At 52.3% G+C, this 918,321-nt stretch carries 861 protein-coding genes, 10 tRNA genes, 1 other RNA gene, 8 pseudogenes, 1 CRISPR repeat array and 2 riboswitches (2 of these 883 cut by a window edge); of the genes and pseudogenes, 458 read left to right on the top strand and 422 right to left on the bottom strand.

Annotation, left to right across the window (positions count from 1 at the left end; all coding sequences use genetic code 11):
* Nucleotides 1-132, top strand: the 3' portion of a protein-coding gene (gene acs / locus DTHIO_RS16860) for an acetate--CoA ligase (protein ID WP_008871470.1). The gene continues 1,896 nt to the left of window position 1, outside the view; the window shows 132 of its 2,028 coding nt (coding positions 1,897-2,028); its start codon lies beyond the left edge, outside the window; it ends in the stop codon at nt 130-132.
* Between the two features lie 914 nt (nt 133-1,046).
* Here the strand turns inward: acs (DTHIO_RS16860) and DTHIO_RS16850 are convergent.
* Nucleotides 1,047-1,541, bottom strand: a complete 495-nt coding sequence (locus DTHIO_RS16850) for a PspC domain-containing protein (RefSeq protein ID WP_008871468.1) — start codon at nt 1,539-1,541, stop codon at nt 1,047-1,049.
* A gap of 651 nt (nt 1,542-2,192) precedes the next feature.
* Here DTHIO_RS16850 and DTHIO_RS16845 point away from each other — a divergent pair.
* Genes DTHIO_RS16845 through csb2 form a run of 4 tightly spaced genes read left to right on the top strand, consistent with a single transcriptional unit; the run spans nt 2,193 to nt 9,309 of the window.
* Nucleotides 2,193-4,538, top strand: a complete 2,346-nt coding sequence (locus DTHIO_RS16845; RefSeq protein ID WP_008871467.1) for a CRISPR-associated helicase/endonuclease Cas3 — start codon at nt 2,193-2,195, stop codon at nt 4,536-4,538.
* Entirely contained in the window at nt 4,531-6,870 is a 2,340-nt protein-coding gene (gene cas8g1, locus DTHIO_RS16840) for a type I-G CRISPR-associated protein Cas8g1/Csx17 (RefSeq protein ID WP_008871466.1), read from the top strand. Before DTHIO_RS16845 ends, cas8g1 begins: the two co-directional genes overlap by 8 nt.
* 12 nt (nt 6,871-6,882) lie before the next feature.
* Nucleotides 6,883-7,857: a type I-G CRISPR-associated RAMP protein Csb1/Cas7g gene (cas7g, locus tag DTHIO_RS16835; RefSeq protein ID WP_008871465.1), complete on the top strand. Its 975-nt coding sequence runs from the start codon at nt 6,883-6,885 to the stop codon at nt 7,855-7,857.
* 15 nt (nt 7,858-7,872) lie between these two features.
* Nucleotides 7,873-9,309, top strand: coding sequence for a type I-G CRISPR-associated protein Csb2 (csb2, locus tag DTHIO_RS16830; RefSeq protein WP_008871464.1), 1,437 nt, complete (start codon nt 7,873-7,875; stop codon nt 9,307-9,309).
* A gap of 170 nt (nt 9,310-9,479) precedes the next feature.
* Nucleotides 9,480-11,165: a CRISPR direct-repeat array (repeat unit 37 nt; unit sequence GTCTCATCCACATTAAAAAATGTGGCTCCATTGAAGC).
* Between the two features lie 72 nt (nt 11,166-11,237).
* Here the strand turns inward: csb2 and DTHIO_RS16825 are convergent.
* The 9 genes from DTHIO_RS16825 to DTHIO_RS16785 all read right to left on the bottom strand — a co-directional run bounded on the left by DTHIO_RS16825 (nt 11,238) and on the right by DTHIO_RS16785 (nt 19,385).
* Nucleotides 11,238-11,906: a DUF6946 family protein gene (locus tag DTHIO_RS16825; protein ID WP_008871463.1), complete on the bottom strand. Its 669-nt coding sequence runs from the start codon at nt 11,904-11,906 to the stop codon at nt 11,238-11,240.
* An 18-nt stretch (nt 11,907-11,924) separates the two neighbouring features.
* A complete protein-coding gene (locus DTHIO_RS16820; protein ID WP_008871462.1) occupies nt 11,925-12,284 on the bottom strand; it encodes a hypothetical protein in 360 nt (119 codons plus the stop codon).
* Nucleotides 12,285-12,308: 24 nt separating this feature from the next.
* Nucleotides 12,309-12,593 (bottom strand): hypothetical protein, encoded by a 285-nt coding sequence (locus DTHIO_RS16815; RefSeq protein WP_008871461.1) that lies wholly within the window; start codon nt 12,591-12,593, stop codon nt 12,309-12,311.
* Between the two features lie 93 nt (nt 12,594-12,686).
* A complete protein-coding gene (locus DTHIO_RS16810) occupies nt 12,687-14,027 on the bottom strand; it encodes a pentapeptide repeat-containing protein (RefSeq protein ID WP_008871460.1) in 1,341 nt (446 codons plus the stop codon).
* Between the two features lie 2 nt (nt 14,028-14,029).
* Entirely contained in the window at nt 14,030-14,533 is a 504-nt protein-coding gene (locus DTHIO_RS16805; protein ID WP_008871459.1) for a DUF2628 domain-containing protein, read from the bottom strand.
* A 231-nt stretch (nt 14,534-14,764) separates the two neighbouring features.
* Complete coding sequence (locus DTHIO_RS16800) at nt 14,765-16,600, bottom strand: tetratricopeptide repeat protein (RefSeq protein WP_008871458.1); 1,836 nt, start codon at nt 16,598-16,600, stop codon at nt 14,765-14,767.
* Between the two features lie 571 nt (nt 16,601-17,171).
* Nucleotides 17,172-18,260, bottom strand: a complete 1,089-nt coding sequence (locus DTHIO_RS16795; RefSeq protein ID WP_008871457.1) for an ATP-binding protein — start codon at nt 18,258-18,260, stop codon at nt 17,172-17,174.
* A 100-nt stretch (nt 18,261-18,360) separates the two neighbouring features.
* Nucleotides 18,361-18,852 (bottom strand): siphovirus Gp157 family protein, encoded by a 492-nt coding sequence (locus tag DTHIO_RS16790; RefSeq protein ID WP_008871456.1) that lies wholly within the window; start codon nt 18,850-18,852, stop codon nt 18,361-18,363.
* A 95-nt stretch (nt 18,853-18,947) separates the two neighbouring features.
* Nucleotides 18,948-19,385, bottom strand: coding sequence for a JAB domain-containing protein (locus DTHIO_RS16785; RefSeq protein WP_050775230.1), 438 nt, complete (start codon nt 19,383-19,385; stop codon nt 18,948-18,950).
* Nucleotides 19,386-19,509: 124 nt separating this feature from the next.
* On the opposite strand from DTHIO_RS16785, the gene DTHIO_RS16780 reads away from it, so the two are divergent.
* Nucleotides 19,510-20,049, top strand: coding sequence for a terminase small subunit (locus tag DTHIO_RS16780; protein ID WP_008871454.1), 540 nt, complete (start codon nt 19,510-19,512; stop codon nt 20,047-20,049).
* Nucleotides 20,050-20,253: 204 nt separating this feature from the next.
* Here the strand turns inward: DTHIO_RS16780 and DTHIO_RS16775 are convergent, their stop codons facing one another.
* The 13 genes from DTHIO_RS16775 to DTHIO_RS16715 form a co-directional block, all read right to left on the bottom strand.
* Nucleotides 20,254-20,442: a hypothetical protein gene (locus DTHIO_RS16775; RefSeq protein ID WP_008871452.1), complete on the bottom strand. Its 189-nt coding sequence runs from the start codon at nt 20,440-20,442 to the stop codon at nt 20,254-20,256.
* 81 nt (nt 20,443-20,523) lie between these two features.
* Complete coding sequence (locus DTHIO_RS16770; protein ID WP_008871451.1) at nt 20,524-20,727, bottom strand: hypothetical protein; 204 nt, start codon at nt 20,725-20,727, stop codon at nt 20,524-20,526.
* Between the two features lie 2 nt (nt 20,728-20,729).
* Nucleotides 20,730-20,939 (bottom strand): hypothetical protein, encoded by a 210-nt coding sequence (locus DTHIO_RS16765; RefSeq protein WP_008871450.1) that lies wholly within the window; start codon nt 20,937-20,939, stop codon nt 20,730-20,732.
* Between the two features lie 399 nt (nt 20,940-21,338).
* Complete coding sequence (locus DTHIO_RS16755) at nt 21,339-21,776, bottom strand: hypothetical protein (protein ID WP_008871448.1); 438 nt, start codon at nt 21,774-21,776, stop codon at nt 21,339-21,341.
* Nucleotides 21,777-21,795: 19 nt separating this feature from the next.
* Nucleotides 21,796-22,299 (bottom strand): J domain-containing protein, encoded by a 504-nt coding sequence (locus DTHIO_RS16750; protein WP_008871447.1) that lies wholly within the window; start codon nt 22,297-22,299, stop codon nt 21,796-21,798.
* A 73-nt stretch (nt 22,300-22,372) separates the two neighbouring features.
* On the bottom strand, nt 22,373-22,687 hold the full coding sequence (locus tag DTHIO_RS16745) for a hypothetical protein (RefSeq protein ID WP_008871446.1): 315 nt from the start codon (nt 22,685-22,687) through the stop codon (nt 22,373-22,375).
* 70 nt (nt 22,688-22,757) lie between these two features.
* Nucleotides 22,758-23,468, bottom strand: a complete 711-nt coding sequence (locus tag DTHIO_RS16740; RefSeq protein ID WP_008871445.1) for a hypothetical protein — start codon at nt 23,466-23,468, stop codon at nt 22,758-22,760.
* Between the two features lie 30 nt (nt 23,469-23,498).
* Nucleotides 23,499-23,732: a hypothetical protein gene (locus DTHIO_RS16735; RefSeq protein WP_008871444.1), complete on the bottom strand. Its 234-nt coding sequence runs from the start codon at nt 23,730-23,732 to the stop codon at nt 23,499-23,501.
* Nucleotides 23,733-23,800: 68 nt separating this feature from the next.
* Nucleotides 23,801-23,962, bottom strand: a complete 162-nt coding sequence (locus DTHIO_RS21880) for a hypothetical protein (protein ID WP_008871443.1) — start codon at nt 23,960-23,962, stop codon at nt 23,801-23,803.
* A gap of 112 nt (nt 23,963-24,074) precedes the next feature.
* On the bottom strand, nt 24,075-24,539 hold the full coding sequence (locus tag DTHIO_RS16730) for a hypothetical protein (protein ID WP_008871442.1): 465 nt from the start codon (nt 24,537-24,539) through the stop codon (nt 24,075-24,077).
* A 115-nt stretch (nt 24,540-24,654) separates the two neighbouring features.
* The gene (locus DTHIO_RS16725) at nt 24,655-24,861 is read right to left on the bottom strand and encodes a hypothetical protein (protein WP_008871441.1); all 207 of its coding nucleotides are present in this window, start codon (nt 24,859-24,861) and stop codon (nt 24,655-24,657) included.
* Nucleotides 24,862-24,923: 62 nt separating this feature from the next.
* Nucleotides 24,924-25,199 (bottom strand): hypothetical protein, encoded by a 276-nt coding sequence (locus DTHIO_RS16720; RefSeq protein WP_008871440.1) that lies wholly within the window; start codon nt 25,197-25,199, stop codon nt 24,924-24,926.
* Between the two features lie 89 nt (nt 25,200-25,288).
* Nucleotides 25,289-25,501: a hypothetical protein gene (locus DTHIO_RS16715; protein WP_008871439.1), complete on the bottom strand. Its 213-nt coding sequence runs from the start codon at nt 25,499-25,501 to the stop codon at nt 25,289-25,291.
* A gap of 418 nt (nt 25,502-25,919) precedes the next feature.
* On the opposite strand from DTHIO_RS16715, the gene DTHIO_RS16710 reads away from it, so the two are divergent.
* The 3 genes from DTHIO_RS16710 (at nt 25,920) to DTHIO_RS16700 (ending at nt 28,077) form a co-directional block, all read left to right on the top strand.
* On the top strand, nt 25,920-26,654 hold the full coding sequence (locus DTHIO_RS16710; RefSeq protein ID WP_040418883.1) for a class I SAM-dependent methyltransferase: 735 nt from the start codon (nt 25,920-25,922) through the stop codon (nt 26,652-26,654).
* A gap of 44 nt (nt 26,655-26,698) precedes the next feature.
* Entirely contained in the window at nt 26,699-27,346 is a 648-nt protein-coding gene (locus DTHIO_RS16705; RefSeq protein ID WP_008871437.1) for a GNAT family N-acetyltransferase, read from the top strand.
* A gap of 287 nt (nt 27,347-27,633) precedes the next feature.
* The gene (locus DTHIO_RS16700; RefSeq protein ID WP_008871436.1) at nt 27,634-28,077 is read left to right on the top strand and encodes a terminase small subunit; all 444 of its coding nucleotides are present in this window, start codon (nt 27,634-27,636) and stop codon (nt 28,075-28,077) included.
* 27 nt (nt 28,078-28,104) lie between these two features.
* Here DTHIO_RS16700 and DTHIO_RS16695 read toward each other — a convergent pair whose 3' ends face one another.
* From DTHIO_RS16695 to DTHIO_RS16655, 8 genes are all read right to left on the bottom strand, one after another.
* Nucleotides 28,105-28,365, bottom strand: a complete 261-nt coding sequence (locus DTHIO_RS16695; protein ID WP_008871435.1) for a hypothetical protein — start codon at nt 28,363-28,365, stop codon at nt 28,105-28,107.
* A 29-nt stretch (nt 28,366-28,394) separates the two neighbouring features.
* Nucleotides 28,395-29,021: a hypothetical protein gene (locus DTHIO_RS16690; protein WP_008871434.1), complete on the bottom strand. Its 627-nt coding sequence runs from the start codon at nt 29,019-29,021 to the stop codon at nt 28,395-28,397.
* The gene (locus DTHIO_RS22760) at nt 29,021-29,986 is read right to left on the bottom strand and encodes a DUF3987 domain-containing protein (protein ID WP_008871433.1); all 966 of its coding nucleotides are present in this window, start codon (nt 29,984-29,986) and stop codon (nt 29,021-29,023) included. Before DTHIO_RS22760 ends, DTHIO_RS16690 begins: the two co-directional genes overlap by 1 nt.
* Nucleotides 29,983-31,485: a bifunctional DNA primase/polymerase gene (locus DTHIO_RS22755; RefSeq protein WP_008871432.1), complete on the bottom strand. Its 1,503-nt coding sequence runs from the start codon at nt 31,483-31,485 to the stop codon at nt 29,983-29,985. Before DTHIO_RS22755 ends, DTHIO_RS22760 begins: the two co-directional genes overlap by 4 nt.
* Before the next feature lie 130 nt (nt 31,486-31,615).
* Nucleotides 31,616-31,804, bottom strand: a complete 189-nt coding sequence (locus DTHIO_RS16675; RefSeq protein WP_008871430.1) for a helix-turn-helix transcriptional regulator — start codon at nt 31,802-31,804, stop codon at nt 31,616-31,618.
* 1,177 nt (nt 31,805-32,981) lie between these two features.
* Entirely contained in the window at nt 32,982-34,283 is a 1,302-nt protein-coding gene (locus DTHIO_RS16665; RefSeq protein WP_008871428.1) for a hypothetical protein, read from the bottom strand.
* A gap of 18 nt (nt 34,284-34,301) precedes the next feature.
* Nucleotides 34,302-35,507, bottom strand: a complete 1,206-nt coding sequence (locus DTHIO_RS16660; protein WP_008871427.1) for a tyrosine-type recombinase/integrase — start codon at nt 35,505-35,507, stop codon at nt 34,302-34,304.
* Between the two features lie 220 nt (nt 35,508-35,727).
* Nucleotides 35,728-35,816 (bottom strand) — tRNA-Leu (locus DTHIO_RS16655).
* Between the two features lie 59 nt (nt 35,817-35,875).
* Between DTHIO_RS16655 and DTHIO_RS16650 the strand changes: the two genes are divergently transcribed.
* The 4 genes from DTHIO_RS16650 to thiL all read left to right on the top strand — a co-directional run bounded on the left by DTHIO_RS16650 (nt 35,876) and on the right by thiL (nt 41,278).
* On the top strand, nt 35,876-37,201 hold the full coding sequence (locus tag DTHIO_RS16650) for an alkaline phosphatase family protein (protein WP_008871426.1): 1,326 nt from the start codon (nt 35,876-35,878) through the stop codon (nt 37,199-37,201).
* 44 nt (nt 37,202-37,245) lie between these two features.
* Nucleotides 37,246-37,479 carry a type II toxin-antitoxin system Phd/YefM family antitoxin gene (locus tag DTHIO_RS16645; RefSeq protein WP_008871425.1) on the top strand — a complete coding sequence of 78 codons (234 nt, stop codon included), beginning with the start codon at nt 37,246-37,248 and terminating at the stop codon, nt 37,477-37,479.
* A gap of 586 nt (nt 37,480-38,065) precedes the next feature.
* On the top strand, nt 38,066-40,207 hold the full coding sequence (locus tag DTHIO_RS16635; RefSeq protein ID WP_008871424.1) for an ATP-dependent helicase: 2,142 nt from the start codon (nt 38,066-38,068) through the stop codon (nt 40,205-40,207).
* Between the two features lie 123 nt (nt 40,208-40,330).
* Entirely contained in the window at nt 40,331-41,278 is a 948-nt protein-coding gene (thiL, locus tag DTHIO_RS16630; RefSeq protein WP_008871423.1) for a thiamine-phosphate kinase, read from the top strand.
* A 67-nt stretch (nt 41,279-41,345) separates the two neighbouring features.
* Here thiL and DTHIO_RS20655 read toward each other — a convergent pair whose 3' ends face one another.
* A complete protein-coding gene (locus tag DTHIO_RS20655) occupies nt 41,346-42,671 on the bottom strand; it encodes a (Fe-S)-binding protein (RefSeq protein WP_008871422.1) in 1,326 nt (441 codons plus the stop codon).
* A 225-nt stretch (nt 42,672-42,896) separates the two neighbouring features.
* On the opposite strand from DTHIO_RS20655, the gene DTHIO_RS16615 reads away from it, so the two are divergent.
* From DTHIO_RS16615 to DTHIO_RS16600, 3 genes are all read left to right on the top strand, one after another.
* A complete protein-coding gene (locus DTHIO_RS16615; RefSeq protein WP_008871421.1) occupies nt 42,897-43,268 on the top strand; it encodes a sirohydrochlorin chelatase in 372 nt (123 codons plus the stop codon).
* Nucleotides 43,269-43,548: 280 nt separating this feature from the next.
* A complete protein-coding gene (gene thiM, locus DTHIO_RS16605) occupies nt 43,549-44,352 on the top strand; it encodes a hydroxyethylthiazole kinase (RefSeq protein ID WP_008871420.1) in 804 nt (267 codons plus the stop codon).
* The gene (locus tag DTHIO_RS16600) at nt 44,353-45,138 is read left to right on the top strand and encodes a nitrilase-related carbon-nitrogen hydrolase (RefSeq protein WP_008871419.1); all 786 of its coding nucleotides are present in this window, start codon (nt 44,353-44,355) and stop codon (nt 45,136-45,138) included.
* A 657-nt stretch (nt 45,139-45,795) separates the two neighbouring features.
* Here the strand turns inward: DTHIO_RS16600 and DTHIO_RS16590 are convergent.
* The 12 genes from DTHIO_RS16590 to DTHIO_RS16525 form a co-directional block, all read right to left on the bottom strand.
* Complete coding sequence (locus tag DTHIO_RS16590) at nt 45,796-46,752, bottom strand: TIGR03943 family putative permease subunit (protein ID WP_008871417.1); 957 nt, start codon at nt 46,750-46,752, stop codon at nt 45,796-45,798.
* Between the two features lie 9 nt (nt 46,753-46,761).
* On the bottom strand, nt 46,762-47,664 hold the full coding sequence (locus DTHIO_RS16585; RefSeq protein WP_008871416.1) for a permease: 903 nt from the start codon (nt 47,662-47,664) through the stop codon (nt 46,762-46,764).
* Between the two features lie 26 nt (nt 47,665-47,690).
* A complete protein-coding gene (locus DTHIO_RS16580; RefSeq protein WP_008871415.1) occupies nt 47,691-48,749 on the bottom strand; it encodes a protein-tyrosine phosphatase family protein in 1,059 nt (352 codons plus the stop codon).
* Nucleotides 48,730-51,123, bottom strand: a complete 2,394-nt coding sequence (locus DTHIO_RS16575) for a PEP/pyruvate-binding domain-containing protein (RefSeq protein ID WP_008871414.1) — start codon at nt 51,121-51,123, stop codon at nt 48,730-48,732. The genes DTHIO_RS16580 and DTHIO_RS16575 overlap by 20 nt, the downstream gene beginning before the upstream one ends.
* On the bottom strand, nt 51,123-51,500 hold the full coding sequence (locus DTHIO_RS16570; RefSeq protein WP_008871413.1) for a response regulator: 378 nt from the start codon (nt 51,498-51,500) through the stop codon (nt 51,123-51,125). The genes DTHIO_RS16575 and DTHIO_RS16570 overlap by 1 nt, the downstream gene beginning before the upstream one ends.
* Entirely contained in the window at nt 51,478-53,559 is a 2,082-nt protein-coding gene (locus DTHIO_RS16565; RefSeq protein ID WP_008871412.1) for a two-component system sensor histidine kinase NtrB, read from the bottom strand. Before DTHIO_RS16565 ends, DTHIO_RS16570 begins: the two co-directional genes overlap by 23 nt.
* A complete protein-coding gene (locus tag DTHIO_RS16560; protein WP_008871411.1) occupies nt 53,552-54,475 on the bottom strand; it encodes a phosphate/phosphite/phosphonate ABC transporter substrate-binding protein in 924 nt (307 codons plus the stop codon). The genes DTHIO_RS16565 and DTHIO_RS16560 overlap by 8 nt, the downstream gene beginning before the upstream one ends.
* A 725-nt stretch (nt 54,476-55,200) precedes the next feature.
* The gene (locus tag DTHIO_RS16550; protein ID WP_008871410.1) at nt 55,201-56,817 is read right to left on the bottom strand and encodes an FmdE family protein; all 1,617 of its coding nucleotides are present in this window, start codon (nt 56,815-56,817) and stop codon (nt 55,201-55,203) included.
* Between the two features lie 35 nt (nt 56,818-56,852).
* Entirely contained in the window at nt 56,853-57,479 is a 627-nt protein-coding gene (locus DTHIO_RS16545) for a hypothetical protein (RefSeq protein WP_008871409.1), read from the bottom strand.
* A 127-nt stretch (nt 57,480-57,606) separates the two neighbouring features.
* Nucleotides 57,607-58,794 (bottom strand): sulfite exporter TauE/SafE family protein, encoded by a 1,188-nt coding sequence (locus DTHIO_RS16540; protein WP_008871408.1) that lies wholly within the window; start codon nt 58,792-58,794, stop codon nt 57,607-57,609.
* 34 nt (nt 58,795-58,828) lie between these two features.
* A complete protein-coding gene (locus DTHIO_RS16535; RefSeq protein ID WP_008871407.1) occupies nt 58,829-59,344 on the bottom strand; it encodes a 4Fe-4S dicluster domain-containing protein in 516 nt (171 codons plus the stop codon).
* A 639-nt stretch (nt 59,345-59,983) separates the two neighbouring features.
* On the bottom strand, nt 59,984-60,613 hold the full coding sequence (locus DTHIO_RS16525; protein WP_161598696.1) for a 4Fe-4S binding protein: 630 nt from the start codon (nt 60,611-60,613) through the stop codon (nt 59,984-59,986).
* A gap of 403 nt (nt 60,614-61,016) precedes the next feature.
* Here DTHIO_RS16525 and DTHIO_RS16520 point away from each other — a divergent pair, with 403 nt between their 5' ends.
* Nucleotides 61,017-63,101 carry a molybdopterin-dependent oxidoreductase gene (locus tag DTHIO_RS16520; RefSeq protein WP_008871405.1) on the top strand — a complete coding sequence of 695 codons (2,085 nt, stop codon included), beginning with the start codon at nt 61,017-61,019 and terminating at the stop codon, nt 63,099-63,101.
* Nucleotides 63,102-63,286: 185 nt separating this feature from the next.
* On the opposite strand, the pseudogene DTHIO_RS16515 reads toward DTHIO_RS16520, so the two are convergent.
* Nucleotides 63,287-63,388: pseudogene (locus DTHIO_RS16515) on the bottom strand (desulfoferrodoxin FeS4 iron-binding domain-containing protein); the annotation flags it as partial.
* A 151-nt stretch (nt 63,389-63,539) separates the two neighbouring features.
* Here DTHIO_RS16515 and DTHIO_RS16510 point away from each other — a divergent pair.
* Nucleotides 63,540-65,204 carry an ABC1 kinase family protein gene (locus tag DTHIO_RS16510; RefSeq protein ID WP_008871403.1) on the top strand — a complete coding sequence of 555 codons (1,665 nt, stop codon included), beginning with the start codon at nt 63,540-63,542 and terminating at the stop codon, nt 65,202-65,204.
* A gap of 28 nt (nt 65,205-65,232) precedes the next feature.
* Here DTHIO_RS16510 and DTHIO_RS16505 read toward each other — a convergent pair whose 3' ends face one another.
* Nucleotides 65,233-66,156, bottom strand: coding sequence for a 4Fe-4S binding protein (locus DTHIO_RS16505; RefSeq protein ID WP_008871402.1), 924 nt, complete (start codon nt 66,154-66,156; stop codon nt 65,233-65,235).
* Nucleotides 66,157-66,327: 171 nt separating this feature from the next.
* Here DTHIO_RS16505 and DTHIO_RS16500 point away from each other — a divergent pair, with 171 nt between their 5' ends.
* From DTHIO_RS16500 to DTHIO_RS16490, 3 genes are read left to right on the top strand one after another with little or no spacing between them, the layout of a single operon-like run.
* Nucleotides 66,328-66,534 carry a hypothetical protein gene (locus tag DTHIO_RS16500; RefSeq protein WP_008871401.1) on the top strand — a complete coding sequence of 69 codons (207 nt, stop codon included), beginning with the start codon at nt 66,328-66,330 and terminating at the stop codon, nt 66,532-66,534.
* Between the two features lie 58 nt (nt 66,535-66,592).
* Nucleotides 66,593-67,219: an alpha/beta hydrolase family protein gene (locus DTHIO_RS16495; RefSeq protein ID WP_008871400.1), complete on the top strand. Its 627-nt coding sequence runs from the start codon at nt 66,593-66,595 to the stop codon at nt 67,217-67,219.
* Nucleotides 67,191-67,937 (top strand): class I SAM-dependent methyltransferase, encoded by a 747-nt coding sequence (locus tag DTHIO_RS16490; protein ID WP_008871399.1) that lies wholly within the window; start codon nt 67,191-67,193, stop codon nt 67,935-67,937. The genes DTHIO_RS16495 and DTHIO_RS16490 overlap by 29 nt, the downstream gene beginning before the upstream one ends.
* A 15-nt stretch (nt 67,938-67,952) precedes the next feature.
* Here DTHIO_RS16490 and bioB read toward each other — a convergent pair whose 3' ends face one another.
* From bioB to bioA, 4 genes are all read right to left on the bottom strand, one after another.
* Nucleotides 67,953-68,921 (bottom strand): biotin synthase BioB, encoded by a 969-nt coding sequence (bioB, locus tag DTHIO_RS16485; protein WP_008871398.1) that lies wholly within the window; start codon nt 68,919-68,921, stop codon nt 67,953-67,955.
* A 3-nt stretch (nt 68,922-68,924) separates the two neighbouring features.
* Nucleotides 68,925-69,542 carry a dethiobiotin synthase gene (gene bioD / locus DTHIO_RS16480; RefSeq protein ID WP_008871397.1) on the bottom strand — a complete coding sequence of 206 codons (618 nt, stop codon included), beginning with the start codon at nt 69,540-69,542 and terminating at the stop codon, nt 68,925-68,927.
* An 11-nt stretch (nt 69,543-69,553) separates the two neighbouring features.
* Nucleotides 69,554-70,174 (bottom strand): LysM peptidoglycan-binding domain-containing protein, encoded by a 621-nt coding sequence (locus tag DTHIO_RS16475; RefSeq protein WP_008871396.1) that lies wholly within the window; start codon nt 70,172-70,174, stop codon nt 69,554-69,556.
* Between the two features lie 80 nt (nt 70,175-70,254).
* Nucleotides 70,255-71,541, bottom strand: coding sequence for an adenosylmethionine--8-amino-7-oxononanoate transaminase (gene bioA / locus DTHIO_RS16470; protein ID WP_008871395.1), 1,287 nt, complete (start codon nt 71,539-71,541; stop codon nt 70,255-70,257).
* A gap of 244 nt (nt 71,542-71,785) precedes the next feature.
* On the opposite strand from bioA, the gene DTHIO_RS22750 reads away from it, so the two are divergent.
* Complete coding sequence (locus DTHIO_RS22750) at nt 71,786-71,917, top strand: hypothetical protein (RefSeq protein WP_008871394.1); 132 nt, start codon at nt 71,786-71,788, stop codon at nt 71,915-71,917.
* Between the two features lie 492 nt (nt 71,918-72,409).
* Complete coding sequence (cooS, locus tag DTHIO_RS16460; protein ID WP_008871393.1) at nt 72,410-74,284, top strand: anaerobic carbon-monoxide dehydrogenase catalytic subunit; 1,875 nt, start codon at nt 72,410-72,412, stop codon at nt 74,282-74,284.
* A gap of 26 nt (nt 74,285-74,310) precedes the next feature.
* On the opposite strand, the gene DTHIO_RS16455 is transcribed toward cooS, so the two are convergent.
* Complete coding sequence (locus DTHIO_RS16455) at nt 74,311-74,685, bottom strand: flagellar basal body rod C-terminal domain-containing protein (RefSeq protein WP_008871392.1); 375 nt, start codon at nt 74,683-74,685, stop codon at nt 74,311-74,313.
* 603 nt (nt 74,686-75,288) lie between these two features.
* Between DTHIO_RS16455 and DTHIO_RS16450 the strand changes: the two genes are divergently transcribed.
* The 3 genes from DTHIO_RS16450 to DTHIO_RS16440 all read left to right on the top strand — a co-directional run bounded on the left by DTHIO_RS16450 (nt 75,289) and on the right by DTHIO_RS16440 (nt 79,062).
* Nucleotides 75,289-76,596 carry a GAF domain-containing sensor histidine kinase gene (locus DTHIO_RS16450; protein WP_008871391.1) on the top strand — a complete coding sequence of 436 codons (1,308 nt, stop codon included), beginning with the start codon at nt 75,289-75,291 and terminating at the stop codon, nt 76,594-76,596.
* Between the two features lie 7 nt (nt 76,597-76,603).
* Nucleotides 76,604-77,758, top strand: coding sequence for a response regulator (locus DTHIO_RS20085; protein ID WP_008871390.1), 1,155 nt, complete (start codon nt 76,604-76,606; stop codon nt 77,756-77,758).
* A gap of 68 nt (nt 77,759-77,826) precedes the next feature.
* Complete coding sequence (locus DTHIO_RS16440) at nt 77,827-79,062, top strand: EAL and HDOD domain-containing protein (RefSeq protein ID WP_008871389.1); 1,236 nt, start codon at nt 77,827-77,829, stop codon at nt 79,060-79,062.
* A gap of 175 nt (nt 79,063-79,237) precedes the next feature.
* On the opposite strand, the gene DTHIO_RS16435 is transcribed toward DTHIO_RS16440, so the two are convergent.
* Entirely contained in the window at nt 79,238-79,807 is a 570-nt protein-coding gene (locus DTHIO_RS16435; RefSeq protein WP_008871388.1) for a cysteine hydrolase family protein, read from the bottom strand.
* A 50-nt stretch (nt 79,808-79,857) separates the two neighbouring features.
* Entirely contained in the window at nt 79,858-80,472 is a 615-nt protein-coding gene (locus tag DTHIO_RS16430) for a TMEM165/GDT1 family protein (RefSeq protein WP_008871387.1), read from the bottom strand.
* 612 nt (nt 80,473-81,084) lie between these two features.
* Here DTHIO_RS16430 and DTHIO_RS16425 point away from each other — a divergent pair.
* Together DTHIO_RS16425 and DTHIO_RS20080 are read left to right on the top strand one after the other, a co-directional pair.
* Entirely contained in the window at nt 81,085-82,992 is a 1,908-nt protein-coding gene (locus DTHIO_RS16425) for an FAD/NAD(P)-binding protein (protein WP_161598695.1), read from the top strand.
* A 116-nt stretch (nt 82,993-83,108) separates the two neighbouring features.
* Nucleotides 83,109-86,669, top strand: a complete 3,561-nt coding sequence (locus DTHIO_RS20080; RefSeq protein WP_008871385.1) for a PAS domain S-box protein — start codon at nt 83,109-83,111, stop codon at nt 86,667-86,669.
* Nucleotides 86,670-86,684: 15 nt separating this feature from the next.
* On the opposite strand, the gene rpe is transcribed toward DTHIO_RS20080, so the two are convergent.
* From rpe to tkt, 4 genes and pseudogenes are all read right to left on the bottom strand, one after another.
* A complete protein-coding gene (gene rpe, locus DTHIO_RS16415) occupies nt 86,685-87,362 on the bottom strand; it encodes a ribulose-phosphate 3-epimerase (protein ID WP_008871384.1) in 678 nt (225 codons plus the stop codon).
* Between the two features lie 51 nt (nt 87,363-87,413).
* On the bottom strand, nt 87,414-88,340 hold the full coding sequence (locus DTHIO_RS16410) for a phosphoribulokinase (RefSeq protein WP_008871383.1): 927 nt from the start codon (nt 88,338-88,340) through the stop codon (nt 87,414-87,416).
* A gap of 30 nt (nt 88,341-88,370) precedes the next feature.
* Nucleotides 88,371-89,360 carry a class II fructose-bisphosphatase gene (gene glpX, locus DTHIO_RS16405; protein WP_008871382.1) on the bottom strand — a complete coding sequence of 330 codons (990 nt, stop codon included), beginning with the start codon at nt 89,358-89,360 and terminating at the stop codon, nt 88,371-88,373.
* Nucleotides 89,361-89,450: 90 nt separating this feature from the next.
* Nucleotides 89,451-91,469 (bottom strand): annotated as a pseudogene (gene tkt / locus DTHIO_RS16400) (transketolase); the annotation flags it as partial.
* Nucleotides 91,470-92,026: 557 nt separating this feature from the next.
* Here tkt and DTHIO_RS16395 point away from each other — a divergent pair.
* The 7 genes from DTHIO_RS16395 (at nt 92,027) to DTHIO_RS16365 (ending at nt 98,784) form a co-directional block, all read left to right on the top strand.
* Nucleotides 92,027-92,425: a Ros/MucR family transcriptional regulator gene (locus tag DTHIO_RS16395; RefSeq protein ID WP_008871380.1), complete on the top strand. Its 399-nt coding sequence runs from the start codon at nt 92,027-92,029 to the stop codon at nt 92,423-92,425.
* 68 nt (nt 92,426-92,493) lie between these two features.
* Nucleotides 92,494-93,573: a tetraacyldisaccharide 4'-kinase gene (lpxK, locus tag DTHIO_RS16390; protein ID WP_161598694.1), complete on the top strand. Its 1,080-nt coding sequence runs from the start codon at nt 92,494-92,496 to the stop codon at nt 93,571-93,573.
* 8 nt (nt 93,574-93,581) lie between these two features.
* Complete coding sequence (gene rnr, locus DTHIO_RS16385; protein ID WP_008871378.1) at nt 93,582-95,690, top strand: ribonuclease R; 2,109 nt, start codon at nt 93,582-93,584, stop codon at nt 95,688-95,690.
* Nucleotides 95,680-96,525: a lipopolysaccharide kinase InaA family protein gene (locus DTHIO_RS20075; protein ID WP_008871377.1), complete on the top strand. Its 846-nt coding sequence runs from the start codon at nt 95,680-95,682 to the stop codon at nt 96,523-96,525. The genes rnr and DTHIO_RS20075 overlap by 11 nt, the downstream gene beginning before the upstream one ends.
* Nucleotides 96,526-96,532: 7 nt before the next feature.
* Nucleotides 96,533-97,132 carry a YrbL family protein gene (locus DTHIO_RS16375; RefSeq protein WP_083804027.1) on the top strand — a complete coding sequence of 200 codons (600 nt, stop codon included), beginning with the start codon at nt 96,533-96,535 and terminating at the stop codon, nt 97,130-97,132.
* Nucleotides 97,133-97,184: 52 nt separating this feature from the next.
* Nucleotides 97,185-97,880 (top strand): hypothetical protein, encoded by a 696-nt coding sequence (locus DTHIO_RS20070; RefSeq protein WP_008871375.1) that lies wholly within the window; start codon nt 97,185-97,187, stop codon nt 97,878-97,880.
* A gap of 142 nt (nt 97,881-98,022) precedes the next feature.
* Nucleotides 98,023-98,784 (top strand): lipopolysaccharide kinase InaA family protein, encoded by a 762-nt coding sequence (locus DTHIO_RS16365; RefSeq protein ID WP_208596431.1) that lies wholly within the window; start codon nt 98,023-98,025, stop codon nt 98,782-98,784.
* Nucleotides 98,785-98,810: 26 nt separating this feature from the next.
* Here the strand turns inward: DTHIO_RS16365 and DTHIO_RS16360 are convergent, their stop codons facing one another.
* From DTHIO_RS16360 to DTHIO_RS16310, 11 genes are all read right to left on the bottom strand, one after another.
* A complete protein-coding gene (locus DTHIO_RS16360; protein ID WP_337833171.1) occupies nt 98,811-99,881 on the bottom strand; it encodes a glycosyltransferase in 1,071 nt (356 codons plus the stop codon).
* A 181-nt stretch (nt 99,882-100,062) separates the two neighbouring features.
* Nucleotides 100,063-100,896 (bottom strand): hypothetical protein, encoded by an 834-nt coding sequence (locus DTHIO_RS16355; protein ID WP_008871372.1) that lies wholly within the window; start codon nt 100,894-100,896, stop codon nt 100,063-100,065.
* Nucleotides 100,897-100,981: 85 nt separating this feature from the next.
* Entirely contained in the window at nt 100,982-101,731 is a 750-nt protein-coding gene (locus DTHIO_RS16350) for a sulfotransferase family 2 domain-containing protein (RefSeq protein WP_008871371.1), read from the bottom strand.
* 822 nt (nt 101,732-102,553) lie between these two features.
* Nucleotides 102,554-103,345 (bottom strand): glycosyltransferase family 2 protein, encoded by a 792-nt coding sequence (locus DTHIO_RS16345; protein WP_008871370.1) that lies wholly within the window; start codon nt 103,343-103,345, stop codon nt 102,554-102,556.
* A gap of 255 nt (nt 103,346-103,600) precedes the next feature.
* Nucleotides 103,601-104,461: a hypothetical protein gene (locus tag DTHIO_RS16340; protein ID WP_008871369.1), complete on the bottom strand. Its 861-nt coding sequence runs from the start codon at nt 104,459-104,461 to the stop codon at nt 103,601-103,603.
* A gap of 163 nt (nt 104,462-104,624) precedes the next feature.
* On the bottom strand, nt 104,625-106,034 hold the full coding sequence (locus DTHIO_RS16335) for an O-antigen ligase family protein (protein ID WP_083804025.1): 1,410 nt from the start codon (nt 106,032-106,034) through the stop codon (nt 104,625-104,627).
* A gap of 1 nt (nt 106,035) precedes the next feature.
* Complete coding sequence (locus tag DTHIO_RS16330; protein ID WP_008871367.1) at nt 106,036-107,103, bottom strand: glycosyltransferase; 1,068 nt, start codon at nt 107,101-107,103, stop codon at nt 106,036-106,038.
* A 177-nt stretch (nt 107,104-107,280) separates the two neighbouring features.
* Nucleotides 107,281-108,102, bottom strand: coding sequence for an Mn2+dependent serine/threonine protein kinase (locus DTHIO_RS20065; RefSeq protein ID WP_008871366.1), 822 nt, complete (start codon nt 108,100-108,102; stop codon nt 107,281-107,283).
* A 44-nt stretch (nt 108,103-108,146) separates the two neighbouring features.
* Nucleotides 108,147-108,905 carry a sulfotransferase family 2 domain-containing protein gene (locus DTHIO_RS23010; RefSeq protein ID WP_008871365.1) on the bottom strand — a complete coding sequence of 253 codons (759 nt, stop codon included), beginning with the start codon at nt 108,903-108,905 and terminating at the stop codon, nt 108,147-108,149.
* A 69-nt stretch (nt 108,906-108,974) separates the two neighbouring features.
* The gene (locus DTHIO_RS16315; protein WP_208596430.1) at nt 108,975-109,880 is read right to left on the bottom strand and encodes a lysophospholipid acyltransferase family protein; all 906 of its coding nucleotides are present in this window, start codon (nt 109,878-109,880) and stop codon (nt 108,975-108,977) included.
* Between the two features lie 109 nt (nt 109,881-109,989).
* Nucleotides 109,990-111,024 carry a hypothetical protein gene (locus tag DTHIO_RS16310; protein WP_008871363.1) on the bottom strand — a complete coding sequence of 345 codons (1,035 nt, stop codon included), beginning with the start codon at nt 111,022-111,024 and terminating at the stop codon, nt 109,990-109,992.
* Between the two features lie 257 nt (nt 111,025-111,281).
* Here DTHIO_RS16310 and DTHIO_RS16305 point away from each other — a divergent pair, with 257 nt between their 5' ends.
* Together DTHIO_RS16305 and DTHIO_RS16300 are read left to right on the top strand one after the other, a co-directional pair.
* Nucleotides 111,282-113,099 carry an ABC transporter ATP-binding protein gene (locus DTHIO_RS16305; RefSeq protein ID WP_008871362.1) on the top strand — a complete coding sequence of 606 codons (1,818 nt, stop codon included), beginning with the start codon at nt 111,282-111,284 and terminating at the stop codon, nt 113,097-113,099.
* Nucleotides 113,100-113,104: 5 nt separating this feature from the next.
* The gene (locus DTHIO_RS16300) at nt 113,105-113,905 is read left to right on the top strand and encodes a lysophospholipid acyltransferase family protein (protein ID WP_040419179.1); all 801 of its coding nucleotides are present in this window, start codon (nt 113,105-113,107) and stop codon (nt 113,903-113,905) included.
* A 27-nt stretch (nt 113,906-113,932) separates the two neighbouring features.
* On the opposite strand, the gene DTHIO_RS16295 is transcribed toward DTHIO_RS16300, so the two are convergent.
* Both DTHIO_RS16295 and larB read right to left on the bottom strand, forming a co-directional pair.
* Nucleotides 113,933-114,166 carry a type II toxin-antitoxin system Phd/YefM family antitoxin gene (locus tag DTHIO_RS16295; RefSeq protein WP_008871360.1) on the bottom strand — a complete coding sequence of 78 codons (234 nt, stop codon included), beginning with the start codon at nt 114,164-114,166 and terminating at the stop codon, nt 113,933-113,935.
* A gap of 161 nt (nt 114,167-114,327) precedes the next feature.
* Nucleotides 114,328-115,107, bottom strand: a complete 780-nt coding sequence (gene larB, locus DTHIO_RS16290; RefSeq protein WP_008871359.1) for a nickel pincer cofactor biosynthesis protein LarB — start codon at nt 115,105-115,107, stop codon at nt 114,328-114,330.
* Nucleotides 115,108-115,238: 131 nt separating this feature from the next.
* Here larB and DTHIO_RS16285 point away from each other — a divergent pair, with 131 nt between their 5' ends.
* The 23 genes from DTHIO_RS16285 (at nt 115,239) to DTHIO_RS16175 (ending at nt 136,652) form a co-directional block, all read left to right on the top strand.
* Nucleotides 115,239-116,660: a sigma-54-dependent transcriptional regulator gene (locus tag DTHIO_RS16285; RefSeq protein WP_008871358.1), complete on the top strand. Its 1,422-nt coding sequence runs from the start codon at nt 115,239-115,241 to the stop codon at nt 116,658-116,660.
* A gap of 20 nt (nt 116,661-116,680) precedes the next feature.
* Nucleotides 116,681-117,868, top strand: coding sequence for a pyridoxal phosphate-dependent aminotransferase (locus DTHIO_RS16280; RefSeq protein ID WP_008871357.1), 1,188 nt, complete (start codon nt 116,681-116,683; stop codon nt 117,866-117,868).
* A 31-nt stretch (nt 117,869-117,899) separates the two neighbouring features.
* Complete coding sequence (locus DTHIO_RS16275) at nt 117,900-118,160, top strand: DUF5647 family protein (protein ID WP_008871356.1); 261 nt, start codon at nt 117,900-117,902, stop codon at nt 118,158-118,160.
* 80 nt (nt 118,161-118,240) lie between these two features.
* Entirely contained in the window at nt 118,241-119,638 is a 1,398-nt protein-coding gene (gene ffh, locus DTHIO_RS16270) for a signal recognition particle protein (RefSeq protein WP_008871355.1), read from the top strand.
* 174 nt (nt 119,639-119,812) lie between these two features.
* A complete protein-coding gene (gene rpsP / locus DTHIO_RS16265) occupies nt 119,813-120,052 on the top strand; it encodes a 30S ribosomal protein S16 (RefSeq protein WP_008871354.1) in 240 nt (79 codons plus the stop codon).
* A 247-nt stretch (nt 120,053-120,299) separates the two neighbouring features.
* The gene (locus DTHIO_RS16260; RefSeq protein WP_008871353.1) at nt 120,300-120,530 is read left to right on the top strand and encodes a KH domain-containing protein; all 231 of its coding nucleotides are present in this window, start codon (nt 120,300-120,302) and stop codon (nt 120,528-120,530) included.
* Between the two features lie 8 nt (nt 120,531-120,538).
* A complete protein-coding gene (gene rimM, locus DTHIO_RS16255) occupies nt 120,539-121,075 on the top strand; it encodes a ribosome maturation factor RimM (protein WP_008871352.1) in 537 nt (178 codons plus the stop codon).
* A 62-nt stretch (nt 121,076-121,137) separates the two neighbouring features.
* The gene (trmD, locus tag DTHIO_RS16250; RefSeq protein WP_040419176.1) at nt 121,138-122,415 is read left to right on the top strand and encodes a tRNA (guanosine(37)-N1)-methyltransferase TrmD; all 1,278 of its coding nucleotides are present in this window, start codon (nt 121,138-121,140) and stop codon (nt 122,413-122,415) included.
* A gap of 95 nt (nt 122,416-122,510) precedes the next feature.
* Complete coding sequence (rplS, locus tag DTHIO_RS16245) at nt 122,511-122,870, top strand: 50S ribosomal protein L19 (RefSeq protein WP_008871350.1); 360 nt, start codon at nt 122,511-122,513, stop codon at nt 122,868-122,870.
* An 84-nt stretch (nt 122,871-122,954) separates the two neighbouring features.
* Complete coding sequence (gene rnhB, locus DTHIO_RS16240; protein WP_244156401.1) at nt 122,955-123,593, top strand: ribonuclease HII; 639 nt, start codon at nt 122,955-122,957, stop codon at nt 123,591-123,593.
* Entirely contained in the window at nt 123,575-123,973 is a 399-nt protein-coding gene (locus DTHIO_RS16235) for a YraN family protein (protein WP_008871348.1), read from the top strand. Before rnhB ends, DTHIO_RS16235 begins: the two co-directional genes overlap by 19 nt.
* Nucleotides 123,945-124,757 carry a 16S rRNA (cytidine(1402)-2'-O)-methyltransferase gene (gene rsmI / locus DTHIO_RS16230; RefSeq protein ID WP_244156386.1) on the top strand — a complete coding sequence of 271 codons (813 nt, stop codon included), beginning with the start codon at nt 123,945-123,947 and terminating at the stop codon, nt 124,755-124,757. Before DTHIO_RS16235 ends, rsmI begins: the two co-directional genes overlap by 29 nt.
* A 71-nt stretch (nt 124,758-124,828) precedes the next feature.
* Nucleotides 124,829-125,590, top strand: coding sequence for a PTS system mannose/fructose/sorbose family transporter subunit IID (locus tag DTHIO_RS16225; RefSeq protein ID WP_008871346.1), 762 nt, complete (start codon nt 124,829-124,831; stop codon nt 125,588-125,590).
* Between the two features lie 41 nt (nt 125,591-125,631).
* Nucleotides 125,632-125,922, top strand: a complete 291-nt coding sequence (locus tag DTHIO_RS16220; protein ID WP_008871345.1) for an HPr family phosphocarrier protein — start codon at nt 125,632-125,634, stop codon at nt 125,920-125,922.
* Between the two features lie 328 nt (nt 125,923-126,250).
* Entirely contained in the window at nt 126,251-128,020 is a 1,770-nt protein-coding gene (gene ptsP / locus DTHIO_RS16215; RefSeq protein WP_008871344.1) for a phosphoenolpyruvate--protein phosphotransferase, read from the top strand.
* Nucleotides 128,021-128,066: 46 nt separating this feature from the next.
* Entirely contained in the window at nt 128,067-128,837 is a 771-nt protein-coding gene (locus DTHIO_RS16210) for an MlaE family ABC transporter permease (protein ID WP_008871343.1), read from the top strand.
* A gap of 15 nt (nt 128,838-128,852) precedes the next feature.
* Entirely contained in the window at nt 128,853-129,617 is a 765-nt protein-coding gene (locus DTHIO_RS16205; RefSeq protein ID WP_008871342.1) for an ABC transporter ATP-binding protein, read from the top strand.
* A 60-nt stretch (nt 129,618-129,677) separates the two neighbouring features.
* The gene (locus DTHIO_RS16200) at nt 129,678-131,195 is read left to right on the top strand and encodes an MlaD family protein (protein ID WP_008871341.1); all 1,518 of its coding nucleotides are present in this window, start codon (nt 129,678-129,680) and stop codon (nt 131,193-131,195) included.
* Between the two features lie 25 nt (nt 131,196-131,220).
* Nucleotides 131,221-131,490 (top strand): amphi-Trp domain-containing protein, encoded by a 270-nt coding sequence (locus DTHIO_RS16195; protein ID WP_008871340.1) that lies wholly within the window; start codon nt 131,221-131,223, stop codon nt 131,488-131,490.
* A 94-nt stretch (nt 131,491-131,584) separates the two neighbouring features.
* Nucleotides 131,585-132,448: a LytR/AlgR family response regulator transcription factor gene (locus DTHIO_RS16190; RefSeq protein ID WP_008871339.1), complete on the top strand. Its 864-nt coding sequence runs from the start codon at nt 131,585-131,587 to the stop codon at nt 132,446-132,448.
* 213 nt (nt 132,449-132,661) lie between these two features.
* Nucleotides 132,662-134,581 carry an acetate--CoA ligase gene (acs, locus tag DTHIO_RS16185; RefSeq protein WP_008871338.1) on the top strand — a complete coding sequence of 640 codons (1,920 nt, stop codon included), beginning with the start codon at nt 132,662-132,664 and terminating at the stop codon, nt 134,579-134,581.
* Between the two features lie 130 nt (nt 134,582-134,711).
* Nucleotides 134,712-135,950, top strand: coding sequence for an inorganic phosphate transporter (locus DTHIO_RS16180; RefSeq protein ID WP_040418847.1), 1,239 nt, complete (start codon nt 134,712-134,714; stop codon nt 135,948-135,950).
* Between the two features lie 36 nt (nt 135,951-135,986).
* Entirely contained in the window at nt 135,987-136,652 is a 666-nt protein-coding gene (locus DTHIO_RS16175; protein WP_244156384.1) for a DUF47 domain-containing protein, read from the top strand.
* A 111-nt stretch (nt 136,653-136,763) separates the two neighbouring features.
* On the opposite strand, the gene DTHIO_RS16170 is transcribed toward DTHIO_RS16175, so the two are convergent.
* Nucleotides 136,764-137,477 (bottom strand): SIMPL domain-containing protein, encoded by a 714-nt coding sequence (locus DTHIO_RS16170; protein WP_008871335.1) that lies wholly within the window; start codon nt 137,475-137,477, stop codon nt 136,764-136,766.
* A 709-nt stretch (nt 137,478-138,186) separates the two neighbouring features.
* Here DTHIO_RS16170 and DTHIO_RS16165 point away from each other — a divergent pair.
* From DTHIO_RS16165 to DTHIO_RS16115, 10 genes are all read left to right on the top strand, one after another.
* A complete protein-coding gene (locus tag DTHIO_RS16165; RefSeq protein ID WP_008871334.1) occupies nt 138,187-138,579 on the top strand; it encodes a phage holin family protein in 393 nt (130 codons plus the stop codon).
* Between the two features lie 179 nt (nt 138,580-138,758).
* Nucleotides 138,759-140,024, top strand: a complete 1,266-nt coding sequence (locus tag DTHIO_RS16160) for an OmpP1/FadL family transporter (RefSeq protein WP_008871333.1) — start codon at nt 138,759-138,761, stop codon at nt 140,022-140,024.
* A gap of 365 nt (nt 140,025-140,389) precedes the next feature.
* A complete protein-coding gene (locus DTHIO_RS21735; protein ID WP_161598693.1) occupies nt 140,390-140,626 on the top strand; it encodes a hypothetical protein in 237 nt (78 codons plus the stop codon).
* A 68-nt stretch (nt 140,627-140,694) separates the two neighbouring features.
* Nucleotides 140,695-141,798: a DUF362 domain-containing protein gene (locus tag DTHIO_RS16145; protein WP_008871331.1), complete on the top strand. Its 1,104-nt coding sequence runs from the start codon at nt 140,695-140,697 to the stop codon at nt 141,796-141,798.
* 434 nt (nt 141,799-142,232) lie between these two features.
* Nucleotides 142,233-142,538, top strand: coding sequence for an FmdB family zinc ribbon protein (locus tag DTHIO_RS16140; RefSeq protein ID WP_008871329.1), 306 nt, complete (start codon nt 142,233-142,235; stop codon nt 142,536-142,538).
* A 123-nt stretch (nt 142,539-142,661) separates the two neighbouring features.
* Complete coding sequence (gene purB, locus DTHIO_RS16135) at nt 142,662-143,954, top strand: adenylosuccinate lyase (protein WP_008871328.1); 1,293 nt, start codon at nt 142,662-142,664, stop codon at nt 143,952-143,954.
* A complete protein-coding gene (gene pyrE, locus DTHIO_RS16130) occupies nt 143,954-144,529 on the top strand; it encodes an orotate phosphoribosyltransferase (protein ID WP_008871327.1) in 576 nt (191 codons plus the stop codon). The genes purB and pyrE (DTHIO_RS16130) overlap by 1 nt, the downstream gene beginning before the upstream one ends.
* Nucleotides 144,530-145,111, top strand: coding sequence for a hypothetical protein (locus DTHIO_RS16125; protein WP_008871326.1), 582 nt, complete (start codon nt 144,530-144,532; stop codon nt 145,109-145,111).
* 58 nt (nt 145,112-145,169) lie between these two features.
* Nucleotides 145,170-146,384: a L,D-transpeptidase family protein gene (locus tag DTHIO_RS16120; protein ID WP_161598692.1), complete on the top strand. Its 1,215-nt coding sequence runs from the start codon at nt 145,170-145,172 to the stop codon at nt 146,382-146,384.
* On the top strand, nt 146,384-147,079 hold the full coding sequence (locus DTHIO_RS16115; protein ID WP_008871324.1) for a hypothetical protein: 696 nt from the start codon (nt 146,384-146,386) through the stop codon (nt 147,077-147,079). The genes DTHIO_RS16120 and DTHIO_RS16115 overlap by 1 nt, the downstream gene beginning before the upstream one ends.
* On the opposite strand, the gene DTHIO_RS16110 is transcribed toward DTHIO_RS16115, so the two are convergent.
* Together DTHIO_RS16110 and DTHIO_RS16105 are read right to left on the bottom strand one after the other, a co-directional pair.
* The gene (locus tag DTHIO_RS16110) at nt 147,006-147,953 is read right to left on the bottom strand and encodes an RluA family pseudouridine synthase (protein WP_050775224.1); all 948 of its coding nucleotides are present in this window, start codon (nt 147,951-147,953) and stop codon (nt 147,006-147,008) included. The genes DTHIO_RS16115 and DTHIO_RS16110 overlap by 74 nt on opposite strands.
* A 250-nt stretch (nt 147,954-148,203) precedes the next feature.
* Nucleotides 148,204-149,802, bottom strand: a complete 1,599-nt coding sequence (locus DTHIO_RS16105) for a hypothetical protein (RefSeq protein WP_008871322.1) — start codon at nt 149,800-149,802, stop codon at nt 148,204-148,206.
* A 109-nt stretch (nt 149,803-149,911) separates the two neighbouring features.
* On the opposite strand from DTHIO_RS16105, the gene DTHIO_RS16100 reads away from it, so the two are divergent.
* Both DTHIO_RS16100 and DTHIO_RS16095 read left to right on the top strand, forming a co-directional pair.
* Nucleotides 149,912-151,180 carry an RsmB/NOP family class I SAM-dependent RNA methyltransferase gene (locus DTHIO_RS16100; RefSeq protein WP_008871321.1) on the top strand — a complete coding sequence of 423 codons (1,269 nt, stop codon included), beginning with the start codon at nt 149,912-149,914 and terminating at the stop codon, nt 151,178-151,180.
* Between the two features lie 52 nt (nt 151,181-151,232).
* Nucleotides 151,233-152,471, top strand: a complete 1,239-nt coding sequence (locus DTHIO_RS16095; RefSeq protein WP_008871320.1) for a molybdopterin molybdotransferase MoeA — start codon at nt 151,233-151,235, stop codon at nt 152,469-152,471.
* A gap of 152 nt (nt 152,472-152,623) precedes the next feature.
* Here DTHIO_RS16095 and DTHIO_RS16090 read toward each other — a convergent pair whose 3' ends face one another.
* From DTHIO_RS16090 to DTHIO_RS16070, 5 genes are all read right to left on the bottom strand, one after another.
* Nucleotides 152,624-153,364, bottom strand: coding sequence for a class I SAM-dependent methyltransferase (locus tag DTHIO_RS16090; protein ID WP_008871319.1), 741 nt, complete (start codon nt 153,362-153,364; stop codon nt 152,624-152,626).
* A gap of 3 nt (nt 153,365-153,367) precedes the next feature.
* On the bottom strand, nt 153,368-155,035 hold the full coding sequence (gene ilvD, locus DTHIO_RS16085; RefSeq protein ID WP_008871318.1) for a dihydroxy-acid dehydratase: 1,668 nt from the start codon (nt 155,033-155,035) through the stop codon (nt 153,368-153,370).
* Nucleotides 155,036-155,322: 287 nt separating this feature from the next.
* A complete protein-coding gene (tsaD, locus tag DTHIO_RS16080) occupies nt 155,323-156,408 on the bottom strand; it encodes a tRNA (adenosine(37)-N6)-threonylcarbamoyltransferase complex transferase subunit TsaD (protein WP_008871317.1) in 1,086 nt (361 codons plus the stop codon).
* The gene (fbp, locus tag DTHIO_RS16075) at nt 156,401-157,411 is read right to left on the bottom strand and encodes a class 1 fructose-bisphosphatase (RefSeq protein WP_008871316.1); all 1,011 of its coding nucleotides are present in this window, start codon (nt 157,409-157,411) and stop codon (nt 156,401-156,403) included. Before fbp ends, tsaD begins: the two co-directional genes overlap by 8 nt.
* Nucleotides 157,412-157,422: 11 nt before the next feature.
* Nucleotides 157,423-158,169 (bottom strand): hypothetical protein, encoded by a 747-nt coding sequence (locus DTHIO_RS16070; protein WP_008871315.1) that lies wholly within the window; start codon nt 158,167-158,169, stop codon nt 157,423-157,425.
* Nucleotides 158,170-158,712: 543 nt separating this feature from the next.
* Here DTHIO_RS16070 and DTHIO_RS16065 point away from each other — a divergent pair.
* The gene (locus DTHIO_RS16065) at nt 158,713-159,192 is read left to right on the top strand and encodes a hypothetical protein (protein ID WP_008871314.1); all 480 of its coding nucleotides are present in this window, start codon (nt 158,713-158,715) and stop codon (nt 159,190-159,192) included.
* Nucleotides 159,192-159,413, top strand: coding sequence for a hypothetical protein (locus tag DTHIO_RS16060; protein WP_008871313.1), 222 nt, complete (start codon nt 159,192-159,194; stop codon nt 159,411-159,413). Before DTHIO_RS16065 ends, DTHIO_RS16060 begins: the two co-directional genes overlap by 1 nt.
* 358 nt (nt 159,414-159,771) lie before the next feature.
* On the opposite strand, the gene DTHIO_RS20845 is transcribed toward DTHIO_RS16060, so the two are convergent.
* From DTHIO_RS20845 to DTHIO_RS16005, 11 genes are all read right to left on the bottom strand, one after another.
* Nucleotides 159,772-161,085: a tetratricopeptide repeat protein gene (locus tag DTHIO_RS20845; RefSeq protein WP_008871312.1), complete on the bottom strand. Its 1,314-nt coding sequence runs from the start codon at nt 161,083-161,085 to the stop codon at nt 159,772-159,774.
* An 82-nt stretch (nt 161,086-161,167) separates the two neighbouring features.
* A complete protein-coding gene (locus DTHIO_RS16050; protein WP_008871311.1) occupies nt 161,168-161,443 on the bottom strand; it encodes an FtsB family cell division protein in 276 nt (91 codons plus the stop codon).
* A 61-nt stretch (nt 161,444-161,504) separates the two neighbouring features.
* Nucleotides 161,505-161,774: a hypothetical protein gene (locus tag DTHIO_RS16045; RefSeq protein ID WP_008871310.1), complete on the bottom strand. Its 270-nt coding sequence runs from the start codon at nt 161,772-161,774 to the stop codon at nt 161,505-161,507.
* Entirely contained in the window at nt 161,767-162,240 is a 474-nt protein-coding gene (locus tag DTHIO_RS16040; protein ID WP_008871309.1) for a response regulator, read from the bottom strand. Before DTHIO_RS16040 ends, DTHIO_RS16045 begins: the two co-directional genes overlap by 8 nt.
* A 149-nt stretch (nt 162,241-162,389) precedes the next feature.
* Entirely contained in the window at nt 162,390-163,559 is a 1,170-nt protein-coding gene (locus DTHIO_RS16035; protein ID WP_008871308.1) for a type IV pilus twitching motility protein PilT, read from the bottom strand.
* Nucleotides 163,560-163,561: 2 nt separating this feature from the next.
* Nucleotides 163,562-164,644, bottom strand: a complete 1,083-nt coding sequence (locus DTHIO_RS16030) for a type IV pilus twitching motility protein PilT (RefSeq protein WP_008871307.1) — start codon at nt 164,642-164,644, stop codon at nt 163,562-163,564.
* A gap of 125 nt (nt 164,645-164,769) precedes the next feature.
* The gene (gene pgsA, locus DTHIO_RS16025; RefSeq protein WP_008871306.1) at nt 164,770-165,309 is read right to left on the bottom strand and encodes a CDP-diacylglycerol--glycerol-3-phosphate 3-phosphatidyltransferase; all 540 of its coding nucleotides are present in this window, start codon (nt 165,307-165,309) and stop codon (nt 164,770-164,772) included.
* A 5-nt stretch (nt 165,310-165,314) separates the two neighbouring features.
* Nucleotides 165,315-165,893 carry a transglycosylase SLT domain-containing protein gene (locus DTHIO_RS16020; protein WP_008871305.1) on the bottom strand — a complete coding sequence of 193 codons (579 nt, stop codon included), beginning with the start codon at nt 165,891-165,893 and terminating at the stop codon, nt 165,315-165,317.
* 5 nt (nt 165,894-165,898) lie between these two features.
* A complete protein-coding gene (gene mobA, locus DTHIO_RS16015; protein WP_008871304.1) occupies nt 165,899-166,501 on the bottom strand; it encodes a molybdenum cofactor guanylyltransferase in 603 nt (200 codons plus the stop codon).
* Nucleotides 166,502-166,522: 21 nt separating this feature from the next.
* Nucleotides 166,523-167,410 (bottom strand): formate dehydrogenase accessory protein FdhE, encoded by an 888-nt coding sequence (locus DTHIO_RS16010; protein ID WP_008871303.1) that lies wholly within the window; start codon nt 167,408-167,410, stop codon nt 166,523-166,525.
* Nucleotides 167,411-167,492: 82 nt separating this feature from the next.
* Nucleotides 167,493-168,263, bottom strand: coding sequence for a prepilin peptidase (locus DTHIO_RS16005; protein ID WP_008871302.1), 771 nt, complete (start codon nt 168,261-168,263; stop codon nt 167,493-167,495).
* Nucleotides 168,264-168,881: 618 nt separating this feature from the next.
* On the opposite strand from DTHIO_RS16005, the gene DTHIO_RS16000 reads away from it, so the two are divergent.
* Genes DTHIO_RS16000 through DTHIO_RS20060 form a run of 4 tightly spaced genes read left to right on the top strand, consistent with a single transcriptional unit; the run spans nt 168,882 to nt 173,196 of the window.
* Nucleotides 168,882-170,147, top strand: coding sequence for a phenylacetate--CoA ligase family protein (locus tag DTHIO_RS16000; protein WP_008871301.1), 1,266 nt, complete (start codon nt 168,882-168,884; stop codon nt 170,145-170,147).
* Nucleotides 170,148-170,203: 56 nt separating this feature from the next.
* Nucleotides 170,204-171,289 (top strand): ChaN family lipoprotein, encoded by a 1,086-nt coding sequence (locus DTHIO_RS15995; RefSeq protein ID WP_161598691.1) that lies wholly within the window; start codon nt 170,204-170,206, stop codon nt 171,287-171,289.
* A gap of 2 nt (nt 171,290-171,291) precedes the next feature.
* Nucleotides 171,292-172,113: a bifunctional DNA-formamidopyrimidine glycosylase/DNA-(apurinic or apyrimidinic site) lyase gene (gene mutM / locus DTHIO_RS15990; RefSeq protein WP_008871299.1), complete on the top strand. Its 822-nt coding sequence runs from the start codon at nt 171,292-171,294 to the stop codon at nt 172,111-172,113.
* 6 nt (nt 172,114-172,119) lie between these two features.
* Nucleotides 172,120-173,196 (top strand): GGDEF domain-containing protein, encoded by a 1,077-nt coding sequence (locus DTHIO_RS20060; RefSeq protein WP_008871298.1) that lies wholly within the window; start codon nt 172,120-172,122, stop codon nt 173,194-173,196.
* Between the two features lie 273 nt (nt 173,197-173,469).
* On the opposite strand, the gene DTHIO_RS15975 is transcribed toward DTHIO_RS20060, so the two are convergent.
* From DTHIO_RS15975 to DTHIO_RS15965, 3 genes are all read right to left on the bottom strand, one after another.
* Nucleotides 173,470-173,730, bottom strand: coding sequence for a hypothetical protein (locus tag DTHIO_RS15975; protein ID WP_008871296.1), 261 nt, complete (start codon nt 173,728-173,730; stop codon nt 173,470-173,472).
* A 58-nt stretch (nt 173,731-173,788) separates the two neighbouring features.
* A complete protein-coding gene (locus DTHIO_RS15970) occupies nt 173,789-174,880 on the bottom strand; it encodes a tRNA(5-methylaminomethyl-2-thiouridylate) methyltransferase (protein ID WP_244156383.1) in 1,092 nt (363 codons plus the stop codon).
* Nucleotides 174,881-175,011: 131 nt separating this feature from the next.
* Nucleotides 175,012-175,266 carry a hypothetical protein gene (locus tag DTHIO_RS15965; RefSeq protein WP_008871294.1) on the bottom strand — a complete coding sequence of 85 codons (255 nt, stop codon included), beginning with the start codon at nt 175,264-175,266 and terminating at the stop codon, nt 175,012-175,014.
* A 734-nt stretch (nt 175,267-176,000) separates the two neighbouring features.
* Here DTHIO_RS15965 and DTHIO_RS15960 point away from each other — a divergent pair.
* From DTHIO_RS15960 to DTHIO_RS15890, 13 genes are all read left to right on the top strand, one after another.
* The gene (locus DTHIO_RS15960; protein ID WP_208596429.1) at nt 176,001-176,207 is read left to right on the top strand and encodes a hypothetical protein; all 207 of its coding nucleotides are present in this window, start codon (nt 176,001-176,003) and stop codon (nt 176,205-176,207) included.
* Complete coding sequence (locus tag DTHIO_RS15955) at nt 176,194-176,616, top strand: type II toxin-antitoxin system VapC family toxin (RefSeq protein WP_008871292.1); 423 nt, start codon at nt 176,194-176,196, stop codon at nt 176,614-176,616. The genes DTHIO_RS15960 and DTHIO_RS15955 overlap by 14 nt, the downstream gene beginning before the upstream one ends.
* Nucleotides 176,617-176,751: 135 nt before the next feature.
* A tRNA-Ser gene (locus DTHIO_RS15950) sits at nt 176,752-176,839 on the top strand.
* Between the two features lie 62 nt (nt 176,840-176,901).
* On the top strand, nt 176,902-177,258 hold the full coding sequence (locus DTHIO_RS15945; protein ID WP_008871291.1) for a hypothetical protein: 357 nt from the start codon (nt 176,902-176,904) through the stop codon (nt 177,256-177,258).
* Between the two features lie 1,013 nt (nt 177,259-178,271).
* On the top strand, nt 178,272-178,523 hold the full coding sequence (locus DTHIO_RS15930) for a hypothetical protein (RefSeq protein WP_008871290.1): 252 nt from the start codon (nt 178,272-178,274) through the stop codon (nt 178,521-178,523).
* Nucleotides 178,520-178,858, top strand: a complete 339-nt coding sequence (locus tag DTHIO_RS15925) for a type II toxin-antitoxin system PemK/MazF family toxin (RefSeq protein WP_008871289.1) — start codon at nt 178,520-178,522, stop codon at nt 178,856-178,858. The genes DTHIO_RS15930 and DTHIO_RS15925 overlap by 4 nt, the downstream gene beginning before the upstream one ends.
* Before the next feature lie 241 nt (nt 178,859-179,099).
* The gene (locus tag DTHIO_RS15920; RefSeq protein WP_008871288.1) at nt 179,100-179,384 is read left to right on the top strand and encodes a type II toxin-antitoxin system YafQ family toxin; all 285 of its coding nucleotides are present in this window, start codon (nt 179,100-179,102) and stop codon (nt 179,382-179,384) included.
* A gap of 37 nt (nt 179,385-179,421) precedes the next feature.
* The gene (locus DTHIO_RS15915) at nt 179,422-179,790 is read left to right on the top strand and encodes a hypothetical protein (RefSeq protein WP_008871287.1); all 369 of its coding nucleotides are present in this window, start codon (nt 179,422-179,424) and stop codon (nt 179,788-179,790) included.
* A 2-nt stretch (nt 179,791-179,792) separates the two neighbouring features.
* A complete protein-coding gene (locus DTHIO_RS20055) occupies nt 179,793-180,611 on the top strand; it encodes a type II TA system antitoxin MqsA family protein (RefSeq protein ID WP_008871286.1) in 819 nt (272 codons plus the stop codon).
* 168 nt (nt 180,612-180,779) lie between these two features.
* On the top strand, nt 180,780-180,989 hold the full coding sequence (locus tag DTHIO_RS15905) for a hypothetical protein (RefSeq protein WP_008871285.1): 210 nt from the start codon (nt 180,780-180,782) through the stop codon (nt 180,987-180,989).
* 791 nt (nt 180,990-181,780) lie between these two features.
* On the top strand, nt 181,781-183,148 hold the full coding sequence (locus tag DTHIO_RS15900; protein ID WP_008871284.1) for an outer membrane homotrimeric porin: 1,368 nt from the start codon (nt 181,781-181,783) through the stop codon (nt 183,146-183,148).
* Nucleotides 183,149-183,656: 508 nt separating this feature from the next.
* On the top strand, nt 183,657-184,970 hold the full coding sequence (locus tag DTHIO_RS15895) for an outer membrane homotrimeric porin (RefSeq protein ID WP_008871283.1): 1,314 nt from the start codon (nt 183,657-183,659) through the stop codon (nt 184,968-184,970).
* 776 nt (nt 184,971-185,746) lie between these two features.
* On the top strand, nt 185,747-187,102 hold the full coding sequence (locus tag DTHIO_RS15890; protein ID WP_008871282.1) for an outer membrane homotrimeric porin: 1,356 nt from the start codon (nt 185,747-185,749) through the stop codon (nt 187,100-187,102).
* Nucleotides 187,103-187,450: 348 nt separating this feature from the next.
* On the opposite strand, the gene DTHIO_RS15885 is transcribed toward DTHIO_RS15890, so the two are convergent.
* Both DTHIO_RS15885 and DTHIO_RS15880 read right to left on the bottom strand, forming a co-directional pair.
* Nucleotides 187,451-187,747 carry a CopG family antitoxin gene (locus DTHIO_RS15885; RefSeq protein ID WP_008871281.1) on the bottom strand — a complete coding sequence of 99 codons (297 nt, stop codon included), beginning with the start codon at nt 187,745-187,747 and terminating at the stop codon, nt 187,451-187,453.
* A complete protein-coding gene (locus DTHIO_RS15880; protein WP_008871280.1) occupies nt 187,744-188,013 on the bottom strand; it encodes a hypothetical protein in 270 nt (89 codons plus the stop codon). Before DTHIO_RS15880 ends, DTHIO_RS15885 begins: the two co-directional genes overlap by 4 nt.
* A 268-nt stretch (nt 188,014-188,281) precedes the next feature.
* On the opposite strand from DTHIO_RS15880, the gene DTHIO_RS20635 reads away from it, so the two are divergent.
* From DTHIO_RS20635 to DTHIO_RS15865, 3 genes are all read left to right on the top strand, one after another.
* Nucleotides 188,282-188,773: an Rpn family recombination-promoting nuclease/putative transposase gene (locus DTHIO_RS20635; protein ID WP_244156382.1), complete on the top strand. Its 492-nt coding sequence runs from the start codon at nt 188,282-188,284 to the stop codon at nt 188,771-188,773.
* Between the two features lie 217 nt (nt 188,774-188,990).
* Nucleotides 188,991-189,650: an RpnC/YadD family protein gene (locus DTHIO_RS15870; RefSeq protein WP_008871278.1), complete on the top strand. Its 660-nt coding sequence runs from the start codon at nt 188,991-188,993 to the stop codon at nt 189,648-189,650.
* A gap of 187 nt (nt 189,651-189,837) precedes the next feature.
* Nucleotides 189,838-190,809: an aldo/keto reductase gene (locus tag DTHIO_RS15865; RefSeq protein ID WP_040418831.1), complete on the top strand. Its 972-nt coding sequence runs from the start codon at nt 189,838-189,840 to the stop codon at nt 190,807-190,809.
* Between the two features lie 12 nt (nt 190,810-190,821).
* Here the strand turns inward: DTHIO_RS15865 and hflX are convergent, their stop codons facing one another.
* Nucleotides 190,822-192,147, bottom strand: a complete 1,326-nt coding sequence (gene hflX / locus DTHIO_RS15860; protein ID WP_244156381.1) for a GTPase HflX — start codon at nt 192,145-192,147, stop codon at nt 190,822-190,824.
* Between hflX and DTHIO_RS22505 the strand changes: the two genes are divergently transcribed.
* Complete coding sequence (locus DTHIO_RS22505; protein WP_244156380.1) at nt 192,148-192,447, top strand: hypothetical protein; 300 nt, start codon at nt 192,148-192,150, stop codon at nt 192,445-192,447.
* A gap of 29 nt (nt 192,448-192,476) precedes the next feature.
* Here DTHIO_RS22505 and DTHIO_RS15855 read toward each other — a convergent pair whose 3' ends face one another.
* The 3 genes from DTHIO_RS15855 to DTHIO_RS15850 all read right to left on the bottom strand — a co-directional run bounded on the left by DTHIO_RS15855 (nt 192,477) and on the right by DTHIO_RS15850 (nt 194,277).
* A complete protein-coding gene (locus DTHIO_RS15855) occupies nt 192,477-193,070 on the bottom strand; it encodes an IMP cyclohydrolase (protein WP_008871275.1) in 594 nt (197 codons plus the stop codon).
* An 82-nt stretch (nt 193,071-193,152) separates the two neighbouring features.
* Nucleotides 193,153-193,278 carry a hypothetical protein gene (locus DTHIO_RS22745; protein ID WP_279614630.1) on the bottom strand — a complete coding sequence of 42 codons (126 nt, stop codon included), beginning with the start codon at nt 193,276-193,278 and terminating at the stop codon, nt 193,153-193,155.
* Between the two features lie 438 nt (nt 193,279-193,716).
* Nucleotides 193,717-194,277: a tetratricopeptide repeat protein gene (locus DTHIO_RS15850; protein ID WP_008871274.1), complete on the bottom strand. Its 561-nt coding sequence runs from the start codon at nt 194,275-194,277 to the stop codon at nt 193,717-193,719.
* Nucleotides 194,278-194,573: 296 nt separating this feature from the next.
* On the opposite strand from DTHIO_RS15850, the gene flgB reads away from it, so the two are divergent.
* The 7 genes from flgB to DTHIO_RS15815 all read left to right on the top strand — a co-directional run bounded on the left by flgB (nt 194,574) and on the right by DTHIO_RS15815 (nt 200,606).
* The gene (gene flgB, locus DTHIO_RS15845) at nt 194,574-194,984 is read left to right on the top strand and encodes a flagellar basal body rod protein FlgB (RefSeq protein ID WP_008871273.1); all 411 of its coding nucleotides are present in this window, start codon (nt 194,574-194,576) and stop codon (nt 194,982-194,984) included.
* Nucleotides 194,984-195,424 carry a flagellar basal body rod protein FlgC gene (flgC, locus tag DTHIO_RS15840; protein ID WP_008871272.1) on the top strand — a complete coding sequence of 147 codons (441 nt, stop codon included), beginning with the start codon at nt 194,984-194,986 and terminating at the stop codon, nt 195,422-195,424. The genes flgB and flgC overlap by 1 nt, the downstream gene beginning before the upstream one ends.
* Before the next feature lie 60 nt (nt 195,425-195,484).
* A complete protein-coding gene (gene fliE / locus DTHIO_RS15835) occupies nt 195,485-195,805 on the top strand; it encodes a flagellar hook-basal body complex protein FliE (protein ID WP_008871271.1) in 321 nt (106 codons plus the stop codon).
* 67 nt (nt 195,806-195,872) lie between these two features.
* Complete coding sequence (gene fliF, locus DTHIO_RS22130; RefSeq protein ID WP_008871270.1) at nt 195,873-197,471, top strand: flagellar basal-body MS-ring/collar protein FliF; 1,599 nt, start codon at nt 195,873-195,875, stop codon at nt 197,469-197,471.
* Nucleotides 197,472-198,479 (top strand): flagellar motor switch protein FliG, encoded by a 1,008-nt coding sequence (gene fliG, locus DTHIO_RS22125; protein WP_008871269.1) that lies wholly within the window; start codon nt 197,472-197,474, stop codon nt 198,477-198,479.
* Nucleotides 198,466-199,194 carry a FliH/SctL family protein gene (locus DTHIO_RS15820; RefSeq protein ID WP_008871268.1) on the top strand — a complete coding sequence of 243 codons (729 nt, stop codon included), beginning with the start codon at nt 198,466-198,468 and terminating at the stop codon, nt 199,192-199,194. Before fliG ends, DTHIO_RS15820 begins: the two co-directional genes overlap by 14 nt.
* Nucleotides 199,191-200,606, top strand: coding sequence for a FliI/YscN family ATPase (locus DTHIO_RS15815; RefSeq protein ID WP_008871267.1), 1,416 nt, complete (start codon nt 199,191-199,193; stop codon nt 200,604-200,606). The genes DTHIO_RS15820 and DTHIO_RS15815 overlap by 4 nt, the downstream gene beginning before the upstream one ends.
* An 8-nt stretch (nt 200,607-200,614) precedes the next feature.
* Here DTHIO_RS15815 and rfaE2 read toward each other — a convergent pair whose 3' ends face one another.
* The 5 genes from rfaE2 to DTHIO_RS15790 form a co-directional block, all read right to left on the bottom strand.
* Nucleotides 200,615-201,094 carry a D-glycero-beta-D-manno-heptose 1-phosphate adenylyltransferase gene (rfaE2, locus tag DTHIO_RS15810; protein WP_008871266.1) on the bottom strand — a complete coding sequence of 160 codons (480 nt, stop codon included), beginning with the start codon at nt 201,092-201,094 and terminating at the stop codon, nt 200,615-200,617.
* Between the two features lie 61 nt (nt 201,095-201,155).
* Nucleotides 201,156-202,283, bottom strand: coding sequence for a radical SAM family heme chaperone HemW (gene hemW / locus DTHIO_RS15805; protein ID WP_008871265.1), 1,128 nt, complete (start codon nt 202,281-202,283; stop codon nt 201,156-201,158).
* Nucleotides 202,284-202,318: 35 nt separating this feature from the next.
* The gene (locus tag DTHIO_RS15800) at nt 202,319-202,873 is read right to left on the bottom strand and encodes an epoxyqueuosine reductase QueH (RefSeq protein ID WP_008871264.1); all 555 of its coding nucleotides are present in this window, start codon (nt 202,871-202,873) and stop codon (nt 202,319-202,321) included.
* A 4-nt stretch (nt 202,874-202,877) separates the two neighbouring features.
* Nucleotides 202,878-204,344, bottom strand: coding sequence for an Rne/Rng family ribonuclease (locus tag DTHIO_RS15795; protein WP_008871263.1), 1,467 nt, complete (start codon nt 204,342-204,344; stop codon nt 202,878-202,880).
* Complete coding sequence (locus DTHIO_RS15790; protein WP_008871262.1) at nt 204,345-205,280, bottom strand: radical SAM protein; 936 nt, start codon at nt 205,278-205,280, stop codon at nt 204,345-204,347. It abuts the gene before it with no gap.
* 298 nt (nt 205,281-205,578) lie between these two features.
* Here DTHIO_RS15790 and DTHIO_RS15785 point away from each other — a divergent pair, with 298 nt between their 5' ends.
* From DTHIO_RS15785 to DTHIO_RS15625, 31 genes are all read left to right on the top strand, one after another.
* Nucleotides 205,579-206,400: a tRNA (adenine-N1)-methyltransferase gene (locus DTHIO_RS15785; protein ID WP_008871261.1), complete on the top strand. Its 822-nt coding sequence runs from the start codon at nt 205,579-205,581 to the stop codon at nt 206,398-206,400.
* A complete protein-coding gene (locus tag DTHIO_RS15780) occupies nt 206,394-207,140 on the top strand; it encodes a YggS family pyridoxal phosphate-dependent enzyme (RefSeq protein WP_008871260.1) in 747 nt (248 codons plus the stop codon). Before DTHIO_RS15785 ends, DTHIO_RS15780 begins: the two co-directional genes overlap by 7 nt.
* Before the next feature lie 163 nt (nt 207,141-207,303).
* Nucleotides 207,304-208,065, top strand: a complete 762-nt coding sequence (locus tag DTHIO_RS15775; RefSeq protein ID WP_008871259.1) for a motility protein A — start codon at nt 207,304-207,306, stop codon at nt 208,063-208,065.
* Nucleotides 208,066-208,069: 4 nt separating this feature from the next.
* Complete coding sequence (locus DTHIO_RS15770; protein WP_008871258.1) at nt 208,070-208,894, top strand: OmpA/MotB family protein; 825 nt, start codon at nt 208,070-208,072, stop codon at nt 208,892-208,894.
* 178 nt (nt 208,895-209,072) lie between these two features.
* A complete protein-coding gene (locus DTHIO_RS15765; RefSeq protein WP_008871257.1) occupies nt 209,073-209,798 on the top strand; it encodes an OmpA/MotB family protein in 726 nt (241 codons plus the stop codon).
* A 124-nt stretch (nt 209,799-209,922) separates the two neighbouring features.
* Nucleotides 209,923-210,426: a flagellar basal body-associated FliL family protein gene (locus DTHIO_RS15760; protein ID WP_008871255.1), complete on the top strand. Its 504-nt coding sequence runs from the start codon at nt 209,923-209,925 to the stop codon at nt 210,424-210,426.
* 15 nt (nt 210,427-210,441) lie between these two features.
* Nucleotides 210,442-211,419, top strand: coding sequence for a flagellar motor switch protein FliM (gene fliM, locus DTHIO_RS15755; RefSeq protein ID WP_008871254.1), 978 nt, complete (start codon nt 210,442-210,444; stop codon nt 211,417-211,419).
* Between the two features lie 15 nt (nt 211,420-211,434).
* Nucleotides 211,435-211,998, top strand: coding sequence for a flagellar motor switch protein FliN (gene fliN / locus DTHIO_RS15750; RefSeq protein ID WP_008871253.1), 564 nt, complete (start codon nt 211,435-211,437; stop codon nt 211,996-211,998).
* Nucleotides 211,991-212,341 carry a flagellar biosynthetic protein FliO gene (gene fliO, locus DTHIO_RS15745; RefSeq protein ID WP_050775221.1) on the top strand — a complete coding sequence of 117 codons (351 nt, stop codon included), beginning with the start codon at nt 211,991-211,993 and terminating at the stop codon, nt 212,339-212,341. The genes fliN and fliO overlap by 8 nt, the downstream gene beginning before the upstream one ends.
* The gene (fliP, locus tag DTHIO_RS15740) at nt 212,277-213,065 is read left to right on the top strand and encodes a flagellar type III secretion system pore protein FliP (protein WP_085928978.1); all 789 of its coding nucleotides are present in this window, start codon (nt 212,277-212,279) and stop codon (nt 213,063-213,065) included. Before fliO ends, fliP begins: the two co-directional genes overlap by 65 nt.
* A gap of 335 nt (nt 213,066-213,400) precedes the next feature.
* Nucleotides 213,401-213,670, top strand: a complete 270-nt coding sequence (fliQ, locus tag DTHIO_RS15730) for a flagellar biosynthesis protein FliQ (protein ID WP_008871250.1) — start codon at nt 213,401-213,403, stop codon at nt 213,668-213,670.
* Between the two features lie 134 nt (nt 213,671-213,804).
* Nucleotides 213,805-215,592 (top strand): autotransporter assembly complex protein TamA, encoded by a 1,788-nt coding sequence (locus tag DTHIO_RS15725; protein ID WP_008871249.1) that lies wholly within the window; start codon nt 213,805-213,807, stop codon nt 215,590-215,592.
* A gap of 45 nt (nt 215,593-215,637) precedes the next feature.
* Nucleotides 215,638-220,014: a translocation/assembly module TamB domain-containing protein gene (locus tag DTHIO_RS15720; RefSeq protein WP_008871248.1), complete on the top strand. Its 4,377-nt coding sequence runs from the start codon at nt 215,638-215,640 to the stop codon at nt 220,012-220,014.
* 710 nt (nt 220,015-220,724) lie between these two features.
* On the top strand, nt 220,725-221,108 hold the full coding sequence (locus tag DTHIO_RS15710; RefSeq protein WP_008871247.1) for an NADH-quinone oxidoreductase subunit A: 384 nt from the start codon (nt 220,725-220,727) through the stop codon (nt 221,106-221,108).
* The gene (locus tag DTHIO_RS15705; protein ID WP_008871246.1) at nt 221,084-221,632 is read left to right on the top strand and encodes an NADH-quinone oxidoreductase subunit B; all 549 of its coding nucleotides are present in this window, start codon (nt 221,084-221,086) and stop codon (nt 221,630-221,632) included. The genes DTHIO_RS15710 and DTHIO_RS15705 overlap by 25 nt, the downstream gene beginning before the upstream one ends.
* A 120-nt stretch (nt 221,633-221,752) precedes the next feature.
* Nucleotides 221,753-222,340, top strand: a complete 588-nt coding sequence (locus tag DTHIO_RS15700) for an NADH-quinone oxidoreductase subunit C (protein ID WP_008871245.1) — start codon at nt 221,753-221,755, stop codon at nt 222,338-222,340.
* Entirely contained in the window at nt 222,337-223,497 is a 1,161-nt protein-coding gene (locus DTHIO_RS15695) for an NADH-quinone oxidoreductase subunit D (RefSeq protein ID WP_008871244.1), read from the top strand. The genes DTHIO_RS15700 and DTHIO_RS15695 overlap by 4 nt, the downstream gene beginning before the upstream one ends.
* Nucleotides 223,494-224,477, top strand: coding sequence for an NADH-quinone oxidoreductase subunit NuoH (gene nuoH, locus DTHIO_RS15690; RefSeq protein WP_008871243.1), 984 nt, complete (start codon nt 223,494-223,496; stop codon nt 224,475-224,477). Before DTHIO_RS15695 ends, nuoH begins: the two co-directional genes overlap by 4 nt.
* Nucleotides 224,474-225,013: a 4Fe-4S binding protein gene (locus DTHIO_RS15685; RefSeq protein ID WP_008871242.1), complete on the top strand. Its 540-nt coding sequence runs from the start codon at nt 224,474-224,476 to the stop codon at nt 225,011-225,013. The genes nuoH and DTHIO_RS15685 overlap by 4 nt, the downstream gene beginning before the upstream one ends.
* Complete coding sequence (locus DTHIO_RS15680; RefSeq protein WP_008871241.1) at nt 225,014-225,538, top strand: NADH-quinone oxidoreductase subunit J family protein; 525 nt, start codon at nt 225,014-225,016, stop codon at nt 225,536-225,538.
* Entirely contained in the window at nt 225,535-225,843 is a 309-nt protein-coding gene (locus DTHIO_RS15675) for an NADH-quinone oxidoreductase subunit NuoK (protein WP_008871240.1), read from the top strand. The genes DTHIO_RS15680 and DTHIO_RS15675 overlap by 4 nt, the downstream gene beginning before the upstream one ends.
* Before the next feature lie 65 nt (nt 225,844-225,908).
* Nucleotides 225,909-227,420, top strand: a complete 1,512-nt coding sequence (locus tag DTHIO_RS15670; RefSeq protein ID WP_008871239.1) for an NADH-quinone oxidoreductase subunit M — start codon at nt 225,909-225,911, stop codon at nt 227,418-227,420.
* Nucleotides 227,421-227,499: 79 nt separating this feature from the next.
* Nucleotides 227,500-229,599 carry an NADH-quinone oxidoreductase subunit 5 family protein gene (locus DTHIO_RS15665; RefSeq protein ID WP_008871238.1) on the top strand — a complete coding sequence of 700 codons (2,100 nt, stop codon included), beginning with the start codon at nt 227,500-227,502 and terminating at the stop codon, nt 229,597-229,599.
* Nucleotides 229,600-229,667: 68 nt separating this feature from the next.
* A complete protein-coding gene (locus DTHIO_RS15660; RefSeq protein ID WP_008871237.1) occupies nt 229,668-231,278 on the top strand; it encodes a complex I subunit 4 family protein in 1,611 nt (536 codons plus the stop codon).
* 47 nt (nt 231,279-231,325) lie between these two features.
* On the top strand, nt 231,326-232,741 hold the full coding sequence (locus DTHIO_RS15655) for an NADH-quinone oxidoreductase subunit N (RefSeq protein WP_008871236.1): 1,416 nt from the start codon (nt 231,326-231,328) through the stop codon (nt 232,739-232,741).
* 300 nt (nt 232,742-233,041) lie between these two features.
* Nucleotides 233,042-233,656, top strand: coding sequence for a precorrin-8X methylmutase (locus DTHIO_RS15650; RefSeq protein ID WP_008871235.1), 615 nt, complete (start codon nt 233,042-233,044; stop codon nt 233,654-233,656).
* A gap of 95 nt (nt 233,657-233,751) precedes the next feature.
* The gene (gene cbiD, locus DTHIO_RS15645) at nt 233,752-234,876 is read left to right on the top strand and encodes a cobalt-precorrin-5B (C(1))-methyltransferase CbiD (protein ID WP_040419139.1); all 1,125 of its coding nucleotides are present in this window, start codon (nt 233,752-233,754) and stop codon (nt 234,874-234,876) included.
* The gene (locus DTHIO_RS15640) at nt 234,873-235,736 is read left to right on the top strand and encodes an undecaprenyl-diphosphate phosphatase (protein WP_008871233.1); all 864 of its coding nucleotides are present in this window, start codon (nt 234,873-234,875) and stop codon (nt 235,734-235,736) included. Before cbiD ends, DTHIO_RS15640 begins: the two co-directional genes overlap by 4 nt.
* Before the next feature lie 12 nt (nt 235,737-235,748).
* Nucleotides 235,749-236,336: a DedA family protein gene (locus DTHIO_RS15635; RefSeq protein ID WP_008871232.1), complete on the top strand. Its 588-nt coding sequence runs from the start codon at nt 235,749-235,751 to the stop codon at nt 236,334-236,336.
* A gap of 111 nt (nt 236,337-236,447) precedes the next feature.
* The gene (locus DTHIO_RS15630; RefSeq protein ID WP_008871231.1) at nt 236,448-236,798 is read left to right on the top strand and encodes a type II toxin-antitoxin system RelE/ParE family toxin; all 351 of its coding nucleotides are present in this window, start codon (nt 236,448-236,450) and stop codon (nt 236,796-236,798) included.
* The gene (locus tag DTHIO_RS15625) at nt 236,799-237,110 is read left to right on the top strand and encodes a helix-turn-helix domain-containing protein (protein WP_008871230.1); all 312 of its coding nucleotides are present in this window, start codon (nt 236,799-236,801) and stop codon (nt 237,108-237,110) included.
* Nucleotides 237,111-237,115: 5 nt separating this feature from the next.
* Here DTHIO_RS15625 and DTHIO_RS15620 read toward each other — a convergent pair whose 3' ends face one another.
* The 16 genes from DTHIO_RS15620 to DTHIO_RS15550 all read right to left on the bottom strand — a co-directional run bounded on the left by DTHIO_RS15620 (nt 237,116) and on the right by DTHIO_RS15550 (nt 255,318).
* Nucleotides 237,116-237,871 (bottom strand): ABC-type transport auxiliary lipoprotein family protein, encoded by a 756-nt coding sequence (locus tag DTHIO_RS15620; RefSeq protein ID WP_008871229.1) that lies wholly within the window; start codon nt 237,869-237,871, stop codon nt 237,116-237,118.
* Nucleotides 237,868-238,992: an MlaD family protein gene (locus DTHIO_RS15615; protein WP_008871228.1), complete on the bottom strand. Its 1,125-nt coding sequence runs from the start codon at nt 238,990-238,992 to the stop codon at nt 237,868-237,870. The genes DTHIO_RS15620 and DTHIO_RS15615 overlap by 4 nt, the downstream gene beginning before the upstream one ends.
* On the bottom strand, nt 238,989-239,771 hold the full coding sequence (locus tag DTHIO_RS15610) for an ABC transporter ATP-binding protein (RefSeq protein WP_008871227.1): 783 nt from the start codon (nt 239,769-239,771) through the stop codon (nt 238,989-238,991). The genes DTHIO_RS15615 and DTHIO_RS15610 overlap by 4 nt, the downstream gene beginning before the upstream one ends.
* Before the next feature lie 232 nt (nt 239,772-240,003).
* The gene (locus DTHIO_RS15605) at nt 240,004-241,143 is read right to left on the bottom strand and encodes an MlaE family lipid ABC transporter permease subunit (RefSeq protein ID WP_008871226.1); all 1,140 of its coding nucleotides are present in this window, start codon (nt 241,141-241,143) and stop codon (nt 240,004-240,006) included.
* Between the two features lie 41 nt (nt 241,144-241,184).
* The gene (ettA, locus tag DTHIO_RS15600) at nt 241,185-242,870 is read right to left on the bottom strand and encodes an energy-dependent translational throttle protein EttA (RefSeq protein WP_008871225.1); all 1,686 of its coding nucleotides are present in this window, start codon (nt 242,868-242,870) and stop codon (nt 241,185-241,187) included.
* A 448-nt stretch (nt 242,871-243,318) separates the two neighbouring features.
* A complete protein-coding gene (gene cobJ, locus DTHIO_RS15595; RefSeq protein WP_040418822.1) occupies nt 243,319-244,050 on the bottom strand; it encodes a precorrin-3B C(17)-methyltransferase in 732 nt (243 codons plus the stop codon).
* Nucleotides 244,051-244,079: 29 nt separating this feature from the next.
* Nucleotides 244,080-245,165 (bottom strand): cobalt-precorrin 5A hydrolase, encoded by a 1,086-nt coding sequence (locus tag DTHIO_RS15590; RefSeq protein WP_083804020.1) that lies wholly within the window; start codon nt 245,163-245,165, stop codon nt 244,080-244,082.
* Nucleotides 245,116-245,892 carry a precorrin-4 C(11)-methyltransferase gene (cobM, locus tag DTHIO_RS15585; protein ID WP_008871222.1) on the bottom strand — a complete coding sequence of 259 codons (777 nt, stop codon included), beginning with the start codon at nt 245,890-245,892 and terminating at the stop codon, nt 245,116-245,118. Before cobM ends, DTHIO_RS15590 begins: the two co-directional genes overlap by 50 nt.
* Before the next feature lie 251 nt (nt 245,893-246,143).
* Nucleotides 246,144-247,373, bottom strand: a complete 1,230-nt coding sequence (locus DTHIO_RS15580) for a bifunctional cobalt-precorrin-7 (C(5))-methyltransferase/cobalt-precorrin-6B (C(15))-methyltransferase (protein WP_008871221.1) — start codon at nt 247,371-247,373, stop codon at nt 246,144-246,146.
* Between the two features lie 6 nt (nt 247,374-247,379).
* A complete protein-coding gene (locus DTHIO_RS15575; protein WP_008871220.1) occupies nt 247,380-249,092 on the bottom strand; it encodes a bifunctional sulfate adenylyltransferase/adenylylsulfate kinase in 1,713 nt (570 codons plus the stop codon).
* 430 nt (nt 249,093-249,522) lie between these two features.
* Nucleotides 249,523-249,597, bottom strand: a complete 75-nt coding sequence (locus DTHIO_RS20625; protein WP_337833170.1) for a tryptophan-rich sensory protein — start codon at nt 249,595-249,597, stop codon at nt 249,523-249,525.
* Nucleotides 249,598-249,618: 21 nt separating this feature from the next.
* Entirely contained in the window at nt 249,619-249,834 is a 216-nt protein-coding gene (locus DTHIO_RS15570; protein WP_008871219.1) for a hypothetical protein, read from the bottom strand.
* The gene (locus tag DTHIO_RS15565) at nt 249,824-250,273 is read right to left on the bottom strand and encodes a PIN domain-containing protein (RefSeq protein WP_008871218.1); all 450 of its coding nucleotides are present in this window, start codon (nt 250,271-250,273) and stop codon (nt 249,824-249,826) included. Before DTHIO_RS15565 ends, DTHIO_RS15570 begins: the two co-directional genes overlap by 11 nt.
* A 160-nt stretch (nt 250,274-250,433) precedes the next feature.
* The gene (locus DTHIO_RS15560) at nt 250,434-250,880 is read right to left on the bottom strand and encodes a TspO/MBR family protein (protein ID WP_008871217.1); all 447 of its coding nucleotides are present in this window, start codon (nt 250,878-250,880) and stop codon (nt 250,434-250,436) included.
* A gap of 12 nt (nt 250,881-250,892) precedes the next feature.
* Nucleotides 250,893-253,970 carry an efflux RND transporter permease subunit gene (locus tag DTHIO_RS15555; protein ID WP_008871216.1) on the bottom strand — a complete coding sequence of 1,026 codons (3,078 nt, stop codon included), beginning with the start codon at nt 253,968-253,970 and terminating at the stop codon, nt 250,893-250,895.
* A gap of 184 nt (nt 253,971-254,154) precedes the next feature.
* Nucleotides 254,155-255,318, bottom strand: coding sequence for an efflux RND transporter periplasmic adaptor subunit (locus tag DTHIO_RS15550; RefSeq protein WP_008871215.1), 1,164 nt, complete (start codon nt 255,316-255,318; stop codon nt 254,155-254,157).
* Between the two features lie 831 nt (nt 255,319-256,149).
* On the opposite strand from DTHIO_RS15550, the gene DTHIO_RS15545 reads away from it, so the two are divergent.
* Entirely contained in the window at nt 256,150-257,205 is a 1,056-nt protein-coding gene (locus tag DTHIO_RS15545) for a radical SAM protein (RefSeq protein ID WP_008871214.1), read from the top strand.
* 202 nt (nt 257,206-257,407) lie between these two features.
* On the opposite strand, the gene amrS is transcribed toward DTHIO_RS15545, so the two are convergent.
* Complete coding sequence (gene amrS / locus DTHIO_RS15540; RefSeq protein ID WP_008871213.1) at nt 257,408-258,589, bottom strand: AmmeMemoRadiSam system radical SAM enzyme; 1,182 nt, start codon at nt 258,587-258,589, stop codon at nt 257,408-257,410.
* Nucleotides 258,590-258,873: 284 nt separating this feature from the next.
* Between amrS and DTHIO_RS15535 the strand changes: the two genes are divergently transcribed.
* Nucleotides 258,874-259,776 carry a DMT family transporter gene (locus tag DTHIO_RS15535; protein WP_008871212.1) on the top strand — a complete coding sequence of 301 codons (903 nt, stop codon included), beginning with the start codon at nt 258,874-258,876 and terminating at the stop codon, nt 259,774-259,776.
* A 571-nt stretch (nt 259,777-260,347) separates the two neighbouring features.
* Nucleotides 260,348-260,608 carry a hypothetical protein gene (locus DTHIO_RS15530; RefSeq protein WP_008871211.1) on the top strand — a complete coding sequence of 87 codons (261 nt, stop codon included), beginning with the start codon at nt 260,348-260,350 and terminating at the stop codon, nt 260,606-260,608.
* A gap of 487 nt (nt 260,609-261,095) precedes the next feature.
* Here DTHIO_RS15530 and DTHIO_RS15525 read toward each other — a convergent pair whose 3' ends face one another.
* The 8 genes from DTHIO_RS15525 to DTHIO_RS15490 form a co-directional block, all read right to left on the bottom strand.
* Nucleotides 261,096-261,446, bottom strand: coding sequence for a flagellar protein FlaG (locus tag DTHIO_RS15525; protein ID WP_008871209.1), 351 nt, complete (start codon nt 261,444-261,446; stop codon nt 261,096-261,098).
* Nucleotides 261,447-261,515: 69 nt separating this feature from the next.
* Nucleotides 261,516-263,402 (bottom strand): flagellar assembly protein A, encoded by a 1,887-nt coding sequence (locus DTHIO_RS15520; RefSeq protein WP_008871208.1) that lies wholly within the window; start codon nt 263,400-263,402, stop codon nt 261,516-261,518.
* 138 nt (nt 263,403-263,540) lie between these two features.
* Nucleotides 263,541-265,478 carry an AsmA family protein gene (locus DTHIO_RS15515; protein ID WP_008871207.1) on the bottom strand — a complete coding sequence of 646 codons (1,938 nt, stop codon included), beginning with the start codon at nt 265,476-265,478 and terminating at the stop codon, nt 263,541-263,543.
* A gap of 302 nt (nt 265,479-265,780) precedes the next feature.
* A complete protein-coding gene (locus DTHIO_RS15510) occupies nt 265,781-268,921 on the bottom strand; it encodes an MFS transporter (RefSeq protein WP_008871206.1) in 3,141 nt (1,046 codons plus the stop codon).
* 257 nt (nt 268,922-269,178) lie between these two features.
* Nucleotides 269,179-269,436, bottom strand: coding sequence for a hypothetical protein (locus DTHIO_RS15505; RefSeq protein WP_008871205.1), 258 nt, complete (start codon nt 269,434-269,436; stop codon nt 269,179-269,181).
* Between the two features lie 24 nt (nt 269,437-269,460).
* Complete coding sequence (locus tag DTHIO_RS15500; RefSeq protein ID WP_008871204.1) at nt 269,461-269,886, bottom strand: DUF4168 domain-containing protein; 426 nt, start codon at nt 269,884-269,886, stop codon at nt 269,461-269,463.
* A 233-nt stretch (nt 269,887-270,119) separates the two neighbouring features.
* Complete coding sequence (locus DTHIO_RS15495; protein WP_008871203.1) at nt 270,120-271,517, bottom strand: sigma-54-dependent transcriptional regulator; 1,398 nt, start codon at nt 271,515-271,517, stop codon at nt 270,120-270,122.
* A gap of 36 nt (nt 271,518-271,553) precedes the next feature.
* Entirely contained in the window at nt 271,554-273,017 is a 1,464-nt protein-coding gene (locus tag DTHIO_RS15490) for a sensor histidine kinase (protein ID WP_008871202.1), read from the bottom strand.
* 368 nt (nt 273,018-273,385) lie between these two features.
* Between DTHIO_RS15490 and DTHIO_RS20050 the strand changes: the two genes are divergently transcribed.
* The 3 genes from DTHIO_RS20050 (at nt 273,386) to DTHIO_RS15475 (ending at nt 275,548) form a co-directional block, all read left to right on the top strand.
* A complete protein-coding gene (locus DTHIO_RS20050) occupies nt 273,386-273,772 on the top strand; it encodes an NfeD family protein (protein WP_008871201.1) in 387 nt (128 codons plus the stop codon).
* A gap of 48 nt (nt 273,773-273,820) precedes the next feature.
* Nucleotides 273,821-274,762, top strand: coding sequence for a bile acid:sodium symporter family protein (locus DTHIO_RS15480; protein WP_208596428.1), 942 nt, complete (start codon nt 273,821-273,823; stop codon nt 274,760-274,762).
* Nucleotides 274,763-274,936: 174 nt separating this feature from the next.
* A complete protein-coding gene (locus tag DTHIO_RS15475) occupies nt 274,937-275,548 on the top strand; it encodes a tetratricopeptide repeat protein (protein WP_008871199.1) in 612 nt (203 codons plus the stop codon).
* Between the two features lie 70 nt (nt 275,549-275,618).
* Here the strand turns inward: DTHIO_RS15475 and DTHIO_RS15470 are convergent, their stop codons facing one another.
* The 8 genes from DTHIO_RS15470 to DTHIO_RS15435 all read right to left on the bottom strand — a co-directional run bounded on the left by DTHIO_RS15470 (nt 275,619) and on the right by DTHIO_RS15435 (nt 282,082).
* Complete coding sequence (locus DTHIO_RS15470; RefSeq protein WP_144311547.1) at nt 275,619-278,051, bottom strand: spermine/spermidine synthase domain-containing protein; 2,433 nt, start codon at nt 278,049-278,051, stop codon at nt 275,619-275,621.
* A 177-nt stretch (nt 278,052-278,228) separates the two neighbouring features.
* The gene (locus DTHIO_RS15465) at nt 278,229-278,768 is read right to left on the bottom strand and encodes a tetratricopeptide repeat protein (RefSeq protein ID WP_008871197.1); all 540 of its coding nucleotides are present in this window, start codon (nt 278,766-278,768) and stop codon (nt 278,229-278,231) included.
* 348 nt (nt 278,769-279,116) lie between these two features.
* Entirely contained in the window at nt 279,117-279,455 is a 339-nt protein-coding gene (locus DTHIO_RS15460; protein ID WP_008871196.1) for a hypothetical protein, read from the bottom strand.
* A gap of 15 nt (nt 279,456-279,470) precedes the next feature.
* Nucleotides 279,471-279,950, bottom strand: coding sequence for a hypothetical protein (locus DTHIO_RS15455; RefSeq protein ID WP_008871195.1), 480 nt, complete (start codon nt 279,948-279,950; stop codon nt 279,471-279,473).
* Between the two features lie 79 nt (nt 279,951-280,029).
* Nucleotides 280,030-280,251, bottom strand: coding sequence for a hypothetical protein (locus DTHIO_RS21500; protein WP_040418816.1), 222 nt, complete (start codon nt 280,249-280,251; stop codon nt 280,030-280,032).
* Nucleotides 280,252-280,328: 77 nt separating this feature from the next.
* Nucleotides 280,329-280,616 carry a hypothetical protein gene (locus DTHIO_RS15445; protein ID WP_008871193.1) on the bottom strand — a complete coding sequence of 96 codons (288 nt, stop codon included), beginning with the start codon at nt 280,614-280,616 and terminating at the stop codon, nt 280,329-280,331.
* Nucleotides 280,617-280,618: 2 nt separating this feature from the next.
* The gene (locus tag DTHIO_RS15440; protein WP_008871192.1) at nt 280,619-280,864 is read right to left on the bottom strand and encodes a sulfurtransferase TusA family protein; all 246 of its coding nucleotides are present in this window, start codon (nt 280,862-280,864) and stop codon (nt 280,619-280,621) included.
* A gap of 21 nt (nt 280,865-280,885) precedes the next feature.
* Nucleotides 280,886-282,082, bottom strand: coding sequence for a YeeE/YedE thiosulfate transporter family protein (locus tag DTHIO_RS15435; RefSeq protein ID WP_008871191.1), 1,197 nt, complete (start codon nt 282,080-282,082; stop codon nt 280,886-280,888).
* Nucleotides 282,083-282,275: 193 nt separating this feature from the next.
* Between DTHIO_RS15435 and DTHIO_RS15430 the strand changes: the two genes are divergently transcribed.
* A complete protein-coding gene (locus DTHIO_RS15430; protein ID WP_008871190.1) occupies nt 282,276-282,545 on the top strand; it encodes a hypothetical protein in 270 nt (89 codons plus the stop codon).
* Between the two features lie 144 nt (nt 282,546-282,689).
* Here the strand turns inward: DTHIO_RS15430 and DTHIO_RS15425 are convergent, their stop codons facing one another.
* From DTHIO_RS15425 to DTHIO_RS15385, 9 genes are all read right to left on the bottom strand, one after another.
* The gene (locus DTHIO_RS15425) at nt 282,690-283,166 is read right to left on the bottom strand and encodes a rhodanese-like domain-containing protein (protein WP_008871189.1); all 477 of its coding nucleotides are present in this window, start codon (nt 283,164-283,166) and stop codon (nt 282,690-282,692) included.
* 36 nt (nt 283,167-283,202) lie between these two features.
* Entirely contained in the window at nt 283,203-283,604 is a 402-nt protein-coding gene (locus DTHIO_RS15420) for a rhodanese-like domain-containing protein (RefSeq protein WP_008871188.1), read from the bottom strand.
* Nucleotides 283,605-284,194: 590 nt separating this feature from the next.
* A complete protein-coding gene (locus DTHIO_RS15415) occupies nt 284,195-284,443 on the bottom strand; it encodes a sulfurtransferase TusA family protein (protein ID WP_008871187.1) in 249 nt (82 codons plus the stop codon).
* Between the two features lie 60 nt (nt 284,444-284,503).
* Nucleotides 284,504-285,166, bottom strand: coding sequence for a TorD/DmsD family molecular chaperone (locus DTHIO_RS20045; protein ID WP_008871186.1), 663 nt, complete (start codon nt 285,164-285,166; stop codon nt 284,504-284,506).
* Nucleotides 285,163-285,654: a rhodanese-like domain-containing protein gene (locus DTHIO_RS15405; RefSeq protein WP_008871185.1), complete on the bottom strand. Its 492-nt coding sequence runs from the start codon at nt 285,652-285,654 to the stop codon at nt 285,163-285,165. The genes DTHIO_RS20045 and DTHIO_RS15405 overlap by 4 nt, the downstream gene beginning before the upstream one ends.
* A 152-nt stretch (nt 285,655-285,806) precedes the next feature.
* Nucleotides 285,807-286,514 (bottom strand): formate dehydrogenase subunit gamma, encoded by a 708-nt coding sequence (locus DTHIO_RS15400; protein WP_008871184.1) that lies wholly within the window; start codon nt 286,512-286,514, stop codon nt 285,807-285,809.
* Between the two features lie 4 nt (nt 286,515-286,518).
* Nucleotides 286,519-287,262 (bottom strand): 4Fe-4S dicluster domain-containing protein, encoded by a 744-nt coding sequence (locus tag DTHIO_RS15395; protein WP_008871183.1) that lies wholly within the window; start codon nt 287,260-287,262, stop codon nt 286,519-286,521.
* Entirely contained in the window at nt 287,262-289,448 is a 2,187-nt protein-coding gene (locus tag DTHIO_RS15390) for a molybdopterin-containing oxidoreductase family protein (RefSeq protein ID WP_008871182.1), read from the bottom strand. The genes DTHIO_RS15395 and DTHIO_RS15390 overlap by 1 nt, the downstream gene beginning before the upstream one ends.
* 108 nt (nt 289,449-289,556) lie before the next feature.
* Nucleotides 289,557-289,895 (bottom strand): c-type cytochrome, encoded by a 339-nt coding sequence (locus tag DTHIO_RS15385; protein ID WP_008871181.1) that lies wholly within the window; start codon nt 289,893-289,895, stop codon nt 289,557-289,559.
* 409 nt (nt 289,896-290,304) lie between these two features.
* On the opposite strand from DTHIO_RS15385, the gene DTHIO_RS15380 reads away from it, so the two are divergent.
* Complete coding sequence (locus tag DTHIO_RS15380) at nt 290,305-291,699, top strand: sigma-54 interaction domain-containing protein (RefSeq protein WP_008871180.1); 1,395 nt, start codon at nt 290,305-290,307, stop codon at nt 291,697-291,699.
* 125 nt (nt 291,700-291,824) lie between these two features.
* Here the strand turns inward: DTHIO_RS15380 and DTHIO_RS15375 are convergent, their stop codons facing one another.
* From DTHIO_RS15375 to DTHIO_RS15355, 5 genes are all read right to left on the bottom strand, one after another.
* Nucleotides 291,825-293,048, bottom strand: a complete 1,224-nt coding sequence (locus DTHIO_RS15375; RefSeq protein WP_008871179.1) for an ATP-binding protein — start codon at nt 293,046-293,048, stop codon at nt 291,825-291,827.
* A 165-nt stretch (nt 293,049-293,213) separates the two neighbouring features.
* The gene (locus DTHIO_RS15370) at nt 293,214-294,476 is read right to left on the bottom strand and encodes a radical SAM family protein (RefSeq protein ID WP_008871178.1); all 1,263 of its coding nucleotides are present in this window, start codon (nt 294,474-294,476) and stop codon (nt 293,214-293,216) included.
* Nucleotides 294,477-294,485: 9 nt separating this feature from the next.
* The gene (locus DTHIO_RS15365; RefSeq protein ID WP_008871177.1) at nt 294,486-295,136 is read right to left on the bottom strand and encodes an SPOR domain-containing protein; all 651 of its coding nucleotides are present in this window, start codon (nt 295,134-295,136) and stop codon (nt 294,486-294,488) included.
* Nucleotides 295,137-295,138: 2 nt separating this feature from the next.
* Complete coding sequence (gene argS, locus DTHIO_RS15360; protein ID WP_008871176.1) at nt 295,139-296,794, bottom strand: arginine--tRNA ligase; 1,656 nt, start codon at nt 296,792-296,794, stop codon at nt 295,139-295,141.
* 28 nt (nt 296,795-296,822) lie between these two features.
* Complete coding sequence (locus tag DTHIO_RS15355) at nt 296,823-297,758, bottom strand: ACP S-malonyltransferase (RefSeq protein ID WP_008871175.1); 936 nt, start codon at nt 297,756-297,758, stop codon at nt 296,823-296,825.
* A gap of 81 nt (nt 297,759-297,839) precedes the next feature.
* Between DTHIO_RS15355 and rsmG the strand changes: the two genes are divergently transcribed.
* The 6 genes from rsmG (at nt 297,840) to DTHIO_RS15325 (ending at nt 302,144) form a co-directional block, all read left to right on the top strand.
* Complete coding sequence (rsmG, locus tag DTHIO_RS15350) at nt 297,840-298,478, top strand: 16S rRNA (guanine(527)-N(7))-methyltransferase RsmG (protein ID WP_008871174.1); 639 nt, start codon at nt 297,840-297,842, stop codon at nt 298,476-298,478.
* A gap of 138 nt (nt 298,479-298,616) precedes the next feature.
* Nucleotides 298,617-299,528, top strand: a complete 912-nt coding sequence (gene era, locus DTHIO_RS15345) for a GTPase Era (RefSeq protein ID WP_008871173.1) — start codon at nt 298,617-298,619, stop codon at nt 299,526-299,528.
* Nucleotides 299,529-299,622: 94 nt separating this feature from the next.
* The gene (locus DTHIO_RS15340) at nt 299,623-300,687 is read left to right on the top strand and encodes a M24 family metallopeptidase (RefSeq protein WP_008871172.1); all 1,065 of its coding nucleotides are present in this window, start codon (nt 299,623-299,625) and stop codon (nt 300,685-300,687) included.
* The gene (locus DTHIO_RS15335; RefSeq protein WP_008871171.1) at nt 300,684-300,941 is read left to right on the top strand and encodes a DUF4911 domain-containing protein; all 258 of its coding nucleotides are present in this window, start codon (nt 300,684-300,686) and stop codon (nt 300,939-300,941) included. The genes DTHIO_RS15340 and DTHIO_RS15335 overlap by 4 nt, the downstream gene beginning before the upstream one ends.
* Complete coding sequence (locus tag DTHIO_RS15330) at nt 300,925-301,389, top strand: hypothetical protein (RefSeq protein ID WP_008871170.1); 465 nt, start codon at nt 300,925-300,927, stop codon at nt 301,387-301,389. Before DTHIO_RS15335 ends, DTHIO_RS15330 begins: the two co-directional genes overlap by 17 nt.
* Nucleotides 301,389-302,144: a cyclic nucleotide-binding domain-containing protein gene (locus tag DTHIO_RS15325; RefSeq protein WP_008871169.1), complete on the top strand. Its 756-nt coding sequence runs from the start codon at nt 301,389-301,391 to the stop codon at nt 302,142-302,144. The genes DTHIO_RS15330 and DTHIO_RS15325 overlap by 1 nt, the downstream gene beginning before the upstream one ends.
* 363 nt (nt 302,145-302,507) lie before the next feature.
* On the opposite strand, the gene DTHIO_RS15320 is transcribed toward DTHIO_RS15325, so the two are convergent.
* The 9 genes from DTHIO_RS15320 to DTHIO_RS15280 form a co-directional block, all read right to left on the bottom strand.
* A complete protein-coding gene (locus DTHIO_RS15320; protein ID WP_008871168.1) occupies nt 302,508-303,332 on the bottom strand; it encodes a TatD family hydrolase in 825 nt (274 codons plus the stop codon).
* A gap of 3 nt (nt 303,333-303,335) precedes the next feature.
* Complete coding sequence (locus tag DTHIO_RS15315; RefSeq protein ID WP_008871167.1) at nt 303,336-303,536, bottom strand: Trm112 family protein; 201 nt, start codon at nt 303,534-303,536, stop codon at nt 303,336-303,338.
* Nucleotides 303,533-304,522 (bottom strand): nucleoside recognition protein, encoded by a 990-nt coding sequence (locus DTHIO_RS15310; RefSeq protein WP_008871166.1) that lies wholly within the window; start codon nt 304,520-304,522, stop codon nt 303,533-303,535. The genes DTHIO_RS15315 and DTHIO_RS15310 overlap by 4 nt, the downstream gene beginning before the upstream one ends.
* A 1-nt stretch (nt 304,523) precedes the next feature.
* A complete protein-coding gene (locus DTHIO_RS15305) occupies nt 304,524-306,908 on the bottom strand; it encodes a penicillin-binding protein 1A (protein WP_008871165.1) in 2,385 nt (794 codons plus the stop codon).
* A gap of 127 nt (nt 306,909-307,035) precedes the next feature.
* The gene (locus tag DTHIO_RS15300) at nt 307,036-307,554 is read right to left on the bottom strand and encodes a YkgJ family cysteine cluster protein (protein WP_008871164.1); all 519 of its coding nucleotides are present in this window, start codon (nt 307,552-307,554) and stop codon (nt 307,036-307,038) included.
* A complete protein-coding gene (locus tag DTHIO_RS15295) occupies nt 307,551-308,534 on the bottom strand; it encodes a KpsF/GutQ family sugar-phosphate isomerase (RefSeq protein ID WP_008871163.1) in 984 nt (327 codons plus the stop codon). The genes DTHIO_RS15300 and DTHIO_RS15295 overlap by 4 nt, the downstream gene beginning before the upstream one ends.
* A 245-nt stretch (nt 308,535-308,779) precedes the next feature.
* Nucleotides 308,780-310,165: an amidophosphoribosyltransferase gene (purF, locus tag DTHIO_RS15290; RefSeq protein WP_040419113.1), complete on the bottom strand. Its 1,386-nt coding sequence runs from the start codon at nt 310,163-310,165 to the stop codon at nt 308,780-308,782.
* A gap of 66 nt (nt 310,166-310,231) precedes the next feature.
* The gene (gene carB / locus DTHIO_RS15285; RefSeq protein ID WP_008871161.1) at nt 310,232-313,471 is read right to left on the bottom strand and encodes a carbamoyl-phosphate synthase large subunit; all 3,240 of its coding nucleotides are present in this window, start codon (nt 313,469-313,471) and stop codon (nt 310,232-310,234) included.
* A gap of 6 nt (nt 313,472-313,477) precedes the next feature.
* On the bottom strand, nt 313,478-313,780 hold the full coding sequence (locus tag DTHIO_RS15280) for a hypothetical protein (protein WP_008871160.1): 303 nt from the start codon (nt 313,778-313,780) through the stop codon (nt 313,478-313,480).
* 170 nt (nt 313,781-313,950) lie between these two features.
* Between DTHIO_RS15280 and DTHIO_RS15275 the strand changes: the two genes are divergently transcribed.
* On the top strand, nt 313,951-315,603 hold the full coding sequence (locus DTHIO_RS15275) for an NAD+ synthase (RefSeq protein WP_008871159.1): 1,653 nt from the start codon (nt 313,951-313,953) through the stop codon (nt 315,601-315,603).
* Between the two features lie 398 nt (nt 315,604-316,001).
* Here the strand turns inward: DTHIO_RS15275 and DTHIO_RS15270 are convergent, their stop codons facing one another.
* From DTHIO_RS15270 to DTHIO_RS15260, 3 genes are all read right to left on the bottom strand, one after another.
* On the bottom strand, nt 316,002-316,520 hold the full coding sequence (locus tag DTHIO_RS15270; RefSeq protein WP_008871158.1) for a hypothetical protein: 519 nt from the start codon (nt 316,518-316,520) through the stop codon (nt 316,002-316,004).
* Between the two features lie 6 nt (nt 316,521-316,526).
* Nucleotides 316,527-316,745: a hypothetical protein gene (locus DTHIO_RS15265; RefSeq protein WP_008871157.1), complete on the bottom strand. Its 219-nt coding sequence runs from the start codon at nt 316,743-316,745 to the stop codon at nt 316,527-316,529.
* A gap of 142 nt (nt 316,746-316,887) precedes the next feature.
* Nucleotides 316,888-317,577 carry a TIGR04283 family arsenosugar biosynthesis glycosyltransferase gene (locus DTHIO_RS15260; protein ID WP_040419111.1) on the bottom strand — a complete coding sequence of 230 codons (690 nt, stop codon included), beginning with the start codon at nt 317,575-317,577 and terminating at the stop codon, nt 316,888-316,890.
* A gap of 132 nt (nt 317,578-317,709) precedes the next feature.
* On the opposite strand from DTHIO_RS15260, the gene DTHIO_RS15255 reads away from it, so the two are divergent.
* Both DTHIO_RS15255 and DTHIO_RS15245 read left to right on the top strand, forming a co-directional pair.
* A complete protein-coding gene (locus DTHIO_RS15255; RefSeq protein WP_008871155.1) occupies nt 317,710-318,384 on the top strand; it encodes a thymidylate synthase in 675 nt (224 codons plus the stop codon).
* A gap of 257 nt (nt 318,385-318,641) precedes the next feature.
* On the top strand, nt 318,642-319,046 hold the full coding sequence (locus tag DTHIO_RS15245) for a hypothetical protein (protein ID WP_008871154.1): 405 nt from the start codon (nt 318,642-318,644) through the stop codon (nt 319,044-319,046).
* A 39-nt stretch (nt 319,047-319,085) separates the two neighbouring features.
* Here the strand turns inward: DTHIO_RS15245 and DTHIO_RS15240 are convergent, their stop codons facing one another.
* From DTHIO_RS15240 to DTHIO_RS15200, 9 genes are all read right to left on the bottom strand, one after another.
* Entirely contained in the window at nt 319,086-321,671 is a 2,586-nt protein-coding gene (locus DTHIO_RS15240) for a cobyric acid synthase (RefSeq protein WP_008871153.1), read from the bottom strand.
* Between the two features lie 3 nt (nt 321,672-321,674).
* Complete coding sequence (gene cobT, locus DTHIO_RS15235) at nt 321,675-322,739, bottom strand: nicotinate-nucleotide--dimethylbenzimidazole phosphoribosyltransferase (protein WP_008871152.1); 1,065 nt, start codon at nt 322,737-322,739, stop codon at nt 321,675-321,677.
* Nucleotides 322,740-322,765: 26 nt separating this feature from the next.
* On the bottom strand, nt 322,766-323,281 hold the full coding sequence (gene cobU, locus DTHIO_RS15230) for a bifunctional adenosylcobinamide kinase/adenosylcobinamide-phosphate guanylyltransferase (RefSeq protein WP_008871151.1): 516 nt from the start codon (nt 323,279-323,281) through the stop codon (nt 322,766-322,768).
* Complete coding sequence (gene cbiR, locus DTHIO_RS15225; protein WP_008871150.1) at nt 323,278-324,054, bottom strand: cobamide remodeling phosphodiesterase CbiR; 777 nt, start codon at nt 324,052-324,054, stop codon at nt 323,278-323,280. Before cbiR ends, cobU begins: the two co-directional genes overlap by 4 nt.
* A 37-nt stretch (nt 324,055-324,091) precedes the next feature.
* On the bottom strand, nt 324,092-324,835 hold the full coding sequence (cobS, locus tag DTHIO_RS15220) for an adenosylcobinamide-GDP ribazoletransferase (RefSeq protein WP_008871149.1): 744 nt from the start codon (nt 324,833-324,835) through the stop codon (nt 324,092-324,094).
* Complete coding sequence (gene cobI / locus DTHIO_RS15215) at nt 324,832-325,554, bottom strand: precorrin-2 C(20)-methyltransferase (RefSeq protein ID WP_008871148.1); 723 nt, start codon at nt 325,552-325,554, stop codon at nt 324,832-324,834. Before cobI ends, cobS begins: the two co-directional genes overlap by 4 nt.
* A gap of 25 nt (nt 325,555-325,579) precedes the next feature.
* Nucleotides 325,580-326,581 carry an ABC transporter substrate-binding protein gene (locus DTHIO_RS15210; RefSeq protein ID WP_008871147.1) on the bottom strand — a complete coding sequence of 334 codons (1,002 nt, stop codon included), beginning with the start codon at nt 326,579-326,581 and terminating at the stop codon, nt 325,580-325,582.
* Nucleotides 326,582-327,285: 704 nt separating this feature from the next.
* Nucleotides 327,286-328,047, bottom strand: coding sequence for an ABC transporter ATP-binding protein (locus DTHIO_RS15205; protein WP_161598688.1), 762 nt, complete (start codon nt 328,045-328,047; stop codon nt 327,286-327,288).
* A gap of 15 nt (nt 328,048-328,062) precedes the next feature.
* A complete protein-coding gene (locus DTHIO_RS15200; RefSeq protein ID WP_008871145.1) occupies nt 328,063-329,088 on the bottom strand; it encodes a FecCD family ABC transporter permease in 1,026 nt (341 codons plus the stop codon).
* Between the two features lie 444 nt (nt 329,089-329,532).
* Nucleotides 329,533-329,761, bottom strand: a riboswitch (cobalamin riboswitch).
* A 529-nt stretch (nt 329,762-330,290) separates the two neighbouring features.
* On the opposite strand from DTHIO_RS15200, the gene DTHIO_RS15195 reads away from it, so the two are divergent.
* Genes DTHIO_RS15195 through DTHIO_RS15185 form a run of 3 tightly spaced genes read left to right on the top strand, consistent with a single transcriptional unit; the run spans nt 330,291 to nt 334,354 of the window.
* Nucleotides 330,291-330,968: a cobalamin B12-binding domain-containing protein gene (locus tag DTHIO_RS15195; RefSeq protein WP_008871144.1), complete on the top strand. Its 678-nt coding sequence runs from the start codon at nt 330,291-330,293 to the stop codon at nt 330,966-330,968.
* A gap of 43 nt (nt 330,969-331,011) precedes the next feature.
* Nucleotides 331,012-332,652, top strand: a complete 1,641-nt coding sequence (locus DTHIO_RS15190) for a hybrid sensor histidine kinase/response regulator (protein WP_008871143.1) — start codon at nt 331,012-331,014, stop codon at nt 332,650-332,652.
* A gap of 43 nt (nt 332,653-332,695) precedes the next feature.
* Nucleotides 332,696-334,354 carry a GGDEF domain-containing response regulator gene (locus DTHIO_RS15185; protein ID WP_008871142.1) on the top strand — a complete coding sequence of 553 codons (1,659 nt, stop codon included), beginning with the start codon at nt 332,696-332,698 and terminating at the stop codon, nt 334,352-334,354.
* 52 nt (nt 334,355-334,406) lie between these two features.
* Here DTHIO_RS15185 and DTHIO_RS15180 read toward each other — a convergent pair whose 3' ends face one another.
* The 7 genes from DTHIO_RS15180 to DTHIO_RS15150 all read right to left on the bottom strand — a co-directional run bounded on the left by DTHIO_RS15180 (nt 334,407) and on the right by DTHIO_RS15150 (nt 344,096).
* Entirely contained in the window at nt 334,407-334,865 is a 459-nt protein-coding gene (locus tag DTHIO_RS15180) for an RT0821/Lpp0805 family surface protein (RefSeq protein WP_008871141.1), read from the bottom strand.
* A gap of 149 nt (nt 334,866-335,014) precedes the next feature.
* The gene (locus tag DTHIO_RS15175) at nt 335,015-337,552 is read right to left on the bottom strand and encodes a TIGR03960 family B12-binding radical SAM protein (protein WP_008871140.1); all 2,538 of its coding nucleotides are present in this window, start codon (nt 337,550-337,552) and stop codon (nt 335,015-335,017) included.
* Nucleotides 337,553-337,583: 31 nt separating this feature from the next.
* Nucleotides 337,584-338,264: a phosphoribosylglycinamide formyltransferase gene (purN, locus tag DTHIO_RS15170; RefSeq protein ID WP_008871139.1), complete on the bottom strand. Its 681-nt coding sequence runs from the start codon at nt 338,262-338,264 to the stop codon at nt 337,584-337,586.
* A gap of 16 nt (nt 338,265-338,280) precedes the next feature.
* A complete protein-coding gene (locus DTHIO_RS15165) occupies nt 338,281-338,883 on the bottom strand; it encodes a Uma2 family endonuclease (protein ID WP_008871138.1) in 603 nt (200 codons plus the stop codon).
* A 76-nt stretch (nt 338,884-338,959) separates the two neighbouring features.
* Entirely contained in the window at nt 338,960-340,492 is a 1,533-nt protein-coding gene (cobA, locus tag DTHIO_RS15160; protein WP_008871137.1) for a uroporphyrinogen-III C-methyltransferase, read from the bottom strand.
* A 363-nt stretch (nt 340,493-340,855) separates the two neighbouring features.
* A complete protein-coding gene (locus DTHIO_RS15155) occupies nt 340,856-343,510 on the bottom strand; it encodes a valine--tRNA ligase (protein ID WP_008871136.1) in 2,655 nt (884 codons plus the stop codon).
* A 331-nt stretch (nt 343,511-343,841) separates the two neighbouring features.
* Nucleotides 343,842-344,096: a glutaredoxin family protein gene (locus tag DTHIO_RS15150; protein ID WP_008871135.1), complete on the bottom strand. Its 255-nt coding sequence runs from the start codon at nt 344,094-344,096 to the stop codon at nt 343,842-343,844.
* A gap of 214 nt (nt 344,097-344,310) precedes the next feature.
* Between DTHIO_RS15150 and DTHIO_RS15145 the strand changes: the two genes are divergently transcribed.
* Nucleotides 344,311-345,150 carry an MBL fold metallo-hydrolase gene (locus DTHIO_RS15145; RefSeq protein WP_008871134.1) on the top strand — a complete coding sequence of 280 codons (840 nt, stop codon included), beginning with the start codon at nt 344,311-344,313 and terminating at the stop codon, nt 345,148-345,150.
* A gap of 4 nt (nt 345,151-345,154) precedes the next feature.
* Here DTHIO_RS15145 and gap read toward each other — a convergent pair whose 3' ends face one another.
* The 7 genes from gap to DTHIO_RS15110 form a co-directional block, all read right to left on the bottom strand.
* Nucleotides 345,155-346,153, bottom strand: a complete 999-nt coding sequence (gene gap / locus DTHIO_RS15140; RefSeq protein WP_008871133.1) for a type I glyceraldehyde-3-phosphate dehydrogenase — start codon at nt 346,151-346,153, stop codon at nt 345,155-345,157.
* 283 nt (nt 346,154-346,436) lie between these two features.
* Nucleotides 346,437-347,360, bottom strand: a complete 924-nt coding sequence (gene fba / locus DTHIO_RS15135; protein ID WP_008871132.1) for a class II fructose-1,6-bisphosphate aldolase — start codon at nt 347,358-347,360, stop codon at nt 346,437-346,439.
* 116 nt (nt 347,361-347,476) lie between these two features.
* Nucleotides 347,477-348,247: a 5'/3'-nucleotidase SurE gene (gene surE, locus DTHIO_RS15130; protein ID WP_008871131.1), complete on the bottom strand. Its 771-nt coding sequence runs from the start codon at nt 348,245-348,247 to the stop codon at nt 347,477-347,479.
* On the bottom strand, nt 348,232-348,813 hold the full coding sequence (locus DTHIO_RS15125; protein WP_008871130.1) for a 2-oxoacid:acceptor oxidoreductase family protein: 582 nt from the start codon (nt 348,811-348,813) through the stop codon (nt 348,232-348,234). Before DTHIO_RS15125 ends, surE begins: the two co-directional genes overlap by 16 nt.
* The gene (locus DTHIO_RS15120) at nt 348,813-349,643 is read right to left on the bottom strand and encodes a 2-oxoacid:ferredoxin oxidoreductase subunit beta (RefSeq protein ID WP_008871129.1); all 831 of its coding nucleotides are present in this window, start codon (nt 349,641-349,643) and stop codon (nt 348,813-348,815) included. Before DTHIO_RS15120 ends, DTHIO_RS15125 begins: the two co-directional genes overlap by 1 nt.
* A 4-nt stretch (nt 349,644-349,647) precedes the next feature.
* Nucleotides 349,648-350,802, bottom strand: a complete 1,155-nt coding sequence (locus DTHIO_RS15115) for a 2-oxoacid:acceptor oxidoreductase subunit alpha (protein ID WP_008871128.1) — start codon at nt 350,800-350,802, stop codon at nt 349,648-349,650.
* A gap of 32 nt (nt 350,803-350,834) precedes the next feature.
* Nucleotides 350,835-351,131 carry a 4Fe-4S dicluster domain-containing protein gene (locus DTHIO_RS15110; RefSeq protein WP_008871127.1) on the bottom strand — a complete coding sequence of 99 codons (297 nt, stop codon included), beginning with the start codon at nt 351,129-351,131 and terminating at the stop codon, nt 350,835-350,837.
* A 235-nt stretch (nt 351,132-351,366) separates the two neighbouring features.
* On the opposite strand from DTHIO_RS15110, the gene DTHIO_RS15105 reads away from it, so the two are divergent.
* The 14 genes from DTHIO_RS15105 (at nt 351,367) to icd (ending at nt 361,991) form a co-directional block, all read left to right on the top strand.
* Entirely contained in the window at nt 351,367-352,407 is a 1,041-nt protein-coding gene (locus tag DTHIO_RS15105; protein WP_008871126.1) for a 3'-5' exoribonuclease YhaM family protein, read from the top strand.
* Complete coding sequence (tmk, locus tag DTHIO_RS15100; RefSeq protein WP_008871125.1) at nt 352,383-353,054, top strand: dTMP kinase; 672 nt, start codon at nt 352,383-352,385, stop codon at nt 353,052-353,054. The genes DTHIO_RS15105 and tmk overlap by 25 nt, the downstream gene beginning before the upstream one ends.
* Nucleotides 353,055-353,069: 15 nt before the next feature.
* Nucleotides 353,070-353,145: transfer RNA gene (locus DTHIO_RS15095), tRNA-Val, on the top strand.
* 5 nt (nt 353,146-353,150) lie between these two features.
* Nucleotides 353,151-353,227: transfer RNA gene (locus tag DTHIO_RS15090), tRNA-Asp, on the top strand.
* Nucleotides 353,228-353,579: 352 nt separating this feature from the next.
* Nucleotides 353,580-353,819 (top strand): M3 family oligoendopeptidase, encoded by a 240-nt coding sequence (locus DTHIO_RS15080; RefSeq protein ID WP_161598687.1) that lies wholly within the window; start codon nt 353,580-353,582, stop codon nt 353,817-353,819.
* Between the two features lie 554 nt (nt 353,820-354,373).
* Nucleotides 354,374-354,784, top strand: coding sequence for a Ros/MucR family transcriptional regulator (locus DTHIO_RS15070; RefSeq protein WP_008871122.1), 411 nt, complete (start codon nt 354,374-354,376; stop codon nt 354,782-354,784).
* A 237-nt stretch (nt 354,785-355,021) separates the two neighbouring features.
* Nucleotides 355,022-356,323 (top strand): nucleotide sugar dehydrogenase, encoded by a 1,302-nt coding sequence (locus tag DTHIO_RS15065; protein ID WP_008871121.1) that lies wholly within the window; start codon nt 355,022-355,024, stop codon nt 356,321-356,323.
* A 21-nt stretch (nt 356,324-356,344) separates the two neighbouring features.
* A complete protein-coding gene (locus DTHIO_RS15060; protein ID WP_008871120.1) occupies nt 356,345-356,926 on the top strand; it encodes a GNAT family N-acetyltransferase in 582 nt (193 codons plus the stop codon).
* The gene (locus DTHIO_RS15055) at nt 356,919-358,070 is read left to right on the top strand and encodes a M20 family metallopeptidase (protein WP_008871119.1); all 1,152 of its coding nucleotides are present in this window, start codon (nt 356,919-356,921) and stop codon (nt 358,068-358,070) included. The genes DTHIO_RS15060 and DTHIO_RS15055 overlap by 8 nt, the downstream gene beginning before the upstream one ends.
* A gap of 233 nt (nt 358,071-358,303) precedes the next feature.
* Complete coding sequence (locus DTHIO_RS15050; RefSeq protein ID WP_008871118.1) at nt 358,304-358,735, top strand: RrF2 family transcriptional regulator; 432 nt, start codon at nt 358,304-358,306, stop codon at nt 358,733-358,735.
* A 170-nt stretch (nt 358,736-358,905) separates the two neighbouring features.
* On the top strand, nt 358,906-359,274 hold the full coding sequence (locus DTHIO_RS15045) for an Hpt domain-containing protein (RefSeq protein WP_008871117.1): 369 nt from the start codon (nt 358,906-358,908) through the stop codon (nt 359,272-359,274).
* Nucleotides 359,275-359,291: 17 nt separating this feature from the next.
* On the top strand, nt 359,292-359,714 hold the full coding sequence (locus DTHIO_RS15040; protein WP_008871116.1) for a PPC domain-containing DNA-binding protein: 423 nt from the start codon (nt 359,292-359,294) through the stop codon (nt 359,712-359,714).
* Between the two features lie 12 nt (nt 359,715-359,726).
* Nucleotides 359,727-360,794, top strand: coding sequence for a chorismate synthase (gene aroC / locus DTHIO_RS15035; RefSeq protein ID WP_008871115.1), 1,068 nt, complete (start codon nt 359,727-359,729; stop codon nt 360,792-360,794).
* Between the two features lie 15 nt (nt 360,795-360,809).
* Nucleotides 360,810-361,991, top strand: coding sequence for an NADP-dependent isocitrate dehydrogenase (gene icd / locus DTHIO_RS15030; protein WP_083804016.1), 1,182 nt, complete (start codon nt 360,810-360,812; stop codon nt 361,989-361,991).
* A 78-nt stretch (nt 361,992-362,069) separates the two neighbouring features.
* Here the strand turns inward: icd and DTHIO_RS15025 are convergent, their stop codons facing one another.
* Genes DTHIO_RS15025 through DTHIO_RS14990 form a run of 8 tightly spaced genes read right to left on the bottom strand, consistent with a single transcriptional unit; the run spans nt 362,070 to nt 370,026 of the window.
* Nucleotides 362,070-363,602 carry a sigma-54-dependent Fis family transcriptional regulator gene (locus tag DTHIO_RS15025; RefSeq protein WP_008871113.1) on the bottom strand — a complete coding sequence of 511 codons (1,533 nt, stop codon included), beginning with the start codon at nt 363,600-363,602 and terminating at the stop codon, nt 362,070-362,072.
* An 11-nt stretch (nt 363,603-363,613) separates the two neighbouring features.
* Nucleotides 363,614-364,210, bottom strand: coding sequence for an indolepyruvate oxidoreductase subunit beta (locus tag DTHIO_RS15020; protein ID WP_008871112.1), 597 nt, complete (start codon nt 364,208-364,210; stop codon nt 363,614-363,616).
* Nucleotides 364,211-364,213: 3 nt separating this feature from the next.
* On the bottom strand, nt 364,214-366,046 hold the full coding sequence (gene iorA, locus DTHIO_RS15015; protein WP_008871111.1) for an indolepyruvate ferredoxin oxidoreductase subunit alpha: 1,833 nt from the start codon (nt 366,044-366,046) through the stop codon (nt 364,214-364,216).
* 5 nt (nt 366,047-366,051) lie between these two features.
* Nucleotides 366,052-366,720 (bottom strand): tetratricopeptide repeat protein, encoded by a 669-nt coding sequence (locus tag DTHIO_RS15010; RefSeq protein ID WP_008871110.1) that lies wholly within the window; start codon nt 366,718-366,720, stop codon nt 366,052-366,054.
* On the bottom strand, nt 366,717-367,598 hold the full coding sequence (locus DTHIO_RS15005; protein WP_008871109.1) for an Mrp/NBP35 family ATP-binding protein: 882 nt from the start codon (nt 367,596-367,598) through the stop codon (nt 366,717-366,719). The genes DTHIO_RS15010 and DTHIO_RS15005 overlap by 4 nt, the downstream gene beginning before the upstream one ends.
* Before the next feature lie 48 nt (nt 367,599-367,646).
* Complete coding sequence (gene hypB, locus DTHIO_RS15000; protein ID WP_008871108.1) at nt 367,647-368,309, bottom strand: hydrogenase nickel incorporation protein HypB; 663 nt, start codon at nt 368,307-368,309, stop codon at nt 367,647-367,649.
* Nucleotides 368,310-368,328: 19 nt separating this feature from the next.
* Nucleotides 368,329-368,682, bottom strand: coding sequence for a hydrogenase maturation nickel metallochaperone HypA/HybF (locus tag DTHIO_RS14995; RefSeq protein WP_008871107.1), 354 nt, complete (start codon nt 368,680-368,682; stop codon nt 368,329-368,331).
* Between the two features lie 24 nt (nt 368,683-368,706).
* A complete protein-coding gene (locus DTHIO_RS14990) occupies nt 368,707-370,026 on the bottom strand; it encodes a malic enzyme-like NAD(P)-binding protein (RefSeq protein ID WP_008871106.1) in 1,320 nt (439 codons plus the stop codon).
* Between the two features lie 195 nt (nt 370,027-370,221).
* Between DTHIO_RS14990 and DTHIO_RS14985 the strand changes: the two genes are divergently transcribed.
* The 7 genes from DTHIO_RS14985 (at nt 370,222) to DTHIO_RS14955 (ending at nt 379,962) form a co-directional block, all read left to right on the top strand.
* Nucleotides 370,222-371,508, top strand: a complete 1,287-nt coding sequence (locus DTHIO_RS14985) for a bifunctional folylpolyglutamate synthase/dihydrofolate synthase (protein WP_008871105.1) — start codon at nt 370,222-370,224, stop codon at nt 371,506-371,508.
* A 78-nt stretch (nt 371,509-371,586) separates the two neighbouring features.
* Nucleotides 371,587-372,984 (top strand): L-seryl-tRNA(Sec) selenium transferase, encoded by a 1,398-nt coding sequence (selA, locus tag DTHIO_RS14980; RefSeq protein ID WP_008871104.1) that lies wholly within the window; start codon nt 371,587-371,589, stop codon nt 372,982-372,984.
* 36 nt (nt 372,985-373,020) lie between these two features.
* Complete coding sequence (locus tag DTHIO_RS14975) at nt 373,021-374,403, top strand: aminopeptidase (protein WP_008871103.1); 1,383 nt, start codon at nt 373,021-373,023, stop codon at nt 374,401-374,403.
* Between the two features lie 23 nt (nt 374,404-374,426).
* Nucleotides 374,427-376,334 (top strand): selenocysteine-specific translation elongation factor, encoded by a 1,908-nt coding sequence (gene selB / locus DTHIO_RS14970; protein WP_008871102.1) that lies wholly within the window; start codon nt 374,427-374,429, stop codon nt 376,332-376,334.
* Nucleotides 376,335-376,704: 370 nt separating this feature from the next.
* Nucleotides 376,705-377,622: a rhomboid family intramembrane serine protease gene (locus tag DTHIO_RS14965; RefSeq protein ID WP_008871101.1), complete on the top strand. Its 918-nt coding sequence runs from the start codon at nt 376,705-376,707 to the stop codon at nt 377,620-377,622.
* A gap of 350 nt (nt 377,623-377,972) precedes the next feature.
* Nucleotides 377,973-379,352: an MATE family efflux transporter gene (locus tag DTHIO_RS14960; RefSeq protein WP_008871100.1), complete on the top strand. Its 1,380-nt coding sequence runs from the start codon at nt 377,973-377,975 to the stop codon at nt 379,350-379,352.
* A 214-nt stretch (nt 379,353-379,566) separates the two neighbouring features.
* Nucleotides 379,567-379,962 (top strand): FxsA family protein, encoded by a 396-nt coding sequence (locus DTHIO_RS14955; protein ID WP_008871099.1) that lies wholly within the window; start codon nt 379,567-379,569, stop codon nt 379,960-379,962.
* Nucleotides 379,963-379,964: 2 nt separating this feature from the next.
* Here DTHIO_RS14955 and DTHIO_RS14950 read toward each other — a convergent pair whose 3' ends face one another.
* A complete protein-coding gene (locus tag DTHIO_RS14950; RefSeq protein ID WP_008871098.1) occupies nt 379,965-380,411 on the bottom strand; it encodes an NUDIX hydrolase in 447 nt (148 codons plus the stop codon).
* A gap of 180 nt (nt 380,412-380,591) precedes the next feature.
* On the opposite strand from DTHIO_RS14950, the gene DTHIO_RS14945 reads away from it, so the two are divergent.
* From DTHIO_RS14945 to DTHIO_RS20040, 13 genes are all read left to right on the top strand, one after another.
* Nucleotides 380,592-382,430: a UbiD family decarboxylase gene (locus DTHIO_RS14945; RefSeq protein WP_008871097.1), complete on the top strand. Its 1,839-nt coding sequence runs from the start codon at nt 380,592-380,594 to the stop codon at nt 382,428-382,430.
* Between the two features lie 199 nt (nt 382,431-382,629).
* Entirely contained in the window at nt 382,630-383,064 is a 435-nt protein-coding gene (locus tag DTHIO_RS14940) for a cytochrome c3 family protein (RefSeq protein WP_008871096.1), read from the top strand.
* A 159-nt stretch (nt 383,065-383,223) separates the two neighbouring features.
* The gene (locus tag DTHIO_RS14935; protein WP_008871095.1) at nt 383,224-384,630 is read left to right on the top strand and encodes a sigma-54-dependent transcriptional regulator; all 1,407 of its coding nucleotides are present in this window, start codon (nt 383,224-383,226) and stop codon (nt 384,628-384,630) included.
* 208 nt (nt 384,631-384,838) lie between these two features.
* A complete protein-coding gene (locus DTHIO_RS14930; protein ID WP_008871094.1) occupies nt 384,839-386,701 on the top strand; it encodes a methyl-accepting chemotaxis protein in 1,863 nt (620 codons plus the stop codon).
* 9 nt (nt 386,702-386,710) lie between these two features.
* On the top strand, nt 386,711-387,049 hold the full coding sequence (locus tag DTHIO_RS14925; protein WP_008871093.1) for an STAS domain-containing protein: 339 nt from the start codon (nt 386,711-386,713) through the stop codon (nt 387,047-387,049).
* Nucleotides 387,042-387,404 carry a response regulator gene (locus DTHIO_RS14920; protein ID WP_008871092.1) on the top strand — a complete coding sequence of 121 codons (363 nt, stop codon included), beginning with the start codon at nt 387,042-387,044 and terminating at the stop codon, nt 387,402-387,404. Before DTHIO_RS14925 ends, DTHIO_RS14920 begins: the two co-directional genes overlap by 8 nt.
* A gap of 9 nt (nt 387,405-387,413) precedes the next feature.
* Nucleotides 387,414-389,507 (top strand): chemotaxis protein CheA, encoded by a 2,094-nt coding sequence (locus tag DTHIO_RS14915; protein WP_008871091.1) that lies wholly within the window; start codon nt 387,414-387,416, stop codon nt 389,505-389,507.
* Nucleotides 389,508-389,631: 124 nt separating this feature from the next.
* A complete protein-coding gene (locus DTHIO_RS14910) occupies nt 389,632-391,710 on the top strand; it encodes a HAMP domain-containing methyl-accepting chemotaxis protein (protein ID WP_008871090.1) in 2,079 nt (692 codons plus the stop codon).
* Nucleotides 391,711-391,830: 120 nt separating this feature from the next.
* Complete coding sequence (locus DTHIO_RS14905; RefSeq protein ID WP_008871089.1) at nt 391,831-392,352, top strand: chemotaxis protein CheW; 522 nt, start codon at nt 391,831-391,833, stop codon at nt 392,350-392,352.
* 199 nt (nt 392,353-392,551) lie between these two features.
* A complete protein-coding gene (locus DTHIO_RS14900) occupies nt 392,552-393,418 on the top strand; it encodes a CheR family methyltransferase (protein ID WP_008871088.1) in 867 nt (288 codons plus the stop codon).
* A gap of 58 nt (nt 393,419-393,476) precedes the next feature.
* Entirely contained in the window at nt 393,477-394,559 is a 1,083-nt protein-coding gene (locus tag DTHIO_RS14895) for a protein-glutamate methylesterase/protein-glutamine glutaminase (RefSeq protein WP_008871087.1), read from the top strand.
* A gap of 237 nt (nt 394,560-394,796) precedes the next feature.
* A complete protein-coding gene (locus tag DTHIO_RS14885; protein ID WP_008871086.1) occupies nt 394,797-395,204 on the top strand; it encodes a response regulator in 408 nt (135 codons plus the stop codon).
* Nucleotides 395,205-395,229: 25 nt separating this feature from the next.
* Nucleotides 395,230-397,527, top strand: a complete 2,298-nt coding sequence (locus tag DTHIO_RS20040; protein ID WP_008871085.1) for an ATP-binding response regulator — start codon at nt 395,230-395,232, stop codon at nt 397,525-397,527.
* Here the strand turns inward: DTHIO_RS20040 and DTHIO_RS22740 are convergent.
* Nucleotides 397,524-398,321: a four helix bundle suffix domain-containing protein gene (locus tag DTHIO_RS22740; protein ID WP_279614629.1), complete on the bottom strand. Its 798-nt coding sequence runs from the start codon at nt 398,319-398,321 to the stop codon at nt 397,524-397,526. The genes DTHIO_RS20040 and DTHIO_RS22740 overlap by 4 nt on opposite strands.
* Before the next feature lie 337 nt (nt 398,322-398,658).
* Between DTHIO_RS22740 and DTHIO_RS20035 the strand changes: the two genes are divergently transcribed.
* The 10 genes from DTHIO_RS20035 (at nt 398,659) to DTHIO_RS14825 (ending at nt 418,633) form a co-directional block, all read left to right on the top strand.
* A complete protein-coding gene (locus tag DTHIO_RS20035; RefSeq protein WP_008871083.1) occupies nt 398,659-401,760 on the top strand; it encodes a PAS domain S-box protein in 3,102 nt (1,033 codons plus the stop codon).
* Between the two features lie 226 nt (nt 401,761-401,986).
* Nucleotides 401,987-403,264 carry a GGDEF domain-containing response regulator gene (locus tag DTHIO_RS14865; RefSeq protein ID WP_008871082.1) on the top strand — a complete coding sequence of 426 codons (1,278 nt, stop codon included), beginning with the start codon at nt 401,987-401,989 and terminating at the stop codon, nt 403,262-403,264.
* 228 nt (nt 403,265-403,492) lie between these two features.
* The gene (locus DTHIO_RS14860) at nt 403,493-404,728 is read left to right on the top strand and encodes an EAL and HDOD domain-containing protein (protein ID WP_008871081.1); all 1,236 of its coding nucleotides are present in this window, start codon (nt 403,493-403,495) and stop codon (nt 404,726-404,728) included.
* 31 nt (nt 404,729-404,759) lie between these two features.
* Nucleotides 404,760-408,098, top strand: a complete 3,339-nt coding sequence (locus DTHIO_RS14855; protein ID WP_008871080.1) for a PAS domain-containing hybrid sensor histidine kinase/response regulator — start codon at nt 404,760-404,762, stop codon at nt 408,096-408,098.
* Between the two features lie 173 nt (nt 408,099-408,271).
* A complete protein-coding gene (locus tag DTHIO_RS20030) occupies nt 408,272-409,702 on the top strand; it encodes a response regulator (RefSeq protein ID WP_008871079.1) in 1,431 nt (476 codons plus the stop codon).
* Between the two features lie 527 nt (nt 409,703-410,229).
* A complete protein-coding gene (locus DTHIO_RS14845) occupies nt 410,230-411,360 on the top strand; it encodes an FIST signal transduction protein (protein WP_008871078.1) in 1,131 nt (376 codons plus the stop codon).
* Entirely contained in the window at nt 411,350-414,838 is a 3,489-nt protein-coding gene (locus tag DTHIO_RS14840; RefSeq protein ID WP_008871077.1) for a response regulator, read from the top strand. Before DTHIO_RS14845 ends, DTHIO_RS14840 begins: the two co-directional genes overlap by 11 nt.
* 97 nt (nt 414,839-414,935) lie before the next feature.
* Nucleotides 414,936-415,937, top strand: coding sequence for an HD-GYP domain-containing protein (locus DTHIO_RS14835; RefSeq protein ID WP_008871076.1), 1,002 nt, complete (start codon nt 414,936-414,938; stop codon nt 415,935-415,937).
* A gap of 270 nt (nt 415,938-416,207) precedes the next feature.
* A complete protein-coding gene (locus DTHIO_RS14830; protein ID WP_008871075.1) occupies nt 416,208-417,146 on the top strand; it encodes a DUF368 domain-containing protein in 939 nt (312 codons plus the stop codon).
* A gap of 80 nt (nt 417,147-417,226) precedes the next feature.
* Nucleotides 417,227-418,633: a mannose-1-phosphate guanylyltransferase/mannose-6-phosphate isomerase gene (locus tag DTHIO_RS14825; protein WP_008871074.1), complete on the top strand. Its 1,407-nt coding sequence runs from the start codon at nt 417,227-417,229 to the stop codon at nt 418,631-418,633.
* A gap of 204 nt (nt 418,634-418,837) precedes the next feature.
* On the opposite strand, the gene DTHIO_RS14820 is transcribed toward DTHIO_RS14825, so the two are convergent.
* Both DTHIO_RS14820 and DTHIO_RS14810 read right to left on the bottom strand, forming a co-directional pair.
* Nucleotides 418,838-420,394, bottom strand: a complete 1,557-nt coding sequence (locus DTHIO_RS14820) for an ATP-binding protein (protein WP_008871073.1) — start codon at nt 420,392-420,394, stop codon at nt 418,838-418,840.
* A 624-nt stretch (nt 420,395-421,018) separates the two neighbouring features.
* Nucleotides 421,019-421,942: an AEC family transporter gene (locus DTHIO_RS14810; protein WP_008871071.1), complete on the bottom strand. Its 924-nt coding sequence runs from the start codon at nt 421,940-421,942 to the stop codon at nt 421,019-421,021.
* A gap of 235 nt (nt 421,943-422,177) precedes the next feature.
* On the opposite strand from DTHIO_RS14810, the gene DTHIO_RS14805 reads away from it, so the two are divergent.
* The 8 genes from DTHIO_RS14805 (at nt 422,178) to DTHIO_RS14770 (ending at nt 429,556) form a co-directional block, all read left to right on the top strand.
* Nucleotides 422,178-422,732 (top strand): hypothetical protein, encoded by a 555-nt coding sequence (locus DTHIO_RS14805; protein ID WP_008871070.1) that lies wholly within the window; start codon nt 422,178-422,180, stop codon nt 422,730-422,732.
* A 16-nt stretch (nt 422,733-422,748) separates the two neighbouring features.
* Complete coding sequence (locus tag DTHIO_RS14800) at nt 422,749-424,011, top strand: ABC transporter substrate-binding protein (RefSeq protein WP_008871069.1); 1,263 nt, start codon at nt 422,749-422,751, stop codon at nt 424,009-424,011.
* Nucleotides 423,990-426,008: an ATP-binding protein gene (locus DTHIO_RS14795; protein WP_008871068.1), complete on the top strand. Its 2,019-nt coding sequence runs from the start codon at nt 423,990-423,992 to the stop codon at nt 426,006-426,008. Before DTHIO_RS14800 ends, DTHIO_RS14795 begins: the two co-directional genes overlap by 22 nt.
* A gap of 5 nt (nt 426,009-426,013) precedes the next feature.
* Nucleotides 426,014-426,742 (top strand): response regulator, encoded by a 729-nt coding sequence (locus DTHIO_RS14790; protein WP_008871067.1) that lies wholly within the window; start codon nt 426,014-426,016, stop codon nt 426,740-426,742.
* A 215-nt stretch (nt 426,743-426,957) separates the two neighbouring features.
* Nucleotides 426,958-427,515: a TlpA family protein disulfide reductase gene (locus tag DTHIO_RS14785; protein WP_008871066.1), complete on the top strand. Its 558-nt coding sequence runs from the start codon at nt 426,958-426,960 to the stop codon at nt 427,513-427,515.
* A 15-nt stretch (nt 427,516-427,530) separates the two neighbouring features.
* Nucleotides 427,531-428,709: a rhodanese-like domain-containing protein gene (locus DTHIO_RS14780; protein ID WP_008871065.1), complete on the top strand. Its 1,179-nt coding sequence runs from the start codon at nt 427,531-427,533 to the stop codon at nt 428,707-428,709.
* Nucleotides 428,706-429,194, top strand: coding sequence for a MauE/DoxX family redox-associated membrane protein (locus tag DTHIO_RS14775; RefSeq protein WP_008871064.1), 489 nt, complete (start codon nt 428,706-428,708; stop codon nt 429,192-429,194). The genes DTHIO_RS14780 and DTHIO_RS14775 overlap by 4 nt, the downstream gene beginning before the upstream one ends.
* 29 nt (nt 429,195-429,223) lie before the next feature.
* Complete coding sequence (locus tag DTHIO_RS14770; RefSeq protein WP_008871063.1) at nt 429,224-429,556, top strand: hypothetical protein; 333 nt, start codon at nt 429,224-429,226, stop codon at nt 429,554-429,556.
* Between the two features lie 38 nt (nt 429,557-429,594).
* Here the strand turns inward: DTHIO_RS14770 and DTHIO_RS14765 are convergent, their stop codons facing one another.
* The 3 genes from DTHIO_RS14765 to DTHIO_RS14750 form a co-directional block, all read right to left on the bottom strand.
* Nucleotides 429,595-430,542 (bottom strand): LysR family transcriptional regulator, encoded by a 948-nt coding sequence (locus DTHIO_RS14765; RefSeq protein WP_008871062.1) that lies wholly within the window; start codon nt 430,540-430,542, stop codon nt 429,595-429,597.
* 338 nt (nt 430,543-430,880) lie between these two features.
* Nucleotides 430,881-431,402, bottom strand: a complete 522-nt coding sequence (locus DTHIO_RS14755) for a C-GCAxxG-C-C family (seleno)protein (protein WP_040418786.1) — start codon at nt 431,400-431,402, stop codon at nt 430,881-430,883.
* Between the two features lie 78 nt (nt 431,403-431,480).
* Nucleotides 431,481-431,705, bottom strand: coding sequence for a twin-arginine translocation signal domain-containing protein (locus DTHIO_RS14750; protein WP_040418783.1), 225 nt, complete (start codon nt 431,703-431,705; stop codon nt 431,481-431,483).
* 508 nt (nt 431,706-432,213) lie between these two features.
* Between DTHIO_RS14750 and DTHIO_RS14745 the strand changes: the two genes are divergently transcribed.
* The 8 genes from DTHIO_RS14745 to hgcB all read left to right on the top strand — a co-directional run bounded on the left by DTHIO_RS14745 (nt 432,214) and on the right by hgcB (nt 437,928).
* On the top strand, nt 432,214-432,483 hold the full coding sequence (locus tag DTHIO_RS14745) for a Nif11-like leader peptide family natural product precursor (protein WP_008871060.1): 270 nt from the start codon (nt 432,214-432,216) through the stop codon (nt 432,481-432,483).
* A 397-nt stretch (nt 432,484-432,880) separates the two neighbouring features.
* Nucleotides 432,881-433,234: an ArsR/SmtB family transcription factor gene (locus DTHIO_RS14740; protein WP_008871058.1), complete on the top strand. Its 354-nt coding sequence runs from the start codon at nt 432,881-432,883 to the stop codon at nt 433,232-433,234.
* A gap of 49 nt (nt 433,235-433,283) precedes the next feature.
* On the top strand, nt 433,284-434,474 hold the full coding sequence (arsB, locus tag DTHIO_RS14735; RefSeq protein WP_008871057.1) for an ACR3 family arsenite efflux transporter: 1,191 nt from the start codon (nt 433,284-433,286) through the stop codon (nt 434,472-434,474).
* A gap of 21 nt (nt 434,475-434,495) precedes the next feature.
* Complete coding sequence (locus DTHIO_RS14730; protein WP_008871056.1) at nt 434,496-435,539, top strand: permease; 1,044 nt, start codon at nt 434,496-434,498, stop codon at nt 435,537-435,539.
* 351 nt (nt 435,540-435,890) lie between these two features.
* Nucleotides 435,891-436,139, top strand: a complete 249-nt coding sequence (locus DTHIO_RS14725) for a thioredoxin family protein (protein WP_008871055.1) — start codon at nt 435,891-435,893, stop codon at nt 436,137-436,139.
* Nucleotides 436,140-436,286: 147 nt separating this feature from the next.
* On the top strand, nt 436,287-436,601 hold the full coding sequence (locus DTHIO_RS14720) for a hypothetical protein (RefSeq protein ID WP_008871054.1): 315 nt from the start codon (nt 436,287-436,289) through the stop codon (nt 436,599-436,601).
* Nucleotides 436,484-437,629: a mercury methylation corrinoid protein HgcA gene (gene hgcA, locus DTHIO_RS14715; RefSeq protein ID WP_279614633.1), complete on the top strand. Its 1,146-nt coding sequence runs from the start codon at nt 436,484-436,486 to the stop codon at nt 437,627-437,629. The genes DTHIO_RS14720 and hgcA overlap by 118 nt, the downstream gene beginning before the upstream one ends.
* A complete protein-coding gene (gene hgcB / locus DTHIO_RS14710) occupies nt 437,629-437,928 on the top strand; it encodes a mercury methylation ferredoxin HgcB (protein WP_008871052.1) in 300 nt (99 codons plus the stop codon). Before hgcA ends, hgcB begins: the two co-directional genes overlap by 1 nt.
* A 281-nt stretch (nt 437,929-438,209) precedes the next feature.
* Here the strand turns inward: hgcB and DTHIO_RS14705 are convergent, their stop codons facing one another.
* The 4 genes from DTHIO_RS14705 to DTHIO_RS14690 all read right to left on the bottom strand — a co-directional run bounded on the left by DTHIO_RS14705 (nt 438,210) and on the right by DTHIO_RS14690 (nt 441,864).
* Nucleotides 438,210-438,632 carry a type II toxin-antitoxin system VapC family toxin gene (locus DTHIO_RS14705; protein WP_008871051.1) on the bottom strand — a complete coding sequence of 141 codons (423 nt, stop codon included), beginning with the start codon at nt 438,630-438,632 and terminating at the stop codon, nt 438,210-438,212.
* Nucleotides 438,632-438,880, bottom strand: coding sequence for an AbrB/MazE/SpoVT family DNA-binding domain-containing protein (locus DTHIO_RS14700; protein WP_008871050.1), 249 nt, complete (start codon nt 438,878-438,880; stop codon nt 438,632-438,634). Before DTHIO_RS14700 ends, DTHIO_RS14705 begins: the two co-directional genes overlap by 1 nt.
* A gap of 617 nt (nt 438,881-439,497) precedes the next feature.
* Nucleotides 439,498-440,994, bottom strand: a complete 1,497-nt coding sequence (locus DTHIO_RS14695) for a BCCT family transporter (RefSeq protein WP_008871049.1) — start codon at nt 440,992-440,994, stop codon at nt 439,498-439,500.
* Nucleotides 440,995-441,006: 12 nt separating this feature from the next.
* The gene (locus tag DTHIO_RS14690; protein WP_244156378.1) at nt 441,007-441,864 is read right to left on the bottom strand and encodes a universal stress protein; all 858 of its coding nucleotides are present in this window, start codon (nt 441,862-441,864) and stop codon (nt 441,007-441,009) included.
* A 507-nt stretch (nt 441,865-442,371) separates the two neighbouring features.
* Between DTHIO_RS14690 and DTHIO_RS14685 the strand changes: the two genes are divergently transcribed.
* The 5 genes from DTHIO_RS14685 to DTHIO_RS20620 all read left to right on the top strand — a co-directional run bounded on the left by DTHIO_RS14685 (nt 442,372) and on the right by DTHIO_RS20620 (nt 448,000).
* Nucleotides 442,372-442,740: a response regulator gene (locus tag DTHIO_RS14685; RefSeq protein ID WP_008871047.1), complete on the top strand. Its 369-nt coding sequence runs from the start codon at nt 442,372-442,374 to the stop codon at nt 442,738-442,740.
* 383 nt (nt 442,741-443,123) lie between these two features.
* Nucleotides 443,124-443,984 (top strand): phosphate ABC transporter substrate-binding protein, encoded by an 861-nt coding sequence (locus tag DTHIO_RS14680; RefSeq protein ID WP_008871046.1) that lies wholly within the window; start codon nt 443,124-443,126, stop codon nt 443,982-443,984.
* Between the two features lie 95 nt (nt 443,985-444,079).
* The gene (locus tag DTHIO_RS14675; protein WP_008871045.1) at nt 444,080-444,571 is read left to right on the top strand and encodes a hypothetical protein; all 492 of its coding nucleotides are present in this window, start codon (nt 444,080-444,082) and stop codon (nt 444,569-444,571) included.
* A gap of 296 nt (nt 444,572-444,867) precedes the next feature.
* Nucleotides 444,868-445,824, top strand: coding sequence for a substrate-binding domain-containing protein (locus DTHIO_RS14670; RefSeq protein ID WP_008871044.1), 957 nt, complete (start codon nt 444,868-444,870; stop codon nt 445,822-445,824).
* Nucleotides 445,796-448,000, top strand: a complete 2,205-nt coding sequence (locus DTHIO_RS20620; RefSeq protein ID WP_161598686.1) for a sigma 54-interacting transcriptional regulator — start codon at nt 445,796-445,798, stop codon at nt 447,998-448,000. The genes DTHIO_RS14670 and DTHIO_RS20620 overlap by 29 nt, the downstream gene beginning before the upstream one ends.
* 261 nt (nt 448,001-448,261) lie before the next feature.
* Here DTHIO_RS20620 and DTHIO_RS20020 read toward each other — a convergent pair whose 3' ends face one another.
* The 12 genes from DTHIO_RS20020 to DTHIO_RS14600 all read right to left on the bottom strand — a co-directional run bounded on the left by DTHIO_RS20020 (nt 448,262) and on the right by DTHIO_RS14600 (nt 463,140).
* Nucleotides 448,262-448,702 carry a cytochrome c3 family protein gene (locus DTHIO_RS20020; protein WP_008871042.1) on the bottom strand — a complete coding sequence of 147 codons (441 nt, stop codon included), beginning with the start codon at nt 448,700-448,702 and terminating at the stop codon, nt 448,262-448,264.
* A 2-nt stretch (nt 448,703-448,704) separates the two neighbouring features.
* Nucleotides 448,705-450,030, bottom strand: a complete 1,326-nt coding sequence (locus tag DTHIO_RS22810; protein WP_008871041.1) for a (Fe-S)-binding protein — start codon at nt 450,028-450,030, stop codon at nt 448,705-448,707.
* 71 nt (nt 450,031-450,101) lie between these two features.
* Nucleotides 450,102-450,767, bottom strand: a complete 666-nt coding sequence (locus DTHIO_RS14650) for a hypothetical protein (RefSeq protein ID WP_008871040.1) — start codon at nt 450,765-450,767, stop codon at nt 450,102-450,104.
* A gap of 184 nt (nt 450,768-450,951) precedes the next feature.
* On the bottom strand, nt 450,952-452,124 hold the full coding sequence (locus DTHIO_RS20005) for a thioredoxin fold domain-containing protein (protein WP_008871039.1): 1,173 nt from the start codon (nt 452,122-452,124) through the stop codon (nt 450,952-450,954).
* A gap of 88 nt (nt 452,125-452,212) precedes the next feature.
* Entirely contained in the window at nt 452,213-452,830 is a 618-nt protein-coding gene (locus DTHIO_RS14640; protein WP_161598685.1) for a TorD/DmsD family molecular chaperone, read from the bottom strand.
* A gap of 68 nt (nt 452,831-452,898) precedes the next feature.
* Nucleotides 452,899-454,017, bottom strand: a complete 1,119-nt coding sequence (nrfD, locus tag DTHIO_RS14635) for an NrfD/PsrC family molybdoenzyme membrane anchor subunit (protein WP_008871037.1) — start codon at nt 454,015-454,017, stop codon at nt 452,899-452,901.
* A gap of 113 nt (nt 454,018-454,130) precedes the next feature.
* Nucleotides 454,131-454,856 carry a 4Fe-4S dicluster domain-containing protein gene (locus DTHIO_RS14630; RefSeq protein WP_008871036.1) on the bottom strand — a complete coding sequence of 242 codons (726 nt, stop codon included), beginning with the start codon at nt 454,854-454,856 and terminating at the stop codon, nt 454,131-454,133.
* Nucleotides 454,857-454,870: 14 nt separating this feature from the next.
* Entirely contained in the window at nt 454,871-457,438 is a 2,568-nt protein-coding gene (locus DTHIO_RS14625) for a molybdopterin-dependent oxidoreductase (RefSeq protein WP_008871035.1), read from the bottom strand.
* A 770-nt stretch (nt 457,439-458,208) separates the two neighbouring features.
* Nucleotides 458,209-458,439: a tyrosine-type recombinase/integrase gene (locus DTHIO_RS20615; protein ID WP_083804010.1), complete on the bottom strand. Its 231-nt coding sequence runs from the start codon at nt 458,437-458,439 to the stop codon at nt 458,209-458,211.
* Between the two features lie 619 nt (nt 458,440-459,058).
* Entirely contained in the window at nt 459,059-461,521 is a 2,463-nt protein-coding gene (locus DTHIO_RS14610) for a multiheme c-type cytochrome (protein ID WP_008871034.1), read from the bottom strand.
* Nucleotides 461,522-461,613: 92 nt separating this feature from the next.
* Nucleotides 461,614-462,285 (bottom strand): formate dehydrogenase subunit gamma, encoded by a 672-nt coding sequence (locus DTHIO_RS14605; protein ID WP_008871033.1) that lies wholly within the window; start codon nt 462,283-462,285, stop codon nt 461,614-461,616.
* A gap of 12 nt (nt 462,286-462,297) precedes the next feature.
* Nucleotides 462,298-463,140, bottom strand: a complete 843-nt coding sequence (locus DTHIO_RS14600) for a 4Fe-4S binding protein (RefSeq protein ID WP_008871032.1) — start codon at nt 463,138-463,140, stop codon at nt 462,298-462,300.
* A gap of 691 nt (nt 463,141-463,831) precedes the next feature.
* Here DTHIO_RS14600 and DTHIO_RS21875 point away from each other — a divergent pair.
* From DTHIO_RS21875 to DTHIO_RS21725, 4 genes are all read left to right on the top strand, one after another.
* The gene (locus tag DTHIO_RS21875) at nt 463,832-463,996 is read left to right on the top strand and encodes a hypothetical protein (RefSeq protein WP_208596427.1); all 165 of its coding nucleotides are present in this window, start codon (nt 463,832-463,834) and stop codon (nt 463,994-463,996) included.
* A gap of 129 nt (nt 463,997-464,125) precedes the next feature.
* Nucleotides 464,126-464,491: a type II toxin-antitoxin system RelE/ParE family toxin gene (locus DTHIO_RS14595; protein WP_008871031.1), complete on the top strand. Its 366-nt coding sequence runs from the start codon at nt 464,126-464,128 to the stop codon at nt 464,489-464,491.
* Complete coding sequence (locus tag DTHIO_RS14590; protein ID WP_008871030.1) at nt 464,445-464,726, top strand: helix-turn-helix domain-containing protein; 282 nt, start codon at nt 464,445-464,447, stop codon at nt 464,724-464,726. Before DTHIO_RS14595 ends, DTHIO_RS14590 begins: the two co-directional genes overlap by 47 nt.
* 200 nt (nt 464,727-464,926) lie before the next feature.
* Nucleotides 464,927-465,175, top strand: a complete 249-nt coding sequence (locus DTHIO_RS21725; RefSeq protein ID WP_208596426.1) for a helix-turn-helix domain-containing protein — start codon at nt 464,927-464,929, stop codon at nt 465,173-465,175.
* Nucleotides 465,176-465,338: 163 nt separating this feature from the next.
* On the opposite strand, the gene DTHIO_RS14585 is transcribed toward DTHIO_RS21725, so the two are convergent.
* The 5 genes from DTHIO_RS14585 to DTHIO_RS14565 form a co-directional block, all read right to left on the bottom strand.
* Nucleotides 465,339-465,415: transfer RNA gene (locus DTHIO_RS14585), tRNA-Met, on the bottom strand.
* A 168-nt stretch (nt 465,416-465,583) separates the two neighbouring features.
* The gene (locus DTHIO_RS14580) at nt 465,584-466,465 is read right to left on the bottom strand and encodes a universal stress protein (RefSeq protein WP_008871029.1); all 882 of its coding nucleotides are present in this window, start codon (nt 466,463-466,465) and stop codon (nt 465,584-465,586) included.
* Between the two features lie 152 nt (nt 466,466-466,617).
* Nucleotides 466,618-466,848 carry a hypothetical protein gene (locus tag DTHIO_RS14575; RefSeq protein ID WP_008871028.1) on the bottom strand — a complete coding sequence of 77 codons (231 nt, stop codon included), beginning with the start codon at nt 466,846-466,848 and terminating at the stop codon, nt 466,618-466,620.
* Nucleotides 466,849-466,949: 101 nt separating this feature from the next.
* Nucleotides 466,950-468,395 carry a UTP--glucose-1-phosphate uridylyltransferase gene (locus tag DTHIO_RS14570; RefSeq protein ID WP_008871027.1) on the bottom strand — a complete coding sequence of 482 codons (1,446 nt, stop codon included), beginning with the start codon at nt 468,393-468,395 and terminating at the stop codon, nt 466,950-466,952.
* A 23-nt stretch (nt 468,396-468,418) separates the two neighbouring features.
* Nucleotides 468,419-469,732: an ATP-dependent 6-phosphofructokinase gene (locus DTHIO_RS14565; RefSeq protein ID WP_008871026.1), complete on the bottom strand. Its 1,314-nt coding sequence runs from the start codon at nt 469,730-469,732 to the stop codon at nt 468,419-468,421.
* Nucleotides 469,733-470,105: 373 nt separating this feature from the next.
* Here DTHIO_RS14565 and DTHIO_RS14560 point away from each other — a divergent pair, with 373 nt between their 5' ends.
* The 7 genes from DTHIO_RS14560 to dsrP all read left to right on the top strand — a co-directional run bounded on the left by DTHIO_RS14560 (nt 470,106) and on the right by dsrP (nt 476,570).
* Nucleotides 470,106-470,552, top strand: coding sequence for an Hsp20/alpha crystallin family protein (locus DTHIO_RS14560; protein ID WP_008871025.1), 447 nt, complete (start codon nt 470,106-470,108; stop codon nt 470,550-470,552).
* A 454-nt stretch (nt 470,553-471,006) separates the two neighbouring features.
* The gene (locus DTHIO_RS14555) at nt 471,007-471,516 is read left to right on the top strand and encodes an RsbRD N-terminal domain-containing protein (protein ID WP_008871024.1); all 510 of its coding nucleotides are present in this window, start codon (nt 471,007-471,009) and stop codon (nt 471,514-471,516) included.
* 47 nt (nt 471,517-471,563) lie between these two features.
* On the top strand, nt 471,564-472,637 hold the full coding sequence (gene dsrM / locus DTHIO_RS14550; protein WP_008871023.1) for a sulfate reduction electron transfer complex DsrMKJOP subunit DsrM: 1,074 nt from the start codon (nt 471,564-471,566) through the stop codon (nt 472,635-472,637).
* A gap of 6 nt (nt 472,638-472,643) precedes the next feature.
* The gene (dsrK, locus tag DTHIO_RS14545) at nt 472,644-474,260 is read left to right on the top strand and encodes a sulfate reduction electron transfer complex DsrMKJOP subunit DsrK (protein WP_008871022.1); all 1,617 of its coding nucleotides are present in this window, start codon (nt 472,644-472,646) and stop codon (nt 474,258-474,260) included.
* Entirely contained in the window at nt 474,260-474,631 is a 372-nt protein-coding gene (gene dsrJ / locus DTHIO_RS14540) for a sulfate reduction electron transfer complex DsrMKJOP subunit DsrJ (protein ID WP_008871021.1), read from the top strand. The genes dsrK and dsrJ overlap by 1 nt, the downstream gene beginning before the upstream one ends.
* A 12-nt stretch (nt 474,632-474,643) precedes the next feature.
* A complete protein-coding gene (gene dsrO / locus DTHIO_RS14535) occupies nt 474,644-475,399 on the top strand; it encodes a sulfate reduction electron transfer complex DsrMKJOP subunit DsrO (RefSeq protein ID WP_008871020.1) in 756 nt (251 codons plus the stop codon).
* Nucleotides 475,400-475,409: 10 nt separating this feature from the next.
* The gene (dsrP, locus tag DTHIO_RS14530) at nt 475,410-476,570 is read left to right on the top strand and encodes a sulfate reduction electron transfer complex DsrMKJOP subunit DsrP (protein WP_008871019.1); all 1,161 of its coding nucleotides are present in this window, start codon (nt 475,410-475,412) and stop codon (nt 476,568-476,570) included.
* A gap of 218 nt (nt 476,571-476,788) precedes the next feature.
* Here the strand turns inward: dsrP and DTHIO_RS14525 are convergent, their stop codons facing one another.
* Nucleotides 476,789-477,373: a VOC family protein gene (locus tag DTHIO_RS14525; RefSeq protein ID WP_008871018.1), complete on the bottom strand. Its 585-nt coding sequence runs from the start codon at nt 477,371-477,373 to the stop codon at nt 476,789-476,791.
* A gap of 133 nt (nt 477,374-477,506) precedes the next feature.
* On the opposite strand from DTHIO_RS14525, the gene DTHIO_RS14520 reads away from it, so the two are divergent.
* From DTHIO_RS14520 to DTHIO_RS14485, 8 genes are all read left to right on the top strand, one after another.
* On the top strand, nt 477,507-477,695 hold the full coding sequence (locus DTHIO_RS14520; protein ID WP_008871017.1) for a ferredoxin: 189 nt from the start codon (nt 477,507-477,509) through the stop codon (nt 477,693-477,695).
* A gap of 197 nt (nt 477,696-477,892) precedes the next feature.
* Nucleotides 477,893-478,618 (top strand): YkgJ family cysteine cluster protein, encoded by a 726-nt coding sequence (locus tag DTHIO_RS14515; protein WP_008871016.1) that lies wholly within the window; start codon nt 477,893-477,895, stop codon nt 478,616-478,618.
* A gap of 3 nt (nt 478,619-478,621) precedes the next feature.
* On the top strand, nt 478,622-478,981 hold the full coding sequence (locus DTHIO_RS14510; RefSeq protein ID WP_008871015.1) for a hypothetical protein: 360 nt from the start codon (nt 478,622-478,624) through the stop codon (nt 478,979-478,981).
* 30 nt (nt 478,982-479,011) lie between these two features.
* Nucleotides 479,012-479,629: a tetratricopeptide repeat protein gene (locus DTHIO_RS14505; RefSeq protein WP_008871014.1), complete on the top strand. Its 618-nt coding sequence runs from the start codon at nt 479,012-479,014 to the stop codon at nt 479,627-479,629.
* 252 nt (nt 479,630-479,881) lie between these two features.
* Nucleotides 479,882-481,195, top strand: coding sequence for a dissimilatory-type sulfite reductase subunit alpha (gene dsrA / locus DTHIO_RS14500; protein ID WP_008871013.1), 1,314 nt, complete (start codon nt 479,882-479,884; stop codon nt 481,193-481,195).
* An 11-nt stretch (nt 481,196-481,206) separates the two neighbouring features.
* Nucleotides 481,207-482,370 (top strand): dissimilatory-type sulfite reductase subunit beta, encoded by a 1,164-nt coding sequence (dsrB, locus tag DTHIO_RS14495; protein ID WP_008871012.1) that lies wholly within the window; start codon nt 481,207-481,209, stop codon nt 482,368-482,370.
* A gap of 66 nt (nt 482,371-482,436) precedes the next feature.
* A complete protein-coding gene (locus DTHIO_RS14490; RefSeq protein WP_008871011.1) occupies nt 482,437-482,667 on the top strand; it encodes a dissimilatory sulfite reductase D family protein in 231 nt (76 codons plus the stop codon).
* A gap of 27 nt (nt 482,668-482,694) precedes the next feature.
* A complete protein-coding gene (locus tag DTHIO_RS14485; protein ID WP_008871010.1) occupies nt 482,695-484,143 on the top strand; it encodes a cobyrinic acid a,c-diamide synthase CobB in 1,449 nt (482 codons plus the stop codon).
* On the opposite strand, the gene DTHIO_RS14480 is transcribed toward DTHIO_RS14485, so the two are convergent.
* The 3 genes from DTHIO_RS14480 to murJ are packed head-to-tail and all read right to left on the bottom strand — an operon-like array spanning nt 484,144 to nt 487,721.
* Nucleotides 484,144-484,893 carry a tRNA1(Val) (adenine(37)-N6)-methyltransferase gene (locus tag DTHIO_RS14480; protein WP_008871009.1) on the bottom strand — a complete coding sequence of 250 codons (750 nt, stop codon included), beginning with the start codon at nt 484,891-484,893 and terminating at the stop codon, nt 484,144-484,146. It lies immediately after the preceding gene.
* Nucleotides 484,894-484,910: 17 nt separating this feature from the next.
* On the bottom strand, nt 484,911-486,119 hold the full coding sequence (locus tag DTHIO_RS14475) for a DUF1015 family protein (RefSeq protein ID WP_008871008.1): 1,209 nt from the start codon (nt 486,117-486,119) through the stop codon (nt 484,911-484,913).
* Nucleotides 486,120-486,173: 54 nt separating this feature from the next.
* Nucleotides 486,174-487,721 carry a murein biosynthesis integral membrane protein MurJ gene (gene murJ / locus DTHIO_RS14470; protein ID WP_008871007.1) on the bottom strand — a complete coding sequence of 516 codons (1,548 nt, stop codon included), beginning with the start codon at nt 487,719-487,721 and terminating at the stop codon, nt 486,174-486,176.
* Nucleotides 487,722-487,896: 175 nt separating this feature from the next.
* Between murJ and DTHIO_RS14465 the strand changes: the two genes are divergently transcribed.
* A complete protein-coding gene (locus DTHIO_RS14465; RefSeq protein WP_008871006.1) occupies nt 487,897-488,244 on the top strand; it encodes an ArsR/SmtB family transcription factor in 348 nt (115 codons plus the stop codon).
* A gap of 13 nt (nt 488,245-488,257) precedes the next feature.
* Here DTHIO_RS14465 and DTHIO_RS14460 read toward each other — a convergent pair whose 3' ends face one another.
* Complete coding sequence (locus DTHIO_RS14460; protein WP_161598684.1) at nt 488,258-489,298, bottom strand: lysylphosphatidylglycerol synthase transmembrane domain-containing protein; 1,041 nt, start codon at nt 489,296-489,298, stop codon at nt 488,258-488,260.
* A 5-nt stretch (nt 489,299-489,303) separates the two neighbouring features.
* Nucleotides 489,304-489,930, bottom strand: coding sequence for a nicotianamine synthase family protein (locus DTHIO_RS14455; RefSeq protein WP_008871004.1), 627 nt, complete (start codon nt 489,928-489,930; stop codon nt 489,304-489,306).
* Nucleotides 489,931-490,668: 738 nt separating this feature from the next.
* Between DTHIO_RS14455 and DTHIO_RS14450 the strand changes: the two genes are divergently transcribed.
* Nucleotides 490,669-491,097, top strand: a complete 429-nt coding sequence (locus DTHIO_RS14450; RefSeq protein WP_144311544.1) for a hypothetical protein — start codon at nt 490,669-490,671, stop codon at nt 491,095-491,097.
* A gap of 142 nt (nt 491,098-491,239) precedes the next feature.
* On the opposite strand, the gene DTHIO_RS14445 is transcribed toward DTHIO_RS14450, so the two are convergent.
* The 6 genes from DTHIO_RS14445 to DTHIO_RS14420 form a co-directional block, all read right to left on the bottom strand.
* The gene (locus DTHIO_RS14445) at nt 491,240-491,602 is read right to left on the bottom strand and encodes an endonuclease domain-containing protein (protein WP_008871003.1); all 363 of its coding nucleotides are present in this window, start codon (nt 491,600-491,602) and stop codon (nt 491,240-491,242) included.
* Between the two features lie 308 nt (nt 491,603-491,910).
* Nucleotides 491,911-492,816: a diguanylate cyclase gene (locus DTHIO_RS14440; RefSeq protein ID WP_008871002.1), complete on the bottom strand. Its 906-nt coding sequence runs from the start codon at nt 492,814-492,816 to the stop codon at nt 491,911-491,913.
* Nucleotides 492,806-495,394, bottom strand: a complete 2,589-nt coding sequence (locus DTHIO_RS20000; RefSeq protein WP_008871001.1) for a PAS domain-containing hybrid sensor histidine kinase/response regulator — start codon at nt 495,392-495,394, stop codon at nt 492,806-492,808. Before DTHIO_RS20000 ends, DTHIO_RS14440 begins: the two co-directional genes overlap by 11 nt.
* Complete coding sequence (locus DTHIO_RS19995; RefSeq protein WP_008871000.1) at nt 495,378-495,830, bottom strand: hydrogenase maturation protease; 453 nt, start codon at nt 495,828-495,830, stop codon at nt 495,378-495,380. Before DTHIO_RS19995 ends, DTHIO_RS20000 begins: the two co-directional genes overlap by 17 nt.
* Nucleotides 495,827-497,383, bottom strand: coding sequence for a nickel-dependent hydrogenase large subunit (locus tag DTHIO_RS14425; protein ID WP_008870999.1), 1,557 nt, complete (start codon nt 497,381-497,383; stop codon nt 495,827-495,829). The genes DTHIO_RS19995 and DTHIO_RS14425 overlap by 4 nt, the downstream gene beginning before the upstream one ends.
* Before the next feature lie 34 nt (nt 497,384-497,417).
* The gene (locus tag DTHIO_RS14420; protein ID WP_008870998.1) at nt 497,418-498,353 is read right to left on the bottom strand and encodes an NADH-quinone oxidoreductase subunit B family protein; all 936 of its coding nucleotides are present in this window, start codon (nt 498,351-498,353) and stop codon (nt 497,418-497,420) included.
* 845 nt (nt 498,354-499,198) lie between these two features.
* On the opposite strand from DTHIO_RS14420, the gene prs reads away from it, so the two are divergent.
* Both prs and DTHIO_RS14410 read left to right on the top strand, forming a co-directional pair.
* Nucleotides 499,199-500,107 (top strand): ribose-phosphate diphosphokinase, encoded by a 909-nt coding sequence (gene prs / locus DTHIO_RS14415; protein WP_008870997.1) that lies wholly within the window; start codon nt 499,199-499,201, stop codon nt 500,105-500,107.
* Between the two features lie 660 nt (nt 500,108-500,767).
* The gene (locus DTHIO_RS14410; RefSeq protein ID WP_008870996.1) at nt 500,768-501,949 is read left to right on the top strand and encodes an HD domain-containing phosphohydrolase; all 1,182 of its coding nucleotides are present in this window, start codon (nt 500,768-500,770) and stop codon (nt 501,947-501,949) included.
* A gap of 471 nt (nt 501,950-502,420) precedes the next feature.
* Here DTHIO_RS14410 and DTHIO_RS19990 read toward each other — a convergent pair whose 3' ends face one another.
* From DTHIO_RS19990 to DTHIO_RS14390, 4 genes are all read right to left on the bottom strand, one after another.
* On the bottom strand, nt 502,421-504,757 hold the full coding sequence (locus tag DTHIO_RS19990; RefSeq protein ID WP_050775213.1) for a PAS domain S-box protein: 2,337 nt from the start codon (nt 504,755-504,757) through the stop codon (nt 502,421-502,423).
* 242 nt (nt 504,758-504,999) lie between these two features.
* Nucleotides 505,000-506,295, bottom strand: a complete 1,296-nt coding sequence (locus DTHIO_RS14400; protein ID WP_008870994.1) for a cyclic di-GMP phosphodiesterase — start codon at nt 506,293-506,295, stop codon at nt 505,000-505,002.
* A gap of 78 nt (nt 506,296-506,373) precedes the next feature.
* Nucleotides 506,374-507,087, bottom strand: coding sequence for an HDOD domain-containing protein (locus tag DTHIO_RS14395; protein WP_040418772.1), 714 nt, complete (start codon nt 507,085-507,087; stop codon nt 506,374-506,376).
* Nucleotides 507,088-507,113: 26 nt separating this feature from the next.
* Nucleotides 507,114-507,599, bottom strand: a complete 486-nt coding sequence (locus tag DTHIO_RS14390) for a response regulator (protein ID WP_040418770.1) — start codon at nt 507,597-507,599, stop codon at nt 507,114-507,116.
* A 670-nt stretch (nt 507,600-508,269) separates the two neighbouring features.
* Between DTHIO_RS14390 and DTHIO_RS14385 the strand changes: the two genes are divergently transcribed.
* Complete coding sequence (locus tag DTHIO_RS14385; RefSeq protein ID WP_008870993.1) at nt 508,270-508,746, top strand: chemotaxis protein CheX; 477 nt, start codon at nt 508,270-508,272, stop codon at nt 508,744-508,746.
* A gap of 304 nt (nt 508,747-509,050) precedes the next feature.
* Here DTHIO_RS14385 and DTHIO_RS14380 read toward each other — a convergent pair whose 3' ends face one another.
* The 10 genes from DTHIO_RS14380 to DTHIO_RS14335 all read right to left on the bottom strand — a co-directional run bounded on the left by DTHIO_RS14380 (nt 509,051) and on the right by DTHIO_RS14335 (nt 528,525).
* Nucleotides 509,051-510,988, bottom strand: coding sequence for a response regulator (locus DTHIO_RS14380; RefSeq protein WP_008870992.1), 1,938 nt, complete (start codon nt 510,986-510,988; stop codon nt 509,051-509,053).
* 222 nt (nt 510,989-511,210) lie between these two features.
* On the bottom strand, nt 511,211-513,970 hold the full coding sequence (locus DTHIO_RS19985) for a PAS domain-containing sensor histidine kinase (RefSeq protein WP_008870991.1): 2,760 nt from the start codon (nt 513,968-513,970) through the stop codon (nt 511,211-511,213).
* Nucleotides 513,971-513,987: 17 nt separating this feature from the next.
* Nucleotides 513,988-514,326 carry a circadian clock KaiB family protein gene (locus tag DTHIO_RS14370; RefSeq protein ID WP_008870990.1) on the bottom strand — a complete coding sequence of 113 codons (339 nt, stop codon included), beginning with the start codon at nt 514,324-514,326 and terminating at the stop codon, nt 513,988-513,990.
* A gap of 16 nt (nt 514,327-514,342) precedes the next feature.
* Nucleotides 514,343-514,681, bottom strand: coding sequence for a circadian clock KaiB family protein (locus tag DTHIO_RS14365; protein WP_008870989.1), 339 nt, complete (start codon nt 514,679-514,681; stop codon nt 514,343-514,345).
* Nucleotides 514,682-514,759: 78 nt separating this feature from the next.
* A complete protein-coding gene (gene kaiC / locus DTHIO_RS14360) occupies nt 514,760-516,448 on the bottom strand; it encodes a circadian clock protein KaiC (RefSeq protein WP_008870988.1) in 1,689 nt (562 codons plus the stop codon).
* A gap of 1,277 nt (nt 516,449-517,725) precedes the next feature.
* Nucleotides 517,726-520,473 (bottom strand): PAS domain S-box protein, encoded by a 2,748-nt coding sequence (locus DTHIO_RS14355; protein ID WP_008870986.1) that lies wholly within the window; start codon nt 520,471-520,473, stop codon nt 517,726-517,728.
* A 38-nt stretch (nt 520,474-520,511) separates the two neighbouring features.
* Nucleotides 520,512-523,964: a PAS domain S-box protein gene (locus DTHIO_RS19980; protein ID WP_008870985.1), complete on the bottom strand. Its 3,453-nt coding sequence runs from the start codon at nt 523,962-523,964 to the stop codon at nt 520,512-520,514.
* Nucleotides 523,954-525,108, bottom strand: a complete 1,155-nt coding sequence (locus DTHIO_RS19975; RefSeq protein WP_050775211.1) for an ATP-binding response regulator — start codon at nt 525,106-525,108, stop codon at nt 523,954-523,956. Before DTHIO_RS19975 ends, DTHIO_RS19980 begins: the two co-directional genes overlap by 11 nt.
* Nucleotides 525,083-527,437 (bottom strand): PAS domain-containing hybrid sensor histidine kinase/response regulator, encoded by a 2,355-nt coding sequence (locus tag DTHIO_RS14340; RefSeq protein ID WP_008870983.1) that lies wholly within the window; start codon nt 527,435-527,437, stop codon nt 525,083-525,085. Before DTHIO_RS14340 ends, DTHIO_RS19975 begins: the two co-directional genes overlap by 26 nt.
* Before the next feature lie 2 nt (nt 527,438-527,439).
* Entirely contained in the window at nt 527,440-528,525 is a 1,086-nt protein-coding gene (locus DTHIO_RS14335; RefSeq protein WP_008870982.1) for an HD domain-containing phosphohydrolase, read from the bottom strand.
* A gap of 696 nt (nt 528,526-529,221) precedes the next feature.
* On the opposite strand from DTHIO_RS14335, the gene DTHIO_RS14330 reads away from it, so the two are divergent.
* The 6 genes from DTHIO_RS14330 to DTHIO_RS14305 all read left to right on the top strand — a co-directional run bounded on the left by DTHIO_RS14330 (nt 529,222) and on the right by DTHIO_RS14305 (nt 541,776).
* On the top strand, nt 529,222-530,526 hold the full coding sequence (locus DTHIO_RS14330; protein ID WP_050775210.1) for an EAL and HDOD domain-containing protein: 1,305 nt from the start codon (nt 529,222-529,224) through the stop codon (nt 530,524-530,526).
* A 462-nt stretch (nt 530,527-530,988) separates the two neighbouring features.
* A complete protein-coding gene (locus DTHIO_RS14325) occupies nt 530,989-533,253 on the top strand; it encodes an IS4 family transposase (RefSeq protein ID WP_008869811.1) in 2,265 nt (754 codons plus the stop codon).
* 805 nt (nt 533,254-534,058) lie between these two features.
* Nucleotides 534,059-536,347 carry a molybdopterin-containing oxidoreductase family protein gene (locus DTHIO_RS14320; RefSeq protein WP_008870979.1) on the top strand — a complete coding sequence of 763 codons (2,289 nt, stop codon included), beginning with the start codon at nt 534,059-534,061 and terminating at the stop codon, nt 536,345-536,347.
* A gap of 795 nt (nt 536,348-537,142) precedes the next feature.
* The gene (locus DTHIO_RS14315; RefSeq protein ID WP_008870978.1) at nt 537,143-538,384 is read left to right on the top strand and encodes an efflux RND transporter periplasmic adaptor subunit; all 1,242 of its coding nucleotides are present in this window, start codon (nt 537,143-537,145) and stop codon (nt 538,382-538,384) included.
* The gene (locus tag DTHIO_RS14310) at nt 538,385-541,468 is read left to right on the top strand and encodes an efflux RND transporter permease subunit (RefSeq protein ID WP_008870977.1); all 3,084 of its coding nucleotides are present in this window, start codon (nt 538,385-538,387) and stop codon (nt 541,466-541,468) included.
* Between the two features lie 2 nt (nt 541,469-541,470).
* Nucleotides 541,471-541,776: a PG0541 family transporter-associated protein gene (locus DTHIO_RS14305; RefSeq protein WP_008870976.1), complete on the top strand. Its 306-nt coding sequence runs from the start codon at nt 541,471-541,473 to the stop codon at nt 541,774-541,776.
* 754 nt (nt 541,777-542,530) lie between these two features.
* Here DTHIO_RS14305 and DTHIO_RS19970 read toward each other — a convergent pair.
* The 13 genes from DTHIO_RS19970 to pyrG form a co-directional block, all read right to left on the bottom strand.
* Nucleotides 542,531-543,124, bottom strand: a complete 594-nt coding sequence (locus DTHIO_RS19970; RefSeq protein WP_008870975.1) for a hypothetical protein — start codon at nt 543,122-543,124, stop codon at nt 542,531-542,533.
* Between the two features lie 109 nt (nt 543,125-543,233).
* Nucleotides 543,234-543,698, bottom strand: a complete 465-nt coding sequence (locus DTHIO_RS14295) for a PTS sugar transporter subunit IIB (RefSeq protein WP_008870974.1) — start codon at nt 543,696-543,698, stop codon at nt 543,234-543,236.
* A gap of 4 nt (nt 543,699-543,702) precedes the next feature.
* The gene (locus tag DTHIO_RS14290; RefSeq protein WP_008870973.1) at nt 543,703-544,128 is read right to left on the bottom strand and encodes a PTS sugar transporter subunit IIA; all 426 of its coding nucleotides are present in this window, start codon (nt 544,126-544,128) and stop codon (nt 543,703-543,705) included.
* Between the two features lie 1,111 nt (nt 544,129-545,239).
* Nucleotides 545,240-546,172 carry an RNase adapter RapZ gene (rapZ, locus tag DTHIO_RS14285; protein ID WP_008870972.1) on the bottom strand — a complete coding sequence of 311 codons (933 nt, stop codon included), beginning with the start codon at nt 546,170-546,172 and terminating at the stop codon, nt 545,240-545,242.
* Complete coding sequence (locus DTHIO_RS14280) at nt 546,148-546,597, bottom strand: PTS sugar transporter subunit IIA (RefSeq protein WP_008870971.1); 450 nt, start codon at nt 546,595-546,597, stop codon at nt 546,148-546,150. The genes rapZ and DTHIO_RS14280 overlap by 25 nt, the downstream gene beginning before the upstream one ends.
* Nucleotides 546,598-546,624: 27 nt before the next feature.
* Entirely contained in the window at nt 546,625-547,176 is a 552-nt protein-coding gene (gene hpf / locus DTHIO_RS14275; RefSeq protein WP_008870970.1) for a ribosome hibernation-promoting factor, HPF/YfiA family, read from the bottom strand.
* A 35-nt stretch (nt 547,177-547,211) separates the two neighbouring features.
* Entirely contained in the window at nt 547,212-548,654 is a 1,443-nt protein-coding gene (gene rpoN, locus DTHIO_RS14270) for an RNA polymerase factor sigma-54 (RefSeq protein WP_008870969.1), read from the bottom strand.
* Between the two features lie 15 nt (nt 548,655-548,669).
* Nucleotides 548,670-549,392, bottom strand: coding sequence for an LPS export ABC transporter ATP-binding protein (lptB, locus tag DTHIO_RS14265; RefSeq protein WP_008870968.1), 723 nt, complete (start codon nt 549,390-549,392; stop codon nt 548,670-548,672).
* Entirely contained in the window at nt 549,389-549,943 is a 555-nt protein-coding gene (locus tag DTHIO_RS14260; RefSeq protein WP_040418767.1) for an LptA/OstA family protein, read from the bottom strand. Before DTHIO_RS14260 ends, lptB begins: the two co-directional genes overlap by 4 nt.
* 12 nt (nt 549,944-549,955) lie before the next feature.
* A complete protein-coding gene (lptC, locus tag DTHIO_RS14255) occupies nt 549,956-550,498 on the bottom strand; it encodes an LPS export ABC transporter periplasmic protein LptC (protein ID WP_008870966.1) in 543 nt (180 codons plus the stop codon).
* Nucleotides 550,491-551,027, bottom strand: coding sequence for a KdsC family phosphatase (locus DTHIO_RS14250; RefSeq protein ID WP_008870965.1), 537 nt, complete (start codon nt 551,025-551,027; stop codon nt 550,491-550,493). The genes lptC and DTHIO_RS14250 overlap by 8 nt, the downstream gene beginning before the upstream one ends.
* A complete protein-coding gene (kdsA, locus tag DTHIO_RS14245) occupies nt 551,020-551,841 on the bottom strand; it encodes a 3-deoxy-8-phosphooctulonate synthase (protein WP_008870964.1) in 822 nt (273 codons plus the stop codon). The genes DTHIO_RS14250 and kdsA overlap by 8 nt, the downstream gene beginning before the upstream one ends.
* On the bottom strand, nt 551,842-553,533 hold the full coding sequence (gene pyrG, locus DTHIO_RS14240) for a CTP synthase (protein ID WP_008870963.1): 1,692 nt from the start codon (nt 553,531-553,533) through the stop codon (nt 551,842-551,844).
* A gap of 218 nt (nt 553,534-553,751) precedes the next feature.
* Here pyrG and DTHIO_RS14235 point away from each other — a divergent pair, with 218 nt between their 5' ends.
* Together DTHIO_RS14235 and DTHIO_RS14230 are read left to right on the top strand one after the other, a co-directional pair.
* The gene (locus tag DTHIO_RS14235; protein ID WP_008870962.1) at nt 553,752-554,423 is read left to right on the top strand and encodes an adenylate kinase; all 672 of its coding nucleotides are present in this window, start codon (nt 553,752-553,754) and stop codon (nt 554,421-554,423) included.
* Between the two features lie 438 nt (nt 554,424-554,861).
* Nucleotides 554,862-555,347 (top strand): hypothetical protein, encoded by a 486-nt coding sequence (locus DTHIO_RS14230; RefSeq protein WP_008870961.1) that lies wholly within the window; start codon nt 554,862-554,864, stop codon nt 555,345-555,347.
* Here the strand turns inward: DTHIO_RS14230 and aat are convergent.
* The 5 genes from aat to mnmL form a co-directional block, all read right to left on the bottom strand.
* Nucleotides 555,306-556,040 (bottom strand): leucyl/phenylalanyl-tRNA--protein transferase, encoded by a 735-nt coding sequence (gene aat, locus DTHIO_RS14225; RefSeq protein ID WP_008870960.1) that lies wholly within the window; start codon nt 556,038-556,040, stop codon nt 555,306-555,308. The two genes, DTHIO_RS14230 and aat, sit on opposite strands and share 42 nt — an antisense overlap.
* Nucleotides 556,037-558,268 carry an ATP-dependent Clp protease ATP-binding subunit ClpA gene (gene clpA, locus DTHIO_RS14220; RefSeq protein WP_008870959.1) on the bottom strand — a complete coding sequence of 744 codons (2,232 nt, stop codon included), beginning with the start codon at nt 558,266-558,268 and terminating at the stop codon, nt 556,037-556,039. The genes aat and clpA overlap by 4 nt, the downstream gene beginning before the upstream one ends.
* Complete coding sequence (gene clpS / locus DTHIO_RS14215; RefSeq protein WP_008870958.1) at nt 558,269-558,583, bottom strand: ATP-dependent Clp protease adapter ClpS; 315 nt, start codon at nt 558,581-558,583, stop codon at nt 558,269-558,271.
* Nucleotides 558,584-558,672: 89 nt separating this feature from the next.
* Nucleotides 558,673-559,416 (bottom strand): tRNA pseudouridine(38-40) synthase TruA, encoded by a 744-nt coding sequence (gene truA / locus DTHIO_RS14210; RefSeq protein WP_008870957.1) that lies wholly within the window; start codon nt 559,414-559,416, stop codon nt 558,673-558,675.
* A gap of 13 nt (nt 559,417-559,429) precedes the next feature.
* Entirely contained in the window at nt 559,430-560,392 is a 963-nt protein-coding gene (mnmL, locus tag DTHIO_RS14205) for a tRNA modification radical SAM protein MnmL/YtqA (RefSeq protein ID WP_008870956.1), read from the bottom strand.
* Nucleotides 560,393-560,672: 280 nt separating this feature from the next.
* Between mnmL and DTHIO_RS14200 the strand changes: the two genes are divergently transcribed.
* The 21 genes from DTHIO_RS14200 to thrC all read left to right on the top strand — a co-directional run bounded on the left by DTHIO_RS14200 (nt 560,673) and on the right by thrC (nt 581,030).
* Nucleotides 560,673-561,713, top strand: a complete 1,041-nt coding sequence (locus DTHIO_RS14200) for a rod shape-determining protein (RefSeq protein WP_008870955.1) — start codon at nt 560,673-560,675, stop codon at nt 561,711-561,713.
* A 139-nt stretch (nt 561,714-561,852) separates the two neighbouring features.
* A complete protein-coding gene (gene mreC / locus DTHIO_RS14195) occupies nt 561,853-562,629 on the top strand; it encodes a rod shape-determining protein MreC (protein ID WP_144311542.1) in 777 nt (258 codons plus the stop codon).
* 124 nt (nt 562,630-562,753) lie between these two features.
* Nucleotides 562,754-563,143, top strand: a complete 390-nt coding sequence (locus DTHIO_RS14190; protein WP_161598683.1) for a hypothetical protein — start codon at nt 562,754-562,756, stop codon at nt 563,141-563,143.
* Nucleotides 563,109-564,908, top strand: a complete 1,800-nt coding sequence (mrdA, locus tag DTHIO_RS14185) for a penicillin-binding protein 2 (RefSeq protein ID WP_008870952.1) — start codon at nt 563,109-563,111, stop codon at nt 564,906-564,908. Before DTHIO_RS14190 ends, mrdA begins: the two co-directional genes overlap by 35 nt.
* Nucleotides 564,905-566,011 (top strand): rod shape-determining protein RodA, encoded by a 1,107-nt coding sequence (rodA, locus tag DTHIO_RS14180; protein ID WP_008870951.1) that lies wholly within the window; start codon nt 564,905-564,907, stop codon nt 566,009-566,011. Before mrdA ends, rodA begins: the two co-directional genes overlap by 4 nt.
* A 44-nt stretch (nt 566,012-566,055) precedes the next feature.
* On the top strand, nt 566,056-566,448 hold the full coding sequence (locus DTHIO_RS14175; RefSeq protein ID WP_008870950.1) for a bactofilin family protein: 393 nt from the start codon (nt 566,056-566,058) through the stop codon (nt 566,446-566,448).
* A gap of 312 nt (nt 566,449-566,760) precedes the next feature.
* Complete coding sequence (locus DTHIO_RS14170) at nt 566,761-567,183, top strand: F0F1 ATP synthase subunit B (RefSeq protein ID WP_008870949.1); 423 nt, start codon at nt 566,761-566,763, stop codon at nt 567,181-567,183.
* A 24-nt stretch (nt 567,184-567,207) separates the two neighbouring features.
* Nucleotides 567,208-567,771 carry a F0F1 ATP synthase subunit B gene (locus DTHIO_RS14165; protein ID WP_008870948.1) on the top strand — a complete coding sequence of 188 codons (564 nt, stop codon included), beginning with the start codon at nt 567,208-567,210 and terminating at the stop codon, nt 567,769-567,771.
* Nucleotides 567,768-568,319, top strand: a complete 552-nt coding sequence (locus tag DTHIO_RS14160) for a F0F1 ATP synthase subunit delta (RefSeq protein WP_008870947.1) — start codon at nt 567,768-567,770, stop codon at nt 568,317-568,319. Before DTHIO_RS14165 ends, DTHIO_RS14160 begins: the two co-directional genes overlap by 4 nt.
* 4 nt (nt 568,320-568,323) lie before the next feature.
* Complete coding sequence (atpA, locus tag DTHIO_RS14155; RefSeq protein WP_008870946.1) at nt 568,324-569,832, top strand: F0F1 ATP synthase subunit alpha; 1,509 nt, start codon at nt 568,324-568,326, stop codon at nt 569,830-569,832.
* Nucleotides 569,833-569,844: 12 nt separating this feature from the next.
* Nucleotides 569,845-570,720 carry a F0F1 ATP synthase subunit gamma gene (locus DTHIO_RS14150; protein ID WP_008870945.1) on the top strand — a complete coding sequence of 292 codons (876 nt, stop codon included), beginning with the start codon at nt 569,845-569,847 and terminating at the stop codon, nt 570,718-570,720.
* A gap of 17 nt (nt 570,721-570,737) precedes the next feature.
* Complete coding sequence (gene atpD, locus DTHIO_RS14145) at nt 570,738-572,147, top strand: F0F1 ATP synthase subunit beta (protein ID WP_008870944.1); 1,410 nt, start codon at nt 570,738-570,740, stop codon at nt 572,145-572,147.
* Between the two features lie 171 nt (nt 572,148-572,318).
* Entirely contained in the window at nt 572,319-572,747 is a 429-nt protein-coding gene (locus DTHIO_RS14140) for a F0F1 ATP synthase subunit epsilon (RefSeq protein WP_008870943.1), read from the top strand.
* A gap of 228 nt (nt 572,748-572,975) precedes the next feature.
* Complete coding sequence (gene glmU, locus DTHIO_RS14135; RefSeq protein WP_008870942.1) at nt 572,976-574,400, top strand: bifunctional UDP-N-acetylglucosamine diphosphorylase/glucosamine-1-phosphate N-acetyltransferase GlmU; 1,425 nt, start codon at nt 572,976-572,978, stop codon at nt 574,398-574,400.
* A 9-nt stretch (nt 574,401-574,409) separates the two neighbouring features.
* Complete coding sequence (locus tag DTHIO_RS14130; protein ID WP_008870941.1) at nt 574,410-574,589, top strand: hypothetical protein; 180 nt, start codon at nt 574,410-574,412, stop codon at nt 574,587-574,589.
* Complete coding sequence (locus DTHIO_RS14125; protein ID WP_008870940.1) at nt 574,589-574,861, top strand: cell division protein ZapA; 273 nt, start codon at nt 574,589-574,591, stop codon at nt 574,859-574,861. The genes DTHIO_RS14130 and DTHIO_RS14125 overlap by 1 nt, the downstream gene beginning before the upstream one ends.
* A 24-nt stretch (nt 574,862-574,885) precedes the next feature.
* A non-coding RNA gene (gene ssrS / locus DTHIO_RS20605) (6S RNA) lies at nt 574,886-575,069 on the top strand.
* A 272-nt stretch (nt 575,070-575,341) separates the two neighbouring features.
* A complete protein-coding gene (rny, locus tag DTHIO_RS14120; RefSeq protein WP_008870939.1) occupies nt 575,342-576,901 on the top strand; it encodes a ribonuclease Y in 1,560 nt (519 codons plus the stop codon).
* A gap of 493 nt (nt 576,902-577,394) precedes the next feature.
* Nucleotides 577,395-578,597: a tyrosine--tRNA ligase gene (gene tyrS, locus DTHIO_RS14115; RefSeq protein WP_008870938.1), complete on the top strand. Its 1,203-nt coding sequence runs from the start codon at nt 577,395-577,397 to the stop codon at nt 578,595-578,597.
* Between the two features lie 13 nt (nt 578,598-578,610).
* Nucleotides 578,611-579,504 carry a 4-hydroxybenzoate octaprenyltransferase gene (locus DTHIO_RS14110; RefSeq protein ID WP_008870937.1) on the top strand — a complete coding sequence of 298 codons (894 nt, stop codon included), beginning with the start codon at nt 578,611-578,613 and terminating at the stop codon, nt 579,502-579,504.
* A gap of 80 nt (nt 579,505-579,584) precedes the next feature.
* Nucleotides 579,585-581,030, top strand: coding sequence for a threonine synthase (thrC, locus tag DTHIO_RS14105; protein WP_008870936.1), 1,446 nt, complete (start codon nt 579,585-579,587; stop codon nt 581,028-581,030).
* Here thrC and DTHIO_RS14100 read toward each other — a convergent pair.
* Both DTHIO_RS14100 and DTHIO_RS21185 read right to left on the bottom strand, forming a co-directional pair.
* Complete coding sequence (locus tag DTHIO_RS14100) at nt 581,018-582,073, bottom strand: elongator complex protein 3 (RefSeq protein WP_008870935.1); 1,056 nt, start codon at nt 582,071-582,073, stop codon at nt 581,018-581,020. The genes thrC and DTHIO_RS14100 overlap by 13 nt on opposite strands.
* 14 nt (nt 582,074-582,087) lie before the next feature.
* Nucleotides 582,088-582,399: a hypothetical protein gene (locus tag DTHIO_RS21185; protein WP_144311539.1), complete on the bottom strand. Its 312-nt coding sequence runs from the start codon at nt 582,397-582,399 to the stop codon at nt 582,088-582,090.
* Nucleotides 582,400-582,810: 411 nt separating this feature from the next.
* Between DTHIO_RS21185 and DTHIO_RS14095 the strand changes: the two genes are divergently transcribed.
* Nucleotides 582,811-583,224 (top strand): HIT family protein, encoded by a 414-nt coding sequence (locus DTHIO_RS14095; protein ID WP_008870934.1) that lies wholly within the window; start codon nt 582,811-582,813, stop codon nt 583,222-583,224.
* 92 nt (nt 583,225-583,316) lie between these two features.
* Nucleotides 583,317-583,607 (top strand): integration host factor subunit alpha, encoded by a 291-nt coding sequence (locus tag DTHIO_RS14090; protein WP_008870933.1) that lies wholly within the window; start codon nt 583,317-583,319, stop codon nt 583,605-583,607.
* Here DTHIO_RS14090 and DTHIO_RS14085 read toward each other — a convergent pair.
* On the bottom strand, nt 583,594-584,364 hold the full coding sequence (locus DTHIO_RS14085; RefSeq protein ID WP_008870932.1) for a septal ring lytic transglycosylase RlpA family protein: 771 nt from the start codon (nt 584,362-584,364) through the stop codon (nt 583,594-583,596). The two genes, DTHIO_RS14090 and DTHIO_RS14085, sit on opposite strands and share 14 nt — an antisense overlap.
* Nucleotides 584,365-585,095: 731 nt before the next feature.
* Here DTHIO_RS14085 and DTHIO_RS14075 point away from each other — a divergent pair.
* The 9 genes from DTHIO_RS14075 (at nt 585,096) to DTHIO_RS21490 (ending at nt 596,720) form a co-directional block, all read left to right on the top strand.
* A complete protein-coding gene (locus DTHIO_RS14075) occupies nt 585,096-588,176 on the top strand; it encodes an FAD-dependent oxidoreductase (protein ID WP_008870931.1) in 3,081 nt (1,026 codons plus the stop codon).
* A gap of 20 nt (nt 588,177-588,196) precedes the next feature.
* Nucleotides 588,197-588,631 carry a hydrogenase iron-sulfur subunit gene (locus DTHIO_RS14070; protein ID WP_008870930.1) on the top strand — a complete coding sequence of 145 codons (435 nt, stop codon included), beginning with the start codon at nt 588,197-588,199 and terminating at the stop codon, nt 588,629-588,631.
* A gap of 39 nt (nt 588,632-588,670) precedes the next feature.
* Complete coding sequence (locus tag DTHIO_RS14065) at nt 588,671-589,609, top strand: NADH-quinone oxidoreductase subunit B family protein (RefSeq protein ID WP_008870929.1); 939 nt, start codon at nt 588,671-588,673, stop codon at nt 589,607-589,609.
* A 2-nt stretch (nt 589,610-589,611) separates the two neighbouring features.
* Entirely contained in the window at nt 589,612-591,060 is a 1,449-nt protein-coding gene (locus DTHIO_RS14060) for a nickel-dependent hydrogenase large subunit (RefSeq protein WP_083804005.1), read from the top strand.
* 125 nt (nt 591,061-591,185) lie between these two features.
* Complete coding sequence (locus tag DTHIO_RS14055) at nt 591,186-591,692, top strand: hydrogenase maturation protease (RefSeq protein WP_040419038.1); 507 nt, start codon at nt 591,186-591,188, stop codon at nt 591,690-591,692.
* A gap of 851 nt (nt 591,693-592,543) precedes the next feature.
* Nucleotides 592,544-594,346 carry a translation elongation factor 4 gene (gene lepA, locus DTHIO_RS14050; protein WP_008870926.1) on the top strand — a complete coding sequence of 601 codons (1,803 nt, stop codon included), beginning with the start codon at nt 592,544-592,546 and terminating at the stop codon, nt 594,344-594,346.
* 87 nt (nt 594,347-594,433) lie between these two features.
* Nucleotides 594,434-595,039, top strand: coding sequence for a signal peptidase I (gene lepB, locus DTHIO_RS14045; RefSeq protein ID WP_008870925.1), 606 nt, complete (start codon nt 594,434-594,436; stop codon nt 595,037-595,039).
* Nucleotides 595,040-595,057: 18 nt separating this feature from the next.
* Complete coding sequence (locus tag DTHIO_RS14040) at nt 595,058-596,590, top strand: YifB family Mg chelatase-like AAA ATPase (protein WP_008870924.1); 1,533 nt, start codon at nt 595,058-595,060, stop codon at nt 596,588-596,590.
* Nucleotides 596,547-596,720: a hypothetical protein gene (locus tag DTHIO_RS21490; protein WP_153305064.1), complete on the top strand. Its 174-nt coding sequence runs from the start codon at nt 596,547-596,549 to the stop codon at nt 596,718-596,720. The genes DTHIO_RS14040 and DTHIO_RS21490 overlap by 44 nt, the downstream gene beginning before the upstream one ends.
* A 714-nt stretch (nt 596,721-597,434) precedes the next feature.
* Here the strand turns inward: DTHIO_RS21490 and DTHIO_RS14030 are convergent.
* Nucleotides 597,435-597,686, bottom strand: a complete 252-nt coding sequence (locus DTHIO_RS14030) for a hypothetical protein (protein ID WP_008870922.1) — start codon at nt 597,684-597,686, stop codon at nt 597,435-597,437.
* Between the two features lie 211 nt (nt 597,687-597,897).
* Here DTHIO_RS14030 and DTHIO_RS14025 point away from each other — a divergent pair, with 211 nt between their 5' ends.
* On the top strand, nt 597,898-599,124 hold the full coding sequence (locus DTHIO_RS14025) for a DUF697 domain-containing protein (protein WP_008870921.1): 1,227 nt from the start codon (nt 597,898-597,900) through the stop codon (nt 599,122-599,124).
* A gap of 18 nt (nt 599,125-599,142) precedes the next feature.
* On the opposite strand, the gene DTHIO_RS14020 is transcribed toward DTHIO_RS14025, so the two are convergent.
* From DTHIO_RS14020 to DTHIO_RS14015, 3 genes are all read right to left on the bottom strand, one after another.
* Nucleotides 599,143-599,367, bottom strand: coding sequence for a DUF2283 domain-containing protein (locus tag DTHIO_RS14020; RefSeq protein WP_008870920.1), 225 nt, complete (start codon nt 599,365-599,367; stop codon nt 599,143-599,145).
* Entirely contained in the window at nt 599,351-599,641 is a 291-nt protein-coding gene (locus tag DTHIO_RS23005) for a DUF4258 domain-containing protein (RefSeq protein WP_008870919.1), read from the bottom strand. The genes DTHIO_RS14020 and DTHIO_RS23005 overlap by 17 nt, the downstream gene beginning before the upstream one ends.
* Before the next feature lie 83 nt (nt 599,642-599,724).
* Nucleotides 599,725-601,659, bottom strand: a complete 1,935-nt coding sequence (locus DTHIO_RS14015) for a peptidase U32 family protein (RefSeq protein ID WP_040418757.1) — start codon at nt 601,657-601,659, stop codon at nt 599,725-599,727.
* 522 nt (nt 601,660-602,181) lie between these two features.
* Between DTHIO_RS14015 and nadA the strand changes: the two genes are divergently transcribed.
* Nucleotides 602,182-603,249, top strand: a complete 1,068-nt coding sequence (gene nadA / locus DTHIO_RS14010; protein WP_008870917.1) for a quinolinate synthase NadA — start codon at nt 602,182-602,184, stop codon at nt 603,247-603,249.
* Nucleotides 603,250-603,443: 194 nt separating this feature from the next.
* Here the strand turns inward: nadA and DTHIO_RS14005 are convergent, their stop codons facing one another.
* The gene (locus DTHIO_RS14005) at nt 603,444-605,408 is read right to left on the bottom strand and encodes a PilZ domain-containing protein (RefSeq protein ID WP_008870916.1); all 1,965 of its coding nucleotides are present in this window, start codon (nt 605,406-605,408) and stop codon (nt 603,444-603,446) included.
* Nucleotides 605,409-605,851: 443 nt separating this feature from the next.
* On the opposite strand from DTHIO_RS14005, the gene DTHIO_RS14000 reads away from it, so the two are divergent.
* The 5 genes from DTHIO_RS14000 (at nt 605,852) to trmFO (ending at nt 610,388) form a co-directional block, all read left to right on the top strand.
* Nucleotides 605,852-606,634: an SAM-dependent methyltransferase gene (locus DTHIO_RS14000; RefSeq protein ID WP_040418754.1), complete on the top strand. Its 783-nt coding sequence runs from the start codon at nt 605,852-605,854 to the stop codon at nt 606,632-606,634.
* 98 nt (nt 606,635-606,732) lie between these two features.
* Entirely contained in the window at nt 606,733-606,960 is a 228-nt protein-coding gene (locus DTHIO_RS13995; RefSeq protein WP_008870914.1) for an AbrB/MazE/SpoVT family DNA-binding domain-containing protein, read from the top strand.
* Nucleotides 606,957-607,364, top strand: coding sequence for a type II toxin-antitoxin system VapC family toxin (locus DTHIO_RS13990; protein ID WP_008870913.1), 408 nt, complete (start codon nt 606,957-606,959; stop codon nt 607,362-607,364). Before DTHIO_RS13995 ends, DTHIO_RS13990 begins: the two co-directional genes overlap by 4 nt.
* A gap of 499 nt (nt 607,365-607,863) precedes the next feature.
* On the top strand, nt 607,864-609,063 hold the full coding sequence (locus DTHIO_RS13975; protein WP_008870912.1) for a putative sulfate/molybdate transporter: 1,200 nt from the start codon (nt 607,864-607,866) through the stop codon (nt 609,061-609,063).
* Nucleotides 609,060-610,388 carry a methylenetetrahydrofolate--tRNA-(uracil(54)-C(5))-methyltransferase (FADH(2)-oxidizing) TrmFO gene (trmFO, locus tag DTHIO_RS13970; RefSeq protein WP_008870911.1) on the top strand — a complete coding sequence of 443 codons (1,329 nt, stop codon included), beginning with the start codon at nt 609,060-609,062 and terminating at the stop codon, nt 610,386-610,388. The genes DTHIO_RS13975 and trmFO overlap by 4 nt, the downstream gene beginning before the upstream one ends.
* On the opposite strand, the gene DTHIO_RS13965 is transcribed toward trmFO, so the two are convergent.
* Nucleotides 610,378-610,773: a secondary thiamine-phosphate synthase enzyme YjbQ gene (locus tag DTHIO_RS13965; RefSeq protein WP_008870910.1), complete on the bottom strand. Its 396-nt coding sequence runs from the start codon at nt 610,771-610,773 to the stop codon at nt 610,378-610,380. The two genes, trmFO and DTHIO_RS13965, sit on opposite strands and share 11 nt — an antisense overlap.
* 311 nt (nt 610,774-611,084) lie before the next feature.
* On the opposite strand from DTHIO_RS13965, the gene DTHIO_RS13960 reads away from it, so the two are divergent.
* Complete coding sequence (locus tag DTHIO_RS13960; RefSeq protein ID WP_008870909.1) at nt 611,085-611,807, top strand: Mut7-C RNAse domain-containing protein; 723 nt, start codon at nt 611,085-611,087, stop codon at nt 611,805-611,807.
* Nucleotides 611,808-611,873: 66 nt separating this feature from the next.
* On the opposite strand, the gene cydC is transcribed toward DTHIO_RS13960, so the two are convergent.
* The 8 genes from cydC to DTHIO_RS13920 all read right to left on the bottom strand — a co-directional run bounded on the left by cydC (nt 611,874) and on the right by DTHIO_RS13920 (nt 623,806).
* The gene (gene cydC / locus DTHIO_RS13955) at nt 611,874-613,517 is read right to left on the bottom strand and encodes a thiol reductant ABC exporter subunit CydC (protein ID WP_008870908.1); all 1,644 of its coding nucleotides are present in this window, start codon (nt 613,515-613,517) and stop codon (nt 611,874-611,876) included.
* Nucleotides 613,514-615,190, bottom strand: a complete 1,677-nt coding sequence (gene cydD, locus DTHIO_RS13950; protein ID WP_008870907.1) for a thiol reductant ABC exporter subunit CydD — start codon at nt 615,188-615,190, stop codon at nt 613,514-613,516. Before cydD ends, cydC begins: the two co-directional genes overlap by 4 nt.
* Nucleotides 615,191-615,223: 33 nt before the next feature.
* On the bottom strand, nt 615,224-615,577 hold the full coding sequence (locus tag DTHIO_RS13945; protein WP_008870906.1) for a helix-turn-helix domain-containing protein: 354 nt from the start codon (nt 615,575-615,577) through the stop codon (nt 615,224-615,226).
* Nucleotides 615,546-615,824, bottom strand: coding sequence for a hypothetical protein (locus tag DTHIO_RS13940; RefSeq protein WP_008870905.1), 279 nt, complete (start codon nt 615,822-615,824; stop codon nt 615,546-615,548). The genes DTHIO_RS13945 and DTHIO_RS13940 overlap by 32 nt, the downstream gene beginning before the upstream one ends.
* A 130-nt stretch (nt 615,825-615,954) precedes the next feature.
* Nucleotides 615,955-616,980, bottom strand: a complete 1,026-nt coding sequence (cydB, locus tag DTHIO_RS13935; protein ID WP_008870904.1) for a cytochrome d ubiquinol oxidase subunit II — start codon at nt 616,978-616,980, stop codon at nt 615,955-615,957.
* A 72-nt stretch (nt 616,981-617,052) separates the two neighbouring features.
* Nucleotides 617,053-618,390, bottom strand: coding sequence for a cytochrome ubiquinol oxidase subunit I (locus tag DTHIO_RS13930; protein ID WP_008870903.1), 1,338 nt, complete (start codon nt 618,388-618,390; stop codon nt 617,053-617,055).
* Nucleotides 618,391-618,635: 245 nt separating this feature from the next.
* Nucleotides 618,636-619,067 carry an RrF2 family transcriptional regulator gene (locus tag DTHIO_RS13925; protein ID WP_008870902.1) on the bottom strand — a complete coding sequence of 144 codons (432 nt, stop codon included), beginning with the start codon at nt 619,065-619,067 and terminating at the stop codon, nt 618,636-618,638.
* 173 nt (nt 619,068-619,240) lie between these two features.
* Complete coding sequence (locus DTHIO_RS13920; RefSeq protein WP_008870901.1) at nt 619,241-623,806, bottom strand: glutamate synthase-related protein; 4,566 nt, start codon at nt 623,804-623,806, stop codon at nt 619,241-619,243.
* A 364-nt stretch (nt 623,807-624,170) separates the two neighbouring features.
* Here DTHIO_RS13920 and DTHIO_RS13915 point away from each other — a divergent pair, with 364 nt between their 5' ends.
* From DTHIO_RS13915 to mltG, 5 genes are all read left to right on the top strand, one after another.
* On the top strand, nt 624,171-625,532 hold the full coding sequence (locus DTHIO_RS13915; RefSeq protein WP_008870900.1) for a sodium-dependent transporter: 1,362 nt from the start codon (nt 624,171-624,173) through the stop codon (nt 625,530-625,532).
* Nucleotides 625,533-625,608: 76 nt separating this feature from the next.
* Nucleotides 625,609-626,013 carry a hypothetical protein gene (locus tag DTHIO_RS13910; protein WP_008870899.1) on the top strand — a complete coding sequence of 135 codons (405 nt, stop codon included), beginning with the start codon at nt 625,609-625,611 and terminating at the stop codon, nt 626,011-626,013.
* A 611-nt stretch (nt 626,014-626,624) separates the two neighbouring features.
* Nucleotides 626,625-630,170 (top strand): FAD-binding and (Fe-S)-binding domain-containing protein, encoded by a 3,546-nt coding sequence (locus tag DTHIO_RS13905; RefSeq protein WP_008870898.1) that lies wholly within the window; start codon nt 626,625-626,627, stop codon nt 630,168-630,170.
* A 12-nt stretch (nt 630,171-630,182) separates the two neighbouring features.
* Nucleotides 630,183-630,605, top strand: coding sequence for a Holliday junction resolvase RuvX (ruvX, locus tag DTHIO_RS13900; protein ID WP_008870897.1), 423 nt, complete (start codon nt 630,183-630,185; stop codon nt 630,603-630,605).
* 1 nt (nt 630,606) lies between these two features.
* Nucleotides 630,607-631,614, top strand: coding sequence for an endolytic transglycosylase MltG (gene mltG, locus DTHIO_RS13895; protein ID WP_008870896.1), 1,008 nt, complete (start codon nt 630,607-630,609; stop codon nt 631,612-631,614).
* Between the two features lie 319 nt (nt 631,615-631,933).
* On the opposite strand, the gene DTHIO_RS13890 is transcribed toward mltG, so the two are convergent.
* Complete coding sequence (locus DTHIO_RS13890) at nt 631,934-632,293, bottom strand: response regulator (protein ID WP_008870895.1); 360 nt, start codon at nt 632,291-632,293, stop codon at nt 631,934-631,936.
* A gap of 147 nt (nt 632,294-632,440) precedes the next feature.
* Between DTHIO_RS13890 and DTHIO_RS13885 the strand changes: the two genes are divergently transcribed.
* Together DTHIO_RS13885 and DTHIO_RS13880 are read left to right on the top strand one after the other, a co-directional pair.
* Nucleotides 632,441-632,635 (top strand): ubiquitin family protein, encoded by a 195-nt coding sequence (locus tag DTHIO_RS13885; protein ID WP_008870894.1) that lies wholly within the window; start codon nt 632,441-632,443, stop codon nt 632,633-632,635.
* A gap of 3 nt (nt 632,636-632,638) precedes the next feature.
* Nucleotides 632,639-633,538, top strand: a complete 900-nt coding sequence (locus DTHIO_RS13880) for a PP-loop family protein (protein ID WP_008870893.1) — start codon at nt 632,639-632,641, stop codon at nt 633,536-633,538.
* A gap of 322 nt (nt 633,539-633,860) precedes the next feature.
* Here DTHIO_RS13880 and DTHIO_RS13875 read toward each other — a convergent pair whose 3' ends face one another.
* The 7 genes from DTHIO_RS13875 to DTHIO_RS13845 all read right to left on the bottom strand — a co-directional run bounded on the left by DTHIO_RS13875 (nt 633,861) and on the right by DTHIO_RS13845 (nt 640,612).
* Nucleotides 633,861-634,352 (bottom strand): 3-isopropylmalate dehydratase small subunit, encoded by a 492-nt coding sequence (locus tag DTHIO_RS13875; protein WP_008870892.1) that lies wholly within the window; start codon nt 634,350-634,352, stop codon nt 633,861-633,863.
* Nucleotides 634,353-634,373: 21 nt separating this feature from the next.
* Nucleotides 634,374-635,633: a 3-isopropylmalate dehydratase large subunit gene (leuC, locus tag DTHIO_RS13870; protein ID WP_008870891.1), complete on the bottom strand. Its 1,260-nt coding sequence runs from the start codon at nt 635,631-635,633 to the stop codon at nt 634,374-634,376.
* A 35-nt stretch (nt 635,634-635,668) separates the two neighbouring features.
* Entirely contained in the window at nt 635,669-637,231 is a 1,563-nt protein-coding gene (locus DTHIO_RS13865; protein WP_279614631.1) for a 2-isopropylmalate synthase, read from the bottom strand.
* Between the two features lie 199 nt (nt 637,232-637,430).
* Nucleotides 637,431-638,198: a CDP-diacylglycerol--serine O-phosphatidyltransferase gene (gene pssA, locus DTHIO_RS13860; protein ID WP_008870889.1), complete on the bottom strand. Its 768-nt coding sequence runs from the start codon at nt 638,196-638,198 to the stop codon at nt 637,431-637,433.
* Entirely contained in the window at nt 638,195-638,857 is a 663-nt protein-coding gene (locus DTHIO_RS13855; RefSeq protein WP_008870888.1) for a phosphatidylserine decarboxylase family protein, read from the bottom strand. Before DTHIO_RS13855 ends, pssA begins: the two co-directional genes overlap by 4 nt.
* A 279-nt stretch (nt 638,858-639,136) precedes the next feature.
* The gene (gene ybeY, locus DTHIO_RS13850; RefSeq protein WP_008870887.1) at nt 639,137-639,568 is read right to left on the bottom strand and encodes an rRNA maturation RNase YbeY; all 432 of its coding nucleotides are present in this window, start codon (nt 639,566-639,568) and stop codon (nt 639,137-639,139) included.
* A 33-nt stretch (nt 639,569-639,601) separates the two neighbouring features.
* The gene (locus tag DTHIO_RS13845) at nt 639,602-640,612 is read right to left on the bottom strand and encodes a PhoH family protein (RefSeq protein WP_008870886.1); all 1,011 of its coding nucleotides are present in this window, start codon (nt 640,610-640,612) and stop codon (nt 639,602-639,604) included.
* Nucleotides 640,613-641,204: 592 nt separating this feature from the next.
* Here DTHIO_RS13845 and DTHIO_RS13840 point away from each other — a divergent pair.
* Genes DTHIO_RS13840 through purD form a run of 3 tightly spaced genes read left to right on the top strand, consistent with a single transcriptional unit; the run spans nt 641,205 to nt 646,467 of the window.
* Nucleotides 641,205-643,436 (top strand): LPS-assembly protein LptD, encoded by a 2,232-nt coding sequence (locus tag DTHIO_RS13840; RefSeq protein ID WP_040419030.1) that lies wholly within the window; start codon nt 641,205-641,207, stop codon nt 643,434-643,436.
* Between the two features lie 2 nt (nt 643,437-643,438).
* Nucleotides 643,439-645,166: a DNA mismatch repair endonuclease MutL gene (mutL, locus tag DTHIO_RS13835; protein ID WP_161598681.1), complete on the top strand. Its 1,728-nt coding sequence runs from the start codon at nt 643,439-643,441 to the stop codon at nt 645,164-645,166.
* Between the two features lie 35 nt (nt 645,167-645,201).
* The gene (gene purD, locus DTHIO_RS13830; RefSeq protein ID WP_008870883.1) at nt 645,202-646,467 is read left to right on the top strand and encodes a phosphoribosylamine--glycine ligase; all 1,266 of its coding nucleotides are present in this window, start codon (nt 645,202-645,204) and stop codon (nt 646,465-646,467) included.
* Between the two features lie 11 nt (nt 646,468-646,478).
* Here purD and DTHIO_RS13825 read toward each other — a convergent pair whose 3' ends face one another.
* The 8 genes from DTHIO_RS13825 to ispG all read right to left on the bottom strand — a co-directional run bounded on the left by DTHIO_RS13825 (nt 646,479) and on the right by ispG (nt 654,317).
* A complete protein-coding gene (locus DTHIO_RS13825; RefSeq protein WP_008870882.1) occupies nt 646,479-647,120 on the bottom strand; it encodes a queuosine precursor transporter in 642 nt (213 codons plus the stop codon).
* Nucleotides 647,120-647,602: a 5-(carboxyamino)imidazole ribonucleotide mutase gene (gene purE, locus DTHIO_RS13820; RefSeq protein WP_008870881.1), complete on the bottom strand. Its 483-nt coding sequence runs from the start codon at nt 647,600-647,602 to the stop codon at nt 647,120-647,122. The genes DTHIO_RS13825 and purE overlap by 1 nt, the downstream gene beginning before the upstream one ends.
* 302 nt (nt 647,603-647,904) lie before the next feature.
* The gene (locus tag DTHIO_RS13815) at nt 647,905-649,206 is read right to left on the bottom strand and encodes a phenylacetate--CoA ligase family protein (protein ID WP_008870880.1); all 1,302 of its coding nucleotides are present in this window, start codon (nt 649,204-649,206) and stop codon (nt 647,905-647,907) included.
* Between the two features lie 101 nt (nt 649,207-649,307).
* Nucleotides 649,308-652,085, bottom strand: a complete 2,778-nt coding sequence (locus DTHIO_RS13810; RefSeq protein WP_008870879.1) for a replicative DNA helicase — start codon at nt 652,083-652,085, stop codon at nt 649,308-649,310.
* Complete coding sequence (gene rplI / locus DTHIO_RS13805; RefSeq protein ID WP_008870878.1) at nt 652,042-652,524, bottom strand: 50S ribosomal protein L9; 483 nt, start codon at nt 652,522-652,524, stop codon at nt 652,042-652,044. The genes DTHIO_RS13810 and rplI overlap by 44 nt, the downstream gene beginning before the upstream one ends.
* Nucleotides 652,525-652,536: 12 nt before the next feature.
* A complete protein-coding gene (gene rpsR / locus DTHIO_RS13800) occupies nt 652,537-652,794 on the bottom strand; it encodes a 30S ribosomal protein S18 (protein WP_008870877.1) in 258 nt (85 codons plus the stop codon).
* Nucleotides 652,795-652,796: 2 nt separating this feature from the next.
* Nucleotides 652,797-653,108: a 30S ribosomal protein S6 gene (rpsF, locus tag DTHIO_RS13795; protein WP_008870876.1), complete on the bottom strand. Its 312-nt coding sequence runs from the start codon at nt 653,106-653,108 to the stop codon at nt 652,797-652,799.
* A gap of 147 nt (nt 653,109-653,255) precedes the next feature.
* Nucleotides 653,256-654,317, bottom strand: a complete 1,062-nt coding sequence (gene ispG, locus DTHIO_RS13790) for a flavodoxin-dependent (E)-4-hydroxy-3-methylbut-2-enyl-diphosphate synthase (protein ID WP_050775234.1) — start codon at nt 654,315-654,317, stop codon at nt 653,256-653,258.
* 280 nt (nt 654,318-654,597) lie between these two features.
* Here ispG and DTHIO_RS13785 point away from each other — a divergent pair, with 280 nt between their 5' ends.
* The 7 genes from DTHIO_RS13785 (at nt 654,598) to DTHIO_RS13755 (ending at nt 659,877) form a co-directional block, all read left to right on the top strand.
* Complete coding sequence (locus tag DTHIO_RS13785; protein WP_008870874.1) at nt 654,598-655,677, top strand: TRAP transporter substrate-binding protein; 1,080 nt, start codon at nt 654,598-654,600, stop codon at nt 655,675-655,677.
* Nucleotides 655,678-655,696: 19 nt separating this feature from the next.
* Nucleotides 655,697-656,332, top strand: coding sequence for an NUDIX hydrolase (locus tag DTHIO_RS13780; protein WP_008870873.1), 636 nt, complete (start codon nt 655,697-655,699; stop codon nt 656,330-656,332).
* Between the two features lie 11 nt (nt 656,333-656,343).
* On the top strand, nt 656,344-657,672 hold the full coding sequence (locus tag DTHIO_RS13775) for an MFS transporter (protein WP_008870872.1): 1,329 nt from the start codon (nt 656,344-656,346) through the stop codon (nt 657,670-657,672).
* Nucleotides 657,673-658,191: 519 nt separating this feature from the next.
* Nucleotides 658,192-658,452, top strand: a complete 261-nt coding sequence (locus DTHIO_RS13770) for a hypothetical protein (RefSeq protein ID WP_008870871.1) — start codon at nt 658,192-658,194, stop codon at nt 658,450-658,452.
* Complete coding sequence (locus tag DTHIO_RS13765; RefSeq protein ID WP_008870870.1) at nt 658,449-658,841, top strand: type II toxin-antitoxin system VapC family toxin; 393 nt, start codon at nt 658,449-658,451, stop codon at nt 658,839-658,841. Before DTHIO_RS13770 ends, DTHIO_RS13765 begins: the two co-directional genes overlap by 4 nt.
* Before the next feature lie 334 nt (nt 658,842-659,175).
* Nucleotides 659,176-659,406, top strand: coding sequence for a DUF433 domain-containing protein (locus tag DTHIO_RS13760; RefSeq protein ID WP_008870869.1), 231 nt, complete (start codon nt 659,176-659,178; stop codon nt 659,404-659,406).
* A 252-nt stretch (nt 659,407-659,658) separates the two neighbouring features.
* Nucleotides 659,659-659,877, top strand: coding sequence for a hypothetical protein (locus DTHIO_RS13755; RefSeq protein WP_008870868.1), 219 nt, complete (start codon nt 659,659-659,661; stop codon nt 659,875-659,877).
* A gap of 201 nt (nt 659,878-660,078) precedes the next feature.
* Here DTHIO_RS13755 and DTHIO_RS13750 read toward each other — a convergent pair whose 3' ends face one another.
* On the bottom strand, nt 660,079-660,981 hold the full coding sequence (locus DTHIO_RS13750; protein WP_008870867.1) for a TIGR01777 family oxidoreductase: 903 nt from the start codon (nt 660,979-660,981) through the stop codon (nt 660,079-660,081).
* An 18-nt stretch (nt 660,982-660,999) separates the two neighbouring features.
* A complete protein-coding gene (locus tag DTHIO_RS13745; protein ID WP_008870866.1) occupies nt 661,000-662,346 on the bottom strand; it encodes a deoxyribodipyrimidine photo-lyase in 1,347 nt (448 codons plus the stop codon).
* 54 nt (nt 662,347-662,400) lie between these two features.
* Here DTHIO_RS13745 and DTHIO_RS13740 point away from each other — a divergent pair, with 54 nt between their 5' ends.
* Complete coding sequence (locus tag DTHIO_RS13740) at nt 662,401-662,634, top strand: hypothetical protein (protein WP_008870865.1); 234 nt, start codon at nt 662,401-662,403, stop codon at nt 662,632-662,634.
* Nucleotides 662,635-662,974: 340 nt separating this feature from the next.
* Here DTHIO_RS13740 and DTHIO_RS13735 read toward each other — a convergent pair whose 3' ends face one another.
* From DTHIO_RS13735 to DTHIO_RS13685, 10 genes are all read right to left on the bottom strand, one after another.
* Entirely contained in the window at nt 662,975-663,577 is a 603-nt protein-coding gene (locus tag DTHIO_RS13735) for a Crp/Fnr family transcriptional regulator (protein WP_008870864.1), read from the bottom strand.
* Between the two features lie 207 nt (nt 663,578-663,784).
* The gene (gene tnpC / locus DTHIO_RS13730; protein WP_008870863.1) at nt 663,785-665,377 is read right to left on the bottom strand and encodes an IS66 family transposase; all 1,593 of its coding nucleotides are present in this window, start codon (nt 665,375-665,377) and stop codon (nt 663,785-663,787) included.
* Nucleotides 665,374-666,252 (bottom strand): Druantia anti-phage system protein DruA, encoded by an 879-nt coding sequence (locus DTHIO_RS13725; RefSeq protein ID WP_008868714.1) that lies wholly within the window; start codon nt 666,250-666,252, stop codon nt 665,374-665,376. Before DTHIO_RS13725 ends, tnpC (DTHIO_RS13730) begins: the two co-directional genes overlap by 4 nt.
* Nucleotides 666,253-666,297: 45 nt before the next feature.
* On the bottom strand, nt 666,298-666,660 hold the full coding sequence (tnpB, locus tag DTHIO_RS13720) for an IS66 family insertion sequence element accessory protein TnpB (RefSeq protein ID WP_008868715.1): 363 nt from the start codon (nt 666,658-666,660) through the stop codon (nt 666,298-666,300).
* Between the two features lie 57 nt (nt 666,661-666,717).
* Nucleotides 666,718-667,056: a hypothetical protein gene (locus DTHIO_RS13715; RefSeq protein WP_008870862.1), complete on the bottom strand. Its 339-nt coding sequence runs from the start codon at nt 667,054-667,056 to the stop codon at nt 666,718-666,720.
* 589 nt (nt 667,057-667,645) lie between these two features.
* The gene (locus tag DTHIO_RS13705; protein WP_008870861.1) at nt 667,646-667,885 is read right to left on the bottom strand and encodes a hypothetical protein; all 240 of its coding nucleotides are present in this window, start codon (nt 667,883-667,885) and stop codon (nt 667,646-667,648) included.
* Nucleotides 667,886-669,430, bottom strand: coding sequence for a 2,3-bisphosphoglycerate-independent phosphoglycerate mutase (gene gpmI, locus DTHIO_RS13700; RefSeq protein ID WP_008870860.1), 1,545 nt, complete (start codon nt 669,428-669,430; stop codon nt 667,886-667,888).
* Entirely contained in the window at nt 669,423-669,779 is a 357-nt protein-coding gene (gene rsfS, locus DTHIO_RS13695) for a ribosome silencing factor (protein WP_040418739.1), read from the bottom strand. Before rsfS ends, gpmI begins: the two co-directional genes overlap by 8 nt.
* A gap of 126 nt (nt 669,780-669,905) precedes the next feature.
* Nucleotides 669,906-670,847 carry a bifunctional riboflavin kinase/FAD synthetase gene (locus DTHIO_RS13690; RefSeq protein WP_008870858.1) on the bottom strand — a complete coding sequence of 314 codons (942 nt, stop codon included), beginning with the start codon at nt 670,845-670,847 and terminating at the stop codon, nt 669,906-669,908.
* 61 nt (nt 670,848-670,908) lie between these two features.
* A complete protein-coding gene (locus DTHIO_RS13685) occupies nt 670,909-671,343 on the bottom strand; it encodes a thioredoxin family protein (RefSeq protein ID WP_008870857.1) in 435 nt (144 codons plus the stop codon).
* A 322-nt stretch (nt 671,344-671,665) separates the two neighbouring features.
* Here DTHIO_RS13685 and recD2 point away from each other — a divergent pair, with 322 nt between their 5' ends.
* From recD2 to thiD, 4 genes are all read left to right on the top strand, one after another.
* Nucleotides 671,666-673,834 (top strand): SF1B family DNA helicase RecD2, encoded by a 2,169-nt coding sequence (gene recD2 / locus DTHIO_RS13675; protein ID WP_008870856.1) that lies wholly within the window; start codon nt 671,666-671,668, stop codon nt 673,832-673,834.
* A gap of 606 nt (nt 673,835-674,440) precedes the next feature.
* Nucleotides 674,441-676,993 carry a response regulator gene (locus DTHIO_RS13670; protein ID WP_008870855.1) on the top strand — a complete coding sequence of 851 codons (2,553 nt, stop codon included), beginning with the start codon at nt 674,441-674,443 and terminating at the stop codon, nt 676,991-676,993.
* A 130-nt stretch (nt 676,994-677,123) separates the two neighbouring features.
* Nucleotides 677,124-678,815 carry a glutamine--tRNA ligase/YqeY domain fusion protein gene (locus DTHIO_RS13665; protein ID WP_008870854.1) on the top strand — a complete coding sequence of 564 codons (1,692 nt, stop codon included), beginning with the start codon at nt 677,124-677,126 and terminating at the stop codon, nt 678,813-678,815.
* A complete protein-coding gene (gene thiD / locus DTHIO_RS13660; protein WP_008870853.1) occupies nt 678,812-679,615 on the top strand; it encodes a bifunctional hydroxymethylpyrimidine kinase/phosphomethylpyrimidine kinase in 804 nt (267 codons plus the stop codon). The genes DTHIO_RS13665 and thiD overlap by 4 nt, the downstream gene beginning before the upstream one ends.
* Nucleotides 679,616-679,640: 25 nt before the next feature.
* On the opposite strand, the gene proC is transcribed toward thiD, so the two are convergent.
* The 10 genes from proC to dut form a co-directional block, all read right to left on the bottom strand.
* Nucleotides 679,641-680,444 (bottom strand): pyrroline-5-carboxylate reductase, encoded by an 804-nt coding sequence (proC, locus tag DTHIO_RS13655; protein ID WP_008870852.1) that lies wholly within the window; start codon nt 680,442-680,444, stop codon nt 679,641-679,643.
* Nucleotides 680,445-680,864, bottom strand: a complete 420-nt coding sequence (gene ndk / locus DTHIO_RS13650) for a nucleoside-diphosphate kinase (protein WP_008870851.1) — start codon at nt 680,862-680,864, stop codon at nt 680,445-680,447. It abuts the gene before it with no gap.
* 30 nt (nt 680,865-680,894) lie between these two features.
* Nucleotides 680,895-682,151 (bottom strand): divergent polysaccharide deacetylase family protein, encoded by a 1,257-nt coding sequence (locus DTHIO_RS19960; RefSeq protein WP_161598680.1) that lies wholly within the window; start codon nt 682,149-682,151, stop codon nt 680,895-680,897.
* Nucleotides 682,152-682,229: 78 nt separating this feature from the next.
* Nucleotides 682,230-683,510 (bottom strand): S41 family peptidase, encoded by a 1,281-nt coding sequence (locus DTHIO_RS13640; protein WP_008870849.1) that lies wholly within the window; start codon nt 683,508-683,510, stop codon nt 682,230-682,232.
* Nucleotides 683,511-683,765: 255 nt separating this feature from the next.
* The gene (locus DTHIO_RS13635) at nt 683,766-684,950 is read right to left on the bottom strand and encodes a murein hydrolase activator EnvC family protein (protein ID WP_208596422.1); all 1,185 of its coding nucleotides are present in this window, start codon (nt 684,948-684,950) and stop codon (nt 683,766-683,768) included.
* 29 nt (nt 684,951-684,979) lie between these two features.
* Nucleotides 684,980-685,627, bottom strand: coding sequence for an endonuclease III domain-containing protein (locus tag DTHIO_RS13630; RefSeq protein WP_008870847.1), 648 nt, complete (start codon nt 685,625-685,627; stop codon nt 684,980-684,982).
* Complete coding sequence (locus tag DTHIO_RS13625) at nt 685,593-686,480, bottom strand: 50S ribosomal protein L11 methyltransferase (RefSeq protein ID WP_008870846.1); 888 nt, start codon at nt 686,478-686,480, stop codon at nt 685,593-685,595. Before DTHIO_RS13625 ends, DTHIO_RS13630 begins: the two co-directional genes overlap by 35 nt.
* A complete protein-coding gene (locus tag DTHIO_RS13620) occupies nt 686,473-686,748 on the bottom strand; it encodes a hypothetical protein (protein WP_008870845.1) in 276 nt (91 codons plus the stop codon). The genes DTHIO_RS13625 and DTHIO_RS13620 overlap by 8 nt, the downstream gene beginning before the upstream one ends.
* Before the next feature lie 7 nt (nt 686,749-686,755).
* Nucleotides 686,756-687,949: an aspartate aminotransferase family protein gene (locus tag DTHIO_RS13615; RefSeq protein ID WP_008870844.1), complete on the bottom strand. Its 1,194-nt coding sequence runs from the start codon at nt 687,947-687,949 to the stop codon at nt 686,756-686,758.
* A gap of 23 nt (nt 687,950-687,972) precedes the next feature.
* Nucleotides 687,973-688,434 (bottom strand): dUTP diphosphatase, encoded by a 462-nt coding sequence (gene dut, locus DTHIO_RS13610; RefSeq protein ID WP_008870843.1) that lies wholly within the window; start codon nt 688,432-688,434, stop codon nt 687,973-687,975.
* 248 nt (nt 688,435-688,682) lie between these two features.
* Between dut and glgP the strand changes: the two genes are divergently transcribed.
* From glgP to DTHIO_RS13590, 4 genes are all read left to right on the top strand, one after another.
* The gene (gene glgP, locus DTHIO_RS13605; protein WP_008870842.1) at nt 688,683-691,244 is read left to right on the top strand and encodes an alpha-glucan family phosphorylase; all 2,562 of its coding nucleotides are present in this window, start codon (nt 688,683-688,685) and stop codon (nt 691,242-691,244) included.
* Between the two features lie 116 nt (nt 691,245-691,360).
* Nucleotides 691,361-692,122 carry a TlyA family RNA methyltransferase gene (locus DTHIO_RS13600; RefSeq protein ID WP_008870841.1) on the top strand — a complete coding sequence of 254 codons (762 nt, stop codon included), beginning with the start codon at nt 691,361-691,363 and terminating at the stop codon, nt 692,120-692,122.
* A 7-nt stretch (nt 692,123-692,129) separates the two neighbouring features.
* Nucleotides 692,130-692,723 (top strand): TrmH family RNA methyltransferase, encoded by a 594-nt coding sequence (locus tag DTHIO_RS13595; protein WP_008870840.1) that lies wholly within the window; start codon nt 692,130-692,132, stop codon nt 692,721-692,723.
* Entirely contained in the window at nt 692,704-693,258 is a 555-nt protein-coding gene (locus DTHIO_RS13590) for a shikimate kinase (RefSeq protein ID WP_008870839.1), read from the top strand. The genes DTHIO_RS13595 and DTHIO_RS13590 overlap by 20 nt, the downstream gene beginning before the upstream one ends.
* A 46-nt stretch (nt 693,259-693,304) precedes the next feature.
* On the opposite strand, the gene DTHIO_RS13585 is transcribed toward DTHIO_RS13590, so the two are convergent.
* Nucleotides 693,305-693,601 carry a hypothetical protein gene (locus DTHIO_RS13585; protein ID WP_008870838.1) on the bottom strand — a complete coding sequence of 99 codons (297 nt, stop codon included), beginning with the start codon at nt 693,599-693,601 and terminating at the stop codon, nt 693,305-693,307.
* Nucleotides 693,602-694,202: 601 nt separating this feature from the next.
* Here DTHIO_RS13585 and DTHIO_RS19955 point away from each other — a divergent pair.
* The 27 genes from DTHIO_RS19955 (at nt 694,203) to DTHIO_RS13450 (ending at nt 720,736) form a co-directional block, all read left to right on the top strand.
* A complete protein-coding gene (locus tag DTHIO_RS19955; RefSeq protein ID WP_050775205.1) occupies nt 694,203-695,339 on the top strand; it encodes a beta-ketoacyl synthase N-terminal-like domain-containing protein in 1,137 nt (378 codons plus the stop codon).
* Nucleotides 695,314-695,934, top strand: coding sequence for an acyloxyacyl hydrolase (locus DTHIO_RS19950; protein ID WP_008870836.1), 621 nt, complete (start codon nt 695,314-695,316; stop codon nt 695,932-695,934). Before DTHIO_RS19955 ends, DTHIO_RS19950 begins: the two co-directional genes overlap by 26 nt.
* A 41-nt stretch (nt 695,935-695,975) precedes the next feature.
* Entirely contained in the window at nt 695,976-696,605 is a 630-nt protein-coding gene (locus DTHIO_RS13570) for a hypothetical protein (RefSeq protein ID WP_008870835.1), read from the top strand.
* 159 nt (nt 696,606-696,764) lie between these two features.
* Complete coding sequence (fabG, locus tag DTHIO_RS13565; protein ID WP_008870834.1) at nt 696,765-697,505, top strand: 3-oxoacyl-ACP reductase FabG; 741 nt, start codon at nt 696,765-696,767, stop codon at nt 697,503-697,505.
* Between the two features lie 36 nt (nt 697,506-697,541).
* Nucleotides 697,542-698,183 (top strand): hypothetical protein, encoded by a 642-nt coding sequence (locus tag DTHIO_RS13560; protein ID WP_008870833.1) that lies wholly within the window; start codon nt 697,542-697,544, stop codon nt 698,181-698,183.
* A gap of 423 nt (nt 698,184-698,606) precedes the next feature.
* The gene (locus DTHIO_RS13555) at nt 698,607-699,830 is read left to right on the top strand and encodes a beta-ketoacyl-[acyl-carrier-protein] synthase family protein (protein WP_008870832.1); all 1,224 of its coding nucleotides are present in this window, start codon (nt 698,607-698,609) and stop codon (nt 699,828-699,830) included.
* A complete protein-coding gene (locus DTHIO_RS13550) occupies nt 699,827-701,311 on the top strand; it encodes a phytoene desaturase family protein (protein ID WP_008870831.1) in 1,485 nt (494 codons plus the stop codon). Before DTHIO_RS13555 ends, DTHIO_RS13550 begins: the two co-directional genes overlap by 4 nt.
* Complete coding sequence (locus tag DTHIO_RS13545) at nt 701,302-702,531, top strand: beta-ketoacyl-[acyl-carrier-protein] synthase family protein (protein ID WP_008870830.1); 1,230 nt, start codon at nt 701,302-701,304, stop codon at nt 702,529-702,531. Before DTHIO_RS13550 ends, DTHIO_RS13545 begins: the two co-directional genes overlap by 10 nt.
* A complete protein-coding gene (locus DTHIO_RS13540; protein WP_008870829.1) occupies nt 702,528-702,782 on the top strand; it encodes an acyl carrier protein in 255 nt (84 codons plus the stop codon). Before DTHIO_RS13545 ends, DTHIO_RS13540 begins: the two co-directional genes overlap by 4 nt.
* Nucleotides 702,779-703,612: a lysophospholipid acyltransferase family protein gene (locus DTHIO_RS13535; RefSeq protein WP_008870828.1), complete on the top strand. Its 834-nt coding sequence runs from the start codon at nt 702,779-702,781 to the stop codon at nt 703,610-703,612. Before DTHIO_RS13540 ends, DTHIO_RS13535 begins: the two co-directional genes overlap by 4 nt.
* Entirely contained in the window at nt 703,609-704,925 is a 1,317-nt protein-coding gene (locus DTHIO_RS13530) for a phenylacetate--CoA ligase family protein (protein WP_008870827.1), read from the top strand. The genes DTHIO_RS13535 and DTHIO_RS13530 overlap by 4 nt, the downstream gene beginning before the upstream one ends.
* A complete protein-coding gene (locus tag DTHIO_RS13525) occupies nt 704,918-705,964 on the top strand; it encodes a radical SAM/SPASM domain-containing protein (protein ID WP_008870826.1) in 1,047 nt (348 codons plus the stop codon). Before DTHIO_RS13530 ends, DTHIO_RS13525 begins: the two co-directional genes overlap by 8 nt.
* Nucleotides 705,965-705,966: 2 nt before the next feature.
* Nucleotides 705,967-706,413, top strand: coding sequence for a hotdog family protein (locus DTHIO_RS13520; RefSeq protein ID WP_008870825.1), 447 nt, complete (start codon nt 705,967-705,969; stop codon nt 706,411-706,413).
* Nucleotides 706,414-706,416: 3 nt separating this feature from the next.
* Complete coding sequence (locus DTHIO_RS13515; RefSeq protein ID WP_008870824.1) at nt 706,417-707,037, top strand: LolA family protein; 621 nt, start codon at nt 706,417-706,419, stop codon at nt 707,035-707,037.
* A 3-nt stretch (nt 707,038-707,040) separates the two neighbouring features.
* Nucleotides 707,041-709,443: an MMPL family transporter gene (locus DTHIO_RS13510; RefSeq protein WP_008870823.1), complete on the top strand. Its 2,403-nt coding sequence runs from the start codon at nt 707,041-707,043 to the stop codon at nt 709,441-709,443.
* A complete protein-coding gene (locus DTHIO_RS13505) occupies nt 709,436-710,089 on the top strand; it encodes a lipoprotein insertase outer membrane protein LolB (protein ID WP_008870822.1) in 654 nt (217 codons plus the stop codon). Before DTHIO_RS13510 ends, DTHIO_RS13505 begins: the two co-directional genes overlap by 8 nt.
* Entirely contained in the window at nt 710,086-710,490 is a 405-nt protein-coding gene (locus DTHIO_RS13500; RefSeq protein ID WP_008870821.1) for a 3-hydroxyacyl-ACP dehydratase FabZ family protein, read from the top strand. The genes DTHIO_RS13505 and DTHIO_RS13500 overlap by 4 nt, the downstream gene beginning before the upstream one ends.
* Nucleotides 710,483-710,941, top strand: coding sequence for an acyl-CoA thioesterase (locus DTHIO_RS13495; RefSeq protein WP_008870820.1), 459 nt, complete (start codon nt 710,483-710,485; stop codon nt 710,939-710,941). Before DTHIO_RS13500 ends, DTHIO_RS13495 begins: the two co-directional genes overlap by 8 nt.
* Nucleotides 710,942-710,946: 5 nt before the next feature.
* The gene (locus DTHIO_RS13490) at nt 710,947-712,050 is read left to right on the top strand and encodes a beta-ketoacyl synthase N-terminal-like domain-containing protein (protein ID WP_244156398.1); all 1,104 of its coding nucleotides are present in this window, start codon (nt 710,947-710,949) and stop codon (nt 712,048-712,050) included.
* A gap of 2 nt (nt 712,051-712,052) precedes the next feature.
* Nucleotides 712,053-712,790: a beta-ketoacyl synthase N-terminal-like domain-containing protein gene (locus DTHIO_RS13485; RefSeq protein ID WP_008870818.1), complete on the top strand. Its 738-nt coding sequence runs from the start codon at nt 712,053-712,055 to the stop codon at nt 712,788-712,790.
* A 17-nt stretch (nt 712,791-712,807) separates the two neighbouring features.
* On the top strand, nt 712,808-714,067 hold the full coding sequence (locus tag DTHIO_RS13480; protein WP_008870817.1) for a B12-binding domain-containing radical SAM protein: 1,260 nt from the start codon (nt 712,808-712,810) through the stop codon (nt 714,065-714,067).
* Between the two features lie 47 nt (nt 714,068-714,114).
* Nucleotides 714,115-715,476 (top strand): lipid biosynthesis B12-binding/radical SAM protein, encoded by a 1,362-nt coding sequence (locus DTHIO_RS13475; RefSeq protein ID WP_244156397.1) that lies wholly within the window; start codon nt 714,115-714,117, stop codon nt 715,474-715,476.
* 17 nt (nt 715,477-715,493) lie between these two features.
* Complete coding sequence (locus tag DTHIO_RS13470) at nt 715,494-716,954, top strand: B12-binding domain-containing radical SAM protein (protein ID WP_008870815.1); 1,461 nt, start codon at nt 715,494-715,496, stop codon at nt 716,952-716,954.
* Nucleotides 716,955-717,136: 182 nt separating this feature from the next.
* Nucleotides 717,137-718,318 carry a DUF2062 domain-containing protein gene (locus DTHIO_RS13465; RefSeq protein ID WP_008870814.1) on the top strand — a complete coding sequence of 394 codons (1,182 nt, stop codon included), beginning with the start codon at nt 717,137-717,139 and terminating at the stop codon, nt 718,316-718,318.
* Nucleotides 718,311-719,219, top strand: a complete 909-nt coding sequence (locus DTHIO_RS13460) for a lysophospholipid acyltransferase family protein (protein ID WP_008870813.1) — start codon at nt 718,311-718,313, stop codon at nt 719,217-719,219. The genes DTHIO_RS13465 and DTHIO_RS13460 overlap by 8 nt, the downstream gene beginning before the upstream one ends.
* A gap of 9 nt (nt 719,220-719,228) precedes the next feature.
* Nucleotides 719,229-719,528, top strand: coding sequence for a phosphopantetheine-binding protein (locus tag DTHIO_RS13455; RefSeq protein WP_279614628.1), 300 nt, complete (start codon nt 719,229-719,231; stop codon nt 719,526-719,528).
* Entirely contained in the window at nt 719,525-720,736 is a 1,212-nt protein-coding gene (locus DTHIO_RS13450; protein WP_208596421.1) for a beta-ketoacyl-[acyl-carrier-protein] synthase family protein, read from the top strand. The genes DTHIO_RS13455 and DTHIO_RS13450 overlap by 4 nt, the downstream gene beginning before the upstream one ends.
* Here DTHIO_RS13450 and DTHIO_RS13445 read toward each other — a convergent pair.
* Nucleotides 720,737-720,813: transfer RNA gene (locus DTHIO_RS13445), tRNA-Arg, on the bottom strand.
* Between the two features lie 251 nt (nt 720,814-721,064).
* Here DTHIO_RS13445 and DTHIO_RS13440 point away from each other — a divergent pair.
* From DTHIO_RS13440 to DTHIO_RS13430, 3 genes are all read left to right on the top strand, one after another.
* Entirely contained in the window at nt 721,065-722,417 is a 1,353-nt protein-coding gene (locus tag DTHIO_RS13440; protein WP_050775202.1) for a TolC family protein, read from the top strand.
* Between the two features lie 167 nt (nt 722,418-722,584).
* The gene (locus tag DTHIO_RS13435) at nt 722,585-723,838 is read left to right on the top strand and encodes an efflux RND transporter periplasmic adaptor subunit (protein WP_008870809.1); all 1,254 of its coding nucleotides are present in this window, start codon (nt 722,585-722,587) and stop codon (nt 723,836-723,838) included.
* 18 nt (nt 723,839-723,856) lie between these two features.
* Nucleotides 723,857-726,919, top strand: coding sequence for an efflux RND transporter permease subunit (locus tag DTHIO_RS13430; protein WP_040419008.1), 3,063 nt, complete (start codon nt 723,857-723,859; stop codon nt 726,917-726,919).
* Nucleotides 726,920-726,922: 3 nt separating this feature from the next.
* Here DTHIO_RS13430 and DTHIO_RS13425 read toward each other — a convergent pair whose 3' ends face one another.
* Entirely contained in the window at nt 726,923-729,340 is a 2,418-nt protein-coding gene (locus tag DTHIO_RS13425) for a Lon protease family protein (RefSeq protein WP_008870807.1), read from the bottom strand.
* A gap of 255 nt (nt 729,341-729,595) precedes the next feature.
* Here DTHIO_RS13425 and DTHIO_RS13420 point away from each other — a divergent pair, with 255 nt between their 5' ends.
* The 7 genes from DTHIO_RS13420 to DTHIO_RS13390 all read left to right on the top strand — a co-directional run bounded on the left by DTHIO_RS13420 (nt 729,596) and on the right by DTHIO_RS13390 (nt 733,508).
* Nucleotides 729,596-729,862, top strand: a complete 267-nt coding sequence (locus DTHIO_RS13420; RefSeq protein WP_008870806.1) for an AtpZ/AtpI family protein — start codon at nt 729,596-729,598, stop codon at nt 729,860-729,862.
* Nucleotides 729,846-730,256, top strand: a complete 411-nt coding sequence (locus DTHIO_RS13415; RefSeq protein ID WP_008870805.1) for an ATP synthase subunit I — start codon at nt 729,846-729,848, stop codon at nt 730,254-730,256. Before DTHIO_RS13420 ends, DTHIO_RS13415 begins: the two co-directional genes overlap by 17 nt.
* 3 nt (nt 730,257-730,259) lie before the next feature.
* Nucleotides 730,260-730,940, top strand: a complete 681-nt coding sequence (atpB, locus tag DTHIO_RS13410) for a F0F1 ATP synthase subunit A (protein ID WP_008870804.1) — start codon at nt 730,260-730,262, stop codon at nt 730,938-730,940.
* Nucleotides 730,941-731,030: 90 nt separating this feature from the next.
* Nucleotides 731,031-731,351: an ATP synthase F0 subunit C gene (atpE, locus tag DTHIO_RS13405; protein WP_008870803.1), complete on the top strand. Its 321-nt coding sequence runs from the start codon at nt 731,031-731,033 to the stop codon at nt 731,349-731,351.
* Nucleotides 731,352-731,426: 75 nt separating this feature from the next.
* Nucleotides 731,427-732,080 carry a redox-sensing transcriptional repressor Rex gene (locus tag DTHIO_RS13400; protein ID WP_008870802.1) on the top strand — a complete coding sequence of 218 codons (654 nt, stop codon included), beginning with the start codon at nt 731,427-731,429 and terminating at the stop codon, nt 732,078-732,080.
* A gap of 155 nt (nt 732,081-732,235) precedes the next feature.
* Nucleotides 732,236-732,721 (top strand): hypothetical protein, encoded by a 486-nt coding sequence (locus tag DTHIO_RS13395; RefSeq protein ID WP_008870801.1) that lies wholly within the window; start codon nt 732,236-732,238, stop codon nt 732,719-732,721.
* Between the two features lie 19 nt (nt 732,722-732,740).
* Nucleotides 732,741-733,508 (top strand): MBL fold metallo-hydrolase, encoded by a 768-nt coding sequence (locus tag DTHIO_RS13390; RefSeq protein WP_008870800.1) that lies wholly within the window; start codon nt 732,741-732,743, stop codon nt 733,506-733,508.
* Between the two features lie 335 nt (nt 733,509-733,843).
* Here the strand turns inward: DTHIO_RS13390 and groL are convergent, their stop codons facing one another.
* Together groL and groES are read right to left on the bottom strand one after the other, a co-directional pair.
* A complete protein-coding gene (groL, locus tag DTHIO_RS13385; protein WP_008870799.1) occupies nt 733,844-735,499 on the bottom strand; it encodes a chaperonin GroEL in 1,656 nt (551 codons plus the stop codon).
* 33 nt (nt 735,500-735,532) lie between these two features.
* Entirely contained in the window at nt 735,533-735,820 is a 288-nt protein-coding gene (gene groES / locus DTHIO_RS13380; RefSeq protein ID WP_008870798.1) for a co-chaperone GroES, read from the bottom strand.
* Between the two features lie 224 nt (nt 735,821-736,044).
* Between groES and serS the strand changes: the two genes are divergently transcribed.
* The 3 genes from serS (at nt 736,045) to DTHIO_RS13365 (ending at nt 737,541) form a co-directional block, all read left to right on the top strand.
* Nucleotides 736,045-737,322, top strand: coding sequence for a serine--tRNA ligase (gene serS, locus DTHIO_RS13375; RefSeq protein ID WP_008870797.1), 1,278 nt, complete (start codon nt 736,045-736,047; stop codon nt 737,320-737,322).
* A gap of 59 nt (nt 737,323-737,381) precedes the next feature.
* Nucleotides 737,382-737,457: transfer RNA gene (locus DTHIO_RS13370), tRNA-Lys, on the top strand.
* Between the two features lie 8 nt (nt 737,458-737,465).
* Nucleotides 737,466-737,541: transfer RNA gene (locus DTHIO_RS13365), tRNA-Glu, on the top strand.
* A 150-nt stretch (nt 737,542-737,691) separates the two neighbouring features.
* Here the strand turns inward: DTHIO_RS13365 and DTHIO_RS13360 are convergent.
* Together DTHIO_RS13360 and DTHIO_RS13355 are read right to left on the bottom strand one after the other, a co-directional pair.
* The gene (locus DTHIO_RS13360) at nt 737,692-738,099 is read right to left on the bottom strand and encodes a putative toxin-antitoxin system toxin component, PIN family (RefSeq protein WP_008870796.1); all 408 of its coding nucleotides are present in this window, start codon (nt 738,097-738,099) and stop codon (nt 737,692-737,694) included.
* The gene (locus tag DTHIO_RS13355) at nt 738,096-738,314 is read right to left on the bottom strand and encodes a ribbon-helix-helix protein, CopG family (RefSeq protein ID WP_008870795.1); all 219 of its coding nucleotides are present in this window, start codon (nt 738,312-738,314) and stop codon (nt 738,096-738,098) included. The genes DTHIO_RS13360 and DTHIO_RS13355 overlap by 4 nt, the downstream gene beginning before the upstream one ends.
* 547 nt (nt 738,315-738,861) lie before the next feature.
* Between DTHIO_RS13355 and DTHIO_RS13350 the strand changes: the two genes are divergently transcribed.
* From DTHIO_RS13350 to DTHIO_RS13340, 3 genes are all read left to right on the top strand, one after another.
* Nucleotides 738,862-739,320 carry a hypothetical protein gene (locus tag DTHIO_RS13350; protein WP_008870794.1) on the top strand — a complete coding sequence of 153 codons (459 nt, stop codon included), beginning with the start codon at nt 738,862-738,864 and terminating at the stop codon, nt 739,318-739,320.
* Between the two features lie 344 nt (nt 739,321-739,664).
* Nucleotides 739,665-739,892 carry a type II toxin-antitoxin system RelB family antitoxin gene (gene relB, locus DTHIO_RS13345; protein ID WP_008870793.1) on the top strand — a complete coding sequence of 76 codons (228 nt, stop codon included), beginning with the start codon at nt 739,665-739,667 and terminating at the stop codon, nt 739,890-739,892.
* Complete coding sequence (locus DTHIO_RS13340; RefSeq protein WP_008870792.1) at nt 739,879-740,154, top strand: type II toxin-antitoxin system RelE family toxin; 276 nt, start codon at nt 739,879-739,881, stop codon at nt 740,152-740,154. Before relB ends, DTHIO_RS13340 begins: the two co-directional genes overlap by 14 nt.
* A 34-nt stretch (nt 740,155-740,188) precedes the next feature.
* On the opposite strand, the pseudogene DTHIO_RS23120 reads toward DTHIO_RS13340, so the two are convergent.
* Nucleotides 740,189-740,269 (bottom strand): annotated as a pseudogene (locus DTHIO_RS23120) (hypothetical protein); the annotation flags it as partial.
* Nucleotides 740,270-740,660: 391 nt separating this feature from the next.
* On the opposite strand from DTHIO_RS23120, the gene DTHIO_RS13335 reads away from it, so the two are divergent.
* Nucleotides 740,661-740,891: a DUF6364 family protein gene (locus DTHIO_RS13335; RefSeq protein ID WP_008870791.1), complete on the top strand. Its 231-nt coding sequence runs from the start codon at nt 740,661-740,663 to the stop codon at nt 740,889-740,891.
* 291 nt (nt 740,892-741,182) lie between these two features.
* Here DTHIO_RS13335 and DTHIO_RS13330 read toward each other — a convergent pair whose 3' ends face one another.
* The 4 genes from DTHIO_RS13330 to DTHIO_RS13315 all read right to left on the bottom strand — a co-directional run bounded on the left by DTHIO_RS13330 (nt 741,183) and on the right by DTHIO_RS13315 (nt 742,984).
* Complete coding sequence (locus DTHIO_RS13330; protein WP_008870790.1) at nt 741,183-741,584, bottom strand: type II toxin-antitoxin system VapC family toxin; 402 nt, start codon at nt 741,582-741,584, stop codon at nt 741,183-741,185.
* Entirely contained in the window at nt 741,571-741,927 is a 357-nt protein-coding gene (locus tag DTHIO_RS13325) for a ribbon-helix-helix domain-containing protein (protein WP_008870789.1), read from the bottom strand. The genes DTHIO_RS13330 and DTHIO_RS13325 overlap by 14 nt, the downstream gene beginning before the upstream one ends.
* Before the next feature lie 152 nt (nt 741,928-742,079).
* Nucleotides 742,080-742,538: a type VII toxin-antitoxin system HepT family RNase toxin gene (gene hepT, locus DTHIO_RS13320; RefSeq protein ID WP_008870788.1), complete on the bottom strand. Its 459-nt coding sequence runs from the start codon at nt 742,536-742,538 to the stop codon at nt 742,080-742,082.
* Entirely contained in the window at nt 742,535-742,984 is a 450-nt protein-coding gene (locus DTHIO_RS13315) for a nucleotidyltransferase family protein (RefSeq protein ID WP_008870787.1), read from the bottom strand. Before DTHIO_RS13315 ends, hepT begins: the two co-directional genes overlap by 4 nt.
* A gap of 492 nt (nt 742,985-743,476) precedes the next feature.
* Between DTHIO_RS13315 and DTHIO_RS13305 the strand changes: the two genes are divergently transcribed.
* Both DTHIO_RS13305 and DTHIO_RS13300 read left to right on the top strand, forming a co-directional pair.
* A complete protein-coding gene (locus tag DTHIO_RS13305; RefSeq protein ID WP_008870786.1) occupies nt 743,477-744,748 on the top strand; it encodes an ATP-binding protein in 1,272 nt (423 codons plus the stop codon).
* Nucleotides 744,749-744,993: 245 nt separating this feature from the next.
* Nucleotides 744,994-746,295: an ATP-binding protein gene (locus DTHIO_RS13300; RefSeq protein ID WP_008870785.1), complete on the top strand. Its 1,302-nt coding sequence runs from the start codon at nt 744,994-744,996 to the stop codon at nt 746,293-746,295.
* Between the two features lie 74 nt (nt 746,296-746,369).
* Here the strand turns inward: DTHIO_RS13300 and DTHIO_RS13295 are convergent, their stop codons facing one another.
* Together DTHIO_RS13295 and DTHIO_RS13290 are read right to left on the bottom strand one after the other, a co-directional pair.
* Nucleotides 746,370-746,768, bottom strand: a complete 399-nt coding sequence (locus DTHIO_RS13295; protein WP_008870784.1) for a type II toxin-antitoxin system VapC family toxin — start codon at nt 746,766-746,768, stop codon at nt 746,370-746,372.
* A complete protein-coding gene (locus tag DTHIO_RS13290) occupies nt 746,765-747,040 on the bottom strand; it encodes an AbrB/MazE/SpoVT family DNA-binding domain-containing protein (RefSeq protein WP_008870783.1) in 276 nt (91 codons plus the stop codon). The genes DTHIO_RS13295 and DTHIO_RS13290 overlap by 4 nt, the downstream gene beginning before the upstream one ends.
* 472 nt (nt 747,041-747,512) lie before the next feature.
* On the opposite strand from DTHIO_RS13290, the gene DTHIO_RS13285 reads away from it, so the two are divergent.
* The 8 genes from DTHIO_RS13285 to DTHIO_RS22995 all read left to right on the top strand — a co-directional run bounded on the left by DTHIO_RS13285 (nt 747,513) and on the right by DTHIO_RS22995 (nt 751,526).
* On the top strand, nt 747,513-747,746 hold the full coding sequence (locus DTHIO_RS13285) for a type II toxin-antitoxin system CcdA family antitoxin (protein WP_008870782.1): 234 nt from the start codon (nt 747,513-747,515) through the stop codon (nt 747,744-747,746).
* Complete coding sequence (locus DTHIO_RS13280) at nt 747,746-748,048, top strand: CcdB family protein (protein ID WP_008870781.1); 303 nt, start codon at nt 747,746-747,748, stop codon at nt 748,046-748,048. Before DTHIO_RS13285 ends, DTHIO_RS13280 begins: the two co-directional genes overlap by 1 nt.
* Before the next feature lie 780 nt (nt 748,049-748,828).
* Nucleotides 748,829-749,110: a CopG family antitoxin gene (locus DTHIO_RS13270; protein ID WP_050775201.1), complete on the top strand. Its 282-nt coding sequence runs from the start codon at nt 748,829-748,831 to the stop codon at nt 749,108-749,110.
* A gap of 147 nt (nt 749,111-749,257) precedes the next feature.
* Nucleotides 749,258-749,500, top strand: coding sequence for a DUF6364 family protein (locus tag DTHIO_RS13265; RefSeq protein ID WP_008870779.1), 243 nt, complete (start codon nt 749,258-749,260; stop codon nt 749,498-749,500).
* Nucleotides 749,497-749,940 carry a PIN domain-containing protein gene (locus tag DTHIO_RS13260; protein ID WP_008870778.1) on the top strand — a complete coding sequence of 148 codons (444 nt, stop codon included), beginning with the start codon at nt 749,497-749,499 and terminating at the stop codon, nt 749,938-749,940. The genes DTHIO_RS13265 and DTHIO_RS13260 overlap by 4 nt, the downstream gene beginning before the upstream one ends.
* 345 nt (nt 749,941-750,285) lie before the next feature.
* Nucleotides 750,286-750,816 carry a hypothetical protein gene (locus tag DTHIO_RS13255; RefSeq protein ID WP_008870777.1) on the top strand — a complete coding sequence of 177 codons (531 nt, stop codon included), beginning with the start codon at nt 750,286-750,288 and terminating at the stop codon, nt 750,814-750,816.
* A 281-nt stretch (nt 750,817-751,097) separates the two neighbouring features.
* Nucleotides 751,098-751,346: a DUF433 domain-containing protein gene (locus DTHIO_RS23000; RefSeq protein ID WP_008870776.1), complete on the top strand. Its 249-nt coding sequence runs from the start codon at nt 751,098-751,100 to the stop codon at nt 751,344-751,346.
* Nucleotides 751,347-751,358: 12 nt separating this feature from the next.
* A complete protein-coding gene (locus DTHIO_RS22995) occupies nt 751,359-751,526 on the top strand; it encodes a DUF5615 family PIN-like protein (protein ID WP_153305075.1) in 168 nt (55 codons plus the stop codon).
* Between the two features lie 457 nt (nt 751,527-751,983).
* On the opposite strand, the gene DTHIO_RS13245 is transcribed toward DTHIO_RS22995, so the two are convergent.
* On the bottom strand, nt 751,984-753,000 hold the full coding sequence (locus DTHIO_RS13245) for an Rpn family recombination-promoting nuclease/putative transposase (protein ID WP_008870775.1): 1,017 nt from the start codon (nt 752,998-753,000) through the stop codon (nt 751,984-751,986).
* A gap of 88 nt (nt 753,001-753,088) precedes the next feature.
* Between DTHIO_RS13245 and DTHIO_RS22115 the strand changes: the two genes are divergently transcribed.
* Complete coding sequence (locus tag DTHIO_RS22115; RefSeq protein WP_153305074.1) at nt 753,089-753,250, top strand: hypothetical protein; 162 nt, start codon at nt 753,089-753,091, stop codon at nt 753,248-753,250.
* A gap of 157 nt (nt 753,251-753,407) precedes the next feature.
* On the opposite strand, the pseudogene DTHIO_RS22485 reads toward DTHIO_RS22115, so the two are convergent.
* The 9 genes and pseudogenes from DTHIO_RS22485 to DTHIO_RS13210 form a co-directional block, all read right to left on the bottom strand.
* Nucleotides 753,408-753,644 (bottom strand): annotated as a pseudogene (locus tag DTHIO_RS22485) (hypothetical protein); the annotation flags it as partial.
* 103 nt (nt 753,645-753,747) lie between these two features.
* Nucleotides 753,748-754,047: pseudogene (locus DTHIO_RS13235) on the bottom strand (hypothetical protein); the annotation flags it as partial.
* 266 nt (nt 754,048-754,313) lie between these two features.
* Entirely contained in the window at nt 754,314-754,691 is a 378-nt protein-coding gene (locus tag DTHIO_RS13230) for a four helix bundle protein (RefSeq protein WP_008870773.1), read from the bottom strand.
* A gap of 419 nt (nt 754,692-755,110) precedes the next feature.
* Entirely contained in the window at nt 755,111-756,112 is a 1,002-nt protein-coding gene (locus DTHIO_RS13225; RefSeq protein WP_008870772.1) for an Rpn family recombination-promoting nuclease/putative transposase, read from the bottom strand.
* The gene (locus tag DTHIO_RS20590) at nt 756,105-756,398 is read right to left on the bottom strand and encodes an Arm DNA-binding domain-containing protein (protein ID WP_008870771.1); all 294 of its coding nucleotides are present in this window, start codon (nt 756,396-756,398) and stop codon (nt 756,105-756,107) included. Before DTHIO_RS20590 ends, DTHIO_RS13225 begins: the two co-directional genes overlap by 8 nt.
* 520 nt (nt 756,399-756,918) lie before the next feature.
* Nucleotides 756,919-757,491, bottom strand: coding sequence for a site-specific integrase (locus DTHIO_RS13220; RefSeq protein ID WP_008870770.1), 573 nt, complete (start codon nt 757,489-757,491; stop codon nt 756,919-756,921).
* A 5-nt stretch (nt 757,492-757,496) separates the two neighbouring features.
* Complete coding sequence (locus DTHIO_RS22110; RefSeq protein ID WP_208596420.1) at nt 757,497-757,649, bottom strand: hypothetical protein; 153 nt, start codon at nt 757,647-757,649, stop codon at nt 757,497-757,499.
* Entirely contained in the window at nt 757,636-757,794 is a 159-nt protein-coding gene (locus DTHIO_RS22105; protein WP_208596419.1) for a hypothetical protein, read from the bottom strand. Before DTHIO_RS22105 ends, DTHIO_RS22110 begins: the two co-directional genes overlap by 14 nt.
* Before the next feature lie 102 nt (nt 757,795-757,896).
* Nucleotides 757,897-758,322 (bottom strand): hypothetical protein, encoded by a 426-nt coding sequence (locus DTHIO_RS13210; protein WP_040418625.1) that lies wholly within the window; start codon nt 758,320-758,322, stop codon nt 757,897-757,899.
* A gap of 72 nt (nt 758,323-758,394) precedes the next feature.
* On the opposite strand from DTHIO_RS13210, the gene DTHIO_RS22735 reads away from it, so the two are divergent.
* Nucleotides 758,395-758,526 carry a hypothetical protein gene (locus DTHIO_RS22735; protein ID WP_008870769.1) on the top strand — a complete coding sequence of 44 codons (132 nt, stop codon included), beginning with the start codon at nt 758,395-758,397 and terminating at the stop codon, nt 758,524-758,526.
* Nucleotides 758,527-758,735: 209 nt separating this feature from the next.
* On the opposite strand, the gene mazF is transcribed toward DTHIO_RS22735, so the two are convergent.
* The 3 genes from mazF to DTHIO_RS19945 all read right to left on the bottom strand — a co-directional run bounded on the left by mazF (nt 758,736) and on the right by DTHIO_RS19945 (nt 760,426).
* Nucleotides 758,736-759,071 carry an endoribonuclease MazF gene (mazF, locus tag DTHIO_RS13205; protein WP_008870768.1) on the bottom strand — a complete coding sequence of 112 codons (336 nt, stop codon included), beginning with the start codon at nt 759,069-759,071 and terminating at the stop codon, nt 758,736-758,738.
* Nucleotides 759,071-759,310, bottom strand: a complete 240-nt coding sequence (locus DTHIO_RS13200; RefSeq protein ID WP_008870767.1) for an AbrB/MazE/SpoVT family DNA-binding domain-containing protein — start codon at nt 759,308-759,310, stop codon at nt 759,071-759,073. Before DTHIO_RS13200 ends, mazF begins: the two co-directional genes overlap by 1 nt.
* Nucleotides 759,311-759,505: 195 nt before the next feature.
* On the bottom strand, nt 759,506-760,426 hold the full coding sequence (locus DTHIO_RS19945) for a transposase (protein ID WP_008870766.1): 921 nt from the start codon (nt 760,424-760,426) through the stop codon (nt 759,506-759,508).
* 117 nt (nt 760,427-760,543) lie between these two features.
* Between DTHIO_RS19945 and DTHIO_RS13190 the strand changes: the two genes are divergently transcribed.
* The 5 genes from DTHIO_RS13190 to DTHIO_RS13170 all read left to right on the top strand — a co-directional run bounded on the left by DTHIO_RS13190 (nt 760,544) and on the right by DTHIO_RS13170 (nt 764,090).
* Entirely contained in the window at nt 760,544-760,867 is a 324-nt protein-coding gene (locus DTHIO_RS13190; protein WP_008870765.1) for a hypothetical protein, read from the top strand.
* Nucleotides 760,868-761,129: 262 nt separating this feature from the next.
* Entirely contained in the window at nt 761,130-761,471 is a 342-nt protein-coding gene (tnpA, locus tag DTHIO_RS13185; protein ID WP_008870764.1) for an IS66 family insertion sequence element accessory protein TnpA, read from the top strand.
* Nucleotides 761,468-761,818, top strand: a complete 351-nt coding sequence (gene tnpB / locus DTHIO_RS13180; RefSeq protein ID WP_008868369.1) for an IS66 family insertion sequence element accessory protein TnpB — start codon at nt 761,468-761,470, stop codon at nt 761,816-761,818. The genes tnpA and tnpB (DTHIO_RS13180) overlap by 4 nt, the downstream gene beginning before the upstream one ends.
* Nucleotides 761,819-761,877: 59 nt before the next feature.
* Entirely contained in the window at nt 761,878-763,434 is a 1,557-nt protein-coding gene (gene tnpC / locus DTHIO_RS13175) for an IS66 family transposase (protein ID WP_008868370.1), read from the top strand.
* Nucleotides 763,435-763,544: 110 nt separating this feature from the next.
* Entirely contained in the window at nt 763,545-764,090 is a 546-nt protein-coding gene (locus DTHIO_RS13170; RefSeq protein ID WP_008870763.1) for a hypothetical protein, read from the top strand.
* Nucleotides 764,091-764,481: 391 nt separating this feature from the next.
* Here DTHIO_RS13170 and DTHIO_RS13165 read toward each other — a convergent pair whose 3' ends face one another.
* The 4 genes from DTHIO_RS13165 to DTHIO_RS13150 form a co-directional block, all read right to left on the bottom strand.
* Nucleotides 764,482-764,919 carry a type II toxin-antitoxin system VapC family toxin gene (locus DTHIO_RS13165; protein WP_008870762.1) on the bottom strand — a complete coding sequence of 146 codons (438 nt, stop codon included), beginning with the start codon at nt 764,917-764,919 and terminating at the stop codon, nt 764,482-764,484.
* A complete protein-coding gene (locus DTHIO_RS13160; protein ID WP_008870743.1) occupies nt 764,907-765,131 on the bottom strand; it encodes a hypothetical protein in 225 nt (74 codons plus the stop codon). The genes DTHIO_RS13165 and DTHIO_RS13160 overlap by 13 nt, the downstream gene beginning before the upstream one ends.
* 250 nt (nt 765,132-765,381) lie before the next feature.
* A complete protein-coding gene (locus tag DTHIO_RS13155) occupies nt 765,382-765,570 on the bottom strand; it encodes a nucleotidyltransferase family protein (RefSeq protein WP_008870761.1) in 189 nt (62 codons plus the stop codon).
* A gap of 305 nt (nt 765,571-765,875) precedes the next feature.
* On the bottom strand, nt 765,876-766,796 hold the full coding sequence (locus DTHIO_RS13150; protein WP_008870745.1) for a transposase: 921 nt from the start codon (nt 766,794-766,796) through the stop codon (nt 765,876-765,878).
* Nucleotides 766,797-766,886: 90 nt separating this feature from the next.
* Here DTHIO_RS13150 and DTHIO_RS13145 point away from each other — a divergent pair, with 90 nt between their 5' ends.
* Nucleotides 766,887-767,369 (top strand): glycosyltransferase family protein, encoded by a 483-nt coding sequence (locus DTHIO_RS13145; protein WP_208596418.1) that lies wholly within the window; start codon nt 766,887-766,889, stop codon nt 767,367-767,369.
* 87 nt (nt 767,370-767,456) lie between these two features.
* On the opposite strand, the gene DTHIO_RS13140 is transcribed toward DTHIO_RS13145, so the two are convergent.
* Together DTHIO_RS13140 and DTHIO_RS13135 are read right to left on the bottom strand one after the other, a co-directional pair.
* Nucleotides 767,457-767,783, bottom strand: coding sequence for a type II toxin-antitoxin system PemK/MazF family toxin (locus DTHIO_RS13140; RefSeq protein WP_008870760.1), 327 nt, complete (start codon nt 767,781-767,783; stop codon nt 767,457-767,459).
* On the bottom strand, nt 767,780-768,010 hold the full coding sequence (locus DTHIO_RS13135) for a ribbon-helix-helix domain-containing protein (protein ID WP_008870759.1): 231 nt from the start codon (nt 768,008-768,010) through the stop codon (nt 767,780-767,782). Before DTHIO_RS13135 ends, DTHIO_RS13140 begins: the two co-directional genes overlap by 4 nt.
* A gap of 289 nt (nt 768,011-768,299) precedes the next feature.
* Between DTHIO_RS13135 and DTHIO_RS22730 the strand changes: the two genes are divergently transcribed.
* Nucleotides 768,300-768,431 carry a hypothetical protein gene (locus DTHIO_RS22730; protein WP_008870758.1) on the top strand — a complete coding sequence of 44 codons (132 nt, stop codon included), beginning with the start codon at nt 768,300-768,302 and terminating at the stop codon, nt 768,429-768,431.
* Nucleotides 768,432-768,602: 171 nt separating this feature from the next.
* Here DTHIO_RS22730 and DTHIO_RS13130 read toward each other — a convergent pair whose 3' ends face one another.
* Both DTHIO_RS13130 and DTHIO_RS13125 read right to left on the bottom strand, forming a co-directional pair.
* Nucleotides 768,603-768,794, bottom strand: a complete 192-nt coding sequence (locus DTHIO_RS13130; RefSeq protein ID WP_008870757.1) for a PIN domain-containing protein — start codon at nt 768,792-768,794, stop codon at nt 768,603-768,605.
* A complete protein-coding gene (locus DTHIO_RS13125) occupies nt 768,791-769,033 on the bottom strand; it encodes a DUF6364 family protein (protein ID WP_008870756.1) in 243 nt (80 codons plus the stop codon). The genes DTHIO_RS13130 and DTHIO_RS13125 overlap by 4 nt, the downstream gene beginning before the upstream one ends.
* 704 nt (nt 769,034-769,737) lie before the next feature.
* On the opposite strand from DTHIO_RS13125, the gene DTHIO_RS13120 reads away from it, so the two are divergent.
* From DTHIO_RS13120 to DTHIO_RS13105, 3 genes are all read left to right on the top strand, one after another.
* Nucleotides 769,738-770,094: a ribbon-helix-helix domain-containing protein gene (locus DTHIO_RS13120; protein WP_008870755.1), complete on the top strand. Its 357-nt coding sequence runs from the start codon at nt 769,738-769,740 to the stop codon at nt 770,092-770,094.
* Nucleotides 770,081-770,482, top strand: a complete 402-nt coding sequence (locus DTHIO_RS13115; protein ID WP_008870754.1) for a type II toxin-antitoxin system VapC family toxin — start codon at nt 770,081-770,083, stop codon at nt 770,480-770,482. The genes DTHIO_RS13120 and DTHIO_RS13115 overlap by 14 nt, the downstream gene beginning before the upstream one ends.
* 391 nt (nt 770,483-770,873) lie before the next feature.
* A complete protein-coding gene (locus DTHIO_RS13105) occupies nt 770,874-771,365 on the top strand; it encodes a hypothetical protein (RefSeq protein WP_008870753.1) in 492 nt (163 codons plus the stop codon).
* Nucleotides 771,366-771,504: 139 nt separating this feature from the next.
* On the opposite strand, the gene DTHIO_RS13100 is transcribed toward DTHIO_RS13105, so the two are convergent.
* From DTHIO_RS13100 to DTHIO_RS13095, 3 genes are all read right to left on the bottom strand, one after another.
* Nucleotides 771,505-771,972, bottom strand: coding sequence for a nucleotidyltransferase (locus DTHIO_RS13100; protein WP_050775200.1), 468 nt, complete (start codon nt 771,970-771,972; stop codon nt 771,505-771,507).
* Nucleotides 771,926-772,123, bottom strand: coding sequence for a hypothetical protein (locus tag DTHIO_RS21180; RefSeq protein ID WP_008870751.1), 198 nt, complete (start codon nt 772,121-772,123; stop codon nt 771,926-771,928). Before DTHIO_RS21180 ends, DTHIO_RS13100 begins: the two co-directional genes overlap by 47 nt.
* A gap of 166 nt (nt 772,124-772,289) precedes the next feature.
* Nucleotides 772,290-773,210 (bottom strand): transposase, encoded by a 921-nt coding sequence (locus tag DTHIO_RS13095; protein WP_008870750.1) that lies wholly within the window; start codon nt 773,208-773,210, stop codon nt 772,290-772,292.
* Between the two features lie 436 nt (nt 773,211-773,646).
* Between DTHIO_RS13095 and DTHIO_RS13085 the strand changes: the two genes are divergently transcribed.
* Nucleotides 773,647-775,374, top strand: a complete 1,728-nt coding sequence (locus tag DTHIO_RS13085) for an IS1634 family transposase (RefSeq protein ID WP_208596366.1) — start codon at nt 773,647-773,649, stop codon at nt 775,372-775,374.
* A 208-nt stretch (nt 775,375-775,582) separates the two neighbouring features.
* Here DTHIO_RS13085 and DTHIO_RS22480 read toward each other — a convergent pair.
* The 4 genes and pseudogenes from DTHIO_RS22480 to DTHIO_RS13065 form a co-directional block, all read right to left on the bottom strand.
* Nucleotides 775,583-775,828 (bottom strand): annotated as a pseudogene (locus tag DTHIO_RS22480) (transposase); the annotation flags it as partial.
* 138 nt (nt 775,829-775,966) lie between these two features.
* Nucleotides 775,967-776,206, bottom strand: a complete 240-nt coding sequence (locus tag DTHIO_RS13075) for a type II toxin-antitoxin system RelB/DinJ family antitoxin (RefSeq protein ID WP_008870747.1) — start codon at nt 776,204-776,206, stop codon at nt 775,967-775,969.
* 185 nt (nt 776,207-776,391) lie between these two features.
* Nucleotides 776,392-776,682: a nucleotidyltransferase family protein gene (locus tag DTHIO_RS13070; protein WP_008870746.1), complete on the bottom strand. Its 291-nt coding sequence runs from the start codon at nt 776,680-776,682 to the stop codon at nt 776,392-776,394.
* A gap of 305 nt (nt 776,683-776,987) precedes the next feature.
* The gene (locus DTHIO_RS13065; RefSeq protein WP_008870745.1) at nt 776,988-777,908 is read right to left on the bottom strand and encodes a transposase; all 921 of its coding nucleotides are present in this window, start codon (nt 777,906-777,908) and stop codon (nt 776,988-776,990) included.
* 114 nt (nt 777,909-778,022) lie between these two features.
* Here DTHIO_RS13065 and DTHIO_RS13060 point away from each other — a divergent pair, with 114 nt between their 5' ends.
* The gene (locus DTHIO_RS13060) at nt 778,023-778,334 is read left to right on the top strand and encodes a hypothetical protein (RefSeq protein ID WP_008870744.1); all 312 of its coding nucleotides are present in this window, start codon (nt 778,023-778,025) and stop codon (nt 778,332-778,334) included.
* 244 nt (nt 778,335-778,578) lie between these two features.
* On the opposite strand, the gene DTHIO_RS13055 is transcribed toward DTHIO_RS13060, so the two are convergent.
* The 6 genes from DTHIO_RS13055 to DTHIO_RS19935 form a co-directional block, all read right to left on the bottom strand.
* Nucleotides 778,579-778,803 (bottom strand): hypothetical protein, encoded by a 225-nt coding sequence (locus DTHIO_RS13055; protein WP_008870743.1) that lies wholly within the window; start codon nt 778,801-778,803, stop codon nt 778,579-778,581.
* Nucleotides 778,804-779,452: 649 nt separating this feature from the next.
* Entirely contained in the window at nt 779,453-781,156 is a 1,704-nt protein-coding gene (locus tag DTHIO_RS13050) for a hypothetical protein (protein ID WP_040418708.1), read from the bottom strand.
* Between the two features lie 83 nt (nt 781,157-781,239).
* Nucleotides 781,240-781,698, bottom strand: a complete 459-nt coding sequence (locus DTHIO_RS13045; protein WP_008870741.1) for a type II secretion system protein — start codon at nt 781,696-781,698, stop codon at nt 781,240-781,242.
* A gap of 18 nt (nt 781,699-781,716) precedes the next feature.
* Complete coding sequence (locus DTHIO_RS13040) at nt 781,717-782,160, bottom strand: type II secretion system protein (RefSeq protein WP_008870740.1); 444 nt, start codon at nt 782,158-782,160, stop codon at nt 781,717-781,719.
* Nucleotides 782,161-782,469: 309 nt separating this feature from the next.
* The gene (locus tag DTHIO_RS19940) at nt 782,470-782,925 is read right to left on the bottom strand and encodes a hypothetical protein (protein WP_050775199.1); all 456 of its coding nucleotides are present in this window, start codon (nt 782,923-782,925) and stop codon (nt 782,470-782,472) included.
* A gap of 686 nt (nt 782,926-783,611) precedes the next feature.
* Nucleotides 783,612-784,073: a type II secretion system protein gene (locus tag DTHIO_RS19935; RefSeq protein ID WP_008870738.1), complete on the bottom strand. Its 462-nt coding sequence runs from the start codon at nt 784,071-784,073 to the stop codon at nt 783,612-783,614.
* 1,095 nt (nt 784,074-785,168) lie between these two features.
* Between DTHIO_RS19935 and pyrE (DTHIO_RS13015) the strand changes: the two are divergent.
* Nucleotides 785,169-785,675: pseudogene (gene pyrE / locus DTHIO_RS13015) on the top strand (orotate phosphoribosyltransferase); the annotation flags it as partial.
* 107 nt (nt 785,676-785,782) lie between these two features.
* Entirely contained in the window at nt 785,783-785,914 is a 132-nt protein-coding gene (locus tag DTHIO_RS22725; RefSeq protein ID WP_279614627.1) for a hypothetical protein, read from the top strand.
* 185 nt (nt 785,915-786,099) lie between these two features.
* Here the strand turns inward: DTHIO_RS22725 and DTHIO_RS13010 are convergent, their stop codons facing one another.
* The 4 genes from DTHIO_RS13010 to DTHIO_RS12995 form a co-directional block, all read right to left on the bottom strand.
* Complete coding sequence (locus tag DTHIO_RS13010) at nt 786,100-786,309, bottom strand: hypothetical protein (protein ID WP_008870737.1); 210 nt, start codon at nt 786,307-786,309, stop codon at nt 786,100-786,102.
* 125 nt (nt 786,310-786,434) lie between these two features.
* Entirely contained in the window at nt 786,435-786,683 is a 249-nt protein-coding gene (locus DTHIO_RS13005; RefSeq protein ID WP_008870736.1) for a YgiT-type zinc finger protein, read from the bottom strand.
* 2 nt (nt 786,684-786,685) lie between these two features.
* On the bottom strand, nt 786,686-786,991 hold the full coding sequence (locus DTHIO_RS13000; RefSeq protein WP_040418705.1) for a DUF4258 domain-containing protein: 306 nt from the start codon (nt 786,989-786,991) through the stop codon (nt 786,686-786,688).
* 305 nt (nt 786,992-787,296) lie between these two features.
* Nucleotides 787,297-787,584, bottom strand: coding sequence for a hypothetical protein (locus DTHIO_RS12995; protein WP_008870734.1), 288 nt, complete (start codon nt 787,582-787,584; stop codon nt 787,297-787,299).
* A gap of 131 nt (nt 787,585-787,715) precedes the next feature.
* Here DTHIO_RS12995 and DTHIO_RS12990 point away from each other — a divergent pair, with 131 nt between their 5' ends.
* The 4 genes and pseudogenes from DTHIO_RS12990 to DTHIO_RS12980 all read left to right on the top strand — a co-directional run bounded on the left by DTHIO_RS12990 (nt 787,716) and on the right by DTHIO_RS12980 (nt 789,496).
* Complete coding sequence (locus DTHIO_RS12990) at nt 787,716-787,991, top strand: CopG family antitoxin (RefSeq protein WP_008870733.1); 276 nt, start codon at nt 787,716-787,718, stop codon at nt 787,989-787,991.
* A gap of 463 nt (nt 787,992-788,454) precedes the next feature.
* Nucleotides 788,455-788,580, top strand: a pseudogene (locus DTHIO_RS22475) (SDR family NAD-dependent epimerase/dehydratase); the annotation flags it as partial.
* 372 nt (nt 788,581-788,952) lie between these two features.
* A complete protein-coding gene (locus DTHIO_RS12985; RefSeq protein WP_008870732.1) occupies nt 788,953-789,240 on the top strand; it encodes a BrnT family toxin in 288 nt (95 codons plus the stop codon).
* Nucleotides 789,224-789,496, top strand: a complete 273-nt coding sequence (locus DTHIO_RS12980; protein WP_008870731.1) for a CopG family antitoxin — start codon at nt 789,224-789,226, stop codon at nt 789,494-789,496. Before DTHIO_RS12985 ends, DTHIO_RS12980 begins: the two co-directional genes overlap by 17 nt.
* Nucleotides 789,497-789,929: 433 nt before the next feature.
* Here DTHIO_RS12980 and DTHIO_RS21470 read toward each other — a convergent pair whose 3' ends face one another.
* The 11 genes from DTHIO_RS21470 to DTHIO_RS12925 all read right to left on the bottom strand — a co-directional run bounded on the left by DTHIO_RS21470 (nt 789,930) and on the right by DTHIO_RS12925 (nt 802,604).
* Nucleotides 789,930-790,220, bottom strand: coding sequence for a hypothetical protein (locus DTHIO_RS21470; protein WP_008870730.1), 291 nt, complete (start codon nt 790,218-790,220; stop codon nt 789,930-789,932).
* 593 nt (nt 790,221-790,813) lie between these two features.
* Nucleotides 790,814-791,023, bottom strand: a complete 210-nt coding sequence (locus DTHIO_RS12970) for a hypothetical protein (protein WP_008870729.1) — start codon at nt 791,021-791,023, stop codon at nt 790,814-790,816.
* Nucleotides 791,024-791,217: 194 nt separating this feature from the next.
* Complete coding sequence (locus DTHIO_RS12965; RefSeq protein WP_008870728.1) at nt 791,218-792,426, bottom strand: ATP-binding protein; 1,209 nt, start codon at nt 792,424-792,426, stop codon at nt 791,218-791,220.
* Nucleotides 792,427-792,589: 163 nt separating this feature from the next.
* Entirely contained in the window at nt 792,590-793,036 is a 447-nt protein-coding gene (locus DTHIO_RS12960; RefSeq protein ID WP_040418700.1) for a hypothetical protein, read from the bottom strand.
* Complete coding sequence (locus DTHIO_RS12955; protein ID WP_008870727.1) at nt 793,036-794,250, bottom strand: type II secretion system F family protein; 1,215 nt, start codon at nt 794,248-794,250, stop codon at nt 793,036-793,038. The genes DTHIO_RS12960 and DTHIO_RS12955 overlap by 1 nt, the downstream gene beginning before the upstream one ends.
* A gap of 4 nt (nt 794,251-794,254) precedes the next feature.
* Complete coding sequence (locus DTHIO_RS12950) at nt 794,255-795,958, bottom strand: GspE/PulE family protein (RefSeq protein WP_008870726.1); 1,704 nt, start codon at nt 795,956-795,958, stop codon at nt 794,255-794,257.
* A gap of 214 nt (nt 795,959-796,172) precedes the next feature.
* A complete protein-coding gene (locus DTHIO_RS19930; RefSeq protein ID WP_008870725.1) occupies nt 796,173-797,789 on the bottom strand; it encodes an AAA family ATPase in 1,617 nt (538 codons plus the stop codon).
* 255 nt (nt 797,790-798,044) lie between these two features.
* A complete protein-coding gene (locus tag DTHIO_RS12940; protein WP_008870724.1) occupies nt 798,045-799,559 on the bottom strand; it encodes a secretin GspD/PilQ domain-containing protein in 1,515 nt (504 codons plus the stop codon).
* Nucleotides 799,560-799,668: 109 nt separating this feature from the next.
* Entirely contained in the window at nt 799,669-800,157 is a 489-nt protein-coding gene (locus tag DTHIO_RS12935; RefSeq protein WP_008870723.1) for a hypothetical protein, read from the bottom strand.
* 57 nt (nt 800,158-800,214) lie between these two features.
* On the bottom strand, nt 800,215-800,748 hold the full coding sequence (locus DTHIO_RS12930; RefSeq protein ID WP_008870722.1) for a hypothetical protein: 534 nt from the start codon (nt 800,746-800,748) through the stop codon (nt 800,215-800,217).
* A 2-nt stretch (nt 800,749-800,750) separates the two neighbouring features.
* Complete coding sequence (locus DTHIO_RS12925) at nt 800,751-802,604, bottom strand: fimbrial assembly family protein (protein WP_008870721.1); 1,854 nt, start codon at nt 802,602-802,604, stop codon at nt 800,751-800,753.
* A 102-nt stretch (nt 802,605-802,706) separates the two neighbouring features.
* Nucleotides 802,707-802,803, bottom strand: a riboswitch (cyclic di-GMP riboswitch).
* A 422-nt stretch (nt 802,804-803,225) separates the two neighbouring features.
* Between DTHIO_RS12925 and DTHIO_RS12920 the strand changes: the two genes are divergently transcribed.
* The gene (locus tag DTHIO_RS12920; protein WP_008870720.1) at nt 803,226-803,573 is read left to right on the top strand and encodes a hypothetical protein; all 348 of its coding nucleotides are present in this window, start codon (nt 803,226-803,228) and stop codon (nt 803,571-803,573) included.
* 37 nt (nt 803,574-803,610) lie between these two features.
* On the opposite strand, the gene DTHIO_RS12915 is transcribed toward DTHIO_RS12920, so the two are convergent.
* A complete protein-coding gene (locus DTHIO_RS12915; RefSeq protein WP_008870719.1) occupies nt 803,611-805,095 on the bottom strand; it encodes a diguanylate cyclase domain-containing protein in 1,485 nt (494 codons plus the stop codon).
* Between the two features lie 768 nt (nt 805,096-805,863).
* On the opposite strand from DTHIO_RS12915, the gene DTHIO_RS12910 reads away from it, so the two are divergent.
* The 3 genes from DTHIO_RS12910 to DTHIO_RS12900 all read left to right on the top strand — a co-directional run bounded on the left by DTHIO_RS12910 (nt 805,864) and on the right by DTHIO_RS12900 (nt 808,331).
* The gene (locus tag DTHIO_RS12910; protein WP_040418695.1) at nt 805,864-806,394 is read left to right on the top strand and encodes a hypothetical protein; all 531 of its coding nucleotides are present in this window, start codon (nt 805,864-805,866) and stop codon (nt 806,392-806,394) included.
* Between the two features lie 580 nt (nt 806,395-806,974).
* A complete protein-coding gene (locus tag DTHIO_RS19925; protein WP_161598676.1) occupies nt 806,975-807,619 on the top strand; it encodes a TIGR04211 family SH3 domain-containing protein in 645 nt (214 codons plus the stop codon).
* 190 nt (nt 807,620-807,809) lie between these two features.
* Nucleotides 807,810-808,331, top strand: a complete 522-nt coding sequence (locus DTHIO_RS12900; protein ID WP_008870715.1) for a PilZ domain-containing protein — start codon at nt 807,810-807,812, stop codon at nt 808,329-808,331.
* Between the two features lie 384 nt (nt 808,332-808,715).
* Here the strand turns inward: DTHIO_RS12900 and DTHIO_RS12895 are convergent, their stop codons facing one another.
* The 5 genes from DTHIO_RS12895 to DTHIO_RS12875 form a co-directional block, all read right to left on the bottom strand.
* Nucleotides 808,716-809,795, bottom strand: a complete 1,080-nt coding sequence (locus DTHIO_RS12895) for a phosphotransacetylase family protein (protein ID WP_008870714.1) — start codon at nt 809,793-809,795, stop codon at nt 808,716-808,718.
* 301 nt (nt 809,796-810,096) lie between these two features.
* Complete coding sequence (locus DTHIO_RS12890; protein WP_040418995.1) at nt 810,097-810,999, bottom strand: thiamine pyrophosphate-dependent enzyme; 903 nt, start codon at nt 810,997-810,999, stop codon at nt 810,097-810,099.
* A gap of 40 nt (nt 811,000-811,039) precedes the next feature.
* A complete protein-coding gene (gene porA / locus DTHIO_RS12885) occupies nt 811,040-812,215 on the bottom strand; it encodes a 2-ketoisovalerate ferredoxin oxidoreductase subunit alpha (protein WP_008870712.1) in 1,176 nt (391 codons plus the stop codon).
* Between the two features lie 64 nt (nt 812,216-812,279).
* Nucleotides 812,280-812,564, bottom strand: coding sequence for a 4Fe-4S binding protein (locus DTHIO_RS12880; RefSeq protein WP_008870711.1), 285 nt, complete (start codon nt 812,562-812,564; stop codon nt 812,280-812,282).
* Nucleotides 812,565-812,578: 14 nt separating this feature from the next.
* Nucleotides 812,579-813,118 carry a pyruvate ferredoxin oxidoreductase subunit gamma gene (locus DTHIO_RS12875; RefSeq protein WP_008870710.1) on the bottom strand — a complete coding sequence of 180 codons (540 nt, stop codon included), beginning with the start codon at nt 813,116-813,118 and terminating at the stop codon, nt 812,579-812,581.
* A gap of 359 nt (nt 813,119-813,477) precedes the next feature.
* On the opposite strand from DTHIO_RS12875, the gene DTHIO_RS12870 reads away from it, so the two are divergent.
* Genes DTHIO_RS12870 through thpR form a run of 3 tightly spaced genes read left to right on the top strand, consistent with a single transcriptional unit; the run spans nt 813,478 to nt 815,012 of the window.
* The gene (locus DTHIO_RS12870; RefSeq protein WP_008870709.1) at nt 813,478-813,903 is read left to right on the top strand and encodes a DUF4079 family protein; all 426 of its coding nucleotides are present in this window, start codon (nt 813,478-813,480) and stop codon (nt 813,901-813,903) included.
* Nucleotides 813,904-813,921: 18 nt separating this feature from the next.
* Nucleotides 813,922-814,428 (top strand): CinA family protein, encoded by a 507-nt coding sequence (locus tag DTHIO_RS12865; protein WP_008870708.1) that lies wholly within the window; start codon nt 813,922-813,924, stop codon nt 814,426-814,428.
* Between the two features lie 14 nt (nt 814,429-814,442).
* A complete protein-coding gene (gene thpR, locus DTHIO_RS12860; RefSeq protein WP_008870707.1) occupies nt 814,443-815,012 on the top strand; it encodes an RNA 2',3'-cyclic phosphodiesterase in 570 nt (189 codons plus the stop codon).
* On the opposite strand, the gene DTHIO_RS19920 is transcribed toward thpR, so the two are convergent.
* Nucleotides 815,009-815,479 (bottom strand): hypothetical protein, encoded by a 471-nt coding sequence (locus DTHIO_RS19920; protein WP_008870706.1) that lies wholly within the window; start codon nt 815,477-815,479, stop codon nt 815,009-815,011. The two genes, thpR and DTHIO_RS19920, sit on opposite strands and share 4 nt — an antisense overlap.
* A 156-nt stretch (nt 815,480-815,635) precedes the next feature.
* Between DTHIO_RS19920 and DTHIO_RS12850 the strand changes: the two genes are divergently transcribed.
* Nucleotides 815,636-816,262 carry an L-threonylcarbamoyladenylate synthase gene (locus tag DTHIO_RS12850; protein ID WP_040418691.1) on the top strand — a complete coding sequence of 209 codons (627 nt, stop codon included), beginning with the start codon at nt 815,636-815,638 and terminating at the stop codon, nt 816,260-816,262.
* A gap of 767 nt (nt 816,263-817,029) precedes the next feature.
* Here DTHIO_RS12850 and DTHIO_RS12845 read toward each other — a convergent pair.
* On the bottom strand, nt 817,030-817,986 hold the full coding sequence (locus DTHIO_RS12845) for a glycosyltransferase family 9 protein (RefSeq protein ID WP_008870704.1): 957 nt from the start codon (nt 817,984-817,986) through the stop codon (nt 817,030-817,032).
* A gap of 26 nt (nt 817,987-818,012) precedes the next feature.
* On the opposite strand from DTHIO_RS12845, the gene DTHIO_RS12840 reads away from it, so the two are divergent.
* The 20 genes from DTHIO_RS12840 to DTHIO_RS12750 all read left to right on the top strand — a co-directional run bounded on the left by DTHIO_RS12840 (nt 818,013) and on the right by DTHIO_RS12750 (nt 836,003).
* Nucleotides 818,013-818,465: an NUDIX domain-containing protein gene (locus tag DTHIO_RS12840; protein WP_008870703.1), complete on the top strand. Its 453-nt coding sequence runs from the start codon at nt 818,013-818,015 to the stop codon at nt 818,463-818,465.
* Nucleotides 818,410-819,366: an ROK family protein gene (locus tag DTHIO_RS12835; RefSeq protein ID WP_161598675.1), complete on the top strand. Its 957-nt coding sequence runs from the start codon at nt 818,410-818,412 to the stop codon at nt 819,364-819,366. The genes DTHIO_RS12840 and DTHIO_RS12835 overlap by 56 nt, the downstream gene beginning before the upstream one ends.
* Before the next feature lie 493 nt (nt 819,367-819,859).
* Nucleotides 819,860-821,326 (top strand): glycogen synthase GlgA, encoded by a 1,467-nt coding sequence (gene glgA, locus DTHIO_RS12830; RefSeq protein ID WP_008870701.1) that lies wholly within the window; start codon nt 819,860-819,862, stop codon nt 821,324-821,326.
* A gap of 71 nt (nt 821,327-821,397) precedes the next feature.
* Complete coding sequence (locus DTHIO_RS12825) at nt 821,398-821,598, top strand: hypothetical protein (RefSeq protein ID WP_008870700.1); 201 nt, start codon at nt 821,398-821,400, stop codon at nt 821,596-821,598.
* Nucleotides 821,599-821,813: 215 nt separating this feature from the next.
* On the top strand, nt 821,814-822,809 hold the full coding sequence (pdxA, locus tag DTHIO_RS12820) for a 4-hydroxythreonine-4-phosphate dehydrogenase PdxA (protein WP_008870699.1): 996 nt from the start codon (nt 821,814-821,816) through the stop codon (nt 822,807-822,809).
* A 197-nt stretch (nt 822,810-823,006) separates the two neighbouring features.
* A tRNA-Val gene (locus DTHIO_RS12815) sits at nt 823,007-823,081 on the top strand.
* A 62-nt stretch (nt 823,082-823,143) separates the two neighbouring features.
* Nucleotides 823,144-825,084, top strand: coding sequence for a threonine--tRNA ligase (gene thrS / locus DTHIO_RS12810; protein WP_008870698.1), 1,941 nt, complete (start codon nt 823,144-823,146; stop codon nt 825,082-825,084).
* A 22-nt stretch (nt 825,085-825,106) separates the two neighbouring features.
* Nucleotides 825,107-825,595, top strand: coding sequence for a translation initiation factor IF-3 (infC, locus tag DTHIO_RS12805; RefSeq protein WP_008870697.1), 489 nt, complete (start codon nt 825,107-825,109; stop codon nt 825,593-825,595).
* A 42-nt stretch (nt 825,596-825,637) separates the two neighbouring features.
* Nucleotides 825,638-825,838, top strand: a complete 201-nt coding sequence (gene rpmI / locus DTHIO_RS12800) for a 50S ribosomal protein L35 (RefSeq protein WP_008870696.1) — start codon at nt 825,638-825,640, stop codon at nt 825,836-825,838.
* Between the two features lie 266 nt (nt 825,839-826,104).
* On the top strand, nt 826,105-826,458 hold the full coding sequence (gene rplT / locus DTHIO_RS12795) for a 50S ribosomal protein L20 (RefSeq protein WP_008870695.1): 354 nt from the start codon (nt 826,105-826,107) through the stop codon (nt 826,456-826,458).
* A complete protein-coding gene (pheS, locus tag DTHIO_RS12790; RefSeq protein WP_008870694.1) occupies nt 826,458-827,510 on the top strand; it encodes a phenylalanine--tRNA ligase subunit alpha in 1,053 nt (350 codons plus the stop codon). The genes rplT and pheS overlap by 1 nt, the downstream gene beginning before the upstream one ends.
* A gap of 45 nt (nt 827,511-827,555) precedes the next feature.
* The gene (pheT, locus tag DTHIO_RS12785) at nt 827,556-829,952 is read left to right on the top strand and encodes a phenylalanine--tRNA ligase subunit beta (protein WP_008870693.1); all 2,397 of its coding nucleotides are present in this window, start codon (nt 827,556-827,558) and stop codon (nt 829,950-829,952) included.
* 31 nt (nt 829,953-829,983) lie between these two features.
* Nucleotides 829,984-830,289 carry a MerR family transcriptional regulator gene (locus DTHIO_RS12780; RefSeq protein ID WP_008870692.1) on the top strand — a complete coding sequence of 102 codons (306 nt, stop codon included), beginning with the start codon at nt 829,984-829,986 and terminating at the stop codon, nt 830,287-830,289.
* Between the two features lie 270 nt (nt 830,290-830,559).
* Nucleotides 830,560-830,820 carry a toxin HicA gene (locus DTHIO_RS12775; protein WP_008870691.1) on the top strand — a complete coding sequence of 87 codons (261 nt, stop codon included), beginning with the start codon at nt 830,560-830,562 and terminating at the stop codon, nt 830,818-830,820.
* Nucleotides 830,804-831,133, top strand: a complete 330-nt coding sequence (locus DTHIO_RS12770) for a type II toxin-antitoxin system HicB family antitoxin (protein WP_008870690.1) — start codon at nt 830,804-830,806, stop codon at nt 831,131-831,133. Before DTHIO_RS12775 ends, DTHIO_RS12770 begins: the two co-directional genes overlap by 17 nt.
* A 182-nt stretch (nt 831,134-831,315) precedes the next feature.
* Nucleotides 831,316-831,558, top strand: coding sequence for a type II toxin-antitoxin system Phd/YefM family antitoxin (locus DTHIO_RS12765; RefSeq protein WP_008870689.1), 243 nt, complete (start codon nt 831,316-831,318; stop codon nt 831,556-831,558).
* A complete protein-coding gene (locus tag DTHIO_RS12760; RefSeq protein ID WP_008870688.1) occupies nt 831,558-831,818 on the top strand; it encodes a Txe/YoeB family addiction module toxin in 261 nt (86 codons plus the stop codon). Before DTHIO_RS12765 ends, DTHIO_RS12760 begins: the two co-directional genes overlap by 1 nt.
* 339 nt (nt 831,819-832,157) lie before the next feature.
* Nucleotides 832,158-832,676 carry a DUF2442 domain-containing protein gene (locus DTHIO_RS22100; RefSeq protein WP_008870687.1) on the top strand — a complete coding sequence of 173 codons (519 nt, stop codon included), beginning with the start codon at nt 832,158-832,160 and terminating at the stop codon, nt 832,674-832,676.
* Between the two features lie 585 nt (nt 832,677-833,261).
* Nucleotides 833,262-834,083, top strand: a complete 822-nt coding sequence (locus DTHIO_RS22095; RefSeq protein WP_008870686.1) for an SWIM zinc finger family protein — start codon at nt 833,262-833,264, stop codon at nt 834,081-834,083.
* 15 nt (nt 834,084-834,098) lie between these two features.
* On the top strand, nt 834,099-836,003 hold the full coding sequence (locus DTHIO_RS12750) for a DEAD/DEAH box helicase (RefSeq protein ID WP_208596417.1): 1,905 nt from the start codon (nt 834,099-834,101) through the stop codon (nt 836,001-836,003).
* Nucleotides 836,004-836,522: 519 nt separating this feature from the next.
* Here the strand turns inward: DTHIO_RS12750 and DTHIO_RS12745 are convergent.
* Both DTHIO_RS12745 and DTHIO_RS12740 read right to left on the bottom strand, forming a co-directional pair.
* Nucleotides 836,523-839,951: a UvrD-helicase domain-containing protein gene (locus tag DTHIO_RS12745; protein WP_008870683.1), complete on the bottom strand. Its 3,429-nt coding sequence runs from the start codon at nt 839,949-839,951 to the stop codon at nt 836,523-836,525.
* Complete coding sequence (locus DTHIO_RS12740; protein WP_008870682.1) at nt 839,941-842,655, bottom strand: PD-(D/E)XK nuclease family protein; 2,715 nt, start codon at nt 842,653-842,655, stop codon at nt 839,941-839,943. The genes DTHIO_RS12745 and DTHIO_RS12740 overlap by 11 nt, the downstream gene beginning before the upstream one ends.
* 433 nt (nt 842,656-843,088) lie before the next feature.
* Here DTHIO_RS12740 and DTHIO_RS12735 point away from each other — a divergent pair, with 433 nt between their 5' ends.
* Nucleotides 843,089-844,435, top strand: a complete 1,347-nt coding sequence (locus DTHIO_RS12735) for an ATP-binding protein (RefSeq protein WP_008870681.1) — start codon at nt 843,089-843,091, stop codon at nt 844,433-844,435.
* Between the two features lie 332 nt (nt 844,436-844,767).
* Nucleotides 844,768-845,592, top strand: a complete 825-nt coding sequence (locus DTHIO_RS12730; RefSeq protein WP_008870680.1) for a rhodanese-like domain-containing protein — start codon at nt 844,768-844,770, stop codon at nt 845,590-845,592.
* Between the two features lie 177 nt (nt 845,593-845,769).
* On the opposite strand, the gene DTHIO_RS12725 is transcribed toward DTHIO_RS12730, so the two are convergent.
* From DTHIO_RS12725 to metK, 10 genes are all read right to left on the bottom strand, one after another.
* Nucleotides 845,770-846,618 carry an SAM-dependent methyltransferase gene (locus DTHIO_RS12725; protein WP_008870679.1) on the bottom strand — a complete coding sequence of 283 codons (849 nt, stop codon included), beginning with the start codon at nt 846,616-846,618 and terminating at the stop codon, nt 845,770-845,772.
* An 11-nt stretch (nt 846,619-846,629) separates the two neighbouring features.
* Nucleotides 846,630-847,376, bottom strand: a complete 747-nt coding sequence (locus DTHIO_RS19915) for a DUF1638 domain-containing protein (protein WP_008870678.1) — start codon at nt 847,374-847,376, stop codon at nt 846,630-846,632.
* Between the two features lie 21 nt (nt 847,377-847,397).
* Entirely contained in the window at nt 847,398-848,204 is an 807-nt protein-coding gene (locus tag DTHIO_RS12715; RefSeq protein ID WP_008870677.1) for a methyltetrahydrofolate--corrinoid methyltransferase, read from the bottom strand.
* 137 nt (nt 848,205-848,341) lie between these two features.
* The gene (locus tag DTHIO_RS12710; RefSeq protein ID WP_008870676.1) at nt 848,342-850,060 is read right to left on the bottom strand and encodes an ASKHA domain-containing protein; all 1,719 of its coding nucleotides are present in this window, start codon (nt 850,058-850,060) and stop codon (nt 848,342-848,344) included.
* A 16-nt stretch (nt 850,061-850,076) separates the two neighbouring features.
* Nucleotides 850,077-850,625 carry a glycine cleavage system transcriptional repressor gene (locus DTHIO_RS12705; RefSeq protein ID WP_008870675.1) on the bottom strand — a complete coding sequence of 183 codons (549 nt, stop codon included), beginning with the start codon at nt 850,623-850,625 and terminating at the stop codon, nt 850,077-850,079.
* Between the two features lie 43 nt (nt 850,626-850,668).
* Entirely contained in the window at nt 850,669-852,714 is a 2,046-nt protein-coding gene (locus tag DTHIO_RS12700) for a hydantoinase/oxoprolinase N-terminal domain-containing protein (protein ID WP_008870674.1), read from the bottom strand.
* 631 nt (nt 852,715-853,345) lie between these two features.
* Nucleotides 853,346-854,821: a trimethylamine methyltransferase family protein gene (locus tag DTHIO_RS12690; RefSeq protein ID WP_008870673.1), complete on the bottom strand. Its 1,476-nt coding sequence runs from the start codon at nt 854,819-854,821 to the stop codon at nt 853,346-853,348.
* A gap of 66 nt (nt 854,822-854,887) precedes the next feature.
* A complete protein-coding gene (locus tag DTHIO_RS12685) occupies nt 854,888-856,345 on the bottom strand; it encodes a trimethylamine methyltransferase family protein (protein ID WP_008870672.1) in 1,458 nt (485 codons plus the stop codon).
* Between the two features lie 53 nt (nt 856,346-856,398).
* Nucleotides 856,399-857,037 carry a cobalamin B12-binding domain-containing protein gene (locus DTHIO_RS12680; protein ID WP_008870671.1) on the bottom strand — a complete coding sequence of 213 codons (639 nt, stop codon included), beginning with the start codon at nt 857,035-857,037 and terminating at the stop codon, nt 856,399-856,401.
* Nucleotides 857,038-857,124: 87 nt separating this feature from the next.
* Complete coding sequence (gene metK, locus DTHIO_RS12675; RefSeq protein WP_008870670.1) at nt 857,125-858,294, bottom strand: methionine adenosyltransferase; 1,170 nt, start codon at nt 858,292-858,294, stop codon at nt 857,125-857,127.
* Nucleotides 858,295-859,360: 1,066 nt separating this feature from the next.
* Between metK and DTHIO_RS12670 the strand changes: the two genes are divergently transcribed.
* Nucleotides 859,361-860,224 carry a YitT family protein gene (locus tag DTHIO_RS12670; protein ID WP_008870668.1) on the top strand — a complete coding sequence of 288 codons (864 nt, stop codon included), beginning with the start codon at nt 859,361-859,363 and terminating at the stop codon, nt 860,222-860,224.
* An 86-nt stretch (nt 860,225-860,310) separates the two neighbouring features.
* On the opposite strand, the gene DTHIO_RS12665 is transcribed toward DTHIO_RS12670, so the two are convergent.
* Genes DTHIO_RS12665 through DTHIO_RS12655 form a run of 3 tightly spaced genes read right to left on the bottom strand, consistent with a single transcriptional unit; the run spans nt 860,311 to nt 863,092 of the window.
* Nucleotides 860,311-860,907, bottom strand: coding sequence for a nitroreductase family protein (locus tag DTHIO_RS12665; protein ID WP_008870667.1), 597 nt, complete (start codon nt 860,905-860,907; stop codon nt 860,311-860,313).
* Entirely contained in the window at nt 860,904-862,676 is a 1,773-nt protein-coding gene (locus DTHIO_RS12660; RefSeq protein ID WP_008870666.1) for an aldehyde ferredoxin oxidoreductase N-terminal domain-containing protein, read from the bottom strand. The genes DTHIO_RS12665 and DTHIO_RS12660 overlap by 4 nt, the downstream gene beginning before the upstream one ends.
* Nucleotides 862,676-863,092 (bottom strand): 4Fe-4S dicluster domain-containing protein, encoded by a 417-nt coding sequence (locus tag DTHIO_RS12655; protein WP_008870665.1) that lies wholly within the window; start codon nt 863,090-863,092, stop codon nt 862,676-862,678. Before DTHIO_RS12655 ends, DTHIO_RS12660 begins: the two co-directional genes overlap by 1 nt.
* A gap of 208 nt (nt 863,093-863,300) precedes the next feature.
* Here DTHIO_RS12655 and DTHIO_RS12650 point away from each other — a divergent pair, with 208 nt between their 5' ends.
* Nucleotides 863,301-864,482, top strand: a complete 1,182-nt coding sequence (locus tag DTHIO_RS12650) for a pyridoxal phosphate-dependent aminotransferase (protein ID WP_008870664.1) — start codon at nt 863,301-863,303, stop codon at nt 864,480-864,482.
* 400 nt (nt 864,483-864,882) lie between these two features.
* Here the strand turns inward: DTHIO_RS12650 and DTHIO_RS22090 are convergent, their stop codons facing one another.
* Together DTHIO_RS22090 and DTHIO_RS22085 are read right to left on the bottom strand one after the other, a co-directional pair.
* Complete coding sequence (locus DTHIO_RS22090) at nt 864,883-865,776, bottom strand: IS4 family transposase (protein ID WP_208596416.1); 894 nt, start codon at nt 865,774-865,776, stop codon at nt 864,883-864,885.
* On the bottom strand, nt 865,713-867,146 hold the full coding sequence (locus DTHIO_RS22085; RefSeq protein WP_208596415.1) for an IS4/Tn5 family transposase DNA-binding protein: 1,434 nt from the start codon (nt 867,144-867,146) through the stop codon (nt 865,713-865,715). Before DTHIO_RS22085 ends, DTHIO_RS22090 begins: the two co-directional genes overlap by 64 nt.
* 477 nt (nt 867,147-867,623) lie before the next feature.
* Here DTHIO_RS22085 and DTHIO_RS12635 point away from each other — a divergent pair, with 477 nt between their 5' ends.
* The 4 genes from DTHIO_RS12635 (at nt 867,624) to DTHIO_RS12620 (ending at nt 874,533) form a co-directional block, all read left to right on the top strand.
* Nucleotides 867,624-869,069 (top strand): ATP-binding protein, encoded by a 1,446-nt coding sequence (locus DTHIO_RS12635; protein ID WP_008870663.1) that lies wholly within the window; start codon nt 867,624-867,626, stop codon nt 869,067-869,069.
* Between the two features lie 13 nt (nt 869,070-869,082).
* Entirely contained in the window at nt 869,083-870,456 is a 1,374-nt protein-coding gene (locus tag DTHIO_RS12630; RefSeq protein ID WP_008870662.1) for a sigma-54-dependent transcriptional regulator, read from the top strand.
* Nucleotides 870,453-873,374, top strand: a complete 2,922-nt coding sequence (locus DTHIO_RS12625; protein WP_208596414.1) for a DEAD/DEAH box helicase — start codon at nt 870,453-870,455, stop codon at nt 873,372-873,374. The genes DTHIO_RS12630 and DTHIO_RS12625 overlap by 4 nt, the downstream gene beginning before the upstream one ends.
* Before the next feature lie 142 nt (nt 873,375-873,516).
* Nucleotides 873,517-874,533 (top strand): hypothetical protein, encoded by a 1,017-nt coding sequence (locus DTHIO_RS12620; protein WP_008870660.1) that lies wholly within the window; start codon nt 873,517-873,519, stop codon nt 874,531-874,533.
* Between the two features lie 213 nt (nt 874,534-874,746).
* On the opposite strand, the gene DTHIO_RS12615 is transcribed toward DTHIO_RS12620, so the two are convergent.
* Complete coding sequence (locus tag DTHIO_RS12615; RefSeq protein WP_161598674.1) at nt 874,747-875,388, bottom strand: YkgJ family cysteine cluster protein; 642 nt, start codon at nt 875,386-875,388, stop codon at nt 874,747-874,749.
* Nucleotides 875,389-875,711: 323 nt separating this feature from the next.
* Between DTHIO_RS12615 and DTHIO_RS12605 the strand changes: the two genes are divergently transcribed.
* The gene (locus DTHIO_RS12605) at nt 875,712-876,551 is read left to right on the top strand and encodes a M23 family metallopeptidase (protein ID WP_008870658.1); all 840 of its coding nucleotides are present in this window, start codon (nt 875,712-875,714) and stop codon (nt 876,549-876,551) included.
* Nucleotides 876,552-876,953: 402 nt separating this feature from the next.
* Here DTHIO_RS12605 and DTHIO_RS12600 read toward each other — a convergent pair whose 3' ends face one another.
* The gene (locus DTHIO_RS12600; protein ID WP_008870657.1) at nt 876,954-877,361 is read right to left on the bottom strand and encodes a cereblon family protein; all 408 of its coding nucleotides are present in this window, start codon (nt 877,359-877,361) and stop codon (nt 876,954-876,956) included.
* 205 nt (nt 877,362-877,566) lie between these two features.
* On the opposite strand from DTHIO_RS12600, the gene panB reads away from it, so the two are divergent.
* From panB to DTHIO_RS12535, 12 genes are all read left to right on the top strand, one after another.
* Nucleotides 877,567-878,379: a 3-methyl-2-oxobutanoate hydroxymethyltransferase gene (gene panB, locus DTHIO_RS12595; protein ID WP_244156376.1), complete on the top strand. Its 813-nt coding sequence runs from the start codon at nt 877,567-877,569 to the stop codon at nt 878,377-878,379.
* A 9-nt stretch (nt 878,380-878,388) separates the two neighbouring features.
* Complete coding sequence (locus tag DTHIO_RS12590) at nt 878,389-878,751, top strand: response regulator (RefSeq protein WP_008870655.1); 363 nt, start codon at nt 878,389-878,391, stop codon at nt 878,749-878,751.
* A 12-nt stretch (nt 878,752-878,763) separates the two neighbouring features.
* Nucleotides 878,764-879,375, top strand: a complete 612-nt coding sequence (locus tag DTHIO_RS12585) for a chemotaxis protein CheX (RefSeq protein ID WP_008870654.1) — start codon at nt 878,764-878,766, stop codon at nt 879,373-879,375.
* An 84-nt stretch (nt 879,376-879,459) separates the two neighbouring features.
* A complete protein-coding gene (locus DTHIO_RS12580) occupies nt 879,460-880,830 on the top strand; it encodes a sensor domain-containing protein (protein WP_008870653.1) in 1,371 nt (456 codons plus the stop codon).
* Between the two features lie 6 nt (nt 880,831-880,836).
* Nucleotides 880,837-881,307 (top strand): D-aminoacyl-tRNA deacylase, encoded by a 471-nt coding sequence (gene dtd, locus DTHIO_RS12575; protein WP_008870652.1) that lies wholly within the window; start codon nt 880,837-880,839, stop codon nt 881,305-881,307.
* A 16-nt stretch (nt 881,308-881,323) separates the two neighbouring features.
* Nucleotides 881,324-882,454 carry a PP2C family protein-serine/threonine phosphatase gene (locus tag DTHIO_RS12570; protein WP_008870651.1) on the top strand — a complete coding sequence of 377 codons (1,131 nt, stop codon included), beginning with the start codon at nt 881,324-881,326 and terminating at the stop codon, nt 882,452-882,454.
* Between the two features lie 16 nt (nt 882,455-882,470).
* A complete protein-coding gene (locus DTHIO_RS12565; RefSeq protein ID WP_008870650.1) occupies nt 882,471-882,884 on the top strand; it encodes an ATP-binding protein in 414 nt (137 codons plus the stop codon).
* Nucleotides 882,866-883,216: an STAS domain-containing protein gene (locus DTHIO_RS12560; protein WP_008870649.1), complete on the top strand. Its 351-nt coding sequence runs from the start codon at nt 882,866-882,868 to the stop codon at nt 883,214-883,216. The genes DTHIO_RS12565 and DTHIO_RS12560 overlap by 19 nt, the downstream gene beginning before the upstream one ends.
* A gap of 297 nt (nt 883,217-883,513) precedes the next feature.
* Complete coding sequence (locus DTHIO_RS12555; protein WP_008870648.1) at nt 883,514-885,670, top strand: flagellar hook-length control protein FliK; 2,157 nt, start codon at nt 883,514-883,516, stop codon at nt 885,668-885,670.
* Between the two features lie 107 nt (nt 885,671-885,777).
* The gene (locus DTHIO_RS12550; protein WP_008870647.1) at nt 885,778-886,503 is read left to right on the top strand and encodes a flagellar hook assembly protein FlgD; all 726 of its coding nucleotides are present in this window, start codon (nt 885,778-885,780) and stop codon (nt 886,501-886,503) included.
* A gap of 12 nt (nt 886,504-886,515) precedes the next feature.
* Complete coding sequence (locus DTHIO_RS19905; RefSeq protein WP_008870646.1) at nt 886,516-888,783, top strand: flagellar hook-basal body complex protein; 2,268 nt, start codon at nt 886,516-886,518, stop codon at nt 888,781-888,783.
* A 640-nt stretch (nt 888,784-889,423) separates the two neighbouring features.
* The gene (locus DTHIO_RS12535) at nt 889,424-889,735 is read left to right on the top strand and encodes a HigA family addiction module antitoxin (RefSeq protein ID WP_040418677.1); all 312 of its coding nucleotides are present in this window, start codon (nt 889,424-889,426) and stop codon (nt 889,733-889,735) included.
* Between the two features lie 69 nt (nt 889,736-889,804).
* Here DTHIO_RS12535 and DTHIO_RS12530 read toward each other — a convergent pair whose 3' ends face one another.
* Both DTHIO_RS12530 and DTHIO_RS19900 read right to left on the bottom strand, forming a co-directional pair.
* Nucleotides 889,805-890,110, bottom strand: coding sequence for an MTH1187 family thiamine-binding protein (locus DTHIO_RS12530; protein WP_008870644.1), 306 nt, complete (start codon nt 890,108-890,110; stop codon nt 889,805-889,807).
* Between the two features lie 206 nt (nt 890,111-890,316).
* Complete coding sequence (locus DTHIO_RS19900; RefSeq protein WP_008870643.1) at nt 890,317-892,464, bottom strand: radical SAM protein; 2,148 nt, start codon at nt 892,462-892,464, stop codon at nt 890,317-890,319.
* A gap of 321 nt (nt 892,465-892,785) precedes the next feature.
* On the opposite strand from DTHIO_RS19900, the gene DTHIO_RS19895 reads away from it, so the two are divergent.
* Nucleotides 892,786-897,474: a PAS domain-containing hybrid sensor histidine kinase/response regulator gene (locus DTHIO_RS19895; RefSeq protein ID WP_008870642.1), complete on the top strand. Its 4,689-nt coding sequence runs from the start codon at nt 892,786-892,788 to the stop codon at nt 897,472-897,474.
* The gene (locus tag DTHIO_RS12515; RefSeq protein ID WP_008870641.1) at nt 897,471-898,403 is read left to right on the top strand and encodes a diguanylate cyclase; all 933 of its coding nucleotides are present in this window, start codon (nt 897,471-897,473) and stop codon (nt 898,401-898,403) included. The genes DTHIO_RS19895 and DTHIO_RS12515 overlap by 4 nt, the downstream gene beginning before the upstream one ends.
* 186 nt (nt 898,404-898,589) lie before the next feature.
* Here the strand turns inward: DTHIO_RS12515 and DTHIO_RS21710 are convergent, their stop codons facing one another.
* From DTHIO_RS21710 to DTHIO_RS12465, 9 genes are all read right to left on the bottom strand, one after another.
* Nucleotides 898,590-898,970, bottom strand: a complete 381-nt coding sequence (locus tag DTHIO_RS21710; RefSeq protein WP_008870640.1) for a DUF4168 domain-containing protein — start codon at nt 898,968-898,970, stop codon at nt 898,590-898,592.
* Between the two features lie 482 nt (nt 898,971-899,452).
* The gene (locus DTHIO_RS19890; protein WP_008870639.1) at nt 899,453-900,034 is read right to left on the bottom strand and encodes a TetR/AcrR family transcriptional regulator; all 582 of its coding nucleotides are present in this window, start codon (nt 900,032-900,034) and stop codon (nt 899,453-899,455) included.
* Between the two features lie 56 nt (nt 900,035-900,090).
* Nucleotides 900,091-900,498, bottom strand: coding sequence for a Ros/MucR family transcriptional regulator (locus DTHIO_RS12495; RefSeq protein ID WP_008870638.1), 408 nt, complete (start codon nt 900,496-900,498; stop codon nt 900,091-900,093).
* A 393-nt stretch (nt 900,499-900,891) separates the two neighbouring features.
* Nucleotides 900,892-902,688, bottom strand: a complete 1,797-nt coding sequence (locus tag DTHIO_RS12490; RefSeq protein ID WP_008870637.1) for a ferrous iron transporter B — start codon at nt 902,686-902,688, stop codon at nt 900,892-900,894.
* Nucleotides 902,681-902,992 (bottom strand): FeoA family protein, encoded by a 312-nt coding sequence (locus DTHIO_RS12485; protein ID WP_008870636.1) that lies wholly within the window; start codon nt 902,990-902,992, stop codon nt 902,681-902,683. Before DTHIO_RS12485 ends, DTHIO_RS12490 begins: the two co-directional genes overlap by 8 nt.
* Nucleotides 902,993-903,399: 407 nt before the next feature.
* Complete coding sequence (locus tag DTHIO_RS12480) at nt 903,400-904,062, bottom strand: class I SAM-dependent methyltransferase (protein ID WP_008870635.1); 663 nt, start codon at nt 904,060-904,062, stop codon at nt 903,400-903,402.
* Between the two features lie 261 nt (nt 904,063-904,323).
* Nucleotides 904,324-904,755, bottom strand: a complete 432-nt coding sequence (locus tag DTHIO_RS12475) for a Fur family transcriptional regulator (protein WP_008870634.1) — start codon at nt 904,753-904,755, stop codon at nt 904,324-904,326.
* 343 nt (nt 904,756-905,098) lie between these two features.
* Nucleotides 905,099-905,174, bottom strand: a tRNA-Ala gene (locus DTHIO_RS12470).
* A gap of 106 nt (nt 905,175-905,280) precedes the next feature.
* Nucleotides 905,281-905,556 carry a YciI family protein gene (locus DTHIO_RS12465; RefSeq protein WP_008870633.1) on the bottom strand — a complete coding sequence of 92 codons (276 nt, stop codon included), beginning with the start codon at nt 905,554-905,556 and terminating at the stop codon, nt 905,281-905,283.
* Between the two features lie 448 nt (nt 905,557-906,004).
* Here DTHIO_RS12465 and DTHIO_RS12460 point away from each other — a divergent pair, with 448 nt between their 5' ends.
* The 4 genes from DTHIO_RS12460 to ruvA are packed head-to-tail and all read left to right on the top strand — an operon-like array spanning nt 906,005 to nt 908,517.
* Nucleotides 906,005-906,601, top strand: a complete 597-nt coding sequence (locus DTHIO_RS12460; RefSeq protein ID WP_008870631.1) for an RlmE family RNA methyltransferase — start codon at nt 906,005-906,007, stop codon at nt 906,599-906,601.
* Nucleotides 906,602-906,644: 43 nt separating this feature from the next.
* Nucleotides 906,645-907,394 (top strand): YebC/PmpR family DNA-binding transcriptional regulator, encoded by a 750-nt coding sequence (locus DTHIO_RS12455; protein WP_008870630.1) that lies wholly within the window; start codon nt 906,645-906,647, stop codon nt 907,392-907,394.
* 2 nt (nt 907,395-907,396) lie between these two features.
* Nucleotides 907,397-907,909, top strand: coding sequence for a crossover junction endodeoxyribonuclease RuvC (ruvC, locus tag DTHIO_RS12450; RefSeq protein ID WP_008870629.1), 513 nt, complete (start codon nt 907,397-907,399; stop codon nt 907,907-907,909).
* Nucleotides 907,906-908,517, top strand: coding sequence for a Holliday junction branch migration protein RuvA (ruvA, locus tag DTHIO_RS12445; protein ID WP_008870628.1), 612 nt, complete (start codon nt 907,906-907,908; stop codon nt 908,515-908,517). Before ruvC ends, ruvA begins: the two co-directional genes overlap by 4 nt.
* Here ruvA and DTHIO_RS12440 read toward each other — a convergent pair.
* A complete protein-coding gene (locus DTHIO_RS12440; RefSeq protein ID WP_008870627.1) occupies nt 908,514-909,143 on the bottom strand; it encodes a hypothetical protein in 630 nt (209 codons plus the stop codon). The two genes, ruvA and DTHIO_RS12440, sit on opposite strands and share 4 nt — an antisense overlap.
* A 343-nt stretch (nt 909,144-909,486) precedes the next feature.
* Between DTHIO_RS12440 and DTHIO_RS12435 the strand changes: the two genes are divergently transcribed.
* The 12 genes from DTHIO_RS12435 to DTHIO_RS12380 all read left to right on the top strand — a co-directional run.
* Nucleotides 909,487-909,750: a c-type cytochrome gene (locus tag DTHIO_RS12435; protein WP_008870626.1), complete on the top strand. Its 264-nt coding sequence runs from the start codon at nt 909,487-909,489 to the stop codon at nt 909,748-909,750.
* Between the two features lie 47 nt (nt 909,751-909,797).
* Nucleotides 909,798-910,121, top strand: a complete 324-nt coding sequence (gene cutA / locus DTHIO_RS12430; RefSeq protein WP_008870625.1) for a divalent-cation tolerance protein CutA — start codon at nt 909,798-909,800, stop codon at nt 910,119-910,121.
* 92 nt (nt 910,122-910,213) lie between these two features.
* On the top strand, nt 910,214-911,140 hold the full coding sequence (locus DTHIO_RS12425) for a carbohydrate kinase family protein (protein WP_008870624.1): 927 nt from the start codon (nt 910,214-910,216) through the stop codon (nt 911,138-911,140).
* A gap of 151 nt (nt 911,141-911,291) precedes the next feature.
* Nucleotides 911,292-912,398, top strand: a complete 1,107-nt coding sequence (locus tag DTHIO_RS12420; protein ID WP_008870623.1) for a phosphotransferase family protein — start codon at nt 911,292-911,294, stop codon at nt 912,396-912,398.
* A gap of 144 nt (nt 912,399-912,542) precedes the next feature.
* Entirely contained in the window at nt 912,543-913,874 is a 1,332-nt protein-coding gene (miaB, locus tag DTHIO_RS12415; RefSeq protein WP_008870622.1) for a tRNA (N6-isopentenyl adenosine(37)-C2)-methylthiotransferase MiaB, read from the top strand.
* Entirely contained in the window at nt 913,874-914,371 is a 498-nt protein-coding gene (locus tag DTHIO_RS12410; RefSeq protein ID WP_008870621.1) for a bifunctional nuclease family protein, read from the top strand. The genes miaB and DTHIO_RS12410 overlap by 1 nt, the downstream gene beginning before the upstream one ends.
* A gap of 31 nt (nt 914,372-914,402) precedes the next feature.
* Nucleotides 914,403-915,080 (top strand): histidinol phosphate phosphatase domain-containing protein, encoded by a 678-nt coding sequence (locus DTHIO_RS12405; protein WP_008870620.1) that lies wholly within the window; start codon nt 914,403-914,405, stop codon nt 915,078-915,080.
* Nucleotides 915,081-915,161: 81 nt separating this feature from the next.
* A complete protein-coding gene (locus tag DTHIO_RS12400) occupies nt 915,162-915,911 on the top strand; it encodes an NAD-dependent deacylase (protein WP_008870619.1) in 750 nt (249 codons plus the stop codon).
* Between the two features lie 43 nt (nt 915,912-915,954).
* The gene (locus tag DTHIO_RS12395) at nt 915,955-916,659 is read left to right on the top strand and encodes a MotA/TolQ/ExbB proton channel family protein (protein ID WP_008870618.1); all 705 of its coding nucleotides are present in this window, start codon (nt 915,955-915,957) and stop codon (nt 916,657-916,659) included.
* A 3-nt stretch (nt 916,660-916,662) separates the two neighbouring features.
* On the top strand, nt 916,663-917,070 hold the full coding sequence (locus DTHIO_RS12390; RefSeq protein WP_008870617.1) for an ExbD/TolR family protein: 408 nt from the start codon (nt 916,663-916,665) through the stop codon (nt 917,068-917,070).
* Between the two features lie 4 nt (nt 917,071-917,074).
* Nucleotides 917,075-917,866 carry an energy transducer TonB gene (locus DTHIO_RS12385; protein ID WP_008870616.1) on the top strand — a complete coding sequence of 264 codons (792 nt, stop codon included), beginning with the start codon at nt 917,075-917,077 and terminating at the stop codon, nt 917,864-917,866.
* A 240-nt stretch (nt 917,867-918,106) separates the two neighbouring features.
* Nucleotides 918,107-918,321 carry the start of a PD40 domain-containing protein gene (locus tag DTHIO_RS12380; protein ID WP_008870614.1) on the top strand. 1,120 nt of this gene lie beyond the right edge of the window, so 215 of the gene's 1,335 nt are visible here — the first part of the coding sequence; the start codon lies at nt 918,107-918,109; its stop codon lies beyond the right edge, outside the window.

Here is a 918,321-nt window from a genome sequence, read left to right as displayed (position 1 = left end):
CCCAAGACCCGCTCCGGCAAAATAATGCGCAGGGTTCTGGCCTCCATCTCCAATCGCCGGGATATCGGGGATGTAAGTACTCTGGCCAACCCGGAAATAGTCGAGGAGATCCGGCAGCAGGTCCAGGGCTGAATTTCGTCGTCATGTGACGCGTGACGGAAAAATCAGTTTCATCCCGCAGCTGCCCGGGCATTACATGTCCGGGGTCTTTTTTTGCCGGCTCTGGTGTACTGATATTTACGATGTCCCATATAGGCGGCCAGGACACCCCCCTCTCCTTTATCAGGCCACTTGGGAGCTTTGTTCCAGGTGGTCTTTTATTTCGATTGCCTTGGCACCCTGACCTCTTTTGCACAAATCCTCAAGTAACCATTCAGGGGTTCCTCGGTATTGATTGCTGGCACCAAGCCTGGGGACTGTCCCCGGGCCGTTTGAGGCATCCCCTGAATGGTTACAGATGTAGAAGGGGTAGTGAGTACACGGCTTTTCTAGATAGAAGGGCTGAACAAAAATCTTGCATGGAAACCCTTGATTTTCTTGGTGCCCGGGGCCGGACTCGAACTGCAAGCTTAAGGTGCCGCTATAATTGTATAATTTTTATTAGCTTGACTGAAGTACCCGCAATTGTACCCGCATTCTTTTTTGCTTGAAAAGGTAGTGTGGTAGTGTTGTTAAGATACGAGGTGGGCAGGTGACCTTGTTTAATTTCTGAGGTTTTGCCGTATATTTTAAGTGCTGTAATTAAAGTATACTCAACTATATCGGCAACATATCCAAAACCGTGCAAGCTGTATTGCATTTGCCCCGAACCTTATCTAGAAACAGTCTCTTCAAAACCTTAAGATGAATTCTATGTTAACTGGAAAATAATAAGCACTTACTCAGTCAAGGTTTTGAGTCAGGCCCTCAATCCATTTTCGACCTGTTCAGAGTAGCTTCTGCTACATCTTCTGGTTATTCTACCCTTGAAGGTTCCCGGACGATAGCACAGACTCAGTGAAGCGCATATCTGCAATTATAAAAGCGCTCTACCCGTAGTGAAGGTTTTAAGGGTAGTTTTTAATTTTTTTGAGAAGTTCCTCAGCTATTGACTGAAAATCCTGAACCTTATGATTGTCTGGATGTTCTCGAATAAATAATTGAGCATGATGTAGGGCCAAAGCATAGTCGCCTTGTGCGTATGCGTCCTTAATTCGTTTTGCAGCTAAGCTTTCAGGAGAATTGTCATTTTGGCTATTTAAGGGTTTTTCCTCTCCACGGACAGGTAAAATAATCCAGAGTATAATATAAACTAAAACCGATATAAACAGAGCAAGCCCTGGAGTTATAAATGCATAAAATACTGCTAACTCAATGCTTCCCATAAAGAGAGCGACGAAGGACTTCCAGAAGCTGACAACCAATAAAATCCCCAGCACAACTAGGCGCACCCCTGTCAAATTGAGATCCCATTTGTCAGCAAGCCCCGCCAGAACGCCGCCAAGTACCTTTTTCGTTTGGTAACGATAAAGCCCATTCTTGCTATGTATCTGCTCTGCCATAAGTATCCCCATCTGTTATGGTCACAGATTTTTTTCTTGGTGCTGATGCTGAGTCATGTACAACCAATGACTGTTTAATTCAAGCATTGATTTCCAAGACCAGAGAGTCCACCTCGTACAACACTGCACCTTTCGAATCTCTGCCTTGATGGATCTTTCACCCCCTGACTGTGCCCACACCATACTCCACCGAAAAATCTACACTGATCTCAGCAGCATGCCCAAAGCCATACAAGGCCGAATAAGGCCGTATTTCATTTGACCCGTACCCTCTTACCCGGGTTTTGGCTTGGAAGGGCCTCTACGGGGCTCCTGTGGCCTTTAATGGGCACTTTAAGTTTGTTCGTTCCTGCTGGATATCTTGATGGCCCACCGGTAATTCGTTCAAAATCTCCACTATATTCCTATTGAAAACTTACCAAAAATCTTTTATTCGGGGTTCACTTCCTACCATCAAGCATATCCAGGAGGCTGTAATGGCTGAAAAAGGCGATGATCCCCCAGACAAAAGCTCTAACCTGGGATGAAGTTTCTTATTCCAATATGATTCACAATGAGGTCCTACCGAGCCCGTCTATACTCAAAATTATTGCTTCTTGCCACAGGCATGCGGAATAAATCAGTAACTCAAAATGGTGATTTTGTAACAGCATGTATACCGGATTTGATAGTTTTTTTAAACGGGCAATAGGGGAAGCTTTAGATCCCTACCCTTACCAGGTCAGCCTTTCAGGTCGGGACTGGCCTGATCTTCTTGGGATACCCACGGGGCTTGGAAAGACAGCTTCTGTAGTACTTGCCTGGCTCTTCAAAAGATTCCACTCAGATGAGAGAACTCCCAGAAGACTGGTGTATTGCCTGCCAATGCGGGTCCTTGTTGAGCAGACCGCCCAAAATGCCCGGCAATGGATAACCAGCCTCAAGGAGCATGGAGTGTATGATGCCGGAAAAGAGCCCACTGTTCATGTCCTGATGGGCGGTGATCTGGATAGCAGCTGGGATATGTTTCCAGAACATGATCAGATCTTGATAGGCACCCAGGATCAGCTGCTGTCCAGGGCTCTAAACAGAGGCTACTCCATGAGCCGCTACCGCTGGCCTGTTCATTTCGGACTTATGAATAATGACTGCCTCTGGGTAATGGACGAGGTCCAGCTTATGGGTGATGCCCTGGCAACAACTGCCCAGCTGCAGGCATTCAGAGACTTTTTCAAAACCGCATATCCGGTACGATCCATCTGGATGAGTGCTACACTCAAAAAAGACTGGCTTGATACGGTGGATTTTTCTTCTGCTCTCGACTCCCTTGAAACATTATCATTGACTGACGAGGACAAAAAGCAACCGGCTGTAAAGCAAAGGATATCAGCATCAAAACCCATACAAAAAGCACCCTGCCAGTCCACAGACCTTAGGAAACTGGTTGACCTGACTTTAAAGGAGCATCATCCCGGCACAAGAACTCTGGTGGTGACCAATACCGTAAAACGTGCTCAGGCCCTGTTCAATGAGCTCCAGAAGAAAAAACCAAGTGCTGATCTTGTTTTGATCCATTCCCGTTTTCGTCCGGGGGACAGAAAAAAAGCTATGGATGAGCTTTTGAAAACTCCTGGCGGAGAAGGAACCATCTGCGTCTGCACCCAGGCAATCGAGGCAGGTGTCGATGTCAGCGCATCCGTTCTAATCACTGAGCTTGGACCATGGGCCTCGCTTATCCAGCGCTTCGGGCGATGCAACAGAGATGGCCTGGAACAGGATGCCCGGATTTTCTGGGTGGACATTGACTTGGACAAAAAAGGCGCTTGTGCCCCGTATGAAGCAGAAGAGCTCGCAAGGTCCAGGCAGATCCTTGAAAAACTTAAGGACGCTCAGCCAGGCAGTCTTCCGGGCCTGGAAGAGAACCCTCAGTACCTTCAGGTTATCAGAAAAAAAGACCTGGTGGATCTTTTTGATACTACTCCAGACCTTGCAGGCATGGATATAGATGCGTCCAGGTTTATCAGAGACTCTGATGAGCAGTCTTTACAGGTTTTCTGGAGACTCCTGGATGAAAACGGTCCCAAGCCCGACGAGCCTCCCCCTGCAAGAGAAGAGCTTTGCAGTGTATCCATTGGCTCCATTGCCAGTGCCTCAGACCTGCGCAAATGGCGCTGGGATCATCTGGAAAAGAACTGGGTCAGAGTCTGGAGGAATGCGGAGCTTTTTCCAGGTGCTGTACTTTTTCTCGACGTCAAAGATGGCGGCTATTCTTCAACCCTTGGCTGGACAGGAGATAAAAAAGATCTTCCAGAAGTTCTGTCAAAGCCTGATAAAGTTTCAGAAGGGTACGATGACGATTTTATTACCATATCCACATGGCAGTCCCTGTCCGATCACACTGAAGCTGTCGTTGCTGAGCTTAAGGATCTCATTGAGGTATTAAACCTGTCTGATGTAAAAATGAAGGAAGCCCTTATACTTGCCGCTCAGTGGCATGACTGCGGCAAAGCTCATAAAATTTTTCAGGAAGGGGTTACCAGATACGCCGAACCTCCACCATATAACCAGCTATGGGGTAAAACATCCAGCAGTTCGGTAAGCTATTCCAGAAAGGGCTTCAGGCATGAACTGGCATCAGGATTAGCCATGATGCAAAACAACCTGCCCGATCTGGCTGTATACCTGGTAGCAGCCCATCACGGCAAGGTAAGGCTTTCAATCAGATCTCTGCCCACAGAGACCAGACCTGATCAGGATGTACGGCACGCAAGGGGAGTATGGGACGGGGACGTCTTACCTGAAGCGGATCTGGGCAATGGGGTTGTCATGCCTGAAACCATCCTGGATCTGTCAGTAATGGAACTGGGACACGGCAAAAGTGGCTCCAGTTGGCTGGAAAGAATGATAAAGCTAAGGGATGACCCGCATCTTGGTCCGTTCCGGTTAGCTTATCTTGAAGCCTTGCTCCGAATAGCTGACTGGAGAGCAAGCATGAACCAGGGATCGAAGAATGAATGAATTCAAGTTGCCGGGGTGCACCACTCGACCACTGTCCGGGTATTTAAAAGCCCTGGCGGTATTCAGGCTTATCTCCGAACAGAAGGATCATGAAGCCTTGGGATGCTGGGATCAAGGGACGTTCAAAATCAGGACTACCCTGGCACCGGATGACATCCTTTCCTTTTTCTGCAACGAATATGTACCAACTCCGATCATCACCCCCTGGAACGGAGGAAGCGGATTCTATCCAGGTGATTCAAGGCAGGGTATCGACAGCATTCTGCAGACAAATGATCCACGTTTTGCAGGGTACAAGCAGGCTATTACTTCAGTGTTCAACTGGCCTGAATGGGCAGAGCAAATGAACACGGGACAAGAATTGCTGGATGTATTGGAAACGATGATTAAAAATTCCAGCCCCGGTAAAAAGCAGCAGGATCTCGTAAAGCTCAAAGATGCTGTTTTAAAAGAAGCTGAAAGTGTCAAGAACAAGACCAGCGAGGACCCTCTGCTTCTTGCCCTGGAGAGGATAGAGGCCCTTTCATCCCAGGAGCCTGGCCTGTACAGGTGTCTCTGGAACAGCATAAAAAAGGCGCGCACCAAATATAACGATCATGTCCGGCAGAAAACTAAAGACATTATCGTTCCAATATGCAGAAGCAGGTTGCCGGACAACTGCCTGCCCTGGCTGGATGCCCTTTGTGCAATTCATGCTGACGGTTCCCGTACGCCCCACCGTATCCTGGGAACATACGGCAATGATGGCAGGTTGGAATTCGGAAACAATTTTATGAGGATCATCTCCAGCCTGCTACTTGATGGCAATGGCTCAACAGCAAAGGACTATCTTGCAGCAAGCCTGTGGAACCAGCCTGTCAAAGGGCTTCCCAAGGTTAAGGCCGGGCAGTTCGATCCAGGAAGAGCAGGCGGCTATAACCAGGGTATGGGGGTGGAGGCAAAGGACTTCAAGGCCAACCCCTGGGACTATGTACTCACTCTTGAGGGCACCCTGGTGCTGGCAAGCTCAGTTGTCAGAAGACAGGGTGGAAATGCGGGTTCCAGGCTGACCGGGCCTTTCACTGTACACTTCTCTCCTGTGGGATTTACTTCCAGCGAATACACCGAACCAGAGGGTGGGGAAACAGAAATCTGGCTGCCCTTATGGGGGCAGTTTGCATCCTTTACTGAAGTCAGGCACCTCTTCTCGGAAGGCAGGTCTTCAGTAGGCCGCAGACAAGCCGGGACAGGACTGGAGTTTTCCAGAGCTGTAGGCACACTGGGAGTGGACAGGGGGATATCCGCTTTTGAACGCTACGGTTTCCTCAAAAGAAGAGGGGACAATAAAATAGCTTTGCCTGCAGGGAAAATTCCAGTTCGCTTCAAACCCCAGTTGGAGATTTTTTCCGAGCTTGATCCTGTTTTGTCCAGGGTTGATCAATTTATGCTGAGTTTCAAAAAGGCTCCTGCATCATACCTCCAGGCCCGGCAACAGATTGATGAGGATCTGTTCAACTGTACCCTTCAGCCTGACAGCCTGAATTATCTCAAATTGATCAGATCAATTGGAAGGCTTGAAAAGTTGCTGGCGCTAAGAGATAGAAATAAAGACCCGAAGCTGCAACAGCCTTTATATGGTTTGTCTCCCAGATGGGTGTTCCAGGCAGACGACGGCAGCCCGGAAATACGCATAGCTGCTGCAATTGCATCAATCCAGGGCACTGATAGACTGGGTCCCATTAGAAGCAACATGGCAGGCGTATCAGCCAGAACCCCCTGGCAGTGGGCTGAATTTAGCTCTGACCAGCATTGGTTCGGCAGTGATTTCTCAGAACGGATAGGCAATCTTTTAAGCTACCGACTGATGGATGCAGAGAGGAAACAGGCTGCATCCATGCCTTTTCAAGGACTTATAGCAGTGAGTCCCTATGATCTTATGCCTTTTTTGCATGAGGAGACTGATGATGCCAAGATGGAAGAACTGTTGTGGGGGGTTACACTGATTGACTGGAAAAAGTCCGGCCTGATCAAGATACAAAAAGCCTGGAAGTACCCAGTTGCCAGGTCAATAATATCCAGGACCTGGTGTTTGCTCAAGCTGCTCCACGTTCCTGGTGATGTCAGGGGCGTCAAGATAAGAAGAGAAAGAAGCGTGTCCAGCCTATTGAATGCCGGGAGGGTGGAAGAAGCGTGCGCAAAGGCTGTTCAGCGGCTAAAGATTTCAGACCTACGTCCATTCCCTGTCCGCTACAATGAGCCCCTTAGTCCTGCAAGACTGCTTGCAAGCCTTATCGTACCGATAAAAAACCAGAATCTTCTTGAAGAGATGGTACTCCAAATGCCAACCGAATAACAGGAGAGTCTTATGTTTGAAGTGTTAAAAAATGCCAAAAGGCTTTTGCTGGAGGCAGACCTTGAGCCTGTCCAGGGGGATCGTTTTCAACCTACGGGTTTCCCTGATATTGGTGCAGGGACCTATCTGTTGCCAGATGGAACCAGGAAGATAGTCCTTGAGTCCCCCCAGTCAATGGCAAACAGGCTGGAGAGCACTGTAATAGGGCCTGACAGCGAGCTGATCAAAGACTTTGACGGTCTGCCTTATGTCAGAGTAAGCCTTGAGGGTGCAACGGATGCAAAGACCAATTCCCTGATGGAGGCTCATCGTCTTAACTCTCCATTTATCATCACTGACAAGGATTTCCAGCAGGCTTTCAAGCAGGAGGCGGATTACGAGAAGGGCAAACCTCTTGACTGGAGAAAAATCGCAAGAACTATTTTCAAGTATGATGTCAACTCCATCCTGCATGGTGTTTTCCTGGCAAACCTGGAGGACGGGAGAGTCAAGATGCCCAGGGCTGTATCTTCCTTTATAGAGGCCATCGATGCCAAGGAAGTTGTATACGGTGGTGTGAAGAACAACCCCATTGACCCCACCGGCAAGATCCGGGCTGCTGAACACGACAAGGATGTTTATGGCAATGTCCCATATCAACGAGTGGAGTATACTGCCTCAAATATAAAGGCATTTTTTAACTTTGATCTGGGAATGATAAGATCCTACGAACTGGGAGATGAGGCGGAAAATTTACTGATTGGCCTGGGTTTGTATAAAATCCGCAGCTTTCTGGAAGGAGGCCTGCGGCTGCGAACAGCCTGCGACCTCGAACTAAAAGATGGAAACGCTTTAATGGTAAAGGAACCAGAAGGCTTTACAGTTCCAGGTTCGGCAGAGCTAAAGAAATCGGTTCAGAATCAAATAACGGAGTGCAAGGATAAAGAGCTGTTTGCACAGCCACCTGTGACCCAGATCAACACTGAGACTGTTCTCAAGACTTCATAAGCAGGGAAAAGACTTATGCTGGCTTTAGAGTTTACTTTTCCCGCAGGCCGATATCATGCCAATCCTTGGGGGAGAAACGTCAATGAAGGTGAAGCGGAATGGCCTCCCTCCCCTTACAGATTAGCAAGAGCACTGATTGATATCCAGAAAAGACGTTTTCCCGACTGGGAGCAGGCCAGGATTGAGTCTGTGCTGCAAGGATTATCAGGAAAGCCCTTTTACCTTTTGCCCCAGGCCACCACTGCCCACATTAGAACTTACCAGAGCAGCAATGAAAAGGACGTCACCAAAAAACAGTTGATTTTCGACTCCTTTGTCGCACTGGATAAGGGTGACTCTCTTTACATGGCATTCGAAAATTCTATGCAGGAGCAGCATCTGGTTGACCTGGGCACTCTTCTTGAAGAGCTGAACTACCTGGGAAGATCCGAATCCTGGGTGAAGGTAAATATAAGAGACAATGTTCCATCATTTAGCTGGGACTGTTTGCCAAGTGATTCAGCAGGTCAGAGTTCTGTATACGAGGATGAAAAGATAGCCTGCGTTCTGCCCAGAAGTGAATATGAGAGTCTCCCTGTAAGCAGTGATTTAAGCTGGTTTGAAGCCATCTGCCTTTCCACAAGGGATCTTCTAAACCAGGGCTGGGCACATCCTCCGGCACTTGAATGGATCGATTACTCCCGCAAAAAATCCCGGTTAAACAGAACCATCCCCTCAAGAGCAGGATTTGAGTCACGACGTGAATACCGCCTGTTTAAATACGAGATTCACTCCAGGGTACGTCCCATGGTCCAGGAATCCATACATTTCGCTGAAAGAATCCGCCTGAAGCTTATGGGTATTCACCGTAAAATCCAGGGCGACGATCCCGGGCTTGTCTCCAGCAAATTCAGCGGAAAAAGTGCTGATGGTTCACCACTGGAAGGTCATGGACATGCTTTTTTTCTTCCTCTGGATGAGGATCATGACGGACGGATTGACAGTCTTGTCATCACAGCAAGAGAGCCGTTTGACTCATCCGAGTTGATGGCCCTGGATAGATTGAGATCAATATGGCAGTCCAACGGCAAGCCAGATGCCAGCCTGATTTTGTCTTCTATGAGGGAACAGCCAAATTTTAAGTTGTCCAGAACCTGGGTCAGCGCAACTCCTTTTGTGACAACCAGGCATCACCGCAAGGGACGTGGGAGTTATTTAGACTGGCTTACACAGGAGATATTACTTGAATGTGAGTACCATGGTTTGCCTGAACCTGCTTCTGTAAACTGGATACAATGGACAATCACCGGTCCAAAACCTCTGCGCTGGATGGAATTTGCAAGGGGCAAGAGGGATGAGAGGCCATTCAGAGGACACGGATGTATAATACACTTCAACACAGCTGTGCCTGGGCCATTTGCTTTAGGTGCAAGGTGCCATTTCGGCTTGGGGCTTTTTCAACCTGTAGAATAGCCTGGTGCGAACCCCAAGCAGTTGGAAATCATAGGTACGTTCGCGCAGCAATAAAATCAGGTAGTTATAAGAAACATTAGCTCTTTGACAATTAAATATCTCAGGTTTTGAAAGGGGTTCGCGTAGCAGGGCTCGTAACACCCCAAATGACGGGGTTTTTCATGAAGACAGTCTCATCCACATTAAAAAATGTGGCTCCATTGAAGCATTTGTCTGGACTACTGCACGCCAAAAATCCCCATGTCTCATCCACATTAAAAAATGTGGCTCCATTGAAGCATGTGCTCACACATCACCCACCGCTTTCCCCTTGGTCTCATCCACATTAAAAAATGTGGCTCCATTGAAGCTGCAGGTGGGGCAGACGACCTTTGTTTTGGGCAGCGTCTCATCCACATTAAAAAATGTGGCTCCATTGAAGCGCCCCATTGCGGGTGGCAAACAGCGTATGGGCACAGTCTCATCCACATTAAAAAATGTGGCTCCATTGAAGCGTCGCACAGGTAGCTCAGGGCGACCCACAGGGCAAGTCTCATCCACATTAAAAAATGTGGCTCCATTGAAGCAATTATCACGCACTCGTCATCTCGTATTCCCATACGTCTCATCCACATTAAAAAATGTGGCTCCATTGAAGCATATGGGCTATAAGTGGGAGCCCAGACCCGGCGTCTCATCCACATTAAAAAATGTGGCTCCATTGAAGCAAAACGCACCACCACATGATCGCCTATCGCAAAGGTCTCATCCACATTAAAAAATGTGGCTCCATTGAAGCTACAGTTTACGATCAATCCGGCAACGAAAATAACGGTCTCATCCACATTAAAAAATGTGGCTCCATTGAAGCCCGCATGGGTATCTGACTCCGGTGGAGACCGAATTGGTCTCATCCACATTAAAAAATGTGGCTCCATTGAAGCACACCAGCAACGATGAAAATGCCCAGGGCGCTCTGGTCTCATCCACATTAAAAAATGTGGCTCCATTGAAGCTGGTGGTTATAGGGCAGGGCTTCACCGTCAATCTCGTCTCATCCACATTAAAAAATGTGGCTCCATTGAAGCACATTACAAACAGATGATGAAGCTGAAATCTATCGTCTCATCCACATTGAAAAATGTGGCTCCATTGAAGCGTGGTTCCGAAGAACACGACTTTGCGTGGGTGGTGTCTCATCCACATTAAAAAATGTGGCCCCATTGAAGCCCGTCCAGCATGTCCCGGATGGTGTCAGCATTTAGTCTCATCCACATTTAAAAATGTGGCTCTATTGAAGGATTCAGGCCATGTATCACTGGAATATGCGCTTTAGTCTCAACCACATTGAAAAATGTGGCTCCATTGAAGCTGGCTCAACTGCAAGGATTTCAAGCGTGAAAAGCTGGTCTCAGCCACATTATAAAATGTGGCTCCATTGAAGCTACCGTGCCGTGTACCTCCGTGAGTATACGGACAAGTCTCATCCACATTAAAAAATGTGGCTCCATTGAAGCACGGTTTGCTTGGTTTCAATTCTGGCACCGGGCACGTCTCATCCACATTGAAAAATGTGGCTCCATTGAAGCAACCCTGGCACTGGTGAATATGAGGGCGGCGGCGAGTCTCATCCACGTTGAAAAATGTGGCTCCATTGAAGCATTATATCGACAACCGCTTCGCCGTAGTCCTCCCAGTCTCATCCACATTAAAAAATGTGGCTCCATTGAAGCACCGCCTCAAAGCTCTCGCAGCAGGTGAGGCAGAAGTCTCATCCACATTGTTAAATGTGGCTCCATTGAAGCTTGAAGGTCATTGTGGCCGATTCCTTGGTCTTGAGGTCTCATCCACATTGAAAAATGTGGCTCCATTGATTGAAGTCAGGCATAGTTTTCAGACTGATTACCTGAACACTACTAACCCCGGTTGGAGGCTAATCCCTGGCCCCTTTATTTGCTAAGGCTGGCGGGGTTGCCCTGCACCCAGGCTATATGAAGAAGCGTACCTGAAAGGGAGCCTGCTGAGTTTAAGATTTCTTTGCTTGCCCTGCCGCCCATGAGTTCGGCAAAAGCCGCATAGTCCTGGAAGCCTTCATGGGACTGGCTGAAGGAGTGAACCAGCATGAGGGCATGCTGTGCGTTGAATCTCTGGGCCTCAATGAGTGCCGATGCTGTGCGGTGCAAAAGCTGATAGCGGATGGAGAGGGGGACTGCGTCCAGTTCAAGCAGCCTTTGCAGAAACTCAAGGCGAGCTGTCTTGCCCGGGTTGGACTGGGCCTGCCATTCCTGTATCGTGGGGCCAAATGACTCGGAAACCTTGCCCTCTACAGCAATGGAAATGAGCTTCCCTTGTGAACGGGCAAGGACCCAGATATCATTTTGTGAAGGACGAGAGCCACCAGGCAGTGGAACCTGGTGCTCCGGAAAAGCAAGCAAAATCTCCGCTGCAGGGAATTTTAACCCGAGAACTGCTCCAACCTCATCTGGGAAGCCATCAGCATCTTGCCAGGAATAGGCGAGAGTGCGGGCTGAATAGCCTTTACGCCACTGTCTGGCGGGCTCAGCCAGGAACTGAGCCCATTGCTCTGCACTTGTGGCGGGGATGTAAATTCTGGTCAAGGCAGGTTTTCTCCTGGTTTAATCCCAGCACAGGCCGCTGTCGCGAAATTCAAGGGACATCTTGCCGCACTTGGGGCACATGTACTTGCCATCAGTGAGAACAAGATCTCTGTCAAGTTGATCAGTCATGCGCCATTCTACCACATGGTGGTGCCCCGGGGTTCCCTGTAGTCCAGGGTCATCGTAAGGAATTGGATTACGCGCCCGGCACTCGGGGCATCTTGTCTCCTTGGCAAGCAGATTTACCTGGACGACTTCGTGGCAGCCCTTACACATACAGGGGAAATAACATGTCTCCATAAAATTAAGCATACCGCCGCCAATCAGTATAATGGCATTAGCACCGCATTTACAGGCGGCAATTACTTGTGAGCCCATACCTGATCTCCTGAACCTGACATGTTATAGATGCAGTCCATGGCTCTCTGGTAAGACATACTGCCCCTCCCTTATCTCCACCTTCCCCAGGGCCAGCAGCTTCCTGACAGAGGGCCTCATATGCTTGCTGGGAGCATCCAGCTGCATACGCAGGAGCTTGTCATAGATCTTCAGGGCGTTGCGGGCCTGCTTCGCCTTATGGGGTTCCAGGAAGCGCATACCATGGACTAATATCTGCCCTTTGGAATCGAGTTCTACGGCCAGGCGCAGGGACTGTAAGAACTTAAGCGGGTCGAAGAGGGTGCGCATAAATGTTATCCTGAAAGTTTACTGTGTTTATCTGCATCTCTTTTCACCGCACCTACGTATTGACTCCACATATCGTCGAAGTAAAATAAGTAATTATGAGATTTTTTTTACTAAACGATCAAGTACAAATTTAACAATAACTTGAAAAAGTTTGCAATGGCCAACATATTTTATCAACAATGGTGCTGTATTATAGTATATTTTTATTAAATATGTTCCCATAGTTGTTTTTTTAAGATAGCGATCCCTAAATTGTCTTAAAATAAATACCTGTAAATCATTATAATCTCCATAAATTATCGTCGCAATATAACAGCCTCCTTTTTCTTGAGATGATTTTCTTGATATTGCTGAATCAGGTAATTTATAGTCAACAGGAAATATAACATCAATCAAATATGCTTCATGAAATCTTGTATTAATTAGATTGCATGATGAAAAATCTGAATTAATAATTCCAGAAGAACTTAAATCAGCATTATATAGAACAGAGTTTTCAAAAGAAATTGGATTTTTTATGATAGATTCTTTAAATTTTGAATTTGCAAGATTAGTATTACTAAAATTACATTTTACTAATTTGATAGATGAGCAAAAAATGTTATTTAGATTTGAATTACTAAAGTCAACATTAGTAATGTTTGATCCAAATTCTGCCATCCTTAAATTTACATTTATCATTTTGCAATTAATAATTGTATGATCTTCTGATCGTAAATTGTCTTCTGTGATTCCAAATGAAGAACTTTCTAAAATACTATTTGAAAAATCTACATTGTTGAATGATAAGTGATAAAAATTATGATTGCTAATATCTGATGATATAAAGGAAGCATGTTTAATTGGCGATTCTACGGTTGGTATTCCTGAAAATTTACATTTCTTAAATATGCATTGTTCGAAATACGCATGGTCCATTTTTGTTTCAGTGAAATCTACATTTTCAAATATGCTGTTTTTACATGTAAGTCCTGTTAGATTTGCCTCGCTTAAGTCCACATTTTTTATATCTGAGTTACTTAAATCTGCACCTATCAGTTGAGCTTTTTTTAGTGATAAATCTCTTAGTTTCAGTCCGTTAAGGTCAGCCTCGGCAAGCTCAGCTCCTTTCCTGCGAATATGTTCATCAATTGTGCACCAGGTGTCAGTGCCATCAACCCTCTTTACGGTCTTGGGAGCCAGTGATTCATCATCAGTAGCGAACCCTAGAAACTTTTCCTCTTCTTCGTGTAGGATTCTGGCATCATACTCTGATCTTTTTTCGGGATCTGACAGAACCTCATAGGCTCTGACAATTCTTTTGAATTTATCCTCATCAGGTGATTGTCCACTGTCAGGATGATAAATAGCAGCTAGTGAACGGTATGCGCTTTTTATGACCTCAGGCGGTGCCGTCTTAGAAACTTCAAGGATATCGTATAGAGTTCTGCTCATGCCTATCCTCTACCTTTGGGAAGCTGAAGTTTTGGCTTTTGATCATTTCTGGAGGGGTCCGGGATATCTTGAAAGCCCGCAAAAGGTTCAGGCTTGGGCTCGGCTTTTGAGGCAGCATTTTTGGCTTGCTGGCCTTTTTCAGAAGATTGCTCCTGCTTTTTTGTAACCTGAGCAATTGCTGAATCAGGATTGCCAGCCTGGACAGTATCAATATGCTCATATCCTCGCCCAGAAAGATTAGATTCTCTCCACTCGTTACCCTTGAACCCTGGTATTAGCCACATGGATAACCAAATTACAATGAGAACAAAAAGCCCAAATGGACCTTGTGTAACGGAGTCAATGATTGCAAATGCAATGTAGAGACAGAACCAGATGCCTGCAACTATCCAGAGTTTTTTAACCAGCATCCATATCATATCGAAGAAAAAAGCCGGCCAGGAGAAACCGACCTTGACTGCCTCGTAGCCTTGTGTGGGGTGCTTGAAAATCTTAAATGTTCTCATTTAGCATGTTTCCTAGCGTGTTAACTGTGTAAATGACTGCATTATTTGAGGTCGGCCTATGATAACTGTTGGTATCACTGCATAATCACCTTATAAAGCTTGATGATAAGCGCTTAAATCAACATACCTTACTTTATCAAAGGAAGCCAGACTGGTTTCCAGGCTAGCTCTTAAAATTAATCGACCTCTACCTGGACATGAACTTAAAAAACAATCAATGCCAGCGTTTCTCTACTGGGAAGACAGGTGGCCTGCCCGATGGAGTGCATAAGAAGCCCTGCTCTTTTGCCCAGATGCCCTATAGGCCACGTTCAGTGCTTCCCAGGCGTCTACATCCATGGGGTTAGCCTTCACAGCATTTTTTAGGTAGAAAACAGCCGGCTTGGTCCAGCCTCCTTGCTGAAGAAAAAATGACCCCAGCTCTCTCCAGGCTATTGCATATCCAGGGTGCAGCAGCACGGCATGTTGATAGGCCTGCATGGCCTCCAAATGCAAAGAACATACCCTAAAACCTTCAAAAACCTGCCATACATCAAGGAGTTCGTGATAAAAGGTAACTACCTGTGGCCCACTATGGCTGTCCGTGCTAGTTGCCTGACTAAGCTCATGGAGGGCTTTGCCAAGTTCAAACCATGCACTGGCTGAACCAGAATTTTTATTCACAGCATCTTCCAGGTGGTCCACGGCCATTTCCGTCCGGCCTGCTTTTCGGTAAATGCTGCCCAGCTTTTTAAGGGCCGAGGCATTGTTCGGATATTTGCGCACCACAGCCTGCAACTCTGCCATGCCCAGCTGCATGTCCGACTGGGATGCTTTTTCAAAGGCCAGAACCGCCTGTTCGGGTTGCTCTGTTTCCAGATATGATCTACCCAGGCCTTTCCAGGCCCGGGCATTTTCCGGTTTTTCCTGCACAACCTTCTCCAGTCCCTCTCTACCCTTTTCCGGGTCCAGTGCAGCAGCCTTGTCAAAAGCCTGCAGGGCCTGGTCTGTGTCATCCATCTCCATATATGCCCGGCCCATACCGACCCAGGCCTGGGCTTTGTCCGGCTCTTTTTCCGCCAAGAGCTCAAAACCATCCAGACCCTTACTGGCATCTATGTTTCCGGCCTTTTCAAAGGCCTTTGCGGCTTCTCCAGGCTGGTCCGTATGCATGTATGACCGGCCAAGTTGCTCCCATGATCCGGCATCCTGGGGATTTTCACTGACAGACTGCCTGCAGAGTTCTACAGCTTCTTCCCATTGACCGACATGACTTTCCTTTCTGCACTGCTCAGCTATCTTCTGAGCAGAATCTGAATCAGTATGGGCAGTATCCATTTCTTTGGAAAAAACTTCTGAGTCCATTTGAAGGTCCTCATCCTGGAGTTGTTTAGCCTCCTTGGATAAAGACGTTATTTTTTCAGCTGAATATTCTTTGTTTTCAGGCTGATGGACATGATCTGCTTCCTCTTGGCTGAGTGGTTTTTCTTTTAGAGACTCATCTGCAACAGGGTTTTTTTGTGTAGAACTTTCATGCTGGACTATGGTCCAGGATAGAGTCAAGCTCAACAGGATACTGAACCCAACAAGAATTTTTCTACGATGGGAAAAACCACTACTTACCCTGTGCACAGTAATTGATCGACCTATTCTTGGAGAATCTGTATCATCATTTTCCTGCTGCGCATATCTAAACAGTTGATGCCTGGCATAAAGATCAGGGTTTAGAGACTGAAGACGGGAATAAGCATCTTTTCGGCTTTTGGCCTGGATAGCCTGCACCAGTTCAAATCTATCCAGGACCAGCTTGTTTTTAAGCCACCTGTTGCCATAAAGTCCGGGCAAGAGTATAATTATAAAATAAACTCCGCATAATGATGCAAGCAAGTATATGTTTTCCTGCACTGGTTCTACAGCAACGAGAAGATAAGCCCCAAACAGTATCCAGCACAGAAATGCAATGGCAAAATCCCAGAGACCTGCGTAAAACAGCCAGATAAAGTTCAGAAAAAAAGCCGGCCAGGAAAAACCGGATTTTATAAGCCTAAGCCCCTTGGCAGAACTGTGATATACATCAAAGCTTTTCATGAGGGTCAGCACCAGTCAGACATAAAGATGTAACCATTTAGGGGGTGCTCCAGTTTGGTCTAAAATGTGATTTTTTTGATCCAGCACAAGTCAGACTCTTGGCCATGAAAGTAGACGCCTATGGCTTCTACGAGTGCTGGATAGAAAAGCTTTTTTTGCAGGCGGCAAGTCAGGGTCAGGCTCAGGTTTTTTCCCAGCGATCATCGGCTTCGCTCTCTGTACTCTGGCTGCGTTTCACCAAATCACACCTCTGCGAAGCAGCCTTTCGGCCTGATTATTTGCAAGCCCGACACCTTCGACCATTAGGAACGTCCACAGACCTTAGTTAAACTCAGCCTTTTGCCTAGTGAATTAAAAAGATACTGAAATAATTGAATTATTTTAAGTGCTGGAAAAAATAGCAGTGTTCGCTTTCGATTTCAATGCAAAATCTGCTCAAATGGTGGATATTTCTTAATAAATATCGAATTTTCAGGATATTTTTTTATAAAGCTGTAAATAATTGACCAGATTACTGTGAAATTACCAGGAAGACCCTGGATAGCGGGGCCTTCCTGGTGTCTTTAACTTGCTATGCAGCCTGTTTCTTGCTCAAACCGTCCAGGTAGGTGACGAATCTCTGGAAGAGCTCCTGGTCGCGCTTGCAGCGGCACAGATTGTGGTACTGCTCATTTACCTGGTCCTTGGTCAGTTTGCGCAGATCATTGCCGTACTTGCCCAGAAGGTACGCCTCATAGAGATCAAGCTTGTCTGAAAGACCAAGCTCTCGCATCGTGTTTACAAGACTTGCGACAGTTACTCCATTATCTTCCGGGGTAAGCGGCTGCGGGGGCCTGTCCTCCTGCCTCTGCTTTTTCTTGGTAAACACATCCTGGCTTTTCTTCCTGGATGCAGGGGCAGGGTCCGCTACCGGCTCAGCCTCAACTTCACTGTCTATCTTAGGCTCAGCAGGCTTATTCTCCTTGTTCCCATTGTCCGGGCGGCCACCTTGTAGCCATTCTTTGAGAATCTGGCCGGTGTCTTTGCTGGGCAGAAAATACTGACCATCAAAGAGGCCGGTGCGATCCTTTGAGGCCGTTGCAATATGCCCATCCACAGAGAGTTCAAGTACGCAGGTGAATTCGTATTCCAGGCCGTCACGCTGCACAGGTGCCAGGCCAATTTTGACTGGGCGGGTCTTTCCGGTACGCTCGTCCTTGACTACGTCCCAGGCGGTTTTGCTGCGCATGGTTATAATGACGTGCAGGTTGGCACCCAGGATGGAGTCCACCAAGGCGTTGTGCTTGGGAGAGGCCTCCCTCCAGGCGGCAAAATTGTTCTTCTGCGCCTGCGAGGCCCTGTCCACAAACTCCAAGATGCCGCCTTCACCGGACCAGGCATGGGAAAGGGAGTCGATTATGAGCACTTCATAACCGGTCCTTTCAGCCTCCTTGATGGCCTGGGTGTAGCGCTCCGGACTAAAAGGCGGGGTCAGTTCAGCTACATCGTATTCGCACAGGTCGGCATACAGAGAGCCTGAGCCACGTTCCGTATCCAGCAGGGCAACACTGCCACCAAGACCCTGGGCTATCAACAGAGCGCTGTAAGTCTTTCCAGATCCACTGGGACCGACAATGCCGAACCTTAACTTTGACTGCCTTCTTTCTGCTTTCTTGAACATACTGATTTCCTCCTTTGAAAGTAGGTTTTTAGAAACAAAAACAGCCCGCCACTCACGATGAATGACGGGCTGCATGACCGCTTGGGGTTTAGGGTTGTGGTCAGCTCAGGACCAGGGACTGCTTCTCCTGCATCCTGGCTCCGGGGATTTCCTGGCCCTGTTTGAGGGCGTCCCGGATCTGAGACTTCCTGGGGACAAAATCGATCCTGGTCTCCACGTAATCAGAGGGCAGCTGAGAGATGTCGGTCACCTCCACTGAGCTGCTGCGGCGCAGGTAGGCTGTTGTGCTGACTCCCTTGATCTTGTGGATCTCCTCACGCTGGAAGAGTTCCACCAGGTAGGCCTTAAAATCAGAGAGTCTTTTCTCCATGGCCTGGCGTTTGTTCCGGAGCCTGACTTCCTCGTCTTTCAGGAATTGGATCTCAGACTGGCGTTTACGAACTGCATAACCCACAGCATCAATCTTTTCGTACTCGGCTATGGCCAGCTCATCCAAGTACTCCAGGGCCACCTCCTGCTGGTCCTCGGACAACTCCTCTGCCGTTGCCAGGATGTTGGCGATTTCCATTTCGATGTCTGCTAATGTAGTCATTGCAAAATCCTCCTGTGGTTTCTGGTTGAACAAAAAAGCCCGGCCAACACGATGCTGACCGGGCACTAAACGCTGTTATGGTTGATAAGGGGGAGCTACAGGTATCCATTCTCCTGGAAGCTGAAATGACCGGAGTCACAGATGATGATATGGTCAAGCACCCGGATTCCCAACTCCATAGCAATGCGTTTGATTTTGCTGGTCAATTCACGGTCCTGTTTGGACGGTTCAGAGGCCCCACCGGGATGATTATGTCCGAGGATGATGCCGGAAGCTTGTTTCAAGATTGCATGCCTGATGATTTCCCTTGGAAACACCGGGATCTGATCAACAGTGCCTTTTGCCACCACTTTTTTGCAGATCATCCTGTTTTTGTTGTCTACGAACAGGACGACAAAATTCTCCGTCTTCTTTTTGCGAAAGGGCAGTAGCTGGATCACAGCGGCTTCAGGACTGGACAGGACATAGTCGGGGCTGGACTCCATTGCATAAAGCTGATCCAGCAATGTTTTTGCCTTTTCTCTTTCCTTCATAAAGACCTCCTTAGTTGAATGTGGAAACAAACAGGTCCGCCTCATGATCGAGACGGGCCTGTGACCGCACTTGCATTGTTTTAATTGTTACTATAGAATGGTTGCAAACTTATGGAGCAAAGCCATGAAAAACGAAAAGACTTCTCCTCCTGTACCGCCCCAGCATCAGGGTCGGATCTCCAACGTGGATGAGCTGCTGCGGGCCATCGAAGCCTACTTTGACAGCTGCGACGATCAAGGCATGTCCTATACCTTGGCCGGTCTGCAGTATTATCTCGGGGTAATCGACAAACAGCTGCTGTGGGGGGAGCAGGTAGGCAAGAGCTCTGAATCAAAAGAGACAGTCGCTCTGTTCAAGGACCCAGAAGTCCGCAGGGCCTTGCAGGTAGCCAGGTTGCGGATACAAGCCCAGAGGGCCACACAGCTCCTGGATGATGAGAAGAATACTCAAGCTCAGATATTTGACCTGAAAGCCAACTTCGCCTGGGTTGATAAGCAGGGCCTGGAAGTCACCAGCCCTGACAACTCTGTAGGTAATAAAGTCGCCGTGGTCCTGCCTGCTAATCCGGGCTCCGTCACAATGGATCAGTGGCAGGAGATGTATAAGCAGGTCATGGCCAACAGGAAGAGCGTTCATGAGCTAAGGGTTGGAGGTGAGGGGTAGCTACTGGTCCGGCTTATTGAATGGGCATTGATTACAAAACTCTTTGTCCCTGCAGCTGGAACAGACCTTTTCCTCGTCCATCTTTGAGGGAAGCCAGTCGAAAATTGCTTCCAGGGTTGTAGTCATAGGTGCGCCTGCGGCCCAGGCAATGCGCCGTAATATACGGCTGTGGTTTTTGGATAATTCAGGTGTGTACCCCACGATTTACCTCCTTTGCTTATTGGCCTTCTTGGCCTGTTTGAACAGTTGTTTGCCCTTTGCTGTGCCGTTCAGGATGTTTTCCTGGGACATGGCGTGGGTGATCTCTCTTTTGGTTTCAAGAGGAAGCTCACTTTTCATGATATCCACAAGTAGTTTGTTGTAGGCATTGTATTTGGCTCTGGAACTGGGCATATTCACCTCCTTTAATCATTCATTTTGGATTTTCTGGTGCAATTCTGTACCAGAAAATAACTGAAAAACCTGCGAATACCCTCATTCGTCCGCATCTTCCCAATATGGGCAGTCTGTAGACACATCCACATCCCGGTCATCCAGCACCGGGACTACCGCATTGCCGAACCTGGGCAGCATCTCGTCCGCCCTCTGGCAGTACTGCGGGTCCCTGAGCAGGACGCCATTGACCATTACGTCAGAGAATTCCTGGTTGTTCAGGCAGTTCCTGCAGGTCTTTGACATAATTACCCCCTTGGTTCTCCGGCAAGGCCGCACCAGCCTACCGGGTGAATGTTTCTGCCTTCAAACTCTCTTGTTTCCCGCCACATCATGCAGTCTTCTGCTGAACACATCTTGGCTTCTGGACCAAACTCAACTTCAGGTGGAGCTGCCAGGAACCCATTTTTTGCAAATGGACATTCTGTACGTCTGGCTTGCTCTCTGCTTCTGTACATACTCTACCTCCTTAATATTTTACCCTGCCCCGAAGGACGCAGGGATGTTTAGAAGCCATTTGCTGCCCAGTCCAAACACCAGTCAGCTACAAAGGCTTTCGAACCCTTTTTGATTCCAGTGGTGGTCGGGTGAAGTGTAAAGCCCTTCCACACTCGGCCGTCAGTCCTGACCATCCAGGACATCACCTGGTCTTTAGAATTCACAAACCGGATAAAGCCTCTGTGGTCTGGACCAGTTACAGTGACCTTGTACTGTCCAGATTCTGTTACAACGTCTGAGAATTTCATCTTCACCTCTGGGTGGTTTTGCCCCGGCATGACCGCCGGGGCGTTAAACTATGCTACGAACCTCTGTTTTGAGCTCACCAACTGGCTATCCAGACCAGGATACCTTTTGCACTACTCGCCTCCTTGTATCTCCACGTATTTGTGGGGTGGATACTTCTCGGCAAGGTCCTGCTCCAGTTCCTTGTTGATCTGCACTTTGCGCTCGTACTGCTTGCGGCAGGTCTCCAGGTCGTAATAATCCTTTTTCCAATCCAGAATCTCCTCTACGAACCCTGGCATGGAGATCTTTTTCTTGAGCTTGGTCCGCAGGCGTTTGTAGCGCATGGAAGCCAGAGATTCGGGCTTTAGAGGTTTGAACTGGGTGAAGGCTTTGGGAGTAAATGTCAGGCGGTAACCGGAAACATCATAGCCCTCAGCCTTGGCCTTCTGGATCAGTTCTTCACCTACACCCAGGCCGGTTTTGCTTGCCACGCTCCAGTAGAGGACCCAGTCCTGGCCTGCAGGCGGCTGGGTATAAGGGTTTGCCCATTGCAGAGATAAAAGCATCATGCCGCATACCTCCTTGTAGTTAGGCATTTAGTCCCTGAAGGGACTGGTTTTTGATGGGACGGGAGCCGTGTACAGTTCTGATCTTGTCCAGGTCCCACTGTCCTCTGCTGCTGGTTTTGGATTCAGGGGGCCTCCAAAACCAGGCCCTCTTTTTGGGTGCGAAAAAGAGCCCTGCGTCTTTGAGTGCCTGGCGGTGTAAGTAAGTATTGCCGGTGACCCAGAGCCAGGTGCCGCAGATCTCGAACAGAAGTTCCGGAAAGTGACCGATCTTGCTGAGGATGCCGGACATCTCTTCGTCCAGGGACATCTCACCCGGATCTTCTGCTGCGTTTTCATGTATGGCCCACTCTCCAAGACTGGATACAAGCAGGTCATAGGCAGCGTTGACGAGCTTCATGAGCTCTTCGCCGTGGGGATTGATGTCCGGGTGATACTTGCGGGCTGCTGCACGGTAGGCCTGCTTCAGTGCCTCCAGAGTGGCTGCATCGGGCTTTAGAACCTGCAGCGCTTCCTGAGTATTCATCTTGTACCTCCTTTGTTGGTGTTTAAACGCAAAAAGGGCCGGGACATTTTCGCCCCGGCCCTTGAACCTGGTTTTATGTGTGCGTGCACCAGCAGTCCTCGAAGTCATGAAAGACCATCACTCCGACCATGAAAGGACCCTCCTGCCTCTCCAAAGGATGCAGGTCCGGGTTGCCGTTTTGCCTGTACCAGGCCAGAGTGAACTCAGGATGGGAGAACCCCTCGGTGTAGCCGGTAATGACCACGTCTGTACTGGGCAGCGCTGCAAGGTTGTGCAGCTTCTCCTGGAACTTACGCCTGGAATTGGGGCTGTGCTCGCAGATAACCCTGGTGATCCCCCTGATGATTTCCTGCTGGGCATAGGGCTGGGTGGTGATCAGTAACGCCATAAAAACCTCCTCTATAGGTATGGAATTTGGACATAAAAAAGCCCGGGTTATGACCGGGAAAAGGGAAGGGTTAGCTATTTCTGGACAGCCAGTGCTGGTAATCCTGTACGAGCTGATTAAGGACTTCTGAGCGGGTGGATATCCGGCTCAGGGACTGATCCCGGATGGTTCTGGTGATGCTGTGATAAAATGAATACAGAGTCAGGCCGTTGAGGGCGACTTCCTCTTTGTAGGCCTCCAGGAACCGGTGGAACCTGCTGGCTGGGAAGGCTTGCTTGCGCATGGCCTCGAAGCTCAAAATGCGCATATGGCGCTGGGACAGAGGGATGTTCTTCAGGTCTAACTGCCATGCCTCCAGACTTTCCAGGCGGTGGACTGTGGTCTCTATGGCCCTGCCGGACATGGCAAAGAGCTCGTCTGTGTCCAGGCCCTTGGTGTGCTTCCGGAATTCGACGAAGTCACCGGCAAAGACCAGGTTAGAGCAGACCATTGTATATGTCCCGGCGGTTATGCCTACGGCAAAGCGCTTAGCAATTGAGTTTCGAAATCCTATCTGCCAGTTTACTCCGTCCCGACCCTGATCCAGACGGTATGAGGCAAACAGGTTACCTCCTCCAGTGGTGAGCTCGAAGCACTTACTCTGGATACCCAGGCCTGCCTCGGATACTGCATGTTCCACAGCATCGATTACCAGGCTGTGATGGACAGGATTCCAGGTGTCGGTGCCCTGGACTTCGGGAACTGCACGGACTTCTTGTTCTGAAACGAAATGTGCCTTCATGATCTTACCTCCTGTTTTGAGATTACTGGGTTAGATGATGGTATTGACAATCTGACTTATTTCCTCATCCAGCATGTAGGCGTACTCGATACCGCCGGTGGGTCCGACGTGAGGCAGGATATTGCGCCTGAGACGCCCGATGGCCCTGTCTGTGGCGTTGAACTGGTTGCAGACAGGCCACTTGTGTGACTCGTCATACTGGCGAAACAGTTTGTTGATTTCGTGAACACTAAGGTCTGAAACATCCCTGCCATACATTTTCATGAAACCTCCTTTTGTTTTGACGTAATAAATCCCGAAGACTTGTGTTCAGCCTTGGGATCATGCGCCGGTTATTGGGCCTGGTTCTGAGCGGGACGGGTAGTTTTGCTGCCCTTGGTACGGACAACAACCCTGGGAGCCATGGTGTTTATGGCACCCGGGCTGGGCAGGGGGTATCCATTTTTGGGCCTGCGGTAAAAACTGCGATTGAATTCAAGAGACACTCTGTTCATGGGGAAACCTCCTTTTATGGTGTTGAACGTAAAAAGGCCGGGACAGTGCTTGAGTGCAGCTGTGCCCGGCCTTACAAAGTTGACCTTGTTAGTAGGTTTTTAGGTTAAATTTTTAGATGAAGGGCTCACCGAAGTCCCGCTGGTCTTCGTGCTGCCTCTGCAGCTTATTCAGGACGCCTTCAAAGCCAAAACCATCGTCTACCCAGGGCTCACGCTTGATGATCTTGACCTGCTCCCGGATATTGATGTTTACGGAAAACCTGGTCCGCCCGGTGTACCTGCAATCGTATTCAGCAAGTTCGCCGCCAACAATTTTGATCTCAGCGGTGTGCGGATCGTCCATGAATGCCCGCTTGGCCTTGAGAGCTTCACCGGCCCAGAAGTTAATCCGGATTTTCCTTGGGCGACCATTGCCGTTACCGTTGCCGTTGCCACCATTAGACCCATTGCCATTTTCAGGGGTTAGGTGCAGGGTGTAGCGAGTATCAATCCACTTGCCATCACCGCGGACGTAGCCTGGTACATACTCGTGTTCAGCGGGTGCATTGGTTACGCCTTCAAGATTGACTTGCCTCATGGTAAAACCTCCATTTTGTTTTGCCCGGTGCCGGGCATTAGACGTAAAAAAACCGCTTCCAGCACCATGCTGACAGCGGCTACACTCGATAACTTCCAAGCTTAAAGGTTAAAAATCAGCAGCACTCTTGCGGGCCACCTCCTGGATCTTTGTCCTTGCTGGTAATAAGCCTGCCCAGCTGGGGGCAGCGTATGGCCAGAGGCAATTGACTCTGATCCACATAGGGGTTGTCGGAAGGTTGCTCCTGGCAGTCCTGCTTAGCCCGCAGATCCTTTTCCTGGGGCTGGTAAAGCTCAACAACCTTGGCGAAATCCTTGGGCATAGTGACCTCCTTTGGGTTTACGTGATAATCAGCCGGCTTCGATATTGGAAGCCGTGCCGGTATTAAACTGAGCAGCGATCTTCCCAGCCTTCGGCCCACGGACCATCTTCTTCACCCGGCCCGTCTTCAAAGGCCTCCCAGACGCTTACACCGCCCTCACCTTCCTGCTCCAGGATAACCAGAGATCCATTGGCCAGGGCCTCCTCGCCAGCGTAGGCTATGGCTGCCCTCCTTGCGTCTTTGCGGGATGCAAAAGGAAGTTCGCTGATAGCTCCAGCGCTCTTGGCCTGGAGCAGGCCTGGGCCGACTGTGTCCAGCTTTGCAATGAAATAGACCATGCTACACCTCCATAAGTTAAAGATTGTCTGAGCATAAGCGCTCATCTCCAGCCACAAACCTGAGCTTATGGCTGGAGGGAGGGCTTAGTTTAGAAGGGATGGTGAGCCTCCCGGCTCCATTCCATCTGTGCGTCCAGCAGTCGCTGCATCCAGTACTCTGTCTCCATTTCCGGAGACAGGTCGTGCAGTTCCCCGCAACTACAGAGAGCTGCAACAGCCTGACCTTCAACGTACTCATTGAATTCGACCAGGCTTGCGACGTCGTTGACCCTACCGCACTCAGGACAAGTAGTAGTAGCCATGCCGTACCTCCTATGGTTGAGTGTTTACGATACTTGAACCCCCGGGTGGTACCCCGAATGATGGGTAGAAGGAGTCCCGTTTCCTTTATAATTGAGGTCAACTCCCCCAACACATGGGCATAATTTCCAGCTCACAGGAAAAACCGAATCTGTCAGAAAATCATCAATTATTTCGAATATATATTATTTTTTTGGAAAAATTTGCTTACTTTAGTTTATACTAAAGTAGCAATAATATAGGTTTTGGTGTGAAAAAATATCGTTATTTTAATATGATAAGAGGGGTGGACATAAAAAGGGGAAATAAGGCAGAGGGGCATGAGGATAAACAGTTAGTCTACAAACTTGCGACTGCAAAAATGACTTTTTGCAGTCGCACCATTGATCGTCTTTGAGTATGGAGAAAAAGCACAAAGACATGACCAAAACAGTCATCAGCCAAGCTGATTTTTCAAGGTATGCCCGGCAATACGAGAACCTGTTGCGTTACAAGCCTAGTTATCATGAGGTCCTGCAGCAGGCCTTAGGGGCGATTACCAGACGGCTTGCGCCGGACGGAGAGCATCGCATCGGTGATTTCGGGGCCGGGACAGGCAGCCTGACCCGGATGCTGGCCGGGGCGTTTCCCAAGTCAACGATCCAGGCAGTGGACTTCAATGCCTCGTTTGTATGCATGCTTGAACAGGAAGCTAAAGAATTCCGCAATATCCAGGTGATCCAGGGTGATGTGGAAAAAAAGTCTTTTCCTGACAACCATTTCGACGCCATTGCCATGATTCATGTCCTGCGCTTGACGGACAACGCCCATAAGGGGTTGGCCATTCAGTCGGCTTATGACCAACTCAAGCAAGGTGGGTATCTGGTTATCGCTGACATCGGTAGAAAATTAAACCAGAAACGTCATGGTTGGGAAATATTGCAGACCGCAAGGCGGGAGATCGGCTTTCTTGGAACCGCGTACCTTTTCCTGCGGACACTGAATGCCATCAGGTTCAACGTCAAATGCTCCCGCCTGGAACGGACCAGGCCAGAGAACATGCTCCATACGCTGGATGAATTCTGCAAGAAGATAGAGTCCGTTGGATTCACCATTCTGGAGGCCAGGGATGATCTATACTTGGGCGACGACGATTTTGTGGTGGCTAAGAAATAGCCTCTGACCGATGTGGATGTCTGTCTCTCAATGAAGGGGGGCGTATGGGATGCGAGATCAGGATTGCGCGGACCGACTCTGAAAAGGAGCGGATCTTCAGGTTTAGGTACAAGGTATACATAGAGGAGATGAACAGGCCGGCTCACGCGGACCACGATAAGAGAATGATCACCGACTGGCTGGATGATACGGGCACGCTGATCTATGCGGTGGATAACGGCACCGTGGTGGGCACGGTGCGAGTGAACCTGAAACGCCATGGGGATATCGAGTTCGAGAACGAGTATGACGTGCGCATGTTCAACCCGTACTACCCGAAGCGGTTGTCCTCCACCACCAAGTTCATGGTGGACCCAAAATACCGCGGAGGCACAATCATGAACCGACTAATCCAGTATTTGTATGCTTATGGGTTGGAAAACGGGATCTACTTCGACTTCATCAACGTCAACGAGCCGTTGTTTAAATTCTACTCCAGATTGGGTTATCGGAGCTACAAGGACAATTTCCACCATCCCGAGTTCGGGGAGGTGGTTCCTATGGTTTTGGCTATGAATGACCGACATTACCTGGAAACGGTCAAGTCGCCACTGGCCAGGTTCGCGGCAAAATACGCTGCCAGCGACCGGGCCGGTGAGGACGTGAGGTTCTTCTACCGGGAAATATTGGGCACGGACATTCCGGGTTACTGAAAAGGTTTCATTGTAGACGGAATCCATCAAGGAGCAAGCATGGGTCTATATTTCTGAAGTAGTCCAGCCCCCTGATTTTTGAAGACTACCGCCTTCCCTCAGGGTTCACGCTCCGGGTCAGGCACAGTACCTGACCCTTCCAAGGCCATCGCCTTTAGGCTTCCCCATATTCATCTTTTTCCACTGCAATTTGACAATTTTGTAAACAACTGCCAATATATCTTGATGCAGTGCACAATCAGTGTGCGTCTTTTTGGATTTAGTAACATACAGGGTGGTGATATATTATGCGCAGAAGAAAACCAGGCAGGCCCAGGCTGTATAGCAATGCACCCCAAATGCAGGAGAGAATAAATTCCTATTTTGATGCATGCCATGAGTGGGAAGAAATTCCTACAGTGAGTGGACTGTGCTTGCACCTCGGCTTTACTGATCCATCAGCGTTGAAATACTACGCCACTGCATCCAAGGCCCATGCACATTTTTCCAAAGCGATACGCAGGGCCTTGATGAAGATTGAAGCCTGTAAAGCTCAAGCCCTGGTGGACGGGGAGCTGGAGCCTGGGCGATTGAGGGGGTTGATGTTTGATCTGCGGGTGAATCATGATTGGAGGGAGAAGGTGTCAGTCAAGGCGGAGGAGCCGGGGAACGCTGGTTGCGGCGTGGCCGTGATTGGCTGGGAAAAATTTAATGAGAACTGGCAGGAAAGGATGTTAAAGGGGAAGGCCTGATTAAAAGCCCTCCCCTTTTATGGATGCTCAGGTAGACCGAGCTTCCTTGCGCTGCCGGGCCAGTTCCTTCATGTGGCCCTGAAACCAGTTGGCCCACTTCTTTCGGCCCTGAAACTCCGGAGTGGCCTCAATCGCCTTAATCTTGTCCAAATCATACAGCTTCTGAGGTGCCCAGGCCGGATTGATGGGGTTATCTGCTTCAGAATCGTGCTCGGGCTTGAAGTCTGCAATCAGCTTGATTGTCCAGCCTCTGCGTTTTAGCTGGGCAAGGTTGATGTAATCTTTCATTTTTTTCTCCTTATAACGATATTTCTGGTTCATATATACGGCCTCTTGGCCTGAGTCACTGTCCTGCCGGTTTTTTCAGTCCAGCTCCAGCGGATTGCACCGTCTGGGTCAATTTTGACCTTCACGTCCGGGCGGACCCAGTTATCACACCATGCTGGACCCCAATTTCCGAGAGGATATTTGAAACGCCCCACCCGGAAAAGCATACGCGGGGTCCATCCATAAGTCTTAAGCTCGGGCAGTCTGGGCAAGATCCATGGCCGGGATGCTTTTTGAGACCTCATCATCTCTGGGGTGATCTTCTTTTTCACCTCTTTATGGGGTGCAGCTGGGTCAGACCTGGTGGATTTAGAAATGGCCAGCTCAGGCATTTTCCTGAACATCTCTTCAAGCTCCCCTGCCAGTTGCCATCTTTTCTGATCATGGTCAGGACCGGCAAGGGGAGGATCGAAGACCAGGGTTATTTTTCCAGAACGCCGGCTTATATGAGCCCCTGTTAAATGAAGGAGTTCATTAAAGCGGGCCTGCTGTAATTCTTGGCGGTTCTTCCTGGCCCATTCTACGACCTCGTTTTTGGTCTTCGGGTGCAGTTCATTGAGACCAAAAAGCCTGAGCTGGCCTTGTACAAACCTGGTAGTAACTCCATCGGGCAACATCAGATCGGCACCCCCTCATCATCTTCATGGCATGACGGGTATGACGGTGCACTCTCCGAAGTGTCATACTCATAAGCCCCGTCAATACTAGGTTCTGACACATATGACAGATATGACGGTTCTTTTTCAGGAACAAAGGAGCTAAGCCTCTTGATGTCCTCTGGGGTGATTATAAAGCCCCTGGCATGAGACTTGGCTTTGTTTTCAAGCTGCAACCCTTTGCATGCTCTTCCCACCTGTTCCGCAGTTAAATGGTACCTGTGGTCTAATCCGTCATTGACCAATTCGGTTATACGGCCAGTAGGCAGCCAGGAGTTTGTAATCTCCCCTTCCAGGGCAAAAATGGCCTGTGCAACACGTACGTCCTGCCCTGAAGGAGTTGCTGCTTTATCCATCAGCATCTTCCATGTAGCCTGGGTGTGTGTTCTTATCCAGTCCATCAGCTTCAAGGCCTTAACCATGGTATCATTGCTGATCTTCATCATTTCGTCTTGCTCGTTCATAACTGCATCAATGCAGTGCAGGATCAAGCATACTCTTAATCCTTGTGCTCTTATCTTGTTCAGCAGACTGCCCTCTCCATCGTTTTCAGCGAACCATGCTTCGTAAGCCAGCTTGTCATGCCAGCTTATGAACGTCTGCTTGGCTTCAGCACTGACCTGAATGTATTGAGTAGTTTCATGGAAGCTAAAGGAGTCCAGCCCATTTACAAGCTTCTTAAGAGTTTCCTGGGTGGCCATAGATTCTTCTTCTTCTGAAAAAGTTGCCGGCACCCTCTGGATAGCCTGAATGAACATAAACCGGCCAAGGAAGCCGCTGTCGATGTCTTTATTGTTAAACAGGTCTTTGGCGATGGCTGGCTGAATTCCTCCATAAAGGCTGACACACGGTTCTGGGATGAAGTTGCTGCGGTCCGAGGTTGCTCTGCTAATTTTCCACGGCTTGCTGCCATCATAAGCAGTCATAAGCCTGGTTTTCGTGGCACCCTTTTCTCCTGAGTATTTTCAAGGTCCATGAGCATGCCTGCAAGTTCGTCCCGGTATAGAAGTACACCTCTTGGGTTTGCCGACAAGCTGTCCGCTGCAGCTTCTATGGTCCAGTCATCAAGGACCAAGTCTATCCTGACAGGGGGCTCAGGCTTGGGCTCAGGAGGAGCATCCTTTTTTCTGCTTCTCCATTCCTGGAGTGCAAGCTCATAAGCTTCCATCTCACGTTGATACTGCTCCTGGTACCGCTTCTCCTTCTCATAGATTGGCTTGAAGATGGAATTGATGGCTGGGGATTTGCCACAGCTGGATCTCCCCACAAGGCCAATATAGAGATTGCCTCTTTCAGACCAGCCGGCCTTGATGGTTATTCCACGGGATCTACCTACCAGACCTGAGGCAAGAGCCAGGATGCCGGATACGCATACTTCGATAGGGGGCTTTTTGGTCTCAGCTATGTTCTCCATGGCCTTTCTGATGTCATAATAAAAGACATCCAGAGGAGGCGGGGGAAGGGTAAGGGTAGTTCTATCCTCAGTGATACCGTCATTACCGTCATTACCGTCACGAAGTGCACCAGTGCTGGACTCCCTGGATGACGGTAGGTTGTTGCCTCTGTCATATCCGTCATTGGATATGCTTCTGGGGTTCTGTTTCCCTGCCTCAATGCCACTTTGAATAGTCTTTTCAACCTCTCTGTGCTCAAGGCCGTTTTCGAGAGCCGCATTTGACAGAGCAGTCAGGACATCATTTTCTGAAAGTCCATTACCGGCTACAAGCTGGCCTAAGGCAAAAGCGGCCTTGTTCAGCGTATCGTTGCGCGTACCCTCTGAAGCAGTTGACACTCTTTCCACTTCTCTTTCCAGAGCAGCACGACCATAGGCTGTACCCTGGAATGTTGCAGCGTTAGTATCCTGGAGAGCGGTTTTTGGCCTCCTTGGATTGAGGGCTAATTCAGATAACCAGTCCGGGGCAGCCGCCGGGCTTAGCTCGTTGATCCACTGATATACACCCCCAGAGGGGTGCCCGGATGGCGGTAGAATGATGTATCCACCGTCCCCGCGTACATCTATATCCGGTCCGATCTTGCTGGTGCTGTTGCGTACTTGGCATCCATTCCAAGAAAAAAGGAACTGCTTGCCACCACTGCCTGTTTGCTGTGTTCTTGTAGGCGGCAGAGGACCGTAGGTATCTATTAGCTGCTCCAGGGTATCAGGACCATCCGGCAAATCTTCATCCAACGCCCAGACCCCGCTGGCAGGTCCAGTGGGCGTTCCTATTTGCGCATCGGGGTTGCGGGTCCACCACTTTCTTATAATGGCCTCATCCGTGGTGGCGTCTTTGTGACCATGATCAGTGATGGGTTTCTTATTCCTGCAGGGGAAGACCGGAAAGCCAGTCTCTGCATAAACTAGAGCCGCAGACATCATATCCTGTTCCATACCTGAAACGTCAGGGAGGTGTGCTAAATTTAACATATGAAACCTCCTGCTAATACTACGGCGGTCATGCCGGCAGGGTTGTAAAGCCAGTTTTTTATAACTAGGCCAGTTTGCAGGAAATATACTTGACACCCTTGCAGTACGGTGATTTTATTTATGCAGTACTTCATATCTGCCATCCTTTATTAATCAAGTCGTCGATATCTGATTCCTTCCAGCAGGTCGTCCTTGGACCGAGCTTGATGGGCTTGGGGAAACGTCCCTTTTTTACTCCATCCCACCAGGTCGACTTGCTGACCGGAATCCTGTCCAAGACATCTCTTAAGCGTAATAGTTTTTCAGTTTGATTATCCATCACGGTGACCCTCCTGGCGGTTGGTGACAAATGCCTCTTCAGGGTCCATCTTGAGATGTCTGCAAAGGGCTTCTACCTTCCGGCACCCAGGTTCCGGCCTCTCTATTCCGCATGTAATACGGTACACTTGGCTCGGGGTCAGTCCTGACTCCCATGCGAGTCTGTGCAGAGGCACGCCGGATTCCTTAAGTTCATTGATAAATTTTGGATTCAACATAACTTCACCTCTTTTTGTTTTTCTTTTTTTGTCTTCTAAAGATATAGAGGTGATTTTTACTGTCACCTTAGTGACACTTTTTGTCACAAAGCCCAGCTGAAAGAAGCTAGGGTCGCCCCGACCGAAGGGAAGACAATCCGACCCGCAAGGGCTTGCTGGTAACAGAAGGTCTGAAGGAAGCGATAGGATGTGAAGTGGCCGGAGCGTAAGTGAACCTGATGCGGCAGGGCAGGCGGGTGATCTTTTAAAATGTTATAAATCCGGATATTCGGTGAGACCTGTGTGTGATTGGGGTCGATAAACCTCACAGGGGTCCGGACAATGGACCGGAGAAGCCCTGTATCGTCCTGAGAGGGTAAGATCCGTACAAAGGGAGACCCAAGGCGGGTCTTAAGCGGTGCAGGTGGCAAATGATTCCATAGCAGTGATGAAGTCCGGCCGAGGAAAACTGGTAACAGACTGGAGGGAAAAAATCGGGATGACTTCATACCTGGCTCGTATGGGTCTTCGGAGAAGTTAAAAGCGCCGGAGGCTGCGAGGGGGAAGTGTGTGTGAAGTGATTCAGTAAATATACTGTGCTGTATATGGAACACGAAGCCGCTGGCAGGAGGGACTCTTTCTGCCGGATGATCGTAACAGGGATTTTGACAGATAAGTCCGTTCACTGGAGTAAGGCAGACTTGAAGAGGTAGGTACTGCCTGGGAGCTAAAAAGATTCTGGCCAGAATGAAGAGCCTGGCATAGCCAGATATGGTGTGGAGGAGGGATCAGCAGGACTGGGCATTTCCTTGTTGTTGAAATGAGCAGCAAGGAGGCGTCATTTTTGTTTCACTGTCGGAACAAACGCATGAAAAAAAGCCTTATATAAGATCCGTAAGTGCGGTTCTGTGAGAGGGGTGAGGTGAGTATGATCAACCCACCTCACCATACTCGATGCAGTATATTGTGGCAGAAAGGTTTTTATTCGAATTTCCAGTGCAGGTCCGGGGAGGGCCTGTATTTTATGTGGCCATGTGGAGTTATGTTTTTTTTTAGATGGTCTCCAAGTTCCTGATTATCTGTTAAAATTGTTTGTATTGCTTCATTCAGTCTTTTTCCAACAGTGTTGACTATCTTTTTTTCTGTTTTGTTGATATGGCCATATTTTTTTGTATAGTAAAGATTTTTAAATTCTGAATCATAGAACTCTTTTTCTTTCATTAGCTCTTCAAGCAAGACATAATTTTTATTTCTTCTTGCATCTTCGATTTCTTCTTCCATTTCTAAATATCGTTCTTTGTAATCTTCGAATGCCTTTTCGTCAGGGGTAGAACCTACTGACTCGTCAATCTCATTTCTAATTTCAACATTGTCTTCGCTATTTATATTGTTTATCTCAGTTAGAGGTGTGGGGTTTAATTCATGTAAAATCTCTTTATGGCTTACTTCATTCCCTTTATTTTGAAGTATATATCTTAAATATATAAATCCTCTTTTTTTAGTGTATGTATTTGTAATTTGGTTATATGTTACAATGAAGTGATTTCCATTGTCTATAAATGATGCATCAAAAAAATCATCGTCCATGGTAATTTTTGTTTGATCTCCAGGTAGTACATTCTTGTTGATATTTATACACAAGTCCGTACTTTTTTGTATAAAATCATGGAAAGTGTGTTGAAACTTTTCTCTTAACTTTGTCAGAATATATTGGTCTTCTATTTTATCATGCTGCTCAATTCTATTTGAAAAATATTCGATCCTGCTACACAGGACTTGCAACTTCCTGTTGACCGTGATTTTGTCATTCAAGCTTATAGCTTTATCGTTGCTAAAGATTGCTGTAGATTCACTCTGCTGCGCGTGAGTAACAAAGTGCTTTGATACTGTTATGTAATCGCTCGGGATGTTTTTCCAATTTACAGTGACAAGGTGAAAATCCCATTCATCCCAATGATTGTATTCTGGTGGTGGAGGGTTGAAGTATGTACCTGCAAGCGCATCTCCAGTCAGCGAAAAAAGTTTCTGGTTAAATGGTGGCTTTAAGTATTCTTTTAACTCCTCATATTGCTGCGTGTAACGATCCAGATCCAGGACTTCAATGACCAGGATATATGTTGTTTTGTATCTTGGCAAAAAGGCAGCCAACCTGGGTGTGTTTTTGTACAGGGTTACTTTGGTAGCGTGCAAATAGGGGAAGTGGCTTAAGATTTTTTCTGCAAACTCCTGCACCATATCCAGGTTTAGAAGGGGGAACAAATTCTTACTTGGAGACTGTGGCATAAATCACCCTGTCAAAGATTAACTGTTTGTATTATTGAACTTTTTCGCAGTCTTGCCAGTCTTCAGGTCGTCAAGATAATCAGCCCAAGCCTGCATCATTTTTGTCCTCTGATCAAGATATTCGGCTCGGTTGTATATCCCTCGGATTTTATTTTGATCCACATGGGCAAGCTGAAACTCGATGATATCAGAAGGCCAGCCCATTTCATGCAGCCTGGTGCTGGCCATTGTTCTGAAGCCGTGTGCGCATAATTTCTCCTGGGGATAGCCCAGTCTCCTGAGAGCAGCATTGAGGGTGTTTTCGCTCATGGGTCTGGAATTGGTTCTTATGGAGGGGAAGACGTAATGGCCGGCTCCGGTAAGAGGGTGTATGTCTTTCAAAATCTTTACAGCTTGCCCTGATAGGGGGACCAGGTGCTCTCTTTTCATTTTCATTCGCTGGGACGGTACATACCATAGCGCTTCATCAAAATTGATTTCTGCCCAACTGGCTTGACGGAGTTCGCCGGGCCGGACAAAGACCAGGATGGCTATTTTGAGGGCACAAAGCACGGTGTATGAGCCTGTAAACCCGTCTATGGCCAACAACAGTTCTTTTATCTCGTCCGGCTCAGTGATGGCAGGCCTGTTTGTTTTGGGGTGTGCGGTCAAAGCCTTGGAAATATCTGCTGCAGGGTTATGTTCAGCACGTCCGCTTGCCAGTGCAAATATGAAGATGTTCGAGCACATTTGAGCCAGCCGGTAGGCAGTGTCAGTTACTCCTCTGGCCTCAGCCTTTTTTAATACTTCAAGGATTTCTCGTGCGGTGATTTCTTTTATTGGGCGGTCTTTAAGATAAGGTAGCACGTCGATTTCAAGCCGTCTGTAAACTTTTTCAGCATGTCCAGGCGTCCAGGTTGATTTCTTGGCTCTCCACCACTCGTCGGTAATAGCCTTGAAAGTATTTTCTTTCTCAGCTTTCTCAATTTTTTTGATGTAGGCCGGGTCTTTTCCTTCAGCTATCTGTTGCCTGGCTATGCTGAGTTTTTCCCGGGCTTTGGCCAGGCTGACATCAGGGTATTTTCCAAGAGCTAGCAGCTTGTTTTTCCCGTTAAACCTGTATTTAAAGCGCCAGAGTTTTCCGCCTGCAGGAGTGACCTCTAAATACATGCCGTCTTTATCTTTAACCCTGTATTTAGTGCTGCCGGGTTTGAGTCCTTTAACCTGAACGTCAGTCAAACTCATCTGAAACCTCTTTTATGTTAAATGATTTCAGCATGTTAAATTGTATTTGCGGGTATTTTTTCAGGAAAAAACTTCGATTGAGTGCTTATACCCGTTATTATACCCGCAGGATTTATTGGATGTCAACGGATAAAGCTGGACAAGTATGCACTAAAAACCGAGTGTGTACGGGCTTTTATGAGGGTTGTTTTTTGTCGCTGGACAGTGCTGGATTGGATGATGGTGCCCGGGGCCGGACTCGAACCGGCACGGAGCAAAGCTCCAAGGGATTTTAAGTCCCTGGCGTCTACCAGATTCCGCCACCCGGGCGCGGGGTTTGGGGGAAGGCCTGCATTGATTGCTGTAGATAAATCATTTATCCTGCCCTGATGCAATCGTCAAGATATCATTTGCTGGGCCGGGGGGTAAATGCCGGGCTGGAAAGGGGGTTGGACCGCAAGACGGTAATACTGGGCCTGGACGGGCTCTCCCTTGGTCTTGCCGGGAGCCTTTGCCGAAAAGGAGTATGGACAAACATGAAAGAGCTGCTGGATTCGGGCAGCTGTATGGGCATCACCTCGGAACTGCCGGAAGTCTCCCCGGTGAACTGGGCCTCTTTTTTTACCGCCAGGGGACCTGAAGAACACGGTGTTTACGGGTTTACCCATATTGATCCCCAGAGCTATCAAATGGGGCTGACCGACTTTAGTTGTGTAAGAACGGATACCGTATGGGATTACCTGGCCAGGGCCGGTCAGACATGCAGGATAATCAACCTGCCCTGTACATACCCGGCTCCGGAGCTAAAGGGCATGCTCGTTTCCGGGTTTGTGGCTCCAAGCCTGGAAAGGGCTGTGTACCCCGGGGCGCTTTATCCAATACTCAGCCAGAAAGGCTACAGGCTGGAGGCTGATACCACCCTTGGCCTGGACAGACCAGACAGGCTCATTGAAGAACTGCACCTGACCATCAGCTCCAGACTCATGGCCCTGGATCTTTTCTGGCCGGATCAGGCCTGGGATCTTTTTATAATCGTCTTTACCGAGCTGGACCGCCTGGGGCATTTTCTATTCCATGCCCTGGAGGATGAAAAGCACAGTCTGCACAGCGACTGTATGGGTCTTATGAAATCCCTGGACCGGGCCGCAGGGGAAGTTTTGTCCAGGTTTGAGGATCTGCCAGGCCCCAAGAGGCTTATGTGTGTGGCTGATCATGGTTTTGCCGGGCTTATCACCGAGGTGGATGTAAATGCCCTGTTAATGGCGGAAGGTTTTTTAAGCCTGTCCCGCCCTCCCGGCGACGAGCTGGACCCCGGGTGTATGCATCCCGAGAGCCGGGCCTTTGCCCTGGATCCGGGAAGGATTTATATCCATGACCGGGGCAGGTTTGCCCGGGGCAGGGTGGATCAGGTGGAGCGGGCAGAGGTGATCAGGCAGGTCAGAGAGTGCCTGCAGGCGCTTGAATACCAGGGCCGAAAGGTCATGGATCATGTGTATACTGCTGACGAGATATACCCCGGCGGTGCGGGCATGCCCCCGGATATCCTGTGCGTGCCCGGGGCCGGTTTTGATTTGAAGGCCAAGTTTGACCGCAGGGAGGTTTTCGGTCATTTTGGCCGGACAGGAACACATTGCAGGGATGATGTATTTTTCTATGACTCCCATGGATATTCTCCGGGCCGGGTGCGTGATGTATTGCGGCTTTTGTTGACTTGACCAGGTGGATGGCTTATTTTCTATGTCACTATAGGAGTTATGTTATGGATACGATCAATGTACATGAGGCCAAGACACACCTTTCCCGCCTTATTCAGAAAGTTTTGCAGGGTGAAGAAGTGATAATTGCCAAAAAAGGCAGGCCATTGGTGCGAATGGTCCCTTTTGATCAGTCAAGGCAAAAAAGGGTGCCCGGATTATCCAAAGGCAGCATCAAGATGCGGGAAAACTTTGATGAGCCTTTACCTGACGATATTATCAGAGCGTTTGAGGCATGAAGATTCTACGGGGCACCATCAGAAAAGGAAGGGATCTCATACAACCACCCCCGGCCCCTCCTTGGCTAAGGAGGGGAGTTTACGCCGTGCACGTAATCCTATCCAGCGGGGCAGGTTGTCAGGTATCTGTTTAGCGCTTTTAAGGAAAGCAGGGGACAGGCACTCCGGGACCCACTTGAGCATCATTTTGTGCTTAAAACATCTCATTTTTTGGGACAAGTGGGTCCCGGAAGAGCCAGTCCCCATGCCACATGCAAAGCGCTAAACAGATACGTTGTCAGATAAAGTTACCAACATGTTGGTTTGAAATTTGTGCTAAGTCTAAAAGACCAATGGAAGGACATCGTTCAGACGCAGGTAAAGAAGAATTTCATTGAAATGTTGAACATCACCCTTGAACATACTTGGGCATTGCAAGGATTGGATCCGCTGCACAAGGATCCTTTCGACCGTCTATTGATTGCTCAATCCTTATGCGAATCTCTTGTTCTGGTTTCAAAAGATCCTCTCATTCATCAGTACCCGCAAGTTTCAGTTCTCTGGGAATAAAGACAATCTACTCTAAATTTCAAATGTAATGTAAGCCATGATAGATTATGAAAAAAGTCTGAACCCGGCGCAGCTGGAGGCGGTGACCACTACCCGGGGTCCGGTGCTGGTTATTGCCGGTGCCGGCAGCGGCAAGACCCGGACCATTGTTTACCGCCTGGCATATCTTGTTGAGCAGGGAGTGCCTCCCGAGAGCATCCTGCTTCTAACCTTCACCCGCAAGGCCGCCTCCCAGATGCTGCGGCGCGCCGGAGAGCTTTTGAACCGGGAGATGGGCATGGTCAGCGGGGGGACTTTTCACGGGTTCAGCTATATGATCCTGAAGAAGTTCGCCCCGGCCCTGGGATTTCCCCAGGGGTTCTCGGTGATGGATGCCGCTGACGCTGAGGAGCTTTTCAAGGGCGTGCGCAATGAGCTGAAAGTAGGACAGGGGGACAAATCCTTTCCCCGCAACCGCACAATCCTTTCTTATCTAAGCAAGGCCCGCAACAAGGAAGTATCCCTGCAAAGCATTATCGAATCCGAGGCAGCCCATCTGCACGACTATCTGGAAGACTTCAAAAAGCTGGAAGAAGCCTATTTACTGGAGAAACAGAAGCAGGCCCTGCTGGATTTTGATGACCTGCTTTTTTTCCTGGAAAGGCTCCTCACGGACAATCCAGAGGTCCTGGAATACGTGCGCAGTGTGTACGGCTACGTCATGGTGGACGAGTACCAGGACACCAACCTGGTCCAGGCCAGGCTGGCCAGGCTCATCGCCTCGGATCAGGGCAATATAATGGTTGTGGGGGACGACGCCCAGTCCATCTACGGCTTCCGCGGGGCGGACGTGGGCAATATCCTGGATTTTCCGGGCACCTTTCCCGGGGCCAGGGTGATCAAGCTGGAGCAGAACTACCGCTCCACCCAGCCGGTGCTCAGTCTCACCAACTGCATTCTGTCCAGCATGGGCCAGAAATACGAAAAAAATCTCTTTTCCACACGTACCGACGGGGCCAGGCCGGAGCTCATCACCCCGTCAAGCGACATGGCCCAGGCCGGGGCTGTTCTTTCCCGGGTGGAGGAGCTCAGCAGCAGATACCCCCTGCACGATATAGCTGTTCTTTTCCGGGCGGCGTACCATGCCTATCCCCTGGAGGTGGAGCTGAACAAGGCTTCCATCGGCTACCAGAAATTCGGGGGCATGAAATTTTCTGAGGCGGCGCACATCAAGGATGTCTTGTCCCTGATGCGCATGGTCCAGGACCCTCCGGAGATTCTGGCCTGGAAGAGGGGGCTGGGGCTTTTGAAGGGGGTGGGTCCCAAGACCGCCCAGCGCCTGTACCAGGCCTACTGCACCTCTTTGACCTCAGGGGATGGTTCGGAGCTGAAAAAGTTCGAGACCAAAAACGAGCAGTTCGCCGGACTCATGGAGCTTCTGCGCAGGCAGAAGAACCTGCCGGCCAGTCCTTCCAGTTTTTTGACGGAGGTGCTGGATTTTTATCGACCCTTCCTGGAGGAAAAGCACATGGAGGACCTGCCCAGGCGGCTAAGCGGTCTGGAGCAGCTGGAGCAGATAACCTCTGCCTACAATCATCTGGAAGCCTTTCTGGCGGACATGGTCCTGGAAAATTCCGACCCGGTGGGGATGCAGGCCAGGGAAGACGCCCTGGTACTGTCCACAATTCATTCGGCCAAAGGGCTGGAATGGTCTGCGGTGCTTTTAATCGACCTGGTGGAGGAGCGCTTCCCCTCCAGGCGGGCCATGCAGGACCCGGATGACATGGACGAGGAGCAAAGGCTTTTATACGTGGCCTGCACCCGGGCCAGGGATTACTTAGGACTTTTTGTGCCTCAGAGCATCTACCAGCGAAGCACCGGCTTCAACCAGCGGGTCTGGCCCAGTCCCTTTGTGCGGGAAATCGATACGTCTTTGTACAGCAAGGTGAAAGAGCAGGCCGGAATTTTCTCCGGGGAAAAAAAGAATCCGCAAGGTGATGGGCCGCTGCCGGGGGAGGTAAGCCCCCGGTCCAGCAGGCGCAGTCAGACGTCAGCTGTGCCGGCCGGGGGGTACTGCCGGCACAAGGTCTTCGGCCGGGGCAAGGTGGTCCAGGCCCTGCCGCCCAACAAGTACAAGGTCAATTTCCCCGGGGTGGGGCTCAAGACCATAAGCGGTGACTACCTGAATTTTGAAGAATAATCGTAACTGTTCACCTTAATGATTATGACCTTTAGTGGTCCGGAAATTCGGCCCCTGGCTTTTCGTCCGCAGGTGCTCAATAGTTACGAATAATCCAAATAATCCATAAACCAACCATTGCTTATGCTTAAATCCGAAGATCATTTTCTGGAAATAGTCAACAGCCTTTTCCCCAGGGAGCATCCGCACATGGTGGTGGGCAGGGGTGACGACTGTGCAGTTCTCAAGTGTCCTGCAAGCCTGTGCATGAGCAGTGATCTCTTCCTGGAGGACGTACACTTCAGAACCAGGTATTTCACCCCGGAAGACATCGGGCACAAGGCCCTGGCGGTGAACTTAAGCGACCTGGCGGCGGGCGGGGCCAGGCCCCTGGGCTTCAACCTCAATCTCATCTGGCCGGTATACCTGGACGAGGAATTCTGCAGAAGCATGCTGTCTTCAATGGCTGAGCTGGGGGCAAAGTTCAAGCTGGCCCTCACCGGAGGGGACTTGAGCTTCGGCAAATCCCTGGGTCTTGCCGTGTGCATCTGGGGAAAAAGCCCTGCCAGACAGATGCTAAGAGGTAAAGCAGAGCCCGGGGACGTACTTTTTGTCGTGGGCAAGGCAGGCCTGGCGGCATGCGGGCTCAGTCTGCTGGAGGAAAACGATCCCGGACTGGACAGGTATCCGGAATGCGTGGCTCAACACCTGAGACCCAGGCCCCTGGTGCGCGAGGGGCAGGTATTGGCCGGGATAGAGGAGGTCAAGGGTCTTATGGACGTCTCCGACGGCCTGGCCCGGGACCTGCCCAGGTTCTGCAGGCGGGGAACCGGGGTGGAGATTTGTTCGGATTTCAGGGTTCATCCTGAGGTTGCATTTTTCTGCCGGGACAGAGGCCTTGATCCTCTGGCCACGGCGCTCAAGGGAGGGGAGGATTACGCCCTGCTGGGAGCGTGTACACGTAAGGGGTGGGATACGGTCAAAAAAAAGATTCTGGACTGCAGAAGGCTGGGAACAGTTACGGATAAGCCGGGTATATTCCTGCAGGACAGGGAGCTTGGCCTCAAGGGCTTTGATCATTTTGAAAAGTAACGGCCTGCACAGTTCGCACAGGCCGTTACTGATTTAATTGCTGCGAAATAATCAGGTGCAGCGCATATTATTCGTCTGGCGGCAGAGAACATTCGTTTATGCCGCATTCGCTCAGGCTGGCATCCAGGTAAGCCCTTTCATCAGGACCGAGGATGCCCATGGACAGGGCCATGACTGTCCACAGGTGAACACATTCGTAGCCTCCTTCAAAGTGGTGGGAGAGGTCGTGTACCTGGGAGTGGCAGTTGTGACATGGTGTAATCACATATTTAGCCCCGGTTTCCATGATCTGGTCGTGTTTGACCTTGCCGTAGCTCTGACGGGCTGACTTCAGACCAGCTTGAAGGAATCCACCGCCTCCGCCGCAGCAGAAGTTGTTGGATTTGTTGGGCCAGGTGTCCACGAAGTTTTCTTCGCCCACGCAGGCCTTGAGCACGTAACGCATATCATCGGCAATGGAGTCGCCGAAGGTTTTGCGCACCATGTTGCAGGGGTCCTGTACTGTGAACTTGATCTTGAGGTCCTTGTTCCAGTCCGAGGAAAGCTTGATCCTGCCTTCCCTGACCCAGTCGGCATAGAGCCGGATTATGGATTCGATTTTGAATTTGTGAGGAATGTTGAACTTTTCCAGTCCGAACCGGACTGCGTAGAGTTCATGCCCTCACTCCGTGTTGAGCCAGTATTCACAGCCCAGGGCGTCTACGGCCTCGGCCTTTATGCGAACAATTTTTTCCCACTCAGCATCGTTGGCTGCGAACATACAGTAGTTTTCCGCGGCCCAGCCGGCTCGGCCATAAGTCCAGTCTGCCCCTGCCTCGTGCATGATTTTCCATAAGGGAACCATTTCGTCGGGTTCTGTCATGGGCTCGCGGGAGTTCTGGTTGAGAAAATACTTGGCCCCCTTACGGTCAAAAGTGACCTGCAGGTCCTTGTATCCGCGCTGCTGACTGCGGACCTGCTCCAGGGTTTCTTCCACGGCCTCGACGAAATCTTCTGAGGTTGCTCCCATGGAACTGGTGGCATCGTCGATCATGGCCGCTTTACAGGATTGCACGATTCCCCTTGGCTTTTTTTCCTCGGGCCAGGTTTTGCGGGCCTGGAAAACAAGCTGGGGGATATTGATCTGCATGGGACATGCATGAACACACCTGGTGCACATGGTGCACATCCAGACCCAGGGGGTGGAGGTTACTTCTTCATCCATGCCCAGGGCTGCCATGCGCAGGAACTTCCTGGGATCCATTCCTTCCAGCCCGGTGGCCGGGCAGCCGGAAGAGCAGGCTCCACATGTTAGACAAAGGTTTAAGTGCCCCTGTTCAGGCAACAGGTCTCTAACCTTGTCCAGAAAGGTTTCTTTGGGCTCTGCTCCCAATTTTAGAGCTGCATCTGCCATAGATGTCCTCCTTGGGGGTTTATTGTTAAATTTTTCTCAAGAGTTAGCAGAATATTGCAGAAAAATACGATAAAAATATCAGCTGGCCCCTTTAGCTCTTAGAATATGCTAAAAGCTGTAAGGATTCAACAAATATTTTTAATGGGCACAGATTTACATTTTTGAGGTGAAATGGCAAGCAGGAGTTTGCGGTTTTTTCTGTTCGGATAACCAGGAGGTTGATAGATGTCGGCACAGGCGCTTATTGTACTGGCTCACGGCAGCCGCAACTTCAGGGCCAACCAGGCATTTCTGGAGATGGTGGAGAAAGCGGGTCAGGAGAGCGGAGAGAAGAACATTTTCGGTGCCTTTTTTTCCCTGGCGGATCCGGGTCTGGAAGATGTGGTGCAGAAGCTCTGCCGGGAGGGAATTGAAAAGATAGTGGTTTTTCCCTACTTTCTTCTGGACGGCAGCCACGTGGAAAAGGATATCCCGGAACGTGTGCGGTTGATAGGTGAAAAGTTTCCACGGGTCAGTTTTGAAGTATTGAGCTCCCTGGAGCACGAACCCCTTATGAAGAGTATCGTAGTCGATAGGGCGAGGAGGTTGAGTATGTAATGGGGAATTGGGGGATTCGGGGAATGGGGCATAGAGCATAGAGCATGGGGCATGGGGCAGGGAGCATGGGGCCCCGGTGAAACCCCTGTCTACGACAGGGAGTCCTTTGGACTCCCGGTGAAATCCGCTGACGCTCGTACTGCTGTACATTTACACAGGATAAATGTTTCACGGGGTGAACATGGGGAAGAGAGAGTAAGGTCAAGTTGGGGTGAGCGAGCGGGAGATAAAAGAGGAGAGAGGGCTGGGCAAGAACTAGGGAAAGTCTGGGGGAATGGAAATGATTACATCTGAAAAGGTCTGGGAAAGGCTGGAGGAAATCAGGGAGAAAAGGCCACTGGTGCTCAACCTGACTAATATAGTGGTGACCAGTATTACGGCCAATGCGCTTCTGGCCCTGGGGGCATCCCCGGCCATGACCAGGTCGGAGCACGAAGTGGAGGAGCTGACATCTCTTGGTTCTGCACTGGTTTTAAACATGGGCACGCCATGTATGAACCAGGTCCAGGCCATGCGCCTGGGTGCATCCAGGGCGGTAAAGCTGGGTGTCCCGGTGGTGCTGGATCCTGTGGGGGCCGGGGCCAGCAAGCTGCGTGTGGATGCTCCCATGGAGTTTTTGAAAAAGGGCTGGGTAAGTATTCTGCGGGGCAATGCCTCGGAGATCATGGCCCTGGGGGGCTCCGGGGACAAGCCCAGGGGGGTGGACAGCCTGCATGGATCTGCCCTGGCCCTGGAAGCGGCCAGGGAACTTTCCAGTCGTTATGAATGCGTAGTCTGCGTCAGCGGGGAGAAGGACCTGGTGGTTTCCAGGGATAAGGTCCTGACAGTCAATAACGGCCACCCCATGATGACCAGGGTTACCGGGATGGGATGCTGCAGCACCTGTCTGGTGGCGGCATTTTCTGCCGTGGAAAAGGATTTTTTGCAGGCTGCGGCTATGGGCATGGCGGTCATGGGCCTGGCCGGGGAAAGGGCCGTCCAGGAAGCCAGTGGTCCGGGAAGCCTGCAGACAGGATTTCTGGATATTTTGTATGCAATGGATAAAGAGATGCTGCAAGGCATGCACATCAAGGAAGAGGTATAAATGGAGGCAGTAGCTGTCGGAGTTTGCCAGACCCGGGTGATGCGCCGGGTAAATGATATCCTGCCCTGGCTGGACCTGATTGAAAGGCAGCAGGGTCCCTGTCTCTGGGTGTTTCCTGAACTGTTCATGGGCGGATTTGATTATTTGCAAAGGGACCGCTGCCTGGAGATGAATCTGGAGGTCAGGCAGATAATGAGCGAGTTCGCATCCAGAACGGAGAATGTCCTGGCCGGGAGCTTCTGGGAGGAAAAGGATGGAAGGATATACAACGCCTTTGAGCTTTTCACTCCGGACGGGGAAAAGTGTTCGCCATACCAGAAACTGCACCTGTTTAAGCCGGGCAAGGAGAATATGCACTTTGAACCGGGGCGGCATGCACCGCAGTGCTTTGAATGGAAAGGCATAAAAATTGGTTTCGGTATCTGCCATGATCTGCGCTATCCTGAGCTTTTTCTGTACCAGCACGAATTCGAGCCGGATCTTTTTATACTCACGTCTCAGTGGCCCATGGCCAGGGTGGAGCACTGGCAGGCCCTTTTAAAGGCCAGGGCCATCGAGAACCAGTGTTACGTTCTGGGGTGCAACGGTACAGGGGCTTCCGAACTGGGGGACCTGGCCGGACATTCATGCCTGATTACCTCCTGGGGCAAAACCGTATTCAGCCTGAGCAAGGAAGTGGGGCTGAAGAAATCCGGGCTGCAGGCGGAAGTGATCCTCACGGACCGCAGGGGCTTCGACAGCCGCAGGTCTGATTTTTTTCTTGTGGATTTTGGGGGTATAAATTGAGGAATTGAGGTATTGAGGGATTGAGGGAGAGTAGCATGGGGCATGGGGAAGATGAAGATTTTTTGGCACTGGCAGCCGTGGGCTGCACACGGGCGGCTTCGCCGCGCACGGTTAAGAGTGGTGCCTGTCATGCAGAGTTTCTTGCCTGACATGCTGTCTGGGCTCTTTATTCTTCAAAACCGTGTGTGCGGAGCACCTGCCTGCCCGCTAAAATTCCGCAGGACAGCAAAGCGTATTTTAGTCGGGTGTGAAGCCTGTAGGCTTCCCGTGCCTAAGAAGATTTTTTGGCACTGGCAGCCGTGGGCTGCACATGGGCGGCTTCGCCGCGCACGGTTAAGAGTGGAGCCTGTCATGCAGAGTTTCTTGCCTGACATGCTGTCTGGGCTCTTTATTCTTCAAAACCGTGTGTGCGGAGCACCTGCCTGCCCGCTAAAATTCCGTAGGACAGCAAAGCGTATTTTAGTCGGGTGTGAAGCCTGTAGGCTTCCCGTGCCGGAGAAGATTTTTTGGCACTGGCAGCCGTGGGCTGCACACGGGCGGCTTCGCCGCACACGGTTGGGGAGTACGCCTGACGTCTACTTTCGCTGGTGATTACTGGCACCCACTGAATGGTTACGGGCGGTTTATGGTCAGGATGTTTCCTTGCCCTGTGTTTTTTCACTGCGCCTCCGGGTTGTATTGTTGATAGAGATAAGGGTAGACGTAGGGTGAATCCGGCGGGTCGATCTCCTGGACCTGCCTGGCGTTGATCATGATCATGTTTTGTCCCTGGACCCGGGCCAGGTCGATTTCGCCTTTTACGGTTATCCACTGGTCGCGTTCCAGGCGGTGCAGGTCTTCACCGCGGATCAGGGTGCCGTAGAATGTCGCATCCGCCAGACAGCAGGTAATGGCTGTCCTGGTCAGGGCGACTTCGTCCCTGCTCATGTGATCGTCGCGGTAGACAAATCCGGTAAGTTCTATTTCCCGGCCCTGGAATTCTTCCTGGTAAGCGGCGATGACCAGCATGACATCCAGGTGCCCTGAATCGCTGACCACGATTTTATCACCATCAATGAGCCTGTCAGCCAGGTCCCTATAGTAGTCCTCATCGTACCAGATGCCCAGTTCGTCGCGCAGGGCCTGCTGTTCTTCCTCCTGCACGTTTTGCTCTTGAGTTTCAAACTCGTATTCTTCCCACCATTCATGGTCAATTTCCCCCGGCTGATCCGTGTACTGCTGCCTTGTCTCTGAAGGGAGCTGATCAGAAGGGGTTGAGGCAACTTCCCGGTAGATTATGCCTTTTTTGTCCACCAGAGAGCTGTCCAAAAGCTTGGGCGGGACCAGAAAGCCGGTCAAAAGGGGCAGGCAGAAGAGGATATACATGGCGGTCCTGGAAAACTTCGAGGCATCCTCGTCGTGGGCGCAGCAGTCGCAGGCCTGGGAGGTGGTTTCCAGACCGCTTGATTCCGCCAGGATGAGCATGGCCCTGTAAGCCGCCAGCAGCAGAAATACAGTGGTGGAGAAGTAGAAAAAGGGCAGCATCTTGGGGGACAGGTAGTACAGGATGTCCCCGGTATATATGAGTTTGACCTGCAGGATGGCCAGGGCGAAAAGGATTATTGTCTTGAGCATGGCTTATTTTTACAACAGAAACTGCATGGTTACAACCAGTGTATAAACAGTGGCGGCTGCCGCGGCAATGAATAAAATAACGAAGCGCAGGGGAAAGTATCCCAGGAGCATGGCCGTGTTTTTAATGTCCAGCATGGGTCCGAACACCAGGAATGCCACGATGGACATGGGAGTGAAGGTGCCGGCGAAGGATGCGGCCACAAAGGCATCCGCAGTGGAGCAAAGCGAGAGCACGTATCCCAGGAGCATCATGACCATGGGGGCGATAAAAGCGGATTCGGTAAAGGCCATGACCGCCTGCTGGCTCATATAGGTTTGAAAAAGCGAGGCCACCCCGGCCCCCAGGATGAAATATTTGCCGATGGTGAAAAATTCGTCAATGCTGTGATCCAGCACCCTTTTCCAGGTGCCGGGACTGAAGAAAGAGGGCCTGGAGTGTGTCTCTCCAGCCATGGGGAGATCCCTGGCAAAGGGGCGACGGCCGCCTGATTCTAAGGCCAGGTAGACAATAAAGCCCACAATAAGGGCTGCCGCAGCAGCCAGGACAAACCTGAGCACAACTACGTCCAGGTTGAACCTGAAGGCATAAAATGTAGAGGCCAGGACCACCGGGTTTAAAATGGGGGCGGCCACGAGGAACACTGTGCCTGCACTTATGGGCATGCCCTTGCGCACCAGTCCGCGCACCACGGGGATTATGGCGCACTCGCACACCGGAAAAACCGCGCTCAGGGCCAGGGCCGGAGGCAGGGAAAGTACCGGGTTTCGGGGCAGCTTTCTTCTGAAGAAGTCCGCGGGGATAAATACCAGTACCAGAGAGGAAAAGAGCGCTCCCAGGAGAATAAACGGGGCGGACTCGAAAACAATGCTCAAAAAGAGCATGGCCGAGGTGTGCAGGGTGTCCAGGGTCATTTACGGCAATACTTTGTCTTGTGTGTTCAGAGCTCTTTTTCAGGTGAAATCCGGTTGTTTCCCTCAGCACATTGCATGAGGATATGGAAAAAGTCCTGGACATACTTTCCGGAGATGACCCGGGTCAAGTCAAAATTTATGTCCTGCTGCAGAAACTGTCCTCCAAAGGCCAGAAAAAGGTTGCGGGAGAGCTGGCCTACCTGATCCATTATATCAGCATATTCTTTTGATCCCAGGTCGCTGTAATCGAAGAGGCGGCAGGCCAGGGGGCGGTGGTGGAAGAAAGAGCACTTGCGGTTCTGGTTCAGGGGGCACAGGGAACATTCCAGGGGCTCATCTCCCTCTCCGGTCCCGTTGGTTCCACAGGCCTTGCGGATGAGCTCCTGCCTGCTTTCCCGGGTTAAAACGGTGTTTATCTTGTGGGAGATGTAAACCGCCTCCACTAAGCTCACCCGGACGTCCAGTGAGCAGCACAGGATATGTTCTCTGCCGCACAGACGCCTCCCCTCCAGGTTTATCTCGACTCTGTTTAGCAGGACCTCCAGGTCCTTGAAGAAAGGGGTGAGATCCACAATGTTTTTTTGTTCCAGGCTGGGCTCACGGATCTGTAGCCGGCCCTGGAGACGCCCGTACTGCCTGAGCAGGCTCCACTGATTGTAGTTGGCCGGCTGGGAGCGCAGGGGATTTAGCAGTTTGTTTACCTTTCTGGAAGTCAGGCCCTTGCGCAGGAGGTAAGCCGCGGTGAGGGTGCCGGTGCGGCCGATGCCGTGGCGGCAGTGTACCAGGACTTTTTTGCCTAAGTAAATGGATTCGTCCATCCATTCCAGGGCGTTGTCCATGGTTTCCATGTCCGGGGTTTCCTCGTCCTCCACAGGCAGGTAGTAAACATCAAAGCCGGCCCGGCGTTCGATTTCCGGCAGGTCCGGGAACTCGGCGCACAGGTTCAGGATGGCGTCAATCCCGGCCTGCTTCAGATGCTGCAGGTGGGCGTGGGACATGGGTGCAGGGCCTACCGCCAGGTAGGGCGTAACCCAGCTTACCAAGCTGCTTTTTTTTTGTTTTTTTCTAAAGGGCCAAAGCTGCATCGATTTCCTCTATTATTTGCCTGGCCAGGTCGTTTACATCCAGCCTGTGCATGCTCATGTCCAGAAGCCTGGTCCTGCCCAGGAGGTAGCCCAGTACCAGCATGGACCGCCAGATAGCCTGCTCGTCCTCGCGGGCTGTTTCAGCGCTCAGCATATCTCCCTTGATAAAGCAGGTAAAGCCGAATTGTTCCAGGACGATTTTGATTGCCTCAAGCCTTAATATCTTCTGCTCTTCGCGGGCTCCTCCTCCCTTGAAGCTGAACTGGGCGTAGTTCTGATCCCTGTTAGAACTCATGAGGGAGTCCACCACTGCAAAATGGTAACCAAAGCGGATCTGGGCATGCATGTAATCCCTGGCCACCAGGGCATAGCTGCTGAGGGCAGCGGACTTGGCCGGGTCGAAGATGCCTGCGCTCATTCGGTCGAATTCCTGCCAGTCGAAATGCCAGGTGCTGTGATCCCACTTGATGCTTTTCCAGGTCAAGCCCTGAAACAGTGCCTGAAAGGGTTTGCTGGCCACCTGGTCCAGGGTGATGCGCTCCTGTTTTTCCGCTGAAGGGTGCAGCCCCTCTTCCAGGTCCAGGACACGAAAGGACATAGGAATCTCCAGCTCAAGGATTCTGGAGCTGCCCAGGCCTTTGCCCCTGGACCCGGACAGGGAGAACATTTCGCGGACCCCCATTTCATGGGTGAACCTGATGATATCATGCACGGAGCGGCAGTTCTGGGGGATAAAATCTTCTGACTGGGCGTCTTTCAGGTTCAGGGTGGAGATGCTTTTAAGCACTGAGCGCATCTTTTCGCCCATCCAGGTCTGCCTCTGGGTGGGAGCTGACTGTGCAGCCTGGGACCGTCCCTCGTGTACAGTGCCGCGATAACCGTCCACTGTAACCCAGAGGCCGTCTTCCCACTGCGGCATGTCTTTATCCACATTGATAACCGCCGGGACTGCCTCTTCCCTGGCTATAGTGGCCAGGTGACTGGCCGCACTGCCTTCCAGGGCTATAATTGCGCTTATCCTGTCCAGAACCGCTGTCAGTTCCGGATAGAGGCCTGGAGTAACTACGATGACATCTTTGGGAATCTGGGAAATGTTCTCCCGGGAGCGCAGCCTGAAAACCGGGCCCTGGGCCATGCCCGGAGAGGCCCACTGGCCTTTGCACAAGACCGGCAGGTCAGGTTCCAAACCTTTTTGCCCTTCGCTGGCACTGTGAAAAGGACGGGTCTGGACCAGGATGACTCGGTCCTGCTGGTCTGCTACCCACTCGATGTCCTGGGGAAATTCAAAATAATTTTCAAGCTCCAGGGCAAAGCGGTGCAGGTCTGGCAGATAGGCTGGATGATCACTGGAGGGGGCAGGCTCTTTGTCTTTTTCCAGGAAATATTCCCTGGCCCTGGCTTCCCCGCCCACCAGCTTGTCTCCCAGCCCGGAAACAGTGTAGATGCCCATATGTTCTGGATGATTCACATCTGAGGTGTAGATCACCCCGCTTTCCCGGGCCGGCAGCATTTCCAGCACCAGCACGGCCATGGACAGGAGCTCGTCGGGGAAACCGGCTCTTATGCGGTAGCTCAAGGCCCGGGGGGAGTATTTTCCGGCCAGGACTTCCTTGTAGGCCTGGACCCAGTTTTCACGGTCCACGTTTAAAAGGCTTTCGTACTGCCCGGCGAAGCTTAGCTCACTGTCCTCTCCAAAGGCGCTGGAACGAAAGGCCAGTCTTCCTTGAGGCATTTCCTGGAGCCTGTCCTGGAGGGCCAGGTACAGGTCCTGGGGGATTTCTGCATCCAGGACAAGCTGTTGCAGCTGCCTGGAGTATTCTTCCAGGTCTGCCGAGTCCAGGCAGATGTTCCCCAGGATTTCGTTTATGCGGGGGCGCAGATTGTTTGCGTTTAAAAAGTGATTGAAGGCCCGGGTGGTGATGCAAAAGCCCCGGGGAACAGGAAAGCCTTTTTTGCTGATCAGGGCCAGGTTGTGGGCCTTGCCTCCCAGAAGCTCCTGGCTGGCGTGCGGTGAGTCCAGGTTTAGAAACCAGGGGCGCTCATCCGGGCCTGACTGCACGTCGAGAGCAAGCTCCACGTAAAAGGAGACTTTTTTTTTGTAATCCTTGAGCACCCTGTAGCGAAGCGGATTCAGGGCCACCAGGCTCTTGACCAGCATGTCCACGTCCCGCAGGAGCTCTCTGCACAGCCTGGCCACCCGGGCATAATCACAGTGCAGGCCGCGGTAATGGATTTCCTCGATTTCGGCCATTTTTTCCAGGCAGTGCCTGTCCTGGGCCAGCAGGTCCCTGAAGTACTGGTATTTTCGGCGTAGCTGGGCCCCGGGGGCAAAGACCTGCCTGGACCAGTAGCCAAGGAGCTGGGTAAGCCACATCAGCCCGGCCCCTTTGCCTCATCGGCCAGGACCTGGGCCACCTTTTCCTCGAGTTCGTGCTTGTCTATGGGCTTGACCAGGTACTCGTCCGCTCCCAGCTGCAGAGCCCTCTGGGCGGTTTCCAGGGTGGGATATCCCGTGAGCATGAGCACCCTGAGACCGGGAGTTATCTTTTTGGCTTCTTCCAGAACGTCCACCCCGCTCATCTTTTTGAGCTTGATGTCCAGTATGGCCAGGTCCACGTGGTTTTCCCTGAGATGGGCGAAAAAATCGTCCTCCTCGGTGAAGGGATGCACTGTATGTCCTTTGCGTCCAAGAATCCTCTGCACCAGAATGGTGGCGTCCTGGACGTCGTCAAGTACTGCAATGACCGCCATCTTCGTTCTCCTTTTCAAGGGTTTTTCCTTCCAGGGGCAGCTCTACGATAAATACTGTACCCGGGCCGTAACTCGGTGATCTGGGAAAATCCCGGGGCAGGTATTCCACAGGCGGGGGGCTAAGCGCCGATATATCCCCGCCATGGTCCTTGATAATGCCGAAGGACACAGACAGGCCAAGCCCGGTGCCTTTGCCCACGCTCTTGGTGGTGAAGAAGGGATCGAAGATCTTGCTCAGGGACTCTTCTTCTATTCCTGCGCCGGTATCAGCTATGCTGATTATGATTCTCTGCCTGTGGGCGCAAAGCTTGGATTTGACGTATATAACTCCGTCCTGGCCTATGGCGTCTGCAGCATTGTTTATGAGGTTGAGCCAGACCTGCTTCAGGCGTTCGTGATCGCCGACAAAAGGAGGAATATTGGGGTCCAAAGATTTATAGATCCTTATATGGCTCAGGGACAGGACATGCTCCACCAGCTTGATGACTTCTTCCAGGGACCTGTTCATGTCCACAGGCTGGGAGGTGGACTGTGAATATCTGGAAAAGCCCAGAAGGTCGGCAACTATTTTGCGGCAGATCTTGGTCTGCTTTTCTATGGTCTTTAAGTCCTCTGCCCACTCATCATTTTCCACCTCTTCCAGAAGCAGCTGGGTATAGCCCAGGATAATCCCCAGGGGGGTGTTGATCTCGTGGGCCACCCCTCCGGCCAGGCGACCCAGGTCCTCCATTTTCTGGGACTGGATGAGCTGCTCCTGATACTTCTTGAGCATGGTTATATCCCGGGCGGTGAGCAACAGTCCGATAATGTTTTTTTCCTGGTCGTAAACAGGGACTTTGAGTACGTGCATCCATACTTCCCGCCCTTTTCTGCTCAGGGTCACCTCCTTGGACAGGGGCCTGCCTGTGGACAGAATCTGGCGGTCCTCGTGGTAGTTGCTGTCTGCCTGTTCTTCCGGAAAGATTTCAAAGTCCGTCCTGCCCAGGATGTCATCTTCTTTGAGATCGAAATAGTCGCAAAAGGCCTTGCTGGCAAACTGATACTTGAGATTTCTGTCCTGCAGGGTGATAAAGTCCGGGGTGACGTTCATTATTGTTTTGAGAAGCCCCTGCTGCTGGACAATGGTTTTTTCCCGCTCAATCAGTTCGTTGATGTGATTTTTTACAGTCAGGGCCATGACGTCAAAGGCCTCGGACAGGTCCTGGATCTCATCGCCTACCAGTTGTCTGTATACTCTGCATTTGCGGCAGTTTTCAATCTTTTGCCTGTGGCCTATGTTCTGGCAGTCCTCGCACAGGGTTTCCGGGATATACCAGCAGCGCCGTCTTGTGTCTGCGTAGGCGGGGCACTCCTGTTTGCCGCACTGCATTATTTCCCAGCAATGCCTGCGAGGCTCTGAGCTGGTCTGGATGTCCAGGTTGCCCTGTACCACCTCTTCAGCGGACCAGCGCAGCTTGTTCAGACGTCTGGTGACAGTGGTGGCGAACCAGGATGAAAGCACCAGGCCCAGGGTGAGCACCCCCAGGGTGGTCAGAAGAGCGGTCCAGCGCTGGCGCTGGATTAGAATCTCCAGGTGGTCCCTGGACAGACCCAGCCGCACCGTGCCCAGGTTCCTGTCTCCGAGAAGGACAGGAGAAGCGCAGTCGTATATGGTGCCTTTTTCCGTGGACAAAAGCAGAGGCTGAGGGTCTGAGGGGTCCATATTCACCTGGAGCAGGTCGGTGGGAAATCCTCCGGTAAAGGTATGGGACAAGACGTTACCCTCGGTGTCAATCAAGAAGACGTATACCACGTCTTCATACTGGGTGTGAACGTTGTCGATGAGGTTTTTCATCTGCAGGAAATCCGTGGCCAGTATGGGTTCGGCCAGACGGAAGGCCAGACCGGAGCTAAGGGCGCTGCCCCGCTTTTTGCCCTCTTCCAGAAGGGCGGTGGAGGCCATGTTGGACAGGGTCAGCCCGATTATAACGCAGCTTAAGATCAGCATGGCCGCCATGCCCAGGGTGATCTTGGTCCTGAACCTGAGCCGGAAAAGAAAGCTCTTCAACCTGTCAGTCAAGCTCCAGCCCTACCTTTTTGCTAAGATCCCGGATGGGATCGAAATCCTCATCACTTGAAGGGACAAAACCTTTGAAACGCGCCGCTTCCAGTATGTCCCTATGTTCGGGATCGTCGTAATCCAGTTTGAGCATGGCCTCTTTAATTTTTGCAACAGTTTCATCTGTAAGCCTTGGGCTGTGTGCGTAGACCCACCCCGGATACCACCTGCTGTGATCAATGACTTTGATTTGACGGGTATCGATCTTGTCTTCCACCACGCTCAGGGAGCCTTCCCGGATGGCACCGATATCATGCAGCCCGGAATAAACTCCGAGGATCACGTTTTCCTGCCTGCCTCCTGCAAATACAACTTCTGCAAAATCATCAAGGGTTATTTCGTGTTCCACAAAGTGGCCCAGGACAAAGAGGTATCCCCCGGCAGAGGAAGGATCCACTGCAACCCAGGAGGTGCCCTTGCAGTCTTCTAAGGTCTGTATTTCCTGGTTATCCCTGCGGGCTATAATCTTGCCCCGGAACTCGGCCCTCCCGTCCTCTTCAATAATGCGGGTGAAGGCTTCTCCGCCGAAGCGACCGGCCAGCTTGGCGTAGACAAAGGGGTTGGAAAAGGAAATGTCTATTTTTCCCTGGCCGAATTTATTTATATGATCGTCGAAAGTATCCGGAAACACCTGGCGGATGGACAGCCCGGTTTCCTGAGACAGGTACTCCACCAGACGGTTGTGCCGCTGAAAGGATTCCGTATGGGAGTACTGGGGAAGATAGGCATAAGTCAGTGCGGCGGCCTGGGGCCTGATGGAGATCTCCTCGCGTTTTTCCAGGCTCACCTTGACCGGGGTTTCGTCCTCGCCGCAGGAAAAAAGAAAACCCAGCGACAGGACAAGTAGCATCAGGCAAAGTACGCTTTTTTTGTGCATAAAGTCAACCTTTTCAATATCCAAAGCGGGCTACGCCCGCAACCCAATAAAGAAAAGAGCTATTTGACAGGATTAACCACGCCAAAGACGCGTGGCAGGCATAGATTAAGAGATTGATTAAGAGAAAACCATTTTTGTCCTGGCTCCCAGTTTAATGCCCTTCGGGCTTGCTCTGCGAGCAATTAAACGGGACAGGCGGAAGCCAGGCCAAAAGGTAATCACTCCGGCACTCACTTTTTAGGAGTAATCCCACCGGGGCGTAGACCCTATGGGCCGGAAGCTTTACTGAGTACTGTCCGGTACTCATGAATGCCGGAAGAAAGTGAGTGCCGGATGGCTAATGTAATCTGCGGCTTCCGGCCGCTGATTGCTTATCCTGTCAATCCTGTTAATCCTGTCTAAGTTTCTTGTTTTTTCTGACAGGATTTCAGGAATAAACCACTAACGCGGAATGTGCCTGCAGCCCAGTTATCTGTTTAGCGCTTTTAAGGAAAGCAGGGGACAGGCACTCCGGGACCCACTTGAGCATCATTTTGTGCTTAAAATATCTCATTTTTTGGGACAAGTGGGTCCCGGAAGAGCCAGTCCCCATGCCACATGCAAAGCGCTAAACAGATACCAGCCCAGTTATCTGTTATTAGGTATGAGGTAAGATGAAGGCAGGTTGAAGACTGCACTTCCGGATAACAAATAACTATTAACCATTAACTATCAACAGGCAACAACTACTTCCCAAAGGGACACTTGGGATATGTGCAGGACTTGCAGGCCAGGCACAGGGATCCGTCCGCCATCTGGGCCAGGTCCAGACGGGTTATTTTTAAGCCGGCCAGAAGCCTCGGCAGCAGCAGATCAAAGCTGGTGGTCTTGAAATAAAGTGCACAGGCCGGCACTCCAATGACCGGTACAGAATCAATCCAGCAGAGCATGGTCATGGCTCCGGGCAGGATGGGGGCTCCGTAGAGCATTTCACTGGCCCCTGCCTCCTGAATGGCTTTGCGGGTGACATCGTCAGGGTCAACAGAAAGTCCGGCCGTGGTTATGATCATATCGCAGCCGGAATCCAGAAGCCGGGTAAGGCAGGATTTTATCTCTTCTTTGTCATCTGGGCAGATTATAGACCTGTTTACCTCCGAGCCAAGTTTTTGCACCTTGTCCTTTATGATGGGCTCGAAGCGGTCCTGGATAATACCCTCGAAAACCTCTGTCCCGGTGATGAGCAGCCCCACCTTTTTTTGCATAAGCGGCAGGACTTTGAAAAGCGGCCCCTGGTTCAGTACCTGCATGGCCTTATTGAAGTTAGATCTGGGAAGGTACAGGGGTATGGCCCTGGTACCTGCGATGACAGAACCTTTTTTCACCAGCATATAGCTCTGACGGCTGGCGCACATGACCTGGGGCACCAGGTTGAAAGCCAGAAGATTGTCTTTCTGGGCCACAAGCAGGCCGTCCCGGCCCGCCTTGAGATTGACCCGGCCTTCTCTGGGAGGCAGGCCAAGCTCCACTCCTTCACCGGCCATGGCCCGGGCAAAACTTTCGGCTGCCTCGTCCTCATGTACCCAGTCCTTATCGCTGGGCGCAGCTTCGGTGTAGAGGTTCTGCCTGCCGATCTGCTGCAGGCGGCAGATATCAGAGAAATTTATTTCCTGTCCGCGTTTGATGACCACGCCCTTGGATTTGCCGGGCTCTATGCCGGTCATATCGTGCGCGGCCTTCTGCCCCACGGCCTCATGTACGGACACCTGCTCCAGTTCCGGCTCCTGCATATCCTCGCCTTCTGATATATAGGGGCTGTCCCCGTGGCATCCCCTGCAGGCCGCGCCGTCATCTGCAGGATATGGCTCATTGCATATGGGGCAGACTGCAATGCTGGACATTTTTTTGCGGGTAAGCTGATCCATGTCCACCTGCATGGGCCTGGCGGTAAGTATGTCCCGGCCGGCAGTTCTTATCTGATGCATGAGCCGTTCAAAATCCTGTTCCTGTTTGGGCTTGAGTTTCAGAATCCAGCCTTTTATTTCGTCCCATTTCTCAAGTTTTACAGGATCCACGAATACCCGCACCCCCTGTCCTGTATACTTGTCGTAGAAGGTCAGGGCGTAGCGTCCCAGGTTGACTATTTTCAGCCAGCTGTTGCCCACTGTGCATAAAGTCAGGAGCTGAACCGCATCGGGCAGGCACTTGGGGGTTTCCACCACGGCGTCAAAGATGGTGTCCGGGGGCAGGGCATCCCTGGCCATATCCACCATGATCCCGCCTACTATTATACCCGGGGCCGGGCTGCCGTGAAAATTTCGAACCACCTCCAGAAATTCTTCGAACTCATAACCGCCGATACGCATTCTTGTCTCCCCTGTTGTAACTATTGATTTGCTGTTTATGATTTGCTGCTGTCCCAGAATCTTTCGGGTATCCTGCCCTCTTTTTCCACTTCGTGCATACTTATCATTTCTTCCTGCCCTGTTTCACCGGGCTTTAGACCGGGCTCAGCCGGTGTATCCGGCATTTTCTTTTTGATTTGCGCCCAGAATATGCGGCACAGGATATACATGGGGATGAGAACCGCGGCAAAGCCCACGCTCTGGCCCAGAACAGGCAGAGGGAAAAGCAGTGCAAACTCGATGTGGCCGAACCGGGTATTCATCCAGCCCAGGGCAAAGGGGACCGGCCATAGAACGGCTGCCCCCATGGTGAGCATATTGAAGAAGTATTTGCCAAAGGCCTCGTTGGCTTCCTTGTTGCAAGCCCGGTAGTTTTCCTTGTCCTTGAGCAGAAGCGCCTTGACCGAGAGGTTGTGCATTCTGACCATGTTGGACCGGAACCGTCGGATATGGTTGCGGTTGATCCAGGATCCGATGCGGAAAGTTATTTCCCCGGCGAACACACACCAAAGGCAGAGGACAAAAGTGCCGAAGAAGAAGCCGTTGACCGGGTTTTCAAACCACCTGTAGGGGGCGATGAGCACCAGGTCCAGCATGATTATCAAGTGATCCCACCAGTTCATAAGGTATCCGTTGTTTGAAAAACTATCGCAGAAGCAGCGGCAAAAAGCAAGCAGGGCGGCTTTAACCCGGTTAAAGCCGCCCTGGATTGTCAAGTCACTTTAGACTGCAGGTTTAGGGCCTGGTCAATCAGCCGGCACCGGCCAGGAATTCATGGATCTGGGTGCCGGTGATGCCCATGATGATGTAGTTGATGCCCACGTAAAAGGCCAGGACGATGAATATCCTGGTGAGGACCTTTTCCGGAATATACTGCGAAGTGCGCGGTCCTATCATGGAGCCGATGAATATGCCCACCAGCTGAGTCCCGATAAGAGACCAGTGAACCAGCACGCCTGCAGCCAGGTAGCTCAGGATAGCGGTGATCATGCCCACGAGCACGGCCAGGGCCGAAGTCCCTGCGGCCAGGTACATGGGCAGTCCGGCCACGGCAGTGATAAAGGGCACCAGCATGAAGCCACCGCCCACACCCAGAAATGCGGCAATGGCTGCGATGACAAAGCCGCCCAGTATGGGGAACAGGGGGTTAAAAGAGAATTCCACCCCATAAAAGGCAAAACTGATCTTTTTGGGGTTAAAGGAGGTCATTTTCACCCCGAGCTCGGAAGTGTCAATGGCTTCGCCGCTTCTCTTGCGTTTCATGGTTTCTTCAAAGGCCTGGGCTGCTTCTTTGGCCTTTTTCTTGCTTTTCTGTCCCCTGGGGGTGGTCTGGTAGAACATCCAGCAGCCCAGGGCCAGAACAAAGATGCCGAAGAGAGAGATGTAGTCTTCGAAGGAGATACGCCCGGCGGTCAGGGTGGGCACCAGATAGCTGCCCAGGATGGAGCCTATGGCCAGGGCAATGCCCACCGGAATAACCAGCCGGCCCAGCTTCCAGTAGTTGAGGGTGGAGACCAGGGCGCTGAAGCCCACCATAAACTGGTTGGATACCCGGATGGAGTCTGTAACAGCGGTATTTATGGCTGCAGATTTACCTTCGAACTTGTCTGCATAGGCCCCCAGTCCATAGATGGATATGTGACCTATGCCTGCGGCAATTCCGCCAAAAGCTCCGACTGTGGAAAAAATCCAGCCAACCACGATGGCCCAGATAAAGGCGATAAACAGATTGATCTGCGGCGCACCGGGTATGCCCAGATACCCTTCCGGGTCGTCTTTGTCCAGATGTCCTGATTCGTGGGCACTCTGGATGGCTTCTTCCAGGAGATGAGGATCTTCGATGATTTCCTCAACATCTACATCCGCAAAAGCCATGCCCTGCAGAGCCAGAAACAGGGCCAGTGAAAAAAGGCAGGCAAGGAAAAATTTTTTGTGCATGGGTCCCTCCTAAAAGTAATAGATTGGAAAATACTTATTTTTTGTCCTGTCTGGATAACAGAACACGACTTGCAAAGCTCTCCCTGGTTCTGGCCGAAGCCTGGTTGGGATCAATGAAGCTCAGGGCGTGGGCAGTACAGGCTGTAACACAGGCCGGTTTCTCTCCCCGGTCTATGCGGTCGCTGCAGTAGTCGCACTTCATGATTCGCCCATTGGTCTCGTCCCACTGCGGAATATCCCAGGGACAGGACATTATGCAGGCCTTGCAGCCCACGCAAAGTTCCTCCTGGACCATGACTATGCCGTCCTTGTCCCGCTTGTACAAAGCACCTGTGGGGCAGGCATGCACGCACCAGGGGGTTTCACAGTGAAAACAGGGCAGAAAAAGATTCAGATACCTGGGCTTTTCCTTTCTCTTGACCGGGCCGATGGTCACCAGCTGGCCCAGCCTGGCTCCCTCGGGAACCCTGTTTTTGGCTTTGCAGTGCACTTCGCAGGCTTTGCAGCTGATGCACCTTTTACCGTTGATCTTGATGAGATAGCTGCTCATGTCTTGACCTCCTTAAGTATGGCCTGATTGAAATTGTATCTTTAAGCATCCCGGATGCCCGCCTGTAAGCGCTTTTATAACGAACCACCCCGGCCTCTCCTTAACCAGGGAGGGGGGTAGACTGTGGTGTACGTATAAAATGACAAACTGATAGCAACATAAGTGAAATAATTAAGGTTGAGATTGAGTTTGAAGCTTCCTGCAGGGTCTGGTAAAAGCTGTTGCGTATTTTTGAAAATGCATATCTTTTTATCCGGATTTAATGTTAAATAGCTTTTAACATTCTCGTGTCACTGATAGGTTCAGATGCTTGCACATGGCAACAGTGTGCTGAAAATAACAATCTTTTTTTGGAGATTTTTTTGCAATTATCTTGTATAACTGTATTTTTATTTTTTGCATGTCTTCCTGGAGTGTGTCTGATTTATCCTGTGTCAGGTAATTAATGATCATGTTCACATGAATTATGTCTACCATTGCCTTTATTCACGGCCAGTAACCATTCAGGGGGATGCCTAAACCGGCCCGGGGACAGTCCCCGCGACACCTTTCCCGCACAAATACCAAAATTACAGACGCGAAGTTTTGTGAATCTGCACAGTTAGTACTTAGCGGGGACAGTCCCCGGCCTAGTGCCAGTTATAAACACCGAAGACCCCCTGAATGGTTATCACGGCCATTGTCCTGAACTCTGCTTCCTTCAGCCGGCCTGCTTTTATCCCTGGCCCTGTACTCGAGCCTGGCCAGCAGGTCGTATTTGAATTCGTTGCGGGTGTATCCGGCAAGATAGATGTTGCTGGAGAAGGCCAGTGCCCCGGCTGGACAGGTCTCCACACACAGACCGCACAGGCTGCAGTAGTTGTAGTTCAGCTTGAAAGATGTGGGGCTGCGCCTGGCAATCCCCGGCAGGGCCCTGGCTTTGGGCATGGGAATGAGAAAATGCCCCTGGTCATGGTCAGGAGGCTTGCCGGTCTTTTTTGGAGCAAGGTGAGGTCTTTTGTGAGAGACCTTGATGGAAATGCAGGCCCCGGGGCAGATTCTGACGCATGCACCGCAGCCGATGCATCTGGAGGCCCCCGGGTCTTCCGCGGATGGAACCAGTTCCACATGGCCTCGGTATCCTTCCAGGGAAGGTACAACCTGCCGCGGATAATGAACAGTAACGGGAGGACGGAAAAAATTGACAGACGTGACCTTGAGTCCTACGCCCAGGCTCCACAGTCCTTTGATAGTTTTTCTGATAGTGCTGAAAAACATGGCTTCCATCATTGTTGTCAGGTTAGCAGGCGGTACCAGAAGGCAGTGCATCATCAGATGTAATGCAGTATCTTCCTGTACCCTCAGAGGAAAAACATACTTATTGTGTAGGAATATTGTTCTTGCAGTATAACTCATTACATTTTCTTTGTAAAACAGTTTTCTTGCAAGTCTGCATGTCCTGAAAAGTACAAGCTGCGTGTTCTGAATAATCACATGAGTTTTGTAATTTAAAATATCTATTTAGACATCATTTTTTACGGATATGCTTATCCATATCAGCTGTTGTTTTACCTGTCATCAGGCTTTGGTGCTGTTCTGGATGGGAGAGAATGTGTTTTTTTTCTCGAAATACTTTTTTGCTTGTCATAAATCCTGGTGTTTGCTACTGACAATAAAAAGCTTGGAGGATAATATGACTGACAACAAAGTTTACAGTGTATGCGGCATGTGTACGGTCAGGTGCCCCATAGAAGTGGAAGTGCATGGGGACCAGCTCAAGTTCATACAGGGCAATCCCCACTCTGCCCTCAAGGGCGCCCTGTGTGCCCGCGGCGGAGCAGGTGCCGGGCTTATCAACGATCCGGACCGCATCCGTCACCCCCTGATCCGTACGGGCAAGCGCGGAGAAGGACAGTGGCGCAAGGCATCCTGGGATGAAGCACTGGATTATGTGGCGGACAAGCTTGGGGGGATAATTCAGGAGCATGGCGGGCGCTCTTTATTGTGGTCAGACCGGGGAGGGCCTTTCCGTGATCTGCATCAGGCATTCGTACGCGGTCTTGGTTCGCCCAACTACAGCAACCACGACGCTTCCTGCGCTCGCAATGTGCAGCACGCGGCCATGTCGGTCATGGGTTACGGCCGCAAGGGGGTGGCTTATGATCTTAAAAACGCAAAACATGTTGTGCTGCAAACACGCAATATCCTGGAAGCAATCAATGTAAAAGAAGTCAACGACCTTCTGGATGCCGTGGACAACGGCTGCAAGGTCACGGTCATAGATGTGCGGGCCACCAAGACCGCGGGCAAGGCGGACCGTTTTCTCATGATCAGGCCCGGAACAGATTATGCCTTTAATCTGGCTGTCATCAACGAGCTCATCAACAAGAACCTTTATGATGCAGACTATGTGCACAGCTTTGTGCAGGATTTTGATCAGCTGCGCAATTTTGTCCAGGACTATACTCCGGAATGGGCCGAGAAAAAGACAGGCATCAAGGCCAGGGAGATCCGCGACTTTGTGGTGGACCTGGTCAAGGCCATGCCTTCCGTAGTCTGGCATCCCGGCTGGAATACCGCAAGATATACCGATTCTTTCTATGTCTCCAGGACCATATATATTATCAATGCATTGCTTGGCAGCATCGGGGTCAAGGGCGGCCTGCCCTTCATGGCCAAACCCGGGGACTGCGGCAGCAAGGGCCTCAAGGCCCTGGCATCCCTTTATCCCAAGCCCGAAGATGAGCGGGCTGACGGGGTAGGCACCAGGTATGGACATTTTGATCCGGGTCCAGGGCTTTTGCATTTGGGCTTTCAGGCCATAGAAAAGCAGGATCCATATCCGGTAAAGGCCTACATAGCTTACCGGCACGATCCATTCATGGCCTTTCCCGACCCCGAGGCCCTGAAGAAGATTACGGACAACCTGGACCTCATGGTATCGGTTACTTTCTCCTGGTCAGCCACGGCCTGGAATTCCGACGTGGTCCTGCCCTTGTCTCCATATCTGGAGCGCGAAAGCATCATAGCCGCTAAAAACGGCCTTAAGCCGCATTTCTTTGTGCGCCACAGGGCACTGCCGCCCAAGTACGACACCCGGGCCGACTGGGAGATACTCTGCGGCCTGTCCCAGAAAATGGGTCTGGATAAGCTGGCTTTTGAATCCATCGAAGACATCTGGCGCTACCAGCTTGCGGATACCGGGGTAAAACCTGAGGACTTCAAGGCCACCGGCATGGTATCTCTAACTGACAAGCCCATCTATTTTCCCAGGGAGCAGTTCAAGTTCAAGACCGCCTCGGGAAAAATTGAAATAATCGCCCCCAAATGGGAAGAGGCAGGCATTCCTTCTCTTAAGCCGTATGAGGACAAACAGGCTCCCAAGAAGGGCTGGTTCAGGATCACCTTCGGTCGCTGCGGCGTACATACCCAGGGTCATACCCAGAATAATCCAATCCTGCATGAGCAGATGCCCGAGAACGAACTCTGGATCAACGACAAAAAAGCCGCGGAAATGGGCATAAGCAACAATGACTTAGTCAAGGTCAGCGGCTCCAACGGTTATTCAGGCAAGATCAAGGCTTATGTGACGGAATTTATGCATCCGGACGCGGTATTCATGGTCCACGGCTTCGGAAGTGACGTCCCGGCGGAAACCAGGGCCAGAAACAAGGGAGTTGCCGACCACCGGCTCATGAAAGGCGGCCTGGACATCTGGGATCCTGCCGGAGGTGCAGTGGCCCTGCAGGAACATTTTGTAAAGGTGGAAAAGGCATAATTTGTGAATTTTGAATTCAGGGATTTAGGGATTCAGGGATTGTGGGGTTGAGGGATTGAGGTTGCGGGGTGGCCCGCGGCAGATTTTAAAGCCAAAAATAAGTAAGCGGCCGCATTCTGGAGAGCATATCCAGGATGCGGCCGTTTTTTTGTGCCGGTTTTATGCTGTCTGTATTACTGTTTGACCATGGGCTGGCCGCAACAGACCAGTTCGCCGCCTCCGGCTTCCTTGACTTCAACAACATTGCCGCAGATTTCGCACTTGTAGATTTCTCCAGTTTCGGGCATGACTTTCCTCCGTCATAAGTTGATGGTTTGATTGATAATCCGCATGAATGACCAATATCTGCACAGCTATACTGCTGTGAGATCAGTCAGTATTATAAACCATTGTCGCCATCCGGGCAAGACCTGCAAAAAAATTATTAAGGAGAGTTGTATGGACATCAGATCAATTGCACATCTTGGACGTTTCCGGGAGATTATCACCACCCTGGCAAAATACGGGTTCCACGACATAGTGGAGCGCCTGGAGATACCGGGGCTCAAGTATCTGAAGAAAGTCAAGCCAAAGCATGAGGACCTGCACACCTGGGAGCGGGTGCGCAAGATACTGGAGGAGCTTGGACCTACGTTTATAAAGCTTGGCCAGATCCTTTCCCAGCGGGCGGATATCGTTCCCGAAGGGCTGATGAAGGAGCTCAGCAAACTGCAGGATGATGTGCATGCCGAAGACTTTGAGGACATAAAAAAGGTCCTGGAAAAAAACTACGCAGCACCTCTGGATGATATCTTTTCGGAAATAGATCCTTTGCCCCTGGCTGCAGCCTCCATGGCCCAGGTGCACCGGGCCCGGCTAAGAGAAAACGGCCGGGAAGTGGCCCTGAAGGTTCAGCGTCCGGGCATTGAAGAGACCATTAAAAATGATCTGGAGATACTGGAGAAAATCGCTGTGCAGCTGGACGGGCGTATGGAGTATTTCAAAGTCTACAACCTGCCGCAACTGGTGCGGCGTATCAAGAAGCTCATTTTTTCCGAACTCAACTTCACCTACGAGCTGCGCAATATGCAGGTGGCTGCGGCTCAGATGAAGAATGAGCAAAGGCTCAGGGTTCCGGATACATTTCCGGAGCTAAGCACCTCGCAGGTGCTGGTCATGGAGCTTTGCAAGGGCACGCAGATGAAGAACGTAGATATTGCCGGGCTTACAGGCAGGGAAGAACTGGCAAAAAGCGCTTTGCACTTCACCCTGCGCCAGGTGCTGGGCCAGGGTTTTTTTCATGCCGATCCCCATCCAGGCAACATCCTTGTGGACGACGAGGAAAACCTGATCATCCTGGACTGGGGCATGGTGGGCAGACTCACCCCCAAGGTGCGCCATGATCTCATAGACCTCATCGCGGCTATAGTGGAAAACGATGTGGACGAGGTTACCGAGCTTCTGCTCAACTTTACCTCGGGCACGGAAAACATCAATATGGATGCCCTGCAGGGGGAGGTGCTGGAAATCGTCAGCCACTTCACCCGCATGCCGCTTAAGGAGATCAACCTGGGCCGGCTTTTGATGGAGTTGACCACTGCCCTGCGGGAGCACGGCAGGGTGCTGACATCGGATCTTTCCATAATGATCAAGTCCCTGATAACCGCTGAGCAGACGGCCAAGATGCTCTACCCGGACCTGGATGTAGTGGGGGAGGCCGAACCCATTCTGCGCAGTATAGGTAAGGAGCGCTTCAAGCCGGACAATCTGCTCAAGGGACTGTACAAAAACTTCAGATACCTGCTCAGGTTTCAGTACCAGCTGCCCAGGCAGGCCATGGATATCATCAGCAAGCTGGACCAGGGACAACTGGCCATCCGCTTTCGGCATGAAAACCTGGAAGGCATGCAGACCACCATGGAAACAGTGGTCAACAGGCTGGTGGCGGGCATAATTGCCGCGGCCCTTTTTCTGGGGGCGAGCATGATTTTTGTCGCGGATACAGGCCCCATGCTGTGGGGGCACCCTCTGCTGGGCACTCTGGGATACGCTGTGGCCACAGTCCTGTGCCTGAATCTTGTGGTGACCATGCTTCGTTCCAGGAGACGGCGGTTTAGGAAATGATTGAACTGAAGTTGTGGTTTCCTGTATGTTATGGGCGGCCATGTAGCAGGCTGTTCACCTCCAGGGGCGGGCTTTTGTCCTTTTGTCGTTTGAGTTTAAGTCCCTGCACGGGACACCTGCTCACGCACACTCCGCAGCCCATGCACAGGTCCTGTGAGACCACGGGGCCTTCCCTGGACATGGCGATGGCTTGAAAAGGACATGCCTGGGCGCATTCGCCGCACTTGATGCACAGCTCCTGGTCCGCATCTGCTGCGTAACCTGATGAGGCCAGCATGGGCACACCGTTTCTGTGCGCCTGCATGGCCCCGCAGCAGCAGGAGCAGCAGTTGCAGATGGCGTAGAACCTGCCCAGCATGGCATCCTTGAAAAAGGCATGCTGCACGTGTCCCCTGGCGTGTTCCTGCTCCAGTATCCGGCAGGCCTCATCAGAGGTGATTCTTCGGGCCTTGCCGGGATGGTGCTCCAGGATGAAGCCTGCAAAGGGCTCGCCTATTATGAGACAGACCTGCAAAGGCTCGCAGGGATGCGGACTGGAGGCCCTGCAGGGGCACTTAAGGGCCACTATGTGCCCTGGGTTTTTAAGTACGATGCGCCTGGCCCGGTCGTAGGGAATGACCTGTTCCAGATTTCCCAGGTCCACGCTTTTGTTGATCTGTACCAGTCTTTTGGCCTCCTGGACAGGCAAGACTTTACCGTGATAGCCGTGGGCGAATTTTATTCTGGCTCTGGCCCTGGCCCGTGAGTCATTGGCGCGCAGAAGCACCCGGACAGAACGGAGAACTTTGCCGGCAGGCCCGGACAAAGGGTGCCTGCCCGTGGCCAGGGAAATATAAAAATACGGCCAGCGGCCGTATATATATCCGTGCAGCCTGGAAGAAAGAGAGTCATCCGCATCCCGGGACGCCTCGGTAAAAAAAGCTCTGGTGGAAGGTCTAATCCATCTGGTCAATCTGCTGGTCCTCCGGGTAAGAAGTTAAGCTTTTTTAAGCAGCTTGTTGCGTAACGAGTAAATAGCAATAGTTGACAAAAAAATAAATCAGGCAAAAAAGAGCTTGATTTTTTTTGCAATTTTGTTTAGCAGTTGCCAAGTTTAGTCATACAACATAACCTGTGGTAAGATATGAAAAAAATCATCTGCATTACCGTCATATACCTGTTTCTCCTGGCTGCGCCCCTGAACTCCTCGGAGTTTGCCATGCCCATGCCCACCGGATCGGCAGCCCAGCTTCAGAGCATTGAAACCCAGGACACCAGGGGGCTGGCGGACAATCTTTCCTTTATCTCCGCAGGAGTGGTCAACACCCTTATGGGCATGCTCGGGGAGTGATTTTCTGCCTGGCTTTCTGCATGCCCATGTTCCACTGGACCATCTTTAACCAGAACCCATGGCAAAAAGGGTACTTTTCATCTCGGGCTGGGCCGGATATCCTGAGCTTTTCCCGCATCTCGGCACCCATTCTTTTTTTGTCCTTCCTTTCGTCTCTCACAGTCAGAGCGACATAAAAAAACTTCTGCGCTCCCATGCATGGGATATTGTCCTGGCCTGGTCCCTGGGGGCCAGCCTGTGTCTGCAATGCCTTGGATCAATAAGTACCAGACATCTGGTTCTGATAGCTCCCTTTCTGGATTTTACCCGGCACACCCCGGTTAACGGCATTCAGGACATGTTAAATGGTCTGGGCAAAAATCCTGAAACCACTGTGCGCTGGTTCTGGCGCAGATGCGGGATAAAATCTGCACCCCGGGTCAGGCGTGGTGATGTAGAAGGACTTGCAAGGGGACTTGAATACCTTATGCAGCCAGGACCTGAACACGTCCAACACCGGGAAATGAAATTTCCTGCAACCCTTATCCACGCAAACCAGGATAAAATTGTTCCCAGGCAGGCTTTACTCGAGGTGCATGCGGCCCTGGGCCAGGGAAGACCGGTTTATACTCCCGGCGGACATTTTATTGCTGAAGAAAGAATATGGCAAATTATCCATGAGCAGACAGGTACAAAAATATTTTGACCGGGCTGCAGATACATACCTGGAAGAGGCCGTGATCCAGGAGGAGGCGGCCGGGCAATGCGCCGGGAACATACCCCGGGGATACTACCCCAGGGTCCTGGAAATAGGAGCCGGAGGGGGGCTTCTTACCCGGCACTGCCTGGAAAGAATCCGGGCCGGTATATATCTGGCCATGGATGTTTCTTTTTCCATGCTGGGGCTTTTGCCCCGGGACAGTGTTGTCCCTGTTCAGGGGGATGGGGAGACTCCGCCCTTGAGGGAGGGATCACTTGATCTGCTCGTAAGTTCCTCGGTGATGCAGTGGTATGCAGGAGGGGGGCAAAGTATTGCCCGCAGCTTAAGGCTCTTGTGCCCGGGCGGATTTTTCTCCCTGTCTTTTTTTGTGGCCGGAACTTTCCGGCAAATGAAACATATAAGCTCCATGTCGGGCTTTGGCTCAGTCTATCCTCTGCCCCGGGTCCGGGAATGTATGGCTGCCATGGCCAGATCCGGGACAGAATATACGTCCCGGGTTGAAAACTATACAGTCTATTATGATTCAGTGCAGGGATTTTTAAAGAGCCACAAGGGCACCGGGGCCGGGTACACTGGCAGGAGGCCGGTGTTCGGCAGGCAGTGTTATCGAAATTTCTGCCGCATGTACCTGGAAACATATGGTGAAGGCGGCCGGATCCCTGTGGATTACCGGGTGCTTTATATCCGGGGGCAAAAGAAATGAGTCAGTGAGAGGTTGTCAGGCGGGTTCCAGACCCATGTCCGTGATCATCTGCATATCCTCTGCAACTCCTCTGCCCTGACGGGTAAGATAATTGCCTGTCATTAGCCCGCTGGCCCCGGCCATGAAGATCAGGGGGTGGAGTTCTCCCAGGTTTTCCAGCCTTCCGCCGCAGACGATGATTTCATGCCTGGGGAGCATGTAACGCAGCATGCAGATGATTTTGAGGCACCGCAGGGGAGTTAACTGGTCATTATTTTCCAGTGGTGTGCCGGGTATGGGAACCAGGAAATTTACCGGCACTGCGTCCACATCAAGCTCTCTTAGAGTCAGAGCCAGTTCCAGGACGTGTGCGTCACTCTCCCCCAGGCCGAATACAGCTCCGCTGCAGACAGACAGCCCGGTCTGTCTGGCCAGGCGCACCGTTTCAGTTCTCTGGGAGTAGTCGTGAGTGGTGCAGATGCTGGGGAAGAATCCAGGAGCGGTTTCCAGGTTGTGATGATAGCGGGTCAGGCCGGCATCTTTTAGTTCCTGGAGTTCTTGTTGCTTCAGCACTCCAAGGGAGGCGCAGGGGCTTATGCCCTGAGATGCAAGCTCTCTTGTCACCCGACAGACCTGTTGCACCTCTTCTGCCTCAAGCCCCTTGCCTGAGGTGACCAGGGAAAACCGGTTCACCCCCTGGGCAGACATGTTGCGTCCTTCAAGGCTCATCTGTCCCGGGTTTTTCAGGGGATAGCTGTTTATACTGGTGTTGTGGTGGGCTGACTGGGCGCAAAAGGCACAATCCTCGGAGCATTTGCCGGACTTGGCATTGGTTATGGCGCAGACCCTGATTTTATTTGCGCAGAAGTTGCGTCGTAAGAGCTCGGCCCCGGGGAAAAGTCTGTGTGTTTCCTCATAGGGCAGTTCAAGGAGTGTTTTCTGCTCCGAGTCTGCAAGCATGTTGCCCTGGGCTGTTTTCAGGGCCAGGTCCAGGAAGTACTGCATATTTTATCCAAAGTATTCCGCAAATTTTGATTTAAGCAGCTGTGGAGTGATTTCCGGCATGGTCTGCACCTGAGCCAGGACCGGTGTTCTGCCGAAATATTCGATGGCCTGAACATGGTCCATATTGGGCTCGCCGTTTAAAATAACCCCCAGAATCTTCACGCCGTAACAGCCCAGGGCGTTTATGGTCAACAGGGTATGGTTAATCACCCCCAGTCTGTTGGGGGCGACTATGAGCACCGGAACAGCCAGAGACCGGACCCAGTCCAAGATGAGCAGGTCATTATTCAGGGGAACCATAATCCCGCCGGCACCTTCGATGACGAGAGTGCCTTGTGCATCAGGTATGTGCAGTCTTTGGGGGTCGATAAAAACACCATCCCGCTCTGCAGCAAGGTGGGGCGAAAGGGGCTGCCTTAGTGTGTAGGCCTCGGGGATGATTTTTACCCGGTCAAGCCCTGCCCACAGGGCAACCTGCTGGCTGTCCAGGCCCTGGTCTGATCCGCTTTGCACCGGCTTCCAGTAATAAGCCTCAAGCCCGGCAGCCAGCAGGGCGCTGATGACAGTCTTGCCCACTCCGGTATCAGTGCCGGTTACAAAAAAACACCGCGGGAAAAGCAAATGACTTCGACCTACTGGCTGACCCTGATTTTCTGGCCGGGCTGAATGGGGTCGTCAGGACCAAGGTCATTTAGTTCGCGTATCTCGTCAACAGAAATGTCGTACTCAAGGCTGATGCGAAAAAGGTTCTCTCCGGCCTGCACCTCATGATAGACATACTCCTCGTCAGCTTCGGGCTCAGGCCTTTCTGCCGGTTCCGGTGGCTGCACCGGCTCAGGGTCAGGCCTGACTGGAGGATCTTCTTCCAGTGCGGCCAGTTGCTGGCGCATGTCGTCAATGTTTTCCCGCTGGTCTTCAAGTCTGCGATTTAAATCCCGGGAGGTTTCCCAGATATCGGTAAAGGCCACCTGCCTTTCTTCAGCCTGTTCTTCCAGGATTTGCATACGTTCTTCTAAATTTTGCAGCTTTGAAGAGATTTCCTGTAGTTCTTGAGAAGACACGTCATCTCCGCCCCTGGCGAATATGACCACCAGGATAATAACCAGGGCAATGCCCGCTCCGCCGGCAATGTAGGAAATCAGGTTGTCCGGAGGACGGCCCATCCCGAACTGTTTGCGCCTGGGGTTGCTGTTTTCTTTAGGCTGATCTTCTTCCAGATCATCAAGTTTGTTTATCCAGTTTTTCTTTTCCACGGTATTACCTCTTGTTAATGAGAAAAAGGTTTCAGGCAGTTACAGTTTTTCTAAATATTACAGCCATGGACAGGCAGCAGTCAAGATCCAATGTGTCTGGCAGCCTTGAGCATGGCTGAGGTCAATCTGCTCAGGTCCCCGGACTCTATGATATACGGGGGCATGATGTAAATGAGATTCATAAAAGGCCTGATCCATACCCCATCCTGGACGAACATCTGCTGGATGTCGCCTACAGGGACCTGCCGGTCCAGCTCCAGGACACCAATGGCCCCCAGCACTCTTGCCTGGCGTACTCCGGGAATATTGCCTGCCGTAATCAGTTCGCGCTGCATCTGCTCCTGGATGCGGGCGGTCTTTTCCTGCCAGCCGCTTTCCTGCAGCAGGCGGATGCTGGCCAGGGAAACGCTGCAGGCCAGGGGGTTGGCCATAAAGGTCGGGCCGTGCATGAAAACGCCTGGATCGCCCCTGCAGATGGTTTCGGCGATATGCGTGGTGCAAAGGGTGGCGGCCATGCTCATGTAGCCCCCGGTGAGGGCCTTGCCCAGGCAGATTATGTCCGGGGTGATGCCGGCGTGTTCGCAGGCGAAAAGTCTGCCTGTACGCCCAAAGCCTGTGGCGATTTCATCGGCGATTAAAAGCACCTGGTATTTGCGGCAGAGTTCTCGAACCCGGGCCAGATATTGCGGAGAATACATGCGCATTCCCCCGGCTCCCTGGACTACAGGTTCCAGGATGAACGCGGCCAGTTCCTGGTGATGTGAGGCCATGATCTCTTCCACGGCCTGCAGGTCCTCGGGGGTGCAAGGTCCGTCAAAACCGGATTTTGGGGCCGGGGCAAAAAGATTTTCAGGCAGAAAGCCGGAATACAGGCTGTGCATTCCGTTAAAGGGATCGCAGACGGACATGGCCCCGAAGGTATCCCCGTGGTAGCCGCATCTCAAGGCCAAGAATCTCTTCCTGGACGTATCCCCCCTGGCCTGCCAGTACTGCAGAGCCATTTTCAGGGCCACCTCCACGGATACAGAGCCTGAATCACAGAAAAATACTTTGTCCAGCCCTTCCGGAGTGATGCGGACAAGTTCCCGGGCCAGGTCTATGGCCGGTTCATGGGTAAGACCGCCGAACATGACGTGAGAAGTCTTCTGTGACTGCCCGGCCAGGGCCTTATTGAGCTCTGGGTGGTTGTAGCCGTGGATCACAGCCCACCAGGAGGACATGCCGTCAATGAGCTCCAGGCCGGTGGTAAGCCTTATGCGTACACCACTGGCCGATTCCACAGGATATACCGTTAGAGGATCAATGAGTGAAGTGTACGGATGCCAGATGTGCCCTTGGTCGAACGAAAGCTTTTCTTTCCAGTCCATGTCTGATGGGATTCCTTGTTTGTATTTTATCCTGCAGTTACAGGCATTTTTTAATTCTTTTGCCGTCAGAAGACGGTAACCATTCAGGGGGGGTGCCGGAATCGGCCTGGGGACAGTCCCCGCGACACCTTGCCTTCACAATTACCAAAATTAAAGCGCAAAATTCTGTGATCCTGCACAGACCTACACAGCGAGGGACAGTCCCCAGGCCTTGTGCCAGTAATCAACACCGAGGAGCCCCTGAATGGTTACAGAAGACGACAGCCCATGCAGGGAGTGGATTCATTTTGACCATAAACTTTTGTCTGTCAAGTTTGCCTGTCTTCAGAAGGGCGTAACCATTCAGGGGATGCCTGGTGAATTTGACCTGTCCTGAGTGTTGTAGTAACAATTATTGTATCTAAAAGTGGCTGTTTGATTCATTAGTATCCCTTCAGGGGGCAGGAACCATGCAAAGTTTCCTGCCTGACAGGCCGGTGCCGGTAAAGTCTTTCTGGGGCTCTTTATTTTTTAAAACCGTGTGTGCAAAGCACCTGTGTGAAGCCTGCAGGCTTCCCGTGCCTAAGAAGATTTTTTTGGCACGGGCAGCCGTGGGCTGCACATCCCAGTGAAACCAGCTACGCTGACCCAGCACTCACTTTTTCATTTGATTGCTTGTGATGAAACCGAAATTATTTAAGTGAGTGCTGGGTGTTTCACGGGACAGGCGGGCGACTTTGCCGCTCACTGTTGGGGCGTAAGCCTGAAGGCTTCTGTTGATGATGATTGCTGGCATCTCCTGAATGGCTGCATCCATTAGACGCAGGAAAGAACCGTTACGCTATCAGAGTATTTTTACTTTTTCTTAAAAACATAACTGGAGGAAACCATGCCCAAGAAAAAAAAGAGCATTGAGGAAAAGACCCTTTGGCCGGATGCTGCCAGGATGCTTGACAAGGCTGAAAAGGACGGTGTCGAGACCGCCTGGGACCGTCTGGAACAGCAGACTCCGCACTGTAAGTTCTGCCAGACAGGCCTTACCTGCCGCAACTGTACCATGGGACCGTGTCAGATCAGAAAAAACGCCCCCCTGGGAGTGTGCGGGGCGGACGCTGATGTCATAGTGGCCCGGAATTTCGGCCGTTTTGTTGCCGGAGGTTCCGCAGGTCACTCGGATCACGGCCGGGACTGCATCGAAGCCCTGCATTCCGTGGCCCTGGGCAAGTCCACGGATTACAGCATCAAGGATGAAGCCAAGCTTTTGCGCATTGCCCGTGAGCTGGGTATTGCTGTTGAGGGCAAAGGCGTTTCTGAGGTGGCTTTAGAGCTAAGCGATCTTTTTTTTGCCGACTTCGGCAGCAGGCAGCATGAGGTGTCTTTTTTGGTCCGGGTGCCGGAAAAACGAAAAAAGCTCTGGAATGAACTGGGCATAACACCCAGGGGTGTGGACCGGGAGATTGCCGAGATGATGCACCGCACCCACATGGGCTGCGACAACGACGCCCCCAATCTCATGCTGCACAGCGCGCGTACCTGCCTGGCCGACGGGTGGGCGGGTTCCATGATCGCCACAGAGATCTCGGATATTCTTTTCGGTACCCCGAAGCCCGGTAAAAGTAAGGTGAATCTGGGGGTCATCCAGGAGGACATGGTCAATATCCTGGTGCATGGTCACAACCCCATTGTTTCTGAGAAAGTTCTGGAAGCGGTCAATGATCCGGAAATGATCAGCCTGGCCCGGGAAAAAGGAGCCAAAGGCATCAACCTGGCAGGGCTGTGCTGCACCGGCAACGAGCTCATGATGCGCCAGGGGATTCCCCTGGCCGGCAATCATCTCATGACTGAGCTGGCCATTGTAACCGGGGCGGTGGAGCTTATCGTGGTGGATTATCAGTGCATCATGCCCAGCCTGGTGACTGCAGGCAACTGTTATCATACCAAAATGGTCACCACCGCGGACAAAGCCAGGTTTACAGGGGCCGAGCATGTGCCCTTTGATATGCACAATGCCTCCCACCAGGCCCGCAAGCTGGTGCAGACGGCTGTAGAGGGATTTTCCAGGCGAGACAGTTCCAGGGTGGAGATACCTCAGGGGCCCATGGAAATGATCACCGGGTTTTCCAACGAGGCCATTCTTGAAGCCCTGGGCGGAACCCCGGGGCCGCTCATTGAGGCTATAAAAGCGGGTAAAATCAGGGGCGCGGCGGCAATCGTGGGATGCAACAATCCCAAGTACAGGCAGGATTACGGCAACGTCAACCTGGCCAAAGAGCTTATAAAGCGAGATATCCTGGTGCTGGTTACCGGGTGTGTAACCAGTGCGGTGGGCAAGGCCGGGCTGCTGATGCCTGAGGCTGCAGATGAGGCCGGGGCCGGCCTGCATGAAATATGTAAGGCTCTGGGAGTGCCGCCTGTACTGCACATGGGCAGCTGTGTGGATAACGCCCGGATACTTCAGCTCGCCGGAATCCTGGCCAATGAGCTGGGAGTGGACATTTCTGATCTGCCCCTGGCTGGTTCCTCGCCGGAATGGTATTCGGAAAAGGCGGCAGCCATAGGGACTTATTGCGTGGCCTCAGGCATCTTTACCCATCTGGGGCATCCGCCAAATATCACCGGTTCTGAAACAGTGACCAACCTTGCCCTGTCCGGCCTGGAGAGCCTGGTGGGAGCAAGCTTCGGCATTGAGCCGGATCCTTTCAAGGCTGCTGAAATGATTGACGAGCGCATCACCAGCAAAAGAAAAGGACTGGGTCTGTCCTGATAAATACCGCAAGACCTGAAAGCCTGCTAAGCCTTCATGTCCATTACATGGCCCAGCATATCGCTCTGGGTGCGTGTGGCGGCGGCGCTGGCGGCGTAAGCTGCTTCGTTTTGCTGCATCACGACCAGCTCGGAAATAAGATCGGTGTTGCTGGGCCTTAAAGCCTGTTCCTGAACCCTGGCTGCTTCATCTTCCTGCATCTCCCGGGCATGCTCCAGGGCCTGATCCCGGACCTTTTCCACGCTCAGGGGCCTGACACCCTGGTGCTCCGGGGCTTCCTCCAGAACGACCCGGCTTGGCTCAAAACCCCTGGTGTTTACGTTGGCCACGTTGTGGGCGCTTGCCTGCTGGCGCAGCCCGAAGCTCTGAAAGGCTCCCATGCCGGAAATGCTGTCTACCATAAGATTTCCTTTTCTTTATTTCTTTGCCTTGCTGTGCTTAAATCTTCTCGAATACGCCCTGCTGCTTGCATTTTTTCAATATGTATCTGGGGAATACGAAGTTTTATTTTGGTGCAAACCTACATTGAAGGGTTTTTTGAAAAAATGGTTTGATCTAAAATAAATCCTAGGTTACATTTAAATAGAAGTCAAACTTATAATTAACTCGAATGGGTTAATAGCGTGTCACCCTTGCGGACTGGGAGCCAGCACCATTGAAGATGCCAGCAAATGATCAGGGTCAGCTTCCAAGGCAATAATCCATAAGAAATATTTCGCTAACACTACAGCGAAACTTATAAAATTTTTCAACCTGTCTAAACTGGGGACAGTCCCGCACCTACTTGATTTCTCAGCAAGTTCCAGCAATTTCATGAAATTATTCCCAAGTAGGTGCGGGACAGTCCCCGGAGGTCAATAAATAAGTTTCGCTGTAGTGCTAAGAACTGCCTGGAAATGTCTGAATATAACACTTATATCGTGACAGATCCTAACCTCTTGTTTAATCAGTAAATCCCGTCAGAAGAACAGTCCAGAATCTAAAAATCAGGGTGAGCTGGAACTATGAATAACTGTAGAGGGTCCCCGCAAGAAGATATTGAAGCTGCAGCAATCAGAAGTGCCGTGCGGCTTCTTACTGACATTACTGTCCCTCTGAATGAGAGGCTGGACAAGAGTCTTGATTTTATTCTCAAGAGAATCAAGGCCAGCAAAGGATCCATCATGCTTAAAAGTTCAGAACAGGAAAGTCTGCGGGTGGAAGCCAGCACCAATCACAATATAATTGGCATTGTCCAGGATATTAATCCCGGCTCAATTTCCGGGTATGTTTTTTACAATTCCGTGCCGTTGATGATTGAAGACATAAGCAAAAGCGATATGTTCAAGCCTAGAAACGGCAGGTCCTCGTCCTACAGAACCACTTCTCTTCTCTGCGTCCCTCTTCAGGGGTCACAAAACAATACCATCGGTGTAATCAACTGTTCCGACCGGGACAATGATTCCCCATTCACCTCCCAGGACTTTCAGATGGTCCAGGAATACGCTTCCTGGATTTCCCCGCTGGTAGAAAATTCCTGCCTCATGGACAAAATTCGCGAGGAAAAAGAGCGTTACAAGGCCCTTGTGAGAGAGCTGGAGTTAAAGCAAAGAGAACTCTTGATAGCTCATACCGAGCGTTCCGAGCTGGTGCAGATGGTTGTCCATGATTTCAAGAGCCCGTTGTCAGCGGTGATTTCCAACCTGGATCTTTTAAAATACATGGGAGTGAATCAGAATCAGGACCATGTTGTCCAGACCGCCCGTAACGGAGCGTCAAAACTCTTTGAAATGATCAACGAGTTTCTGGAGGTTGCGCGTCTGGATCAGTGGAGCGAAGAAAACAAGGGAAGGCTTGCACCCGTAGACCTTCTGCCTGTTGTACAGCAGGTTGTCCAGGAGGCCTGGTCTACTCTTGCGTCGAAAAGTCTTGCCCTCACCCTGGATCAAGCCCAGGATATAAAAGTAGTAGCTGACAATATGCTTTTGTCTCACCTGCTGGGCAACCTCATTTCCAATGCTGTAAAATATACCCCTGAAGGCGGGCTTGTAAAGGTCTGGTGGGAAGTGCTGGAGAGCCGGAGATCAGCAGACAAATACAACCGACTGGTAAAGATAGGCGTTCAGGATAATGGTCCGGGGGTCCCGGATGATCTCAAGAATAAGGTTTTCGACCGGTTTACCCGGGCGGAGCGGGACAAAAACATTCAGGGCACCGGGATCGGACTGTTTATCTGCAACCGTATAGCAACAATGCTTGAAGGGCATATCTGGGTAGAAGATGCTCCTGGCGGGGGCAGCATTTTCTGCGTGACCATGTATTCACCTGATTGAGGATCACATGCTGGACAAAGAAAAGACTATTCTGGTGGTTGATGACATCCAACCCTCACGGGAAACAGTAATCAACTGCCTGCGTGTTCTGGGGTACAAAAATACCAGGGAAGCAGCAGACGGGAAAGAAGCCCTGGAAGTACTCGAGAAGAGTCAAGATATTCAACTGGTTATCTCAGACTGGAAAATGCCCCGTATGAACGGGGTTGATCTCTTGCGCAGCATGCGCTCTGAATCCAGGTGGGAGGACCTTCCCTTTATTTTTTTGACATCAAAAAGTGAATCCGAAGATGTGGCCGAGGCTTCAGATCTTGGAGTCACCGAATACATGATCAAGCCCTTAAGCATTGATGTGTTCGCGGAAAAAGTGGATTCCCTGGGCTCTGGCAACCCGCGCCAGAAACTCTCCACTGTGCTCAAGGGAGTAAAAAAGGACTGTTCCCGAAAAGATTTCAGCCGGGCTGTAACCAGGTTGACAGGATTGCTGGAAGAACTGCCTTCCATGAGGTCGCGAATCTATTTTGAGATGGCCAGTGTGTATTTTCAGGCAGGAGAAATCAAGCGGGCCAGGGCTGTTGTGGAGCAGGCCCTGAGCATCAATCATCTCCTGGGAAAGGCCTGGTTTCTAAAAGCCGAGCTGGAAAAAGAAGAACAAAACTGGCAAGAGGCCAGAGCCAGCCTTAACAGGGCCCTGGAAATACAGCCACGTAATGCGGACTATTTTTTATGCCTGGGCGATACCTTGTTGTATCTGGAGGACAACATGAAAGCCAGGGAAAGCTTTCAAAGAGCTATGAATATCGCTCCGGAAGAGGACTGGATAAAGACAAGGACCTGGGACATATATTTAAAACACGATCTTTGCCGGGAAGCGGAAGCAAGTTTCGGGTCTCTTCTCATTAATTGCCTGAGTTCTGATGTCCTGAACAACTACGCAGTTGCCCTGAGAAAAAAGGGCGAAATGGCCCGGGCTGTGGAGCTTTATGCGGTGGCCCTGAAAAAAGACCCGGACAACCCCGGACTGTTGTTCAATGCCGCTGTTTCGGATTATTACAATGGTAATTTCAGACGTGCAGTAAATCGCCTGGAAAGGGCAATAGAGCTGCAACCGGGATTTGCACAGGCTGAGGCGTTTCTCAAGAAGCTTACCAAAGAGAGTTAGGTCGGGTTTATTTATGCCGGCTTTTTCGAACTTGATAGGTAAACAGGTACAGCCGAACTGGAGAGAGTGTGGAAGTACTGCAGCACCATCCTGTTTTTGTGGCCAGACAGCCCATCTTTACTCGTAATGACCGGGTGCATGGGTATGAACTGCTCTTCAGGGACGGGCAGATGCAGCAGTCAGCAAATGTTGTCGATCCTGTTCAGGCCACCCTGGATGTTATATCCTACGGCTTTGACCTGGCTGCTTCAGCCATGGGCAGGCCAAAGCCTGTATACATCAATTTTCCCCAGCCCCTGCTGCTTGAAAGAAGTGCTTTGGCCCTGCCGGCGGATCAGTGCGTGGTGGAAATCCTGGAGACAGTCCGCCCGGACCCTGAGGTCATTGAGGCCTGCCTGGATCTGAAAAAGAGAGGATACAGGCTGGCTCTGGACGATTTCTTCGGGCAGCAGGGGTATGAAGAACTTATCGAGCTGGCCGATGTAGTCAAGGTGGACATCCTCAAGATGCATCCAAAAGAAATCAAGAAAATCGTAGAGTACCTCTCGGAAAAAAAGGTGCGCATGCTGGCGGAAAAGATAGAACACGTCAAAATCTACCAGTATTGCAAGCAGATGGGCTTTAACCTGTTTCAGGGTTTTTTCTTCTGCTCGCCTCAGCTTATGTCCGGATGCAAACTGACACCCAATCAGAGTTCCAGGCTGGAGTTGTTCAAGAAGCTGTCACAGGAGGAGGTGGAGCCAAAACAGATAGCCAGGATTATCCAGGAAGATGCGGCCCTTAGCTACCGCCTGCTCCGGTATATCAATTCAGCTTTTTTCGGTTTTAGAAGCAGGATCAGTTCCATTGAGCATGCAGTGAATCTTCTGGGGATATTACAGGTTTCCCAGTGGCTGAAAGTGGTCATCCTGTCAGACTTGAGCACCACCGCTACCGGCCAGGAGACTTCCAGGCTGGCTGCCCAGAGGGGGAAGTTTCTGGAGTTATTGTCAGACAGTCATCCCGAGCCTCCGTTTCAACCGCATACCATGTTTCTGCTGGGTCTTTTTTCTCTGCTGGATGCCCTGCTGGGTCAGCCAATGGAAGATATTCTTCAGGATCTGCCCCTTCAGGAAGAAGTGAAAAAAGCTCTGGCAACAAGCGACACACCTTTTTTCCCCTGGATCAGGCTGGTCAAGTGCATGGAAAAGGGCTACTGGGATGATGTGTTCACCGGCTGTCAGGAACTGGGGCTAAAACAGGAGGAAGCAGCCAGTGTGTATAATGCTTCAGTTGTCTGGACCTCCCGGTCCCTGCTTAAATGACCGGAATAAAATCGTAACCATTCAGGGGGCAGGTGCCGGCCAGGGGGACAGTCCCGCACTTATTTTTTGATGAACCATTTTCACCTGTTGGCGTTGGAAAAATAAGTGCGGGACAGTCCCCCTGGCCTTATGCCCTTAGTCAACACCAAGCATGCCCTGAATGGTCACATAAAATCTACTGCACCACCTGGCCCAGGGACAGGCATTCTATGCCCATATTCTGCATGTCTTCTATGTTGTTGTCGGCTATGCGCCTGGAACTGGCAGAGCAGGCATCTGTGACCACAACCACCCGGTAGTCCCTGGCCAGGGCGTCAACGGCAGTGGAACGGATGCAGTTGGGATACTGGGTGCCGGCTATGGCCAGGGTCTTAATGTTCAGGCGGCGCAGCAACAGGTCGAATTCGGTGAATAAAAAGGCACTGAAGCGCTTTTTTACCAGGATGTAGTCCTGGGGCTTTACTTCCAGTCCATCCACAATCTCAGCGCCCTTTGTCCCGGTTACACAGATGCCCCCCTTGTCCATAAAGAGCTGCAACCGGGTGTACTCGAGGTCGCTGGCGTCCTGGCGGTGGCCCCTGACAACATATATCACCGGCCACTTATTGTTTCTGAAGTGTTCGGCAAGGTTGCGGATGGCCGGGATGGTTTCCATGGCACCGGGGACATGACAGGGTGAACCGGGCAAAACTACATCGTTTTGCATATCGATAACGGCCAGGGCCGGGTTGTCCTTGAATGTCATATATACCTCAAGAGCAGCTGTTTTGCCTGGAACCTGCAATGCTGCATATTTTACTGCAGGTCCTCAAAAAAATTTGCCGGCTGGAAAAAACTGTTTTGGGGCAAAAGGCCTGCAGTATCCAGAAGAACCCAGCATCCAATCAAAAGAAAAAGGCTGCAGGCGGATATTTTGATGAATTTCATGGGCAGCCTGGCAGCAAAACGGGATCCAAGCCAAAGGGCCGGGGTAGTGACTGCAAGAATACCCAGGGTTGCCCCTGCCACCACAGGCCAGAAGGTTTCAAACGCCCCGGCCAGGGTGATTACGGCCAGCTGGGTCTTGTCCGCCATCTCCAGAAGGAAAAAGGCCAGGGCTGAGGCCAGAAAAATACTCCCTGTGGAACGCTGCTTAAAGTTTTTGTCATCTTCCGGGATAAGCACCCAGATAGCCATGACCAGAAAAACAGTTCCAACAATCCAGCCCTGCCATTCCGGGCTTATTATGCTGAACAGCCAGACTCCAAGAAGCGCGGACAAGGCCTGGTTGGTAAAAAGTCCAACAACCATGCCCCAGAAAACGGGCCATGGACGTTTGAACTGAACTCCCAGCAAAATGGCCAGGAAAAGGGAGCGGTCTCCCACCTCGGCTATACCTACGGCGAATAATGATGCAAGGAAGGCTTCCATAGAGGCGGTCCAGGGCCGGGCGGCAGTTTTCGAGAACCAGAGACACTGAATTCATTGCCCGGCCGGGTTGGATTCTGGGGCAGGCCCAGAAATCAAAATTCAGTGCCGCAGGTCTCGTCAGGCCAAAAAGGGCTGCGTACGCCACGGCTTTACCGCAGCCGATGATGTTGACGCACGCCTCCGCCCGTGTGAGCGAAGCGACTACTCCCCTGAAGTGAATTCACCTGAATCACAGTATGGAGGATTTGTCAATAAGGGGATTCTGGGATTCTGGGATTGGGAATTGGGAATTGAGGGATTGGGGAATTCAGGAATTGGGGAATTGGGGGATTGGGGGATTGAGGTATTCAGGAATTGAGGGAATTGGGGAATCGGGGGATTAAGAGATTCAGGAATTGGGAATTGGGGGGTTCTGGTAAGAATGTATGGGAGTGTGGGAGTATGGGAGTATGGGAGTGGAAGAGAAGGCATGGCATGGGGCATGGGGCATAGGGCATGGGGCATGGGGTTGGGGAAGAGAATGCGAAAGATGGAGGAGAGGATAATGGGGTGTTGCAAGATGGATGTGAAATGCCTAAAAGGGTGCAGGCAAAATTTTTTCAGGGGGAAGCCATGGAGTATAATATTGTCATTATTGGAGGAGGGCCCAGGGGGACTTACTGTTTAAGGCGTCTGTCTCTGGCGCTGGCTGCTGATCCTCCTGAAAATCCGGTGAATATTCACGTTGTGGAGAAATCCGGCAGGTTCGGGGGCGGTAATGTCCACAATGTAGATCAGCCGCACTACCTGCTTTTAAATACTGTTTCCTGTCAGATCACTGCTTTTGGCGATGATGATGCCCCGGCCAGGGCTGAAGAGTCCAGGAGGACCCTCTGCGGCTATCTGCAGGAGAAAGGGTATGACTATGGTGAAAATGATTATCCTCCCAGGGCGCTGCACGGGGAATATCTGGCCGAGTGTTTCAACTGGATGGAGGACAATCTTCCGCAGAAGGTCAGCCTTTACCGGCATGCAGCAGAAGCCGTTGATATCAAGACTGCAGAACAGGGGCTGCAGGAGGTGGTGCTGGATAATAATGAAAAAATCTGCGCCTGCGAGGTTATCCTGCTCACAGGGCATTCCAGAAACAGGATAGTACCGGGCAGCAGGGAGGAAAGATATCATCAGTTTGCACAAAAGCAGCAACAAAAAGGCGGCAATATTTCCTATGTTCACCTGGCCTATCCGATAGCTTCGCAGATGGAGCATATTCAGGCTGACCAGTCTGTCTACGTCATCGGCATGGGGCTTACTGCAACGGATGTAATCAGGGGGCTCACCCATGGCCGGGGAGGGCGTTTCAGTTCCGGCAGGTATATTCCCAGCGGGAATGAACCGCATATAATCCTGGGGTCCAGGCTGGGCCTGCCATATTGTGCAAGGGGTAAAAATCAGAAGACAGGGCAGTACCAGGCCAGGATATTCACCAGCAATCTTGTACACAGGCTGATACAGGAAAAGGGAAAACTGGACTTCAGAAAGGATCTTTTTCCGCTTATTCTTCAGGAAATGGAATATGTGTACTACAGCACTCTCATGGGCGATGAGTTCGGTCGAAAATATCTGCAATACCTTGATTCAGCTCAGAGGCAGGACCTGGTAAAAAGAGAGGTCAAGTCCACTGACAGGTTTAATTGGCAGGACCTGGCAAACCCGCTCTGGAAGCTGGAGGCCGCCAGAAAAAGCGGCAAGCCCCTTTTTGAATCCATGGAGCATTACACGGATTTTGTACTGAAGCAGATCGGTTTTGACCTTTCAGAGGCAAAAAAAGGCAATGTGGGCAGCCCGGTGAAAAACGCGGTGGATTCCGTACTTCGCGATCTGCGTGATACCCTGAGAAGTGCAGTGGATCATGGAAGGCTTACAGCGGATTCGCACCGGTATATGAAAAAGACCTTCGAGCGCACCAACAACCGCGTAGCTGTGGGGCCTCCCATTGAAAGTGTGCAGGAACTCTGGATCCTGGTTAGACAGGGTCTTGTTTCTTTTTCTGGCCCGTCTCCAGAGGTGCATGCAAATGAAGAAAAAGGGGTTTTCCAGGTGTCCAGCCCGGAAGTTCCCGGTTCCATAAGGGAGGTAAGCCATGTGGTCAACGGACGCATCCATGGCGTGGATACCAGAAACGATACTTCAACGCTTATGCAGAATCTGCTGAAGCGCAAAATGGTCCGCACTTTCACCAGTTCTGATCATACCGGAAGCTTCGAGATGGGCGGGCTGGATGTCACCCATGACTTTCAGCTTGTGGCGGCAGACGGAAGCGTCCATGAAAATATCTGCGCCCTGGGTATCCCCGTGGAAGGCAAGCTGTGGTTCAATGCAGCAGATGCCCGGCCAGATGTAAATTCCAACGCCATCACCCAGCTTGCCTACTGGTCCCGTAGTGCAGTGGAAAGAATACACCGAAGGGAACAAAGTGCAAAGCCGGGTCTGTCCCGGACTGAAGGAACTGAAGAACAATTTGTAAGAGAAGAAACTTGAAATTTGAGCTACCAAATGAACTGTAACCATTCAGGTGGTCCTCGGTGGTGACTAATGGCCGGTACCTGCCCCTTGAATGGTTACAATGAACTGAGCATACTCAAGTGGAGAAATGCATGCCCGAAAACAACTCACCTGTAAATAACCCCTCCCAGGCTCAAGGCAGCCCACTAACAGATGATATTTTCATGAGCGCCCCCATAGGCATATTGACTGTAGACCCCGGGGGAATGCTGTTGAGCGCAAATCCTGCCCTGGCCCAGATACTTGGGTACAGTGATCCGCAGGATATTTTAGATAAAACCGGGGGTACAGCATGGCAAAGCTTTGCAGATGCCAGGGACTGGCAGGGACTTTACCGCATGCTGGAGGCGGACAATGAGGTCGCCAATTTCGAGTGCCGCCTTCTGTGCCGGGACAACAACCCCTTGTGGGTCTCCATCACTGCCGGGGCAATCAGGGATGACACCGGCAGGCTCATGTATATCCGGGGGTTTGTCACGGATATCTCCGAGCGCAAACTGGCGGAAAACGCCCTGCGCAGAAGCGAGGAAAGATACCGCATGCTTTCCGAAAGCACCAATGACTTTATATTTTCCTGCGTAGAGGGCCAAACAGGACACAACCTGGAATGGCTGGCCGGGGCGGTGGAAAAAATAACCGGGTACAGCGTGGAAGATATCCTGGCCAATCAGTGCTGGTCATTTCTGGTGCATCCTGAAGACCGGTATCTGTTCCGGGAGCATATCACAGAATGTGAACCGGGTCAGACAAAGGAGTGTGAGCTAAGGATATTGCGCCGGGATGGCCAGACCTGCTGGCTTCAGGTTGCCAGCTCCTGCTTTCTGGAAGATGAAAGGGGCTCAAAAAAAGTATACGGTGCCTGCAGGGATATAACCGGGAAAAAAACAGCGGAAAAGGCTCTGCAGGAGAGCGAATTCAGGTACAGGAACCTGTTTGAGAAGTCCACGGAAGGGGTGTTTTTGCATGACCTGGAGGGCAATATCCTGGACGCCAATGAGTCCGCCTTAGAAATGTTCGGCTATACCAGGGAAGAGTTGATCAGGCTGCATCCATCCTCCCTGGTGCATCCGGAAGAAGTGCAGCAGGTCCGGGAGGAGTTTGAGGATATAAAACGAAACCAGTCCAGGTTTTCGGAACATCGCTGCCTGCGCAGTGACGGCCGGGAGATCATGGTCATCACCAGGGGCAGGCTGGTGAGCGAAAACATGATCCAGGGCGTACTACGTGATGTTACCCGGGAGAGACAGCAGGAAAAAGCCCTGCGTGAAAGCGAGGAATATATCCGCACTATCATGGAAGTGCTGCCGGACATCGTTATCAAGACCAACTTACAGGGCGTATGCCTGGATGTTCTTGGTGATTTCCAGGCCAAACTGTACCGTCCAAAGGAAGAGGTCCTGGGCAGATACATTCCGGATGTGGTTCCTGAGGAGGTAGGCACCAGGTTTATGCAGGGTGTAAATAATGCCCTGACAACCGGGGATCTGCAGATGGTTGAGTATGAGTTAGAAATAGATTCCCGGACCTTTTATTTTGAATCGCGCATTATGCCCCTGAATGAAGAAGAGGTGATAGCCCTGATACGCGACATCACCGAAAACCGCAGGGCTCTGGCTGCCCTGGAGGAAAGCGAGAGCAGGTACAGGCAGCTTTTTCAGGAATCCCCGGCCTCTATGCTGGTGGAGGATTTTTCTCAAGTCCAAAAACGCCTTGGTGAAATAAAAAATCAGGCAGACGGAGAGCTTGATTCTTTTTTGAAGGAAAATCCGCAGTTTGTCCAGGAAATGGCTGAACTGGTCCGGATAGTTGATGTAAACCAGACAGCTCTCAAGCAGTTTCATGCTGCATCCTTAGAAGAATTCACCAGGGGAATAGCCACGGTTTTTGCCCGGGATTCCTGGCAGGAATTCATGGGAGAGCTTGCGGCTGTTTTTCATGGGGAGAAGTCTTTTTTCACAGAAAAAAGGCTTCAGAACCTAAACGGTGAAATCAGAAACGTGCAGCTGAAGTGGTCGGTGATGCCCGGGTGCGAACAGGATTTCTCCAGGGTACTGGTGTGCATTGTGGATATTACCGGGCTTAAAAGTATTGAAGAGGATCTAAGGCACAAGAATATGCTTTTAAACGGCGTTCTGGACAATATGCCGGACTTTATGAGCGTCAAACTGCCGGATCTGACCGTGGTGCGTTATAACAGGACAGGCTATGAACTCCTGGGCATGGATGAAAATGAGGTTCAGGGGAAGAAGTGTTATGAACTTATGAATCAGGAATTTCCCTGCCAGCCCTGTGCCACCCTGGATGCACTGAAGAGAGGAGGGCAGGCGGACCATGAGCTTTATTTTCCGCAGTTTGAAAGGTATTTCAGCTGCCGGGCCAATCCCATCCTGAATGAAGAGGGCAGGGTGGAGTACGTGGTGGAGCTTTTGCGCGATATCACCCAGAGGAAGGAGTCGGAGGCGGAGCTTCAAATGGCCTGGGAAAAGGCTGAAGCCGCCAATAAAGCCAAGAGCGAGTTCCTGGCCAATATGAGCCACGAGATCCGGACTCCCATCAACGGCATAATGGGGGGACTGCAGCTTCTTGAAGCCACCAGCCTGGACCATGAGCAAAAGCAGCTGGTGGAGATGGGTATTGCCTCGGCCAGGCGTCTCACCCGCCTGCTCACGGACATCCTGGATCTTTCCAGAATTGAAGCGGGCAAAATGGAAATCCGCAAAGCCGATTTTGAAGTGGACAGGCTCTGCACGTCCATTGAGGACCTTTTTGCGGCCAGCGCAGCAGAAAAAAACGTGCGCATCTCATGTACTCTCGACCCCCGGCTGCCTCCAATACTTGCAGGAGATGATGCCAGGATACAGCAGATACTCTTGAATCTGGTGGGCAATGCCCTGAAATTCACTCATGACGATACTGTAGAGTTGCACTGGCATTTGCTGCGCCGACAGGGAAATGAACTCCGGGTGCTCATATCCGTGGCGGACTCAGGACTTGGGATATCCGATGAGAAGCTTGGCGAAATCTTCAATCCTTTTGTCCAGGCCGACGGGGCCTTTACCCGCAATTTTGAGGGGGCCGGGCTGGGGCTGTCCATTGTGGTCAGGCTGGTGCAGATGATGGGAGGCAATATATCTGTGGAAAGTACTCCAGGTGAGGGCAGCACTTTTTATGTCTCCCTGCCCCTGGAAGCGGGTTCTGGTGAAAGTGCAGGGGAGAATAAAGAAAACATCCAGGTAAAAGCCGGATCACCGGGCCTAAGGGTTCTTCTGGCCGAAGACGATCCTTCCAACCGTTTTTTCATGCAGAAGGTGCTCGAAAGGGAGGGGCATATCCCCCTTATTGCGCAAAACGGGCAGGAGGCCCTGGAGCAGTTTCAAAAACATGCTTTTGACTGTATTCTCATGGACATAAATATGCCGGTCATGGATGGCATGGAAGCGACAAAAGAAATAAGAAGGCTTGAAGCCGGGGGTTCCAGGCAGGAAGAAGATGGCACTTATCCGGCAATCCCCATTATTGCCCTGACTGCACATGCCATGGGCGGAGACCGGGAGCGTTTTCTGGAGATGGGTATGAATGACTACCTGTCCAAGCCTGTACAGGTACAGGAACTGCGCACTGCTTTGGACAAAATAACCCCGGATGACTCATGAACCCCGGAGAGTGTGTCAGCCCTGATCTCTGGCTGCATTTATAAAAGTCTTCAGCCTTTCCCTGTACGGGGGGTGGGCAAAGAAGGCCGAGCCCGAGACCAGCACGTCAGCCCCGCACTGGACAAGCTCTCCGGTGTTTTCCGGGGTGACCCCGCCGTCCACCTGGATAAGTGTCTTGCAGTCACGGGCGGCTATCATGGACTTGAGCCTGCGGATTTTCTCCATGCTGAAGGGAATGAATTTCTGCCCCCCGAAACCGGGGTTTACGCTCATGATGAGGACCATATCCAGCCTGGGAAGTACATACTCAAGGATTTCCAGCGGGGTGTGCGGATTCAGGGCTACTGCCGGCCTGGCCCCCAGCCTGGCTATCTCGGACAGGGTGCGCTCCAGGTGTCTGCAGGCTTCTGCGTGTACGCATAAAAGATCCGCTCCGGCCCGGACAAAATCTTCCAGGTAACGGTCGGGCTCCTCGATCATGAGGTGCACGTCGAAGAAGAGCCTGCTTTTTTTGCGGCATCCGGCTATAATCGGCGGGCCAAAGGTTATATTGGGCACGAATGACCCGTCCATGACGTCCCAGTGCACCCAGGTAAGGCCGGCTTCTTCCAGGGCACTCAGTTCCCCGGCCAGATTGCTGAAATCCGATGCCAGAAGTGAAGGAGATAATATAAGTTCCTGCTGGCTCTTCATGTTTGGACCTCCGGCATTGCTCTTCAGGCAATACCATGGTGTGATTGTTTGTCAACGGTTTATCTTCAGCTTGTGCAGGCAGAAGCCGACAAGCAGCTGGGCCAGAGCCAGGGGGTAGCTTTTCCGGGGGGTCTTGCCCTCCAGGTAGCGACCTATGTTTTCAAGGCTCGTGGGTCCTGCTTCGGACAGGTGCTCCAGGATGAGCCTGGACGTGTATTCCAGTGTGTCCTGACTGATGTTGCCCTGGATATGCAGAAGGTCAACCGGGGTGCCCGAGTCCCTGCCCAGAGTGAAGGACAGGCAGTTTTCATCCGCTTCCTGGTCCTGGTCAATGAACTGGGAAAAATCGGGGTATCTGATGGTGGGCCGCAATATGAGCCTTGCGTTCAGCCTGCTTCCGGTTTCCCCGGGCAGTTCCGGCGGTGGGTAAAAGTTGAGCACAATATCGGCATGCTCCCGCTGGGGACGGATATAACGGGTGGACAGTTCAGCCCTTCGGTGCAGGGTGTTTTTGGCCTCTCTTTCGCTATAGCCGCGCTCACTGGTGTCGCGCTGTATCTTCCATGTTTCCCGAAGGAAATCTTCGGGATCAAGATAGATCTTGACGTCGAACATTTCCCGCAGTTTTTTGATGTGAAACGCAAGCAGTCCCTCCACAACTATGAAATCAGCCGGCTCTACATATTTGAACCGGGAAAAATCACCTTTGCTGTGGTCGTATACTGGCTTGAGTATGGCTTTACCCCGGCGCAGTTCAGCTATGTGGCTCTGCAGAATATCCAGGTAATTGCAGTCCGGGTGCAGGGCGGAAAGGTTTTGCTCCTTGCGCTCTTCCCGACTGTACTTGTGGTAATCGTCAATACAGATGCCGGTGACGATTTCATTGCCCAGGATCTGCCTGATGCCCCTGGCCAGGGTGGTCTTGCCGGAACCGCTGTCCCCGGCGATTCCCAGGATTATGGGTTTGGTCCTTCGCATTCACATCTCGCAAGCTGTAACTTGTTGAAATTACTTGTACTTGATGGCGCTTATGCGCATTAGTTTTTCAAAGGAGTGCAGGGATTCTATGCGCCTCAATGTACCTGTTTTGCCCCGCATGACCATGGAACGGGTCAAAGCTCCCTGTCCGGTGAAGCTGACCCCCTGCAGGAAAGTCCCGCCGGAAATACCGGTGGCGGCGAAGAAAACATCCTCGCTCTGGATGAGATCGCGCACAGTAAGCACCCTCTTGAGGTCGTAGCCTGCACTCAAAAGGTTTTCTTTTTCCTGTTCCGACTGTGGGTCAAGGCGGCACTGCATTTCCCCGCCCATGGAGATTATGGCCGCTGCAGTAAGTACGCCTTCAGGAGTGCCTCCAGTGCCCATCATTACGTCCACGTCTCCATCAGGGCTGACTGCCATAAGGGCCCCGGCAACATCCCCGTCGGTGTGCAGCTGAATGCGGGCCCCGGCCTGCCGGATATCTTCTATGAGCTGCTTGTGGCGGGGCTTGTCCAGGACAAAGACCACCAGGTCGTCCACAGATTTGCCCAGAGCAGAGGCAATGGCCTTGAGGTTGTCCTGCACCGGCGCGTTTATGTCCACATGCTCCCTGGCCTGGGAAGGCACGGCAATTTTTTGCATATAAAAGGCAGGACCGGGGTCATACATGGTCCCTCTCGGAGCCAGGGCCACAACGGAAATGGCATTGGGCCGGCCATAGGCCAGAAGCTTGGTGCCTTCCACAGGGTCAACTGCCACGTCCATCCCAGGGCCGTTTCCGGTGCCCAGGGATTCTCCGTTGTAAAGCATGGGCGCCTTGTCTTTTTCACCTTCGCCAATGACCACCACGCCCTTGATCTCTATGGCGTTGAAGCTCAGGCGCATGGCATCCACAGCTGCCATGTCCCCTTTTTTGTTATCTCCCTTGCCCAGCCAGCGCGAGGAGGCCAGGGCGGCCGCCTCGGTGACCCGGACCAGATCCAGGGCAAGGTTTCTTTGAGGTTCTTCCTGGTTCATGAAGTATCCCCCCTTTTTTGTCATTTAATCTGGCGGCCATGGCCACATTTAATCTGGCGGCCATGGCCGCTGCATGGTTTTTAAATTTAATTACTGCTGCAGCATATCCAGAAGTTTTTGGGCAATGTCTGTGGAGGTCATCTTGAAGTAGGGGAAAAGAATGCTGCCCGGGGCGGATTCCCCGAAACGCTCAATGCCGTAAGCCTCTCCCCGGCAGCCAAGCACCTGATGCCAGGATGCTCCTGCTCCTGCCTCCACCGCCAGCCTGATCTCCACCTCCCGGGGCAGGACCTCTTTCTGGTAGTTGATGTCCTGGGACATGAAGAAATTGATGCTGGGCATGGAAACCATTCTTATCCTGCGCCCTTTTGCTCCAAGTTCTTTGGCAGCATCAAGGGCAGGCTCCACCTCGGAGCCGGAGGCCAAAATGATGGCCTCGGGAGTTCCTTCACAGTCCAGCAGAATGTATCCTCCGCGCCTGATATTTTCCAGCTGTGTAGTGGAGCGCTGCATGGGCTTTAGCTTGTGCCGGGAGAGAACCAGGCAGGTGGGACCGTCATTTCTTTTCAGGGCACTATGCCAGGCCACTGCAGTCTCGACAGTGTCGCAGGGCCGCCACACGCTCATATTGGGGATCAGCCTGAGAGAAGCCGTATGTTCGATGGGTTGATGCGTGGGGCCGTCCTCGCCCACCCCTATGGAGTCATGAGTCAGGACATGGATGCAGCGAAGCCCCATCATGGCCCCCATGCGCAGGGAATTGCGGGAGTAGTCGGAAAACACCAGAAATGTTCCGCCAAAGGGGATAAAGCCGCCGTGCAGGGCCAGGCCGTTCATGATGGCACCCATGGCGAACTCGCGCACTCCGTAATAGATATAATCCCCGTCTTTGTTTTTTTTGGATACCGGCCTGGCTCCGGTGCGCATGGTCTTGTTGGAACCGGTGAGATCGGCGGAGCCGCCTAGCATTTCCGGAAGCTCTGCTGTAAGGACGTCAATGATTTTGTGTGAGGCTTTGCGTGTGGCCAGGGGCTGTTTGTCCTGGTCGAAATTTTTTATCATCTCCGAGACGGTCTGATCCAGGTTGCCGGGTAAATCTCCGGCAATACAGCGCAGAAATTCGCGGGCTTGTTCCGGGTATGCCGCCTGGTACTCTGCGAATTTGCTGTTCCATTCTTCTTCCAGGCGGGCACCGCGCTCACGGCAGTCAAAGGCCTGATAAATGTATTCAGGTATTTCAAAGGCAGGATGTTCCCAGCCCAGGTTGGCCCTGGCAGCCTGGATTTCCCCGTCACCCAGAGGTGCTCCGTGGCAGTCGGCACTGCCGCAGAGATTGGGTGCCCCGTGGCCAATGACGGTTTTGCAGCAGATGAGACTTGGCCGCCGGGTTTCATTCCTGGCTTCCAGGATGGCGTTTTTGACTTCATCCTGATCATGCCCGTCCACCCCGGAGATGACATGCCAGCCGTAGGCAGTGAACCTGGAAGGAATGTCCTCGGTGAACCAACCAGAGACCTGACCGTCGATGGAAATTTCGTTGTCGTCGTAAAGGGCGATGAGTTTGCCCAGCCCCAGCGTGCCGGCCAGGGAGCAGGCCTCGTGGGAGATCCCCTCCATGAGACAGCCGTCGCCCAGAAAGGTGTAAGTATAGTGGTTGACAATATCCAGATTCTCCCGGTTGAAGCGTGCCGCCAGAATGGATTCGGCCAGAGCCATGCCCACGGCGTTGGCCAGACCCTGGCCCAGAGGGCCGGTTGTGGTCTCCACTCCGGGGGTGACGCCGTATTCGGGGTGTCCGGGGGTCTTGGAATGGAGCTGGCGGAAGTTGCGCAGATCGTTTATGCTCAGATCGTAACCGGTAAGGTGAAGCAAGGAGTAAAGAAGCATGGAGGCGTGGCCGTTGGAAAGCACGAAGCGGTCCCGGTCCGGCCATTTGGGGTTGGCAGGGTTGTGGGCCAGTATTTCCCGCCATAAGGGTACAGCCATGTCAGCCATGCCCATGGGCGCACCGGGATGGCCGGACTTGGCTTTCTGGACTGCGTCCATGCTCAGTACACGAATAGCGGTTGCTAGATCCTTGCTGGTGGACATTTCGGCTCCTTGTTTGAGGTTTTCGGGGTTGCTCGTTGCTCCTTAAAAAACTCCGGAACAAATTTCAACATCCGGATTCGGGAGGAAGAAATCTAGACGAATTTAATGGGTTCCCCAAAAGACAGCCTGAGCAAGCAAGGGATCAGCTGCACTCCATTTAAGTGGTGTCTGTCTCTAGTGTGCAAATCCTATACTTTAAATCATGGTTTATTGTTTTTAATTTTTCAGGATAGAATATTTTTATCGGTTATGTGTAATGCAGTGTTTTATTATGGCGGCTTTTGGGTTTACTTTTGCTGAAATTTGATGCAGAGTTGATTTTTATTCTGCATAAAATGCTATTTTCTTGTTGTCCATACCAGGGCGTTAATAAACATTGCCTTTCTTAAAATAAAGCAGCAAATAAGATGCCTTGCGCTTGTGCAGAGCCTTAGCAGCAAGAGGCTCAAGCCTGACTGGTGCAAGCGTGTAATCACGACAGCCGGATGTCTATCAGTCCTTAGGCCGCAAGGGCGCTGTACAGGGGCTTGAAAGGCCTGGCACGTATGTGTTCTGTTTATCAGGAGGTTTTTGATATGGAAGAATACTTAAAAGAGGCTCTGGAAATTGTTAAGGCTCAGGCCAGCGTGCGCAATATGACTGAAGAGGAGATGAGTGCCATGATCCTGGCGCTTTCCCGGGGTATCAGGGAAACGGCCAGGGAAATGCCGGGGGCAGCCTCCCAAAGCGCGGCACCAGGGGTGGATCCGGCCAGGGCCATCCGGGAGAAAAGCATCCTTTGCCTGGAATGCGGCAAGTCATTCAGGGTTCTTACGAAAAAGCATCTGGGCAAGCACGGCATGACCCCTGAGGAATACAAGGCCAAATGGGGATACAAAAAAAATACCTCTCTGGTGGCCAGGTCCCTGACCAGAAACAGGCGTAAGAGAATGCAGGAAATGCAGCTCTGGAAGAAAAGACAAGCCCAGGCTTGAGGTCGGTCTGCAAGGCTGAAGCTTCTACCCCGGCAGTGGTGAATCAATAAGCAGAAAGGGGGCAGGTGTTGTCGGATTGGTTGCCGGAATCGGGCATATTGAAAAATGCGGGGGACAGGGCCATGCATGCTGCTTCTCGTATTTATGCCCGGGCCATGAGCCTCAGGCAGCACTATCTGCTCAGGCGGGCCTGGACTGCTCCGGTGCCGGTGGTGTCGGTGGGCAACATCAGTATGGGGGGCACGGGCAAAACGCCGGTTTGCGCCTTTCTTTTGAAGCACCTGTTGGCATGGGGTCAAAGACCGGTTCTTTTGAGCAGGGGGTACAAGGCCAGGCCGCCGCATTACCCGCATCCGGTACATCCCCTGGATGATCCCGGCTGCTGCGGAGATGAGCCCCTGATGCTTGCGCAAATACCCGGACGCTTGCGGGTGGTGGTTGATCCCAGCCGCAAAAGGGCTGCCGGGTGGGCTTTGAGGCATTTACGCCCCAGTGTTTTTGTTCTTGATGACGGATTTCAGCACCTGCGCCTGCACCGGGACCTGGACCTGGTGCTGTTGACCGCCCGGGATTTGCAGGAGGACTGGGACAGGGTCTTTCCTGGGGGCAGGTGGAGGGAGGGGGTGCAGGCCCTGAAGCGGGCGGATTTATTTTTGGTGAATACCCGGGATAAGTCTGTGGACGAGATGAAAAGCTTGGCTGATGGCAGGCTGAGAGACTTCAGGAAACCGGTGATTTTTTTCAGGATAAAGGTCAACTCCCTGCAAAGATTGGGAGACAAAATATCAACATATAATATTCAAAGCAGGCAGTACCTGCTTATATCCGCCGTAGCCGGGCCTGAAAAAATTTTTTCTTCAGCCTGGGACTTCCTTGGCTATCCGCCAGTAAAACACCTGATTTTCCCTGATCATCATCCCCTGGAGCGTAGAGCTGTTCAGGAGATTTTCCAATCGGCCCGCAAAATGGGGGTGCAGGATGTATTGTGCACCGCCAAGGATGCTGTTAAACTAAGGCCTCAGGCCGGCCTGAATTTCTGGATTTTGCAGACGGGTTTATTGTTTTCGGAAAACGGGGAGGAAACTCTTCTGGAGGTTGTCAGGCATGCCTGCAGCGGGATTGAAAAACAGGTACGGCCTGACCCTTAAGGAAAAATATGAGTAAGAAACTGGATCAGAAAAAAGTGCTCAAGCACTTCAAGGCAATGAATAAGCCTCTGAGCATTCGCGAGATTCGCGACGGCCTGGGGGTGGACAAAAAAGAGGTCAGCAGGCTCAAGGATATTCTGCGCAACCTGCAGAAAGAGGGGCGTATCTTCAAGGCCAGGAAAACTTACTGTCTTGTGGATGAGTTGCCCGTGGTCAAGGCCGTGCTGGAAGTGCAGCGCTCCGGAGTGGGCTTTGCCGTGCCCTTTGACCAGCGGCGCAGGGATATTTTTATCCATCCCAAAAATTTCGGGGAGGCCTGGCACGGGGACACGGTGCTGGTTTCTGTTCTGCCCGGGGGCAGGGGCAAAAACCAGGAGGGCCGGGTGGTGCGCATTGTGGAGCGCGGCATCAAGCAGCTTCCGGCCAAGGTGATAAAGAAGATGAAGGCGGGCATGTACCTGGCCAGGCCGGCTGATCCCAAGCTGGATTTTTCCTTTATCCTGGAAGATGAAGGGGGCGAGCTTGGCCCCGGGGTCATGGTCCTGGTGGAGCCCGGGGAGCAGATGGAGTCCAGGCTGTGGTCCGCCGACATTCAAAATGTGCTTGGACCCGAAGACGACCTGGCTGTACAGGAGCAGGTGGTCAAGGAAAATCACCAGGTGCCGGTCAAGTTTCCCAAAGGTGTGCTTAAAGAGGCCGCCTCTCTTCCTTCAGAGCCAGCCCCTGAGGACATACAGAAAAGAAAGGATCTGACAGACCTGCCCTTTGTGACCATAGACGGGGCCCAGGCCAAGGATTTTGACGATGCCGTGCTGGTGGAAAAAAAAGGGGACGGCTACGTACTTTATGTGGCCATCGCCGACGTGTCACACTACGTACAGCCCGGCTCCAGAATGGATGTTGAGGCCCTGGACCGGGGCAATTCCTACTATTTTCCCCTGTCCGTGGAGCCCATGTTTCCGGAAAATCTTTCCAACGGCCTGTGCAGCCTGAACCCGGGCGTGCCTCGCCTGGTCATGACCGCCCAGATGCATTTTTCCAGCCAAGGCGTGCGGGAAAAGGCCAGCTTTTACCCTGCGGTGATCAAGAGCCACCACAGGCTTACCTATTCCCAGGTAAACAGTGCCCTGTACTTAGAGGACAAAAAGGTCCGGGAGGAGATTGCCCCAGTACTTTCCGGCCTGGAAACCGCTGATGAGCTGGCCAGAAAGCTGCTGGCCAGGCGGGAGAAAAGGGGCAGCATCGAGTTCGACCTGCCCGAGCCAGAGGTTCTGCAGAACCTGCGCGAGGGCACCCTGGAAATAATCGCCAAGAGCAGAAATTTTGCTCACCAGATAATCGAGGAGTGCATGCTGGCGGCCAACGAGGCAGTGGCCGAGTTTCTGGAGGAAAAAGAGGCTTTATTTCTGTACCGCATCCATCCCCCGGCGGACAGGGACAAGCTGGACGCCCTGTTTAAGCTTCTGGCCACCACGGAGCTTGGGCCAAGACTGCCCAAAGAGCGCGAGCCCAAGAGCCTGCAGACCCTGCTGGAGATAGCCAAAGACAGCGACCTGGATTTTCTGGTGAACCGCCTGGTATTGAGATCCATGATGCAGGCCAAATACTCCCCGGTGAATGAAGGTCACTTCGGCCTGGCTTCCAGGTGTTACTGCCATTTTACCTCGCCCATCAGGCGCTATGCCGACCTGGTGGTGCACAGGGCCCTGAAGCGCGAACTGGGCATGGATGTGCAGTTCAAGGCCAGGATGAAAAGCCTCAAGAAAACAGGCGAATCCTTAAGCTCCCTGGAAAGAAAGGCCGTGGATGCAGAGCGCGAAATCCTCAAGCGGGCCACCATAATATCTCTAAAGGATAAGACCGGGCAGAGCTTCAGCGGCATTGTGGCCTCTATTACCGATTTCGGCTTCTGGGTGGAGCTTACAGACATCATGGCCGAGGGCATGGTCAGGCTGTCTTCTTTAAGCGATGATTACTACGTCTTCAGGCAGGAAAAACAGGATCTTCTGGGTAGGCGCACCGGTAAAAGGTTTTACCTGGGCCAGAAGGTGCAGGTGGTGCTGCAAAGCGTCAGCCTTGAGCGTCTGGAAGTGGACCTGGTGCTGGATGAAAGTTGATGAGTCCCTGTTTTCAGCCCTGCCATACAGGCCTGAGATTCTCAGGGAGAAAAACCTGTACGCAATGGGGCACCCGGATCTGGTTCCGATACTGAAAAAGCTGGCTGAAGAGCCGGACCTGGATTTGCCGGGACAATCGCAGGTGATCAAGGAACATCCAAACCTCATTGTCCAGACCAGCCTCCTTACAGACGATAATTTTCCCTGGCCCAGGCAGGTAATCAAGCAGTTCAGGTGGCGGGGCATACAGAATTATCTGGCCAGTCCCCTGAAAAAATCCAAAGCCGTCAAATCCTACCTGGCCGCCTGCCACCTGCTGAAGCACGGCCTGGGCACCCCCCTGCCCCTGGGAGCGGTGGAGGTGAGACGGTGGGGGTTTGTCTCTGGAAGCGCCTATCTCTGTGAATCTGTAGATGATTTTGTTGATTTGAAACAGTACCGCAAAGCCCTGCCCGATGGAAAAATATATATGGAAAAGGTCCTGCAGATGCTGGCCGGGTATACTCTGCGTATGCACGACACTGGGATGATGCACAAGGATCTTAATCTTAGAAATTTTTTGCTTGCAGGTCCCAGAGGTGACTACAGTCTGTATCTGGTGGATCTTAACAGGGCCTGGTGCAGGAAGAGTGTTCCTTTGTGGTTCAGGGCCATGGATCTTTCCAGGCTGGATTTAAAGCACTGGTATCCGCAGTTTTATAAATATTACTGCCAGGGCAGGTTCCATGAAAAGACCATTTTGAAAATGGCTGCATGGACCAGAACCTGGCGGCGGCAGTGGCGCAGGATGGCTGTGGGGAGCAGTGATCTGCGGCATAAAATCGGCATGAAATAAGTCAGTTGTGAACAAAAATACACTCAATCTGCATGACGGGCTGTTGCTGGCAACAGGAAGTGAGCGCCGGTGCTATATGCATCCAGACTCCACTGGACACTGCCTTAAAGTGCCCATTAAGCCAGGACTGGGCAAAAACTGTCCGCAATGCCGACTTGATGTTTACATTGCTGCCCGCTTGAAATCCAGAGGTGTTCCTTTTGTGCATACTGTCGACTGCCTGGGGTGGGTGGAGACCAATATGGGGCCGGCCATAATGCTGCAAAGGGTGCTGAACCAGGATGGCAGCCCATCCATGACCCTGAAGTCCGCCTTAGAACATGGTTTGCTGGATTGGAATATGGTCAAAGGCATGCTGTATGAACTGAGAACCTGGGCAATCCAGTATGCAGTAGTCATTTCTGAACTAAACATAAAAAACCTGATGCTCAGGACCGGGAGTGATGGAGACCGGCTGGTGGTGGTAGACGGCCTGGGGGGCAGGAAGCCGGACATGGTTTTTCACCTCCGAAGCCGAATACCCTGGATGGCCAGACATAAGACTCTGAAGCGCTGGCCCAGGGAATACAATAAAGTCAAGGATGCAGTCATGAACATACTCAAGTAGTGGTTCATGCGCAATCATTCAAAAGGGATGGCAGAGCCGGTCCCCGTAACACATGCAGCTTTTTTACAGGCAGAAAATGCGCAGACATGACAAGCTTTGTTCTGATATTTTAAGCAGTCTGAACATGAGGGTTAATCCCAGGGATATCAGGTACTTTGCCAAATACCGTCCGTGGCAGCGGAAGCTGCGGTTTCTAGAAAAAATCGGACTGAAAAGTATTTATCATTTCATCAGAAACGACAAGAAGATTATAATTACCGGAGGTCTGAAGCCCAGGTTGTTTTCCGAGCATTTTAAATACATTTTTTTAAAAGAACTGTGGGACAACAACCTGGACTATACCTGCACAAAAAGGTTTAAGCTGTTTAAAGACAGGATTGATGCAGGCAAAGAGATAGTGATGCCTGTTAAGGGGTATCGACTTAAAAACCTTGAGGACCTGGAAAGCTACTTTCAGGACTATGTCAGACTGCTTGAAAGTATGAGCGCTGAGGGTTTTCTTGCACAAAAAAGTAATGATGAACTGCTGGTAATCATAGGGGAAAAGGGGGAGCTGATTAAGACTTCAAGGGGACGGCACAGGCTGGCAGCTGCCCAGATTACCGGGATTGAAAGCATTCCTGTGAGAGTCCGGCATATTCATCAGAGCTGGGTTGAAATGCAAAAAGCAGGCAGGGCTGGTAAAGAAGGCCTGGCAGAAGACATTGCTCTATCCATGCAGAAAGTCAGAGAAATGTACAGCAGTTAAGACAAAATAAGCTGCAGTAATGGAGCTTGCTCCTGAGACTGCTGATTAAGCTATGCCTGATTTAATTTTTAAAAATAAAGTCAGTTTCAGGGGCTGGTTTGTTTATTTTGACGGCACGCTCCCGTCACAGGATTTCCTGGACATGGTATTAGCCTGCGCCAGCAATAGTGATTGCAGTTTTACCAGGGTGGCTTCATCCCAGAACGCCCGGGTTTATCAAGCTTCTATGCAGGTTCAGGACATTGTGAAGGAGGTTTTTGTAAAGCACTACCTTTTCAGGTCCAGATTTGATCAACTCAAGCATTTTTTGAGAAGCAGCAGAGGCAAAAGAGCTCTGGAAGCTACCCTGATGCTTAGACACAATGGATTTTATGCTCCAAAGCCAGTCTTGCTTATGGAAAAGAGGTCTGGGCCTTTCAAGACCTCCAGTGTGTTTATATGTGAAAAAGTTGCAGGGGCCACCTCTTTAAAACATTTGCTGCAAAGTCTCAGTCAGAACAACTCTGCCAGGGCGTTGGGCAGTAAGCGCAGTCTCATACGGGATTTCGGCAGGACTGTGGGCCGGATGCACGCCAGGGGCATTGTGCATGGCGATACCCGTCTTAGCAATGTTATGGTTAAGGAGAAGGCTGGAAAATTTTTGTTCTGGTTCATTGACAATGAAAATACCAGGCAATTGCCAGTGCTGACTGCAAGGACGGTCTGTAAAAACCTGGACCAGATAAATATCCGGGCCAAAGTGAGCAATGCCGACAGGATGAGATTTTTTAGTGAATACTGCCGGGAAAGAGGTCTGAACCCTGCAGAATCCAGAAAAATGGCTGGAATGGTAATGGATAGAACCGCCAAGCGCCAGGACGAAAGAGCAGTCAGAAAACCTTGGAAAAAGGCGATATCAGGCTGAAAGTCTTTTTTGTTTCTGTGTTTTAATCAGGACATAAAGCGACTGAGTATCTTCTGGCTTCTTTTCTTCCAGGTAAAACCGTGCACTTTTTGTCTGGCGTTTTGAGCCAGGCTTGCTGCAAAATTTCGATCCTGCATAAGTACTTGAATCCACTCAGCCCATTGTTCAGGACTGTTGTCACTCAGAAGTGCATCCACACCCTGCGTAAACACCTCTCTGGCCACAGGAATATCCGATGCAAGTATGGGTTTTTCAGCAGACATGTATTCGAAAAACTTCAAAGGAGAATTTCCAATAACCCTTTCAGGGCTGTCCTCAACCATCAGTTTGCCGTCCCTACTGGTCCAGGATTTTTTCTGGTAAGGAGCAAGCAGTACATCAAAGGATTTTTGATATTGAACAGCCTTTTCCGGGGTGACAGGGCCGTGAAAAAATATATTGAACATGTTCGGGCATTGTTGCTCCCAGTAGTCAATTTCCGCAGGGCTTCCACCCACCAGATGAAAATCAGCATTTTTTAGTATGCCGGCTGTTTCAATAATGAGCTGAATGCCTTTCTCTGGTTTCAGACCGCCTACGTAACCTACATTGTAAGTATTCTGTCCGGGAAGCTGGTCCTTTAAAGAAGCGATGCTGTCGTAAAACTCGAGGTTGATACCATCATGAGCTACAAGGACTTTGTTTTCAGACAATCCGGGAAAAAGCCTGAGGTATTTTTCCCGGAGCACACCGCTAATGCATACCAGGCCTTTAAAGCTGTCCGAAGATAACACCCGCTTTAACCAGAACATCTCTTTGATTTTTTTTGGCATTTCATGGGCTTCATATATAATGGGCATGCCAAAAAAGCCTGCTATGGCCAGATATTTAAGATGGCGTCCAAAACAGATATCAAATTTTCTTCTTTTTAATAGATGCAAAAGAAACCAGTAGCTATAGAGTGAACTGATGCTTCCGCAGGATTTGTTTTGAGGCAGGAGCAATTCAAACTTTTCTGAAATGCCATAATACGAGAAAATATTCTGATGACCAGGATAATATTCAGTGCGGCGGGCAAAAAGGCTAACAGAATGGCTTGCATGAAAGGCCTGGCACATATTCATGACTTGAATGCTGTTGGCAGAAGTGGAGGGAATTTGGGAATGTGTCAGGTAAAGAATTTTCATACTTGCAAAAAAATTTCAGTTTCGAAAATAGTGATGTCTTTAAGTTTGTGCAGCAGGTTGCTGAGAACTGTTTTGGAGAGTTTCCCAGGGCATTATGTGTACTTGTGTATGATCATTTTCCTTTAGCAATCTTGAGCGCTTGAGTGTAGTCCTCTCTGTCCAAAGCTGAGCCCAGCAACCTAAGTCTCCAGGTCTTTTCCAGAAAATCCTCTGGAACATGCTGCTGAATAAGCTCCAATGAGACTGACTTTTGCTCTTTGAGCAGGGAGTTGTGCCAGTCAAGAATCCAGCCGAAGCCGGAACCAAGCAGTTCATTGTCGATAATCACCTTCCTGTCTGAAGCTTCCTGGCATATGATATTGGCAGGGCTAAGGTCCGGGTGAGAAATCCTAATGGGCAGGTGCGGCCTAAGTTCATCGAAACGCTTCTGCCATTCTTTAGTAAAGTCTTTGACAGGGGATAAAATACTCCATTTTGCTACCCGTGGATATAGATAGTTCTGGAGATAGCAAAACGACATGGCCTGTTCCTGCGCCAAATTGATAAGTTTTGGATCCTGCAAAAGTACCTGAATCATTGTCTCGACTGTTTTTTTTATACCGGCTTTGCTGGTCAAGGCAGATGTGCCATGAATCCATTCTTCGACAACATATGTGCCCTCTGATGCAATTATTCCAGGTAAAAAACTTTTTCCAAAAACTGTATTCTGAATTTTTTGCCGCAAATTTGTCTGGCGTTGTGAATGTGTCTCATAAATTTTAACTTTCCGTCCCTCCAGCATAGCACAAAAAGATAAGCGACCTGCTTTTGTCAGCCCAGGACGAGTCTCCTGGCCCAGCGGGCGTAAACAGGTAAACTCAGTATCTGCTATGACCATGCTGGAGTTATACAAAGCCTGAATTGACTTTTTTTTGAGCAGACCAATTAAACAGGTGCGTAATCCCATAACTTGAAGAGTAAAAAAGCTACATGTTTGAAAAATCGTCCAAAGTGTGCTTTTACTAGGCTGAGACTTCTTGGTTAACTTGCACTTAAAATGAATATCCGAAGCACTCTATTTCTTTTTCGTAAATCTTGGAAACCAGTCTTTTTTCCGTGGCACCATAGTATTCTCTATACTTATAGTCAGCATAATGTTTAACTCTTGGGAACTGGCTTTTGTAAAAAGGAAGACCTATTATTTTACATATTTGTTCAAAGTCATGGTATAGATTTTCATATTTTCCAATGAAATCTACTGCAATTTTGTCGTTTATGGTGTACATCGGCCAGTTATCGATTTGAGTGGGTACGATGTGGTCATCTTTATAAAGATTAGGAGATTCTAAATGTTTAAGAAAGTCTAAAAAACTGATGTCTAAATTTTTTGCTTTTACGCGCCATATGTAGTCAGATACAGCTTTTTCATAAGGGTTTCGTACAAAGCAAAACTTAAAAAAATTATTCCAAGCAGATTCATCAAACTTTGCCAAATCGGACGCTGACGGGTGGTATAGATTGTAGTATTTTTTATGGATGCTGTTTAATTGCTTGTAAATATTTTTATTGCATAATCCTTTTTTAATATTTTTCCAGGTAGATATGTTAAAAAACAATCTAGGAGCAAGCAAGTCTACAATGAATCTTCTGTTGAATGACCCTTGATTATGTATAACTTCGTGCCATGAACCTATCTGAATGTCTTTAGGCCCTATGTATTTATTTAAAAAACATTTTATGCTGCTTCCAGCAGTTTTTCGGCAATGTATAAATATGTATTTATGCTTATAACTAATAATCATGGATCAATATGTATAAATATATTTATTAATTTGCTATATGTTTTACTCATATCAAATGCATTTTGTTCTATAAAATATATATTTTACGAATAACAAAAATTGTAAGAGTGTATTGAAGTGTTATTATATCATGTATCAGTTAGTAGAACTATTAGCTTAAAAAGTATAAATTTAAAAATATAAAAAACATGAACGCCTGCGTTTGTTATGTGAAGGAGAATTGACAGGCTTAAAAAAAACGGAGGGAGAGTCAGTCCTCATGTTACATGAAAATTGATAAACTGTTACAATAAATTTGATAAAAATAATGCACTTTAAAGTTAATAGTTATCTATTATTTATTATAGGATGCGCCTACAAAAAGTCGGATTGCGACAATTTAGCAATAAAGCAAGCTCATAACTCTTTGTTTTTTATCGACTCCTGCCCCCTGCAACTGCAAAAATGTAACCATTCAGGGGGCAGTTACCGGCCAGGGGGACAGTCCCCGCGACACTTTTACTGCACAACTGAAAAGTACAGACGCGAAATTTTGTGAAGGTTCATAGTCATCCTTAGCGGGGACAGTCCCCCTGGCCTTGTGCCACCAGCCACCACCGAGGTCCCCCCTGAATGGTTACGCAAAAATGACTTTTTGCAGTTGCATCTCATATATTTATTTATAAAAAGTGTTTGCTAAATTATTTTGAATGGTTAAATGATGCACCTGCAAAAAGTCGAGAAAATGAATGATTCCAAAAAAAATCTATACAAGTCTTTGTTTTTACTGATATCTGACGTCTGATCTCTTAAATATGTGACTGCAAAAATGACTTTTTACAGTCACATCTTAAATAAGGTCTTTATATTTCTATGCTTTAATTTTAGCTTTAAATATCGTTTAATTAATGTTTTGAATGCCATAAAAATTTCAAAAAAAGTCATGTGTTTCCAGTGTTTTTGTATGAACATTATATTGCCAAGCACGATATTGTCTCTAACCCTAGCGCTTTCATGATTATGCAAAACAGCAACAGAATAAGGCTGAGGTACTATAAAGCCTCTATGCTCAATAATTTTTGCTGCTAGATCCCGGTCAACAGAGGCGGGCATGGTTTCATCAAATCCGCCAACAAGTGCAAACATTTTTTTGCTGATTACTAAGTTTTGTCCCCCAAAACCTGGACTTTTAAAGTAAACCTTGCGCTGCTTTTTTGGGTCCGCCGGAAACATCTTGTAAGCCTTGGCCTGGCCATGAGGATCCGCTTTTTTAAGCTGGCCAACAACTGCGTCAGCACAGGTAATTTTTAAGGCTTCAATGCTGTATTTAAGGTAATCCTTCTCCCATACATCGTCATCGTCAAGGAATGAAATATATTCAGTTTCAGCAATAGCAGCCCCGGCATTACGCGCTTTCCCAGGACCGAGTCTTGGCATGGTCTTTATGAAATGTACTTGCTGTTTGATATCTTCGTGAGTTTCAGCATGTTGATACCCATTGTCCACCACAATTATTTTATCCGGCTTCAAGGTTTGATTCAAGACTGATCTAATGGCGCGATCAAGTGTGTGATTCCTGTCTGCCGTAGGAATAATAACTGTAATGCTGATAGTGTGTTGAGATGTCTTTGGCATGATTAATTTAATGTTATAATACAAAAAAATAGATATATGAAGCGCTTAAATTAAGGCATTTATCTTTAGTAGAGCACATAAAATTCATTTATGAGTATAAAATATTTAAAAATAAAATAGATAATTAACTGACAGAGGATGTGCAAAACTCTATTATTTTTTTAGTAAACATAATTCATTTTAAATGGAAAAAATTAAATTATAATTTTATTTTTGTATTTTGTAAATCATCAATTCTTAATCTAGTGATTAAAATTAATAAATTTTATTGTTAATTATTTTGAAACGTCCTTTTGTTATTTGTTGTGTATCACGCCAATCGTCATCATAAAAATTCTCAAGTTTTTCTATATCGTCTTTATGAAAGATATCATATTGCTTATTGCCATATGCAAAATCTGTTAGTCTAAGTATAATTGTGCGTATCTTTTTATATGTTTTGCGTCTAAACATTTTATATCCATTCGGTGAGTAGTATGTATGAAATTGTCTGTTAAATCTGAGCATATTTTTTATTTGCGCGTTGCTTAGGCTGGTGTTTACCTTGCGTCCAGAGTGTTTGTTGAAGTCTATCAAGTCGTTGCACCCCACAAAACTTAAAAATACTTTACCGAATTCCTCAACGTGACTTTTCATAAAATTGTAATCTACAATTAGTACAGAACCTGAAAATTTTTGCTGTATTTGATTTAACAGTTCAATATATTTTAAAGCATTTATGTTTATCGAATAAGGATGTTCTCCTGAAATATACTCATGAAAGCTAATGCTGCCGCCAACTTTTATGTATTGGTTGTAAAGAGATTTTAGTAATTCGGTTTGTTTTCGAACTATTAGGATAATGTCTGAATCAGGAAAAAAAGAACTTAGATTGCAAAGAGACCTTTTTCTGGAATCTATCCATCCCTGTTGTACATCTGCTTCCTTGATATGGGGAAACCCAACGTAATTTTCATAACTGATCAGGATATTTTTATTTGACCAGTGAAGCATGCACTTTCTTAACTCTTCTTTGTAGCACACATCGATAGATTTCATTTTTGGCAGTATTTCATGCTGTAACCAGGTCGATCCTGTTTTAGGCATTCCGATATGTAATGTTATTTTTCTATTCATATCTATCAATTAATGAATATATATTGTCTCAAATATAAACAAATAGTAGTTTCTATGTTCTTATGTCTAACACAAATGTGTATATATAATATGTATTGCTATAAAGCAATTACAGATAAGTATTTTATTGATCATAATTTGCACTATTTTTTATAGAATTATTTTATTCATTAGACATTAATATTATAGATAAAAACGTTGCATATGGTATAGCATAAAATGCATGATTTCGAATATTAATATTTGTTGTAGCTGCTATGAGAATGTAAATTGTAGCAGTTATAAAAAAAACATAGAATGAGGGGCTTATCATTCTTTTTTTGTATTTATAGTGAATTTGTATTGTTGTAATACAAAATATTGAAGTTGCAATAAGCATTCCAATGATGCCTAACCGATACAAAATCGCCAGATAATCGCTGTGAAGATGTGTTTTGCCTACTTCCCAGTTGTATTTTTGACTAAGTTTATCGCTGTCATTGATAGCTTGTATCGCTCGGGCTCCTTTTCCAAAAAAACTGTGTTCTGCTTCAAGCGTCCATAGGTACATTTGTACCCTGTATCCTACCGAGCGGGTCTGCACTTCTTCTATTTGCCCAGTCAGCAGGTTGGTAATATTTGCCTGATCTCTAAGAAAGCGATCTTGTATTTTGTTGAAATTTAAAGCAATCATGGCAACGAGCATCAAGCATATTAAGGCCGGAATAGACAGGTTATTGAATGTTGTTTTTGGTTCAGACTGAAAAATGCAATATCTGCATATGAGTCCAATAGACAGGCTGATGAGTACAGCGATCCAGACCCCCCTGGCCTGAACTACATAGGTGCCCAGCATTAAGGTGACAATTATAATGCTAAAAACCAGGTAACCAAGAAGCTTTATTTTTCCGGATCGCAAGGTATCAGGTAAAAGGTCTTTGCCCAGCACGCTTGCCCCCACCAGGAGCATTCCTGTCCAGCTTGCATAGCGTAGAATTGATTCCCCCGCAAGTCTTGAAGACTCCGGTCCGAGCATACCTCTTTCTGGTCTATTGCCTTCCAGGAAATAGTTTAGGGTGTTCCAGTCCAGAATCCAGATCATGCTGCTCAGGGTGAAAAAAAGGCACACTACAAAAAAAGCATTGCGGATAGAGGCCGGGTTTGTTCCAATCCACCAAGCAATGGGAACAAACAGGCAGAATCTAGCCATGGTTCTGGCTTCGGCATAGTGTCGGACCTCTGGAAACAGGTGCATGCCGATTAGAGTAGAAATAACCAGGGACAGAGCAAATGCTATCATCAGCCAGAAAAGCGGCTGTTTTACAAGGATTTTCCCCCAGTATTTCCAACTGAGCACAAAAGCGGCTATAAGCATGAACTCGCCGTAACGGTTCAAGTCAGTTGACAGGTTCAGGGTGGCAAGAAAAAGAAAAAGTCCTCCCAGTCCCAGAACCTCCAGGTACAAGTTATCAGTTCTTTTTACCCTGGAAGATTGTGGAAAAGTGCTGATCAGGAAAAAATGAAGCAACTTTGCCATGCGAGCAGGTACATGCAATAATGTTCTATGTTGTGTACTATCTAATTGGTGTGCCATACTAAGTTTTTTTTCTGCCTAAATATGACTTAAATATGTTTTCTAAATGAGAACTCATGCTTGCTAAAGAAAATTTACTTTTAACTGTACTTTGGCCAGCACGTCCTATATCCTGAAATAAGCTGCTGTTCAAGTATGCCTGCCTGAAGATGTCCGCTAAATACTTTTCACTGCTGTTTTTAATCAAAAAACCGTTTTCCCCGTGTGAGATGACTTCCAAGCTGCCTCCGGCAGGAGTGGTGACAACAGGAATACCCAGGTACATAGCTTCCAGCAAGGCATTTGAGATGCCTTCATTTTGTGACACTGAAACAAAAAGATTGCTTTGAATTATCAAAGAGTATGGATCGTCCAGAAATCCAGCAAATGTTACCTGTTGTTCAATGCCAAGTTTTTTTGCAACAGACTTGAGTTCTTGTTCCTGCCTTCCCTTGCCTATTAATATAAGTTGAACATTGGAGTCTGGCTGCATTTTAAGAAATTTCGCAAATGCATGAAGCAAAAAAATATAGCCTTTTCTGGGCACGAGTTCGCCGCTGGATATGATAACAAATTCATCCCTGCTTTTATATTTAAGTTTTGATTTATCCAGAATGTCAGTATCCAGTCCATTATAAACGACATGAATCTTGTCTTTGCGAACAACCCCGCTTTTGATGAGCATGTCTTGTATTGCCCGGGCATTTACTATTATGCCGTCGATTTCACGAAACAAAAAGCGATTATATATATTATCCGGAACATTCCAGACTATTCCGCAACGTACAAAATGTCTACAGCCAGTGATTTTAGAGGCCAGTACACCCAGAAGATAATGCTTTCTGTTGGTAGATATCAGTATGTCTATATGTTCTCTTTGTATTATTTTTTTAAGACAATACAGCGTGAAAAGATCAACTCTGTTGATGAAGGGCAGCTTCATTTTTTTTATGGAGAAGCGACTGCCAAGATAAGGACAGCGGTAAACCAGAAGGACATTGTGTCGGCTGGCCAGAGCATGGCTGGCCATATGAGTCCATTTCTCGTTGCCGCCCCAGATTCTTGAAGTGTTTACAAACAGGATATTCATGTAACCATTCAGTGGGTCTTCAGTGGTGACTAATTGCACAAGGCCAGGGGACTGTCCCCGCTAAGTAATGATTATGCAGTTTCATAAAATTTCCCGTCTGCACTTTTTGTATTGTGCAGGAAAAGTTTCGCTGGGACTGTCCCATGGCCGGTAACAGACCCCTGAATGGTTACATGTTTATGGATCCAGTTTTAGTGGGGTTGGCTCTATGCCATACTTTGCCCTGTGTTTGGCAGCGATTTTCATATGATAGGGGAGGGTATGCTCCATGATAGACTTTGGGGTTCTTGTCGCAAAACGCGAATAGGCCGTTATGAAGCGACATACCTGTTCTTGCTGGGGCAGGCTTTCCTGTATATCAATGCAGAAACGGGCCAGGTCCCTGGCATAGCGCCTGTCCCTGCGGGAAATTAGTCTTCCGGCGGTATCCAGATCTATGAAGCAAGCCGAATTTTTTGATCGGGCATCAATCATGATATTTTTCCATTTCATATCGCCGTGAAAAAAACCCGCATTGTGCATTTTGGCAAGCAAAACTGCTAAATAATCCAGAACATCCTGGACCTGCGCAGGATCTTTTAGGTCTATGATTGTTTTTTTTAGAGTCCGGTAATGCCTTAGTGCTTCACTAAGGAGGTATACAGACTTTTTTTTTCTTTCAGGGTCCCTTATGACCGCTAAAGGCCTGGGTATGGGTACGCCTGCAGATGCCATGTCCAAAGAGAGCTTGAAAGTCTGAAGGGCCTGGTCTTTGTACAATGCATAAAGTATCTTTTGCCATGCGTTGTCTATGAAAAATCGTTTAACAAAGACTGCTTTGCTGCTGGAAATATTTACAATGCCGGATTCTTTTTTCTCATCGGACTTGATATTGCAGATATTGCAACGGAACCATTCTTCTGGACTCAGCCCGGAATCAAGAAATTCAATTGCCTGCTGATCAAGGTATAATGTATAAAGACTTCCGTATCGGCGATGATGACAACTTTTTTCAGTCATTAATATGTTTATTGAATGCAGCAAAAAAATGTTTGCATCCAGGCTTAAAATTCATATTTAAAATGTTCCATTTCAAATTTGAATGCTTTTTCGCATAGCCTGCGCAGTTCAGGATCATAGTATTCCCTGTAATCCTTTTTGGGGCGAAATCCCGCCTTGGTATGCAGCAATTCACCATTCCAGGGTATTTTTTTGGACATGAAAAAAGTACTCAAATCCTCGTGCAGATTTTCAAAGTGAAATATTCTATCCACAACAATTTCGCCGTCAATTTCGTAAAAGGGCCTGTTGGAAAAGTTGGTAGCTTTCAACCTGGATGCTTGCTTTTTGTTTTTCCCAATAACTGCAAGGGCAAAATCTCTAAAAGAAGGAGGATTCTTAAACTTCTTGGTTCGCCAGTGGTAAAAAGAGACCAGACGGTCAAAGGGATTACGCTCAAAACAAAACTTGTAATATGTGTTCCAAACTTCTTTTCCGCAAACCTTTTGCATATTCTCTGCGTTAAAATGGCTGCTTTTAATTATACGCCGCGTCTTGTTCCAGGAATGCCGCACCTCTGGATTGCCGGCTTTAATGGTGTTTTTCCACATGGCAGCAAAAAAGTTTCCAAGGTCTTTTACATCTACTTGCTTCAGGGGTTTTTGATTGTTTTGTTCGGTGATTCCCAGTTCTTTGCCATCGCCTGTGGGGCAGAGCTGGTCCTGTTCACCACACACACCAGCCAGAGCTACTTCCACACTGCCGCTAGCTGTTTTTCGGGTTTTTAAAAAAATAAATTTATTTTTGTGTGAGATTATGGCCATAGTCAGCGGTACAATCAATATTGTCCAGGTTTAAAATGACAGGGGCAGCATGAAGTCTGGCAAACTTTTTTAGATTTTGCGGACTTTTGGTTTTTTCCATCGATCATGCAGCCAGAGCCACTCTTCAGGGTGGTCGCGGATGAACTTATCCAGCACCCTTGTATAGCGCACAGTCAAAGTCCTGATGGATTCTCTGGTGTAGTCGAGGTCATTTGTTGCGATCTGGTTGATATCCACCTGGTACCTCCCGTTGTCCAGGCTGCGGCAGGTTTCTACAAATAATGGCAATCCGGCCTTCAGAGCCAGAAAGGCCGGCCCCTGGGCCACTCTGGCTTTGCGGCCAAGAAATTCGGTATAAAAGTTGCCATGTTTATTGGACTGGTCGCCTAATAAAACTAAAATACCGCCTGTCTCCAGGGCGCTACGCCCCTGACGCAGGGCCTGGTCCTTTTGTATAAGGCTGTTGCCGTGCATGGTTCGCAACCGATTGATTTGCCTGTCCAGATATCTGTTTTTAATCGGTTTGACCACGATATGCAAGGGTTTTAGAAGTATCCCAGCGCATACAGCTATTGCTTCCCAGCTGCTCAGGTGCGCCGGAACCACCACTGCACCCCGGCTTTGATTTATGGCTTCATAAAAGGAGGCATCAGCCTGGATATCAAGCAGTTCCTGGGCGTCCTGCTCGTTGCGAATCAGGGGGATGCGCAGGAGCTCGATTACGTTTCTGGCCTGGGTAATATAGGTCTGCCGGGTAAGATGCTGGATTTGGGTTTCTGTTTTTTCCGGGAATGCCTGTTTAAGGTTGTCCTGTACCAGATTTCGCCTGATCCTGAATACGTCGCAGGCCAGATAGCCAAGAAGTCTGCCTAGTCTCAAGGCCTGCCCCCGGGACATTCTTCTGACCAATTGGCCCAAAAGCACGAACAGCCCGGCTGTAACCGGATAGCTCATGCGTTTAAGAGTTTTTTTCAAATTTTTTTTTATATTTTTCATTACTGTTTGAGATAGCAGGCATAATGTGTATAGTTTTTTTGAAGCAACCTGATAATATTTGACTTTTTGTCAGCAGGAGGGCTTTCTGTCAAGGCTCGGGCAACCGTGGCAGTTTGGAGAACCATTTATCAAAACAACTGTCGTCTCCTGTGATCACGGTCTCCATGAATCTGATCAGATTTTTAGCTTTTTTTGGCCCAGGGTTTTCCTTGACCAGCTTTTTCAGGGTCCAGCCCATAAGACAGAATTTTAGCTGCAGTTTGAAATGATGAAAATCCGGGTTTATATCGGTGCGCCGTGTCTGCAGACCTTGCCAGTATTGCTGAAGCAGACACTTGTAAAATCGGGGGAAACCATTTAGTTTATTATCGTTACAATTAAAGAACAAAGGTTCGGCCTGGGCGATTTTCAGGGCGTCCACGAAGACCCACCTTTTCTCAATTCCTGCTTTTTCAAAATCAACAAAATATATCTTGTCCGGTTCAGGGCGCAGTATATTGGCTTTGAAAATATCCCGGTGCACCAGCAGGGGTTTTTTCAGCTGTTTTGTTGCAAATAAGGCTTTGGCCCAGAAACTCAAAAGTCTGGGGCATGAAGATACAGGTACATTCCCTTTGATAACGGCCCCTTCCAGGAGGTTGCGCAGGGTTTTTGCTGATCTGGAACATTTCCACCTGTTGACTCGTTCCCACACCCAGCCTTTACAGTAGAAAGTTTTAAAGGGAAAGTCGCAGGTGTTTAAATCCTGGATTGACTTGACAGCCTGATTGTAAAAAAGTGAGTCATTTCTTCCAAGGGATGGGTTGTTTGGGATAAAGTCCGTTATGATGTAGTTTTTGCCGTCAGTATGCAGTACCTGGGGGTAAAGAAATGAGAAAAGGCTGATATTATTCAGCTGGTTGTAAATAAATATCTCTTTTTGCAGCCTGAAACGTCGTCCTGGTTTTTTCCAGGGATATGGGGTCGTAAGGGCCTTGAGCAGACAATCACGCCCCTTTATTTTGAGGTGCATAACCATCCTGGGCTCTTTGTTCCGGATGGTCTTGACTATTGAGTGCTCGGGGTCCAGGGACTCAAGAATCTGCTTTATGGTATTGGATGGGTGGAAAGAAGGCTTGTTCAATGGGTATATCCTCAGGTGCCGAAGTCATGCTGCAGGGGCTTATATTGTTTCTGAAAAGCAAAGTAAACCTTAACCGTCCTTGATCAAGAAAGTTTGCGGAAGACTGTAAAGCCTGCCTGGAGGAAGTAAACCTTCCGGGCAGATAAGGAGTTTCAAGACCAGAGTTCTTGACAGACTGTCGATTGCTAGTATTGACATGTGTCTCTTGGCGTAGTGACTTGAACCTGTCCTTTGCAAACATTCAACCGAGAAATTTCATGGAAGACGACAGTAAAAAAGATAAAGTAAAATATAATAAACCTAAGGGGGACACCTGGCCTCTGGTCAAAAGGTGCCTGGGTTATTTTGTGCCTTACAAAATTTATATTATTGTCTCCCTGCTTTCTCTGCTGGCTGTTTCAGGGGCTACAGCAGCCGCAGCGTTCCTGGTAAAGCCGGCACTGGACGATATATTCATAGCTCAGGACGAAAGGGCCTTGATGGTTATCCCCTTTCTGCTCTTTATGGCTGTAATGGTCATGAGTGTATTTCAGTTTCTGCAAAAATATCTTATGAACTATTGCGGGCTGAAGGTCCTGCAGCAGTTGCGAAATGAGCTGTATTACAAGTTTACCGGACTTCCGGTGAACTTCTTCGACCATAATCGCGTAGGCATGCTCATGTCCAGGATAGTCAATGACGTCAATCTGCTTAGAGCCAGCCTGCCCCATTTTATTGATCTCATAAGAGACTTTTTGACCATGCTGGGCCTGCTAGTGGTGGTTTTCTATCAGGACGCCTTTCTGGCCACCATTTCTCTGGTAATTTATCCCCTTGCAGTATATCCGTTTATACATTTCAGCAACAAGATCCGCAAGCTTGGCCGTAAAAAGCAGGTCAAGCTCTCACAGATTACAGGCTTTTTGCAGGAGACTCTGAGCGGGATTAAGGTGATCAAAGCCTTTGCAGCCGAAAACCGGGAACATCAGAATTTTGCAAAGGAAAATCAAAAACTGGTGGCCAATGCTCTTAAGCAGCTTAAGTACAATTCCCTGGCCACCCCGGTAATGGAGGTTCTGGGGGCTGTGGGTATGGGCCTTATAATCTGGTATGGGGGCAGCCAGGTCATGGCTGGCGAGACCACGCCGGGCACATTTTTTTCTTTTTTGACAGCCCTTTTCATGCTTTATCAGCCCATTAAGAAACTGAACAAAACCAACCTGCAGATTCAGCAGGCCCTGGCCGGGGCGGAGCGGGTGTTCCAGGTACTGGATTCTGATGAGATAAAGGAAGAAAAAGGTGGTGATGTGGAGCTCAGGCCTCCTTTTGAGAGCCTGGAGATGAAAAATGTGAGCTTTTATTATCCTGAGAGTCAGCATCCTGCCCTGGACAGGGTGAATCTAAATATCATTCAGGGACAGAAGATTGCCATTGTCGGTCCCAGCGGGGCGGGAAAGTCCACTTTGATAAATATCCTGCCCAGGTTTTACGTGCAGCAGGAAGGGGAGGTGTATATAAACGGCCGGCCCACCTCGGAGTACACTCTGCACAGCCTGCGCAGGTTCATGGGCATCGTCTCCCAGGACAATTTTTTGTTCAATACAACTGTAAGCGAAAACATAGCCTATGGCCTGGACCATGCGGAGCCTGAACAGGTGGAGGCCGCGGCCAGGGCCGCCTTTGCCCATGATTTCATTATGGAGCTAAGCGATGGTTACGACACAGTGCTTGGCGAGCGCGGAGTGAGACTGTCCGGGGGGCAGAAGCAGCGCATCACCATCGCCCGGGCCATTTTAAAGGACCCGGCCCTGCTCATCCTGGACGAGGCCACCTCGGCCCTGGACACCGAGTCCGAGCGCATTGTGCAGCAGGCCCTGGAAAACCTCATGCGACAGCGCACCAGCATTGTGATTGCCCACAGGCTTTCCACCATTTTGTCCGCGGACAGTATCGTGGTCCTGGACCAGGGCAGCATAATTTCTCAGGGCAGTCATGAACAGCTTTTGCACAAGTGCTCTTTATACAAAAAACTATATGAAATGCAGTTCCAGGATCAGAATGCTGGCCTGGAGGTCGATGCTGGAGAGAGACAGTGAGAACCATGAGCGTTACTGAAAACCGGGACAATTATGTAACTCACCCAAGCGGGGCATCCTGGATTTTTTCCAGAACCCCTAGTCTTTACTTTTATCCTAGAATGCTGGGCACAGTTTTGCGGTCCTGGGCCAAAGCCAGATGGAAAGGGTTTACCGACCATGACTGGATTTTAAGAAGCGTGGACATTTTCCGGCACCTGGAAAAGGTGGACTGCAGGTTTATTATCCGGGGCAAGAAGAACTTCATTGATCTGGACGAACCCTGCGTCTTTGTGGGCAATCACATGAGCACTCTGGAGACCTTTGCCCTGGCAGCAGTAGTATGTCCTCACAGGCAGGTGACTTTCGTGGTCAAGGAGGGCCTGGTGCGCTATCCGGTCTTCAAGCACGTGATGATCTCCAGGGACCCGGTGGTGGTCAAAAGACAAAATCCCAGGGACGATTTCAAGGTGGTCATGCAGGAGGGACTGGACAGGCTTAACCGGGGAATTTCAGTGGTGGTCTTTCCCCAGGCCGAGAGATCCAGGGTGCTGGATCTGCAGCGCTTCAACTCCATGGGTGTCAAGCTGGCCAAAAAAGCCGGGGTCCCTGTGGTGCCCCTGGCCCTGAAGACCGATGCCTGGGGGCAGGGCAGCATAATCAAGGATTTCGGCTGGATCAGGCCCAACAGGCCCATTCGCATGGATTTCGGACCGGCCATGCAGGTTCAGGGAAACGGCAGGGCCGAGCATCAAGAGATAGTTGATTTCATTTCCTACAGGCTGGATGCCTGGCAGGGCTATGCCCGCTGGTTCGGGATGAATTAAAAGCAAGGCGGGTTTTGGTTTGCATCATCACTCGTAAAGCTCTTCTCTGGTCCACTGCCGGTTCCCGGTTATGGGCTGGTGGTTTAGACGCTCCAGCAGGATAGATTTTGCCTGCCTGCGCTGAGCAGCCTCAGGCGCGCCGGGATGAATGGCTGCAACTGCTCTGCCTCGGGAAATAATGGTGTATGATTCGCCTTCAGCTACCCCGCGCAATATACTGGAGAAACTGCGATTGGCTTCAGAAGCTGTCACTGTTTTCATGATTTTACCTTTTCATTCTAAATGTAGTTCAGTTCACTACTTTTTTGTTAGTTTTTAAAGAAGGAGCTGTCAACTGCTTTTATAAAAAAGCTGTGTCAGAAGTCTCTGCTGCTTTCAGCGCATTCACCGCCACGCATGTTTTCCTGGCGCAGTAATATTTTTCAGCTGCTTTCTGCCCTTTGCCTACTGAGCACCTTGAAGGCGAAGCAGGCAGCTCCGAACCCGTTGTCGATATTGACCACTGATATGCCCGGGGCGCACGAGGTGAGCATGGCCAGCATGGGTGTGATTCCATTCAGGCTGGTACCGTAACCCACGGAAGTGGGAACGCCCACGATGGGCACAGGACAGAGGCCTGCCAGTACTGAGGGCAGGGCACCTTCCATTCCGGCTATGACTATCAGGATTCTGGCTTTAGAGATTTTGGGCAGATGGGGAAAGAGCCTGTGCAACCCGGCTACCCCGACATCAGAAACCAGGCCGGGAGTGTGCCCGAAAAACTCCAGGCAGGCATAGGCTTCCAGGGCCACCGGAAGGTCCGCTCCGCCGGCGGATATAATCATGGCCTCGGCTTCCCCGTTCCAGGGGTGGTCCAGGTCGATGCTGCTGTTGAGCTCGAACAGGCCTGGTACTTCAAAATATCTGCCTTCAGGGAACTCTTGAGCCAGGGCGTTTCCGGCATCCGCGCCCAGCCTGGTTACCAGGACCTTTTGCTGTCTGCCGGCCAGGTGCTTTACTGCCGTGAAAAGCTGCTTTTTGCTCTTGCCCGCACCAAATACGACTTCCGGGATGCCGGTGCGTATCCCGCGGCGCATGTCCAGGTTCAGCCCCTGACCGGTTTCCAGGTAGGGCTCCAGCCCTATACGTTCCATGGCCTTATCCATGGACGTGTGCCCGTCCAGCAGGTCCTGAAGCAGTTGCGCAAGCTCATTTCTTTGCATGAAAACCTCGTAAGTCTACCCGGTTATCCGGTGGACGAGCATTGTTTTCCGGTTAAAAAACCATTTTATGCGGCCCGGGAGTACAGATATGCATTGAAAAGTTGATGCAATGCCTGTATGTTGCCCAAGTCATGTCTTCAAAGAGAATCCTTTTCATTGCCAGATCCGAACTGATAAGCCCTGTTCTGTCCAGGCTCAGACAGGAGGGGTACGAGCTTCTCATGAGCGAGAGCCTGGAAGGGGCACTGAAAATTATCAGTCAGAAAAGCCCGGCCCTGATTTTTTCTCAGGTAGCCATGCCCGGCTTCAGGATTCATGATCTCCTGGACGCCCTGGAGAGCCAGGAGATGCAGCGCAGGGTTATTGCCGTGGCTGAGCAGGGCACTGCCCGTGAGGCTCAGCAGATCCTGGAGGCCGGTGCCGGCGACTACTGGCTTGCCCCTTTGCAATGGGATAAGGTCAAGGCTGTGCTGCCCGGTTCATCCCCGCAGCAGGCTCAAAACCGGACTTCTGTTTCAGAGCCGGGCAAGCATGAGATCATCGGGTCGCACCCCGCCATGCAGAAGGTCATGGCCCTGGCCAGGCAGGTGGCTTCTTCCAAGGCCTCGGTCCTTATAAGCGGTGAATCCGGAACAGGCAAGGAAATGTTCGCCAGGTTCCTGCACAACAACAGTCCCCGTCATGCCGGGCCTTTTGTCGCGGTCAACTGTGCCGCACTGCCCGAGCACCTGCTGGAGAGCGAGCTTTTCGGCCATGAAAAAGGTGCATTCACCGGGGCCATCAGCAGAAAAGTGGGCAAGTTCGAGTTGGCCCACCAGGGCACCATCCTCCTGGATGAGATATCAGAAATGGACCTGGCCCTGCAAGCCAAGCTTTTGCGGGTACTCCAGGAAAGCGAGATCGACCGGGTGGGCGGCACGGATACTGTCCGGGTGGATGTCCGGGTCCTGGCCACCACCAACCGCAACATCGAGGAATGCGCCCGCAGGGGGGAGTTTCGACAGGACCTGTTTTACCGCTTAAATGTCATCCCCCTGAGGCTGCCTCCTTTGCGGGAAAGGAAAGATGACATACTGGTCCTGGCCGGGCACTTTATCCGCCATTACAGCACCCAGTACGGGCTGCCGGCCATGGAGCCGGATGAAGAGGCCGCCGGGTGGCTTGTGGAGTACGACTGGCCGGGTAATGTCCGGGAGCTGCAAAACCTTATGGAAAGGGCGGTACTGCTGGCAGGGCAGTCAGGGGTGATCCGCACCAGGCATTTTCTCCTGGAAGAAGATGATCTTCAGGATATACTCGAAGAAAGCCAGGGAAACCACGCAGAAGAAGAATCCCTGCCCTTTACACAAGACGATGCAGCAGTAGCAGCAATTGACCCCGGGGGAGATGACGAGATTTATCCCATACATGAAATGGAAAAACGTATGATCATGAAGAGTCTGAAAAAGACAGGGGGCAACCGCACCCAGGCCTCTGAGCTTTTAGGCATTTCCGTACGTACCCTGCGTAATAAATTGAGCGAGTACAAGAAGCAGGGACTGGTTGTTTCGTAAAAATATGTAAAGGAGAATATATGTCTGTTTTGAATCCACAGGTGGCGGATTATCTGGAAAAAGCCTCATGGATCAGGAGAATGTTCGAGGCCGGAAGCGAATTAAAGCAGAAATACGGGCCGGAAAATGTTTTTGATTTCAGCCTGGGCAATCCGGATCTGCCTCCACCGACTGAAGTGGGGCAGGGACTGGAGGAGCTGGGCAGAAACGCCTGCAAGCCCTACGCCCTGGGATACATGCCCAACGCAGGACTGCCTGGAGTGCGCAAGGCCCTGGCCGGGGTAGTTTCCAGGGAACAGGACACCGAGGTTGCCCCGGAAAATATTGTGGTCACCTGCGGGGCCGCCGGCGGGCTCAATGCCTTTTTCCGGGCCGTGCTTCGTCCCGGGGATGAAGTGGTCTGCCCGGCCCCATTTTTTGTGGAATACTATTTTTATACCGAAAATTTTCAGGGAGTCTTCGTGCCGGTCCCGTCGAAGCCGGTTAGCTTTGAGCTGGACCTGGAGGCCATGCAAAGGGCCATAACTCCCAATACCAGGGTGGTGCTCATCAATTCCCCCAACAATCCCAGCGGACAGGTGTATTCCCGGGAAGAGCTGGAAGGCCTGGTAAGAATCCTTGAGGACAAAAGCAAAGAGTACGGACAGCCCATTCTGCTTATTTCGGATGAGCCATACCGCTTTTTGACCTATGACGACACAGTGGTGCCTCCGGTCATGGCTCTTTATCCCTATAGCCTGGTGGTCAGTTCCTACTCCAAGAGCCTGTCCATGGCCGGAGAAAGGGTAGGGTACCTGGCGGTGCACCCGGAAATGCCCGGAGGAGATGAGCTGCTTCAGGGTCTGAACCTGACCAACCGTATCCTGGGTTTTGTAAACGCTCCGGTTATCGGTCAGATCCTCCTGGAAAAGGCCCTGCATGTCACTGTGGATACCGGGGTTTATTCCGCCAGAAGGCAGGCCATGGCCGAAATCATGGACAAGGCCGGACTGGAGTTTTCTCTGCCCAAGGGCGGATTTTACTTTTTCCCCAAGGCTCCGGACGGAGATGATCAGAAATTCGTCCGGGATCTTTTCGAAGAAAATATCCTGGCCGTACCCGGGTCGGGATTTGGATACCCCGGTTTTGTGCGCTTTTCTTTCTGCATCTCCGAGGAAGTCATCCGCAGGGCAGAGACAGGGCTTGTGCGGGCTGTTGGTAATGGCTGAAAGAAGGCAGCTATCTCAGGAGAAGAAAAAAATGACCAGGGAAGAATTATTCAAGAAAAATCAGCAGCTTTCCACTGAATTTGAGCTGTACCTGCTTGAACATCCCGAGGTGGAAGAAAAAATTCCTGACAATGCTGTGCTTGTTCTGCTTCCAGATTATGATCAGGAGTTGGCCTCCAGAAATATGGAGATTGCACAGGTTCAGAAAGAGGCTGGACAGGTTGTTGTTTATGTCAGGGTGGAGAAGCTGCGTAAGTCAAGAATCGACGGTCTTTCCCTAAAGGTGGCCTGATTCTAACTGCTTGACTTGTGCCTTGTTCGAGGCTAATATACTTCGTTTTTGCGTCCATTTTCAAGGGTGATTCAATATAAATGTTTGATAGTCTATCTGAACGGTTAAATTCCGTTTTTAAAAAGCTCAAGGGCCACGGCCGTCTGGATGAGCAGAATATCCAGGCGGGGATGCGCGAGGTGCGCCTGGCCCTGCTGGAAGCAGACGTCAACTACAAGGTCGTCAAGGACTTCACCCAGCGGGTCAAGGAGCGAGCCCTGGGCCAGGAGGTGCTCAAAAGCCTTACGCCCGGCCAGCAGGTGGTCAAGATTGTCAAGGAGGAACTGGAAGAACTCCTGGGCGGCGAGCAGCAGGGACTGGACCTCAAGGCCAAGCCGCCGGTGGTCATTATGATGGTTGGCCTGCAGGGCTCGGGTAAGACCACTTCCGCGGGCAAGCTGGCCCTGCATTTAAAGGGGCTCAAATATTCGCCCTATCTTGTGCCTGCGGACGTTTACCGTCCGGCGGCCATTGACCAGCTGCACAAGCTGGCCGGGGATCTGAACATGCCCGCCTATCCTTCCACCTCCAGCGACAACCCGGTGGATATCTGCATGCGCGCCCTGGAAGAAGCCAGGCAGAAGGCATATACTGCGGTGATATTTGATACCGCCGGACGTCTGCACATTGACGAGACCCTCATGCAGGAGCTGGTTTCCATCAAGGAGAAGTGCTCCCCCCATGAGATACTTTTCGTGGCCGATGCCATGACCGGGCAGGACGCGGTTACAGTGGCCCAGCGCTTCAATGACCTGCTGGACATTACCGGGGTGGTGCTGACCAAGATGGAAGGCGATGCCAGGGGCGGTGCCGCCCTCTCCATCAAGTCCATTACCAACAAGCCCATCAAGTTTGTGGGCACCGGGGAAAAGCTCACCGACCTGGAAGTTTTTCACCCGGACCGCGTTGCTTCCAGGATCCTGGGCATGGGGGACGTACTTACCCTCATTGAAAAGGCCCAGGAAGACATGGACCAGGATGAAGCCAGGGCCATGCAGGAGAAGTTCCAGAAGTCCAAGTTCGACCTGGATGATTTTCGCAAGCAGATGGGCCGGCTGAAGAAAATGGGCTCCATCGAAGGGCTCTTAAAGATGATTCCCGGCATGGGCAAGATGCGGGACAAGCTTAAGAATGTGCAGATGCCGGAAAAAGAGATGGGCAAGATGGATGCCATGATCAACTCCATGACCCGGCAGGAGCGCAGCAACCCCAAGATTTTCAATGCCTCGCGCAAGCAGAGGGTGGCCAGGGGCAGCGGGACTACGGTCCAGGATGTAAACCAGCTTCTGACCAACTTCGACCAGATGCAGAAGATGATGAAAAAGATGGTGGGCAAGGATGGTCAGCCCCAGCTGGATATGAACAGTCAGGGAATGCCTGTGCCTGGAAGGACCAAGACCAAACGCAAAAAAGTCAAGCGCAGAAAAAAGAAAAAATAAATCTGGACAAAACAGTATTCAAGTATATATTTTTCCTGAAAACTTGCCGTTTTCAGGGTCTATTCTGTTCGGCCCATGTTAAATCAAACCGGGAATACACTGGAATTTGATTTGAGGCTTCCAGGGTTGAGCAAAACAGAGCAAACTACAAAAGAATAAACGGGGGACGATTACATGGCTGTTAGACTTAGACTCACCAGGATGGGATCCAAAAAGAAACCTTTCTACCGCCTGGTGGCATTGGACAGCGAGACCAGACGCGACGGGCGCGCTCTGGAATATCTCGGGTACTACAATCCTTTGCAGGATCCGCCTGAGATCAAGATCAACATGGACAAGGTCAAGGCCTGGATGGACAAGGGTGCAAAGCCCACAGATACAGTACGCTCGCTTATAAAGAAGGCCAGCGCCTGAGAAAGGCTTCAGAGGCCTGTGCAGGAGAATGCCTGGCTGCCATGGTCTGAAAAGGTGGGTCTGCAAGTGTTCTGTCTTGCCGCCCGAACCATGCCTGGAGCGTTGCGATGTAAGTGAGTGACAGGCAAAATCAAGTAATTATAAGATAAAATTCATTGAATTGAACTTGCTTTTAAAGTCTCTGCAGTCAATTGATTACTGGGCAATCACCTGAAAATCTCTATTGAATCGATAATCGGAGGTGGTTATGAAGGAACTGATTGAATACATTGCCAAATCGCTGGTGGATAATCCGGATCAGGTCGAGGTTGCCGAAGTTGAAGGAGAGCAGACTTCAGTTATTGAACTCAAGGTGGCCAAAGAAGACCTGGGCAAGGTCATCGGCAGGCAGGGACGGACAGCGCGGGCCATGCGCACCATCCTGGGCGCTGCCTCCACCAAGGCTCAAAAGAGGACTGTTCTGGAAATAATTGAATAACTGATAAAATGTCTGCCAAAGACCTGTTGACCTGCGGGAAGGTGGTCAAACCACATGGACTCAAAGGGGAGATCTGCATAATCTGGTATGCAGACTCCCCTTTATTGTTGAAGAAAGCAGAGAAAATATATTTGCGGATGCCTGGAAAGCGCCCCAGGGCATTCACTCCCGAGTCCTCAAGAGAACACGGGAGCAGACTGTTGCTTCAACTGGAACAGATCACCGGCCGGGATCAGGCCGAAAAATGGCGGGGTGCGGAAATCCTTGCGGACTCCAAAGACCTGCCCCGCGATGATGATAACGAGATATACCTGCACGAACTCCTGGGTTGTAGTGTCTTCCTGGACAGCGGAGAATACCTGGGTGTGCTGCAGGGCTTTGTGCCCAGGAAAAATGGAGAAGTCTGGGAGATAGTCGACGAAAAGGGAAGAGAGATTTTATTCCCGGCAGAGGATGAGTTTATTGTCCATCTTGACCCAGAGGCCAAAAAAGCTGTTATTTCCCCTCCGGGAGGACTTCTGGAACTTTATCTCGGGGAAGATTGAGCCTGAGGCCCAGGTGGCTGCAGGGCAGCAGGCAGGGAGTTTACTTCAATCCAGGAACAAGCGTGCATTTCCATATTATTACCCTTTTCCCGGAATATTTTGATTCCCCCCTGTCCTGCGGGCTTATGGGCAAGGCCCTGGAAAAAGATGTCCTGGAGGTTTCCAGGATCAATCCCCGCGAATTTACCCGGGACAGGCACAGGACCGTGGATGACCGCCCATACGGTGGAGGTCCGGGCATGGTCATGCTCCTGGACCCCCTGGTTCAGGCCCTGAATGCAATGCCTCCAGGCTGCAGAAAGGTCCTTCTGACTCCCAAGGGAAAACCCCTGGATCAGTCTCTGGCCGCAAGCCTGGCCAAAGAGAATGACCTGGCCCTTGTATGCGGGCGCTACGAAGGTATTGACGCCCGCCTGGAAGAGCTTTTTGACCTGGACCTCGTGTCAGCAGGAGATTTTGTCTTAAACGGAGGAGAGGCGGCAGCCCTTTGCCTCATGGAGTCTGTGGCCAGGTTTCTGCCGGGTTTTCTGGGCAAGCAGGAATCAGCGGGTGAAGAGAGTTTTTCCTCGGGCCTTCTGGAATATCCACATTATACCCGGCCGGAGGAGTACGCCGGGCTTAAGGTGCCAGAGGTCCTTCTCTCCGGGGATCATGGCCGTATAGCTGCATGGCGCTGGCAAAAAGCCCTGGAAAATACTTTCAGGCAGCGCCCCGAGCTTCTAACCACCAGGCCTCTAACTTCTAACGACCTTGATTTTCTCCATGGACTGCAAAAGACCCGCCCCGCGCGCAATCTTTATCTGGCCCTGGTTCATCACCCGGTTAAAAATAAGATGGGCCAGGAGAGCACAACTTCTTTGACAAACTTAGATATTCACGATATAGGACGCGTTTGTGCCACTTATGGGCTTGGAGGATACTACCTGTGCACGCCTCTCAAGGATCAGCAGGTCCTGGCCCGAAGGCTTCTCAGTCACTGGAGGGAAGGTCCAGGAGCACGGGCCAATCCGGATCGGGCCCTGGCACTTGCGGGCGTCAACGTTGTTTCATCGCTTCAGGATGCAGTTGAAAATGTAGAGAGCCTTGCCGGTCGAAGACCCCGCATTGTAGCCACCAGCGCTTCCGGAGCCGGGGATATTGACTGCGGGCAGGTTTTCGAGCGTCTGGAAAAGGAGCCGGTTTTGATGGTGCTGGGCACAGGATACGGGCTTTCGGACAGGGTTGTTCAGGAAGCGGACAACCTGCTTACCCCTTTGCGGCTTCTTGGTGGATATAATCATCTCTCTGTACGTTCCGCTGCCTCAACCATAGTGGACCGCATTCTGGGGGATTTTGCCTGACCCGTTGTTATCAACTGCCACGGTTTACAGGGCTTAAAGAGGCTGCCCAGGATTCAAATTTAAAATCAATCAGTTTTTCTTCAGGAGCAAGAACCATGAATATCATGCAGCAGATCCAGCAGGAACAGATGCGTACGGATATCCCCGGCTTCAAGGCCGGAGATACGGTTAAAGTCCACGTTCGTATCATAGAAGGTGAGAAGGAAAGGGTTCAGGTTTTTCAGGGCACCGTGCTCAGGGTTAAGCGCGGAACAACGAACTCCACCTTTCTGGTGCGCAAGATTTCCGATGGAGTGGGAGTGGAGAGGGTTTTTCCCCTGAACTCTCCTTTTATCGAGAAAGTGGAAGTGGTTACCCGGGGCAAGGTCAGACAGGGCCGCATCTACTTCCTGCGCAAGCTCAGGGGCAAGGCTGCCCGTATCAAGGCCAGGACCGACTGGCACAAGGGCAACTGATACCAAACCTAAGTCTATTGCAGCGGATAAAGATGAAATAACCGGCTGGTACTCATCTTTATCCGCCTGGAAACAGGGGTGTGGGTGAAAGCATACGGGCATCCCGCTTTGAATCTTCAGTCGGGCTTCGACCCTGTGCCTCCAGCAGGTCTTGATGAGGCCGGCAGGGGTTGTCTGGCCGGGCCTGTGGTGGCAGCCGTTGTGGTGTTGCCCCTTGATGCGCAAATCGCCCGCCTCACCGACTCCAAAAAGATCACCTCGAAAGTACGTGAATCCCTGATTCCGGAAATTAAATCCACCTGCCTTGCCTGGTCCCTGGGCCTTGCCTGGCCCCGGGAAATCGACCGCATAAATATCCTGCAGGCCACCATGACCGCCATGAAAAGGGCAGTACTGCACCTTGGCCTTACCCCTGGACAGCTACTTGTCGACGGCAACCAGAAAATTCCATTGAATATTCCCCAGAAATGCATTGTCGGTGGCGATATGACCGAGCCCTGTATCTCTGCAGCCTCAATCCTGGCCAAAACTTTCAGAGATATGCTCATGACCAAGCTGGACAGGCGCTATCCGGGATACGGGTTTGGCCAGCACAAGGGCTACGGCACAAGAAAGCACCTGCAGGCCCTCAAAAGCCTTGGGGCTTCGCCCATGCACAGGAAAAGCTTTAAAGGAGTGCTGCCAAGACCGCGGGAGAAAGTGCCTTGTCTGCCCATAACCTGAATCTTGGCCGCTACGGTGAAGAAGTCGCCAGGGATTATCTCACGGAAAATGGGTACAGGATAAAGGAGCGCAACTGGAGAGCACGGGGCGGCGAGCTGGATCTGGTATGCACATGTGGTGACTGTATCGTTTTTGTCGAGGTCAAGACCCGGGCCGAGGAAGGCATGGGGCATCCCTTAGAGAGCCTTGGGTTCAAGCAGCAGAAAAAACTGCTGCGCACGGCCGGGCTTTACCTGAGCAGGCACAATATGTGGTCCAGTCAGAGCCGTTTTGATTTCATCTGTGTAACTGTTGGCCGGGAAGTACAAATTGAGCATATCCAAAACGCCATCGAGTTCAGCTCTGTGGGTCGTGGCCACACCCCTTGGCAACCCTGGTGATCTGTCCCCCAGGGCTGCAGAGGTCCTGTCCGGATGCGATTTTGTTCTGGCTGAAGATACCAGGCGGGCCGGGTTATTGTTCAAAAACCTGGACATTAAAGCCGGTGAGCTTTTGAGCTTTCATGAGCACAATGAAGAAAAGCGCATGCACAGAGTGGCTGACAGAATCCAGGCCGGGGAAAACTGTGCACTCATAAGTGATGCCGGCACTCCTCTCATGGCCGACCCTGGCTACCGCCTGGTGCGCCACTGCCGCGAGTCTGGAATCAGGGTGGTGCCCATACCCGGCCCCTGTTCCTTTGTAGCCGCCCTGACTGCATCCGGGCTTCCCCCCTATCCCTTTGCGTTTTTGGGATTTTTGCCCAGAAAGCCGGCTGAACTGGAGAAGGTTTTTAAAAACTGGCAGGAAATGCCTGCAACCCTGGTTTTCTTTGAGCGCAAAAACAGGGTGCAAAGCACACTGGACAAGGCATACAGGGTGCTTGGCAACAGGGAGTTCTGCCTGGCCAGGGAGCTGACCAAGACATTCGAGGAATTTATCCGGGGCAGGCTGGACAGGATTGAACTGGACCAGGATAGTCTGCGAGGGGAAATAACCGTCATCATCGGCCCGCCTGATCCGGCTGACTTGACAAAAGACGCTGAAAACGTGAAGGATTTGATAACCAGGTATCTGGAGCAGGGGCTTCTGCCCAGAGATGTTGTACGCGAAGTGCGAAAGGAGGCCAAAGGGTGGAGCGGCAAGGATATTTATGCCCTGATGCAGGATATACGTTCAAGATAGCGTGGACAGCACGTTTTTTTCTGTAAAAAAGGCCGGTAACAAACAAACCGGTTCTGGAACAAGATCAGTCTATGGCCCATCTGGACTTTAAAACCCTCAGCAGATGCCTGTTGCGCAGTCAGTTAGTGGGATGCGCCTTCAACACCCGGGGACTGCAGAATATCGGCCTGGCCTATGCCCTGGAACCCGGCCTGCAGAAGATTTATTCCGGTGATCCCCAGGGGCTGCAGAAAGCAAGGCGCAGGCATCTCAAGTTCTACAACACTCACCCCTTCTGGAATCCTTTGCTGGTGGGAATTTTTCTGACACTGGAAAACAAGATTTCCAGGGAGCTTTTCCCACCCGCATCTCTTCCTGGAGTCAAATCCACTCTTGTGTATACCCTGTCAGCCATTGGGGACTCCTTTTTCAGCGGCAGTCTCCTGGTCACCTGGGCCTTGGTGACCATGGTCCTGGTTATGGCCGGGTTTTTCTGGCCGGCCATCATCCTGGGCATAATTTTTTTTCTGGCTCTGCAACTGTTTAAAATGTACATTTTTCACCAGGGATATGTGCAGGGCATAGTGTTTGTGCAGCGGCTAAAGCGCTGGAATCTCATTAACTGGGGTACCAGGCTAAAGGTTGTCAATGCCTTGCTGGTTCTTTGTTTTTGGCTTGTAATCTGGCCGTTTAAGTGGCATATATTAAACTTTATCGGGGTATGTTTTCTGGGACTTATAATGGCCTGGGTGTTCAGAAGGATTCAATGGAGCCGGGAGATTTTTCTGACAGGGGTTCTATTGCTGAGTCTCCTGCTGCCCTGGGATCAGATGGTTAACAATTTCGTATTTTAATCTTTTTCCACCAGTGAATACAATCTGCCGGGGGTATTTTAATGGATATGGCGGAAGAAAACATCTGCGAGACAACAATAAGCCTGCATAACGAGTTTGGTCTTCATGCCCGTCCTGCCGGGAGGATAGCCAAAGCGGCCCAGCAGTTCGAGGCCAGGATAATGATAGGTTTTGACGGGCGGGAAGTGGATGCCAAGAGCATCCTGGACATACTAAGCCTGGCCGCACCCAATGGAAGCGCCCTGCGCATCCATGCCCAGGGTAATGATGCCAGGCATGCAGTGGAACATCTTGAAAATATATTCCGGGAAAAGCTAAGAGAGGACGGATAACTGGACGGGTAACCATTCAGGGGGTCCTCGGTGTTGATTACTGGCACAAGGCCTGGGGACTGTCCCTCGCTGTGTAGGTCTGTGCAGGATCACGGAATTTTGCGCTTGTAATTTTGGCGATTGTGAAGGCAAGGTGTCGCGGGGACTGTCCCCAGGCCGATTCCGGCATCCCCCTGAATGGTTACCTGCCCGTCAGTGGATTCAGGGCCGCGGACTCTCTGAATTCAGGTCAGATTCAGCAGCAAACGGTTTTGCCCACTTTAAACAGACCAGTCTCATGGCATCTAGACACCCTCGGGGAGGCTCTTTGCTAAAGGTGTAATAAATTATGGCCTCAAAGATATTCAAAGGCATTCCGGTTTCAGCAGGACTGGCCATAGGCAGGACCTATTTTCTGAATCGTGAAGCCGGTACATCTATAGTCCGGATCAACATAGTTCCGGAACAGGTCCCTCAGGAGACGGCCAGGCTCAAGCAGGGGTTTAATTCAGCCCTTGAGGAGCTGGAAAGCATCCTCAGGAAGGTTCCCGGGGACCTGAAGGAGCAGGCCGCCATAATTGATTCACACATAATGATATTGCGGGACGAAAAGTTTCAGCAATCGGCCTGCGACTATGTGCACTCCAGGCTGATAAACGCGGAGTGGGCCCTGGACAATGCAGTCAGCGACATAGAAAAGGCCTTCAGCCGGATAGAGGACGAATACATCCGCAGCAGGACACAGGATGTGCGGCTGGTTGCAGGCCGGGTGCGCAGCAAGCTCTACGGTCAGTCCAAAAGTTACGACAGCAAGCCCGAGAGAATGATCCTGCTGGCACATGACCTTTCTCCGGCCGATACCATAGAGCTCAAGCTGGACAAGATTATGGCCTTTGCCACGGCCACCGGCGGCAAGACTTCCCATGCCGGCATAATCGCCCGTTCCCTGCAGATACCCGCCATCGTGGGCGCAGAAGGCCTGGAAGAGATCCAGGACGATCATGTAGTGATTCTGGACGGGTTCAGCGGCAAGATCATCGTTGAGCCGGATGCGGAAGAACTTACCCATTACACCGATCTCAAACAGCGCTTTTCTGAATACTATTCCCAGATCAAGCGCAACTGCTACCTGCCTGCGGAAACCATAGACGGCTACCAGATGCAGGTGCTGGCGAACATAGAGCTCTTTGAAGAAGTGACCTCGGTAATTGACAACGGCGGGGAGGGTATAGGTCTCTATCGTACCGAGTACAGCTTTTTAAACCGCAACAGCTGGCCGTCGGAAGAGGAGCTTTACGAAGAATACCGGGACATGGCTTCCATTGTTTATCCCCAGAAGGTAGTGTTTCGTACTCTGGACCTGGGAGCGGACAAGATATCGCCTCACTTCGGACCCCTGGAAGAGGTCAACCCCGCACTTGGACTGCGGGCCATCAGGTTCTGCCAGCAGAACCTGGGGCTTTTCAAGGCTCAGCTGCGAGCGATTTTAAGGGCCAGCACACTGGGGAATGTTGCAGTTATGTTTCCCATGATTTCCGGACTGCAGGAACTGCGGGAGGTCAAGGAGATATATTTCGACGTCCGGGAGGAGATGCGCAGACAGGGCCAGCCTTTTAACGAAGAGGTCCCCTTCGGGATTATGATCGAGCTTCCCAGCGCGGTTTTTATTGCCGATGTTCTGGCCAGGGAGGTGGACTTTTTCAGCATCGGCACCAATGACCTCATTCAGTATTCACTGGGAATAGACCGCACCAACAGGTATGTATCCTATCTTTATCAGCCCCTGCACCCGGCCATCCTGCGAAGCATCAAGTATGTGGTTGATGCAGGTCACGAGGCAGGGATAGAGGTCAATGTCTGCGGAGAGGTGGCAGCTGATCCCTACTGCATACCAATACTCATGGGCATGCAGCTGGATTCCATAAGCCTCAATCCCCAGGCTATCCCGGGCATCAAGCGCATAATCCGTCAGACCACCATGGATGAGTGCAAGGACCTATTGAAACAGGTGCTCAGCTGCAGCCAGGTTCAGCAAAGCAACCGCCTGGTTCGGGAAAAGATTTTCACCCGCTTTCCAGAGGAGCTCATGTTTTATACTTCACTGATAGAAGAATCCTGAGGGGACGAATGAGTCTGCAAGATCTAAAATTTAAAGTGCTTATAGTATGAAATCAATACTTGGCTGGCTGGGACATCAGACCCTGGGATTTCTCCAGGAACTGGGCCGGATTATGGTGCTTTTTCTCCAGGCCCTGTCCTGGCTGGTAAGACCTCCCTTCAGGATCAGGCTTTTCTTCAAGCAGATGGAGTTCATCGGGGTCAATTCCCTGTTCGTGGTGGCCCTGACTTCCCTTTTTACAGGCATGGTCCTGGCCCTGCAGACTTTTTACGCCTTCAGCATGTTCGGGGCCGAGACCCTGGTGGGGGCTACAGTGGCCCTGTCCATGACCCGGGAGCTGGGTCCGGTGATTACCGGGCTCATGGTAACAGGCAGGGCGGGTTCGGCCATCTGTGCCGAGATTGGGACCATGCGGGTCACTGAACAGGTGGACGCCCTGACGGTCATGGCCATAAATCCGGTACAGTACCTGGTATTGCCAAGAATCGTGGCCGGGGTCATTATGCTGCCTCTTTTGACCATTATCAGCAATACCATGGGAATCCTGGGGGGTTACCTCGTGGGAGTACAGCTTCTGGATATCCACGGGGGCATGTTTTTGAACAAAATCCAGGAGCACGTGACTATGGCCGATGTTTACAACGGGCTTATCAAGGCCTCGGCGTTCGGAGGGATCCTTACCCTGGTGGGATGCTACAAAGGTTTTTACACCCGTGGCGGTGCAGAAGGCGTGGGCAGATCCACCACCCAGGCAGTGGTCATGTCTTCGGTACTGATTCTGGTAAGCGATTATTTTCTGACTGCGCTCATGTTTTAGAGGACAGAGGTCAGTATGCAGCAGGACAGGGACATTATACATATCGAGAGCCTGTACAAGAGCTTCGGGGATTTCCGGGTGCTGGACGGGCTGGATCTCACCCTGGAAAAGGACCGGGTGAATATTATTATAGGCAGAAGCGGTGGTGGCAAAAGTGTGCTCATTAAGCACATTATCGGGCTTTTGAAGCCGGACAGGGGCCGGATCCTGGTGCGCGGGGAAGATATAGTGCCCATGGATGAAGGGGCAATGGCCCGGGTGCGCAGGGATTTCGGCATGCTCTTTCAGGAGGCTGCTCTTTTTGATTCCCTGAATGTGCATGAGAATGTGGCTTTTCCCTTGCATGAACATACCTCCAAAAGTTATAGCGAGATTGACGAGGTGGTGCAGGCCAAACTTGCGGCTGTGGGGCTGCAGGGCATGGATAAAAAAATGCCGGCGGAGCTTTCAGGGGGAATGCGCAAAAGGGTCGGCCTGGCCAGGGCCTTAGCCCTGGAGCCGAAAATCGTTCTCTTTGATGAGCCGACTTCCGGTCTTGATCCGGTTATGGCCGCGGCCATCAATGAACTTATACAGAGGACCAGGCAGGAATTCGGGGCCACCTGCATAGTGATCAGTCACGATATTGACGCCACCATGAAGATAGCCGACAATATATTCATGCTTTATGAGGGCAAGATTATCGCCCGGGGCAGTCCCGAGGAACTAAACGAAAACACTGATCCAGTGGTCAGGCAGTTCATCAGGGGTGAAGCCCGGGGTCCCATCAAGGTCAATTAATTTTCAACCACAAACATGACCTGTGTATTCTGCTGCACCGGTTCATGAATCAGGGGTGTTATGGCCAAGACTGCCAGCGTGGAAATCAAGGTGGGCATTTTTGTCCTCATAGCCATCGTGCTTCTGGGGTATCTGACCACAGTACTTACCAGAGATCGGATAATCACCAGGGACACTTACGAGATCCATGCCTATTTTGATAATGTCACCGGTCTTCGCACCAATTCCCCGGTGGAAATTGCCGGGATCGATGTAGGTACGGTCAAGGACATCACCCTGCATGAGAACAGGGCCAGGGTAACCATGGCCATACGTCCGGACATTGACGTACACGCCGATTCACAGGCAACCATCCGTACCAGGGGGGTTCTGGGAGACAAGTTCGTGGAGGTCAACCCCGGCAGCGCCACCGAGCCCACCCTTGAGGACGGTGGAGTCGTATCCCGCGGGGTGCAGCCCACGGACCTGGACCAGGTCATGGCCCGAATAGGAGATATTGCAGATGATATAAGCGAGGTCTCCAGGAGTGTATCCAATGTATTCGGAGGACCTGAAGGCGAGCAGGATATGCGCGAGTTTTTCGACAACCTGCGCGAAGCAGCGGTGCATATGAACCAGATAGTACAGACCAATGCCCGGGGCATTGAAAAGATCGTGGCCAACCTGCAGGACTTTTCCGGGGATCTGAAAACAATAAGCGAGACCAACAAAGAAGGCATAACTCATATTGTGGACAATTTTTCCCAGGCCTCCAGCCAGCTCAATGTTTCCCTGGAACAACTGGGAGAGATAATGGACACGGCCCAGCACGGAGAGGGGCCTGTGGCCACCCTCCTGGAAGACCGCCAGATGAGCGAGGACATGCGCCGCACTGCTGCATCACTGGAGAGCCTTACCCGCAAGCTGGACGAGGGCGAAGGTACCCTGGGCAAACTCATTAGCGAGGATGACACCGGCAGAAAGATTGATGATGCCCTGGATGGGATCAATGAGTTCCTGGACCGCTATGACCGTTTTCAGACAGTGGTGGATTTTCGCAGCGAATACATGGCCAGCACCGGAGATATGAAATCCTACCTGGACCTGACCCTGCAGCCGGCCGAGGACAGGTTCTACATGCTCTCCCTCATCGATGATCCCAAGGGGCGCACCCGGACCACGGAGACAGTGGAGCGCGAAAGGGTGGATGGCGGACAATGGACGGTAACGGAAACCGAAGAGGAAAAGACCTACAAGGACCGGCTCAAGTTCTCCGCCCAGCTGGCCAAAAGATGGAACGACTTCATCCTGCGCGGGGGGCTTATCGAATCCACCGGGGGATTCGGCATGGATTATTTTCTCTGGGATGAGCGCATCAAGCTCTATACAGATGTTTTTGATCTGGGAGCGGACCGCCCGCATGTTAAATCCGGGGCCAACCTCTATTTTCTGGACAATTTTTACCTCACCGCCGGATTTGACGATTATCTGAGCAAGCACGGGGACAGTTCGTTTTTTGGAGGGCTTGGATTTTACTTTACAGACGAGGATCTGAAGTATCTCATGTCATCGGTGCCTGTACCTGACGGCAATTTTTAAAAACTTATACAGGAGGCTTTGCAAGATGGAAGTTGTACTGTTTAAAAGCGAAGAAAAGAAAAGTACCCAGGAAGTGGCCGCAATCCTGCGCCAGATTGCGGACAAGGTGGAATCCGGTGAAGTGGTGCTGACCCGGGGACAGGAGGAGGTCCGGCTGCAGATACCTCCTAATGTGACTCTGGAACTCAAGGTGGAGGAGGAAACCAAGAGGAGCACCAAGAAATCACTGGAGATCGAGATTGAATGGCCTGAAGGTGAAGAGGGAAAACCCCGGGGAGATGTAAGCATCGGCTGATGACGGCTTTTACTTTTACTCAGAATTCAAGGGCGATCCGCATCCTGGCCAGGGTAAACTGCCAGGAGAAGGATAATAGTCCGGGGCCTGGAAGATGTCTACTTTAAAAGCTTTGATCGTACATCCCGACCGCGAGGTGACCCTCAAGCTGCGCGAATTTTTCGCGGGGGAGAAGAGGATAAAAATCCTGGGCGAGGCTGTCAGTTCCAATGAGGCCTTGGAACTCCTGGAAAGCATATCCTACGATGTGTTTTTCCTGGGGATAGATCTGCCCGACGGAGTCAGCGGCATGGAGCTTACCCAGATGCTGGCTCAAAGAAAGTTCAGGCCGCACATAGTACTCATCGCCCTTGACCAGCAGCACGCCTACAAGGCCTTTGAACTGGGCGTGGCCGACTACCTGATCTGGCCTTTTGAGACAGGCAGACTGGAAAATACAGTGGACAGGCTGCTTCGTTATACCGAAATGCCGCACACGGCCGAAAAAGAGGTTTACGACTCCCAGGGTTCTGAGCGTTCCCGGGATGAGGGAACCGTTCACCTGCCCATGGCCGATGCTGATGAGGATTCTTTTCTCAATGCCCTGCGCCAGGCCTGGGATGTTTCGCCCAGAAAGCAGCTTGAGATTGAAAAACTGCCCATTAACCAGGAAGGAAAGCTTCTTTTGGTACCCTACAATCAGATAGTCTTTGTGGAGGCCTACGAAGACTACAGCTTTGTACATACCTTCAAGGAGAAATTTTTGACCTCCTACCGTCTCAAAAGTCTTGAAGAAAGACTGAACAAGCACGGTTTTTTCCGGGTGCACAGAAAGTACCTGGTGAACCTGGAGATGGTCACGGAGATAGCCTCCATGCCCGGCAGCAATTTCATGCTCAGAACCGCCGGTAAAACGAAAATCGAGCTGCCCATCAGCCGAAGGAGAATCAACGACCTGAAGCAGATTCTGGGACTCTAACTGCCTCACCGTTCAACGTGACCTATCAGCCTTTAGTCGATAATCTATGTCGATTTTTCTTGTATGATATAAACATGCACCGGAACTTGCGGCGTAAGCAGTTGCATATCAGCCGCAAACCGCCTGATGAACCGGTTGTCTGGAGGTCCGGGAAAAAACTCCAGAACGTTTTTTAATGATTACTATTCGGACTGAGTTTAAAGGAGGAGTGTTATGGAAGACAAAGGAGCCCTTGACTCTTTGCTGCAAGAGGAGAGGATTTTTCGGCCGTTGCCCCAGATGGTAATCGATGCCAACATCAATCCGCAGGAATATTCGGCGGTGATGAAACAGTGCCAGGAAAACTACCTGGACTACTGGGAAGATGCAGCCAAGGAGATGGACTGGTTCAAGAAATGGGACAAGGTCCTGGATGATTCCGAGGCCCCGTTCTACAAGTGGTTTACCGGTGCCAAGTGCAACATTGTTTACAATGCCCTGGACAGGCACATCAATACGGCCAACAAGAACAAGCTGGCCTTGATCTGGGAGGGCGAGCCCGGGGATACCAAGAAGTTCACCTATTATGAGCTCTACCGGGCTGTAAACCGCTTTGCCAACGCCCTGCGGTCCCTGGGCATCAAGAAGGGCGACCGGGTGGTGCTCTACATGCCGCCATTGCCGGAGACTATGATTTCCATCCTGGCGGTGGCCAAGATTGGAGCGGTGCACAGCATGGTCTTTGCCGGCTTTTCCGCCAAGGCCCTGCGCGAGCGCATTCAGGACGCCGAGGCCAAGCTGGTCATTACTGCCGACGGATTTTACCGCAACGGCCGGCCGGCCAATGTCAAGAACCTGGTGGACAAGGCCCTGGTGGGCGGCTGCGAAACCGTGGATACCGTGGTGGTAGTTCACCGGGCAGGCGTGGAAGTGGAAATGACCGAGATGCGCGATATCTGGTATGAAGACCTGGTGCGCCAGGAAAGCCCGGTATCCGAAACCGAGGTCATGGACTCCGAGGACATGCTCTTTTTGCTTTACAGTTCCGGGACCACGGGCAAGCCCAAGGGGATCGTGCATACCCACGGCGGGTATATGGTAGGGGTGCACCGTACCCTGAACTGGATTTTCGACATCAAGCCCACGGATATTTTCTGGTGCACTGCGGACATGGGCTGGATCACCGGTCACAGCTACGTGGTATACGGTCCGCTTATGGCCGGTACCACCACCATGCTCTTTGAGGGACACCCCCTGTATCCCCAGGCGGACCGGCTTTGGCAGATGGTAGCCCGCTACGGTGTAACCATTTTTTACACCGCGCCCACCCTGATACGCATGCTTATGCGTTTCGGCAGCCAGTATCCCAAGCAGCACGATCTATCCACCCTGAGGCTTCTGGGAAGCGTAGGCGAGCCCATCAATCCTGAAGCCTGGATGTGGTACTACAACAATATAGGCCGGGCCGAATGTCCCATTATTGACACCTGGTGGCAGACTGAGACCGGTTCGGTTATGATCAGCCCCTTTCCCATAACTCTGCTCAAACCCGGGTCCTGCAGTAAACCCCTGCCGGGCATCGAGGCTGACGTGGTGGACGAGGAGGGCAATCCAGTGCCTCCGGGCAAGGGTGGCCAGCTCATCATCAAGAAGCCCTGGCCCTCCATGCTGCGGACCCTGTACAAGGACCCGGAGCGCTACAAAAAGACCTACTGGGAAAAGATCCCCGGAGTTTACCTGGCCGGGGACGTGGCCCGCAAGGACGAGGACGGCTATTTCTGGATCCAGGGCCGCTCCGACGACGTCATCAGTATCGCCGGGCACAGGGTGGGTTCTGCTGAAATCGAAAGCGCCCTGGTGGCTCACAAGGCCGTGTCCGAGGCTGCAGTCATCGGAGTGCCGGACAAGATCAAGGGCGAAGTGGCCAAGGCCTTTGTCACTCTTAGTGCTGAATACACAGTTGACGATCCGGATGAACTCATCAAGACTCTCAAGTCCCATGTAAGATCCGAGCTTGGACCTGTTGCGGTAATCAAGGGTATTGAGTTCAGGGACACCCTGCCCAAGACCCGCAGCGGCAAGATCATGCGCCGGGTGCTCAAGGCTCAGGAACTGGGCGAGGACGTGGGAGATACCTCCACACTGGAAGATTGATCCCAAGAGGCCTCTGATATTGGAGGTCAAAAAACAGTTGACTTGAGGGCGAAATTCGTTTTTTTTCGGTTTCGCCCTCAAGTTTTTTATGTCTTGTTTTCCGGGCATCCAACTGAAACAGGGGTGTAGCTTGGAGTTTTACGATCTGATATTTTATCTGTCCATGCTGGCCGGACTGCTCATGGCCTTCAGCCTGGGAGCAAATGACCTGGCCAATACCATGGCTACTGCAGTAGGTTCCAAGGCTTTGACCGTGCGTCAGGCGGTGATGATCGCCGCCCCCCTGACTTTTGTCGGGGCTGTATTTCTGGGAGCCCATGTCACGGCAACTATAACCAGGGGAGTGGTCAATCCAGAACATATAGCCGATCCCAAGCTGATGGTCCTGGGTATGTTTTCCGCCCTGCTGGCGGCTGCCTTATGGGTGTTCATCGCCAGCGTGGCTTCTCTGCCGGTATCCACAACCCACTCCATTGTGGGCAGCGTCCTGGGTTTTGGAATTGTGGCCGGCGGTCCGGAGGTTGTGAACTGGGCGATTCTACTGGTGGTGGTTCTTTCCTGGCTCATTTCGCCGATTTTTGCAGGTGCCCTGGCGTATCTGATATTTACTCATATCAGAAAGTTTATTTTTTATCAGAAGCATTATTTAGAGCAGGCCAGAATCTGGGCCCCCCGATGGATCGGGTTGACCGTTTTGATCCTGGGCTTTTCATTTGTTTTCAAAACTCCGCTGTATGATGCTATAGATATGGGTGTGCCGTTTGCCGTGTTTTTGATTGTGGCTCTGGCGTGCCTGGCCTGGGCTTTTTTCAGATATTTGATTAATAAAATCACCAGGCACATGGAGCAAAATGTGGAGAATGTAGAGGGCATTTTCCGCAAGCTGCAGATCATGACTTCGTCCTATGTTTCTCTTTCTCTTGGAGCCAATGATGTTGCCAACGCAGTAGGCCCGGTGGCTGTAATTTATATCATTGTCCGGCAGCAGGAGCTTGTGGAGCAGGCTGATATCCCAATCTTTCTGCTGGTAATGGGGGGGCTTGGCATAGCCCTTGGCATAGCCCTTCTTGGGGCCAGGGTCATCCGGACGGTGGGAACGCGAATAACCACCCTGACCCATACCCGGGGATTTTCTGTTAATTACGGCTCTGCTACAGCTGTCCTGGTGGCCTCCATGCTGGGAATGCCGGTTTCCACCACCCATGCCTGCGTTGGGGGAGTTACAGGAGTCGGCCTGGCCCGGGGATTCAGCGCCATCGACCTGACTGTGCTTTTGCGTATCGTGGCTTACTGGGTGTTGACGGTGCCTATAGCCGCTCTGACCTGCATTGTTATTTTCCAGACATTGCGCTGGACTTTTGTCTTATAGATTTAATCGACTCCAAATGCGAGGTGCCCCATGAGAATGAATTTTTTCGGACTTTTGTCCAACAAATCCCCCATGGAAGGATTGCATGATCACTATGAAAAAATCCATGAATCCATCGAGGTTATAAACGAAGCACTGGAGTGCTATATCGGCGGGGGGGACAAATGCCCGGAATTTATATCCCTGCAGAGCCGCATAAATGAACTGGAGAGCCAGGCGGACAAGATTATCCGGCATATACGCAATCACCTGCCGCGAGGTCTTTTTATGACCGTGGATAAGATCCAGTTTCTCAATTACACCAGCGTGCAGGACAATATCCTGGATGCCGCCCAGGAAGCCCTGAACTGGCTGGGCATGCGCGAGGTGAATATCCCGGAGGAGTTTCAGCGAGATCTCTTGTTTTTACAGGGTGATGTGGTCAAGACCCTGGCCATGGTGGGGCCGGCCCTTAGGGAGACTACAGCCTTAGTGCACATGGAAAGCATGAACCGCGAAGAACTCAAGGAAAGCCTGCGCAAGATCAGGGAACAAAAGGACAAGGTCTTCAGGAACAAGAACGAGATTACCCGGAAAGTCTTCAATTCAGATCTGGAATTCAAGGATATCTACCAGCTGATTCACTACGTGGACAAGCTGTACCTCATGGCCTTCAACAGCAGCAAGTGCGCCGAAATACTGCGGACCATGATCGCCAGGTAGGAAGCAGGGAAGACAAATGTTCACATCGAAGGCATGATGTCGGTATTTTCATGCTTTATGGTCAAAGAAAACAGGCATCGCTGCAAAATGATATCATCATTTATCCTGCAGTCAGTCTTCCAGGAAATAATCCACGCTGGTCACCACTCTGACCCGCTTGATTTCCGGGGTGAAATCGTCCCGGTCGTTGATGGTGAACAGTCCCTGGCTCGCCCTTCTAATGGCTCCAACACTGCTTTCTGAATCCCGGGCGAACTGCCTGGCTGCGCTTCGGGCATCGCGTGTGGCCTCGGCTATCATTTCCGGCTTGATTTCCGCCAGGCCTGTGAATTCAAACCTGGGCTGAAACTCGTAAGAGTGCACCAGGACCACCCCCTCTGAAAGGAGTTCTCCTGCGGCGGACATGGCTTCCTTGACCGCTTTTGCATCCCCTGTGCGCACGGTTATTACACTCTGGGCGGTAAACCTGTTGGCCGGCAAGTGCTGAGGAGAAGCACCAAAGGCGTGCTGGTCGTTTATCCTGGGGGATGAGATGGATGCCTCGGCCTCCCCAAGGCCCTGCCTGTCTAAAAAAGCCATGACTTTATCAGCGGAAGTGTCCAGCTCTTCCTGAATTTTCTGCAAGTCGTTTCCCGCCGCGCTGAAGGAGATGGGCCAGTAGGCCAGGTCTGCAGGCACTTCCCTCTCAGCAAATCCGCGTACGCTTACGTATCTGTCGTAGGATCTAAAATCTTTGACAGCCCCTCCAAGAACCAGGGAGCTGATGACCAGGGCCACGCCGATAAGCAGGCCTGCTGAAAAATTACTGGTCCAGTTTTCACGCATGCGAGTCCTCCTGATTCAGGCCGGGCCAGGATTGTGGGGTTGTTATGCTTGGTTGCCGCAGTCTCATGTAGTCAGTTGAGGTCTGTTTGTGCACCAGGCACAAAGATCCCTTGAGAAGGGGAGTATACGGGTCTTGCGGCAAGCCCGGAAATAGTCTTGTCACTTGTGATAGTCCCCCAATTCCGTGAAAATGTCTACTTAATTATTTTGCAGCCGGGTATGTATCCAAACCTGCCCTATAACATGGCCGGCTGCTCAAGCGCGATATGGTCTTGTAAAAACTTGACAATATTTTTCATATATAGGAGCTATGCTAACGCGGGATATGCCCGCAACCCAATAAAGAAAAGAGTATTTTAGACAGGATTAACAGGATTAAGAGATGGATTAAGAGAAAAATATTTTTGTCCTGGCTCCCAGTTTAATGCCCTTCGGGCTTGCTCTGCGAGCAATTAAACGGGACAGGCGGAAGCCAGGCCAAAAGGTCTTCAATCGCCTTTGGCGATGGTAAATTCAGTCAGCGGCATCAGGCCGGTGGCTGATTATCCTATCCATCCTGTTAATCCTGTCTAAGGCCTGCCACGCGCAGCGCGTGGTTCTTGTTTTTTATGACAGGGTTTCAGGAGTAAGTCACTGACATAAGTAATCCAAAGCAAGGCTTCAAAAACAATAATTCAGAACTTCAATTCTTGCCCCAAGAGGTGATCCCATGCCTGGAATTATTATACGCTGGCTGATTTTGACAGTGGCGGTCATAATCTGCGCCTACATAGTGGGCGGAATCCATGTGGCCGGATTTTTTTCAGCTTTCGTGGCTGCCGCCTTTCTGGGTATCCTTAATGCCCTTTTCCGTCCCATACTCCTGCTGGTGACCCTGCCGTTAAATGTCCTCACCTTCGGTCTTTTTACCTTTGTAATCAACGCTGTACTTCTGCTGATGGTCTCCGGAGTCGTCTCCGGACTGGAGATCCACGGTTTCTGGTCGGCCATGGGCGGGGCTCTGATTATAGCCCTGGTGAGCTGGGCCTTGAGTTCCTTTGTCAGTGACCAGGGCCGGCTGGAATACATAGAGCTCAAAAAGCGCGGAAACCGCTGGGAATAGAGCGTGTTGTCTTCCGGCCGGTATCCGGTGCTAATGCATGACGACTATCCCTTCCGATTATGTCTGGAATTAAAATTGTATGCAGATATTGCCTTTTTTTCCTGAAGGTATTAGGCAGTCAGTTTTTTGGGTGCGGTTGAAAAATGGCATAAAATCCGTGAAACTGACTTGGAGGGGAAATGAACTGGAAAAGAGTTGTTGTGCTGTTTTTGTTCATGTGTTTCGGGTACGGGGGAAGTGTCCACGCAGCCGGCTTTGCCCTTTATGAGTGGGGGGCCAGGGGAACGGCGCTGGGGGGCACCATGATCGGCAGAGCGGACGATGCTTCGGCAGTGGCCTATAATCCGGCGGGAATAACCCAGCTTGAGGGCACCAGGACCAAGCTGGGTTTTTCTGTGGTGGCCCCGGGCGGAGACATAAGGACCACTGATGAGACGGGAAATACTGAGACCACCAGTATAGAGAGCAATTACTGGATTCCGCCGCATGCATTTTTGACCCATCAACTGACAGACCAGGCCTGGCTGGGTCTGGGCATATACTCCAGGTTCGGACTGGGGACTGAATATCCCGATGACTGGCCCGGCAGATATAATTCATATTACAACAGGGTACAGTCCCTGTCCTTCAACCCCAACCTGGCCCTGAAGATCAGTGATTCATGGTCCATGGCATTCGGGATTGAAGTAATGTGGTTTGATTTCAAGCAGGAAAGAGCTGTTAATGGACAGGCTTTTGGACTTTCAGATATAGATGCCGAAGTCCACGGAGACAGTTTCGGGTTTGGAGCCAACGCAGCCCTGCACTACAAGCCCAGCGACACCTGGGCGGTGGGCCTGACCTACAAAAGCCGGGTAAAGCAGACAGTCTCCGGCGATGCAAAGTTTGATCGACCTGCGGGTACTCCTCCAGGTTTTTTCCAGAACACCTCCGCAGAGGGTGACATCACATTGCCTGATTCCTTTGGCTTGGGGGTAATGTATCGGCCCCTGGAAAGGCTGACCCTGGAAGCCAACGCCATATATACCTTGTGGAGTACTTATGATGAGCTGAAAATTGAGTACAGTGAACCTCTCTTTCCAGGTTTTGAAGAGCGAGCTATTGATAAAAAGTGGGAGGATGTGTGGCGTTTTCAGTTCGGCGCGGAATACGACCTGACAGAGCTTATAGATCTGAGGCTGGGGTATGTATTTGACCAGATCCCTGACCGGGACAAGTATGCCGACTACATGACTCCTACCAACGATAGACATATTATTACCTCCGGCATCGGATTCAGCTGGGACCAGGCCAGCCTGGATCTGTCCTATTCCTACCTGTGGTTCGCCAACCGCAGTATTGACGCCAGGGACAGCACCGATGACGGCACTATAGATATACTGGACAGCAGGTTCAAGGATGGACATACCCACATCGGGAGTATGAGCTTCAGCTATCAGTTTTGAGTTTAAGGATGATGGGATTGAGGTATTCAGGAATTGGGGAATCGAGGAATTGGGGGATTTGGGGAGAAGGTGGTGTAACCCCTCATCAATATGTAACCATTCAGGGGGTGCCAGCAATCCCCACCGGGAATAGACTTGAGGCGTACTCCCCAGCCGTGAGCGGCAGAGCCGCCCGCCTGTCCCGTGAAACACCCAGCACTCACTTTAATAATTTCGGTTTCATCACAAGCAAACAAATGGAAAAGTGAGTGCTGGGTCAGCGTAGCTGGTTTCACTGGGATGAGCAACGAAGTTGCCCGTGCCAAAAAATCTTCTCCGGCACGGGAAGCCTTCAGGCTTCACACTGGTGCTCCGCACACACGGTTTTGAAGAATAAAAGATCCCCAGCAAGGCATTACCCGTCTGGCAGACAGGCAAATTGGCATATCTCCCCCCCTGAAGAGTTACATCAGTATGAGGCTCTTGTCGGGGTCGGTATCGGGATCGGCATCGGTATCGAAGGTTTTGGGTTTTTAACCCGCTTGATTATCACTTCTATTTTTTCCGAAGCCGATACCGATCCCGACTCCGACTTCGATAAAGATCACACGAATCGGTTTTGACAGGGAGCAGCCCCGGGGGTTGTTCCCTGTTTTTATTTCTGGCAGTAAAGGGGCAAAGGAGAATTTTTATGAGCAAAGTATATTTCTGGAACCTGCGGGCCTCGCGCAAGATGCCCTATGACCTGCGCTTGAAAAAGCTGCTGAAGAAGATCGACCTGGGTTCCATGCTGGAGCCGGGCATGCTCACTGCGGTAAAGATCCATTTCGGGGAGGGAGGCACCACCGGCTTTGTTTCCCCGCTGTGGGTCAGGCCCGTGGTGGAATTTATAAAGAAGACCGGGGCCAGGCCATTTCTTACCGATACCAACACCCTTTATGTGGGCAACAGGGGGGAGGCCGTATCCCACCACATGCAGGCAGCAATGCACGGTTTCGACCCCAATGTGCTGGGAGCCCCGGTGATCATTGCCGACGGGCTCAGGAGCAACAACCAGAGAAGGGTGAGCTTTGAGGGCAGGCACCTGTCCGAATTTTACCTGGCAGGCGATATAATGGATGCTGATTTCATGGTCAATGTCAGCCATTTCAAGGGGCACGAGCTTTCCGGTTTCGGCGGAGCCCTGAAAAACCTGGCCATGGGCTGCGCCACCAGGCAGGGCAAAATGCACCAGCATTCCGGCCTGGCTCCCAAGGTGGATGATTCCCATTGCCAGGGCTGCGGCCTGTGCATGCAGGTCTGTGCATCCGGGGCTCTGACTCTTGTTGACGAGAAAGTGCGCATGGACCCGGAAAAATGCGTGGGTTGCGCTGCCTGCATTCTGGTGTGCAAAACAGGGGCCCTGCAGATCAACTGGGAGACAGAAGGCAATGCCTTCCTGGAGCGCATGATGGAGTACTCTGCTGCTGTACTTTCCCGGAAAAAAGACAGGTGCGTGCATATAAATTATATTTTTAACGTCACCCCGGACTGCGACTGTCCGGGATTCAGCGATGCCCCTCTGTGCCCGGATCTGGGGGTTCTGGCCTCCCTGGATCCGGTGGCCCTGGACAGGGCCTGCCTGGACCTGGTGAACCAGGCCCAGCCTTTGCATCCCAGTGCTTTGCCCAAAGATATAACACCGGGCCAGGACAAGTTTACTGCAGCGCATCCCAAGACCAACGGCTCTCACGCCCTGGACTATGCACATGATCTGGGCCTTGGATCACAGAGCTATGAACTGGCTGGGATTTAATCTCCGGCTCAGGCCAACAAAGTACTGGACATGCCGTAATGTTATGTATTAAAATTATTTTTTTAGAAATTGAAAGGGAGGATTGAAATAATGAGCAGGCACAAGAAGATTGAACGTCACAAGGAAATTGACCGGCGCCGCCGCAGAAAGAAAAAGCGCCTCAAACAGCGCAAGAAAGAAGCTATCCAGGCCGCTGGCAAGGCCTAGCCTGGCCGGTTCTGGATGTTTTCAGGCAGGGATCTCAAGCCTGATGGGTTAAGTGTCAGCTGGCACCGGAAGTCTTGACAAATCTTTTTTTGGCGATAAATGAATTCTGCATTGTGGAAGGATTTTGCGTCAATGTTTTGTTCAAATCTTTTTATGAGGCAACTGCTTGACAGATACTAAAAAAACATCAGGAAAAATATATTTCAAACCTGTCTAAGGAGGAAAAAATGCCTATTTACGAGTACAGGTGCAACGAATGCCAACAGCTTTTTGAGGAGTGGCAGAAGGACTTCAAGGAACGTGAGGTCAACTGCCCCATTTGCGGGGGCGCATCTTCAAGACTTATTTCCAATTCAGCCTTTGTGCTTAAAGGCAGTGGCTGGTATGTGACGGATTACTGCAACCGCAAAAGCGAGGTCGGCAACGGCAACGGCAAAACCACCGCCAAAAACGGCGAAGCCAAGAGCGATAACTCGGCCTCGACCAGCTCAGAAAGCAGTACCCCGTCATCCCAGGACACATCCAACACTTAACTTTTAAAAGGCAGCTTTCAAGCTGCCTTTTTTGAACTATAAGCTGAGATTCAATTCCTGCACCTCCACAGGTTAAGTCTGCAGGGCCTTAAACAGCCCTGAAAATCCGCCTGGAAACTGACCATGATAGAAAGATATACCCGAAAGGAAATGGGTGAGCTCTGGACCCAGGAGAAAAGATTCAGGGCCTGGCTGGAAGTGGAACTGGCCATCTGCGAAGCCTGGCATGAACTGGGTGCAATCCCGGCTCAGGACATGGAAAATATCCGTGCCAGGGCCGACTTTGACCTGGACCGCATTCTGGAAATCGAAGAGCGGACCAGGCACGATGTCATCGCCTTTCTAACAGCTGTGGAAGAAAAGGTAGGGCCTTCGGCCAGATATATTCACCTGGGATGCACTTCCTCGGATATTGTTGATACTGCCAATGCCCTTTCGCTCTACAGGGCAGGTGAGATAATCGCCAAAGCCCTGGACGGGCTTCTTCAGTCTCTGGACCGGATATCCCACGAGTACAAGGGCCGGCTCATGATGGGGCGTACTCACGGCATTCATGCCGAGCCCATCAGTTTCGGGCAGAAAATGGCCGGTTTTTATGCTGAAATGCGCAGACACGAGGCCAGGTGGCAAAGGGCGCTGGAGCAGATCCGGGTGGGCAAGATATCCGGTGCAGTGGGCACTTATGCCCATCTGGACCCCCGGCTGGAAGAGCTGGCCTGCCGGAAGCTGGGTCTTGAGGTGGACCCTGTATCCACCCAGATAGTGCAGCGCGATCGCTATGCTGAGTATTTCACCGCTCTGGCCCTGATGGCAGGTGGTATTGAGCGTCTGTGCGTGGAGCTCAGACACTTGCAGCGCACCGAAGTACTGGAAGCCGAAGAAGGCTTTTCCAAGGGGCAGAAGGGGTCTTCAGCCATGCCGCACAAGAAGAATCCCATTTCCGCTGAGAACCTCACCGGACTGTCCCGGCTGGTGCGAAGCAATGCCCTGGCAGCCATGGAAAACATGGCCCTGTGGCACGAACGCGATATCAGTCATTCCTCTGTGGAAAGGGTGATCATGCCCGATTCCACCATCCTTATCCACTACATGCTTACCAGGCTCACGAACCTTCTGGACAAGCTGCAGGTAAATGACGCCAATATGGAGTACAACCTGGATCTTTCCATGGGGCTTTACTTTTCCCAGAGAGTTCTGCTGGCCCTGGTGGAAAAGGGTCTGGAGCGGCAAAAGGCCTATGAACTGGTGCAGGAGGATGCCATGTACTGCTGGGAGAACAAGGTATATTTTCCCGACAGGATCCGGGAGAACCAGGAGATCCTTAAGCATATTCCACTGGATGAGCTGGATGCAGTCTTTGATATGGGCTACTATCTCAAGCATGAAGACTTAGTATTTCAGAGGGTGTTTAAATAGTGCAAAATTTTGACGCAAAGTCCAGGCTGGCTGAGCTGCTTTACAATAAGTCTTATCAGGAAGGGAATTTCACCCTGACCTCCGGCAAAAAAAGCGATTATTATTTCGACTGCAAGCAGACCGCCCTGCATCCAGAAGGCGCTTTTCTACTGGGGCGTATTTTCTTAGATATGCTTTATGCGTATGAAAAGTATCCGGAAGGGGTGGGCGGTATGACCCTGGGTGCTGATCCACTTGTGAGCGCTGTCACAGTCATGTCCTATCTTGATAATCGTCCTCTGCCCGGTTTTATTGTCCGGAAAAAGGCCAAGGGGCATGGTACAGGACAATTCCTGGAGGGTATGGCCAATTTCAGCCCGGGGCAAAGGGTCTGTATGCTGGAAGATGTGATAACCACTGGAGGCACACTTTTATCCGCCTGCGAGAGAGTCCGTGATGCCGGTCTGGCAATCGGTCCCATACTCTGCGTTCTGGACCGTGAAGAGGGCGGTGCGGAAAACATAGTCCGGGCCGGTTTTGACATCAAGTGCATATTTACTCGCCAGAGTCTGCTTAGAGCAGCAAAAGGGGGTTAAATGCCACCATGGGGCAAGATAACCATTTTTCTGGTCCTGGCTTTGCTGCTGGCCGGCTGCCGTGGACATAAGGCAGCGGAGTTTTTATGGCCGGACCTGGGCGATCCTTACGTGCAGACCACCAATGAGTGGACCAGAAAGGATTCCCTGCATTCGGGCCTGGATACGGAGATCATTGCCAGGGCCACCTACAAGAGCCCGGAATGGATGCAGGCCTACATAAAGAAGAGGGCCGAAGTATATGGACTGACTTCTGATGAAAAAGTGCAGCTGCGGCAAAACCTGGAAGACTCCCTGGAACACGAAACCCGTTTTTTCCTGGCCCTGGCCAAGGGGCATAAGGCCAGGGGCAGCTTAAAATTCGACGATCCCCTGTGGTCAATATTTCTGCTGCACGAGGGCAGAAAAATATATCCCTTAGAGATTCGTGAAAGCAGGGAGCCCCTGGCAAAACTGGAATCGTTCTATCCTTACGTCAACAGGTGGCAGGATCATTATGTCCTGAGATTCCCCCCGGTAAACGGGGACTCCATTGACTTAGTCATGTCCGGCCCCCTGGGCAGGGTGGAACTTAACTGGTGAGGTATTCTTGCGAACCATTCTTTTTTTATTGTTGATCCTGACGTGGTCCCTGCCGGCCATGGCCTGGGAACCGTTGATAACAGGTGATTCAAGGGCCCCGGAAGATCTGTTCGTCGTGGATAAGAAAAACCAGACATTTTTCGTTTTTTCAAACAAAAGCCCCCTGCGCAAAGAGTATAAATGGGAAGTCACTACTGGTGAGGGAGTGGGTGACAAGGAGGTCGAGGGGGATCTCAAGACTCCTGAAGGCATATATTTTATTGAGCGCCAAATAGATACCAGGCACCTGGACCGCGATCTATACGGTGAGATGGGGCTTACCCTGAATTATCCCAACCCGGTGGACAGGGCCAAGGGAAAGACAGGGTTCGGCATCTGGCTGCATGGGCGGGGAAAGGAAGTTGTGCCCTTTGATACGGAAGGCTGCGTGGCCATGGATATGAAGTACATGCACAGGCTGGAGGATATGGTGCAGCTTCAGAACACGCCGGTGGTTATTACCTCTACCATGAGCTGGGAAGAAGACGAGATAGAGCTGGAAAAGTCCCGCAAGATTGCGGATTTGAGTCTGGACTGGGCAGCAGCCTGGAGTGACGGAACAGGGGAATACTTTGAGTTTTATTTACCTGACAGGTTTGCCAGAAGCAGCGGCAAAAGTTTTTCCAGCTTCAAAAATCACAAACAGGGTCTTTTCAATACCTACGACTGGATGGATGTATACATAGAGCAGCCCAAGGTTCTGGCAGGGCCAGATTACTGGGTCAGCTACTTCGGGCAGGTATTCAATTCCTCGGGCTTTTTCTCCAGCGGTGTAAAGCGGTTGTACTGGCAAAAGGATGAAGCCGGCGATTTAAGGATTGTGGGAGAAGAGTTCAGAAATTACAACAAGCCCGGCCTGAAAGACAGTTATATTAAGGACAGGGGACAAAGGCTCAAGCAGGTAGTTGAAAAATGGCGGCAGGCCTGGCTGGAAGCAGATGTTGACAAGTACGCCTCCTTTTATCACCCCGATGCTGTGCAGGGAAATGTAAGAGGGCTGGACAGCATCCTGAAGGATAAGAAGGATCTCTGGGAACGCGGCAACGAGCCGGCCGAGATTGAAATATCTGATATAGAGGCCCATGTGGGCAGAGATGGGTTTGAGGTTCGTTTCAAGCAGGAATACGCAAGCCGGTCGGGATACAGCGACAAGGGGATAAAAACACTGCAGTTTGTTCCCGGTTCCGGGGACAGCTGGCTTATTCTGCGCGAGGACTGGAGAGAGACGGGATAATGAGCAAGAAGTACAGCGTTATCCTGATGCGTGATGATACTTCCGTCAGAAAATTCCGGATACGTCCTTTCTGGATCAAGTTTTTTATTGCCTTGTTTTTTCTTGCCGTGACCGCTGCTGCACTGGGGGGTTATTTTACCATCACTTTTTACCAGGAAAAGAGGCATGTCAGAGAAGATCTGCAGGTTGTCTCCAAAAACCTGGAACAGACTGCTGAAGAACTGGAAAAAAAGAGAAACATCCAGAAAATTTTCGAGACCTACGAGTCCCAAGACCTGCATTCCTTTTTGACTGTCAACGATACCAGGCGCAACATTGTCCCTCCGGTGGACCTGGTAGAAGTATTCGAATACAAAGACAGGGGCATTGTCGGGGTGGATAATGTCCAGGCCGGTTTTAACGGTGACCGGATGCGTGTGCGCCTTGACGTCAACAACATGGCTGAAGGAGAAACCATAAGCGGACGCATATTTCTGCACCTTGTGCGCAGGGATGGTCAACAGGTGGACCTTGACCTGGACCATGACGACCTTGATTACGCCATATCAAGGTTTAAAAACGTGGATGTGACTTTTGAACTGCCGGAAGAACTAAGCCCGGAAAGTATATTCGCCTTGAGAGTCAAGGCCAGGGATGATGACAGGCGTCTTCTTTACAGCGAGACCTTCCCCCTCTCCCAGATTCAGGTTTCCTGACCCTTTTTTCCAGGTCCCCCGGAGTTGTAAAATCACCTGTCCAGCCCGGGGGCAGACAAAATACATGCCCGGGCCATGCCAGCATATAGGCATGCAGATACATTTCAGCATACCCTGAATCTTTGCCGTATTTGCCATCGCCTATAACAGGATGACCGCTGAGGGACAGCTGGGTTCTGATCTGGTGCGTGCGTCCGGTGATAATTCGGATCTGGACAAGGGTTTTATCCCGGCTGGAGGCTATGGACCTGACCCGGGAAAGAGCAGGTCTGCCCTCCGGGGAAGGCTGCATTTTTTCAAAAGTTTTTATCAGCCTGTGCTCCAGATTTACCCACCTTGATGGCCAGGAGCCATGAACCCATGCCAGATAGGTCTTCTCCACCAGGTTTTTGTTCCACATGGCCTGAATTCTTCTGAGCCAGGCGTAGTTTTTGGCTGCCAGAAGAAGGCCTGAAGTCTCCTTGTCCAGCCTGTGTACCAGTGCAGGGGAGAAGTCTGCCCCGGCATAGTGCTTGCGAAGGCGAAGAACCATGTTGTCCCTGCGGGCCGATGTTCCGGAGTGCACCGGCACTCCGGCGGGCTTGTCAAGGACAGTGAAATCCGGGTTTTCAAATACGATTTGCAGCTCTCCGGCCCTTTGAGGGTCGTCACCGGTCTCCGGAAAATGCGGGGGAATGCGGACAGTATCCCCGGCATAGACCCGGTCATAAGGCTTCTTCCTCTTACTGTTGACCCGGACCTGTCCAGTGCGGATAAGGCGCATGAGCCCAGATCCGGGAAATTCTCTGCCCAGCCGCCTTTTAAGGTAGGAGAAAAGCTTCTGCCCGGACTCCGTGGAGGAAACCAGGCACTGCTGTGCTGTCTGCTTCTGCATATCTTGCATGTAACTACAATTTCAGTTTAGTCATTTTATGAGTACAGCACGGTCTACTCCCCTCCTTGGTTAAGGAGGGGCCGGGGGTGGTTCGATCTAAATAATAACTTCCATATTTTCCAGTGATTCGCAGGTTCTGCAGTGTTCAGCACACACAAGTGGATATTTTCGGCAAAATCATTTACCGGCATCTTAAGTGAGTGCTGGATTTCAGATCGCCCGGGCGAGAAGTTTTCAAAGTCTCAGCTCCTTACTGGTCCATCTTGTAGGCCAGGACTATGGTTCTTTGCTGCTGCATTCCGGTTATGCCCGGATGTGTATTCACACAGACCACAAGTTCCTTATTGCCGTCGCCGTCCATATCGTAGAGACCGAAGTCCTCGATGCTGGCCTGGATACGCCGGGTGTTCCAGTGTATGTTCAGGCCTACGTCGTCCCAGAACAAGGCATGTATCTCGCCTTCGGGGAAATTACGGTAGCGCTGGAAAACGCTGGCCAGGCGGCCTGAAAAGTGCTTGTGGGCCAGCAGCTGATACTCATCCTGCCCCTCCAGCCTGGTGGTCACGAGCCTTGTGGGGATATAGTAGTAACTCACTTCTCTTTCGCTGGGGGAAGTCTGCCCCATGCCGGGCATGGTATCGTCTATCTCCAGGCCCAGTCCTGATCCGGCATATTCTTCACTGGTGGTATAACGGCGGCGGTCGTCCGAGGAATACACTTCCAGGCGGTCATTTTCGGCCACCACCACAAGGTGATCGTCATTTCTTGGAAGAAAGGCGAAATTGAAAATGTTGGCCCTGTCCGGCAGGGATATTCCCGGGCCCAGTTCAGGTTCGCCGTCTGTAAATATGACCTCCTGGACGGCTCCAGGCCGGAAGAGCCTTGATCCACTGGCTATGCGCTGCCCCACCAGGGTCTGCTCATAGTTTGGAGGAGTTTTGGTCACGTTCATGAAAAAGCCGATTCTTCTATGAAGTTCCTTGAACTCGTTGTCCTCGAATCCCAGGATATATGATCTGGCCCGCTTGTCCTGCACGGCTGAGACGATGATTTCTTTTTTTCCGTCGCGATTGGTGTCCAGGACATTGATGTTCAGATTCTGATAAGTGCCGGGGGCCTCGTAGGTGCTCAGATGGTCAAGTCTTTCTTCATGCATGCGGTAGGCGTGTACCCTGCGGTCGGCCAGGATGAAGATGTTCTGCTCGCCGTCGCCCTGTGTATCTCCCACGGCGATGCCCACGCTGGAAAAGGGCAGGGTCTGGCTGCGCCACCTGCCGGCAGCCTGGGGGTCGTCTCTGAATTCAAAATGGGGGCTTACGTATGCCTCGTCCTGGGGAGGGGCCTCGGCCACCGGGGCCACCGGTTCCAGATCATCTGGTTCGGCCCGGGCTTCTGCATCGTCCACAACCATGGCTGTCAAATCCTGGGCCAGGTCCTCCAGGTCCGGGATAAGCTGGCCCAGGGAGCTTTCCCTGTCCAGTCTGTGACGTTCCATGTCTGCGTCCAGGACATATATTTCCAGGTTGCAGCTGTCATTCACGATAGTGGCTGACCCGTAAACCAGGAAGTCGACTCCAAGGGCGGTGAGCAGTTCCCGGGCCTCTTCTTCTGAGGCCGGGGGGGCCTCGACTTGCTGGTTGACTTCACCCGGGGGTATGGGAGAAGTTTCCCCGGTGCGGGTCAGCCTGGAGCTGAGCATGGATTGAATGCCCTGCTTCAGGTAGGCGTATTCCTGCGGACCGTGGATCTCAATGGGCATTACTGCATACTTTTTGGGCTCCTGCCCGGACCAGGCCTGGGCGCTGAAGACCAGCAGAAAAGACAATAAAACTAAGATTTTTTTAATCATTTATGGGTTCCTCCACATATGGGGCTTGTGCTTGGACAACCTCGTTATTGTTCAAGACCGGGGGCTTGTTTGTCAATAAGAAAGTAAATAATATCAAATAACAGAGATAATGCAAGTGTACCAGAAAACAGGCTATAAGCGCTTTTTCCGCTGGGTGTGCCGGGGTGCTGAACAGGAAAAATGCCACGACTTATTAAGTAGCGAGGGCTTTGACTTCGCCCCTGTCCCGGAGGTTCCCGGGGCCTGGGTGGAAGAAAACGGTCCCTTTGGCCTGGGGGCAAGCCTGGCCGGGTATTTCGGTTTTTTATATATCCAGGATCTTTCCTCCATGCTTCCGCCCATTCTTCTGGCACCGGGCCCGGGTCAAGCTGTACTGGACATGTGCGCTGCTCCGGGAGGGAAAAGCGTTCAGCTTGCAGAGATGACAGGAGAGGGCGGCCTGGTCATTGCCAATGAACCATCCAGGGACAGGCTGGGTACTTTACGGGCCAACCTGGAAAGACTGAATGCGGCCAACGTGGTCACCACGAATTATGCAGGCCAGGCTTTTCCTCAAGGACCTGTCTTTGACTGCATCCTGGTGGATGCCCCGTGCAGCGGATGGGGTACTGTGGGCAAAAACCCCGCAGTGACCAGGGTATGGAAAAAAGAAAACCTGCATACCCTGATAGAAGTGCAGAGAAAGCTCCTGGAGAAGGCTTACAAAATGCTTGCCCCCGGCGGGAGGCTGGTTTACTCCACGTGTACCACCAATGAAGAGGAAAACCAAAACCAGGTGCACTGGATTCTTAAGCGCACCAGCCTGGCAGGGTCCCCGCGGGCGCAGCATATGCAGAGTGAACTGGGTCTGCCCGGTCTGGAGAGCACAGCCCCTGGCATGCTGGTCATGAAAGGAGACGAGTCTGGTTCACAGAGTTTTTTCATGGCTGCCCTGGAAAAGCCCGGAAAAAGGGCCTGGACTCAAGAAAATGACAAAGTCAACGCCCCTTCATCCTGGCATAAGTTGATGCCTGAAGGTTTTGATTTGCCTGAACCACTTGAAAAAATAGGCCTGTACGGGTTTTCAGGCAAAGTTTTTTTTGTGCCGGATAAGGCCTTGCCTTATGTGCATCAGGGGCTCAGGATCAAGGGAATGTTTGCAGGAAGTCTCAAAAAAAACAGCTTCGTTCCAAATCCCAGAATGCGCATTTTCTTAAAAGGAAGCAGCACCATGGGGTACCAGGTACGGGATGTGCAGGAGGTCAGGGCCCTGGTGTCCGGACAGAGCAGGTTTTTTGATGCATCCACCCGGAACGGGCTGGTGGAATTCTACTGGCAGGGCCTGCCTATGGGGTGGCTCAAGCATAAAAAGTCCAGAGTTTTCTGGTCGGATAAGTAGTTGCCGCCGAATAATATAAAACTGTTTGAAACCAGGATATAAAGAGGGAACCATGGACGATTTTTTCAATGTGCTGCAGGTGGAAGAGCTGACACGGATACTACAGCAAATGCCCGCCCTGGGCACGCAAGAGCTTGGCCTGGAAAACTGCCGGGGCAGGTTTCTGGCCCGGGACTTACATGCCCCCGGGGACCTGCCGGCAACAAACAGGTGTTCCATGGACGGTTATGCGGTTAGGGCCGGGGATACCTTCGGGGCCGGGGAAAGCAATCCCGCCTATCTGGAAAAGGTTAAAGACCTGGGAATCTGTGATATACCGGACTTCAGCATTGATCAGGGAGGCTGTGCAGGCGTGGTCACAGGCGGAATACTGCCCCAGGGGGCTGACGCCGTGGTTATGCAGGAATATACAGAGGAACTGGGGGCGGGCACGGTGGAAGTAAGAAGGCCGGTGGCCCCCTGGGAAAATGTCATGTTCAGGGGGGAGGACGTGGCTGGAGGCGACGTGGCCGTTTCTGCCGGGCAGAGGGCCGGGTTCAGGCAGACAGCCATGATGGCCGCCCTGGGAGTGGACAAATGGGCTTTTTTCAAGACCCCCAGGGTGGGAATTATTTCCACCGGGGACGAACTGGTGGATATATCCAGCCCGTTGCAAGCCGGATATATCCGGGATGTAAACAGTTACGCTCTGGCGCACCTGGTTCGGGGGTGCGGTGGTGAGGCCACGGTTTACGGGATAACCAGGGACCGGGAAGAGGACTTGAACAAAGCCCTCTTGAGGGCCCTTGAAAAAAACGAGGTGCTGCTGGTCTCGGGCGGGAGTTCAGTGGGACAGCGCGATTTCACCCTGAAAGCCATGCAGGGCATCCAAGGGCTTGAGGTCCTGGCCCATGGCCTGGCCATCAGCCCGGGCAAACCCACCATCTTCGCCCGGAGGCACGACAAGTACATATGGGGTCTGCCCGGGCAGGTTGGTTCAGCCCAGGTGGTCATGCTGGTGCTGGTACTGCCTTTTTTAAATCACCTGCAAGGCGCTGCTGATGCTTTTTCAGAAGACGCAAAAGGCATGGTAAGGGCCAGGCTTTCGCGAAACCTGGCTTCCAGTTACGGACGTAAAGACTATGTGCGGGTCAGGCTTCAAGAGGATGAACAGGGCCTGACAGCAACCCCTGTACTGGGCAAATCAGGGCTGCTTAAGACTGTATTTCAGGCGGACGGTCTTATCTGGATTCCTTCAAACTGCGAGGGTCTGGCCAGGGGGGAAGAGGTCAGGGTAATGACTTTGCCCTGAGCCTCTGAGGTCAGAGGTCAGTGATCAGATGTCAGAGGTCAGGAGTCAGGAGTCAGGAGACAGCGGAGGTCAGAAGTCGCTCAAGTCGCTCAAGCGCTAAGGGGACTGTCCCCGGGTTCACGATGAATGGTTACGCGTGCACGGTAGTGACCTCACCCCGCCTTTATTTCTGATTTTACCGGGGCCAGAAGCGGAGTTTTAATAGGTTCCCTGTCTATCAGGTCCACGCGCATACCGGTAAAAGCCCCAAATACCGGGGGCCAGAGCATCCGGTTCAGTGTCTTGAATACATGTCTGTCCCGCCACAGTATCCTGGTGCCCAGGAGTACCGAGCGGGCGTAGGTTTTTTTATTGCCCAGATTTTCCTGCACCAGGGACCTGACTTCCCTGTATGAGTGCCACCTGGCCCGCACCAGCAGCTTGTCCCTTCTCCACAGCCGCAGCAGCTTGTGGCTTATATGGTAGAGGGAATTCTTATTCAGAAAGCAGATCAAAAGACCCTTGCGGGCTACCCTTCCGGCCTCGGCCAGCACCTGCCCCTGATCTCTGCAGAACTCAAGCAGGGTGATCATGGCGGCAAAATCGAACTCGTTGTCGTCAAAGGGCAGGCTCTCGGCGCTGCCCAGATGCAGATCCGCCCTGCAGCCGAGCTTGTCCCGGGCCTTTCTAAGCATGTCCGGGGAAGAATCTATTCCATAGATGTCAAAGCCGTATTCCCAGAACATGTCCAGGAAAATTCCAGTTCCGCAGCCGATTTCCAGAAGGCTCTGCCTGCGCCTGGGCCAGCCCGACACCAGGTGCTGAATGAGCCTTCTTTCCTGTTCTAAGGCGAAACGCCCCTCGGGAGTAGTGAACCAGCGGTCATAATTGTCTGCTTTTTCCGGGTTGAACATGGACTAAGTCCTGAAGGAAGCCCCGGTAGAGGCGGATCCGGCCATGCGGGCATACCTGCGCAGAAGCGGGGAATCTACTTCTTTTTCCAGGGGTTTCAGGCTCTGTCTTCTTTTTTCCAGCTCCTGGTCGGACACATTAAGGTTCAAGGATCCCTTGTAGATGTCTATACTGATCTCGTCACCCTCCATGACCAGGGCAATGGGGCCGCCCTCTGCGGCTTCCGGGGAAACATGGCCTATGGCCGCCCCCCTGGTGCCGCCGCTGAAACGTCCGTCAGTGATCAGAGAAACGTGTTTGTCAAGCCCCATCCCTGCTATGGCTGAGGTGGGGGTCAGCATTTCGCGCATTCCGGGGCCGCCCTTGGGACCTTCATTTCTTATGATGACAATGTCCCCCTGCCTGATTTGTCCATCAAGAATGGCCTGCACAGCATCCTCCTCGCCTTCAAACACCCTGGCCGGACCGGTCTGGACCATCATTTCCGCAGTGACCGCGGACTGCTTGACCACGGCACCATGAGGGGCGAGATTGCCCCGCAGAATGGCTATTCCGCCCCCCGAACTGTAGGGATTGTCCATTGAGCGGATTACCTGAGGGTCCAGAACCCGGGCCTGGAGATCCTCCAGGTTCTTTCTCCAGGAGTTGCCGGTTACGGTCATGGAGTTGAGGTCGAAAATGCTTTTGCCGGCAAGCTCAGAGACAACGGCAGGGATGCCCCCGGCGCGGTGCAGGTCCTGCAGGTGGTGCGGACCGGCCGGTGAAAGACGGCAGAGGTTGGGAGTCTTTCTGCTCATGACATCGAAGATGTCCAGGTTCAGTTCCAGCCCGGCCTCGGCAAAGACTGCAGGAAGGTGCAGCACGGTATTGGTGGAGCAGCCAAGGGCCATGTCCACGGCCACGGCATTGGCCACGCTCTTGGGTGTCAGGATGCTTTTGGGGCGCAGGTCGTCCTTTAGAAGCTGCATCACCTTCATGCCGGCTGTCTTGGCCAGCCTGATGCGCTCGCTGTACACAGCGGGAATCGTTCCGTTTCCGGGCAGTCCCAGGCCGATAGCCTCGCACAGACAGTTCATGGAATTGGCGGTGAACATGCCTGAACAGGAACCGCACCCGGGACAGGCGTTTTGTTCCAGGCTTTGCAGTTCTTCTTGGTCTATCTGCCCGCTTTTGACCCTGCCCACACCTTCAAAAACTGAAATGAGATCCACGGTCTTTCCCCGGTCTTCTCCGGCCAGCATGGGGCCGCCGCTGACAATTATTGAGGGCAGGTTCATCCTGATCATGGCCATGAGCATCCCTGGAACCGCCTTGTCACAATTGGGGATAAGCACCAGGGCATCAAATGGATGCGCTGAGGCCATGATTTCCACCGAGTCGGCGATGATTTCCCGGCTGGGCAGGCTGAAGCGCATCCCGGCATGGTTCATGGCCAGGCCGTCGCAAACAGCGATGGTGGAAAATTCCATGGGTGTGCCACCGCTCATGCGGATCCCGTCCTTGACCGCCCGGGATATTCTGTTCAGGTGCTGATGCCCCGGGACGATTTCATTGGCCGAGTTGACCACCCCCACCAGGGGGCGTTCCATCTCCTCCCGGGTAAGGCCCAGTGAATAAAGCAGTGAGCGGTGAGGGGCCTTTTCAATTCCCCTGGTCATTTTGTGGCTGCGCATCTCTCTAACCTCGTTGTTTTATCATTTCTAAAGTTGTCTGGTCTCTTATTGCGTATCTGTTTAGCTCTTTTAAGGAAAGCAGGGGACAGGCACTCCGGGACCCACTTGAGCATCATTTTGTGCTTAAAACATCTCATTTTTTGGGACAAGTGGGTCCCGGAAGAGCCAGTCCCCATGCCACATGCAAAGCGCTAAACAGATACCTTATTGCAAACGTTTCCAAGTAAAGTTGTTTGAAATTAAATCCTCAATCCCTGAATCCTTCAATCCCTCAATTCCTGAATTCCTCAATTCCTGAATTCCTCAATCCCCGAATTTTTCAATCCACAATAGTCCCAGGGTATTTTTCTACCCCTGGGCACTGCTTCCAGTTCCAGGTCGTGATACAGGCCGTGCCTGGCCAGAATTTCGCCGCAGCAGGCTATCATGGAGGCGTTGTCCGTGCAGAGGTTCAGGCTGGGCAGAATAAGACGCAGGCCCATGCTGCTGCAAAGCTTTATTGTTTTTTGACGGATCATGGAATTGGCTGCAACCCCCCCGGCTAGAATAACGTTTTGTACCCCAGTGGCAGAAACGGCCCTTTGCAGCTTGGCCTGCAGGGTTTCGGCCACTGCCAGGTTGAATGAGGCACATACCCTGGCCAGTTCCGGGTCCGGTGTGGAGTCCGGAGTTATTTCCAGGGGATTTTCCTGAACAAGCCCGGGGTGCTTGCGGATGTGATTGACCAGGGCTGTTTTGAGTCCGCTGAAGCTGAAGTCGAGGCTCGGGTTGTCCAGGTATGGCCTGGGAAACATATCCGGGTCCGGCTCTGCAAAGCTTGCGAAGCGGTCAATGTAGACACCTCCGGGGTACGGCAGGTTCAAGGCCCTGGCCGTCTTGTCAAAGGCCTCTCCGGCTGCGTCGTCCAGTGTACGGCCCAGCAGTTCAAATTCGATGCTGGAGTCAATTTTATACAGGCTGGTATGGCCCCCGGAAACCAGCAGGCCCACGGCCGGGAATTCAATCTCCTGTTCCAGCGCCGGGGCCATGAGGTGGGCATGCAGGTGGTTTACTCCCACCAGGGGGATTTTCAGGCCCATGGCCAGGCCCTTTGCAAAGCCCAGGCCCACCAGGAGGCAGCCCAGCAGCCCGGGCCCCCGGGCCACTGCAATTAGCTCGACATCCCCGGCCCGGCGTTCGCTTTTCTTAAGAAGGCTGTGCCACAGGGGCTGCAGCTTGCGCAGGTGCTCCCGGGAGGCCATTTCAGGCACTACGCCACCGAAAATGGAGTGCTTGTCCACCTGGGAAAACATGACCTCCTGCAGTATCCGGCCTTCATCAACAAGGGCCAGGGCGGTTTCGTCGCAGGAAGTCTCTATTCCCAGGCTAAGCATCCTGATCCCTGTAAAAGCTTACAGCCTGCTCCACGTCATTTTTGGAGCCTATGAACAGGGGCACTCTCTGGTGCAGTTCATGGGGGTCGATTTCCAGTATCCTTCTCTGGCCGTCGCTGGCCGCCCCGCCGGCCTGTTCCACCACGTAGGCCAGTGGATTGGCTTCGCACATGAGCCTTAGCTTGCCGCTGGTTTTTTTGGGGTCGCGGTTGTCCTTGGGATACATGAAGATGCCGCCGCTTAAAAGGTTGCGGTGAAAATCAGAAACCAGGGAGCCGATGTAGCGCAGGGAATAGGGCTTGCCCCGCCTGTTGTTGCTGGACTTGAAGGCGTTGACGCATTCCTGGGTGGGTTTGTCCCAGTAGTCCCAGTAGCTTTCATTCACAGAGTAGACTTTCCCCTGTTCCGGGGTCTTGATGTTGGGGTGGGAGAGCAGAAATTCCCCCACGCTGGGATCCAGTGTAAACCCGTGCACTCCGCTGCCCGTGGTATAGACCATCATGGTGGAGGAGCCGTAAATGAAATACCCTGCAGCCACCTGGTTCTCGCCTTTCTGCAGTACCTCTTCCATGTATACCGGGCCATTCTCGCGGGTGCGCCGGAAAATGGAAAAAATGGTTCCGATACTTACGTTTACGTCTATGTTGCTGGAACCGTCCAGGGGATCGAAAAGCAGAATATAATCACCCTGGGCGAACTTTGAGGGGATTTCTATGAGGTCTGCATTTTCCTCGGAAGCCATGGCACAGAGGAAGCCGGCCCTCTGCATGCGATATATGAGGATGGAGTTGGCCAGTTCATCCAGCTTCTGGACTTCCTCTCCCTGGACATTGGTGTCCCCGGTAAGACCCAGGACATTCACCAGCCCGGCCTTGTTCACCTCCCTGGATATAATTTTGGCGGCAAGGATAAGTTCGTTTAGCAGCCTGGTGAAACGCCCAGTGGCCATGGGACTGGCCTTTTGGTGTACAAGCAGATGTTCGGTTACTGTAATTTGGCGCATGACAACCTCCCTTATTTGTCTTTAAGCAGATATATCAGCCAGTCCTGGCCCACAGACCGGGCAAACCAGAAAAACCGGCTGTTATCCACCTCGATTGTGCCGCTTATTTTTTTCCTGGTGAGCTCTCCCCATTCCACCTCGTTCATCTCTTCCTTCAGGTCCTGGTACTGTCCCGGCCAGACCACCTTTTCCCTGCAGATGATGACGATTTCATCGGGATCGGCGCTGTCGGCTATGAAACTTCTGGGGTCAAAATGAACCACTGTCAGCCCTTCTATTTCAAAATCCCGGTATACGGCACTGGCAAGCAGTATTTCCGGCCCCAGTGGAGTGTCTTCCACTGCAAGCATTGTCTGGCCCAGGGGCAGCTCCAGGGCCCTGGGAAACAGCGGGGAATATTCAAGCTGTTTGATGCCGTCCCGGGGATGCTCGGCCTGTACATTTTTCTCGGTGTCCAGTACAGCAATGCCGTTTAACCAGGGAAAGTCCTGCACCAGGTTTTCCTTCCATTGCAGCGGCGGGTAATCGTCCTGGACAGACAGCCGGCGCAGGAGCATGGACAATTCAGTATCCACCGGGTATATGTTCTGGACAAGCTCCAGTTGAAGCCTGTCCATGTCTTTGTCGGAAACTTTCATCTCGTACTCCGACGGACCGGTGGGCCAGTACCTGTCTCTCAGTTCCGTTATCCCGCCGCAGCCAGGGGTGAGAAGGATCAGGGCCAAGACGAGTATTACCGGGAACGTGAACTGATTCATTCTTCCTCCATTATAAAAAAAAAGTAGCTTTGCAGTTTATCACAAGAAATGCTCCCCAGGTTTTTTTTTGCGCGGTTGCCGGGAGCCTGACTCGGCGCATAGATATCTGGTTAGCAGCAACAAAAAATAAGGCCATATAATGCTGGCCTGAAATTGAAAATGCCGGGAAATACCTTGAACCCGGCCATGTACAGGGTCTATTCATCAAGGGTCTACCCTGCCAGATGTCTCTGCAAAAAGTCATTTTGTCACGTCAGGCGTGTGACAAGAGGACAGGGGGTTCGACGCCATGATATATAAAAATCGAATAGTTAGCTGCATCCAGTCGGGGATGGCTGTCTGCATTCAGACTTTCTGCAGGTTTATCCTGCCCGCCCAGGTTCTGTAATCAATCCCGGGTTTGATATTATTTCCCTTTTTCTATAAATAAATGTGTCTCAGGACGCAATACCAAAAACCCTGTCCAGTGCCTTGCGCTTCGACGGACAGATTAAACATGCACAGGATTTGCTTCAAGGGATTTCCTGCTGAAGGCTGACAGTTATGGATGCTTGGGATCTTCTTATATACCTGATGATATTTCTGGCGGCGGTGGTGGGAACCGCTCTGGCCTATGCCCGCATGCTGGACTGGAAAAAGAGAAATATCAAGCTTCTGGAACAGCGTCTGGCTGAAACACAGAAGCATTATAACGAACTGACAAAAGAGGTCGGGGATCTCAAGCTCAAGAAAAACAGGCTGAGAAGCGAGCTGCAGGACCGGAAAAAGGTTCAGGACATGAACAGTGAAACCAGGCAGAAAGAGCAGGAACATGATCAGGAATGGGCTGAGGATCAGCTCCCGGAGAGCCTTTCGTATCTGCTCAATAAAGGTATAGTTGAACACAAGCACATTGAAAAGGCCAGGCAGTACCTTGAAAAAGGGGACAACGCCGGGCTTGCAGTGGAAGACGCCATGGTTCTTCTGGGTTTTGTTCAGCCAGAGGATCTGCGTAAAGCCAAAAAAAAGGTGCAGAAAGACTGATGTATTTTATTCTTTGGACATTGCTGCTGCTGGTTTTTTGCTCCTGGTTTCTGGGGTACAAGTATATCCAGATGCATGCGGAAATAAGGGCCAGGGAGCATAAGATAATCGCCAAGGAGGCCCGGATAAAGGAGATGATAAAAGGCCTTGAAGAAGAAAAGGAAAAGCTGGAGCAGGAGATCCAGGAGGTCAGCAGCGAGCTTGGCCAGTTGAAGGATTAGATTCAGGGATTGGGGGATTGGGGGATTCAGGAATTCAAGAATTCAGGAATTGGGGGATTCAGGAATTCATTTTAATGCTGCAGGGAAACTTATGACTGACTTCCGGGGACTGTCCCGCACCTACTTGATTTCTCAGCAAGTTCCAGCGATTTCATGAAATCATTCCCAAGTAGGTGCGGGACTGTCCCCAATTGAGATACGATATCAGCACAAATTTCAAACAAACATGTTGGCAACTTTATCTGACACCCAGCCTGCCCCGCTGGATAGAATTACGTGCACGGCGTAAACTCCCCTCCTTAGCCAAGGAGGGGCCGGGGGTGGTTGTATGAGATCCCTTCCTTATCCCTTCCCTTTCCTATTTTTTATCCAGTCTGTCAGCAAGGCGGGAAAGAAAACTCATGACCTCTTTTTTATCCGAAGCCTCCCTGTCTGTGCTTTTTTCCTTTTCCCCTGCATCTTCAGGATCAGTTTCCAGGAAGTTTTTTTCCCGGTCTTCAAGAAATTGCTGCGGCTCTTTTTCATCTGTGTTGTCAGGCTGCCGGGCAGCAGGATCGGTGTTGAGGGCTGAAGGTTCTTCCATCTCAGCCGTCACAGGAGACTGGTCCCGGCTATCATGGTCCAGGCCCAGTGTTTGTTGCAGTCCGGATATAATGCTTTCCAGTTCCAGTCGTTCCGGGCCGGGCAGACTTCTAACCCAGAGTTCCCTGTAGATGTCCAGAGCCTTTTGATACTCTTCCTGGGCGGCCAGCAGGTCAGCCATGGATCTTGTCCTGGCATCGTCTTCAAATTTTATATCCTCCACTTCTTCCGGATCGTCGAACTCTTCTTCCCCGGCGATGCTGCCCGGCTCGATTTCCTGCAGTTCATCGTGCTGGTTTGCTTCTTCATGAAGAGGCGCATCTTCGCCGGCCTGGGTAGTGGCATGCTCCATTTCGTGTTCGACAGCATCAGGCTCCTCTTCAGGGGCTTTCTGGGGTTCGGAAAGCTCGGGGAAATCCTCATGGGATGCTTCGGGCTGCGCATCTTCCTCTACGGCATCCATGCTTTCCAGGGGGGCTTCATGAGCAGCTTCCTCGCCAGGTATCTGCGTGTCCTCGCTGTCCAGAGGCTCTAAGGAGAAATCCCGGCTGGCGTCATTTGCAGGCTCTGTGTCAGGTTCTGGATCTGATTCATCAGGTTCTGGATCTGATTCGTCCGGTTCAGGTTCCGGGTGCGGATGGGCAGGGGCTGGCTCAGCAGGGGGTGTTTCCGGAACATGGGATTTTTTTAGATGGTCCAGGCCGTTTTGAAAAACCCGGGACCAAGTAAGGGAATGATCAGATATCCACGAGGACAGAAAAGCAGCAGCAAGGGCTGGCTCATCACGGCCTTCCTCTTTGAAGGCAGCAGCCAGTCCTGACCAGAATTCCGGTGAATCCAGGACCCTGTCGAATATCTCCCGGTAAACCCCCCGGGCGGCACTTGAATTGCCGGCGCGCTCCATGACCGATGCCAGAAGAAGTCTGGCCTGCATGTGCTCGGGGTGCTTTTCCAGGCCGGATTCCAGAACTGCCTGGGCTTTTTCCAGGTGGTCATGTTCGCAGTAGAGTCTGGCCAGGGTGTAGAAAAGCTTGGAGCCGGGCTCAAGCTCCAGCACCTGTTCGTAGAAGTCAATTCTGTCTTGGCTCATGCATTGTCCCGTTGTGCCTTTTTTCGGTTTTTGATTTTCTGCTGCGGAAAAAGCCCGCCCCGGACAAGTCAAACACGCACATTTAATCGGAAAAGTAGTACATTACCTCGTCTTCGCGTACGTATCCCATTTCCTTGCGCACAGCCTCCTTGATGAAGTCCTTTCTGCTGCGCAGGTGCTTTATTTCTTTGCTGAGCTGCTTGTTTTCCTCTAAAAGCGCCTTGTTTTCCTGCTTGAGTTCCTGAAAAGTCTCTTTGTTTTCCAGGTAGACCGGTACGCTGCTGGGCCCCCAGTAAAGCTGGTAGGCCAGGACTATGTTTGCACCGAGCAGGATAAGTACGATGAGCCTGATGAGCATGGTAATTCTTTCATCCGGAGCCGGTCTGGAAGATATCCGAAAAAATTTGAAGCCCTGGAGCTTACTGCAGAGTTTCGTGGTTTTCCTGGGGCAGAAATTCCCCGGGGATCTCCAGTTCTTTCAAAAATACTTCCGTGGCGTTTTCAATACGTTCAACTTCAGCGTCTGAAAGCTCCATGCCGGCGATTTTACCGGAAATTTCCTTGAGTTGCCTGAACTCTTTTTTCAGTTCATGGTGGACAGAAATCCTGCTCAGCAGGGGTTCCATTTCTACAATGGTCAACAGGCAGTTTTTGAGCCTGGCCTGAAGTATTGTCTTTTCATTAATCATTCATTTCCTCCAAAACCTTGTGCCAAGGGTGATAGTAAAGCTGGTATCCCCTGAGGCACTGCATAATAAGTTCTTCCAGGTTGTCTGAATCATCGATGTTGAGGTAAAAGTTGGCACCAAGCACTAAGGACTGGCTCTGGTGCATGCTGGGCGCTTCACCGCCCAGAACGATCAGGTTCATGGCCCGCCTGGTGTTGCCGGGCCATGAATTTATCTCCTCAAACATGGAGGCATTGCTGCTGTTATGCTGTACCACAGCCACATCGTACCTGTTCAGGCGAAGTTTGGCCACCCCCTGTCCCGGATCGTCAGCCGTGGCTGTATAATACCCCTGGGATTCGAATATGGTAACTAATTTTTCCGTAAGCCCTTTTTCGTGAGTAAAAATAAAACAGGCCCTGGAGCCGGGGGGGAACAGGTCCGGCTCTACTGATGCATTTTCGTTAGGTATTGCATCCTGATTCATGAGTTAATAACCTCATTGAAAAAAGTTGGTACCAGCTAAGGATCTGTAACGATATAAGTGTTATATTTGTCTTCTAATTGTTCACACGCGCAGATCAAGAGATGCCCACCATGAAGCCCAAGAAGGTCCATGAAAGGTGTATGTGCATCTTACCTGTTTCTGTTTTCATAGTCCAGGTCCAGTTCCAGACCGTCTATATCCGTGACTTTCTCGCCCTTGAGGGATTTCTCCCTGTCTATCATCTGCTTCAGACGGGACTTGTCCGAGGCGCTTAACATGGCCGTCTCTTCGGCTATTATACCTTCCTTGTAAAGCCGCATGAGGTACTGGTCAAACGTGGCCATGCCGTAAGTCTCTCCTGCGGAAATAACATTGTAAAAGGTCTTTTCCTCGGTTTCCCCGTTCATGATTACGTCGCGTATGCGCAGGTTGGAGCTCAGGATCTCGAAGGCGGCCACGCGTCCGCCGTCAGTCCTGGGCAGAAGCCTCTGGGAGACCACGTATTTGAGGCTGTCCGCCAGCCTGGAGCGGATGAGCTGTTCTTCGCTTAATTCAAACATGGCTATGATGCGGTTGACGGTCTGGCCGGCATCGCTGGTATGCAGGGTGCCCAGGACTAAGTGGCCTGTTTCGGCTGCTTCCAGGGCAATGCCCACTGTTTGCCGGTCTCTTATTTCCCCCACCAGGATTACTTTGGGAGCCTGGCGCAGAGCAGCCCGCAGGCCCGAGGCGAAGCTGTCGAAGTCCCTGCCCATTTCCCTTTGATTGATTACCCCTTTTTTGTGGGGATGGGTAAATTCCACCGGGTCTTCCAGGGTGACGATGTGCTTGCTTTCCCTGGAGTTTATTTCGTTGATGAGGGCCGCAAGGGAGGTGGATTTACCGGTTCCGGTGCCTCCGGTGACCAGGATCAGTCCGTATTTTTCCCTGGCCATATCCTGAAATATCTGCGGCAGGGCCAGATCCTCCAGGCTGGGGACATGCATGGCAAGCTTGCGCATGACCACGGCCAGAGAACCCTTCTGCCCGAACACGTTGACCCTGAACCTGGACTGCCCGGGCAGTTCGTAGGACAGATCACAGGAGCCTGTGCGGGCCTGGTCCCGGTAAAGTCTTAGATCGCTTCCCATCATGGCCATAGCCATGGCTTCCACCTGGAAGGGAACCAGGTTGCCCATATCCGGGCTGATGCGGGCATCGGCCAGCTGCCCGTGGACCTCTACCTGGATGGGCTTGCCCGCGGTGAGGATGATATCCGACAGGTCCGGGTGCTTTGAGAGTATCTGTCCAATGATGTGATTCAGCTGCGATTTGAGCATAGTTACACCTCTGTAAAGTCCTGGGGGGTGTCTTTGAGATAATCTTTAAACTTGGCCTTGTTAACGGCCTTGTTGTAGGCGTCTTCAGGGTCGATGCGGCTTTGCTGCAGGTGTTTCATGATGGATTCGTCCAGAGTCTGCATGCCGAATTTTTTTCCGGTTTCAATGACGGAATTTATCTGGAAGTTTTTGTTTTCCCGTATGAGGTTTCTAACTGCAGGGGTGGCGATGAGAATTTCCAGGGCGGCCACCCTTCCGGGCTTGTCTATGCGCTTGAACAGGCTCTGGGCGATGATGGCCCGCAGGGATTCGGACAGGCTGGATCGTATCTGCCCCTGCATTTCACCGGGAAAAACTTCGATAATGCGGTCGATGGTCTTGGAAGCGGAAATAGTATGCAGGGTGCCGAATACCAGGTGGCCTGTCTCCGAGGCTTCCAGGGCCAGTTCAATGGTTTCCAGGTCCCGCAGTTCTCCCACCAGGATGATGTCCGGGTCTTCGCGCAGGGCTCCGCGAAGGGCGGATTTGAAGCTCTGGGTATCCCGGCCCACCTCGCGCTGGTTTATCAGGCAGTTTTCTGGCTGGTGCACAAATTCTATGGGATCTTCAATGGTCAGGATATGATCCTTGCGGGTCTTGTTGGCGTAGTCGATGCATGCGGCCAGGGTGGTGGATTTTCCGCTTCCGGTGGGTCCGGTGACCAGGACCAGCCCCTTGGGCAGCATGGCCAGGCGCTTCATGATCCCGGGCAGGCCGAGATCCTCAATGGACAGGATTTTCTGGGGAATCTCCCGGAAGACTGCAGCTACGCCCAGTCGCTGCCAGAAGAAATTGACCCTGTATCTGGCCACGTTGGGCACTTCATAGGAAAAGTCCACATCCCCGGTTTCCTCGAAGACCTTGACCTTGTTTTCCGGGGTGATTTCATAAAGCATTTTTTTCAGTTCTTCGTTTTCCAGGGCCTTGTACTTGATGCGCTGCAGTTCGCCGTGCAGGCGGATGATGGGCTGAGAACCCGTGGAAAGATGCAGGTCCGAAGCCCCAAGTTCATGCATCATCTTGAAAAAAGCATCTATCTGAGCCATGTGTCATCTCCCTTGGTATCTTGAACGTTTTTGTCCCCTGCCTTCTGACCTCTGTCCTCTTATTTCTTATTTCTGACTTCTGGTTCCTGCCTTCTGACCCCTGATCCCTGATTCCTGTCTTCTGGTTACCGAAAGGCCTGCACGTAAAACACCCTCAGATAATTGATCCCGGAAACAACCGCCAGGATCATGGCGATGTGAATCAGGATCTGTCCCAGCAGGGTGGGATCAAAACCCCACCAGGGGTAATGAAGCATCAGAGGACAAAGGGCTACAACCTGGAAAATGGTTTTCAGTTTGCCGTACCTGTCAGCGGATATGACAATGCTTTGCTCCGCAGCAATGGCTCTTAATCCGGTGACGGTTATCTCCCTGGTGATTATCACTATGGCAATCCAGGCATGCAGCCAGCTGTTGTGCACCAGCATTATGAGTACTGCTGTAATGAGGATTTTGTCTGCCAGGGGGTCCAGGAACTTGCCCATTTTGGTTACCTGGTTGTATCGCCTGGCCAGAAGACCGTCAAAGAGGTCGGTCAGGGAAGCTATGATAAAGATGAGCATGGCTGCCGCCGCAGTAGTCCTGGAAGGAAAATAGAGAAGGATTACTATAATGGGAACAGTGGCAATTCGGGCGAATGTCAGGCTGTTGGGCAGATTGAACATGGTTTTCACCGGACCTGTTTGGAGTTGTTGTAAATGTCCAGGACCCTGTCAACATAGTTTACGGTTTCCTCAAAAGGAGGGATGCCACCATATTTTTCCACCCTGGACGGGCCGGCATTATATGCAGCCAGGGCAAGCTCGGTGTCCTGAAAGCGGTTTAAAAGCCATCTGTAGTACCTGACGCCGGCCTCCACATTGGAATCTGCGTCAAAGGGGTCTTTCAGGCCCAGGTCTTTTTGCGTCTCGGGCATGATCTGCATCAGACCCTGGGCTCCGGCCAGAGATACCGCCCGGGCGTCGAAATTGGACTCCACCTGGATCATGGCCCGGATCAGATCGGGATCCACCTGGTAACGCCTGCTGTAGGTCACTATGCTTTGCTCCAGTTGTCCGGGTGTCTTCTCCTGGGTGCGACCGAAAAAGGCAAAGGGCCGGTATTTCTGCGAAGTGGGCAGGTCTGTGAAATGGTGCGTACCGGATTCATCCTGGTAGTAGTAGATTGTCCCCTGTCCGGCCCAGGCAGGTTGTCCGGCAAGAAGGAGATAGACAGCCCCCATAATTCCTGCGGCTTGAATAAATGACATACACTTTACCCTGTCAGAGTGCCTGGATTGACTTCAGCAAGAATCTTTTCCAGGTCCCCGGGGTAGTTTACATTGAAGAAAAAGTGCTCCTCCTGGATCCCGTAAGGGATATGCAGGCGGTATTCCGGAGGCACGGCTGTGCTCAACCTGTAGCATCCCTTCTCATAAGAGGCAAGGAGCAGGTCCAGGCAGCGGGTTTCGTAAACGGCCACCAGGGATTCGATGTAACCGGTTTGCTCCTGCATAAAAGTGGTCATGCACTGTCTGCCGGGAGAGGAGCTTCTGTGTGCAATAAGCCTGGCAAGCAAGTCCTCATGCATGGCAGGCAGGTCACAGGCCAGGACAAGGCAGGGAGAGCTGAGCCTTTTAAGGGCTGTGATTATCCCTCCCATGGGGCCTATGCCCGGAATTTCATCAAGCATCCAGGGTGCGTCGACCTGCTCCGGGTGCTGTCCCACCACCCAGGTGCTCCGGCAGAACCTGCGGGCCAGGGAGACCATGCGCTGGACCAGGGTCTGCCCCTGTATCCTGACCCGGGTCTTATCCCTGCCCAGGCGGGTGCTTTTTCCGCCTGCAAGGATGACCGCGCTTAAGTCTTGAGCAGTCATTTGCTTTAAAAGGCAAAAATCTTAGAAGCCCCAGGCTGACAGGGTGGGGCGGATATATCCCTCTTCCTTGGCCTTGATGTCCAGGGGCAGTGATTCCAGGTCGTCCAGCGGGGGCAGTGCCTTTTTGTCCATTTCCCTGAAGTCCATTGTCTTAATGTACATATTGCAGGATGTGCAGAGATCCACCCTGAACCCGGGAATTTCCCTCGTATGAAAGTATTCAAAGGAGTCGCTTTTTTCCACGGCGCAATACGGGCAGGCCATTCTTTTGAAACGGTATGCGGTGTGGCAGAAACTGCAGTGCAGGTAGCGAAATCCCTGTTTTTCTCTTAACTCTGCTATATAGGGCAGGCTGCCGCATACGGGACAGTGCCCTGACTGAAAAGTCTGCTGGGCGGGCAGGGCCAGGCTTAAGGAGTCGGCGGTTTTCGCCAGGGAAGGGGCGGCCGCGGACTGGACCAGGAAGTTCAGACTCCTGGGTGCTGAAGGCGTTTTTTCTCCAAAGGAGCGAAAGAAGTCGTCGTCGCCTTCAAGGTATTTTTTCATGGCCATGTCCAGAAATTCCGGGTCGCTGTCCATCTCTTTCTGGATGACCTCCATTGACTGGACCAGGTGTTCGTTGGAATCAGCCATGAACTTGAGGATTTTCAGGGCCAGTTCTCTGGACGTCTTGAAGTCCAGGGGGAACTCCTCCCTGGGTAGAAGCGGCTTGCCGCTGAGTACTTCATGGCTTGATGCAAGCGATGTGTGGGGATTGTTTTCCGGAGAAGCCTTTTCCGCGGCTTCCAGCTGATTTTTTATGATAAAGTCTACAAGCTGGGTAAGTTCTTTAGGGAGAAATGATTTCTGTTCCAGGGGTTTTTTGCGTTTTTTGTAGATTTTCAGTGACTTTTCCGGCTGTGTGAACATGTTTTCTCCAGTGATTTTGTTGTTGTTTCAGGCACAAGAGATAATTCTTTCGTCTTGAAAAGGCAATGCCAAAAGCGCTTTATCAACCACCCAGATACCAGGTCCATATATTTTCGCCGGCCAGGATATATATCACTGCTCCCAGGGCCAGAAAGGGGCCGAAGGGAATGGGGGTCTGCATTCCTCCTCCGGGGGTCTTTTTCATGTATATAAGTGAAGCTGCCAGTCCGGTCAGGGCTGCGGCGAATATCTGGATTGGAAGCCCCTGCCAGCCCACTAAGGCCCCCAGCATAAGCATGAGTTTTATGTCTCCGGTACCCAGGCCTTCGACTTTTTTGAATGTCCTGTAGGCCCATTGCAGGCTCCAGAACAGTCCCGCGCCCAGAAGCGCCCCCAGCAGTGCGTCCAGCCAGAAGACAGGCAGGATAAATGACGCGCCAAAGGCCAGCAAAGCCCCGGGCAGGGTGATGATATCGGGCAGTATGTATATTTTCAGGTCAATAAAGGAAGCCACAATAAGCAGGCCGAAAAAAAGCATGTAAGCCAGCCACTCCAGGCCGAAGCCGAATTTGAGAGCCAGAAAGAGGGCCAGTATTCCCGACAGGCTTTCCACGACAGGGTAGACCGGACTTATGCCCTGTCTGCATGAGCGGCATCTGCCCAGCAGCAGCACGTAACTGATCAGGGGAATGTTTTCCCACCAGGACAGGATGTGCCCGCATCCCGGGCAGTGAGATCCCGGCAGGACTATGGACTGGCCGGTAACATAACGGTGGATGCAGACGTTGTAGAAGCTGCCCAGGCAAAGCCCCACTATCAGGGCCAGGACAGGAAAAAAACTTTCAAATTCCATGCAGCAGTCCGGGTGGTTTTGCAGGTTTAAAAAAACTGGCGTAACTGTTCAGCACGCCTTGGGTTCACTCTTGTTCTGGCAAAAGTGTTATCATGGTTGATTGTAAATCATTACATAGACTTTAACTTAGCCCTGTAGACATACACAAGTCAACAGTAACTCTTCAGGGGGGAGATATGCCAATTTGCCTGTCTGCCATGTGGGCAATGCCTTGCTGGGGATTTTTATTCTTTAAAACCGTGTGTGCGGAGCACCTGCCTGCCCGCTAAAATTCCGCAGGACAGCAAAGCGCATTTTAGTCGGGTGTGAAGCCTGAAGGCTTCCCGTGCCAGAGAAGATTTTTTTGGCACGGGCAACTTCGTTGCACACGGGCGGCTCTGCCGCTCACGGCTGGGGAGTACGCCTCAGGCCTATTCCCGGTGGCGATTGCTGGCACCCCTTGAATGGTTACAGTCAGCACATACCCTGGGACTGAAAATGATTAAAGCTCGCGTGGTTGAAGCATGAAGTAGATTTTTCTTGAATTTGCTTATGAATATAGGTATAATGTTATTTTTTAAATTTTAATCCCTGACTCTAATCCTGCGAAAAGCACCCCTCAGGAGGAGGAAAATCATAATGACCCGAAAGGATCGAACCGAAGGCATCCTGACCAGGAAGGAAGTCCTGGATCAAAGCGAAAGGCAGAAATACTACCAGATTCAGCTCAAGGATCTTTTGAGCTATGCATACAGGTACTCCGAGGACGTGAAAAAGAGATTCGACCGGGCGCAGTTTTACGTGGACAAGTTCAAGACCCTGGGGGATCTGAAGCATATTCCCATTTTAAAGAAAAAAGAGCTTATATTTCTGCAGTCCATGGGACCACGCCTGGGGGGCCTGTTGACCAAGGACCTGGGGGAGCTGAGACGGATCTTTCTTTCCCCCGGTCCCATTTTCGATCCAGAGGACCGTACTGATGATTACTGGGGATGGACGGAAGGTTTTTATGCTACCGGTTTCAGGACAGGGGACATCGTCCAGGTCACCTTCAGCTACCACCTGGCCCCGGCCGGACTCATGTTTGAAGAGCCCCTGAGAAATATCGGCTGTTCCGTGGTTCCAGCAGGGCCCGGCAACACCAATACTCAGCTGGAGGTGATGCAGAAGCTCAGGGTAACCGGTTTTGTGGGCACTCCAAGTTACCTTATGCATCTGGCCCAGAAAGGGGAGGAAAAGGGGCTCAACCTGCGCAAGGACCTGTTTCTGGAAGTGGCCTTTGTCACCGGGGAAAAGTTTTCCGAGAAAGTGCGCTCCACCCTTGAGAAGAAGTTCGATCTCATCATGCGTCAGGGCTACGGCACAGCCGATGTGGGCAGCATCGGGTACGAATGCTTTCACAAGAACGGCCTGCACGTGTCCAACCGGACTTTCGTGGAGATCTGCCACCCGGATACCGGCATTCCCCTCAAGGAAGGGGAGGTTGGCGAGATAGTGGTCACCTCCTTCAATAAGACCTATCCGCTGATCCGCCTGGCTACCGGGGACCTTTCCTATATAGATCACAGCCCCTGCCCCTGCGGCCGGACCTCGCCCAGGCTGGGCAATATAGTGGGACGGGTGGACACCACCGCCAGGATCAAGGGCATGTTTGTCTATCCTCACCAGGTGGAACAGGTCATGGCCGGGTTCGAGGAGATCAAGAGGTGGCAGATCGAGGTTACCAACCCCGGGGGAATTGACGAAATGACCCTTTACATTGAGGCCTCCAGCTTTAAAAGGGAGGCGGAACTGCTGCATATCTTCAGGGAAAAGATCAAGATCAGGCCTGAGCTGCAAATACTGGCCCCAGGGACCCTGCCTCCCCAGGTAAGGCCCATCGAGGACAAGAGAACATGGGAATAGCCAGACTTTTTTTCTTATGCCTTGCTTTGCTCATGGTCGCCGCTTGTGCACCCAAAATGCCTGTTCATATTGAAGAACCCGCTCCGCAGCCCGGTGAGTTCTATACCGGCGACGGCGAGCGACTGACTTCCAAGGAGATGGTGGACAGGATAAGGGACAATGATTTCATTTTATTGGGCGAATCCCACAACAACCCATGCGATCACAAGGTCCAGGCCAGGATCGTGCACCTTCTGGCCCAGTCCGGAGTTGACCATGTCCTGGGGCTGGAGATGGTCAATGTACGCCGGCAGGAGGTCCTGGACAGCTTCAACAGGGGGGAAATTTCCCTGGAAGAACTGCCGGACAGACTGGACTGGAGCGAAACCTGGGGATACGATTTCGATCTGTACAGACCTGTTTTTGAGGCCGCCAGGGAGCACGGGGTACCAGTAAAGGCCCTTAATCTGCCCTCGGAAGTCACCCGCAGCATCAGCCACTACGGCCTGGACAGCCTGGATGAGGAGGACCGCAGGTATCTGCCGGATAAGATTACCATGCCCCCTGAAGAACAGCTCTCTTTCCTGGAAAAGCAGTATGAAATGCACCAGGAGTTTGTTCCGGAGGATCGTTCCGAACTGCAGCACTTTATTCAGGCCCAGTCCACCTGGGATTCCAAGATGGCGGAAATGGCCGAACAGTTTGGTTTCGAGCATTCCCTGCCTGTCGTGGTTCTGGCCGGCAGCGAGCATGTGCGCATGGGCTGGGGTATAGAGCACCGCCTGCTTAAGCAGGATGGAGATGCCCGGGTGACCAGGGTCCTGCCGGTACGAGACGTGGAGGACATAAGCCCGGACAATCCCCTTTATTTCTATTGCCCTCCTGCCCAGGCCCAGCATGGCCGCATGCGCCTGGGGCTTATAATGTCCAGGCAGGATGATGTCCTGGTGGTTCACGGCGTGGTGGAAGACAGCGCTGCCGACAGGGCCGGTTTTCAGAAGGGTGATGAGATAATTGGCGTAAACAGCCGGGCCGTACACGGGATGTCAGATCTGCACGATGCCGCTGTCAAAGCCTCAAAGACCGGGGAACCGGTGGTTTTTAAGGTGCTTCGAAAAGCAGGCATCAAGAGCCTTAAGCTGGAGCTTCCACGGGAAGAGTAGCCTTGCCGGAACTTCCAGAAGTAGAAACCATAGCTGCGGGGCTTGCCCCCCTGGTAAGCGGCAGGTCCATCCGGGATATATTTCTGATGCAGGCCCGGGTGGTACGCGGTGATGAGCTTGAGTTTCAAAGAAGGCTTCTGGGCCGTAAAGTCTTGGATGTGCGGCGAAGGGCCAAGCTTCTTATCCTGGATCTCGACGGGCCTTTACACTTGGTGTTTCATCTGAAAATGACCGGCAAGGTCTGGGTGCCGGACAAGGGTGTCCAGCCGGGAAAGCATACGCACCTTATTCTGGACCTGGGAGACGAGGTCTATGTCTTTTTTGACGACCAGCGCAGGTTCGGCTATGTAACAGCGCTGACACCGCCGGAACTTGAATCCTGGGATTTTTACCGCGGCCTTGGACCTGAGCCCCTGCACCTTTCCTCACAGGACTTTACAGATATTTTTCAGGGCAGAAAGGCCCGCATCAAGTCCCTTCTGCTGGATCAGCAGGTTATAGCCGGCATCGGCAATATTTATGCTGATGAGGCCCTGTACATGGCCGGGATTCATCCCTGCACCCGGGCCGTTGATCTGTCCGGGGATCAACTGGAGGCTCTGCACTGCAGCCTGCAGCAGGTACTGCAGGAGGCCATTCAGGCCGGGGGAAGCTCTTTCCGGGACTATCGCAACGCCCTGGGGGTGGCCGGGCTTTTTCAGGAAAATTTTAAAGTGTACGGCAAAAAAGGGTTGCCTTGTCCGGAATGCGGGGCTAATCTTGAGAGTACAAAGGTCGCAGGCCGAAGTTCCTGTTTCTGCCCCCAGTGTCAGACAGACGGGTAAAAAAGCATGGAAGCAAACAAGAAAAAAAATAGCACAAAGTCCATTACCCCGGACGAACTGAACAGTACTCTGTGCAGGCTGGGAGTTGAGCACCGGCCGGAATGGATAGCGGTGATCTTTTTTATCCGCAATCTCATGAGCCGGATGAACTCCATCGAGTTAGAAAAGAAATACCAGCTGCAAAGAGAGGTTCTGCAAGTAATAGAAAAAAAGGAGTTCACCGGGGAAAACCTGGACAGGATCATACGCAGCATGGAAGAGGCTTTTACCTGCAACCTGCAGGACAACCTGGGGCTGATGGAACAGAAGCTGGCCAACGAGCAGAAGTTCACCAATACTTTGCTGTCCCAGATTCAGCTGCTCACAGATGAGTTCAGGAAATCAGTCAACCGCCAGAGCACCGACCTGGAGGATTTCGGGGAGCAGACTGTATCGGATATCGAAAACAACAAGGATCCCGGCGAGATCATCGGCTATATCCGGGGAACAATAAAAGAGATAGTAACCCAGGCCAGAAAAGAGGCCGATTCCTGGGAAAACAAGGCCAGAACTCTGGAACACTATGCCAGGTATGACCATCTGCTGGGATCGCTCTATAATCGCAGCTGGTTTGACGAGAAGATTTACAGTTTGACTGAGCAGGCCCTGGAAAATAATGCCCGCCTGGCCCTGCTCATGATAGATGTGGATCACTTCAAATCCATTAACGACAGCTGGGGGCATCAGGTGGGGGATGATGTGCTAAAGGCCCTGGCCAAGATCATCAAGGAGCATGCCGAGGTGGGCAGCGGTTATCCCTGTCGTTATGGAGGAGAAGAGCTGTGTATAATTTTTAAGGACACCGATGAACAGCTGGCCGGTGTACAGGCCGAGGAACTGCGCCGCGAGGTGCAGGGCTACAATTTCATTCCCAGGAAAAAAGATGGAAGTCTGGGAGACTCCATCAACTTTACAGTCAGTATCGGAGTGGCGGAACTGCAGAAAGACTGGGACGCCGGAATGCTTATAGGAGCGGCTGACAAGGCCCTCTACCACGCCAAGGAATCCGGCCGCAACAGGGCGATCCTTTTTTCCGAGCTTTAATCCTTCCCGTCTGGTCTAATGTGTCTGTAAAAAGTTTTTTTCAGGCACGAGAGGACACCCGTAACCATTCAGGGGGTCCCCAGTATTGATTACTGGCCGGTTTCGGCATCCCGCTGAATGTTTACGGACACCCGGCATCTACTCCCCTCCTTAGCCAAGGAGGGGCCGGGGGTGGTTGTATGAACTCCCTTCCTTATTTCAATATTTTTTCTCAGGGGCTCATTTTCCGCGCAGGGGCGTGGAGAAACCGGGACTTTTTGCAGCCGCATCTTATTATCCCTTCCTATTCTGCTTGAGAAGCGATCTGGCGATGTCCAGGTCATACAGTTTCAGTGGGTCCTGTTTTTTATCCCCGTACATTTTCGCCGCCCGTTTTATAATGTCCATATCCAGCCAGCCGTGCCTCTCCCAGATCTCCGGCTGGTCCTGGTTCCACAGCCTGAACTCGATGCTGCCCTCATTGTCCCGGACATACATCCGCTCCTTCTTGTTCCTTGGGTCCGGATAGTAATACATGCCGCTGGGCGTACTCATTTATAGTTCTCCTTTTTTGTTTTGGGTGTTTTACAATATACGTGACACTGGTGCAGGATTAAACTGCAAAAAGCCCCCTGGCCGCATCCTGATCCCACACCGGCTCGGCCCAGGAGAGTCCTTCCAGGTCCGGTCCGGGCCACACTGAAAGCTCTGTCTGCTCTCCTTTGTGCTGCACAGTCACGTCTACCTTGCGCAGGCATTTCCTGGCCCTGGGGGAGTAATGTCCCACCAGGGCTGCAGCGCTCTGCAGGACTTTACCGGGCCAGGGCGATCCGGTTATATTCCGTCCAAGACCGGTGGGGCCTGGATGCATCTTGAGCCAGAACATATAGTCATCATCCCGGACCATTTCCTGTATGCGTTCATTGTCCTGCTTGTCCCGGCCGATGGTCATCCAGTAGGATTCACACCAGAACTGCCGGCCCTGGTTGGCCAGGACAAAGTCCTCCGGCCCGGGTCTGTGATGCTGCAGAAGGGGCAGGTATCTCTTGCATGATTCCTGGTCTGTCAGGCGGCATCCCCCAGCTGGAGTGGGGATCTCGGTAATGTTGTATTTTCTGGCCAGGGCCATCTGCTCCTTGCGTCCCCTGCCGGAGATGGCCTGCAGCTGACCGCGGTCCACCAGGCCTTCTCTCTCGGCCCTGGTCGGCGGCAGGTGCCTGGCTGAAAGGGGCCTTAAAAGCAGGTCCTTTAACCCGGCTTCCTTGAGGATGACAAACAGGGCGTCCCTTCGCTGGGACATGGGACGCTGACCCAGTACTTCACCGGAAATGACAAACTCGGCCCCGTATTTATCCAGCAGGTCTCTCGTCTTCTGAAGCATAAAGATCTTGCAGTCAATACATGGGTTGAGCAGCTTTCCCAGGCCGAATTCCGGCCCGCTGCAAAGCATTTGCACATACTCCCGGGATACGTCCAGGGCCAGCAGATCCAGGCCGTACACCTTCTCCCAGTGCTCCAGCTTCTGCGGGTTCCCGAAAAAGGGGGAGCAGAAGTGCAGACCCAGGACCTTTAGACCCTGCTCCTGGATAGTCTTGATGGACAATATGGAATCCAGCCCCCCGGAAAAAAGGGCCAGAGCATGGTATTGATCGATTTCCTTGTGGGTCATGATATCTTTTTCATTCTTTACATGTTTCGTTGACATAGATCATGTATTTTGTGTCTTGAAAGTATAGGACGGTTGAGCCGGGATCTTTAATAACCAATGACAAGAGGTTGGTGGCAGGTTATGCTATGGGGTGTCAGCGAAAAAATCTATATCCAGCAGGGCTTTTTTCATAACTCCAGTTCCCGCCCTTTGAACATACTCTTTCTCTGAACAGCCTGATTGAACAGCTCGTTTTCATCAGGGGAAAGATCGTTGAGAAATCCGGCATATTTCATTAGGTCCGGCCTGGTATTTTTCTGTTTTGCCTTGAGAATTTCTGATTTCATAAAGCGGACCATTTTGATTATTTTTTCGACTTCATCCTGGTCCAGGCCCTTGATTTCCTGGAGAAACCTCTGTTCAATGGTGTTGTGTGTCTGCATGACAGCCTCCATAATTCTTATCGTCCAGGCCCGTAAATAAGCCCTTCAGTTCCTTTTTTCAAGTTCCTTTGCCAGGAGTACCTGCCAACCAAATATTCGGCAGGGTGAATTTGTCGAAAAAAGCCAGGGTGTGTTTTGGGTTGTTTGTTTTTTTAAGTCAAGATTCAGGGTTCAGCCTCCACTGGTTTTGTTGACAGAAGCTGTGTGCATATTATAAATATCCACAGATATAAAGCAATATCCAGGGCCTGAAAGTCAGCGGGCCGGATATTGACTCACACCCTGGACACGTCCTGTGTCTGTTTATCATGCGGAGGGATGGCCGAGTGGCTGAAGGCGGCGGTCTTGAAAACCGCAGACCAGCATGAGGGCAAAGCATTACTCGTCCTGCCTCACATTGAGTGCAGTTGAACAGTCACTTCGAACTCATTAGTTTCCATCCGGAAAGTCTTTCTTTCCGGATGTTGAAGCTATTGGTTTTCTTTCCGGAAACGAGGAGTTTTTTCTTTTGGCAAGGAAATCAAGCAATTATGAGGAGGCGTATCTTAATACGTTGACGAATAATTGTACAGATTGACGCCGCCAAAAGGAAAAAGAACCGTTTCCGGATGAAAACTCATTAGCGCTGAACCTGTGAATTTCCCGACAAGGTAGACATTATGACTTCCAGGATCGATTTTCAAAGCGAAATAGAGACATTGCCCCCTGACCTGCAAAAAGAAGTGTGGGAGTTTGTGCAGTTTGTCAAAAGACGCCACGGATTGCCGTCTGAAAGGCCGGAGCCCTCTTCTGCTGCAACCACGTCTGATTCTGCGCTTTTTCAAGCTCTGGATGAAATTGGTTTTGTGGGCTGCATTGAGAGTGATGAACAGCTTTCTAAAACTTACAAAACCAAAGTAGACTTTTCAAAAAAATACGGCAAATATCATGATTTTGGTTGATACCGGTGCCTGGCTGGCCTTGCTTGACCGCCGTGATGCCAGTCATGGGCTGTGCTGTGATTTTTTCCGCAACAATCGTGAGCCTCTGATGACCACATGGCCTGTGCTCGTGGAATGTGTGCATCTTATGTTTGGGCGAATTGGAGTTTCCAAGACCCTGGCATGGCTGCATACTTTAGAATCGCAGGGAGTAGGGATATTTGTCATGGAAGCATCTCATTTTCCCCGAGTAATTGCATTGATGAATCAGTTCAGGGACCTGCCCATGGACCTGGCTGATGCGTCACTTGTTCTCCTGGCGGAAGAAAGTGGCGAAGGCCGTATCGTAAGCACCGACGAACGCGATTTTCATGCATACCGCTGGAAAAACCAGTACCCCTTTCGAAATCTGCTTCTGGAGCAACCTTAAAAGGCGGCTTTGTTGACAGAAGCCATGTGCATATTATAAATATCCACAGATATAAAGCAATATCCAGGGCCTGAAAGTCAGCGGGCCTGAATATTGACTCACACCCTGGACACGTCCTGTGTCTGTTTATCATGCGGAGGGATGGCCGAGTGGCTGAAGGCGGCGGTCTTGAAAACCGCAGACCCGAAAGGGTCCGGGAGTTCGAATCTCTCTCCCTCCGCCACTTCTTAAATTCAACTAAGTTTTCCCTGAAGCGTGTTCTGGTGAAACTTTAGGAGGAACCCCATGAATCAAAGCACTCTCGAAGCCCCTCAAGCAATACCTGTACGTTCACCTGGTCATGAGGTCAACGGGCATGAAAAGGTTGGCGTTGAGTGGGTTTGTACTTTGTTTGTCAATCGTCTTGTAAACCATGTTTTAAAACAGCCTTTGAGCATAATCATTGAACCGGACAAGCATATGATCCTGGCTCGTTGCCCGGATCTGCCTCTCTATGGATGCGGGGAAGACACCATAGAAGCTGTTGATATGCTCAAGCGAGAGATCGAATCTCTTTGGGAGGACCTTAAGGAAGAGCAGGATCTGGATGCTGAATGGTCCAGCATAAAGAGAACTCTTGACGATAATATCTCGTGGCCATGAAAAATAATCAGTTTTCAGCGCATGACATAAAGAAGAAGTGTGAACAAAAGCTAAGCCTTGATTTTGCAGGCAAGAAAGAATTCAACGCCAGAACCAGATATCAGGGCAAGTTGATCAGGGTTACAATTCCAAAGGGACGAGATTGTTTGCCTCCGAAAACTTACAAATCCATAGCTCAGTAACTATATTTAAATGTAAAGCAATTTGACGAATTGCTGAGCTGTAATTTTTATGAAAGCGATTTCTATCGGAACCTGGATTCAATCATAGGCTCAAAATTTCATCCTTAAGCCAAAAGAAATTTTCAATTAATCCTGAACAAAAAAAGTTAGGCAGATAGGCTTTTGCCGCAACCGTGCGTGGAAAAAGAGGCCCCTGCGGAGCAAAAAGAGTCTGCCCTCGGAATATACGCAATATGCGTTGCTCAGCAACACCTTAAAAACTTCCGCGCTCATCTGTGCCTGCCCCGTGTATACTCCTTTAATACACTGGGGTGTTCTGTGGGCAAAACGCCTTGGCTTCTTTTGAAAATGAAACAGCATGTTTGCTTGAAATTTGGGCTAAGTGCCTGAGTAACTACAATTCGGCATCTAAGTTGTTTCAGCATTTTGCTGTCACAGTATCTGTTTAGCGCTTTGCATGTGGCATGGGGACTGGCTCTTCCGGGACCCACTTGTCCCAAAAAATGAGATATTTTAAGCACAAAATGATGCTCAAGTGGGTCCCGGAGTGCCTGTCCCCTGCTTTCCTTAAAAGCGCTAAACAGATACCTGTCACACAAGATTGTCATTTTATGAGTACAGCACGGACTACTCCCCTCCTTGGCTAAGGAGGGGCCGGGGGTGGTTCGTTCTAAATGACCACTCCCTTAAAAGGGCTGTTACTCTACCATGACCTTTTCTGCTCTGGATTAGGGGCACGGCGTAAACTTTCCTCCTGACATCATTTTTCTTGACTGTGAATCTCAAAAGGATCAAAATTATGGTCAAATAAAAAACCAAGAGGGGATCAACATGTCATCCTTAAGCCAAAAGAAATTTTCAATTGATTCCGAACAGATACAATTGTTGGAAAGTTACAGAGAATGGGGATTTTTAGATCAAAGCAGCATGGTTAGAGAGGCTCTTAATCGCCTAAGCAATGATTTGAGGAAGAATAAGCAAAAGGACAAAATGGCCAAGAAGGCGAGAGAGCTTGTTTCAGAATATAACACAGATAAAGAATTTACCGTTTTTACGGATTTAGATAGCGAGGAGTTTCTGTGAGACAGGTTGAAATATGGGAAATAGACCTAAACCCGACTATCGGATCCGAAATAAAGAAGAAACGGCCTGCTGTAATTATAAATAACGATTCAATAGGAATTTTGCCTCTCAAAGTAATAGTTCCTGTAACAGAATGGAAAGATAGTTTTGAGGGAGCTATATGGCTGGTAAAAATCGTACCAGACAGTGATAATAATCTAATGAAGCTATCTGCTGTTGATACGTTTCAGATCCGGTCCGTGTCGACAAAACGTTTTTTGGTAAAGACAGGTTCAGTATCCTCAAGAGTATTGGAAGAAATAAAAACAGCCGTTAAAGCGGTGGTTGATGGCTGAAACAATATTTGTGCCAATTTGCAAGAAGCCAAATGTCGCAAGTAGTTGTAGCGTCAACTATATTGGTGACTTACTAAAGAAGCCCTGCCTGTCAAGCCTCGAGGATGATTGAATTTTTTACATCCAGTTGGCTCTTCCATTTCGTTGAGCCCGCAAAGCTCTTTTCTTTATTGGGTTGCGGGCATAACCCGCGTGTAAGGATTCAGAGGGTCCTAAGTGATAGTTCCTGGCACCAGGCCTGGTGCCGGCACCTCCTCAAAGGTTACGCCCGCACGTAAAACGGATGAAAAAGCGTGGTAATAATCTTGAAAAATTGAAAATAATCATCAGTTCACTACTGAATCAGGAGCCACTTGATGACATCCATCGCGACCATAAGCTGATTGGTAATTGGAAGGGACGCCGGGAATGCCATATTGAATCCGACTGGCTGTTGATTTATCTGGTTGAACCGGACCGTGTTGTCTTTGAGCGCACTGGCACCCACTCTGACTTATTTCAGAAATTAAGAGAAGAAATTTTTTGAATATGAGTTGACAAAAGTATCAATTGATACCATAAAAATGTTCAGACCGACTTCAAAAGAACTTTCTGACAGGTTGAAGAAGGCCGAGAAAGCTGTCTTTGACGGGCGCGTGTCTATCATAGACCCTGAAACAGCGGCTGAACACGCCATTGAACTGGAATACGACATTGAGCTTGATTTGCAGGAGGTGCTAAAAGAGCTTCTAAGTCAGATATCCAGGGATGAATACGCAGGTACCAGGCCGCCTCAAAAATCGTACAAAGAAGAAATCAAGGGGCTGGAAATATTTCCTTTTGTCCTTGACAGTCCGCGCTTTGCCTGCAGAGTGTATTTGAAGTTCGCCCTTCAACAGGAAACTTTCTGGCTCATATCGCTTCACAAAGACCGGCCTCCCAGGGAGGAATAAACATGCAAGAACACAAGTGCCCTGCCTGCTCCAGCTTGATGGAGTTTAAGGAACTGAAGAAGAAAAAGGTCTTTAAAGGGCTGGACATTGAATATTCCGGCAATTTTTTCGTATGTCCCGGCTGCAGTCTTGAGGCCGGAGATGCCGGGTCCGCCGGCGAAGTGCAGCGTGCAATAGCCGATGCATACCGGGAAAAGGCCGGATTATTAACCGGCCAGGAAATCCGTGAGCTTAGAGATTCCAAGGGGTTGACCCAGGAGCAGCTAAGCCGGGCTCTGAATGTAGGTGTTGCCAGTATCAAGCGCTGGGAATCCGGCATGGTTCAGTCCAGGTCCATGGACGGGCTTCTTCGCAGGCAACTTAAGCCTGAACCCAATCCTTATACCGGAAACCGGGAAACCAGCCTGCCCCGGATAAAGCTGGTCGCCCAAACCCTGGAAAAGATCCTGAGCAGACAACTGCTCAAGGAGGGGGACAGGTTTCTGTTTCTGGGAAAATACCTGTGGTATGCGGATATGCTTGCTTTCAGACGTTCAGGTCAAGGACTCACCGGCGCAAGCTATGCAGCCCTGCCTTATGGTCCACAGCTGAACAATTATAGAGATCTTGTAGAGCCCATCAATAATTCCGACATTGCGGATGCAGAACCTCTTTCCCGGGAGGAGCATGCCGTTATTCACTATATAGCTGAATGCTTTCCCTATGACCGGGACATATACGATGCCTCACACAAAGAAAAAGTATGGTATGATGCCCCGGCAGGCTCTTTGATTTCTTACTTGTGCGCATACGAACTGACCCAGATACCAGAAGAGGCGTAGCTTGGCCATTTATACGCATTATTTCTGTAACGACTGGAGATATCAAACGCCCTGAGTTTTTTGTGGAGGTCACCAGTTGGGCATCGAAGGCATGCCCGATTTAAGCCCGCTTATGCAGGTGTCTGGTCAATATACAATTGAAAATTATTGATGGATTGGAGGTAGTTCATGACGGAACTTCTCAGGAAAGCCTTTGAGGAAGCGTCAAGGTTGCCGGAAATGGAGCAAAATGCTCTGGCCCGGCGGCTGATAAACGAGATGGTGTCCGAGAAGCAATGGGATAAGGCTTTTGCCGAATCGGAAGATGTGCTGGATAAACTGGCGGATGAGGCAATTAAGGAGCGTGAAAAGGGCGAGACAAAACCTCTGGACCTTTGATCGACCGTGACATCTTATACTACAAATAAGCGCTACCAGGACGCAAGGCACTACCAGAAAAAACGCCAGGAGGCGTTCATACGGAGATTTTGATGATTTTGCTGCCTCCATTAGAAACTGGATGACGCCCTCAGATTAATATCCTTCAAGCATCCCCAATGCCTTCCCTTTCTTCTTTACTCTTCCCCACGCCCTATGCCCCATGCCCCATGCCCCATGCCCCGCAAGCCGACCCAGGAATTAATTGCATATGTATATCTATCATTTCAACATGTATAAAAGTTACTGGCCAATATTAAATTTTGCTTATACTTGATTTTTGACTTTATATTTTTTGTAATATAAAAAATGGTTTGTTTAATATGTATAGAAAGTCTTTATATATTTGAAATGTACTTTTTTATAGCTTATTTGTTCGATGGTAAAAACTGTTTTGTTTGTTTAAAAATCATTTCAATGACAATTATTATATTTTAATAATAAACATGCGTAGCATCTAAAACTTTGTAGGTGTTACTGGACAATAAATTTTTAAACAGTATTATAAGTTATTTTTTTAAATAATTGTCAAAATTACTAACTTATATGTATTAGTATTTCTTTTTTTGTCTTATTATAATAATTAAATTTTTTAAACTGTAAAAAAATTTTAACTGAAAAGCTTGACTTCAAAATTATGTATGGATAAATATACTTTCAGTTGGCCGATAATAGGTCAGTCGTCAGGTGTTGTTTGGTGTTTAACCGCTTCTTGAGTCTGCAAAAGCTTAAGATGCTAAAGGAGGAAAATTATGAAACGTTTAGTAACTCTGGCCATTATGGTCGCCTTTATCCTGGGCGGCTTCGGCGTGGCCCAGGCCATCGAGTTCAAGGCCAAGGGAGACTGGCAGATCGGTGTAATGGGTGTATCCAACCCCACTTTCGATTCTGATGACGAGGTGGATGAATTCCAAGCCACTACACGTGTTCGGACAACTTTTGAATTTATCGCCAATGAAAACCTCAGAGGTGTAATGCGTGTTCATTCCGGCGACCGTACCTGGGGTGCTGATGGTATTGGCCGTGAAGGGGATGATACTGGAGTCAGCTCTTTCGAGTACGACCAGGCCTACCTGGACTTCATGATTCCCAATAGTCCGGTGAACATGAAGGTTGGTAAACAGCCAATTACTTTTCCCGGAACTTTCGGATCCCATATTTTTGATGACACCATGTGGGGTGTTACAGCAACAACCCCCATTACCGATGAAGTGGGCATGACTCTGGGGTGGTCAAGGCTGGATGACCAGGTAAGCCAGGGCGATGATAGAAATGACGAGCAGGATTTCTTTTACGCAATGGTCCCTGTTACACTGGATGGGGTGGACATTACCCCGTTTGGTATGTACGGTATGCAGGGTGCTGATGCCACTATTGGCACTACTGCCGGTATGGATGAATTAGAGGCTCGCGAATCTTCCGAAGTATGGTGGGCAGGTGTAAACTTTGCCGTGGACATGTTTGATCCCATCGTGATAAGCGGTGACTTTAACTATGGCAGTCAGAGAAGTTTCGACACAGACGATGTTGATGCCGGCAGCTTTGAAACTGATGGCTGGATCGCTGCCCTGTCAGCACAGTACGTGATGGACTACATGACCCCCGAGATCTTCTTTATGTATGAATCCGGCCATGATGAAAGCGACATGCGAGATGGTGAAGGCGGGGTTATGCCCTCCATTGGTGGCGATCTTTACGGCATGTCCACTTTTGCCGGCAGTGGTTCCGTTCTGAGAGGCATAGGAAGGGCCGCTTTCAATAACTATGATGGTGCCTATGGTTTCAGCGCATTCGGAGCTACTGGAAAAATGGCTGTTGGTGCCAAGCTCGGCGACATGAGCTTTATCGACGATGTGACTCACGACCTGCAGCTCACCTACTACCAGGGTACCAATGACAAGGATCTTCGGGGCGTGGGTGACAGTAATGAAGATGCCTTCTTTACCACCAGAGACCATGCATGGGAAGTAACCTTTGATACCCAGTATCAGATGTACGAAAATCTGTCAGCTCTGCTGGAACTGGGCTACCTGCATCCCAGCATGGACAGCGGACATGCTGACGGGGTCGAAGACGACTCTGCCTGGAAGGCCGCAACTGGTCTGCGCTATATGTTCTAAAGCGACTGATTCCGACACCTGACGCTTTCAAGGCCGGGGGGATTTTACCCTCCGGCCTTTTTTTGTCTTATGTGCCTGCAAAATTCTGCCTCGCTTTGTAGTGATATGCTCGATGAACATGGACACTTTTATCGTAACCATTCATGGGGCCTAATGCCATGAGTCACCACCGAGGATCCCCTGAGTGGTTCCTTTTATCTTCAGAGATTGGCTCCCTGGACATCCATGCACCCCTCCAAAAATTTATCCACATGGCGATTGTCGCTTTTAAGCTAACCCGGCCAAATCAAATACAAAAATTTATACCGTAAAAATTTTTTTACTTTTTTACATTTTTTTGACGAAAAAAGCTTGATTTTTTTTTTATTATGGAGGAAAGAGAGTTTGTCCGGTGACACGGTTAAGAGCTTTGATCTTTGTCGATTGTCATCCGGCAGGCGTCAGGTGTCATGTGATATTCACCAATCTTGAGTCAGCAAAAGCTTAAGATGCAAAAGGAGGAAAATTTATGAAACGTTTAATTACTCTGGCCATCATGGTCGCCTTTATCCTGGGCACAGTGGGTATGGCAAAGGCCATCGAATTTCAGGCCAAAGGTGACTGGCAGATCGGTATCAACGCAGTGTCCAATCCCACTTTTGATTCCGATGACGATCAGGATGAGTTTATGGCCACCACACGTGTCCGGACCACTTTTGAATTCATCGCCAACGAAAACCTCAAGGGCGTAATGCGCGTGCATTCCGGTGATCGTCGCTGGGGAGATGGTGGTTCTGGAAGTCAGATAGGCCGTGAAGGAGCTGTAGGTAACAGTTCTTTTGAATACGATCGGGCCTACCTTGATTTCATGATCCCCAACAGTCCGGTAAATATGAAAGTTGGTAAGCAACCCATTGCATTCCCGAACACTCTGGGGTCCCATATTTTTGACAATTCTCTTTGGGCCGTGTCCGCCTCTTCTTCAGTCATTGATATGGTTGATGTGACTGTAGGCTGGGCAAGAATAGATGATACATTTGCTGATGGCGACAACAAAAATGATGAATATGATCTCTTTTATGGTATTGTTCCCGTGAATATGGATGGCTTCGCAGTTAATCCTTTTGTTGCCTACGGTATGAAAGGCTCTGATCATGCAGGAGCCACTGAATCTTCTGGTGTATTCTGGGCAGGTTTAAATTTTACTGTAGATATGTTTGATCCTATAGTAGTCATGGGTGACTTCAATTATGGTACGCATGGAAGTACTGAGACCGCCTCCGGTGATGTGGGAGACGAAGCTCGTGGCTGGATCGCAGACTTAGCTGTTCAGTACAAAATGGATATGGTAACACCTGAAGTATTTATCCTTTACGAATCTGGTGAATCCAGGTCAAGTGGCGCTATTGACAATAGAAGCAAAATTATGCCCAGCATTGGTGGTGACCTTTTTGGAGTATCCACATTTGCTATGAGCGGTTCTCCTTTGCGCGGCATAGGCCGGGCAACATTAGACGGCTACGCTGGCATTAGTGCATGGGGACCCTCCGGAAAAATGGCTGTTGGCGGAAAGCTTGGTGATATGAGCTTCTTGGATGATGTAACTCACGACCTGCAGCTTACCTATTATCAAGGTACTAACCACAAGGACAATGAAGGTCTTTTTACTACCAGAGATAGTGCATGGGAAGTAACGTTTGATACTAGCTATCAAATGTATGAAAATCTGGCTGCCATCCTGGAGTTGGGTTATCTCCATCCCAGCATCAATAATTCCAGTGATCGCGGCATTGAAGACGATGCTGCTTTCAAGGCCGCCACAGGTTTCCGTTACCTGTTCTAAATCGACTGGTACTTACACCTGACGCTTTCAAAGGCCGGGAGGATTTTCCTCTCGGCCTTTTTTATTGCCCTGCTGATGCGATTGCTTGCAGCAGCTAAACCTGTCATGCTGCAATAAACACCAAAGATATCCAGCCTAAAAGGCCTAGCAGACAGTATCTCCAGGGTTTCCTTTGTTAATCCACATCAAGCGTCGAGGAGCCACATTTGTCAGTGGCTTACTCCTGAAACCTTTAAAAAACAAGAACCACGCGCTGCGCGTGGCAGGCCTTAGACAGGATTAACAGGATTGACAGGATAAGCAATCAGCGGCCGGAAGCCGCAGATTGCATTAACCATCCAGCACTCACTTTCTTCCGACATTCATGAGTGCCGGAAAAAAGTGAGTGCTGGAGTGATAACCTTTTGGCCTGGCTTCCGCCTGTCCCGTTTAATTGCTCGCAGAGCAAGCCCGAAGGGCATTAAACTGGGAGCCAGGACAAAATGATTTTTTTCTTTATCCATCTCTTAATCCTGTTAATCCTGTCAAATAGCTCTTTTCTTGATTGGGCTGCTGGCGAAGCCAGCTTTAGGATAGTCCGAAACGACTCCGCCATCAAGCAAGTGTGGAAGACTGCTCACTGTTTTCATGTTTTTTTGCCCCAGCAGCGATTATTTTCTTGCATTTTCCAGCCATACAGTATAAAAATTTGAACTGCCTGCTTGATGTCTACGACCTATATTCTGTCGTGCTGATTAATGGTTTTGCAGGCTTCATCACCGCAAAAGGAGAGACTTATGAAACGTTTGCTTATTACTGCTCTGGCCATGATTTTCGTTCTGGGGGCTTTCGGCCAGGCTCAGGCCATTGAGTTCAGAGCCAAAGGAGACTGGCAGCTGGGCATCAATGCGGTGAAGAACCCCACTTTCGACTCTGATGATGAGGTGGACGAATTCATGGGCACTACACGGGTCAGGACCACCTTTGAATTCATTGCCAATGAGAACTTAAGGGGAGTCATGCGCATCAATTCCAACGACCGCACCTGGGGAGCGGACGGCATCGGGCGGGAACAGGGCTCTTTCGAGTACGACCGGGCTTACCTGGACTATTTCATTCCAGGCACCAATATCCACATGCAGGTGGGCAAGCAGGGATTGACCATCCCCAATACACTGGGCTCGCATATCTTTGACGACGATATCTGGGCCGTGAACTCATTTACCCCATTACATGAAAACGTGGGCCTGGTGCTCAGCTGGGCCAGGGCCAACGATATGTTTGAAGCCGGTCCGAATAAAAACGATGAAATAGATGCTTTTCTCACCATTCTGCCTATTAATATGGATGGCCTGCAGCTGCAGCCCTTTGGCATCTACGGAATGAAAGGGCAGGGTGCTTTTGCCAATGCTGATGTTTTTCCGTACGTTGACGGTGAAAGCAGGACTTCTTCTCACGTGTACTGGGGTGGCATCAATTTTACCGCGGATCTCTTTGATCCCCTGGTGCTAAGTGGTGATTTCAACTACGGCCGCCACAGCAGCAATATCACCGGCGATACCGTGGGCGAGGAAACCAGGGGCTGGATCGCAGCCCTGGCTGCAGAGTACCACACAGACCACTTTACCCCGGAGCTTTTCTTGATGTACGAATCCGGGCACAGCAGCTCTTTCACCGGTAAGGACGGAAATACCCGGGGAAGGGTCATGCCTTTTATCTCGGGCGATCTGCACCGGGTATCCAGCTTCGGCATGAGCGGATCTCAACTGCGGGGCATCGGCAGGGCCGCCCTGGACGGATATGCAGGAATCAACTCTTTTGGTCCCAGCGGTAAGATGGCCATAGGCGCTGGCGTGAGGGACCTTAGTTTATTGGATAATGTTACTCACGATATGCAGCTGACCTACTACCAGGGCACAAATCACAGGGACCTGCGCGCCCTGGGCACAGAGATGGACGAGATATATTTCACTACCAGGGACATGGCCTGGGAATTCACCCTGGATACCCAGTACCAGATGTACGAAAACCTGGCTGCTATTCTGGAGCTTGGTTACTTAGCTCCAAGCCTGAGCAGCGGTGGAGACCGCGATCCCGACATCCAGGACGACGATGCCTGGAAGGCGGCTACCGGCCTGCGCTTTCAATTTTAACCAGCATAACACTTCAGTGGAGCAGGAAGCATGCAAAGCCTCTTGAGTGAGCAACCATTCAGGGGGGGGAGCAATCGCCACCGAGGATAGACTTGAGGCGTATTTCCCAACCGTGAGCGGCAAAGCCGCCCGTGAGCAACGAAGTTGCCCGTGCCAAAAAATCTTCTCCGGCACGGGAAGCATTCAGCTTCACACGGGTGCTCCGCACACACGGTTTTTAAGAATAAAGAGTTCTGGAAGGGTTTGCATGCCTGTCACTCATGTAACCATTCAGGGTGTCCTCGATGTTGATTGCAGTCACGCCAGAGGCGTTGATTCCCCCCCCCCTGAATGGTTACTGCTGGGAGATCAGGTTCCCCGCATTTCCGCCAGTAGCTTTCTGACCTCCTGTCTGTCGTACAACTGTCCGGTAACGTATTTGTGCAGAATGCTGTTGATAAAAGTCTGGTAAGGAAGGCCCTGCGCTGCCGCCTGGTTTCTGATCATTTCCAGGTCAGCCTCAGAGATGCGTAAGCTTATCACCTCGTTTTTTCTGGCGCGTCCAAGCATGTCCTCGACCTTTTGCCGCTTTTCTCCACTAACGGATCTAAGCTGGTCCGCACTGTTCTCCATTTCCTGTTCTTCCGGTGTCAATTCGTATTTCATGATTCCTCCTGGTATCTCTTGTGGTATTTGCGGCTTGGAAAAGCCGTTTTCAAAAAAATAAGCTCATCACTCTCGTCGATAACGAAGGGAGCAAGCCAAGTGTAGCCTTGAATCAGGAGTACAAAATACATCTGGTTGTCCCGAGCAGGATTTTCAACAATATCCAGGTATTCCCCGCGTAGCAGCATTCCCTTGATTTCTTCAAAGGAAATCAGTCTGTTTTCCTGCAGCCACTCATTTTTGTCCTCATCCCATTTAATCTTCATTCCCATTATTTAAAGTTTTGTATATACATCGTCAACAACCTGTTGCCTTCCATCTTGTTATTCATTGTGGACAGAGAAAAAGCTTAGGGTTGACCTGCTTATTAAGTGTAGCCCCTTAAAGTTGATTGATTGATACTGGAAAAGATACCGGCCCGGCAGCAAGGGCAGGGTGGTCAGCAGGGTTTTTTGAAAAATGCCAGTTTTCAGCAAAGTTGAGATTTTTGTGACAGTGCTTGCCAGCCAGATTCGAAGGGAGTATTATACAAGCATGAGCACGACAAATATTCACGACAGCACCATCAAGTACTTTTTGTCGGACCGGCTGAATGCCATCAGCTTATTAAAATCCATGCTTCCTGAAGAAATCGTGAAGCAGCTTAATTTTAATAAGATTTATTACGAGAAGGACTCATATCTGCCCAAGAGCCTGCAGGGTTACTATTCCGACCTGGTTGTCAGCGTGCCGACCAAGTGCGGTTCATATGTAGCCAAGGTATTTTTCCTCCTGGAGCACAAAAGCACCTTCAAGAAGAATACCCCGCTGCAGTTCCTGAGGTACATCCTTGAGTTCTGGGAGCAATACCAGAAAAATACTGGTGAAACCGTAACCATTCAAGGGGTGCCAGCAATCGCCACCGGGAATAGACTTGAGGCGTACTCCCCAACCGTGAGCGGCAAAGCCGCCCGCCTGTCCCGTGAAACACCCAGCACTCACTTTAATAATTTCGGTTTCATCACAAGCAAACAAATGGAAAAGTGAGTGCTGGGTCAGCGTAGCTGGTTTCACCGGGATGAGCAACGAAGTTGCCCGTGCCAAAAAAATCTTCTCTGGCACGGGAAGCCTTAAGGCTTCACACCCGACTAAAACACGCTTTGCTGTCCTGCGGAATTTTAGCGGGCAGGCGGGTGCTTTGCACACACGGTTTTGAAGAATAAAGAGACCAAGCAAGGCATTACCCGCCTGGCAGACAGGCAAATTGGAATATCTCCCCCTTGAAGGGTGGAAGCCCACCAAGGTGTCAGACCTGGTGGATCTGCCCTCTGATGATTTCACAATTTTCATTCCTGACTTTAACTTTTTGTTGTATGATGCTGTAAATGATGACCTGGAAGATTACGATTTTGATGAAACTTTAAAAGCTCTTTTTACCCTCTGGCGGTATTCCGGGTCTCCAGAATTCATGCAAGGGGTCCAAAAAGCCTTTCAATTGATAAAGAAGGTTGATCCCAAGGCGCGCTTACTTGATTTTGTGCAAATGATTTTGCACTACCTGGAGGTAACCAGGGACGAAAAGGAATATATTGATATAAAAAAGATTGCCGAAACCGAGATAGACGAAGGGGAGGAATATATGGGAACCATAGCTGAAATGTTTAGAAGAGAAGGGGATGAGAGGACGGAACAGAGGTTTTTACAAGAAAAACCTATATGGGAGAAGCAGAGTGAACTTAAAACAACCCAAGAAATGCTAGTCAAATCCCTTAAAATGAGGTTTGATTTAGTAAAGCCGAATATCAAGGAACAGATAAGGTTTATCCAAGATGTAGATACCCTGAACGATTTGTTTGAGATGTCTTTCAAGTGCTCCTCTATAGAGGAATTCACCGACCTCCTAGAAAAGGTTACAGAAAATTAATACAATACTTAGCTTATCCCTATCTGTAAACGAGATGAATGAGGAGTCTATGGGAACATAGAAGAAAAGTAACCATTCAGGGGGCAGGTATCGGCCATCAGTCACCACCGAGGACCGCCTGAATGCTTGCATCAATGGACTGTCTCTTGTCCTGTATGGAAAACAATTCAGCCTGAAAGCAGAATTTATGCAAAAAAAGATGGACCGCAGGAAATTTATGTGCACCACTGCCGGGGCGGTTGCCGGACTGGGAATAACCGGTATTGAAGCAGCGGGCGGCCCGGCAGCTGTGTCTGCAGCTGATGCAGACTCAAAGGACATGCCCAGAAGAAAGCTTGGACGCACCGGTCACCAGGTATCCATATTCAGCCTGGGCGGCGAAGCCACAGTGCAGCAGTCCGGCAGGCAGGACGAGGCAGAAGCCATAATAGACAAGGCTCTGGATCTTGGGGTAAACTATATCGACACCTCTCCTACATACGGTGGAGGAGGCAGCGAGAGCAACATCGGCCAGGTCATGTCCCGCAGGCGAAAGGAGGTTTTTCTGGCCTCCAAGACCCAGGACCGCACCTACGATGGGACCATGCGCCTGATCGAGCAGAGCCTGAAACGCCTGCAGACTGACTACCTGGATTTGTATCAGGTGCACAGTGTCCGGGTAAATGATGACGTGGACCAGGCCTTAGGCAGGCAGGGGGCGGTCCGGGCCATGGAAAAGCTTAAATCGGAAAAGGTCATCCGCAACATGGGCATCACCGGGCACAAGGACCCGGATGTGCTTATCCGGGGCATAACCCGCCATGATTTCGACACTGTCCTTCTCACCCTCAACGCTGGAGACATACATTACCGGCCATTTCAGGAGGATCTTCTGGAAAAGGCGGCAGAAAAGCAGATGGGAATTATCGCCATGAAGGTAACCGCAGTCAGCCGCATTCTCAAACCCGGAGGTGCCGTTTCCATGCAGGAAGCCCTGGGATATACTTTAAGTTTTCCAGTAAGTACAGCCATCATAGGCATCTCCAGCTTAGAAGAGGTGGAGGAAAACGCCCGCATTGCCAGGGAGTTCGAAGCTTTCTCCAGCGATGAACTGGCCAGGATAGAAGACAAGACCCGCCCCCACCAGGATCAGGCCAACTTTTTCAAGCACCACTGGTGAAAACCGGCAGGTCTAAAGCAGTCTTTCCAGGGTCTGTACAAGGGGAGTCAGGGTTTCTTCTTCCTGGGCGCTGGCGGGAATTGCATCCCGAAATACGTTCTGCAGGATTTCTTTTCTGTCCTGGGTTACCAGGTCCCACTTGTTCAAAACCATGACCAAAGGCTTGTCTTCAAGCTCAAGGAGCCTTAGCAGGCCCTGCACCGCTTCCACCTGCTCCTCCACCTCGGGGTGGGAGGCGTCAGCCACGTGTACCAGCACCCTGGCCAGGGAAAGCTCTTCCAGGGTGGCCATGAAAGCCTCGCGCAAGTCTTCAGGCAGATCCTTTATAAATCCCACAGTGTCGGTGAGGACCACCTCTCTTTCATCGGGAAAGCGCAGCCTGCGGCTGGTGGGGTCCAGGGTGGCGAAGAGCTTGTCTTCGGCCAGGATCCTGCTGCGGGTCAAAGTATTGAGCAGGGTGGACTTGCCGGCATTGGTATAGCCCACTAAGGAAATCACAGGGACATCAGTTTCCACTCGTCTGGCCCGGATATTTTCCCTGTGTCTGCGCAGCTTCTGCAGTTCGTCCTTGATCCTGGTAATGCGGTCCCTGATTTTGCGCCTGTCCAGCTCCAGCTTGGTTTCTCCGGGGCCTCTTCCACCGATTCCCCCGGCCAGGCGGCTAAGGGCTCGGTCCTGCTGGATGAGCCTGGGCAGGGTGTATTTGAGCTGAGCCATTTCCACCTGCAGCTTGCCCGCCCTGGAAGTGGCCCGCTGGGCAAAAATGTCCAGGATAAGCTGGGTGCGGTCAATAACCTTCCTGTCGGTAATGGAGGTCAGGTTTCGAAGCTGGGTGGGGCTCAGTTCCTGGTCGAATATGATAACCGATGCATTGGATTGCAGAGCCATGACTTCCAGTTCGGCAACCTTGCCTTTACCCATAATGGACTTGGGGTTGACCCTGTGGACCCTTTGAATCAGTGTATCCGACACTTCAAGGCCGGCGGTCCCGGCCAGGGCAGCCACTTCCTGCAGGGACCTTTCCTGTTCCTGCCTGGGACGGGTGTCCACGCTGACCAGGAGGGCATTGCCCTCGGCAGATACTTCCTGTGCAGTGCCTTCCCTGCCCAGTTCTTTTTCCAGAGATTCCACGCTGGCCTGATGGTCTGCTCCGGCCCTGCTCCAGTGCAGCGAGGGGTAAATCCTGTAGGGGGTTCGCTCGCGGTTGGGAGGCATGAGGTGGGCCCACTGGAACTGGTCGGGAAATCCCTGGGGATCCACCGTGATGACCGATATGGAATCCAGACGCAGAAACACCATGTCCATGAGGTCTTCGTCGGTGAGGCAGGTGCTGCCCATATGAGTATGCAGCAGTCTTACCCCGCGGAGCCTGCCGCTGCTCTCCCGGAGCCGGTCCAGGGCAGGAATGAGTATGCCTCCCTGGTCGCCCACGATTACCATGAGCACATGTCCGCGGCGGTCTATGATCAGGCCGATCTGTCTTTTTGTCTGGTGGGTCAGGCTGGCAAGTTCCCTGGCCTGCTCCGTGGTAAACCCGGAAGATGCAGGGAACTTGCGGAAGTAAAGCCTGGACAGGGCCTTGAGCTGGTGCGGCTTAAGGCCGGTGAGATTTCCAAAAGGTTTGTGAGCTATAAGTAATCTCCGTCTTGTTGGTTTAAGCGTAAGGGTTATATTTTCTGGTTGAAGTACCCCGAGATGACCTGGTCATAGCGGCTGGTTTTTGCGAAGGTAAAAGATGCCGTTTTAATCCTGAAGTCCAGGTCTATACCTTTTTTATCACGGAGCATATCCATGCAGGGCTGGTAAAATTCCGGGTCGGGCAGAACGCAGATGCTGGCGTGATTTTTGGCGGCTGCCCGCAAAAGGGTGGGACCGCCGATGTCGATCTGCTCAACAGCCTTTTCAATCCCGGGGTCGTCCTGGACTGCCTGTTCAAAGGCATAAAGATTCACGCAGACAATGTCTATGGGCTGAATGTTCATGGAGTCCAGGGTATCCATGTGCTCCGGGTTGTCTTTGTCCGCCAGGACCCCGGCATGAATATGGGGATGCAGCGTCTTGACCCTGCCGCCCAGAATTTCGGGGAACCCGGTGATATCGCTGACCGAGGTCACAGTTACACCGCTGTCCTGCAGCATTTTTTTGGTTCCTCCAGTGGAAATAATTTCCACTTCCATGGACGACAGAAACTGGCCCAGTTCCGTAATCCCGGTCTTGTCCGTAACACTAACAAGCGCTCTTTTTACAGGCAATAACTGCATTTGCTTTTCTCTCCTTTTTTGAAAAGAATGCCAAAAAGTTTTGCAAAAGACAAGTATCCGGCAGGGCAATTGCGGACCGGATTTAAGATTTCCAGTAAACCCGGTCCTGGATGGTCTTGGGGAGGAAAAGGAGAATGGTTTGCAGCTTATGCCTGAAGCGTTTGGTCCGGGTAGTCAGGTGCCGGCAAAATATGGAAGTGGTTTTCATACAACCACCCCTGCCCCTCCTTGCCCAAGGAGGGGAGTTTAGTGGAAGTGGTTTTCATACAACCACCCCTGCCCCTCCTTGCCCAAGGAGGGGAGTGGGCACAGTGCTCTTGACTCTGCTCAAGCCTGGAGTTGAGTCTTTGTTCGTCAAAATGCTCAAGCCGGGAGTTGAGCAACCATTCAGTGCCTCAATCGGCCCGGGGACAGTCCCCGCGACACCTTTTTCAGCACAATACAAAAAGTACATGCGCGAAGTTTTGTGAGCTTGCACAGTTAGTACATAGCGGGGGACAGTCCCCTGGGCCTGGTGCAAGTAATCACCATCGGGGAGCCCCCTGAATGGTTACGGAGCAGATACTCTGCCCGCAATACTGTCCAGAGGCTGCAGTCTGAACAGTTGCTTATCTTAGACAGCTGTCATCTGCGCCTGCAAAAAAAATCAGGCAACATTTGCCAGGAGTTCACCGGCCGCGGTGTTTTCGGGGTCCTGCTCCAGGATCCTGCGCGCATGCTCTTGCGCCTCACTGGCATGGCCCAGGGTCTTGAGGCAGCCGGCCAGGGCAAACCTGACGTCATTATTTTCAGGCTCAACTTCCAGATAAGCTTCCAGATAGGGCAGCACTTCCTGCAGCCTCTGCAGCCCATGGCCGACCTGCACCATGGCCAGCAGGGCCACTAGGTTGGAGGGCTTGAGGGTCAGGGCCTGTTGCAGGAGTTCAAAGGCCTTTTCCAGTGAGCCTATTTCAGCTTCTACCAGGGCCAGGCCTGCAAGGGCCTTGTCGCTGGCTTCCACGCTGCTGGCTTTGGAGTACAGGGAGTGGGCCTTCTGCAGTTCTCCCTTCTGAACCGCTATGGTGGCCAGGCCGAGATAGGGCTCGGCGTGCACGCCGTTGGAACCCGCCGCCTTTTTATAGTGCTCTTCTGCTTTATCCAGTTCTCCCATGAACAGGTAGCTTTCACCCAGCTCCTTGTTGATTTGGTAATCCAGACTGTTGTCCATGACATTCCTCCGTGGTTGTTGGTCAAAATTTTCTGAATGATTCTTTTGAAGCAAAATGTATGCCTGTATTCCCTGAGAAGGATTTTGTTGCCAGGTCCTGGAGCAGATAACAATTAACAATTAACTGATAACTTTTAACTCGCAGCCGGGAAAAGGCCGCGAAAGGCCCGGCTGGTGAACAGGCAGGAGGTCAGCCGGTATTATGGAACAGGAGTTGCTAATAAAGGAGCTAAGGTTGATTGTTTGAAACATTAAACCAGAAACAGCAGTAGAAATATTTTAAAGGAGAACAACAGATGAAAGCTTTATTCGGCGATCACATCCAACTGACTTCCAGGGTGCTGGACATGCGCCTTGAGCGTCAAAATGTTGTCTCTTCCAACCTGGCCAATGTCAAAACACCGGGGTACCAGGCCAGGAGAGTAGAGTTTGAAGAGCAGCTGCAATCAGCCCTGAACCTTGACGCCAGGGGCAAGATGGCCAGGACCGATCCCGGGCATGTATCAGGCGCTTTTGATCCCCAGGGGTTTAATGCTCAGTTTATAAAAAGCATGGAGCCCAGGGTTTACCAGGGGGAAGACGCCGTGGACCTGGACAAGGAAATGTCCATCATGTCCCAGAATACCTTGATGTACAATGCCCTTAGCATGGTGCAGCAGAAAAATTTTCAGGGACTTAAAACTGTAATCAGGGAAGGAGGACAATAATGAGTTTCATGAAATCTCTGGATATAGGCGCATCGGCCCTCAGTGCAGAGCGCACCCATCTTAACGTCATTTCCATGAACCTGGCCAATGCCAATACCACGCGCACCCCTGAAGGCGGACCTTATGAGCGTAAAAGCGTGCTGTTCAGGTCCACTCCACTGGAAACGCCTTTCGGCCATGCCATGCAGACCGAGCTGGAAAGGGAGCTTCGCGGGGTCAAGGCCCAGAAGGTGATGACGGACCAGCGCCCCTTTAAGATGGTTTACGATCCGGCCCACCCGGATGCAGACCAGGAGGGCTACGTCAAGACCCCGGATATCAATGTAGTTGAAGAAATGGCCAATATGTTGACCGCCATGCGAACCTACGAGGCCAATGTGTCTGCTGTGACCAACACCAAGAACATGTTCAACAAGGCCCTGGAAATCGGGCGGGGTTAATCCGGTCCAAAAAAACTGTGCCTGCCGCCCGGATAAAAGGCTGAAAGCAAGGAGAGAGACATGTCAGTTTCACCCATGGCCCTGAAGGCCTACACCGATGCTATGCAGACCGGCCAGAACATGGCCGGAGGGAAAGCTGCTTCAGGCAGCAACAAGGCATACAATGATTTTGCGGACACGCTCCAGTCTTCTCTTGGGGAGGTAAATAACCTCCAGACCGATAAAAAAGAGATGATAGAGGCCTTTGCTTCCGGAAAAACCCAGAATGTGCATGAACTGATGATCAGCCTGGAAAAGGCCGGTGTAGCCATGCAGATGACTTCCGCTGTTCGAAACAAGGTCATGGAGAGCTACAGGGAATTGATGCAGATGCCTTTTTAGAATTTTGCCTGTTGTTTTCGATTAAGATCACCAAACCTGAACCCTGAACCAGATAAAGGATTCCAGCATGCCCCCGTTCATTCAAGATCTGCAGGAAAAAGTTACCAGTCTGTGGTCCAGCAGCTCGGTGCCCCAGCGCATTCTGGTGGCCGGGCTCGGCCTTTCGGTCATTGCTGCTTTTGCCTTTCTGATGTTTTTCATCACCAGGCCGGATTACCGGGTTTTGTCCTCGGATCTGTATCCCGAGGATGCCTCCAGGGTGGTGGAGATCCTGGAAAGTGAGAACGTGCGCTACCAGCTCGAGGATGACGGCACTACCATTCTTGTTCCCGCAGACCAGGTGCACAAGATGCGTCTGGCCATTTCCGGGGAAGGTGTCCTGCGCGGGGAAGGTATGGGTTTCGAGCTTTTTGACGATACAGGCATAGGCCAGACTGACTTTGTGCAGAACGTCAATTATCAGCGGGCCCTGCAGGGTGAGCTGGCCCGGACCATATCAGAATTCTCCGAGGTGGAACACGCCAGGGTGCACCTGGTTATGCCTGAACGCAGTCTCTTTATTGAAGAAGAGACTCCGCCTTCGGCCTCCATAGTCCTTCAGCTCAGGTCCGGGCAGAGGCTGGAGTCCAGCCAGATCCAGAGCATTGTCAACCTGGTGGTCACCGGTGTCGAAGGAATGGACAGCGACAGGGTGACCATATCAGACACCAGCGGCAGGGTACTCTACGAGCCCCAGAAAGATCTCCTGGACGGTATGAGCAGCACTCAGCTGGAATACCAGCTCAATTTTCAAAGGGACCTGGAACGGCGTATCGAACATATGCTGACGCCTTTTGCAGGTCCGGGCAGGGTTATAGCCAAAGTGAATGCGGACCTGGATTTCGACAGGCGCACAACCAGGCAGGAAATTTTTGATCCTGACGGAAGCGTTGTCCGCAGTGAACAGAGATCCACTGAGGAAAGCAGTGGCGGGACCTTTATGGAGGAAGGCGTGCCTGAGCCGGATTTTCAGCAGGGATTTGAAGGGCCGGCCACCACTCAGGAGACCTCCAGGTCCGACAGGACCACGAATTTTGAGATCAGCCGTGAAGAGCACAATATAGTGGCCTCAGTGGGCAGCGTGGACCGGTTGAGTGTAGCTGTACTGGTAGACGGGCAGCATGTTACTGACGATGCCGGGGAAATGGTTTACGAGCCCCTGGCTGACGAGGAGATGCAGAGGATTCAGCAGCTGGTGGAAAGGGCGGTGGGCTTTGATCAGGAACGCGGAGATTCCATAGAGGTCAGCAGTGTTGATTTCGGCGCCCCCGAAGTAGAGCCGGAACCTACCCTTATGGACAACCTGGCCCAGTATTTCCAGACCTTTGGCAAGCCCCTGCTCAACGCCCTGCTGGTTTTACTTTTCCTCCTTCTTGTGGTAAGGCCCATTATCATGACCATATTGAAGCCCAAGGTTGCCGAAGAAGAGGGAGAGGAAGCCGAGGGTCTGCCCGAGGGCGGCGAGAGAGAAGCCCTTGCTCCCGGCATGAGCGAGGAGGAAGTGGAAGGCATGCAGGACCAGAAGCGTGTGGAAGGCATCAAGGTCTTTGCCTCCCAGCTGGCCGAGGAGAACTTTGACCAGGCCTTTGCAGTAGTTAAGAAATGGCTTAAAGAGGAGAGGGTATAAGTGCCTCCGGAAAAGTTGAGCGGTGTCCAGAAGACAGCCATCCTGCTCCTGGCCCTTGGAGACAGTTTTACGGCCGAAGTCTTCAAGCGCCTGGACAAGAATGAGATCACCAGCGTGTCCAAAGCCATGCTGGAGATGGAGTCCGTGCCCAAGGAAAAGGCCGAGGAGGTCCTGAAGGAATTCAACCAGACCCTGGTTGCGGGCAAGGAAATGCTCATGGGAGGACCTGATCATGTCAAGCGAATGCTTACCAAGCTTCTGGATTCGGACACAGCCAAGTACGTCATGGACGCCCTGGAGCTTGACACCGGACCGGCTCCTTTCCGGGAACTGATAAATGTCAGTCCCAAGATTCTGTCCCAGATTCTGCGCAACGAACACCCCCAGACCCTGGCGCTTATTACGGGGCATCTGCCTTCGGAAAACGCCGCTGAACTTTTGCAGAACCTGCCCCACGGGATACGCACCGAAGTGCTCATGCGTCTGGCCAGGCTGGAGGCTGTTCCCGAGGACATGCTCATGGAGGTGGACAAGGTGCTGCAGAACCAGCTTATAGCCATAGGAGCCAAAGAAGGCCGCAAGGTGGGCGGGGTTCAGGCAGTGGCCGAGATACTCAACTCTGTGGAAAGAAGCGTGGAGGAGGAGGTCCTTTCGGATATCGAGGAAGAATCCTCGCAGATGGCCGAAGATATCCGCCAGCTCATGTTTGTGTTCGAGGATATCCAGGCGCTGGACGACAGGGCGGTGCGCGAGCTTTTAAAGGAAATCAGCAACGAAGACCTGACCATGGCCCTCAAGACTTCTTCAGAAGAACTAAAGAGCAAGTTTCTTTCCAATCTTTCCGAGAGGGCCGCGGGCATGATCCAGGAGGACCTGGAAATCATGGGGCCGGCCAAGCTTTCCGACGTGGAGGCGGCCCAGCAGAATATTGTCAAGTCCGTGCGCCGACTGGAGGCTGAGGGCCGCATAGTTATAGCCGGCAAAGGAGGAGGGGATGTCCTTGTCTGATAATACCGGCAAAGCCAGGATGGGCCGGGTTATTTTCGGCCTGCAGAGCAGGGGCCTGGAGGAGATGGACCGGGAGGCTGAAAGTGCCGCCAGGACCATTACTCCTGACCAGGAGCAGGAGTTTCTGGGGCGGGTCAAGGAAAAGGCCAGGGAAAAGGCTTCGGAAATATTGAACCAGGCCATGCAGGAAGCCAGTCAGATGCGCGAGGACTCGGTGAAACAAGGGTATGAAGAAGGCCTGAAAAATGCCAAAGCAGAAATAGAAAAGCAGAAAAAGGACCTGGCCCAGAAGTTTGAGAAATTTTTAAGCCAGATGCACAAGGAAAAAAAGGATATATGCGAAAGGCACCGGGAAAACCTGGTCATGGTCATGCAGGCAGGCCTGGAAAAGGTAGTGGGTCAGAAGATCGATGATGACTATGCCCGGGTGATGGAGTCTCTTCTGCGTGAAGCCCTGGAGCAGATGGAACAGTCCAGGGAGCTGACCATTAAAGTCCATGAAAATGACCAGGAACTGATAAAGAACCTGCTGGCAAAGGCCGGCGATGAGCATCCAGAACTTGGCAAATGCAAAGTCAGAGCCTCCAGAAAGATCCAAAAGGGCGGCCTGGTGCTGGAAAGCGGTCAGGGCATGGTGGATAACACCCTGGACAGCAGGTACAGCAAGGTCAGGGAAGTGGTGGACAAGATTTCCTTGAAAGAGGACGGCTCATGAGCCTGGATGCCGGGGCGTGCCTGGATCTGGTCCGGGATATGAACCCGGTGATGACCTACGGCAAGGTAACCAAGGTGGTGGGTCTGGTGGTGGAAGGCCGTGGACTCAAGGCCCCCCTGGGGGCCATATGCCAGCTTCTGCCCGACGAGGCTCACGAGGACAGCGCCATCAATGCCGAGGTTGTGGGGTTTAGAGACGGGGCAGTACTTTTTATGCCTTACGGGGATATGCGCGGCATTAAACCAGGCAGCCTGATCCGCAATTCTTCCATGCCGCCTTTGTTCCCCGTGGGCAGCAAGTACCTGGGTAAGGCGGTGGATGCCTTCGGCACCCCCCTTGAGGACGACGGCTCAATCATACCCCAGAAATACTACCCTCTTTACGCTGCCCCCTTAAACCCCATGCAAAGACCAAGGATAGACGAGCCCCTGGACGTGGGCATCAAGTCCATCAATTCACTGCTCACCCTGGGCAAGGGCCAGCGCGTGGGGATCATGGCCGGTTCCGGCGTGGGCAAGAGTACGGCCATGGGCATGATGGCCAGGTACACGGAAGCCGATGTAAACGTCATCGCCCTGGTTGGAGAACGTGGCAGGGAAGTACTGGAATTTATAGACAAGGACCTGGGACCCGAAGGTATGGCCAGGTCCGTACTGGTGGTGGCCACCTCGGATCAGGGGCCGCTCATCAGGATGCGGGCGGCCTATGCAGCTACGGCCATGGCTGAGTATTTCCGGGACCAGGGCAAGGACGTCCTGCTCATGATGGATTCCGTGACCAGGTTTGCCATGGCTGCGCGCGAAGTGGGCCTGGCCGCTGGCGAACCTCCCACCACCAGAGGATATACTCCAACGGTATTTTCCCATCTGCCCAAGCTCCTGGAACGAACAGGCAAGAGCGGTAAAGGCAGCATCACCGGCATCTATACCGTACTGGTGGAAGGAGACGACTTTAACGAGCCCGTGGCCGACGCGGTACGTTCAATCCTGGACGGGCATATCGTGCTCACCCGGGAACTGGCTGACCAGGGCCATTTTCCGGCCATTGATGTCTTAAAAAGCGTCAGCAGGCTCAGAAAAGACGTGACCCCGGAGGACGTGGTCAAAGCCGGGCAAAAGGTCATCCGCCTTCTGGCAGCCTACGAAAAGGTGGAGGATATGATCAATATCGGGGCCTACGTCAAGGGCAGCAACCAGGAGATAGATCAGGCAGTGCGGCTGGTAAGGCCCATCAATGATTTTCTGCGCCAGGACATCGAGGAGAAATTCACCCTGCAGCAGAGTTTTCAGCAGATGCAGGCTCTTTTGCACCTGGATGAATCAGGCCCCGGCAGCCAGGCTCAGGAAAGCGCTCAGACCCGCAAGACCACCCAGGGCGGCAGCAAAAAGAAACAGGCAGGGAAGAAAAAGTAGCCGCTCTGTCAGAAGCCGCGTTTGATTCTTTCCAGGATACCGGTGGTGGAGCAGTCCCGGATAAAGGGGATGCTCAGCACCTCCCCGCCGAGGCCCTGGACAATGTCCCGGCCGACGATTTTTTCCACTGGCCAGTCCCCTCCCTTGACCAGGATGTTCGGGCGTACCTTTTCTATGAGACTGTACGGAGTGTCCTCCCCGAAGATAATTACCTGATCCACGCAGCCCAGGCCGGCCAGGACCCTGGCCCGGTCGGTTTCGGTATTCACCGGTCGGTCAAGACCCGGCTTGATGCGCTTTACTGATGAGTCGCTGTTTACACCCACCACCAGCAGATCCCCCAGGGAGCGCGCTTTTTCCAGGTAGTCCACGTGACCGGCATGCAGGAGGTCAAAACAGCCGTTGGTGAATACAATTTTTTGACGCAAAAGGCTGTGTCTTTTTTCTGCAAAGTCGGGGGCTGTGATTATCTTGTTTGTGCTGTTCATCTTGCGAGTTAAAAGTTATCAGTTAATTGTTAATGGTTGAAAAAAAAGTTTTATTGTAGTGCTACTCCATGAATTTTTCCAGGATGCTGTCGCTGACCAGCATGCCGTTTCTGGTGAGGCGCAGATAGCCGTGGGCCATGCGTATCAGGTTGTTCTGATGCAGGGCCTTGATTATCCCGGCGTACCTGCGGCTGAAGCTCTGACCTGTGAGATGTTTGTAATCATGTAGATTGAGCCCCCTGGAGGTCCGCAGGGAAAGCATGACCAGTTCATTTACTTTACGGGTGTAAGACAGTTTTTCAAATTCCAGGTCACTGAAATTTTTTCCCCCCAGGGTCTGGTAATCGCGGATTGCCGGGGGGTTTTGCCACCTGGTGCCGTCTATTGTGGATACAGCTGAAGGGCCTGCTCCCAGAAAGGGCTCTCCTGCCCAGTAGCCCAGGTTGTGCTTGCAGCTGTATCCCATGCGGGCGAAGTTGGATATTTCATACTGCAGAAATCCGCAGGACTCCAGGTATTCGGCACCGTGCATATACATTCTGGCCTGGGCACGTTCCTCCGGCATTTCCAGTTCTCCGGCCCGGATCCGGGCTGTGAGCCTGGTGCCCGGCTCAAGGCCCAGGCCGTAGCAGGATAAATGGTCCGGTGCAAGATGAACTGCATGAGCCAGTTCACCCAGCCAGCCCTTGAGGGTCTGCCCGGGAATCCCCCAGATGAAATCCAGGCTGAGTAGGGCGAAGCCTGCCTGGCGGATCATGCGGGCGGCTTTTATGGCCTGCCTGGAATCGTGGCCCCTCTCCAGGGTACCCAGGAGCTGGTCATCCAGGCTCTGCATCCCCAGGCTGATCCTGTTTATGCCCATGGAAGAAAAGACCTGCAGGTCATCCATCTCCAGGATGTTCTCCGGGTTGGCTTCCAGGGTGAATTCGCATCCAGGCACGGGGTCAAAGTTTTTGTATACAGCGTCCACAATCCGGGCCAGGGATGCAACTGGGAGTACAGTGGGGGTGCCGCCGCCCATGTATATGCTGGTTACTTTTCTGTGCTGTATCTGTCTGCTGCGTACCTCCAGTTCCTGCTGCACAAGGCGCAGGTAGACAGCGGCGGGCTCCTGGATATACTCCTGGGAGGCAAAAGCGCAGTAGGCGCATTTTGTGCGGCAGAAAGGAACGTGAATATAGAGCAGCATAAGCCGTACAAAGGGGTTTGCAGTAGCGGTGAAAACTACTGTTCATTTTGTGGCAGGCTGCTCTTGAATCTTTCAAACTCGCTGTAGATGCAGCCGCAGTAATTCTGGCGATAAAGTCCCATGGCCCGGGATTTTTCTGTTCCCTGTTGCCAGCCTGGGCGGAAATCCTGGTCCAGAAATCGGCATTTTTCAGTCTCCAGGGTCCTGCCCAGGGCGAGGATCTGTTCAAAAGGCTGCATTCTGCTGAACATGAGGGTGGTGGAGAAAAAGTTGAAGCCGCCTCTGCGGGCTGCTGAGAGTGTACGTTCCAGGCGCATCTGATGGCAAAGAAAGCATCTTCTGTCTTCGCGAAAGGCCACCTGGCGCAGAAAGACCCGGGGATCCACGTCCTGATCCTGAAAAATCATCCTGATGCCAAGCTCGCCGGCAGCCTGCTCTGCGGCCTCCCTTCTCAAAAGGTATTCCTGCAGGGGCTGGATATTTGGATTGTAAAAAAATCCCATTACCTCATGGCCCTGCTCCAGAAGAGAAGTCACCGGGAACACCGAGCACGGACCGCAGCAGATATGCAGAAGCACCCTGGAGGGCAAGCCTTCAGCCCTCCCTGGGTGTAATCAGGACCTGGTTGTCGAACTGCTGCTCCATGTGCACCAGTTTGTCCCGTTTGTGGTTCAAGAGATAAACGGCCAGATCCTGGTCCACCGGAAATTCCAGGGGGGAGGGGCAGCTTTTCCTGCGCAGCAGGCGGTAAATTTCCTTCTGGGCTTGCAGGGCCTGCCACTCCAGGTTGCGGATGGTTCCCGTACCCTGGCAGTGTCTGCAGCTTTCCATGATCACGGACAGGGCGGAAATACCCAGTCTCTGGCGTACCAGCTGGATCAGGCCGAATCTGGAAATGCGGCTTACATCAGTGCGGGCCTTGTCCGACTTGAGAGCGGCACGCAGAGCCTTCTCCACCTGGCTTATGTGTTTTTTGTCCCGCATTTCGATGAAGTCTATGACAATCTGGCCGCCCACGTCACGCAGCATGAGCTGCCTGGGGATGTTTTCAGCGGCTTCCAGATTGGTCTTGAAGGCCATTTCCCGGAAATCCTTTTCTCCGCCTATCTTTCCGGAATTGATGTCCACGGCCATGAGGGCTTCGGTCTGGTCGAAAACCAGGCGTCCTCCGCTGGGCAGCTCCACCTCCCTGGAAAAGATCTGGCTGATCTGCTTTTCCAGGTTGAAGCGTTCCATCAGGGTCTTTTCAGGGTCGCTGTGGATGCGGACCATTTTTTTACGCCTGGGAAATATCAGGTTTACAAACTCCTGTACCTGCTGGGCCACCTCTTCATTGTCCACCCAGATCTCGGATACATCTTCGGTGAGGTAATCCCGGGCGGCCCTGAAGGCCAGGTCTTTTTCCTCGTAAATAAGGGCAGGGGTTTTTTCGGCCACCCCTTTTTTGCGTACTTCCTTCCACAGGCGCTTTAAAAACTGCAGATCCCTGGACAAAGATGTCTTGTTCTGACCTTCGCTGACGGTGCGGACTATGACCCCCAGACCTTCGTCAAGCTTGAGCTCCTGCACGATTCCCTTGAGTCTTTCCCTTTCCTTTTCGTCCTCGATTTTTCTGGAGATGCCCAGCTGTTCGCGGCCAGGGGTAAGCACGAAATAACGCCCGGGCAGGGAAAGATATGTGGTTAGAAAAGCGCCCTTGTTGCCGGTGGGTTCCTTGACCACCTGGACCAGAAGTTCCTGTCCGGGCTTTAAGACCTTCTGCAGGGGAGGGTACTTATGGCCTTTGCCCGGCTTTACTTCCGCCTGGTAGTATTCGGGGTGAACCTCGTCCACCTGCAAAAAGCCGTTCTTGCCTGTTCCGTAGTTGATGAACGCAGCCTGCAGGGCCTGGTCAATATTGTGAATTTTGCCCTTGTAGATATTGCCCTTGGTCTTGATCTGCCCCAGCATCTCCACGTAGTATTCCTGGATCACCCCGTCCAGGGCCAGGACCAGTTCGATCTGCTCCCCGGGCAGAACGCTTAAAAACATCTTTCTTTTTCTTTTCTGGGCATTGCTCATTTAAAATTCCTTTAAGGTGTAAAATTTTTCTTTCCTGTGCCCCAGGGCACGGACTTTTTGTTCCTGGACCAGCTCATCAAGCATGGCAGATGTTTCTTCCGGGGCGGTCCCCAGTGCGCTGCAGAGCTGTTCCAGGGTCTGGGGCCGGCGGCGGATGGAATCCATTATGGTGGAAACGCTTGCAGCTCTGCCCCTGGTGCCGGGCCCTGTGCCCGTTTCCGCCCCTGTCAAAGGGGTATGCAGGGCTTTTTGCCATCTGTGCAGGGTCTCATGATCCGGTGTTTTGAGCTGCATGTGTGCTCCGGGCCTGCTCATTACCGACAGGTCCACCCGTTCATGGTCCAGGTTTTTTAAAAAAACGGTGATTTTTTCCATGTTTTCCCGGGAATCGTTTATCCCCGGGACCAGAAGGATCTCCAGCAGGACCCTTCCTGAAAATTCTTTGCAGAAAGCTTCAAGTCCCCTGGCGATTTCCTGGATGTCCAGGCCGGCACAGGGCCGATTGAGGCGTATAAACTCCTCCTGGACCAATGTGTCCAGAGAGGGTAAAACAACATCTGCATTCCTTAGTTCCTTTCGTACCTGAGGGTCCCCCAGAAGTGAGGAATTAGTCAGGACTGCCAGGGGAATGTCCGGCTCGATTTTTTTTATGTCCCGGATGATTTTGCCCAGCTGCAGATTCAGGCAGGGTTCGCCCTCTCCCCCCAGGGTTATATGATCCGGCTTATCCCCCTGGTTGTCATTCAGCCACTTTTCCAGTTCGGCCAGGATTATCCCGGAATCTGCATACTCCCGCCTGACAATGGTTTTTTGCGTGGTTGGGCCTGATTCGCAGTACAGGCAGTCGAATGAGCATATCCTGTCCCCCAGCAGGTCAATGCCCAGGGACCTGCCCAGCCTGGAGGACATGACCGGTCCAAACAGGTAATCAGCCATGTGAGATCAGGTCTCCTGTGGATGTTCGGCCCGAATCTGCAGTCTTGAGATCATATATAAAACAGGGCATAATGGATTCTGTGGATTGAGGGATTAATGGATAATGGGTTCTGGTTCGATCCTGATTCTGGTCCCGGCAAAAGCATTCCCCTGGTGAATCATTACAGAGGATGGATCCCTGTTTGCTCAAGCCTGTTATATTTTGCCAGAAAACATGTGCCGCCCGAGAATTCTGGTTTAAAGCCTGCAAAAGAATATTTCAATAATCGCTGATCCAAGTCAACCCGGAGGATAATTAATGATTGAACCAGGACAACTGGTAATGCTGGTCAGCCCCAAGGGCAAGCGTTACTTTCGCGTGTTGCAGACAGAAGATGTCCTTAACACCAATGACGGCCAGCTTCAAATGCAAAATGTCGTGCACCAGGGATACGGGGCAGTGGTGCATACGCACTTAGGCAGGGCATATACCGTGCTCAAGCCCACCCTGTACGATCTGATCAAATCGGTCAAGCGCCGTACCCAGATAATATATCCCAAGGATATCGGATATATTATCATCAAGCTGGGCATCGGCCCAGGATGCAGGGTTATAGAGGCGGGGTGCGGATCAGGGGCTCTTACTACGGCCCTGGCCTGGTTTGTCGGGGACGCCGGGCGGGTTTATTCTTTTGAGCGAAGGCAGGAGTTTGCCTCCCTGTGCAGGGAAAACCTGGAAAAAATAGGACTGGAGTCAAGGGTACAGATCGCAGACGGCGATATCGAGCAGGGATTCGGCATTGAAAAGGCTGATGCTCTTTTTCTGGACGTGCGCACCCCCTGGGAGTACCTGGAGCATATCCCCGGGGCCTTGATTCCCGGTGCTCCGGTGGGTTTTCTGCTGCCTACGGTGAATCAGGTGAGCAGCCTTCTGTCAGCCATGCAGGATGGCTCCTTCAGCTCAGTGGAGGTGCTGGAAATTCTGGTCAGGAGATACAAGCCGGTGCCTGAGCGTTTAAGGCCCGAAGACCGCATGGTTGCGCATACAGGATACCTGATCTTTGCCAGGCTGGGGGCTCCGGGACAGGATGACACAGAGCCGGGTGAGTTTACTTTTCATCAGGAGAAAGAAATATGTTGAGCCGGGATTTACCTGTGGAGGAAGCCAGGCAGCAAATGGCAGACAACCTGGACAAAGTCAGGAAAAAAATTGAAATGGCCCTGCAAAAAAGTGCTGATCCGGCAAGGGAAGTGACCCTGGTGGCTGTTTCCAAAAGACAGCCCCTGGACAGGATCCGGGCCCTGGCAGCAGCCGGGCAGGTACATTTCGGGGAGAACTATGTCCAGGAAGGACTGGAAAAGATCAAAGACCTTGAAAATCTGGAAATAAAATGGCACTTTACAGGTAGCCTGCAGAGCAACAAGGCCAGGTTCATTCCTGGACATTTTTCCCTGGTGCATTCTCTGGATTCCGTAAAACTGGCGCGGGCCTTGCAAAAAAAGGCTGCAGAGCTGGGGATTGTCCAGCCGGTGCTCATCCAGGTCAACCTGGCCGGAGAAGTGCAAAAAGCCGGTGTAGATCCGGACCATGTACCGGAACTTATCCAAGAGACCGGACGGATGGATCACCTGGATGTTCAGGGGCTTATGCTCATGCCCCCCCTGGCGGATGACCCTGAAGAATCCAGGCCCTATTTTACAGGACTGAGAAAGATGCGGGACACTCTGGAGCAGGAAACAGGCAGAAGGCTTCCCCATCTGTCCATGGGCATGTCCCAGGATTTTGTCCAGGCGGTGGAAGAGGGGGCCACCCTGGTGCGGGTAGGCAGCCTGCTTCTTGGACCAAGACCCGGGTGCACCTTCAATGCTTACGCGGGATAAACATTAAACAAAATACGGCCCTGGGCCGATAAACCTTGCAGGAGAACTTTAATCACCTGTATCTTTTTTTGTTTACCAGGTTCAACCAGATCTGGGCCAAAGAATATGGCAGTATTTATTTCACCCGGAAAAGGGCTAAAACGACAATAATAACAGGGTCCTCATGGATATTTCCACTGTACTCGGCATAGTCATCGCGTTCGGCCTGTTCGCTACTTCCATCACCCTGGGCGGAAGTCCGGCTGTTTTTATCAATTTTCCGGCGGCTCTTATAGTACTGGGGGGGACCATAGGTGCAACCATGGTCAACTATCCCCTGGGACATGTGCTGGGACTGGTGGGTGTGATAAAGCACGCTTTCATGAAAAAAGTCGAAGACCCTGCGTCTATAACCGAGCAGTTCATACAATACGCCAACAAGGCCCGCAGGGAAGGGATCCTCTCCCTGGAGCCGGTGATCAAGGAAGTTGACGACCCTTATCTCAAGAAAGGACTGCAGCTCACTGTGGATGGAATGGAACCCCAGACCATCCAGGAGATCATGGAGACCGAGATATCACATATTGAGGACAGGCATCAGACCGGGGCGGACATACTGGGGGCCATGGGGGCCTTTGCCCCGGCCATGGGCATGATCGGGACAATTATCGGACTGGTGCTCATGCTGCAGGACCTGGACGACCCGGCTGCCATCGGTCCGGCCATGGCCATTGCTTTGATTACGACATTTTACGGCGTAATTCTGGCCAATGTCCTTTTTGTCCCCATGTCCGGCAAATTAAAGACCAGGAGCAAGGAAGAAATACTTGTCAAGGAAATGATGCTTGAAGGCATCCTGTGTATATCCAAAGGTGAAAACCCAAGGATTATAGAAGAAAAGTTTAACAGTTACCTGCCGCCAAAAATAAGGCGCAGTTCGGATTAAAGATATGCCGCGTTCCAACAGGAAAAAAAAAGAAGAAGATGATGATGTGGAACCCTGGCTGCTTCCATTTCTGTCTTTGATGCTTCTTCTTCTTACTGTTTTTGTTCTGCTCATTACCTATGCTTCGTTTGAGGACCGGCGCAAGATCGAAATGGTCATGGGGGCCATCCAGGGTACATTCGGCAAGGGAATGGGCCCCGGCAAAGTGGATGTCCTGGATCTTATGGAGATCGAGGGAGCTTTGGAGCCCGGGCCATTCGATGAAGACGTCGGGGATTTGAAGCAGTTGATGCCCCTTTTGTGGGATGACAAGCGAAAGGACCTTAATTTTCTGGAAAAAAGATTTGTGCAGATCTTTTCCATCAATACCGAGCTTCTTTATGAACCCGGCGAAACTGAGCTTTCCAGTGAGGGCATAGAGGTTCTGGACAAGGTGGTGCCGGTACTCAAGGATCTGGAATATCCTGTGCTGCTTGCCGGTCATACATCCCTGGTACGGGACGAGTTTGGAGCCGGATGGCAGGCCCTGAAGGATGACGTCATTATAAATCCTACATGGCGTCTGTCCCTGGACCGGGCCCTGAATGTCTACCGCTACATCATGGAGCAGGGGGTGGACCCGGAAATGGTCCGTCTGGAGGCATTCGGCGAGTTTCAGCCCAGGTACGGCACCCGTACCGAGGCCAACCGGCGGCAGAACCGCAGAGTGGAAATCGTCCTGGACAGGCGTAATCCTTCCTGGAAGCACCTGGAGGCTGAGGAAGCCGGGCGCAGGGTGCCTGATGATCCGGACGAGGTCGAATACAGGGATTTTATTTTTGATCTTTAACCCTACAGCGAAACTTATAAAATATCATATCGTATCTTAATTGGGGACAGTCCCGCACCTACTTGATTTCTCAGCAAGTTCCAGCGATTTCATGAAATCATTCCCAAGTAGGTGCGGGACAGTCCCCGGAGGTCAGTCATAAGTTTTGCTGTAGGGTTAAGGCTTACGGAGTATAAGGTTGGCCAGACGTAAATCCAAAAAGGGCGGCGCACCCAAGCCCATCTGGATGTTCACCTTTTCAGACCTGGTGACCGTCATGCTGACCTTTTTCGTCCTGGTCCTGAGCATGGCCTCCTTAGACCGGGAGTATGTACAGGAAATCGTGACAGTATTTCAGCAGGATACAGGTTTTCTGACTCCCAAGACAGCCGGTCGGCTTCCGGACGAATTCGTCATTATAGAGGATGTACTGGAGAATCCATGGGAGATTCTGGAGAAAGAGGACCGCATCAAGGACCTTCTTTTTCCTGAGGAAGAGCTTCCTCCGGAGATCAGTAAAAGTACCCTGGAGGAAAACCTGGAGATTTTGATGCGGCCGGAAGGAATAGCCCTGATGATGACCGGGGAGCTTTTGTTTCCGTTTGCCGAGACCCGTCTGCAGCCCCAGGCCAGACAGATTCTGGACCAGGTGATTCCTCTGGTCAAGGCCTGGCCGGCCCCGGTGAACGTGGCCGGGTATACGGACAATATCCCCGGAATCCATATGGATAATTACGAGTTTGCCGCGGAAAGGGCCATGGCTGTCATGGAGTATCTGCTCATAAATGATGTAAAGCAGCAAAGACTTTCTGTGTCTGCTTACGGCGAGCATTTCCCGGTGGGTGACAACGAGACCGAAGAGGGCAGGGCGCGCAACCGGCGGGTGGAGATTCTGCTGAAAAAGACCCCGGATACATATATGTGATGCGGGTTGCCATGCAGGGAAGCACGCAGGCGGGCATTCGTAAAAAGTCCAGGGTAAAAAAAAATCTGCTTCTTTACAACTTCTCAAACAATATACAGATTATAATGATTAAACGGAAAATCTTATGGCAGATAAAAAGAACGTAAATAATGTAGACGGCAAGGAAGAAAAGAAAAAGCGGCCTCTGTGGCTAAAGCTCATTCTTATTTTGCTCATCCTTGGAGTACTGGGTGCTGCCGGCTTTTTCGGCTACAATTACTTCATGGAGCAGCGGGACAGTGAACCGGATGACCCGGATGCCCCGGAGCAGGACGAAAGGCCCAGGGATACGGTCATGGTGGAGCTGGAACCCTTCGTGGTCAACCTGGCGGACCCCCTGGGGCGCAGATATCTGCGTACCACACTGGAGGTGGAGGCGGTGAACCGCAGTGCCGCCAATGAGCTGGAGGACCAGAGGCCCCAGGTCAGGGATGCCATCCTTCTTTTGCTGTCCAGCAAGACTTTTGAGGACCTGCGCACCATGGACAGGAAAATCAACCTGCGAAACGAGATCGTGGAGCGCATAAACCAGGTCATCGGCCAGAACAAGGTATATAAGGTTTATTTTACAGAGTTTGTGGTGCAGTGAGGCAGTGGATTATTTATGAACAAGATACTTGACCAGGGAGAAGTGGATGCCCTGCTGCAGGGGCTCACGGGCGGGGAAGTTGAGACTGAAACCGATGTGCCTGAAGAGGACTCCGGGGTAGTAACCTTTGATCTGTCCAATCAGGACCGCATAATCCGGGGCCGTATGCCGGTGCTGGAAATTATCAACGACCGCTTCGCCAGGCTGGCTACCAATACCATGGCCAATGCCATGCGCAAAAGGGTGGATTTCAACCCCATATCCATAGACATGTCCAAGTTCGGGGACTTCATGCGCTCCCTGCCGGTGCCCACCAGCATTAATATTTTCAAGATAGATCCTTTGCGCGGCAACGCTCTAATGATAATCGACACCAGGCTGGTATTCGCCCTGGTGGAAAATTTTTTCGGCGGGACAGGCTCGCAGCCCAAGATAGAGGGCCGGGACTTTACTCCCATTGAGCAAAGCATCGTGGTCAAGGTGTCCAAGATGCTGCTTTCCAACCTGGAAGACGCCTGGCGCCCTGTACATGAGGTAAACATCGAGCTCACCAGGTCCGAGGTCAATCCGCAGTTCGCCACCATAGTACCTCCAAGCGACGTGGTCGTGGTGGTGACCTTTGAGGTGGAACTGGAAAACGCCATAGGCTCCATGGTGGTCTGCCTGCCCTACGCCACCATAGAGCCCATACGCTCCAAGCTTTATGCCTCATACCAGTCTGAGCGTCTGGAAGTGGATCATGCCTGGCTCAGCCGTTTCAAGGAAAGACTGCTGGAAATCCCCGTGGACTTTAATGTAACCATGGGCAAAACTCAGATCACCGGAAGGCAGCTTCTGAACATGGAGGCAGGGGATATTCTGATGCTGGACACCGACCAGGAGGATCTGCTCAAGGCTTACGTGCAGGGTGTTTTAAAATTCCACGGAGTTCCGGGATTCACCAAGGGCAACAAGGCGTTTCAGGTGGTCCAGGAAGAGGAGACCAACTTTTAGAATCAAGGATTGATTATGAGCCCCAACAACAAAGAAGAAAACGATCAGGATAAACTGGCCGAAGAATGGGCCAAGGCCCTGGAAGAGCAGGAGGATGAACCTTCCGCTGACCAGGAAAAGGAAACCGCTCAGCAGCAGGAGGATGAGTCCTCTGAAATGTCCCAGGACGATCTGGCGGATGAATGGGCCAAAGCCCTGGCTTCTGAAGAAGAGGAAAGCTTCAAGGATGAGCAGAAGCAGAAGTCCCTGTCCTCTCAGAGCAAGGAGGCCCAGTTCAAAGACTTGACAGAGGATGCCAAAAAGAAGCCCGAAGGCACCAAGAGAGACCTGGATTTCATCCTGGACATTCCTTTGACGGTGACTGCCCAGTTAGGCGGCACCCAGCTTCTCATAAACGAGCTTCTCCAGCTTGGCCAGGGCTCGGTGATAGAGCTGAACAAGCTTGCCGGCGAGCCCATGGAGGTGCTGGTAAACGGGAAGCTGGTAGCCAGGGGGGAGGCCGTGGTCATCAATGAAAAGTTCGGAATCAGGCTTACAGACATCATAAGCCCTGTTGAAAGGATCAAGCAGCTTGGATAACGCAGTTGGAAATTCCATGGACATGGGCCTGGCCGGGATTAAAATGGCTGCAGCCCTGTTTCTTATTCTCGCCCTGATTTTTCTTTTGTATTACCTGCTGAAAAAATACGGCCATAAGGCCGGATTAGGCAGGTCAGGGTCGGAATATCTACAGACCAAGGCCGTAATGAGCCTGGGTCCCAGGAAAAATATCGTTGTGGTCCGTTTCTTGAATAAATACCTGGTACTGGGGGTCACCGACACCCAGATCAATCTGTTAAAAGAAATGGATGCGGACCATGAACAAGAACAAGATTTTTCCAAGGTGCTTAATCAGAAAAGCTCTGACCTGGACAGTACTTAGCCTGGCCTTTGTCTTGTGGCCTGTACTGGCGCAGGCCCAGGACCCAGTACTGCCTTCCCTGTCGCTGCAGCTTTCCGGAGAAGAGGCTCAGCCGGACAACATTGCTGTCGCCCTGGAAATACTTTTCCTGCTTACCATCCTGTCTGTGGCCCCGGCCATAGTTTTGACCATCACCTGCTTCACCCGCATTATCATCGTATTTTCCTTTATCAGGCACGCCATAGGCACCCAGCAGATGCCTCCAAACCAGGTGCTGGCGGCCCTGGCCATATTTCTCACCGTGGCCATCATGGCTCCCATCGGGTCGGAAATAAACCAGACTGCCCTGCAGCCCTATCTCAACGAAGAAATCGGCCATGAAGAGGCCCTGTCCAGGGCGGAGGGTCCCATGCGGGAGTTCATGTTCAAGCATACCCGGGAACGTGACCTTTCCGTATTTTACTCCATCACCGGGATGGAAAGGCCCGAAAGCCGAGAAGATGTGCCCACCATGCTGCTTATTCCGGCGTTTATGATCAGTGAGCTCAAGACGGCTTTTCAGATCGGATTTCTCATATATATACCCTTTTTGATCCTGGATATGGTGGTGGCCAGTATTCTTCTGTCCATGGGCATGATGATGCTGCCCCCGGTGATGATTTCCATGCCTTTCAAGGTCTTGCTGTTCATCATGGTGGACGGCTGGAACCTGCTGGTGGGGTCGCTGGTCAACAGCTTCGTCTGACGGCTTATTATGGGATTGGGGGATTGAGGAATTCAGGATTGAGGGATTGGGGGATTGAGGAATTCAGGATTGAGGGATTGGGGGATTGAGGAATTCAGGATTGAGGGATTGGGGGATCAGGGGATTCGGGGGTTGAGTGGTATGGATCATTATCTTGGTGAACAGTTATCTGAGCTATATAAAAAACTGCATGATTTCAAGTGGATGTGTCTTAAGTATATATGGACATTTGAGATATTGAAAAGTGCGGCAAATTAAGAGTGTTACGCGATAGTATCTGATCGTCCAGAGTTATAAACAAAAAAGAATTTCTAACCCGACATGGAGTCAGCATTATGACACCCGAGTTTGTAGTAGGTTTTGCCAGGCACGCCATCGAGACCACTTTGATGATTTCCCTGCCCATGCTGGGCATCGGCATGATAGTGGGCATAACCATAAGTATCCTGCAGGCCGCCACCCAGATCCAGGAAATGACCCTGACCATTGTCCCCAAAATTATTGCCATATTTCTGGCTCTTCTGTTTTCCTTTCCCTGGATAATGGAAAAGATGGTCACCTTCACCACTGACCTGTTCAATAATATACCCAATTATATCGGATAGCCCGGTTGTGTCCTGGATGGACATGGACCTTCCGGGCGATTCTGTTGAGCAGTAAGTGAAAACAGTCACCAATATTTTTGGGTTCAGGTCGACAAGTCCTTGCCCCGGCAAGTGTTCTTGAATATTATCCCCCCATGACAACCAAGATCTCCATCCTTTTTTTTCTGGCTTTGCTTCTGTACGGCCTGCAGGGCTATGCCTCCGCGGACCAGCAGGAGCAGGACCCGGCAGCGACCTCATATGAGACCGAGTTCCGCGGGGACATTGATTCGCGCATGCGCCAGATACTAAACCAGGTATCGGATACCGTCGCCCTTAAAGAACGGCCGCTGGTGAGCGTTTCTCAGTTAAAAAGAAGAGTCAGGGACGACATCCCGGAGTTTGTCGGAGCTCTTCGGTCCTTTGGATATTACGCCCCGGACATCACCTACACCATCCATGAAGATGAGACCCCTGTGCGTGTAGTGTTTGAGGTCAACCAGGGCCCGGAATTTCTCATTGAAGATGTGGAGATCATTCCCAAGGACTCCGACTGGGAAGGGGAAGTGCCCGACCCTGAAGTGCTCGGCCTGTACAAGGGTGAAAGGATCCGGTCTTCCACGGTCAAGGAGTCCACACGAAAGCTGGACAGCTATTTAAAGGCCCGGGGCCATCCTTTTCCCAGGACCCGGGTCCAGGAGGTGGTCATTGATCATGCAGATAACAGCGCAATCGTATATCTGGCCTTCGATCCCGGTCCCCGGGCCGGTTTCGGGGACATGGAAATAGTCGGCCTGGAACGGGTGCAGGAGGAAGTGGTCCTGGAAAGGGTCCCCTGGGAAACAGGAGATGAATTCAGAGCGCCGCAAATGGAGGGTCTGCGCCGGGATCTTATGGCCACCGGCCTTTTTTCCGTGGTGGAGGTGAACCATGGATATGAACTGGATGAAGAAGACCTGCTGCCCATGCAGGTGCGTGTGCGTGAGAGGTCTCCCAGGACCTTCAGGGCCGGTATTGGGTACCAGTCGGACATAGGACCGGAACTGCGCCTGGGATGGGTACATAGAAACCTCAGGGGCAAAGGGGAGACACTGGAAGCGGATCTGCAGCTTTCGGATGTGGAGCGCTTTCTGGGCGGAAGCTATACCATTCCCAGCTTCATGCGCCCGGATCAGCGCCTCATCCTCAAATCAGGCTACAGGGAAGAATACCAGGACGCCTATGATGCCACCAGCATATCCGCCACAGGCACCGTGGACCGCGATTTGACCCGTGAATTATCCGTGGGCGCTGGAGCAGGCTACAGACTGGCCCAGGTTGAACAGATGGGAGAGAAAACAGACCTGGGGCTTCTTTTTTTCCCGGGCAACCTCCTGTATGATGCCCGTGACAATGAACTGGACCCTTCCCAGGGCCTGCGCTTCAACCTCAGGCTTACTCCTTTTCTGGACACCATGGATCTGGAAACCAGGTTTCTCAAGACTTATGCCAGCCTGAGCAATTACCTGGAGCTCTGGCCTCAAAGGATCGTTCTGGCCAACAGGGTGGCCTACGGGGCCATCGGGGCGGAAGACAAAAGAAAAGTGCCTCCGGACGAGCGGTTTTATGCCGGAGGCGGAGGCTCCATCCGGGGATACGCCTACCAGAAGGTGGGGCCCATGGAGGATGGTGATCCCATAGGGGGGCTGGCCCTGGCCGAGGTCAATACGGAGCTGCGGTTCAAGCTCAGCCGCAACTCAGGTCTGGTGATGTTTCTGGATGGCGGACAGGCCTACGAGGATTCATACCCGGATTTTTCTGAAAATCTCAGGTGGGGAACAGGTATCGGCTACCGCTATTATACAGATTTCGGCCCCTTAAGGGCTGACATTGCCTTTCCCCTGAACCGCAGAAGCAAGGACTCGGCATATCAGCTTTATTTGAGCATCGGGCAGGCTTTTTAAGATGTCAGATGTCAAAGATCAGAGATCAGAGGTGCATCATTTAAGATGAAAAGATATATAAAACGTGGAATTATTGCCCTGGGCATCCTGCTGGTGCTGCTGGTGCTCCTTGTGGGGGCGGCCCTGGCCTGGCTGCAGACAGATTCCGGGCAGAAGCATCTGGAGTCCACCCTGAACCGGGTCCTGGTCTGGGAAGACGGCCGGGTCGAGATAAGCGGTATCTCGGGCAGAATTCCTTTCAACTTCGAGGTCCAGAGCATAGAAATACACGATAAAGACGGTGTCTGGCTGGAATTGCAGGATTCAGGGCTTGACTGGTCTTTGGGGGATCTTTTTCAGGGGCGGATAGTGGTGAGAAAACTCGGAGCCGCGGCCCTTTACATGTCCAGAGCTCCGCACACTGAGCCCATGGAAGAACCTGAAGTGCCTGATGAACTTAAAAAGAAGCTTGAATGGAAATGGCCGTTGCCGCCTCTTATCGTGGAAAGCCTGTATCTGGACAGAGCGCGCATGGGTGAAGAGGTCCTGGGGGAAGAAGCAGAGTTCTTTATGCAGGGGGCGCTGTCGGCGTATCAGACAGGATTTGCCGTGGACGGCCTGAATATCAGCCGGCTGGACAAAGATGAAACCAGCCTGGATATGTCCATGGATTTTTCTCACAATTCCCATGAGCTGGAGTTGTACCTGCGTTTTTTCGATTCGGCCACACTGCCTGCACTCGTTCCTGCAGAAGATATGCCCGACAGCCTGGAGCTTGTCCTGGAAGGCACGGGACCTGTCCAGGACTGGCCGGGCAGCTTGACGGTCAGGGGCGGAGATCTTCTGGACCTGGCCATGGACATGAATATGAAGCTCCTGGAGGAGAGCCTGGAGTTTTCGGCCGATGCAGAAGCTTCCATAAGCCCGGCAATAGCTCCCGAGCCCCTGGATTTTTACTTAGGCCACCCCCTGCATCTGAAAACGCAACTGAGCATGGATTATGCTGAAAACCTGTTGAGCCTGCAGAGCCTGCACCTGGACTCGGAGCAGTTCAGTCTTGACTCCCGGGCCGAGCTTGTCCTGGATGAAATGTTTATGCAGGGCAGCGCTGAGATGCTGGTACAAGATTTAAATCCTCTACTGGATAAGGCACAGTTTGCTTCCACCAGTCCTGCAGAGCTCGAAGCAGAGTTTCATGGGCCGGTCACCTCTCCGGGAGGCCAGGTGAACCTCTGGCTGGAGGAACTCAAGGGGCATGACCTGGATCTGGCAAGTCTTCACCTGCAGGCGGATCTGGAATATCCCGGTGAAGTAAACGGCACCACGGCCCTGGCCCGGGGCAGGGTAATGCTCCAGGGGCTGGGGTATGAACATTATCCGCAGCTTCCCGGCGAAATGGAAATCGGTTTTGATGTGGATTACGCCGACAGCGGCCTGGTGGATTTTAAGGAGCTAAGGCTTGTCTCCCGGAATCTGGAAGCCCTTGCCCGGGGCCGGATTGACCTTGATGATCTAAATTTCGAGGCTGCACTGGAAAGCAAAATCTCTGCCCTGGAAAATCTCATGCCCGAGGAAGCTGCGGACCTGGAGCTTGCAGGTTCTCTAAACTTCAAGGCCGATACTCACGGAAATATTGCAGAGGAGACCTACAACCTGCAGTTGTCCCTTTCCGGTGAAGAGTTCAGCTCCGGGCAGGACCTTCTTGATGCTCTCGTGGGTGACAAGCCGGGCCTGAGAGCTGCAGCATCCATGTCTGAACCTTACATCCTTGAGCTTGAAGAACTGGAGCTCATCACCAAGGAGGCCGAGTTTTTTTCATCCGGGCTGGTGGACCTGAAAAAAATGGATATGGACATTGAGGCCGGCCTGGACATGGCCAGCCTGGAGTTTCTGGGAGCGACCCTGGACCGGGAGACGGGCGGCAGCCTGTCTGCAAGGGCCACGGCCAGGGGCGGCCCCGAGGAGCTCGAACTGAATCTGGATGCCGGTCTTGACGGGGTTAAGCCTGGTGCGGACCTGGATCTCATGGATATCCAGGCTTCCGTGGATTCGGTTTATACCCGGGAGAGTTTTTCGGGAAAAGTCCAGGCCTCACTGGATTCAGAGCAGGGGAGTGTGGAGCTTGGCTCCGACTTTGAGCTGGTTGAAAAAAATCTCAAGGTGGCCAACCTGTTTCTATCCGGATTTGATTCCAGCGTGCGCGGGGACCTGGATCTGGATCTGGATACTTTTCTGGCTCAAGGTGCGCTGGACGTGGATGTCCCGGAACTGTCCGCCTTCGCCGGGCTGGCCGGCCTGGAAATCTACGGCGATCTTCAAGGCAGTGTTTTCCTGGACAAAACCCGGGACAGGCAGGACGCGACCCTGGATTTTCAGGCCATGGACCTGTTGGTTGACAGCATGAGCGTTGTCTACCTGGAGCTTGCAGGGCAGGGACAGGACCTTTTTGCCGACAGGAACTACAATATCGAGCTGAACCTGGCCGGCCTGGACCTGGGTGAGGCATATCTCAGCTCATGGGAGACTGAAGTGCAGGGGCAGGATACGGACTTAGGCCTTGTCACCAGTCTGGAGGGCCGGGCTGTGTATCCTTTGGAGCTCAAGGCTGATGCCTCATACTCCTTAGACAGGGGGGATCATTTGATAGACCTGGATGTGCTGCAGGGCATTTATGCCTTTGAAGATTTCTCCCTTTTAAAGCCCTTTCAGGTAAAGGTGGGGGATGAAGAAATAAACATAAGTCCGGGTGAGCTGGCCTGGGGAGACGGCCGGCTGGAATTTCACGGCGGCCTTAATTCTGAAGAAGTGTTTTTTGAGGCAGAGCTGCATGATATTTTACTGAGCCAGCTTCCCCTGGAGGCCTTCGAAGTTGTTGAGGGCCGGCTGACCGGTGATTTCAAGGTGCATGGAGATCCTGCCGGGCCGGTGGTCACAGCAGGGGTCGGGCTAAGCGAGCTTCGATCAAGGCACCCGGATATGGAAGATATGCCCCGTCTGGACGTGAATGCGGACCTGCTTGTGGAAGACGGTGCAGTGCAGCTCAAAGCCGCTTTGTTTCAGGGCCCTGATGAACTTCTCGGTCTGGAGCTTGGCCTCCCTGCTGTCTTTTCCCTTGAACCGGCGGTATTTGAACTGCAGGATCCGGCTGTCCTGCAGGGCAGGCTGGTTTCCGATGTTGAACTGGCCAAGGTGGCTCCCCTTTTCCTGCCGCCGGAGCTTACCCTTTCAGGTATTTTACAGTCAGGGGTGGATATATCCGGAACACTGCATGAGCCTGAGCTGGACGGAAAAATAGAACTGGATGACGGCGTTTTTGAGCATACAGTGGCCGGGGTTTACTTAAAGGATATCAATGCGCTGATCCGGGGCAGAAACGACCAGGTAGTCCTGGAAGAGCTTGCAGCAAGTGATGGTGAGGCGGGCAGGATCAGGGGCAGTGGCAGTCTTGGTCTGGATCCGGAAATGGAAATGCCCTGGGATTTCGATCTGCAGATTGAGAATACCAATATTTTGAGACATCCGCTGGCTGTAGTCAATATAACTTCCTGCGACCTGGAGCTTTCCGGGGATATGACCCGGGCTTCAGTAAAGGGGTCCTTGACCTTTGGAAGCATAGACGCGCGCCTGCCTCCGGGGTCCCCACCAGGCGTGGTGCACATTGATGTAACGGAAAAGAACAAGCCTCCAAGTGATCTGCCTCCCCCGCCCAGGCAGATGGATCTGGAAGACTATCCAGTGGATCTGGACCTGGAGCTCAATTTTCCAGCCCGTGTATATGTGCGAGGGCGGGGCCTTGACTCTGAATGGGCCGGACACCTCTATATTGACGGCAAGGCCCATGAACCAAGGATACGCGGGGAGCTGAGCCCTGTAAGAGGCCGCTTTACATTCCTTGACCGCAGGTTCGATCTGGACCGTGATTCCCAGGTTTATCTTGATGGGGCATATCCCCCGGACCCCACCCTGGATATGAGGGCGCACTACCGCCAGAGGGACAGGAATATAACTGTGCGTATTCACGGCCGCGCCCTGAACCCGGATCTGGACCTGGAGTCAGATCCGCCCATGCATGAGGACGAAATCCTGGCCTGGATTCTTTTCGGACGGGACCTCTCAGATCTTACCCCCTTTCAGGCGCTGACCCTTTTGAATGCCGTACGTACTCTGGCAACAGGGGAGGCCGGTCCGGGAGTCATGGACCAGGTGCGGTCCCTGGTGGGAGTGGATGACATCCAGGTCACCAGGGACGATGAAGGAGAACTGCAGTTCGGCCTGGGCAGATATGTGCATGAAAGGGTTTACATGCAGGTCAAGAAGGGGACAGCTCCGGGGTCTGACGAAGTGGCGGTGGAGGTTGAGCTTACCCCGAGGATATCCCTGGAAGGAAGTGTGGAGGCCGATGCCGACGGCGGGGTGTTTCTCTTCTGGAAGCGCGACTACTGAACACTTAAGCAAAACATTGCGATGACACGGACGGTCCTCTTCCAGGAGACGACTTTAAAATCTGTTTTTCCCAGCGCGGATGACAAGGCCGGACAGCCGTGCTCAGACGGGTTGCGGGCAGAAAGCAAAGAGCTGGAAAGGTGCTTTGAAGGTCATACATCTGATTTTCGACTTTTTGCAGTCATATCTGCAAGGGCAAGAAAACACTCTATCATGACGGTCATGAAGATCATGAAGTCAGGAAAAAACAGCAATTTTCCGCCACAATAATGCTTTTACCGGTGACGGCACCGAAAGTATCGGGGGCTTTGCACATGGCCTGGTCTATCGATACTGATTTCGTCCCGACCCCGATGTCAGGCTGGTGCAGTCCGGCGCACTGGAGTGTATGCAAATGACACTGTTGTCACAAAGTATACCGCATCAACATGTTTTTTGTGTATCTGCTATCAATACAAAAATAGTTGTGAATAGAGGCCAGCTGCCGCACATCGATGCAAAGTTACCGCCCGCCTTGATAGCTTTGCAGGACGTCTTTTGTGAAACAATGCACAAGTAAGTCTATTTTTTTGAAAGAATTGTTAAAAAAGTTTCTTTTTTTGGTTGACATCACCATAGGTTCTTGTCTACGTCTTTATCAGTTTTGCCACGATGATGAACCGGCTGTGTTCCATCCTTCAAATGTCTAACGCAAAAGGAAGTAGGCCGTTATGAGCGTTTCCTGGCTACATATAGCGATAATCTATTTCTTTGTTCTGGGCATTGTCTTTTTTGCAGTAGTCCCGTTTCTCCTTTCCCACCTCCTGGCCCCCAAAGCCCGGGCCGAAAAATTAAGGATGCCTTACGAATGCGGCATGATTCCTCATGGATCCGCATGGGTCAAATTCGGGATAAACTACTACTTCTACGCCCTGATATTTCTGGCCTTTGACGTGGACGTCCTCTTCCTCTTTCCGGTGGCCACTCACTATGTTGAGGCGCCCGATCTGGTCAGCTTCATTAAGCTGCTGATCTTTATCGTTATTCTGTTCGCCTCAGTCATCTACTTCTGGAAAAAAGGAGTCTTTACATGGCCCAAGAAAATCAAACCCTAACACATGCATATGCTGACACCAGCTATGACGAACCCATAATCGACCATGCACCTGTTCAGAAAATTCTGAACATCTGCAGGGCCATGTCTCTATGGCCCATGACTTTCGGGCTGGCCTGCTGCGCCATAGAAATGATGGGTTTCGGCATGGCCAGGTTTGATTCGGCCCGTTTCGGGGCTGAAGTTTTCAGACCGTCTCCGAGGCAGTCGGATCTGATGATCGTCGCCGGTACAGTCAATAAAAAACTGTCACCCTTAGTGACAATGCTCTACGAACAGATGCCCTCTCCCAAGTGGGTCATTGCCATGGGCAACTGCGCCATCTCCGGCGGTCCCTTTGTCTACAAGAACCAGTACGGTATCGTGGAAGGAGTGGATCGCATAATACCGGTGGATGTCTATGTGCCGGGGTGTCCGCCCAGGCCTGAAGGCCTGCTGGAGGGGCTTTTTCAGGTCCAGAAGAAAATCACCGGCAGACGCTGGTGGCCTGTGCCTGAAACAGCAACTAAAAGCGAACAATGGTAATTTACATTTTTACCTGCTTTTGAAGTAATACTTTTATATAGCATGCTGAAATTGTAGCAGATCATAACGCAGACCAGCGCCTGAAAATGTTCTCTGCACCCTGCCCAAGGAGGTAAGTTGATGAGCGAAGAAAACGCCCAGCCGGAACAGGCGGCCGAGAAAACAAAAAAAGCTGAAAAAGCCGCCGGGAAAGAAGCCAAAAAGGAAGAGCCGCAGGGTCCTGCATATACCGGTTATGACGCCGATTTTTTCGTGACCCCCCAGGACCTCCTGAATGCCGTGGGCAAGCTGGATCAGGCCGGCTTTTTTCTGGAAGACGTTTCCTGTGTAGATATGCAGGAGGGCTTTCAGATGGTCTATCACTTTGATCGTTTTGATCAGCCAGGCCGGGTGGGAATCCGGGTCATGATCTCTAAGGAAAATCCTGAAGTCCCTTCCATTTACGATATTTATCCCGGAGCGGCTTGGCATGAAAGGGAGTGCTTCGATTTTTTCGGGGTGCGCTTCAAGGGTCATCCCAATCTGCTGCCACTGTTGCTGGCTCCGGACCATGACGGACCACCGCCTCTGCTCAAAGAAGAATCTGCACTCAAGGACCTGCACCAGATTTATCCGGACCGGGCACACAGCCCCGTCTCCGCTGACAGCCAGGAATTTATCCAGGCAATCACCAACTGTTCCAACAAACCAAGCAGGGATCAATCATGAACCTTGATCTGAGATTAGACACCAAGGGGGATTTTTATTCCCAGAGGTTCCAGCCCACAGAGCGCGAGGATACTCTGGTCCTGAACATGGGGCCTCAGCATCCATCCACTCACGGAGTACTGCGCATTCTGCTGGAAATCGACGGTGAGTATATTTTAAGGGCCGAGCCGGTCCTGGGGTATATCCACCGCATGCACGAAAAGATGGCCGAGGTGATGAGCTACCCCCAGTATCTGCCCAACCCCGGGCGTACCGACTATCTGCACGCCCTGGCCTGGAACTGGGCTCATGTGGCTGCCGTGGAAAGGCTTATGGGCATCGAGGTTCCGGAAAGGGCCGAGTACATCAGGGTCATCACCTGTGAACTCAACCGGATATCTTCGCACCTTCTGTGGTGGGGGGCCATTCTCCTGGATCTTGGGGCGTTTACTCCCATCATGTACGCCTTTGACGACAGGGAAAGGATCCAGGACATTATGCAGCGCAACACCGGGTCCAGGCTGACCTACTGCTATTACCGCTTCGGCGGGGTGTCCGCGGACATCGACGACAAGTTCATTGAAGCTACCAGGGCCGAATGCGCCAGGCTCAAGGATAGGGCCAAGATGTTCAAAGACCTGGTCACGGACAACTTCATCCTGCGCAAACGAATGGAAGAAGTTGGAGAGATCCCCATTGATACCTGCCGCAAGTACGGAGCCACCGGACCGGTACTGCGGGGGTCCGGACAGGCTTACGATGTGCGGCGCGCAGAACCATACTCCATTTACAACCGTTTCGACTTCAACATACCTACCTACGACACATGCGACTCCATGGGCCGCTACCTGGTGCGCATGGATGAGATACAGGAGAGTATCAAAATAATCGAACAGGCCCTGGATACCCTGCCTGAAGGCGATTATATCCTGCCCAAAGCCCCCAAGCGTCCCAAGCCTCCGGCGGGCGATGTATACTTCGCTTTAGAAGGGGCACGGGGGAAAATAGGGATGCACCTGGTAAGCGACGGGGGCAAGTCCCCGTATCGCCTCAAGCTGCGGGCCCCCGGCTTCTCCAACCTGAGCCTCTTTTCCGAAGTCGCCCAGGGAACGCTCATCTCGGACGCCATCGCGATTCTGGCAAGCCTTGACCTGGTAATACCGGAGATAGACAGATGATAGAAGCAATACCTACGCCGTTTATTATCATTTTTGTGGGGCTTCTGGCGATCATGGCCTTTGTAGGCCTCAACGCAGTGGTCCTGGTGTATCTGGAAAGGAAAGTAGCCGGTTTTATCCACAGGAGGCCCGGTCCTTACGAAGTGGGTCCCCCATGCTTTCCCCACGGAATTCTGCAGCCCATTGCCGACGGTCTCAAGCTGGTGGGCAAGCAGATATTCACCCCCAAGGGGGCGGACAGTTTCCTGTACTGGCTGGCCCCGATGATATCCATTGCCCCGGCCATAGTCTGCTTTATCGCCATTCCCTTCGGGCCGCATCTGCAGGTAATAAATACCAATGTGGGCCTGATCCTGATCCTGGCTTTTACCGGGATCAACGTCCTGGCCCTGTGTCTGGCCGGCTGGGCCTCACAGAACAAATACGGCCTCATAGGGGCGGCCAGGGATATCTCCCAGGGTGTGGCCTATGAAATTCCTCTGCTCCTGGTGGTCCTGTCCATTGTGTTCATGACCGGGACCTTCAACCTCTTCGACATCGCCGACGGACAGGGGACATGGCCGTGGCAGTGGTACATAGTATATCAGCCACTGGCCTTTATTCTCTTTTTCATCTGTGCCCTGGCCGAAACCAACAGGAACCCCTTCGACCTGCCCGAGGCCGAAAGCGAACTTACCGCTGGATTTCACACCGAATACTCGGGCATGGCCTTTGCCTGCTTTTTTCTGGCGGAATACGCCTACATGGTGGTGGCAGCCTGTATCATGGCCATTCTTTTTCTGGGCGGATTCCAGGGACCTGGTGCTCCCGGAATATGGTGGTTTCTGGCCAAGGTCTATGTCCTGCTGCTTATCATGATCTGGATCAGGTGGACCTTTCCAAGGGTGCGTTTTGATCAGCTGCTCAACATCTGCTGGAAATGGCTGATCCCCTTGGCCGTTCTTAATCTTCTGATAACCTTAGCGGTGATTGCCTTATGATAGTCAAAAGCTTGAGCGAAACCCTGTCGGGCATGTGGAGCCTTCTGGTGGGGATGAAGGTGACTGCGGTCAACTTCAAGTCTCCCCAGATAACCGTCCATTACCCGCGTCAGGTTACCAACCTGGATGGCTACCGTGGGCATATAGAGCTTGTTCCAAGCGATGAAGATCCCACGAAGTCCAAGTGCATAGCCTGCAGCAACTGCGTGCGCATCTGCCCCGGTGCCTGCATTTCCCTCAAGGCCAGCAAGCCCAAGAAGAAGGCGGCGGAGGAAAAGAAGGCGGCTCCGGGGACCGAAACTGAGACTCAGCCCGAGGGCAAAAAAGAAGCTCCGCCCAAAAAGGCCAAGCCTGAACTGCAGTCCTTTGTTCTGGACTACAATTATTGCTGCCTTTGTGGTCTGTGTGTTGAGAGCTGCCCTTCCGGGGCCTTGAGGTACTCCAGCGACGTCTATGTAGCCGGATTCACCAGGCAGGAGTTTGTCTACGACCTGCTGTCCAGACTGCAATATCAGGCTCAGAAAAAGGAGCAGTAAATGGAAAATCTGGAATACGAAAGACTGGCATGGGCGGTGCTATTCGGGCATATCGCCATAATTGTCGTCGGCGGGTTTATGACGGTGCTGTCCCAGAGTCTGGTCCGGGCGCTTGTTGGGCTGATAATGACCCTCTTCGGCGTGGCCGGGCTGTTTTTTCTCATGGCAGCTCCCTTCATCGCCCTGATGCAGATACTTATCTACGTAGGAGCCGTCAGCGTACTTATCTTTTTTGCCATAATGCTTACAAATGCCTGGCCCGGAGGCGACGAGACCGGCAGGAGCCCTGGAAGGAAGTATGTTTACGCCGGACTCGCCGGACTGGTGCCTGCAGTGATGCTGGCAACCGCTGCCATACGTTCGGCCCCGCCTTCCTTCCTTGTACCTGAAGAGACGGAAATAAGCGTATTGGGACGATTTTTCCTGGAGGATTTCATTCTGCCCTTTGAGCTTATTTCGTTGCTTCTGACCATTGCCATGGCCGGAGCAGTGATCCTGGCATTTGAAATGAGGAGGAAAAAATGAGCGTAATGACCATCTACCACCTGGTGGCCATTTTTCTGTTGTGCCTGGGCATTTTCGGCATTGCATACAGAAGGACGCTGGTGGGGATAGTGCTGGGAATAGAGCTGATTCTCAACGGAGCAGGCCTTAGCATCATGGCTTCAGCGCAGTTGACACCGGCCCCCAATGAACTGGGACAGGTGGGTGCCCTGCTGGTTATGGGCATAGCTGCTGCCGAAGCCACTCTTTTACTGGCAATTCTTATTGTTGTGTCCAGACGTTTTAAAAACGTCGAGGCCGGAAAACTGATTACTATGCGAGGATAAATAATGTCCTGGGATCCAAAGCAGCGCAATGATATCGCCTCTAGCCCAAATAAGGATGATATGACATGATTCCCTCAATACTACTACAGATAATCTTTGTCCCGGCACTGGTGGCCCTGGTGATCCTGCTCTTCAGGTTCCAGCTGGGCATGAAAGCCGGATGGGTGGCTGTAGCTGGACTTGCATACACCACTTTTCTTTTGCTTCTGGCTTTTTTTGAGGTTTACAAAGGCACCCCCATTACGGAGACCTACCAGATCCTCAAGAGCCCGGAGATCAGCATTACCCTGGTTGCTGACGGATTAAGCATAGCCGTGGCCTTTATCTGTAACCTGCTGTGCCTGGCCCTGGGCACTTACTCCATCAAATACATATATCACCGCATCGAGGTCCTGTATCCCGACACCATAGGAAACAGGGGCGAGATCAGCTGGTACGCATGCTTTTACTACCTTTTCCTTTTCTTTCCCGTGGGTTTTATGGGGGTCAGTTTCGCAAGTGACCTGGTGCTCATGTATTTTTTCCTGGAAGTTCTCACCCTGTTCCTGTTTTTCCTCATGGCCTATTTCGGCTATTATGAGCGGGTCTGGGTGGCCATTATATGTACCGTGTGGGGTATTTTTTCCGCACTCTTCTTTCTGGCCGGAGTCGCCTTAATCTACTCTCAGACCGGTTCCTTGCAGATTGAGCAGATACATACCATGTCCGGTGATCCCCTGGCCTTCTGGGCGATACTGCTGGTGCTGGTGGGAATGATCGCCAAGCTGGCCATTGTCCCCCTGCATGTCTGGATGCCCTGGGTCCATGCGGAACATCCTACCTGTATAGCCGGACTTCTGGCAGTATATGCCAATATAGCCGCCTACATTATTGTGCGCATGCTTGTGCTCCCGCTCTGGGAAGACTTTCAGGTATTCGGTCCCTATATCATGGTCCTGGCTGTCATCACCATGATTTACGGCTCCCTGCTGACCCTGGCCCAGAGGGACATGAAGCGTATCCCGGCCTGTTCCACCATCAGTCAGAGTGCTTATTCCATGCTGGGTATAGGTGCCCTGACCGCTGCAAGCATCGAGGGCGGGCTGTTTTTCTTCCTGAGTCATATTATGGGCAAGACGGTCTTCTTTTCCGCCTGCGGGCTTGTGGTGTACATGACTCACATCAGAAATGTTAAATACCTTGGCGGGCTGGGCGCCAAGATGCCCATTACAGCCCTGGTTTTTCTAAGCGGCGGCATGATGCTGGCCGGCATACCACCGTTCAGCAGTTTTGCAGCGGAAGTGGTCATGTTTGCCGGAATATTCGAGCGCGGTGACACTTTCGGCTTAGTCATCGGTATTATCGGGCTTCTGGCCATTTTACTCAGTATTTCCTATGCCGTGCATTTCACCAGGATCATATTTTTCGGGCCACTGCCTGAAAAACTGGCCAATGATGATCATATCAAGGATCCGCCCTGGGTCATGCTGGCTCCCTTAATTGTCATAATCCTGTTTTCGGCGTTTCTCGGGCTGTATCCGACCCTGGTCATGGAACTCTTTGAGCCGGTGATCAGCACGGCAATAGCTAACATGTAACCACTGGTTCCCGGGTGAACCACAGGCTGCGAGCTGCAGCCAAGAGATACGAACTATAAACCTTGAGGTGGGTACGAATATGGACATTCAGCTTGCGTGGCTCTGCCTGATCTTTCCCTTCATCGGGGTACTGGTCACCCCGTTTCTGGCCCGCATAAGCACCTCCGTAATGAACTTTGGAGCAGTCTTTTTCTCCTTTCTGGCAGCAGTGTGTGCGCTCATGCTTTTTCCGCTGCTCTTCAGCGCAGAGGCCCTGCCTCTGGAATCGCAGCTTGTCTGGCTGCACACACCCATTACGGTCAGCTTCGGGGTTCTGGTTGATCCTCTAAGCATAATCGTGGCCAATGTGGTGGCCGTGATCAGTTTTTTCATCATGGTCTACTGTGTTGGGTACATGAAGGGCGATCCCGGGATCATGCGCTTCTGGATGCTCATGAATGCCTTTATCGGCAGCATGCTGCTCCTGGTTCTGGCCAACAACCTGATAATCATATTCATCGGCTGGAAGCTTGTTGGGCTTTGCAGTTACGGCCTCATAGGTTTTTACTACCGCGACGAGAAGAAATACTGGATCGGCGGCCCTGAGCCGTATTCCTTCGATACCCCTTCGGCCTGCGGGGTCAAGGCCTTTATCGTCACCAGCGTGGGGGACATGCTCATGCTGGGGGGCATACTTATCATGTATTTCTATGCCGGGACCTTCAATGTCCTGGAACTGTACCAGACCGCCCCGGAATGGATACCTGAAATGGCTGCCACCCCGGGGATGATCATCCTGGTGAGTATTCTGCTCATTGCCGGTCCAGTGGGCAAATCAGCCCAGTTTCCACTGCATGAATGGCTTCCCGAGGCCATGTCCGGCCCCGGACCGGTATCAGCGCTCATCCACGCCGCCACCATGGTCAAGAGCGGTGTGTTTCTCATCGCCCGCTTCATCCCCATTTTCTATTACGGCTACTGGACAGCAGGTGTGGATGAGGCCATGTACTTTTTTCTTATAGTGGCCTGGATAGGGGCCATAACAGCATTCCTGGCGGCCAGCCAGGGCTTAGTGGCCCTGGAGCTGAAGAAGATTCTGGCCTACTCCACCGTGAGTCAGATAGGATACATGATGCTGGCCCTGGGTGTGGCCGGATTCAGCCAGGATCTGCTGGTCAAGGGATACGCCGCAGGCACGTTTCATCTCATGAGCCACGCCATGTTCAAAGCCTGTCTCTTTCTGTGCGCCGGTACAGTGATCCATGCAGCCCACTCCATCTATATTAATGATATGGGCGCCCTGAGGAAGTTTCTGCCTTACACCTGGCTTTTCATGGGCCTGGCCACCCTTTCACTTATAGGTGTGCCGCCTCTGCCCGGATTCTGGAGCAAGGAGGCCGTACTTCTGGCCACCCTTGAATCCCAGCATATAGTGCTCTTTCTGATAGTGCTGGTATCGGTGATATTCACCGCCTTTTACTCCACGCGCTATTTCGGAATGATGTTTCACGGCAAGCAAAGCAGGCATATCAAACAGGAGCTGAAGAAGCCCCACAACCACGTTCACGAGGGCTACTTTCCCCAGACATTCGCCTGCGGCGTGCTGGCGGCCGGGATTGTCATCTTCGGGCTTATGGGCATGAGGGTGGAATATGCCCTGTACGGACTCTTCGAGACGCAGTTAGTACAGGATCTGGCACACTCCACCGTCTTAAGCGTTCCTTCCTTTGACAAGACTCTTATTATGGTTCTGTCCATAGGCAGCGTGCTCATAGGCGTAATACCGGCCTACATGTTCTACATCGCCAGAAAATGGGATGCAGATGCTGTGTATGAAAACAGCAGGGTGGTACAGCTGGTGCACGCCTTCCTGTGGAACAGATGGTACATCAACGCTTTCTACAACTGGCTCTTTGTAAAGGGAGTAATGGGAGCGGCCAGGGCAGTGGCCGAAAAGGTGGAAATAGCCGTGGACACAGCCATAAACAGGCTGACACCTTCCGGGGTATTCGGCCTGTCCGGCATCTCGGTCTGGTTCGACAGAAAGGGAATTGACGGATTCCTGGACGGTATGGCCTACCATGTTCAAAACAGCGCCGGCGGCACCCTGTCCAGGCTGCAGAACGGCAGGATTCAGGATTACCTGGCCCTGGCAGTGATCATTGCCCTGCTTGTATGCGGCATTATCTGGCTGTCATGACACTGAAGCCGCAAAAAATAAAATGAATGCATATATAATCAATAAACCGTTTGCCGGAGTAGCCGACCATGCTTAACACAGGTTTTCCCGTGCTCAGCGCTTTGATATTTTTTCCGCTCATAGCCGCGGTAGTGCTCTTCTTTCTCAGGGGAGACAGTAATATCAGACTTTTTACATTGGTTGTGAGTCTTATTGAATGCGTGCTGGTCGTTCCTATACTGCTGGGCTTCGACACCACGACCGCCAATTTTCAATTCGTGGAAAAACATGCCTGGATAGAGGCCTGGAATATTTATTACTACCTCGGCATTGACGGGATCAGCGTGCTCATGGTGCTGCTTACAGTGCTGCTTCTGCCCATATGCGTGCTTTGTTCCTGGAAGTACATAGGGCAGAGGGTCAAGGAGTTTCATTTCTGTCTTCTGCTCATGACCACGGCCTGCATAGGTATCTTCAGCGCCCTGGATTTCATTCTCTTCTACATTTTCTGGGAAGCCATGCTCATACCCATGTATCTCATGATCGCCGTCTGGGGAGGTCCCCAGAGGCGTTATGCCTCCCTTAAATTCTTTTTATACACCCTGGCCGGCAGTACTTTGTTTCTGGCTGCCATAGTGGCCTTTTTCATCAATACAGGCACCTTCTCCATCCCTGAACTCATGGAGCACAGGTATGCCTTCCAGTTCCAGCTCTGGACCTTTCTGGCCATGGCCCTGGCCTTTGCCATCAAGGTCCCGCTTTACCCGTTTCACACCTGGCTGCCTGCAGCACACGTAGAAGCGCCTACAGCGGGCAGTGTTCTTCTGGCCTCCATTCTGCTCAAGATGGGAACATACGGCTTTCTGCGCTTCTGTCTGCCCATTACGCCGGCTGCCAGTGAGTTTTTTGCACCGCTCATGATTGCTCTGGCCCTGATTTCCATAATTGTCGGCTCTTTGCTGGCCATTGGTCAGTCGGACATGAAAAAGCTCATTGCCTATTCTTCAGTCGCCCATATGGGGTTTGTCACCCTGGGCATCTTTGTCTTCGCCTTCAGAGGCGTTGAAGGTGCAATCATGCACATGGTCAATCACGGCATAATCACGGGGGCCATGTTTCTGCTTGTGGGCCTTATCTATGAGCGCAGCCACAGCCGTGAACTCTCAGAAAATATGGGGGTGAGCAAGTATCTTCCTGCTTATACGGGATTTTTATTGCTCTTTGGCCTGGCTGCTTTCGGTTTTCCCGGCACCAACGGGTTTTTCAGCAAGTTGCTGGTACTCCTTGGAGTCTTTGAGGCCAGCTATATACTTGGGGTGCTCTTTGTAATCGGCCTCATCCTCGGACTGGTCTATCTCCTGCGCCTGCTCCTCAATGTCGGCTGGGGCAGTCCCAGCAGCGTCAAGGGCTGGACGGACATGAACACCAGGGAGTGGGTCTATCTTGTACCCCTGGGCCTGCTGGTCATATACCTGGGTGTTGCGCCGGGACGGGCTCTGAGTTTTATCAGTCCGTCCATAGAAAACCTCCTGGATAATTTTCACGCTGAGAAGGACATCAGGGTAGAACCGGTACCGGAGCCAGCTCCGGAAATAGTATCCGGCATGGTGCTGGAGCTTGAAGCATCAAGCGGAGAGTTTGTTCAGGTTACACATTCAGATGCTGTTTTTAACAGGTTTGATCACCAGGATTTTAAATAGATACAAGCGGATAAAATCTGCCCAGGCAGGATAAAAGGAGACAAGCCTTGCTTAACTTCAATCCTCAACTCATAATTCCAGAATTGTACATGGTGGCTTTGCTGGCGGTTTTATTCGTCCAGAGCATAAGCGACAGTCTGAAGGACAAAATCCAGTGGGTGCCCTTTGCTGCCTTGCTTGGGGCTGTCCTGGCCTTCTTTTCCCCTTCGGGCGTAGAGTACATGTTTTATGAATCATACCGAATCGACGGCTTGTCCCAGTTCTTCAAGACCATAATCTTCCTGGGCCTGGCCATCTGCGCGGCCAATGCACTGCGGGTGGGATCCCTGGGCAAAGCCAACAGGGCTGACTACTTTTTCTTCATGTTTATAAGCGCCTTTGGCCTGCTTTTATTGTCCAGCACGGTAGAGCTGTTTACAATCTACATCTCTCTGGAACTGGCCTCCTTTGCCCTGTATATTCTGCTGCCATTCAGAAACAAGGATCCAAGAGCAGTTGAAGCGGCCATTAAGTATGTGCTCTTTGGTGCCGTGGCTACTGCCATCGGGCTATACGGCATATCCTATATACTTGCAGCCCAGCACACCACTTACATCAACGAACTGCTGACTCTGGACTGGTCTTTTACCAATCAGCCCATGGCCCTCATCGGGTTGACCATGTTCCTGCTGGCCTTTCTGTATAAGCTGGCCCTGTTCCCCTTCCATTTCTGGGCCCCGGATGTATATCAGGGTGCAAGCAACGAAACGGCAGCTTTTGCAGCCACTCTGCCCAAGGTAGGGGCCATTGTCATCATGGTCCGGCTCATGGCCTTTAATCCCGGTATGGAAGTAAAGACCATCCTGGCTATTTTCGCCGCTATCTCAATGACTTTCGGTAATCTGGTTGCCCTTGTTCAAAAGGATGTCAAACGTCTTCTGGGGTATTCAAGCGTTGCCCACGCAGGGTTTATCATCATGGGACTTGTTGCCGGCGGGGCATACGGTCTGGCTGCGGCATCCTATTATGCCCTGGTGTATATGGTCATGAACCTGACCCTGTTCTGGATCATCACCCGCATTTCCCATGACGGCAAAAATGTATACATAAGCGATCTGCGCGGGCTTTATTCCAGCTCGCCCATACTGGCCTTTGTCCTGGCGGTTTCAGCTTTTGCCCTGGTGGGACTGCCTCCCACAGCAGGATTTATAGGCAAGCTGTTTCTATTCAACTCCGCCTGGGATGCAGGTTTTTACTGGCTGGTTATTATAGCGGTCATCAATACAGCTATTGCTATCTTTTACTACCTGAACCTGGTACGCCATGCTTATACCCTGGACGAGGTGGTGCCCTCCAGGATCACCCTCAGTCCCGTGGGAGCTTCCATAGCAGTGATACTGGCCCTGGGAGTGCTTTATCTCGGTGTTATGCCTCAGAATATATTCGACTTCCTGGTCCAGGCCAGTCAGGGAATTTTGTCCTGATAGCCACAGACTGACAGAAATGTAAGAAGCCCTGTATTGTTTGAATGCAGGGCTTTTTTGTTTGCCTGGTCATGGCAACTGTTCACTCTTTATGATATCTGATCCTGCCCTCCAGTGCAGGCATCAGGATTCTTTGTTGCAGGGCCGGGTAGCGGCAGGGCACTTTGTGCTTGATTTCGCCATGAGCAGGGCCTATGTTTTCAGAATAGCGACGCAGGCTCTGGTTAACTGCCGCAGAAGGCAAAGTTTCAAAGCAACTGCTGCAGTAATGATATTATTATAAAACAAGGGAAATTCTAAATGCTTCCTCAGGAAATTGAACAAAAGAGCATGGAGATCATAGCCTCAGAAGCTGGAGGACATTCCTTTTCTGCAGGTCAGTGGGCCGTGGTGTCCAGGATGATTCATACCAGCGCTGATTTTGAGTATATGCAAAGTATCCGCTTTCACCCCCTGGCTGTGGAGTCAGGAGTGGAAGCCATCAAGTCCGGCAGGACCATTGTCACTGACACCAACATGGTCCTGGCCGGGCTGCGCAAAAAGGACCTGGCCGGGATGGGGTGCAGGGCCGTTTGCTACATGGATGATCCGGATGCTGCCCGCCTGGCCCGGGAAAAAGGAACGACCAGGGCCGAGGCTGCAGTGGACATGGCCCTGGATGACATGCAGGGGGGGATTTACGTGGTGGGCAACGCCCCCACTGCGCTTTTGCGCCTGATTTTGCTGATCCGTGAAGGCAAGGCAAGGCCGGGACTGGTGGTGGGGCTGCCTGTGGGTTTTGTCAATGCAGCCGAGTCCAAGGCTGAGCTTGCAGGGCTGGATATTCCCTTTATTACCAACCTGGGCCGCAAGGGTGGCTCCAACGTGGCTGCGGCCGTGGTCAACAGCCTGGTCATTATGGCCGGCTCAAAATAGTTTCGAGTTTAAGAAGTGGTCTGGATTTTTTTGCCTCCTTCATGCAGGACTTGCCGGCCTATGAGTATCAGCGGTTCACCATCTGCCGGAAAACCATGAGTAGAAAGAAAGCGCGCCGTCTGCGAAGCGGATTCACCACGGGCACGGCTGCTGCAGCTTCGACTATGGCTGCGGCAGGTCTTCTGCTGCAGGGTACATGTCCAGGGCAGGTCCGGGTGCGGCTTATTACCGGGGATGATCTGGAAATCCCGGTACATGCCTGCGGGATAGACTGCAAAGACTTTGCCTGGTGCTCGGTGATAAAGGATGCAGGGGATGACCCCGACGTGACCAACAAAGCCGAGATTGGGGCCAGGGTAAGCAGGCTGGAAAACACCGATGAAATATCCATCTGCGCCGGTGAGGGAGTCGGGCACATCACCAAGCCCGGCCTGGAGCTTGCGCCGGGGGAGCCGGCCATCAATCCTGGCCCCAGGCACATGATCCGGGAGAACCTGGAGAAAGTGCTTCAAGAGACGGGTGTTCAACATGGCCTGCAGGTGGAGGTGTTTGTACCCCGGGGTGAAGAAATTGCCAGAAGGACCCTTAATCACAGGCTGGGCATAACAGGCGGCATTTCCATCCTGGGCACCACCGGTGTGGTCCGGCCCATGTCTCATGCAGCCTACATAGCCACCATTGATTCAGCTCTTTCGGTGGCCCGGGCCTGCGGTCTGGACAGGGTGGTGTGCACCACGGGCCGAAGGTCGGAGCGCTTTGCCCAGGAAATTTTTCCGGAACTGGCAGAGGAAGGCTTTGTCCAGATCGGGGATTATTTTGCAGAAAGCATGAAGCGGGCCGCACGTAAAGGACACAAAGAAGCCATCCTGGTGGTATTTTTCGGCAAGGCGGTGAAGATGGCCCAGGGCGCGCCCCATACCCATGCGGCCAGATCGCGCCTGGCCCTGGAAGATCTTGGCCGGATGGTGCTGGAGATATGCAGTGCTGCAGAATTGTCCCAAAGGGTGGCCGGTGCCAATACAGCGAGAGAGGCTTTTTTTATGCTCCAGGATGAATGCCCGGAAATTTTTGAAAGGGTTGTGCAGTTAATGGCAGAGCAGGCCCGGGCCTTTGCCGGCGGGGGGATAAATGTGCGGGCGGTGCTTCTGGATTTTGAAGGCCGGGTGACAGCAGACAGCAGCGGCGCACTGAAGCAGATAAGTACCCGGGAGATGGCATGACCCTTTTTGTTGCCGCACTGCTTGGAGTCATACAGGGCATATTCATGTTTTTGCCGGTTAGTTCCACGGCCCACCTGGTACTTGCCCAGCACTGGCTCATCCGCCACGACCATCCGCTGCCCCCGCCGGACTCACCAGAGATGATTCTCTTTGACCTGGTGGTGCATGTGGGCACCCTGGTTTCCATTGTTGTGGTTTTCTGGTCCAGCCTGAAGGTATTCTGCGTCAGATGCGTGCAGCAGTCATTTGCCTGGGCCAAAAAAGGGGGCCGGGAGAATTCCATTCTTTATCCCCGCCTTTTTCTTCTGGGCATGTTTTCCGTTCTGTGCACCGGAGTGCTGGGTCTTTCCTTCAAGGCCGCCTTTGAGCATATATTCGCAACCCCGTATATGGTCGGGGTGACCCTGATTCTCACCGGGGCTCTGCTGTGGTGGACTGACCGTCTGAAGCCCAGGCGAAGGGGCCTTAAAAAGATCAACGCTGGAGTGGCCGGGGTCATCGGCCTGGCCCAGGGTATGGCCCTGATGCCCGGTCTTTCCCGCAGCGCCATGACCATTGTCTTTGCCCTCTTCACCGGGCTCAAGAGGCGCTGGGCAGCAGAGTACAGCTTTTTCCTGGCCATTCCCACCATATGTGCGGCAACTCTTCTGCAGGGGGTGGAAGTGTTCAGACTGGGCGGGCTGGGAGAAGTGAGCCCGGCTGCTCTGATTATGGGGTTTGTGGTGGCCGCTCTGGTGGGGATAGTTTCCCTGAAGCTGGTGGTCTATTTCCTGTACAAGGCCAGGCTCAAGGTGTTTTCTTTTTATGTCTGGCTTCTGGCTGCAGCCATCCTCTCCGGTCTGCTGGATCTGTCCATTTAGGGTTTTGCAAATATGGAAGAAGCCATAGCCGCCTTTGGCCAGAACTACTGGCTAATCTTCATATCCAGCCTGTTTCTGGCCCCGGAAGCCGTGCTCTTTGTTACCGCGGCCATGGCGGATCAGCCCCTGCTGACAGTATTTTTGATCATAGTGCTGGTGAGTATCGGGGGAAGCATCGGTTCTGTATGCATATATTTTCTGTCCATGCTCCTGGGCCGGGAGAGACTTTTTTATCTGGCTGGGAGAGCGCAGCGGTATTACCTGGTTAAAGTTGACGATCTGGAACAGGTATTTGATTTTTTTGAAAGAAAGGGGCACTGGGTGGTTTTTTTCGGTCGCATGGCCCCCACCATCAGGAGCCTGGTGTCAGTCCCGCCTGGAATCATTCGCATGCCTTTCAGGCGTTTTCTGATCTACACTTTCATGGGTACGTTTGTCTGGAATGTATTTGTAGGGTATGCCTTTTATTTCTTCTGGATGCATGCTGAGGCTATAAACAAACTGCTCGGACTATACGCGGCCATATGCTTAGGTGCGGTCATCCTCTTCGTATTCTGGCTGGTAGGCAGAAATATAGTCAAAAGGATGATGAACAGCTAAGGCATAGAGCCTTGATGGCAGATCAGTACATGTATGGATGCCGGGAATCTAGCAAAAAATGCAAAAACCTTATGTTGACCTGAAGTACCTTAAACGGTACATGAGGTAGGTATGCCAAGACAAAAGGTTCTTGTTGCCAGGTTCTATGCCACAACCTCCGGCTCAATGCCGGTAAGAGAGTGGTTGCTGTCCCTGAACAAGCAGGACAAGATAGAGATCGGGTCAGACATAGCCAACCTGGAATTTAACTGGCCAGCAGGCCCTTCACAGTGCAAATCCCTGGAAGACGGCATATTTGAAGTGCGCAGCCGCATGACCGGCGGCAGAACCGCCAGAGTTCTTTTCTTTATCAAAGAGGAACAGATGGTGCTTTTGCACGGATTTATCAAAAAAACCCGCAAGACTCCCAGACAGGAACTTGACCTGGCTAAAAAACGAAAAAAAGAGATGGAGGAAATATAAATGACTGCCTCAAAACATATGGGCCAACCATTCGATCAATTCCTGCAGGAAGAAGGCATCTACGAAGAAGTTCAGCTCATGGCTCTGAAAAAGACAATTTCGCACCAGATCAGAGTACTCATGGACAAAGAAAACATTAAAAAAGCGGAGCTGGCCCGGAAAATGGGTACCAGCAGATCCAGCCTGGAACGCTTGCTAAGCGATGAATCCTCCAACATTACCCTGCATACCATCAACAAGGCTGCGCTTGTCCTGGGAAAAAGACTGGACATCTCCCTGGTAGACCTGCATCCTGAAGAAGCACAGCATTAGAGCCTTCAGTTCTGTATCGTACTGCTCGTTTTAATCATCCAGCTATAGAAAGACAGCTCTTCATCACCGATATCCAGGAGAGGCAAACCAACCGGGGCATTTTTGAGAAAAAAGCCCCCTGGATGCCGGGATTGCCGTCTGTTTTCCATGGCCGCGGCCATATCCTTTTCCAGCCTGGTGAGTATCCTGGTCAAGGCCTTGTTTAGACCCTGGACCACGTGCTCTGCTCCCGAACCGGTCAGGGTGACCCGTTCTTTATATGTGCGGTGCATGAGCATGTGGTAATCCAGCCGGTCATCCTCAAGGAGCAGAAACTGCATGCGCAGAACGGATGCCGGCTCATCCCCTTCCTGGAAATCCCCGTAAAGCGAGGTCACTGATCCTTCCAGGATATAGTCCGCTTCCTTGTGGCTGCCCATGGATATGACTGCTTCGAACATGCCCGAGTCATCCAGCCACTGCCTGCTCACGTCTGTGAGCATGGGCCCCGGGGAAATGAAGTACTGGTTGTAGAAGTCGGACTGGCTCCGGCCGCGCTCTGTTCTGTAGACAATCTCCTTGCCCCTAAAGCCCGGGGAGACATCGAAGCCGCGAACGCTGAGTATTCCTCTGGGCTCATCCCAGGTTTCGCCTGCCTGTCTTTTTGTTTCCAGGACAAAAAAGTTTCTTTCCGGCGGCTTCTTTTTGGGGGCGCAGGCCGCTATGGCCAGCAGAAGCAGGCACAGCAGGCAGAGCAGGAGTTTCTGGCTGTTGGTCATCATTTTATCTCGCTCTCCAGGGGTTTATCTCCAAAAAAGATATATGAGGGATATTTTCTGGCATCCTGGCTTAAATCCAGGAGGTTTTCGCTGATGATCTGCATGTTCTGCAGAAGTCTTCGCAGTTCCTCGTTCTGGGACCTGAGCATGGTGTAGCTTCTGCTGCTCAGGCGCTCCACGCTCTTGCTGCTCTCCTTGAGGCTGGCAGCGGTGACGTCTATGCTGTCCATGGTTTCGGGCAGAGTCTTTGAGGCCTGGTGCAGGTTGTCCAGGGTCCGGGCTATCTGATCCGCAGCCCCCCCTTCCTTGTCTATCTGCAACCGGTCCAGGCCTTTATCCACCTTCTGCAGGATTTGTCTGGAATCCTTGAGCACTGCATGCAGATCGGTCCGCTTTTCCTCCGGGTCCTCCAGTGGTCCGATGAGCCCGGATATTTTACGGTTGGTTTCCCTTAACTCCTCAATAAAGACCTCCGCCCTGGCGGATATGCCGGCCAGGTCAAAGGACTGCACGCTCTTGTCCAGGCTCTGGATAAGATGGTCCAGGTGGTTCAGAGTCTTTTGAATATCCATTTCTTCTATCTTGGCCATGGTGTTGCCCAGGGACTCAAAGGTCTCCTCCAGGCGGGCGAATGTGCCGGGAGCAGAGGGCACATAAGGATTCCTGGGTTCCCAGCTTACGGGCAGAGGGGGATGGCGCGCAGGGTCCACGTAGTCCATCTCCAGATAGGCTGCACCGGTTATGCCCATGGGCAACAGCCTGATCCTGAGCCCCTTCTGAATTTCCTGCTCCAGAAACCTCTCAAAGGCTTCCTGGTCCGGCACCCCGAATTCGTCCAGCTCCAGGCTGATTTTCAGGAGGACGTAGCGGTCTCCGGGATCCACGGACCCGGGATACTTGAGTCCGGCAAAGGTTATCTCGTCCACCCGGCCCACGGTAACTCCGCGCATTTTGACCTGGGAGCCTCTGTCAATGCCCTGGACGGATTCATCCAGGTAAGTCTCAACGGTTACTGTTTCTCTCCACAGGGCACCGGTTCCCAGCACGGTCAGGGCCCCCAGAAAAAGGGCCAGGCCTATGCTTACGAAGATGCCTATGGTGTAATAGTTGGGCTGGGTACTCATTGGGCGATTTTCTCCCGTTTAAGAAATGAGCGCACCCAGGGGTCCGTATGGGTGCGGCTCAGCTCCAGGGGGCTGCCCTGGGCTGCAAGGTTTTTATTGCGCTTATCCAGGATGATCATGCGGTCGGCGATCTTGAAGATGCTGTCCAGTTCGTGAGTGACGATGACAAAGGTAATTTTCAGGGTCCGGGCTATACTCAGGATAAGCTCATCCAGATCCAGCGAGGTCAGAGGGTCCAGTCCGGCTGATGGTTCGTCCAGGAAAAGTATGGACGGGTCCAGGGCCATGGCCCGGGCTATGGCTGCTCTTTTCTGCATTCCGCCGCTTATTTCCGAGGGCATGTGTTTTTCGTATCCTTCCAGGCCAACCTGGAAGAGCTTCAGGCGACAGACGAGATTCATGGCCTCCAGGGGCATGTCCGTGAATTCCTCCAGGGGCAGGCGCACGTTTTCCAGCAGGGTCATGGAGCCGAACAGTGCCCCGCTCTGGTAGCTGATGCCTATGCTGTTCATGATCTGCGTTTTTTCAGTGGGCGTGGCCCGGGTGAGGTTGCGGCCGTGGACAAAGATTTCCCCGTCCAGGGGAGAATAAAGTCCTATCAGGTGTTTTAGCAGGGTGCTCTTGCCGCTGCCTGAGCCACCCAGGATGACAAAAATTTCCCCGGTGTATACATCAAAGGAAACATTCTCCAGGAGGGTCTCTCCCGGAAAACCCATATACAGGTTGCGCACGCATACCGGGTGCTCAGTGGGTGATGGCACATTATAACTGTTCACCATAATATTTGTATATGCTCCAGTGGTCCGGGGATTCGGCAAACAGGACGTAAAAACTCGCTCCAAGGCAGCGTAAATCAAAACCTCTACAAGTTTTTATCAACTGGAAAATTTTCTATTACATACTTTGAATTAATTTCGTTGTTTAACGGTTTTGATTAACGCTGCCTACGTCGCTCAGACAGTTTACGCCCAGTTTGCCGAACCCCCGGACCCTGTCTTTTTGCCGATTATTTTATATCCCCAGCATGTAATAGACAACCGCAAAGATGCCGTCGGCCAGGATTATCAGGACTATGGCGCTGACCACGGCGCTGGTGGTGGAACGACCCACCGCACTGGCCCCGGAGCCGGTCTGCAGTCCCCGCACGCAGCCTATCCAGGCTACAAGGATACTGAAGACAAAAACTTTGACCATGCTGCCCAAAAAATCAGTCATGCCCACGGAAGTTTTCAGCTGGTGTATGTAAGTAGTCAGGGTGAAATCCATGGAAAGCATGACCAGGGCCCCGCCGATGAAGCTGAAGAGCAGGAAGAAAATACATAGAAGCGGAGTGACCAGCATGGCCGCCAGCATTCTGGGTACCACCAGGAAACGCACTGGGCTTAAACCCATGGTCTGCAGGGCATTTATCTCCTCGTTGGTCTTCATGGTCCCTATTTCAGCGGCAAAGGCCGATCCGGACCGCCCGGCCAGGATTATGCTTGTGACCAGGGGGCCCAGTTCCCGGACAATGGACAGGCCCAGAAGCTTGGCTACGAAGATCTCCGCCCCGAATGCCCTCAGGGTAATGGCGGTTTGAAAGGCGATGATCACTCCTATTAAAAATCCCATTAGAGCAATGATAAAAACCGCCCGGCCGCCCACTGCTTCCATGTGCGAGAGGACATCCTTCCAGCGCACGGTCCCCGGATGGGTCAGGCTGTAGGCAAAGGAAGACACGAATTCGCCCACAAAGGAGAAAAACTGCCTGGTATCCCGACCCAGGTTGACCGCTGCCCGGCCCAGTTCCTCCAGAGCCGATAATTTGCGCTGCATGGGCCTGGGACGGCAATCGAAACAGTCAATCTCTTCCTGGATCTCCCTGAGTTCGGGACGCAGCCCCCTGACCTCCACAGAAAGGTTTCTGTCCTGCATCTGGCGGGAGAAATGCAGAAGCAGGGCCTGTCCGGACATGTCCATGTAGTCCACTTTTTCTACGTCCAGGACAAGTCCGGCCCGGTTCTTTTTGAGCTTCGAGGCCAGTTCCTTCCACAGGGGGCCGATGCTGCCGGCTTCCATGCGTCCCCGGACCACTGCGTGCAGTATCCCCTCGGCGTCTGCCTTCAGGGTGTAGTCCAGGGACCGGTTGTCGACTGATGCAGTCTGGTGCATTGAATACTGGTGGTCTTGAGTTGTCTTTTGTGATGTCCGGCTTAATCCCTGGTGAGCTTTCTGTATCTTATACGGCGGGGGATGTCGGATTCTTTGCCCAGCCTTTTTCTGCGGTCGGCTTCGTACTCGGTGAAGTTGCCGTCGAAGAAAACCACCCGGCTGTCACCCTCAAAGGCCATGATATGGGTGGCTATGCGGTCCAGGAACCAGCGGTCGTGGCTTATGACCAGCACGCACCCGGCAAAGTTCAGAAGTCCTTCCTCCAGGGCGCGCATGGTGTTCACGTCCAGATCATTGGTGGGTTCGTCCAGAAGAAGCACATTGGCCTCCTGCTTGAGCATCCGGGCCAGCTGCACCCGGTTTCTCTCACCTCCGGAGAGTAAACCTACTTTTTTCTGCTGATCAGAACCGGTGATGTTGAACCTTCCCAGATAGGCCCTGGCGTTTATCTCCCGCCCGCCCATCTTGATAGTGTCGTGTCCGTCGCTTATGACCTCGAACACTGTCTTGTCCGGTACAAGGTCGTCGCGGTGCTGGTCCACGTGGGCCAGGCGCACTGACTGACCAAGCTCGATGCTTCCGCTGTCCGGATGTTCGGCTCCGGTGATCAGCCTGAACAGGGTTGTCTTGCCCGCTCCGTTGGGGCCGATAATGCCTACAATGCCCCCGGGGGGGATGAGAAAGTCCAGATTGTTTATAAGCAGGCGGTCATCATAGGCCTTGGTCAGCCCGTTGGCTTCGATGACCTTTTGTCCCAGGCGCGGGCCCGGAGGGATAAATATTTCCAGGTCCTTGTGCTGTTTCTGGTAGTCCTGGGAAAGCATCTGCTCGTAGGCCCCGATGCGGGCCTTGCTCTTGCTTTGTCTGCCCCGGGGGGACATTTTAATCCATTCCAGTTCCCTCTCCAGGGTTTTCTGGCGCTGGCTCTCGGCTTTTTCTTCCTTGCGCAGGCGTTCCTTTTTCTGGTCCAGCCAGGAGGAGTAGTTGCCCTTCCAGGGGATGCCCCGGCCCCGGTCCAGTTCCAGGATCCAGCCGGCCACGTTGTCCAGGAAATAGCGGTCGTGGGTTACAGCGATGATGGTTCCCGGATACTGTTGCAGGTGATGCTCCAGCCAGGCTACTGTTTCCGCGTCCAGGTGGTTGGTGGGCTCGTCCAGAAGCAGGATGTCCGGGCGCTGGAGCAGCAGGCGGCACAGGGCCACACGTCTTTTCTCCCCTCCGGAGACCTTGTCCAGGGTCATTTCCGGGGGCGGGCAGCGCAGGGCGTCCATGGCCATGTCCAGCCTGGATTCCAGGTCCCAGGCGTCCAGGGCATCCAGCTTTTCCTGGACCTGTCCCTGGCGCTCGATGAGGTCATTCATTTCGTCGTCGCTCATAGGTTCTGCGAACCTGGCGTTTATTTCCTCGAATTCCTTGAGCAGTCCCACTGCCTCTGCAGCTCCTTCCTCTACGATTTCACGCACGGTCCTGGTCTCGTTGGCCAGGGGCTCCTGCTCCAGGTAACCGACAGTATATCCCGGGGACAGAATGGTTTCGCCTTCAAAGTCCTGGTCCACTCCGGCCAGGATACGCATGAGGGAGCTTTTGCCCGAGCCGTTCATGCCCAGGACACCTATCTTGGCCCCGTAGAAATAGGACAGTGAAATGTCCTTGAGCACTGGTTTGCGGTCAAAGTGTTTGCTTACCTTGACCATGGAATAGATTATTTTGTTGGGTTCATCGCTCATTTTTGTTTCCTCTGGATGTGGATGTATTTTTGTATCTGTTCACTTTAATGATATAAGCTCCAGTGGTCCGGAAATTCGGCAAACAGGACGTAAAAACTCGCTCCAAGGAAGCGTAAATCAAAACCTATACACGGGTTTGATAACCAGGATATTTCCTATAACATGCTTTGAATCAGGTTCGGTGTTTTACGGTTTTGATTAACGCTTCCTACGTCGCTCAAACAGTTTACGCCCAGTTTGCCGAACCTCCGGACCCTGGCTTCTGGTCCGCAGGTGCTGAATAGTTACGTATTTTTTTGATAAATTGAAGCTGCTTGGGGGCTTGTTTATCTTATATCCCAGCAAATGAAAAGCATTAAGTAAATATTCAGCATGGATTGTTCCCGCTCTTACCCCGAAAAAAGCAGGGAGAACAGACAACTTGCCCCCTGGCCAGGAAGAAGAGCAGTTATGCTTCCCTCATTTCCAGCTGGTATTTTTCATGGTAACCCCTGGGGGTGATCATACGGCTGCCGTAGATAAAGGTCCTGGAATTGCCGATGAAGACCGTGGTCTGCATGCCCACATGGTTGCAGTCTAAGGAATCCAGGGTGCAAAGGCTTACGGACTCTTCTTGGCGGGTGGCGGAAGTGACCAGGCCCACCGGTGTTCCGGGGGAGCGGTGCTCCAGGATAAGTTTCCTGGCGGTTTCCAGCTGCCAGTTTCTTTTTTTGCTCCTGGGATTGTAGAAAACAATGACGAAATCCCCCCAGGCTGCAGCCTGGATACGTTTTTCAATGGCTTCCCAGGGAGTCAGAAGATCGCTTAAGCTGATGCAGGCGAAATCGGTCATCAGGGGCGAGCCCAGCAAAGCGCTGCCGGCCCCCAGGGCCGGGACTCCGGGAATGACTTCCAGCTTCAGGCTGTCTTTGCTGTCGCCTATGGGGATGCTGTTTTCCCGGCACATTTCAAATACCAGCCCGGCCAGGGCGTAAATACCCGGATCGCCGCTGCAGACCAGGGCGCATACCGAGCCTTGACGCGCAGCCTGCAGGGCCCTGCGCACCCGGTCCACCTCCTGGCGCATGCCGGTGGAAACGATTTTTTTGTCCTCCACCAGGGGACGCACCAGGTCTATGTATGTAGTATATCCGAAGACGGCCTGAGCCTCCTGCAGGGCCTGCTGAGCCGCCGGGGTCATATGGGAGACATGGCCGGGGCCGATGCCTACTATGTACAGGACGCCACGGCCACGGTCACGTTGCCGGACTTGATCTTGGGCACCATCAGGGTCCCTTTGTCCGCTGCCATTATGGCTGCTGCTTCGCATACGCTTTTTACTCCCATGTGTCTTTGCACCATCAGGGAAGGATTGGGTACGTCCGGGACCAGGTCCAGGATGTGCCTGGTGATGCCGATCAAGGGCCTTTGCAGGTGCTTTGACAGCTGCAGTAATCCTGGTTCGCCGGTCTTTTCCCGGATGGTGGCCAGAAGGTTTATGCTTTGAATACTCAAGCGGTTTTTATCAAATGCCGTGTGCAGAACTTCCAGGATTTCCTCAAAGGATGTGGCGCTGTTGCAGCCGATTCCCACATAAAGGTTTCTGGGTCGAAGGACCAGGATGTGCTCCGGGACCGGGGTCATGTCGTGATGCACCATTATCCCCGGATGCCGGGTAAAGAGGGGCTCTGCAAGAGTGTTTGTCCAGGCTCCAGCTTCCTTGTCCAGCCAGCCTCCGGGGTCAAAGCGGTCAACTTGTTTTTTGGCCAGAAAGGCCATGCTCACCTGCTTTACAGCCTGGGGGTTTTCCATGAAGAGATTCCGGTGCCGGGCGGTCTGGTCAATGGCCGGCACCCGGGCATTGTCCGTGGCTGTGGTGATTACCGGGGTCGCCCCCAGTACCCGGGACAGCTGATGGGCCAGAGTGTTGGCTCCGCCCATGTGGCCGGATAAAAGGCTTATGACAAAATTTCCTGAGTCGTCAGCCACCAGTACGGCCGGGTCTGAAAGTTTGGAAGTTACATGGGGGGCGATGATCCTGACGGCAATGCCTGCAGCCATGACAAATACATGGGAGCGGTAACGGCCGAATTTTTCTTCTACCGCCTGCTGCAGGCTCTGAAAAAGTGCAGCCTCTGGTGGAGGGTCTTTTACTTTGTCGCCCAGGTATATATGCGCACCGGGGAACTGCCTGGCGATTTTGCGGCATATATTTGCGCCCTGGCTGGTAACCGCCCAGATGGCCATAAAATTTCGGGGCTGCATGTTAATCTTCTTGCCGGCCTTTACGAAATCCGTGGGTGAACTGCGGGTCATAAAGCCTGGAGGCGGGACGCTGCGGGCTGTCTTCCAGTGCCGCCCCGATGATGATAAGTGCCTGGCCTTTTATGCCGTGTTCCTGCATCTGCCAGGCCAGGTCAGATACGGTGGTGCGGATTATCTTCTCGTCCGGATGCGAGGCCCGGTGGACTATGGCTGCCCGGGCCCGGGGGCCGTAGGCTTCCTGCAGGATGGGCTGTACCTGCTCAGCCAGGCCGGAGGAGAGATATATGGCCATGGCCGCCTTGTGAGATGCCAGGGATTGCAGGTGCTCGGAATCCGGTACCGGGGTGCGGCCCTGGGCCCGGGTCAGGATCAGGGTCTGGCAGATTTCGGGCAGGGTATACTCTATCTGCAGGGAGGCTGCCGCGGCAAAGGCCGCAGTGACGCCCGGGATGATCTCAAAGGGTACCCGGGCTTTTTCTAAGGCGCTTATCTGTTCGAAAATGGCCCCGTACAGGCTGGGGTCTCCGGAATGCAGGCGTACTACCTGAAGACCATTAAAGTGAGCCTGGGTCATTGAGTCAACAATGTCCTCTAAGTGCATGTCTGCGCTGCTGATCCTGCGGGCGTCATGGCCAGCCCAGTGCAGGACTGCGTCAGGCACAAGGGAGCCTGCGTAAATGATCAGGTCGGCCTGCTGCAGGGCCCTGGAGCCCTTGACGGTGATGAGTTCCGGGTCGCCGGGTCCGGCGCCTACGAATTTTATCGGATAATTTGTCATGTACGTATTATGTGTTCCAGTTTAAAAAAATGTTGCTTTTTGTAAAACCACCCCCGGCCCCTCCTTGGCCAAGGAGGGGAGCTGTACCGTGCCCTGGTTGAAAATGAGGGCAGGAGGCAGTTTTTATGTCTTGATTAAACTTTTGTCTTGGAGTTTAAAGATGCTAAGCCGATGCTTTATCGTTGTTCCTCAGTGTTTCTCCACCTGCCCCATGCCCTATGCCCCATGCTCCATGCCCTATGCTCCATGCCCTATGCCTCTTCAACATTTCGGGGCAATGCTGAAAGTACAAACACCGGGTTCTGGGCCTGGAGCCTGACACCTCCGGGCATTTGCCTGCCCCGGCTTATCTGAACCTGGATGACTTCGGTGCTGAAATCCAGGCTGTTTAATATCTCCACTGCTTTGTGCAGGGTTTCAAAGACCACCAGGTTGAGTACTATGCGTCCGCCGGGCTTAAGGATACGGGCTGTCTGCCGGATTATTTCCGGAAGGTCTTCTCCGCCTCCGCCGATGAACACCCGGTCCGGCGGGGGCAGGTCCTGGATGCCCTCCGGCAGATCCATCTGCAGGACCTCTACTCCAGGGGTCTGAAAACGTCTGATGTTTTCCCGGATATGGCTGATGCGCTCCGGGTCTTTTTCCACGGCTACTATGCGCCCCCCGGTGGTGAACATTGCTGCTTCAATGGCCATGGAACCGCTGGCTGAGCCCAGATCCCAGAATACGTGTCCCGGCTCAAGCCCCAGCTTGGCCAGGGATACCGCCCGCACTTCGGACTTGGTGATCATGCCCCGCTGGTGCAGGTAGAAATGATCAGGGGTCCCCAGGGTCAATACCCGGGGCTCTTGAGGTTTTTCAGGGGCTGGAAAAAGGATCAGGGCGTTGGGCTCCATGAATTCTTCGTCTGCAGCCTCCGCCGGTGAAAACCAGCGCACGCGCTCGTCCGGCCTGCCCAGTCTTTCCAGTACGCACATGCTCCAGCCTGCGCTTTTGTTTTGCTCCAGTATTTGGGCCGCCCTGGCTGGAGAGTTTCTGGGATCAGTAAAGACAAAAAGAGGCCGGCCGGAGTCTAAGGCTGCAAGCAGATGGCTGTGGCTGCGGCCGTGCAGGCTGACCCAGGCGGCCTGATCCCAGGGCGTCCTGATGCGGGCGAAGGCCCCGGCCATGACTGAAATATTGGGATGGACCTCCAGGTGGTCAGCTCCCAGGTCCAGGATGAGCCGGCGGCCTATGCCGTAAAATAAGGGATCGCCGCTGGCCAGGACCGCTACCTGCCTGTCCAGCATCCAGTTGCGGATGTCCTGGATCAGGTCGTCCAGGGGGGAGGTGATCCGGCGCTTGATGCCCGGGTGCCCGGGGAACCAGTCCAGCTGTTCCTGTCCGCCCACCAGGACATGGGAATCCTGGATAATCTCTAAATGCCTGGCGGTGAGGTCTTCGTACCCCAGACCTGTGCCGATTACCTGTACCCCCGGCATGGCAGGCTACCTGATGTATCCCTGCTCCTCCAGAAAGAGAAAGACTTCCTGGGCGGCTTCAGTGGGGGTCAGGTTGGTGGTGTCAATGTTTATTTCCGGGTTCCTGGGGGGCTCATAAGGGTCGTCAATACCGGTCACCCCTTTCATGGCCCCGGACCTGGCCTTGGCATAGATGCCCTTGCGGTCTCTTTGCTCGCAGATATCTAAGGGGGTGGACATGAAAATTTCCACAAAGCCTCCGTAAGGGGTAATCATGTCCCGGGCCAGGCTGCGGGATTCTTCATAAGGGGCAATGGGGGCGCAGATGGCGATGCCCCGGTTCTTGGTGATTTCCGAGGCCACAAAGCCTATGCGCTGAACATTGAGATTGCGGTGGGCCCGGGTAAAGTCCAGTTCGCTGGACAGGTTTTTGCGCACGATGTCTCCATCTAACAGGGTCACCGGACGCTCGCGCATTTCCATGAAGCGCACGTAAAGGACCTTGGCCAGGGTGGACTTGCCGGCCCCGGACAGACCGGTGATAAATACGGTAAAGCCCTGCCGGTGCCGCGGTGGATAGGCTTTTTTGAGTTCCTGGACCACGCCGGGGAAGGAAAACCATTCCGGGATTTCCAGGTCGAATTCCAGGCGGCGCTTGAGTTCGGCAGAGGAGATTTCCTTAGTCTTCATATCCGGCTCCACCTGGCTTACAGGGAAATACTGGGCCTTGTCCTCCACATAGACCATCTGCTGCAGGGGAATCATCTTTATATCAATTTCATCTTCAAGGGACTTTGTCAGTTCCTGGGCGGCACCCTGGGGGTAAAAGCGTTCCCGGGAATCCCCGGCAAATGGGTCGCCGTGGTCCTGACTGATCATGAAATGCGTGCAGCCGTAGTTGCGCCGGATGATGGCCTCGAAAAGTGCCTGCCTGGGACCGGCCAGACGTCTTTCTAAGGGGATGAGTCCCAGCTGAACCATGTTTCTGGGGAAATTGGTGATAAATTCCTGGTAGCAACGCACCAGGGTGAAGTGGTCCAGGTCATTGGGTCCGGCCCGGCCCACCACGGGATGAATAAAGAGGTTGGCTCCGGCCTCCCGGGCCCCGCGAAGAATCATTTCCCGGTGGGCGCAGTGCAGGTGCCGCTCGGTCTGAAACCCGGCCACGTTGCGCCAGCCCCTCTGGGTGAAGATGCGGTGGGTTTGTGCCGGCGAGGTGCGCAGATCAGCAAAGTCGTAATGAAGGGGCAGATGCAGTCCTTCCAGGGTGCCGCCCACGAACCACGGATGAACCTCTTGAAAAAGTTTGCCCACGCCGGGATGTTCGTCCGGCCTGGAAGTCCCGAAAACGGCCCGGGCATGCCGCTTTAAATCCGGCATCCAGACTTCCTGGACGGTAAGCACTGCCAGCATGAAGCCTTCTTCATCCCTCAGGGCCAGAGGCTCGCCTGGATGCAACTTTTGAGCCACTGCTTCGGGTACGTCCAGGCATACGGGCATGGGCCAGACAGTGCCGTCAGTTAGACGCATATTGTCCAGGACGGATTCATAATCGGCCCGGTTCATAAAGCCCACCAGGGGGTAAAAGGCCCGGTTGAGCAGAAGCTCCAGGTCGCAGAGCTGTCTCTGATTTAAATCCATGGACAGATAAACGCCGGCCTCCTGCTTGAGGCGGTCAATGCGGCGGAAATGAACCAGAAGGTTTTCAGAATAGAAGTTGGCTGTGTTTTCAGTGCTCATGGTTTCCCTGCGCGTGCAGTTTATCTGGGATAACTATACTTTATGGGCTTTAAAGGCAAGGGTATAGTTGGGCGAGGGGGCGAGGGGGCGAGAGGGCGACTTGGCGATGAAGAGAATATGCAGAGGACAGAGGGCATGGGGCATAGGGCATGGAGCATAGGGCATGGCGTATGAGGCATGGGGAAGAGTTTATTCCGACTTGCATTCAAGATGATCTTTATGCCCGTTGTCATCAAATATTTGACACCACAGAGATCACAGAGGTTCACAGAGAAAAGCCCTCTTTATCTTAACTCTGTGCCTTCTGTGCCCTCTGTGGTAAAATTCTTTTTCTGTGGGGCGGTTTTCCGAACTTAGAATGATATCTATACTGTCTGGAGAAATCATCTTGATTGCAACTTAAAATTAGCTGTCATGGTGGTGGCAGGATTCAATTCAAAAGCACTATGCCCAGGTTGAGGTAGGTGGCGAAGGCTACCCACAGGGCATAAGGCATGAACAGGATGGAGGCTGAAATTTGTCAGCCTCAAGTGTTCTTTGTTTCATTCAGTTTGTCCGCCAGTTCATTTCCTTGTTCTGCAATGGCTTCAATGGTCAATTCGGGTAATTCTGTGCGCCGCCATTGTGTGTAGTTGAATCTATCCCTGGAGACCGCTGCAAGAAAGCGTTCTGTTTCCACCAGCCCAAGCTTGTTGATTAAAGCCTGCATGCCCTGCATGCGAATTTCCATTTCAGTCTTCATACCAATTCTCCAGTGCTGCGAGGGCGTTGTTTGGAAAGGCTACCTGTATTTCTCTATTTCCGCTTATTTTTTTGTGTATGCGGTCATCGGTGGTGATAAAAAAATCCGCCTTCCCCTCTATTGCGGAGGCAACATGAAGTGCATCATAATTCGAAAGTCCAAAACTGGCAAATCTATGTGCCGTGGCAACCACCTCGGGTGTGGCGAAAATTATACGTTCAGCTAGATACCGCCATCTGGTAATAGCTAAGCGATGTTCTGCGAAAGGGTTTTTTTGGCACTCAAAGTCGAGAGTTGATGACCAGAGTAAACCACACTCTCTTTGCTTGACTTTTTTCTGAATAATTAACTTTGCTTCTGTCTCCAGTCGGATACGTGACTGGTTTTGGTCGTCGTAAGGACGATTGAAGCAACACATGTCAAGGTAAATTAGTTGCATGTCAAAGATTTACTCCATTCATTAAGCTGGCAAGCGGATATCAACTGGTGTTAAGAGCAGAACATGATACCTCTTTACTTTTTCGCAGATATAAAATTACAATTAAGTCACGGTAGCTCATCATGTCAATATGATAATAAAAAAGAATGCCTGATATTTCTCAATTCAAAAGCACTATGCCCAGGTTGAGGTAGGTGGCGAAGGCTACCCACAGGGCATAAGGCATGAACAGGATGGAGGCTGGCCTGCTTATCGGCCAGGAGAACCTGATAAAGGCCAGGATCAGGATCAGGAGCAGGAATATATTCACTAAGGCCAGGGCAGGGCTTTGCAGCCCGAAGAAGAGCCAGGACCACAGGGCGTTTAATACAATCTGGCACCCCCAGCAGACAATGGCCGGATGTTTGATGGAACGGGTTTTTTGCCAGACCAGCCAGCCGGCGATGGCTATCATGAGGTACAGGGTCATCCAGACAGGAGTGAATATCCAGCCCGGAGGGGTAAGCGCAGGTTTGATAAGCTCATTATACCAGGGGCCTGGCCTGAAGATGGCTCCGAATGAAGAGGTGATGAGTACCAGGGCTAAGAATATGATAAATGAGTACATTGGATTTCCTTTTTATTTATCGTCTTTACGGGCGATGAAGGAATACATTACCGGGACCAGGACCAGGGTGACCAGAGTGGAGCTGGCCAGCCCGCCTATGATGGCCCGGGCCATGGGGGCCTGGGCCTCGCCGCCTTCTCCGGCCCCGATGGCCAGGGGGGTCAGGGCGAAGATGGTGGTCAGGGCGGTCATGAGAATGGGCCTGAGTCTCCTGCGTCCGGCCTCCCGGATGGCGGACTGCATGAGCATGCCGTCCCTGCGGCGCAGCAGGTTGGTCTGGGCCACCAGCAGGATGGCGTTGTTCACCAGGATGCCCACCAGCATGATGCACCCTATGTAGGACTGGATATTGAAGGTGGTGTTGGTGAGAAAAAGCATCAGGCAGACGCCGATGATGGCCATGGGCACGGCGAACATGACTATCAAAGGGTCGCGCAGGGACTCGTAGAGGCAGGCCAGGACCATGTACACCAGCACCAGGGCCAGGATAAGCCCCAGTCCCAGTTCTCCAAAGGCCTCCTGCTGTTCTTCGTAGTCCCCGCCGAAACCGATGCTGAAGCCCTGGGGAATGGGCATGAGCTCCAGCTGGCTTCGAATATCGCGCACAACCTCTCCCAGGCTGGTGTCTGCAAAGTCAGCCGAGACAGTAACAATCCTTTCCTGGTCCTTTCTCTCGATATTCATGGGTCCGGTGCCCGGGCGTACGTCCACCAGGTTGCGCAGGGCAATGCCGGTGTCTCCCAGTCCGGCCACGGTGGTGTCTAAGATTTCATCAAGGGGCATGAATTCCGCGTCCTTGAGCTTGACCCGGATGGAATACTCCTCTCCCCGGTCCCGGAAGTAGCCTGCAGTGGAACCTGAAAGCACGGTGCGCAGGGCTTCGCCAGCCTGGGAGACGCTTACTCCCATGCTTTCAGCCCGGGCGCGGTCAACGGTTATGATTTCTTCCGGGGCCTCGGTTTCGCGGCTGATACTGGCATCGCTTATGCCGGGCACAGCTTCCACCAGTTCCTGGACTCTCTGGGACAGGGCCGCAGAGGTATCTAAGTCGTGTCCCCGGATTTCCACCTCCACCCGGTCGCCATCGGATGCGCCCAGGCGCAGGATAAACAGCCCGCCGCCGGCCCTGGTCCTTATCTGCGCCCCGGGAATCCGGTTCAGCTCGCGGCGCAGGTCATTTGCAATCTCCTGGCTGGAGCGGTCTCTTTTACTTTCCTCCACCAAGCTTATGCGGACTTCCCCCAGGTGGGAGCCGGAAAAGCGCCAGCCCACACCGCCCAGAAAGGAAATGACGTTTTCGGCCTCAGGGACCTGGCGCTTGACGATTTCCTCCACCTGCAAAGCGGCCCTGTCCAGGACTTCCAGCCTGGAGCCCACGTCCATTTCTATATTTATGCGCACCTCCCCCTCATCGGTCTCAGGCATCATCTCAGTTCCGATGTAGGGCACCAAGGCCATGCTGGAGATTAGAAGCAGCAGGGCGGTGAGGATGGTCAGGGCCCTGTGCCTGAGGCAGGTGTCCAGCAGGGACTGATAGCTGGATTCAAGGCTGCCGAAAAAGCGTTTAGATACTGCATTTATGCCGCCGACTGTGCCTGTTTTGCCCCCGGCGCAGCTCATGGGGCCAAGACATCTGGAGTAGAGCATGGGCACCAGAAGCAGGGCCACAGCCAGGGAGCAAAGCAGGGAAAAACCCACCACATAGGCCAGCTGGGTAAACATGACCCCGGCCATGCCCCGGATAAATATTATGGGCAGAAATACGGCCATGGTGGTCAAAGTGCTGGCGGTGATGGCTGCTGCCACCTCTCCGGCCCCGGAGACCGAGGCCTGGGGCGGTGGGGAGCCGCCTTCGCGCTTACGGTGGATGTTTTCCAGGACCACTATGGAGTTGTCCACCAGCAGTCCCGCCCCCAGGGCCAGTCCCCCCAGGGTCATGAGGTTTATGGTGAACCCTCCGAAATATATAATGATAAAGGTGGCCACGATGGAGATGGGAATGGCTGCGGCCACGATGGCCGTGCCCCGCAGGCTGCGCAGGAAAAAGAGCAGCACCAGCACGGCAAAAAAGCTGCCGTAGAGCAGGGTTCCGGCCACGTTGGTGATGGACCTCTGGATGTAGCTGGAAGTGTCGATAATGGGGGATATGCCCAGCTGGGGGAACTCACGGTTGATGCGCTCCACTTCCTGCAGGACCTGGCCGGCCACTTCCACGGTATTGGCCCCGGACTGCTTGTTGATGGTAAGCCTGATGCCCGGTTCTCCATTGACCCTGACCAGGCGGGTTATGCGCTCCCAGGAGTCCTGGACATCGGCGATGTCCCCCAGCCTGATGGTGGACCCGTCTCTCTGGGCAATGACTGTTCCTGAGAGTTCCTGCAGGTCGGTGAATTCTCCCAGGATGCGCACGGTGGTCTCATGCTGGTCCTCTTCGCGCACTCCTGCCGGGAAGTTCAGGTTGGCCTCACGGATACGCCGGTTTATTTCCTCTAAGGAAAGGTCCAGGGCCTGGATCTTGCCCGGCAGCAGGTCTACATGGATTTCGCGTTCCAGGCCTCCGCGGATTTCCAGGGCGGCCACCCCGGGGACACGTTCCACCCTGTGGCGCACCTCGTCCTCGATGAGTCGGCGGGCCTCTATGGGGTCCAGGCGGCTGGAGGCCCCCAGGATAAGTATGGGAAAACTGGCCAGGTCGAATTTGCGCAGAAAGGGCCGGTCGGCATCAGTGGGCAGGTTCGGGGCGACCCGGTCCAGGCGGTCGCGCAGGTCATTGGCGGCTGCATCCAGGTCCGTTCCCCAGGCAAAGCTGACCCGGATATCGCTTAAGCCCTCCACCGACCTGGAATATATTTCATCTACCCCGGGTACGGCGCTGAAGGCCCGTTCCAAAGGCCTGGTAATTAGGTTTTCGACCTCCTGCGGTCCGGCATGTTCATAATTAGTGCGCACGCTGATGGTGGGGTAGGTGATGTCCGGCATGAGGTCTATGGCTACTCTGGACAGGGAGACCAGGCCCAGCAGCAACACTATCAAGGAGGCCATGGTCACCAGGACCGGGCGGGAGACTGCGAAAGAGGAGAGCTTGTTCATTTCTGGCTTTGTTGGTAAATCTATTATCTGTTATTTGTTGTCGGATATCCGATGGCGGTCCACAGGCAAGGCTGACTATTTAAGCCTATAAAAATGCAAAGCTTCCAACAAGGCTGCCTCTACCCGCATCCATTCCCCAAGTCCCTGAATCCCCCAATTCCCCAATCCCTAAATCCCCCAATTATCACTCTTCAAATCCTTCAGGTACGACAATGTCAGCCCCGTCCACCAGCAGGTGCCTGCCCGAGGTGACCACGTAGCCCTCCAGCTCAGGCTCAATTATTTCCACCAGCCGGCCGTCCTGAAGCCCTGTGCGCACCGGGACGAAATGTGCCTGCATGGTGTCCCTGTGGGCCACAAAAACCCCATGGGAGCCGTTGCGGCGGGCCAGGGCCGCCGAGGGGACAGCTGTGGCCTGCGGCCTTTGACCCAGTTCAATCTGCACCCGGACAAACATTCCCGGGGCCAGACGACCGTCCGGGTTGGGCACAAGCACCTCCGCCCTGGCCTGACGGGTGGCATCCTCCAGCAGAGGGGCCAGGCGGATGATGGTTCCCTCAAGCTGCAGGTCTGAAAAGGCGTCCGGCTTGATTACAGCACTCTGGCCGGTGGATATGAAGGGATAGTCCCGTTCGATTACATTTATGACCGCCTTGAGATTTCTGGTGCAAATGATGGTGACTATGGGCTCGTTGGCCTGCAGCATGTCGCCTTCGTCCACAAAGCGGCGGGCCGCCCGGCGGGTGGGGTCATCCCCGGACCATCTGGCCCGGATGGTGGTATATTCCAGCCTGACCCTGGCAGCCTCTAAGGCGGCCTGTCTCTGCCTGACCTGAGCCTGGGCCACATCATGTCTGGACTGGCGGACATCAAATACAGACTGGGCCTGGTCCAGCTCGGACTGGGAGAGATTGCCCCTTTCAAAAAGCCTTTGGGAACGGTCCAGGTCTTTTCGGGCCACCTCCAGCTCACTGGAGCTTTCCACCAGTGCAGCCCGGGCGAGCTCCAGTTCAGCCGTGGCCATATGGACCTCCTGGGCGAATTCTTCGCTGTCCAGCTCTGCTATGATGTCCCCTCTGGCCACCCGGTCTCCGATATCCACGTGCAGTTTTTCAAGTCTGCCGGACACCCTGGGGGCGACCTGAAATGATGTTTCAGCCACCAGGGTGCCGGTAATCTCTGCACGGTGGAGCAAAGTCTCGGTGCGTACCGGCTCGACGCTTACGGCCTGAGCTCTCTGGCCCGGGCCATTGGAGGCGGGTTCAGGAAAAAGGATGTCCTGGTAGACCTTGTATCCCATCAGTCCCAGAAATGAGAGGATAATGGCCAGAGTCACAAATTTTTTCATTTTTTCATATCTCCTGCGGGGAAAAACATAATAGCCATTAAAACAGCTCCGGACAAGTTTTTTTGGATAATTTGCACAAAAATACTGAGCTCTCTTTTTACCCATTTTGCGTCAAACCTGAAATGGGTAAAAAAGGTCAGACATAAGATGTGCTGAGTAATGATGTTTGCGCTTTATTTACATCCCGGATGAGTGTATTATTTATCTGACAATGAGAATCTGTCTGGAATCCTGCCGAGACATGGTGATGGGGTAACCATTCAAAAAGCGCAGGAAACGGCCCGGGGACAGTCCCCGCGACACCTTTTTCGCAATACAAAAATTGTAGACACTAAGTTTGTGAACCTGCACAGCTAGTGATTTACTCTTGAGACCATGTCACAAAAAACAAGAAACTTAGACAGGATTAACAGGATTGACAGGATAAGCAATCAGCGGCCGGAAGCCGCTGATTGCATTAACCATCCAGCACTCACTTTCTTCTTCATGAGTGCCGGAAAAAAGTGAGTGCTGGAGTGATTACCTTTTGGCCTGGCTTCCGGCCAGGACAAAAATGTTTTTCTCTTAATCAATCTCTTAATCCTGTTAATCCTGTCAAAAAAGCTCTTTTCTTTATTGGGTTGTGGGCAATGCCCGCCTTAGTACTTAGCGGGGACAGTCCCCAGTCACGCCAGAGGCGTGAGTCCCAGTAGCCACCACCGAGGCCCCCCTGAATGGTTACGTGATGGCTGACAGAAGAGTGACAAATGATTAAAGGTGCAAACCAGGGCAGCATGATTAATGGTGCTTGTGCTGTCCGGGGCCTTTTTTGATTCAAGGAGGCAGCAGGTTATGATTACCCGCAGAAATTTTGTCAAAGGCGTGTTTGCAACTGCAGGCACATTCTTTTTTGCCGGGTGCTCCGAGGCTGGAAACCCCGGGGTGGGCAACAGCGAATGGACTCCAGCTTATGCCCGGCTGGAAGAAGAGGGCAGGCTCAAGGACAGGGTGGATGAGGCCTATGCCCGACTGGAGAAGTGTACCCTTTGCCCCCACAAGTGTGGTGTGAACCGGCTTGACGGCGAAGAAGGCTTTTGCCGGGCCCCGGGCCGGGCCGTGGTGCACAGCAGGTCACCGCATTTCGGGGAAGAGCTGCCCCTGGTGGGGGATAACGGATCCGGGACAATCTTTTTCTCCAACTGCAACCTGCGCTGCGTGTTCTGCCAGAACTGGCCCATAGCCCATGAAGGGCGGGGCAGGGAAGTGGAGGATGAAGAGCTGGCGGAAATGATGCTGGATCTGCAGCGGCGCGGTTGCCACAACATAAACCTTGTTACTCCCACCCATGTCATGCCCAATATTCTAAGCGCCACAAGAATAGCCATGAAAAATGGCCTGAATCTTCCGCTGTGCTACAATACCGGGGGCTATGAACTCGTGGAGAATATCGAGCTTCTGGACGGAATAGTGGATATCTATCTGCCGGATCTCAAATTCATGGGCAGTGATGAGTCTGCAAAGTACGTTCTCGAAGGACGCGGGGACTATCCGGAAATGGCTCAGGATTCAATAATTGAGATGAACCGCCAGGTCGGGGTGTTGGAGAAAGACGAAAGGGGTGTTGCCAGAAGAGGCGTCATGGTCCGCCACTTAGTCATGCCCAACCGGGTGGCCGGGACCAGGGAGTTTGTAGACTGGGTGGCAGAGAACCTGCCCAGAGATACTTATGTCAATATCATGTCCCAGTACCGGGTGGAACATATGGCCTTTGAATACGACAAGATTGCCAGATCCATAAACTCACGGGAGTTTGTGGAGGCCATGGACTGGGCCAAAGAAGCAGGCCTGACAAACTTGGACGAAAGGTCCATGTCCCAGTACAGGCTGCACAGGCGCAGGATGTCCTGATTTTCTCAGTTGTCACACGCCAAGGTGTAAAAAATAGTTAAGAGTTTGCTCACGCCAGGACGTCAGCGCGCTAAGTGCTTAAGAGTTATCTCACGCAAAGACGCCAAGGCGCAAAGAAAAAACACTTATGGCTTTCCAGCTTAGCGCCGTAGCGCCGTTGCGTGAGCTGGTTTTCTCCTTGTTTTAAATGAGCTCATTGGCCTTAAGCCCAGATGCCGGAAATCTCCCGGCTGCAATGGCTGCATTTGCCTTCCTGTATGTCCATGCTGTCGATGACGAAGCCCACCCGGTTGATTATCTTTTCGCCACATCCGGGGCAGAAAGTGTTTTCTCCCTCGTGGCCGGTCACCCGGGAAACGTAGACATGGTTCAGCCCGGCCTGCATTGCTGTTTCCCGGGCCTGGTCCAGGGTGGACACCGGGGTCCTGGGCAGCCCCGATAGCTGGTACAGGGGGTAAAACCGGGCCAGGTGCAGGGGTACGTCTGGACCCAGTTCATTTTTTATCCATCTGCACATTTCATTTATCATCTCCATGTCGTCGTTCAGGGTGGGGATAACTATGGTGGTTATTTCTAAGTGCAGGCCTTTTTCCCGGATGGTTTTAAGGGAATCTAAGACCGGCTGCAGTTCTCCCCCGACAACCTCCCTGTAAAACTCTTGATCAAAGCTTTTCAGGTCCACGTTGACTGCATCCACGGAGTTGCAGATCTCCTGCAGGGGTTCAGAATTGATGTAGGCCGCCGTGTGCATCAGGTTTAAAAGCCCCTGCTCCCGTGCTTTTTCAGCTGTTTTTTTCATGTATTCATAAAATATTACCGGCTCTCCAAAGGCGTAGCTCAGTGACTTAAGGCCAGCGTCCATGGCATGTTTTACCACTGCTTCAGGGGGCATGTCGTAGGCGTGTACCTCTTCGGGATCCACCAGGGCCATGTCCCAGACCTCGCAGAACTTGCAGGAGAGGTTGCACCCGGCGGTGGAGATGGACAGGGCCCTGGTCCCGGGCAGGACGTGAAAAAATGGTTTGCGCTCCACAGGGTCCTCCTGGATAAGGGCCGGGTTGGAGTGGGCCAGGGTATAGCCCTTGCCATCGCGGTTCTCTCTTACCCGGCAAAGAGATCTTTCCCCGGGTTTGAGCCGGCATCCATTGGGGCAAAGTGCGCACTCTATTTTGGAGTCTTCCACACTGCTGAACCAGGCAGCCTCCCTGGGGCTGGTAAAGCCCATCCGGGCTGTCTGGGGCTGCTCAGCCTCGGGTGGGGCTGTCTGGGCCATGACTTTGGAAGAAGCCACGGCAATGCCAGCAGCGCAGAGCGAACATGCCCCCATGGCGCTTTTGATGAATTTATTACGGCTGATTTTTAACTTGCTTTGTGTATTTTTCATAAGACCTCCCTGCAGTCGGAAAGACTGCAAAGATACGCCTGCGAAAATTTGAACGCAGGCAATAAGTTGTAAATGGTCCGGATCATCCGATGCAAAATAATACATGAACACGTTCCCGGCAACAAGTTTCCGGGAAAATATGTCATCCCAGGGGGCGAAAAAGTGCCGGTGCCTGTCCCCTCCGCCGGGGTAGCCGCATGTTAATATGCGGATTCAGCCTGGAAAGACAGTTCTTGACGTCTCTTAACACCCTGGTTGACTTTTGGAAAGGGGGAGGGCATTGCATGAGAGGTTTTACCCTTTCTGCAGTGCAAAGGCATCCTGTTATGGAAACCTGGTATGTTTATTCCCTTTCAGCGCTTGTGCTCATGGGCCTTCAGCGCTTCCTGTATAAAGTGGCGGCTTCTAAAAACTGCAGCACTTTCAGGACCACCTTTGTCTTTATGGCCACTGTGGGTGTGCTGGCGGGTGCTGTCACCCTGATTCGGCGTCCGGAGATAGCTGACCCGGGATTTCTGGTTTTCATATCCCTGGCCAACAGCCTGACCTTTGCAAGCGCCACACTTTGCCACATCCAGGCCCTGAAGTATGTGCCAGTGGCAGTGGCCTATCCTCTGATCCGCATGAACATCGTCCTGGTTGTCCTTTTTGCGGTTTTTTTCCTGCAGGAGAGCCTGGCTCTGCAGCAGGTGCTTGGCCTTTTATTCTCCCTGGCCACTGTATGGATTCTGGGAAGGGACAAAAATTCAGACTTTCAGGTTTCAGGCAGGGCCAGGGGTCTCTTGCTGGTCTTTCTGGCCATGCTGGCCGGAGGTCTGTCCGCCATTACCTGCAAGTTTGCAGCTGATTATACCGATATATGGGCTTTTATGGCCCTGTCCTACATATTTTCCACCCTGTTCACCTTGGCCCTGGCACCAAGGATGTTCGCCGCTTCCCAGGATCCCGGTCCGGGAAGGCTGGCCCTGGGTATCGGGCTGTTGATGGGTCTTCTCAACCTGGCCGGCTTCTATCTTTTCCTGCGTGCCCTGGCTCTTGGTCCTTTATCCGTTGTGGCTGTAGTCAACGGCATGAACTTTCTTGTTCCGGTGCTGCTGGCGGCGATATTTTTCAGGGAGCGCCTGGATGCTTACCGCTTCCTGGGCCTGGCCCTGGCCGTTGCAGCTCTGTGGCTTTTGAGGGCCTGAAGTCGGGAGCCTGGAAGTTCTGTTTACCTTCATGGTCTTGCCGATCCATTGGAAATTTCGGACCAGTGCTTTTTTTGCAGGTGCATCCAGAACCTGGTTCTGGAGGGTTCTGGTGGTATTTTTTCAAGACTGTTGAAAGTAGTGTAAAATAAATTTTATTTAACACCTTAAGGGGTATGCTTTGTTGTTTATTATACAGTCCACGGATATTTATACTGTATATGATAATTATAAAGTAGCAGTTTATATGTCCACTGCGTAAACAGATACAAAAAAAGGGCTGAACTGTTACATTTTTAAAAGAGTATTGTTATTTAAAGCATGTGAAATTGTGAACAATATTTTTATGTTTATTGGTTGACACGATTTTTTATGGTTGTTAATTATTAAATTTAATATGCAGAACACATTCGAATTTTTTGTTTGATATACATGGCAAAAAATTGGTTGCAAAAAGGATTTGCTTAATAAAAGTATGGACAGCCCAGGTTGTTCTTGAAGATATGATTTTCGGGCGAAAGCCCGATTGAGGCATCTATGTTTTTGTCCAACATTATAACCTGGAGGTTTTATGGCTTCAAACAAAACAGAAAATGGTGATGCAAGGGTGGTAGACTACAAGCAGATGAATATCCCTGATGACTTGTCTGACAGCGAGCGTCAGATGTATGAAGACAATCAGACTGTGCAACTCAAGGATAAAAATACCGGCGAAACCGTAGAAGTTTCAAGGACAGAGGAATCCCCCGAACTGGGCAAGCTGCTTATGGTCTGTGGGATCATCGGGGCAGTCCTGGTGGCAGGGTTTCTTATATTTTCCCTTGTTTCCTGAACATCCCGCGTCCCTGGCCGGCACCGTACTGCCGGGTTCCTGATTCACAGGTTCCTTTTTAGTCAGACAGGCTGAATGGCTACAGAACAAGAGAGAAAGAGGCGTGGTCCTCCACGGACCACGCCTCTTTTTGCGAAGTTTGATGTTCTGGATGGCTGGGTGTAGGGTGCATGTGAACATGCATTGAAAACACAAGGAGGTGAGCATATATGTCTGTGACTGTTAGCGTGTTGCTGGCTGTTCTGGTGGGCGGGGCTGTGCTTGGGCTTCTGGCCTGGAAGGGCGGGGAGAGCTGCACCCCGTGACTGTACCTGTATATCCCGCTGGGAGCGGGAGTTCTGGCTTTTTTTGTTTTTTCCAGGCTGTTATAGCCTTGAGGGTTTTGCAGGTTTTGCGAAAAAGGTGTCAGCGCTAAAAAAACCGGCAGGCCCGGTCCCTGGCAGGGGGTGAAGCTGGGGCCTGCTTTAACAGGACTTTCTGGCCGGTCTTAAGCCTCCTTGTTTACCAGTACTCCGAGCATATCCTCTATGGATTCGGCCAGGCTCAGGATCTCATCAGAAGGTATCTTGCGGATGATTTTGTCGCTTGTCGGATCCAGCACCTCCACCTGGATGCTCTCGCCTTCACCCTGAAACTGGAAATTCAGCTTGACCCCCATGGAACTCATGTATTCCTTGATGGAGTTGGCTGCTCCCAGGATCTTGTCCTCGTCCAGATCCTGGGCCGAAGTCTGAGGGTGAACAATGGTTTTTGTTTCTTCGGCGCTTTTGGGTTGGGCCCCTCCGGTCTTGAGAGTTGGGGCTGCCAGGGGATTTATGTCAAAATTGGTTATCTTCATTGCCGGCCTCCTTTATGCTTATTTTATATATCGGACAGAAGGCCGAAAACTTTAGCCGGGAAAATCCGGTCAACTCCAGGCGACCCGGTCTTCAACAGGGTCGTAATAGAATTTGCAGGCCTTTTGCTCTTTTTGTACCTGCACTGTCTTGCCGGATATGGTGATAACCGTGCCCGGGTAAACTGTGTCCGTGACCTTGAGCACCAGGCTGGTGCTTTTTTTGAATTCCTCCCTTTTTTCCTCCAGCTGCCTTTCTGTTTCCAGAAGCCTTTCCTGGATGGTGGAATAGACGTTCATGATTTCCTTGATGACTTTTTTCTGTTCCGGGGTGGACTTTTTCAGGTCAAAGGAAGAGATTTTTTTGTTTATCTCGTCCTTGTGTTTTTTCAGCTCTTTTTTCTGGTCAAGAAGGCTCTGCAGCTCTTCCGGAACCAGGCCTATGTTCACCTCTGTCCTGACACCGTAGCTGGAACCCAGTTCCCGGACCTCCATGCCCTTTTCAGCAGTGATCTTACCGCCCATGACCTTGCCTTTTCCCTGGGAAACCACCCTGTCCTTGCAGACAACTGTACAGTTGGTAAGGTTGTTGGCAAAGGAGACCTGGCCCACGGCCATGATATTGGCGTTTTCGGCAAACTTGCAGCGAAGGCTGCCCTTGACCTTGATGTATCCGGAGCCTTTCATGACCACTCCGCCCTGGACCTCGATGTTGCCCCCGGCAAGGACCTGGGCGTCCTCAATGTTTTTATGCACAATCAGGTGTTCCGGACAGCGCACAGAGAAGGTGTCCCTGACGGTGCCCATGACTTCCAGAGAGCCCTTGTTCAGCTTGATGTTGCCGGTGGACAGAGCCACATCACCGTTGACCTGCAAAAAGTCCAGAACAGAGACCTGCTTTTCCTGAAAAAGGACCAGGCCTGCCGATTCGGCCACGAGTTCTCCGGTGGAGGGGTCCAGGCGGACATTTTCTCCCGGCCCCAGAGGGCATTCCTTGCCGTCTCTGCCGGGTATCACGTTGCCGAACACGTCCTGTCCATCGCGCCCCGGGGTTGCCTGGTGGATCCTGCCCAGGACGGTTCCTTCTGCAACAGAGCGGTAGACGCTTCGCTCCCGGTAATCAACCCTGCGGGTGACGTCGGAATCGTCAACTTCTTCCTGCTGCAGTGAAGAGGCCAGCTCAAAGTAACCGTTGCGGCCGTACTTTGCCGGAGTTCCCCTGGCAACCACGGCTATCTGGGGGGACTGGGTTTTGTGAGCGTTTTCCAGGGCTGTCTCAATGGCGTTTTGTTCCACCATGCTTTCCGCAACTTTCATGTCAGTCAGGGCTTTGAGGAGCTGCTCAATCTGGATTTCCAGCTCATAATAGTCCCTGGGGAAGATAATGCTGACTATCCGGCTTTTCTCGCCGACAATGCGAAAAAGGGGCTTTACATCTATTTTTCCGGGATCCATCTGCACCAGGCCGTAACCCTTGGCCAGAACTCCGCCGGACTTGGAGTCCAGCTTGCAGCCAGAACCCAGAACCATTTCCTGGTAATACTCCTGATCCAGCTTATGGGGAGGAACAGGGCGTCCAAAGACGTTTTTTCCCGACTGGTCCTGTTCAGCCCTGGCATAGACCCCTATCAGGGTGCCCTTGAACACCGGCAGTGAGAGATTGCCCCTGGGCTCGAAAAAGCTGGCCCCTTTTTTGCGGGGCATGATGCCGGTCATGATGGTCATGTCTTTTATGGGCGAGCCGGACCATGACCTGAGCAGTATATTGTTCAGCAGGCCTTCATCGGGTTTGAGCAGGACGTCGAGTCTTGCCAGTTCGGCATAGATGTCCTCCAGGCTTAGATTTGACTGGGTTCCCGGAGGTGGGGAATAGTTTTTGACTTTGACACTCATGCGGTCTTCTGAAACCACAAGTTCCAGGCCAGAAGAACCGGCTGATCCGTCCCTGTTGTCCGTCATGCTTCACCACTCCCTGATGCAGGTGGCAGATATTCGAATCTATTTAGACAGCGCTTTTAAGGAAAGCAGGGGACAGTCCCCGTGCCACATGTAAAGCGTTGACCGGATACATTCCCGCAGACTTTCTGTAGACGCATCTTATCTGGGCAGAAAACGCTGCAGCATATCCCTTGCTCCGTTTTCCTGTTCCTCATTTTCAGGGTCCATCTGGTCCATCAACTGCTGCAGCAGGCCTTCGCCCTTTTCCCGCAAGAGGTCGCGTACTATATCCTCAATATCCAGGCCGACACTTACGTCGTCAAAGGGGCCGCGGATGCGCAGGGGTATTCCTGCCTGGGGAAGGGCATATCTTTCTTCGATTTCTTCTTTCAGTGCACCGGCAAGGGTCACTCTGGCCCGGGATTCCAGGTAGGACTCCGGAAGGTCTAAGCGCATGTCTCCGGTCATGCCCAGGGCAGGAGAGTCAAGCTCCAGATCCTGGGAGGAGGCGATGCCGGATGCTATATCAAAGCTGCCCTTGAAACTGGAAAACCTGGTTGTTTCTTCATCGTCCCTGCTGGGTCTTTCTTCGCCAAAGGCCGCAGCAAAGCCGTCCCGGATCATGTGGTCCAGGTCCATGCCCCGGATGGTCCCGTCGCGTACTTCAATCCGTGCCTCGCCGAAAAGGTTTTCCAGGAACAGGTCGGTGTTTTTTCCGAAGGTCTTGAGTTCACTGTCCAGTTCGGCAGTGCCGGACAAAAAGTCCTTTTCCGCCACGTCCTGCAGAAGAGGTTTTACCTGCACATCCCTCAAGGAGCTGTCCATCTCGATATGGGCTTCATCCTGCACGTCTTTCAGGGAAAGAAGTCCCTCAAAAGTGCCCTGGTAAAGTTTTGCCGTGAGCGGAGATATGACCATCTCCCCGTTTCCCGAAGTTATCTGTGCGCTCAGTTCGTCGATTACCGCCTGGTAAGCCTTGAGACTGGTCAGCTTTATTTCCCCTTCCAGGGCGAGATCGTGCAGAAAACCCAGGTCCATATTATTTTTATCGTCATTTTCCGGATTTGAATTAGGGCTGTTGCCGGGGTTGTTGCCCGTCTCAGAGTTTTCCTCCGGTGGAGGCATGATGCGGTCCAGGTCCAGATTGTCTCCCTCCAGGTCGATTCTGATCTGTGGGACGGCGTCCAGTTCACGGGCACTTATTTTTCCGCTAAGATCGGCGTCCAGTGCCTGGATGGATAGTTCTGAAAATTCCATGCTGTTCGCACCGAAGGCATAAACAATGTCCCCGCGTATCCGGGCGTCTTTTACCGGTTCATGTAGAGGTTCCCCGGAAAGATCCAGATCCATGTCCAGCTCTGAAAGCCGGATGGATTTTTCTTCTCCCTGCAGCAGGGCCTGTGTGGTGAGGCTGATTCTGCCATCCAGCTCCGGGCTGAAATTTTTGAATTTCATGTCCGACTGCAGATCAAAAGGCTCGTCCTGCCTGATACGTTCTGTAAGGAGGTCGAGGTCTTCAATACGGAAGTGAACATCTGTACCCATATCTTTGTAGGATATGTTGGAGTCGGTGATTTCAAGCCCGGCGATGTCCAGGGCCGGGATGAAAATGTCTCCGGAATCCTGCTGTGCAGGCTCGTTTTCCCCTGCGTAAGCAAGAGAAGAGCCAAGCATAACGCCTTCTCTGGATTCCTCCGGCCTGGAAGCGATCCAGTTGGGCCGGCCCTGGGCGTCTTTTACCAGGTCCAGGTTAAGACCCTTGAGGACCACACGGTCCATCTGAACCTGGCCCAGAAGCAGAGGCCATACTTTGAGCCGTATCTGCAGGGCTTCAACCGAACCCAGGTTTTCGTCTTCAAAATCCGGTGGATTGGCCACGCTGGCCTTTCCTACATCTATGCCCAGCCAGGGGAGAAAAGAAAGCTCAATATCTCCCTCCAGGGAGACCTCGTAGCCTGTGGCATTGTAAATGCCTGCCTCTACCTCGGGCTTGTGCTTGTTGAAATCAACTATGTGCGGCAGGATGATAATGGCCAGGATAATCAGGAAAAGAAGAATGCCCACAATGGCCAGGGTAAGTTTGATTGTTCTTGCCATGGTTGATTACCTCTCTTTTAATGACTTGTCGGTGTCAGGAGTATCTGTTCAGCTTTTTAAGGAAATCAGGGGACAGTACCCAGGCCTTGTGCCAGTAATCAACACCGAGGACCCCCTGAATGGTTACAAAAAATTAACCGCCGGACCGGGCTTTTGAGCCTTTCAGGAAATTTTGGGCCGCAAAAAATACCGCCTGGGCGGACAGTTACATACAGCCTGAATACAGTATTAAAATACACTGCTTGAATTGGCAATCCCAACGTGGCCCGCAGCACTGTATTTTCCCCGGGTCAGAGCTTTTTTCAATGGTAATCCGGGGGACGGTTTATATTGCCTGCTGCAGGGTGATACAGGCTTTCCAGCATGGAATATTTGTGCATGTCTTCCTGAACCGGGGGGTACTTGTTGGCCTGGTATTCTATCTCCTCTAAGTATTCCCTCCAGTGGTCCAGGTAAAAAGACAGGGCCCGGGCAAAGTTTTTTCCAACCAGTCCGTCCACCAGCAGTCTGCTTATTCTTTTCTGCCTGAAAAGAACATGCTGAGACAGCAGGAAGACCTTGCGCTCTTCACGGGTCATCTGTCTTAGAAGCAGCTTGAGCACCCCCTTGGCCCGGGGCTGATACATCCAGAAGTACATCAAATCCAGTGCGTTGACTATAATAATATTTACCATGTCCCGCTTTTCGTACTCAATGGTAAGCATAAGTTCCCGGGTGGATTCCAGCAGGTCCAGGACGTCGTCCATGGGAAAAAGCATTTCCAGCTGGGCGTAGGTGTCAAAAAGGTGCTGCAGTTTGCGCCGATAGTCCATGATCCTGCGGCGGATATACAGGGCCCTGTCCGCAAATCCCTCGATGATGCCGGCCACTGTGTCTGAGGCCAGTTTGGATATGATGGTGGCCCATTGCTGCAGGATGCGGTCCACGGCGGCCACACCCATAAAGGCCAGGATGCCCCCGGCTAACCAGTTGAAGACCAGGGCCAGGGGAATGGCCAGCAGGCTCCTGAAAAAATTGCCGATGACAGCGGCCCGGGGCAGCCCCCGGAAATAGTTGTGTGTGGAAAGGTACATGCCGTTTACCAGGGAAATGGTGGCATAGACTATTACCGGGTGGGTGGCCACGGTGGCCCCGAATCCCTGGTCCAGGATGAGGGTCTTGAGGATGAAATCCAGAAGCGGGACCGAAAAACCCGTATACATCAGGGAATCGGCAAAACGGTCCCAGCTGACAAAAGTGCTCCACTTGGCTAAGGAAGGCCTGTTGATTCCCCCGCAGCCCAGAACAGACTGGATTACGTTTCGAACCCCGGTGATGCCGAACCAGATGACGGCCCCGAAATACATGAGAATCCACCACTCGTGGGTGAGCAGAAAAGTGAGAAAAGCCGGGATAAATCCAATGCCTATCTTGGAGGCGATCTTGATGCGGGTATTTAGATACTTAAGAGAGGCCAGGCCTCTGGTTCTTTTAGTTTCATTGTGCCTTCCGCCGGGACCGTCCTCCCCGGGGGAGTGTATCCCCCCCAGGGTGAAAATATTACTCTTTTCCGGGGACAGGCTGTAGTAGTCCTGCACGATCCATTCGCGCACTCTCTGGTATTCCAGCCTGTTCAGGGCCGGGATTTTCTTCAGAACCCTGGAGACCCCGGCTGAGAGAAAATTGTAGCGGGTCTTGGGGATATAAGTATCCTGAGTCAGGGATTTTATGCCCACGTCCAGTCTCTGGTGGTCATTCCTGCTCCCGCCCGCAAGCTGCCTGCGGGCGCTTCGTGGAAGCGATTCCGAGAGTATCAGGCCCATGCCGTAAACACGACCGGAACGGCCGGTGGAATCGGATCCGATGCACCCGTAGAGGGGACGGTTCTGATAAAAGGACTGCAGAGTGGATATATCGCAAAGTATTTCCACCAGCTTGTCCCGCCTGGAGGAATCAAGGCTCTGGCGCTCTTCAGCTTCGCGCACCAGCTGCCCCAGGTATTTTTTCAGTTTGATGACGTTACCGGCGTTGATGGCATTCTGCAGGTTTATGATCCTTTCCTTGTCGTGTTCCCGGCCCAGGACCTGGTTTTTCAGGTTCAGGATCTCCAGGTGAGTGATCATGCCCTTGCAGTCGAAAAGGATTTCAATGACGTCCTCTACCTTGAGGTCGCACAGGTTGAGGGTGATGTTGGAATTGGCATGCAGGCTCTTTAGTTTTTCCGCCAGTTCTTCCGGGGTCAGGGTCAAAAGCTCGGGGGGATCTTCAGTCTCGAATATGTCCGGAACGTCAGGGTTCTGGGAAGTGCGCAGGTAGTTTTCGATGATATCGTAGATGTCCGGTTCCTGGACCATGTCATCGGCTTCTCCGGAAGGATCCGGACTTTGCCCGGGACGGCTGTAACAATTTTTTGCCGCCAGTTCTGCAGAGATAAGTTCGTGGATGTATTTGCCCAGGTGGTGTACTGAAACCTGCCCCTGCCCCACGGATTTTAGAAAGCTGTTTTCGTCCAGAGGGGCCAGGTTCAGCCCCATCTCCTGGTTGATTGCCGGAAGATGATTGCGGTTGAAGGAATGCAGCAGGCGCAGGACATAGGACCTGGTCAGGCTGGATATTTCGCGGCCCTGATCCATGAACTGGCGGATGCGCGGGGAGCGCAGAAAATCTATAAATCCTCCGGAGTCGCTGAAGCCCCGGGGCACCCAGACCATGCGCACGGGCTTGTCTCTTAGCTTCACGGTGAATTCTATGCCCACCATGACCTTGATGTCCATGATGGAAGCCGCTTGCAGCAGTTCTTCGGCGGCTTCCCGGGGAACATGGTTGTAATAGATAACTGTGAGCCTGCGGATGCCTTTGATCCAGGCGTCCATAATAAGATGTGTGGGTGATTTTCTGCCGGTGGTGTTTACATCGTGGACATGCTCGTCAAAAGCCACCTGGTTCCACTCTTCCGGCATCTCCAGGAGATGGTATCTCTTCAGTTCCGAGCGGACCTTGCGGGGTTTGCCCAGAGAGACCATGGCAAAGTCCCTGGCCAGCTCCAGCTGTCGTCTGCAGTCGCCGTGGCTGCGGACCAGGTTTTTCATTATTTCCACCAGAACCCTGGCGGTGTTTATGCGCATGTGTCCGTGGGAAGTATAAAGGACCTCGTCGCGCAAAGAGCCCAGGGCGCTTATCCTGTCCTGTCGTTCCCCGCTTTCCAGGGATTCCAGGAGCTGAATCACGGAATAGGCTATGCGCTGCGCCCTTGGGGCGGCCATTTCCTTGATGCCGTGAGGGTGCAGATGTGGGGTCAGCAGTCTTTTCTGCTCGGGGTAAGTCTTGCGGGTGTAGACATCATTGACCATGCGCAGGAGATCGTAGTCGCTTTTATCAAAAAAAAGGGGTGATACGTTTTCCTGGTCGGGGCAACTGTGTGTGGATGTGTCCCGGGATGTTATATCTTGTATCTCTTTTTGCATGCCGTAAAAAATGAATAACTAAAAAACAGGTGTGGACTTGCTTAATAAAATTTTTTTCTTAAACTGAAATGTTTTTTGTAACAACTTTGCTAATCAAATCACAATCATTATTTCCAGTGTGTTGTCAAGCTTCAGCCGCTGATGCAAACCGGCAAATAGTCCGTTTATATGCTTTGCAGCAAAAAAAGGCCCTCCAGCTGGCTGGAGGGCCTTGATGTCGCTTTTGAAAAAAGTCAGCGATCTTTGTTCGTTACTGTTTAGAATCCGGGCTCTTCTCCCGGGTCACCGTAGGGATCTTCGCCTTCGGGCTGTTCATACCCTTCGGGTGCAGGCTGCTCGTAGGCATCGGGTGCTGGTTCTCCGTAGCCCTCGGGAGCAGGCTGATCGTAGCCTTCAGGCGGTGCCTGTTCTTCAAAGCCTTCTGGTGCGTCCATTTCCTGTTCTGGCTCGCAGCCCATGGAAAAACCAAGTACCAGTACTGCAGCCAGTGTCAATAACGTTCCTTTAATCCACATTTGCCGTTACCTCCTGAAAATCGATTACTGCATTCCTTCAAGGCGTTCCAGGAGCTGGTTCCTGAGTTCTTCATCCACCTGGGCTGCTTCCATGACCTGGTTGTAGGTCTGTACATCCAGCCCCTGGGCTTCAACAGCTTCTACCATTTCTTCACCAGCCTGCTGCTGCAGTTCCTGGGCCCTTTCAGGATCAGAGACTTCCCCCAGTTCCTGCTGGAATTTCTCACGCACATCCGTCACTGCCTGGTAGGCATCAGCAACCTGGTCCAGTTCGGCATCGCTGACATCAATGTCAGGAGCCTGCTGCTGCTGCATCATTTCCTGCTGATACTGCTGCTGTTGGCCTTCCTGCTGGTATTCCTGCTGGGCCTGTACGTTCAGGCCGAAGCCGAGGATCAGCATTACCGCTGCTGCCAGACTGAGAACAATTGAACTTTTCGTGCTAAACATTCAACCCTCCAAATAAATAAATTAATTGTTGTGCCGCACTACCTGTGCAGCAAAGAAACACATAAAATATTTAAAGCAAGTGGTGTGCCAGTCTTGCATTGAGCTTGCAGGCAGGCTGCAGGCAATGGCTGAGAGGATTTTTTGCAGATCGTGGCCGGGCTGAGTGTGCCAGGGATGCAGGTAATTTATGTGTATATATGACACATGAGACGGTTTTGTGCAGGGTGCAGGCGTTATCCGCTCACCTCTTCTCCCAGCCTGCGGTAGAGAGTACGCCTGCCTATGCCCAGAATTGATGCTGCCCTGCGCTTGTTGCCCCCCACTTTGTCCAGCACGTGCTGGATGTAGCGCTGTTCCACCTCGGATAACGGGGGAAGGTTCTGGTCCTGGAACAGCTGCTGAGAGACATGTGCCTGACTTTCCTGGGAAGAGGACTGGTTGTCCCGGATGCGCGCCGGCAGGTGCCTGGGCAGAATTTCGTTGCCGTCGCAGAACGTTACTGCTCTTTCCACGGCATTCTGCAGTTCGCGTACATTGCCCGGGAAATGATATTTTTCCAGGATGTTCAGGGCCTGTTGTGAAAACCCCTGTATTTTTTTGCCCGTCTGGACGCAGAATCGGCGCAGGAGTCTTTCAGCCAGGAGTTCCAGGTCTGTTTCCCGCTCTCTTAAAGGAGGAATCCTCAGGGTGAATGTCTCCAGGCGGTAGAAAAGGTCTTCCCGGAAGTGGCCATGGCGGACCTCTTCTTCCAGGTCCCTGTGGGTGGCGGCCAGGATACGCACATCCACCTGCTCTTCCTGGTTTCCCCCCACGGGACGCACTTTGCCGTCCTGCAGCAGGCGCAGCAGTTTGGCCTGCATGAAGAGGGGCATTTCCGAGATCTCGTCCAGAAGCAGGGTGCCCCCGTGGGCCTCGGCAAAGAGTCCCTGCCTGGTTTTGCTGGCCCCGGTGAATGCGCCGGCCTTGTGTCCGAAGAATTCGCTTTCCAGGAGATGCTCGGGAATGCCGGCGCAGTTGACCGCCAGAAACGGGTTCTGAGCCCTTTTGCTTTCGCCGTGGATGGCCCTGGCCACAAGCTCCTTGCCTGTACCCGACTCTCCCAGGATGAGCACCGGACCGTCGGCCTGGGCCACCCTGGTTATCTGGTCGAAAAGAAAGCGCATGCACCTGCTCTGGCCATACATGTCATGAAAGCTGTCGGAGTTGAGCAGGCTTTTGATCTGCTTGACTTCCAGGCGCAGGGCGCGGTTTCGAAGCACTCTCTCCACAGTAAGAATGAAGTGATCCAGATCCAGGGGTTTGGTCAGAAAATCCTCGGCTCCTGCCTTGAGAGTTTCCACGGCTCTGGATATGGTCCCGAATGCGGTGATAACAAGAAAATCGGGCTGATTATCCGGGAAGTTGTCCCGGACTTTCTGGAGAAATTCAAGTCCGTCCATACCGGGCAGCCTCAAGTCGCTTACCACAAGGTCCGGGTTCCAGGAGTTCATCATGGAAAGAGCCTCTTCAGCACTGGAACACCAGAATGCTTCAAGGCCGTTGTCCTGGACCTCTTCGGTGAGAAGCTGCCCCAGTCCCTTATCATCTTCAACAATAAGCAATTTGCTGTTCTTTATCTGAACCTGGTTCATGGTCTTTTCCCTGGGCCGGCTTCCCCGGTTTTTTGATTAAGAAAGAGGGAGCCAGATGCGAAACATGGCTCCGCCCATATCGCTTTGCCCAACCTCTACATATCCGCTGTGCTCTTCAGCGATGCCGTGGACCACGGCAAGGCCGAGCCCTGTCCCCATGCCCACGCTTTTTGTTGTAAAAAAGGGCTCAAACAGTTTGGACTTTATGTCCTCCGAAATTCCGGGGCCGTTGTCGTCCACCTGAAACCAGGCCCATCCGCTGTCCTCTCCCCAGGAGATCCGGGCAAGGGCGTTTGAACTTGATTGCAGGGCGTTTTTCAAAAGGTTGACCAGAGCCTGCTCTATGCGGGTGGGGTCGGCCTTGATGTGTATTTCCCTGTCCGGCTCCTGGATGGATAGCTCATGACCGGTGTTCCTGGCCTCTTCTTCCGCTGAAGCATGGGCGGAACGGGCAAGCTGTTTCATGGAGACATTTCTTTTCTGCTGTTCGTTTCGCCGGCTGAAGTCCAGAAGCTGCCTGATGATATTCTCCATGCGCTCCACTTCCTGGCGGATTTCCTGCATGGTTGCATTGAGCTCGGGGGGAAGCCCCTTTTTTCTCTGGGCTCTCTGGGCTTTTCCGCTGACCACGCTTAGAGGGGTTCCCAGTTCGTGGGCCACACCGGCGGCAAGCTGTCCCAGTGCAGCCAGTTTTTCAGCCTGCCTGAGCCTGGCCTGAAGCTCTTCCTGGGCCTGCCGGCGCTCCCTGATTTCGGTTTCAGCTTTTTCTATGCTGTCCAGCATAAAATTAAAACGTTCTCCAATGGTCACTATTTCCCTTGGGCCCTGGGGCTTGAACCTATGCCTCCTCTCTCCCCCGGCGACCCTGGACATGCTCTGGGTCAAACGGGTAAAGTATTTTCCCAGGGCTTTGTGGTGGCCGTATAAAACCAGCGCGCTCATGAAAAAGACAGCCACTCCCAGTCCCATAACCCCCTTGGTCCTGATGGCGCTTATGTCCTCTTTGAAGTCGCTTTCCCGCCGGGTGAGCTGCAGCAGTCCGCTTATACGCCCGCCGGAGTCTGTAAGGGGAACAAAATAGGAGTAAACCTCCCGTCCCGCTACGTGGCCATATTCACCGCGCCTTTCCCCTTCTGCGGCCAGTTCCGTCAGCTTGTCCTTTTCCGGGTCCGGGTCTGTTCTGCCGGCTGAAGCAATCTCCTGGCCGTCCTTGTCATAGACGTTTGCGCTGTATACCCTGCCGATGGCAAAGGCCGACTCCAGGGCCTGGATCATGCTGCCCTCACGGTCGCGTTCCAAAGCATGGCTTAAGGGCAGCTGGATGGAACGGGCCACCAGTTCTAAGTCGTTTTGCATCTGCTGTTCCACCTGCCTTTCCAGAGCGTTTAAGACCAGGTAGCCGGTAACGGCCAGAATGCATGCCAGGGGCAGAACGACGTAGACCACCAGGGCCAGGCGCAGGCTGAAAAGTCTGGAAAAGGAAGCTATTTTTTTAAACATATTATCTTAACCTTGCGTGACTAAAATTGCACATGTGTCAACTTGTATCCTGTTTTTCCCGGCAGGACAACCTTAGTTGATGAAGAAAAAAACATCTTGTTCTGGTGTCGCAGGTTTGGGTGTCAGCCAAGAGCAGGTTGTGGTTGTTTGGAAATAAAAGGTATAAAATTTTTCCAGGTGCTGTCCAGATGTGACTGTAGAAAGTCTTTTTTTATGCGAGGCGATTGACAGGAGGACAAAAATGCATTCTTTATGCCGAGTCAGCGGCCTTTGGTCAAGCAGCTGTTGACAATGGGGGATTTTGGTGGAAACTGTTTTTTATTGAAGGGTACTGATAATTACAAAAATACAAAAGAGAGCATTTTCTGTTGACACCTTTAATCAGATACGTGGCACTTCAGGTGCCCGGATTTCTCATCGCCCTGATTCTTCTCATGCATGCAAGGGATCAGGAATGGATCAGTGTAAGTACCGTGGTGCTGGTACTGGCGATCCTGGTGTTCAAAGACGTGATACTCTACCCTTTTTTCAGGAGAGCCATGCAGCCCGGGCACACGGACATGGTGGCCAGGCTGCACGGGGAGCGGGCCAGGGTTGTCAATACCCTGGACCCCGAGGGTCAGGTCAAACTGAAAGGCGAGATCTGGAACGCAAAAAGTATCCACGGCGAGCCTGTAGAGGCCGGGTCCTGGGTCAGGGTATCCGGTCACAGGGGGCTTAAGCTTCACGTACAAAGGTGCCATGAATATGACTGATAAAGCAGGGGGCAAGCAGTGGCGAACTGGCTGAAAAAAAACTGGTTTATGGTCGGCCTTGTGACGGCAGTGTTTCTGGCCTGGCTGTTTCCTGAGCCCGGAGCCAGGGGAGGGGTGCTTCAAAGCGAAAACACTACCAGGCTGGGAGTTGTCCTTATATTTTTCTTCCAGGGCCTGACTCTGTCCATGGCCGCCATCAGGGACGGACTGATGCAGTGGAGGCTGCATATATTCGTTCAGGCTTTTATATATGTGCTTATTCCCCTGGCTGCACTGGGGATGATACTGGTGACTTATCCAGTGCTTTCTCAGGATATGCGCACAGGATTCTTTTTTCTGGCAGTGCTGCCCACCACCATAGCAACCTCGGTAGCCTATACCTTCATGACCAAAGGCAATGTCGCCGGGGCGGTGTTTAATTCCAGCCTGGCCAACGTGGCCGGAATACTCATCACGCCTTTGTGGGTCAGCGTCTGGCTTCAGGCCGGAGGGGTGGCCCTGCCCCTGGGGCAGTTACTGCTGGATATTTCCCTGCTCCTTCTTGCGCCTTTTGTGGCGGGACAGTTGTTAAGGCCCTTTGTATACCGGGTGGCGGACGCCCTGAAAAAAACCTTTTCCACGACAAGCAGCCTGATCATTATTTTTATTGTCTACGCGGCATTCTGTAACTCATGGAAGGACGGCATCTGGGAGGAGGAAGGCACAAAAGCAGCACTGACAGCGGGTGCAGGTTCGGTTGTCTTCCTGGCCCTGGTCCTGGGTCTGGTTGTGCTGGGGATAAGAATTGTCCGTTTCGATCACCAGAATGCCATGGCCGCCCTTTTCTGCGCTCCTCAGAAAACCATGGCCGCGGGAGTACCCATGGCCAATCTTATCTTTGAAGGCCATTCCGGTCTGGGGGTGATTCTTCTGCCCCTTATGTTTTATCACCTCCTGCAGCTGCTGGTGGGAGGGATGCTGGTGACTAAGATAAACGCCGCCGGAAAGTAAGGGGGCAGAATTCAGAGGTCAGGGGTCAGAAAGCAGAGGTCAGATTTCAGAAATCAGATGTCAGTAAAAAAAAGAGTTAGGTCACGCTGACCACGCGATGCGCGAGGTTGATTCCTGAATTATTCATTTCCAGATTTTTTACAGGTTCATCAAGTAAAATATGAGGTGATAAAAATGAAATATGCACGCAGTTCCTGCATGTATTCAGCTGTCTTTTTTTTCTTGCTGCTGGCCTGGGTTCCGCATGCCTGGTGCTCAGACCTGGAGGAGGCCCACGAAGCCTACAGAAGCGGGAACTGGCATGAGGCTGCAGAGCTTTACAGGCCTCTGGCTGAGCAGGGCTGTGACGAGGCTCAGAACAACCTGGGAGAGCTCTACTCCAGGGGATCAGGTGTAAAACAAGATTATGACCGGGCCATGGAGTTTTTCTACCTGGCTGCAGAGCAGGGTAATGCTTACGCCCAGACCAACCTGGGTCTGCATTATTCCCAGGGTCTGGGTGTCAGGCAGAATTTCGCCCGGGCTCATAAGTGGTTTGAAAAGGGAGCAAGACAGGACAACTTTGTGGCCCAGAACGCCCTGGGGCTTTTTTACCTGCACGGCAGAAATTTGGAAAAGGATTACGTCCTGGCTTACAAGTGGTTTTATCTTTCAGCACAAAAAGGTTTTGACCAGGCCCAGGAAAACAAGCGCTGGACTGCTTCCAGGCTTTCACAGGAGGACCTGGACAAAGCCCGGAAGCTGGCCCGGGAGTTTGAGCCCGGGTTTGAATCCGGGGATAATTAAATGGTAACCAGTCAGGGGGTGCCAGGAACTACAATTGAGTACCTCCTGTGGAAGATGTACCTGCAAGAAGTCAACCTGAAGGTTCTTCCCTTCTTGATATCCAGAGTACGGCGAAAGCTGTGGCGTTGGCTGTGGCGGCGAGCAGGCAGCAGGCCACGATGCCCAGTACCGGGGCGATGAGTGCGCTGGCCAGGACAGCTCCCAGGCAGGCCCCGAAAAGCTCGGCCCCGTAAATCCTGCCGGCGGAATGTTCCGGCCTGCGGCAGAGCTTCATGAAGCATCCGGCGGCCAGTGGGAAATTGACCCCGTTTATGAGCCCGGCGGAAAAGGTCAGGGCTGAGAACAGGGCAAAGATGAGCCATGGCGGCTGCACTGCAGCAGCAAGGGGCAGGGCTGCGCCCATGAGTCCGGCCAGAAGGGCCATGATTCCCTGGACCATAAGCAGGGTGCCCAGGGTGGTCCTGCGCGGACCAAGGCCATGGGAAATAAAGGCTCCCAGGGCCAGCCCCAGCATGAACATGGCCACTATCAGTCCCACCAGTTCGTAGATGAAGCCGTATATATTCTGAAATGAAAAAAGCAGGCCCACCTGCAGGACCATGGTGGAAAGACCCGTGCTGAAGGCTGATCCGGTCACGGCAAAAGTGGTGTCCGGTCTGGTGCCGGTCTTTGCCCCCAGGAATCTGAGAACACAGGCCGCCAACAGTGTCGCTCCCGCAAAGGGAAGGATCCACCATGGCTGCACGTGGAGCAGGTGCTTGAGTATGTCTGCACCGTCTCTCCTGGTGAGATCGCTTATGTGCATGAGAGTGTAAAAGTAAGTGATGGGCCGAAAGTCGGTATTAAGGAAGTACCGGTCCTGTACCGGATCCAGGTCTTTCTGGGCCCTGGCCTGCTGCTTCACCGGCCCGGGAGAAACAGGTACCGACGGCGGTCCTTCCAGGTGTGATTCCGGACTCCTGCCGTGGTGGCGCACCACCCAGTTTACCCTTCTTAGCTGGGACTCTTCCAGCAGGACCTGGTAATGGACCGGGGAGAATCCCTGGGCTTCAATGCCGCGCTGGGTGTAGCGCTCCTGCAGCCGGGCCGGGTCCACTGAAATCTGGTCCGAATCATCTGAGGCAAAGTAAAACATGAACCTGTCTCCGGCCACCAGGGTATGGGAAAAGACCCGGTCCAGGGTATGGAAAACAGCCGTGTTGCGGTTGGCTATGGCTGTGCCCCGCAGGTCCGGCGTGGAGGCCGTGCCGGCTACCAGGACCCCCTGGGGGTTGAGGGATTTTCTGGCTTCCTCAAAGAACTCCCGGGTATAGAACCGGTTCATGGCCGCAGTGCTTGGATCAGGGCTGTCCACAATGATCATGTCGTATTCCTGGCCGGCTCTTTTGACGAAAAGGCGGGCATCGGTGTGCATGAGATTCACCCTGGGGTCGTCCAGCACCTCCAGAGACCCGGGATGGACGTGAGCAGCAGCGGTCTGGACAAGTTTTTCATCCAGCTCGATGTAATCAATTTTACCCACCGGGTGCTTGAGTATCTCGGCCAGAGTGCCCCGCAGCCCTCCGCCTATAAGCAGTACACGTTCCGGATCCTGATGCTGGACCATGGCCAGGTGGGCGAAGCTAACCGCTTCCTGCCCCTCCAGGCCGGGAACAAGGGTTTCAGGTCCGGCTGTGCTGAAAATCAGGTGCCCGCTCTGGAAAAAACTGTACTGGTCCTGGCGTTTTAAAACCGCGATATTGCCGTGCTTAGATTCGTGGGTGTCCACCAGCTGGTGCTGTGGTGCGGTCTGTTTCCATTGAATCTGATGGGCAAAGCGGTCCAGGTGATCCAGGGAGAAAAAGAGCAAAACCGCGGCTGCCAGGACTATAGGAACTGCTGCCAGGGCACGGGGCCTTAAGCTGGGGCGCGCAGGTACTATGAGCATTACCGCAGCCAGCATAAGTGCGGCAACCAGCATGGATGTCTGAAAGGGATTTAAAAGGTGAACCAGGACAAAGGAAAATAATATGCCTCCGAGCATATTGCCTGTGGCCTCGCCCACGTAAGTCTTACCTGCGCCTGTGGTGTCCAAGCTTTTGTCCCTTTCCCGCCATACCCTGGACAGCAGCACAAACTGCGAGCCGGTCAAAAGGCAGACGGGCGCTGTGACAATAAAGCAGGAGACCAGCATCTCGGGCAGGGTCAGGTATGCACCGGGGAGGACATCAAAGAAACCGCGCAGGGTTCTGATGGTCAGGATGGTCAGGGGCAGCAGAAGAAGTACTGCTGCTGCAGTGGTTTTCAAAAGAAACACCGGACGGCCCCAGCGGTCCACCACCCGGGCTCCCAGGCGGCTGCCCAGGCCTACCCAGGCCAGCCAGGCGGACAGGATAATTCCGATGGACAGCTCGTTGCCGTGAAAGACCATCAAGAGTTCCCGCAGAAGAAGAACCTGGCCGATCTGGGAGATGACCCCCAGCATAAGTACGGATATGAGGTGGTATGGGATTCTTTGTTTCATGATTTTTCACCCGGGTATCAGAATGAGAGCAGGCGAAGAGTGTGCTGAACAGTTACATGCAAGGCATGATACTTGAAGTATTGTGGATTTGTAAATGCAGGGGAAGTAGAATCAGATCCAGTCATCCTGCAGCTCAGGCGCTGGGAAGGCTTGAAAAAAGTTTACAGGAGGTTGTAATTATTTATCCAGCAGGTGTTCCAGAAAATCATCGCCCTGAAGGCCCTGGCGCACTGCTGAAGCGTCAATGTGCTCGGCCCGGGCCAGGTATTTCCTGGCCAGACTCTCTTGGCCCTGTTTAAGGTAAGCCCTGGCCAGATCACAATATCCTTCAATCTGCTCAGGGTGCTGGTGGATTGCTTCTTTAAAGGCATCCACGGCACCGGCCGTGTCGCCTTTATCCAGATGGGCATAGCCCAGGGCGTTGTAACCGTTATAGACCCCGGGGTCGATGGCTACTGCGGACTCCAGTATTTTGATCCGTTGATCCGGATCATTTATTTGATAACTGGCAACAACCCGTTGCATGGCTTTCTGGGTCTTTTGCATCTCCTGCTTCCAGTTTTCCTCGAAATCCTGAAACTCGCGTCTTAACCTGCGCAGCCTGGTATATTCGTTTATGGTTATGAACAGGACAATAGTTGCCAGCAGGGCAACAGTAACACTTAATGTTGTCACCAGAAAGGCCGGGCTCATGGAGGATGCGAGAGTTTCATTCATTAATGGCCTCCGGGGAAGACTGCTTGGGTCCAGGTTGTTATGACTTGTCAAGTGGCAGTTAAATCACACTCAAGTCTTACATTAACTGGTCCCGGATGCAAGTTCATGTTTTCAGTACGGTTATGTAAAAAAGGGAGCGATTCAGCAACCATTTTTCGCTGGAAGGAAATAAGCATCCTTGCTGGAAATGATTAAAAATTATTTTTTCAAAGTCAATAGGCTTATGTTTCAGGCAGTCCTGCTGGTTTTGGTTGCCGGCCCCTTGTGCTTTCAGGGGCCGGCAGGCAGGAGGTTGGAGGAGGTCGAAGGCAACAAGGAGATGGTTGCCTTCAAGGGAAAATCGGGAATTTAAAAAACTACATACCGGTCGCACTCGCCGACCATTTCAGCGTTGCGGGCCTGGGTGGCGAAGTCCCTGAAGCTTACTCCGGGAACTTCCCCGGAAAGCTCATTGGCCCGAAAGCTTACATCGCAGACGGATATGCGGTTGGCCTTGCCCACCAGTTTTGCAAAATCCGGGTCCTGTGTCAGCATAACGCTTTTTCCGGTAAAAAAAAGCTGGGTTTCCAAGCCTTTTTTATATGCGGCCTCCACCAGGTTTATTACCTGGTCCAGGTACTGGTCCTTGCGCACCAGGATGCCAAGCTTTTTTTCACCGGATGCACCCTGCTGTGTATCATTGCTCATAACAGATAATCCTCCCTATTCTGAAAAAAGTTTTTCAGCCTTGCTAAGCACCTTGTCGCGGATGCTTTCTTCCATGGAATACTTGAGAATCAGCAGGTTCACTGCTTCTCTTAAAAGTTCGGCCTCGTCCTTGTTTCTGTTTTCTTCCAGCTGTCCCAGGGCTTCGAATATCTCCTGAACATCAGGGCTCAAAGCTGTGCAGATCTGCCTGGATGATCCTTCATGGCCCCGGAGGGAATCGCTTTTATCAGAAGTCTTTTCTGAATCCACCCTGGGAAGCCGCTGCAGAAGGTCGTAGCACTCCATTATTTTTTCCATGCAGTGCTGTCGGAAGTACCAGGCCCCCAGGGATTTGACTATGTTCCTGGTGGCCTCGATCTGATCCGGGGGGAGATTTTCCTTTGCCACGACCTTTTTGGCGGATTCCAGGGCACTGTCATAGCAGTTGCAGCGCTGAGAAACCATGGCCGAAGCCAGATCTTTGTCCATATCCATTTTCAACTCCTTGGGCTTTGGCGGAGCAGATTGCCGCCGATGCCGAGAACAGAGGGTATAAATTCAGTTTCAGATTCTTTTACCACCAGCAGATGACCTTGTCGGCCTCAAAGATCTGCTCCACGATTTTTTCCCAGTCCGTGCCGGGCTTGAATGTTTCCACCGTCTGGCAGTTGTTGTCCCTGCAGTCGGCATCTACGATGTATCTGGTAAGCTCATCCGGTTCAGATTTTAAAATGTGCAAAGTATTCATGTTCTTCTCCACGAGGTTTTCGATTCCGGGTCCTTTAATATCAAGCACTGCCTTCTAATGTCAGGGCCGGGCTGCGGATCCTGTTTAAGCCTGTCCGGATCCGCAGCAAAGCATCCCTGCAGCTTTTAAAAGGGAATAACTATGTCTGATTTTTTGACCAGTTCGTAGATCCCTTCTTTGTCAATGGGCTTGAATTCGTACTTGTCCACATTGGCCTGGTTGTTGGAATAGCGTTCTCCTTCCATTTCATCCAGAAAGCCCATGTTGTCCTCAAAAGCCTCATCCAGCTGGGCTATTTCATGGTCCAGCATGACCATGTTCACCCCGGTGGCATGCAGAAGAAGTCCAAGGCTGGTGCGCAATCCCTCGTACTGCTGTTCCGGATCCCGGATAAGCACGGTTACTTCCTTCATGGTTACCCCTTTTTGATGTAGTAGTTGGTTTTGCCCTCGTCTGTGTCCTGCATGCCCAGGAATTCATTGCCGTCCTTGTTTCCGAACTCGGGGATATCGTTTTTGGATCCCGGGTCAGTTCCGATTACCTGCAGAACCTGGCCACTTGACAGCTCTTTCATGGCCTTTTTGGTTTTAAGCAGGGGCATGGGGCAGCTCAGCCCGCTGGTGTCGACAACCTTGTCTGCATTGATAGTGGAAGTGTCCATAATGTCCTCCTTTAGATGTTTTTAGAATATTACAAATTTTTCGCTTTTTTCATTCCAGATGGCCCAAAGAGCCCAGGCAACGGGGATGAGTACGAATACTGCGAGGGCCAGGGGCCAGCCGAACACGTCAGGCATGAATACTCCCGATCCCAGCCAGTCCTGGACCTGGAAGCGTTCCAGAAAGGCAAATCCCAGGGAATTGAACAGGGCAAAGGATACAACAGCAATGATAAGCTTTATATGCCCCTCACCAGCTCTCCATAGTGATCCTGAACCGCAGCCTCCTGCCAGAAGCATGCCTATTCCAAAAATGATGCCCCCCAGAAGACTGCCCAGCCAGAAGGGATGAAATACACCCATGGTTTCGGGCTGGATCCAGTTGTACTTGATTACTGCCGAACCCATACCGTAGATGAGAAGGCTCAGCGCTATGGCCCTGACCATTTCAGCATCCCCGGTCATAAAAGGTTCTCTGAAGGCCCTGGCGAAGCACAGACGGGCACGCTGCATGGTGATGCCGATAAGTGCACCGAAGAACAAAAGGCCTCCAAGTACTGTTTCTCCCTGCACGGAATACAGGTAGAATGCTGTTAGAATAAGCACCAGGACCAGTCCACCGGCAAAAGGCGATATTTTCCCCCAGTTTATGAACGCCTTTCCCGGCATTTCCCTGGAAGGGGGAGCTGCAGTAAACTGTTGGGGCACGTTCATCATTTCCCAGATTAAAATGCGAAGGCCGATGTAGGCCCCAATGCCCAGCCCGATCATCATGGCATAGCCGCCCATGGAGAACATGCCGATGGCATTGTAAAATCCGCCTATGTTGCAGCCCGAGGCTATGGCCGCCCCGATTCCCATGAGCCCCCCGCCGGCGATACCTTTAAGGTACTCATACCAGGAGGAGTTCCTGAGCTTGAACTGCCCGGCCATCAAGGCTGCGGCCAGCGCTCCCAGTACCAGGCCGATATTGGACATGGACATGTTGCTCATCCAGGGTTCAGTGGGTCGTTCGGAATAAAGGCCGATGAGATAGAAAAAATTGTCGCCCCAGTTTCTGAATCCACCGGTGATTCCCCACATGCTGTCCCAGAGAAAAATCATGAGAGCCAGGATTGCCAGAAAGACAGCCGCCAGCCATATGGGCCAGCTGTTCTGGAAAACCTTGATGTACACTTTCCTTGCTTCCTCGCGGAAGCTGCTCCAAAAAGTGGTTGCCACAACGGGCCTCCTTTTGGGTTTAAAGGTTTGTCAAGCAGCCTGGAAGGGCCTTTTCCTGAAGCCGGATAATTTACCTACAAATTTAGTCTGCTAATTAGCAACGATCATGCCATGGGTTTTGAGGGTGAGTTTATGGCTATAAACCGTGATTTTTTGTCAAAAAAGTTATAAAAAGTGTTTAAGGTGATGTTTAATGATTAAACAGTTGTATAAGCGTGTATATGCAAGGAGGCAGCAGCTTGCAGTTTTTGGGGTAAATACCCTTGCATGGCTACTGGTTGTTATGCAGTGGAGGCTGTCACAATCAACTGCTCTGGACGGGGAAAAGGAGAAATTTATCCTGCTTAAGCTGAGCACTGCAGAGAAACTTTGCGTGCAGCCCAGGAGATCACTTTTCACGAAGAAAATAACCATTAAGGGCATGAAGAGCATGAAGTTAAACTTTCGTTGTAGTGTTGAATAGAGAATTTGCCATGCAGGTGAAGACCGGGCAGGTCAGGGATGAGGTCTTTGCGGGTGTATGGTGGATTTCCGGGAGCAGGCTTTTCAGCTTTTTTAAGCCATGAGCCTTGCTCCCGGGAATCAGGTTATAAGGAGGAGGTCGGTGTTATTCGATTTCAAAACTGCCGTCTTCACCATAGGATACGTTGGCATCCAGGTAGTAGACATCCAGCTCAGGGCGCTGATCCTGAAAGGTGAAGTAGGCTTCACCGCTGCGTGCGCCGGTGGCGCAGATGAGGACAATGGGTTTTTCGTCGTCGAACTCATCCATATTGGCCCGGATTTCATCCACATTCATGCGCTCGGCCTGGGGCAGATGGCCGCGGCTGAATTCGTCCTCGTCTCTTACATCAATAAGGCGGATGCTGCCGGGATCAGTCTCCATAAGTTCCACAAAGAAGTCTTCATCTATGGATCCGGGGAATTCCCCTTCTTTAATGTCCGAAGGCTCGGCCGCTTCTTCAGCTTCAGCCACTTCGGCTTCATCAGGCTCTGTAATGTCTTCGATGGTCCACAGCTTGTAACCCTGGTCAGCCCAGTGCTCATCACCTTCCGGGAAAACTACTACATTTTCGTATCCCATTTCTTCCGCCTTCCAGGCGGAGTCGTGGCTGAGACGTCAGGCAGGGTTCATGCAGTAGAAAATGAGAAGGGTTGACTTGTCCTCGGGAAGGACATCTTCAGCTTTTTCTTCAAATTCACCGTCAGGCAGACTCACGGCGGTAGGAATGTGACCACGGTCAAAACGGGGGCGCTTGGGCCGGGCATCAATGAGCATGACGTCATCCCGGGGTTCTTCCCTGAGCACATTGTCTGCTACAATGGGTTTGACAAAATCAATGCCTACGAAGGTGTGAAAGGGATTGGGGACATCTGTTTCCACTTCAACAGTGGGGATGGGTTCTCCGGGTTCATACCCGGCGACATGCCTGGGTTCATCCTTGACGCAGCCGGCTGCAAGAAAAAGAGCCAGCGCAAGGATAAGCCCGGGCAGGGCCAGTTTTTGGAGCCTTTGGTACATGAAGCACCTCCATGGGTTTAAAGGTTAGCCGGTTGAGCAGATGATTCTGTTTACATATGATTAAGCAATACATGTGCCATTTTTGCGTACCTGACTTTTTTTGTCGGGATATGACTATGGAGGTGGTCATTTAGAGCGAACCACCCCCGACCCCTCCTTAACCAAGGAGGGGAGCAGATCGTGCTGCACGCATAAAGTTACAGATCTGTGTGAGAGTAATATGCTGAAATAATTTCTTGGAATTGCAGTTATTTGTAAGCACTCATTAGGGTACAGATAAACATTAGAGTGACTAGAATAGGAAGTGGTCATTTAGAGCGAACCACCCCCGCCCCCTCCTTAACCAAGGAGGGGAGCAATCCGTGCTGAGCGTATAAAGTAGACAGATCTGTGTGAGAGTAATATGATGTAAATGTCTACTCAAGGGTGATTAAACACCTGTATAAATAATTGTTGACAGCCATCCGGGCAGCTTTTTCAAGAGCGGGCAGGATGGTTTGAGCCTGCCCTGAGTCCGTCCCGGAGTCGTCAGGCCTTTTTATGCTTTTGCGTATTGAAAATACCGGGCCTGGTTTTGTCAGGACTTGTGCTCAGTCTTTCTGGATAAAATAGCTAAGGGTATCCTCGTCTGAATGCTCCATACCAAGAAAACTGCTGCCGTTGCGCAGACCCAGGTCAGGGATATGGTCTTTTGAACCCGGATCAGTACATATGATTTTAACTGTCTGACCGGATTTCAGAGAGTCCAGGGCTTTTTTGGTTTTCAGCAAGGGCAGGGGACAACTCAAGCCTCTGGCATCCACAACTTTGTCGGCGATTATCCGGGGGGGGAGTTTCATGAGCAGTCTCCAGTTTGAACCGGTTAAACCGAACAGTTGATTTTAATAAGCCCGGAAAAATCAGGAAGTCCTTCCAAGCAGCTGCAGTAGATCCTGCATTGCCTCGGCGGTATTTGCAAAAAAAGCAGCACCCGGTGCATCCGCAGGTATGCGCTGCATGAATTCCTGGATCCATGGCAGCATGAAATTGCCTGAGAAGTCAGCAATCTCCGCGGCTGTTTCAGGGTCAGGATCCTGCAGGTACAGGCTCATCAAAAAGTAAAGATATTCCAGTTCCAGGCAGAGATGATCCACAGGCTCACCAGGGTTTTGGGGTTCCAGACCGGCCTCGCTGAGCCTTTTTTGCATTTCCAGGGCCGGCTGCTGCATCAGCAGCTGTTCTTCTCCATGGTAGCAGGAATGGTACAAAGGGGCGCTGACTCCGCCGTGAGTATTTATAAATGTTTCTACAAAGACGCTTTCCAGCTCCTGTAAAGTCTCAGGCTTCTGTCCCCGGGACTGGATTTCATCTAAGTATGCGGCAATGCGAGGAGTGCCTTTGAAGACAACGCCCTGCAGACCGTTCCATACAGAAATGGAGTTTTCCCAGAGTTCTTCCCAGTTTTTGCGACCGTCACGGCTCCAGAACACCTGAATCAGATGCTCTACGGCCTGCAGGATCTGCTGCCGGCCGGCGGAGTCCAGACCGGTAATACTGCCTGGCAGGATGTTGTCATTGCTCATGGGGTCTCCACCATCTCCGGATACTTTTCCTCCCAGGCCATGATGCCTGCCTTGTAGCGGTATATGTTTTCATATCCAAGACGAACGGCCCACCTGGCCGCAATGCCGCTCTGCACTCACCTGAAGCTGCGGCAGTAAAATATGATTCTGCGCTCCTTGTCTTCGCCCGTGGCGCTTATGAGCTGTTCTTTTTTACCTGAATCCAGGCTGCTGCGTTCAGCGGGCCGGAAAGGGACGTTTACTGCACCTGGAAGGATGGTTGAATGCTTGAATTCGTATTCATAGCGGTTGTCGATAACTGTCATCTCCGCTTCTTCTTTGTAGAGCCTGTGCAGTTCTGATGTGTCTATGAGCCTGTAGCCTTGTTCTTCAGCCTTTTTTTCGGCGTCTTCCCACCAGACTTTTTCTTCTGCGGCATGAAGGGGGTTTGAAAAAGCCATCAAGGCCAGGACTGATATTACAAATGAAGTGATTCTGGAAAATTTCATGGCTAAGCCCTTTTTCTGGCAGCCCTCAGGGGGTTGTACCTGCAGGAAAGGCAGTCGCCTTTCCTGCAGGGTTGCCGGATGTCGTCGGCAAGGAGGTGTTTTATGAGCCACAGCCGCCGGAAGATTTGCGGCAGCTGTGGAGGATTCTGCTGCTATATCTTGTCTTTTATCTGGTTGTACCAGAGTTCATGGTGATGTTTGGCATAGCTTTCAGGGACCTTGCCGGTGAACATGGATTTGAATGCCGGTCTTTCCTCCCTGGAGATGGCTGCCATATAGATGTGCACGATAAGTCCGGCCAGGGCCAGGGTGGCAAAGAGATAGTGGATGGTCCTGGACCAGGCTACGGGTGTCGGGTTGTCCAGGACCATGGTGGAAAGAAACATGATAACCCCGGTGACAATAAGTATGGCCCCGGCAATGATGGATATCTGGGCAAAGAGCTTCTGCCCGGCATTGTAAAAGCCCTGGGGCGGAATGTCCGTAGTCATGCCCAGTTTTTTGAGCATCTTGTCACCCATGGTCAGCTGGATATTTTTCTTGACCATCCAGGTCATATCCCGGGAAGGGTTGAGAGTGAAGGCTTCCTTTGCAAAAGCCAGGCTCTCGGTAATGCGCCCCAGGACGTAGATTATCATGACTATGGCCCAGAAAAGGCCCAGGTACATATGCACATTCAAAAGCATTTCCGGACTGCCGAAGATGGTGCGCATCATGGCCGGGTACCAGCCTCCCAGGGGGTTCCAGTGCTCGTTTATGAGCCCCAGCCCGGTGAGGGTCAGGGTGATCCAGCAAACGGCATTGAACCAGTGAATGAAAATGCCGCCTTTATCGTGGCGCGGAATCATTTTTTCCTGCATGGTATTATGCCTCCTCCTTTTTTTCATCGTGCCCGGAGGTCTCGGAGCCCGAAGTGATCTGCTTTATAAACATGACTGCAGCGCCCAGTGCTGACAGCCCTACAGCCACCTTGAACAGGGGGTTCACCAGACGGGTCATGGTGGCATGGGCTGCGGGGTATTCAACTTCCCCGGGCCAGTCCATGGGCTCGGTGTCGGCCAGGTAGTACATATTGGGATCGGTGTCCTCGGGTTCGGTGTTTATCTGGACCCACTCTCTGTCTTTTAGCAGGGTAGCTGCTTCACTCTCGGAATCGTTGATATCCCCGAAGACCCTGGCCTTGGTGGGACAGGTATCCACGCAGGCCGGCTGCAGTCCCATGGCCAGGCGGTCCTGGCAGTAATCGCACTTGTCCGGGACCCTTAAGGTGGGATGGCGGTACCGGGCTGAATAAGGGCAGGCCACCACGCAGTTGCCGCAACCTATGCACATATCCTTGTTGATCTGGACAATGCCTGTTTCCTCTTCTTTGTACGTGGCCCCACTGGGGCAGGCGTGCACGCAGGTGGGGTTGTCGCAGTGCATGCACCCCCCCGGTTGATAATGGGCATAGGTGTTCTTGCCCATGGAAAAGTCAGGAGACTTCTCCTTGATCCAGTTACGCCAGTAGCCCCGTGGAAGGCCGTGCTCCACCTTGCAGGAGGCCATACAGGCCTTGCAGTCGATGCACACCGATGAGTCGACGACCATGGCGAATTTCTTTTTCATCAGCTCACCTTCCTTACGTTTACAAAGGTCTCATGCATGGCCATGTTGGCGCAGATTTCATCATAGGCATCCTCCTGTATCTCTGCGATACTGGCCCCTTTCTGGTAAATCTGGCTCATCTGTGGAGACAGCGAGCCAAATCCGGTGACCATGTACACGGTCTGCTTCTCAATTCCTCCATCAATTTCCAGGCGGAGCCTGCCCTTGCCCGAACTGCTCTCTACTTCCACCAGGTCGCCGTCTTCAAGACCCAGGCGTTGTGCAGCATCAGGGTTCATGTGCAAAGTGTTCTCCTCCATGAACTCGGTGAGCAGTTCGTTGTTGGTCCTGCTCTGGGTAAAGTAAGCCGGCCGTCCCACTATGAGCCGGAACTCGTCCTTGTCCGGCATCTGCGGTGGATTGTAGACAGGCATGGGCTCGATTCCCCATTGTTCGTAGCGCTGGTTGTAGATTTCCTTGACCCCGCTCAAGGTCTTCAGGGGATCTCCGGCATAGATGCCGTAAGCCTGGCTGGGATTGAAGTAGATCCCGTCCTGGCGCATGATTTCCAGGGCTCCTTCCAGGTCTCTAAGCTGAGCTTCGCGGTATTCGTCCATGGTGAAATCAAAATGCTCTTCCAGGTCCATGCGTTTGGCCAGTTCCTGGAGAATCCAGAGGGGAGGCCTGGATTCGAACATGTTGTCTATTACCGGGTCGCGCAGGAAAGCGCAGGCGCAGGCAGAGGAACCCTGCAGTGCCGTCACCGGGTCTTCTCGTTCCAGGAAGCTGTTGCCAGGCAGAACAATGTCAGCATACCAGGCGGTATCGCTCATCATGATGTCAATATTTACGAAAAAGTCAATGTTTTCAAGCATTTTAATAGTTTTCTGGCGATTGGCCCCGGTCTGCAGAAAGTTGGTCTTGAAAGAAAACCAGCCCCTGATGGGATAGGGTTCCTGCTTGATAATGGCCTCGCGCAGAAGCTGAAAAGAACCTATGTCGCTGAACAACCCGGGAACCTGATCGGCATCCGCCCGGTCAGGCGGATTTTCCGGGTAGAAAGGCGGAGAGTAATCCCAGCCTCGGACCCCTACTTCCCTGGTGGCCATAAGCCCTCCAGGGCGGTCCCAGTTGTCCAGGAGAACGTTGGCTATGGCCATGGCCCTTCTTATCTGGGTGGACTGCTTGTAATCCGAACTGCGCCGTCCAGGGTAGACCATGGCTCTGGGAGCGGCTTCAGTGATTTCCTTGGATATGCGTTTTATATCCTCGGCCGGGATGCCGCATTCCTTTTCCGCCCATTCAGGAGTGTAGTCCTTGATATGCTCCACGAACTTGTCATACCCATGAGTATTATCCGGGCAGCAAAAGCGTTCGCCCTTGACTATCTCGTGGCACATGGCCAGGAAAAAGGCCATGTCAGTGCCCGGTTTGATCTGGTGCCACTCATCGGCCAGGGCAGCGGTCTTGGTGAACCTGGGGTCTAAGACAACTACTTTGCAGCCGTTCTTCCTGGCTTCGACGAGATCCGGGGTGTCCGGGGTCATTATGGCCTCCAGGGGATTGGAGCCGGCAATGATTATATATCTGCTGTGCAGTACGTCCGCTGTGGGCACCTCGCCGAAAGTATCCAGGTAGGCCCTGTTGCGGCTTAGCAGGCACAGGGACTCGTGATTGGTGAAGTTGTAGGAGCCGAACACCTCAGCGAACATCTCCACAAACCTGGACTGGGCATCCACTCCAGGGGTAAACATGATGCCGCACCGGGAATACTCGTCGGCGATTTTCTGCATCTGTTCCGCTGTATGGTCCAGAGCCTCTTCCCAGCTGATTCTCTCCCACTTGCCTTCTCCGCGCTTGCCTTTGCGCTTCAGCGGGTGCTTCAGGCGGTCCGGGTTGTATACGTGCTGAATTCCGGCGTTGCCTTTGGCACAGATCATCCCCCTGGATTTGCGGCAATTGGGATTGGGGTCCAGTTTTTTTATGACTCCGTTCTTTTTTCGGGCGATCATTCCGCAACGGTTGAAGCACATGTCGCAGGCCGTATAATGAGAGGTGATATCTTTGTCCGGACGAGAGCCTGCGGCATTTGCCCCGGGCACCAGCCCCTTTACCAGCGGGCTCTGTATCCCGGCTCCCACAGCGGCAGCAGCCATGGAAGTCTGCAAAAACCTCCTCCTGCTGATGGGACTCTTGCCGTCTTTCATATTTGCTCCTTCATTGAAGTTGTCGCTTGAATTATTGTAAGCACTTAAATTTTCTGTGCAGCATTCACCCGGAAGCAACATGTTCTTCCGGGTGAATGAAGTAGACTGTTAACCGCACCTTTCAGGAGTGGGAGAATCTGCTGCACCCTGATGCAGGTAGGTTCCGATGTGGTTGAGTTCGTCTTCGCTGAGATCCCATTCATCGTAGCAGGGCAGAGCCTCAATGTCTCCAAAGACCTCTTCCCATTCAGCCTGGCGTTTGGCATCAGGGCCCAGGTATTCCCCGGCTGCACCTTCCTTGGTGGCATCTTCCATATGACATGGGCGGCACTGTTCACGGAACAGGAAACGTCCCTGACGCGGATTGCCATCGAACATGGCCAGGCCGATTCCAACCTGGGTTGCAAAGATTGCCCCTGCCATAGCCAGAATAATCAACTTTCTCATAACTGCCTCCTTATAATTTTGGATCTTTTGGGTTGCATGGTTTTACTTGAAAAAACGTATTTACAGGAACTCTACACTCTCAGACTAGCACTAAGTGTGCCATCCGGCATTTAAACCAATTTGGCTCAGTTAACAAGTTGTTTTTGCATGCTTATTAAAATAAAGAGTCAAGGGTTGTGTTGATGAAAAAAAATATATATTTAAACAAGTGATTAATCACGGACCGGTGATTAATCACGGACCAGTGACGGCAGTATCGCCATTATCAGACGTCTGACGTGGACGCCTTCATGGACCACCGAAGCCCCCTGACAGGATCTGAGCGGTTCGGGTGCCGATTCTTTGCCGCCCTGTCTGTACAGTTGATTGATAACCAGTATGATCTTTTTGCCGGGGAAGGAGTTATAATATGCTGAAGAATCAACGTGTCAATATTTATTGCAAGGATATAGTGGAAATAATGCAGGAAGGGCTTCTGGTGGTGGCTGAGGACGGCACCATCCAGATGGTCAACCATGCCCTGGAGAACATTACCGGATACTCCAAGGAGGAGCTTCTGGGCCAGCCCTGTTCCATTTTCAAGTGCGATGCCTGCAAACTGCTCAGACAGGCCTCCAGCGGTGCCTGGTGCAGGCTTTTCGAGCGCAAGGAGCAGGTCAAGCGAAAATGTCACCTCATGCGCAAAGACGGCTCTTATATCACGGTTCTCAAGACTGCAGCTGTTCTTTCCGACGACCAGGGACAGACCATGGGAGCAGTGGAAATCGTGACTGATATTTCGGAAATGGACAGGCTGGACCGGCAATTGCGCCAGCTTACCAGGACCCTGGATGAGGAGTCCAGCTTTCAGGGTATTGTAGGGCATTCCAGGCAAATGAAAAACCTGTTCGAGCTTGTGGAAAAGGCGGCCCAGAGCGATTTTCCTGTTTTTATCTGCGGTGAGTCGGGTACCGGCAAGGAACTGGTGGCCCAGGCCATACACAATCTTAGCCCCAGGGCGGAGCAGCCATATATTCAGGTCAACTGCGCCGCTCTCAACGAGTCCCTGCTGGAAAGCGAGCTTTTCGGGCATGTCAAGGGGGCCTTCACCGGTGCCCTGCAGCACCGCAAGGGGCGTTTCGAAGCAGCTCACAAAGGTGATATCTTCCTGGACGAAATAGGAGATCTGCCCATGGCCATGCAGGTCAAGCTGCTGCGCGTACTGGAAACCAAGACCTTTGAGCGGGTGGGGGACAACCGGACCATTTCCGTGGACCTGCGCTTTATAACCGCCACCAACAAAAACCTGCCGGACCTCATAGCCAGGGGAGGTTTCCGGGAGGACCTGTTTTACCGCATAAACGTCATCCCTATACACCTTCCTCCTTTGCGGGAAAGGAAAGAAGATGTGCCGCACCTGGTGGATTTCTTCATCAAGAGGCTTTCCAGAAAAAACAAGAAAAATATCCAGGGGCTGAGTCCTGAGGCAATGCGCATATTTATGCAGTATTCCTGGCCGGGCAATGTCCGGGAGCTGAAAAGCGCCCTGGAGTACAGCTATGTTCTGGCAGAGGGTGACAGGATACGCTCGGAAAATCTTCCGGAATATTTAAAGGACGGTGGCAACGATTTCCAGGCCGTAGACCTGCCCCCTGCGCCTGCAGAAAATCTGCAACAGCGCCAGAAACAGGAACTCATTGAGGCTCTGAAGCAAAGCAGCGGAAACAAGTCCCAGGCGGCCAGGCTGCTGGGGATAAATAGAGTTACGGTCCTGAACCGCATGCGCAAGTACGGCATAGATCTGCAGCGCGATGTTGTTTATTAAGAATTCGGGGATTGGGGGATTCGGGGATTGAGGAATTGGGGGATTCGGGGATTGGGGGATTGGGGGTTACCAACTCTTAGAGTTGATCTTTCCTGGGTAATAACTCACCATAATATCGTAACCATTCAGTACGTATTTATGCGCCAATCCTGTTCCAGCAGAAAGTTGATAAGGTTTTTGTGGACGATACCTTTCCGGCTTAAATCGAACTTATCAAGACTCAATACCATTTTAGGGTAATTGTCCTTGATCCCCAGGAGTGCTGAAAATTCCCGTTCTGCGACATTCTGATCAGGAATCAGGTATGCAACCTGGATATATATCCTTTGCGACATTTTTTCCGCGATAAAGTTTATCTCTTTTGCATCGGACTTCCCGATACGCACGGTGTATCCTCTTCTTAGAAGCTCAAGAAAAACAATGTTTTCCAGAATCTGGTTGATATCTCTCTGGTTGTTTCCGTAGATGGCTTCACGGAGACCGTGGTCGGCCAGGAAGATTTTTTCCTGGAATTTCAATATCCTTTTGCCCTGTACGTTTTCGCGCGGTGTCAGGTAAAGAAGGCATGCTTCCTGGGAATAAGATATGTAATTGTACAATGTCTCCAGGGAGATCGCTCTTTTTTCGTTTTTTAGATATTTCATGATATTTGAGCCTGAAAACGGGTTTGCAACATTGGCGAGAAGATAGGAGAGGATTCGCTCAAAAAGCTCAACATCACGAATGGCATGCCTGCCGATAATATCTTTCAACATGATGGAGTTGTAGATATCCTTGAGATAGTCAAGTGCAGCGGTTGCATCAAGGTTGTTTTCATAAAGAAAGGGCATGCCTCCAAACCTCAGGTAGAGATTAAATGCTTCTTCCACAGGCAGTTCCGTCTGTTTTTCTTTCTTTATTTTCATTATTTCCTGGAAAGAAAAGGGATAGACTGCAACCTCGATATATCTGCCGGCAAGATATGTGGCCAGCTCTCCGGACAGCAGTTTTGAGTTCGACCCTGTAATGTAGAGATCACAATACAGATCGACTCTCAAAGAGTTGACCATTTTTTCCCAGCCGGCCAGTTCCTGGATTTCATCGAGAAATATATAAGCCTTTTCGCCGTGGTTCCCGCTAAGATGCCTGAGTTCCTGATAGATACTCATGAAATCCCGATTAGCATACGCCATGCTCTCGAAATTGATCATAATGATTTGATTTTCCGAAACTCCGTCAGCGATTAATTCCTGCTGAACAAGTTTCAACAGGGTTGACTTGCCTGAACGGCGAATACCGGTGAAGACCTTTACCATGTCCTTGTTGATAAAGGGCCTGACCCTGTTTATGTAGGTTTCTCGTTTAATCATTCTCATCACCTCGTAAGAATGACAATATCTGGTCATAGCGTAAACTGCAATGTTTTTCTCGAAAAGTTTACGTTATGGCGAAAAATTGAGACAGCCCTTTCCCAGGTACAGGGAGGCAGGAAGTATGAAAGTGACTGCGTACCAGTCCGGGTGGCGATGGGTGCCTTAATCCTGATTCAGGCAGGGGTTGAAATAACCGAAATCAATCCAGGGGCATTCTTTTTTCAGCCTGGTCATGAAGTTTTTAAGTCCCATCCCCGGTCCAAGGGCCCTGTCCCCGGCCAGTTCCAGATATATATCCGGATCCAGGTTCATGTTGCGCATCTGGATGAAATCTATTCTGTGGTCCTGGACGAGACCGGCGATTCTCTCCATCTGGTCCTCTGTATCTGTAACCCCTGGAAAAAAAAGAAGGTTAAGGGAGATGAACATATTGTGCTCCCTGGCCAGGGATATGCTCCGGATTACGTCTTCAAACCCGTATCCCCTGGGGCGGTAGTACATATGGTAGAATTCCGGTTCTGCGCTGTTGAGGCTGACCCGCATGGAATCCATACCGGCCCGGGCCAGAGGGGGGATAAATTCCGGCAGGGAAGCGTTGGTATTGATGTTTATGGTTGCAGCCGGAATTTCCTGTCTGGCCTTCTGCAAAGCCTGGATAATTGTTCTGGCCCGGGTCAGGGGCTCGCCTTCGCAGCCCTGGCCGAAGGACAGGATGGGTCGCTTTTCCTTTCTGCAGTGTTCCAGCATGACTTCTTTTATCTCCCCGGGAGATGGAGTGAAGTCAATGCGGGCCTGTGTGGCCTGCATGCCGGAATCGTCTGGCTGATATGAAATGCATCCAATGCAGGCGGCGTTGCACTCACGGGCTGTGGGCAGCGGGGCTTCAAAGCGTCCCAGGGCCAGATTCCTGGCGGCTGGGCAGCAGTAGTTCAGGGCACATCCGGCCAGGTGGCTGATGAGCCTGTTTTCCGGGTATTTGCGAAGCAATTCCCTTGCCCCGCGGGTGATTTTGTCCTGGGGGATGTCGCAGAAGTTCTGCCTCTGGTCCTTGTCCACCTGCATGGCGGATATCCAGAATCTGTCCCGGAAATATCCCACCGCACCGTAAGCGTAAAGAGGCAGCCTGGGAGCACTGTCTTCCTTTGCATAAGCGGCCGTGGCACAAAGGGTGTGCCCGGGACTGGCGAATCCGGCCAGGGCCAGCCCTTCCATGACCTCCACGTTCCCGGTTTCCGGGTCCAGGCCCAGGGCCTTTCTGCCGGGAAGCAAAAAAAGATCGCTTGACTCCGGCAGGGGCATCATCTCGTCGGGGCGTGGCAGTGCTAGCTCTCTGCCCCGGCGTACAAGCATTAGAAGCCCCGGTTCATCGTATATCTGTCCCCTGGCATCAGCGTAGATCAGGTGTGGAGTTTTTGATGAGGGCATGGCTTGATCTCAGGACGGCCTTTTATTTCGCAGCAGGGGCTGGTCAATGCCCTGTTCGCCGAGCTTCTGTTTGAAGCTGTCAATGTTCGAGGGGGTGGTTTCCACCTCGATAATGACCCTGTACCAGGGTTCTTCTCCTGAAAAGGTTCTGTTGATGGAGGCGGAAAACCCTTCCTGATAAAGGCGCTGCTGCAGGCCCCCGGCACGTTCCATACTCTGAAAGGAGCCCACCTGAAAGGTGTATACGAAAGACTCGGCTTCTGCCTCTGTTTCTGGTTCCGGTGCCGGTTCCGGTTCAGGCGGCAGGGCAGCGGTTTCCAGGGGCTGTTCCTGAGGGGATTCAGTCACAGGGGCAGCCGGCTGTTCCTGCGGGGATGGATCTCTGGCAGGCTCTGAGCGCAGGCGTTCGTGAAACTCCAGTTCTTCAGGACGTAGAATCCTGGCCTCTTCCTGTTTTTTCTCTTCCTGGGGCATGATCCTGGAGATATCCGGCATTACGTCTTCGGGATTGTAGCCGCGCCCTACGAAAACACCCAGGATAAAAGCCCAGACAATGGCCAGCAGGGCAAATCCGCCCAGAGTAAGCGTCCTGCCCGGGGTCAGCTGCAGGCTCAGCCTGGACTCCTGCTTTTTTTTGTTCTTGGTGTTTCTGGCAGCCATTGTTACATCTTTTCCGGGGCATGGACTCCCAGGAGCTTCAGCCCGTTGGAAAGTACCCTGGCCGTGGCCTGTAATAGCAGCATGCGTGCGTGGATGAGTTCCCGGCTATCAGCGTTTAGCACTGAATGTACTGTGTAGTAGCGATGCAGCAGTCCGGCCAGTTCGCGCAGGTAGAAACTGATGTGGTGCGGGCTTAAGTTTCTGGCCGCAGCCTGGACCATATCCGGAAACATTTCCAGCTGTTTCAGAAGATCCAGGTCTTCCTGGGATTCCAGAAGGTGCAAAAGGCTTTGAGGCTCAGGGCCTGTGTCTATCCCTCTTTCAGCGGCCTTTGCAAAGACCGAGCATATCCTGGCATGGGCGTACTGGACATAAAAGACCGGGTTGTCCATGCTCTTTTTCTTGACCTCTTCAAGGTCAAAATCCAGGTGACTGTCACTTTTGCGGCTAAGGAATATAAACCTGCAGGCGTCCACACCCACTTCTTCCATGACCTGGCGCAGGGTGACGAACTCTCCGGAGCGGGTGGACATGCTCACCTGCTGACCGGCCCGCAAAAGATTGACCAGCTGAACCAGGATGACCCGCAGGCTCCCGGCGGGCCTGCCCAGGGCCTGGACAGCAGCCTGCATCCTGGGTGCGTAGCCGTGATGATCGGCCCCCCATATATCTACAACTGTTTCAAAGCCGCGGTTGAACTTGTTGTGGTGATAAGCAATGTCCGAAGCAAAATAAGTCAGAGCCCCGTCGGATTTTTGCAGTACCCGGTCCTTGTCGTCCCCGAAGGAGGTGGACCTGAACCACAGGGCCCCGTCATGGATGTAGGCCATATCTTTTTCCTGCAGCCACTCCAGGGTCTTCTGGACCTCGCCCCGGTCAAACAGACCCTGTTCTGAAAACCATACCTGATGCTCGACACCGAAATGCTCCAGGTCTTCTTTGATGCCGGCCAGAATGCTCTGGACAGCCTTTTCCCGGCACAGGGCAATGGCGCTTTCCCGGTCCTGCTTTAAAAGGTCCCGGCCGTGTTCTTGATAAAGTGCCCGGGCGTCATCCTGCAGGTATTCGCCCTGATAATGATCAGGGGAAAGCTCCGCCTCCAGCCCGCAGAGCTGCTCGTACCTGATTAGAACCGAATCCCCCAGGACATACATCTGCCTGCCGGCATCATTGAGGTAATATTCAGTGCTTGCTTCAAAACCTGCAAAGCGCAGGATCCTGGCCAGGGAATCCCCCAGGGCCGCGCCGCGACCGTGCCCGATATGCAGAGGTCCTGTGGGATTGGCTGAGACGTACTCAACCTGTATTTTGTGTTTGCGTCCCAGATCAGAAGATCCGAATCCTTCCTGTTCCTTCTGGATGACGGGGATGATTGACTGCCAGAACGAGGGCTTGAAAGTGAAGTTCAAAAAACCTGGCCCGGCGATTTCTATACTTTGCAGCTTTTCAGCCCGGCCCAGCATCATGTCTTTGAACCTTGCAGCCAGGTCCCTGGGTTTTTCCCCGGCCTGTCCGGCCAGGAGCATGGCCAGGTTGCAGGCCAAGTCTCCGAAACTCTTTTCCCGGGGAGTTTCTATAGAGGCCTTGTCCGGCCACTTCAGGCCCAGCTCATGGACCACTTCCCGCAGGTGTTTTTCGACATATTCTCTGGCAAACATCTATTTTCTTCTTTTGGTTCTCAATCTTTTAGTTCTCAGGCTCAATGTCTTTGAGACAGGACAGGTTTCTGGCCTCAATACCTGCATCACGGCCCAGGATCTGGGGGATCATTCTGGTCAGGACGCCCTTGGGTCCCAGTTCCACGAACTGTTTTGCGCCATGTTCATGCATGTTTTCTATAAGCTGGGCAAAGTATACCGGGGAAGTCATCTGGGTGGACATAATCCTCCTGATTTTTTCCGGGTCCTGTTCCATATCGGCTGTGGCATTGAAAAATACTGGAAAGGCCGGCGTTTTCCAGTCCAGCTTGCGCATGACGTCTGAAAGTTCTTCGGCAGCCTCCTGCATCATGGGGCTGTGAAACGCCCCGCTTACTGGCAGGTGAAAAAGCCGGCCCTTTGCTTCCTGAACCAGGCTTTCCAGGCGCTGCAGGGCCTCTTTGTCCCCGGAAACCACAGTCTGGGTGGGTGTATTGTAATTGGCCACCAGAATCTCCTTGTCTGTATCAGTGGCCACCCGGCTGACCATATCTTCCACCTGGTCCTTTTTCAACTTTAGTATGGCTGCCATGCCTCCCCGGGAATGGGGGTCGGCCTCGTCCATGAGCCTGCCCCTGAGAGAGGTGAGTTCCAGAACTGACCGTGGTTCCAGTACCTGTGCGGCGCAAAGAGCACAAAATTCGCCCAGGCTGTGTCCGGCGCTGCAGGAAACATCCAGCCTCGATTCAAGGCGCATCCACAGGGTCAGGTTGACTGCGGTAAGAGCCGGCTGTACATAGCGGGTTGCGTCCATCTCCCCGCAGCCCTGATCCCAGAAAATTTCGCGCAGGGGATGGCCACAAGCCTGTTCGGCCATTTTCCATATTTCCATGGCGGCGGTGTCGCTTTCGGCCAGGTCCCGGCCCATGTTGGCCTCCTGGGAGCCTTGACCGGGGAAGAGCACCCCAGTAAGCTGCTTTGACATTTTTGACCTCCAAAATTCAGCAAACCTCAACACTTACTTTTTTGGGTTTAAAAGTCGAGGGGTTAAACACGGGTTTTTTGCATGCAGCTTGAGGAGTTAAGAGAGGAAACAGCAGCCCTGGGTTTTGAATTGAACCCGCAGCAGGTGCAGGGTCTACAGGCATATCTGAGCACCCTGGAAAAATGGAACAGGAGTGTAAACCTGGTTGGGCCGTCCCACTGGAGGGAGATCCTGCACAGCCTGGTGGTGGACAGTTTGTACCTTTCAGGTTTTTTATCGCGGATAGCGCATCAGGAAGATATCCGCAGCCTGGACCTGGGGGCCGGGGCTGGACTGCCGGGGCTCCCCCTGCGTCTGCTCTGGGATAAGGGCAGCTACTACCTCGTGGAAAGCCGGTTTAAAAGATGCGCTTTTATGCGCCAGGCCATTTCTGCCATGGGTATCCAAAATACATACGTGATTAATGGCAGGGTCGAGGATCTGCCCCGGGATATTCTGCCTGCAGACCTGATTGTAAGCCGGGCCTTTATGCCCTGGAAAAAGCTTCTTGCACTGACAGTCTCCATGCTCGATGTCAGGGGAAGTCTGATTGTGCTGAGCAGTCAGGAGGCCGAGGGCAAGGATCTGCAGGGTTTTGTTCTAAAGGAGCAGTTTTGTTACCAGGTCCAGGGCAAAAGGCGCTTTTTCTGGGCCTTGCAGAAGATGGATGACGGAGGGTAGAGAATCCCGACTAAACAAAGGCAGATTTGGTAGGAGTAGACAGCCCCCGTGCGACATTTGCCAGAATAAGAAGTAGACACAAGGCATTCTGAATAGTCACATGATTAGTTACAAACAGGGAAACACAGGCAATGTGAAATGACGGAAAACAAGGACACACATCTTTTCGGAACTGCTGCCCTGGTGGGGCCGCCCAATGCCGGAAAATCCACCCTGATGAACACTCTGGTGGGGGAGAAGGTGGCCATTGTCACTCCAAAGGCCCAGACCACCAGGAACCGCATCAGCGGGATCTTGAGTACTGACAGGTACCAGGTGGTATTTATGGATACACCGGGGGTAAACAAGGCCAGGGGCAAACTGGGCGAGCTTTTGAACCGCTCTGCCATGGAAGGGCTTAATTCCGCAGATGTAGTTCTGCTGGTGGTGGATACAGAGCTTTACGTAAGAAAACCCCATTTTCTGAAAAAGGACTTTCAGCCCTTCAAAAAAAGAGTCTCAGGGCTCTCCGGGGTGGTTGTAGTGTCCAATAAGATAGACAAGGTAAGGGACAAAAAGAAAGTTTTGCCGGTATGGCAGGAGCTGAGCCGAATGTTTCCGGAAAGGGAGATCCTGCCGGTATCTGCATCCACCGGGGAGGGAACAGAGATACTCCTGGAAAGGATCCTGGAGCATATGCACCCCGGTCCGGCCCTGTACCCGGAGGACCAGCTGTCCACCCTGCCCATGCGGTTTATGGTGGCGGAAATAATCCGGGAGAAGCTGTTTCTGGCTATGCGCCAGGAAGTGCCTTACGGTCTGGCCGTGGAAATAGAATACTGGAAAGAACAGGAAGACCTTCTGCATATCAGTGCCGTAATCTATGTCCTGCGGGACGCCCACAAGTCAATGGTCATCGGCAGGGGTGGAGAGGTGCTCAAAAAGGTGGGCATGCAGGCCAGGCTGGAAGCAGAAGCTTTGAGCGGGAAAAGGGTGTACCTGGAAACACATGTAAAGGTCAGGCCTGGATGGGACGAAAACCCGGGGTTTCTCAGATCCCTTGGGATATAGGATGAGACTTCTGACCTCTGGCCTCTGACATCTGACTTCTGGAGGTCAGGGAGGCGGCTTATTGTTGATTTATTCCTTATGAAATGGAGATACTATGCAAGAAACCCGCGCTGTGCGCAGGAAAAAACTGAAAAAGAACCTGGCGGAAAAGGATGTCCATGCACATCTTATCACCAGCCCGGCCAACCGCTACTATCTAAGCGGTTTTGAACTGCATGATCCCCAGTGTAATGAAAGTGCAGGGTGTCTTCTGGTTACCCGGGAAAAGGACTACCTGCTCACAGATCCCAGATACCTGGAAGAGGGCAAGGCTTATTTTCCTGAAGAGGACATATTTGTTTACACCAGGGACAAGTACAAGCAGATAAAGAGCTATCTGAACAAGACGGGCATATACAGACTGGGCTTTGAACCGCAGTGGATGAATTACGAGTTTTATGCAGCAATCAGTCAGGAATTTGAGATGGTGCCGCTCAAAGGGCTGGTGGAGGACCTGCGCTTTGTCAAGGATAAACGTGAGCTGGATCTGGTTAAAAAGTCCTGCGCCCTCAATCACAAGGTCTTTACCCGTCTGGAGCAGATACTTCGTCCCGGTCTGCGGGAAAAGGACATTGCCTGGGAAGCGGAAAAAATGTTCAAGGAGGAAGGTGCCAGCGAAATGAGCTTTTCCACCATAGTGGCCGCAGGCGAGCGCTCCGCTCTGCCGCACGCCTCTCCCGGCGACAGGGAGCTAAGGGATGGAATGCCCCTGCTGGTGGATATGGGGGGCAGGTATCAGGACTACTGTTCGGACCAGTCCCGTACATTCTGGATAGGTTCCAAAGAGGATGTTTTTTTCAGGCAGACCAGGGACCTGGTGCGCAAGGCCCAGGACCTGGTGATAGAGTGGATGGCTCCGGGCAGGTCCATCAGCGAGGCCTACCAGATAGTAAGCTCTTTTTTTGCTGAACACGGAGTGGACAGGCATTTCACCCATTCTCTGGGGCATGGCATCGGTCTGGAGACCCATGAGGCCCCAAGCCTCGGCCCCAATGCAAAAGGGGAGTTTATACCCGGCATGGTGGTCACAGTGGAGCCGGGACTTTATTATGCAGGCTGGGGTGGAGTTCGCTGGGAATACATGGTCCTGGTTACCAGAAGCGGGGTGGAGATCCTTTGAGCTTTACACCTCTTTTTTCCAGACGGGTGTACGTGGAGCTTGAGCGCAAAGACATAGCCCTTTTCAAGTTTTTGCTTGAGTCCATGGACAATCTGGCTTATATGAGCGTTGTGGACAAATACAGGGCGGTAGTGCAACTGGTATACGCCCCTGGCTCGGAGGATGACCTGGATAATTTTCTGGCTGCTGCCGGCCGGGAGATCAATTTGAAAGTAGTCTACAGAGGTGCATTGAAAAATGAAAAGAATTTTTGAGCACAACAGGTTTACTGCAGGCTCCAGACACTGGGCCGGTGGAAAAAATGCAGGCCGGGCCATGCTTACCTTGTTCATGCTGGCCTTTTTCTGTCTCGGTATGGGGGGTACCAGCGGCACTTTCGGGCCTGCTGCAGAAAAGGACCGGTTTTTCAGGGCTGAGATTAAAGATCGTTCCGACAAAAGCCATGAAGTGCAGGGCATTTTTGTCCAGGGTTCCACTTATCTTCCGGCCCGTACCGGCTCCGCCGAGGCCGAAGTGGATTTCGGCAAGATTGAAAGTGCCCGTTTCTATGTTCAGGATGACAGGGTTCTGGCCAGGGTGACCATGGTCAACCAGGAAGAGATGGATTTTTATATTCAGCCCCAGACTACCTTTCAAGGAAAGACTGACTGGGGCAGTATTTCCTTCAGGGCGGACGAAATCAAGGAAATAAGCTTTAAGTGATGCGGGACGGGGAATTTTTCAATACACAAAAGCCCAGTGTTCTAAACCTGGGCGGGGATACGGATATCTTTGTCCAGGGGGAAGCTGCAGACTGCTTTTATGTGCTTCTTTCGGGACAGGCCGATCTTTTGCGCGGTGAACAAAAGGTTATGCAGCTTGGTTCCGGTACTGTCCTGGGAACGGAAACCCTTTTCAGGCCGGACAAGGGTTATCTTTACACCGCCCGCACCAGGGGAGAGGCAAGGGTGGCCAGACATGGCTACCAGGAATTTCTGGACCAGGCCATGTCCGGACCGCGTCTCCTGCGCCGGGTGCTGGATACGCATATAAGGGAGATTGAAGAGCTCTGGCTGCGTATGGATGCTGCATTCAAGGAAAATCAGGATTATTATTTTCCCGGGGGCATCAAGTCCTGTGCCCCGGGGGAGTGGGTGATCCGGGAAGGCGACCGGGATGATGCGATATACCGCATAGTGTCTTCCGACCAGGGCCTGGAGGTGGTCAAGCAGGATAAAGTGCTGGCTCTTTTAAGAGAGCCGGGGGATTTTTTCGGGGAGATGGCCGCCATCCTGGGAGAGGCCAGGACCGCCGGAGTGAGATCCGTAGGCGAATCCGTCCTTGAGGTATACCCCGGTGACCGGCTGAACCAGATGATTGCAGACTATCCGGGCATGTCGGCGCGCATTATAAGCAATCTGGCCCAGCGCCTGGCCAGTACTTCCAGAGAGCTGGCCTGCGACTCCCAGGACAGTTGAGAACAGGAGCAATTCCTGTTTTCCCGCCTGTTGCCTGCTGTGTTTGTTATCCTGCCATGTGAAGAAGGGGTGTCGTTCTGTCATTTAAATTGGGTTTTAAGATTCATCATCTGATAAAACTGGTCAATCTAAGCGCACCGCTGCAATCCAGGGTCCGGGGGCTTTGCAAACAGGGCGTAAACTGTCTGAACAACGTAGGAAGCGTTAATCAAAACCGTTCAACACCGAATTTGATTCAAAGCATGTTATAGAAGTTATTCTGGTTTAAAAACTCGTGTATAGGTTTTGATTTACGCTTCCTTGGAGTGAGTTTTTACGTCCTGTTTGCAAAGCCCCCGGACCCTGGTGAACTTTACATTGGGTTTAACTTTTGACCCCGAAAAAACTACGGCAATTATCCCCGCATGTCATCCACAGTTCCCCGGCATCCATATCCTTTGACCGGGCCGCTTCCAGGGCCGTAAACACCATCAGGGCTGGCTCGTTCTGCTTGCCCCGGTAGGGCTCAGGTGCGATAAAGGGGCAATCGGTTTCCAGCATTAGCCTGTCCACGGGGATTTCTCTTACAATCTCTCTTAGCCGGGTGTTTTTTGCGAAAGTGATGCTGCCGGGTATGGAAATGAACCATCCGTGATCCAGGATCTGCCGGGCGGTTTCCAGGTCCTGGCCGAAACAGTGCCACAGCACCTTCCTGTCTCTGAACCCCATTTGTTTAAGTATCTCAAGGGTCTCTTCCGCAGCGTCCCTGGAATGGATGACTGCGGGAAGATCCAGATCCCTGGCCAGCTCCAGCTGGGTCCTGAAGGCCTGCCTCTGCTCCTGCGGACTGCTCTTATTGTAGAAAAAGTCCAGGCCGGTCTCGCCCACGGCCTTTATACGCTTATCATCACGGGCAAGGGAGTAAAGACGTCCGGATGTTTCTGTGTCCAGTGTGGAGGCCTCGTGGGGATGTACTCCCAGGATGTAAAAAATACCGGGCTGCGATGAGAAGAGTTCCCTTCCCTTCAGGTAGGCATCGGGTCCAAGAAATACCTGACCCAGAGTAGTTATCCCGCACTTTTTTGCCCTGTCCAGGACCTGGTCCAGGTTGCCGGCCAGGGTTTTAAAGTCCAGATGCGCGTGGCTGTCTGCGCCACCGGGGGGCAGGGCCATTTCCTGGGGAAGGGGCCTGTTCTTATTTTTGCCCATGCATCAGTCCTGTGCGCGTACGCCATTTTCCCAGTCCTGCACTGGTATGGCTTCGTCAATTAACATGACTGGTATTTCCTCCCTGATGGGATAGACCAGAGCGCACTCAGAGCATTTAAGGCCCTCCTCCTGGCCTGTGAGAGTCAGGTCTGACTTGCATTTGGGACAGGCCAGAATCTGCAGAATTTCTTTGTTCAGACTCATGTTTTTACCTCCGAAGCATCCAGGGGATGCAGATAGCGGTGAACATATTTGGAGGGCAGATACGCCCAGATCTTGTACAGCAAAAAGACACACACCAGGGAGAAAACCAACCTGGCCAGGAGAATGCCTGAAAGATCGGCACCCAGCAACAGCATGAGCAGGGTGTCTTCAATGAGGCTGTGGGCTATGCCCATGAGGGTCAGGGAGAAGAATACATCCCTTTGCGGAATCCGCCTGGTGCGCACTTCCCTGATGATGAGGGCCCCGCCGTAGGCCAGGCCCATGGTCAGGCCTACTATGGTGATGGATGCTGCTTCCCTGCCGATTCCAAGCAGTCTGAAAAGGGGGTTTAGCATCCAGATAAGTATTCTGGTGACCTGTATGTAATCCAGGAAACGGATTACAGCTACAAGGGCCATTATTATCAGGTAGATGACCCCAAGATTGCGCAGCTGGGCCGCAAACCATCCCATAAGCCCCTCTGGCTGCGGATCTGGACGCCAGACTACGGTGTTTTGTCCCTGCAGCCAGCCACCCCACTCATAAACAAAATTTAAAATAATGCCCAGGATGATGGCGCAGATAATTCTGAACAGGGCCTGGAAAATCAGCCTGGCACCACATTTCTGGGCGATGCGCAGCTCAATGGGCAGGGCGTGGGCCATTAAGACGGCAGTGGATAAAATAGTCACCTGGGCCACGCTCAATTCAAAGCTCCCTGGAAGGGAGACAAAGACTATCATGGCGCTGTAGACATTGTTGAGAATGGCCGTGGCCCAGACCAGGCCCATACTGCCCGGCAGGCCCATGAGGTGCATGACCGGTTCCAGCAGATCTGCCAGATAGGGTAAGAGATCCAGTTCGGTAATTATCTTTACCAGGATGATTACAGGGACCATTATTTTCAACAGCCTTAGAAAAAGGACGGTTGCCTCCCTGATGATCCCGGCAAAGGAGGAGAGGATACCTGCGGACAGGTTTTTCACATTAATACATCTGTTTTAACAGGTCTTCTTCTGTGGCTCCACTGCTTCCGGAGCCTTCCTCCCGGTCGGATTCAGCCCTGGCGCTTTTGCGGGTGGGCTCGGTTCCAGCCTTGAAAGGCAGGAAATAGGTGTTGTCCATGCCCGAAGGAGCCAGGAGTCCGGATTCAGCGTCTATCCTGGCCGTGACTATTCCCGGAGGACGCTGGAAATCCTGGACAGGGTACTCTTCTTCTACCTCTTTTCGGTAGTCTACCCAGATGGGAGATGCCGCCCTGGCACCGGTCTCAAAACGCCCCATGGGCCGGGGCTGGTCAAATCCAACGTATACTCCGGTGAGAAGATAAGGCGAATATCCCAGGTACCAGGCGTCTTTCTGCTGGTTTGTGGTTCCGGTTTTGCCGGCCACGGGCCTGCCCAGGGCCCTGGCCCTCCATCCGGTGCCGTCTGCAACCACTTCCTGCAGCAGGCTGGTGATGATGTAGGAGTTCTCGTGGCTGATGGCCTCAACCGGCTCTGTATCGTTTTCATAAATGAGCTGGCCCCAGGAGTCCGAGACAGAAGTGATCAGCCTGGGAACCACGTAAGACCCGTCACGGGCAAAGGCGCTGAAAGCCTGACACATATCCTCTAAGGTGACCGGCACTGAGCCGAGGCTTATGGACAGATCCCTGGGAAACTCCTCCTGGATGCCCAGGCTGCGGGCTCTGTGTATGAGTTCATCAATGCCCAGGTTCTGGGCCACTCTTATGGTGACCAGGTTTCTGGATTTGACCAGGGCATCTCTTATGAGGGTCGGCCCGTGGAATACGCCTTCGAAATTGCGCGGTCTCCAGCTGGTCAGGGTCTCGTGGTCATCGTAGACAAAAGGGGCATCCAGGACAATGGAGGCCGGTGTATAGCCATTGTCCAGGGCTGCGGAGTAAACTATGGGCTTGAAAGCCGAACCGGTCTGCCTTCTGGCCTGGGTGGCCCGGTTGAAATGGCTCTGGTGAAAATCATATCCTCCGGCCAGGGCCATGACATCTCCGGTGCGCGGATCCAATGAATAGATGGCTCCCTGTACCTCGGGCTCCTGTTCCAGGGCCATCTCAAATACAATGGGTTCCATGCGGCTTTCATCCATCAGTTCATCCGGTTCGGGCTTGTGCTGTAAAGAGGCCCAGACAATGTCCCCCGGTTCAAGAATCCGGGTGGCGTCCCTTATTGCCCGTACCTCTTCCGGAGCTCTTGAGGGATCGGGTGTTCTGCCCCATTCCATGGTGGATACATCTATGCGGCCATGGAAGTCTCCAAAGCGTACATCAGCTCCAGAGGCCTCAACGTCGGTTACCAGGACTTGAGTCCACTGACCTTTTTCCAGTTCTTCAGGATCCAGAACCTGCTGCATCAAAAAACCCTGCTGCATTTCCGGCTCGATATTGTCCAGGGGGCCTCTCCAGCCTCTTCTTTTGGTGGAGTCTTCCAGGCCCTGGCGCAGGGATTTCTGGGCGGCATCGAGGTGCTTTAAGCTGGTGGGGGTCTGCACCACCAGCCCGCCCTCATAGACCTTTTCCTCGCCAAACATGTGGATCAGTCGGCGGCGGACTTCTTCCAGGTAGTAGGGCCCTTTTTGCCAGGATGGATCCGGCATGCGTTTCAGTTCCAGAGGCTGGGACACGGCTTCCTGGTACTCCTGTTCATCTATCCAGCCCAGGTTCAGCATGCGTGAAAGTACATACATCTGCCGGTGCCTGGCGCCCTCAGGATTGCGGTAGGGGTTGAGCCTGGACGGGGCCTTGGGCAGGGCCGCCAGAAGCGAGGCTTCAGCCAGGTTCAGTTCGCCTGCGTGCTTGCCGAAGTACTCCCTGGATGCGGCTTCTATGCCATAAGCCCTGGAGCCCAGGAAGATCTGATTCATGTAAATGGTCAGGATTTCATCCTTGGTCAGGTGGTTTTCCAGCCTGTAAGCCAAAATGGCTTCCTTGAGTTTGCGGGTGTAGCTGCGCTCCGGGGTTAGAAGCAAAGACTTTATCACCTGCTGGGTGATGGTGCTGCCACCCTGGACTATTTCCCCGGCCTTGAAATTCTGGATTGCGGCCCTGGCCACGCCCAGCATGGATACTCCCTCGTGTTCGTAGAACCGGGCGTCTTCTGAGGCCAGGAAGGCCTTGACCGCCACCGGGGCAATCTCATCCAGGGAAACCAGGTAGCGCTTTTCACGGTAAAACTGCCCCAGGACATCACCGTCCCGGGTGAAGACCTTGGTCACCAATGGCGGGTCATAGTCGGAAATGGTTCTGTAATCGGGCAGATCCTGTGCCGCCCACTTGTAGAGTCCGATGCCCACGGCAGTTGCTGCAAGGATCAGCACCAGAAGTAATACGGAGAATATTTTCAGGTATTTCATTTTGTTAATAATAAACTGGAGGGTTAAAAGTTATCAGTTAATAGTTGAACATGAAGCCTGCAAGGATATATGTCGAAAAAAGTATACTTCACGGATTCAGGATAAACCAGAGTGTAAAGTTGAAATATCAGTCAATAAGCCCCAGGTTCCGGAGCATGGAATTAAAATCTTTCTGCAGGGCTGATACTTCCGCCCTGAAAAGCTTGAGCAGATTTTTCACTTCACTGGATTCATGCTGGGCCAGGCACTTGCTGTTTGTCATGAATACAAGCTTGCCCCGCAAAAACCAGAAGGGAAAAAGACGGCAGTAAAAGGGCCGCAACTCCCGGGGCAAAAGGCAGCCATCGTCCTGGAGCAGTATACATTTACCATCTGATAACGTTTTCAGACGCAAATGACAAGTATCAAGGGCAAAAATTGATCTGGTTTTGTGTTGGTGATCCGGCAGAAGTCTGCTCACTGAGGCGATGAAGTCTGCTGTATTCGGCTGCTCAACGAAAAAGTCTGAATGCTGCAGATGATTCTGGATGCCTTCTTTTTCCTGGGTGGACAAAGGAAAGCACAGCTCTTCCAGGCCGGGGCTCAGGCGGCAACAGGTGGGAAAAACCCGACTGCACCTGAGGCATACGTATTCCTGCGTGCTCATGAGGAGAACTTGAGTTTGCCCTTGCCCAGCAGGTCATGCAGGTGCACCAGGCCTTTGATGCGGTTTTCATGGTCCACGATGGGCAGAACGGTTATGGCTTTTTCCTCCATGACGTCCAGAACAGAGGCTGCTGACTGGCCGGGATTTGCATGAACAGGAGAAGAAATCATGTGCAGCCCTGCCGGGTCGCTCAACCGCCAGTTATTGCCGCAGACCATGCGGCGCACATCGCCGTCGGTTATAACTCCGGCCAGCCTGTTATCTCCGGAAGTGATAAAGACCACTCCGAAACCTCCCTGGTTCATTACTTCCAGGGCGTTTTCCAGGCTTTCATCTTCCCGGGCCAGGGGCAGGGCGCTGGTGTGCATAAGCCTGTGAATGCCCTGCCTGAGCCTTTGCCCCAGAAATCCCCCGGGATGGTATCTCTGAAAATCCTTTTTGCCGAAGTGCTTGCTCTGCATCAGAGCTATGGCCATGGCATCGCCCACCGCCAGAACTGCTGTGGTGCTGCTGGTGGGGGCAAGACCCAGAGAGCAGGCCTCCCTTGGAACCTTGACCCTGACGACCACGTCCGCCAGGCGGGCCATGGTGGATCCGGTATCGGCGGTCAGGGCCACAATCCTTATTCCCAGGGAACTGATGCTCTGCAGGATGGAGTTTACCTCTTCGGTTTCCCCGCTGTTGGAGATGGCTACCACCAGATCTTCACTTCTGAGCATACCCATATCCCCGTGGGCACCTTCCACTGGATGCAGAAAAAAGGCCGGGCTTCCGGTGCTGCTGAAGGTAGCGGCCATTTTGCGGCCGATGAGCCCGGATTTGCCCACTCCGGTAAGCACTATACGCCCGGAGCAGGCGGACATTTCCTCCATGGCAGAAGAAAAGGCTTCGTCCAGGTCGTCGCGCACCGCGCGGATGGCTTCCAGTTCTATATCCAGGACCTCGCGGGCCTTTTTCAGCCAGTCGTTGTTCTCAGACATAGGTATTGCAGGTGGTTTTACATTCAGAATTTGAACGTTTCTGGTATTTATTCAGCATGCTTTCTCTTTGCTCTTACTCTGTTAATCGGTGTCGGGGTCGGTATGGGAATCAAAATCCAAAGGCCAGGTCATTAGGGAAGTTCCCCAGTATTTTCGATACCGATTCCGACCCCGACAAAAGCATTGTCACAGTAAAGCAGGGGAATATTCTACGTGCCGCATTTAAAGCGCTGAACAGAGGCCTCCTACCACTCCAGGCATAGTTTGTCGCAGTTGGGAGAAGGGGGTACCGGGTAAGTTCCATTGAAGCAGGCCAGGCAGAATGATCTATTGCTGTTAAGAGAAGCCAGAAGACCGTCAACGCTCAGGTAATGCAGCGAGTCCAGTCCTATGAACTCGGCGATGTCTTCCACGCTTTGATTGGCGGCTATAAGTTCTCCCTTGGAGGAAAAGTCTATGCCGTAGTAGCAGGGGTGCTTTATAGGCGGACAGCTCACCCGCATGTGTATCTCTTTGGCCCCCAGTTCGCGCAGTTTTTTCACCCGGGTGCGGATGGTTGTACCCCGGACTATGGAGTCCTCCACGATAAGGATTTTTTTGTCCCGGATCATGCTCCGGGCGGGATTGAGCTTTACCCGGACGCCGAAATCGCGCATATCCTGGGAGGGCTGGATGAAAGTCCGGCCCACGTAGTGATTGCGGATCATGGCCATCTCAAAGGGAATCCCTGATTCCCGGGCATAACCTACAGCTGCGTAAACCCCGGAGTCAGGGAAGGGCATTACGTAATCCGCCTCCACAGGGGCTTCCCTGGCCAGGGCCCGGCCCATTTCCTTGCGGGCATGGTAGACCTCGTCGTCGAAAACAATGGAATCAGGACGGGCAAAGTAGATGAGCTCAAAAACACAGGGAGAAGGTTCACTTACTTCTGCAAACTGAGTGCTCTCCAGACGGCCGTTTTCCACCACCACCATTTCCCCGGGCTGGACACATCGCAGGTATTCGGCTTCCAGGAGATCAAAGGCGCAGGTTTCCGAGGCGAATACATAGGAGTCGCCCAGACGTCCTATGGACATGGGCCTGAATCCATTGGGGTCGCGAACGGCGATCAGCTTGTCATTGGCCATGATGAGCAGGGTGTAGGCCCCTTTTACTTTCTGCAGGGCCTTCTTCAGGGCGTCTTCCAGGGAGTTGCCGTTCATGTTCCTGGAGAGCAGGTGAACTATAATCTCACTGTCCATGGTGGTCTGAAAAATGGAACCCTGCTGTTCCAGCTCCTGGCGGATTTCAGTGGTATTCACCAGGTTGCCGTTGTGGGAGATGGCTATGGATATATCCTTGAACCTTACCAGGAATGGCTGGGCATTGCGCAGAAGGGAGGCCCCGGTGGTGGAGTAGCGCAGGTGTCCCGAGGCTATGGTTCCCTTGAGCTGGTGCCCCAGGTGCTTTTCACTGAAAATATCCCCGACCAGCCCCATGCCTTTCTGTTCCCGGATTCTGCTGCCGTCCCAGGTGACGATGCCGGCGCTTTCCTGGCCCCGGTGCTGCAGGGCGTAAAGTCCGAAGTAGGTCATCCTGGCCGCCTCGGGATGATCATGGATGCCGAATAATCCGCAGTATTCCTTTTTCATGACTTTTTTGCCGTGAGGCAGGGCTGCCATCAAGGACAACCCGCCTGTATCAGACTGTTTTTGTACTTATCCGGCATTGCGGTAGTATTCCTGCATGCTCTGAACCTGCAGGCCCTCACCGGCACGTTCCTTGATGGCCGAGGCCATGGCCCTGGCTGCAGCCATGGTGGTGGTGTACGGGATACGGTACAAAACCGCGGCCTGTCTCAAGGAAGAGGAGTCGTGCTTGGTCTTTTTGCCGGAAGAAGTGTTGATGAGCAGATCGATTTCCTTGTTTTTGATATGATCTATTATGTTGGGACGTCCTTCGTAGACCTTGTTTACCACCTGGGCCGGGATGCCGTTGTCCTGCAAAAACGCGGCGGTTCCCCGGGTGGCCTTTATGCTGAAACCCATTTCATGAAAAATCCGTGCCGGTTCCATGCAATCCTTTTTGTCCCTTTCTGTGACTGAGATGCAGACGCATCCCTTTTCCGGTAGCATCTGCCCGGCACCCATCTGGCCCTTCATAAAGGCCAGTCCCATACCTTTGTCGATCCCCATTACCTCTCCGGTGGAACGCATTTCAGGCCCAAGGAGTACGTCCACCCCGGGGTAGCGTCCAAAGGGAAGCACGGCTTCCTTGACGGAATAATAACCCTGTTTGCGCATGGACCAGGGATCCAGATCCTTGAGTTTTTCCCCGAGCATGACTCTGGTGGCCAGTTTGGCCAGGGGCACGCTGGTGGCCTTGCTGACAAAGGGCACGGTCCGGGATGCCCTGGGGTTGACCTCCAGGATGTACACCCGGCCTTCCTTGATGGCGAACTGGATGTTTATAAGACCCACCACGCTCAGTTCCCGGGCCAGGCTGATGGTTTCGGCCTCGATTTCCCGCAGGAGATCCTGTTCTATGGTGTGCGGCGGTATAACGCAGGCAGAGTCTCCGGAATGTACTCCAGCCTCTTCAATATGCTCCATTATGCCGGCCACATACGTGTCCTGTCCGTCGCTCAGGGCGTCCACGTCCACCTCGATGGCTCCTTCCAGGAACTTGTCCAGGAGAATGGGGTGTTCCGGGGCCACCACGACATGATTCTTGAAGTAGGTGATGAGATGTTCTTCGTCGTAGACTATTTCCATGGCCCGTCCACCCAGTACATATGAAGGCCGGACCACAACCGGATAGCCTATGTCCGCGGCAATGATCCGGGCCTCTTCTATGGATCTGGCGGTGCCGTTGGCCGGCTGCATGAGTCCAAGCTTGGCTATGAGGGCCTGAAAGCGTTCACGATCCTCGGCCCGGTCTATGCTGTCCGGGGAGGTTCCAATTATGGGGACCCCCGCCTGCAGCAGAGGTACAGCCAGGTTCAAAGGAGTCTGCCCGCCGAACTGAACTATGACACCTTCAGGTTTTTCAAATTCGATGATGTTCATGACATCTTCAAAGGTCAAAGGCTCGAAATACAGGAAATCCGAAGTGTCGTAGTCTGTACTCACGGTTTCCGGGTTGGAGTTGACCATGATGGAGCCAAGCCCCATTTCTTTGAGGGAATAAGCCGCATGCACGCAGCAGTAGTCGAACTCTATACCCTGGCCTATTCGGTTGGGTCCTCCGCCCAGGATCATGATCTTGCGGGTATTTTTGGGAAATACCTCACGTCCCTTTTCGTAGGTGGAATAAAAGTATGGGGTGTAAGCCTCGAATTCGCCGGCACAGGTGTCCACCAGGTAGTAGGTGGGCTCAATGCCCAGTTCGCAGCGCAGGGTGCGAACGAAAATCTCATCTTTCTTCCAGAGCCGGGCCAGGTGCCTGTCGCCGAAACCCAGTGTCTTGGCCTCAGTCAATACGGGCTTGAGGTACGGGTTGTCCAGGGAAAGACTTTGTTCCAGGCTGAAATTGCGCAGTTTTTTCTCCATCTGCACCAGTTCCTGGATCTGTCGCAGAAACCATGGGTCTATGCTGGTAAGATCATAAAGTTCCTGGATATCCATGTCGGCCATGAAAGCCTCGTAAAGGGCAAAAAGGCGCAGGGAATGGGGAAAACGCAGTCTGGAGCGGATGCCTTCCAGGTCGGGTTCTCCAGAGGGCAGGTCAGTGGTCAGACCTATATGGCCTGTTTCCAGAGAGCGCAGGCCCTTTTGCAGGGCTTCCTTGCAGGTGCGCCCTATGGCCATGGTTTCTCCCACGCTTTTCATGGAGGTGCCGAGCATGTCCTGGCTGCCGGGAAATTTTTCAAAGGTGAACCTGGGAATCTTGACCACGCAGTAATCTATTGTGGGCTCGAAGGAAGCCATGGTTTCCCGGGTGATGTCGTTGGGGATTTCGTCCAGGGTATAGCCCACGGCCAGCTTGGCCGCAATCTTGGCAATGGGAAAGCCTGTGGCCTTTGAGGCCAGGGCCGAAGACCTGGACACCCTGGGGTTCATTTCAATGACCACCAGGTCTCCGTCGTCCGGATTCACCGCGAACTGGACATTGGACCCTCCGGTTTCAACGCCTATTTCGCGCATTATATCCAGGGAGGCGTTGCGCATGACCTGGTATTCCCTGTCGGTGAGGGTCTGGGACGGGGCTACGGTAATGGAGTCCCCGGTATGCACACCCATGGGATCCAGGTTTTCAATGGAACAGATTATAACGCAATTGTCGTTCTTGTCCCGCATGACCTCCAGTTCGAACTCTTTCCAGCCCAGGACAGATTCTTCAAGCATGATCTCATGGGTCATGCTGCAGGACAGGCCGTAGGCAGCCTTTTCCTCCAGGTCCTCCAGGTTGTAGGCGATGCCGCCCCCGGTTCCACCCAGGGTATAGGCAGGGCGGATGATGATGGGAAAGGCAATGGTACTGGTCCACTGCCTGGCCTCGTCCATGTTGCGGGCTATGCCGCTTTTGGGGACTTTGAGGCCTATGTTTTCCATGGCCCTGCGGAACTGCTCCCTGCTTTCAGCTTTCTGGATGACCGGCAGGGAAGCCCCGATGAGTTCTACGCCGTATTTTTCCAGTACTCCGTTTTCGGACAGGGCCACTGCAGTATTAAGCCCGGTCTGTCCTCCCAGGGTGGGTAAAAGGGCATCGGGTTTTTCCCTGGCGATGATGCGGGCCACTGTATCGGGTTCTATGGGTTCGATATAGGTCTGGTCGGCCAGATCCGGGTCGGTCATGATAGTGGCCGGATTGGAGTTGACCAGGACCACCTGGTAGCCTTCTTCCTTGAGGGCCTTGAGGGCCTGTGTCCCGGAGTAGTCGAACTCGCAGGCCTGTCCGATGATGATGGGTCCGGAACCAATGAGCATGATTTTTTTGATGTCGGTTCTTTTGGGCATGGGTGATTACTTGTAGGTTATGGGTTTGATCCTGAGTATGATTTTCTGCCCTTTCCTGGAAATGAATCCTTCTTCCTCCAGAATGTCAATGCTTTCAAGGCATTCGGATAGCTCAAGGTCAGCCATGGCGGGCAAAAGATTCTGATATTCATCAAGTTTGTTCCAGGAATCCAGGTAGTAAAGGTTGGCCATAACGTATTTTTCGCGCCTGGACAGATGCGTGCCGGAAAAAAGCTTTTCCCGCATTTCGTCGGGCAGTTTAAGCAGAGGGGATATCTTTTCCCGGTCAAAAAAGTCTTTGATGCTCATGGCCACCTGATGCTATCGGCCTGTTTAATGAAGATGTGATATTTACTTGCAAATATGCTGCAGGTCAACAATAATCGAACCGCCTGTACGGCAGACAGAATCTGTGACCACAAGGCTGTTCAGCATACCGTAAACAGGATTGTCTGGAAATAACAGGGAGAAAACAGGGAATGAAAATCGGGCTTTTGCAGCTGAATCCCGTTGTCTGCGATTTTGAGGGCAATGCCCGGGGGATTGTCCAGGCCTGCATGGAAGCCTCCGGACAGGGCGCTGACATTTGCGTGACCCCGGAACTGGCAGTTATCGGATATCCGGCCCGGGACCTTCTATTAAGAGAGGATATCCTGGAGAAGTGTATGCAGAGCGTACGCTTTATTGCCCGGGAGACTTCAGGTGTGGGCCCTTTGCTTCTGGGGAGTCCATGGTGTTTTCCAGGCCGGACCGGAGAGGTCTACAATTCGGCCTGCCTGTTGGATAAAGGCCGGGTGATCAAGGTCTTCAGCAAGGTGCTTCTGCCTGAATACGACGTCTTTGATGAAAAGCGCTATTTTTGCGCTGCCGAGGCTCCCGGTGTTTTTGAGTACAAGGGAAAAGTAGTGGGGGTAAGCATCTGCGAAGACGCCTGGAATGACGAGGATTTCTGGGACAGGCCCAGGGGCGGGGTGAATCCCATGCAGGAACTGGCCCGGCAGGGGGCCGATATTATCATAAACATGTCCGCCTCTCCCTTCGGTCTTGGCAAGCACGGGATCAGGCAGGCCATGATGGGTTCCCTGGCGGTCAAGCACAGGGTTTTTTTCATATTCTGCAACCAGGTGGGGGGATTTGATGACCTGGTTTTTCCGGGAAGAAGCATGGTGTTCGGCCCGGATGGTAGCATCATGGGCAGAGGCAGGGAATTTGAAAGGGACGTATTTGTTTTTGATACCAGTAACCCCGCAAAAAGCGACAGCCATGAGCATGACCTTGACGTTCCGGCAGAGGCCTGGCGGGCACTGGTGCTGGGCACACGGGATTACGTGCGCAAAAGCGGGTTCAGCAGGGTGCTCCTGGGTCTTTCAGGAGGCATGGACTCGGCATTGACCGCGGCTGTGGCAGCATCTGCCCTGGGACCGGAGAATGTCACGGGAGTGCTCATGCCTTCACCGCATTCCAGTCCGGGCAGTATAGACGACTCCATGAAACTGGCTGAAAGCCTGGGTATAAAGACTGTTACACTGCCCATCTCTTCCCTGATGCAGGGGTTTGACCAGGCCCTGGAAGATGTTTTTTCCGGAATGCACCCTGACGTAACAGAAGAGAACATCCAGTCCAGGATCAGGGGCAACCTGCTTATGGCCATGTCCAACAAATGGGGGGACATGCTTTTAAATACCGGCAACAAGTCTGAACTGGCTGTGGGCTATTGTACCATATATGGTGACATGGCCGGCAGTCTGGCTGTTCTGGCTGATGTGCCCAAGACCCTGGTTTATGACATTGCCAGATGGCTGAGCACTAAGGGAGGGCCCATTATTCCTGAAGCCATAATCAATAAGCCGCCATCCGCAGAACTGCGCCCGGGCCAGAAAGACCGGGACAGTCTGCCTGAATACGACATACTGGATGAAATTCTTCGCCTTTATGTTGAAAAGGGGGCTTCAATGCAAGAGATCTGTACCCGGGGATTCGAGGCGGATGTGGTGCAAAAGGTCCTGGATATGGTGAACAGGTCTGAATTCAAGCGCTACCAGGCTCCACCCGGGATCAAGATAACCGACGTGGCTTTCGGGCCCGGCCGGCGCATGCCTCTGGCCTCCAGGTGTTTAATAAAGGGCTGGTAACTATTTACAGGGTCCGGGGACTTTGCAAGCAGGACGTAAAAACTTCACCCTGTTAAACCCTGCGAAGCAGGACCGCTATGCGGTGTTTAACAGGGCGAGCTCCAAGGAAGCGTAAATCAAAACCTATACATGAATTTTTAAGCTGGAATAACTTCTATATCATGCTTCAAATCAAGTTCGGTGTTTTACGGTTTTGATTAACGCTTCCTACGTCGTTCAGATCCCGCACTTACTTTCTGGCAAATCTTGTTTTGAAAGTTGGGCAGACTTAAGAAAGTAAGTGCGGGACCCAGCTTGCAAAGCCCCCGGACCCTGGATAGCTGCGGTGGGCATAGATTTACCAGTTTTATCAGTTGGTGAATAGTTACAAGGGCTGAAGCTTAAACCTCTACTCTAAATTAACCTGCTCCCTTGCCGTACTTCATAGGCTGCATCCAGGCAGCCTTTTGTTCCAGTTCCCATTCTGCCTTTCCGGCCTGTTCCATGAGCATCCTTAGAACCTGGTGAGCTTTGGCCCTGGAAAGCTTGATGCCGGTTATGGGAGTTTTATCCTCTGCAATCAGGCCGAGTATCAGGTGTTCATCCTGGGTTTCCACCTGGGCTTCCACTGCCAGGTATTTCTTGACTGCAGCCTTTTCCTGAGAAGCCTCGCTGCTGGATTGCTCTGATCTGCCCTGGGTGACGGCCGCGATGTGCTCCATCTGAAGGACTTCGTCAGGATCAGGGGATCTCTCGGCTGCGGGATGCGTTGAAGAAAGTTCGCTGCTCATTTTGTCCAGGAGCCTGGAAAGCAGCCTGCGCGTAATCATGGCTTCGCGGTCTTCTCCGGTTTGCAGGTGTCCGGTGAGGATCAGCCTGTCCTCCCTGGGGTCGTAGCCTATGGACAGCCTCTGGGCCTTGGGATAGGTGGTGGACATAAGCCTTTACTGCTGCTCCTGTTCCTGTTTCTGGGCTTTTAACTTTTCGTCCAGTTCCCTGAGGCTGCCGGCCAGGCCGTTTAAGAAACTGCTGGCCTGGGAGGCGGGAATGATCAGGGTGCCGGCCTGGATCTGCTCGTTGTCTGTTCCCTGCTGGGTAAGCTTTATGCGCAGGTTGCCGCTGGAAAGGGTGACTTTACTGATTCCATCTGCAAAAATGTGCATATCGGTCCTCTTCTTTAAGGGTGGATTATAATTCTGTCAGTTGAATGATGCAACACTGTGGTTATAAGAATGTATTACAAGGAAGAAGACGTCAAGCTTTGACTTTTTGAAAATCAGGTGGTTTTTTATCGGAAGTAGAAAACTACCTGTACATCCTGCATAATTTCTGCGGTGAAACTCCCAGGTGGTAGAGTATGCGTATCAGCCAGTTCCTGAGGGTACCCCGGGCAACTCCTTCACATTTCCATCTCCTGGCCGAGGTCATGGCTTTGTCCGGCAGGATTATGATTTTTTCCCCCATTTTTTTCAGCCTGGTCATCAGTTCTAAGTCCTCCATGATGGGTATATCTCTGAACCCGCCGCTTTCAGAAAATTTTTCTTTTGTGATGAATATAGCCTGATCTCCGTATGGAACGCGGGTTGCTGCTGAACGCAGGTTGGCTGCAGCTTCAACGAGCTTTAAGGACCATCTGGAAGAGTCAATACCCAGGGAAAATGCTCCGCCGGCCAGGTCCTGGTCCCTGAGCGCAGTCTGGATAAGGTCCGGAGCACTCTCCGGCAGGGTGGTGTCAGCGTGAAGAAAAAGCAGAATTTTGCCCCGGGCCTTTGCTGCCCCGGCATTCATCTGATTTCCCCGTCCACTGCCCGAGGCAGACCCGGATACTCCAGGGACATGCAGGGCAGACAGCGTTGTCCGGACGGGATCGCCGTCAATAATTATAATTTCGTGCCTCTCAGCGGGGAAGATTTCTGTCAGCCGCTGGACAAAGTCATTAATGATCTGTTCTTCCCGGTATACAGGAATTATCACGGAAATATCAGGTTTGTTCACAGCTTTTCCAGGTAAAGTTTCCAATGGGTTGTCCTGTCTGCCACTCAGGAGCATTTGATTTTTGGGCCATAACATGACATGGTCCCGGGCTGTAACTAACTGATAAAAAATTATTCCCGGGGCTGCTTATTTATGGTTCAACACATCAGTATTACCGCCACAGACATTCCGGACGCCTGGTTTCAGGCTCTTTATGCCATTATTGATCATGGCTGCAAATATACCATCCAGCACGGATCCATGGTGGGCGAAGAAAGGCAGGAGTTCGACTATGTCAGCGTGCTCATTGAAAATCCATACATGGAGCCGTGGGACCGGATGCTGCCCCAGGTGCCGCCTCATCTGGGGATTCCAAATCCAGTGGAGAATGGTTACGTGGAACAGTACATGCCTTATCTCATGTCCCCCCACAAGGAACCCGGAGAGGATTATACCTACGGGGAGCGTATATACCAGCAGGTACTGTACTGGATTGGAAAATTCAACCAGACCTGGGCCACCAACCAGGCAATACTGCAGGTGGGCCGGCCGGAAGATCACCTTCTAAACGATCCTCCATGCCTGCGCCACATTGATATGCGCATTCGTGACGGTCGGTTGATTTTTTATCCATATTTCCGGTCCTGGGATCTGTGGGGAGGTTTCCCGGCAAACCTGGCCGGGATTGCCGTGCTTCAGAAATATATGGCGGACAGTATTGAAGGTGTAAGCCCAGGTCCTATTCTTGCTTCATCCAAAGGCCTGCATATTTACGGCTACGCCGAGGAACTGGCCAGAATCAGGACCTGCAGAAAAGATGCCCCTTGAGCCTCATAACTGCTTTTCTGGTTTGCAGGCCTTTTTCAGGATTAAATATGCACCTTCCGGGCGCTTTTAAAAAGAGAGTGACGGAAAAAGTCAAGATTGCTCCTGCTTCTTGCTTTTTTCCACTGCCTGCATTAAAGAATAAATAAATATGGCTGGAAAATAATTCTGCAACGACATTTAGACAATGGGTGACTTGTAAAATCAGGGACAGGCCCTCCGGCACTTATTTGTGTTCCTTATTCTTCAGGACGGTTGTTATGTCTTCAGCACCATTCAGCAAAGAACAGATAGATTTTTTGAAAGAGCATATGGCCCAGTGGCTGGCCGAGCAAAGTCTTGGCAAGCCGCCGCAGGTGTATGAAATAGAACTGCGCGAGCGCATGGTCCGGGTGGAGGAAGAGCTTAAGCACCAGCGGGACATGATTCAGCACATCATTGATCAGATGGACAAACGTTTTGATCAGGTGGACAAACGTTTCGAACAGATGGACAAACGTTTCGAACAGATGGAAAGACGTTTCGAACAGATGGAAAGACGTTTCGAACAGATGGATCAGCGCTTTGAAGTCATGACCAAAAGAATAGATCGCTTGATTATCTGGTTTTTCAGCACCACAGTGGCTGTAGGCGGAATTGTCGTGGGTCTGATCAAATTTCTTTAGCTGGCTTCTTCGAAATGAGACACTCCCGCAGCTGACTTCTTATTCCTTTAGCCCCATCCATTTATAGATAAGTTCCAGGTCCAGGCTTGAGCGGACCTGCTCAGCCAGGCGGTCCAGGGCCTGGTCCGGGTTGTAGATGCACATGACCTGGTTCTTGGGCTCCATTCCCCTGCGGCTGCGCAATTGGTCGATGACCCAGCGGCGGAATTCGTCGGCATCGAAAATTCCGTGCAAGTAAGTACCCCATACCAGCCCGCTTTCAGAGAGAACCCCCTCATTTTTCCCGTCAGGAAGCCGCAAGAGCGGCCGGCCCCCGAGACGGCTGACTCCATGATGGATTTCATAGCCCAGGACATTGAGTCCGGACTGTATATGGGTGGCCTCCACCCGGGTCAGGGTTTTCTGGTGGGCCATTTCCGTATAAATATCCAGAAGGGCGGCGGCCTGCACTTTCTGTCCCGGGGATTCCAGCTCAAAGGGGTCGCTTATTTCATTACCAAGCATCTGCAGCCCTCCGCAGATGCCGATTATTTCCACCTTCTGCTCAGAGCCAAGTCTGGAAATGGCAGCCTTGAGCCCGGTTTGGTCCAGCCAGGCCAGGTCCTGGAATACGTTTTTGCTGCCGGGAATAATAACTGCATCCAGTCCCTGCAGGTCATTAGGGGAACGGACTGTTTCCAGGCTTACGTCCGGTTCCAGGCGCAGGGCGTCAAAATCGGTGAAATTGCTTATGTGGGGCAGATCCGCTACGCCCACCCGGACACAGTCTTCTGCGTGGCCATTCTGGTCCTTAATGCCCTCCTTCCAGCCCACTGAATCCTCGTCCGGCAGATCCAGGTTCTGCATGTAGGGCACCACTCCCACCACCGGCCTGCCGGTGTGCTGCAGGGTCAGTTCAAAGGCGTTTCCCAGCAGGGAGGCATCCCCCCGGAACTTGTTGACCACAAAGCCTCGGATGAGTTTTCGCTCCCACTCGGCCAGGACCTCCATGGTCCCGGCAAAGGAAGCGAACACCCCGCCGCGGTCGATGTCCCCCACGATGAGGACCGGAGAGCGGGCGTATTCGGCCATGGCCATGTTGACTATGTCGTGGCTCTTGAGATTGATTTCAGCTGGACTGCCGGCCCCTTCCAGGACCAGGACGTCGAATTCCCGGCCCAGGCTGTCATAGGCTTGCCTGGCGGCCTGGAATGCCTTGGGCTTGTAATCCACGTAACCTGTTGCACCCATGTTGCCCACTGCCTGACCGTTGATTATCACCTGGCACCCGGTCTGGCTGCTGGGCTTTAGAAGCACCGGGTTCATGCGCACGTCCGGCTCCAACCGGGCGGCCTGGGCCTGGACCACCTGGGCCCGGCCCATTTCACCGCCCTGGCTGGTGACAAAGGAATTAAGAGACATGTTCTGGGATTTAAAGGGCGCAGGCCGGTATCCATCCTGGAGCAGTATGCGGCACATGGCAGCGGCCAGGATGCTTTTGCCGGCATTGGAGCTGGTGCCCTGAAACATGATGGCCGGCGGTTTTGACTGGGCCGGCCTGGGTGGTTTTGCAGTGAGAACGCTGTGCATGGCCCGCACTAGCATCTGGTTTTCACGGGAAGAGCGCACCGCCACCCGCACGTGCCTGTGGTCCAGACCGTGAAAATTGGAGCAGTCCCGTACAGCCAGGCCGTGCTTTTCAAGGAGTAGGACTGTGAGTTCTGAAGCTTCGGGCAGGCGCTCATCCAGCCCCAGGAGCAGAAAGTTGGCCTGTCCGGGGTAGATCTTTATGCCTGGAATCTCACCCAGGCTTTGAGACAGGCTGTTGCGCTTCCGGGCGACGTACTCTCTGGTTTTAAGCACAAACTCATGGTCCTGCAGGGCCTGCACCCCGGCGGCCTGGGCCAGGACGTTCACCGACCAGAAGGGCTGGATGCCGGATACGGCCCGGACCACCTCCGGGTCTGCCAGGGCCAGGCCCAGGCGCAGACCGGGCAGGGCGAACATCTTGGTCATGGACAAAAGGACCGTGACATTGACGGGACGGTTTTGCACCAGGCTGTCAAAATCAGGCACAAAGTCGCCGAAGGCCTCATCCACTACAAAAAGGCTGTCCGGAAAGTCCGCGGCCAGCCTGCGTATCCCGGCTGCATCCACGTCTAAGCCGGTGGGGTTGTTGGGACGGCAGATAAAGACCAGATCCCGGCCCTGCAGATGGGGTGCAAGCTCAGCCGGATCCAGGGCGAAATCCAGGGCCTGGTCCAGATTGACTCGATGCACCTTAAGTCCTGCAGCAAGGCAGGCCCGGGCGTAATCAGCGTAGGTGGGGGCGGGTATCACGGCCCGCTTAAAATTCATGGCCAGCGGAAGCAGAGAAATAATCTCGGCTGTACCATTGCCTGCCAGGACTTCTTGCGGCCGGGTATTGTAGCGCCGGCAGGCGGCCTGGACCAGGTCGCAGGCCCCGGGGTCGGGGTAATGGGCCGCCTTTTCCAGGGTTGTGCTTATCAGCGGGCGCAGCCATTCCGGAAATCCCAGCGGATTGATGCTGGCGGAAAAGTCCACAATTGCATCAGGGCTAAGCCCGGACTTGCGGGCCAGGGCAGAGATGTCCCCGCCGTGGGGCTGCTGGGGGGAGGTGCTCATGTCTTAGCCTTCATGGGCATTTTCAATGCCTACTTCTTCAAAGGTTTTAATATCCGCCAGGATTCTGGTACAGGCATCCAGGATGTGCATGGCCAGGGCTGCACCTGTGCCTTCGCCCAGGCGCATCTCCAGATCCAGCAGGGGGGTCAGGCCTAAGTGCCTGAGCATGTACTCGTGTCCTGTTTCTCGGGAGCGGTGCCCGGCAAAGATATACTGCCCGGCTGCAGGGCATAGTTCGCAGGCTATCAGGGCCCCGGCGGTGGAGATGAGTCCGTCGCAGACCACCGGAATCTGTCTTGCTGCCGCGCCTATGACCAGTCCGGCCAGTCCCCCGATCTCCAGTCCGCCTACCCTGGCCAGAACACCCATGGGGTCGGCAGGGTCCGGGCGGTTAAGATCCAGAGCCCTTTTTATGACCCTGGCCTTGAGGTCAAGCCCCTGCTCGTCCAGTCCCGTGCCCGGTCCTACCAGTTCTTTGAGGGGCAGCCCGGAATAAACCGCTATAATGGCGGAAGAGGCAGTGGTATTGCCTATGCCCATGTCCCCGGTGCCCAGAAGATCCAGGCCCGGGCTATCAGCCAGTTGGTTTGCAATGCCAATACCGGCCTCGACGGATGCAGCTGCCTCCTCCCGGGTCATGGCCGGGCCTGTGGCCATGTTGGCAGTGCCTTTGCGGATTTTTTTGTGCAGGATATCAAGTCCTGGATCAAAATCGTGGCTTACTCCCAGGTCGGCCACCCTGACCCTGGCCCCGGCGTGGGCAGCCAGGACATTTATGGATGCCCCGCCCTGGACGAAATTGTAGACCATCTGGGCCGTGACTTCGCTTGGAAAGAGGCTGACCCCTTCTTCAACCACCCCGTGATCACCGGCACAGGTGACTATTGTTTTCCGGTCAAGCTTTACATCCAGCCGGCCGCAGATGGAGGCCAGACGGGCCGCTGCCGGTTCCAGCCGGCCCAGACTTCCCCGCGGCCTGGCCTGGTTCGCCAGACGCTTCAGGGCAGCTGATTTTATTTCCTGGTCCGGCTGGGTTATGTGCTGGATGGATTGCTCCAGTAGAGTCATTGGCTGTTCCTTTGGTTTGCAGGTGGTTATTTCAATCTGAGAGGCATCCCGCTGACTACAAAATAGGCCTCATGGGCCAGGGATGCGGTCCGCTGGTTGATGCGGCCCATCATGTCCCGGTACCTGCGCGAAAGTGAGTCACCGGGGACCAGGCCCATGCCCAGTTCGTTACTGACCACGAATACATGGCAGGGCGGGGCTGCAAGCAGGGCAAAGAAATTTTCCAGTTGCGGGCAGGTGTCTTCCTGCACAAGCTCCTGGTGCATGAGATTGCCCAGCCATACGGTGAGGCAGTCCAGGACTGCGGCCTGGGTGTCCCCGGGGAGTCTGGACAGGGCTTGTGCCGGGTCCAGGGGTTCTTCAACAGTAAAAAAGGACTGTCCGCGTTCCTGCTGGTGTCTCTGGATTCTCTGGTGCATTTCTTCATCCAGGGCCTCGGCCGTGGCTATAAACGCTTTTCGCTCAAAGGTCTGCATCAGCTGCAGGGCAAAGGAGCTTTTGCCGCTTCTGCATCCGCCGCAGATATACGTCACCCGGTTCACTGCCTGGCCTCCTGTATGGCCTTTAGAGAGCCCTGAAAATGTTTGCTGGAGAAGATTTCCAGGGTGACCACCAAGGGCCGTGTCTTGCTGTCAAAGCTCGATAAAAGCCAGGCCAGCAGGTCTCTGTCCATGTGCTGCAGCCCTGTGTGGTCCCGGCCCTCACTGTTGAGGGCATGCAGGTGAATTATCCGGACATGGTCCAGCCATCTGTCCAGGCATGCCGGCAGGTCTTCTCCCCGGACCTGGAGGTGGCCCAGGTCCATGCACAGGGAAAAGCCCATCTCCAGCACCCAGGGCCAGATGAGTTCATGGTCGTAATCTAAGTTTTCAATGCATAACAGCCCGGGTTCAACTTCCCGGGAAAGTTCTTCCAGACTTTTGCGGCACTGCTCCTGCCAGGCGGGCAGGAAGTCTTCGTCCCGGGGAGGATCGTTCAGGTGCACCACCCAGCCCACTGGGTCCACTGGCTGCATGAGCCCGACAATGCGTTTCCAGGTTTCTGTACAGGTGCGGCGTAAGGCTTCATCCCGGGCTCCGGGATACAGGTCCAGGGGCAGGTGCACGGTGTAGCTCAGGCCGGAGTCCTTAGCCAGAGACTGCATCAGGCGTACCTGGGATGCATCCGGGATGCTGGACTGTTCTCCGGACTCAAAAAGTATCAGTTCCACATCATCCACCTTGTCCTGAAGATAATACAGGTTGGGCAGGATGTGGTCCGGGATGATGTAGGATGTAGTCCCCAGCCGCCATGTGGAATTGGATTTTAAAGTCAATGAGTAACTCCTTATGTTCCGGATATACGCAGGATTATCAAACCACTATGGCGCAGATGGCGCACAGAGCGGCTGTTTCCACAACCTCTGTGGCTGCTCCCACTGTATCTCCGGTGATGCCGCCTATTTTTTTCAAACACCACAGGCTGAAAAGATATGCTGCCACAGCACCCAGGATCAGGGCGGCCACGCCGGCACCTCCTGCCAGCAGGGATGCGATGCCTGCAATACCAAGGGTCCAGTATATGTCGGACCTGCGGCGACTGTTTATAAAGATGGAAGCCAGTCCGCCGGTGGAGCGGGCGTAGGGCAGCAGAGCCATACTGCACACCTGGGCCGCGCGTCCCAGTACCGGGGCCAGGACCAGGGCCTTCCAGGCGGCCACCGGGGGCATGGAGGTCAGAGCGGCCCACTTTAGACCCAGAACAGCAAAAAGGCCTACAACGCCCATGGTCCCCACATGGCTGTCGCGCATGATGTCCAGGATTTTCTCCCTGGACCTGGCACTGAAAAAACCGTCAGCTGTATCAGCCACTCCGTCCAGGTGCAGAAAACCGCTCAGGCCGGACAAAACCAAAACCCCCACTAATGAGGCGGCCATGGGCGGCAGTCCCAGGAGCAGGGTCAGAGTGTATGCCAGCCCGGCACCCACACCGATGACCAGTCCGGCCACAGGAAACCAGGGCATGGCCCTCCCTAGGGCCGTCTGCGGTATCTGGCCGCCGACAGGTATTATGGTCAAAAACTGCAGCGCGGCCAGAAACGGCTGCAAAAACCTCATTCTTCCTGCCCCGGCTTGGATATAATCAGGGTCCAGTACTTAGGTTCCTGGCTGCAGAGCTCTTTTACATCCTGAAATACTTCCTGGTCCGGGAAGCCACAGCGAACCACGCCCACCGCCGTCTTCATCCGCCCGCTTTCATCCAAGGCCTCGCAGATATCCGTAATATTTTTGTAGGCCTTGAGAAAGACCACGTTGTCCACCCTGGAGGACATCTCCCGGAGCTTGTCTCCGCCCTGGACCCCTGAAAGCAGGAGCAGGCTTTCCTCGCCCTCCACCAGGGTGGTGTTGGTGGCGGCTGCTGCAGCCTGAAAGGATGTGATGCCGGGGACGGTTTCGATGCGGATTTCCGGGGCGTTGGATTGCAGGCACTGCATGAGGTAGCCGAAAGTGGAATAGGTCAGGGGATCTCCCAGGGTGAGAAAGGCAGCGTCCTTGCCCTGGTTCAGCTCAGCCAGGATGGTGTCAACGTGCTCAGACCAGGCCTTAGAGGCCACTTCCTTGTCCATGGTCATGGGAAAGGGCAGCCTGTGAATCAGGGTATCCTTTGGAAGATATTCCCTGGCGATGTTTACGGCCAGGCTGTGGTTGTTTTTGCTGGAAGAGGCGCAGAAGACCACGTCTACTTTTTTGAGAATGTTGATTGACTTGAGGGGTATCAGTTCCGGGTCGCCCGGCCCCACTCCTATGCCGTAGAGTTTTCCTTGTCTGTTGTTCATTGGTTTTCCTTTGGGAGTCAAGCTATCAGGAGTCTTCAGATTCACTGCCTTGCATTTTGCGGTAGTTGTCGAGTTTTTCCCGGGTGTCTTCGTGGAATATATCCGGGTAAAGGTGTTCCCCCACCACGTATATCCCCTGCAGAAGGCGCATGGTGGGCCTGGAGACCAGGACTTCGTCAATAGCGTAAACCCGGTTCTGCTGTACTGCCTTAAGCAGGTGCAAACCGGGGCGTTTTTTAATGTTTTCAGGGCTGGCCTGGTTCATGGGGCCCTGCTGGGAAAGATAAACCTGGACTTTATCCGCCCTGGACAAAAGTTTTTCCTGCCCGAAATCGGCAATGTTGGTGCCGCGCACCTGACGTGCATCTAATGCAGCGTTTTCGCCTCCTGCTGCTTCCAGTACAAGCATGGGCATGGAATCCGGGGAGAAGGTCTTGAGTTGTTCATGTATGGATTCAAAGAACACGCCTTTTTTATCCTCCACATGAGCGGTCAGGCTCCGGGCGTATTCCAGTCCGGCCTTGAAGTTCTCCTGCATCTGCAGGGCCTGCTCCTCTTTTCCGGTAAGAATGCCAAGTATCTTCCAGTACTTGAACATTTCATCTTTGCTGCCGGGCTGCAGGGAAACTATGGTAATTCCGGAGCGCTCCAGGGTATCCATGAGCCGGGGATAGGCCCAGTCAATCATGGGTCTCACCAGCACCAGGTCCGGCCTGTGGGCCAGGATTTTTTCCGGGCCTTCCTGGTAGGAAAAAGACGGTCTTTCCAGGGCCTGGGGAGGGTAACACTCGTTCATGCCCACTCCGATAACTTCCTGGTTCAGGCCCAGAGAAAAAAGGTTTTCCGTATGAGCCCCATAAAGGGAGATGATGCGCTCAAAGGGCTCATCCACCTGGATGGTTCTGCCCCCCTGATCCTGGATGGTTTGCTGATCCAGGATTTTCATTTCCGAGGCCAGGGCCTGGCAACCAGAGTAGATTAGGGCCAGAAAAACGCAGAATATGGTAAAGGTGGTTTTAATCTTCATGTTTAGTATTTGAGAGATAAAAATTATCAGTTAATAGTTAAAGAAAAAAGCTTTTGATTTCAGGTGGTTATGTTTTAAATGTAATTAGACAGCTGGGATTAAAAAACTATAACTATTCCAGCGTGTTGCGCTAGAACTTTTGACTGTCCGTTATTGTTTATGGTTGAAGAACAACAGCTTGAATTAACTACCTTAGGCAACTACCTGAAAATAACGTAATAGTTTCAGGGTGGGGAGTTCTGGGCATCATGCGGAAAATTAAGAGGTCGCCGCCCACCCAGGTTTATAATTCTATTTTCCGGGAGTTGCCTAAGCTTCCACCACACAAATAAATCCAGGGCACGGTGTAGCTCCCCTGCTTAGCCTGAAAAGAAGCCGGTTAAGGAAGGGAGCTAAATATCGAACCACCCCCAACCCCTCCTTAGCCAAGGAGGGGAGCAGATCGAGGCGTGGCAACACTCTGTCGCATGCATCTGTATAAATACTCCTACTGGAGCTTGATTATGGCAACTACCTGAAAATAACGTAACAGTTTCAGGGTGGGGAGTTCTGGGCAACATGCGGGAAATTAAAAGGTCGCCGCCCACCCAGGTTAATAATTCTATTTTCCGGGAGTTGCCTTACCCCAATTAACAATTAACAATTAACAATTAACAGATAACAGATAACAATTAACAGATAACTAAGATGCGCGCACAGAGATGTTAAACCTTGAACACCACCTGGGTGGACTGTGCATAATCGTCGAAATAGACCTTGGCCCGGACGTCAAAGACGCGCTCCAGGTTTTGCGGGGTGAGCACTTCTGTAGTCGGGCCGTGCAGCAGGATTCGTCCCTGCTTGAAAAAGATAATATGGCTGCAGAAGGCTGCAGCCAGGTTGATGTCCTGAAATACGGAAAAGACCGTGGTCCGGGCCTGCTGGTTTTTTTGCCGCACTAAGGACAGAAGGTGCAGGCCGTGCTTGATATCTAAGCTGGCCGTGGCTTCATCCAGAATGAGCACCGGCGTATCCTGAACCAGGGCCCTGGCGAAAACCACCCGCTGGCGCTCACCACCGCTCAGCTCAGTAACCATCCTGTCCTGAAATTTTTCCAGGCCGGTCTTCTGCATAACCTCCCGGACGATATCCAGGTCCCGGCTGCCAGGAGATGCAAAACGCGGCAGAAAAGGATATCTGCCCATGAGCAGCACCTCCAGGACCTGGAAGGGAAAGTTCAGGCGGTAGTCCTGGGGAACTAAGGCCATTTCCTTGGAGATCTGTTTCCTGGAGTATGATCCCAGGGGGTGGCCGTTATACTCTACCATGCCCTGCTGCGGCACCCTGTGCCGGATGAGCAGGTCCAGCCAGGTGGACTTGCCACTGCCGTTGGGACCCAGGATGCCGTATATTCTGCCCGGAGGCAGGTCAATGTTTATATCTTCCAGGATGCTGGTTTCTCCCAGGGCGAAATGTACATCTTTCATGGAAAAGGCCATACTCTACACCCTGAACTGCATCTGGCGTTTGCGGAAGATATAGCAGAAAAAAGGCCCGCCAATGAGGGCTGTAAGCACCCCAATGGGCACTTCCGCCGGAAGCATGGTCCTGGTCAAAGTGTCCGCGGCCAGAAGAAGCACCGCCCCGCACAAAAGGCTCACCGGCAAAAGGCTTCTGTGCTCAGGTCCGGTTAGAGAGCGCATCATGTGCGGTACCAGTAGGCCTACAAATCCGATTATCCCGGAGATGGATACGCAGACCGCAGCCACCAGGGAAGCGGTTATCAGGAGGATAATCCTGAGCTTAGTGGTGTCCACGCCGAGAGACGCCGCGGCCCGGCTGCCCAGGCAGATGAGATTTATATCCCTGGAATAAAACATGAAGACCATGAATCCCAGAAACACCATGGACGAAGTCAGGATAAGCTCCGGCCAGGTGCTGGAGGCAAAGCTGCCCATGAGCCAGAATATTATCACCGAGACCCTTTCCTGGGCCAGGTACTTGAACAGGCTTATGCCGGCGGAAAGAATGGCGCTGACTATCACTCCGGACAAAATAAGATTGTTGGAAGACAATCCACCGGCCGTGGCCGAAAGGTAGACCACAAAGAGAAGGGTCAGGCATCCGGCGATAAAGGCGAACAGGGGCAGGGTGTAAAGCCCAAGGAACTGCAGGTTGAAAAGCAGCACCAGGGAGGCCCCGAAAGCCGCTCCGGATGATACCCCCAAAGTATACGGGTCGGCCAGGGGGTTCAGCAGAAGACCCTGGAATATGACTCCGGCCAGGGCCAGGCCCGCGCCAACAATGGCTGCGGTGAGTACTCTGGGCAGCCTGACCTCGAAAATCACGGTGTAAACCAGCGGGTCTGCCTGGAGCAAAAGCTCCTGCTGCCCGGTGATCTTGTAAAAGAGCATCTGGAAAGTGGTGGACAGAGGTACCTGGACGTAGCCCATGCTTACCGAGGCGATGATCATGCCCAGAAGCATGAATGCCAGGGTAACGAGGAGTATGGATGTCCTTATGCGCATAAAATATAAAAGATAACGTAACTATTCACCAAGGTCCGGAGACTTTGCAAACAGGACGTAAAGACTTCACCCTGTTAAACCCTGCGAAGCAGGACCGCTATGCGGTGTTTAACAGGGCGAGTTCCAAGGAAGCGTAAATCAAAACCTACACACAGCTTTGATAACCGGGATGTTTCCTATAACATATTTGAAGCCAAGTTCGGTGTGTTACGGTTTTGATTAACTCTTCCTACGTCGTTCAGACAGTTTACGCCCAGCTTGCAAAGCCCCCGGACCCTTGCTCTTTGCCCACATGTGGTGAATAATTACAAGATAACCAGCCTTCTTTTCTCTGTTCAGTCTTCTGAAACAAAAAAAACCCCGGGCCGATTGCTGTCGACCCGGGGATGTCCCATTTTCATCCGCGGCATCATGATCTTTTTTTGCCGATTGTCCGGCCCGGCAATTCTTCAAGAGGTTCAGGCAGGTCTTCTGACTTCCGGATCTTTCTACTTGCCGCGCCTTCCCGCCCCGCACTTACTTTTTTCTTCAAGGAAAAAACACCCATAGAAAAGTAAGTGCGGGGCAGTGGCCTGAATGCGGCTTTGGTCCCCGGTTACAGCGGTGGGTCCGTCCCTGACTTGCACAGGGTTCCCTGTTAGGCGCAAAGCGCACCCGAACCTTCTTCTCCGTCAGGTGAGCGTGCATCAGCAGCTGGAAGCTGCCTTTGCCGGTACCTGCTTCAAGTGATTTATCCTGATATCTTGAACTGCAGGTGAAGTCAAGAAAAGGAATCTGCTGAGAAAACGTCACTCAAACCTCTGGTTTTATTTTAAAAAATATTCACAGTCATTTACTGGAGATTTATCTGTCCAGAATTAATCAGCAAACTGACGCCGTGCCGGTCTGCAGGACAGGTAACAGAGGACAGGGTATCGTAAGATAAAAGGATTATGTCTTTCCACTTGATATCTCGGGTTTTTTTTCAGTCCGTATGTATTCCGGTCTGTTCAGCGGATTGCTTTTACTGGCTTTTTTTGACATTATTTATATAATCGCCATGAAGCAAAGGCGCAGGGAAAATCTCTGCTGTCTTGTCCGGGGCAGGCGGGGAGTCGAGTGTCAATATAACTGAACTGAATTTTGTAGTTGCTTGTAAACAGGCCGGTCCCGGCCGGAGACGATGTAGAACCGATAAATATATCAAAACTGTGGATGAGTCCATGAACAAGCAAGCCTCCTGTATCAGCAAAGAGAATCCTTACTGTGAACTTGCCCAGTCCTATCTGGACTGCATACGCGGGTCCAGTCGCAATGAAGCTGTCCGCCTGATCCTGGACGCAGTGAACCGGGGAGTGGATATCCAGGATATATACATGTATGTTTTTCAGCCGGTTCAGTATGAAATGGGCCGGTTGTGGCTTGCCAACCAGATAAGCATTGCCCAGGAGCATTACTGCACCGCTGTAACCCAGCTCATCATGTCTCATTTGTACCCCAGGATCATGACTTTTGAAAAAAACGGACTGTCCATGGTGGCCTGCTGTGTGGGCGGGGAGCTGCACGAACTGGGCATCCGCATGGTCACGGATCTTCTGGAGATGAAGGGCTGGGATACTTATTACCTGGGGGCCAACATGCCCGAAAAAGAAGTGGTCAGGTCTGTTAAGGATCAGAATGTCCATCTTCTGGCTGTATCAGCCACACTGACTTCCAACAGGCCGAGGGTGGAGGCCATTATAAAGGAAGTAAGGCAGACTCCGGGACTGGAAGGCGTGAAAATTATGGTGGGAGGCCATGCATTCCTGCAGGAGCCCGGAGGATGGGAGAAAATCGGAGCAGACGGAAGCGCAATGGATGCTGTGCAGGCTGTTGAACTGGCCTTCAGTCTGTGCTCCTGAACCAGCCAGATGTAGATCAGGATTTGAATCAGGATGATAAGCTATGCAGAACTCACTTAACTGCCTGGCCATAGTCTGTGAAGCCTCGGGCAGAATACGGGAAGTCCTGTACAACGGCCTCAAGGACATGGAAAACGCTGCAGGTGACTTGTTTTTTCATGATATCCTTCATCAGGATTCCATGCAGAAGGCTGAAAATTTCTGGAAGCAGCTGGACGAACAGGGACTGGCCTTAAACTGGGAGCTCAACGTGCAGGTCAATGGTGAGATCTGTACCTTAGACTTTACCGGGGTCAGGGTGCAGGATAACATGGTCATCACGGCCGGAGACAGCAGGGACATTCTAAACGATCTTTACCAGGAGCTGTTGAAGGTCAATAACGAGCAGACCAATCTTATCCGGGAGGCTTACAAGAAGTATTCCACCCAGGCCAGAGAGCAGCAGTTCATGGAAGAGGGAAACACCGTTCTTCAGGAAATGACCAGCCTGAACAATGAACTGACAAATGCCCAGCGCGAGCTTGCCCGGCAAATCGTGCGCCTGGAAAAACTCAATTCTCAGAAAAATTTTTTCCTGGGCATGGCTGCTCACGACCTGCGAAATCCTCTGGGGTCCATAAAACTTTACGCAGAACTGCTCCAGGAAGACATGAAGCACCAGTTGAGCGAGACCGGTGCCGGCATGCTGGATAAGATTCAAAGCCTGAGCAGGTTCATGCTGGGGATGGTGGAAGACCTTCTGGACGTGACCAAGATCGACAGCGGTCAGATAAATCTGCAGCTGGAAAATGTCCGCCCCGGCCGGGTAGTGCAGGACGCCCTTGATCCTCTGCGGATGCTGGCAAGGGAAAAGGATATTTCTCTTAATTGTCATGTTCTGGAGGATCTGCCCCAAGTCAACCTGGACGTGGCCAAGTTTACCCAGATGGTGACCAACCTTTTGACCAATGCCATAAAGTACTCCCCTTCAGGCAGTACCGTGGATGTCAGGCTGTATACCAGAGACGGCTACCTGGTGCTGGATGTGTCCGACTACGGACAGGGTATACCCGGTGAAGAAATGGACAGGCTCTTTGCAGAATATCAGACCACCAGTTCCAGGCCTACCCAGGGAGAGGGGAGCGTGGGCCTTGGTCTGGCCATCGCCAGAAGACTTGTGGAAGCGCATGACGGCACAATAGAAGTGCAGAGCAGTCAGGGGGCAGGAACTACATTCACCATAACTCTGCCCATGCACCTCAAGTCCGGGCATGATGCCCTGCACAAAGAAAAGAAGACCATCGAGCAGAAACCACTGAATTTTTCCGGCAGGATCCTGGTGGCGGAAGATGAGCCCATGAACCAGACCATACTGGCCAGATACCTGGATAAGATGGGTGTGGAATACAAACTTGTGGACAATGGGCAAAAGGTGCTTCAGGCCCTGCAGGAAGACAGCTTTGACCTGATTCTACTGGACATTGTCATGCCTGAAATGAGCGGCGTGGAAGTACTGCAGAGGCTTCGCACCATTGAGAAGGAACAGGGCAGGGAAAAGCTGCCGGTGGTGGTCATGAGTGCCCTGGATCATGAGGAACAGGAAAATTTTCTGCAGGCGGGGGCGGATGATCTGCTGCCCAAGCCTTTTAATTTCCAGCGGTTACAGCGGGTTCTCGGGTCAATTTTAAGCCCTGAAGCTGGTTAGGTTTTTTGGGGGGCACTCCTGATGCAGGAGGAAAAAAGTTAATATGAACGCCAATGCAAAAGAGATCATGGTTGTAGAGGATGATCCCGTGACCATGATGCAGACCTCCAGAGTGCTGCAGGAGGCCGGATACAACGTCTTGAAGGCCCCCACCGGAGAAAAGGCCATGGAAATGGTCTATAACAGAAGGCCTGCCCTGGTTTTGCTGGATGTGATGCTGCCGGACATGGGAGGCCTGGAGATATGCAGAAAAATCAAATCAGACTCCCGGCTGCAGGGAACTTATGTGATAATGTTTTCCGGTGTTCAGACCGAATCCGATGACAGGGCCCAGGGACTGGAGTCCGGAGCTGACGGATACCTGGTGAAGCCGGTCAGGACAAGGGAGCTTCTGGCTCAGATCGAGGCCATGCTGCGCATAAGGTATGCCGAGATGAGGCTGGATGAAGACAGAAGGTGGTATGAAATGGTCCTGAACAGCATCCGGGAGCTGGTTCTGTGCATGGACCATGAACTGACCATACTCTGGGCCAATCAGGCGGCGGCGGACAGTCTCGACATGAGGGCCGAAGAACTCATCGGCCGCAAATGCTACCATCTGTGGAACGAAAATGATAAGCCCTGCCGCAAGTGTCCGGTCACCAGGTCTCTGGAAAGCAAGAGCCCGGATCATTCCATCGTGGATACTCCGGACGGCAGGATATGGGAAGTGCGGGCTTATCCGGTTAAGGACGAGCATGACAGGATGCTGAGCATAGTTGAGGTTGCCCAGGACATAACCGATATGCAGAAAAGCCGGCAGGCACTGGAGAGAAGCGAAAAGCTGCTCAAGGAAGTAACCGCAAATATGCCCGGAGCCGTGATTCAGTACCAGGTCCAGGAAGAAAAAGGGCTTTTGCCTCTGTTTGTGAGCCGGGGAGTAACTGAGCTTCTGGGGGTCACCCCGGAAGATATCCTGCAGGATCCGGTCAGGCTGTGGGACAATGTTCACCCGGATGACTCAGAGCAGGTGAGCTCAAGCATGGGCGACAGTCTGAACAGAAATGAACCATTTCATGGCGAGTTCCGGGTGCTGGACCGGGACAACTCCTATAAGTGGCTGCGCATAAGTACCGTTCCCTACAGCGATGTCCGGGAGAAAATGTGGTACGCCATGATTTCGGATATTACCCTGTTGAAGAAGGCCCAGGAAGAGATGGCGTACAGGGCCATGCATGACTATCTTACGGAACTGCCCAACCGGGAGCTTCTGCTGGACCGGCTGGAGAGGGCTTTTGCCATGGCTTCGCGCTACGGGCACAAAGTGGGGGTTGTCTTTTTTGATCTCAACTCATTCAAGCCGGTCAATGATCTTTACGGTCATATGGCCGGGGACAAGCTTCTTTACCAGGTGGGACAGCGCCTGCAGAAGTGTGTACGCAAAAGCGATACAGTGGCCCGTTATGGAGGGGATGAGTTTGTAGCAGTTCTTGGAAGTATCAGCAGCAGTCAGGATGTCCTGCGGGTGGCCCGGAAAATATCAAGCGAGATGAGCAGGCCTTTTGTGCTGGAGGGGATGGAGATTCACCAGGATTTCAGTATGGGGATCAGTATATATCCCGATGATGCCGCTGACCCTCAGGAACTGCTGCGCCTGGCGGACCAAAGCATGTACCGGGCCAAGAAAGATCCAAAATCATGTTATGCCTTCTGCAGCGGATGAGGATCCAGAACTGGCGGAACCTTATCCGCTGCATTCAAGCTATAGAGAGAAATCAGTTGATTATTTCCCAGGCCCCGTCGTCCCTGCGGCAGGCTGTGCCGTAGGCCTTCTCGGTTTCCCCTCCGATCTGCACTTCAGTGGTGTATTCCCGGCAGTACCGCCCGTCATCCCTCTGATAGGTCTCAGTGGGGGTCACGGCGTAAGCGGTCTGTGTATCGGGGTTGTGCCACTGGGAAGTGGTCCCTGTGGGCTTGGTCTCCAGGGTTTGGTTCATGTTACGCCGGTCCATCTCATCCATGCGGTCCATGTAGCTGCCCACATATCCTCCCAGGGCAGCGCCCAGAAGGGTTCCTCCGATGATGGCCGCGGTCTGACCGGTGCCCTTGCCGATCTGGGAGCCGATTACTCCCCCGCCGATTCCGCCCAGAGCCGCCCCGCCCACAGTATGTTTCTGGGTGGTGCAGCCCGCCAGCAGCATGGCTGCCAGGGTCAAGACAACAAGATAACGCATGATAATATCCTCCAGGGGTCTTAAAGTTGATAACAGGCCTCTTGTTTAAAAAAACAAGTATCGCTTTAAAGTTTATATTAGCTCATGCGGGTGTGAAAGGCAATGGGAATATGCGAATTGCCCTGTTCAAAAAGTTTATTGGCCCGGAATCAGTCCATAATCTGACGGGTCTTGGTGATGTGCATTTTTTCCCGGCCCAGGTCTGAAAAAATGCTTTGCAGGATAAAAAGTGGGCTTAAATAGTCCTTTTCCCAGGTAAAAACCACTTTCAGGCTGCTTTTCTCCCAGTGGGAATGTTTGTGGTATGAGCACAGGTCTTTTGTGGAGAGTCCTTTTTTGGTCTGTTTTTGAACCAGGAATTCAGGCGCGGACCTGTAATTTTCCCAGGTGGTCATTGCTTTTTGCAGGTCTTCCCCTGACAGGTCCAGTTCCACCTGGAATTCTTCCTGGATGGACTGGGGCTGCCTGCGGCCCTGGCTCAGGTGTTCTAAGGCAAAGGCGTGCATGCCCCGGGGCAGTTCATTGTTGAGGCTGTTCAGGAGGTGGCTGCTGTCTAAGTGTTTTCTCAGGTAAATATTGTACCATTCCTCCAGGCTGGACACCCCTACGGGCAGGGCCCGGCCGAAGGCTATTACCGGGGCGGGCCTGAAGCCAGTGGAAAAGCTGAGAGGCCAGCCCGCCCGGCGCATGGCCCTCTCCAGCAGAGACTGCAGCTCTAACTGGCTCAGGTAGATGCACAGCCCGGTCTTTTTATACCAGATGCGCAGGTGGGCGGTTTTGGGGCTTAAGTCTTTCTGTTCCAGGAGGTTAGAGTCAATATCTTCAGTATCATGTTCCTGATCCCGGAAATCCCGGTTCAAGACATTGGAAATGGATGGGGTCTGGCTTACTTTGCGCAGGCTGGAAGGCCTGGATTTTTTGTCGCAGACACCGCACATGCGGCAGGCGTGATAGCGACAGTCCTTGCTGGTCCGGGCCTGACGGCCCCTTCTGGCTTCGGTCAAAAGGTATCTTCGCTCCATGCCGCTTTGCAGGTGGTCCCAGGGCAGTGGTTCATCAGTGTCCCTGGCCCGCAGATAAGTATCCGGGGAGAGACCGCTTTTATCCATGATGTCCAGCCAGGGCTCAAGGCGAAAACAGTCGCTCCAGCTGGTAAATGTCTCACCCCGGGCGTAGGCCCCGGCCACCACCTGCGAGAGTTCGCGGCCTCCCCTGGAAAATATCCCTTCCAGAAGACTCATCTCCGGATCGTGCCACTTGAGGTTCAGAGTTCTGCTGGTCTTGAACAGGTCTTTTAAGCGGAAGATCTTTTCACGTATTTCAGACAGCCCAGCCTGGCGCTCCCATTGAAAAGGGGTGTGGGGCTTGGGCACAAACGGGGCCACCGAGGCGGTGACCTGGGGCTTTATCTTCCGGGAACGCCCGGTTTCCAGGACTTTCTGGCAGAGATCCCTTATGCCTTTTAAATCATCATCAGCCTCAGTGGGCAGCCCCACCATGAAGTAGAGCTTGACCCCTTTCCAGCCCAGGTCAAAGAGATGACCAGTGTGCTTGAGTAGCTGTTCTTCCGTGATGCCCTTGTTGATGACCTGGCGCAGGCGGCTGGTTCCGGCTTCCGGGGCCAGGGTGGCCTGGGTTCTGCGTATGCGCGACATGAGCTGCATAAGCCTTTCATTGACTGAACCTACCCGCAGGGAAGGCAGGGCCATGGCCACCTGTTGCTGCTGGCAGCGGGCAAAGCTCCTGGTGAAAAGTTCCTCCAGGGCGGAGAAGTCACCGCTGCTTAGAGACAGAAATGAAAGCTCTTCCAGGCCTGTGGCCAGAAGCCCCTGCTGGACATCCTCCAGGATGCGGGAGATGCTTCTTTCGCGCACCGGCCGGTATATGCTTCCGGCCTGGCAGAAGCGGCACCCCCGGGTGCAGCCCCGGGCGATTTCAATGCTCAATCGGTCGTGGATGACCTTGCCGTAGGGCACAATCTGCCGGGTGGGAAAGGGGACCTGGTTGAGATCAGTTACCAGGCTTTTAGTAACCTGCCTGTAATCCTCTCGCAGCGGGGTCAGGGGCAGCCCGGGACCTTTAAAGAATCCGGGCACGTACACCCCGGGGAGTTTTTTTAGGGTCTGCAGCAGGTCCTGCCTGGACATGCCCTGCTGCCGGGCAATTTTGACCTTCTGCAGTAGGTCCAGGATGACTTCTTCGCCGTCGCCCAGGACCATGAGGTCAAAATAGTCAGCCACTGGCTCGGCATTGAAGGTGGCTCCGCCACCGGCAATAACCAGGGGATGAGCCCCGCTTCGCTCGTGAGCCTTGAAAGGCAGTCCGGCCAGGTCCAGCATATACAGGATGTTGGTATAGCAGAGTTCGTGGGTCAGGCTGAAGGCCAGAATATCCAGTTCCCCCAGGGGGGTGTCGGATTCCAGGGTGCAAAGTGGGGTGTTCTGCTCCCGCATGATTCCGGCCGCTTCCAGGGACGGGGAGAAGACCCTTTCGGCGTAGTACTCATCCTGGTCATTGATACGGTGATAAAGTATCTTCTGGCCCAGGTAGGACATGCCCACCTCGTAAACATCGGGGAAGGCCAGGCCCATATGCACAGATGCACTGCGCCTGTTCTTGTGCACGCTGTTGACTTCCTGGCCAAGATAGTGACTGGGTCTGGGTAGAAAAGGGAGAAGTTCTTTCAATCTTATGCTTGGTGTTTGGGGTTTGATTAATCTAAAACCCGTCTTCCAGTCCGGGGCTGACCAGGGCGGGATAAGTATCCGCTTCCACTACGGCAGGCGAGGGGGCGTTGAGTACGTTTACGGTGCGGCCGTTTATCTCCAGGCGGTTCTGGGCCAGCCATTGTACGGCCTGGGGGAAGATCCTGTGCTCCAGGGCCAGGATGCGCGAGCCCAGGGATTTTTCATCGTCCCCGGCCAGGGCCGGAACCGCGGCCTGGATAATGATGGGACCGTGATCCATTTTTTCATCCACAAAATGGATGCTGCACCCGGAAAGCTTGACTGCGTATTCTGCAGCCTGCTTCTGGGCATGGACTCCGGGAAAGGCCGGCTGGATGCTGGGATGGATGTTTAATATGTTGCCGGGAAAGGCGTTTATCAAGACCGGGGTGATGATGCGCATGAATCCGGCCAGGATTACGCCGTCGGCTCCGCTGTCCTGGATCACCCGCACCAGGGCGGCGTCGAAGTCTTCCCTGGAAGGGTAGTCTTTGTGCTCAATAACCGTAGTGGACAGGCCGTGCCTTTCGGCCCGCTCCAGACCAGAGACTCCTGGTTTATTGCTTATGACCCGGGTAATGCGGGCATCCAGAACGTTTTGCTCTATGCGGTCAATGATGGCCTGCAGGTTGGACCCTGAACCGGATATGAGAACTGCTATTTTGTATGGCATATTGTATTCCAGGCTTTTATTGGTTTTCCGCTTCACGCAAGCGGCGCATTACGCGATCCCAGTCCACTGAAACCTCAGGTACGGCCATGCAGCGGGTGGTGTCCTTGAGTTCCATTACTTCCGGCTTGCCGTATGCATTGTCTTCCAGCCTGTAAACCATGACCAGTCCGTCAGTGGGGTGAACTATCCAGTATTCACTGACCCCGCTTTTTTCGTAGAGCTCGCGTTTGCGTATCTGGTCATGCCCGGCAGTGGACGGGGAGACGATTTCGATTATCCATTCCGGTGCTCCGCGGATGTTTTTTTCCCGGATTTTGTCCGGATCGCAGACGATGACCAGGTCGGGCTGGACCACAGTGTCGGTTTCCTCGTCGGCTTCCAGACCGCGGGGCAGAAGTACGTCCACAGGTGCCGGCAGCACCCGGCAGGAGGAGTCTTCGAGAACTTCATCAATCTGCCGGGCCAGTCCCAGAAGGATCTGCTGGTGAATTATCAGCGGGGCCGGAGTCATGTCGTAAACAGTGCCGTAAATGATCTCCAGGCGCTTGTCCGGGGGCCAGTGCAGATAGTCCCGGTAAGTAAAAAATTCCTGTTCATGTCTGGGTTGCGCCATTCCCATACCTGCCCTCCATGCTGGATTTTATAAGTACAGGATTACCCCGCCCGGATCTGTCTGTCAACGGACTTTGCAGAAACTAAGAATTATCCCCCCTTTTGCCTGCATCTTCCAGCAGGACATTCACCAGCCCGGGAATGGTATAATCTTCAGGGACAATGTCTGCTTCCAGACCGAAACCATTCAAGGTCCCGGCTGTTACCGGGCCGATGCACACCAGCCTCAGGCCCTGATCCTGGTGCCTGGCCACCTCACCGGGCTGAACCAGGGAAAAGAAGTTTTCCACTGTGGAGGAACTGGTAAAGGTGATGTAGCTGATACTGCCTTCCTGCATGGCTTCCAGGATGCTCTGGCCGCTTTCCTGGGCCAGTCCGGTCTGGTAAACCGGCAGGACATGCACATCCGCACCTGCCTTTTCCAGTTCCTGAGGCAGGACCTCCCTGGCTACTTTCGCCCGGGGGATGAGTACTTTTTTACCCTGCACTCCAAGGTCTAAAAGTCCCTGAACCACGGATTCGGCCACATACTTGTCCGGAACAAAATCAGGGCGGATGCCCCGATGTTCCAGGGCCTGGGCTGTGGCCGGGCCAATGGCCGCCACCTTCCTGCCTCCCAGGGCCCGGGAATCTAAGCCGGCCCGCTCCAGTTCCGCCCAGAAATAAAGCACTCCATTGACCGAGGTGAACACCAGCCAGTCATAACCGGACAGATGGGATATGGCCTGTTGTACATCTGAATAATCCGGCAGGGACTGGATCTCTATGGTGGGAAACTCATAGCAGCAGGCCCCCAGTTCCCGGAGCTGTTCCAGCAGACCGCTGGCCTGCTCCCTGGCCCGGGTGACCACCACGCCTCTGCCTAAGAGGGGCAGTTTTTCAAACCAGTTGAGCTCATCTCTTAAGCGGACCACATGTCCCACCACCAGGAGGGACGGGGGCTTGAAGCCCTGATCCACGGCCTGGCCGGGGATGTCCTGTATGGTGGAGACCATGGACCTGTGCATGCATGTGGTGCCCCAGCGAACCAGGGCTGCAGGGGTTTGCGGGTCCATGCCGGCCTGGATGAGGCTGTGGCTGATGTGCTGCAGATTCTTGACCCCCATGAAAAAGACCAGGGTGCTGGTGCCGGTGGCCAGGCTGGCCCAGTTGTGGGCGCTTTCAGGCTTGTCCGGGTCTTCGTGTCCGGTGATAAAAGAGACAGAAGAAGCGTACCTGCGGTGAGTCAGGGGGATTCCGGCGTAGGCCGGGGCAGCCACGGCCGAGGTCACTCCGGGGATGATCTCAAAGTCTATGCCCGCCTGAAGGAGTTCCTGGGCTTCTTCGGCCCCGCGCCCGAATACATAAGGGTCGCCGCCTTTGAGCCGGGCTACATGGTTGCCGCTGCCGGCCCGGTCCACCAGGAGCTGGTTGATGCCTTCCTGGCTCAGGGTATGATCGCCGCCTTTCTTGCCCACGTAAATAAGTTCTGCATCCTTTCTGCAGAATTTCAGAAAGTCCTCGTTGGCCAAATAGTCGTAGACCACCACGTCGGCCATGGACAAAAGGTCCCTGGCCCTCAATGTCAAAAGCCCGGGATCACCTGGGCCGGCACCTATGAGATATACTTTGCCCATATATTGTTCTTTCTCCTGTAACTGTTCACAGCCATATCGATATGTGCTCCAGCGGTCCGGGGATTCGGCAAACAGGACGTAAAAACTCGCTCCAAGGCAGCGTAAATCAAAACCTCTGCAAGTTTTTCTAAACTTTAAAATTTTCTATATAATGCTTTGAATCAAAATCGGTGTTTTACGGTTTTGATCAACGCTGCCTACGTCGCTCAGATCCCGCACTTACTTTCTGGCAAATTTTGATTTGAAAACTGGGCAGACGTAGAAAAAGTAAGTGCGGGACCCTGTTTGCCGAACCCCCGGACCCTGACTCTTCACCCAAATATGTAGGGGGTGACCGGACTGTATCCGGTGATGAATTTTTACTTACTCCTGCTGTATGCCTTCAAGGCGGGTGTAAAGGGCCTGGAGTTTTTCCTTTTCCTCCCGGATGCGATTTGCCTTGGCCTGCTCCTTTTCCACCACATCCGCAGGGGCATTGTTTAAAAATCCCGGGTTTTCCAGTTTTTTGCCCACCACGCTTAGGTCTTTTTCCAGTTTGCCCAGTTCCTTCTGCAGTCTGGCCAGTTCGCTCTGGATGTCCACCACACCTTTTAGAGGTACAAAGAGTTCATACCCCTTGACTACAGCTGCCCCGCAGCCCCTGGGGGGCTCAAGGTCCATGCCGGTCTGCATGTCCCCCAGTCCGGCCAGGCCCTGGATAAGATCCCTGTGTTTCATCAGAAAATCCCTGTCCGGGCCATCCACCTGCATCAAAAGCTCCAGCTTGAGGCCCGGGGCGATGTTGAGCTCGCTTCTGATGCCGCGCACAGCCGTGACCACCTGCTGCAGGAATTCCATGTTGTCCGCGGCCTCAGGGAAGCTGCACTGCGGCCTTTTTTCCGGGTAGAGTTCCCGGCTCAGATCCTGGTTTTCCCTGCCCGGGAGCCTGCTCCAGATTTCCTGGGTGGCAAAGGGTATCATGGGGTGCAAAAGGATGATGATTTCGGATAATACCTGCGAGAGGTTGCTTCTGGCCTGTTCTTTTGCTGCTTCATCCTCCCCGTAAAGCTCAGGCTTTATGAGTTCCAGGTACCAGTCGCAAAAGGAGTGCCATACGAACTGATACATGGTCTGGGCCGCGTCATTGAAGCGGTAGTTTTCCACTGCATCCCGGACCCGGTCCTTGACCTCTTCCAGGCGGTGCAGAATCCACTGGTGAGCCAGTCCGTCCACTGCAGATGCATGGAATCTGCGGGGCGGCTCCTGCAGATGCATGAGGCTGAAGCGGGCCGCGTTCCAGATTTTGTTGATGAAGTGGCGGTAACCTTCCACCCGGTCCTCGCTCATCTTGATGTCCCGGCCCATGGCCGCCAGGGAGGTCAGGGTGAAGCGGAAGGCATCGGTGCCGTACTTGTCCATCATGAGCAGGGGGTCGATGACGTTGCCCTTGGACTTGCTCATCTTCTGCCCGGAGGCGTCCCGGACCAGGGCGTGGATGTATACGTCCCTGAAGGGTACCTGCTCCATGAAGTGAACACCCATCATCATCATGCGGGCCACCCAGAAAAAAAGGATATCAAAGGCGGTGACCAGAACAGAGGTGGGGTAGAATTTCTGCAGGTCTCTGGTGTCATCCGGCCAGCCCAGGGTGGAGAAAGGCCACAGGGCCGAGGAAAACCAGGTGTCCAGCACGTCCTGGTCCTGCTCCAGCCTGGAGCTTTCACACCTGGTGCATACGGTGGGATCTTCCTTAGTGACCATGAGCTCTCCGCAGTCCAGGCAGGTCCAGGCCGGAATGCGGTGTCCCCACCAGATCTGCCTGGAGATGCACCAGTCCCGGATGTTGTCCATCCATTCAAAATATGTCTTGGCCCACTGTCCGGGCACAATACGCGTATCCCCGCTGGATACAGCATCCCGGGCCTTGCTGGCCAGGGGGCCGACTTTGACGAACCACTGCCTGGATACATAGGGCTCCAAGACGGCGCTGCAGCGGTAGCAGTGCCCCACGCTGTGTCTGTGAGCTGCAGAGCTTTCCAGGAGGTCTTTTTCCTTTAATTCCTGCAGGATTTTTTTGCGGCACTCCATGCGGTCCAGCCCGGCGAACTGTTCGCCGGCCTCCGGGGTCATTGCGCCCAGATCGTCTATGACCTGGATGAGTTCCAGGCCGTGTTTGCGGCCCAGTTCAAAGTCGTTGGGATCGTGGGCGGGAGTGATTTTCAGACACCCGGTGCCGAACTCCATGTCCACGTATTCGTCACCTATGATGGGCAGTCTGCGGTTTAAAAAGGGCAGGACAGCGTTTTTGCCGATAAGGTGCCTGTAGCGCTCGTCTTCCGGGTTTACTGCTACTGCGGTGTCCCCCAGCATGGTCTCAGGGCGCGTGGTGGCCACCACTAAGTGTCCGGAGCCGTCCTCCAGGGGATAGCGCAGATGGTAAAGCCCACCGTCAACCTCGGAGTATTCCATTTCCAGATCGGACAGGGCCGTGTGGCAGCGGATGCACCAGTTGATGATGTAATCCCCCTGGTAAATAAGTCCCTGTTCATAAAGTTTTACAAATACTTCACGCACTGCCCGGGAAAGCCCGTCGTCCATAGTGAAGCGAAGCCGGCTCCAGTCCACGGAAGCACCTATACGGCTTATCTGGTTCAGGATTTTGCCGCCGTACTCTTCCTTCCACTGCCAGACCTGCCGGACGAATTCCTCCCGGCCCAGGTCCTGCCTGGTTGTGCCCTGTGCGGCCAGTGATTTTTCCACCACGTTCTGGGTGGCGATGCCGGCATGGTCGGTGCCCGGCACCCAGAGTACGTCATAACCCTGCTGGCGATGATAGCGGCACAGGATATCCTGCAGGGTCAGGTTCAGGGCATGGCCCATGTGCAGTGTGCCCGTGACATTGGGCGGGGGGATGACTATGCTGTAGGATTTGCCACCGGGCTCATCCGAAGGAGTGAAGCTCTGGTTGTCATTCCAGTAATCTATCCATTTTTTTTCCACGTCCCGGGGCTCAAAACCCTTGGGCAGACTCTCTGGCATCTCAAACTCCGTATATTTGACAGGGATTTACCAACAGGGATTAACGATCTGCGGGCTGCAGCGCTTGCTGAATGCAAAAGTGCTCTATTATACTTAAAGGCGCTCATCGTCAAATACACAGAAAGAGACAGTCCCGGGACAACCGGGACCACCCGGTACCTTCTGGGACGGGCAAAAAAGCTTTACCCATGCCGGCGGCATAGCAGGATGGTAAACATTCAGGGGGTCCTCGGTGGTGATTACTGTCCCCAGGACGATTGCGGCATCCTCTGAAGGTTACCCAGGATGTCCTGTGTGCAGGCCTTGAAGTCCCAAAATCTGCCCGGCAGGGCTATGCAATGCCCAGGGCCTGGTCCAGCTCGTCTTTTCTAAAGCCCACTATCACCCTGTCTCCCACCAGAATGGTGGGAAAGCTGGCGGCGGGATTATATTTCTTCAGTTCTGCCAGGGTGTTGTTACGTTCTTCACCGGTGAGCCAGTCTACGTGTACCGGTGTGTATTTTACACTGCACTGATCCAGGTATTCCTTGGCTTTTTTGCAGTGGATGCAGGTGCTAAGGGCAAAAATTTTTACTTCCTGGGACATGATGGACTCCTTGTCTGAAGGGTTTTTATTAGAGAAAAAGTCTACAGGCCAGGCAGAAAATGTCAAAAACTTATTTATTTGAAAAGCCATGGGCTTGAGTTAAATACATGGAAACAGCAGGCGGATTCCCGCTTCACTACGTTAAAAAAATAATGTACCCATTCTGGGAAACAGTGGCACTGAAACATGATTCAGCCAGGAAAAACGGTGCAGCATGGAGATTGTCTTTTGGGGGGCCAGGGGGTCCATTCCGGTATGCGGGCCTGAATATGTCAGGTACGGCGGGGAAACCACCTGCGTGGAAGTCAGAAATGACCAGGGCGGCAGGATCATCCTGGATGCCGGTACAGGTATTCGAAGGCTGGGGGCCGTCTTGCTCAAGGAGCAGGCTTTAAAGACAGATCTTTTTTTCACCCATACCCACTGGGATCATATTATGGGGCTGCCGTTTTTTCAGCCCCTGTATCAGCCGGGGTTCAGCATCAATCTGTATGGTCAGCCCCGGCTGCAGGGGGACATACACAGGCTGGTATTCAAGGATCTTTTCAGACCGCCGCATTTTCCAGTTCCCTACAGCCGGGTTATGTCGCAGATTAATTACCAGGAGTTCCAGGGCGGGGTGGAGGTGCAGGGGTTTTACCTGGAGACCATCGCCCTGTCCCATCCCAACCTGGGTCAGGGGTTCAGGATCAGCAGCAGCGGCAGGACGTTTGTCTTTCTCACGGATAACGAACTGGGATATTGTCACCGGGGCGGGGCTTCTTTTGAGGAGTATGTCCGGTTTGCCCGGGACGCTGATCTGCTGGTGCACGACAGCGAGTTTACCCCTGAAGAGTACAGGCAAAAAACGGGCTGGGGACATTCAACCTGTATGCAGGCCATGGAACTTGCTGCAGCATCCAGAGTCAAGCGCCTGGGCCTTTTTCATCACAACCAGGACAGAAATGATGACGGTGTAGATCAGATGGTGCAGGATTGTGCCGGGGAAATCAGCGGAAAAGGACTGGCCCTGGAATGTTTCGGGGTGTTCCAGGGCCAGGCTGTAAGGCTTTGAAAAACTATATGTATGCCTTTACCTTGTGCATCAGCCGCAGGAGCTGGTTGCAGAAGCCGGCTTCGTTGTCATACCAGATAATCAGCTTGACCTGAGTGTCGTCCATGACCGAGGTCAGCGGTCCATCCACCACGCCGCCATAGGTGCTGCCGTTATAATCCACGGAAACCAGGGGAACCTCGGTGTATCCCAGGGCGTCCTTCTGCGCCCCCTGAGATGCTGCCTGCAGGGCCTGGTTGACTTCCTGAGCGGTGGTCTTCTTTTCCACTTCCACTACCAGGTCCACTAAGGATACATTGGCCGTGGGTACACGGACCGCCATGCCGTCCAGTTTGCCCTTGAGTTCGGGAATGACCTGGGTGACCATGCGGGCCGCCCCGGTGGTTGTGGGAATCATGGACATGGCCGCGGCCCTGGCCCGGCGGATATCCTTGTGGGAGCCGTCCAGGATTCTCTGGCTCATGGTATAAGAGTGGATTGTGGTCATGAGACCGTGCTTGATGCCGAAGCTGTCATGCAGCACTCTGGCGGCCGGAGCCAGGCAGTTGGTGGTGCAGGAGGCGTTGGAGATGATCTTGTCCTCGGGGCGCAGATCCTTGTCGTTTACTCCCACCACGATGGTATTGTCCGGGTTTTTGCCCGGGGCGCTTATGAGTACTTTTTTGGCCCCGCAGGAAAGGTGCTTTTCATTGCTCTCCCGGTCAGTGAACTTGCCTGTGGTCTCCAGGACCATGTCTGTGCCCAGATCCCCCCAGGACCATTCACCCGGTCCCTGCCTGGTGACCAGGACCTGATTGCCGTCTACGGTGAAGCCCTTGTCATTGGCCTGGACTTCGCCCGGAAAAGTACCGTGTACTGAATCATATTTGAACAAATGTGCCAGGTCCTGGTTGTCTGCCCTGGCGTTTATGGCCACCAGCTGCAGTTCCTGGTTGCCGGCAAGCAACCTGGTCATGTATCTGCCGATGCGGCCGAAACCGTTGATTCCTACTTTGAATGCCATTTTTCTCTCCTTGAAAGTTTGTAGTGTTTTAATTTTAAAGAGCTTGTCTCATCTTATCTCACGCAAAGTCGCGAAGAAGAGGTTCTCTCTACTCCTTGGCGTCTTAGCGCCTTGGCGTGATGCCTCTTTTTTTATCTTGAAAGAAGTATCCCACGCAAAGACGCAAAGTCGCGAAGAAGAGGTTCTCTCTACTCCTTGGCGTCTTAGCGCCTTGGCGTGATGCCTCTTTTTTTATCTTGAAAGAAGTATCCCACGCAAAGACGCAAAAGGCGCGAAGAAGAGGTTAAATCTTGCCGGAAGATCCAAGCACATTTTTTATCTTGTGCTGGACCATTTCCTGCACTGCTTCCCTGGCCGGTCCCAGGTACTTGCGGGGATCGAATTCCTGAGGCTTTTCATGAAAGAATTTGCGGATAACCGCGGTCATGGCCAGCCTGATGTCGGTGTCGATATTGATTTTGCATACTCCTGACTTGGCGGCCCGGCGCAGAAAATCCTCTGGAACGCCTTTGGCGTCGGAGACCTGTCCGCCGTAACGGTTGGCCATGTCGATGAACTCCGGTAGTACCGAGGATGCCCCGTGCAGCACCAGGGGGTATCCGGGGAGTCTGGATGAGATCTGTTCCAGGCGGTCAAAGTCCAGGGTAGGTTCGCCCTTGAACTTGTAGGCCCCGTGACTGGTGCCTATGGCAATGGCCAGGGAGTCGCAGCCGGTACGTTCCACGAATTCCACCGCTTCATCCGGGTCGGTGAAGACGTTTTCCGCAGAGCTGACCTCGTCCTCCACACCGGCCAGGCGGCCCAGCTCGGCTTCCACCCATACTCCCTGTCCATGGGCGCATTCCACAACCTGCTTTGTCAGGGCTATGTTTTCCTCAAAGGGCAGATGGGAGCCGTCAATCATGACCGAGGTGAAGCCGTCGCTTATTACATCGCGGCAGATCTCGAAGTTCTGACCATGGTCCAGATGCAGGACCACGGGCAGGTCCGATTCCTTGAGGGCGGCCTCCATGAGCTTCATGATGTAGTTTTGTCCGGCATATTTCCGGGCGCCTGCGGATACCTGGAGAATAAGCGGCGACTGCTCGGCTTCTCCGGCCTTCATTATTCCCTGGATGATCTCCATGTTGTTGACGTTGAAGGCGCCGATGGCGTAACCGTCCTGATAAGCCTTGTCGAACATTTCTTTGGGTGATGTCAGGGGCATATGTCCTCCTTAGGGTCTTGGGTGAAAAAAGGTATAGCACTGCATGCAGAGGATATTTGCCGGCTCTGGAAAAAAACCGGGGGCTCTTCTGCAGAACATCCAGCTACATTTGAAAATCAGGGCTGTATATTAACAGATGAGAGGGCCTCTTGCAACTCATCCATGACTTCATGATTGGTGAGTTCAAACTGAAGCGGGGTCAGGGTGATATAGTTTTCGCTGAGCAGGGCCCGGTCGGCTTCAGGGTCCACCCGGTGCATGGGAATTTCTCCGCCCAGCCAGTAATAAGGATTTCCCCTGGGGTCTTCCCGGAGCTGATAAAAATCCCGGTAGACCACGGTGGTCTGCGGACACAGCCTGACTCCCCTGGCTTCGTGTACTTCACAGGCGGGAAAATTCAGATTCAAAACATTTTGATATGGAAGCCTGGTCCAGTCAAAACGCTGGATAAAGGCCTGCACCCAGTGGGCCTGGTGTGAAAGGTCCAGGGGGCGGAAATCATCGATGGATACGGCCAGGGAGGGTACGCCGGCCAGGGCTCCCTCGGTGGCGGCGGATACCGTCCCGGAATAGAGGATATCTATACCTACGTTGGCCCCGTTGTTTATGCCCGAGACGATAAGGTCCGGCTTCTTCTGGAGGTGAAAGTGCATGGCCCATTTTACGCAGTCCACCGGGGTGCCGGAGATGCCCAGTCCCTTGAAATTGTTCTCGCGGATTTTTTTTACTTTTATGGGTGAGAAAATGGTCAGGGAGTGGCCCACAGCGCTTTGTTCGGTCATGGGGGCAACAACGTGCACCTTGTGTCCTGCCCCGGCAAGGGCAGTAAACAGTGCCTTCAATCCCAGGGCGTGTATGCCGTCGTCGTTGGTTAAGAGAATTTCCATTTTTCCGGAGCCTCTGGATACTCTTTTTTGGCCCGGTTGAAACCGGAGTTGAAGGCCTTGATATTTATATCCACGATTTTCTGGGGCAGGATTTCCTTGAGACTCTTGCGTACAGAAGTGGCCCGCATAAATGGGATGAAGTGCGTCAGAGCGCCCAGGGCCACGATGTTCGTGGTCTGCACCAGGCCCACTTTCTGAGCCATGGTGGTGAAGGGCAGTCCCCAGAAAATATTGGTGGGAGTCTGTCCCACCAGGGAAGTGTCCACCAGCAAAAATCCTTCGGTCTTAAGATCTCCGAAATACTTGTTGCAGGCCTCCTGGCTCAGGGAGACAAGAAGATCCAGGCATATTGTCTTGGGGTAACTTATCTTGCCGGTGCTTATGACCAGGTCGCATCGGCTGGCTCCTCCACGGGCTTCCGGTCCGTAGCTCTGGGTCTGGGTGACTTCATAACCGTGATCCAGGGCCAGGGCCTGCCCCATGATGCGGCCCAGGGTGAGTATGCCCTGGCCGCCCAGGCCGGATAAGCGGACCTCAAATCTGTCCAGATGCAGATCGTTTGACATCAGCTTTCTCCTCTGAGGCTTTTGCGCATGCGGGCGTATTTATCTTCCAGCCCTTCGCAGTCCCTTTTTTCAAATATGCCTGTAGCAATGGCCTTTTCCTGTTTTTCCGGGGACAGTTCCCTGTATTTCTCCAGTGGAGTGGAACTTTTCTGCAGCCATTTGTACATGTCCACACAGGTCTTGAATCTGTTTTTGCGTCCATACTGAGTATGGCAGGGGCTTAATATTTCTACAAGTCCGAAACCGGGATGCATGACCGCTTCAGAGATCATGGAGTCCATGGCGGAAGCCTGCATCACTGTAGTGCGGGCCACGAAACTTGCGCCGCAGACCTTGGTCACCCGGGATATGTCGAATTCGTCCTCGAGCTGTCCAAAGGGAGTGGTCGTGGAAAAACTGCCCATAGGTGTGGTGCAGGAGCTCTGCCCTCCGGTCATACCGTATATATGGTTGTTGAGCACCAGGGCGGTGACTCCTATGTTGCGCCTGGCTGCGTGGATGAGGTGATTGCCTCCGATGGACAGGGCATCTCCGTCGCCCATGATCACTATGACCTTGAGCCTGGGATTGGCCAGCTTGATGCCGGTGGCAAAGGTCAGGGCACGTCCGTGGGTGGTGTGTATGGTGTTGAAATCCACGTAAACAGGTATCCTGCCTGAACAGCCTATTCCGGCCACCAGGACCACGTCGTCCTTGGCCAGGCCCATGGAATGTATGGAGCGGATAAGTGAGCCCAGGACAATGCCGTGCCCGCAGCCGGGGCAGAATACATGGGGAAATCTCTTGGAATGCCTGAGATAATTGTGAATCAGCTGGGTTACTTTGGCCATGATTTCAACCTTTTAGTATTTTGCTCAGGATCTGTCCGGGTGTGATGATCTGCCCGTCGACCCGGTTCAGGGTGATGATCTTGCTCTGCGTGGCATTGACGCGCTTGATCTCGCGCGACATCTGGCCCATGTTCATTTCCGGAACCACTACGTTGCTGCATTGCCGCAGCATTTTTTCCACGGCAGGCCTGGGGAAAGGAAACAGTGTCTTGAGCTTGAGCAGTCCGGCCCTGACCCCCCGTTCCCGGGCCTGTTGCACTGCAAGCTCGGCAGATCTGGCCACGCACCCGTAGGCTATAATGCAAATCTCAGCGTCTTGGCACTGGATCTCATCCACCATCTGGATGTCGTAGAAAAACTGGTCTATCTTGCGGAAAAGGCGGTGCATTATGTGCTCCACCTCTCTGGGATTGGAAGTGGGGTAGCCGTGATCGTCGTGGATAAGTCCGGTAACATGATAGCGGTAACCCGCCCCAAGAGGAGGCATGGCAGCAACCCCTCGCATGTTGTCTTCGTAGGGCATGTACCATTCAGGGGGCATGCTGGGGGTAAGCCTGGTGTATATGTTTATATCCTCTGGGTCCGGCAGGCTGATCTTTTCCCTGGTATGAGCGGTGATCTCATCCAGGAGAAGGATCACCGGGGTACGGTATTTTTCAGCATAGTTAAATGCCGTCACCGTCATTCTCAGGCATTCCTGCACATCACTTGCGGACAAAACAATTATGGGATGATCCCCGTGGGTGCCCCACCTGGCCTGCTGCACATCCCCCTGGGCCGGGTTGGTGGGCATCCCGGTGCTTGGGCCGGCCCGCATGACATTGACCAGGACCAGGGGGACCTCGGTAATTGATGCATAGCCTATATGTTCCTGCATCAGTGAAAATCCAGGGCCGGAAGTTGCGGTCATGGCCTTGCGTCCGGCCAGGGATGCTCCGATTACCGCTCCCAGGCCGGCAATCTCATCCTCCATCTGGATGAAAGCTCCACCGCGCAGGTGAGGCAGCCTGGAGGCCATCTCTTCGGCTATTTCAGTGGAAGGGGTGATGGGGTAGCCTGCATAAAAGGTGCAGCCAGCTATCAAAGCGCCTTCCACCACAGCCTCGTTGCCCAGGGCGAATATTTCAGTGGTTTTGTTTTTACGCGATCTGGCGGCCATTTAAAACCTGCCTTTATAATATGTTGCAGAGTTTACGTGGAGTTGCTGTTTCTTATTCTATGCAGCTCTTCCCGGGTAGCCGGGGCTACATCGTCTATGTTGGCCTCAAAGGGTGTACGTTCATCCTTGGGATAGACCATAATGGCGAAATCCGGGCAATGGATCTCACAGAATCCGCAATTGATGCAATCGTCTTCCCTGTCAACACGGACCTTTCCCTGTTTGTCCACGCTCAGGACTTTGTTCGGGCAAAAGGCTGCACATATGCCGCACCCTTTGCACCAGTCCAGAAAGACCTTGACCTTGCTTTCCCCTTTTTTTCTGGTCATAGTTTATCCTTGTTAATCAAGTGCTGTCCTTGTAATATCTTTTCAGTTTGCTTGTTTGAGAGCCCGGCACGGCCATCGGGGTTTTTTAAAAATCACTGCAGCGGCAGGCAGTCCCGGCTCTGCAGGCAGGGCGACGAAGAAAAAGCCGGCGGAATAATGCTCCCGGCTCATATCCCCTGGGATCATTAAAAACGAGCGTCAATCCATACTCCAATGCAAATAATTTGACAACACCATGCAGACAAAAAAATATTTTGTGCAGGATATCCGGGCCGGCCAGCAGATAGACGATACCTTCATGGTCATCAGGGCCAGGCAGGCCCAGGCCAGAAACGGACCCTACTGGCAGCTCACCCTTCAGGACAGGACCGGGGAAATCCAGGCCCGGGTCTGGAACCCCCTGAGCCGGCAGTTCCAGGACATCCCTCAGGAGCAGCTGGTGCGCATACGTGCCTCGTCACAGGTCTTCGGTGACCAGTTGCAGCTCAATATTGATGACATGCACTTTATTGATCAGGATCAAGCCGATCCGGGTCTTTTTCTGCCCGTTTCATGCACACCTCCAGAAGAACTCCACCAGAATCTGATTTTATTTCTGCAGCAGAATGTCTCTTATCCGGGGTGGAAAAAGCTGGTGAAAAAGATTCTGACCCGGGAAGAAATCAAGGAACCCCTTTTAAAGGCCCCGGCAGCCAAAAGCATTCATCATGCCTACATGGGAGGTCTTCTGGAGCATACCCTGAGTGTCTGCCGTATCTGCAACCAGATCTGCGATCTTTACCCTGACCTGGACCGGGATATCCTGCTCTGCGCTGCAGCGCTGCACGACCTGGGCAAGACTATGGAGATCCTGCCCGGAGCCAGCAGGGATTACTCCCATCAGGGCAAGCTTCTGGGACATATATTTCTGGGACTGGACATGATAAATCCTTTTCTGGACAAGGCAAAGGAACTGGATGAAGATCTCATCATGCACTTCAAGCATATAATCATCAGCCATCATGGAGAACTGGAGTTCGGTTCCCCCAAAAGGCCCAAGACCAGGGAAGCTTTTGTGCTGCATTTTGCGGACAACCTTGACGCCAAGATCAAGACCCTGGACCAGGCCCTGGCAGGAGGAGACGAATCTGAAGAATCAGCAGGGACCTGGTCCGACTACCAGAGGTCACTGGGCAGGTTCGTGTTTCAGCCGGCCAGAACCCCCAGGCCGCCGGAATCACCCAGAGAACAGGGGGGCAAAAAGGAAGGACAGTGTTTATTACCTTTGAAGGAATAGAAGGTTGCGGCAAATCCACTCAGACAGAGTTTCTGCGTGATTATCTTGAGGGCCTGGGGTACAGTGTGCTGGTCACCCTTGAGCCCGGTGGAAGCAGGCTCGGTGTTGAACTGCGCAGGATGCTTCTTTCCCTGGAAAGCGATGATCTGACCAGGGAGGCGGAGCTTTTCCTTTACCTGGCGGACAGGGCACAGCACGTGCACCAGGTAATCCGTCCCGCACTGGAAGCCGGCCGTATTGTCATTTCGGATCGTTTTACCCATTCCACCCTGGCCTACCAGGGGTACGGCCGGGAAATGGGGGTGGATGCCCTGCAGGAAATGAACATTATGGCAGTTGACGGCACTGTACCCGATATTACCTTTCTCCTTGACCTGCCCCCGGAAACAGGTCTGCGCCGGGCCCTTGGCAGAAACATGGAGAAAAACCTCACCAGTTCCGAGGGCCGCTTTGAAGCCGAGGCCCTGGAGTTTCACGTGAGAGTCAGGCAGGGCTACCTGGAACTGGCTTCCCGGAAAAAGGAGAAAATCGTGGTCCTTGATGCCCAGGCCCTTCCGGAGACAGTGTTTCAGGGGGTGGTGGGGAAAGTAAATGAAATTATGAAAATTGATAAAAAATGTGTTGACAACGCAAACTGCAAAGTTTAAATAATTTACTTCACGGGGCGGATAGCTCAGTTGGGAGAGCATCGGCCTTACAAGCCGGGGGTCACAGGTTCGAGCCCTGTTCCGCCCACCATATGCGGGGCCGTAGTTAAGCTGGTTATAACGCCGGCCTGTCACGCCGGAGGCCGCGAGTTCGAGTCTCGTCGGCCCCGCCATCAAAAAAGCAAAGGCCGGGATTTATCCCGGCCTTTTTTTTGTTTTTTTTGAAGTTGATTGAAATGCGAAGTGAGCAGGACGTTCAATGGATGCCTCTGCAAAAAGTCAGTCCGGTCGCGCGGACCACGCGAACCACGCGAGGCGCGTGGCAGGAGGTCTGGCAGATAGAAGAGTCAAAGAGTTGACTGTCATGGAAGCAAGTTTCAACTGTCTGGGTTTCGAGTTTATGCCGGCACATTTTTATGGTTGATCCGTGAACCTTCTTCCTTAAATTCATAACCCGTAATCACTAAGCACGGCCCGCGTTCAGAGTTCTCTATGCTGACCTACCTGTTTTATATTTCAATAGTTTTGATTATCACCTTTTTTGTTGTCTATTACTTAAGCGGGATATACTTTAATATCAAAAAAAAGCTGAGATACAGAAAAGATATCAGCTATTTTGAACAAGAAGTCCAAAGACTTGAGGAAAAGTACAACAGCCCTGGTTATTTTCAGTCCTTAGACAGTCAGGATCAAAAAGAATTAAAGGACAGACTGCAAAGATACAGGGAGACCCTGACCGATCTGAAGAATAACCCCTATGCCTGACCATTTATTTTGACCTGTCTTTTTTCCTTCCAGTGCCTTTTCCCATTAGACTGAAGTCCTTTTTCCGGCACAGGTGTCGTAACTCAATAATCCGCATAATTATGTCCGTGTGCTAATAATCCGGCAGTATCTGTTAAACCCTGATTCAGGGGTTATTTCAGTGCGTTATTTTTCCAGAGCAGTCTTGCGGTGAATGTATCTGTTTAGCGCTTTGCATGTGGCATGGGGACTGGCTCTTCCGGGACCCACTTGTCCCAAAAAATGAGATATTTTAAGCACAAAATGATGCTCAAGTGGGTCCCGGAGTGCCTGTCCCCTGCTTTCCTTAAAAGCGCTAAACAGATACCGGTGAATGGGGGTTGTTTTTTGATTGCGCATGAAATATAAAATTGTAATAGATTGTTTTTTTTGCAGCAAAGCATTGCTGGACGGGTTGATGTTTTTAGTCAGATCTGGTAGCAAAGACACGATGTGTTGAAGTTCTGGATGGTTATTATATATTTTTACTCCAGAATAAACTGAAAAAATATTGATATCAGCAAGGAGGGAATAAGATGGAAGACCATGTGAAACAGGCCCTGGAGATAGTTAAAGCCCAGGCCAGTGTGCGGAACATGACTGAAGAAGAGATCAACTCTATGATCAAGTCATTATCTGAAGGGATACAAAAGGCTTCTCAGGGTGCTGCTGAAGAACAGGTAAGCGAAGAACAGCATCCAGCAGTGGATCCCAAGAAGGCCATCCGGGAGAAGAGTATTATCTGCTTAGAGTGCGGCAAGTCTTTCAAGGTTATCACCAAGAAGCATCTTGCCAAGCACGACATGACCCCTGAAGAGTACAAGGAGAAATGGGGTTATAAAAAGAATCAGTCCCTGGTGGCCAAATCCCTGGCCAGGGAAAGGCGAAAAAAAATGCAGGAGATGGAACTCTGGAAAAAGAGGGAAATCAAGATGCCTGGAAGATAAAGCAAAATCTTATGCTCAAATGCATGCTTTGATACGCCTGTAGAAAGTCTTTTTGCAGGCGTATCTTTTTTCGCCAGGTCTTACAGGGGTAGGCAAAGTCGGGCCGGGTGCTCGTTATTTTTTTCTTTTGCATTGGTCTTCTTCATGTTAAGTAGCTTCTCCTGATGTCGGGCAGTATCTTCCTGCTGCCCTTGATTTTTTCGTTCACCTTCAACTTTGCGGACTACAGGGGGCGGTATGAAGGATACCTTGGTTCATAAGCTTGATTCAGGTGAAGCCAGGATAGGAATAATCGGACTGGGCTATGTGGGACTGCCCCTGGCCCTGCGCTACCTGGCAGTGGGATACAGCGTACTGGGGCTGGATATTGATCCGCATAAAGTGAACAGGCTCATGAAGGGGGAAAGCTTTATCAGGCATATTCCTTCAGAGCCTTTGCAGGAGGGAGTGCAGCAGGGGCGATTCCAGGCCACCACTGATTTTAGCCGGGCCGGTGAGGCAGACGCCCTGATTCTTTGTGTGCCCACCCCCCTGGACAGGCACCGCGAGCCGGACCTGTCCTTTGTTGTAAACTCCCTGGAAGAAGTGCTTCCGGCTATGCGACCCGGGCAAGTGGTCTCCCTGGAGTCCACCACATATCCCGGCACTACTGATGAAGAACTAAGGCCGCGTATCGAGGCGGCGGGATTCAAGACCGGCCGGGATGTATTCCTGGTATATTCTCCGGAGCGAGAAGACCCGGGCAATCCGGCTTTCAATACCAGGAGCATTCCCAAGGTCTGCGGGGGCGTAACCCCTGAGTGCCTGGAGGTGGCAATGGCCCTGTACGGCCGGGTCATTGACCAGTTGGTGCCGGTTTCTTCCACCAGGGCCGCAGAAGCGGTCAAGCTCATGGAGAATATTTTCAGGAGCGTGAATATTGCCCTGGTGAACGAGATGAAAACAGCCTTCATGAAAATGGACATAGATATATTCGAAGTGATCCGGGCAGCTTCCACCAAGCCATTCGGGTATATGCCCTTTTATCCGGGACCGGGCCTGGGAGGGCACTGCATCCCCATTGATCCATTCTATCTCACATGGAAGGCCAGGGAATATGATGTAGCCACGCGTTTTATCGAACTGGCAGGAGAGGTGAACACTTCCATGCCGTATTACGTTGTGCAGCGGGCCATGGAGGTGTTAAACGATTTCGGCAGGGCCCTGAAGCAGGCCAGAATACTTCTGCTGGGGCTGGCCTACAAGCCGGACGTGGATGACGACCGGGAATCCCCTACTTACAAGATAATGCATCTGCTGGAGCAAAAAGGAGCGGATGTTTCTTACAACGATCCGTATGTACCGGTAATCAAGCCTTCCAGAGAGTATGCCCATTATGCAGGGCGCAGGTCAGAGCAGGTTTCCGGGGAATATGACCTGGTTATTCTGTGCACCGCGCATAAAGAGTACCAGAATCTGGACCCTGCAGATCTGGGAGTTCCGGTTCTTGACACCAGGGGCTTTTTTGCTGATTTGACAGGCAGGGTCTTTAGAGCCTGAAACTTTTAACCGGAGGAGGAAATGGAAACGTCGGATGATGAGATAAAAGCTCCAAAAATTCGTATCAGGGAGATGGGCATTGATGACCTGGCCCCTGTATATCATATCGGAGAGGAGGTTTTTACGGCTGAGTTTTCAACCAGCCTTTACCGTACATGGGACGAATACGAGATAATAAACCTGTACAGTTCTGACAACGAGTTGTGCCTTGTGGCCGAACTTGATGATCATATCGTCGGCTTTGCCCTGGCCACTACTGTGGAAAAGCCCAGATCGGCCTGGAAGTACGGCTACCTGACCTGGCTGGGGGTGCGCAAGAACCTGCAGCATGCAGGGGTGGGCAACCGCCTGTTCAAGGAGGTGGTCAGGCGCATGGAGCAGATGGGCGTGCGCATGGTCATAGTGGATACAGCCGGGGACAATGTTTCCGCCATCCGTTTTTTTCAGAAACAGGGCTTTGACGACATGAAGGAGCATGTTTTTTTGAGCATGAATCTGAGCCGCAAGTCCAAGGCCAAGGGTGGCAAGAAAAAAAGGCCCAAGAGCGGCAGGAAGTCTATAGTCCAGAAAAAGAAAACCCCCAAGAGAACCGGTTATGCATGATAGAATTGAAAAGGCTGTAAGGGAGATCGATCCCCAGCGGCTTTTGTCGTTGCTGGTGGATATGATTGATATATATTCTCCATCGGGCAAGGAGAAGGATGTCCAGGTCTATATCGAGGACTGGCTTAAAAAAGAAGGTTTTGAGGTGACCCGCCAGGAAGTGGAAGAGGACCGCTTTAATCTGCTTCTTACCATGGGACCAAAGGATCCGCAGGTTTACCTGGTGGGGCACGTGGATACCGTGGCGGACTGGGATTTTGACGAGGAGGGACCTTATGAGCAGGGCGGCATTGTAAGGGGGCTTGGCAGCGCGGATATGAAGGGCGGTTGTGCAGCCATGGTGGAAACCTGGATGGCCTTAGCCAGGGCCTTTGAACCCGCTGAGCGCCCTCCGGTGGGACTTGCCCTTGTTGTGGGTGAAGAGGAAAGCGGCGACGGCAGTGAGGTTTTCCTTGAGAATAGACGCCCTCCCTGGGTAATCATTGGCGAGCCCACCAGTCTGGCAGCCTGTTATTCCCATTACGGTTACCTGGAGGCCTGCCTGGAGACCACCGGCCGCAAGAGTCATTCATCTCTGCCGGAGCTGGGCCATAACGCAGTGGAGTCCATGCTCAAGATCCTTCTGCATCTGGGCAGGCACGAGCTCTTCCAGCAGGGAAGTTCGGACCTGGTATATTCCATCCGGGAGATGAGTTCGTCCAGGGCGGGTTTTGTAGTGCCGGACAGGTGCGAGACCTGGATTGATCTGCATCTGCAGCCGGGGATGGACCTGAAGAAGCTAAAGAGCCTCATCCGGCAGAGGGCCATGGAGGCCCATGATTTCATAGCCGATTTGAACCTGGAAGTGGGGTTCGAGTCGTCATATCCCGGTTACGACCTGGGCAGCGACCATTATATGGCCGGACAACTGCGCTTTGTGTACGATTACCTGGGTATTCCCTACTATGAGAATATCTTCCGCTCCCAGTCCGACGGCAACCTTTTCTACGAGGCCGGATCCAGGCCTGTGATCCTTGGCCCGGGTTCGCTGGAGACCGCTCATACCCCGGATGAGCATACCAGCCTGGCCGAGGTGACCAGCGCCGCCAGAATATATACTGCGATATGTGCAAGCCTGGATTATGATTCCAGTAGCAACACTTGAAAATATGCCGCTGGACCAGTGTGTCCCTGCAGGACCCAGCTGTATCTATGCGGCAGCAGGACCAAGATTTTTCTGAGTGCCTTTTCCGACAGTTATTCAGCACTCCCTTATTAATAGATACTTAAATCATAGTGAAAAAAATTTCTGGACAACTTTTGAGGTTTATTATAACCAGATACCTACTCTCAGGGTATGAATTGAATTTTCAGACCAATTAAAAAAGGGGTGCTGTTATGAAGCTATCCACAACCATCCGTTATGGTACGAGGCTTATGCTGGACATGGCCGAGCACAATGAGACCGGTCCCATCCGCATCAAGACCATAGCCCAGAGGCAGGGGATTTCAGAGAAGTACCTGGAGAAGATTGTACGTCTGTTGCGCAAGGCCGGCCTTGTGGATGGCTTGAGGGGGCCTGGAGGAGGTTACGTCCTGGCGGTGCCGCCGGAGAAAATCACCATGGGTGCCATACTGGAAGCTGTGCAGGGCAGGATTGAATTGTGCCCCTGCCTGGGGGAGCCGGAGCATTGTGAAAAGCATATGTACTGCAAAACCAGGATGGTCTGGAACGACATCAACGCAGCTGTTTCTTCAAGACTGCACAGTATCACCCTGGCGGATCTGCGGGATTCCACCTGTCCAGTGGATACAAAAGAAGTTCACTGACCCCCCTGCGGCCTGCGGGGATGGTTTAGAGCGCTGACTGCACCAGGAAAAAAACCGGCCTTGAGCCCGGGGTTGCAAGACTATAGGGTGGGCTCCTGGATCTACAACAATGCAGGCATCCTTTGAAGCGCTGAAAAGATACGCACGCAGATTGCTGCGCAGGAGGGATTATGAGTTGCCGGGATTTCGAAAATCTGCCCAGGTTCGATCAGCAGGAAGCCCTGGAGAGATGTATGGACAGCCTGGACTTTCTGCAAGAGCTTGCAGATGTCTTTGTATCGGAAAGTCTTCCCATGTATCTGCCCCGGATACAGGAGGGAGTGGACAACAGGGATTTCGATAAGGTCGCCGGCAATGCCCACGGCCTCAAGGGAGGCTGTTCCTCAATAGGCCTGACAAGGCTTAGAGAAATGTCTTACTGCCTGGAAAAAGCAGGCAAAGACAAAGACCTGCAGACCATGGAAAGGGTTGTGGCGGAATTGACCCAGGAAGCGCAAAAGGTAGAACAATTGATAACCAGCAGGGAACTGTGGAGATAAAAAAGGAGGTGCATTTAATGCAATACAGACAGGCCGGTGAGAAATGGTTCATCCGCATTGACAGGGGAGAGGAAGTGCTGGAGGTTCTGGCCTCTTTTTGCAGGGAGCAAGGCATAACCCTGGGCTCTATAAGCGGTATCGGGGCGGCCGGGGAGATCAAGCTGGGACTTTTTGAAACCGCAAGCAAGACTTACCAGTCCACCGAACTCAAGGGCGACTTTGAAATCACCGCCCTGGCCGGCAATGTCACCACCAAGGAGGGCCAGGTCTACCTGCACGTGCACGCCACGGTGTCGGACAAGGAATGCCGGGCTTTCGGGGGGCACCTGAACCGGGCCCTTATAAGCGGTACCTGCGAGGTGGTCATTGATCAGGCCCAGGGCAGCATTGAGAGGCGTTTTGACGATGATGTGGGCCTGAACCTCATGAAATTCGACTAAGCGCAAAGATCCATGAGTAAGGACTCTTTCGGGAGCCTTTTCCGGGTGACAACTTACGGCGAGTCTCACGGCCCCGGACTGGGAGGGATTATCCAGGGTTGTCCCCCGGGAATTGCTCTTAGTGAGGACATTATCCAGAGGGAGCTGGACAAAAGAAAGCCCGGGCAGGGAGCAGCCTCCACCAGAAGAAAGGAGGCGGACCTGGTCCAGATCCTCTCAGGGGTTTTTGAGGGCCGCACCACCGGCACCGCCATTGGTTTTCATATTGCCAACCAGGACCAGCGCTCCCGTGATTATTCAGGCATCAAGGATATTTATCGTCCCGGGCACGGTGACATCACCTACGAGGCCAAGTACGGCATCAGGGATTACCGTGGCGGGGGCAGGTCCTCGGGAAGAGAGACTGTATCCCGGGTGGCCGCCGGGGCCGTGGCCCAGGAGTTTCTAAGGACCCTGGGCATCCGGGTCCTGGCATACACTGCGGAACTCGGAGGCATACAGGCCCGGGTGCAGGACATGGCTGGTGCCCAAAAGCGGCCCTTTTTCTCTCCGGATCCGGAGGTGGTCTCTATCTGGGAAGAACTGGTCCAGGAGGTCAAATCCCAGGGGGACAGCCTGGGAGGCATTGTGGAGATCCGGGCTGAAAATGTCCCTGCCGGACTTGGAGAACCGGTATTCGACAAGCTGGATGCCAGGCTGGCCTACGCCCTCATGGGAGTGGGGGCGGTCAAGGGTGTGGAGATTGGGGCCGGCTTTGCCGCATCCAGGATGCGCGGCAGTGAAAACAATGACCAGATGGGACCTGATGGATTTTTGTCTAACCATGCCGGCGGAGTGCTGGCAGGCATAACTTCCGGCCAGCCCTTAGTGGTTCGGGCAGGGGTAAAGCCCATTCCATCCATAGCCATAACCCAGAAAACCATGACCAGACAGGGTACTCAAACACGGGTAAATATCGGCGGACGCCATGATATAAGCGCCATCCCGCGCATTGTGCCGGTGCTCAAGTCCATGGTTATGCTGGTGCTGGCGGACATGGTGCTTTTGCAGAGGGCTGTAAAGACGACAGAGAATAGATGATAAGAAACTACCTCAATAACTAACCCAGACAGCAAACGGAGTTTATCAGTGCGCAAGACTGCATATTTTATCGAGGGAGACGGTATAGGACCCGAAGTGTGGCAGGCAACCAGGCCGGTACTGGACAAGGCCCTGGATAAGGCTTACAGCGGCCAGCACAGCCTGGAATGGGTGGAGCTTCTGGCCGGGGAAAAAGCCTATAAAGAGACAGGAGAGTATCTGCCCGCCAGAACCTTGGATACCCTAAGGGAAGCTGAACTGGCCATTAAGGGCCCCCTGGCCACCCCTGTGGGCGGGGGTTTTCGCAGCCTCAACGTCACCCTGCGCCAGGTTCTGGACCTGTATGCCTGTATCAGGCCGGTGAGGTACTTCCAGGGTATAATGTCTCCTCTCAAAAGACCTGAACTGGTGGATATGGTGGTCTTCAGGGAGAATACCGAAGACGTCTACGCCGGCATCGAGTGGGCTGCAGGCAGCCCGGAAGCGGAAAAAGTGGCCTCTTTCCTGCGCGATGAAATGAAGGCGGATATAGCGCCCGGGTCCGGCATAGGCATCAAGCCCATTTCCGAGAAGGGCAGCAAGCGCTTGGTGCGCAAGGCCATAGATTATGCCCTGTACAAGAAAAGGCCCAGCGTGACCTTAGTGCACAAGGGCAATATCATGAAGTACACCGAAGGAGCCTTCAGGGCCTGGGGCTATGAACTGGCCCGGGAGGAGTACGCCGACAGGACCATCACCGAGGACGAGGCAGGTCAGGGCAAAACCGGGCTGGTCATCAAGGACCGCATAGCCGATGCCATGTTTCAGCAGGTGCTCCTGAAGCCGGATCTCTACAGTGTCATAGCCACCACCAACTTGAACGGGGACTATCTATCGGATGCCCTGGCCGCTCAGGTGGGCGGACTGGGCCTGGCTCCCGGGGTGAACATGAGCGACAGGCTGGCCTTTTTCGAGGCCACCCACGGCACTGTGCCCTCCTATGCCGGCAAGGACGTGGTCAACCCGGGCAGCCTGATCCTCAGCGGGGCCATGCTCCTGGAGCATGCCGGCTGGGAAAAGGCCTCGGATCTTATCCACGCCTCCATTGAAAAGGTGGTCTCCAGCAAGAGGGTTACCCAGGACCTGGCCCGACAGATCCCGGACGCCGTGACCGTGGGCTGCAAAGAGTTCGGGGAGCTCATTGGCGAGAACCTGTAGGGTGGTATGTCGGACCTGTCAGACGGGTCGGACGGGTCCGACAGGTCAGAGAGCTCCGACAGGTCCGACATCCCGGACTCAGGTGTATCTCTTGGGATTGATGCGGTATTTTTTGACTTTGTAGTTGATGATGCGGTAGCTGACCTTCAGGTCCCGGGCGGCCTGGAGCATGTTGCCCCGGGCCTTTTTCAGGGCGTCTATAATGAGTTCCTGTTCGAAGCGGGCCACTGTCTCCACAAATGGTAGCTCGGTGTCGGTGGCGGTGCTTTCGGCGGTCTGCAAGGTGGGGGGCAGGTGATAGGTACGGATGACCTCCTCGGAGCACATAAGTACCGCCCTTTCCATGCAGTTGCGCAGTTCGCGCACGTTGCCCGGCCAGTGATACTGAATGAGCAGGTCTATGGCCGGGGTGGAAATGCGCTTGATGTTTTTTTCGTATTCTCTGCTGAAGGTCTGCAGGAAGTGCTCGGCCAGGGGCAGAATATCTTCCCTGCGTTCCCTCAAGGGGGGGATGAAAATGGGAAAGACATTGATGCGGTAGTACAGGTCCTCCCTGAAGGCACCCTCTTCGATGCGGTTTTCTAAGGGCTGATGGGTGGCGCAGACGATACGCACATTGACCCGGGTGGTCTTTTCCCCTCCCAGCCGCTGAATCTCCCCGGCCTGGATGGCCCGTAACAGTTTGGCCTGTGCTTCGGCGCTTAACTCTCCTATTTCGTCCAGAAAAAGGGTGCCGAGGTGAGCCAGCTCAAAGCGTCCCTTTTTCTGACCCACCGCCCCGGTAAAGGCTCCCCGTTCATATCCGAAAAGCTCACTTTCCAGGAGCTCCCCGGGCAGGGAGGCGCAGTTGAGCTTGATGAAGGGCTTGTCCTTTCTGGGGCTCATTCTGTGAATGGCCTCGGCCAGAAGTTCCTTGCCCGTGCCTGATTCCCCCCGGATAAGTACCGTGGCCCGGCTGGGGGCCACCTGCATGACCTGGTTCATGATCATGTTCATGACTTTGGAGGTGGAAATGAGCTGACTCTCGGACATGCTCTGCCTGGCTGTGTTGATCTCTGCTGTGGTGAACTGGGGCAGCTCTTTCTGCCGGCTGACCTCTTCCTGCAGAAAAGAGGTCTGTCTGGCAATAAACATGCCCAGCACCTGCAGAAACCGGCAGTTGGTCTCCAGTTCCGGCAGATCCCGCAGGTCCATCTCGGCGTTTAAGACTCCCAGAATCTCTGTCTCGTTTTCCTGGCTGTGGCGTTTAATGGGCACCGAGATAAAAGACATGCTGGCCAGTTCTTCCGGGGTGCGGTCAAAGGCCAGGTTCAGGAAGTTGGGGTCGTCCTTCATCAGGGGAACGATAATAGGGGACTGTTCCTTGACCACCTGGCCGATGATTCCCTGTCCCGGGGTGTAGGAATACTTGGGGGTCTTGGTGAACCCGATATACAGGCTGAATTCGATGCTCTGGGTCTTGGGATCGAATATGGCCAGAGAAATACGCCTGTAGCCCATTTCATCCGCTGTGGCCTGAAGCAGTTTCTCTAAGCCTTCGCGCAGCGGTCCCTGCCAGCCGTGGTGCATGAGCAGGTTTTCCAGGGCAACCAGGTAATTATTTTCTTTCATAAGCGTTACGGTTAATTTGCCGAAGAGATAAACTCAGCGCCCAGCCTGGCGGCCTTGAGGTTTGCATCCACCAGTTTTGGAGGAAGTCTTTTCTGGATACCCTTCAAAAAGACGTCCAAGTCCAGCTCAAAAAATCCGCCTGCAAAAAAGGCCCCCAGAAGTACCGTGTTGGCGGTCTGAACATTGCCTGCCTGGCCGGCCAGTTCGGTACAGGGGACAAAGTATGATTTTCCGGCGCATCCGGCGACATTTTCCCGGATGTAGTCAATATCCGGATATTGTTCCTTTCCCATGGAAACGGACAAAGGCGGGATGGGGGTATCGCTGCTTAGGGCCAGCCCGCCGGGCCGCAGAAAGGGCAGAGCCCGCAGAGTCTCCAGGGGCTCGAACCCAAGAAGGATGTCCGCCTCTGCATGAGATATTTTGGGGCTCATATAACCACCCACCAGCACAAAGGAGTGTACTACTCCGCCTCGCTGGGCCATGCCGTGGATTTCACCGGCGGTTACTTCCATACCGTTTTCCAGGGCGGTTTCCGCCAGGAGCCTGGTGGCTGTCAGGGTGCCCTGGCCGCCTACACCGGAAAAAAAGATGCGTAAGGGTTTCATGGTTTAACTCCTGCTCTCGGGTTTGATACTGCTGCTGAGCTGGACACAGACCATGCAGCCGGCACAGTGTACAGGACTTATGCGGACCTCTTCTCCTTCCAGGTAAAAGGCGGGGCAGGCCAGGGTGTGCAGGCATTCAAGGCTGGATTCGTCGGATACAGCCACCTTTGCCTTCTGGGTCCTTTTCTGTCCCAGTACCCTGCGGGCGTACAGGGGGCAGGGCTCTTCAGCAATGAGCACCCGGACACCCGGGGCGTCCTTCATCTCGTTTAAGGCCTGGTCCAGGGCTTTCTGGTTCAGGGCCTTGACCTTTTTCACCTGTTCCACTCCGCAGGCCTTGACTAATGGTTCAATGTCCAGGTGTCCGGGCTTTTTGTTGTACAGGGACTGGTCCACTCCCGGATGGGGCTGGTGCCCGGTCATGGCCGTGGTCCTGTTGTCCAGGATAACCAGCAGAAGATCGTGCTGGTTGTAGACCGCGTTGGCCAGGCCGGTAATTCCGGAATGAAAGAAGGTGGAGTCGCCGATGAAGGCCACCACCGGATTTTTTACGGCCCTGGACATGCCGCATCCAGAGGATACCGACGAGCCCATGCACAAAAGAAAATCCGCGGCCTTCAGGGGCGGGAGCATGCCCAGAGTATAACAGCCGATATCCGAGGAGTATACAGCGTCATCACCGAAAATTTTGCGCACCCGGACATATACCGAGCGGTGCGAGCAGCCGGCGCACAGATTGGGCGGCCGGGCGGGCAGTTTTTCCTGCTCAATGCTGCATATTTGCTGGTCCGGCACATCGCGCCCCAGGAAGCGGTGCAGGGCGGCAGTGACCCCGGAGGTGGAGTATTCATCAAACAGGGGCAGATCCTGGTCCTTGCCCTGAACATGGGTGCTCAGTCCGCGTTTCTGGCAGACCAGCCGGACCTCGTTTTCCAGGATGGGTTCCAGTTCTTCCAGGACCAGGACCCTGTCCACGCTTTGCACAAAATCCGCAACCAGGTCCTGCGGGAAAGGATATCCCAGACCCAGTTCCAGGACTTTTACCTTCAGGTCCGGGTAAAGCTTTAGTACGTCCGAGAGATAGGCCCTGCTGACCCCGGAAACTATGACCCCGTCATTGCCCTGGCCGTAAACACGGTTCCAGGGGGAGGAATTTATCTCCGGGCGTATTTTTTCCAGGTTGGTTAGAAGGGCCTTGTGCCTGGCCCTGCCCACTGCCGGGACCGATACGAAACGCTGGGGGTTCTTGACGAACTCTCCGCTGATTTTTGCCGGCGGAAGTTCTCCGAAGGTCACGGGACCGCGCATGTGGTTGATCCTGGTGGTGGTGCGCAGCATGATGGGCTGCTGCCATCTAACTGAAAGCTCAAAGGCCTCCCGGGTCATGTCCTTGCATTCCTGGGCAGTGGCCGGCTCAAAGCAGGGCAGACCGGCCAGGCGCACATAATAGCGGTTGTCCTGTTCGTTCTGGCTGGAATGACACCCTGGATCATCGGCGCACAGGATGACTAAGCCCCCTGGAGTGCCGATGTAGGCCAGGGTCATCAAGGGGTCTGCAGCAACGTTGACGCCTACATGCTTCATGGTCACCAGGGTGGGGACGCCTCCCAGGGCAGCACCTCCGGCGACCTCCATGGCCACTTTCTCGTTGATGGAGTACTCAAAGTAATAATCTCCTCTGTCTGAAAGGCGGAAAAAGGTGTCCGGAACTTCCGAGGAAGGGGTGCCCGGGTAGCAGGAAATAAATCCCACTCCGGCTTCTAATGCACCGCGGACGATGGCCTCGTTGCCCAGGAGCAACTCCCTGGCCCCGGATTTTGGATCTAAAAGATTCATCAGTCTTAGCTCCCTTGTTGTTCTGTCTTTTTACGCAAGCTGTCTATCTTGTAGCGGATAAATCCATCATCTGCTCCGTGGGCCAGCTCTTTAAGGCTCTGGTATGACTCCAGGGCCTGCTGATAATCCCCTGCCTGTTCAGCCACAAAGGCCTTCTGGGTGTGGTACTGGTTTATAAACTCCCTGGGAAACTCGTCCCCGGCCTCCTGCAGGATCTCCAGAGCCCTGGCATAGTCCTGCATGAGTTCATAAGCCTTGGCCCGGCCCAGAAGGGCCAGGGGCTGAAGGGAATCGTCCTTTTTCTCCAGGCGGCTGAAGGCATCGGCGGCCTCCTGGTATTTGCCCGTGTCCATGTAGATACGGGTAAGCTCGAATAGAGCCCCCCCCTGCATGGCACCGGGTGCGTCCTCCAGAAATTTCTCCAGGGCCTGTATTCTTTCCTCCTGGTCCTGCATGGCCAGTATTTCATTCATTTCTTCCTGGGCCTGTTGCTGGGCCCTCTCGGTAAAAAAGGTGTACCCGGAATAGGAGGCCGCACCTATTACCACGGCCACAACCACCGTGAGGATCATTTTCTGGTATTCCTGGATCTTTTGCAGCAGGGGATGGGCGGTTTCGTCCGCCTCGCTCATGAGCCTGTCCAGAAATCCCTTCCTGTTGCCGGGATCTGTCATATGGCCTCCGTTGCTTCTGCGTCTTTTCTGTTGTCAGCTGTCACACTTTCAAGCATGGAACTGATGATCAGGGCCGCCGGACTCTGGGGGTGGGTCTTGACGTAAATATAGCCTTCGTCTCCGGAACGAACTATTTCCGGGTCTATGGGGATGCGTCCCAGGAAGGGGACATTCATTTCCCGGGCCAGGCTCTCGCCTCCCCCTGAGGTGAAGATATCCAGGTGTTCGTTGCAGCTGTGGCATACGTATCCGCTCATGTTTTCCACTATGCCGGCAACAGGAGTATCCATGTCCCGGCAGAAGCTTACTGAGCGGCGAACGTCGTCCACGGCCACCGCCTGGGGGGTGGTGACGATGACCGCCCCGGTTCCTTCTCCCAGAAGCTGCAGAACGGTCATGGGCTCGTCCCCGGTTCCGGGAGGGCAGTCCACTACGAGATAGTCCAGCTCACCCCAGGCCACGTCCTGCAGAAACTGCCGGATAAGGCCCATCTTGACCGGACCGCGCCAGATGACCGCATCCTGGTTGCTGGGCAGTAAAAAGCCCAGGGACATGACCCACAGGTTCCTGCTCCAGGGGACGGGTTCCATGAAATCCTTGTCCATGTGGGGCTTCTCCCCGGTGAGGCTTAACAGCCTGGGGATGCTCGGTCCGTGTACATCCAGGTCCAGAAGACCCACCCGGTAGCCCTGCAGGCTAAGCCCCACGGCCATATTGGCGGCTACTGTACTTTTGCCCACGCCGCCCTTGCCGCTCATGACCACCAGTTTTTTACTGATCCTGTCCATGCGGCTGCGCAGTTTGGCATCTTTGTCCTGTTTTTCTTTCTGCTTATCTTGAGCGCCGGGACATGTGGGCGCCATTTTCAGGTCCTTCATATTATCCTCCGTGGAATGCCCCTTTTGGGGCGGATATTTTTATGGGTTTTAGTTGCCCTTTTTTTTCCTGTGCACCTCTTTTCTAAGCCATTCGTGCCAGGGCTCAAGTCCTTCCCCGGTTCTGGCCGAGAGGGGGAAAATTTCTATGTTTTTATTTATGTTTCTGGCAAACCCCGAAGCCTTGTCCATGTCAAAATCCACGTAAGGCAGCAGGTCGGTCTTGTTTAGAAGCAGCACCCTGGATTCGGCGAAGATGAGGGGATACTTTTCCGGTTTGTCATCGCCTTCCACCACGCTAAGGATGGTCACCTTGAAATCCTCGCCCACGGAAAATTCAGCCGGGCAGACCAGGTTGCCCACGTTTTCCACAAACAGGATGTCGGTCTGGTCCAGGTCCATTTTACCTGCGGCCTCCTGGACCATGGAACTGTCTAAGTGGCAGCCGCCCTCGGTGTTGATCTGCAGCACCTGGGCCCCGGTGGCGGCTATTCTTTCGGCATCGTTGCTGGTCTGAAGATCACCCTCTATAACCGCCATGCTGAACTCGTCTCTTAACTGGTCCAGGGTCTTTTCCAGCAGGGAGGTCTTGCCGGCACCGGGTGAACTCATGAGATTGATGACCAGGATGCCCTTTTGCCTGAACATTTCCCGCAGCTGGTCTGAAATGCGGTCGTTGGCCTCCAGTATATTGCGCAGTACTTTTATCTGCATTTATTTTCCCCGGTTTTGATTATTCAACTTCCATTTCCTCAACCAGAAGCTCCTTGCCGGAGATGACTTCATGCCCGAATTCGGCTCCGCAGCTGGTGCAGGTCATGATAAGCATATCCCGGTCCTGAGGAGAAAACTCGGCTGCGCATTCCCGGCAGCGGACTTTCAGGGGCACTTCCCTGGTTTCCAGGACAGCTCCCTCCAGAGGAGTCTGACTGGTCAGGGCCTGAAAGGCGGTCTGCAGGGCCTCGGGAACAATGGCCGAGATGCGTCCGTAGGATATTTTTACCCGCAAAAGCCTGCGGGCGTCGTTTTGAGCCATTTCCTGCTCCACTATGCGGATCAGGTTCTGGGCTATGGACATTTCGTGCATGGAGGTATTAATCTTGTTATAAGGCTAAAAATTCAAACTGTAAGACCTGATAAACTCCCGGATTCTTTTCTGGGATTCGGCCATGCGGGTTTTAAGGGACTGCTGGTAACTGTCCATATCAATGCCGGTCCTGGCCAGGCCGCTCTGCACGGCCGCCCTGGCCACTGCCGGGGCTTCCCATTCAACTATCCTGGGGTCCAGGGGTTTGGGGATCACGTAATCCGGGCCGAAGCTCATTTCGCCTACCCCGTAGGCCTCAAGTATTTCCTCCGGAACCGGCTCCTTGGCCAGGGCGGCCAGAGAGCGGGCCGCAGCCAGTTTCATGTCCTCGTTAATACCTCTGGCGCGCACGTCCAGGGCTCCCCGGAAAATAAACGGAAACCCGGATACATTGTTGACCTGGTTGGGAAAGTCGGAGCGCCCCGTGCCCATGATACACTCCGGGTCCGCCGCCTTGGCTTCGTGATAGGAAATCTCGGGATCAGGGTTGGCCATGGCGAAGATTATGGCTGGTCTTGCCATGGAGCGGACCATGTCCCGGTTAAGCAGGTCTTTGACCGACAGCCCGATAAACACGTCGGCCCCCTTGAGGGTATCTTTTATGCTGCCTGCGTCATTGGCCTGGGCAAACTGTTTTTTGTAGGGGTTGAGGTCGCTTCGGCCCTGGTGAATGAGTCCGCGGGTATCGTACATGAATATGTTTTCCGCGGGAAGGCCCATGCTGACGTAAAAGCGGCAGCAGGAAATGGCCGCAGCTCCCCCCCCGGAGACCACCATTTTTATGTCCTGGATATTTTTGCCGGTGATTTCCAGGGCGTTTAAAAGCCCGGCCCCGGAGATAATGGCCGTGCCGTGCTGATCGTCGTGAAAAACAGGGATGTCCATCTCCCGGATGAGAGTCTCCTCTATCTCGAAGCATTCCGGGGCCTTGATGTCTTCGAGGTTGATGCCCCCGAAGGTGGGCTCCACCATCTTGACCCACTGGATAAATTTTTCCGGGTCGCTCTGGTTGATGTTCAGGTCGTAGACGTCTATATCAGCAAAGGCCTTGAACAGCACCCCCTTGCCTTCCATGACCGGCTTGGCCGCCAGGGGGCCGATGTTGCCCAGTCCCAGGACGGCGGTGCCGTTGGAAATCACCGCCACCAGGTTGCCCTTGTTGGTGTAGCTGAAGACCTGGTCCGGGTCCCTGGCTATCTCCAGGCAGGAGTTGGCCACTCCTGGACTGTAGGCCATGGACAGGTGTTTCTGGGTGGTGCAGGGTTTGGCGGGGACAACTTCCAGTTTGCCCTTCCTGCCCATGCTGTGGTAATCAAGGGATTCTCGGGGGGTGAACAGGGGCATTATTTTACCTTTTTTGACCAGTGGAAGGTGAAAGTATTATTACAGGCAGCCTGTAAAATTTTTTTGATTTCCGCCGGCATGGTTTTGATGTTGACAAATATTATGTTTCGTATTCAGCAGTCTTACTGGTTTCGGCCACAAACTGATTATTCTATGCCAATTATTTTTTCTTATCAAGCAGATATTTAAGCCAAAATGTATAAATTTAATGATTTTAGTGTGTTGCAGGAATATCTGGATCACCTGGGGCTTTTTCGCATGGAGCTTGGCCTGGAAAGGATGCAAAAGGCCCTGCAAAGGGTGGATTTCAGGCCGGGGGAGCCATACCTGGTACAGATCATAGGCACCAACGGCAAAGGATCCACCGCTTCCTACCTGGAAAGCCTGGCCCGGATGCATGGACTTAAAACAGGCATCTTTACTTCTCCGCACCTGGTAAGCGTCAAGGAGAGGGCACTGGTAAACGGTAAAAAGCTACCGGACAAGGCCTGGCTCAAGGCGGCCAACCTGTTGGATGGGTCCTGCGGAGATCTGGAACTAACGTATTTTGAGTTTTTGACCCTGGCGGCGGTGCTCATGTTCCGTGACGCCGGGGTGGACCTTGGTGTCATGGAGGCCGGCCTGGGAGGCAGGTATGACGCCACCACCACCCTGGAAGCAGGACTGCAGGTCTATACCTGCATAGACATGGACCATACCAGCATTCTGGGAGAGACCATTGAAGAGATAGCCCGGGACAAGGCCATGGCCGTGCGTGCGGACTCCACGGTGGTCCTGGCCCGGCAGAATTATCCTCAGGCAGCGGAAACTGTGCAGAGTACAGCCTCCGGGGTCGGAAGCAGCCTTTACCGGGTGCAGGACTTTTTTGTACAAAAAGATGCAGGTACTTATTTTACCGGGGAGCCGGATTTTTTTGTGGGCACGGACGTGCCGGGTATCCATGGGGATTACCAGCTGCAGAATGCAGAGACCGCTCTTGTGGCCTGGCGGATACTCTCAAGAAGGTTTGACCTGAAGATGGATCCGCAGAAGTGCCTGCAGGCCCTGCAGGATACATTTCTGCCGGGAAGGATGCACGTGGTAAGCAGGGACCCACTGATTATTCTGGACGGGGCGCACAATCCCGGTGCCATGGACCGGGTGCATTCCTTTCTTGGGGGCCTGGCCATAAGACCCGGTCATATTGTTTTTACCTGTCTGAGCGACAAGGAGATAGAGCCCATGCTGCAGATGCTCAGGCGCTTTTACCCGGCCAGGGTGCTGGTGCCGGACATGGGTTCTGGTCCCAGGAGCATGGACAGGCAGGAGCTTTTGAGCATGATGGGTGACGGGGCAAAGCCCCTGGATGATCTGGAGGGGTTCTTGAAGGGCCTTGCTCCGGGGGACGACCCGGTGCTGGTGTGCGGCTCTTTGTACCTGCTGGGACATGTGTACAGGCTTTTTCCGGAGTGGATGAAAAAGAAAGGGATCGCACTGTTCTGACAGGTCTGACAGGTCAGACAGGTCAGACACGTCCGACCTGTCAGACACGAAGTACTACTGCAATTACAGGAGGAAAACTTGTCTAAGCTTTATCGCAGTCTGCCTTCGGTGGACTCGGTCCTGGCCGGAGCGGTCCAGGACCCTGATCTGGCAGGACTGCCCCGGAATATGCTCCGGGACCTGGTAAATGACTTTCTGGACCTGTGCCGCGAGGAGATCCGCTCCGGGGTCATAGCCCGGGAGAGCGACCTGGAAGCCAGTGTACTGCAGCCCAGGCTGCTGGCTTACCTCAGGGCGCATTCCAGGCCGCATTTCCGGCGGGTCATAAACGCCACCGGGGTGGTTATCCATACCAACCTGGGCCGCTCCATTCTCACCCACGAGGCTGCTGCCTCCGTGAGCGAGGCATGCAGGCACTATTCCAACCTGGAATTTTCCTTAGATACAGGCCAGAGAGGCAGTCGCTATTCCCACGTGGAAGACCTGCTCTGCCGTATTTCCGGGGCCGAGGCCGGCCTGGTGGTGAACAACAACGCTGCCGCAGTCCTGCTGGTGCTGGACACCCTGGCCAGGGGCAGGGAAGTAGTGGTCTCCAGGAGCCAGCTGGTGGAGATAGGCGGGTCATTTCGTATCCCGGAGGTCATGGCCAAGTCCGGCGCGCATTTAAGGGAGGTGGGGGCCACCAACCGTACTCACTTAAAGGACTACCGCCAGGCAATTGGCCCGGACACTGGGGCGCTCATGAAAGTGCACACCTCCAATTACCGCATTATCGGGTTCTACAAGGAAGTCCCCCTCAAAGAGCTGGTTCAGCTGGGCCGGGAGCATGATCTGCCGGTCATAGAGGATATGGGCAGCGGCAATTTTTTTGACTTTCAGGCCCACGGTTATAACTTCATGCCTGAGCCCACTGTGCAGCAGGTAATCCGCGACGGGGTCTCGGTGGTCTCCTTCAGCGGGGATAAGCTTCTGGGCGGCCCCCAGGCCGGAATTATCCTGGGGGAAAAAAAATATATAGATCCTATAAAGAAAAATCCCATGAACCGGGCCCTGCGCATAGACAAGATGACCCTGGCCGCCCTGGAGTCTACTCTCAGGATGTATTTGGACCCGGAGCTGGCTAGAAGCAAAATCCCCACCCTGCGCATGATAACCGCCGGGGAAAAGGATCTGCTGCAAAAGGCCCGCAGGCTTAAAAACCGCATCCGAAGAAATATCAAGGCGGACATGGAACTTGCAGTTTTTCCGGCCCAGTCAAGAGTGGGCGGCGGGGCCTTTCCGGAGCAGGATCTGCCCACAACACTTGTGGGCATCAAGATTGCCGGATTGAGCTGCCAGGACATGAGAAACAGGCTTTTAAATACCGACCCACCTCTGGTGGGGCGGGTTGAAGAAGATTTTTTCTGCCTGGATCCCAGAACCATTGACGATTCTGAAATGGGGATGGTGGTTTCGGTGCTCAAGGATATCCTTTGAGAGTAAAGACAATTAACTGATAATACAGGGGAATATATGGAGTTCAAGACCAGGAACTGCTGGGAAGTATACAAGAGCAAGAAGCACAGGGGGGCCATGGATAAAATGGCCCGCAGGTACGTGGAGTTTCTCAGCCGGTGCAAGACAGAGCGCGAAACCGTGGAGTGGGTGCGCTCCAGAGCCGTGGAAAGCGGTTTTTCAGAGGACTGGAGTTCGGATAAGGTTTTCAAGGTGCACAAGGGCAAGAGTATCTTTCTGGCCTGGAAGGGAAAAAAGCCCCTGGCCCAGGGAGTGCGCCTGCTGGGGGCGCATGCTGATACCCCGCGCCTGGATCTCAAGCAGAGACCGGTTTACGAGGAGTGCCAGGTGAGCCTGGCCAAGACCCATTACTACGGAGGCATTCGCAAGCACCAGTGGCTGGCCAGGCCCCTGGCCCTGCACGGGGTGATAATCAAGACCGACGGCACCAGGATAGACGTAAACATCGGCGAGAAAGAAAGTGATCCGGTGTTCACCGTGTCCGACCTGCTGCCGCATCTGGCCCAGAAGCAGATTGAAAAGAAGCTGTCCCAGGCCTTTGAGGCCGAGAAGCTGAACGTCGTCCTAGGTCATATGCCTTATTCCCGGGACACAAAAGACTCCGGGGAAGAGGGGGAAAAAAAGGCGGTCAAGAAAAACGTCCTGCACCTTTTGAACCAGAAGTTCGGTATTGTGGAGGAGGATCTCTACAGTGCAGAACTGCAGGCGGTTCCGGCAGGCCCGGCCAGGTTCGTAGGCCTGGACCAGGGGCTTATCGGCGGATATGGTCATGATGACCGGGTATGCGTCTTCACCGGCATGGAGGCCTTTTTGCAGAAGGGTGAGCCCCAGTATACCCGGGTGGCCATTTTCTGGGACAAGGAGGAGATCGGCTCCGAAGGCTCCAGCAGCGCCAGGTCCCTGTTCATGCAGTACTGCCTGGAAGAACTTCTGGAGAACTGGGAGCCTGCGACCCGTCCCAGGACCATGTATTCCGCCACCCGGGCCGTATCCGCTGATGTGCACGCGGCCATGGATCCGGATTACCAGGATGTGCATGAAAAGCTTAATGCCTCCCTCATAGGCCACGGTCCTGTCTTTTGTAAATTCACCGGACACAGGGGCAAGGTGGGAGCCAATGATGCCCACGCCGAATACATCGGCTGGCTGCGGGCAATTCTCAACAGGGCAGGCGTACCCTGGCAGATGGCTGAAACCGGCAAGGTGGACCTGGGCGGAGGCGGCACAGTGGCCAAGTTCCTGGCGGTATACGGCATGGATATTATAGATTTCGGCCCAGGGGTTCTGGGGATGCACAGCCCTTTTGAGATCGTGAGCAAGGCCGATGTCTACGCGGCTTATCTGGCCTATTCGGAGTTTTTCAAGGCCGGGAACAACTAAACCAACCTCTTACAGGAGTTAAAATGCCTGTCATAATGGGGACTGCCGGGCATATAGATCACGGCAAGACCACTCTTATCAAGGCCCTGTCCGGCATGGAATGCGACCGGCTGGTGGAGGAAAAAAAACGCGGCATTACCATTGAGCTGGGTTTTGCCTTCATGGACCTGGAGCCGGGAATGCGCCTGGGGATAATCGATGTCCCCGGGCATGAGCGTTTTGTCAAGAACATGGTTTCCGGGGCCTCGGGCATAGATTTTGTTTTGCTGGTAATCGCGGCGGACGAAGGGGTCATGCCCCAGACACGGGAGCATCTGGATGTATGCACCCTGCTGGGGGTGGAGACCGGACTGGTGGCCCTGACCAAGACCGACATGGCTGATCCCGAGTGGCTGGAGCTGGTGCAGGAGGATGTGTCCGACTACCTGCAGGACACTTTTCTAAAGGATGCTCCTGTGGTCCCGGTTTCTGCGCATACCGGCCAAGGCATCCAGGAGCTTCTGGGGCATATCCGGCAGATGGCCGGGGAGTTCAAGCCGCATCGCCGCTCGGATCTTTTCCGTCTGCCCATGGACAGGATTTTCACCATGCGCGGACATGGCACGGTTATTACCGGGACCACGGTCTCCGGACGGATAAAGGTTGGGGAAGAGGTCATGATTTATCCTCAGGAGATAACCTCCAAGGTTCGCTCCCTGCAGGTGCACGGGGAGCAGACCCAGGAGAGCCAGGCCGGGATGCGCACCGCGGTCAATCTGCACGGGCTGGAGGTGGAGGACCTGGAACGCGGTTTTGTTCTGGGCAAACCAGGCACCCTTTTTCCCTCCAGGGCCTGGGACCTGGAGCTTACCCACTTAGAATCCGCCCCCAGGCCCTTGAAGCACCGCACCCAGGTGCATTTTCATCACGGGGCCAAGGAAGTCCTGGCCAGGATCTATCTCCTGGACCGGGACAAGCTGGAGCCCGGGGAAAGGTGCGTCTGCCAGGTGCGTTTCGAGGACCCCATGGCCGGTGTTTACGGAGATCGCTGCGTCATCCGCTCATACTCCCCCCTGCGGACCATTGCCGGGGCCGGGATAATAAATCCACTGGCGGGCAAGGTAAAAAGGTTTTCCAGCCAGGTACAGACTCTGGAAAGACTGGCCCGGGCCAGGGCCGAAGAGCTTATCCAGGTGCAGCTGGAGATTGCCGGAAGCAAAGGTCTTTCCCTGGCCCAGCTGGTGATCCTGACAGACCTGGAAAGCAAGGAGCTGCAGAAAAAGCTGCAGCTCATGGGGGGGCGGCAGGAAGTATTTCTGGTGGACAAGGAAAGCCGCATCTACGTGGCCGGGGAGGTGGTAAAAAGGCTGGAAGAAAGCATGCTGGCAGAGCTTCAGGAACTGCACCGCAGATTTCCCATGCGCCAGGGCGTGTCCAGGGGGGAGTTGGCCGGGAAATGGGCCAGGGATATCCCGGAAAAGCTGTTCTTTTTTGTCCTGGAGCGCCTGGTGCGGGCCGAAAAGATAGTTTCCGAACAGGAGTATTACCGCCTGCCCCAGCACAAGGTCTCCCTGGCCGCGGACCAGGAGAAGCTGCGGGAAAAGATTACCCGGACCTACAGACAGGCCGGGATTCAGCCCCCCACTGTGAAAAAGCTCCTGGAAGAACTGGGTCTGGAGATGAAGGAAGCAGGCCCTGTGCTCAGGCTTTTGCAGGATGAAAAGGAACTGGTGAAGATAAACGAGGATTTTTATTTTTCAGCCGGGGCGGTTCAGGAACTAAAGGACAAGGTCAAGGATTACCTGGAGAAAAACGAGGAAATGGGACCGGTGGAATTCAAGGAGATTACCGGGCTTTCGCGCAAGTTCGCTATACCCCTTATGGAATTCATGGACAAGGAAAAGCTGACCATGAGGGTGGGGGACAAGCGCAAGCTGCGCAAGAGATCGTAAATATTCTGCGTTACTATTCCACATGGTCCGGAAATTCGGCAAACAGGACGTAAAAACTCGCTCCAAGGAAGCGTAAATCAAAACCTATACACGGGTTTGATAACCAGGATATTTCCTGTAACATGCTTTGAATCAGGTTCGGTGTTTTACGGTTTTGATTAATCACGCCACAGGCGTGACTACGCGTCGTTCAGATCCCGCACTTACTTTTTGGCAAGTCTTGATTTGAAAATTGGTCAGACATAGAAAAAGTAAGTGCGGGACCCTGTTTGCCGAACCCCCGGACCCTGACTTTTCGTTCGCAGGTGCTGAATAGTTACCGCAGGATAATCAAAAAGGCCGCAACCAGATATGCCCCGGAAATACATGAATGTCTGAAAACTACAGGGATCTGATAAAGGAGCTGGACCTTCTGGGGCTGTACAGGGGGGATGGGAGCAAGAAAAAGGAGTGGGAGCTGGTGCTCATTGCCATGGGCGTGGATTATCACTGGGAGCATGGGCGTATTATGGTTCCGGCTTCCCAGGCACCCCGGGCCGTGGAGGAAGTGCGTCGCTACGAAGAAGAGGAAGTGGAGCTGGAGAAGTACGAGCCGGACCAGGCTCCCAGGCAGCAGAATGCTGTCAGCTCCCTTTTTGTCCTGTCTCTTTTGCTTCTTTTTTTTACCGTGGTCTACGAAGGGCTGGGGCAGTCCGAATGGCAGTTTCTGCCCTGGCTGGAACAGGGCAGCGCCAATGCTTCAAAGATAATTACAGGCGGGGAATGGTGGCGGACCATCACCGCTCTGACCCTGCACGGGGACCCGGCCCATGTCCTGGGCAATGTTATCATAGGGGCTCCTTTTGTGGTGGCGGTATGCTCCCGCCTGGGCCTGGGCCTGGGCTGGCTGACCATCCTGGCTGCCGGGGCCCTGGGCAATTATATAAACGCCATAGTCATGTCTCCGGCCCACAACAGCATCGGTTTTTCCACGGCCGTGTTTGCAGCGGTGGGCATCATGTCCATACACTCTGTAAAATTTTCCAGGCTGTCCATGGGCAATGCCTTTGTCCTGGGTCTGGCCCTGCTGGCCATGCTGGGTGTGGGGGGTGAGAATACCGACGTGGGGGCGCACCTCTTCGGCCTGGCTGCAGGTTTCGGGCTGGGCATCCTGACCCTCAGGGCGGTGGACATGCAGGAAAGCCTGCAGCGGGTGGATTTTCTTTTCGGAATCACCGCCGGGCTCCTGGTGGTGGAAAGCTGGCTCATGGCCCTGTGGGGAGAGGGTCTTATGGATGTGCTTTTTTGATAAGTACCGCATTCCAGGGGCAGGCCAGGGCTTTTTAACTCATCAACCTGAATCCGTGAAAGCAGGCTCCGGAATTTGTCAAAAAGGCCGCAAAAACTCACTCCAAGGCAGACTAAATCAAAATCCAGGCCTTGCCCGATCTAACATGATGCATGAACTTCAAAATGCTTATACAAGTTAAATCAGATAATTAAAGGATTTTGATTAAGTCTGCCTAAGTCGCTCAGACAGTTTGCGGCCATTTTGCCAAACCCCGGAGCCTGCAAGGATATATGTCGAAAAAAGTATATTTCACGGATTCAGGTCATCAATATGTTACATGAAATGCAAAATTCTGGACTCGGGTCTTAATGCCTGAAAAAGGCTCATACAGAACCATCTGGACCCTGGCCTGGCCGCAGCTGCTCATGATGTTCTTTCACTTCCTCATAGGATTTGTGGACGTGTGGGTGGCAGGACGCCTGGGGCGCGAAGTTCAGGCCAGTATGGGCATGATCACCCAGGCCCTTTTCTTTTTCCTGGTGGTGGCCATAGCCCTGGCCAACGGCAGCGTGGCCGCCATAAGCCAGTCCTGGGGGGCGGGGCTCATGCTCCGGGTGAAGAGATACATCGGGCTGGGCCTGGAGATCGGTGTCTGCCTGGGATTTGTTTTTCTGGCGGCCGGGCTTCTGTTGAAAGATGTCCTGCTGGACCTTTTGCAGCTTTCCGACGAGGTCCTGCCCGTGGCCGGGTATATCCTGCAGGTTTTTTTGTATATTCTGCCCGGGTATTACCTGCTCATCATCTGCAACGCCATGTTCAGGGCGCAGCAGAAGGTCATGATTCCTTTGTATTCCATGATGATCGTGACCGTGGTGAACACCTTCGGGGACTTTGCCCTGGGCCTGGGCTGGTGGGGTTTTCCCATGCTCGGCTACAAGGGGCTGGCCTGGACCACTTTCGGCGCTGTACTCTGCGGGGTGCTCTTCAACCTGTTTATCCTTTACCGCCAGGGATTTTTGAAGCGCGCAAGCTTTGCCCCCTGGCGCTGGATCAAAAGGGCCTGGCCCTACCTGTTCAAAGTGGCCTGGCCCGCAGGCCTGGTTCAGGTGGTGTGGCACTCGGCCTACCTGGTGCTTTTTGCCATTACCGCAGCCCTTCCCGTGGGCAGCGTAGTGGCCCTGGCCGGCATGAGCGCGGGGCTGCGGGTGGAGTCGCTTCTTTTTCTGCCCGGAGTGGCCTTTAATTTCACCGCTTCCATTCTGGTGGGCAACTGCCTGGGAAGGGGGGACGTACAGGGGGCCAAAAAGATCGGTTACCAGGTGATGCTGGTGGCCCTGGTCTCGGTCAGCCTTCTGACCATTGCCATGTGGCAGGTGATTGAACCGGTGGCCGGGTTTGTGGCCCCGGATCCTGAAGTGAGCCGGGAGGCTGTTAATTATCTCCAGTACAACATGGCGGCCATTCCCTTTCTACTGGTGGCCATGGTCCTGGGCGGAGCCCTGACCGGAGCCGGGGCCACGCTTTACCAGATGTTCGGCATGGGAGCCGCTTCCTGGCTTATCAGGATCCCCCTGGCCTATATTCTGGGGCACCTGGTCATCCAGGAGGCCACAGGGGTATGGATGGCCATGTTTATTTCCATGGTTTTTCAGGCCGGGATAATGCTGTATCTTTACCAGTTCACCAACTGGGCGAATTTCGCCCAGAAAAAAGGCAAACGTAAGCATTCAGGGGGTCCTCAGTGGTAGTTCCTGGCACTAGGCCTGGGGACTGTCCCCGCTAAGTAATATCTTTGCTGGTTCACACAACTTAGCGTTTGTACTTTTTGTATTGTGCAGGAAAGGGGTCGCGGGGACTGTCCCCAGTCAAGCCAGAGGCGTGATTCCGGCACCCCCTGAATGCTTACAGACAAACAGCCGGGACCACCGGCACAGGCAGGGTAAATCAGCCCAGAGAAAAATTATGTTTTTAAAAATTTTCGCCGCGTTTGTAATTCTGCCCATTGTGGAGATCTACGTACTGATCAAGATCGGCTCGCACATAGGGGCCTTGTGGACCATAGCTCTGGTTGTAGCCACAGCCTTTGTGGGGGCCTTCCTGGCCAAGATGCAGGGGGCCTACACCATGTTCAGGCTGCGCACCAACCTGCAGCAGGGGATTCCCCCCACTCACGACATCCTGGATGCGTTTCTCATATTCGCAGCAGGCCTGGTCTTTCTGACTCCGGGGTTTATTACCGATCTCATGGGGCTTCTGGTACTTATTCCCCAGACCAGGAAGATTATCAGGGTCTGGCTGGTGAAGAAAATCGATCTGTGGATGCGGCAGGGCAATGTGCACGTCATCCGCAGGTGGTGAGGCTAAAGCGAGTTTAAAAGATCCAGGGTGGTGGGGCTCAGGTTGAAGTCTGGAAAGTTTTCCGGGGCGATCCAGGCAGCCCTGGCTGCATCCGCTCCGGCCCGGATACGGCCCTTAACATATTCGGCCCACAGGTCCACAATAACGTAGTGAAAGAGGATGTTGCCTGCTTTATCACGATGGATGAGATCAAAGGTAAGTACCGGCAGGCCTGCCCGCACCGTCAGCCCGGTCTCCTCCAGCACCTCGCGTTCTGCAGCCTGCTGCATGCTCTCCCCCAGCCTTATCTTGCCTCCCGGGATGGACCACTGGCCCTGAGCCGGGGGATTGGCCCTCTGCACCAGCAGAAAACTGCCTTCAAGCCTGACCACCGCACCCACCGCCACCCGGGGCAGGGAAGGGTATGCTCCACGGGAATGGTGACGGGACGTCTGCATATCCTGGTTCATAATTTTTTGTCCTTAGTTCTGCAGTCCTTTGCTGCTCAATTGATCCGACCTTGACCTTTAGCGCTCATTGATTCAAGATTCAACAGGATTTTGTTTTGAAATCAGCAGGCTTTAAAATACCCGGGCACACCCTGGTATCAGCTGCCCAGGAATGGTTCACGTCAACAACAGGAGTTTAACTTGGGTTATACAAACATGCGCCATTGTCTGGAGGACCTGGAGGCCAGGGGAGACCTGGTACGCATCAGCACGGAAGTAGATCCCTACCTGGAGGCAGGTGCCATCCAGCGCCGGGTTTTTCAGAATAAAGGCCCGGCCCTGCTTTTCACCAATGTCAAGAACACCACTTTTCCCATGGCCGGAAATGTCTTCGGTACCATGCAGCGGGCACGCTACATTTTCCGGGACACCCTGGACACCCTGGACCGGCTTTTCAAGCTCAAAATCGATCCCCTGCTATTTTTCAAGGCCCCCTGGAAATACCTGGATGTTCTGCCCATGCTGGCCAGGACAATGCCCAAACGCGTTTCCCAGGGACCCATTTCCAGAGGTGAAACCACCATCGAGCGCCTGCCTCAGCTGGTATCCTGGCCCATGGATGGCGGGGCCTACGTCACCCTGCCCCAGGTGTATTCCGAGAATCCCGCCAGGCCCGGGATCATGCAGTCCAACCTGGGCATGTACCGGGTACAGCTGACAGGCAACGATTTCAGGACCAACAGGGAGGTGGGGCTGCACTACCAGATCCACAGGGGCATCGGGTATCATCACAAGCTGGCCCTGGAGGCGGGCGAGCCTCTCAGGGTCAATGTCTTTGTGGGCGGCCCCCCGGCCATGACCCTGGCCGCGGTCATGCCCCTGCCGGAAAACGTCCCGGAAGTGGTCTTTGCCGGGTCCCTGGGCGGGCACAGAATAAAGATGGTCCAGGCCGCCAACGGTCTGCCCATGCCCGCTGAAGCCGATTTCTGTATTTCGGGCCGCATTGTCCCCGGCAGGGAACTGCCTGAAGGTCCATTCGGGGATCACCTGGGCTATTACAGCCTGCGCCACGATTTTCCCGTGCTCAGGGTGGAAAAGGTGCACCACCGGGTGGACGCGGTTTGGCCCTTTACCACTGTAGGCCGCCCGCCCCAGGAAGATACAGTCTTCGGTGATCTTATTCATGAACTTACAGCCCAGCTCATACCCACGGTCTTCAGCGGGGTGCGCGAGGTACATGCAGTAGACGCTGCAGGGGTTCACCCCCTGCTCCTGGCTGTGGGACGGGAAAGCTACGTGCCCTTCGCCCGGCAGAGACAGCCCCAGGAGCTATTGACCAATGCCATGAATCTTCTGGGACAGAGCCAGACCTCCCTGGCCAAGTACCTGGTCATCGCGGCCTTAGAGGATGATCCTGGACTGTCGGCCAGGCATATTCCGCGCTTTCTGCAGCATGTGCTGCAGCGCATGGATTTTGCCCGGGACCTGCATTTCATCACCAGGACCACCATGGATACCCTGGATTACTCCGGCATAAGCCTGAACCAGGGCTCCAAACTCATCATGGCCGCTGCCGGCGAGGTCAAAAGAAGACTGGGCATGAAGCTTCCCCGGGATCTGCCCCTGGGTGAATTTTCGCGCCCGCGCTTCATGGCCCCGGGTATTATGGCTGTGCAGGGTCCCCGGAGCACCCAGGAACGCGATACTCATGACCCGGAAGTGGAAAAGCTGGGGGAAAGGCTGAACAATGCCCCGGGGATGCAGGAGTTCCCCCTGGTGGTGGTTGTGGACGACAGCGACTTTGTCACCCGGTGCTGGGACAATTTCCTGTGGGCGGTTTTCACCCGTTCGGACCCGGCCACGGACACTTACGGAATGGGGGCTTTTGTACACTGCAAGCACTGGGGCGCTGAAAAGGGCATTGTTATTGACGCCAGGCTGAAGACTTATCATCCCCCGGTGCTGGAGCCGGATCCCCAGGTGGAGAAAAGGGTGGATGAACTGGGAGCCCGGGGCGGGCCGCTTTACAGGATTATATGATGCCCACTGTGTTTCAAAGCCCTTTTCTTGTGATGTGCGGGGATGCCAGGCGAGACACAGGGTCTGTCCCTGCTGTTTTTTTCTTGTTTTCCGGGGGCAGGAAAAACAATAGATTTGTTTGACATTTCAAGTGTTCTTGACTTAGTTATTAGACATTGTTCTTTACGTAACAATGTCTAAAGTCAAGGAGGTAGCGGTGATGAAGAGGTCTTTGGTTGTCGGAGTTTTAATTATTTTTGTGCTGGGGTTTCTGGCCCTGCCCACCCTGTACGCAGGGCTGACCTATCAGCACGAGGGTTATTATCCCGAGGATATGATGCTCTATCCTCCTGTGGAGTACGAGGAAAAGTATGGAGAGAAGAGGCTTGCGCCGGTGCCCTTTTCCCATGATGTGCATTTTGATTACGACTGCGAGTACTGCCACCATACCGGCGACACCCATATGGGCTGCATGGAATCCGGATGCCATGACATGTATGAAAACGAACCGGTGGAAGATGTCATCATGGCCGGCACCCGCATGCAGGGAGATATCTTTTATTTCGAGGATGCTTATCACGAGATGTGCATGGACTGGTGTCACAGGGACGAGGAAAATGCCCCTACATCCTGTATAGGGTGTCATCAGCCCTGATGCAGCTTCTGGCAGAACTGTTTTTTCAACCTGAGCAAATCCTATCTGAATTCTTCCCGCCTTAAGAGCACAACCGGTGGCAGATGCCTGAATAATGCCGGCCGGTTGTGCGCATAAACCTCTTGCTATTGATCTTAAGTGTTATTAGTCTAAATCCCTATGGCTAATGTTTTGATAATAGACGATGATCCCGATGTCCGCCAGGTCCTTGCAGGTGCAGTAAAGAGCGCGGGACATGAAGCCCGCAGTGCCGGTACGCTGCAAATAGCCATGGATACAGCCGGTTCCTTCAACTGTGAAGCCGTGTTCCTGGATTTGAGCCTGCCGGATGGACACGGCCTTGATGCCCTGACCTGGTTTCAGGAACTTATGTCCTTCCCAGAAGTGATAATCATCACCGGAAAAGGAGATCCTGCCGGAGCTGAACTGGCCCTGAACAAGGGCGCCTTTGACTTCCTGGAAAAACCCGCCTCCATTGCAGAAGTCACCCTGACCCTGGTCCGGGCCCTGGAGTACAGGGAAGCCCGGCTTAGAAGGTCCAGGGAGGGGCTTATCAAACGATCCGGTATAGTGGGCAGCTGTTCGGCCCTGGTCAGATGTCTGCAGGATCTGAGTCAGGCGGCGGCTACGGGCAACAGCCTGCTTATCTTCGGCGAGACCGGCACCGGCAAGGAACTCTTTGCCAAAGCCGTACATGACAACAGCCCCAGGGCAGGGCATGATTTTGTGGTAGTGGACTGCTCGGCCCTTTCCAGGGGGGTGATGGAGAGCACCCTGTTCGGGCATGTTCGCGGTGCTTTTACCGGGGCCAGCGACAATTTCAGCGGCCTGGTGGCCCTGAGCAACAAAGGCACCCTTTTTCTTGACGAAATCGGCGAGCTGGACCTGGATATGCAGAAAAAGTTTCTGCGGGTTCTGGAGGAAAAAAAGTTCAGGCCTGTGGGGGCATCCAGGGAAGTATACAGTGATTTCAGGCTGGTGTGCGCCACCAACAGGGACCTGGAGGCCATGGCCCAAAGAGGCGAGTTCCGCCAGGACCTACTGTACAGGATCAGGATGCAAAAGTGTACTTTGCCCCCTCTGCGCGAACGAAGGGAGGATATTCCGGAACTCTGCACCCATTTTCTTGAAGAAACAGCAGGCCAGCTGAAGGCATCGCCCAAGGAAATGTATCCGGAAGTGCTGGAGATCTTCTCCGCCTATGAATGGCCCGGAAATGTGCGCGAGCTGAAAAACGCTCTGGAACAGGCCGCAGCCGCCGCCCAGGATGAGCCCATGCTGCACCGCAGGCACCTTCCTTTGCACCTGCGGGTATCCCTGCTCAAGGACTCCCTGTCCGGACAGCAGGAGGACAAAGGCGTTTTAAGCTCCGATTTTTCTCCCTTGGGACAAAGCGATATCCCGGAATGGAAAACCTTTAAAACCCAGGTGGTCGAAGCCGCTGAAGAAAGGTATTTTCATGATCTGTACGCCCATACCGGTGGGCGGATCAAGGAAATGGCCCGTCTGGCCAATCTCACCCAGTCCAGGGTATACAGCCTCATAAACAAGTACAAACTCAGATGATCTGCTTCGCTGTTCAAATCAAAGTTGAAAATGTTCAAATTTTATTTGAAAAACCCCGCCTTTTTTATTCTTCTTAAAATTATTTGATGAGATAACATATTGAAATTTAGTAATATTTGTCTTTCAGGGGTTCTGGCACAGGTGTTGAATAAGAAAACCCAGTAAGCTTCGGCGCAGATCTTTCTGGCGTAATCTAAGGATCCTACACATGCAAAGTATAATGACAGAGCAGGAATTTCAGCCGGAAAACAGTATGACGCAGGCTTTCAACGACTATCCAGTATGGCAGTGGCTTGACAGGCTGAGCAGGATCAGCAGTGAACTGAGCCGGGTGATAGCCGGCAGGGAGAACGAGTTCCTGGAGATAGGCCAGGGAGTGCAGGACCTGTACTACAGGTCCAGGGACCTTTCGGCGACAGCTCTGGAACTCGGGGAGAAGGCCTCGGGAAGCGCCTTAAAAGAGGCCATGGAAGAGTTAGACAGTTCACTAAAAGAGATCCAGGGACAGTCTGAAGATACGAACCTGGAAAAGACCATGAACAGGTGCAGCGATCTGGGGGTGGCTGTGGGAAAACTGCACAAGGAGATGCAGCATTTCCGGCCCATGCTCAAACACTTAAGGGTGCTGGCCATGTCCATCAGGATCGAAAGCGCCCGGATGGGAGAGCAGGGCAGGCATTTCGTCACCCTGGCCCAGGAGGTGGAGAACCTGGGTTACAAGACTGAAGAGTATTCCAGGGATGCCACGGAAAGGATCCGGGGACTGCAAAACGAGGTGCAGAGTCTGCAGGTCAGCGTGAATTCAGCGCATAACCTGCATTCCAGGGAGATTACGCCTCTGCTGGAGGGTGTTCACGAAAAAAGCAGGCAGCTTCAGGAAATGCAGAAATCCTCCGAGAGGCTCTCAGGCTCCATCGCCGGCAGGGCGGAAAGCATAAAAGAGATGGTGGGGGAGATAATTTCCTCGGTACAATTTCACGACATTACCCGGCAGCAGGTGGAACACGTCTATCAGAGCCTGGACGAGGCCCGGGATGTTTTCCAGGGGGAGCAGAGGGAGGAAGACCAGGTTCAGGACATGATAAGGTGGCTGGGAGATGTATGCTCCCTGCAGTCCCGCCAGATGGAATCCACCCGGAGCGGCCTGGGAAAGGCCATGGACAGTATAAGGCAGAGCCTGGGCGGCATAGGTGACTATGTCCAGGAACAGGAAGCGGACATGCAGGGATTTACCGGCCTGGATTCCGGCAGCGGCCAGGGGGTGCTGGCCGGACTGGAACAGGATGCATCCAGTCTGATTCCGGTGCTTGAGAAATCCACCTCAGACTTCGAAGACGTAATCAGACGTCTAGAGTCCATGTCCTCTGATCTGGAAGGCATGCAGAGTCTTATGGATACGCTGGAGGATATTGGAGAAGAAATAGCACTTATCGCCCTGAATGCCAGCGTCAAATCAGCCCATACCGGGGAGGGGGGCAAGCCCCTGGGGGTTCTGGCCGGAGCCATCCACAGGCTCTCGGGGGATACCAAGAATGTGGTGGCCTCGGTTTCCGGGGTGCTGGAAGAGATTCTGTCTGTAGCCGGGGACTTCAGCTCCCATGCAGAAAAGGCCAGGGCCGGATCACAAAATGAGGCCAGGCTCTGCAGCATCCTGGGACAGGTAGTCAACCGCATGTCCGGAGTAAATACCGAGGTGACGGCCCTTAACCGGAATCTTCGAGAAGAGACGTCAAAGCTGCTCAAATTGTCTACAAAAATTCAGAAAAAGCTGGATATGCAGTTCGAAGTCCAGGAGGAAATAAGCGGCATCATAAAAGACCTGCAGGAAGTTGAGCAGCAGATCCAGGAGCACGTGCCGCCTGTTGAATCCGGTGAAAGGTATTCCCAGCGTCTGAGCAATATACTGCATCGCTACACCATGGAGTCCGAGCGCAGCGTATACAGGGATTTTACCGGGCAGGGCCAGGAAGAACAGGGCCATGGCCAGGAGGCTGCAGAGGCTCATGAGCCGGAACTGTTTACAGACACGGAAGGTGAAGACGAATTTGGAGATAATGTGGAGCTTTTTTAAGGAGGTCCCATGAATAACAGCATGCAACAAAATGACATTCAGATTTTGAAGCTGACAGGCGACTGCAGTGTGCAGAATGCCACAGAAGTTCTGCAGCTTTTTTCCCAGGCCCTGGAAACCGCCCAGAGCCTGGCTCTGGATCTATCGGAGGTGGAGAAGTCGGACATATCCCTGATGCAGATTATCTGCGCCGCCCACCAGTCTTTTGCAGCCAGGGAAAAATGCATCAGGCTGTCCGGGCTTCCTTCGGAGCCTGTCATGGAGACCTGGAAATCAGGAGGTTTCGGCCAGGTATGCCTCTTCGGCCGGGAAGAATGTCTGTTCAAGGAGGTAGGCGTAAATGGGTAAGACGATAATGACGGTGGATGATTCATCCAGCGTACGCCAGATGGTCAGCTTTACCCTCAAGGATGCCGGGTATTCTGTGGTGGAGGCCGCGGACGGCAAGGACGCCTTGCAAAAGCTTCAGGGGCAGGTGGACATGATCATCACGGACCTGAACATGCCCAACATGGACGGTATTGAGCTCATTAAAAATGTCCGGGCCACCTCGGGGTACAAGTTTATCCCCATAGTCATGCTCACCACGGAATCCCAGGACGAGAAAAAGCAGGAAGGCAAAAAAGCCGGAGCATCCGGGTGGATAGTAAAGCCTTTCAAGCCCCCGCAGATTCTGTCCGTAGTCCAGAAACTGCTCAAATAGGAAGAAGCCATGAATTCTCAGATGATGTCCGACAAAGAACAGATGCAGCAGGCTTTTCTTGAAGAAGCCGGGGATCTTTTGCCCGAGCTTGAGGCTGCGCTTCTGGAACTGGACAACGCCCCAAGTGAGCCGGAGCTTATAAACCGGGTTTTCAGGGCCCTGCACACCATCAAGGGCTCCGGCTCCATGTTCGGTTTCGAGGAAGTCGCTGATTTCACCCACGAAGTGGAAAACGCATTTGAACTGGTGCGCTGCGGTGAAATGGCGGTAAGCAAAGAACTGCTGGACCTGACCTTCCGGGCCAAGGATCAGATACAGCTCATGCTGCAGGACTCTGCAGCCAAAGATTCTCAGGGAGTTCAGGAAATCCTGGAGTCGGTGCGCGAGCTTTTGCCCGTGAAAAAACAGGAAGCCGGGGAATCTCCAAAGCAGGAGAAACAATCTCAGACCTCCCGGGAGAACCTTGCCTACCGCATCCGCTTCAAGCCGGATCAAAATATTCTTGCCATGGGCACGGACCCCATGATGCTTCTGGACGAGCTGCGGGAGCTGGGGCAGGCCTACGTGATTGCCCACAGCGAGGATATTCCTGCCCTGGAGAAGCTGGATCCGGAAAAATGCTTTGTCTGGTGGGATGTTATTCTCATTACCACCCAGGGCAAGAACGCCATCCATGATGTGTTTATCTTTGTGGAAGAGGACAGCGAGCTGAGTATCCAGATTGTCGATCATGTATCTGGTTACGGGCAGGAGGAAGGTTACCGCAAGCTGGGAGAGATTCTTACAGAACGTGGTGACTTGAGCCGGCAGGATCTTGAAGCCGCCCTTGGCTCCCAGAAACGGGTAGGCGAACTTCTGGTGCAGGCAGGGCTCGTGAGCCGGACTCAGGTTGAATCTGCCCTGGCCGAGCAACAGACCATGCGCAGAGTACAGGAGGACTGCAGTAAAGACGTGTCTGCATCCAGTGTAAGGGTGCCCGCCTTAAAGCTGGATGAACTGGTAAATCTGGTGGGAGAGCTGGTCATAGCCCAGTCCAAGCTCTCCAGGATGGTGGGGGATGACGGCAACATGGCCCTGCGGTCCATTGCCGAAGAAATCGAGCGCCTCTCGGACGAGCTCAGAGACAACACCCTGGGTATCCGCATGCTGCCCATCGGTTCCAGTTTCGGTAAGTTCCGCAGGGTGGTCCGGGATCTTTGCTCCCAGAAGGGCAAGGAGATCGAGCTGGTCACGGAAGGAGCGGACACAGAACTGGACAAGACGGTCATAGAGCGCATCAACGACCCCCTGGTGCATCTTCTGCGCAACAGCATCGACCACGGCATAGAGTCCCCGGAGGAACGGGCGAAGCTGGGTAAACCCAGGCAGGGGACAATCACTTTTTCCGCAGCCCAGTCCGGAGGGAATGTAATTCTTACCATAAGTGACGACGGGCGGGGAATGGATTCGGAAAGAATAAAAGCCAAGGCCCTGGAAAAAGGCATTATCTCCCAAGGTGACGAACTCGGCCAGAGAGAGCTTTTAAATCTCATTTTTCAGCCGGGGTTTTCCACCTCCACAGAGATAAGCGATATCTCCGGCCGGGGGGTGGGCATGGACGTGGTCAGGAAGAATATTTCCGCCCTGCGCGGGTCTGTTGATGCGGAAAGCATTCCCGGGGAGGGCAGCACAATAAGGATCAGCCTGCCCCTGACTCTGGCCATTATAGACGGGCTGCAGGTCAGGGTGGGGGAGCAGCACTTCATTATCCCTCTGAGCGTAGTGGGCGAATGCATAGAGCTTGAAGGGAATGCTCAAAGGGGAGAAGCAAATTGGGACTTTGTCCGCCTGAGGGATCAGCTGATTCCATACATAAGCCTCAGGAAATTTTTTGAGGTACAGGGCGAGGCCGGCAGTATCGAGCAGGTGGTTGTGGTGGACACCGGGGAAAAGCTCATGGGCTTGGTGGTGGATGAGGTTCTGGGACAGCAGCAGACAGTAATCAAGAACCTGAGCCGGGTTTATCAGCATATCCGGGAAGTTTCCGGAGCCACCATCCTGGGGGACGGGTCCATCGCCCTGATCCTTGATGTATCCCGGCTGGGGGAGATGGCTGCTGGTTAAACGCGGGTACTGCCGGGAACAGTTTAACAATATTTTACACACAGTTTGTAAAACAGGTTTTGGTTTCAGTTAAAACATTCCCTGGCTTTATTGCAGGGAAAAAAGGAATTGCAGGAGGACAGGCATGAAAAACTTGAGGTTGGGAGTAAAATTGATGGGCGGCTTCGGCCTGGTGGCCCTGATAGTCCTTGTGGTGGGTTTTTTCGGCTGGCGGGGAGCCAACAATCTCGGAGGGCATGTAGAGGAGATCGGCCAGGTGCGCCTGCCCAGTATCGACAGCCTGCGCCAGGTGGAAAAGGAGTTCGAGACTTTCAGTGTAGCCTTCAGGACCCTTTTAAATCCGAATATTTCCATGGATGAGAGACAAGCCCAGTATGAAAACATCCAGGAGGCCAGAAGTGCTTATCAGCGAGCTTTGGAGGTTTTTGAACCTCTGCCCCAGACAGAACAGGAAGCAGCTATATGGCGGGACTTTGATCCGCAACTTCAGAGATGGGCCGAAGTGAACAATGAGTTTCTGGACATGTCCAGAGAACTGGACGATATAGGTATCCTGAACACCAACCAGTTCGTGGGGCGGCTCCAGGATTTTGAAGGGGATCATTATGCACTTATGGATAATATTGGCCGGTATCTGCTTACAGGAGTTGATTTCGAAGGCGGTGAAGACGCCACGGCCTGTGCCTTTGGACGCTGGATGGCTGATTTTCGCATTGACAACCCGGAAATTACCCAGCTGTTAAGAGATATTACGCCTTATCACAATGCATTTCACGCCAGTGTTGAAGATATCCGGGAAGAAGTGCAGGCTGGTAACGAGCAGGCAGCCATTGACATATATGCAGACCAGATGGTGCCGGCAGCCCAGCAGACTTTTGAATACTTTGAGGAGTTGATCCAGATTGCAGAGTATGCAGACGAGCTTTATGCGGAAATGAATGAACTGGCCATGGTGGACTCGGTTGAGAGACAAAATGCGGTCATGGATATTCTGGATCAGGTGATTTACATCAACGAAAATGTCTCTGGAGAAGCAGTCGAAGCAGCTGAAAACGACGCAGCCAACGCGGTTACTATTGCCCTGGCCGGGATGGGTATCGGGGTCGTTCTGGCCGTTGCCCTGGGCACTCTGCTGACTAAAGCCATAACCGGGCCGGTGGCCAAAGGCGTGGCCTTTTCCGAGCAGATGGCCAAAGGAGATATGACTAAGGATCTGGATGTGCACCAGAAGGACGAGATCGGCATGCTGGCCGACTCCATGCGACGTATGCAGGAAAAGCTCAAGGAAGTGGTGCAGGAAGTAAAGACTTCCGCGGACAACGTGGCCGCCGGCAGCGAGGAGATGAGCTCCTCTTCCGAAGAGATGTCCCAGGGAGCCACGGAACAGGCTTCCAACCTGGAAGAGGTTTCCTCCAACATGGAACAGATGGGCTCCAACATCCAGCAGAATGCGGACAATGCCGCTCAAACTGAAAAGATAGCCCTGCAGGCGGCCAGGGATGCAGAAGATGGTGGACAGCAGGTGCAGGATACAGTACAGGCCATGCGCGATATTGCCGAAAAGATCAGCATCATCGAGGAGATCGCCCGGCAGACCAATCTGTTGGCCCTGAACGCCGCTATTGAAGCGGCCCGGGCCGGCGAGGCAGGCAAGGGCTTTGCAGTGGTGGCGGCTGAAGTGCGCAAGCTGGCCGAAAGAAGCGGTCAGGCGGCCAACGAGATCAGTGGACTGTCTGCTTCCAGTGTTCAGGTGGCTGAAAAAGCCGGTGAAATGCTTAAGAAAATGGTTCCGGATATCCAGAAGACAGCGGATCTGGTGCAGGAGATAAGTGCATCCTCCAAGGAACAGACTTCAGGTGCGGAACAAATAAACAAGGCCATCCAGCAGCTGGACCAGGTGGTGCAGCAGAATGCCTCCTCTTCAGAGGAGCTTTCTTCCACTGCCGAGGAATTGTCCAGCCAGGCCCAGCAGCTTCAGAGCATCATTGGATTCTTCAGGGTGGATGAACATGGAAGCGGCCGGCAAGAAGCCCTGAGGACTGCAAAGTATACCGCGCAGCAGGGCGGGGCTAAGCAGGACGTCCGGAAAAGCAGGATGCAGCTTGGCCAGAACAAAGAACAGCAAGGCGGGCGTTCCAAAAAACGGCTGTCCCTGGACATGGGGGCCGAGGATGCCGAGGACCAGGAGTTTGAAAAATACTAGGCTGCACTCAAGTGATAAGTTGATGGTCAACAGCCAGTGATCTGTTCAGGAGGCCGGTGATCCCGGCGGGAAGCAGAAAAGGGCTGTTGATCATCAGCACTCAAGACAAGGAGCAATTTTATGGACAATGCAAAAGCTGGTCTAAGCAACACCTACCTTACATTTTATCTGGATCAGGACCTGTTCGGGCTGAATATAGATTCAGTGCGTGAGGTCCTGGAATATACCAGTATCACCAAGGTTCCCAGGACTGAAGACTATATGCTGGGGGTGATAAATGTCCGCGGCCATGCAGTCCCAGTGGTGGACCTGCGGGTCAAGTTCGGCCTGGGGCAGGGGGAAAAGACCGTGGACACCTGCATCATTATCGTGGAGCTGTCCATCCATGAGGAATCCAGCATCATGGGGGCCCTGGTGGACGGGGTGCAGGAAGTGCTGGATATCCCCCCGGAGCAGATTGAAAAGGCTCCCAGGCTGGGCAGCAAGATAGACACCCAGTTTATTCGCGGAATAGGCAAGCTGGAGGACAAGTTTGTTATCATCCTGGATATCCAGTCTGTATTCAGCGTTGAGGAGCTTAGCTCCATAACCGAAAAGTCTGATCAGGTATCAGCTGAAAGCGTGGCCTCAGGTACAGGCTGAGCCATATATTGATTGGGGTGGTTTTCTGAAAGGGGGTTTACAAGACGGGACTGCAAAAAGTCTTTTTGCAGTCCCAAGAGGACAGATATCAGAGGACAGATGTCAGAAAAATCAACAAGTTACAAAGTTAACTTTGAAGGCTAAAACCCTTCTTCCAATTTTTTGCAGGTGCATCTTTCAATCTGAAACCGGAAAAGTCATGAACCACAATGACAATCTGAAAAACGGGCAGTGGTCGTTGCCCAGGCCCATGACAGTCCAGGAGTTCAAGAAACTGGGGCATTTTATCCAGACCGAGTTCGGGATCAAGATGCCCCCTTCCAAAAAGACCATGCTGGAGTCCAGACTCAGTAAGAGACTGCGCAGTTTGAATATGACCAACTTTGAGGAGTACCGGGATTATCTGTTCAGCCTGAAGGGACTGGAACTGGAGATGCCGCACCTGGTGGACGCAGTGACCACCAACAAGACGGATTTTTTCCGGGAAGAGCATCATTTTGATATTCTGTATAAAGAGTTGCTGCCGGAGTGGATGGAAAGGTATCCAGAGGGTGGACGGATCATGGCCTGGTGCGCCGGATGTTCCAACGGAAAGGAGCCTTATACTCTGGCTATGGTCCTTAACGAATTCGGAATTGAGCATCCAGTTTTTGACTATAATATTCTGGCCACGGACATCTCCAGGCAGGTGCTCAAGGAGGCCGAAAGGGCGGTATATCCGGTAAAAGATGCTGAAGCCATTCCACCCGTGCTCAGGAAGAAATATCTCCTGCGCAGCAGGGACCGCAACAGGCAGCTCATACGTATTGTGCCGGAACTCAGAAAAAGAGTAGCCTTCAGGGAGATGAATCTTCTCCAGGATATATCCTTCCGGGAGAAGATGGACATCATATTCTGCCGCAACGTGATAATATATTTTGAGCGGCCGGTGCAGGAGGCCCTATTCCGGAAGCTCTGCAAATTTCTGGAGCCTGGAGGCTATCTGTTCATAGGACACTCGGAAACCCTGAACGGCATGGATCTTCCCCTGAAACAAACCAGGCCCACAGTGTACAGAAAAATATGAAACCAGTTATCATGGTGAACAGTTACATAAAATAACAGTTATTTCCAAGCGGGAAACAATGAACAGAAAAATCCGGGTTATGATCGTGGACGACTCCGCTCTGGTGCGGCAGACCCTGGCTGATATCCTGGAATCGGACCCGGAAATCCAGGTAATGGGTACCGCCTCTGATCCTTTTGTTGCCGCCAAGAAGATGGAGGCGGACGTCCCGGATGTCATCACCCTGGATATCGAAATGCCCCGCATGGACGGGCTTACTTTTCTGCGCAAGATCATGGCCCAGCACCCCATGCCGGTGATTATCTGCTCTTCCCTGACGGAGAAAAATTCCGAACTGAGCCTGCAGGCCATGGATGCCGGTGCCACGGAGATAATCACCAAGCCCAGGCTGGGTACCAAGAAGTTTTTTGAAGAATCCAGGGTGCGCATAGTGGATGCGGTCAAGGCGGCCTTTCAGGCGGATCTGTCTGCTAAGCGCAGCAGGCTTCCGGAAAAGCCCAGGCAAATAGAACCCAGGCTGAACGCTGATGCGGTTATCCCCGGTCCGGCCAGGGGCAGGGAGATGTTTCAGACTACGGACAGAGTGGTGGTGGTCGGGGCATCTACCGGAGGGACCGAAGCCTTGAGGGTTTTTCTGGAATCCATGCCCCTGGACTGCCCAGGCATTGTCGTGGTGCAGCATATGCCCGAGCATTTCACCCGGGCCTTTGCCCAGAGGCTGGACTCTTCATGCGTCATAAACGTCAAGGAGGCCGCGGACAGTGACCCGGTGCTTCGGGGCAGGGCGCTCATAGCCCAGGGCAACAGACATCTGCTTTTAAAGCGCAGCGGAGCCAGATACTATGTCCAGATTAAGGACGGCCCTCTGGTCTCCAGACACAGGCCTTCGGTGGACGTGCTTTTCCGCTCTGCCGCCAGATATGCTGGGAAAAACGCAGTGGGAGTGATCATGACCGGGATGGGTTCGGACGGGGCCAGCGGGATGAAGGAGTTGCACGATGCCGGTGCTTTTACCCTGGGGCAGAGCGAAGCCAGTTGCGTGGTCTACGGCATGCCCCAGGAAGCCAGAAAGCTGGGGGCTGTAGATAAGGAGCTGCCTCTGGAGAAGATGGCCCCGCAGGTGCTTAAGGCGTTGAAGTAAAGGGACGCGGAACAGGCGTCATTGTGGTCAGTTTTTTTAAGAAGTATGGAAGTAAGGGCGTATTGGAGTATGGGAGTCAAAATATCTTTCCCCATACTTTCTTCCTGAGGGAGGGGGGGGGGGACGTCTTGTCTGTAATTCTGTCCAGATGGGCAGGATATCAGAAAAAGTTGCCAGCATGTTTGTTTGAAACTTGTGCTAAGCGCCTGAAGTCTAACAGCAAGCAAGGATGATGTTATGCGAATACTTATCGTGGATGACGATTTTATCACCAGGAAGAGCCTGATTAAAATGCTGCAGGCCTACGGAGACTGTGACGAGGCCACCAACGGCCAGGAAGCAGTGGATTCTTTCAATATGGCCTGGGAGGAGAGCAGACCATATGATCTTGTACTCCTGGACATCATGATGCCCTCTTTAGATGGACAGGATGCACTGCAGCAGATCAGGGAATTTGAAAGTTCCAGGGGGATTATGGGCTTCGGCGAGGCCAAGGTGATCATGGTCAGCGCCCTGGATGATCCGCGCAATGTAGTACAGGCCTTTTACGCGGGCGGGGCCAGTTCATACCTGATAAAGCCGGTCCAGGCCCAAAAGCTGTATGAAGAAATGGAAAAACTGGGCTTCGCATCCAGGGCCAAGTAAAAAATTATACAAGTACGAGGTGATTATGCAGGATCATTCAATCCTGCTTGTGGGCCTTGAGACCCTGGACCGGGAAAAGGTGCTGCAGGCCCTTGAAGATGCAGGCTTTGTCAAAAGCCGGGTGCAGGAGGTTCACTCCGGAGAAGAGGCAGTGCGTGTTTTCCGGGAGACGCCCTTTGATCTCGTGCTTGCTGAGCAGTCCATGGAATGGATGTCCGGCCTGGAACTGGCCGGTTTAATCTGCGATGATAAATGGAAAAGGGAGACCAGGGTTGTTCTGCTGGCCGGGGTGGATGACCTGGGACAAAGAGACGTTAAAAAAGCAGCCAGGACCGGTGTCGATGACATCATTTTCAAGCCCTTGAATCACCAGACACTACCAGCCCGCTTGAGCTTTCTGGTCAGCAAAAATGCCCATGCCTCCGGGTGTCAGCTGCATATCTGCAGCACAGCATCCAAGTCCGGGCTTGGATACTGGGAGTACAATTCTTTAACTGGCGGTTTTTTTTATTCCCAGTCCGTGTACGAAATACTGGGATATCCCCGTGGACATGAACCCCTGGACAACTATATCCTGCACACTCACCTGGAGCCCGGGCATATGCAGCAGCTTGAGAAGAAAGTAAGTTCTCTGGCTCCAAAGGAGTGGTTTTCCGGGGACTTCTGCTTCAGGCGAAGGGATAGGGAGGAGCGGTTTTTGAGGATCAGCGGTCAGAAGGACTCCCTGTCAAAGGCGGGCATAGTCAGTGGAGTCCTGCAGGATGTCACCCAGCAGAAGCGAGTGGAAGACAAGCTTATGGAACTTCTGGAGCAGACCTCCATGCAGGCCGAAGCTCTGGAGCAGAGCGGCGAGGGTATAGTTCTCACTGACAGCCGCCTCAATGTTGTCTACGTCAATCCTTTTTTCGATGAAACAAGCGGATTCAGGGCCAGTGAGCTGATTCCCAAGCTCAGGGAACTGATCCCCGGGATAAGCCTGAAAAATAATGGAGTAGCGGATGATGACGGCTGGAAGCGGCCGTGGAGGGAGCAGGTCAATCTCAGGGACAAGTCCGGTTATGTCCGGGAGGTGGAGGTGTCTGTATCTCCGGTAAAAAACAAGAAGACCGGGGAGATAGTAAATTATGTACTCATGATCCGGGATATCACTGAAAGGCAGAATCTGCAGAAGCAGCTGCAACAGGCCCAGAAGATGGAGGCCATAGGTACTCTGGCCGGAGGGATAGCCCATGATTTCAACAATTCCCTCATGGGGATCCAGGGCTTTACCGAACTGGCACTGATGAATATGTCCGATGAAGGCAGGCCCAGGGAGTATCTGCAGAGTTCCCTGCGCACTGTACAGAGGGCCAGGGACCTGGTGCAGCAGATTTTGACCTTCAGCGGTCAGAAAGAAACCACCAAGGCCCCCATGCAGGTCAAGCCGGTTCTAAAGGAGGCCATGAAGCTTCTGGGTGCAACCGTGCCAGTAAACATCCAGCTGAATGTGGATATTGGGGATGATCCCCCCATGGTGGTGGCTGATCCGGTGTGGATACACCAGATAGTCATGAACCTGTGCACCAACGCCCTGCAGGCCATGCCTCGGGGAGGCAACATAGATGTTGGCCTAAAAGGCGCAGACCTGGACGCCACCTGCCAGGAAGCAGGCCATGATCTGCCCCGGGGCAGATACCTGCTGCTGGAGATACAGGATACAGGTTGCGGAATCGAGCCGGAAATGCAGGAGCGAATTTTTGATCCTTTTTTTTCCACCAAGCCCAGGGGCAAGGGCACTGGGCTTGGCCTGTCCGTGGTCCACGGCATTTTACAGGAACTTGCCGGGCGGGTGATGGTGTACAGTACTCCTGGACAGGGCAGTCTTTTCAGGGTGTATATACCTGCAGTGCCGGTTGAGCAGGGTATACCGGCAGAATCGGACAAAGGCAGGGAGCCTTCCGGGGAAGTGGTCCGGGGCAGGGGCAGTATCCTTTTCGTGGACGACCAGGAGGAAATAGTCAATTGGGGAGTGCGTGCTCTGGAAAGCCTGGGATACATGGTCTGCGGTTTTTCCAGCGGAGATCGGGCCTGGGAAGTGTTCAAGGAGCAGCCGGAAGATTATGATCTGCTGGTGACGGACCTGAGTATGCCCGGAACCTCCGGCCAGGAACTGGCCCGGAAGGTCAAGGAACTCCGGCCGGGCCTGCCTGTGATCATGTGTACCGGGCACGCCGGGGCAGACACCCCGGAGAAATCAGCTCTTCAGGTTGATGCCCTCATGCAGAAGCCGTTCAGCATGGGGGAGTTTTCCAGGCTCATACGTTCGCTTCTTCAGGAGGGTTAGAAGGGCGGGGTGTCGGATTGGTCCGACAGGTCTGACAGGTCTGACAGGTCTGACAGGTCCGACGTGTCCGACAGGTCCGACGTATCCGACATGCCCAGAGCCCTCGCTTCCGGATTCCAGGGCGCTGCAGGCTCCCGGACTCCTCCCTGCCTGGACCTGGTCCGGGCTTGATACATGCGCTCGGTGAAGCCGCCTTTTTCCAGAAAATCCTTTTCCAGGCGCTTAAGCTGCCTGCCCAGCAGAAAACTGGCCTGGTGGGCCAGACAGAGCATGATGTTGGCGCAGGTCTCGGCTGGCTTTATGCGCATGGCTGTCAGGGCAGCCAGCAGGGGCTCATCCAGAACCTGCTGCTCCTGGTGCGGGTCTTTGTCCGGGGGTGGAGCGTTTTGCGGGGGCGGGAGTTTACCGGCCAGGCGACGGCGCATGGCCAGGACTATCCTGGAATCCTTGTCCCATATGAGCAGGCTGTTCTGGCGCAGATAGTCTTCGTAGTCCTGGATCAGCTCTCCCAGGCTGGCCCGGGCCACATTGGTCAGCTTCAGTTCAGACTTTTTTGAGGTGCCCGAGGCCAGTGATCCCTCCACGATATTCTGTACAGTGCTTCTGGCGGCCTGCTCCATCTGGTCCCTGGTCCTGGATGTCTTGCGGATAAACCTGCCACAGAAAATTACCGTACCATCATGCACAGTTAGAGATACCGCGAAGCTGCGCAGCTTTTTGAATCCGCCGTGGGCAGGTATGACCATATGCTTACCCATGCCCTGGATATATTCAGATTTTTGCGCCGAAATCAAGCCCAAAAAAGCTGCGGCAAGGGCCAGGTCTGTCTTCACCTGAAGCGTGACTGGGTAAGCAACTGTTGATTTACGAGGCATCTCAGGATAGATAAAGAAAAAGAAATCAGGAGAAGGATAATATCGTTTTATTTTGAACTAAAGGATCTTCCAAGTGACCTGGATCAAGAGATTCTTGATGATTATAAGGTGCAGCTGCAAAAAGTCGAGAAAATGAATAATTCAGAAATCAATAATCTATATAAATATTTGATTTTACTGACATCTGACGTCTGATCTCTGACGTCTGTGACTGCAAAAGTGACTTTCTGCAGTCACATCTTATAAGGGACCCTTTATGAAAGACAGAAACAAGCCGGAGGATGAGCTTCGCCGCAGCGAGGCAAGCCAGAGGATTCTTCTGGACAACATTGCCACCCAGGTCTGGTACCTGGTCAATGAATATACTTATGGGGCGGTGAACAAGGCCCATGCGGATTTTCTGGGCATGCAGGTGCAGGAAGTCTCATATGCCAGTCTGTACGACCTTTTTCCTGTTGACGTGGTGGAAGTTTGCCGGCCCGGCAACAGGGAGGTCTTTGAAACCGGGGAATCCCTGCAGACAGAAGAGTGGGTGCCCGATGCCTCTGGAGAACTGCGTCTTCTGTCCATTAAAAAATCCCCGGGCCTGGACCGCGATGGCCGAGTAAAATACGTGGTCTGCTCGGCCGATGATATAACCGACCAGAGACGTCTGCAGGATTCACTGGCTGAAAGCGAGGATAAATTCCGTCTCCTTGCGGAGAATGCCCCCATGGGAATCGCCCTGCATGAACTGGTTTTGGATAAGCACGGTAACCCGGTGGATTACAGGTACTTAGATGTAAACCAGGGATTTGAAAGGCATACCGGGCTCAAGGCCTCCCAGGTCACAGGCCGGACAGCCGGCCAGGTGTTCGGCAGGCAGCAGGACCCGCCTTTTCTGGATACATATGCCCGGGTGGTCCTTGGCGGCAGGTCAGTAAGCTTCGAAGAAGAAGTAGAGTCCCTGGGCAGGTCATTTCTTATAAATGCCTACAAGGTCGGCCTGAACAGGTTTGCCACGGTGTTTATGGATGTAAGCCAGCGCCGGCAGGCGACTCGTGAGGCCGAAGTCCGCAGGTCGCACTTTGAGTCCATCTTTGAAAATACCAAAGACGCCATGGTCTTTTTCGACACCTCGCACCTGATCTTCAATATAAACAGCCGCTTTACTGCCATGTTCGGCTATACCCTGGAAGAGATCCGGGGAAAGCAGGTAAACCGGGTGGTGGATCCTGAGCGCCTGGCTGACGATTATATTTCCTCCAGCGTACTGGAGGGAGAAAACGTGGAAAAAGAGACCGTGCGCTACTGCAGGGACGGACAGCCTCTGGATGTTCTCATCAAGGGCGGTCCTGTATATGTGGCCGGTGAAATTGTGGGTGGATACTCCATATATTCGGATATCAGCGGGCGTAAGCAGGCCGAGAGAGAACTGACAAAGCAGAACCAGCTCCTGGAGGGTATAATAAACGGCATTCCGGATATCCTGGCCATCCAGTACCCGGATCACAGTATAAAACGCTACAACCAGGCCGGGTACCAGGCCCTGAACAAGTCCCCGGAGCAGGTGGCGGGCAGGAAATGTTTTGAACTCATAGGCCGGGACAGGGAGTGCGAGGTGTGCGCAACCAGGGAGGCCCTCAATACAGGAACCCTGCAGCAGGTGGAAAAATACGTCCCGGAATTGGATGTCTACATGGATTGCCGCAGCAATCCCATATTCAATGAGCAGGGAGAGATACTATATATTATTGAGCAGCTAAGGGATATAACTCAACGTAAAAAAGACGAGATTGAGCTTATAGTAGCCAAGGAGCAGGCCGAGGCGGCCAGCAAGGCCAAGAGCGAATTCCTGGCCAATATGAGTCACGAGATCCGCACCCCCATGGCCGGGATCATGGGGGCACTGGAGATGGTCTCTGCCAGGACCGACGATGAAGAATCCAGAAGACTTATGAAAATGACCCTGGAATCGGCCAGGTCCCTGCAGCAGATCATAAACGATATTCTGGATCTGTCCAAGGTAGAGGCGGGCAAGTTGGAAATCGAGCACCAGGAATTTGATCCGCAGTCTCTTTTCAAAAGGGTCATGGACCTTTATTCCATCCAGGCCGGGGAAAAAAATATAGAGCTGCAACTGGATACGGCACCGGGCATCCCCCGGAGACTGTGCGGGGATCAGTACCGCCTGGAGCAGGTGCTGCGCAACCTGGTGAGCAATGCCGTCAAGTTCACCTCCCAGGGCCGGGTCATTCTCAGGGTCAGGCCTGTGCAGGCCGCATCCGGAAAGGCCCGTCTAAATTTTGAGGTTGAGGACACCGGGGTGGGCATAAAGGAAGATTTTCTGCCCCGCCTGTTCGACAGCTTCACCCAGGCGGACAGCACCTACGGCAAAAAGCACCAGGGAACAGGGCTGGGACTGGCCATATCCAACAGGCTGGTGCAGATGATGGGCGGAGATATTCAGGCTCAGAGCATCCCCGGGGCCGGCAGCATCTTTTCCTTCAGCCTGCCTTTTGCCATACCCGCGGAGCATACTGCAGGGGAAAAGCGCTCTGACACTCAATCAGCCGTCTCCTTTTCCAGGCAGTTGAAGATCCTGGTGGCGGAAGACGTGAAGCTCAACCAGGACTACATCCGTTTTGTCCTGAAACAGAAGGGACACCAGGCCGTTATAGCCGGGAACGGGCTGGAAGCGGTGCAGGCGTTTGTGCCTGGACAGTTCGACCTGGTGCTCATGGATATACAGATGCCCGACATAGATGGACTGGAGACCGCCAGGAGGATCAGGGAGAAGGAAGAGTCCAGTGGGCGGACATCTGATGTGGGACCGCGGGATTCGGGCAGGGTCCCCATTATTGCTTTGACCGCCTATGCCATGCCTGAAGAAAGACAAGAGTTTCTGCAGTCCGGCATGGACGGATATGTTTCCAAGCCCGTAGACCCGGAGGATCTTTTCCGGGAAATAGAGAGCCTTGTATCAGTAAGGGATGAATCCGGCCGGGAAGCACAGAGCTACCAGGTGCAGGAGCAGGATTTTGCCTGCAGCGGTGCAGAAGTCATCAGTACAAAAGACCTTGAACTGCGTTTTGCCGGGGACAGGGAACTCTGGGCCGGCATGTTCCAGCGCTTCATGCAGGAGGAAATGCCGGGGTATATGCAGGAACTGGAGGACCAAAGCGGGTCCGGGGACATGCAGGGCCTGGCCCGGCTGGCTCACAAGTTCAAGGGGGCCCTGGGCACCCTGTGCGCCGAGGCCGCCAGGCAGAGGGCGGAGGCCCTGGATCATGCCGCCAGAAAAAGCGACACAGAAATGGTCCGCCTGGAGCTGGAGGCCCTCAAGGCGGAACTGGAAAGGCTTAAGCAGGAGTTATGACTGCATGTCAGGCCTTTGATATTTATTATTGACCTCACGGAAATATCAGGTACGAAATAACACTGTATCGACACTAATACATGCTTAACTATCGGCATACCGGGAAGCGCAGGATTTTCCCAGAGCATGGCAATTATTTTTGCAATCATTTACCAGTAAGCGCTTTTCATAAAGAACATACCCTTTCTTTATTTTTTTCAACTAACTGTTGAATCAGGAAATCAATATGGAAAATTTTCAATCCGCCAGGATACTTGTTGTTGACGATGATCGCAGCACCCTGGATTTTATCGTATTTCACCTGGAAAATGCTGGTTACCAGGTATTTAAAGCCGATACCGGGCAACAGGCCATGGATATCGTCGGCAGGGAACGCCCTGAAATAATTCTGCTGGATGTGTACCTCCCGGATGAAATAGGACTGGAGCTGTGTTCCAGGATCAAGTCCGAGCCGGCGTTTAACGATCCAAGTGTGCTTATAATGTCTGCCTGGGCTCCCAGGAGTGAAATGGCTGAAACCCTTGCCCGGGGGGCGGACGACTATATTGTCAAGCCCATCAACCCCCAAGAGCTTCTGCCCATGATCAAGGCCCGCATCAAGGCCAGGCAGGCACAGCAGGAACTGCGGCAGCAGGGCAGGGCTTTGCACTTGATCCTGGACAGCATCCAGGAGATGATGCTTTACATGGACAAGGGATACAATATTCTCTGGGCCAACAGGGCTGCTCAGGATAATATAGGTAAGGATTTCGCACAAATATCCGGCAGGACCTGCCATGAAATACTGCACAGCGCTGATACTCCCTGCCAGGACTGTCCTGTCCAGGATACTTTTGTCTCCGGCCGGCCATCCAGCGGCCGGGTGAGTTTTAATGACGGCAGGTACTGGTACAACAACGGCTACCCCATGCAGGATTCAGCAGGGGGCCATGCCGGGGTGGTGCTCATGTCCCTGGACATCACCCAGCAGGAGAAAAGCAGGCAGAAATGCGAGTACATGGCCATGTACGATTCCCTGACCGGACTTGGCAACAGGAACCTGTTCATGGACAGGCTGGAACATGTTCTTTCCCAGGCCAGGCGTTACGGCAATTTTGTCGGCATGCTTTACCTGGATCTTGACGGGTTCAAGGAGATAAACGACAGGCTGGGACATGCAGCAGGTGATGAGGTCCTCGTGGAAACCGCCAGGCGCATCAAGAGTTGTCTAAGGGAATCCGATATTCCGGCCAGGCTTGGAGGGGACGAGTTCGCAGTGATACTGCCCCAGATGAAAAACCCCAGGGAAGCAGAAGAAGTAGCGGGCAAAATTCTGGAAAAGTGGAACCCGCAGTTTGATACCAGCGCTGGAAAGGCTGTGAATATGAACATTAGTGCGGGACTGGCGGCATTCCCGGAACATGGCGATACACTGGACCGCCTGGTGAATACAGCGGACAAGGCCATGTACCAGGCCAAAAAGACAAAAGGCCCGTCATTTGTCTGGGCCGGAGAAATACAATAATTCAACATAACACTATAGCGAAACTTATGGCTGACCTCCGGGGACTGGCTCTCCCCGCACTTATTTTTTCCAATAAAACCAAGATGATTTAATAAAAATAAGTGCGGGGTGCCTGTCCCCAATTGAGATACGATCTTATATTTTATAAGTTTCGCTGTAGTGATAACCTCTGAAAAATACATGCCAAACCCTGGCCTGCAAAAATAACTGCCTGAAAAGGAAGAAGATATGCAAGAAGAAAAGCCGGCACCATGGAATATTGAACCTCTCTTTGTGGGCAGGCAACCGGTGTTCAATGCCAAAAAGAGACTGCAGGGGTATGAACTCTTTTACCGTTCGGATGAAGAGTCCGCCGGGGCCGTGTTCAGCAACCCGGAAGACGCTACCCTGAGTGTGATTCAGGCTTCCTACGTATCCCCTTTTTTGAACATGAAGGGGGAGAAATTCATCATGGTCAACTTTTCCTACGAGGCCATTGTGCACAACGCCCCTTATGCCCTTCCCCCCCAGAATACCATAGTCAAAATCACAGGCCATACCCCGGGTGGCCATGAGCTGGAGCAGGCCCTGGCCGAGCTCAAAAAAGACGGATACCGTATCGCCGTGGACGGAAAGCCAGGGGAGATCAGCAGATGGATGGACCTGGCGGATATTTTCATCCTGGATGCCGGGGTGGCCGGCGAGGGACTGCAGGAGATTGACACAAGCGATGTTGCGGTCATGGCCAAGCGCATAGAGGACGTGGAAACTTTCCAGAAGCTGCAGGAAAAAAATATCAGTTATTTTCAGGGATATTTCTTTAAAAGGCCCGAGACTCTTAAAGGAGCCAACCTGTCCACGCATCAGATCATGCGCCTCAAGATTTTCCAGGTGCTGCAGCAGGAGGAGCCTGATCTGGATGAACTGGCCTCTTTGCTGGAAAAGGAGGTATCCCTGACTTACCGGCTGCTTCGCTACGTCAATTCCGCCAGCTTCGGCATGCTGACCCCCATCAAGACCATCCGGCGGGCACTGACCTATGTGGGTTTTAAAAACCTGAGGACTTTTCTGCAGCTGTGCCTGCTGCGGGACGTCACCCCCCAGAGCAAACCCTCGGAACTTCCCTTTGCCGCCGCCCTGAGGGGGAGGTTTCTGGAGCTTGTGGTTTTTCCCACCAAAGATGAGTGGCCCCAGCCCGATGCCCTTTTCATGCTGGGCCTTCTGTCGCTTCTGGATGCTGTGTTCGACATGCCCATGGAAAACGTGGTCCAGGACCTGCCCATTGACGAGGACATGAAAAAGGCCCTGTGCCGGGAGGAGAGCCTCTATCTTCCCTGGCTTTACCTGGCCATAGCCTTTGAAAAAGGTGACTGGGAAAATGTCGATGCCCTGATATCCCAACTGGGCCTGCACCCCAGGAAAGTGGCCATGTCCTATTCCTGGGCCATGGGCTGGGCCAGGGACTTTTTTGAATACAGCCTGTGATCCGCTGATCCGGAATTATTGAGACCACCTGATGCTCAAGACCTGCACTGCAATAACCATCTTTTTCCTTGTGCTCATGACTTGCGGTGCAGGTCATATCTACGCGGATTCACACCACCTGCCGGGATTTGAAGACCTCTTTGAAAAGCACGGCTCAGTCATGCTGGTAATAGACAGCGACACCGGCTACATTAAAAGGGCCAACCAGGCTGCGCTGGATTTCTACGGCTACAGCGCCCAGGAACTTGGCGACATGAAGATCCAGGACATAAACGTTTTGTCCCACCGTGAAGTACAGGAGGAAATGCGCCGGGCATCCCTTCAGGACAGAAACTATTTCCAGTTTACTCACCAGCTTGCCACCGGGGAAGAAAGGTCCGTGGAGGTTTATTCCTGGCCTTACTCAACTGATGAAGGCAATTACCTTTACTCCATCATCCATGATGTAACCCCCAGGATCGAGGCTGAAAAAGCCCAGCAGTTTTTTTTGTTTCTGGGCATAACAACGGTTCTGGTCGTTATAATCGCCCTGCTCATGAAGTACATATACAGCAGCAGGGCGGCAGCCTCCAGGCTGCAACAAAGCGAGGAGAAACTAAGCGCCATCTTCAAGGCGGCCCGCAACGTGGGCCTGGTGGTGACGGATATGCAGTCCGTGGTCCAGGAGTTCAGCCCGGGTGCGGAAAAGATATTCGGATATTCCAGGGATGAGATCATGGGCAGGTATGTGGGGGTTCTGCACCTTGAGGATGAGTCAAGCAGGTTCCCGGAATACATTGCCCGGCTTTATGAGCAGCAGGAGGGTTTTTCAGTGGAGACCAGGCTGGTGAGAAAATCCGGGGAAATTTTTCCAGCCCTGCTTAACTTTGAACCCTACTGCGATGACAAAGGCCGCATGGTGGGCACTCTCGGGGTTACCCTGGACATAACCGAGAGGAAAAAGGCCGAAGAAGCCCTGAGTAAGAGCGAGGAAATGTTTCGCCAGATGGCGGACAACATGGGCGAAGTCTTCTGGCTGCGCTCCGGAGACAACAGCCGGATGCTCTACGTCAGTCCTTCCTTTGAAAAGGTTTTCGGCAGGAGCCGTCAGGACCTCTACCATGATCCCAACTGTTTTGTGGATATGGTGCACGGGGATGACAGATCTGCCGTTCTGAGGGAGCTGGACAGGGAAGTATCCGGTGATGAAGACGCCTCCTTTAATATGGAATACCGCATTGTCCGCCCTGACGGGGAAATTCGCTGGGTGTGGGCCAGGTCTTTTCCTGTCCGGGATGCTCAGGGGGTTATCATCCGGTATACCGGAATTGCAGTGGACATCACCCGCATCAAGGAGGCTGAAAACGAGTTCAAGGCCCTGTCCCGGGAATACGAGACAGTCTTCAATGGTACCAGCGACGCACTTTTCCTGGTGCAGGTACTGGGGGAAGAAAGCTTCAGGTTTATACGCAACAACCTGACTCATGAGCAGCTCACCGGGCTGACCATGGAAGTCATTCAGGGCAGGACCCCGCAGGATGTCCTGGGCCGGGACCTGGGGGGGCAGGTTTCCAGGAATTATCAGCGATGCGTGCAGGCCAGGGCTCCCATTTCCTACGAGGAAACCCTTGATCTTCCCGGGGGAGAGCGGGTCTGGTTCACCACCCTGACCCCGGTTTTTGAAAACGGAGATATTTCCTATATCGTGGGTTCTGCCCAGGATATCACCGAGCGCAAGAATGCGGAGATAGAACTGTACCAGGCCAAGGAACAGGCCGAGAAAGCCAGCATGGCCAAGAGCGAATTTCTGGCCAATATGAGTCACGAGATACGTACCCCCATATCGGGCATAATCGGTGCTCTGGATATGCTCGCCTCAGAAAGTGCCGACCAGAGTCGTAAAGACCTGGTGGATATGACCCTGGAGTCGGCCAGGTCCCTGGAGCAGATAATCAACGATATCCTGGACCTGTCCAAGGTAGAGGCGGGCAAGCTGGACCTGGTTCACGAAGATTTTTCCCTGAGATCCTTAGTCAGGCGGGTGCTTGGCCTGTATTCCATCCAGGCCCGGAACCAGGGCATTGCGCTCAAGGTGGATGCAGATTCCCGGCTTCCTGAGTATGTCCGCGGGGATGCCCACCGCCTGGAGCAGGTCCTGCGCAACCTGGTAAGCAATGCAGTCAAGTTCACCCAGGCAGGGCATGTGCTCATCCGGGTCAAAGCCATGGACATTGACGAGCACAAGGCAACTGTAGAGTTTCAGGTGGAGGACAGCGGTGAAGGGATTTCCGGGGATTTTTTGCCCAGTCTTTTCGACAGCTTTACCCAGGCGGATATAACCTACGGCAAGAAGCATCAGGGAAGCGGACTGGGTCTGGCCATATCCCAGAGACTGGTTCAGATGATGGGCGGGGAGATCCAGGTGCAAAGCACGCCGGGCCGGGGAAGCGTATTTTCGTTTGCTCTGACCCTGGGGATCAGCAGTGTGGAAGACAAGAAGGCAAAAGAGCTGGAAGACCGGGCCGCCGATGCTGGTATTTCCAGTCCTTTGTCCATCCTGGTGGTGGAGGATGTAGAGCTTAACCGGGAATACATGGGCTATCTCCTGGAAAGCAGGGGACACAGGGTACAGTTCGCCTCCAACGGTGAAGAAGCAGTAAGTGCCTTTGAACCGGGCAGATTCGACCTGATTCTCATGGACATCCAGATGCCCGGCATAGACGGGCTGGAGGCCACCAGGAGAATCAGGAGCATGGAGGGGGAAAGGCTTGGAGAAAGGGGCATGGAGCATGGGGCAAGAGGTGGGACGCCGGATGTCGGGTCCCGGGATTCGGCCAGGGTTCCCATTATCGCCCTGACAGCCTATGCCATGCCCGGAGACAGGGAGAAGTTTCTGGAAGAAGGCATGGACGGGTATGTTTCCAAGCCTGTGGATCCATCAAAGCTTCTGCAGGAGATATCCGGCCTGGCGGTCCCGGGAGGCGGCGGGGTTCTTCAGGGAGATCAGTCCGGGACTCAGGAGCCGGAAACGAAAAAAAGGGACATGGTCCCGGATTTTATAAGCAGGGAAGACCTGGATAAGCGCTATGCCGGGCACGTGGATTTCTGGTCCGGGATGTTTCAGCGGTTTTTGCAGGAAGAACTGCAGCAATACAGGGAGAACCTCCAGGATGCCGTGGACAGGCAGGACATGGATGCAGTCTCCAGCCTGGGGCACAAGCTGAAAGGGGCCCTGGGCACCCTGTGTGTCGCCGGGGCGGCACAAAAGTCCAGTGAGCTGGATCTGGCAGCCAGGGAAAAGGACCTGGAAGGGGTCAGCCGGGCCTGGGAAGAGCTTTTGCAGGAACTGCATAAACTCCTGGAATACCGGGACCAGGGTAATCAGGACTAACTTATCACTACAGCGAAACTTATTTATTCACCTCCGGGGACTGGCTCTCCCCGCACTTATTTTTAAAACCTGTCAACCATCCTTCAGAAAAATAAGTGCGGGGGTGCCTGTCCCCGATTTAGACAGGTTGAAAAGTTTTATACGTTTCGCTGGAGTGTTATTGCGAGCGTACAATGTTTACTGACATGGAAGCAGACCTGAAGTTAAAAGATGTCTCGGTTCTTTGCGTGGAGGACGAAAGTTTTACTCTGGAGTTTTTAACCCAGATGCTTGGGCCCAGGGTAAAAGAGGTCCATCAGGCCAGGGACGGCCAGGAAGGGCTTTACGCATTTTCACGTTTCAATCCCGATATAGTCATCACCGACATTGAAATGCCGCGCATGGACGGCCTGGAAATGGCTGAAGCCATCCGGGAGCAGGATCCGGAAGCGGTGGTCATACTCTCCACTTCCTTTGACAACATAGACAACCTGAAAAAGGCCATAGCCCTGCGTCTGGACGAATTTGTGTCCAAGCCTGTGGCTCCGGCGGAGCTTCTGGAAGTGCTGCAGCGCTGTCTGAGGGTGATCAGCAGGAAAAAAGCAAAGGACCGGCAGCGCAGGACCATGGAGGTTATGCTTGGGGGCATGCCTTTTCCGGTGATGCTTCTGGACACAGAAAATCACAGGGTGGAGATCGCCAACCCGGAAGCAGGCAGGGCCGGATACAGGCAGGGGGCGGCCCTGGAGGGCAGATTTTTCCCCCCTGAGGTACGCCAAGTTATCAAAAGTAAAGGCAATGCTGGTGATTTGATTGAAGCCAGGGAGCAGTCCAGGCTGGAAATATCCTCCGGGGACAAAAACTGGGAGATTTACCTCAAGCCGGTGGCTTCAGGCTGGATGGTCGCAGCCGTCGTGGATGTCACCTGGCGCTGGCACCTGGATCAACTGCGTGAAGACGTTGAGCGCATCACCAGGCACGACATGAAGACACCCTTAAACGGCATTATAGCAATACCGGACCTGCTCCTGGAATCTGACGCACTGGACGATGAAAGCCGGGAACTGGTGCAGTACATAAAAGAATCCGGGCATACCCTGCTGAACATGATAAACCTGTCCCTGGACCTGTACAAGATGGAGCAGGGGACATACCAGCTTGATCCCGGGAAAGTGGATCTCACCCGCGTGCTGCGGCAGGTCTTGAGACAGCTGGAACCCCTGAGCAGGGGAAAAAACATTCAGGTGAGACTTCTGCATCAGGATATGGATGTGCCGGATGATTTCAGCTTCATGGTCTGTGGTGAAGAGATGCTTTGCTACTCCATGTTTTCCAACCTCATTAAAAATGCCCTGGAGGCATCCCCGCAGGGGAAAGAGGTCAGCATCAAGATGCGGCACCAGGCTGGTGAAAGCCTTATAACAATCCACAATCACGGTGAAGTGCCCAGGGAAATAAGGGAGGTCTTTTTTGACAAGCTAAGCACCCACGGCAAGAAATCCGGAACAGGCCTGGGTACCTACTCCGCGGCCCTTATAGCCAGGACCCAGAACGGAAACATTGACATGCAGACTTCAGTAGAGTCCGGCACCACCCTTACTGTACGTCTGCCCCTGTGCCAATAGATGCAAAAGGGTTTTGTCAGCAGTATCTGTTTAGCGCTGTTAAGGAAAGCAGGGGACAGGCACCCCCGCACTTATTTTTCTGAAGGATGATTGACGGCATTTTAAAAATAAGTGCGGGGAGAGCCAGTCCCCATGCTACATGCAAAGCGCTGAAACAGCTACTGTCCGCAAAGATATATGTAAGCAGGATATCTGTTCAGCTTTCCTTAAAAGGGCTGACAGGGACTAAGGCGGGCTATGCCCGCAACCCATTTTTTTCTCGCGCAAAGGCGCGAAGATCGCAAAGTAAGAAATTTATCTTTGCGCGATGCATGGCAAAGTTCAACCGGACCTGCTCCTCAGTATAGATTAAGGGCACGGTGTAAACTCCCCTCCTTAGCCAAGGAGGGGCCGGGGGTGGTTGTATGAGATCCCTTCCTTTTTGCGCCCTTTACGCCTGGCCTGCTACGTTTTTTTATCGTAGTTCCAGTTTTTCTTTTTTTATTACAGGGTTTAAGGAATAAGTCACAAAGCAAGGAGGTAAGAATATGATACTCAGGGTTTGCAGGAAAGGATCTGTGGAGTCTTTACAGTCCATGCTGCAGGAAGTCCAGAACCACGGGCGGGTGAAGTCCATACTCATCCTGGCCTGTGACGCCGATGGCTTTACCCCGGAGAATGTTGATCCGGTCCTGCAAGAGTGCGGTCTGCCTCTGCTGGGGGGGATTTTCCCGCAGATTATTGCTGAAGGGGAAAACCTGGAGAAGGGCACCATTGTGGCCGGGCTTTTTTACGATACGGTGTCTCTCTATGTGCCGGGTCTAAGCGATGACGACAGGGTTATGGACGACGCCGTGGATGAGGCCCTGACGGGTGTTGACGTGGAGGACAGGACCTTTTTCGTGTTTGTGGACGGTCTGAGTTCCAGAATCAGCGCCTTTATCGACGGGCTTTTCAACAACCTGGGTCTTATGCCCAACTATATCGGCGGGGGAGCCGGATCATTGAGTTTTGAGCAGAAGCCCTGCCTTTTCACCAACCTGGGCCTCAAGGGCGACGGTGCGGTGGTGGGGGTATCAGAAGTCCGCAGCGGCATAGGAGTGGCTCATGGATGGCACCCCATAACCAAAACCATGAAGGTCACTGAATCCGAAAAAAACAGGGTCATTTCCCTGAACTGGGAACCGGCCTTTCAGGTGTATCAAAGTGTCATAAAGGAACAGTCCGGCCTGTCATTTGATGAACAGCCCTTTTTCGACATCGCCAAGGCCCACCCCCTGGGTATAGTCAAGCTGGACGCGGAAATGATCGTGCGCGACCCTCTTTTTACCGAAAATGATGAACTGGTCTGCGTTGGGGAGGTGCCTGTCAATTCCTTTGTATACATACTGCGGGGAAACATGGACTCTCTTATTGAGGGTGCGGTTCAGGCCAGGGACATTGCCCTGAATAATTACCATGGGGACCCGAACAAGGCCAGCATGCTGTTTATGGACTGTATCTCCAGGGTCCTTTTCATGGGTGAGGAGTTTAAAAAGGAGCTGCAGGCGGCTGATTGCGGACTGACCACCTTTGGAGCCCTGACCATCGGAGAGATAGCCAATACCGGGGATGCCTACCTGGAATTCTACAACAAGACAGCAGTGGCCGGGATACTGGGAGATCCCCATGCAGAATGAATTTTACAAGGACGTGTTGCTGGAACTGGCCCTTTCCATCAGCGGCGAGTTCGACCTGGAGAAGCTTCTCAAGAAGTGCATGCCGCAGTTTCTGCGCAAGCTGGACTGCACTGCTGCAGCCGTGGTCAATACCGCAGATGACAAAGGCATAGTACTGTGCCTGCCCAGGTACATGTCCAGAAATGAGGATTTTGCCGCTATGCTGCAGCAGCTTGCCCGGGAAGCGGATACAGACGGCTTTCAGGACTGGTTGCTGCTGCAGGAACAGGACAGCTTTCATTACGCTTTCAGGCTGCAGGACTTTGGTATCCTGGTGCTTTCGCGATCCAGGAGTTTCGAGCCATTTCTCATCAATGAACTGCTGCCCCTGACTGCAATGCTGGCCAGGGCCTGCCGCTCCTGCCTGGAAGTGGAAAAGCGCAGGCAGGCCGAGGAAGAGCTTTCCAACTCCAAGGCCCTGCTGGAAGCTACACTGGATTCCATCCCGGACATCATAGGAATTCAAAAACCGGATCATACCATGATCAGGTACAACCAGGCCGGGTATGATTTTCTGGGTCTTACGCCAGAGGAGGTGAAAGGAAGAAAATGCTACGAACTCATCGGCAGGTCAGTGCCCTGCAGTTCGTGTACCTCGGCCCGGGCCGTCAGAACCGGCAGGCAGGGCTTCAAAGAAAAATACCTGCCGGAATATGACAGGTATCTGGAGTGCATTTCCCAGCCGGTCTTCGATTCCCAGGGCAGTGTTCACCTGGTGGTGGAGCAGTTAAGGGATATTACCCAGCGCAAAAGGTCCGAAAAAAAGCTTCTGACCCAGAAGGCCCAGTTCGAGTCTCTTTTTACCAACACCAGCGACGCAATGGTCTATTTTGACGCCGACCTCAAAATTTTCAACGTCAACACGCGTTTTACCGAGATGTTCGGGCATGACCTGGAAGAGGTCAGGGGCAGAAATATCATAGATGTGGTGGATCCTGAGGGAAAAGAGACGCATTACGGGGCCTACAGGATACTTGCAGGGGAAAAGGTGGAGATGGAGTGCACCAGGTATTCCAGGGACGGCGAGCCAAGGGAAGTCCTGCTTAAGGGCGGTCCGGTGCTGGTGGATGGAAACATTACCGGAGGGTTTGCGGTTTACTCCGATATAAGTCAGCGCAAAAATTACGAAAAGGAGATCATCAGGGCCAGGGATGCAGCAGAGGAGGCCTCCAGGGCCAAAAGCGATTTTCTGGCCAACATGAGCCACGAAATAAGAACGCCCTTAAACGGTGTGGTGAGCATGATGAGCCTGCTGGAAGAAACCAGCCTGGGACCGGAGCAGAGAGAATACGTGGACATGGCCACCATTTCCTCGGAGTCTCTTTTGAACATCATAAACGATATCCTTGATTTTTCAAGGATCGAGGCTGGCAGGTTAGAGCTTACCCGGCAGAATTTTGACCTGGAAAGGGAAATTTCCAGGGTCATGCTGCTTCTGACCAAAAGGGCCAGAAGCAAAGAGGTGGAACTGCTGGTGGACTACGACCTGCAGGCTCCCAGAAGGGTGCGGGGGGACAATCTGCGTCTCAGGCAGATCTTGTATAACTTAGTGGGCAATGCCGTCAAATTCACCGAAAAGGGCTATATACTGGTGCAGGTGAGTCTTGCAGAAGCAGGTGAGGAGAAGGCCCGGCTCAAAATATCGGTGCAGGATACAGGGGTGGGCATCCCCGTGCACATGCAGGAGAAGATCTTCGAGCATTTTACCCAGGTGGACTACTCTTCCACCCGCAGGCACGGCGGGACCGGCCTGGGACTGGCCATCAGCAGGAGCCTTGTCCGGCTCATGGGCGGCGATCTGCAGGTCATGAGCCGGGAGGGGGAGGGCTCGACTTTCTTTTTCGAGCTGGATATAGGCTATGCAGACGATGCTTCGGAGTTCATTGAAGACAGTGAGTTGAGCGGAATGCGGGCCATGATAGTGGATGATAATGCCATCAACCGTAAAATCCTGGCCGGATACCTGGAGAAGTGGGGGGTGGAGCATGAGAGTGCGGCAGACGCATATCAGGCCCTGGATATTTTGAACCAGAACCACCAGCAGGGGAAAAGCTTTGACTTTGCCCTTGTTGATCATGCCATGCCGGGCATGGACGGTATCGAACTGGCCAGCAGGATCAGGGAGCAGGACCAGGAAAAGGGTATGGGGCTTATTGCCGTTAGTTCGCTCTGGGGGCAGGTAAGTTCTGGTGAGTTTTTTCAGAAAGGGTTTGACTCATATCTGCCCAAGCCCGTCAACAGCGAGGACCTTCTTGCAGGCATAAAGGCGTGCCTGCATGGACGCAAGGGGGATAACAAAAGGCCACTGCAGCCTGCCGCACCAGTCAGGCAGGAGAATGCGCATGAAGTGCAGGCCGGGCCTGCTGCAGGTGCAGGCCCAAGGATACTTCTGGTGGATGACAACCATATCAACCGCAGATCTGTGCAGATCATGCTCAAAGACACTGCAGGCGGCCTGGTTTCTGTTGAAAACGGACAGGAAGCCCTTGAAAAGATGCAGGAGGATTCTTTCGACCTGGTCCTCATGGATGTCCAGATGCCGGTCATGGACGGACTGGAAGCCACGCGGCGGATAAGAAGCATGGAGCAGGGGACAGAGGACAAAGATCTTGGAGTGGAGGTTGCAGAGGAAATCTTAGAATCCCCCAATCCCCAAATCCCTAAATCCCCAAATCCCTCAATCCCTGAATCCCTAAATCCCCAAATCCCTAAATCCCCAAATCCCTCAATCCCTGAATCCCTAAATTCCCAAATCCCTAAATCCCCAAATCCCTCAATCCCTGAATCCCTAAATTCCCAAATCCCTAAATCCCCAAATCCCTCAATTCCAGAATCCCGGAATCCCAGAATTCCCATAATCGCCCTGACCGCCAACGCCATGCCCAGCGACAGGGAAAAATGCCTGAGTGCCGGCATGACGGATTATATCGCCAAACCGGTGCAAAAGATTGAGCTGCTGGCAATGCTTAAGAAGCACCTTCCGGCCGGCTTTTTTGACCTGCAGGACGGGAAAGGCCGGGATGAAAGGGCCGGGGCAGAAGAGGATTCCGGGCAGCCGCCAGGGCATGATGAGTACCAGGTATTTAATACCAGGGATTTTATGGACAGGTATGAACAGGATCTGGAAATCGCTGCGGAAATAATGCAGGACTTCTTGAGCGACCTCCAGGTGGAGCCGGAGCATATTCAGGCGGCCCTGGCCAGGCACGAGGCAGGTGATGCCGACAGGCTGGCCCACAAGCTCAAAGGTTCGGCCGGGTATACTGGCGCGGAAAGGATAAGGCTGCACTGCGCCAATATCATGCACAGCTCCCGGCAGGAAAACTGGCAGGAGGCACATAAAGAGATGCAGCTTCTGCAACGGGAGGCCCAGAGGTTCGAGGCGGAAGCCAGGGCGTTTTTCCAGACACAGGAAGTTGAGTTGCAGGCAGGGGAATAAGACCGGGGCGTTACATTCAGCTGGTCATGGCAGATGATCCCCCGGGCTTAATGACCAGAGATTAACAGGTTTGCATACAAAAAATACAAAAGGTCTTATGAAAGTACTGGTTGTTGAAGACGACAAGATAAGCCGCAAGACCCTTTCCCTGTACGCCAGGAACACAGGGTATGAGCCCATTGCAGCGGCAGACGGCAAGGAAGCCCTGAAGCTCTGGCACGAGCACCGTCCCAGGATCATTCTCACGGACTGGAACATGCCGGTAATGGATGGACTGGAGCTCATTTCCCGGGTCAGGGCCTCTGAAGGGGATGAATACACCTACATTATCATGATTACTTCCAGGGATGATTCCACCGACCTGATCCGGGGATTCGAGTCCGGAGTGGACGACTACCTTACCAAGCCGGTGGATAAGTCTGAACTGCTGGTGAGACTTAAAGCCAGCGAGCGTATCTTCAGTCTGCAGAGCAAGGACACAGTCATATTCGCCATGGCCAAACTTGCCGAGACCAGGGATCCCGAGACCGGGCTGCACTTAGAAAGAATCCAGAGCTACTGCCGTATTGTTTCCGAGTTTCTGCTGCGCAATTCCATGTATCAGGATATCGTAAACCGGCGTTTCATCGACGACATTTACTCCACCAGTCCCCTGCACGATATCGGCAAGGTGGGCATACCGGACCATATCCTCCTCAAACCAGGCAGACTGGACGAGGAAGAGTTTGAGATCATGAAAACCCACACCACCATCGGCTACGATACCCTCAAAAGCACCATCCAGCAGAATCCCAAAGCCAATTATCTGAGGATGTCCGCGGATATCGCCAGGTATCACCATGAGAAATGGAACGGATCAGGGTATCCGGACGGCCTTGCCGGAGAGGATATCCCCCTTGCCTCCAGGATCCTGGCTGTAGCAGACGTCTATGACGCACTGGCCTCCAAAAGAGTGTACAAGGACGCCTTCTCCCATGAAAAGACACGGGCCATAATCAGAGACGGCAAGGGTTCGCATTTTGATCCCACCCTGGTGGACGTCTTCCTGGAATGCGAGGACGAGTTTATAGAGACTCTGGAGAGATTCAGGGAGGTCTGAAGCTATGTCCTTGCCGGCAGGAAAAAAAGGAAGGATTCCTGCACAAGGGCTGAGTTTTTTACAGTGAAACACTAAATCCCAGGCGGACATTGTTTTCAGACTGGATGGGCACAGGGTCTTTTTTACTGTCATGGTTCAGTGTCGAGCCATGGACGTTTTTCCGCAACCCAAATAATTTCATGTTCTCTGTCATACATCTGTCTTGACAGTATACGCCCTTATTGTATCAGAAATTCATTAAAACCAGCAACCAGGTACTCTCAACTTCCCATGTGGAAACTGTTTTTCAAGGGCTTTGGCATAGGTGCTGCCAGCATTGTACCGGGCTTAAGCGGTGGAACCATTGCTCTTATTCTGGGAATATATACCCGGCTGATAGGTATTGCCGGCAATATAGATCATCGGACACTGGCAGGATTGATGCGCCTGGTGGTCAGGGGCCGCTTTGCCCGGGCCTTTGAATATGCCGTCCAGACCTGGCAGCTGCATTTTGTGGTGCCCATTGGAGCAGGGGTGCTGGTGGCGATATTCAGCACGGCTTCCCTGATAAACTTTGCTGTCTTGAATTACCGGGGTTTTGTTTTTTCATTTTTTTTCGGCCTGGTACTGGTTTCTATTTACTACCCCCTGAAAAGAGCAGGCAGGATCAGGTTCAAGGAAGTATTGGTTTTTTTCCTGGCAGGGACATTGATTCTGCTGGCGCAGCTTTCGCCTCTATGGAGCGATATGCAGGGCTTTAGCAACATTGGAGATCTGCGTTTTTTCCTGGGCGGGGCCGTGGCCATGGCCACCATGCTCCTGCCGGGATTCAGCGGTTCTTTCATGCTGGTGGTCATGGGGGTATACTTTGAGATCCTGGCTGCTGTGGCAGGTATGGACCTGAAAATCATATCTTTGGTAGGCATGGGATGCGTGTTTGGGCTCATCAGCCTGGCCAAGGTGATAAACTATCTGCTGAAGAATTATTATACCACCACCATGTCCTTCCTGGCCGGCCTGATGTTTGGTTCTCTGGCAGCACTGTGGCCTTTTCAGAAACAGGTGGAAATAAATGAAGACAAGGTTGTCACTGCAGGTTATGCCCTGCCTGAAAGCCTGGCCCAGGGCTGGCCTTATTTTGTCTGCTTTCTAGCAGGGGCAGGTTTGGTCGCCGTATTCATTCTGATGGATTTAACGACCGGAAGGCATAATAGAGATGAGACAGAGTGATAACAAATCACTTTGGTTGCCATTTATAAAAGTAAGGTGATTCAACATAATTATAATGAAATTCCCGGAGGGGGTACGCCATGTTTTTACCGGTTATTCTGGCCGGCGGGTCCGGCACACGTTTATGGCCATTGTCCCGCAAGCTTTATCCCAAACAGTTTCTGGCCTTCGGAGGGGAGCTCAGCATGCTGCAGCAGTCTGTAAGGCGACTTGACGGACTGCAGTGCGCACCTCCTTTGCTGGTCTGCAACGAAGAACATCGTTTTCTGGCCGCAGAGCAGATGCGCCTTATGGGGCATGAGGATGTATCCATCCTCCTTGAACCCGAGGGGCGCAACACCGCCCCGGCCATTGCCCTGGCAGCCCTGCATGCCACCAGCAGTGGAGAGGACCCCGTACTTTTTGTAATGGCTGCGGATCACCATATTCATGATCAGCAGGCGTTTCAGGAAAGCGTGACCATGGCTGCAGAGCAGGCAGGTAAAGACTGGTTAGTGACTTTCGGGATAGTTCCGGACTCTCCTGAGACCGGTTATGGATATATCCGGCGAGGGGAAAATATCCAGGGACAGGTTTACAGGGCAGGGCGCTTTGTGGAAAAACCAGACTCTGACACTGCAGCTGCATATCTAAAGGCCGGGGATTACTACTGGAACAGCGGTATGTTTATGTTCAGGGCCGGCCGGTACTTAGAAGAGCTTGAGAAGTTTGAGCCCGCGATCCTGGAATGCTGCCGTGCAGCCATGCAAAACGCCCGCCGGGATATGCATTTTGTAAGAGTGGATAAAGATGCCTTCAACTCCTGCCCCGGCAATTCCATAGATTATGCAGTCATGGAGAAAACTCAGGATGCGGCCTTAGTGCCCATGGAGGCCGGATGGTCTGATGTGGGCTCCTGGTCATCCCTGTGGGACCTGCTGCCACGGGACGCAGAGGGCAATTCCTGCAAGGGCGACGTCATGGCCATGGACACCAGCAACAGCCTGCTTTTTTCGGACTACCGCATGGTGGCCACCCTGGGGGTGCAGGACCTGGTGGTGGTGGAGACCAAGGACGCCGTGCTGGTGGCTCACAAAAACAGGGCCCAGGACATCAAGTCCCTGGTGGACCGCATCAAAAGCAGCGGTCGCAGCGAGCATGTCACCCACAGGGAGGTGTTCAGGCCCTGGGGTTCGTATGACGGTATAGATGCCGGGGGCAGGTATCAGGTCAAAAGAATCACGGTCAAGCCAGGGGCCAAACTCTCCCTGCAAAAGCATCATCACCGGGCCGAGCACTGGGTGGTGGTGTCCGGTACGGCCATGGTAACCAATGGAGAGGAGTCCTTTCTGGTTACTGAAAATCAGTCTACTTACATCCCCCTTGGCCGGCAGCACTCCTTAGAAAACCCCGGCAAAATCCCCTTAGAGCTCATCGAAGTCCAGTCCGGCGCATATCTGGGAGAAGACGATATAGTAAGGTTTGAAGATATTTACGGAAGACTTTAGGAGACGTCAGGCATGAAAGCAATTATCCTTGCAGGCAATTGAAGATGCCTGGCGCTGGGAACGGGATATTCTTTGCAATATACCGGGATAAGCCTTGAACTTCAGCTCAGGTACTGGATCAGCACCGGCAATGACGTTTGTTTTAAAAGTAACAAAGACCCAAACTGGAAGTAGCTGCCCAGACCTGGTATAATTAGAGTCAGATCAATGAGATGATAAGCTTTTTTCCCAATCAAAGCGGACAATATTACGTTCGTCGCGGTCAAATTCCACGCCTATCAGGTAAATTTCCAGATTTTGACCATGGTATTTATCAGCATACCCTTTTTTGCGGACCTGCTCTAAGGCCGTGCCCGGAGTTTTGTCGAGGTCCAACACCTTAAACTCAAAGATGAAGACCCGGTTTGCAAGGCGCACCGTCATATCGATCCGGCCGTGATTTGTGGTATCCTCGGCGGTGACATCTAAGCCCAGAGCTGTGAAGTAGCAATAGAAAATAGAGGCGTAATACCCTTCGTACTCGGTCAGCTTGTTTTTGCGGTACCAGTCGTGGGGAATGGCGGCAAACAGGGAGTGAAAGACGTTCCCGATATCATCGAGCCGGGCGGCGGACAGGGCCTGATACAGATCGATTTTGCATTTTTCATAGACATCCCGCTGGGAAACGAGGAAGGCGGAAAGACTGTCTGCAAAACTCATGCGCACTTCCAGATTGGGATAATCCAGCCGGTATGCGGTCAGATTGCCGAACTGTTGCCGTTCCTGAATGGTCAGATACCCGGTCTGGAACATCATGGTCTCGATCTCAATATCGTTTACGTCAAAACTGCCCAGCAGACGTTCCGTGGCCACGGTGTTTTCCAGGTTGGGGGCCAGGTACTTGCGGGCAAGAAACAGCTTGAGCAGAAATTCTGGTGTGCCGCTCTCAAACCAGTAGTTGCTGAACTCACCTTCCTCCAGATAATTAAGAATACTGAAAGGGTTGTAAACGCGCTCTCCCAGCCAGGAATAGCCGTTGTACCAGCTGCGGATATCTTCCAGGGTTTTTCCTTCTAAGTGTTCGGCAAACACCTCGGTCATCTCGGCTTCCGTGTAGCCGCAAATGGTTGCGAAGTGTGGACTTAAAGTAATGTCTCTCAGATTGTTGAGCCCGGAAAACAGGCTCACCTTGGAAAATTTGGAAACCCCGGTGAGAAAGGAGAACCGGATATGGGCGTCGCTGTCCTTGATCACGGAATAGAGGTTTTTCAGGCCTTCCCGGATTTCAATTGCCTGCTCCGGGTCCGTGATATTATCCAGAATGGGCTTGTCGTATTCATCCACCAGAACCACGGTCCGCTGGCCGTGTTTGGCTGCGCTTTCTCGAATCAGTTCACCGAAACAGCCGGGAATATCTCCGGGATCCCGGCAGGTAACGCCCAGGGTTTTCTGGTTTTGATACAGAAGATCCACAATGCGCCGATCCAGCTCTTCCCGGTTGCGCACCACGCCCGCGCCAAAGGAAATATGAATAACAGGATGTTTTTTCTTCCAGTCCCAGCGATCAAAAAGCCAGAGATTTTGGAACAGGTCCTGGTTGCCTTCAAAAGCTTCTTTCAGAGTGTCGATGAACAGGGATTTGCCGAAACGGCGGGGCCTTGAGAGAAAATAGTATTTCCCGCTTTCAACCAGCTGATGCACAATCCTGGTCTTGTCCACATAGGTGTATCCGTCTTCAATGATCTCTCGGAGTGTACTCACCCCGATGGGCAGCTTTTTCATTGTTTTTCCTTCTGCGGCTTTGTCAGGGCTGTTTTGTAGTACTATTGCTATTCTTCAATATTTGTGCGCAGTTTCTCGGCAAGCATAACTAACTGTTTTTCATTGCTTTTTTGTTTGAAAAATCCATATGCTCTTGATCACTACTCTTGCCTACTCTTTACTTGAGTCAAGGGCTAAGCAACATGATTTACATCATAATTTTTTTTGTAAAACAACTCAACAATCAAGATGAACCTTTAGTGGCTTACTCCTGAAACCCTGTCACAAAATACAAGAAAAATTTGAGCCATGACGGGGGTTCAGCACTTGGCACTGGGACTGTTTCATTTTTGGACACTAAGCTCAGGTGATCCCCCCCGCCGCGCAAGCGGCTGATGCCTTTTTCCTTGCGGGTTCTTATTCCCGCAAGGAAAAAACATGCTTCTTCAATCTCTTTTATCTGTGTCAATCTGTGTGATCTGTGGGCTAAAAACTCTTTTCTTATCTGGGTTGCGGGCATAGCGCGCCTTAGACACTTAAGTGTCATCAGTTGACGTAAGCATTCAGGGGCTCCTCGATTGTGATTACTGGCACTCACGCCAGAGGCGTGATTCCGGCACCCCCTGAATGCTTGCGCCTTGAACTTCAGCTCAGGTACTGGATCAGCACCGGCAGGGTGATTCCGGACAGGATTGTGGTAAACAGGATTATTGCAGCCAGAAGCTCCGGTGATTTGTTGAACTTTATGGCGTACATAAGGGGCAGGATGGCTGCCGGGGCGGAAGTCTGCAGAACCGCCACGGACATTTCCAGCTGCGATACTGGAAAAAAACAAAGAATACATACTGCTGCCAGGGGTGAGATCACGAGCCGGACTGCACTGGCTGCGGATATTATGGCAGCAAACCTTAGAAGCCTGTCCTTGAGGGAAGACAGGGAGATGGCAGCCAGCTGCAGGCCCAGGATAAAGATGAGAAGCGGTATGGCCCCGGCGCTTATCAGCTGCAGTCCCTGCTGGATTCCCCCGGGCACGGGTATTTTCAGCCAGGAAAAAACAAGGGCCAGCAAAAAGGCGTGGAAAATTGGAATGCGTACTACATCCAGCAGAATTTCTCTAAGCCTGGTCTTGTCGCTGCTCATGTATATGGCCAGGGTACACAGGGGGATATTGAAAATCACGAAGTAGACAATGGACAAAGGCACCGCCTCCTGGCCGAAGGTCAGGTGGATAAGGGGCAGTCCGAAGTTGCCCACGTTTATCATGGAGATCCCCAGGATAAAGGAGTTTTTTTCTCCCGGTCCCAGGCGCATGGCGGATGACAGCAGGATTCCCAGGGCTATGAGCAGAGCGGTTAGAAAAAGCATGAAAACAAAAGGCACCCCGAGGTCGCTGAAAGACACGGCATGCCTGGTCATGGAGTCAAAGACCAGCACCGGGGCAAAAAGGGCCAGGGCCAGGCTGGCCAGGGGTTTTATTTCCGGTCTGAAGATATGGTTATAGATAAAGGCAGAGATAATTATCAGAAATATGGGCAGGATGGAGTTGTTGAATATGGTGAAAAAGTGCATGCCGGGCTCTTACACCATAACCACCCCCAGGTAAATGAAATTCAGGGTCGTTTTCCGGCACCTGCCGCACCGGGTTTCTTTTGTTTTAACTATTCACCATCTGTGGACGGATCCCCGGACCACTGGAGCATATAATCATTATGGTGAACAGTTGCCTTTGTTAAATAACTGGCAGAATTTATTGGTGACGGGTTTTAATTTAGCTGTTATACAGGAGTACAAAAAAGGAGTCATTATGAGACCATTGAATCTGCTTGTCATTACAGTGATCGCCTGCGTTATGGCCTGGCTGCCCTCTGCGGGCCTCGCAGGAGACAAGGAGCAGGCCCTGGAAATAGAGCCCTGCACCGTGAGTCTGCGCCATGATGAATTCAAATCCATCCAGATGTTCGGCAGGGTAAATGTGACCTATCTCAAAGGCTCGGCAGAAGAGCTGGGTCTGGACAGGCAGGAGATTACAGAGCATCTGCAGGAGCTGTTCCAGGAAAACTTTCCGGACATGGAGCGCGATGACGACCTTTTGCCTTTTTTCGTGGATGATCCCCGGGAACTGGGCTACGTCCGCTGCATAATCACCACGGCCGGAGAAGAGGACCCGTTGGCCCTGCATGTCAGGCTCAGGTCCGGAAATTTTATAGAGATTGACGGACGTATGGTGGTGGTGCGCATCTACGAAAAGGACGACCTGACTATGTCGTCTCGTGACAGCATAGCCGCGGATGTGCAAAAGAGGCTGCAAGACATGATGCAGGACCTGTCAGAGGAGTTTTACGACAAGAGAAAGGAATAATCCACAGGATAAGTATATGCACCCTTTGATTTTTAAGGCGGCTTTATGCCTTGTGGCGCTTATTTTAACCCCGGCATGCGGCCTGGACAGGGAACAGGAACAAAACGCCAACGAGGTTCCCGGGGTAACTGAAGACACCATACGTGTAGGTTCATCCCTGGCTTTGAGCGGCCATGCCAGTTTCCTGGGCACTCAGACCCTCCAGGGAGCCCAGGCCTATATAAAGCATATAAATGAGCAGGGCGGAGTTCACGGAAGACAGATTGAACTCATTTCCTATGACGATGCCTACGATCCAGCCCGCTGCCTGGCCAACACCCAGAAGCTCATCGTTGAGGACCAGGTTTTCAGCCTGTTCAGCTACGTGGGCACTCCCACCACAGTTAAAGCCCTTCCCCTGATAGAGGAAGCCGAGATTCCTCTGCTGGGTATATTTACCGGGGCCAGCGATTTCCGCGAACCCTTCAACAGAAATATCATCAATATCCGGGCATCCTATTACCAGGAAACAGAGGCCGCGGTGACCCATTTCGTGGAAGAACTGGGCCTGGATGAGATCGCAGTTTTTTACCAGTACGACGCTTACGGCCTGGACGGGCTGAGGGGAACGGAACTGGCCCTCAAGGAGTACGATTTGGCCCCGGTGGCCACGGGCAGCTACACCCGGGGGACCCTGGATATCGAGGACGGGCTGCAGAGCATTATGGAATCCGGGGCCGAGGCAGTGGTCATGGTGGGGACATATGACGCCTGTTCCAGGTTTATTCAGACAGCCAGAGAGAGGGGGTTTGAGCCCATCTTTCACAACGTTTCCTTTGTGGGGGCCGAGGAGATGGCCCGCATTCTGGGGCCTGCCGGGGACGGGGTGATAATCACCCAGGTGGTTCCCCCGCCGGACTCCCTGGTATCCCAGGCACTGCTCTGGGGGGTGCAGGAGTTTGTGGACCTGTACTGCAGGTATTTCCCCGAAGAAGATCCCAATATGGTGGCTCTGGAGGGCTTCATCAACGCCAAGGTGCTGGTGGAGGGCCTGAAGCGCGCAGGGTCGGACCTGAACCGGGAAAGCTTCATCCAGGGGATTCAAACCATCCAGGATTTTTCCCTGGGCATTGCCAACACTCTCAATTTCGGTCCCAAGGACCACCAGGGACTCACCCGGGTGTATTTTACCGTTCTCAAGGACGGCAAACTGGAGCTTTTGACCGACTGGGACAAGTTCAAGCAGGACATTGAAACAAAGGACAAAAAGTCAGGCCCATGCCCAGATTCAGGGACTTAAGTCTAAAGCACAAGATATTTTTGTCCACTGCAGGGGTGGTTCTTTTGTTCAGCCTTTCCAGCGCGCTTATGGCCCGCTGGATTCTGTCCGGTTATATGGAGCAGGAACTCAAAACCCGCGGTGTATCCATTGCCCAGAGCATCGCAGACCACAGCATCGGACATGTTTTGACCCGGGACCGGGATCAGCTGGTGGCGACTATATTTGACGCCGCCCAGCTGGGGGAGCGCCGGCATCTGGTGGAATATGTGGTTATTCTTGATGATGAGCAGAATGTTCTTTCACATACTTTCATTACCCCCTTTCCGGATGATCTGCGCGGGGTGAACCCGGTTCAGGAGGAGCAGGACTACAGTATCCGCAGCCTGGATAAGGCTGATATGCAGGTCTACGACATAGCAGTGCCCATACTGGAGGGCATCTACCAGATCGGCACGGTACGCCTGGGTCTGAAAAAAGAGCATATAGAGCAGGTGGCCAGGACCATGAATATTACCTTCGGGGGGTTTACACTGGCGGTCCTTGTGGTAATGTTTGTTTTAAGCTACCGCATCTCCCTGTATATAACCAGGCCCATGCAGAAATTGACCGGTATGGCGGATCAGATCAGCCGGGGGGACCTGGAGCTCAAAACCGTAAACGGGCTGCAACCCGGCAGGGATGAACCCTGTCCGGCCATTACCGGATCTTATCAGCCCTGCTGGCATGTGGACAGGCTCCTGGAAGCAGAGCTTGGAGACAGGCATCTGCCCGGCAAACCCGATTACTGCCGGGACTGCCTGGCTGACAGGGATAAGAGCGGGGACGAGGTGCAGCAGCTGGCTGACTCTTTCAATCAGATGGTGCGCAGCGTCAAGCTTTACCGCAAAAGGGTGCTGGAATCTGAACACAAATACAGATCGCTTTTTGAAAGCGGTCCTGTTCCGGTCTTTGTCCTGGATCTGGAGACGTTTGAGATCCTGGATGCCAATTCCAGCGCGGAGAAGGAATACGGTTATTCCAGGAATGAGCTCGTGGGCATGGAATTTACCAGGCTGGCCCCGGAGTTTCCGGAGAAGCTCAGGACACATCTGAAGCAGGAGCCACAGGATGCCAGGATTGTCTACAACAAGGCCATACATTATTACCGCGGCAACCAGCCCATATACACCAACGTAGAAGGACGGCTGAGCACTTACCGCAACCGGGATGCGGTCATTGTGGCCACTACAGATATTACTGAAATGCTGGAGAAGGACGCCCAGTTGATTCAGGCCAGTAAAATGAGCGACCTGGGACAGCTTTCAGCCGGCGTAGCCCATGAGCTGAACCAGCCTCTGAATGCCATAAAAATGGGCAGTGAGTTCGTTCAGATGATGCAGCAGGAGGGGCAGGATATTCCTGAGGAACAACTGCGTCAGATCCTGGGGGAAATCAACACCCAGGTGGACAGGGCAACGGAGATAATCAACAATCTAAGAGAATTCGGGCGAAAATCAGATCCCGGTCTGGAAGAAACCGACTTAAACTTGTGCGTGCAGAACGTTTTGACCATTATCGGTCAGCAGATTAAGCTGGCCAATATCGACCTGGATTTTCAGCCTGCCTCTCAACCGGTTTTCATCATGGCCCACAAGAACAGGCTGGAGCAGGTCATTTTCAATCTCGTTACCAATGCCCGGGATGCGGTGATGCAGAAGCAGGCACAGCAGGAACCGGGCTGGACAGGGCGGATCGTCATCTTCACCGGGATAAGTAACGGGCAGGCGGTACTCAGTGTCCAGGACAACGGGACAGGTATGCCCCGCTCTGTGGTGGACAAGATCTTCGACCCCTTCTTCACCACCAAGGAAGTGGGCAAGGGAATGGGTCTGGGGCTTTCCATATGCTACGGGATCATACAAGACTATCAGGGCGAGATTGATATCCAGAGCAGGGAGAATGAGGGCACCACCTTCAGGGTGTTTTTTTCTGCATCCGACAGTCATGCACAAAATTCCAACCCAAAGGACAGATAAAAACCATGCAGAAAGTTCTGGTAATAGATGATGAAAAGCCTACTTTGAGCATGTTTCAGCTTTTTCTCAAGGCCTATGGCTACAGCGTGTACACGGCTGAAAGCGGAGAGAAGGGCCTGGAAATTTTTGAGCAGGAAAAGCCCCCGCTGGTGATCAGCGACATAAAGATGCCCGGCATGGACGGTATTCAGGTCCTTGGCCGCATCAAGGAGATGAGTCCGCATACCGAGGTGATAATTATTACCGGGCATGGCGATGCTGACCTGACCATCAGGGCCATGGAGCTCAATGCCACTGATTTTCTGCACAAGCCCATTGAAAAAAATGCCCTGCAGAATGCCCTTAAGCGGGCTGTAGAGCGCCTGGGCATCCTGGAGAGCAGTGAAGAGCAGATTGCACTTTCTTCAATCAACGGCACAGCCATAGTGGATATACAGGGCAATATCAACGCCTCCCACGAAAAAAGACTGCAGGAAATCTACCAGGAGATAAACGAGCAGGGCAAAACCGGTGTTCTTTTCCGGTTCAATCCCAATTCATCAGTCAACGGCACCGGCATTGCAGTGTTTATTCAGATTCTTTCCATGTGCCGGGATAACGGTCAAAAAGCGGTCATAACCGGTCTTTCAGAGAATTTTCAGAAATTTTTTCACCTGGTGGGAATAACCAGGATGGCAGAGATCTATGAAGCAGAAGACCAGGCCCTGTCCCGGCTGCAGGAGCAGGCCGGGTAGTATTGTTTTTTTAAAAGCACCTTACCCGGACACACCCGGGTCCAAACCTGCGAGTAACTGGATAAGGAAGTGGTCATTTAGAACGAACCACCCCCAACCCCTCCTTAACCAAGGAGGGGAGCAGTCCGTGCTGGAAACTTTATTTTTTTGATGCATGCGCAGGTTGGACATGCTGCAATTATTGACTGAAAAGTAGTTACGTAGAAGGAGTATCCATGATCAGCAACATGAAGTTCATTACCGTATTTTTCGTGGCAATGGTCGCTTTTCTGTTTTTACCTCCGGGGTCAAAGGCTTCGGTGCAGGAGGGAGACAGCCTGGAAGGGGTTACATTTCCTGCTCCTGCCACTCAAGAGGCAGCTGAGCAGCTGGGTCTTGAAAAAATGGAGCCATTTTCCCTGGACAACCTTGACCGGGAATATGTCCTGTTCAAGGTAGTGGATGTATACTGCCCGGTCTGTCACGAGCAGGCCCCGGAATTCAACCGTCTTTTCAACCGCATCCAGGACAATACTTCTCTGGCTGAGAGTATGTACATATTCACCCTGGCACCGGAAGCCTCCCCCGGGGAGGTTGAGCACCTGTACCAGGCCTGGGAAACGCCCTATCCCATCCTGGGGGATCATGAGTACATCCTGCCCGGCAAGATAGGTTCTCTGGACACTCCCTATACCATAATGGTCAACCGTGAGGGCAAAGTGGTTTATGCCCACGGCGGAGTCATGCCGGATACCCGGGAGATGATGGGCAAGCTCAGAGAGCTTGTAAAATGATGCCTGGAGCAAATTATGGTGCAAAACTCTGATGCAGAAAGAAGCGCAGTCCCGGAAAGGGACAAGGAGTTGCGGGAGAGGGAATACCAGGCCTATCAGCTGCGCCTTCTCAACGAATACCTGCGCGAGCTTTTTTTTCTGGAAGACAGGGGTGAGATTGCAGAGCAGTTCCTGCTTATGTGCATGGGAGCGGTGGGTACTGACAAGGCCCTTTTGCTTGTATTTGATGAGCAGGAGGAGAGCGCCCTGCATTACCGGGGATTTAATGATTTCAGGGTGCAGAGGCTGCGTGAAGATGCTTTTGTGCAGGCGCAGCAGCATCTTGCCCGGGATGACAGGGACAATGAACTTCTGCCCAAGCAGATTCTGGTAATCAGCACTAATGAGCATGAGGCAGCCCGGGACAGCCGCCTGCCCTGGCCTGAGGATTCCTGTTTTATCGTGCGCTGGAACCTGGATTCGGGGTGTTTCGGATACCTGGTGCTGGGACCCAAGCTGGACGGGTCGATTTATTTTGACCTTGACAGGGATTTTCTGCTGCAGTTGAGCCAGGTGCTCATGGATTCGCTGCAGATGGTGCGCTCAAGGGAGGAAATCCACAGGCTCAATGCCGACCTGATGAGCAAGAACCAGGAGCTTAGTCAGACCATAGAAGAGCTGCAAAAAAGCCATGAAACCATAAGCATCCTGCAAAGAACCAGGGACAGACTGCACGGGCTCATTCACAGCGAAGCCGCCCGCCTGGAAAGGGTCAGTGCCTGGGATTTCGTTTTCATTGTCGCTGTTACTCTGATCATAAGCCTGCTCTACAACACCACCAGCCCGGGAGGAGTATCCCTGACTCCGGCCACATGGTCCCTGCCTGAACCGGAAATGATAGACACTGACAGGGCGGCAGAAATTTATGAACAGGACGGGGCCGTATTTGTCGATGCCAGGCCCAACCAGTTTTTTGAGCAGGAAAAGATCCGGGACGCGGTCAACCTGCCCTCAAATCTTTTCGATTTCATATACATGATGCACTTTGCCCAGCTGGATCCGGAAAAGAAGATCATAGTCTACGGCCGAAACATCAGCAGGCGGTATGATGAAACAGTGGCTTTTGAGCTTGAAGAGCGAGGACATGAAAGGGTTCTGGTCATGCCCGGCGGGCTTGGTGAATGGAAAGCTAAAGGGATGCCCGTAGCGCCATGAGCACAAAGACTGTTTACAACTTCATGCTGCGGCTACTCACCAGTAAGGAGCTGGCCTTTATCTTCAGGCTTTATATCGGGGGGCTTTTTGTCTACGCCAGCCTGTACAAGATCAATTATGCCGTGGAGTTCGCCGAGACCATCGCCAACTACCAGCTTGTGCCTTACTGGGCTGTGAATTTTCTGGCTGTGACCATGCCCTGGCTGGAGCTCATCTGCGGGCTCATGCTTATAATCGGATTCCGGGCCAAGGCTGTGACGGTCATCATCGGAGGCATGATGGTCATGTTTACAGTGGCCCTGGTGATAAATGTAATTCAGGATACGCCCATAAGCTGCGGATGCTTCAGCACCTCGGATGAGCTTATCGGCTGGCATACAGTACTCCGCGATGTCATCTGGCTGGGCATGATCGTGCACATTTATTACTTTGACCGTATGTTCCACCTGGAAAACAGGTTCCTGGCCCTGTTGCGCAGGATATAAACAGTACAATAAAGCAAGGAAGGCGTGTCATGGCCAAAACATGCATATTTGTCCTGGCAGTAATTCTGATGGGCGGGGTCTTGATTATGGGCTGTTCTGAGGCCCCGGAAGTCCCGGGTGTATACCAGGAGGTATCAGAGAACGGTCCGGATGCTGGCTCCACCATTGAACTCCAGGAGGACAGGAAAGGCACATGGGAAACCCCCAGGGATTCTGTGAGTTTTCGCTGGAGTGTCCGGGAAGGCGAGATCTGGCTGCATACGGAAACCGGCGGGGTCATAATCGGGGAATTGAGTGACAGTGGATTTGTAATAGAACTGCCAGAGGCCGGCACTTATGTATTTGAAAAGACCGGCCCATGATCAGCAGGGTCGTGTGCGGGCGAACTGCAAGGCGGGCATTAAGCCCGGTCTTCTTCTATTAAGGGTTCCCGGCCTGCAGGGGTGATGTTTTTGTTTATCTTCAGGGCGATATAATCTATAAGGTTGTACATGATTTCCGGTAGGCCTTCCTGCTTGCGGTAAACCATGTAAAATCCCTGCTCCAGACCGCCTTCTTCAAGTTCCATGGGGATAACTTCTTTATCCTGCAGTTCCTGGCGGACCATGAATTCGGGCATAAGGGAGAAACCCATGCCCGCCTTGACCATTGATTTTATGGCCTGGTTGCTCTCAGAAAGGCACACATGCTTGAAGTGCTTCAGCGTCAGGCGCTGGGTCCTTAAAAAGTCTGTAAATTCCTTGTGAATTCCTGCCCCTTCCTCTCTTAAGACCACGGGGGTTTCCAGAAGATCCTTTACTGAGACCGGTCCTGAGTCTGTTCCCTGGTTGGGACTCTTGAACAAAACAAGGGGGGCGCGGCCTATCTCTTTGGACTGCAGGCCTTTGTTCCGGGGGTCTACTCCGGTAATCCCCAGATCAAAAATACCGTTTAAAAGTCCCTGAAAGATTTTTTCGCATTTGAGGACGCTCAGGGCCACCCGCGTATCAGGGTATTTGTTCTGAAGGGACTTGAGGATGTCCGGAAAGAGGTATTCCCCGGCAATAAAGCAGGTGCCCAGGCGCAGTGTGGCCATGAGCCTGTCTGCATGCCGGTCCATGCTCTGAAACAGTTCTGCCTGCAGTGTTTCCAGTTTGACGGCGTATTCGTAAACAGTCCCGCCTTCCTGGGTGAGTTTTATCCTGCCTTTTTCCCTTATCAGAAGGGGTGCTTGAAAATAGTTTTCCAGGGCCTGGATCTGGAGGCTTACAGCGGGTTGAGTCAGGTACAGTCTGGCTGCGGTCTTGGAAAAACTCTTCTGATCCACCACTTCCTTGAAGGTCTTCAAGGCATAAAGGTTGAGTTCCATTGTCCCCCCTTTTTCCGGGGTTTGGTTGCAACCTTTTGTATAGCAGCCCTGAAGCCCTGTGTCCATAAAAAAGAATCCCGGTTTTACAGGAATACCTGCGTTTCGCGCGGACCGGCATCATTTCCCGGAGGGATGGAGGAAAAATCATCCGGTCCGCGCTGGACGCAGAGGAGGCAGTCAAGAGAATTGTCTTGATCTGTACGCAGCATGTTCAGCAGCAGAAAAGCTGACGTGCAGCCGCTTTGAAATTTTGGAGGTCCAGTGTTTGTCTTGCCGGACCTCCAGGATGTGCTTTTTGATGTTTCAGGTTTAGAAGGGGGCAATAATTCAGTTTAAGTTTATCTGAGCCAGTCCACATGCTGTTCGCATTCATCAATGCTTACCGGTTCCATGGCGTGACAGGCGTTGCAGTTTTCCTTGCCGTGGGTGTAGGGCTGCATGTTGTCGTGGCAGCGCATACAGCTTTCCACTGATTCGTGAGGCTTGCTGGTCACTTCAAAAGCGCCTTCATCAGCCAGCTTATTGAGCATCTCCACAGTTTTTATCACACAATCCGAAGTCAGGCCGCCGCATCTGTGTTTTCTTTCCTCTGAGCCGCGGGCTACGCCTGCTTCCTTCATCCACTTGGTCACAGAGACGTGACACAGGCTGGAGTCCACGGGTACTTTAGGCAGGTCCATGCCTGCGGGCTGGTATTCGGGGAAGGGAAACTTCATGTACCAGGCCATGAGTTCATCGCACAGCTTGCCTTTGATCTGGTTGTCCACGGGCATGGCCCCGATAAGTGCCAGGGGCGGTACCAGGGCTCCACAGATGGAGGCCCAGCCGGTGCGTACCCCGGATGAAAAGACCCAGAACATGGAAATGGGGAAATGGGTGTAGGGCTCGCCTACTTCCTGGGCCAGATAGCCGAACAGACCGTCGGCTGCTCCAGGTCCTCAGCCCCCTTTTTCCATGTAGGCCTTGAAGGCCATTTCCGCGGCAATGTCCTTATCCAGCTTTTTGTAGGGGAAATCACCGGAAAGGGCTGCGCTGGCCTGGCCGGCTCCCAGCAGGGAATGGCTGGCGAAACCCATGGTTCCGGCAACAGCCACCCCGGCCATGGTGGTGCCCATGCCCTTTAAAAAACTTCTCCTGGAATTTTGTGTTCCTTGGCCTTGCATAATACCTTCCTCCTTATTGGGTTTTCCGGTTGCAAATTTTTTATGCCGTTTCGAAAAAAATGAGCTTATGATCTGGCCAACCAAAGATTGTTGTTTATTATTTAATTAGATACCCTATACGTGAGGGTCAAATTAAAAAAACTTATGGGTGTATAAAAGTGCTTAATATCACAATCCAAGCTTTTTACACCCTACATGCCGACCATGAAACAAAGCCATGGAAAAACTTTTATTTATAGCCACTGAATATGATCGGGGGTAATCTGTATGAATCCAGGACGCTATCTGGTTTCCATCCGGAAAGTCTTTCTTTCCGGATGTCGAAGCCATTGGTTTTCTTTCCGGAAACGAGGATTTTTTTCTTTTGGCAAGGAAATCAAGCAATTATGAGGAGGCGTATCTTAATACGGTGACGAATAATTGTGCAGAGTGACGCCGCCAAAAGGAAAAAGAACCGTTTCCGGATGAAAACTATCTGCAAGGCCTGGCAAAACAAAGGAGGTGTGACATGTCTATTCAGTCCGCAAAGGCATTTCTGGAACTGGTTCAGAAAGACACGGGTCTGCATTCAAGGCTGGCCAGGTGCCGGGATTCCATGGAAATAATGGATATTGCCCGGGAAAAGGGGTATGATTTTACCCCGGATGAGGCCAGGATGGTAATGGAGCAGCCTTGCGACGGAGTGCATGACAGGATGCTGGAGATGCTGGTGCAGTCCCTTTATGCCAGGAGTCAAGGCCATGGCAAAAAAGTTGATAGCCATGCTGTCCCAGCTTAAAGAAGTCAATTTAAAAAGCTGCAATCAAAAAACTGCCAATAACTCCTCCAAAATCCGGGCATTGTGCACTGCCGTAAGGTCCCTCGCAATGCCCGTTTCGTAACCATTCAGGGGGGCCCTCGGTGTTGATTACTGGCACAAGGCCTGGGGACTGTCCCTCGCTGTGTAGGTCTGTGGCAGGATCACGGAATTTTGCGCTTATAGTTTTGTGATTGTGAAGGCAAGGTCTTGCGGGGACTGTCCCCAGGCCGATTACGGCACCCCCCTGAATGGTTACCCCGTTTCAGATTTCAATTTTCCCCTTAGCCAGAATCAAATACTTTCGAAAACTTGACAGGCGCTTTTTCAGGTTGTAATTTTCATTCAGTCATTTAGCTTATTGTGCAAATATCAACTTATGGATAAATTTCTGAAACAGACCAAAGCCCTGGCGGACGGCAATCGTTTGCGCATTATCGCGGCTCTTCTCAGGCAGCCGGAGTTGTGCGTCTGCCAGATTACCGAGCTTCTGGGGCTGTCCACGGCCACGGTTTCGCGGCATATAAGCGTCATCCAGAATGCAGGCTTAGTGACATCCCGCAAGGACAGCCGCTGGGTGTATTACCGGCTGGCGGATGATTTTCCCGGGAGGCTCAGGCAGTGGTTAGAAGAGGAGCTTATGTATTCCCGGGAAATGGAAAAGGACAAGCTCACACTCAAATTCATCCTGTCCATGTCCGTGGAAGAACTATGCAGTAAAAGAGGTAGATGATCGGGCAGGATCCGGGTACTGATCAACTTTGAAACCAAGAGGAAAGAAAATGGCTGAAATCAAGGTCAGTAAAGAGATGTCCGTTCTGGACCGTTTTTTGACGGTCTGGATTTTTACGGCCATGGTTGTAGGAGTATTGACCGGGTTTTTATTCAAGGGTCCGGTGGAAACCTTCAACGAAGCCCTGACTGTGGGCGAGCACACCAACCTGCTTATAGCCTTCGGCCTGATACTAATGATGTATCCGCCCCTGGCCAAGGTGAAATACGAGCTCATGCCCCGGGTTTTTTCGGATTTTAAAATTCTGGGACTGTCTCTTCTTCAGAACTGGATTGTGGGTCCGATACTCATGTTTACTCTGGCTGTGGGGTTTTTCGGTTATATAGCCCCGGCTATTTTCGGACCTGACGAGCGCTGGGGTTACTATATGGTGGGGCTGATCCTGGTGGGTATTGCCAGATGCATTGCCATGGTCCTGGTCTGGAACACCCTGGCCAGGGGCAACAGTGAATACGCAGCCGGGCTTGTGGCCCTGAACAGTGTTTTTCAGATTATAGCTTTCGGTTTGTACGCCTGGGTTTTCATCACAGTCCTGCCTCCACTATTCGGAATGGAGGGCATGGTGGTGGACGTGACCATTGGTGAGATTTTCGCCAGTGTCATGATCTATCTGGGCATCCCCTTCGGCGCCGGAATTCTAAGCCGGGTGATTCTTCTGCCCATCAAGGGACATGACTGGTACGACAATGTATTTGTGCCAAAAATCGCCCCCATAACCCTCATTGCCCTGCTTTTCACCATTGTGGTCATGTTCAGCATGCAGGGAGAGCAGATTGTGCATAGACCCTTTGACGTGCTCTGGATCGCTATTCCCCTGACGTGTTATTTTGTTTTCATGTTTCTCATCAGTTTTTTCATGGCCTCCAGGCTTGGAGCCGACTACAGCCGCAGCACCACACTGGCCTTTACCGCCTCGGGCAACAATTTTGAGCTGGCCATTGCCGTAGCCATTGCCGTTTTCGGCATTGCCTCGCCCATAGCTTTTGCCACGGTTGTCGGCCCATTGGTTGAAGTGCCGGTGCTCATCGGCCTGGTGCATGTCAGCCTGTATTTTCTGAGAAAGTATTTCGGCGGGGTGGTCCGGGATGACGGACTGCAGACCCAGGACGCAGGCTACGGGGGTCAAGGTACATGCGCTGTGGGCGAGAGGGTTTATCCATCCATATCCACAAAGAAGTAATTTAAAGCGAGGCAGCTGGCTATGAGCCTGGATAGACAGACTTTATCAGATGGATTCAAGACAGTTTTTCTGCCCTGGTTTCTTTTATTGTTTGGAATGTTTACCGTGGTCTATAAAACGGTAACAGGCGATAACCTGTTTCCGGTATATGACTATGGAGAACTGCAGGATTATACACTGTGGGAGATACCGTATGTTTATATTCTGAACTACGCCACCAGGGCCTGGGGTACGCTTCTTTTCGCCTTTATGCTGGGCGGGGTGATCGCGGCCTTTGTGCCCAAAGAGAAGATGAAAAAGTACCTGACCAGCAAAAACTTTTCATCGTATGTCCTGGCGGCCCTGCTGGCTCCGGCCATGACCGTATGTTCATGCGCAATGATCCCCATCTTTGGAGGGCTGGTTGTTGCCGGTGCAGGTGTGGGGCCTGCGGTGACCTTTCTGTTGATGGCCCCGGCAGCCAATTTTATTGCCATAATAACCACCATTGACATAATTTCCTTAGAGATTGCCGTGGCCAGAGTGGTTTTTGCCTTTTTCGCGGCCATACTCGTGGGTTACCTGGTATCTATGACCAGGGCCGCAAAGGCGGTGGAGGAGCGCTTTGCCGGGATGGCGGTCCAGGCCCGGGAGGATTATCAGGAGTACAGGGAAAGCTTTGCCCGGAAGAGCAGCAACGCTCTGTATGAAGCCGGTGATCTTTTGAAAAAGGTCGTTCCTTATCTTGCCCTGGGGCTTCTGGTGGTCAGTTACGTGGACGCTTTTCTGCCACCGGCAATAGTGGCCCAGTACCTGACCGGCATAACCGGAGTGGGGCTATCAGCCGTGCTTGGAGTACCTCTGTATACACCGACCCTGGTGGAGATATTTCTCATCCGGGCGCTTCTGGACCTGGGAATGGCCCCGGCTGCTGCCCTGGCTTTTCTCATAGCCGCGCCCATGGCCTCCATTCCCTCCATGCTGGGGGTGGCCTCCTTAGTGGGCAGACGCCTGGTGATCAACTATGCTCTGCTGTCCGTACTCATGGCTTTTGTGGCCGGCAGCATATATTTGTATATATTTTAAGCTGATGCAACTATTCATCAGGGTCCGGGGGCTTTGCAAACAGGACGTAAAGACTCACTCCAAGGAAGCGTAAATCAAAACCTACACACGGGTTTGATAGCCAGGATATTTCCTGTAACATACTTTGAATCAAGTTCGGTGTATTACGGTTTTGATTAACGCTTCCTACGTCGTTCAGATCCCGCACTTACTTTTTGGCAAATATTGATTTGAAAACTGGGCAGACGTAGAAAAAGTAAGTGCGGGACCCAGTTTGCAAAGCCCCCTGACCCTAAATATCAGGCGATGAGCTTAGATTGGTCAGTTTCATCAGGCGATAAGTAGGTACAAGCTGACAAAAAGGAGGAAAATATGATGGAAATCAAGGTTGCAGGCCCTGGTTGCGCCAAATGCAAGCAGCTGGAGGATTTGGTAAATGAAGTTGTTGCCGAGATGGGCATGGATGCGCAGGTGAGCAAGATCACCGACTTTTCAGAAATAGTCCAGACGGGCATCATGACCACTCCGGGGATGATAGTAAACGGCAAGGTAAAGGTTTCGGGCAAGGTGCCCACCAAGGCGGAAATAACTCAGATACTGACCACAGAAGCCGCACAGTAGTTTTAACATCCGGAAAAAAAGACTTTCCGGATGGAAACACAGTAGGATCTGGTGGCTATGTCTTAAAACCATAAGACGGGTTCGCCGTAAAAATGACAATAAATACTATGCAGGATAACAGAATGGAATGTAGAGCAGGCTTTCTGGATGAGCACTCCAGGCAAAGTGGTGAGGCTTGAGGCCGGACTAATCCTGCCGGATTCGGCGAGGAAGCAGGCAGTCAAGCCTTGGAGCGCACCCTGGAAAGGACGCCGTGTTGCCCGGAGGATGCTGGTGACCAGCCTGAAAAGGTCCGGGGCTTTCAAGAGGGGGGTGTCCAGCAACCATTTGCCGGAGGTCTGCAGATTCAAGCTTCTCCAGATTATGACTCTGCCGGGGAGGAGATATGCTGAGGACCCCGCAATGAACTGCCGCCGGAGGCGGCAGGGGAACGGGCCGGACTTAGAGCCTGGCCCTTTGTAACCGGCTGGATGTCCACCCCGGCCGGACTGGTGCCCAGGGTGTCACCTCGTCTGAGTCTCCAGGACCGGATTAAAGCTGCCCTGGCTCGCCTCGGCCCTGGACGGGATCATTACCGTATGGCTCCCGGGCTGTATGCCCTGGGTGATCCTGACGGGCAAAGCCCGGTCCTGGTTACCTGCAATTACAAACTTACCTTTGATATCCTGCGCCGGGAACTTGCAGGTCTTTCCTGCTGGTTGCTGGTGGTGGAGACATACGGAATAAATGTCTGGTGCGCCGCAGGCAAGCAGAGCTTCAACGCCGGGGAAGTGGCCCGGCAGGTGAAAAATGCCGGACTTGAACAGGTGGTAAACCACAGGACACTGGTGCTACCCCAGCTGGCTGCTCCAGGGGTGGCCGGGCACAAGATCAGAGGACTCTGCGGCTTCAAGGCATTGTTCGGTCCGGTGGAAATCAGGGATCTGCCGTACTATCTGGACAATAAAATGCAGGCTGCTGATGATTTACGCCGGATAAAATTTCCCCTGGGGCAGCGTTTGCTGGTGGCCCTGGTGGAAGTTTACGGAGCGCGCAGGTTCATGCTCTGGGCCCTGCTGGCGTGTATGCTACTGGCTGCCCTTGGGCCCGGGGGATTCAGCCTGCAGGGCACGGCACTGTCCGGGCTTGGAGCATGGGCAGTGGTGTGGACCGGTTTTATAGGCGGTGTCTTTCTGGTCCCGGTGTTTTTAAGGCAGCTGTATTTCCGGGCATTCGCGGCCAAGGGGCTTCTGGCGGGAGCCCTTACAGGGTTTGTCCTGGCAGTGGCTGTCCCTGGAGGATTTTTGCAGGGCCTGGCTGCAACTGCGGCCTGCATGGCTTTTACCTCCTGGTTTGCCATGCATTATACCGGGTCCACCACCTTTACTTCCCTTTCCGGCGTGGACCGGGAGATGCGCCGGTATATGCCGGTACAGGGCGCTCTTATTCTGGTTGCGGTCGGACTTTGGCTGGGATCAGGCTGGCTTGGTCCCTTGGCAGGAGGTGCATAATGCAGGATTTCAGGTATCTGGAAGATGTGCTTACACTGGAGTATGATCCAGGGCTCTGTATGGGGTGCGGGAGCTGTGTTCAGGTTTGTCCCCACAGGGTGTTTGATGTGGGTGAGCAAAAGGCTGTACTTTTGGACCCGGGCGGTTGCATGGAGTGCGGGGCCTGCGCTCTGAATTGTCCGGCCGGAGCCATAAAAGTCAGGCCGGGGGTGGGCTGCGCCCAAGCCATCCTCAACAGCTGGCTTGCGGGCATGCCGGTTCTGAGACGTTTTTTCCGCCGGGATTCCTGCTGCACCTGAGACGTCGAAAAATTTTTTACTGGTCACTTCATTTTTTTAACACCATGAATGCAATGCTCAGGCATTGAATCTAAGCTTTGATTATTCTGGAGGTTTTGTAATGAGTCAAGAGCAAAACAAGGAAACACAAACCATAACCCAGGGGCAGACCTGAGCCTGGAGTCCGCCTTGGCAGTCTGCCAAGGAAAAAGAAAAAAAGCCCGGAATTACACTGGATGAATTTATGGCCCCCTGCTGCCCGACTCCGGAGCAAAGAACCGACGAGTAGCAGGTTCGTCCTGTCAAATTTCCACCAACTCCAGTCCATGGTTTTTTGCGTTGGCTGCCAGCGTACAGTCCAGGGTCGCCATGTGGCTTGCGCCGAGTTCCAGAGCGACAGCAAGATGCAAGGCATCACCGGATCGCAGCCCGCTTTCACGTCGTCTGATCATGGCCGCGGCCTGTCTGTAGGCATTACGGCTGACCGGCACAATACGCAGTCCGCCATCCACCAGTGAATCAAATTCCTTGCGTACCAGCTTTGCGGTTGCCTCGTTAATCCGGCCGGTGCGCAACTTGATTGATACAGCACTGGAAAATTCAGTCAACAGCCAGTCAGAGCCGGCAGGCATGTCATGCAGCCTGGCATACCAGGAGATAACCTGCTCTGTTTTCGGTTCGAGTGTCAGCAGCGCGACGATGGCGCTGGTGTCCACATATACCATCAGTAACGTTCCTCCTGGCGCATGTTTTCCACCACCGGCTCAGTCATATGCATGCTGGCGTGCAGCCTGGCAATACGCTCCAGAAAGGCCGCCTTATCGAAGTTCCTTTCAGGTATAAGAGTGATGGCGCCAGCTGGGGTAATGCTGGCCTCGACGATATCTCCCTCCTGTAAGCCGGCGGAGCGGGTGCACTCCACCGGTAAACGAACCGCCAGGCTGTTGCCCCATTTGGATATTTGCAGTTTCATGATTTGCCTCCCTTATGTATATCCGTGAGTATACATTATAGCCAGGTAAAACTCATGTCAAGCGGCACGTGCATTTTGAAGCGATGGTTGGCAAAATCAGTACATACGCCTGCAACAACAAGGACAACACGCATGTCCATTGGGTGAATGCAACGAGGTGGAACTATCCGGCTCGAAATTTAGAGGCCAGGTTGTTTTTGATATCCAGGTTGTAACTATTCATCAGGGCCCGGGGACTTTGCAAACAGGACGTAAAAATCCACCCTGTTAAACCCTGCGAAGCAGGACCGCTATGCGGTGTTTAACAGGGCGAGCTCCAAGGAAGCATAAATCAAAACCTGTACACGAGTTTTTAAACTGGAATAACTTCTATAACATTCTTCAAATCAAATTCGGTGTTTTACGGTTTTGATTAACGCTTCCTACGTCGTTCAGATCCCGCACTTACTTTTTGGCAAATATTGATTTGAAAACTGGGCAGACGTAGAAAAAGTAAGTGCGGGACCCAGTTTGCAAAGCCCCCGGACCCTGGATATCAGCGGTACGTTTAGACTGATCAATTTTATCAGATGGTGAGTAGTTACTGCAGGTTAACAATGACCGGGTCTGTTGGATTATTAAACCTTTCTCTCATACCGGAATTCATAGCGCAGACCTTTGAGCAGGCAGGCGCACATGAGAAGCATGATGGCGGAAAAGGGCAGGGCCGCTGCAATGGCCATGCGCTGCAGTCCTTCCAGGCCTCCGGCCAGGAGCAGTATGGCTGCAGTTACCGAAACGGTCAACCCCCAGATGATTTTCTTGCCTGTAGGGGGATCGGCCATGCCCCTGGAAGTCATGAGGCTGAGCACAAAGGTGGCTGCATCCGCCGAGGTCACGAAGAATATCACCAGGAGCAGTATGGTGATGAGGGTGAGGATTTCGCTCAGGGGGTAAAACGCATATAACTGAAAAAGCCCGGTGGAAACGTCATGGGCTACAGCAGCGGCTATACCTGCATTATTGCCCAGTTCCAGGCTGAAGGCGGTCCCGCCGAACACGCTGAACCAGACAAAGGTAAGCCCGGTGGGTATAAGAAGGGCTCCGGTTATAAACTCGCGGATGGTCCGTCCCCGGGATATGCTGGCTATAAACAGGCCCACGAATGGAGACCAGGATATCCACCAGGCCCAGTAGAAAAGAGTCCAGTCCTGAGTCCATTCCAGGCCTATGAAAGGGTTGGCGGTAAGGCTTATATTGAAAAGGGCGGTGATGTAGTCGGAAGTCGTGCTGATAAAGATATTCAGGATCATGTTGGTGGGACCCAGCACGAGCATGATTGCAAGCAGCAGCACAGCCAGCATGACATTGCCCTTGCTCATTATCTGCATGCCTTTGTCCAGCCCGGCCATGCTGGAACCCATGAAGATGACCGTAATAATGCCGATGATGATCAGGGTGCTGAAGATATCGGCCTCAAAGGGAAGTATCGAGGCCAGGCCGCTGTTGATCTGCATGGCTCCCAGGCCCAGGGAGGTCACAATGCCGAAAACCGTGGCAAATACTGCAAGGATATCGATTAAGTATCCTGCAAAACCGTTTATCCTGTCGCCGATGAGAGGGTAAAAGCAGCTGGAGATGAGCGGGGGCATCCCCCGCCTGAAGGAAAAATAGGCTATACACAGGCTCATGACAATGTATACAGCCCAGGGATGCACGCCCCAGTGGAAAAAGCTGTGCAGCATGGCGAACCTGGCCGCCTCGGGAGTGTTTGGCTCAATAAATCCAGGCGGGCTCATGTAGTGGCTCATGGGCTCGGCCACGCTCCAGAATATCAGCCCGATGCCCATGCCTGCGGCAAAGAGCATGCTTGCCCATCCGAAATAGGAAAACCTGGGTTTTTCATGGTCCATGCCCAGTTTGATATGGCCGTATTTGCTAAGGGCCATGTACAGGCTGAAAACCAGAAACACAAAGGTGGCAATTAAATAAAACCAGCCGAAATTGCTGATGATTTCACCATGCAGCCAGGCAGACCATCTGTCCAGAGCATCGGCTGAAAAAATACCTGCCAGGATCACCACGAGAATGGCCAGCAGAGATATTACAAACACTATATTGTTTTTGAGAGTCATGGCTCTGGGTCCTTAGTAGTTTTTGCATGCAGGCAGTCTGCAGGCATCGGGTATTATGAAAATGCTACGCCCGGCCTTGTGGGGAAGTATTTCCGCAGTGGAACCCAGCATCTGGCTTACTGTGCCTGATTTGTCCGACTTGCCTGCGACAATGAGATCAACATCCAGCGTTGCCGCCTGCTTGACTATCTGCTTGCTTACCTGGCCGAGTGTCTCTAGAGGCTGAACCTCATTATAGGCATGTGAGCACTCGATGGCCAGGGCATTGAGGCTGTCCAGCACATTCTTTCTGCGTTTTTCTTCAGTGACCGGGTCAGGGGCCCTTTCCCCCACATGAAGGATGAAGAGCCTGCTTGCCGTGAATCTGCGGTCCACCAGGTAAGGCAGAACTGCAGCGTCTGTATGTTTGCAGTCAGTGGCGTACAGGACCTGCTCCAGGTTGACCGAAGACTTGAATAGACCGTGATTGTAGATAAACACAGGGAGATTGCTCAGGCGGAGTATGTCCGAGTCGATATTGCCCAGCAGGGCGTTGCGGAAAAGGGACTTGGGTGTCCAGTAAATGGCGATGAAGTCGGCTTTTTTCTCCTGAGCCGTCTCGATTATAGTGGTGGGAACATGTCCGCGGCGGATATGCGTGTAAACGTTGAAACCGAAGTTGGTGGCGTCTTTGGCGGTTTTTTCCAACTGTTCTTCAATGTCGCTGCGCTGCTGGGAAGTGATTTTGGGAGCCGCGTGGATAAGGTGAACATCCTTGGTCCCGAAGTTTCCCAGAAACTCGAACATGTGCATAAGTCTCTTTCGGGGTTCCTTAAGACTTATTTTGACTGCGGCCCTTTGCAGCACTCCGGTCTCCTGAATCTCCGCCACGCGGGTGTATTTGTTTTTTTTCAGCTCACCAGAAGCAATGATTACATGCGGTTACTGCCCCTTTATTAAATAAGAACGTGCTGAAATTCAAGATGATAATTTTGTCGTAACCATTCAGGGGGCAGGTACCGGCCGGCGTTTTACTGTTCGGTTTTGGCCAGACATGGTGTATTGTTTCTGTACACAATATCTGCATTTAAGTTTTTGCAGCAGGAGAGAACTTCAGGGTTGCCTGCAATAAAAACATATATTTCAATTTGTTACCAGGTATAGACTTACGTATTGAATGGGTGCCTGTACTGGAACAGAAATTGCCTTGGTACAGGTGTGGAAAAGGTCGTTGCAAGGTGCAAAAAAAAGCTCTGCAGCAAAGGCTTATTATCCAGAGAGGTTCACAGGCAGTAGATCAAGGAGGCCTGACCGCTGAGTGCAGTGAAATCTCTGCCCGGGGGTCATCTTATGCCGGTGTCAGGTTGTTAGAGGCATAATCTTCAGGAGTTGTAAAGTATGACCACAAGCCAAGTCCTGTTTATATCCACAGAGGATCATGATGAGCAAGTACAGAACATGCTGGTGGATTACGGGGTTCAGGTGACAAAAATCAGCAGCATGCAAGAGCTAAAGGAGCCTGAAACCAAGGGAGAGTACTCAATTGTCTTTCTTGATCTGGATCTGCCCTGTGTGAGCAACAATTCTATTTACTGGTTGCGTAAAATGACCGGTCAGGCCTGGATTATAGGACTTTCCTCCAAAAGATATCATCCTGAACTAAAGGAATCCATGCGCTCGGACATATTTGCTGTACTGGGCAAGCCTGCTCATAGCAGAGAATTGCAGTACTGCCTGCACAGCCTTTTCGACCTTCAGGACGGCTGAGATGTTCAAGAATCCGGTCAGCTTGTGCATTTATCCGCCATGGCTGGAGAGTTAAGAGTTATCGGTTCACTGTTAACACTACAGCGAAACTTATGATTGACCTCCGGGGACTGGCTCTCCCCGCACTTATTTTTAAAACCTGTTAATCATCCTTCAGAAAAATAAGTGCGGGGGTGCCTGTCCCCAATTGAAATACCATACTCTTTTATAAGTTTCGCTGTAGTGTTAACAGTGGAAGAGGAATGCTTCATGGATTCAAAGGGTTACAGCGTGAGCACACATAGACATTTGATGATTGAAAAAAGCTATAAATCCAGAGTGTTGCACGAGAGCTTTCTTCTGTCCTGGCCATGATAATACAACTTAAAAATGAGGTGTTGAAGATGCAGTTTAAGGTAATGATAATGGGGTTTTTTGCTCTTGGATTTCTGTTTTGTTCGGCAGCGCCCTCAGACAGTGCTGAGCAGAATGTGCTGAACATTGCCGGGGCGACCACCATTCAGCCGGTGCTTGAAGTTCTGGCTGACGATTATCAGCACAAAAGCGGGCAGACAGTTCAGATCCAGGGAGGCGGCAGCAGCAGAGGAATTGAACATGTTCTTCAGGGGCATGGACCTCTTGGGGCTGTATCCAGGGCTTTGACGCCGGAAGAAAAAAAAGAGCTGGAATACGTGACCATAGGCAAAGACGCCCTGGTTTTCATTGTGAATAAACGCAATCCTGTTGAGAGTATAGACCGCGATACTGCTGTCAGGCTTTTTCGCGGGGAGACAAAAAACTGGAATGAACTGACGAACTGGGAGCGCAGCGTGGTGCTGGTTACAAAGGAAATGGGCCGCTCTACTCTTGATCTGTTCGAAAAATATACAGGGATACATCATCCAGACAATCCTGAAGACGGTGAGAATGGGCGGGTGGATGAATCCGCCTACGAAATCGCTTCCAATCTTGACGGGGTGACCCTGGTGGCTGGAATGCCCGGAGGGGTGGGATATATGTCCCTGGGCGCCTCCGAGTATCTGCGGGATAAAGGTATGCCTGTCAAAATTCTGGAGCTTGAAGGTTATTCCATGGACCGTGACAGCATAGTCGCTGGAGATTATCCCATCAGCAGGGAGCTTAACCTGGTTTATAAAGAAGAAAACAAAGATCTGGTGCAGGGTTTTCTGGATTTTTGTCTGGGGCGCACAGGTCAGGAAGCTGTGCGTGATCTCGGGTATATTCCAGTAAAGGAATCGCAGTAAGAAAGGAAACAAGAGGGTATCATTTCAAAAGTAATTTATAGGTTCAGCATCCGGCAAGCAAGAATGTCGGATGAAAGCTGTCAAGGAGTTGCATTATGAAGATGAAAATCATGGCCCCGGTTCTCATATTGCTGGGAGCTGGCCTGGCGGTGCTGGCGCTGCAGTACACCGATATTTTCAACTGGGAAAAAGAGGAGGAGACCCTTGAGCTAACCGAAGCCCAAATGGGCATGTTTCTGGACCTGGAGCGCAAGGTCAAGGCGGTCAGGCAGTCAGTTCAAAACGGTATACTTGCACAGGATGAGGATTTTTTGATCCAGGCCTCCAATCAGTCTTTAGAAGTTTTTGATCTTATAGACAGCCTCACAGATACATTTCCGGAAGCTGAAGGCCTGGAAGAGGCTTATCAGGACTTTTATGCCAGCCTGGTGTCCATTATAACCCTGTTTTTGGAAAATCGACTGGAACCCGGACGGGCCAGGCTTATGGAAATGGAAGAAAGTCATGCGTTTATTGACAACAAGCTGCGCGGCATTGTGGCTACTGTCACCGGCGAGGGATGCCTGCCATGTTTTCAGGACCTGTAGACGGGCTGTGGGTTGCAGACCTGGGAGCGTGTCAGCAGGATTATTCATGTCCAAATGCTGAACAGCAAATTGAAACAAATGGTCAGCATTGCCATTGATCCGCCTTGACCGGAATGTAAAAACATGTTGTTATTCAGCCGGAGTTTTTTCCAGGGCATATTTCACAATAGAGTGGGGTTCGACCGCTCCTGCGGTCATTTTGGACGCGGAGCGTCCGAAGATTGTTCCCACGCAGAGCGTGGGAACAATAAGACAACGTATAGGTTATTATTCCTTATTTCCTAAGAGTTTAACGTATGGGATATACAATTCGCAGGGTGTTTTTTTGTGTTGCTTTGCTGTCCTTGATGACACTCTGGGGCTGCGGCAGTAATGATGACGAGTACGTAACGGTTGATTTTTCAGATACCGTGGAAGTGGATGAGGAGCAGCCCGGCTATTCGGACAGGCCCAGGCTCAAGGCGGCGGTGGGGGCCATGATTTCACCGCGGGAGACTTTTGAGTCCTACAGGGAGATTCTGGTCTACTTGAGCCGGGAAATGGACATGGACCTGGAGTTCGTGCAGCGCAAGACCTATGAAGAGGTCAATGAGCTTCTGGGCAAAAACGAAATTGATCTGGCCTTTATCTGTTCCGGACCTTTCGTGCGCGGCAGGGAGAAGCATGGGTTCAATCTCCTGGCTGCTCCGGTGGTGGACGGCAGCCGGCACTATTATTCCTATCTCATAGTTCATGAAAACAGCCCGTATGAAAGCCTGGAAGATCTGCAGGGTAAAACTTTTGCCTTTACCGATCCAGACTCCAATACCGGGCGCATGGTTCCCCTTTACTGGCTGCATGAAATGGGTTTTGAACCCGAAGAATATTTTGAGGATATTATTTATACCTACAGCCATGACAATTCCATCCTGGCCGTTTCCAAAAACCTGGTGGACGGAGCTGCAGTGGATCATCTTATCTGGGATTACTTTCATAAAAGCGGCAGCGAGATCACCGAGAATACCAGGATTATCAAAAAATCCCGTCCCTTCGGGATACCTCCCATAGTGGCCTCTCCGGGCATATCTCAAGACAAGGCCCAGAGGCTTAAAGAAGTGTTGCTCAGTATGCACCAGGACGACAAAGGTAAAGAAATACTCTCGTCGCTCATGATCGAGAAGTTTGTCGCCGCTGAAGATCATTGGTACGATTCTATCCGGGATATCTACAAGACCTTGAAGACCTGTGAAGACCAAGATGCAGCTAAGCCTTAAGGGCACCCTTATCCTGACTATAGCCGGCCTGGTTATGCTCAGCATTCTGGCAGTGGCCCTGCTGGCCTCGCACCACTACGCCAGGAGCCAGGAAGAGCTCCTGGAAGCCCAGGCGGTGAATCTGGGGCACACTTTAGGAGAAGAGAGCACCGATTTTGTTTTGACCAACGATCTGGTCAGTCTGCAGAGAAGACTGGAGCGCTACAAGCAGACCACTCCACAGGTGAGCTATCTCTTTGTACAGCGCCAGGACAAGATTCTGGCCGCAGTGTTCCAGGGAAACGGGGTCCCCAGAGAGCTTATCGATGCCAACCAGCCCCTGGACAAGCATACATCCAGTCTGAAGAAGATCATGTCTAAAGAGGGAGACAAATACCTGGATCTGGCTGTTCCCATGTTTGAGGGCCGTGCCGGTGTTCTCAGGCTGGGTTTTTCCGAGGAGCACCTGAGTATGCAGGTGGCTCAACTGTGGCAGGGCATTTTTTCTTTGGCCCTGGTGATACTTGTACCGGCCCTTTTTATCGGCCTGGTGCTCATAAGCAGGATCACCAGGCCCCTGGCTGCACTGGTAAAGGCCGCCGGGGAAGTGGAGCCGGGAAAAAAAATGGATGTGCAGTTTAATGTACAGGGTCAAAAAGAGATTCAGGCCCTGTCTGATGCCTTCAGGCGGATGACCTCCAGGATTCAGGAGTATACCACCAGGCTCGAGGAGCAGGCCGAAGCCCTGGAACACGCCCACAGGAGGATGCAGACCACCTGTGAGGTGGCCAGAAATGTATCCGCCCTAAGCGATATGGATGAGATAGGCGGATATCTCATGCGCCGCATCAAGAAAATTATTCATTGTCCTTCGAACCTGATTCTGGTTTTTGGTCCGGACCGGGATGTCTTGTTTGTGATTACGGAAAAGGGGACATACCCGGTAAGCGACAGGCAGACCGCCCAGAGTATTGACGCCGCTCTGCAGAACCTGCAGGGAGTGGAGACAATCGACGGCCGGGTCTTTGAATCGCTGCCCCTGCCTGAGGGTTTCGTTCTGGGAGAGAAGCAGGTTGTAGTGCCTCTTTACTATGAAGATATCCTGTGCGGAGCTATGCTTGCCTCATGCTCCAGCAAATGCAAATGCGACTCTGATTCCATGGAACTGATAAGCCTGGTTTTGTCCCATGCTTCAGGCACCATCCGCAGGGCAATACTGCACCAGGAAGAGATCAAAAAGCTCAAGCAGGGGGTATCCGAGTCTGCAGGCTTTGAAGGAATGATTGGCCGGGATTACCGGATGCAGACTATTTACAGGCTAATCCAGGACGTGGCCCCTACGGATGTTACAGTGCTCATTCAAGGAGAATCAGGTACGGGAAAGGAGCTGGTGGCCAAGGCGATTCATGCCCGCAGCTCCCGCAGGGACAACCCTTTTGTGGTCATCAACTGTTCAGCATATCCTGCCACACTTCTGGAGAGTGAGCTTTTCGGACATGAAAAAGGGGCCTTTACCGGAGCCATCAGGCAGCGACCGGGCCGTTTCGAACAGGCCAGGGGAGGGACCGTTTTTCTGGACGAAATAGCCGAGGTTGATCTTTCGGCCCAGGTAAAGCTTTTGCGGGTGTTGCAGACACAGAAGTTCGAGCGCCTGGGCGGGGAGAAGAGTATTGAGGTTGATGTGCGTATCCTGGCCGCCACCAACAAGGATCTTCTGGAAGAGGTCAAGGCCGGGCGCTTCCGGGAGGATCTTTACTATCGCCTGGATGTGGTGCCCATCAACCTGCCCCCCCTGCGAGAGAGAGGCAACGATACGGCTCTTCTGGCCAGGCATTTCCTGGAACGCTTTGCAGCAGTGCAGGACAAGAGGATCAATGAGATAAGCTCATCAGCCATGCGGGCTCTTCTGGACTATTCATGGCCAGGGAACGTGCGCGAGCTGGAAAATGTCATGGAGCAGGCCGTAGTCCTGTGCAAGGGCGAAACCATAGCCCTGGAGGATCTTCCCGACAAACTGCAGGGAGCCAGGCCGGCCAGGCGTAAAACCATTGAAGATCAGGAGAAGAACCTTCTTCTGGAAACCCTGGAGGCCTGCGGATGGAACAAGAAAATGGCCGCAGAGCGTCTGGGCATAGGCCGCAGCACCCTGTATGCCAAGCTTAAAAAACACGGCATAATGGACAGCTCTACTTCATAAGGCAGTGATTAAAATCATTATGACAGCAATCCAGAATGACATCCTGCATAACAGAGTTTAAGTCGCCCTGCTGACACCCATACCCCCATACTTCCATACCTCTTAAGGTCGGGGGTGGTTGTTGAGATCCCTTCCTTTACCGCTCAGGTTCGTGGAATAAGCCTGGTTTACTGCGCTTTACTTTTCACTGGTCAAAATCGGGGCTTGATCCGGTTTTCATCCGGAAACTTTCTATTTCCGGATGAAAACCGGCAGCTTTATTTATTCCTGGTGACAGCCCATGCAGGTCCTGGGTCCAGTGGCGTCTTCACCGGCCATGTCCCGGTGACAGGTGATGCACTGGGCATGATAGGCCTGTTCCAGATCCTTTTCCGTGGGGTCGTGGTCCTCCTGGAACCTGGTGCCGGGTTCAGCATGGCAGTCCCTGCACATGACCCCTTCGGCCCCCTCATACAGGTCATGGTGCTCCAGGACATTTTCTCCGTCCTTGTAGTGATGATGACAATCCATGCAGTCAGCTACAGCCATGTGCAGGTCGTGGTCGAACAGGACCGAGGGCTTTTTCTTGCTGGTGTATACGTCTTCATTGTCAATGAGATACTCGGGCATCTGGGCGCTGATGAAATGCGGTGCCAGCATGAGTGCAACAGCCAGGACTCCTCCTGCAAAGATTTTCCAGGGATAATTGATTTTTTTGAACATGATTATCCCACCTCCTCGGTTTCCGGTTCTTCCTGGACTGCGGATTCCTGCCCCTGATCATCCTTAGACAGCATGTGCTCCGGAATGACCATGTTGTGGGCGATTACTTCCTTGAAATGCACCGCCTTGATGCCCAGATCATATTCCTTGTTCAGGTCTCTTATCTGGTCGATACAGTTGTGACAGGGTACAAAGACCAGTTCAGCACCTGTGGCCCTGATCTGATCGGCCTTGATTTTGCCGCACTTGACACGGTGCGGGCGCATTTCACCGCCCATGGGCATGGCCCCGCCTCCGCCGCCGCAGCAGAAGTTGTAGTTGCCCTGGTGCTCCATGGGGCGGAAGTCTTCAGAGAGCATCTCCGCCAGCCTTTGATTTTTTTCCGCCAGTCCTCCGCTGCGAATGACATTGCAGGGGTCCTGCAATGTGGTGGGCACCTTGACTTTTTCCTTTAGCTTGATCCTGCCTGAAGCAATGTAGTCATGATAAAGTTCTACAGCGTGAACCACTTCCTGTTTTGGTTCATGCCCCATCCAGACCTGCGCTTCGTACCGAAGCGCGCGATAGGCGTGGCCTCACTCGGATATGGCCACCTTTTTGGCGTTTAGCTTGTCCGCCTGGGCAAAAGTGTTCTGCACCAGCATCTTGGCTGTTCCCAGATCTCCGCAGAACATGGCCAGATTGGTGTCGTCCCAGCCGTCAGCACTGGGTACGGTCCAGCTTTCACCGACTGCGTTGAATATTATGGCCGCTTCCTGGATGTCCTGGGGATAAAATTTGGGCTCCCTGGCATTTACAGTGTAGAGCAGTTCGGCATTCTGCTTGTCAATGGGTATTTCCAGGGCCGGGTAATCGTCCTCCAGCTCCTCGATGGTCCATTCAATGGTGTCCACCCAGTCTTCCTGGGTCAAAGACATCTGGTTGCCGAACTGCTTGTAGCTCTCAATGGCCGCCATGAGCCCGGCCGGTCTCATGCCGGCCACATTATGCAGCATGGCTCGCTGCAGAGCCACCATGATCCCGACATCAATGCCGAATGGACAGTAAAGAGCGCATCTCCTGCACATATTGCACTCATGAAACAGGGTGCTGTACATTTTCTGGAGGTAATCATCGTTAATCTCGGCCTTGCCTTTCAGGATTTCGTTTATAAAGCGCACCTTGTAGGCCGGGATCATTTCCGGGTTGCGGTTATCGGCTAAGTAAAAATGGCATGTGTCGGCGCACAATGCGCAATTGGCACAGATCTGCAGCCAGGTCTGAAACCTGGCATTGAGCCTTGGTTTTAGAAAATCCGCCAGTTCCTGACGGCTCACCTGTGTAGACATATTACTCCTCCTTAAGATATTGTGACTTGCTTGAACGCTTGAACTGTTAAACTGTCGGGCAGGCCTCGCACCTACATACTGTAGCCTCTTCTGCCGAATTCCACAGCTGTGGCACCCCTGGAGAAGAAAAACAGTACCGAGTGAGACAGCTTGGTAAAGGGAATCAGGATAAGCATCAACTGTCCTGAAAGCATGTGGAAAAGCTGCATGTTTTCCGCCAGAAAGCCTGTAGTGCCCAAAGTTGCATGTGCTGCCAGATAACCTGTGAGAAAGGGTAGAATGGTTACCACAAGCAACAGGTAGTCTGCAGGCCTGCTCAAAAGTTTAAGATCCGGGTGAATGGCGCGGCGTACCATCAATGCCAGCCCTATTATTACCACTGCCAGAGTCATCCACTTGGCCAGTCCGGCCGGCAGGGAAGCCCAGGAAATACCGAATCTGGACATTTCCCACATAACGATATGCTGGTAGGCAAATATGGGCAGCAGTATGATGCAGACATGAAAAAGATAAACCGCCAGACAGTACAGGGGTTGTTTTTTAAAGGTTTCATTGTTGGGCAGAAGCCACTTGGCATAGGTGGCAAAAACCCATTTCCAGCTGAAATACTTGTGGATAAGTTTATCCGTTTTTTTGGAAGCGTTGTAATACATGATACCCTTGACCACTATCCCCACCAGAAAGACCAGGATGGCGATCCACGTCAGCGGACCTTCCACAAATGCGTAAAAATCCATAAGACCTCCTTGTTTAACCTTCTTATAAAAACACACCTTTTTGGTAGAATATTATTCCGGACATGTCCAGAGAAAATCATGTAAAAAAAGGTAAAAATTTGATAAACGCAATGCACGTCAGGGTCGATCCAGAGAGATCTCCTTAGTGTATGCCCTCCTTTATACCTGTTTTTCTTTGTTGTTGTCAGAGGGCGTAATAAAACAGGTATATGCCTCCCAGTATCAGCAGCACGCCGCAGGTTTTCCGGAGTACAGAGGAGCCCGGGGACAGCTCATTCCAGCGCAGGAAGAAATAGAGAAATCCTGGTGACGCTCCTGCTGCAACCAGGAGCATGCAGTGGGCCAGGGCAAAGATGCCCAGGAGCAGCAGACCGAAAACCTGCTCTGCCGATGCCAGGGACAGAGTCAGCCCCAGCATGGGAGCCATGAAAACAAAAGTGCACGGCCCCAGGCCTACGCCGATGACAAGTCCCAGGAATACTGCCCCTTTCTTGCTGCTGTTTTTTGGAACAAGTCTGTCTACCAGGGACCAGTGCAGCGGCACCAGTCCTGCCAGGTTGAGACCAAAAAGCAGCAGGACTATCGCCACCAGGTAATAGGGCAATGAACCTAAGTCGCCAAGGAGCCGCCCCGCCATTGCAGTGATTATACCCACAACCATAATGCATATCAGTATCCCCAGGGCAAACATCAGGGATAACACTGTAGCCCTGGCAGCGGTTTCAACCTTTCTGCGGTTGATGTAGCCGATAATCAGGGGGATACTGGCCAGGTGACAGGGGCTCAGGATCACACTCAGTATTCCCCAGACAAAGGCTGCAGCCATGGCGGTCAATGGAGCACCCTGTACCGCCAGGCTGAGCCGGGAAAAAATATAGTCCAGCGACAAATAGTCTCTCACACCACGTGAAGGCACGACTATCTGTACATCATAGCCAAGGTCCGCCCAGGTCTCCAGGATATGCTTTCTGGAAAGGTAGCCTTCGTGGCGGTAAAGCTCCTCTCCTTCTTTGTCCAAAAAAATCTGAGTGGGGACCATGCGGATATCCAGCTTTTCCGTGATCCCGGAATGTTTGTGCATGTCATAGTAATGGGTTTCAAAGATGGAATCATAGTTTGCCTGCAGTTCCAGAAGGTCGCCGGCCATGCGTCGACAGGGTGGACAGGCTGCTACGCCTACGTTTACCAGGGCCGGTTTTTCCAGTTCTCCAGATAAAACTGCATCTGGTTCAGGAACTGTCCTGGAAGTGATTACTTCATAATCCGAGCCCAAGGCCCCTGAAGGCATAAAAAGGATTACAGCCAGAAATGCCAGGCCTGGGAGCAGGCCTTTCAGCAGAGAACCCTTTTTTTGCATGGCTGCTCTCCTCTTTAATGCTTATCCGGATTAGCAGATTTAATTTCAGCCAAATTTTGCCCTCTCCAGGGAAAGGGCAAAAAAGTGTTCAAGATGGACGTGTCAGTCCCAGTTCCTGCTTGTCCTTTAAAATGACCGATTTTGTGAGTCTGGCCAGGTGGCGGTAGAAGTCGGAGCTGGTGTTTTTAAAGAGCGTATCCGCAAAAACAGGACCCCACAGACCCAGGTGTCTCTTTAAAAAGTCCAGCCTCTGGGTGCGAAAATCAATGGCGCTTGCCTGGTCTTTATTTTCCAGGGCCTGGTTTTCGTGGTAAAGCAGATAGTACATGAATTCAAGCTCAACAGCGATATGATCCGGGGGGTCATTGAAATCTTCAGACATATTCACTCCTGCTTTGCGGTATGCGTTTTGCGCTTCTACGGCGGAGTCGTCCATAATCTGCTGGTTTTGCATGTTGTGCTGAAAATAAATTGAGCCGTATGGAGGTACAGCCAGCTCAAAGGGTCCAACAAAAAGTCTGGAATATTCTTTTTTCAGGTCAAGCATTTCCTTATCCCGGCTTTCCACAACCTTTTGCATTTCCAGGGCCGGTTCCAGCAGGTCCTGGTCCCATTCCTCTATCGCGGGGTTTATTCTTTGCACTGCCTGCACCAGCTTTTCATCTGGCTGGAAGTAGCAATCTGCTAATGATTTGTAGACCTGCATTTTCATATGCAACCTTTATAATTTTTTAAATGCCCGGGAGATGCAGGGTGCTTCTCCCGGGCATTTTGTTAATGTTCCGGAGTTGCTTCCAGATTCAGATACTTGACCCCCAGAGAGTAAATCATCAAGCAGAGGGACAGGGCCAGGATGATTGTGCCCCACTCGAAAAAGCTCGGGGTATAGGTAACAATCTCCGGCCTGGTTTCAGCCATGGCACCTATGGGCATTACCTGGGCCGACAAAAGCATTACCAGCCTTCCGGCGAACATGCCCACCAGGGCCAGTACAGAAGCCACCACCTTGCCTGCCGCGGTCTTGCGTATGGCAGGGACGACCATCAGGATCAGCGGGATTATCAGACCAAGCCAGAGTTCCATCTGGTAGATGCCTGTCCCGGCGATATACCTGAAGCCCTGGAATTCAACCTGCAGAGAGGTGTAGCCTATTATGGCCCTGAGGATAAACACAAACAGGGCTATGGCCAGCATCACAGCAAAGATTTTGGCCACCTTGTCAAAGGCCGTCTCCTCCTGCTGAGACATACTGCCCCGGATTGCGGAATGCACAAAAGAGGCCAGGACTATGGCCGCCATGCCGCTGGTCAGGGCTGTAACTGCGAAGTACAGGGCGGTAAAGTGTCCGAAGAATGCGGGCCTGGCATCAGCAGTGCCGAACACGATGCTTAGAGCAGTATAAGCCATGATCATCAGGCCCAGGGCCAGCAGGCCTCCTGTCCAGCTTCTGGTAGTATGCCATTCACCCTTGTTGATGAAGTAGAATTTGATGAGCACAAAGGCCAGATAAAAACCATAAAGGACCGCCATCCACCATATTGGGGATGCAGGATTGGGCGACAGACCTATCCAGACGGTATTAAGCAGAGTGGACATGGGACCCAGATCCAGGCCTTTGCACATGATGCCCACCAGCAGAGTGGCAAAGGCCAGCAGGGCCGCACGTTTGGCAAATGGATAATATTCCTTGAGCCCGAAGATGGAGGGCAGGGAAGACAAGAGGGTCAACCCGGCCGCTGTAAGGGCAAAGAAAAGATATCCGGCCATGGGCAGGGCCCAGAATGTCACGTCGTTGAGATTGTATACCCCAAGGCCTCTGACTACTACTGTCAGGGCCGTAAAAAGCCCTATCAGCAGGCCTATCCCCAGCAGGCCGAACCATGCTTTACTCATTTAAAAAACCTCCTGTAGATGTGTCCCGGATGCAATGCACTTTGACTGCATTTCCGGGTGATGTTCAAGGTGTTTTCCGGCAATAACAGGGTATTACACAGAATATGAAGATCTTAGATCATGCCCTTGCCAGCTTCGTACACGCAGGGGCAGAATTCCCTGACATAAAACACTCTGGGCTCAGTACCCAGTTCCGGCCGGAGTTTTTCCGCCCGGAACAGTCCGAGCACCCGGTTTACCAGACTGTCCGGGTCGTCCAGATCTCCGAAGATACGGGCATCGCATGGGCAGACCTCCACGCACCAGGGCAGCTCACCGTTGACCACGCGGTGGCGGCAGAAATGGCATTTCTCCACAACCCCGGTGGGCCGGATGGCCTGATAATTGTAGTCCGGGTCCGGGTTGTACAGGGGCCAGTTGGGCACATTCAGGGCCCGGGCCTGTTCCCGGGGGGACATTGTACAGTCGGGTATCACCGCGTCATCATTTTCCCATTCCCTGTGCGGCTTGTTCCAGGTATAGTTGATCACCCCGTAAGGGCAGTTCACCAGGCAGTAGCGGCAGCCGATGCACTTGTTGGGATCGTGGGCTGTTATGCCGCCCTCGACCTTGTGCAGAGCCCGGGTGGGGCAGCCGCGCACGCAAGGGGCGTTCTCGCAGTGATTGCAAAGCGTGGGCCGGTAGTAATATCGAACATTGGGAAATGTGCCCAGGGTCTCGGTCATCTTGTTGGACCAGCGTACCCCTTCCGGCAGGTTGTTTTCATACTTGCATCCGGTAATGCAGGCTCCGCAACCCCCGCAGCGCTGCAGATCTATAACCATGGCATATCTAGGCATTTATCTATCCTCCTCTATACTTTTTCCACTTTAAGACGGATGTGGCCATAAAACGCTGTAGAGCCGCTCAGGCGGTCGTTGTCCGCGGGAATGATATCATTGTTGTTGGCTCCGTGAGGCTCCTGACCGAAAACTTTGGAGGCATAGCGTCCGTAGGCCCAGTGTCCCTGACCGAAGCACTTGGCAACAGTGCCGGGCATGCATCCTTCCCAGAGTGCCGCCGTAGTGACTATGTTGCCGATGGGCGTGGTCAGCCTGATCTTGTCCCCGTCCTTGACACCCAGACGTTCTGCATCCCTGGGATTTAGCTTGGCTACGTCCTCGTAGGGCCTGTCACCGGGGTCCACGTCTTTCATTTCGTTGTACCAGGCACAGTTGGCCGAGCGTCCCTCTCGATTGAGCCTGGACTTGTAGTCCACAAACTTGAAGGGATATTCTTCCGGGTCCCCCCATTCGTAGGGGTTTTCATGGTGGGGTATGAAGGCCATCTCCCCCCTGGCTTCGTAGTTGCAGACCTCCAGGACGCGGTCTACGCTGACGTTGTGCCTTTCTGCGTGTTTTTCCAGGGCTTCCTTTAATGTCTCACTATAGAATTCGAACTTGCCTGTCTTGGTGCCCATGTTGCTCCAGCGGTGGCGGTACTCGTACTCATCCGAATTCCAGCAGCCGACTTCCTTGAATTCATCCCAACTGTTGAACCTGTCTCCACCCTGGTGCTTGCTGGGATCCCAGTACCGCTGGGTCCTGATTTTCAGGGAATACAGGTCCAGTTCCTCGCCGGTTGTGGGTTCTCTGCCGGTCTCGGGGTCCTTGAATGTTTTGTAGAAGTTGAGCAGGTTGTCAAAGCCGCGTTCAGCCAGTTTTTCCGCCAGCATCCAGGGTATCTCTGTTTCCATGGCCTTGGCGTCCCAGATGGAATCCACCATGGGACTGCTGATGGCGGCTGAAGTATGTCTATGGCTTGAATGGCTGAGGGTGGCCCACTGTTCGTACATACAGTTTTTCACCGGCAGAACCACGTCGGCATACCAGGACATCTCCGAAGCATGGGTGGTCATATGGGCGAAGAATTCAAACTTTTTCATGGCCTCGGCCCAGCGCTGCGTGCCCGGACAGGAGAAATTGAAGTTGGCGAAATAACCCATGCCCACTTTGGGCAGGTAGGGATCTTCGTCCAGCATGGCGTCGGCTACGTTGTTGGTGTTCACTCCGCCTCCTGACACCCCCCGGGCAAGGTTGGGCCATTCCAGGCGGCCGCGCTGATCGATCTTTTCCTTTTGATTACCTTCTTCAGCAATGGAGTCTATAAAGTCGTCATGGGACGGCAGGCCGTGATAGTTATTGGAATTGTAGGCCAGGACCCCGCCCTCATTGTCGATGCCTCCGGTGAGACCGTTGAGGGCGTAGGTTGCCATGGAAGCGTAGGATCCTCGGGGCTGCATTCCAGGTCCTCCGCCCACCCAGACCATGCATCTGGGAGCGGCGTCGGCAAATCCCAGGGCAACCCTTCTGATCTGGTCAGCGGGAACTTCGCAGAGCTTTTCCGCCCATTCAGGGGTGGTATCCTTGACGTGCAGGTTCCACCATCTGACCAGGCCATGGGTATGATTTTCCTCGAATGTATCCTCGTCAACAGTCTCACCCTGTACAAACCTGTTTTCTCCGTCTTTGAAGTCGCCCACAAAAGGCTTGTACCACATGCCCTCGGTGAGGATCACATGGGCCATGGCACAGGCCAGGGCTCCGTCATATCCCGGTTTGACCGGGAGCCATTCATCGCACTTGGAACCGGTGCCGGACAGCCTGGGCTCAATGGAGCAGATGCGGGCGTTATCCAGGACCTCACCCCAGTCCCTGAGGGCCGTTGAAACCTGGCGATTAGCCACCAGGGGGTCTGCGCCCCAGCTCAACACGTATCTGGTCCTGGGCATGTCGTACTGCATGTAGGCCCATTGTCCATCCAGGAAATAGCGCATTTTCTCGGCCTCGGCGCAGATGGAACTGTGAGATATGTTGTTGGGAGAGCCGATTATTCTGGGTACGCTGCTGTAAAACATGCTGTTTACCGCAGTATATCTGCCCCGGAATAGAACAAACTTATGGGTCTCGCGGTTGTCTCGAAGTTCCATAATTTTATCCGCCAGCATGTCCAGGGCCTCGTCCCAGGATACAGGTACAAAACCAGGGTCTTCATTTTTTCCCTTATTGGGGTTGGTCCGCTTCATAGGGGTCTTGACCCGGTCCGGATCATAGAGCTGCTGCAGGGCCAGGTGCGCGCGCGGGCAGCAGTATGTGCTGTTGGTTTGGGAATGCTCGTGCCCCCGCATCTTGATTGCCCGTCCGTTTACCACAAAGACCTGCAGGGAGCACCAGGTGGTGCATCCAGTACAGAAGCTGCTTTTCCATTCACCCTGCATTACTCCGGGCGCAGCATGGGCCGTATCCGTGCTGAGCGCCCTGAGGGTGGGTCCTCCCATGGCCAGGCCGGCGCCTGTAACTGCTGCCCCTTTGACAAAGGTTCTGCGGGAGATCCTGGTGGACCCGCCGTGATCTTCACTGCCGCCGATGTTCATTTGTTTCATGGCTCCTCCTCAAGGTAATTAATAATATTATAAAACAGCCCAAAAAGCTTTGCCTGTAAATCCATAAGGAAATAAAACTGTACATTTTAACAGGGCAAGCATCGTGCCACCATGGGCGATGGCTTCCGGCAAAGGGCATGGTTCAGCGGTCAGCTCATATGACTGGATTAAACTTAATGAAGTGAAGCAGTGGAAAACATACAAGAGCAGGGTGATTTTTGTGTTCTATTCAGACATAAAACTGATGATAAGAGTAGAAGTGAATAAAATCAGGCTGTTGATTGTGTCCAAAATTTGGACACGCAGGACAGATGAAAGGGCAGGGTGGATACCTTTTGGACAGGATTAAGAAGATGTAGCCCAGACTGCAAAATTTTTCTCTGGGAGGCTCCATCTCGTGTCCCAAAGTTAGCACTATCAACAAGCCAATTTTGGGACAATCACGCCTGAGGCGTGACGGAAGAGCCAGTCCCATGCCACATGCAAAGCGCTGACAGATACGATGGGAGAGACAAGCTGAACTCAGGGCTACTCGTGAAAATCTTATTAAGTCACTGACATAATGTTTGAGATAGTACAGCGAGATATAAAAAAAATCGAATTAGGTCTCTTGAATCGCTCGATGCAGTAAATGATCTATTTGAACTATCATTCAAGTGCTCGTCTTTAGATGAATTTACCAGCTATTTGAAGGAGTTATCCAAATAATAATCAGTTTATTTGTGTGGCCACCCTGAGCCCATACACCCAGGGTGGCCCGCATCCTTTCCTTAAGCTACTTTTCCCAAAGGCACTGTGTTCACCGCCTCCGCCAGGGTTTTATCTGCAAGGTGCGCGTATCTCATTGTTGTCTTTACCTGGGTATGCCCCAGTAGCTTCCCTGCCTCATACAGATTTCTATCTGCATTAACCAGGAAACTGGCGAAGCTGTGTCGTAAAGTATGTTGCTTCACATCTTCCAGCCCGGCTTTCTCCCTGGCTTTAAACCAGGCTTTGTAAATGGATGTAAAGGGTTTGCCGGTTTCTGGATTAGTGAAAACATATGGTCCACTCCGCTTCGGGTCCTTAAGTTATGTCTATTGCCTTATCAGAAAGATGAACAACCCTGGTTACCAGTCTTGGTAACCGGAAACCTGCTGGTTTTTTTTAAGGTCGACATCTTCCCATTTAGCATACAGGGGAAGAAAATGGACAGGTACTTTGAGTAGCTTATTTAACCTTTATATAAGACATACTTTATTTGTAGAGTATTTGTCCAGACATTTCCAGAGAAAAACATGAGAAAAATGATAACGTGTGATAAACAGAGTAGATCAGGGTCGAACAAGAGAGAGGTCCCGGTGTTTGACCTCGGTTATATGCCAGCAGCGTCTTTATGTCATAGTGCGTAATTAAAAAATATGCTTTCCCATTTCAGCAGTTAACCAGGTTTTCTCAAAGACAGAGGAGCCCGGGAAAAACATGTTTGAGGACAGAAAGGAATTAATAAAAAAAGCATCCCAGAGCCAGAATCGGCAAAAAACGTTACCAGAAGCCGTCAAAATATCCGGAAAGCGGGTTAACAGAAGATAAGAAGCGGCCCTGCCTTAAGAGCCGCTTCTTATCCTGTCTTCATTGTTACTATTTATGACATTCCAGACACTTTTCCCGGGTTTCCTGGTAAAATGCATGATCGTGGTTGCCGTACATATCACCGCCGGAATGGTAGAGGTGAAAGCGCAGTTCCCAGTCGGCCAGGTCGTCTTCCGTATCCTGGTGGCAGGAATAGCAGGTTGAGGCCATGGGTGCGTTCACCCCTGCGCCTTCCAGGTACCTGTCTTTCATTTTGTCACCGATTACACCCATACGGTCTAAATACCCCTCGGTAAAATCGTGGGTATCGTCCGTATGACAGGCCTGGCAGTCCAGTACGGTATTGGGGTAGGTGACGTAGGAATAGCCACCCTCGTAATGACCATCCACTGTGTGGTCGCGGCGACGGTCAAACGTGGCCCGTTTTTCTCCCGTGCCATGGATGGCATGTATAATGTACATAAAGTCCACGGTTCCCTGACTGGCACTGTCGTCACGGCTCAAGGAACCTGCATTATGACAGGAGATGCAGGAGGAAATGTCCTGATCTGAGTATGTGCCGTGGCGGCCTATGGTATTATGGCAGCCCAGGCAGCTTTCTGTGTCCACCTTTGCCCCTGGATCTCTGTCTAAGGTGTTGCTTCCGGACCCCAGGCTTATGTTCGCCATACGGCTGTTAAGGTCCATCTCGGCGGGTCCCATCTCCAGGATCACGAACCCGTCTCTACCGCTTCGGGCCTGTTCAGGCAGAGGCTGCTCAAAAGTGGTTACAGCAGTGGTTTCATCGCCGCCAGGTTCGGTATTGTCCACGTGGGCCACCTGTTGAGCGGGGTCGCCTATGGCTCCGGTATCTTCGCGGGGAGAAATGCCGTCGTTGATCCAGGAATTGTTGTAGCCCCAGCCAATGCCTATACGTACAGCATCATCATCAAAGTCGGCAGGATCTCCCTGGAACAGATAGGTTCCGTCCCGGCCGGAAAACAGGTCCTGGTATTCGCCGTCTTTGTGTACCCGCCAGGTGACTCTGGGGCTTTCCCCGGCCACTGCATTCTCTACCTCGACTACTTCCATTTCGTAGCTGCGGGCTGTTGCCAGCTCTTCCAACCTTTCACTCAGGCCGTGATAGTAATCCGCTGTATGTTCGATGGGCTTGTCCTCGCCATGACAGCTGGAGCAGTTGTATCCGCAGTCATAGGTGCTCTGGATGTAATCGTAATCCGGATCATCCGGTTCAGCCTCCCAGAAGACCACCCCGCCTTCACCGTGACAGGTGGCACAGCCGTCAGGGTCGGGATTTTCGCGCTGCCAGGCGTAATCGCCTCCCCCGGTCTGGGCATGGCATGAGGTACAGTTGGCCACTCCCGGACTGTTGGGATAGGGGGTGTCGTCGCTTGGCCGGGAGGTTCTGCCGAAGGTCCAGTCAGGAAACCTGACCTGCTGGTAGGCATAGGCATCGGCAACATAGCCTTCCATGCCGGCGTGTATTTTGTGGGTCAAAACGTTCATGTCCATGCTGGGCCATCCGTCCACTTCGGCGTAGGCGTTTCGGGAATCCCAGGTGTAATCGTTGTGACAGTTGGCGCAGACCGTGGGGTCCTGACGCTGTTCGCCGTGAACCTCATTGGTGGGAAAGCGCAGGTCATCGCTGTGGCAGGTGAAGCAGGTGCCTTCGGCTATGGCCTCCCCGGCGGTGTGCCTGCGTTCGTCCCGGGAAAGCAGTTCCGCGCTGTCCTGGCCGTCATATTTGAAGTCGGCCACTGCGTTGAAGCGTACATAGTAGTCCTGGCCTCTGTTTCTTTCAGTCACGCCCACGCGGTAGACACCCTCTTCCCAGTCGCCGTATTGATTGATCTCTTCTATGAATTCACGCACATATTCGTGGTATTCAGTGTCATCAGGATCACCGTAGGTGGTTGGGTCATCATCTCCACTGCGTCTCCACAGCACTCCATCGCTGAAGTCGATGGGCTGGAGTTCGCCGCTGACGTTGCCGAAGTCCCCGGGACCGGCCTTTAGCTTAGTGGTAAAGCGCATGCCGCCGTACACCTCTTCGCCGCCGGTCAGGGCGTCATCGTCCTGCATGCGCAGATTCCCGCCCCGGATGACCTTGACCCCGTCGCCGTACATAGGATCATCCTGGGGGCCGCGTTCCCTGGTGCGCTGCAGCATGTTCATCCAGGTGTTTTCCTCTTCTATCCATTTGGCTATGGTCAGCTCAATGTGCACATGGTCCTTTTCATAGTCCGGAACTACAAAGGTCACTTCCACTTCGCCGCCGTTTTTGATATCCACTTCTGTAATTTCAGCAGTTACAGCCGGGGCTGTGTCTATGTGGTGGGCCTCATCCTTGTCTATTCGCGGTCCCTCTGGCAGTAGGGGAACTATCCAGTATCCATCATCGTCATATCTGGCCTGGGCGCTGGCCTCGCCGCTGTCACAGCCGGACAGGGCAAGGCTGAGCAGCAGAAGTCCCAGGATCATCGCCTGCATCCCGGATTTTTTGTTAACCATGGGTTGTCCTCCTTGGCGTTCTGAAATCTTTTGATGACCCCGTTGAACCGGGGTTGAAAACCTGCATAGTTGAAAAAGGGGTGACTTCTGCCTTAACCGCTCTGACTTTTTTCTGAAGACCCCTTGACTTTCGGGGCCAGCTCCTCATCCCACCATTTGCGGTGCTCCAGCTTGACATAGCTCTCGGTCACCTTGCCGTGAATCATGGACGGAATAGCCCAGTAGACCACGGTAAAGTAAACGTGGCCCAGAGTCATGATAGTGATGACGAATACGGAGATAATATGCACGGTGCCCATGAGGTTCAACATGGCGGGGCCCATGTGACCGACTCCAAACCACTTGATCAGGCCGGATACGCCCAGGGTAACAAAGAGAATGCCCATAAATATGTGATGCATTTTGTGTCCGGCGTTGAGTTTGCCCTGCGGCGGTATTCCCTGGGTTTTGCCCAGTATATAGTAGGGCATGCGCAGGTGAAATCCGATGTCGCTTTTTTCGAAATTCAGGGAATCGCGCACGAACTCTCTGAATCCTTTTGGATCGATTACCAGGTAAATCAAAGGCACCGCCAGAAATACCACGGCAAAAATCCTGTGCAGGGTGCCGGGGATTCCGCCTTCAGCCAGGAAGGTCAGTCCCGGGGTGACATAAGTAAGCCCTGTGCCCAGAAGAACAAAAAAGGCGGCGGCATGAATCCAGTGTACCAGCCTTCGTCTGGCATTAAACCGTTCCAAGACTATTTCGTTATTGTTCTGCTGCATTGTCCGTCTCCTTTAAAGTTTGCCTTCCTGTCTGAGGCGCTCTACTTCTTTTTTATGGTTGCGCCGGGCAAAAAAGTACACCACGCCCAGAATGGCCATGGCCACTCCGGACAGGGACAAGATCCCTGGCCTGAGGACATCTTTCCAGAGCATCAACTTGTCATCCACAACTGCTGCTGCGGTGGGGCCCGGCAGATCATAGACATAAGGGTCATCCGCCAGGATCCAGATGAGATTCAGATCTTCCTCGCCGTATAGCTGAGCCTTGGTTAAAGGGTAGTTGTTTTTGATTTCATCAAGCCTTTTTTTGGCCATATCCATGAGTTCATTGCGGAAACCGAAGAAAAGGGCGTTTTCCGGGCAGGCCTGAGCGCAGGCCCCGCAGGCGGTGCAGCGGTTTATCCAGACGTTGCGCAGGCTGAAGTATGTGAACCTGGAAAGCTCGGGATGCTGGAAAGGGCAGGCGTCCACACAGTAGCCGCAGGCCATGCATTTTTCAGAATCAAAGCTGACCAGCCCGAATTCGTCCTTGTAGGTGGCACCTGTGGGGCAGGCCCGGGCGCAGGACGGACGGATACACTGCATGCAGGAATGGCGTCTGGTGATGTGAATGGGAGTGCCGGGAGCCGCCTTCTGGCTCATTCTGATGACGTTGTGCTCCTCAGGCAGCCCGTTTACCCGCTCACATGTTCTTTCACAAATCCCGCAATTGATGCATTTGATGCTGTCGTAAAGAAACGCGGCCTGAGTGCTGGAGGCTTGGCTTGTGCCGGCAGCGCCTTTGGCCAGGAGAAGGCCTCCCGTGGCTGCAACACCTTGTTTCAGGAAAATGCGCCGATTGATCAAGTTGTTCATAGCTCCCTCCCTTTGGTCATACTTTCCTCCCTAGTTCATTTTTATGCTGCAGATCAAAAGATCTCAATCAGATTGAACGTGGCCGGACATCATGAACTGCCGCATAATATTAACTATTTAGTTTGGCTGTAATTACCTACTTATTAGGTATATTTTATGTTCACAATATCTTAATTCCGAACAAAGTCAAGGAAATAAAACTGTACATTTTAACAGGGCAAGCATCGAGCCACCATGGGCGATGGCTTCCGGCAAAGGGCATGGTTCAGCGGTCAGCTCATATGACTGGATTAAACTTAATGAAGTGAAGCAGTGGAAAACATACAAGAGCAGGGTGATTTTTGTGTCCTATTCAGACATAAAACTGATGATAAAAGTATAAGTGAATAAAATCAGGCTGTTGATTGTGTCCAAAATTTGGACACGCAGGACAGATGAAAGGGCAGGGTGGATACCTTTTGGACAGGATTAAGAAGATGACTGGAATGAAAAGTGGAATTAATCGAAAAAGATGCTTGCACAATCAAGGGGCGTTGCCAGGGAGTCTTTGGGCTTAATTCTGGACTGATGCCTGTGGCCAGGGTATCCAGCCCGGGCTGGATGTTGAATTATGTAAGCTGCGGAGCTAAGCCTTTTTCACCTTTTCTGGTAGGACAGGAGTAAGAGCAGGCTTGAGTCTAAAAAAAGCTGGATGCGGGATGTGGCACTTGTTTACCGCATGGGGCATAAAACCATTGAAATGACCATGCGCTATGCCCACCTGATGCCGGATCACAAAAGGGAGGCTGTAAGCAAGCTGGGTGCAAGGAGCTCAGGAAAGGTCATTGGCATAAATCAAGCCAGAGGCGTGGCTTAAGGCATACCCCTGCAAGGTGATTGCAAGCCTGATTCTGAGGGACCAGAGAAACTTTCCAGCAAAACCGGGCAGGTTCCAAGCAAGGCCCTGTAATTGATTGACACCTTATAACATCAAGGATATATTTTTATGTGGGAACTGTTTCTGGCCAGTTCAACAGTGGAGCAGGAGCTTATGGAACTGCCACCGGAAATGAAGGCCAGACTCCTGAAGGTGGCTGAGCTGATCAAGACGCACGGCCTGCCAAATGTCGGGATGCCTTATGTTCGCCACATCCAAGATGAGCTCTGGGAGATAAGGCTTGCAGGAAAGGATGCCATCGGCAGGGGCCTTTATGTAACCCTGGCCGGAAAACGAATTGTTATCCTGCGCTTTTTCGTCAAAAAGACCCGGAAAACTCCAGGGAAGGAAATCAGAACCGCCCTGGAAAGATTAAGGAGCATTTCAGATGAAACCCTTAGGGGAATTGAAGGAAGAAATTCTAAAAGATCCTGATGTCAAAAGGGAATATGACCGCCTGCAGGATGAGTTTGGCTTTGCTTCCATGCTTATTGAGGCCAGGACAAAGGCCGGGCTCACTCAGACCGAACTTGCCAGGCGCATGGGCATGAAGCAGGCAGGAATAGCCCGCCTGGAGTCCGGCAGGCATAATCCGAGCATGAAAACGCTGCAGAAATACGCTGCGGCAACAGGGCATGAATTGTCCGTCCGTATGCTGCCAAGGATGTAGTGAAGGTAACTCAATAGAAACTTGCAGAAAGAGAGGAATCTTTTTATGGCAACATTACTTGATGATCTGACCACTGAAAAGCCAGAGGTGCAGCCTAAGCAATAGCCGGCATGGTCCGGATATTAGAATGCCATTTTTTATCAACACCCCCGCCGAAGCTGCACCCGCCGAGTGTGCTATCATAATTGTGACAAACCGACTTGATTATCCAGATTGGGGCCGACACGCTTTTATTGGATGCCCAGGCCCAAAACGCACCTGATGAAAACACCCGGATTTTTGCACAATGGCGCGCCAGAAACAGCCTTTCTTTGAAAGAGGCTGCTGCGGCATTGGGGCTGACACCACGTACCATCAGCGCTTATAGCACAAGCAGCCGACCAGCACCTAAATACATCGCCTTGGCTTGCAAGGGGTGGGAGGCTGAACGCTCCTGTCATCATTCCTGAAATTGAAGACCTGATAATGAATTAGAAGGCTGCTGCTTCTTCCCAGGGTTTTGCCATAGGCATATGGTAACCATGCAGGGGGCAGGTATCGGACAGGAGTAGGACAAACTGTCATAAAACAAAAAGGGGTTCAGGATAAGTACCTGAACCCCTTGTATTTTTGTGGTAGCGAGGGAGGGACTTGAACCCCCGACACTGCGGATATGAGCCGCATGCTCTGACCTCCTGAGCTACCTCGCCTCGAAAACAGATACAATAACTCTTTTGATGAAAAAATCAAGAGTTTTGTTTGGGGATTTTGCGGGTGGTCGTCGTAAATAAGGGATTATGCGTGTCGTAGTAAATTTTTCGCTGCAGTGCCAGCCATGCAATTAAAAACCATTGCAGATAAAGCCCGCGGATCCGGCCTCAATGGTGTATCCAGAGGCTGGCCTGCCGGAAATTCTTGAAGACTTTTTCGCTCACTGAACCCATAAAAAACCGGCCCAGTCTGCCGGGGCTTTTATGCCGCTCGGTACGGCCCATGGCGATTACTGCAAAACTGTTCTCCCGGGCATAGTCAAGAATTGTGCGGGCAGTATCTGTTCTGTCCAGGCTTTTGGCGGTTATCCTCTTCTGGTCAATGTTGTTGTCCAGGAGTCGGTCTACAGTGCTGTTTATGATTTTTTCCCGGTCTGCCTGGCTCCCGGAACCGGCAACGTGCAGCACAGTGATGTCATGCTCCGGCTCCCCGGCCAGGATGAAGCCCGCGTGATCTGCTGCACCCAGGCTTGCTTCAGACCCATCGGTGCAGATAAGGATATCTTTCTTTGCTCTGACAGGTTCCCGGCAGATCCACAGGGGCATTTCGCATTCCTGGTGCAGAAGTTTGCTGCTGATGCTGTCCTGGACCAGGCTTTCCAGCATGCCGATTCCCCTGTGACCAAGGACCAGGGAGTCGTAAAGACCTTTGCGGCCATAAGAGACCAGATCATGCACCGTGGAGAAGGTCTGCATCTTGAGATCGGTTTTCAGACTGTCTTCGGCAAAGCCGTAACCTTCGAGTTTTTCCCGGGCAGACTGCAGGGCCAGCTTGCCTTTTTCCAGGCTGGCGTGCTGCATCTGAGTGGTCTGATGCGGGGTGGGATCCCCGGGTTCGGCCATGGTCTTCTGGGGATTGTAGGCGATATTAAGCATGTCCACGCGAATCTCGCCCTTGTTGTGGAAAAAGTAGCCAAGGAATCGGGCCCCGTACTGGAGGGAAGCATCATCGCTTACAGCAAGGAGAAAGTGTTTATTCAGTTTTTGCATTTTGTTTTTTCCGGGTTGCACTACGGTCCTGTTCAGGCCGGCGTAGGCATATCAGGCACGGGATTGTGCTTGAGCTGCAAAAAAATGCAGAGGGGCCGGGGATAGTAAAGGCTGTTTCCGGTCCCCTCTGATCCAATGTTTTGTTCAGTTGGTCATACCATTTTGTCCACCATAGTACCCTGTCCTTCTGCATTAGCAGCCCCGGCCTCTGCCTGGGCAGGCTGTGCGGGCTGGGGTGCGGCCTGAGGCGCAGTCTGGGCATCTGCAGCGGCCTCGGTTTCGTTGAGGGTTTTCTGAATAAGTTCCTGTCCCAGCTCATGATTCTGCAGGGAGTTGTTTAGTGCCGTAAGGCCTCCTCCTACGCTGAATCCTTGAATATCCATAATTAGCCTCCTTTTAATTTTTTTCAGGGGACCGAAAAACGCCTTTCGCCCCCTTTATCGGCTGATTAAAAGAAGACTTTAGGGTCAGAGGCTGATTTTTTTTATAAATTCACCTGACCCTCGAGTTCTGACCCGTCCTGGATGGTGACCGGTTTTGCAGAAGTATTGCGGATAAAGGTATTGCCTTTTATTTTTACGTCCCGGCCGAAGTACACGTTGCCTTCCACCCTGAGTTCCTGGCATTCCAGCAGGGAAGGAATCCCGGCAGCGAACCGGTCTTCAAACTGGTCGATGTTCTTGAAGAATCCTGAATCCAGGTGAATATCCGGCATGGGATCCTTGCGCCGGGGGTTGGGCACGATGGTCATCATGTCGGTCATTTCGTACAGGTCGGATTTTACAGCCAGCAGGTCGCTGGTGGTCTTGACCGGTGCAAAGCGGTCCCTGGGGACGTTTAAGGCACCTGCATGGTCGAACGCGGAAATGGCCGAACCCATGGCTGTTTCCAACTGGTAGACCTTGGGGGAGTCCGGGTTTCTTGGGTCAAGGTTTTTGGTATTGATTATGAGGTCAAGGGGGACCATCCTGTGCCTGACGAATACTTTTTCCAGCTCTTCCAGGTTCAGCCAGATGGAGTTGGTGTTGAAAAATGAATATTTCTGGATATCCATGAAGTCTTCCAGTTCATTTTCCGGGCACTGGGCTATCTCTCTGACGGCCAGGCGGTCATTTTTCAGCAGCCTGCACAGATGACCGCCCTTGCGGTCGGTAATGGTCCGGGGAGTGACTTCCATAAGAAAAGTAAACTCCTTGGCCTTGAGGTAGCCCAGGATATTTTCGTCCACCGTGGCCCCGAGATTGTCCGAATTGGAAATAAAGGCGTACTTGTATCCTTTTTCCAGCAGGTTTTTGAGTACTCCGGAAGTGACCAGGGCGGTATAGATATCTCCGTGTCCAGGCGGGTTCCACTCCAGTTCCGGATTTTCAGGCCACTTGGCAGGGCTCAGGTCGTCGGTCAGTATTTTGGGGTACTTATGCTGCAGAAAAGCCTGGGGCAGGTGATAGGGGTTGTCTATCTCCTGGACATGCATCATGGTATCCATATGGGTTCTGAAGCTGTTCATGAACAGAAGGGGCACCCTGGTCTGATACTTTTCCCGCAGAACCTTGATCTGTTCTGCTATTAGATTCAGAAATGACTTTTCTTCGCGGACCTTAATAAGGGACTTGGCTTTTTCCAGACCCATGCTGGTGCCCAGGCCGCCGTTGAGCTTGATGACAGCCAGTTCGGAAATGGCCTCAGGGACTTTTTCCCTGTACTTGGATATGCTGTCCAGGCTTTCCAGTTCATTCTGTTCTACCGGAATGATTTCCTGCTGTGTGAGTTTGCCCTGGCTGCCGTAAAGAAGCTGGGAAAAATAGCACTTGAAAAGATTGACCACTATGGGCGGCAGGGACTGTTCCTCCATCTTCAGGGCATAGGCCTTGAACATCTGCATCAGGTCCGGATCGGTGTTTGAAATGCACTCCAGATTCTTACTATCCATATCTCCTCCGTTATTGATTAATCTCAGCAGTTATCATTTTTTTCCGGGTTTTCCATGGAAGAAGGCTGGCCAGTGCTGGCCAGGACTGAACCCCAATAGTTGGAGTTTATGTTCAGGGTCTTGCGCTTCTGGGTCACCAGGGAAAGGGGCAGATATATGTAGCGGTCCTGGATCATGCTGACCACCATGCTTGTTTTGCCGGCCATGCCTGCATGCACGGCGTGCTGGCCGAGAAATCCACAGTACACCCGGTCATTGGAGTTGGCCGGTACAGAACGGATAATGTAGCTGGGGTCAATGAATTTTAATGTTATTTCCTGTGCTTTTTTATGGAAGTGGTCCAGGATTTCTTTGCGCAACAGGGAACAGATATCGCCCAGAATAATGTTTCCCGAGGGGTCGGCACCCTTGCGGTCAAAAAGTTCCTGTCCGGCACCCTCGGCAACCACAATGACGGCGTGTCCCCTTTTGTCCAGCCTTTTTTCCAGGTGTCTCAAAAAGCCGTTGGAGCCGTGCAGGTCGAACCTGGATTCGGGTATGAGGACAAAATTGACTTCTTTCAGGGCTATGGTGGCCTGGGCGGCGATAAAGCCTGATTCGCGGCCCATGAGTTTGACCATGCCGATGCCGTTGGGTGCGCCCAGAGCCTCGGCATGGGCGCATCCGATGGCTTCGGTGGCCTTTTCCACTGCTGTATCGAAGCCGAAGGTTTTGGAAACGAAGTGAACATCATTATCTATGGTCTTGGGCACACCGATGATAGACATCTTGTTGCCCCTCCGGGCTACCTCCTGCTGGATGGCCTGGGCCGCCTTCATGGTGCCGTCGCCTCCGATCATGAACAGGATGCTTATGTTCATACGTTCCATGGCGTCCACAATATCCTCCGGCGGTTGAGGCCCCCGGGAAGAGGACAGGATGGTGCCGCCGAATTCGTGGATATGGCTTACTGAATCCGGTGTGAGCTCTTCTACGGGATGTCCGTAACTGGGGATGAAGCCCTGAAGCCCGAAGCGTATGCCCAGAACCGATGGGACCTTGTAGTTGTGATGGGCCTCCATGACAATGGCCCTTATGACGTCGTTGATCCCGGGGCAGAGGCCGCCGCAGGTAACAATGGCGCACTTGGTCTTGGAGGGGTCGAAAAAAAGGTTCGACCTGGGTCCGGCCACCTCGATTTCCAGAGGGATGGGGCCGTTGGGCTCCTCGCCGATCATCTCCGGGTCCAGGTTCATGGGTACTGTTTCGCGGTCTTCAATGTAACGCCACAGAGGCAGGGGCGAGGTGACTTTGGACGGGCCTATGGTTTCGATTCTGGTATCGTAGCTGGAGCTCATCAATATCGTTCCTGAGGTTTTATGTTTGAAATGTTTTTAACGCTTTGCAATTGCTTAGCTTAATCCCTGAAGAGTTTTCAGTATTCAGGTGATGACGTCATTTTTACGTAGGTAAGGATATTATAAGCACAAACTTTGTCAACTCTGAATGTTGGGGGTAAAGGGGAGCGGGCCTGGAAAAAGTGGTTGACACTTCCGGTTGAATGCTTAAACCACAAAACCATAGCGGTATCTGTTAAGCACTTTTAAGGAAAGCAGGGTAAAGGCACATCCGCACATATTTTTTTGAAAAAATGACAGGTATTAAAAATAAGTACGGGGAGAGCCACTTCCCAAATAGCGATAGCGATAGATATATGATCAGGAGATGAGTATGAGCAAGCACCACAATCCCTGGATGGAGATCCAGAGCATGCGCGAGGAAATCGACAGGATAATGGATGATGCCCGGGACTGGAGTATGGGACGGGCATCGGACAGGGACAGGTTTGCTTTGTGGCGTCCTGTGGCCGACCTGTACGAGACAGTGGATCAGTACATTATCGAGCTGGAGCTTCCAGGTGTGGATCAGGAAAAAATCAGCCTGGAGTCCAAGGGCGGCCATCTTCTGGTGCACGGGGAAAAGAGAATAGAAAAGGAGGCTACTGGAAGTGCTTACCAGCTGGTGGAGAGGTCTTACGGACCCTTCAGCAGAAAGTTTCAGCTCCCCAGAAATGTAGATTCCGCAGGCATAAAGGCTGTATTTAAAAACGGTGTGCTCACCGTCTCCATCCCCAAGAAAGACACGCCTTCAAAATCAGTGAGCATCAAGGTGGAATAGTTTTTTTATAAGAAAGGCATTTCATACCCCGAGGCCCCTTACTGATGTGACTGCAAAAAGTCTTTTTGCAGTCACAAGAACTCAGAGGTAAGTAAAAATAAAGAGTTGAGTCCCGCGAACCACGCGAACCACGCGAAGCGCGTGGCAGGACGCGTGGTCGATTTCTCAATCCCAGAATTCCGCAATGTATCAATCCTACCTGAATTAATAAACTGTTTAAGTTTACACTTGTTAAATTTTTCTCAAATCTTTCTTGACGATTGAGGCCGGCTGGTTTAGAAAGTGCTCAATTATACCAATGCAGGCTTCTACCCGGCCGGCTGAGCTTTTTACCTGCCGTGAACCGGCAACAGGCCTGTTTTGCTCCGGGCAGGTACAGGTTTTTGGCTTCGCTGCCTCTCCGGTGTGTTTGATTTTTCCAACAATCACTACAATAAGGATCAAGGGTATTATAATGAGTCTGGATGCGAGCATTAAGCAGCACAAATCCCAAATTCTCAACCTCTGGCTCAAAAAATTCACCGATACATACCCGGATGAATCCGCCCGCTTCTTCAAGAACAGCCCCGGACAGTTCAACAATCCCGTGGGCTACACCTTCCGCGTGAACATGGAAAAGATTTTAGACGAATTTTTCCAGGACAACGACCAGGAAAAAATGCGCCAGTACCTGGACGGCATAACCCGCATCCGGGCAGTACAGGGTTTTTCCCCCACCGAGGCCCTCTGTTTTCTGCCCATGCTTCGGGAAACCATCTGGGAAGTCTGCGGCCGGGAGATCGAGAGCAACAACCAGTACGGAGACTGGGTTGATCTGCTCACAAGACTTGACCGGCTTACATATCTGGCATTCGACATCTACATGTCCTGCAGAGAACAGCTCTGGAAACAGCGCTCCGAGATGTTCCACAACAGGACCCACAAGCTTCTGGAAAGAGCCATAGCAAAAAACGCTGCGGAATAGTTTTGGTTTTTTGTATAATGTCTAATCTTTAAAAGAGGTTGCAGCACATGAAAGCGATTTACTCACTGATTCTGGTTGTAGCCCTGATCCTGATTGCCATGGTGGGCGCCGGAGCCCTTGGTATGGGTGCTCTTTTTGGAGTGATCATACCCTATCTTGCGGTGCTGGTTTTCATCGTGGGTTTTGTGGTCAGGGTGGTCCAATGGGGAAAGACTCCGGTGCCGTTTCGCATACCTACAACCTGTGGGCAGGCCAGGAAGTCATTGCCCATGTTCAAGGACAAGTGGAACAGACTGGACAATCCCGGCACCAAGCTGGGGGTCGTGGGCCGCATGTTCTTCGAGGTTTTTCTTTTCCGTTCACTTTTTCGAAATACCAGGGTGGAACTGCATCAGGGTCCACACATTGCCTACTCTTCCAGCAAGTGGCTGTGGATCTTCGCCCTGATATTTCATTACACTTTCCTGTTGATATTTCTTCGTCACATGCGTTTTTTCACAGAGCCTGTTCCTGAGTTGTTTGTGACCATGGATCACATGGACAGCATGTTCCAGATTTTAAGTCCCGCCCTATATCTTTCCAGCGCGCTCATCCTGGTGGCCCTGGGCTATCTGCTACTGAGAAGACTGCTGGTACCTTCTGTGCGCTATATTTCCCAGCCGGCGGATTACTTTCCTCTCTTTCTCATCCTGGGGATCGTGATATCGGGTATGCTCATGCGCTATATAGGGCCCTTCAAAACAGATCTCATGGCCGTCAAAGAGTTGACCATGGGCCTGGTTCAGTTCAGTCCCACCGTGCCCGAGGGTATTGGAGCCACATTCTTTGTACATCTTTTCCTGGTCTCTGTGCTGCTCGTCTATTTTCCTTTCAGCAAGCTCATGCATCTGGGCGGAGTTTTCCTGAGTCCCACCAGGAACCTTCCCAATGACAGCCGCGAAAAGCATCATGAAAATCCCTGGAATTATCCGGTGAAGTTCCATACCTATCAGGCTTATGAAGACGAAAACAGGGAAGTAATGGTCGAGGCCGGGCTGCCGGTGGAAAAGCCTCTGGAAGAAAAGACCGAGGAAGCTTCCGGGGAGGAAACCTCAGATGATAATGCTGAAAAGAAGGAGTAAACAATAATGGCTACACCAAAACCGGATGTACTGTACAGAAATATCAGTCACCATCCGCCTGAGCTGGACTGGATGGATGTACCTCTGGAAATAAAGCCGGGCAGGTACTGTTACGCAGCTGATCCTTCCGCGCTGGAAGCGGTGGGCATGCCCAATGCCAGGAGCTGGAATCCTACGGACGAAGACTGGAAGCTGCCTGAGAACTGGAAGGAAACTTTTCTGGAGGGTATGAAGGACAGGCTGGAGAGGTTTCGGTCTTTCAAAGTGTTCATGGATATATGCGTGCGTTGCGGAGCCTGCGCCGACAAGTGCCATTTCTTCATCGGCTCCGGAGATCCCAAGAATATGCCTGTGCTTAGGGCTGAGCTCCTGCGTTCGGTATACCGCGGCGAGATGACCAAAGCCGGCCAGATCCTGGGACGCATGGCCGGAGGACGCGAACTCAATGAAAAGGTCTTAAAGGAAATCTGGTATTATTATTACCAGTGTACCGAGTGCAGGCGCTGTTCTGTTTACTGCCCATACGGCATTGACCAGGCCGAGATCACCATTATCGGCCGGGAGCTCTTGAATCTGCTGGGACTCCAGCTGGACTGGATCGGCAAGCCTGTGGCCAACTGCAACCGCCTGGGCAACCATCTGGGACTGCCGCCGCACACCTTCAAGGATAACATCGACTTTCTGTGCGATGATATCGAGGAGGCAACCGGGATCAAGCCCGAGCCCACTTTCAATAAGAAAGGCGCGGACATACTCTTCATCACTCCTTCCGGGGACGTGTTCGCAGAACCCGGTATTTTTACCTGCATGGGTTACCTGGTGCTTTTTCACTACCTGCAGGAAGAATACGGCCTGGACATCACCTGGAGCACCTATGCCTCGGAAGGCGGCAACTTCGGCTTTTTCACCTCACACGAGATGATGAAAAAGCTAAACGCCAAGATGTATCACGAGGCGGAGCGCCTGGGCGTGAAATGGATCCTGGGCGGCGAGTGCGGACATATGTGGCGTGTACTGCATCAATATATGGACACCATGAACGGTCCTCCGGAATTTCTGGATGTGCCGGTATCGCCAATTACCGGGACCAGGTTCGATCACGCCGCTTCCACCAAGATGATCCACATCGTGGAATTCGTGGCGGACCTTATCAAGCACAAGAAGCTTCCCATAGATAAGACCCGCAACGATCATCTCAAGGTCACCTTCCACGATTCCTGCAACCCTTCGCGCGGCATGGGTTTTCTGGAAGAACCAAGATATGTCCTCAACAATATCTGTAACAACTTCTACGAGATGCCCGAGGGCACCATCAAGGAGCAGACCTTCTGTTGCGGTGCCGGATCAGGGCTCAACCCCGGGGAAAACGAAGAACTCAGGATGATGGGTGGCCTGCCCAGGGCCAACGCTGTCAAGTTTGTGCGCGACAGGAAGGGAGTCAATACCCTGGCCAATGTATGCGCCATTGACAGGGCTACGCTCAGCGCCTCCATGGATTACTGGGTGCCGGATGTAACAGTTTGCGGGGTGCATGAGCTGCTGGCCAACGCCTTGATTCTGCCCGGGGAGGATCGTCAGACCGACCTGCGGGGTGAACCTTTGCCTGGTAAGGAGGATGAATAATGTACGATGCCAATAAGATCATTCCGGGGCTGATCATATTCGCCCTGTTTATGACCTTTCCCTTCTGGTACAATCTCGGGGCTGACGCCTATTCCACTCCGGAACTGGAACTCCCGGAAGATTATGAAAAGTGCATAGAGAGCACGGAGTTCATGCGTGCCGAGCACATGAACATGCTCGATGAATGGCGCGACCTCTACGTACGCGACGGGTACCAGGAATACTGGAGTGAGCTCAAGCAGGAAAGCTATCCCATGAGCCTGACCAAAACCTGCATGGATTGTCACAGCGACAAGGAGAAGTTTTGCGACCGCTGCCATGATGCCACAGCGGTGGATCCTTATTGCTGGGACTGCCACATCGAGCCTTAGGGGGGAAACATAATGAAAAACAGCAGAAGAAAATTCATCAAGATTGCGGGTATGGCTGCACTGGGTTGGAGCATCTGCCCCTCCCTGGCCGGAGCCAGGTCCGGGCCCAGGCAGAGTGAAAACAGGCTCAGGGCGGATCGCTGGGCTATGGTAATAGACTCAGAAAAGCTTAATGATGAAATCATGGACAAGTGCATAGAGGCCTGCCACAAGCTGCACAATGTGCCTGAGATTCCAAATGATCAAAATATAAAGTGGATCTGGAAGGAACCTTTCTACAATCTGTTCAGTGATCAGTCCCATGGTTATCTCAAAGATAAGAAAAGCCTGCCTTTTCTTACCCTCTGCAACCATTGCGACAATCCACCGTGTGTGCGGGTATGTCCCACACAGGCCACTTTCTCCCGGGATGACGGGATTGTCCTCATGGACTTTCACCGCTGCATAGGCTGCCGTTTCTGCATGGCGGGCTGCCCTTACGGTTCCAGGAGCTTTAATTATTACGACCCCAGAAAATTTCTGGATGATGACGAACTGGACCATGACTATCCAACCAGGGAAATGGGAGTCGTGGAAAAGTGTGAATTTTGTGCCCATCTTGTGGATCAAGGGGAGATGCCAGCCTGTGTTGAGGCATCCGAGGGGGCCATTCTTTTCGGGGATTTGAACGACCCCAATTCAGACGTGCGCAAGGTTTTGCAGGAAAGATATTCTCTGCTACGCAAACCCAAACTGGGCACTGACCCACAAGTCTATTATCTAATTTAAGGGGTGTAAAATGCTCGAGAAAGCAATAAAAGGAAGCGCTTTATACTGGATATGGCTGCTGGTATTGCTGGCGGTCATTGGAGTGGGTTTCGGGGCCTACCTGCAACAGCTGGATCAGGGCCTCTCGGTGACCGCCCTGAACCGGGACATCTCCTGGGGACTGTACATTGCCCAGTTGACCTTCCTGGTTGGAGTCGCCGCCTCGGCGGTCATGATGGTCATCCCCATGTATCTGCATAATCACAAGGCTTTCGCACGGATGCTCATTCTGGGTGAGTTCATGGCCGTGGCCACCATTATCATGTGCCTGCTTTTTGTAGTGGTGGACCTGGGCCAGCCCCAGAGGTTGTGGAACGTTGTCCTTTATCCCACTCCCAGTTCGGTACTTTTCTGGGATATGGTAGTGCTCAACGGATATCTGTTCTTAAACATTCTTATCGGCTGGGTGACTCTGCAGGCCGAGCGCAAGCGTGTCGGACCTCCCAGGTGGATCAAGCCTTTTATCTATCTGTCCATACCCTGGGCCATAAGCATACATACGGTAACGGCCTTTCTGTATGCCGGTCTGCCCGGCCGCGACTTCTGGCTGACAGCCTCCATGGCTCCGTCCTTTCTGGCCTCGGCTTTTGCCGCTGGACCGGCCCTCTTAATTCTGCTGGCCTTTGCCGTGAAAATCTTTGCCAAATGGGATCCGGGGCGGGAAGCCATCCAGTCCCTGGCCAAGATTGTTACCTATGCCCTGGCCGCCTATCTGTTTCTCATCGGATGTAAGATATTCACAGCGGCATACAGCATGGTCCCGGACAAGCTGGCCCACTGGGAATATCTCTATTTCGGTCTTGAAGGACATACCATGCTGTCTGTCTTCATGTGGGTGTCCACAGCAGCCGGGGTTTCAGCCCTGCTGATTCTGCTCTTTCCCAAAAACCGGCAGGCTGAAAACATTCTGGCCTTTGCCTGTGTCCTGGTGCTCATCAGTACCTGGATCGAAAAGGGTATGGGGCTTATTACAGCTGGCTTTGTCCCCACCCCCATGAAGGAAGTCCTTACCTATGCACCCACAGGTCCGGAGATACTTATTACTCTGGGCATCTATGGCATAGGCTTTTTGATTATCACTGTCCTCTGGAAAGTGGGTATAGGGGTGCGCAAGGAAATTGAGGCCACCTGACTTGACCCGGACTTCAGACTGATTAGATAGACAAATGAGCCGGCACCAGTGCCGGCTCATTTGTCTTGCAAAAACGACAAGGCACGCCTGCAAAAAGTATTTCTGCCAGGCCGGTAGCGTGGCAGAGAAGAACAGGCAGGTTGCTTATAGGCTGATCTTTGACAGTTGATATTCGTCCCTGGAGCTGTTTCTGCCGGTGAGGGCAGGGGCCTGGTGTTCTACCACCTGTTTTTTTTGCTTCGCAGTTCACTGCCTTCTCCAGGATAGATTTTCTGCTCCTGGGGCAAGGTAGGCTCGCTTACTTCAGGCCAGACGTCAGGTAAAGGATCGGGTCCTTTCCGGGCCTCGAATACCGGCTTGCTGTCCTGCATTCTGGGGGTTTTTCGCAGGTCGAATTCCGGGTTGGCCCAGGAGAATTCGATGGGAATATTGTTGGGGTCAAATGAATACAGGGAATAAATAAAACCATGGTCCAGGATTTCCGAGACCCAGATATCGGCGGCCTTGAGGCGGTCGTAGATCTGCCACATATCTTCCAGAGTTTCTACCTCCAGGGCCAGGTGATCGAAGCCGAAAGGACCTTGAACCGGTACCCCGTGGTCTTTTTCAGGAATAGGCTGGACATGGTTCCACTCAAAAAAAAGCAGCATGTCCCTGGGGCCGATTTCAAAAAAATACTGGCGGTAACCGGGCCTGCCCAGTCCGGCAATGAGGCGCAGCCCCACTAGATCGCGCCAGAATCTGATGGTGGCATTCAAGTCCCCGGTGGCCAGGGCGATATGGTTGATTCCCTTGTATCTCATTGGCAATCCTTGAAAAAAATATATTGAAAATCCAGCTTGACATCGCTTTGTTATTTTGACTAACTCCCATTTTACTTTGTTTCAAGGTTCAATTTAGTCACTATTGTTAAACTAATTAAATCGGAGGTTTATTATGTCTTACCTGGTAACTGTAGATGTGGAAAAATGCAACGGCGACGGTGAATGTGTTGACGTATGTCCCGTTGAAGTATTCGAGCTCAAGGACGGCAAGGCTGATCCCGTGAACATGGAAGAGTGCCTGGGCTGTGAGTCCTGTGTGGAAGTCTGTGAAGAGGGCGCTATTACCGTAACAGAGCAGTAATCTTGCTTTTGCGCAGATGATAAGAAGGGGAGGGCCTTGGCCCTCCCCTTCTTTTTTGTCCTGTGTCCGGCAGGGTGCTGAAGTTTTTTTTACACCCGTGAGGTGATTAAAATTTGATTAAGATTGACAGTTGTGAACAGAAAAAAAAGATACTATAAAGGTCCTGTATCTGTAGAGAACTGGTATCAGGAGGAACCATGAATTCAGGCATAGATTTAAGCCCTTATTTTTCAAGATATGAGCAATTGATGCAGGGCGTTGACAGTATATTTCACAAGATGAAGGGGGATTTCCCGGGCGAGGTGCGCTGCGATGACGGCTGCACGGATTGCTGTTATGCCCTTTTTGACCTGTCCCTGGTGGAGGCCCTGTATCTGAACCACAGGTTTCAGGAGCTGGACACCAGCTTGAGGAACATGGTCCTGGTGGAAGCAGACAAGGCTGACCGCAGGACCCACAAGATAAAAAAGCAGCTCTTCAAGGAACATGAAGGCGGGGCCTCTGAGGAAGAGATTCTGAAAAAGGCGGGTAAAGAAAGAGTTCAGTGCCCTCTTCTGATGGAAGGCAAGTGCATTCTTTACGAATCCAGGCCGCTGACCTGTCGTCTTTACGGGCTGCCCATGAAAATAGGAGAAAATACTGTCTCCTGCTCCATGTCCAGGTTTGAGCCGGGAGTACAGTATCCTACAGTGGATATGCACAAGCTGCATGAGCAGTTATTGCACTTGAGCCAGGAACTGGCCAAAGGCATAGGGACTAAGTATGTTGAACTGCATACTGTCCTGGTGCCTGTTTCCATGGCCCTGCTTACCGAGTATGACCGGGAATACCTGGGGGTTGAGGCTGCACAGAATTCATGCGAAACAACTTCCAAAGATCAGAAAGGACCCACCCGGGAATGGGTGCTGGGATCCGGAGAGTAGTTCATGAGCGAGGAAAACAGACAGGAACAGGACAGGCACAAAAAAGCCATATACGATTCACTGGCCCCGCGCAGGAAAAAATTCATCGACAGGATAGGCTATGATCGCTGGGATCCTTTTCAGGAACCCAAAAATCCCATCGAGATCAGGCGTGACGGGACCCAGAGGACCAGCAAGGAACTTATGCGCATGTTTCTGCATGAACGCCCGCCCAGGGAGTACAGCAATTCCTATGGTCAGGGTGTTCTGGAAATGTGCATGGGCATCATTAATGACGAGGACAGGATCCGGGCCATGTACGAGTTTTCCCTGTGGTACAGCGAGCTTCTCAAGAGGGAAAACAAGGAATACAAGGAAAGGTAGTCCTGCAAAAATATTTTACCAGGAGCATATATGACTCAAAGCAGCATTGAAGAAAAGATCCAGGAACTAAAAGCCAGACTGGCCAAGAATCCCGAGTGCGGGGTGACCAACTACAATTTAGGAGTGCATTACATGGCCCTGCGTGACTTTGAGACCGCCAGGCAGTATCTGCAGGAGGCCATCCGCAAATCTCCCGACCTGGCCGAGGCTTATGTACAGCTTGGCGGTATAGCCATGAACGAAGGTGACCTGGATGGTTGTTTCAGTTACAATGAAATGGCCAGCAAAATCAGGCACCGCTTTGCTGTGCCGCACGGCAACATGGGGTTTGTCCACCTGCAGCGCGGCGACGTGGACAAGGCCATTGCCTCCCTGAAGCGGGCCATTTCCTTTGATCCCCAGTTTGTGCAGGCCCATGCAACCCTGGGCAATGCCTATTATATGCAGGGGGATCTGGAAGGTTGCCTGCAGCAGTGCCAGAAGGCTGTTGATCTCGAGCCCAATTTCGGCCCGGCCTACAATACCATGGGCCTTGCCTGCATGGACAGGCAGGATTTTGAAGCGGCCAGTAAGTACTTCAAGAAGGCCCAGGAAACCGGCTATGAAGTAGCTCCCGAAATCTGGCAGGAGCTGGAACAGACGGGCTGATTCTCCAGGAGAGCCCTCATGGGGGTCAGGGATGGGGGGTATAACCGGCTAAATGGAAGAAATTGCTGAAATGCCGAATCCATGGCTCAGTTTGGAAATTACTATTGACATCAGACCTTCATTGTGGGAAAAATCACGAAATTCGGCTGCACGCAACGTCAGTCCAGTGGTTAAGCCGTCACCGTACCGGCTAACGAGGTGGGGCGGTTTTTATAAACAGGGTAGTAAACATAATCTTAAGGAGGATTTGCAATGCCTAAACATGAAACTCCTTTGCTGGATCAACTCGAAAGCGGCGCATGGCCGAGTTTCGTGGCTGATCTGAAAAGGCAGGCAGGGTCCAGGCAACAGAAGCAGAACGAGATTGAATTCCAGATCCCGGTGGATGTGGTGGACGATCTCCTGGGGCTTTTGGAGCTTTCCTATGTGGAAAAGGAAGTGCACTGGAAGCACGGCGGCATTGTCGGTGTCTTCGGGTACGGCGGCGGAGTCATCGGGCGCTACTGCGATCAGCCGGAAAAATTTCCCGGTGTTGCGCATTTTCATACCATGCGCGTCAACCAGCCTGCAGGCAAGTACTACAAAACCGATTATCTCCGCCAGCTCTGCGATCTGTGGGATTTCCGCGGCAGCGGCCTGACCAACATGCACGGCTCCACCGGGGACATTGTTCTTCTGGGAACCACCACTCCGCAGCTTGAAGAGATCTTTTACGAGCTCACCCACAAGATGGATCAGGATCTGGGCGGTTCCGGCTCCAACCTGCGCACCCCGGCCGCCTGTCTGGGCGAGTCCCGCTGCGAATGGGCCTGTTACGACACCCAGGAGCTGTGCTACCAGATGACCATGGAGTACCAGGACGAGCTGCACAGGCCCGCCTTTCCCTACAAGTTCAAATTCAAGTTCGACGGATGCCCCAATGGCTGCGTGGCCTCCATAGCCCGCGCTGATATGTCTTTTATCGGCACCTGGCGGGATGATATCCGCATCGATCAGGAGGCCGTGGCTGCTTACGTGGGCGGCGAGATCAAGCCCAACGGCGGCGCTCACGCCGGCAAGGACTGGGGTCCCTTCGACATCCAGAAGGAAGTCATTGATCTTTGCCCCACAAAGTGCATGTGGATGGAAGGCGGCAAGCTGAACATCAACGACCGGGAATGCACCCGCTGCATGCACTGCATCAACGTCATGCCCCGTGCCCTGCGCATCGGCAATGACCGCGGCCTGAGCATCCTCTGCGGCGCCAAAGCCCCCATCCTGGATGGAGCACAGCTCGGCTCTCTGCTGGTGCCCTTCATGAAGGTTGATGAATCCTATGACGGAGTCAAGGAAGTAATCGAGAATATCTGGGATTGGTGGATGGAAGAAGGCAAGAACCGCGAAAGGCTGGGCGAGACCATGAAGCGCCAAGGCTTCCAGAAGCTGCTTGAAGTCACCGGCATTGATCCCGATCCCAGGCATGTCTCCGAGCCCAGGCACAATCCCTACATCTTCTGGAAAGAAGAAGAAGTGCCCGGCGGTTTTGAGCGCGACATCAACGATTACAGATCACGTCATCCGAAATAAGGAGGTAAGAAATGGCTTTTATTTCATCCGGATACAATCCAGACAAGCCGATGGAAGATCGCATTACCGACATCGGCCCCAGGCATTATTCAGAGTTTTTGCCTCCGGTAATCAAAAACAACAAAGGCAAATGGCTGTGGCATGAGATCCTGGAGCCAGGCGTACTCATGCACAAGGCTGAAAGTGGTGACGAGGTTTACACCGTGCGCTGCGGCTCTCCCCGCCTTATGGGTACAGAAACCCTGCGCGAGGCCCTGGAGATCGCAGACAAGCACTGTGACGGCTACCTGCGCTTCACTACCCGCAACAATATCGAGTTCATGGTGGACAGCAAGGACAAGGTCCAGCCCCTCAAGGACGACCTGCAAAGCCGCAAGCATGAAGGCGGCAGCTACAAGTTCCCCGTGGGCGGAACTGGTGCCGGCTTGACCAATATCGTTCATACTCAGGGATGGATTCACTGTCACACTCCGGCCTCGGACGCCTCAGGCACAGTCAAGGTAGTCATGGACGAGCTGTTCGAGGAATTTCAGCAGATGAGGTTCCCGGCTCAGCTGCGCATCTCCATGGCCTGCTGCCTGAACATGTGCGGTGCTGTGCACTGCTCGGATATCGCTATCCTGGGCTATCACCGCAAGCCGCCCATCATCGACCACAAAGAGGTGGAAAACCTCTGCGAGATTCCCCTGGCAGTAGCTGCATGTCCTACAGCGGCTATCCGCCCCGCCAAGACCACCATCACCGATGACCGCACCGGTGAGGAAAAGACAGTCAAGACCGTGGCCATCAAGAACGAGCGCTGCATGTTCTGCGGCAACTGCTACACCATGTGCCCGGCTCTGCCCCTGACCGACGCCGAAGGCGACGGACTGGTCATCATGGCCGGTGGAAAGGTATCCAACCGTATCAGTGAGCCCAAGTTCTCCAAGGTGGTTGTGGCCTTCATTCCCAACGAGACCCCGCGCTGGCCTTCATTGGCCAAGTGCATGCGCCAACTGGTGGACGCCTACGTCAAGGGTGCCAAAAAGTACGAGAGGTTCGGCGACTGGGCCGAGCGCATCGGCTGGGAGCGCTTCTTTGAAGTTACCGGTCTGGAATTCACCCATCATCTCATTGATGATTTCCGTGATCCGGCTTACTACACCTGGAGACAGACCACCAACTTCAAGTTCTAACTTGAATTACAGCAATGCCAGACGCCGCCCGATTAAGGGCGGCGTCTTAAACCAATAGGAGGCGAAATGGACAAAGAAGCTGCAAAACAGGAAATTATCAATTTTCTGGAGTCCAAGTCAGGATCAAAGACCAAGTTCTATTTCAATGACTTTACCAAGATTTTTCCGGATATGAAGGCCAGAGAAGTAAAGAAGCTCCTGAGCGAACTGGTTCAGGAAGAAAAGCTGGTTTACTGGTCCAGCGGCAGTACCACCATGTACGGCATGAAGGGAGCCGGCAAGACCGCAGAAGGCTAATTCAGAGTTTTTTGTTCATGTCTTACAGTGATTAATGGCCTTTTGCACCAGCAGAGTTTTCCCAGAATAACCATATCCGGCCTCAGGGGAGGCTCCGGAAAAACCATAATCAGCTTGGCCCTGACCTGGTTGTTTACACAGCAGGGCTTTAAAGTTAAAGCTTTCAAGAAGGGCCCGGATTATATAGACGCTAAGTGGCTTTCACTGGCCTCAGGTCAGCATGCGTCCAATCTGGACCCTTTTCTCTTTTCCACCTCGCGCATAAAATTCTTTTTTTCCTCCTTTGCCGGCACCCATGACCTGGCTGTTATTGAGGGCAACCGCGGCCTCTTTGACGGCATGGACACCCGGGGGTCGTGCTCTACTTCCGAGCTGGCCAGGATTCTTGAGTCACCGGTGCTTCTGGTTCTGGACTGCACCAAGGTCACCAGGACCACTGCGGCCATTGTCCAGGGCTGCGCCATGTTCGAGGAGAACCTGGATCTGGCAGGAGTAATCCTTAACCAGACTGCAGGGGCCAGGCACAGAGACATTACCCGGCGAAGTATAGAAAAGTATACTGATGTACCTGTTCTGGGCGCACTGCCCAAGCTTAAAGACACTCCCATTCCGGAAAGACATATGGGGCTTATCTCCAGCCAGGAGTACCAGGGACAGGACGAGATATTCAGGGCCCTGGGCAAAGTGGTCCAGGACAATATCGATGTTGAACTGGTCCTGAACATTGCCGGTACTGCACCAGCCTGCACCAAGACGCAGAATCATGTCCAGGAGGTTTCATCAGGCCCTCCCAAGGAAGAAGCCGTCATCGGAGTGGTCCGGGACAGGGCGCTTTGGTTCTACTATCAGGAAAACCTGGATGCCCTCAGGCAGCAGGGGGCAAAACTGGTGGAACTGAGCCTGCTCACCCCTGAAGACTGGCCCCGGATACACGGGCTTTATCTGGGAGGAGGTTTTCCCGAGACCTCCGCCCGGGAGCTTTCAGTCAATGTCGCTGCCAGGCAAAAAGTAAAGGATCTGGCTGACCAGGGCCTGCCCATCTATGCTGAATGCGGCGGCTTCATGTATCTGGCCGAAAGTCTTCACTATGAAGGGGAGGATTTCGACATGGCCGGGGTGTTCAATGTCCAGACCAGGGTATATAAAAAACCCCAGGGGCACGGGTATATCCGGGCAGGCATCATTGAGCCCAATCCTTTCTATTCCACCGGCGATACCATTGTAGGCCACGAGTTTCACTATTCCAGGTGCCTCTCCCTGACTCCTGAGGCCAGGTTCTGCATGCGCATGGAGCGCGGCACCGGCATGGCCGACTACAAGGACGGACTTCTGTACAGAAATGTCCTGGCAGGCTATGCCCACGTACATGCCTTCAGCGTTGAAAACTGGGCGGTCAATTTCGTCCGTGCGGCCGGGATATTCAGGGAACATGTCCAGAAAAGCACTGGTCCCTGTCCGGATATTGTCTGCAAATAATTATTCCCTGCCTTGATTGCATTCCAGGAAAGGGCAGAATTCTCTGGCCTGCTGCGTAAGACTGTTATGTTCGTCGTAGAGAATGAGCGGGGGAAGCATGGAAAGCTCTGGCCCGGAATTCTTGCGGGCCTTAACCAGGACCAGCGAGGCCTGTTTTCCGGCCCTGCCGTAAACCGGCAGGATGGTTTTTGGTCTCAGCCTGGACCGGTCAAGGTTTAGCAGCAGCTGGTCCAGCCTTGAGGCTGGATAGACAAAGCCGGCAGCGGCTCTGTTTTTAAGAGCAAAAAAAGCAGCCTGGAAAAAATCCAGCTGCGAGTTTTTTGTCACAAACTGTGCGGATTTTTTTCCAGGATTTTCCGGAGTCCTCCCGGAGCGTTCATCACGGTAGGGAGGGTTGGCCAGGACCAGGTCAAAGCTCTCAGGGGCGAGGCTTTGGGAGTCAAGGCTTGTTACGTCCAGCAGCCTGTATGAAGATTTTTCTTCCAGGCACAAAGCGCGGCTGTTCTGGCGTGCGCACTCGATCATTTCCGGATCATTGTCCACTCCAGTGACCTGGATCTCTTTTCCCGGGTTGGCCAGAATAAGACCTAGGCCCACCACGCCGCACCCGCATCCAAGATCCAGAACCTTCCAGTTATTTCCCGGGACTAAAAAGACAGACAATAATAAAGAGTCCACTGAGAAGCGAAAGCCAGCTTCAGGCTGGGCCAACCCGCGCGGGAACAGGTCTTCTGCACCGCCCTGTTTCATATGCTTCTTCTTAAGCGCTACCTGTCCCAGAGATGTAAGAGCATGCCCGTGGGCAGCTTGGGATAGAAAAAGGTGGATTTTCTGGGCATGACCCGCCCGGCCTGGCAGGCCTCCTGCATTATATTGATGGGTACGGATTGCAGGAAAAAAGCCGCTTGCAGTTCCCCGCTTCTGACCTTTTCCAGGGTCAGATCTTCTTCGTGGGTGTAGTGCAGGTATTTTCCCGAAGCCAGTTGCTCATCGTCGAGGCCCATAATATCGCGAAGCATAACCCGGTCCAGAACGTATGCCCCGATTTTGTCGAATATATCCTCTCCGGGCTGACGGGGGATGAGCAGATAATTTATGTGCGGCAGGCACAGCATGAGCATGTCTGTCCTTGGCATTTCTTCCGGGAAAGAGTGGTCTTCCCTGGGAATTATATCAAAGTACCTCCCGGCGGATTGCATGACCTTTTGCCAGTCGAACTCTTTATCCCAGGAAACCGTGCGGTGATAAGGAAAGATCTCCAGTCCCGGCGAGGAGATGTTGCTTAAGTATATAAATATGTATTCCCACGGTGCATTGTCTCTTGCCGGCTGATTGTGCATGAAATAAAGGGAGGTCTCGTAGCGGTGATGGCCGTCGGCGATGAAGATTTTCCTGTCCTGCATCAGGCTTTGTATCTGCTGGTTATGTTCTGCAGGTACCGGCCATAACCTGTTGTACACGCCGTCTTCCTGGGTAAAAGAGATAAGAGGCTTTTGGCCGGAGCATATTTCCCCGATTTTCTCCACGTATTGCTCCGGGTCGTCATAGACCCCGAATACAGGGCTCAGCTGCCCCTGGGTGGCCTGCATGAGTTTGAGCCTGTCCTCTTTGGCCTTGGGATATGTTTCCTCGTGGGGGAATACGTTTTCCCCGAAGGGCTCAAGCCTTAGTCCACCCATGATCCCCCAGCGGGTACGGGATCTGCCCCGGGTCTTATATTCCGAGGCCAGGATGTAGTACCTGGGCTGCTGGTCCGCGGTGAGCACCTGCTTTTTTATCCACTGATCCAGAAGCTCCCGGGCGTGAGCGTAGCTTACAGGGGAGTCGATGTGCACCACGTTGTATTCATCCCGGGCCAGTTCCTGAATGTCTTCCTGGGAGAGGACATCATAAGGCGGTGAAATGACCTTTTCCGGGTCAATGTCTTGCCGGGACCAGTCGTAGCTGTAAAACTGTAAAGGCTTGAATTCTGGCATAGTAATGATTCTATTGTTGTTTTATGCGGGCGTGTTTTTTGGATGCAAAGCAGATTATTCTTGCCCGCTTTTATGTTTCAGGGAATTTATTAAGATCTGAGCATCCGGTATTTTGAGCATCCAGGCCAGGGCAAAGTAAATCACAGCCCATACCGGAATAAGGGCCATAGCCATCCACGAGGTTACACTTACAAATTTTAGCATGAAAAGTAAAGCACAACTTGCCAGGGTCATTTTCACCAGGTTGGTGCCGGCGGTAAGCCAGGGGCCGGTCTTGCGGCCCAGGGCCAGGCCCAGAAGCAGGACATTGACCCAGGAGGATAGACTGGCTGCCAGGGCCAGGCCCAGGTGCTGCAGGTGCTGCATGAGAAGGATGCCCAGGGCGATGTTCAGCACCAGACTGATGACGGCTATCTTCACCGGGGTAACCGTGTCCTCCAGGGCGTAAAATGCCGAGAGCAGGGGGCGTACGCAGGAAAAAGCCGGCAGGCCCACTGCAAAGCCCACTAAGGCCAGGGAGGTGGCCTGCACGGCATCGTCACCAAAGGCTCCCCGTCCGAATATGACATCAATTAGAGGGTAGCTAAGTCCAATGAGTCCTGCAGTGGAGGGCAGGGCAATGAACAGGGTCAGGCTCAGGGATGAGTTGAGGGTGCCCTTGAAGCCCTGCATATCCCGGTCTCCGGCCAGGGAGGAAAGGGAGGGCAGGGCAGCGGTTCCAATGGCTACGGCAAATACCCCCAGGGGAAACTGAACCAGACGGTCGGCGTAATAGAGATAGGCAATGGAGCCGGAGGCCAGAAAGGAGGCCAGTATAGTCCCGGCCAGGATGTTCAGCTGGTAAACTGCAGCCCCGAAAACCGTGGGCAGCATAAGTTTCCCGATTCGTTTTACGCCGGGATCAAAGAGAGAAAAATTACCCCTCCAGCCAAATCCGGATTTTTTCAGAAAAGGATACTGAAACAACCACTGGATGAGTCCCGAGGCCAGCACCCCGAAGGAAAGGGCCAGAGCCACGCTCATCCCGGAGTAGTAGGCCCCCAGGGCTGACAGGATAAGAGTAATGTTCATGAGTGCCGGAGCCAGGGCCGGAGCCATGAAGTGGTTCATGGAGTTCAAAATGCCCATGCACAGGGCCACGGAGGAGATAAAGATTATGTAGGGAAAGCAGATGCGCACCAGGGTGACGGTAGTTTCAAAGATTTCCGGGTCTTCCCTGAAGCCCGGGGCAACCAGCATGGTCAGGGGAGCAGCAAAAAAAAGAGCCAGCAGGGTAATGCCACCCAGGATCAGAAGAAGCCAGATCTGCACCGAACGGGCCAGAGCAAAGGCGCTTTGGGCACCCGACTCTTTTTTGATCTTGGTAAAGACCGGGACAAAGGCCATGGTCAGGGAACCTTCGGCGAAAAGACGGCGCAGCAGGTTGGGGATGCGAAAGGCCACGAAAAAGGCGTCGGCCATGGGGCCTGCGCCCAGGGTAAAGGCAATGATCAGGTCCCGGATAAATCCCATGATGCGGCTTACCAGGGTTGCCCCGGCGACCACAGAGGCCTTGCGGGCCAGGGATGAAAATGGCGGGCTTTTGCTTTCTCGGGTACTCAAGATGGGTTTCCTGTGTGTTGCTGAGCAAGTGATACTAAGGAAGTAAGTAATAAAGCACAAGTAACCGTGGCAGTCTGAATCAGTCAGAAAATCAAGGTTTTTCAACTTCAAAAGGTGGTGTCAATAATATTTTCGGCATTGACCTGACCCGGGGGTAGGGATAACATATCTTTCCATGGAAGGTACAGTACGCTTGTTCAAGGCCCTGGGAGATACAACAAGGTTGAGGCTTTTATCCCTGCTGCTTCAGGGAGAGCAATGCGTCTGCGATCTTATGTTTGCCCTCCAGCTTCCACAATCCACAGTTTCCAGGCATTTAGCTTATCTCAAGAATTCAGGATGGGTCAAGGACTGCAGGCGCGGGGTCTGGAGCTACTACAGGATTGTCGGTTCTTCCAGACCTGCACACAGCCAGCTTCTGGAAATCCTCAAAACCCATCTTTCAGGAATGGAAGAGATCCAGGAGGACCTGGAGCGCCTGAATCAGCGTCTGCAGATAAGGAAAAGCGACAGGTGCGGGTAAAACAGGATTTTTTTTAAAGAGTCTGTTTCACCTGCTCTTTTTCCTGGATGCCGGGCTTTTCCGGCAAGAGCGGAGATGTCCTGGACAGGGTAAGGCAGCACAGGGCTGAGACAAGCAGGGGAAACCAGAATGTGGTCAGCCTGGACAGAAGGGATACGGCCAGGCCTTCGGCCGGGGTCAGACCGCCCATGGTGAAGAACAGGGCCATGGCTCCCTCGTAGGTTCCCAGCCCTCCGGGAAGCAGGGGCACCATGCTGACCATGTAGGCGAAAAGCGTTGCCAGGCCGATAATCAGGGGATGCACTTCCAGGCCCAGAAAGGTGCAGGCCAGGTAAACCTTGACGGGGTAAAATACCCATATAACAAGCGAGACAAGCATGGCCGCAAAGGTCTGCCGGGTGGACAAGAGGCTTGAGGCGGCCAGCCGGGACTGCTGCAGAAAAAGTGCAATTCTGGAGGGTGTTTTTTTCAAAGATTCCAGTCTGCCCTGGGCGATCTTTCGGGGTGCATCCTGAAGGGGCTTTTCATTTCTTTCTTCACCTTTTCTTCCATAACATAAAAAACCAAGCCCGACACACATGGCGGTGAGAACCGCCAGGGCTGCATAAAAGTATCCCGGCAGCTCAAACATGAAAAAGGCCGGCAGGACAAGCATCAGGCACAGCAGTACAAAGGGGGTCATGGTCAGAAACTTGTGCACCAGCAGGGTTCCGGCGAGGTCCTGATAGGCCTGGCCGGTTTTTTGCCTGAACAGGTAAACCTTGGCGGCTTCACCGCCGAATTTCACAGACGGTGTCAGGCTCTCTATAAGCCCGGCGGCCTGGTTTACGAGAAATACTGTTGAAAAAGTAATGCTTGTTTTGCGGGTCAGCAGGAAGTGCCAGATCCAGGCACTGGCCAGCAGGGTGGAAAGCTGCAGGGTAAAAAGTACCGCAACTGCCAGTGGGCTGACGCGGGACAGGGCCTGCCCCAGTTCCTGGGTGCCGAAGATAAGGGCCATGAACAACAGGCCTGCAATACCCAGGAGGAAAAATATTATTTTTGATATGGACATGCTGTTCATGCAGCTTTTGTGGCCAAAAGTGAAGGATCTGCGGTTGCAGGATTGAAAGCCGGGTGAACACTGACGGCCGGGCCTTTGTTCTGATATAGTACAGAACGGTCAAAGGTGCGCATGGGTTGAAAAGTTTCTGCTTCGGGTCGGATCTTTGTCTGAAGACAGTCGTAGTGATCTTTGTAAGGCGAACTGGCCAGCCTGAAAATAAATCTGGCTCCGGGGCGGGATTTTTTCTGCATGACTTCCAGGATCCTGTTTTTGGGTGCAGCCTGCAGGGCCACTATGGATGCTGTGAAATTGTGCCTGAAATCCTGGGCACCGTCGGCATGCATGACTGTTATTCTGTCCTCAAGACCGGCCTTTTTTACGCACTTTTCGGCGTAACCTGCGGCACAGGGGTCAATATCCAGGGCGTAAACCCTGGATCCGGCCAGCTTTGCTATGTACAGGGCAGTAAAGGGCACGGCTCCACAGCCTATATTCAGCACAACGTCGTCTTTTCCAAGCTTTGCAAGTGTGATCTCGTTTTCAATAACCTGGCGGTAAGGCCGGGAATAAAGCCAGGTCAGAATTTTCGAGGAACTGCTCATTTTTTCCCATGCCGCTACAGCCATCGGTATCCAGCTCATGATCTGCTCCTTGGTGATTTGTATGTTGAATGTCATTATCGGTAATATTTGTTTAAAAAAGTCAAGTTGAATCTGAAGGTCGTTTTCAATCATTTTTTGAAATGTTTGTCAAGGAGAAAAAGGAAGGGATCTCATACAACCACCCCCGACCCCTCCTTGGCTAAGGAGGGGAGCTGTATCGCGGCTTGGACTTGCTTGGGTGGTGGGTTTCTGGAATGTTTATAAGGAAGGGAGTTCATACAACCACCCCCGACCCCTCCTTGGCTAAGGAGGGGAGCTGTACCGCGGCCTGGACTTGCTTGGGTGGCGGGCTTCTGAAATGTTTATAAGGAAGGGATCTCATACAACCACCCCCGACCCCTCCTTGGCTAAGGAGGGGAGCTGTACCGCGGCCTGGACTTGCTTGGGTGGCGGGCTTCTGAAATGTTTATAAGGAAGGGATCTCATACAACCACCCCCGACCCCTCCTTGGCTAAGGAGGGGAGCTGTATCGCGGCTTGGACTTGCTTGGGTGGTGGGTTTCTGGAATGTTTATAAGGAAGGGAGTTCATACAACCACCCCCGACCCCTCCTTGGCTAAGGAGGGGAGCTGTATCGCGGCTTGGACTTGCTTGGTTGGTGGGCTTCTGGAATTTTTATAAGGAAGGGATTTCATATAACAACCACCCCCGACCCCTCCTTGGCTAAGGAGGGGAGCTGTACCGTGGCCTGGACTTGCTTGGGTGGTGGGTTTCTGGAATGTTTATAAGGAAGGGATTTCATACAACCACCCCCGACCCCTCCTTGGCTAAGGAGGGGAGCTGTACCGTGGGCTTGGACTATTTGGGTGGGTGGGCTTCTGGAATGCTTGTAAGGAAGGGATCTCATACAACCACCCCCGACCCCTCCTTGGCTAAGGAGGGGAGCTGTACCGTGGGCTTGGACTATTTGGGTGGGTGGGCTTCTGGAATGCTTGTAAGGAAGGGATTTCATACAACCACCCCCGACCCCTCCTTGGCTAAGGAGGGGAGCTGTACCGTGGGCTTGGACTATTTGGGTGGGTGGGCTTCTGGAATGCTTGTAAGGAAGGGATTTCATACAACCACCCCCGACCCCTCCTTGGCTAAGGAGGGGAGCTGTATCGCGGCTTGGACTTGCTTGGGTGGTGGGTTTCTGGAATGTTTATAAGGAAGGGATTTCATATAACAACCACCCCCGATCCAGACGGAGTATTTGACAGATGCCTGCGACAGAGTGTTGCCGTGCCTCGATCTGCTCCCCTCCTTGGTTAAGGAGGGGCCGGGGGTGGTTTGATATTAAGCTCCCTTCCTTATTCTTTAAAATGTTTTTTTATAGATTCCAGCACATTATCAATATCAGTAAATATCTGTCGGTTTTCGAATCTAAGCACTTTCAGCCCAAGGTTTTCCATGTATTCCTGTCGCGTCTCGTCGTAGTCTCGTCTCATCTGGTCGTTGTGAACTTCACCGTCCAGTTCAAGTACCAGACTTTCAGCCGGACAGTAAAAATCTACGATGTAAGGACCCACACTATGCTGTCGTCTGAATTTTCTGCCTTCAAGCTGTTTGGACTTGAGAAACGTCCAGAGTTTGCTTTCAGCCGGGGTCATTTCTCGGCGTAGTATTTTCCTGTGAGGCTTTAGCTTTTTTTGATTGTAAATTTCGGATTTCATTTTTTTGATTTGAGTTTGTTGCGTTGGTTGTTGTAGGTTATGCGAAATGCAAGAAAAAATAAAGGAAGGGAGTTCATACAACCACCCCCGACCCCTCCTTGGCTAAGGAGGGGAGCTGTATCGCGGCTTGGACTTGCTTGGGTGGTGGGCTTCTGGAATTTTTATAAGGAAGGGAGTTCATACAACCACCCCTGATCCAGACGGAGTATTTGACAGATGCCTGCGACAGAGTGTTGCCATGCCTCGATCTGCTCCCCTCCTTGGTTAAGGAGGGGCCGGGGGTGGTTTGATATTCAGCTCCCTTCCTTTTATTCTCCAAAAACGCGGTTGCGGCCAGACTGTTTGGCCGTGTACATATGCTGGTCTGCGCGTTTGATGATTTCTTCCGGGCCGGATTCGGCGTAATCCCGGGTGGAGGCCACTCCTATGCTTACGGTCAGATGCGGGGCTATACTGGATAAGGCATGAGGTATGGCAAGGCTTTCAATGTCTGAGCGGATTCTTTCGGCCACCATCAGCGACGACTCCAGGGGAGTTTCGGGCATGAGGATGACGAACTCCTCCCCGCCGTATCTTCCGGCATAGTCTGAAGCGCGTTTCAGACTGTCCATGATGCTGCGGGCGACTCTCTGCAGGGCGATGTCCCCAGTCTGGTGACCGTAGTGGTCATTGTACTGCTTGAAACAATCTATATCCAGCATGGCAACGGAAAGAGGACTGGCGTTTCTTTTGCCCCTCTGCCATTCCCTGGCCAGCACCTCTTCAAAACAGCGGCGATTGGGTATCTCCGTGAGCCCGTCCAGGTTGGCCTTTTGTTCCAGAAGCTTGTATTTATGCTGCATATCCAGGTAGTTGCGTACCCGGATCTTTACTATGGGAGGGGATATGGGCTTGGTGATGTAATCCACTGCTCCAAGCTTAAGCCCTTTCTCTTCCTGCTCCCTGCTGTCAAGGGCGGTTATGAAAATCACCGGAATGTGATTGGTTGCATCATCATGTTTGAGCTTTTTGATGACTTCAAAGCCGCTCATCCCGGGCATGGCAATATCCAGGAGGATAAGGTCGGGCCGGGGTTCCTGATGGGCCAGCTTCAAAGCCTGTTCTCCGCTTCTGGCCAGCATGATAGTGTACTTGTCCTTGAGCAGGTCCGCCAGGACCCTGAGGTTTATTTTTTCATCATCAACAATGAGTATGCGGGCTGGTTCATGTCCCATGTGTATCACTGATGTTGCCGTTTATCCTTTGCTGAATTTTCAGGGCCACTTCAGCTGCAGCATCATGGTCAAACTCGCTGATAAATTCAAGAAGTTTGTTCAAAAGCCCGTCAAACCCCTGTCCCCTGAGCATCCCGTCCAGTTCCCTGATCCGGTTTTCATCAGCAAGTTCGCCACGGTCCAGGGTCCGGGCAAGCTTTCCAAGTATTTCAGCTGCGTATCTTTGTTCCCTTTCCCCGAGAGGAGACGGGGAGATACTCTCTGGCTGTGACCTGGATTCAAGGCTGTCCAGGGAAGAGAGACAGTTCTCCAGGCTGTGCAGAAAATTCTGCAGCAGTATGGATATGTTTTGCTTATTATGTTGTCCTGATTTCAGGGTTTCTTCCAGAAGGGAGGCATCCCTGTGCACTTTTACGGCTCCTATATATGAAGAGGCACCCTTGATGGCATGGGTTTTTTCCTGGATGTCTTCCCATCTGCCCCGGTCCTGCCACTGCCGCAACAGGGAAGGGACCGACCTGTAGGTATTTTTGAATTCCAGAAGCATCTCCATAACCAGCTCAGGGCTGAAGTTCATGCGCTGCATGGCTTCATCCATGTCTATCTCCCTTATCCGGGGCAAATGCTCACTGCTTTTTTGCAGGTCAATAGACCGGCTGTTGCCGCCTGCAGAGCCAACAGCACTGTCCTGCCGGGCGGCTTGAGGGGCCCAGCGCTGCAGGATACGGTACAGGGTGTCAGGATGCACAGGTTTGGTTATATGGTCGTTCATGCCGGCCTGCAGGCTTTTTTCCAGGTCCGTATCCAGAGCATGAGCGGTCATGGCGATGATGGGGATGCCGGGATTGAGGGATTGGGGGATTTGGGAATTCTGGGATTGAGGGATTGAGGGATTCTGGGATTGAGGGATTGAGGGATTTGGGGATTGGGGGATTGAGGAATTTGGGGATTGAGGGGTTGGGGGATTGGGGGAATGGTTCTGTGGCCTGCGGTCTGTGTCCTGTGAGCCCTGTTCTGTAATCTCTGCGGCGCGGATGTTCCGGGCCGCCTCCAGCCCGTCCATTTCAGGCATCTGGATGTCCATGAGTACCAGATCATAATGGCTTTGCTGAAGTTTTTCCAGGCATTTTTTTCCATTGTCCACAATAGTTGCATTTATGCCTGCTTCACGCAGGTATTCGTGAATAATCTGCTGATTTATGGTGTTGTCCTCGGCCACCAGGACCCTTGTCCCCCTGACTGCCTCCATGTCCGGATAATCCTGGTCTGGTCCGGGCTCTGCCTGTTCATTTCTTCTGAAACAGGCTGTAAAGAAAAAGCTTGATCCCTGATCAGGGATGCTTTCCACCCAGATTTCTCCGCCCATCATCTGGGTCAGTTCTTTGCAGATGGCCAGTCCCAGACCTGATCCGCCGTATTTGCGGGTAATGGAGCCATCAGCCTGCTGGAAGGCCTGGAAAAGCTGCTCAGCCTTTTCAGGGGTAATCCCTGTGCCGGTGTCGCTCACACAGAAAAGCAAGTCGACCTGGTGTTGGCGCTCCTTCTGTAGTGTCACGGTAAGGGCTACCTCTCCCTGGGAAGTAAATTTGACTGCATTGGAGCAAAGGTTCAAGATGATCTGTCCAAGCCTTAGAGCATCACCCACCAGACTGTCCGGCACACCGGGATGGATATGAGTTTGGATTTTCAGTCCTTTTTCCTCCGCCCTGGCCCCGACCACATTCAACATTCTGCCGATAATCTGCTGCAGGGAAAAGGGAAGCTCTTCAAGTTCCATCCTGCCGGCGTCTATCTTTGAGAAATCCAGAATATCATTTATTATTGCCAGCAGGGTATCGGCGGAATCAATGATTTTTCGCACATAGTCCTGCTGCACGTGATTCAGTTCGGTGCTTCCCAGCAGGTAGGCCATTCCGGTTATGGCATTCATGGGGGTACGTATCTCATGGCTCATGCGGGCCAGAAATTCACCTCTGCAGGCACTGGCCTGTTCGGCCTCCTCCTTGGCCGCCACCAGCTTTTGTTCCAGGGATTTGCGCAGGGTAAGATCCATGGCTGTAAACAGGTAACCTTCCCGCATGCCCTCGGCATTATAAATGGAGGTGATGGAAAGGCTTACGGGCAGAAGTGTGCCGTCACTGCAGATGTACTGCCATTCCCCGGTATCATGCTGCTGCAGGCTGGTGTAATGTTCAAATATCTCCATGCCGGTACTTGAGGTCAGAGTAGCCTTTAATGAGGCTCTATGCCGCTCCAGGTCTTCAGTGGTGTGCAAAGAAAGTATATTCATCCGGCCGGCAACATCACTGGATGCATATCCCAGCAGGTTTTCCGCTCCGGGATTGAAAAGGGTGATATTGCCTGAAAGATCAGTGGCAATGATGGACATTCTGGAGGCGGCATCAAGAACGGCCCGGCGCTGGGCATTGGCCTCCCGGTAGCGGCGCAGCATCTGCTCGGTCTGCTCAAACTGCTCCACCACCATTTTCGAGGTTATTTCAGCTGCTTCCCGGGCAACTTTCAGTTCCCGGCGAAGCAGTTCGTTTTCCTGGGCCAGGTCCTTATAACTCTTTACCATGGCAGCAACGTCCATTCTCGGCTATCTGCAGGCTCAGGCAGGCCGCCTCCTGAACAGATTCTGACGTAAATTTTTCCTCGATTCCCACCAGAAAGATTTCCCGGGGCATGGTTCCGGTACACACCTCAGGCAGAACAGTAAGCAAAAAGGGCAGGCCGGCCCCGTGACCATAGTGCCGCAGCTCCCGGGAGGCAATGACCTGGCTTTGATCCAGGACCACCACCCGGCCGGGTGCGGCAAAGCCTTTAACGTTGTCCACAAAAACCACCCTGCCGCCCTGTTCCAGAAAGGGCAGAAGGTTCAGGCCGGAAAGGCCGCCGAAAAAAACTTCTACAGTGCGGGGATGCTCAGTGTCCTGCAGGCGTTTATATACCTGCAGTCCGGCCATATCTTCTGTTATCCAGATGCTTCCAATGCAGACAATACTCTTTTTCAAAAGCCTCCTCCCAGGACCAGGACGCCTTTTTTCCGGCCCCTGTGCAGGCTGTGCACAGCACATACCAGGCAGGGATCAAAGGAGCGCACCACATGGCCGGCCTCCACCGGGTTTTCCGGATTTTTTATAAAAGTCCCTTCCAGGGCCTTTTCCCAGGCCCCGGGATTATTATCCCCGTCTCTGGGGGAGCCGTTCCAGGTGGATGGAGTAATGATCTGGTAATGCTCGATCTTCTGGTCCACTATCTGCACCCAGTGTCCGAGCCCGCCGCGTACAGCCTGGATAAGACCGGCTCCCTGTCCATCGGGGATTTTTTTAACCCGGTGATAGAACTTGCCCTGGGGATTGCTGCTCAGTTCCCGCAGCCAGGCCAGCATGGCCGGAATCAGCCGGGCCGGCCGGGTAAGCCTGGCCAGCTGACGGGACAGGACGCTGGAGCCCTGCCTTTGAATAAGGTCGGTGAACAAGGGATCACGGCGCACAAGCATTTCAGCCAGAGGCCCGGTTTCAACTGCGTGGCCGTTGTATCTGGGGGCCTTGATCCAGGAATAGCTGTTTTCCCGGGGTGCGTAAGGGTCCGGGTTGGTGCTGCTGTCCCAGGGATGGACGCTGGTATGCTTCTGGCTGTAGGGGCACTGGGAAATGTCTTCGGCGATGTTTGCTGGGTCAAAGGCCTGGATGCTGCCGTGCCGGGCGAATCCGGCCGGGATGAACTGGCCTTGCTGTCCCTTCACCTCTGTGTGTTCCGGCAGGGGCAGCCCGCCGTAGCAGAGAAATCCGTCGGGTCCCTGCCCCATTGTATCCAGTCCGGCGTCATAGGCCAGGCGCAGGAAAAGGCCCAGATCGCCCTGTCGATGGGATTCTATCTCCTCCAGCCAGTCAAGCATGGCCTGGGCACTATCCACCTGGTGCCAGCGGCTTATGGAACAGCCCAGGACATTTTTTTCGTACCAGCTCTGAAAATTCTCAATGATCATGCAGCAGCGCAGAAGTTCCGGGGTACCCAGGCTGGAGGTGACCCCTCCGGGGACCATGAAGGAGGTATGCGGCCACTGTCCGCCTATGATGGCCACCACCTCCAGAAGGCGCCTGGTTTCCTGGATGGACTGGATGGCGGAGGTGCCGGACAGAGGGGCATAGCGTTCCATTAGCAGGCTGCTCAGGGGGTGGGATGCATAAGCCCCTTCATTGGTGAAATCCACCATGAACATAAGGATGCTCTGGCGGATGTCGCTCTGGAGCATTTCCACCATCAGGGCCAGATTGCGAAGTCTGCGGGCGTTGTCCGGCGGGGTTGTGCCGCTGATGTCTTCCAGGGCCTCTACTGCAGCGGTGAGGTGGCTCAGGCTGCAGATTCCGCAGATGCGCGGGGTTATCACCAGTCCGTCCAGGGTGCCCCGGCCGGTCATCATGTTTTCAAACCCGCGGTACATGGTCCCCGAAGACCTTGCCTCCGTGATGCAGCCGTCCTCTATTGCGGCCTGGATCTCCAGGTCGCCTTCAACCCGGTTCAGGGGGATGTTCAGGCTTGTGCGGACACTTTTGGAACTCATAAAAGTCCTTTTGCTGGAACATGGCGGCCTCCGGCTACACCCTGGCGGTTCTTTTTTTAAGACGAAGAGGAGCGGCTGCGGCAGCCATACTTTTGTAGACCATGTAGTGGGCCCTGTTGACGCCGTTGGGCAAAGACAAAGGGATGCCTTCTATGTTCTGGGTGTAAAAAAATGGGTTTTTCCCGGGGAATTCAGGGTCGGTGCATCCAAAACAGGGCACCCCGGCCCTTGGCTTGGATGACTGCTGGTTCCAGAGAAGCTTGTTGCAGGGGCCGGGAACCAGGGGACCGGCACAACCCATGTGAAAGAAGAGACATCCCAGTTCGCCGAAATCGGATTCCTCCACCCGGTATTCATGATATTCGTTGCGGGTGCATCCCTGGTGGATCATGGTTCCGTACCATTCCCGGGGTCGGTGGTATTCATCCAGGTCCATGGCGGTACCGCGGGCTGCGGCTGCCAGTGCCCCGGCCATTACGTCGTGGTGGCAGGGACATCCGGCCAGGTTTATCACCGGTTGTCCTGAGCCGGACCGAAAATCGGGACCCAGGAGTCCACCAGGCCGGGTTTTGTGGAACTGCAGGCCGGTGGATCCGGCCTCCCCGTCAGCCCCGAAACCGCCGAATGAGGCGCAGGTCCCGGCGGCAATGACTGTATCGGCCTGCATGGTTAGTTGCTGTACCAGGTCTTTTCTGGGCCGGCCCATGTGTGTGTCGAAAAGGCCCGTCCCAGAGGGGCCGCATATGACGGATCCTTCCAGGATGAATATATCCAGAGGTATTTTACCTGCTGCCAGGTCTTCCAGGAGTCTTTTCTGATCCTGCATGGCTATGCAGGAAAATGACGGGTGCCAGAGGAGGTCGATGTCCAGGGCCTGGAACAGATTGGATGTGCAGGCAAAGCTCTGGCTCAGAAACGACATGCTGTCGCCACCGCAGCCGCCTGCCTGCATCCAGAAAGCCGTCTTCATGCCTGCCTCCTACTGGTCGTTCCTGTTGGGTGCTGAAAGAAAATTCCGGTTGGTGAATTTTGTGTAATTACTGTTTATAGTAGCGGTAATTAATGGAAATGTAAATCCAAAAAAAGGAGTTTACTAAAACTTTGTGTTCGGGGTCAGGAAGGGAGTTCATACAACCACCCCGGGGTTAAGAAGTATGGGCGTATGGGCGTATGGGCGTATGGGTGTATGGGTGTATGGGAGTAAAAATATCTTTACACCCACACATGGATACACCCATACACCCATACTTTCTTCCTGAGGGAGGGGAGCTGTACCGTGGCTCGTGGCTTGGACTTGCTTGGGTGGTGGGCTTCTGAAATGTTTATAAGGAAGGGATCTCATACAACCACCCCCGACCCCTCCTTGGCTAAGGAGGGGAGCTGTACCGCGGCCTGGACTTGCTTGGGTGGTGGGCTTCTGGAATTTTTATAAGGAAGGGATTTCATATAACAACCACCCCCGACCCCTCCTTGGCTAAGGAGGGGAGCTGTACCGTGGTTTGGACTTGCTTGGGTGGCGGGCTTCTGAAATGTTTATAAGGAAGGGATCTCATACAACCACCCCCGACCCCTCCTTGGCTAAGGAGGGGAGCTGTATCGCGGCTTGGACTTGCTTGGGTGGTGGAAGTTTGATCACGATTCAGACGGAGTATTTATACAGATGCCTGCGACAGAGTGTCGCCATGCCTCGATCTGCTCCCCTCCTTGGTTAAGGAGGGGTCGGGGGTGGTTCGATAATCAGCTCCCTTCCTTAATTCTTGACAAGGGCTTAAATTTGCAAAATAAAAGTCGGCATCAACTTCAGGGGAGGCCTGTATGATCAAAGTGTTTTGTTGCCCCCAGATGCACGATCTTGCACGTAAAATCTGCAAGGCCAGTGAAGCCTGCGAGTCCGGGGAGATTTCCTGGAATTATTTTCAGGATGGCTTCCCCAATCTTATGGTACATGACGCCATCGGCCTGCGAAACTCGCATGTGGTTTTTCTGGCCTCCATGGACAGCCCGGCGGAGATCTTCAGCCAGTTGTCCGTGATCTATGAACTGCCCCGCCTGGCTGTAAAATCTTTGAAGGTGATAATGCCTTATTTCCCCACCGGGACCATGGAGCGGGTGGACGAGGAGGGTGAGATCGCCACGGCAGCCACCCTGGCCAGGATGCTTTCACTGGTCCCGGGGACCATGACCGGCCCGGTGCAGATAATTATCTACGACATCCATGCCCTGCAGGAGAGGTTTTATTTTTCGGATCAGGTAGTACCCAGGTTAGAGACGGCTGTTCCTCTGCTGCTGGAGCGTATCCAGGGCATGCCTGACGTGGCTGTGGCTTTTCCCGACGAGGGTGCCTGGAAGCGTTTCGGGCGCATGTTTGAGGGCTACCCCCTGATAACAGCGCACAAAGTCCGGGATAAGGACGGGCGCAGGGTCATTATCCGGGAGGGAGAGCCCCGGGGCAGAAACGTGATTGTTGTTGACGACCTGGTCATGACCGGGGGGACTTTGATCAAGTGCAGGCAGGCCCTGGAAGAGGCCGGGGCAAAAAGTGTCAGTGCATATGTAACCCACGGGGTCTTTCCGCAAAAATCCTGGGAGCGTTTTATTGACCAGGGGTTTGAGCGTTTCTGGCTCACGGACTCCTGCCCGGAGACGGCCAGGCAGGTGGATGGAACAGACCCCTTTGAAGTTCTGAGCCTGGCCGGGGATATAAGCAGGAAGCTTGTTACGTAGTTTTTGTAGCCGGAAATAAGTAGTTTCCGGATGGAAAGTATATGGTATCCCCGCAAGAATTTTGATGGGAATATTTATATGTTTTGAGGGGAGCTAAACCGTGGTTTGGACTATTTGGGTGGTAGGCTTCTGGAATGTTTATAGGGAAGGGAGTTCATGCAACCACCCCCGACCCCTCCTTGGCTAAGGAGGGGAGCTGTACCGTGGCCTGGACTTGCTTGGGTGTTGGGCTTCTGGAATGTTTATAAGGAAGGGATTTCATGCAACCACCCCCGACCCCTCCTTGGCTAAGGAGGGGAGCTGTACCGTGGCCTGGACTTGCTTGGGGGGCGGGCTTCTGGAATTTTTATAAGGAAGGGATTTCATGCAACCACCCCCGACCCCTCCTTGGCTAAGGAGGGGAGCTGTACCGTGGCCTGGACTTGCTTGGGTGGTGGAAGTTTAATCACGATCCAGACGGAGTATTTATACAGATGCATGCGACAGAGTGCTGCCATGCCTCGATCTGCTCCCCTCCTTGGTTAAGGAGGGGCCGGGGGTGGTTTGACAATCAGCTCCCTACCTTCCCCACTACAGAAAGTTGTCCGGTATGGACATCGCAGGCATAAAACATATCAAAAACAACCCGGGACGGTATACGGCCGGTCCCTGGAGTCCTCAGTGAAAGATTACAAGGTTCTGTTCGTAGATGACGACGTGAATATCCTGGAGGGATTCAAGAGATCCCTGCGCAGGAACTACAGCGTTGATACCGCCACAGGAGCCATGGAAGGTCTGAAGGCCATAAACGAGAAAGGCCCTTATGCGGTAGTGGTGGCTGACCTGAAGATGCCCGGAATGGACGGGATTCAGTTCCTGGGCCGGGTCAGGGAACTTTTTCCCGAGAGCGTACGCATAATGCTCACCGGCCATGAAGATCTGGATGCCGCAATAGAGGCCATAAACGAGGGCAGCGTATTCCGCTTCCTGACCAAGCCTGTTCCTCCCCATCTGCTCACAAGGACTCTGGACGACGCTATTGCCCAGTACAGGCTCATAGTTTCCGAAAAAGAAATCATGGAAAGCACAGTCAGCGGGGTAGTGGGCGCTCTGACTGATGTACTGAGCATGGTCAACGAGGATGCCATGGCCAGGGCTGCAAGGATCAAGAGATTCGTCCGGGATCTGGCTGTACACATGGGAGAAACAGACGTCTGGTTCTATGAAACCGGAGCCCTGCTTTCCCAGATAGGAGGGCTGGCACTGCCTGAGAATATCCGCTTGAAAATCAAAAACGGAGAAAAACTGACCCCGGAAGAAAAGCAGACATTTTCCCAGCACCCAATGATAGCAGCGGATATAATATCCAGAATCCCCAGGCTGGAAGAAATGTCCAGAATGATTTCCCAGCAGGAGAAGTATTACAACGGGCAGGGCTTCCCTGAGGACGGCATCAGGGGAAAAGATATTCCCCTGGGGGCCAGGATTCTCAAGGTTGTCCTGGATTACGACCTGCTCATGAACCGCGGATATTCCCGCAAAAATACCCTGCTGCGCATGCTGGACCGCAAGGGGCGTTATGACCCCGCTGTCATTAGAAATTTTATAGAAGTTCTGCAGATGGAAGACGAGTACGAGCTCAAGCAGGTGCGCATAAATGAGCTTGTGCCCTACATGGTGGTCACGGAAGAAATCTATTCTCTGAGCGGGATGCTTCTGCTGCGCAGTGGCAGCGAGCTAAGCCTTAACCAGGTGGACAAGCTGCGAAATCTTGATGAGACCTATGGAGTAAAACAGCCTTTTTCTGTCCTGGTACCTCCGCAGAAGCTAAGGGAGAAAAAAAAGGCTAAAGAATCGGGTTGAAATACCTGGTTTATAAAAGTGCTTCAGCGCCGGCGATTGAAAGACTTGAAGCCAGCTTAGGGCATGCCCGGGCTCTGTGTAAGTATTCAGAGTGTGCCTGACGTCAGGAACTACCGCTGAGAAGCTTCAGGCGGGCTTTGCCCGCAACCCAATAAATAAAAGAGTTTTTTGACAGGATTGACAGGATTAAGAGATTGATGAAGAGAAAATCATCTTTGTCCTGGCTCCCAGTTTAATGCCCTTCGGGCTTGCTCTGCGAGCAATTAAACGGGACAGGCGGAAGCCAGGCCAAAAGGTTATCACTCCAGCACTCACTTTTTTCCTGCATTCATGAGTGCCGGAAGAAAGTGAGTGCTGGATGGTTAATGCAATCTGCGGCTTCCGGCTTGCCCTGTGAAATTTTTACCCCGTGAAGCCTTCTTATGCTTAACCGGGGCCGAAGGACAGCGCAGCTGATTTCACCGGGGCCGCTTAAGCATCTGTTAACGGCAGGCGGACAGTAAATGTCGTGCCTTCACCTTCCCTGGAGTCAAGGTTGATCTGGCCTCCGTGCCTGTCCACAATGATGGAATAGGTAATGGCCAGCCCCTGTCCCGTACCCTTGCCCACGGGCTTGGTGGTGAAAAACTGGTCGAATATTCTGTCCTGGTAATACTCAGGGATGCCCTTGCCTGTATCCTGGATGCTGACTTCAGCGTAACCGTTAACGGCCCGGGTGGAAATAAAAATAACCCCCTTTCCCCCGCTCTTTTGTTCTTTTTCCTGGATGGCCTGAGCCGCGTTGACAATGAGGTTCAAAAAGGCCTGGTTCAGGTCATTGGGATAAACCGCCACCTGGGGAAGATCCTCTGCAAAATCGGTTTTGACCTCGGAAGTATATTTCCACTCGTTGCGGGAAATGGTGATGATATTGGTCAAAGCCTCGTTGAGATCAAAAAGCACCCTTTCTTCTTCACCCCCTGGATGGGAAAATCTCTTCATGGCCTGGACAATGGTACTTACCCTGTCCAGGCCCTGCAGGGACTGCTCAATGGCCCGGGGTATCTCGGAAAGGATAAAATCCAGGTCCATCTCATCTCTGGCTTGCCGTATCTTCTGCAGCAGTTCATCATTGCCGGCTGCATGCACTTCTTTTTCCAAGCGCAGATAAAGGTCCAGAAGCTGCTGCAGATCAGTAAAGGCCTCCTGTAAAAAACGTGTGTTATCGCCCACGTATTGACTGGGGGTATTTATTTCATGGGCTATGCCTGCAGCCAGTTCCCCCACCGCCTCCAGTTTCTGGGAGTGGGCCAGCTGCATCTCCAGGTTCTTGCGCTGGGAGATATCGTAAAAAATCAGCACTGCACTCTCCACTCCCTGAAATTCGCTCTGAAAGGCATAGAACAGGAAAGGGACAAGCCTGCCGGATACATCGTTTATCTTTACCTCCCTGTTGAATACGGGCAGGCTGGATGCGAAAGAGGACAGGCTGTTTTTTCCCTTCAAAATTACAGGCAGTATCTTTTTTTCAAAATCCGCTTCTGCTGAATCGTCTGCATAAAAGTATTCCCGGGCTACCTCATTGGTCCTTAAGACCTTGCCTGTGTTTAAATCCATAATGATCATGGCTATATGGATTGATTCCAGCACTGACTTAAGGATTTTTTCGTTTTCCTTTAGTCTTTCACTGGCCAGCTTTCTGTCGGTTATATCCTCCCCGATGGACTGGATGTATAACAGTTCCTGGTTTTCAAAAATTCCCCGATCGTGCCATTTTTGCCAGCTCACTGAACCATCGGGCCTGTGCACGGCATGTTCATAGGACACAAAGGGGTTTTCAGGTTTAATCGTGGCAAGATGTTCTCTGACTGCGTGTCTTTGCTCCCGGGGCAGAAAATCCAGCCATTTCTGTCCCACAAGTTCATGCCTGTTCTTCTGAAAAAAATCGCAATAGGCCTGATTGACATAGGTCAGGGTGCTGTCGGGCAGAAAAGTGCACAGAAGATTGGGCATGTCCTCGGCCAGACGGCGGTATAGTTCTTCGCTACGCCTGAGATTTTCCTCGAATTCTTTACGCCGGGTGATATCCCTGAGCACATTGACCCTGGCCTTACCTCCCTGCAGTCCCTTCACCGAGGTACAGCTTATGTCAAAGTATCCCCCGAGACTTGCCTTATATGCCTCCCCGTGAGATCTGCCCGTTTTTTCTGAATCGAAAAAGGGGCATGACTCCGGGGGACTGTCTGTTCCGTCTATTACACGGTAACAGTGGCTTCCTGTTATTTCCTCCCTGTCCATGTTCAGCCTGTCGGACAGGGCCTTGTTGGCCCGCACGATCTTGAGTTCCTGGTCGATGACGGCTATGAGGTCGGGAACAGCATCAAAGGTATCTTCCCATTGCTCCTTGGCCAGGCGCAGTTCCTGTTCCGCCTGCAGCCTGGATTTCTCCAGCTTTATTTCCACCTGTCTCTTGCGCAGAGCTATGTCCAGCACCCCCAGAAGGTGATGGACATTAAAGGGCTTGCAAAGGTACCCGTAGGGCAGGGTCTGGGCGGCCCGGTGCATGACTGTTTCGTTGAACTGGGAAGTCACGTAGATAACAGGAATGTTTTTTTCCCGGCGGATAAGTTCGGCGGCTTCAATTCCGTCCAGTTCACCGTCCAGATTGATGTCCATGAGGATGACATCAGGGTCATTTTCCCTGATGTGCTCCAGAGCGGCTTCCCCGGTTTTCACCTGGGCTGAAACATCATATCCGTTTTTAATCAATGCCTTGTTCAAAAAGAGGGCAAAAGATTCGGAGTCTTCTACTATTAGTACTTTTTGCATATAATACCCCATGATTAGATGTGACTGCAAAAAGTCATTTTTGCAGTTACAGACGTCAGAGATCAGAGGTCAGAGGTCCCCAGTGAAATACCTTCGGGAACTCCAAGGAGTTATTTCACGGGGCAGGCAGTGAAATCAAAGAGTTATGTTGATTTTTGATTTGTGAATTTTTCATTCCCCGACTTTTTGCAGGTGCATCTGATTATATAATCCTCAAAAAAGACTCTCCGGCTGGAAAACAGTTACTTTTCCGGTACTTCTTCTGCATAATATGCGACTTTCTGCCTGGGCTTCAGATACCTGGCGGCTTCCTGGGAAAGCTCTTCCGGATTCAGGCATCTATCTATGAATAGATCCCTGTCTTCGTCCATGTTGAAAACAGCAGCATGTTTTCTGGGTACATCCGGGTCATACAGGAGGATAAGAGGCCTTAACGGCTTTGCCGGATCCACGGCCATGACCTTGGCCACCTCTTTAGTGGAGAGCTCAACAATACAACCAGGAGGGTAAACCCCCAGCCTTTTAACCAGAAGGGATACCAGATGCATATCCAGGATCAGGTCGTATCTCCTGTAAATAAAAGAAAGGGCGTGATGCGGGGACATGGCCTGTTCAGGGTTGTAAGGATTGCACAGGTTGTCGAAGATGTTGGCCAGGGTGGTGATCCTGGTCAAGTAGGAAATTCTGTCCGCCTTTAGTCCCTGGGGATACCCGATTCCGCTCAGGGCTTCGTGATGATGCCGGACTATCTCCTTTACCGGTTGAGGAGGTCCTGTTTTGATGGCGCACAGAGTTTCAACACCGTATTGGGGGTGCATTTTCAATAATTTCAGCTCATGCTTGCTGAGCATCTCCCTGGGTTTGCGCAGGTGTTTCTTTTCAATCCTGAGTTTGCCCAGGTCATGCAGTAAAGCACCCATGCCAAGATGCTTCATGTCTTCTTCCTGCAGCTGGGCTGCTTCGCCTATCATCATGGACAGCACGGAAACGTTGAGAAAATGGTAGGCAAGGTCCATGTCCGCTTCTTCGGCATCCATGAGGTGCATTACAGCGGTGGTTTCAGACAGAAAGGTCTGTGCCATTTCCGAGACCACTTCCTGAGCGTTTTGCATGCCTTCTTCCCGGCCGGCAAAAATATCATTCAGCATGGAGGGCATCTTCTGCACCGTGTTTTTATATTGACGGGAACATTTTTTTATGCGCTCCTGGATATTACTGAACTGTTTGATGCGTCTTTGCTTGGTTTCCCATACCTGTCCGGAAATGTTTTCATCAGGGCTTGTGTCCTTCTCCTGCTCATTTTGTAACGGTTCAGCAGGCTTTTTCTTCCTGGCCGGCAGACATGGTCTCTGGCTTTTCTCAGGTACATAAAGTACTTCTTTGATGCCGGAGTCCCTGAGGGCCTGGATCTGTTTCTCCTTTTTTATCAAGAAGCTGCTGCGCAGAAAGGGATGCATGTACCAGACTTCCTGCAACTGAATATAGACTCCCACCTGTAGCTGGTCCACGCTGACCTTTTCTGCCGCCTGGCTGCTCATAAATACCGGTTTTCCTGCTGACACTACAGCGAAATTTATACAATAGAATATCGTATCTCAATAAGTTTCGCTGTAGTGCTAAAAAATTAGTTTTTTCTGTTCCTGGATTTCCCTGGCGTAAACACTGGCACAGGCCTTTTTCCAGACGGGCATTCTCTCCATGAACCCGTTTTTTTCCAGAAAGCTCTGGTCCAGCTGTCTTTTGCTGTGCCGGGCTGAAAAGCCCAGAAAATAATGGTCCAGGATGTTGGCCACGTGTACGGCTGTCACGGGTTTGAATTCCGCTCCCCTGGTATATCCCGGCCGGGAATGAAACGCCACGGCTTCCAGGGTTTTTAGTGGCAGACCCCATAAACAGAGCAGATAAGCACCGGCTGCCTCGTGAGTGGTGTTAAATGCCCGGGTCTCTGCATCCCTGACCGGTATTTCCTCCTGCATGGTCTTTTTGAGGCTCTGGACATATTCTTCACCGAATTTAAGCAGCAAGACCATCTTGCCTACATCGTGCAGAAGCCCTGCAGTATAGCACTGATCCACAAAAAGAGGGTCACTGCTCTGGGTGGCGGCAATGGCGGCCGCATACCTGGCCGTTCTCAGGCTGTGCCTCCATAGCTGGAGAATTGAGTAGTCAGGATACAGAAAATCCTGGTATGCGGCAAATTCCTCCCGGCGGCAGATAAGTTCCTTGATCATTTCCACTCCCAGGGTCTGTGAAACCGCTTCCAGGGTTGAAGGTGTCTTAGAGTCACCTGCAAAGGAGTTCATGACCACCTTCATGATGTTGGCCACCATGGCTACGTCAAAGGGGAGTATAGCCGCTACTTCCTTGTGGAAATCCCTGCCCAGGGCCTCGATTGCCAGGGGGTAAAACAGGGGGTGGGTGGCAGTGTACCTATCTGGTTGATCCGTGACCTGAGAGCAGGGTCCTCTACAAACTTGCGTGCCAGCAGAATCCTGTTCACGGCGTTTACCAGGATGTCCTTGGAGCACGGCTTGTGCAGAAACTTATGGGCCGGGATGATGGTCCTGAGTAGAAGTGCATGGTCAGAATGTCCCGAGAGAATAATCCGGACCACCTGGGGATGCTCTGTTTGCACCAGGCTCAGGAAATCCGCTCCGTCCATTTCCGGCATATACATATCCGAAATCACGATATCCAGCTCATGCTCCTGCAATATGGCCAGGCCTTCCCTGCCGCTCTGGGCGAAATGCATTTTCCACTCCCTGCGCATGGAGTAAAGGGCTCTTTTGAGCCCCTGCAGGACCATCTGCTCGTCATCCACGAATAAAATGGAAACACTCATACCGCATCCCGTTGTTTATTTTTTTGTGGAGCATGTCTTCAGGAAGTACAGGATTACGGGCACGGTGTAAACTCCCCTTCCTCAAGAAGAAAGTATGGGTGTATGGGGGTATCCATGTGTGGGTGTAAAGATATTTTTACTCCCATACTCCCATACGCCCCTACTTCCATACTTCTTAAGGCCGGGTAAGGAAGGGAGCTGATTATCGAACCACCCCCGACCCCTCCTTAACCAAGGAGGGGAGCAGATTGAGGCGTGGCAACATTTTGTCGCAGGCATCTGTATAAATACTTTGTCTGGATCTTGATTAAACTTCCACCACCCAAGTAAGTCCAGGCCACGGTTTAGCTCCCCTCCCTCAGGAAGAAAGTATGGGTGTATGGGGGTATCCATGTGTGGATGTAAAGATATTTTTACTCCCATACTCCCATACGCCCCTACTTCCATACTTCTTAAGGCCGGGGGTGGTTGTATGAGATCCCTTCTTTAAGTTGTTCCTGGTAACTTTTTATTACATTTTTGTATAAAATTATCTTAATTATCTTGTATTTCATCTTGTTTACAGAGTTATGTTTAATCCAGTAACTTAAACAACAACCAAATAATGCTGGAGTGATTGGGGTGGGGGTGCCGGAGACTTGAAGCTGGATGTATTATTTAAGGAGCTTGCATGACAGAAAAGGTTAAAAAAATCATAGTGATATTTGCGCAGGCCGGTATCAATGTTCTGGAAACCATGGCCATGGTCAAGGCTGGTCTGGGGAAGGCCTACATTAAAAAAGACCAGAAGGCTGTAGGTGATGTCTCGGGCATTATCGGTTTCAGCAGCAAAAGCGGCTCGGCAAAGGGCTCCATGTCAGTTACTTTCTCAGAAGCTTCCGCACTGGGGATTGTGGGCAGCATGCTCGGGGAGGAGTATCCCGAGGTCAATGATGAAGTAAAAGATGCTGTAGGAGAAATGACCAACATGATTTGTGGCCAGGCAAGAAAAGATCTGGTGGAAATGGATATGATTTTTGAAGCGGGTACGCCCAGTGTAGTCACCGGTAAGAATCATACCATACGTCATGTATCCGAAAGAGCCATTCTGGCCATCCCCCTGGATACAAGCCATGGCTCTCTAAGCATCGAAGTTTGTATCGGGTGAATGCTTAGTCCATGTCCAGTATATAAAAAACACTGTTGTACAGCTTAACGCACGGCACACTGCTTTCGCAGGCATCTGTCGTAAGCATTCAGAGGGACCTCAGTGGTGACTAATGGCACAAGGCAAGGGGACTGTCCCCGCTAAGTACTGATTAAGCAGTTTCACAAAGTTTCGCCTCTGAAATTTTGTGTTTGTGCAGTAAAAGTGTCGCGGGGACTGTCCCCCTTGCCGGTACATGCCCCCCTGAATGTTTACCATCTGTCTATGCGCTGGTTTCCCCTTTGTCTCCAGTTACCGGGAGCTTTTATGACCGCACCAGGCCGTGCTTTTTGAAGGCCTCTCTGAATTCCTGTATGCCCAGGGGTTTGGGCAGGTAGTCATCCATGCCTGCTTTCAGAAAATGTTCCCTGTCTCCGGGCTGGGTGTAGGCGGTTACCGCAAAGATGGGAATATCCTTTTTGGCTCCCAGGTTGTCTGCAGCCCGGATCCGGGTAGTTATCTCGTCGCCTCTTATGCCTGGAAGCTCTATGTCCATAAGTATGCAGTCGTAGTCATTCATGGCCAGCCTGGACATGACCTGGTCTCCGTGTTCCACTGACTCCACCCGGTGGCCTTCCCCCTGGAGTATCTTTTCGAAAAAAATCCGGCTCAGGGAGTCGTCTTCCGCGATAAGGATGCGCATCCCGGCAGGCTTTTCATATTCATTGACCCTCTCATTTTCAGCAGGCCTGGTTTCCGGCACGGTTTCAAAGGGCAGTGTAACGTATATGGATGTGCCCTGTCCTTCAGCGCTGTCAACGGATATTGTGCCGCCCATGAGCTTTGCCAGGCGGTGGGTTACGGTTAGACCCAGGCCTTTCCCTTCATGTTTCCGGGTCAGGGAGCCGTTTACCATGTCGAACGGCTTGAAAATCCTGTCCTGCTTGTCATCGGGGATGCCCGGCCCGGTGTCCGAGACGGTGAACAGCACCTGCAGCTGATCCTGATGCGACTGGGGCAAGGGATGGATGTCCAGAGTGACCTGTCCGTGTTCCGTAAATTTGAGGGCGTTGCCCACAAGGTTGAAGAGGATCTGGCGGACCATGGTGGAGTCCCCCATGAGGGTGTCCGGAAGGGAGGGCGAGAGGTTGAAGGTCAAAGGGATGCCTTTTTCCCGGGACTTGATTCCCAGCAGATCCCACAGGGAATCACACACATCCTTCAGGTTGAAGGTTCTTTTGCTGACGTCCTCCCGACCGGCTTCCAGGCGGGAGAGATCCAGGATGTCCGAGAGGAGTTCAGTCATTCGCCTGGAGGCCTGGTGTCCCATTTCAATGAATTTTTGCTGCTCTGAGTTCAGGGGAGTGGACAGGAGCATCTGCATCATGCCTTCAATGCCGTTTAAGGGGGTACGGATCTCATGGCTCATGTTGGCCAGGAATTCATTTTTGGACTGGTTGGCGGCTTCGGCATCCTTTTTGGCATTTAAAAGGGCCTGCTGGGCCTGCTTCTGCAGGGTTATGTCCCGGCTGATGGCCAGCACGGTAACGATATTGCCGCTGCTGTCACGTTCCGGAACCATGCGGACATTATGTATCAGTCCTTCATTGTCCCCGCTGTAGAGGCTCATTTCCTCCTCCAGAGGTTCTCCGGAGTCAAAGACTGTGGCGATGGATTTTTCCCAAAAGCGGCAGCAGGACTCGGAGTACCCCAGTTCACGGTGGGTCCTGCCGATGTATTCTCCGGGTTCGGTTATGCCCAGGTCCCGGATATTGTCTGAAACAGAAACATGCCTGGCCTGCCGGTCGAAACGGACAATGATGTCCGGCAGTTCTTCTATAAGAACGCGGCGGCTCTCTTCGCTTTCCCGCAGCAGGCGGTTCAGACGCAGGTGGGTCTCCACCCTGGCGTAGACTTCTTCGGGCTGAAAGGGCTTGCTTACATAATCCACGCCCCCTGTATTGTATGCCTGAACCTTGTCCGATACATCCTGCAGTGCGCTTATGAAAATAACCGGGATGTCCTGAAGATCCGGGTCCTGTTTCAGTTTCCTGCAGACCTCGAATCCGTCCATGCCGGGCATTCTTATGTCCAGGAGGATGAGGTCCGGCGGGGTTTTCGAGGCGGCTTCCAGGGCCTGTTGACCGCTGGGGAAGGCCACAACCTGGTGCCCTTTTTTAAGGAGCATATCCATGAGCAGGTTGAGGTTGGCCGGGGTATCGTCCACAATCATTATTCTGGCCTGGTGAAATTCCTGTTGCATTGTATATTGCTTCCTGTTTGATGGTTGGTATTTTTTAAAAAGCTTATTAACTTGAGAGTTCAAAGTTCCTGGTTCTTCGTTCCTGGTTGAAAGAAATAAAGTCAACAAATTTGGATAAGAAATGACCGCAGGAGCGGTCGGGCTACGCTCCCACGCAGAGCGTGGGAGCGATAAACCCCCAGATTATGCAAGCATTATGTAACACTTATTTTATGACAAACCCTAAGCACCGGAATGGTTCAGCCAGTGCATGATTCTGTCATACTCGAAATTACGGGCCATATCTTTGAGTTTCACGGCCGATTCCTGGTCCTGGCCGGCGGCTTCGTCCAGGGTCTGCATGAGCTTGACCACATCTCCCTGGGATACTGCTTCGCAGATCTCCTGGGTTACGGAGTGATCAAAGCCGGGCGGACCCCTGTCGGCCTGGGGCTTCTGCATAGCAGAGGCGGGTTGCCGGGGGGTGGTTTGAGTCCGGGCTCTTTTTACAGGTATTTCCAGACGAAAACAGCTGCCCCGGCCCTCCTGGCTGCTCACTGTCAGGTTGCCCCCCATGAGAACAGCGTATTCCCGGCTGATGGTCAGGCCCAGACCGGTCCCGCCGGGATGCATTTTATTCTGGGTCTGAAAAAAAGGTTCAAACAATTGTGCCTGATCCTGCGCAGTTATTCCCGGACCGGAATCCTGCACCTGGAATACCAGGCCCAGGTCCTGTTCTTCACAGGCAGTATCAGCAGGCCCAGGTGGTTTTGAGCTTATGGTCAGCTTTACTTCCCCGGTGCTGGTAAACTTGATAGCGTTGCTTAAAAGGTTGGTCAGGATCTGCAGCAGCTTGCCCTGGTCGGCATGCAGATCCGGGGGGAGATGGGGATCTTTTTCCAGTACAAGTTCAAGGCCCTTGTCCTGAGCGCTCAATTCAAACATGGTCATCAATTTATCAATCAGGCCAGGGAGATGAAAGTCTTCAGGGTGAAGTCCGCTCTGGCCCGCCTCTATACGGGACATGTCCAGGATGCTGTTGAGCAGCTGAAGCAGATGATCCCCGCTGCGCACAATGGTCCCGGCCTGGGCGGCCTGCTTGGCCGGAAGAGCTGGATCGTTCTCCAGCATGCGGGCGAACCCGAGGACAGCATTCATGGGGGTGCGGATTTCATGGCTCATGTTGGCCAGGAAACGGCTTTTGGCCCTGTTGGCTTCTTCGGCGGACCTGCGGGCGATAAGTTCCTGATGTACCTGTTTGCGCTCGGTGATGTCCTGTACCAGGGCCATGATATGCTCCTGGTTGCTGTAATAGATTTTGCCGATTTTGACTTCTACAGGAATAACCGAGCCGTCCTTTTTGTGGTGTTCGGTTTCCACAGTCATGGATTGGCCGGGGAGCATGGATTGCCAGTAGTTTTTAACCTCCTCCTGGCTTAACTGGTCAGTGTGCAGATCAAAGACGTTCATGCTCAGCAGTTCTTCCCTGGTATACCCGGTATTGCTGACTGCAGCGGCATTGACTTCGATAAACCGGCCTTCCATGTCGTGCAGGTATATCATTTCCACAGACTGATCCACCAGGGCCCGGTATTTTTCCTCTCTTTCGCGGAGTTTGTCAGCGGCAAGTTTGTTTTCCGCGATATCCTGGATGGCCCCATAGGAGAGGACCACACGTCCTGCATCGTCTAATTCGTGTAAACCCTGTTCCCGGACATAACGCACTTCCTGACTGTCAGCCCTGACTATCCGGTGTTCGAATTCAAAGCCCTGAGATACGTCGAGCATTGACTCCAGGTATTTCTTGTGCACAGATTCCCGGTCTTCGGGGTGTACTGCATCAAGAAAAGACTGGTAGCCCGGCTGGAAAGATTGCGGGGCATAGCCAAACATGCGATATACCTGATCCGACCAGGTCAAAACGTCTTTGTCCAGGTCCATTTCCCAGCTGCCGATGTCAGCGATTTCCTGGGTTCTGGACAGCAGAGCCTGGCTTCTTTTCAGGGCCTGCCGGTTTCTTTTGACCTTGCTGATATCTCTTGCGTATTCCACAACGCCGGTAATATTTCCCTGCTCATCCCGCATGGGATAGGCAAAGACTTCCATGGTTCCGGTTTCAACTCCATTCTGGATTATTGGTATTTCTTCCACCTCCAGGTTCCCGGTCTGCATGGCCCTGGATGTGGGGCAGAGGTCACATGGTTCGCGGCGGCCATGAAAAGCTGTGTAGCATTTTTCCTGACGGGAGTGATCCAGGGAGTACAGGTTCTGAATTACTCTATTGGTCTTTATTATGTTCATGTCCTTGTCCAGAACGACTATGCCGTCCTGGATGGTGTCCAGTACTGATTCCAGGAAGTTTTGATTTTCCTTTAGTCCTTTTCTGGCTTTATTAAGATCTCTCACCAGGCTTTCCAGGGTTTCACTGTAACGTTCTGCTTCCTGGGCCCTGGCCCTGGCCGTCTGCTCAGCAGCCTTTATTTCCTGCAGGCGCTTGTGTTCGCTTAAATCAGTGACCACGGCACAGAAAGCGCCCTGGATGTCCTGTGTTTCCAGAGGGGTCAGGGAAAACTGAGTCGGAACAAGAGCCCCCTGGGAATCAACCAGATTGATTTCTCCACTGGACCTCTGGCCGCTTTGGCCTTGCAAAAGAGAATAGAAGCGGCAGCGGTGGCCGGATTGAATCCACTGCACCAGGTCCGAGCCTGCAACCAGGTTCAGGTGGCTTTTAAGCATCTCGGCAAAGCGCTGGTTGGCGTACAGGACGATGCCGTCACTGGACAGGGTCAGGGCGCCTTCACTCATGTCTTCCATGAGCACCCGGAATGGGTGGTCCGCCCCCTTGAGGGTGAAAACCTGCTCTCCCTGGTCCGTTGAGACCACTAAGGCGTCCACCTCTCCGCTTCTAATGGCCCGCAGTGTTTCCTGTGTATCTTCCAGCCTGGCTCTCAGTTCTGCGTTTTCCTGCTGCAGATCCTTTGCATCCTGTGTTTTGTCGTGCATAACCATTTGAAAGCTTTTTATCTGACTTTTATATCCAGGCCGGCCAGCACCCGGCTGGTGTTGGACATGTCACCGATAATGCAGCGAAGGGGAGGCGGCAGTTCTTTTATCAGGGTGGGGGCGGTGACGACACATTCTGGCAGCTTGAGTTCCGGTTGCTGGTAAAGGTCAATGACCTCAAGATGGTAACGCCCCGGCAGGTGTTCCTCACAGATTCGCCTGATATTCTTGATGGCCCTGGCAGAGGCGGGCGAGGTTCCGGCGACATAAAGGCGCAACAGGTAAGTTTCCTGTGGGCCTTGATCCAGGATTTGCTGAAATTTTTCAGCAGTGCTTCTGTTTTTGGTGGAACCCAAATTGAGCCTCGTACAGTTATTCGGTTTCGTGCTGTTTCAGATCAAGGCCCACCAGGACACGATCAGTGTCTGAGAGGTCCCCGATAATTTTCCTGAGGGGCGGCGGCAGCTTACGCACCAGAGTAGGAACGGCCAGGATCTGGTCACCCTTGGCCAGTTGAGGATTTTCTATCAGGTCGACTACTTCGATGGTGTAGCGCCCCTGCAGATGTTCTTCACACAGGGCTTTGAGGTTGGCAAAAGCAGTCAGGGATTTGCTGGACTGGCCGGCCACATAGAGCCTCAGGTTCCACATGCCGCTGTCCGTATCCTGCTGCCTCATGTCGTCATCAGGTTCCTGGTTCTGGTCGCTCATTGTTTTTCTCCGTTGTTTACTGTCTGGTCTTTTCAAGGAAAACCATGCCGAATGTAAGGCTTAAAAGATAAATGCAGGCTATAATCTGCCCTGCCGGCTCTTAGTGATTTCGTCCATGTCCTGTTCCATGAGCTGTTCCTGATTCTGCTCTTCCTGAATCAGCATGTTTATCTCTGCCTCCTGGCTCTCAAACTCTGCCTGCATGGCGGATATCTTTGCCTCTAAGGCCTTACGCCTGTTTTCAATATCGTGTTTTTTCTGCTGGATCCGGCGGCTGCGCTTATTCTTTTCGGCCCGGTCCCGGGCTTCTCTGGCCAGCCTGGCTGTACCTGTGAGTATGCCCTCTGTTCCGGCGTAAACGTCCACCAGTTCCACACCATGGTCAGTGAGAATAAACTCGCGGATCTGCTTGGAGTGGTTCATGCCTCTGGATTTGAGGATGTAAATGCCCCGGTTGCGCTCTGCGCTTATTTCAATATCCCGCAGAAGAAGCCAGGTATCGATCAGCGAGGATATCTCGGTGTCAGTGCTTTCCTGGTGCCTGCCCCCGATGGTCAGGCTGGTGAACAGGGCTGTAATTCCCTGGCCTTTGAGGAAGTCCGCCAGGCGCATGAGCATGGCCTTGACCGAAGGCTGATTGCTTTCCCCCAGAAGGGAGTTGATGGGATCGACTATGACCACCGAAGGCTGAAACTCTTTGACGCATTGCATTATTCTGGCCAGGTGCATTTCAATGCCGTAGACACTGGGCCGGGCAGCCTCGAATCTCAGCACATCCTGGTTTATCCAGGGTTCAAGGTGAATCCCTATTGAACTCATATTGCGCAGAACCTGGTGAGGGGACTCTTCATAGGTAAAATAAAGGGTCTTTTCGCCGCGCCTGCCGGCAGCGTCGGCAAAATGGGCGGCGATACTGGATTTACCGGTACCGGCGGTGCCGGAAATCAAAACAGTGCTGCCCCGGTAATAGCCCTGGTTGTCCAGCATGTTGTCCAGGCCGGTGATGCCTGTGTTTACACGTTCAGTTGACACCCTGTGCTGCAGGTTCAAGGAGGTGACCGGAAGTACTGAAAAGCCTTTGCCATCTATCAGGAAGGGATATTCGTTGGTGCCGTGGGTGGATCCACGGTATTTGACAACCCGCAGACGTCTGGTGCAGACCTCGTTGATCACCCGGTGATCCAGCATGATTACACAGTCCGAGACATATTCCTCCAGGCCATGGCGGGTCATGGTGCCTTCGCCCTGCTCACCCGTGAGTATGACAGTAACGCCCCTGTCCTTGAACCAGCGCACTAAGCGGCGCAACTCGGCCCGCAGGATAAAGTGGTTGGGCAGGGCGGAAAAAAGGGTCTCCAAGGTGTCCAGGACCACCCGCCTGGCCCCTGTTGTGTTGATGGCATGTTCCAGGCGGATGAACAGTCCTTCCAGGCTGAACTCCCCGGTTTCCTGGATTTCTTCCCGGGCAACGTGAACGTATTCCACCAGCATTTTCCGTTCCTGCACCAAGGAGGTCAGGTCATAGCCCAGGGAGGCTACGTTACGGGCCAGGTCCTCTTCTGTTTCTTCAAAGGCCACAAAGACTCCGGGCTCCTGGAACTGTTGCGCCCCGTGGATGAGAAACTCCATGCCCAGCAGGGTCTTGCCGCAGCCGGCGGAGCCGCAGACCAGGGTGGATCTGCCGCTGGGCAGGCCTCCGTCCAGAACTTCGTCTAAGCCCTGGATGCCTGTGGGGGATTTGGATAAGTAGTTGTTGTGTTGAGTCATGGTTTGATCTTGGTGTTATTTGTTATCTGTTATTTGTTAATTGTTAATTGTTATCTGTTATCTGTTATCTGTTATCTGTTATTTGTTAATTGTTAAAGGAAGGGAGCTAAGTATCGAACCACCCCCGACCCCTCCTTAACCAAGGAGGGGAGCAGATTGAGGCTTGGCAACATTTTGTCGCATGCATCTGTCTAAATACTCCGTCTGGATCTTGATTAAACTTTCACCACCCAAGTAAGTCCAGGGCACGGTGTAGCTCCCCTCCTTAGCCAAGGAGGGGAGCAGATTGAGGCGTGGCAACACTTTGTCGCAGGCCTCTGTATAAATACTTCGTCTGGATCTTGATTAAACTTCCACCACCCAAGTAAGTCCAAGCCACGGTTTAGCTCCCCTCCCTTAGGAAGAAAGTATGGGTGTATGGGGGTATCCATGTGTGGGTGTAAAGATATTTTTACTCCCATACTCCCATACGCCCCTACTTCCATACTTCTTAAGGGGAGCAGATTGAGGGGTGGCAACATTTTGTCGCAGGCGTCTGTCTAAATACTCCGTCTGGAGCTTGATTAAATTTCCACCACCCAAGTAAATCCAGGGCACGGTGTAGCTCCCCTCCTTAGCCAAGGAGGGGCCGGGGGTGGTTGTATGAGATCCCTTCCTTATAAAAATTCCAGAAGTCCGTTTCCTCAGTAAATCCAGGCCACGGTTTAGCTCCCCTTCTTGGCCTGGGAAGAAAGCCAGGTAAGGAAGGGAGCTAAGTATCGAACCACCCCCAACCCCTCCTTAGCCAAGGAGGGGAGCAGATTGAGGCGTGGCAACATTTTGTCGCAGGCATCTGTCTAAATACTTCGTCTGGATCTTGATTAAACTTCCACCACCCAAGTAAATCCAGGGCACGGTGTAGCTCCCCTCCCTCAGGAAGAAAGTATGGGTGTATGGGGGTATCCATGTGTGGGTGTAAAGATATTTTTACTCCCATACTCCCATACGCCCCTACTTCCATACTTCTTAAGGGGAGCAGATTGAGGGGTGGCAACATTTTGTCGCATGCATCTGTATAAATTCTGCGTCTGGATCTTGATTAAACTTTCACCACCCAAGTAAGTCCAGGGCACGGTGTAGCTCCCCTCCTTAGCCAAGGAGGGGTCGGGGGTGGTTGTATGAGCTCCCTTCCTTATAAACATTTTTCATCCAGGTTAACTTCATCCTGACTTTTTGTATACATTTTTTTTGTGTCAGGCTTCAGGCCACAGCTTCTCCGGTCGGGCGAGATCAGGCGGCTATTGCCACGCAACCGTGTTGCGTCCCAGGCTTTTGGCCTTGTAAAGCATCATGTCCGCCTGATGGATCAGTCCTTGCCGGGACATGCCCGGGAAGGGACAGGACGAGGCAACTCCGGCACTGACTGATACAAATGGTCCTGCCTGGGAACCTGTATTGGGCATGCCCAGGTTTTCTACAGACATGCGCATTTTTTCAGCCACGACAACAGCTGACTGCAGCGGGGTATCCGGAAGCAGGGCTATGAACTCTTCTCCGCCGTAACGGGCCAGGACGTCGCCTGCCCGCATGAGGCAGGCTGAAAGGATACCGGCTATCCTCTGCAGACACCTGTCCCCCTGGATATGCCCGTAAAAGTCATTGAACTGCTTGAAGTTGTCTATATCCAGCATGAGTATTGACAGACAATGTCCTCCACGCTTGGCCCTGCGCCATTCTTCCTCCATGAGCTGGTCGAATCTGCTGCGGTTCATGAGCCCTGTGAGGTGATCGGTTATGGCTGTTTTTTCCAGGATCTTTCTGGCCTGTTCCAGCTCGGAAATGTCTATGGACACCCCCAGGGTGGAGTCTTTGCCGTCATATTCGAAGGGATAGACTGTAAAAAGAGACGGGAAAGTACTGCCGTCTCTGCGCACCAGGTTGACCTTGTCCCTCCAGGGCTGATTTTCTTTCAGGGTCCTGTGGATATCCGGAAACCTGGGTATGTCAGCGGGATCATGCAGCATGGCCACAGGTTTGCCCAGGACTTCTTCCCTGGAGTAGCCGAAAAGGTTTTCAGCCCCCGGGCTGAATTCCAGGATGATGTCTCCGGAGTGGGGCATGTTCTGGGTGACCACAAAGGATACGTCCTGGCTGGCCTGGAATATGGACTGCAGCAGTACCTGCCGGGATTTGAGTTCGGTTATGTCACGGCCCACACCCTGGATTTCCACGATGTGTCCATGCTCATCCAGAACAGCGTTGTCTTCCCAGAATATCCATCGCCAGCCGTCTACAGTCATGGCCCGCTGCTGCACCTGGATGCGGTGGGGCGGCACCTTGAGTCCCTCCATGGCCTGAAGAGTAGCCTGGATATCATCCTGGTGCACCAGGGGAGTAAAGGATTTGCCCATTAGTTCTTCCCTGGTCCTGCCGAAGGTCCTGCAATAGGTATCATTGACGTAGGTGAGCCTGTTATCGGTATCCACCCTGACTATGAGATCATTTTGCGACTCCACCAGGCCGCGGTAGCGCCTTTCGCTTTCCCCCAGGGCCTGCTCCATCTGCTTTTGACTGGTGATATCGATAAAGACCGCGGCAAAGCGCCTGTGGGATATCTTATAGGCATGGACCATGTAAAAGCGCTGCAGGGGACTGGAATAAAATTCAAAGTCCATGGGATCACCGCTGGATACAACCTGGCCGAAAAAAGACAAAATGGAAGTGTTTTCAATGCCGGGCAGGACCTGGGAGGCCCGGCGTCCCAGTACTTCCGATGGTTTCAGCCCGGTCTGGGTTTCAAAGGCCGGGTTCACATCCAGAAAGATGTAGTCCACGGGGTCGCCGTGGGGGTTTAGCACTATTTCATGCATGGCTATGCCCACCGGGGCATTCAGGGTCAGGCTCCGGAACTTTTCTTCACTTTCGGCCAGTTGTCTGCGAATCTGCAACCGCTGGGTTATGTCCACTGTCAGCCCGTCCACCCGGACAGGAGTGCCGGTGGAGGGATCAAGTATGAGCCAGTGGCGGTCGTTTATCCACCTGATTTCCCCGTCCGGCCGGACTATCCGGTACTCTAAGCTCTTGCGTTTTTCCCGGGGCAGGTCAAGCAGGGATTTTTCCACTATGTGCCTGTCTTCGGAATGTATGGCCTGAAACCAGAGATTGTTGTTTTTCTGCAGTTCTGCAGTTGAGTATCCGAATATGCCGGACAGGGAGGGACTGATGAAAAGGATATCCATATCAGGCCAGGATGCGGACCAGACCCCGTCGTCCATGTTGTTCAGGATGCTCTCCATTTTTTCCTGCTGTTCCCGGGCGAATTCCTGGGCTGCCTTGCGAAGCTCAAGTTCCTGCCTGGTCTCTTCCACGGCCCGGGACAGAGCCCTGGTCTTCTGCAGGACCGCATTCTGCAGATGATTCTGGTTGTACATGAGATGATGCTGCATCTCCAGCCATTCGGTAATGTCCAGGAGGCTCAGGCAGGCCAGGGGAGAGCTGCTCCCGGGTCCTTTGATGATATCCCCTCTGGCCTGGATTTTCCTTTGGACTGCGTCCCGTCGGGTGATCCAGAACGATTCCGGGGGAGGAATGCTTCCGGAAGCCAGTTGCCGGTAAAAGGCTTCAAAGGCCTGCCTGGATTCCTGGTGAACGTGCTTTAGAAATAAACCAAGGGAGGGCTCCCTGCTGGTAGAGTACCCCAGGGTTTGCCACAGCTGTCGGGACCAGGTTTCAGGACCGTTAGGGATACTTATGTTCCAGGTGCCGTGGCCGGACATGAAGGGGATCTGCTGCAAAGGTGACGTGTCCACCTGGGATTCTTCCGGGTACTCTGGTTCCTGGTCTGAAGAGAGAAACAGGCTTGCTGGGTGTACCTGCAGCAGGGTGCAGAGTTTCCTGATGAGCCCGAAGGATGGTCCGGATTCGCCGCGTTCCAGGCAGCCCATGTGATGCCTGCTTATGTCCAGCATGTCTGCAAGCTGGCCCTGGGTCAGGTTCTTCAAGGCCCTGAACAGCCTGACTCTTTCGCCGAAAGTCTTTTCCAGCATAAAACGCTTCCTCTGCCGCAAACAGGAACCGGTCCCGTCTATTCCCGGTTCTGCCCGGACCGGGCCTGATCCAGCATTGTTTCCAGCTGTATGTAGTCAAACCTCTCAGCCATTTCCATCATGGTATCCGAGGTCTGGGGATGCTTCTTGCGGATGCTGGATATGAGTTCTTTTAGCAGGCGTACGTCACCTTCTTCCAGGGCACTGCGCATTTTACTTATGGTTTCCGGGTCCAGATCCGCTGGCAGCATTTTTTCCTGGTACAGGCCTTGTGGCTGGTCTTGCCGGGTATCAGACATGACATATTCGATTGCCAGTCCCTGCCCCAGGAGCCTGAAAAGATCCTCGGGCTGAAACGGCTTGCTCAGATATTCGTCCGCCCCGGCGGCAAGGGCAGCCTCCCTGTCCTGCTGAAAGGCAAAGGCGGTAACGGCCACGATAAACGGACCCTGTTCACCGGCAACCTGCCTGATGCTTTTGATGGCCTGATATCCATCCATCCCGGGCATGCGTATATCCATTAACACGGCCTGTGGGCAGCGCTCCTGAAAAAGATCCAGGGCCTCCCGGCCGTCTGCTGCTTCCACTGTTTCAAAGCCCAGGGGACGCAGAAGTTCCACCAGCATGGAGCGGTTGTCCTTTTTGTCATCCACCACCATGACCAGCACAGGGGCCATGTCCGCAGGCAGGGACTGTACTCTGCCGCTGGGGGGTTTTCCGTCTTCTACAGGCCTGGTTGCCTGTTGAACCGGCACCTGGAGACAAAATAAGCTGCCCTTTTCAGTGTGGGGGGAAACGCTCAGGTCTCCGCCCATGATGCGGGCATACTTCCGGCTGATGTGCAGGCCCAGGCCCGTGCCGCCTTCACCTGGATCACGCCCGCCCTGGTGAAAGGGATCAAAAATTCTGTCCATTTCCTCCGGGTCTATTCCTGGACCGCTGTCCTGGACCTGGACGTTGAGCGTGAAACCGCCCTGGCCGGTGCCGCAGGCTTCTGAGTTTTTTTCTGCAGAGATGCGGAAGGTCACCTCGCCCTGGGAGGTGAACTTGCAGGCGTTGCCCAGAAGGTTGACCATGATCTGGCGCAGCATGCCCGGATCGGCGTGGCCGGCACGGGGCAGGGAACCGTTCTTTTCAAAGGTCAACTCCAGCCCTTTGGATACGGCCCGGGGGATAAACATGAGCTCCAGATCCTCGAAAGTCTGATGCAGGTTGAAATCCCTGGGGTTATGTTCAATCTGCCCGGCCTCTATCCTGGACATGTCCAGGATGTCATTTAAAATGCTCAGAAGATGATCGGCGTTTCGGGAGATGCTTTGGACATGCCTGGCATGGTCGGGGCCAAGAGTTGAATCCCTTTCCAGGATCTGGGCGAATCCCAGGATGGCATTCATGGGGGTGCGTATCTCGTGGCTCATGTTGGCCAGGAAAGTGCTCTTGGCCTGGCTGGCTGCTTCGGCTGCCTCCTTGGCCCGGACAAGTTCCCGGCGGGTTTTCTCCAGTTCTGTAATGTCGATAAATGAGGCTGCAAACTGCCCATGGGCCATCTGGTAGGCGCTGATCATAAAGTGGCGGTTCAGGGGCGGTGAAAATTCCTGGAAGTTTGCAGTCTTGCCGGAAAAGGCCACCTGGGCGTAGGTGTCAATAAAAGATGAATTCTCGATCCCCGGCAGGACCTCTGTGGCCCGGCGGCCGGTGACTTCCTGGGCCGACAGGCCGGTGTGGGTTTCAAAGGCCGGGTTTGCATCCAGAAATATGTAGTCCACGGGCCGGCCGTGCTCATCTAAGAGTATCTCGTGGGTGGCCATGCCCACGGGTGAGTTTTCAAAAATGAGGCGGAAGTTTTTCTCGCTTTGCTGCAGGTCCTCCTGGGCCTTTTTCAGGTCTGTAATGTCCCGGCCCACCCCCTGGATCTCCACAATCCGGCCCTGCTGATCCAGTAAGGCGCTGTCCTCCCAGTGGATCCAGCGCCACCCGTCCACGGTCATGGCCCGCTGCTGCATCTGGGCCCTGTAGGGAGGGGTTTTGAGATCTTCCATGGCCTTGAGAGTATCCTCTATGTCCTCTTCGTGAACCAGGGGGGTGAAGGAACTGCCCAGAAGTTCTTCCCTGGTCCTGCCGAACACCTTGCAGTAAGTGTCATTGACGTAGGTGAGCCTGTTGTCCGGGTCCACCCGGACAATAAGGTCATTCTGGGACTCCACCAGGCCCCGGTAGCGCTGCTCGCTTTCCTGCAGGGAGTTGACCGCCTGCCTGTGCTCGGTGATATCCCTGCCCACGGCCTGGTATTCAAAGACTTTGCCCTGTTCATCAATAAAGGCCCGGTCGGTCCACTCCTGCCAGCGGATCTGGCCGTCAGGCAGCCTGATACGGTGCTGGTAGGTGATTTCCGGTCTGTCGGGTCCCAGGGAGGAAAAACATTCCTGGACATACTGCAGGTCATCATCATGGACCATGGGCAGGAATACCCTGCCCAGAAGGTCCTGTTCATCCCTGTTGAAATACCGGCAGTAGGCCGGGTTGACATAGGTCAGAGTGCCGTCGGGCAGAAACCTGCATATGAGCTCGGACTGGGTGTCCACAATGTTTTTTAGAAGCTGTTCCTTGTATTTAAGCTCGGCCTGCTGCTCCTTGCTCCTGGTTATGTCCTGGAAGATGCCCAGTACTCCGATTATATTGCCTGATTCATCCCGGTAGGGCACCTTGGTGGTACTGATCCACAAAGAGCTGTCCCCTCTGCTGTAACTTTCTTCAAGTTCCAGGGGAGCATCCTGGGTTATTACCCGGTGATCGTCCCGGCGGTACTTGCGGGCCAGTTCTTCGGGGTGCAGGTCGAAATCGGTTTTACCGGGTATTTCCTCCGGGGTCAGGCCTACATCCCCGGCGTATATTTGGTTGCAGGTGACATAGTTCGAGTTGAGATCCTTGATGAATATGCGCTGGGGCAGGTGCTCCACCAGGCTTTTAAAGGTGGCTTCGCTTTTTTCCAGTTTCCTGGATGTCCGGCGCAGACGAAGCTCGGCCAGTCCCTGGTCCCCCAGCATGGCGGCCATTTCAGACAGAAAGGCCAGGGCGCTTTGAAAGGACCTGTCATCAGCCGGAGAAGACTCATCTGCGTCCGGGTCTTCCCCGTCAGGACGAGCTGAAGTTTCCGGGGCGGACATAAAGATACTGGCCATCAGGGTGCCGTCCACCAGCACAGGGGCGATGCCTTCCAGGTAACCGTCCGGGCTCTCCCGGATGCATACCCGGTGCCGGGCATTGTCCGCAGTGTATGGATGCTTGCCCGGGTTCAGGCTGTCACCGGTAACCAGCTGAAAGCTCTTGAACCTGGAGCCCAGGTCCTTCCAGCCTGTACTGATGAGCATTTCCTGGCCGGGATAGGACAGGATGCCGATTTTGTATCCGGTGGAGGCGGCGTAGTTTTCAAACATGCCCTGCAGGCGCTCCAGGTCCACCAGGTCTTTGAAAAGAAAGGTTTTATGCGACAATTTTATTTTTTCCTGTTTCAATTTTTATGGAGGCTTCCAGCCATCCAGTGCGGTTTTCCTCCTTAAAAAGCCGAAGTCCGCCCCCGGAGGCCAGCAGGAACTCGTGGGCCACAACCGGGGCCAGGGCCAGGTCCTGGGCGGCTGAATATCCTCTTACCTCGGAATCCATGTGAAAAAAAGTTTCAGTTTCCCGGGCTGTGAGCTCCAGATTGTCCAGATGGATTTTCAAAGCAAGGTTTTGCCCGTCTACTTCTGTAAAGAGCTGCAGCAAGGACCTGTTGGAGGAAAAACAGAGCCCCAGGCGCAGTATGGTTTCCATGGTCCTGTTGAAAAGAGTCATATCCTGGCTGGTATAAATCTGCTTCAGAAGTTCTTCCCGGTCAACAGTTACGGATACTTTTTGCAGGCAGTTGCGGGCCGCATCCAGATATTCCCATATGGATACCCTCTGGTAGCCGTCCCGGGCAAAACTGTCCATGCCGGCGATGGTGGAGGCGTCTTCAATGAGATTGTTGAGGCGTTTGCGGCTGAGAAAGAAGTTTTCCCTGAGCTGCTGCAGGTCATTGTCCATGGGGCAGATATCCAGAAGAACCTGGCTGATGCCCAGGAGTCCGTTGACCGGGGTGCGCAGCTCATGGGAAAGCATGCGCAGAAAACTGTTTTTGAGGCGCTGCATGTTCTGCAGCTGCTTGTTGGCGGCTATAAGTTCCCGGGTACGTTCCCGGACGGTTTCTTCCAGCTGGAGGCTGTGGCTGTACAGCAGATCCTGAAGGGACTTGGAGGCCAGGTGGCTTGTCACCCTGGCATGGACCTCTTCAGGGTGAAAAGGCTTGGTGATGTAGTCGGCCCCGCCTTGGGAAAAGGCCCGGATCTTGTCCTGGACCTGGTCCAGGGCACTGATGAATATTACTGGAATTTCCTTGAGTTTATCATGGGCTTTGAGCCTGCGGCAGACCTCGAATCCGTCCATTTCAGGCATTTTGATGTCCAGAAGGATCAGGTCCGGGGGATTTTTGTCAGCCGCCTTGAGGGCCAGGGGACCGCTGGGAAAGGCCACCACCCGGTACCCGCTGACTTCGAGCATTTCCTGGAGGACCTTGAGGTTTTCAGGATAATCGTCAATTATCATCAGTGTCTTCTGCATACTGTGTCTCATTTTGTTCCTCCACCTGCTTGAGCCAGGACTCAATTCCCCGGTAGTCATAGTTCTGGATCATCTTCAGCAGAGTGTCTGCTGCATCCGGGTCTGTCCTGTGCAGTTTTCCGGCGATTTTTTCCAGGACCAGAATGTCCCCCTCGGAAACGGCAAGACTTAGATCTTCCAGGATATGCCCTGGCAAGCCGGGGGCGGCAAGGCATGCATGAGGTCCTGCAGCATTTTCCCCCGGGGCATCATTGCACGCATATATATACTGCAGATGAAGTCCTTTGCCCAGTTCCTCCAGGAGTTCCACATTCTGGAAGGGTTTGCGCAGATAAGCGTCGACTCCTGTATTCAGGATCTCCTGTCTGTCCTCTTCAAAGGCGCTGGCGGTGACAGCCATAATGAAACAATCCCTGCCGCCGGGAAGCCCCCTGACCCTCTCTACTGCTTCGTAGCCGTCCATGACGGGCATGCGCATGTCCATGAGCACTGCATGTGGCGGCCAGTCCTGAAATATTTCCAGGCAGTGGGCCCCGTTTTCAGCCTGGCGGGTCTCGAAGCCCATGGGCTCCAGGATGGCCTGCAGAAGGCTGCGGTTGTCCAGTCTGTCGTCCACTATGAGGATGCGCACCGGTCCTGTGCCGGGCTGGAGGCCCTGGATGATTCTTTCAGGTTTTTTTTCTGTCCTTGGCGGTCCTGTGGAGGTCTCCACCAGGATATGCACTCTGAACAGACTGCCGCGATCCTTAGTGCTGCTGACTTCTATGTCCCCGCCCATGAGCCTGGCAAAGCTGCGGCTGATGGCCAGGCCCAGGCCGGTGCCTCCTTCTTTGATGCCTTCTTCAGCCTGCTGAAAAGGTTCAAAGAGCTTCTGCTGATCAATTTCCTGGATTCCCGGCCCAGAATCCTCGACTTCAATGGTGAGACGAAGCCTGGAATCATCTTTTTCACCAGTGTCCTGTGCCGGTTCAGTGCGAACCCTGCAGGCCACGCCGCCGGAACTGGTGAACTTGACGGCATTGCCCAGGAGGTTGACCATGATCTGCCTGAGCATGCCCTGGTCAGCCCGGATATTCCCGGGCAGATGGCGATCTCTTTCCAGTATGAACTGCAGACCCTTGGCCTCGGCCCTGGAGCTGAACATAAGCCCCATGTCCTCAAGCATATCCACGAGTCCGAAGTCCTCAGGGGAAGATTGGACCTGTCCGGCCTCTATCTTGGACATGTCCAGGATGTCGTTTATGAGCCGCAGCAGGTGGTTGCCGCTGCGGGTGATGGTCTTGAGATGACCGGCCTGCCTGGGAGTCAGGTCCGGGTCCTGCTCCAGGACCTGGGCAAAACCCAGGATGGCGTTCATGGGAGTGCGGATCTCGTGGCTCATATTGGCCAGGAAGGTGCTTTTGGCTTTGCTGGCTTCTTGGGCCCTGTTCCTGGCCCTGGCCAGTTCCAGGTTCTGGGTTTCCACCTCTACGGCGAATTCCTGCAGCCTGTTCTCGGCAACCTTGCGATCGGTTATGTCCCGGTTGCTGCCTCTGCGGCCCAGGTATTCACCGGTTTCGGAGAAGACTGGAGTGCAGCTGTGGCTTATCCATACTTCCCTGCCGTCCCTGGTTCTTATTCTGAAGTCGGTTTCAGAATGCGATTCCTGCTGCAGTTCATGGTCACAGGACTTGAGGCAGTTAAGCAGGGGCAGGTCATCAGGGTGGATGATGCGCCGGAAAAGATCGGGATCATATTTGAATTCTTCCGGGGTGTAGCCTGTCACCCGCTTGCACGAGGGAGAAATATACAGAAATTCCCCCTGCGGGGACAGCCAGTATTCCCAGTCATAAGTAAAATCAGCAATGGTCCGGTACTTTTCCCGGCTTTCCCGCAGGGCCTCCTGGAAGTGCATGCGACCGGTGACCTCGCTGAAGACGCCCATGCAGATATTTTCCCCCACAGCAAAGACCCTGACCTCGAAGTACTTGGCCTGGCTGGAGAGAAAGTGCTGAAAGTCGACGGGCTGGGTGCCTCCCATGGCCTGCATACAGGCCCGGTTCAGCCTGGTTGCCAGCTCCGGCAGGGCCTGCAGGGTGGACCTGCCCATAAGTTCCTGCCCGGCTGCCCCGGTCATGTCTTCAAAGGCAGGATTGACCTCCTGGATAAAGAACTCCTCTTCTTTGCCTGAACCAGGCTGCCTGCTCAACAGGGCGCATCCGTCGGGCATGTGCATCAAGAGCCGGTGGTAGACATGCTGCAGGTTTTTAAGCTGCAGTATGAGGCTTTGCTCATCATGGCTCTTTTCCGGACAGCGGCGTTCACTGGAAGATGCATTGCCGGTTTTCATGTTCAGGACTCCTGGGTTAGAATGCTGCAGATCCGGTCCTCTATGGCCGTGAAGGCCTGGACAAGCTCAGGGTCGAAGTGTGTCCCCGAACCTTCCTGAATTATGCGCAGGCTCTCCTGGTGGGAAAAGGCCTTTTTGTAGGGCCGGCTGGATCGCAGGGCATCATAGACATCAGCCAGGGCCATTATCCTGGCGCTCAAGGGTATGCTTTCCCCGGACAGGCCCAGGGGATAACCGCTGCCGTCCCATTTTTCGTGGTGGTACCAGGCGATATCTACACCCATGCTGAGGAAGGTGTTTTTTGGGTAGCGTTCCAGAGCCTTCTGCAGTGTTCTGCCCCCGATTTCACAGTGAGACTTCATGTTTTCGAATTCTTCCTTAGTGAGTTTGTCCGGCTTGAGCAGGATGCTGTCGGGGATGCCGAACTTGCCTATATCGTGCAGCGGCGCTGCCCGGGAAATATTGTCAATAAAGTCGCTGTTCACCTGGGAAGCACAGGCTGATTCCCGGCTTACCTGGTGGGCCAGGGCTTTGCACAGATTGCTTGTGCGGGCGATGTGACCGCCGGTTTCCACGTCGCGCAGCTCCACCAGTTCCGACATGGCATGAATGGTGGCCAGCTGGGATTCGGAAATTTCCCGGACCTTTTCTTCCACCTGTTTTTCCAGGTGCAGATTGTAGTCCTCCACCTGTTTCTGCAGGCCCCGCAGCCGGATGTGGGTGGCCACCCTGGCATGGACCTCTTCGGGATGAAAGGGCTTGGTTACATAATCCACCCCGCCGGCGGCAAAGGCCTGGACCTTGTCGCTGGGATCATTGAGAGCGCTGATGAAGATGACGGGTATGTCTTTTAGTCCTTCCTGTTCCTTGAAACGCGTACAGACCTGGAAGCCGTCCAGGCCGGGCATCCTGATGTCCAGAAGGATGAGATCCGGGGGCTTGCGGGCGGCGGCCTTGAGGGCCATCTCCCCCTGGGGGAAGGCCATGACCCTGTAGCCCCTGCCCTGAAGCATCTCCTGCAGAAGCTTGAGGTTGGCCGGGGTGTCGTCAATTATCATAATGTTTTTTTTGTCCTGGTGATTGTTCATTCTATAAGCCTGTAAGGTTGGAATTTCAGGGTGATATGGTTGCAGATTGAGGTAAGCCTGGCCTCGGAAGTAAGTATTGCAGAAGATAGCAGCCGGTATATCTGACGGCTTACAAAAAGAGCGGATGTCCGGCGTGTGAAAATCCGGGCCGGGTTATATTTAAGATAACATCGATGTCTTCCTGTAAGACTTGCCTGTGCCCGTGTAAACTATCTTAAACATAGTATTTGCAAATAATATAATGACAAAATTGTCATTTTAAAGAGGTGAAGGGAGAAAGTCGTCTGTTTACAGGCATTTTCCAGAGGAATAAGGGCAGGTGCGGGACCTGGCTGAAATCCGCTGCGTCATGGACTTTTGGAGATATATACATTAGTGATTTACTCCTGAAACTTTGTCATAAAAAACAAGAAAATTTTCACGCAAAGACGCAAAGACGCTAAGTACGCAATGGCAAAGACGCAAACCAGGTGTATTGTCCAAAACCGGGACATGGTTTTGGACAAGGCTGCCTTCCCTTTGCGATCTTAGCGCCTTTGCGTGGAAAAAAATGGGTTGCGGACATGCCCGCTTGGCCCGAGTTGGATGTCACAAGTGAACAAAGCCGTTATAAGCTCGCTGGTGAACGGCTGACGGGTGGCTGTTCAACATGCCCGGGGCGAATTCAGGAGATTTTTTGCTGCTCTCAGGAGTTAGTTGTGGATATATCAGATAAGCGGAGTGATACTGGAGATGATTCAGGACAGCAGGCAGGTCAACAGTGATGAAGGCACAGGCCCGGACAATGTCTATGTGGCCAGGCAGCCGGTATTTGACCGGGAGATGAATATCTGGGGCTACGAGCTTTTGTTCCGGGAAGGTGCCGGGAGTCAGAGCGCTGCGTTTCAGGACGGCGACCTGGCCACCTCAAGGGTGATAGCCGATGGGTTCGGCCTGGCCACGGAATGGCTGCGGGAAAATCAGCGGGTCCTGATAAACTATCCTGCATCCATGCTCCTTGGAGGCAGTCCCAGGGCACTGCCTCCAGAGACGGCAGTGGTGGAGATCCTGGAGACCGTCAGGCCGGACAGGGAAATCCTGGAGATATGCATTCAACTAAAGGAGGAAGGCTACAGCCTGGCTCTGGACGATTTTGTGGGCAGCCCTGGTTATGAGCCCCTGCTGGAACTGGCTGACCTGGTCAAGGTTGATGTACTGGGCATGCATCGGGATGAGCTTGAGCGGATTGTAAATGACCTGCAAAGACATAAGTGCCTCCTGCTGGCGGAAAAGGTGGAGGACCTGGAAATGTTTGATTGCTGCAGGGAGCTGGGATTTTCCTATTTCCAGGGATTTTTCTTCAGCAGGCCCCAGCTGGTTTCCGGTAAAAAGCTTTCCTCCAGCCGTATTTCCAAGGTCAACCTGCTGCAGGAGCTTGGCCGGCCGGATCTGGACTTTACGCGCATAAGCGAAATCATCAAGGGTGATGTATCCCTTAGCTACCGGCTGCTGCGTTATATAAATTCTCCTGGAATGGGGCTTGCCTACGATGTAAAATCCATATCCCAGGCAGTCACCATGCTGGGCCAGAGAAGGATCGCAGCCTGGCTGCGGGTGCTGGTGCTTGCGGACATGGACCCCTCGCCCCGGGCCAGGGAGCTTTTGTTTTTCTGCCTGCAGAGGGCGTGGTTTCTGGAGGCGGTGTGCGACCGGGGGGAAGCGGTCTGCATGGAATCGGACTCCATGTTTCTGCTCGGGCTTTTTTCCTCCCTGGATGCTCTGCTGGCCCAGCCCATGGAGGAGATTGTGCAGAAGATTTCCCTGGATGAGCGCCTGCGTGACGTGCTTATGGGGAGAAACCCGGAGATGCAGGCCTGGCTGGACCTGGCCATGGCCGGGGAACGAGGGCAGTGGGATATAGTGGAACGGACATTAAAGCACCTGGGCGTTTCCCGGGAGGACGCCGCCCGGATCCAGAACCAGGCTACTGCCAGGGCCAGGCAGTTTCTGGATCTGGTGTAAAGAGAAGGATGATTGATGATAAGGAAGGGATCTCGTACAACCACCCCCGGGGTTAAGAAGTATGGGTGTATGGGAGTAGGGGCGTGTGGGAGTAGGGGCGTATGGGAGTATGGGAGTGAAAATATCTTTACACCCACACATGGATACCCCCATACACCCATACTTTCTTCCTGAGGGAGGGGAGCTGTACCGTGGCTTGGACTTGCTTGGGTGGTGGAAGTTTGATCACGATTCAGACGGAGTATTTATACAGATGCATGCGACAGAGTGTTGCCATGCCTCGATCTGCTCCCCTCCTTGGTTAAGGAGGGGAGCTGTACCGTGGTTTGGACTTGCTTGGTTGGTGGGTTTCTGGAATTTTTATAAGGAAGGGAGTTCATACAACCACCCCCGACCCCTCCTTGGCTAACTGAGCCTCGCACACGCTTGACACCGGGGCCATGAGGAGTTAAGCGTTATGGCATGTATATCAGCGGTCAATATTTCTCCAAGGATACGTTGAATTGGGTCCAGGCAACGATCAACGAGCAGCCTTCCATGTCCATGCGCGAACTCTCAAGGCTTGTTTGCCAAAAGCTGGACTGGAGAGCCGCCAATGGAAATCTTTGCCAGGTAAGCTGTCGAAAAACTCTGGCTGAACTCAACCGGAGAAACATCCTTGAGCTTCCCCAGAAAGAACAGTTTTATGATTTTCAACAAAAAAAGGCTGCCAGCAATAATTTTGAGCCTCCAAACGTAGATTGTACACTGGACCAGTTGGGTGAAGTCAATGTCTATCCGGTAGCAAGCCGGTACAGCAAAGATTCCAAGCTCTTTTTCCACCTGCTGGAACAATACCATTACCTGGGCAACGGTTCTTTGTGCGGGGCACAAATGAGATATCTTATACACAGCTCCACCTATGGCCACCTTGGTGCCCTGGCCTTTGATTCAGCTTCCTGGGCAGTCAAAGCCAGAGATAAGTATATCGGCTGGAGTGAAGCCGCCCGAAGAACAAATTTGCATCAGGTGCTTAGAAACGCCAGATTTTTAATTCTGCCTACGGTCCAGGTTTGTAATCTGGCCTCCTACGTTTTATCCATAGCCCTGGCCAGGCTGCCCCAGGACTGGGAACAACGATACAATATACGCCCCGTTCTGGTAGAGACCTTTGTTGATCCAGGCAGGTTTTCCGGCACATGTTACAAAGCTGACAACTGGACTTTACTGGACAACCAGACCGCCGGTCGCAGAGACGGAGTTCCAAAAAATATTTTTCTCAAGCCTTTGTGTTCCAACTGGCGTGAAGTTCTTTGCCGTGAACCTCAAAAGAAATTAGGCGAAATTCCTCTTCCGGAAGAACCAGAAAACTGGGCTGAATACGAGTTCGGGGCCATTCGCCTTTACGATGATCGTCTAAAGCAACGACTTTTTAACATTGCCCAGGATTTTTTTGCAGACCCTGAAGGTGATATACCAAAAGCCAGCGGTTCCAAGGCCCGGACAATGGGAGCCTACAGGTTTTTTCAAAACCCCAGGATAAATATGGATGTAATACTTGACGCTCACAAAGAGGCCACAGTTGAACGTATCAAAGAACATCCCGTGGTCCTTGCTCCTCAGGATACCACGACCTTGAACTATAGTGCGCATCCCATGACCAGTGACCTGGGGCCTATATGTACCAGTGAGGATACCCTCATCGGCCTACTCCTGCACGACACACTGGCCTTTACAGAAGAAGGCATACCCCTGGGTGTTCTGGATGCCCAGTGTTGGGCCAGAGATCCAGAGGATGAAAAGAAAAGAGAACGGCGTAAAGAACTGCCCATAGAGCAAAAAGAAAGCATTAAATGGCTTCGCAGTTTTGAAAAAGTCTGCGAAGTTCAAAAACTCTGCCCGGATACCAAGCTGGTAAGTATTGGGGACCGGGAATCGGATATATACGAACTCTTTTCCAGCGCTCTGGAAGATCCACAGGCTCCGCGGCTGCTGGTCAGAGCTGAAAAATCGCGTAATCGCCAACTGCACGATGATTCGCTGTGGGAATATGTCTTCAAACAACCTGTAAGCGGATCACTTAAAATACACGTTCCACGCAGTGGGTCGCGTAAGGCCCGTGATACCTGGATGGATATCCGCTTTACCCAGGTAACCCTCAAACCGCCCAAGCGTTTAAATAAGCATGGCCCGGCAACTGTCTGGGCTGTATATGTCCTGGAGCAGGAGCATTCCGATCCTATTGAATGGATGCTGCTGACCACCGAAGAGGTGCCGGACTTCCAGACCGCAAAAAGATGCGTAAACTGGTATGCAAACCGCTGGGGGATTGAGGTTTATCATAGAACTCTTAAAAGTGGCTGCCGTATAAAAAACCGTCAGCTGGGCACTGCTGATCGCCTGCAGGCATGCCTTGGTGTAGACATGGTGGTTGCGTGGCGTATTTATCATCTGACTATGCTTGGCAGGGAGATTCCCGATGTACCATGCACAGCTTTTTTTAGTGATGCCGAATGGAAAGCCCTTTGCTGTTATGTATACAAAACCTCCACGCCTCCAGAAGAACCACCATCACTGCAGCAATCAATATATATGGTGGCAGGAATAGGAGGACACCTTGGACGTAAAGGCGACGGTCCTCCTGGAACCCAAACCCTTTGGCGAGGCCTGCAACGCCTGGATACAGCCACAGAGATGTACACAATTATGAATCCGCAGGCTTATCCCAATATGCCCTCCGGACCCTGACCAGACCCACGGTGTCATGTGTGGGTAAAGGTCAGCCTTGGCTAAGGAGGGGAGCTGTACCGTGGCTTGGACTATTTGGGTGGTGGAAGTTTGATCACGATTCAGACGGAGTATTTATACAGATGCATGCGACAGAGTGTTGCCGTTCCTCGATCTGCTCCCCTCCTTGGTTAAGGAGGGGAGCTGTACCGTGGTTTGGACTTGCTTGGTTGGTGGGTTTCTGGAATTTTTATAAGGAAGGGAGTTCATACAACCACCCCCGACCCCTCCTTGGCTAAGGAGGGGAGCTGTACCGTGGCTTGGACTATTTGGGTGGTGGAAGTTTGATCACGATTCAGACGGAGTATTTATACAGATGCATGCGACAGAGTGTTGCCGTTCCTCGATCTGCTCCCCTCCTTGGCTAAGTAGGGGAGCTGTACCGTGGCTTGGACTTGCTTGGTTGGTGGGTTTCTGGAATTTTTATAAGGAAGGGAGTTCATACAACCACCCCCGACCCCTCCTTGGCTAAGTAGGGGAGCTGTACCGTGGCTTGGACTTGCTTGGGTGGTGGAAGTTTGATCACGATTCAGATAAAGTATTTGATAGATGCCTGCGACAGAGTGTTGCCGTTCCTCGATCTGCTCCCCTCCTTGGTTAAGGAGGGGCCGGGGGTGGTTCGATAATCAGCTCCCTTACCTTGAAGAGAATGGCAAAGAGGGAGTGAAAATTTTCCTCCAGTTTTGGTTGACAGTTTAAAGCAAATGTTCGAGGATTTTCTATAACTCACAGCATTATCAGCAAATCTCAAACCACTGGAGGCAGTATGGCCATAACCAGAAGAAGATTTCTGCATTATTCGGCCTTAGTCACATCATCACTGGCAGTTTCAGGGCTGCCCCTATATGCATACGATCCCAACGCCGGGCCTGAAGAACACGACGAGGTCAGGCGCAGTTATTGCGGTCTGTGCCACCCGCGCTGCGGCACCCTGCTGCACATGAAAAATGGTAAAGTCTTCGAGGTCAGCGGCGACCCGGACCATCCGGTGACCAGGGGGCTTATCTGTGAGCGCGGCCTGCTCATGCCTGAGCATATCCATCACCCGGACCGGATAAATTATCCCCTGAAAAGAAAAGGCAAAAGAGGGGAGGGCAAATGGGAGCGTATATCCTGGGAACAGGCCCTGGATGAGGTGGCCGAAAAACTCGCCGGCCTGAGGGATGAGTACGGGCCGGAAACTCTGGCCTTTACCCATGGTACCAGCCGTACCCATCACTGGGACTGCAGGCGGTTTTTCAACCTTTTCGGCTCCCCCAACGTCTGCGGAGTGAACAATATCTGCATGTGCCCTTCCTACGCCACGGAATATGCCACCTACGGGGGCATGGCCAGGGGCAATCCGCGCCAGGCGCAGTGCATTGTGGTCTGGGGGCGGGCTGCGGCCAATTCTTCGCCTGTGCAGACCTGGCCGGCCCTGAAGGATGCCCGGGACAAAGGGGTCAAGTTCATCGTGGTGGATCCCAGGCGCATCCAGGAAGTGGAATTTGCTGATATGTGGCTTCAGATCAGGCCGGGAACAGACCTGGCCATGATGCTGGGCTGGATCCGGCTGATAATTGAAGAGGAGCTTTATGACCCGGAGTTCGTTTCCAACTGGACCGTGGGCTTTGATGAGCTGAAAGAGGCGGTAAAGGAGTACACCCCGGAAAAGGTAAGTGAAATCACCTGGGTCCCGGCAGAAAAGATAAAGGCGGCAGCCAGGCTTTACGCAGAATCCAGCCCGGCCCAGATTCCCTACGGCTACGGTCTGGACAAGCAGGGCATCAATTCCAACCAGTGCGCCAGGGCCAGGGCCATTCTGCGGGCCATCACCGGGAACCTGGAAATAGAAGGCGGTGAGACCTTCAGCCAGACCCCGGAGGCGGCAAAAGTCCGGGGTGAATTCGACCTGGTCAGGGCTGAGGCCATAAGTTCTGAACAAAGGGCCAAACAGCTGGGCGTTGATACTTATCCCTTTTTCGGCTTTCCAGGCTGGGAGCGCAACCTGGAAAACAATAAAAAGCTGCCCCAGGGTATGGTTTCCCCGCCGTCCATGTACAGGACCTGCGTGGCTCACGCCAGGGATGTATTTCATGCTGTCAGCACCGGTGAGCCTTATCCGGTAAAGGCCATGTTTTCCGTGGCCAGCAACCCCATGCTGTCCTTTCCGGATTCAAAAATGGTCTTTGAGGCCCTGAAAGCTCTGGATCTGTACGTGGTTATGGAATACTACATGACGCCGTCAGCGGCCCTGGCGGATTATGTTTTTCCATCGGCCACCACCGTGGAGCAGCCCCAGCTGTGGACCACCGGGGGATTCTGCATGAGTTGTCCCCCGGGGATTGAGCCCATGTATGAACGCAAGGATACTTATCATTTTTACCGGGGCCTGGGTGTGAGGCTCGGACAGGAAGAGGACTGGCCCTGGGAGAACCTGGAAGAGGTCTTTGACTACTGCCTGGAACCAGTGGGGCTTACCTTTGAAGAACTGAGCAGAGATTACGGGTTTCGGGGCACGCCGGAATTCAAGAGATATGAAAAGCACGGCTTCGGCACGCCCTCGGGCAAGGTGGAGCTTTATTCATCCATTTTTGAAGAGCTGGGAAATGATCCCCTGCCCAGGTATAAAGAGCCACCCTGGAGTCCTGAGGGAGATTCCCGGGTGGCCGGGGATTTTCCCTTGATCCTGATTACCGGCAGCAGGTTTATGCCCATGTACCACTCGGAGCAGCGCCAGATCGAGCCGGCCAGAGAGCAGATGCCCGATCCCCTGGTGCTGGTGAATCCGGAAACGGCTGAAGAGCTTGGCCTTGAAAACGGTCAGTGGGTGAAGGTGATATCACCGCAGGGCGAGACCAGGGTGAAGCTGGAGAAGTCCGCTGTTATGCATCCGCGCATGGTTGATGTGCAGCACGGCTGGTGGTTTCCTGAAAGGGAAGAAGCCAGGCCGGAGCTTTTCGGGGTATTTGAATCCAATGCCAATACTCTTTGTCCCATGGACGAGAAATTCTGCAGTCCGGAAATCGGCAGCTGGCCTCATTCAGCTCTGATGTGCCGTATTGAGGCTGAGTAATCAGGTGCTGACCTGGGAAGGGTGTATGGGCGTATGGGTGTATGGGCGTATGGGAGTATGGGCGTATGGGCGTATGGGAGAGATAAAAAAGTGAGTGCTGGATCGGGCTACGTCAGGATGATAAGGAAATGATTTTTCAGGACGAACCACCCCCAGCCCCTCCTTAACCAAGGAGGGGAGCAGACCGTGCCTTATTCATAACATGACGTAACCATTCATCACCTGCTGAAGCCGGCCAACCTGAACGTATCGCTGAAGAATAGTTACAAACCCTCCTTAACCAAGGAGGGGAGCAGACCGTGCCTTATTCATAACTTGACGTAACCATTCATCATCTGTTGAAGCCGGCCAACCTGAACGTATCGCTGAAGAATAGTTACAAACCCTCCTTAACCAAGGAGGGGAGCAGACCGTGCCTTATTCATAACTTGACGTAACCATTCATCACCTGCTGAAGCCGGCCAACCTGAACGTATCGCTGAAGAATAGTTACAAAATTACAAACTTGTGTTACATTAACCTTTTTAACACTACAGCGAAACTTATAAAATTTTTCAACCTGTCTAAACTGGGGACAGTCCCGCACCTACTTGATTGCTCAGCAAGTTCCAGCGCTTTCATGAAATCATTCCCAAGTAGGTGCGGGACACCCCGGAGGTCAATGAATAAGTTTCGCTGTAGTGTTAAATAATTAAATAAAAATTGCAGCTGTCTGTAAAGGAAAGCAGGGGAGAGCAAATCCCCATGCCTTATGCAAATGGCTGAACTGTTACTTTCAACTGGAGAACCAGCAACATGGAAAACCAGCAAAACACCCCTCAGGACCAGGAAGTAAAACAGAAAAGAACTGTGCTGGGGCGGATTTTCAGCCCCTGGACGTTTTTGATCCTTATCCTGGCTGTTGGGGTATATTTTTACCTGGAACACGAACCTGAGCAAGAGAATGATCAGCCCCGGGAAAGACCTGAAGTGGCTGTGGAGCTGGCCCCGGCCAGTGAAATCACCATGCTGGAGACTGTGCGCGGGGTGGGGACTTTAAGGCCCGTACAAAGAGTGGACATCAAGCCCGAGACCAGCGGCAGGATCAAGGCTGCGCATTTTCAGGAGGGGGGATTCGTTGGCAAGGATAAACTCCTTTTCGAAATTGAGGAGCAAAAGCTTTTAAGACGTCTTTCCTCCCAGGAGGCCGCCCTGGAGGAAGCCCAGGCCAGGCTGGAGAACCTGAGACGAAATCACCAGCGTTTTTCCATTCTGCTCAGCCAGGAGGTGGTCTCCCAGGAAGAATACGACCAGGTAAAGACGGACCTGGAAACCACAAAAGCCCAGGTTCGCAGGCTTGAAGCCGATGTGGAACATGTGCGCGAAGAAATTGACGACACTGTCATCCGGGCCCCTTTCGACGGGTTGATCGCCGAGCGCCTTGTGGATCCGGGGACCTTCGTTTCCCAGGGGGAAACCCTGACAGTCATGTATCAGGTTGATCCCTTGAAGATTTCTTTTTTTCTACCGGAAAAGTATTTTGCTCAAGCGGAGCTGGGGCAAAAGGTGCGGGTGGCTGTACCGGCTTACCCCGGTATGAGCTTTGAAGGCGAGGTGGACTACATCAGTCCCTCCATCGATGAATCCACGCGCAAGTTCAGGGTACGCGCAGATATTGAAAACCCGGACAATCTTCTGCGTCCCGGTTTTTTTGCCCAGGCTACTCAGATCCTGGGAAAACAGGAGGACTCCTTAGTGATACCGGAAAAATCCCTGGTAGCAGTCCGGGAAGGCTACATGGTTTTTACCGTGGACCGGGAAAACGGCAGGGCCAAAGCTCAAATGGTCAGCACCGGCATGCGAAGGCCGGGTCTGGTGCAGATAACTGAAGGGCTTTCCAGAAATGATCTGGTGGTCACCGCTGGACATATGCAGCTCGAAGATGATTCCCGGGTGGAGATAGTTGAGGAGATGGAGGATGACTGGGCAGGGCAGTGGGACGAGTCCCTTCCGGATGAAGGTTTTGATACGGCGGAACAGTTCAGGGGAGGATTTTAAGTGATCTGGAATCTGTGTATCCGCCGTCCAGCACTGACCGTTGTTATCTTTCTGGTCCTTGCCATTTTCGGCGTGTACGGCTTTACTCAGATGCCTATTCAGGAAAACCCGGATGTGGAATTCCCAGTAGTGAGCGTGTTGGTGGTTCTTCCTGGAGCAGCACCGGAAATCCTGGAACAGGAGGTGGTGGAGCCCCTTGAGGCGGAACTGAGTACCATTGAAGGGCTCAAAGAACTGGTCTCCACGGCTGAGCAGGAATCGGCCACGGTAACGGCTGAGTTTGAGCTCTGGCGGGATCAGGACCTGGCGGCCCAGGATGTTCGCGACGCTGTGGAGCGGGCCAGGCGGCACCTTCCGGATGATGCCGAGGCCCCGGTGGTGCGCAAGATGGATATGGACGCCGGGCCCATCATGTGGTTTACCCTGCAGGGAGACGAGCGCTGGGACGATATGAGCATGTCCCGGTATGCAGAAGATGTTTTGAAGCCCAGAATGGAGACCCTGCGAGGCGTGGGGAGGGTCATTGTGGGCGGGTCCAGGGATTACGCAGTCAGGGTGAAGATTGATCCCGAACTGCTGGCCGCTCACCGGCTGACTATACAGGATGTGGTGGACACGGTGCAGATGGAGAACGTGGACATCCCATCAGGGCGTATCGAAGGCAAGACCAGGGAGTTCACCATCCGCACCAGGGCCCGCTTTTCCGAGGCCGAGCCCTTTAATGACCTGGTTATAGACCACAGGGACGGATCTCCAGTTCGTTTGTCCGACGTAGGAGAGGCCGTGGACGGGGTGGAGTCATACAGACGGCTGGCCCGTTTCAACGGCGAACCCACTGTGGGCCTGGGCCTGGTGCGCCAGACCGGGGCCAATACAGTGGAAATGGCTGAAGCGGCCCGGGAGAGCATGCGCCGGTCCGCGGAGAATTTCCCTCCAGGCCTTGAGTATCAGGAGGCCATGGATGCCTCGGAATATATCGAGGAAAATATCCGGGACCTGCAGACCACCATTTTTATTGCCGCCACAATGGTGGTGTTTGTGGTCCTTTTTTTCCTGCGAAGCGGGCGGGGTACCATTATTGTGGCCCTGGCCATTCCCACCTCGCTGCTGACGGGTCTGGCAGCCATAAATGTCCTGGGCTTCAGCATCAACGTACTGACCATGCTGGCCCTTATCCTGGTCATCGGAATAGTGGTTGACGACGCCATTGTCATCCTGGAGCGCAATTTCAGACACATGGAGCATGGGGCTGATCCCCTGCCTGCGGCCAGGGTGGGTACTACGGAAATGGCTTTTCCGGCCATTGCCAACTCTTTGTCCCTGGGAGCGGTGTTTATCCCGGTGGCCTTTACCGGGGGGATAATCGGAAGGTTTTTTTATGAATTCGGCCTTACGGTCGCAGTGACTGTATTTGCCTCTACTTTTGTGGCCCTGACCCTGACCCCCATGCTCTGTTCCAGGCTTTTGAAGTACAAGGAACGTAAAAGCTGGTTTTTCAAGATGTCTGAAAGACATCTGAACCATGTGGAAGCCATCTATGCCTGGGTTCTGGCCCGGGCCTTCAAAAGGCGGGCCTTAGTGGTGGTTATTGCCCTGCTGGCCTTTGGTGCGGGCATCATGGCCTACATGAATATTCCCAAGGAGTTTGCCCCGGACGAGGACCGCTCCAGGATGATGATAGTCTTTGAGACCCCCCAGGGGGCCACGCTTCCGGAAACAGACAGTTTTGCGGCCAGAATTGAAAAAATGCTGGCCGAAGATCCCAACGTCAGCCATACTTTCCTGGGCATCGGCCTTAGCCGTGGAGGCGGACCGGGTCATCCCAATGAGGGGGTGGCCTTTGTCACCTTAGTACCCAGGGATGAGCGGGATAAGCATCAGACTGAGATAATGCAGCAGTACCGGCAAAGACTGGCTCAAATTCCTGACGGACGTGCCTTCGCCGTTGATATCACCCCTGGAGGAGTAGGTGGTGACCCGGTGGAAGTGGTCCTGCAGAACCCGGACCTGCAGGAACTGGATATTGTGCAGGAGCAGGTGGTGGACTGGATGGAGTCCCGTTCGGAGTACTATGTTGGGGTGCGCTCCGATCTTGAGCTGGACAGGCCCCAGGTGGACGTAAGCATTGACCGGGAAAAGGCGGCCGAGATGTGGGTATCGGCCACGGCCATTTCTCAGTCCCTGCGCTATTTGTTTGGAGAGGTGGACATTTCCCACGTGGACCGCGAAGCCCGAAGGTACGATGTAATTACTGAGATAAAGGACCGCGGTGAAACCACCCCGGACGCCCTGCGCCATGTATACCTGCGCAACCAGAGAGACGAACTGGTTTCCCTGGATAACCTGGTGCATATCCAGGAAACCATAGGTCCAAGCGAGATTCACCGTTTCGACCGGGTGCGCTCGGCCTCGGTTACTGCATCCACACCTCCGGGGGTGGCCCTGGGCGATGCAGTGGACGAGCTGGAAACATATCTGGAGGCTGAGCTTCCTGCAGGGACCGACTACCGCATGGCCGGCATGTCCGAGGTGTTTGAGGAGTCGTTTTATTACCTGGCCCTGGCCCTTATTTTTGCCATTATATTTATATACTTAGTGCTTTCGGCCCAGTTCGAGTCATTCATCTACCCCTTAAGCATCATGACCGCTCTGCCCCTGGCCACTGTGGGCGCTTTCGGCATTTTGTGGCTTCTCAACCTGAACTTCAGCGTTTATGCCTTTATCGGCCTTATAATGCTCATGGGGCTGGTAACCAAGAACGCCATTTTGCTGGTGGATTATACCAATGTCCTGGTGGCCCGGGGAAGACCACCGGTGCAGGCGGCCCAGGAAGCGGCCCGGGAGAGGTTCCGGCCGGTGGTCATGACCGCCATCTCCACCATTCTGGGCATTACGCCCATAGCCCTGGGCTATGGGGCCGGAGGTGAAGCCAGGGTCCCCCTGGGCGTTGCCGTGGCTGCTGGTCTTTTTACCTCCACCGCCCTGACCCTTATTGTCATCCCGGTGGTTTACACTCTGTATGATCAGCTGCAGAACTACATTCTCAGACTTTTTGGGAAACAACCCAAAGGTGCAAAAGGTTGAATATGAAACTGGTGCACATCACCTTTCGTTTTGAATACGTGGATCACGTGGAGCGTATCCTGGATGATTCAGGTGTAGAGGATTACGCCAGGTATCCCATGGTGGAGGGAAAGGACCAGGAGGGCAAACATTTCGGCAGCCAGGTTTTTCCCGGCAGTGTAACCGTGTGTCAGGCCCTGGTAAAAAACGACCTGGTTGAGGGACTTATGCAGCGCCTGCAGGAGTTTAGAATGAAAAAAGGTGCGCACAGGCACCTGCGGGCTGCGGTCGTGCCTGTGGAGCAGGTGCTGGGCACTGGCGAGGATTAGGCGCAACCATACAGGGGTGCCGTGTCTCTGTCTGGTTAAGGAAGGGAGTTCATACAACCACCCCCGACCCCTCCTTGGCTAAGGAGGGGAGCTGTACCGTGGCTTGGACTTGCTTGGGTTGTAGGTTTCTGGAATGTTTATAAGGAAGGGATTTTTATATAACCACCCCCGGCCCCTCCTTGGCTAAGGAGGGGAGCTGTACCGTGGCTTGGACTTACTTGGGTGGTGGATTTCTGGAATTTTTATAAGGAAGGGATCTCATATAACCACCCCCGACCCCTCCTTGGCTAAGGAGGGGAGCTACACCGTGGCTTGGACTTACTTGGGTGGTGGATTTCTGGAATTTTTATAAGGAAGGGATCTCATATAACCACCCCCGACCCCTCCTTGGCTAAGGAGGGGAGCTGTACCGTGGCTTGGACTTGCTTGGGTTGTAGGTTTCTGGAATGTTTATAAGGAAGGGAGTTCATACAACCACCCCCGGCCTTAAGAAGTATGGAAGTAGGGGCGTATGGGAGTATGGGAGTAAAAATATCTTTACACCCACACATGGATACCCCCATACACCCATACTTTCTTCCTAAGGGAGGGGAGTTGTACCGTGGCTTGGATTTACTTGGGTGATGGAAGTTTGATCAATACCCAGACGGAGTATTTATACAGATGCATGCGACAGAGTGTTGCCATGCCTCGATCTGCTCCCCTCCTTGGTTAAGGAGGGGTCGGGGGTGGTTCGATAATCAGCTCCTGACCTTCAGGCCAATACAGGCCATTGCATCCAGGCCAGGGCTGCGCTTATCAGGACCATGCCCACTACAAGGGAGGTATAGGCTTTTTTGACTCTGAGTCCGGCCAGGGCGCTGAAGCTGGCGGCCAGCAGGATGAGGGACCAGTCCATTTCGCGCTGAAACTGGAAAAGGTCCTTTAAATGAGGATATACTATGGCCAGGAAATAGATGCCCAGACAGGCTGTCACCAAGCCCACGCCGAAGGATCCGACCAGGGACTGCATGATCATTTTTCCTGGGTTGTATGAGCTGAACCTGTCCCTGCTCTGGCGCAGAATCAGATTGTATTTTTTGTTCTGCCGGATTCTGTACCAGCCTTCAATGCGCGAAAGGATATAGGCCCCGGGGATGCTCAGGAGCATGAGCAGAAATATCTGGCCGGTGTGCTCCAGTTGAAAATGCCCATACAGTAATGTGACGCTGGTTACGCAGAAGATGGCGTTGGGCGGGATGAAGGTGCCTGCAGGAATGAGATCCAGCCACAGCAGTTCGAAAAATACGGCGATGAGCAAAACCGGGAAGACTTCACCGGTAATGAGGGCCAGGAAGAAGCCGGCCACCAGGGGGCGTTCAAGAAGGCCCAGGTGAAGAGCAAAACGAAACAGGGAAAAGACGGCAAAAAAAAACCCCCCAGCAGGACAGTGTTTAAAATACTCATTTCTTCCAGGGCTACCATGAATCCACCTGAACGCTTTTGTGGGGCACGCACCTGAAATCCAGCTTTACCCCCTGCCTGTAAAAGTATTCCAGGCAAAGGCTGTCGTCCTGGCTCAGGGCGATGTGGGCGCAGACCTGTTTTCTGCCCGGGCTGTAATGAATATTGCCAATGTTGATCCAGTCGAAGTTCAGGCCCTGATCAAAGGCCTGCCTGGCGTCCGGACAATTGTCGAAGAGTATAAAAACCGAGGAAAGTCTGTCCTTTAAAGTTGTATGCAGGACGCGGGGGCTTTCCTGGATGGATGCAAAAGTTATGTCGATGTGGCTGGGTACGGCAAGCCCCATGATTTCCTGACGCACCGGGTCTGCAGCGAGTTCATCATTGACCACAAGAATGGTGCTTGAACCCGCATAGGGCAGCCAGGTCTCGATGACCTGACCGTGTATCAGGCGATTGTCTATGCGTACCCAGAACATTGTCTTACTCGCCCTTTTTTCCGGAGCCGGCCACCTGCCTTTTGAGCACGTCCCCGGCCACGAGGATTCCCTGTTTGCCGGCAGATTTGATTTCCTGGGCCAGGTCTCCAAGTTCCTGGGTCCTGCCGGAGAGCGCCTTTAAAAGCATGGGGAGGTTCACCCCGGTAATAACCTCTATATGCCCGTGACTTAAAAGGGACAGGCTGATATTGGTAGGGGTTCCCCCGAACATGTCCGTAAGGATTACTACACCGCTGCCTGTGTCTATTTCTTTAACCTTCTGCTTCAACTGGTCAATGATATCCTGCATGGGCCTGGAAACATCCACTCCTATGGCGCAGCAGTTGCCGCTTTCTCCCACCATGGTCTGCGCCGCATGCAGAAGACCGGACCCGAAATCGCCGTGAGTGACTAATATAATTCCTATCATGATGCTCTGGTCACAGGTTTAATTTGAAAATGGGATGTTTCAAAGTTGGTTGTCAACCATCCCCGATTTCTCCTTACTGCTTGAAAAATGGAGCAGATAAGGAAGGGATTTTATACAACCACCCCCGACCCCTCCTTGTCAAGGAGGGGAGCTAAACCGTGGCTTGGACTTGCTTGGGTGGTGGAAGTTTAATCACGATCCAGACGAAGTATTTATACAGATGCATGCGACAGAGTGTTGCCACGCCTCGATCTGCTCCCCTCCTTGGTTAAGGAGGGGTTGGGGGTGGTTCGATAATCAACTCCCTTCCTTACCCGGCCCCTCCTTAACCAAGGAGGGGAGCTGCACCGTGCCCTGGATTCACGCAGGTGCAAGGTACTTTATATTTTCTGTGAAAAAGTTTTTCAGTACTCTTTGTTTGTATCTGGAATTCCTGATAGTTGAATGCCTGCGACAGAGTACGACAGTGCCTCGATCTGCTCCCCTGTAACCATTCTTACTGCTTGAAAAATGGAGCAGTTAAGGAAGGGATTTTATACAACCACCCCCGACCCCTCCTTGTCAAGGAGGGGAGCTAAACCGTGGCTTGGACTTGCTTGGGTGGTGGAAGTTTAATCACGATCCAGACGAAGTATTTATACAGATGCATGCGACAGAGTGTTGCCACGCCTCGATCTGCTCCCCTCCTTAGTTAAGGAGGGGTCGGGGGTGGTTCGATAATCAACTCCCTTCCTTACGAAGTATTTATACAGATGCATGCGACAGAGTGTTGCCACGCCTCGATCTGCTCCCCTCCTTAGTTAAGGAGGGGTCGGGGGTGGTTCGATAATCAACTCCCTTCCTTACGAAGTATTTATACAGATGCATGCGACAGAGTGTTGCCACGCCTCGATCTGCTCCCCTCCTTGGTTAAGGAGGGGTTGGGGGTGGTTCGATAATCAACTCCCTTCCTTACGAATTATTTATACAGATGCATGCGACAGAGTGTTGCCACGCCTCGATCTGCTCCCCTCCTTAGTTAAGGAGGGGTCGGGGGTGGTTGATTGTAAGCTGTCAACACCCACGGCCCTCCTGGCCGGGGAGGGGATTTGCTATCTACTGCTGCAAGCAATCAACCCAGTTGAAAATGTCGGTGTTCCAGTGACACTAAGTAGCCGTTTTTTTTCAGAAAATCCGCCACGTTTTCGGCTACAGCCACGGAGCGATGTCTGCCCCCGGTACACCCGAAAGCCATGGTCAGCCTGTAGCGGCCCTCCTTTTGAAACAGGGGCAGGATAAAGCCAAGGAAGTCCTTGTATTTTTCCAGATAGGAAGACCCCGGAGGCTTGCCCAGCACATAATCCGCAATAGCCGTATCTCTGCCTGACAGGCTTTTGAGTTCTGGTTCAAAAAAAGGGTTGGGCAGAAAACGCAGGTCCTGGACCATGTCGGCCTCGGAAGGCATGCCGTATTTGAATCCAAAGGAAATTATATGCACCCGTATACCGGCAAGAACCTGGTCCAGGCATTCCCATTTTTCCTTGAGTGCCCGGCGCAGGTCGTGGATGCTGAAATCCGATGTGTCCACCACCAGGTGAGCATCGCTGCGCAGTGGTTCCAGGATCTGTTTTTCCTTTTCCAGGGCCTGTTCCAGGCCGATTCCTTCTCCTTCCATGGGGTGCGGGCGTCTGGTTTCAGCGTACCTGCGCACCAGCACTCCAGAGCTGGCTTCAAGGTAGATTATCTGCAGGCAGATTCTGTTCTGGGACATCCTGTCCCTCACCCTGGACCATTCCCTGGCGAAGTCGCTCTGGCGCAGGTCCATACCCAGGGCCAGCCCCCGGAAGTTTTTGGGGTTTTCTCTGGAGAAAAGCTCCATTATCGTAGGGGCCAAGGTCACTGGAAGCCCGTCCACGCAAAAAAAACCCAGGTCTTCAAAGACGTTCAGGGCGGTGCTTTTTCCAGCCCCGGACAGGCCGGTGACAATAATTACCGGGTAGCAGCCCGCATGTTCTTTTTCTCTGCCTGGTACGTCCCGGATTAAACCCTGTTTATGAGTTTCCATAGTTCTTCCCTGGACTGGGCATTTATAAAGCAATCCTTGAAGTCAGGGTCCTGCAGCAGCCTGGAGATAAAAGCCAGGATTTTTAAATGCTTGCCAGCGCTTTTTTCCGGAGCCAGGACCAGGAAAAAAATGTGTACCGGCTTGTGATCCAGGGCGGAGAAATCCACACCTTCCCGGCTCAGACCGGCGCTGATAAGGATGTTATCCAGGCCGGCGATCTTGCCGTGAGGTATGGCCACGCCGTCGCCTATGCCGGTGGTGCCCAGGTTCTCCCTGCTCACGAGCACATTGTTGACTTCATTGCGGTCCAGGAAGTCGTGTTTTTCCACCAGGGGGGCGGCCAGTTCATCCAGGACTTCCGTCTTGTTTCTGGAGACCAGGCCGGCGACAATCTGGTCCGGGCTTAAAAAATCAGCAAGATGCATTGTATCTCTCTGTTATGCCAGACCTGTCTATACGCCTGGGTCAATAAAGCCGAAGTCCCCGTCCTTGCGGCGATAAACCACGTTTACCCTTTCGGTTTCAGCGTTTAAAAAGACCAAAAATTCGTATCCCAGGTTTTCCAGCTGCATGGCGGCCTCGTCCAGGGGCATGGGTTTGGGCTCGTACTGATCCGTGGCCACTATGCGGGGCTCCCGGCTCTGTCCCTCCTCTGCCGGGGAAAAACTGACCACATCCATGCGCACCTGCTGTTTTTCTCGTGTTTTTTTCTTTTTGTCCTTGATCTTATCTCTTTGTTTCTTGAGCTGGGCTTCAAGCTTGTCCAGGCTAAGGTCCACGGTGGAGTACATGTCTTCTGTTTCTTCGTTGGCAGAGATATGCAGATCTTTACCAGTGAGGATGCATTCAGCTATGTGCCTGAATTTTTCTACCTCCATATTTACCTGCAGAGAAACGTCGTCATTGTCAGTTATATATTTGGACAATTTTTCAAAACGATCCTGGGCGTAATTTTTCAGGTGATCAGAGGGTTCAAAACTTTTGAAATTGAATTTGATGTGCATGCTAGCCTCCTTGGATTTGTATATGGCTTTTGGAGTCAGAAGAATTTTTTCCTCTTTGAGGAAGAGGGAATGTCCAGAGCCATGCGGTACTTGGCCACAGTACGCCTGGCGATATTTACATCCAGGTTTTCTTTCAAAATGGCAGCTATGGCTTCATCGCTCAGTGGTTTTTTGGGGTCTTCCTCGCGAACCATCTTCTTGATGGCTGCCTTTACACTCTCGGAACCCACGTGGCCGCCTCCGTCCATGCTCAAGGCGCTGTTGAAGAAAAACTTGAGTTCAAAAATGCCGTAGGGAGTAGACACGTACTTGCTGGTGGTGATCCTGCTCACCGTTGACTCGTGCATCTCAATGTCCTCGGCCACTTCCTTGAGTATAAGAGGCTTTAACCGGCTTACTCCGTGCTCGAAGAACTCCTTTTGAAATTTGAGTATGCTCTGCATAACCTTGTACAGAGTGCGCTGCCTCTGGTGCAGGCTTTTCATGAGCCACACCGCTGAACGCGTTTTTTCCTGGATGTATTCGTTCTCCTGCTTGTTTTTCTTGTCTTTGACCAGCTGGTTTTCACCAGTATAAAAGGAACTGAGCTGCAGGTTGGGCAACCCGTCTTCATTCAAAAGGATGATAAAATCGTCTTCGTATTTGTAAACATAAATATCCGGGCTGATGTAAACAACATCCTCGCTGCCGTAGCTGGAGCCGGGGAAAGGGTCCAGGCTTCTTATGACCTCAATGTATTCCTGCATGTACTCCCGGCTGACCTTGAATTTTTTCAGAAGCGGGGCAATGCGGTTTTTTTCAATGTCTTCCAGGTGCTCCTTTACCAGTGAAGTGAGCACAGGATCGTCCTCGTTTAAGGCTTCAAGCTGTACCAGAAGACATTCCTGGATGTTTCTGGAACCTATGCCAATGGGGTCGAAATGCTGTATACGTTTTAAAACTCTTTTCACCTGCTCCTGTTCTGCGCCGGTGGATTCGGATATTTCCCGGGAAGTGGCCTGGAGATAGCCGCGGGAATCCAGATTGCCGATGATCTCTTCGCCGACAACCATATCTTCTTCGGAAAAATCCTGCAGCTGCAACTGCCAGAAGAGATGTCCTTCCAGTGAGGGCTTGGAAGAGTGTCTGGCCTCGAAACTTTGCATCTCTTCCGGGGTCTCCCTTTCATGGTGCACCGACTGCTTGGAACTGCTGGAAAATTCGCCCAGATAGTTTTCCCAGTCCGCATTTTTGATCATGGACTGTTCTTCGCTGTTGAGGCTTGTTTTGCGGTTGGCTTCTTCGTGTACATCCCGGGCCGTCTGCTCATCCTCCTGGTACTGGACCTCCTCCAGGATGGGGTTTTCCATGAGTTCCTGCTGCACCACCTCCAACAGCTCCACCCTGGAAAGCTGCAACAGCTTGATGGCCTGCTGCAGCTGCGGAGTCATCACCAGTTGCTGTGATAATTTGAGCTGTTGTCTGAGTTCCAGGGACATATTTATATAACCTGCTTACAATTGAAACGATTCTCCCAGGTATACCTGTCTGGCCCGGGCGTCCTGGGCTATTTCCCCTGGTGTGCCGTTCAGTATAACCTGGCCTTCAAATACGAGGGATGCCCTGTCGCAGATTTTCAGGGTTTCGCGCACGTTGTGATCTGAAATGAGCACACCTATGTTTTTTTCCTTTAGCTTAAGCACAATTTTCTGGATATCATCCACTGCAATGGGATCAATGCCTGCAAAGGGTTCGTCCAGAAGAATGAATTCAGGGTCCTTTATCAGGGACCTGGCTATTTCCAGACGCCGCCTTTCCCCTCCGGAAAGAAAGGAGGCCTTCTGATGAGCAAGCTTAGATATTCCCAGTTCGTGCATCAAAGACTCGGCCTTTTCCCGGCGGAGCTTTCTGTCCCTGCAGGTGTACTCCAGGATAAGCATCAAGTTGTCATAGACGCTCAGTTTTTTAAAAATGGAGCTTTCCTGCGGCAGATAACTCATCCCCAACTCTGCCCTTTTGGGCAGCGAAAGTCCAGTTATATCTTGACCGGCCAGTGCCACCCGGCCTTTGGTGGGGGGGATGATGCCCACCAGCATATAGAAGGTCGTGGTCTTGCCGGCGCCGTTGGGACCAAGAAGCCCCACTATTTCTCCCCGGTTTATGTCCAGGGATATTCCTTTGACCACGGGTTTTTTGCCATACTGCTTGTAAACGTCAAGGGCCTGCAGGGTGCTCACTGTCCGTCCCCGTCTGAATCGTCTGAATGAAAGATTACCCGGACCCTTCTTTCCTCGCTGCCGTATACCCGGGATGTATTGTCTTTGAGGTTGAGAACGATTTTTTCCCCTTCAACACTGTTTTTGCCTTCAATAAGCCTGGGGTCCTGCTCCAGTTCTACAATCTCTGTGTCGGGATAATATGTCAGAAGTCCGCTGCGGCCCTCCCTGCCTTCTCCCTGGATCCGCACCTGTCCCCGGGCGACGATTTTCTCTATGTCATCATCTTCTCCGGCTTCAGGTGCGGTCTCATCCATGTCCGCATCCGACCTGAGATATACGTAAAGCTTGTCTGACCAGAGCTCGAAATCAGGGCGGCGGACATAAACGTCACCGGAAAACACAATTAGATTTTCCGCGCCTTTAAAGGTCATGTCCCGTGAGGTAATCTCCGTACCCTTGTCGTTTTCAGCCTGGATCCCGGCAGGGTAAAGAAATAAGGCCGCCAGGACACAGACCAGGATATAGGGAAAAAATCTGCAGTGCATTGTGATTGCCTGTATTCTGTTCATGATGTGTTTTGTTCAGTTTCCCCGGATGCTGGTCCTGACACCCTGGGTGGCCACGATTTTGTCCTCTTCAAGCATTATAAGGGCCCTGGGGGTGTCTACCCTCATGCCCCGGCCCGTAAAGGAAACATTGTCTTCCAGCAGGACATGTCCCTCGCCTTCCTTGTATGTAGCCTTTTCTGAAGTGGTGTAAAGGCCCCCTGAACGGGCCTTTACGTCGGGCCACATATAAAGGGTTCCGCTGTCCTGGTCTATTCTGCCCCGGGCAGCCCTGATTTCAACAGGTTCGCCGTTTTTCTCTCCGAAATAGGTCATGACAGGTTCCTGCAGAAGGTAGATGTTCTCCTTGCGCATGAAGCCTGCCTGTTTTGCGTCAAGCTCCCAGATTTTTTTGTCCCGGCCGCTTTGAACCAGGGTCAGATCCCTGATGTTTAAATCAACTTCCAGGTCCTGGTCAAAGTCAACTTGTCTCGGCCCCGGGGTTTCGCGCCAGAAAATGCTCAGCAGGAAAAACATGAGCATAACCGTAAGGATTATGGGAAAGGCTTTCTTAAGCATGTTTCTGGACCCATTTGCGCCACTCCTGTTCCAGCCTTCCCTGGGCCTGCAGGATAAAACGCACGGCCTGACGCACTGCTCCGTGGCCGCCTCTTTGTGTACTGGTCCAGGCGGCCAGCTTCCTGATTTCCGGCTGGGCATTGGCCACAGCCATGGGAAGTCCTACGCACTGCATAGGACCTGCGTCCACCCAGTCATCACCGAGGTAGGCCATTTGCGAAAACAACAGGTTTTTTTCCCGGGAAAGCTGCCTGATGAAGGGCATTTTATGGGTTGATCCTGAAAAATAATCATTTATTCCAAGTTCTTTGACTCTTGTTTCCACCGCGCCGGAATTGAGCCCGGTTATCACAGCCACCTCCAGTCCGGCGGCCATGGCCAGCTTAAGCCCCAGCCCGTCCTGGACATTGAACCTTTTTATTATCCGTCCATCGGGGTCGTAGTAAAGACCACCGTCGGTAAGCACCCCGTCGGCGTCCAGGACAAGAAGTTTTACTTTTTGCGCGGCTTGAGCCGGATGGTTATGCATGCAGGGCGTCTCTTATCTTCAAAAGGTTTTGCAGCAGAGAAAAGGTTTCATCTATAGGCCAGGAGTTGGGCCCGTCGCAAAGGGCCATTTCCGGACGGGGGTGAACCTCCATGAATATGCCGTGAGCCCCTGCAGCCACTCCGGCCCGGGCCAGGACCGGGACAAACTCGCGCTGACCTCCGGAGGCGGTCTTGAGGCCTCCGGGAAGCTGCACCGAGTGCGTTGCGTCCAGGATGACCGGAAATCCAAGCCCGGACATGATGGCAATGGACTTGAAGTCCACTACCAGGTTGTTGTAGCCGAAAGTTGTGCCCCTCTCAGTGAGCCATATGCCGGGGTTCCTGGAGGCGGCTTTGTCCACCACCCCGGCCATGTCCCAGGGGGCCATGAACTGGCCTTTCTTGATGTTTACGATTTTTCCCGTGGCAGCAGCGGCCAGGATGAGATCGGTCTGCCGGCAAAGAAGGGCGGGGATCTGGATCACGTCGGCGACCCCGGCCGCTTCATCCGCCTGCTGCGGGGCGTGTATATCCGTAATAACGGGCAGGCCTGTGCGTTTTTTTATCTCCTGCAGCCACTCAAGGCCTTTCTCCATGCCCGGACCCCGGAACCCGTCAAGGGAGCTGCGGTTGGCCTTGTCAAAGGAGCTTTTAAAGACGATGTTCACATCCAGGCTGGCGGCCATACCGGCCAGGCTCTCTGCCGTCTGCAGGGCCATGTCCCTGCTTTCCAGCACGCACGGGCCCAGGATGAAAAACAGGTCTTTTCTGCTTGATTCAAAGAGATCTTTCATAGCATCAGGAGTGTTGGTCATTCAAGGTTCTTTATCAAGTGATTTTTCCCCGGAAGCCTTATCCGGATTTTTTTCTTCAGGGAGTGCATACTGCCCGGCGGCGCGGATAAATTCCCTGAACAGGGGATGGGCCCGCATGGGGTTTGATTTGAATTCCGGGTGAAACTGACAGCCAAGGAACCATGGATGGTCCTTGAGCTCAACGATCTCCACCAGTTTTTCATCAGGTGAAAGACCACTGAGGATGAGGCCATGGGACTTGAAATCCGGGGCGAATTTCATGTTGAATTCGTATCTGTGCCTGTGTCTTTCCGATACCTCGGAGGTGTTGTAGGCCTGCATGGCCTTAGTGCCAGTCTTGAGAACGCAGGGGTATGCGCCCAGGCGCATGGTGCCCCCTTTGTGACTGCCGGTATCGCGTTTCTGGGTGGTACGGTTTCTAAAGTCAAACCACTCGGTCATTAGATAGATTACCGGGTAAGGTGTATCCGGGTTGAATTCCTGGGAGTCGGCCCCTTCCAGCTGGAGTACGTTTCTGGCGTATTCAATGACCGCGCACTGCATGCCCAGGCAGATCCCGAAAAAGGGGATGTTGTTTTCCCGGGCATACCTGATGGCCAAAATTTTGCCCTCTATGCCCCGGGTCCCGAAGCCTCCGGGGACCAGAACCCCGTGAACCCCCTGCATCTGCCGGGCAAGGCTTTCTTGAGACAGGTCATCTGAATTTATGTACCTGGGTATGACCCTGGTTTCATTTTCCAGGCCGGCGTGAATCAATGCCTCATGCAGGCTTTTATAGGATTCCCTGAGGTCTACGTACTTGCCTACTATGGCTATATGCAGTTCGCTTTTGTAGTGGTTCAGGCGATATACCAGGTTTTCCCAGGCCTGCAGGCCGGGGTTTTTGGCCGGAAGCTTGAGCAGGATGGCCACTTTCTGGTCCAGTCCTTCATCGTAGAGCATGAGCGGAACTTCGTATATGCTCTGAACGTCCCGGGCAGTGAAAACCGCATCCGGATCCACATTGCAGAAAAGGGCGATCTTGGATTTTATATCCTGTTCCAGGTCAACTTCACAGCGGCACAGGATGATATCCGCCTGGATGCCGATGCTTCGAAGCTCCTTGACGCTGTGCTGGGTGGGCTTGGTTTTGATTTCCCCTGCGGCCTTGATGTAGGGTACAAGAGTCAGGTGTATGTACAGGACGTTTTCCTTGCCCAGGTCTCCTCTCAGCTGCCGGATGGCCTCCAGGAAGGGAAGGCTTTCAATGTCTCCCACAGTTCCACCGATTTCGATGATGGCCACGTCTTCGTCATCGGTGGCTACACTCAAAATGGCGTTTTTTATTTCGTCGGTCACGTGGGGGATAACCTGGACGGTGCCGCCCAGATAATCACCACGGCGTTCCTTGGTTATCACTGAATGATAGATGGAGCCTGAGGTGAAGTTGTTCAACTGGCTCATGGGCTGATCCAGGTAGCGCTCGTAATGTCCCAGGTCCAGATCGGTCTCGGCCCCGTCTTCAGTGACGTAAACCTCTCCGTGCTGAAAAGGATTCATGGTCCCGGGATCGACATTTATATAGGGATCCAGCTTCTGCAGGGTCACCTTGAGCCCCCGGGCCTTGAGCAGGGCGGCAATGGAGGCTGCTGCCAGTCCTTTGCCCAGGGAGGAGAGAACTCCGCCGGTAATGAAAATAAACTTGGTCTTCATGAAAACACCTTGAGATTTGAAGTTTGTGCTGCACCCGATATTAATACAGGGATGTTTTGACCCTGAATTCATCCTGTATATCCCATGCAGGTTCTGTTGCCAAGTCCTGTTATTATCGTCCTGCCAGGTGTTTTATGAACATGTTCAGGGATTGATTGACATATAAGACTGTTGAGGATATTTTGGCGTAAATTTGTATTTAAAAAAGGAGGTCCAAATTGAACAGCTTAATTTTCGGTCCAAACGGAAGCGGAAAAGGTGCACAGGGTTCTCTGGTCAAAAACAAGTATAATCTTGCCCACATCGAGTCGGGAGCCATCTTCAGAGAACATATCAAGCAGGGTACAGAACTCGGGCAGAAGGCCAAAGAGTACATAGACAAGGGGGAGCTGGTCCCTGATGAGATCACTGTTCCCATGGTCCTGGAGACACTCAAGAAGGAAGGCCAGGGAGGATGGCTCCTGGACGGCTTCCCGCGCAATCCCGCCCAGGCCAAGATGCTGTGGGACGCCCTGCAGAAAGAGGGCATGAAGCTCAATTATGTCATAGAGGTTCAGCTCTCCAGGGATGCGGCCAAAAAGAGAATCATGGGCCGCAGGCTGTGTGCCAATGATCCCAACCATCCCAATAACATTTACGTGGAAGCCATCATGCCCGACGGCGACAAGTGCCGCATCTGCGGAGGAGAGCTCAAGGCCAGGTCCGATGACCAGGACGAGGAAGCCATCGATAAACGTCACGATATTTATTACGATACCGAGAACGGGACCCTGGCTGCAGCCTATTTCTTCAAAGACCTGGCAGCCAAGGAAGGCTTCAAGTACATTGAACTGGACGGAAGCGGCAGTATAGAAGAGGTCAAGGACGCACTGCAGAAGCAGCTTGATTAGACTTACTCTAGATATCCTGTCATAAAAAACAATAACCACGCTAAGAAGCGTGGCAGGCCTTAGACAGGATTAACAGGATGACAGGATAAGCAATCAGCGGCCGGAAGCCGCAGATTGCATTAACCATCCAGCACTCACTTTCTTCCGGCACTCATGAATGCAGGAAAAAAGTGAGTGCTGGAGTGATAACCTTTTGGCCTGGCTTCCGGCCAGGACAAAATGATTTTTTTCTTTATCCATCTCTTAATCCTGTTAATCCTGTCAAATAGCTCTTTTCTTTATTGGGTTGCGGGCAAAGCCCGCCTTAGTTTGTTACAGTTACAGATGTATTGGGCAGAACATGTTTATTGGATGCTAAAATCTGAAATATTTTTTTAAAGGCGGAAGCCGGTACCGGCTTCCGCCTTAGATTGCCCTTGTAAGGACAATGGAGAACCTATGGAATTAAATATTGTCGCCCCGGAACAGGAACTGCCCCTTGAACGGGCCTATGTGGTCAATATGAGCATCAAATCCTTCAAGGGCCGTAAAAACGTGGAGGTTCACCTCTTTCGCGGCCACTGGGACCCTGAGGAACTGCAGTCTTATGACTGGACCAAAATACTGGGCAAATCCCTGCAGGAGATGGAGGACGGTGAAAAGGATGCAGTCCGGGCCATTATGGAAGCCTTTACCCGCAGGGAGCGCGACCATCTGGTTCAGTACCTGCAGAACAGGTATGCCGGACGCCTTACAGTCATAAACAGTGCTGCCCTGCCTTTTCCTGTTCCGTCGGGAGTTGTTCCCCTGGCCGACATGCCAGAAGATGAAAACATGGGGCGTATCCGTCTGGATAAGGTTCCCAATTATTCCCTGGATTTTGCAGTGCACGGATTTTACGACCTAAGCGCCCACCCTCCCATTCTCCGGGATGAAGAACCCTGAGGGGTTACACGAAAAGTCCCACTTTTCGGTCCTGTCCCGGGTTTGGTTTTTCCCCTTTCCCAGTTCTTCCAGAAAAAAGGCCCTGGATACCTCCTGTGCCCCGAAACGAAGCATGTGCCTTGTTGTCTGCTGGCAATCCATGAGCAGGTATCCTTTATTCTGCATGATTCTGCAGAGGTATACCAGTGCTGTCTTGGATGCATCCGGCACCCTGTAGAACATGGATTCCCCGAAAAAAATGCTGCCCAGGGCCAGGCCGTAAATTCCTCCGGCCAGCTGTCCTCTATGCCAGGCTTCCACTGAATGGGCAATGCCCATGTGGTGCAGGCGGATATAGGCGCTGATCATCTCCGGCACCAGCCAGGTACCGTGACCACCGGCTCTTTTGATTCCGGCACAGTATTCTATCACTTTTTCAAAGGCCTGGTCCGCGGTTATGGTGAATTTTCCGGAGTTGAGCACCCGGCGCAGGCTTCTTGGTATGTGCAGGCTGCCGGGAAAGAGAACAAGCCTGGGGTCAGGAGACCACCACAAAATGGGAGAGCCCGGGCCGTACCAGGGGAAAATACCCCGGCTGTAAGCCGCGATAAGGCGCTCAGGCGTGAGATCCCCGCCCACGGCCAGCAGCCCGTCTGGGCCGGCCTGACCGGGGTGCGGGAATTCAAGGTTCCTGGAGAGGAAGGTAATGGTCACTTAAACTTTAACTGGTCATTTTTTTTGTCGTGCTCCACCTTGACCACGGACTTTTTGTTATTCTGCCCGAACAAAAGCTTTTCCGCCAGGGGATCCTTGATCTGCTCCTGAATCAGCCTGGCCAGGGGCCTGGCCCCGAAAGTGGGATCATAGCCTTTTTCAGCCAGCCATTCCCTGGCCGGCGCAGACAGCTGGACCTGGACCTTCTTGCCCTTGAGCTGCTGATTGAGCTCCCGGATGCTTTTGTCCACAACCTGCTGCATCACTTCCTTGCTCAGAGCGTTGAAGGGGATTATTGCATCAAGGCGGTTGCGGAATTCAGGGCTGAACATGTTTTCCACAGCCTTGACCCCCTTGGCGGTAAGGTCCTCCTGATTCTCCTGCCCGAAGCCGATGCTGGGGGAACTCATTTCCCTGGCCCCGGCATTGGAGGTCATAAGAAGGGTCACATGGCGAAAGTCGGCCTTTCGTCCGCTGTTGTCGGTGAGGGTGGCGTAATCCATTATCTGCAGCAGGATGTTGAACATGTCCGGGTGAGCCTTTTCGATCTCGTCCAGAAGAAGAATGCTGTAAGGATTCTTGCGGATTGATTCCGTTAGCAGGCCGCCCTGGTCAAAGCCCACGTATCCTGGAGGAGCTCCGATGAGTCTGGCCACGGCGTGTTTTTCCATGTATTCGCTCATGTCGAAACGGATGAAGCTCACGCCCATGACCTGGGCCATCTGCCTGGAAAGCTCGGTCTTGCCCACTCCGGTGGGGCCTATGAGCAGGAAGTTGCCAATGGTTTTGTTTTCCTCGCGAAGGCCCGCCCGAGAGCGTTTTACAGCCCTGGTCAGGGCCTGTATGGCCTTGTCCTGGCCGAAGATGGCGTCCTGCAGGTGCTGGTCCAGGCTGAAAAGTTTTTCCTTGTCAGAAGAGGAAATCTGCCTGGAGGGGATCTTGGCCATTCTGGAGACCACCTGTTCAATATCCTTGGGTGAAATCTGCTTCTTGGTCTTGCCGGATCCGGAGAGGACAAAGATGGACCCTGCCTCGTCCAGGACATCAATGGCCTTATCCGGAAGATAGCGGTCGTTGATGTAGCGTGCAGAAAGATCCACTGCCGCCTTCAGGGCAGAGGGCATGTATTTTACGTGGTGGAATTCCTCGTAGTAGGGCTGCAGCCCCTTGAGTATTTCCAGGCTTTCGCTGGTGCTTGGTTCGGGCAGTTCTATCTTCTGAAATCTGCGGGACAGGGCCTTGTCTTTTTCAAAATGGTTCTTGAATTCTTCATAGGTGGTGGAGCCGATACAGCGGATTTCACCCGAGGCAAGCACAGGCTTGAGGATGTTGGAGGCGTCCATGGAGCCACCGCTGGTGGCCCCGGCCCCGACTATTGTATGAATCTCGTCGATGAAAAGTATGGCCCCGGGGATCTCTTTTATTTCCTTGATTACTCCCTTGAGCCTGTTTTCAAAGTCTCCCCTGAACTTGGTTCCGGCCAGAAGCGCGCCCATGTCCAGGGCGAAAATCCTGGTATCGAAAAAAGGTTCGGGAACTTTTTTCTGTGATATCTGCAGGGCCAGTCCTTCGGCCATGGCTGTTTTGCCCACCCCTGCATCGCCGACAAATATGGGGTTGTTTTTCCTGCGCCGCAAAAGCACCTGGATGACCCTTTTGAGCTCTTCCTCTCTGCCCACAAGAGGGTCGATGAGCTTTTTGCCGGCCTTTTCCACCAGGTCCTGGGTGTACTGGGCCAGAGCGCTTTTTTCGTTTTTTTCCTTGGGCTTGCATCCGGAACAGGCCGATCCCGGACGGTCCTTTTCCATGCCGTGGGAGATGTACTCCAGAATATCCAGGCGGCTCAAGCCCTGGGACTGCAGATAGTAGACAGCAAAGGCCTCTTCTTCTTCAAACATTGCCGCCAGCAGGTCCCCGGCCTGGATCATATTCTTGCCCGAGGACTGTATCTGGGACAGGGCCTTGTGCATGACCCTCTGCACCCCGATGGTCTGGACCACTTCGCGGTCGCCGCTTGGAGGCATTACCTCCATATGATCGGTGAAAAACCTTTCCAGCTGATTTTTGAGCTTAAACAGGTCTGCGCCACAGTCCGAAAGGACCTCTTTGCCCTTGTCATCCATGAGATAGGCGTAGAGTATATGTTCCAGAGTCAGGTACTCGTGGTGGCGGACCTTGACTTCCCGTATGGCCCTGGCGATTATTCTTTCCAATTCTTTACTTAGCATTTAAACCTCTTCCATTGTGCATTTAAGGGGGTAACCTTTTTTCCTGGCCATGCTGGTGACCATGGCCACCTTGGTTTCTGCGACCTCCCCGGTATAGATACCGCATACACCTGTGCCGTTCTTGTGTACACTCAGCATTATATGCATTGCTTCGGATTCCGTCTTGTGAAAGACTTTCTGCAGCACATGAACTACGAATTCCATGGTGGTATAATCGTCATTGTGCAGCAGAACCTTATAGCGCTGCGGTTCCTTTATTTCTTCCTCAGACACTGTCCCCGGGCTGGGCAGAGTCCCTGTAAGTTCTTTACTCATAACGATTTAGCGTAATGTTTTTTGTTTAAAAGTCAATAATCCGGAGGTTTGCCGATTGTGAGAACTAATACCACAAAGCATGACTGGAATCAATATGTAACATGCTCCAGACAAAGCCCCCGGGCCGGGGCGGTTGCAGGGGCCAGGGCCCTGTCCCGGCCCTGGATAATGGACTTTAGTTCAGCCTGGGATAGTTTTTTTCTTCCAACCTGGACCAGGGCGGAGACAATATTTCTGGCCATCTGTTTCAAAAAACCGTCGGCCTGAATCCAGACCACTGTTTCCTGGGGAGTAAACCCGGGTGCCAGGAGGATGTTCCGGACGGTCCTTATGGTATCCGTAATTTCGGTGCCCTTGTTCATAAAGCAGTTGAAATCATGGCTCCCTGTCAGGCAGGTGGTGGCTTCCTGCATTGCTTCCAGGTCGAGGGGGCCTGTGTTCCAGACAAAGTTTCTACGCTGGGGATAAAAAAAGGCTCCCTGGGTCCACAGGGTGTAGGAATACTGCTTGGCCCGGGCCGAAAAACGGGCGTGGAACTTTCTGTCTGTCCGGGCAAAGTCAAGTACGCGAATGCCTGGGGGTAAAACGGCATTCAAGGCCCTGTTCCAGGGAACATTGAGAAATTTTGGCGGTGGATCGAAGTGGGCAACCTGCCCCAGGGCATGCACTCCGGCATCGGTGCGTCCGGAACCGTGCACGCGTATACTTGCGGAACAAATTCGGGACAGGGCCTTTTCAAGCTCCCCCTGGATGGTAAGGCCGTCTTTCTGGATCTGCCAGCCGTTATATCCGGTGCCGTCGTAGGCAAGAGTAAGTCTTACACGCATATCCATCTATACCTGCCGGTTATTCCTGCCGGGATGCGCAGGTACTCAAGGCGTCTGCAGAAGCCACATCTGCACTGAGCCGGCAATCTGCTCCCTGCTTCAGGTCCCGGCTTTGCATGGATTTTTTGATGCTGTTTATGGTAGTGGTTTTGTCTCTGGACCATTCCGGGGTAAGAAGCTCGTCCCCGGAAGGATCCCCGGTAAGCCGGTGCACCACAATGTCCGGTCTCAGTCTGGACAGGGCCGCCACGGCCCAGTTTACGTACTCTTCCCGGGACAGGGGAGTGAAAAGCCCCTGTCTCCACCATCCGGCCAGGGGGGTGTTTTTGCAGACGTAGATGTTATGCACTTTGATCCCCTGGACCGGAAGCAGGTTTATAAAATCTACAGTTTCCAGGAAATCCTCCAGGTTTTCCCCGGGCAGACCTGCTATGACATGAGCGCACACTTTCAGGCCCTCTCTGTGGGCCATGCGGCAGGCATGGGCAAAATCATCAGGCGTGTGTCCCCGGTTTATGCGCTTTAGGGTCTCAGGCCTGGAGCTTTGAAGACCCATTTCCAGCCAGGTCTCTTTTGCCTGGAATCCGGCCAGGATACGCATCTTTTCCTGATCCAGGCAGTCCGGCCTGGTGCCTGTGCACAGAACTTCCAGGCCCGGGAGAGAGGCAAGCTCTTTGAGGCAGTTTTTTATTCTAAAGGCAGGGCCGTAGGTATTGCTGAAAGATTGCAGGTAAGCAGCAAATAACGCTTCCGGATGCCTGGACAGATATTTTGTGCGCCAGTATTGGTACTGCTGCTCAAGGCTCATGCCTGAGGAGTATAGTCCGGTTCCGGATCCTGCCGGATTGCAGAATATACAGCCTTTGTCAGAGATGGTGCCGTCCCTGTTGGGACAGTCAAAACCAGCATCCAGGGGGATTTTTTGAACCCGGGTGTTGAACTTTTTTCTCCAGTGGCTGGATAGAGTATTGTAGATATCCATATAAAAAACGCAGCCCTGCCGTATTGCCTGTTGGTTCTACTTCTGATAATATTTTTAGATTGGGTCATTAATTATACAGACAGACGGCCTACCGGGGAAAGACCCGCTCTTTATCCGGGCGTCGCAGTGCTGTACGCATAAACCCTACATTAAGCATATTCAAGCCCCGGGTCAATTCAGGGGCTGGATCCGCACCTGACTCTGGCCTTGCCATCAACCTTAATTCCCGGATGCCTGTTCAATTATCGGCACCGGGCAAATACTCGAGCGGAGAAAAGTAATGACGAGAATTCTGGACCGACTGTTCGGAGCTGTGTCCAACGACCTGGCCATCGACCTGGGGACCGCCAACACCTGCGTGTATGTAAAGGGCAAGGGTATTGTCCTGCGGGAACCATCTGTGGTAGCGGTCAAAAGAGACTTGCGGGGCAACAACAAGGTGCTGGCCGTGGGGGAAGAAGCCAAGAAGATGCTCGGGCGTACTCCGGGCAACATTACAGCCATCCGTCCCATGAAGGACGGAGTAATAGCCGACTTTGAAGTCACGGAAGCCATGCTCAGGCATTTTATAACCAAGGTGCACAACAGCAGGCGACTGGTGAGACCGCGTATAATCATCTGCGTGCCAACGGGCATCACTCAGGTGGAAAAAAGGGCGGTCAAGGAATCCGCGCAGAGTGCCGGAGCCAGGGAAGTCTATCTCATTGAGGAGCCCATGGCTGCAGCCATCGGGGCCAACCTGCCCATAACCGAGCCCACTTCCAACATGGTTGTGGATATCGGCGGAGGCACCACCGAGGTTGCGGTGATCTCCCTGTCCGGAATAGTCTACAGCAGGTCTGTCCGGGTGGGCGGCGACAAAATGGACGACTCCATCAAGCATCACGTCAAGCGCAAGTACAATATGCTCATCGGAGAGAGCAACGCGGAAATCATAAAAAACACAATAGCCTCGGCCTATCCCCTGGATGACGAACAGCAGATGGTGGTCAAGGGCCGGGACCTGGTTTCGGGGATACCCCAGAATATCACCATAACCTCCGAAGAGGTGCGCAAGGCCATCTCGGAACAGGTGGAAAGCATTGTCCAGGCGGTAAGAATCGCCCTGGAACAGACACCGCCGGAACTGGCCTCGGATATCGTGGACCGCGGCATAGTCCTTACCGGGGGCGGGGCCCTGCTCAAGGGCCTGGACAGGCTGCTCATGGATGAGACATCCCTGCCCATTACGGTGATAGAAGATCCACTGTCCACAGTGGCTGTTGGATCCGGCAAAGTTCTGGATAATCTTGATGTACTCAAGGAGGTTACCATAGATTAGCCTGGAAATTACTGCCAAAAAAATTATCGGCCTGTTCTTTGTCTGTGTTGCACTGTACCTGGGTCTTTATACCTGGAATGCCCGCACTGAAGTCCTGGATCGCCTGGGGGCCTATACAGGCCTGGAATTCGTGGGCTGGGTGCTCAAACCCGGAGTCCGGGTCCATTCCATGGCCCAGGATTTCTGGGAGCGCTATGTATATCTGGTGGACGTGCACCAGGAGAACAGGGAGCTTCGCCGTGAACTGGACAGTCTCAAGCTGGAGCTGGCTGCCAAGTCTGAAAAGGCTGCTTTCGCCGAGAGGCTTGAAGACCTTCTGGAGTTTACTTCACCACCGGGCTGGAGCAGCAGCGGGCTGCGGGTCGTGGCCCACAATTACGGCCCCTTGGGTGTTCTGGAATCCATTATCGTGGACAAGGGACGGCTGCAGGGGATAAGCTCCAACATGCCTGTGGTGGCTCCGGAAGGTGTTCTTGGAAGGACCTATAAAACCGGTCTCAACTTTTCAACCGTGCTGCTGCTTTCAGACCCCAACAGCCGCATACCTGTGGTCAGCTCAAGGTCCAGGACCCCGGGCATAATCGCCGGACAGGGCCAGAACAAGCCTCTGGCGGTTCAGTATGTGCATTTGAATGCTCCGCTGCAGGAGGGGGAGTACTTAGTAACTTCCGGTACAGCCGGTATTTACCCCAAGGGCCTGCCGGTGGCCAGGGTGAGCAGGGTGGAGCGTTCCGAAATCCGCCTGTTTCAGCTGGTGGAGGCTGAAAAGCTGGTGTCGGCGATGGACAGGGAAGAGGTCATGGTTCTGGACAATATAACCAAGTTAAGGACTGATTACCTGGATTTCGACGGTATTATCCGGGACTTTTCAGGGGAGGATATGCTGCTGGACGAGCGGGGCGGATATGATTTTTAACAAGGGTTTTTGAAGCAGGGGAACTTTTCTGTTCAAACATACAGCATTCTGGATTTTTTTCACCATCGTCGGGATCTGGGGGCAGTTTTTCCTGCCCGGCACGGACTTCTTCTCTCCTGGACTGGTGGTGCTTCTGCAGTTCGGATTTATAAATACAGCCTTCTGGCTGGGGTGCTTATGGATGCTCCTGCTGGAAGGGACCGGTAACCTGGCCTTCGGGACCGTAATCCTTTATTATGCAGGTCTGATCATGACGTATTCTCTGGCCAGCATGTTTTTTGAGGCCAGAAATGTTTTGTTCATGGCTTTTTTATTCCTGTTTCTTGCTGTTTTTAAAAAAGGCCTTGTCTTAGTCATGGCCGGCATGCAGGATCTTGGTCAGCCGGTGCACATGGATGCGGAGTCAGTACTTGTTCAGTTCGCTGTGCATTTTATCCTCTGGATGTTAATATATAATCTTTTTAATAAGTACATAATGCATGAGCTTGTTCGAAGAAAAAAGCCTGCTGCGTGAAAAGCTGGGATACAATTTTCTTCTGTTCCTGGTGGTCGCTCTGTTCTGTGTTTTTGCGGTGCGTTTGTGGTACCTGCAGGTTTACAAGGCGGACTACTTTTTTGAAAAGGCCCAGGACAATGTGCAGCGCAGGCAGCTGGTCTATGCCCCCAGGGGGCTTTTTCAGGACCGCGATGGCAGACTGCTGGCGGTGAACGAGCCTTCATACAGCCTGGCCCTGGTCCGGGAGGACACACCGGACATAGACCGGACTCTGAAGCAGATAAGCAGGTGGACCAACATCCCTCTGGAGCAGATCAGGGCCGAGTTTGAAAGGGGCAGGGACATGGTCAGGTCTTTTGAAAAGCAGGTCCTGGTATCCAACCTTTCCTATGAGCTTTTGACCAGGGTGGAGACCGAGGTGCCTTACTGGCCGGGGGTGAAAATCATGGTGCAGCCCAGGAGGAAATACCCGCAGGGTGAAGTTCTGTCCCATGTGCTGGGTTACGTGGCCCAGGCCAGCGAGGAGGAGCTCAAAAGGGACCCCGGTCTGCGACTGGGGGACAATGTGGGCAAGCACGGCCTTGAACTGACCATGGAGCAGACTCTGCGGGGGACCAAAGGGCTCAAGCAGCAGGAGGTGGATGCTGCGGGCAGGGTCCTGCGGGAACAGGTGCTTCAATACCCGGAATCAGGTCAGAACGTGCAATTGAGCATAGATCTTGACCTGCAAAAGCACATTTATTCCCAGATGCAGGGTAAGAGCGGAGCTGTGGTGGTCCTTGATGCCGATACCGGGCAGGTCAGGGCCCTGGTAAGCACCCCGGGTTATGACAACAACAAGTTCGTTTTCGGCATATCCCATGCTGACTGGAGGGATCTTATCGAAGATCCGCACAGGCCCCTGCGCAACAGGACCATCCAGAACGCTTATCCCCCGGGTTCCGTATTCAAGCCTGTCATGGCCGCCCTGGGCCTGGAAGAGGGGTTTGATCCGGAAGAGGAGATTTTCTGCAGGGCCCGTTACAGGCTGGGTAACCGGGTTTTCAGGTGCTGGCATCATCATGGAGATGTGGATATGAGCAAGGCCTTAGTCCAGTCCTGCGATACTTATTTTTACAAACTGGCCCGCAAGCTGGGTGTGGACAAGATGAGCCCCTTTGCAAAAAAAAGCGGGCTGGGAAAGCCCACCGGGATCAATCTTCCCCACGAAAGGGCCGGTATCATACCGGACAGGGACTGGAAGCTCAGAAATGTAGGCGAGGCCTGGAGAGGCGGGGACAATCTGAACATGGTCATTGGGCAGGGTTTTGTGCAGACCACTCCACTTCAGATGGCGGTTTTTACCGCGGCACTAACCAATGGAGGTACGCTTTACAGGCCAAGCCTTCTACTGGAGGAAAAGAAGCTGGACCCCCAACCCTTGCCGTGGCAGGAAGAAACTCTGGATTTTATTTACCAGGCCATGGTGGATACCGTGGAAAAGGAACGCGGTACAGCCAGACGGCTCCGGACCAGGGATGTGGAGGTGGGGGGCAAGACCGGTACGGCTCAGGTGGTCAGGCTGATGCCTGAACATGAAGATGACGAACTCGAGGCGGTTGACTACTGGTTCAGGCATCACGGCTGGATGATCAGTACTGCCAGAAAGGGAGATGAGAATTACGCAGTGGCCACCCTGGTTGAGCACGGCGGATCCGGTTCCGGTGCAGCCGGCCCGGTGGTCAAGTCCATCTATGACTATCTCTTCAGTTCCGAGAAGGCAGCACAAGAGGACCTTCCATGATCGACAGACAGCTGGTTCTGCATATAAACTGGTATATACTGGCTATGGTGGCTTTGCTTTTCGCCGCCGGGGTTCTCAATCTCTATTCCGCCAGCGCCTTCAGAATGGGCGAGGGAACAACCCTGAACAATTTCTACAGCAGACAGCTTGTATGGGGAGGGGCGGGCTTTCTGGCCATGCTTGTGGTCATGTCCTTCGACTACAGGCACCTCAAGGTCATGTCCTGGTATATTTACGCAGTATCATTGATTCTGCTGGCCTGTGTTTTTTTCTGGGGGGTCTCCATTTACGGTGCCCAGAGGTGGCTGCACCTGGGCTTTGTCAGCTTTCAGCCCAGTGAACTGGTGAAACTCGGTGCCCTGATCCTCACTGCCCATATCCTGTCCAGGGATGAACATCCCCTACAACTCAAGGATCTGCTCAAGGTACTTATCATTATCATCATACCGGTAATAATGGTGGCCAGGCAGCCGGACCTGGGCTCGGCCCTGGTCATACTTTTCCTTCTGGCCGGCATTGTTGTTTATCAGGGCATAGACAGGAAGCTGGTCAAGGCTCTTCTGGTGCTCCTGCCCATGATCGCCCCCCTGTTCTGGTTCATGCTGCACGATTACCAGAAAACCAGACTGCTCAGTTTTTTGAATCCCGCCCAGGATCCTCTGGGCTCGGGCTATCATGTCATTCAGTCCCAGATTGCTGTCGGCTCAGGCGGGTTCTGGGGCAAGGGCTTCATGGAAGGGACCCAGAGCCAGCTCAGGTTTTTGCCTGAAAAACACACAGATTTTGCTTTTTCGGTTTTCAGCGAGGAATGGGGCTTTCTCGGGGCCCTGATACTTCTTCTGGTTTTCTGTGTGTTTTTATACCAGGTGCTGTCAACCTCTCAGCAGGCCAAGGACAGGTTCGGCTCTCTTCTGTGTGTCGGAGTGTTTTTTTATTTTTTTCTGCAGATAATGGTCAATATGGGAATGGTGCTGGGAATGCTGCCGGTGGTGGGCATACCCATGCCCTTTATAAGCTACGGGGGTACCTCGGCCCTGGTTAATTTTATCATGGTGGGACTGGTGCTCAATGTTTCCATGCGTCGCTACATGTTTAAGAGCTGAAAACTATGCTGGGTATTTTCAAATTCAAGGGTAAAGGAGTAAAGATGGGTAAGGACGAAATAAATGCTTTTATGGGGGCCGGCACTGCATACAAGGGCAAGCTGGCGTTCAAGGGTACGGTCAGGGTGGACGGGGAGTTCGAGGGTGAGATAGATTCCGAGGGCACGCTCATTGTTGGTCAGGATGCCGTGGTCAAGGGAACCGTAAGGGTCGGGCAGCTGGTGCTCAGCGGTGCCCTGGAAGGGGACGTCAAGGCCCTGACAAAGGTTACCCTTTACAAACAGGCCAATATCAACGGGACCATCCATACTCCTTCCCTCATGGTTGAAGAAGGGGCGGTGATAAGAGGGGAGATAAATATGAACGGTTCTGATGAAAAAGGTCAGAAGCCGGAGGGGAAAAAGAGGAGGGTGTTTGAGAACAGGGGCATGGGTTAAGGTTTGGGGGCAGAAATCAAGAGTTATGGATCATGCAAAGGAGCTTAAGTCTAAGGACTCAAGTGCTGGATAAAGACAGACGGCACAATGTGAAAATATTCGCGAATCAGGTAAATTTTATTTAGATGTTTTTTTCTTTTTTGCCGGGCAACAGCCTTGATTCCTTGAAAATAACTGATCAGAGCAGGTTTTTCCGGAAACAGGAAAAGTGGAAAAAGCCTTTGACACAAGTTTGCAAATTGGCTAAAGCCAAATAGAAATTTTACAGGCAAAGCCAGCTTTGAACCAAAATTCACATTCTCCGGAGGGCGTATGATTGATTTAGACATCACCTTTTTTATTCAATTGGTCAATTTTTTCATTGTCCTGTTGCTGCTGAACCTGATCCTGTACAAGCCGATAAGGGGCATGCTCCGCAAGCGTGCAGAGATCATGAACCAGAAGGTCGAGGATGTCGAAAGCTTCAATTCACGGGCGGATGAGAAGCTCAAGACGTATGAAAAGGAGCTGGAAATGGCGCGCCTGAAGGCACAGGAGCTCAGGCAGGAGAAAAAGAATGAGGGTCTGGATACGGAAAAGCAGATTGTGCAGGCAGCCTCGGATGAGGCCTCATCTATCCTGCAGTCTGCCAGGGAGAAGGCCAGGAAGGAGAAGGAGAGCGCACTGACGGCGCTTAAGAAACAGGTGGATAAATTTGCAGGACATGCCGCAGACAGAATTCTGGGCAAGGCCTAAATTGAAAAAAGGGGGGCTTACGCGGTGAACACAAAGACAAAATTGCTTATTCTGGGGGCAGTACTGCTGGCGGCTGCTCTGTTCAATCTGGCAGATCCCCTGACCCTTCCCGATGATGCCAGGGATCAGATCTGGAGAGTGATAAACTTTATCATCTTTTTGACCATCATTTATTATGCCGGGGGCAAAAAGCTTTTCGAATTTTTCCCCAGCCGCAGCAACGAAATCGAAACCGAAATCAAGGACCTGGAAACAAGACGCCAGGAGGCTGAAAAGAAGCTTCAGGATGTGGAAAAAAGTATTTCTAACCTGGAGCAGGAACGGGCCCAGATACTGGAACAGGCCAAAACCCAGGGGGAAACCCTCAAGCAGCAGATAGTGGCCAAGGCCGAGAGCCAGGCCGAGCAGATCAAGGAACAGGCCAAGGTTTCCGCTCAGCAGGAAGCCAAGCTGGCCCTGCAGGAAATCCGCGCTGAACTGGCCGAAAAAGTGGTGGAATCCACCGAGGCCATGATCAAGAAAAAGTTGAAGGCCGAGGATCACAAGGCTCTTATTAACGACAGCTTAACAAGGGTGGTGCTAAATTGATAGGTAATATTGTAGCCAGGAGATACGCCCGCGCCCTTTTCGCCCTGGGCCAGAAGCAGGGAGACAAGGAGCTCAAGGCTTACGGTGACGATTTGGCCAGTATTGCGGATGTTCTCGAGGGCTCACCCGAGCTTTTCAGGATTTTCCGCAATCCGGTAATCAGCGTGTCTGAAAAAAAAGGCATTCTAACCAAGGTGCTGGGCAAGCTCAAACCCAGCAAGACAATTTCCAATTTTTGCCACCTGCTTGCAGACAAGGGCAGGCTGGATCACCTTACTGAGATTCAGGTCTATTACGCCAAGCTTCTGGATGATTACCAGGGTGTCCTGCGCGGAGAAATTGTGACGGCCATCAAGCTGGCGGACAATCTCAAGCAGGATATCGTGGGCAAACTTGAAAAACAGTCCGGTCAGCAGGTTACCCTGGACTACAAGGTAGATCCGGAAATCGTTGGGGGACTGGTGCTTAAGGTCGGGGACAAGGTGTTGGATGCCAGCATAAAGGCTCAACTGCAAATTTTGAAAGAAAACATCAAAAGGGGTGAATAGGGCTATGCAAATAAAAGCAGAAGAAATCAGCCAGATCATCGAAGGCCAGATCAAGAATTACGAAAAGCGTGTGGAAATGAGCGAAACCGGCGTGGTTCTGTCCGTTGGAGACGGCATTGCCCGTGTCTACGGCGTAGAAAACGCCATGGCCATGGAGCTTCTGGAGTTTCCGGGCGGTGTTATGGGCATGGTCCTGAACCTCGAGGAAGACAGTGTTGGTTGTGCCCTGCTGGGTGAGGACACGCACATCAAGGAAGGGGACATGGTCAAAAGGACAGGCCGCATCGTGCAGGTGCCTGTAGGGGATGCTGTTCAGGGCAGGGTAATAGACCCCCTGGGCAACCCTCTGGACGGACTGGGACCCATTGAGGCCAAGGAACACAGGCTGGTGGAGGTCAAGGCCCCGGGCATCGTTCCCAGAAAATCAGTGCATGAGCCCATGAACACCGGGCTCAAGGCCATTGACGCCATGACTCCCATCGGACGCGGCCAGCGCGAGCTTATCATTGGTGACCGGCAGGTGGGCAAGACAGCCATCTGCATAGACTCGATTCTGGCTCAGAGGGAAACAGATGTGCACTGCATCTACGTGGCCATAGGGCAGAAAAAATCCACCGTGGCCCAGGTTGTGGATACCCTGCGCAAGTACGGGGCCCTGGACTTTACCACTGTTATTTCAGCTACGGCCTCGGATCCGGCCTCCATGCAGTTCATTGCTGCATACGCCGGCTGCACCATGGGCGAATATTTCCGGGACAAAGGCCAGCATGCTCTGATCATGTATGACGACCTCTCCAAACAGGCCGTGGCCTATCGTCAGATGTCCCTGCTTCTGAGGCGCCCGCCTGGACGCGAAGCCTTTCCCGGAGACGTTTTCTACCTGCACTCCAGGCTCCTGGAAAGGGCAGCCAAGATGAGCGACGAGCACGGCGCAGGATCCCTGACAGCCCTGCCCATCATCGAGACTCAGGCCGGCGACGTTTCCGCCTACATTCCCACTAACGTTATTTCCATTACCGACGGCCAGGTCTACTTAGAACCGAGCCTTTTCTATGCCGGTGTCAGGCCGGCCATCAACGTCGGTCTTTCAGTATCCCGGGTGGGTGGTGCGGCCCAGATCAAGGCAGTCAAAAAAGTGGCCGGAACCCTGCGCCTGGACCTGGCCCAGTACAGGGAACTGGCTGCATTTGCCCAGTTCGGCTCCGATCTGGACAAGGCCACACAGAAGCGCCTGACCCGCGGTGAGAGACTTGTGGAACTTCTCAAACAGCCCCAGTATCAGCCCATGTCCTCTGAAGAACAGGTCATATCCCTTTTCAGCGGAACCAAGGGATATCTGGACGACCTGGCAGTGGAAGACGTAAGCAAGTTTGAATCCGAGGTGCTGGAGTATTTCAGAAGCCAGAAGCCGGAAATCCTCAAGGAAATAAAGGACACTGGAGACCTGAGCAGCGATCTGGAGAACAGAATCACCGCTGCCATGGACGAGTTCAAAAAGACCTTCAAGGCTTAACGGGAGAAATACATGGCATCATTCAGGGAAATACAAAGGAAAATCGGCGCGGTCAAAAAGACCAAGCAGATTACCAAGGCCATGAACATGGTGGCCTCGGCCAAGCTGCGCGGGGCGCAGCAGCGCATTGAGCGCTTCCGCCCATACGCCGAGAAGTACTACGAGATCCTGTCCGATCTCTCCTCCAGGGTGGATTCCAGCATCCATCCTCTTCTGGAAAAGAGGGAGGAGATCAATAACGTAGGTATTATCGTTGTCACTTCAGACAAGGGTCTTTGCGGCAGCTTCAATGCTAATCTCTGCCAGATGGGTGCCCGCCTGGCCAGGGAAAAAAAAGACCAGGGCCAGCAGGTAAAGTTTCTCTGTGTAGGCAAAAAGGGAAGGGATTTTTTCCGCAAGCGTGGCTACGAGCTTCTGGAAGCCTACCCCGAGGTCATGAATAACTTTGATTTTCAGCTGGCCAATGACATTGGAACCAGGGTCATCAACAGTTACCTGGAAAAAGACCTGGATGAAGTGCACCTGATTTTTGGAGAGTTTCACTCCATGGTCAAACAGGTGCCCACGGCATCCCAGGTGCTTCCGGTGGTTCAGGCTGAAGTTGCAGAGGCGGAAGGGCCGCAGAGCGAATATCTGTTTGAGCCTTCTGTGGAGGGTCTGCTGGCCGAGATTCTGCCCAGGTATATTAAGGTCCAGGTTTACCGGGGCCTTCTGGATACATCCTGCAGCGAGCACGCAGCCAGGATGACAGCTATGGACAACGCCACCAAGAACTGCGATGAGATGGTGGATCAACTAACTTTGGCCTACAACAAGGCCAGGCAGGCGGCCATTACCACGGAACTGATGGATATAGTCGGCGGTGCCGAAGCATTGAAACAAGGATAATCAGGGGGCAATAAAAAATGAGTGAACAGAATGTCGGAAAAGTTGTACAGGTCATCGGACCCGTCGTTGACCTGGAGTTCCCGGAGGGCAAACTGCCCAACATCATGAATGCTATTTACATCACCAATCCCACCATATCCGACGAGAAAGACAACCTGGTGGTTGAGGTGGCTCAACATATGGGCAACAATGTGGTCCGCTGCATATCCATGGACGCAACAGACGGCCTGGTCCGGGGTATGGAAGGCAAGGATACCGGTGATCCCATCAGGGTACCGGTGGGCAAACCCACCCTGGGCCGCATTCTAAACGTTGTCGGCCGCCCGGTGGACGAACAGGGCCCGGTCAAGGCCGACAAATATTATCCCATTCACAGGCCTGCTCCTTCATTCGTCGAGCAGAGCACCAGCATTGAGATCCTGGAAACCGGGGTCAAGGTCATCGACCTGATGATCCCCTTTCCCAAGGGCGGTAAAATGGGAATGTTCGGCGGCGCAGGAGTGGGCAAGACAGTTGTGCTCATGGAAATGATCAACAACATCGCCAAAAACCACGGCGGTATTTCCGTTTTCGCCGGGGTCGGGGAAAGAACCCGTGAAGGCAACGACCTGTACCACGAAATGATTGACGCCGGGGTTATCGACAAGGCCGCTCTTATTTACGGTCAGATGAACGAACCTCCGGGAGCCCGGGCCAGAGTCGGGCTGACCGCGCTGACTGCCGCGGAATACTACCGTGACGAGGAAAACCAGGATGTTCTTCTGTTCATCGACAATATATTCCGTTTTACCCAGGCCGGTACCGAGGTTTCGGCACTTCTGGGACGCATGCCCTCTGCTGTGGGTTATCAGCCCACCCTGGCCACAGACCTGGGTGCCCTGCAGGAACGTATCACCTCCACGGACAAGGGTTCCATCACCTCGGTTCAGGCCATTTATGTGCCTGCAGACGACCTGACTGACCCGTCTCCGGCCACTACCTTTGCCCACCTGGACGGGACCATTGTTCTCTCCAGGCCAATTGCTGAGCTGGGTATTTATCCCGCTGTGGATCCTCTGGACTCTACTTCCAGGGTGCTTGATCCCAACGTTATCAGCCAGGAGCATTACAGCGTGGCCCGTGAGGTGCAGATGATCCTGCAGAAATACAAGGACCTGCAGGATATCATCGCCATTCTGGGTATGGATGAACTGTCCGACGAGGACAAAATCACTGTGTCCAGGGCCAGGAAGATGCAGCGTTTTCTGTCTCAGCCCTTTCATGTTGCTGAGCAGTTTACAGGCAAGGCCGGACGCTACGTCAAGATCGAGGACACCATTAAGGGCTTCAGGGAAATCATCGACGGCAAGCACGACGACATTCCTGAAAACGCATTCTACATGGTCGGAACCATTGACGAAGCCCTGGAAAAGGCCAAAGAGGTCTAGTCTGACAGGACTTGAGAATTAAAAATCCGGCGGCTGAAAGCTCAAAATGCTTGACCCACCAGGCAGGTGCTTTCTCCGCCGTGCAAGTTAAGGCTGTCAATCCCGGCTCAATCACAGTGGCGACCGGGCAACAGGACTTTTACAACAGTCTGCTGGATACAAGGTGGAAATATGGCTAATCTGATAAGATTGGAGATCGTCACGCCGGACAGGAATCTGCTCAGCGAGGACGTGGAATATGTCGGCGCTCCAGGCGTCAGCGGTGAATTCGGGGTCTTACACAATCACACCCCCTTCCTGACCGCTTTAAGTATTGGGAGCCTTTTTTACAAGAAAGAGGGCCGCAAGTACTTTGTGTTTGTCTCAGGAGGATTTACAGAAGTAACGCCGACAAAGGTGTCCATCCTGGCTGAAGTTGCTGAAAAAGCCGATGAGATAAGCATTGAAAGGGCCCGAAAAGCCAAAGAAAGGGCTGAACAGCGTCTGCAGCAGGAAAAGGAGCAGATCGATTACGCCCGGGCCAAGGCTGCAATGGCCAGGGCCATGCACAGACTCAGATGCAGGGATGACGCTGTGAGCGCCGGCACCTGCAGCATGTAATGAATCTCTAAGAAAAATATTCTAAACCCCGCACCTGTTTTTTCTGTTTTGTTCCAGAAAATCCTCAACAGTGGATATTGTATCCATTGAAACAGAAGGGTCTTCAGGCGTAAGCAGATAAAATAGGTGCGGGGTTTTTTTGTCTGGACATGCAAAGAGGCTTGCTTTAAAATCAGCCTTAAAAAATAGCAGCAATTTTACGCAAAAATTACCACCGGGTCCGTAATTATGATTTTTGATGAAGAGAAAGGACTACCACTATCTCCTGAGGCAGGCGTGCTTGTTCTGGCCGCTGGCAAGGGAACACGCATGCATTCACCTCTGCCCAAGGTCCTTCAAAAGCTTCTGGACAAGCCCATGCTGTGGTATCTTTTAACCACTCTGGGCACATGCTTTTCTTCCAGGCCCATGGTTGTCACCGGTCATGGCAGCGACCTGGTGCAAGAGGCCTGCACTGAATTTGAAGTGGATTGTATTTTCCAGAAACAGCAGCTGGGTACCGGTCATGCCCTGCAGGTGGCCTGGGATCATATCAAAAAGACCGGGGTTGACTGGCTGGTGGTGCTCAACGGTGATACTCCGCTAATAAGTCGCCAGCAGATTCACAGTCTTTTGAACAGTGTCCGCAGCAATGATGCTGATATAGGCCTGATGAGTCTTGAGCTTGATGATCCGGGCGGTTATGGACGGGTTCTACGCTCTGCTGAGGGCAGTGTCGAAGCAATAGTCGAAGCAGGGGACTTTGACCCCCGGGTACACGGTCCGGATGTTTCTGAAGTAAACTCAGGGCTTTATGCATTTAAAACCTCTTCCCTAAAGGGTATTCTTTTTGAGCTGGATGCGGACAACATACAGGGTGAGCTTTATCTTACACAGCTTATCTCACTGGCCAGGCAGGCCGGCATGAAGATCGAGGCCGTGAATGCCGGCAGGTGCCCGGGGCTTCTGGGGGTCAATAATCCCGGGGAACTGATTCAGCAGGAGGAGAATGTCCGCTCCTGCATAGTAAACCGGTTCATGGGACAGGGGGTTTTTATAAGGTCCCCACAGACTGTACGAATTGGTCCGGAAGTCTGTATTGAACCGGGAGCCCGGATCACCGGTCCGGTGGAGATTTACGGCAAAAGCAGGGTCTCTTCGCTCAGCAGCATCTCTGCAAATTGTTACATTGAGGACAGTTTTATAGATGGAGGGCAAGTTTTTTGCTTTTCACATATAGTAGAATCTGTTATAGATACCGATACGAAAGTTGGTCCTTATGCCCGGCTGAGACCGGGAACCAGAATGAGCAAGGGGTCCAGGGCCGGCAATTTCGTGGAAATTAAGAATTCAACAGTGGGTGCCGGCAGCAAGGTAAATCACCTGTCTTATATCGGGGACACCGCAATGGGGCAGGAGGTCAACGTCGGAGCGGGCACCATCACCTGCAATTATGACGGGCGGGCCAAACACAGAACCGTTATCGAGGACAAAGTGTTCATAGGCAGCAACACAGCTCTGGTGGCCCCAGTGGTGCTGCAACAGAAGAGCATGATTGCTGCAGGGTCCACAATAACCAGGGATGTGCCCGTTGAGAGCCTGGGCATAGGCAGGTCCAGGCAGAAAAACCTTGAAGGCAAAAGCCCTTTGAAAAAATTTAAAAATAACGATTAAGCGATTAAAATGGAAGCCATAGAAAAACTGGCGGAAAAAGTTGACCGCCTTCTGGAACTGAAGAACAGGCTGGAGCAGGAAAACCAGAGCTTGAGGCAGGAACTGGAGGCTGAGAAACAGAAGAACAATACGGTTGCAGCCAAAGTTGATGAATTGCTGCAAAAAATTGAAGATGAAACATCTTTTTGATGCCAGAGTACAACTTAAATATACTGGGGTTGGACTTAAATTTCAAAACAGATGCGGGTCCCGAACGTATCGAGCAGGCAAGGGCATATCTTGAAAAGAGATATACCGAACTGCAAAGCAGGGGCGGCAAGCTGAGCAAGGAAAGATTGCTTATATATCTTGCTCTGGGCCTGGCTGATGATTACCTTCAAAGTGACATCAGGCTTTCGGATTTACAGCAGAGAGTAGATGAACTGGTAAACAAGATAGATAGTCTTGAGGCTGACAATTAAGCTGGCTTTTTGGTCAGCATAGAAATATTCCTGGCAGGTACGTGATGGAGATGAGTTATTTTGAGCCAACATTAACCTCAAGGGAGCCGCTGCGCAGTTCTGGTGTGCATGCCCCGCAGAGTCCGGGGAAGCCTGAAGGAGCTGCTTTGGCGCCCACCTGTAAAAACGAGGTTCAAGATAATTCTCCACACGGCCTGCCGGGATAACTTTTGCCAGGTTTCGTCTTCTGCCCAGGATCGGCCTGCCTCCAATGCCTTTACGGCAGCTTACCGGACCCTCCGACAGCTTCTCATGTTGATGACGGTGTATTTTTTCAAGTGAAGCCGTATCATCACCGTTAATCCATTTATGGAAAATAAAATACGCTGACCGCATCACCCATAGCCGCCCCCTTGCGCATCTGTGCATCTTGTTTCCGGGATCGCAGCTAATGCCTGCTGGATCGCGGAGAAATAGAGCTTTACATATAAGGAGCAAACCATGTGGACAACCGTAATCATCACTGCCTTAATCGCCCTGGCAGTTGGAGCTGTTGCGGGATTCTGGGCTCAGAAGATTTTTTTCAACAAGAAGTACCAGGAGAACCAGGAGCTGGCCCAGAGAATTCTGGATGAAGCCAGGAAAGAAGCTTCAGCACAAAAAAAGGAAATCCTTCTTCAGGCCAAGGATGAGGCCTTCAAGCAGAAAAAGGAGCTGGAAGAGGATGCCAGGGAAAGGGAGAAAGAGTTAAAGAAACAGGAACAGAGGCTGCAGGAAAAGGAAGAAAGGCTGGAGAACAAGCTTGAAAAAGTGGCTCAAAAGGAAAGTGAAGTAGTCGCCTGGGAAAATCAGCTTACCAAGCAGGAACGTACTTTTGCCGAGAAGGAGGAGCACCTGCAGGAGCTTATTGACAACCAGAGCAAAAAACTCGAGGAGATATCCGGACTCACTACGGAAGAGGCCAGACACCGCCTGATGCAGGAAATTGAGAGCAAGACCAGGCATGAGGCGGCCAGGATGATCCGCCAGATCGAAATGGAAGCCCAGGAAACAGCTTCCAAGAAGGCCAGAGAGATTCTGGCGTTGTCCATACAGCGCTATGCCGGAGATTATGTATCCGAGCATACTGTTTCGGCCGTGGAACTGCCCAGCGAAGATATGAAGGGCCGCATCATCGGCAGGGAAGGCCGCAATATCAGGGCCATCGAAGCCGCCACCGGGGTGGATCTGATCATCGACGATACGCCTGAGACTGTAGTCCTGTCCGCCTATAGTCCTTTGCGGCGCGAAGTAGCCAAACAGTCTCTCGAGAGGCTCATAAGTGATGGCAGGATTCACCCTGCCCGGATCGAGGATATTGTTGAAAAGGTAAAAAAGGAACTGGACGTCAAACTGCGGGAAATCGGGGAACAGGCAACCTTTGACGTCGGGGTTCACGGCATACACCCAGAACTGATACGCCTGCTGGGCCACCTGCATTACCGCACCAGTTTTTCCCAGAATGTAATGCAGCATTCCATAGAAGTTGCCTTTCTGTGCGGGATTATGGCTGCAGAGCTGGGCCTGGATCAGAAAAAGGCCAAAAGGGCCGGTCTGCTGCACGACCTGGGCAAGGCGGTGGATCATGAGGTCGAGGGTCCTCACGCCATCATAGGAGCCGACCTGGCCAAAAAGCACAACGAATCCAAGGATATTGTTCATGCCATAGCAGCACACCACGAGGATGTGCAGCCTGCAAGCATTCTTGCAGTTCTGGTTCAGGCAGCTGACAGTCTGTCCGGGGCCAGGCCCGGGGCCAGGAAGGAACTCCTGGAAAATTATGTCAACCGCCTGGAAGAACTGGAGAAGATTGCTTCCAGTTTCAACGGAGTGAATCGTTCTTTTGCCATTCAGGCCGGAAGGGAACTTCGGGTTATGGTGGATTGCGATCATGTGGACGATGACGCCACTCACCTGATGTGTAAGGATATAGCCCAGAAGATCGAGGAGAGCATTACTTATCCCGGCCAGATCAAGGTGACTGTAATCCGGGAAAAGAGATCAGTGGGCTATGCCAAGTAGCTTAAGCCGGGGAAAAGCTGCAAGTGCCCGGGTCAGGGGAGCCTGGTGAACATGTGGACCGGGGAAAACAGTATGTTTGAGGTAACGATTTCGTAACTATTCACCAGGGTCCGGGGACTTCGCAAACAGGACGTAAAAAACTTCACCCTGATAAACCCTGCGAAGCAGGACCGCTATGCGGTGTTTAACAGGGCGAGCTCCAAGGAAGCGTAAATCAAAACCTATACACGAGTTTTTAAGCTGGAATAACTTCTATAATATTCTTCAAATCAAATTCGGTGTCTTACGGTTTTGATTAACGCTTCCTACGTCGTTCAGATCCCGCACTTACTTTCTGGCAAATTTTGTTTTGAAAGTTGGGCAGAACTAAGAAAGTAAGTGCGGGACCCTGTTTGCAAAGCCCCCGGACCCTGGATATCAGCGGTGCGCATAGATTGACCAATTTTATCGGATGGGGAAAAGTTACACGATTTCAAATTAAAGCGGAGATGAAATGAGCTGGAATCATCAGGAGGCCATGGCTTTGATTCGGCGTGGCAGTGTGGAGATTGTAAGCGAATCCGAACTGTTGAAAAAAATGGACAGAAAAAAGCCCCTCAGGGTCAAGGCAGGCTTTGATCCCACTGCACCTGACCTTCACCTGGGGCATACCGTGCTCATCCAGAAACTCAAGCATTTTCAGGAACTGGGACACCATGTACTCTTTCTCATTGGCGATTTTACAGGCATGATCGGAGACCCATCAGGTAAATCCGAGACCCGTAAGAAACTTACCCGCCAGGAAGTGATCCAAAACGCTGAAACCTACAAACGCCAGATATTCAGGATTCTGCATCCGGAAAAGACCGAACTGGTTTTCAACTCCACCTGGATGGACAAGTTTCATGCAGCGGATTTTGTGGAACTCTGCTCCAGGTATACAGTGGCCAGGATGATGGAAAGGGATGATTTTGACAAGCGTTTCCGGGAAAATCGCTCCATAGCTGTACACGAGTTTTTGTATCCTCTCATACAGGGATACGACTCCGTGGAGCTAAAAGCAGACGTGGAGCTTGGCGGTACGGACCAGAAATTCAATCTGCTGGTGGGCAGGGATCTGCAGCGCGAATACGGTCAGGAACCGCAGGTTATCCTGACAGTGCCCATACTGGAAGGCCTGGACGGGGTGCAGAAGATGAGTAAGTCCCTGGATAATTATGTGGGTATCGAAGAACCGGCCCGGGATATGTACGGCAAGCTCATGTCCATCTCCGACGAACTCATGTGGAGGTATTTCGAACTTCTCTCGGACAAGAATCTAAATGATATTGAAGCCATGCGGGAAAACGTGGAGCAGGGCAGGCTGCACCCCAAGTACTGCAAGGAAGAACTGGCCATGGAAATAACCGCCAGGTTTCATGACAGGCAGGCAGCAGAAAAGGAGAGGGAGAATTTCAACCGTGTCTTTTCGGCCCATGAAATGCCCCAGGATATGCCTGAATTCAGTGTTTCCCCGGCTGAAAACAAGAGGCTGGCTGATATTCTGGTGGAGAGCAGGCTTTGTCCGTCGCGCAGCGAAGCCAAAAGACTATGCAGACAAAAGGCAGTGGGACTTTACAACGGTGAGAAGCTTACAGACCCTGAGGCTGTGTTCGGTGCCGGGGAGTACACCCTGAAAGTGGGCAAAAAAAGGTTTTTAAAGCTTAAAGTACAATAACAAGGACTCTTACATGACAAGCAAAACGGGTTCAATATCAGCCGGGGTGTTGCAGGCAACCCTGGCCTGGGCCAGGATGATCCGCATTGAACATTCCATATTTGCTCTGCCTTTTGCCTACATGGGGCTTTTCTGGTCCGCTGAAGGATGGCCCGGCTGGCAGGTCTTCATCTTTCTGACCCTGGCCATGATAATGGTGCGCTCCTTTGCCATGACCCACAACAGGCTTACCGATCTCCCCCTGGACGCCCTGAACCCGAGAACCAGGGACAGGGCCCTGGTGACGGGGGAAATCCAGGTGCGACAGGCTTATTATTTTCTGGCAGCAAGCGCTGTTATATTTGTCCTGGCCTGCGCCTTTCTGAATCTCCCGGTTTTTCTGCTGGCCTTTTTTGCCCTGGCCTGGTCTGCAGTGTACAGCTATACCAAAAGGTGGACCAGTATATGCCACTTTTTTCTGGGTTCTGTCCTGGGTCTGGCTCCCCTGGCCGGGTGGATCGCCTATACACCGGAACTTACTCTGCCGGCGGTCTTTTTGTTTCTGGGTGTGCTTTTCTGGGTAGGAGGTTTCGACATACTTTACTCCACACAGGATATGGAGTTTGACCGGGAAAACGGACTCAAGTCCATCCCTGCCAGGCATGGGGCGGCCACTTCTTTTGCCCTGGCCGGATTCTCCCACGTCAATGCGGCTCTTTTTTTCCTGCTGGCAGGGATCGCCTTTGCCGCGTCCTGGCCCTATTATCTGGCCTGGTTTGTCGTGGCGGTGGTTCTTTTTATCGAGCACAGGATCATCTCCCCGGACAACCTGGAAAGGCTCAATGTCTCCTTCTTTACCCTGAATGCCCTTGTATCCGTAATCCTGCTGGCCGGGGTCCTGGCTGATGTTTTCCTGGTCAGTGGCTGAAAGGCATAAGATTTTCCAGGAACTAAAGTGGCAGATAAGTACTTGTTGATCAACTTCAGAAATATTTTACAGGGGTTTTCATGACCATGGACGAATTTCCAGCATACAGGGGAGATCTGAGATATCACTGCCTGGAGTGCAAGAGCGTTTATCCCGGGGACGAACTGCATTACACCTGCCCTGAATGCAGCGGGGTTTTTCTCCTGCAGGACCATAATTTCAGCGAGCTTAAAAAGACATCCGGGGAAGACTGGAGGGCTGTATTCGACCAGCGTGCAGCCGGCAAGATGACCCAGATGCAGGGCATCTTCAGATTTTTTGAACTTATCGCCCCGGTGGTGGATAAGGAAGATGTGGTCTATCTTGGGGAGGGTAATACTCCGGTGATTGAGTCTTCCCCCAGGCTGCAGAAAAATGTGGGCCGGAAAATGGCCTTTAAGAACGACGGCCAGAACCCCAGCGCATCATTTAAAGACCGGGGAATGGCCTGTGCCTTTAGTTATCTGAATCAGCTGGTGAAGAAAAACAACTGGGACCAGGTCCTGACCATCTGTGCCTCCACCGGAGACACTTCGGCTTCCGCGGCCCTTTATGCCGCCTATGTGGATGGACCGGTGAAATCAGTTGTTCTGCTCCCCCAGGGTAAAGTCACTTCGCAGCAGCTGTCTCAGCCTCTGGGCAGCGGGTCCGTGGTCATCGAACTGCCCGGAGTTTTTGATGACTGCATGCGCGTGGTGGAGTATCTGGCGGACAACTTCCGGGTGGCCCTTTTGAATTCCAAAAATCCCTGGAGAATCCTGGGCCAGGAGAGCTATGCCTTTGAGATCGCCCAGTGGAGCAACTGGGATATGGCCGGCAGGTGCGTGTTTGTGCCCATAGGCAATGCAGGCAATATTACAGCGGTCATGAACGGGTTTTTAAAGCTCAAAAAATTAGATATAATTGACGAGTTGCCCCGGATTTTCGGGGTGCAGTCCACTCACGCGGACCCGGTTTACCGCTATTACCGGCAAAATCCCGGGGACAGGAGCTATGCCCCGGTTGAAGTAACCCCCAGCGTGGCCCAGGCGGCCATGATCGGCAACCCGGTTTCTTTTCCCCGGGTGCGTGAACTGGCGGCGAAGTACCAGCAGGAGCAGGGTGAAGATGCCTTCAATGTAGTGCATGTCCAGGAGCAGCAGATAATTGAGTCCATGCTGCTGGCCAACCAGAATGGCCATATAGCCTGTACCCAGGGCGGGGAATGCCTGGCAGGACTTATTCAGGCCAGGGATCAGGGTCTTGTAGGTGCTGATGAGTTTTCCATTCTGGATGCCACAGCCCATGCCCTGAAGTTCAGCGGATTTCAGGAAATGTACTTCAACCGCTCCTTTTCCCCGGGCTACGGGATTACCCCCAGGCAGGAGTATATCAACCAGCCTCAGAGTGTGCTCAGTGAAGAGGACAAAGAGCGCATGAGCAAAGATGAGTTCACCAGGGCGGCGGTGAATGAAATGGTGCGTATACTGGGTCTTCAGGGCAACTGAGGTGCACATCCGGCCAGCATGAACAGTTCATGATCCCAGGTGTCCACGTTTTTCCTGAAAATTTTACTGCGCTGATAGAGTTTTTCGTTTTCTTTTCCATGTCCCCAGAAATCACTTATATACCTTTGGGGAACGAGAACCTGCAGGGGGCCTCCTGCACCAAGTCTCGAGGCCATGGCGGTCACGTATGCACCCAGGGCCCTGCCCCGGCATATGGCCCCCAGGGCGGGATGCCAGGGTCCGGCCTTTATCCGGGGCAGAAGTGAGCCTTCCGGGGCCAGGCCGGTTCTGATTACCGGTATCCCGGCCAGCCACATCCTGAGCAGGGCATTGGAAACCAGGGCCAGAGTGGTGTTTAAGGGCCAGGGCCTGTATTCACCCCTGGACCATTGCCGGGCCAGCAAAGTATCTTCCAGTACAAGGCAGGGGTACAGCCGGACTACAGCTGGCTGCATCTCTGCTGTAGCCTGCAGGTCCCTTGCAAAGCTTGCGGAGTCTGATCCGGGCAACCCCGGCATCAACTGAATTCCAAGCTCCAGAGAATTTTGTTTTATCCGCATCGAGGCGTCCAGGGCCTCTTCACCGCCATATCCCCTTTTTGAAAGAGACAGTACCCGGCTGTCAAAACTTTGTATCCCCAGTTCCACCATGTCCACCCCGTAGTCCCTAAGTAACCTGATCCGGCCTTGATCTATGCAGTCAGGCCTGGTGGAACAGCGAATATGGCTTACTGCTCCCGCCCTCCTTAGTTCCAGGGCTGTTTTAAGAAAAAGTTTTTGTGTGGCTGCAGGAAGGGCTGTAAAGGTCCCTCCGAAAAAGCCCAGGGAAAAAGGCTCCGGTTTTTTTTTAAACAGTGTGCATATATCCTGATGGATTCTTTGGACCTGCACTTCATGGGGCGTTGGCTGTTGTCCGGTCTGAGCCTCCTGGGAGCAGTAAATGCATTTGAAGGGGCATCCGGAAAAAGGCAGAAACACAGGGTAGAGGCGTTGTCTGGAGCTGTCCGGCTCAGGGTGTTTGAAATATAATCTGGTGAGGCTCATAAAATTAAATATAATCAGGGGTTGCAAAAAGCAGATTGATTGGATAAGATATCTTTCAGACAAAAGTTAAAAATAAAAGGGTGTTGTACAATAAAGACTAAGGCGGGCTTTGCCCGCAACCCAATAAAGAAAAGAACTTTTTTGACAGGATTAACCACGCCCAAGAAGCGTGGCAGGCTTAGATTAAGAGATTGATTAAGAGAAAAACATTTTTGTCCTGGCCGGAAGCCAGGCCAAAAGGTAATCACTCCAGCACTCACTTTTTTCCGGCACTCATGAATGTCGGAAGAAAGTGAGTGCTGGATGGTAAATTCAGTCAGCGGCATCAGGCCGGTGGCTGATTATCCTATCCATCCTGTTAATCCTGTCTAAGTTTCTTGTTTTGTATCTGTTTAGCGCTTTTAAGGAAAGCAGGGGACAGGCACTCCGGGACCCACTTGAGCATCATTTTGTGCTTAAAATATCTCATTTTTTGGGACAAGTGGGTCCCGGAAGAGCCAGTCCCCATGCCACATGCAAAGCGCTAAACAGATACCTTGTTTTTTATGACAGGGTTTCAGGAGTAAGTCACTGACATGTACCTGTGGAAATTTGTGCTGAGCACCTGATAATAAATAACTGACAACTGTTCACCCACAAGTTCGAAGTAGGCACTGCAAAAATCTCAAGAGGGCCTGGCCTGGAGCCTGGATGAAAGATCAGGATTCTTCAGACAGCAACTTTTTCAAGGAGGCAGCATGCAGGATTGCATTTTCTGTAAAATAGTCCGCGGAGAAATCCCCAGTGCAAAGGTTTATGAAAACGACTCAGTCCTTTGTTTTCTTGATGTTGCTCCTGCTGTCAGGGGGCACAGCCTGGTAATTCCCAGGGAGCACGTAGAAAATATCCTGGAAATACCTGAAGATATGGCAGCCCATTTGCACGAAGCAATCCGCAGGGTGGGCCGGGGTATTATTCAGGGTCTAAAGGCCGACGGGTTCAATGTCGGCATGAACAACTTCCAGGCCGCGGGACAGGTGGTAATGCATGCCCACTGGCATTTGATCCCCCGTTTTCACGGAGACGGCCTGCAGCTCTGGCCTCAGTACAAGTATGATAATAATGAAGAGATGCAGGATTTTGCCCGGAAAATCTCTTCGGCTATTTCATAGGTCCGGTTTCAGCCCGGAGTAATGTATCACCAGCACAGCCTTTGCCGGCAGGGGTTTTCAGGTTCATGCAGAAAAAACACAGGAGGAGGTTTATGGTCAACACCCTAACCAAGTCGGATCTGGTGGACAGGGTATACGAGCAAAGCGACCGAAAGCGTGCAGAGGTCAAAGGGCAGATAGAGCATCTGCTGGATATCATCAAGCAGGCCATAAAAAAAGACCATTCCCTGCTCATAAGCGGTTTCGGCAAGTTCGAGACCTACGACAAGAAGCCCAGAAAGGGCCGCAACCCTCAGACCAGCGAGGCTATAATTCTTCCCGGGCGGAAAGTAGTGGTTTTCAGATTGTCGCGTAAATTCCGCTCAGAGATCAATCAGCAATGATGAAGGCTTCCGGGTAGCTTTCCCTGAGGCTGTCCCTGGCTTTTTCCGCCTGGCCGACGTTTTCGAAACGACCGGCCTGTACACGCCACACGGTCTGGCCGCCGGAATCATTTTTCTGCAGGCGTGTCTCGCTGTATCCCTTTTCCTGAACCCGGCCCTTTTTGTTTTCGGCGTTTTCTCTGGTGGTAAAGGACCCCACCTGAACATAGAAAGTGCCGGGCAACTCATCCCTGGGGGCGCTGCCCACAGCCTTGACCCTCACCGGGGCAGTGCCCGGCCCTATCATATCCAGTTCTTTGGCCGCTGCCATGGAAAGGTCTATGATGCGGTCGTCTACAAAAGGACCGCGATCATTAATCCTGAGCCGGATGCTTTTATCGTTTTCCAGATTGGTCACCTCCACCTTTGTATGCATAGGCAGGATTCTGTGGGCTGAACTTATTTCGTACATATTGTAGACTTCTCCGCTGGCGGTTTTTTTGCCGTGAAACTTGGGTCCGTACCAGGAAGCAATACCCTCCTCTTCAAAACCTTCCGATGAGGACAAAGGGATGTAGGTCTGTCCCAGGACTGTGTATTTGCGGGCCCTGTCCAGCTTTTCTTCCGGGGGTTCCGGTCTGACTGGTTCTCTCTCGGGTTCTTCAATCCTGGGGGGTGGGGTGGGCGGAGAGACCTTGCGCGGGGAACACGCCGCAGTCAGAGCTACTGCTGAAATGATAAAAAATATGACCAGGTAACCGAAAAAAGATCTTTTCATACTTTGCTTCCTGTGTTTTATTTTGCTGGTGTCCGCCAAATCTTTGTACAAGGATATATGTCGAAAAAAGTATACTTCACGGATTCAGGCTTATGCTTCAAGCAGGGGAGGCACAAGGCCTGAAGACCGGCAAGAGACATGTTCAGGGTGTGCTGTTGCAGATTATTCATCAGCAGGAAAACTGTTTTCCAGTAAGTAACAGGTTAGCCATTTGCATGTGGCATGGGGACAGTTCCGCACTTATTTTTCCAGGGCCAACAGCTGAAAATTGTCCATCAGAAAAAAAATAAACGCGGAACTGTCCCCTGCTTTCCTCAACAAGGGCTAAGCTTTTACTCCAGTACAAACTCCATATTATTTAAAAATGTCCATGAGAGCAAGTGATGAGTTCCGTCAGTTCCTTACGCATTTTCAGTCCGGGCAGGGCAGGATGATTTGTGCAGGTTTGTCCTTGATAATTTTTTAATCAGTGATATCAGTTATTAGTAGTAAGTCGGCTCGTTACCGGGGTTTATTTGTTTGTCTTCGTTGTGAGAAATTTTTATCAAATTTTTAAATATGGCAGTTTTATTTTGTGTATTTTGATTTAACTACTTGTTTTTACTGTTTTTTTGTTGTTTAATATTTGTTAAAACAGGTCTTGACTTATGTATGCTTGTGCGTGTTATAACAAACTCAAAGGAAATGGAGCATATTAATAATTCATTACCATTTGCTAAAGGGGGTCAAGAATGAGCGCGGAAAAAGTAGGCGCGGTCATGGTTGTCGGCGGAGGAATCGCTGGTATCCAGTCAGCCCTGGACCTGGCTGACGCTGGATACTATGTCTATCTGTTGGAGAAGTCTTCCGGTATAGGCGGGGCCATGGCCCAGCTGGACAAGACTTTTCCCACCAACGATTGTGCAATGTGAATTATTTCGCCTAAACTGGTCGAGTGCGGTCGGCACTTGAATATCGAGCTTTTGACCCTGGCCGAGGTGGAAGGAATCAGCGGCCGGGAAGGCAACTTCAGCGTCAAGGTGCGCCAGAAGCCGCGCATTATTGACATGGACAAATGTATAGCCTGTAACCTGTGTGCGGAAAAGTGTCCCAAGAAAGTTCCGGACGAGTTCAACGAGGGGCTGGACAAGCGCAAGTCGGCATACATCAAGTACGGGCAGACCGTACCCTTGAAGTACGCCATTGAAAAGGAGACATGTATCTTTTTTGTCAAGGGCGGCAACAAGGGCGAAAAAGGCAAGGGCAAATGCCGGGCCTGTGAAAAGTACTGCCCCACCGGGGCCATTGATCTGGACCAGGATTTCCAGGACGAAATCAAGGAAATAAACGTCGGTTCGGTCATTTTGACCCCGGGATTCAAGCCCTTTGACCCTTCCGCCTTTGATACCTATGCCTATTCCCAGTTCAAGGACGTGGTCACCAGCATGGAATATGAGAGGCTTCTCTCTTCCAACGGTCCATGCATGGGACATCTCACCCGGCCTTCCGACGGCAGCGAGCCCAAGAAGATAGCCTGGCTGCAGTGCGTAGGCTCCAGAAACATCAATAAATGCGACAACGGCTACTGTTCCTCGGTCTGCTGCATGTACGCCATCAAGCAGTCCATGGTAACGGCGGAGCATACCACCGGAGATACGGACCAGGCCATTTTCTACATGGATATCCGTACCCACGGCAAGGAGTTTGACAAGTACTTTGAGCAGGCCAAAGAAAACGGTGTGCGTTTTGTCCAGAGCCGTATCCACACAGTTTATCCCGGACAGGACGGCTGCGGGGTAAAGGTGGAGTACTTCAACGACCAGACCGGGGAGAGGGTCAAGGAGGAGTTTGACCTCCTGGTTCTGTCGGTTGGGCTGGAAAATTCCAAAAGTTCCGTTGACCTGGCAGAGGTGCTGGGAGTGGAGCTGGACAAGTATAAATTCGCGGACAGTTCCAGTTTTACCCCGTCAGCCACCAACGTCCCCGGCATTTATGCCAGTGGATGTTACCAGGGACCCAAGGATATCCCCCAGTCGGTAACCGATGCCTCCTGCGCCGCTGCTTCGGCTTCCATATCCCTTAGCAGTCAGCGCGGAAGCCTGACCCAGGAAAGAACATTCCCACCGGAAAAAGAAGTGTCCGGAGAAGAGCCCAGGGTGGGCGTCTTTGTGTGCTCCTGCGGCATCAATATCGCCGGCACCATAGATGTCAACGAGCTGGTGGAATATTCCAAGTCTCTGCCCAACGTGGTCATGGTGGAAAACAATCTCTTTTCCTGCTCCCAGGATACCCAGGTCATGCTCAAGGACAAGATCCAGGAGCACAACCTGAACAGAGTGGTGGTGGCGGCCTGTACTCCCAGGACCCACGAGCCTCTTTTCCGGGAGACCATGAAGGATGCCGGGCTTAATGAGTATCTGTTTGAAATGGCCAACATCCGCAACCAGAACAGCTGGGTGCACGGCAAGGAGCCTGAAAAGGCCCTGGACAAGGCCAAGGACCAGGTACGCATGGCAGTGGTCAAGGCCTCCATGCTCCAGCCCCTGGAGCACCTCTCGGTAAACGTCAACCAGAGCGCGCTGGTTGTTGGAGGCGGTCTCTCAGGCATGGTCAGCGCCCTGGGACTGGCTGACCAGGGATATGAGACCATCCTGCTGGAAAAGGCGGACAAGCTGGGCGGCAACGCCTGGAACCTGGCCTCCACCTGGCGCGGGGAACAGATAAAGCCCTATCTGGAAGAGCTCATTTCCAGGGTAGAAAACCACTCCAGTATAAAAGTATATAAAAACGCCCAGCTCAAGACCAATAAGGGCGCTGTGGGCGATTTTGTAAGTGAGATAGAAGTAAACGGCGAGAAAAAGGCCATAAAGTACGGCATAGCTGTCGTCTGCACCGGGGGCCAGGAACACAAACCCCAGGAATACCTCTATGGCCAGGATGAACGGGTCTTTACCCACCTGGAATTCGACCGGGAGATGTCCGAGCACGCACCAGCCCTGGACAAGGCCAAAGGGGCCGTTTTTATTCAGTGCGTGGGATCACGGGAGCCGGACAGGCCCTACTGCAGCCGGGTGTGCTGCACACACACCATGCATTCGGCCATCAAGCTGAAGAAAGCCAACCCCAAAATGCCGGTATATGTTCTTTACCGGGATATCAGGACTTACGGTGCCCGGGAGGACCTGTACAAAGAGGCCCGGGAACTGGGGGTCATCTTCATCCAGTACGAACTGGACAACAAGCCCAGAGTCAGCAAGGACGGGGACGACCTGGTGGTGATGGCCAGGGACCACATCCTGTACCGGGACGTGGAAATAAGGCCCAGCTACCTGGTGCTGGCTTCAGCAGTGGTACCTACAGAACACAAAGAACTGGTGGAACTCTACAAGTGCGGACTCAACAGCGAGGGATTTCTCCAGGAGGCCCACGCCAAGTTAAGGCCCGTGGACATGAGCGTGGACGGTATGTTCCTGGCTGGACTTTGCCACTACCCCAAGCCTGTGGACGAGTGCATTGCCCAGGCCCAGGCCGCAGTGTCCAGGGCATCCACAATCCTGTCCAGGTCAGTAATGCCCCTGGACTCCATCAAGTCCTTTGTTACGGAAAATTGTGACGGTTGCGCCATATGCGTGGACACCTGCCCTTACGGGGCCATCGGTCTGACAGACTACGATGTGGAGGGTGTTCAGCACAAGAAAATCGAAACCAACAAGGCCCTGTGCAAGGGTTGCGGCATCTGTGAAGCCACCTGCCCCAAGCAGGGAGTGTTTGTGCACGGTTTTACCAATGAGCAGCTCAGGGCACAGGTACATGCTGTCCTGGAAAATGTCTAAAAAACCAAGGAGATATAACGATGGCTGAACATAAAGAACCTGTCATTGTGGGATTTCTCTGCAACTGGTGCGCTTATGCCGGAGCTGACCTGGCCGGCGTGTCCAGGCTGCAGTATCCGCCCAACATGCGTGCCATCAGGGTCATGTGCTCCGGGATGGTGCATCCCAACCTGGTGGTGGAGGCCCTGGAAAAAGGCGCCGACGGCGTCCTGGTCCTGGGCTGACACCTTGGTGAATGTCATTACCTGGATGGTAATCACAAGGCATACGCCAGGGCCCAGGCCATAAAGCTGGTATTGGAAGACCTGGACATTGATCCCGAGAGGTTCAGGCTGGACTGGGTATCTTCAGCAGAGGCACCAAGGTTCGCCAAGGTGGTCAATGAATTTACCGATAAAATCAAGTCCCTGGGGCCCAATCCCCTGCGGGTCAGCAAGGAAACCCAGAGCGCATAGCGCTCAAGGTCCTTTCATTTCCTTAACGGAGGTATTTATATGACCAAGGTAACAGTAGCCGAAGAATGGCTGAATGCCTGTGCCGGCTGTGAAATAGCCATATTGAACGTGGGCGATGTCCTGGTGGATCTGCTGGTAAACAACCTGGATTTTGTGCATATACCGGTCATCCTGGATAAGAAGTATTTCGGGCAGACCGGTGAGGAAGAGCATCTGAGCATCCCCGAGGCGGTGGTGGGCATCGTCTCCGGCGGGGTCAGAAACGAGGAGCACAAAGAAGTTCTGCTGGAGATGCGCAAGAAATGCCAGATCCTTATAGCTTTGGGGACCTGTGCCACTGACGGCGGGATCCCGGCAATGATCAACATGTATTCCGATGAGGAACTAAAAAAGTTCACCTACAAGGATTCACCTACAACCGATCCTGCGGACTACCCAACAGAGCATATTCCACCTCTTCTGGATCAGTGTTATGCCCTGGATGAACTGGTCAAGGTGGACCTGTACCTGCCAGGATGCCCGCCGCATCCGGACTGGATCGCCGGGGCCGTCCTGGCCCTTCTGGAAGGCAAGACCGAATACCGGATGCCGGAAAAGTCTGTCTGTGATGCCTGTCCCACCATAAGAGAAAGCAAGAAGGGTCTTGCAGACATAAAGCGCATGCTGTCCGCCCCGGAATTCGACCCGGAAAAGCCCCTGGACGAGATGCGCTGCCTGCTGGAGCAGGGCTTTCTGTGCCTGGGACCTGTCACTGGAGTAGGATGCGGAGGCAAAGAAGGGGCTCCCAGGTGCATTTCCGCCAGGGTGCCCTGCCGGGGATGCTACGGTCCTGTGAGAAAAGGTGCCAAGCCTCTGGTGGATTATATGGGGGCCCTGGCTTCTGTGGGGTTTGATCCAAACAAGATGCCGGACCGCCGGGGATACCTGGCCCGTTTTTCCGGGGCCCACGGCACACTCAAAAGACCCGTTAGGAGGTAGACATGGGTAAGACACTGAATATAGCTCCCATAACCCGCATAGAGGGGCATGCCAGCGTGGCTGTGCACCTGGATGATACCGGAAATGTTTCCGATGCCAGGCTGCATGTACTCTCCCTGCGCGGGTTTGAACAATTTGTACTGGGCCGTCCCGTAGAGGAAGTGCCCAGGATCGTAAACCGCATCTGCGGGATCTGCCCCTGGCAGCATCACCTGGCCTCCAACAAGGCTGCAGATGAATGTCTGGGGCTGGAACTGCCTCCCACGGGCAGAAAGCTAAGGGAACTGTGCCAGATGATGGCCTACATCCCGGACAAGATCCTGCATTTTTACTTCCTTGCTGCCCCGGATTTTGTCCTGGGACCTGACTCGGACTATTCCGTGCGCAATGTGGTGGGCATCGTGGGGGCCAATCCTGAGCTGGCTAAAAAGGTAGTGCACATGCGCTACAAGGGACAGATGATGCTGGAAAAGTTCGCCGGCAAGGTCATTCATCCCATTGCAGGTGTGGTGGGCGGTTTTTCCAAGCCCCTCAAGGAAGAGGAGCGAAAAGAGATCCTGCAAGGCATCCAGGAACTCAAAGAGTTCAGCCTGTTCACCATCAAGTTTGCCCGGGAAGAGGTCTTTCCCAAGTACCTGGATGCAGTCAAGGTCCTGGGAGTATTTCCTTCCGGCTACCTGGGCACTGTTCGTCCATCTGACGGAGCCCTGGAACTGTATGATGGAGAACTGAGGCTCATGGACCAGAATGGTGAGTATGACCAGTTCAAGTACTCCGAGTATATGAATTACATTGGCGAACATACCGAGCCATGGTCCTATCTCAAGTTCCCTTACGCCAAGAAATGGGGAGACCTCAAACTGGACGAGAACGACCCCGTGGGTGTGTACCGGGCCAATACCCTGGCCCGCATCAATGTCTGCGACCAGATGGCCACTCCCAAGGCCCAGGAGGAACTGGACATCTTCCGCAAGGAATTCGGACGTCCCACGCACCTGACCCTTCTTTACCACTGGGCCAGGCTCATCGAACTGGTTCAGGCCTGCGAGCGGGCTGAGGAGCTGTTAAACGACCCTGAAATCACCGGCCGGGAGATCAGGTGTCAGGATATTCAACCCAGAGCAGGCGAAGGAGTCGGCTGTGTGGAAGCCCCCAGGGGCACCCTTATTCACCACTACCAGACAGACGACAATGGCTTTGTGACTATGGCCAACCTGATTGTGGGCACCACTCACAACAATGCGCCCATGAACCTCTCGGTGCGTCAGGCGGCCAAGGCGGTAATCAAGGACGGAAACTACGATCAGGGTCTTTTGAACCGGGTGGAGATGGCCATACGCGCCTACGACCCGTGAATGAGCTGTGCTACTCACCGCCTGGATGGCGGCGTAAACGTAGAGCTCAAGGTTCTGGATTCCAGCGGCAACGTCCTGGATACAATGGGGACATAAAGCAGCTTTTGACAGTTCCTTGAAAATAGTGCCGCGGTATTGTTAGACAGGAGAAGTCAAATAGTTTATAAGGAGCCGTCTTCACAATGGTGGAGGCGGCTCAACTTTTTGGTTGCGGAGGGGAAATGGACTGGTCTAGCATGTTTGATGCCAGAGTGGTGGTATTTGGTTGCGGCAATACCTTGTACGGTGATGACGGCATGGGGCCGCTGGCGATCAAGGCACTTCAGGACAGGGGGGATCTTGGTCAAGAAGTGGCCTGTATTGATGCGGGCACTTCCATAAGACCGCTTCTCTTTGACCTGATCCTGAGTGACAAGCATCCGGAACAGGTAATAATTATCGACACTACCACAGACGATGACATAAAGCCCGGTGAAGTCCGGGAAATAGACATCTCCCGGGTGGATCCCAAAAAGATTTCTGATTTTTCCATGCACCAGTTTCCCACCACCAATCTTTTAAAAGAGTTGCAGGAAACCACGGATATTAAGCTGAGCATCATCGTGGTCCGTGCCGCGCATATTCCGGAAAAAATGCAGGAGGGCTTAAGCCCCGAGGTGCAAAAGGCCCTGGACGAGGTGCAGACAAAAGTATTGCAACTGGTCAACAGTGAGGTTCAAAAGCTCTAACGCGGGCCATGCCCGCAACCCAATAAAGAAAAGAGCTTTTTTGACAGGATTAACAGGATTAAGAGATTGATTAAGAGAAAAACATTTTTGTCCTGGCCGGAAGCCAGGCCAAAAGGTTATCACTCCAGCACTCACTTTTTTCCGGCACTCATGAAAAAGAAAGTGAGTGCTGGATGGTTAATGCAATCTGCGGCTTCCGGCTTGCCCTGTGAAATTCCGAAGGACAGCGCAGCTGATTTCACCGGGGCCGCAGATTGCTTATCCTGTCAATCCTGTTAATCCTGTCTAAGTTTCTTGTTTTTTATGACAGGGTTTTAGGAGTAAGTCACTAAAGCTGGCTATGCCCGCAACCCAATAAAGAAAAGAGCTTTTTTGACAGGATTAACAGGATTAAGAGATTGATTAAGAGAAAAACATTTTTGTCCTGGCCGGAAGCCAGGCCAAAAGGTTATCACTCCAGCACTCACTTTTTTCCTGCATTCATGGGTGCCGGAAGAAAGTGAGTGCTGGATGGCTAATGCAATCTGCGGCTTCCGGCTTGCCCTGTGAAATTCCGAAGGACAGCGCAGCTGATTTCACCGGGGCCGCAGATTGCTTATCCTGTCAATCCTGTTAATCCTGTCTAAGTTTCTTGTTTTTTATGACAGGGTTTTAGGAGTAAGTCACTAAAGCTGGCTATGCCCGCAACCCAAGCGAACAAGTTGCCCCTGGCCACTTAACTGTCCGTGCTTACGCTTATCATCGGAAAATTCCAGTACCATAGCACAAATTTTTTTATGGCCCCTGTGTATTGGAAGGAAATTTATCACGCCAGAGGCGTGACAAGCAAAGTTTCAAGAGTAAGTCACTAAATGGTAAAACAGGAAAATATTCGTAATTTCAGTATCATCGCGCATATAGACCACGGCAAGTCCACCCTGGCCGACAGAATACTGGAACTGACCGGTCTTTTGACTGACCGGGACAAAAAAGAGCAGTACCTGGACCGCCTGGAACTGGAGCGGGAAAGGGGCATTACCATAAAGGCCCAGACAGTGCGCATTCCATACCGGGCCAGGGACGGGCAGGACTACATTCTGAACCTGATAGATACCCCGGGCCACGTGGATTTTTCCTACGAGGTGTCCCGGAGCCTGGCGGCCTGCGACGGGGCACTGCTGGTGGTGGATGCTACCCAGGGGGTGGAGGCTCAGACCATGGCCAATGTCTATCTGGCCCTGGACCATGACCTGGAAATAATCCCGGTTCTGAACAAGATAGATCTGCCAAGTGCTGATCCCCTGCGCATAGCTGAAGAGATAGAGGAAATAGTGGGGCTGGACTGCTCCGATCTCTCTCTGGTCAGTGCCAAGACCGGGGAGGGCGTGGCGGACCTCATGGAAAAAATAGTCCACCTTACACCGGCTCCCAGGGGTAAAAAGGACGACCCCCTGAAAGCCCTTATCTTTGATTCCTGGTATGATTCCTACCTGGGAGTTATGGTGCTCTTTCGTATCCTGGACGGCAGTATCCAGCGGGGCCAGGAAATAATGATGTTTTCCAACAGGAAAAGGTTTGAAGTAGCCAAGCTGGGTATTTTTTCGCCAGGACCCATGGATACAGACTGCCTGTACACCGGGGAAGTGGGTTTTCTGTGCGCCGGCATCAAGGACCTCAAGGAGGCCCGGGTGGGAGATACCATCACCAACCCGGCGCGCCCTGCTGACAGCCCGTTTCCGGGATTCAAGAGGGTACAGCCCATGGTTTTCTGCGGGCTTTATCCTGTGGAATCCGAGGATTACGATGGCCTCAAGAACGCCCTGGAGCGGCTGCAGTTGAACGATGCTGCCCTGGAGTTTGAAGCCGAGACTTCCCAGGCCCTGGGGTTCGGTTTCAGGTGCGGATTTCTTGGTCTTTTGCACATGGATGTCATTCAGGAGAGGCTGGAGCGCGAGTTTCAGGTAAGCCTCATAGCCACTGCCCCTTCGGTTGTGTACAAGGTGCACAGGGTGGACGGAGAGGTGCTGGAAGTGGACAATCCGGCCAACTTGCCGCCGGTGCAGGAGATAGACGAGGTCCGGGAGCCTTATGTGCGCATGGAGATCCATGTGCCCAACGAATTCGTGGGTAACGTGCTGAGCCTTTGCGAGGAAAAGCGCGGCCAGCAGAAGGATCTGCGCTATCTCTCATCCACCCGGGTGATCATCACTTATGAGATACCTTTTGCCGAGATAGTTTTTGATTTTTTCGACCGGTTAAAGTCCGTTACGAAGGGATATGCCTCCCTGGATTATGAGGTCCTGGACTTTCGCCGGGCTGACCTGGTCAAGATGGACATACTCATAAACCAGGAACCCGTAGATGCCATGTCGGTCATTGTGCATCGGGAAAAAGCCTATCACAAAGGCCGCTCCCTGGCCCTCAAGCTCAAAAGGGTCATACCCAGGCAGCTTTTCGAGGTGATTATCCAGGCCACCATCGGCAACAAGGTGATTGCCAGGGAAAGAACTCCGCCCATGCGCAAAAACGTCACTGCCAAGTGTTACGGCGGCGACATAACCCGAAAGAGAAAGCTTCTGGAAAAGCAGAAGGAAGGCAAAAGGCGCATGAAAAAAATGGGCAGCGTGGAGATCCCCCAGGAGGCCTTTCTGGCGGCCCTGAGTTCAGACGACTAAATCTGGTTGCTGCCTGGACGCCATGTGCAGCCTGTTTTATCAAAGACAAAACCATACAAAAAACATCCCAACAGGACGGAAATATAAATGAACCCCAGATGGCACAAACTTTTGAAAGAGTATGCAGAAGCCCTGATCATAGCCCTTATTCTGGCCATATTCATCAGGACATTCGTTGTGCAGGCCTTTAAGATCCCATCGGGATCCATGCTCCCCACTCTGGAGATCGGAGATCACCTGCTGGTAACCAAGTTCAGCTACGGAATACATATGCCTTTCATGGACAGATATATATTTGAATTCGACGGACCCGAATTTCAGGATATAGTAGTTTTTGAGTTTCCCGAGAACCCTTCCAAGGATTTTATCAAAAGAGTCATAGGCACACCAGGAGATGAGATTTTCATTGAAGATAAAGAAGTGTATATCAACGGGGACAGGGTCCAGGAGGACTATGTTCAGCACGCTGACCAGAGGGTGATGAACAGCCGTGATACCTTCGGCCCCAAGGAGGTTCCCGAAGGCAAGTATTTCGTCCTGGGGGACAATCGGGATCAGTCATATGATGCCAGGTTCTGGGATGATCATTTCGTGGAAAGGGAAAAGATCATCGGCAAGGCCTGGAGGATCTACTGGTCCTGGGAAGGCTTCTCCAATATCCGCTGGGACAGGATTGGAAGCAGAATCCAGTAATTTTCACCGGCAGGACCAATGTTCGCCAAAATTACCACTGCAGCGCTTTTAGGCATTGACGCCATCCGCATCGAACTGGAAGTGGACTATTCCAGGGCGGGTATGCCTGCCTTTACCCTGGTGGGTCTGGCCGAAGGTGCGGTCAAGGAGAGCAAGGAAAGGGTCTTTTCAGCCCTGAAAAACAGCGGATACAAGCTGCCTCCCGCCAGGATAACCATCAACCTGGCTCCTGCAGACGTGCGCAAGGAAGGCAGCAGTTACGACCTGCCCCTGGCCCTGGGGCTGCTGGCAGCCTCAGGCATTGTTCCAGCCGAAAACATCCAGAATATATTCATGTCCGGCGAACTCTCCCTCACGGGTGAACTTAAGGCCATAAACGGCTCCCTGCCCCTGGCTCTCAAGGCCAGAAACGACAAGGCCAGGGCGGTAATGGTTCCAGCGGTCAACGCCCAGGAGGCAGCTGTGGTCCAGGGCATTCCGGTGTACGGCATGGACAGTCTGGGCCAGGCAGTGAGATTTCTTTCCGGGGAGATTGACCAGGAGCCCGTGCACTTTGATATCGACACTCTGTGGCAAAGAGGTGCCGATTTCCTTGTGGATTTTTCCGAAGTCAAAGGCCAGGACAATGCCAAACGGGCCATTGAAATAGCTGCAGCAGGGGCGCACAACCTGCTTTTCATCGGTCCTCCCGGCAGCGGCAAGACCATGCTGGCCCAGAGAATCCCCACGGTGCTGCCGGGGCTCAGCTTTGAAGAGGCCCTGGAAGTTACCAAGATATACAGCGTGTCCGGTCAGCTGGATCCCCAGCAGGCCATGATAGTTCAGCGGGCCTTCAGAAGTCCGCATCATACCATATCTGATGCAGGGCTCATCGGCGGGGGGCATTACCCGCGCCCGGGGGAGGTCTCCCTGGCCCACAGGGGAGTTCTGTTCCTGGACGAACTGCCGGAGTTTAAAAAACATGTCCTGGAGGTCCTGCGTCAGCCCCTGGAGGACGGCGAAGTGACCATTTCCAGGGCGGCCATGTCCCTTCGCTACCCGGCGGATTTTATGCTGGTGGCGGCCATGAACCCATGCCCATGTGGGTATCTTACTCATGATCAGCATCCCTGCACCTGCACACCCACCCAGATCCAGCGTTACCGCTACCGCATCTCCGGTCCTCTTCTGGACCGCATTGATCTGCATATAGAAGTGCCTTCCGTGCCTTATGAAGAGTTGAAAAAGGCCAGAAGTTCCATGGATTCAGGGGAGATGAAGGCCAGCATCAACAGGGCCAGGCAGATTCAGGAGAAAAGATACCAGGACCTGCCTTTTCTGACCAACAGCCAGCTTTCGGGCAAATGGCTGTCTGAATTCTGCAGCCTGGGCCAGGAAGAGCATGCATTTCTGGAGGTGGCTGTTCAGCGTCTGGCCCTGTCCGCCAGGGCACATACCAGGATTCTGCGTCTGGCCAGGACCGTTGCCGATCTGGAAGGCCAGGAGCATATCAGTACAGCCCACCTGAGTGAAGCCATCAACTACCGCAGCCTGGACCGCCAGGATTATTGAAGAGCAGTCCTCTACCAGCGAGGAACTGAACAAGAGCATGGTAGATGTGAATCGCATTTCCAGGGAAAACACTGATGCCATGAATTCGTCGGCTCAGGCGATGTCTGACCCGGCAAAACAGTGCGGGTAGCTGCAAAAGATTATTGAAGATCTGAAGAAGGCATAATCAGAGATAAACCCGAAGCCGGATTCGGTTTCTGGTCCTGAAGCTGGACATACAGTGCTCCGCCCTGCCGGGGCAGGGCCAGGGGCTCAAGCCTGAAGCACCGGTTTTTTGCACCTGCATCATGGCAGCCATTTGGCAATGAAGCGCACGTAACCATTCAGGGGGCTGATACCGGCCAGGGGGACAGTCCCCGCGACACTTTTACTGCACAATATGAAAAGTACAGACGCAAAATTTTGTGAAGCTTCATAATCATCACTTAGCGGGGACAGTCCCCTGGCCTTGTGCCATCAGCCACCACCGAGGTCCCCCTGAATGGTTACAAGCGCACAATATCGCGGCCCGGTCCAACGCGGCAGATCCGCTATTTGTAAGCAGTGTCATGATCCGGGTGCAACGAGAGAATTCGCAGCCAGGTTTGCTCATGGAAAGCAACGCCTCGAAAGCCTTGTCCAATTCTGAATGTATACAGTCTGGCACCGTGTGGGCCTGAGCGGGAAGAAATCACTTCCCAGTTTAAACCCCGGTCTTGATATACTTGCTGCCAGGACATTTTCGATATTTTCCGCAAGGTTCCTAAAACAGCCAACTGTTCATTTTTTTGCAGTCTGAAGAGATGTCTTTGGAATACGGGGTTGTTCAGATCCAGCTTGACAGGTTCATGATCTTGCCGGGACATCACTCTACTTGCTCTTCAATACTGCTCAGGTCACTTGTCCGGGGTGGATTTTTTTCCGCCCAGTCGATTGCCAGGTCAAGCTCCTCCTTTATTTTCGGAGCATGAAGCCACTGCTCGCTTTCAGGTATAAAACGCCCGACTTTGCAGATCCAGACTCCTTCTTCTATTTCATCCACCAGGACTTGTTGACCGGCAAATTTTTTCCCAAGTGATACCTGACCACTTTTGCCGATTGTTTTAACTGTTCCCATATATCCTCCTCATGATTGCATGAATGCATGTTAGCACTAAGACAGGATATGTCAAACAAAAGGGTAAAGCAAACCAAGAGACTTTTTTCTTCTTTCCAGCGTGGGTTGAGCGGTTAATAAGACTTACAGCATTGACAGTCCCGGGTCTAATCAGTAGCCGACAATGATAAGTTTTCGTTTTTTATAGGACAAAATTTAACAGGACCCGCAAATGAGTAAAAAAAGACAAGTTCTAATTGGTGATCCCCTGGATCAGGTTCCTGAGGGAAGGGAACAGGAAAGCAGGGAGCAAAAAGATCAGGATGCCAGACAGGTAGAAGGTTCGGGCAAGACCGGGAATGAAACCAGCGATGCAGGTTATCGCCGGCGCGACAGCGGTCTGGGGCAGCCTGATCCGGAGCCCGGCAGGGATCATGATGTACGCGATGTTTCGCCTGAAGAAATGCAGGAGCTTCGCCGGGAACAGGAAAAGCTGAAAAGGCAGCTGGAAGAAAAGATGCTGGACCTGGAACGTACCGGTATCCGGATTCCCAGGGTCATTTACAGGACCGCCCTGTGGACGGCGGTATTCCTGGGGGCAGTTCTAGGGCTTTTCCTGGTCAGCCAGGGGGTCAGATTCGCCGGGCAGGTGGCTGCACTGAACATGCCCTGGAATATCCTGGCTGTATCCGGCTTTGCCCTTTTTTCGGCCATGATCCTGATGGTGATCATCAAGCTTGCAGGAAGGTTTCTGGCCTTTCGCAGTCTATCCAAAGTGGACATAAATGCTCTGAAGATGCTGGCTCAGAGACGCAGATTCCGCTGGCTGGCCCAGCAGAAGCAGGATGAAGCCAGGGAGGTGCTGGCAGGTTATCTCAAGGATTACAAGGTAAAAGATGTTGACGCGGACACCCTGGGACTGGACAGGCAGGAGTTGGCCAGAATTGATTCTTACCGTCAGAATCTTCTGGACAGTTACGGTCACCTGGACTCAGCCACCTGGCTCAAGCAGATGGATGAAACCTTTGTCCATGCCCTGGACAGGGCCGCCAACAGAAGAATCCGCCTCTACAGCCGCAATGTGGGTCTGGGTACGGCTGCCTCGCCCATTAAGTTTATTGATCAGTTAATTGTCCTCTACGCATCCCTCAAGCTCATAAGCGAGCTTCTGCAGATCTACAACCTGCGCCCGGCCATGGGCCAGAGCCTGACCATACTGGCCCGGTCCATTATTCAGGCCTACCTGAGCGGGATTATCGGGGAACATTCAGAGGCCGGAGTAGAGACCTTCGGGGATTATTACGAGAGCATATTCGGGGAGATATCCTTCGCCACTGGGGTTTCCGCAGCTGCCGATGCAACACGCTATGCCCTGCCCAAAGCCGGGGAAGGCGCCCTGAACGGCTTTCTGGTCTGGCGTCTGGGACGGCACGCCCGCAGGATGGTGCGGCCGATATAAAGTAGAAAAACAAGCTGATTATCCCTGAACTGTTGCAGGTTTTGCTTCAGGTGCCACGTGATATTCGATGGCAGAGGGCTTCATTACCCGTTTGGAGGCTTCCAGGATTTCCATGGAGACCAGATTGCCCGTGCTGTCATAATCCAAAATGACTCCGGGCTTGTCTTCATCACTCTCTTCAATGGTTGCTTCAGAAAATATCAGGGTCAGAGTATCAGTTTCCTGGTCATAAATTATTTTCATGCTGTTGCCTCCAATACTTTGTGATTTTGCCGGTTCTGTATGCTGTGACTATCACAGGGGGGTTGCGGTCAAAATCCACGAAAATCCTGTATAAGTATTGTCTGTTGGTATGTTCTGTAACCATGCGTGATTGATAAACTTTTCGTCTTGAATTTATTGTTAATACCTGTTCAGGGTTAGCAAGCACTTCCACCACTACCTCGTATTCAATCCCGCGACGTTGCATTTCTTGACGAGCATGGTCACACAAATGGAAAGTGGTCAGCGAATCCACAACTTTCTCTATGCTCACTTTATTTTGTTTTGTTTGATTATAACATCCAAAGGTTTTTGGTCAAGTTATAAATTGCCGGTAATTCAAACCAGCCCCTGTTCCCAGTTCCAGAGCCCGGGGCGGTCTTTCAGGGTGATTTTTCTGGGCAAAGGCTCTTTTAAGTGCAGGAGCAGGGAGAAGCCGGCCCGGCGCAGGTCGGATTCAAACTCGGTTAGATTTATCTCCCAGTTGGGATAGATATAAATATTGGCATCTCGTTTGGCAGCCCAGAAGGTTTCCTTTTTGGGGCTGATAAAAGGCAGGAAAGGCCTGGCTTCCGCGGCAAAGGTCCTGGAGATGGATACCGGCCATAGCCCTTTGATGACTATCCCCACCTGGATGCAGGCCTTGTGGGCCATCTGCATGAAGTCTTCCCTGGATAGCTCGGGGCTTAGCACCGCCCCCTTAAATCCAAGTTCCTGCAGTATTTTCAGCGCAGCCGGATTGGCGATGTTGGCATAAGGCCCTGCCCAGAGATTTAGTTTTTCCGGTGTCTTGAACATGTCCACCTGCCACACGGACCCCAGGACAAAATTCCGGGCGCCTTTTTTTTGTAGACCTGTTATGATTTCCTGCCACTCTTCTTCTTCCCTGGGCCAGATTACCGGGGGCAGAAAATACCAGTTGTCCCGGAGCGGGCCGGAGATCACGCCTCTTTGAGGATCCAGGCTCAAGTGAATACCCAGGGGGCCTTTTTTGCGCGGGGCAAAGCGAAAGACCTCCAGATTTAAGGCCCGGGCACTTTTCTTTTTTAGCGGTGCTGGCAACTGATATATAAACCGGCTGGCACCGGGCCTGATTTCAGGATCAATGATTTTACTTTCCAGGTCCTGGATCAGCCCTGTCAGTTCTGTTTCCTGGCGATCTATCAGAAAAGCAGGCAAACCCGGCCTGCAGCTTCCTGGCAGGTCAAAGCGGCCTTTGCCGGGTACGGTTTTTTTGATTTTTATCAGTTTGTGGCCGGTCTCGCCTTCCTGTCCCACGCGCACCAGGTCCCCGGGCAAAAGCTGGATGGCCGGATTTATATAGCTTTTGCTGCGGCTGCCTTTGACTACACCCAGGTGTCTTCCGGAGCCCGGCTCCCGGGCAGGGCTTAAGGGCACAAAAGGTCTCTGGGGCAAAAAGTTGTAATGAGTGCTCTTGCGGCCCAGGGCCTGCTCCAGAAGACCCTGGGCCTCTTTTTTGGTGTCTGCATCATCAGGATTATCTCGCAAAAGCCTGTAGGCAGTGGTGGTATAAAATACGTAGTGGGCTCCCTTTTTACGGCCCTCTATTTTCCAGGCAGACAGGTTGGGCACGGTGAGCAGGGTTTTTACCAGTACATCCAGTTCCAGGTCCAGGCAGGAAAAGTAATTGCCTCGCTGTCCCTTGTAATCATAGCTCCTGCGGCAGGGTTGTACGCACCTCCCACGCAGCCCGCTTTTGCCTCCCAGGTAGCTGCTCCACCAGCAGCGCCCGGACACACCGTAACACAGGGCTCCGTGCACGAATACTTCCAGCTGCAAAGGGCTCTTGTCCGCGGTTTTCCTGATTTCATCAATATCCAGTTCCCGGGGCAGAACAGCTCTGGATACCCCCATGTCTGCAAGCCGGCGTTGGCCGGTGCGCGAGGTCAGAGCCCCCAGAGTGGACAGGTGCAGCTCGCATTCCAGGCCGGCCTGGCGGGCGATATCCACCAGGCCCGGATCGGAAAAGATGACCGCGTCGGGCTGGACAAAACGCTGCAGACGGTCCAGGAGACGTCCGGCCTTGTCTAACTCTTGGGGCTTTATAAGGGTGTTCAAGGCCACGTAGACCCTGACGTTTTGCTCCCCGGCCAGCTGTCTAAGGGCCGCCAGCCGGGACAGGGAAAAGTTGTCCGCCTCGGCCCGGGCCGAGAAATGTTTGAGCCCGCAGTATATTGCATCCGCTCCTGCGGCCAGGGCGGCCAGAAACGAGGCCTCTTGCCCGGCCGGGGCCAGGATTTCGGGTCTGGTCATGGTAAATGGTGGGTTAAAAGGTTTGAGGCAGTGCCTTAAGCGGCCTGTTACAGATCTGATAACAGCAAAGTACCCATGACCGCAAGTATTAGAGCCTGCAAACAGAACCGAATAAGCGTAACCATTCAGGGGTTTCTCGGTATTGATTGCTGGCACCAGGCCTGGGGACAGTCCCGCACTTATTTTTCCAACGCCAACAGCCAAAAATTGTCCATCAGAAAAAAATAAGTGCGGGACTGTCCCCGGTCACGCCAGAGGCGTGATTACGGCACCCCCTGAATGGTTACGAATAAGCCATTTTACATCTCTTGCAGGTTCCTGGATTCGGCCCATGGAGGTTTTTGCGCCCTTTCAGCACTACAGCGAAAATGCAATAATTTTCCAGCCTGTCCAATTGGTGACAGGCACTCTCGAAACCTGTTGTCTCTGGCTGTTGAGCCTGAATTGAGGCAAGTTGACCGGGATGGTGTTTGGTTCTATATTATTATATTCAGTCAGATGCAGCAGCTTTAAGGAGGAAGTATGGTTGAAAAGAATGCAAGAGCTCTGGATTCGGAAGTTATCAAGCAATATCTGCCCCAGGGAAAGACTATTGAAGAGCTTGAAGAGGATATGGCCCCGAAATCCAGGCAGGAACTGAAAGACAGGATAAAAATACTGCTCAGGGAAAAAGATGCCGTTCTGGTGGCTCATTACTATGTTTCAGCTGAACTGCAGGAGCTGGCTGCCGAGACCGGGGGATTCACATCGGATTCCCTGGACATGGCCCGCTTCGGCAACGAACATCCCGCTTCCACCCTGGTGGTGGCCGGGGTGCGCTTTATGGGCGAGACAGCCAAAATACTCAACCCTGAAAAAAAAGTGCTCATGCCGGACCTGGACGCCACCTGTTCCCTGGACCTGGGGTGTCCGGCTGAGGATTTTGCAACGTTCTGTGATGAGCATCCGGAGCGTACCGTGGTGGTTTATGCCAACACCAGCGCCGAGGTGAAAGCCCGCTCAGACTGGGTGGTCACCTCAAGTATAGCCGAAAAAGTGGTCAGACACCTGCATGAAAAGGGCGAAAAGATTCTCTGGGCACCGGATAAGTATCTGGGAGACTATGTCCGGCAACAAACCGGGGCTGATCTGATATCCTGGGACGGGGCCTGTGTAGTGCACGAAGAATTTAAGGCCGAGGCCTTGAAGCAGATGCGTCTGGACATTCCAGATGCCGGAGTCCTGGTGCATCCGGAGTCGCCGCGGGAGGTCATAGAGCAGGCTGACGTAGTGGGTTCCACCACCCAGATTATCAAGGCGGCTAAGGAGTTGCCCAACAAAAGATTCATCGTGGCTACTGACCGGGGAATCTTTCACAAAATGCGCCAAGCAGCCCCGGGCAAGGAGTTTGTTCCAGCCCCCATCGCCGGGGAGACAGTGGAATGCATCGCCTGCGCCCATTGTCCCTGGATGGCCATGAACGGCCTGCAGAACTTGGCCCATACCCTGGAAACCGGAGAAAACGAGATCCACGTTGATCCTGAAACAGGCCGCCGGGCCAGGGTGGCCGTGGAGAGGATGCTTGAATTCTCCCGCAACCTGAAAAGTTAATAACGTCTTAAATTCACATTTCGCGCTTGTCCAGTGAAATTTCTTCCTGTTTCACCGGGGGGCTTTCCGGAATTTTTCGCCCGGCGTCTGTGGTAGTCTTTCAGTAAGCATTCATGGGGTGCCGGAATCAAGCCTAGTGCCAGTTATCACTATCGAGGACCCCCAGAATGCTTACGTCTTTCAGGTTGAACTATCTAATTTTTAACGGAAAAATCTTTGCACTTTTCCATATTGTTTCCAAAAATCCATGATCCTATATGCCATGATCCTTTTTTAGTGATGTCAGACCAGGAAATTTTTTTGTTGGAGCTGAAAAAAGCTTCCTGGATAAACTGGAAGCCGACTTCAATTTCAGGCTCAGGTTCATGAAACCAGTTGAGATTTCTGACAACAGCAGTAAGATATATGTCAGCAGGCTTGTCATGATAACTCAGGGTGATTTTAAAAATGTATGCCTGTTGCAAGGCGAATTCATGTTCAATTTTTTCAAGGTGGTGAGTTTTAAAAGACAGCCTGATACCGCCAGAAGAAATATTCAGGATTTTCATGCTGTCCTGCTTAAAGTTTCTGCATAAGGGGGGCTTTTGTATAGTCATTTCTGGTTGTTCGTTGTTCGCCTCCCAGATTGACAGGGTGTAAATATCACTGGGGGCAGGTATATATCTATCCAGACGTCTATCAGATAAATTGTACTCTACAGGATAATTCAGTTTTAATATGTTATGGTCGTCTGCAGGAAAAACATGCATCAATTCAGTCTCAAAAACATAGTATCTTTTGTTAAGAGAGTCGTCAAATACATGGAATCTGCATTTTACAGAAAACGGTATGCTATCCATTTTAAATTCTAGATCTTTATTGTTGTAAAAAATCAGAAATCCATCATTTTCCATTTTGAGAGGCGTACATTCCAGATTAATATATGGATCATTACTTTTAAATGAATAAACAGAAATATTTATCTTTTTAGAAAACAAATGTTCGATTATTTTTAATAACCTGCGATCATTTATTTTATCTTTTGTTATGCTTTTGTATTTATGGATTTTTTTATTCTGGGCAGACTGAACAGGGCAACATTCATGCTTGATTTTTTCTTTTAAAAAGGTGTTTTTCCAGAAAACAAAAGATATCTTTTGCATGGTATCCTGGTCTTTTAATGTTGACAGTCTGAAATGTGACGACACATAATCGCTTTTTATTCCAGATTGAAAACCTTCCAGGATTTTGTAGCAATAGTCTTTGTAGCTGTAATTTGTCCAGTCATTCCGGTGATCGTCAGGCACCATGGTGGTCTGGTAGAAATCTACAAAATCATCAAACTTAAACATAATGATAAAAAATCCAAATATTACAACTGCTTTTCCGAATAGTTCATTTTTTTGTCTGCTTTCAGAAAAAAGCTCTAAAAACATGTCTGACATCTTTGAAGTTTTATATTTTTTTACCAGCATATGGTGAAACTTTTGCTTTAAATCTTCGGTGGCAAAGTCTAAAAAGCAAATGGTGCCAAGCATTTTGTCCTGATCCACAAATTCAGCCATTTTGGCGGAATGAGCCAGTCCCAGCTCTGCATAATCCAGTTTTTGAATGAAATTCTGCCTGATGATCCATTTGTAAAATGTGTTTTCCTTCAGGTCAGCTTTTTTGGTGGTCAAAAATTTAGCGAGATTGTTGTTTTCGATGCTTCTATCTTCAATGAACAATAAGATATTGTCCAAAAATTTATGATATATTTTTTTATCGCAGATATGTTCCCAAACCAGTTTTTCCACATGGTCTTCATGTAAGTCATTCTTGTTGATTTTTTTGATGATTGCTCTGATTTTTGTTAAAATAAAATCAGGACACAGACAGTCTACTTCGTCTGGGTAATTTTGAACGAGATAGCTTGCCACATCGTTTTTTTGGTGAGGGTCTGAATCTTTAAAGAAGTTACATATTTTATTTACCATGTGTCTTTCATTATTTTTTGTAGCTGGCAAACTATCAAATTTGATTTTTTTTGCTATGTCAGCGCATCCTGTTTTATATAAATAAATATGAGTCAGAATCTTGATTGGGTTAAGATTTTTTTTAAAAGCAGGCGCAATGTCACTGGATTCAAACAATGCATGTAGAAAAATGCTGATTTGTTTTTCTTTAACTGATCTTTTCATATAACACCTTCCAGTAATCTCATTTTTATATGCTTATATGCGCCTGTAGAAAAGTCTGGACATGAACAATCTTGAAAAAAGTTAACAGTTGCATCTGGCCGAAGCCATGCAAGGCTTTCTGGCTGAAATTAGAGCTCGCTTTTTTGAGGTTCTTTATACTTTAAAGCCGTGTGTGCGGAGCACCCGCTTTCCAGCTAATGTTGCGAAGGACAGCGAAGCGCATTTTAGTCGAAAATGAAGTCTGCATCTTTCCCTTGCCAGAGAAGGTTTTTTTGGTACAGGCTGCTTCGTTGTTCAGTTAGATTCCACTATGGGAAGTCCAAAACCTGCTATATAACCCTATTCTAATAATAATTATTAGTGCAGGCATGTTTATTTTGTAAACTGGATGAAACCATAAATATTCAAAAAAATATTTGACTAAATTGTCAAATATGAACGCTATGAATGAACCAGCCCCCCGCTTCTGGGAGATTTTTTTCGAGGTTTACGAGACCCTGCCCCGCCAGGGCCCCGGCAACCGCGCCAGTGCCGTCAGGGCCCTGGCCCTTTGCCGCTACCTGTCCAAGTCCCCCGCGATCCTTGACCTGGGTTGCGGGGTCGGGGGACAGACCCTTTACCTTGCCGAACTGACGCCAGGTTCAATAGTGGCCGTTGACAGCCATACGCCGAGCATTGAACATTTGCAGGCGGCTATTGCGCAGCACGGGCTTTCGAAACGCGTCACAGCAATGGTCAAAGATATGGACCGCCTGGAGCAAACGCCTGGAAGTTTTGATCTTATCTGGTCCGAGGGCGCGCTCTACAGCATCGGACTGCAACACGCCCTTTACCTCTGTTATGGACTTTTGAGCCCCGGGGGCTACCTTGTCTTTACCGATGCGGTCTGGCGCAAGGAGAATGCGCCTGCCGAAGTGAAGGCCGGTTTCGACCTGGACTATCCAGACATGGGGTGGGTGGGCGACGATGTGGCATCTATACTGGACTGTGGATTCGATCTTGTGGGGCACTTCACGTTGCCGGATGAAGCATGGTGGGAAGATTTCTACACACCCATGGAGGCGCGCATTGAAAGTTTGCGCAGCAAGTATGCGGGAGATGATGAGGTCTCGGCCATACTGGACCAGCTCGCCCGGGAGCCCGAGATGCACCGCCTCTACTGCGATTATTACGCCTATGAGTTCTTCGTGGCGCGGCGTCCTTTGCATATTCAAGGCCCGGGATGAACAAAGCTCTCAAAATGGCAGGAGTTCGATAAAAAAAATTTGATTTATAAAAAAGCATGTATTATTCTTACCAGTAATACGTAATACTGGAGGGAAAAATGAGGGTGACGACAAAAGGGCAGGTTACGATACCAGTTAATATACGGGAAAAATTAGGGATAACCCCGGATACAGAGATTGATTTTTTACAAGAGGGAGACCGGGTCTTTTTGGTAAAGCGAGAAGGAACAGCCCGGGCAACCCGCAAGTTTAAAAAACTTCGCGGGGTGGCGACTGTCAAAATGACCACAGACGAAATTATGGCACTCACCAGAGATGATTTATGAAAGGTCTTCTTGTTGATTCCAATATTATCCTGGATGTTTTTCTTGATGATCCTGTCTGGGCTGAATGGTCGGAGGCTGCTCTTTCTGAATATGCCCATCATGCTCCTTTATACATTAACCAAATTATATATTCCGAAATTTCCATCGGATTTAATAAGATTGAGGAATTGGAAGCTGCTGTTTCAAAGAGCGGATTTCAGATGCTGGAAATACCCAGGGAATCTCTCTTCCTTGCTGGTAAAGCTTTTTTTAAATACCGAAAGCATAAAGGTGCAAAGAAGTCCCCATTGCCGGACTTTTTTATCGGGGCACAAGCCGCTGTATTAGATCTTGAATTAATCACACGAGATAAAAACAGGTACCAGACCTATTTCCCAACTGTTAAAATTATTTCTCCTGAATAACTGAGCGCATCGAACAGGTCGCTTCAGCCGACCTCGTAAACTCAGCCCTGTACCACAAAAATGACTGGAGAACCTGGGCTTGCCCACTCCAGGCAACCAGTAGGCGATTCTTTTCAATTATCATCAGCCCCCGCTTTCCCAGTCCAGCCCGCGATATTGCGCTCCTGAGATCGAACTCCGCTCCCATCGGTCTTCATCCGGGTGTATCTGTCAGCGCTTTGCATGTGGCATGGGGACTGGCTCTTCCGTCACGCCTGAGGCGTGATTGTCCCAAAAAATGAGATATTTTATGCACAAAATGATGCTCAAGTGGGTCCCGGAGTGCCTGTCCCCTGCTTTCCTTAAATGCGCTGACAGATACATCCGGGTCTTGTTTTGCGATTTGATCATCTCTGCTGCATACAGGGATCTCACGGGTCCTGGTCAGCAGCAGCACTGGTGCAATTCGAGTCATGAATAACTTCTTGTCAGCAGCGTTTTCTTTTTGTATTTAGCATTTATGGGCGTGCCATACAAATTCAACCGTCAGGAACTGGCCGGCTCTCTTGGAGATCTGGGCGTGGTTCTCCCCCTGGGCATAGCCATGATCCTGGTCAACGGCCTGAACCCCCTGGGGCTTTTTTTCTCGGTGGGACTGTTCTACCTGCTGTCCGGGATGTACTACCGTATTCCCGTGCCTGTAGAACCCATGAAGGTCATTGGCGCTTATGCCGTGGCCACGGGCATTACAGCCTCGGAAATCATGGCCTCTTCTCTGCTTATCGGAGTGCTTCTGCTGGTTATTGCCCTTACCGGAGCCATGACTCTGATAGGCAAGTATACTCCCAAGGAGGTCGTCCGGGGAGTGCAGCTTTCCACAGGCCTGCTGCTCATGGCCGAGGGGGTGCGCTTCATGATCGGCACTTCCACTTTTCAGAAGCTTCAGGAAGCAGCCGAGCCCTATCTGGTAATCCAGGACATAGGTCCCGTGCCTTTTGGTCTGGTCCTGGGCCTGGTGGGCGGGGTAGTCACCCTGCTTCTTCTGGACAACAAAAAACTCCCCGCAGCCCTGGTGGTGGTCCTGGGGGGCATGCTGGTGGGTCTTTTGCTGGGCACCCGGGAGGGGCTGTCCCAGGTGTCGCCAGGTTTCAATCTGCCGGAGTTCATGCCTTTCGGGTTTCCTTCGGGTGTGGACTTCTCCTTTGCCCTGCTGGTGCTGGTCCTGCCGCAGCTGCCCATGACCCTGGGCAATGCGGTCATCGCCAACGTGGATCTATCCAGGCAGTATTTCGGAGAGGCCGCCCACAGGGCTACCTATAAGGCCAACTGCATCACCATGGCCCTAGCCAATTTCTTTTCCTTTTTCGTGGGGGGTATGCCTCTTTGTCACGGGGCCGGGGGACTGGCCGCCCATTACCGCTTTGGAGCCAGGACCCCGGGCTCCAACGTGATCATTGGGGCCATATTCATTTTCCTGGCTGTGTTGCTCGGGGTGAACATCCTGGGCATTCTCTATCTCATCCCCATGGCCGTGCTGGGAGTGCTGCTTGTTTTTGCAGGCAGTCAACTGGCCCTGACCATAATGGATTTAAAGGAGCGCAAGGAATTTTTCGTGGTCTTCACCATTGTGGGCATCACCCTGGCCACCAATCTGGCAGCCGGGTTTATTGTGGGTATAATCGTGGCCTATATCCTCAAATCTGAAAAACTTTCCATATGAATCAAAGCATTGCCATAATCGGTGGGGGGCTGGCCGGATGTGAGGCTGCTCTGCAGCTGGCCCGTCAGGGGGTATGGGTGACCATCTTCGAGATGAAGCCGCAAAAGTATTCCCCGGCCCACGAAAGCCAGAGCCTGGGCGAGCTGGTCTGTTCCAATTCATTTCGCTCCATGGAGCCAGTGACCGGAGTGGGGCTTTTGCAGCAGGAGATGCACAGGCTGGGCAGCTTAGTCATGGAAGCGGCTCTCATGCACCGGGTGCCTGCAGGCAAGGCCCTGGCCGTGGACCGGGACAGATTTGCACAGCACTTGACCAGCAGGGTGGAGGAGCATGAGTTTATCCGGGTGCATAGACGGGAAATCCAGGACCTGGACGACCCGGAGCTCCAGGGATTTGATGCAGTGATTCTCTCAGCCGGTCCGCTTATAAGCGATCCTCTGGCCCAGAGTCTGTTCCGGGTTATCGGGGCCCAGGACCTGTATTTTTATGACGCCATAGCCCCCATAGTCAGCGCGGAATCCATTGATTACGACAAAGCTTTCTGGGGCTCCAGGTACCGGCCTGAAGACGACGATTATCTCAACTGCCCCATGAGTGAAGAGGAGTATTACCGGTTTTACCATGAACTTGTTGGTGCGGAAAAAGTCCCGGCCCGGGATTTTGAAGAGGAGAAGCATTTCCAGGGGTGCATGCCCATCGAGGCCATGGCTGAAAAGGGCGAGTTGACCATGGCCTTTGGTCCGCTGAAGCCCGTGGGCCTGGTGAATCCAAGAACTGGGGAGCAGCCATTTGCCGTGGTGCAGTTGCGGGCGGAAAACTTAGAGAAGACCGCCTTCAATCTGGTGGGATTTCAGACCAGGCTGAAGCTTGGGGAGCAAAAAAGGGTCTTTAGCATGATACCCGGTCTGGAAAATGCCGAGTTTCTGCGCCTGGGCAGCATGCACAGAAATACTTTTGTCAATGCTCCCCAGGTATTGACCCGGAATCTGGAACTTAAGGCCAGACCCGGAGTTTACCTGGCCGGGCAAATAAGCGGGGTGGAAGGATACCTGGAATCAGCCGCCTGCGGACTATGGCTGGGTCTGCGTCTGGGGCTTGAAGCAAGAGGGATCGATCCACCCGCCCCACCCAGGGACACAGCCCTGGGTGCACTCATGAATCATCTGCAAAGCGATGCCAGGTATTTTCAGCCCAGCAATATTCATTTCGGGCTGTTCCCGCCGCTGAAGGCCCGGGCCAAAAAGGCCAGGCGCAAGGAGCTGCATGCCCAGAGGGCTCAGGAAAGTTTTGATAAGTGGCTTTCCAGACTCGGGGCTATCCAGTAGTCCACTTGAGCCAGACCTTTCTGGATCTGGGACCGTCGAATTCGGTAAAGAATATCTTCTGCCAGGTGCCCAGCATGAGCCTGCCGTTGTCCACAATGAGCTGTAGTGATGGTCCCATGAGGCTGCTTTTGATATGGGCGTCGCTGTTGCCCTCCATATGCTGGTAATCCCCGTTGCGGGGGATAAGCCTTTCCAGATTGACCAGGATATCCCGGACCACTGAGGGGTCCGCTCCTTCGTTTATGGTCAGGCCTGCTGTGGTGTGCGAACAGTAAAGGGTCAGTACCCCGCTGTTCATTTTGTTGGATGAAAGGTACTCCTGTACTTCCCGGGTAATGTCCAGAAACTGTTCTCTTTTGGTACTCTTGACCCCTATGGAATCCATGATTTACCTCCTCATGTAATATTATGCCATTTTTCACCATGGTCCGGGAACTTTGCAAACAGGACGTAAAAACTCTCTCCAAGGAAGCGTAAATCAAAACCTATACACGGTATTGAAAGCCAGTATATTTTTAATAACACGCCTTGAATCAAATTCGGTGTTTGACGGTTTTGATTAACGCTTCCTACGTCGTTCAGACAGTTTACGCCCTGTTTGCAAAGCCCCCGGACCATGGATCTGCAAGTAGACGCTTGGATTGTCCAGCTTTAGCAGGTGGTGAAAAATTACAATCCATTTATTTACTCAGGGCAATGAAGTACATCACATTTTATTTTCACCGCGAACTGCGGGAGCACTTCGGGCTTAAATATCCTCTTGAATATGTACTCCAAAGAAGGGCTTCCATCAAGGATATTATTGAAGCACTGGGGGTACCGCATACAGAGGTGGGAGAAATTATCGCGGATGAGCGAGAGGCCGGTTTTGATCATATTCCCTCTCCAGGTGAAAAGATTGTGGTCCGGTCGGTAGAGGCTCCTGTGGATGTGGCCAGTTCCACCAGGCTTCGCCCCGAGGCCTGGCCGGAAACCAGGTTTATAGCTGATGTCAATGTGGGCAAGCTGGCCATGCTTTTGCGCATGCTGGGGCAGGATACCTTGTGGGACAACAGCTACAGTGACCGGCAAGTGGCTGTTCTGGCTGCCCGGGAGCGCCGCATTGTACTGTCCAGAGACAGAGGGCTCTTGAAACGCAAAGAGATAATGCACGGACGATTGATACGCGCCTGTAATCCTGATGACCAGCTAAGGGAGGTGGCCCGTATTTACGGCCTGGATCTTACCTGTAGTTTTTCCAGGTGCCTTAGATGCAACCAGGTTCTTGAACCGGTGCCCAAGTCCGAAATAATTCAACGTTTGAAACCCAGAACCAGAAAATACTTTGATTACTTTGAAATCTGTCCCGGCTGTGAGCGTATTTACTGGAGAGGCTCGCACTGGGAAAAGATGTGCTCCCGCATCCAGGATGCCGGGTGAAAGGTGACTTATAAAGTACATCCAGGCAGTAAATAAGGCAGAGGTTCCTTGATTCCGTCTTGAGCGTCAGTCCATGCTGATGACCCGGTCCATGTATTCCAGGCCCATGCTGCGGTGGGTGATGAGGATGACCGTCTTTTGGGCCATGACCTCCTGCAGGGTGTCCCAGAGGGCTGCTTCAGTATCTTTGTCCAGGCCTTCTGTAGGTTCATCCAGCAGAAGTATGGGCGTATCCTTAAGCAGTGTCCGGGCGATGCACAGCCGCCTGGCCTGACCCCCGGAAAGCCTGAGTCCCGCCTGCCCCACCCGGGTATCTAAGCTGTCCGGCAGAGAAGTGACAAAATCTTCCAGCCTGGCCCGGGCCAGGGCCTGCCACAGGTCTTTGTCCCGGGCATGGGGGCTTGCCAGGAGCAGGTTTTCTCTGATGCTGGAGTTGAACAGAAAACAATCCTGGGATACTACCCCTGTCCAGGAGCGCACGTCTTCGGCCCTGTAATCCTGGATGTTTCGTCCGCCTAGAAGTATCTGTCCCTGCTGCAGGGGGTAGAAACGAAGCAGGAGATTGAAAATACTGGTTTTGCCGGCTCCTGACGGGCCGGTTATGCCTGCTTTTTCACCAAAGCGGACCTGAAAGCTCATGGATTTTAACACCTGCTTACTTCTTCCGGGATAGGAAAAAGATACCTCTCTAAATTCAATGCTGAACTGTTCAGGAGCAGGCAGGGCCTCAGGGGGGTCCTGCACCAGGGGGTTCTGGTCAATAATGGAGAAAAGCCTCCGGGCTGAGGCCCTGATTCTGCCCCAGGCCTTGAATGCCGAAGGAAGCTGCTGCACTCCTTCAAAGCTTAGAAGGGCCAGTACCGCCAGCATGGGCAGATTTTCACCGGAAATTTTTCCTGACTGCACCAGGGGGATGACGATTATGAGGGTGCCCCATACTGAAAGCCCGACAAACAGGGTCATGCCCCCTTCGGCCCAGGCCTCCAGCTTAGAATACCTGGCCTGAATACTGGTCTGAATCTTGTTTTCCTTATCCAGCTCATCAAGAATACTCTTGGTCTGTCCCAGGACCACCAGTTCTTCCAGGCCCCGGATGAGGTCCACCCCCAGGGTGCGCATCCTGGAAAGAGACTGTACCTGTCCCTGGCCGATGCTCATTCCCTGCCTGAGAAGAACCAGGGGCAAAACACCTCCGGCCAGAATCCACAGACAGCAAAGATAAAGGGCCAGGGCAGGGCTGAACCATCCTGCAAACAAAAATACAGCCAGCAGGGCCGCAGCCGCAGTGCAAAGGGGCAGGACGAAGCGCAGGTAAAACTGGTCTAAGTGGTCAATGTCGGCCTTGATGCGCGAAAAGACATCACCACTGTGTATGCTGGCCAGACCGGCCGGGGCCAGGGGCTCCAGGCGGCTGAAAAACCAGACCCGCATGTGGGCCAGGAGCCTGAAGGTGGCTTCATGGGAAAAAAGTCTTTCAGCATACCTGCCCGCGGTGCGCACAATGGCCAGGGTGCGGATGCCGCCGGCCGGCAGATGATAGTTGAAGGGGACTCCGGTTATACCGGCCAGGGCCATGCAGGCCAGAAACCAGGCTGCCAGGGACAAAAGGGCGGCGTTGGCCAGGAGGGTGACTAAGGAGCAAAGCATACCCAGAAGCAGCCATTTCCACTGGGGCAGCATAATGGACAGCAGTCTGCCGAGCTCCTTCATGGCCGCTGCACCATATCCTGCCCGGGGGGCATGTCCTTCAGCTGTACTACCAGGTCCGCCCCGGGGAGTACATCCTGGTCATGGGTGCATATTATAACTGTTCTTTCTTCAGCCATTTCCAGCAGGGCGGCGTGAATTATATTCCGGTTTTTCCGGTCCAGACCGGCTCCAGGCTCATCAGCCAGCACCAGGGGGCAGGGGCGGACAAAGGCCCTGGCCAGGGCCACCCTCTGGCGCTGGCCTCCGGACAGGTCCTGGCCGTCTTCTCCCAGAACGGTTGCATAGCCATGGGGCAGGGCCAGAATCTCCTGGTGGATGCCGGCCTTCTGGGCGGCCAGGTACACCTCTTGTGCAGAGGCGTTTTCATTGCCCAGTCTGATGTTTTCCAGAACGCTCAAGCCAAGCAGGTGAGGCTTTTGGGGAAGATAGGCCGCATGCCTGAGCCAGGCTTCATTGTTTAGATGCGACAGGTTCGCGTCATTGACATATATTTGGCCCTGCCGGGGTGTTACAAGACCCAGGACAAGGCGCAGGACCGTAGTTTTCCCGCTGCCGCTGGGTCCGGTGAGGCAGGTCAGGCCAGGGGCCGGGGTTATAAAATCGAGATTGTGCACGGCCTCTTGGTCTTGAGCGTAACCAAAGCTTACATTTTCAAAGCGTATTCTGGTCCGGGAGAAGCTGGGGATGGTTGTTCCGGTGTTATCCCGGCGCCGGGGAAGACTCATTAGTTGCATCATGTTTTCCGCAGCTGCAATGGCCGAGACCCGGGAATGAAACCTGCTGCCCAGGTTGCGCAGAGGCAGGTAGAACTCCGGGGCCAGGATGAGAATGAAAAAACCGGCCATAAAATCAATCTCACCCCAGAGAAGTCTGAATCCAATAATCACCGCCACCACGGCTATGCTGACTGTAGCCATGAATTCCAGAATCAGGGCACTTAAAAATGCAACCCGCAAAACAGACAGAGTGCTTTTGCCGTATTCCTTAGATATTTCATCCACCACCCGGGCCTCTCTTTTGCCGGCATTGAATATCTTGAGGGTGGTCAGGCCCTGAATGGCGTCTAAGAATCTGTGGGTCAGGCGGGTGATTTTTTGCCATTGCTGCTGGTTCAGCTTTTGGGCCCGGCGGCCGATGAGAATCATGAAAAAGGGAATAAAGGGGGCGGTAAACAGAAGGATAAGGCCGGATATCCAGTCCAGGGGCAGGATAAAGACCAGGATTGCCGGGGGAAGCATGGCTGCCAGGGCCATCTGGGGCAGATATCCGGAAAAGTATCCGTCCACTTCTTCCACCCCGTCGGTGCTCAAGTGTACCAGTTGTCCCGTGGAATGACTGGTCAACCCCGAGGGGTCGGCCCGGGACAGGTGCTCCAGGAGTTGCCGGCGGATTTTTTCCTTGGTCCGGGCCGCAGCCTGTCCGGCCAGGCTTGATCCGTACCAGACAAGCATGGCCCTGGCCAGCACCAGGGCCAGTATAAGCCACAGGGCGGGCATGACCCGGCCAAGTCCCAGGCCTTCAAAAACCACCTGGTGTACGCTCCAGGCCAGAGCTCCGGCCTGGACAATGAGCAGGATGCCCGCACACAGGTTCAGGCCTATGGACAGGGCCAGGGCTGTACCAGCGGTTTTCCTGAAGCTGTTTAGCCATTTCAGTGCCTGGGTCTGGGACAAAATCAGCTGCTCGAATAATACGGACCCAGGAACTTAAAGAAAGACCCGGTAATCCATGTTCAAAACTTCAGCCAGACGTCTGGCCCGTTCCTTGCCTATCTCCATCCTGCCGTTCTCCATCTTGGAGATATGCCCCTGGGGAATCCCAGTCAGCCTGGAAAGTTCTGTCTGAGTAAGTCCTTCCCTGTTACGCGCTCCACGCAGGGCCACGCTGTATTCGGGTTCATTTTCAAACTCCTGGAAGAGCTCTCTCCAGGGGATGGAGTCGCTTGAGTCAGTATAGCCATGCTTTTTAATTTCGCGAAGCACTTCATCCTTTTTATCCCTGGGGCCTGTGATGCGTAGCTCAATGGCCTCAGTAGGGTGCGTCTTCGTGAGTGCCTGCATAAGTTACCTCAATAAGGTTGATCTCTCCTTCACTTTCTTCCCAAACGGCCACATAGGCCGGATGGCCGCCTTTAATATGGCAATGGTGCCGGTTCTTACCGAGCTTTGAATAGTTTTTCCAGTTTCCTCTTACTGGCCCGGATTCTTCCATTTCCCGCATAAGAGCAAAGAGGTTTTCTTTAGCTGTCCTTGGCAGTTCCCGTGCTTTTTTGACAGCTTTTTTCTTGACTCGAACCGACCAGGCCATAACTTTTTATATGCTACCAGATGGTATAATGTCAACAAAAAATCAACCATTCAGGGGAGGTCTGGTGCCAGTAATCACCACCGAGGACCCCCTGAATGGTTATGGTTGCGGGCAGTGCCCAATTTTCATTTTAATAAGCCTCTTCGTACTCCAGGTCCTCGTCGGTTATCTTGTGGCTGAATTTGAGATGTACCCAGGTCTGGTAGGCAATGACCAGGGGGCAGAAGACCAGGGCCACTCCCAGCATAATCTGCAGGGTCAGGGTGCTGGAGGCGGAGTTGGCGATGGTCATGCTGAAGTCCGGGTCAATGCTTGAAGGCAGCAGTTTGGGATACATGCCTATTACTCCGAACATGGTCACCCCGATAATGGTGGCGGCGGAAGAGGCCCAGGCCTTCCAGTACACCCTTTGATGCAGAAACATCTTTACCAGCACCAGCCCGGCCACGGGTATGAGCAGTATTATCAGCAAAAGCGGGTTGGCGGCATAATTGTCGAACAGATTGGTGTACATCACAGTCAGGGCCAGAAAAGCGACCACCATGACCAGCACCGCACCCCAGACCCTGTTGGCCAGGTTAACAGCTTTTCTTTCCATGTCGCCCATGGACTTGACAGCCAGCCACAGGCTGCCGTGCATGGAAAAGAGCAGGACGAAAAGTATTCCTCCGGCCAGGCCGTAAGGGTTCAGAAGGGTCAGAAGGTTGCCTTCATTTATCTGCTGAGCATTCAGGGGAATGCCCATAAAGATATTGGCAAAGGCCACTCCGAAGAGCAGGGCCGGGATGAGGCTGCCCAGTACATTGCATCCGTCCCAGAACCTTCTCCAGGAATCACTGTCCACCTTGCGCCTGAATTCAAAGGACACCCCCCTGAAAATGAGTGCGAAGAGAAGCAGAAGAAGAGGGGTGTACAGGCTGCTGAACAGGACCGCATAAGTGGCCGGGAATGCGGCAAAGGTCACTCCGCCTGCGGTTATCAGCCAGACCTGGTTGCCGTCCCAGAAAGGTCCGGCCGCGTTGTACATAACCCGTTTGTCGGTCTCGCTTTCAGCCAGCAGGGGCATGTTTATGCCCAGGCCGAAATCGTATCCGTCCAGGGCGAAATAGCCTGCCCACAATATTCCCCAGAGCAAAAACCAGGTGGTCTCAAGCATGGGATACCTCCAGTTTAATTATGAACCTGCACAGCATGCAGTTGAAACTTGATTTTTCATTGATAAAGGCCATTAGTTGCTCCCTGCGGTTTCTTCCCCGGACTCGGCCGGGGCCGGGCCTTTACGCCCGTATTTGGACAACAGGAATATGCACAGGGCCACCAGGAGTCCGTAGATGGCGAAGAAGCCGGCCAGAGAACCAGCCACCTGTCCGGTGGTTATACCCGGCGAAAAGGCCTCTTCGGTGCGCATCATTCCGTAAACAATCCAGGGTTGTCTACCCATCTCAGCCACTATCCAGCCCAGCTGGACAGCTACGTAGGGCAGCGGAATAATCCAGGGCAGAAGCCTGAGCATCCTGGGGGAAGAGGCCGGGTCTTTACGCCTTATCCAGGCCCAGGCAGCCAGCACGGGAAAGAGCATGCCCAGGGCCACCATGGTTCTAAAAGACATAAATGTCGCCCAGACAGGAGGGCGGTCCTCTTCCGGAAAGTCCTTGAGACCGGTTACCTCGGCATCAAAGGAATGATAGGCCAGCATGGAAAGCCCTCCTGGGATGGGTAGCAGTTCCAGCCTGTTGCCTTCATTGGCCGGGTCAGGGATGACCAGCAGGTACTGCGGGGCATTGGTCCGGGTCTCCCAGTGGGATTCCATGGCCGCCAGCTTTTCCGGCTGATACTTGGCCACCGTGGAGCCGTGGTGATGGCCATGGACGACCACCACAAGGGCGAAGACCAGGGTGAACGGAGCGGCGATACGAAATGATTTCCGGAAGAAGTCCACATGGGACCCCCTGGCCAGGTGCCAGGCGGAAATGCCCAGGACAAAGAAACCGCTCAGGACGTAGGAGGCGCTCAGGACATGGATGAACTGCTGCCAGGCGAATTCGTTGCTTACCAGCTGGATAAAGCTTGCCAGTTCGGCCCGGCCGTCTCCCATCAAATGGCCCACAGGGTTCTGCATCCAGCCGTTGGCCATAATAATCCAGAATGCGGAAAGATTGGCCGCCAGGGCCACCAGCCAGATGCTGGCATTGTGCAGTTTGGGCGGGAGCTTCTTCCAGCCGAAAATCCAGACGCCCAGGAAGGTGGACTCCAGGAAAAAGGCCATGGTGGCCTCTATGGCCAGCAAAGACCCGAAAACGTCACCTACATAGGCTGAATACCTGGACCAGTTGGTTCCGAACTGGAACTCTAAGGCAATTCCGGTGACTGCTCCCAGAGCAAAGTTGATAAGAAAGAGTTTTCCCCAGAACTTGGCCATGCGCCTGTATGTTTCGTCACCGGTGCGGATGAACTTGGTCTCCATGTAGGCCACCAGCAGAGACAGGCCAAGAGTCAGGGGGACGAAAATGAAATGGACGAAGGTAGTCATGGCGAATTGAAGTCTTGAAAGTAACAAAACATCCATAAGTCTTCCCCTGGTTAAATAGGTTTGTAAGGCTGATCTATCAGTGACTGCCTGGAGAAATGTTTAATCTTTGCAGCCTGTTGCCGCGCTCATCAGGACTTTATACAGCCTGAAGAGGGCCTGAGCAGGTGCAATAGCTCCCGCAGGCAGATATGGACGGTCCAAATCGTAACCATTCAGGAGGCAGATACCGGCCATCAGCCACCACCGAGGTCCCACTGAATGGTTACTCCAAATCTTTGAATCTACTCCTTTTGCTGTTGGCTGCACACCTCTTCCCGGGCCAGGGTGGCAAAATCTGTTTCATCTAAGGTCTGCCTCAAACGCTGCCTGGCAGTCTCCCAGACTCTGTGTACCCCGCAGGAAGGGCTTCGCCTGCATGACTCAGGGCTCATTATGCATTGATTGAGAAATATTTCTCCATCCACGGCCTCCACGACCTGCAGAAGGGAAAGCCGGGAAGGGTCTTTGAGCAGTCTGTAGCCTCCTCTGGCTCCCTGGGTAATCTGAATAATACCGGCCCTGGACAGGGTCTGGGCCACCTTGGCCATGAATGACTCCGGAATCTGCATGGCCTGGGCCACCTCCTTTTTAGGGGCCACCTGGCCGGGTGTTGTGCAGGCCGCGAGGTAGAGCACGCAGCGAACGGCATACTCTCCTCCCCTGGTAAGCATCATGTGCTGCTCCTTGATTTTTTTAAAAAATATAAAGGATAAACAGGAGTTGATTAGTCCTATATCGATAAAAGACAAACCTGTCAAATAAAATTATGAGGAAAAGTCGGCGCAGCACCTCTTCTTTTGCTTCAGCACCGATTGTTTATCGAGCAAGAGGTCCTGCCAGAACCTGACTACTCAGCCGATTTGACCCACAAAGGCTTGGGCACTATGGCTGCAAAGCGTGTCTGGGCATGCTCCAGTATATCTTTTACTATTGCGGCCTCCTCCATCTGCAGGCTTTTTTCCAGTTCCTGGATATAAGGCCCGAGCAGTTCCTGGACATCCTTTATGCCCTGATCTGAAATGGGGGTGATGACCACGTTGGCTCCCCTGGCCAGACGGCGTTTTATATTGTCCTGGCCGAAGTCGTATTCAGGATACAGACACTGGTAGACCACTCCTCCGGTCATCCCGGAGCACAGCCATGGACCTGGATCGCCAAGGACCACAGCCCTTCCTCCGGTCATGTACTCGAAAGCAAAGCCCTTGAGGTGAGAATTCACAGCCAGGTTGCCGCTCTGGTCGTTTACAGGAGCGGTGATACGCCCCCCAAAGACCACGTCCGCTCCTGAAAGACGCACGCAGGCCCTGGAGTCGGCCATATTCTGGATCATGAGCAGCCCGTCTATGGCCCCGTAAGCAAAGCTCTTGCCTGTGGAGCCGTCTATGTAACGTCCCTGGTAATTATTTCCCTTGAGCACTCCCAGCTGTCCACCAAAAAAGCCTTTGGCGGCTCCGTCCTGGGATCCGCCCTGAACAACCACTTCCAGGTGGGAGGTGCCAAAGGCGCAAAGACCGTTGCCCGGGACCGAGTCTCCCAGGCGCAGGGCGGCCAGCAGGTCCCGGCGTTCAGGATACCTGCGCTCCATGGCCCCGGCCAGGTAGGTCCCCACTGCCCGGTCGGAACTGCTGACACCCTCTTCAGCGAAATTCACCCGCAGGTCTCCGGCGGAAAAATGATCCATGGCCAGATCTGATATGAGCCGGGTGAGGTAATTAAGGGGTTTTCGCACCACCCGGCCCTGCTCGGATACTTCATCCTCAACGGGGTGGTCGGCGGTTCGCAGCAGGTCAGACAGGTCCACCTGGTCATGCCCCTGTTCCTGAAAAAGCAGGTCGGTGCGTCCGGTGAGGTCGCTAAGGTTTTTTTGCCCCATGCGGGCCAGGCGCATGCGCATTTCATCGCCTATGGCTCCCAGAAGTCTGGCCAGGTTTTCCGCTTCAACTTCTGCTGTTCTGGGACGGAAACTTTTGACTCCCTTTTCTTTTGCCTCTTCACTGGTACGCAGTTGCGTTGATATGCCCATGGGGCAGCGATCCAGGTGGCAGCGTCTGCAGCTTATGCAACCGATTCCCATGAGGGCCAGGGTGCCAAGACCCACCCTGTTGGCTCCCAGAAGGATGAGCTTTATGATTTCGTGGCCGTTTCTTACCCCGCCATCGCACCACAGTTCCACCTTGTGCCTGAGAGCGGATTCCACCAGGGCCTGGTGGGCCCGGCTGACACCGATTTCCACCGGCAGGCCCACGTATCTCTTGGCGTGCTCCCTGGCAGCCCCGGTTCCGCCTTCATAGCCGCTTAAATTTATAATATCAGCCCCGGCCTTGGCTATGCCCACTGCTATGGTACCTACGCCACTGGTAACCGGGATTTTTACTGATACTCTGGCCCTGGGATGGGCGGTTTTGAGTTCGGTTATGGTCTGGGCCAGGTCTTCTATGGAGTAAATGTCGTGCTGGTTGGACGGGGAGATAAGAGTGATCCCGGGTTTGCATTTGCGGGCCTGGGCCACCATGGGGGAGACCTTGCTGCCAGGCAGGTGTCCGCCTTCTCCTGGCTTGGCCCCCTGGCCTATCTTTATCTCCAGGAAGTCGGTGGAGTTTAAAAGACCCATAAAGACCCCGAACCGGCCCGAAGCAATCTGCTGCCCGCGGTTGTGTCTGAACCCACCGAGCATGTCCGGAATTTCGCCTCCTTCTCCGTTCATGCATATGATATTGGCCTTCATGGCTGCCATGGCATAGGCCCGAAAGGAGTTTTCCCCCTGGGATCCGAAGGACATGGCCGCTATGACCAGAGGCAGGTCATGGCGTCCCACGGAAATATCCACCTGGTCCTGGGTCAACTGATCGTCGCTTGGTGCTTCACGCAGGCTCAGAAGATGGCGCATTCCGGTGGGAATTTCCCGGTCTATTTCTTCCAGGGAGGCAGCCATCTCTGCATAACCGGTCCTGCCCTGGGCGACCTTGCGTAGAGTCCGTCCCACCTTCTGGTTTCTGGAAGGTTCTGAGTAAAGGCCTGTTTCGGTTGTGTCCCCGGCCCGCTGCAGGCGCAGGCTGTCCTGTTTTTCCAGAAAATCCAGGCCAATGCCTGTGTTTTCTGACTCGCAGAAGTTGGCCACCTGCATCTGTTCAGCCAGATGTCGGCTAAGTCCCACAGAGGAAAAAATCCGCCCGTAGCCGCAGAGCTCATGTATACCCATGGTGGACATGATTTTCTCCATACCTGCCTGCAGTACCTGCATGGTATTTTCAACAGCCTTTTCCGGGCTCAGTTTTTCTGTGGCAAAATCCGCTGAAATTCGCCACAGAAGGTATGGGTTCACCGCTTCCGCTCCCAGACCCACAAGAAACATAATGTCATGCAGGTTGCGCACCGCTCCGGAGCGAACCACCACAGAGGCCTTGCGGCGCAGGCCGGCCCGGACCAGTTTTTCCACTACCCATGCCGTGGCCAGGCCCGGGTCCATATGCACGCGCTCTTCCTGGAAGGAACCGGAATCATCCAGCACCAGAAGCATACTGCCGGAGCTCACCTTTTCCGCGGCCTGGTGGGCCAGTGAATCCAGGGCCAGGTTCAGGCCCTGCCCAGGAACATAAGTGCAGTCCAGCACTGCCGCCCGGGCGGTATCATGCCCCTGTCCGGTGAAAAAGGCCATCACTTCTTCCAGCAGGGCACTGTTGAATTTTCTGGCCAGGTTTTGTTCCTGTTTCAGAGTCAAAGTGTCTTCAAGGCCGCGGCCTCCTAGTAGAACAGGAGTGCCCAGTTCCAGTCCCAGGGCCTGCCTGGAGCTCTGAGGCCGGATGTCCGGGCCTGAGCCGATTACCACTCTGGTTGAAAAATGTTCCGCTTCCCGCTGGCGGTCTATGGCCGGGTTGGTGACCACAGCCACGTTTTCCTTGAAAAAATCCGCCAGGTTGGGCAGGGCATGGGTCATAAGGCATGCCAGGGGACCGGTGTGCCCCATGGAGCCTATGGCTTCCCTGCCTTCCTGGGCGACCCGCTTGCGGATATTTATATCGTACTTCTGCCATCCATATGCAGACAGTCTGCCTGAATGGTCTGTATTCATGGGCTGGGACATGAATTGGCGCACCAGTTCCAGGGCCTCATGGTCACTGCAAAAGGCCGGCTCGTGGTTGAACATGGAGTAGAGAAATGCAAGTTTTTCATTGCTGCCCGGTCTGCCCTGCATGATTTTCAAAAGCTGTTCCTGGCAGGTATTGTAATCCATGACCTGGGCCCTGGCTTCCCTGCCGCAGCGGATGGCGATCTTTTCACCGGGAGCCAGGGGCCTGGGATCGCGTACGTTGTATTTGAGATCTACAACACCTTTTTCCGAGGACAGGAAATAATGGGTTTCGCTTTCACCGAACCACAGGGGGCGAAGTCCCAGTGCGTCCACGCTTCCAAGGCACATATCCCCGTATCTGGACACTATGGCGGCAGGACCCTGGGCCGAGCAGGGGAAAAACCAGCGATACAGGGAATAAAGGTTTTTGAGCTCGTCAGGGTAATTCTTCACAAGGCTGTGGATGGGTGGAAAGACCATGTCCAGGGCTTCCATGATGTCCAGGCCGTGCTGGTGTACCAGGCCTTCCAGGATCCTGTTGAGGTTCTGAGAGTCGCTGCCTTCGGGTACAGGTCTTATGCCCAGCATCCTGGCCGTGGACTCAAGCTTTTCTATGGTGTTTATTTCTCCGTTGTGGCCCAGCATGGAGAAAGGCTGCGAGCGAAGTACAGTGGGCAGGGTATTGGTGGAATAACGGCTGTGCCCCAGGGTCATGACCGAGGCCATGTCCGGGTCTCGAAGCTCGGGATAGACTTTGGGCAGCATGTCCGGCATTCCCTGGAGCTTGTATATGGCATTGTCCAGGCTCAGAGATGCGGTTTCCAGGCGGGGAAGTTCCTCTTCCAGGCGCATCTGGGCCAGAAAGAGCCGTCTGGCTGCAGCCCGGCGGGATCCATCCGGAGCTATTCCGGCCAGCTGCCAGAAAAGCGGGGCTTCAGAAGATGCTCTGGGCCCCAGTTCCTGGTTGCGGGTGTTGCCCTCTATTTCGGTGAGAAGGTCAAAACCTTCATCCTTTAAAATTGCCCTGGCCTTTTCCTGGATATGGGACCATTTATCCTTGAGGTCCAGGGGAATAAGAAAATGGCCTGCAAAAAAACCTCTGCTTTCTGCGAGGTAAGGATTCAGTCCGGACCTGGAAAGGCGCTTCATCCATACCCCCCTGGGCAGATCCGTGGACAGCCCGCATCCGTCTCCTTCGCCGTTGATGTCTCCGGAGCGGTGTCCCATTTTGCGCAGGGCATCTATAGTCTGAACAATATTGGCATGTGTGGGGCTTCCCTGTTTGTCCACAAGGGCTATAACAGCGCATGCGTCCTTTTCCTGGATCCTGGGAGTAGAGAACATGGGGCATTTCCTTGAGTTTTTCAGTTTGAGCCTGACGGCAGCTCAACTGGCCGTCCGGTGTATGATTTGCAGATATATGTCAGACACTATTAATTCAAGATGAGAGGTTTTGGCAATATGTTCAGTTCAGTGATTTAATGTACAAAATTGTTAAAAAAAATTTGATGCAAAAAATCTCCAAAATGTGTAAGCACGGTTTTAGCTTGCAGCCTCAAAAGGCTTCCAGGCTTCATTACACCGGATTATTTCCGGGATGAAGGGGTTTTGAGGCATTTCTACCCAGAGGCATGGTCTGAATAGTAATTGCTTGCAGTCAGGGGAGTTAAAATCTGTTAATTCAAAAAATGCAAAGGGGCGAGATCAGATGCAGGATTTAAACTTTCGGGAAAGCTGGGCCACCAGGATTGGCTTTATCCTGGCGGCCTCGGGTTCGGCAGTGGGACTGGGCAACATCTGGCGTTTTCCCTACATGACCGGGGAACATGGCGGAGCCGCCTTTCTGGTTATCTATCTGGTGGCCATTATTCTAATCGGTTATCCGGTCATGATCAACGAGGTCATCCTGGGCCGTAAGACCAACAAAAATCCCGTGGGAGCATTCAAGGCCCTGGCCCCGAATACCCCGTGGTGGCTTGTGGGTGCTCTTGGGGTGTTTACTGGGTTCGTTATCCTTTCGTATTATTCAGTTGTGGCCGGTTGGTCCCTGGCCTACATCTACAAAGTAGTTCTGTCCGCCACAGCAGCGGAAATAGACCATGCAGAAGTATTTGTCGGCCACATCACCAGTGTCTGGGAACCCATCATATGGCAGGCCATTTTCATGATCCTGACCGTAAGCATCATTGCCGCAGGAGTAGTCAAAGGTATTCAGAAATGGGTGACCATCCTCATGCCGGCCATCCTGGTGCTTCTGGTGATCCTGATTATCCGGGCCGTTACCCTGCCTGGAGCCGGAGAGGGGCTGGCCTATTACCTGCAACCCAATTTCGGGGACGTGGGTCCCAGGACATTTCTGGGGGCTATATCTCAGGCCTTTTTTACCCTGAGCCTGGGTATGGGGGCTATAATTACCTATGGCAGTTACCTGCGGGAAAAAGACGAGATTCCGGGCAATTCAGCCTCGGTTGTGGGTCTGGATACCGGCATCGCCATTATGGCTGGCCTGGCCATATTCCCGGCGGTTTTCGCCCTGGGATTCTCCCCGGACGGTGGTCCCGGCCTGGTGTTTATCACCCTGCCTGCGGTTTTTGCCGAAATGCCTCTGGGAGTGCTTTTCGGACTGCTTTTTTTCATATTGCTGAGCATTGCCGCTTTGACCTCGGCCATATCCCTGCTGGAGGTGGTCACGGCCTGGCTTATAGATGAAAAGGGGTGGACCCGCGGCAGTGCCGCCGTTACCATGGGGATCATAATCTTTGTGGTCGGCCTGCCTACCACCCTGGGCTACAGTGTGCTGAGCGATGTGACTTTTCCCGGTCTGGGTATGGACATGCTCGATACCTATGACTGGTTTGCCAACAGCATTTTTCTGCCCCTGGGAGGTCTTTTGACCGCCATATTCGTAGGCTACATATGGGGAGCCAGAAATGCCGTTCAGGAAGGCAACAAGAACGCCGGGCTTATCTCTCTGGGCAACTGGTGGGTGCTGCTTATCCGCTACGTGGTGCCGGCACTTATCCTGGTTATAATGATTATGGGTATATACGACACCTTTTTCGGAGGTTAAGCTTATCCATAACCGGTTTCCGGGTTCCTGAACAGGAGCCCGGAAACCGTCAATCCTGAAAAGGAGCTGCTTGGAAATGTCGGAGATAGAGGCTTTTTTAGAAGACTGGCAGGAGGATCCCCGCGGGATCAAACCTGTTTTTAAATGGCTTGCCCTGGAACTGGAGGATAAAGGTGCTGAGCTTGAACTGGTGATAAGAACCGGGGTAACAGCCAGCCTGCGGGCCAAACTGCCTGAACAGTCCAATAGACCGCTTTTCTGCCTTGTGGACGTGGTGGAAGACGCAGATGGCAGGTGGCTTTCGGTGTGTTTTTATGCAGACTCAGTTAGCGATCCCGAGGAACTGGGCAATCCCGTGCCCCAGGGACTGCTGGGAGAGGACGGTTACTGCTTTGACCTGGAAGAACCTGACGCAGAATTTGAAAACTATCTGTACCCACGAATGGATGAGGCCATAGCTTTTGCCCGCATCCATGGATAATGACTTTACAACCGATAACTATTAAGTTAGACATGATAGTATACTTTTGGATTAATAGCCATTAAGCTCGGCCAAAACAGATAAACCGGAACTGATTAACATTTCAGCAACTTTACAATGCGGATACCTTTTCTTGTTCTTAAAACAGTACAGATGATTGTGAAATTATGCTCAAAAGTCCCTCGCAGTCCATCCTTTAAGCAACCCTCCAGATTGTGCTGCGATTTTACCAGACATGAAAACGCAGTCGATTTCGGGGTTGCCCGCCCAGACTTTTTTATAAATCGTACTATAATCGGCCGTATCTGCCGGTGATCCGGCACGAGCCTGGGTGCTTTTTTAAGCGTAAAAAAGTTTGACTGTTCTCTTGCCGAGCTTATTGCTGTAAAGACAATACTCCGCGCGAGACACTTTTTATATGCACTTTCAAAAAGTAGGGAAATAAAAAATTCAGAAATCAACCACGCGTCCTGCCACGCGCTTCGCGTGGTTCGCGTGGTTCGCGTGGTTCGCGAGACAAAAATGATTTTTTGCAGTCACATCTTTTCAGGGGAGGACTTAAAAAAATCAACCGGGAAAGACCCGGAAAACATGTAACAAGGTTATAGTCAATGCCCAATAAACAGCCACACTCTTCCATTGAACCGGAAATAATTATTGATCAGGTTTTAAGTATCAGCTCCAGCCAGTTTGAGGGCTGGCCTGAATCGGTGAAAAAGCTGGCCCTTGAACTGGCATATGAGCTTTTTATCATCAGGTACAATCCCTTTATCAACCCGCAGTCGGTACAAAAAAGCGTTTTTTCCAGGCTTGAAAATGAGCGCGGCGGACTTGCCCCCAAGTTTTACCGGATTATATCCCAGGGCCTGGAAAATTACTGGCATGAGTACCTTGAAGACCAGAGATTCAAGGAAAAGGTCCGTAAAAAAATCAGCAGGCATCTCTCATCAGAAAATATAGCCACCAACCCTTCAACTTTGCTTGAATGTTCCACTGATGCCACTGATCTTCGCCTGGACATGCCCATGATGGTCCTTTTCCCTGAAAATACGGCCCAGGTCCAGGCAGTGGTGCGCCTGGCCAACGAGATGGAGTTTGGCCTGGTACCCAGGGGCGGGGCAACAGGTCTCACCGGGGGAGCCATACCCTGTTCCAGGAGAACGGTGGTTCTTAACACCGGCAGGCTGAAAGCCATCATGGACATAGATCCGGAAACCATGGTGCTGACCGCCCAGTCAGGGGTGGTCACCCTGGACGCCATCAAGGCTGCCGACCGCAAAGGACTTTTGTTTACAGTGGATCCGGCTTCCAAGGCGGCCTCCTCCTTAGGGGGCAATATTTCCGAAAACGCAGGCGGTCCCTTTGCCTTTGAATACGGAACCACCCTGGACAATATTTTAAGCTACAAGATGGTCACTCCCACCGGGGATATTATCCAGGTCCGGCGCGTGAACCATCCCCGGCACAAGATTCTGTCCCATGAAACAGTGACTTTTGAAGTATTGGATGAACAGGGCGAGTTGATCAAGACCATCAATCTTACCGGAGATGATATCCGCACGCCGGGACTGGGCAAGGACGTTACCAACAAATTCCTGGGGGGACTTCCTGGAATTCAGAAGGAAGGCGTGGACGGTCTGATTACCGAGGCCAGTTTTACCCTGTACCCCCAGCTTGCTCATTACCGGGTGCTGTGCCTGGAATTTTACGGGCACAGCATGCACAACGCCATGCAGGTGATAAAAGAGATCGTGGCCCTGCGCGACGAGATCAGGAAAAGCGGGGACAAGGTCAAAATCTCTGCCCTGGAAGAATTCGGGACCAAGTATGTCCAGGCCATTGAATACCAAAAAAAATCGTCCACTTACGAGGGGGAGCCCATATCCGTACTCATACTGCAGCTGGATTCGGATGACGCCGGTGCCCTGGAAGATGCCGTGCAGAAGGTGGTTGATCTTGTCTCCCCGTACGACCAGGTGGATGTATTCGTGGCCAGTGATGACAAAGAGGCCGAGGAGTTCTGGGAGGACCGCCACCGCCTTTCGGCCATAACCAAGCATACCAGCGGGTTTAAAATAAACGAGGACGTGGTCATTCCTCTGGATGTGATTCCGGAGTTTGCGGATTTTCTCGAAAATCTGAACCTGTACTACCTGGCCCTGGCCTACCGCAAGGCCCTGAACAGGGTCCTGGATTTGCCCGGGGTGAGTATTGATGATGAATATATCCTCATGGAACTGCAGGTGGCCTCGAATATCCTGAAGCAGCAAATGACCAAGGAGGCACTGCCGGAACAGATTTTCGAGCTGCAGATTGTGTTTTTCTTTCAGGACCTTAAAAGCCGGTATCCCGAACACAGGGACATGCTTGAGGATATTCTTCAGGATCTTTTACGCAGCAGGGTGATAATAGCCAACCATATGCACGCCGGGGACGGCAATTGCCATGTAAACCTCCCGGTTAATTCCAATGACCCGGAAATGATGCGTCTGGCCGAGGCTGCTGCAGGTAAAGTTTTTGACGAGGTGCTCCGGCTCAACGGACAGGTCTCTGGAGAGCACGGCATCGGTTTGACCAAAATCAAATACCTTTCCCGGGACAAAATCGAAGCCCTGAAAGTTTACAAGGAAGAGGTGGATCCAAGAAACATCTTCAACCCCCAGAAGCTGGTACAGAGAAAACTCATTTCAGTTCCGTACACCTTTTCTTTCAATCAGCTTATAGAGGACCTGCGCAGGGCGGGGCTTGACGAGAGCGATCTACTCATAAACCTTTTGAAAAGCATTCAGAACTGTTCGCACTGCGGCAAATGCAAACAGGCCTGCCCCATGTTCATTCCCCAGAAAGGCAAACTGTACCACCCCAGAAACAAGAATATCTCACTGGCCGGTCTTATCGAAGCCCTGTATTATTCCATGCTGGTACATGGTGATCCGGACCCGGATGTTTTAAGGGAGCTTAGAACCATTGTGGAGCATTGCACCGCCTGCGGACGCTGTACAAAAATCTGTCCGGTAAAAATCAAGGGAGGTAAAGTATCCCTGGAAGCAAGAAATTATCTCAAGGACAGAAAAGTTTCCGGACACGCCATAAAGGACAGGCTTCTTGATTACGCTTCCAGCGATCCTTCCAGGCAGATTCCCAGGATGGCCAAGGCGGCGGCTGTGGGACAGAGATTTCAAAACGCCCTGGTGGGCATGATGCCGGCTTTCTGGCGAAAAAGAGCTAAAAGCCCGGTTTTTCAATCCAGGGCTCCGGCCATGGAGTACCGTAATCTTTCGGAAATTCTGGATCTTTCCAGGCAAAATCTTTTTGTTTCCGAAAAGAGCGACAGTTCCAGGGCACTGCTGTATTTCCCTGGTTGCGGGGCAGGGATTTTCTATCCTTCCATCGGGCTTGCCGGAATGGCTTTGCTCCTTGAAACCGGTGTAAACATTGTTCTGCCCAGGACCCATTTGTGCTGCGGCTATCCTCTTCTGGCATCGGGCGACGAGGAGGGCATGCGCAAGATGGAGAGGCAGAATGTTCAGCTTTTAAACCGCCTCATATCCGATTTTCAGTGGCAGGGCCTGGAATTCACTCATATACTTACCTCTTGCGGCACGTGCCGGGAAGGCATTGAGGGGTATCGGATGCGGGGCAATGGATCACATCTGAAGCATCAGGATGTTATGCAGTACCTGCTGGAGAACCTGGAGATGTCTTCCGCCACGGAACCGGCACAGGTTTTGTACCATCATTCCTGTCACGTGGAATGGGAGGACATCAATCCTTTGAAAGCCGGGGAGATTTACGCCCAGAAGTTCAGGGAAGGCTTGAACCTCGATGTGCAGATGAGCCCTGGATGCTGCGGTGAAAGCGGGCTCGGGGCCATGAGTTCTCCCAGGGTGTTCAACCCTGTACGGCAGCAGAAAGTTCAGAACCTCGGGGAGCAGTTGTCCGGAGTAGACTCAAGAGTACCCTTGCTGGTAGGCTGCCCCTCGTGTAAGATAGGCATTGGAAGGTGCATGGAGATGCTGGGTGAAAAGCGCAGGGTTCTGCATACGGCTGAGTATGCTGCAGAAAGGCTTCTGGGAAACACCTGGAGAAAGGACTTTTTGCAGAGGATGAAAAAAGCCGAAAGGGATGACAACATGCTCCTGGTAAAGGCGGGATAGCATGAACCACTTATGAAGTATCTGGGAATAGATTTCGGCATAAAAAGAGTCGGCCTGGCTGTAAGCGATGAAAAGGGAAAAATGGTCTTTCCCCTGAAAACCATCCATCGCAGCACCCGGGAGAATCTTTTTCTTGAACTTCTGAATATAATCCAGGAAAGGGGGATAGAGGCCATAGTGCTGGGCCTGCCCCTGGGGCCTGACGGAGAAAAAAGCCTTACCTGCAGGCAGGCCGAAAATTTCATGCAGAGCCTGGACAGGCGTACCGATCTGCCGATATATACCGTTAACGAAGCCTATACTTCCATGGAGGCGGAAGACATTCTGAACAGATGCGGCATCAGGGTTGAAAAACAAAAAGAAAGCCTGGACCAGGCAGCAGCCGTTATTATCCTGGAGTCTTTCCTGGCAGGTATTCCCTTGAGGGAGGGTTGAAATGAACGCCAAAAGAGTACTGCTGTATCTTTTTTTGCTCCTTGTGCTGGGTACTGGACTCAGCGCATGGTACTTTCATCACCTGGTGCACTCCCCCCAGAGCCCGGAGAGCAGCAAGGAAATTGTGCGCATAAGTCCCGGGCAGAGCTTTAAGAGCATTGCTTATCATCTTGAGTCCATGGGGCTCATCGATAATGCCACAGTAATGTACTACTGGGGATGGCTGCAGGGCAAGGCTACAAAAGTCCAGGCAGGACATTTCCAGGTGGATGCTCAGTGGTCCATGCAGGAAATGCTGGAGCACCTGAGTACCGGCAGGGAACAACTGCTCCGCCTGCAGATACCCGAGGGAGCCGCCTGGTGGGATGTGGCCCGGATACTGGAAAAAAGAGAGCTTGCATCCTTTGAGGAGTTTCAAGGGGTGGTCAAGGATAAGGATTTTCTGGAGGAGATGGGCATCCATGCTTCCAGCGCCGAAGGCTTTTTGTATCCAGAAACCTACTATATCTCTCCCAGCAGGGATGTGGGTGCTGAAAAGCTGGCCCGCATAATGATCAATCAGTTCTGGAAGTCCACCAGTGATCTATGGGGGGAAATGTCTTTTGACGAGATCTACGACATGGTGAATAAGGCTTCCCTCATTGAAAAGGAAACCGGGATCGCCCCGGAGCGCCGTAAAATTTCAGGCGTTTTTCACAACCGCCTCGAGAGCAACATGCTTCTGCAATGCGACCCCACCATAATCTACGGCCTGGGGGAAGATTTTGAAGGCAGGCTCAGGCGCAGGCATCTGGATGACAGGGACAATCCTTACAATACTTATCATCACCGGGGTTTTCCCCCGACCCCCATCTGTTCACCCGGCAGAGCATCCATTGAGGCTGCCCTGGATCCACAGGAACATGGGTATTACTATTTTGTTTCCAGAAACGACGGAACCCACCACTTCAGCAAAACCCTGCAGGAACATAACCGGGCTGTCTACCGCTATCAGATCATGGTCCGGTGACTTGGTCCGGTAAATGTAACCATTCAGGGGAACCTCGGTGGTGACTGATGGCACAAGGCCAGGGGACTGTCCCGCACTTATTTTTCCAATGCCAACAGCTGAAAATGGTTCTTCAAAAAATAAGTGCGGGACTGTCCCCCTGGCCGGTATCTGCCCTCTGAATGGTTACGGTAAAGGGGCTTCGCCCGCAACCAGGTTGATTGTTAAGTGGGGCAGGGCAGTTAATTCAGGCTTTTTTCTTTAACCATTAACTGACAACAATTGTTCAATTCCCGGGAGCACAGGAAGCTCCCGGGAAAACACCGGCATTTTTTCAGAACTATTTTTTAAGAATCTGTTTAACTTTTTCCATCAGTTCAGTGAGGTCAACGGATTTGACCACATAGTGGTCCGCAGCGATGGATTTGAGGTCGTGCTGGAAACTGTCATAAGCCGTGCAGAGGATAACCGGCAGGCTCTGATCTCTGGATCTTATTTCCTGCAGAAGGTCAAGACCTGATTTGTCCTGGCCCAGCTTGATGTCCAGGACCACCAGGTCCGGGTTTTCCTGGTCCAGAAGAGAAAGTATGGGCTCGCTGCCATCCGAGGTGACCACATTGTACCCGCTGTTCTCGAATTCTTCCTGGTAAAGCATGCGGATGTGCAGTTCATCATCCACCACCAAAATCTTCTTGCTCATATGAAACTCCTTTAACAAAAAACTGATCTTGTTTTTTCCGGGGTATTTGCCCCAGGCTTCTTCGCTGTAAAACAACCACCACTGGATTCGGTGGGTGTGAATGGACTGACTGTATTAGATTTTTTAAAAAAATAAAAGGGTATTAACATGCAAATCCTTATCGAGCCCGAAAACCAATGGGCGGATATTGACAGGGCAACCACTGTATTAAACCTGTTAAAAAAACTCGAGCTAAGGCCCAACCAGGCCATTGTCATCCGTAATGGCGAGCTTCTGACTCCGGACAGACAGATAGACCCGGAAGACAGTATTACAGTCAGAAAAACAGCTTCCAGAGGTTGATCCATGAAATGCACAAGATGCAAAAAAATTGCTGCAGTAGCTCTGCCCAGCCACAACGCCGGATTCTGCCCGGAGTGTTTCAAGGTGTTTTTTTCCAGGCAGGTGGAAAAGGCCATCAAAGAAAGAACGCTTTTCAGCAAAGAAGACAGGATACTCATCGCACTGAGCGGAGGCAAGGATTCTCTGGCCCTGGCCAGGGAGCTGCATCTTCTGGGCTACAACACGGCCGGACTGTATATAGATCTGGCTATTCCCGGATCTTCGGAAACAGCCAGGGATCACGTGGAAAGATTCTGCCGTGATCTTGGGATCTCACTGCACGTGCTGGAAATGGAAAAGGAGGGGATGCCCATCCCTGAGGTACGCAAAAAGTTCAACAGGCCTGTATGTTCCGTATGCGGGCGTATTAAAAGATACTATTTCAACAGGTTCGCCCTGGACAACGGCTTCAGTGTCCTGGCAACAGGGCATAACCTCGATGATGAGGCGGCCAGGCTTTTTTCCAATGTCATGCGCTGGGACGTTTCCTACCTGGGCTCCCAGGGACCGGATCTGCCTGCGGAGCAGGGCTTTGTGCGCAAGGTCAAACCCCTTTACCGGCTCAGTGAATTCGAAACCGCCAACTACAGTTTCCTGGCAGGAATAGATTATTGTTATGCCCCATGTCCTTACAGCAAGGGGGCCAGTTTTACCTATTACAAGTACTTGCTGGACGAACTGGAACATGAGCAGCCCGGGCGCAAGATCAGCTTTTACGAGGGTTTTTTGAACCGGGGCAGGCAGGCATTTGACCATATCGACCAGGAGGGGGGAGAAAAGCCCGGACCGTGTCCCAGGTGCGGCTACCCCACCACCGGGGATATCTGCGGGGTATGCCGCATCAGGGAGGTTATGCACCGGTAAACAGCCGCTGAAGCACATACCGGTCTTAGAGACTTATTCCTGAAACCCTGCTACAAAAAACAAGAAAAATTTGAGCCATGGCGCTGGATTTTTCCGCCTTTGTCCGGGTCGGGGTCGGTATCGGAATCGGTATCGAAAATACCGGGCAGCTTTTTACATGACTGTGCCTACCGGATTTGATTCTGACTTCGACCCCGATACCGATACCGACCCCGATGATAAGCGTAAGCATAGACAGTAAATGGTCAGGGGTAACTTTTTCGCTTGGGTTGCGGGCATGGCCCGCATTACAGACAGTGGATATTTGCGGAGCAGTGCGCCTTCAGGCCACTTTTTCCCGGACATAGTTGATGAGTCCGCCTTTGGCCAGGATATCGGCCATGAACTCAGGAACTGGAAGGCTGTTTACAGTGTCCCCTGTAGTATGGTTGATAATCTTGCCTTCCAGGGCCTTTATTTCCAGCTCATCACCATCGCTTAGCCTGCTTATTTCATCGCCCACCTCCAGCAGGACCAGGCCCATGTTGAAGCCGTTGCGGTAAAATATGCGGGCGAAACTGTGGGCTACGACCACGGGAATCCCTGCCCCGAGTATGGCTATGGGGGCGTGCTCCCGGGAAGAGCCGCAGCCGAAGTTTTTGCCCCCCAGCAGAATATCCCCCTTGTTTATCCGGCTGACCCAGTTTTCTTCCAGGCCGGCCATGCAGTTCCGGCCCAGTTCTTGCGGATCAGTGGTCACCAGGCACCTGGCCGGGATTATGGCGTCGGTATCTATATGGTCTCCTACCTTGTGCGCTTTGCCTTTGAAATGCATATCTTTGCTCCTGCAGAATGATTAAACCCGCGCGGGGTGAATGATGCGCCCGGCTACAGCTGTAGACGCGGCCACGTAGGGTGAGCCCAGGTAGACTTTGCTTTCCAGGCTGCCCATGCGGCCCTTGAAATTGCGGTTGGTGGTGGCCAGGCAGGTTTCTCCCGAGGCCAGAATACCCATGTGCCCGCCCAGGCAGGGACCACAGGTGGGAGGTCCTATTATTCCCCCGGCTTTTAAAAATATTTCCAGCAGGCCCTCTTCCAGGGCCTGGGCATATATTTTAGGAGTAGCCGGCAGGACGATAAAGCGAACGTTTTTGTTCACTTTACGATCCTTCAATATGTGTGCGGCCTGCCTTAGATCCGAGATGCGGCCGTTGGTGCATGATCCCAGAACCACCTGGTCCACTTTTATCTCTTCCAGGTCGTCCACCCCGGTTACATTGTCCGGCAGGTGCGGACAGGCGATCTGTGGGGGCATGCCGCTGACCTGCATATCCACCTGCATGCAGTATCCGGCCTGCCCGTCAGGTTCAAGGAGATGGTCGCCCAGGCGGCCATGCTCCCGGCAGTAGTCCAGGGTGACCTGGTCCACGGGAAAGAGCCCGGCTTTGCCCCCGGCTTCAATGGCCATGTTGGCCATGGTCATTCTGGCTTCAGCGTCCAGCTCCGGCAGGGTATCACCAGCGAATTCCAGGGCCCGGTACAGGGCTCCATCCACTTTGATGCGTCCTATGAGATTCAGAATGAGGTCCTTGGATGTAGTAAATTCATCCAGGCTTCCGTTCATGTTCACCCTTATGGTTTCCGGGACCTTGAACCATGTCTCCCCCAGAGCCATGGCCGCAGCGATATCGGTGCTGCCCATGCCCGTGGCGAAGGCCCCCAGGCCGCCGTAGGTGCAGGTGTGGCTGTCAGCCCCCACCACCACATCTCCCGGTCCCACCAGTCCCAGTTCTGGCAGCAGGGCGTGCTCCACCCCGACGTTGCCGCCTTCGTAGTAATGGGTGATGTTCATTTCCCGGGCGAAACGGCGTACTTTCTGCACCTGCTCGGCAGAGGCGATGTCCTTGTTGGGGGTGAAATGATCGCAGACCAGGGCTATCTTGTCCGCATCGAATACTCTTGGCGCCTGCATCTTGCGGAAAGAATCCACCGCCAAGGGGGCGGTTATGTCGTTGGCCAGGACCAGACTTACCCGGCAGGGTATTATCTGCCCGGGTTTTTTTATCTCCTCTGGACTATGCTTCTGCAGAATTTTTTCGGCCAGGTTTTTTCCCACGTCTCCTCTCCTTATCTATCTCGATTGTATATTGATCAGGGAATGTTGCGGCTCTGTTCCGCCTTGGGATCGGTTTCCTTTTTGGCCAGCCGATTCAGGGCGTTAATGTATGCCTTGGCGCTGGCGACAATAACGTCAGGGTCGGCCGCTCTGCCCACCGAGGTGACACTGTTTTCTTCCAGCTTCACCGTGACTTCGCCCTGGGCATCAGCGCCGCCGGTAATGGCGCTTACTGAATAGCGAAGCAGAGTGGGGTTGCGCTGCACAAGACGGTCGATGGTGTTGAAGACCGCATCAATGGCTCCCACACCGAAGTCGGAAAGCTGTTTTTCCTCGCCCAGCACTTCCATCTTCATGGCTGCAGTGGGGATGGCCATGTTGCCGGAAATGGAACTCAGGTAGATGAGCTTGAACTTGTCCGGGATGCGGTAGACCTCTTCCAGGACAATGGCCTCCACGTCCTCCATGTACAGCTTTTTCTTCTTGTCCGCCAGGGATTTGACCACTTCCGACACCTGGGTCAACTGATCCCTGGTCAGGCGGTATCCCAGTTCTTCCAGCTTCTGGTTCAGAGCGTGCCTGCCGGAATGTTTGCCTATGACTATATCGCTGCCGGCCTTGCCTATGCTGGCCGGGGTCATGATCTCGTAGGTCTCACGGTTCTTGAGCATTCCGGCCTGGTGGATGCCGGACTCGTGAGCGAAGGCATTGCCGCCGATAATGGGTTTGTAGGGCGGTATGGGCTGGCCTATGATCATGGACAGCAGCCGGCAGGAGGGATAGATCTGCTCGGTGTTTATGCCTGTTTCCAGGTTGTAGAAACCTTTGCGTACGTTAAGGGCCATGACCAGTTCTTCCAGGGCCGCGTTGCCGGCGCGTTCCCCGATGCCGCTCAGGGTTACTTCCGCCTGCCTGGCCCCTGCTTTGCATGCGGCCAGGGTATTGGCCACTCCCAGGCCCAGGTCGTTGTGGCAGTGCACACTGAATATGGCCCGTTCACTTTCTTTTACGTTGGTCAGAAGATAGTCGATGAGTTCGGCATATTCCTGGGGCTGGGCATAACCTACGGTGTCCGGGATATTTATCACTTTGGCCCCGGCGTCTATGGCGGTTTGCACCACCTGCACAAGAAACGCGGGATCGGAGCGGGAGGCATCCTCGGCCGAAAATTCCACGCTTGGACAGAGACTTCCGGCATAGGTCACCGCTTCGTGGGCGATCTCCAGGACCTGATCCCTGGTTTTGTCCAGCTTGTATTTCATGTGAATATCCGATGTAGCCAGAAAGGTATGCAGCCTTGGCTGGGCAGCGTGTTTTACCGCTTCCCAGGCCTTGTCCATGTCCTCTTTGACCGCACGGCAAAGACCGGCCACCTGGCAGTCCTTCACCGCGGCTGCAATTTCGGCCACAGCCTCCTGGTCCCCGGTGCTGGCAGCGGGGAATCCGGCCTCTATGACGTCCACTCCCAGGCGTTCCAGCTGTCTGGCCAGACGTATCTTTTCCCCGGCGTTCATGGTGGCCCCGGGTGACTGTTCTCCGTCGCGCAAAGTGGTATCGAAAATATAGATTCTATCAGACATATCCATCTCCTGGCTTATTTTTTTGTAATCACAGTAAAAGCAGATACTGGGTATACTGACCAGTTACAAAGCCTGACACTTTTATACTAATCCGGCGTAAAAGTCCATGAGCAACAAAGCAGATGAGCTATTCCAGACGTACGCATTGCTCTGCAGGTTTATCCTGTACGGATGCGGAAAGTATCCCTCAAGGATTGATTATGAGAAAAAATGGTTTTTACGGGAACTCCTTGCGGGGCTCCCGTAGGTGAGCGGGCTTGCGCAGGGGCAGGTAGAGATAGGTGTACAGTATACCTGAAATTATATAGGTCATAAAGACAATGAAAATAATCAGTTTGGGTTCCGAGGCCACCAGCACGAAAAGCATGATGGCGGTTACAGTGGAGGAAAACGGGTGCAGGCGGACCATTTCCAGTTCTTTGAAAGAAGCGTACTTGACCTTGCTGATCATGAGCAGGCTGAGGACAAAGGCCAGGGCCAGGGTAAAGGTCGGCAGTATGTGGACCAGGATCACCTCCGGCAGATAGGTACTGAAAAGGATAAGCGCAGCCAGGGTACAGGCGGCAGCCGGGATGGGCAGGCCCACGAAAAATTTCTTGGGCAAATTTTTGGTCTGCAGGTTGAACCTGGCCAGACGCAGGGCTCCACAGGCCATGAATAGAAAAGGCACTACAAGGCCCACCTGGCCGAAGTTGTGCGTCTGCCACAAGTAGATGGTAACAGCCGGACATACTCCGAAGGAAACCAGGTCTGACAGGGAATCGAACTGGATGCCGAAGTCCGAGGCTGATTTGGTGAGCCTGGCGATTTTGCCGTCCAGCCCGTCAAATATGCAGGCGGCCAGGATGGCCAGGGCACTCAGTTCAAACCTGCCTTCAATGGCCCAGAGTATCCCCAGAAACCCTGCGAAAAGGGCCGCAGTGGTCAGAAGGTTGGGCAGGATGTAAAATCCTTTATGTTTTGGTCCGGTTGTATTCTGAGTCATGTGCTTCCAGACGCTGAATCGGTTTTGCGGGCGATTATGCTTTGTCCGGCAATGGTTTTTTCGCCTACGCTTACTTTACTTTCATACCCCTGCGGCAGGTAAAGGTCAACCCTGGAGCCCAGTTTTATCAGGCCGAATCTTTGTCCCCTGGACAGCTTGTCTCCTGTTTCAGCATAGCACACTATCCTTCTGGCCAGAAGACCGGCTATCTGAACCATGGTCCATCCCCGGCGGTCTTCATCCTCAAAGTGCAGGGCGCATCTTTCATTATCCAGGGAGGCTTTGTCCAGGGAGGCGTTGATAAACTTTCCGGGCTGGTAGTTTATGGCCTGGACCGTACCTGTCAGGGGAAACCTGTTTACATGGACGTTGAAGACGTTCATGAAGATGCATATGGCGGTTCTTTGTTCTCCTGTAAAAGGATCCTGCATGGTCTCAACCTTGACCACCCTGCCGTCTGCAGGAGCCACTGCAACACCGGGTGCGTCCGGGGTCACCCTTTCCGGGTCCCGGAAGAAATTAAGAGCGAAAAAAGAGGCCACCAAGCCGATGATGGAAAAAAAGGCCCAGCCAAGCAGGGAGAAGACCAGGGTGACCAGCACAGTCAGGGAGATGATGTTCAATCCTTCGGGGCGGATGTGAAAGTGAGGTTTTTGCATGTCAGTGACTTACTCCTGAAACCTTGTCATAAAAAAAGAAAAATTTGTGCTATGGCGCTGGAATTTTCCACTCTTGTCGGGGTCGGTGTCGGTATCGGAATCGGTATCGAAAATACCGGGCAGCTTTTTACATGACTTTGCCTACCGGATTTGATTCAGACTTCGACCCCGATCCCGATCCCGATACCGATGATAAGCGAAAGAATAGACAGTTAAGTGGCCAAGGGTAAATTTTTCGCTTGGGTTGCGGGCATAGCCTGCTTTAGATTTTTTTAGGGTTTAAAGCCCGTATTCCTCTGCTTTAATGGTTCTTTGCAGGTGCAGGGTCCGGTCTTCCATTTCCGGGCCGTGCTCAAAGCCGGCCAGGTGTTCAATGCCGTGGGCCAGCAGGCGGACAAAATGCTCAAATATGGGCTGGCTATAAAGGATTGACTCGCGTATTACAGCCTGGGCACTGATAAAGACCTCTCCCAGAAATCCCGATTCATGCCTGGATTCTTCCTCAAAGGCCAGGACATTCGTGGGGCCGGGGCAGAAGAGAAAGGCCGAGTTCAGATGCTGCATGCGGGAGTCGTCGGTGATAACCAGGTTTAGTGATGATTCCCGGCAGTCCAGATTTTCCAGTATCCTCCGGATTATGTCCCGGACTTCCCTGCGGCTAAGGCACAGGACCGGGACAAGAGGGGCGCTTAATTCCACGTTTATTTTCAAAGGCAAGCTCCTTCCGGGCGCTGTGAATGCAACTTACTCATCATGTTCTGATTTTCTTCCTTCTTCCTTTTTTTCCAGGCGGGCCTGATCAAAACGCTCATAGGCCTTGATTATCCTGGCTACCAGGCTGTGGCGGATGACATCATGTTCATTGAAGTAGATGAATTTGATGCCTTCTTCTCCCTTGAGTACATCCCGGGACTGAATAAGCCCGGATACAGCGGCTCCCGGCAGATCCACCTGGGTGATGTCCCCGGTTATAACTGCCTTGGAACCAAGTCCCATGCGGGTAAGAAACATTTTCATCTGTTCCGGGGTTGTGTTCTGGGCCTCATCAAGGATGATAAAGGATTCGTTCAGGGTCCGCCCGCGCATGAAGGCCAGGGGGGCCACCTCGATCATTCCGCTCTCCAGAAGTTCCTGGACCTTGTTGAATTCCAGCATGTCGTGCAGGGCATCATACAGAGGGCGCAGGTAGGGATTGACTTTTTCCAGCATATCCCCCGGGAGAAATCCCAGTTTTTCCCCGGCCTCCACAGCCGGTCTGGCCAGGATTATCCGTTTGACCACCCTCTGCATGAGGTAGGATATGGCCACAGCCACGGCCAGGTAGGTCTTGCCCGTGCCGGCCGGGCCTATTCCGAAAACCAGGTCTTTTTCCTTTATGGCCTGCAGGTAGGCCCTCTGGGTGGAACTTCTGGGGGCTATGGTCTTCTTGCTGGAAACAACAAAGACTTCCTTCTTGAATATTTTTTTCAGGTCCGCCTTTATGTCCTGCCTGAGGATCCTTAGAGCCGCCTCCACATCCTCGGGGTAGACCTTGTAGCCGGATTCGATAAGGGCGTAGAGCTGAAGCAGGCTGCTTCTGGCCAGTTCCAGGTCGCCCTGGTCCTTTGCTGTCAGAGTCATGGAGCCCCCGCGGCTTTCTATCTGCACCCCGGTCTGCTGATGAATCGTCTCCAGGTTGCGGCCCTGGGGGCCGCACAGCTCCTGAACGTAGGCGGAATTGCTGAATTGCAGCTGATCTGTGTTGTTTTCAGGCATTTTGCTTCCAGTTTTGTTTCATTGCGTAATATTTTATGCCCTGCCGGGCAAAACCAGTTTTTTTGATGTTGAGCACAGAGGCATCATGGGGTATGAACCCGAAGACACGCTTGATGGCGGCCTTTCCTGACAGCCTCTTTTATACTTTATTATTTTTAAACACAAGCCGGGACAGTGGGTTGTGGGTTCCCGGGAACAAACAAAATTGCAAGCCGGCTTTCTAAAAAAGTGGTAACTGTTCACCTTAATGATATGAGCTCCAGTGGTCCGGAAATTCGGCAAACAGGACGTAAAAACTCGTTCCAAGGAAGCGTAAATCAAAACCTCTTCAAGTTTTTTCAGCCAGAAAATATTCAATTATATTATGCTTTGAATCAAGCTGGGTGTTTAACGGTTTTGATTAACGCTTCCTACGTCGCTCAGACAGTTTACGCCCAGTTTGCCGAACCCCCGGCCCCTGGCTTTTCGTACGCAGATGCTGAATAGTTACAAAAAGTGATCCACAAGTATTTACCAAGAATCACCCCTGAACCAAAGGGCTTTTTTCGTGCTGTATAAGATTAACCTGGCATTTTTTATTTTCCTGGCGGGCATGCTTTTAATCGCCGGCTGTTCCTGGGCTTCAGATGAACCCTGGGAGCTTGAGGCGGATCAAATGTACGTGGACCAGGAGAAAAACCTGGTGGAAGCCTTCGGCAATGTCTTGATGTGGCGGATGGATGATTATGTTCAGGCTGATTACGCCAGGCTGCATACTGATACCAACTGGATATATCTCAAGGGGAATATTCAGGCCAGGTTTGAAGGAGATCACATTGAGGGCCGGGAGGCTGAACTGGATCTGGACAATCATGTGGGCTGGATCAAAGAGGGCAAAGTATTCATGGCCCAGGACAATGTCTATTTTTCCGGGGAACGTATGGAAAAGACCGGTCCGCATACGTATACTTATGAAGACGGGATAATGACTTCCTGTGATGACCGACCCGCACCCTGGTCCATCAAATCCAGCCGGGGCGAAGTCACCGTGGAAGGCTATGCCAGGCTGTGGCATCCCAGATTCCGGGTCAAGGACCGCCCAATCCTGTATTCACCGTACATGATAGCCCCGGTGAAAACAAAGAGACAGAGCGGTTTTCTTTTCCCCACCTTCGGCCAGGGCTCGGAATACGGCTTCAATTTCAATCTTCCCTACTATCACGTTATAGACGATCAAAGGGACATGACTTTTTACGCCAACTACTACACCGATCGCGGGTTCATGCCCGGGGTGGAATACCGCCATACGCCGAGGCTGCACAGAAAGGGCCTGTGGAGAGCGGACTGGCTAAGGGACAGGCAGGTCCACGACCAGGGCAATGAACCAAGCAGGTTCGAGGATGACGGCCTGTTCAGACCCAACCGTGACCGCTACTGGATAAGGGGCAAATACGATCATTATGATCCGGCCACGGACTGGACCTTCCGCCTGGATGTGGACTATGTTTCGGATCAGAATTACCTGCGGGAGTTCAGTGATGGTCACTCTGGATATTATGCCAGCCGGGACGAGTTCGAGGATGAATTCGGCCGGGACATCCAGGGCAAAGACCGGCTAAGAAGAAACAATATTTTCAGTGCCAGCCGCAACTGGAACAATCTGGGATTTAACACCAGACTGGTGTATACCGACAACCTGGAATACAGAAACAGAAATAAGCCTGCACGCAGAAATCCTACAGTGCAGAGGCTGCCTGAAGTCAACCTGGATCTGTATCGCACCAGGCTGGGAGATTCGCCTTTTGAACTGGAATCATCCAACGAGGGCGTCTATTTCTGGAGGGAGTACGGCACCACCGCCACCAGGCTGGATGTTCATCCCAGGCTTAGCATGCCCATTAGAAGCGGATGGGGAAGGATAATTCCCAGCGCAGGCTGGAGGCAGACCGGCTACTTCGTGGACAGTTTCCAGGATGAACCGGTAGAGCGCGATACTGACAGCCGGTTTCAAACCAGGGGGATATATGATTTTAATATCCGGGCGGATACTGAACTGCAGCGCATATTTGAGATGGGACCGGCCCCTGAAGTAAAATGGGGAAGTGTGGGCGAGTCAGCCTGGACCGGAGTAAAGCATTCCATGCTCCCTGAACTGGAGTTTGACTACATACCTGACAAGGACCAGGATAAATATCCAAGCTTCGATTCCACCGATCGCATCGCTGCCAGAGAGGAATTGACATACAGCCTTAGAAATATATTCACCCGCAGACTGGAGCGCGTCCGCCAGGGGACAGATGAGGGGGAACCGGTTTTAAGTAAGGACTACCGGAATTTTTTGCGCGTGGAACTGGAGCAGTCATACGACTTCAGGGAGGCCAGGCGCAGCCACAGCCGGGAGTACAACCGCAGACCGTTTTCGGATCTTCTGGCCGAGATCAGCTTCAACCCCAATCAGTACATTACACTCAGCAACAAAACCTGGTATTCTTTCTACGAAACCATGGTCACTGAGCACGAACATACACTTACCCTGACCTGGCCGGATGTGGCCAGCACCTGGTTCAGCCTGGATTTTTTAAATGAGATAGACGAATACAAAAGAACAGTGGATGAGAGGATAAATATCCTGGAAGTGGGCATGGACCTGGACTATTTTCGCAAATGGCGCTTTGAGGCCTCCATGAAAAGAGACATGGAACATTCCAGGGCCCTGGAGAACAGGCTTTCGGCCGAGTACAGGCACCAGTGTTATGGATTTATGTTTGAATACAAAAAGACGGATTACGATCACAGCTTCGCCTTTCACATTAAACTGTTGAACCTGGGAGAATGGGGGATCTGAGTGTGAACGGTATAAAAGTCCTTCCTCCGGGTCTTCAGAATCAAATAGCCGCCGGAGAAGTGGTGGAAAGGCCTTCCAGCGTGGTCAAGGAGCTTGTGGAAAACAGCCTGGATGCTGGAGCTGGAAGTGTCCAGGTGTACCTGGAGCAGGGAGGGCAGGCCCTGGTGGAGGTGGTTGACGACGGAGCGGGCATGCTGCCTGCTGATATGGCCCTGGCGGTTACCAGGCATGCCACCAGCAAGATTTTCAGCATGCAGGACCTGGTCTCGGTGCAGAGCTTCGGCTTCAGGGGGGAAGCTCTGCCCAGTATAGCCTCCGTATCCAGGCTCAGGCTTTCTTCCTGCGTCCAGGGCCGGGATGAGGGCAGTTTTCTGGAGATCCTTTACGGAGATCATCTGGAAGAGGGTCCAGAGGCCATGGATCCAGGCACCAGGGTTAAAGTGCAGAATCTGCTGGCCAATATTCCGGCCAGGCTCAAGTTTTTAAAAACCAAAAACACAGAGGCCAAAAAGTGCTCGGAAAATTTTATCCGCCTGGCCCTGGCCAACCTGGAGGTTGACCTGGAGCTGTACTCCGAGGGACGCAGCCTGCATCGATTCTTTGCAAATGAAAACCTCAAGGAAAGACTGTCCAGGGTGTGGCCGGAGCAGTTGTGCCGGGATTTGAAGGAAGTGGAGCTGGATCAGGGGGATTTCCGGGTGCACGGGGTGGCCTCAGCCCCGGAAAACGCCCAGGCCAGGGGAGAGCGCATGCTCTTTTACGTGAACAACCGCGCAGTCAAGGATAAAACCCTCATCTCGGCCCTGAAGCAGGCCTACAAGGGCAGGCTTCTTTCCCGGGAGTACCCCCAGGCGGTCATTTTCCTGGAGATCCCCCCGGAAGAGGTGGATGTAAACGTGCATCCGGCCAAGTCAGAGGTGCGCTTTCGCAATGAAAAGCATGTTTTCTCCCTGGTGTCCAGGGCGGTGGGCAAGGTGTTGGACAAAAATTATTTTCAAGTACCTGAAATGCCGGCAGAGGAGGTTGACGTCGCCGGCAGAGCTGACTCGCCCAGGTATGGTCCCGGCCCAGGGGAAACCCGCCCGGAAATGCCTGTTTTCAGGGAAGACTTCCGCCATGAAACCGCTCCGGATTATGGGGACAGGCCCCCGAAAAAACCTGCACCCCCGGTTCATGCCCCGGATATGGGGCTTTCTTATCTGGGCCAAGTGGAAAACAACTATCTGGTTTTCCTTAATTCTTCTGGCAGGTTGCTGGTGGTGGACCAGCACGGGGCACATGAAAGGGTGGTCTTTGAAGATCTCAAGAGCAGACAGGGATCTGTTCAGAGCAGAATGCTGGCCATGCCCATGCAGATAGAGCTGCACCAGGCTGAAAAGAATCTTCTGGAGGAGATATGGTCAATGCTCAGGTCCCTGGGTTTTGTTTTGGAGCTTCAGGATGAAAGTCTTTTGCAGGTAAAAGGCCTTCCGGATATTTTGACTTCTGGTGAAGGACTGGAGGCGCTGCGCTCCATGCTGGAGGATAAGGCCAGGGATATGGACGGGATTTTGATTGCCATGGCCTGCAGGACATCCATCAAGTCCGGCAGTTCCATGACCCGGGACGAGGCCCTGAGCCTGGCTCATAAGCTCATGCAGTGCAAAGAGATGAATTTTTGTCCCCACGGCCGGCCCATATGCATGGACTTGGGCGGCAAAGAACTGGAAAGGCTTTTTAAGCGCAGATAGTTTCAGGATCAAACTTGTAATTCACAGGAGCAGATATGCGGGTTTTGATAGTTGGTTCCGGTGGAAGGGAGCACGCCCTGGCCTGGAAGATAAGGCAGAGCCCCAGGGTGGAGAGGCTGTTCATAGCCCCGGGCAACGGCGGAACAGCCCTGGAAGGAGAAAACGTTGCCGTAGACGTGGACGATATACCCGGACTGGTCAAACTGGCCAGGACGAAAAAGGTGGACCTGGTTATTGTCGGCCCGGAACTGCCTTTGGTCCTTGGGCTCACGGATGCACTGGAAAAGGAGAATATCCTCTGTTTCGGACCAGGAGCCTATCCTGCCCAGCTGGAAGGCAGCAAGGCCTTTGCCAAGTCTCTCATGTCCCAGGCCGAGGTGCCTACTGCCGGGTACAGAGTGTTTGAAGACTTTAACCAGGCTGTAAAATACGTTCAAGGCAGGGATTTTCCAGTGGTGATCAAGGCTGACGGCCTGGCTGCCGGAAAGGGAGTGGTCGTGGCCGATGATTTTGAACAGGCCCGGGAGGCCCTGGATGACATGCTGGTGAAGCAGGTTTTCGGCAAGGCCGGGGAGCGGGTGGTCATTGAAGAGGCCCTGAGCGGCGAAGAAGCATCCTTTCTGGCCCTTTGCGACGGTAGGAATTTTCTTCTGCTGCCCTCGTCCCAGGATCATAAGCGTATCGGGGAAAACGATACAGGCCCCAATACAGGAGGCATGGGGGCTTACAGCCCGGCCCCGGTGCTGCCTGCAGCAAAATACCAGGAAACCGCGGACCTGGTTATAAGGCCCATGCTGCAGCATCTTGAACAGACGGATCAGCCCTTCAAGGGAGTCCTGTACGCCGGACTTATTTTCAGTGAAGATGGCCCCAGGGTGCTGGAGTACAATGTCCGTTTCGGTGACCCGGAATGTCAGCCCCTGCTTATGCGTTTGGACTCGGATCTTCTGGAGGTGATCATGGCCTGCGTGCACGGCAGGGCAGCTGAAAGAAGTCTGCAGATAAAAGATGAGGCCAGCGTATGTGTTGTCCTTTCAGCGGGCGGGTATCCGGCCAGGTATACCAAGGGGCATGAAATAACCGGAATTGAAGAGGCTGAAACCGATCCTCTGGTCAGGGTGTTTCACGCCGGAACAGCTTATAAAGACGGGCGTCTGGTCACCAGTGGAGGCCGGGTGCTGGGAGTCACAGCCTTGGGTACGGACCTGGGGGATGCCATTGAGCGCTGTTACCGGGCCGTGGAAAAGATATCCTTTGAGGGCATGTACTACCGCCGGGATATAGGCCAGAAGGGGCTGTAATAATTAATTTATTATCCCATGGTCGAGTATTTTTCCTGGCTGCTGGGTTTTTTGAGCAGCCATACCAAAAGATACACCAGCGGGGTATCCAGGAAGGCTATGATGAGCTTCACCGCCATCTGGCCCAGGATCAGGGGCAGCAAAGGCATGACCCCCAGAAAGGCTATACAGATGAAGATGGTGCTGTCCAGGAGCTGGGATACTGCGGTGGAGAGATTGTTTCTAAGCCACAGGTGCCTGCCGCGAAATGTCTTTTTCCAGAAATGAAAAGCCCAGACATCGTGGTACTGGCTGACAATGTATGCAGCCAGAGAGGCCAGGATGATTCTGGGAGCAGCCCCCAGGACCTCTTCAAAGGCCTGGCCCCCTTCCCAGAAAGGGGCGGCGGGCCAGGCCAGGGCCAGGTGTATCAGGCCCAGGCAGACCACCAGGGCTGCAAAGCCTCCGGCCACCACCTGCCTGGCCGTGTTTTTTCCCCAGATCTCACTTATGACATCCGAGGCCACAAAGGTCAGGCAGTAGGCCAGGATGCCCGCCGGGACCACAATGGGACCCACGCTGATTATCTTGGAAGAAATGACCGCGGCTATTACCAGGCTGCCGGCAAAGATGCAGGCCAGGCAGATAAGGGCCGGACTGACACGTTCCTGCACTATATATCCCGGGCCGCCTCTTCCACGTCCCGGGCCATCTTTTCCCGGGCCTGCCTGATTTTACCGGCCAGGGCGTCATCCTCCAGGGCCAGGATCTGGGCGGCCATCCAGGCTGCATTTCTGGCACCGGCCTTGTCCAGGGCAACCGTGGCCACTGGAAAGCCCGGAGGCATCTGCACTGTGGCCAGCAGAGAGTCCCAGCCGCTCAAGCTGGATGCAGCCAGGGGGATGCCGATAACCGGCCTGATGGTCTGGGCGGCCACGGCCCCGGCCAGGTGAGCAGCCATTCCAGCGGCGCAGATAAAGACCCTGCAGCCCTTGGACTCCATCTCCTGCACCAGTTCTTTGGTACGCACCGGTGTGCGGTGAGCCGAGGAAATGGTCATGAAGTGCTCGATTTCCAGGTCGCTTAGAATCTTGGCGCATGGTTTGACCAGGTCCAGATCGGACTTGCTTCCCATAAAGATTGCTACTTTGGGCATGTTTTGTACTCCTGATTGCTGGTTTTTTATAGCTATTCACCACCTGTTCAAGCTGCACAATCCAGCTATAAACTTGCAGATTTATGGTCCGGGGGCTTTGCAAACTGGGCGTAAACTGTCTGAACGACGTAGGAAGCGTTAATCAAAACCGTAAGACACCGAATTTGATTCAAAGCATGATATTAGAAAATATCCTGGATATTAAACCCGTGTATAGGTTTTGATTTAAGCTTCCTTGGAGTGAGTTTTTACGTCCTGTTTGCAAAGTCCCCGGACCATGGTTAATAATTACATCTTTTAAACTATTTTCCTTCTTCCCTCTTGTCCACCACCCTGGTAGCCTTGCCCTGGGACTGGGGCAGGGTATTGTGCTCCACCAGGTCTATTTTGGGACTGATGAGTATTTCCTCTCTCAAGAGCCCGGCTATCTTGTTTTGAATCTGCTGCAGTCGGCGCATGTCCTCCACAAAAAATTCATCTCTTATTTCCACCTTGACCCGCATCTGGTCCATGTGACCCTGGCGCTCAAGCTGGATGATATAGTTCTGTCCCACTTCGGGAATGGACATAAGTATTTTTTCAACCTGCATGGGGTAGATGTTCACCCCTTTTATGACGATCATGTCGTCGGAGCGGCCGGTGATCCGATCTATACGCCTGTGGCTGCGCCCGCAAGGGCATTCTCCGGGTATAAAACGGGTCAGGTCCCGGGTGCGGTAGCGCAGGATGGGCATTCCTTCCCGGGTAAGTGTGGTCAGGACCAGCTCCCCGGTCTGGCCCTGGGGAACAGGCTCCAGGGTTTCGGGGTCGATTATTTCCGCCAGGTAAGCATCCTCCCACAGGTGCATGCCGGTCTGATACTCGCACTCGAAGGCAACTCCAGGGCCGTTCATTTCGGACAGACCATAGGAGTTGTAAGCTCTTACCCCGTAAATTTCCTGGATTCTGCTCCTTATTTCCTCGCTGTGGGGCTCGGCCCCGATGAGCATGATGCGCAGGTGCATGGAGCGCGGATCCACACCCTGGTCGTCAAAAACCGAGCCCAGGTGCAGGGCGTATGATGGAATAATATGGGCCACGCTTACCTTGTAGTCCCCGAGCATCTTGATCTGGCGCTTGCTGTTCCCTACGCCGGCGGGGATGGTCAGGCAGCCCAGCCTCTCTGCACCGTAATGTATGCCCAGCCCCCCGGTGAAAAGCCCGTATCCGCTCATGTTCTGGAAGACGTCGCTGGAGCGGACCCCGGCGCAGTGCATGGATCTGGCCACCAGGTCGGCCCAGACATTGAGGTCGTTCTGGGTGTGCAGAATTACTGTGGGAGACCCGGTGGTTCCGGAAGAGGCGTGCAGGCGGACCATTTTTTCCTTGGGCATGGCCAGAAAACCGAAAGGGTATTGTTCCCGCAGGTCTTCTTTGGTGGTGAACGGTAGCCTGGCTATATCTTCGTGGGAATTTATATCCGGGACTTTAACGCTGGCCCGGGCAAGGCTGTTGCGGTAGAAAGTGGAGGCTGTAGCCTGGTGAACTGTATTCTTAAGCCTTATGGCCTGCAGGTTTTCGATTTCTTTTCTGTCAAGGACTTCGTGCCTGTCAAAGACTTGCATACATCTCCCCGGTTTCTGATGGTTGTTGATGGTGCCGGCATGCCTGCTTGGGGCATGTGGCTGACATTACAGGAAAAAACTTGGTTCATGGCTAAAAAAGGTCAAAGATTCTGAGCTTCTTCTTCGGAAGGGGCCGGGACATGGGTCAGGTTTTCAAAGGCGGTAAAGCGATCCAGGTATGAAAGTTCCACGGTTCCCACTGGACCGTTTCTCTGTTTGCCGATGATGACCTCGGCAACGTCCCTGCGCGGGTTGTCCTCCTTGGGATTATATACACCGTCGCGATACAGAAACAAAATGACATCCGCATCCTGTTCGATTGCTCCGGAGTTGTGGCTGATGATCCCGTCGGCCAGCCATGAGGCTTGCTCCGGCACGGTAAGATCGTAAACTTCTTCTTGGCCGGCCGGTTCCACGGCCACCACCGTATCCCAGAAAAGATCGTTTTTGCAGTGAGCGCGCAACAGATCATCATCGAGAATTTCGGCATATTCATGGAGTATCCGGCGGGAAGGGGCGAAACGGAAATGAGAGTTACCACCGTAGGAGGTGCCGCGCATGGCGGTCATTTGTCGATGAGTAATACCTTGGTCGCTCATCGCCGCACGGACATGGTTGAACAATTCCCTGGGCAGGGTGTCGACGTTGGGGTTGGGGCGGGTTGCGGCCAGTTCGGCGGCAAGCTTTTGGACCTGTTCGCGGCGGCGGGGGCCGAATCCACCAATCTTTTCCAGGAAAAGACGCTGCTGGGTGGAGCCTGAAACATGCACCATCCGCCACGGGCGGCTGCCTGCTTGGTGTACTGTCTGAGTACGGCTGATAATGCCGCAGCGCAGGAGCAGGGCCGAGACATCGGCGGCCAGGCCGGGACTGTTAGTGCTGAAGTGGATGGCATGACTGCCTCGCAGGCCTTCTCGGCGGCTGTAAACAGTACCGTCGGTGGCCCATAGATGTTGCAAAAAAAGAAATATCTGGCGGTTGCCCAGGCGAAAGACCTCCCGGGGGATGCGCTTCTCGTGGGAGCGTTGGTTAAAAATACCCAACTCCCGCAACCACAGGTTCAAGCCGGCCGGACGCCAGCGATTGCCGTTGCCGCTGAAAACCAGTTGGTGCCAGGCCCCTTTTTGGGGATAATGACGATTAACCCGGACGTTAAACTCCTGGGTGGCGGCTTCTTCCACCAGGTGTGAACTGCTTTCGTCAGCGGTGGTGTAACGCAGGGGTTGACCTTTAAGATAGCTGCCGTCACCGATTAAGTGGGCCAGCAGGGCTACCCGCCGGTCGGGCCAGACCAGATCGTTTTCCGGCTCCGGCAATTGCCGGGCGATGGCCAGCCGGTCACCTTGCTTCAGGGTTGCAACCCGGCACCAGCCACCGGCACTGTAAAGCCGATGGTCTGCGGTGACTCGCAGGATGCGGCCGCTGGCCAGCTTAACCTCCAGAATATTTCTCCGTCCCACCGGCCAGACCAGGTCGCTGCGGGCATTGACCAGTTTACCTTGCCGGTTCATGGCGATTACCTTGGGGGTGGTTCCCACCAGTTCACTGATCGGTATCCTGCATCCATCGGCCAGGCAGACCAGGGTGTCGCCGGTGACGCATTCGCGCAGGTCGGACAGAACAGGGCGTTTGTTGGTCCTATCCTCGACTTTGCGGTTTAGCTGGGACAGAGCTACCACTGGTACGTTCAGCTCCTTGGCCAGAGCTTTAAGCGACCTGGATATCTCGGATATTTCCTGTTCCCTGGAGTCGATGAATCTGCCCGCCCGCATAAGCTGCAGATAATCCACCACCACTTGGTCCAGGCCTTTTTCAGATTTGAGCCTGCGGCTTCTGGCCCGCATCTCCATGGAAGACAAAGCAGGAGTGTCATCGATATATATGGGAGCCCTGGAAAGGGCCTGGGCTGCTTGATGCAGCCTGGTCCAGTCCTCGTCGTTTAAAAATCCGGTCCGAAGATTTTTCAGGTCCACCTTGCCCCATGAGCAGAGCATGCGCATCATGAGCTGCTCCATGGACATCTCCAGGGAGAATACGGCTGTTTTTACCCCGTGGGCCACGGCCGAGCGCATGGCCATATTCAGGGCGAAGGCGGTTTTGCCCATGCTGGGCCTGCCGGCGCAGATAATAAGATCAGTTGGTTGAAAACCGGCGGTTATTTCGTCCAGCTTGTGATATCCGGTGGACACTCCGGTGACCAGTTCCTTGCGCTCTACCCTTTGCTCCAGAAGCTTAAATACATCTTCAACCAGGTCCTTGGTGGATCTGAAAACCGGCTTGGTTTTGGCTTCGCTGATGGCGAATATGCTTTGCTCTGAGGTGTCCAGGAGATCGCTTATTTCGCTGGCCGGCTCGAAGCTCTGGGCGATAATGTTGGTTGCGGCCTGTATCAGGTGCCTGCGAACAGACTTTTCCTTAACTATCTGGGCATAAAAATGCACGTTGGCCGAGGCAGCCACGGCCTCGGTGAGTGAGGCCAGATATACGGCTCCGCCGATGCTTTCCAGTTGGGAGGTTTTTTCCAGTTCCTCGTGTACGGTGACCAGGTCCACAGGAGTATTGCGGCGGTAAAGTTCCAGGAAGGTCCTGAAGACTATGCGGTGGGCCGGGGAGTAAAAGTCCTCCTCGCTGAGAACGTCCACCAGGGTATGCAGGACCTCGTTGGATAAAAAAACCCCGCCCAGAACCGCCTGTTCGGCCTCCAGGTTCTGGGGGGGCATTCTTTTTACCAGGTCCGAGGAAACTTTTCCCAGGGACTGGCTCAGATCCTGGCCGGATCTTTTGGAGGCATCTTTGCCTTTAAAGGATCTGCCGGAACCGGAATGAGCGCTGCCCTCAGGATTCTTCCCCTGACTGCCCGGTGACTTGTTCGCTGTCATGTCTTACAACACTGACCTTTACATTGGCCTGGATGTCATGGTGGAGTTTGACCCCGATTTCGTATTCCCCGAGGTTTCTTATGGGGTTGTCCAGTACTATTTTGCGTTTGTCGATATCAATGCCCTGCTGGGCAAGGGCGTCGGCAATCATGGCCGTGGTTACAGAACCGTAAAGTTTGTCGTGTTCGCCCACCCGCACGGGCATGACCACATTTGCTTCCTCCAGCTTTTCTCCCAGACTCTGGGCTTCGCGGCGGATGGCATCCATTTTTTCCTGCAGGCGTTTTCTTTCCTGCTCAAAGATATTTAGATTTGCCTTGGTGGCCGGGTAGGCCAGTCTTTGAGGGATTAAATAATTGCGGGCATATCCTGGCTTGACCCTGACCACGTCGCCCAGTCGACCCAGGTTGTCCACGTCTGCTCTTAATATCAGCTGCATTTTTGATTACTCCTAAGTTGTCTTTTTCCTGACGTCTGTGCTGTGAGTTGCAGTGTAATACAGCAGTGCCATCTGTCTGGCCTTTTTGATTTCAGTGGTGAGCGCCCTCTGATGCTTGGCGCAGTTGCCGGTGATCCTGCGGGCGATGATTTTGCCCCGGTCAGTAATGAAGTCCTTGAGCATATCCACGTTCTTGTAGTCCAGGATATTTTCCTTGGAGGCGCAGAAACGGCAGAACTTTTTCCGGGGGGCGAATTTCTTGTATACCATACTTATTCTTCCTCCTGAACCTTTTCCTGGGGCAGTTTTACTGTCAAAAACTTAAACACGCCGTCTGCAATACGGATGTTGCGCTCGAATTCCGAGACCTGGGCAGCCGGGAGGGAGTACTCCATGCGGATGTAGCGACCGCGGGTCTGCTTTTTGACGGGATAGGCCAGGGTTTTCAGTCCCCAGTCGTCATTCTTGATGACCTGGCCGCCGTTTTTTTCCAGTACGCCGGAGAATTTCTCCAGCAGTGCATTGCTTCCGTCTGAACCCAGCTCCGGGTTCAGCAGCAAAAGCGTTTCATACCTTGCCTGCATCAGTGTAACTCCTTTTGGTCATTGGCCCTCATTTAAGAGAGCAAGGTTTAATGGTTGATGATCGCCTCCGTGCCATGTGTAATCAGCAGGCACGGGCTGTACTGATCCTTGCCGGAACAAACACATCAAATTATTTGCAGGCTCAAGTTATGTCAAGCCCAAAAATCGGTCCAGTTCAGCCATGAACTCTGGAATCAGCTCCTTTCCCCTTACTTTGCGCACTACCTCACCTTTTCTGAAAATTATGCCGCAATCCCGGCCCCCGGCCAGGCCTATATCAGCCTCCCTGGCTTCTCCGGGACCATTGACCACGCAACCCATAACAGCCACGGTAAACACCTCGTCCACATCTCTTAGCCTGTCTTCCACCGCCTGGGCCAGGGCCGGAAGATCTATTTCTGTCCGTCCGCAGGTGGGGCAGGATATGATTTCCGGTCCCCTCTGCCGGAGCCCCAGGGACCGTAGAATTTCCCAGGCCACGGTCATTTCCTGCACCGGGCTGCCGGTCAGGGATACACGCAGGGTGTCGCCCAGTCCCAGGTGCAGGAGGATACCCAGGCCCACACCGGATTTGGCAGCCCCGCGCAGGGGTGTGCCGGCCTCGGTTATTCCTATGTGCAGGGGGTAATCACGTTCATCAGCCATGAGGCTGTAGGCCTTAATGGTATCCGGTGCAGAGGAGGACTTAAGGGATACTTTGATAAGCTCAAAGCCCTGCTCCTCCAGGAGGCGGACATGACCCATGGCGCTTTCCACCATGGCCTCGGGTACAGGACCGCCGTACTTATCCAGCAGCTTTTTTTCCACAGACCCGCTGTTGACGCCTATACGGATGGGCACGCCGCGTTTTCCAGCCTCCTGCACCACACTGGACACCTTGCCTGGACCTCCTATATTGCCGGGATTCAGGCGCAGTCCATCCATCCCGGCCTCCAGCGATTTGAGCGCCAGGCGGTGGTCAAAATGAATATCCGCGATCAAGGGTACAGGAGACCTGCTTTTTATCCCGGGCAGGCTAAGCGCAGACTCCATGTCCGGAACAGCCAGGCGGACCAGTTCACAACCGGCCCGGACCAGGCTGTTTATCTGCTTCAGGGTGGCCTGCACATCCCGGGTGGGTGTGTTGGTCATGCTCTGTACCCGGATGGGGTTGTCTCCACCGATGCCGACATTGCCGATATTTATTTCGCGGGTTTTTCGCCTTTGCATGCACATGGACTTAGCACCAGGCAAAGCGGGCTTCAAGAAAAAGGTTGCCGGGCTTTTAACCTTCCCATAATCATGACCTGAAAAATTTGCTTGTTTCTTGAAGAAAAAGGCATTATTGCTTGCCCTGAAGAGATTTTGTCCATGTCTTTGTCTGTGACTTTACATCTGGTGATAATATTCCCTGGGTGTTACAGGTTATGCCTGATATGATCAGGCTTTATTGTCGTGCTTAATTTTTGGTTTTACAAGGTGTTATAAAACATGCTGAGAGGATAGAGATATGAAAACCAAGTCCGCTTTTTTCTCGAGTCTTTTTATTCTGGCCTGTGTTAGCCTTATGTTTGCCTGTTCTGCGGAGAACGGTCAGGATGTCGGTGAAGCACCCCATGAACCCATTGAACTGAGCATGGTCACTTTCTGGCCTGCCTCCCATCCCCAGGTGGAAAAGGGACATAATTCCTGGATAGAGGAGGTGGAGACAAGAACTCAGGGCAGGGTCAAGATCAATTTGCATGCAGGAGAGTCACTGCTCGGGGCCAGGGAGATATTCAGTGGAGTTGAAGATGGTGTTGCTGATATCGGAAGTACCTGTCCGGCTTATACTCCGGGGATGTTTCCCCTGACAGAGGTCTTTGAGCTGCCCGGTTACCGCAATGCCAATTCAATAGCTGCATCCCTGACTGTTCACGAGGGATACAAAAAATTCAAGGAAGACCTGGAAGTGGATGAGTTTTCCAGTGTCAAGGTGCTCATGTTCTGGGCCACCGGCCCGGGAGATATTATGAGCAAGATACCTGTGGAAACCCTGGAAGACATGCAGCGCCTGGAGATGCGTGCGGCTGGAGGCAGTGCAGTTCCCGTGAAGACCCTTGGGGCTGTCCCTCATTCAATGCCCATGTCCGAGGCCTACCTGGCCCTTGACCAGGGCCTGGTGAATTCCATTCTTGGACCCACGGATACCATGAAAGGATTCAGGCTGGCGGAAGTTGTCCAGTATGTAACTAGAACCCCTTTTCTGTACAACATACCCTTTGTAAAGGTGATGAATCAGGATGCCTGGAATTCTCTGCCTGAGGACGTGCAGGATATCTTTGAAGAGCTGAACGAGGAGTTTGTCATAAAGTATGGCCAAATATTTGCGGATGCCTCCCGGGAGGGCCTTCAGTTTGCCAGGGATGAGCACGGCATTGAGGTTATTGAATTGTCCGGGGAAGAAGAGGACAGATGGATCGAGCGCCTGGATATGGTGGTCGATGACTGGATAGAAGAGAAAAAAGCCAGGGGACTGCCTGCAGAGGAGGCTGTTAGTATTACCAGGGAGCTGGATGAAAAGTTTTCCTCTGAGTATGGTGATTATTAATTTTTCTCAGGGGGCCTGAATGTCTGGAAAAGAAGATCCGGCTTCAGCCTGGCTTCGCTGGGCCAGGGAAATACAGGCCATAAGCGGGATCGGGCTTTTATTCAGCAAGAATCACCACGACGAGAAAAACTTTTCCCGGCTGCAGGAAATAGCAGCGGAAATGGCCGAGATGCATTCCAACATGGATTACACCCGGGCCATGAACATTTTTCAGGACCAGAGCGGCTATGTCACGGTCAAGGTGGATGTGCGCGGAGCAGTGATACAGGACGGGCGCATCATGCTGGTAAAAGAGATAAAGGACGGCCTGTGGTGCCTGCCCGGGGGCTGGGCCGACGTAGGGGAAACACCCTCGGAGATGGTGGCCAGGGAAGTCTGGGAGGAAAGCGGGTACAACGTGGTTCCGGAGCGCCTGGTGGGAGTGTACGACGCCAACCGGGGAGGGCGGCCCATCTCCTTTTTCCATGCCTACAAGATTGTCTTCATGTGCCGCATAACCGGAGGCCATGCCCGGACCAGTCCCGAGACTTCCGCGGTGGATTTTTTTGATTTCGACGATCTGCCTGTTCTTTCCTCCAACCGCACCAATGAGCGCCACCTTGAACATGTAAGAGCCTGCCTTATGGATCCGCAACGTCCGGCAGCATTTGATTAGCCGGAGTTGCCATGGATCTTGATCCCAGACAGGTGCGCCTGTACATAGCCCCGCTTCTGTCTTTGACTATTTTTTTATCGGTCCTGAACGGGGTGACCTTCAATCTGGCCGTCCCGGACATTGCTGCGGACTACGCTGTATCTCCGGCAATGGTCAGCTGGGTGGTAACAGCCTACATTGTGATCTTTGCCTTTGGTTCCGTCATGTATGCCAGGCTGGGGCAGAGATTTCACCTTCGAGATCTCATTACTGCAGGCCTTTTGATATTCTGCCTGGGGTCCCTTCTGGGTTTTTTTACAGATTCCTACCATATGCTGGTGGCCGCGCGCATGATCCAGGCGGCCGGGGCTTCGGGGATTCCGGCCCTGTCCATGGTGCTGGCCACTGTATATGTCCCGGTGCATATCCGGGGACGGCTGCTGGGTCTCATCGCCTCCACCGTGGCTTTCGGTCTGGGCATAGGTCCCATTATAGGGGGGCTTATTGCCGGATACCTGCACTGGAACTATCTCTTTCTCATGCCCCTGCTTCTTTTGCCCTCCATTTACCTGCTTAGAAGGGCCCTTCCCAGGCAGAGCGATCTTGTGCGCAAGCCTCTGGACCTGCCGGGCGCACTTTTACTGGCGGGTACTGTGGGCTGCCTGCTGTTTATGGTCAACCTGGTTATGTGGTGGCTGCTGCTGCCGGCGCTGGTTCTGGGGACCCTTTTTGCAAGGCGCATCATTTCTATTTCTTATCCATTTGTATCTCCGGAACTGTTTGGAAGCCCCGGCTATCTGCACGGCCTGCTCACCGCTCTGCTGGCCATGGGCACCATATTCGCCACTTTTTTTCTTATGCCTCTTATGTTCAGGCATATCTATGACATGCCCACTCTGCATATCGGGCTGTATCTGTTTCCCGGAGCCATGAGCGCTGCCCTGGCCGGTCTGGTTGCCGGCAGGTTCGTGGATCGCTGCGGAGCTGCTCCAGTGGTCAGGACAGGTTTTCTGATCCTGATGACAGGATTTTGCCTGATTATCTTAACCGCCGGCCAGAGCCCGGTAGTAAGCGCTTTGTGCCTCATCGTGGCCAACTCTGGCTTTACCATTATACATTCTTCACTGGCAGGCGCTGTGTCCGGGACTCTTCCCGACGGTCGCGTTGGGCTTGGAATGGGCGTTTTCAACCTGGTCTTTTTTGTATCCGGAGCCCTGGGCACGGCCTCGGCGGGAATGTTTCTTGATGTCCTGGGTCAGGACCAGTCCGGGTCATACAGCTTTATTTTCGCCGGCTGCCTGGCACTGGCGCTGGCTGCGCTGTTTATTTTCAAACGCAGTTTTACACAGACCTGCAAATAGTACTACAGCGAAGCTTATAAAATATTATACCTGCCTCAATTGGGGACAGGCACCCCCGCACTTATTTTTATTACAAATGATTTTGGTTTTATTGGAAAAAATAAGTGCGGGGAGAGCCAGTCCCCGGAGGTCAGTCATAAGTTTCGCTGTAGTGATAGCATTTTACCCAAATCAGGCCAGGCATGAAATGGGTAAAAACCCGCCTTTATTGCCCAAAACATACCAAGCCTGAAATGGGTAATAACTGCGCGTGATTGCTCACATCAGGCAATGCATGGCAAGACAGGCTGGCCTGTCTTTAAGTTTCATGACCTGCTTTTACAAGGCGGATATTTTTTAGACTTACTCCCGGGTTTGGATGTTCAGAACTTGCCCATCTTTTTGGTAAACTGCTGATCCTACGTAGAAATCTCTATGTTAAGTTGTCTCCTTTGAGTTAAAGGGCTTGATTTTCCCTTACCATGATGCTATTTTATAATTTCAACATGCAATCTTTATAAGATGCCTTGGAGGAGATGTATGAAGGCAATTACCTTGCGCGGCATAGACCCGGAAACCTCGGAAAAGCTGAAACAGGCAGCTTCCAGGCAGGGAAAGAGCACTAACCGATTGATCCTGGAAATGGTAAAAAAAGAACTCGGGTTGGATAAAGAGCAAAAATATTCCAGGGAATACAGTGATCTGGATGATCTATTCGGCAAATGGACTGAAAGGGAATTCCGGGAAATCAGCGATAAAATCAGCCGGGAAAGGCAGATAGACCCGGAACTCTGGTCATGAAAAGAGTGATGATAGACACCAACATCTACTCCTTGGCCCTGAAAGGAGATCCGGAGGTGGCAGACTATCTGCGAAAGGTGGACAAAATCGGGATTTCCACCATAAGCATTGGAGAGTTGCTTTCAGGGTTCAAGGGCGGAAACAGGGAAGACAAGAATAGGGAGGAACTTGATTTTTTCCTGGATTCTCCCAGGGTTGTTGTACATGCCGTTGATGTAGAGACAGCAGATTTTTATGCCTCCATACTGGACAAGCTCAAAAGCGCTGGCACACCCATCCCAACCAATGACATGTGGATTGCAGCCTCTGCCTTTCAGCACGGATACAAACTCTTTTCCCGGGACAGGCATTTCGAAATGGTGCAAGGTCTGATTCTCGTTGCGCGCTGAGTCTCTCCACGGCGCCTCTTGTTCGGCAAACCAGTATTCCATTTTGTCTCTCCAGAATTGTGTTAATGGTGTTTGACACTTTATTTATAAATATGGCCACCGTAATTTACACTGTCTTGGATTAATTTTATGCAGGATTCGGAGATTTAGTTGTCTCATGTAAACAGATAATTAGTTAGGTCCGACCCGGAAGAAGCTGAACTATTCTCTGTCCAGCACCGAGGATCTGAGTGTGGCTTTTGAGGCTGTTGCTGTATAGAAATTGCGCGGACCGACAGCCGGATAAAAGCGGCGATTTGATGTCAGAACAAGTTATTGGCTCAGGAGACAACCTATGAATTTTTTAGAAAGAATTGAATGGAATCCAAAAGTATGCAACGGAAAGCCAGTCATAAAGGGCACAAGGATACCCCTGGGCATCATTCTGGAACAGATTGCTGAAGGATCTACCTGGGATCAGTTGCTGCGCGACTACCCTGAGTTGAAAAGAGAAGATATTCAGGCGGCCCTGTTTTTTGCCAAGGCGAACATTGAACATTCTGACATGAGAAAAGCACATGTCTGATAGCCTGCGCCTCTATCTTGACCAGAGTCAGTTGTTCGGGTCTGAACCACCCAATATATTGAAAATATTTGAAAAGAGTTCGCTTTTTGCTTGATTGTGAGTCTTAGAACCGCCATTTTGATGTGGAAAAGTAGTTCTAAACGCGATTCCATCCTTAATGCCGTACTGCTGTCTGCCCTGATGCAGGAAAACGTGAACAATAAAGAATTCAAGATCAAGAAGTACTTGGATTGATTTCCAGGAGGGGATATTATGGAGCATCAATTAGTGATTTGTATAAAAAATAAGGGATATGAAGCTTCGTTAGAAGCGAGAAAACTCTACGAGGCAATTCCTGATCCAAAAGCTGAAAAACATCAGCAAATCCGCGTAATCGACGAGTCTGGCAAGGATTATTTATTCCCAAAGGAGCTTTTTGTCATAGTCGAACTTCCAAAACCGGTCGAAGAAGCAATTTTCAGAGAGGCCTAACTCACGATTTGTCCACAACAGTTTCCAGCTGACTGCAGCTTCTCCCTGGTAAGATGCGACTGCAAAAAGTCAGGCAATTAAGAATTCAGGAACAAGTCAATTCTATAAACCTTTGTTTTTACTGATTTCTGTCTCCTGACTCCTGAGACTGAAAAAAGGACTTTTTGCAGTCGCATCCAGTAGAGGTGTGTTGCTTAAAAGTCACTTCCTGACAATATCGGCCAGGGCCTTTTCTATCTCCGGGAACATGTACTCGAATCCGGCCTTCTGCAGGACTGCAGGGACGCAGCGTTGACCAGTGAGGAGCATGTCTCCCACTTCGCCGTAAATGATCTTTAAGGCCAGTCCGGGCACCTTGAAAAATGCAGGCCTTTTGAGCACCCTGGACATGGCCCGGGTAAAGTCTTCATTGGTTATTTCCTGGGGGGCGCATACATTTACGGGGCCGGATATGTCCTCTTTTGCGCTCATGAAATGCAGCGCCCGGACCAGGTCCAGGATATGCACCCAGGGGAACCACTGCCTGCCGCTGCCCAGTTTTCCGCCCAGGCCGAGCCTGAATACGGGAAGCATCTGGGCCATGGCCCCTCCGCCGGGTCCAAGGACTGCCGGAAACCTGGACACAACCACCCGGTGCCCGAGTTTTTCCGCTGCCTGGGCCGCTTCCTGCCATTTTACGGCCACGTGGGACAGAAAATCATTTCCCGGTCCGGTGTTCTCATCCACCCGTTCATCGCTCCTTGGTCCGTAGTATCCCACTGCATTGGCACAGATGAAAGTCCTGGGTTCCAGGTCCTTCATGGCCGCCACCACGTTGTTGGTGGAATCCACGCGACTGGATTCGATGAGTTTTTTGGACTTGTCGTTCCACCTGGTCATTACCGGGGAGCCCACCAGGTTGATGACCACGTCCGCCTCGCTTACCCGATTCTGCCAGTCACCCTTTTTCAGGGGGTCGCCCTGGACAAGACTGAGCCTGGGCGATTTGTTTTTGACTTTGGATTCGTCCCGAACCAGAGCGGTTACATCCTCTCCCTGCTCAAGGAGAAAATCCAGGAGCTGCTTTCCCACAAAACCGGTTCCACCGAGAATAAAATATTTCATGTCTTTCTCCCTGTCTGTTTATATCCATTTCTGGATGTAGGCATCCACATTGAACTTGCGTCTGCAACCGTTGTAGTTCATGTATCTTACTGTTCCGAAAATTTTCCTTTCTTTCCAGCCCCGGTCATGCACCCCGCCTATGGACCACATTATGCCTGTGTACCCATTGGGGTCTCGGCCATCAAGTTCATACTTGTCATTTAAGTAAATGGCTGTGTCAATGGCCTGTTCAGGGCTTCTGCTCCATTCCAGGATCTTTTTGGCCCAGTACATGCGCATGTAGCCATGCATCTTGCCGCTTTTGACCATTTCAGTCTGGGCCGCGTTCCAGAGGGGATCGTGGGTCAGGCCCTGTTCCAGCGCCTGGGGTTCATAGAGATAATCCCTGCTGTCACTGCGGTGTTTGTCCAGAGTCTTTTGCGCCCAGGCGGGCAGACCCTGGAAATTGTCGTAGTTTTGATTGTAGTGGCAGAAATTGTCCGAAAGTTCCCTGCGTACAATCAGTTCTTCCAGGAAGGCTTCCCTTGACTGTACTGGAGTATCAAGCTGTTTTTTGACCTGCAGGGCTACTCTCTGGGCACTTGTGTGTCCAAAGTGCAGGTAAGGGGACAGGTTGGACAGAACTTGCATGTTGGGGTCGTTTCTTTGTTCATGGTACAGGGAGAGCCTGTGGGCCATGAAATCATCCAGAACTTCGCCTGCACCGGCAGGGCCGGGACTTAGCCACCTCACAGGTGTTATGGTTTTGTCCAGATCCATCTCCTGCAACAGCCCGTCCGGATCAACCCCGGTCCCGGCCTGGGCTGGATATGGATGGGGCTTAACATCCGGGTAGTCTTCAAGAAACTCCTCCAGCTGCCTGTGAATTTTGGGCCGGATGGTCCTGGCGGCATATTCCTGCTTCTGGGATGTGCTCCAGCAGGGGACGATATTGTGGGCATCCACTAAGTGCGCCGGTATGCCTGTTTTGTCCAGGACTGCCTTTTGCCAGGATTTTTTTATTCGCAGGGGGTCAAAATCCATGACCAGAAATGATGCCCGGTGTTTTTCAAGGTATGCAGGCAAAACGAGGCCGGCTTCTCCCCGTACCAGGTCCAGGGGGATATTCAGGCTTTCTGCAACGCCGGCACATTCATGCAGGCCCCTGAGCATAAAGTCGAACTGACGCAGGCCTGCCTGCAAAAACCCGTCCGCCAGGCAAAAAACAATCCTCAGGGGGCGCGAGAGGTGCAGGGCCAGGTCCTGGGCGTGCACCAGGGCCCAGTTGTCCTTTATTCTCTGGTCCCGGCTCATCCAGTAAATGACCGGGCCTGAGTCCTGGTTGCCTGTTCTTATCTCCTGTATTCTACGGGGGTGAACGCGCATGAAAGAGTCCTCGCCGCTTGCAGTTGAATAAAATTATGAATATGAACTACAGGCATGCTTACAATCAAATGTTCCGGCTGTAAAAAAAAACTTTTCAAATACAGAAAGGTGGGCTCCGGAGAAGTCCTGCGCTGCCACAAGAGCCGGATTACCAGGTTTTATGACGGCCTGGAGCAGAAAGGAGGCCTTGCCTGTCCCTGTGGACAGGTGGTGGGCATTGACCAGGGCAGGTTTTACAAGATGAACTCCAGCGCCTTTACTTATACCGGCACCAAGGACAATAAATAGTTACTAACGCGGGCCATGCCCGCAATCCAATAAAGAAAAGAGCTTTTTTGACAGGATTAACAGGATTAAGAGATTGATTAAGAGAAAAACATTTTTGTCCTGGCCGGAAGCCAGGCCAAAAGGTAATCACTCCAGCACTCACTTTTTTCCTGCATTCATGAGTGCCGGAAGAAAGTGAGTGCTGGATGGCTAATGCAATCTGCGGCTTCCGGCTTGCCCTGTGAAATTCCGAAGGACAGCGCAGCTGATTTCACCGGGGCCGCTGATTGCTTATCCTGTCAATCCTGTTAATCCTGTCTAAGTTTCTTGTTTTTTATGACAGGGTTTTAGGAGTAAGTCACTAAAGTCTCAGATTGCCTGCGGCCAGATCTTCCAGTCCCGAGATATCCAGAAGGGTTACCTTCTTGCCTGCTGTTTCAATGTATTCCTCTTCGTTCATTTTGCGTATCACCCGGGACAGAGTTTCGGGGATGGTGCCCAGAAAGCCGGCCAGCTGGGATTTGTTCAGATCCAGGTCGAACTGATCTTTGCCCAGGTTTTCCCTGATGAGCAACAGATGTGTGGCCAGCCTGGCGGGTACCTCCTTGAGGCTCAGTTCTTCCACCTTGCCCACCATGTTCCTCAAGCGCATGGATAAAAGGCCCAGCAGATTCAGGCCCAGGTCAGGGTTTTCGCTGATAAGGCGTCTGAACTGTTTGCGGGGGAAAAAGAGAAGTTTGGTATCCTCAAGACACAGGGCACTGGCAGGAAAGTTTCTGCCTGCAAAAACGGCAACTTCGGCAAAGATCTCCCCGGGACCGAAGATGTGCAGAATATGCTCCTTGCCCAGGGGGGAGGATTTGTAGATTTTTACTTTTCCCTGAACTATCCCGTAAAATCCCTCACCGGGATCGTTTTCCTGGAAAATCATCTGGTTGGCCTTGAAATGTCTGGTACCGGCAATGCCTGAAAGGGCCTTTGTATGTGTACTTTCGGCAGACGTGCGTAAGCAGAAAAAATTTCACGGCAGCTGGCGTAGGCTTTGCTTGGAGGGCCAGTTCAGGGGCTGGTCAATTTTCGGTTATCACAGCACAAGTTGAGACACCTCCTCCATGACTCAAGGTCCAGGAGGAGGGTCTGTTGATATTGCGCTGGCTTGGCGTGGAGGAGATTATTCGTTGGGGAGGTTTTCTCGATAGTTCCAGGGCATCCATTTTTGTGGAGCCGCGAGGGCCTCTTCTATGTTTTTCTGAAGCTGGGTCAGGTAGTCAAAGGAGTTCACTTTGTTAAGCTGACAGGTATGAATGAAGCTCATGAACAGATCGCCGATCCTGGCCCCGCGCAGGGTGCGGTAAAATAAAGAATTCTTCCGGTGCTGGATGGCTTTTTTCAGGGCACGTTCGCAGATATTGTTGTCCAGGGGAGCACCTGGTTCTCTCAAAAAAAGAGTCAGAGGATCCCAGTGTTTTTGCATGTAAGCCAGGGCTTTGCCCAATCCTGAATTGGGCTCTACTTTTTTCTCCTCCAGCTGGGCCCAGGCCCAGGACTTGAGTTCGCTCATAACCGGTGCGCTTTCCTGTTGATGCCATACAAGCCGTTCTTGAGCAGACATCTCCTGCTTTTTGGCCATGTCATCATTTTTATAGACAATAGCCAGCTGTTCAATGACATACCGGCACTCATCAGGGAAATTGTCCAGGATATCGACAAAGTTGCGTCTGCCATGGGTCAGGCAATTGGCTAAAATGATCTGTAAGCCCTTGGGAATGTTTCGGGCCAGGGCATCACACATGTGTATTGGCGGGGGCAGGTTGTGGTCTCTTTTTTTGAGAATCTCCTCCAGATTCTCCCCCGCATGCTGTCTGCCGGTGGCAAAGAGAGCAATATGGCGTCCCTGAAGTACAGAGACAATCCCGGTGGTGAACATGCCTTTTCTTTTCGGCCCGGCTTCCTTGTTCTCCTTGATAAGCTGCTGGATTTTCATGTTGGTGTCGTCGTTATGCACGACCTCACCTTGAGCCGCTTGGCGGATGAGTTCATCATACACAGGAAGAAGCTGTGTTCCAGTTTGTTCGACCAGATCCCATTGTGTTGCGGCCGGCAGGGGTATGCCCAGAGATTCCTGGAGCTTTTCCAAGCGATGAAAAGGAAACCCGCTCCCGTACTTCAAGATGGCGATCATGCTCCGGGCAGGTTCGTCGTATTTTTTTTCTCCAATGTCTTCTGGAGGATCTGCGGTGAACACCTCGAGACAGCAGTTACAGCGAAGGCTCTTAAGCTCATGGATCTTGGCTGTAAGTGGAGCTGTGGCTGTAATCCGAATGCGGAACTTCGGTTTTATGGGATAGACTTTTCCTTGACCGCACAAGGGGCAGATATCGCCCGGCTTCAGGGTTTGGTGAGGGTATATGCATTTTGCAGCCCCGGTATAGTCGTCTTTTCCGTTTCGGCCGTGTCCCTTGGGTGGTTTTTCATCAGGAGGCTTTTGTACAGGATCTTGACTACTCTTCTGGTCCTTGTTTTGCTGGTCATCCTCCTGGAACAGTTTCTTTTTTGTCTCTGAAGAAGCGCCAAAGATCGTGCGCAGGAGACGCTTGATGGAGGCAGCTTTATCGTCCACAGCCTGATGCAAAAGCTGGATGGCTTGGACCAAGGCTTTGATGATATCCAGATCTGTCTCTTCCAGCTCGTTTTTTGATGCGCGCTGTAAAAGGGCGTCGATCTGCTCTTGGTCCAGATCGATGGATTGGACTTTCTTTTTCACCGGTTGAGCCCCCGCAATCGCTTCCGAAAGTCTCGGGTCAGGGGATAGCCCAGGACAGCCTTGAGTGAACGGTTTGCTTTGCCTGTGTGGTCGTTTTTGCCCCGGCCTGTAGTCTGCCCGAGATAGAGCCAGTTGGCTGCAAAATAACAGGTTCCTTTGAAGCGCTCTTGATCAACAAAGGTTTCCAGGTAATATATCGGATGCTTGTAGATGCTCTCCCAGTCCCTTTGCACAATCTTGGTCATTTGGGCCAGGATATGGGAGGCCAAGCAGGAGACCTGGATCCAGGGCAGGATGAGGAACCTGCTGTTGTAGGCAATAAGAAAGAGATTCTTTTCCCTGTCTTTTTGGGTCCAGCCGATGAAATTGTCCCGGACGCCGATATGCCTTGGAGCTGAAGACCAGGAAAGACAGGCTATGGGCTGCTTGTTTGCAAAGACCAGGTACTTGAGGTGCTCGCCCACAGGCTGGGTGTAGCCCAGATAATGATGCTCCTTGAGGAGGCTGGAAAACAGGCCCTCAAAAGGTGTCTTGCGCACCTGTCGAAACTCAAGAGGGGTGATGTCCTTGAGTGAAGATGTAAGTGGGGTTTGATCCACCTGAACCGAGACTGGTTCTTTGCGATTGTACCCAGTGGCAGTTACTTTTTGTGCCGGCGGAAGAATTATGTGCCCCTGTCTGTGCAGGGCCAGCATGAGCCCCCTGCAGACCATGTCCTTGAGTTGGCCGTTTTGCTGGACCCAGTTCCATGCTGTGCAGAGCTTTTTGGACAAGGCCCACCGGCTGTCTCCAGGATGCTCGAAAATGAGCTGTCTGATGAACCGGACATCTTCTTCTGTGATGTCCCTGCCCCTGTATCTCAGTATCGTTTGCATGGGAGGGAATATAGAGGAAAACGGATAGGAACGCAAGCCCCTAAGTTAAAATTCCGTGAGAATTTTTCTCCATTGTGGTGCAACCTGCGCATTTTGAGGATTGCCGTTCCAGATCAAAAGCTGCAGCTCATGGACTGCCAGAGGACAAATGCCACTCTGGCTTTTATCAGGCCACCACTGAAACCTGCCTTGGGATAATCGCTTCTGGCACATCCAGAAGCCTTGGCCATCGTAGGTGATTATCTTGATGGCTGTTTTCTTTTTGTTGCAAAATACAAAGACGCAGCCTGAAAAGGGATCTGATTTGATCCTCTGCCGGCAGATTTTTGTCAGCCCGTCGATCCCTTTTCTGAAATCAACAGGCTCCACAGCTACAAGGATGCGCATCTGGGGAGTGAGCTGAATCATGCCCCTTTGCTCCAGAAAGCCGAGAGGATCTCAAGGGGATTAGGCAGGTCTGGACCTTTAAGCTGCATTTTGAGCTTGATCCATCTCGAGCTTCGGTCTCCAGGTGATATCGGTGCAAGGCAAAGATGACGTGAGTTCAAATTCAACAAAGGAAGGACCTGGCTGTAGGGACTCTTGAGCCTGCTCGGCCTGGACCCGCTTTTTGAGGTGGCTGTGATTGAGGTGCAAGACCTTTGCTATTTTGCAGATGGAATAATCCTGGGCAAGGCTGACTGCACTGGCCCATAGGTGGTTGGGAATCGGAGATCGTGTGTGTCTGGTTTCCCGCCAGTGCTCGAACTGTCTCTTGACTTCTTCAAGGCCTGGCCGGGTGGCTGGGGCTGATTGCTGTAGCATCGGTTGTCCTCCTTATGGTTTGGTCACCGATAGTACCCCAGGCCCTCAAATTTTTCACGCAGGCTTGCCGGAAAGACACGACAGATGCATGCGACAGAGTGTTGCCGTCCCTCGATGTGCTCTCCTCCTGGGTTAAGGAGGGGAGATTTACCGTGGCCAGGAGTTACTTGGGTGGTGGGCTTCTGGAATGTTTATAAGGAAGGGATTTCATACAACCACCCCCGGCCCCTCCTTGGCTAAGGAGGGGAGCTACACCGTGGCTTGGATTTACTTGGGTGGTGGAAGTTTAATCACGATTCAGATGGAGTGTTTGACAGATGCATGCGACAGAGTGTTGCCGTGCCTCGATCTGCTCCCCTCCTTGGTTAAGGAGGGGCTGGGGGTGGTTCGATAATCAGCTCCCTTCCTTCCCCGGCACTTACCAGGCTAAGGAGGGGAGCTACACCGTGGCTTGGATTTACTGTGGGGGTGGAAGTTTAATCAAGGCCCAGACGGAGTATTTATACAGATGCATGCAACAGAGTGTTGCCGTGCCTCGATGTGCTCCCCTCCTTGGTATGTCCGGGCATGGTGCTTTTAGCTCTCATGCTCAGACATATTCGGGATCAATGGCAGCCTGTCCGTTGTGCAGGATAAGCTTTATATACTGTACTGTGGTATTGTCTATGGGTACCAGTGGAAACTGCTTGCGGCAGAAGTCGCAGCTTCCCATGGATGCTTCCGTTGGGGCCAGCAGGGGGACGTTGCGTCCGCAGTACGGACATGGATAAAACATGACCAGTTCCATGCCCACCGGTTTTACAGGGGGGATAAAGCTTGGTTCGCTCATTTATTTCTCCTTGTAGAGCAGGCTTTTGCCGTCCATTTCAGCAGGAAGGTCTATGGACCACAGGTCCAGGATTGTGGGGGCGATGTCTGCAAGCATGCCCTCCCGGCGTAGTTCTTGTCCAGGACAGTTTACCAGGCAGAAAGGAACAGGATTGGTGCTGTGGGCTGTTTTGGGGCTGCCGTTTTCAGCCAGCATGTCTTCTGAGTTGCCGTGATCAGAGGTGAGCAGTAAAATGCCGTTTTTTTCCAGTACTGCCTCCAGGACTGACCCGGCGCACCTGTCCACTGTTTCGCAGGCCTTGACTGCTGCCTGGATATTGCCGGTATGACCCACCATATCCAGGTTGGCCAGATTGCAGACGTACAGATTATATTTTTCCTGGCGGATAAGGCTGCACAGTTTTTCTGTGACCTGGAAAGCGCTCATCTCCGGTTTGTGATCATAAGTAGCCACCTCCCTGGGGGAGGGGATAAGCACCCTTTCTTCTTGCTGGAAAGGTTCTTCCAGGCCGCCGTTGAAAAAGTAGGTGACGTGGGCGTATTTTTCTGTTTCCGCGATACGCAGCTGGGCAATTGAGTTGTTGGAGAGAACTTCTCCCAGTATATTCTGCAGATTTTCCGGTGGAAAAAGGACAGGAAGGCCGAAACTTTTATCGTATTCAGTCATGGTGGCTACAGAAAGATCTGGAGCCTTGCTGCGAGTAAATTCCTGAAAGTCCCTGCGATAAAGTGCCTGGGTAAGCTGTCTGGCCCTGTCCGCCCTGAAGTTGAAAAAAAGAACTGCATCATTATCCTGAAGACACCCGACTGGATGATTGTCCTCGTCTGTCAGCACCATGGGCTTTACAAATTCATCGGTGACCCCCCGGGAGTAAGATGCCTGAATGGCCTGCACCGGGTCCCTGACCGCTTCGGCCCGGCCCAGGGTAAGAGCTTCGTAGGCTTCCCGGGTACGCTCCCACCTCTTGTCCCGGTCCATGGCATAATACCTGCCCATTACCGTTGCTATGCGGCCTGTGCCGCATGACTCCATGTATTCCTGAAGGCGGGATACAAAATGCGCTCCGGAAGTGGGGGAAGTATCGCGTCCATCCAGAAAACAATGCACCATGACCCTGGAGACGTTTTTTTGGCCCAGGATATTTAGAAGTCCGTGCAGGTGCTCCTGAAGACTGTGCACTCCGCCGTCAGAGACAAGTCCCATGAGGTGCAGGGTGCTTTCCGGCCCCATCCGGTTTAAAAGATCTTCCAGGACAGGGTTTTGCCCCAGCCGTCCTTCTTCCAGGGTCAGGCTGATGCGCAAAATGTCCTGGTAGACTACGCGTCCTGCCCCGATGTTCAGATGTCCAACTTCGGAGTTGCCCATCTGCCCCCGGGGCAGTCCCACCTGCGGGCCTGAGCATTCAAGGGATGTGCAGGGATATGTATTCATGATAAGGTCCAGGTTGGGGGTGTGGGCCCGGGAAAAGGCATTGCCGGGACCCTGGGGGGCCAGGCCCCATCCATCCAGTATTAAAAGGACCACGGGAGTTCTGTTGTTATGCATGGTCATTCTCCGGCAGATCAAGGGCTATGGACAGGCCGCGGTTCCAGAAGCCTTCAAGGTTGTAAAAACTTCTGTGCTCTTCCTGAAAAATGTGTACCAGGATGTCGTTAAAGTCCAGCAGGATCCATCCCGCCTGCTGGTATCCCTCCATGCCGAGGTAGTCCCAGTTTTGTCCGTGGGCCACCTCCAGAAGGTGATCAGCCAGGGATCTGGCGTGTCTTTCGCTCTGGGCGGTGGCCAGGATCAGTCCCTCAAAGGCGCTGCAGTAAACAGTTACATCAAGGGCGTAAAGATCAGTTGCCTTTTTTTCATGCAGCGCTCCAGCCAGGTGATGCAGCTTTTGTTCCATTGGCGAAGGGGATTTTTTCCGGGATTGTGTCATGCGTGTATTTGTTCCTCCACGGTGTCTCTGGTTTTGTTTTAATATTGCCTGAGAAAGATTAACCATTTGCCGGGATTAATCAATACCAGGTCTTCAGCAGAGTTTGGCTTCGGGCATCTTCAGAATTTCACGGGCAAGCTTGCAGTCCAGGGTGATCTGAGATTTCAGCTCTTCTATCCCGGCGAACTTTTTTTCTGATCGCAGGCGCTGGACGAAATGCACCTTGACCTTGTGGTTGTAAACATCCTGATGGAAATCAAAAATATGCACCTCCACGGAAAGGTAGTCGTTGCCGAAGGTGGGATTGTAGCCTATATTGGCCACAGCAGCATGTATGCTGCCGGATATTTCCGCCCATACCGCGTAAACCCCGGTGCTGGGAAAAAGCTCGTCCTGCAGGAGGATGTTGGCCGTGGGAAACCCCAGCAATGAACCGCCCCGCTGTCTTCCTGTAGTGACCCGGCCCTCAACACTGTAAAAACGGCCCAGTAAAGGATGCACCTCCCACACCCGCCCGCTTTCCACCAGGTCCCGGATACGGGTGGAGCTGACTATGGCTCCATCCACCATTACCGGCATGAACTGGTCCACGCTGAAACCGTATTTTTGACCAAGCTGCTGCAACAGGTGAAAATTACCCCTGCGGTTCTTACCGAAAACGTAATCGTAGCCCACTATCAATTCCCGCAGCCGGAGTTTTTTTACCAGGAAATCATACACGAAATCCTCGGGCTCCATGGATGCAATGTCCTTGTTGAAGGTCATGCATAAAATATAATCCACCCCCAGTTCCTGCATGAGTTCAAGCTTGTGCTGGTTGAGGGTGATGAAGGGGGGAGTTTTTTTCCCCACAAGGACTCTTAAGGGATGCGGGTCGAAGGTGACCACTATGCTGGACAGGCCCATTCTTCTGCCTCTTTTCCTGACCTGTTGAATAAGCTGCTGGTGACCTACATGTACTCCGTCAAAATTGCCTATGGTCAGGGCACTGCCCTCTATCTTGTCTGTAAGAGCGTTTATATCATATACAATCATTAATACGTGTGAGTTCCTGTTTGTTGTTCAATGGCCCGGGGTCTGCCGCCGCCATGGGCTTTTATAATGCAGCAGCCGGGCTTAAGCCGGGGAGCCGGGCGGTGTTCTTTTCCAGCAGTTCGTCCAGCTTGTCCTTTATTTCATCTTTTTCGAGTATCCCCTCGTGCCTGTAAACTTCTTCTCCCTGATGATCAAAAAAGATCTGGGTGGGAGTGGTCTGAACCCCCAGATGCTGTACCTGGGAGGAATGTTTCTGCATGTCCAGGTAAGGCATGTGCACCTGGTCCTGATAATGTTCCTGCACTTCTTTGAGCACAGGCTCCATGGCCTGGCAGGGTGGGCAGAACTCTGCCCCCACGTTGAGCATGGTCACCCTGCCTTCCTGGGTTATACTCTCCATGATGGCGGCTGATTCCTGTTCCATCTGGTGGGTATAGGTGAATATTATGGCGAAAACCGCCCCTACAAATATTATTGCTGCCAGTGCCTTTTTCATAACTTTTGTCCGTGCCTGTTTGCTGTTTTGTGGAAAAAGGGGTAACCTTCCTGCAAGAGTGAAATTATCCTTGTACCGGCCTGAAAGTCAAGGAGATGAATGCGTTTTGCCGGGGTAATAAGGCCTGCACATGTCTGGATAGCTGATATGGAAGCAGTATGCTCCTGCTTTCCGACCGGGGCTTTTATTATTGGTGACCATGATTTTGTTTGTCATTGTATCCTGACTGATATAAAGGGGATTGCCGTAAGCGGCATCAAGGTTCTTGAAAAACGGGCTGCATGGGAAATCAGGCGCAGCCGTAAACTGTATAATAACACACATGAAGGAAATCAAGGCAGAAGTAATCAGCCTTACTTATACCAATTCGAACAACGGTTATGCAATAGCCCGGGTGAAGGCCTCAGGCGAGCCGGGGCAGGTTACCGTCTGCGGCTACATGGGCAACCTTGTTCCGGGGGAGACCCTTCAATTGAAGGGCGAATGGAAAGAGCACCCCAAATATGGCCGGCAGTTCATGGTCCAGGAGTTTGAGCAGGTTTTTCCGGCCAGCATCAGCGGCATCAAGAGGTACCTGGCTTCCGGCATGATCAAGGGTGTAGGGCCGGTGATGGCCGGCAAGATGGTAGCGGCTTTCGGGGAAAAGGTGCTCGACATTCTGGACAGCGACCCGGACAGGCTTCTAAAGGTGGAAGGAATCGGGGTCAAAAAGCTGGACAAGATCAAAGCCTCCTGGTCGCAGCAGCGCGAGATCCGCAACCTCATGCTTTTTCTGCAGACTTACGAGATCCCCACCACCTTTGCTGCCAGGATATACAGAAAGTACGGCGGTGAAGCCGTGCAGCAGCTCAAGGACAACCCTTACGACCTGGTGTACGATATCCGGGGCATCGGATTTAAAACCGCGGACAGGATGGCCATAAAGCTGGGGCTTCCTCCCAACAGCCGGGAGCGCCTGCAGGCCGCCATTGCTTATCAGCTTTTTTCTCTGGGGGAACAGGGGCACCTGTTCTACCCGGCACAGGAACTTCTGGAAAAGGTGCTGGAGCTTCTGGGGGAAGTGTCCCTTGACGATGTTCAGGCCGCTCTCGATTCTCTGGTGGAGAAAAAGAGGGTGGTGGTTCAGGATCTGCCTGAACAGGGCATAACCAGGGCGGTTTACCTGAGCTACTACTACAAGGTGGAGCAGGATCTGGCGCAAAGACTTTGCAGCATGAGTACTCATCCTGCGGCCCTGTCCGGGGAGAAGGTGGAAGCCGGCCTGGAACAGCTGGAGAGACAGGAAAGGATCCGCCTGACTCCGGAGCAGCGCCAGGCAGTGCTTGATGGCTGTCTGAACAAGACCTTTGTCATTACCGGAGGACCAGGTACAGGAAAAACCACCATCACCCGCATGCTGGTACGCACTTTTTCCGCTCTGGGGCTTAAGATCAAGCTGGCGGCCCCCACCGGCAGAGCGGCCAAAAGGCTTTCCCAGGCCACCGGTGCAGGGGCGGCCACCATCCATCGCATGCTTGGCTTCAACCCTTCCGGGGGATTTGAACATAACGAGGACAACAAGCTCAAGGCCGACGCAGTAATAGTGGACGAGGTGTCCATGCTGGATGCATCGCTTACGGTTCAGCTTTTAAGGGCCCTGCCGGTAACATGCAGACTGGTCATGGTGGGCGACGTGAATCAGCTTCCTGCTGTAGGGCCCGGCAACGTGCTCAAGGACATCCTGGACAGCGAAACAGTGCCCAGGGCTGTTTTGACCAGTATCTTCAGACAGGCCAGGCAGTCCAGCATAGTGGTCAACGCGCATCGCTTAAACACCGGCAAGTTTCCGGTCTCATCGGACAAAAAACCGCCCCAGGCTGATTTTTTCTGGGTACAGCAGGATGATCTGGCCAAAATCCAGGAGCTTATAACTTACATGGTATGCCAGCGCATCCCGGCGGTGTACAACCTGGATCCCCTGAAGGATATTCAGGTTCTTACTCCCATGCACAAGGGGGATGTGGGCACTGCGGAGTTGAACCGTCTTCTGCAGGACAGGCTCAATCCCGGTCCTGACGCAGTGGTTCGCGGTTACCGCAGGTTCCGGGTCAGGGACCGGGTGCTCCAGATGCGCAATAATTACGAAAAGGATGTATACAACGGGGACCTGGGCTGGATCAGGGAGGTGAACCTGGAAGACTCGGAGTTGATGGTGGATTTCGACGGCAGAGAGGTGGTTTACGACCTGGACGAGCTGGATGAGCTGACTCTGGCCTATGCCGTAAGCGTGCACAAGTCCCAGGGCAGCGAATACCCGGCGGTGATTATGCCGGTGGTCACCCAGCACTATCTCCTGCTGCAGCGCAACCTCATCTACACGGGTCTTACCAGGGCCAGAGAGCTGGCCGTGCTCATTGGTTCATCCAAGGCCATGGGCATGGGCCTTCGCAGCACCGGTGCCTCCAGGCGCTACACCCACCTGAGATATCGGCTGCAGAAAGCCTTTGAGTGAGGGCATGCTCTGTCCCTGTTTTGTCCGGATTTCTTTGTCCTGACCTGCAAAAGATCCTTAAAAGGAGGAAAGCAGAGCGTAATAAACATATTTATCTGGTCCCTGCGCGAGGGCAGCGGTTAAAAATAATCAAACTGAAATTGCAGCCGGCTGTAACACTCCAGTTTTCATGTGGATCTGTAGTGTTTTTGTCAGCGTAAAAGCGTATCTTAAGGCAGGAAACCCGTAATGGACAAGTGTTCTATTCCGGGTTATGATGAAAGATAAGAAAGTTGAAAGCAGCCGTTTTAAAAAAATGTGCCGGATAGATATCCAGTTCAGGTAACCATTCAGGGGGTACTCGGTGGTGACTAATGGCACAAGGCAAGGGGGACTGTCCCCCGCTAAGTAATGATTGTGCAGCTTCACAAAATTTTGCGTCTGTAATTTGTGTATTTGTGCAGGACAAGTGTCGCGGGGACTGTCCCCCTGGCCGGTACCTGCCCCCCTGAATGGTTACAGTTCAGGCGGGGCCTGCTAAAGACCGGACCAGCCTGTGTAAAAGGCAGTCCTGCCCTTGCCCGATTCTATCCAAAATACCCGTAAGGAACGTAAAGATATAAAAGCATGTCTGCAATATACATCCTGTCCCGTAACCAGGGCCTGCAAAAACTTGTTGAAGAAATTTGTCAGGCGTATTTCCCCGAATCCTCAGTGCGGGTTCTGGAACCAGGCGAGCTTGAGGATCTAATGGTCCATTCTGAAATAAACGTCTGTATCCTGGATGAGCAGGTTGTACGGGATTACCAGGATGGCCCGTCCCTGGCACTGCGCAAAAAGTTTCACGAAAGCGGGTTTTCCATTTTAATGCTCTACCAGGACGAGGAACCGGCCAAGCTTGCAGGCGAGGTGCAAGCGGACAGCGTGCTGAATGTTACCTGCAGCCGGGGTGAATTTAAAAGCCGCCTGGAGCACCTGTTTTTAATCAGCGAGCTGCGCGCCATGAACCTGAATCTCAGGGCTCAGCTTGACTGGCGGGTCAACAGGATGGACACCCTGGAGCAGGAACTGTGGCATACCAACACCATCCTCAAAGCGCTCAGCCGCTGCAACGAGATCATCATAAAGGCCGATGACGAGCAGACAATGCTGCAGAATGTGTGTCAGACCATCTCCAGCCAGATAGGCTATCCCCTGGTCTGGGTTGACTATGCCCGCAGGGACAGTGAACAAAGTGTGAAGATAATGGCTTCCAGCGGCCCTAAAAAAGACCTGGTTAAAGTAATTAAAATCAACTGGAACGAGAGTCCATACGGGCAGGGGCCCACTTCCAGGGCCATAAAGACTGGACAGCCGGTGCATATAGAGGATGTGTCCAAGGACCCTTGTATGCATTGCTGGTCCGAACTCTTTATGAAAGAAGGCATCAGGGAGATTTTATCCCTGCCCATTGCCTATTCCGGAGTGGGATTCGGGGCCCTGACCATCACTTCTCAAAGCTCGGGGAGCTTTGCAGGCAAGACCAGGGAGTACCTGGAAAGCGTGGCCCGGAATATGGGCTACGGGGTATGGTTTTTGCGCCACCGGGCCAAGAGAAAACAGGTGGAAAAAGAGCTGCAAAAGACCAACGAGATTTTCACCCTGGCCATGGAAGCCACCCAGGACGCCATATGGGACTGGGATATCCGCTCCGGTACAACTTATTTCAGTCCCAGATGGTACACCATGCTGGGTTATGAGCCTTACGAGCTGCCCCAGAACTATGACAGTTTCCTTGCGGTGATCCACCCAGCAGACAAGGACGAAGTCAAAAAACAGATGGATGGCTTTTTGCGCCAGTCAGAGAATTTTTCTATTGAATACAGGGCGGTAAGCAAGAACGGAGAGACCCTGTGGATACTCACCAGGGGCAAGGTGGTGCAAAGCGATGAACAGGGCCGGCCTCTGCGCATGGCAGGGACCAACGTGGATATGACCGAGCGCAAGCTCATGGAACAGGAACTGAGCCAGGCCAAGAAGTCGGCTGAAACAGCCAACAGGGCCAAGGACAGGTTTCTTGAAAACATGAATCACGAACTGCGCACCCCTCTGAACGGAATTATGAGCGTTCTGCAGACCCTGGCCGATTCCGAACTGAAACCCGCGGAAAAAGAATATGTAGAAATGGCCCTTAATTCATCAAGTCAGCTTCTGGCCTCTTTGAACAAGATACTTGAACTGTCCTCGCTGCAGGATGATATCCAGCAGGTCCATCCACAGCCTTTTGTCCTGCATGAGGAAATGAGCAAGCTGGTGAGTTTTTTTCAGCCCCAGGCCCGCAACAAACAGATCGGCCTGGAGCTGGATATTCAGGAAGATGTGCCCTCCTGGCTGGTTTCCGATGTGGGGATGCTGCGCCAGATCGTATGGAACTTAGTGGACAATGCAGTCAAATTCACGCATGAAGGAAAGGTAGTGTTGAGGATTTCAAAACAGTCCGACAGCAGACAGGACAGCGAGGCCACCACTGTTCCTCTTCTTTTTGAAGTAGAGGATACAGGAGGCGGCATCCCCCATGAAATGCAGAAAGACATCTTTGAGCCGTTTGTTATCGGTGAGCACGATATTCAGTTCAAGCGCTACCAGGGCACGGGTATCGGTCTTAGTGTATGCAGGCAGCTTGTACGTTCCCTGGGCGGGGAAACAGGGGTTGAATCCAGAAAGGGCCTGGGAAGCACCTTTTATTTTATTCTGGAACTGGAGCCCGGACGGGAAACAGAAGAAGACCTCCCGGAATACGAGGAGATTCTAAATCCGGAAAACAAATGCATACTCATAGTGGAAGATGAAAAAATAAATCTCATGCTCATAAGGCGCATGCTGCAGAAGAAGGGGTTCAATGTGCTTACCGCCATGGACGGGCGTGAGGCCCTGGAGGTGCTGAAAAGCAACCAGGACATCTCACTTATCCTTATGGATGTCATGGTGCCTGTACATGACGGGTATGAACTGACCAGGATGATCAGGAAGGGTGATTTTGACGGACTCAAACAGGTTCCCATTGTCGCTGTCACCGCCCTGGCTGATGCTGCAAGCAGGCAGCACTGTTTCGAGGCCGGCATGAATGCCTATCTTTCCAAACCGGTGGACAACAGTGAATTGATGAAAATGATCCGCAGATACCTGGCCAGGTCGCAGTAGTCAGAAGTCAGAGGTCAGAGATCAGAGGTCAGAGGTCAGAGGTCAGAGGTCAGAAGTCAGAAGTCAGAGATCAGAGGTCAGAAGAGAAAGGCAAACCCATTCAGCCGTGAATCAAGGAATTTTAGCTTTTATGGAAACAGCAGAAGCGTCCCATTTTATCCAGGATATAATCGAGCAGGATCTTAAAAGCGGCAAGCATAATACCGTGGTGACCAGGTTTCCCCCTGAGCCCAACGGTTATCTGCATATCGGCCATGCCAAGTCCATCTGTCTCAATTTCGGGCTGGCAAAAAAGTACGGCGGACGGTGTCACCTGCGTTTTGACGACACCAACCCCAAGAAGGAAGACCCGGAATACGTGCATTCCATCATTGAGGACGTAAAGTGGCTCGGTTACGACTGGGGAGAGCATCTTTACTATGCCTCTGATTACTTTCAGCAGTTTTATGAGTATGCACTTCAGCTTATCCAGCAGGGACAGGCCTATGTCTGCAGCCTGGGTCCGGAAGAAATCCGCAGTTACCGGGGCACCCTTACCCAGCCGGGCCGAAACAGCCCCTACAGGGAGCGCAGCGTGCAGGAGAACCTGGATCTTTTTCAGGAAATGAAAAAGGGGAGCTTCGAAGAAGGAGCCCATGTTCTGCGGGCAAAAATCGATATGGCTTCTGCCAATATCAATATGCGTGACCCGGTAATCTACCGCATCCTCAAGGCCAGGCATCACCGGACCGGGGATGCCTGGTGCATTTACCCCACTTATGATTACGCTCACTGCTTGTCGGATTCCATAGAGGGCATCACTCATTCCCTGTGCTCTCTGGAATTTCAGGATCACCGGCCCCTTTACGACTGGTTTCTGGAGAAACTGGGGGTAAAATGTCACCCTCAGCAGATAGAGTTCGCCAGGCTTAGCCTGAACTACACGGTAATGAGCAAGCGCAAGCTTACCCAGCTGGTTCAGGCAGGCCACGTACATGGCTGGGACGATCCCAGGATGCCCACCATATCCGGTCTCAGACGCCGCGGATATACACCGGGTTCCATCCGGAAGTTCTGCGATCTCATCGGGGTGGCCAAAAGCGACAACGTGGTGGACATGTCCCTGCTGGAGTACTGCATCCGCGAAGACCTGAACAGGCGGGCTCCCAGGTATATGGGGGTATTAAACCCGGTCAAAGTGGTCATAACCAATTATCCCGGGCAAAGTTCAGAAGAACTGGAAGCCATAAACAATCCCGAGGACGAGAGCATGGGAACGCGCAGTATTCCCTTTTCCGGGGTGATTTATATCGAGGCTGACGACTTCCGGGAGGACCCTCCCAAAAAGTATTTCCGACTGGCCCCGGGCCGCGAGGTCCGTCTGAGGTATGCCTATTTTATTACCTGCCGGGAAGTGGTCAGGGACCCGCAAACAGGCGAAATCCAGGAGATACGCTGCACCTATGATCCAGAGACCAGAGGCGGGGATTCTCCGGACGGACGCAAGGTCAAGGGGACCCTGCACTGGGTGTCGGCGGCTCACGCTGTGCAGTCCAGCGTGCACATTTATGACCGCCTGTTTTCCAGGCCCAATCCCCTGCAGGACGAAAAAAAGGGCCTTGGTTTGGATGATACATTGAACCCGGATTCACTGCAAAAGATGCATGGCTGCATGATGGAGCCGGCTGTTAAAGAGCTTGCCCCCGGGGATTTTCTGCAGTTTGAAAGACTGGGTTATTTTTGTGTAGATCCGGAAAGCCATCCCCAGAGTCCGGTTTTTAACAGGACTGTTTCTCTCAAGGATACCTGGGCCAAAATTGAAAAAAAGATGCAGAACCAATGACCAGTCCTCTGCCCTGCACATTGACCATTGCCGGATCAGATCCAGGAGGTGGAGCCGGGATTCAGGCGGACCTCAAGACATTTTCTATGCACAGGGTCTACGGCCTGTCAGTGATCACGGCCTTGACCGCCCAGAATACCACCGGGGTGCAGGGTGTTTTTGCCCCTGAACCGGACTTTGTGGCCCTGCAGCTGCAAAGCGTGCTGGATGATTTTCCTGTACGTGCAGCCAAGACCGGGATGCTTTTTTCGGCGGATATTATATCCGCGGTGGCCGGGGCCCTGAAAGGCGCGGACTTTCCCCTGGTTGTGGACCCGGTCTGCGTAAGCCAGAGCGGGCACAAGCTCCTGCAGGACGAAGCTGTGCAGGCCCTCAAAGATAAAATCCTGCCCCTGTCCGCCCTTATCACCCCCAATCGTCCCGAAGCCGAGCTTTTGACGGGCATGCACCGGATAAGTTCCAGAGATGATATTCTAAAGGCCATAGTCAGGCTGCAGGATATGGGTGCAGAGGGTGTGCTTTTAAAGGGCGGGCATTTCAGTCCGACTCATGATATCACCGACTGGCTGGGCATACGGGGACAAGAGCCCCTGGCCATTACTAAGGCAAGGGTCAATACAACCAGTAATCACGGCACCGGGTGTACGCTTTCGGCAGCCATAGCAGCCAACCTGGCCCTGGGCATGGATATGCAGGCAGCGGTGGTCAAAGGCAGGGACTATCTGCAGCTGGCCCTGGAGAAAAGTTTTCCCCTGGGAAGGGGCCACGGTCCGGTGAACCACTTAGCTGCCCTGAGCTGAAAGTAGAAACACAGGGCTGCGGCGTTTACTTGCCGCCAAGTTCCCTGCTGCGGCGGGCGGCCTCCTGTACTGCTTTCAGGACAGCGGCCTTGACCGCTCTTTTTTCCAGTGCTCCCAGCCCGGCTGTGGTGGTACCTCCGGGGGAAGTGACCATCTCCTTCAGCTGGGTGATATGACATTTTTCCTTGTGGGCCATATGGGCCGAGCCTGCAAAAAGCTCCAAAACCATCTCCGTGGCCTGGGCTCTGCCAAGACCCATATACACCCCGGCATCCACCATGCTTTCCATGAAATAGTATACATAGGCTGGACCGGACCCGATAAGGGCGGTAAAGGCATCAAAGGATTTTTCCGGAAGCACGTGCACCTGGCCCAGGTCCTGGAAAAGACCCTGAATAAACCCGGCCTGTTCCGGGGAAAGGGTGTCATCCTCCAGGCAGAGGGCGAACACGCCGCGTCCAACCAGGGCCGGAGTGTTGGGCATTACCCTGACCACCGGACAGGCCTTGTTGCTCCAGAAGGCAAGGTCTCCGGTTTTCACCCCGGCTGCCACTGAGATGAGGCATTTGGACCGGTCCAGGCTTGAGGATATTTCTGCCGCCACAGCGGGCGCAAGACCCGGCTTGACCGCCAGCACTACATAATCGCAGTCCCTGGCCAGCTCTGCAGGACCGGGCTGTTGCTTCAAGCCGCATTCACGGCCCAGGCGCTCCAGGCATGATTTGTCCGGATCATAGCCGTGCAGTTCGAGATCCTGCCGATGAGCAAGGCCCTGGACCATGGCCCCGCCCATATTGCCTGTACCGATAAGTCCAAGACGCGCTTTCATCTAACCCACCATCTCCATTTTACTGAAAAAATAGGCCATTTCCACCTGTGCTGTTTCCGGGGCATCAGAGCCGTGTACCGAGTTTTTTTCTATATCCAGGGCATAGGCCTTGCGGATGGTGCCTTCCTGCGCATTTTCCGGGTTGGTGGCCCCCATGATCTCCCGGTATTTGTCGATGCCGTTTTCTCCTTCCAGGATGCTGACGACTATTGGTCCCGAAGACATGTAGTCGGTAAGGCTGTCAAAAAAAGGCCTGTCCTTATGTACATCGTAGAAGCCCCGGGCTTCATCCTTGCTCAGGCGCAGCATTTTCATGGCCACGATTTTCAGGCCGCTGTCCTGAATCATTTTCATGATTGCACCCTGCAGGTTTCTTTGTACTGCATCCGGTTTGATGATGGAAAGTGTCCTCTGAGTCATTTTTTCTCCTTTTTATTTTAAGTATCTTATTTAATCTGCACTGGCTGTATGGCCGTCACTGGATGAGGAAACGGCCCGGATTCTCTGCTGAAGCAACAGTTCGTCCACACTGGCCATGTTTATTTTTGCGTCCCTGTTTTTGCTCCACTGTTGCAGGGCTTCAAGCGTTTCCGGATACGGGTGCCCTATGGCCACGGCCATGCCGTGCCTGGAAGCCAGCTGCTCCGCCTTCTGCAACTGGTAGGTAATGGCCTGGATGCTCCGGACATTATCCAGAAAGACATGGCGCTGCATGAAATCCAGGCCGGTTTCCCGTGCCAGACGCCGGGCAACGCTGTCTGGAGTGGTTACGCTGTCCAGAAAGAACATGTCCCTTTTTTCAAGCTCTTCAAAGACTACCTGCATTCCCTCGTAATGCCGGGTAAAGGCCGACCCCATGTGATTGTTCATCCCTGTGGCCTGAGGCACCTGCTCCAGGCTGTGCACAAGCTGACGTCTTATTTCCCGGGGGGTCATGTCCACAAAAAGAGCGCCCGGGCCCGGTTCTACTCCCCGGTGGTATGTATCCGGCTCCATGGGCATGTGCAGCATGACCTCGAAATCTTTTTTTGATGCGAATTCCGCTACTTCTTCCGTCTTGTGCAGGTAGGGAAGAATGGAGTATGTTACCGGAAAATTAAGTTCAGCGAGCTTCCTGGCAAACTCCAGACATTCTCCAAGATCGTCTATGATGATGACCAGACTGCCCGATCCCTTCTGCCTGTCCGGCTTTTGAATGCCCAGGTGCAGAACGTGAGTGGTATGTCCTGAAATGTTTATGGCCCACTTCTGACGCTTGGGATCCTGAGGCTTGATCTCCGCGTTGGCTACAAAGCTGTCCAGGACTTTTTCCAGCTGCCGGATGAACTGTTTTTGCCTGTCATCGGTATAAATAAACATTTCCTGGAAATTGAAGGGAGTGCCGTAAAAAAAACGGTTGTCCACGCGGTTGCGAAGGATATGGCCCTGATCCTTGCCCATCCTGTCCAGTACATTCAAAATGGCCATATCAGCCTCCCAGACTCTCTGCTCGAAACCGGTACCCACTTTTTCCTCGTAGGTAAACTTTCTGTCTGTGGCAGTCAGGGTCTTGCCGGGGTCAGAAGAAGTGTGGGTAACTTGTTCTTTTTTTTGAGCAAGTGTTTCTGAGCTGGTATCTGCAGACTGTTTTTTGGGAGGCAGAAGCAGGATTCCCAGTAAGGACACAAGGGTGATGACGGTTGCTGCACCCCAGAAAAAATATCCCAAGGGGAAATTTTTCCGGGGAGCAGCTTTTTTTTGGGAACCGGTTTTATTTTTGCCGGAGGAGGCCATGGGTCTTGTTGATCAGTTGTAGCTCAGTTCCTGTATTCTGGGCATGGAACGCAGCAGTTCCAGGGCCATGCGCAACTGGTTGTCCTCATCCAGCAGTTTCTGCACTTCCTCGGAATAGCGTTCTTCCTCGTCGTCAGGCCTTTCATCCGGCTGATCAATGTGAAACTGCATCATGGATTCCTGCATTTCCTGCTGCTGTTCATCTTCATCAACTGCATCAACCCGGTGGGGAATATGAATGTCCGGTGCTACACCTTCGGCTTCAATGGAGCGTCCGTCGGGAGTGTAGTAGTTGGCTATGGTCAGTTTGATGGCCGACCCGTCAGCCACGGGGAGGATGCTTTGCACCGAACCCTTGCCGAAGGTGGGCTCCCCAAGCAGCAGGGCACGGTTCCTGTCCTGCAGGGCCCCGGCCACGATTTCAGAACCTGAGGCAGATCCGGCGTTGATGAGGACCACCATGGGGGAAGTAACGTCCTCGGCGCTGCTGGTGGCTGAATAGTCCTTGCGCTGCGCTTCTTCGCGGCCCTGGGTATAGACGATGAGTCCGTCATCCAGGAAGATGTCGGAAACTGAAACAGCCTGGTCCAGGAGGCCTCCGGGGTTGTTTCTAAGGTCCAGAACAATGCCCTTGATCTCTTTTTCCGAAGAGTACTTGCGGATTTCCTCCTTGAGGTCTTCGGTGGTGGTGGCCTTGAAGTCAGTGATGCGCAGGTGCAGGTATCCTGATTCCAGTTCCTGGCTTTTGACTGAGTGCACCGGTATATCGTCGCGCACGATTTTTACTTTTTCAGGGCTCTGAGAGCCTTCAGAGAGGATGGTCAGTTCTACGGGCTCCCCCTTGGGGCCGCGGATTTTGTTTACTGCGTCTGTAAGGGCCATGTCCTGGGTGGGCTCCCCTTCAATTTCCATGATCACGTCCCCGGGTTCAAGACCTGCTTCGTAGGCCGGTGTGCCCTCTATGGGTGAGATGACCACAAGATTGCCGTCCCGGATGCCTATCTGGATGCCTATGCCTCCGAACTTGCCTTCAAAATCCTCCTGCATCATCCTGAGCTGATCCAGGTCTACGTAGGAGGAGTGGGGATCAAGGTTGCGCAGCATCCCCTGGATGGCTCCCCGGATGAGATCCTCCCGGTCTTTTTCTTCTACATAGTTGTCTTCAATGAGATGCAGGACCTCACTGAACATTTTGAGGCTGTCCATATCGTTGTCCCTGGCCTGGCTGGTCCAGGGGGCAACAGTAAGGAGCAGCAGAATTGCAATTGTACCTATCAGGTGGTTTATACGCATTATTGCCTCCAGAATATTTTTGTTTGGGGTATGGCAAAGCATATCAAGCTTTGGTGATCAGCTGTTTTTGTGTATCATGTCAGCGCTTTGCATGTGGCATGGGGACTGGCTCTCCCCGCACTTATTTTTAAAACCCGTCAATCAGCCTACAGAAAAATAAGTGCGGGGGTGCCTGTCCCCTGCTTTCCTTAAAAGCGCTGACATGATACGTTTTTGTTAATTTTTTGCAGACACATCTCAAGGCTGGAAGAGCTGTCATGACTTGCTCAACCAGTCATCAGGATTAATAGGTTTTTGCTGTAAACGCAATTCAAAATATATGCCATGAGTATTTATTTCCGGGTAATATCCTGCCTTGCCGATGGTTTCACCCTGTTCCACATCCTGGCCTATGGCGACGGTGCTTTCGGACAGGTAGGCATAAAGCGAGTAGTAGTCATCTCCATGAAAAATAATAACCACTCTGCCGAAACCGCGCAAGGTATCATTATGCACTACTTTGCCCCATGAAATGGCCCTGACCGGTGCATTCTCCTCCAGGGAAATGCTCTTGCCGTTGTGGGGAGGGCTGTCCGAAGGACTGAAGGACATCTTGACTTCGCCGCTGGCAGGCCATGGCAGATGTCCTTTAAGTTCCTCAAATTCTCTTTCGGTAACCACCTTGAGACGGTAGTTCAAGGATTCGATTACATCCATGATTTCTTCCACCATCTCTTCCCTGGCCAGTTTTTCAGCCCTTATTTCCTGGAGTTCCCGGACAAATTTCAGCTTTTTTTCCAGCAGCCGGTCTTTCAGCGCGTTGACATCTCCAAGCTGATCCTCGAAATCCTCCTTGGCGCTCTGCAGATCAGCCAGCCTCCCCGTGATCTGCCTGGTCTGCTCATGCAGCCGGGCCAGGGTGATGTTCATTTCCTGGTGGATGGCCCTCAGCCATTGAACCTGACGGTCCATTTCGGCCCAGTCCTGCATATCGGCCAGTCCCTGACTGCGGCTTTCTATGTATATGGGCCACAGGTCGGCCATGATGTCTCGGGCCCTGGACCTGGTTTTGTCCCTTTCCCGGCTGAGATCCTGGTATTCCTGGAATATCCTTGCTTCCCTGGCCTGCAGGTCTGCCAGCTTCTCTTCCTGGTTTTGCAGATCCCTGGAGATTTCGTCCAGCCTGTCTTCAGTTTCGGCCAGCCGGGAATAGACTTCTCTTTCCCTGGTACTCAGGCGATCCAGGGTGCGTTTATGTTCGCTGACCTCTTCCCTGCGGCTTTCAATTTCGGATTCAATATCCTCGGGATGAGAGGCCGGAGCGGGCCCGGGGAGCATGATAAAACACAGCAGCAAAATGATCAGCAAAGAAAAGCCTGGAAGCATGCCTGCTGTATTTTTTATACCGGCAGGAGCCTTGTCAATGGTATTTAGAACTCCCGGGAAAAGATTTTTGTTCAAGAGATAAATAGTTGTCACCCTGGTATTTACTATAAATACGATCCCAGCGGACATCCGTCGCACCGGGGGTTGTTCTTGTTGCACCACTTTTTGCCGGTTCGCACCAGCAGGGCGTGGTATTCGTTGTATAGTGCCACATCCCTGGGCAGGCGGTCCATGAAAAAATCTCTGAGTTCATGATAATCGATATCTTCATGTACCAGCAAATGCCTGTTGAGTATGCGACTGGTATAGGCGTCCACTACAAAGCTTGGCTTTTCCAGGGCATACAGCAGGATACTGTCAGCTGTTTCCGGGCCTATGCCTTTTACCTGCAGCAGTTTGTCTCTGAGCTGCTGCAGGTCCTGGCTGGACAGATCCGGGAGATGATAAGCGCATTCCAGGCGCAGAAACTCCAGCAGATTCTTGAGCCTGCGGGCCTTTATCCTGAAATAGCCCGATGGCCTGATGAGTTCGGCCAGTAACTCGTCGTCCAGAGAGGCCATTTTTTCGGGGTGCAGCAGGTCGCGGCTTTTCAGGTTGTTAATGGCCTTTTGAACATTGGACCAGTTGGTGTTCTGAGTCAGAACAGCCCCCACGCAGATTTCAAAAGGAGTCTCTCCCGGCCACCACTGGCTTGGCCCAAGAGAAGCAAGGAGGGTTTCATAAAAGTGCATCAACAAGGTTGAGCTGCTCACGGCTGTCTTTCCCCCCGGCCCAGACCAGGGCCGACCATTCCTGCATATTCAGGCGGGCCGGACGGCCCAGGCCCAGAGCCTCGTATCTTTCTTCCACACTTGATGCCTGGTCCGTCAGGATCCCGGACAGAACAAGAATAGCGGAGTCGTCCAGGTGTTTGATGATGTCCGGGGCCAGCTGTTTCAGTGTGGAGGACAGTATGTTGCCCAGGATCAGGTTGAACTTCTGGTCAGGCCTGAGAGAGGAAAGGCCTCCCTCGCGCACCTCAAACATTTCCCCGACCCTGTTTATCCGTGTATTTTCCTGGGCATTTTCCACGGCTACAGGATCAATGTCCACTCCCAGCCCGCTCATGCCCAGCCTGGAGCAGGCAATGCCCAGGATGCCCGATCCGGTCCCCAGGTCCAGAAAATTTTGCCCGCTTTTCAAATACCCCAGATCCCATAGACGGGATACAGCCCGCAGGCAGAGGTATGTCGTGGCGTGATGCCCGGTCCCGAAAGCCATTTTGGGGGTGATGATTATGGGGACAGCCGCCTGTTTTTCATGTTGCAGCCAGTCCGGCAGAACCACAAATCTCTGGTCCACCTCAATGGGGGTGAAAAAGTCCTTCCAGGCATTGTTCCAGTCCTGAACAGGAACTGTTTCCTCCATGATCTCTATATGCGGGCACATTGACCGGGACACTTCTTTGAACCGGTGCCCGGCGTCCTCCTGGTGGAAATAAATGTCGAACACCAGGGCCTGTCCCGGAAGCTCCTCTTCCTCCCATCCCCAGGAAATGTGCTCGTACAAAAGGGATTCCAGAGCCTCTTTTTCATCCGGGCCGGCTTTGATTTTCAGTTTAAACATATTTTTTTATTATCCTTCCCGGGCACAGCTCCGGCACCGGCCTGGCCCTGAGCTTTTCATGCATGAGCATGTGGTGCTTGATTTCCCACATGTCCTGACGGGTTATAACAGCCGGGGTTAGAACTCCGCGGGGCAGCGTCTGCACGGCTTTTTTCAGGGAATCTCCGGCAACCCGTATCCGCCGCACCCACTGCGGGGTGAGGTCCAGACGTTCTGCTGTTTTTATGCCCGTGACACGGGCCTGTTGCATATGATTGCTGTCTTGCATGACCTGGTCAGTGTTTTTGCAGTACCTGCTCCAGGGCCAGAGCGAATTGCTCCAGGTCCTGCCCGGTTATTGTCAGGGGTGGCAAAAGCCTGAGCACGCTTTCCTGGGTCAGGTTGAGCACGAATCCCCTGTCAAGCAGGGCCTGCCATACATCCTTGCCCGGAAACTCCAGCTCAATGCCCAGCATGAGCCCTCTGCCCCTTACTTCCCTGATGGTGCCGGGGCATTTGCGGCCTGTTTCCCGAAAGCGATTTGCGGCCCACTGCCCCAGGTCCCGGCAGTAGTCCAACAGTCCGTCGCGCTGGATTATTTCCAGGGACTTGAGAGCGGCAACAGAGGGCAGTGGACCGCCTCCAAAGGTTGTCCCGTGACTGCCAGGACCAAAGGCCGAAGCGACTTCCTCCCTGGCCAGCAGGGCTCCCATGGGCAGGCCCGCGGCCAGGGCCTTGGAGGATGTAAACATGTCCGGCTCCAGGCCCTCCTGCTCAAAGGCCCACAGAGAACCGGTTCGTCCCATGCCTGTCTGGATCTCGTCCACTATGAGCAAAATATCCCGGCTTCTTTGAAGCTCGTTGATTTTTTTCTTGAATTCCGGAGACATAAGTTTTATGCCGCCTTCGCCCTGGATGCATTCAGCCATTATGGCTGCGGTGTTTTCATTCACCGCATCCTCCAGGGCCTGAACATCGTTTAAGGGGACATGTCTGAACCCTTCAGGAAGAGGGGCGAAGCCTTCCTTGATCTTGTCCTGGCCGGTGGCTGTCATGGTGGCCAGGGTTCTGCCGTGAAAGGACCCGGAAAAGGTGATGAGTTCATGGCGGTTTTCACCCCTGACCCGGCTCATATAGCGCCGCATTAGTTTTATTGCGGCCTCATTGGCCTCAGCCCCGGAGTTGCAGAAGAATACCTTGTCTAAGTGGCAGGTCTCAACCAGTTTTTCAGATAGAAGGACCTGTTCTTCCTGGTAAAAGAGATTGCTTGTGTGAACCAGTTTGCCTGCCTGGCTGCAGATGGCCTGCACGATTTCGGGGTGAGAGTGGCCCAGGTTGCACACGGATATGCCGGCCAGAAGATCAATGTACTCCCGGCCCTGAAAATCGTAAAGCCTGCAGCCCGAAGCAGTTTTCACCGCCAGAGGGTAGCGGGCGTAGGTTGGGCAGAGGTATTTTTCTGTTTTTTGCTCTAAACTGGTGTTTTCCATTTCTGTTACTCCTTGATGAGGCATCACTCTCCGGAATGACCGAATCCTCCGGCGCCCCTGGAGGTCCGGGACAGTTCCGAAACTTCTTCAAACCGGGCCTTGAACCAGGGCATGAAGATCAGCTGGGCTATGCGCTGTCCCCTGGCAACAGTCTTTGGTTCCCCGGAATTATTCAGTAATGAGACGATGATTTCCCCGCGGTAGTCCGGGTCGATGACGCCCACCCCCTGACTGACCACCAGTCCCTGTTTGGTGCCCAGGCCGCTGCGGGAAAAAACAAAGCCGGCCACAGAGGGTTCGTTGATCTCCAGGGCCACTCCGGCGGGAAAGGGATGTCTCTGCCCAGGGGCGAGGGTTATCTCGTTTTCCTGGATCCAGGCTTTCAGATCCACTCCGGCGGAACCGGATGTTGCATATTCAAGACCATTTTCACCAGGCTCGGAGTGGGGAAGAAATTTGATTTTGACGGTGATGTGGTTGTGCATATTCTCTTAATGTTTTTCAAGTTGATTCAATGGACTTTAGCGACGTCCTCTGACCTCTGACTTCTGACCTCAGAAAAAGATACCTGCTGAGGGTTTATCCTGCAAGGTTTAATTGAGCCTTGCAATTTGCATTGATGGGTGGCAAGACGGTGGCAAGAAATTAAGGGAGGTTGTCTGCGCCTGCAGACCCTTTTTAATATGGTAATGTTTACCGGACTATATTTCATTAAAAAAAGCGGAGGATATGCATGCGGCCATTAAAAGTATACAACGTCATACCCAGACTGCCCGGGGAGCTGGCCCCGCTGTGGGAGCTGGCCTTTAATTTCTGGTTTTCATGGAAACACGAGATCAGTGAGCTTTTCAGCCGGATAGATTATCAGCTCTGGCACAAGAGCGGGCAGAACCCGGTGAAGTTTTTAAATCTTTTGCCTAAGGAGACTCTGGAAGATCTGGCCGGAGACGAATTTTTCCGGGACAGGCTGCACCAGGTCAAGGCCAGCCTGGACAACTACAAAGCCAGCACCAAGACCTCCTTCGAATTTGAGAAAAGCGGTGGAGAACCGGTGGTGGCCTATTTCAGCGCCGAGTACGGCATAAGCCTTTCCCTGCCCATTTACTCCGGAGGCCTGGGTGTGCTTGCAGGCGACCACTTAAAGTCAGCCAGTGATTTAAACCTTCCCTTAGTGGCTGTCGGCATGTGTTACCAGAACGGTTATTTCCGGCAGTACCTCACCAATGACGGATGGCAGCAGGAGAGATACCCGGTCAATGATTTCGAGCAGATGCCCCTGACCCTGGTCAGGAACAAGGACGGCAGCCCCTTGACCGTCCAGGTGGACCTGGTGGAGCGCAAGGTCAGCATGCGGGTCTGGAAAGCCAATATCGGCCGTATTGATCTGTATCTTCTTGATACCAATATAAGCGAAAATGAACCCCAGGACCGGGAGATCACTGCCCAGCTTTACGGTGGTGACTGGGAAATGCGCATCAAGCAGGAAATCGTCCTGGGCATTGGAGGCTTAAGGGCCATGCATGCCATGGACCTTAATCCCAGAGTGATCCATATGAACGAAGGCCATTCAGCTTTTGCCGGCCTGGAGAGGATCAAGCTCTTCATGCAGGATCATGGCATGTCCTTTGAGGCTGCCACCGAGCTGGTGGCCTCAAGCAGCGTATTCACCACACATACTCCAGTGCCTGCCGGCAACGACCGTTTCGCCCCGGACCTGATGCATAAATATTTTGAGCCCTATGCCCGGGAACTGGGCCTGGCCTTCAAGGTCTTCATGGCCCTGGGCAGGGAGGATCCCCGGGACGACCAGGAGCATTTCTGTATGACCGTGCTGGCTTTGCGTTTGTCAAGGTTTAATAATGGGGTGAGCCAGCTGCACGGCACTGTTTCCAGAAACATGTGGAAGAAAGTCTGGCCCCAGTACCCCGTGGATGACGTGCCCATCGGAGCCATTACCAACGGCATCCATATCACCACCTGGATAGCCCCGGATATGTCTTATCTTTTCGACCGCTACCTGGGATCCGACTGGAGGGAGGACCCCGACTGCCAGAGGGTCTGGAAGCAATCTCAGGCCATACCCGATTCAGAACTCTGGAGAACCCACGAGCGGCTCCGGGAAAGACTGGTTGATTACGTGCGCTACAGGCTCAAGGAGCAGACCGTGGCCCGCGGCGGCAGACGCAGCGAGCTGCACCTGGCCGAGGAAGCCCTGGATCCCAGTGCTCTGACCATAGGGTTTGCCCGCAGATTCGCCACCTACAAAAGGGCCAACCTGCTTTTGACCGATGTCAAAAGACTTCTGGAAATCGTTAACCACGAAAAATATCCGGTGCAGTTCATATTTGCAGGCAAAGCCCACCCCAAGGACGTGGAAGGCAAGAAGATCATTCAGCAGATCGTGCAGCACGCCCGGGAGGCAGATTTAAGCCACCGCCTTGTTTTCCTGGAAGACTACGATATGGAGATTGCAAGCTACATGCTGCAGGGGTGCGATGTGTGGCTTAACAACCCCAAACGTCCTCTGGAGGCCTGCGGCACCAGCGGAATGAAAGCCGTGGCCAACGGGGTGCTCAACTTCAGTACCCTGGACGGCTGGTGGGACGAGGCCTATACCACGGACAACCGCTACGGTTGGGCCATAGGTATGGGGGAGAGCTATTCCGACCAGGAATACCAGGACCTTGTGGAGAGTCACTACCTTTACAACGTCCTGGAAAAGGAAATTGTGCCCACATTTTACGACCGCAGGCATGGCAGCCTGCCCACGGAATGGGTGCGCAAGATGAAAAACGGCCTGCGGGACCTGGCCCCGCAGTTCAGTTCGCACCGCATGGTTGAAGACTATGTGGAGACTGCGTATCTCCCGGCCTACAAGAACTTTATGGCCCTGGAAAAGAACAACTTTGAAAAGGCCAAGTCACTGGCGGACTGGAGAATGGAGCTTATGACCAAGTGGGGCAGCGTCCAGATCCGCAATGTCCGGGCAGCGGCTGAGGATGAGCTGTATGCCGGGGATGAAATAACCGTAAGTGCCGAAATAGATGTCAATGGACTGTCAACCGAGGACATCCAGGTGGAGATATACGCCGGTGATGTGGACATGGACGGCAGTTTCCTCAGCCGCAAGACGGTTCTCATGCAGCAGAAAAAGAAGCTTGATGACGGCTGGATCCTCTACGAGGGTAAACTGGAAACTTTCGAGACCGGGCGCTTCGGGTATACCGTGCGTATTCTGCCCTACCACTCCCTGCTTCTGGATCCCCACTGCCTGGGCCTGATACACTGGGCGTGAGGAGCATGGGGCATGGCGCACGGAGCATGGGGCATGGGGCATGGGGTATGGGGCATGGTTAGAGCCCCGGTGAAACTCCTGTCTGCGACAGGAAGCCCTCCACTTCCTTAAAGAGCATGCGTTCCAGAAAATACCGGGCAGACCTGCTGCTGCATGAACAGGGCCTGGCTGAATCTAAGGAAGCAGCCAAAAGGCTGATCATGGCCGGGCAGGTCTACCTGAACCTGGAAGACCGGGAAGTTCGGGTGGAAAAGCCGGGACAGGCACTACCTGAAGACTCGGTCTTAAGGGTGCAGCAGCCTGAGCGTTTTGTAAGCCGGGGCGGGGAAAAACTTCTGGGCGCTCTGGAAGATTTTGAAATCAGGGTTCAGGACAGGGTCTGCCTGGATGTGGGCGCTTCCACCGGCGGATTTACTGACTGCATGCTGCAGATGGGAGCGCTTCGGGTTTACGCCCTGGACGTGGGTACAGGGCAGCTGCACTGGAAACTGAGACAGGATCCCAGGGTGGTCTGCCTGGAACAGATAAATATCCGCAAGGCTCCGGCCTCCCTTTTGCCGGAAAAGGTCCACCTGGCCGCCATAGACTGCTCCTTTATCTCTCTTAAGCAGGTTATGCCCTGCGTGATGCCTTTTCTGCAGCAGGAGGCGCTGGTCATCGCCCTGGTCAAGCCCCAGTTTGAAGTGGGCAGGGGGCAGACCGTAAAGGGAGTGGTCAGATCTTTCGAGGCTGCAAGCAAGGCTGTGCAGGGGGTGATTGATGCAGTCACCAAAGAACTGGATCTTGTGCTTAATGGCTGGACTCTTTCCAGGATAAAGGGGCCCAGGGGCAACCAGGAGCATCTGGTCTGCTTTCGCCACGAGTCTTATACCCGTTAAACCCGCCATGAAAGATACTCCCAGAACAGACAGAAGAAAGCTAAGGATAAAGGATGTCCTTTGCAGAAGGCAAAGAGACCTGACCCTGGTCATGAACAATATCCATGACCCGCACAACGTTTCAGCCATCCTGCGCAGCTGTGACGCCTTTGCAGTCCCGGACGTGCATCTTTTATACGTGGGCCAGCCATTTCCGGAGGTGGGCAGAAAATCTTCGGCCTCGGCCCGCAAGTGGGTCAGGCGCATAAGACACAGGGATGCCGGGGAAATGGTGCAAAGGCTGGAGGGGCAGGGCCTTTGCCTGATTCGTACCGGATTCGGGCCGCAGTCCATATCCCTGCCTGAGTGGGACTTTACCCGGCCTACAGCTGTAATACTCGGAAACGAGCACAGCGGGGTCCAGGAAGACCTGGAACAGATGGTGGCCCAGGAAATATACATTCCCATGCAGGGCATGGTCCAAAGCCTGAATGTATCCGTGGCGGCGGCTGTTATTCTTTACGAGGCCTTCAGGCAAAGGCACCAGGCCGGGCTCCTGGAAGAAAGGGCTCTGCCCGGGGACAGACAGGATGAATTATACCATGAGTGGATTCAGAAATAAAAAAGGCAATATTTATCTTATCGGACCCAGGGCCAGCGGCAAGACCACGCTGGCTGAGGATATTGCCGGCAGGACAGGACTTAAGGCCGTGGACGCGGATAAGGCCCTGCAGGAGGAACAGGGGCAAAGCATTCAGGAGATAGTCTCGGGCCAGGGCTGGGAGTATTTCAGGGACCTGGAGAGCAAGTTCCTGCAGCGCACGGCCGGGTCCGGGCCCATGGTAGTAGCCACCGGCGGCGGGGTAGTGCTGGGAAGTGCCAACAGGGAACTGCTTAAAGATTTTCGGCATTTGACGGTGTATCTGCAGGCAGAAGCTGATCTTATCTGTTCCAGACTTGCAGAGGATCCCAAACCGGGACAGAGACCGGCGCTTTCGGATCTGGATTTCAGGGAAGAGATACGCGCTACACTGGAAAAACGCCAGAAACTTTACATGGAGTGCGCGGATATTGTCCTTGCTGCGGACCAGCCCCTGGAACTGCTGGCTGAAGAAGTTTACCGGGTCTATGTGGACAAAAAGCAGGAAGGGCAGTGAAAGGCGGGATTTTCCCGGATACAGCAGAGCCTGCAGGGTCCGGCTGTTATCTGCGTTCTCTCTTCAAGGACTCTATAGCCTTGTTCAGACACCATTTTCTGGATTTTTCAGGATTCCTGGACTGCTCCAGCTCAACAAGCCTGCGGGCCACATCTTCGCGTCCATGTACCAGGCCGAGAAGTCTTTTTGCTAGTTCCTGCTCTTTTTTCGAGCTTTTTTTACCTGTCTGCAGTCCAGGAAAAAACATTTCATGCATGCGTGCGGAGCGCCTGACCTTGATGCCCAGCAGTGCAAGTGCAATACCTAGAAGAATGGCCAGAGAGGCAATGGTCCAGAGGGTCATAATGGCTCAGCAGATGGCATATCCATCATTTTCGCATCTTCTGATGTCTGTTCATGGGTTTTCCCGAAGGCATTGGCAGATGTTGTTCATTGTTGCCTTAACAGGCTGGCTATCAGTGACAATATACTGTAAAAAACTGTCGGGCACAACTCAAAATCATGCTGCAGGGCTCCCTACAGGCAAGAGAAAATGTCCAGGACAAGACGTCTCTCATGGATTCAAGTGCGGTCCTGTGCCAGAGTGAAGAAAAAGCAGTCCGACAGACAAGCAAACAACCCGGGGCTGTGTCATTGATCCGGCGGCAAAGTTCTCAAAAAAATCACATCTGAATTCTGCACCTGCAAGCTTCCAGCCGGGATGCATTTTCCCGGATGAAATCCAGATATTCGGCCAGTACTGACCTGATCGCAATAATCAATACATTGACAAGTTCACTATGTTTGTGCCAGATTATACTTATAATAATCATCAATGGTTATTTGCAAAGTCAGACGGCATTGCAATAGCTGAAGATGCCGGCTAAACATTCATGTGGCAGCAGGGGCATACAATATTTTTTGCCTGAGCAGCCTGCACAACGTATACTTATCCAGCAGAAGAAATGACCTGTTATTCAAAGCAAACCTATCAGGCAGATGCAGGCTCTTCAGGAGCGGCATTTTTGCCTGTCTATATCCGGGGTATAGGAGTTCTGGGCAGCTTCGGCACAGGCGTGCATGATCTGAGGAAGGCTCTGGAGGAAGACAGGGCGGCAGAAACTTCTTTTACCAGCCATGACCTGGACAATGCACAGAAAGACCTGCCTGTCGCGACCGCGGATACAGGTGCTTTGGGCAGATATCTGCCCAGGAAAGTGTTGCGTCGTATTGACCATTATTCACGCATGGCTGTGCTCGGGTCGTTTCTGGCCCTGGAAGACGCAGGCATGCTGGATAACCCCCGGGAAAGAATGGGTATTGTAATTGCCACGAGCTACGGTGCCGCGGCAACCACTTTTTCCTTTCTGGATTCTGTGATCAATGACGGCGATGCCTGCGCCTCTCCTACATATTTTTCCAATTCTGTGCACAATGCAGCTGCTGCACACATTTCGATTCTCCTGAACATCACCGGGCCGAGTCTCACTGTCAGCCAGTTTGAACTGTCTGTTTCTTCGGGGTTGATTACAGCCAGGCAGTGGCTGCTGGAAAACAGGGTTGATTATGTTCTTTTTGGAGCAGTTGATGAGTACTGTGCATTGCGCGGTTATAGCTGGCTGAGGCTTTGCGTTCCTGGCAGCAAAGATATTTCGGGCAATCTCGCTGGGGATGATCAAGGGAGTGTTATGGGCGAGGGTGCTGCTTTTTTTCTCTTGTCTTCTGAAAAAACAGTCGATGATTATGGCTGCATCACCGATATCCAGCAGGGCAGATGGCATGAATGCAGCTTATCATTTTCTGGACCAGCACCCCTGATTCTTAACAGCGGTTCAGAACTTGCTTGCAAAAGCAACGCCGATCTGATTCCCGGACAAAGCTCACAGGGAGCAGCGCATGCACATATTTTCGGCGGACTGCCCGCAAGCCAGGCCTTTGACCTCGCTGTTGCCGGGCTGAAAATACAACAGGGGCAACTGTTTCCATGCTCTGAGGAGCCAGGTACATCCATCGCAGAAAACTGTATGCAGCAGGATCCCGGGATAGTCTGCTTGCAAATCGGGAAAGGGGGTGATTTTGGCGCAGTCACACTGGTCGATTGACAGATTGCGTGATGCATGGCTTTATGTACCGCTTTTGTGTCTTTTTGCTGTGTTCAGCATGATTGTTGCCCCCGGGCTGGCTAATGCTGAAGAACAGGAACGCAGTGAGGTTGTAGAGCCACGTTACGGAATGGGGCTTGGGGTAGCACTTGCCTATGATCCATCAGATGCCAGAGACTTCGCCACTGTTACCGGGTTTGCTCTTTATGATTATGATGCCATCTGGCCCCACAGAGCCCCTGAGTCCCTGCGTTTCAAGGTGGAGGGCAGCCTGGGAGGAACCCTGCGTTCTCCTCCAGAGATTCTGGCTTCAGTCGGATTTTTGGCCCTGTACTATCTTGACGGTTTGAGCAGCAGGTTTGTTCGTCCTTATATTGAAGGTGGTGTAGGGCTTATCTATACAGAATACAAGGTCAAAGAGCAGGGCACGCGATTGAATTTCAATCCTCAGGCAGGAGTTGGGATTGAGTTTGCCGGGGACCACAACCTGCAGCCCTGGATGTCCGTTCGCTTACATCACCTTTCCAATGCAGGGTTGAGCAGTGATAACCGAGGGGTTAATTCCCTTGTCATTAATATGGGATGGTTTTTTTAAGCACTGTTTTTTTGTCTAAACTAAATAACAGGAGTAAAGTTATGACCAGGAACATCCTTTCTTCTAAATCTTTTTCTCTGGCCAAGTTGTTGCTCTATCTTTGTCTGCCTTTTATTCTTGCCACCCTGGCTCTGGGCTGCCGCGGAGCAAGCAGTAACCTGCATGCAATATATGCAGATGAACCGGAGGTATATACCAAGTATAATATCCATGCCCAGGACAGCGGGCGTGATATTAAAGCCAGCTATGCCGGATTTGTTGATCCGGGAGATGGGCATATCATCATTCCAGCTGGATCCGAAATAGAATTTCCTGATAGGCGCGCCAGAAGAAACGGGTTTTATTTCAAGGTAATGGATACAGGCCAGATGGTGTTTTTTGAATATCACAGTGGACGCATGGAAATGAGTGAAGAACAATATGTGGAACTGATCACCTCGGATGAGCCGGTTTCTATTGAGGGTTTTTCCGAGATTGATCAGAAAGGCATTGAAGCCGGCAAGGCTTTGGAAGGCATGAGCAAAGACGGAGTACTCACTGCACTGGGTTACCCTGCAAAACATAGAACACCTTCTCTGGAGAGTTCGAGCTGGACCTATTGGCGCAACAGATTTGTTACAAGTGTAGTTGAGTTTAATGCTGAAGGATATGTAGAGAATGTAAGACAGTAGTTATAGTATATGCTGCTGTGTTTGTGAACCGTATATCAGTTTAAAGCAACAGCGGAAATCAGGCAACAACAAAGTCTAGCTCAAAAATAAGCAAGCTTTTTTAGGCTTGTCAGATATATTTGTTGCTGCCTGCTCTGCTCCAATCATCAAGGGATTGCCATGCATGCACAAAACAAACCGCGTACTGCCCTGGTTACAGGCGGCAGCAGGGGGATAGGAGCGGCTACAGCAATAATGCTGGCCCGGGACGGATTCGATATATGGCTGAACTACAGAAGCAATCATCAAAAAGCGTCTGTAGTCAAGGATTCGATTGAAATCCTGGGGCGAAAATGCCAGCTGCTGCCTTTTGATGTGGCGGACCCGGAAGCTGCCTTTTTAGCTCTGGAGCCTGTTTTGGAAAAGGAAACTCCTTTTGCCGTGATCAACAACGCCGGGTATGCAGCTGACAAGTTGATGCTGACTATGGATTATCATGATGACTGGAGAAAAGTTTTGGATGTCCATCTGGACGGATTTTTCCTGGTGACAAAGCTGGCCTTGGAAAAAATGCTCCGCAAGCGCAGTGGACGCATAGTCAACATTGTTTCTACCGCAGGTCAATCTGGAATGCCCGGCCAGACTAACTATGCAGCAGCCAAATCAGGGCTGATTGGGGCTACAAAGTCTTTAGCTCAAGAGATGGGAAAACGAAATATCCTGGTGAATGCAGTAGCCCCAGGATTTATTGAAACCGACATGACTACAGATCTGCCCTGGAAAGAGATGCTGCCGCGAGTGCCGCTGAACAGGATCGGGCAGCCGGAGGAAGTTGCAGGCGCAGTATCCTTTCTTTGTTCGGACAAAGCTTCATATATCACAGGGCAAGTTATTGCTGTCAATGGAGGCATTTATATGTGATTTTTAATATTTAAAATATATTGCAGGAGAAAAGTCATGAAAACCTTAATTCGTATGGTATCGATTGTAATTTTATCGACAGTCTTATTAGGGTGTGCATTTGGAAATAAACATAGTTACCATGATGCTATTGCAAACATTAATATTGAGAATACTATAGCAGTTGCTGTAACTGCCCACGATCAAAGAGCATATATAGTCTCTGGTAATAAAGACCCCGATTTTGTTGGACTGCAGCGAGGCGGATATGGTAATCCTTTTGATGTAAAGACTGAAAGCGGTAATTCCCTTGCCGATGATATGTCAAAGTCATTAGCGAATTCTCTTGTAGAGAGAGGTTTCGAGGTCCAATATATATCTGTTTCATCCAACATGGATAAAGACTCTGTTATTGATAAGTTAAAGGAAAAAGGATCAGACAGATTGTTAGTTATGACAATAAATGAGTGGAAAAGTGATACATATAACAATACCGCGCTTATATATGATATGAAAGTTTCGATATTGGATGGCGCAGGAATGCAACTAGCAAGTAACAGTATTAAAGGGAGAGATAATTTAGGTGGAAGTTTCATTAATCCTGCTGGGCATGCTAAACAAGTCATTCCTAAAGCATTCACAGATAAAATTGAACTTCTTATTAATGATAAAGAGATACGTAATGTTCTTCAATATTGAGTGATAAGTAGTGGCTTTTTTTCAAAATAAAAAATAATATTATAGCTTAGAATTAAATAATAATAGTTTACCATTCTATCGATATGTACTCTGATGGTTCAGTTTTCCGGCAAACAGGTCTTAAATATTTGCTTTTATACCATAGAGTGACAGATAGATCAAAACCTTTACTCTGTTTTATAACATTTCATACTATTTAACACTTGCTTTGAATCAATTTCGGTGCATATCACATTAATGGCGTGATTTATTAATCAATCTTCAGGTGTGACTATGTCGTTAAGGCATTTTACTTTGATTTTCTTAACCCCATGACACTAGATCTTCGTCCGCGGGTTTCGATTGTCCAGCTCTCAGGTGGTAAACAGTTACTTTTTGAAAAAAACTGTTTCTCTATATAATAATAAAATATACAGGTTTTTTATGATGCATAGGGTCGTTGTAACCGGCGTGGGAATTATTTCCTGCCTGGGCAATGATATAGATTCCGTAACCACAGCTCTTTACAAGGGGCAGTCCGGGATTGAAGTTGATCCGCAAAGACAGGAAATGGGTTTTATCAGCCCATTGACTGGAGTGATTCGAGGTTTTGAGCCTACCAGATACCTGGGCCGCAAGCAGCGTAAAACCATGCCCGATTTTGCTGTCCAGGCGCATGCCGCTGTCATGGACGCCCTGGAAATGGCTGGAATCGATCCTGAGCAGCTGCGCGATGAAGAGACCGGACTGATTTTCGGATGTGATTCCAGCTGCCAGGCAGCAGTGGAGCAGGTGGACTATCTCCGCAGGCTCAGGGATACCCGTTCTCTGGGTAGCGGGCTGATTTTCAGGTCCATGACCTCCACCATCACCATGAACCTGAATACTTTGCTGGGTGCCCGGGGAGCTTGTTGGTCAATCAGTTCGGCCTGCTCCAGCGGCGGCCATGCCGTGGGCCAGGCAGCAGATCTGATCGCCCTGGGACGTCAGAAGAGAGTGATCTGCGGAGGCGCCCAGGAAATCAACTGGGAGTCCATGTGCAGCTTTGACGGCCTCGGCGCCTTTTCCGGCAGAACTGATGAGCCCGGGGGGGCAAGCCGACCGTTTGATGCTGGACGTGACGGCCTTGTGCCCAGCGGCGGAGCAGCTGCGATTATTCTGGAGCGTTATGACCTGGCCCGTAAACGAGGCGCCCTGATCCTGGGAGAGGTCATGGGGTATGGTTTTTCCTCGGACGGGCAGCATGTTTCATCCCCCAGTTCCGACGGTCTTGAACGGGCCATGCGTTCCGGCCTGCATCAAGGGGGGCTGAAGCCTTCGGATATCGATTCTATCTGTGCCCACGCAACCTCAACCCCCTCTGGAGATTCGGCAGAAGCCGGGAGCATCACAGCTATTTTCGGGGAACACACCCCGGCTGTTTCATCTTTGAAATCCATGACCGGCCATGAACTGTGGATGTCGGGCGCTGCCCAGGTTGTATACTGCATATTGATGGCCAGGAACGGATTTGTTGCCCCGAACATCAACTTTGAAGAGCCGGACGAGACCTCGGCCAAACTGGATATAGTAACAGAGTCCAGGCACGCCGAGCTTCGAAGTGTACTCTGCAACTCCGCCGGGTTCGGGGGCACCAATGCCTGCATTACCCTTGGTTTCGGAACATGAAATACGACTATGTAGTAATCGGATCAGGCATTTCCGGCCTGGTTTCGGGAATAATCCTGAGTAAACAGGGGCTAAGTGTAGCTGTTCTGGAAAAGGCTGCCCAGCCTGCTCCCCTGCTGAGAGGGTTTAAGCGCCGGGGGATACATATTGATACGGGTTTTCATTATACTGGTGCCTTTGCACATGGCGAAGCCCTTGACAGTTATTTCCGCTATTTGAACATTGCCGAGGATCTGGAAAAAATCCCCTATGACAGTGAGTGCTTCGATTCGTTTTACTTCACAGACGATGATTACAGTTTTTCCTTCCCCTTCGGGTACGAGCGTCTCCGGGACCGTTTGTGCTCCGCCTTCCCCCATGAGAAGAAGGGGATTGATTCCTACCTGCACACGGTCAGCGAGGAGTTCAACAGGTCTCCGCATTTGAACCTGGACATCTCCTCGAACAACATATTCATGTACGATCCATACTCCAGCCAAAGCCTCAAATCATTCTTGCAGGGCCTTATCAGTAATCCCAGACTGCGCTCCATTCTCTCCATGCATTATCTTTTGTACGGGACAGAGCCGGGCAGGTCTTCCGTGTCTGTTCATGCCCAGGTTGCGGGGTCCCTGTACAGTTCAGTACACGGGATCAAAGGGGGTGGCCGCACCCTGGCAAAGACGCTGCTGCAGCGTCTCAGGAATCTGGATGCCGACATTTTCAGCAGGAGTAATGTGGCCAAGGTCATGGTCAGGGCAGGCGAATTTCAAGGTGTTGAACTCGCAAACGGGGAAACTGTTCAAGCAAAAGGGTGCATTTCCAGCATTCACCCCAGGGCATTATTGCCCCTGGTGGAAGAGACAGCTTTCCGTCCCGCAACCAGGCAACGCTTTCAGGCTTTTGAGGACACTACCTCGGCGTTCATGTTTTCTGCGGAGCTGGAGCAGCTGCCTGAGATGCTCAGCAGAAAAAATCTCTTTCTTTGTCCTGACGATGATCTGGATACCTATTGTCACCTGGAGCGTGCCATCGAAAAAAGGCCTTTTTTCTTTGCCTCTGCCGGCCTGGAGAATGAAAAGTCGCGACCGGGCATGATCATGCTTTGTCCGGCGTCAATGCAGGAGATGTACCCCTGGCGGGACAGCCTGCCCGAGCATCGACCGGAGTCGTATCTAGAAATGAAGCAGGCGCTGATGCAAAGAGTCCATGATCATGTCCTGCGCAAGGTTCCTGCGATCCATTCCTTAACCATGCTGGATTGCGCAACTCCGCTCACGTTCAGGGATTACGCCAATGCGCCTTCAGGATGTCTCTACGGGATCAAACAGAAATACGGTCAATTAAACCCCACTCCCCTGAGCAAGATCAGAGGGTTGTATTTAACAGGTCAGGCCCTGACGGCGCCGGGTATTCTGGGGGGAACCATCTCAGCTTTTCTGACCTGCGGTGTCATTCTTGGCCAACAGAAACTTATCCAAGAGGTCCGGAAATGTCGCTGAACCGAGTCGTGGTAACCGGGATGGGCGCTGTTTCTCCTTATGGGATGGGTGCCGACATCTTATATTCTTCGTTAAAAAAGGGTGCCAGCGCCATCAGGCAGGTGCCTGACCTGGAAACGGTCAAGGGTTTGCGGTGTCATATCGCCGGGGTGGTTCCGGACCTGGACGAAAAACAGATTCCCCGGAAGTTCAGAAGGTCCATGTCCAGGATGTCTGTTTATTCCACTCTGGCCGCCATGGAAGCCCTGGAAATGGCAGATGTCCGGGAAGAGCAGCGCCGTTCGGAACAGACTGGAGTCATTATCGGCACAACAGTAAGCAGCCCTCAGACTCTACAGGATTTTTTCTCCGATTATTTACAAGACTTCTCTGTTGAACGGGTCAAGTCATCTCTTTTCTTTAAAATCATGGGCCACAGCTGTGCCGCCAATGTCGCACAGTCCCTGGGCATCACCGGCCGAATCCTGGCCCCCTCAGCAGCCTGTGCCACAGGAGTGCAGGCAATCGGCCTGGCCTTTGAGGCGATTGCACTGGGTCGTCAGGATATTGTGCTCTGCGGCGGGGCTGAAGAACTGCATCCGTTGACAGTGGCCATTTTTGATATTATCAATGCAGCATCGACACAGTTCAATACCGTCCCTGACAGTTCTCCACGCCCCTTTGACGAAAGACGTGACGGAATAGTATGCTCCGAGGGATGTGGAATCCTCGTTCTGGAATCCCTTGATTCAGCTTTGAGCCGCGGGGCCTCGATACTGGCGGAAATTGTCGGGTTTGCTTCCAATACAGATACTTCGAACATCTCCACTCCCGACTCCGCCCGGATAGAGCAATGCATGCGCATGGCTCTGGCCAGTGCAGGAGTTGGTTCTGATGAAGTAGATTATGTCAATGCGCACGCCACGGCGACAACACTGGGAGACTCGGCCGAATGCAGAGCCATAGAACATATATTCGGAGCAGATATTCCGGTAAGCAGTTTCAAGGGGCACTTCGGGCATTCGCTGGCTGCCAGCGGTTCCCTGGAAATGATCGGCATGCTCAATATGTTGCAGGAGGAGGTCTGCCTGCCGACTCTGAACCTGAACATTCCCAGTGAAGACTGTGCCATGGTCCGCCACGTACAAACGCTTGAGTCATGTGCCGTGAAAACGGCGCTCAAAAATAACTTTGCCCTGGGCGGAGTCAACACATCTCTGGTTGTAAGGAAATACGTATGACGCAGCAGCAAATCATTGAAACCGTAAACAGAGCTCTGAGCGAGGAGTTTGAGCTTGAACCGGCGGACATGAGTCCGGAAGCACATCTATACAACGACCTTGGGCTGGACAGCCTGGATGCCGTGGACATGGTTATAGTGCTGGAAAATGCCTTTGGTTGTAAACTCAGGGATGAAAAAGCCATCCAGAACATACGGACAATGGGTGACCTATACGCATTTATCGAAGAGAAGAAAAAGGAACTGGAATGACTGACCCTGTCAGGCCTTCCGGAACCGGCCCCTCCAGGACCGTGTTGCGAAGCAGCCGCAGCCGATTGAGCATACAGGCTTTGATCATGAACCTAACGGTCTATCCTCTGCTTATTCTCCAGACTCTTTTTTTTATTCTTCTTGCTCCCCTGGTCCTGCCGCTGGCCAAGTTCCTGGCAGGTCGCGATGTTGGCCGGACTGTACGTTATTTCATCTGGGTTTACGGCCGGATCTGGATGGTCATAATGTCTCCTTTTGTGCGCTTTGAAACTGATGGTTTGAGTGCTGATCGTTTCCCTGTGCCCTGCATTATCGTTGTCAACCATCTGTCTTTTTTTGATATATTCTGCATGGGTGCCTTGCCCTTCAGTAATGTGGCTTTTACAGTACGAAAATGGCCTTTCCGCATGTTCTGGTACGCCCCGTTTATGCGTCTGGCAGGCTATGTGGATATGGAGTCTCTTGGTGTGGACAGGGCTATGAGGCGTTGCAGTGCGCTTTTGTCTCAGGGTGTTTCCCTGATGTTCTTTCCTGAAGGGCATCGCAGCCGGGACGGCGAGCTGGGGCGCTTTTATTCCGGGGCCTTCAAGCTGGCAGTGCAGACTGATACGCCTCTGGTGCCAGTCTGCATAAGCGGAACCGACCAGCTCCTGCCTCCGGGGCGATTTTTCATGGCCCCGGCCACAGTGCGCATGCAGGCCCTGGGCAGCATTGAGCCATCAGGTTTTTCCGGGGAATCAGACCATGTTGCTCTGCGTAAGCAGGTCAAGGAGCGTATAGACCAGGCTTTGGCCGATATGCGCCGGTGCAGCCAGGAGAGTAACAAATGACGTGGAAGCATGCATTCAGCCCGGGACTGGAATTTGCCGCCCCGGAAAAGATTTACAAGCGCCAGCTTGCGCTTTTAAAGAATCATGTACAGTATCTGTCCCGGAATTCCCGCTTTTACCGCAAGATATTCACTGACTCGGGACTGGATCAGGAAAGCATCGCCCAGCTGGACGATCTGCGGAAATTTCCCATAACCAGCAAGTCCGACCTGGAGGGGTACACGCAGGATTTCCTCTGCGTGGCGGAAGAAGAAGTGGCGGATCTCTGTCTTACTTCGGGAACCACAGGACATCCTGCCGCTCTGAAGCAGACCCGAGGCGATCTTGACAGGCTCGCTTTCAACGAAGAAACAGCCTTTGGGGCTGCCGGTATCCACAAGAGGGACAAAGTCCTTATAGCCGCTGCCATGGACCGCTGTTTCATGGCCGGCCTGGCCTATTTCATGGGGCTGATGCGCATCGGTGCCGCAATCATACGTGCTGGATCCAGCAGCATGCCGGTACTCATGGATCTGGTGCAAAGCCACAGGCCCACGGCCATGGTCGGAGTGCCCACACTGATGTTGACAGTAGCCCAGCGCCTGGCGGAAAAGGGGGAAGATCCGAGGTCGCTGGGCATGCAGCGTCTGGTATGCATAGGGGAGCCGGTCCGAAACCAGGATTTTACTTTGTCTCCGCTGGGCAAGAGGCTGCAAGAATTCTGGGGTGCAAAAATTTTTGGCACCTATGCCAGCACAGAGATGGCCACGACTTTTTGCGAATGTGAACAGGGGAAAGGAGGGCATTTTCACCCTGAGTTGATCGTGGTGGAGATATTGAATAAAGATGGGGAGCCGGTGAAGCAGGGAGAATCGGGAGAAGTGGTTACCACCCCTCTGCAGGTTGCCGGGATGCCTTTGCTGCGTTTCAGGACCGGGGATATGGCGGTTCTGCACACGGATCCCTGTTCCTGCGGCCGCAGCACCCCCCGCCTGAGCCCTATTCTGGGACGCAAGTGTCAGCTTTTGAAGATAAAGGGCACTACTGTATACCCTCAGGCCATTTTCTCTGTGCTTCAGGAGATTCCTGAAGTTGTCAATTTCTATATCGAGGTCACAGGAAGGTTTGCCCTGTCCGACCATGTCCGGGTGGTAGCAGGCACCCGGTCTCCTGGCTTAACCTCTCTCATGGTTGCTGAAAGGATCGCCTCCAGAATCAGAATCAAACCCGAGGTTGTTCTGACCGATCCAGAAGCAGTGCAGACCCGGACCATGGTCCAGGGTAAACGCAAACCAGCCACTTTTTTTGACCTCAGGGAAGAACTGTATGAGTAAGTGCAACAAATTCTGGGGGAACCATTTTTCCCAACCAGAAATTGAAAAAGCAAGGACTACGGGTCGGATACTGTCCATGGAGCTTGAACTGTCCATGGCCTGCAATCTGCGCTGCATCTATTGTTATGCTGAATCCGGCGCGCCGTTGGAAAATGAATTGCGTTTTGAAGAGATTACTGCTGCTGTTGACCAGGCAGTGGAGCTCGGAGCCAGAAGAATAATCGTTCTGGGCGGTGGGGAGCCTCTGGCTCACCCGCAGATCCTGCCTGTACTGCAGCATATTTACAAGCGCGGGGCAGCCATAGACCTCTTCACCAACGGCACGCTCATTACCGCTGAAACGGCTGAAATATTCGCTGAGCTCGGGGTCAGTCCTGTTATTAAAATGAACAGCATGAACCCCGAAGTTCAGGACCGGCTTGCCGGAAGACCGGGGGCTTTCCAGGATATCAGCCAGGGATTCAAACATCTGCAACAGGCCGGCTACCCTTCTTCAGGACTTGCCTTGGGCGTACAGACTGTCATATGCAGACATAATCTTGACGAACTGCCCGAGATGTGGGCCTGGATCAGAGAAAACAGCATGGTTCCCTACTTTGAAACCATTACTTTGCAGGGGCGGGCCAGAAAACACCCTGATCTTTTTCTGGAACCAGAAGAGATCCGCGATCTTTTTCAAAGATTATCCCTTATGGACAAAGAGAGATTTGGATTCGAATGGGAGCCCCATCCTCCGGTTGCCGGCCTGACCTGCATGCGCCATCTCTACACTTGCACGGTAACAGTACATGGCGACGTAATTCCCTGCCCCGGCGTTAACATCAAGGTGGGTAATATCCGCCGGGACAGTCTTGCCCGTATTCTGCACCAAAGCAGGGTTGTCCAGGACCTGCGCAACATCCGGGAAAACATCAAGGGAGCATGCCGGGATTGCGAACTGCATCCATACTGTTATGGCTGCAGGGGCATGGCTTACCAGTATACCGGCGACTATCTGGCGGCTGACCCTCTATGCTGGAAAAACCCCGAGAGGATATAGATATGAATTCAAAAGAACCTGTATCCGCTGAAGGGCTTATGCCTCACGAACGCCCCATGCGGCTTGTGGATACAGTGCTGTGCTCAGGAGATGACGGCTCGGGCGAGGCGGCAGCCAGGATTCACGACGGGAACATTTTTGTAGACCAAAACGGCCTTCTTGCCCGGGAAGCCCTGGCTGAACTCATGGCTCAGGCCTTTGCCGCCATAAACGGCAAAACCGCAGTCCAGTCCGGAGGCCGGGGCGTAAAAGGATACCTGGTGGGCATAAAGCAGATGCATTTCTGGGGAGAGGCCCGTGCAGGGGACTACCTGACCATATCCATTCGGCCTGCAGGTGATTTTGCCGGCTTTGTACTGCTTACCGGTGAAGTACGTTGTCAGAACAAACTACTGGCCAGCGGGGAGCTGAAAATCTGGCTGGCCTCTCAGGAAAGCGGCCAGGACTGAAACATGATCAAATCAGCACTTGCTTTGTTTGTGTTTATTCTGATGCCCTTCACCGGATGGGGGAAGGACCAGTCCATTCCTGCGGATGTTCTGGAAAAGCTGCATGAAATCCATGATTCCATACAAACCGTGTCCGGTTCTTTTGTTCAAAAGAAGCATCTGGATGTTTTCGATCAAACCCTGGTTTCCAGAGGCTCCTTTGCCATAGACCGACCTGGTAGAATCCGCTGGGCTTATGAAGAACCCTCTGTCTTCGGTTTTTCTTCAGACGGCTTGCAGGTGCGGCGCTGGAGCGAAGAGTCCGGCATGTCCCAGTCCGCCCCGCTGTCCAGGGATCCGGTTTTGTCCGTTATAGTTGACCAGATGCTTGCCTGGTCCACCATGGACTTGCAGGCCATAGAAGATCATTTCAGCTTGACCCTGGCTGAAAGCGAGCCCATGGTCCTCGAACTCGAGCCGGAGGCAAAGGAGCTCAGGGATATAATCAGTAAAGTGCTCATCAGCTTCGACTCCACATCTACTCACATAGAAAAAATAAGGATTCTGGAGCATGACAGCGACAGGACGAACATCCGTTTTGAAGAGGTCAGCCTGAACCAGGACCTTGACCATGAGCTGTTTTAATCCATGTCTATCCAGAACCTGGTTTCTCGACTCTTTGAGTTTCTTGCACATAGAAAACTCCTGTTGCTTCTGGCTCTTGCCGCTTGTCTGAGTTTTGCTTTTATCACGCTGAAGAACCTCAGCGTTTCCGAAGACATCAGCACCATGCTCCCCGACGATTCCTCCCGTACCGCTGAGGATTTCCGTAAGCTCAGCAGTGCGCAGTTGCTGTCCAGGATTTTTGTAATCCTTGAGGATCAAGACGGTAAAGCCCCGGACTCCCTTGTGCAAGCAGGAGTGAATATACGCTCGGAGGCCGGTGCTCCCTGGTTTGAACCCATGCCCTCATCCTCGGACAAGATGGCTCCATCTGAAGCCATGCAGCACCTGATGCACCTGATGCCGGCAACTGTGAGCGTACAGGATCTGGATCGAATGGAGAAGAAGGTCGAGCCTGATGCCGTGCGCCAGTCTCTGGAGCAGGCCAGGGAGGATCTTGCCGGCCTGCAGGGAATAGGACTCAAGAAGGTCATTCGTATGGATCCGCTGAAATTGCGAACGATTGTCCTGGAAAAGCTGGGCTTCCTGGATATGTTCGGAAATGATGCCGGCGCGGTGTTGGAATCCAGTGGCGTGTATCAAAGCGCTGACCGCAAAAGCGTGCTCGTTTCTCTGGAATCACCCGTGGACATGACTGATGCCCGGGGCTCCAGGGAGATGCTCCGGCAGCTTGAGGAGATAATATCAAAGCAGCTTCCAGACCATGCCCGTGCTCACATCATCAGCGGTCATTCATATACTGTCGCCAATGCCGACACCATTCAGAAGGATCTTGTGGTTGTGCTGGCAGTTTCCGCACTGGGCATTCTGATCCTGTACCTGGGCTTTGTGCGAACGTGGCGCGGGCTGATGGTTTATGCCATTCCCTTTGCATCCCTGCTTGCAGGTATTGCCGCCGTGGCTGTGACAAGCTCAGCGGTGTCCGGCATCACAATAGGCTTTGGTGCTGTACTCATGGGGCTGTCAGTTGATTATGGCCTGCATGTCTACTATGCGGTTCAAAGCGGTCCCACCGCAGTCAAGGCCCTGACCCGGGTGTGCAGACCGATCCTTTTCTGCTGGCTTACCACTTGCGGTGTCTTCAGCATGCTGTTTTTGTCCAGTCTGCCTGGACAGCGCCAGTTAGCTCTGTTCACCATTTCCGGGCTGAGCGCCGCCATGCTTTTGGCCCTGATGGTCCTGCCCGTTTTTTTGTCCGCTTCTGGATCAGTTCCGCAAAGAAAGCTTTTTGCGGCATTCCGCAGGCAGAGTTATGTCGGCAAATGGACGGCTGTAACCGTCTTTCTGGGGCTAGTTCTGTCAGCCGCGCTTTGTTGGCCCGGGATAAGCTTTGACGGTCGCCTGCAGGCCCTGAACAAGGTCCCTGAAGAGCTGGCAGAGGCAGAGCAGGCCGTAACCGAATCATGGGGGGATGTGCGCGGCATGGCCATGATCTTTTCTGAGGGCGATGATCTGGACATGTCCCTTAAAAATGCAGACAACCTGTTCAGACACCTTTCTGCAGAGCTGCCCGGAGAGGCAATCATAAGCCTTGCTCCCTTGCTTCCCCCAGAATCCCGGCAGCAAGAGGCCATGGAGGGATGGCAAAAATTCTGGTCCGAACACCAGACAAAGCTCAAGGAGATAATTGACAGGGAAAGCCGGGATCTGGGATTCTCGGCAGAGGCATTTGATCCCTTCTTTGATTTTATAGCTGCAGTCCCTCAACCGGTCACCCAAAAAGAGCTTCATGTCCTGGGTCTGGGAGATGCGATGGATATGCTTGTGTATACGGAGGAAAACTCATCAAGAGTCGTGACCATGGTTCCAGACAATCCTGAGGTGCATGCGCTCTTTGCATCCGGGGTGGACTCCGGGGTACAGCCGTTTCAGGATGCCAGGCTGGTTTCCCAGGAGCTTCTGAGCCAGGATATTGCCGCTGATCTGCGTAAAGATATAACCGGCTTTCTTGTTGCAGCCGGCGTTTTTGTCCTGGCCCTGGCTGCCTTGCTGTTCAGGGATCTGCGGCGTGTTTTCCAGGCCCTGCTGCCGGCGGTGGCCGGGCTTTCCTCCCTGATCATCGGGGCTGCCCTGCTGGGTCTCGAATTCAACCTTTTTTCGATAGCGGCCATGTTCCTGGTTCTTGGTCTGGGCGTGGATTACGGTATTTTTATGACTTTACGCATCACCTGCAGGGAAAATGCGGTAACCGAGCGGGCTGTTCTGGTTTCCGGCCTTACCACCCTGGCAGGATTCGGGGCACTGACTCTGGCTGATCACCCGGCTCTTTATTCCATTGGGGTCACCATCCTCACAGGGATTGGTCCGGCCATGCTCGCGGCTATTATTCTGGTTCCGGCTCTGGAGAAAAAGCACCATCATGGTTAAGGTTGTTCTGCTGTTGTTTTTTTTGGGTGGATGCGCCTCCCAGTTCTCTCCTCCAGAGGAATACGTTGCAGTATCCCCTGATACAGGACTTTCATGCAGCCTGGATATTTGGTCCGGGGCCGGCGGCGCGGTGGGTCTCAGGCATACGGTCTTTCTGGAAATCCGGGAAGAGCACAGGGTCCTGCAGGGGTTGATGCTTGTGGACCGGGATCGCGGGCAAATCAGGATTGCAGGCCTGACAGAAATGGGGATGAAGCTTTTTGATCTTTCAGTGAGGGAGCAGGAACTTGAAAGCCATTATCTGTCGTCAGCCCTGGGCGAAAGGCGGGAACCCCTGGCCCAGCTGGTGGCCAGCAGTGTCCGGAGAATTTTTCTGTACTCCCGGCCAGCATCCGAGGCAAAGGTGTACATGGGTCCTCATTCCGTACTTGTGCACAGCAGTTTTCAAGGTGAGCCCGTATTACAGGAGTGCACACAGGCAGATGGACGCTTGACGCAAGTATCCTGCCCCCGGGAGAACTGGCAAGTTGACTATACCGAGTATCAGGATATAGACGGGATGACTCTTCCCGGGCGTATAATCTATAATGATGAACGAGCCGGGTTCCGGCTGGTGCTTGTATTACACGAGGTGCAGGAAAAATGAATGCTGTCAGAAAAGTGGTTTTGTCCGCCCGTTACCATTCCCCGGAGGTTGTAGACAACAGGACCGTCAGGCAATATTTTTGCTTTTCTGCTGATTTTGTCGGGTTTTCAGGACATTTCCCCGGAGATCCGGTATTGCCGGCAGTGGTGCAGATCTGCATGGGGGTTGTCCTGGCGGAGGATTTATGTCCGCCCGGGCAAAAGAACAATATGCTGCTGGAAAAGGTCAAGCGGGCCAAGTTTCTGCGTAAACTAACTCCAGAGCAGATGATCATGGCGGAATGCAAAGCTGATGGCCAGGACCTGCTGTCTTTTGGCGTGCAGCTTACGGTAAACGGGGAAACGGCTTCCTCGTTCACACTCGAATTTTCTCTTTCGCAGAAGGACCGGCCTGATGCATAAACCTTACTTTCCCAGCGTTGACGGCCATCCCCCTCCTCTCAGGGCGGTATGCTCCCGCTGGGTCAGATTTGAAGAAGTGGATCCCCTGGGTATTGTCTGGCATGGCCGCTACCCCAGTTACTTTGAGGATGCCCGCATGGCTCTGGGAGAAAAATACGGCATCGGCTATATGACTTTTTATGAGCATAACGTGTCTGTCCCCATAAAAAGGATGCACGTGGATTACCACGGTCCTCTGGGTTTTTCAGAGGAGTTCACAGTGGAAGGGATTCAGCACTATTGCGAAGCCGCTCGTATAAACACTGAATATATCATACGCAATAAGGCCGGAGCAGTGACCACCAGGGGGTATACCGTGCAGATGATGCTGGACGCAGACAGAAACATCCTGATGACTTTTCCGGACTTTTACAGTGAATTCTGCAGGAGATGGAAGCGAGGCGAGCTTTGAACAGAGTGTTCGTGCAGGATATCCGGATTGCAACCGCTCTGGGGAACCTGGAGCAGACTTTCGCCGGCCTGTTGCGCGGAAGTACAGGCATAGGCCCGATCAACCGCGGATTTTCCGGAAATGCAGCCACCATTGCCCTGTTGGAGCAGCCGGACAACACATCGTGCATACATACCCTGTTGGAACTAGTGCTGCAGGATTTTCCCGGCCTGTCCAGAGATACTGTGCCCTTCGCCGCCACCACCAAGGCAGGGGTGGACTCTCTGGAAAAGGTCATGCGCGGGATTCCGGCCGACATTCAAACCGCCTTTCCCCAATGGCTCTTAAGCCGGGTGCGCAGGCGAATGTCCCTGGACAGTCCCGGCTTGGCTGTCAGCGCGGCCTGCGCCTCATCCACCATTGCCCTGGCCCGGGCAGCCAGGGAGGTTGCTTTTGGCCGGGCCGAGTCAGTGCTGGTGGTTTGTGCGGATGTTGTTTCCCAGTTCGTATACCAGGGTTTTTCCTCGCTTCACGCCCTGGATAAATCAGCATGCCGCCCCTTTGACAGCAACCGTTCCGGTTTGAGCCTGGGGGAGGGGGCTGCTGCCATACATGTGGTCAGTGAAGACAGAGTCCGGGAAAATACTGTATCAGTCATCGCTGAAATATCAGGCTGGGGCGCGGCCTGCGATGCAGTGCACATAACAGCCCCGGCCCGGGATGGATGCGGTCTGATAGCGGCCTTGAACCAGGCACTGAGCCGGGGAGGGCTGTCAGCAGGAGATGTGGGGGCCGTGCATGCCCACGGCACGGGAACAGTTTACAACGATGCCATGGAGATCACCGCTTTCAAGTCAGTATTTGGAGATCGCGCCCGGCCCGTCTACTCGGTAAAGGGAGCCCTGGGACATACCCTGGGAGCGGCCGGCGGGGTGGAGGCGGCTCTTAGCATCAAGTCCCTGCATGCCGGAGTCGTTCCGCCTACAGTGGGACTGGAAGATCCGGAGGATGCTGCCGCCGGATATGTTTCCTCCCGGTCCAGCAGTCTTGACCGCCGGGTTATTGTAACCACTAACTCCGGGTTTGGCGGAATCAACGCGGCCCTTGTCCTGAAACTGCCGGAGTGTTGAGAATGCAGGCTTTTTTAACCGGAATGGGGTGGCTTACCTCAACAGGTCCCGGCCGGGGCATGCAGGAGTTTGCATCGCCCGGCGAATCGCTGCGGGCGCCCTCCAGGGAACAAGTACTGGAATCACCGGATGAGCGTTTCGGCAGAATGGACGCCTTCTCCAAAATCGGTCTCGCTGCAGCAGCCAAGTCACTTGAGGATGCCGGCCTGGCCGGAAAGGTTGATAAACACCCCGCAGGCATCGCAGCCGCTACCCGTTTTGGATGCATATCCACGGATGTGGATTTTCTGGGTACAGTGTTTGACACTCAAGGGCGATGGCCAAGTCCACATCTGTTTACCTATACTCTGCCAAACTGCTTCCTGGGAGAGACGGCGCTGCGTTTCGGACTCACCGGACCTTCATATGTGTTGCACCGTTCGAGTCCTTTTTCCCTGGGAGGGGTAAAGGCGGCACTGTATGATTTAAACGACGGAGAAGCAGAGATGATGCTTGCAGGTTCATGCGACCTCCAGCCTCCCGGGGGAATCGATCCCTGGCTTGATTCCTGTCGGCATGATGCTGCCGGGGCGGTTTTTGTGGTGCTGGAGGCAGAACTGCGCTCTCAAAGCCGACCCTATGCCCTGGTGCGCCTGGAGTCTGATTCAATACGGCTGGGCAGCAAACAGGTCCACACCATGGACGACCTGGTTCTCCAGTGTCAGGTGCTTGAAAACAGCTTGTCCACAACCAAAACCTGAATACGGGAAGCTTTTTTATGAAAATGCATCTCATCTATCCCAGATGGCCTAAGCTGGAAAGGCAGACCGAGTTTCATCTCCCCCCGCACGGACCGGTGGTTTTTGCGGCTGAAGTTCCGGACGGTGTTGAAATAGACTTTACCGACGACAATCTTGAGGATCTTTATTTTGATCCTGCGGCAGACCTGGCCGCCTTATCAGTCATGCTGACCTGCCAGCTGCCCAGGGCCTTCGCGATCGCGGACAGGTACCGGGAGATGGGCATCCCCGTGATTATGGGCGGCATTGCAGTCTCTTTGCACGCTGAAGAGGCTGCAGGACACGCTGATTCCCTGTTTCTTGGTGAAGTGGAAGGCCGTTTCGGACAGGTCATCCAGGATCTAAGAGCCGGGGCGCTGCGCAGGAGGTATGACTATCTGAATTCCCCCCCGGAGATCTCCATGGTGGGAACGGCGCGCAGAAGTCTACTGCAGAGGGAATTGTACAATTATCGCGGAGTGCAGATGGTGGACCTGGTGCATGCTTCAAGGGGGTGCAGATTCAATTGCATGCCTTGCTGCGTGGGATATCTGGGGGGCAACTCCTTCAGGCCCCGACCACTGGACAGGGTTATCCGGGAAGTTGAATCCATTCCCAATAACCGTTTGTTTTTCGTGGACAACTCCCTTGCCCAGGATCGGGAGTGGCTCAAGGAGTTTTTTACAGCCATGATCCCGCTGAAACGCAAATGGATCTCGCACCCGGTGCTTTATGACCCGGAGATCCTTGATCTGGCTGCCCGGGCTGGATGCTGGTACGTGTATCAGGCCGTTATAGACGATTCCAAGACTATCCGGGAAAGAATAAGGATGCTCAAGGATCATGATATTGGTATTGAAGGGACGATTCTGCTGGGCATGGATGATCACAACGAGAGCTATATAAAGCGAATGGTGGACTTCCTCATAAAAGAGGATCTTGATATGGCAGAGTTCACTATCCTGACTCCTTTTCCGCACACTCCCATCCGCAGAAAACTGGAGAAGCAGAATCGTATCCTGAGCAATGACTGGAACAAATATACCTGTGACAGGGTGGTATTTCAGCCCAAGCAAATGAGCCCGGACAAACTTCAGGAGCTCTACTACTACGCCTGGGATGCTTTTTTTGGCCAGGGAGGGCATCAGTTGCGCATGGCCAATCTGTTCAAAAAAGTAATCGGCAAGGAAATGGATGACGGGACGTATCGGCGTTATGATCCCAAGCGCAAAAGAGCATTTCCAGGCAAAACAGCCTGAGGAATAAGCAGGTTGAACAAGACAAAACAGGCGGTGCTGCATTGAAAGTGTTTTTGCTTTCCACGAACACAAGCCTTGAGCCCTACCCGGTTTATCCCCAGGGCATGGCCATGATTGCCTCGGCCTTGAGCAATGCCGGCCACGAGGTCAAGCAGTTCGACTATCTGGTCAGCAATGAGTCTGAAGAACTGCTTGGCAAAGAGGTGCTGGAATTTGCCCCCGGGGTTGTCGGTGTGTCCCTGCGCAATATTGATAATGTAGATTCTTTCAGCGATCAAAGCAGATGGTTTCTGGAACAGACAAGAAGAATAATTGACAGCCTCCGCGAAATTACAAGAGCCCCGATAGTAGTAGGGGGGCCGGCCTTTTCCATAATGCCTGAAGCCATCCTGGAATATCTTGGCGCGGATTTCGGCGTGGAGGGGGAAGGAGAGGCGGCTGTTGTGAAGCTGCTGGAAAGAATCCAGAACAACGGCCACGGTCCGCGCATCGTAAGAAGCAAGGAAGTTCTGCATAAGTCGCAGCTGTGCTCCCCTCTGGTGGATAAAGATATCCTGGAGTATTACAATAAAGAAAGCGGGCTGCCCGGTCTACAAACCAAGCGGGGGTGTCCGCACAGCTGCGTCTACTGCAGCTATCCCTCCCTGGAAGGTCCCTTTTTGCGTGCCCGTCACCCCGAAGAAGTGGTCGAGGATGTAGCTAAATTGTCCAGAGATCATGGAGTGGAGCATATATTTTTTACCGATTCCGTGTTCAATGATTGCCGGGGACATTATCTGGAGCTGGCCCTGGCCTTGGCCAGACGCAATCTGCCGGTGCGCTGGAGTGCGTTTTTCCGCCCTGATCCGATCAGGGACGATGATCTGGATCTGCTGCTGCATTCCGGGCTTCTGGGGATGGAAGTGGGGTCCGACTCTTGCGCTGAGCCCACCCTGGAAGGTCTGGGCAAGGGGTTTTGCTCCTCTGATGTTCTGAGATTCAATGCTGCCTGTGTAAGACGTGGTATCCCGGTAGCACATTATTTCATTATAGGCGGACCCAATGAAACCGAGGCTACTATCAGGGAAACTCTGAGCAATATAGGCAAGCTGGAGGACTGTGTTGCGTTTGTATATTCAGGGCTGCGCATTCTGCCGGGTACAAAGCTGCATGCTCACGCAATAAAAGAAGGGATTCTGGATGAATCAACCTCCCTGCTAAGGCCTGTCTATTACCACAGTCCAGGAATCGAGCGGGACAGAATGCATGAAATTGCGGCCAAAGCCCTAGATGGCTGCAGGAATTGCTTTTTCCCCCCGCAGGAGGCTCAGGACCGTATGAACGTGATGCGCAGATTCGGGTATCGCGGCCTTATCTGGGATAAGCTGATAGAAGCCGAGAAAAAGAGAACGCGCCGTGTGCAGCGGTGAACTCAGGAGATCTCTTCATGCATCCTGTGGATCATAGCAAGATCGTACTGGTCCATCCTTTGGGATACAGTTCCGGCAAATCTGGACGGGATATATCCAGGATGGCCAACATCATGCCGCCGCTGGGTCTGTGCGGGCTGGCTTCTTATCTTGAGCATCGCGGACTTGAAGCGGATATAGTGGATTTTAATGCCCGGCCTGATTCAGTTCAAAGACTGAAGGACATTCTCATACATAAGCGTCCGGCTTATATTGGATTCTCCTGCACCACCTCGTCATTTCTGGACGGTATCAGGCTGGCCCGTGAGTCCAAGACACTGCTGCCGGATATCCGCGTGGTTTTCGGAGGAGTGCATGTTTCCTCCCTGGGGGAAGAGATGATGCACCAGCATGCGGTAATCGACTATGCAGTAGTTGGAGAAGGGGAGGAAACCCTTGCGCAGCTTATGCAAAACTGCGGCCATGCCCCGGGGATACCGGGCTTGATCTACAGGGAGCCGGGAAACAGGGAGGTTGTCTTCACTGGTCGACGCCCCCTGCTGGATGATCTGGATGAGCTGCCTTACCCTGCCTATGAAAAACTGGAAGGTTTTCCCAAGAGCTACCCGCTGCCCATTTTCAATTATCCCAAGTCCCCCAACACCAGCGCCATTACCAGCCGGGGCTGCCCGTATTCCTGCAGTTATTGCGACCGTTCCGTTTTTCAAAAAAGTTACCGTTTCAATTCTGCGGAGTACATATATGAGCATATGCGCTATCTTAATCAACACTTCAAAGTCCGGCATATCAATTTTTACGATGACCAGTTTTCCTTCAAGCTGAAGCGTCTGGAGAGACTCACGGACATGCTTGTCAACAGGCCCTTGAACATGAGTTTCAACTGCGCTGTCCGCTCGGAGCATTTGACGGAATCCCTGCTGAAAAGGTTAAAAGATGCAGGCTGCTGGATGATCAGCCTGGGAATTGAAAGCGGGGATCAGGACATGCTGCATGCCTTGAACCGGAAAGTGAATCTGGAGAAGCTGGCCGAGCGCGTACGGCTGATCAAGAAATACGGTATCCGGGTCAAAGGGCTGCTGATGATTGGAATGCCGGGAGAAACAGAGGCCAGCGTGGAAAAAACCAGGCAGTTCTTGTTCTCTCTGCCTGTGGATGATTTTAATCTGACCAAGTTCACCCCGTTTCCAGGGGCGCCGGTCTATCGAACGATCCGTGAATACGGCGACTTCCAGGAGGACTGGAGCCGCATGGATTGCATGCATTTCCTGTTCGTGCCCCAGGGTTTTACCCTGCAGCGCCTGGAGGAACTGCACCGTTCTTTCTACCGCGATCATTTCAAGCGCCCCCGGGTGCTTGTGGATTATGCGGCCATGCTGTGGAATTCTCCAGACAGCTGGCGAAGGTTTGTGCTCAACCTGGGAAGCTTTATCCGTTTTGCCCGTAGCGGGGAGAGGTTCTCCAGAGAAAAGCAGGCTTAAGCGAGTCTGACTTGAAGACAGGTTGTTTTTTTTCGGGCTGGCAGAAGCCGCAAAGGATGTCAGGCGGTATGGGAAAAAAAGTTTGACTCCAGGGATAAGGGACAAGATAATTATTAATGAAGGCCAGATGCCGGGCATACCCTTATTTCTGCAAATATAAATAAGCCAAGTGGTTGGAAACAGTGACGTCTGAACAGATAAAGATCCTGGTTGTTGTACCCGTTTATAATCACGGCGACACCCTCAGAAAGGTGGTCACGGATATCCTGGCCATTCATCCAGATGTCCTTGTTGTGGATGACGGCAGCATTGACGGAGGAGTGGAAACCATCTCGGATTTGCAGGTACATGTCCGCACCCATGAAAAAAATCGGGGCAAAGGGGTGGCCATACGGACTGCAGCTGAATCTGCCCGGTCACTGGGGGCTACGCATATTATTACCATTGATGCGGACGGCCAGCATGACCCCCGGGATCTGCCCGTTTTTTTTGCTGCAATCACTAGCTCTCCCCTGGCTGTTATCGTGGGAAGCCGCAATTTTGAGACACTAAATGTTCCGGCATCGTCCCGCTTTGGTCGCAGGTTCTCTAATTTCTGGCTGCGGGTTCAGACCGGGCAGAAACTCCAGGATGCCCAGAGCGGTTTCAGGGCTTACCCAACAGCCCTTTTTTCACATTTAAGATTCACCGAAGACAGGTACTCCTTCGAAATCGAGGTGCTGGTCAGATCGGCATGGGCCGGTATAGAGCTTCTGGATGTGCCGATAGATGTTTACTATCCTCCTCCAGCACAGCGCATCTCACATTTCAGTTCTTTCAAGGACAACTTGAAAATATCCTGGTTGAATACGCGGCTGACAATACGTTCTATGTTCCCCTGGCCTCATCGCAGGATAGTTGAGCGGGGATCGGGGCTTGCTTCCATCAGCGTAATACGCCCCATACGCTCCCTGAAAATTTTACTGCGCGAGGAAGTCACTCCTGCCGGACTGGCCAAGGCCGGGTTCCTGGGCGTGTTTCTGGGTACACTGCCCCTCATAGGCATCCATACAGTAGCGGTACTATTTGTGGCCGGCTATCTGGCATGGAACAGGGTGACAGCGGTTGCAGCCAGTCAGCTGTGCATGCCCCCGTTTGTTCCGGCCCTGTGTATCGAGGTGGGACATTATATTAGACATGGTCGGTTTCTGACCGAGTTCAACCTGCAGACCCTGGGCTATCAAGGTCTGGAGAGAATATGGGAATGGATTCTGGGCTCACTGGTGCTGGCCCCGGTGCTGGCCAGCCTTGTAGCTGTGGTCATTTTTGGCATGTCCTGGATTATCAGCAAACAGATGCGTATTTTTTTAAACAGCCATGACTGAAAAGAAAGCTAGATCCTGGTCCAGCCGGAGCATAGCCTCGAGGTGGCAACATAGATTTTTCTATGCAGCCATCCGGCTGGGCGGCCGGAGACTGGCCTATTTTTTTACTTACCCAGTGGTTGGGTATTACATGCTTTTCAGGCCGGACCTTCGCAGGAGAACCAGGCATTACCTGGGCAGGAGGTTCCCGGAACGATTCGGCCTTGCGGCGTTTGCAGACAGTTTCCGTCTGAGCCTTTCCTTTGCCAGGGTGTTGGTGGACCGTGCTATAGTGGGCATTCTCGGCCCTGACAGCTTGGATGTGCAGTTTGATTCTTATGAACAAATTCAGAAACTGCTTGACCAAGGAAGCGGTTTGATACTTATGAATGCCCATGTAGGCTGCTGGCAGGCCTCCATGTCCAGTCTTCACATGCTCCAGCGCCCAGTGCACCTGCTGATAAAAAGAGAGCCCGGCGATGTAGACCGGCATTATCATGAGCATCAAAAAGAGGCTCCACCCTATAATATTATTGATCCGGACAATCTTCCGGCTAGTGCAGTAGAGATTGTTGGTGCCCTGCAGCGAGGTGAGATTGTGAGCGTAATGGGGGACCGAGTCTTTGGCAATGACCGCAATAGGCTAAGGGTTCCTTTTCTTGGGCAGGAGGCCATATTTCCGGTGGGGGCCTACAAAATTGCTGCAGCCACTGGGGCTCCCATTGCAGTTCTGTTTTCCCGCAAAACAGGGCCCAGGTCATACGCCCTGGAACTGGCCGGAGTTATCCATGTAAAGCCGGCAGAGGACAGGCATCTGGACAGCTTGCGGCCCTATGTGCTTCAGTTTGTGCAGTATCTTGAGGAGTATGTACGCAACAATCCTTATCAGTTCTACAATTTTCATGATATATGGCAGAAATGACGGACAGGTGTGTTCAACAAACACCAAACTTCTCAACCAGTTCAGGACAACAGTATGGAGTTTAAGCAGAAATTGAAGCAGACTTTGATACGGGAGCTGAATCTGGAGGATATTCACCCTGAGGATATCCAGGATGATGCTCCTATGTTCGGTGACGGTCTGGGGTTGGATTCCCTGGATGCGGTGGAATTGGTAGTGATTGTTCAAAAACATTTCGGGGTGGAGATTAAGGATATGGAGGAGGGACAAACAGCTTTCCAATCCATCAACGCCTTGAGCGCTTTTATTCAGGAGCGTAAACAACAGTGACAAGACAAGGTAGTTCTGTGCGAGTCACAGGGATGGGCTGTCTGTGTGCGGCAGGTCGGGACCTTCCCAGTTGTCTGGCCGGAATTTTTTCTCGGGACATAGCTCCTGCAAAACCTGGCAGGTTTCATACTGACCATTTAAACATTTATCCTGTGTTTGAAGTTCCCCGTGAGCTTTTTGGTCAAGGCAATTCCAGCAGTGAAAACAGGCATACGCTGACTGTTCTTTATGCCCTGAGTGCGGTAGATGAGGCGTTGACCCATGCCGGGTGGGAGGCAAGAGACCTTGGCAGGCTGAAGGTAGGAGTGTGCATTGGTACCACTGTTGGAAGCACGTTGAACAACGAGGATTATTACCGTGAATACCTAGCCGGCAATCAGCCTGATCCAAAACCGGTGTGCAGGTATCTGAAAAACAATCCGGCCTCGGTTATTGCCGAAAAATTCGGCCTGGATGGTCCGTGTCAGACCGTGGTCAACGCATGTTCATCGGGGACCGATGCAATTGGCGTTGCCGCCGGTTGGATCCAGGGAGGGGTCTGTGATCTGGTAATAACCGGAGGAACTGACGAGCTCTGCCGGGTTACCTACAACGGCTTCGCTTCTTTGAAGATTATGGACGTTTCGCCCTGCCGTCCCTTTGACATTTCCCGCAACGGCCTGAACCTGGGGGAAGGGGCAGGGATCATGATCCTGGAATCGCCCTTACTGAGAAAACTGGATACAAAAAATGTCTCCGGGCATATTCTGGGTTATGGTTCAGCCTGTGATGCGCACCACTTGACCGCACCTCACCCGGAAGGAGCAGGATTGTTCAGGGCTCTGACTCAGGCTCTGCGGCTGAGTGAGGCGGATTTATCTCAGATCGCCTTTGTCAATGCCCACGGAACCGGTACGAAAGACAACGACAGGGTGGAAGACATGGTTCTTGCTCGGGTTCTGCCGAATATCCCTTTTTTATCCACCAAAGGGTACACCGGGCATACTTTAGGGGCCGCCGGGGGGATAGAGGCTGTACTCACCCTGGGGTGCCTGAATCTTGGACGTGTTCCGGGCAGTGCCGGTTTTAGCTCAGCCGACCCGGAGTCTGCATCTTCTCCAGTGAGCGAGCGGATCACTGTTGAAGGTAACCTGGCCATATCGCAGTCTCTGGCTTTCGGAGGCAGCAACGCTGTACTGGTGCTCGGGAAGGGCCAATCCTGGAATTAATGGTGCGCCCGGCAGGATTCGAACCTGCGGCACCTGGATTCGAAGTCCAGTGCTCTATCCGGCTGAGCTACAGGCGCACATGAAATGAAGGCACAGGGCTTTTTTCAGTAGCAACTTATAGTTGACAATAATTTTTTTTGCATTTTAATGCAAGAAGCAGGGTGCAGGCAGCTTTGAATGGTTGCCGCAATGCTCATGTGCAGATATAGAGGACAGAGCATATTAAGTCCAGCCAGCCACGCTGTAAAGCGTGGCAGTCAACGGACTGAAAAATCAGAGGGTAATGCCGGCGTAATCGTTGGATGGAAACAAACTTAAGGAGACAGGGGTGTATCAAATTTTAAAAGCAGGCCTGCTTTTGATGGCGGTGACATTTTTCGTGCCTGTGGGCAGCCTGCGGGCAGAAGGTCCGACTGTCTTAGACATGGAAGCCGCTGTCAAGATGGGCCTGGAGCGCAACCAGTCCCTGCAGGCGGTGCGGGAACAGGTCAAGGGCCGGGAATACGGGACAAAATCGGCCAGAGGAGCCTTCGGCCCCAGCCTGAGTTCGTCCTACGGCTATACCAGGCTGGATGAGCGACCGGAAAGCAGGGTGCCCACGGGTGATCCTCAAGAGCCTTTTAGAACCAGGCACGGCAGCCGTGACAGGTGGGAGCTGAATATAAATATTCACCAGCCCCTGTTTACCGGGTTTAATCTGCTGAGCACCTACGAGAAGTCCAAGCTGGCCCATGAGCAGTCCAAGTCCCAGCTGAGCCGGGCCGAGCTGGAGCTTGTCCTGGAAATCCAGACCTCCTTCCTGGATCTGCTGGCGGCCAGAGAGAGTGTCCGGGTGGCCGAGGACTCCCTGACCAGGCTTAATTCCCACCTTGATGTGAGCCGTTCTTTCTATGATGTAGGACTGGTGCCCAGGCAGCACGTGCTGGAGGCCAAAGTGGATGTATCCGAGGCCGAGCAGGAACTTATCTCCGCCCGGAACCGGGTGGATACCCTGGAATCCAGGCTGAACATGCTTCTGGGGCTGCCCCGGAACATGGAGGTGGTCTATGAGGGCCGCCTGGAGTTCGTACCCTTCACCCTGGATCTGGATGAGTCCAGGGACAGGGCCCTGCAGAACCGCCCGGACATATTCATAGCCGATAAAAGCATTCAGATGGCCTTACAGGACGAGCGCATCACCGCCAGTGACATGTATCCCCACGTGGGGGCCACCTTTGATGTCTTCCGTCGCGGGGATGATCCCACGGTAAGCGGTTCGGCCATGGAGGACAGGAGCGAATGGAGGGCCGGGGTGCAGATGCAGTGGACCCTTTTTGAATGGGGCAGGACATATTACGCCCGGGAGCAGGCCAGGCAGGAGACCAGGCAGCTGGTGGCCGAGTACGAGGATCTGCTGCAAAACGTGTCTTTCGAGGTCAAATCCGATTACCTGCTTATCCAGGAGAGCCGTCAGAGAATCAAGGTGGCCAGGCAGGGACTGGAAGAGGCCAAGGAAAGCTACCGCATGGCCCAGGCCAGGTACGAGGCCCAGGTGGGGACCAGCACCCAGGTGCTGGATGCCCAGGCCAATCTCACAGCAGCAGAGGCCAGGCTGATAAATGCAGAGTCGGATTTTCTCAAGGCAGTAGCTTCCATCTACCGGGCCATGGGCGAAAAGAATATAAGTCTCAGGGCCAATTAGATGCAACTGCAAAAAGTCCCCGGACCCTGGTGAACAGTAACTATAGCCCTTTGATTTTCTGTTCTCTGCCTGCCACGCATCCCGGCGTGGTCATTTGACTTCTGTCTTCTGCGCCATTGGTGCGCATTGAATTTTTAGTAGCCACATTTTTTCGGGAGATATTTGGAATGGCCAAAATGATTGCTCCTTATCTGCTTACAGCCCTGACAGTTTTGCTAATGGGCGGTTTTTCAGGGTGTGTCCCCGCTGGAGAAGATGAGCCCGAGGATGTAGTCAGGCCGGTCAAGCTCATGCAGATCAAGAAGCCTTCCCCGGAAATAAACCGGATTTTGCCGGGTAAGTTAAGGCCGCAACGGGAAACCCGGATGTCTTTTAGGGTGGCCAATGAACTGCAGAGCCTTGAGGTGGACACAGGAGACTATGTTCACAAGGGCCAGGTGGTGGCCAGGCTTGATCCCAGGGATTTCAGGCTGGCGGTGCAAAATTTCGAGGGCAGCCTGGGGGAGGCCAGATCCAACCTCAAAGCCATGCAGGAGGGGGCCAGGACAGAAGACGTCATTTCCCTGGAGGCGGAGCTCAGGGCCGCCGGTTCCGCGGTCCGGGAGAGTCAGCTGCAGTACCGCCGGCATAAAGAACTGTATGAGCAGGGGGCCGTGGCCAGGGCCGAGCTGGACCGGACCGAAACCGCCCTGGAAGAGGCCCGGGGCCGCAAGCGCCACCTGGAAATGGAGCTTCAGAAGGCCCTTATTGGGGCCAGGGACGAAGACATCCAGGCCATGCAGTCCAGGATTGAATCCCTGGAAGCAGCCCTGGAAGAGGCCCAGAGCGCTTTGCAGGACTCGGTGCTGCGGGCTCCATTTTCCGGGTATATCGCTGAAAAGCATGTTGAAAACCATGAAAATATCTCTGCTGGTCAGCCAGTAGCCACCCTCCAGGATCTGACCCGGCTGGAGGTTAAGTTCGGCCTGCCGGAGCAGCTGGTTGTTCAAAAGGATGATATCAAAGAGGTTTACTGCATCCTGGATGCATACCCGGGCTTTCCCCTGCCGGCCAGGCTGAAAGAGGTCTCTACCGATGCCAGGGAACTCAGCTACAAGGCCACAGCAATTCTCACCATGCCCGAAAACATCCGGGCCCTTCCTTCCATGGCCGCCCAGGTGCATATAAGTATAGCTCCTGATGAAGACGGTGACCAATTGGTGACAGTACCCGAGACAGCACTCTTTACGGACAGCCAGGGCAAAGACCGGGTATGGGTGTATGATTCCGGGAGTTCCAGGGTGCAGTCCAGGCAGGTGCGCACCGGGGAGTTGACCTCCGCCGGAGTGCAGGTGCTCTCGGGTCTTGGTGCCGGGGACCTGGTGGTGACTGCCGGGGCCCATTTCATCCAGGAGGGGCAGAAAGTAAGGCCTCTGGAATAACCTCAGCCAGCCATTATGATGAATATTGCAGAACTGGCCATCACAAAGAAAAGCTTTTTTCTATTCCTCACCCTGGTCTTGAGCATTGCCGGAGTCATTGCCTATTTCAGCATGGGCAAGCTGGAAGACCCCGAATTCACCATCAAAACCGCGGTGATAATCACCCCCTATCCTGGAGCTTCTCCCACAGAGGTGGAAAACGAGGTCTCGGATCATGTGGAAAAGGCGGTTATGCGCCTGGACCAGCTGGATTATGTCCAGACCGAATCCCGCCCGGGAGTGTCCATTGCCCACGTGCATCTCAAAGAGGATATCCCTGCTGATGAAGTCCCCCAGCACTGGGACCGTCTCAGGCACAGGATAGCCGACATCCGGCCCGATCTTCCACCGGGAGCTGGCGAACCTGAAATAATAGATGATTTCGGGGATGTATACGGAGTGCTCATCGCCCTCACCGGAGAGGACTATTCCTACAGTGAGCTTCTGGACTATGCCGAGATGATCCAGAAAGAACTGCTTCTGGCTGATGAAGTGGCCAGGGTGGAGATCTGGGGACAGCAGCAGGAAACGGTTTTTGTGGATATTTCCCGGGCCCGACTGGCTGAACTGGACCTGTCCATGAACCAGGTCATGGGGTTTCTGGAAAGCAGCAGCATGGCCGCTGACGCAGGAAAAGCGGATCTGGGCAGGGAGCGGGTACGCTTTGTGCTGGGCGGGCAGTTTGAATCGGTTCAGGACATAAGAGAGCTGGAGCTTGGCTATGCCCGGCACCCCGAGTTGGAAAGCATGATCCAGCTCGGGGATATCGCCGAAGTCCGCCGGGGCTACCTGGATCCCCCGGCCACACTGATCCGCCATGACGGGCAAAAGGCCCTGGCTATAGGCGTCTCCACCGTGTCCGGGGGCAACGTGGTGCACATGGGCCAGCAGGTGCAGGACGCTCTGGAAAGCCTGCAGGACAGGCTGCCGGTGGGGGTGCAGACAGACTTTGTAGCCTTTCAGGCGGACAAGGTCACCGAGGCCATAAATACCTTTATGCTCAATCTCCTGCAGGCCGTGACCATAGTCATTCTGCTGCTTCTGGTGTTCATGGGCATCAGAAGCGGGCTGATCATCGGCAGCGGCCTGCTTTTGACCATCCTGGTGACCTTTACCCTGATGCTGGCCCTGGGTATGGACATGGACAGGGTCTCCCTTGGGGCGCTCATCATTTCCCTGGGTATGATCGTGGACAACGCCATAGTGGTCACCGAAGGCATGCTGGTAAAAATCCAGACCGGGACCAGGAGGCTGCAGGCAGCGGTGGAGAGCGTCAGGGAAACTGGATGGCCTCTGCTTGGAGCCACGCTGGTGGCGGTATTCGCCTTCATGCCCATAGTCCTGGCCTCAGACGACACCGGCGAATACACCCGGGGACTGTTTCTGGTCATCGCCATTTCCCTTATTTCCAGCTGGATCCTGGCCATGACCCTGACCCCTTTGTGGTGTCACATGTTTCTCAGGCGGGGCAAAGCTCAGGGACAGGAGCCAAGCGACCCGTATGCCGGCAGGATCTATCAGCTGTACCGCAGGCTTCTGCATTTGTGCCTGCGCAGGAAAAAAAGCCTGCTGGCCGGCATGGCCCTGCTTTTTGTCCTGGCGGTAATGGGTTTTTACTTAGTGGACAAGACCTTTTTTCCGCCTTCAACCAGGCCTCAGCTAAAGCTTGACTACTGGCTGCCCGAAGGCACGCGCATCCACTCCACTTCCCAGGACCTGCAGAAGGTGGAAGAAGATATCCTCAAGCATCCAGGGGTGGAAAGCGTCACTTCATTTATCGGAGAGGGTGCTCCCAGGTTTTACCTGGCCATGGAACCTCACATGCCCAACCCGTCCTTCGGACAGGTGATCGTAAATCTGTACCGGGCCTCGGACCTTGATGAGGTCAAGGAGTACGCCCGGGGGTATCTGGAGGAAAATTATCCTCATGCCCAGCCCAGAGTGCGCAAATTTCCCATGGGACCGCCTGTGGAGTTCTCCGTGGAAGTGCGCTTCAGCGGGCCTGATGCGCAGGTGCTTCGAGGCCTTGCCCGGCAGGCAGAAGACATAATGTATAATGATCCCGATTCCAGGGAAGTGCGAAGCGACTGGCGTCAGATGGTCAAGACCTACGACCTGGATTATTCCCAGTCCAGGGGGATTAGGTTCGGGGTGACCCGGGAGGACGCCGCCAGGGCGGTCAAGCTCAATTTCGACGGGCTGCAGGCTGGACTGTACCGGGAGGGGGACAGGATGCTGCCCATTATCCTGCGCCCCCCGGAAGAATCCAGGCAGCGCCTTGAAGACATGTTCGCCTTAGATGTCCGGCCCATGGGCGAGACCCGGGGCGCTCCCCTGGGCCAGGTGGTGTCATCGGCCACACTTGGCTGGGAAGAAGGGGTGATCATCAGGCGCGACCGGCAGAAGACCATTACTGCCCAGTGCGAAGCGGACCAGGGAGGGGGGCAGGCTCTTATGGAGCGCATAAGAAGCGACATCGAGGCCATAGAGCTTCCTCCGGGCTACAGGATGCAGTGGGGCGGGGAATACGAGCAGTCCAGGGATTCTCAGAAGGAGGTCTTTTCCGGGGTGCCCATCAGCTTTCTTTTTATGGCCCTGGCAGTGGTGGCTCTTTTTAATACCCTGCGCCAGCCCCTGATAATCGCCATGGTCCTGCCCCTGGCCATGATCGGAGTGACCCTGGGGCTTCTGGCCACCAGCCAGCCCTTCGGGTTCATGGCCCTTCTGGGGACCCTGAGCCTGTCGGGCATGCTCATAAAGAATGTGGTGGTCCTTCTGGACCGTATAGACAACAATCTGGCCTCAGGTGAAGAACCTTACCAGGGGCTTGTCAACGCTTCGGTGAGCAGGCTCAGGCCGGTGATGATGGCCACCCTGTCCACGGTCATGGGCATGACCCCGCTTCTTCTGGATATATTCTGGCTGTCCATGGCCATTGCCATCATCTGCGGGCTGACCTTCGCCTCAGTGCTCACTCTCCTGGTGGCCCCGGTCCTTTATGCTCTTTTTTTCGGGATAAAGACGCCGGAAGGAAATACGTAAGGTTTATTTCTTCTTCCTCTTCCCCGGCACCTGCTTGTCGGCCAGGTGGGCCAGGTGCTGCAGGCGTTCGTCAGCCAGGCGGTATATGGAACCGGGGGAGTATTTTCCGTCGGCCAGTTTTTTCCCGGCCCTGGTCCCGGTGAGGATTTCCATGGCTTCTTCTATGCAGGTGACTGCGTATACCTGGAACATATTGTCCTTTACCGCCTGAATGACTTCCCTGCTGAGCATCAGATGGGTCAGGTTGTCCCTGGGGATGATCACCCCCTGCCCGCCGGTAAGGCCCTTTCGCCTGCAAAGCTCGAAATACCCCTCGATCTTGCGGGTGACCTCGCCCACCGCCATGACGGCCCCGGACTGGCTGATGGCCCCGGTAAAAGCGTATGACAGGTTGATGGGTATGTTGGACAGGGCTGAGAGCAGGGCGGCCAGTTCCGCCCCGGAGGCCGAGTCTCCGTCTATCTGGGCGTAGTTCTGCTCGAAGCACAGGCTCCCGGAAAGTACCAGGGGCTTTTCCTGGGCGAAAAGGTTCTGCAGGTAGCCCTTGATGATCATCATACCCTTGGTGTGAATGGGACCGCCCAGTTCGGCCTCGCGTTCCAGGTCCATTATGCCGCCGTGCCCTACCCCTGTGGTGCAGGATATCTGATGAGGCAGGGCCAGGATATAATCTCCGTACATGCTTATGGACAAGCCGTTGGCCCTGCCCACTGCGCTGCCCTGGGTCTGCACTTTTATGGCTTCGCGCTCGTATTCGGACATGAATTCGTCTTCGTAGAGGCTCAGGCGATACTTGCGCGACTTGAGGGCCTGGCATACCGAGTCTGCGTTCACCCTGTCAGCGCCATGCATACGGGCATAAGCGTCCGCCTCCACCATGAGGTCGGCAAGATGCGAATACTTGAGGGACAGCTTCTGCTGATCCCCTGCAATGCGCGAGGACTGATCCACCAGGGCGGCCACCGCCTCCCGGTCAAAGGGCATAAGAGAGTTGCTCACGGCTATTTCCGCCAGGTCCATGCTCTGGTTTCGGATGGATTCTTCAGTGCGGGGAATGCTTTCCCTGAGATGGGCCTTGACCTTGAAAAGCTTGCCGAACCTTTCATCTGCTTCTAACAGAATTTCATACAGTTCATCCGATCCCAGAAGAATTATCTTGATGTCCAGGTCAATGGGTTCCGGCCGGATGGTCCGGGTGCGTACCATTTCGTACTGATCAGCCGGGTCCTCTATTTCAGCCCTGCCGGAGCGCAGGCAGCGCAAAAGGCCTTCCCAGGCCTGGGGCTGGGCGAGAATGTCCTCGGCCCGGATTATCAGGAATCCGCCGTTGGCCTTGTGCAGGCTGCCGGGCTTGATCAGGGTGAAGTCGGTATAGTAGGCGCCCATCTCGGTCTCACGCTCTATACAGCCCAGCAGGTTGAAATAGTTGGGATTGTCCTCCACCAGAACCGGGGCGCCCCCGTTGCGGCAGTGTTCCACGAATATGTTGACGCCGTAACGGGACAGGCAGGCATCCGGGCCTCCCACCTGCACCTCCTGGGAGCTTTCCGAGGACTGGTCCCTGGGTTTAAACTGATCGATATTGTCCAGCAGGTCCTGCTTCAGACTTTCTAAGTAATCCATGAGTTTCTGGTTGTCCGGGAATTTCTGGCGGATTTTTTTCAGGCAGGTGTCTATTCTGCCTCCAGCCACTTCACGGTCCAGCCTGCGCTCGTTATCCTTGAGGTCCTGTTCTTTTCTGCTTATCTGCCTGGAAAGCCCGAGCAGAGCTTCCATGATGCGGTTGCTCTGCTGCATGAGGTCCTTTCTCACCTCTGATTCCAGCTTCTCAAACTCTTCCGGGTCCATGGCCCTGCCTTCCACTAAGGGATAAAGGGTCAAAGAGCCGTTTTCGTCGACACTCAGGCTGAAGCCGCTTTTGTGGGCCTTGTGTTCCATGCGGGAAAGCAGATTTTCCCGGGTTTCATTATATTCCTTGATGAGGTCGCCGTGCTTTCGGATGTAGAAATCCTGTTCAAATCCGGCAGGAATGGATTCCCGGATCTTTTTTATTGCCGCCTGCATTTCCCGGCGAAGATCCCTGGCGCTTCCGGGAGGCAGGGTGATGGCCAGGGGCTGATCGGGATCCTGGAGATTGTTGACGTATACCAGGTCCCCTGGAGCAGGCATTTTCCCTGCCCTGGGACGGAGAAAGTCCAGTATAAAACGGTTGCGGCCCAGGCCTTTTTCTCCGGAAAGATAGGCGTTGTAGCCTGAGCGCTTGATGGCCAGGGTCAGCTCCAGGGCATCAAAGGCCCTTTGCTGAAAAACATGTTTTTTATCTCGGCGGGCAGCGGCCCTTCCGGTATGACTGAATCCGATCCTGGACGGGGAAAGTTTGATGCTCAGCCTGGATGCGGGCACCTGAAATTTTCTGGTCATTTATTCCTCTGAAAAGAAAATTGTGTCCGGCAGGTAAAGCCGGATGCTAAAGATTTCAACTATATTCATGGAAGGTTGATTTTGCAAGACGGCTTTTTCCGGGGGGCAAGCGCACAGGTCCGCAGCAAAAAAATCGCCAGATTAAAAACCCGGTTTCAAATATTGCATTGACGTTTAATATAGCTGTGTGATAGAAGGCTTCCATTGTGAACGAAAGCACGTTCACCCATCTTTTTTCTTCCGGGTGCAGGAGATATGATTTTCAGGTCCAATGACAAATCCCGCTGGGGGGGCGAATACTGGAAGGCCTCTCTTTTGGGCATTCACCTGGTCACCTGTACTTTTGTCGGGTTGCTGATAGGTTATTTCCTGGACAAGTGGCTGGGCACAGAGCCGTGGCTTCTGCTTGCCTTCCTCATTTTTGGGATTGCAGCCGGATTCAAGAACATGTATATGGAGGTGAAAAAGATACAGGAGTCCGAGGACAAAAAGGAAAAGGGCGAAGATGAACACTCTGGTTGAAAACTTTCTGTATAAAAGGGGCTTTGTTCTGCCCAAGGTGCGTTTTCTGGTGCGCAATCAGTTTTATCTCTCCATTCTGGGCCTTTTTGTTTTCATCATTTTTTTTCCTGTTCCGTGGATTGTGGGTTTCGGGATCGGGGCGCTTCTGGGAAGTCTCAATTTCTACTTTATGGCCCGGCTGGCCCAGGAGCTTGTACATATTGCCAAAGGGGCCGCCACCCCGCTTCTTTTCAGTTTCTATGTCCGGCTCATTCTGACCGGACTTGTTTTATATGTGGCCATAGTATACTGGAACGCCAACATTTTTGCTTTGCTCTTGGGTCTAAGCGTTATACTGCTAAACGTCTTAATTTTCGGCATTACCCTGGTGGGTCAAAAATTCAAGGAGGCTTAATAAATGGAAGACTTATACCAATGGATGTTTTTGAGAGAATTTTTCCATGCCCTGGGGCTGAACATCCCGCAACACGTCCTCTACTCCTGGTTTTTCATCGTAATTCTGGTCCTGGTGGGCTGGATGGCCACCCGCAGGATGACCCTTGTGCCTAAGGGAGTGCAGAACTTTTTCGAATTTCTCATCAAGGCTGTTGAGGATTTCGTAGTGGCCAACATGGGCGAGCAGGGCAGGAGGGTTTTTCCGGTACTTTTTACTCTGCTCATCTATATCTGGGTGCTCAACGTATCCGGTCTTGTACCAAGCATTGACGCGGCCACGGCCAACATCAACACTACCGCGTGCATGGCCCTTTTTGTTTTTGTCTACTACAACTACTGGGGCATCAGGATTCACGGGGCCGCTTACATTAAAAAGTTCATGGGACCCTACTGGTGGTTCGCCCCGGTAATGCTCCCCATTGAAATAGTCAGCCACCTGGCCCGGCCGCTTTCTCTGGCCCTGCGGCTATTCGGAAACATCAGGGCAGAGGAAATCACCATCGCCGTAATGTTTATCCTGGCTCCCATCCTGGGGTCTTTGCCCATCTTCATACTCTTTTTGCTGTTGAAGACTATGCAGGCCTTTGTGTTCTTCATGCTGACCATGATGTACCTCAAGGAGGCCTTTGAAGAGGCTCATTAAAAGAAAGTCTGATGGTGAGCCTGGAGCATTTTTTAAAGTCGGGGGAAATGGTCTTTTGACCGAACAAATAAATCGTTAGGAGGTTTTGTAATGCGCAAGTCTTTGTTGATCATCTTTCACACCGTTTTCTTTGTAGGCCTTGCCAGTGTCGCCTTTGCAGGTGAAGTCGCTCCCGAAGTCATCGGCAATATCGCTCTGGCCACCGGTCTGGGCATGGGCATTGCCGCCATCGGCACCGGCATTGGACAGGGTATCGGTCTTAAGGGTGCTTGTGAAGGTACAGCCCGCAACCCCGAAGCAGGCGGAAAGATTACTGTTACCCTGCTCATCGGCCTGGCCATGATCGAGTCCCTGGCAATTTATGCACTGGTTATCAACCTGATTCTGCTTTTTGCCAATCCTTTTATCTAAAGCCGATTGCATTCATCAGGGGGAGGGGGATGACCCTCCCCCTTTTATCGGCCTGTCATTGTTAAAAAATTCACTATGCAGCAGTTAAAGTTCGAACGTATCCCCCGGGCCACCATTTCCAGGCTGGCAGTTTATGTACAGGAACTGGAGGTCATGGAACAGCAGGGCATCAAGGTGATTTCTTCGGAAAAGCTGGCCCAGCTCTGCGGGGTCAACCCGTCCCAGATACGCAAGGACCTGGCTTATTTCGGTGAATTCGGCGTCCGTGGTGTCGGATATTATGTTCATGAGCTTCGCGAGGCCATCAGGCAGAGTCTCGGCCTGGACCGGACCTGGAACGTTGTCCTGGTGGGCGTGGGCAACCTGGGAAGGGCGCTTCTGCGGCATAACCTTCTGCGCAAAAGAGGCTTTGTAATCGTGGCCGCTTTTGACTGTGATCCCTTTAAAATCGGCGAGGAGATAGCCGGCCTGGAGGTCAACTGTACCAGCAAGCTGCCCAAAAGCACCAGGGATATGAACGTTGAGATAGGGGTCATCACCACGCCGCCTGAAAGAGCCCAGCGTGCCGCAAACTATCTCATGGAAGGCGGCATCAAAGGTATCGTCAATTTCGCACCCTCGAGAATAACCACCCCGGAAAACATTTCAGTGGAATATGTAGATTTTATACACCATATGTTTTCCGTGGCCTTCAATATTACCCAGAATCAAAGTAAAGGCCTTTTATAGTCAGCCTTGTCCTTTTTTTAACTTCCGGACACTTAAACCCCGTCCACGCTTCACAGCTTTCCAGCCAAAAAACTTGCACTGCCACCCTTTTTCAGCCTATATTGCTGACTGAGGCACTGATATTTATCTTGACACTGCGCAGGGGGACTTGACCTATGACCTTGACGGATTACACCGAAATGGCAGCAGACCTGCAGAGGGTGGTGGGAGAGAAGTTCAGGCAGGACCGGGAAATCTTAAATGTACCAGGGGTCTCCATGGCCTGCAGAATAGACGAGCACTACTTTCTGGCCCTGGAATCCATGCTCCTGAAAAATCTTGGCATGTGGGCGGCGGTATTACCTTCAAGAGTTCTTGAGGCATTGATCAAAACCGGAAATATGCTTACCTGTCCGCCCCACAGAGAGCACAGTCTGGACCTTCGCACCACCTGGGAGGGCCTGGGGCGCTTTGCCGGAATAAAAGCCTGTTTTGTTCAGGCTGATTTCTTCGACCGGGCCCTGAAAATATACGCCGGCCGGATCCGGCCTCTGCCCCTTGGCAATCTCTACGTAAACGCAGATGACCGCCCTGAGGTGGAAAAGTTTTTCAAGGGCAAAACACCGCCTGCATCCTGGCTTTACCAGGAACAACCAGGATAAAAAGGTCAGGATTATACACATGAGCATGCAGGCAGTATTTTGCGGAGTGGGTGAGGCTTTCGACGAAAACCTGCCCAACACCAGCATCCTGGTCCAGGTAAAGGAAGATAAGAACAGCCGGTCAGCCCTTCTGGACTGCGGCTTTACCGCCGCATCCGCCTTCTGGGGTTGCAGCGATGATCCTCTGGATCTGGACGCTATATGGATATCGCATCTGCACGGGGATCACTTTCTGGGTCTGCCCCAGCTCCTGCTGCGTTTCAGCGAGCACGCCAGGATAAAACCTTTGCAGATAAGCGGGGTGTGCGGCGCATCCTCGGCAGTAAAACAGGCCATGGAGCTTGCCTATCCAGGCAAGTGGGATCGCCTGGGTTTTGAGATCGAATTTACAGAGGCTTCTTCACGGGATACTTTTCAGCTGGCGGGCATGCAGGCCCGGGCCGTGCCCATGGAGCACCCGGTTCCAAGCCTGGGAATAAAGCTTCATGCAGAGAACAGGAGCTTGTTTTATACAGGAGACGGCCGGCTGGAAAAAAGCTTCTGGCCTGTGCTTGACGGATGCGATCTGGCCATATGCGAGGCCTTCGCCCTGGAGGGGGACATGCCCGGTCACAGCAGCGTGTCCCGGGTGTTATCCATGGCCGGCCTGGCAGGGGTCAGGCAGACAGCCCTGGTGCATATGCAGCGTGATGAGCGTGCAACGCATAAAGATAGTCTGCAGAAGTATTTTGATCAGGCTCAAGTGACAGGATTTATGCCTGAGCCGGGAGACAGGGTCGAGCTGTAAAAAAAGGGGCCTGGGTAACTATTCACAATCTGATAAATTTGGTCAATCTATGCGCACCGCTGATATCCAGGGTCCGGGGGCTTTGCAAACTGGGCGTAAACTGTCTGAACGACGTAGGAAGCGTTAATCAAAACCGTAAAACACCGAAGTTGATTTAGAGCAGGCTATGTAAGATATTCTGGATTAAAAACTCGTGTAAAGGTTTTGATCTACGCTTCAGTAGGAGTGAGTTTTTACGTCCTGTTTGCGAAGTCCTCGGACCCTGGTGAATGGTTACGGACCGGGCGGATAACCCGGTCCTTTTTGGTATATTCAAGACGAAGAGCAGGGGCTTTTTAGTACATTCCGCCCATGCCTCCCATTCCGCCCATGCCGCCCATGCCGGCAGGGGCTCCTCCGCCTTCTTTCTTGTCTTCGGGCTTATCAGCAATGGCCGCCTCTGTGGTCATGAGTAGAGAGGCTACAGAGGAAGCATTCTGCAGGGCGATGCGGGTGACCTTCTTGGGGTCGATGACGCCTGCTGCAATGAGGTCTTCGTACTGGCCTGTGGCGGCGTTGAAGCCGTTGCCGTCCTTGCTGTCCTTGACCTTTTCAATGATGAGCGCACCTTCAAAACCGGCATTGATGCAGATCTGGCGCAAGGGCTCAACCATGGCCTTGCGTACGATGTCCACGCCGGAAGTCTCGTCGTCGTCATCGGCCTTGACACTGTCCAGGGAGGGCAGGGCACGGATGTAGGCCACGCCTCCGCCGGGGACGATGCCTTCTTCAACAGCTGCCCGGGTGGCGTTGAGGGCGTCTTCGACCCTGGCTTTCTTTTCTTTCATTTCGGTTTCAGTGGCTGCGCCTACATTGATGACTGCCACGCCGCCCACGATCTTGGCCAGGCGCTCCTGCAGCTTTTCACGGTCATAGTCGGAAGTGGTTTCATCAATCTCGGCCCGGAGCTGTTTTACCCTGGCCTTGATGTCTTCGGCCTTTCCGGCACCATCCACTATTGTTGTGTTTTCCTTGTCAATGACAACACGCTTGGCACTGCCCAGTTCATTGACTGTGGCGTTTTCCAGTTTGAATCCCACGTCCTCGGAGATTACCTGGCCACCGGTGAGGATGGCGATATCCTGGAGCATGGCCTTGCGGCGCTCGCCGAAGCCGGGGGCCTTGACTGCGGTTACCTGCAGGGTGCCGCGCAGCTTGTTTACCACCAGAGTGGCCAGGGCTTCGCCTTCGATGTCTTCAGCAATTATTACCAGGGGCTTGCTCATTTTGGCCACCTGCTCCAGTACGGGCAAGAGATCCTTCATGGCGGAGATCTTTTTCTCGCAGATGAGGATCATGGGGTCGTCCATCTCGGATACCATTTTTTCAGCATCTGTGACAAAGTAGGGGGAAAGGTAGCCGCGGTCGAACTGCATGCCTTCCACCACGTCTAAGGTGGTTTCCAGGCCCTTGGCCTCTTCTACGGTGATGACGCCTTCCTTGCCCACCTTGTTCATGGCTTCGGCGATAATGTTGCCGATGGTGGGGTCAGAGTTGGCGGAAATAGTGCCTACCTGGGCGATTTCCTTCTGGTCCCTGGTGGGTTTGGTGATGTTTTCCAGCTCTTTTACAACGGATTCCACAGCCTTTTCAACGCCGCGTTTGATAGCCATGGGGTTGCGTCCGGCAGCTACGAGCTTGATGCCCTCGTTGAATATGGCCTGGGCCAGTACAGTGGCTGTGGTGGTGCCGTCCCCAGCCACATCGCTGGTCTTGGAGGCGACTTCCTTGACCATCTGGGCGCCCATGTTTTCGAACTTGTCTTCCAGTTCTATCTCCTTGGCCACGGTTACACCGTCCTTGGTGATGGTGGGGGCGCCGAAGGATTTTTCAATGACCACGTTGCGGCCCTTGGGTCCCAGGGTGACCTTGACCGCCCTGGCCAGCTGGTCCATGCCCTTCTGGAGTTTTTCTCTTGCTTTAACGTCGAACAGTACCTGCTTGGCAGACATATGGATTCCTCCTTAAGAAATTTGGATTTTTTGTTACTCGATAATTGCCAGGATGTCGTCTTCGCGCATGACCAGATGTTCTACATCATCGATCTTGACTTCTGTGCCGGCATACTTATTGAAAAGGACTTTGTCCCCGGTCTTGACGGTCATGGGGATGTTTTTGCCGTCATCACCGGTCTTGCCGGGGCCTGCAGCCACCACTTCGCCCTTTATGGGCTTTTCCTTGGCTGTGTCCGGGATGATGATTCCTCCCTTGGTCACTTCCTCTTCTTCAAGGCGTTTGACCAGTACGCGATCATGCAACGGCTTCAAGTTCATAACTGTTACCTCCATTTAAATTTTTTGTATGGTTTCGTTGAAAACGCTTAGATATATAATGAAGTTGTTAGCACTCGTCAAGAGCGAGTGCTAACATTTTATAAATTTTTTTTCATGACCATGCCTCTGCCTGTGTTTCCAGGCTGTTGTGGTTTGACATCGCAGGCTTTTTGGGGCAGGCAGTTTTGTTTGCAGGCTATATTTCATGACAAAAAGGAGAAGGGATGCTGGATATAAAGTTTGTTCGCAAGAACCCGGACCTGGTGGCCAAAAGCATCAAAGACAGGGGCGCAGCCCAGGATCTGGATGATTTTTTAAAGCTGGAGCAGCAAAGAAGGGAGTTGACCCAGAGAGTTCAGGATCTCAAGACCAGGCGCAACCAGGCATCCCAGGAAGTGGCCCTGGCCAAGAGGGAGGGTCGCGATGCGGCCCAGGCCATGGAAGGTTTGTCCGAGCTTTCCGATAAAATCAAAGAGCTGGATGGGGAACTCAAGGGCCTGGACAGGCAGGTTCATGAGTGGCTTCTGAGTGTGCCCAATATTCCGGCCGGGGATGTGCCGGTGGGCAGCGACGAGGATGACAACCAGGTGGTCAGAACCTGGGGGGAAAAACCGGTCATGGATTTTCAGCCCCGGGAGCACTGGGACCTGGGTGTCGAGCTGGGGGGGCTGGATTTTGAGCATGCAGCCAAAATGACCGGGTCAAGGTTTGTCATGTACGTGGGATGGGGAGCGCGTCTGGAGCGGGCTCTTATAAATTTCATGCTGGATGTTCAGACCGGGGAGCATGGCTATATGGAGACCATGCCTCCCATGATCGTCAACCGCGACAGCATGACCGCCACCGGACAGCTGCCCAAGTTTGCAGACGACCTGTTCAAGCTGGAGAACTGGGAATATTACCTTATACCCACGGCCGAGGTTCCCCTGACCAACATACACAGGGGGGAAGTCCTGCAGGAGGATCAACTGCCTCTGGCCTATACGGCTTTTACCGGGTGTTTTCGCTCCGAGGCCGGATCTCACGGCAAAGATACCAGGGGTATCATCCGGCAGCACCAGTTCAACAAGGTGGAGTTAGTGCGCTTTGCCCATCCTGACGATTCTTTTAAGCAGCTGGAGCTTTTGCTGGGACATGCTGAAGAAATACTCAAGCGCCTGGGCCTTCACTACCGGGTGGTAAATCTCTGCACCGGAGATCTCGGATTCGGCGCAGCCAAGACCTATGATATAGAGGTCTGGCTACCGGGGCAGGGTAAATATCGTGAGATTTCCTCGTGCTCCAATTTTACGGATTTTCAGGCCAGGCGGGGTGATATAAGGTTCAAGCCGGCCCAGGAAAAGAAAAGCCGCCTGGTGCATACCCTCAATGGCTCCGGACTGGCTGTCGGACGCGCCCTGGTGGCCATCATGGAAAACTGTCAGCAAAAGGACGGAAGTATTGTGATCCCTGAGGTCCTGAGGCCTTACACAGGAGGCATGGACATCATCAGAAAGCCATAAGCCGGATTTTTTGTTGACAAGTTCAACCGGGATGAGTATCTTTATTTGTTTCCAAAGGGGGGCCGTTAACTCAGCTGGTAGAGTATCTGCCTTTTAAGCAGAGAGTCGCAGGTTCGATCCCTGCACGGCCCACCACCCAGAGCGTCCCCATCGTCTAGCGGCCTAGGACGTCGGCCTCTCACGCCGAAAACAGGGGTTCAAACCCCCTTGGGGACGCCAATAAAATCAAGAGCTTACGTTTCTGTTCCCAAGAACAGTCTTACTGGAAACGGTTTTGGAAACGGTTTCAACCTGGCCTGGTTTTTTGATAGCTTGCTGATACAGTCAGTCATTAATGTCGAGAAAACCTTTCCCTGTTTCTTCATACTTTTACCGCCTGTAGCTGTTTTCGAACTGCCAGAACTCTCCAGGAGCAACGACAGGCAATCCTCGGTATTGCGCAAGAAGAAGCAGGTCCTTGTCACCAGTTACGATACAATCTGCCGAAGCTGCCAAGGCCAGCGCCAATACGTTGTCGTCATCGCGGTCACGGCAGACTCGCTCAGACAGCGGCTCCGGTGAATGCATAACCGCCCTGGTGTGGACAAGCGCGGCAGCGGCTGCAGCCTCTTCGGCTGTGAACCCGAACTTGGATACCAGATTGGTCTCAAACTCGTTAAGGATGAAGTCTGATATGAATATGGTGTGTCTGAGAGCGCAGTGCTCCAGCAGTTCATGGCAGGTGCCGCGAGCTATGAAAGCGGCAATGAGGACATTGGTGTCGAGGACAAGCTTCAAGAGACTTTCTCGAATACGTCTTCGTCAGTGAAGACCCCTCGTTCAGCCGCTTTCTGGACCATTCTGCCCCGCAGATCCCTGAATCGCCTCAGGAACAGGTAATCACGCAGAGATTGCTGGACAATCGCGCTCCGAGAAACGCCGTCTTCCTGCGATGTCCTGTCGAGTTCCTGGCGGACATCTTCTGGAATGCTGATGGTGAGAGTGCTTCTCATGCCTTCTACCCCCCTTTCTTCTGCCTCAATTGTATTAAATTTTATTACACCAGGGACGGAATTCTGTCAAGTCTCCTCTTGAAAAATACATAGACTGACCTCTTTGCCAGGGTCGGGCCGAAGAAAGTTTTTTGCACCGATATCTCCTGAATCGATAAAATACCTGCATCAGTATCTGAAACGCTGACAGCCTGAGCTTGTCCCTGCAACGACCCTTGATATTAATCATATACTGATAAGCCTGATTCTGTTTCTGCGTCAGGATTTTCTGCACCTGACAGCAAGGCGTCCCAGGGCTCTTGGGCTCCTGCCTGCCCTGGGCTGGCCGCTGCTCATCTTTCTGGCCCTGCTGGGCATGTGATGGGCGGCTGCAGGAGGAGGGTGTTGTACTGCAGCCGACTGCACTATCACCAAAGGCCGAGGAGCACTGGAATAAAGGATAGGGAACTGTTTTCGGCTCCCTGTTTCACTGCATTGGACGTAGGGAAAGAAAGGGCTTGCATGCTGCTTGAGTCTGGCTTATAAAATAGGGGAAAAGGAGATGCCCATGTCCACCGAGCCATTTACTCAAGAACAGATCAGCTTTCTAAAGGAGCATATGTCCCAGTGGCTTGCGGAACAGAGCCTGGGCAAACCGCCCATGGTTTATGAAATCGAGTTGCGGGAGCGTATGGTCCGGGTGGAGGAAGAGCTGAGAAATCAGAGGGAGCTGATCCAGTATATCATCGAACAGATGGATAAACGCTTTGAGCAGGTGGATAAGCGCTTTGAGCAGGTCGATAAGCGCTTTGAGCAGGTCGATAAGCGTTTTGAAGAGATGCGCCAGGACATGAATTCGCGCTTTGAACAGGTGGATAAGCGTTTTGAACAAGTGGATAAGCGCTTTGAACAGTTTGACCAGCGCTTTATGGCCCTTACCAAACGCATGGACCGCCTGCTGATCTGGTCCTTCGGGACTACTGTAACCGTGGGCGGGTTGATCGTTGCCATCCTGAAACTTACCTGATTGAACACTGTCCAACCGGGCATGCCTCTATGGGGTATGTACCGGCCAAGGACAAAACCGTCATCATAGTCACTGGTATTCTGTATTTTTTTCGGATAGTACTTGCTGGTCTCAGAGACCTGGCCCGGAATCTTAGAACTCTTGCTAAAAAAAACGGTCCATCAAAGCTGATTTTCAGCCTGTCATCGATGACCTGGCTATACTCAGGTTGGCGCTCACAAATGTCCCAGTTCTTCCGTTTTCTTGCAATAAAGAGCCGGAGGAGCGAAGAAATTCATCACCATTGACATTTGCCAGAAAATGAATACATTGACTACATGTATTCATAACAGGAGGGTAAAAAAATGCCTACTTCTGTCCGATTGCCAAACGAATATGAGCAAAGACTGGATTATCTGGCCAAACAAACGGGGCGCTCCAAAGCGTTTTATATCAAACAACTTATCATGGAACACCTTGATGACCTTGAAGATGTTTACTTGGCTGAACAAAGGCTGGAGCAACTGCGGCAAGGCAATGATGAACTGATAAATGGCGATGAGTTCTGGAGCGGATTAGATGTGGACGATTAAGTATCTTAAATCCGCTAGGAAAGATGTCCAAAAAATTGACCCTCAAATCCGTAAGCGAGTCCGGGAATATTTGGAGCAACGGATTGCCAGGCTTGAGAATCCACGTCAGCTCGGTGAGCCACTTAAAGGACAGTTGACCAAGCTATGGCGTTACCGAGTTGGAGACTACCGGATTGTTTGTGAACTGCGAGATCACGAGCTGATTGTGGTTCGGATAGGACATAGAAAAAATGTGTATAAAAACTACGACCTTGAGCTGTAGCAATATAATGATCTTCCCCCACCACATCATTCCATGATGCGGGCAAATGCCTCAACTGCTGCGACGAATCATAAAAATATACGCGATGTTTTACCCGGGATTTACGGTAACCCATGAGCTCAAACTCACAGCCGCCAAGTAGAGACTGTCCCTTATGTTGCGAGTTCTCCCGGGGCGTAGGCCCCTATGGGCCGGAGGCTGTCCCTTGACTCCCGGCTTTCAGCTGCTCCGGTTTCATATACGAACTGCCTGAACTTGCAGACAATCTTTTGCGGGTCAAACTCGTTCCATTCCTTGAGGCCAAAATCTATGGATAAGAATCCGTCTTTGTTCCCAGCTTGAACATGGGTGTCTTTTCGGCAAGCCTGCGTGAAAAATTTGAGGGCCTGGGGTAACGAATCCCAGAATGCCTGAATCCAAAATGTTTGATCCTTGACATGGAGCTAAAGGATTAATTATTCTCACACTTATAACACATAAGGAACGTCAGTGTGAGGGAGGTGACAATGAATATTACTTTATCCGCGGACAAAGAGCTTATCCAGAAGGCAAGGGAGTACGCTGCCCAGCGGGGAACAAGCCTCAATCAGCTGATCCGGGAATATCTGGAACATACAGCTGCAATGGGAGACAAGGAGTCCAGTGCCCGGGAGTTTGAGCGGCTGGCCAGAGAGTGCGGCGGAACAAGTCCGGAAGGATATGTTTTCGACCGCGAAGATGCTCATGCCCGGGTCTGAACACATTTAAGAACTTCCGTGTCTTTCCGGACTTGCCCCGTGTATTTTCTTTTAATACACTGAGGTGTTCCGCCTGCCCCGCTTGCCCCATGAAATGCACGAAGTGCCGGCTCTGCCGATTTCACAGGGGTAGCTCAGCCTTGTGATGGTTCTGGGGTGGGTAATATCTCTTCTCTGTGGACGCGGAGCGCTGGGGACAATAGTGAAAGGGCCATCAGGGACAGGCACTGTTGCCGACCTCAAACCGTAAAACGGCCGGACTATCTGGTGGCAAAAGAGCCAGCCCTCTTATCAGGGCAACCGCTTGAAGCCCGCCAAATCAAAATGACGATCAAACGTAAACACTTGCGGGACATGCTTAGATGTCATGAGCGCAAAGGAGACGCAGTCTGTGAAGGACACGACTTGATCAGAAAATTTTGCGAACAGCTTCAGAGCACGCAGCTCATCCTCTCTGTCGGGCCGCCATATCTGGAAAGCATGTGATGCATAGATGTTATTCAGCCGCTCGGCGGCAAAGATATTGCCGGTTCTTCTTCCCAGCAGAGTAGCGGTTTCGTTCAGCACAAGACTGCTTGTGGCAAGTCTTTCATGGCTTTTTTCCAGTTCGGCCCATATATTCAACGCATGCTGATGAAACTGGTCTTTGAGGAGATAACGCGCCAGTAATGGACCAGTATCAACGAATATCATGAGACTCGCCATAAAGATATTCATCGTGTTCAGCGCTAAAATCGGGAGGGGAATCGCCCTGATAAACAGCCTTGTCCGCGTAAAAGCAGTCCTGCAAGCCATTGCCGGCTTCAGTGCTGTCAATTTCCTTTTGCAGGGCTTCCCGGATGAGCTGTCCTAAGGAGACTCCCATTTTCCTGGACTTGCTGTACGCCCGAATCTTCAATTCCCGGGGAAGCATAATTGTTGTGCGTTGCATATGATCACCTTTCATTATGTAGCCATAATATTTCATGCATAACTTTTCGTCAAGCAGAACGTTTTCAAGTTCCTTGAACCTGCTGTCATAGATCTGCCGGATCAAGTCCTCCTCTGCGACGTTTTCGCCTTCCGCGCGAGGCGTTCTTTATTTCCATTTGGTGGCACAATCCTGTCTGAAAAATGATGAATGCGGAATGATGAATTGGGGAATTGGGGAATTCAGGAAACTCAGGCTAAGTGGGGACGATAAAATAATCAAACAGCTGAATCACTGCCATGCAGCTGGTCTCTGAGCCATCTTTTCAGGGATTCAAGCACAAGCACGATATCTCCAAGATGGTCAGTGCATATTGTCCGGATTTCTTCATCGGAAACGTCATGGTAAAAATGCACCATGCGATTTCTGTATCCAGCCATGATCCGGAAAAGTTGAGCCTGGCTCTCAGTTATGACTTGTTCTTTGGCCAGGGCTGGTCCGATTTCTTTGTACTCTTCAACTGCACGACGGAATTTCTTGGCCAGAATATGTCTGCCCAGATCAAGCAGGGCTTCCAGGGCACGGCGCAGACATGACTCACAGGCCAGGGCGTTCCGGGAATCCGCAAAAAACTCATCCCGGTTCTCAATGGGAAGCTCCCTGATCTTCTCCAGCATGGTTTCGACCCATTGCACCCTGTCAGCAACAACACGTCTGGAAATCCCGTCCCTGGTCATGCGTCTTCTCCAAAAAGCAGGCGCAGCCTCTCCCGGTGAAAGGGCATCAGATCTCCGGCTCTTCTAAGGACATAAAGATCGTATTCATCAGCCTGATATTCATCCGCCGCATAGAGTCTTTCTCCCTGGATGACTCTTGACGCCAGAAAAGGGGGTGCTTCCGGCAGAATAACCAGGTCAACCCGGCTGACCTGAAAAAAATCTTCCAGCCTGATGCAAAGCTCAACCTTCTCTCTTGGAGATGGATAAAAGCCGGGTATGGGCAGCACCCCGATATCCAGGTCTGACTGGGAAGCACACATTTCCTGGATTTCCTGCCTCAGCCAGGAAAGGGTCTCCTTTGCCCTGCTGCCGAAAGCGTACATAATGGATATGGAAAATTGCCGGCAGATAACGGCCAGATGTTCTTCCCGAGAACCTGTATTATTTTCTATAGATGAAGACATGAGTTGTTTTCCGCATTATTTCTCGTTGCCATGTCCGGCTTGCTGCCAGTTGGAGACTGAGCCAGAGTTCTGATTTTGACCTTGTTTGTTCAATACATTGTAATCCTGGCGGGCAAGCCTGGCAAGCTGAACCTGCAAAAAGTCAGTTTTTTTGTTTCTTTTATAATGTTCACCCGCCTTGGATTGACAGAGCCTGGGAACAATAAAGAGGCCCCTGCGGGGCAAAGAGACTGCCCACGGAACACACAGAATACACGGAATGCCCGGAATTTGCGTTGCTTTGCAACGCTTCAGACTTTTCCGTGTCCTTCCGGGTGTTCCGTGGGCAATATCTCTTCTCAGTGGGCACAGAGCGTCCGGGGGGAGTTCTTCCGCGACCCGCAGAACCAAGTGTGCCAGGAATTCAGTTTTTTCAAACTGCAGTTTTAAAAAAACTTAGTTAAATTCAAAGTGGACTTTCAATTTAATTTAACTTAATTAAGCATGATGTCAATGAATACAACCGTCATCCACCGCCATGCCCTTGAGGATTTACGCAGGGATATCCATCGTCCGGAGGTTGCCTTTTTAATCGGCCCCCGCCAGGCAGGCAAAACCACCCTCATGCAGATTATTCAGAAGGAACTCAAGGATGCCGGGGAAAATACTGTCTTTCTAAGCCTGGATTATGACCAGGATCGAGTTTTTTTTGATTCTCAGCAGCACCTGCTCAAAAAGATAGAACTGGAGACAGGAAAATCAGGATTTGTTTTCATTGACGAGATAGGACGCTTAGATAACGCCGGCATCTTTTTAAAGGGGCTTCAGGACATGGGCCTGCCCTACAAATTCATTGTTTCCGGGTCCGGCAGCGTAGACCTCAGGGCTGGAATCAGGGAATCGATGCTGGGCCGCAAACGGATTTATGAAATATCCCCCCTTAACCTTCTTGAGTTTGTAAATTTTAAGACAGATTACCAGTACTCGGAGCGATTATCGGATTTTTTTGCACTGGAGCATGCCAGGTCAGAGGATATTCTGCTGGATTATATGAATTTTGGAGGTTATCCGCGTGTTGTGCTGGAGTCTTTAGCCCGGGAAAAAAACAGGGAGATGGACGAAATATATCAGGGCTACATAATCCGGGATATCGCCTACCTGCTGAAGGTTGAGAAGATCGAGTCCTACAGCCGGTTGATCAGGACTCTGGCGGATCAGGCAGGACAAATCATAAATTACTCGGAATTGTCTTCTACCCTGGGGATTTCTCTGCCCACTGTAAAAAATTATTGCTGGTACGCTGAAGAGACTTATATCCTGCAGAGAATCAGTCCATTCTACAGGAATCTTCGCAGTGAGATCACCAAGGCTCCGACAGTTTACTTTCATGATCCCGGCCTGCGTAATTTCGCTCTGGGTATTTTCGGCAATCTCCACAGGCCCGATGACCTGGGCTTTGTCTTTCAGAATCTTGTCTACCTGATCCTGCGGGAAAAGATCAGGTTTACCGGAGCAAGTATCCATTTCTGGAGAACGACCGCTAAAACCGAAATTGACTTTATTGTGGATACAGGTCGAGAAGTTATACCCATTGAAGTCAAGTTCCAGAATATGGACAAGCCCTCGGTGCCAAGAGCATTTGACAGTTTTATATCCAGATATTCCCCATCCTGTTGCCTGGTGGTTAATAAGAAACTGCAGACCACCATCCGGCGGCATGGTACTGAAGTCCGTTTTGTAACCATCTGGGACCTGTTGCTTGAGGATTTACCAATAAATACCTGATATATTTTTGGCTCTACGTTCTTTGCTGATCAGGAACTACGAACCAGGAACCAAAGTAAGCCACGCGGACAAAGAGGCCCCTGCGGGGGCACAAGAAACTGCCCACCCCGGTTGAATGGAAGAAATTCAGCCTTGTGAAGGTACTGGGGTGGGCAAAATCTCTTCTTAACGAGGATCCAGACTCATCTCTAATAAAAAGACAAATTTGACTTTACATGTCTTTGAGAAAAAGATAGATATTGCGCATGCAGACTATAATAGATCAGCTGATAGCTGATTTTCATGAACGGGAACTGCCGGATGTGACCCCAAGGCAGGCCGGGCTGCCCTGGCTTCCGGGCAAGATCGATACCGTGATCGGGATGCGCAGGTCCGGCAAAACATGGTTTCTGTATCAAGTCATGGGCGATCTGATCAAAGAAGGGTTTCCTGCACAAGCTGCGCTTTACCTCAATTTTGAAGACGAGCGCCTCATGCCTATGACCGCCTCAGATCTGCAACAGATACCGGACACCTTTTACCGGCGTTATCCACAGCTAAAAGAAAGACAGTGCGTGTATTTTTTTGATGAGATTCACAATGTTCAGGGCTGGGAACTTTTCGTCCGCAGGCTGCTTGATTCAGAAAATGCCCACATCTGCCTGACCGGATCATCCGCCAGACTTTTGAGCACCGAGATTGCAACCAGTCTGAGAGGACGCTCTCTGACCACGGAAATCTTTCCTTTCAGCTTTTCTGAATTCCTGGCGCATGAGGGTATAGATACCAGCATGGACAGGCAGCCGGGTTCCAGACGTCGGGCATTGCTGGAAAACCGTTTTATATCCTATCTATCCGCTGGTGGATTCCCGGAAATTCAGGGACTTGATGATGAGTATCGCATCCGGGTGCTGCAGGAATATCTGGATGTTGTGGTCCTGCGGGACCTGGTGGAACGTCGCGGGATTTCCAATGTTGTTGCCCTGCGGTATTTGATCCGGCACCTGATGAACTCGCCTGCCGGGCTGTTCAGTGTGCAGAAATTCTACAATGATCTGAAATCACAAGGTATAGCCTGCGGTAAGAACACCCTGCACGAGTTTTTTGACTACCTGGCTGATACCTATCTTTTTTTCCCGGTCTGCATTCATTCGGGCTCAGAGCGCTCCAGGATGGTCAACCCCAGAAAGGTTTACGCGGTGGATACCGGTATGATCCGGGCCTGTTCCCGGAGCACTTCTCCCGACTGGGGCCGTCTTCTGGAAAATCTTGTGTTCATGGAACTGCGCCGTAGAACACAGTGGATCGAATACTACCGCACACAGAGCGGGCGCGAAGTGGATTTTTATGTCCAGGATACCTCCGGAAAAATCAGCCTGATCCAGTCAGCAGCGTGGATGGAGGATAAAAAGACGGCCCAGCGGGAAATAACAGCATTGTCTGAAGCCATGCGGGAATGTCAGGTTCCTGAGGCCTGCATAGTGACTTTTAATACTGAAAAGTACGTTGATACCGATGCAGGGCTCATACATGTGCTCCCGGCCTGGAAGTGGGCCCTTGTACAGTAGCCGGAGAAAATGGTGTGAACGGCCGGCTCAGAATGCGGGTCAGGGGCCATTCGTTATGTTTGTTGCTGCAGCATTCATATTTTCCGGGCGTAGTCCGGAAAAAGATTAATCAGTCTGTTGTCCAGGCTGAAAAAGGCTCTTGCCTTTCTGTCCCTGGCCATTTCGACAAATAGAAGATCTGCAAAGTCGCCTTCCATTCTGTAACGTAGGCTTGCCACCTGGACAGCGGTTCGATTTTCCACCTCATAAGTCGGAGATGACAAAAGTGCGTCCAGAAGATGAGCGATATCAGTGCGTTGAAAGCCGTAACCCTTAGAAAGAACCCAGACCATCTCCAGCAGAACCCCGGACAGAAGCAATACTTTCTCTCCCCGGTTCTCTGCATCACTGACCAGGCGTCTGGCTCTGGCGGCCTGTGCTTGATCATCCTCCACGCCCAGCCGCACTAAAGCATTAGTGTCCAGAGCTATCATACACCTGTCCCGCGACTGCCCGCTTCAAGCCTTTGTTCTTTTATGACCTCATTCATTTCTTCAATGCTCAGAGCATCCTTGCGCGTCCTGGGTTTGTCACTGAGCATGCCGAATATTTCCGAAGCAGGTTTATCACAGGATCTGATGAGAACCAGGCCATTGCCGAGATCAGTAAAACTGACCCTGCCGGCGGAACCGATCCCCATACTGTCCCTGATATCCCTGGGAATAGTCACCTGTCCCTTACTGGTCACCTTGCTTTCCAAAGCCATTTCTTACCTCCCTCATAAAATCATTACTTTAAGCACAAAAGTAAGAAATACCCAGAGAATTGTCAACAAACAAGTAGTTCCTTTACATCTCGCGCTTGACGCGAAGTGTAAAATAAAGGGCATTGGTTTTACACTTCCGGCAAAGCGCGGAGTGTAAAGACAGGGGTGCGGTGCAACCAGTCCAGAGGTGTCCGGCTCACAGAGACTTGCCCTTGTTGTAAAAAATGAATAGAAAAAGATCTGTAGAGGCAGAACATGGCTGCCTTTACATATTGCGCTTGACGCGAATTGTAGCGAATTGTAAAGTGAAATCAAGCTGTTGTACACAATGGGCAAAGCGCATAATGTCAGGAATTCAGGATTTACTGTTTCCCAATACTGGCAGCGTGCTCCCTATGCCCCAGGCATACAATCTTGACCGTGAGTTTTTTTAGGACAAAGTGTGGGTAAATTGTGCGCACAGGAGGCAGGCATGGAAAACACCACCCGGAAACAGCCGGTTAATTTACGCCTCAGGGGCGATCTTTTGCACAAGGCGCGCTCCAGTAACATCAACCTGTCCCAGACCTTGGAACAAAGCCTGCAAAAGATCCTCAAAGAGCAGGATCGTCTGACCTGGATGAAAGAAAACCGGGAGGCCATGGAAGCGGCTAACCGTTATGTGGATGAGCATGGCTTGTGGAGTGATGGCTCCAGGATGTTCTGATGCCTCAGTTCGATGTTTACAAGAGCCGGAGCAAGAAGGTTGAGTTACTGCTCGATCTGCAGGATGACATGCTGAAAAATCTTTCGACTCGTGTGGTCGCTCCTTTGGTTCCTCCCAACATGTTAACCCCGCGGATGAATATTGTAAATCCTGTGTTAATCTTAAACGGCAGGGAATATATTCTTCTTACCCATTTGCTGGCCGCTGTTAAAAGCAACACACTGGGCAAAAACATAGGTTCTGTCTCTGAACAGCGCAACCAGATCGTTGCTGCCCTGGATATGCTCTTCACCGGTATCTGATGCACTCCTGTCCTTTTCACCGCCAATCATCTACTGTGATCTGGATTTAATTTGAAATATCTGACACCTGGACCCTAATTTACACCATGCGCTTGACGCGAAGTGTCAAATGAAGGGGCTTGGTTTTACACTTCCGGCAAAGCGCTAAGGGATCGGGAATTGGGGAATGATGAATGATGAATGATGAATGATGAGTGATGAATGCGGAATGATGAATTGGGGCAGAGCTCATGGGGCATAGGGCATGGGAGATTGGGGGATTGAGGAATTGAGGGATTGGGGGATTGAGGAATTGAGGGATTGGGGGATTGAGGGATTGGGGAAGAAGGCATGGGGCATAGAACATGGGGAAGAAGGCATGGGGGTATGTGAGTGAGGAAGAGGGCTTTGAGCATTGAGCCATGATCTTGAGGCAGGGAGAAGAATGTGGAGGTGTATGGGAGTATCCCCACTTTACGCGGGCATTAAATTGACTTTGTATACCTTTTGTCATAAATTAACATAATGAAGTCCTTTAAATGGAACACGGAAAAAAACCAGCTCTTGGCTAAAGAGAGGGGGATTACGTTTGAAGAGATAGTACAAGGGATTGAAGCAGGAAACAAGGTCGTTGAAGTGGATCACCCTGATCAAAAAAGGTATCCTGGTCAAAAAATCATGATTGTGGATATGCAAGGATATGCTTATCTGGTTCCTTTTGTGTTTGACGGACAGGGTGATATATTTTTGAAACAATTATCCCGAGCAGAAAGGCGACCAAAAAATATTTGGGAGGGGTGGATGAGTGAAGATAATAAAAAGATGAATCTGGACGGATATGAGAGTGAGATTCTGGAGGCGTATGAGCAGGGCCGGCTCAGCCCCTCGTATTCTCAAACCGATTTCCAGGCAGTAGCCAGAAACACTATGAAAAAGACCCGCAAGATCAATATACGTATATCGGAAAACGATCTGAACGCATTGCAGCGAAAGGCTGCCCGGGAAGGCATACCGTACCAGACTTTAATCGGAAGTGTTCTGCATAAATATGCCAGCGGTTTTCTGAAAGAATCCCCGGAGTGATGGGTGTGTGGATCACAGCTCACCGACTATTGACAACGAATCCCAGAATGCCTGAATCTAAAATGTTTGATCCTTGACATGGAGCTGAAGGATTAATTATTCTCACACTTATAACACATAAGGAACGTCAGTGTGAGGGAGGTGACAATGAATATTACTTTATCCGCGGACAAAGAGCTTATCCAGAAGGCAAGGGAGTACGCTGCCCAGCGGGGAACAAGCCTCAATCAGCTGATCCGGGAATATCTGGAATATACAGCTGCAATGGGAGACAAGGAGTCCAGTGCCCGGGAGTTTGAGCGGCTGGCCAGAGAGTGCGGCGGAACAAGTCCGGAAGGATATGTTTTCGACCGCGAAGATGCTCATGCCCGGGGGGAAGACGGGCCATGAAAAGGTGTTTCATAGATTCCAACATTGTGGTCTATGCCAATGACACCCGGGCCAAGTCCAGGCAATCGCGGGCTATAGAGACCATCAGCGCTTGCATGAGGGCCGGAAATGGGTTTATCTCCATCCAGGTTCTTCAGGAGTACGCAAACATTGCTCTTAAAAAACTCAATCAGGATACTCCGGTGGTCATGAGACAGCTCAGGCTCCTTGAAATCCTGAGAATGGTAACGCCGGCACCCAGGTTGGTCCGCCGCGCTGTAGAGCTTTCCAAATCCTATCAAATCTCTTTTTGGGACGCGGGGATAATAGCTGCTGCTGAAAGTGCCGACTGTGAGGTCATTTTTTCGGAAGACTTGAGCATTGCTCAGTATTATGCCGGGATTGTCGTGCTCAATCCTCTGGAAGACGGATTCGATTTGTCTGAATACATCTCTGTCTAAGCTTGATTTGGTGGTAACTATTCAGACGGAGAAAAAAAGATGGGGTTAAATGGACGCTCACAATACCCTTGGGAGCAGATCAAAAAACAGGACAGATTCACGTTTCTGTCACAACAATCACATCAATTGTCATGGGCTAAAAAACCTGCTTTACTATGAGCCAGGGATTAAATAGAACACTTCTTGTGTCATCCTGCATATTATGGATGTCTCAGGGACATTGAATGCTGTACATGTCCAGCCCGGGCAGGTTTGTGGCTGCCTGCTGTATTCCAGCTTTTGATTGCACTGCTGTCAGCGCGTGATCCCCGGTGACTCCGGACATAACCCTGTGAGGCTTAAACATTGATCCTTAGCCTGCTTTTTCTTACAGCCGGCCTGCTGGCCCTGGCCTGCGGGATTGTGGTTCTCGTGCGGCCCGGCGCGGTGAACAGGCTTAGTCTCCCCGTGCGTCAAGCGTTGCAGGCGGTCAATCCAAGCATCCGCCTGGAGCGCTATTATTACCGCCACCACAGGATCACCGGCCCCGTGACCGTCCTGGGGGGAGTTCTCTTGTGTTTTGCAGCCTGGCTTCTGTCCGGATCCGCTCCCGCAGAGAATTCCTTACTTGTTTTCTATCAGGCCCTGACCGTGGTTTTCTTTATTTTTGGAGCGGCCATAGCAGTCATCGGGGTCGTGGTGACCATAAGGCCCAGCGCGCTAAAGCCCCTGGAAAAAAAATCCAACCGTTTTATCAGTAAAGAGGATATAATAAACCTGCTTAAGCGCCTGCGCCAGGGCTACCTGAACCTGACGGCAAGGCACCCCAGGGTCTTTGGTCTTCTGGCTGCCCTGGGCGGGCTGCTGCTCATCTTTCTGGCCCTGCAGGGCATGTGATGGCCGGCTGCAGTGGAAAAGTATGCCCCTGGAGCTTGTTTGACACTTTGCGCTTGACGCGAAATGTCAAATAAAGGGTGCTAACACTTAACTGGGGGTTGACTGGGAAAATGAGATCAATAAAGCAAGGATATCAGTCAATTGCATATTTTTTTGCATACCTTCAACAACAAATGTTGTTTTTCATTCATGCATCGATAGGTGCAGAAACAGATCAGGGGCAGACCCCAAGCCCCAGAGGTCTTGACCCAACAGCCGTTCATTTTATTGAGAGGTGAATTATGGATGGAATAATCATCAGAGATAATGGCATTTGTGGTGGAGAACCTGTTTTCGTCGGAACCCGTGTTACCTTGCGCACCATACTTGCTTCACTGGCCGAGGGGGCTACAGTCGGAGATATCCTGTCTGATTTTCCATCTTTGACAGAGGAACATTTGTGGGCGGCCATCCGGTTCGCCGCAGCATCCGCTGAAGAAGATCTCCCGGTACAACAGGTTCCGACGTTTTTTCATGAAAATCAAGCTTGATGAAATATACCTTTGTCCGCCAAACGCGCCTTGGCGAATATATCCGGCGATATCCATGCTGTAATTGATGAAGGATTGGTCGGTGTGGACGACAAGACGCTTTGGAATATTTGCCAAAATGAGCAGCGTTTTTTGATCACGCAAGACCTGGATTTTTCCGGTACACGCAAATTTATTTAAGGCACTCATTATGGTATATTGCTTTTGCGCTTGAGAAACCCTGGTGCTAACGAGATCAAACGCTTGCTCATGGACTTGGTGAATACGCATCACATTGAACACTGGCATGGATGTTTGGTTGTCGCAACTCGGAATAAAGTGCGGATTTTCAAGCAATAATATGCTTGAATGGTGATTTTTGATTCGAGAGAGTTTTGCGGTAAATAATGTGTTATTTCAGAATGTTGAGTGTGGTGCAGGATGTTATCCAGGGTAAAAGTTGTCTGTAAGTTTACCCAGTGTAATTGACGCAGTCGCGAGCGTAGCGAATTACACCAGGGGGGTGAAAATGGGCTATTTTAGAGGGTTAAACTCAATAAAAACAAGCAGTTGCTGGTCTCAGAGACCTGGCCCAGTTCAAAAAAAGGTCACACCATTACAGTGTGACCTTTTTGCGGATGGGAAGAGTCTTTTGTTATTATTGTGCTGCTCTGTTTACGAGCTCAGTGAATTCTTCCATGGACTGGGTTCTGATCACCTTTCTGTTTAGCGCCCTTAAGTTCTCCTGAGATTGAATGGACTTGATCTTTTCGTGAAGTATATCGGGTAGAGGGCCGTATGCTTCAGTGGCGATATCTATAAGGGTTTCTTGGGTTGCTTTAAGCTCACTCTGCTTCTCCCATATAGGTTTTTCTTGTAAAAACCTCTGTTCTGTCCTCTCATCCCCTTCTCTTCTAAACATTTCAGCTATGGTTCCCATATATTCCTCCCCTTCGTCTATCTCGGTTTCGGCAATCTTTTGTATGTCAATATATTCCTTTTCGTCCCTGGTTACCTCCAGGTAGTGCAATATCATTTGCACAAAATCAAGCAAGCGCGCCTTGGGATCAACCTTCTTTATCAATTGAAAGGCTTTTTGGACCCCTTGCATGAATTCTGGAGACCTGGAGTACCGCCAGAGGGTAAAAAGAGCTTTTAAAGTTTCATCAAAATCGTAGTCTTCCGGGTCATCATTTACCGCATCATACAACAAAAAGTTAAAATCAGGAACGAAAATCTTGAAATCATCAGAGGGCAGGTCTACCAGGTCTGACACCTTGGTGGGCTTCCAGCCCTCCTCTGGATGAGCTATCAATATCGGGATAATAACCGGCAATCTGGTTTCACCGGTATTTTTCTGGTATTGCTCCCAGAACTCAAGAATATACCTCAGAAACTGCAGCGGGGTATTCTTCTTGAAGGTGCTTTTGTGCTCCAGGAGGAAAAATACCTTGGCTACATATGAACCGCATTTGGTCGGCACGCTGACAACCAGGTCGGAATAGTAACCCTGCAGGCTCTTGGGCAGATATGAGTCCTTCTCGTAATAAATCTTATTAAAATCAAGCTGCTTCACGATTTCTTCAGGAAGCATGGATTTTAATAAGCTGATGGCATTCAGCCGATCCGACAAAAAGTACTTGATGGTGCTGTCATGAATATTTGTCGTGCTCATACTGGTAGAATATTCCTTTTAAATCGGGTTGGCAAGCACTTTCACAAAGATCTCAACTTATGCAAAAGTTGATATTTTGAAAATTCAAATGTTCATATATTCATCCGCAGCTGATTATTCCGTTACTGACTGGCAGAAATCCGGTGACATCAATAGCCATCCACTGGATCACGTCAAGGTTTATGCCAGTACCGATACCAGGCAGGCCCAGGTACCTGTAAGATGCGCCTCGGGATACCAGTTCGGCTAAGGTCTGATTGAAATTTATGGCTGGTTTTTTGTTTGCATCACGGACATAGAAGCCTATTGCACCGCCGTGGGCAAGTTGAGTCAAAGACTGCAGAAGTGAACCCAGATTTATGTCCGGCTAAGCTTTATTCAAATCTGCAATTTTTACTGGACCTTTATTAAGTTTGTTTCAATCGCTTCATAGAGTACAAACCCTCCACACCGCCTACGGGCGTGAATTTGCGCCTGCCCGGTTAAACACGGCGAAGCCGTAGACCGGAGGTCTGTTTAACTGGGTGAATCCTTGGAGCCAAGAAGGTGCTTGACCTGGTCAAATATTTACCCCGTAAAATTTCTTCCCATTTTACTGGGGCCTCCTGGACAAAATCCTTGCCGCCGATAACTCCGGAATCGGTTTACCCGGTTAAACCCGGCTCCGCGTGACCCAGCACTCACTTTTCCATTTGTTTGTTTATGATGGAGCCGAAAATATTAAAGTGAGTGCTGGGTGTTTAACCGGGTAAAATACCGGCATCTGTACCTGAAGCGCTCTACTCGGGATATCTTATAGCCCTTTTTCCTGGCCTTTTCCACAATCTTTTTTTCAATAGTCTTGCCTTTGCCGGCGTCTACTGCTCCGGTCTCGTAAACAAACTGCCTGTATTTGCGGACAATCTCTTTGGGGTCCAGCTCGTTCCACTCCTTGAGCCCGAAATCAATATCCAGCAAGCCGCTTGTCCTGTGAAATTCTCGAAGTGACCCGCAAAGCGGGATTTCACTGGGATCTTTATTGCCGGCCTGGGTGCTTGCCCAGTTAAATCCTCGCACATAAAATGTGCATAATTTCGATTTGGGGAAATTTAAAAGTAGTGATGTGATGTACAGGAGGGGAGCTGATCTGTGCGAGGGCTGCTACGCAGCATTTAACCGGGTGAAGTAGCCAAGTGAACTCCAGCGGTAATCCTCGGGTTTCTTTACTATTCCAGCACGGATAGGGACGAGGAAGATAGGTGTCAGGAAACAGGAGACAGGGGAAGCAGAAGAGGGTCGATTGAAGTCGGGAGGAAGCAGAATGAAAAGAATATCTACTTGTTAAGTATAAAAGGTTGGGGATTGTTGATCATGCTGCCCAGCATATTGCCGATTTCTTTACACAGTGAGGTTAGTTCTGCATGTTGCTCATTTTTTATGTATTGACAATCTTTAGCAAAATCCAGAGATGTATCTGTCTCGTTGTTTTCACCATCGCAATCTGTAAGTTTGCTAATAAAGTGTGCTTCGTACCGTCTCTTGGCCCATGCCTCACGCAAATTCAAGCACACTGAACGTGAAGAACGTCTGATCTGACTTGTCAGAGCATACCTTTCTTCATCTGGAAACATTTTGCTGATCTCGAATATGTGCATCGCCAGTTTGTATGCCTTTTGATAAACGATTAATTCCTTGACTGACTGCACTCCCATCTTTCTGTCTCCTGTCCCCTGACTCCTGATTCCTTCTCAATGGGCAGTACGGGATATGACGTGATAGACGGTTTGGCGGTCATTACGGATAAAGCGGGCTATGCGGGGCATGGAGCACCTCCTTTAAGGCTGGTGGTTGAGCTTTAAGGCTGGTGGTTGAGCTGTTGGAAGAATGGACAGCATAAACTGAAATAAAACGCAAATAGTGACTGTCCCTTATGTTGCGAGTTCTCTTTCGTGCTCAGCCGCCGGGTCGAAGCCTATTGCAGCCCGGTTTTGAAAGCACAAAAAAAGGCCGGGGAGGCCCGGCCCTTTTGGGATAAAGGTTTATCTGGTTTGGGTTTAGCCCATGAGCTGCATGGCCATCTGGGGCAGGGTGTTAGCCTGGGCCAGCATGGCGGTTGCGCCCTGGGCACAGGTTAATTCTGTGCTGCACGATTTACGAGCTCAGAGAATTCTTCAAGGGATTGGGTTCTGATCACCTTTCTGTTCAGAGCCCTTAAGTTCTCCAGGGATTGAATGGATTTGATTTTTTCGTAGAGTGAGCCAGGTAAAGGGCCGTATACTTCTGTGGCGACATCTATAAGGTTTTCTTGAGAGTTCTCCACTTTGGCTTCCTTCTGCCACATAGGCTTTTCCTTTATTGCCTCGTGGTACCCTTCCTGTCTTAATACTTCTGCTGTGGTCTTCACGGTTTCTCCTCCTTTGGGAAGATGTTTGACCTTCTCTTCTGCCTCTTCGGGCGTTTCATCTGTGGCTATAAGCAAGTACTTGATCAAGATTGCAAAGATTTCATGAGCCTCTTTGGCATCCAAACCTTTAAACAACAGCTCTAAAGCTTCATATATCTGATCTCTCTTTTCCGGATAAAATATGTATTCAAGGACCAGGTGAAAAACCTCAAGGGTAATGGAGGTCTTGGCCTTCTTCTTATTGATTTCCGGGACTTCATGCAGGAGATGTTCAAACTTTGGAATATACTTCCTGTAATGCTTAGACGGCAGATTAAAGAGGTCAGAAAACTCCAGGCTATAATTCCACCTGGCTGTTCCGTGATAAAAGACCAGAGGAACTATGATCGGCAGGGTTCCGGTTTTCTTCTGGATAAAGCTCTGCCAGACCTCGTTCATGTATTTGAATAGCTGGATCTTGGTCCAGGCATCCAGATCACTCTTGTGCTCCACCAGAATATAGATCTCCGCAGGCTCCCCAGTATTGAGTTGCAGGGTGATCACAAGATCGGTCATGCTCTCCTTGAGATTGTCGCTGACATATGACCTGGAGGACACCTTGACAGTATCCAGGTTCATGTCCCTGGTTATCTCTTCCGGCAGATGATACCTTACGAAATCCCTTGCCACGGGCTCTCGTCCCAGTATCGCCCTGAAAGTATGATCATGGTATTTGCTTGTATCACTCATAAAGGGAGAATAAGGCATAGTCTTCAGGTAGGCAAGGAGAATTTTTAGGTGCCAGGGAAACCCTGGATCTGGCTCCATCAAGGCTAAGCGTCTCAGGCGTTCCAAGCTTTACCTGCTTCAGTTGCCCTGCAACATCTCTGTATCGCAGATAATACGTGGCCTTTCCGCTGGATCTTACCTCCAGGATAAAGCCGGATACCTGTGTGTCGAAATAATCTGTCTTGGGTTTATCGGTGGGTTTAGGTGGGTTGGTTACGAATTTCGGGGTCAAGTTTTGTCTCGGCATAATTAAACCTCCTTGTTATAGTGCTCTTACAAGCTTACAACCGAAGAAGGCTTAATTTTTGAATCCACACAAAGCCATATAGCGGCCTTGAAGGAAAAAAGATGAGGTAAGTTGGTCGGGAAAAAGGTTGGAAGCTCTATATGGGACTGTGAGGGCTATTCTTGAGGGTCTGCAGCGTTGGGTTGCGGTGAGGAAGTCGTAGGGGGCAGTAAGAAAGGGTTATGTTGTTGGCGTATCGGGTGAGGGGGAAATGAGACTCGTAGGGCACTATCCGCTTTATGGAATACGGATATTTTTGCGTTGCCTGCGGGAGGGGTTAACTGATCCGAGAGATTTTTAATATTAATTGATAATAATCTTGGATGGTTACGTATAGATCCGGGTGGCGCCGGAGGCAAAAGTTGTCTGTAAGTTTACCCAGTGTAATTGACGCAGTCACGAGCGTAGCGAATTACACCAGGGGGGTGAAAATGGGCTATTTTAGAGGGTTAAACTTAATAAAAACAAGCAGTTGCTGGTCTCAGAGACCTGGCCTCATCAACAGGTAGCGCAGGAAACCTCTGAGGACCGAGCGCTGGTTGATCCTGGTTTCAGGAGCAAAGTTCCTGTTTCTCTCAGCCAGAAAAGCATCCATATGTAAGACATCCAGATCTTTAAGCTCCATGCCCTGGTTTTGCAGGTAGTCATTAAGTGCGGATAGAGTCCCCTGGACCCGGTAAATCTGCTGTTTTCCTACTTGGCGGGTTTGGGTGTAGAATTGGAGATACTCTTCATAAAGCCTGGGCAGCTGGGCTCTTTGGAGCTTGCTCCTGCCTCTGCCTTCAGGCAAAGCACCCGGCGGCAAGCAGATTATGCCATTCTGGTGCAGGTAGCGCATGAATCCGCGCAGGACAAACCCGGCATACTTAACCTGGACATGGTCCTTAAATGCCTGCAAGGTATCCCGGGCAAAGGTACGCTCCCAGGGGATGCTATTTAGCACCACAAAGTCCAGCAGCCGGTTTAGAATTTGGCTGTGTTGGGCCATTGTCCATGGAGCATACCCGGCATTGTTCATCCATTCCAGGTAGTCCTGGATCTGCCTGTCCAGCATAACCTCTACCTGCCCAGCCTTTGTTCCATGTCCTGCAAAAACTCCACTGCCTCCCGGAAATTTAAGCCCTTGACCACCATGACCAGGTCAATGGGGTTGAAATTTCTTTCGCAACGAAAACACCTGGCCAGGTTGGTTCTGGGATTACAGGCGGTCAAAAACTCGGAGCAAAGCCGGGCACAGAAAGCGCAAGTATCCGTCCCTGACTTTGGAGGGCATATCCAGGATATGGACAATAACGTCATTGACCAAAACCTTGTTTCGCAACCGCTGCAGTTCCTCTCTGGAATATCTTTGGGCCATGATTTCCTCCTCGAGATAAGTGTCAGTGATTAAGATTTGACTTCCCTATCACCACCCCGGCAGTGGAGGCTATCGAGTCCTACCTTTGCAATCAGGACCAAATCATGCGCAACCCATTGATACTTCTGTGATTTTCACGATTTTCGCGTCCATCTTTGCAATCAGCAGATCCTGGACAGAAATCATGGCGTAAGTTCCTGATATGTCACTGTTTTCAGCTGATAACGCGTCCAGCTTTGCAATTTCGCTGGAAATGGATTCGATGGCCCTCCTGCGCCGGTTTCTATATCGCTGTTTTTCCCGGTTGCTTCGAGTATAGTCAGGGTTGTTTTCCCTGTAGTTATTCCAGTAGTCAGGGTTCCTGGCACTCCAGCGTTGGTCTGAAGCCCTTTTATTGAGCCTGTAGGCCTGGTCCACCTGCATTTTCTTTCTTTGCCACCGGCGCTTGCGCGCTCTCTGGCAATCAGGCTTGGAGCAATACTTCTGGTCGGGGTTACGTTTGGTAAGGGGAAAAAGACACCGGCTCACTGCAGCGTTTTTTGGACATACAACCTTCAGGAGCAGTTACTCCAAGAGGTTGTAGTTTTGGAAAGAAGAAAAATGAATGGAAAGAATTCATGCGGGGTCAAGAAAAAATCAGGGATCAGCGCTGAGTACTGGAGCCTGACCACTGAACATTCCGGGAACTACCTCAAGGGCGGGGTATGCGGGGTATATGTCTATACCTGGTGAGGCGGGGTGGATTAATTCTGTTGAGCCGAAACTTACCTTAGGGCATTCAATCAGGGCGGGGTATGCAGGGTATGTTAAAAAAAATACTAAAGACAGGCGGGGTATAGCGGGATACTGGCAACATAACTAAACTCGCAACATAATGTCCCTGTTGGCTTTTTTTGTGTTCAACCGGGTAAACACAATGTCCCATTGCTCACTCTCTTTTATTAAGCAGAGCGTAATAATGCTTCAAACTTGGCTATAACATCTTCGAGTATGCTCTCATCCACCGAAGCAGCAAACTTCAGCCCACGGGCGCGCCAATCCAGGTTTTTGACTTGGTCAGCCAAGGCAACACCTGAGATTGAAGTGTGGCCTTTGATCATGACCTCAAAAGGGTACCCTTTAATTTTGTTCGAGATAGGGCAAAATAATGCGAGTCCTGTTTTGCCGTTGTATGAAGCAGGGGAAAGCACCAGTGCAGGGCGATGACCTGCCTGTTCATGCCCGGTTTGGGGATTAAAGTTCAACCATACGATATGACCGCGATCAGGCACATACATTAAAGCATTTCCTGTCCAACAGGTTCGCCACTGCCTACTTCTTTATGGATATTATCCGGGGTGATTTCTGCCAAAAGTTCGGACAGTATATACTTTTTACGCTGGGGTCTGACTACAATTTCGTCATCTCTTAGCGAAATATCAACAGAGGTGTTTTCAAAAATTCCGCACTTTTCGGCGATTGGTTCAGGTACAATGAATGCCAATCTATTTCCCACCTTAATTGCCTTTGCCTCCATACCATACTCCTTTTATTAAACACTTTGAGTGTGTTAACTCAATTTCTCTCCATAACATATAACTATATAGAACATCCCGGATTATTTGGCAAGTAGCAATAAAGAGTTCACTTCTATCATCCATAGATCCACGGAATCTGCTCGGTTATATAGTAGTGTTGAAGGGGCAGGCAAGAGGAAATTAAAAGGCACTGGCTATGAAGCGCCCAACCTCTTCATAGAGTACAAACCCTCGACACCGCCAACCGGCGTAAATTTCCGCTCATCCTTGGAACCAAGCAAGTGCTTAACCTGGTCAAAGACTTCCTGCACAAAGTCCTTCCCGCCGATAACCCCGGAATCGGTAAAATACCGGCATCTGTATCTGAACCGGTCAGTCCTGGATATCTTGTAGCCTTTTTTCCTGGCTTTTTCCACAACCTTTTGATCAATGGTCTTGCCTTTGCCGGCGTCTACTGCTCCGGTCTCGTAAACAAACTGCCTGTACTTGCGGACAATCTCTTTGGGGTCCAGCTCGTTCCACTCCTTGAGGCCAAAATCAATGTCCAGCAGGCCGTCTTTATTGCCGGTCTGGGTATGGTAGCCAAGTGAGCTCCAGCGGTAATTCTCCGGTTTCTTCACAATACCTGCACGGATAGGGTTTAAATCCACATAGGCCAGCAAATTAACAAGAGTACTGCCTTCCTGGACAATCATACTCTTAAACCGGCCTCCCCAGAAAAATCCCTGTCGCCTGTGCTTCTTATTATAATACCGGGTAAAATTCTGCTTGATGTCCTTCACATAGGCCCCAAGGCTGCAAAGCCTCTTCTTGACCTCAGCCATCCGGTCAGTAGGCATCTCGACCTTGTCACCATAATAGTCCTGCCATCTCTTGATGATGTCTGAGTTGGAAATTTCATCCTCAGGGTGCATCCGGGCTACCAGGTGGAAATGATTCCCCATAACTGCGAAACCCAGCACGTCAACAAAGTAAAGCCTGCTCAGTCTTTTGATAAGCCCCAGCAGATAATCCTTGTCAGTATCCTTGATGGGCAGGCCGGGCAGGGCAGTACGTGATATGACATGGTAGACGGTTTGGCGGTCATTACGGATAAAACGGGCTATGCGGGGCATGAGATACCTCCTTTAAGGCTGGTGGTTGAGCTGTTGGAAGAATGGATAGCATAAGCTGAAATAAAACGCAAGAAGAGACTGTCCCCTTCTTCCCTTCTTCCCCTGGGGGGAGTTCTCTTGTGTTTTGCAGCCTGGCTTCTGTCCGGATCCGCTCCCGCAGAGAATTCCTTACTTGTTTTCTATCAGGCCCTGACCGTGGTTTTCTTTATTTTTGGAGCGGCCATAGCAGTCATCGGGGTCGTGGTGACCATAAGGCCCAGCGCGCTAAAGCCCCTGGAAAAAAAATCCAACCGTTTTATCAGTAAAGAGGATATAATAAACCTGCTTAAGCGCCTGCGCCAGGGCTACCTGAACCTGACGGCAAGGCACCCCAGGGTCTTTGGTCTTCTGGCTGCCCTGGGCGGGCTGCTGCTCATCTTTCTGGCCCTGCAGGGCATGTGAGGGGCGGCTGCAGGAGGAGGGTGTTGTCCTGCAGCCGACTGCACTATCACCAAAGGCCGAGGAGCACTGGAATAAAGGATAGGGAACTGTTTCCGCCTCCCTGTTTCACTGCATTGGACGTAGGGAAAGAAAGGGCTTGCATGCTTCCTGAGTCTGGTTTATAAAATATGAGAACAGGAGATGTGTAAGCGTCCATTTAACCCCATCTTTTTTTCTCCGCCTGATGTGCTAATGGTCTCCCAAATACCAAGGAGGGGCCGTTATGCAAACCAAGTCACAGAAGTACACGCCTGAGGAGCGGGCCGGATTCTGGTCCGCGCATATCAACAAGTGGAGGCAGGGCAGCCTGACCAAGGCCGAATACTGCCGCAGGGCAGAACTGTCCAAGCATGCCTTCTATTACTGGTGCAAAAAGCTTGGGCACACCTATTCCAGGAAAACCCAGGAGGAAAATGCCATCGTGCCGGTGCCCCTGAAGGTTGTCCAGGAGAAAACCCATACGCCTCTGCGCCTGATGGTCAATAGTTACCAAGTGGATATCCCGGGTGATTTCCAGCAGGAAGTACTGGCCAAGCTTGTCCGTACTCTGGAGGAGATCACGTGATCGCGGTAAGTCAGGCCAAGGTGTATCTGGTCACCGGACATACCGACATGCGCAAGGCCATAGACGGGTTGTCCATCATGGTCCAGGCTCAGCTGGAGCATGACCCCTTTTCCGGTCATCTGTTTGTCTTCTGCAACAGGCAGCGAACCATCATCAAGATCCTGTACTGGGACACAAACGGTTTTTGCCTGTGGCAAAAGCGCCTGGAGAAGCAAAGCTTCAAGTGGCCTGCATCAAAGCAGGAAGTTATGGAGCTTGATGCGAGGCAGCTTGTTTGGCTTTTAGACGGTCTGGACCCTGTGCAGGTCAGGGGGCACAAAGAGTTAAAATTTTCCACATTATTTTAGATTTTTTTGCAAAAAAAGCTTGCAATTCCAAATGGTTGTGTGTATATGAATACTCAGTTATGGACATCAACAACTTGCCAGATGATAAGGATGCGCTCAAAGATATCGTTGCTGACTACCACCAGCAACTTATCTACCTGCAGGAGAAACTGAACTTCCTGCAAAAAGCCATCTATGGGTCCAAATCCGATAAAAAACCCAAATGCGGCTCCAAAGAGACCTGGCCCATGATGCCTGGCCTTGTTGAGATGGAAACCGAGGTGGAAACGCCCCAGGAAAAAACCATCACCATACCTGAACATTCCCGTAAGAAACGTGGCCGCAAGCCCATCCCCAAGGATCTTCCCAGAAAGGATATAATCCATGACCTCTCTGGGGAGGAAAAGATATGCCCCTGCGGAGTCGAGCTAAGCCCGATAGGTCAGGAAGTAAGCGAAAAACTGGATTATATCCCTGCCAGGCTGATTGTTAATCGCTACATCCGTCTCAAATACGCCTGCAAAAACTGCGAGGGAGCCGAAGATGATCAGGGTGCAGTCAAAATAGCTCCCATGCCGGAACAGCTGATCCCCCAGGGCATAGTGACTCCAGGTCTTATGGCTCATATCATCACAGCCAAGTTTGTGGACGGCCTACCCTTTTATCGCCAGTGCAAGCAGCTTTTAAGGCTGGGCATTGATATCTCCCGTTCCACCATGGTCTCCTGGGCCATGCATGCGGCCAGGGTCTGCGAGCCTTTCCTGGATCTGTTCAAAAAGGAGATCATGCTCGGATTCCAGGTGGGCATAGACGAGACCCCGGTACAGGTACTTGATGAACCGGGCCGGTCCAACACTTCCAAGTCATATATGTGGGTTTTCCTTGGCGGCCATCCTGAAAATCCCACTGTCCTTTATGATTATCATCCCACGCGAAGCGGTCTGGCCCTGGATTTCCTCCAGGACTATCAAGGTTATATTCAAAGTGACGGCTATGCAGTCTACAACGACCTGGGCGACAAGCCGGGCATATTCCATGTAGGATGCCTGGCCCATGTCCGGCGCAAGTTTATGGATGTGGTCAAACTCTCCAAGAAACAAAAGCACAAGGGCGGAACCGCCCAGGAAATCCTGAACCTTATCGCCAAGCTATATATCCTGGAACAGTCCTTTGAAACCAGAAAGCTAAAGCCCGACCGGATACAGGAAGAACGTCAGGAAAAAAGTATACCCATACTAAACCAGATAAAAACTCTGCTGGACGAAAGAAGTAAAACCACCCCGGACAAAAGCAAACTGGGCACGGCCATAAATTATGCCCTGAACCAGTGGGACAGAGTGGTGCGCTATACACTGGATGGCCGGCTGCGGCCTGACAATAATCTGGTGGAAAACGCCATCAGACCCTTCGCCCTGGGACGCAAGAACTGGCTTTTTGCCGGACATCCCAATGGAGCCAAGGCAGGCGCTATGTACTTCTCCCTGGTGGAGACAGCCAAAAAGAACGGCCTGGAGCCTTACGCATACTTACGCCACCTGTTTGAAAACTTGCCCCTGGCCAAGACCGAGCAGGATCTGAAGGCCCTTATGCCTCAGTACATAGATCCGGAAGTCCTGCCTTCCCCCACTGCCTGCTGATCCCAACCATCATACCCCTGGCCTGCTGCATATCCAGTGGGCCAGGGAATACTACCAACGATACCCGCCCATGGATAGGTGTACCCGTTTGGACGCTTACGGAGATGTCCATGTCCACAGAGCCTTTTACTCAAGAACAGATCAGCTTTCTGAAGGAGCATATGTCCCAGTGGCTGGCGGAGCAGAGCCTGGGCAAGCCGCCCATGGTCTATGAAATCGAGCTGCGGGAGCGCATGGTCCGGGTGGAGGAGGAACTGAGAAATCAGAGGGAGCTGATTCAGTATATCATCGAACAGATGGACAAGCGCTTTGAACAGGTGGATAAGCGCTTTCAACAAGTGGATAAGCGCTTTGAGCAAGTGGATAAGCGCTTTGAAGAGATGCGCCAGGACATGAATGCGCGCTTTGAGCAGGTTGATAAGCGCTTTGAAGAAATGCGCCAGGACATGCATTTGCGTTTTGAACAGATGGACAGGCGCTTTGAAGATATGCGCCAGGACATGAATTCTCGTTTTGAACAAGTGGATAAGCGTTTTGAACAGGCTGACCAGCGCTTTCTGGCCCTTACCAAGCGCATGGACCGCCTGCTGATCTGGTCCTTCGGGACTACCGTAACCGTGGGCGGACTGATCGTTGCCATCCTGAAACTTACCTGATTGAACACTGTCCAACCGGGTATGCCTCTATGGCGTCTGTACCGGCCAAGGACAGGTGTCACTTTTCCCAAAAATGATGCAAGAGAGGATAAGGGGCTGACCCCAGTGTCACCTTATGTCATGCTCCCGCCAAGGAAGTAAGTAGTAATAGCCTGTACGATAAGAAGAAAGCTCATACCTCTGGCCCTTCAGGGCATGAGATGGGCGGTTTCCGTTTTCAAAAGAAAGTATGGCCTTTAAGCTTGTTTTACACTTTGCGCTTGACGCGAAGTGTAAAATGAAGGGTATTGGTTTTACACTTCCGGCAAAGCGCATAATGTCAATAGTCATACTGTCCAGAACGCGCGGTATTTGCGTTACCCTGCCGTTTGCGGGGCCGGCAAGCTGCTGATTAAATCAGACTATCAAGGGTGATTATCTTAATTGAAGGGATATCTGGCAGCCTGAGATCGTTCGAGAGAAAGTAGTCTGCTCCCGTTTCAATGGCTGCACAAATTTGTAATGCATCTGGAGTTCTAATATTATGTTTTGCTCTTAGGCCTGCAGCACGCTCTGAGATAGAATGAGAAATTTCAACGGTTATCATTTTTGAATGCAGCAGGATATCCTTATATTCAGATGCCAGAGAATAATTACCTGCACGCATGGGATAAACCAGAACTTCAAGCAAGGTAATGGTCGAAGTTGAAACTAAAAAAGATCCCTTTTCCATTTCTGCAAAAAATGGTTCCAATACAGAAAGATAGGGAGGCTTTTCTTCAATAAAGTAAATTAGAGGTGCGGTATCAATTCCGACGGTAGTGCCAGAGAGTTTTTTTATTCTCTCCATGATGCTCTTTCTTCAGCTATATAGTTATCTACATCTATTTTTTTCCATAAATCTTTCCCCATTCCCTTAAGTTCCATGATGCTCCTGGCTTTAGATGAAGAAGCAGCCTTGTTTCTTACTAATGATGCTGTTTGTTCTAATAAGAGGAGTTGTTCAGAAAGAGGCAGGGCCTGGATGTCAGATAAAACCTGCTCATATCTTCGTGTTTCCATTTTGCTCACCTTTAACTGCTCATAGTTTAAAGACGTCAGTTCAATTAAGATTAAGGCAGATGGCCGATTTTGGCAATAAGGATTTGATTAGACGTTTGCCGATTAAGTGTTGATGCACTTATCAGTTCGTATAGTCTTGCCGGTCTGGGCATGGCGAATTTTCTGGGATGAGGTCTGGTGTTGGTGGAAAAATGTTTAGCCGATACAAAAAGGATTGTAAATCTTATTTTGTCTGCCCATTGGCTATTCATTAGAGAGTCAATTTCAATAAAATCAGATATTTGCTGGCCTCAAAGTCTACAACTACATCAACATCACTTGCAGAATTTTCCTGCCCTTTAGCCAGGGAGCCAAATACACCTATCCTGAGAATGCCGAACTCATCACCGGATTTTTCACGGTATTTTTTGATAGTGTTGAAAATATTATTGCGATTCATAGATAACACAACTTAAAGAGGGTTGAGGCATTCAATCCAGAGGGTCATCAAGATTATGAATGGTGATGGACTTCATTTTTGTATCTCCTTGTGTACCATAATGTGGATTGATGGTTCACAATAAATTTTACCCAACCTTGAGTCAAGCCTGGAGTGAGAAAACCATATTCACAGCATAATGTCCCATACGTGTTTTTTGACAACTTGATCAGAATTATAGTCTGTTGTAGCTGCAGATGGATCAAATCCAGTAATGCCGGATTAGCACGGGTTCTGTCCCTGGCTTCGCTGTAAAAAAGTTGACCTCAGGATTCACCCAACCTTTTCATGGAATAAACCCCCTCCACACCGCCTACGGGCGTGAATTTGCGCTTGTCCTTGGAGCCCAGCAGGTGCTTGACCTGGTCAAATACCTCCTGAACAAAGTCTTTCCCGCCGATAACTCCGGAATCGGTAAAATACCTGCATCTGTACCTGAAGCGCTCTACTCGGGATACTTTGTAGCCCTTTTTGCGGGCTTTTTCTACTATTTTTTGATCAATGGTCTTGCCCTTTCCAGCATCCACAGCCCCGGTTTCGTAAACAAACTGTCTGTATTTGCGGACAATCTCTTGGGGGTCAAACTCGTTCCATTCCTTGAAACCAAAATCAATGGATAAGAAACCGTCTTTGTTCCCAGTTTGAACATGGTACCCTAGAGAACTCCAGCGGTAATCCTCCGGCTTTTTGACTATACCAGCCCGAATGGGATTCAGGTCTATGTAGGCCAGCATGTTCACAAGGGTGCTTCCTTCCTGAACAATCATGGACTTGAATCGCTCACCCCAGAAAAAGCCCCGCCTGTTATGCCTCTTATTGTAATACCGGGAAAAGGTCTGCTTAATCTCCCGGACGAACTCAGAAAGATCAGTCCATTTCTTGCTGAATTTTTCTATCTCCTGGTCTCCGAAATGAACATCCTCGCCATAGCGTTTGACAAACCTTTCCTGGACCTCCTGCCTGGTAGCGTAGTCCCTTGGATAAATCTTTACAGCCAGATGCCAGTGGTTGCCCATAATACAAAATCCAAGGACATCTACAAAATAAATGCTGCTGAAATACTTGATAATCTCCAGAAGGCGGTTCTTTTCGATATCGCCCAAAGGCAAGCCAGACAGGGCTGTTCTAGATATCACGTGATAGACCGTGGGCCTGTGAGGCAGGGTAAATCTGGCGTTTCTTGGCATGGTGAACCTCCATGGGGTGAGGGTTGATGTCTATGGAAAAAGAGGTAGCCGAAATGAGGATGAAAGTCCAGTATTTTTCGTCTGTCCCTGTTGGTTTTCTTTGCCACTTACATCTGCAAGCGGCCCATTGAGGACCTGACCTCCGGGTTTCGTGCGGTAAAGGCCGACATCGCCCGCAGGTTCGTTTCCATGCTGCCCAACACCTTTTCCTACCCCACCACCCTTACCATGGCCGTAATCCGTGGAGGGTACAGCCTGACCTACGTGCCTATCAAGACCGCCCGCCGGGAGGGCAAAAGCAAGATAAAGCTTTTTCGGGACGGTTCCAGGTTTTTTCTGATAATAATCAAAATAGCCACCCTGTTCTCCCCTATGCGCATATTTCTGCCCGTCAGCGCCCTCATGTTTTTCACCGGCCTTGGCTGGGGCCTGTTCAAGATAATCGTCATGGACGCCCGCTATGGACCTACATCCGCAATGCTCATGACCATGGCCGTGGTGGTGTTCATGGTGGGCCTGGTTTCAGAACAGATCGCCCAGCTCATGTATGACCGTAATGAGACCCGGGAGTGAGGGTGTTTTCTTCGTTCCTCGTTCTTCGTTCCTCGTTCTTCGTTAAAACCAAGAACCAAGAACGACGAACCAGGAACACCTTTTCGTTTAGCCCAGTTCAAGAGCAATGGCCAGTGCCTGATCAAGTTTATTCATCTGCGTAGGGCTCAGCGATCCGATAAAATCGCTGAGCATGCGTTTAGGAATACTGACCAGTTCATCACAATGGATGCTGCTCTCATGCTTCAGGCCATTTTCTATTCCTACGGGAACTTGTGTGGAAAGCCCATGGCAAGCGGAATAAACAGGAGCGCAAATGGCAGTGGAAAAACGCGAGTCCAGGAGCACCTGACGGCTGACAACAACAAACACCCGGAAGGCTTTAGGGTCATTGCCAGGGGCTTTATAAACCCGGTAAAGCTGGCCGCGTTTCATAAATCAACCTGATAAGACAGAACATCTATGGCTTCAGAATTCAGGGTATCTGCCTGCTTGTTAATAATCTCCAGGTCACTTTGATCCCGGTCCAGTTTTTCCCGGGCCGCAATTAAATCCCGGACTGCTTTTTCGATCAGAGTAGACCTGTTGCCATAGGACTCTGATAAGGAGTCAATTTTTTCAACAATATCTTTGGATAAAGTGATGGATGTCTTGACTTTCATACCAACCTCCAGGGTATTAAAGTAGGATATATACTACTTTTCTATGCTGACTATTGCAGGATGTCAATGGCAGGGGACTGGATAAAGGTTCTTCGTTAACAAAGAACCAGGAACCGCAGCGCAGCCGCCGAACCGCCGGAGACCGATGACTCATTGATCACTTGCTGGTCTCAGAGACCTGGCCCTAACCTTATGTTGCGATGCTTAATTGCCCAAAACATACCAAGCATGAAATGGGGAAGGTATTTTTCCCAATACTCAAGAAGTTGTAGTTTTGGAAAGAAGAAAAATGAATGGAAAGAATTCATGCGGGGTCAAGAAAAAATCAGGGATCAGTGCTGAGTACTGGAGCCTGATCACTGAACATTCCGGGAACTACCTCAAGGGCGGGGTATGCGGGATATATGTCTATACCGGGTGAGGCGGGGTGGATCCATTCTGTTGAGCCGAAACTTCCTTTAGAGCATTTAATCAGGGCGGGGCATGCAGGGTGCGTTAAAAAAATACTAAAGGCAGGCGGGGTATAGCGGGATACTGGCAACATAACTTCACCCAGTTGAACAGACCGAAGGGCTACGGCACAGCCGTCCAGTTAAATGGAAGAAGATTTAACCGGATAAATGTTCAACCGGGTAAACTCGCAACATAATGTCCCCATATTCTCTGTAACTTTTCCGGCCCTCATGCAAGCACTGATGGTCTCTATAGCCCGCGATTGCCTGGACTTGGCCCGGGTGTCATTGGCATAGACCACAATGTTGGAATCTATGAAACACCTTTTCATGGCCCGTCTTCCCCCCGGCCATGAGCATCTTCGCGGTCGAAAACATATCCTTTCGGACTTGTTCCGCCGCACTCTCTGGCCAGCCGCTCAAACTCCCGGGCATTGGACTCCTTGTCTCCCATTGCAGCTGTATGTTCCAGATATTCCCGGATCAACTGATTGAGGCTTGTTCCCCGCTGGGCAGCGTACTCCCTTGCCTTCTGGATAAGCTCTTTGTCCGCGGATAAAGTAATATTCATTGCCACCTCCCTGACACTGACGATCCTTATGTGTTATAAGTGTGAGAATAATTAATCCTTCAGCTCCATGTCAAGGATCAATCATGTCAGTGACTTACTCCTGAAACCCTGTCATAAAAAACAAGAACCACGCGAACCACGCTAAGAAGCGTGGCAGGACGCGTGGCAGGCCTTAGACAGAATTAACAGGATGGTTGGGATAATCAGCCACCGGCCTGATGCCGCTGACTGAATTTACCATCCAGCACTCACTTTCTTCTTCATGAGTGCCGGAAAAAAGTGAGTGCTGGAGTGATTACCTTTTGGCCTGGCTTCCGCCTGTCCCGTTTAATTGCTCGCAGAGCAAGCCCGAAGGGCATTAAACTGGGAGCCAGGACAAAAAAGTTTTTCTCTTAATCAATCTCTTAATCTATGCCTGCCACGCTTCTTTGGCGTGGTTAATCCTGCCTGCCCCGTGTATATTCTTCCAATACACTGGGGTCAAAAAACTCTTTTATTTATTGGGTTGCGGGCATAGCCCGCCTTAGATACAGGCATTCTGGAATTCGTTGTCAATAGTCGGTGAGCTGTGGTCCACACACCCATCACTCCGGGGATTCTTTCAGAAAACCGCTGGCATCTTTCCCTGCGGTGACCAATATCAATGACCAAAATCAGCAAACTATCATCCTGCACTTCATCCATTAAACGTCGCAGAGGAGGACTTGATCCGGCAGATCTATGACAGCAGGTTCAAGGAACTTGAAAACGTTCTGCTTGACGAAGGGTTATGCATGAAATATTATGGCTACATAATGAAAGGTGATCATATGCAACGCACAACAATTATGCTTCCCCGGGAATTGAAGATTCGGGCGTACAGCAAGTCCAGGAAAATGGGAGTCTCCCTGGGACAGCTCATCCGGGAAGCCCTGCAAAAGGAAATTGACAGCACTGAAGCCGGCAATGGCTTGCAGGACTGCTTTTACGCGGACAAGGCTGTTTATCAGGGCGATTCCCCTCCCGATTTTAGCGCTGAACACGATGAATATCTTTATGGCGAGTCTCATGATATTCGTTGATACTGGTCCATTACTGGCGCGTTATCTCCTCAAAGACCAGTTTCATCAGCATGCGTTGAATATATGGGCCGAACTGGAAAAAAGCCATGAAAGACTTGCCACAAGCAGCCTTGTGCTGAACGAAACCGCTACTCTGCTGGGAAGAAGAGCCGGCAATATTTTTGCCGCCGAGCGGCTGAATAACATCTATGCATCACATGCTTTCCAGATATGGCGGCCCGACAGAGAGGATGAGCTGCGTGCTCTGAAGCTGTTCGCAAAATTTTCTGATCAAGTCGTGTCCTTCACAGACTGCGTCTCCTTTACGCTCATGACATCCAGGCATGTCCAGCAAGTGTTTACGTTTGATCGTCATTTTGATTTAGCGGGCTTCAAGCGGTTGCCCTAATAAATGGTCTTTCTCACCTCTGCGTAACCTGGTGGCCTCTGCGAGAGAAGAAAAGAATTTTTCAGGCAAACCTCTACAGAACATCTACATCGACCCAGGGATTGATTAACATATTTCTCCTGTCCCTCTTGGATATTCCTCGCAACTTAATACAACTGGCAACATAATGTCCCTTATATCTTCCTTTACTCACTGCACCAATGAAGAGGAAAGTGGGGAAGTTGATATAGAGGCATGGGGCCCCAGTGAAACTCCTGTCTGCGCACAGGAAGCCCTCCGGGCTTTTTCATCACGCCACAGGCGTGACAAACATAGGGCATGGGGGATGGGGAAAAAGGGCTTGCATGCTGCTTGAGTCTGGCTTATAATAAAAGGAAAAGGGAGATGTTCCATGTCCACAGAGCCTTTTACTCAAGAACAGATCAGCTTTCTGAAGGAGCACATGTCCCAGTGGCTGGCGGAACAGAGCCTGGGCAAACCGCCCATGGTCTATGAAATCGAGCTGCGGGAGCGTATGGTCAGGGTGGAAGAGGAACTCAGAAATCAGAGGGAGCTGATCCAGTATATCATCGAGCAGATGGATAAACGCTTTGAACAGGTTGACAAGCGTTTTCAACAAGTGGATAAGCGCTTTGAGCAGGTGGATAAGCGTTTTGAAGAGATGCGCCAGGACATGAATGCGCGTTTTGAACAAGTGGACAGGCGCTTTGAAGAGATGCGCCAGGACATGAATTCGCGCTTTGAACAAGTGGATAAGCGCTTTGAACAAGCTGACCAGCGCTTTCTGGCCTTGACCAAACGCATGGACCGCCTGCTGATCTGGTCCTTCGGGACCACGGTAACCGTGGGCGCACTGATCGTTGCCATCCTAAAACTTACCTGATTGAACACCGTCTAACCGGGCATGCCTCTACGGCGTCTGTACCGGCCAAGGACAAAACCGTCATCATAGTCACCGGCATTCCCTGATACGCCTCAGCTGCACTGAGCATCCCCGCGAACAGTATTGTTGCGCTGGCAGGCTATTTTTTGTCGAGTGCATCCAATCGTTCGGCTTCCTTTAGTATCTTGAGATCTATCTTATCTTGTTGCCTTCCACTCTTTTCTTTTGCGCGTATGAGATCGGATCGCGATATGAAAAATAATTTAAGATCATCTAATTCAACCACTTCACGGTTATTCCATGCCTCATCAAACTCAATTCCTGGGATTGACATCATAATATCGACTCGCAAGGGTGGTCTCCCCATTTGATAGAAGTATCCCTCATGAGCAAAATCGTCTTGATCAATATTTTCCAGTGGAGCACCGAACTCTTTTAATGCCAGATAAACACTTTTCGCATTCTCTTGATCAGTCGCGATAAGCATATCAATATCTTTTGTAAATCTAGGCTCGCTATATTTCATTACTGCATAGCCGCCTACAATAAGATATCGAATGTTATGCTTTTCGAAAAGTTTCAACAGTTCTTTGAAGTCGGGACTCATCAGCATTTTTCCCTCGTATCAAAAGATAGTCATTGTGCATTTCTGTTACGGCTTTAAAAATGGCAACATCACCTTGAGATTGCCAGAATCGAATATCGAATGAACGTCTGTCATCGATCATACGCTGGTAATTTTCTTCGAATTTTTTCATTTCTTATCCTTGTAGTCCGAGGGAGCATTGCCTGTTTGTAGGGAGGATTACGTGTATTTGACAACTCGATCAGAATCATAGTCTGTTGTAGCCACAGATGGATCAAATCCAGTGATGCCGGATTAGCACGGGTTCTGTCCCTGGCTTCGCTGTAAAAAAGTTGACCTCAGGATTCACCCAACCTTTTCATGGAATAAACCCCCTCCACACCGCCTACGGGCGTGAATTTGCGCTTGTCCTTGGAGCCCAGCAGGTGCTTGACCTGGTCAAATACCTCCTGAACAAAGTCCTTGCCGCCGATAACCCCGGAATCTGTAAAATACCGACATCTGTATCTGAAGCGCTCTACTCGGGATATCTTGTAGCCCTTTTTGCGGGCTTTTTCTACTATTTTTTGATCAATGGTCTTGCCCTTTCCGGCATCCACAGCCCCGGTTTCGTAAACAAACTGTCTGTATTTGCGGACAATCTCTTGGGGGTCAAACTCGTTCCATTCCTTGAGGCCAAAATCAATGGATAAAAAACCGTCTTTGTTCCCAGTTTGAACATGGTACCCTAGAGAACTCCAGCGGTAATCCTCCGGCTTTTTGACTATACCAGCCCGAATGGGATTCAGGTCTATGTAGGCCAGCATGTTCACAAGGGTGCTTCCTTCCTGAACAATCATGGACTTGAATCGCTCACCCCAGAAAAAGCCCCGCCTGTTATGCCTCTTATTGTAATACCGGGAAAAGGTCTGCTTAATCTCCCGGACGAACTCAGAAAGATCAGTCCATTTCTTGCTGAATTTTTCTATCTCCTGGTCTCCGAAATGAACATCCTCGCCATAGCGTTTGACAAACCTTTCCTGGACCTCCTGCCTGGTAGCGTAGTCCCTTGGATAAATCTTTACAGCCAGATGCCAGTGGTTGCCCATAATACAAAATCCAAGGACATCTACAAAATAAATGCTGCTGAAATACTTGATAATCTCCAGAAGGCGGTTCTTTTCGATATCGCCCAAAGGCAAGCCAGACAGGGCTGTTCTAGATATCACGTGATAGACCGTGGGCCTGTGAGGCAGGGTAAATCTGGCGTTTCTTGGCATGGTGAACCTCCATGGGGTGAGGGTTGATGTCTATGGAAAAAGAGGTAGCCGAAATGAGGATGAAAGTCCAGTATATTTTGTCTGTCCCTGTTGGTTTCCATAATACAGTCCCTGTTGGTTTCCATAATACAAAATCCAAGGACATCTACAAAATAAATGCTGCTGAAATACTTGATAATCTCCAGAAGGCGGTTCTTTTCGATATCGCCCAAAGGCAAGCCAGACAGGGCTGTTCTAGCGTGAGTTTATTACGCTTAGCGCAATTTTCGAGGACATCTTCAATGTTTTCAATATGTTGCTTTAATTAAAAATGTATACACTGAAATATGTATCGAACAGACTTCTTTCTATTCGATAAAAAATTCTTAATTTTCAACAAATTATGCTTAATTTGGGGTTGACATATGGGCCTTTCAATGTGTATGTATACACTGAAATGGCAACTATTCAAAAGAAACCTTCAAGAGGCAGGGACTACTGGGCCATAGTCGAATCCAGACGGATCAACGGAAAACCACGCCCTGTTGTCCTGGAGCATCTCGGCACTGCTGAAAACCTCCTGAAGCGGCTTCAAGAAGGGGCAGGGCCGCACAAGGTCAAAAGTTACTCGCATGGACTGGTAGCCTACTTACTCAATTTGATAGAATCCCTTGACCTGGTTCAAATTATCAACCGCCATGTGCCAAATAAACAAATCAGAGATGGGTTTACTGTTGGAGGTTCTATTGTCCTTGCGTCCATGGGTAGAATCTGTCAGCCAACCAGTAAAAGAAACTGGTATAAGGGATGGGCCAAGCGTACCAGCCTCTCGTATCTTTTACGAATGTCTTTGGCCAAGATCGACAGCCAGCACTTCTGGGATCAGATGGATGCCCTTCCATCAGAAACCATTCCTGCAATTGAAGAAGAGATCGTTGACACCCTCTATGAACATGGCCTGCTTTCCATGGATACCCTGCTCTATGATACAAGTAATTTCTTCACTTACATCGCTTCGACCAATGAACGGTGCACACTGGCTAAGCGAGGAAAAAACAAGCAGCGACGAATTGACCTTAGGCAGTTTGGCCTTTTGCTCCTGGTCTCACGCCAGGATCAGCTCCCGATATACCACAGGACATACCAGGGGAACTTAAACGACAAAACTGTTTTCAAAGAGCATTTCGCAAGGTTTTCTGACAGACTCAAAAGGCTCAGTGGCTCCCTTGAAGACATTACCGTTGTTCTGGATCAAGGGAACAATTCAAAAAAAATGCTTAAAGAGGTAGACCAGACCATTTATTTTGTCGGAGCGCTTTCTGTTCACCAACACAGGCATTTGGTTGAAAGAGCCAATCTGAACCTGCAAGAAATACTTATAGGGAATAAAAGTGTTCCCTGCTACAAGGAGCGCACAACAATCTGGGGAAGCGACCTGACAGCAGTGGTCTACATCTCTGAAAAGCTGCGAGATGGTCAAATTAGAGGCCTGGAGCAAGGCCTCTCCAAGCTTTGCAGCGAACTTGATCAATTAAAAGAAGCCATCAAGATGCCGACCCAAAAAGGAAAAAAGCGAACTGAAGCCGGAATCCAGAAAAAGATTGATTCACTTATTTCCTCCTGTGTGCCCAAAGGGATCGTGGAGTGGGAGCTCACTTTTTTGCAGGAAGATGCATTCGAACTACAGTATTGGATCGACTACGACCACTTGGAAGAACTTAAAAAGTGGCGGTTTGGACGCCGCATCCTTATCACCAACAGGCATCACTGGAGTACTGAGGAAATCATCAAAGCTTATTGGGGTCAGGCCAATATAGAGTACGTGTTTAAAAATATGAAGAACCCGTTTCACATGGCATGGCGACCTCAATATCACTGGACTGATCAAAAGATAGAGGTGCACGGTTTCATATGTTTGGTGGCCTTTCTCCTGGTTATGGTGGCTTTCAAGCATGCCCGGGAGAATGCCGGCTTTTCTCGGTCTCCGCATACTTTGCTGGAAAAACTATCCGAGATTCGTCTGGCCACTCTGATCGATGCCCCGACCCAAAAATCAAAAGGGCGCTACAGAGCCACATATCAGCTTGAGGAGATGGACCCAGATGTCAAGGAGCTTGCAGATGCAATGGGAATTGCCGAGTTGCCGATGAAATCAAAAATACCGTTCAGTGTATACAAATCTTAACCTTAATATTTACATATATTACAAGGTGTTACGATTAATTTTGGGACTAACCGTAATAAACTCACGCTAGATATCACGTGATAGACCGTGGGCCTGTGAGGCAGGGTAAATCTGGCGTTTCTTGGCATGGTGAACCTCCATGGGGTGAGGGTTGATGTCTATGGAAAAAGAGGTAGCCGAAATGAGGATGAAAGTCCAGTATATTTTGTCTGTCCCTGTTGGTTTCTCTGGTAGCGTAGTCCCTTGGATAAATCTTTACAGCCAGGTGCCAGTGGTTGCCCATAATACAAAATCCAAGGACATCTACAAAATAAATGCTGCTGAAATACTTGATAATCTCCAGAAGGCGGTTCTTTTCGATATCGCCCAAAGGCAAGCCAGACAGGGCTGTTCTAGATATCACGTGATAGACCGTGGGCCTGTGAGGCAGGGTAAATCTGGCGTTTCTTGGCATGGTGAACCTCCATGGGATGAGGGTTGATGTCTATGGAAAAAGAGGTAGCCGAAATGAGGATGAAAGTCCAGTATATTTTGTCTGTCCCTGTTGGTTTCCATGCCCAGATCGGCATACCATACTTCACCTGTTTTTGGATTAGTACTCGCCAAAGGCCTCACTCCATTCATCCGCCTGTTGAGATGGGCTAAGCAACGCACTGTCTCCAAGGGATACATCAAAAGGAAGTCCCTGACATAGCTCTACTTTTGCCAGAAAAATGTTGATGGCCTGGCTGGGGTCCAAGCCCAGTTGATCAAGAATTTGCTCTGCATTGTGCAGACGATGGGCAGGCACTTCTATTTTTACTAACACAGGTTCGTCATTGTGAATTTTCATCGGATTTGCCCCCATAGTTAATGCCCCATACGGTGAAATTATTAGCAATTTATTTCATTGCTCCCACGCTCTGCATGCGGAGCATCCCCTGACCGCTCTGCGGTCTTCTTCATGATAAAATTGTGGTGTGCTTTGTCATGGAAGCCTCATGCACCTGGCTGAGGAGGTGTGCTGCAAGGCTCTGATCATACATAGACAGCTTCCTGGTCGATTCTTTCCTTTAGAAACTTATTCATGCCGGGTCTGTAACTTATTACATCAACTTTGAGTACCAGGATATCTTCAAGGTCCTGCTTGATTCCGATAATCCTGAAAAGGTCCTGTTTGTTCAAGTCTACAACTACATCAACATCACTTGCAGAATTTTCCTGCCCTTTAGCGAGGGAGCCAAATACACCTATCCTGAGAATGCCGAACTCATCACCGGATTTTTCACGGTATTTTTTGATAGTGTTGAAAATATTATTGCGATTCATAGATAACACAACTTAAAGAGGGTTGAGGCATTCAATCCAGAGGGTCATCAAGATTATGAATGGTGATGGACTTCATTTTTGTATCTCCTTGTGTACCATAATGTGGATTGATGGTTCACAATAAATTTTACCCAACCTTGAGTCAAGCCTGGAGTGAGAAAACCATATTCACAGCATAATGTCCCATACGTGTTTTTTGACAACTTGATCAGGATTATAGTCTGTTGTAGCTGCAGATGGATCAAATCCAGTAATGCCGGATTAGCACGGGTTCTGTCCCTGGCTTCGCTGTAAAAAAGTTGACCTCAGGATTCACCCAACCTTTTCATGGAATAAACCCCCTCCACACCGCCTACGGGCGTGAATTTGCGCTTGTCCTTGGAGCCCAGCAGGTGCTTGACCTGGTCAAATACCTCCTGGACAAAGTCCTTGCCGCCGATAACTCCGGAATCGGTAAAATACCTGCATCTGTACCTGAAGCGCTCTACTCGGGATACTTTGTAGCCCTTTTTGCGGGCTTTTTCTACTATTTTTTGATCAATGGTCTTGCCCTTTCCAGCATCCACAGCCCCGGTTTCGTAAACAAACTGTCTGTATTTGCGGACAATCTCTTGGGGGTCAAACTCGTTCCATTCCTTGAAACCAAAATCAATGGATAAGAAACCGTCTTTGTTCCCAGTTTGAACATGGTACCCTAGAGAACTCCAGCGGTAATCCTCCGGCTTTTTGACTATACCAGCCCGAATGGGATTCAGGTCTATGTAGGCCAGCATGTTCACAAGGGTGCTTCCTTCCTGAACAATCATGGACTTGAATCGCTCACCCCAGAAAAAGCCCCGCCTGTTATGCCTCTTATTGTAATACCGGGAAAAGGTCTGCTTAATCTCCCGGACGAACTCAGAAAGATCAGTCCATTTCTTGCTGAATTTTTCTATCTCCTGGTCTCCGAAATGAACATCCTCGCCATAGCGTTTGACAAACCTTTCCTGGACCTCCTGCCTGGTAGCGTAGTCCCTTGGATAAATCTTTACAGCCAGATGCCAGTGGTTGCCCATAATACAAAATCCAAGGACATCTACAAAATAAATGCTGCTGAAATACTTGATAATCTCCAGAAGGCGGTTCTTTTCGATATCGCCCAAAGGCAAGCCAGACAGGGCTGTTCTAGATATCACGTGATAGACCGTGGGCCTGTGAGGCAGGGTAAATCTGGCGTTTCTTGGCATGGTGAACCTCCATGGGGTGAGGGTTGATGTCTATGGAAAAAGAGGTAGCCGAAATGAGGATGAAAGTCCAGTATATTTTGTCTGTCCCTGTTGGTTTCCTTTCTAAAGGAGTATATGTCCCAGTGGCTTGCGGAGCAGAGCCTGGGCAAACCGCCCATGGTCTATGAAATCGAGCTGCGGGAGCGTATGGTCAGGGTGGAGGAGGAGCTGCGAAATCAGAGAGAGCTGATCCAGTATATCATCGAACAGATGGATAAACGCTTTGAACAGGTGGACAAGCGCTTTGAGCAGGTGGATAAGCGTTTTGAACAGTTTGACCAGCGCTTTATGGCATTGACCAAACGCATGGACCGCCTGCTGATCTGGTCATTCGGGACCACCGTGACCGTTGGCGGGTTGATCGTTGCCATCCTGAAACTTACCTGATTGAACACTGTCCAACCGGGCATGCTTCTATAATATGACTGCAAAAGTCGAAAAGTTGATTTTGTGCCCTGAACGTATTTTTCTAACTATTTGATTTTTCTGTCAACTGTCAACCGTCAACCATCAACTGCGTCTGTAAAAGAGGCTTTTTGCAGAAACATCATACACAAAGATAGGGAGCTTTTCTTCAATAAAGTAAATCAGAGGTGCGGTATCAATTCCGACGGTAGCGCCAGAGAGTTTTTTATTCTCTCCATGATGCTCTTTCTTCAGCTATATAGTTATCTACATCTATTTTTTTCCATAAATCTTTCCCCATTCCCTTAAGTTCCATGATGCTCCTGGCTTTAGATGAAGAAGCAGCCTTGTTTCTTACTAATGATGCTGTTTGTTCTAATAAGAGGAGTTGTTCAGAAAGAGGCAGGGCCTGGATGTCAGATAAAACCTGCTCATATCTTCGTGTTTCCATTTTGCTCACCTTTAACTGCTCATAGTTTAAAGACGTCAGTTCAATTAAGATTAAGGCAGATGGCTGGGTTTGGCAATAAGGATTTGATCAGTGGCTAACTCCTGAAACCCTGTCACAAAAAACAAGAAACTTGGACAGGATTAACAGGATTGAGTGATTACCTTTTGGCCTGGCTTCCGTCTGTCACGCCTGTGGCGTGATTTAATTGCTCGTAGAGCAAGCCCGAAGGGCATTAAACTGGGAGCCAGGACAAAATGTTTTTTTTCTTTATCCATCTCTTAATCTATGCCTGCCACGTGTCTTTGGCGTGGTTAATCCTGTCAAAAAAGCCCTTTTCTTTATTGGGTTGCGGGCAAAGCCCGAGTTAGACGTTTGCAGTTTAAGTGTTGATGCACTTATCAGTTCGTATAGTCTTGCCGGTCTGGGCATGGCGAATTCCCTGGGATGAGGTCTGGTGTTGGCGGAAGAATGTTTAGCCGATACAAAAAGGATTGTAAATCTTATTTTGTCTGACCCTGTTGGTTTCTATACCCTGAAAAACGGGCGATTAGTACCACTGGCTGCTCCTTGGGTCTCTTTAGGTGGACGCTGAGTGTTCGTAAGATGTTCTCCTGTCGTAGGCGGGTCAGAGTGTGGGGGTAAAATGCTTCTAAGGACAATCAAAATTATCGCTGAGATCTCTTAAATCACCTTCTATGGCTTCACAGGGATCAGCCTCAGCCTGCTGGTCTCTGTTCAAAAATTCCATATATAGATTTTCAACCTCTATATTCCCGGTTTCTATATCCGCGCACTCCTTATTGAGCACAAAATCAATACCCAGCTGAGCTGAATTTGTAGAGACAGTCAGATCTGCATCTCTAGCGTTTATAGACCCTCCAGCTTCAATATAAATGTATCTCCTGGCGTCGAATTGAGCGCCCTGGATGTCTACATTGCCGCATGTTTTAATATATATTTCTTCAGGATCATTGCCAGCACTATCGGTAGTTGAAAAAACAACACCATCTTCAATATTTATATCTCCGCTGTCAGCCTCAAGCTTGACTTTTCCTTGTGCAGATTCGGAAAGAAATTCCACGCCAGACTCAACAGTAATGCCTTCTGGAGCATAAAAATCGAATTCATCATATTCCTGAGTGCCTACTCCTGATTTTATTTCCAACTCAACCCAATTTTCATGTTCATCAGTAGGTAGCTCTAATATCGGAGAAAACTCCTCTTCAATTCGGTTGCCCTCGTCATCAATAATAATAATTTGTCCATCATCATGAATAAGCTCAATCTCAAGATGATGAAAATATACTGGCTCGTCTCCTAAGATTTTAAAGCCAGCATAGATTTGCTCTTCTGAGGTGAAATCAAAGTCAAAACTAAAACTATGGGAAAGGGACAGGTCACTGTCCAGGTTCCAGGGACCATCATTTTTAAAATTTCTGATATTTTTTGGAGTGTAGTCATAATTCGCCCCGTCTTCCAGATCGTAAATAGTAGCTCTTGCAGCTCTGCTATTGCCAGTAACCCTGATTTCAATATAATAAAAGTCCTCATAATCAAAGTCTTCTATCTTTTCTGGATCAACTTCAGTCTCTGGCTCATCAGCCCTCTCGCCATCATCCCATTCTCTGATGCTCAGTTCGTCAGCATCAGGATCCATATTGAAGCTGTATCCAGGATCTGGCTTGTTTTCATCGTTTAGCTCGGTATCAAAAAAGACTGCGTATCCTTCAGAATCAGCCTCGCTGTTTCTGACCACAGCACGCACGATATACTGATTGTAATCGTTGGTGGCTGGAACAGGAACAAAGAGCATGGAACCACCAACAGAAGATCTTAAGACCTTTACGTCGTCTGGTACACGGTTGTCGGGATCCGAATCAGGTTCCCAGTCATCTCTATTCTGATCGTCCGGAACTTTTACTGCTGAGTGGTGGATAAAGTTTTCAATTTCCTTCTCGCTCATTTCAGCATAGGGTACGTCTATAAATCCCGGTGAGAATTTTCCTTTTATTTTATAGCTTGCTTGTCTTGATGTGCCTTTGTAGGCTATGCCTTCAGAGACAATCTCGTAACGACCTGCAAAAAGATCGTTATCAATTTCCCCTAACTTTAGCTTAAAAGATCCATGATCACCTAAAGAATATCCTTCATCCTCATCAGCAATTTCGTCTATGTCAATATCCGGAGCATTCTCATGCAAACGTTTCTTTGCATATTCATACCCGGCCATGGCCATGTACCTGGCTTGTTCAGAGTTGCCCTGGCTTAACTGAGTAAAAGTAGATGTGGTGGTCAGAGAAACCAGGCCTGCACTCAACGCACCAGCTACCACGATCACGGCTACCAGGTACATAAGCACTGAACCGCTTTGAGCACCGCATATTGCTACGTTTTTTTTCTGTCTCAAATGTGTATTGGTCATGAATTTTACATTTTTTATGGTTCACTTAAATAGGTCGGTGCGACTGCAAAAGAGAATTCTTGGAGAGCATCGTTAGCTCCGCTTATTTCCAGGGTTATTCTGCATACTCCGTTACTCAAGTACTCGACTTGGAAGTCCGAGACCCCATCAACCAGAGTATATGAGGAATTATTCGTTTGGTAATCAAGATTAGAGTTGTCTCTGCTTATTGTTACGTCATCTCCATTGTGCGTTGTATATTCCAGCTCATCATCGCGCCGACAGTTATACCCAAAGCTTCCTGCTGTTTGCAGTTCATTGGAGACTCTGGTCATCACAACCTGTGTCTTCTGTGCCAGATGGTAGTTGTCGCCGGCCCATTGATAGCTCTGGACAATCTGCACCAGAAACATTCCACCAATTACGGATACAATGCCTAACAGGGTGATGGTAGCAATAAGCTCAACAAGTGTGAATCCGGATTGTTTATTCATAACTCACTGCAAAAAAAGTTAATTACAAGGGAAATAATATGTGAATCTAAAGCCGGGGTTGTCTTTATCTTGTAAGGTTACTTCTAGCACTCTATCAGTAGGTAGTGGGTCAGAGTCACATTCAAGAAAATTATCGTCAAAACCACATATGCGCGGTGAATCATCTGCAAATTCCGCATTCCACTCTTCTTCATTTTCTTCCTTGTCTTCAACAAAATCCTCGATCTTTCCTTCAAGGCCATCACATGGAGGCGGCACCGGATTCCAGTTCGGTTTGAAATTGGCAATAACCTTGACCATCTCCGAGCTGACTCCGCTGGAGCTTCTCAAATTGTCCAGTGGCTTATGGCTGTCAACCACCGCCGAGCTCATAAAAGGGACTAGAAGCGCTGCTACAATCCCGCCCACCACCAGGACGGCTATCACTTCCAGGAGGGTAAACCCTCTGCTTTTTTTGTTCATTTTGATAGTACCGTAATCCTTATTGCCTTACTTCATGCGGGGCAGTTGCATTCAGCTGATCACTGACCTGTTTCTCTGGGAGTTCGATCATATATGCGATATCTCCAAGATGGTCAGGGTTTAGGGAAGGGATCTTTAGACAACCGCCCCCGGCCCCTCCTTGGCCAAGGAGGGGAGCAGTCCGTGCTGTATGCAGGAAATTAGAAACTTGCATAACAGCAATGCCTTGATAAAAATTATATGAAATTAAAGTCATTTATAAGAATGGCCGGCTGTTGGGCGGTCTTTGCCATCAAGCCGGGCAAAACATTATTCTATAAATCCGGTTTCAGTTGTTATATTTATGGTCTGACTGTTACCAACGGTTATCTCATATGGGTTGGGAAAATTTTCAGGATCACTGCCTTCCAGATAAGGTCTGCCACGAGCGGCACTAAACATGATGGTATCCTGAGGAGAAAGAGTTGCATCAAGATTTTCATTTTTATAACTGTCTTCACCTGGGAGGTATGGAGCACCTGGAAGATCTGGAAGACTATTACCTGTTGGAACGTTTCCATTATCCCTTACAAGTGTATACGTATCCGCCTCGATCTCAATCCCCCAGTCATTCACATCCCCCATGGCCCGGAGCTGGGCGTAGCGCAGGTGGACCTTGAGGGTGTTGGCCGCTGCCACGTCTTTAGCCCCGATATCAGTAAACCTGTTCACCGCCACTGCTGCCAGCACTCCCAGGATGACCAGGACTGCGACGATCTCCAGCATGGTAAATCCCCTGGAGGGGCTGGGGATGTTCGGGGAACAGGTTTTGTTCTTGATTGTCATAAATTTGAATATGGGGAAACAGGGTGTAAAAGTCAATAGGTTATATTGAATGGCATGGGGCATAAAATTCAGGGATTCGGGAATTGAGGGATTGAGGGATTATTGGAGGGCAGGGGTGTGTGGAGGTGTGGGTATATGGGAGTGGGAAGGGCATGGAGCATGGGGAAGAAGGAATGATGAATGATGAGCGATGAATGGAAGAGAGCAGGAGAAAGAAGAGTATGGAGCAGGGGAGATTGGGAATAATGAAAAGCCGGGACATGGCAGCAGGGATGAAAAAACCGTAACCATTCAGGGGATGCCTCAAACGGCCCGGGGACAGTCCCCGCGACACCTTTTTCAGCACGGCAATACAAAAAGTACATGCGCGAAGTGTAGTGAGACTGCACAGTTAGTACTTAGCGGGGGACAGTCCCCAGGGCCTTGTGCAAGTAATCACCACCGAGGAACCCCCTGAATGGTTACAAAAAACCTTAGAGCAACGATTTTGTGGTCAAAAACGTTGCTCTAAGGTCAGAAATCAAGGTTTTTCAGGTTGTTTGTACTGACAATTCAAAGGGTTGGCCCGGTCCGACCCAATTAGCATTTGTCCTGACAATTCAAAGGGTTGGCCCGGTCCGACCCAATTAGTCTTCATCAGCAATAATTACCCAGCAATCTACTGTGTCAGTCTCAAAATCGTCAGGATCTTCGTGGTCTGTTACAGTATGCAATAAAAATTTTCCTACAGATTCTTCGTCGAACCCTGTTGAAGTGTCGATATCGAATTGTTCAGTGTCAAATTCAGCCATAAAGTCATCTTCCAACTTTTGTATTTCCCCTAAACTACAATCTTCAACATTTACTGGATTAGGTTCAATAGTACCGAAAGCACTTACTTGATATACTTGAGCCTTGGCAGCGTTAAGGGCGCTAGCAGAAGTTATGTTTGCTCCCTGGGCATTTGCTGAAGCTATCTCTGCCTCATCTTGGAAATCTACAAACCTGGGTACTGCTACTGCCGCCAGAATGCCAAGAATCACCAATACCGCAATTAATTCAATTAAAGTAAAACCGCCCTGTCCTTTTCTTTGCGCTACACTTTCCATAAAAATCCTCCATTTTTGCGCCCGCAGGCGCTGTGTTAAAATCGTCCTTGTCCTGGGCCGCGGCCCTGGAAAGATGGTCTCTAATTGATTATTAAGACAGTTGGACTGTTTCTGTCAATACCCTGATTTGTTGCCGGGCTGGGTCATGCCGGATGAAAAAAGTCCTTCTGCATCAGATAGAGGACGGTTTTTTGAGAACAGAGTTCAGTGAAAACAGTGGTTTGTGGTTGCGTCCTCGTGTCCAAAATGTTGACTAAGGGATTTTTGCAGGAACATTGGGTCGTTAACATGTTTCCTTTACCTGGAACTGTCCTGCCCGAGTATTGTCTTGGCCTGGATCATTTTTCGCTGCTGTCAAAGAACTGTCGTGACTGTGATGCATTTATATTTAAGCAAATCGTATGCCAGGGTGTGAATTTAGGAATTCGGAATTGGGGGATTGAGGGATGGAAGATTTAGGGATTGAGGGATGGAAGATTTAGGGATTGAGGGATTAAGGGATGGGGCCCCGGTGAAACCCCTGTCCGCGACAGGGAGCCCTTCGGGCTGTTTCACGGGGTAAACATGGGGCATGGGGAAGAAGGCAGGGATTTAGGAATTGGGGAATTGGGGGATTCAGGAATTGGGGAATTGGGGGATTCAGGAATTGGGGAATTGGGGGATTCAGGAATTGGGGAATTGGGGGAGTGACTTTTCCGTGTCTTTCCGGGTGTTCCGCCTGCCCCGCCTGCCCCATGAAATGCACAAAGTGCCGGCTCTGCCGATTTCATAGGGGTAGCTCAGCCTTGTGATGGTACTGGGGTGGGCAAAATCTCTTCTCTGTGGACGATGAGCGCCTGGGGGGATTTTTCCTGGCCTAGCGGGACAGAGCGTGGGATCGATAAGAATTTCCATGATTTTTAAAAACTCCGCCAATATAGCTTGACATCAGCCAGATTTCTGTATGAAAATATTCTTTAAGCAAACGTTAAGATGGAGTGGTCATGGATCCAAGAGATAGACTCAAAGAGATTATAAAAAGGCAAAGCTTCAAGTATAGCCAGAAACCGGTTTTTTCACTGGCTTCCGGCACGTTGAGCAGTTTTTTATTTTGACTGCAAAAAAACCACTATGGACCCTGAAGGTGCGGCATTGATTGGAGAGTTGATATGGCAAACGATTAAGCCGTGGAAGGTATCAGGGATAGGGGGTTTGACCCTGGGCGCGGATCCCATTGCAGCGGCTGTTATGCACGTAGCCTGGCAGGAAGGGCAGCGCATCAATCAGTTTGTGGTTCGCAAAGGACTGAAAGACCATGGGGAAGTGAAATGGATAGAAGGTAATGTATTTCCCGGGGATAGAGTGATAGTGGTTGATGATGTAGTGACCACCGGAGGTTCTACGATTAAGGCCATTGAGCAGGCCCGTAAGAACGAATTGCAAATATCCGGAGTGGTTGTGCTTATAGACCGGCAGGAATTCCAGGGCATTGAGAATATCAAGGGACAAGTAGATTGCCCTGTGGTTTCATTGTTTTGCAAGGAAGAGTTTCTGGACGAAGCGCAATATACCCAGACCCAAGAGAGCAGTCATGAAAAGCCCGATTTCGCCCAAGCAACTTGATCTCTTAAAAGAAAAATACAAAGCTGTTTACCCAAGATGATCCTTTACTGGCATTCGCCTCCATAAGCTTGATCAAGCTTGTTGAAGAGTGCTGGGAGAGAGGACAGATGCCTACAGAACTGCATAATCAGTTGGAAATCATTGTTGGTCAAATCTCGGATCCGGATAAAATGCCCCGGGATCAGCTTACTGCCTGTCTACAAAAAGCCGAAAGGGTATTGCCCGAGTTGATGTTTTAGGCATTAGAAGACTCGGAGAATCAAGGGACAGGCCTGCGGACGCGGAGCGTCCGGAGGGAGTTCTTCCGCCCTGGTGGGACAGAGCGTGGGAACAATATCCTTCTAAATGTTGTCCACCATCTGGAGTGTAGCTTTATCCTTTACCTTCTTAAGGTCGCGGTTGAAGCTGGCTCTGAAGGCAACCTTCATTGGCTTTGCTCCAAAGTCCTGAATATTTCTTCACGACTTACTTTTTCAGTTTCCTTTCCTTCTTTAATCGCCTCGGAGAGGGCGAGATCCTCAAACACGTCCGTGATTATTTCCTCAAACAATTGCCTGTTTTCATGCAAGGTCTCAGCCAGAGACTCCTTGAATATCCTTTTAATAGTTTCATGATCGGTTTCTATTGGGCTCATTTTCTCCTCCGTTACGGTGATCCCGAAGTGTAGGCGTAGCCATTCAACCAGGGCGAACTGGCGGTTAAGGTTTCTTTGTTTCTTGGGTTGCGGGCATGGCCCGCGTTAGTTTACATGGTTTTATTTCAGGCACAGGCATCACTTGCCGGGGTGACAACAGGCACCTGGATAATTTCTGAGGGAGTCAGGCTTTCCCTGTTGCGCATCATGAAACCGATTTTTTCTGCCCACTTGCCGGGAATGTACTGTTCTCCACATTGACGGCATTGATTCATGGGAATGTCTTTAAAGATTATAAAGCCGCCATCGGGGCAGGCCATTTTAACAGCACCCAGGGTCTTCAGGACTTCTCCACCGCACTCAAAACATTTCATAATCAGCATCTCCTTTGGTATGGGTCATGCCAGTCCTCAGGATCAGGTTCATAGACCGTGATGATCCATAAGATACCATCCTGATATCCGCACACGATGTGTGTATATTTGATCTCTCGGGATTTACCGCTGACCAGAAAAGAGTATCCTCTGGGATCATCAGGGTAATGTTCAATAATTTTTCCGTTGAGAATGGCCTCTTTCACATCAAGAGGGTCGATTCCCCGTTCAGCAGCTCTTTCTGCAGCATGTTTTCTGAACTGGTAATTTCCTGAATCTACCAGCCTTGCAATCAGGTTATCGTCCATTTTCGTTGTCATGTCCGGTTAGCTGCCAGCTGGAGACTGAGCCTGAGTTCTGATTTTGACCTTGTTTGTTCAATATATTGTAATCCTGGCGGGCAAGCCTGGCAAGCTGAACCTGCAAAAGTCAGTTTTTTGCTTCTTTTATAATGTTCACCCGCCTTGGATAGAAAGAGCCTGGATACAATAAAGAGGCCCCTTCGGGGCTGAAGAATCTGCCCACGGAATACACGGAACACACGGAATTTGCGTTGCTTTGCAACGCTTCAGACTTTTCCGTGTCTTTCCGGGCCTGCCCCGTGTATTCTCTTTTAATACACTGGGGTGTTCCGCCTGCCCCGCCTGCCCCATGAAATGCACAAAGTGCCGGCTCTGCCGATTTCATAGGGGTAGCTCAGCCTTGTGATGGTACTGGGGTGGGCAAATTCTCTTCTCTGGGCCGCGGAGCGTCCGGGGGATGTTCTCCCTCCCTGGCGGGACAGAGCGTGGGAACAATAAGAAGGTAGATCGCCGGCCTGCCTCGGATTGTGTTCCAGGGTGGCCGGGTTTCTGGCTCTTAGAGGGTTCTTGTTTTCAATCCCATATTGCCTTATTATCATAAGTAATCAACGATTATGGTGGTTTTGGTCTTGTATTTTCAACATACTGTTTTGGTGGGATAACTTTTTTTGAAAACGAGGACAGGGATGACAAAGCGCAAGAGATATGGACAAGAAAGAAAGGAGACTCTATGAAAAAAAATGAATATCCACAAAAAACCAGCATTTCTCAGGCAGATTCATTGGAGGCTGTCTCTGAATTCTGGGATACTCATAGCCTGGCCGAATACTGGAATGAAACCAGTGAAGTGCATTTGGAGGTCAGGGCAGAACAAAGGCGGCGTATCACTTTGGACCCGGATATATTCAGCCAGGTTGAATCTCAGGCCCGTTCCCGGGGATTATTGCCTCAAACGCTGGTAAATATGTGGGTAGCTGAACGTTTATCCATGGAAAAAGATGGGTGACTGGAATGCAGGGAATTGAGGGATTGGGGGATTGGGGAAGAAGGCATAGGGCATGGGGCATGGGGAAGAGGCAGGGATTTAGGAAGGAATTGGGGAATTTAGGAATTTAGGAATTGAGGGATTGGGGGATTGGGGAAGAAGGCATAGGGCATGGGGCATGGGGAAGAGGCAGGGATTTAGGAAGGAATTGGGGAATTTAGGAATTTAGGAATTGAGGGATTGGGGGATTAACTTTTCCGTGTCTTTCCGGGCCTGCCCCGTGTATTCTCCTTTAATACACTGGGGTGTTGCGGCTGCCCCATGAAATGCACGAAGTGCCGGCTCTGCCGATTTTATAGGGGTAGCTCATCCTTGTGATGGTACTGGGGTGGGTAATATCTCTTCTCTGTGGACGCGGAGTATTTCCCCGAAATTAATCGCGAAGTGTAAAGATAGCATAGTCTGCATGTTTTGAGTTTACATTCCCCAGCCGGAAAGCTATTGGGGTAATGTTAATCCCATCGGTCGGCGGGCTTGCTATGATTAGGGCAAACGCTGCGCCGAAACCCTGTGCTTTGACTACTACCGACAGCATAATTTGCCCATAAAACCAAGATCCACGGCGAAGCCGCGTTCATCATTAACTACGAACCACGAACCAGGAACCAGGAACGAGGAACGCCGAAGGCCGAACCAAGAACGACTAACCAGGAACAGCGGCGAAGCCGCAGAACCAAGAATAACGCCTGAGATTGTTGCAAAGAAATATATTGAGTTGTAAGAGTAAATCCTGATTTATAAGTCAGATGTTCAGAAGACAGTAAGAAGTCAGTGAATCGGTGATGTCGTGTCCTGCTAACCTCACCACGAACCACGGCGAAGCCGCATACGGGATGGATTTAAATTACGAGGCATCGTCTGGGCCGTGATTGCCAAATCGGCGGGATGCTTGCATCAGCCCAATTTATGAGGGGAGATCGACATGCTTATTAATAGTATTATCTGGCTTTCTGATATTATCGATAAACTGGAGAAGAAACATGCTGTCACTACGAATGACGTCGAGAATATTTTTAAAGATCTTCCTGTTTTTCACAGGATAGAAAGAGGTAAGGTCAAGGGAGAACATGTTTACAGGGCTCTTGGAAGGACAGATTCTGGCAGATACCTTGTCGTATTTTTCATTTATAAACGAACACATGAAGCTCTGGTGATATCAGCTCGTGATATGACTGAAAAGGAGAAGAAAATATATGCAAAAAGAAAATAAAATGAAAAATTATCATAGAGATGAGTTGCCTGTATCTTTTGATTCTATAGCTGATGCGGCAGATTTCTGGGAAAGCCATGATTCTGCTGATTACGAAGCTTATATGGAAGATGTTCAGTTTAATGTTGATATTAACCGTCATGTTTATCTTATTCCTGTAGCAGAATCTGTTCTTGAAAAAGTACGGAATAAGGCCAAGCACCAGGGAGTATCTACAGAAACATTAGTTAATATGCTCCTTCAAGAGCATGCTTGATCAAGAACAGTTCTTCGTTCTTCGTTAACCAGGAACCAGGAACCAGGAGCAGCAGCGCAGCTGCCGAACCAGGACCAAGAGCCAGTGGTCAGCGGATTGCTATTGACAACGCAATTGCAGTTATCATAATAGTGTATCTGTTTAGCGCTTTGCATGTGGCATGGGGACTGGCTCTTCCGGGACCCACTTGTCCCAAAAAATGAGATATTTTAAGCACAAAATGATGCTCAAGTGGGTCCCGGAGTGCCTGTCCCCTGCTTTCCTTAAAAGCGCTAAACAGATACATAATAGTTCTGTTGCATTTATTAATCTAAATCCATTGCAAAGATTTATCTAAAGTAATTGCAATCGTTAATCTTCATGTTTCGGGATTTATGAGGCTGGCATGCACTATCGCTCAAGAGTGGTGGTCGGCGAATTGCGGCAGCACCTGTCATCCACCGGCGCCGTGGTCATTGAAGGGCCGAAAGCCTGCGGAAAAACGGCTACTGCCCGGAATCTGGCCGCCAGTGAAGTATTGCTTGATGTCGATGAGAATGCCCGTCAGGCTGTAGTCATTGACCCTCGCCTGGTATTGGCGGGCGCTACCCCGCGTCTTATTGATGAATGGCAGATTGAACCAGCCATCTGGAATCATATCCGGCTTGCGGTTGACGAGCGGGGGTAGCCTGGCCAGTTCATCCTGACCGGTTCTGCCGTACCTGCCGATGATATCACCCGCCATACCGGGCCTCACCGCTTATACCAAAAAATTTCTGAATAACCTCCAGGAGGAATTTTCGTTGCTCCGCAACGCTTCAAAATTTTCCGTGTCCTTCCGGGCCTGCCCCGTGTATTCTCCTTTAATACACTGGGGTGTTGCGTGGGCAATATCTCTTCTCTGTGGACACGGAGCGTCCGGGGGATGTTCTCCCGCCCTGGCGGGACAGAGCGTGGGAACAATATCCTTTTAAGTGGTGCCCACCATCTGGAGTGTAGCTTTATCCTTTACCTTCTTAAGGTCGCGGTGGAAGCTGGCTCTGAAGGCAACCTTCATTGACTTTGGAAGTAAGTAATAATAACCTATACGTTGCCTTATTGTTCCCACGCTCCGCGTGGGAACATTCTTCGGACGCTCCGCGTCCAAAATGATCCAGCACTCACTTTTAAATGCTTTTATTTTCCTGGTACTTCTCCATTGCCAAAAGTGAGTGCTGGATCGAAAAACGTTCCCACGCAGAGCGTGGGAACGATAAGAGAAGAGTTTTTAACCCCACTCTATGCCATCGGCGTCTGCACAAAACGAGAAGTCAATATTATTGTAAAGATTATTTCTACTTACTGCCTTTGCTCCAAAGTCCTGAATATTTCTTCACGACTTACTTTTTCAGTTTCCTTTCCTTCTTTAATCGCCTCGGAGAGGGCGAGATCCTCAAACACGTCCGTGATTATTTCCTCAAACAATTGCCTGTTTTCATGCAAGGTCTCAGCCAGAGACTCCTTGAATATCCTTTTAATAGTTTCATGATCGGTTTCTATTGGGCTCATTTTCTCCTCCGTTACGGTGATCCCGAAGTGTAGGCGTAGCCATTCAACCAGGGCGAACTGGCGGTTAAGGTTTCTTTGTTTCTTGGGTTGCGGGCATGGCCCGCGTTAGTTTACATGACATTGTAATCCTGGCGGGCAAGCCTGGCAAGCTGAACCTGCAAAAAGTCAGTTTTTTTGCTTCTTTTATAATGTTCTCACCCCTTGGCGTGACAGAGCGTGTGAACAATACTGTATTCCCACCCGGCCCGGATGTCGCGCAGCGGCAGTACGGTTATATCCTCGGACAGCCTGTATCTGTCCCGACCTGGATAGACTACCCAGAGATGAGCCAGGTCAAGGTCTTTCCTGACCACATCCATGGATTTGGTTTTTCGCGGGGCGTCGGCAAACTTGAATTCCACTCCCCAGTTTCGTCCACCGTGCTTCCAGAACAGATCGAGTTCAGCACCTCCATGGGTGCGGTAAAAAGCCAGTTCCTGGTCGTGTTTGCCCAGGCAGAAGCAAACATTTTCCAGGGCAAATCCCTCCCACGAGGCCCCGAGCTTAGGATGGCCCAGCAGGGTGTCCATGGAGTCGATGCCCATGAGTGAGTGGAACAGACCCGAATCCCGGATGTAGAGCTTGGGGCGCTTTACCAGTCGTTTGGAAACGTTGGGGTGCCAGGGCTGAAGTGTACGGACCATGAAGGTTCCAGCCAGGATATCCAGGTATTTCCTCGCCGTCATGTCGCTGATGCCAAAGGAAGTTGACAGCTCAGAGTAGTTGAGCAGCTGCCCGTGATAATGACTGAGCATGGACCAGAACCGGCGCAGTGTTCTGGCGGGAATTACAATGCCCAGGGCCGGGATGTCCTGCTCCAGAAAGGCAGTGATATAGTTTTCAAGCCAGAGAAAGGCCGAGAAATCGTCTTTGGCCAGAAGGGCCCTGGGGTAGCCGCCACGCAGCCAGAGGTCACTGGAAGAAGTCACATCCAGGGTGTGCAGGCAGCCCAGATGGTACAAGCCCATCCGACCGGCAAGGGATTCGCTGCCTTGCCGAAGAAGCTCTCTGGATGCGCTGCCCAGTATCAGGTATTTCTGGTCCGGGATGGTGTCTACAAGGTGCCTGAGCAGGGGAAAGAGATCAGGCAGGCGCTGGATTTCGTCGATGACTACGAGCCCGGTGAGTTCTTCCAGAGCCAGCTGTGGGGTCTCCAGCCTGGCCATGTCCCTGGGATTTTCCAGGTCGAAGAGGTGGTCGGCATGGAAAAAACCGGCCATGGTCGTCTTGCCGCACTGTCTGGCGCCAAGGATGGCGGTCACCGGGAATATTTCCATCAGTCGGGTGATCCTGTGAAGATCAATGGCTCTTGGAATGACTGTCTGGCTCATGTTGTGCTGCTGCCTGGAGGCGTGATCATGCATGAAAATTCATATGATGAGTATGAATTTTCATGGACAATGTCAAGTGCAGAACAGGTTGAACATTGAATTTGAGCTTATAGTTCATCTCTTCCAAGCCCGTGCTTGGATAAAAGCTGCTAAAAATCAACGTACTCGTCTATAGGTGTTTTTTCTCGTTCTTTAATCAACTTAGAAAGCTGCAGATGCTCCATGATGTCGGCAAGTTTCTGTATTCTTTCATGTTCTTCAATGGTAAGAATAACAGCTTCAAGCTTATTTTCCGCAGCACAGCGATCTTGTCTCTTTTCTTATTTTTAATGCTTTCCAGGACAGAAATGAAATTCCTCACGATATCCGTTGAATCATCAGTTCTTCTTTTTTGTAAGTCTGCATATCCGGTATCTGTCTTTTCTTTTATCGTTCCCACGCTCTGCGTGGGGACGTCTTTCGATCCAGCACTCACTTTTGGCAATGGAGAAGTACCAGGAAAATAAAAGCATTTAAAAGTGAGTGCTGGATCATAAGAAAAAGGGAATGTCTTTGGGCCACTCCCGCGGTCATTCGTGGACGCTGAGCGTCCGGAGAATGTTCCCACGCAGAGCGTGGGAACAATAAGAATGCCCCTTTCCATCAAATGGTCTGCACCATGTCCCACATGGGCAGAAAGATGGCCAGGGCGAAGAAGCCCACCACCCCGGCCAGCATGGCGATGAGTACCGGACCCAGGGTCTCGGACATGCGGCTGACAGCGTATTCCACCTCGTCGTCGTAATGGATGGAGACCTCGGAGAGCATTTCGTCCAGGTTTCCGGCTTCCTCCCCGGTGGCCACCATGCTGATGACCATGGGGGTGAAGAACCTGGACTGACCCAGGGGGCCGGATATCCCTCTGCCCTGGCGCAGCTCTGCCTGGATGCGCTGGAATTCGCCGGAAATGACCTTGTTGCCTATGGTCCCGGTGAGTACGTCCATGGCGTTTAAGACTGAGACTCCGCTGGCCTGGAGAATGGAAAAGATGGAGGCAAACCTGGACATGGCCGCTTTTAGAAGAACAGGGCCAAGCACCGGGATCCTGAGTAATACCAGGTCCTTGACGTACTGCCCCTTTTCAGTCCTCAAAAAGATATACAGCCCTGCAGCCAGGGAAATGACAGTTCCCACGCTCACCGGCCAGTAGACCACTATCCACTGATAAAGAGCCAGGCTGATGCGCGTGGGCAGGGGCAGTTCAATGCCTGCCCCCTCGAATATGCCCACAAACTGGGGGATGACAAAGGTGAGCAGAAAAAGAAACGCCGCAAACAGGGCGATGACCACGATGACCGGGTAGCGCAGAGCGCTTTTTATATCCGATTTTACCTTGTGCTCGTGCTGCATAAGGTAGATGAGGCGGTCCAGTACGTCCACCATGCGTCCGCTGCTTTCGCCGGCCCGGATCATGTTGCAGTACAACTGAGAAAATATCTGGGGCTCCTTTTCAAAAGCCTCGGCCAGGGTACCACCCTCCTGGATATCCTTTTTCATCCTGGCGGCTGTTCTTTTGAGCTTCAGGTTTTCGGTCTGCTCCTCCAGGACATCCAGCAAAGATCCCATGGGCAGGCCGGCCTTCATCAGGGTGCGAAACTGCTTGGTGAATATGACCAGGTCTGTGAGCCTGACCCGGGCCAGAAACAGGTTGATCCTGCCGCTCAAATCCCCGAACACTTCCCTGGATGTACTGACCTGCTGCGGAATAAGCCCCTGCCGGACCAGCTTTTCCTGGGCCTCACCGGGATCTGCGGCATCTATAGTGCCGGAGACTGTGGCACCTTGATCGTTTATGGCTTTGTACTTAAATGGTGGCATGGGCTCAAGTCATGACGACAGTCATGGCCTCCTCCACAGTAGTCATCCCCTGGCAGACTTTGCGGGCGGCGTCGCTTCGCAGGTCATGCAGTTTGCCGGACCGGGAGAGACTCCGGCCCATCTGGGTTCCGGTGGTTCCGGTCTGGATCATTTCCCGGACTTCGTCGTCAACCCTTAAGACCTCAAAGGCGGCTGTACGTCCGCTAAAGCCCGTATTCATGCAGGAGTAGCAGCCCTGGCCCTGCATAAAGGTGCAGTCAGTGGAGTTTTCCAGGCCCATGGCCTTTAGGGCCCTGTCTGACGGTGTGTACGGTTTTGCGCACTTGGAGCAGTTTTTACGCATGAGGCGCTGGGCAAAGGAAACTACCAGGACTGAGGAGACCAGGTAGTGCTCTATGCCCATGTCTATGAACCTGGCCACTGCGCCTGCAGCGTCATTGGTATGCAGGGTGGACAACACCCGGTGCCCGGTCATGGCCGCCTGCACGCCTATGCGGGCAGTCTCGGCGTCGCGCATTTCCCCGACCATGATCACGTCCGGGTCCTGGCGCAGGATGGAGCGCAGGCCCGAGGCAAAGGTCATGCCCGAGCGGGTGTTGAGCTGCACCTGGCGCACGCCCTGCACCCGGTATTCCACAGGGTCTTCCAGGGTGATGATATTTATGTCCGGCTGGTTTATGCGCCGCAGGATGGCATACAGACTGGTGCTCTTGCCGCTGCCGGTGGGACCGGATGCCAGGATCATGCCATAGGGAGTGTCAATGGCCTCGCTCATCTTCTGGTAATCATCACTGTTCATGCCCAGTTCTTCCAGCTCAAAGGTCCTGGCGCTCAGGTCCAGAAGGCGCAGGACCACGTTTTCCCCGTGTATGGTGGGGATGCAGGAGGCCCGGACATGGATCTCCCTGCCCTTCATGCCCACGGTAAAGCGCCCGTCCTGGGGCATGCGCGATACGGAAATGTCCATTCCGGCCAGGACCTTGATCCTGGAAACAATGGAAGGCATCATATTTAAAGGCGGGGAAGGGACTTCCCTTAGCTTGCCGTCCACCCGGAACCTGGCCTGGACCCTGTTTTTTTCCGGGCTCAGATGCACGTCGCTTGCTCCCTGCTTCACCGCCTGGGCCAGGATGGAGTTGACCAGCTTGATTACCGGACCCTGGTCTGCTTCTTCTTCCAGGGTGTGTATGTCCTGGGTTTCTCCGCCGCCTCCCTGCTGGTCCTCGACGCTTAGCTCCTCCTGCTCCACGTCTTCCAGGACGTCATCTATGTTCCAGTACATGCCGTACAAGGAGCCGTACACCTGCTCGAAGTCTGACTCGGTGCAGACCACGGGCTCTATCTCCAGGCCGGTGACCACCTCCAGGGCGTCCAGGGATTCCAGGTCCAGGGGGTCCGGGGTGGCTACACGCAGCAGCTTTCCGGATCTGGCCAGGGGAACGGTGTTGTACTCCCTGGCCTGGTCGGAGGTGATAAGGTCTGCAAGGCTGCTGTCCACCGGATAGCGGGAGGGATCGTAGCGGTCAATGCGCAGCTGGCGGCTGAGCATGTCCACAATGTTGTCCTCGCGGCAGATATTGTTGCGTACCAGGAACTGGCCAAGCTTGAGCCCGGTCCCCCTGTTGGCGGACAGGGATTTTTCCAGCTGCTGCTGGGTCAAAAGACCTTCCTGGATGAGCATTTCTCCCAGGCGCATTTTTGTACGCATAGATTAAGTCTCCTGCTATGTAACAGTTTAGCTCTTTTTAACGAAAGCAGGGGACAGGCACCCCCGCACTTATTTTTCTGTGGGATGATTGACATGTTTTAAAAATAAGTGCGGGGAGAGCCAGTCCCCCTCCGGGCTGTATGCCTCCAGGCAGGAAGCCATGCCACATGTAAATGGCTAAACTGTTATCCTGATATTATTCAATAATATGCTTTTATTCAAGCCCGGCCAGCTTCCAGGTGCGGTCGAAATCTTCCAGGGAGACTATCTCCGCTTCCTGGATCAGGGAGCTTGATTTACTGTCCAGAACCTGCCGGGCCGAAGATGGGTCATCAAAGGACTCCCGGTGCACCACCCAGAAGGCGAATCCAGCTTGGGCATCATTAAGGGCCAGCACCCTGAAGCTGTCCAGCCCGGCATTGTACGCCTGCTGGTAGGCCTGGTCCAGGTCCCTGGCCCAGGCAAGCCTGATCCAGACCTGCTGCTTTGAAGACGGGCTTTTGAGGGAGATGACCGGGAGGGTGATCTGCTGCCCGGCGTGGATTATGTCCGGATTGGTCAGCCAGGGATTGGCCTCAGCCACCTGCTGCACGGCCGCGACACTGCCTCTGCCGTAGACTGCATCCGCCAGTGTCCAGAGGCTTTCCCGGCTGATGACTGTGACTTTGCCCAGGGTGTCCCGGTCAGCAGAGGCATCCAGGGTGCTGACAGGCTGACTGTCGTTGTCAGGGCTGTTTTTTGCCGTTAAAGAATATGCCGGTACCGGCCGATCCTGCTGGTCAGGGGAACTGTCCGGGGCTGGGGAGACAGGAGCCCGGTATCGACTGCTGTCCTGAGAAGGGGGATCCCCGGCATCATAATGCGAAGCAATGAAAGCAAGCCAGCGGGATTTGGCCTGTTCCAGGTGTCCGGCCTGGTAGAGCAAGCCCAGGGCCAGCAGCACCGCTACTGTACCGGCTGCCAGGGCCAGGGGTCTGGAGGATCTCCGGGGTATCTCGCGGCTGGAGACACTGTCCGCCGCCCGGTGGACCACTTTGCGGGTGATCCTGGTACGTTCCAGCATGACCAGGGTAAGCAGGATGTTGTGGCCCAGATGAATTATCCGGCGCGGATACCCCCTGGTCATTTTGTAGATAAGCCTCCTGGCTGCCAGGGAAAAAGTAACCGCCGGAGGTCTGGAAGGATCCGTGGATGAGGCCTGGATCCTGTGCAGGATAAAGCTGGTGGTGTCTTTGCGGCTCAAGGGTTCAAGGCGGTAATGAAGAGCCACCCGGTCCTGCAGGTTGGGCATCTGCTTCAGGATATCCAGGAACTCATCCTGGGCAAAGATAATTATCTGCAACAACTTGTGTTCGTTGGTCTCAAAGTTGAGCAGTTCCCGCAAGAACTCCAGGCAGTCCTCAGAAAGTTTCTGCCCTTCGTCGATTATCAGGGTGACTATGCGGCCTTCTTCCTCTCCGAGGCGCAGGATAAATTCCTGGATCTGTTCCTTGTGCTGGCACTGGCTGGAGCAGCCAAGGGATGCCTCCCGGCCGTTGAGCTCCTGGTTCAGGCGGGCTGCAAAATCCGAGGAGTTTTCAAAGCAGGGATCCAGGACCAGGTGGGTGCAGAACAGATCATCCCCGGACAGATACCTGTAAAGATATCTGCATACCGTGGTCTTGCCGGTGCCCACTTCGCCGCTGACAACGCAGAGCCCACGGCGCAGCCGGACAGCTACTTCCAGCTTCTGCAGGCAATGGGCGTGCTGATTGGCCGGATAGAACATGTCCGGGTCCGGGGTGTTGGCGAATGGCTCTCTGGCAAGCTGCAGGAGTTTATAGTAGTCCATATCTAAGGCCTTAAGAGTATTACATGATCTTTTTTTGATCGTTCCTACGCTCTTTATCTTCTTGATCGTTCCCACGCTCTTTATCTTCTTGGACGCGGAGCGTCCGGAGATTGTTCCCACGCAGAGCGTGGGAACAATAAGAAGAAAGAATATATTTCCGCCCTGGCGGGACAGAGCGTGGGAACAATAAAAGGCTCTTTTACAAGCTGTAATACCTTGAGTTAGTCCACTTTTCTATTACCTGCGCCAGGCTTGTCAGCGTCTCTGGGGTTCCAGAATGGTGGGGGTGATGAAAATGAGAAACTCCTCCATCTCCTGTTCCTGTTCCCGACTTTTAAACAACCAGCCCAGGCCCGGGAGATCCCTCAGGCCCATGACTCCTCGCTCGGTGTCCGAAAGGGTCTCCTTGGAAAGCCCGGAAATGACAATGGTTTCTCCATCGCGGACCACGAGGTTGGTTTCAGTGTGTTTGGTCCGTATCACCGGCTGGCCGCGGACGTCCCGGGTAAAATCCACCTCGTCCTTGTTTACCCGGATGTCCATTTTCAGGTGATTGCCCTCCATGACGCTTGGAACCACCTCCAGCCGCAGAACTGCATCCTCGAATTCCACGGTGCGGCTTCCATCTTCATCAACGGTTTCATAAGGTACTCTCTGGCCGTGCTCGGTAAAGGCCATCTGGTTGTCCATGGTGGTGATGGAGGGGCTGGTCAGGATGTTTACTTCTCCATCCCTTTCCAGTGCCTGCAGGTGGGCGTAAAGTACGCTCCCCGGCAGACGGGCGGAGATTACAGAAAGATCCATGTCACCGGTATAGCCTGCTTCATCTCTTAAAAGATCTCCAAACCCCACCTCGTCCTCGAAAGATAATGGAGTAACGTATCTGCCGCTCCAGCGTACCCCGAGTTCCCGCGCGGTTCGCTGGGTGGCTTCGACTATGTTGGCTTCCATGAGGATCTGGGGCCTGGGACGGTCCAGGTGGTTGATAGCCTTGTGCACCCTTTCCATGTCATTCCTGGTGGCCTGAATCATGAGGGAGTTGGTCTCTTCGTCCACGACTATACTCCCGTGGGGTTCCCCGTCGCCATCCCGGCTAAGAAAACGGATGAGATTGTCCTGAAGTTTTTCCGGGTCTGCATAGTTGAGCTTGACTATCCGGTGCATCAAGGGGGCGGTGAGTTCGGCAGCCAGTTTTCTGCGGCCGATATCCTCCTTCAGGCCGGCCCGGTCCAGTTCATGCTGCAGGTCCTGCATGCTTTTGATGCGCAGTATTTCCCCTTCCCAGACGTAGCTGAGGCCCTGGGAGGCGATTATGCTTTTAAAGGCCTGGTCCCAGGGGACATCTCTGATATTGAGGTTGGCCGTACCTTCAACTGTTTCGCTGACAATGATATTCTGATCGGCTATTCTGGACAGGGCCCTAAGTATTGTGGCCACCGGAGCCTGCTGCATGTTCAGGGTGACCCTGTCCCGGGGCAGTTCATGGGCAGGCTCGGGTTCAATGTCTTCAAGGTCAATGTGTGATGGCTCAATATCCAGAGATTCTCTTTCTTCAACCTCGTGGGTGTGTCCCCGGGACTCTTCTGCCAGATCCCACCACTGGGTCATGAAAGGCTCTTCCTGATCCCTTGTGCCGGTACAGCCTGCAATGGCTGCTGCCAGGATGAACAGGATCAGCAGGGTGCAGACAGAGTACGTTCGGGAAGATGCAGCTGTCAGAGCGAAAACTTTTTTTTCATGTCTGGTTAAGATTATGTAAATGTGACGCATATAATATTTGTGAGTTGTAACTAAAATGTTTGTCTGATGCAAACGCAGTCCTATCTGTCTGCAGAATGCAAAGCGGTATTATATCCACCTGCTCCTGGCGGCCAGAGGATCAGTCTCCCTCATAGGGCACCGGCACCTGTTGCCCGGTTTCCAGGGATTCCAGCAGAACCTTTTCCGAGGTGATTTCCACTACTCTGGCCGGCTCATCTTTGAGTTCTTCTCCCCTGCTGTACTCGCGGGCATTGATGATGGCTATCTTTTGATCACCCATCTGTACATATCCGCTGTACCGCAAAGGGCCGAAGTCAGTTTCTTCCTGGACTGTTTCTTCTTCCAGGAGCTCTGCATCGGGAAATTCGTGAAAGATCTCCCCGGGCCAGTCCCGGGCGGCCGCCTGCAGTATTCTCTTTTGGGCCTCGGTTATGTCTGCTTCCTGCAGGTCCTGGCTCATGCTCTGGCTGAACTGCTGCGCTTCCTGGACCTCCTGTTCCGGATCTTTTTCTTCAACAGGGTCCGCAGGTGAATAAAACAGCTCAAAGGCACCGTATGCCAGGGCCAGGACCATCATTGTAACCAGTATTTTTTCTCTGATGCCCATATATTTTTTTAAGCTTACGCTTTGTATTTCCGGGCCGGTCTTTTACAAGCCGCATCCTTAAAGCCTGACCCAGAGGCTCAGTGAGTACCGGGGTAAGGATTCAGTGCCGTGGATTTCCAGGTCCTCAAGGCCTTCAAAGGCTTCAGTGCCTGCCAGCCGAAGCAGCAGTTCCCTGAAATTCTGCAGAGGACCCTGCATTTGACCGTTTACCAGCAAAAGTCCGGAGTCGTTGTCCAGGGACTGGGGAACCGGAGAAAATGAGATATTGTCCAGGCCAGAGTCTGCAGCCATTGCTCCCAGCCTGTCAGCTATAACGTCAATACTTGGAGCATCTGCAATGTCCCTGTGGTGATCTTTTACAGCGTCCGGGGGCTCCGGCTCTTCCCTGCGCTGCATTATCTCTGCATACAAAGGCTGAAAAACTTCCTGGCGCTTTATCTCCGCCTGGAGACGGGCCTTTTCCTGCTCCTGGGAGGTCAGATCTTCCCTGACAGGCATGACCCCCAGCACGATAAGCAGGCCCAGGACGGGAACGGTAAAGGCAATATAGCCCAGGGATCTTTTTGCAGCCGCTGAGGCCAGCCATTTCATTTCTAGATCCTCTCCGGATCAATATTTAGAACAAACCTGAATACTTCACCTTCCTCTTCCAGGGTGCCCCTGCTGCTTCTATGGATATGGGCACTTCTAAAGAGAGGGGAGTTTCTAAGGTCTACCAGGTAGCTGGTCATCCTGGTTTCAAAGTTGTCGCCCTCGCCGCGGATAAAGCCTTCAACTATGAGGTTCTGACGACGCTCATCTTCATCTGTCTGACTGTCCAGTTCCAGAATCATTTCCAGCAGCCTGAAATCATCCGGGGTTATGCGACCGATCTCTCCAATCAGGGCCACCGCCTGCAGCCTTTGGGCCCGGTTTATTACCGTATCCTTGAAGTCCTGGTGTTCTTCCACCAGATCCTGCAGCATATCCCGGGTCAGTCTGGGGCTGTATTCACTCAGCTGATCCTGCAGAGAGAGGGTTTCTTCCCTGGCCTGCTCCAGCTGGTGACCCATCCATGCCCAGTAACCGGCTACCACGACAAAGGCCAGAGCGCAACCGGCGGCTACCAGATTTGTGTTGCGCATGGCGGCGGCTTCCCTCTCTTTGTCCATGGCGGTGTGCAGGAAGTTGACCGTGCCGGACCAGGGCATGGTCAGCCCCACAGTGGATACCAAAGACAGGCGCTCGTCCGGTTCCATTTCGGTAATGGTGTTTTCAACCTGGACATTGGGTGAAGAGGGCACATCCAGTATTTGAGCCGGAATATCCAGGTTCTGGCTGAAAAAGTCCGCAATACCCTGCAGAAAGGCAATTTTCCCGCAGATGAAGAGTTCTTCTGGAGCGGGATGGTCCATTACCTTGACCAGTTGGTCAATGGTTCTCTCGAGCTGCCTGGAAAGCCTTTCCAGGGCCGGGTAAATCAAGTCCAGGGCACTTGAGGGCGATTTGTCATCATCCTCTGAAGATTTGCGACCGTCATGCTGCAGCTGTTTAAGTATCTGCAGGGCCTTCTCCCTGCTGCCGCTGCTTTCCTCCAGAAGATTTGTTGAAGAGGAAACCTGCAGGTCTGAAAGATCATGGCCTTCCTGGTCCTGGCGGGAGTGCTCCATGTTGATGGAGTCCAGAAAACTGTCCTGGCCCATCCTTATAACCCGGCTGAACAGAACTGTTCCAGCACTGTAAAATTTTATACAGGAACTGTCTTCCCCAATATACAGTATAGCGTAGGGTTTATCCAGGTAATCATCACGTGCATGCTGGAAAAGATTGTCCAGGGAGGCAGCAGGCAGGGTAATGCCGCGCAGCCTGTAGCCTGTGTCGGTGATGAGCTGCCTGTACTTCTGGATGTCTTCCGCCGGGGCCAGGCATATTTCGGCCTGAATCTTGCGGACTCCGCCTTCATCTACTTCTCTGCCCAGACGGAAATTGAAAATATGCTGCTGGGGGTCAAAGTTTTTTTCTTTGCGGGCGGACCAGTACACCACGTTGGCCATGCCCTTTTTTACCCTGGGAACACGTATGCTCCAGATCTCCCCTCTGGATGCGGGCAGGGCGAACCATACTTCTGCTGTTTTCCGGGGATCCAGGTCCTGCAGCTGGTTTTGCAGGAAATCTTTAAACTCCGGGGTATCAACGGTCATGTCGGCGGGAATATCCACTGAGGAGGCATGAAGAAGCCTCCATCCGGAACGGGTCTGCTCGGAAAGGGCAAGGTGCAGGCTGTCTCTTAGAATCTCCAGTCCCATCACCTTTGTGGACCTGAAAGGCAGGACGCGGTTTCTCAAGCTTGTCCAGAGAGGTGATGCAGACCGTCTGGGAGCATGACCTTCTGTAACGGACTGAGAAGGACCCTTGCGGATGAGATTTAAGAGTTTTTCTGTGGAATCGATATCATTTCGGGTTGCCATTATGGAAATGATTCTCCACCCTTCATAATCATTTTACAGGTTTTAAAAGCCTCTTATGGACAACCAAATGAAGAACTTCAGAGCAGCTGTCAGAGGACTTCATCCGGCAACCCGGCTGCCCGCGTATGCTATGACTTTTAAATCCCGGGGGCCCGTGGCTTTCCGTCCCCGCCTTGCGGCGGGTTTGGCTGGATATGTATTTTTTGCAGTGCTGGTGAGTATGAATGGCTGAACATCAAATGGACATTTATAAATGCTGCTCTGCCTGGACAAGAATAAAGTTCAACACCCCTTCAAGGTGCTTAACCTTCCGGAAAGTGCTTGTCAAACCTTAATATCCGGGAAGACGCTGATTTTACCCCGGTGTACTGGCAGAAGGTACACATGGCAGGCAGAGTGGAATGATTTACGCTGGTTTAAATCATTTTTGACAGCTCTAAATTGTTTATCAGAAAAAATAGGTGAGGAACTTCCCCAGGCCGATTACGGCATTTCCTGAATGGCTGCATCTATTTACGTTTTTTGCGGCAGGTATGAGGGAGTGGAAGCGTTTTTGTTGACAATGCATTTATGAAATGCTTGTATAGCAAAACATAAAGGCACCCAGAAAAGGAGAAATAGATGAGCCAGCCAGCTTCTGTTATTGACCTTTACGACAGCCTCCTGGCCGCTGAAGACGAGAGGGCCAGGGCCAGAATTATAGCCGGGGCCTTTGAGCGCCTTGAAGACCGTTACCCCGAGCTCAAGGATCTGGCTACAGCCAGCGGAGTGCGTGAAAGCGAACTGCGCCTGCAAAAAGAGATAGAGCAGATCCGGGCGGAGATGAAGATAGAGATAGAAAGGCTGCGCACTGAGTTAAAGACGGATATCGCTGCCGGCAATCAAAAGGTTCTGCGCTGGGTGACGGGACTGATGTTTGCCCAGCTGGTGACCATAATTGCCATTATTCTGGGTAGCGGATTTTTATAATGCTGCCTGGCATACAACCACCCTGAAGACATTTTTGTCACATCTTTGAAGGCTCTGGCTGGTCTTGCTGGCCGGACGCATCGTTACCGTGGATCATATATCTGTTCCCGCCCCGGGTTTTGGCCATGTACATGGCCTTGTCCGCCCTGTGCATGATTTCTGCTGAAGTCAGGTCCGGATCGTCAAACAGGCATATACCGATGCTTACGCCCACCTGCGGCTGGGACTTGTTGACCTTTATGGGTCTGGTCAGGCTGTCTATTATGGATCGGGCCATGCGGGACAGGTTGGCCTTTTTGATGTTGTTTACCAAAATGCAGAACTCATCTCCGCCGATGCGGGCCAGGGTGTCCGATTCCCTTATTTTTTTCTGCAGTCTTCTGGACACGGTTATGAGAACCTTGTCCCCGTATTCGTGTCCCAGACGGTCATTGACCTCCTTGAAGCCGTCCAGATCTAAGTAGATTACTGCAAAGCTCTCTGAGTATCGTCTGGCTTTTTTTACGGTCTGGTCCAGGCGGTCACTCCAGAGGGCCCTGTTGGGTATGCCGGTCAGGGGGTCCATTGTGGACTTGCTGTAAAGCAGCAGTTCGTTTTCCTTCCTTTTGGAGATGTCCGAAAAAATCATATCCAGAACGGTTTGTCCGCGCTTTGTAGTTACGGAGAAAGCTGAAATCTCGGCCCAGAGGGCAGTCTTTTTTTTCAGGTTCAGCTGGGCTTCGATGCGGATGATTTTTTTCCTTTTAATAATTTCTTCAGTGGTCAGTTGCCATAATTCCTGGTCATGAAAAATTTCCCATCCCTGGAGGTTTACTGCATCCATAAGTTCCTGGGGAGAAGAAAATCCAAGCATGGCAGACAGTGCCCTGTTGGCTTCCAGAAGCATCCCGTCAGGCGTAAACCTGCATGTCCCGTAATTGAGTCTGTGAAATATTTTCTGCATGTGTTTGAGGGAACTGGATAGTTCCTTTTTGTCGGCAAAGTGCTTTTTTAATTCCTGCTGCAGTTTGGTGTTTTGCTTGACCAGGTTTTTGGTTTTTCTGGCCAGGGTGCTCTCAAGGCTTAAGAAGTAGTCTATCAGAAAATCCTTGGACTGGATCAGGTCGGTTATATCCAGAAAAGTGCACAGGGTGCCCAGGAAAAAATCATCCTTGTAAACAGGTCTGATAAATCCGGATATATATTTTTGCCTGTCGTTTCCAAGGTTTACAGGGATATATTCGAACTTTTGAGGGACTTTTTTCTGTTTGTATGATTCGTAGATATGGCTTAATGGCCCAAGCAGGTAAAAGGGGGACTCGCGTAGACTCTGAAGCTGCTCTTCTTTCAGGCCCAGAAAATCCATGACTGTCTGGTTTATATAAGTAATCCGGTCGTTTTCATTGAGCAGGATGATGCTCAGTTCCAGTTCATCCAGGAGAGTTCTGACATAGTGGGGAAGAACCGGAGCCTCCAGCCTGACGACAGGCCTGGATGAAAACGGAGAATTTTTATCGGTTTCTGCCTGCTTTTTATTGTCCATTGAGTTCCCTATTCAAGAATTGTGCTAAAGAACAGTTCAGACATTTGCATGTGGCATGGCTTCCTGCCTGGAGGCATACAGCCCGGAGGGGGACTGGCTCTCCCCGTACTTATTTCTCTAAACATGCCAATCATCCTTGATGTGGTTGCGAAAAGAATTTTTGCAGTCATATCAGCGTAACCATTCAGGGGGTGCCAGCAATCGCCACCGGGAATAGGCCTGAGGCGTACTCCCCAGCCCAGCCGTGAGCGGCAGAGCCGCCCGTGTGCAGCCCAAGGCTGCCAGTGCCAAAAAAAATTCTTAGGCACGGGAAGCCTACAGGCTTCACTGGGGTGCTCCGCACCCACGGTTTTGAAGAACAAAGATCCTTAGCAAGGCATTACCCGCATGGCAGACAGGCAAATTGGCATGTCTCCCCCCTGATGGGTTACGCGGGGACAGTGCCCTGGCCTTGTGCCATTAGCCACCACCGACCGCCCTTGAATGGCTACATATCAGCTATGTCCTCAAATTGCAGACAGTTATGCATTCCGGCCTGGCCTGTGTGCTGAAAATAATCGTAACCATAAGGAAAATAACAGGTTATTATATTTGGCATGTAATTTCCTATGATATTTCGGGTGGCGTGGAATGATGTGACTGCAAAAAGTCAATTTTGCAGTCACAGACGTCAGAGATCAGAGTTCAGAGATCAGTGAAATCAAAGAGTTATGTAGATTGTTGATTTCTGAATTTTTCATTCCCCGACTTTTTTCAGGTACATCTGGAATGAAATATTTATGGGAGGAGCAGGGAATGGCCGGCCAAAGCAAAAAAAGAGTTCACATCAAGGAAGAATTGCACCATAAACTCAATCTTGTCGCCCTGCAGGAAAATCTACGCCCGAGTGTTCTCCTGGAAAGTATACTCAATGATTATATCCAGGAAAAGGAATTTATAGACATGAAAGCTGATGATAAAAGAAGATTCAGAAGAAAAAGCGTTGTCCTGCCGGCCATGGTTTATGAAGGGTCAGATGATCCCAATGTGGGCAGGTACTTTGCCACCACGGTCTATGATATTTCCGTTGGGGGCATATGTCTTGCCTTTCCCCTGGAAAGGGAGGGTAAAATCGAGTTCCTTAAATCCAGGTCCGAGTATGAGGTAATCTGTTATCTTTCAGGATCGGAGGAACTTTCCCGCTTCAAGTGCATCCCGCATTACGCCTCCAGGGACGATTACACCCTCAAGGTTGGAGGCTCCTTTGTGCAAGCCCCGGCGGACAGTCATGACAAGCTGAGTCAGTACCTTACACAGTAGCCCGACGGGTCCGCCATGATGCGCCTCCAGAAAGTTTTTTGCAGTAACCATTCAGGGCTGGTGCCGGAATCACGCCTCTGGCGTGACTGGGGACATTCCCGCACTTATTTTCCAAGGCGGGCTTTGCCCGCAACCCAGATAAGAAAAGAGTTTTTAGCCCACAGATCACACAGATTGACACAGATAAAAGAGATTGAAGAAGCATGTTTTTTCCTTGCGGGAATAAGAACCCGCAAGGAAAAGGCATCAGCCGCATGCGCGGCGGGGAGAGCACCTGAGCTTAGTGTCCAAAAATGAAACAGTCCCAGTGCCAAGTGCTAAACCCCGTCATGGCTCAAATTTTTCTTGTTTTTTGTGACAAGGTTTCAGGAGTAAGTCACAACTAACGCTTACATCTGTCAATTGTTCATTAAAAAAATAAGTGCGGGACAGTCCCGGGCCTTGTGCCAGTAATCAACACCGAGGACCCCCTGAATGGTTACTTTTTGCAAATGTATGTTGACAAAGTTTCGGAAACGATAAAATATCGTCCGAAATTTAAAGAAAGAGGCTCAGGATAATGTTCTTCAAAATAATTCCAATGATATTGATTCTTGTTTTTCTTTTGTGCAGCCAGGTTCAGGGAAGAACCCTATATGTCACTGATGAGCTGAGCATCACCATGCGTACCGGCCCCAGCCTCCAGCACAGGGTGGTCAGGATGTTGCCATCGGGCACCTCATTTCAGGTCCTGGAGGAGTCCGGAGACTACTACCGTGTCCGCATCACTGACGGCAATGAAGGATGGGTGCTGAAACAGTATGCCATGGACAGGACACCGAGGGAAATGGTCATCCGTCAGCTGGAATCAAACATCAGCCGATTGCAGGAAAGGCTTCCGGTTAGCGAACAAAAGGCCGCTGATCTGGAAAAAGAAAACAGTGAAGTCAGGACAAAACTTATGACCCTGGAACAGGAACTGAGTGAGCTGACAAAGAGATACCAGACCCTGCTGGAGGATTCCGGGAACATTGACGGTATCAAGCAGGACCTGGAGCGCGCCACCAGGTCCCTGGAGCAGAAAGAAGTGCATATCATGGACCTTGAACAGGAAAACCAGGAGCTGCGCACGGAAAAGAACATGTACTGGTTCCTGGCCGGGGGCGGCACCATAGCCTTCACCGCGCTTATAGGCTTTATCCTGGGCAGGGTACAGAGAAAACAGGCCAGAAGATTTACCTACTGATCCCCGGGGTGAGCCACTTTAAAGACATAACTTGACCGTTTAGTTCCAGGTGGTAACCATTCAGGGGGGCAGGTACCGGCCATCAGTCAGCACCAAGGACCCCCTGAATGGTTACCCCAGGTGCGTCAACAGCTGATAATCAGGAACAATCCTGGTGATGCATAATCCGGGGATAAATGGAGGAGACAAGATGACCCGCTATCTGGAAAAAACAGTCTATATTAAAGAAAATATTCTGGACAAGCTCGAGATGCTGGCAAAAAAAAACAGCCTCAGCCTGAGCACTCTTTTGAACCATATTTTTACCAAATACCTTGAAAGCCGAAATGGTTATGATCAGCTGGAAGAGAAAAGAAAGTCTGCCCGGAAGAAGGTGGTGATTCCGGCACTGGTGTATGAAAAGACCCAGAATGGCGGCAACGGGGAAGATTTTGACATGGGCAGATATATATCCACCACAATTTTTGATATTTCCAGGGGAGGTCTCAGGCTGGTGGTACCTGCTGGAAAGAACGGAGGTATGCAGTTTGCAAAGCCGCAGTCCGAGTTTGAAGTGATTTCATACCTGTCCGGCAACAGTACCCTTTTTCGGCTGAAATGCAGAGCAGAGCATATTGAACAGAATGAAAACGGCGTGAAAGTCGGCAGTTCATTCGTAGAGGAAGCAAATTTCCAGATGGACAAGCTGGAAGTGTATTGTCTGCAGAAGTAATTCTAGATTGCTATCAAAATGATTTTATCAGCGTAGATCAGCGGCTAACATCTTTCTTCTTCATGCAACTGATAACATCAAAGGCAAAGAATCTTGGCCGCTGATTGCGCAGATCTCCGCAGATAAGAAAAGCATTGCCAAAGGGTTTGTAGTGATAAACATTAAGATCATCTTGATTGCAGATTGGAATAAGAGGAAAAGAATTGCGGATTAGCCTGAGCGCTCCCGCGGTCATTTTGGACGCGGAGCGTCCGAAGAATGTTCCCACGCGGAGCGTGGGAACAATAAGGAAGGGGCGTCTTTGATGAGACGCCCCTTTTTTGTTCTGAAGCTGATGGACAAAGGGATGTTTAGTGTCCTCAGGCTTTGTGATGCTGAAAAAAGCTATCCTTTGCCTTGTATGCCCAGGTTCTTGTACAGGGTTTTGTAGTCCAGGTTGTCGTTTACCACCTGGCAGCCCTGCTTGATTTTGACTTCTTCTCTGAGCTTGGTGCGGTTCAGGATCTTTTCCATTTTCTGGGCTACTGTGAAGGTGTCCTCACGAGCTACTATAACCGGGATGCCCAGGACTTCGGACCTGGTGAGAACGATATCGTTGGGGTAAATATTGCCGGTGAGGATCAGACAGGGGCAGTTGCCTTCCATGGCCACCAGGTGCAGGTCTGAACGGTCACCGCCCACTATGACCGCAGAGTTCTTGTTTTTGTGGAAATGGGCCATAAAGTTTTCAATCTGCATGGTGCCTATGAGAAAGTTCTGAATCACCTGGTCCGATTTGCTCTGCATGGAGATGATCCTGCCACCGAGTTCCTTGGCCAGGTCTCCAACACTGATAGCCTTGAGCAGGGGATCGTGGGGGATTGTCCCCAGTACATTGACCTGCCTGTGCTCCAGCATGGGGGTTACATATTCCTTGGCTTCGCGCATGAAATTTTCGGGGACGTCGTTTAGAATTACACCCACCAGGTCGTCTCCAAGCATTTCCTTGGCTGCAATGAGGTAGTCGTAATTGAGTTCCTGCTTGTAGCGGTCAATGAGAATCACCTTGGAACCCAGGGCCCGGCTTATGCTCATACCGTCAAGGTTGCAGTATTTACCGGTGTAGAGGTAGCTGCCCGAGCCTCCGATGAGCATGAGCTCGTTGTCTTTATGAAGCTGATCAAAGGCCTTTTTTATGTCCTGCATGTAGAGCAGGCATTCGCCGGTATATGCTTTCTGCATGAAATCCTGGGATATGAGTACCGGTGTAACAGAGGCCGGATCGTCCACTTTTATGTCCAAAAATTTCAGGGCTTCATAAGCGTCCTCGTCCACCATCCTGCCTTCAATTTCCCTTGGTACAGCACCAACAGGCTTCATGTACCCGATCTTGATCCCGTCGTCCTTGAATTTTTTGCCCAGGGCGAGGGTGATGAGGTTCTTGCCGGAAAAGCCGTGCGTAGATCCGATATAAAGTCCGACCATAGTAAAATTCCTCCTTAATTGTTATCCCTTTTTTATCCTTATAAAGAAAAAAATTGCAAACACAAGTTTGTGAATAAAATCATAAAAGGGGAGGAAACAAGCCAGATATGCTGATTCAGCATGCTGATTGCTGGATGCCGGGTTAAAAATCCCCTGTATAACCCTGAATATCCAACAGGATAAAAAGGAAAATGTCAATAGCTGAGAAGGGATTGAGCAGGAATGGAGAGGATAAAAATTGCATGCGGGTCGCCGCCCGGGCTGTATTTATCCTCCGGGCGGCGGAGCCTGCAGTTTTAATTTATTCAGGACTGGAATCGGCCTCGAGCTTTTTCAGCCTGGCCAGGTTGGCGTCTGTCTGTTCCTGAATGAACTTGAGGTCGTCTTCTTTCAGGTGGGCGAACCTTCTCTGGGTCTTGAGGTAATCAACCACCGGCTTGGGTTTTTTGATATTCTTGGTGATGGTCAGCTTGCCCTCGATTATCTCGTAGAGAGGGAAGATATTGGTCTGCACCGCCAGCTTGGAGATCTCTATGCTCTTTTCGGGCTTGCTCCTCCAGCCTGTGGGACAGGCGGAGTAGACGTGCAGATAAGCCGGACCGTCAACAGCAAGGGCCTTTTGCACCTTGTTCATGAGATCCAGGTGAAATCCCGGGTTGGCAGTGGCCACGTAAGGTATATTGTGCGCTGCGGCAATGCCGGGCATATCTTTTTTCCAGGTCTGCTGTCCCTGGAACTTTGATCCCACCGGGGAAGTGGTGGTCATGGCTCCCAGGGGCGTGGCGCTGGAGCGCTGCACTCCGGTATTCATGTAGGCCTCGTTGTCCAGGCAGAGATACAGGAAGTTGTGTCCCCGCTCCAGGGCACCGGACAGGGCCTGAATCCCGATATCGAAGGTGGCCCCGTCGCCGCCTACAGCTATGATGTTTGGCTTTTTGGCGGGAATTCTGCCTTTTCTTTCCAGGGCCTTTATACCGGCTTCAATGCCCGAGGCCACGGCAGAGGTGTTGTTGAAGGCCACATGCATCCAGGGAATCTTCCAGGCGGTCTGGGGAAAGGGCGAGGTGATGATTTCCATGCATCCAGTGGCGTTGGCCACAATGGTATTGGGCCCGGCCACTTTCATGACCATGGCCATGGCCAGGACTTCGGCGCATCCCTGGCAGGCCCTGTGACCCGGAGAAATCATGTCCTCTCTGGGCATGTTTTTCTGGGTTATTTTTTCCAAGTTTTCTAGGGCGCTACTATTTAGCATCTGAACAAACCCCCCATATTGTATAGTTTGGATCCAGGCTGTCCTTCTGGGCCTGGGCATACATTTCCTTGAAGTCGTTGACGGTCACGTCGCGTCCGCCAAGGCCGGCTATTACGTTGTACACCCTGGGCCTGGTCTCCTGGGAATAAAGAAGGGCCAGGATTTCCTGGGCCACAGGTCCGCTGTACGCGCCGGGGCTCAAGGCCCGGTCAATGACGATAATTTTTTCTGCTCCCTTGATGGCCTGCAAAAAGTCCTCCCTGGGGAAAGGCCGCCAAAGCCTGATGCGGACCTGGCCCACTGATTCGCCCTGGGCCTGCAGGTCTTCCACGGCGTTCATGGTGGTTTCACCCTGGGAACCCATGGTTATGAAGAGTGTCTTGCCCTGAGGATCGCCGTTTTTCTCGATGAGCTTGTACTCATGGTCAAACTTCTGCTTCCATTCGTCAAACACTTCCCGGACAACCTCCAGGGAATTCCATAGAGCCTGCTCGCACTGCTTGCGGGATTCGGTGTATACTTCAGGCACGCCCACAGGCCCCATGGTCACCGGTTTTTCCGGGTTCAGGGTCAGGGCGGGCTTGAATGGAGGCAGGAACTCATCGATTTTGGCCTGGTCCAGGAAAGTGACGGGCTCAATCATGTGCGTCAGGATGAAGCCGTCAATGTTGACGATGGCCGGGAGAAGCACCCGGTGATCTTCGGCGATCTTAAAGGCGATGATGGACAGTTCGTATGCTTCCTGGCCGTTTTCCCCGAATAACTGAACCCAGCCTACATCCCGTTCAGCCATGATGTCGCTGTGGTCGTTCCAGATGGAGATGGGCGCGGAAAGGGCCCTGTTGGCCACGGTCATGACTATGGGCAGACGCATGCCCGAAGCTATGAACAGGGTTTCATGCATATAGGCCAGTCCCTGGGCCGCAGTGGCCGTGTAGGACCTGGCTCCTGCCGCGCTGGAGCCGATGGCTGCACTCATGGCCGAGTGCTCGGATTCCACCGGAATGTATTCCGCATCCAGTTCTCCATTGGCAACATATACCGACAGCTCTTCCACGATATGGGTCTGAGGAGTGATGGGATAGGCTGAAATAACGTCCACGTTGGCCTGCTTCACCGCTTCCGCGACGGCCAGCGAGACTTCCAACCCGATAGCCTTGCTCATTTTTTCCTCCGTTCTTTAAGATGGATGATTATTTTTTCTGTACATATTCTGCTGACCCCGGGCTTTAGCCCATGGTCATGGTGATTGCCTTTTTGGGGCATTCGTTGGCGCAGATGCCGCAGCCCTTGCAGTAATAAAGATCAGCCGGGTAAAATCCCTCGCTGTCTTCATGGATACAGAACTCGGGACAGAAAACCTGGCACATGCCGCACTTGATGCATTTTTCCTGGTCAGTCACCGGATGCAGGGTCTTCCAGTCACCGGTCTTGAGCTGGGCTGCGTTGCCCGGCTCGGTGATGGCTGTACCCAGTTCCAGTTTTTCCCATGCGCATAAAGCTAGATTAGCCATATTCAACTCCTGATTTAGTTTGCCAGCTCATAGGCTTTTTTGAGGGCCTCAAAGTTCTTGGGGCCAAGCTTGGGTCCGAAACGGTCCATTATAACCTCTTCCATGTCCTGGGGTTCCAGTATGCCTGAAGCCTTGAGCAGGGCTCCAAGCATGGTGGTGTTGGTGATGGGCACGGAAAGAATGTCCATGGCAATCTTGGTGGCATCCACTGTGTATGCTCCGGGCCAGTTGTGCTTCTGCTTGAGCTCTGCGCTGTCCTGGGGTGAATTGACGACAACAATGCCGTCTTCCTTGAGTCCTTCAGCAACATTGACGACATCCAGCAGTGAAGGGTCCAGGACCAGGACCATGTCCGGCTGATAAATTTTTTCCCTTTTGCGAATCTTTTTGTCGTCCACACGGACAAAGGCCTGTACCGGTGCTCCTCTTCTTTCCGGGCCGAAGCTGGGAAAAGCCTGGGCGAATTTTTCCCTGGAAATAGCGGCGCGGGCCAGAAGCTCTGCCGAGGTAACTGCCCCCTGGCCTCCTCTGCCATGCAGTCTGATTTCCCACATAGTTGTACTGCTCCTGAGTTTAGGGTTAACCTGGATTAAAAACTAGAATTTATGCTGTTTTTAAGTCCAAACACGATTACATATGCAGAACCTTCAGCAAACAGCCAGCATGAACGAAGCTCTTTCAGGTGAACGGCATTCTGGCATCGGTAAATTGCTATGTCCTGCTCAGAACTGTCAATATTAACCTAAAATTTTAAATTAATCCAGGGTTTCATTAAATTTTTTCAACTTACTGTAATTTTTTCTCATTTTAAGGTAAATTTAAGTGGATTGTCATAATATTTGTCCTTGCTCATGTGTATGTCGTGATTGTAATAAAGAACAAAAGCCGTATGCAGTATCGGCAGGAGGACTTTATGCTCTGGATTCATCCCATTCTTCAGGCCCTGGTGACTATAGGCGCATTTTATGTTTTTTATCTGGGACTGCAAAGGTTCAGAAGCGCTCACCTGGGTCACAGGGTGCCTTTCAACTGGAAGCGGCACGTGGTCATGGGCAGGTGGGTGATCATCGGCTGGCTCCTGGGACTGGCGGTGGGCAAGATGGCCGTAAATGCTGAAATGGGCATGATGGGCATATTCGCCGATCATAACCAGGGGGCCATGGTCATGACCCCGCTTATGCTCATAGCCTACGTCAGCGGAACCTACATGGACCGGCGCAAGGCCAGAAGGACAGCCCTGCCCTTGGTGCATGCGGCGAACAATGTCCTTCTTCTGGGGGTTGCCCTTTACCAGGTGTACACAGGCTGGCCCATCGTGGAGAATTTTTTGCTTAACTGATAAACAAGGTGTCTGCTAATGCCTATTGTGCAATCAGACATGAGCCTGCTGGCGGATATTTTGAAGAAGAAGAGTATCATGCTGGCTACTGCCGAGTCCTGCACCGGCGGACTCATAGGGCATCTTATCACCAATGAGCCCGGGAGTTCAGACTGGTATCTGGGCGGGGTGGTGGCATACAGTAATGAGCTTAAAATCTCTGTTTTGAATGTGGACCGGGAACTTCTGGATGCTTACGGGGCGGTAAGCCCTGAATGCGCCGAAGCCATGGCCCGGGGCGCGGCCGGTCTTTGCGGGGCAGGAGCGGCCCTGGCTGTTTCCGGGATAGCCGGCCCCGGTGGCGGGACACAGGATAAGCCCGTGGGCACTGTATGTTTTGGCTGGTTTGTTCTGGGCCGGACCCGTGGGGAGAAAAAGTTGTTTCAGGGCAGCAGGAAAGAGGTGAAAATGCAGTCTGCTGAATACGCTGTTCAGGGACTTGTGGATTATTTGCAGGATATGAACCTGGAAGCCGCAAAGAGGTAACGGAAAACAAAGTTATGCGAATATTTTTTGGAATTCCCCTGCCGGAAGTGTATCAGCAGATGCTCGGGCAGGCACGCAATGAATGGAAGAAAAGGTTCAGGTCCAGGCTTTCCTGGACCAGGCCGGGGAACTGGCATATTACCCTCAGGTTCCTGGGGGAAGTGCAGGACGATCTTTTGCCCCAGGTAAAGGTTTGCCTGGACCGGGTTGAATTTGAAGATTTCTGTCTTCAGGGAAGCAAAAGCGGGTATTTCGGAAGCGCTGGGCAGTACAGGGTGGCCTGGCTTGGAGTCGACGGGGAGGTGCAGAAGCTGATGAACCTGGCCCGTACTTTGGAAAAGGAGCTTGAGGGCTTTGGGTTTGAGCCGGAAAAAAGGCCTTTCAAGGCCCATCTTACCCTGGCCCGGATAAAGAATTTCGTGGCTGATGATCCCTGGAAAGAATTTTCAGATTACGTGGAAAATATGGGCTGGCCCGAGTTCAACGCGGAGCGGATCAATCTCTGGCAGAGCCGCCTTACCCCCGCAGGACCGGAATACAGCGTCCTGGCGCACAAGCCGCTGCACCGGTCCGGTGCCGGTTAAGCCAGGTAATCCCCCCTGTTTATCTTGACCACTTCGGCTGTGGCCAGGACTTCCAGTTCTTCCACCAGGGACCTGAGCTCGGGGCGCTGGTCCTCAAAGGACTTTGAGTCCTTCATTTCGCGCACGCCTTCAAGGATGTGCTCCAGATGGCCGTATATCTCTTTGAGGCTGGATTCCGGGGAGTTCATTTCAGCGGCATAATTTTCCCACTTGCTAAGAAGATCATCCATCTGGTTCATAAAAGAAGGTTCCTGCTTTTGTTGGGTTAGAATGGAATTCCCCAGAAGCTGGGCAGGATGCAGCATATCCGCCCTGGCTGTATTTGAAGCCTTTTCCCCCTGCCCGGCACCGGTGCTTCTGGATAGTTCCTGGTCCAGCATCCTGGAGAATTCTTCAGCAGGCTTCTTTTTCTGAGTGCTTTCCTGGCTTTGATTTATCTGGTTCTGGTATTCTGAATTGATTTTCATGGCGGCTCCTTTCGTGGGTGGAAAATATTACCCAGGCTCTTGCCTTTGAAATTAAAAAAGCAACTTTCCTGCCAACAATGAAAAAATCCTTTGTTCAAGACTTTTGCCGGCCGGGTTGTTATTACCTTTATCGGAAGTTATTAAATGGAATTTAATATGAGTGGGTCAATTTTTCAAGCGGTTCAAATTATTAAATCCGAAAAAATTCTAATCTACCCTACGGAAACCTTGTGGGGCATGGGCGGAACCGGGACCAGCAAGGCAGTGGTGCAGAAAATCAGGGAGCTGAAAAAAAGGCCGGTGCACAAGCCATTTCCTCTCATTGCAGGCACCCTGGAACAGGCCAGGAGTTTTGTGGCCATGGATCCAGAAAGTCTTGAGCTGGCCGGGCAGTTCTGGCCTGGCCCTGTTTCCATACTTTGCCGGGCCCTGGATATGCTTGCCCCCGGTGTAAGGGATGAGCAGGGCATGGTTTCCATCAGAGTCACACCGCATCAGGATGCGGCGAGACTCTGCCTGGACGCGGGGACCCCGCTTATAGCAACCAGCGCCAATATAAGTGGTGAAAAATCCTGCGCAGTGTTTGAAGAACTGGACAGTGAGCTTCTTAGAAAGGTGGACATGGTCTTTGAGCATGGCCACGCCCCGGCGGGGGGGCTGCCCTCGACCCTGGTCAGGGTTTTTGGGGGCGGTAAAATTGAAATTTTGAGAGAAGGCAGGATATCCAGGCAGGATCTCGAATCGCGGGGGTGGGAGACGGTGTACAAAACAGATCATGGTTGACCGCGTTGAGCCGCGTGGTGGCAGGGTGCAGAAAGAAAGATATAATTAATTATTAATTAAGGTCCGGGGACTTTGCAAACAGGACGTAAAAACTCACTCCAAGAAAGCGTAAATCAAAACCTACACACTGATTCGATATCCGGGGTATATTCTGTAATATGCTTTGAATCAGGTTTTGTGTTTTACGGTTTTGATCAACGCTTTCTACGTCGTTCAGACAGTTTACGCCCAGTTTGCAAAGCCCCCGGACCTTGCAGCTTGATGTTATATTGATCAGTTGTGGCAAATGGTGAATATTTACAAAAAGGGTAGAGATTTTTTGTCCTGGCGCGGATTGCTTGTGTCTTACTTAATATCACTACAGCGAAACTTATTTATTTACCTCCGGGGACTGGCTCCCCTCACATATTTTTTCCAATAAAACCAAGATCATTTAATAAAAATAAGTGAGGGGTGCCTGTCCCCAATTGAGGCAGGCATAAAATTTTATAAGTTTCGCTGTAGTGATATATTGGCCTGGGAAAAGTATAAAAAATTTTACCCTGTATGGAGGCGGAGAGGGGGCTTTGGTAATGGTGTCAAATTTTTTTTACCTGGACAAGAAGGGGGTGAGTCGTAAAAGCGAGGGCCAGCCTGGATTTTATGAGCCCATGAGTTTTGGCCCGCTGATTGCATCTATTTAAATAACGTTTCTTCCTCCTTTTGCCAAAGCCGGCTTCTCTGTTATGTCAGACAGGGAAGCCGGTTTTGTTTTGGGGGTATGAAAATCAAAGGCCGGTACGCTGACAGTACAAAAATTTATCCATCCAGGCCTGGACCTTTTCTCTGGTTATGGCCTGCATGCACGTGGGTTCCTGGCACTGGACGCGGGCCGTTTTGGAGCAGGGGGCACAATGTGCCGGGGACTTCAGGACCCTCATTCCCTGTGGACGCCACATATAAAGAGGGGTGGGGCCGAAGAGGACCAGCCCCGGCTTGCTGAACATGGCTCCCAGGTGCATAGGTCCGGAGTCGTTGCCCAGCAGCACGCGCGACTTGAGGATCAGGCCCTGCAGGTCTTCCAGACTGGAGCATGTTGTCTGCTGCAGACTGCTTTCGGAAATACCGTTTTTTTCCTCGGCAGGGCCAAGCACCAGCAGGGGCTTCAGCCCTGCGCTTTGAAAGCGCTTCCCGGCCCATATAAAGTTTTTTACCGGCCAGTTTTTCGCCGGGTTGCCTGAGCCTGGAAAAATAAGGGCCAGGTCCTGCGTATCCTGCTTGGCGAACATATCCTTCCAGCTTTCTTGCCAATTCCGGTAAAAAGAAATTCCCAGCTTCTCAAGCTGGTACAGATAATTATACCGGACATGTCTTTTACGGGCAAAATCCACTGCAGTCAGGAAAAAGAGTTGTGGATGGCTGCAGGCAATTGTAACCCGGTCCAGCCCGAACCAGAATACCGTAGATTTTCTTAGTGATTCCGGCCATGTTGAGCGGCTGTAAAGCCCGTCTAAGGCAGAGGCTGTCCGGTGAGGCACTTTTTTAATGTTCAACGGACGCAGCCAGGGCAGGAAGTCATCCCTGCCGTGCCAGAATATTTCCGCCTGGCTGAAAAAGGTCCTTATGGACAGAAAGGCCGGCCAGGCCAGAAGAAAATCCCCCAGAGCGCCTTTATGCGTCAATATAATGTTGTCAGAAGGAAGTTTTTTCATTAGAGAGTTCTTGAATGTGAGCGTTTGATCCATATGACTTATAAACCCGGGATGCTGGCATGTCCATTGAAAAGCCCTGCCCCTCCTGCGGGCATCCGGTTGCAGTATTTAGAAATCCTGTGCCCACTGTGGATATTATAATTCACTTTCCGCCCAGGGGCATCGTTTTGATAGAAAGGAAGAATCCGCCCCATGGCTGGGCTCTGCCGGGCGGGTTTGTGGATTACGGGGAGACGGTGGAAAGCGCTGCTGTCCGTGAAGCCCTGGAGGAAACAGGTCTCCAGGTAACCCTGACTGATCTAACAGGTGTTTATTCCCATCCCCGGCGTGATCCCAGGCAGCATACCATGAGCGTCGTGTTTGTGGCACACCCTTTGGCCGGACAGGAGCTGAGCCCCGGAGACGACGCCGGCAGAGCAGGCATTTTCGACCTGGACAACCTTCCGGAACTGGCCTTTGACCATAAAGAGATTCTGGCTGATTTCACCTGTAAACTGGATAGATTCAAGTGAGCCCGGTATGTATATCTGCATAGATCTTGGAGGAAGCAATATCCGGGGTACCTGGATGGACCGGGATGGCCGGTGCGGGGAGGTGCTGAACGTGCCCAGGCCCAGAGAGCTGGCAGGCACCAAAAAGGCCCTGGCTGGACTCATCCAGAATGTGATGCAGAAATCCCCGGGGGCTGTAAATAATATCGGCATCGCCAGTGCAGGGCCTTTGAACCTGGAACAGGGCATATACTTTACCCCGACCAACATGCCGGAACTCAAGGGGTTTGACCTGGCCGGATTCGTATCCGGGATTTTCGGCATCAGGCCCGTCCTGGAGAATGATGCCCAGGCCGCGGCCCTGGGGGAGATATTCAATGGCTGTCTGGCCGGGGAAAAGGATGCCCTGGTGTTTACCCTGGGCACAGGGCTGGGTTCAGGGGTCATAATGGACAGGAGGGTATGGCGAGGCAGGCTGGACGCAGGACCTGAGCTGGGACATGTCTATATGGGGCCAAACAGGGGAAAAAGGTGCGGCTGTGGACAGACAGGGTGCGCCGAGACCTGGCTCAATGCCGCTGCCCTGAAAGAACTGGCCATGCAGAACGGACTTTCCCTGGCCAGCCTGAAAGATCTGGATATTTATCTTGAGAAAAAGGATGAAAAGGCTCTTGTGACCATGCAGCAGTACGGCAGGAGGCTGGGGCTTTTTCTAAGCCAGATGGTCTCCATTTTCGGGATAAAAAATATCGGCCTGAGCGGGGGGCTGAGCAGGCTGGGACCCTGTTTTTCCGAGGTGGTGCCCCAAAGCATAAACTTCAGGCTGAAAACAAGGCCCTGGCTGATTCCAGACAGGATCGAACTGTCGCCGGACCCTCAAATGAGCGCACTGTGGGGTATGGGCTACCTGATGCAGCAGTGATTTTTTGCCTGCCTTTTTTCACGATACAGTTTTTTTGCAGCTAACTATTCATCATCTGATAACATTGGTTAATCTCTGCGTACCGCTGATATCCAGGGTCCGGGGGCTTTGCAAACAGGGTCCCGCACTTACTTTTTCTATGACTGATCAATTTTCAAATCAAGATTTGCCAAAAAGTAAGTGCGGGATCTGAACAACGCGGAGTCACGCCTGTGGCGTGATTAATCAAAACCGTAAGACACCGAACTTGATTTAGAGCAGGTTATATAAATCATTCTGGCTTAAAAACTCGTGTATAGGTTTTGATTTACGCTTCATAGGAGTGAGTTTTTACGTCCTGTTTGCGAAGTCTCCGGACCCTGGTGAATAGTTACTTTGGCAGCAGAATTTTTTTGATTTGCTTTTTTATGGCGTATTGAGTTAGAATTTTCCCGACTTTGTTGATCACTACCAGTAACCACCGGCAACCAGTCTAAATTTTCCTTGAGGGCTTATGTATTCTCCACCTGATATATGTTTTGTGGCTTCTGAAATCTACCCTTTCTCCAAAACAGGAGGGCTTGCGGATGTACTGGGGGTGATGCCCCTGACTCTTCACAATATGGGCTACAACGTATGCGTAATTACACCGCTTTACGGCCGCATATCCACCAGCGCCTACAGCCCCAGGCTTGTTTACGAGGACCTGAATGTCGGGTATCCTTGGCCGGGGATCACCACCGATGTCCTGCAGGCGGAATTCAGGGGCATGCCTGTTTATTTCCTGGACAGAGGGGAGTACTTTGACCGCAGGTATTACTACTGCACATATAAAGGGGACTATTTCGACAACTGCGAGCGTTTCATATTTTTCTGCCGGGCGGCCATGTCCCTGATGAAGGCCTTCGGAAAAGCTCCCAGAATAATTCATGCACACGACTGGCATGCAGCCCTGGTTTCACCCTATCTTTATTACCAGCGCAGGACCGACCCGTACTGGAAGAATACCAGGTCCGTTTTCACCATTCACAACCTGGCTTTCCAGGGACGTTTTTCCGTGCGCCTCTTCTGGGACTGCGGTCTGCCGTATGATGCCTGGAGTATGGACGGTGTTGAGTTTTACGACTCATTCAACCTGCTCAAGGGCGGCATTTCCTACGCAGACAGGATCACTACGGTAAGTCCGTCCTATGCCGAGGAAATCCTGACTCCTGAATACGGCTGCGGCCTGGAAAGCGTCCTGCAGAAACGCAGTAAGGACCTTGTGGGGATTTTAAACGGTTCCGACTACGATGTATGGGACCCGTCCAAGGACAGGTATCTGGAGGCCGGCTATTCCTCCAGGGATCTTTACGGCAAGTACCTGTGCAAAAAAGAACTCCTGGAGACCCTCTGTTTGCCTGAAAGGCTCCTCTCCCGGCCCGTCCTGGGGTTTATCGGGAGGTTTCGCAGCCAGAAAGGCATTGATCTTCTAATCGAGCTTATGCCCGACCTGGTCCGCCAGGATGTGGGCATTGTGGTCCTGGGAGAAGGTGACGCCGAGTACGAGAACGAGCTCATGAACCTGGTGGAGGCTTACCCCGGGCACGTGGCTGGTATAGTGGGGTACACCGAGGAAATGGCCCACAAGATACAGGCCGGCACGGATATATTTCTCATGCCGTCCAGATATGAGCCATGCGGGCTGACCCAGATGTACAGCCTGCGCTACGGCACTCCCCCGGTGGCAACAGCAGTGGGTGGGTTGAAAGACACAATAATACCCTACCCCGAGGAAAATTCAACGGGCTTTGTATTCCCTGAACCCACGGCCAGATCCTTCTGGGGTGCGATTCAAAATGCCCTGGCCCTGTACCAGGATGCCGATGCCTGGAAAAAGATGGTTGTACGTGGAATGCACCAGGACTTCTCCTGGTCCAGATCCGCCCGTGAATACGCCCGGTTGTACCAGGAACTGGGAGATGGCACAGGAGAAATCTGATTTTTGTATTTCCTGGTTTCCAGGAGCATAATTGAGGCGTGTAAAAAGCATGCCCGGTGGAGGTTATAGTTATGAAAATGAAGGAGATAAGGGACCTGGCCAGGGAAAGATCCGTAAAACTGCCTTACGCGGTAAGCAAGGTACAGGCGGTTCGCCTGATACAGATTGCCGAGGGCAATTCAGACTGTTTCGCCAGGGTGGTGGAGGGTGAGTGTGACCAGCACGGCTGCCTTTTTTACCAGGAATGTCTGAAGCTTTCCCCTCAAGATTAGTTTTCATCCGGAAACGGTTCTTTTTCCTTTTGGCTGAGCCTGCCACGCGCCTCGCGTGGTTAATCTACACAATTATTCGTCAACGTATTAAGATACGCCTCCTCATAATTGCTTGATTTCCTTGCCAAAAGAAAAAATTCCTCGTTTCCGGAAAGAAAACCACCAATTTCAGCATCCGGAAATAAAGAATTTCCGGATGGAAACAAGACTAACTTATGTCTCTTGTTCTGTATACTCCAGGGGATCCCAACGGCCTTGGCCCGGAACTGCTCATGCTTGCAGACTTAGACAGGTTTGTCCGGGATCACGCTCTGCTTGTCATTGGTCCGGAAAAAGCCCTGGAACATCACTGCAGGCAGATGGATGCACAGAAGTTCTGGAAGAGGATTGACTCCCTGGACCGGGACAGGCTTGATAAACCCGGGATTTATCTTTTTGAGCCTGAAGGGCTGAAGGATTTTGAGCCTGCCCCGGGAAAAGAGGATGTCCAGGGCGGTTTTGCTGCCGGTGTTTCCCTGAGCACCGCCTGTGAATTTTTAAAGTACAACCAGAACGTTGTGCTGACCACCGGTCCCTTGAACAAAAATCTTCTACAGGAGGCCGGGTTCGACTTTCCCGGTCATACCGAATTTCTGGCCCACCAGTTCGGCATGGCCCAGGACCAGGTCTGCATGCACCTGTGCGGAGACAGGCTGCGGGTAAGCCTGGTCACAACCCACCCCCCACTGCACCTGGTCCCGGAGCTTGTCACCCAGAAAAAAATACTGCGCTGCCTGCGCCTGACCCACGCCTTCATGGTCCGGCTGGGTGAGGGGCACAAGCCCCTGGCGGTGTGCGGCCTGAACCCTCATGCCGGGGAGGGCGGCAAGACAGGTACTGAAGAGACGGAAACCGTCATTCCGGCAATAGAACAGGCCAGAAGCGAAAAAATTAATGTTCAGGGCCCCTTTCCTGCGGATACGGTTTTTTACCGGGCCTGGAATAACGAGTTTTCCGCCGTGCTGGCCATGTATCATGACCAGGGGCTGGCTCCCCTGAAGCTTGTGGAGTTCGGCCGGTGCGCAAATGTCACCCTGGGGCTGCCGGTGGTCCGGACTTCAGTGGACCACGGCACCGGGTTTGAGCTTGTCGGCACTGGCCGGGCCAGTCCCCGCAGCCTGGAAAAGGCGCTGGATCTGGCCCTGCGCCTGGCCCCGGAAGATGGGATGTAGTCAGGGGTCAGGAGTCAGGGGTCAGGAGTCAGGGATCAGAAATCAGGGGTCAGGGGTCAGGGGTCAGGAGTCAGAGGTCGGAGGTCAGGGGGCGTGATTTTTTATCAACTTTTAACAAATAACTGATAACTCTTAACTCCCAGGTTCTTGACAGAGGGTTATCAATGCTGATAAGTATTTGCGCTCAGCAGCACTACAGGCGCGTAGCTCAGGGGGAGAGCACTTGCTTGACGCGCAAGGGGTCAGGAGTTCAAATCTCCTCGCGCCTACCACGCTTACTGTTTTGCCAGGGAGGTCCCAAGCCTCCCTTATCTGTTTATAAACTGGAGAAAAAATGGTTAAAGTGTCCGGAGCCCCGGAAGAGATCCAGTTGAGCACCGGGGCGACCTGCCGGGAAATCCTGTCCAAGGCCCTGTCCGGGAAAAAATTTAAAGAAGCGGTGGCCTGCCGCTGTGAAGACCGCCTGTACGACCTGGGTTCGGAGGTTGATGAGCAGTGCGGGGTGCTTGAGCCGGTTTCCCTTTCCAGCCCGGAAGGACTCAAGGTGCTCAGGCACAGTGCGGCCCATATCATGGCCGAGGCGGTGAAGACCATTTTTCCGTCGGCCAGGGTGACCATCGGCCCGGACATTGAGCATGGCTTCTATTACGATTTCGATTATGAACGTCCCTTCACCCCGGAAGACCTGGAGAAGATAGAGGCCGAAATGGCCCGGAGCATCGCCCAGGATCAGCCTTTTGAAAGGGTGGTCATGTCCAGGGAAGAAGCCAAAAAGGTCTTTCTGGATATGAACGAGACCTACAAGCTGGAGATCCTGGACGAACTGGAAGAAGATGAGGTGTCTTTATACAGGCACGGTGATTTTATCGACCTCTGTCGCGGTCCGCATGTGCCGAGCACAGGTTATGTAAAGTCCTTCAAACTCACCTCTGTGGCCGGGGCATACTGGCGCGGGGATGAAAAACGTCCCATGCTGCAGAGGATCTACGGCACAGCTTTTGCCTCAGACAAAGAGCTCAAAAAGCATCTGACCCGCCTGGAGGAAGCCAGAAAGCGCGATCACCGCAAACTGGGGGCGCAGCTGGATCTTTTCAGTTTCAGCGAAGAGGCCGGTCCGGGAATGCCCATTTTTCATCCCAAAGGGGCGCTTATCCGCACCATTCTCGAGGATTTTGAGCGCAAGGAGCATTTAAGGCGCGGGTATCAGATTGTGCAGGGTCCTCAGATACTGCGCAGGGAGCTCTGGGAAAAGTCCGGGCATTACGATAATTACCGGGAGAACATGTATTTTACGCACATAGATGAGCAGGTCTACGGCGTAAAACCCATGAACTGCCTCTCCCACATGCTTATATACAAATCTAAGCTGCGCAGCTACCGCGACCTGCCTCTGCGTTATTTTGAGCTGGGCCGGGTGCACCGGCATGAAAAGTCCGGCGTTCTGCACGGCCTGCTGCGGGTACGGGAGTTTACCCAGGACGATGCGCATATCCTTTGCCGTCCGGATCAGCTGCAGGACGAGATTACCGGGGTGGTCAATTTTGTCCGGGACGTCATGGGACTTTTCGGGTTTGAGTACGTGGTGGAGGTGAGCACCCGTCCGGAAAAGCACATCGGATCCAGCGAGGCATGGGAGAAATCCACAAGGGCCCTGACCAGCGCCCTGGATGCACTGGATATGCCCTATGAGATAAATCCAGGGGACGGCGCATTCTACGGCCCCAAGATAGATATCAAGCTAAAGGATGCCCTGGACCGCAAATGGCAGTGCGCCACGGTGCAATGCGATTTCACCCTGCCGGAGCGTTTTGACCTGACATATACCGGTGAAGACGGCAGGAAATACAGGCCGGTAATGTTGCATAGAGTGGTCCTTGGTGCTATAGAGCGCTTTCTAGGTGTGCTTATAGAGCACTACGGCGGAGCATTTCCCACATGGCTGGCCCCTGTGCAGGCCCGTATCATGAATATTACCGATGCCCAGGCCGGGTATGTTCATGATTGTGCGGACCGCTTTAGGCAGATGGGTATCCGGGTGGAAGTGGACGACCGTAACGAAAAGCTTGGGTACAAGGTGCGCGAGGCCCAGATGGAAAAGATTCCATACGTGCTGGTGGCCGGAGACCAGGAGGTTCAGGAGTCTGGCCTGAACGTGCGTTTAAGGGGCGGCAAAAACCTGGGGCTTATGAGCATCCAGGAAGTTGCGGATCAGATTTTTCAGGACATGGATGAACCGTTTAAGAAGGGAGGATTGAGTTATAGATACCTCTACTAAGGCTCGCCGCAATAAGCAGATCATGGCGAGGAAGGTACGTGTAATCAATGGCGAAGGCGAGCAGCTGGGCATTATGGACACCGGCCAGGCCCTGGACATGGCTCAGAGTTCGGGCTTTGATCTCGTGGAAGTGGCCCCCAACGCTGATCCCCCTGTATGCCGGATTATGGATTTCGGCAAATACCAGTATCAGCAGCAGAAGAAAAAGCAGGAAGCCAAGAAAAAGCAGTCCAGAGTCCAGGTCAAGGAAATCAAGGTTCGTCCCAAAACCGACGTAAACGACCTGAACACCAAGGTCCGCCATATCCGCAAATTTATTGAAGAAGGAGACAGGGTTAAAGTCTCGGTTTTTTTCAGGGGCCGGGAGATGGCTCACAAGGACCGCGGAGCAGATATTTTAAACAAGGTGGTGGAGCAGACCTCGGACGTGGCCAGGGTGGAACAGGAACCCCGCTATGAAGGCAGGACCATGCACCTGCTTCTTTCCCCGGTGGGACCCAAAAAGGCCTGATTTACCATCTGTACAATATGATTTTAACTCCAGGAGGATAACATGCCTAAAATAAAGACCAGGCGCTGCGCCGCCAAGCGTTTTTCCATAACCGGAAGCGGCAAGGTCAAAAGACGGCAGCAGAACAAGCGGCACATTCTGACCAAGAAAAATGCCAAAAGAAAGCGCAGGCTGGGCAAGCCGGCTATCGTGGACAAGGCCAACATGTCCTCTGTTAAAAGGATGTTGCCCCACGCTTTCTAGTTTTCATCCGGAAACGGTTCTTTTTCCTTTTGGCGGCGTCAATCTGCACAATTATTCGTCACCGTATTAAGATACGCCTCCTCATAATTGCTTGATTTCCTTGCCAAAAGAAAAAACTCCTCGTTTCCGTAAAGAAAACCAATAGCTTCAACATCCGGAAAGAAAGGCTTTCCGGATGGAAACTTTCTAAATTTGCCGGGGATGCCGTTTTCAATTTACCCGGCTAAAGCTGAACATAAGAAATAATACAACAGGGAGAGATACTTATGCGGGTCAAGAGAGGCAAGACCGCCAACAAGCGGCATAAGAAATACTTGAAGATGGCCAAGGGCTACCGTGGCTCCAGAAGCAGGCTGTTTTATACTGCCAAGGAAACTGTGGAAAGGGCCCTTTGCTATGCATACCGGGACCGCAGGCAGAAAAAGCGCGATTTCCGCAAACTGTGGATAATCCGCATCAATGCCGCAGCCCGGGAGCACGGCATGTCCTACAGCCGTTTCATGAGCGGGCTGAGCAAGGCCGGCGTGGAACTGAACCGCAAGGTTCTGGCTGACATGGCTGTACATGAAAAGGCCGCTTTTGCCCGGCTGGCGGAGATGGCCAGGACCGGGGCCAACTGATGAATGCCGTCCAGGAAATCAATTCCAGCCTGAAAAGCCTGATCCAGGAATTTAAGCATGTTCTGGATCAGGCTTCTTCTTTGCAGGACCTTGAAGAGGCCAGGGTGGCTTTCCTTGGACGCAAGGGCAGGCTGGCCCGGATCATGTCCAGGCTTCCGGAGCTGGACCCTGCAGACAGGCCCGAAGCCGGCAGGACAGCCAACGAGGTCAAGACCGAGCTGGGCAGAATCCTGGAAAGCAGAAAAGCAGAGCTGGAAAAGCAGGCCGCTTCTGAGGGAGATAAAACCTTTGACCCCACCCTGCCGGGTCGCACCCCGGATATGGGGTCTGTGCATCCAGTGACCCGGGTGATCCAGGATATAAGCGATATTTTTACAGGCCTTGGTTTTGAAATCGTCACCGGACCGGAAGTGGAGACGGATTTCTACAATTTCGAGGCCTTAAATCTCCCCCCGGGACATCCGGCCCGGGACATGCAGGATACTCTGTACATTTCCGAGTCCTTAGTGCTGCGCACCCATACCTCCCCGCTTCAGATCAGGACCATGGAGAAAAGGCGTCCCCCCCTGGCGGCCATTGCCCCGGGCAAGGTCTACCGCAGGGACTCAGATCTGACCCATACCCCTATGTTTCACCAGATTGAAGGCTTCCTGGTGGATACCCATGTCAGCATGGCTGACCTGCGAGGCACTTTGACCGCTTTTGCCCAGCAGATTTTTGACTCCGAGGTCAAGGTGCGTTTCAGGCCCAGTTTCTTCCCCTTTACCGAGCCCAGTGCAGAAGTGGACATCAGCTGCGTCATGTGCCAGGGGCGCGGCAGAAATGAAGACGGCACAACCTGCAGGGTGTGCAAGGAAACCGGGTGGGTGGAAGTGCTGGGATGCGGCATGATCGACCCCGAGGTGTTTCTGCAGGTGGGATATGATCCGGAAATGTATACCGGATTTGCTTTCGGCCTGGGTGTGGAAAGGGTGGCCATGCTCAAGTACGGGATCAATGACCTGCGCATGTTTTTTGAAAACGACATCAAGTTTTTGAACCAGTTCGCCTGAGCCTTCCAGGCACAATAACCAAAACCATCCTCAAGGATACTGCAGATGCTTTTAAGTTTATCCTGGCTGCGGGAGTTTACACCTTACAAAGGCAGCATAGACGAGCTATCCCACAGGCTGACCATGGTGGGCCTGGAGGTGGAGGAGATTGTCCGGCCTTTTACCCATCTGGCACCCATGGTGGTGGGCCGGGTTGTGGAGAAAAGACAGCACCCCGGGGCGGACAAACTGTCCCTTTGCAGTGTGGACACGGGCTCTGGTGAAAGTCTCAGCATAGTGTGCGGCGCTCCCAATGTACAGGCCGGCCAGAACGTGGCCGTGGCCCTGGAGGGGACAGAGCTTCCCGGCGGCCAGGTGATAAAAAAAAGCAAAATCAGGGGTGAGACCTCCCAGGGAATGATCTGTTCCGAGACAGAGCTGGAACTGGGCCAGGATCCATCCGGGATAATGGTCTTAGACGACTCCCTTGTGCCGGGAACAGGGCTCTGTCAGGCCCTGGACCTGGAGGAATTCGTCCTGGATATCGGGGTCACCCCCAACAGGCCTGACTGTTTAAGCGTTCTGGGCCTGGCCAGGGAAGTGGCCGCCCTGTTCGACCTGCCCCTCTACAAGCCGGACCCGGCGCTGCAGGAAGACAAGTCCAGGCACTGCCCGGATGAAGTGCACATAGATATAGAAGATCCTTCGGGATGCCCCCTGTACCAGGCCCGGATAATCTCCGGGTGCTCCATAAAGCCCAGCCCGGACTGGATGCGCTACAGGCTCATGGCTGTAGGTGTCCGGCCCATCAACAATATAGTGGATATAACCAACTACGTCATGCTGGAGCAGGGCCAGCCCCTGCATGCCTTTGACCGCCACCTCCTGGAGGGCCATAAAATCAGGGTGGACCGGTCCCGGCCGGGATTTAAGTTTACCACCCTGGACCAGCAGGAAAGGGAACTAAATGACCGCGATCTGCTCATCTGGGACAGCGAGAAGCCCGTGGCCCTGGCAGGAGTCATGGGCGGGGCCAATACGGAAATAAATGACCAGAGTACCGAGGTGCTGCTGGAATGTGCTGTATTCAACCCCTTAGACATCAGGCAGACCGCCAGGAGACTGGGGCTGCACAGTGAATCCTCTTTCCGTTTCGAGCGGGGCGTGGATCAGGCCAATGCCCCCTTTGCCCTGGACCGGGCAGCAAAGCTCATGTCGGAGCTGGGTCTGGGCAGGGTGTACCAGGGAGTATCCAGGGCTGAACCCAGGCCCTGCAAGCCGGTGCAGGTTTATTTCCGCCGCGAGCGGGCCAACAGCCTGCTGGCCCTGGATGTGGACCAGAATTACTGCCGCAGGGTTTTGACCTCTCTTGGCTGTGAAGTACAGGAAGAGGGCGGGGGGATGCAGGTTACAGTTCCCAGCTATCGCCCGGATATCACCCGGGAAGTGGATCTCATAGAGGAGATCGGTCGGATTTACGGCCTGGACAAGACCCCGGAGCACCTGCCCAAGGTGCAGAAATCCCTGCACCAGGAAGCCTGGGACAGCGAATACCGGTTTCTGGGGGATATAAAGCAGTGGGCCAGAGGCCTTGGTCTGCAGGAAGTCATCAACTACAGTTTTGTGGGCATGTCTGACCTGGATTTTCTGGGGGTTCCCCTGGAAGGCAGGGTAAAAGTCTTCAACCCCTTAAGCGAAGAGCAGGACGTGATGCGTACCCATCTTCTGCCGGGGCTTTTGCAGACCCTGAAGCACAACCTGGGCCAGGGCAATACCAGGCTCAAGCTCTTTGAAGTCGCCAGAAGCTTTGAACAGGACGAGTCTTCAGAGACCGGGGTGCGGGAAAACAACCGCCTGGCCCTTCTTCTTTACGGGCGCAGGCACAGGGGGCACTGGCCGCATCCTGAAGATGACGCGGATTTTTATGACCTCAAGGGGCTTGTGGAAAATCTTTTGGGAGTTTTTGTCGGCCATGAGGGACGTTTTGTCCTGCACAAGGAGCATCCTTACCTGGATCCGGCGGTGGAGTGCATATGCCGGGAAGAAAGCCTGGGGATGCTAGGCCGGGTGCGCCAGGAAAAAGCCAGGGCGTACAAGGCCAGAAAAGATATCTGGTACTGCGACCTGGACCTGGATTTACTGCAAAGCCTCGGCAGCCTTTCCAGGCCGCAGTTTCAGCCGTTGCCCAGGTTCCCCGTGGTCAAGAGGGACATGACCGTAGTTACCCCTATGGAACTTGGCTATGACCAGCTGCGCCAGGTTGTGGAAAACGCCGGGCTGGACATACTGGAAGATCTCTCCCTGGTGGATGTTTATCTGCCACCGGAACAGCAGGAAAAGAAGCTTACCCTGCGCCTGACTTACCGCCATCCTGAAAGGACCCTCAAGGACAGCGAAGTGGACAAAGAGCAGCAGAAGCTGGCTGATCTGCTTCTTAAAAAGTTGCCGGTGGGATTTCCTTGATTTTTGTGCCGGCCTGGTTAATCTTTATCCCATGTCAGAGGAAAAAGAATATCTGAAAATAGGCCAGGCCGCAGAGCTTCTTGAGCTTGAACCCTACGTGCTGCGCTTCTGGGAAAGCGAGTTCCCCCAGCTGCGCCCCATGCGCACCCCCAAGGGCCAGCGCCTTTACACATCTGAGCATATTCAGCTCCTTGCCCGTATCAAAAAACTTCTTTACCAGGACAAGCTGACCATCGAGGGAGCAAAAATGCGCCTGGAAGAAGAAGCCCGCATGGCAGGCATCCTTGCAAACATCAGGGATGAACTGCAGCAGATCAAAGATATCCTAAAGTCGTAACTGCGCCTGCCTTCATATTTTGAAAATCATTCAAATTTCTTTGTTCGGCTGTTCGGGTCGGACCAAGCCAATATATTGAAAATATTTGATAAGAGTTCTTTTTTTGCTTGATTTTGAGTCTTAGAACCGCCATTTTGATATGGAAAAAGTGGTTCTAAAGTTCTATTCTCCAGGGCGACAACTATCCTTACACATGGGGTTAGCGGCGTTATGTGTCATAAAAATGCTTCTACCTATTGACATTGATATCATTATTGATGCTATCTTAATATGACAAAAATCGATGACATGCTTGAAAAGATTCGGTGGAACCCCAAGGATGTTCGCTATTCTGATTTATGCAAGATTTGTGACCATTTTTTTGGCGAACCCCGACAGAAAAAAAGCAGCCATCGAATTTACAAAACTCCATGGGAGGGTGATCCACGAGTAAATATTCAAAATTCGAAAGGAAAGGCCAAAACATATCAGGTTAAACAGGTTCTTTTGGCTATTGAAAAACTGGAGGGCAATCATGGCACAAAAAAATGATAAATATACATACAGGGTTACATGGTCTGAAGAGGATAATGAATATGTTGGACTATGTGCTGAATTTCCAGGCTTGAGCTGGTTGGCGGATACGCCTGAGAAAGCTTTAAAGGGTATCCGGAAGACGGTGGCAGAGGTTATATCTGATATGGGTGAAAACAAAGAAACTATTCCTGAACCGATAGCATGCAAGCGTTATAGCGGAAAGTTTATGGTGAGGATTCCGCCTCATGTCCACAGAAAGTTAGCTATTCAGGCGGCCGAATCCGGTATCAGCCTGAATCGAATTGCCAGCTCAAAGCTAAGTCAATAGCCGATAGTACCGGCACCACACACAACCACAGCATCACCGACCGGGAAACAGCGGCCCCGCTTCGCTTTGCTGCTGCTCCCCGGCGGCTGAAGCCTGGCGTTATGCTAAAATTTGTTCACTTGACAAAGCGTACGTTAAGTCGTACTAAATTAAAAATTAAACATTGTTTGTCGAGGTCAAATATGCCCACATTAACGGCAACTGAAGCAAGATCCAAACTTTATCGCCTGATTGACGAGGCAAAGACATCCCACGAGCCGATTGTGATAACAGGTAAACGGGGCAGCGCCGTCCTGGTCTCGGAAGATGACTGGCGTTCCATCCAGGAAACTCTGTACCTGCTGAATATCCCTGGGATGCGCGAATCAATTCGTAAAGGCCTGGCCACTCCGATTGAAGAATGCTCTGAGGAAATTGAGTGGTAATGTGGAGAGTCGTTTTTGCCAAGCAGGCTCAAAGAGACGCAAAAAAATTATCAGCTGCGAAATTGCAGTCAAATGCCCAGATATTGCTGGAAATTTTGCGTAAAAACCCCTATCAGTCACCTCCTCCCTGTGAAAAGCTTGCAGGCGACTTAACTGGAGCCTGTTCGCGTCGTATAAATATACAACATCGCTTAGTGTATCAGATTTTAGATGATGAAAAAGTGGTCAAGATCATTCGCATGTGGTCCCACTATGAATAAGTTGGCACTGCATTTGTCCACTGTTTGTTCGGTGATCAGATCGGGTCGGACCCAGCCAATAAAGTAAATCGCCATCCGTACTGGTCGGAAGGATTGCTGTTGATTATTGCACACTTTAGGTCAAGCGCTGAATGTGCAGCGGAGCGCATGGAAATGTTCCCCCCGCTAACCCGCTTAAACCCATCATTGACTTTTGGCGGCACGTAAGACAACAAATAAAAATGTGCAAACAAGTTCCAGTTGATGCCTTGGCTGCAGACAGGGTTTCCCCAATGCAGATTACACCCGACAATTTCGGAGGGGATGGAGGATGCAGATTGAAATGGAAAGGAATAAAGCATGCCCACAGTGTTAAGGCGCGGTCCATACCGTTTTTTCTTTGTGGCCCTTGATCAGGCAGAGCCTCCACATATACATGTTCAACGGGAAAAAATGGTTGCCAAACTCTGGCTTGATCCGGTTGTGCTGCAGAACATAGGCGGGTTTGGACGCAATGAATTAAATGCCATTGCAAAGCTGGTCAACGAAATCAACAATTTTTCATGGAGAAATGGAATGAGTTCTTTAGCCGTTGAAAAACAGGGAGCACGGGCTCAAAATATTTTTGTCAGTGATGCTTCGCTACAAATCGATCTTACTGACGGCCGCACAACCATAGTTCCCTTAATGTGGTATCCACGCTTGTGGTATGGGACCCCGGAAGAAAGAAACAATTATCAAATCATTGGAGACGGTGAATACATTCATTGGCCTGAGCTGGACGAAGACTTGACGGTTTCTGGTATTATAGCCGGACATAGATCCGCAGAGAGTCCCAGTTCATTGAAAAGATGGCTTAACGAGCGGATGAAAAAGTAATTATTTAAAGAACACTATAGGCCACTCCCGTCAGACCGAGAGTCTATATTTTCATGAACTGGTGTACCTTGTTCAGTGGGAGAGGCTGGGCGTGTACCGGTTCCTGCTTGCATACGGCGCAGGCCTGATGCAATTCCGATACAAAGACAGCCCCTTGGAAAAAATGGCATATTTTTTACAGCTTGATTGTAACCATTCAGGGGGGCAGGTACCGGCCAAAGGGACAGTCCCCGCGACACTTGTCCTGCACAAATTCACAAAGTACAGACGCAAAATTTTGTGACGCTGCATAATCATTACTTAGCGGGGGACAGTCCCCTGGCCTTGTGCCATTAGTCACCACCGAGGACCCCCTGAATGCTTACGCTTGATTTTGACAAGGGGATTTTATCTGCCTTTGATTATCAAGCCCGGTTCCAGATGGCTTACTCCGGAAAGCGCTATGAAGATGCGCCTGCAAAAAAAAATTTTGGCAGGCGTATCTGGACCGGGCGTGACAGGCCCTGTTTAACTTGACAGAAGGCATGGATTTCAAAGAAACTTCCCGGCGATGACTTATGATAATTTCAAGACAGGAGCCTGAATATGCTTGATTTTGATGAGCTGACAATTCGCGACCAGGTGGCTGACAGCAGTGTGATTTTTCAGCGGGGGCGCACTTTATACGAGGACGGGGCCTACATGTGCATGGAGGCCCTCCCGGAAGAGGGCAGGTATGAGTACCAGGTGGACGGCAACTACGGGGACTATTCCACTGTAGTGGTTGTGGGGGATAATGGCCTGGACTGTTCCTGCGACTGCCCGTATCCCGGCCCGGGGTGCAAGCACGTGGTGGCAGTGGCCCTGGATGTGCTGGACCGGGTCCAGGATTGGCAGGACAAGTCCAGTACCCAGGAGCCGGAAAAGCTTTCGGACTATCTTACTCCTGAAGAAATCCGGGAAAAAGCCATGGAGGACCGCCGCAACCGGGCCAGAAAAGAAGAGTTCAAACTGATCCGCGGGGACATGATCAAGGGGGATCATCTCCTGGAAACAGAGCAGGGCAGGCAGTACAGGGTAACCCTGCATGACCCGGCTAACGGGCTGGGACATTGTTCCTGCCCGGATTTCAATACCAATCAGCTGGGCACCTGCAAGCACCTTCTGGCCCTTAAGGAACAGCTCCTTAGAAAAAAGGATCTGGAGCAGGGCCGGGAGGAACTCTTTCCCTTTGTGGATGTATACTGGGACTCTGCCCAGGGCCTGCCCAGGCTTTTCTGTGAACGCCCTCCAGGCGAGATTCAGGAGATTGCCCCGGTACTGGAGAAATATTTTGACCAGGAAGGCATTTTCAGGTTTGAAAACCTGGGACGCATGCTGGATTTTATGGATGCGGTGCGGGAGCGCAAGCAGGTGCGCATCCGGTAGGAAGTGCACAACCGGGTGGATGAGTATCTTTTGAAGCAGGAAGTAGATGAGCTTTCCCGGGAAGAGCTTCCCTCTCTTGAGGGCATAAGTACGGCCCTTTATCCCTACCAGATAGAGGGGGTGCGTTTCGGGCTGTATCGAAAGGCCGCACTGATCGGTGATGAGATGGGTCTGGGAAAGACCCTGCAGGCTATTGCCCTGGGTATTTTAAAAAAAGAGGTGTTCGGCTTCAACCGGGTCCTGGTAATCACCCTGGCCTCTCTCAAGGAGCAGTGGAAGCGGGAGATTGAAAAATTTACCCGGGAGCAGGCCGTGGTGGTGGCCGGATCGGCCGGAATGCGCCAGCAGACCTATTTTCAGGATGAAAGCCTGTTCAAGATAACCAACTATGAGGCTGTGCTGCGAGATGTGAGTACCCTGCGCCGCTTCAAGCCTGACCTGGTCATCCTGGACGAGGCCCAGAGGATCAAGAATTTCGCCACCAAGACCGCAGATGTGGTCAAGAGCCTGCCCCGCAAACATGCACTGGTTCTTACGGGCACTCCCCTGGAGAACAAGCTGGAGGATGTTTACTCCATTGTGCAGTTTCTGGAGCCGCACATGCTGGCCCCGCTATGGAAGTTTGCAGCGGATCACTTTATGCTCAGCCGCGAGAAAAAGGACAAGATCCTGGGGTATCGAAACCTGGATCTTCTGCATGAAAAGTTAAAGCCTCTGGTAATCCGCAGGCGCAAGGAAGATGTACTCAAGGATCTGCCGGACCAGGTCACCAATACCTATTACTTAGATCTGTCCGAAGTTCAGGCCAAGATGCACGACGGGTACAAGCAGTACCTGCTGCCCCTTTTAAACAAGAAGTTTTTGACCCCCATGGACGTTCGCCGCATACAGGAACTGCTTCTGCAGATGCGCCGGGTGTGTGATTCCACCTACCTGGTGGACCGCAACACCAGGATCTCGCCCAAGCTAAAGGAACTTGAGGGCATCCTGGATGAAATCGTGGTCCAAAGCGGGCGTAAGATGGTCATTTTCAGCGAGTGGACCACCATGACCTACCTCATAGCCAAACAGCTATCCAGAATGGGCATCAACTTTGTGGAGTTAAGCGGCAAGATTCCGGTGCACAAACGCCAAGCCCTGATTGACGAGTTCACCAATAACCCGGAGTGCAAAGTTTTTCTGTCCACGGATTCCGGGGGGACCGGGCTGAACCTGCAGGCAGCGGACTGCGTGCTGAACTTCGAGCTGCCCTGGAACCCGGCCCGGCTGAACCAGCGTATCGGGCGGGTGAACCGCATAGGACAGACCAGCACCAGCATAAATGTCATCAACCTGGTGAGCAAAAACAGCATTGAGGAAAAGATACTGGCCGGAATTCATCTAAAGACCGAGCTTTTCAGCGGCGTGTTTGACGGCGGCGTGGATATGGTGGAGTTTTCCAGGGAAAAGCGCAACCAGATGCTAAATGAGCTCCGGGCCATGATGGGCCAGGAAATGGAGGAAGACCTTGGGGGTAAAGAGTCCAGGGTCTCCGAGGATATCCCCGAGGATACGCCGCATTTTTTAAATCCCCAGGCCCTGGCTGAATCACAGCAGGAAGATTTTCCAGGGACGCAGGTCCAGGGCGCGTCTGAACCCGAAGACAGGCCCGGGGGTGAGCAGACGGCAATGGCTGAGGAAAGTCAGGCCGCAAACGATGCAGGCCAGTCCCGGCATGACACCGGAAGTGAGCCTGGCGTCCCTGATAAAAGTCCGGAAAAGATGGAGGCTGTGCTCAATCAGGGACTGGAATTTATGAGCGGGCTTCTGGAAATGGCCACTGGACAGAAGCTGAACAAGACTGAAGAGGACAAACCCATGCTCAAGGTGGACAGGGAAACCGGAGAGGTGACCATGAAGTTCAGGCTGCCAGGGTTTTAAAGCTTTCCCATCCGAAGATGTTTTTTTGACTTTTAACATTTGCATTTAACGCGGGCCATGCCCGCAACCCATTTTTTTCACGCAAAGGCGCCCAGTTAAATCCTCTTCGAGGTGCTTACGCATTTAACCGGGCAAGCAAAGATCGCTAAGGAAGGCAGCCTTGTCCAAAACCGTGGCCCGATTTTGGACAATACACCTGCTTCGCGTCTTTAACTTTGCGTACTTGGCGTCTTTGCGTGAGAATTTTCTTGTTTTTTGTGACCTCAGTGTATTGGAAGAAGATTTATCACGCCAGAGGCGTGACAAGCAAGGTTTCAGGAGTAAGTCTAATTCCGATTTGCATTCAAGATGATCTTTGTGCCCGTTGTCATCAAATGTTTGACACCACAGAGATGACAGAGATTCACAGAGAAAAAGGCATAAGATGACACTGCTAAATCTGTGTACCTCTGTTTCCTCTATGGTAAAATTTTTTTCTGGTTTTCCGAATATAGTGATATTCATAACTGTCTGGAAAAATCATCTTGATTGCAACTTGGAATAATCCCCTGCAGGCCAGTGCCTCCACTGCATGAGCAGGGGAAAATAAAGGCCGAGCTCTACAGGCCCTGGTTCTGCGGCCTGCATGAGCCGGGCATAGGTCTGCATGCGCTCCTGGTAGCGGGCCTGCTCCTGGTCCAGGAAACGCTGCACATCTTTTCCTGAATGCCGGCTGATCTTGTAGTCTATGATCCAGCGCAGGCCGGCATCATCCACAAAGGTGCGGTCCATGGATACGGCAACAGCCTGGCCGTTGTCCAGGCCGCTCAAGGCGTATTCATTGCGCGCCCTCTGCCTTGGCCCCAGAATCCAGCGCCCTGTATCATGGTTCAGGGTGTTCTCCAGGGCCTGCTGCACCAGGTCCACCCCTTCTTCGAGACTCTTTTCCAGCATGCCCAGGTCCATTAGCTGGCGGGCAAAGACAGACTTGAGCCCCCGGATTTTCTTTACGCTCCACTTGTGAATTCCCTCCTCGGCCATAGTCAGCATCCAGCGGTGCACGCATGTGCCGGCCAGGCGGATGGTCTCCCCGGCCCAGTCAAAGACTATGCTTTCCTGTCCGGGATCCGGCCGGCTGTCTGAAGGGGTGGTGATTCCTGCAGGGAGCCGGGGAGGCTGCCAGTCCTGATGCAGGCGGTAAAGTGTCTGCCCTGCTGAAGCTCCGTGTTCTTCCCGGGTATCTGCATCATCCCGGGGGGTGGCCGCAGCCCGTTCAAATTCGTCCTTTACCGCCGGCCACAAAGACTCCAGAAGAGAGCCTCCGGCCGGCTTTGACGGCAGTCCTTTTTCCGTCAGTCCGGTATGACCCAGGAGGTGCAGCCTTTTTCTGGCCCTGGTGCAGGCCACGTACAAAAGCCTGCCGTCCTCGTGGCTGGTCTTGCGGGCCATGAGGCGCTGGATATAGGCATAGACCGGATCTTTATCCTCACCGGTGGCGGTTTTGGGGGCCATGAGCAGGTCGGTGTGTCCCCGGGGCGAAGTACGCTCCATCCAGACCAGGAGAGGGTTTTCGTCAGATCCCGGGGCCCGGCCCAGGCCGGGGATAATAACGGTGTCAAACTCCAGTCCCTTGGCCTTGTGGATGGTCATGACCTGCAGATCCTGGCCGGCGGAGGTGTCCGGTCCTGCATAAAGCCCGGCAACGGCGTTTTCCAGTTCGTCTACTACCCTGTGGGGAGAGTGTTCCAGACGCTGTTGCAGCAGTCTGAAAAAAACATCCGCGTCCCGGCGCTGGCTTTGAGAGTGCAGGCAGTCCGGTCCCCCCAGGGCCTTCCAGCAGGACTCCACCTGACTGCGCAGTCCGCTGCGCTGCCTTTGCTGTAGAAATTTCAAGAGGATTTCCCTGACCCTGTCCAGGCGTCTTCGGCCCTGAGGACTCAGGCTGGACAAAATGTCCTGGTCCTGGATGCGGTTTACAATGAAAGCATCCTTGTCCGCGGCCAGGATGGCCAGGTCCTCCAGGTCCAGACCGCACCAGGGGGCGCGCAGGACCGCCAGCCAGGCCAGGTTGTGCCCCGGGTGAGTCAGGGCCCGGGCCAGGGAGCACAGGTCCTGGATTACCGGGCGGCGGCTCAGGGGGTCTATTTCCACGGCCTGGTACTCAAGGCCGCTCTGGCGCAGGGCCGGTAATGCGGCCTGCAGGTGGGGCCTGCTTCGCACCAGGATGGCCACGGTGCCTCCGGGGTCTTCCTGCCTGGCCTGCTGGACCAGGGATACAATCCGGCTGCTTTCCGGCTGGAAATCTGCATCGAAAAATGGATGTACCTGTACGGCAGGATCTTCCAGGGGGGGCAGAAAGGCATGGGAGCCGGAGTAGGGCACGCTTCCGGTCATCTGATCTTCCACCTCGGGCAGGACCCGGGGAAAGGCCTGGTTGGCCCAGTCTACTATGCCGGCCTGGGATCTGAAGTTGACCGTGAGCCGCAGGGGCTCAAGGGGGATATGGTCCAGACCCTGGCTTCTGGCCTGGAGAAAAAGGCCCACTTCGGCCTCCCTGAAGCCGTAGATGGACTGCATGGGGTCCCCCACTGCAAAGAAGGTTCTGCCGTCCCCCGGGGTCCAGCCCGCGGTCAGGGCCAGCAGGAGCTGGTACTGGGAGATGCTGGTGTCCTGAAATTCATCCATGAGCAGGTGCTGGATGCGGCTGTCCAGGACCAGGGCCAGGTCTGTGGGGTCCTCATCCGTGCCCAGGGCCTGCCTGGCCCGGGTGGTGATCTCGGTGAAGTCCACGCTGCCCTGGTCCTGAAATTCCAGCTGCAGGCAGGCCGCGGCCAGGCGAAGCACGTCAAAAAGTGCTTCCAGGGTCTGCCACTGGGAGCCTGAATACGTGGTCCCGGGCAGCAGGCGTACCTCCTGCAGCCGCATTTCCAGTCCGGGAATGCAGGCCAGAGTCTGCATACAGGCCTTGAACTGCGCCTTCATTTCCTCCAGCCTGACCTTGAGTTCAGGGTCCCGGGTGCCGGAGGGGGCGGGAAAACCCAGACTCTTGTCTGCAGTGCGGCGGATTGTCCCGCCCTTGGTTAGGCAGAACCGGGCCAGGTCTAACCAGGCCGGGTGGTCACGGCAATTGCAGCCTGGAAGGGAGTCAAGCCCGGCCAGTCTTTCCAGGGTGGACTTCTGGTCCTCATCCTGAAGGTTTGAAGCTGCAAACCCGGCCAGGCGAGCAATCCTTGGCAGTTCCTCTAAGGGCATGAGCCGGCTTACTTCCTTTAGTTCCTCCTCTACCGCCCGGGTCAGGGCCTGTTCCAGGTATTGTCGCTGCAGGCGGCTGTTGCCCGGGTCGGCCAGGTGGCGAAGCCATTTCTCTCTCTGGGGGAGCATGCCGGCTATGAGGCGGCAGGTCTTGTCGTGGTCGTTGTCAAGGTGGCGAAGCAGGACGCGGATGGATTCCCTCCAATGCCCTGCATCCGGGGAAGAGTTGTGCAGCTGGGCCAAAGTGGACCGGGCCGCCTGCAGATACATTTCCCCGGGATTGTCGTTTATTCTTCCCTGGCCGCCCAGGCTGGAGAGGAGGGGCATGCGGGATACAAGCCCGGAGCAAAGAGAATCTATGGTCTGAATGCGCAGCCTGCCCGGGGAGGATTCCAGTTCCCAGCCAAGGCTGCGGCTTCTTTCCAGGACCCGGGCGGCCAGGTCCAGGGTGGTCTTTTCATGGGGTGCACCGGGTGTTTCCCCGTCAGCCGCCCGGGAGAGGGCCTGCAGGATGCGGGTGCGCATCTCCCCGGCGGCCTTGCGGGTGAAGGTGATGGCCACCACCTCTTCCGGGGCCTGGACAGTGCATAGAAGGGCCAGGGTGCGCTGGGTCAGCAGTTCGGTCTTGCCCGATCCGGCCGGGGCCTGGACTATGAATGAACGTTTAGGGTCCAGGGCTTGACTTCGCTGTGCTGCGTCTTCAATTTCAGGTGACATCAGGGGGTTCCTGTGTAAAAGGTTGTCCGGTTTCAAATATGCGGCAAATAGATTCCAGGTCGCACTGGCGGCAGGCGTTAGGGCTTTCCGGATCAACCCGGGCCTGGCCCTGCATGAATTCCTGGGCCAGCTTTTCCAGGCTTTTTTTCCAGTCCTGCAAAAGTTCGTCCCAGTGCTGGTAATGACTGGTAAGCTTATGGGATGCAAAGCCCTTGCAGCCGGGCACTATGCCGTCCTCCTGTCCCAGGCCCACAAAGGCGCATTCTCCCTTGCGCACAACCCCGAAATAAACCCCGGCTACATGTTCGGGGCAAAACAGGGTGTAAAGGGGGACCTGGGGCTCCACCGGGCGCTTTTTGAACCATTCGGACATGGCATGCCTGCCGGACTTGTAGTCAATTACCACCAGCCTTCCGTCTTCCAGGCGATCCATCCTGTCGGCCACGACATTCAGCTCCAGCCCATTGATGCTGATGTTTGAGCGTTTCTCCAGTTCCTGCACCTGGAAGGGCTGTCTTTGTTCCTCCAGGGCCAGCCATTCCTGCAAAAGATCCTGCAGGCGCTCTCTTTCCAGTTCCTGAAACCGGGAGGTCATTGTCTGCGGCCTCTGGGAATGCATTTCCCGGATGGCCTGATCCACTGCCTGGTCAATCATCTGCAGACGCCTGTCGCCTGTCAGATTAAGAAGAGCAGCCTGATCCCGGCAGGATTGCCAGAAATATTCCAGGGCCGCGTGCATGATTATGCCCCTCTCGGGGGGACCCAGGCCCACGACTGGTTCTTCCAGGCTCCGGGCGTGCATGCGGTGACGGGCAAAGGCCTGGAAGGGACAGAGTGCCTGGGAGCGAAGCACCCCGGTTCCTCCGGGAGCCCGGGATGCCTGGCTCAAGGGCGGGGCCTGTTCATTCTGGAAATATTTAAGCTGCTCCCCTGGAGAAAGTCCCGCCCAGGGGTCCGGGTCGGGCAACAGCCCGGGCTCATTGAATTCCAGGCCTGATATCTCCCTTAACAGGGGGCTGGGCAAAAGTTCCAGATCCTCTTCCCGGCAGGGGTAGCTGAGTATGGCCCGGGAGGTGTTCTGCAAAAGCCTGTGCATGATCCTGCGGGCGTAATCCAGTTCATGCTGCGGGCTTGAACGGGGCATATCCAGGTGTTTCTGCAGAGATACGGGCAGAAAGGGGCTGGGCTCGGGAGACTGGGGCCAGGCCTGGTCGGTAAGCCCCATGATCCACAACTCGTCAAAGGATTCGCTTTCCGCTTCCAGCATGCCCATTATGCGTACCCGGACTTCAGGCGGTTCCGGCTGAAATATGGTCTCATTAAGTATCCGGCTGAGTGTCTGAGTCGCCTGGGACATGCCCGTGGAGGGCATTACCCGGTCCAGGCCGGCCAGGCGTTTGAGGCAGGCGTTGAAGGCCTGCACGGTCTGGTATTCATGACTGCTGAGGGTTATGTCCCCCGGCCAGCCCAGATCCTGCAGCAAAAGATCAAGATCCTGGGCCCAGGCACTGGGAGGCTGGGTTGATGGCAGCTCCTTGATCCTGGCCTGAAAGGCCTTGAGGCTCCGGGCAAGAACAAGGCAGGACCAGGATTTTGAACTGTCTGCGGCCTTGTCCAGAAGGAAGGAAAAAGAGATCTGTGGTTCGCGGGTTTTGCGCAGCAGTGTTTCCAGGCCGCTGCGGGCTGGTGTTTCACTTTTTGCCCCTTTCAGGAAAGGGGAGTTCAAGACGGCACTGACTGTCTCCAGGGGCAGGGGGTCCAGGCGCAGATCCAGAAGGTGCAGGGCAGAGCGTATCAAGGGATAGCCGGACAGCGGTCTTCCCAGGGACAGGTCATAGGCCCGCTTTTCCGGGGGCAGGGGTTCAAAGGCAGTATCCGGATGCAAAACCGCATCAAAGGTGTGTATGATTTCCTGGCGCACAGAGTAGAGATCCGGGACCACCACCCCTATGCGCTGTTCATGGTCTGATTCAAGCTTAGTGCGCACCCACAGGGCACAGGTGCGCATCTCCTGCTCCCGGTCTGCCAGGGGCATCAGGGTTATTGCGGGGTCGTTGCGGGCGGGTTCCAGGTGGTTTATCTTACAGCCAAGACCATCCAGGACATCCAGGATATGCTCCTGAACCGGGCTTAGATTTTCCAGGCCGGCCAGAACCAGGTGTGCGGGGCAAGGCAGGCAGCCCTTCTCAAACATGCGGGCCACATGCCGGGTATGCCTTGCCTCCTCCATCCAGCCGCGGCCTTGGGTATAATCCCTGAAAGCAGTGCTCCATTCCAGAAAGGCCCTGTGGTCAGGAGAGCTCCAGAGTGCCGGGTCCTGTTGGTCCTGCAGGTTCCATTGCTCAAAAAGGGTCCATGCCCGGGCCGCCTGGCGGGCTGTTTCCTCCAGGTGCAGAAGTCCCCGGGAGTGCGGGGACTGCCGGATGATATCCTCCCACAGAGAAAGCTCCTGGTCCCGGGTGATGGGCAAGGGGTGGGAAACATCCGGGTGGTGGTAGGTGATCTCTTCCATGCAGCGCATGATCCAGCTGCTCAAGGGCAGGATATCCGGAGTCTCCCAGGCGGTGCGGCCAGTTGAAGCCTGGTGGCTGGTAAAGCGCTGCAGCAGGCTGCGGCTCAGCCTGCGGTTTACTGTGAGCAGCAAAGCTCCCTCTTCCAGGGCCTGGAAAACATCCTTTTCAGAAAGATAATGGGTTTGGGGCATGGCTTGAATTATAAAGGAAAACTACAGGATTTCAAGGGGGAGAAGGAGAGTGTTTGGCTTGACAGATAGCAGGGGTTTCAAAGAAGCTCCAACATTTATAGAAAAAAAAAGCCCCAGAAAAGTATTGCCCGCCTGTAAAGCAAGAGGCCTTTATTTGCATGGTTCCGGCACCCTCTGAATGGTTACCGGGGAAGATGATGGAGATTATTGTTCCACTATGCCTGAGGGGGTGGTGCGAGCGGGTGATGAAAGTAGAGATTGAAGCATGGACTGGTCGCGAATAACCCCGTTAAACGGTATTGACGATACCATTTGGCAGTGTTAAGCGTGCATAAAACACATGGTCTCTTGCTTTTGGGATCGCTCGACATGGCCATTGCAGACTCTGCGCAGTAGCCCGTCGGCAGAATGACCAGGGCGTAAGGGAGAATATATGGACAGTCACTTAGTTCAACGCATACTTTTTCTGAATCCCTGGCTGCGGGATGAGGTGACGCCTTCGCAATTTGTCGCATTACACATTCCTGAAAATTATGTACAGCGCTCCCTTGCGCAGAGCCGCCTTGAAGAACCTATGCTCGGCAAGCCCAAGGTGCGGCTGCTCATCGGGCCACGACAGGCCGGAAAGTCAACCCTGGCCTGGCGCATGTTTCAAAAATCCGGCAGGCATCCGCTGTTTCTCCTGTGCGAGGACATGTTGATCCGCTCCTGGTGCAAAGAGGCGGTTCCTTTTCTGCGCGATCTAAAAGAACTTGTACCCGGACCTGTACCTCTATTTTTCGAAGAGGCCCAGCACCTTCCCGAGGCCGGGCTGTTCCTGAAAGGGCTTGTGGACCTGGGTTATGCGGAAGAAATCTTAGTTACGGGTTCCTCCAGCTTCCACCTGATGGCCAGGACTAGAGAGTCACTGGCTGGTCGATCCATCCGGCATAGACTTCTGCCGTTTTCCCTGGAAGAGACTGCTGCGCCCTCCAAAACTTTGCCGCCGGCATTGGTCATGGACAAGCGTCGCGGGCAGCTTGCGCGGCACTTGACTTTTGGTGGGTATCCGGAAGTCTGGTTCTCGTCTGCTCCGGAGGCTGTGCTCTGGGAGCTGATTGAGGCATTCATTCTGCGCGACGCATCAGACATGTTCCAGGTCCGGTATCCAGACGCCTTTCGCCGTTTGTTGAAGCTGTTGGCCTTTGACGTCGGCAACCTGCTGAACATGTCCAATCTGGCGCAGGACTGCGGTGTGAATCGCAAGACAGTCCAGAATTATCTGGATATCCTGGAAGAAACCCATATTGTACGACGTATTTTGCCTTTTAAGGAGGGAAAGCGTTCTGAAGTGACCCGCAATCCCAAATGCTACTTTGTGGACAACGGCATTCGTAACGTCTTACTGGGTCAAGTTTCAGAACCGGATATCCTGGAGCGACCGGACACCGGGGCGCTGGTGGAGAACTGGCTGCTGTCCGAGCTGCTCAAGAACCTGCCAATTAGATGGTCCGTGCAGTACTGGCGTTCCACCTCCAAAGCTGAAGTGGATTTTGTCCTTAGTGACGGCCATCAAGTCATCGCCGTAGAAGTCAAGGCCGGCCGCATGAGTCGTCCGGCCGTCTCTCGTTCCGCCAGGAGCTTCCTGGATGCCTATGAGCCGTCAGTTTTGTTCGTGGTCAATCTAACCCTGGATACGACTGTCATGGTGCAGGATCGTCCGGTGCGCTTCGTTCCACTGGAATCGGCCATTCCGGCTATTCTTGAGCATGGAAAAATCATGACGTCATCAAACTTTTAGTGACTTACTCCTGAAACCTTGCTTGCCCCGTGTATTTTCTTCCAATACACTGGGGTCATTAAAAACAAAAAAATTCTCACGCAAAGACGCTAAGACGCAAAGTACGCAAAGTCAAAGACGCGAAGCAGGTGTATTGTCCAAAACCGGGACACGGCTTTGGACAAGGCTGCCTTCCTTAGCGATCTTAGCGCCTTTGCGTGAAAAAAATGGGGTGCGGGCGTAGCCAGCTTTAGGTGAGTACAGGGGCAAGCCTCGCCCCGTATTTGTTTGTAAGCAGCAAAAACAAAACGACCGGCCAGGGTTAGTGAAATGTTAACAATGGAGGAAAACAGATGAGCAAGGCGGAGATAAAAAATATCTATCCGGAAGAACTGGCTGAATTTTCAGCCCGGCACAAAGAAAGCGAGTATGTGCTGGTGGATGTGCGTCAGCCCCAGGAATATACCCAGGAACATATTCCCGGAGCCAGGTTGATACCTCTGCATGAACTGGAGGGAAGGCTTGGGGAGCTGGATCCGGGCAGGCAGGCGGTCTTTTACTGCCGAAGCGGTAAGAGGTCCATGACAGCGGCTGTTCTGGCCAGGGACAGCGGGGTTTTTGATACAGACATTTTAAATCTTGAGGGCGGAATAACTGCCTATCAGAATAGAGTGCTGCCGGATTATCCCAGGGTGGACATTTTCTCCGGTTCCAGTGATTTAAAGACAGTTTTGAGCAGGGCCGTGTCCCTGGAAAAGGGTGCGGAAAAATTCTATACGGGATTTTTGGAAAGTATCAGAGATGAGAGCCTTAAAGACCAGCTTCAAAAGCTGGCAGGGCTTGAAAGGGCGCATGCCCGGGTTATTTTCGCCCAGGGAAAACACTTGTTTGATGAGGACTTTGACTCATTTTTCAGCAAAGCAGAGGACAGTATTGTTGAAGGCGGCCTGAATGTAAGCGGCTGGGCTCAAAAATTCAAACACCTTAATCAGTCAGAGTTGTGCCTGTATTTTCTCGAGGTTGCCCTGGAAATTGAAACCATGGCCTATGACATGTACCGCAATCTGGCAGAAAACAAAGACTATCCCCGGGAGGCAGCAGAATGTTTTTTCAGGCTTTCCGAGCAGGAAAAGGGCCACATGCGCCTTGTAGCCCGGCTGTTTAAAGATTGCGCATGATCCAGTTGTCCAGAACTGGGGGGCTACTCGCACCTGAAGTGCAGGATAACCTTGCTGGTTGACTGTCCTGGAGTTCTTGCCCCGCACTTATATTCGCGGCACGAACGAAGGTGGGCGCCGCGAATATAAGTGCGGGGCAAGCCCATCCCCTTTCATCGAATAAGATTGCAAGGAAATCTAAGCTTTTTCGAAGCAGAAAATGGCCCAGGTAAGGTGGCCGTGCTTTCCGCCGGTGCTCCAGTGCTGCAGGCCTTTTTTCATGTTGTCCAGATATTCCTGGCTGACGTCTTTTTTGCGCAGCTCATCTTCCATTTTTATGGTATCCTCCAGAACCTTGGCATAGTGGTTGGCAAGCTGTACCTGCAGGTTTTCAAAGGATTTGAGTTTGAGCCCTGCTTCTTGAGCCGCCTGAATGTAGAATGTGGGTGTTGCCATGGAGGTCAGGTGGATGCGTTTTAAAATGGGGTCTAAGTATTCTGCGTAGGCATCCTCAGTCTGCATGGGGTCGGTGAAGATGAGCTCCCCTCCCGGCTTTATAACCCGGGCGGCTTCGCCAAGCACTTTTTTGCGGTCCGGGCTGTGCAGGAAGGCGTCCTGGGACCAGGCTACATCAAAAGAGTTGTCCTCGTAAGGGACATTTTCAAAGTTGCCGTCCACCACTTCGATGAGGTGGTCGAGTCCCTGCTCCCGGTTCATTTCACGATGGCGGTTGTTTTCCGTTTCGCTTAGATTCAGGCCCACCACCCGGCAACCGAAGGTTTTGGCCAAGTGCCTTGCAGTTCCGCCGTATCCGGAGCCAAGATCCAGCACCCGGGCCTTGTCTTTCAGTTCTTTAAGATTGCGGGAGTAAGAGGCCATACGGTCTATGGTTCTCTTGCTGGCCTCATATAGGGTGTCTTCAGGCCGGCGGTAGATGCCCAGATGGTGCTCCTCGCCGCCCCAGACTTCGGTGTAAAAGATGCATGCATCGTGACTGTCGTAATATGATTTGCAGGTCTTTATTACTGATTCCTGATTGTCGCTCATGAAAAAACTCCTTAGCTGTTTGCGGGTTGGGGTTCAGCATCGTCCAGCACATACCAGCGCTGCTGGACCTTTTCAAAGGCAGGGACAAGGTAAAAGTACTCCTTGTCGTAAGGCCCGAACATGATCCGACGGAGGTATTCAAGGTCTCCCTGGACCTCCTGGTATTCCTTGTGGAAGAAACGGGCGTTTTCCATAGACCTTTCCCTCATGGCTTCTATATCCCCGACCCCGGTATTTATGAAAACAAACCGGGTATAATGCTTAATTTCCTCCCTGGCTCCCCATTCGGCCCAGGCGCGTCCCAGCCTGGGAATATATTCGTTTTCCATGGTTCCCAGAGGGTCTTTGCCTTCATCAAGCCATCCCCGGGTGAGATAATATGTACCGGGATGATCCCGGCTTATCTGTCTGTACTTCTCAAGGGAGCCCAGAAAAAGGGCCACACAGTCATGGGACCGGGTAATCACCAGACCCTGCTCCGGGGCCTGGACGCCGACAATTCCGTTGGAGCACAGGCCGTATCCCAGGATGATCTTAGAGGCGTATTTAGAGGCATGATCCACTTTTTCCTGGATCAGCTCCGGAAGCTGATGCGGTGCCCGGTGCATGTTCTGAGGCAGATAAAATGTCTGCACCTCTTTTTCACGCCCCTGACGCAGATGCTCCAGTTCCGGTCTTAGAGCCCCGCAGGCGATGACCACCCGCGGGGAACGCGATTCGACGCCGATATCCTCTCCGGTATCTTCTCCCTTGAGCATTCTTAGTTGTTCCGTCCTTGGTTACAGTTCAAACTTGTTGGCCCTGTAGGCCTCAAGGAAGTTCATGCAGAACTCGTCCTTGCCGGCCAGGGTCTCTGCCACGATTATATTGGCCATCATGTTGGCGTCCATGGGGTTGATGATGGCCGTATCCAGCCCTTTAAGCACGGCCATGACCACGAAGTTGCGGTTGAGGATGGCCCTCTTGGGCATGCCGAAAGATATGTTGGACATGCCGCAGACAGTGTGCACACCTTCCAGCCTGGTCATGATCATTTCTATGGAATTCAAGAATTCCACACCATACATTTTGTTGGTGGAGATGGGCTGAACCAGGGGGTCAACGTAAATGTCATCGGCCTTGACACCTTTCTGCATCAGTACATTGACCAGTTTTTCCGCTATGGCGAAGCGGTCTTCGGCGGTTTCAGGCATGCCCTCGTCGCTCATGCAAAGAGCCACAACCTTGCACTTATGTTCGGATATTATGGGCAGCAGGTTGTCAAAGCGCTCACTTTCCAGGGATATGGAGTTGACCATGGGCACGCCTGCCTTATCCTGGTGCAGCTTGAGGGCGGACTCTACTACAAGAGGGTCCGGGCTGTCTATACAACAAGGTACATCAACTTCCTCCTGTACCAGTTTTATGAGCCAGTCCATGTAATCCTTTTCTTTGCCCACGAATATGCCGGCATTGACATCGATATAATCGGCTCCGTGTTCGGCCTGATCTCTGGCCAGCTTTTTTATGGTATCCACATCCTGGGCCTTGATGGCTTCGCCGACACTTTTTCTGCTGGCATTGATAAGTTCTCCTACTATCTGCATTTTCTCCTCCTGTTGTTTTTTTACATAAAAATGTTGAAATAAGGTAAATAGTTACCATGAATCCGCAACCAGCCTTTGGTTTGCCCAGCTGAAGCAGATGGTGAATTGTTACGAAATTAGTCAGATAGGTATCTGCATCAGGATTTGCCGGCTATTTCAAATTCGGCATCGCGGAATTCCATGCTCTCGGCGTAGAGTTCCATGAATTTCGGGGACTGGGCAATGGAGATATGCTCGATATCCTGCAGATTTATCTCCAGAAACCGGCGGTAGGATATGTCCGTTAGCATCCAGACGCACCCGCTGCGGCAGGCATTTCCTGCAAACTCCACCCTGTCCTTGGTCCCTCTTGGGATAATGCCGATGGTTTCCAGGTTCTCAGGGTTAAGATAAAAGCCGAAACCTCCGGCAATGACTATGTTGTCCAGTTCGTCTACAGTGCATCCTGCCTCGTCCATTAATACATCGATGGCCGCCCTGATGGCCCCTTTGGCCAGCTGGATCTGGCGGACGTCGCGCTGGCTGAAGGATACCTGGGGACCGATTTCAAACACTGTCTGACCATCCACCTCCTTCAGGCGGGTGTTTATGCTTTCCGGGACAGAATTGCACGGCAGGGAGCAGAATCTTCCCGTAGGATCAATTACCTGCAGGCGCAGAAGAGCAGCCGCCAGATCCACGATGCCGCTTCCGCAAATGCCTCTTGGTTCGCTGTCGGCCACGGTGGAGAAAGTTATACTGTCCGAATTGCTCTTGACTGATTCCACAGCGCCGAAGGATGCCCGCATTCCGCAGGAAAGGCCCATGCCCTCGAAGGCCGGCCCTGCCGCTGCGGAACAGGCCAAACGTCTGCCCAGATAATTCAGTGCTATTTCGCCGTTGGTTCCAACGTCTACAAAAAGAACCGACTTGGTGTCATCGAAAAAGTCGCTGTGAATAAGCAGGCCCGCAGTGATATCCGAACCGATAAAGGCGTGCATGACAGGGGGAATGTACACCCGGGCATCAGGATTGACCTTGATGCCGAACTGCTGCACCGGGTAGCTGATGCCGGACTTCATATCCACGGTAAAGGGGATCTGCCCCAGGGGAGCAGGGTCTATCTCGGCTATTATCTGCAGCATGGTGGTGTTGCCCCCAAGCACCACATCCAGGATCTCCTTTCGCTTGGAATCCGAATCCACGCATACCTCGTAGATCAGCTCGTTTATGCCCTTGCGCACTGCCTGAGCCAGCTCATGCAGACCTTCCTGGGTGGAGCCGTGCTGTATCCTGGTCATGATATCATGGCCGAAACTGATCTGAGGGTTCAGCTTGGAGGCGGTGGAGAGAACCACACCGGTTTCCAGGGAGACCAGGGTGACCACTATGGTAGTAGTGCCCAGATCAATGGCCAGTCCCTTGGGCTCATATTCGTCCTCCCATACCTTGAGTACCCGGGGCTCGGGAAAGTTGTCGTACAGCATCTCCGGATAATCCTGCTCGTCCAGGATCTTCACCGCGCTGACCAGCCTGGAAACCGGGGCGATTTCACCTTCCAGAATGGTCTGGGATTCCCGGAAGCGCTTGGCGTCGCGCAGAAAGTTCATGGGCAGGTTTATCGTCAGATCTTCTTCAGGAACCACCTGGCAACTGAGACGGTATCCCTTTTCCAGGTCACTCTCTGTTATGTTTTCGTTGGGCGTGTAGGGCACCTGCTGGTGTTCCTGAATCCAGACTCCGCAACTGCCGCAGGTGCCGTTGCCGTTGCAGGGGCTTTCCACGTATACCCCCCTGCGAAGCAGGATATCCCGCAGGGTTTCGCCTTCCCTTGCGTCAGCCCGGATATTTATGGGCTGGATAGTAATTCGTGGCATAAATAAGCCTTTTGGTTTAGTCTCGTTTACGGGTTAAAGTGAAGGTCTCCTGAGTATCCTCGGCCAGGGACTCCAGGTCCATGCGCAGGGAGTGCCCGTCGACATTTTTGGGGACCTCGATTCCTATGCGCATGGTAAAGATGGGCTGCTGCAGATGCTTGGAGCGGTCCACCTTGGTGCTCAGCTTCAAGATATTGATGCCCCTGCTGGCCAGGAGCTTGGAAGTCCGGTACACTATTCCGGCCTTGTCCTGGCCCCGGACCCTTATTTCGTAACGGGGCTGGTCTTTTCTGGCCCTGGAGATTTCGATTTCATCGCTTTCCATGGGAAATATATGCACCTTGAGGTCCTCTTTTTGCTCCAGGGATTCAAGGTTTCTGTTCAACCTGTCCGCTTTGTCCTCGTCCTCGGCAATGACATGGATCATGAGCGTAAAATGTACGCCCATGAGGGTCATAAAGGAATTTTCAATATTGCATCCGGCCTTGTATATGGAACCGGTCACGTCCGCGACAACACCGGGTCTGTTGCTGCCCATTGCTGCAAGAATGTACTGGTTTTGCATTGCGTCTCTCTGGTCAGGGTTTTTGAGTTGAAGTTACAATTGACTATCCGAACTGCTCTGAAAGGCTGGGGTTGCCTACCGCGCGGGCCTGTACCCGGTGCAGGGTGCCTTCGATGTTTTTTCTGGCGCTTACCATTGGTTCTTCCGCGCCGGATTCCTCTGCGGACCACCTGGCAGCTCTTTTGACTGTTTTTTCTGCGTAGGCCAGGGCCTCTTCCATTTCCGCATAAGAGCTTTTTTCCCCCTCGAACTGGACAATGTAGGATCTGGAAGAATCGGATTCCTGCAAAAACACAAGAGCTTCCTTGTCCACAATTACCGAGCCGGCTACCGCTCCCACGGCATTGGCCACTCCGGGACATCTGGGAAGCTCAAAGCGGGCGTTCAGTTTTCGGGCTACTCTGCTGACGAAGATTTCCGCAGGGGCCCCGATGCCGATGAGGGGAAAACGGCTGGTCAGGCTTATCCCCATGTAGGCATCGTTTTGCAGCAGTCCTTCCTGAAAAAGCCACCTGGACCAGGTGCCGTCCAGGTCTTCCGGCAGGTCTTCCTGTCCCTGCCTGGCCAGGAAAATAAAAGCCTCCCTGGTCATTTCAGCCACAATGTGGTCCATGATCCTGGAGTTGAATTCCTTGGCCTCCAGTCCGTACAGCCCGCAGATATACTTAAAGGCAGCCCTGGAGGCTTCCTGGCTGTCCAGGTCCAGTTCGCCCCGGACATGCAGAAGATCCGTGGGGGTCAGGGTGGATACGCCGATGATTCTTTTCTGGAGCAGGTCTTCCACATTGAGCTGTACCAGATGGTTCACGCGCATCTTCTTGAGAAGGCTGTGCAGGGTCAAAGGCCTTTGTGCAACAAGATCCAGCACTGCTTTTTTAGCCGGATGCTCCAGAACGGGATCATCCGGGTCCACCTCACGGGCCTGGAACCAGTATTCAATATCGGACTGGCTTTTGCTGCAGTCTCGCCCCCGGCCCAGGTTTTCCAGTTCCTGCAGCACTTCCGGATACATTGCAGCGAGGCGGGACAGAGGGACCACGCGGTTTGGACCCACCTGAAACTCCTTGGCCGAGTTGATGCTTATGCGGCTGTCGCAGCCGATACACACTGTGCGGATGCGGGCAGCCTGGACAGAAGTCTCCATGAGGCCCACCCGGGCCCCGTGTCCGGATACAGTAATGTTGCCGTTTTCAATCAGGGCCATATCAGTTGTGGTTCCGCCGACGTCCACCACCAGGGCCGAATCCAGGCCGGAGAGAAATCGTCCCCCTATGCTGCTTGCCGCCGGGCCGGACAGGATGGTTTCCACCGGCTTGCGGGCGGCCTCGGTGTAGGGCATAAGTGATCCGTCCCCCTTGACTATCATGAGCGGGGCCTTGATGCCCAGGTCCTTGAGGGAGGCCTTAACAGCCTGGATGAATTCATGCATCACCGCCACCAGGGAGGCATTTAGAGATGCCGTGGTGGCTCTTTTTATGGAATCAAGCTGGGTGGACAGCTGATGCCCCAGGACCACCGGGATGTCTGTAACTTCGCGTACAGCCTGCATGGCCTGTTCTTCGTGCTCAGGGTTCAATGGACTGAAATAGCTGGAAATGGCCAGGGCCTCCAGCCGGCCCTGCTGGTCTTTGAGCCAGTTCTTTATGCCCTCCAGGTCCGGGGGGGACTGTTCTTCGCCCTGGGCGTTGTGACCGCCCTGAAAATAGGCGTAATTGCCGGTGGCGAACCTGGAGTCCAGGCCGTAGCTTTCAATGAGATCCTGGTCGTAACCCATGAGGATCAGGCCCACAGGCTTGGTGTTACCCTCGGCGATGAAATTTGTAGCCAGGGTGCTGGAGATGCCCACCAGCTTGACCCTGGAAGGGGCATCAATGTCAATTTTGTGCAGGACATCAATTATGCCCCGGGTCAGGTCGTCATATGTGGTCAGGGTCTTGGCTGAAGCCAGAACCTCCCTGGTGCCGTAGTCCATGAGCACCCCGTCGGTGTAGGTGCCCCCGGTATCAATGCCCACCACGTAATCCCGGCCGGACTTGGGGATGTCCCGTCCGTCTGCGGGATTGCGGGTGCTTAATCTGGATTGTGTCATTATATTCAGGGTATGGGTCTGAGGTTTAGATTGAAAAGTATGGGGAATGGAGCACGGGAACGGACAAGAAGCCTGGCGATACCCGGCTCCACGTCCCCTTTGTTGTTACCTTGTTTATTGGGAACTGTTTTTTAGTGACTTACTCCTGAAACCCTGTCATAAAAAACAAGAAACTTAGACAGGATGTATCTGTTTAGCGCTTTTAAGGAAAGCAGGGGACAGGCACTCCGGGACCCACTTGAGCATCATTTTGTGCTTAAAACATCTCATTTTTTGGGACAAGTGGGTCCCGGAAGAGCCAGTCCCCATGCCACATGCAAAGCGCTAAACAGATACGACAGGATTAACAGGATGGATAGGATAATCAGCCACCGGCCTGATGCCGCTGACTGAATTTACCATCCAGCACTCACTTTCTTCTTCATGAGTGCCGGAAAAAAGTGAGTGCTGGAGTGATTACCTTTTGGCCTGGCTTCCGGCCAGGACAAAAATGTTTTTCTCTTAATCAATCTCTTAATCCTGTTAATCCTGTCAAAAACTCTTTTATTTATTGGGTTGCGGGCATAGCCCGCCTTAGACTTTTATTATAAAGGGGGCGGACATGCATGTGCCCGGCCCCCCTCTTTACAGATTAATCCAGTCCTTCCCGTTCCACTCTTTCCACGGCTTCGTCCACCACTTTCTGGACATCTTTCTGCACGTCCCTGGGGACTCTGGAAATGGGACCTTCGTGGGTTTCCAGGATGTCCCTGGTTTTTTTGATGATGCGGTCCTGCATGGTCTGGCTGCCGTTTTTGACCCAGTCCTCGTAGCTCTGCCGGTCCATGAGGGTGGGACGCCAGTGTTTGCGGAACCATTTCATGGTATGGTCTTCGTAGAGGTAGTGGCCTCCGGAGCCCACCCTGTTTATCACGTCCACGGACAGGGTCTCTTCGTTGACCTCTATGCCGTCCTCTATGATGCGGGCCATGCTGATGATTTCGTCGTCCATCACCGTCTGGAATATGTCTCCGGTCTTGCCTGACTCGGTGTAGCCGCAGTCATGGACGAAGTTGGCGCCCGTGAGCATGGAGGTGTGGATCTGCAGGGTGGCTTCGATGCCGGACTGGATTTCCATGACCTTGGTATCGGTGCACCCGGCTGTGCCGAACATGGGCAGGCCGCAGTACCGGGCCATTTCCGTGAGTCCTCCGCTCAGTACATTGAGCTCGGGTGCTCCGTAGGCGTAAATGCCCCGGCGCATGTCCAGGATGGACTGCACCCCGCCCAGGATGATGCAGGTGCCGGGATTAATGAGCTGGGACAGAACTACGCCCACCATGGATTCGGACAGGGCCACCACCAGCTGCCCGGCATGGGTGGCCGGGACTGTGCCGCCGCCGATGGCGCAGGGGCTGTAGTCCTGGGGAATGCCCTGTTCGGCGCAGTACATTAGCTTGTCAATGGCGTGGAAATCGCTCACCAGCGGTGAGATGGGCTCGCTGTACAGGATATAGTTGGGCTTTTTCCGGAAAGCCTCTTCCCCGCCGGCCATGATGCAGCCGATGCGGTGGATATCCCGGGCCCCGCCGCGCTGGTAGGACCAGGCCATAATGGGGGTGGTGGTGTTCTGGATCATGTCCGCGAACTCGTATACGTCATCAGTTCCCCGGGGGACGTCGCTTATGGTCACCAGGCCCTCCACAAAGCCTATATTGGGCAGGGCGTCGCAGACCCGGGCCACGGTTGTGGCGTCCTGGCGCAGGCATTTGCGGCGCTCCATGGTATAGGGGTCGCGAAAGTATACCAGGGTAGGGCCGGGACCGAAATAGCTGCGGTTTTCCTCGATATAGATGCGTGGATTTCCCTCCCAGTCGAAAATGGTGGTCATGAGCGGCACTGACTGCAGGGCCTGGCGCACCAGTTTGGGGGGGATATATACCCGGATGCCGTCGACTTTGCATCCATGTTTTTTGAATATTTCCCGGGCCTGTTCATGGTGAACGTTGGCCCCGGTGTCCTGAAGGACCTTGAGCATTCCGTGAAATATGGTCTGCTTCTGATCCTCTGATAGAAAGGAAAACCTTGGACTGCGGTTTACTGTGCAGTTGGTTTTATCACTGGCCATATATTAATCCTCCTTGGGCGAAAATGGCTGCAGGCTGAGCACAGCCTGTGTCTTGGGTTGGAGGTTCTACTTGGAGTGCCTCTGTTCAGCGGCATCAATAATCTTTTCCAGTTCCTTCTGGAGCTTGTCGTCAATGGGCTCGGGCTGGTGCTCCTGCAGAATGCGCTCAGTTTCTTCCTTGATGCGATCATTCATGGTCTTTTTGCCTTCGCGCACCCATGTTTCGTAATCGGAGCGGTCCTGGAGCCTCGGCTGAAACCAGTCCTTGTAATGAGTCAGTGTATGCTCTGAAGTAAGGTACTCCCCGCCGGGGCCGATCTTGTCTATGAGGTCCAGGGCCAGGTATTCGTCCTCGGTGTTGATGCCCTTGCCTATCTGGCGGATCATGCCGATAATTTCGTCGTTCATGACCAGACTTTCCAGGGAGGCATTGACGCCGCTGTCGATATAGCCCACGTCGTGCACGAGGCTGGCTCCTGAAAGATAGGCGTAGTAGTTGCTTGTGGCGGATTCAATGGCCGCCTGCTCGTCCAGGACCTTGGAGTCGGTGCATCCGCCGGTGGAAAACATGGGCAGGCCCAGCCACTTGGAGATATCCGTATTGGCTGCCGAGGCCAGGGACAGTTCCGGTGCGCCGTAGGAGTAGGTGGTGGTGATCATGTCCAGGACAGTGGTCACTCCGCCCATTACCAGGGGCATGCCCGGGTTTTTGAGATAGGTGAGTACCGAGGCCATCATGGTTTCGGACAGAGACTGCACCAGCATGCCGGCCATGGTGGCCGGGGCTGTGGCTCCGGAACTGGGGCATGGGGTATACATGCAGGGAATGCCTTTTTCTGCGGAGAAAAGAAGCTTTTCCACTGCTGTATTGTCGTTTTTAAGGGGAGAGATGGGCTCAATGTATGTAACGAACATGGGCTCCAGGCGGTATTCCTTTTCCCCTCCCCGGAACAAAGAAGCCATTTTCCACAGATCCTCCAGTCCTTCACCGTCTACAGAGGTCAGGACCATGGGCTTGGTGCAGCCCTTGAGCATGGCCATGAACTGGTGCCGATCGTAGGTCTGGGGGTTGGGTACGTCCTGGACTATGCCGTGGGACATGAAAAAGTCCAGGTTGGGCAGAAAGTCCACGATGCGGGCGGCGTTTACAACGTCGTTGTAGTTGGTGCGCCTGCGTTCGCCGGTTTCGCGGTCATAGGTAAAGGGCAGGTCCGAACCCGTGCCGAAGTTTACCGTGTCCTTTTCCAGTTTGATTCTGTGTTTTGCGGTCCTGCCGGTGAGGTTGATCTTGCGGGGGTGACTCTTGATGGCCTTTTCCACCAGAGAAATGGGCACCCGGACCAGGTTGCCGTCGGAAACCACAGCCTCGCTGTTTTTAAACAGCTCCAGGGCCTCATCGTGGTGAAACCTGGCCCCGGTACGCTGTATAACGTCCAGGGCCGCAGAATAGATCATCTCGATCTGATTCTCGGACAAAACCCTGAACTTGGGGGTTGTCTGTATGGTTTGATTGATTTTGGGCATATTTAGACTCCTGTGTATGCGTTTCTACAAGAAAGAATAAGGATGACCGGGGTCTATCCCTTGACCAGCTCCAGGGCTTTTTCGGTTCCGATGGAGGCATTGGGGGCGTATGCATCGGCCCCGATTTCCTGGGCAAAGTCGTCGGTTACCGGGGCTCCGCCCACGATGACCTTGACCTGGTCGCGGATGCCGGCTTCCTTGAGGGCGTTTATGACCTCGCCCATCTTGGGCATGGTGGTTGTCAGAAGGGCGGACAGTCCCAGAATCTGGGGCTTTTCCTTTTTGACCATTTCCACGATGTCTTCGGTCTTGCGGTCAATGCCCATGTCGATGACGTTGAATCCGGCCCCTTCCATCATCATGCCGGCCAGGTTCTTGCCGATGTCGTGCAGGTCGCCCTGGACGGTGACCATGATCACTGTACCGGCCTTGGAGCTGGATTCCTCGGAGAGCACCGGGCGCAGCTTTTCCATGGCTGCGTGCATGGCCTTGGCTGAACGCAGGACTTCCGGGATAAACATTTCGCAGTCCCTGAATTTCTTTCCGACAATATCCATGCCTGCAAAAAGGCCCTTCTGCAGAATTTCTTCAGGGTCCATTCCGTCGTTTATAAGTTCCTGGGTCAGCTCTCCAACCTCGTCAATTTTACCGTGCAGCAGTCCGTCGGCTATTTTACCTAATTTCTCAGACATGATATTCCTCCTTGATGATTTGTTGTTTTATTTATTTTGAAAGCGTCACTTGACTGTAATCGAAAAAAAGAAGCAATGCCCGGGTCGTTACAGCTTGCAGGCTGTTTTGAGGTCCGCTGCCGCATCTATTTTTTCCCAGGTGAATTCCGGCTTTTCCCGGCCGAAATGGCCGTAGTTGGTGGTCATCTGGTAGATGGGACGCTTGAGGTCCAGGCGTTTTATGATAAAATAAGGGCGCAGGTCGAATACCTCGCGCACCGCCTTGGTCAAGGTCTCGTCATCCACCTGCCCGGTGCCCATGGAGGTGGCCAGTACCGAGACAGGCTCGGCCAGGCCGATGCAGTAGGCTATCTGCACCTGGCAGCGCTCGGCCAGGCCGGCGGCTACCACATTCTTGGCCACGTAGCGGGCCATGTAGGCCCCGGAACGGTCCACCTTGGAAGGATCCTTGCCCGAAAAGGCCCCCCCGCCGTGAGCGGCCATGCCGCCGTAGGTGTCGTTTATTATCTTGCGTCCGCAAAGGCCGCAGTCCCCCATGGGACCTCCCACCACGAAGCGCCCGGTGGTGTTGATGTATATCTTGGTCTTCTCATCCATAAGCTCCGGGGGCAGGGTGTGAAAAATCACTTCCTTCTTGATGGCATCGGACAGGTCCTGGTAGGCGATGTTTGGGTCATGCTGGGCCGAGACCACCACGTTGTCGATGCGCTTGGGCCTGCCGTTTTCATACTCCAGGCCCACCTGGGTCTTGCCGTCGGGACGCAGAAAGTCCAGGACTTTTTTCTTGCGCACAAAGGCCAGCCTGCGGCTGAGCTTGTGGGCGTAGTGAATGGGCGCAGGCATGAGAGCGTCGGTTTCGGTGCAGGCATAGCCAAACATCATGCCCTGGTCTCCCGCCCCCTGCTCCTCGGGGGACTTTCTCTCCACGCCCTGGGCGATGTCCGGGGACTGCTTGTCTATGGATGAGATAACCGCGCAGGTCTCCCAGTCAAAACCCATGTCCGAGCTGTTGTAGCCGATGTCCTTGACCGTCTCCCGGACAATGCTTGGCAGATCGGCGTAGCCCTGGGAGGTGATCTCCCCGGCGATGAAGACCATGCCGGTGGTGACCAGGGTCTCGCAGGCCACCCTGGATTCGGAGTCATTCTCCAGAAGGGCGTCCAGGACCGCATCCGATATATAGTCGGATACCTTGTCCGGGTGTCCCTCGGATACAGACTCCGAGGTGAAAAAATACTTGCCTTGTGATCCTATCATGGCGTCTTCTCCTTTGTATATGCTGTTTAAGATTCTCTCTAACTATTCAAGATATAACTGCGAACTTTTCAGGTGCCGGGATTTCATGTCCACAGTATACTAAGGATGCCTATATTGTCGTGATTCAGGCAGTAAGTTGTGTTGAACATTGGTATATTTTGCTGGTAAAAAACTCGTCATTTTTATATCGATAATATGCTGTTCTGTAGGGAATGCGTTGCTCCCTCCTTCTGATTTGTATCGTACTTATTATAAAATATATCGTTTATCAACCCAAAATGTAATGGTCTCAAATATCAAGATAAAATCAGAGCTGCAGGTGTGATCCCCGGGGTTTCCTGGAAATAATCTGCCTTAAAAAGACAATTTATTTTAATTAGTTATGTGTAACCAATCGTTATGAATGAATTTTTCAAGCTGTTGGCTTTAACCAGATATTTTTTTTCAAAAACCCGGTAAAGACCAGGATTATTAATTCGTAACCATTCAGGGGATGCCTGAACCGGCCAGGGGACAGTCCCCGCGACACCTTTTACGCACAATTACAAAAATTACAGACGCGAAGTTTTGTGTACAAACACAGCCGATACTTAGCGGGGGACAGTCCCCAGGCCTCGTGCCAGTAATCACCACCGAGGACCCCCTGAATGGTTACATTAATTCTCTTCCTCCCGGGGGACAAAGGGCTGGTGCCGAACGAAGAAGCTGAAAAAAGTCGATCAGCGGTGGGGATCAGCCGGACCCTGGCTACTCGTCCTCAGGTGGTGAATAGTTACAAATTTTTTACTCGTATGTATATTACTTGAGCAAAATCAAAATAGCCAGCATTTTTTTGCTTTTTTAAAAAGCAGGCACGTGGGATAATTTCCTTGACCGGTCATGAGAAAAATCGGTAAAATTTCTGAACACGTATGCCGGCAGTCTTCACGGCTCCCTGGGTTGCTTGCGCAGCCTTCGGGGGCCTTTGTTTTTTGGGTTCTGTAACAGTTCGGGTGTTTTTTACTGAGGCACCGGCATGCGGCAGAAAAAGTCAACAGTTTTGAAATGATTTTTGCAGGAGGAGGACATGTCCTCGTATCTTCTAAGATTTACTTATACCATCTGGTGGAACCTTCTGCTTATTGCCCTAGGTTCTGTAATCTTTGCCATAGCCCTCAAGGGGATAATGGTACATCACAAGTTTATTCCCGGTGGGGCATTCGGGGTAAGCCTTCTTACATATTATTCCACGCCTGTAATCTCTGCGGGGGTGCTTTATTTTCTGATCAATATCCCTCTTTTTGTCCTGGGCTGGCTTTATGTGAGCCGCAGGTTTTTCGGTTACAGCCTTTTTGCCATGGTGGTGGCAACTCTGGCATATGAAGGGATCAGCATAGACCTGGGTATCCAGGACCAGTTGTATGCGGCCATCGCCGCAGGGGCCATGGGAGGGTTCGGCTGCGGCATTGTCCTCAGGTCCCTGGGATCCAACGGCGGGCTGGACGTAATAGCCATCATGCTTAATCAGAAATTTAATTTTGGAATCGGAAAATTTTATTTTGTCTTCAACTTCTTTTTGTTTTCAATAAGTCTTCTGATCCTGGACATTGATCTGGTGATTGCTTCACTTATTCTTGTATTCATCATGTCCTATATCGTGGAATACACATTAAGCATGTTCAACAACAGAAAGCTGGTGCTGGTGATTTCAGATAAAAACGAAGAAATTGCAGAAGACCTGATGCACAGGCTGAAGATCGGGACGACTTTTTTAAGGGGAAGAGGGGGGTATACCGGTCAGGACAAGAATATAATCATGGCCATAACCAACAATATCATGCTCAAGCGACTTGAGCAGGCCGTTTTTTCCGTGGACCCGCAGGCCATATTCATAGTGGAAAACACCTTCAGCGTACTGGGGACGAGTTTCAGCCAGCGCAAGATATATTGATCTAGTTGCAGGAGAAAAGGGCAGGACTGTATCAAAAAAAGGGGCGGGGAGCTGCCCGCCCCGGGAACTTAAGGATTAGAAAGTTTCTACTGTTCTTCCTGTCTTTCAAAGCTTTTTATCAGTACTTCCTCCAGGGGCCTTTTGGGTACGTGGTGCACTTTTCTGCTGTCCCGCCAGTACTTGATGTCCTGTCCGGGCTTCAGGGTTTCCAAAAGGACCATTTCCTTGGGCTTGCCCAGGGCCAGGACCAGGAGGACTTCCAGTTCATCAGGGACCTGCAGGGCTTCAGACAGGGCTTCCTTCTTGATGGAGCCTACAATGCAGCCCCCCAGACCGGCCTCTGTTGCACCCAGCATGATGGTCTGGGCGGCTATGCCCATGTCCCAGGCAGCGGTCTTGGAATGTTTCTTTTCTCCCAGGATCACTATGTAGGCCGAGGGCCTTTCTCCTTCTGACGGACCGGGCCAGTCCTTGAGGTATGCTGCCCAGGTCAGGGTTTCGAATATGGACCCGTTGGTTACAGGATCATTGCTGATGATGTACCTGAGTGGCTGCAGGTTGGCCGCAGACGGAGTAAGCCTGCTCAGATCAACCAGGGAAGTCAGGGTCTCCATACTGACCTTGTAGTTCTCGTAAAAGCGGCGATAGCTCCTGGAGCGGGCCACCATTTCGTAAATGTTCATTGATTTTCTCCCTGCCTCTTTTCGTGCGCACTGGCCATTTCCCGGAGTACTTCCTGGTATTTACTTTTAAGCTTGTCCATATACTCCGGGTCTGTTTTGCCCTTCCAGGTGGTTATCTCCTTGAACCTGGATGGAATTTTGACGTCTTCAGGTTTGAATCCGGTCCTGAACTTTAGCGCCCAGCGGTGATGCTTGATCTTTTCCACACAGGCGTCCAGTTCCTCCTGTGTATAATCATATCCAAGGGAATTCAAGGCCCTGAGAATATTTTCTTTGGGATATGCCTTGCGGGCGAAGAGACAGCCGACCATGGAACACATAAGGACCCTGTAATCCTCCTGATCCTGCATATATTCTATGGCTTTGTCTATGTTTCTGGAGTCCTGTTCCTGGTCAAGGCCGTATGCTCCGGTGTCCAGATGAGAATGCCTGAACCCTAAGGCCTGGCTGACGAAGTAGTTTTCCCCGGTGGCATACCCGGCCATTTCCTGACCCAGAACGCAGGCAAAATCTTCGCCGCCGTATTTTTCTGCGGCTTTCATGGTTCCCCCGGCCAGTGCCTGGTAAAACTCATTGGGCTGCCGGGTCAGGTGATCCAGCGCCTCCCTGTAAGCCTGAACATTGCCGAACTCCAGGTCTGTCAGGGTATGTTCCCTGGTGATGATTTTCTTTTGCAGGGCTTCGGTGGCCCAGGCCAGGGCAACCCCGGCACTGATGGCATCCAGTCCCATTTTTTCCACGTCCTCCAAAAGGGTCAAAACCCCGGGGGCCGTGTCAACTCCAAGCATGGTGCCCATGCCGAAGATGGGTTCGTAGTCGTAGGAAACCTGGCGGTACAGGTATTCGTGCTCCTGGCCGAAGCGTTCGCGCAAGAGACCTATATGAATGCATCCCACAGGGCATCCTGCACAGGCCACCTGCCTTAACAGCTGGTCCTGGCCGAACTTTTCCCCGGATATACCCCCGGCATTTTCATCATAAGTGCTTTGCATATTGCGCCAGGGAAGGGCCTGCAATTCGTTCAGGGGCAGGATATTTTCCGGGGTGCCCAGGTCGTGGTACTTGCGCATGGCCCCGCTTTGCACCACAGTATTATAGATATCCTTGTAGACCTTGTTGTATTCCTTGCTAAGGTCAGGATCCAGGTCCACGTGGCTGTCCCCGGACAGGATGATGCCCTTGAGGTTCTTGGCTCCCATGACCGCACCGCTGCCCATGCGGCCGAAATGGCGATAGGTGTCTACATTTACGCAGGCGTAGCGCACCAGGTTTTCCCCGGCGGGGCCGATGCGCAGGATGCTTCTGTGCCCTGGATTGGTGGGCTTCAGGCTGCGCATCTTTTTGCCTGTTTTGAATATATCCATGCCTTTTAAAAAGTGCACGTCCTGTATGTGAACTTCTCTGGAGCCCAGCCCGATACAGGTGGGTTTTTCAGCCTTTCCCCGGACGACGAGGGCGTCGTATCCGGCAAATTTTAGAGCCAGGGCGGATCTTCCACCGCCGTGGGACTCAGCGTACTGGTTGTTGTAGGGGGACATAAATCCCATGATGGTCTTGCTCATGAGGGGAAAGTAGCCGGTCAGGGGTCCGATGGCCAGAATCAGAGGCTGATCCGGATGAAATGCGTCTTCGCCGGGAAGGCCGAAATGACTGAAAAGACCGGCAGCCAGGCCGCTGCCTCCGATCCATTCCCGGCGGGCATCGAAATATTCCAGGGAGGACTTGTTTTTGCCAAGATCCACCACCATTACTTTGAAGCTGCTTGTCATTATTTTTTCTCCTTGGCGGTATCCACCATTTCCAGGCATTCGTGGGGACAGTAAGAAACGCACCTGCCGCAGTGGATGCAGAGCACCGGCGTTTCCCTCACGGGATCAAAGTATATGGCACCCACGGGACAGGCTTTGGAGCACTCTGCGCAGTTGATGCATCTATTTTGCTTGAAGAAAACACCTCCGCCGGGTCTTTGACGCAGGGCCTCGGTGGGGCAGGCCGCTGCGCAGGCAGCAGGATCGCAGGCCAGGCATACCCTGGCTTCGAAACCCGTGCTGATTCCGCCGGATGAGCGTATCTGAATGCCAGCTCTTTTCCAGGACAGGGATTTGTATACATTCCTGGCGCATGCCAGGGAGCATGAGTAGCACCCTATGCATCTTTCCATATTTGGGGTTCTTAATACCTTCACTGGTTTCCTCCGGTACGTCGGGGCAAATAAACATTTACCTTCAACGAAAGTTTTATTATTATACTATCCGTTTTTCAGTTGTGGCAGCGACGTGCACTGTCCGCCCGGCCGGATGCGAAGCAGTAAGTCCTTGATACTTGCTTGCATTAACCGGGGTTTTAAAGTGTTGATCAATAACATTGAGCCATTTCTAAGGGAGCATGAAAAAATGAACTTTAGCAAAAGAGTCTTGAGTATTCAACCTTCGGCAACCCTGGCAATAAACGCTAAGGCCCAGGAGATGCGTGCTGAAGGCGAAAATGTAATCAGCCTGGCGGTTGGAGAACCGGATTTTTCAACCCCTGATCATATAGTAACCGCTGCCAAGGAAGCTCTGGACAAGGGATTTACCAGGTATACCGCTGTGCCCGGCATGCCGGAACTGAGAAGGGCTGTGGCTGGATATTTTTCCAGGACCTATGGTATTGAGTGTACGCAAAACGAGGTGATAGTTTCCAACGGAGGCAAGCAGTGTCTTTATAATCTTCTGCAGGCCCTGGTTGATCCCGGGGACGAAGTGTTGATCCCCGGTCCTTACTGGGTCAGTTATCCGGACATGGTACAGCTGGCAGAGGGCGCTGCGGTCATCGTACCCACGGAGCCGGAAGACAATTTCCTGGTTAAAAAGGAAGATCTGGAGAAATACGTGACTTCCAGGACCAGGGTGCTTATATTAAATACCCCCTCCAACCCCACAGGGTGTCATTACAGTCAGGCACAACTTGAGGATATCGCCCGCTGGGCCGTTTCCAGGGATATTTTTGTCATTTGCGACGAGGTCTATGATCAACTGGTCTATCCTCCGGCAGAGATGTCCTCTCTTTGCAGTTTCTGGAAAAAGCATCCTGATGGCGTGGCCGTAGTCAACGGCCTATCCAAGACATTTTCCATGACCGGGTGGCGTATAGGCTACATCCTGGCCCATGAGGATTTAATCAAGGCCATGAGCAAAATACAGGGGCAGTCCACATCCAATGTCTGTTCTTTTGCCCAGAAAGGGGCCCTGGCCGGACTGGAAGGGTCCTTCGAGATGGTGGAGACAATGCGCGACAGCTTTGCCCGGCGTCGGGACCTGGCCCTGGAAATAATCGGTTCCTGGAAGGATGCTGTATGCCCGCGGCCTGATGGTGCTTTTTACCTTTTTCCCAGGGTGGATGCCTTCTACAATGACCGGGTGGACAGCTCCACGGAGTTGTGCAAGGCTGTGCTGGAGAAGGAAAAGATCGCCCTGGTGCCGGGCAAGGCCTTTGGCGACGACAGGTGTGTGCGTATTTCCTATGCTGTGGGCGACGAGGTGCTGCAGGACTGCCTGCAGAGGCTGGGTGGTTTTCTGGCCGGGCTCAGGGCTTAGGGGCAGAAGTCAGTGTCTCACGAGGGCGGCCCGGGACCTGATCTGCGAGTAACTTGGTAATAAGGAAGTGATCATTTAGAACCAACCACCCCCGGCCCCTCCTTAACCAAGGAGGGGAGTGGTCCGTGCCGCAGGCATAAAATGACAATTTTTTGTGACAGCGATATAGCCGAACCTGCGGGAATCTGGATAAGGAAGTGATCATTTAGAACGAACCACCCCCGGCCCCTCCTTAACCAAGGAGGGGAGTAGACCGTGCTGTACTCATAAAATGACAAGCTTGTGTGACAGAAACATTCGAGTATCTGGATAATAAGGAAGTGATCATTTAGAACGAACCACCCCCGGCCCCTCCTTAACCAAGGCTGACCTTTACCCACACATGACACCGTGGGTCTGGTCAGGGTCCGGAGGGCATATTGGGATAAGCCTGCGGATTCATAATTGTGTACATCTCTGTGGCTGTATCCAGGCGTTGCAGGCCTCGCCAAAGGGTTTGGGTTCCAGGAGGACCGTCGCCTTTACGTCCAAGGTGTCCTCCTATTCCTGCCACCATATATATTGATTGCTGCAGTGATGGTGGTTCTTCTGGAGGCGTGGAGGTTTTGTATACATAACAGCAAAGGGCTTTCCATTCGGCATCACTAAAAAAAGCTGTGCATGGTACATCGGGAATCTCCCTGCCAAGCATAGTCAGATGATAAATACGCCACGCAACCACCATGTCTACACCAAGGCATGCCTGCAGGCGATCAGCAGTGCCCAGCTGACGGTTTTTTATACGGCAGCCACTTTTAAGAGTTCTATGATAAACCTCAATCCCCCAGCGGTTTGCATACCAGTTTACGCATCTTTTTGCGGTCTGGAAGTCCGGCACCTCTTCGGTGGTCAGCAGCATCCATTCAATAGGATCGGAATGCTCCTGCTCCAGGACATATACAGCCCAGACAGTTGCCGGGCCATGCTTATTTAAACGCTTGGGCGGTTTGAGGGTTACCTGGGTAAAGCGGATATCCATCCAGGTATCACGGGCCTTACGCGACCCACTGCGTGGAACGTGTATTTTAAGTGATCCGCTTACAGGTTGTTTGAAGACATATTCCCACAGCGAATCATCGTGCAGTTGGCGATTACGCGATTTTTCAGCTCTGACCAGCAGCCGCGGAGCCTGTGGATCTTCCAGAGCGCTGGAAAAGAGTTCGTATATATCCGATTCCCGGTCCCCAATACTTACCAGCTTGGTATCCGGGCAGAGTTTTTGAACTTCGCAGACTTTTTCAAACTGCGAAGCCATTTAATGCTTTCTTTTTGCTCTATGGGCAGTTCTTTACGCCGTTCTCTTTTCTTTTCATCCTCTGGATCTCTGGCCCAACACTGGGCATCCAGAACACCCAGGGGTATGCCTTCTTCTGTAAAGGCCAGTGTGTCGTGCAGGAGTAGGCCGATGAGGGTATCCTCACTGGTACATATAGGCCCCAGGTCACTGGTCATGGGATGCGCACTATAGTTCAAGGTCGTGGTATCCTGAGGAGCAAGGACCACGGGATGTTCTTTGATACGTTCAACTGTGGCCTCTTTGTGAGCGTCAAGTATTACATCCATATTTATCCTGGGGTTTTGAAAAAACCTGTAGGCTCCCATTGTCCGGGCCTTGGAACCGCTGGCTTTTGGTATATCACCTTCAGGGTCTGCAAAAAAATCCTGGGCAATGTTAAAAAGTCGTTGCTTTAGACGATCATCGTAAAGGCGAATGGCCCCGAACTCGTATTCAGCCCAGTTTTCTGGTTCTTCCGGAAGAGGAATTTCGCCTAATTTCTTTTGAGGTTCACGGCAAAGAACTTCACGCCAGTTGGAACACAAAGGCTTGAGAAAAATATTTTTTGGAACTCCGTCTCTGCGACCGGCGGTCTGGTTGTCCAGTAAAGTCCAGTTGTCAGCTTTGTAACATGTGCCGGAAAACCTGCCTGGATCAACAAAGGTCTCTACCAGAACGGGGCGTATATTGTATCGTTGTTCCCAGTCCTGGGGCAGCCTGGCCAGGGCTATGGATAAAACGTAGGAGGCCAGATTACAAACCTGGACCGTAGGCAGAATTAAAAATCTGGCGTTTCTAAGCACCTGATGCAAATTTGTTCTTCGGGCGGCTTCACTCCAGCCGATATACTTATCTCTGGCTTTGACTGCCCAGGAAGCTGAATCAAAGGCCAGGGCACCAAGGTGGCCATAGGTGGAGCTGTGTATAAGATATCTCATTTGTGCCCCGCACAAAGAACCGTTGCCCAGGTAATGGTATTGTTCCAGCAGGTGGAAAAAGAGCTTGGAATCTTTGCTGTACCGGCTTGCTACCGGATAGACATTGACTTCACCCAACTGGTCCAGTGTACAATCTACGTTTGGAGGCTCAAAATTATTGCTGGCAGCCTTTTTTTGTTGAAAATCATAAAACTGTTCTTTCTGGGGAAGCTCAAGGATGTTTCTCCGGTTGAGTTCAGCCAGAGTTTTTCGACAGCTTACCTGGCAAAGATTTCCATTGGCGGCTCTCCAGTCCAGCTTTTGGCAAACAAGCCTTGAGAGTTCGCGCATGGACATGGAAGGCTGCTCGTTGATCGTTGCCTGGACCCAATTCAACGTATCCTTGGAGAAATATTGACCGCTGATATACATGCCATAACGCTTAACTCCTCATGGCCCCGGTGTCAAGCGTGTGCGAGGCTCAGTTAACCAAGGAGGGGAGTAGACCGTGCTGTACTCATAAAATGACAAGCTTGTGTGACAGAAACATTCGAGTATCTGGATAATAAGGAAGTGATCATTTAGAACGAACCACCCCCGGCCCCTCCTTAACCAAGGAGGGGAGTAGACCGTGCTGTACTCATAAAATTACAGGCTTGTGTGACAGAAACATTCGAGTAACTTGATAATAAGGAAGTTACCATTTAGAACCAACCACCCCCGACCCCTCCTTAACCAAGGAGGGGAGTAGGCCGTGCTGTACTCATAAAATGACAAGATTGTGTGACAGCAATATTCTGGAATAATTGAACTGGCATTGTAGTTATTTAAAGGGGGGCAGCAAAAACAATGAGCTATGAACAGTTGTGATGAATCTTAAATTATATGAATTGAGGCAGGTGTTCCAGGTTGTTCAGATCTCTTATACGCTCTGATCCGGTGAAGCCGTTTCCTTTTGTTAAGTTCCTCTCATGGAGTTCCCTGATTATCATCCTGGCCTCCAGTCTCGCCCTGTCGGTTTTTATAGCCAACTATGCCCGGGAGGCTATAATCAATAAAAACCATGAGTTTGCACTGCTCCTGGCGGAAAACCTGAACCACCAGATATATCAGAGGTTCACCCTGCCCACGGTGCTTGGATTCGGCCGGATAGAACTGCGCCAGGAAGCGCAGTACGAGCGTCTGGACCAGGTGGTGCGTTCCACCATACACAGTTTTCATGTGCTGGATGTGAGTATATATGACCACCAGGGGGTGGTTTCCTATTCTACAGACCAGGATCTGGTGGGACAGGATGAACTTGCTGACAGGCTTGTGGCCTCCACCTTTGAGCATGGACGCCATAGTTTCAAACTCAAGAAAAATATCTCCAGCTGGCAGGCCATGTTCAGGTTCAGCCTGGAGCCTGATTCCATCGTGCTCAAGACTGTATATCCCCTGCGGGCGGAAAGAACTCTTGGGGTCAAGGATGAGCCCATCATGGGCATACTGGAATTCCACCAGGATATTACCTCGGACTATGAATCGGTAATCCATTTTCAGTGGCTTATCATTATCGGGTCATTTACTTTTTCCCTTGTCCTGTTTTTCCTGTTGTACATGATCATACTGCGCACGGACAAGGTGCTGGACCAGAGGATACGCGAAAAGGAACGCTTAGAAAAAGAGCTGCATCAAAATGAGAAACTGGCCAGTATGGGCCGCATGGTGGCCAGCATCGCCCATGAAATAAGAAACCCCCTGGGGATTATCCGCAGCAGCAGCGAGATTTTGTACAACAGGGCCAAAAAGCAGGGCTCGGCGGATGCCAGGCTTTTAGAGGCCATATTTGACGAGTCCAAGAGACTCAGTCAGACTGTGAACGATTTTCTTGATTATGCCCGGCCCAAGCAGCCCAAGCTGGACCAGGTGGACCTGGTGCGCATATGGAATGAGTTGATCTCTTTTATGGGCTCTGAGCTGGACAAGCATGATATAACCCTGGAAAAGGATTTTCCTGAGAACATGCATGTCATGGGGGACAAGGACCTGCTTTACCGGGCCTTTTACAATATTTTCGTAAATTCCCTGCAGGCCACACCGAGGGGAGGCGTCATCAGGGTGAAGATCACCTGGGATGATGCACCCCTGGTGGTGGTGACCGATACCGGCCCCGGGTTCGAGCCTACCATGATTGACAGGTATCTGGAGCCTTTCTACACCACCAAGGATACCGGAACCGGACTTGGGCTGGCCATTGTGGCCGGGATCCTGCAAAACCATGAAGCAGGGCTTTATATCAGTAACAACCCCGAGGGCGGAGCCAGCGTCCAAGTGCGGTTCAGCACCCAACAGAACAGTCAGCAAAGCCGTTAGGCTCGAGAAAGACATGAACAGCCATATTCTGGTTATAGATGACGAAAAGAATTATCTTCTGATCCTGGAAACCATTTTAGAGGAAGAGGGGTATACCGTCACAGCCCTGAATGATCCACAGATGGCCCTGGACTACTTAGATGAGTCCGAGGTGGATGTGGTTATTACGGACATGAAAATGCCCGGGATAAGCGGGCAGGATATACTGGAGCATATCCAGAAGCACCATGCCCAGATCCCGGTACTCATCATGACCGCCTACGGCAGTATTGACGGGGCGGTGGAAGCCATGCGCTGCGGGGCGTTTGACTATATCTCCAAGCCCTTTTCCAATGACGAGCTCATGCTCTCTGTACGCAAGGCGGCCCTTCTGTCCAAGTCTGAGCAGGAAAAGAGGCTCATGACCCAGACCCTGGCGGAGCAGTACGGGCCGCACAAACTGGTGGGCAACAGCAGAAGTATCCGGGAGGTTCTGCAGATGGTGTCCAAAGTGGCGCCGAGCAGGTCCACGGTGTTGATTACCGGGGAATCGGGCACTGGCAAGGAGCTCATAGCCAGGGCCATACACTATTCTTCCCCGCGCCGGGAAGGTCCGTTTATCTCCATCAACTGCATGTCCTTAAGTCCCGGGGTCCTGGAAAGCGAACTCTTCGGACACGAAAAGGGCTCTTTTACCGGGGCCACCGCCATGAAGAAGGGAAGGTTCGAGCTTGCCGACGGGGGGACTTTGTTTCTGGACGAAGTGGGCGAGCTCTCCCAGGATCTGCAGGTGAAGCTTCTGCGGGTGCTGCAGGAAAAGGCCTTTGAGCGGGTAGGCGGTTCCAGAACCATTCATGCAGACATACGGCTGGTGGCAGCCACCAACAAGGATCTCAAGCAGGCGGTGGAAAAGGGGGAGTTTCGCGAGGACCTTTACTACCGCCTGAACGTGGTGGGCATAAACCTGCCCCCCCTCAGGGAAAGGCGTGAGGATATTCCGGTTCTGGTTGCACACTTCATGCAGAAATTTTCCTCTGAAAACCAGCAGGAACTAAAAAAATTCGCCCCCGAGGCCCTGGAATATCTTACAGCGTACGAGTGGCCCGGAAATGTGCGCCAGTTAGAAAACGTGGTGGAGCGCTGCATGGTGCTTGCTTCCAGGGAAGAAATAGGAGTGGAGGATCTGCCAAGCGAAATCAAGGACGAAGAGGCCCAGTTCAAGAGCGCGGTGGATTTGTTGCCGGTGGAACTGGAACTGTCCGGAACCCTGGAAAAGATCGAAGCGGCGCTCATCAGAAGAGCCCTGGTTAAAAGCGGGTTTGTCCAGGTTAAGGCAGCGGAGCTCTTGAATATTTCCAAGAGCCTTTTGCAGTACAAGCTAAAGAAGTACAATATCCAGCCCAAGTGAGTACGAGACAAGCTCAAATGCCCGGTGTTGACGAGTTATTGCAGCAGATGGGCCAGGGAGACCTGCAGGGGCTCTCCACAGTGGCTGTCAAGGAAATCCCGGCCAGAGAAGCCGAATTTTCCGGCATTGAGGGACTGCCCCCTCCCCTTAAGCAGGCGTTGACAGAATCAGGCATCGAAAATTTTTATACCCACCAGGCCAGGGCGGTAAACCTGGTTCGAAAGGGCCGGAGCGTTGTCACGGCCACGCCCACTGCCAGCGGCAAATCTCTTATTTACAACATCCCTGTCCTGGAATCCATAATAAACGATCCCGCCTCAAGAGCCCTTTATCTTTTTCCCCTAAAAGCCCTGACCCGGGATCAGCTGACCAGCCTGGAGGAATTCGCCCGGTTGCTGGCAGGCAAGGTTCATGTTGATTCTGCAGTCTACGACGGGGATACCGACCCCCAGGCCCGGGCCAGGATCAGGAGTAAACCTCCAAATATCCTCCTGACCAACCCGGATATGCTGCACCGTTCTTTTCTGCCCTATCACCGCAGTTGGCAGAAGTTTTTTTCCGCGCTCAAATATATAGTTGTGGACGAGGTACACACCTATCGCGGGGTTATGGGGTCCAACATGGCCTGGGTGTTTCGAAGGCTGAGGCGCATCTGCGCCCAGTACGGACGTGAACCGGTATTTATATTCAGTTCAGCCACCATAGCCAACCCGGGACAACTCTGCTCGGCCCTGACCGGACATGAGCCGGAAGTAATCCAGAAAGGGGGTGCTCCTGCCGGTAAAAAGCATTTTCTGCTTCTGGATCCCGAGATGCAGGGCGCGGCCCAGAGTGCCATCCGGGTTCTGCAGAAGGCCCTGGAGCTTGGCCTGCGCACAATTGTTTATACCCAGTCCAGAAAGATGACCGAACTCATTGCCATGTGGGCTTCCCAGCGGGCCGGCAGGCTTAAGAAATATATAAGTGCCTACAGGGCCGGGTTTCTCCCGGAACAGCGCCGGGAGATCGAGCAGAAGCTTGCCTCTGGCGAGCTTCTGGCGGTTGTTTCCACCAGTGCCTTAGAGCTGGGCATTGATATCGGCCACCTGGACCTGTGTCTGCTGGTGGGCTATCCCGGATCGGTTATGGCCACCATGCAGCGCGGGGGAAGGGTGGGCAGAAGTGGCAGAGACAGTGCCATCATGCTCATCGGGCATGAGGACGCCCTGGATCAGTACCTGCTTCGAAATCCCCGGGAATTTTTCAGTCTGGAGCCGGAAAGTGCGGTCATCAATCCGGACAATCCCAGCATAATGCGCAGACACCTGGTATGCGCCGCAGCAGAAAAACCCATTGCACTGCAGGAAATGATGCTGGACAATGAAGCTGGAAAGTGTATTAAATCATTGGAAAAAGATGGCGAGTTGCTGGCTTCGCGGGACAGAAGTTTTTACTATACCCGGGCCAGGTATCCGCACAAGGACGTGGATCTTCGAGGTACAGGACAGACCTATAATATTTTTGAGCATTCCACAGGGGAGTACCTGGGGGAAGTGGACGGGGTCAGGGCCTTCAAGGAAACCCATCCCGGAGCTGTCTACCTGCATATGGGCGAGACTTACGTGGTTCAGGACCTGGATCTGGAGACCTTTGCCGTTTACGCGGCAAAATCGGAAGCAAACTATTATACCAGGCCCATCACCGAGAAATACACTGAAATTGTAGAGGTGCAGGCCACTAGGGCTACAGCCGCCGGAGAACTCTGCCTGGGCCGGCTCAAGGTAACCGAACATGTGAGCGCCTATGAGAAGAGACTTGTCCGGGGACAGGCCCGCATCGGGCTTATCCCCCTGGATCTGCCTCCGCTGGTTTTCGAGACCCAGGGGATGTGGTTTACCCTGGACAGCCAGGTGCGCCGCGATGTGGAAGATCGCAGGCTGCACTTCATGGGGGGACTGCATGCACTGGAACATGGCCTCATCGGGTGCATGCCCCTGATCATTTTGACCGACCGCAATGATCTGGGCGGTATTGCATCCCCTGTGCATGAGCAATTGCATAAGGGGGCAGTATTTATTTACGATGGTACTCCCGGGGGTATCGGCCTTTGCAGGCAGGCCTTTGAACTGGGGGACAGGCTTGTGGCCAGGGCCATGGGGATTTTGTCTTCGTGTACCTGTGAAAACGGGTGTCCCGGGTGTATTCATTCTCCCAAGTGCGGATCAGGCAACAGGCCCCTGGACAAGGAGGCAGCCATGCACATGCTGGCAGTGCTTGCCGGGGAGCGGTGCGGGGAGGCAAAGAGAAAGGATGTTTCCTGCAGGATTGAAACTGATGAAGGCTCTATGGAAATTGACAGCGGATACACAAAGAGTGACCAGGCAGAACTTCCCTATGCCGTGTTAGATATAGAAACCAGGTATTCGGCACAGGAAGTCGGTGGATGGGGCAACTGCCACCGCATGGGGGTCAGCTTTGCAGTGGTATTTGATTCCAGGAACCAGGAGTTTGTTACCTTTGACCAGGAACAGGCAGCCGATCTTGGGTCATTTCTGGAAGACTTTTCCCTTGTGGTGGGCTTTAACCTGCTCAAATTCGACTACAGGGTCCTGCAGGGGTTATCGGATTATGATTTTTCTTCTCTGCCCACCCTGGACATGTTAAGGGAGATTGAGGCCAGGCTGGGACACCGCCTTTCCCTGGATCACCTGGCCAGGCATACCCTGGGGACGAACAAGTCCGCCAACGGCCTTATGGCCCTGAAGTGGTGGAAAGAAGGCGAACTGGACAAAATCGTCGAGTATTGCCGCCAGGATGTGTCCGTTACCCGGGACCTGTATCTTTTCGGGCGGGATAAGGGTTATCTTCTGTTTAAAAACAAGGCCGGGAAAAAGGTCAGGATACCTGTTTCCTGGCAGGATACTGCTTTTCAGGTATAGATAAATTGCAAGTATTCAGGGGGCACTCAGTTGTAGTTCCTGGTACTCACGCCAGAGGCGTGATTGCGGCACCCCCTGAATGGTTATGATTAATTCAATGCTTGCTGCCTGTTAAGGCAGTTTTTCCCGGGAGGGAAAATTTATGGGCAAAAAAGTACTGATTTCAGCTGTTCTGGCCATTGTTATCCTGGGCGCGGGGGCCCTGGTGTGGTATTATCAGTTTCGCGAGCCTCCGGTTGAGCCGGATGATCCCGATATTACCATGCATCCGGTGGAAAAGCCGGATGACCCGGTGGATGTCACCGGGCTGGACCCTTTAAGGGAGCACCTGGAAAGAGAGCCCGAGGATCCGGTGGAACCCAGGGAGCCGGAGGAGCTTCCAGATGACGAGGTGATAACCGATAGATTCATCAGGGACCTGGCAAGCCTGATATTCAGAAATTATCATCCGGCCGTGTCTCCCGCAGAAGAGGGCGGCTTTACCCTGAGCTTCAGAGAATTGAACATGCATTATGCAACTGAGCTAACCGGTCTTAGCTACGAGGAACAGGATGTGCTCCAGGCCAGGGAGGAGGTCCTTGGGCACCTGCTGCAGCCGGAAGTCATCGACCTGGTGGTCCGGCGTTATGGCCCGGAACTCTTTGACAGACTGGTGCACCTTGCAGAAACAGAGCCACGGGAGGTGCATACTTCCCAGGGGCTGCAGGAAAGGCAGCTTGAGAACAGAGAGACAGTGGAAATGCTGGAGATTGTGGCTCAGCGCCTGGAGCATCTTGCCCATGTTTTTTCCAGGACGTCCAGTGAAGAGCCGGTGCTTGAGCGTATGCGCGACTACCTGGATACCGTGGAGGAGCTCAACTCGGTATATTTTGAATACTGGCAGCTGGATGAGTCCGACGATGAAAGAAGAAGCGAGCTGGCTTCAAGGATCAAACAGCTTATCATGCAGAGGGAAAACATCAGGGGCAAGATAGTGGACCGGGTCTCAACGCCGCAAATTGCCGAAGCCGGCCTTGATGTACTCTACCAGGTCCAGTGGATTTTTAGAAGGGTAGAGAAGGGAGGCTTTTCCAGGGACTCCATCCAGGCTATGGCCGAGGCCGGGGAAGACCTTGCCAGTATGGCCAGGGACAGGGCGGATGAGCTGGTGCAGGAGTGACTTTCAGGTGGTGCCGTCTGGATTTAACTTAATGAAATCGTAACCATTCAGGGGGTCCTCGGTGATGATTGCTGGCACCAGGCCTGGGGACTGTCCCCCGCTAAGTACTAAATGTGCAGGTCCACAAAACTTTGCGTCTACAATTTTTGCATTTGGTGCAGAAAAGGTGTCGCGGGGACTGTCCCCAGGCCGATTGAGGCATCCCCTGAATGGTTACATGAAATCCATCAGGGGACGGACCAGCTCCTTCAGGGGACGGCCAAAATAGAAGAGCATGTCCTCTTCATGAGCCCCGGTTTTTTCCTGAAAGCCCTGCCGAAAGGAATCGTCAAAAGCCAGGAGGCTGTTTATTTCTTCACGCAGCGTCCCGGGGGCGTTTACTTCCTGTTGCAGCATGTAAGATAGTTCTGTAACAGGGCATTTCTCCTCGTGCATGCAGATGAGCTCGTCCATGGCCGAGCCTTTGGGAAATATATCCGCCCTGGTGAGGCGGTTTTTCTGGTAGTAGTTCATCAGGGGGTCAGGGTTCCAGCATTCCAGGAGGCTGCACTCCATGGGCCTGGAACCGTAAATGCTGCAATGCCCGGAATGCTGGTCCAGGAACAGACATCCCCGGTGACCGGCATTTGCTGACCTGATTTTGATCATTTCCCTGCCCAGGAGCACGGGAGTGCCCATGACATTGTCCAGGGCCGGTTCTCCCCTGCGGTATAGAATCAGGGTGTTTCGGCCGAGGCTTTTTCCGGTTATAAGGGGGAGATCTTCCTGATGCAGGGCCGGGCTGTTTCTGCGGCAGCACTGGCCGCATTTGATGCACTTGCTCCGGGTATGTTCGCTTTTGTTGCCGTATTGCATGGCTTTGACCATTATCCGTTATGATCACGGATTGTCAAATTGTATACAAATGTCAATCATGTCAGTGACTTAATCCTGAAACCATGTCACAAAAAACAAGAAAGTTTGAACCACGAAGGCACAAAGGACACAAAGGAAGAAAGCACAAAGGGTTTTTCATTTGCCGGGAAAACGGCAAATGAAAAGGCATCCTTTTTGAAAACCGTTTCCCGGTTTTCAAAAAATACCCTCCTTACTGTCTTAAACTTTGTGATCTTCGTGTCTTTGTGGTTCAATAATCTTCTTATTTGGGTTGCGGACATGGCCCGCGTTAGGATGAGCAAATGATCAGGAAAATTCTCTTTTCCCTGCTGCTGATTTTTTTCTGGGCTATGCCGGTTTATGCCCTGGATGTACAGGTCCCCTCTGAAGTCGGCCGGGGTGAACCTTTCTGGGTGGATATCAGTTCTGATGATAAGCCGGCGGGAATAAAGGTCGCCTGGATGGACAGGGAGTTTGCAGTTCCCGTGGATCTGCCCGGGGAGCAGAGGGTGCTTCTTGGTGCCGGACTGGATAAAACAGGAGAACATGAACTGAGCCTGGTGTTTGACCTGGATGGAGAAAGCCTGGAAAAGACTTTTAAAATATCTGTAAAGGACAAGGATTACCCGGAGCAGCACCTGAGCCTGCCCGAGGAGATGGTTACCCCTCCCCAGGAGGTCCATGACCGCATCGCCCGGGACAGAGAGCAGATCCGCTCCGCCCTTAGCACCCTGACCATGGACAGGTACTGGGAAGAAGATTTTAAAGAGCCTGTTCCGGGAGACGTCAGTTCTCCATTCGGCGTTCAGAGGTTTTTAAACGGCCAGCCCAGGTCCGCGCACCAGGGAGTGGACTTCAGGGGACCTGAAGGCACGCCGGTAAAGGCCGTAACAGACGGCAGGGTGGTGCTCACCGGTGACTTTTATTACGGAGGGAAGACGGTTATCCTGGATCACGGCCAGGGCATCCATTCTCTTTACATGCATTTGAGCAGCATTGATGTGCAGGAGGATGTCTTTGTATCCCAGGGTGAGAAAGTAGGAGAAGTGGGCATGACCGGCAGGGCTACCGGCCCTCATCTGCATCTCGGGGTTTATGTGCTGGGAGATGCAGTGGATCCCATGTATCTTCTGGACAGGTGATTTATTTTCACCTCGGCGGCTGTTAGAATGGTGGCGGTTATCCCCTTAATCCATAGTAATTATTCACCATGGTCCGGGGACTTTGCAAACAGGACGTAAAAACTCACTCCAAGGAAGCGTAAATCAAAACCTACACACTGGTTTGATAGCCAGGATCTATTCTGTAACATGCATTGAATCAGGTTTGGTGTTTTACGGTTTTGATTAATCACGCCAAAGGCGTGACTACGCGTCCTTTATACAGTTTACGCCCAGTTTGCAAAGCCCCCGGACCATGAATCCGCAACCAGACGCTTAGATTATCCAGCTGAAGCAGATGGGGTGAATAATTACAGTCCATAATCCTTTTTCGATATCGACGTCGACACCGATAAAAGCATTGCCATGTTGAAAAATCAAGGTCTATTTTTCACTCGAGGTATCAAGAATCAGGCGGTCCATGATAAGTCCGTAGAATTCGCCTGAGTCTCCGGATGAGTAACGCCAGCCCAGGTGCATTAGACAGGATATGCACACCGCGATCTGCCATGTAAATCCTGGAAACCAGGAGAATTCAGCAGTGCTTGGTCCGGTCCCCAGGCAGTTTACAGCCCAGGAAAAGCAGCCGACTTCGAATACGAGCCCGTGTGGGTTTACAAAAACATGCTTCTGACTGCCGTTGATACTGATGCCCGCATCCTGGCTGGTTATCCTGCTCAGGCACCCGGAGCACAGCAGGTTGGGCCTGCTCTGGAACTCACGGGTTTCTTCCAGGGAAGCAGCATCCGGACTGAAGTCCTTTCCCGGTTCTTCCTTGAGTAGATCATACATATTCTTTTCTCCATGCTTACGCTGCCTTTTAAATGCTTGTGCCCTGCATGTCAATTTGGCCATCTCTTGACAGGCGGCACTTAATAGGTTCAAAAAGAAATTGCCGGAGGCCGGAAAAGTGCAAATGCGCAAAGTGCAGACCCGTTGGAAATTGACCCCTGGCTATGCCTGCAGTCGGGGAGCTACCTAATAACCCTGTAAAAAAATGGATGAAGTTATGCCAAGGATGACGGTGCCGGAAGTTATAAAGACCAAGGGACAAAGAAAGCTGACCATGCTTACCGCCTATGAAAGTGCCATGGCCAGGTTTGTGGACCAGGGCGGGATCGACATGATTCTTGTGGGGGACTCTCTGGCCATGGTGGTGCTGGGGCATGAGGATACCCTTTCCGTGACCATGGATGAAATGCTGCACCACACCAGGGCTGTGACCAGGGTTGCCGGTAATTCACTGATAGTGGCCGACCTACCTTTTATGTCCTACCAGGTAAGCGTGGAAGAAGCGGTGATCAATGCCGGCCGCATGCTCAAAGAAGGCCGGGCCGGAGCGGTGAAAGTGGAAGGCGGGGACAGCATTCTGCCTCAGATCCAGGGCATGGTAAAAGCCGGGATACCGGTCATGGGCCACCTGGGGCTTACGCCGCAGAGCATTGCCCACTTTGGAGGCTTCAAGGTCCAGGGCCGGGGCGAGGCCGGGGAAAAAATAGTGCAGGAGGCGCGCAAGCTGGAGGAAGCCGGCTGCTTCAGCCTGGTACTGGAGGCTGTGCCGCCGGGACTGGCTTCCAGGATAACTTCAAGCCTGAACATTCCCACCATCGGCATAGGGGCCGGACTGGAGTGCGACGGTCAGGTTCTGGTGATAAATGATCTGCTGGGGATGAGCACCGGACCGGGGCCCAGGTTTGTAAAGAAATACGCCGATCTGGCCGGAGTTATTTCCGAGGCGGTGGAGCGTTACCGCAGGGAGGTTCAAAACGGTGAATTTCCCGATGAAAGCCATTGCTACAAGGACAGCTAAGGAGAAAACATGGCCAGGGTATTGATAGTAGAGGACTCGGTCTTTCAAAGAACCATACTGAAAAGAATTGTGCAGCAGTCCGGTCATGAAGCCGTGGAAGCGGCTTCGGGCCGGGAAGGCCTGCGCAAGATAGATGAACTGCAGCCGGACCTGATCCTGCTGGACCTGCTTATGCCGGATATCAACGGCTTCCAGGTGCTGCAGGTGCTGGAGAGTAAACATGTCAAAACGCCTGTAGTGGTTGTCACCGCTGACGTACAGGAGACCACCAGGCAGAAATGTCAGGAGCACGGGGTGGTGGAGCTGGTGAACAAGCCGGTGAATGATGAAAAAATGTTCGAGGTGCTTAATAATCACCTCGGTTCCAGATAAGGACCCAGGCTTATGTTAAATGATCTGCACAGGGATGCCCTGACTGAAATCATAAATATCGGCGTGGGACAGGCAGGCAATGCCCTGAACTCCATGCTGGCCATGCACGTGGAGCTAAGTGTTCCCGAAATCAAGGTCCTGGAGCCGGAGGACGTTCAGCAGGAGCTTGCCCCCTTAGATAAATCCTCCCTGGCCACTGTTATTTTAAGGTTTTCAGGTCCGGTTCCAGGGAAGGCGGCCCTGTTATTCCCTCCTGAAAGCGCCCTGAACCTGGTCACATTGTTGGTGCAGGAGGAGCCCGGGGATACGGACCTGGACTCCATTCGCAGCGAGGCTCTGACTGAGATCGGCAATATTGTGCTCAACAGCGTCCTGGGCAATTTTGCCAACATTCTAAGCATGGACCTGGAGTATTCACTCCCGGATTTCATGTTTGAGACCAGCGTGCATGACCTCCTGCAGCAGGAAGGCGGTGAAGGACACTCCATAATTCTGGCCAAGGCCCATTTCAAAGTCAGAGAGCACTCCATCGCCGGTGACATTCTTCTGCTTTTCGGCATCAACTCCATGACCGAGCTTTCCAGTATGCTGGACATGCTTGTCAAAAAGCAGGCCGGAGAATGACTCTGTTGCTTTCAAATCCAGCCTTTCCGGTCCCCATGCAGGGAGCCGGGCCGATGATTCACCTTGCAATCCTTTGGATCCTGTATGATTTTTCATGAAATTCAGGATAGATTCTGGATATTAAACCAGCTTCCCCTGGGTATTTTTATTCTGGACCAGGATATGCGTATCCAGTTCTGGAACAGGATCATGCAGGAATGGACTGAACATGATGCCAGAACTGTTATTGGCCAGCGGCTCCCGGATATGTATCCTGAACTCAAGCAGCCCCGGTTTGAGCCCAGGATCCAGGCAGTACTGGATGGGGGGCCGCCTGCTGTTTTTTCCTCGCACCTGCACGGCTGGTTTATCCCCATCACCAACCGGGATGGAGACAAAAGGCTTCAAAACACTACCATCGCCTCCATCAGGGTACAGGAAAGCTCCCAATGGACCAGACTGGCCTTAGTGACCATCCAGGATGTAACCGAACTGAACCAGAGGATCTCTGAGCACAGGAAAGTCCGCGACCAGGTCGTGGAAGAGCTCAAGAAGCGCCGGGAAATAGAACAGCGCCTGCGCCGGGAGAAGGCCTTTGTATCCAAGCTCCTGGATACTGTGGATTCCCTGGTGGTGCTGCTGGACAATGAAGGCAGAATTATACATTTCAACAGGGCCTGCGAAAGACTGTCAGGGTATTCTTTCCAGGATCTGCAGGGGAAAGAGATTTTCAAAAGGCTCATTCCCCCTGAAGAAGCAGAAACAGTCAGGTCTTTTTTCAGCCCTGATTTTGCAAACCTGCCCCATCACTTTGAGAATTACTGGTTGACCAGGGCAGGAGAAAAAAGGCTTATAGCCTGGTCCAACTGTATTATAAACGATGAGGAGGGCAACCCGGACTATGTGCTGGGCACGGGGATAGACATAACCGAGCAGCGCCGGATGCAGGAGCGCATTGAGCACATGGCCATGCATGACGGACTCACCGGCCTGCCCAACAGGAACCTTCTTCAGGACCGCATGGAAATGGCCATCGCCGCAGCCAAAAGAACGGGAAACAGGGTGGCGCTTTTGTTTCTGGATCTGGACGGATTCAAGGCCATTAACGACAATTATGGGCACAGCACAGGAGACGAGGTGTTGACTCTGGTCTCCCGGCGTTTGAAAGAATTGGTCAGGGCCTCTGATACGGTTGCCCGCTTCGGCGGGGATGAGTTTGTCATCCTGCTTACAGACACAGGAAAGCTGGAAGATGCCAAGCAGGTTGCCCGCAAGGTTGCCTGGCAGCTTTCCCGGCCATATATTCTGCCTTCCGGGGAACATCAGCTGGGGGTCAGTATGGGCATCAGCCTTTACCCGGATGATGCCGAAAGTGCTGAAGATCTTATGCGCCTGGCGGACAAGGCCATGTACAGGGTGAAAAAAAGCAGCGGCGACAAAGAAACGTGTTTTCTGGCTTCCTGTGAGAATGTTTGATATTTTATGAGAGTACTTCTGCAGCGGACAAAATGGGCCGGGGTCAAGACTGTGGTGGACCAAGAGCCAAGAGAGGTAAGGGTTGACAGGGGCCTGACCGGGCTTGTGGGTTTTTTTCGCGAGGATGCCGGATTGCCCGGGACCAGGGCCTGGGAGACCATGGTCGGAAAAATACTCAACCTGAGGATATTTCCCGATGAAAACCAGCGCATGAACCTCAGCCTGGCGGATATCCAGGGGGATCTGCTGCTGGTGCCGCAGTTCACCCTGTATGCAGACTGCCGCAAAGGGCGAAGGCCCGGGTTTTCCGATTCCATGCCCGGGGACAAAGCCCAGGAGCTTTTCGGATCTTTTGTAAGCCGGGTGGAGCAGTCATGGGACAGGGTCTATGCAGGTTTTTTCGGGGCGGACATGGACGTGGAGCTTTGCAACTGGGGACCGGTGACCATTATGCTGGACAGCCGGGATTTTGAATAGATAATTTTCGGGACTGATGAAAAAAGTAAAGCTTCTAATTGCCGAGGACTCCAGCATCAACCGGAAGTTTCTCATACGTCTACTGGGTGATGAATTCGAAATAGAGGAGAGCTGCGACGGGGAGGAGGCGGTGGATAAATTTGCCGCTTTTGCCCCGGACATAGTACTGCTGGACATTCATATGCCGGTTATGGACGGTCTGGAAGTGATCCGGCATATCCGCAATACCTCAGTGGACAGGGATGTCTTTATCCTGGTGCTCACCGGAGAGGAGTCCACCGAGGTCAAGGTGGAGGCCCTGAACCAGGGGGCCAACGATTTTGTACTCAAACCCTTTGTCCGGGAGGAGCTTCAGGCCAGGGTCAGGGTGGCCAAGCGGCAGGTTCTTATTCTGGAAGAGCTGCGCAAGGCCTATGCCGTCATTTCCACAGAAATGGACATGGTGGCCGATCTTCAGGCCAGACTGCTTCCCCGGGACGGATTTGAGTTTCCCGGTATTGACCTGGACTGGATGTATCTGCCATCAGGGAGGGCCAGCGGGGATTATTACGATTTTTTTCCTGTAGGTCCGGACACTCTGCGATTCGTTGTGGCTGACGTTTCCGGGCACGGGGCCAGGGCCGCTTTCATCATGAATACTGTACGGGCTATTTTCCGCATGTCCTGGCGTAACTATTTTCCCCTGGAGCAGGTGGTGGGTTTCGTAAACACCGATCTGTGTCAGATAGTGGGGGGCGAGGCTGATTTTGTCACCCTGCTGGCCTGCGACCTGAACCTTGGGGCGAGTTCCCTTTCTTATATCAATGCCGGGCACTGCCCTGGGTTCTTTCTGGCCGACCAGGAAATAATGCACGAGGCCCAGCCCAATTGCAGGCCCCTGGGAATTTTTCCCCTGGACATATCCGCAGGGGAGATCACCTTTAAAGAAAGCCTTAAAGCCTTTTTGTATACTGACGGTTTTTACGAGTGGGAATTGACCCCCGGGGAGATCCTTGGTCTGGACAGGTTTCGAAGCGAGGTGCAGCAGATGATCCTCCAGGATTGTTTCGGTCTCGAGGCGCTCAAGGAAAGGCTTAAGCGTATAGGCAATGACCGTGTCTGGTTCAGGGATGATCTCACCGCCCTGTGGGTCAGGACAAATCTTTAAGGGGCTGGAGGTCTGGATGCTGCAGCTGATCCTCAAAGATACAGTGACACCTTGTCGGGCCAGGATGATTGCCCGGGGGGTAAAGGCTTTTCTGGACACCTTTGTAACTTCTGATGTACTGTTCGATATTGAGCTGGTGCTGACGGAGTCCTGCAACAATGCGGCTCTGCATGCGTATCAGGGGTTGCCGGGAGAACTGGAAATAAAGCTGGATATAGTTGAGAATGAACAGGTGGGTTTGCAGGTCCGGGACTGGGGCCGGGAGTTTCAGTGTCCCTGGACTCTTCCGGATAACAACCAGGAATCCGGACGGGGCATCTACATAATGCGCCAGGTGATGCATACCTTTGATTATTCCCGGGTAGAGGACAGCAATGTTTTTTCATTCACCAAAAAAGTCGAGCCTGAGCAATGGAAAGAGTGCATATAGAGGACAAGGGCAACATGCTCATAGTGGACATCTCCCGGGAGATGACCATGGAGATCGTGGATGACCTCAAGAAAGAATTCGAAGACCTTTTCAGCCGTCCCTGGCAGGTGATGGCCCTGGACCTGTCCGGGGTGGCCTTTATGGACAGTGCCGGAATAGGCTTTGTCACCGCCCTGAACAACCGCAGTCTGCAGGAAGGCCGAAAATTCTGCCTGCTGAACCCCTCGGAACAGGTCATCAAGACCCTGAAGCTGGTCAATCTCTGGGACCTGTTTGCAACCTATCCCTCCCTTGAAGAAATTTCCCGCAGCTTGAACCTGGAGCAGAGTTAGCCCCTCAGCCCTGCCTTTCATCTTTCCTTTTCACCCCTTATCAAAGAAGCGAAATTTTTTGCACACTTCGCGTCAAGCGCGAAATGTGAAGATGATTATAAGAAACAAGTATCTGTTCCCCACTCTTGTCTTTTCGGTACTGATCCCGATACCGAGCCGACAAAAGCATTATCAAGGTGAACAGTCACCTGTTTTTTGTTTTGATTTAAGTCTCAGCCATACATCTGCAAGATTTTTTGCCTGGTTCTCCTGATTGTGGAACAGGAATTGATATATTCCCTGCCAAGGAGAACAACCATGCAAAATTTTCCCCTTATGGACATATCGCAATCTTCCGGTGACTTGTTGCCGGGCATGAACTCCTCCAGGTTTGGCGGAGGTGAGTTCAACGATGGTTTCCGGGACGTTTTCCAGGACGCTTTGCAGTCCCCCCAGAACAACAAGAGTCCTTTGCCTTCCGATTATAATCCACTCCCTGATGCAGGTGAAGGCCGCCATGAACAGGAGCTCAGCCGGGAAGAATTTGCCGGTGTGAAGGATTTTCTCAGGCAGCAGGGTGTAAGTGAGCAGGAAATAAAAAATCTTGAAGAGAGTTTTAATGAATCCGGTCTGACCTGGAGTGAGCTTGGGGATGAACTGGGTCTGGACCAGGAAATGACAGAGATGCTCATGCAGGCTGTAAAAAATGCCTCCCGTGAAGGTGATTCCCGGAAGTACGAATCGGCAGGGCTACGCCTGGATCAAAAAATATCTGAAGAGGACATGGACGCCGTAAAAACCATGCTTCGGGAGCAGGGGATAAGCGAGCAGAAAATTCAGAAACTCAAAGATAGCTTTCAAGAGTCTGGTCTGACCTGGAGTGAGCTTGGGGACGAACTGGGCCTGGACCGGGAAATGACAGAGATGCTCATGCAGTCTGTAAAGCAGGAAGGCTGGGGCAGCGAAGATCTCATGTCCGGGGAAATGGATGACATGTGGGATGAAAAGATCACCCCGGAAGAACTCGATGCCATAAAAGAGATGCTTCTGGAGCAGGGCATAGACAGCAGTGAGTTGCAAAAACTCCAGGAAAAGGTGGATAATTCCGAGCTTAGCTGGCGCGAGCTGGTGTCCAGGCTGGACATGGCGGACAGTCATCCGCCCATGGAGCTAAGCTCGGGCCAGAGACAGGATTTAGTCAGCTTTTTGTCCGAGCTTGGTTTTAATGCCCAGGAGAGAAAGGACCTGATCCGGGATGTGGAACAGGGCCGGCTGGACCGGGTGGCGGAACAGCTTGCCTCAAGACTAGACAAAATGGAAGACGGCCAGCGGGTATCTTTAAGCCGCAGCCAGCTTGAATCACTGCTGCAGGGATTCAGGGCGCAAAGCAGGGACAGAAGCGAGTATAGTGCATTCGCAGACAAGGAGCTGGGCAGGTCTGATCTTAAGAACCTGTTGGGCATGATTCGCCAGGACTCCCGGGAAAGCCGGGCCGATGGCCTGCTTCAGGGCCTTAAAAACGCAGCAGGCGATTCAGGCAGCAGGCTTTCGCGGGAGGAAAATTCTCTTCTGCGCATGATCGAGGCTGCCAAGGAAGAGGGTAAGGGCCGGAGCGCAGAGCGTGGCAATGCTTCCGCAAATCCTGAGGCAGAAAAGAAGCTCAAGGATACCCGGGAAAAGTCTGAAAGATCTCAAAGCATGCATTCCGGCCGTGAAAATTCGGAAAGGTCCGAGGGTTCCAAATCCAGCCGGGAAAACCAGGACAGCCGCAATGAAAGATCCGGCTACTCAGCTGTGAAGGATTCCCAGGAGCTGAGAGACCAGGCCTTGAGCGGGGAGGCATCCAGAGACGGCGGCAGGGATTCAGGCAGCAATAATCAGGATCCCTGGGAGAAATTTTTGAGCCGGGTACGTTCTGATACATCACAGGAAGTAAGAACCGCAGCAGCCGCAGCCGGGGCAAGGGAGGCGAGTGAGGCTGCCAGGCAGGGCGGACAGGCCGCACAGCGTGAGCAGATTTCCCAGCAGGTGATGGAGCAGGTGCGCAGCGGAACTTTCAAGGATATGGGCCAGGGCAAAAGCAAAATGACCCTGCAGCTCAATCCTCCCAACCTGGGCATGCTCTCTGTTGTGCTCAAAATGCAGGGCAGCGAGGTCCGGGCCATGGTCAGCACTTCCAATCACGAGGTGGCCCAGGTCATAAACGATAATCTGCCCCAGCTGCGCAGCAGCCTGGAGCAGCAGGGGCTACGCGTGGGCAAGATAGATGTGCATACCCAGCAGCCGGATAATCAGCCGGGTTCATGGCAGGGCCGCGAGGAGCACAACAAGGCCAGGGACCGTATGAAAAAGGCCATGGAAAAGGCCAGGCTCAGGGAAATGGAGCAGGAGGGCAAGGGGCTTTTCAAGCCCCAGAAGCAGGAAACTGTTTTCGGCAAGAACATGTCCAGCACAGGACTAAGCATTTTTGCCTGAGGGACCTGGCGGGCGTGAAGCGGCCAGGGTCTGCAATTCCGGTGTTTGCGGTTCCCGGAAGATGCCGGATTTAACAATACAAAATTTTTAAATACCTGGAGGAAAAAATGGATATAGGCGCAGCAAGCAATCTCCTGGGCGGATACGAACGGGACTTTGCAAACAACGATATCCCCAGAGACGAGGATCCGGCGGAACTGGGCAAGATGGATTTTCTAAAGCTCCTGATCACCCAGCTGGAAAACCAGGACCCCCTGGACCCCATGGATGACAAGGAGTTCGTGGCCCAGCTGGCTCAGTTTTCCAGCCTGGAGCAGTTGACCAACATCTCCGAGGGCATGGAATCCATGAACGAGAACCAGGCCCGCCAGGAGATGCTGGGGGCGGTGGGCTTTATCGGCAAGGAGATCCGCGCTGACGGAGACGGGATTTCCAAGGACGGGTCAGGAGCTTCCAAGATATTCTACAACCTGGAGGACACTGCCCAGAACCTTTATTTTAATATTTATGACGAAAACGGGAATATGGTGCGCACGGTGGAGAAGTCAGCCCGCCAGTCCGGTGATTACGAGTTTGAATGGGACGGGCTGAACTTTGACGGTGCCGAAGCTCCCGACGGAAATTACAGCGTAAGCATAAGCGCTGAAGGACCCAATGGGGAGCCGGTTATGGTCAATACCGAGATGACCGGGCGTGTATCCGGGGTCCAGGACAAGGACGGCCAGCCCCACCTGCGCCTCAGCGACGGCCGCATGCTTCGCTTTGCTGATGTGAGCGAGGTGGTGGGAGACGGAAGCAGCAACAGCAACAATAACAATACAGAAGATAAATAACAGGAGGCGGTTATGGGTTTATCATCTTCCATGTATACCGGAGTAAGCGGTCTCAAGGGCCACGGGGAAAAAATGGGTACCATCGGCAACAACATTTCCAATGTGAGCACGGTGGGCTTCAAGGGCTCGCGAATGCATTTCGAGGACTTCATGAGCCAGGATATAAATACCGGGGCCGGCGTGGGCCAGGTGGGCCGCGGCGTTGGTGTGGGAGCGGTCATGAACGACTTTTCCCAGGGTTCCCTGGAAAGCACCAATGAAGCCACCGACGTGGCCATAGGAGGTGATGGTTTTTTTCAGGTCAGCGCCAGAGGTACAGATGAGAATCTGTATACCAGGGCCGGAAACTTCAGATTCGATGAGGAAGGGTACCTCGTGGATCCTAACAACAATGTTGTCCAGGGCTGGGAGGTGCGAGAGGATCCTCCAGGAGTAGCAGATGATGATGAAATAATTCAGACTGAGACTGGGGTCGAAATCCAGGGTGCTCCAGGAGATATCCGCCTTGATGACTTTCAGTCTCCACCAGAGCAGACCAGAAAGGTTGACAAGATGGTGAACCTGGACTCACGCAGTGAAGCAAGATCGTCGAATGCATCAACACCACTGACGGGAGACGATGAATTAGGTACCGAAGCCAATTTGCAAATCAATAACGATTATCTCACAGCTGTCCTAAGCGAAGATGACCCGGCTGATCCATGGTTGTTGGAGGATGAGGACGGTACAGTGATAAGAATTGGTTTGGATGATGGAGATATAAGTTTTGATCCGGATGATCCTAATAACCCGCCTGATGGAGATCCATATGAATTGCGCTGGAATGAGGATCTGGAAGATTTTGCTTTGTATGATGGTGGATGGCGTGAACCAATAGGAATCGATCCTCCTGATATAAATGGAGGCGACGATCTTGATATAGATTTCGATGAGGCAGCAGTAAACCTGCAGCGTGGAGGAAATTTTGATGCAGAATTAGTAATTGATGGAGCTGATAATATTGATATAAACTTTGATTTTGATAGCGCTGATCATCTTGTCAGGCAGCTAAATGGAGAAGACTACATAAATGCAGATTACGATTCAGAAAATAATACTTTGAATATAAGCGTAGAAAATGAAGATGATGATGGAAATAATATTGACGAGTTATCTTTTGAATTTCAGAATTTAAGTTCAAAGACTGCGTCAGAGCTAGGAGTTACATCTTACAAGGAGGGACAACCTTTTTCAGCTATGTGGCACAACTGGGATGCTACTAATGATGATGATCCCATTAGTGACAACAGGTATGCATACCAGAGTACAATGAAAGTGTATGATGAGAACGGTACATCTTATGAGTTGACCAATTACTTTGACCCTGTAGAAATTGATGATCCCTCTGGAAACAAGCACTGGGAGTTCATGACTACGGTTAATCCCGAACATGATAACAGGGAGGGAATGGAAGACTCAGAAAAACGAGGTGTACTTATGACCGGAGCCTTAACTTTTAATCCAGGTGGGGAGTTAATAGATCAGAGTGCCTACACACTGGGAACAGAGGTCTATGATGATGACACTGGTGAACCGATTGCAGGAGGAGATTTTGCAAGCGATCTTTCAAACTGGAGCCTTTCAGATTTTTCAGATAACGGTTATCCTGTATTTACTCCCAATTTTCTGGGGATTGAAGGACAGAACTTTACTGGGGCAGAGGGTGCTCAGAATATAGAAATGAATTTTGGTTTACGCAATCAGACCGGCAACTGGGAGGCAGGAAGCGCTGAAAGTCCTGCAGAGTTGACTGAGTTTGGCAATACAGATTTCAATTTCGACAATATCGCAGAATTTGAAGAAACCAGGCGTGAAGCACAGGCTTCTACTCAGTACAGCTCCTCCTCTACCACCTTAATGCAGAACCAGGACGGTTACACCACAGGTTTTCTGCAAAATATCGAAATTGACCGTAATGGAGTGCTTACAGGCAGGTATGACAACGGACAGGTTATGGATCTTTATGCCCTGACCCTGGCTGACTTTCACAACGAACAGGGTCTGCGCAAGGAAGGGGGGAACCTGTTTTCCGAGACCAGAAGTTCCGGTCCGGCCATGACCGGACTGGCCGGGACCAGGGGGCTGGGAGAGATTTCCTCCAACTCCCTGGAAATGTCCAATGTGGATCTGGCCACGGAGTTTGTAAAGCTCATCCAGACGGAGAAGGGCTTTCAGGCCAACTCCAAGACCATCCAGACTACGGACACCATGCTGGGTATCATCATGCAGATGAAGAGATAGGATTGATTGAATTGAGAGATTGAGGAATTCAGGAATTGAAGAATTAAAGAATTGAGGAATGCAGGAATGCAGGAATAGAATTCGGGGACTCAGGTGGATTATTGAATAAGGATTATTGGAAGAGGCTTCTGAATTGAGGCTGAAAGGCCGGGGGGCCTGGAAAAAAGTACAAAAATGAAAGAGGCGTGGTCCGTGGGGGATTGCGCCTCTTTTTCGAGGTGCGGTATGTATTCAGCTTCCTGAGGGAGTGATTGTATACGTGCATGATTGACACTTTGTTACCTGGCTGGTAACCTTTTTTATGCCGTTGACAAAGTTTCGCAATAAGAATCTGAAAGTGCTGTTCAACACTGGATATAGCTCAAAAATCAATCCTGAGTAACCATTCAGGTGGTCCTCGGTGGTGATTACTGGCCGGTATCGGCCCCCTCTGAACGGTTACAATACTGATCATCACTCTACGCTTCTGCTAATTTTTGATTTTTTGAATGCTATAGGATGCGCCTGCAAAAAGTCAGGCAATTAAGAATTCAGCAACCAACAATCTGCATAACTCTTTGTTTTTACTGACCTCTGATCTCTGACTTCTGCGACTGCAAAAATGACTTTTTGCAGTCGCATTTAAATAAAGGGGGCAAAAATGATTCCAACTGATCGTCGACCGACGCATCCAGGCATTATTCTGCGTGATATGTATGTAAGGCCTCGTAATATAAAGATGAAAGATCTTGTAGAAGCAACCGGTATTTCGCGGAAACATCTCAGCAGAATTGTGAATGGGCATGCAAAGATCACCCCCTGGATAGCGATAAAACTTGCTGCGGCTTTGGAAACTACTCCTGAGCTGTGTTTGAATGCTCAGCGTAATCTTGATCTTTTCGAAGCCCACCGCGATCTGGTTGACTGGAAGCCCGTGCGGACTTTTGAGCCTGAAGATGTGCAGCATGTATAAAGCAAACTTGTCCATATTTAGACTCTGTAAAAGAGCAGTGCTGCACTGGCATCAGTGTGAAGCTTCAGCTCAGGCCTGCTCCCCCAGCTGGCGATGCACCGATTCCACTTTCTCTGTCAGTCGGTTGCTGCCGCCACTGCGATAGTCAACCTTGAGGGTCAAATAGATGCGGCCGCAGTCCTGCTGCAGATCCTGGAAGCATTTATCCACCACATCCATAACCTCCGGCCATTCCCCTTCCAGGCAGGTGCCCATGGAATGCAGGGTGTAGTCCAGGCCGCTGTTCTTGATTATCCTTACCATGCGGGTGACATAAGGACTAAGACTTTCTCCCTTGTCCACTGGAAAAAGGGACAGTTCCGCCAGTACACTCATAAGACCTCCTTGAAGTACCTGTAAAAATGGTTTTCAGCGGTTTAAAAACCAGGGCATGCTGGTTATTGTTTTCCAATAGCGCTTTCCTTAACAAGAGCTGAACTGTTGATTAAATTTTTTTGTAACCATTCAGGGGGCAGATGGCGGCCAGGGGGACAGTCCCCTGGCCTAATGCCATGAGTCACCACCGAGGACCCCCTGAGTGGTTACATTATTTTTCTGGTGCCGGCCAGGCTGGCAATGTATTTACCACGATTGAACCGATTGTTGTACCTGAAGATGGTATCCACCAGGCCCATGTGCAGTGTACCAAAGGCTTCCACGTACCTTTTGCTGAGCCATCGGTAGTATTTTTCCATGCTTTTCATGCATTGAGGGAAACATATCCTGATCAATTCATCTATGTATCGGTCTGCCTGACCGTCAAAATAGTTTTCCATCTGCGGGGGCGGTCCATTGAGGATGGGCTGGTACTGCTGAACAAATACATATGCCCCGGGCAGGGAACGTAAAAATTTGAACCGTTCCAGGTCCTGGGCAAGGGTGGTATTGTAGCCGTACATGCAGATGAATTCCACGTTGTTTTTGCTGTTGAAAGCAAGCAGTTCGTACTTCCTGCGCAGGGCCTGGAGGTTGGAATCGTCATTTAAGCTGAAGTGATAAACGCTTCTTTTAAAATTGACGTTGCAGGCCTGTATTCTTCGAAGCAACCCGGCCCGGGACTCGTCCACCAGGCTCAGGTCCAGGGTCTGGTTGAAGTTGACGGCGATTTTCCTGGCGGCCAGTTCCTGAAGCAGTTTTTCGCATTCAGGATGGGCCAGGATGTTGTCATCCAGAAGAATCAGTTTTTTCCGTCCCTGGACCAGGGACTTGACATCGCTTACCTGGCGCGGTCTGCCTTCCTTGACCGGGACAATGCAGAACGGACACTTGAAGGGGCAGCCCCGGGTCAAAAAACCCAGGGCCCGCTCCTGAAGCTCAGGGTAGAGGTCAAAATCGGGATCCTTTGCCTCTATGTCTGCGGGCAGCCTCATGTGCAGGTCCACTCCTGAACCGCCCCCACAAAACTTCTGTCCGTAAAACGACTGCATTTTAAAAAAGCGTCTTCTGGAAGAATCCAGATTGAATACACAGCTGGCAAATACCGCTTCAGCATCAGGCACGCAGGCCTCTTTTCTGGCCAGCTGCACCGGGTATCCTTTTTCCCTGTAATGCCTGGCAAGCTTCATCAGGGCCAGGTTGGGCAGCCTTCCGTCCACGTCCACCATAAGCATGGTCCCCGGAGACAAAGGAGATGAAGGGGCTGAGGGCGTTGTCCTGGGCGGATAGTGCTGGTGATAGTCCTTGAATTGAGGCAGAGTGCCCCAGGAAAAATTTTTGTAGAAATTTTGGTAAGCCAGGGGCGAGAGAGCCACGATAAACTGCATGGCCGGGAATACCTGTTCCAGGAGCTTGATCCAGTCCGGGAAATAATCTTGCGGGCAGTACTTTTCCGGGCTGTCCAGGATCATAACCCCGGGAAAGTGCAGGGGGTTGGGCTGGCTGGGCAGGGCGTCATGCAGGTGCCTGGCGGCGTCCATTACCGGCAGCAGCGGCAGCTTGAGGTGTGCCGGGACCTGTTCCCACAAGGCAGCAATGTCTGCATCCTTTTGCATCCATGCACTGGTCTGCAGGCCGAAACAGGCCGCAAAAAATCTCTGCAGGTCCCCCAGGATACTGGCCGGCATGTAGCGGCGGCACCTGACCGCCCGGTAATGCAGGCTGGCCAGAAAGGAAGGTGCATGGGTCAGTCCGGCCCGGCTGTCAAAAAGGGAATGAATGCGTTTGAGCTGGAAAAAGGGGTCATGGAAATCAAAGTCGTGGTCAGCATTAGACAGGTTTATGCCGCTGCCATAGGCAAAAACAGTATGCCTGGAAGGAGGACACCATTTTGAAAGTTTCAAATAAGGGTACTTATCCGGCAAAAGCCGGGCCTTTTCCCGGCCAAGACGTCTGGGCGCACCTTTTTTTGTTATGGCCACAGCGCTTTTTACCGGGCCGGATGCAAATACAGTCCTGTTTTGAGGGATGTGGCTGCGCCAGCAAAGCTCAAGGTGCAGATTTTTTTTCCTGGTTTCCACCAGACTTTTCAGGTCAAAGTCCAGCCGGTTCAGAAAAGCAGTACACCCACTGCAGCTAAGGGCCACAAGCCTTAGCAGTTCCTCTTGCAGGGGAGCATGGCTTTTTTCTATGACGTTCCACCGCCCCGGGGTTTCATGGCTGCCGGAAAGGGAAAAAACGCCCTGTTCATTCAAAGCGGCATTGTCGTATTGTAGTTCCAGAATATACATGACAAAGGGATGCTGGCGGATCAACCGGGTTGCCCCCGGTGTATTCAGTATTTTTACTGGCTGATCAAAGCCCGGGATTATAAATAAGAGGTGCAGGGTTGGCAATGTGTTTTGCACATGCTGGGCATACACAGGCAAAGTATGACCAGCGGGCAGGCTGAATCCGGTTGTTCTTCTTGACTTTAATCCGCCCGGCTGGAAATATCCAGGACTGTGTCTTCTGGTAAATGCTAACTATTCTGGATGCTGCTTATTTGTATCGGGAAAAATGCCCCCAGAGGCCGAAACGGCTGCCCCCTGAACCTTATCGCAGCTCAACCTCCAAAGAGATGACAAGAGAGAAAAATGAATACCGGATCCTCCAGCCAGAATAAATGGCTGATCCATTCCCAGCGCCTGGCAGCAGTGCTTGTGCTGGCAGGTATCCTGCTAAACGTAGGCTTACTTTCCTTTATGCAGATAAAGCCGGAAATTGTTGTACATACTTCAATGGTGATAGAAGGGCTTTTTGTTTTTCTGGTGGGTGGTATCCTGATATTTATTTTCTGCTGCCGTCATACGTGGATGCAGGGGCTGGAAAACAGGTTCCTGGTCCTTTTTATCCTGGGTGTGGGCATGCTGTTTCTGTATGCGGCAACAGACTTTGCAAGCAATTTCGTGCTGACCGCTTCTGGTGATTTTGTGCATGTGTCTGTAGAGATAGCCAGGCTGGCAGCCATTTCCCTGTTGGTCATATCTGCAGGTCTGTGGATCAGGGATCTCATGAGGACACGTCAAATGCTTCTTAGAAATGAGAAAAGACTTGAGGATAGCGAGCAGCGTTTTCGAGACGTTGCCGAGGCCGCCGGGGAATACATCTGGGAGATAGACCCTGGAGGCACTTACAGTTTTTTGACTCCCAGGGTGGAAGATGTTCTTGGTCGCAGGGTGGATGAAGTGCTTGGCCGCTCTCCTTTTGATTTCATGCCGCATGAAGAGGCCCGAAGAGTTGAAAAAATGCTGGCTGGCTGGGCTGAGAAAGGCGAATCCTGGCAGGGGTTGGAGCATCAATCAGTACGCCCGGACGGCAGGATAATCTGGCAGCGGGTGAGCGGGATGCCTGTCAAGGATTCAGAAGGTGAGCTGAAAGGATTCAGGGGCACCGGGCTGGATATTACTGCAGAAAAGGAAGCCAGGCAAGCCACGCAGGAATTGACAGAAAGGCTGCGCCTGGCCACTGAAGCAGCTGAACTGGGCATATGGGACCTGAGAATTTCCGATGGGTACTTAGAATGGGATGAGGGCATGTTTCGCATTTACGGGGTCAGCCGGGATGATTTCACAAATTCTGTTAAAGACTGGACCGATGCCCTGTTGCCTGAATACCGGGAACAGGCGGAGCAGGATTTTAAGGCAGGGATTGCCGGCCAGGGAGCTTACCGCTCAGAATTCAAGATCCGTAGAAAAGACGGTGAGATAAGGCACATACGGGCTATGGCCCAGTCCATTCATGATGAGACAGGCAATCCGGTGCGGGTGGTGGGCATTAATGAGGACATTACAGAGCAGAAGATGGCGGAACAGGAGCTGCGCCAGGAAAGAGACTACTCTTCCCGAATTATCCAGATGTCGCCTGCGATAATATGCGGCATATCCTCTGATGGGACCTGCAACTATGTCAATCCGGCCGGGGAAAAAGTTACGGGCTACTCAGCACAGGAGCTGGTGGGTAAAGACTGGTGGTCTACCCTGTACCCGGGAAGCTCCTATGAACAGGTCAGGCAGTTATTCCAGGACATGCAGAATGGACCGGTTCAGAACCATGAGATGACCCTGACCCGTAAGGACGGACATGAGCGCATAGTCGAATGGAACTCTTTGAACCGGTTGGACCAGGAAGAAAATCTACTGGAGGTGGTGGGTTTCGGCCACGATATCACTGACAGGAGGATTGCGGAAGAAGAGCTTTTCAAGAGGCAGGATGAACTTGAGAAGACCACCCGGGAGCTGGAAGGTTTTTTTGATGTCACCCTGGGCCTGCTGATGATAGCGGATTTCCAGGGACGTATCCTGAAGCTGAACCGGGCCTGGGAAGATATCCTGGGGTACCCTTTAAACGAGATCGCCCGGAGCAATCTGCTTGATTTTGTGCATCCACGGGACCAGGAAAAAACCCGTGAAGCCATGAGCAGTCTGAGCCGGGGGGAGCATGTAAGGGACGTGGTCAACCGCTACCAGCACAAAAACGGCGGCTACATCTGGGTCAGATGGCAGGCCAGTTCCCGGGAAGGTCTCATTTATGCCTCGGCCAACGACATAACCGAGTCCATAATGCTTCAGGAGAGGCTTGCCCAGGAGAAAGATTTCCTGCAGCAGATAATTGACAGCTCTCCCAATCCTATCTTTGCCAAGGACTGGCATGGCCGGCATACCCTGGCCAACACCAGGGTTGCAGAACTTTTCGGAACCACCAAGGAAGCTATGCTGGGCAAGACAGACTACGATATGACCGCTACTCAGGAAGAAATACAGGCCTTTCTCCAGGATGACCGGGAGGTTATGCAAAGCGGAAAACAAAAACATATCCCCCAGGAACCTTTGACTGACAGCCAGGGGCAGGTGCGCTGGTTTCAAACCACCAAGGTTCCGCTGATGCTGTCCCATGACCCGAAAAAACGCCAGGTAATGGGCATAGCCACAGATATTACCCATCGCATAGAAAGCGAACATCAGGTTCAGCTTGCCAGAGAGGAAGCCGAGGCCGCCAACCGGGCCAAGAGCGATTTCCTGGCCAACATGAGCCACGAAATCCGCACCCCCATGAATGCGGTAATAGGTTTAAGCCAGTTGCTGCTGCAGACCTCCCTTGATGACCGGCAACGGGATTACCTGAATAAAATCAGCAACTCCTCGCGCATGCTGCTGGGCATCATCAACGATATCCTGGATTATTCCAAGATTGAGGCAGGAAAGCTGGAACTGGACATGCACACCTTCAGGATGGATGAACTGCTGGATCAGATGAAGACCCTGTTCGGCTCCACTGCAGAGGACAAAGGCCTGGAAATCATATTCAACATCTCCACGGATGTTCCCAGAATACTCAAAGGTGATTCCCTGCGCCTGGGACAGGTGTTTACCAACCTGCTGGGAAATGCTGTGAAGTTTACGGAAAAAGGTCACGTGGAACTGGCGGTTCATAAGTCAGAGGTCAGAAGTCAGGAGTCAGAGGTCAGAGATCAGGGGACAGAAGTCAGAAGTCAGGATCTGGGACAGGGGACAGGGGACAGAGGTCAGGGGTTAGAGGCAGCAGACCGGGACTCTGAATCGAAAATAGTCCGGTTGCTTTTTGAAATAAAAGACACCGGTATCGGCATGGATGATGAGCAGGTCCAGAGGCTTTTCCAGCCATTCTCCCAGGCAGACACCTCCACTACCCGCAAGTACGGGGGCACAGGGCTGGGCCTGGTCATCAGCCACAAGCTTGTGCAGCGCATGGGCGGCACACTCCAGGTTGATTCCACACCCGGGCAGGGCAGCAGGTTTTATTTTGAGATTGATCTGCCAATGGCCCCGGAATCCGAAACAACTCAAGAGTGTATCGGGTTTGACAGCCACAGGGTACTGGTGGTGGACGACCATGAAGCAGCCAGGCAGGTTCTTCGAAATATTCTGGAAAGCTGCATGTTTCAGGTGAAAGAGGCCCATGACGGCCGGTCGGCTGTCGACGCGGTAGTGGCTGCGGACAGGGCGGGCGAGCCTTATGAATTTGTTTTCATGGACTGGAAAATGCCCGGCGAACTTGACGGGCTGCAGGCTGCCAGGGAGATTGACAGGCTGTATGCCGAGGGATTTTTAAAAGGCAACAGGCCCCCTTTTGTGGTGGTCAGTGCTTACCAGCGCAGTGAACTGCCGGAAGACAGTGTTGAATGCTTCAATTGTTTTCTGAGTAAACCTGTTACCGCCTCCTCAATATTCAACGCCATTGCAGAGGCCACCGGCAAAGCGCCTTCTTATACCCGCGATGACGAGCAGTTTACAATACCCTCTTTTCAGGGATATTCCATCCTGCTGGCTGAAGACAATGCCTTGAACCAGGAGGTGGCCTGGCAGATGCTGGAAAAGACCGGGGCCGCCCTGAGCCTGGCCGCAAACGGTGCCGAGGCGGTGGAAATGGTTGAGGCCGGCAGCTTTGACCTGGTGCTCATGGATCTGCAGATGCCGGTCATGGACGGTTTTGAGGCCACCAGGAAAATACTGGAGCGTTTCCCGGATCTGCCGGTTATAGCCCTGTCCGCCGCTGTAATGGAGGAGGACAGAAATAAATCCAGGCAGGCCGGAATGCGGGACCACCTGTCCAAGCCCATAGAGAGCACCAGTCTTTACCGGACCCTGGCCAGATGGCTGCAAGCCGGAGATTCAGTCAAAGTCCAGAAAATGGAGCCTGAGCAGGACTCATCCCTTCTGCCCCGGTCTCTGGAAGGTTTCGACCTGGCCCAGGGGCTCAGATCTGCCGACAGGGACTCCGGTTTTTACCACAGGATGCTGCTGCGTTTCCGGGAACAGTTGAGCGGTGAGTTTGCCCGCATTGATGAAGAGCTGGACAAGGGAAAAAGCGGAGACGGCCCAAGGCTTGTGCATACCCTCAAGGGCCTGGCCGGAACAGTCGGGGCCGTGCGCCTGGCTGAAGCTGCCAGCTTCATAGATCTGGCCTTTAAGGAGAACAGGGAAATAACTCTGGAACTGCGCCGGGAACTGGACCATGCTATGCATCAGGCCCGGACAGAGCTGGACGGCCTGGAAAAAGCTCCAGGTCAGTCCCGGGAAGTAGACCAGGAAGAGGGTGTGGCTGCCATGTCCAGCATGCTGCAGCTGCTTAAAAACAGCGAGATGGTCCAGGACGAGCTTATCGAGGCCGTTACAGGTTTTTTGCGCAGCCGGGCAGGGGTAGAAGAGGTTGACGAGCTGGCCGGGCTGGTGGAAAACTTTGAACACGATGCTGCCGTCGTAAAACTGCTGGAACTGGCTTCAAGATCAGGAGTAAGTGTAGAATGAGTTCCGACGAAACAAAGGAAAAAAGATCAGTACTTATAGTGGATGACCAGCCGGACAATATCCATGCCCTGGGAAAGCTCATCAAAGATGAATACAGGATAATGGCGGCCACCAGCGGAGCCAGGGCCCTGGAAATAGCAGAAAGCGACAACCCCCCGGATCTGATCCTGCTGGACGTAATGATGCCGGAAATGGACGGGTACGAAGTATGCCGCAGGCTGAAACGAAACGAGAAGACCAACTCCATTCCGGTAATTTTTGTGACCGCCATGGATTCTGCCGAAGACGAAGAGACGGGCTTCAACCTGGGTGCGGTGGACTACATCTCCAAGCCTTTCAAGCCCACCATAGTCCGGGCCAGGATCAAAAACCAGATGAACCTCAAGATCAAGACGGACATGCTGGAAAAGCTGTCCATGCAGGATGGCCTGACAGAAATCCCCAACCGGCGTTTCTTCGAGGAAAACCTGGCCAGGGAGTGGTCGCGATGCATGCGCAACGGCCTGCCTCTATCCCAGCTCATCATGGATATTGATAATTTCAAACCCTACAACGACAACTATGGCCATGGAGCAGGAGATGACTGCCTGAAAAAAGTAGCAAACGTGATCAAAAATACTCTGTCCCGCCCCACGGACCTGGCCGCCCGCTACGGGGGCGAAGAATTCGTGGTTCTTCTGCCCGAAACCCATGCTGCAGGAGCCGTTCACGTGGCCGAAGAGCTGCGGGCAGCAGTGCAGGGCTTGGGCATCACCCATGAGCACTCTCCCACGGCATCAGTAGTCACCATAAGTGTGGGAACGTCCACCCACAGTGCAGAAAGCCCCATGAAAAACAAAGAACAGTTGCTGCAGCTGGCGGACGAGGCCCTGTACCAGGCCAAAGAATCCGGCAGAAACCGGGTTCAGTCTTCGTATCTCGATTGGTGAGGAGGGCAGGGGACAGACAGGCACCCCGGCACTTATTTTATGGATGCTTAGCTTCGTGCTGCGCGCTTCGCGTTGTTCGTGTGACAAAAATGGACTTTTGCAGGCTTATCCTGCTATGCCCTGAGTGCGGCACAAAATTATCAGCGTCCGCGGGTGATAAGAAGTCACCCGGGACGCTGTCGGGGATCAGTAAAAATCGGCAAGAAGTTCATCGTCTTCCTGGACGTGGTAGCCAATGCCTCTGTAGGTTTCTTCATCAAGTCCGGCATCATCAATGGCTTCCTGCATTTCTTCCACTGCCTCACTTCTAAGGTCTTCGTAAAGAACGCCCTCGGCGTCATGCAACAAGTTGGTATACTCAGCCCTGATTTCCTTGAGTTCCTTGGAAGCCTGCACAAACGCCTGCAGGTCTTCATGCTCTATATCATCGGCTGAGAGTTCGGTTTCTTCGTCGATCTCGCTTTCAAAAACATCATCGTAGTTTGATGCATGTACAGCTCCAAGACTGAAGACAAAAAGTACAACGCTGAAAAGAGCGGTTGTAATAAATAATTGATTTTTTTTCATGATGCGACCTCCTTTAGTTTGAAAACTCAGTGCCGGTTCACAGCTTTGCAGGTACAGAAACATTGTGATTGTATGCGGCTTCAAACATAAAGCATGTAGTGTGCCAAAAAGAAAAAACTTTCTGCCTGCATTTAAAAGTCCTGCTGGTGGCGAATTTCTCCGGCGTACAGATTTTCCGGTTAAGCCTCCTCCGGGCTTGCAATAAAGTCTCATGTGTCAAAATAAAACAGGGTCGGAAGGCAGCTTGAAGCAGCATGCCAGGGAGGATGGATGTATCTGCAAAAAGTTTTTTGAGCGGGTTTTACAGGCGGCAATTATCTGATTCTGCTGACCCCTTAAACATCATTTCTGGCTGCATTTACGCCGGGAAGCGTGACAGAAGGATTTCCAGCAGGCGCATCTTCCAGGGGGAACTGCTGTTCATCCAGTGTACAAGAATAGTGCAGAATGCCGGCCGGTATGCAGGGGTGCGGCTATAGTGATCAAGATTTCACCAGAGATTTTCGGCAGAATTCTATAGTGCCCTGCGTGTCGGGCTGAGAGTCTTTCTTTCTCATAATTTTCATGCGCATGAACTCGTTGGCCAGACATAAAAGAATAAGGGCCGTTTGCTCCACAGGGTGCGCGTCAAACTCTTTTTTTGCATTGCCGGATTCCAGACAGTCCTGGATATAGGATGACACCATCTGCTGCTGTTTTTCCAGGATATCCCGGCAGGCATGTTGTTTCTGCATAAGCTTGCCTGGGCAGTTGGAAAGGATCAGCCTGGCATTCTGGGGATGCTCTTCAGCAATGTGAGAGTGCAGCCTGATGAGGTTGGCTATCTTGTCAAACTCTGTCTGGGTGTTTTTGGGCAGTTCGTCAATATGTTCGGCGTATTTTTGAAACACCTCTGCCAGGATGTATGTAAAAATTTCTTCTTTGCCCTTGAAATGGTAGTAAAGAAGGGGTTCAGTGACTCTGGTTTCCCTGGCGATCTGCAAGGTGGTGGTGTTGTCGAATCCCTGGGAGGCAAACAGTTGGGCGGCAACCTCCAGAATCTTTTTCTTCTTGTTTTTGGCCATTTTCTTTTCCTTTGAAAAATCAAAGCCCTCACACAAGGGTGAGGGCGTGGTTTGGTTTATCTGCCGGGCATCTTGATTTCACGTTTTTTCCACAGTTCCATGTCCTGCATTTTTTTGCGCCGCTCACGGGCCAGTGATTTGGCCACAAGGGACTGATTCTTCTTGTAGCCCCATTTGGCTTTGTATTCTTCAGGAGTCATGTCATGCTTGGCAAAATGCTTTTTTGTCAGCACCTTAAAAGACTTGCCGCACTCAAGACAGGTTATGCTTTTTTCTTTAATTGCCTTTTTGGGGTCCACAGAAGGTTCCTGGGAATCTTTTTCCTGTAATTCATCTGTTTTGGAAGCTTCCTGTATCCCAGCAGACAGGGATTTGATCATGGAATTTATCTCTTCTTCTGTCATGTTCCGCACTGCGGCCTGGGCTTTGACGATCTCCAGAGCCTGTTTGACGTGGTCTTCCATTTCTTCTCCTTGATTGTTTTTTAAAGGATTTAAAGGTTGTTACCCGATGCATTATACTTGTAAGATGCATGTACGTGGTATTTTTCCGGGACAGATATAGAGACGTTTGCCTTACTTCAGAATTAAAGTCAATAAGTCTATTCGTATCTGTCAGCGCTTTTAAGGAAAGCAGGGGACAGGCACTCCGGGACCCATTTGAGCATCATTTTGTGCTTAAAACATCTCATTTTTTGGGACAAGTGGGTCCCGGAAGAGCCAGTCCCCATGCCACATGCAAAGCGCTGACAGATACGTCTATTCACAGCATCAGCTCAATTCAAAGCACTGCCTGAATCCGACATTGCCTGCAGGCATGGCATTATACTGGTAAGGAATGATATCAGGTAGAAAAGATCATCCGAATATCCAGGCCAGAAATTCCATGCGGGCGAATATGCCGCCTACGATGAAGGCTGTGGCACTGGTGGCGATGAGCATGAAAAAAGCGGTTTTTATGCTGAACTCCCTGGCCAGGATAGCCACGATGGCTATGCATGGCACGTAGAAAAGCCCAACAGTAGCGCCCACAAAGAGCTGCAGTGTGGTCAGGTCCATCTCGATGAGGGGGAGGACGGCCAGTTCCCGGCGCATGATGCCCAGGATAAGAGGTACAGATGCCTCCTGGGGCAGCAGAAGCCAGTGTTCCACCAGGGGGCTCATGAAACGCCCTGCGGCAGCCATGATACCCGTTTCGTAGAGTACGGAGGCAATGCCTACGGCCACGACCATGGGCAGGGCCCCGTCTGTAACGTAGCGCTTGAACCTGATCCAGATCTTTTTGGCCAGTACGTCCCGGCGCGGGGGCAGAAGTTCGGGGATTTCCATGATGGTCAAAGGCCTTGGTCCCTTGAGGGCCTTGTCCATGATGAGCCCGGCCAGAATCAGGGCCAGAAAGGACAGGCCGAACACAGCCACCACCACGCTTACGGATCTCTCGGCCAGCATGGCGATGAAGGCCCCGGTCTGGGAGATGCAGGGAACAGCCATACAGATCATGGTGGCGATGATAAGTCGTTCTTTGCCTGTAGCCAGGGCCCGGGTGGCCAGGATGCCGGGAATGCCGCAGCCGTATCCCAGCAGCAGGGGAATTATGCTTGAGCCCTGCAGGCCGATCCTGTTGAGCAGTCCATCCAGGAGTACTCCCAGGCGGGGCAGGTAACCGCTGTCCTCCAGGGCGGCCATGACCCCGTAAAAGGACAGAACATAAGGCATGACCAGGGCGAAGGGCCATTCGATACCCTTGACCAGGAAGCCGTATTCGCCGACCATGATGTTTTGAATGGTGCCGGGAGGGACAAAGGCCTGGACCACGGCAACTATTTGCGGAATAACCAGGTCCCGGAAAAAAGGCAGCAGTATCAACTGGCGCAGCTGCATCCCGATGCCGATGATCAGGGCAAAGGCGATTGCCAGGATGATTATGGCCAGGGGCAGGCCCGGCCAGGGCTGCACCAGCTTTTCCCCCCAGCGCCGCCTCCTGGAACTGTTCTGGGAGGGCCGGCCGGTGGTAACTTCCCTGGAGAGCTTCTCGGCAATGCTCCAGTGTTTGTCCTGGCTCCAGTCCAGCCTGGGCTCAAAGGGACGGTCCAGGGAATTGCGGATTTCATTTTTTAATTCCTGAAAGCCTTGTTTCTCCACAGCCACCATGGGTACTATGGGTACACCCAGGCGGCGGGAAAGCCCTTCCCAGTCGATGTGTATATTTTTGTCCCGGGCCAGATCCACCCGGTTGAGGGCTACCACAGTGGGCAGGCCGAAGCTTAAAACCTGGAAAAGAAGGTAGAGGCTGCTTTCGAGGTTGTTGGCGTCCACCACGCAAATGACCGCGGAGGGGGCGGAGCCCAGATCTTCGGCGCACACGTCGCTTTCTTCGCGGCAGTGGGAGCAGGTGCTCTGGGTGCCGGGCTTGTGCTGTCCGCGGAGCATATCCACGGCCACCTGCTCGGCCTGGTTGGTGGCATTGAGGGTGTATGTGCCGGGTACATCCACCAGGACCACGTCCCGGTCGTTTATCCCGGCTTTGCCGGCGACAAACTCTACAGTGGTCCCGGCGTAATTGGCGCAGCTTACACTTAACCCGGTGAGATGGTTGAATATTACGCTCTTGCCCACATTGGGCGGGCCCATGAGCAGTACATGGGCCTTACTCATTCTCTGGGCAGAGGTCGAGCTGTTTGCGCAGCTTTATCTGCCTGGCAACGGAGCGTCCCAGGGCGGTATGCCTGCCTTCTATTTCAGCAACCAGAGGGCCTCCGAACCTTGCCCTGCAGCGCAGACAGACTTTTTTTCCGGGTCTGAATCCCAGAGGTTCCAGAAGGGCCTGATCAGGTATGGAATCGATTTCGCCTTCTTCATCCAGCTGCAGGCAATCCAGGGTTCTCAGGTTTTGGCATTCGGGGGGGCGATGCGGGCATTCCTGTGTGTCTTGTTTGCGGCCAAACCACATCTTAAACATTTCAGGCTCCTTTATTTTATTGGGAAATATTATTTTACTGTAAGTGTTCACCTTAATGATATGACCTCCAGTGGTCCGGAAATTCGGCAAACAGGACGTAAAAACTCGCTCCAAGGAAGCGTAAATCAAAACCTCTTCAAGTTTTTTAATCAGCAAAGCTTCAATTATATTATGCTTTGAATTAAGTTGGGGTGTTTAACGGTTTTGATTAACGCTTCCTACGTCGCTCAGACAGTTTACGCCCAGTTTGCCGAACCCCCGGCCCCTGGCTTTTCGTCCGCAGGTGCTGAATAGCTACATTTTACCCAGACTTTCATGCTGATTTTCAATATCATTAACAGGTAAATATAAAAAGTCAAGGGGTTTGACTTTGAATGTAGTTATCAAAGGATATTTTTTAAAAAAAGTCAAGTCCTTTTTTCGAGCTCTTGAGTGTTTTTTTCCGCCGGCATTTCCTTGATGAGGACCACGCTTTTCTTGCCGAGCATCTGCTTGACCCGGAGGCTTTTGCAGCCGCATTTATCTGAAAAGTTGTCCGCGCCGGGGTAATAGCTGCAGAGATAATCCCTGGGATCCCTGAAGACTATCCTGGACCCGGGGCTGACATGCTCCATTACTCTATTGAGTACAGGGCCCATGGGCCGTACATGCAGGGAGAGCCAGACAGCATCAAACCCGGTGAAATCCAGGTTGGTTCCACAGCCGGCGACAAGACTGACCCTGTCCTTGGTGCCGGATTTTTCCAGGGCTCTTCCGGCCCATCCAAGGGTGCCGGCGTCCTGATCCACGGCAGTGACCCTTGCACCGAATCCGGCAAGTCCCATTGCCGTCATGGGCAGGGGGCCGCATCCCACGTGCATGACCTGCATGCCGGGTTTTATTCCCGAGGCCTTGATTTCGCTTTGCAGCATCTTTTTATAGAAAAGCCTGTAATATGCCCGGGCAAAAAAAGGCCAGGCGCTTCCAATGGTCTCCAGGCGTTTGATGAAGTTCAAAAAAATCTTGTCAAAACTTAGTTTTGCCGTGCCGAAGGCGTAGGCGGCTTCTGTGGATATGGGTTGGTTGTTCATTTGAGCCTCTTGTCAAAATAAGGTTTTAAGTTGGGCTGCAGCTGGAATCTGCCTGCAGCGTTATAAATACACCTGCAGGGCGAAATAGTTTTGCCATATCCCCATGCAGGGTTTATGGCAGTTATTTTTGATAGTTAAGCCTCTTTGCCTTTGTTTGATTTTTGAGTTGATTATCAGTATCAATAATAGCCTGATGATATATATTATTCATTGGCTTCTCCTGATTGTTTCCGGAATAGACTTTTTTAAGAGTTCTGAAATCTACTTGCCGCTGCACTCGGCGCAGTAGCCGTAAAGATACATGCTGTGCTCATTCAGGGTGAATCCGTGCTGACTGGCCAGTTCTTCCTGAAGTTTTTCTATGCGGTGATCAACCACCTCTACATTTTTTCCACATTCCTTGCATATCAGGTGGTCGTGGTGACTCTGGCCATAGTAGGGCTCATATCTGGCAACACCATCCCCGAAATCAACTTCCCTGGCAATGCCGGCGTCTGAGAGCAGTTTGAGGGTGCGATAGACAGTAGCCTGCCCAATGGACCGGTCCTGTTCCCTGGTTTTACGATACAGCTCTTCAGGGGAAATATGGCCCTGGGTATTCCAGAACACATCAAATATTATGGCCCGCTGAGAAGTAAAGCGCAGTTTTTGTTTGGCCAGATACTGAAAAAACTGTTCCCGGGCATCCTGCATTGTCTCTCTCCCTGATATTGAATATCTTTATCTGCATGTTTCAGGCTTTGTCAACACAAAATTTTAATAAACCCTTTTGCGGACGAAATTTATATGCAATCCTGAAAAAAATAAAGTTTTTTTGTAACTGCCCACCAAAAAAATACCTGTTTTCTGGATGGGTAAGGGTGCCGGGTAGGGATGGAGTTGCAGGGTAACCATTCAGGGGATGCCTTGTGCCAGGAGCTACAACTGAGTGCCCCTGAATGGTTACGCTATAGGGATAAGAAGCATTTTTGTTTTGATGAAATAGATGGGGTAAGCTGGATGTTTATATCTGCAACTACTTGAAATTATTAACTCTTGGTGGAGGCGGCGGGACTTGAACCCGCTACCTCAGCCTTGCGAAGGCTGCGCTCTCCCAGATGAGCTACGCCCCCCTTGAGAAATTTTAAATACATTATCCAAAACAGATGCTTTTGGCAAGGCGCAAGCAGGACTCCCGGTGGTTGCCCTGTTGCGCCTGTTTGACATGTCATTGATTTTTTACATGACTTTTTTTACCCGCATAGCTTCCCGGGAAGCAAACAGCCCTGCCTTTACATAAGGGTCCTGGTCCATAATGGAGTTGACCTTTTCCACGTCTTCGGTGTCGAAAATAATCAGGCTGCCGTTCATCTCTCCCTGGTCATCCAGAAGAGGCCCTGCAAAGTGGATCAGTCCCCGGTCCTGCAGATCTTTTAACATGGCTACGTGTTTTTCCCGCTGGGCCTTCCTGGTTTCCAAGCCGCCCGGCCTGTCTTTGCCTATGAATACTACCATTGAATCCTCCTTTTTTTGTACGTATATGCTGTGATGTAATCATTCAGGGGGATGCCGAAATCGGCATGGGGACAGTCCCCGCGACACCTTGCCTTCACAATCACCAAAATTACAAGCTCAAAATTCCGTGATCCTGCACAGACCTACACAGCGAGGGACAGTCCCCAGACCTTGTGCCAATAATCAACACCGAGCAGGGGGATGCCGAAATCGGCCTGGGGACAGTCCCCGCGACACCTTGCCTTCACAATCACCAAAATTACAAGCTCAAAATTCCGTGATCCTGCACAGACCTACACAGGCGAGGGACAGTCCCCAGACCTTGGTGCCATAATCAACACCGAGGACCCCCTGAATGGTTACGTTGTGATTATCTTTCTACTTGCATCGGTGCAGCGCATATCATATATGATGTCAGCAGGCTACGACGTATTGGGAAATCTTTGTTATGAAAAAAATCCGCGATCACTATTCCAGGCAGGCCAGGCAGGATAATTATCCGGCCCGATCTGTGTACAAGCTAAAAGAAATGGACAGGCGTTTCAGTTTGCTGCGCCCCGGACAAAAGGTCCTGGACCTGGGGGCATCGCCTGGTTCCTGGTGCAGCTTTGCGGCCCAGAAAGTTCAGTCCAGGGGATTTGTTCTGGCAGTGGACCTGAAGGAACCTACACTGTCATTTCCACAGCATGTAGTTTTCATTCAGGGAGACATTATAAACGACAATGCGGCAAGGGAGCAAGTCCGGGATTTTGCCCCGTTTGACCTGGTTTTAAGCGATATGGCTCCCAAGACCACGGGTATAAAGATAACCGATCAGGCCCGGTCTCACGAGCTTGCCCGGGAAGCATTCGACCTGGCCCGGGAAATGCTTGGACCGGGCGGCAGCATGGTGGTGAAAATATTTGAGGGACCGGACGTACAGGAGCTGGGCAGGGAAATGAAGGCCTGCTTCAAGCGCGTCAAGCATTTCAAACCCAAAAGCTCCAGGGCTGAAAGCAAGGAGATTTTTCTGGTGGGGATGGAACTGGTTCAGCAAGAAGTTTGATATATGTCAGGATGTTTACCTATAAAAACAGGAGAATTTATATATGGCAGGACACAGCAAATGGCACAATATCCAGCACAGAAAAGGCAGACAGGATGCCAAGAAGGGCAAGATCTTCACCAAGGTGACCAAGGAGATCATGCTGGCTGCACGCGACGGAGGAGGGGAGCCGGACAAGAATCCCAGACTGCGGGCGGCCATTGATTCGGCCAAGTCCGCAAACCTGCCCAAGGACAAGATTGAGACAGCCATTAAGAAAGGTACCGGGGAACTGGCCGCGGACCAGATTGAAGAATCCGTATGCGAAGGCTACGGTCCCGGGGGAGTGGCCATGCTGGTGCAGATAGCTACAGACAACAAGAATCGCACCGTGGCCGAGGTAAGACATCTTTTGAGCAAGAATGGCGGGTCCATGGGCGAATCCGGGTGCGTGGCCTGGATGTTCGACCATAAGGGTGTTTTATCCTTTGACAAGGAAAGCTACAGCGAAGAACAGCTCCTGGAGGTGGGGCTGGAGGCAGGAGCCGAGGATATTATTGACGACGGTGAAGTCTGGCAGGTCCGCTGTGCGCCTGAAGACTTCACCCCTTTGCAGCAGGCTTATCAGGAGGCCGGAATGGAGGTAAGCGAGGCAGAGCTGACCATGGTGCCCCAGAATACCGTAGGGGTGGATCCAGAGACTGGGCGAAAAGTCCTCAAGCTCTATGATGCCCTGGATGACCTTGATGACGTCCAGAATATATACACCAATTTCGAGCTGCCGCAGGAGCTCTTGCAGGAACTGGAGAATTAAGCGTGACCAGCTCTTCTTCAGGGCTGGTCATCCTGGGCATTGACCCGGGCTCCAGGTGCACCGGCTACGGTGTGGTGCGGGAGACATCCGGCTGCCTGGAGTTACTGGGTACGGGAACCATCAGGACCAATGGTCAGGATGATCTGAGCACCAGGCTGGATACCATATTTACCCGCATCTGTTCGCTTATCCATGAGTTTTCCCCGGACCAGGCCGCTGTGGAAGAGGTTTTCACCTCCAAGAATGCCTCCTCGGCTCTGAAGCTGGGCCAGGCCAGGGGGGCGGTGATAGTTGCCTGTTCGCACCAGAAAGTGCCTGTTTATTCCTACGAGCCCACCCTGGTCAAGAAATCCCTGGTGGGCGGCGGCCGGGCGGGCAAGGAACAGGTGGCCTTCATGGTGGCCCAGATGCTTGGGTGCAAACCCAGGTGGGCCCAGGATGCAAGCGATGCCCTGGCGGTAGCCATAGCCCATCTTAATCAGCGCCGGGCAGCAGGGTTTGGAGGTTTTAAATGATCGCTCTGATCCGGGGGACCCTAGTGAGCTTTAATGATAAGAGCTGCCTGGTCATGACCGCTTCCGGGCTTGGCTACGAGGTGCATGTTTCCGCCATGGGACTGCAGAATATGCCCGGACAGGGGGAGGAGCTTGAGCTTCATACCAGCATGGTGGTCCGGGAGGATGCCCTGGACCTTTATGGATTTTTCACCCGGGATGAGCGCGAGACCTTCAATGTTCTTCTCAATGCACCCAAGCTGGGTCCCAAAACAGCCCTGGCCATACTGGGGATTTTTTCCCCTTCCCAGATCCAGAAAATCATCAATACCGAGGATGAGGCCGCCTTGACCCAGGTCCCGGGAATAGGCTCCAAGACAGCCCGCAGGCTCATTCTGGATCTCAAGGACCGCCTGGGGTTCATTTCCCCGCAGCACGAAGACCCGCGCCCCGCCCCTGGTCCGCGCGGCGTGCGCCAGGATGTACTGGCCGGCTTGACCAGCCTTGGTTATTCAGCTGCAGAAGTGACCCCGCTTCTGGACGAGGTCCTGGAAAAAGAGCCGGATCTGGATGTAAGCTCGGCCATCCGGGCTGTACTCAAGGAAAAAGCCCGGGAAAAGCTTGGTTAGAACCTCTGGCGCAAACCCAGAAGATAAAAGTCAGAAGCACCTTCAACCCCGCCGTACAGACCGAAAACCCCGGAGCGGTGATGAATGCGGTAAGTCAGGCTGGTATCCGGAAACCGGGGCAGAGTTAACTCGAGCTCGAAAGCCAGGTAATTGAGGATGTTCTGGCTTTTGCCCCTGTCGGTCTGCAGTTCGCGCTTTGGGGTTTCAGTGGTGGCTGAGACTCCGCTTCCAACGGCCAGGGTGGTGTCAATCCACTGGTCCCAGGGAAATGTATGGTAGCGGACCAGAATGGCTCCTACAAACTCTTCGTAGTCCTGGCGGCCGGTTTTATGCTTGCCGTGATGCTTGGCAAACATGCCTTCAAGTTCCCAGGAAAAATGGTCCCAGAACCTGCCCATTTCCCGGGCCAGGGCCAGGCTGTGCATGTAGTTGCTTTCCAGCCTTCCAGGGACGTTGAAGATGGCCTGCCCCACGGTGCGGTCGGTGTACATGCCGCTGGACAGGGTCAGGCTCCATTTTTTTTCCTGCCTGGCCTGTCCGTCCTGGTCCTGTTCAGCGGCAACCAGGGCTGGATGCAAATGCCAGGCAAAAACTAAAAGCAGGCAGAACAAGAGCTGTTTTTTCATGATTTGTGCGAGGCTTGTTTATCATTAATACGATCAGCTACTTAAAAGCATATATCTTAAAACATAGTGTGTGTAAACAGCCCGGACTCAGCCTTTTTTCTGGAGTCAGTAGCCGGACGGCTTTAATTTTGCAGTCTTTTTCCCGGCCGTTTGCATTGCAGGTTTAAATGGTTTATCAAACACGGTAGATAGGGGGGCTGGGTTATTTCAAGAGACAGTCCCCGTGCCACATGCAAAGATAAACAGCTGTCGGCCAGATGATTGATTCGTTGTTCAGAAGTCAGGAAAATAAAAATTAATAATGACAGGTTGTTATGAGAAGCAGGTGGTAAAGGAGGATGTTATGAACAGATTTTTGATTTTTGTTTGTGCTGTTGCTGTAGTGCTGTTTTTTTCCCTGAGCATGGATCTCAGGGCCGGCAGCCATGAAAAGGGGGAGGAGCTGGTATCTCAGAAGTGTTCTACATGCCATGGACTGTCCAGGGTGCAGGATGCTGATAAGTCACTGGAAGAGTGGGACAGTACCGTAGACAGAATGATCAGTTATGGTGCAGGTATTTCCCAGGACGAGAAGCAGGCAGTGGTGGAATACCTGGCCGGAATATAGTCCGGCAGATTAGAAAACAAAACGAAATTCCGGTATGGAGGTGCCATATGTCTCATGTATTTGCATACATCACAGCCGCAGATATGCAGGAAGCTCAGCGTGTGGGCCGGGCCCTGGTGGAAAACGGCCTTGCAGCCTGTGTCAACGCCCTGGACAACATGACTGCCATGTTCATGTGGAAGGGACAGATGGAAACCGAGAAAGAGGTAGTGCTCCTGGCCAAAACCAGGGAAGATCTCAAGGATAAACTGGTGCAGAAAGTTCTCGAGGTGCACAGCTACGAATGCCCCTGCGTGGTTTTTGTGCCCATTCAGGGCGGGCATACTGAATTTCTGGACTGGATTGATACAGAAACCGGAAAAAGTGGATGAGCATGTTGATCAAGGCCTAAAAATTATTAACTTGTAACCATTTTGACCCGGCCTTGCCAGGTAGAGGGTCATGAAAACAAAGGAAGGTTGAAATGAAGATTTTGGTTTCGGGATCTGTTGCGTATGACCGCATCATGCCTTTTCCGGGCAAATTTGCAGACCACATCATGCCGGACAAGATACATATACTGAATGTATGTTTCCTGGTGGATGGACTCATTGAAAAGTTCGGAGGAACGGCAGGTAATATAGCCTTCACCCTGAAGCTTCTGGGTGAAGACCCCGAGATCCTGGCTACTGTGGGAAAGGATTTCGGCAATTATGAAGCATGGATGCAGAAACATGGTATCAGCCTGGAAAGCATCCGGGTCATGGAAGAAGATCTTACGGCGTCCGCCTATATAACCACAGACAAGTCGGACAACCAAATAACAGGATTCAACCCGGCAGCCATGAACCATTCCTCACAGTTCAACTTTGACCGGATTGCCCCGGAAGATACACTGGCCATAGTATCCCCGGGCAACCTGGACGATATGTACAATTACAGCCGCAAATACCAGGAGAAGAAAGTACGCTACATATTCGATCCGGGCCAGAATATACCGGCTTTTTCCGGGGAAAAGATGCTGGATATGATCAGCGGTTCATATATTCTCATAGCCAACGACTATGAACTGGAAATGATCATGAAGAATACGGGCAAAAGCAAAGCAGAGCTTCTTGAATATACTGAAAATATTATTACTACCCTGGGTGAACATGGCTGTTCGGTGCTAAACGGCGGGGATGACGCTGTACTGCCCGCGGCCAGGGTGTCCCAGGTGGTTGACCCCACCGGTGCAGGGGACGGATTCCGTGCCGGGCTCATAAAGGGCCTGGCCGATGGAAGAAGCGTGTCCCAGGCGGCAAAAGTGGGGCTTACCAGCGCAGCCTATGCAGTGGAGCACCACGGCACCCAGGAGCATTATTTTACTCCTGAGGAATTCTGGAAAAGGTATAAAGATAACTTTGAATAAGATCCAAAGCGGGCTATGCCCCCAGCACAGGTAGTCGGTTATCAGTTACTGGTCACCAGGAAAGACCGGATAACCAGTAGCTGATAACTTTCTGGTTTTAACCAGCAAGCAAATATTGCATTAAGTCTGAAAATCCCCGGGGAGGTGCAGCATGTCCAGTACAAAAGACAGAAGTCCGGCCCTGCAAATAGACTTGAGCAGCCTGCAGGATTATCTGCAAAAGCAGTTCGGAACCGGGGCCAGGCTCATTGAGGCCGGGGAAATGGGCTCTGCAGGCAAGCAGGGCATGAAGGAATTCGGCTACGGCAAGCCCCTGCACATCAGGTTTGAGCTTGATGGAGAGGAAAAGCAGGCCGTACTCTCCACTATGCGCGGTGACAGCTTCGGTCACCAGTTTTACTGGGACCGGGCGGCGATTCTCATGTTCCAGTACGAGACCGGGGAAAGCATGGAAAAACATGTAAGCTCCCTTGGTTTCGGGTACGTGGACAAAAAGGACAACCTGGTTCCTGTGGTGGAGCCCAGGGAGTTCTTTATCCTGCATGAAATGGCTGAAGGATATGATTATTTCCTGGACCTGGAGCGTATTAAAAAAAAGGGACTGAAGCAAAGCGACCTGGAACTGACCAAAGAGTTTTCCCGCTGGATGGCTCGCCTGCACAGCCGCAGGCTTGATGATGCGGATCTTTACCTGCGCCGCATAAGAAATCTTATCGGCGCGTCGGAATGCATTTTCGGCCTGGTGGATTCCTACCCTCACCCTTATGACCTGTTTCCTCCGGAAAGGTTTGAGGAACTTGAGTGCAGGCTTATTTCCTGGCGCTGGAAACTGGGCAGCTTTACCCATCGCCTGGCCGCGGTGCACGGGGACTTTCATCCCTGGAATGTACTTGTCCAGCCTGACGGCGATTTCCGGGTGCTGGACCGTAGCCGGGGGGAGTGGGGAGAACCAGCCGACGACATCACCACAATGACCAGCAACTATCTCCTGTACTCCCTTTACAGCGGTCCATCCCTGAAAGGCGACTTTGAAAAACTTTACCGCACCATGTGGGATACTTACCTTGAAGAAACCGGGGACTGGGAAATTCTGCATACCGCGGCACCGTTTTACGTATTCCGGGCCTTAGTTATAGCCTCTCCCAAGTGGTATCCCGGTCACTCCCGGGAAGTCCGCATGAGCCTGTTCAGGTTCATGGAAAATGTCCTGCAGGATGAAGAGTTTGATTATGAGAATATAAATAAGTATCTGGGGTAGGATTGGGGGATTTAGGGATTCGGGGATTTAGGGATTCAGGAATTTTGGGATTGGGGCATGGGGCATAGGGCATAGGGCATGGGGCGTGGGGGAGTAAGAGTGATGGCTGTTGACTCTTTACACCGTTGTGTTAAGTCTTAAGGTATGAATTATTATATCTTTACGTTCGGCTGCCAGATGAATGTCAGCGACTCCCTGTGGCTGGATCAGGCTCTGCAGGCCCTGGGCCTTAAGCCCTGCTCCAGGGAGGAGGAAGCCGATATATTTCTCATAAATACCTGCAGTGTGCGGGAAAAGCCGGAGCAAAAGATATACAGTCTGCTGGGCAGGCTGTATGAGTATACCAGGGAAAAACCGCACGTCTTCGCCGGGGTGGGAGGATGTGTAGCCCAGCAGGTGGGCAGGAGGTTTCTGGAGAGGTTTTCCTTTGTACGCCTGGTGTTCGGGACGGACGGCCTGGTCATGGTGCCGGAGGCAATCAAGAGGCTGCTCAAGGACAGGCATCTGAAGACCAGCCTGCTTGACTTTCAGGATCACTATCCGGAAAGAAAGGGATACCAGCCGGAAAAGGCCCCGGTCCAGGCTTTTGTAAATATAATGCAGGGCTGCGACAATTTCTGCGCCTACTGTATTGTACCTTATACCAGGGGGCGGCAGAAGTCGCGTTCCTCCCGGGAAATTCTGCAGGAGTGCGCCGGGCTGGTTGCCCGGGGATGCAGGGAGATCACACTTCTGGGGCAAAACGTCAACAGTTTCGGCCAGGACAAAGAAGGCAGGGATATACCTTTTTCCGAACTTCTTCGCAGCGTGGCCGCATTGCCGGGCCTGGAAAGGCTCCGGTTTACCACGTCTCATCCCAAGGATATCGATGAGGAGGTTATCCAGGCCTTCGGAGAACTGCCCGCACTTTGCCCGCACCTTCACCTGCCCCTGCAGTCGGGCTCTGACCAAGTGCTTTCATCCATGGGGCGCAAGTACAACAGTGACGACTACCTACGCATCGTTGAGAAGCTCAGGTCCAGTTGTCCGGATATTTCTCTGACCACCGACCTGATAGTGGGTTTTCCCGGTGAGACGGATGCCGATTTTGAAGATACCATGGACATTGTGAAAAAGGTCGGCTTTGACAGCAGTTTTTCCTTTAAATATTCGGATCGTCCCGGAGTTCGGGCAGCAGACATGCAGCCCAAGATCGACGATGAAACAAAGACAGAGAGGCTTGCCCGGCTTCAGCAGCTGCAAAGCGAATTGACCCGGGACAGACTTGCCGGTCGTGTGGGAAGACAGGAACTGGTGCTCGTGGAAGGCAGGAGCAAAAAACAGGGGCCGCCTGATACAGTATCCTGGACAGGCCGAGATCCTGGTGGAAGACTGGTGCACGTGCATTTGCCCGTGGAGCGGGACTGCACTGGAGAGGTGCTCCGCGTGACCATTGTCAGAGCCCACAAACATTCCCTGAGCGGAGAGGTGATCTAATGCTTATCAAAATGGAAATATTCGGACTGGCCATGGACGAAAAGACCAACATGCCCCTGGTCATATTAAAGGATGAAGAGGACAAGTATATTCTGCCCATCTGGATCGGGGCCCTGGAAGCCATGGCCATATCAATACCCCTCAAGGGCATGAGCATGCCCAGGCCCATGACCCACGACCTTTTCCTGGATACATTGAATAACCTGGGAGCCCATCTGCTGCACGTGGAGGTGACCGAGATCAAGGAATCAACCTACTATGCAGTGATTGTGCTGCAGCAGGAGGAAAACGTCCTGCGCATAGACAGCCGGCCGTCCGACGCCATTGCCATGGCGGTAAGGGCCAAGGTTCCCATTATGGTTCGCCAGCAGATACTTGAAGACATCATGAAGGAGCAGCAGGGTGATTACCAGGTGGTGCTGGATGATGAAGAAAGCAAGAAGTGGGCTGAGATACTGGAGAAATTCAACCTGGATGATACCAAATACAAGATGTGAACAAGGCTGGACTAAGGTTTGAGAGCAATAAATGATTGATCTGCACACGCATACTGTTTACAGCGACGGTGGCCTGATACCTGCGGAACTTGCTAGACGGGCCAGGGCGGCAGGCTACCGCGGCCTGGCATTCACCGATCACGTGGATGATTCCAATCTGCGGCACATCCTTGAAAGCCAGCAAAAGGTGGTCAGAGACTACTGCCTTTATACCGAGATTGAGCTTCTCGGGGGAGTGGAACTGACGCATGTGCCTCCGCCCCTGATGGAAACCGTAGTTAAAAGCGCCCGGGATCTGGGGGCCGAGATAGTCCTGGTCCACGGGGAGACCATCGTGGAGCCGGTGGTCCAGGGTACCAACCATGCAGCCATCCGGGCCGGGGCTGATGTCCTGGCTCACCCGGGACTGATTACCCCGGAAGATGTCCGGATGGCGGCGGAAAAAGGGGTGTATCTGGAAATCACCACCAGGAAGGGGCACAGCCTCACCAACGGCCATGTGCTCAACCTGGCCAGGATCTACGGGGCAAAGCTGGTTATAAATAATGACGCCCATGGCCCTGAGGACCTGGTAAGCCGGGAAATGCGGCAGAAAATCGCCCTGGGTGCCGGCATGGACATGCAGGAATACGAACAGGCGGAGCAGAATTCCCTGGATCTCTTGTCCAGGTTGAGAAAATCCGGTAATACAGGCGGTTCTCAGGATTGAGCGATTCTGACCCTGTCAGATCAAAAAAATGCACAGGCCGGTTTTATATGTCTGATATTAACATAAGCAACAGCATTACATATGTCCAACAGTGAAAAACTCTACCAGGAAGCAGCTGGAGCCATTCGCAGTTCTGAGTGCATGCTGGCTTTGACCGGGGCCGGCATATCGGTGGCCAGCGGCATTCCTGATTTCAGAAGTCCGGGAGGACTGTGGTCCAGATACGATCCCCAGGCAGTGGCCTCGGACTGGGCCTTAGAGAACAATCCGCGGCAGGTCTGGGAATTTCTGCTGGAAGCCGTAGGCATGATTGCCGCTGCAAAACCCAACCCAGCCCATGAAAGCCTGGCCCGTATGGAAGATATGGGTTATTTAAAGGCCGTAATTACCCAGAACATAGACAATCTGCATCAGAGAGCAGGCTCCAGAAAAGTTATAGAATTTCACGGAGGGGCCGGTACTTTCTATTGTCACAAATGCAAAAAAAAGTATAATCAGCAAAAAGCGCTGGAACTCACCAGAAAAGATATACCCTGGCTTTGCAGCCAGTGTTACGGGGTTGTCAGGCCGGGGGTGGTCTTTTTCGGGGAACAGATACCGGAACAGGCCTTGCAAGAGACCAGGCGTCTGGTGCTGGCAGCGGACCTGGTGCTTGTGGCCGGCACTTCCGGGGACGTGGCGCCTGCCGGAACTCTTCCGCGGTGGGTCAAGGAGCAGGGGGGCAGGGTTATCGAGGTCAACCTGGGCCGGACCAGTTTCCAGAATATTTCGGACATCCGGCTGGATGAACCGGCCGAAACCGCTTTGCCCCGCATAGTGGAAGCCCTGTAACCAGCCTGAGAATTTACGCGCACAATACCCATCGAGGTTTTATATGGATATATTTCTTCCTGAGCAGGGGCTCTGGAGCATGCTGGCCCAGGCTTCGCTGCTCATCCAGTTTATCATGCTGGTTCTTCTGGTAATGTCTGTGTCCAGTTGGACCATTATAATATATAAATTTATTTCTTACAGGCGGTTCACAGAGAACTTAGGCAATCAGCTGCAGATTTTCGACAGGGCGTCGGACCTGGCCGAGGCCATGAAAAAGGTCCGCCAGGATGCCGATTCTCCCCTGTACCGTATCGGTTTTTCCGCCCTCAAGGAGATCCAGAAGCTGGAGCAGAGCCAGCTTTCCTCCAGCGTCAAGTTTCGCATCGCTGAAGACAATGTTCGCCGGGTGCTGAGGCAGGGGGTAAGCACACACCTGAAAAAACTCGCCTCTTCTCTGCCGTTTCTGGCTATCTGCGCCAACTCCTCCCTGCTCATCGGACTTCTGGGCACTGTATGGGGCATCATGAACGCCTTTCACGCCATAGGCGTGCAGCGGGGAGCTTCTCTGGCCACTGTAGCTCCGGGCATTTCCGAGGCCCTTATTACCACGGCCTTCGGACTGGTGGTGGCCATTCCGGCCACAATTTTCTATAATATACTGTGGGAACGTCTGAACAGCATCCAGGCAGATCTTATTTATTTTGCCGGTGCTTTTCTGAACCGGGCCCAGAGAGAGCTGCCCTGGATGGAAAAGAGAGAAAAATAAGGCATGGACTTCGATCCCCTGGGCAAAGGATATATTTCGCAGACCAATGTCACTCCCATAGTGGATGTAATGCTGGTACTGCTGATAATTTTCATGATCACGGCTCCCATGCTGAGCCAGGGGCTGGAGGTGGAGCTTCCCCGCACCACCATGGTGGAGACCCTGCCCCATGACGAGGACACCCTGGTGGTTCACGTGGACAAAGAGGGTGTGATCTACCTGGATGAGTACGAAGTGGAGCTCAATGAACTGGCCGGGCATCTGCAGAGAATGATCGAGGAAAGGGACAGGCCGGTTTACCTGAGGGCTGATCAGGATGTACACTATGGCCTGGTGGTCCGGATCATGTCCGCAGTCAGGGAAGCCGGAGTTGAGCGTCTGGGGGTGCTGGCCGAACTGGACACAGACTGATTCCATGCAGATAGTATCCTTTCTGGTCTCTTTTCTGATGCATGTCGCTCTGATCCTGGTCACCCTTATCACCTTCAGCAAGCGCCCCCAGGAATTTCCTGAAGATCTGACCCGGCACGTATACGAGGTAGAGCTTTCGCATTTTGCCAGGCAGGCACCGGAACCTGAGCCTGAACCCGAGCCCGAGCCGGAACCTGATCCTGAGCCAGATCCAGAACCGGAACCAGAACCGGAGCCTGAACCGGAACCAGACCCCGAGCCAGAGCCCGAGCCTGAACCGGATCCCGAACCGGTACCCAGGCCAGATCCTGAACCAGATCCCGAACCCGAACCTGAGCCAGAACCCGAACCAGAACCCGAACCAGAACCCGAACCTGAGCCTGAGCCTGAACCGGAACCTGATCCCGAGCCCGAACCTGATCCGGAACCAACCCCGGAGGAAATAAGGCAACAGGCCCTGGCGGAACTGCAGGAAGAGGCGGAGCAGAGACGAAGCGAGCGCCCGGCCCGGGAGCCGAGCGGTGCCCTGGAGGTTTATCAGGCAATAGCAGCCGAGCACATCAAAAGAAACTGGAGATTTCCCAGGATCGGGCGTGAAGAGGACCTGGTGGTCAGGGTGCAGGTGGAGATTGATTCGGGGGGGCGTATTCTGGATTACAGCGTGGTCGAGGGTTCAGGCCGGAGTGAGTTTGACAGCTCAGCCCTGAGGGCCGTCGAGGACACATCAAGACTGCCTGAACCGCCCGGGGACATAAGGACCCTGGTGATTGATTTTAATCTGCAGGATATGCTGTGAATGGAAGAGGTATGGGGCAGAGGGAAGAACGTGTGGGTGTATGGGAGTATGGGTGTATGGGAGTGGGAAGAGGAGGAGATGGAGCATGGGGCAGGGGGAAGAACGTGTGGGTGTATGGGAGTAAAGAGAATTGCCTGTGCTGTACGCAAAATCTTTTGAAACGTCAGACGTCGGGCACAGGCAGGGCTTTGAAGTTCAAACCGGTTATATTATAACCTTAACCAGTCAATCAGAACTTAAATGATCAAACTACGCTTTTTTATTTTTCTGTCGGCGATTTTCCTGGTGGTGAGCCTGCTGCCTACCAGGGCCTGGGCCCAGGATTCCCTGCACATTGACATATTCGGTCCCGGTGAGGACAGGATAAATGCCTTTGTCGCTCCCCCCAGGGACCTGCAGTCAGAGGTCCTTCACAATCCGGAGCTTGGCAGCCGGATTTATGATGGACTGCAGTC

The sequence above is a fragment of the Desulfonatronospira thiodismutans ASO3-1 genome (assembly GCF_000174435.1).
Classification (GTDB): domain Bacteria; phylum Desulfobacterota; class Desulfovibrionia; order Desulfovibrionales; family Desulfonatronovibrionaceae; genus Desulfonatronospira; species Desulfonatronospira thiodismutans.
The sequence above is the reverse complement of the archived record's forward strand: the minus strand, read 5'-3'. Positions and strand labels throughout refer to the sequence as shown.

Bases quoted from the DNA above. Each gene is read 5' to 3' on its own strand.
- DTHIO_RS14770 (WP_008871063.1), top strand. From the start codon at position 429,224: ATGGCCAAAACATGCATATTTGTCCTGGCAGTAATTCTGATGGGCGGG.
- DTHIO_RS12890 (WP_040418995.1), bottom strand. From the start codon at position 810,999: ATGCCCAGAGAGGACATGATTTCTCCGGGTCACAGGGCCTGCCAGGGA.
- DTHIO_RS20085 (WP_008871390.1), top strand. From the start codon at position 76,604: ATGCTGGACAAAGAAAAGACTATTCTGGTGGTTGATGACATCCAACCC.
- DTHIO_RS15420 (WP_008871188.1), bottom strand. From the start codon at position 283,604: ATGTACCAAAGGCTCCAAAAACTGGCCCTGCCCGGGCTTATCCTTGCG.
- thiD (WP_008870853.1), top strand. From the start codon at position 678,812: ATGACCAGTCCTCTGCCCTGCACATTGACCATTGCCGGATCAGATCCA.
- DTHIO_RS16810 (WP_008871460.1), bottom strand. From the start codon at position 14,027: ATGAGCAGAACTCTATACGATATCCTTGAAGTTTCTAAGACGGCACCG.
- DTHIO_RS15520 (WP_008871208.1), bottom strand. From the start codon at position 263,402: ATGACGGACAACAGGGACGGATCAGCCGGTTCTTCTGGCCTGGAACTT.
- DTHIO_RS16525 (WP_161598696.1), bottom strand. From the start codon at position 60,613: ATGATGGAAGCCATGTTTTTCAGCACTATCAGAAAAACTATCAAAGGA.
- glgA (WP_008870701.1), top strand. From the start codon at position 819,860: ATGTATTCTCCACCTGATATATGTTTTGTGGCTTCTGAAATCTACCCT.
- DTHIO_RS16695 (WP_008871435.1), bottom strand. From the start codon at position 28,365: ATGAAAGATTACATCAACCTTGCCCAGCTAAAACGCAGAGGCTGGACA.
- DTHIO_RS21185 (WP_144311539.1), bottom strand. From the start codon at position 582,399: ATGCCGCTGACTGAATTTACCATCCAGCACTCACTTTCTTCCGACATT.
- thiM (WP_008871420.1), top strand. From the start codon at position 43,549: ATGATTACATCTGAAAAGGTCTGGGAAAGGCTGGAGGAAATCAGGGAG.
- DTHIO_RS12475 (WP_008870634.1), bottom strand. From the start codon at position 904,755: ATGCAGGATGCCCGGGAACAGTTTTTTCAGTATCTGGCCAAACAAAAA.
- DTHIO_RS16780 (WP_008871454.1), top strand. From the start codon at position 19,510: ATGAAAAACGAAAAGACTTCTCCTCCTGTACCGCCCCAGCATCAGGGT.
- dsrP (WP_008871019.1), top strand. From the start codon at position 475,410: ATGCTCGAGAAAGCAATAAAAGGAAGCGCTTTATACTGGATATGGCTG.
- rfaE2 (WP_008871266.1), bottom strand. From the start codon at position 201,094: ATGAACAGCACAAACAAGATAATCACAGCCCCCGACTTTGCAGAAAAA.
- DTHIO_RS14510 (WP_008871015.1), top strand. From the start codon at position 478,622: ATGAGCGAGGAAAACAGACAGGAACAGGACAGGCACAAAAAAGCCATA.
- DTHIO_RS15390 (WP_008871182.1), bottom strand. From the start codon at position 289,448: ATGAAAGACGGCAAGAGTCCCATCAGCAGGAGGAGGTTTTTGCAGACT.
- DTHIO_RS16575 (WP_008871414.1), bottom strand. From the start codon at position 51,123: ATGTGGCTTACCCAGCTCCTTGGCTACTGGTCCAGGCAGGTCTTTGCC.
- DTHIO_RS15820 (WP_008871268.1), top strand. From the start codon at position 198,466: ATGTCCTTGTCTGATAATACCGGCAAAGCCAGGATGGGCCGGGTTATT.
- DTHIO_RS15895 (WP_008871283.1), top strand. From the start codon at position 183,657: ATGAAACGTTTAATTACTCTGGCCATCATGGTCGCCTTTATCCTGGGC.
- dsrB (WP_008871012.1), top strand. From the start codon at position 481,207: ATGGCTTTTATTTCATCCGGATACAATCCAGACAAGCCGATGGAAGAT.
- DTHIO_RS13220 (WP_008870770.1), bottom strand. From the start codon at position 757,491: ATGCTGGACAGGCAGATCCAGGACTACCTGGAATGGATGAACAATGCC.
- pssA (WP_008870889.1), bottom strand. From the start codon at position 638,198: ATGACTCAGAATACAACCGGACCAAAACATAAAGGATTTTACATCCTG.
- DTHIO_RS16050 (WP_008871311.1), bottom strand. From the start codon at position 161,443: ATGCTCATCAGGCTCATCGTACTTATCCTGCTCGGTGCAAACATAGTC.
- DTHIO_RS12555 (WP_008870648.1), top strand. From the start codon at position 883,514: ATGCAAAATTTTCCCCTTATGGACATATCGCAATCTTCCGGTGACTTG.
- DTHIO_RS13060 (WP_008870744.1), top strand. From the start codon at position 778,023: ATGTCCCAGTGGCTTGCGGAGCAGAGCCTGGGCAAACCGCCCATGGTC.
- DTHIO_RS12900 (WP_008870715.1), top strand. From the start codon at position 807,810: ATGACCCGCTATCTGGAAAAAACAGTCTATATTAAAGAAAATATTCTG.
- DTHIO_RS15395 (WP_008871183.1), bottom strand. From the start codon at position 287,262: ATGAAAAAGAAATTCGCCATGGTCGTCGACTCATCGGTGTGCATCGAC.
- DTHIO_RS20005 (WP_008871039.1), bottom strand. From the start codon at position 452,124: ATGCAAAAAAAGGGTTCTCTGCTGAAAGGCCTGCTCCCAGGCCTGGCA.
- DTHIO_RS16740 (WP_008871445.1), bottom strand. From the start codon at position 23,468: ATGAAGGCACATTTCGTTTCAGAACAAGAAGTCCGTGCAGTTCCCGAA.
- DTHIO_RS13915 (WP_008870900.1), top strand. From the start codon at position 624,171: ATGCAGGATTTAAACTTTCGGGAAAGCTGGGCCACCAGGATTGGCTTT.
- rny (WP_008870939.1), top strand. From the start codon at position 575,342: ATGTGGACAACCGTAATCATCACTGCCTTAATCGCCCTGGCAGTTGGA.
- DTHIO_RS12605 (WP_008870658.1), top strand. From the start codon at position 875,712: ATGATCAGGAAAATTCTCTTTTCCCTGCTGCTGATTTTTTTCTGGGCT.
- thiL (WP_008871423.1), top strand. From the start codon at position 40,331: ATGCTTAAATCCGAAGATCATTTTCTGGAAATAGTCAACAGCCTTTTC.
- DTHIO_RS15560 (WP_008871217.1), bottom strand. From the start codon at position 250,880: ATGTACTCATTTATCATATTCTTAGCCCTGGTACTCATCACCTCTTCA.
- DTHIO_RS13200 (WP_008870767.1), bottom strand. From the start codon at position 759,310: ATGGAGGCAAAGGCAATTAAGGTGGGAAATAGATTGGCATTCATTGTA.
- DTHIO_RS13435 (WP_008870809.1), top strand. From the start codon at position 722,585: ATGGCCAAAATGATTGCTCCTTATCTGCTTACAGCCCTGACAGTTTTG.
- DTHIO_RS15775 (WP_008871259.1), top strand. From the start codon at position 207,304: ATGGATATTTCCACTGTACTCGGCATAGTCATCGCGTTCGGCCTGTTC.
- DTHIO_RS12730 (WP_008870680.1), top strand. From the start codon at position 844,768: ATGAGCAAGGCGGAGATAAAAAATATCTATCCGGAAGAACTGGCTGAA.
- rpoN (WP_008870969.1), bottom strand. From the start codon at position 548,654: ATGTCCCTGGAACTCAGACAACAGCTCAAATTATCACAGCAACTGGTG.
- DTHIO_RS16585 (WP_008871416.1), bottom strand. From the start codon at position 47,664: ATGACCCTGGACACCCTGCACACCTCGGCCATGCTCTTTTTGAGCATT.
- DTHIO_RS14685 (WP_008871047.1), top strand. From the start codon at position 442,372: ATGACCACAAGCCAAGTCCTGTTTATATCCACAGAGGATCATGATGAG.
- DTHIO_RS13095 (WP_008870750.1), bottom strand. From the start codon at position 773,210: ATGCCAAGAAACGCCAGATTTACCCTGCCTCACAGGCCCACGGTCTAT.
- DTHIO_RS16350 (WP_008871371.1), bottom strand. From the start codon at position 101,731: ATGATTATTAGTTATAAGCATAAATACATATTTATACATTGCCGAAAA.
- DTHIO_RS19935 (WP_008870738.1), bottom strand. From the start codon at position 784,073: ATGGAAAGTGTAGCGCAAAGAAAAGGACAGGGCGGTTTTACTTTAATT.
- DTHIO_RS12960 (WP_040418700.1), bottom strand. From the start codon at position 793,036: ATGGAAAGGGGCATTCTTATTGTTCCCACGCTCTGCGTGGGAACATTC.
- DTHIO_RS15370 (WP_008871178.1), bottom strand. From the start codon at position 294,476: ATGCCCTCATCAAAAACTCCACACCTGATCTACGCTGATGCCAGGGGA.
- DTHIO_RS15570 (WP_008871219.1), bottom strand. From the start codon at position 249,834: ATGAAGACTGAAATGGAAATTCGCATGCAGGGCATGCAGGCTTTAATC.
- DTHIO_RS15855 (WP_008871275.1), bottom strand. From the start codon at position 193,070: ATGCAGTTATTGCCTGTAAAAAGAGCGCTTGTTAGTGTTACGGACAAG.
- DTHIO_RS13755 (WP_008870868.1), top strand. From the start codon at position 659,659: ATGGAGCATCAATTAGTGATTTGTATAAAAAATAAGGGATATGAAGCT.
- DTHIO_RS14855 (WP_008871080.1), top strand. From the start codon at position 404,760: ATGCTCAAGACCTGCACTGCAATAACCATCTTTTTCCTTGTGCTCATG.
- DTHIO_RS19920 (WP_008870706.1), bottom strand. From the start codon at position 815,479: ATGAAAATCAATTCAGAATACCAGAACCAGATAAATCAAAGCCAGGAA.
- DTHIO_RS12995 (WP_008870734.1), bottom strand. From the start codon at position 787,584: ATGATAATAAGGCAATATGGGATTGAAAACAAGAACCCTCTAAGAGCC.
- DTHIO_RS14230 (WP_008870961.1), top strand. From the start codon at position 554,862: ATGGAATTAAATATTGTCGCCCCGGAACAGGAACTGCCCCTTGAACGG.
- DTHIO_RS14910 (WP_008871090.1), top strand. From the start codon at position 389,632: ATGAAAAACTTGAGGTTGGGAGTAAAATTGATGGGCGGCTTCGGCCTG.
- DTHIO_RS15620 (WP_008871229.1), bottom strand. From the start codon at position 237,871: ATGATGACCAACAGCCAGAAACTCCTGCTCTGCCTGCTGTGCCTGCTT.
- DTHIO_RS15205 (WP_161598688.1), bottom strand. From the start codon at position 328,047: ATGAAAGATGTACATTTCGCCCTGGGAGAAACCAGCATCCTGGAAGAT.
- DTHIO_RS16010 (WP_008871303.1), bottom strand. From the start codon at position 167,410: ATGTTCACACAGCCGGAAAAGTCACTGAAAATCTACAAAAAACGCAAA.
- DTHIO_RS14640 (WP_161598685.1), bottom strand. From the start codon at position 452,830: ATGCAGGTCTACAAATCATTAGCAGATTGCTACTTCCAGCCAGATGAA.
- DTHIO_RS14740 (WP_008871058.1), top strand. From the start codon at position 432,881: ATGGATAAATTTCTGAAACAGACCAAAGCCCTGGCGGACGGCAATCGT.
- DTHIO_RS14380 (WP_008870992.1), bottom strand. From the start codon at position 510,988: ATGCAACAGGAATTTCACCAGGCCAGAATAATGATTGTGGACGATACC.
- DTHIO_RS12765 (WP_008870689.1), top strand. From the start codon at position 831,316: ATGCCCACATTAACGGCAACTGAAGCAAGATCCAAACTTTATCGCCTG.
- DTHIO_RS19985 (WP_008870991.1), bottom strand. From the start codon at position 513,970: ATGCACGACAAAACACAGGATGCAAAGGATCTGCAGCAGGAAAACGCA.
- rsfS (WP_040418739.1), bottom strand. From the start codon at position 669,779: ATGGAACAAAAGCTGCATCACCTGGCTGGAGCGCTGCATGAAAAAAAG.
- thrS (WP_008870698.1), top strand. From the start codon at position 823,144: ATGGTTAAAGTGTCCGGAGCCCCGGAAGAGATCCAGTTGAGCACCGGG.
- DTHIO_RS15385 (WP_008871181.1), bottom strand. From the start codon at position 289,895: ATGAGAAAGTTGATTATTCTGGCTATGGCAGGGGCAATCTTTGCAACC.
- DTHIO_RS15525 (WP_008871209.1), bottom strand. From the start codon at position 261,446: ATGAAGATAACCAATTTTGACATAAATCCCCTGGCAGCCCCAACTCTC.
- DTHIO_RS15900 (WP_008871284.1), top strand. From the start codon at position 181,781: ATGAAACGTTTAGTAACTCTGGCCATTATGGTCGCCTTTATCCTGGGC.
- DTHIO_RS15165 (WP_008871138.1), bottom strand. From the start codon at position 338,883: ATGGGAATGGCGCAACCCAGACATGAACAGGAATTTTTTACTTACCGG.
- DTHIO_RS15480 (WP_208596428.1), top strand. From the start codon at position 273,821: ATGGTCGGCCTTGTGACGGCAGTGTTTCTGGCCTGGCTGTTTCCTGAG.
- DTHIO_RS12620 (WP_008870660.1), top strand. From the start codon at position 873,517: ATGGGCAAAAAAGTACTGATTTCAGCTGTTCTGGCCATTGTTATCCTG.
- DTHIO_RS16345 (WP_008871370.1), bottom strand. From the start codon at position 103,345: ATGCCAAAGACATCTCAACACACTATCAGCATTACAGTTATTATTCCT.
- DTHIO_RS16665 (WP_008871428.1), bottom strand. From the start codon at position 34,283: ATGCCACAGTCTCCAAGTAAGAATTTGTTCCCCCTTCTAAACCTGGAT.
- hepT (WP_008870788.1), bottom strand. From the start codon at position 742,538: ATGACCAGGGACGGGATTTCCAGACGTGTTGTTGCTGACAGGGTGCAA.
- DTHIO_RS22725 (WP_279614627.1), top strand. From the start codon at position 785,783: ATGCCTACAGAACTGCATAATCAGTTGGAAATCATTGTTGGTCAAATC.
- groL (WP_008870799.1), bottom strand. From the start codon at position 735,499: ATGTCTGCCAAGCAGGTACTGTTCGACGTTAAAGCAAGAGAAAAACTC.
- DTHIO_RS14015 (WP_040418757.1), bottom strand. From the start codon at position 601,659: ATGACCAGACCCGAAATCCTGGCCCCGGCCGGGCAAGAGGCCTCGTTT.
- DTHIO_RS16035 (WP_008871308.1), bottom strand. From the start codon at position 163,559: ATGCTCAAATCGCAGCTGAATCACATCATTGGACAGATACTCTCAAAG.
- DTHIO_RS15430 (WP_008871190.1), top strand. From the start codon at position 282,276: ATGATTAAACAGTTGTATAAGCGTGTATATGCAAGGAGGCAGCAGCTT.
- DTHIO_RS16635 (WP_008871424.1), top strand. From the start codon at position 38,066: ATGATAGATTATGAAAAAAGTCTGAACCCGGCGCAGCTGGAGGCGGTG.
- DTHIO_RS12580 (WP_008870653.1), top strand. From the start codon at position 879,460: ATGATTTTTCATGAAATTCAGGATAGATTCTGGATATTAAACCAGCTT.
- DTHIO_RS14490 (WP_008871011.1), top strand. From the start codon at position 482,437: ATGGACAAAGAAGCTGCAAAACAGGAAATTATCAATTTTCTGGAGTCC.
- ffh (WP_008871355.1), top strand. From the start codon at position 118,241: ATGTTTGATAGTCTATCTGAACGGTTAAATTCCGTTTTTAAAAAGCTC.
- DTHIO_RS12570 (WP_008870651.1), top strand. From the start codon at position 881,324: ATGAAAAAAGTAAAGCTTCTAATTGCCGAGGACTCCAGCATCAACCGG.
- DTHIO_RS14860 (WP_008871081.1), top strand. From the start codon at position 403,493: ATGCAAGAAGAAAAGCCGGCACCATGGAATATTGAACCTCTCTTTGTG.
- DTHIO_RS15785 (WP_008871261.1), top strand. From the start codon at position 205,579: ATGATTGAACCAGGACAACTGGTAATGCTGGTCAGCCCCAAGGGCAAG.
- DTHIO_RS22735 (WP_008870769.1), top strand. From the start codon at position 758,395: ATGAATGGAAAGAATTCATGCGGGGTCAAGAAAAAATCAGGGATCAGC.
- DTHIO_RS16070 (WP_008871315.1), bottom strand. From the start codon at position 158,169: ATGAATCAGTTCACGTTCCCGGTAATACTCGTCTTGGCCCTGATCCTT.
- DTHIO_RS14390 (WP_040418770.1), bottom strand. From the start codon at position 507,599: ATGAGTGTTTCCATTTTATTCGTGGATGACGAGCAGATGGTCCTGCAG.
- DTHIO_RS16275 (WP_008871356.1), top strand. From the start codon at position 117,900: ATGACCAGGGAAGAATTATTCAAGAAAAATCAGCAGCTTTCCACTGAA.
- DTHIO_RS16280 (WP_008871357.1), top strand. From the start codon at position 116,681: ATGTCTGTTTTGAATCCACAGGTGGCGGATTATCTGGAAAAAGCCTCA.
- DTHIO_RS20035 (WP_008871083.1), top strand. From the start codon at position 398,659: ATGAAAGACAGAAACAAGCCGGAGGATGAGCTTCGCCGCAGCGAGGCA.
- DTHIO_RS12770 (WP_008870690.1), top strand. From the start codon at position 830,804: ATGGCACAAAAAAATGATAAATATACATACAGGGTTACATGGTCTGAA.
- DTHIO_RS13065 (WP_008870745.1), bottom strand. From the start codon at position 777,908: ATGCCAAGAAACGCCAGATTTACCCTGCCTCACAGGCCCACGGTCTAT.
- DTHIO_RS16735 (WP_008871444.1), bottom strand. From the start codon at position 23,732: ATGAAAATGTATGGCAGGGATGTTTCAGACCTTAGTGTTCACGAAATC.
- DTHIO_RS12485 (WP_008870636.1), bottom strand. From the start codon at position 902,992: ATGTTTAAGATGTGGTTTGGCCGCAAACAAGACACACAGGAATGCCCG.
- DTHIO_RS13775 (WP_008870872.1), top strand. From the start codon at position 656,344: ATGGATCTTGATCCCAGACAGGTGCGCCTGTACATAGCCCCGCTTCTG.
- DTHIO_RS16060 (WP_008871313.1), top strand. From the start codon at position 159,192: ATGTATTTTATTCTTTGGACATTGCTGCTGCTGGTTTTTTGCTCCTGG.
- DTHIO_RS22100 (WP_008870687.1), top strand. From the start codon at position 832,158: ATGCCCACAGTGTTAAGGCGCGGTCCATACCGTTTTTTCTTTGTGGCC.
- DTHIO_RS16560 (WP_008871411.1), bottom strand. From the start codon at position 54,475: ATGCACAAAAAAAGCGTACTTTGCCTGATGCTACTTGTCCTGTCGCTG.
- DTHIO_RS14030 (WP_008870922.1), bottom strand. From the start codon at position 597,686: ATGGGAACAGTTAAAACAATCGGCAAAAGTGGTCAGGTATCACTTGGG.
- DTHIO_RS15210 (WP_008871147.1), bottom strand. From the start codon at position 326,581: ATGAAGATTAAAACCACCTTTACCATATTCTGCGTTTTTCTGGCCCTA.
- DTHIO_RS14400 (WP_008870994.1), bottom strand. From the start codon at position 506,295: ATGAGCAGCCAGGCGGCAGAAAAGGTCAGCGTGGACCAGCTACAGGTG.
- purF (WP_040419113.1), bottom strand. From the start codon at position 310,165: ATGAAAAAGGAATACTGCGGATTATTCGGCATCCATGATCATCCCGAG.
- DTHIO_RS15905 (WP_008871285.1), top strand. From the start codon at position 180,780: ATGACGGAACTTCTCAGGAAAGCCTTTGAGGAAGCGTCAAGGTTGCCG.
- DTHIO_RS15640 (WP_008871233.1), top strand. From the start codon at position 234,873: ATGACCCTTTTTGTTGCCGCACTGCTTGGAGTCATACAGGGCATATTC.
- DTHIO_RS14610 (WP_008871034.1), bottom strand. From the start codon at position 461,521: ATGGTTAACAAAAAATCCGGGATGCAGGCGATGATCCTGGGACTTCTG.
- mobA (WP_008871304.1), bottom strand. From the start codon at position 166,501: ATGACTGCTCAAGACTTAAGCGCGGTCATCCTTGCAGGCGGAAAAAGC.
- DTHIO_RS19955 (WP_050775205.1), top strand. From the start codon at position 694,203: ATGACCTGTTATTCAAAGCAAACCTATCAGGCAGATGCAGGCTCTTCA.
- DTHIO_RS14795 (WP_008871068.1), top strand. From the start codon at position 423,990: ATGCCCAGATTCAGGGACTTAAGTCTAAAGCACAAGATATTTTTGTCC.
- DTHIO_RS12915 (WP_008870719.1), bottom strand. From the start codon at position 805,095: ATGGACAATAAAAAGCAGGCAGAAACCGATAAAAATTCTCCGTTTTCA.
- DTHIO_RS13685 (WP_008870857.1), bottom strand. From the start codon at position 671,343: ATGAAAAAGGCACTGGCAGCAATAATATTTGTAGGGGCGGTTTTCGCC.
- DTHIO_RS12515 (WP_008870641.1), top strand. From the start codon at position 897,471: ATGAGTTCCGACGAAACAAAGGAAAAAAGATCAGTACTTATAGTGGAT.
- atpA (WP_008870946.1), top strand. From the start codon at position 568,324: ATGCAAATAAAAGCAGAAGAAATCAGCCAGATCATCGAAGGCCAGATC.
- rodA (WP_008870951.1), top strand. From the start codon at position 564,905: ATGATCGACAGACAGCTGGTTCTGCATATAAACTGGTATATACTGGCT.
- fliQ (WP_008871250.1), top strand. From the start codon at position 213,401: ATGACACCCGAGTTTGTAGTAGGTTTTGCCAGGCACGCCATCGAGACC.
- DTHIO_RS16490 (WP_008871399.1), top strand. From the start codon at position 67,191: ATGAGCAGACAGGTACAAAAATATTTTGACCGGGCTGCAGATACATAC.
- DTHIO_RS15915 (WP_008871287.1), top strand. From the start codon at position 179,422: ATGTTCAGACCGACTTCAAAAGAACTTTCTGACAGGTTGAAGAAGGCC.
- rnr (WP_008871378.1), top strand. From the start codon at position 93,582: ATGAGTAAGAAACTGGATCAGAAAAAAGTGCTCAAGCACTTCAAGGCA.
- DTHIO_RS14680 (WP_008871046.1), top strand. From the start codon at position 443,124: ATGCAGTTTAAGGTAATGATAATGGGGTTTTTTGCTCTTGGATTTCTG.
- DTHIO_RS16750 (WP_008871447.1), bottom strand. From the start codon at position 22,299: ATGAATACTCAGGAAGCGCTGCAGGTTCTAAAGCCCGATGCAGCCACT.
- DTHIO_RS14765 (WP_008871062.1), bottom strand. From the start codon at position 430,542: ATGGAACTCAACCTTTATGCCTTGAAGACCTTCAAGGAAGTGGTGGAT.
- DTHIO_RS12740 (WP_008870682.1), bottom strand. From the start codon at position 842,655: ATGCCCCAAACCCATTATCTTTCTGAAAAGGATGTTTTCCAGGCCCTG.
- DTHIO_RS13975 (WP_008870912.1), top strand. From the start codon at position 607,864: ATGGGCGTGCCATACAAATTCAACCGTCAGGAACTGGCCGGCTCTCTT.
- DTHIO_RS15565 (WP_008871218.1), bottom strand. From the start codon at position 250,273: ATGCAACTAATTTACCTTGACATGTGTTGCTTCAATCGTCCTTACGAC.
- DTHIO_RS16730 (WP_008871442.1), bottom strand. From the start codon at position 24,539: ATGAGGCAAGTCAATCTTGAAGGCGTAACCAATGCACCCGCTGAACAC.
- DTHIO_RS12660 (WP_008870666.1), bottom strand. From the start codon at position 862,676: ATGACAAGCAGCTTCAAAGTAATGGTGGTGGATCTTGGCAAAAACAAG.
- carB (WP_008871161.1), bottom strand. From the start codon at position 313,471: ATGCCCAAAAGAACCGACATCAAAAAAATCATGCTCATTGGTTCCGGA.
- DTHIO_RS16360 (WP_337833171.1), bottom strand. From the start codon at position 99,881: ATGTGCCAGGCCTTTCATGCAAGCCATTCTGTTAGCCTTTTTGCCCGC.
- DTHIO_RS15575 (WP_008871220.1), bottom strand. From the start codon at position 249,092: ATGAGCACTGAAAACACAGCCAACTTCTATTCTGAAAACCTTCTGGTT.
- DTHIO_RS15355 (WP_008871175.1), bottom strand. From the start codon at position 297,758: ATGTCAAAGCAGCTTACTGGGGTGCTCTTCCCCGGTCAAGGCTCCCAG.
- DTHIO_RS13690 (WP_008870858.1), bottom strand. From the start codon at position 670,847: ATGATTGTATATGATATAAACGCTCTTACAGACAAGATAGAGGGCAGT.
- cooS (WP_008871393.1), top strand. From the start codon at position 72,410: ATGCCCAAGAAAAAAAAGAGCATTGAGGAAAAGACCCTTTGGCCGGAT.
- DTHIO_RS15475 (WP_008871199.1), top strand. From the start codon at position 274,937: ATGAAATATGCACGCAGTTCCTGCATGTATTCAGCTGTCTTTTTTTTC.
- DTHIO_RS14150 (WP_008870945.1), top strand. From the start codon at position 569,845: ATGGCATCATTCAGGGAAATACAAAGGAAAATCGGCGCGGTCAAAAAG.
- DTHIO_RS16330 (WP_008871367.1), bottom strand. From the start codon at position 107,103: ATGAATATCCTGTTTGTAAACACTTCAAGAATCTGGGGCGGCAACGAG.
- flgB (WP_008871273.1), top strand. From the start codon at position 194,574: ATGAAAGCTTTATTCGGCGATCACATCCAACTGACTTCCAGGGTGCTG.
- DTHIO_RS13965 (WP_008870910.1), bottom strand. From the start codon at position 610,773: ATGGATTCCATAGGGGTCAAGAGTACCAAAAGAGAACAGTTTCTGGAC.
- DTHIO_RS16590 (WP_008871417.1), bottom strand. From the start codon at position 46,752: ATGCTCAAGACAATAATCCTTTTCGCCCTGGCCATCCTGCAGGTCAAA.
- DTHIO_RS13880 (WP_008870893.1), top strand. From the start codon at position 632,639: ATGAAATGCACAAGATGCAAAAAAATTGCTGCAGTAGCTCTGCCCAGC.
- DTHIO_RS14800 (WP_008871069.1), top strand. From the start codon at position 422,749: ATGCACCCTTTGATTTTTAAGGCGGCTTTATGCCTTGTGGCGCTTATT.
- DTHIO_RS14020 (WP_008870920.1), bottom strand. From the start codon at position 599,367: ATGAAAATAATTTATGACCAGGAAACTGATACTCTGACCCTGATATTT.
- DTHIO_RS14955 (WP_008871099.1), top strand. From the start codon at position 379,567: ATGTTTTTAAAAATTTTCGCCGCGTTTGTAATTCTGCCCATTGTGGAG.
- DTHIO_RS12665 (WP_008870667.1), bottom strand. From the start codon at position 860,907: ATGAACATTTACGAAATGGTGGCCCGCTCCAGGAGCTATCGCCGCTTT.
- DTHIO_RS19905 (WP_008870646.1), top strand. From the start codon at position 886,516: ATGGGTTTATCATCTTCCATGTATACCGGAGTAAGCGGTCTCAAGGGC.
- DTHIO_RS14650 (WP_008871040.1), bottom strand. From the start codon at position 450,767: ATGGATTTTTACGCATTTGTGGAAGGTCCGCTGACGTGGATCGCCATC.
- DTHIO_RS14975 (WP_008871103.1), top strand. From the start codon at position 373,021: ATGGAGTTCAAGACCAGGAACTGCTGGGAAGTATACAAGAGCAAGAAG.
- DTHIO_RS13995 (WP_008870914.1), top strand. From the start codon at position 606,733: ATGAGGGTGACGACAAAAGGGCAGGTTACGATACCAGTTAATATACGG.
- DTHIO_RS14695 (WP_008871049.1), bottom strand. From the start codon at position 440,994: ATGACTCTCAAAAACAATATAGTGTTTGTAATATCTCTGCTGGCCATT.
- DTHIO_RS14425 (WP_008870999.1), bottom strand. From the start codon at position 497,383: ATGAGTTCCAAAAGTGTCCGCACAAGCCTGAACATCCCCCTGAACCGG.
- DTHIO_RS15680 (WP_008871241.1), top strand. From the start codon at position 225,014: ATGGAAAATCTGGAATACGAAAGACTGGCATGGGCGGTGCTATTCGGG.
- DTHIO_RS14340 (WP_008870983.1), bottom strand. From the start codon at position 527,437: ATGAAAACCGGCAATGCATCTTCCAGTGAACGCCGCTGTCCGGAAAAG.
- DTHIO_RS14445 (WP_008871003.1), bottom strand. From the start codon at position 491,602: ATGAAATCCGAAATTTACAATCAAAAAAAGCTAAAGCCTCACAGGAAA.
- cobM (WP_008871222.1), bottom strand. From the start codon at position 245,892: ATGACAAATTATCCGATAAAATTCGTAGGCGCCGGACCCGGCGACCCG.
- DTHIO_RS12935 (WP_008870723.1), bottom strand. From the start codon at position 800,157: ATGGGCATCAGAGAAAAAATACTGGTTACAATGATGGTCCTGGCCCTG.
- DTHIO_RS13625 (WP_008870846.1), bottom strand. From the start codon at position 686,480: ATGTTTAAACTGAAAATCAAAGCCGGCCCGGATGAAAAAGAGGCTCTG.
- DTHIO_RS15055 (WP_008871119.1), top strand. From the start codon at position 356,919: ATGCATGATAGAATTGAAAAGGCTGTAAGGGAGATCGATCCCCAGCGG.
- DTHIO_RS21180 (WP_008870751.1), bottom strand. From the start codon at position 772,123: ATGAAAAAATTCGAAGAAAATTACCAGCGTATGATCGATGACAGACGT.
- DTHIO_RS15665 (WP_008871238.1), top strand. From the start codon at position 227,500: ATGGACATTCAGCTTGCGTGGCTCTGCCTGATCTTTCCCTTCATCGGG.
- porA (WP_008870712.1), bottom strand. From the start codon at position 812,215: ATGAGCAAGGCTATCGGGTTGGAAGTCTCGCTGGCCGTCGCGGAAGCG.
- DTHIO_RS15530 (WP_008871211.1), top strand. From the start codon at position 260,348: ATGGCTTCAAACAAAACAGAAAATGGTGATGCAAGGGTGGTAGACTAC.
- DTHIO_RS22115 (WP_153305074.1), top strand. From the start codon at position 753,089: ATGTTCATATATTCATCCGCAGCTGATTATTCCGTTACTGACTGGCAG.
- iorA (WP_008871111.1), bottom strand. From the start codon at position 366,046: ATGAATCTTTTAGATCCAAAATCCGGGGCCAGGGAGTTGCTCCTGGGC.
- DTHIO_RS16175 (WP_244156384.1), top strand. From the start codon at position 135,987: ATGAATTTTTTCGGACTTTTGTCCAACAAATCCCCCATGGAAGGATTG.
- DTHIO_RS15515 (WP_008871207.1), bottom strand. From the start codon at position 265,478: ATGGCAAGAACAATCAAACTTACCCTGGCCATTGTGGGCATTCTTCTT.
- DTHIO_RS14570 (WP_008871027.1), bottom strand. From the start codon at position 468,395: ATGGATAGTAAGAATCTGGAGTGCATTTCAAACACCGATCCGGACCTG.
- DTHIO_RS13545 (WP_008870830.1), top strand. From the start codon at position 701,302: ATGTCGCTGAACCGAGTCGTGGTAACCGGGATGGGCGCTGTTTCTCCT.
- ptsP (WP_008871344.1), top strand. From the start codon at position 126,251: ATGGCCTCAAAGATATTCAAAGGCATTCCGGTTTCAGCAGGACTGGCC.
- DTHIO_RS14900 (WP_008871088.1), top strand. From the start codon at position 392,552: ATGAACCACAATGACAATCTGAAAAACGGGCAGTGGTCGTTGCCCAGG.
- DTHIO_RS16710 (WP_040418883.1), top strand. From the start codon at position 25,920: ATGACCAAAACAGTCATCAGCCAAGCTGATTTTTCAAGGTATGCCCGG.
- ettA (WP_008871225.1), bottom strand. From the start codon at position 242,870: ATGAGCGATGAACCCAACAAAATAATCTATTCCATGGTCAAGGTAAGC.
- DTHIO_RS16205 (WP_008871342.1), top strand. From the start codon at position 128,853: ATGCAGCAGGACAGGGACATTATACATATCGAGAGCCTGTACAAGAGC.
- DTHIO_RS16800 (WP_008871458.1), bottom strand. From the start codon at position 16,600: ATGAAAAGCTTTGATGTATATCACAGTTCTGCCAAGGGGCTTAGGCTT.
- DTHIO_RS22105 (WP_208596419.1), bottom strand. From the start codon at position 757,794: ATGGCCCAAAGATATTCCAGAGAGGAACTGCAGCGGTTGCGAAACAAG.
- DTHIO_RS13840 (WP_040419030.1), top strand. From the start codon at position 641,205: ATGCTTTTAATCGCCGGCTGTTCCTGGGCTTCAGATGAACCCTGGGAG.
- DTHIO_RS16260 (WP_008871353.1), top strand. From the start codon at position 120,300: ATGAAGGAACTGATTGAATACATTGCCAAATCGCTGGTGGATAATCCG.
- DTHIO_RS20020 (WP_008871042.1), bottom strand. From the start codon at position 448,702: ATGTTCAAAAAAATCAATTATCCCTGGAAAATCTTTGCAGGAGGAGTC.
- amrS (WP_008871213.1), bottom strand. From the start codon at position 258,589: ATGAAAAATACACAAAGCAAGTTAAAAATCAGCCGTAATAAATTCATC.
- DTHIO_RS13590 (WP_008870839.1), top strand. From the start codon at position 692,704: ATGAGTGGATTCAGAAATAAAAAAGGCAATATTTATCTTATCGGACCC.
- DTHIO_RS15320 (WP_008871168.1), bottom strand. From the start codon at position 303,332: ATGGGCAAAAATAAGAACAGGCCCCTTCCCCAGGAAATGGCCCTGCCC.
- DTHIO_RS15300 (WP_008871164.1), bottom strand. From the start codon at position 307,554: ATGAGCACGCAGGAATACGTATGCCTCAGGTGCAGTCGGGTTTTTCCC.
- trmFO (WP_008870911.1), top strand. From the start codon at position 609,060: ATGAATCAAAGCATTGCCATAATCGGTGGGGGGCTGGCCGGATGTGAG.
- DTHIO_RS13815 (WP_008870880.1), bottom strand. From the start codon at position 649,206: ATGCAAGTCTTTGACAGGCACGAAGTCCTTGACAGAAAAGAAATCGAA.
- atpB (WP_008870804.1), top strand. From the start codon at position 730,260: ATGGAAGACTTATACCAATGGATGTTTTTGAGAGAATTTTTCCATGCC.
- DTHIO_RS13100 (WP_050775200.1), bottom strand. From the start codon at position 771,972: ATGAGTCCCGACTTCAAAGAACTGTTGAAACTTTTCGAAAAGCATAAC.
- DTHIO_RS13765 (WP_008870870.1), top strand. From the start codon at position 658,449: ATGAAAAGAGTGATGATAGACACCAACATCTACTCCTTGGCCCTGAAA.
- DTHIO_RS16365 (WP_208596431.1), top strand. From the start codon at position 98,023: ATGGTATTAGCCTGCGCCAGCAATAGTGATTGCAGTTTTACCAGGGTG.
- DTHIO_RS15025 (WP_008871113.1), bottom strand. From the start codon at position 363,602: ATGAAAGAAAATAATTACCTGGTTGCCCTGGAAAACCTGCTCATGCAC.
- DTHIO_RS20000 (WP_008871001.1), bottom strand. From the start codon at position 495,394: ATGGTAAAGAGTTATAAGGACCTGGCCCAGGAAAACGAACTGCTTCGC.
- DTHIO_RS13400 (WP_008870802.1), top strand. From the start codon at position 731,427: ATGCAGCAGTTAAAGTTCGAACGTATCCCCCGGGCCACCATTTCCAGG.
- DTHIO_RS13140 (WP_008870760.1), bottom strand. From the start codon at position 767,783: ATGAAACGCGGCCAGCTTTACCGGGTTTATAAAGCCCCTGGCAATGAC.
- miaB (WP_008870622.1), top strand. From the start codon at position 912,543: ATGAATTATTATATCTTTACGTTCGGCTGCCAGATGAATGTCAGCGAC.
- DTHIO_RS16690 (WP_008871434.1), bottom strand. From the start codon at position 29,021: ATGTTGCCCGATGGAGTTACTACCAGGTTTGTACAAGGCCAGCTCAGG.
- DTHIO_RS16305 (WP_008871362.1), top strand. From the start codon at position 111,282: ATGGAAGACGACAGTAAAAAAGATAAAGTAAAATATAATAAACCTAAG.
- DTHIO_RS16815 (WP_008871461.1), bottom strand. From the start codon at position 12,593: ATGCGCACCCTCTTCGACCCGCTTAAGTTCTTACAGTCCCTGCGCCTG.
- atpE (WP_008870803.1), top strand. From the start codon at position 731,031: ATGCGCAAGTCTTTGTTGATCATCTTTCACACCGTTTTCTTTGTAGGC.
- DTHIO_RS15720 (WP_008871248.1), top strand. From the start codon at position 215,638: ATGAAAAGATATATAAAACGTGGAATTATTGCCCTGGGCATCCTGCTG.
- DTHIO_RS15965 (WP_008871294.1), bottom strand. From the start codon at position 175,266: ATGCAGACACACAACACCATTGAACAGAGGTTTCTCCAGGAAATCAAG.
- cobS (WP_008871149.1), bottom strand. From the start codon at position 324,835: ATGAGGTTTTTGCAGCCGTTTCTGGCCGCGCTGCAGTTTTTGACCATA.
- DTHIO_RS22505 (WP_244156380.1), top strand. From the start codon at position 192,148: ATGAGTATGCAGCAGTCTTACCCCGCGGAGCCTGCCGCTGCTCTCCCG.
- DTHIO_RS16455 (WP_008871392.1), bottom strand. From the start codon at position 74,685: ATGGTAGACAGCATTTCCGGCATGGGAGCCTTTCAGAGCTTCGGGCTG.
- rpsP (WP_008871354.1), top strand. From the start codon at position 119,813: ATGGCTGTTAGACTTAGACTCACCAGGATGGGATCCAAAAAGAAACCT.
- rplT (WP_008870695.1), top strand. From the start codon at position 826,105: ATGCGGGTCAAGAGAGGCAAGACCGCCAACAAGCGGCATAAGAAATAC.
- DTHIO_RS15050 (WP_008871118.1), top strand. From the start codon at position 358,304: ATGAAGCTATCCACAACCATCCGTTATGGTACGAGGCTTATGCTGGAC.
- DTHIO_RS15065 (WP_008871121.1), top strand. From the start codon at position 355,022: ATGAAGGATACCTTGGTTCATAAGCTTGATTCAGGTGAAGCCAGGATA.
- DTHIO_RS13315 (WP_008870787.1), bottom strand. From the start codon at position 742,984: ATGTCTTCATCTATAGAAAATAATACAGGTTCTCGGGAAGAACATCTG.
- DTHIO_RS14055 (WP_040419038.1), top strand. From the start codon at position 591,186: ATGGACTGGTCTAGCATGTTTGATGCCAGAGTGGTGGTATTTGGTTGC.
- DTHIO_RS16755 (WP_008871448.1), bottom strand. From the start codon at position 21,776: ATGATGCTTTTATCTCTGCAATGGGCAAACCCTTATACCCAGCCGCCT.
- DTHIO_RS14140 (WP_008870943.1), top strand. From the start codon at position 572,319: ATGGCTAATCTGATAAGATTGGAGATCGTCACGCCGGACAGGAATCTG.
- DTHIO_RS16105 (WP_008871322.1), bottom strand. From the start codon at position 149,802: ATGATTAAAAAAATCTTAGTTTTATTGTCTTTTCTGCTGGTCTTCAGC.
- DTHIO_RS13045 (WP_008870741.1), bottom strand. From the start codon at position 781,698: ATGAATAAACAATCCGGATTCACACTTGTTGAGCTTATTGCTACCATC.
- DTHIO_RS15850 (WP_008871274.1), bottom strand. From the start codon at position 194,277: ATGGACAACAGTCTGGATTACCAAATCAACAAGGAGCTGGGTGAAAGC.
- DTHIO_RS14785 (WP_008871066.1), top strand. From the start codon at position 426,958: ATGATCAGCAACATGAAGTTCATTACCGTATTTTTCGTGGCAATGGTC.
- DTHIO_RS13540 (WP_008870829.1), top strand. From the start codon at position 702,528: ATGACGCAGCAGCAAATCATTGAAACCGTAAACAGAGCTCTGAGCGAG.
- DTHIO_RS15795 (WP_008871263.1), bottom strand. From the start codon at position 204,344: ATGAGCAATGCCCAGAAAAGAAAAAGAAAGATGTTTTTAAGCGTTCTG.
- DTHIO_RS16790 (WP_008871456.1), bottom strand. From the start codon at position 18,852: ATGACTACATTAGCAGACATCGAAATGGAAATCGCCAACATCCTGGCA.
- DTHIO_RS22750 (WP_008871394.1), top strand. From the start codon at position 71,786: ATGGTTACAGAAGACGACAGCCCATGCAGGGAGTGGATTCATTTTGAC.
- DTHIO_RS16425 (WP_161598695.1), top strand. From the start codon at position 81,085: ATGGAGTATAATATTGTCATTATTGGAGGAGGGCCCAGGGGGACTTAC.
- DTHIO_RS14100 (WP_008870935.1), bottom strand. From the start codon at position 582,073: ATGAGCCTCACCAGATTATATTTCAAACACCCTGAGCCGGACAGCTCC.
- tnpC (WP_008868370.1), top strand. From the start codon at position 761,878: ATGGACATCAACAACTTGCCAGATGATAAGGATGCGCTCAAAGATATC.
- DTHIO_RS14630 (WP_008871036.1), bottom strand. From the start codon at position 454,856: ATGCCTAGATATGCCATGGTTATAGATCTGCAGCGCTGCGGGGGTTGC.
- DTHIO_RS14420 (WP_008870998.1), bottom strand. From the start codon at position 498,353: ATGAAGACGGCTTTCTGGATGCAGGCAGGCGGCTGCGGTGGCGACAGC.
- DTHIO_RS13055 (WP_008870743.1), bottom strand. From the start codon at position 778,803: ATGGAAACACGAAGATATGAGCAGGTTTTATCTGACATCCAGGCCCTG.
- DTHIO_RS14565 (WP_008871026.1), bottom strand. From the start codon at position 469,732: ATGAGCTCCAGCTACGATACCAGAATCGAAACCATAGGCCCGTCCAAA.
- DTHIO_RS16745 (WP_008871446.1), bottom strand. From the start codon at position 22,687: ATGGCGTTACTGATCACCACCCAGCCCTATGCCCAGCAGGAAATCATC.
- DTHIO_RS14885 (WP_008871086.1), top strand. From the start codon at position 394,797: ATGCGAATACTTATCGTGGATGACGATTTTATCACCAGGAAGAGCCTG.
- DTHIO_RS13125 (WP_008870756.1), bottom strand. From the start codon at position 769,033: ATGAATATTACTTTATCCGCGGACAAAGAGCTTATCCAGAAGGCAAGG.
- recD2 (WP_008870856.1), top strand. From the start codon at position 671,666: ATGAAGGAAATCAAGGCAGAAGTAATCAGCCTTACTTATACCAATTCG.
- DTHIO_RS15695 (WP_008871244.1), top strand. From the start codon at position 222,337: ATGAACCTTGATCTGAGATTAGACACCAAGGGGGATTTTTATTCCCAG.
- DTHIO_RS20055 (WP_008871286.1), top strand. From the start codon at position 179,793: ATGCAAGAACACAAGTGCCCTGCCTGCTCCAGCTTGATGGAGTTTAAG.
- DTHIO_RS14905 (WP_008871089.1), top strand. From the start codon at position 391,831: ATGGACAATGCAAAAGCTGGTCTAAGCAACACCTACCTTACATTTTAT.
- DTHIO_RS15325 (WP_008871169.1), top strand. From the start codon at position 301,389: ATGCGGGACGGGGAATTTTTCAATACACAAAAGCCCAGTGTTCTAAAC.
- cydB (WP_008870904.1), bottom strand. From the start codon at position 616,980: ATGCTTGAGACCACCTGGTTTTTGCTCTGGGGAATATTGTGGGCAGGC.
- DTHIO_RS20040 (WP_008871085.1), top strand. From the start codon at position 395,230: ATGCAGGATCATTCAATCCTGCTTGTGGGCCTTGAGACCCTGGACCGG.
- DTHIO_RS16355 (WP_008871372.1), bottom strand. From the start codon at position 100,896: ATGGGATTACGCACCTGTTTAATTGGTCTGCTCAAAAAAAAGTCAATT.
- DTHIO_RS15340 (WP_008871172.1), top strand. From the start codon at position 299,623: ATGCAAGAAACCCGCGCTGTGCGCAGGAAAAAACTGAAAAAGAACCTG.
- DTHIO_RS12590 (WP_008870655.1), top strand. From the start codon at position 878,389: ATGGCCAGGGTATTGATAGTAGAGGACTCGGTCTTTCAAAGAACCATA.
- DTHIO_RS15605 (WP_008871226.1), bottom strand. From the start codon at position 241,143: ATGCACCAGACTGCATCAGTCGACAACCGGTCCCTGGACTACACCCTG.
- DTHIO_RS13070 (WP_008870746.1), bottom strand. From the start codon at position 776,682: ATGAATCGCAATAATATTTTCAACACTATCAAAAAATACCGTGAAAAA.
- DTHIO_RS16020 (WP_008871305.1), bottom strand. From the start codon at position 165,893: ATGTCATTTATTCAAGCCGCAGGAATTATGGGGGCTGTCTATCTCCTT.
- pdxA (WP_008870699.1), top strand. From the start codon at position 821,814: ATGTCTCTTGTTCTGTATACTCCAGGGGATCCCAACGGCCTTGGCCCG.
- DTHIO_RS15610 (WP_008871227.1), bottom strand. From the start codon at position 239,771: ATGGTGAACAGTTATAATGTGCCATCACCCACTGAGCACCCGGTATGC.
- DTHIO_RS19890 (WP_008870639.1), bottom strand. From the start codon at position 900,034: ATGGCCAAAAACAAGAAGAAAAAGATTCTGGAGGTTGCCGCCCAACTG.
- DTHIO_RS15555 (WP_008871216.1), bottom strand. From the start codon at position 253,970: ATGAACAAGCTCTCCTCTTTCGCAGTCTCCCGCCCGGTCCTGGTGACC.
- DTHIO_RS15180 (WP_008871141.1), bottom strand. From the start codon at position 334,865: ATGCGTTATCTTGTTGTCTTGACCCTGGCAGCCATGCTGCTGGCGGGC.
- DTHIO_RS19945 (WP_008870766.1), bottom strand. From the start codon at position 760,426: ATGCCCCGCATAGCCCGTTTTATCCGTAATGACCGCCAAACCGTCTAC.
- DTHIO_RS14125 (WP_008870940.1), top strand. From the start codon at position 574,589: ATGCCAGAGTACAACTTAAATATACTGGGGTTGGACTTAAATTTCAAA.
- DTHIO_RS12930 (WP_008870722.1), bottom strand. From the start codon at position 800,748: ATGAAATGGCTGGCCTCAGCGGCTGCAAAAAGATCCCTGGGCTATATT.
- DTHIO_RS16220 (WP_008871345.1), top strand. From the start codon at position 125,632: ATGGATATGGCGGAAGAAAACATCTGCGAGACAACAATAAGCCTGCAT.
- DTHIO_RS20030 (WP_008871079.1), top strand. From the start codon at position 408,272: ATGTTTACTGACATGGAAGCAGACCTGAAGTTAAAAGATGTCTCGGTT.
- DTHIO_RS16340 (WP_008871369.1), bottom strand. From the start codon at position 104,461: ATGAATAGAAAAATAACATTACATATCGGAATGCCTAAAACAGGATCG.
- DTHIO_RS14000 (WP_040418754.1), top strand. From the start codon at position 605,852: ATGAATGAACCAGCCCCCCGCTTCTGGGAGATTTTTTTCGAGGTTTAC.
- rpsR (WP_008870877.1), bottom strand. From the start codon at position 652,794: ATGGTATACAAGAAATTCGCCCCCCGGAAAAAGTTCTGCCGTTTCTGC.
- DTHIO_RS16535 (WP_008871407.1), bottom strand. From the start codon at position 59,344: ATGAGCAGCTATCTCATCAAGATCAACGGTAAAAGGTGCATCAGCTGC.
- DTHIO_RS16030 (WP_008871307.1), bottom strand. From the start codon at position 164,644: ATGGCTCAGATAGATGCTTTTTTCAAGATGATGCATGAACTTGGGGCT.
- tnpA (WP_008870764.1), top strand. From the start codon at position 761,130: ATGCAAACCAAGTCACAGAAGTACACGCCTGAGGAGCGGGCCGGATTC.
- DTHIO_RS14750 (WP_040418783.1), bottom strand. From the start codon at position 431,705: ATGCAAGGCCAAGGAACACAAAATTCCAGGAGAAGTTTTTTAAAGGGC.
- DTHIO_RS13150 (WP_008870745.1), bottom strand. From the start codon at position 766,796: ATGCCAAGAAACGCCAGATTTACCCTGCCTCACAGGCCCACGGTCTAT.
- DTHIO_RS16645 (WP_008871425.1), top strand. From the start codon at position 37,246: ATGGATACGATCAATGTACATGAGGCCAAGACACACCTTTCCCGCCTT.
- rpmI (WP_008870696.1), top strand. From the start codon at position 825,638: ATGCCTAAAATAAAGACCAGGCGCTGCGCCGCCAAGCGTTTTTCCATA.
- DTHIO_RS16850 (WP_008871468.1), bottom strand. From the start codon at position 1,541: ATGGCAGAGCAGATACATAGCAAGAATGGGCTTTATCGTTACCAAACG.
- DTHIO_RS12980 (WP_008870731.1), top strand. From the start codon at position 789,224: ATGCAAAAAGAAAATAAAATGAAAAATTATCATAGAGATGAGTTGCCT.
- dsrK (WP_008871022.1), top strand. From the start codon at position 472,644: ATGGCTACACCAAAACCGGATGTACTGTACAGAAATATCAGTCACCAT.
- DTHIO_RS16570 (WP_008871413.1), bottom strand. From the start codon at position 51,500: ATGGCGGTCATTGCAGTACTTGACGACGTCCAGGACGCCACCATTCTG.
- hpf (WP_008870970.1), bottom strand. From the start codon at position 547,176: ATGCACATCAAATTCAATTTCAAAAGTTTTGAACCCTCTGATCACCTG.
- DTHIO_RS15470 (WP_144311547.1), bottom strand. From the start codon at position 278,051: ATGAAACAAAGAATCCCATACCACCTCATATCCGTACTTATGCTGGGG.
- DTHIO_RS16100 (WP_008871321.1), top strand. From the start codon at position 149,912: ATGCAAGTGTACCAGAAAACAGGCTATAAGCGCTTTTTCCGCTGGGTG.
- DTHIO_RS20060 (WP_008871298.1), top strand. From the start codon at position 172,120: ATGGAAGCAAACAAGAAAAAAAATAGCACAAAGTCCATTACCCCGGAC.
- DTHIO_RS15975 (WP_008871296.1), bottom strand. From the start codon at position 173,730: ATGAGTACGCCCAGCGGCATGTATTACTATCCGGACCCAAGGAACAAG.
- DTHIO_RS16170 (WP_008871335.1), bottom strand. From the start codon at position 137,477: ATGCGTGAAAACTGGACCAGTAATTTTTCAGCAGGCCTGCTTATCGGC.
- DTHIO_RS15270 (WP_008871158.1), bottom strand. From the start codon at position 316,520: ATGTCCACCACCTATCCCAAGGCCCAGAGGCTGTCCATAGGCTACGAC.
- DTHIO_RS15580 (WP_008871221.1), bottom strand. From the start codon at position 247,373: ATGCCGGGGGTACAGGTAATCGGCACAGGTCTGGGGTACGAAGACCTC.
- nadA (WP_008870917.1), top strand. From the start codon at position 602,182: ATGGTTGAAAAGAATGCAAGAGCTCTGGATTCGGAAGTTATCAAGCAA.
- arsB (WP_008871057.1), top strand. From the start codon at position 433,284: ATGGCTGAAATCAAGGTCAGTAAAGAGATGTCCGTTCTGGACCGTTTT.
- DTHIO_RS13740 (WP_008870865.1), top strand. From the start codon at position 662,401: ATGCTTACAATCAAATGTTCCGGCTGTAAAAAAAAACTTTTCAAATAC.
- fliF (WP_008871270.1), top strand. From the start codon at position 195,873: ATGCCCCCGTTCATTCAAGATCTGCAGGAAAAAGTTACCAGTCTGTGG.
- DTHIO_RS16650 (WP_008871426.1), top strand. From the start codon at position 35,876: ATGCAATCGTCAAGATATCATTTGCTGGGCCGGGGGGTAAATGCCGGG.
- DTHIO_RS14965 (WP_008871101.1), top strand. From the start codon at position 376,705: ATGTCTGAAAACTACAGGGATCTGATAAAGGAGCTGGACCTTCTGGGG.
- DTHIO_RS13930 (WP_008870903.1), bottom strand. From the start codon at position 618,390: ATGGATGTTTTGTTACTTTCAAGACTTCAATTCGCCATGACTACCTTC.
- DTHIO_RS12840 (WP_008870703.1), top strand. From the start codon at position 818,013: ATGTCCATTGAAAAGCCCTGCCCCTCCTGCGGGCATCCGGTTGCAGTA.
- DTHIO_RS15495 (WP_008871203.1), bottom strand. From the start codon at position 271,517: ATGAACCAGGTTCAGATAAAGAACAGCAAATTGCTTATTGTTGAAGAT.
- DTHIO_RS14895 (WP_008871087.1), top strand. From the start codon at position 393,477: ATGAACAGAAAAATCCGGGTTATGATCGTGGACGACTCCGCTCTGGTG.
- DTHIO_RS14040 (WP_008870924.1), top strand. From the start codon at position 595,058: ATGTTCGCCAAAATTACCACTGCAGCGCTTTTAGGCATTGACGCCATC.
- DTHIO_RS14090 (WP_008870933.1), top strand. From the start codon at position 583,317: ATGGTCAACACCCTAACCAAGTCGGATCTGGTGGACAGGGTATACGAG.
- fbp (WP_008871316.1), bottom strand. From the start codon at position 157,411: ATGCGCCAAATTACAGTAACCGAACATCTGCTTGTACACCAAAAGGCC.
- DTHIO_RS15500 (WP_008871204.1), bottom strand. From the start codon at position 269,886: ATGTTTAGCACGAAAAGTTCAATTGTTCTCAGTCTGGCAGCAGCGGTA.
- DTHIO_RS22085 (WP_208596415.1), bottom strand. From the start codon at position 867,146: ATGTATATCAGCGGTCAATATTTCTCCAAGGATACGTTGAATTGGGTC.
- DTHIO_RS14170 (WP_008870949.1), top strand. From the start codon at position 566,761: ATGATTGATTTAGACATCACCTTTTTTATTCAATTGGTCAATTTTTTC.
- DTHIO_RS12870 (WP_008870709.1), top strand. From the start codon at position 813,478: ATGCTCTGGATTCATCCCATTCTTCAGGCCCTGGTGACTATAGGCGCA.
- DTHIO_RS15020 (WP_008871112.1), bottom strand. From the start codon at position 364,210: ATGAAACCCTTACGCATCTTTTTTTCCGGTGTAGGCGGCCAGGGCACC.
- DTHIO_RS13000 (WP_040418705.1), bottom strand. From the start codon at position 786,991: ATGGACGATAACCTGATTGCAAGGCTGGTAGATTCAGGAAATTACCAG.
- rplI (WP_008870878.1), bottom strand. From the start codon at position 652,524: ATGCAGCTGATATTAAGAGCAGACGTGGACAACCTGGGTCGACTGGGC.
- DTHIO_RS19990 (WP_050775213.1), bottom strand. From the start codon at position 504,757: ATGCAAAAAGTACTAATAGTAGAAGACTCCGAATCTTTTGCCCTCTTT.
- DTHIO_RS13550 (WP_008870831.1), top strand. From the start codon at position 699,827: ATGAAATACGACTATGTAGTAATCGGATCAGGCATTTCCGGCCTGGTT.
- DTHIO_RS16300 (WP_040419179.1), top strand. From the start codon at position 113,105: ATGAGCGTTACTGAAAACCGGGACAATTATGTAACTCACCCAAGCGGG.
- DTHIO_RS13920 (WP_008870901.1), bottom strand. From the start codon at position 623,806: ATGTTCTCTACTCCCAGGATCCAGGAAAAGGACGCATGCGCTGTTATA.
- DTHIO_RS14385 (WP_008870993.1), top strand. From the start codon at position 508,270: ATGACAGAAAAGGTTAAAAAAATCATAGTGATATTTGCGCAGGCCGGT.
- DTHIO_RS16065 (WP_008871314.1), top strand. From the start codon at position 158,713: ATGGATGCTTGGGATCTTCTTATATACCTGATGATATTTCTGGCGGCG.
- DTHIO_RS12495 (WP_008870638.1), bottom strand. From the start codon at position 900,498: ATGGAAGACCACGTCAAACAGGCTCTGGAGATCGTCAAAGCCCAGGCC.
- DTHIO_RS15955 (WP_008871292.1), top strand. From the start codon at position 176,194: ATGATTTTGGTTGATACCGGTGCCTGGCTGGCCTTGCTTGACCGCCGT.
- DTHIO_RS12875 (WP_008870710.1), bottom strand. From the start codon at position 813,118: ATGTGGGAAATCAGACTGCATGGCAGAGGAGGCCAGGGGGCAGTTACC.
- DTHIO_RS16335 (WP_083804025.1), bottom strand. From the start codon at position 106,034: ATGGCACACCAATTAGATAGTACACAACATAGAACATTATTGCATGTA.
- DTHIO_RS14355 (WP_008870986.1), bottom strand. From the start codon at position 520,473: ATGCTGGAAAAGACTTTCGGCGAAAGAGTCAGGCTGTTCAGGGCCTTG.
- DTHIO_RS16190 (WP_008871339.1), top strand. From the start codon at position 131,585: ATGTCTACTTTAAAAGCTTTGATCGTACATCCCGACCGCGAGGTGACC.
- DTHIO_RS19915 (WP_008870678.1), bottom strand. From the start codon at position 847,376: ATGCTCAAGGGAGAAGATACCGGAGAGGATATCGGCGTCGAATCGCGT.
- DTHIO_RS15145 (WP_008871134.1), top strand. From the start codon at position 344,311: ATGGAGATTGTCTTTTGGGGGGCCAGGGGGTCCATTCCGGTATGCGGG.
- DTHIO_RS14755 (WP_040418786.1), bottom strand. From the start codon at position 431,402: ATGTTCTGGGTCTTTTCATCCGGGGTACGCACCGGCTGGGCCTCCATC.
- ndk (WP_008870851.1), bottom strand. From the start codon at position 680,864: ATGACTCAGAGGACACTTTCCATCATCAAACCGGATGCAGTACAAAGA.
- DTHIO_RS12895 (WP_008870714.1), bottom strand. From the start codon at position 809,795: ATGGTCGGACTTTATATCGGATCTACGCACGGCTTTTCCGGCAAGAAC.
- fliE (WP_008871271.1), top strand. From the start codon at position 195,485: ATGTCAGTTTCACCCATGGCCCTGAAGGCCTACACCGATGCTATGCAG.
- DTHIO_RS13280 (WP_008870781.1), top strand. From the start codon at position 747,746: ATGCCTCAGTTCGATGTTTACAAGAGCCGGAGCAAGAAGGTTGAGTTA.
- proC (WP_008870852.1), bottom strand. From the start codon at position 680,444: ATGAAAGCGCGTCTTGGACTTATCGGTACAGGCAATATGGGCGGGGCC.
- DTHIO_RS14865 (WP_008871082.1), top strand. From the start codon at position 401,987: ATGGAAAATTTTCAATCCGCCAGGATACTTGTTGTTGACGATGATCGC.
- DTHIO_RS16000 (WP_008871301.1), top strand. From the start codon at position 168,882: ATGACCCGAAAGGATCGAACCGAAGGCATCCTGACCAGGAAGGAAGTC.
- fliP (WP_085928978.1), top strand. From the start codon at position 212,277: ATGAACAAGAACAAGATTTTTCCAAGGTGCTTAATCAGAAAAGCTCTG.
- argS (WP_008871176.1), bottom strand. From the start codon at position 296,794: ATGTTTGCCAGAGAATATGTCGAAAAACACCTGCGGGAAGTGGTCCAT.
- DTHIO_RS14395 (WP_040418772.1), bottom strand. From the start codon at position 507,087: ATGGTGGCCAACATCATGAAGGTGGTCATGAACTCCTTTGCAGGTGAC.
- DTHIO_RS19975 (WP_050775211.1), bottom strand. From the start codon at position 525,108: ATGCAGAAGACACTGATGATAATTGACGATTATCCTGAAAACCTCAAG.
- DTHIO_RS20080 (WP_008871385.1), top strand. From the start codon at position 83,109: ATGCCCGAAAACAACTCACCTGTAAATAACCCCTCCCAGGCTCAAGGC.
- DTHIO_RS13705 (WP_008870861.1), bottom strand. From the start codon at position 667,885: ATGAGCGAACCAAGCTTTATCCCCCCTGTAAAACCGGTGGGCATGGAA.
- DTHIO_RS15125 (WP_008871130.1), bottom strand. From the start codon at position 348,813: ATGTCAAACGATCTGCATCTGGACAGATTTGAGGTCCGCTTATCCGGC.
- DTHIO_RS15365 (WP_008871177.1), bottom strand. From the start codon at position 295,136: ATGGCTGCCAGAAACACCAAGAACAAAAAAAAGCAGGAGTCCAGGCTG.
- DTHIO_RS16615 (WP_008871421.1), top strand. From the start codon at position 42,897: ATGTCGGCACAGGCGCTTATTGTACTGGCTCACGGCAGCCGCAACTTC.
- DTHIO_RS13535 (WP_008870828.1), top strand. From the start codon at position 702,779: ATGACTGACCCTGTCAGGCCTTCCGGAACCGGCCCCTCCAGGACCGTG.
- DTHIO_RS13340 (WP_008870792.1), top strand. From the start codon at position 739,879: ATGTGGACGATTAAGTATCTTAAATCCGCTAGGAAAGATGTCCAAAAA.
- DTHIO_RS13585 (WP_008870838.1), bottom strand. From the start codon at position 693,601: ATGACCCTCTGGACCATTGCCTCTCTGGCCATTCTTCTAGGTATTGCA.
- groES (WP_008870798.1), bottom strand. From the start codon at position 735,820: ATGAACTTGAAGCCGTTGCATGATCGCGTACTGGTCAAACGCCTTGAA.
- DTHIO_RS14915 (WP_008871091.1), top strand. From the start codon at position 387,414: ATGAATTCTCAGATGATGTCCGACAAAGAACAGATGCAGCAGGCTTTT.
- DTHIO_RS13990 (WP_008870913.1), top strand. From the start codon at position 606,957: ATGAAAGGTCTTCTTGTTGATTCCAATATTATCCTGGATGTTTTTCTT.
- hflX (WP_244156381.1), bottom strand. From the start codon at position 192,147: ATGGGCAGCACCTGCCTCACCGACGAAGACCTCATGGACATGGTGTTT.
- DTHIO_RS14085 (WP_008870932.1), bottom strand. From the start codon at position 584,364: ATGAAAAGATCTTTTTTCGGTTACCTGGTCATATTTTTTATCATTTCA.
- DTHIO_RS12390 (WP_008870617.1), top strand. From the start codon at position 916,663: ATGGACTTCGATCCCCTGGGCAAAGGATATATTTCGCAGACCAATGTC.
- DTHIO_RS15650 (WP_008871235.1), top strand. From the start codon at position 233,042: ATGCTTCCTCAGGAAATTGAACAAAAGAGCATGGAGATCATAGCCTCA.
- DTHIO_RS16160 (WP_008871333.1), top strand. From the start codon at position 138,759: ATGAACTGGAAAAGAGTTGTTGTGCTGTTTTTGTTCATGTGTTTCGGG.
- DTHIO_RS14455 (WP_008871004.1), bottom strand. From the start codon at position 489,930: ATGAGCTGGATACCGATGGCTGTAGCGGCATGGGAAAAAATGAGCAGT.
- DTHIO_RS16495 (WP_008871400.1), top strand. From the start codon at position 66,593: ATGGCAAAAAGGGTACTTTTCATCTCGGGCTGGGCCGGATATCCTGAG.
- truA (WP_008870957.1), bottom strand. From the start codon at position 559,416: ATGGATATGCGTGTAAGACTTACTCTTGCCTACGACGGCACCGGATAT.
- fba (WP_008871132.1), bottom strand. From the start codon at position 347,360: ATGCCCCTGACATCACCCAAAGAAATGTTCGACAAGGCTTATCAGGAC.
- lptC (WP_008870966.1), bottom strand. From the start codon at position 550,498: ATGCTTAAGAAAGCCTTTCCCATAATCCTTACGGTTATGCTCATGTTT.
- DTHIO_RS12490 (WP_008870637.1), bottom strand. From the start codon at position 902,688: ATGAGTAAGGCCCATGTACTGCTCATGGGCCCGCCCAATGTGGGCAAG.
- DTHIO_RS12455 (WP_008870630.1), top strand. From the start codon at position 906,645: ATGGCAGGACACAGCAAATGGCACAATATCCAGCACAGAAAAGGCAGA.
- mrdA (WP_008870952.1), top strand. From the start codon at position 563,109: ATGAGCTTGTTCGAAGAAAAAAGCCTGCTGCGTGAAAAGCTGGGATAC.
- bioA (WP_008871395.1), bottom strand. From the start codon at position 71,541: ATGGACTGGAAAGAAAAGCTTTCGTTCGACCAAGGGCACATCTGGCAT.
- csb2 (WP_008871464.1), top strand. From the start codon at position 7,873: ATGCTGGCTTTAGAGTTTACTTTTCCCGCAGGCCGATATCATGCCAAT.
- purN (WP_008871139.1), bottom strand. From the start codon at position 338,264: ATGCCATACAAAATAGCAGTTCTCATATCCGGTTCAGGGTCCAACCTG.
- DTHIO_RS13260 (WP_008870778.1), top strand. From the start codon at position 749,497: ATGAAAAGGTGTTTCATAGATTCCAACATTGTGGTCTATGCCAATGAC.
- DTHIO_RS16795 (WP_008871457.1), bottom strand. From the start codon at position 18,260: ATGTTCAAGAAAGCAGAAAGAAGGCAGTCAAAGTTAAGGTTCGGCATT.
- DTHIO_RS15045 (WP_008871117.1), top strand. From the start codon at position 358,906: ATGAGTTGCCGGGATTTCGAAAATCTGCCCAGGTTCGATCAGCAGGAA.
- DTHIO_RS13350 (WP_008870794.1), top strand. From the start codon at position 738,862: ATGTCCACCGAGCCATTTACTCAAGAACAGATCAGCTTTCTAAAGGAG.
- DTHIO_RS14990 (WP_008871106.1), bottom strand. From the start codon at position 370,026: ATGCCCCTGTTCACCCCCCGAGAATCCCTTGATTACCACAGCATGGGC.
- DTHIO_RS15780 (WP_008871260.1), top strand. From the start codon at position 206,394: ATGTTGAGCCGGGATTTACCTGTGGAGGAAGCCAGGCAGCAAATGGCA.
- DTHIO_RS12565 (WP_008870650.1), top strand. From the start codon at position 882,471: ATGCTGCAGCTGATCCTCAAAGATACAGTGACACCTTGTCGGGCCAGG.
- DTHIO_RS21880 (WP_008871443.1), bottom strand. From the start codon at position 23,962: ATGAACAGAGTGTCTCTTGAATTCAATCGCAGTTTTTACCGCAGGCCC.
- DTHIO_RS13160 (WP_008870743.1), bottom strand. From the start codon at position 765,131: ATGGAAACACGAAGATATGAGCAGGTTTTATCTGACATCCAGGCCCTG.
- fliM (WP_008871254.1), top strand. From the start codon at position 210,442: ATGAACAAGATACTTGACCAGGGAGAAGTGGATGCCCTGCTGCAGGGG.
- DTHIO_RS16520 (WP_008871405.1), top strand. From the start codon at position 61,017: ATGACTGACAACAAAGTTTACAGTGTATGCGGCATGTGTACGGTCAGG.
- DTHIO_RS16165 (WP_008871334.1), top strand. From the start codon at position 138,187: ATGCCTGGAATTATTATACGCTGGCTGATTTTGACAGTGGCGGTCATA.
- DTHIO_RS14580 (WP_008871029.1), bottom strand. From the start codon at position 466,465: ATGCAAAAACTGAATAAACACTTTCTCCTTGCTGTAAGCGATGATGCT.
- DTHIO_RS13615 (WP_008870844.1), bottom strand. From the start codon at position 687,949: ATGGAAAACACCAGTTTAGAGCAAAAAACAGAAAAATACCTCTGCCCA.
- DTHIO_RS16410 (WP_008871383.1), bottom strand. From the start codon at position 88,340: ATGCGAAGGACCAAACCCATAATCCTGGGAATCGCCGGGGACAGCGGT.
- DTHIO_RS13890 (WP_008870895.1), bottom strand. From the start codon at position 632,293: ATGAGCAAGAAGATTTTGGTGGTGGATGATGAACTGCACATCCGCATG.
- DTHIO_RS12435 (WP_008870626.1), top strand. From the start codon at position 909,487: ATGAACAGATTTTTGATTTTTGTTTGTGCTGTTGCTGTAGTGCTGTTT.
- mazF (WP_008870768.1), bottom strand. From the start codon at position 759,071: ATGTATGTGCCTGATCGCGGTCATATCGTATGGTTGAACTTTAATCCC.
- DTHIO_RS15105 (WP_008871126.1), top strand. From the start codon at position 351,367: ATGCAGACAAAAAAATATTTTGTGCAGGATATCCGGGCCGGCCAGCAG.
- DTHIO_RS14730 (WP_008871056.1), top strand. From the start codon at position 434,496: ATGAGCCTGGATAGACAGACTTTATCAGATGGATTCAAGACAGTTTTT.
- DTHIO_RS14335 (WP_008870982.1), bottom strand. From the start codon at position 528,525: ATGAACAATCACCAGGACAAAAAAAACATTATGATAATTGACGACACC.
- DTHIO_RS13515 (WP_008870824.1), top strand. From the start codon at position 706,417: ATGATCAAATCAGCACTTGCTTTGTTTGTGTTTATTCTGATGCCCTTC.
- DTHIO_RS12560 (WP_008870649.1), top strand. From the start codon at position 882,866: ATGGAAAGAGTGCATATAGAGGACAAGGGCAACATGCTCATAGTGGAC.
- DTHIO_RS16775 (WP_008871452.1), bottom strand. From the start codon at position 20,442: ATGCCCAGTTCCAGAGCCAAATACAATGCCTACAACAAACTACTTGTG.
- DTHIO_RS14440 (WP_008871002.1), bottom strand. From the start codon at position 492,816: ATGGGACATGAACCAGCCCGCATACTCATTGTTGATGATGAAAAAATA.
- DTHIO_RS15005 (WP_008871109.1), bottom strand. From the start codon at position 367,598: ATGAAGGACCTGAAAATGGCGCCCACATGTCCCGGCGCTCAAGATAAG.
- gap (WP_008871133.1), bottom strand. From the start codon at position 346,153: ATGGCATTCAAAGTAGGAATCAACGGTTTCGGCCGCATCGGCAGATAC.
- ruvX (WP_008870897.1), top strand. From the start codon at position 630,183: ATGAAGTATCTGGGAATAGATTTCGGCATAAAAAGAGTCGGCCTGGCT.
- DTHIO_RS16580 (WP_008871415.1), bottom strand. From the start codon at position 48,749: ATGCAGCTTTGGCCCTTTAGAAAAAAACAAAAAAAAAGCAGCTTGGTA.
- cas7g (WP_008871465.1), top strand. From the start codon at position 6,883: ATGTTTGAAGTGTTAAAAAATGCCAAAAGGCTTTTGCTGGAGGCAGAC.
- DTHIO_RS13640 (WP_008870849.1), bottom strand. From the start codon at position 683,510: ATGCGTATAAACCACCTGATAGGTACAATTGCAATTCTGCTGCTCCTT.
- DTHIO_RS12685 (WP_008870672.1), bottom strand. From the start codon at position 856,345: ATGCCCAAAATCAATCAAACCATACAGACAACCCCCAAGTTCAGGGTT.
- DTHIO_RS12440 (WP_008870627.1), bottom strand. From the start codon at position 909,143: ATGAAAAAACAGCTCTTGTTCTGCCTGCTTTTAGTTTTTGCCTGGCAT.
- DTHIO_RS16195 (WP_008871340.1), top strand. From the start codon at position 131,221: ATGGAAGTTGTACTGTTTAAAAGCGAAGAAAAGAAAAGTACCCAGGAA.
- DTHIO_RS12420 (WP_008870623.1), top strand. From the start codon at position 911,292: ATGTCCAGTACAAAAGACAGAAGTCCGGCCCTGCAAATAGACTTGAGC.
- DTHIO_RS16720 (WP_008871440.1), bottom strand. From the start codon at position 25,199: ATGGTCTATTTCATTGCAAAGCTGGACACAGTCGGCCCAGGCCTGCTC.
- DTHIO_RS16845 (WP_008871467.1), top strand. From the start codon at position 2,193: ATGTATACCGGATTTGATAGTTTTTTTAAACGGGCAATAGGGGAAGCT.
- DTHIO_RS13290 (WP_008870783.1), bottom strand. From the start codon at position 747,040: ATGGCTTTGGAAAGCAAGGTGACCAGTAAGGGACAGGTGACTATTCCC.
- DTHIO_RS16725 (WP_008871441.1), bottom strand. From the start codon at position 24,861: ATGCCCAAGGATTTCGCCAAGGTTGTTGAGCTTTACCAGCCCCAGGAA.
- DTHIO_RS12850 (WP_040418691.1), top strand. From the start codon at position 815,636: ATGAGTGGGTCAATTTTTCAAGCGGTTCAAATTATTAAATCCGAAAAA.
- DTHIO_RS13075 (WP_008870747.1), bottom strand. From the start codon at position 776,206: ATGAAAATTCACAATGACGAACCTGTGTTAGTAAAAATAGAAGTGCCT.
- DTHIO_RS14590 (WP_008871030.1), top strand. From the start codon at position 464,445: ATGAAACCCTTAGGGGAATTGAAGGAAGAAATTCTAAAAGATCCTGAT.
- DTHIO_RS15545 (WP_008871214.1), top strand. From the start codon at position 256,150: ATGATTACCCGCAGAAATTTTGTCAAAGGCGTGTTTGCAACTGCAGGC.
- DTHIO_RS15330 (WP_008871170.1), top strand. From the start codon at position 300,925: ATGAAAAGAATTTTTGAGCACAACAGGTTTACTGCAGGCTCCAGACAC.
- mltG (WP_008870896.1), top strand. From the start codon at position 630,607: ATGAACGCCAAAAGAGTACTGCTGTATCTTTTTTTGCTCCTTGTGCTG.
- DTHIO_RS16430 (WP_008871387.1), bottom strand. From the start codon at position 80,472: ATGGAAGCCTTCCTTGCATCATTATTCGCCGTAGGTATAGCCGAGGTG.
- DTHIO_RS13470 (WP_008870815.1), top strand. From the start codon at position 715,494: ATGCATCCTGTGGATCATAGCAAGATCGTACTGGTCCATCCTTTGGGA.
- DTHIO_RS15415 (WP_008871187.1), bottom strand. From the start codon at position 284,443: ATGAAACTCCCCCCCCGGATAATCGCCGACAAAGTTGTGGATGCCAGA.
- DTHIO_RS14305 (WP_008870976.1), top strand. From the start codon at position 541,471: ATGAAACTGGTGCACATCACCTTTCGTTTTGAATACGTGGATCACGTG.
- DTHIO_RS16550 (WP_008871410.1), bottom strand. From the start codon at position 56,817: ATGCGTATCGGCGGTTATGAGTTCGAAGAATTTCTGGAGGTGGTTCGA.
- DTHIO_RS14670 (WP_008871044.1), top strand. From the start codon at position 444,868: ATGGGATATACAATTCGCAGGGTGTTTTTTTGTGTTGCTTTGCTGTCC.
- DTHIO_RS13785 (WP_008870874.1), top strand. From the start codon at position 654,598: ATGAAAACCAAGTCCGCTTTTTTCTCGAGTCTTTTTATTCTGGCCTGT.
- dsrM (WP_008871023.1), top strand. From the start codon at position 471,564: ATGAAAGCGATTTACTCACTGATTCTGGTTGTAGCCCTGATCCTGATT.
- tsaD (WP_008871317.1), bottom strand. From the start codon at position 156,408: ATGCTTAGCCTGGGAATAGAGACTTCCTGCGACGAAACCGCCCTGGCC.
- DTHIO_RS15265 (WP_008871157.1), bottom strand. From the start codon at position 316,745: ATGCACATTTTTGCAGATGGAATCAGTAAAGTCACCCTTTCCAGCGGC.
- DTHIO_RS16295 (WP_008871360.1), bottom strand. From the start codon at position 114,166: ATGAAAACAGTGACAGCTTCTGAAGCCAATCGCAGTTTCTCCAGTATA.
- DTHIO_RS12400 (WP_008870619.1), top strand. From the start codon at position 915,162: ATGTCCAACAGTGAAAAACTCTACCAGGAAGCAGCTGGAGCCATTCGC.
- DTHIO_RS13485 (WP_008870818.1), top strand. From the start codon at position 712,053: ATGCAGGCTTTTTTAACCGGAATGGGGTGGCTTACCTCAACAGGTCCC.
- DTHIO_RS20845 (WP_008871312.1), bottom strand. From the start codon at position 161,085: ATGAGCCAAGACAGAATTGACTTCTACGAACAGGTGCTGGAGCTTGAG.
- DTHIO_RS16805 (WP_008871459.1), bottom strand. From the start codon at position 14,533: ATGAGAACATTTAAGATTTTCAAGCACCCCACACAAGGCTACGAGGCA.
- DTHIO_RS15460 (WP_008871196.1), bottom strand. From the start codon at position 279,455: ATGAGCAATGATACACAGCAGGGTGCATCCGGTGAAAAAAAGCTTGGC.
- rapZ (WP_008870972.1), bottom strand. From the start codon at position 546,172: ATGGAAACTCATAAACAGGGTTTAATCCGGGACGTACCAGGCAGAGAA.
- DTHIO_RS13010 (WP_008870737.1), bottom strand. From the start codon at position 786,309: ATGAGCCCAATAGAAACCGATCATGAAACTATTAAAAGGATATTCAAG.
- DTHIO_RS13855 (WP_008870888.1), bottom strand. From the start codon at position 638,857: ATGCAAAAACCTCACTTTCACATCCGCCCCGAAGGATTGAACATCATC.
- DTHIO_RS13085 (WP_208596366.1), top strand. From the start codon at position 773,647: ATGGCAACTATTCAAAAGAAACCTTCAAGAGGCAGGGACTACTGGGCC.
- DTHIO_RS14095 (WP_008870934.1), top strand. From the start codon at position 582,811: ATGCAGGATTGCATTTTCTGTAAAATAGTCCGCGGAGAAATCCCCAGT.
- DTHIO_RS15115 (WP_008871128.1), bottom strand. From the start codon at position 350,802: ATGGCCGCCAGATCGCGTAAAAACAAAACCACTGAAATATTCGCCCTG.
- DTHIO_RS14365 (WP_008870989.1), bottom strand. From the start codon at position 514,681: ATGAGCGACCAGAACCAGGAACCTGATGACGACATGAGGCAGCAGGAT.
- DTHIO_RS15465 (WP_008871197.1), bottom strand. From the start codon at position 278,768: ATGAATGAAACTCTCGCATCCTCCATGAGCCCGGCCTTTCTGGTGACA.
- DTHIO_RS14745 (WP_008871060.1), top strand. From the start codon at position 432,214: ATGTCTATTCAGTCCGCAAAGGCATTTCTGGAACTGGTTCAGAAAGAC.
- DTHIO_RS16675 (WP_008871430.1), bottom strand. From the start codon at position 31,804: ATGGATAATCAAACTGAAAAACTATTACGCTTAAGAGATGTCTTGGAC.
- DTHIO_RS16120 (WP_161598692.1), top strand. From the start codon at position 145,170: ATGGCCTGGGAACCGTTGATAACAGGTGATTCAAGGGCCCCGGAAGAT.
- DTHIO_RS16285 (WP_008871358.1), top strand. From the start codon at position 115,239: ATGTCTTCAAAGAGAATCCTTTTCATTGCCAGATCCGAACTGATAAGC.
- DTHIO_RS13905 (WP_008870898.1), top strand. From the start codon at position 626,625: ATGCCCAATAAACAGCCACACTCTTCCATTGAACCGGAAATAATTATT.
- DTHIO_RS12705 (WP_008870675.1), bottom strand. From the start codon at position 850,625: ATGCAAAACCAGTACATTCTTGCAGCAATGGGCAGCAACAGACCCGGT.
- DTHIO_RS20635 (WP_244156382.1), top strand. From the start codon at position 188,282: ATGAGCACGACAAATATTCACGACAGCACCATCAAGTACTTTTTGTCG.
- DTHIO_RS13115 (WP_008870754.1), top strand. From the start codon at position 770,081: ATGATATTCGTTGATACTGGTCCATTACTGGCGCGTTATCTCCTCAAA.
- DTHIO_RS15885 (WP_008871281.1), bottom strand. From the start codon at position 187,747: ATGAAATACGAATTGACACCGGAAGAACAGGAAATGGAGAACAGTGCG.
- DTHIO_RS14775 (WP_008871064.1), top strand. From the start codon at position 428,706: ATGAGCACAAAGACTGTTTACAACTTCATGCTGCGGCTACTCACCAGT.
- fliN (WP_008871253.1), top strand. From the start codon at position 211,435: ATGAGCCCCAACAACAAAGAAGAAAACGATCAGGATAAACTGGCCGAA.
- DTHIO_RS12630 (WP_008870662.1), top strand. From the start codon at position 869,083: ATGAACAGCCATATTCTGGTTATAGATGACGAAAAGAATTATCTTCTG.
- DTHIO_RS15700 (WP_008871245.1), top strand. From the start codon at position 221,753: ATGAGCGAAGAAAACGCCCAGCCGGAACAGGCGGCCGAGAAAACAAAA.
- DTHIO_RS12940 (WP_008870724.1), bottom strand. From the start codon at position 799,559: ATGCGTCACATTTACATAATCTTAACCAGACATGAAAAAAAAGTTTTC.
- DTHIO_RS14950 (WP_008871098.1), bottom strand. From the start codon at position 380,411: ATGAACCAGGATATGCAGACGTCCCGTCACCATTCCCGTGGAGCATAC.
- DTHIO_RS15380 (WP_008871180.1), top strand. From the start codon at position 290,305: ATGCTGAAGAATCAACGTGTCAATATTTATTGCAAGGATATAGTGGAA.
- DTHIO_RS13390 (WP_008870800.1), top strand. From the start codon at position 732,741: ATGAGCATGCAGGCAGTATTTTGCGGAGTGGGTGAGGCTTTCGACGAA.
- clpS (WP_008870958.1), bottom strand. From the start codon at position 558,583: ATGAGTAAAGAACTTACAGGGACTCTGCCCAGCCCGGGGACAGTGTCT.
- glpX (WP_008871382.1), bottom strand. From the start codon at position 89,360: ATGAACCAGGAAGAACCTCAAAGAAACCTTGCCCTGGATCTGGTCCGG.
- DTHIO_RS12880 (WP_008870711.1), bottom strand. From the start codon at position 812,564: ATGGCTAATCTAGCTTTATGCGCATGGGAAAAACTGGAACTGGGTACA.
- DTHIO_RS14325 (WP_008869811.1), top strand. From the start codon at position 530,989: ATGTATATCAGCGGTCAATATTTCTCCAAGGATACGTTGAATTGGGTC.
- era (WP_008871173.1), top strand. From the start codon at position 298,617: ATGACGGAAAACAAGGACACACATCTTTTCGGAACTGCTGCCCTGGTG.
- DTHIO_RS12465 (WP_008870633.1), bottom strand. From the start codon at position 905,556: ATGGTAGTATTCATAGGCAAAGACAGGCCGGGCGGCTTGGAAACCAGG.
- DTHIO_RS15440 (WP_008871192.1), bottom strand. From the start codon at position 280,864: ATGGACACTTCCACTATCAATGCAGACAAGGTTGTCGACACCAGCGGG.
- thrC (WP_008870936.1), top strand. From the start codon at position 579,585: ATGACCATGGACGAATTTCCAGCATACAGGGGAGATCTGAGATATCAC.
- DTHIO_RS23010 (WP_008871365.1), bottom strand. From the start codon at position 108,905: ATGGCCATAATCTCACACAAAAATAAATTTATTTTTTTAAAAACCCGA.
- cobA (WP_008871137.1), bottom strand. From the start codon at position 340,492: ATGGGCAAAGTATATCTCATAGGTGCCGGCCCAGGTGATCCCGGGCTT.
- larB (WP_008871359.1), bottom strand. From the start codon at position 115,107: ATGCAAAGAAATGAGCTTGCGCAACTGCTTCAGGACCTGCTGGACGGG.
- lepA (WP_008870926.1), top strand. From the start codon at position 592,544: ATGGTAAAACAGGAAAATATTCGTAATTTCAGTATCATCGCGCATATA.
- DTHIO_RS22760 (WP_008871433.1), bottom strand. From the start codon at position 29,986: ATGACTGCTTATGATGGCAGCAAGCCGTGGAAAATTAGCAGAGCAACC.
- DTHIO_RS12985 (WP_008870732.1), top strand. From the start codon at position 788,953: ATGCTTATTAATAGTATTATCTGGCTTTCTGATATTATCGATAAACTG.
- DTHIO_RS14175 (WP_008870950.1), top strand. From the start codon at position 566,056: ATGGGTAAGGACGAAATAAATGCTTTTATGGGGGCCGGCACTGCATAC.
- DTHIO_RS14505 (WP_008871014.1), top strand. From the start codon at position 479,012: ATGACTCAAAGCAGCATTGAAGAAAAGATCCAGGAACTAAAAGCCAGA.
- DTHIO_RS13480 (WP_008870817.1), top strand. From the start codon at position 712,808: ATGAAAATGCATCTCATCTATCCCAGATGGCCTAAGCTGGAAAGGCAG.
- DTHIO_RS15120 (WP_008871129.1), bottom strand. From the start codon at position 349,643: ATGGCCAAAGTAACCCAGCTGATTCACAATTATCTCAGGCATTCCAAG.
- DTHIO_RS14295 (WP_008870974.1), bottom strand. From the start codon at position 543,698: ATGTTCTGGGTACGCATAGACAATCGCCTGATACACGGTCAGGTCATC.
- DTHIO_RS12480 (WP_008870635.1), bottom strand. From the start codon at position 904,062: ATGAACAACCAACCCATATCCACAGAAGCCGCCTACGCCTTCGGCACG.
- DTHIO_RS15625 (WP_008871230.1), top strand. From the start codon at position 236,799: ATGACTGCCTCAAAACATATGGGCCAACCATTCGATCAATTCCTGCAG.
- DTHIO_RS13495 (WP_008870820.1), top strand. From the start codon at position 710,483: ATGCATAAACCTTACTTTCCCAGCGTTGACGGCCATCCCCCTCCTCTC.
- cbiD (WP_040419139.1), top strand. From the start codon at position 233,752: ATGAGTAGAAAGAAAGCGCGCCGTCTGCGAAGCGGATTCACCACGGGC.
- relB (WP_008870793.1), top strand. From the start codon at position 739,665: ATGCCTACTTCTGTCCGATTGCCAAACGAATATGAGCAAAGACTGGAT.
- DTHIO_RS13505 (WP_008870822.1), top strand. From the start codon at position 709,436: ATGGTTAAGGTTGTTCTGCTGTTGTTTTTTTTGGGTGGATGCGCCTCC.
- DTHIO_RS16785 (WP_050775230.1), bottom strand. From the start codon at position 19,385: ATGAAGGAAAGAGAAAAGGCAAAAACATTGCTGGATCAGCTTTATGCA.
- DTHIO_RS16545 (WP_008871409.1), bottom strand. From the start codon at position 57,479: ATGAACTGGTGGGATCACTTGATAATCATGCTGGACCTGGTGCTCATC.
- DTHIO_RS13425 (WP_008870807.1), bottom strand. From the start codon at position 729,340: ATGACCAGAAAATTTCAGGTGCCCGCATCCAGGCTGAGCATCAAACTT.
- DTHIO_RS15110 (WP_008871127.1), bottom strand. From the start codon at position 351,131: ATGACCAGAAAAAAAGGGGAAAGCAAGGTCAAGGTCTTTCTGGACTGG.
- prs (WP_008870997.1), top strand. From the start codon at position 499,199: ATGATCAAAGTGTTTTGTTGCCCCCAGATGCACGATCTTGCACGTAAA.
- DTHIO_RS13335 (WP_008870791.1), top strand. From the start codon at position 740,661: ATGAATATTACTTTATCCGCGGACAAAGAGCTTATCCAGAAGGCAAGG.
- DTHIO_RS22095 (WP_008870686.1), top strand. From the start codon at position 833,262: ATGCTTGATTTTGATGAGCTGACAATTCGCGACCAGGTGGCTGACAGC.
- hypB (WP_008871108.1), bottom strand. From the start codon at position 368,309: ATGCAGATAAAAGTACTGCGCAATATACTGGAGGCCAACGACCGCATT.
- DTHIO_RS16225 (WP_008871346.1), top strand. From the start codon at position 124,829: ATGGCCCATCTGGACTTTAAAACCCTCAGCAGATGCCTGTTGCGCAGT.
- DTHIO_RS15815 (WP_008871267.1), top strand. From the start codon at position 199,191: ATGAGCCTGGATGCCGGGGCGTGCCTGGATCTGGTCCGGGATATGAAC.
- DTHIO_RS13265 (WP_008870779.1), top strand. From the start codon at position 749,258: ATGAATATTACTTTATCCGCGGACAAAGAGCTTATCCAGAAGGCAAGG.
- DTHIO_RS14475 (WP_008871008.1), bottom strand. From the start codon at position 486,119: ATGCCAGAATTCAAGCCTTTACAGTTTTACAGCTACGACTGGTCCCGG.
- DTHIO_RS12760 (WP_008870688.1), top strand. From the start codon at position 831,558: ATGTGGAGAGTCGTTTTTGCCAAGCAGGCTCAAAGAGACGCAAAAAAA.
- mnmL (WP_008870956.1), bottom strand. From the start codon at position 560,392: ATGGATATCTACAATACTCTATCCAGCCACTGGAGAAAAAAGTTCAAC.
- DTHIO_RS12680 (WP_008870671.1), bottom strand. From the start codon at position 857,037: ATGTCTGAGAAATTAGGTAAAATAGCCGACGGACTGCTGCACGGTAAA.
- DTHIO_RS15150 (WP_008871135.1), bottom strand. From the start codon at position 344,096: ATGTCCCAGGAAGTAAAAATTTTTGCCCTTAGCACCTGCATCCACTGC.
- DTHIO_RS12710 (WP_008870676.1), bottom strand. From the start codon at position 850,060: ATGCCACGAATTACTATCCAGCCCATAAATATCCGGGCTGACGCAAGG.
- DTHIO_RS12650 (WP_008870664.1), top strand. From the start codon at position 863,301: ATGAACTTTAGCAAAAGAGTCTTGAGTATTCAACCTTCGGCAACCCTG.
- DTHIO_RS12670 (WP_008870668.1), top strand. From the start codon at position 859,361: ATGTCCTCGTATCTTCTAAGATTTACTTATACCATCTGGTGGAACCTT.
- DTHIO_RS14250 (WP_008870965.1), bottom strand. From the start codon at position 551,027: ATGCATAACCATCCGGCTCAAGCCGCGCAAAAAGTAAAACTTCTTGTC.
- DTHIO_RS12865 (WP_008870708.1), top strand. From the start codon at position 813,922: ATGCCTATTGTGCAATCAGACATGAGCCTGCTGGCGGATATTTTGAAG.
- DTHIO_RS13285 (WP_008870782.1), top strand. From the start codon at position 747,513: ATGGAAAACACCACCCGGAAACAGCCGGTTAATTTACGCCTCAGGGGC.
- thpR (WP_008870707.1), top strand. From the start codon at position 814,443: ATGCGAATATTTTTTGGAATTCCCCTGCCGGAAGTGTATCAGCAGATG.
- DTHIO_RS16115 (WP_008871324.1), top strand. From the start codon at position 146,384: ATGAGCAAGAAGTACAGCGTTATCCTGATGCGTGATGATACTTCCGTC.
- DTHIO_RS15760 (WP_008871255.1), top strand. From the start codon at position 209,923: ATGGCAGATAAAAAGAACGTAAATAATGTAGACGGCAAGGAAGAAAAG.
- DTHIO_RS16765 (WP_008871450.1), bottom strand. From the start codon at position 20,939: ATGTACAGAAGCAGAGAGCAAGCCAGACGTACAGAATGTCCATTTGCA.
- rpe (WP_008871384.1), bottom strand. From the start codon at position 87,362: ATGAAGAGCCAGCAGGAACTTATATTATCTCCTTCACTTCTGGCATCG.
- DTHIO_RS16090 (WP_008871319.1), bottom strand. From the start codon at position 153,364: ATGTTCAACCCGGAAAAAGCAGACAATTATGACCGCTGGTTCACTACT.
- surE (WP_008871131.1), bottom strand. From the start codon at position 348,247: ATGGAAATTCTCTTAACCAACGACGACGGCATACACGCCCTGGGATTG.
- DTHIO_RS12410 (WP_008870621.1), top strand. From the start codon at position 913,874: ATGCTTATCAAAATGGAAATATTCGGACTGGCCATGGACGAAAAGACC.
- DTHIO_RS15710 (WP_008871247.1), top strand. From the start codon at position 220,725: ATGAGCGTTTCCTGGCTACATATAGCGATAATCTATTTCTTTGTTCTG.
- purB (WP_008871328.1), top strand. From the start codon at position 142,662: ATGATAGAAAGATATACCCGAAAGGAAATGGGTGAGCTCTGGACCCAG.
- DTHIO_RS13165 (WP_008870762.1), bottom strand. From the start codon at position 764,919: ATGGAGAGAATAAAAAAACTCTCTGGCACTACCGTCGGAATTGATACC.
- DTHIO_RS14025 (WP_008870921.1), top strand. From the start codon at position 597,898: ATGAGTAAAAAAAGACAAGTTCTAATTGGTGATCCCCTGGATCAGGTT.
- acs (WP_008871338.1), top strand. From the start codon at position 132,662: ATGGAAGACAAAGGAGCCCTTGACTCTTTGCTGCAAGAGGAGAGGATT.
- DTHIO_RS15790 (WP_008871262.1), bottom strand. From the start codon at position 205,280: ATGGCTGATTACCTGTTTGGACCGGTCATGTCCTCCAGGCTGGGCAGG.
- DTHIO_RS15490 (WP_008871202.1), bottom strand. From the start codon at position 273,017: ATGTTTAAAAAAATAGCTTCCTTTTCCAGACTTTTCAGCCTGCGCCTG.
- DTHIO_RS12920 (WP_008870720.1), top strand. From the start codon at position 803,226: ATGAGCCAGCCAGCTTCTGTTATTGACCTTTACGACAGCCTCCTGGCC.
- DTHIO_RS15660 (WP_008871237.1), top strand. From the start codon at position 229,668: ATGCTTAACACAGGTTTTCCCGTGCTCAGCGCTTTGATATTTTTTCCG.
- pyrG (WP_008870963.1), bottom strand. From the start codon at position 553,533: ATGAAGACCAAGTTTATTTTCATTACCGGCGGAGTTCTCTCCTCCCTG.
- DTHIO_RS15195 (WP_008871144.1), top strand. From the start codon at position 330,291: ATGAACAAGCAAGCCTCCTGTATCAGCAAAGAGAATCCTTACTGTGAA.
- DTHIO_RS12535 (WP_040418677.1), top strand. From the start codon at position 889,424: ATGATTCCAACTGATCGTCGACCGACGCATCCAGGCATTATTCTGCGT.
- DTHIO_RS14960 (WP_008871100.1), top strand. From the start codon at position 377,973: ATGCCTGAAAAAGGCTCATACAGAACCATCTGGACCCTGGCCTGGCCG.
- DTHIO_RS22745 (WP_279614630.1), bottom strand. From the start codon at position 193,278: ATGAAAACCACTTCCATATTTTGCCGGCACCTGACTACCCGGACCAAA.
- DTHIO_RS12955 (WP_008870727.1), bottom strand. From the start codon at position 794,250: ATGCCACCATTTAAGTACAAAGCCATAAACGATCAAGGTGCCACAGTC.
- DTHIO_RS14835 (WP_008871076.1), top strand. From the start codon at position 414,936: ATGAAAGTACTGGTTGTTGAAGACGACAAGATAAGCCGCAAGACCCTT.
- DTHIO_RS13770 (WP_008870871.1), top strand. From the start codon at position 658,192: ATGAAGGCAATTACCTTGCGCGGCATAGACCCGGAAACCTCGGAAAAG.
- DTHIO_RS12735 (WP_008870681.1), top strand. From the start codon at position 843,089: ATGGACAGTCACTTAGTTCAACGCATACTTTTTCTGAATCCCTGGCTG.
- DTHIO_RS12745 (WP_008870683.1), bottom strand. From the start codon at position 839,951: ATGTCACCTGAAATTGAAGACGCAGCACAGCGAAGTCAAGCCCTGGAC.
- DTHIO_RS14820 (WP_008871073.1), bottom strand. From the start codon at position 420,394: ATGAAAAAGCTGCCCATCGGGGTGAGTACACTCCGAGAGATCATTGAA.
- DTHIO_RS15070 (WP_008871122.1), top strand. From the start codon at position 354,374: ATGGAAGACCATGTGAAACAGGCCCTGGAGATAGTTAAAGCCCAGGCC.
- DTHIO_RS13415 (WP_008870805.1), top strand. From the start codon at position 729,846: ATGAACACTCTGGTTGAAAACTTTCTGTATAAAAGGGGCTTTGTTCTG.
- cas8g1 (WP_008871466.1), top strand. From the start codon at position 4,531: ATGAATGAATTCAAGTTGCCGGGGTGCACCACTCGACCACTGTCCGGG.
- DTHIO_RS13760 (WP_008870869.1), top strand. From the start codon at position 659,176: ATGAATTTTTTAGAAAGAATTGAATGGAATCCAAAAGTATGCAACGGA.
- rplS (WP_008871350.1), top strand. From the start codon at position 122,511: ATGAATATCATGCAGCAGATCCAGCAGGAACAGATGCGTACGGATATC.
- DTHIO_RS13330 (WP_008870790.1), bottom strand. From the start codon at position 741,584: ATGATATTCGTTGATACTGGTCCATTACTGGCGCGTTATCTCCTCAAA.
- DTHIO_RS14790 (WP_008871067.1), top strand. From the start codon at position 426,014: ATGCAGAAAGTTCTGGTAATAGATGATGAAAAGCCTACTTTGAGCATG.
- DTHIO_RS14810 (WP_008871071.1), bottom strand. From the start codon at position 421,942: ATGCACTTTTTCACCATATTCAACAACTCCATCCTGCCCATATTTCTG.
- DTHIO_RS15890 (WP_008871282.1), top strand. From the start codon at position 185,747: ATGAAACGTTTGCTTATTACTGCTCTGGCCATGATTTTCGTTCTGGGG.
- DTHIO_RS15295 (WP_008871163.1), bottom strand. From the start codon at position 308,534: ATGTCTGAGAACAACGACTGGCTGAAAAAGGCCCGCGAGGTCCTGGAT.
- DTHIO_RS13725 (WP_008868714.1), bottom strand. From the start codon at position 666,252: ATGCAAACGATACTGAGATACAGGGGCAGGGACATCACAGAAGAAGAT.
- DTHIO_RS12405 (WP_008870620.1), top strand. From the start codon at position 914,403: ATGATTGATCTGCACACGCATACTGTTTACAGCGACGGTGGCCTGATA.
- DTHIO_RS12965 (WP_008870728.1), bottom strand. From the start codon at position 792,426: ATGCATGATCACGCCTCCAGGCAGCAGCACAACATGAGCCAGACAGTC.
- DTHIO_RS14110 (WP_008870937.1), top strand. From the start codon at position 578,611: ATGACAAGCAAAACGGGTTCAATATCAGCCGGGGTGTTGCAGGCAACC.
- DTHIO_RS14700 (WP_008871050.1), bottom strand. From the start codon at position 438,880: ATGAAACTGCAAATATCCAAATGGGGCAACAGCCTGGCGGTTCGTTTA.
- DTHIO_RS15400 (WP_008871184.1), bottom strand. From the start codon at position 286,514: ATGCAGGAAAAAATGATTCCGCGCCACGATAAAGGCGGCATTTTCATT.
- DTHIO_RS13105 (WP_008870753.1), top strand. From the start codon at position 770,874: ATGTCCACAGAGCCTTTTACTCAAGAACAGATCAGCTTTCTGAAGGAG.
- DTHIO_RS16045 (WP_008871310.1), bottom strand. From the start codon at position 161,774: ATGATTAATGAAAAGACAATACTTCAGGCCAGGCTCAAAAACTGCCTG.
- fabG (WP_008870834.1), top strand. From the start codon at position 696,765: ATGCATGCACAAAACAAACCGCGTACTGCCCTGGTTACAGGCGGCAGC.
- DTHIO_RS16140 (WP_008871329.1), top strand. From the start codon at position 142,233: ATGCCTATTTACGAGTACAGGTGCAACGAATGCCAACAGCTTTTTGAG.
- DTHIO_RS14480 (WP_008871009.1), bottom strand. From the start codon at position 484,893: ATGAAACAGGGCGGTGCAGAAGACCTGTTCCCGCGCGGGTTGGCCCAG.
- DTHIO_RS13845 (WP_008870886.1), bottom strand. From the start codon at position 640,612: ATGCCTGAAAACAACACAGATCAGCTGCAATTCAGCAATTCCGCCTAC.
- cobJ (WP_040418822.1), bottom strand. From the start codon at position 244,050: ATGACCCCGGCGGCTCAGCAGGCCCTGCAGGAGGCTCAGGCCGTCTTC.
- kaiC (WP_008870988.1), bottom strand. From the start codon at position 516,448: ATGACTCAACACAACAACTACTTATCCAAATCCCCCACAGGCATCCAG.
- DTHIO_RS14315 (WP_008870978.1), top strand. From the start codon at position 537,143: ATGGAAAACCAGCAAAACACCCCTCAGGACCAGGAAGTAAAACAGAAA.
- DTHIO_RS13135 (WP_008870759.1), bottom strand. From the start codon at position 768,010: ATGAAAGTCAAGACATCCATCACTTTATCCAAAGATATTGTTGAAAAA.
- DTHIO_RS12425 (WP_008870624.1), top strand. From the start codon at position 910,214: ATGAAGATTTTGGTTTCGGGATCTGTTGCGTATGACCGCATCATGCCT.
- DTHIO_RS14005 (WP_008870916.1), bottom strand. From the start codon at position 605,408: ATGAAAAGATCAGTTAAAGAAAAACAAATCAGCATTTTTCTACATGCA.
- nuoH (WP_008871243.1), top strand. From the start codon at position 223,494: ATGATAGAAGCAATACCTACGCCGTTTATTATCATTTTTGTGGGGCTT.
- DTHIO_RS16210 (WP_008871343.1), top strand. From the start codon at position 128,067: ATGAAATCAATACTTGGCTGGCTGGGACATCAGACCCTGGGATTTCTC.
- DTHIO_RS14805 (WP_008871070.1), top strand. From the start codon at position 422,178: ATGAGACCATTGAATCTGCTTGTCATTACAGTGATCGCCTGCGTTATG.
- rpsF (WP_008870876.1), bottom strand. From the start codon at position 653,108: ATGCAGGCAAGGTATGAAACGCTTTTGCTGCTGAACCCGGAGCTGGGT.
- DTHIO_RS13305 (WP_008870786.1), top strand. From the start codon at position 743,477: ATGAATACAACCGTCATCCACCGCCATGCCCTTGAGGATTTACGCAGG.
- DTHIO_RS21710 (WP_008870640.1), bottom strand. From the start codon at position 898,970: ATGAAAAAAAATCAATTATTTATTACAACCGCTCTTTTCAGCGTTGTA.
- DTHIO_RS15995 (WP_161598691.1), top strand. From the start codon at position 170,204: ATGCCTGTTCATATTGAAGAACCCGCTCCGCAGCCCGGTGAGTTCTAT.
- DTHIO_RS16820 (WP_008871462.1), bottom strand. From the start codon at position 12,284: ATGGGCTCACAAGTAATTGCCGCCTGTAAATGCGGTGCTAATGCCATT.
- DTHIO_RS15455 (WP_008871195.1), bottom strand. From the start codon at position 279,950: ATGGATATGGACAAAGATCTGGCTTCGGCCATGGTTTCTCAGCGCTGC.
- DTHIO_RS13960 (WP_008870909.1), top strand. From the start codon at position 611,085: ATGAAGTACATCACATTTTATTTTCACCGCGAACTGCGGGAGCACTTC.
- DTHIO_RS16540 (WP_008871408.1), bottom strand. From the start codon at position 58,794: ATGCACAAAAAATTTTTCCTTGCCTGCCTTTTTTCACTGGCCCTGTTT.
- DTHIO_RS12970 (WP_008870729.1), bottom strand. From the start codon at position 791,023: ATGAGCCCAATAGAAACCGATCATGAAACTATTAAAAGGATATTCAAG.
- glgP (WP_008870842.1), top strand. From the start codon at position 688,683: ATGCGGCCATTAAAAGTATACAACGTCATACCCAGACTGCCCGGGGAG.
- pheT (WP_008870693.1), top strand. From the start codon at position 827,556: ATGCTTTTAAGTTTATCCTGGCTGCGGGAGTTTACACCTTACAAAGGC.
- DTHIO_RS22730 (WP_008870758.1), top strand. From the start codon at position 768,300: ATGAATGGAAAGAATTCATGCGGGGTCAAGAAAAAATCAGGGATCAGT.
- DTHIO_RS15040 (WP_008871116.1), top strand. From the start codon at position 359,292: ATGCAATACAGACAGGCCGGTGAGAAATGGTTCATCCGCATTGACAGG.
- DTHIO_RS13225 (WP_008870772.1), bottom strand. From the start codon at position 756,112: ATGAGTGATACAAGCAAATACCATGATCATACTTTCAGGGCGATACTG.
- DTHIO_RS13595 (WP_008870840.1), top strand. From the start codon at position 692,130: ATGAAAGATACTCCCAGAACAGACAGAAGAAAGCTAAGGATAAAGGAT.
- DTHIO_RS13050 (WP_040418708.1), bottom strand. From the start codon at position 781,156: ATGTACCTGGTAGCCGTGATCGTGGTAGCTGGTGCGTTGAGTGCAGGC.
- DTHIO_RS14725 (WP_008871055.1), top strand. From the start codon at position 435,891: ATGATGGAAATCAAGGTTGCAGGCCCTGGTTGCGCCAAATGCAAGCAG.
- DTHIO_RS14555 (WP_008871024.1), top strand. From the start codon at position 471,007: ATGAGTCTGGATGCGAGCATTAAGCAGCACAAATCCCAAATTCTCAAC.
- dut (WP_008870843.1), bottom strand. From the start codon at position 688,434: ATGCACAACCACATCACCGTCAAAATCAAATTTCTTCCCCACTCCGAG.
- cobT (WP_008871152.1), bottom strand. From the start codon at position 322,739: ATGACTCTACTGGAGCAATCCATCCAGCACATAACCCAGCCGGACCAG.
- DTHIO_RS15615 (WP_008871228.1), bottom strand. From the start codon at position 238,992: ATGAGTACCCAGCCCAACTATTACACCATAGGCATCTTCGTAAGCATA.
- DTHIO_RS16095 (WP_008871320.1), top strand. From the start codon at position 151,233: ATGGACGATTTTTTCAATGTGCTGCAGGTGGAAGAGCTGACACGGATA.
- DTHIO_RS13665 (WP_008870854.1), top strand. From the start codon at position 677,124: ATGGAAACAGCAGAAGCGTCCCATTTTATCCAGGATATAATCGAGCAG.
- DTHIO_RS16125 (WP_008871326.1), top strand. From the start codon at position 144,530: ATGCCACCATGGGGCAAGATAACCATTTTTCTGGTCCTGGCTTTGCTG.
- DTHIO_RS12530 (WP_008870644.1), bottom strand. From the start codon at position 890,110: ATGAGTGTACTGGCGGAACTGTCCCTTTTTCCAGTGGACAAGGGAGAA.
- DTHIO_RS14515 (WP_008871016.1), top strand. From the start codon at position 477,893: ATGAATTCAGGCATAGATTTAAGCCCTTATTTTTCAAGATATGAGCAA.
- DTHIO_RS13295 (WP_008870784.1), bottom strand. From the start codon at position 746,768: ATGATAGCTCTGGACACTAATGCTTTAGTGCGGCTGGGCGTGGAGGAT.
- DTHIO_RS14925 (WP_008871093.1), top strand. From the start codon at position 386,711: ATGAATAACAGCATGCAACAAAATGACATTCAGATTTTGAAGCTGACA.
- DTHIO_RS12845 (WP_008870704.1), bottom strand. From the start codon at position 817,986: ATGGATCAAACGCTCACATTCAAGAACTCTCTAATGAAAAAACTTCCT.
- cutA (WP_008870625.1), top strand. From the start codon at position 909,798: ATGTCTCATGTATTTGCATACATCACAGCCGCAGATATGCAGGAAGCT.
- DTHIO_RS23000 (WP_008870776.1), top strand. From the start codon at position 751,098: ATGGATGGAATAATCATCAGAGATAATGGCATTTGTGGTGGAGAACCT.
- DTHIO_RS14940 (WP_008871096.1), top strand. From the start codon at position 382,630: ATGAAGAGGTCTTTGGTTGTCGGAGTTTTAATTATTTTTGTGCTGGGG.
- dsrA (WP_008871013.1), top strand. From the start codon at position 479,882: ATGCCTAAACATGAAACTCCTTTGCTGGATCAACTCGAAAGCGGCGCA.
- DTHIO_RS15930 (WP_008871290.1), top strand. From the start codon at position 178,272: ATGTCATCCTTAAGCCAAAAGAAATTTTCAATTGATTCCGAACAGATA.
- DTHIO_RS12700 (WP_008870674.1), bottom strand. From the start codon at position 852,714: ATGACACAATCCAGATTAAGCACCCGCAATCCCGCAGACGGACGGGAC.
- DTHIO_RS14825 (WP_008871074.1), top strand. From the start codon at position 417,227: ATGTTTTTACCGGTTATTCTGGCCGGCGGGTCCGGCACACGTTTATGG.
- DTHIO_RS14605 (WP_008871033.1), bottom strand. From the start codon at position 462,285: ATGCAGCAGAACAATAACGAAATAGTCTTGGAACGGTTTAATGCCAGA.
- selB (WP_008871102.1), top strand. From the start codon at position 374,427: ATGCCTGTCATAATGGGGACTGCCGGGCATATAGATCACGGCAAGACC.
- tyrS (WP_008870938.1), top strand. From the start codon at position 577,395: ATGAGCTGGAATCATCAGGAGGCCATGGCTTTGATTCGGCGTGGCAGT.
- DTHIO_RS19930 (WP_008870725.1), bottom strand. From the start codon at position 797,789: ATGGACTACTATAAACTCCTGCAGCTTGCCAGAGAGCCATTCGCCAAC.
- DTHIO_RS13925 (WP_008870902.1), bottom strand. From the start codon at position 619,067: ATGATGCTTACCAGGGGAGGAGAGTATGCCGTTCGCTGCGTGCTCTAC.
- dsrJ (WP_008871021.1), top strand. From the start codon at position 474,260: ATGTACGATGCCAATAAGATCATTCCGGGGCTGATCATATTCGCCCTG.
- DTHIO_RS13300 (WP_008870785.1), top strand. From the start codon at position 744,994: ATGCAGACTATAATAGATCAGCTGATAGCTGATTTTCATGAACGGGAA.
- clpA (WP_008870959.1), bottom strand. From the start codon at position 558,268: ATGCTAAGTAAAGAATTGGAAAGAATAATCGCCAGGGCCATACGGGAA.
- DTHIO_RS16040 (WP_008871309.1), bottom strand. From the start codon at position 162,240: ATGAATCAGGATGCAATACCTAACGAAAATGCATCAGTAGAGCCGGAC.
- hemW (WP_008871265.1), bottom strand. From the start codon at position 202,283: ATGCTGCTCTATATTCACGTTCCTTTCTGCCGCACAAAATGCGCCTAC.
- DTHIO_RS15880 (WP_008871280.1), bottom strand. From the start codon at position 188,013: ATGAAGATTAAATGGGATGAGGACAAAAATGAGTGGCTGCAGGAAAAC.
- DTHIO_RS13245 (WP_008870775.1), bottom strand. From the start codon at position 753,000: ATGAGCACGACAAATATTCATGACAGCACCATCAAGTACTTTTTGTCG.
- DTHIO_RS15675 (WP_008871240.1), top strand. From the start codon at position 225,535: ATGAGCGTAATGACCATCTACCACCTGGTGGCCATTTTTCTGTTGTGC.
- DTHIO_RS15770 (WP_008871258.1), top strand. From the start codon at position 208,070: ATGCCGCGTTCCAACAGGAAAAAAAAAGAAGAAGATGATGATGTGGAA.
- tnpB (WP_008868715.1), bottom strand. From the start codon at position 666,660: ATGATTCAGCTCACTCCCCAGATGCGCATCCTTGTAGCTGTGGAGCCT.
- DTHIO_RS14525 (WP_008871018.1), bottom strand. From the start codon at position 477,373: ATGAGATACAAGGGAATCAACCATATCGCCCTGGCCACCGGGGACTTG.
- DTHIO_RS16395 (WP_008871380.1), top strand. From the start codon at position 92,027: ATGGAAGAATACTTAAAAGAGGCTCTGGAAATTGTTAAGGCTCAGGCC.
- panB (WP_244156376.1), top strand. From the start codon at position 877,567: ATGGATGAAGTTATGCCAAGGATGACGGTGCCGGAAGTTATAAAGACC.
- DTHIO_RS13395 (WP_008870801.1), top strand. From the start codon at position 732,236: ATGACCTTGACGGATTACACCGAAATGGCAGCAGACCTGCAGAGGGTG.
- DTHIO_RS14290 (WP_008870973.1), bottom strand. From the start codon at position 544,128: ATGATAGGAATTATATTAGTCACTCACGGCGATTTCGGGTCCGGTCTT.
- DTHIO_RS13005 (WP_008870736.1), bottom strand. From the start codon at position 786,683: ATGAAATGTTTTGAGTGCGGTGGAGAAGTCCTGAAGACCCTGGGTGCT.
- ruvA (WP_008870628.1), top strand. From the start codon at position 907,906: ATGATCGCTCTGATCCGGGGGACCCTAGTGAGCTTTAATGATAAGAGC.
- DTHIO_RS13945 (WP_008870906.1), bottom strand. From the start codon at position 615,577: ATGCAGGCACTCACGAAGACGCACCCTACTGAGGCCATTGAGCTACGC.
- DTHIO_RS15865 (WP_040418831.1), top strand. From the start codon at position 189,838: ATGCAAAAAAAGATGGACCGCAGGAAATTTATGTGCACCACTGCCGGG.
- DTHIO_RS16705 (WP_008871437.1), top strand. From the start codon at position 26,699: ATGGGATGCGAGATCAGGATTGCGCGGACCGACTCTGAAAAGGAGCGG.
- DTHIO_RS14575 (WP_008871028.1), bottom strand. From the start codon at position 466,848: ATGGATATTCAAGGATTCAGCGTAGGAGGAGGCCTTACGGCACTAAAC.
- DTHIO_RS13715 (WP_008870862.1), bottom strand. From the start codon at position 667,056: ATGCTACAGCAATCAGCCCCAGCCACCCGGCCAGGCCTTGAAGAAGTC.
- DTHIO_RS15255 (WP_008871155.1), top strand. From the start codon at position 317,710: ATGGTTCAACACATCAGTATTACCGCCACAGACATTCCGGACGCCTGG.
- DTHIO_RS19940 (WP_050775199.1), bottom strand. From the start codon at position 782,925: ATGCTGGAGATCGTCGCAGTCCTGGTCATCCTGGGAGTGCTGGCAGCA.
- DTHIO_RS14935 (WP_008871095.1), top strand. From the start codon at position 383,224: ATGGCTAATGTTTTGATAATAGACGATGATCCCGATGTCCGCCAGGTC.
- aroC (WP_008871115.1), top strand. From the start codon at position 359,727: ATGAGTAAGGACTCTTTCGGGAGCCTTTTCCGGGTGACAACTTACGGC.
- DTHIO_RS13355 (WP_008870795.1), bottom strand. From the start codon at position 738,314: ATGAGAAGCACTCTCACCATCAGCATTCCAGAAGATGTCCGCCAGGAA.
- DTHIO_RS15705 (WP_008871246.1), top strand. From the start codon at position 221,084: ATGGCCCAAGAAAATCAAACCCTAACACATGCATATGCTGACACCAGC.
- DTHIO_RS14840 (WP_008871077.1), top strand. From the start codon at position 411,350: ATGCAGAATGAATTTTACAAGGACGTGTTGCTGGAACTGGCCCTTTCC.
- DTHIO_RS14705 (WP_008871051.1), bottom strand. From the start codon at position 438,632: ATGGTATATGTGGACACCAGCGCCATCGTCGCGCTGCTGACACTCGAA.
- DTHIO_RS19895 (WP_008870642.1), top strand. From the start codon at position 892,786: ATGAATACCGGATCCTCCAGCCAGAATAAATGGCTGATCCATTCCCAG.
- DTHIO_RS12585 (WP_008870654.1), top strand. From the start codon at position 878,764: ATGTTAAATGATCTGCACAGGGATGCCCTGACTGAAATCATAAATATC.
- DTHIO_RS13560 (WP_008870833.1), top strand. From the start codon at position 697,542: ATGAAAACCTTAATTCGTATGGTATCGATTGTAATTTTATCGACAGTC.
- DTHIO_RS13270 (WP_050775201.1), top strand. From the start codon at position 748,829: ATGAGTGAAGATAATAAAAAGATGAATCTGGACGGATATGAGAGTGAG.
- DTHIO_RS13510 (WP_008870823.1), top strand. From the start codon at position 707,041: ATGTCTATCCAGAACCTGGTTTCTCGACTCTTTGAGTTTCTTGCACAT.
- DTHIO_RS16510 (WP_008871403.1), top strand. From the start codon at position 63,540: ATGGACATCAGATCAATTGCACATCTTGGACGTTTCCGGGAGATTATC.
- DTHIO_RS20590 (WP_008870771.1), bottom strand. From the start codon at position 756,398: ATGCCGAGACAAAACTTGACCCCGAAATTCGTAACCAACCCACCTAAA.
- DTHIO_RS16145 (WP_008871331.1), top strand. From the start codon at position 140,695: ATGAGCAAAGTATATTTCTGGAACCTGCGGGCCTCGCGCAAGATGCCC.
- DTHIO_RS12775 (WP_008870691.1), top strand. From the start codon at position 830,560: ATGACAAAAATCGATGACATGCTTGAAAAGATTCGGTGGAACCCCAAG.
- ispG (WP_050775234.1), bottom strand. From the start codon at position 654,317: ATGCAAAGGCGAAAAACCCGCGAAATAAATATCGGCAATGTCGGCATC.
- DTHIO_RS14995 (WP_008871107.1), bottom strand. From the start codon at position 368,682: ATGCACGAAATGTCCATAGCCCAGAACCTGATCCGCATAGTGGAGCAG.
- DTHIO_RS16700 (WP_008871436.1), top strand. From the start codon at position 27,634: ATGCGCAGAAGAAAACCAGGCAGGCCCAGGCTGTATAGCAATGCACCC.
- DTHIO_RS12910 (WP_040418695.1), top strand. From the start codon at position 805,864: ATGAAATATTTATGGGAGGAGCAGGGAATGGCCGGCCAAAGCAAAAAA.
- metK (WP_008870670.1), bottom strand. From the start codon at position 858,294: ATGATAGGATCACAAGGCAAGTATTTTTTCACCTCGGAGTCTGTATCC.
- DTHIO_RS13500 (WP_008870821.1), top strand. From the start codon at position 710,086: ATGAATGCTGTCAGAAAAGTGGTTTTGTCCGCCCGTTACCATTCCCCG.
- infC (WP_008870697.1), top strand. From the start codon at position 825,107: ATGGCGAGGAAGGTACGTGTAATCAATGGCGAAGGCGAGCAGCTGGGC.
- DTHIO_RS14320 (WP_008870979.1), top strand. From the start codon at position 534,059: ATGGCCATAACCAGAAGAAGATTTCTGCATTATTCGGCCTTAGTCACA.
- glmU (WP_008870942.1), top strand. From the start codon at position 572,976: ATGATTTTTGATGAAGAGAAAGGACTACCACTATCTCCTGAGGCAGGC.
- rimM (WP_008871352.1), top strand. From the start codon at position 120,539: ATGTCTGCCAAAGACCTGTTGACCTGCGGGAAGGTGGTCAAACCACAT.
- rsmG (WP_008871174.1), top strand. From the start codon at position 297,840: ATGCAGCTTGAGGAGTTAAGAGAGGAAACAGCAGCCCTGGGTTTTGAA.
- bioB (WP_008871398.1), bottom strand. From the start codon at position 68,921: ATGCAGTACTTCCTGGACCTGGCCCTGAAAACAGCCCAGGGCAACATG.
- pheS (WP_008870694.1), top strand. From the start codon at position 826,458: ATGAATGCCGTCCAGGAAATCAATTCCAGCCTGAAAAGCCTGATCCAG.
- DTHIO_RS13130 (WP_008870757.1), bottom strand. From the start codon at position 768,794: ATGAAAAGGTGTTTCATAGATTCCAACATTGTGGTCTATGCCAATGAC.
- pgsA (WP_008871306.1), bottom strand. From the start codon at position 165,309: ATGTTCAATCTGCCCAACAGCCTGACATTCGCCCGAATTGCCACTGTT.
- DTHIO_RS15010 (WP_008871110.1), bottom strand. From the start codon at position 366,720: ATGACAGATCCCGGCAACAGGAAGGGATTTCTGGACAGGCTCATGAGC.
- gpmI (WP_008870860.1), bottom strand. From the start codon at position 669,430: ATGCATAACAACAGAACTCCCGTGGTCCTTTTAATACTGGATGGATGG.
- DTHIO_RS14595 (WP_008871031.1), top strand. From the start codon at position 464,126: ATGTGGGAACTGTTTCTGGCCAGTTCAACAGTGGAGCAGGAGCTTATG.
- DTHIO_RS14675 (WP_008871045.1), top strand. From the start codon at position 444,080: ATGAAGATGAAAATCATGGCCCCGGTTCTCATATTGCTGGGAGCTGGC.
- DTHIO_RS15200 (WP_008871145.1), bottom strand. From the start codon at position 329,088: ATGCGCATAAGGACATCCATACTCCTCGTTACCCTGGCATTCATGCTT.
- DTHIO_RS14200 (WP_008870955.1), top strand. From the start codon at position 560,673: ATGACGAGAATTCTGGACCGACTGTTCGGAGCTGTGTCCAACGACCTG.
- DTHIO_RS15670 (WP_008871239.1), top strand. From the start codon at position 225,909: ATGATTCCCTCAATACTACTACAGATAATCTTTGTCCCGGCACTGGTG.
- DTHIO_RS12925 (WP_008870721.1), bottom strand. From the start codon at position 802,604: ATGGCAACCCGAAATGATATCGATTCCACAGAAAAACTCTTAAATCTC.
- DTHIO_RS16600 (WP_008871419.1), top strand. From the start codon at position 44,353: ATGGAGGCAGTAGCTGTCGGAGTTTGCCAGACCCGGGTGATGCGCCGG.
- DTHIO_RS15505 (WP_008871205.1), bottom strand. From the start codon at position 269,436: ATGTGGATTAAAGGAACGTTATTGACACTGGCTGCAGTACTGGTACTT.
- DTHIO_RS13230 (WP_008870773.1), bottom strand. From the start codon at position 754,691: ATGGGAGTGCAGTCAGTCAAGGAATTAATCGTTTATCAAAAGGCATAC.
- DTHIO_RS15945 (WP_008871291.1), top strand. From the start codon at position 176,902: ATGAATCAAAGCACTCTCGAAGCCCCTCAAGCAATACCTGTACGTTCA.
- DTHIO_RS19925 (WP_161598676.1), top strand. From the start codon at position 806,975: ATGATATTGATTCTTGTTTTTCTTTTGTGCAGCCAGGTTCAGGGAAGA.
- DTHIO_RS13430 (WP_040419008.1), top strand. From the start codon at position 723,857: ATGAATATTGCAGAACTGGCCATCACAAAGAAAAGCTTTTTTCTATTC.
- DTHIO_RS22755 (WP_008871432.1), bottom strand. From the start codon at position 31,485: ATGTTAAATTTAGCACACCTCCCTGACGTTTCAGGTATGGAACAGGAT.
- DTHIO_RS13460 (WP_008870813.1), top strand. From the start codon at position 718,311: ATGACTGAAAAGAAAGCTAGATCCTGGTCCAGCCGGAGCATAGCCTCG.
- DTHIO_RS16110 (WP_050775224.1), bottom strand. From the start codon at position 147,953: ATGCAGAAGCAGACAGCACAGCAGTGCCTGGTTTCCTCCACGGAGTCC.
- DTHIO_RS14845 (WP_008871078.1), top strand. From the start codon at position 410,230: ATGATACTCAGGGTTTGCAGGAAAGGATCTGTGGAGTCTTTACAGTCC.
- DTHIO_RS12395 (WP_008870618.1), top strand. From the start codon at position 915,955: ATGGATATATTTCTTCCTGAGCAGGGGCTCTGGAGCATGCTGGCCCAG.
- DTHIO_RS12690 (WP_008870673.1), bottom strand. From the start codon at position 854,821: ATGGCCAGTGATAAAACCAACTGCACAGTAAACCGCAGTCCAAGGTTT.
- DTHIO_RS14930 (WP_008871094.1), top strand. From the start codon at position 384,839: ATGCAAAGTATAATGACAGAGCAGGAATTTCAGCCGGAAAACAGTATG.
- DTHIO_RS15275 (WP_008871159.1), top strand. From the start codon at position 313,951: ATGAAAATCGGGCTTTTGCAGCTGAATCCCGTTGTCTGCGATTTTGAG.
- nrfD (WP_008871037.1), bottom strand. From the start codon at position 454,017: ATGAGTAAAGCATGGTTCGGCCTGCTGGGGATAGGCCTGCTGATAGGG.
- DTHIO_RS12615 (WP_161598674.1), bottom strand. From the start codon at position 875,388: ATGCAATACGGCAACAAAAGCGAACATACCCGGAGCAAGTGCATCAAA.
- DTHIO_RS14985 (WP_008871105.1), top strand. From the start codon at position 370,222: ATGTATAAATTTAATGATTTTAGTGTGTTGCAGGAATATCTGGATCAC.
- DTHIO_RS13520 (WP_008870825.1), top strand. From the start codon at position 705,967: ATGAATTCAAAAGAACCTGTATCCGCTGAAGGGCTTATGCCTCACGAA.
- kdsA (WP_008870964.1), bottom strand. From the start codon at position 551,841: ATGACCAACACTCCTGATGCTATGAAAGATCTCTTTGAATCAAGCAGA.
- DTHIO_RS15375 (WP_008871179.1), bottom strand. From the start codon at position 293,048: ATGATTAAACGAGAAACCTACATAAACAGGGTCAGGCCCTTTATCAAC.
- DTHIO_RS15190 (WP_008871143.1), top strand. From the start codon at position 331,012: ATGCAGAACTCACTTAACTGCCTGGCCATAGTCTGTGAAGCCTCGGGC.
- DTHIO_RS13530 (WP_008870827.1), top strand. From the start codon at position 703,609: ATGACGTGGAAGCATGCATTCAGCCCGGGACTGGAATTTGCCGCCCCG.
- DTHIO_RS12715 (WP_008870677.1), bottom strand. From the start codon at position 848,204: ATGCAGATAGTAGGAGAACTTATCAATGCCAGCAGAAAAAGTGTCGGC.
- lepB (WP_008870925.1), top strand. From the start codon at position 594,434: ATGAACCCCAGATGGCACAAACTTTTGAAAGAGTATGCAGAAGCCCTG.
- DTHIO_RS14560 (WP_008871025.1), top strand. From the start codon at position 470,106: ATGAGCAAGCACCACAATCCCTGGATGGAGATCCAGAGCATGCGCGAG.
- DTHIO_RS15185 (WP_008871142.1), top strand. From the start codon at position 332,696: ATGAACGCCAATGCAAAAGAGATCATGGTTGTAGAGGATGATCCCGTG.
- DTHIO_RS12725 (WP_008870679.1), bottom strand. From the start codon at position 846,618: ATGAGCGACAATCAGGAATCAGTAATAAAGACCTGCAAATCATATTAC.
- DTHIO_RS15245 (WP_008871154.1), top strand. From the start codon at position 318,642: ATGTCTTCAGCACCATTCAGCAAAGAACAGATAGATTTTTTGAAAGAG.
- DTHIO_RS15510 (WP_008871206.1), bottom strand. From the start codon at position 268,921: ATGCAAAAAGAGATACAAGATATAACATCCCGGGACACATCCACACAC.
- DTHIO_RS16715 (WP_008871439.1), bottom strand. From the start codon at position 25,501: ATGGCTACTACTACTTGTCCTGAGTGCGGTAGGGTCAACGACGTCGCA.
- DTHIO_RS12460 (WP_008870631.1), top strand. From the start codon at position 906,005: ATGAAAAAAATCCGCGATCACTATTCCAGGCAGGCCAGGCAGGATAAT.
- DTHIO_RS15535 (WP_008871212.1), top strand. From the start codon at position 258,874: ATGAGAGGTTTTACCCTTTCTGCAGTGCAAAGGCATCCTGTTATGGAA.
- DTHIO_RS14465 (WP_008871006.1), top strand. From the start codon at position 487,897: ATGGAAGGTACAGTACGCTTGTTCAAGGCCCTGGGAGATACAACAAGG.
- dtd (WP_008870652.1), top strand. From the start codon at position 880,837: ATGAGAGTACTTCTGCAGCGGACAAAATGGGCCGGGGTCAAGACTGTG.
- DTHIO_RS13910 (WP_008870899.1), top strand. From the start codon at position 625,609: ATGTCGGAGATAGAGGCTTTTTTAGAAGACTGGCAGGAGGATCCCCGC.
- cobI (WP_008871148.1), bottom strand. From the start codon at position 325,554: ATGAACAACAGACAAGGAAAACTCTACGGCATAGGAGTGGGGCCGGGC.
- DTHIO_RS15315 (WP_008871167.1), bottom strand. From the start codon at position 303,536: ATGAGTCTGAACAAAGAAATTCTGCAGATTCTGGCCTGTCCCAAATGC.
- DTHIO_RS13555 (WP_008870832.1), top strand. From the start codon at position 698,607: ATGATGCATAGGGTCGTTGTAACCGGCGTGGGAATTATTTCCTGCCTG.
- DTHIO_RS16435 (WP_008871388.1), bottom strand. From the start codon at position 79,807: ATGACATTCAAGGACAACCCGGCCCTGGCCGTTATCGATATGCAAAAC.
- DTHIO_RS16660 (WP_008871427.1), bottom strand. From the start codon at position 35,507: ATGAGTTTGACTGACGTTCAGGTTAAAGGACTCAAACCCGGCAGCACT.
- purE (WP_008870881.1), bottom strand. From the start codon at position 647,602: ATGCCCAAAGTAGCAATCTTTATGGGAAGCAAGTCCGATCTGGACCTG.
- DTHIO_RS15240 (WP_008871153.1), bottom strand. From the start codon at position 321,671: ATGAGCACCTCCCCCCAGCAGCCCCACGGCGGGGACATCTCTGCCCTG.
- DTHIO_RS13810 (WP_008870879.1), bottom strand. From the start codon at position 652,085: ATGACAGCGAACAAGTCACCGGGCAGTCAGGGGAAGAATCCTGAGGGC.
- DTHIO_RS14130 (WP_008870941.1), top strand. From the start codon at position 574,410: ATGGAAGCCATAGAAAAACTGGCGGAAAAAGTTGACCGCCTTCTGGAA.
- DTHIO_RS13570 (WP_008870835.1), top strand. From the start codon at position 695,976: ATGACCAGGAACATCCTTTCTTCTAAATCTTTTTCTCTGGCCAAGTTG.
- DTHIO_RS21875 (WP_208596427.1), top strand. From the start codon at position 463,832: ATGCGGGATGTGGCACTTGTTTACCGCATGGGGCATAAAACCATTGAA.
- hgcB (WP_008871052.1), top strand. From the start codon at position 437,629: ATGCAGGATTTCAGGTATCTGGAAGATGTGCTTACACTGGAGTATGAT.
- DTHIO_RS14920 (WP_008871092.1), top strand. From the start codon at position 387,042: ATGGGTAAGACGATAATGACGGTGGATGATTCATCCAGCGTACGCCAG.
- DTHIO_RS16450 (WP_008871391.1), top strand. From the start codon at position 75,289: ATGAATAACTGTAGAGGGTCCCCGCAAGAAGATATTGAAGCTGCAGCA.
- DTHIO_RS15590 (WP_083804020.1), bottom strand. From the start codon at position 245,165: ATGACCCGCAGTTCACCCACGGATTTCGTAAAGGCCGGCAAGAAGATT.
- DTHIO_RS15445 (WP_008871193.1), bottom strand. From the start codon at position 280,616: ATGAAGGAAGTAACCGTGCTTATCCGGGATCCGGAACAGCAGTACGAG.
- DTHIO_RS14065 (WP_008870929.1), top strand. From the start codon at position 588,671: ATGACCAAGGTAACAGTAGCCGAAGAATGGCTGAATGCCTGTGCCGGC.
- DTHIO_RS15635 (WP_008871232.1), top strand. From the start codon at position 235,749: ATGGAAGAAGCCATAGCCGCCTTTGGCCAGAACTACTGGCTAATCTTC.
- DTHIO_RS12385 (WP_008870616.1), top strand. From the start codon at position 917,075: ATGCAGATAGTATCCTTTCTGGTCTCTTTTCTGATGCATGTCGCTCTG.
- DTHIO_RS15725 (WP_008871249.1), top strand. From the start codon at position 213,805: ATGACAACCAAGATCTCCATCCTTTTTTTTCTGGCTTTGCTTCTGTAC.
- DTHIO_RS16200 (WP_008871341.1), top strand. From the start codon at position 129,678: ATGGCCAAGACTGCCAGCGTGGAAATCAAGGTGGGCATTTTTGTCCTC.
- purD (WP_008870883.1), top strand. From the start codon at position 645,202: ATGCGGGTTTTGATAGTTGGTTCCGGTGGAAGGGAGCACGCCCTGGCC.
- DTHIO_RS12600 (WP_008870657.1), bottom strand. From the start codon at position 877,361: ATGTATGATCTACTCAAGGAAGAACCGGGAAAGGACTTCAGTCCGGAT.
- DTHIO_RS12780 (WP_008870692.1), top strand. From the start codon at position 829,984: ATGTCAGAGGAAAAAGAATATCTGAAAATAGGCCAGGCCGCAGAGCTT.
- DTHIO_RS12825 (WP_008870700.1), top strand. From the start codon at position 821,398: ATGAAAATGAAGGAGATAAGGGACCTGGCCAGGGAAAGATCCGTAAAA.
- DTHIO_RS22090 (WP_208596416.1), bottom strand. From the start codon at position 865,776: ATGGCTTCGCAGTTTGAAAAAGTCTGCGAAGTTCAAAAACTCTGCCCG.
- DTHIO_RS20045 (WP_008871186.1), bottom strand. From the start codon at position 285,166: ATGAGCAATGACAACATCCTGCCAGGCAGTATTACCGGTCTGGACTCC.
- DTHIO_RS13750 (WP_008870867.1), bottom strand. From the start codon at position 660,981: ATGAAATATTTTATTCTCGGTGGAACCGGTTTTGTGGGAAAGCAGCTC.
- DTHIO_RS13670 (WP_008870855.1), top strand. From the start codon at position 674,441: ATGTCTGCAATATACATCCTGTCCCGTAACCAGGGCCTGCAAAAACTT.
- DTHIO_RS13745 (WP_008870866.1), bottom strand. From the start codon at position 662,346: ATGCGCGTTCACCCCCGTAGAATACAGGAGATAAGAACAGGCAACCAG.
- DTHIO_RS14625 (WP_008871035.1), bottom strand. From the start codon at position 457,438: ATGAAACAAATGAACATCGGCGGCAGTGAAGATCACGGCGGGTCCACC.
- DTHIO_RS14260 (WP_040418767.1), bottom strand. From the start codon at position 549,943: ATGAACAGAATACAGGCAATCACAATGCACTGCAGATTTTTTCCCTAT.
- DTHIO_RS15155 (WP_008871136.1), bottom strand. From the start codon at position 343,510: ATGCCAGAGAGTCTGCCCAAGGGTTTTGAGCCCCGGGACGTGGAAAAA.
- DTHIO_RS13600 (WP_008870841.1), top strand. From the start codon at position 691,361: ATGCGTTCCAGAAAATACCGGGCAGACCTGCTGCTGCATGAACAGGGC.
- DTHIO_RS15685 (WP_008871242.1), top strand. From the start codon at position 224,474: ATGATAGTCAAAAGCTTGAGCGAAACCCTGTCGGGCATGTGGAGCCTT.
- DTHIO_RS12990 (WP_008870733.1), top strand. From the start codon at position 787,716: ATGAAAAAAAATGAATATCCACAAAAAACCAGCATTTCTCAGGCAGAT.
- DTHIO_RS13040 (WP_008870740.1), bottom strand. From the start codon at position 782,160: ATGAACAAAAAAAGCAGAGGGTTTACCCTCCTGGAAGTGATAGCCGTC.
- DTHIO_RS14600 (WP_008871032.1), bottom strand. From the start codon at position 463,140: ATGAACAACTTGATCAATCGGCGCATTTTCCTGAAACAAGGTGTTGCA.
- DTHIO_RS13780 (WP_008870873.1), top strand. From the start codon at position 655,697: ATGTCTGGAAAAGAAGATCCGGCTTCAGCCTGGCTTCGCTGGGCCAGG.
- DTHIO_RS15630 (WP_008871231.1), top strand. From the start codon at position 236,448: ATGCCAAGACAAAAGGTTCTTGTTGCCAGGTTCTATGCCACAACCTCC.
- atpD (WP_008870944.1), top strand. From the start codon at position 570,738: ATGAGTGAACAGAATGTCGGAAAAGTTGTACAGGTCATCGGACCCGTC.
- serS (WP_008870797.1), top strand. From the start codon at position 736,045: ATGCTGGATATAAAGTTTGTTCGCAAGAACCCGGACCTGGTGGCCAAA.
- DTHIO_RS15970 (WP_244156383.1), bottom strand. From the start codon at position 174,880: ATGTCAACGAAACATGTAAAGAATGAAAAAGATATCATGACCCACAAG.
- DTHIO_RS20070 (WP_008871375.1), top strand. From the start codon at position 97,185: ATGCAGCTTTTTTACAGGCAGAAAATGCGCAGACATGACAAGCTTTGT.
- DTHIO_RS13155 (WP_008870761.1), bottom strand. From the start codon at position 765,570: ATGAATCGCAATAATATTTTCAACACTATCAAAAAATACCGTGAAAAA.
- DTHIO_RS14280 (WP_008870971.1), bottom strand. From the start codon at position 546,597: ATGCATCTTGCTGATTTTTTAAGCCCGGACCAGATTGTCGCCGGCCTG.
- dsrO (WP_008871020.1), top strand. From the start codon at position 474,644: ATGAAAAACAGCAGAAGAAAATTCATCAAGATTGCGGGTATGGCTGCA.
- DTHIO_RS14720 (WP_008871054.1), top strand. From the start codon at position 436,287: ATGAGCACTCCAGGCAAAGTGGTGAGGCTTGAGGCCGGACTAATCCTG.
- DTHIO_RS13620 (WP_008870845.1), bottom strand. From the start codon at position 686,748: ATGCAAGACAGCAATCATATGCAACAGGCCCGTGTCACGGGCATAAAA.
- DTHIO_RS21470 (WP_008870730.1), bottom strand. From the start codon at position 790,220: ATGGCGGGTGATATCATCGGCAGGTACGGCAGAACCGGTCAGGATGAA.
- DTHIO_RS13885 (WP_008870894.1), top strand. From the start codon at position 632,441: ATGCAAATCCTTATCGAGCCCGAAAACCAATGGGCGGATATTGACAGG.
- DTHIO_RS15305 (WP_008871165.1), bottom strand. From the start codon at position 306,908: ATGAAATACCTGAAAATATTCTCCGTATTACTTCTGGTGCTGATCCTT.
- DTHIO_RS14460 (WP_161598684.1), bottom strand. From the start codon at position 489,298: ATGTCCATATCAAAAATAATATTTTTCCTCCTGGGTATTGCAGGCCTG.
- DTHIO_RS13420 (WP_008870806.1), top strand. From the start codon at position 729,596: ATGATTTTCAGGTCCAATGACAAATCCCGCTGGGGGGGCGAATACTGG.
- cydC (WP_008870908.1), bottom strand. From the start codon at position 613,517: ATGAAGGAGCTCGGCAGACTGCTGTCCATTATGCTGCCCCAGTGGAAA.
- DTHIO_RS15425 (WP_008871189.1), bottom strand. From the start codon at position 283,166: ATGGGATACGAAAATGTAGTAGTTTTCCCGGAAGGTGATGAGCACTGG.
- ilvD (WP_008871318.1), bottom strand. From the start codon at position 155,035: ATGCGCAGCCACAAAATGACCAGGGGAATTGAAAAGGCCCCTCACCGC.
- DTHIO_RS13525 (WP_008870826.1), top strand. From the start codon at position 704,918: ATGAGTAAGTGCAACAAATTCTGGGGGAACCATTTTTCCCAACCAGAA.
- DTHIO_RS15280 (WP_008871160.1), bottom strand. From the start codon at position 313,780: ATGAGCATCAAAGACTTTTTTGACCGGGAAAAGATATCCCCTCTGCTT.
- flgC (WP_008871272.1), top strand. From the start codon at position 194,984: ATGAGTTTCATGAAATCTCTGGATATAGGCGCATCGGCCCTCAGTGCA.
- DTHIO_RS12550 (WP_008870647.1), top strand. From the start codon at position 885,778: ATGGATATAGGCGCAGCAAGCAATCTCCTGGGCGGATACGAACGGGAC.
- DTHIO_RS13940 (WP_008870905.1), bottom strand. From the start codon at position 615,824: ATGGCCTGGTCGGTTCGAGTCAAGAAAAAAGCTGTCAAAAAAGCACGG.
- DTHIO_RS13170 (WP_008870763.1), top strand. From the start codon at position 763,545: ATGTCCACAGAGCCTTTTACTCAAGAACAGATCAGCTTTCTGAAGGAG.
- DTHIO_RS16500 (WP_008871401.1), top strand. From the start codon at position 66,328: ATGAAAAAAATCATCTGCATTACCGTCATATACCTGTTTCTCCTGGCT.
- DTHIO_RS14520 (WP_008871017.1), top strand. From the start codon at position 477,507: ATGTCTTACCTGGTAACTGTAGATGTGGAAAAATGCAACGGCGACGGT.
- DTHIO_RS20065 (WP_008871366.1), bottom strand. From the start codon at position 108,102: ATGACTGAAAAAAGTTGTCATCATCGCCGATACGGAAGTCTTTATACA.
- DTHIO_RS14450 (WP_144311544.1), top strand. From the start codon at position 490,669: ATGTTTATAAGGAAGGGATTTCATACAACCACCCCCGACCCCTCCTTG.
- DTHIO_RS13875 (WP_008870892.1), bottom strand. From the start codon at position 634,352: ATGCATTTCAAAGGCAAAGCGCACAAGGTAGGAGACCATATAGATACC.
- DTHIO_RS14780 (WP_008871065.1), top strand. From the start codon at position 427,531: ATGGTGCAAAACTCTGATGCAGAAAGAAGCGCAGTCCCGGAAAGGGAC.
- DTHIO_RS15060 (WP_008871120.1), top strand. From the start codon at position 356,345: ATGGAAACGTCGGATGATGAGATAAAAGCTCCAAAAATTCGTATCAGG.
- DTHIO_RS16005 (WP_008871302.1), bottom strand. From the start codon at position 168,263: ATGGAATTTGAAAGTTTTTTTCCTGTCCTGGCCCTGATAGTGGGGCTT.
- DTHIO_RS15550 (WP_008871215.1), bottom strand. From the start codon at position 255,318: ATGAAAAAATTTGTGACTCTGGCCATTATCCTCTCATTTCTGGGACTG.
- DTHIO_RS12950 (WP_008870726.1), bottom strand. From the start codon at position 795,958: ATGCGTACAAAAATGCGCCTGGGAGAAATGCTCATCCAGGAAGGTCTT.
- DTHIO_RS14830 (WP_008871075.1), top strand. From the start codon at position 416,208: ATGTGGAAACTGTTTTTCAAGGGCTTTGGCATAGGTGCTGCCAGCATT.
- DTHIO_RS20075 (WP_008871377.1), top strand. From the start codon at position 95,680: ATGAAAGTTGATGAGTCCCTGTTTTCAGCCCTGCCATACAGGCCTGAG.
- DTHIO_RS16770 (WP_008871451.1), bottom strand. From the start codon at position 20,727: ATGTCAAAGACCTGCAGGAACTGCCTGAACAACCAGGAATTCTCTGAC.